The following is a 914360-nucleotide window of genomic DNA, read 5'->3' as shown; positions in this document are numbered from 1 at the left end:
CGCCAAGGGTTTATGGATTTCCTGCAGTCGCCTGATGTGGGTGATGAAACGCGGGGCTTTGACGCTGAAAACGAAGCCCCTCGGGGTTTCGGCGTACCACTGGGCATAACGTTCGGGCCGTTGCAGGGCGTAAAACGATCCATTGATTTCGATGCTGTTGACCGCCCGTGAGGCGAATTGCAATTCGCGCTTGTGGGTCAGCCCCGTTGGGTAGAAATCCCCCCGCCAGGGCGTGTAGCGCCAGCCTGAAATACCGATGTGGATCGCCGCCATGTCGCCTCCCGTCTAATGGTTCTCGGACTGCCCTGTCTTTTGATGACTGCGGGGCGGGCGAGAAAGTTTCGACGGGGCTACGGACGGTTAATGCTCAACAGACCCACACAAATCAAATGTGGGAGCGAGCTTGCTCGCGATGACGGAGTGTCAGTCAACATCTCAATCGACTGATAGTCCGCTATCGCGAGCGAGCTCGCTCCCACAGGGGTTAGTGGCCGGTGACGATCCGTTGTGAGCCTTCAACCGGTTCGGCATACACCGGACCCAACCGATCAAGACGCCCGCTCCACATGGTCAGCGCCAACGCGACCAGCACCACCAGCCCACCGATCCATGCGGTGTGAATCAAGCCCATGTGAGCAACGATCAAGCCGCCACCCCACGCGCCACCGGCGATGCCGAGGTTGAACGCGGCGATGTTCAGACCCGACGCCACATCCACCGCATGCGGGGTGTGATGTTCGGCCTGACGCACTACGTAAACCTGCAGACCCGGCACGTTGCCGAACGCAACCGCGCCCCAGACCAGTACGGTGGCCAGGGCCAACCATGGATTGCCAGCGGTGAAAGTCAGTACGAACAACACCGCCGCGAGCAGGGCGAAGATAATTTTCAGGGCGCTGATCGGGCCGCGTTTGTCCGCTAGTTTGCCGCCCCAGATGTTACCGACGGCCACCGAGATACCGTAGACCAGCAGCACCAAGCTAACGGTGCTGGCGCTGAAGCCGGAAATGTCCTGAAGAATCGGTGCCAGGAAGGTGAACGCAATGAACGAGCCGCCGTAACCGACCGCGGTCATGGCGTACACCAGCAACAGACGTGGCTGCTTGAGCACCTGCAATTGCTGCAACAGTGAAGCCGGTTTGCTGTGGGCAATGTTTTTCGGCACGTAAAGCAGGCTGCCGATGAACGCGATCACACCCAGCGCAGACACGGCGAGGAAGGTTTCGCGCCAGCCGAAATGCTGACCAATGAACGTCCCCAGTGGCACGCCGGTGACCAGCGCCACGGTCAGGCCGGTGAACATGATCGCGATCGCACTGGCGGCTTTTTCCTTCGGCACGAGGCTGGTGGCGATGGTCGAGCCAATCGAGAAAAACACCCCGTGGGCCAGGCCGGTGACGATCCGCGCAATGATCAGCGATTCGTAGCTTGGCGCTTTCCAGGCCAACAGGTTGCCGAGGGTGAACAGCACCATCAGCGACAACAGCAGCATTTTACGCGGGACTTTACCGGTGAGGGCAGTCAGCACCGGGGCGCCAATGGCAACGCCCAATGCGTAGAGGCTGACCAGCAGGCCGGCGGACGGCAGGCTGACGCCGAGGTCGGCGCCGATGGTGGGTAACAGGCCAACGATGACGAACTCGGTCGTCCCGATGGCGAAGGCGCTGAGGGTCAGCGCGAGCAAGGCAATGGGCATGGCTGCAACTCCGGTGGATTGATTGATGGAGCGCAGTGTCGGGGTTTGGGGTGTGTGGAAAAATACAGGGATGGGCATTTGATATTTGCTTCGCACGCAAAGATCAAAAGCTACCCCCTCACCCCAGCCCTCTCCCCCATGGGGGCGAGGGGGAAAGGGAGCAGATTTGTGTTGTTTTCAAAACCTGAGTTCGACTCGATATTTCAGGTCGATGTAGCTCCAAGAACACCTCGGTAGGCTCCCTCTCCCTTGGGGAGAGGGCTGGGGTGAGGGGGTGGCTCTTGATTTCACCCAATAACCGAACTTGCCTACACTTTCCCGATCAGTTCCTTACAGACCCTTTCGCAGGAGCGCCGCGTTTGTTCAAGTTCAAGACCGCGATACTACTGGGGGCGTTGCTGATTCTGGGCAGCAACGAGCTGGAGGCTGCCGCGCTACCGGGTGTACCAGCGGCGGCCGCCGCCACGACACCGCTGGCCCACCCCGAACCGCTGGTACAGGGTGGTTTGCTGGGTGCTATCAGTTCGAGCATTGAGGAAGTCCAGGGAAAACTCGATCTCAACGAGGACCTGCTGGACGCCTGGCGTCTGCGTGCAGACCGGGCGGCGGTTGAGGTGGATCAACTGGTCAATCATCGGTCGTCCCGTTCGAGCTGGAGCGTGGCGGGGGATTTCCTGCTGTTGTCCGGTGTGTGGATCGGCGTCTTCGCACTGCTCTGGCTGCTGGGAGGGCTGCTCGCCAAACGTCTGTGCCAGAACCGCCTGCTGCTCACTCGCGAGCGCGGTCAGGCGTTACTCGGTTATGTGTTGCCCTACACGGTTCCGGCGCTGGTCAGCTTGCCGCTGACACTTTATGTCAGCCACTTTTTGCAAGTGTCCGCCGGTCGGGCGCTGGCATTGTGTTTCGCTTACGCCACCAGCAGCGGCATTTTCGCCGCGTCGTTGCTGTTGTCGCTGGTGGTGCTGTTCAACGCCGGCCACAAGCGCCGGGCGGTGCAGATTATTCGTCAGCACAGCCCACGACCGCTGTTTTTGATGGGCTTCCTCGTGGCGCTGAGCGACGCCTTGACCAGCCCGCAAATCGCCCGCCTGCTTGGCGGCAATCTCACCAGCAGTGTCGCGGTGTTCACTGGGGTGGCGGCTTCGGTCACCTTTGGCATTTTGGTGATCAAGATGCGCCGTCCGGTCGCCCATCTGATCCGCATTTTGCCGTTGTCCCAGCGCCTCAGTCAGCCAGCCGTGCGTGAAATGCTGAGGATCTTTTCCGGGCTCTGGTACTGGCCGATTCTGTTGATGGTGCTGGTGTCGGTGATCAACCTGATCGGCATTGGCGATGACAACCAGAAAGTACTGCGCTGTGCGCTGTTTACCACGGTGTTGTTGATTGCGACGGTGTTTCTCAGCACGTCGCTGCATCACCTGTTCAAGTCGCGCAGTGAGTTGGTCGTGCGCCGCAGCAGTGCCTACAAAGAGCGTTTCCTCAGCCTTTCGCACGCGTTGCTGCGCATCGCCCTGGCGATTGTGTTCATTGATGTCCTGGGGCGCATCTGGGGTGTGTCGCTGTTCGAGTTTGCGGTGAGCAATTCGGTCGGCCGGGCGATCAGCGATTCCCTGAGCCGTATCGGTTTGATTTTCCTGGTGACCTGGATGGTCTGGGTGGTGTTGGACACGGCGATTCAGGAAGCCCTGAAGCCACCCGTCAGCAAACGCTCGGCGCACCAGCCCAGTACCCGAATCAAAACCATCCTGCCGCTGCTGCGCAACGCGATCAAAATCATCCTGGTGGTGATCTGCGCTATCACCACCATGGCTAATCTGGGGATCAACGTTGCTCCCTTTCTGGCCGGTGCCGGTGTCGTAGGGCTGGCCATCGGATTCGGTTCCCAGCAACTGGTGCAGGACGTGATCACCGGGTTGTTCATCATCATCGAAGACACGTTGTCGATTGGCGATTGGGTGGTGCTCGACTCTGGCCACGCCGGCACCGTCGAAGGACTGACCATCCGCACCTTGCGCCTGCGCGACGGCAAGGGGTTTGTACACTCGGTGCCGTTCGGTCAGATCAAGGCCGTGACCAATCAATCGCGGCAATTCGCCTATGCATTTTTCTCGGTGCAGTTCACTTACGACACCGATGTCGACAAGGCTATCGAGTTGATCCGCGAGGCCGGGGATTCGATCCGCGACGATGCGTTCCTCAAGTACAACCTGCAAGGGCCGCTGGATGTGTTTGGTGTCGACAAGATGGACCTGAACGGCGTGGTGCTGACGGCACAGTTCCGCACCGTGTCGGGAGGGCAATACGCAGTGAGTCGGGCGTTCAACCAGCGTTTGAAAAAGCTTGTGGATAACAGCCCGTGGGTGCATTTCGCGCAGACTTATCCACAGCAGGTTTTGATGCCCCGGCAGGCTGTTGAGCCGCTGCAAAGCGATGGGCTTGCATCGGAGCATTCATCGGTGTTCCTGCCGGATCAGCCGCGCACTCAATGATTTGTGTTGGGGCTGATGGCCTCATCGCGAGCAGGCTCGCTCCCACATTGGATCGCATTCCCCTGTGGGAGCGAGCTTGCTCGCGATGAGGCCAGCCCGGAAAACATCAATGTCGGGTGAGTTTGTTGTGCAGTTCGGCAGTTGATTGCTGATCCAGCTCCAGCCAAAAAATCTGCTTGCCGGCAATCTCGGCAGCGGCCGGCAGACCATCGCGATACACCAATCGATTACTCGCTAACGCCGGCACCTTCGCTCCGGGTAAAAGCGTCCCGGCGAGGTTCAGCGGATCAACCCCGCACACGGCAATCAAACTCCCGTCATGCGGCCGTCGCCGCACCTCGCGCAGTAATGGAATGGCCTCGGGCAACGCAAACTGTTCACCGGCCAAGCCACTGACAAACCTTCCGCCGCGAATCTCGCCTCGAGCTTCCAGCCGATGGAAAGTGCGCAGCAATTCCCGCCAGCTCGGCAGCCAATCCGCTTCACGTTCCAGCAAGCGCCAGAACACTACGCCGTAGCGCCGGAGCAAGGTCTTGGCGATATGTTCAAGGGTGTCGGTCGGCGTCGGTGCCGGACGTTTGTTCTCCACAACCGGAGCTTGCGTCCCGCGTCGCAGCAAGGCCCAGCGCCCGGCATCGTCCATCCCGCCGACAAACGCGCCGCGCCCGCGTCGGCTGCTGCGATTCTGGCGTTTGCTGGCCGGGGTGATCAGCGCTCGCAGACCGGCGAAGCTGTCGGCGTTCACCAACCCGGCACCGACCAGTTCCTGCAAGGCGATTTCCAGTTCCGAGCGCAGCAGGTGGGCTTCGTGAGTCAGCTCATCGAAAAACAGCGCGCCGTGTTGGCTCAGGGCTTCGTAGACTTTTTGCGTCTTGGGCGACAGTTCGCTGGCCGGCGTCTGCTCGGTCAATCCGCTCCACAACCCGACCTGACTGCGCGGCAATAGCAGAATCGGTGTGCTGCGCAGCGCCGTGCTGGCGCTCTTGTTGCGCGCGGTCAGGCGAGTCCATACCAGCTTGCCGCTGCGGCACAGGTCATCCAGCCAACTCGCTGAAAAGTCTTTTATTCGCGCCGGCAAAATATCGCTGTCCCAGGCTGAAGCGGCGGCGGGGTAGCCTTCGAACTGACCGACTATCGCGGGCAATACTGCGCTGCCCTGACCCTGGGTCGCGGCGGACAGGTGCTGCCAGTCGAACAGGAAACGCATGAAATCCTGCAACGCCACGGGCTCGATTTCCCGCCGCAGACGCTTGACGGTGTAGCGGTGAATTCGCGCCAGCAGGTGCCGTTCGCACCATTCTTCCTCCGCCGTGCCTGGCGTGAATTGACCGCGCAGCACATAGCCTTCGCGTTCCAGTTGCGCCAACGCCTGGGTGACTTGAGTTGCCGGTAAACCGAGCGGTTCGGCAATCGCGCTCAGCGGCAACGGACCGAACGCGCTGAGCCGCGCACGAATCACTTCGAGCACCGCTTCGTCCGCCGTCCAGACTTCATCGAACCCGGGCAACGCCTCCAACGGTGGCTGCAAAATCGCTTGTGGATAAATCGCTTGCAGGCAGGTCAGTCGCTCCAGTGCCAACCACAGCGCTTGCCCTGCATTGACTTGCAAGCGGCTGGCGCGACCGCTGTCGGCCAGGGCGTTCAGCCAATCGAGCCAGTCTGGATGGGCCTGGGCCTCGGCGTCGGTGATGCACGCGAGGCTCATCAACGCTTCATGCATTTCATCGACGCCAGTCGGCGTTGGCCAGGCTTCCTCGCGCACGGCTTGAATCGCCTCCGCATCCAGCGCACCGAGGTCATCGGTGGACTGCGGATCGCTCCAGCGACGGTTGAGTACTGCTTGAGTGCGGCGTTCTTCCAGCGGCGCATCGTCGAGAAAGGTGTAGGGCCGGGCACTGAGAATTTCCGCTGCCAGCGGCGAGGGCGCCGGCAGGTCGCGGCTGATCAAGCGGATGTCGCCACGTTCCATGCGCCGCAACAACGCCAGCCAGCCTTCGCTGTCCATGGCCTCGTGCAGGCAATCGTCGAGGGTTTGTTCCACCAGTGGATGGTCGGGAATTTCCCGTTCGCCGGCGAGGTTTTCCACGCAGGCACTCTGATCGGGAAACACGCTGGCGATCAGGTCTTCGCTTTTCATCCGCTGGATCTGCGGCGGGACTTTGCGGCCGCCACTGTAGCGCGGCAGCGCCAGAGCGACCCCGGCATTCCAGCGCCAGCGCACGCCGAACAGTGGCGCGTCGAGCACGGCTTGAATCAGGGTGTGCTCGGCGCTGTTGCTGTGCAAATAGCGCCAAACGTCATCGAGTTCAAAACTGTGGCTGGTGGACAGCGACAGCACGATAGCGTCTTCGCTGGCAGCGGCCTGCAATTCGAAGTTGAAGGTGCGGCAAAAACGCTTGCGCAGGGCCAGGCCCCAGGCGCGGTTGATGCGGCTACCGAATGGCGTGTGGATGATCAATTGCGTGCCGCCGGACTCGTCGAAAAACCGCTCCATCAGCAGCGTGTCTTGTGACGGCAGGGCGCCCAATGTCAGGCGCGCACGGGCCAGGTAATCGACCAATTGTTCGGCGCTGGCGAGGTTCAGACCGAGGGTGTCGGTCAGCCAGTCGATCGCGGGCTGCAAGTGACCGGGCGTGGCGCCGAGCAGCTCATCGAGTTGCGCTTGCAGGCGCGCCACGGCGAACGACAGTTCAGCGCTGCGTCCCGGCGCTTCGCCGAGCCAGAACGGAATGGTCGGCGGTTGGCCCTGCGCGTCTTCGACCCGGACCTTGCCGGTTTCGACCCGCAGAATTCGGTAGGAGGTGTTGCCCAATTGGAAGACATCCCCGGCGATGCTTTCCACCGCAAAGTCTTCGTTGACGCTGCCGATGTTCAGCCCTTGGGGTTCGAGTAAAACGCTGTAGTCGGCGTTGTCCGGGATCGTCCCGCCGCTGGTCACGGCCGTCAGTTTTGCGCCCCGGCGCCCGCGCAGTGTGCGGGTCACGGCGTCGCGGTGCAGGTAAGCGCTGCGGATGCCCAGGCGACCGTTGTAGCCTTCGGCGAGCATCTGCAGCAGCGCTTGATAGTGTTTTTCGTCGAGTTTGCGGTAGGGCGAGGCGTTGCGGAACATCTCCAGCAGTGCCTGCTCCTGCCATTCCTGGCAACTGACCTCGGCGATAATTTGCTGGGCCAGCACGTCCAACGGTGCCTTGGGGATCAGCAAGGTGTCGAGTTCGCCGCGCCGCACACAGTCGAGCAGGGCGGCGCACTCGATCAGGTCGTCGCGGGTGGTGGCGAACAAACGGCCCTTGGGCGTGCCGCCGACCTGGTGCCCGGAGCGGCCGACCCGTTGCAGAAACCCGGCAATCGAACGCGGCGAGGCAATCTGGCAGACCAGGTCGACATCGCCGATATCGATCCCCAGTTCCAGGGACGCCGTGGCAATCAGCACTTGCAGGTCGCCGCGCTTGAGGCGCTGTTCGGCGTCGAGACGAAACTCCTTGGCCAGACTGCCGTGATGGGCGGCCACCGCCTCCTTGCCGAGGCGTTCGCTCAAGTGACGGCTCAGGCGTTCGGCGAGGCGTCGGGTGTTGACGAAAATCAGTGTGGTGCGGTGTTCGCGGGCGAGGGCGGCGAGGCGGTCGTAGACCAGTTCCCAGATGTCGTTGGCCATCACCGCCGACAACGGCACGGGCGGCACTTCGATGTCCAGATCCCGCGGGCGGGCGTGGCCGATGTCGATGATTTCGCACGCGCGATCACGGCCAACCAGAAATTGCGAGACGGCTTCGATGGGTTTTTGCGTGGCAGACAGGCCGATCCGCATCAGCGGTTGTGCGCATAACGCTTGCAGTCGCTCAAGGCTTAGGGCCAGGTGGCTGCCGCGCTTGCTGGCGGCGATCGCGTGAATTTCGTCGACGATCACCGTGCGGGCGGTACTGAGCATTTGTCGGCCGGAGTCGGAACCGAGCAGCACGTAAAGGGATTCCGGAGTGGTCACCAGAATGTGTGGGGCGGTTTTGCGCATCGCAGAGCGGTCTTTTTGCGGCGTATCGCCGGTGCGTACGGCGGTGTTGATCTGCAATTGCGGCAGGCCCATCTCGCGTAACTGCTCGGTGATGCCGGCCAGCGGGTTTTGCAGGTTGATCTGGATGTCGTTGGACAAGGCTTTTAGCGGCGAAACGTAGACCACCAGGGTTTCATCCGGCAGATGGCCGTCGTTGGCCATTGCGCGGTGGACCAGATCGTCGATGACCGCGAGGAATGCGGTGAGGGTCTTGCCAGAGCCCGTGGGTGCGGCGACCAGGGTCGAACGGTGCTGGCGGATCAACGGCCACGCCCGGGCCTGGGCGGCGGTGACCGTCGGGAAGGTGTTGCTGAACCAGGCGCTGACGGCGGGGTGGAAGCCTGCCAGGGCGCTGTCCGTCGGGATTGGCAGATTCATGTCCTGATTTATGCGGGCGAGTCGGGGAAGTTGCAAGTACCGCTCGGGATCTGCGTCGTTGCTGAGGGCCCTATCGCGAGCAAGCTCGCTCCCACATTGGATTTGTGTGCGCCGCAGATCCCTTGTGGGAGCGAGCTTGCTCGCGATAGGGCCGAAACAGGCGCCGCCGAACTCAGGTATCTACACTTTACGGATGACGGTTGCGCACTAAACCCGCAAAATGCAACGATTCCGGCAACTATCGACGGCATCGCCCGCGAGCGGTGTCGATAAAGCCATTGTTTCTATCAGACTGGGCCTGCTGACTCTATGCGAATGCGCCTTATGTTACTGGGCGGCGGAAATGCCCTTGGGCAGGCGCTGATTCGCCTCGGTGCGGAGGAAGACATCGGCTTCCTCGCCCCCCGCCCACCGCAAGACGGCTGGGACGCCGCGACCCTGACGCAACTGCTCGACGACACCCGTCCAGACGCGTTGATCAACCTCGCCTATTACTTCGACTGGTTTCAGGCGGAGACGGTCAGCGAACAACGTCTGGCCGGGCAGGAACGGGCGATCGAGCGTCTGGCCGAACTGTGCCAGCATCACAACATCGTGCTGCTGCAACCGTCGAGCTATCGCGTGTTCGATGGCTCCCGGGCGACCGCCTACAGCGAAAAAGACGAACCGGTGCCCTTGGGCCTGCGCGGTCAGGCCTTGTGGCGGATCGAACAAAGCGTGCGCGCCACCTGCCCGCAACACGTGTTACTGCGATTCGGCTGGCTGCTCGATGACAGCCCCGACGGCACCCTCGGGCGTTTCCTCGGCCGCGCCGAACTGCCTGAAGAATTGCTGATGGCCGACGACCGTCGGGGCAATCCGACGCCGGTGGATGACGCCGCCCGGGTGATCATCTCGGTCCTCAAGCAACTCGATTGCTCGGCGCCGCTGTGGGGCACCTACCATTACGCCGGGCATGAGGCGACCACGCCGCTGGCACTTGGGCAGGCGATCCTCACCGAAGCACGCGCTCTGCATCCGCTGGCCATCGAAGCGCCGACCGCCCAGGCTCACGCCGCGCGACCGGACGCCGCCGAAGAGCCGCAACACGCGGTGCTGGCCTGCAAGAAAATTCTGCACACTTTCGGGATCAAGCCCCGCGCCTGGCGTGCGGCACTCCCGGGCTTACTGGATAGGTTTTATCGCCATGGCTGACGGCCCTGTTTTAATCACCGGCGGCGCCGGTTTCATCGGCTCGCACCTCACCGATGCCTTACTCGCCAAGGGCCATTCGGTACGCATTCTCGATGACCTCTCCACCGGCAAACGCAGCAACTTGCCGCTGGACAATCCTGGCGTCGAACTGATCGTGGGTGATGTCGCCGATGCCGCGCTGGTCGCGCAGGCGATGGTCGGATGCAGCGCTGTGGCGCACCTGGCCGCAGTGGCGTCGGTGCAGGCGTCGGTGGATGATCCGGTGAAGACTCACCAGAGCAATTTCATTGGCTCGCTGAATGTCTGCGAAGCCATGCGCCAGACCGGCGTCAAACGGGTACTGTACGCGTCCAGCGCAGCGGTCTACGGCAACAATGGCGAAGGTGAGTCGATCGACGAAGACACGCCCAAGGCACCGTTGACGCCCTACGCTTCGGACAAATTGGCGAGCGAGCATTACTTCGATTTTTACCGTCGCCAGCATGGTCTGGAACCGGTGATTTTCCGTTTCTTCAACATCTTCGGCCCGCGCCAGGATCCGTCCTCGCCGTATTCCGGGGTGATCAGCATTTTCAGCGAGCGCGCGCAGAAGGGCCTGCCGATCACGGTGTTCGGTGACGGTGAGCAGACTCGCGATTTCGTCTACGTCGAAGACCTCGTCGACTTGTTGGTGCAAGCGATCGAGAAACCGCAGGTCGAAGTCGGCGCGGTCAACGTCGGCTGGAACCAGGCCACGACCCTCAAGCAAATGCTTGAAGCCCTTGAAGTGGTGGTCGGTCAATTGCCGCCGGTGAGCTATGGCCCGGCGCGCTCCGGTGACATCCGCCACTCGCGAGCGAACAATCAGCGTTTGCTGGAGCGTTTTACCTACCCGGAGCAGACACCGATGCGTGTCGGCCTGGCGCGGTTGTTGGGGCGCTGAGGTTTACGCAGTCATGAAAAAGGCGCCTTTCGAGGCGCCTTTTTTGTGCGGCAATTTTAGAACTTGTAACCCAGGCCAACCATGTAGATGAACGGGTCTACGTCTACATCGACCTTGGCGCGAGTGCCCTGCGCCACTGCGTTATTTTGCACTGTCGCGGTGGTGTCGATGTCGATGTAACGCACCTGGGCGTTGATCATGATGTTGTCGGTCAGCATGTAGTCGGCGCCGACCTGGAACGCCATGCCCCAGGAGTTATCCGCCTTGAAGTTGCTGAAACCGTTGGCGCTGGCTTCGCTGCCAACGTGCTCATCGTAGATCCAGGTGTAGTTGATACCGGCGCCGACATACGGCTGGAAGGCGGACTTCGCGTCCAGTGGGTAGTACACAACGCTCAGCGTCGGTGGCAGGTGTTTCAGCGAACCGAGTTTGCCATTGGCTGCGCCGAGGGCGGTGCCTTTGAGCTTCACGTCATGCTCGAACGGCGAGGCCGCCAGCAGCTCGATCCCCCAGTGGCTGTTGAGCATGTAAGCGAAGTTCAGACCCAGTTGCGTGTCGCTGCTCATGGTGGCCTTGCCACCCAGATCGGCACCCTTCAGCGGACCTTGATCAACCTTGACGCTGGAGCTGTCGGCTTTCGGGTTGACGGTGATTGCACCGGCACGAACGATGATATCGCCGGCTTCGTGGGCGTAGGCTAACGGTGCTGCGAGCGCGAGGGCAAACAGCGAAGCGCTGAGCAAGGACTTGTGCATGGAGGGCTCCAAAGGACGTTAAAAATATTCGATGTCCAATGGTACGGAGCCGTCTGATACGGTCTTTTGACTCAGCTCAATGAAACAGTGATGGCCCTGATTTTGTTGGCGCCTCTGATGGCCTCATCGCGAGCAAGCTCGCTCCCACAGGTTCAGTGCGGTCCTTGTGGGAGCGAGCTTGCTCGCGATGGCTATCTATCAAACACCACATAACTACCGGTTTCACTCCGGCAATTCATACACATAAATCTTGTCCGCCTGCATCTGATACCCGGCATCGGCCAACTCGCTGGTCGACGCTTTAACCTGCAATGCCCCTTCAATCCAGTACGGCTGATACAACTCGTCGAGCTTCACACCCACCTTGCTTTTGACGTGCACGATCTGGTTCGACGGCGGTGGCGGCACGTGGATGCAGGCGCCGAAATAAGGCACCAGCAGAAACTCCGTGGTGCGACCTTCTTCACTCACTTCCAGTGGCACGATGTAGCCCGGCAGCCGAATGTGCTGACCGTCGAGACTTTTCACCACCGGTGCATTAGGCATGTCTTGCTTGGCCGCTGGCGCCGATTCGGCGGCCAACGCGTTGCCCATCTGCGACAGGTCGTGCAACGGCGTCATGTTCGGCACTTCCGGGGCGGCGTCCGGCGGGATCATTTCCGACCAGGTCAGCTCTTTCGGTCCGGCCGCCCACAGGGGCAAGGCGACCAGCATCAACAGCGCAAGCACGGCGCGGGGCATGTTCAACGTCCTCATAAACGGATCGACAGGCCATCGGCCAAAGATTGGCGATACGCGCGCCAGGCCGGCACGCTGCCCATCAGCAACGCGGCGATCAGGATGCCACCGAGCAGCGTCCATTCATATTCGCTCGGCCAGGCCAGCGGCAGGTACAAGCCGTAATTCGCTTGCACATAGCCTTGAGCCAAGGCGATGCCCACATACAAAAGCCCCACCCCGGCAATCACGCCCGACAGTGCCAGGGCAAACGCCTCCAGCACCAGCAACGTCGCGATGTGCCACGGCCGGGCACCCACCGAACGCAGAATCGCCATCTCCCGACGGCGTTCGTTGAGACTGGTGAGGATCGCCGTGAGCATACCGATCAACCCGGTCAGCACCACGAACAGCGACACCACGAACAAGGCTTTTTCCGCCGTGCTCATCAAACTCCACAGCTCTTGCAGCGCCACGCCCGGCAGGATCGCCAGCATCGGTTCACCCAGAAATTCATTGATCTCACGCTGTAGCGCGAAGGTAGAAATCTTGCTGTTGAGGCCGAGCATGAACGCGGTGATCGCTTGCGGCGTCAGGTCCATGTTGCGTGCCTGATCGGCACTGATCCGACCGTTGCCGCGCGCCGGCACACCGTTATGCCAGTCGATGTGAATCGCTTCCATGCCGCCGAGGCTGATGTGCAACGTGCGGTCCACCGGGGTGCCGGTGCGTTTGAGAATGCCGACCACGGTGAACGGCTTGTCGTCGTGCTTGACCAGGCTGATCACCGCCACACCGTGGGCCAGCACCAGTTTGTCACTGAGTTTGTAGTGCAGCGCATCGGCCACTTCGGCGCCGAGCACCACTTCGAACGGGTCAGTGGCGAAGGCGCGGCCGTCGGCCAGTTCCAGGTGTTGCTGATGGCCGTACTGGTAATGCTCGAAGTACGCCTCGGTGGTGCCCATCACCCGATAACCGCGATGGGAGTCGCCGAGGGACATCGGGATCGCCCACTTCACTTTCGGGTTGTTGGCGAAGTGTTCGAAGCTGTCCCAACGGATGTTGTTGGTGGCGTTGCCGATGCGGAACACCGAGTACAGCAACAGGTTCACCGAACCGGAGCGGGCGCCGACGATCAAGTCGGTGCCGCTGATGGTGCTGGCGAAACTGGCCTTGGCTTCGGTGCGCACCCGTTCCACGGCCAACAGCAGGCAGACCGACAGGGCGATGGCGAACGCGGTGAGGATCGCGGTGAAGCGGCGGTTAGCCAGGCTGGCCATGGCTAGACGAAACAAATACATCTCAGACCTCGGACGGGGTGGCGGCGCGATTGAGATCGGCCAGCGACAGGTGGCGATCGAACAGCGGTGCCAGGCTTTGGTCATGGCTGACGAACAGCAGGCTCGACCCGGCTTCGCGGCATTCGGCGAACAACAAGCGAAGGAAGTTCTCGCGAGCGTCGTAATCCAGGGCCGAAGTCGGTTCGTCGGCGATCACCAATTCAGGCTGACCAATCAACGCGCGCGCAGCGGCAACCCGTTGCTGCTGACCGATGGACAGCGAATCGGCGCGACGACTGAGGATGCTTTCATCCTTCAGACCCAAGTGGGCGAGGAGGGTGGCCGCCGCCTGATCGACGCTGCCGTGGCGCTGGATCGCCCGTTCAGCGCGCAGTTTGGAAAAGTGGCAGGGCAACTCAACGTTCTCGCGCACCGAGAGAAACGGCAGCAAGTTGAACTGCTGGAAGATGTAGCCGGTGTGATCGACCCGGAAGCGGTCGCGAGCGCCGGCGCCGAGTTCGGTCAGCTCCTGGCCCAGCAATCGGATGCTGCCGCGATCAGGCTTCTGCACACCGCCGAGCAGGCCGAGCAGGGTGGTCTTGCCGCTGCCGCTGGGGCCTTTGAGGAACAGGGTTTCGCCTGGCATAAGGCGAAACGCCGGGATATCCAGCAGCGGCGGATGACCGGGCCAGCTGAAGCCCAGGTCGGACAGTTCGATGAGTGCTTGGGTCATGTGAAACCGGTCAAGTTGGTGGTGAACCCTGTGGGAGCGAGCCTGCTCGCGAAGGGGCCGTCAGCCTCAACATCAATGTCGACTGTCAGACCGCTTTCGCGAGCAGGCTCGCTCCCACAAGGGATCTTCGGTGAGTTTAGAATTTCAGGGCAGCTGCCTTGGCCGTCACTTCTACACCTTGCTGCCCGCTCGGGCTGATCAGTTGTACCTGAATCTTCTGGGTCGCCGGGAAGGTGTTGAAGATGTTCGCCAGGTCCAGGTTTTTCAGCGCGCCGGGTGCCGAGCAGCTGAATTGGTAATGCGCGTGGATTTCGCTGTGGTTGTGGTGGTGTCCATCTTTGGCATCTTCGTCGTGATCATCATCGGCATCCGGCTTGTCACCGAACAACGGACTTTCCAGTTCCTGAGTCGCAATCACGCAGCCAGCGGCTTTCGGCAGGTTGAACAGCACCAGCGGTTTCTCTAGCTGCGCACGAACCGCGGCGACTTTGGCCTTGTCGGCGTCGGTGGTGGCAGCGTGTTCGAAACCCACCAGGTTCATCGCCGGGCTTTCCAGTTCCAGCTCCAGAGTCTGCCCGTCCAGCGCTGCGTTCAGGCGACCGACGCCATGTTCGTGGGCGCCGAGGCTGCCGTGCTCATGGTCGTGTTCATCAGCGGCGTGGGCGACGGCCAGCGGCAACAGGGCAAACGGCAGAGCGAGAAGCAGACGGCGCATGGCGGGTCTCCGAAAAGTAAAATGAAGAATTTGTTATGTAATCTTATAACGTAGGTGCCGAGAGTTTGACCGCCTGCTTGGCGTTGCACAAGTCCCATGGGAGCATGCAAGTCAGAAATGTGCAGGAGCAGACTTATGTTGCGTATACGCGGAAGCATCGGCGACTGGCCGGTGGATTTGACGCTGGAGATGGATGACGGCGACTGGGCACGGTTCGGTGCGCAGTTGCAGGTGATGACGCCGGAGGCCAGTACAGCGCCGGCAAAACCGATCAATCAGGATGATGCGCTGTGGCAGATCGCCAAGGATTTGCTGCGCAAGGCCGGGCAATTGAGCGGGCCGGATTTGCTGGATCAGCTGGAAGGACTGACCGGCAGTGCGGCGTCGGGCAAACGCCTGTTGGTGCGCTTGCGCCATAGCGCCGATGTGAAAGTGTCGAGCGGCGGGGATACGCCGCTCTACAGCTGGATCAACGCAGGTTAATACAGCGCAGCAAACAACTTGCGGCGGTACGTGGTCACCAGTGGATGATCGTTGCCCAGCAGTTCGAACACCTGCAGCAAGGTCTTGTGCGGCAAGCCTTCGCTGTAGCTGCGATTGCGCACGAACAGCTTGAGCAACGCATCCAGCGCCGCGTCGTACTGCTGACGGGCCAGTTGCTGGATCGCCAGCTGATAAACCGCTTCATCGTCCTGCGGATTTTTCGCCAGGCGCGCTTTCAGGTCTGCCGCATCCGGCAGGTCCTTGGCCTGACCGAGGAACTGGATCTGTGCCTTGGCGCCGGCCAGGGCAGCTTTGTGCTCATCGCTCGTGACCGCATCGAGCACGATTTGCGCTTCGCCCAGCTCGCCACGTTCGGTGAGGCAGCGGGCGTAGAGGATCAGCGCCTTGGCATTGGTGTTGTCTTCGCCCAGCAGCACTTTCAGTGTGGCTTCGGCGTCGGCAAAGCGGTTGTCATCGAACAACGCCTGAGCTTGCTCAAACGGATCGGCAGCAGCCGGTGGCGGCATTTGCACGTGAGGTTCGAGCATGGCGCGCACTGCGGATTCCGGCTGTGCACCGGCAAAACCATCCACCGGCTGACCGTCCTTGAACAGCACCACCGTCGGCAGGCTGCGAATGCCAAAGCGCGAAACGATGTCCGGCTCGACGTCGCAGTTGACCTTGGCCAGCAGCAACTCGCCCTGATAGCTCTCGGCGATGGTTTGCAGCATCGGCATCAACGCCTTGCACGGCGCACACCATTCGGCCCAGAAATCCACCAGCACCGGTTTGTGGAAAGAGTTCTCGATCACCGACTGCTCGAAATCGGCAGTTGTGGCGTCGAAGATGTACGGCGTTTCCTGACTCATGGGGGATCTCGTAAAAGCGTGAATGGGGCAACTATAAGGCTAGCCACGCCGCGCGTGGTAGAGGCTCACATGCCGAAACTCTTCGGGCTCGGCCAGATCGGGCAGGGTCATCGCTTCCAGCATCTCGATGCGTTGATACAACGGGTGGCGAAAATCCCTCACGCGTGAATCGGCCACCAGGGCTTGCTGGCCGCGACTCAAGAATTCATCGAGCAACGGCAGATTCGCCCGGTCGTACAGCACGTCGGCCACCAGAATCAGATCAAAGCGATCCGCTTCGGCGAAAAAGTCCGTTGAGTAGTTGAGGTGTACGTCATTGAGTTCGGCATTCGCCCGACAGGCGGCAATCGCCAGCGGGTCGAGGTCACAGGCCACCACTTCCAGCGCTCCGGCCTTGACTGCCGCGATCCCCGCCACCCCGGAACCGGCGCCGAAATCCAGTACCCGTTTGCCTTTGACCCACTCAGGGAATTCGGCGAGATAACGGGCGACCGCCAGGCCGCTGGCCCAGCAGAAACTCCAATAAGGCGGCTCATGCAGAATCCGCCGGGTTTCTTCCGGGCTGAACGCGCGGTCCATGTTGTCGCCGTTGATCAGCCAAAGCTTCAGGTCGGTGTCCGGCAATGCGACAGGCACAAGCTGCGCATCACCGAGCAGTTCGCCTAGCGCCTGTTGCAGGTCGAGCGGTGCAATCATGGCGCTTTGACGAATTGCAGCTGACCCAGCACTTGCGTCGTTGGCTGGCTGATGACTTGCGACGGCAGATGCAAAATCAGCTGGCCGGACTGGCTGGCGCGGCCCCGCAGTTCAACGCGAGCACCGACCGGGAAGGATTCCGGGTTGAAACGCAGGTGAAACGGCAGAATCTGATTGGTGCCGATCAGGCTGGAGCTGGCCAACAATTGTTGCGGACGGCCCTTATCATCGATCACCAGCAGCGCCAGTTCGACTTCGGCGTCGGCCGGCACGCCTTGCAGCGTGCCGCTCAATTCACGCTGATACGCGGGCAGCGGGCCGAGGTTGGCCGATTCCTTGGCTTTCTTCTGTGCCTGTTGTGGCGCGGGGCCTGGCGTCGGCGGCTGGGGCTTGGGCGCATCGCTGCTGCAGGCCACCAGCAGGCTGAAAAGACTGAGCAAAACGAGCGGTCTTAGGGACATTTTCGGCTCCAGCAAGGTGAAATCCATGGATCTAGCTCAATAGCCCGTCTGTATACCGCAAACCCTATGGCTTGTCTTGCCACGGGGATGCGCTACCATGGCCCTCCCTTTTTTTGTTGCCTGCCACCATGCACTGTCCCTTCTGCGGTGCCAACGACACCAAGGTCATCGACTCGCGTCTGGTCGCCGAGGGCGAACAGGTACGCCGCCGGCGTGAATGCCTGGCCTGCGGCGAGCGTTTCACGACGTTCGAGACGGCTGAACTGGTGTTGCCGCGCCTGATCAAAACCGACGGCAGCCGCCAGCCGTTCGACGAAGAAAAACTCCGCGCCGGCATGCAGCGTGCGCTGGAGAAGCGCCCGGTGAGTGTCGAGCGCCTGGAATCGTCGCTGGTGCACATCAAACACAAACTGCGCGCCACCGGTGAGCGAGAGGTTAAATCCCTTGTCGTCGGTGAACTGGTGATGGCCGAGCTGCAAAAGCTCGACGAAGTCGCCTACATTCGTTTCGCCTCCGTGTATCGGCGCTTCCAGGACCTCAACGAGTTCCGCGAAGAGATCGATCGCCTGGCCCGTGAGCCGGTGAAAGAATGACCACCTCTTCCGAACAAGCCATCCTCGACGCCCATTACATGGCCCGCGCGCTGGAACTGGCGCGCAAAGGTCATTACACGACACACCCCAACCCTCGGGTGGGCTGCGTGATCGTGCGGGACGGGCAGATTGTCGGTGAAGGCTGGCACGTGCGCACCGGCGAACCCCACGCCGAAGTCCACGCCCTGCGCGCCGCTGGCGATAAGGCGCGAGGCGCCACCGCTTACGTGACCCTTGAACCTTGCAGCCACCACGGACGTACGCCGCCTTGCGCCGATGCGCTGGTACATGCGGGTGTGGCTCGGGTCGTCGCGGCGATGCAAGACCCCAACCCGTCGGTTGCCGGTCGTGGCATGCAGCGTCTGGCTCAGGCCGGCATTGCTACCGAAAGCGGCGTGCTGGAAGGCGAAGCGCGCAAACTCAACGAAGGTTTCCTCAAGCGCATGGAGCACGGCTTGCCGTTCGTGCGGGTCAAGTTGGCCATGAGCCTCGACGGCCGGACAGCGATGGAAAGCGGCGAAAGCCAATGGATCACCGGTCCGGCGGCGCGTTCGGCGGTACAGCGCCTGCGCGCCCAGGCCAGCGTGGTGCTGACCGGCGCCGACACGGTGCTGGCAGACAACGCCCGCCTCACTGTGCGTGCTGATGAGCTGGGGCTGGATCCTGAGCAAACGGCCCTGGCCATGAGCCGTCCGCCGCTGCGTGTGTTGATCGACGGTCGTCTGCGAGTGCCGCTGGATGCACCGTTCTTCAAGGCTGGCCCGGCGCTGGTCGCCACGTGCATGGCGATCGAAGAGCAATACGCCCATGGCCCAGAGTGCTTGATCGTGGCGGGCGAGGATGGCTTGGTCGACCTGCGTAAACTGCTGGTCGAACTCGCTGCCCGTGGGGTCAACGAAGTGCTGGTCGAAGCAGGGCCGCGTCTGGCCGGGGCTTTCGCTCAGCAAGGGCTGGTGGACGAGTTTCAGATTTTCATCGCTGGCAAGTTTTTAGGTTCGTCTGCGCGTCCGCTGCTGGATTGGCCGCTCGCGCAAATGAAGGATGCGCCTGAACTCAAAATCACCGAAATTCGCGCGGTTGGCGATGACTGGCGAGTCATCGCCATTCCTTCGCCAGCGGCGAGCGTATAATTCCGGGCCTGCGCCACGCGACGGCCCTGTTCTCGAGGAGGACTCCATGTTTACCGGCATCATCGAATCCATCGGCAGTATTCGTGCATTGACCCCAAAAGGCGGAGATGTGCGGGTACACGTAGAAACCGGCAAGCTCGATCTGAGCGACGTCAAACTGGGCGACAGCATCGCGGTCAACGGCGTGTGCCTGACTGCGGTTGAGTTACCAGGCAACGGCTTTGCAGCGGATGTCAGCCGCGAAACCCTCGACTGCACCGCCATGAATGATCTGAAAAGCGGCAGCCCGGTCAACCTGGAAAAAGCCCTGACCCCGACCACTCGCCTCGGCGGGCATCTGGTCAGCGGCCATGTCGATGGCGTGGGCGAAGTGGTTGCCCGCACCGAGAATGCTCGCGCGGTGGCGTTCCGCATCCGCGCGCCGAAAGAGCTGGCCAAGTACATCGCCCATAAAGGCTCGATCACCGTCGACGGCACCAGCCTGACCGTGAACGCGGTCGATGGCGCCGAGTTCCTGCTGACGATCATTCCGCACACCCTGAGCGAAACCATCATGGCGTCTTACCAGCCAGGTCGCCGGGTGAACCTTGAAGTTGACTTGCTGGCACGTTATCTGGAGCGCCTGTTGTTGGGCGATAAGGCCGCAGAGCCTACGTCCAGTAACATCACCGAAAGCTTTCTGGCCCAAAACGGCTACCTCAAATCCTGAAGCTCAAATTTCGAAAGAAGGGGGGTGCCTTGTGGCGCTCAATAGCATCGAAGAACTGGTTGAAGACATCCGCCAAGGCAAGATGGTCATCCTCATGGATGACGAAGACCGCGAGAACGAAGGCGACTTGATCATGGCCGCCGAGTGCTGCCAGCCAGAACACATCAACTTCATGGCCAAGCACGCCCGTGGCCTGATCTGCATGCCGATGAGCCGCGAGCGCTGCGAACTGCTGAAGCTGCCCTTGATGGCACCGCGCAACGGTTCCGGCTTCGGCACCAAGTTCACCGTGTCCATCGAAGCGGCCACCGGCGTGACCACAGGCATCTCTGCTGCTGACCGTGCGCGCACCGTGCAGGCCGCTGCCGCGAAAGACGCCAAGGCTGAAGACATCGTCAGCCCCGGCCACATCTTCCCGCTGATGGCCCAGGCTGGCGGCACCCTCGCTCGCGCCGGCCACACCGAAGCGGCGTGCGACCTGGCGCGCATGGCCGGTTTCGAGCCAAGCGGCGTGATCTGCGAAGTGATGAACGACGACGGCACCATGTCCCGCCGCGCGGAACTGGAAACGTTTGCTGCCGAACACAACATCAAGATCGGCACCATCGCCGACCTGATTCACTATCGGATGATCCACGAACGTACCGTTCAGCGGATTGCCGAGCAGCCACTGGACAGCGAACTGGGCCAATTCAACCTGGTGACCTATCGTGATTCCGTGGAAGGCGACGTGCACATGGCCCTGACTCTGGGCACCGTGTGCGCCGAAGAGCCGACCCTGGTTCGGGTGCACAACATGGACCCGCTGCGCGACCTGTTGATGGTCAAGCAGCCTGGCCGCTGGAGCCTGCGCGCCGCGATGGCTGCGGTTGCCGAGGCTGGCAGCGGTGTCGTGCTGTTGCTCGGTCACCCGCTCGATGGCGACGTGTTGCTGGCGCATATCCGCGAAACCGCGGAGCACGTTCCGGCGAAAAAGCCGACCACTTACAGCATCGTCGGTGCCGGTTCGCAGATCCTTCGGGACCTGGGCGTACGCAAAATGCGCCTGATGAGTGCGCCAATGAAATTTAATGCGATATCCGGTTTCGATCTGGAAGTTGTAGAATACGTGCCCTCCGAATAATGACCGGTTGTTTCCAGTCCTTGATTCGCGGTTAACACATCACTGAGGGACGCGTAGAAAACGCGTCCCGGCTCTTTAAGAGATCTAACGAATGACCCTGAAGACCATCGAAGGTACCTTCATCGCCCCTAAAGGCCGCTACGCTTTGGTAGTAGGCCGTTTCAACAGCTTCGTCGTTGAAAGTCTGGTCAGCGGTGCAGTTGATGCCCTGGTTCGCCACGGCGTGAGCGAAAGCGACATCACCATCATCCGCGCACCTGGCGCCTTCGAAATCCCGCTGGTTGCGCAGAAAGTCGCTCAGAAGGGCGAATACGCGGCAATCATCGCCTTGGGCGCGGTCATTCGTGGCGGTACTCCGCACTTCGAATACGTGGCTGGCGAATGCACCAAGGGCCTGGCCCAGGTGTCCATGGAGTTCGGCGTTCCAGTCGCATTTGGCGTGCTGACCGTTGATTCCATCGAGCAAGCCATCGAACGTTCCGGCACCAAGGCCGGTAACAAAGGTGCTGAAGCTGCCCTGTCCGCTCTGGAAATGGTCAGCCTGCTGGCGCAGTTGGAGGCCAAGTGATTAGCGACGAAAGCGATCGTTTCAACCCGCGCGATCCAAAGCCTGCGGATGCCGGCAAGCCATCGAAAAGCGTCAAGCGTCGCGAAGCCCGTCAGCTCGCGACTCAGGCGCTGTACCAATGGCACATGGCCAAGCAATCTTTGAACGAGATCGAAGCGCAGTTTCGGGTCGATAACGATTTCAGCGATGTCGATGCCGCTTACTTTCACGACATCCTGCACGGCGTTCCGGCTCACAAGCCTGAGATCGACGCTGCACTGACGCCGTGCCTGGACATCACGATCGAAGAGCTGGACCCGGTTGAACTGGCCGTTCTGCGCCTGTCGACCTGGGAACTGCTCAAGCGCGTCGACGTGCCGTACCGCGTTGTGATCAACGAAGGTATCGAGCTGGCGAAAGTCTTCGGTTCCACCGACGGCCACAAGTTCGTCAACGGTGTACTCGACAAGCTGGCCCCGCGTCTGCGTGAAGCTGAAGTGAAGGCGTTCAAGCGCTAATCGGCGCTTGAATACTTTGTCTCAGCCATGGGCGAGTTTGAGCTGATCCGTAACTTCTTCGCCGCCGCGCCTTGTGCGCAGGGCGGTGAAGGCGTTGCCCTTGGGATCGGCGATGATTGCGCCTTGCTGGCTGTTCTCCCCGGGGAGCAGTTGGCCATTTCCACCGACACACTGATTGCCGGTGTGCATTTCGCAGATCCTTGCGACCCGTTTCTGCTCGGTCAGCGTTCACTGGCCGTGGCCGTCAGCGATCTGGCTGCCATGGGCGCCACTCCCGTTGCCTTTACCCTTGCCCTGACTTTGCCGACGGTGACCGCCGATTGGCTGGACGCCTACGCCCGTGGTTTGAACCTCATGGCGCAGAACTGCGGTGTGGCGCTGGTGGGCGGTGATACCACCCGTGGGCCGTTGAGCCTGACGATGACCGTGTTCGGTCGTGTACCGGCCGGCAAGGCGTTGACCCGCAGCGGTGCGCAACCAGGCGATTTGCTGTGCGTTGGCGGTGAGCTTGGCAACGCGGCGGGGGCATTGCCGCTGGTGCTCGGCCAGCGGACGGCTGAAGCCGCCATCGCTGATCCGCTGCTGGCGCATTACTGGTCGCCGCAGCCGCAGCTTGGGCTGGGAATGGCGCTACGCGGCAAAGCCACCTCGGCGCTGGACATCTCTGACGGCCTGCTCGCGGACTGCGGGCACATCGCGCTCGCGTCGAAGGTTGGCATTCAGGTTGAACGGGACGCGCTGCCATTGTCGAACGCTTTAGTCGCCTTCCTCGGTCAATCGGGTGCAGAAGTCGCGGCCCTGAGCGGTGGTGATGATTACGTACTGGCCTTTACCTTGCCGTCCGTCGAGTTGCCGAAATTGGTGGCCGATGGCTGGCCGATCCATGTGGTCGGCCGTGTTGTGACGGGGCAGGGCGTGGTGCTGCTGGACGCTGATGGACAAGACATCACCCCGCAAGCCCGGGGTTATCAACATTTTCGGGAGACACCGTGACAGATCATCCCAAACAGGTCCCGGCGGAATTCGTACCGCCCTCGGTCTGGCGCAATCCGTGGCATTTCCTGGCGTTCGGCTTCGGTTCGGGCACCTTGCCAAAAGCACCGGGCACCTGGGGCTCGTTAGTTGCGCTACCCTTTATCCCGTTGTGGCAGATGCTGCCCGATTGGGGCTACTGGCTGATGCTCGGCATCACCATGCTGTTTGGCTTCTGGCTGTGCGGCAAGGTCGCCGACGATTTGCGGGTGCACGACCATGAAGGCATCGTCTGGGACGAAATGGTCGGGATGTGGATTACCTTGTGGCTGGTGCCGGAAGGTTGGTACTGGTTGCTGGCGGGGTTTTTGATGTTCCGCTTCTTCGACATCCTCAAGCCGTGGCCGATTCGCTGGATCGACCGGCATGTGCATGGCGGCGTCGGCATCATGCTCGATGACGTATTGGCCGGGGTGTTTGCTTGGTTGGGGATGCAAGGGCTGGTATGGATTTTTGCCTGACGGGCAAAACAGGGGACTAGGGATGGCTCGACGCTGGTTGGCTTTGATGATTTTCGCGATGTTTTGCTCGCTCGCCCAGGCGAGTGACGAGGGCACAACGCCGTCGGTGATTCATCTGGCCAGCGAAGACTGGGAAGACTACACCGCCGCCGATGGCCACGGTCTGGGCTGGGATGTATTGCGGGAAGTCTTCGAGCCGGCGGGGGTCAAGCTGGATATTCGCAGCGAACCGTACGTGCGCTCCATGGGCCTGGCCCAGCGCGGCGAAGTGGATGCCTGTGTCGGCTCCTATCTTGATGAGTCCAGCGATCTGCTCTATCCGCGCTGGAACTTCGATACCGATCACATCTATGCCTTGGGCCTGGCCAGCAACCCCGCGCCGACCCCGGAAACCCTGGGCAACTATCGACTGGCCTGGGTCCGTGGCTACGACTATCAGGATTACCTGCCCAACATACGCCGCTATAACGAAGTCATGCGGCGTACCGGGATTTTGTCGATGTTGACCCACAATCGCGCCGACTTTTACATCGACGCGCTGACCGAGGTCGACTATGTCCTCAGGTGGGCCAAGGATCCGACGCAGTTCCGTCGCACCCACATTGCGGAATTGCCGCTGTATCTGTGCTTTGCCAAGACTCCCAAGGCTCGCTCCCTGATGGCGCTGTTCGATCAGCGTATGGAGCAACTGGTGAAAAACGGCCAGCTGAAACCGATCTTCGAGCGTTGGAAACAACCCTATCCATTTGACTCAAACTGAACACAAACCCTGTGGTGATTGATTAACCCTGTGGGAGCGAGCCTGCTCGCGATGACGGTGTATCAGTCGACATCAATGGTGAAAGACAGACCGCTATCGCGAGCAGGCTCACTCCCACAGGGGGGCTGTGGTGGCTTGAGATCTAACTTTTTGATTGTTATGCCCCATAATTCAGCCTAAGCGTCTGTCGGAACGTGCTGTTACAATGCCGCGTCTGCGAATCTCCAGTACTTATTGATCAGGAGCACACCGGTGCCTGTCGTTTTTGTCGCCGCTTCCAAGCTGCCAACGCCTTTTGCGCAATTCACCATGCACGGCTTTCTCGATGAAGAAAACGGGCGCGAGCACGTTGTGCTGAGCCTGGGTGAGTTCGTCGACGGTGCCCCGGTACTCGGCCGGTTGCACTCCGAATGCCTGACCGGCGATGCCTTGTTCAGCCAGCGTTGCGACTGCGGCTCGCAACTCGAGGCTGCCTTGCAGGCCATCGCCCGTGAAGGCCGTGGCGTGTTGCTGTACTTGCGTCAAGAAGGCCGTGGCATTGGCCTGCTGAACAAGATCCGCGCCTATGAATTGCAGGATGGCGGCGCCGATACCGTTGAAGCCAACGAGCGTCTGGGCTTTGCCGCCGACCAACGTGACTACGCCATGTGCCTGCCGATGCTGGAGCACCTGGGCGTGAAATCCCTGCGTCTGATGACCAATAACCCACGCAAGGTCAAAGCCTTGACCGACATGGGCATCGTGGTCGCCGAGCGCGTGCCGCTGCACACCGGCCACAACCCACACAACAAACTCTACCTGGCCACCAAGGCCAGCAAGCTCGACCACATGATGGGCAACGAGCACCAGGGTGAGGCTGACCGGGCGTGACTCGCGGTCAGGTTCGGCGGCGACTGTCCGTCAATTGGTGGCAATACCTGGCGCTGGCCTTGGTGCCGCTGTTCGTGATCAACGGCGTATTTGGCCAGAGCGAGGCGATCCTGCCGGTGCCGGCAATGCCGTTGTTCATCGCCGGTGTGGCGTCGATGTTTGTCAGCCTGAAATTCTTTGGCGGCTACAAACACGCGCTGATCGCCACTCAAAAAGCCCTCGATACCCCTGAAGAACCTGCTGCCTGGATCGCCCTGGCTGCCAAGCGTCGCACGGCATTCCTGGCTGCCGGGCTGCCGGCCTGGATCGGCGCGCTGGCGGTATTCGTCGGCCTCGAAGCCGTGCCGTTGATGCTGCTGGCGCTGTCGACCCTGGTGCTGTTCTACCTCTACCGTATTCCGCGTCAACTCGGCTGATGCGATCCGTCTGGCTGGCGGTTTTGTTGCTGGCCGTCAGTGGCCCGGCGGCTGCGGTCGAACGCGTTGTCAGCCTTGCTCCGTCTCTCTCTGAAATCGTTATTGAACTGGGTTCCGCCGACCTGTTGGTGGGTGTGCTGGATGCCGGTGAGCGTCCTGCCGAGCTCAAAGATCTGCCTTCGGTTGGCCGCTACGGCCAGTTGGACATGGAACAGCTGCTCAGTCTCAAACCCGATCTGCTGTTGCTCTGGCCCGGCAGCGTTGGCCCGGCCCAGCGTGAACAGCTCAAGCGGTTGAACATCCCGACCTACGTTGCCGAACCCCACAACCTCGAACAACTCACGTCGCAGATTGAGGCGATTGCCTCACAGCTCGGCCGTCCGGAGCGTGGCGTTTCATTGGTTGAAAATTTGCGTCAGCGACTGGATTCGCTGCGCCAGCGTTATCGTCGGGATGTGCCATTGCGGGTGTTTTATCAGGTCTGGGATCGGCCGCTGTACACCGTTGGTGGCGGGCAGATCATCAGCGATGCGCTTGAAGTATGCGGGGCGCGCAATGTGTTTGCCGACCTGACCCTGCCGGCGCCGCAGGTCAGTATTGAAGCGGTACTGCAGCGTAATCCAGACGTGATTCTGGCCAGCGATCAGGCGCAGCTCGATGCGTGGAAAGCCTGGCCGCAGGTGACGGCGGTGACGCAGGGGCAATTGCTGTTGGTGGCGGATAAGGGGCTGGAACGGCCGAGTGGGCAGATGATCGAAGCGACCGCGAAGTTGTGCCAAGTGATTGCGCCCGATCACTGATACCGAGGTGCGGCCATCGCGAGCAAGCTCGCTCCCACACTGGATTTGTGAACGACACAAAACCCCTGTGGGAGCGAGCCTGCTCGCGAAGAGGCCAGCCCAAACACCGCTGGTTTCAGATCAGAGCTCCGGCGTCCAGCTCACTCCAAACATCCACGCCCGACCTTCCTCTCGATACCCATACTGACTGCCATCATGGCTGTACAGCGCCCGGCTGTAACCCTTGTCCAGCAGGTTATCGACCTTCAGATCCAGCTTGACCTCACGATTCAATTCCCAGCTGCTGCGCAACCCCAGCAACGCATACCCGCCCAACGGCTGCTGATTGTTCTCATCGTCATAGCTGCTGCTCACCGCTTGCCAGCTGGCGCCGAGCCCTAGCCGGTCGAACTGCCGATCCAGATCCAGGCTCAAGGTCCGCCGCGCGCGCCGAGCCAGGGTGTGACCGCTGTCGCGATCCCGCGGGTCGATGATCGCCACGCCGAGGTTGCTCTGCCAGCCGAACAGTTCCTGTTTCAAGGCCGCTTCGAACCCGTTGATCCTCGCCGAGGCCACGTTCTGCGGCCGTGAGTTGCTGCCGAAAATAATCGCGTCTTCCAGGTCCGTCCGGTACAGAGAAGCTTCAAGGCGAGCGGTGTCGGTCAGTTGACTGCGCCACTGCAGCTCATAGCTTTTCGACGTCTCGGGTTTCAGATCCGGATTACTGAAGTCGGGGTAATACAGATCATTGAACGTCGGTGCGCGGAAACCTTCGCTGTAGGTCAGCAGCACATCGTTGTCCGGATTCAGCGGCAGGGTGAAGGTGCCGCTCCAGCTGTTCTGGCTGCCGAACTGCTGGTTCTGGTCCCGGCGCAGGCCCAGTTCGGTGGAGAAGCTGTCCGCCTGGTAATGATGCTGAATGAACGCGGCACGGTTCCAGCGGCTGTCCTCGTCGAATGGCGTGCTGCTGTTGATCCGGTCCTCGTACCAGTCGCCGCCGAGGATCAGGCTGTTGCGCTCGTCGAGGGTCAGGTCGTTCTGCCAGTTCACCGAGTCGCGATACGTGTTGAACACGCTGCGTTCGTCACTGAGCTTGTCCAAAGTTTTCTCGCGGTTTTCGCTGTGGCCGAATTCAACGCGGGTTTTCCACAGGTCGTTGATGCGCGCATCGACGTAACTGCTGAGGCTGCTCACGGTGAACTCGTTGTAAGGCTGCTGCTGGACCGATTCGAAAGTGGTGCTATCGAAGCGGCCGAACGGGTTGTCGAACTCACTTTTGCCACGGTTATCCAGCAGGTTGGCACCGATTTCGATGTCATCGGTGAGTGCGTGACTCAGGCTCAGGCTCAACGACTTGTTGCGATACTCATCGTGATCGCCATCGCTAGGGTACGACTCATGGGTGCGATTGATCCCGGCGGTCTCATCGAGGCTGGCGCCGAGATTGAATCGGGTCTGCTCGTCGCCGCCGGACAGCCCGAGGCTGCGTTCCCACGTCTGGTTGCTGCCAAAGCCCACGTGCATTCGCGGTTGCAGGCCTTGCTCGTCGCCGCGACGGGTGAAGATCTGGATCACCCCGCCAATCGCATCGCTGCCATAAATCACCGAGCGGGAACCGCGCAGCACTTCCACGCGCTCGACCTGTTCGATGTTGATATGTTGCAGGTTGCTGTCGCCGGAGGTGGAGTTGCCGATGCGCTGGCCGTCGACCAGCACCAGGCTTTGGGCCGACTTGGTTCCACGAATGTAAATCCCCGGCAGACTCCCGCGCCCGCCGGTTTGCCCGACCTGCACACCCGGCACACGACGCAGCAAGTCAGTCACGCTGCTCGGTTGCAGGCGATCAATGTCTTCGCGGGTGAACACGGTGTTGGCGGCGCTGCTGTCATTGCGCGCTTCGACCTGACGGTTGGCGCTGATCAGCACGTCGGGAAGCTTCAGGGCCTGGTCGCGTTCGAAGGTGTCGGCCAGCAGTTGGCCGGCCGGCAGCAGGGTCAGCGTCAGGGCGAGGCGGGAGAGTTTCATTGGCAGTCCGTTGGCACTTCAGGCCGAACACAAATTTTGAAGGACACAGAAAACCAATGTGGGAGCGAGCCTGCTCGCGATGACGGTGTGTCAGTCAATGAATAAGTTGACTGTCAGTCCGCTATCGCGAGCAGGCTCGCTCCCACAAGGGGTTTTGCATAAGTCTGAGGTTTAGATGTTCAGCAGTTGCAAGCGCTCACGCACCGAAGCCTCGATCCCGGCCTCATCCAGTCCGCACTCGGCCAGCATTTGCGCAGGCTTGGCGTGCTCGACGTAACTGTCCGGCAAGCCCAGGTGCAGCATCGACTTGAGGATGTTTTCGCGGGCGAGAAACTCGCTGACGGCGCCACCGGCACCGCCCATGATCGCGTTCTCTTCGATGGTCACCAGCAGCTCGTGGCTGTCGGCGATTTCGCGCACCAGTGCTTCATCGAGCGGTTTGACGAAACGCATGTCGACCACGGTTGCATCCAGCGTCTCGGCGACTTTCAGCGCCTCGGCCAGTTGCACGCCGAACACCAGCAGGGCGACTTTGCGGCCCTGGCGACGAACCACGCCCTTGCCGATTTCGATCGGTTCGAGGTTTTTCTCGATCGTCGCGTTCGGGCCAGAGCCGCGCGGATAACGCACCGCCGCCGGGCCGTTGAACAGGTGGCCGGTGGTGAGCATTTTGCGCAGTTCGTTTTCGTCGCTCGGGGTCATCACCAGCATGCCGGGGATGCAGCGCAGGAACGACAGGTCGAAGCTACCGGCGTGAGTCGGGCCGTCTTCGCCCACCAGACCCGCGCGGTCGATGGCGAACAGCACGTCGAGGTTTTGCACCGCGACGTCATGAATCAATTGGTCGTAGCCACGTTGCAGGAACGTCGAATAAATCGCCACCACCGGTTTCGCGCCTTCGCAGGCCATGCCGGCAGCGAGGGTCACGGCGTGTTGTTCGGCAATCGCCACATCGAAATAGCGCAGCGGGAAACGCTCGCTGAAAGCCACCAGATCGGAGCCTTCTTTCATCGCTGGAGTGATGCCCACCAAACGCGGATCCGACGCGGCCATGTCGCAGAGCCATTCACCGAACACACCGGAATACTTCGGTCCGCCAGCTTTCTTCGGCGCGGCGGCCGGAGCGTCCAGCGGTTCGAGTTTGGTGATCGCGTGGTAGCCGATCGGGTCGACTTCTGCCGGGGCGAAGCCTTTGCCTTTCTTGGTGACGACGTGCAGGAACTGCGGGCCTTTGAGATCACGCATGTTGCGCAGGGTGGCGATCAGGGTCGGCAGATCGTGGCCATCGATCGGGCCGATGTAGTTCCAGCCCAGCTCTTCAAACAGCGTGCCGGGAACCAGCATGCCTTTTGCGTATTCTTCGGTGCGACGAGCGATTTCCCAGGCGCCGGGCAGGCGTGACAGGACCTTTTTGCTGCCTTCACGCATGCTCGCGTAAGTGCGGCTGGAAAGGATTTTCGCCAGATAGTTCGACAGCCCGCCGACGTTGCGCGAGATCGACATGTCGTTGTCGTTGAGGATCACCAGCATGTTGGCGTCCACTTCCGGCGCATGGTTCAGCGCCTCGAAGGCCATGCCGGCGGTCAGTGCGCCATCGCCGATCACGGCGATCGCCTTGCGATCACTGTTTTGCAGGCGGGCGGCAATGGCCATGCCCAGCGCTGCGCTGATCGAGGTGCTGGAGTGTCCGACACCAAAGGTGTCGTACTCGCTCTCGGAACGACGCGGGAAGGCCGCGACGCCGTCCTTCTGGCGCAGGGTGCCCATGCGCCCGCGACGGCCGGTGAGGATTTTGTGCGGATAGGCCTGATGACCCACGTCCCACACCAGCCGGTCGTCCGGGGTGTCGAAGACGTAATGCAACGCGATGGTCAATTCGATGACGCCCAGGCCGGCACCGAAATGCCCGCCGGTCTGACCGACCGTGTAGAGCAATTCCAGGCGCAACTCATCAGCCAGGGTTTCCAGCTCGGCTTCGCCTAACCGGCGCAGGCCGTCCGGCGTGTTGGCACGGTCGAGCAGGGGCGTGGTCGGGCGCTTGCGGGGAATCTCATGAAACGTCGTGGGCATCAGGCGAATCGTTATAGGTATAAAAGATGCGGCAGTTTACCTGATGCATCGCCCCCTGCCCACGCGTTGGTTTTAACTTGGCGGATACGCCGTCAGCTGCGCCGGTCGACGATGTAGCGGGCCAAATCGCGCAATGGCTCGGCTGCCGCGTCAAACGGTCGCAGCGCATGCAGGGCTTGATCGCGCAGTTCCAGGGCGTAGGCCTTGGCGGCGTCGAGGCCGAGCAGGGCCGGGTAGGTCGGCTTGTCGCGTGCGATGTCGGCGCCCTGGCGTTTGCCGAGGGTTTCGGTATCGCTTTCGACGTCGAGAATGTCGTCCTGCACCTGGAACGCCAGGCCGATCGCCTGTGCATAAGTCTGCAATGACTTCAGTTCGTCTTTCTCGGCACGACCACTGGCCAGGGCGCCGAGTTTGACGCTGACCTCGATCAACGCGCCGGTCTTGTGCCGGTGCATGGTTTCGAGGGCTTTTTGATCGAGTCTCAGACCGACCGAACCAAGGTCGATGGCCTGACCGCCGACCATACCGGCCGGGCCTGCGGCTAACGCTAGAGCGCTGACCATTTGCAGACGGATTTCAGCGTCCGAGGTGCTCAGGCGCGGATCAAGCAGGGCGCTGAAGGCCAGGCTCTGCAAGCCGTCACCGGCCAGAATTGCGCAGGCTTCATCGAATTTTTTGTGAGTGGTCGGCTGGCCGCGACGCAGATCATCGTCGTCCATGGCCGGCAAATCGTCATGCACCAGGGAATAAGCGTGAATCAACTCCACCGCGCACGCCGCGCCGTTGGCGTGCTCAGCCTTGCCGCCCAGCGCTTCGCACGCAGCGTAGGCCAGCAGCGGGCGGACCCGTTTGCCGCCATTCATCACGCTGTAGCGCATGGCCTCGTACAGACGCGCGAGCTCAGGGCTCGGCGCGTTGAACAGGGTTTCCAATGCAGCATTGACGCGGGCCTGGCTGGTCGCCGAATACGCTGCAATCATTCTGGCTGATCCGCTTCGAAGGGTTCCTCGGCCAGCTCGCCATCACGCTCGAGCAGCACCTGAACCTTTTGCTCGGCCTGGGCCAGCGCCGCCTGGCAATCGCGGGTCAGACCGATGCCTTGCTCGAAAGCCGTCAGCGAGTCTTCCAGCGACAATTCGCCGTTCTCCAGACGCTCCACCAGCGTTTGCAGGTCAGCGAGAGATTGTTCGAAATCCAGTGCAGCTTTTTTGCGGGCCATGGCGGCTATTTCCGGTTGACGTTAAACCGGCGCGACACTAGCAGACATGGGGGGTATGGGCAAATGGGCCGGGTGTTTCGGCCACTGGTTTCAGCAGCAACACACTCTATGTAGCAGCTGGCGAAGCCTGCGTCCGACTGCGTAGCAGTCGTCAACCCTGCTTGCTCTGTATGCCTGATAGACCGCGAGTACTGGTTTTACGACTGCTGCGCAGCCAAACGCAGGCTTCGCCAGCTGCTACAGATCGCATTACGGCTTGATTAATATGTTGAGTCATCTGGATAGCGGATTTGATACCGGGTACTACGCCCGCCACCGGGCAGGCGTTCCAGGCAGCCCTTCTCCAGCAGTTCGGCCAGATGACGGGTCGCGGTGGCTTTCGAAACCTTGGCGACTGCCTGGTATTGAGCCGCGCTGATGCCCGCCTCGAAACCTCGTTCCCCACCATCAAGCAGGCGATTGAGGACCTTTATCTGGTCAGCCGACAGCGATGACATCCTGTGCGCCTGCCAGAAACGCGCCTTGCCCAGCACGCTCTCGATCCGGGCCATGGCCTGTTGCAAGCTGCGCAGCAGGGTTTGCAGAAACCATTCCAGCCACTCGGTGATATCCAGAGTGGCTTTCTGGCAGGTTTCGAGCACTCGATAATAGCCGGACCGGTCTTCGAGAATGCTCGCCGACATGGCATAGAAGCGGATGGATTGGTCTTCACCCTGAGCCAAAGCCAGATCGGTGATCGTGCGCGTCAGGCGCCCGTTGCCATCGTCGAAAGGGTGCAAAGTGACGAACCAGAAATGCGCGATGCCGGCCCGCAGTAATGGGTCGAGTCCCGCCTGATTTCGGCTGGCGGTAAACCAGGTGAGGAAGGTGTCGAGCTGTCGCTCAAGGCCCTGACGAGGCGGGGCTTCGAAGTGAACGGTTGGTCTGTCCAGGCGGCCGGACACCACTTGCATCGGGTCATCGCCACGTAATGCGCCGACACGGATCGGTCGGGCAGCGAGATCGGTCTCTTGCTCGGGAAACAGCCATTCGTGCCAATCGAGTAATCGCTCCAACGTCAGCGGTTCAGCGAAATGCTGAGTGGCGTCGAGCATCAATTGCGCCAGCCCTTCACTGCGCTGGCTGACATTGTTGCCATCGACCAGCTCCAGCCCCAACCGCCGCGCCAATGACGAGCGAACCGAACCTACATTCAGCTGCTCACCCTCAATGGCGGATGAAGTCACGATGTTCTGCAACAGTGCATCCAGTTCGCTCTGAGCGCTCAGCGAACTGCCCACTGAGCTGGCCATGCCCATCAACCGACCTTGGGCCTGCACGCACTCGCGCAATAGCGGTGTCAGGCGCTCGGCTTGCCAGTTGAAATTCGGCCAATCGGGCTGCTGCCAGATCCAGTGAGGTGCCATGAACTCGGTGCTCTTGGTGTGGGTGAGCCGAATAGAAACGTTATTCGGCTCATATTGTGAGCCGAATATGACGCCAATTCGGCTCACCGTCCACCTGCTAGCGTGAATCCCACCGCAAATATAGATGTATCCGATTGTTAAAAAACCGCCGAATGGCTAATCTTCGCGCCTTCTACGACCCGAAAGTCATGGGTCTTTCTGACGAAACGCAGTTTTTGGATCTGTAACGCGCCGAGGATCGGGCGCAAGGTTTCGTTATGCATGGCAGGAGGCGTCACATGCGTTCATTTCTTCTATTGCTGATGGGGCTCGTCTGCGCGAGCGCGGCGTTGGCCGAGCCTTCGGCCGAGGTGTCGGAACCGGTGGGTGGCTGGCGTTATTCCGGCCTGCTGGACCGCAGTGAAAATCCTCAAGTCGCCTATCCCACGCCACCGATCGATCGCGGTGTGCAGCGCAATCGCACGATGATCCAGGGCCAGCTCAAGGCCATCGGCACTCAGCGAGGGCCGCACACCCTGGCCGTCAACGGCAATCCGCTGAATCTGTACACCGACGACCAGGGACGTTTCGCCCGGCCGTATGCGTTTGGCGCTGGCTCCAACAGCGTCGAAGTGCGCAGCTCCGAAGGCCAATCGCTCAAGCGCGTTCAATTCTATGAAGCCAACAACCTGCGCACCCCGGCGCGGATTCGCGTGGTGTTGGGTTGGGATGACCCGAAAGCCGAACTCGATCTGCACATTATTACCCCCGACGGCCAGCATGCGTTCTGGGCTCGCCCGGCGATGAGCAACGGCGGCGGTCTGGACCCGGACGGCGTCGATGGCCCCGGCCCGGAAATGTTCACCATGACCGCGCCGATGCATGGCACCTATCTGGTTTACGTGAACTATTGGGGCAACTTCGGCAGTGGCGGCTATAACTTCGATGAGACCAGCAACCAGAACGAGGTGATCACCTCGCAGATCAACCTGGTGCTCAACGAAAACACCGTCGACGAAAAACGCGAGACCTTCATCGTGCCCCTGCGGGCCATCGGTGACCTGCTGCTGGTCAAGACTTTCAACTATTAAGCATCCCGCTCCACGGATGACATCGGGTTTTGTGAACATGAGCGATAACACTGTTTCTCCGGCCGCCGAAACGCCTGCAGCCAAAACTCCTCGCCGCTGGCCGGCGCTGCTGGTCGGGCTGGCCCTGGTGGTCGGCGTTGCGGCCGGGTTGGGCTGGTTCATGCACAAGCCCAAGGCGCCCCCGGCGGAGTTGGCCAGCGACAAACTGGGCATGAGCCGACCGGACGGTCTGCTCGAAACCCATTCCTTGAGCCAATTGCCCAAGGACTTGCTGGCGGTGCCGTTCCTTAAGGAAACCCTGACCGAAGATTTCGTCTTCTATTATGAAGCGCATGCGGATCGTCTCGGTTTGATCGGCAGTCTGCGGCGGATCATTTACGAACATGACCTGAAGTTGCAGGACAGTTTGATTGAGCAGCTGTTTGATCAGCCGGCGGATGTGGCGCTGTGGCGTGGGGCGGATGGTCGCCTGAAAGACTTTTTGTTGGTGATGGATCGCGGTGGACTGGCCAAGGTGCTGGAGCCGCTGGCCAAAGTGGCGCTGGATGATTCGCAGTTGACCCAATTGGCTGAAATCAAGGTTGCCGGCGATGTGGTGCCGCTTTATCAACTCACCTACAACCACAGTAAAGCGCTGCTGTTCGCCTCTCATGGCGACAAACTGGTGGTGCTGTCCAATCCGGCCAAGCTGTATGAGGCCGGCCACGGTCCGGTCGACGAACCCGGCATGGTGTCGACTGAATCGTTGGAAGCACTGCTCGGCGGCCAGAAACTCTTCCCCGAAGCCTTCGGCCTGCCACCCCGCGCGCCAGAGGTGAAGCAACGTCTCTCAGTGAATTCCAGCGTCCTGGCCATGGGATACCAGCGTTTCATCCCGAACTTCGCCGGCCTGCGTTTCGACATGGACGACAAGGGCTGGCACAGCTTCCTCGCCATGGACGAACTGGACGACCAGCCGGACTTCGATTTCAAGCCGATCTGGCAAGCCATGCCCATGGGCGCCAGCGCCTGCGTCGCCTTGCCGCTCGCTGCCGAACAACAGAAACCGCTACTGGTGAAACTTGGCGCTGACGAGTCGGTGGCCCAGGCCCTGACCGAACACATGGCCGGTGCCGCCGGCCTGTGCTGGTACGCCGATTCGCGGTTGTACACGCCGTTGCTGGTGGCCAGCCTGAACGATGATGACAGCGCCAAACTCGACGGCGATCTGGGCAACCTGTTCGGCTCGATGGTCGGTGCCTACGAAGGCAACGTCGAAGAGCACGCGTTCCCGGTGATCGAGAAACAGGAAGGCCCAACCCACCAATGGCAGCGTCAGGTCAGCTCCAACTTCGGTCCTTACAAGGCCAAGGATGCCGAGCAGCCGGACGCGATCACCGGCAAGGCGTTCATGAAAGTCAGCCTGGCACGCCACGGTTCGACGCTGCTGTTCTCCCTCGACGACAAGCTCGTGGACAAGGCCCTCGGCACCCTCGACAAACGCTTTCCGCCGATGGCCGACGTGGTACCGAAAGACCTGCTGATGCCGGTCTACTTCGGCCCGGATTCCATGGCGCAACTGATGCAACAGGAAACCCTCGACAGCCTGCCGCAAGACATGGAGCCGGTGTTCTACAACGCCGCGCAAACCTATCTGATCCCGAAACTGCGCAAGCTCGGCGGCTACGGCAAATACGCCCTGACCTTGCCCGAAGGCAGCGAGCCCGACGGCCATTGGCAATGGCTGCCGCTGGAATGGAAAGCCCTGTGACCGCACTCATTCGAGGCCTCGGCCTGCTGGCGATGTTGCTGGGCACCCGGGCATTTGCCACTGAGGCACCGCCGCTGGACGTGCAGCAATCCCAGGTGTTCCGCGCCTGGTTCGTGCGCATCGCCCAGGAACAACTGACCCAAGGTCCGAGCCCGCGCTGGTATCAGCAGGACTGTGCCGGCCTGGTTCGTTTCGCCGCCAACGAAGCGCTGAAAGTCCACGACGACAAATGGCTGCGCAGCAATGGCCTGTCCAACCGCTACCTGCCGCCGGAACTGCAACTGAGCGAGGCCCAGCGCGGCCTCGCCCAGCAATGGCAGCAGGGCGGCGGCAAGGTCGGGCCCTACGTCAACGCGATCAAACTGATTCAGTTCAACAGCCATTTGGTCGGTCGCGATCTGGCGCAAGCCCGGCCCGGTGACCTGATGTTTTTCGATCAGGGCGACGACCAGCACCTGATGATCTGGATGGGCCGCTACATCGCCTATCACACCGGCACCACCACCCCGACTGACAACGGCATGCGCTCCGCAAGCCTGCAGCAACTCATGACATGGAAGGACACCCGATGGATACCCGACGCAGCCAACCCCAACTTCATCGGCGTCTATCGACTGAACTTTCTCTCCCAATGATCGGTGCCCGCATGCTGCGTTTTCTGCCTCTGCTGTTGGTCTTAGTGCTGCCTTTTTCGGCGGTCAACGCCGAAGACACCGTCGAGCCGAGCGGCTATACGCCGGTGGCCGGTGAAAGCTTTTTCCTGCTGGCCGACAGCAGTTTTGCCAGCGACGAACAGGCGATGGTTCGCCTCGAAGCGCCGGGCCGCGACTACCGCCGGTTCCGCATGGAGCCTTACGGCGGCGCCGACATTCGCGTGTACCGCATCGACAAGCCGCTGGATTTTCTCAAGCGCCAGAAGAACCTGCACCGCGTGGTCAGCGACGGCCAGTTCAAGGGCGAAGGACTGTCGAACACCCTCGCGTACCTGTGGGACAACTGGTACCGCAAATCCCGTCGCGTGATGCAGCGAGCGTTCTCCTACGAATCGCGCAAGCAAGTCACCGAGGAAGTGCCGGAACTGAAGATGGGCGCCGCCATGGCCGCGCCAACGCCTTACGACGCTCAGCCGCAATTCGCGCTGATTCCGGGCCTGCCGGTGATCAGCCAATTCCGTTATCCGCTGTGGCAAGCCAAACCGATCCAGCCGCCCGAGGGTGTGAACCTCGCCGGCTCTTCCAGCGAGTTCGTCAGTGTCTCGCCGGGCAACGTTTACATTCCTTTGGGTAACCTGAAACCGGGCCTGTACCTGGTGGAAGCGCTGATCGGCAAGTACCGTGCGACCACCATGGTCTTCGTCTCCAACACCGTGGCCGTGAGCAAGATTGCTGGTGATGAATTGCTGGTGTGGGCCGCGCGCAAACACGAAGGCAGTTCGGTGTCGAAGGTGAATGTGCTGTGGACCGATGGCCTGGGTGTGATGAGCAGCGGCGCCACCGATACCGATGGTTTGCTGCGTCTGAAACACGTCAGCCCCGAGCGTTCGTTCGTGATTGGCGAGGACGAAGAGGGCGGGGTGTTTGTCTCCGAGAACTTCTATTACGACAGCGAAATCTACGACACCAAACTCTATGCCTTCACCGACCGGCCGTTGTATCGCCCGGGGGATTGGGTGTCGCTGAAAATCGTTGGTCGTGAGTTCAAAAACGCCCGCGACTCTGTGCTGCCGACTGCAGCCGACGTCAACGTGACCGTGCTCGATGCGACCGGCACGGCGCTGCAATCGTTGGCGCTGAAACTCGATTCCAAGGCGGGCACTCAAGGTCGGTTCCAGTTGCCGGACAACGCGGTAGCGGGCGGTTACGAGTTGCGTTTCAGCTACAAGGATCAGGCCTACAGCAGCGCCTTCCGTGTCGCCGAATACATCAAGCCGCACTTCGAAATTTCCCTGAACCTGGCCAAGCAGGATTACCGCACCGGCGAACCGGTGAAGGGCAGCCTGGTGCTGCTGTACCCGGACGGAAAACCGGTGGCCAACGCCAAGTTGAGCCTGAGTCTGCGTGCTCAACAACTGTCGATGGTCGACAACGAACTGCAATACCTCGGGCAATTCCCGGTTGAGTTGACCAGTACCGAACTGACCACCGATTCCAAGGGCAACGCGACGCTGGATCTGCCGGCTGCCGAGAAGCCGAGTCGCTACATGCTCACCGTGTTCGCCAGCGATGGCGCGGCGTATCGGGTCAAGACCACCAAGGAAATCCTCATCGACCGCGGCGCGGCGAGTTTCAGCCTGCGTGCGCCTCAGCGGTTCAGTGCGGTGGGTGACAAGGTTGCGTTCAGTTATTTGAATGAAGGCGGCAGCGAGCAAAGTAAAGCAGTCACGCCAAGCAGCTACAGTTGGGTGCGCCTGGAAGACCAGAGCACCGGCGAAGGCAAACTCGCCGCGAAAGACAAAGGCTTCACCTTGGCCTTCGACCGTCCGGGTACTTACAACCTGACGTTGAAGGATGACCATGGCCGTGTGGTGGGTGCCACCGGGCATTCGGTCACTGGCGACGGCGTCAAAGCCGTGCCGGGCACCGTGGAAATCGTCCTCGATAAACCCGAGTACAAGGCCGGCGACGAAGCCCTCGCATTGATCACGTTCCCTGAACCGATCAGCGATGCACTGTTGTCGCTGGAGCGCGACAAGGTCGAGGCCACAGCGCTGCTGTCCAAGGGCGGCGACTGGCTGAAAATGGAAAAACTCAGCGAGACCCAATACCGCGCGCGGATCCCGGTGAAGGATAATTTTGCGCCGAACCTGACGTTCTCAGTGCTTTACACCAAGGGCGGTCAGTACAGCTTCCAGAACGCCGGTATCAAAGTGATCGCGCCGCAAATCGACATGGTCATTGCCACCGATAAAGAGGCGTATCAGCCGGGCGATACCGTGTCGGTGGACTTGACCACCCAGTTCGCTGGCAAGCCTATTCCAGCGCACCTGACGGTCAGCGTGGTGGACGAAATGGTTTACGCGCTGCAACCGGAAGTCGCGCCGACCATCGACCAGTTCTTCTACCACCCGCGCCGCAACAATGTGCGCACCAGCGCCAGTCTGTCGTTCATCAGCTACGACGTGGCATTGCCGGGCAGCCCTGGGGCGCCGGGCAAAGCCAACCGTAGCGAGCGGGGCGTGAAAGTGCTGGAGCGGCCGCGTCGTGAAGACGTCGACACCGCCGCGTGGCAGCCGGAATTGATCACCGACGCCAACGGCAAAACCCGTTTCACCTTCAAGATGCCGGACTCGCTGACCCGCTGGCGCATCACCGCCCGGGCTATCGCCGATGACGGTCAGGTCGGGCAGAAAAAGCAATTCGTACGCTCGGAAAAACCGCTTTACCTGAAGTGGAGCGGCCCAACCAAATTCCGTACAGGCGACAAACCGGATCTCGGCGTGTTCGCTTTCAGTCAGGCCGAGAAACCGGCCAAGGCTGAGCTGGTGATTCATTACGCTGGCGCCGAACAACGCGTCCCCGTGACGCTGAATAACGGCATCAACTACATCGCGCTGCCGGCGTTCGCGTTGGCCAGTGGCGAGTGGTCGGCTGAGCTGGTGCAGGACGGAAAAACGGCTGATGCATTGGCTGTGCGGCTGACCGCGACCGGCGAAGGCTGGCAGGTGACCCAGAGCCAAAGCCTGGACGTGGCCAGCGGTGATACGCCGCTGACTCTGCCGGCGGACGCCAGCGATATTCGCCTGCGTCTGGACGACAGTCCACAAGCGCTGTTCCGCTCGGCACTCGACGATCTGTTGAGCTATCCATACGGCGGCGTCGAACAAACGGCCAGTCGTTTGCTGCCGCTGAGCATCGCGTATCCGACTTTGTCGTCGAACCCACAGATCCGCGATCGCTTGCGCCTGATCATGCAGAACAGCCGTCTGCGCCTGGTGCAAATGGCCGGGCCTTCGGCGAGCTTCACCTGGTGGGGCATGGACGGTGAGCCGGATGCATTCCTCACCGCTTACGCGTATTACGCCGACTGGCACGCCAGCAAAGCGCTGGAGTTGAGTCTGCCGCCGGAGCATTGGCAGCGGGTGCTGGAGGTTTATTCGAAGCAAGCCAAAAACACGCCGCTGTTGCAGCGCGCGCTGATCCTGTCGTTCGCCAAACAGATGCAATTGCCGGTGAACACCTTGCTCAGCGGTTTGATGGATGATCTGTCGAAAGCGGGCGAGGGCAATGCGGCGAACCTGATGGACGATGGCGAAGACAGCATCGTCATGAGCGATCCGGATTCGGCGTTGGGTCTGGCGGCTGCTCGAGCGTTGACTGCCTCGTTGGCTAAGCAATCGAAGGTGACTCTGCCGGACGCATTCAATCGTCAATTGCCAGACGCGCAACAACGATTGGCGGTCAGTTCGCAGCCGTTTGCCGAAGCCTTGAACCTGTCGCTGCAAGCCTTTGATCAGGCTCACGCGCAAGCGTTGCTGCAGCGACTGTTGCCACAGCAATCGACCCTGGAACGCGCATTGGCGCTGACCTGGTTGCAGCGCAGCATCGAGCAGGCATCACCCACCATCGCATTGGCACCGGGTGAAGGCTGGAAGAAAAAATACGGTGATACCGGTGAGACGTATTGGACGTGGCAGGGTGCTGCGCCAGTGCCTGCGGTGCTGTCGCTGACCGGTGCACAAGAGCGTCCGTTGCGAGCGGCTTTGAGCTTCCAGACCAAACAACCGCAGGTAGATCCGATGGCCGTGACCATCACCCGTCGCCTGTCGCGTCTGGTGCCGGGCGACGAAGCCTTCACCTTCAAACTGGAAGCGGTCGGCAACAAACCGTTGTCCAGCGACAGCCTGTATCTGGACGAAGTGATCATCACCAGTAAAGCGGCCAAACCGCTGCGTTACGGCATGCTCGAAGTGCCGCTGCCACCGGGCGCCGATGTCGAGCGCACCACGTGGGGCATCAAGCTCATGGGCAAGGCCGGCACCGAACCGTCCGCGTTGGAGAAAGCGCGTTTCGAACCGGGGCAAATGGCCTATGCCATTCCGGTCGACGCCTTGAGTGGCGAATTGCGTCTGCGTCATCTGGTGCGCTTCTCGCAGAAAGGCCAGTTCAACCTGCCGCCGGTGCGTTTCACTCAGGTTTACGCGCCGCAGCATCAGGCTCAGGAACAGAAACCGGCCCTCGGCCAGGTCACGGTCAACTGACATGACCCGGCGTTTGCTCTGGTGGTGGCTGTGTCTGATTCCTGCGCTGGCGACAGCGCAGGAGGAGCCGCTGCGGCTGGCTTTTAAAGGTGAGTTGCTGTCGTTGAGCCAGACTCAGGTGATCGCGCGCGAGCCGTTGCCCGCTGATTTACAGACTCCATTGGGCAGTGTGTGGAAGTTGTTTGTGTACGGCTGGCTGGTGGATACCAACGCCCATGAGCCGGCTTACGAATGTCGCGGTCAGTCGAAAGAGGAAGTTTACTGCTGCACGGCGGGCGGCAAGATTGAGCGCGATCAGGCGTTGGTGAAGTCGTGCGGTTTGTACTTTGAGCCTGCGCGGTTGGGTATTTCTGATGCTGGTTGGCGAGAGTATTGGCAGGCACGTAAGGCACCGGAGTGGTTGCTGAACTTGTCTTCGTTGCAGCCTTCTACGCGAGTATCGGTGGCTGAATTGCTTAAGGTGCTGGCCATGATGCCAGCGCAGGATTCGGCGCGGCGGGTGTTGCTGGATGTGGTGTTGAATGCGGCTGACGGCAATGTCGTGGGCGAGCTCGGTGGCCGGTTGCGGGTGAAAACCTGGAGCTGGTTGGGGGATCAGGACCCTTCGTCGCGTCAGGGTGGGTTTGCCGGGTGGACGGCGAACGGTACGCCGGTTTGGGCCGGTGGACATGGGACCAGTCAAATGGTCTTGCGTCACTACGGTGGAGCGTTGGCTTCGGTGTTGCCGGTGGATTGGCCTTCGGAGGCGGGACGCTGTGTCGAGGTGGGGCTGTTTTCACGCTATCCCATCGGGCGCGTTCTGGCTGGGGATCGTGTTGTTGAGTCCGGGCCCTTGCAGGGCGATTACCGCGTCGAATTCACCAACGGCAACCAACTCGATATCCACAGCGACGGCGAACTGTTTTTGGTGAAAGACAAATTGATCGCCCGCCTGGACCGCGAAGAATATGTCGCCCGCGTCCTCCAGCGCGAAGCCAAGCCCGAACCCGCCGAAGCCGCCAAAGCCCTGGCCGTCGCGATCCGCACGTACCTGCTGCAAAACGCCACCCGCAACGGCGATTGCCTGAGCATCGACGACAGCAGCAGCCGGCAACGCGTCGCCCCACGTCCAGCCACCGCCGAATCACGCCACATCGCCGCCTGGACCAGCGACCTGGTCCTCGCCGGCAGCACCGTCACTTACCACTCCGACCAGCCCGGCCCGGACAAGCTCTCCTGGCAACAAGCCGTCGAACAAGCCAACGCTGGCCAACGCTACGACGCCATCCTGCTCCACGCCTACCCCCGCGCCAGCCTCAGCCGCTGGGACAATCCAGTCGCCTCCTGCGAAGCACTCCCCGCCGCGCAAGACTGGCTGCTGAACCAACGCCGCGACTGGCGTCCGCGGTTGGAAAGCGAGATTGGCTACAACGAAGTCAGCACCTTCGCCGTCTGCCGCCTGGCCTTCGGCCGCCCCTTTGTCGACCGCGAACGCCAGCGCATCTACGTGCGCGGCGTGTTGTCGCTGCAAGACCGCCTCGACCTGACCCACGAATACCTGCACCTGGCCTTCGAAGCACACCCCAACGGCCAGGATGAAACCTACATCGAAGGGCTCGCCCGCCACCTCTTGCTGGAATAGGCCATGAAACTCCGTTATCCACAGGTCCTCCTGTTCCTTTGTTCTTTTTGCGTATGGTCGACGACGTTTGCCGCCGAAAGTGCCGCCAAACTCGATACACCCGTTGGCGGCTGGCGCACTGGCGCGCCTGAAGGCGAAGGCGAGAACTTTCGCCAGATCGTTAACTACCCGGCCTCCTCGGTGAACACCCCGGTGGGGCAGGCCAACACTGCACGCATCACCGGGCAAATCAACGCGACGCCCAAGTCCGGTGAGCCGGGCCGGTTGATCGTCAACGGCGTCAGCATGCCGCTGAAGATTGACCCCGCTGGTCGCTTTGATCGTCCGTTCTCATTCCCCAATGGCAGCAACAGCGTCGAAGTCCGCAGCCCCGATGGCCAGCAACGGCATCGCACGCAGTTCCTGAATGCCAGTGGTGGCGCCACACCCGCCAAGTTGCGAGTGCTACTGGCCTGGGACAGTGATGGCACCGATCTCGACTTGCACCTCATCACACCCGACGGCGCCCACATCTGGTACGGCGACCGCGTTGCTCCCAATGGTGCTGCGCTCGATGTAGACGTGACGACCGGCTATGGCCCGGAAATCTTCGCCATGCCGGCGCCGATCAAAGGCCAATACCTCGTCTATGTGAACTACTTTGGGGGCGGGTATCGCAGTGATGATGAGGGGCAGGAGGAGGCGGTTCAGCCGCTGACGACCGCACAGGTGACGGTGATTACGGAGGAGGGGACGCCGAACGAGAAGATGGAGACGTTCCTGGTGCCGATGCGGGCGGTGGGGGAGTTGACGTTGGTCAAGGGGTTTAGTTATCCGTGAGGCTGACAGTCCCGGCCAGTGTCCGCGACGCAAATATTTTCACCCGCCACCCGCTAGTTTCACCCAAGCCTGCCGATAAAATTCAGATACATTACGGCACACAATGAGCGAACGCAGTATGCAGACCTACATCGATAGCCTCAAAGAACAGGGTGCCTATCTCTTTGGGGAGATCCTGGACGTCGGTCAGACTCAGGCGTTGTATCAGCAAATGATCTGCGCGCGGGACTTCGGCCCGGGTCTGTTCATGGAGGAGGTCGAGTACCTCGCTCAGGAAAACCACTTCAACGCCAATCCGACCAAAACGTTCAACTACCTCAATGCGTTTGAACCTCAACTGCAATTCATAGAGCAGGACCCGGTCCTGACCGAGGTACTCGGTAGTGTGCTGGGTGACGACTATGAGGTGGTGATTAAAAAGGCCGTTTGCGGTGTGCCGGATGCCTGGCTGCCGGAATGGGTGCGGGAAAGGATTCGCGACGTTAACGTGGCGAACCTGGGGCCCTACATCAGGAAGCCATTTCGCGACATTACTTACTTCCGTGGCATCGACTTCCATCAAGACATCATCGATTGGCCGCAGGGGCGTGTTGACTTGGATCCGTCAACGTTTCTGACGGTTTATGTGTATTTGCATGAAGTGACCGAGCGTGATTCCCCGCTGCACCTGATGCCCGGCTCGCACCGATTGGGCGCGACATTGTTTCCTCACCAGCTGAAGAATCTTGGGGATGACCGTTGGGCTTACGCTGACGACCAAGGTCAGACGATTGAGTGCGTGGATCAAAAGTTGGTCGGTGGGCCAGGTTATGTCGGCCTTTGGCATAACTGTACGTTGCACGGGACCCGTCCATTGGACGATGAATCCGATCGGTTTCGATTGTCTTTGCGCTATTTGGTGGGCAAGTCCAATGGACAGGCGGGCGAGACGCAGATCGATGAGATAAACAGCACTATCCAGGGTGAAATCAGGCCGGCCAGAACACGTCGGGACCTGGATGCAAAAGGTATCGCACAAGTAAAAGGCAATATCATCAATAAGGTTTAGGGCACTGAATACGATGGGTTGCCCGCTCAGTGTTATCGCTGAGGCTTTGAAAAATACGTAAGACGAGGTGAGTGTGCGAACGTGGTTTAAGCGTAAAAGTCGGATCTTGATCTTTGGGACCGGCGCGGGCGGTGTTAACTTTTACAAGAGCAGCCGCGGCCGTCAAAAAGTGATTGGGTTTCTTGATAACAATCAGCAGAAACAGGGCGGCTTGTTGTTCGGGAAAACTATCTATGCGCCACGACAACTTACCGACTTATCTTTTGATAAAATCATTATCGCCAGTGATTATTACCGCGAAATTCAAAGTCAACTCATCGACGAGTTCGCGATAAGCGAAGATAAAATCACGGTGTATTGGCCAGACCCGGCAAAGTGCTCCAGGCTACAGTCTTTGAGAAAACGCTTTGAGTTACTCGGCTATGAGCGCATCTGTACGCGGCCCGGGTGGGTTTCCGATTGGCTATATCGTTTTATAGTCGGGACCACAACAAACAATATCAAGCGGTTGTCGGTGCAGTGGCTGGATGAGGTCACTGCCAGCAAGGTGCACGTTTTTCGATCCTCCATGAAAGGGCAGGTGCAGGGCCCTCGGTACCTGAACCAGCACGTTGCGCCGACGGGTATTACCTTGCCGGAAGTGGCGCTTTATCATTTTCGCCATGGTCAGGTCTGCTCTGTTTCCCGCTCGGTTATCCTTCCCGATGAACAGATAGTGATTGAGCGCGTCACCACCTCGGCGTCGACCCGTGCTGACTACAGCGGTGCTCATCTGCTCCATCATGGAAAAAGCCTGGCGCTGGTCCGCGCGCTCCAACCGGAGCGAATTGAAAAGGGCATATTGATTTCGGGTTGTAACGAGCTTAATTATTACCACTGGGTATTGGAAATCCTCACTCAGCTGCAGTTTGTCGAAGAACTGCCTCCCCACTATGCTGACTATCCAATTTTGATCTCCGTGGCCAGCCAGAAAATTTCATCGATCAAGACGTTGATCGAGAGTTTCGGCATCAATAGACCGTTTATTTACCTGAGTATTGTCACGGCCTATAAAGTGGACGATCTATTGCTGATCGGAGCCCCCAATAATGCCATTCCCAACCTCAAGGGCACCGCTTGGAACCTTGCCGAAAATAGTTTTGCCCGTCACGAGTCCATCATGTTCCTGCGTGAAAAAGCGTTTGCCTTGAGTCGGGACCTGCCCAGGGACGACTTGCCAAAGCGGGTGTTCCTGGCCAGAAAGGGCTTTTTGAGACTGTATAATCAGACAGAGGTAGCGACGCTGCTGGAAGCCCATGGTTTTGTCTGTGTTTACATGGAAGATCAGGACGTCAGCCAACAGGTGGCCATCATGGCTAATGCCGAAATAATCGTAGGCCCCACAGGCGCCGCCTGGACCAACATTTTGTTTGCCACGGCAGGCACGAAGGCATTGTGCTGGATGGCCGAAGAGGGTGGAGCATTCTCCTGTTTCTCCAACATTGCGGCCATTGTCGGTGTAGAGATGGACTACATTTCCTACCGCGTCGGCGCATTGGATTCACGAGAGCTCTACTACAAACCCTATTTTATTGATCCCGACATCATTGCTACTTGGCTGCAGTCGCAGGTGTCGACAATGGTTGTTGAGAAATCTCGATGAAGGTTCAGTTTCTGCAACTGCAAACGCATGGCGATGAGCGTGGCTCGCTGATTGCGTTGGAAGAAGGTAAAAATATTCCTTTTTCCGTCAAGCGTGTTTATTACATGTTCGATACCGGCAAAGGCGTTAGACGGGGCTTTCATGCCCACAAGACCCTCAAACAAGTCGTGGTCGCGGTGAGAGGCTCCTGTCGCTTCATGCTGGATGATGGCCAGGAAAAAATCGAGATTCGGCTGGATCATCCCTGCCAGGGTCTTCTGATTGAGTCTTTTATCTGGAGAGAGATGTACGATTTTTCTGAAGACTGTGTGCTGATGGTGCTGGCCGATCAGCTCTATGAGGAGTCGGACTATGTTCGGGACTACGCCAGCTTTTTAACGGCGGTGGCGCAATGATCCATCCCTTGAGCGATGTCCAGTCAACGTCTATCGGAATCGGCACCAAAGTATGGCAGTTTGCCGTGATCTTGCCGGGAGCAGTGATTGGCGACGACTGCAATATCTGCGCGCATACCTTCATCGAGAATGAGGTGGTCATTGGCCACCGAGTCACCGTCAAGTCGGGTGTCTATTTGTGGGATGGCCTGACGATTGAGGACGATGTATTCATCGGTCCATGCGTGGCTTTCAGCAATGATAAATACCCAAGATCAAAAGTTTATCCTGACGTTTTTGTGCAAACCCTCGTCAAGCGAGGGGCATCGATCGGTGCCAATGCCACCGTGTTGCCCGGTATCATTCTGGGTGAAAACTGTATGGTGGGTGCAGGTGCTGTAGTGACCCGCGATGTACCTGATAACGCGGTTGTAATGGGCAATCCAGCCAAAATTGTAAGGTATATCGATGCACGTCCCCTTCCTTGATTTGAAAGGTGTAAACCACGAGTATGCCGATCAGTTGAAAGCGGCCTGCAGTCGAGTGATCGACTCGGGTTGGTACATTTCGGGTGACGAACTCGTTCAGTTCGAGACGGAGTTCGCTCGTTATTGCAACAGCCGATTCGCGATCGGCGTCGGTAATGGTCTCGATGCCCTTTCCCTGGTTCTGCGAGCGTGGAAAGAACAGGGGAAGCTGAGCGCAGGCGATGAAGTGATTGTGCAGAAAAACACGTTTATTGCCACTGTCTCAGCCATTGTGGAAAACGACTTGGTACCGGTGCTGGTAGATGTTGATCCCGCTACCTATAACCTGGACATGGCAGCCGTTGAAGCCGCGCTTTGCGACAGAACCCGTTTGATCTTGCCGGTGCACCTGTACGGTCAATTGGCACCGATGCCGCAGATTCTGGCATTGGCCAAACAGCATGATCTGCTGGTACTGGAAGATTGCGCACAAGCCCATGGCGCTCACTTGCAGGGGCGCAAGGCAGGTAATTGGGGGGATGCGGCAGCATTCAGTTTTTATCCCGGAAAGAACCTCGGCGCCTTGGGCGATGGCGGTGCTGTGACCACTGACGATCCAGGGCTGGCAAAGCTTGTGCGTGCCCTCGGAAACTATGGTTCCAGCATCAAGTACCAGCATGATCTTGCGGGCGTGAATAGCCGTCTGGATGAAATTCAGGCCGCTATGCTGCGCGTAAAACTTAAGGGGCTAGAGGCTGACACTCTTCGGCGCCGCCGCCTTGCCGAACGCTATCTTGCCCGGATCCAGCACCCGCTGATCAGGCTGCCCGAGGTGGTGGAGTCGTCCGCTCATGTCTGGCACTTGTTCGTCATCTCCTGTCCATGGCGTGACGCGTTGAAGGCCCATCTGGCTGAGAATGGCATTCAGACACAGATCCATTATCCATTGCCTATTCATCACCACAAACCCTATCGCCATCTGGCGCCGGCGTCGAAGGGACTCAGCGAGTCGCTGTCCGAACAGATCCTGTCGTTGCCGCTGTATCCGACGTTGAGCGAGGCGGAGCAGGACCATGTGATCAGATGCATCAATCAATTTTCGATTGCGTAGCAGACTGCGCTCTGAGGCTTTCAATAGAGTTTGACCGAGCGAGCGCAGTGTTTGCGGGGGAGCGTTATTTCAATTTGATAAACATCGCACTCCCCATGACAAATGCACAATCAATGATGGAGAGTCGGCTTCTGAGAAACTCATCAGCTACACGCTGCGGTCCGTCACCATAGGGCCAGATGTAGTCGTCGATGATGATCCAGCCACCCGGCAGCACGAGGTCCGCCCAGGCTAATACATCAGCGCGAGCCTTATCGTAGCTGTGGTTACCGTCTATATGCAGGACGGCAATACGACCTACATAGGTCGTTTCGCCAAACGCTGCTGTCGTTACCTGCCGGCTGCGGCGATATTCTACTGCTGCGTCAACGGAGGGCAGGCGCATGTAGTTCACTGAGCCGTGGGCATACGGCAGCAGGTTGAGTTGGAACACCGTCAAGGCTTCATCGGCGTTGACCGGAACGCGATCAACGAAGCCCTTTTCGTCGTTCTGAATGAGGTGCTCGTTAGACCATGGGTCTACGCACAACAGTTTGCCAACGTTGTAGCAACTGGCCAGACGCATCAACACAAAAGCCGACTTACCCCACCAACTGCCAATCTCCACCACATCCCCGTCGGGCGCGTGACGAAACAGTTCGCACAGCGCGCGAATCTTTTCGTGGTCGCACATTCCGGGAATGATTTCGGCGTGGCGGAACAGCGCGGCGATCTCCAGCGCGGAAGCGGTTGGCCTGGTTTCTCCGGACCCTGCCACTGCTAGTGGTTCGGACAGCACCGATTCGCCGAACTGCAACGCCTTGTGGTAAGGCGCAACTTCGCTGGTCATCGGCGAGATGTTGACCAGCGTCACACCCGGGAACGATTGCGCGATGCAGCGATTAAGGTAGTCCCACACTACTAGGTTGGGGGTGAAAATGCCGCCGATGTCGAAATCGGCGATGACTTGGCGCAGCGCCTCGTCAAAGTCTGGCGCGGTGACGTAAGGCAAGTGTGCCCAGTTCGGATAGAGCTGGCGCGCCGGGTCGTAGCCCAGCGAAGAGGAACCGATCACGCTTTGCCCTTCACTCAGGGCACGTTCGAGATAGGCCATCGAGCGTGGCATGCCCGCCGGGAAAATCAGTACTGATTTAGCCACGGGGAGCTCCTTTTTCACGCATCAGGAAGATGCTGGAGCACAGATCCAGGTAGTGTTGTCCCAACTTGTAGCACCCTTCCAGATAGTCGTTGAGTTTTGACTGCGCTTCCCGAAGCGCTTCGCCGGAAGCTTCTTTAAAGTCTCTTTGCTTTTCCACGGTGTTCCTCATTGGACATTAATCGTTTTCCAGCATCGCGAGACCGAAGCCGTAGCGACCGAACTCATTACCGTTGTACAGCAGGTAGACTTTGCCATTCCGAGACCAGCGCCGAGGGTGACTGCGAGAATTCATGCATCCAGTTGGTTTGGGTCAGATCCTTGGGATCGAATACCTTGCCTGGTTTTTTCCATCTGAACATGTGATTTTCCAATCCCGCTTCAGTCCGCAAGCCGACGCAAATTGCGCGCGCCGGTTTTCAGTCCGCCGTAGTAGTAGTCGTTGAAGCCGGCGGCCTCCATCAGGTCGAACACCTTCCGCATGTCGTACTCGACGCGATGCAGGGTGAACTCACCCGCTTCATAAATGGCAAATGCCGCACGTGGGTCGCCGTCCCTCGGCTGGCCTACCGAGCCGGGATTGCAGTAAATCTTGTCGCCGTAGCGTTGCACGGTTTGCACATGGGTGTGGCCGGAGACAAAGACGCGTCCCTGTACCCGTTCGAAGTACTCGGCAGAGGGTTTGAGGTATTCATCGATAGGGTCGGTCCAGCCGCCGTGAACCAGTCGGACTTCGCCGATTTCGCGCTGCACCGGAAACGTTTTCAGCCAGTCCAGATGCTCAGGTTCGATGATGGTGCGCAGGTAGACCAGGCAGTCGTTCACGCTGCGCGAGCGCGAACAGAAACCGCCGCCCGCCATGTACCAGTCGTGGTTGCCCATCACGCAGGGGATCTCACGTTCGCGCAGTTCGCGGCAGCACTCGTTGATCTGTGCGTAATAGCCCACCACGTCGCCTGCGCAGTAAATGCTGGTCACACCCTGCCGGTCAATTTCGGCCAGCACCGCTTTGAGCGCCTCGTAATTACCGTGGATGTCAGAGATGAAGGCCGTCTTCATAGAAAATGTGCTCGTCGGTGTAGCGGACGGCGCGGCCACGGCGAATGACGGGCTGAGCCGGATCGCGTTGATCCAGAAAGTAATCCAGCGCCATTGCGCTTTCGTTGTAACCGAACGCGGTGCGGATGGCGGTGGAGGAAGAAATCCGGGGGTTGATTTCCAGCAGCTTGGGTCCCTGCGCGCAGCGGCGAAACTGAAAGTTGGTCGGTCCCAGTGGGCGTAACAAGCGGCACAGCTCGTCGATTGCCGGGGCGAACTCCGCCGAGTCAGCCACTGCGGCCTTGTCGGTGTAGCCGTCACGCGACAGCTTGCGCTGCAACGTCATGCTGGCGAAATAACCGCCGCTCCCGTCGCAAAACGCAGAGAGGGTGAACTCCTCCTCATCGTTTCCGACGATGGGCTGCGCCATCAGTACGGTGCCGATGTCTGCGCGATGTTTCTGGAAAACCGCTTCCGAGGTCACCCGAACAATGCCCTTGGAGCCAAAGCCCCGGCGAGGTTTGAGCAGGAAGGGCAGGCCGAATTGCGCTACCAGTGTGGCAAAGTCCTGCTCCAGCGAGCTTTCGATGGCACAGGTGACGCCGGCTGCCAGCAGTTGCTGGTAAAACCCCCATTTGTCCTTGCACAGCGCAATCAGCGACGGCTCATTGAGCAAGGGTAATGCGCCGGTCGCCTGGATGTGTGGGATGTGGTCGACCCAGTGGTACATGTCGATTTCGATGCCGGGGACCAGCAGGTCAATGCGATGTCGCCGTAGTGTGGCGAGCAGCCAGTCGAGATACTCCGGCGTACCGGTGAGCGGCGCCTGTTCGAACACGTCGCAGAATGCGGGCGCGACCGAGTCGTCGTAGATCGATGTGCCGACCAGGAAAATGTCTTGCCCTGTCTGGCGAAGAGCGCGCAACACGCCATAACCCACGATGCCGCTGGCGCCGGAAACCAGTACTCTTTTCACGGTGTCACCAACCTGCTTGCCACCAGACGAGCGAGTCCTTGCTCTATCCCGATGGCAGGATAAGTCCCCGTCTTGCGGTACAAGGTGTCGTCGTAAGGAAAGACGTTATCCGAAAGGTCGTTCATGGCGGCATTGAACGCTACGTTGCTTGTAGAGCCTGCTGCCTTGATAAGCGCTTTGGCCACCGTGAGGAGACTGGCATCTTCCTCGTTTGTACAGGCATACAGGCCCTCTACGCGGCCGCGGATGACGGCTGCGACAATCCTGCAAAAGTCTTCCGCATGAAGGTAGTTTCTCCGGGCGTCTCTGCTGCCATGGATAACAATATCTTCGTTGCGCAGCACCTTGTCCAAAATGCTGTACAGGAACACCTGGTGCCGCCTGAAGCTATCCAGCTCGCCATACAGCTGAGAGGGTCTCAAGAGGGTGCAGGGCAGGTTTACCTTGGTGCAATACAACTGAATGAGTTCATCAGCATGCCGTTTTGAAAGGCCATAAACCCCGTAATACTCGGAGTCGCCATCCACGTATGCGTTGATACTGGATATGCTCACAAAATGCCGTACGCCCGCTTCCCTGGAGGCGTGGCATAGCTTGAGCCCGCCCAAAACATTGACATGCTCGGCCTCAAGCATTGCATCGAAATCAACGCCGCCAAAGTGTGCTGCCAGATTGACGACGACATCGATACCTTGCGGCAAATACCACTGCTCGACGGGCTCGCTCAGGTCCAGCGCCACATCGCAGCCACTGCGTCCGGCCGTCAGTACTTCGGCGAACGATGCCAGCACCGGGCGCAGCACTTGCGCCAGTGAAGCGTTACCGCCTACGAGCAGTATCTTCATTGGCCAGAAATCTCGGCGAACAGGCCACAACTCAGTTCCGGGTAGTCAATGCCAACGGTGCACAGTGCGTCGATGACGTTTCTATCCAGTTGCAGGGAAAGGATCTGGCGGGTGGTGAAAGGCTTGAGGTAGATGCCTTCAAGTCGGTCCACGACGCAACCGGCCTGGGCCACGTCGGCGCTCAAGGTCGCCACCGTGTAAAACCGTTGGTGGCCGAGCAGGTGATCGTTCTCGGACAAGGTGGTGACGTCGTCCAGCAGCCCGGCCAACTGGCCCAGCCTGCGGTTCAGCACTTCAGCGTTAGGCACTGCCAGGAACATCTTGCCTCCTGGGGCTAGAAATTCGCGAAAACGTCGAAGGATCAGCAGTGGGTCTTCCACGTGTTCAAGGATGAAACCCATCACAATCACGTCAAAGCGCTCGTCTGTGTCGAAGCGCTCGAACCAGGTCTCGACGATCTCTGCCTTGCAGTCAGGATGCTTGTCACGAAAATTCTGGATAACGGCGGGGGAACCTTCCAGCACCACATGGCGGACGAAACGACGCGAGAAGATGTCAGTGGTGTAACCGTGGCCCAGCCCGAGCTCCAGCAAGGAGCACGCCTCTCCGGCGTGATGTAGCACGCGCTGTGGATACCAGGTCAGGAGAACTTCGTTGTCGAAATCGTAAATATTGTCACCCTGGTAGGCGGCCACGTGTTTGTCCAGCGCGTTGCTCATATCTTCCCCTCAAACCAATTCATAGCAACCTATGACGACGGCGCAGACCTGCTCCGGCGCATTGAACATCATCACATCCACCATTGAAAGCCACGGTACAAAGGGGGCGCCGAACTGGGGATACTCGAACAGCCGCGAGCGGATGAACTTGAGTGTCACGCCCTGAGTCTGGAACACCTCGCGGTCGTACAGCGCCATGCCTCCGATGGCGTTGATGTGTTCTACGCGGCGGCAACGATGGCGGGGTGACAAAAATATTTTTTATCACGCACGTTAATTTTTAACCACGTTCATGCCCAGAAACGAAAGCGCTTCAAAAACACGTTCCACGGGTACTTGATAGTGCGAATGTTTTTGATCTTCGGCGTGTGCGTAATCTCCGGACACCCAGAGCGGAGAATACCCCAAGGTCTCCATCGGCCCTTGGAACGTCCCCCAGTTATGTAAGTTCGGCTGAGTCAGCACCAACAGCTTTACACTGGGATCGGCAAAAACAAAGTTGAGGAGCGCTGATCCGTTAGGCGCAACTATCCACTCAGCCTTCTGAAAAATGTCGATCTGCTCTTGTGCGGTCATGTCCTCAGTGAACACTGTTTCGAAGCCAATGTCAGACAAAGCATTTTCAATTTCTTTTTCATTAAGCAAGCGACGCCATTTCATATTTTTTCGGGCTAAAAATATGCGTTTTTCGCGGCGCACCTTGCTGTAGAGCGATTGATCTCCCCGGATAAATCGCATCGCCCGAGGCGATAGGCCCGGCATTTCGGAAATCGGAATATCGTTGGCAAAAAACTCGGTCGGCAAAAAAGCAGGGGATGGCGCTACCAGTAAACGTCGACAGATGAGCGATTCATTCGTTCGCAGCAATATCAGAGGATTGTCGGAAAGTCGTCGTAGATGATCAAAGTGACTTTGCGGCATATCGGCATCGACGATAAGTGGCAGATTTGCAAAATCGGGGTGCTGTTGTAGAAATTGTAACTTTGGCAAAAACTCTGGTAGCCAGTGACCAAAGGCGTTAGAGACCAGACCCGATAAAAAAATACCAGCCTCAATCTCTCTGGTCAAAAAATTTCCAAAACTTAAAATGACTTTGTCTGGTTGTTGGGCAAACACCACGGGTTCATAAACAAAGCTGACGAAGCGTCCAAATTTCGGGTGCGCCCCTGTGTCACTAATGGCTGTGCCGTCTGAAGTCAGAATGATGCTCGAGTTGCCGAAGATGCGGGCACCCGCAATATCCGCGACATAGGGTTTGTTTGATAGCGCTATGGTTGTTTCGGTCGTTGCAGGACGCCCCCACACATGAGGTGCTTTGAAGGGGATTTTTTCCACTTCACCTGCTTCCAGCAGCGTTAACCCGGTTTTTTCCGCCCAATCGCGCATCGTGCGCAGCGAAGCCGTCACCGTATTCGCGGGACTGCTTATTCGCAGGCAATGCGTTGCAGGCTCTGACGCGGCCGAGCCTGTGCCTTTAGACGTAGCGACGGCTTCAATTAACGCTCGAAGTGTCTTGTCGGATACCAATCCGGTCCGCTTGCAGCTGAGTTCAAAGCGAAGCAACTTCACGCGCTGCCTTAAAAATTGTAGCCTCGAGGGTTTCGTTTGGGACGGCCTATAGACGGTGATTTTATCTTCGTTTATTGCGAGCTCATCCATGAGTTGCTTTTGGATTTCTTGGTAGTAATCACTGGCGATAATTATTTTATCAAAGGACAGGTCGGCAAGTTGTTCTGGCGAATAGATGGTTTTTCCGAATAGCAACTGGCCATGCTTTTGTGGGTTGTTATCAAGAAAGCCAATAACTTTGTGGCGATCACGGCAGCTCTTATAATAGTTAACGCCGCCGGTGCCGGTTCCAAAGATCAAAGTCCGCATTTTGATGCCAAAACCACGCCGCATATTCACCTCGCCTTACGTGTGTTCAAACTATCAGCGATTATACTGAGCCGCTCACCATTAATGACAGAAAGCCTGTCAGGCGCCAGGATCGCCGGATTGCTCAGGGCGAACCCGTTCTGCAACAGGTGAATGCGCAACAGAGTGTCCGGCGGATAGGGCTGTCGACCACCGCCAGTCTGGGGGTAATAAGGTTCGATCAGCGAAAGAAAACCGCTCCAGGGCACCACGTATTCCATAACGGTCAGAAGTCTGAGGTTGGGGGCTGTTTAGGGTTATTGATTTTATGCCAGACGTGGAGCTTATATCAGCTTCGCGGATGGGACAGGACTATTTCGGGCATTAAAAAGCCGGCTTGTGGCCGGCTTCTCGGGGACTGGCTTGGTTCATTTTTGGTAAACCGCGCCAGCCTTCAAAACGTACACCCGGATCTTGCGTCCGGCTGTGGGACTTGGCGAGAAAATCATCTGCCTTGTCGGTGCGATCTGAGCCTGAAGAAGGGTCGATGCGCAAATGTGGGGCGCAGCATACTGATTTTTTTGCAGAATTCCCAGCGTGGTGTGCGACCTAGAGCTATTCCAGTGACTTGTAGCAGCTGGCGAAGCCTGCGTCCGGCTGCGGAGCAGTCGTCAATCCTGCAGGCACGGTCTGTCTGATTTTCCGCGTTGCATGGTTTTACGGCTGCTGCGCAGCCGGACGCAGGCTTCGCCAGCTGCTACACAGTTATGTGTTTACAGAAAAGGTATAGGTGGCCTGCGTTTATTCAGGGTCGACCACCAGAACACCCATCCTAGAACCCTTATGTTTTGTTCTTCGATTTGCGGAGGTCTGAAGACTTCATCCGGGTATTCGGAGCTGTTGTGGCTGCGCATGCGTATCGCGTTGCCTGGTACCCGGCTCAGGTATTTGATGCGCAACATGCCGTCGTGCTCGATTGCGTAAATCTCTCCGTCGACAATTTGCGTGAGCCCGCGGTCGATGGCGACGATGGAGCCATCTTCAATTCTTTCGGCCATGCTGTTGCCAACCATGCGGACGCAGATGGCATCGGCGTGGTTGATTTCCAGGGAGTCAAGATCGCTGCGCGGCAGGCGGATCGATTCGCTGGGGTCTTTGATGACATGGGTTTTGTCGGAGCCGGGGGCAGTGGCCGCTTCTTTGTAAAAGGGTAGTTCGATATCGACTGGGTCGATGACCCGATAAGTGCCCCGGATTGACTGGGCGTCGAAGGTATTGCCGGATGCATCGATCAGATGCAATTCCCTGGCGTCTTGCGGTCCTTCGCCGGTTTTTAGCCATTCAGTGTTCACGGACAGTCTTCTGGCGACATCTTCCATGCGGTAGTCAGGAACGCCGCGGGCATACCAGTTATGGACAGTTTGAGGGTCGGAAATACCCAGGAATTCGGCAAATCTTGTTGTCGTGATTTGTAGCTCTTTCAGGAGCATTCTGAATCGTGGACCGCAGGTTTTGTTCTTTTTCATAAACACGAGTCTAGCCGTGCGGCATAAGGCTTTGATTCAACAAAACGTTCAAATCTGGCGTGAAATTTAAGTCCTGATGTAAGACGTCTTTTGTAAAAATTAAACAAGAAAAAACCGGTTTGCCCGCCCGTTAAATGTGCTGTTGAATATGATATTCAAACGCCCACAAAAAACCCCGGATCAACCGGGGTTCTTCGTTATAGCCGTTCGTGAGAGACGGCTATCAGCCTTTATAGGCAGCAACCGACTTCATGATCTCGGTGCGAGCGGCTTCTGCGTCGCCCCAACCTTCGATCTTCACCCATTTGCCTTTTTCGAGGTCTTTGTAGTTCGCGAAGAAGTGCTCGATCTGCTGAATCAGCAGGGGTGGCAGGTCGCTGCACTCTTTCACGTCGACATACAGCTGGGACAGCTTGTCGTGTGGGACTGCGATGACTTTGGCATCGCCGCCGCCGTCGTCGGTCATGTGCAGGATGCCGACCGGACGGGCGCGGATGACCGAACCTGGAGCAACCGGGTAAGGGGTCACGACCAGCACGTCGAGGGGGTCACCGTCGTCAGCCAGGGTGTTCGGGATGAAACCGTAGTTGGCCGGGTAGAACATCGGGGTGGCCATGAAACGGTCAACGAACAGGCAATCGCTGTCTTTGTCGATTTCGTATTTGATCGGGGCGTGGTTGGCCGGAATCTCGATCGCGACGTAGATGTCGTTCGGCAGGTCTTTGCCAGCCGGAATCTTGCTGTAGCTCATTGGGCGTTGCCCCCGTTAGTTGACCAAAAACACTTGGCCGGATTGACCAAAAAGTGGCGGCGATTATAGGCATATTCCGCCGCCGATGCCACGATCCAAGGGTCGTAGAGACCTTAGTCGCGTGCCTGATAGACCGGGTCTTCGGCCAGAAGTTGCCGCAGCCGGGCCAGCGGGTCCTGACGATAAAACAGCTTCAGCTGCTCATAGACCTGAGGATACGCCTCGTGCAGCAAATCCGGAGCGCTAAAGAAGTATTCGCTGGTGACCGCGAAGAATTCGGCGGGGTTTTCCGCGGCGTACGGGTCGATGGCGGTTTCTGCATCCGGGTTGCGGTCCAGTTGCCGGTCGAGGTCGTCGTAGGCCTCTTGCATGACCTTGGCCCAGTCGCTGACCCGCATGTCGGCGTGCAGCGGCGGCAGGCCATTGGCGTCGCCGTTGAGCATGTCGAGTTTATGCGCGAGTTCGTGGATCACCAGGTTGTAGCCTTCCCAGCCACCACTGGCGATCACGCCGGGCCACGCGAGGATGATCGGGCCTTGCTGCCAGGCTTCGCCGCTGTGTTCGCCGTCCCATTCGTGCTCGACGCCGCTGGCGTCGCGATGGCGCTGGGGGCTGAGGAAGTCGTCGGGATAGAGGACGATTTCGTGGAAACCCTGATACCAGTTCAGATCGCCCAGGTGCAGCAGTGGCAGTTGCGCCTGGGCGGCAAGCAGCAGGCGCTGCTCCTGGTGAAGTTCGACGCCGGGCAGGGCGGTCAGGTGTTTGTCCTGGAGGAACAGCACGCTGGCTTCGCGCAGCCACTGGTCTTCGGTGGCGCTGATGCCATCAAGAAAACTCAGGTGATGGCGCACCCGCTGCCACATGTCGTCGGCAATCGGGTGTTTGGCCAAGGTGCGCCGGCGACGCCAGGCGCTCAGGGACCACATGGTGAATCAGCGCGATTGGGCTTTGGACGCGGCGTTAGCAAGGCGGCTGCGGATCATGCCGATGATCATCGGTACCAGCGACAGCAGGATGATGCCCACGACCAGCAGCGACAGGTTCTTTTTGATGAACGGTACGTTGCCGAAGAAGTAACCGAGGGTCACCAGACCGCCCACCCAGAGGATCGTGCCAAAAACACTGAAGGCGAAGAAACGCGGGTAGGGCATTTTGGCCACGCCGGCGACAAACGGTGCAAAGGTGCGAATGATCGGCATGAAACGCGCCAACGTCACTGTTTTGCCGCCGTGTTTGTCGTAGAAGTCGTGGGTTTGCTGCAGGTAGTCGCGGCGGAAGATTTTCGAGTTCGGGTTACTGAACAAACGCTCGCCGGCCGTTCGTCCGATCAGGTAGTTGGTGCTGTCGCCAAGGATTGCCGCCAGCATCAGCAGGCCACCCAGCAGCACCGGGTCCATGCCGCCACCGGCGGCTACTGCGCCAGCGATGAACAGTAGGGAATCGCCCGGCAGGAATGGCATCACCACCAGGCCGGTTTCGCAGAAGATCACCAGGAACAGAATGGCGTAAATCCATGGCCCGTAGTTGTTTACCAGCAAATCGAGGTACACATCGAGATGCAGAATAATGTCGAGCGGGTTGAAATCCATGGAGAGCACCTGTGGTGACGGCCCGACTCTGCAGGCCTGTGCGGATGACTTCGCGAAAAGGCTACAGACGGGTGTAGTTTTTCTTACAAGCCGGAAAGATCGGCATTATACGGGCTGAGAAGTGAAAAGCGCGTTGAGTTTGTAGCGGGGGATTTCGGAGCGCAGTGAGAAGACGATCGCAGCCACAGGGCCGTCCCCATAAGGGCTGCGATCTTTTCGGCTTATAGCTCGTCGCTGATCGGCAACACGTAGTTCATGAACTCGGTGTCTTCCTTGAACCCGATGGATTCGTAGGTTTTCCGCGCGACGTCGTTATTGCTGCTGGTGGAAACGCGCATGCGTACAGCGTTGGTTTCCTTGGCCATTTTTTTCGCGGTGCGGATGAGGTTGTCGGCCACCAACTGGCGGCGTGCCTCTTCGGCGACGTAAATGTCGTTGAGGATCCACACGCGCTTCAGCGAAAGGGACGAAAAGCTCGGATACAACTGACAGAAACCCATCAGTTTGTTGCTGTCGTCATCAGCCAGGGCCAGGTAGATCACCGACTCCTTGCGACGCAGGCGTTTTTCAAGGAACGCCCGGGACGAGTCCGGATAAGCCAGGGAGCCATAAAACTCGCGATATTTGACGAACAACGGGGTCAACAGGTCCAGGTGTTCGAGGGTCGCTTGAATAATCCGCATGGTAGGTCTCGTCTTCAAGTGGCTGTCTTCACGTACTGTGACGGCGAACGGTTCTCACTCGGGCGGCCGTGTTTCGATCCTGCCTGAAACTGGATCAGAAACGCAATGCGGAAACGGTTCAGGTATCCGACGAACTCAGTAGGAAATTACCTTTCATGTCCGCTCCTGCGTCCGACTCCAGTGTCAGAACCTGGGCTTCGTCCTTCAGATTGACCCCTGACAACTGCCGCCGGCAGGCTTCGCGCATCAAATACAGCAAACGGTGTGCCGCCATGCCGTAACTCAGGCCTTCGAGCCGGACATTGGAGATGCAGTTGCGATAGGCGTCCGTCAGCCCGACCTTTGGATTGTAGGTGAAATACAGCCCCAGGCTGTCCGGGGAGCTGAGACCAGGGCGTTCGCCGATCAGGATCACCACCATTTTTGCACCCAGCAGTTCGCCGATCTCGTCGGCTACGGCGACCCGACCCTGTTCCACCAGAATGACCGGTGAGACGGACCAGCCGTCGCTCACAATCTGATCTTCCATCCGCGCCAGAAAGGGCAGGGTATGGCGATGAACGGCCAACGCCGACAACCCATCGGCAACGACAATGGCCAGATCGACACCGCCGGGATTGGCCAATGCGTAATCGCGCAGTGCCTGAGCCGACTCATTACTCAGCTTTCGCCCCAAATCGGGGCGTTGCAAATAACTGTTCCGGTCCGTAGCGGCGCTGTGTAGCAGCAAACTGGCACGCCCGCGTTCAGCCAGTTGTGAGCTGAGCCCCGCATGGTCGAACGGCAAGTGCACCGCATCTCGCGCCTGAGCGTGGGCGTACTGGAAATCCAGCTGTGCGCTGGTCGGCATGCTGGTGCCGGTTCTACCCAAGGCTATCCGCGCCGGCGTCAGGCGACGCAGTTCCAGCAACGGGTTCTGTGGGTCAACGGGTGGTTTATCCATTTCAACACTCATCCCAGTTGCGCCATCGCTTGGCGGAAAGCCGGCGGCAGGCTGTCGCCGAAGTGAATCTTGCCGCCTGCCTGGGTGAAAATGCCCATTCTCGCCAGCCATTGTTCGAATTCCGGTGCCGGTTTCAGGCCCAGCGTCTGGCGGGCGTAAAGGGCGTCGTGGAACGAGGTGGTCTGGTAGTTGAGCATGATGTCATCGGAGCCGGGGATGCCCATGATGAAGTTGATCCCGGCCACGCCCAACAGGGTCAGCAGGGTGTCCATGTCGTCCTGGTCAGCTTCGGCGTGGTTGGTGTAACAGATGTCGCAACCCATGGGCACGCCCAGGAGCTTGCCGCAGAAGTGGTCTTCGAGGCCGGCGCGGATGATCTGTTTACCGTTGTAGAGGTATTCCGGGCCGATGAATCCTACAACCGTGTTCACCAGGAACGGTTTGAAATGTCGCGCCACAGCGTAGGCGCGGGTTTCGCAGGTCTGTTGATCGATGCCGTGGTGGGCGTTGGCTGACAGGGCGCTGCCTTGGCCGGTCTCGAAATACATCAGGTTCTGGCCCAGCGTGCCGCGGTTCAGGCTCAAACCGGCGTCATAGCCTTCCTGCAACACATTCAGGTTGATACCAAAACTGGCGTTCGCCGCCTCGGTGCCGGCGATCGACTGGAACACCAGGTCCAGCGGAACGCCGCGATTTATTGCCTCAATGGACGTGGTGACATGCGTCAGCACGCAGGCCTGGGTCGGAATCTCGTAGCGCTGAATGATCGCGTCGAGCATTTCCAGCATGGCGCAGATCGAGGCGATGCTATCGGTGGCCGGGTTGATGCCGATCATCGCGTCGCCGTTGCCATACAGCAGGCCGTCCAAAATGCTCGCGGCGATGCCGGCCGGTTCATCGGTGGGGTGATTGGGTTGCAGGCGGGTGGATAACCGGCCGCGCAAACCCATCGTGCCGCGGAATTTTGTAACAACGCGAATTTTCTGCGCCACCAGCACCAGATCCTGCACGCGCATGATCTTCGACACGGCAGCGGCCATTTCCGGGGTCAGGCCGGGCGCGAGGGCGCGCAGGCTCTGTTCGTCGGCGGCATCGCTGAGCAGCCAGTCGCGAAAGCCGCCGACGGTGAGGTGGCTGACCACCGCGAAAGCGTGTTTGTCGTGAGTGTCGATGATCAGTCGAGTGACTTCATCGGCCTCGTAAGGAATGAGTACTTCTTGCAGGAAGTGGCTGAGCGGGATGTTGGCGAGGGCCATCTGCGCGGCCACACGCTCGCCATCGTTGAGGGCGGCGACGCCGGCCAGAAAGTCCCCGGAACGCGCCGGACTGGCCTTGGCCATGACCTCCTTGAGACTCTCGAAACGATAGGTCTGGGCGCCGACGGAATGGGCAAATGCGGCCATGGGACGGAGTCCTCCTGATCTATAAGTAATGCGATCTGCTTCTCTGTGGGAGCGAGCAAGCACGCTCCCACAGGGGATTGTTGTGCACTTCAATAAGGCAGGCGCCGGGCAACAGGCCCGGCGCCGGTGCAACTCAGACGCCTTCGAGCATCGCGTCCGCCGGTGCGTCGAAGCGTTGCTTGGCGGTCAATTGGAAATACAGGTAACCGACAGCCATAAATCCGAGGAACACACACCCGATCAGCGTATTGAACCAGGCCATCGCCACCAGGCACACCACCGCCAGAAACAGCGCAATCCCCGGCACGATCGGGTAACCCGGTGCGCGGAAGGTACGTTCAAGGTTTGGCTCGGTTTTACGCAGTTTGAACAGGCTCAGCATACTGATGATGTACATCACGATGGCACCGAATACCGACATGGTGATCATTGCTGCCGTCAGGGTCATGCCTTGCAGGTTGACCAGACCGTCGCTGTAGATCGCCGCGATGCCGATCACGCCGCCGGCCAGGATCGCCCGGTGCGGAGTCTGGAAGCGCGAGAGCTTGGCCAGGCCGCGAGGCAGGTAACCGGCCCGGGCCAGCGCAAAGAATTGCCGTGAGTAGCCGAGAATGATCCCGTGGAAACTCGCCACCAGACCGAACAGGCCGATCCACACCAGCATGTGCATCCAGGACGAATTGTTGCCGACCACGGCTTTCATTGCCTGAGGCAACGGATCGTTGATGTTCGCCAGTTGACGCCAGTCGCCAACGCCGCCTGCCATCACCATTACGCCGATGGCCAGGAACACCAGGGTCAGAATGCCACTGACATAAGCCCTGGGAATCGTGCGTTTCGGGTCCTTGGCTTCTTCAGCCGCCATCGCCGCGCCTTCAATCGCAAGGAAAAACCAGATCGCAAAGGGGATCGCCGCAAAGATGCCGGGAATCGAGCCCATGGTGAACTCGTTGGCGCCCGACCAGCCGTTAAGCGCGAAATTACTGAAGCTGAAGCCCGGCGCAACGACGCCCATGAACACCAGCAATTCGGCGACCGCCAGCACGGTGACCACCAGTTCAAACGTCGCGGCGATGCTGACGCCGAGGATATTCAAGCCCATGAACACGAAATAGGCGCCAACGGCGGCGATCTTGGGGTCCAGTTCCGGGTATTGCACGTTGAGGTAGGCGCCGATGGCCATGGCAATCGCCGGGGGCGCAAAGACGAATTCGATCAGCGTGGCGATGCCGGCGATCAGTCCGCCTTTCTCACCAAAGGCCCGCCGGCTGTAGGCAAACGGTCCGCCCGCGTGGGGAATCGCGGTAGTCAATTCGGTGAAGCTGAAGATGAAACAGGTGTACATCGTCGCCACCATCAACGCGGTGACGAGGAAACCCAGGGTCCCTGCGGTGCCCCAGCCGTAACTCCAGCCGAAATACTCGCCGGAAATCACCAGGCCGACGGCAATGCCCCATAAATGCAGGGTGCCGAGTGTGGGTTTGAGCTGTGTAGTAGAAGTCATAAGTCCTCGCTGTCTTTTTTATTTTTTGATTTGTTGGACTTTCAGGTGCGACGTTTTCGTGTAAAGCGAGCACGCAAAGCCCGTGCCAGAGCGGCAGGGCAATGTTCGGGGTGTCATTGAGGGCGCCATCGCGAGCAGGCTCGCTCCCACAGGGGGAGTGCGGTGTAAATGTGGGAGCGACGGTGCGGCGATCCGACCTGCTCGCGATGACTATTGAAAGGGCGACGCAGAAACATCTGCATCGCCCACGCTTTTTAGAAGAAACCCAACGGATTGATGTCGTAGCTCACCAGCAGGTTTTTGGTCTGCTGATAGTGATCGAGCATCATTTTGTGGGTTTCACGACCGACACCGGATTTTTTGTAACCGCCGAACGCGGCGTGCGCCGGGTACAGGTGGTAGCAGTTGGTCCACACACGACCGGCCTTGATCGCGCGGCCCATGCGATAGGCGCGGTTGATGTCGCGGGTCCACAGACCGGCACCCAGGCCGAACTCGGTGTCGTTGGCGATGGCCAGGGCTTCGGCTTCGTCCTTGAAGGTGGTGATGCTCACCACCGGGCCAAAGATTTCTTCCTGGAACACGCGCATTTTGTTGGTGCCCTTGAGCAGGGTCGGCTGGATGTAATACCCGGTCGCCAGGTTGCCCTCGAGTTTTTCAATCTTGCCGCCGGTCAGCAGCTCGGCGCCTTCGCCCTTGGCGATTTCCAGGTACGAAAGGATTTTGTCGAATTGCTGCTCGGACGCCTGGGCGCCGACCATGGTGTCGGTGTCCAGCGGGTCGCCACGTTTGATCGACAGCACTTTCTTCATCACGACTTTCATGAAGTCGTCGTAGATCGATTCTTGCACCAAGGCGCGGGACGGGCAGGTGCAGACTTCGCCCTGGTTGAAGAACGCCAGCACCAGGCCTTCGGCGGCTTTTTCGATGAAGGTTTCTTCGGCTTGCATGATGTCGGCGAAGAAGATGTTCGGCGACTTGCCACCCAGCTCCACGGTGGACGGAATGATGTTTTCGGCGGCGCATTTCATGATGTGCGAGCCGACCGGGGTCGAACCGGTGAAGGCGATCTTGGCGATGCGTTTGCTGGTGGCCAGCGCTTCGCCGGCTTCTTTGCCGAAGCCTTGCACGACGTTCAGCACGCCCGGCGGCAACAGGTCGCCGATCAGCTCCATCAGCACGGTAATGCCCAGCGGGGTTTGTTCGGCGGGCTTGAGCACCACGCAGTTACCGGCCGCCAGGGCCGGGGCGAGTTTCCAGGCGGCCATCAGGATCGGGAAGTTCCACGGGATGATCTGCCCGACCACGCCCAGCGGTTCATGGATGTGATAGGCCACGGTGTTGCCGTCGATCTCGGCGGCGCTGCCTTCCTGAGCGCGGATGCAACCGGCGAAATAGCGGAAATGGTCCGCCGCCAGCGGGATGTCGGCGTTGAGGGTTTCACGCACGGCTTTACCGTTGTCCCAGGATTCGGTGATCGCCAGGACTTCGAGGTTCTGTTCGATGCGGTCGGCGATTTTCAGCAGCACCAGCGAGCGAGCCTGGGCGGACGTGGCGCCCCAGGCATCGGCGGCCGCGTGGGCAGCGTCCAGGGCCTTTTCGATGTCTTCGGCCGTGGAACGCGGGAATTCGGCAATTGGTTGGCCATTCACTGGCGAGGTATTGGTGAAGTACTGACCTTTAACAGGCGCGACGAACTCGCCGCCGATGTAGTTACCGTATTTGCTCTTGAACGAAACGATAGCGCCTTCAGTACCGGGGTGAGCGTAACGCATGGTGATTTCTCCTTGGCTTTTGTGCTTATAAGGGAGAGCGCATGTGCGCTTGCTATAAGCGTAGAGCAAGGGTCGGGCCACCGCCTTGCAGGTCAGGCAAATCAAGGCTTTACGCGATTTTTGTCGGACCGACGGACTCTGTCTGTGACGGTTTCGGTACAGTCCTGATGACACTTTGTACCGCTTCTGGCACAACGTGTGACGGGTCGGTCTCGCCAGCATTGCAATGCGCGTCGCGCTGGAGGATGCTCGGCATCACGCAATTTTGCTTCGTGTAGCAGCTGCCGAAGGCTGCGTCCGAGTGCGAAGCGCTCGCCTCGTTTTCGGCAATGCATACGGGAAACAGGTTTACGACTGCTTCGCAGCCGGACGCAGCCTTCGGCAGCTGCTACACGGAATCGGACCAGACTCTGCGGGGAGAACAATAAGAAATGCACGACAACCATTTGAGTCGCCATGCCCAGCAGGTCCTGACCGTCACTCAGGGGAAGTCCCACTTGCACGGCCCTGGCAGCGATCCGTCGATTGCCCGTTCCTGGCTGCGCTGTCTTGAGGATTATCACCTCGACCCGGCCCTGACCATGGCGCCGACGGTGCTGGAACATGGCCGCGTCCTGGAAAGCCGCGAGCGCTTGCAGCAAGTGCTGCACATCGCCGGCAGCGAAATGACCAGCCTTCATCAGCAACTCTCCGGTGCCGGCCACGCGGTCCTGCTGACCGACGCCCGCGGTGTGATCCTCAATTGCGTTACCGCACCTGCCGAACGGAAGATTTTCGAACGCGCCGGTCTCTGGCTCGGGGCTGACTGGAGCGAAGCCTGCGAGGGCACCAACGGCATTGGCACCTGTCTGGTAGAGCGTCAGTCCCTGACCATCCACCAGGACGAGCACTTTCGCGGCCGTCACACCGGCCTGACCTGCTCGGCAAGTCCGGTGTTCGACCCGCATGGCGAACTGCTGGCGGTGCTCGACGTGTCCTCGGCGCGTCACGAGGTCTCGCGTCAAAGCCAATTCCACACCATGGCGCTGGTCAATCTTTCGGCGAAGATGATCGAGAGCTGCTATTTCCTGCGCTATTTCGACAATCAGTGGTTGCTGCGTTTTCACCTTCAGGCCGAATCCGTCGGGTTGTTCAGCGAAGGGTTGCTGGCGTTTGACGGGGAAGGGCGGATCAGCGCGGTCAACCAAAGTGCGCTGAACCTGTTGGGGCATATTCGCGGTGGGCTGCTGGGCAAGCCGGTGGAGGCGTTTTTCGACTGCTCGCTGGATGAATTGCTCGGCCGCGCCAGCGTCAATGCCAGCGCCAGTTGGCCGTTGCGCACGCGCGACGGGCGGAGTCTGTTTGCGTTGTTGCGCGGGCAGCCACGCAGTATTCCGGTGCCGGTGGTGCAAAGTCCGGTGATCGCCGAACCTTCGCGCTTATCGGGCATTTGTCTGGGCGACACGGGGTTGCAGGAAGATTTCCGCAAATCCTTGCGCGTGTTCGAACGGGACGTTCCGCTACTGATCAACGGCGAAACCGGATCCGGCAAAGAAGCGTTTGCCAAAGCCGTCCACCAGGCCAGCCAGCGAGCAGAAAAAGCCTTCGTCGCCCTCAACTGCGCCGCCATCCCCGAAAGCCTGATCGAGAGCGAACTGTTTGGCTATCGCGGCGGCAGCTTTACCGGTGCGCGTAAGGAAGGCATGCGTGGCAAGTTGCAACAGGCCGATGGCGGCACGTTATTCCTAGATGAAATCGGCGATATGCCCTTGGCTTTGCAGACCCGGCTATTAAGGGTGCTGGAAGATCGTCAGGTGGTGCCGATCGGCGGCGAGCCGGAATCGGTCAATGTGCGGATCATCAGCGCCACTCACCGCAATCTGCTGGATCGGGTGCAGGACGGCAGCTTCCGCGAGGATTTGTATTACCGGCTCAACGGGCTGGAAGTTGCACTGCCGGCGCTGCGTGATCGCAGTGATAAGTCTCAGTTGCTCGACTTTTTGTTGGCCGAAGAGGCGGGCGGGGAAACCGTATTGATCGACGGTCCGGCACGCCAGGCGTTGCTGGCCTTTGCCTGGCCGGGGAACGTGCGGCAGTTGCGCAATGTGCTGCGCACGTTAGCCGCGCTGTGTGACGGTGGGCGGATCGGACTGGAGGATTTGCCAGTGATGATTCGTCAGGCCCGGCCGGTTCCTGTTGTTGCCGTTGAAGAGCCGTCGGACTATCCGCTGGATGACGCTGAGCGGCTGGCGTTGCTGAATGCGCTGGAACAGACGCGCTGGCATATGACTCACACGGCTGAACAACTTGGCGTCAGCCGTAACACCCTCTATCGAAAACTGCGCAAACACGGCATAGCCCGCTCTGCGTAATTGATCGTTCCCACGCAGCGTGGGAACGATCATTAAAGACAGAGTGCGAATTTTCCCACCCTAAGCTAACCTGCGGCCATGTTTTACGAGGTCGACTAATGCACATTCACATTCTTGGTATCTGCGGCACTTTCATGGGTTCGATGGCGGTTCTGGCCAAAGAGCTGGGCCATCACGTGACGGGCTCCGATGCCAACGTCTATCCGCCGATGAGCACTCAGCTTGAGGCTCAGGGCATTGAGTTGACGCAAGGCTATGACCCGGCGCAGCTCGATCCGGCTCCGGATCTGGTGGTGATCGGCAATGCCATGTCCCGCGGCAACCCGGCTGTCGAATACGTGCTGAATAAAGGCCTGCCCTACGTTTCCGGCCCGCAATGGCTGTCAGATCACGTGCTGCAAGGTCGCTGGGTGCTGGCTGTCGCCGGTACTCATGGTAAAACCACCACCAGCAGCATGCTCGCCTGGGTGCTGGAACACGCGGGCATGAGCCCGGGTTTCCTGATCGGCGGTGTGCCGCAAAACTTCTCGGTGTCCGCTCGTCTGGGTGACACCCCATTCTTCGTGATCGAAGCCGACGAGTACGACAGCGCGTTCTTCGACAAGCGCTCCAAGTTCGTTCACTACCGCCCGCGCACGGCGATCCTGAACAACCTGGAATACGATCACGCTGACATTTTCCCCGATCTGCCCGCCATCGAGCGGCAATTCCACCATTTGGTGCGGACCATTCCGAGCGAAGGCCTGGTGATTCATCCGACCACCGAGCCGGCGTTGCAGCGTGTGATCGAGATGGGTTGCTGGACCCCGGTGCAAACCACCGGCGCCGGCGGACAGTGGCAGGTCAAACTGCTGAGCGAAGACGGTTCGAAATTCGAAGTGATGTTCGAAGGTGTCGCTCAAGGTGTGGTCGAGTGGGACATGACCGGCCAACACAACGTCGCCAACGCGCTGGCCACGTTGGCTGCGGCGCGCCACGTCGGTGTTGTGCCGTCCATGGGCATCGCTGCGCTGAGCGCATTCAAAAGCGTCAAGCGCCGGATGGAGAAAGTCGCGGAGGTCCGTGGCATTACCATCTATGACGACTTCGCTCACCATCCGACAGCTATTGCGACGACCCTCGACGGTCTGCGCAAGCGCATCGGCGATGCACCATTGATCGCGATCATTGAGCCACGCTCCAACTCAATGAAGCTCGGTGCTCACCGCGACGGCTTGCCGGAAAGCGTGGTCGATGCCGATCAGGTGATCTGGTACGCGCCGGCCAACCTCGGTTGGGATCTGGGGGCTACTGCTGCGTTGTGCACAGTGCCGTCGATCGTCAGCGATTCGCTGGAAGGCATCATCGAGCGCGTGAAGAGCCAGGCCCAGCCCGGCACTCACGTGGTGATCATGAGCAACGGCGGCTTCGGCGGCCTGCACGGCAAACTCGCCGAGGCGCTGCAATGAACAACGGCCCGGAACGCATCACGCTGGCGATGACCGGTGCTTCCGGCGCCCAGTACGGTTTGCGCCTGCTTGACTGTCTGGTACGCGAAGACCGCGAGGTGCACTTCTTGATCTCCAAGGCTGCGCAACTGGTGATGGCCACTGAGACTGACGTTACGTTGCCGCCGAAAACCCAGATGATGCAGGCCTTCCTCACCGAATACACCGGGGCTGCCGCCGGACAGATTCGGGTGTACGGCAAGGAAGACTGGATGTCGCCGGTGGCCTCGGGCTCCGGCGCGCCGGCAGCGATGGTGGTGGTGCCGTGTTCCACCGGGACCTTGTCGGCTATTGCGACGGGGGCCTGCAACAACCTGATCGAGCGTGCCGCCGACGTCACCTTGAAGGAACGTCGTCAGCTGATTCTGGTGCCGCGTGAGGCGCCGTATTCGAGCATCCATTTGGAGAACATGCTCAAGTTGTCGAACATGGGCGTGACGATTTTGCCGGCGTCACCAGGCTTTTATCATCAGCCGCAAACCATCGACGACTTGATCGATTTTGTCGTGGCGCGAATTCTCAATCTGCTGAACATTCCCCAGGACATGCTGCCGCGTTGGGGCGAACACCACCTGACCAGCGATGAATAAGCTGCTGACGATTGTGCTGGCGCTGCAATTGGCCGGCTGCGCCACGGCGCGAACGCTTGATGCCGCCAAGCCAGGGGCGCCAGTGGTGTATTCGGGGACGCGTCTGGATTTGTATGCCATGAATGGCGGTTGCTGCGCCATGGACCGTTTCGGCGCCGAAGCCCCGAGCTATCCCGGCGTCGACCTGCCGGCCAGTGCGTTGCTCGACACGCTGCTGTTGCCGCTGTCGGTGCTTACGGTGATCGGGGTAAGTTTTCAGGCAACGGGTGGTCTCTAACTGATCGTTCCCACGCTCTGCGTGGGAATGCAGCCCGGGACGCTCTGCGTCCCAAAGCGGACGCAGAGCGTCCATTGAGGCATTCCCACGCGGAGCGTGGGAACGATCTGTGCGAGGGAATTATTTACCGAGTTTGCGCAACTCATCCGACTCGACAATCCGTACCCCATCCTGCTCTTCCAGCGCCAGTCGCCACATGGCGCGGGCCAGTTGGCAGGCTTCGATGCCGCGGTATTTGCCGGGGATCAAGCGGGACAAGGGCCCGACGAATTGCTCAGCCATACGCGGTTCCATACGCTCGCCCAGCAGTAGCGAAGGTCGGCAAATGGTCAGTTGCGGCCAGTCCTGCGCGCGCAATGCATATTCCATCTCGCCTTTGACCCGGTTGTAGAAAATAGGGGACCTGCGATCAGCCCCCAGTGCACTGATCACGATCAGGTGCCGTGCGCCCATCTCCCGTGCACGTTTGGCGAACGCCACCACCATGTCCAGGTCCACCGCGCGAAACGCCTGTTCCGAGCCGGCTTTCTTGATGGTGGTGCCCAGGCAGCAGTAGGCGATGTCGACGCGACCATTCAATTGCGGCAGAAACACCGCAGGGTCGCCGACCGGGTTTTCCAGATGGGGGTGCTCGGCCAGTGGCCGGCGTGAGGGCGCCAATACTCGTGAGATCGTTGGCTCATTGAGCAGACGGTCAAGAAGATGTTCACCGGTCAACCCGGTAGCTCCGGCAAGCAGTACGTGCTGAGGCGTCAAGTACATAGTGTTTCCCCCTTGATACTATTCAGCTTAGTTGCTCTTTGCATCCGTGCTGCTGATAGAGACACTTTGAAGTGCCTTTCGTGCTTGCTGCTTGCGTAACAGCTGCCAGTGAGAGAGAACGGTTTTCGGTGCCCAGATCTGCGGCTCAGAGGCTTCGAAGCTGTCCGCCAGTTCACGTTCGGCGACGGTGGCCTTGGCCAGTTTGAAGGCTTGCTCCAGGTCGTCGGTCTGGTTAAGTGCCTGGGCGAACAGCGCGTCGCCGAAGTAGGTGAAGTTGGCTTCTTCCGAGCAGCCGAAGGACACGCGGTCGGCGCGCGAGGCGGTCATGATCAGGGTGCGTTCATCCTTGAGCGCGGGAATGAAGCCACCGGAGTAACAGGACGAAATTACGATGATCTTGTCGCGGTTTTTCAGCGGAGAGAGCACCGCGGCAAGTTCATCGGCCGGCAGATCGGACAGTTCCATGCGCGGCTGGTCGAGCACCAGTTCGTGTTCGCTGGTGCCGTGGCTGGTCATGTAAATGAAGATCAAATCTTCCGGGCCACTGCGTTCGGCCAGGGTGGCGGCAGCACGGCGCAGGTTTTCCCGGGTGGCCATCGGCCGGTCGACGAGGTGGTCGCGATGGTTCACCAGGCGGATCTGGCCAAACGCACCAAAGCGACTGTTGAGCATGTTGCTGACGTAATCGGATTCGCGCAGGAACACGCTTTGCTTGCCGTCACCACCGAGTGTCAGGGTGTACAACTCGACTGCGGGGGTCGAAGCCGGCACGTTGGACAGTGCATCGTCGAGCAAACGGCCCTGGGCCAGCAAACCGAGTTCCAGGCTGTCGGGCAGCAGCTTGCCATCGGCATCGCGAACACGCTGGCCATTGATCCACGTACCGCTTTGCACCGTGCCGTCAGTCAGCACCAGGGTGCCGCGCCCCGAATAACTGTCACCGTCAAACTGGCCGATGTAGAAGCTGCCGTCGGACAGGTTCAATCGACCTTGGCCGGTGAAGCGCCAGTCACTGAACTGGCCGATGTAATGGCTGCCGTCGGCGCCGATCAGCTCGCCCTTGCCGTTCAGCGATCCTTCCTTGAATTGACCGAGCCAGACATCACCGTCGGCGTTCTCGTAGCGGCCCTTGCCGTGCAGTTGGTTGTTCTTGAAGCCGCCGACATAGATATCGCCATCGGCGCTGTTGAAAGTCCCGTTGCCTTCGAGCTGACCGTCGACGAAATGCCCGGTGAACTGATTGCCGCTGGCGTCGCCACGTTGGCCTTCGCCGTTGGGTTTGCCGTGGGCGAACTGGCCCTGATACGAGCTGCCGTCTTCGAGTTCGAGACGACCGAGCCCTGAATATTGATCGGCCTTGAATTCACCGCGGTAGGTCATACCGTTTTCTTTGAGGGTGCCTTCGCCGTCCCGTCGACCGGCTTTGAAGCCGCCGGTGAAGCTGCTGCCGCTGGTGGTCAGTGTGCCCTTGCCGTCGAACAGCCCTAGATTGAATCCGCCGCGATAGACTTCGCCGTTGCTGCCGTGCCATTCGCCCTGGCCATGCCATTGGCCCTTGTCGAAATCGCCGGCGTACCAGCTGCCGTTCGGGTAATCGATACGGCCCTGGCCTTGCAGCAATCCGTTGACCAGTTCACCGCGATAGCGTCCGCCGTCCGGCAAGCGGGCATCGGGGGGCAATAGCGATTCGCCGTCGCCGCAAGCGGTGAGCAATAGGGTCAGAGCGAGGAGTGCAAGTGGGCGCATAGCGGGATCCGGGCAATTAGGCGACCGAGTATGCCGCAGCTGTTTGACCTTATATAGCCAGGAAACAGGAGAGGGCGCGAAACAGCGTGAGCTGCTTCGCATCCGGGATGGGTTACACGAAGCAGAGCGACAGTGGCTCGGCAATGTAAGCCGGTTTGTCCGAGCCTTCGATCTCAAGCGTGGCGGTGGCCTTGAGCAGCCATTGGCCGGGTTTCTTCTCGGTGACTTCGTTCATGTCGACCTTGAGTCGTACCCTGGAATTGACCTTCACTGGCTGGATGAAACGCACCGTATCCAGACCGTAGTTGACCACCATCTTCGCCCCTTCAGGGAGGATCAGGATGTCTTCCATCAGTTTGGGGATCAGCGACAGCGACAGGAAACCGTGTGCAATGGTGCTGCCAAATGGCGTTTGCGCGGCTTTGACCGGGTCGACGTGGATGAACTGATAATCCCCTGTGGCTTCGGCGAACAGGTTGATGCGCTCCTGATCGATGGTGAGCCATTCGGAACGTCCGAGTTCCTTGCCGACATAATCTTTGAGCTCTGCAACTGGAACATAGGGCATTGAGACTCTCCTTGGGTTCATCGGTTTTATAGTTTTTGAGGTGGGGGGATTTGACCTCCCGGATTACCACTTTAGATCAACATGGCAAATGGCTCCGGTCAACTGAACATGATTTTGGCGAATGCCGGTCTATAGCGTTGGCGTGCTTATAATGCTCGGCCCGCTTGTGCGGGATGATATTGGCGGGAGATGACGGATGTTGTTACGTGGCCTGACCTGGCTGGTGCTGTTCCAATTGCTGGGCACAGCCATCAACCACTTGTTTTTACCGGTGCTGCCGGGGCCGATTGTCGGCCTGCTGTTGCTGCTGGTGTTCCTGATCAGCCGTGGCCAGGTCGGCGAACCGCTGAGCCTCGCGGCCAGCAGTCTGCTGCGTTACCTGCCGTTGTTGCTGGTGCCCCCAGCCGTGGGTGTGATGGTTTACGCCAAAGACATTGCTGCGGATTTCTGGGCCATCGTCGGTGCGCTGGTGTTGTCGCTGTTGCTGTCCCTGGCCTTCGCTGGCGTGCTGATGCAGCGCATGGTCAAGCGTCACGCTCATCGTGAGGACGGCCAATGATCTTCGACTGGCACGGCGCCTGGACGTCGGTGATTCATCATCCGTTGTTCGGTATCGGTATTACGCTGGGGGCATATCAGTTGGTGCTGGCGGCGTTCGAGAAAACCCGCTGGATCTTTCTGCAACCGGTACTGGTCTCGATGCTGCTGGTGATCGGCGTATTGGTGGGTTGCGGCCTGACCTATGCCGAGTACCGCAAGAGCACCGAGATCCTCAGTATCCTGCTCGGGCCTGCGACCGTTGCGCTGGCTGTGCCGCTGTACCTCAATCTGCGACGCATTCGGCAGTTGTTCTGGCCGATATTTACTACGCTGGTGATAGGTGGCGTCGTCGCCACCGGCATGGGCGTATTGCTGGGCTGGTCGTTTGGTGCCGAACACATGATCCTGATGACCATGGCGCCGAAGTCGGTGACGTCGCCGATTGCCATGCTGGTGGCAGAGCAGATCGGTGGTGTTGCGGCGCTGGCGGCAGTGTTCGTGTTGATTACCGGGGTGATCGGGGCGATATTCGGGCCGAGTCTTTTGACCCGGCTGGGTGTGCACAGTCCTGAGGCGCGCGGTATGGCACTGGGCATGACGGCGCACGCGGTAGGCACTGCGGTGGCAATGCAGGAAAATGAAGAATGCGGCGCCTTCGCGGCGCTGGCAATGAGTCTGATGGGCGTGGCCACGGCAGTTTTCCTGCCGTTGGCGGTGTCGATGGTGGTGTAAGGAAATGTCTATGAGCTTGCCGCTTTTTCCGCTGAACACGGTGTTGTTTCCTGGCTGCATCCTCGATTTGCAGATCTTCGAGGCGCGCTACCTGGACATGATCAGTCGCTGCATGAAGCAGGGCGGCGGCTTCGGCGTGGTGTGCATCCTCGACGGCGAAGAAGTCGGCATCGCCCCGGCGGGCTACGCTCTGGTCGGATGTGAGGCGCTGATCACTGATTTCAAACAGCAGGACAATGGCTTGCTGGGCATTCGGGTGCAGGGCGGACGGCGTTTCCACGTGTTGCGCACCGAGATTCAGCGCGATCAGCTGACCGTCGCCGACGTCGAGTGGCTGGAAGACGAGCCTGAGCAACCGCTGCAGGACGAGGACGCCGACCTGGTTGCGCTGCTCAAAGCCTTGGCCGAACACCCGATGGTCGAAGCATTGAACATGGGCACCGAAGCGACCGGGCAGCAGTCATTGGCCAATCAGTTGGCGTATCTGTTGCCGTTTGCCGAAGTGGACAAGATCGACCTGCTGCAACTCGATGATCCGCAGCAGCGACTGGATGCGATTCAGGCGCTGCTGGATGAGTTGCAGGGTGAGTTGTTTGCCTGAGACTCGCTAAAAGAGCGCAGTCCGTAGCAGCTGTCGAGCCTGCGAGGCTGCGTTCGGCGGCGAAGCCGTCGTAAACCCTGCATGTAAGGTTCTCCTGGCACACGTCGTTGGCTGATCTCACGACGGCTTCGCCGCCGAACGCAGCCTCGCAGGCTCGACAGCTGCTACACGCTGCTAATCGGCATCAGTAGGCATATCTCAACATCGCATGCGGTAAGTGCCGCAAAGCAAAGAACCCGAACAGCGCCACCATCGCCGGCAACACCAGCCACCACACCTTCGGTGGCAAGGCGTTGAGCGGCGCCGGGCGTTGACTCAGCCACAAACTCGCGGCACACACGCACGCTGCCAGCATCGCGCCGGCCAGCACATCCGTTGGCCAGTGCGCGCCCAGGTACACCCGCGACAGGGCAATCGCCAGCGCTGGCAAGCAACCTAACAGCAGCCAGGTCAGGCGCATGCGCGGTGGTTGTCCGCGGCCGGCCAGCACGGCCAGCGTCAGAAACAGCGCAAAAGAGCCCGAGGCGTGGCCGCTGGGCATGCTGTAGCTGGTCAGGGGATCGCTCAACACTTCCGGGCGTACACGGGCGAAAAAGTGTTTGGTCGCGGTGTTGCCCAGCGCAGTGCAGAGCAGGGTGCTACCGGCGAAAATCGCCTGGCGCCATTGCCGGGTGAGCAACAGCAAACCCGTCAGCAGGGCGCTGAACAACAGCATGTTGCGAAACTCGCCGATCAGCGTGAACGTCACCGCCACTTCATCGAGCAGCGGGCTGCGGTGTTCCTGCACCAGGGTCATCAGGCCCTGATCGAGGGCGGTCAGGTGCGGATAGCCGATAAACAGTCCCGCCAGAATCAGAAAGCTCATTCCGGTAATCAGCATCGTCGCTTTGCGATGACGGCGCATGCTGCTGGTGATGCTCAGGCCCACCATGAGGGCGATGCTGCCGGCGACGATGCCGGCCTCAGGCCAGAACCCTTCCGGCAAAGGCAGGCGAATCGCCGCCCCCGTGGCCCAGCCGGGCAGCAGATAGGCAACGCTCCAACCGGTGGCAGCCAGCAGACTGACGGCGGCGAAGCGCGGGAAGGGCATGTCGAACATCCCCGCGACCATCGGCAACATCGGTCGCAGCGGACCGATGAAACGCCCGACCAACAGGCTGGCGATGCCGTAGCGCTGGAAATACGCCTCGGCCCCGGCGATCCATTCCGGATGATGGCGCAACCCTGGCAGGCGCCGGATGTTCTGATGGAAATGTCGTCCGAGGAAGTACGAAATGATGTCGCCCAGCACGCCGCCGAGGAACCCCAGCAACAGTGTTTCGCCCAGTGACAGCGCGCCGCTGCCGGCCAGAACCGCCACGGCAAACAGCAGCACCGTGCCGGGCACGATCAGCCCGGCAATCGCCAGGCATTCCACAAAGGCCACTATGAACACCGCCGCGGCCAGCCATTGCGGGTTGACCGTCAACCAACCGGTCACGCTATCGAGCCATGGGCCCATAAAAACAACTCCATCGACTATTCAATTGGCCCCAAGGGGCGAATGCACTTTTCAAAACACCGCCGGCCCCATGTGGGAGCGAGCCTGCTCGCGATAGCGGAGTGTCAGGCGACATCTACTTCGACTGTTAGTCCGCTATCGCGAGCAGGCTCGCTCCCACAGTGGATTTTTCCATCATTAAGTCAGCAAAAAATAATCGCGACCTTCGACCTGCCCCCGTCGCAAGGGGTTGCGCGAGCAATACGGCGCGTAAGCCGCATCGACGAAACGGTACATCAAATGCTCATCGCGCCCGTGCGGAATGCCCAGGCGCGTGGTTTGTATGATGTGAACAGGCGCCGGGCCGACATCTTCCACCAGCAGCACTTCATGGTCGAAGCGCTTGGCGTCCCAGACCGGCACCTTCAGGCCCAGCGCCTTGCAGAGCAAAGTTTGTCCAGCACAAAGCTTTTGCGAGGGGCGAGGGCGACCTTGGGCGTCGGGATTGTTTAACAGCATCTGCGCGAGGCTCGCCGGCCCGCTCAAGTCATCGATCCACGGATAGGCGGATTTGATCAGCACAGCATTGCCCGGACCCTGGGCGCTGAAGTTCAGGGAATCGCCGCCACGGGCGTAGTACATATAGATGTGGCCGCCATCCAGAAACAAAGCCTTACGTTTTTCTGTGTAGCCAAGGGAGGCGTGGCTGCCTTTTTCTTCGCAGTAATAGGCTTCAGTCTCGATAATTCGGGCGCTGAGCCACAGGTCGCCGACCCGGTGACGAATGACTTTGCCGAGTAAATCCCGGGCCAGCGTTTGGGCATCTCTGTCGAAAAATGCATCCGCGAGCCCCTTGGGCAGGCTCGTCGCGGACGTGCGAACAGTCAGGTTAGTCATGATGAACGGCGTTTATCAGGGCTGATTGAGTCGCGATGATAACAATTTGCGGCTTAATCACGGCTGAACGTCGGCAAATTGCCCTCCATTTCGACCATCCGCCCGTCACCGCTGTTAGTCCCGGGACGCGACAGCTATAATCTGCCGCTTTACTCTTTACCAAGACCTTAGCAAAGACCACTCCAGACCATGACTGAGTCCGTTCTTGACTACATGACCCGCCTGGGTCGCGCTGCCCGCGAAGCTTCTCGCGTCATCGGCCGTGCCAGCACCGCGCAGAAAAACCGCGCCTTGCAGGCTGCTGCCAATGCGTTGGACGCTGCTCGCGCCGAGCTGACGGCTGCCAATGAACTGGATTTGGCCGCTGGCCGCGCCAATGGTCTTGAGCCTGCATTGCTTGAGCGTCTGGCGCTGACCCCGGAACGCATCGACGGCATGATCGTCGGTTTGCGTCAGGTAGCGGCTCTGCCGGACCCGGTCGGCGCGATCCGCGACATGAGCTTTCGGCCGTCGGGCATTCAGGTCGGCAAGATGCGCGTGCCGTTGGGCGTGATCGGGATCATCTACGAATCCCGGCCGAACGTGACCATCGATGCCGCCAGCCTGTGCCTGAAGTCCGGCAACGCGACCATCCTGCGTGGCGGCTCCGAGGCGATTCATTCCAACCGTGCCATTGCCGCCTGCATCCAGCGCGGTCTGGCCGAAGCCGATTTGCCTGCCGCCGTGGTGCAAGTGGTCGAAACCACTGACCGTGCCGCCGTTGGCGCACTGATCACCATGCCTGAATACGTCGACGTGATCGTGCCCCGTGGCGGCCGTGGCCTGATCGAGCGCGTTAGCCGTGACGCCCGCGTGCCGGTTATCAAGCACCTGGACGGCATCTGTCACGTTTACGTCAGTGCTCACGCCGACCTGCCGAAAGCCCAGCGCATCGCGTTCAATGCCAAGACTTACCGTTATGGCATCTGCGGTGCCATGGAAACCCTGCTGGTGGACCAATCGGTCGCCAAGGATTTCCTGCCATCGATGGCTGCACAGTTCCGCGAAAAAGGCGTCGAGCTGCGCGGCTGCGAACGCACCCGGGCGATCATCGAGGCTGTTGCAGCGAGCGAAGAAGACTGGAACACCGAGTACCTGGCGCCGATTCTTTCGATCCGTGTGGTCGACGGGCTGGACCAGGCCATCGAACACATTAACAAGTACGGCTCCCATCACACCGATTCGATCGTCAGCGAAAACCTTGCCGACACCCGGCGTTTCGTCGCGGAAGTCGATTCATCGTCGGTGATGATCAACACCCCGACGTGCTTCGCCGATGGCTTCGAATACGGATTGGGTGCCGAGATTGGCATTTCTACTGATAAGCTGCACGCCCGCGGCCCGGTGGGCCTCGAAGGTCTGACCTGCGAGAAGTACATCGTGGTCGGTGATGGCCAGTTGCGCGGCCAGGCGTCGGACTGACTTGGGCGACCTCGACCTGTCAGCCCCGGTAACCGCCAGCGAGCCTGCGCCTCGACGCATTGGCATGCTGGGCGGGACCTTCGACCCGGTGCACATCGGCCATTTGCGCAGTGCGCTGGAAGTCGCCGGATCGCTGGCGCTCGATGAGCTGCGTCTGACACCCAGTGCCAGACCGCCTCATCGCGGTACGCCGCAGGTGTCGGCGAAAGACCGTCTGGCGATGGTCGAGTGCGCGGTGGCCGGTGTGGCGCCGTTGGTGGTGGATGCCCGCGAATTGCAGCGGGACAAACCGTCCTACACCATCGACACCCTGGAACTGATGCGCGCCGAACTGGCCGCTGAAGACCAGGTTTTTCTACTTTTGGGCTGGGACGCATTTTGCGGCCTGCCCACTTGGCACCGCTGGGAAGAGTTGCTCCAGCATTGCCACATCCTGGTGCTGCAACGCCCGGATGCCGACAGCGAACCGCCGGATGCCTTGCGCAATCTGTTGGCGGCACGCTCGGTGAGCGACCCGCTGGCCCTCAAAGGGCCGAGCGGACAGATTGCATTCGTCTGGCAGACACCGCTCGCGGTATCCGCCACCCAGATCCGTCAACTGCTGGCCAGCGGTAAGTCGGTACGTTTCCTGGTGCCCGACGCGGTCCTGGCCTACATCGATGCGCACGGACTCTACCGTGCGTCGAACTGAAAAAGGGCGCGCTTCAAAACACGTGAACGCGTGTACCGAAGCGCCCGAACATACGAGCAAAACGAGTTTTATATGACGAACAAAGACGTAACTAAAGTAAAGCGCAAAGGCACGTTCAAGAGCGCCCCGCTGCCAGTAGAAGTTCCAACCGGCCCTGAGCTGCGCGGCGAAGAGCTGGTCAAGGTTGCCGTAGCGGCCCTGGAAGACGTGAAAGGCCAGGACATTCAGGTAATCGACGTTCGTGAAAAGCAGAGCATCACTGACTTCATGATCATCGCTACCGGTACGTCCAACCGCCAGATCGGCGCGATGCTGGATAAGGTCCGCGAAGCGGTCAAGGCCCTGGGCGTCAAGCCGCTGGGTGAAGAAGGCAAGGGCGACAGCGACTGGGTCCTGCTGGATATGGATGATGTCATCGTGCACATGATGACCGCGTCGGCTCGTCAGTTTTACGACCTGGAGCGTCTGTGGTCCGGTGCAGAACAGAGCCGTGCTCTGAACGCGGCTCACCACAGCCCGGAAAACACCCATGAGCACTTCGTCAAGCTCAACAAAGACCAGCAATAAGGGACCGCTGTGCGACTGCGACTGATCGCCGTCGGTTCACGCATGCCCAAGTGGGTGGAAGAAGGCTGGCATGAATATGCCAAGCGTCTTCCGTCCGAGCTGGCGCTGGAACTGGTGGAAATACCGCTCAACACCCGTGGCAAGAACGCCGACGTGGCGCGCTTCATCCGTCAGGAAGGCGAAGCCATGCTGGCCAAGGTCGGGCCGAACGAGCGCGTTGTGACCCTCGAAGTCCACGGCAAGCCCTGGAGCACCGAGCAGCTGGCGGTCGAGCTCGATCGCTGGCGGCTGGACTCGCGCACGGTGAATTTCATGGTCGGCGGCCCCGAAGGGCTGGCGCCGGAAGTCTGTGCACGGGCCGATCAGCGCTGGTCGCTCTCGCCGTTGACGTTGCCGCACCCGCTGGTGCGAATCCTGATCGGCGAACAGCTGTATCGTGCCTGGACAGTCCTGTCCGGCCACCCTTACCACAAGTAGTTCTGCCCTCATGCCCCAGCCGATCCGCATCAAGGACCACGAAAAAGACGCCCGTCTGGTGCGTGGCCGCGTCGTGTTCGGGGCAATTGCGGTCGTGACGCTGATCGGTGTGCTGATCGCGCGGCTGTATTTCCTTCAGGTGATCCAGTACGAGTACCACTCGACCCTGTCGGAAAACAACCGCGTCCATGTGCAGCCGATTCCGCCGACTCGGGGCTTGATCTTCGATCGCAATGGCGTGGTGGTGGCGGATAACCGGCCCAGCTTCAGCCTGAGCATGACCCGTGAGCGCTCCGGCGAATGGCAGCAAGTGCTCGACGTGATCGTCGAAGTGCTGGAGCTGACGCCCGAGGATCGGGTGATCTTCGAGAAACGCATGCGTCAGGGGCGTCGGCCGTTCGAGCCGGTGCCGATCCTGTTCGAGCTGACCGAAGAACAGATCGCCCGCATCGCGGTGAACCAGTTCCGTCTGCCAGGCGTGGAAGTGGTCGCGCAGCTGGTTCGTCACTATCCGCAGGGCGCGCACTTTGCGCACTCGGTGGGTTACATGGGGCGGATCAACGAGAAAGAGCTCAAGTCTCTGGACCCGGTGAGTTACAGCGGCACCCATCAAATTGGCAAAACCGGCATCGAGCGCTTCTACGAGCCCGAATTGCACGGTCAGGTCGGTTACGAAGAAGTCGAGACCAACGCCCGTGGCCGCGTGCTGCGGGTACTCAAACGTACCGAACCGATTTCCGGCAAGGACATCGTCCTGAGCCTGGACATCAAATTGCAGGAAGCCGCCGAAGCTGCACTCGGCGGTCGCCGTGGCGCAGTGGTGGCGCTGGACCCGAAAACCGGCGAAGTCCTGGCGATGGTCAGTCAGCCGAGTTTTGACCCGAACCTGTTCGTCACCGGCATCAGTTTCAAGGCCTACTCCGAGCTGCGCGATTCAATCGACCGACCACTGTTCAACCGCGTGCTGCGCGGCCTGTACCCGCCGGGCTCGACCATCAAACCGGCCGTGGCAATTGCCGGCCTGGATTCTGGCGTTGTGAACGCGTCGAGTCGGGTGTTTGACCCCGGCTATTACCAGTTGCCCAACTACGATCACAAATACCGTAACTGGAACCGTACCGGTGACGGCTACGTCGATCTGGACACGGCGATCATGCGGTCCAACGACACCTACTTCTACGACCTGGCCCACAAGCTGGGAATCGATCGGTTGTCGGCGTACTTGAGCAAGTTCGGTATCGGCCAGAAGGTTTCGCTGGACATGTTCGAAGAGTCGCCGGGGCTGATGCCTACACGTGAATGGAAGCGTGCAACCCGGCGTCAGGCCTGGTTCCCCGGTGAAACGCTGATTCTCGGGATCGGTCAGGGCTACATGCAATCAACGCCCTTGCAACTGGCCCAGGCCACGGCGCTGGTCGCGAACAAGGGTGTCTGGAACCGTCCGCACCTGGCCAAGACCGTCGAAGGCGAGCGGCCGAAGGATGACAACCCGATGCCGGACATCATCCTGCGTGACCCGTCCGACTGGACCAAGGTCAACCACGGCATGCAACAGGTGATGCACGGCGCCCGCGGTACGGCACGCAAAGCGGCGATCGGCGCGCAATACCGCATCGCCGGCAAAAGTGGTACGGCCCAGGTGGTCGCGATCAAGCAGGGCGAGAAGTATGACCGCTCCAAGGTTCAGGAACGCCATCGCGACCACGCCTTGTTCGTCGGCTTCGCACCCGCCGACAACCCGCAAATCGTGGTGTCGGTGATGGTCGAGAACGGCGAGTCCGGTTCCGGCGTCGCCGCGCCCGTAGTGCGTCAAATCATGGACGCCTGGCTTCTGGACCAGGACGGTCGGTTGAAGGCCGAATACGCCAGCCCTATCAGTGCGGAGGCTACGGCCCGTGAAGAGTAATTTCGATCGCATCCTCTCCAGTGAGGATGTGATGCGTCGCCGCGCGACGCTGTTGCAACGCATGCACATTGACGGCCCGTTGCTGATCCTGCTGCTGACCCTCGCCGCCGGCAGCCTGTTCGTGCTGTATTCGGCCAGCGGCAAAAGCTGGGATCTGCTGGCCAAGCAAGCCACTTCGTTCGGCATCGGCCTGGTGTCGATGATCGTCATCGCCCAATTCGAACCGCGCTTCATGGCCCGTTGGGTGCCAGTCGGTTACGTGGTCGGCGTGCTGTTGCTGGTCGTCGTGGACGTCATGGGCCACAACGCCATGGGCGCCACGCGCTGGATCAACATTCCCGGGGTGATCCGCTTCCAGCCCTCGGAATTCATGAAGATTCTGATGCCGGCGACTATCGCCTGGTATCTGTCCAAGCGCACCTTGCCGCCGCAGCTCAAGCATGTGGGCGTCAGTCTGTTTCTGATTGGGTTGCCGTTTATCCTGATCGTGCGTCAGCCCGACCTCGGCACTTCGCTGCTGATTCTCGCCGGTGGCGCGTTCGTTCTGTTCATGGGCGGCCTGCGCTGGCGCTGGATTCTCAGCGTGATTGCCGCGGCTGTGCCGGTGGCGGTCGGCATGTGGTACTTCATCATGCATGACTACCAGAAGCAGCGAATCCTGACCTTCCTCGATCCCGAAAGCGATCCGCTGGGCACTGGCTGGAACATCATTCAATCGAAAGCCGCCATCGGTTCCGGCGGTGTGTTCGGCAAGGGCTGGTTGCTCGGTACCCAGTCGCACCTGGACTTCCTGCCGGAAAGCCACACCGACTTCATTATTGCGGTCATGGGCGAAGAATTCGGCCTGGTGGGTATTTGCGCACTGCTGCTGATTTACCTGCTGTTGATCGGTCGCGGACTGGTGATTACCGCCCAGGCCCAGACATTGTTCGGCAAATTGCTCGCGGGCAGCCTGACCATGACGTTTTTTGTTTACGTTTTCGTCAACATCGGTATGGTCAGTGGCCTGTTGCCGGTTGTGGGGGTGCCGTTGCCGTTCATTAGCTACGGAGGAACTTCGCTGGTGACGCTGCTGTCAGCGTTTGGGGTTTTGATGTCGATCCATACCCATCGCAAGTGGATCGCTCAGGTTTGAATAAGGTGAAGATTTCAATGCAAGTAATGCGTGGCTGGGCGACTCGATATGCGCCATGGGTCGGCCTGGTAAGCATCCTTGGCACAGCGCAGGAAGCGTTGGCCGGCGATTACGAAGGCTCACCGCAGGTGGCTGAATTCGTCGGTGAAATGACCCGCGACTACGGTTTTGCCGGTGAACAGCTGATGGGCGTGTTCCGCGAAGCCGAGCGCAAGCAGTCGATTCTGGACGCGATCTCGAAACCGGCCGAGCGGGTCAAGCAGTGGAACGAGTACCGCCCGATGTTCATCACCGACGCGCGCATCGCCCGTGGTGTGGACTTCTGGCGTCAGCACGAGGCGGTACTTGCCCGTGCAGAGCAGGAATACGGCGTGCCAGCGCAGGTTATTGTTTCGATCATCGGCGTCGAGACCTTTTTTGGTCGTAATACCGGCAATTTTCGGGTAATCGACGCCTTGTCGACCCTGGGTTTCGACTATCCTCCCCGTGCCGAATTTTTCCGCAAGGAATTGCGTGAGTTCCTGTTGCTGGCGCGGGAAGAGCAGGTCGATCCGCTGACCCTCAAAGGCTCTTACGCCGGGGCGATGGGTTTGCCGCAGTTCATGCCGAGCAGTTTTCGCGCCTATGCGGTGGACTTCGACGGTGACGGCCACATCAATATCTGGACCAATCCGGACGATGCCATTGGCAGCGTCGCCAGTTATTTCAAGCGTCACGGCTGGGTCGCCGGTGAACCGGTGGTCAGCCGCGCCGATGTGCGTGGCGATCAGGTGGACGAAGGTTTGACCACGGGCATCGAACCGACTAAAACCGTCGGGGAGTTGCGGGCGCTGGGGTGGTCAAGTCATGATGCGCTGCGCGATGATATGCCGGTCACGGCTTTCCGCCTGGAAGGTGACAATGGCCCCGAATACTGGATGGGCCTGACGAATTTTTACGCAATCACGCGTTATAACCGCAGCGTGATGTACGCCATGGCCGTACATCAACTGTCTGAACAGCTGGTCCAAGCACGGGGCGTCAAGTAATGCGGGCATTGCCTATGAATAAACCCCTGAAGCTGATGGCATTCGCCGCGTTGGCGGTGCTGGTCGCCAGTTGTTCGACCAGCCGTGCGCCGACCCAAAAGTCTTCCACCGCCGTGCGCGCAGCGCCAGGCCTGGACATCAACCGCGCGCACAAAGATGGCGCGCCGTGGTGGGACGTCGATGTATCGCGCATCCCGGATGCCACGCCGACCCTGCATACAGGTCCTTATAAAGCCAACCCATACACCGTGCTGGGCAAGACTTATTTCCCGTTGCAGGAATCCAAGACCTACGTGGCCTCGGGCACTGCGTCCTGGTATGGCACCAAGTTCCACGGTCAGAACACCGCCAATGGCGAGGTTTACGACCTGTACGGCATGAGTGCTGCTCACAAGACCTTGCCGCTGCCAAGTTACGTTCGGGTGACCAACCTGGACAACAACAAGAGCGTAGTCCTGCGAGTCAACGACCGCGGGCCGTTCTACTCGGACCGCATTATCGACTTGTCCTACGCCGCCGCCAAAAAACTCGGCTATGCCGAAATCGGCACGGCGCGGGTCAAGGTTGAAGGCATCGACCCGCAAACGTGGTGGGCTGCCAAAGGCCGTCCGGCGCCTTTGATGCTCAACGAGCCTCAAGTAGCGCAAAATGCCGCGCCGACGATTACCGCTTCGGCGGGGACGGTAGAGCAGTGGACGCCACCGCCGCAGCAACACGCTTCGGACACTGTGCCTGTGCCGATCGATGCAAAAAAAAACGCTTCTGTACCAGCCTCTGGCCAGTATCTGCAGGTGGGCGCGTTCGCCAACCCGGACGCTGCAGAACTCCTGAGATCGAAGCTCAGCGGGATGGTGAGCGCTCCGGTGTTCATCAGTTCGATCGTGCGCAATCAACAGACGCTGCATCGGGTGCGCCTGGGGCCGATCGGCTCGCCGGGTGAAATCCAGCAAGTGCAGAACAGTGTGCGCCTGGCCAATCTCGGTTCGCCGAGCCTGGTCACTGCCGAGTAATACGTAGTACTTGATTGACGGTTCGCTTGCGGTTTGGGGGGCGGACCTGGTTGTTGGCTCGTTAAAGAACAAAAGCCCGGCAAGGGTTCTGAGTGAACGACTGAACACGCGATGGCCCGTTAGAAGGCTGTCTGATTAGTTTTGCCCCTTAGGGCAGTTTCCATTAGCGATTTCGAGAGACGGATGAACATCACCACCTTTGCCAAACGCCTGTGTCTGCTAGTCCCGCTGCTCCTCTCGCCTGCCGCTTTCGCGGTCGAGATGATGCCGTCGCCACCGCAACTGGCCGCCAAAGCCTATGTACTCATGGACGCCAGCAGCGGCAACGTGCTGGTGGAGAACAACGGTGACCAGCGTCTGCCGCCGGCCAGCCTGACCAAGCTGATGACCGCGTACATCGCGACCCTGGAAATCCGTCGTGGCCAGATCGGCGAAAACGACCCGGTGACCGTCAGCGAAAACGCCTGGCGTACCGGCGGTTCGCGGATGTTCATCAAGGTCGGCTCGCAAGTCACTGTCAGCGATCTGCTGCACGGCATCATCATTCAATCGGGTAACGACGCCAGCGTTGCGCTCTCCGAGCACATCGCCGGCAGCGAAGACGCCTTCGCTGACATGATGAACAAAACCGTGGCCGATCTGGGCATGACCAACAGCCACTTCTTGAACCCGACCGGTCTGCCGAACCCGGAGCACTACTCGTCGGCTCACGACATGGCGGTGCTGGCTCGCGCGATCATCCACGAAGACCCGGCTCACTACGCGATCTACTCGCAGAAAGAGTTCTTCTGGAACGGCATCAAGCAACCTAACCGTAACCTGCTGCTGTGGCGCGACAAGACGGTCGACGGCCTGAAAACCGGCCACACCGACGAAGCCGGCTATTGCATGGTGTCTTCGGCTGTACGTGACGGCATGCGCCTGATTGCCGTGGTATTCGGCACCAACAGCGAAGTGGCTCGCGCCTCTGAAACCCAGAAGCTGTTGACCTACGGTTTCCGCTTCTTCGAAACCCAGACGTTCTATCAGAAAGGCGCCGAGCTGGCTCAGGCTCCTGTCTGGAAAGGCACCACTAATCAAGTCAAGGCCGGCCTGGCTGAAGACCTGACCATGACCCTGCCAAAAGGCCAGCTGAAAAAGCTCGCCGCCAGCATGACCATGAACCCGCAACTGGTTGCGCCGATCGCCAAAGGCGACGTAATCGGTAAAGTCGAAGTGAAGCTGGATGATAAAGTCGTGCACAGCGCAGACCTGATCGCTCTGGACGCGGTCGACGAGGGTGGTATCTTCCGCCGCATGTGGGATAGCATCCGTCTATTCTTCTACGGCTTGTTCAACTGAATTAGTGTGGACCTGCATGGCCCTGTTCCAATCCGGAGTGGGGCCATGTCCGTTGCCACGGCTTACGAGGCCGTTACGCCATGACAGACACCGAAGTAAAGGCGCCAAAAATCGAATTCCCCTGCGCGGATTACCCTATCAAGGTGATCGGCGACACCGGCGTGGGTTTCAAGGACAAGATCATCGCAATCCTTGAGAAACACGCGACCGTTGACCACAAGACCCTGGCCGAGCGCCAGAGTACCAACGGCAAGTACACGACCATCCAGCTGCACATCATCGCCACCGGTCAAGAGCAGCTGTACGACATCAACAGCGAGTTGCGGGCTACCGGTTTCGTGCACATGGTGCTGTGATGTCTGCCGCGGTGGGCTTTCGCGAGCTCGGCCAGATGGCTTACGAGCCGGTCTGGCATGCCATGCAACGCTTCACCAACGAACGCGGCAGCGATGCCGCGGACGAAATCTGGCTGGTCGAGCACCCACCGGTGTTCACCCAGGGGCAGGCCGGCAAGGCTGAGCACTTATTGCTCCCGGGGGATATTCCGGTGGTAAAGGTTGATCGCGGTGGTCAGGTGACTTATCACGGTCCCGGCCAATTGGTGGCCTACCTGTTGCTCGATGTGCGCAAGCTGGGTTTCGGCGTGCGTGACCTGGTCAGCCGCATGGAACAATGCCTGATCGAGTTGCTGGCCAGCTACGGCGTGACCGCCGTGGCCAAGCCTGATGCACCGGGTGTCTACGTCAATGGGGCGAAAATCGCTTCTCTGGGTCTGCGGATCCGCCACGGTTGCTCCTTTCATGGCCTGGCCCTGAATGTGGACATGAACCTGGAACCGTTTCGACGGATTAATCCCTGCGGCTACGCCGGGCTGGCGATGACCCAGCTGAGCGATCACGCAGGATCGATTGAATTTGCCGAGGTAAGTGCCCGGCTGCGCGCGCAGCTCGTCAAACACCTCGACTATGCTGAGCAGACGACCCTAACGGGCGGAATCGACTGATATGACTACTGATGCAGTGCAAACCATGATCCCGACGCTGGATGTCACCGAGCGTCCGGCCCCGCGTGCCAAGGTTGAAGCCGGCGTCAAGCTGCGCGGCGCCGAGAAGGTTGCACGTATCCCGGTGAAGATCATTCCGACCACCGAACTGCCGAAGAAACCTGACTGGATTCGCGTGCGTATCCCGGTTTCCCCGGAAGTCGACCGCATCAAGGCCCTGCTGCGCAAACACAAGCTGCACAGTGTCTGCGAAGAAGCATCCTGCCCGAACCTGGGCGAATGCTTCTCCGGCGGCACCGCGACCTTCATGATCATGGGTGACATCTGCACCCGTCGCTGCCCGTTCTGCGACGTCGGCCACGGTCGTCCGAAGCCACTGGACACCAACGAGCCGGAAAGCCTGGCCATTGCCATTGCCGACCTGAAGCTCAAGTACGTGGTGATTACCTCGGTTGACCGCGACGACCTGCGTGACGGTGGTGCACAGCACTTTGCCGATTGCATCCGCGAGATCCGCAAGCTGTCGCCGAACGTGCAGCTCGAAACCCTGGTCCCGGACTACCGTGGCCGCATGGACGTAGCGCTGGAAATCACCGCTGCCGAGCCACCGGATGTGTTCAACCACAACCTGGAAACCGTGCCGCGCCTGTACAAGGCCGCGCGTCCGGGTTCGGATTACCAGTGGTCGCTGACCCTGCTGCAACGCTTCAAGCAGATGATGCCGCACATTCCGACCAAGTCCGGCCTGATGCTCGGTCTGGGCGAGACCGACGAAGAAGTGATCGAAGTCATGAAGCGCATGCGCGAACACGACATCGACATGCTGACCCTGGGCCAGTACCTGCAACCGTCCCGCAGCCACTTGCCGGTCCAGCGCTTTGTGCATCCGGACGTGTTCGCCTGGTTCGCCGAGGAAGGTTACAAGATGGGCTTCAAGAACGTCGCTTCCGGCCCGCTGGTACGTTCCTCGTACCACGCTGACGAGCAGGCGAAACTGGTTAAAGCCGAGCTGATGTCGTCCTGATCGGCTGCAAGACATGAAAACGCCCGCAAGGCCTTGCGCCTTGCGGGCGTTTTTTTGCCTTGCCCACGGCAATCAGCGCTTTTTCCTGCAACTTGCGGGGCAACGAACCCTCTTCTGTTTGTCCCCGTTCCTGACTACTGTGTGCTTGACGCTTTCACGCAGGGAGATTCATGGATGACCGTTCGACCGACTCACACCCTTTGTCCACATGCACCCGTTCCGGCCTTGCCGTCGCAAGGGCTGATCGGCGTTATTGCGCCCGCCGGTCCCGCAGCGCTGGACACCGATAAGGCCATCGCCTGGATGCGCGCTCGCGGATACTCACTGCGGGTTTTCCCCGGCGTGTATGAGAAAGACGATTACCTGGCCGGCAGCGACGATGTGCGACTCAATGACCTGCACGCAGCGTTTGCCGACAGTGAGGTCGACGCCATCATTTGCATGCGTGGGGGTTACGGTACGCCGCGGTTGCTCGATCGCATCGACTTTGAACTGCTGCGCAACAATGCCAAGCCGTTCATCGGCTACAGCGACATTACCGCGCTGCACTTGGCGATCAGCCGTTACGCAGGATTCGTGACCTTTCATGGCCCGATGCTCAACGCCGACCTGCTGGGTGACAAGCAAAAACCTACCGAGTCTTCATTCTTCAACATGCTCAGAGGGCAGGTGAAGGCGGGCAGCGTGCTGGCGCACCCGGTCGCCTACCCGTTGACGACGATTGAGCCTGGTATCGCTCACGGGCGTTTGCTGGGGGGCAATCTGTCGCTGATCGCTGCGACCATGGGTACGCCGTATGAGTTGGATGCCGAGGGCGTCATCCTGTTCATCGAGGACATTAACGAGCCGCTGTATCGCATCGACCGGCTGCTGACTCATCTGCGTCTGGCCGGCACGCTGCACAAGCTGCGCGGGGTACTGGTGGGGGATGTGGCGGGGGTTGATACGGTTGCGTTGGAGCGCTTGCTCAAGCAGACCTTCGAGCCATTGCGGATACCGGTGTTGTCCGGTTGGCGCAGCGGGCATTGCGATCCGAACCTGACGTTGCCGATGGGCGCGCTGGTGAGGCTGGATGCGGGGAACAAGGAATTGGTGTTGGAGCAGGATGTAGTGATCAAGTCTTAGAGCTTGGTCGTCTGATAGTCAGTCTTCGCGAGCAGGCTCGCTCCCACATTGGGCCGTATTCTTTTGAAAGAACTCGGTCACCTGTGGGAGCGAGCCGGCTCCGGGCGGCGTTCCGACGATGCTTTTAGCGGTTACGCAGGCCTTCCAGCAACTTGTGCGTCGGATACCCATCCGCCGGCCAGCCAAACGACTGCTGGGCGCTGCGGATCGCCTTGCGGGTGTTGGCGCCGATAATGCCGTCGGCGTTGCCCGCGTCATAATTCTGCGCGCTCAACAGACTTTGCAATTCGATCCGCTCGGTACGGCTCAGCGGCAAATCATCTTTCGGCCATGCGCCGTTGATCAGGCCGGTGCCGTTGAAACGCTCGGACAACAGGCTAACGGCCAACGCGTAGGACGACGAGTTGTTGTACTTGAGGATCGCGCGGAAGTTGTCGAGGACCAGGAACGCCGGGCCACGGTAACCGGCCGGCAGCAGCAGGGCGGCTGACAGGTGTTCGGAGCCTGGCGGGACCTGGCCGCCATTGGGCAGGGTGACGCCCAGTTGCAGCCATTCGGCGACGCTCTTGCGAATCGTGCCATCGGCCAGGACGTAATTGAAACTGCCCGGTAGCTGCACTTCGAAGCCCCACGGCTGGCCTTTCTGCCAGCCTGAGCTTTGCAGGTAGTGCGCCGTCGAGGCCAGCGCGTCGGCCGGGCTGCCCCAGATATCGCGGCGGCCGTCGCCATCGAAATCCACGGCGTGGGTGTTGTAAGTGGTCGGGATGAACTGGGTCTGGCCCATGGCACCCGCCCAGGAGCCGAGCATTTTCTCAGGTTCGATATCACCCTGTTGCAGGATCTGCAGGGCGGCGATCAGTTGCGCATGGGCAAACCCGGGACGCCGTCCTTCATAGGCCAGGGTCGCCAGGGAGTTAATCACCGACTTGTTGCCCTGGAACTGCCCGAAGTTACTTTCCATGCCCCACACCGAGACCAGTGCCTGACGATCGACGCCGTAGCGCTGCTCGATGCTTTGCAGGATGTCGGCGTACTGGTTGACCAGTGCCTGACCATTGCGTACCCGCAGCGGCGAAAGGGCGCCGTCGAGGTATTCCCACACCGGGCGGGAGAATTCCGGCTGACTGCGGTCGGCGCGGATAACGCTGGTGTCGAGACTGACATTGGCGAAGGCGCGGTCGAACAGATCGGCGCGGATACCAGCGGCCAGAGCGTCCTTGCGGAAACCTGCCTGCCATTCGGCGAAGGTCTGGGTGGGCTGGATATCGAGATTTTCACCAGTCGGAACCACGGGCGGAATGACCGCAGGGGCTGTCGCGACGGGGAGGGTCTGAAGCGGCTTGGCGTCGGCTGCGGTCGGTTTTTCCGCGCAGGCGACTAGCAAAACGAGGCTGGAGGCAGCTATCAGTTGGCGCAGGGGCCAACGACGGGAAATACAAAGGGGCATGCACGGGTCCAGGGAGTACGAATCAGGTGCAGACCTTAACATGTTGAGCGAGCGCTTGCCTTTCAGGCCGCCAGAAAGTAAGAAGCCTCCCAGCTATTAGACTGGAAGGCTTCGCGGCGGTAGCTGCCTTTGCCCTTGCCGGCGGGTTCCTGACGGCTGCGGAACAGTGGCTGGGCGATGATGGATTTGGCCTTGTTCGGGCCATGCTTCGATGGCTTTTTGCTCATGATCAGATCTCTCGATTGAGTGGGTTTTGCGGGGGAAATAATCTGCCGAAGTTGGGGGGCTGTCTAGAGGGGAAATTCAGATCTTATTCAGCGGGCAATGTCAGTCGCTGGCCAGCCATCAACAACGTCAACCGACTGAGGCTCATCCACGGCGAACCCGCCGCCTGGCCTTTGATCTGCGCGTCGATGCGCTGAGCTTCCAGCAACAACTGCGCCCAGCGTTGCGCCGAGTAGCGTTGCAAGGCTTTGCTCATCAATGGTTTGCGTTTGTCCCAGACCGGCGGTCGGGCAGAGCTGAAGGCTTTGTCCAGTGGCACGCCCTGGCTGTACTGCAGAGACAGGTTGGCCAGCAGGCGCAGCTCCCGGGCCAGCGCCCAGAGAATCACGGGTGGTTCGACGCCTTCACCGCGCAGCCCTTCGAGCATGCGCAGGGCATGAGCCGCTTCGCCGTTGAGAATCGCATCGGTCAGGCCAAAGACATCGAAGCGCGCACTGTCGGCCACCGCCGCTTGCACGGTTTCAACGGTGATCTGACCACCTTCGGCCATCAGTTTGAGCTTTTCGATTTCCTGGGCAGCCGCCAACAGGTTGCCCTCGACCCGTGCGGCGATCAGTTCGACGGCGTCCTGGCTGGCGGAGAGCCCGGCCTGGGACAACCGTTGACGGATCCAGCTCGGCAACTGGTTGGCCTCTATCGGCCAGATTTGCACGAACTGGGTCTGCTGACCTTCGACCAGCGCCTTGCCCCACTTGGTTTTCTGCGCACTGCCATCAAGCTTCGGCAGGCTGATCAGCAACACCGTGTCTTCGGCCGGTCGCGAGCAATACTCGATAAACGCGGCAGCGCCTTTGTCACCAGGTTTGCCGGACGGAAGGCGCAGTTCCAGCAGGCGCTTTTCGGCGAACAGCGACATGCTCGCGCCGGCTTGCAGCAACGTACCCCAGTCGAAACTGGCATCGGCGGCGAAGACCTGGCGCTCGTCGAATCCCTGTTGCCGGGCGGCGGCACGAATGGCGTCGGCAGCTTCCTGACACAGCAGTGGGTCATCGCCACTGATGATGTAGACCGGCGCGAGGGCACCTTGCAGGTGTTTGGCGAGTTGGGCGGGGGCGAGTTTCATAGGAGAGGTCGAACGGGGCGCCTGAGCGCCCCGTAAGTCTTACTGCTGCGGCAGTTCGATTGGCGACTGGCGCGGGGTTTGCGCTTCAGCCTTCTGCGCCGCTTCCAGTGCATCGGCTTCAGCCTTGGCTCTGGCTTCGGCGGTCTGTTGCAGCTGATCCAGCTGGGTCGGCGTGATCTGTTGCAGGCGCAGCATCATCCGTTGAACCAGTTCACGACGGGTTTCCTTGCGGGCGTCGTTGCCTTCCTGGTCGGAACCCACCAGGTTGTTGCCGTCGTGCATGAAGACCTTCTGCACTTCGAGCTTGTCGCTCAGCAGCGACAGGTCGCGCCCACCACGGATATCGTAGTTCAGCACCGTCGTCACCTGATACTCGCCAGTGCGACCGGCACCTGCGTAGCTGAGGATGCGCTGGTTTTCCTGCTCATCGGTCAGCACCAGCTTGTAAGGTGCACCGCTGTAGACCTTGACGCCGCTGCTTTCCAGCACCTGACGCAGTTGCGTCACGGTTTCGCCGTAGGCGTTACGGGCACTCAGGTCGAGTTCCTTGATCGCCAGTTCGGTGGTGCCGGTGCCGCGCAGCTGGAAACCGCAGGCGCTCAACAGGACCGCAAGGCCCATCACCAGCAAATTGCGTTTGATCATCTTGTTGCTCCCCTTGAAACCATGTGGGCCGATCTTGCGGCCCGAAAGGTTTTACTCGGCGCCAGGCATGACCTGGCGCCTGATCCAATTAGCTGGCGACGATATTGACCAGTTTCCCGGGCACTACGATCACTTTACGAATGGTCAGACCGTCGACAAAGCGCAGCACGTTTTCGTTGGCCCGTGCGGCGGCTTCGACTTCTTCGCGGCTGGCGCTGGCGGGCATTTCGATGTGGCCGCGCAGCTTGCCGTTGACCTGGATGACCAGTTGCAGGCTGTCCTGCACCAGAGCGTTCTCGTCCAGCACCGGCCAAACGGCGTCGATCACCGGGTCAGCGTGACCCAGGCGATGCCACAGCTCGTGGCTGATGTGCGGAGTGATTGGTGCCAGCAGCAAGACTACGGTTTCCAGGCCTTCGTGAATCAGTGCGCGATCCTGTTCGGTGCCTTGCGGGGCTTTTTCCAGCACGTTCATCAGCGTCATCACCTGGGCGATGGCGGTGTTGAATTTGTGGTTCTGGCCGACGTCGTGGCTGGCCTGCTTGATGGCCTGGTGGATCGAACGGCGAATGACTTTCTGTTCGTCATTCAGGCTCGCGACGTCCAGTTTGCCCGGCAGGCCCTGAGTGACGTGGGCTTGAGCCAGGCGCCAGACGCGTTTGAGGAAGCGGTGGGAACCCTCTACGCCGGAGTCGGACCATTCCGCGCTCATGTCGGGTGGCGAGGCGAACATCATGAACAGGCGGCAGGTGTCTGCGCCGAACTGATCAATCATCGACTGTGGGTCAACGCCGTTGTTCTTCGACTTGGCCATCTTCTCGGTGCCACCGATTTCCACCGGCAGGCCGTCTGCGATCAGCTTGGCGCTAATGACTTTGGCTTTGCTGTCGCGTTCGAGTTCGACGTCCGCCGGGTTGAACCACGTATAGGCACCGTTGGCTTCACGACGATAGTAAGTCTCGGCGATCACCATGCCTTGGGTCAGCAGGTTCTTGAACGGCTCGTTGGAACTCACCAGACCTTCATCGCGCATCAGCTTGTGGAAGAAGCGCGCGTAGAGCAGGTGGAGAATCGCGTGTTCGATACCGCCGATGTACTGATCAACCGGCAACCAATGGTCGGCCGCCGATTTTTCCACCAGACCGCCTTCATAGTGCGGCGAGGCGTAACGAGCGTAGTACCACGAGGACTCGACAAAGGTGTCCATGGTGTCGGTTTCACGCTTGGCCGGTGCGCCGCATTTCGGGCAGCTGCACTCATAGAACTCGGGCATGCGTGCCAGCGGCGAACCCGCGCCATCCGGTACGACGTCTTCCGGCAATATGACTGGCAACTGATCTTCCGGGACCGGCACATCACCGCAGGTGTTGCAGTGGATGATCGGGATCGGGCAGCCCCAGTAGCGCTGGCGGCTGATGCCCCAGTCGCGCAGGCGGAACTGGGTGCGCGAGGCGCCGAGATTCTTCTTGATCAGCGCGACTTCGATGGCGTCGAAAGCGCCCGCGAAGTCGAGGCCATCGAACTCGCCGGAATTGATCAGTGTGCCGTATTCGTTGTAAGCGTCCTGCCACGGAGTCGGCGTTTCGTCGCCAGCGCTGGTGCGCACGACAGGTTTGACTGGCAGGTTGTATTTGGTGGCGAACTCGAAATCACGTTCGTCGTGCGCCGGAACGGCCATGACCGCGCCATCGCCGTAGTGCATCAGCACATAGTTGGCGACCCACACCGGGAGTTTCTCACCGGTCAGCGGATGCTCGACGAACAGCGAAGTGCGCAGGCCTTTTTTCTCTTGGGTGGCGACGTCGGCTTCGGCGACGCTGCCGCCCTTGCATTCAGCGATGAACGCTTGCAGCTCAGGGTTGTTCTGCGCGGCCAGGGTCGCCAGAGGGTGTTCGGCGGCTACGGCAACGTAGGTCGCGCCCATCAGGGTGTCCGGACGGGTAGTGAACACTTTCAGAACACCGGCTTCACCGATGGAAGCGACGTCGTAAGGGAACTGCACTTCCATGCCGCGGGATTTGCCGATCCAGTTGCGCTGCATGGTCTTGACCTGTTCAGGCCAGCCAGTCAGTTCGTCGAGGCTCTCCAGCAGCTCATCCGCGTAAGCGGTGATCTTGAAGTAGTACATCGGAATTTCGCGCTTTTCGATCAGCGCGCCGGAACGCCAGCCGCGACCGTCGATCACCTGTTCGTTGGCCAGAACGGTCTGATCGACCGGGTCCCAGTTCACGGTGCCGCTTTTTTTGTAAATCACGCCTTTTTCGAACAGGCGAGTGAACAGCCATTGTTCCCAGCGGTAGTAATCAGGCTTGCAGGTGGTGACTTCGCGGGACCAGTCCACCGCGAGGCCCAGGCTGCGCAGCTGGGTTTTCATGTAGGCGATGTTTTCGTAGGTCCACTTGGCGGGCGCTACGTTGTTCTTCATCGCGGCGTTTTCCGCCGGCATGCCGAAGGCGTCCCAACCCATGGGTTGCAGGACGTTCTTGCCTTGCATGCGCTGGTAGCGGGAGATCACGTCGCCGATGGTGTAGTTGCGCACGTGCCCCATGTGTAGCTTGCCGCTGGGGTAAGGGAACATCGACAGGCAGTAGAACGTCTCCTTGCCTGGCTGTTCACTGACTTCAAAGGACTTTTGCTCGTCCCAGAACGACTGGGCGGCGGCTTCGATTTCACGGGGCTGATATTGTTCGTGCATGGCTACTTTTGAACTGAATAGGGGTGGCCTAATCCTCTTCAATGCAACGCTGGACGGTGATCACGCCAAATCGGCGTTTCGGTGCCCAGACGAGCTGGAAGTGGAGTTACAGGAAGCGCCGTAGCATACATGACCGCACTCTACCGAGGGAAACCCTGATTACTGCTGCGGGTCGCCCAAAAAACGCTGCGAGGGCCGTTGGTCGCAGCATTCAGCCGGTTTGTTCATGGAAGCTAAGCTCTAAATGGGGAGTGAGTCTTATCTTCAATGAGGTGATGGATGGTTGAGTCACGGCAAAAAGTTACAAAACCGGAGCTGTACGAAAGATTGATCGATCGTCTGGGAATGGCCCTGGACGCGGCAAAAACCGCTAACCGGTTACGCGATGAGCGTCCGCTGGAACTGGAGTTGCGTGGCTTGAGCCCCGCAGAGTTTGCACTGGTCAAGGCGTATCTCGATCGCAGTGAACGTGAGACACACGGATGCTTGTCAGAAGCAGTGAAGCAACTCGACGCACCACGTTCGGCCAAGATCATCTGGCTCAAGGACAAGGTTCCCGGCAGGGACGCAGTAAAGGTCCGGTCTTTGCAATTCAAGTAAGGACACTGGAAGCAATGTCTGATGTATTTGTGAAGCATAGCCCTTTCGTATTTGTTGTCGCATTGCGTCAACCCACTTAGGCTTCGGGCATCTTTTTGGAGATGCTCGATGCCTTTTCGATATTTCGTTAAACAACTCCTGTTGCCGCCCGGCATTCTTTTGCTGCTGTTGGTGCTTGCCTGGTGGTTGCGTCGCTCAAGACCGCGCCTTGCCGGGTTGTGCTTTGCGTTGGGCGTGGGTGGCTTCTGGCTGATGAGCTTGCCGGTGGTGGTGCAGTGGGGTGCCAAGGCGCTGGAACGTGAAGCGCCGCTGGCTCGCGATGAATGGGCGACATTGGCTCAGCACGCTGACGCGATTGTAGTGCTGGGCGCGGGGCGTGAACGTGGCGATCTGGCCTGGGGCGATGACCAGCCGACGGGTGTGGCGCTGCAGCGCGAGCGTTATACGGCGCGGCTGGCCAAGGCGTCGGGCTTGCCGGTCCTGACCAGTGGCGGCCTGCATTACGGCACGCCGCCGACTGAAGCCAGGTTGATGGCCGACTCGTTGCAAGATGATTTCGGCGTGACGGTGCGTTGGCAGGAGGGGCGCAGTCGCACGACCTGGGAGAACGCGCAGTTCAGCGCGGAAGTGTTGTTGCCGGAAGGGATCAAGCGCGTGGTCGTCGTGACTCAGGCCTGGCACATGCCGCGAGCGGTCTGGAGTTTCAAAAAGGCAGGATTTGAAGTGGTGCCAGCGCCGATGGGGTTTTTAGGCGTGGACAACGCCCGGCCACTGGGTGGCTGGATGCCGGAATTCAAGTCGATCTGGCAGAGCGGGCAGTTGTTGAATGAGGCGGTGGGGCAGGTGGGGTATTCACTGTTTTACCGCTGATTTACTGTCGATCGTTCCCACGCAGAGCGTGGGAACGATCAACAAAAGCTGACTTAAACGGTCTTGGCCATCCGACTTGCGATCAGCGCCCAACCAAACAACAACACGCAAACAATGATCAGCGGCCACGAACGGCATTGCAGATAGGGCGTCAGGTTGTGCATTGGCACCACTTCACCGTACAAAATGCCGCGTTCGAACTGCGGGATCTGCACGGTGATCTGGCCGAACGGGTTGATCAAACCGGTCACGCCGTTGTTGGTGGCGCGGATCATCCAGCGACCGGCCTCCAGTGCGCGCATCTGCGCCATCTGTAAATGTTGCAGCGGGCCGATGGACGTGCCGAACCAGGTGTCATTACTGATGGTCAGCAGCAGATCGCTACGCGCTGCAAGGCTGGCGGCGAACTCCGGGTAAACCACTTCGTAGCAGATGAACGGCGCAATCTGGTAGCCCTTGGCTTGCAGCATCGGCTGATCGACCGGGCCGCGGGCAAAGTCCGACATCGGCAGGTCGAAGAAGGCGATCAGCCCGCGCAGCATGTCCTGTAACGGAACATATTCGCCAAACGGCACCAGCTTCTGTTTGAGGTACGTGCCATCGCCTTCGCCCACGACGGTGATGCCGTTGTAGAAATGCTTCTGGTGATGGACTTCCTCGCGAATCGGCACGCCGGTAATCAGCGCGGACTTACGCTCTGCCGCGAAGCTTCCCATCATGTTCAGGTAGCCCTCGGCGGACTCCTTGAGCACCGGGATGGCCGTTTCCGGCCAGATCAGCAAGTCGACCGGTTTCGAGCTGAAACTCATGTCGCGGTACAGCGCCAACTGCGCGTTGAGCTGCGCCGGGTCCCACTTCATGCTTTGTTCGATGTTGCCCTGAATCGCCGCGACACTCAGCGGAGCACCCGACGGGGTTGTCCAGGCGTGTTCCTTGAGCGCCATGCCGGCCACCCAAGGGCCGACCAGCAGCAACACACCCGCGGTGATGAAGCCTTTGCGGCCGGTGCGCACCAGACGCAAAGCGTTATAGATCAGCGCGGCCGTCAGGGCCAGGGTGAAGGAGATCAGCCACATCCCGCCAAGTGGCGCGAGCCCGGCCAACGGGCCGTCGAGCTGACTGTAGCCGGAATAAAGCCAGGGGAAACCGGTCAGGAACCAGCCGCGAAAGGCTTCCTGACCGACCCACAGCGCCGCAAATGCCAGGGCGTCGGCCAGCGGTGCTTCATTACGGCGCAGCCAGCGCGCCCAGATCCAGGCGGGCAGGGCGAAGAACCAGGCAATCGCCGCGGTGAAGATCAGCATCAGGAAACCGGCCAGCAGCACCGAAGCGCCGCCGAAGTGGTGAATGCTGTAATAGATCCAACTGGTGCCAGCACCAAACAGGCCGAAACCGAAACACCAGCCACGGCCCAGGGCCTGACGTGGGTTCAGTTCGCGCAAGCCGGCATAGAAGAAACCGACCGCCAGCAACGCCAACGGCCAGATATCGAACGGCGCCAGGGCCAGGGTGGTGAGTGCACCGGCCGCCACGGCCAGCAGGTTACCGGGCCAGCCGGGGCGGGTTACGCGGAGCATGTCAATCCTTAACGGGCAATGGGTGTCAGGCGAAGCAAGTGAATCCGACGGCTGTCGGCGTTCAGGATGCGGAAGCGATAAGGGCCGATTTCAGTGATTTCGTTGCGTTTTGGCAGGTGCCCGAACGCGCTCATCACCAGACCGCCGACAGTGTCGAATTCGTCATCGGAGAATTGGCTGTCGAAGAACTCGTTGAAGTTCTCGATCGGCGTCAGGGCCTTGATCAGGAAATCACCGCTGGGCAGCGGCTTGATGTAGCTGTCTTCTTCGACGTCATGCTCGTCTTCGATGTCGCCGACGATCTGTTCCAGCACGTCTTCGATGGTCACCAGACCCGCCACACCGCCGTATTCGTCAATGACGATCGCCATGTGGTTGTGGTTGGCGCGGAACTCGCGCAGCAGCACATTCAGACGCTTGGACTCGGGCACGAAAGTGGCCGGGCGCAGCAGGTCCTTGATGTTGAAACTGTCGCCGTTCTCCTTGAGGATCAACGGCAGCAAGTCCTTGGCCAGCAACACGCCCATCACGTCATCGTGGCTTTCGCCGATCACCGGGTAGCGGGAGTGGGCCGAGTCGACCACGGCAGGCAGGAACTCGCGGGGTGTCTGGGTCGCCTTGATGCTGATCATCTGCGAGCGCGGGACCATGATGTCCCGTACTTGCAGGTCAGCAACCTGGATAGCGCCTTCGACGATGGCCAGCGCTTCGCTGTCCAGCAACTTGTTTTGGTGTGCATCGCGCAGCAGCTCCAGCAGCTCCTGGCGGTTCTTCGGCTCGTGGGCAAAAGCCTGGGTGAGCTTACCCAGCCATGACTTTTGCCCGTTGCTCGATCGATCTTCGCTCATAGCGATTACTCTGAATCCTTTGTTGTAACGATAGGGGATGTGTCTGTTTCGTCGTCCGCGTACGGGTCGGGATAGCCCAACTCTGCAAGCAACGTTCGTTCCAGTGCTTCCATTTCTTCGGCTTCATCGTCATCTATATGGTCGTAACCCAACAGATGCAAGCAGCCGTGAATGACCAGATGAGCCCAATGGGCCTTGAGTGCCTTGCCTTGTTCGGCAGCTTCGCGCTCGACCACCGCCACGCAGATCACCAGATCGCCCAGTAGCGGGATATCCAGGAATTCGTCGGGAACGTCTGCGGGGAACGATAGAACGTTAGTGGCGTAATCCTTTTGCCGCCAGGTGTGATTGAGCTCACGACCTTCGGCTTCATCGACCAGGCGAATGGTCATCTCGGAATCAGCGGTGCGCTGGCGCAGGGCCAGTTCGCACCATTGGCGGAACTCGGCTTCGCTGGGGGCAGGCGCGTCGGTAGCCAGTTGCAGATCAAGCTCAAGCATCGTGGCGGTTGTCCTTGGACGAGAACTTCGCCGGTTCGTCGGCCACGCGATTCTCGAAGCGCTCGTAAGCTTCGACGATGCGCTGCACCAGCGGATGGCGCACGACGTCTTTGGGCATGAAATGGGTGAAGCTGATTCCCGGTACATCCTTGAGCACTTCGATCACATGGTGCAGCCCGGACTTGGTGCCTTTCGGCAGGTCGACCTGGGTGATGTCACCGGTGATGACCGCCGTGGAGCCAAAGCCGATCCGGGTCAGGAACATCTTCATCTGCTCGACGGTGGTGTTCTGGCTTTCGTCGAGGATGATGAAACTGTTGTTCAAGGTGCGACCGCGCATGTAGGCCAGCGGCGCAACTTCGATCACCTGACGCTCGATCAGCTTGGCGACGTGTTCGAAGCCGAGCATTTCGTAGAGTGCGTCGTAGAGCGGGCGCAGGTACGGGTCGATCTTCTGCGACAGGTCGCCAGGCAGGAAGCCGAGCTTTTCGCCCGCTTCAACCGCAGGACGCACCAGCAGGATGCGGCGAATCTGCTCGCGTTCCAGCGCGTCTACCGCGCAGGCAACGGCCAGATAGGTCTTGCCGGTACCGGCCGGGCCGATGCCGAAGTTGATGTCGTTTCCGAGGATTTCCTTCACATAGCGCAACTGATTCAAGCCGCGAGGGCGAATCATGCCTTTTTTGGTGCGCAGGGCGACGGAGGGTTCGGAGGGGGAGACGTTGTCCAGCTCTTCGACGGCCGATTCCTGCAGGAACAGGTGAACCATGTCCGGCGACAGCTCGGTACCCTTGGTTTCCCGGTACAGGCGGCGCAGGAGGCTTTCCGCGGAGGTGGTGTGTTTGGGCTCGCCGATCAGTTCGAACTGGTTTCCGCGGTTGCGGATCTCGATGGTCAGGCGCTGTTCAATCAAGCGCAGATGCTCGTCGAATTGCCCGCACAGATTGGCGAAGCGGCGAGCTTCAAAAGGCTCGAGGATAAAACGATGTGGTTCTATGGGTGCGTTCAAGGTCGTATTTAGCCGCCCTGGGGCAATTAAGATGAAATCAAGGATAACGCCAGTGGCCTGGGTGCGAAAGGTCTTAAATAAAGCAACGTCCAACACCGTCCCTTGTGGGAGCGAGCCTGCTCGCGAAGGCGGCCTGACAGTCAATCATGAATTGAATGTCAAACCGCCTTCGCGAGCAGGCTCGCTCCCACAGGAGTAGTGCGGTGTTACTGGATCAGCGAGCCCCGCAGTGAGTGCGGCTGAGCAGCATCAATGTGCACATCGGCGAACTGACCAATCAACGTGGGATTGTCGCAGCGGAAGTTGACGATGCGGTTATTCTCGGTCCGACCCTGCAGCTCGCCGGGGTCCTTTTTGGAATAATCGGTTACCAAAATCCGTTGGATCGACCCGACCATTTGTCGGCTGATCTCGAAGCCTTGCTGGTTCAGGCGATGTTGCAGGGCGTTCAGGCGTTCTTTTTTCAGCGCTTCCGGCGTTTCGTCGGCCAGATCGGCAGCCGGAGTCCCCGGGCGCTGGCTATAGACGAACGAGTAGGAGAAGTCGAAACCGACGTCTTCGATCAGCTTCATGGTCTGTTCGAAGTCTTTCTCGGTCTCGCCCGGGAAGCCAACGATGAAGTCCGAGCTGATGCAAATCCCCGGCACGGCAGCGCGTAGCTTGCGCAGTTTGGATTTGTATTCCAGCGCGGTGTGGTTGCGCTTCATCGCCGAAAGGATTCGGTCCGAACCCGATTGCACCGGCAAGTGCAGGTGTTTGACCAGTTCCGGCACGTCGGCGTGGGCCTGGATCAGGCTGTCGGAGAACTCCAGCGGGTGCGAGGTGGTGTAACGGATGCGGTCGATGCCATCGACGGCGGCGACGACGCGGATCAGTTCGGCCAGGTCAGCCAAACGACCATCATGAGTGGTCCCGCGATAGCCATTGACGTTCTGCCCCAGCAGGGTCACTTCGCGCACGCCGTTTTCAGCCAGGTGGATGATCTCGGCGATCACGTCATCGAAAGGTCGGCTGACTTCTTCACCGCGGGTGTAAGGCACCACGCAGAAGGTGCAGTACTTGCTGCAGCCTTCCATGACCGACACGTAGGCGCTTGGGCCATCGACGCGTGGCTCGGGCAAGTGGTCGAACTTTTCGATTTCCGGAAACGAGACGTCGACTTGCGGCAGCTTGGTAGCGCGGGCGGCGTCGATCATTTCCGGCAGGCGGTGCAGGGTCTGCGGGCCGAAGACCACGTCCACGTACGGTGCGCGATCGCGGATGGCCGCGCCTTCCTGGCTGGCCACGCAGCCGCCAACGGCGATCACCATGTCCGGGTTGGCCAGTTTCAGTTCGCGCCAGCGGCCGAGCTGGGAATACACCCGGTCCTGGGCGCGTTCGCGGATCGAGCAGGTATTGAGCAGGATCACGTCGGCATCTTCAGCGCGAGCGGTGACTTCCAGGGCCTGATGTTCGCCCAGCAGATCGACCATGCGCGAGCTGTCGTACTCGTTCATCTGGCAACCGTGGGTTTCGATGTAAAGCTTCTTGGCCATGGAAAGAGTCATCACGTGATTCAAAGAACCGCGCATTATAGGGAACATGACCCAAGGTTCCTACCGCTGTGCGTCCGGTGGCTATGCTATAGTTCGCGCCCTCATTTTTATCCCCGATGTGTTGCTCGCCCACCATGACCAAACGTGAAGCTCCAATCTACAAGGTGATTTTCCTCAATCAGGGCCAGGTGTACGAAATGTATGCCAAGCAGATCTATCAAAGTGATCTGTGGGGCTTCCTGGAAGTGGAAGAGTTCGTCTTTGGCGAGCGCACGCAAGTGGTCGTCGATCCGAGCGAAGAGAAGCTCAAGGCTCAGTTCGAAGGCGTTGTGCGCAGCTTTGTGCCGATGCATTCGATCGTGCGGATCGACGAGGTCGAGCGCCTCGGCACGCCGAAAATCAGCGAAGCCCGCGGCGCGGTCGGCAATGTCATGCCGTTTCCGATGCCGATGCCTGAGAAGTAAGCCTTAACTTAAGACCGCGTTGACCCCTTCGCGAGCAAGCCCGCTCCCACAGTTGATTTGTGTAAGACGCAGATCAAATGTGGGAGCGAGCTTGCTCGCGATGGGGCCAGTCAGAACAGCGCTGAAATCAGGGTAGTGGTGAGAACGGCGTACGCCCATCGGCGCTCTGCAATTCCATCAGATACTTGCGGAAGATTTGCCCCAGCACCTGGGTAGCCACTTCAAGTTCTTCGCGGGGCATTTTCTCGGCGACTTCGTCGGCGGTGTCCAGCGCTTCTTCAGCGCCATTGACCGCAGCCATTTTCAGCACGATATACGCCTGAACGTTATTGGCAGGTACGCCTTCGCCGTGGAAGAACATGGTGCCGAGTTTGAATTGCGCCTGAGCATGGCCTTGCAGCGAGGCCTTTTCGAAGTAGCCCAGGGCTTTTTTGAGGTCGCGCGGCGTGTTTTTGCCGTCGTAGTAGAACTCACCCAACTCGTATTGCGCTTGCGCATCCCCTTCATCCGACGCTTTCTGGCAGGCGGCGAGAGCCTGCGCCAAGTCTTGCGGCTGAGTATTGAGGGTGCAACGACCCATCGCTGGGATTAACAACGAGTTGCCGCCTGCTTGTGCGAGCGCGAGCAGGGGCTGAAGGAGCAACAGGCAGCCCAATGCAAGGGCGCGGCCGGTGCGGTTCATGGGAATCGACTTACCTCTGAAGGGCGCGCGGACCCGTCGAGGGATCCAATAAGCGCGCATTATGAAATAAGCAGGGCCAACCTTACAAAGTCTTTACTCGTTTTTCTGCTGCGCGGGGAATATATCGCCCACTTTGCTGGGGATTTTGAGCAGAAGCGTAGGAATAAGGGCGGGAATACGGGTGAAAGCTGACGCTGGCAACCGCCAACGTCAGCGACACAGCGTTACTTCAATGCAGCAAATGCGCGCTCGGCGGCATCCAGCGTCAGTTTCAACTCGGTTTCGCCGTGGGCGATCGAGGTGAAGCCTGCTTCGAAGGCGCTCGGCGCCAGGTACACGCCACCTTCGAGCATCAGGTGGAAGAAGCGCCCGAACAGGGCGGCGTCGCTGGCCATCACGTCGTCGAAGGTCACGATGTCGTCGGCGCCGCTGAAGTACAGACCGAACATGCCGCCGGCCTGTGTGGTCACGAACGGAATACCCGCCGCATCGGCGCGCTGTTGCAGGCCATCGAGCAGGCGACAGGTGTAGGCCGTCAACTCTGCGTGGAAGCCGGGACGGCTGATCAGGCGCAGGGTCGTCAGACCCGCAGCCATGGCCAACGGGTTACCCGACAAGGTGCCCGCCTGATAGACCGGGCCCAGTGGCGCGATGTGCGACATGATTTCGCGCTTGCCGCCGAAGCAGCCAACCGGCATGCCGCCACCGATGATTTTGCCGAAGGTGGTCAGGTCGGGTGTCACGCCGTAGTGAGCTTGTGCGCCACCAAGGGCGACACGGAAACCAGTCATCACTTCGTCGAAAATCAGCACCACGCCATGCTTGTCGCACAGGGTGCGCAGGCCTTCGAGGAAACCTGGCGCCGGCGGTACGCAGTTCATGTTGCCGGCCACGGGCTCGACGATGATGCACGCCACGTCCTGGCCGACTTCGGCGAGCATGGTTTCGACGGCGTCGATGTCGTTGAACGGCAGGGTCAGGGTGTGTTTGGCGAAGGCCGCCGGCACACCGGCCGAGCTCGGCACGCCTTGGGTCAGGGCGCCGGAACCGGCCTTGACCAGCAGGCTGTCGGAGTGACCGTGGTAGCAGCCTTCGAACTTGATGATGCTGTCGCGGCCGGTGAAACCACGGGCCAAACGGATCGCACTCATGGTCGCTTCGGTGCCGGAGCTGACCATGCGCACCATTTCCATCGACGGCACGATCGAGCAGACCAGATCAGCCATCTGGGTTTCCATCTCGGTCGGCGCGCCGTAGGACAATCCGTGCTCAAGCTGTTTGCGCACGGCGTCCAGCACGTCGGGGTGGCTGTGGCCGAGAATCATCGGCCCCCAGGAACCGACGTAATCCACATAACGCTTGTTGTCTTCGTCGGTGACGTAGGCGCCTTCGGCGTGCTTGAAGAACAGCGGCGTGCCGCCAACGCTCTTGAACGCGCGAACAGGCGAGTTCACGCCACCGGGAATGTGTTTTTGGGCATTGGCAAACAGCGTTTCGGAACGAGACATGATCGGGCTCTCAAATCAGATTTTTAAGCTACTTAAATAGAAAGCAGGGCGTTGAATGCGCGGGCGCGGCGTGTCACTTCAGCCGTGCTCTCGGCGCCAAACAAGCCATGGACCACCGCCAGCAGATCGACCCCGTGGGCCACCAGTGGCGCGGCGTTTTCCAGGGTGATGCCGCCAATCGCGCAGATCGGCAGGTGCAGTTTGCTGCGGGCCTGGTCGAGCAATTCGAGGCTGCAAGTCGGTGCGCCGGGTTTGGTGTTGGAGTTGAAGAAACGACCGAAGGCGACGTAACTGGCGCCTTCCTTCGCTGCTTGCTCGGCGAGTTCGAGTTGCGCGTGGCAGGTCGAGCCGATGATTGCCTGGCGGCCGAGCAGTGCCCGAACCGGCATCAGCGGGCCGTCGGTCTGGCCGAGGTGCACGCCGACGTTCAGGCGCGCAGCCAGTTCGGCATCGTCGTTGATGATCAACTGGGTCTTGTAGCGTTCGCACAGATCGCGCAAGGCTTCGGCCTCGCGCAGACGGCGGGCCTCGTCGCTGCTCTTGTCGCGGTATTGCAGCAGGGTGACGCCGCCTTCCAGCGCCGCCTCCACGTACGAAAGAAATTTACCTGCCAGCAGTTGGCTATCGGTAATGGCGTACAGGCCACGTAGCTTCATCGGGCAATCCTTTTTGCTTTACGCATGGACAGTTACGAACAGAAATCCAGCGGCAGGCGGCGCGGCACGAACTGGCCTTTGCCCAACTGCTCCGCATCACGCAGGGTGCGCCACGTGTAGTTAAGCGCGGTCTGCACGGCACTGGCGAGATTTTCACCGAGGGCCAGACGACCGGCCAGCGCACTGGCCAACGTGCAACCGGAGCCGTGATAACTGCCGGGCAAGCGCTGGCAGGTGAAGGTTTCGCGGTGACCGTCGCGGCTGTACAGGCGATTGTGGATTTCGTGTTCATCGCCATGGCCGCCGGTGATCAGCAGGTGTTTGACGAATGGCAGGAGTTTTTCGGCGCACTCGTCCGCGGTGCCTTCGGGCAGTTCGGCGAGGATGCGGGCTTCGGGAAGGTTTGGGGTGGCGATGATCGACAGGGGCAGCAGGCGCTCGCGCATGGCGTAGCCGACTTCGTCCTTGCCCAGGCGTCCGCCGCCACCGGCACGCAGCACCGGGTCGCAGACCACCGGCAAATGCGGGTGCGCCGACAACAGTTCGACCACGGTGTCGACCATTTCCAGGGAACCGAGCATGCCCAGTTTCACCGCCGCGACCGTCGAGTCGTTGAGCACGGCATTGGCCTGGGCCAACACCCACTCACGGTCGAGGACGCGGAAGTCAGTGACGTTGACCGTGTCTTGCACGGTCAGGGCGGTGACGGCCGGGGCCGCATGACAACCCTGAGCGAGCAGGGCTTCGATATCTGCCTGCAAGCCGGCGCCACCACTTGGGTCGTGGCCGGAGAGACAGAGGACAACGGGGCGAGAGCTGTAGATATTCATGGTGCGCGAGCTTACCACCAGTCGACCAGCGAGTCATGAAGGACCCTGTAGCAGCTGGCGAAGCCAGCGTTCGGCTGCGAAGCAGTCGTAAATCCTGAGTCCTCGATTTACCTGAAACACCGCGGTGTCCGGTTTGGCGACTGCTGCGCAGCCGAACGCAGGCTTCGCCAGCTGCTACAGGGAATAGGGCGTTGTCACAATCTGACCGGCGAAACAGCTCTAGCCCAATGCATTGAGCTGGAACGCCCGTGCTAGAGCCTTTGTAGGAAAAATTTCAATGGTGTTCAATGGCCACCAACGGCTATGCTAGAGTGGATCCAAACCAATAACAGGTAATACCGGTTTTACGTCTACTCAAAAGGAATGAGGGGCTTCCTGAGATAACCGGACAGGCCACGCTGGGGCTTAAATGCGCTATTTGCTGATGTTGCTGTTGTGCTTGCCCCTCATGGCGAGTGCAGTCGAATTCGACGAATTCACTCAAAGCCTTCCCTTGGGCCGAACCTTGCAAGTGTTCGAAGACGCGGGCGGTCAGGCGACCATCGCCGATGTCCGTGCACAAGCCGCGGCCGGAACCTTCAAAACCCACGACAAAGCCACCCTCAACGCCGGTTACTCGCGTTCAGTGTTCTGGCTGAAAATCGACCTGCATTACCGCCCGACCAACCCTGCGGCTCAACGCACCTGGTTGCTGGAACTGGCCTATCCGCCCCTTGATCACCTTGATCTCTATTTGCCCGATGCGGCCGGTGGCTATCAACTGGCACGTCAGACTGGCGATGCCTTGCCATTCGACAGTCGCGAGATCCGCCAGAACAACTACCTGTTCGATCTGAACTTCACCCCTGATCAAGCGCAAACCCTGTACCTGCGCCTGCAGAGTGAAGGGTCGATCCAGGCGCCGGTCACCCTATGGTCGAGCACTGCCTACCTGGAAGAGCAACCGATCCGACTCTATGTGCTGGGGCTGATCTACGGCGTATTGCTGGGGATGCTGGTGTACAACCTGTTCATCTATCTCAGCGTGCGCGATACCAGCTACCTCTATTACATCTTCTATATCGCCTCGTTCGGTTTGTATCAGCTGTCAGTGAATGGCGCGGCGGTGGAATATTTCTGGCCGAACAATCCCTGGTGGGCCAACGCCGCGACGCCGTTTTTCATCGGTTGCGCGGGCCTGTTCGGCAGCCAGTTCGCGCGCAGTTTCTTGCAGACGGCGACCCACAGTCGTTGGCTCGACCGCTTACTGTTGGCGTTGATTGCGTTTAGCGCTGCCGTGGTCGGGTTGTCGTTGATGACCAGTTACGCCCTGGCCCTGCGCCTGGCGACGGCGCTGGCACTGATCTTCACTGTAGTGATTTTTGCCGCGGGGATTTTCGCCTGGCTGCGTGGCCTGCGAGTGGCGCGTTATTTCATCATTGCCTGGTCGGCGTTTTTACTCGGTGGCATCGTCAACACCCTGATGGTGCTGGGTTACCTGCCCAACGTGTTCCTGACCATGTATTCCAGCCAGATCGGCTCGGCGATAGAGGTGGCGCTGCTGTCCCTGGCGCTGGCCGATCGCATTAACGCCATGCGCGAGCAACAGGCACAGACCCTGTTCGATGCCGGTCAAACGCTTGAAGTGCTGAACCAGCAACTGGCTCGCAGTAACAAGCTCAAGGACGAATTCCTCGCCACCCTGACCCACGAACTGCGCACGCCCATGAACGGTGTGATCGGCTCGCTGGAGCTGATGCAGACCGTCGAGATGGACCCGGAGCTGGAGCAATATCAGCAAACGGCCGCCGGTTCCGCGCGAGACATGATGCGCATGGTCAACGGCATCCTCACCCTGACCGAGTTGCAGGCCGGCAAGCTCAAGACCTACCCGGCCGTTTTCAGTTTGCGCGGCGTGGTCGAGGCTTTGCGCCTGCAGTTCGAGGGCAACGCGTTGAGCAAGTCGCTGGACTTCAAGGTCGAGGTCACGCCGGGGCTGCCGGATCGCTTGCACGGTGACAGCGACAAGTTGGCGCAATGCCTGGAATGCCTGCTGGATAACGCGATCAAGTTCACGCGGATCGGCGGACTGGCGCTGCGGGTGACGGGCAAGCCCGTGGCGCCCGACCGACTGGCGCTGTCCTTTGCGGTGATCGACACCGGCATCGGCTTTACCGATTTGGGGGAGGCGACACTGTATCAGCGGTTCTTCCAGCTCGATGGCTCGATGACCCGTGAATACGGCGGTCTGGGCGTTGGCCTGGCGATCTGTCGGCAACTGGTCGAATTGCTCGGTGGAAAACTGACTCACCGCTCAGAACCTGGTCGTGGCAGCCGCTTCCAGCTCGACGTCGAGTTCGAGCTGCCCGTGGTGGAGCGGCCGTCAGTGCCCTTGATGACCCGGGAATTTCCTCGCCTGCGACTGCCTCAGGACTGCACCGTCCTGCTGGTTGATGACAACAGCATCAATCAGCTGGTGATGCGCGGCATGTTGCTCAAGCTGGGCTTCCGGGTGCGCACCGCCGACAACGGGGCTGCCGCGATCGATCACTTGCAGCGCGAAACCTTCGATGCGGTATTGCTCGATTGCCAGCTTCCATCTTTGGGTGGCGCGTCCCTCTGTTGCCAGATCCGCGCGTTGCCGGGCTGCGCCGAACTGCCGGTATTCGTGATTGCCGTGAGCATTGATCGGGAACGCTGCCCGACCGGTGCCTTGATCGATTACCTGAGCAAACCGGTGAAATTCGAGGACCTGCAAGCAGCGCTGTATCGCCGGGTGCTGTGTCCAAGGCAAGGCGAAAGCGCCGACAGTTAGGCAGGTATGACACTTTGTTCAGCTGGGGGGCGGTGCTTAACTGAAGTCCCTTGGCTGACCAAAGGAGCCCCGTCATGAACCTGCATCAGTTCGCCGAAACCCACGAAGTCACCAACCAGCCACCGTCGCTGGACGGCGCCAACCTGTATCGCATCGACCTGCCGTTGCAGGAGTGGTCGCGGCGTTTCGGGGCCGGGTGGGCCGAGTCGCGGATCGACGCTTACGGCGCACTGGCCGGCGGGCCGCTGATGGAAGCCGGGTTCCTGGCCAATCAGAACAAGCCGGTTTTCAGCAGCCATGACCGTTACGGCCATCGCATCGACCTGGTGGAATTTCACCCGGCCTATCACGAGTTGATGCGCACCGCGGTCGAGCACGGTTTGACTTCGTTGCCCTGGGCGCATCCGCAGTCCGGCGCTCATGTCGCCCGCGCCTCCATGACCTACCTGCACAGCCAGGCCGAAGCCGGTAGTGGTTGCCCGCTGACCATGACCTTCGCCAGCGTCCCGGCGATGCGCCTTCAAGCGGATCTGGCGGAGCAATGGCTGCCGAAAATCCTCTCTACCGAATACGATCCGCGCAACGTCGGCATGGCCCACAAGGCCGGGGTCACCATCGGCATGGCGATGACCGAGAAACAGGGCGGCACCGACGTGCGGGCCAACACCACCAAGGCTTTTCCGGTCGGTGCCAGTGGTCCGGGCCAGGCGTATGAGCTGGTGGGCCACAAATGGTTCTGTTCGGCACCGATGTGCGATGCCTTCCTCACCCTGGCCCAGACTGACAAGGGTTTGACCTGCTTCCTGCTGCCGCGCCATCGCCCGGACGACACGCGCAATCAGTTCTACATACAGCGCCTGAAGAACAAACTCGGCAATTGCTCCAACGCTTCCAGCGAAGTGGAGTTTCGTGGTGCGCTGGCATGGATGGTCGGCGAGGAGGGACGCGGCGTTCCGACCATCATCGAAATGGTCGCCATGACCCGCTTCGATTGCATGGTCGGTTCCAGTTCGCTGATGCGCCAGGCCCTGACCCAAGCCAGCCACCACTGCGCTCACCGCAAGGTCGGCGGCAAGTTGCTCAGCGAACAACCCTTGATGCAGAACGTACTGGCCGACCTGGCCCTGGAAAGCGAAGCCGCCCTGGCCTTGAGCTTGCGCATGGGCCGGGCGCTGGATCATCTGGATGATGAGCATGAAGCCAAATTCGCTCGGCTGGTCACAGCGGTGGGCAAGTACTGGATCTGCAAACGCGCGCCCGGGATGATCAACGAAGCTGCCGAATGCATGGGCGGCGCCGGTTATGTCGAAGACAGCATCCTGCCGCGGTTGTACCGTGAGGCGCCGGTCAATTCGACGTGGGAAGGTTCCGGCAACGTGCAATGCCTCGACGTGCTGCGAGCGTTGTCGAAGGAGCCGGGTGTGCTCGACGTACTGTTCAGCGAGTTGGGCGATGGCCATGGCGACAAACGCCTGGCCGCACACATCACTCAATTGCGGACAGCGTTCAAGGACACCAGCGACATTCAATACCGCGCCCGCCAGCTCACCGAAGACATCGCCTTGGGCCTTCAGGCCAAGCTGTTGCTGGAGGCGGGCAACGGCGCCGTCAGTGATGCCTTCATCGCCAGCCGCCTGGGTTCGGCCGGTCGGGTGTATGGCGCGTTGCCACGTGGGCTGGATGTGGAAGCGATTGTCGCGAGGTCGACCCCGCAGAACTTCTGACTTTCGGTCAACACTGAACCCTGTGGGAGCGAGCTTGCTCGCGATGACTGAATAACATCCGGCATAGATGTCGCCTGACAGACCGCAATCGCGAGCAAGCTCGCTCCCACATTGGATCTACTGTGGACTTGGCATTTGTGTAGTAGCCACTGTTCCCGTGAAGCGACGATGCAGGCAAGATGAAGGCCTGCAAGTCAGAACACAGGATGCTGATCGTGACCGAAGCTTTTATTGTCGTTCAAACCGCCGAGCAAGCCGTGGACCGGCTTGCGCTCTTGCACAATCGTGCAACCACCGCGCTGAACCAGGCGCTCAAGCGTTACCTCAAGGATCGAGTCGAACCGGACGCCGAACAGCGTGCGATGTTTCGTTATCCCGAACTGCGTCTGACCTACCTTTGCCAGGGCGAAGTCCCACAGACCACTCGCGCCTACGCCAAGGTTCAACTGCCGGGGACTTACAGCGTCACCGTCACTCATCCCGCTGCCTTCCGTAAATACCTGCTGGAACAGCTGGTGCCGTTGATGCATGACTTCACCGTGACGGTGGAAGTGGGCATCAGCCAGCAGAATATTCCTTATCCGTACGTGGTTGAGCAGGGCGAAGAACTGGCCGGCTCCGGCGTCACCGCTGCCACGCTGGCGCGAGTGTTCCCGAGTACGGATTTGTCTGCCGCGACCGATGGCATCGCCGACGGTTTGTACGATTGGGAAAATACCGACCCGCTGCCGCTGGCCTTGTTCGACGCCGCGCGGGTGGATTTTTCCTTGCGCCGTCTGGTGCATTACACCGGCAGCGACTGGCGTCATGTGCAGCCATGGATTCTGCTGACCAACTACCACCGCTATGTTGACCAGTTCATCGTCCATGGCCTGGAACAGTTGCGCAGCGATCCGCGTTTCGTGCGCATGGTCTTGCCGGGCAACGTGATCATCGAAAAGAGCATGGACCACGGCGAAGCCTCGGCGATTGCCGCCGGTGTGGTTTGGCACCGCTATCAGATGCCGGCCTATCACCTGATTGCCAGCGACGGCCATGGCGTGACCCTGGTGAACATTGGCGTCGGCCCGTCCAACGCCAAGAACATCACCGATCACCTGGCGGTGCTGCGTCCGCATTGCTGGCTGATGATCGGTCACTGTGGCGGCTTGCGTCAGTCGCAGACCATTGGCGATTACGTGCTGGCGCACGCTTACATGCGCCGCGACGGGATTCTCGATCGGGTCGTGCCGCCGAATATTCCGATTCCGGCGCTGGCCGAAGTGCAGATGGCGTTGCAGCAAGCGGCGGCCAATATCACCGGTGAGAAGGGCGACGAACTGAAAAAACGCCTGCGTACCGGCACCGTGCTGACCTACGACGACCGTAACTGGGAATTGCGTTGGGCTCAGGAACGTCCGCTGATCAACCTGTCTCGCGCCGTGGCGGTGGACATGGAAAGCGGCACCATCGCGGCGCAAGGTTATCGCCTGCGGGTTCCGTACGGCACGTTGCTCTGTGTTTCGGATAAACCGTTGCACAGCGAAATCAAGTTGCCGGGTTCGGCCAACGCCTTCTATGAACGCGCGGTCAGCCAGCACTTGAAGATCGGGATCGAGGCGGTGGATCTGTTGCGCACCGAACTCAACTCGCTGCACTCGCGCAAACTGCGCAGCTTCGACGAGCCGCCGTTCCGCTAACGGTTTGTCGTGGTCATTTGGCGGTCAGGGCAGGGCGTGCCATCGATTATTTCCACTGCCGCGCCGGGTCTGCTGTTGCGCAGGGCAAGGCGCGAGGAGCGTTGTTTGGTCATTCCAAATAAGCTCCGAGCAACGCAGCCCTGCGCAACAGCAGGCCCGGCCCTTCGGGTTGTGCCTTAAAGCGGGCCAGGCTGCGTTGCAGGCCTTGGAAAGGGAGCGACCATTCCCAGCGGCCTGCGCCTTGCCTGGCCCGCTTTAAGGCGACAACGCGACGGTGGAAATAATCGATGGCACGCCCTAGCATTAGCAGCCCTGACCGTTAGATGTTCCTTTTCCCATGTCTCGTCCTCAACGTCCCGTTTCCCGCCGCCCTGGCGTGAAGCCTGCGCCATCGTCCTCAGCCCCGCGCCGTGTCGCCAAAGCGCCGCCGGCCGAGCCGAAGCTGATTCTGTTCAACAAACCGTTCGATGTGCTGACGCAATTCAGCGACGGCGAAGGGCGGGCGACGCTCAAGGATTACATCGAGATTCCCGGGATTTACCCGGCAGGACGGCTGGATCGCGACAGCGAAGGTTTGCTGCTGCTGACCAACGACGGCCAGCTTCAGGCACGGATTGCCGACCCGAAACACAAACTGGCCAAGACCTATTGGGTGCAGGTGGAAGGCGAGCCGAGCGCTGAGCAATTGCAGCGATTGCGCGATGGCGTCGAACTGAATGACGGCATGACGCTACCGGCTGAAGCGCGGCAGCTTGAAGAACCTGAACTGTGGCCACGCAACCCGCCGGTGCGCTTTCGCAAAAGTGTGCCGACCAGTTGGCTGGAGCTGGTGATTCGCGAAGGGCGTAACCGTCAGGTACGGCGCATGACCGCAGCGGTCGGCTTGCCGACGTTGCGTCTGGTGCGGGTCAAAATCGGCGACTGGTCGATCGAAGGGCTCGATCAGGGCCAGTGGAAGGAAGTGCCGGCGCGTTTATAACGTGCCGGATTCGATCAGGCCGATGACCACACTTTTGATCACGAACGCGGCCACGCCCAGGCCGAGTACGAAGAACAGGATGAACGAGCCGAAGCGTCCGGCCTTGGATTTCTTCGCCAGATCCCAGACGATGAAACCCATGAAAATGATCAGAATGCTGACCAGTCCGGTCATCATCCACTCTTCGAGTACTGCAGGATCCATCAGGCATCTCCAGCGCGGGCGGGGCTAAAAGGCGCTGGAGTATACGTCATGGGGGATTGGCGAAGTATTGACCTGCGGCAGCGTGTCGCAGCTATTCGTCGCCTGTGCTGGCCCCTTCGCGAGCAGGCTCGCTCCCACAGTGATCTCACATGCACTGAAGATCCCTTGTGGGAGCGAGCCTGCTCGCGATGGCGTCCTCAGCTGCGCAAGTGAGTGAGGGGCAGTTCAGTGCTGTTGAGCACCTGATTCAACACAAAACTCGACCGCACACTGGTCACCCCTTCAATCCGGGTGAGGTGTCCCAGCAGCAATTTCTGATAATGATCCATGTCCGGCACGACGACCTTGAGCTGGTAGTCGGCATCCATCCCGGTCACCAGGCTGCATTCCAGCACCTGCGGCAACGTACGAATCGCCGCTTCGAAGTTCTCGAACCGCTCTGGCGTATGCCGGTCCATGCCGATCAATACGTAAGCCGTCAGGCTCAGGCCGAGCATCTTGCGGTCCAGCAGGGCCACCTGGCGGGAGATGTAGCCATCATCTTCCAGCTGCTTGACCCGCCGCGAGCATGGCGAGGGGGACAGGCCGATGCGTTCGGCCAGCTCCTGGTTGGAGATGCGCGCGTCACGCTGCAATTCCGCCAAAATGCTCAGGTCGTATCGGTCGAGTTTGCTCATCAATCAGGCCTTTGTCATAACTATTGCGGTGGATTATCTATCCAGGGTTAAAAATTGCGCAAGTGATGTTTATTTGAGCAATCTTCGCAATCCTCTGCCGGCGCCGCGAGCCTATTCTTATCACCAGAATCACTGCTCGGACAAACAGTCCAGTGCGGCTCGCCCAATCAGGCCAGCTGCGGTCGCCACCCCCACCGGGGATGAGTCGGCCCCCGAGCTACACACTGTCCAGAAGACGGCGTGAGGTGAGCCGACGTCATAAGCGTCGAGCACGGACGAAGTTCTCTAAAGGGAGGCCGACGGGTCTCCCTTTTCTTTTGCCCGGAATTTGACGACGGCGCTCAATAAATAAGTTTCGCGACTGATAACCTGTTGCAGAACCGGCCGGTGCTTTCCCAGTCTTACGTACAGGCCCTAACCCGCAGTGAGGAAAAGCATGAAGTCGCGCATCTGGCGTTTGGCCGGTGTTGGTTTGCTGTGTATCAGTGTCACTGCGCAATCGCTGGCCGATGAGCCGCAAAACCGTGGCCCCGATGGCGGGCAGCACGGGTCGGATGGCCACCAGGGAAACAATCAGGGCCATGGCGGAAATAATCAGCCGCGCCCGCAGAACAATCCGCAGCAGAACCAGCCGCGTGCGCAGAATAACGAAGTTATTCGTGGCGACAACAGTCGCCAGTTCGAGCACAACGACCAGAATCAGAAAAACGGCCAGTGGCAGAACCAGCCCCGGCCGCAGCACGATTACAACAATCCGGTTCGCTCGCCGCCCCCACCTCCGCAGTTGCCAGCCAACGACCTGCCGATCCAGGGCCGGCCCGACACCGTGCGCCAGACCCAGCAACCACAGCGTGGTTACTACCAGGACGTGCCGCGGCGCAACGATAACAACCAGCATTGGCAGAACAACGGTCCGCGTCCCGATGACCATCGCTGGGCCGGTCGCCCGGATGGGCACGGCAATGGCTGGGGTCCCGGCCCGCAGTACCGTCCCGGTCATGTGATCGATCGCTTCCCGGACCGTGATTACCGTGTGCCGTACCGTGGTCAGGATTACTTCTACTCCGGCGGCTACTGGTACCGCCCACAAGGCCCGCGTTATGTGGTGGTACAGCCGCCACGGGGGATTCGCGTCAGCTACTTGCCCGATTACGCGCGTGAAGTGTGGATCGGCGGTGCGCTGTTGTTCCTGGCGGCCGGCTCTTATTACGCCTATCAGGAAAGCACTCAGGATTACGTCGTGGTCGAGCCGCCCGTGCAACCGCAGCCGCAACCGGTCAGCAATGGTTATGACGTGGTGGCTTATCCGGCCAACGGTCAGTCGCCAGAGCAGGTCAACCAGGACGGTTACGAGTGCTATCAATACGCGGTGCAGCAGAGCGGCTTCGATCCACGAACGGCCACCTACCAGCCGGATCCGTCGGTGGTACAAGCCTACCGACAGGCCCAGGGCAACTGCCTGAGCAGTCGCGGTTATCAGGTTTCTTTCTGAGCCTTGCCTGCCAGTATCACTTCCTGCGGGTCGGCGTGCACCAGCACTTCGGCTCGCGGATAAGCCGCGTGAATCGCATCGGCGGCTTGGTCGCTGATGCCGTGAGCGACTGACAGGGTCAAATCCCCCGGCAATTCCAGGTGCAACTGCACGAACCACTGGTTGCCGGAAACCCGCGTGCGCAGGTCGTGCGCCCCCAATACTCCCGGTACGCTGCAGGCCAGTTCGAGCATGTGCTGGCTGACGTCCGACGGCAGTTCTTCATCCATCAGCACCGTAAAGCTTTCCCGGGCGATATGAATCGCGCTCCAGAGTATGTAGACGGCAATCCCCAAACCGAACCAAGGGTCGACCTGATGCCAGCCAAACCCGGCGAGCACCAGCGCCACCAGAATGCTGCCGTTGAGCAGCAGGTCCGAACGGTAATGCAAGGAATCAGCGCGCACCGCGTTGGAGCCGGTCGCCTTGACGACCCGATGTTGCAACATCAGCAGGGCCAGGGTCAGCACCAGGGAAAACACAATCACCCCGATGCTGATCCATGGCGCCCCCACCGGTTCCGGGTGTTTCAGTCGATCAATCGCCTGCAAGGCAATCAGCACCGCACTGCCGCCAATGAACAACGCCTGAGCCATGCCCGCCAGCGACTCGGCTTTGCCATGGCCGTAACGGTGATCATCGTCGGCCGGGCGCAAGGCGTAATGCACCGCGAGCAGGTTGAGCAGCGAGGTGACGCCGTCGAGGGCCGAGTCGGTCAACCCGGCGAGCATGCTCACCGAACCGCTCAACCACCAGGCGATGGCTTTGGCGACGATCAGCGTGCACGCCACCGCCACCGAGGCACGGGTCGCCAGCCGCAGCAGGCGGGCATGTTCGGAGCTTGCGATCATAGGTGCTGTCGTTCCTTCTTATGCACGGATTACGCGGCAGGTTGCAGGCCGAACATGGCCAGTTGCTGGGCGCTGCCCTTGTGCTGGATCAGGCGCGGGTCATCCAGCGGGAAGCTGCGGCCCAGTTCGGTTTCGAGAATAGTCTGCAACTTGTGGTTATCGACCTTGCCGTCGGCGCCGATGGCTTCCTTGAGTTTTTCCGGGGCCACCTGGGCGGTCTTGCCTGGCTCGAAGTAAATCGCGCCGGTGGCGAAGTCCACGGCAAACGCGATCAGGCCGGGAATGATGTAGAACAGCAAGCCCACGGCATCCAGCGCGGCGATGGCCGGGTCGATCTTGCCGTCAATCTGACCGCGACGGTCAGGGTAGAAAATCGATCCGCAAGCGGTCACCTGGGTCAGCAACGTCGCGACCAATACACCGCCAATCAAACGAAAGGGAACACGCATATGAAATCTCCTGAGTCATCTGGAAAACGAAGCGTCGTCGATATGAATTAGGACAGCAACGAGCGACAAGCAGTTCGCCGTTATACTCGGCCCTCTGTTTGGGAGCCAGCATGATTTCTTTGCCGATTGATGAAGTTTTACCCGCCCTGCGTGAAGCCTTGGCTACACGCCACGAAGCCGTGCTCGAAGCGTGCTGAACTAAAACGCTGGTAACGCGATTATTGAACAGTAACAGTCTGGCTGTTACTGTGCTGAAAACGTGTTATTTGGTGTCGAAGTGAAAACCAACAGACAAGAGATTCAAGATTACTTCGAATCGATTTTCGGGGTTAAACCCGAAATCAAGCGCTGGGGGAAAACCAAAGGTTTACCCTTTTACCTCTTGGACGAATACGCCTTCGACATCGTGACGCTCTACGATCGGCAATGCCTCGTATTGCTTGCTCACGAGCCTTTTGAAAACGTTGCGACGATCCGCAAGCACATCGAAATTCTGCAGACAATGGTGGATCACCCGATCCTCTACGCGACCGGTGCACTCAAATCATATGAAAGAAAACGTCTCATCGAGTCGGGCGTTCAGTTTGTAGTGCCTGGCAATCAACTCTTCGCTCCACAGCTTGGAATGGATCTGCGTGAGTTTTTTCGCAGCAGGCAAGTCGAAAAACAAGTCATGGGCCCAGCGAGCCAGGTACTGCTTATCGCAGCCATCAGCCGAGGGTGGGATAAGGACTTTACCTTTCGAGGCGGAGATCTGGTGGGGGGGGAGGCGTATTCGAAAATGACAATGTCCAGAGCGATGAAAGAATTCCAATCGTTCGGATTGATAGAGCCTGCCTCGAATGACAAACCACCTCGCTGGCGCTTTGTAGCGACGCCTGAAGTTATCTGGGAAAAAGCCCTTCCAGCATTACAAAACCCGGTGAAACGGGTGACGTACTCTGATTGGCCCCCTTTGTTACAGAGATTGGCTGGTCTGTCTGCGCTCAGCAAAGCGTCGATGCTCGGGGAGCCCCCGATACCGATAATCGCGTTTTCTAAAGAAGAGTGGGACTTGGAGGTCAGGGGCTCTGGCCGCAAAGAAGTCGGTCGATTTGATGATCCAGATTTTGAGGTCGAAATCTGGAGTTACTCTCCCGATCACATTCTTGGCAAAACCTGTGTTCCAGTGTCGAGAGAAAGTGTGGACCCTCTGTCTCTCTACCTCAGCTTAAAGGATGACGTAAACGACAGAGTCCAGATCAGCCTTGATGAAATGATGGAGAAGATCGAATGGTAAAAGGACTGGACACCTTTCGCGGGGCCTTTGCCGGCCACGCGGATCGATATGTGCTGATCGGCGGCGTTGCAGCCAGCCGAAGAGTCGAATGCCGGCCGCAAAAGCAATAAACACCTGAAAGACATTATTGTTTTGTCTCGGCTTCTTTCAGCAGACTCTGAATTTGATCTACCGGAAAGCATCGCAGAAGATTTACGGCAGTTTCTGGATGTCATGCCTTCACTGGACGTGGACATGAAAGCCATAGGGTTGCGTGGAGTGACTATCGCTGAAATAGCGACGCGCATACGAACCGCATTCAAAATCTAGATTCTGAGCGCCCGGTTACATTGAGCCGGGCGCTTCGCCGTTATACTCGCGGCGGCAGGGCGTGCCCACAGTAAATTTCGGCCGCGTCTCACCCCTTCCAGGATTAGTTGAGTACTGAAGTTGTTTTTTCCAGATCGACCACGCGCAATGGCTAATAAGTTTTACTGGGGTTCGGCCCTCCGGGCTGAAGCTGTGGACGTGCCATGCTGCGTTGCGGGACTTGGTAAGGAAACGACCCTTACCGGCGTCCCGCGCCTTGCCTGGCACGCCCACAGCTCCAACGCGACTCGCAATTTACTGTGGGCACGCCCTGGGGAGCCAGCATGATTTCTTTGCCGATTGATGAAGTTTTACCCGCCCTGCGTGAAGCCTTGGCTACACGCCACGAAGCCGTGCTCGAAGCACCGCCCGGCGCCGGTAAAACCACCCGCGTGCCGTTGGCCTTGCTCAACGAGTCCTGGTTGGCCGGGCAGACCATTCTGATGCTCGAACCGCGCCGTTTGGCTGCGCGGGCAGCAGCGGAGCGCTTGGCCAGTGAGCTGGGCGAGAAGGTCGGCGAAACCGTCGGCTATCGCATTCGTCTCGACAGCAAAGTCGGCCCCAAAACCCGTATCGAAGTGGTCACCGAAGGCATTCTCACCCGACGCTTGCAGGACGACCCGGCGCTCGAAGGCGTTGGCCTGCTGATCTTCGACGAATTCCACGAGCGCAGTCTCGATGCCGATCTGGCGCTGGCCTTGAGCCTGAATGGCCGCGAGCTGTTTCGTGACGATCAACCGCTGAAAATCCTGTTGATGTCGGCAACGCTGGAAGGCGAACGCCTGGCCGGGTTGCTCGATGACGCGCCGATACTGCGCAGCGAAGGCCGCATGTACCCGGTGGCGATGCGCTGGGGCCGACCGTTCCAGCCCGGTGAATTCATCGAGCCGCGCTTGGTGCAAACCATCCTCGAAGCCTTGAACGATGAAACCGGCAGCGTGCTGGTGTTCCTGCCGGGGCAGGCGGAAATCCGTCGGGTGCATCAGCAACTCGCCGATGCACTGGGCGATAGCACACAGGTTCTGCTTTGCCCGTTGCACGGTGAACTGGATCTGGCGGCGCAACGCGCGGCGATCGATCCGGCCCCCGCCGGCAAACGCAAAGTGGTGCTGGCGACCAACATCGCCGAGACCAGCCTGACCATCAACGGTGTGCGTGTGGTGATCGATGCCGGGCTGGCGCGGGTGCCGCGTTTCGATCCGGGCAGTGGCATGGCCCGCCTCGATACTCAGCGTATTTCCAAAGCCAGCGCCACTCAGCGCGCGGGCCGGGCAGGGCGGTTGGAGCCGGGCGTGTGTTATCGGTTGTGGTCGCAAGACCAGCACGAGCAACTGGCTGCCTATGCCAGTGCGGAAATTCTCTCGGCGGATCTTGCCGGATTAGCGTTGCAGCTCGGTCGTTGGGGCGTGACACCGGGGCAATTGGTGTGGCTCGACGTGCCGCCCGCGGCCGCTTATGCACAGGCTCAGGACTTGCTTGATCGCCTGGGCGCATTGGACGGCGAAGCGCTGACCCGTCACGGCCAGGCGATGGCCGAACTGCCAGCGCATCCGCGTATCGCGCATTTGCTGTTGCGCGGTCAGGCGCTCGGCTTGGCCGACATGGCCTGTGATGTCGCGGCCTTGCTCGGCGAGCGAGATATTTTGCGTGGCGCCGGGGCGGATCTGCACAGCCGATTGGTGCTGTTGTCCGGTGAGGAACGGGCCGCGCGCGGCGCTCAGGGTGGCGTGCAACGAGCCCGGCAACTGGCGCGGCAGTATCGCGGATATCTGCGGGGCAAGGCGTCGGAACCGGTCAGCGATCCGGATCATCCGCGCTGGCTCGGCGCGCTGTTGGCGTTGGCCTATCCCGACCGCGTTGCCCAGCAGCGTCGTGCCGGTGGCGCGGAGTATCGTTTGGCCAATGGCCGTGCGGCGTTGTTCGCCGAAGCCGACAGTTTGATGAAGCAGCCGTGGCTGGTGATCGCCGATCTCGGCAGTCGTCAGGGTCAGCGTGAAGAACGGATTTATCTGGCGGCGGATTTCGATCCGGCGCTGTTCGATTCAGTGCTGGCCGAACAGGTGCGCTGCGTCGATCAACTGGATTGGGATGAGCGTGAAGGCGTGTTGCGCGCCGAGCGTCAGCGTAAGGTCGGTGAATTGATCCTCAGCCGCGAACCGTTGACCGGACTCGATGAGACCGCCCGCAGTCAGGCGCTGGTGAACCTGGTACGCCGCAAAGGTCTGGAGCTGTTGCCCTGGACGCCAGAGTTGCGTCAGTGGCAAGCGCGAGTGGCGTTGCTGCGACAGCTGGACCTCAGCAGTAAAGAGCAGAGTGAATGGCCGGATGTCAGCGATGCTGCATTGCTCAAAAGTCTCGAACACTGGTTGATGCCGTACCTGGGCAAAGTTTCGCGGCTCAGTCACTTCGGTAATCTGGACTTGTCGAGCATCGTCCATAACCTGTTGCCGTGGCCACTGCCGCAACGGCTCGATGAGCTGGCGCCGCATCATTTGAGCGTGCCATCGGGTTCATCGATTCGCCTGGATTATAGCGAGCAGCCGCCGATTCTGGCGGTGCGGTTGCAGGAGCTGTTCGGCCTGGCCGAGACCCCGCGGATTGCCGGTGGCCGGCAGGTGGTCAAACTGCATTTGCTGTCCCCGGCGCGGCGACCGGTGCAGGTGACCCAGGATCTGGCGAACTTCTGGCGCAGCACGTATGCCGAGGTGAAGAAAGATTTAAAAGGTCGGTATCCGAAGCACTACTGGCCGGATGATCCGTTGGTGGCCGAGGCGACCGCTCGAATCAAACCGCGTAAAAGCTGAAGATGTTCAAGAGGCAGCCTTGGCCGTCAACTGCTCCCGGCAATAATCCGCAAACAACTGCGCCGGTTTGGTCAGTTGCCCGCGCTTGAGCCACGCCGCCACCAGCCCTGAGCCGGTGATGTCTTCGACGATGTCCACGCACACCACTTTCTGGCCGTCATAGGTGCATTCCGAGTGCGGCCGGGTGACCAGGATCGAGAAACCGAACCCTTGCCCGACCATACCCCGGACCATCTCGATCGACGGTGAGCTGAAGGCAATGTTCGGCGTCAGTCCCAACTCTTCGAACAGGCTGACGAAGTAGGTCCGGCTCGGTTGCACGTCCAGCAAAATCATCGGCTCCAGGCACAGGTCACGCAGCGACACTTGTTTCAGCTGAGCAAAGCGATGATCCGCCGGCAGCAACGCATAAGGCCGCTGCGCCGGCATCAAGGGTTCGGTCTGGATAGTGGCGTCGAGGTCGTGTTCATACAGGATCGCCAAATCGAAGGTGCCCGAGGTCAGGCCTTGCACCAGCTCTTGCTGTTCGCCGTCGCGGATGCGGATTTTCACCCCCGGATACAGCGCCGAAAACCCGGCAATCAATTGCGGCAGGTACAGCGGCGCGACCGTTTCGAAGCAGCCGATATCGATTTGCCCGGCCACCACGTCGTTGTCGGCGAGGGCGTTCTGTTCGAACTCCTTGGCCATGCGCAACAGTTCCTGGGCCTTGCGGTAGAAGCGCGCGCCGCTGGGGGTCAAGGACACGCCCTGGGCGTGATGACGGATCAGCAGTTGCACGCCGAAGCTGTCTTCCAGGCCTTTGATCGCCGTGGAAATCGCCGGTTGGGCGATGTACAGCTTGCGCGACGCCTCGGCGACGCTGCCGCATTCGACGGTGGTGATGAAGTACTTCAATTGACGCAGGTTGTAGGCAGCCACGGCAAACCTCGGGGTGGATGATTTCGACATCCAGGCAATTTTCGCGCCGACTGCATCCGTTCTGACGACGGTGTTGTTATGCCTGAACAATAACCACATACCGCGCCAGCGGGGAGATCGGCTGCCCAGTTTTTTCATGGTCTGCGAAGACATTTTTACTATTTTTCCTGGACACAGGCCTGGGCCACCATCCAAACCACAAGAAAGCCCATGGAGCATCTGAACGTGTTCGAGCTTACATTCTGGCAAAACAAAGCCGCTGCGCTGCAGTTTCCCGATCAAGCCGTGATCGACGGCAAACCCCGTGCGGCACAGTCGGGACAGACCTTCGCCGCGATCAATCCCGCCACCGGCCAGTGCCTGGCCAACGTGGCCGCGTGCGGCAATGAAGACGTGGACGCCGCGGTGCGCAATGCGCGGCAAGTGTTCGAGGCCGGCACCTGGTCGGCGCGTTCGCCGAATGAGCGCAAACAAGTGCTGTTGCGCCTGGCCGATCTGATCATGACCCATCGCGAAGAACTGGCGCTGCTCGATTCGCTGAACATGGGCAAACCGGTGATGGACGCCTACAACATCGACGTCCCGGGCGCCGCCGGGGTGTTTCGCTGGTACGCCGAAAGCCTCGACAAACTCTACGACCAGATCGCCCCGAGCGCGCAGAACGTGCTGGCGACCATCACCCGCGAAGCGTTGGGCGTGGTCGCTGCCGTGGTGCCCTGGAATTTCCCGCTGGACATGGCCGCCTGGAAACTCGCACCCGCGTTGGCGGCGGGTAATTCGGTGATCCTCAAACCCGCCGAGCAGTCACCGTTTTCCGCCCTGCGTCTGGCCGAGCTGGCGCTGGAAGCCGGCCTGCCAGCCGGCGTGCTGAACGTGTTGCCGGGGCTCGGTGAGCAGACCGGCAAAGCCCTCGGTTTGCACCCGGACGTCGATTGCCTGGTGTTCACCGGCTCCACCGAAGTCGGCAAATATTTCATGCAGTATTCCGCGCAATCGAACCTGAAACAGGTGTGGCTGGAGTGCGGTGGCAAGAGCGCCAATCTGGTGTTTGCTGATTGTCAGGACCTGGATCTCGCCGCAGAGAAAGCCGCGTTCGGGATCTTCTTCAATCAGGGTGAAGTCTGTTCGGCCAACTCGCGGTTGCTGGTGCAGCGTTCGATTCATGACGAGTTCGTCGAGCGCCTCAAAGCGCACGCCGAATGCTGGCAGCCGGGTGATCCACTGGACCCGTCGAGCCGCGCCGGGGCGATTGTCGACAGCCGTCAGACCGCACGCATCATGAAGTTCATCCAGCAGGCCGAACGCCAAGGCGCAACAAAGCTCTGTGGCGGTCGACAGTCGATTTTCAACGGCTCCGACAACTTCATCCAGCCGACGATTTTCACCGGCGTGAGCCCTGACATGCCGCTGTTTCGCGATGAAGTGTTCGGCCCGGTGCTGGCGGTCACGGCGTTCGATGACGAGGCACACGCTTTGCAATTGGCCAACGACAGCGTCTATGGTTTGGCCGCGTCGCTGTGGACCGACGACCTCAACCGCGCCCACCGCGTGGCGCGGCAATTGCGGGCGGGCACGGTGTCGGTCAACAGCGTCGATGCGCTGGACGTGACCGTGCCTTTCGGCGGCGGTAAGCAGTCCGGTTTCGGCCGTGACCTGTCACTGCATTCATTCGATAAATACACCCAGTTGAAGACCACCTGGTTTCAGCTGCGCTCATAACAGCCGCTAATAACAAAACGGAGAACTGGCGATGACCACACCACGTGAAACCCGCGACTACCAGGCCGCCGACGCTGCGCACCACATCCACGCATTCGTCGATCAAAAAGCGCTCAACGATGAAGGACCTCGGGTGATGGTCCGTGGCGAGCGTCTGCACCTGTGGGACAACGATGGTCGGCGTTACCTCGACGGCATGTCCGGGCTGTGGTGCACCAACCTCGGTTACGGCCGCAAGGATCTGGCCGCCGCCGCGACCCGTCAACTGGAGCAGTTGCCGTACTACAACATGTTTTTCCACACCACCCACCCGCAGGTGATCGAGTTGTCGGAGCTGTTGTTCAGCCTGTTGCCAGGGCACTACAGCCACGCGATCTACACCAACTCCGGTTCCGAGGCCAATGAGGTGCTGATCCGCACCGTGCGCCGTTACTGGACGATCCTCGGCAAGCCCGAGAAGAAAATCATGATCGGTCGCTGGAACGGTTACCACGGTTCGACCCTGGCAGCGACGGCGCTCGGTGGCATGAAGTTCATGCACGAAATGGGCGGCATGATTCCCGACATCGAACACATCGATGAGCCGTACTTTTTCGCCCACGAGGGCAACCTGACCCCGGCTGAATTTGGCCTGCGGGCGGCGCAGCAACTCGAAGCTAAGATTCTCGAACTCGGTGCGGACAAGGTCGCCGGGTTCATCGCCGAACCGTTCCAGGGCGCCGGCGGGATGATCTTTCCACCAGAGAGTTACTGGCCGGAAATTCAGCGGATCTGCCGCCAGTACGATGTGCTGTTGTGTGCAGATGAAGTGATCGGTGGCTTCGGTCGCACCGGCGAATGGTTCGCCCACGAGCACTTCGGTTTCGAGCCGGACACGCTGTCGATCGCCAAGGGTTTGACCTCGGGTTACATCCCCATGGGCGGTCTGATTCTGTCGAAGAAAATGGCTCAGGTACTGGTGGAGCAGGGCGGGGTGTTTGCCCACGGCTTGACCTACTCCGGGCACCCGGTGGCCGCGGCCGTGGCCATCGCCAACCTCACGGCATTGCGTGATGAAGGGGTGGTGGCGCGGGTCAAGGATGACATCGGGCCGTACCTGCAACAGTGCTTGCGCGAGGTGTTCGGCAAGCACCCGTTGGTGGGCGATATTCAGGGTGTCGGCATGGTGGCGGCGCTGCAATTGGCTGAAGACAAAACCAGTCGCAAGCGCTTTGCCAATGAGAACGACATTGCCTGGCGTTGCCGCACGATTGGCTTTGAAGAGGGGGTGATTATTCGCTCGACACTGGGACGGATGATCATGGCGCCGGCGTTGATTGCCAGTCGTGAAGAGGTTGATGAGCTGGTTGGCAAAACTCTGAAAGCCGTTGATCGTACGGCACAGGAATACGGTCGGCTCTGACGCTGCCGGAAGGTCCTTCGGACCTTATCGTCGGAACGCCGCCCGGAGCAGGCTCGCTCCCACATTGGATTTGTGATCGACACAGATCCAGTGTGGGAGCGAGCCTGCTCGCGATTGCTATGGCACATCCAACACACCTCTCCAGGCTTTTGCACCCACCTCGGGCATCCCCGCCCACAGCGCCCTTTCGCAGTGCGCGCTACCCAGTTTTTTCATCACTCCCATCGACATATTTCCTAATTTTCCTAATCCCCGCCTTGGGCCAACATCGACCTCGCCAGTCAGCCAAACGCTGCTCGCCGAAAGGTCCATCAGAGACCTCAGGTGGCAGCACTTCTCCAAGGCCGCTGGCCGTACTGCCCATGACAAAACTAAATCAACAGCTTTGGGAGTGCTCCATGATCAAGTCCTTGCTTACCCGCTTCGCACATCCACTGGCGGTCACCGCCATCGCCGCGACGGTCGCCACCAGCGCCCAGGCCGGCACCCTCTCTATCGGCCACACCACATGGGTCGGTTACGGCACGCTCTACCTGGCTCAGGACCTGGGCTATTTCAAGGAAAACGGTTTGACCGTCGAATTACCCGTCGTCGAAGAGGCCTCGATGTACATGGCCGCGCAAGCCTCGGGCGAATTGTCGGGCTCGGCGTCGACCATCGATGAGGTGCTCAAATACCGCCCGCAATTCTGCTTCAAGGCTGTAGCTGCACTGGATGACAGCCATGGTGGCGACGGTGTTTTGGTTGGCAAGGACGTCAAAAGTCTGCAGGAGCTGAAAGGCAAAGCCGTGGCGGTGAACGAAGGGTCGACTTCGCAGTTCTGGCTGTCTTACCTGCTGAAAAAACACGGCATGAAAATGAGCGACATCACCGTGCAGAACATGACAGCCGACGACGCCGCTACCGCGTTCATCGCCGGTCGCGTGCCAGCCGCGGTGACGTGGGAACCGCACCTGTCGATGGTTCGCAGCAAGCAACAAGGCAAGGTGCTGATCGACAGCAGCAGTACGCCGGGAGTGATTGTCGACGTGGTCGCGCTCAACTGCACGGTCATCGAGAGGCAGCCGGAAGACGTCAAGGCGTTGGTGGCCGGTCTGTACAAAGCGGTCCAGTACACCAAGGATCATCCGCAAGAAGCCTACAAAATCATGGCCAAAGGCGTCGGCGGTTACCTCGCCGATCCGAAGGAGCTGGCCGCAGCCGCGCAAGGCGTGCGCTTCTACGATCAGGCCATGAGCGAAAAACTCCTCGGCTCGCCGGGCAAACCGGGCGACAGCGAACCGCTGATCAAACTGGCCAACGAGACCGCCAGTGAATTGCAGGGCAAACCCTACAACGTCAGCAATGACGACCTGATCGACAACCGCTTCGTCAGCCCGCTCTAGGAGGTTTGCATGTTCAAGCGCAATTCATGGCTGAGCCGCTGCATCACGCCCAAGACCGGTTTGCCGGTGTCGGTGATCTGGAGCGCTAGCGGTCTGGCCTGGGTGTTGTTGGTCGGCCTCTGGGCCGGGTTGTCTTACGGCGGCGTGGTGCCGGGCATGTTCTTGCCGACACCGGGCGCGGTGGTCGAGGCCGCCGTGCGCCTGAGCCGCGACGGCACGCTCGGTCTGCATGTGTGGGCCAGCCTCGAAGTGGTCATGGTCGGTTTCATCGTGTCGTCGCTGGTGGCGGTGCCGCTGGGGTTGCTGATGGGCAGCTTTCGCATCGTCCAGGCGTTCCTTGAGCCGATGGTCAATTTCATCCGCTACCTGCCGGTAACTTCGTTCGTGCCGCTGTTCATTCTGTGGATCGGCATCGGCCTGGAGCAGCGGGTTTCGGTGATCATCTTCGGCGTGTTCTTCCAGCAACTGGTGATGATCGCGGACGTGTCCAAAGGCATCTCCAAGGACCTGATCAACGCGTCTTACACCTTGGGTTCAAACCGTCGCGATGCGGTGCTGCATGTGATCGCCCCGGCGTCGTTGCCGGGTGTGCTCGACACCTTGCGTGTGACCATGGGCTGGGCCTGGACTTACCTGGTGGTCGCCGAACTGGTTGCGGCCTCCAGCGGTCTGGGTTACTTGAGCCTTAAAGCCATGCGCGGCTTTCAAGTGGATGTGATTTTCCTGGCTATCGCGATCATCGGTCTGTTGGGCCTGGTCACCGATCAACTGTTCCGTTTTCTCCGTCTGAGGATCGCCGCATGGGCTCAGTAAGCGCCGTCAACCCTCGTTTCGTCACGCCACAGGCCGCCCCGGTGCACGCCGCGCCCCGGCTGCAAGTGGACAAGGTCAGCCTTCGCTATCAAAAGCCCGACGGTGGCGTGTTTACCGCGCTGGATCAGGTGTCGTTCGAAGTGCCGGATCAACAATTCGCCGTGCTGGTCGGGCCTTCGGGGTGCGGCAAGTCGAGTCTGCTGTACCTCACGGCGGGTTTGAATGAGCCCACGGAAGGCGAGATCTACGTGGGTGGTCAGCAAGTTCAAGGGCCGGGTGCGGATCGCGGCATGGTGTTCCAGAGCTACACGCTGTTCCCTTGGCTGACGGTGCGGCAGAACGTCGAGTTCGGCCTCAAGCGTCGCGGTATGGCAGCCGCTCAGCGCAAGGAGATCGTCGATTACTACGTCAATGAAGTCGGCCTGACCGGGTTTGCCGACAACTACGCCAAGCAGCTGTCCGGCGGCATGATGCAGCGCGTGGCGATTGCTCGGGCGCTGGCCAATGATCCGCAAATCTTGCTCATGGACGAGCCATTCGGTGCACTCGACAGCCAGACGCGTCTGCAAATGCAGCAGCTGTTGTTGCGGGTCTGGGGCAATAGCAAGAAGACCGTGTTGTTCGTGACCCACGATATCGACGAGGCGATTCTGCTGGGCGACCGGGTCTACGTGATGGGCGCGCGGCCGGGACGGATCAAGCAGATTCTGGACGTGCCGATCGAACGCCCACGGACCCTGGACATGGTCATGGAGCGCTCGTTCATCGACATGAAGCGCAAGATCTTCGGGCTATTGCACGATGAGCTGGAGGAGGAGCATTGAGCCGAAATGCCGGCCATCCACAAATCCCTGTGGGAGCGAGCCTGCTCGCGAAAGCGGTGTGTCAGCAACATTGATATCAACTGACACACCTTCGCGAGCAGGCTCGCTCCCACAGGTTATGCGCTGGTCTGAGATTAAGGCGCTGCAGGCAAGAGGAAACGGGCGATCACCGGCAAGTGATCGGAGATCCGCAAGGTGTCGTCCTGCCTCACCGTCGCTTCGACCCGTTTGATCCGCGGACTGTAGAACAGGTAGTCGACAGTCCGGTCCGGGCCGTTCAAGCCCGGATCATTCGGGTAATGGGTCAGCCACTGCGCCCGGTCGATGCCGCTGGCTTCGTTGTTGGTCGGGATCATCGGGTATTTGTCCCACAGCACATGCAGCGCGCTGTCGGCGGAGTAGGGCGTGCGTTGCGCGTCGGGCAGGCGTCGATATTGCCCCAGCGGCAACAGGTTGAAGTCCCCACCGATCAACCACGGCGTGCTGCGGCTTTCGAACTTGTCGAGGACTTTGACCGTGGCCGTCACCTGGGATTGCAGTGTTTCGTCGGGCGGGATAACGCGGTCCAGATGGGTGTTGAGCACCGCTATCTGACCGCCGCCGCTCAACGGCAGATACGTGACCAACAAGGCGTTTTTCGGTTTGAATTGGCGGGTGATGAAATTGGCTGGTGCGACCGGTAATTGCAGGCGTTCGGCATGTTCGATCTGGTAGCGGCTGAGGGTGGCCAGCTGCCGGCCGACGCTGCCGAAGATGTGCGGCTCGGGCACGAAGTCGGCTTTCCAGTCGAAGGCGTGAGTGCTGCACGGATACAGGTCCGCGACCCGCTCCTGAAGCAGTTTGAACTGGTTTTGGTAATCGCTGGCCTTGGCGCCGTCATCGAGCTCTTGCAACAGCACGACGTCCGGTTGTTCGTCGCGGATCACCCGCGCCACTTCATCGAGGCTGAAGGCCATGTCTTCGGGCGTAGGTTTTTCGTCATTGCCGGCCGCCAGGTCATTCCAGAACACGTAGCGTTTTCCCGCCAGGTACTGGACGTTCCAGGTCATCACCTTCAGCGCCTGACCGGGCACCAGCGTCGGTGCCTGGGCGTTGCAACTGACCGGCAAGGCTTCCTTGGCTTCGGGGCGCCAGGTCAGGTTGTAGATCAGGGCAATCAGGCCGGCCACGGTCAACAGGCCCAGCAGGGTGTAGCGCAGTAGACGGGTCATGGCTCGGCTTATAGCGTTACAAAAGTTGACCCCGAGCATAACCGAGCGTCGGGTTTAATCCCAAGAGTGAAACGGCCTGCTCAGCAATTAGCCGAAACACGCACCCTGTAGCAGCTGGCGAAGCCTGCGTTCGGCTGCGAAGCAGTCGTTAGTTCAGACCCCGCGTGGTTTCTGGCACACCGTGCATACCGGATTTACGACTGCTACGCAGCCGAACGCAGGCTTCGCCAGCTGCTACAAGGGGGTGCGTTGTTCTTCAAAGAGGGCCGTCAATTTTCTCGGGCACATCATCGATCAGCATGAACAGGCGGAACAGCACCACGCTGACGAACAGTTGCAGGAAGCTGTGGGCGCTGTCGATCAGCAGGGAAACCACCGGGTTCTGCGGTTCCGGGTAAACCGCCAGGGTCGCGCCCTTGAGCACCCACAACGGGCCCATCACACAGAGAATGCACACCAGAATGCGCAGGAAGTTGCCGCGGCTCAGGCGCAGGCTTTCCTTCATCGCCGCCAGCGGTGCGAAGCCGCGCAGCACCAGCAGGTACTCGCCAAACGCCAGGGTCACCATCAGCCAGATGCCCGGCAGGAAATACAGCGACAGGCCGATCAGGATCAGCAAGGTATTGAGCGCAGTGAGCACGGCGAAGCGCGGCCACAGGTAGGCGGCCCTCGCCAGCAGGTCGCGATTGCGCGGTGACTCGCCCCGGCTGCGGGCATCGAGAAACAGAATCAGCGCGGCGGTGTACAGCGGGTAGACCAGCAGGCCGACAATCACGCTGATACCGGGAAAGCTGTCCGGCTCGGTGGAGTGGTCGACCACTTGCTGGAGGACCGCCTCGAAGATTACCAGCGGCAGGCACAGCCGCACGATCTGGCCCAGATTGCGCTTGAAGAAGTACAGAGAGTCACGCAGCACATCGAACGAATTCATCAGTCGGTATCGCAGGTTGAAAGCAGTGGCCCACTTTAACCGATGAAGCGCTTTGGGGCGCAAACGTAAACGTTCGGTAAAGACCATTGAAACATCCTGTATCAGCCTCCATTACAGATGAGCACCTTATCCACAGTGGATAAGGGCGACGATATTCCCGGCAATCTACGAGGTCGCCATGAACAGCGAAGAACAAACCCTGATCGATGGACTGTTTTCCCGGCTGCAACAGGCCGAAACGGACTCAGCCCCGCGCGACGCCCAGGCCGAGGCGCGGATCAAGGAACACCTGACTCGCCAGCCTACGGCAGGCTATTTCATGACCCAGGCGATTCTGGTGCAAGAGGCCGCCATCAAAAGCCTCGACGAACAGAACAAACAACTCGCCCAGCAAGTCCAGCAATTGCAGGCCGAACTGCAATCGGCCAAGGCTCAGCCGGCGGCTGCGGCACCGAGCAGCGGTGGCTTCCTGTCGAGCATCTTTGGTGGCGGTTCCCGTGATCCGCAGCCAGCGCCGACTCAAAGTGCACCCGCATCGAGCGGTGGCGGCTGGCGTGAACCGGCACGGCCGTCGTTCAACTCGCAGCCACCTCAGCAAAACTTCGGTGCCGCGCCGCCTCAGCAGAATTACGCCCCGCAACAGCCTGCCGGCAGCGGTTTCCTCGGTGGTGCGCTGAAAACCGCCGCTGGTGTGGCCGGTGGCGTGATGCTGGCGCAAGGCATCAGCAGCCTGTTCCATCACAATCAGCAGCCGGAAGTGGTTGAAGTGATCAAGGAAGAACCGGCTCAGGTCAACGATCAGAACGGTGACAAGGGCTGGGGCGATGATCAGCGTGTGGCTGACAACTCCAGTGATCAGGGCGGTTTTACCGACGCCGACTACAGCGATGACAGCTCATCGTTCTTCGGCGGCGACGACGACTCCTTCGTCTGATACGCCATTCGTCCGGAGCGCTGCGGCGCTTCGGGCCGATTATTCGCGGAACAATCCTTCAGGCTGGCATACTGGGCAACTTTTCGGGCCTGGTGCCTGATCCTGCCCGCGCTCCGGCGCGCCAACGAGGATGACCGGTGAAAAAAATCGCAGTGTTCGCCGATGTTCAGAACCTCTATTACACCGTGCGTCAGGCCTATGGTTGCCATTTCAACTATGCCGCGCTGTGGGCTGATATCAGCAAACAGGGCGATATCGTCGAGGCCTATGCCTACGCCATCGATCGCGGCGACAGCAAACAACAGCAATTCCAGCAGATCCTGCGCAACCTCGGCTTCGTCGTGAAGCTCAAGCCCTACATCCAGCGTAGCGATGGCTCGGCCAAGGGCGACTGGGACGTGGGCATCACCCTCGACATCATGGACGCCGCCGATCATGTCGACGAAGTGGTGCTGGCCTCCGGTGACGGTGATTTCGACATGTTGCTGGAGCGCATCATCACCAAGCACGGGGTGCAAGCCGTGGCCTACGGCGTGCCGGGCCTGACGGCCAACTCGCTGATCCGCGCCGCCAGCCGCTACGTGCCGATCGAAGGCGCGCTGCTGCTCAAGAATTGATTTTTACGGAGTTGAAACAGGTTTGGAACGCATAGCAGTCATCGACTTTGAAACCACCGGGATCTCCCCGAGCAGCAGCTGCCGGGCCACGGAAATTGCCGTGGTGATCCTTGAGCAGGGGCGCATCGTCGAGCGTTACCAAAGCCTGATGAATGCCGGCGTGCGCGTCCCGGCCTTCATCGAACAACTCACCGGCATCAGCAATGCGATGCTGCGCACCGCGCCATCGGCCGAGCAGGTGATGAACGAAGTCAACGAATTCGTCGGCATCACACCGTTGCTGGCCCACAACGCCGCGTTCGACCAGAAGTTCTGGGACTTTGAGCTGGGGCGGATCAAACGCACACGCTTGCAGAACTTTGCCTGCTCGCTGCTACTCGCCCGCCGTTTGATGCCCGCCGCGCCGAACCACAAACTCGGCACGCTTACCACGTTCGCCAACCTGCCTCACACCGGTAAAGCTCACCGGGCCATGGCCGATGCCGAGATGGCGGCCAACCTGACGGCGCATTTGGCCCAGGAGTTGCGGCACAAGCACGGGTTGCGCGAGTTGTCCCATGATCTGCTGGTTAGCTTGCAGAAAGTGCCGGCGGCGAAGATCAATGAGCATCTGAAGCGCCATCGCGGGTTCTGACTGAAACACCACAAATCCTCTGAATGACACACCACAAATCCCCTGTGGGAGCGAGCTTGCTCGCGATGGCGATTTATCATTCAGCATTGATGTTGACTGACACGCCGCTATCGCGAGCAAGCTCGCTCCCACAGGGACTGCGCCGTTTCAGATTCTGCCATTCCCCTCCAACTGCCCCAACGGCACGCGCTTCTCTATTGCGCTCGACAATACAATCGACGTCTTGCTGAACCCGAACTTGGCGATCCGGTTGATCAACTCTTCCAGTTCCGGCATCGAGCCCACGGCCGCTTGCATGATCACGCACGGATCCCCCGTCACTCGATGGCATTCGGTCAGTTGCGGGATTTTGATCAGGTCGTCGTAGGCCTTCTGATTACCGTGTTGGTTCAAACGCAGTTCGATCACGCACTGGATCGGCAATCCCAGCTTGGCCATGTCGACTTTCGCCTGATAACCGGTGATCACCCCGCAGGCTTCGAGTTTGGCCACGCGCTCGGCTACGGCCGGGGCGGACAGGTTGACCTTGCGCGCCAGGTCGGCGTAGGACGCACGACCGTTTTCCAACAGGGCGCTGAGGAGCATGCGGTCGTATTTGTCCATCGTCGGACTCCTGAAAAATGACTGACTTTCGAAAACACGGTTTATAGCGATGATCTCCGTGTTTTGAAAAGTGTACCGGCGCTATAAACAGGTTTTGTAACTTATTTTACGCCGCTGGCCTTTCTAGAATAGCTGTTCACTTGTCTTGCCTACGAGTTGCCCCATGCCTGGCTTACGTCGTTTTCCCTTACCGTTGATCGCTGCCTTTTTCGCGTTGTACGTGATTTGGGGCTCGACTTACCTGGTGATTCGCATTGGCGTGGAGTACTGGCCGCCGTTGCTGCTCGCCGGCATCCGCTTCGTGATCGCCGGGACGTTGATGTACGCGTTCCTGCGTTGGCGCGGGGCGCCGGCACCGACCTGGGCGCAGTGGAAAGCTGCCGGGATCATCGGAATTTTGCTGCTGGCGTGCGGTAACGGCGGGGTGAGCGTGGCCGAACACATGGGTGTCGCTTCGGGTGTGGCAGCGTTGGCGGTGGCGACGGTGCCGCTGTTTACCTTGCTCTGCGGATATTTCTGGGGCGCGCGTAATACCCGTCTCGAATGGGCCGGGATTGTGCTCGGGCTGATCGGCATCGCCATGCTCAACCTCGGTTCCAACCTGCAATCGAGCCCGCTGGGTGCCGCGTTGCTGATATTCGCCGCAGCTTCCTGGGCATTCGGTTCGGTGTGGAGCAAACACTTGCCGTTGCCACAAGGCGCGATGGCCAGTGCCGTGGAAATGCTGGTGGGCGGCGTGGCGTTGCTGATCGGCAGTGCACTGAGCGGTGAGCATCTGGAGGCCATGCCGCCGATCGAAGGCTGGGCGGCCCTGGCCTACCTGACCTTCTTCGGTTCGATCATCGCTTTCAACGCTTATATGTATCTGTTGAAAAACGTGCGTCCGGCGGCGGCCACCAGTTATGCCTACGTCAACCCGGCCGTGGCGGTGTTGCTGGGAATCGTGTTTGTGGGCGAGACCATCGGTATCGAAGAAGCATTGGCCATGGCGGTGATCATCAGCGCCGTGGTGTTGATCGGGTTGCCGCAGTGGCGTCGAACTCCCGTTCAACCTGCCGTAGCGGTGCCGACAGAATCGAGCGTGAATTAGGGTAAACTGCGCGCCATTGCACACTCGTTTTGCACAACCGCGCTGATTTTTCCTACGGTAATCCCATGACTTTCGCCTCCCTTGGCCTGATCGAACCCTTGCTGCGCTCTCTCGAGACGCTCGGCTACCAGACCCCGACGCCGGTTCAGGCGCAAGCCATTCCGGCGGTACTGGCCGGTCGCGACCTGATGGCCGCCGCCCAGACCGGGACGGGCAAGACCGCCGGCTTCGCGCTGCCGCTCCTGCAATTGCTGGCCATGGAAGGGCCGAAAGTGGCGTCTAACTCGGTGCGCGCTCTGATCCTGGTGCCGACCCGCGAATTGGCCGAACAGGTTCACGAAGCCGTGCGTCAGTACGCCGAGAACCTGCCGTTGAGCACTTACGCGGTGTACGGCGGCGTCAGCATCAACCCGCAAATGATGAAGCTGCGCAAGGGTGTTGACGTGCTGGTGGCGACGCCGGGTCGTTTGCTCGACCTGTATCGCCAGAAGGCCCTCAAGTTCAATCAGCTGCAAACCCTGATTCTGGACGAAGCCGATCGCATGCTTGATCTGGGTTTCTCCGAGGAACTGGGGAATATCTACCGCGTGCTGCCCAAGCAACGTCAGACGCTGTTGTTCTCCGCGACTTTCTCCGACGCGATCCGCTTGCTGGCTGGACAAATGCTCAACGATCCACTGAGCATCGAAGTCAGCCCGCGCAACGTGGCGGCCAACACCGTCAAGCAATGGGTGGTGACGGTCGACAAAAAGCGCAAGCCGGAGCTGTTCATCCATTTGCTGCGCAAGGGCAAGTGGAAGCAGGTGCTGGTGTTCGCCAAGACCCGCAACGGCGTGGATGCGCTGGTGGAAAAACTCCAGGGGCTGGGCATCAATGCCGACGGCATCCACGGCGACAAACCTCAGGCAACCCGCCAGCGCGCACTGGACCGTTTCAAGGCCAGTGAAGTGCAGATTCTTGTGGCCACCGACGTCGCGGCCCGTGGTCTGGATATCGAAGATTTGCCATTGGTGGTCAACTTCGACCTGCCGATCGTGGCGGAGGACTACATCCACCGGATCGGTCGTACCGGTCGCGCGGGTGCAACCGGGCAGGCGATTTCGTTGGTCTGCGCCGATGAAGTGAATCTGCTGTCGGCCATCGAGACGTTGACCCGTCAGACATTGCCTCGCCAGATGGAGCATGACTTCGAGCCTGAGCACCGGGTGCCGGATACCGATGCCAGCGGTCAGGTGGTCAAGAAGCCGAAAAAACCGAAGAAGCCGAAGACCTCCGGTGGCGGTAAACGCAACTTGGGTAAATGGGTCGAGAGTGGGGATGCTTCGGCGCCGGAGCCTTCGATCAAGCCTGTGCGGAAGGTGCCGGTGTTTAATACTGGACCGCGTAAGAAGAAGCCTTGATGGTGTGATCGGCTTGAGATCCAGCCCCTCACCCTAACCCTCTCCCCAAGGGGCGAGGGGACTGACCCAGTTGTTCTTTCGAGCTACATCGACCTGAGAAATCGAGTCGAACTCAGGCTTGAAAATCATCGGGATCTGCTCCCTTTCCCCCTCTCCCCACTGGGGAGAGGGCTGGGGTGAGGGGTGGATATTGAAGGCTGTAGTAGTACGTGCGGCAAACAAATCACACCCCTCGCTTCAACCACTCCACCATCCCCAACCCTGCCGCGCGCCCACTGGCGAAACACGCGGTCAGCAGGTAGCCGCCGGTCGGCGCTTCCCAATCCAGCATTTCTCCCGCGCAGAACACGCCAGGCAGTTGCTTGAGCATCAAACGCTCATCCATCGACTCGAACATCACGCCACCGGCGCTGCTGATGGCCTCGTCCAGTGGGCGGGTTTTCACCAGTGTCAGTGGCAGCGCTTTGATCGCTTTGGCCAGCAGCGCCGGATCAGCGAAGCATTCGGCTGGAGTGAGTTCGCGCAGCAACGCCGCTTTCACACCATCGATCCCGAGCTGACTGTGCAGGTGTTTAGCCATGGAGCGTGAACCGCGCGGTTTGCTCAGCGCAGCCTGAACCTTATCCACAGGCTTGCCCGGTAACAGGTCGAGGTGAATGGTTGCCGAGCCGTGCTGATTGATAGCTTCGCGGATCGGCGCCGACAAGGCGTAGATCAAACTGCCTTCAATCCCGGTTGCCGTGATCACACACTCCCCGAGCCGCGGCACGTCGTCATTGAGGCCAATGGCGATGTTTTTCAGCGGTGCGCCGGCGAATTTGCTGACCATCAACTCGCTCCAGGCCTGCACCTCGAAGCCGCAATTACTCGGTTGCAGCGGCGCGAGTCCTACGCCGCGTTGTTCCAGTGGCAGCATCCAGGCGCCGTCCGAGCCGAGGCGCGACCAGCTGCCGCCACCAAGGGCCAGCAAGGTTGCGTCAGGCTTGACGGTTTTTTCACCCTCGGGGCTGTCGATGCGCAATTCACCGCTGTCATCCCAGCCGAGCCAGCGGTGACGGGTGTGGATAACGACGCCGGCATCTCGCAGGCGTTTGAGCCATGCACGCAATAAGGGGGCGGCTTTCATGTCTGTAGGAAAGACTCGGCCGGAACTGCCGACAAAGGTTTCGATGCCCAGGTCATGAATCCATTGGCACAGCGCATCAGCGCCAAATGACCGCAACAGCGGCGCAATCTGCGGCGCGCGTTCGGCGTAGCGTGCGAGAAATGCCGGGTAGGCTTCGGAATGGGTGATGTTCATGCCACCCACGCCGGCCAGCAGGAATTTTCGCCCCACCGAAGGCATGCCGTCGTACAGATCAACCTTGATCCCGGCCTGACTCAGCACTTCGGCCGCCATCAAACCGGCGGGGCCGCCGCCGATAATGGCAACGTGAGAAGAGGAGGAGGGCGAGGGCTGGGTCATGGCGAGAGCTGCGGCGTGGCGGAATAAGCCGCGCATTCTACCAGCACGAATCATTGTGGGAGTTGTTGAAGAAACTGATCAAAAAACAACCACCCCTTTGCAGGCTATATCCAGTCTGGGCTGTAGGACCTTTCACTCAGGTTATCCACAGGCAGTTCCACAGGCATTGTGGGTAAAGACCCACACCTCAATGACAACCTGATGACTGCCAGACCCGTTGCGCGCTGTGATGCAGGATCCCATGACGGCGCGCCAACGCCTTGCGGTCCTTGCTGTAGCCGCCGCCGATCACCCCGACCACGGGAATATCCCGCCCCAGGCAATGACGCATCACACTTTCATCGCGAGCGGCGACACCTTCGTCTGTCAGCTTCAGGTAGCCGAGCGCGTCATCTTTATGCACATCGACGCCGGCGTCGTACAACACCAGGTCAGGTTGGTAGAGCGGCAGCAAATAATTGAGCGCATCGTCCACCACCTTCAGGTAGTCAGCATCGCCCATGCCCTTGGGCAGTGGAATGTCCCAATCACTTTCGGCTTTGCGTGCAGGAAAGTTCTTCTCGCAGTGCAGGGAAACGGTCACCGCTTCCGGGGTGTTGTGCAGGATCCGTGCGGTCCCGTCGCCCTGATGCACATCGCAGTCGAAGATCAGCACCCGATTCACCCGACCGCTTTCCAGCAGGAAATGACTGATCACGGCCAGGTCGTTGAAGATGCAGAACCCGGCAGGATGGTCGTAGTGAGCGTGATGGGTGCCGCCGGCCAAGTGACAGGCCAAACCATGTTCCAGCGCCTGCTCGGCCGCCAGCAGCGAGCCGCCAACCGCACGTACTGTGCGCCGGGCCAGCGCTTCGCTCCACGGCAGGCCGAGGCGCCGCTGGTCTTCGCGGGACAACTCGCCGCCCATGTAGCGTTCGATATACGCAGGGTCATGTGCGAGCGCGAGAATCTCTGGCGGGCAGAGCTCGGGGCGCAGGAGGTCGGCGTCGCGAGTCAGTCCGCTGTCCACCAGGTGATCGCGCAGCAGGCGAAACTTGTCCATGGGGAAGCGGTGATCCGCCGGGAACTCGGGACTGTAGTCTTCGTGGTAGATCAGGGGCAGGGGCATGGCTGATTTATACAGGACGGTAGGTAGGAATGGGTGAAGGATCCTACCAGCGATGTAGACTTGCGGCATGGGAACGGGGGGCATGATGGAACCGATACTGGAACTCGAGAGCGCGCGACTGTTGTTGCGGCAGTGGAGTGATGAGGATTTGCCGGAGTTTGCGGCGATGTGCGCCGATCCACAGGTGATGCGATATTTTCCGGCGCCCTTGAGTCGACTGGAAAGTGCTTCGTTGATCGGACGGATTCGTGGCCATTTCGCCGAGCATGGCTTCGGTCTCTGGGCGCTGGAACGCAAGGACACCGGGGCATTTATCGGTTTTACCGGGCTCGCAGAGGTCGGCTTCGACGCGCGTTTTACCCCGGCCACCGAAATCGGCTGGCGCCTGGCCCGCGAGCACTGGGGCCTTGGCTACGCCAGTGAAGCGGCGTGGACCGCTCTGCGCTGCGGGTTTGACCGGTTGGCACTGAAAGAAGTCGTGTCCTTCACCACCGAAACCAACACGCCGTCGCAGAAAGTCATGCAGGCAATCGGCATGCACCATGATTCAGCCGATGATTTCGACCACCCGATGCTCGCGGCCGATCATCCCCTGCGTCACCATGCGCTGTACCGCATCACCCGTGAACAATGGCTACAAACCTTGCATGGATAAGCCGGCACGGACGTTTACAATGGCTCCCATGGGCCCTGGCCAGAAATTGAATCGACCGTCGCAGCCAAGACTGCGCGGCATGCGTTGTGTGAGGAGAGTCTGAATGAGCCAAGTGTTGGATGATCTGGTTGACCTGCTGACCCTGGAACCGATCGAAGAAAACCTGTTCCGTGGCCGCAGCCAGGACCTGGGTTTTCGTCAGCTGTTCGGTGGTCAGGTGATCGGTCAGTCCCTGTCGGCGGCCAGTCAGACGGTCGAAGAAGCGCGCCATGTGCATTCGATGCACGGCTATTTCCTGCGTCCCGGCGATTCCGCGTTGCCGGTGGTCTATCAGGTTGATCGGGTGCGCGACGGTGGCAGTTTCAGCACGCGTCGCGTGACGGCGATCCAGAAGGGCAACCCGATTTTCACCTGCAGTGCGTCGTTCCAATACGACGAAGAAGGCTTCCAGCATCAGGCCGAGATGCCGGTTGTGGTCGGCCCGGAGAACCTGCCGTCGGAGCTGGAACTCACTCAGCAGCGCGCGCACCTGATCCCCGAGCACATGCGCGAAAAATTTCTGTGCCCGAAACCGATCGAGTTCCGCCCGATCACCGAGAAAGATCCCTACAACCCGCAGCCATCCGATCCGATCAAGTATGTCTGGTTTCGCGCCGACGGTGCCTTGGCCGATTCTCCGGCGCTGCATAAATACTTGCTGGCCTACGCCTCGGATTTCGGTCTGTTGACCACGTCGATGCAGCCCCATGGCAAATCGGTCTGGCAGAAAGACATGCAGGTCGCCAGCCTCGATCACGCGCTGTGGTTCCATCAGGATCTGCGTGCCGATGATTGGTTGCTGTACGCGATGGACAGCCCATGGGCCGGCAATTCCCGTGGTTTCTCCCGTGGCAGCGTGTTCAACCGCGCCGGGCAACTGGTGGCGTCGGTCACTCAGGAAGGCCTGATACGCCACCGCAAGGATTGGGCATGAGCCTGGCCGAGGTGCGGCACTGGGTGTTCGACATGGACGGCACCCTGACGGTGGCCGTGCATGACTTCGCGGCGATCCGCGTGGCGTTGGCGATTCCTGCCGAAGACGACATCCTGACCCACCTCGCCGCGCTGCCGGCCGATGAAGCCGCCGCCAAACATGCATGGTTGCTGGAACACGAACGGGACCTGGCGCTCGGTTCGAAAGCGGCACCGGGTGCGGTAGAACTGGTGCGCGAGCTGGCCGGGCGCGGTTATCGCCTGGGCATTCTTACGCGCAATGCTCGCGAACTGGCGCATGTCACGCTGGAGGCGATCGGCCTGGCCGACTGCTTTGCGGTGGAGGATGTGCTGGGCCGTGATGAAGCACCGCCAAAACCGCATCCCGGTGGTTTGTTGAAGTTGGCCCAGGCCTGGAATGTCCCGGCCAGTGAGATGGTGATGGTCGGTGATTACCGTTTTGATCTGGATTGCGGTCGGGCGGCAGGGGCGCGGACGGTGTTGGTGAACCTGCCGGATAATCCCTGGCCGGAATTGACGGATTGGCATGCCGCGGATTGTGTGGCGTTGCGGGAAATGTTGTCGGCTTGAGGGAGCCTTCGCGAGCAGGCTCGCTCCCACATTGGTTTTGTGAACACTGAAGATCCCCTGTGGGAGCGAGCCTGCTCGCGATGGCGTCAGATCAGACGCCTCACAACTCACTGACCGAACAACGCCTTCTGCCCCTGCGGCGAGTTAAACATCCCATCCCCGTCATGCCCGACCCCGGGCACTTCAATCAGTTGCTGACTCAATCCTTGAGGATGCAGCCGCTTCAGATAAGCAAAATAATTGCGCCCGCGAGCCAATCGATTGGCTCCCTGAGCTTGGGCCTCACAGCTTTTATCCAACGCCGGCTGCTTCGGGTCGCTGTCCTGCTGCCCAAGTAGATAAACGACATCGCGTTTGACGTAGTTTTCCTCCAACTGCTTGGCTGTTTGCCCTCCTGCGTAGGCGGGTAAATCCGCCAGTCCATATTTCCAGCGATTGAAATTCGGGCAAGCGGCATGTTTGAACGCCACTGGCCGTCGTTCATCGAAGTATGCATAAGACGACGGGTTGGCAATGACGTAACGCACCTGTATGTCGGCCGCCTTGAGCGCTGGCTGATCGTGGCCCAGCAACGCGTATCGCTGCACCACCTGAGCGCCGCCGGAGTGACCGGCGATGACAATTTGCTTCACGTCCGGAAACTGCTTCCGATCGCCGATTCGGGCGATGATTTCGTCGAGCGCCGCGTAGGAGCTTAGGGAAAACGGAGCGGTGGATAAACCGCCCGCCATCCAGTCATTACCCTGCCAGCGCAATACGCTGTCAGCCACGGGATTGGCCGCGACGTCGGTGTCATTGAGAAATTGCGGGGCGAGCACCAAGGTGCTCGCGCTTTGCCCGGCCTGTTCGGCCGCGTGCACGGCGCTCTGGCGATAGGTGTCGGCATTGCGCAATCGACCATGGATGATGATCAGCACGCGTTCGATTTTTTTCGGCGCCGGGCCGATGCCCACCGCGATTTCACCTGCAGTCAGCAGCAGGCGTCCGGGGCTGACTTCCTTGACCGCATGCTCGGCAGCCTGGGCGCTTGCGCAGGTGATCAGTAGAGCTAACAGCCACTTATTCATTTATAGGTTTTTCGCTGCGAAGGTATCGCACTGGCCGACCTGGCCTTGTGCGAATCCGGTTTTGAACCAGCGCACCCTTTGCGCCGACGTACCATGAGTAAATGAATCCGGGACCACGCGCCCCTGACCTTGTTGCTGCAAACGGTCATCGCCGATGGCATTGGCGGCGTTCAAGGCTTCTTCGATGTCACCGGGTTCCAGCCAGTTCAGCCGTTTCTGCGCATTGTTGGCCCAGACTCCGGCGAGGCAATCGGCCTGCAGTTCCTGGCGTACCAGCAAACCACCGTCGCCCTCCATCTGCCGGCCCTGTTGGCGGGCGGTCTGAATCTTTGCCGAAACACCGAGCAAGGTCTGCACATGGTGTCCGACTTCGTGAGCGATCACGTAGGCCTGAGCGAAGTCGCCAGCGGCGGAAAAACGTTGGGACATTTCCTGGAAGAAACTCATGTCCAGGTAGACCTTCTGGTCTGCCGGGCAATAGAACGGGCCGGTCGCCGATGTCGCCAGACCACAGGCCGAATTGATGCGGTTGCTGAACAGCACCAGGGTCGGATCTTTATATTGACGACCGGCCTGCTGGAAAATCTGACCCCAGGTGTCTTCGGTATCGCCGAGGATCGAGCGCACGAACTCGGCCCCTTCATCATTGGCCGGCGGCGCCTTGCGGGTTTGAGTCGGGGCCGGTGCTGATTGCTCGCTCATCTGCCCGGTCAGTTGCCCGAGGATTTGCATCGGGTCCTGGCCGGTGATCCAGCCGATCCCGACGATCAAGATTATCGCCGTCAGGCTCAGACCCTTACCGCCACCAAAGCGCATCCCGCCACCGCCACCGCCGACATCATCGCCACGGGCATCGACCACGTTGTCGCTGCGTCGGCCTTTTTTCCATAGCATGTGGGAACCCTCTGATTGTCCGTGGGATGAGTGTTGCTGCTGAGTGGGAGCGGCGCCAGTCCGGTCGTCCATCTTTTGTTGCGCACAGCAGCCTTCCCGGCAACCTGTGGTGGGTGGCCGGGAGTCTTCCAGACTCGTATTGAACACGGACAACCCATCTAATTCCTTCCGGCGACGGGTTTTTATCGAGCAGGCGACCGCCTGCGTCGAGTGAATCACCGGTCGAACGCATCCCACACCGGCGCAAAGTCCGGGTTGACCTGGCGCTCGCGTTTGGACAAACCGGCGATCAACGCACGGTCTTCGTCATCCAGATTCACCTCGAGTGCTGCCAGGTTGGCCAGTTGATTGGCCTGGCTGCTGGCTTTAGGAATGGCGGCCACGTTCGGTTGATCAAGCAGCCACTTGAGTGCGACCTGTGTTGGCAGGACTCCGTGTTTTGCGGCGATCTGCTGAATGTGCGGGATGTCCGAGACCTTGTTGCGGGCCAGTGGCGTGTAGGCCGTCAGCGCCAGGTCATGTTGACGGGCGTAGTCCAGCAGAGCGTTTTGTCCGAGCAGTACGTGGTATTCGACCTGGATGGCTGACAGCGGCGTCCCCAGTTCCTCGACGACTTTGCGCAACAACGGCAGTGGAAAATTCGCCACACCGATGTTGCGCGCCAGTCCCTGTTCCTTGAACGACACCAGGGTCTCGATCATGCGCGACAGGTCCCAATCGGTGGTCGGCCAATGGATCATGAACAGGTCAACGTAATCGCTGCGCAAGGCCTTGAGGCTGCGGTCCATGGAATGGCGCATGGCATCGGGTTGAAGCTGGTCCCACCAGACTTTGGTGGTGACGTGGATGTGATCGCGAGGGGTAGGACTGTTCACCAGCGCTTGGCCGACGGCGTCTTCATTGTTGTAGGCCGCGGCGGTGTCGATGTGCCGATAACCCAATGCCAAGGCCTGTTCCACGGCGCGTGTGCATTCTTCGCCGAGCATCGGCCAGGTGCCGAGGCCGAGTTTGGGCATGTTCAAACCCTGTGCGTTAACGATGCGCTGCATAGTCGATCTCCTGTTCGTAAGCGGTAATGCCTGCGATATGTCGCGCGGCGATGTAGCCGAAGGTCAGCGCCGGGCCCAGATTGATGCCGCCAGCGGGGTAGTGGCCGCCCATGATGCTGGCCATGTCACCGCCTGCTGCGTACAGCCCGGTGATGGCCTCGCCCGATTCGCCAAGAACCTGAGCATGTTGATTGACCTTGAGGCCGGCGAAGGTGCCGAAGCAGCCGGGCTGGACCTTCACGGCATAAAACGGACCTTGTTCGATCGGGGTGACGCAAGGGTTGGGTTGCTGCAACGCATCGCCCTGTTTGCGGTTGTAAGGCGTCGAACCGCGACCGAACAGCGGGTCTTCACCATGGCGCGCGTGCCGGTTGTATTCGGACACAGTGCTGCGCAGACCGGTCGGGTCGATGCCACAGGCCTCCGCCAATTCTTCAATCGTGTTACCGGTTTTCAGATAACCGCTGCGGATAAAGGATGACAGCGGCAGCGGAAATGGCCGAGAGATACCCAGGCCATAACGCCGCTGAAAGCCATGTGTGCAGACCAGCCATGAGGCGACTGCTTCACCCTTCGGCGCGGCGGCGACCATGGCCGTCACATAGTCGTAGTAGCCGTTGGCTTCGTTGACGAAGCGCTGGCCGTTGCTCAACACGCCGATGATCCCCGGTTTGCCGCGCTCGATGATGTGCGGGAAGTGGCCGAGGCTGCCGTCCTTGTGTGGCACTTGCGAAACCGGCGCCCAGGCGACCGGCGACGCCAGATCGGTGTTGACTCGGGCGCCAACGCTTTCGCCCAATCGCAGGCCATCGCCGCAGACGCCGAGGGGTGGCAGTGCCAGGTGCTCATGCCCGGTTGGCGTACGGGGAAACAATGCCTTGCGTCGCGCAATGTCATTGGCAAAACCGCCGGCCGCGAGCACCACGGCCTTGCGCGCATGGATGCGGACCTTGCCTTTGGTGGTGCTGACCACCGCGCCTCGGACCTGATCGTTTTCGCGCAGCAGCTCGGTAACGGGCGCCGACTCCCAGAGCAATACGCCGAGGTCTTCGGCGGATTTTGCCAACCGAGCCACCAGCGCGACGCCGTTGACCAGTTGCATCGCCCGACCATGAACAGCGAGGTCGAGCAGGTGCCGCGAAAAGCGCCGGGTCACGTGCCAGGCCGCCGACAGCGAGCGCGTCAGGTTGAGAAAGGCCGAGAGGTCCGCGCCTGCCATGATTGGCATGCCCATGAACGACGTTTCCCGCAGGGTCTTGCGAAGACGCTTAAGCAGCTTACCGACTTTTCGCCCGTCATAAGGCGCAGCGATGACCGAACGTCCTCCCGTGCCGGCGCCCGGTGTATCGCCATGGATATCGGCAATGGCGTTGCCGTCGGCAAACTGCATCGAGGTGTGCTGCTCAAAGAACGCCACCATCCGCGGCCCGGCTTCGAGGAAAGCATCTATCATGGCCGGCTCGTAACGTTCGCCCAATTCGTGTTTCAGGTAAGTGCGCGGTTGCTCGACGTCTTCGACGATCCCGGCACGCCGGGCCAAGGGGTTGCACGGCACCCAGGCCCAACCACCGGACCATGCCGTGGCGCCACCGAACACCGGATCCTTTTCAACCACGATGACTTTCAAGCCGTGCCACGCAGCGGTCACTGCAGTAGATAACCCAGCCGCACCGGAGCCGACGATGAGCACGTCGCAATCGATATCCGGGAGATTTTTTGATTCGGCAGGCATCGTCTGAAGCTCCAGCGGTTTGTATTTTTTAGAATTTGATTCCAGAAAATATAGGAGCGGAATCGCGCTCGGCAATCTTTCACCGGGTAAAGCGGGCGGTTATCGGACAGTGGGTTCCAGATTTCGCATTCGGTCGGTTGTCTTCTAGAATCGGACAAATTTTGTGTGGAACCTCCCATGGCCGGCAGTCAGATCGAACGTGTTTTCAGCGTGCTTGAAAGCCTCACCAGTGACCCTCGTGGCCTGCCGATGCAGACGCTGGCGGAGCAACTGGATATTCCCAAAAGCGCGACCCACCGGTTGCTCGCCGAGCTGATTCGGCTGGGTTATGTGCGACAGAATCCGGAGAACCTGCGGTATCACCTGTCGACCAAACTGGTGGCCATGGGTTTCCGTTACCTGTCGGGCAGCGGCGCCGATATTGTGCAGCCGGTGCTTGATCGCCTCGCCCAGGAAACCGGTGAGCTGGTGCGGCTTGGGGTGATTGAAGGTGAGCGGCAGATCTGGATCGCCAAATCCCAGGGCGCCCGTTCCGGCCTGCGCTACGACCCGGACATGGGCCGCGATGCGCCGTTGTTTTACACCGCGTCGGGGCATGCGTGGCTGGCGTGCATGAGCGATGCCGAGGCGTTGTCCCTGGTCGAACGGCAGGGTGGCGAGCGGCCGAAGGACCTCGGGCCGAATGCACCACGTTCCAACATCGAATTGCTGGAACGTCTGCGTATGGCGCGGGAGCAGGGTTATGCCTGGGTGGAGGAGAGTTCGGCGGTGGGCACCTCGGCGATTGCTGCGGTGGTGCGACATCCGAGTGATGGTCGAGTCATCGGTGTGCTGAGCATCGCCGGGCCCAGCGCGCGGATGCCGGGGGCGCGACTGCATGAGTTGGCGCCGCTGTTGTTGACGTTTACCGATGAGCTGTCGGCGGCCAGCCTGGCGTCGGAGCTGTTCAGCTGATTGATGTGTGCGCTGTTCGCACACTTTTTCGGTTTGCTTGTGTAAGAATCTGGAACCAGGTTCTAAATTATTGGAATTCGCTCTTCCAACAATAATCACAAGAGGACCGCACGATGAGTTCACCCCTGCGTATTGCCCTGATCGGGGCTGGCAACATGGGCCAGCAGCACTACCAGCATCTGAAGTCGCTGACGGAAGCGACCTTGTGCGCAGTGGCCGATCCGGGTCCGCAAGCCGCGGGTCTCGCGGCGGAATGGAGCGTGGCGTATTTCGCTGATCACCGTCAGATGTTGGAGCAGGTGAAGCCAGACGCGGTGATCGTCGCCAACCCAAACACGCTGCACGTCAGCACCGCACTCGATTGCCTCGCTGTCGGCGTGCCAGTCCTGCTGGAAAAACCGGTGGGCGTGCATAGGGATGAAGTCCGCGAGCTGGTCGCCGCTTCGAAAGCTTCAGGCGTTCCTGTGCTGGTCGGTCATCATCGCCGACACAATCCGTTGATCGTCCGCGCCCATGAACTGGTGCAAAGCGGCGCACTGGGCCGGCTGACGACGGTGACCGCGCTCTGGCAGTTGCGCAAACCCGACAGCTATTTCGAGACGTCCTGGCGCCGCGAACCCGGCGCGGGAATGTTGCTGACCAACCTGATTCACGACCTCGATCTGCTGCGGCATCTGTGTGGCGAAGTGCGGCAGGTTCAGGCGATCACCAGCAACGCGGTGCGCGGGTTTGCCAACGAAGATTGCGCGGCGGTGTTGCTGCAATTCGACAGCGGCGCGCTGGGTAGCCTGACCGGTTCGGATGCGGTCGCGGCGCCCTGGAGCTGGGAGCTGGATTCCGGGGAAAACCCGGTGTACCCACGTCAGGCCGATCAGCCGTGTTATCTGCTGGCCGGGACCGGTGGTGCGTTGAGCATTCCGCAACTCAAGCGTTGGCACTACGCCGACACCGATGGGGGATGGCATCAACCGTTGCTGCCGGTGCAGGAAAACTTCAGCGCCGATGAAGCGCTGCGTTTGCAGTTGCAGCATTTCGTGCGCGTGGCGCGTCGGGAAGTCGAGCCGTTGGTGAGCGTCGCCGATGCCGCTCGCACGTTGGCGCTGATTGAAGCGATACGCGAGGCCGCCGAAACCGGCCGTGCCTGTGCACCGACCTTGATCGAGGGTTGAACATGAACAGGAACGATCGGATCTTTTCCCTGGCCAGCCTGACAGTGCTGGAATTGTCACCACCGGAGATGGTCGAAGTGGCAGCACAGGCTGGTTACAGTCATGTCGGATTACGGTTGGAGCCTGCGACGCCTGAAGAACACCACTTTGCGCTGGTCGCCGATGTCGGGTTACGGCGCAGGACATTGGCGCGACTGCGCGATACCGGCATTCGTGTGTTGGATGTCGAAATCCTGCGCCTTAAACCGGAAACCGTCGTCGCCGATTTCGAGAAAATTCTGGCGGTCGGTGCCGAATTCGGTGCCAGTGAATTGCTGGTGGCCGGTAACGATGCTGACGAACAGCGGCTCACCGATAACTTCGCTCGGCTGTGTGATCTGGCGGCACCTTACGGGCTTCATCCGCATTTGGAATTCATGCCGTGGACCAATGCACGCAATCTCGAACAGGCGGTGCGCATCGTTGAAAACGCGGGGCGTGAAAACGGTGCGGTGTTAGTGGATGCCTTTCACTTCGACCGTTCGGCTTCGCGGCTGGAAGATCTGGCCAGAGTTGCCCCGTCACGGTTACGGTATGTCCAGCTGTGCGACGTTGCCGGGCCACGGCCGAAGGACATGGCGGAAATTCTGCGCCAGGCCCGTAACGAGCGGCGTTTTCCGGGCGATGGCGATTGTGATCTGGCGGGGTTGTTGCAGTGTTTACCGGCCGATATTCCGTTGAGCCTGGAGATCCCCACCGTGAAGTTGCTTGAGCAAGGCGTGAGCGGGTTGCAGCGGGCGCGGATGGCGTTGAGTAAAACCCATGAGTTGTTAGCGCGGCTGTAAGGGATGCTTTTAAATAGTTGCTGCAAAACACAAGGGATACCGAATGACTGTCAGCACTCCGCTCTCCGGCGTAAACCAACCCTTCAAAGGGATTCTGCTGATCGTCGTTGCGACCTTCCTGTTTTCCAGTCACGACGCCTTGTCGAAATACCTCTCGGGCTTTTACCCGATCGTCATGGTGGTCTGGGCCCGGTATGTGGTTCACACCTTACTGATGGCCGGGATTTTTCTGCCGCAATCCGGGCTGGGTGTCCTACGAACCAAACGGCCGTTACTTCAGCTGTTGCGGGCGTTGTGCCTGTTGGGCACCAGTCTTTTTTTCACCACCGGCTTACAGTACATCCCCTTGGCTGAAGCCACGGCGGTCAACTTTCTTGCGCCGGTTCTGGTGACTGCGCTGTCGGTGCCACTGCTTCGCGAGCACGTCACGCGTGGCCAGTGGATTGCAGTGATTTGTGGATTCATCGGCGTGTTGATCATCGTCCATCCCGGCGGAGAACTCTTTACCCCGGCGGTGTTGCTGCCGCTCTGCTCGGCGCTGTTTTTCTGCTTCTATCAGTTGCTCACCCGCAAGCTCAGCAACATCGACAGCCCGACCACCAGCAACTTCTTCGCCGGGCTGTGCAACACCCTGGTGATGAGCGCGCTGGTGCCATTCTTCTGGCAAGTCCCCAGCCTGGGCCATGGATTCATGATGGTGGCGCTGGGCGCCTGCGGGATGACGGCTCACCTGTTTCTGACACAAGCCTTCCGCCACGCAGCCCCTGCGTTGTTGGCGCCGTTCGGTTACTGCCAGATTGTCTTTGCCGGTTTGCTGGGCTGGTTGCTGTTTTCTCACACGCCGACCCTGACCACGGTGGTCGGGATCGCGGTGATTTGTTGCAGCGGGTTGGCGGCAGCCTGGCAGCAGAGTCGTCGCTGAGGCCGTTCAAAACCTGAAGCGCACGACCAGGTTTTGCAGGCCTGCCGCCAGTTGCGATAACGCTTGGCTGGTGGCGCGGGTCCGGGTCGAGGCATCGGCGCTTTCAAGCGACAAGTCGCGAATGTTCAGCAGATTGCGATCCACCTCTCGAGCCACTTGCGCCTGTTCTTCCGAGGCACTGGCGATCACCAGATTCCGTTCGTGTATCTGCTCCATCGCTTGGGTAATTTGCGCCAGAGCCAGGCCCGCCTGTTCGGCAATCGACAGGGTTTGGGCCACGCGTTGACTGTTCCCGTGCATCGACAGCACCACGCTGTCGGTATCGCCCTGAACCCGGCCGATCATCTGTTCGATTTCCCGGGTCGATTGCTGGGTACGATGGGCCAGCGCCCGGACTTCATCGGCGACCACCGCAAAGCCGCGCCCGGCTTCTCCGGCACGGGCGGCTTCGATTGCGGCATTGAGTGCCAACAGATTGGTCTGTTCGGCGATGGCGCGGATCACGTCCAGCACCTTGCCGATTTCCCGGGATTGCTCGGCCAGGGTCTGAACCTGTTGCAGTGCGATGCCGGAATCGGCACTCATCGCCTGAATCGAGTTCAGTGTTTCGATCACCCGCGCCTGGCCCTGGCTGGCTTGCTGAGTGGACTGGCGCGTGCTGTCGGAGGTCGAGACTGCATTGCGTGCGACTTCTTCCACCGCGACGGTCATTTCATTGACTGCCGTGGCGGCTTGCTCGATTTCATTGTGTTGCTGCTGCAGGCGACTGGAGTCCTGCTGAGTGCTCTGGTTCATCTGCCCGGCGGCTGTGGCCAGTTGGGTCGAGGTGGCGCTGATCAGTTGCAGGGTTTCGCGCAGGCTGGTTTGCATGACCGACAAGGCCTTGAGCAAGCGCGCCGTTTCATCGGAGCCGTGGCTCTGGATCGGTGTGCTCAGGTCACCGGTGGCGACTTGCTCGGCCACTTTTACCGCCTGACGGATCGGCACAACGATGCTGTGAATCAACAGCCAGGCCAGGCACAGGGTCAGGACCGAGACAGCAATAAGGGCCCCGATCACAGTGGTCTTGACCTGGCTGTAGAGCGAATCGGCGTGCTGGGTCGACTGGCTGACTTCGTTGGCGGTGAGAGCCATCAGTTCGGCGAACTGGTCGCCAGTCTGGGTCGAGTAATCCTGGATTTTGCCATTGAGCAACGCGGTCATTTCTTCGTTGCGGTTTTCCCGCGACAACGTTTCGTATTGCGCCAGTGCCTGGCGGTAAAGGGTGACGGTGGCGACGAACTTTTCGTACGGGCCCCGGTTGTAGTCGCCGACCAGGGGCGTGAATTTCTCCAGGCTCTGCTCAAGCCAACCCTGCACCTGATGCAGACGGGCGACGGTTGCGTCGAGCACCTTGGGCTCGCGGTTGAGCGCCATGCGCAGGCTGAGCACGCGAATACTCAGTACGTAATCGCGGATTTCACCCAGGTAGCGGGTGCTGGGCAGGGAGATGTTTTCAATGTGCTGGCCGGTCGCGCGTACTTCGGCGACCTGTTTGAGGGCAAACAACCCCTGCAACAAGACCAGCAGGGCAATGACGCCGAAGCTGATCGCGGCGCGTTTGGCGATACTCAGGTGACCTGGCGACATGGGTTGACCTCTGTGGAATCGAGAGAGAAAAACGTGAATGCAGGAACGGCGGGCATAAAAAAGCGCAGGCCTGAAATCAGGCCTGCGCCGAGGGAACATCAGACTTCTACGGTAGGAATCTTGCGCGGTGCCATGAAGTACATCCAGATCAGCGCGATGAAGTACATCGCCGGAATCATGGTGAACAGCACGGTGTAGTTGTTATTGGTGATCGTCAGAATGTGGCCGACCAACTGGGTCATGAACATCCCGCCGATGGCCGCGCACATGCCACCGAAGCCGAACACCGTACTCATCATGTGTTTAGGCGTGTAGTCCATCACCAGGCTCCAGATGTTCGCGGTCCAGGCCTGGTGCGCACCGATGGCCAGGGAGATGGCGAACACGGCGACCCACAGACTGCTCGAACCCGCCGCCATGATCACGCCGACGATGCAGCAGGCGAACAGGAACATGGACATCAGCCGCGCCTTGATCGGGTTGACGCCGCGGCCGATCAGGAACGAGGACAGGATCCCGCCGCCGACGCTGCCGAAATCGGCAGTGAGGTAGATGATGATCAGCGGGATGCCCATTTGGGTCACGTTGATCCCCAGGTTGTATTGCTGATTGAGGAACGGTGGCAGCCAGTAGAGGTAGAACCAGAACACCGGCGCGGTGATCGCGTAAGCCAGGGCGAAGGCCCAGGTGCCACGCATGCGCAGGATTTTCGAGAACGGTACGCGGGATTGTTCCGGTTCGACTTCTTTCTGGATGTAGTCCAGTTCCGATTGTTTAACGCTCGGGTGATCTTCCGGGTTGAAGTACTTCAAGCCCCAGAACAGCAACCAGATTCCGCCCAGTGACGACATGCACAGGAACGCGGCCTGCCAGCCCCAGACATGCAGGATCAGCGGCAACAACATGGGGGTGAACATCGCACCGACGTTGGTCCCGGCGTTGAAGATGCCGGTGGCCACGGCGCGTTCGCCGGCCGGGAACCACAACCGGGTGGTCTTCACGCACGCCGGGTAGTTGGCGGCTTCCGTCAGACCCAGAATGAATCGGCAGACCATGAAGCCGACGGCCGACGTGGCCAGGCCATGGGCGCCGGTCGCCAGGCTCCAGAGCAGCACGGCGAAGAAGAACACGCGCTTGACGCCGACCCGATCGATCAACCGGCCTTGCAGCACGAAACCGATGGCGTAGCCGACCTGGAACCAGAAGTTGATGTTGGCGTAGTCCATCGCCGTCCAGCTCATTTCCTTGGCGAGAATTGGCTGCATCACGCCCAGTGCGGCGCGGTCGATGTAGTTCAGGGTGGTGGCGAAGAACACCAGCGCCAGCATGCCCCAACGGGTTTTGCCGACCGCCATCGCGCCGCGGATCTTGTCGCCGATGCCACCAGTGGCAGGAGTCATGGAGGAACGCTCCACGGGAGAGCTTTGAGAAGGAGTCATGTAGGCCACCGATTATTTTTATGTGGTGTTCTGGGTCTTTGGTAACCGGGTCCTGTTGTTTACGGCCGGACCCAATGTGGTGCTGATGTTGCGCAGTGGACGAAAAATCGTCAATTCGCCAAGGGCCATTGTGTTCGATAATCGCACGCAAAACTAACCGGGTAGTACACTTTGGATTGCTGTGTCGATTCGACCGGCCAATAATCCACCCCAAGTTAAACGCGATCCCTGTAGCAGCTGGCGAAGCCTGCGTTCGGCTGCAGAGCAGTCGTTAAATCAGGCGATGCGGTCTTGCAGGTAAACCGCGTGCACAGGGTTTACGACTGCTCCGCAGCCGAACGCAGGCTTCGCCAGCTGCTACATAAAAGCGTGCGATGTCGATAACAAGACTGTCTCCAACACCGGGAGTCGAAATATGCAGCGTTCCATTGCCACCGTGTCCTTGAGCGGTACCCTGCCGGAAAAACTTGAAGCCATCGCCGCCGCCGGTTTCGACGGGGTGGAGATTTTCGAGAATGACCTTCTCTACTACGACGGCAGTCCGCGGGAAATTAAACAGATGTGCGCCGATCTCGGGATCGCGATCACGCTGTTTCAGCCCTTTCGGGATTTCGAGGGCTGCCGCCGCGACCGCTTGCCGCGCAACCTGGAGCGGGCCGAGCGCAAGTTCGACCTGATGCAGGAACTGGGCACGGACCTGGTGCTGGTGTGCAGCAACGCCTCGGCCGACGCCATCGGTGACGAACAGATTCTAATCGACGACTTGCGCCTGCTGGCCGAGCACGCCGGTGCCCGTGGTTTGCGGATCGGCTACGAAGCGCTGGCCTGGGGCCGTCACGTGAACACTTATCAACAGGTGTGGAACATCGTCCGTCAGGCCGATCATCCAAACCTCGGCGTATTGCTGGATAGCTTCCACACGCTGTCACTCAAGGGTGATCCGAGCGCGATTGCCGAGATTCCCGGCGACAAGATTTTTTTCGTGCAAATGGCCGACGCGCCGATCCTGGCCATGGACGTGCTGGAGTGGAGCCGGCATTTCCGCTGTTTCCCCGGCCAGGGCGAATTCGATCTGCCGGGTTTCCTCGCACCGATCATCAAGAGCGGTTATACCGGGCCATTGTCGCTGGAGATCTTCAACGATGGCTTCCGCGCCGCGCCGCCACGGGCCAATGCCGCCGACGGTTTGCGCTCGTTGCTGTACCTGGAAGAGAAAACCCGCGAACGTCTGGCACAGGAAGCCACGCCACCGGCCACTGTCGACATTCTGTTCGAGACGCCCAAGGCCAGCGAGTACAACGGCATCGAGTTTCTTGAATTCGCCGTGGACGAAAGCCTTGGCGCCAAGCTGTCCCATTGGCTGGAACGGCTGGGTTTCGTCAAGGCCGGCCAGCATCGTTCCAAGAGCGTGAGCCTGCTGCGTCAGGGTGATATCAACCTGATCCTCAACTCCGAGCCTTACTCGTTCGCCCACAGTTTTTTCGAAGCTCACGGCCCCTCGCTGTGCGCCACTGCCGTGCGGGTCAAGGACAGCGCCAGTGCGCTGGCCCGGGCCGTGGCCTATAAAGGTCAGCCGTATCGCGGGCTGGTTGGCCCCAATGAACTGGAACTCGCCGCGGTGCGCGCGCCGGATGGCAGTCTGATTTATCTGGTGGACCAGGACGCCGATGTCTACGGCACCGACTTCAATCTGCAACCCGCCGCCATGGCCAGTGGCGGCCTCAAGCGCATCGACCACATGGCCATGGCGCTGCCGGCCGACAGCCTCGACAGTTGGGTGCTGTTCTATAAAAGCCTGCTGGATTTCGAAGCCGACGATGAAGTAGTGCTGCCTGACCCGTACGGTCTGGTAAAGAGTCGGGCGCTGCGCAGCCGGGACAGTTCGATCCGCTTGCCGCTGAACATTTCCGAGAACCGCAACACCGCGATCTCACACGCGCTGTCGAGTTATCGCGGCTCCGGCGTGCATCACATCGCCTTCGATTGCGACGACATCTTTGCCGAAGTCAGCCGGGCCAAGGAGGCGGGCGTACCGCTGCTGGATATCCCGCTCAATTACTACGATGACCTCGCCGCGCGGTTCGATTTCGACGACGAGTTCCTCAGCGAACTGGCCTATTACAACGTGCTCTACGACCGCGATGCCCTGGGTGGCGAGCTGTTCCATGTGTATACCGAGCCGTTTGAAGGACGCTTCTTCTTCGAGATCATCCAGCGCAAGAACGGTTACGCAGGTTACGGCGCAGCCAATGTCGCGGTGCGACTGGCGGCGATGGCCAAGTCTCGAAGCGGTGCCGTACGTCAGGCAAAGTTGTAGGAAAATCGTAAACACGGGTACAAACCGCCGCCGCACGGCTTCCTTCACTGTGCGGCGCGGCCCATAATCGCCAACCTGTGCAGTGATGGCCGTGAGCCCGCAATGACGATAACTTCAGAACTCTCCGCAGCGCCCGACGAGCCGATTGTCGAGCCGCGCAAGAGTCGCAAGAACAACCCGGAAAAGACCCGCGAGAACATCCTTCAAGAGGCGATTGTCGAGTTCGTCCAGCAGGGACTTTCCGGCGCTCGCGTCGATGCGATTGCCGAGCGCATCCACACCTCAAAACGCATGATCTATTACTACTTCGGCAGTAAGGAACAGCTCTACATCGAGGTGCTGGAGAAACTCTACGGCGATATCCGCAGCACCGAAAACCGTCTGCACCTGACCGAACTGGCTCCGGTCGAGGCTATTCGGCGGCTGGTGGAATTCACTTTCGACCACCATGATCGCAACGTCGACTTTGTGCGGATTGTCAGCATCGAGAACATTCACAACGCTGAATACGTGAAGCGCTCCGATGCGATCAAGGCGATGAACAACACCATCCTCGATTCACTGGGCGAGATTTTGCGTCGCGGTGCTGAGGAAGGCGTGTTCCGCGCGGGGCTCGAGCCGTTGGATGTGCATCTGCTGATCAGCTCGTTCTGCTTCTATCGCGTGTCGAACCGCCATACCTTCGGTGAGATTTTTCAGGTCGACTTGCCGGACGAAAGCATCAAGCAGCGTCATCGCGAGATGATTTGCGAGTCGGTTTTGCGCTATCTGCAGGCCTGATGTGGGGTGAGGGGATTGCCCCCTCGCCACATCCGTTCAGCCATTCATGCTCTGAAAATGTTCCAGCATCCGCTGCGCATCCGGCACCACGCCGCTGAACAACTCAAACGCCTTCACCGCCTGAAACACAGCCATGTTGCCGCCATCCAGCGTGCGGCAACCCAACGCGCGGGCATTTCGCAGCAGTTCGGTTTCCAGCGGGAAGTAAACAATCTCCGCCACCCACAACTCACCGCGAAGCAATTCAACCGGCACTGGCATGCCCGGCAGTTTTTTCATGCCCATGGGGGTGGTGTTCACCAGACCGTCAGCCTGGGCCAGGGTGCTCGGCAAGTCATGGCCCGCCACAGCCCGGCCGACGCCGAAATGTTGATTGAGATTGTCCGCCAGGCTCTGGGCACGGCTGATCTCCACGTCAAAAATGTTCAGCAGCTGTACGCCTTCACTCAATAGGGCATGGGCCACTGCCGCGCCAGCGCCACCGGCGCCCATTTGCACGACGCGCTCAAGGGCAACGCCCTTCAAGCCTCGACGAAAACCCTCGGCGAACCCCAGGCAATCGGTGTTGTGGCCGATGCGTTTGCCGTCCTTCAACACCACCGTATTCACCGCCCCAATGCCTCGGGCTTCTGGTGACAACTCGTCGAGCAGCGGGATGATCGTCTGCTTGCACGGAAAGGTGATATTCAGGCCGGTGAAGTTCATCCGCTCGGCGGCGATCAGCAGGTCGGGCAGGGCACTGCTGTCGAGTTTCAACGGGTCCAGATCGATCAGGCGATAGAGGTAACGCAAACCCTGGGCATCGCCTTCATGCTCGTGCAGCGCCGGGGTGCGAGAAGCCTGGATGCCGGCGCCGATCAGTCCGGCCAGCACAGCGTTGGTCTGAGTCACGGCGTTCACCCCTTCAAACGTTGGCTGAAATGCTCCAGCGCCAGACGATAGCCGTGGCTACCGAAACCGGCCATCACCGCCGTGGCGATGGCCGAAACAAAAGAGTGGTGGCGGAAGGGCTCGCGGGCATGAACGTTGGACAGGTGGACTTCGATCACCGGCAATTCGCTGGCGACCAACGCATCGCGGATCGCGACCGAGGTGTGGGTCCAGGCGGCCGGGTTGATGACGATCCCGGCGCAACGGCCGCGCGCGGCGTGAATCCAGTCGAGCAATTCGCCTTCATGATTGGTCTGGCGAAATTCCACCGCCAGGCCGAACTCTTCGGCGGCACGACCGCACAAGGCTGAGATGTCGGCCAGTGTTTCGTGGCCGTAAGTCGCCGGTTCACGGGTGCCGAGCAGGTTCAGATTCGGGCCGTTGAGCACCAGAACGATAGGGGGCATCGGGGTATCTCCACTTATTGTTTTTGGCATTGGCCGAGAGTTTCAGCCTGTGGAGATAAATTGTACTAGCTGGTTAATTTGGTCAATTGAAGAGGCGGTTCTCAGGGTTAATGTGTGCGGTGATCGGACGGTTTCGGCTTTTCAGAGGGGCAGATGCTCCACCAGGAAATCGATGAACGCCCTTAAGCGCAGCGGCATATGGCGAGTTTGCGGGTAGAGCAGGGTGAACGGTCGCGAGCGTCCGCCATAAGGCTTGAGCACTTCCACCAGCGAGCCATTGGCCAGTTCGTTTTCGACAATGAAGCGATAGGTCTGAAACAGTCCCGCCCCGTGTTTGGCCAGGGTCACGCCGCCCAGTACGTCGTCGGAACAACTGAGATTGCCCTCGGCCAGAATCTCCCGATGCACGCCATTGTCGTTGAACAGCCAGGCAATCCGCCGACCGCTGCTAGGCAATTCGTACTGGATGCACTCGTGCTGTTTGAGATCGTCCAGCGTTTGTGGAACGCCCGCGTGCTTCAGGTAGTCAGGACTGGCAATCATCACCAGCGGGGCGTCTTCCAACTGTCGGGCGATCAGGCCGGAATCCGGAATCGCCCGTACGCGAATCGCCATGTCATAGCCTTCACCGACGAAATCGATGTTGCGATTGCTGATGTGCGACTCGACCTTCACCGCTGGAAAGCGTGCCCGAAATGCCGGCAACAGCGGCAGAATCCGGTGATGGGCATAGGTGGTGGGAATGCTGATGCGCAAGGTGCCGGAAGGCTGTTGCTGCTGGCCCATGACCTCGCGCTGGGCCTCGACCAGTTGCGCCAGCGCCTGACGACATTCCTCGTAATACCGCCGACCACTGTCGGTCAGTTTGACGCTGCGGGTGGTGCGGGCAAACAACCGCACGCCCAGGCGTTCCTCCATGCGCGATACCGAGCGGCTCACGGCTGCGGGCGTCACGCCAGCCACCAGCGCGGCGGCGGTAAAGCTGCCAGCCTCGGCAGCCAGACAAAACAGTTCGATGCTGCCCAGCTGAAGATCGTCGAATTGTCGCTGCATGATTGATTACACCGAGGATCAAATGAAGGACTGAATTTCGCCACTGTAAATGAAATTGTCGAGACGGTGGTTTACTTGGCCCGTGCCGATTTCACCATCATTTTTGTGGAGGCGGTGAAAGGATTGCTTACCAATTTGCGCCGTTATCCGCCGGCCTGATAAGAGCCTGAGCACTAGGCTCAATGGCGGATGGCTGATCGAAAGCTCAGCGCCAGTTATCGGATTTTCCAGGGAATGTCGGGTCTTCGGGCTCATTAACCTAACGGATGGGTTAGCATGAGATTATTCAGCTACAAAGGGTTTTCAATGGTGATCATGTTGCGCGACGAGCACTGCCCGCCGCATGCACATGTGGATGCCGGAACCTGGAGTGCGCGCTTCAAATTCAGCTTCTGGCACAACAGTGTCGAGCTGTGGGACGTGGTTCCTCATTCTCGCAGGCCACCTGTGGCGGTGCTGGAAGGGTTGCGTCACGCGCTCGGACAACCCGCTCATTTGCGCCGCGCTCGGTGTATCTGGTGGGACAAGCTGCACACGGTCTGCCTCGATCATCAGATATGGGACTGGCAAACCAGCGAAGTCGTGGTGGTAAAAAGGGTCGCCAGTACGACCTGCATGATTGGCTCGGCTTGCTATGAGCCCGAGACGAACAAGACCCTACTGGCGCTGATGGGCGTTCCGGAGGGCGTGGAGATCGAACTATGAAAACGATAACAGCAAAAATGTTGGTGGATCGGCCCGTAACCGAAGCCGTGCTGGATGAAGCCATCCAGCGTGGCCAAGTGCGCCACAAAGGCGGTCTGCGGGCGACTTCGGTGACCTTTGTGGAACCGTGTCTGGCGGTCAATTTCATTGATGGCAGTGGCGTGCTGTTGCCCGTGCAGCACTATCCGGAGTTCGATGATTTCGACGTCGAGGATTTCGCAGACCTGAAAGTCGGCTTTTCCGGGACAGCCCTTTGCCACGAGGGCAAGGATCTGCAGGTCTCCATCGCCGGGATGGTTTCGGCCAGCAAGCCGCTGATGGATATGGCCGCGTCGGTCATCGCCTCGCGTAATGGTCGCCAAAGCAGTGCCGCCAAGGCTGAGGCTGCGCGGGCCAATGGCCGTAAGGGCGGGCGTCCGCGCAAGACAGATATCACCCTTTAAGCACGCACAAAAAAGCCGTCGTGATGACGGCTGATTTGTTTCTGCCAACGGCAATCAACGACGGGTCAACAACACCCCGGATTCCATGTGATGGGTCCACGGGAACTGGTCGAACATTGCGCATCGGGTGATGCGATGGGTGTCGTGCAACTGGGCGATGTTGGCCGCCAGGGTTTCCGGGTTGCAGGAGATGTAGAGGATGTTGTCGAAGCGACGGGTCAGCTCGCAGGTGTCCGGATCCATGCCGGCGCGAGGCGGATCGACGAAGACGCTACCGAACGCGTAGCTCTTCAGATCGATACCGTGCAGACGACGGAACGGACGAACTTCGTTCAGGGCTTCGGTCAGCTCCTCGGCGGACAAGCGCACCAGGGTGACGTTATCCACAGCGTTTTCGCTGAGATTGCTCAACGCGGCATTGACCGACGCTTTGCTGATTTCGGTGGCCAGCACTTTGCGTACGCGCGTCGCGAGCGGCAAGGTGAAGTTGCCGTTGCCGCAATACAGCTCCAGCAAATCGTCGGAGCGATCGCCGAGTGAGTCGTAAGCCCAGTTGAGCATCTTCTGGTTCACGGTGCCGTTGGGCTGGGTGAACGCGCCTTCCGGCTGGCGATAGCTGAAGGTGCGACCGCCGACGTCCATCTGCTCGACCACGTAATCGTGGCCGATCACTTCGCGTTTGCCCTTGGAGCGGCCGATGATGCTGACATTCAGGTCGGCTGCCAGTTTCGACGCTGCCGCGTGCCAGTGCTCGTCCAGCGGGCGGTGATAGCACAGCGTGATCATCGCATCGCCGGCCAGGGTGGTCAGGAACTCCACTTGGAACAGCTTGTGGCTCAGGGCTGCGCTGGCTTGCCATGCCGCTTTCAGCTGCGGCATCAACTCGTTGATGCGCAGGCTGGCGATCGGGAATTCTTCGATCAGGATCGGCGTGCGTTTGTCTTCCTGGGAAAACATCGCGTAGTGACGCTCACCGGCTTCGCGCCACAAGCGGAATTCGGCGCGCAGGCGGAAGTTTTTCAGCGGCGAGTCGAACACCGCAGGTTCTGGCGCACCGAACGGGGCCAACAGGTCACGCAGGCGCGTGACCTTCTCTTCGAGCTGAACGGCGTAAGCCTGGGAATCAAAAGTCATGCGTTGAACCAACCCAACTTGATCACGAACAGAATCGACAGAATCACCAGTGCCGAGTTCAGCTCACGGCCGCGGCCGGACAGCAACTTGATTGCGGTCCAGGAGATGAAACCGAAGGCGATGCCGTTGGCGATGGAATATGTGAACGGCATGGCCAGAGCAGTGACCACGACCGGTGCGGCGACGGTGATGTCGTCCCAGTCTATTTCGGCCAGGCCGGATGTCATCAATACCGCGACGAACAGCAGTGCAGGCGCGGTAGCAAAGGGTGGAACGCTGGCCGCCAATGGCGAGAAGAACAGCGCCAACAGGAACAGAATCGCCACGACAACAGCGGTCAGGCCGGTGCGGCCACCGGCACTCACGCCGGCTGCGGACTCGATGTAGCTGGTGGTGGTCGAGGTGCCCAGCAGCGAACCGGCCATGGCCGCGGTACTGTCGGCGATCAGGGCGCGGCCCATTTTCGGCATGTGGCCGTCCTTGCCCATCAGGCCGGCGCGCTTGGCGACGCCGATCAGGGTGCCGGAGTTGTCGAACAGATCCACGAACAGGAAGGCGAAGATCACGCTGACCAGACCGATGTCCAGGGCGCCCTTGATGTCCAGTTGCAGGAAGGTCGGGGCCAGGGACGGTGGCATCGACATGACGCCGCCGAACGGGGAGAAGCCCATCACGATCGAAACGATGGTCACCGTCAGAATGCCGATCAGTACCGCGCCGCGCACTTTAAGCGCTTCGAGCGCTACGATCAGGGCAAAGCCGAGGGTCGCGAGGATTGGGGCCGGTTGTTTCAAATCGCCGAGGCCGACCATGGTGGCCGGGTTGCTCACCACGATGCCCGCGTTATGCAGGGCGATCAGGGCCAGGAACAGTCCGATACCAGCGGCAATCGCCGAGCGTAGCGCCAGTGGGATGCTGTTGATGATCCATTCGCGAATGCGGAAGATCGACAACAGGAAAAACATCACCGCCGAGATGAACACTGCGCCCAGCGCCACTTGCCAGGTGTGGCCCATGTGCAGGACCACGGTGTAAGTGAAGAAGGCATTCAAGCCCATGCCCGGCGCGAGAGCGATCGGGTAGTTGGCGATCAGGCCCATTACCGTGGAGCCGATGGCGGCTGCCAGACACGTGGCGACGAACACCGCGCCCTTGTCCATGCCGGTCTCGCCGAGGATGCTCGGGTTGACGAACAGAATGTAGGCCATGGCCAAAAAGGTCGTGAAGCCCGCCAGAATCTCGGTCCGCACGTTGGTGTTATGTGCCTTGAGTTGAAACAGCCTTTCCAGCATGTCTGCTCCCCGTGGCGCGCCAGGCGCCGTGAATGTATCGACCTCAACAGCAAAGCACAGACCGCTGATGGCGCCTGGTAATTTTCTGTGGGTCGGAAAAAGCCGCGCATCATACCAGCAGCGTGGGTCTATGGCTGCTTATGGCTGCGATCGTCGTCGATGTTTTGCGGAAAAGCCAAGTGCGCCATACTGCGCGCTCGTTTTGGGGGTACTTATGTATTGCATGAATAAACGTCTGATTGCCGTATTCGCAATGGCGATCGCCATGTTCCTGGGGGCACACACCGCTTCGGCTGCATCGGCGGCGCCGTTGAGTCAGGTGAAGGTACTCAAGGTCGAGTCGCCGGCCTGCGGCTTTGAAGACATCGCGCAGGGGCAAGAACAAACCCGCTGCAATCACAGCGGACCGAACATCAAGGTCTACGTGCTGGAAGTCGGTTACGGTCGTAGCGCGCATGTCGGGCTGGATGGTTTTGAGGTGAACGGCACCCGGACGCCGGTCTGTGCGTTTGATAACGGTAATCTGACCGATTGCACCGTCGGGAAAAAAACCGTCGGCTATCTGTATGTCTTCGATCTGGCGGGTAAACAGGAAGGCACGTTCACCTTCAGCAACACGTCGATCAACGCGCCCGGCAATACGCTGTCGACGCAGCTTTACATCAAGTAACGGCGGACTCGAACAAGGGGCAGGAAAGCTGACTACGCTTTAAAGATCATCCTGTGGATTGTGCCCATGACCTTTAGAGCTCTGATTACCCTCGCCGAGGGCATCGATGACCTGCAAGCAGTGACCCTGATCGATGTGCTGCGCCGTGCCAAGGTTGAATTGGTGGTGGCCAGCATCGAGGGGCGGCGCATGCTCACCTGCGCGCGCGGCACCCGAGTGACGTCCGATGCGATGCTGGTGGACGTGCTGGCACAGCCGTTCGACCTGATCGTCCTGCCCGGCGGTGCCGTTGGGGCGCAACATCTGGCGGCGCATCAACCCCTGCAACAATTGATCAAGGATCAGGTGGCGGCCGGGCGCCTGTTCGCCGGCATCGCCGAGGCCCCGGCGCTGGCGCTGCAAGCCTTTGGCGTACTGCGTCAGCGGCGCATGACCTGCCTGCCATCGGCCAGCCATCAACTGTTGGGGTGCAACTTCGTCGATCAACCGGTGGTGGTCGATGGCAACTGCATCACTGCCCAAGGTTCAGGGGCGGCGCTGCAATTCGCCTTGACGCTGGTGGAACAACTCTGCGGTAAGGCCAGGCGAGCGGCGGTGGCGGGGGAGTTGGTGGTTTAGAGAGTGTCAGGCGTGGACGGCAATGGGTTCGATGACCGGTTGCTCACGCTGCTCCGCCTGCCAAAGATCGTAGTCGGTCTGAACACCTAGCCACATTCTGGCCTTACCAATTCCAGCCCGCTCCAGGCGTACCGCCAAATCAGGACTGATCGGTGCGTGGCCATGCAGCACTCGCGACAGATGCGGGCGCGCAAATCGCAGGTGCCGGGCCAGCTCTGTGACGCTGATGCCCAGTTCAGGCAATACATCCATCAAAAGGGTTTCGCCAGGGTGTGGCGGGTTGTGCATGGTCATGTCCTGCCTCCTGTCAGTGGTAGTCCAGATAGTCGACCAGTTCGATGTCTGAACCGATAAAACGAAAAATAACTCGCCAGTTCCCCGAAACGCTCAGTGACCAATATTCGGTCAACTCTCCCTTGAGTGGGTGTAATCGCCATCCCGGAAGGTCCAGATCGCCAGGTAGTGTTGCGCGGTCCATGAACTGAAGCATTCGAGACAGACGCTTCGCATGGTCTGCGCGGATTCCACGAGTCGAACCTGTTTCATAGAAGCCACGAAGGCCTTTGTGCTGAAAGGATTTGATCATGGGACAAGTGTAAGGCGATACATTACACCCGATGCACTATCTATGTATTGCACCTGCCCGGCAAAAGTGTGATTGGCAACTGCTCTATACCTTCACTTCTTCCACCGGCACATGCATTCGGTCGCGGTTAGCCAGGGTCGGGAACAGTTTGATCCACGCCCCGTTCACCACCAATGTGCCAATACCGCCCATGACCACCGCTGGCACGGTGCCGAACCAGTGGGCGGTCAAGCCTGATTCAAACTCGCCCAACTGGTTCGAAGCGCCGATGAACAGACCGTTCACGGCACTGACCCGGCCGCGCATTTCATCCGGGGTTTCCAGTTGCACGAAGGAGGCGCGGATCACCATGCTGATCATGTCCGCTGCGCCCAACACCACCAACACCGCCAGGGAAAACCAGAATGAGGTCGACAGGCCGAACGCAATGGTCGCGACACCGAATACACCCACTGCGGTGAACATGACCCGTCCGACGTTGCGTTCTACGGCAAATCTCGCCAGGTACAGCGACATCAGCAGCGCACCCACCGCTGGCGCCGAACGCAAAAGGCCCAGACCCCAAGGGCCGGTCAGCAGGATGTCCTTGGCGAACACCGGCAGCAACGCCGTCGCGCCACCGAGCAATACCGCAAACAGATCCAGAGAAATCGCCCCGAGAATGTCCGGACGACTGCGAATGAAACGGATGCCCGCCAGCAGCGAATCCAGGGTTGCCTTGCCCTTGTTCAGCGGTGTCTGCCGTGCAGGCAGGTTGAGCATCAGCATGCAGGCGATGATGTAGAGGATCACCGTCGGGCCGTAGACCCAGACGCTGCCGAAGGCGTAAAGCAGCCCACCGAGGGCCGGGGCAACGATAGTCGCCGATTGCTGTGCGGATTGGGCGGCAGCGACGGCGCGGGGGAACAGCGCGCTGGGCACGATGCTCGGCAACAGGGCCTGGGTGGTCGGCATCTCGAAGGAGCGGGCGGCACCGAGCAGGAACGCGAGGATGAAGATCATCTCCCGGGTGACATTGTCGGTCGCGCTGCCGATGGCCAGCGACAGGGCGATCAATGCTTGCAGGGACTGACAGATAGCCGCGACCTTGCGCCGGTCATAGCGGTCCGCGACATGCCCGGTGTGCAGCATGAACAGCACTCGCGGGGCAAACTCCACCAGACCGACCAGGCCCAGGTCGAGCACATTGCCGGTCAGTTGGTAGAGGTTCCAGCCAATGGCTACCGTGAGCATCTGGAAACCGCTGGCGGTAAACACCCGAGCCAGCCAAAACGCGATAAATGGGCGGTGATGACGTAACAGCAAGGGCGCTTGGCTGGGCATCTGAGGGCCGGTCTTGAGCGAGGGAGGGTCGAGATTATCACCAAGCTGTAACGAAAAGTTGCAGGGCTGGGAAATTTCGTTAGCTAGACACCGATATGCCTGGCCCGCATCGGTGAGGCAACCTGTCACGCGGCAAAAGACCACACCGTCCATCGTCAAAAATGGGACTACTCTTTTAACGTTGCTTGATCCAGATCAAGACCGCTCGTGGAATTGATCCGGCGGCCAGATGGCCAGACTCCCTACGTTGTGATGTTTGTAAAAAAAGAACGAATTCAAATTCGCCACACTCCATATCCGTGGGGGCAGTGGGTGTAGGCCACAAGCCTTCAGCCGATATTACCTGACAGAGGAAGACTTATGTTCGGTTTGGAGGCACTTGATCTCGCCCGGATGCAGTTCGCGTTCACCATTTCGTTTCACATTCTATTTCCCGCCATCACCATTGGCCTGGCGAGTTACCTGGCGGTGCTCGAAGGCCTGTGGCTGAAAACCCATAACGACACGTACCGCGATCTGTACCACTTCTGGTCGAAGATCTTTGCCGTCAACTTTGGCATGGGTGTGGTCTCCGGACTCGTCATGGCCTATCAGTTCGGCACCAACTGGAGCCGTTTCTCGGACTTTGCCGGCTCGGTGACCGGGCCGCTGCTGACGTACGAAGTACTCACCGCTTTCTTCCTCGAAGCCGGTTTCCTCGGTGTCATGCTGTTCGGCTGGAACAAGGTCGGGCGCAATCTGCACTTCTTCGCCACGGTCATGGTCGCCATCGGCACACTGATATCGACCTTCTGGATTCTCGCTTCCAACAGCTGGATGCAAACACCGCAGGGCTATGAAATCGTCAATGGCCAGGTGATTCCGGTGGACTGGCTGGCAGTGATCTTCAACCCGTCGTTCCCGTACCGCCTGATGCACATGGCGACGGCGGCGTTCGTTGCGACGGCCTTCTTCGTCGGCTCCTCGGCGGCCTGGCATTTGCTGCGTGGCAAGGACAACCCGGCGATCCGCACCATGCTCTCGATGGCCATGTGGATGGCCTTGATCGTGGCGCCGATTCAAGCGGTCATCGGTGACTTCCACGGGCTGAATACGCTTGAGCATCAGCCGGCGAAAATCGCCGCGATTGAAGGTCACTGGGAAAACGTCGGTGATGAACCGACTCCGCTAATCCTGTTTGGCTGGCCGGACATGAAAGCCGAGAAGACCAAATTCGCGGTAGAGATTCCGTATCTGGGTAGCCTGATCCTCACGCACTCGTTGGACAAACAGGTCCCGGCACTCAAGGAATTCCCGCCTGAAGACCGGCCGAATTCGACCATCGTGTTCTGGTCGTTCCGGATCATGGTCGGGCTCGGCTTCCTGATGATCTTCACCGGTTTGTGGAGCCTGTGGCTGCGCAAACGCGACAAGCTGTATACCTCGCGGCCGTTCCTGTACCTGGCGTTGTGGATGGGGCCGTCCGGCCTGATCGCGATCCTCGCCGGTTGGTTCACCACTGAAATCGGCCGTCAGCCGTGGGTCGTCTATGGCCTGATGCGCACGGCGGATGCGTCCTCCAATCACAGCTTCATGCAGATGAGCATCACGTTGATCATGTTCGTCGTGGTCTATTTCGCGCTGTTCGGTGCCGGTCTGGGCTACATGATGCGCTTGGTGCGCAAAGGGCCGAAGATCGACGAAGGCAAGGAAACCAATGAGGGTGGTCCTGGCCGGAAACGCACGCCGGCCCGTCCGATGTCCGCCGCCGATGACAACGGTGATAGCGACCACAGCCCCAGCCTGACCAAGGAGATTTGACTCATGGGTATTGATCTTCCGCTGATCTGGGCCGTGATCATCATCTTCGGCATCATGATGTACGTGGTCATGGACGGCTTCGACCTGGGGATCGGGATTCTCTTCCCGTTCATTCCGGGCAAGACCGATCGTGACGTGATGATGAACACCGTCGCGCCGGTCTGGGACGGTAACGAAACCTGGCTGGTGCTGGGGGGCGCGGCATTGTTCGGAGCCTTCCCGCTGGCCTATTCGGTGGTGCTCTCGGCGTTGTACCTGCCGCTGATTTTTATGCTGATAGGGCTGATCTTCCGCGGCGTGGCCTTCGAGTTCCGCTTCAAGGCCAGGGACGACAAGCGCCATCTCTGGGACAAGGCGTTCATCGGTGGCTCGGTCGCCGCCACCTTTTTCCAGGGCGTGGCGTTGGGTGCGTTCATTGATGGGTTGCCGGTGGTCAATCGCCAATTTGCCGGTGGCTCACTGGACTGGTTGACGCCGTTCACGCTGTTCTGCGGCGTGGCGCTGGTGGTGGCTTATGCGCTGCTCGGTTGCACCTGGCTGATCATGAAGACCGAAGGCAAATTGCAGGAGCAGATGCATGACCTGGCTCGACCGCTGGCTTTCGTGGTGTTGGCAGTGATCGGTATCGTCAGCATCTGGACCCCGCTGGCCCACGCCGAGATTGCCGCTCGCTGGTTCACCCTGCCGAACCTGTTCTGGTTCCTGCCGGTGCCGATTCTGGTGCTGGTGACCATGTACGGTCTGATCCGCGCGGTGGCTCGCAATGCGCACTACACGCCATTCCTGCTGACGCTGGTGCTGATCTTCCTTGGCTACAGCGGTCTGGGCATCAGCTTGTGGCCGAACATCGTGCCGCCATCGATCTCGATCTGGGACGCCGCCGCACCGCCGCAAAGCCAGGGCTTCATGCTGGTGGGCACGCTGTTCATCATCCCGTTCATCCTGGGTTACACCTTCTGGAGCTACTACGTGTTCCGCGGCAAGGTCACCCACGAAGATGGCTATCACTAGAACGCGCGACAGTGGCGCAAGGCTGAGACCTGCGCCATTTCTTCAGAGGAGATTGCGATGATGGCGGGTAAACATTCCTTGCAGGAAATCGAAGCAGCAGAGAAAAAGCCGCTCTGGCAGCGACTCGGCTGGCTGGCGATGATCTGGACCGGCAGCGTGGTGGCGCTGTTCATCGTGGCCAGCCTGATGCGCATGTTCATGAATGCCGCCGGCCTGACGACCCACTGATTTTTTGCACCTGATCCCATCCCGTTGCCTTGCGGCACGGATTTACAACCCTCCAATTGCAGGAGGGTTTTTTTTGCCTTGGATTATTTTCGGGCTTTAAGGATCACGAACTTGGGTGTGGCCGCCACTTGCTCGACGCCGCGGAACAACCGCGCGAGCTTGCTGTGATAACCCAGATGACGGTTGCCGACGATGTACAACGCACCGCCGACGACCAGAGCCTCTCGGGCCTGCTGGAACATGCGCCAGGCCAGGAAGTCACCGACGACTTGTTGTTGGTGAAACGGTGGGTTGCACAACACCACGTCCAGAGACTGAGGTTCCTGACCCGCCAACCCATCACCGGCACGTACAAGCACTTCCCGATTACCCAGCGCCGCGCGCCAGTTTTCGGCTGCCGATTGCACGGCCATGTACGACTCGTCCACGAGCGTGTAGTGGGCCTCGGGGTTTTGCAGGGCGCTGGCGATGGCCAAAACCCCGTTGCCACAACCGAGGTCGGCAACCCGCGCTGAGCCGAGGTTCTTTGGCAGGTGCGGCAAAAACGCTCGCGTGCCGATGTCCAGGCCTTCGCGGCAGAACACATTGGCGTGATTCAGCAGTTCGATCTCAGGGGCGTCGAGTCGATAGCGGGTCGGGTAGGGGGACACGACAGATGCTTTGACTTCAGCGGTCGCGATCAATAGCCGAGCCTTCTTCACCGCCAACGAGGCTTGCACCGGGCCGATGTAGCGTTCCAGCAGATCGCCCGCGGCGCGGGGCAAATGCTTGATCATCGCCGCAGCAATCACCTGAGCCCCCGGCGCCAGTTGACCTTGCAAGCGAATCAATTGCTCTTCCAGCAAGGCGAGGGTTTTCGGGACCCGGATCAGTACCCGGTCGAAAGGGCCTGAAAAGGCTTCGCTGGCCGGTACGCTTGGCACCGCATCAAAAGCCTGGCCATTACGGATCAAATTCTTTTCCAGCCCCTGGAAGGCCAGGAACGAGTCGCCGCTGCTGGTCACGTGAACCTTGCCCGCCAGGCTGGCGGCCAATGCGCCAAAGCTGTCGTTGAGCACCAAAACCCGAGTGTCGGCCGAGGGCTGTTGGTCAGCCAGATGGGTGAGCAGGTATTCGTCTGCGGCATCAAACGCCTGCAGCGGTTCGTTCTGCTGTTCGGGCTGGCGGATCAGGTCGAGTCGGGCGAAGGGTGTTTCGAGCAAGGGCATGAGGCGGGGCTCTGGGTTATCAACGGGGTCATCAACAGGTGTCCCGCGGCCCAAGGGCGTTGTAGCGGGCGAGACCGTCCGAGTGCACTGCGTCGTGAAGGTTCACACGTCAACACTCAAGAAGGACCGCAAATGGTACGTTTTTTTCTTTTGGATTACTTGCAGGTTTTTGTGATCAACGTAGCGCGTTGCTGTGGAGATAGCCGGCCTTGACTGCGGCGATGACTGCCGAAATCTTGTTATTGACCCCCAGTTTCAGAATCGCGGCTTGCACATGAAAATTGACCGTGCGTGCGCTGAGATTGAGGATTCTGGCACTCTCATACGCAGTCTTGCCATCAGCTGCCAGTTTCAATACATCGATCTCGCGGGGAGACAAATGCAGCACGGATGGCTTGGTCGATTTCCTGGGCAGTGTCTGTGCGATCAGTGCATGCAGATGGCGCCCGATGAACACCGAAAAACCGAGATTTTCATACAGCTCAAACGCAGTGATCGGACAATGGCTTCTGGCCAGGCTCAGAATGCTGCAAACACCACTGTCCTCGTCATGGACCGATTGTGACCAGCCGTGCTGCAATCCTTGTTTCTCAAGCGCATCCCACAAGCACGGGGTCTTGGAAAAAAGTTCTTCGCTCCAAAGGACAGGCAATCTGGAGTGATTGCAGTGAGCCACTACCGGGTCTATTGCGCTGAAATTTTTTTGTTCATATTCAATGTTCCAGTCGGTAGGGTAGTTGTTGAGTTGGACTGTATTAAAGTGGTCAGTTTTTGTTTGGTATGTTGTTGAAAAAGCGAAAAATTTAAAACCTATATTTTTCGCGAAGCCCAGTGAAATCCGGTAGGCAATATCAATCTCCGTTGCCCGCGATATTTGGTTGAGCTGTGATTCCTTCCACCTCTCCATTGTGTGTCTCCAGGTGTGATGTTACTTGGGGGTGCCTTTTTGGATCCAGGATCTGGCACGAGCCGAGTGTAGGATGTTTCCTATATTTGCGTGAGACTTTTTTGGCTTTGTTTTCATTTTTTAAGCAAGTATTTGGTTCTAATGTTAGGGAGTATTTTCGTAGATAAATAAATGTCGGGCTTATTATGATCAGGCTTGAATTTGTGTGTTAACCGGGTGGTTAATATTAAGTCGTATGATGAAGTTAATGTGAATGAGGCTCTGGCTAAAGCCACTACAAATCACCGGTGTTTAATCACTCCGCTTTGCGGGACACTGTGGCTATCTGTTGAATGGAGCGCCCCATGACCGCCAGTGCAGAAAAATTCACTCGCCAGACCTTGCTCGACGTCCAGTCGCTGACCGCCAGTCTGTTCACCCTGCGGACCACCCGGGATCCGGGTTTTCGCTTTCGTGCAGGGCAATTCGCCCGGCTGGGCGTTACCAAGGCTGACGGCAGCACCGTATGGCGGGCCTATTCCATGGTGTCGTCGCCCTATGACGAGTTCCTCGAATTCTTTTCCATTGTGGTGCCAGGGGGGGAGTTCACCAGTGAGCTGAGTCGGCTGGGAGTCGGCGATACGCTGCTGGTCGAGCGTCAGGCCTTTGGTTACCTGACGCTGGATCGCTTTGTCGACGGCCGTGATCTCTGGCTGTTATCCACAGGCACCGGCCTGGCGCCGTTTCTGTCGATCCTGCAGGACTTCGAGGTCTGGGAGAAATTCGAACGAATCATACTGGTCTACAGCGTGCGCGAAGCCCGGGAGCTGGCTTATCAGGACCTCGTCAGCGGGTTGGCCCAGCGCGACTATTTAGCGGAGTTTGCGCACAAGCTGCAGTTCATCACCACCGTCACCCGCGAGCAGCATCCTGGCGCTCTGAGTGGCCGGATCACTGCGCTGATCGAAAATGGCGAGCTGGAGCGGGCGGCAGGCCTGGCGCTGACGGCCGAGCACTCGAGGGTCATGCTCTGCGGCAATCCGCAGATGATCGATGACACGCGCAAATTGCTCAAACAGCGCCACATGCACTTGAGCCTCAGTCGACGGCCGGGGCAAGTGGCGGTGGAAAACTACTGGTAAAAAAAACGGCGCCTCAAGGGCGCCGTTTCTTGTTTGACTAACGCGTTCAGGGCCGATTGTTCTGAGCCTTGAGCAAATCGCGGATCTCTTCCAGCAATTCTTCTTCCTTGGTCGGAACCGGCGGCAGCGTTGGCGCAACGGCCTCTTCGCGTTTCAGGCGGTTGATGGCTTTGACGCCCATGAAGATCGCGAAGGCGACGATGATGAAGTCAATCAGGCTCTGGATGAATTTGCCGTACGCCAGCACTACCGCCGGAATATTGCCGTTGGCTGCTTTGAGCGTGACGGCCAGGTCACTGAAGTCCACCCCCCCGATCAGCAGGCCAATGGGTGGCATCACCACGTCGCCGACAAACGATGAAACGATCTTGCCGAAGGCTGCACCGATGATGATACCGACGGCCATGTCGACCACGTTACCTTTGACCGCGAAGGCCTTGAACTCACTTATCACGCCCATAGGTTATTTCCTTGTTACAGATGAGGTTGGTGAATGCAGTGTAAATCAGCATGATGCATCCTGCTCGAAACAACTGCTTACAGAGCTTGTCGGCTACCGACCTTCTCTGCGGTAAAAAAGTTTGAAATTGCCATCACTCTTGCTCGGGGTGGCAGCTTTGGACTGGGGCCTCCAGTGCACCCACAGGACATTTTATCCGTCGATCACTCGCCTCTACCGAGTGGAGGGAGGTGCAGGATAGAACTATTGAAAGTAGGGGTAATCGCATTGGGTTGATGCAAGTCAACGTGCAGTACATGAAGTTTTTATATTAATAGTTTGCAGGGTGTAAAGACTCGCGCCTCAAACAAATTACCTGTGCTAAGTTTCAGAAGGCCATTATATTGCCATTGGGTTGGCTTAATAGTTGGGTTGTACGTTCGGGTTTTGAATGGCTAAGACTTGTACAGGTTTCGATTTTTGCTTCATTGGGCAGCACTAGTATTTGTTTGGGTATGTTGGGGCGGGAAGTTGTACAGGTTTTTATGATTAGTAATGCGGTGGTTATATTCCTGGGGCTTAACAAGTTGCTACCGAAGATCCGCTGGGTAACTTCGCCGCGCTGATCCGCACCAGCTGAGCTATCATCGCGGTTTTTGCCGGGAGTTCAGATGGCCAAGGCCAAGCGCATGTACGGCTGCACCGAGTGCGGCTCAACCTTCCCCAAGTGGGCTGGCCAATGCGGCGAGTGCGGGGCCTGGAACACCCTGACTGAAACCATGGTGGAGAGCGGTGGCGCCGCGGCCCCCAGCGGTCGCACCGGCTGGACCGGTCAACAGGCACAGATCAAGACCCTGGCCGAAGTCAGCGTCGAAGAAATCCCGCGTTTTTCCACAGCGTCCAGCGAGCTGGATCGAGTGCTGGGTGGTGGTCTGGTGGACGGCTCGGTGGTGCTGATCGGCGGTGATCCGGGCATCGGCAAATCGACCATTCTGCTGCAAACCTTGTGCAACCTCGCCAAAGTCATGCCGGCACTGTACGTCACTGGCGAAGAATCCCAGCAGCAAGTGGCCATGCGCGCTCGCCGTCTCGGCTTGCCTCAGGATCAACTGCGGGTGATGACCGAAACCTGCATCGAGACGATCATCGCCACGGCCCGGCAGGAAAAACCCAAGGTGATGGTGATCGACTCGATTCAGACGATCTTCACCGAACAACTGCAATCGGCACCGGGCGGCGTGTCCCAGGTCAGGGAAAGCGCGGCGTTGCTGGTGCGCTATGCCAAGCAGAGCGGCACGGCCATTTTCCTGGTCGGTCACGTGACGAAAGAAGGTGCATTGGCGGGACCGCGAGTGCTGGAGCACATGGTCGACACGGTTCTGTATTTCGAAGGCGAATCCGATGGGCGCTTGCGTTTGCTGCGGGCGGTGAAAAACCGTTTCGGCGCCGTCAACGAACTGGGCGTGTTCGGTATGACCGACAAGGGGCTGAAAGAAGTCTCCAACCCCTCGGCGATTTTTCTCACCCGTGCGCAGGAAGAAGTGCCGGGCAGTGTGGTCATGGCGACGTGGGAAGGGACGCGGCCGATGCTGGTGGAAGTCCAGGCGCTGGTGGACGACAGTCACCTGGCCAATCCACGTCGGGTAACGCTGGGTCTGGACCAGAATCGACTGGCGATGTTGTTGGCGGTGCTGCACCGTCACGGCGGCATTCCGACCCACGATCAGGATGTGTTTCTCAACGTAGTTGGCGGGGTGAAGGTGCTGGAAACAGCCTCCGATCTGGCGCTGATGGCGGCGGTCATGTCCAGTTTGCGCAACCGGCCACTGCCCCATGATCTGCTGGTATTCGGCGAAGTCGGGCTTTCCGGCGAAGTACGCCCGGTGCCGAGCGGCCAGGAACGCTTGAAAGAAGCCGCCAAGCACGGCTTCAAACGCGCCATCGTGCCCAAGGGCAATGCGCCTAAAGAAGCGCCGCCGGGGTTGCAGATTATTGCCGTAACGCGTCTGGAACAGGCACTCGACGCTCTGTTCGAATAACCTTCCAGATAGAACACAAACCCTGTGGGAGCGAGCTTGCTCGCGATGGCGGACAATCAGTCAACATCATCGTTGAATGCTAAATCGCTATCGCGAGCAAGCTCGCTCCCACATTGGAATGGGGATTGGCCTTCAGACTTCGATCAGTGCACCCAGCTCCCGCTCCAGTTCCTGCGGGTCGCCAAGATTGAGTTCAACCAATCGCCGCAGGCGCTCGATGGATTCCAGGCTGATATGTCGGCAGACGAACCCGAGCTGACCATGTTCATCGTGGGTCAGTTGCACATCCATCTTGATGGCGACGTCCTCGTTGAGATGAATATCGACCAGGAAATGCCACTCCCGATTCCCCAGCCACGGTTCGGGCTTTTCGATCAACAGTCCCTTCAGTGACAGGTCGATCAACTTCACCGGCCAGATGAGTTCCCCCTGACTCAGCTCGGTTCGGGCATCGAACGCAATACGTTTGAAGCGGCGGCGATCGGCAGGGTGCTCGCTCATGGCGCAATCCTCGTAAATGTCCGCTGACTATAGACCCGCATTGTCAAAGGCTGCCAGCAAAGTGATGGCTCACCCCATGGCGGGGGATGGCCTTTGCGGCCGTTAGCGCTAAACTCGGGATGGCTGTCTTTCTTGTCCACCCTGGCTGGAATCATAAAATGAAAAATAATAATAGCCTGCTACGCCACCTACCCTGGCTGCTGCTGGCAATCGTAGGGGCGTGCGCCCTTGGTGTAGTGGCATTGCGCCGAGGCGAGGCGATCAACGCCTTGTGGATTGTGGTCGCCGCTGTGGCCATCTATCTGGTTGCGTATCGTTACTACAGTCTGTTCATCGCTAACAATGTGATGCAGCTCGACCCGCGACGGGCCACCCCCGCCGTGCTCAACAATGACGGTCTGGACTACGTCCCCACCAACAAACACATCCTCTTCGGTCACCACTTCGCCGCCATCGCTGGCGCAGGGCCGCTGGTCGGTCCGGTCCTGGCGGCGCAGATGGGTTACCTGCCCGGTACGTTGTGGCTGATTGCCGGCGTGGTGTTGGCCGGTGCTGTTCAGGACTTCATGGTCCTGTTCATGTCCACTCGCCGCAACGGCCGTTCCCTCGGCGACATGGTTCGTGAGGAAATGGGCCGCATTCCCGGGACCATTGCGCTATTTGGCTGCTTCCTGATCATGATCATCATCCTCGCGGTGCTGGCGCTGATCGTGGTCAAGGCGCTGGCCGAAAGCCCGTGGGGGATTTTCACGGTGATGGCGACCATTCCGATCGCGATGTTCATGGGCATTTACATGCGCTACATCCGTCCGGGCCGCATCGGTGAAATCTCCATCGTCGGTGTGCTGTTGTTGCTGGGTTCGATCTGGCTGGGCGGACAGATTGCCGCTGATCCGGTCTGGGCCAAGGCGTTCAGCTTCACTGGCGTGCAGATTACGTGGATGCTGGTCGGTTACGGTTTCGTGGCCGCCTCGTTACCGGTCTGGCTGATTCTGGCGCCGCGCGACTACCTGTCGACCTTTCTGAAAATCGGCACCATCGTGGCGCTGGCGATCGGCATCCTGATCACCATGCCCGAGCTGAAAATGCCGGCGCTGACCCAGTTTATCGACGGCACGGGGCCGGTGTGGAAGGGCGGTCTGTTCCCGTTCCTGTTCATCACCATCGCCTGTGGCGCGGTTTCCGGTTTCCACGCGCTGATTGCTTCCGGCACCACGCCGAAGCTGCTGGATAATGAAACCAACGCCCGTTACATCGGTTACGGCGGCATGCTGATGGAATCCTTCGTCGCCATCATGGCGATGGTTGCAGCGTCGGTGATCGAGCCGGGCGTGTATTTCGCCATGAACAGCCCGGCGGCAGTCGTCGGCGGTGACGTGGTGGCCGTGGCACAAACCGTCAGCAGCTGGGGCTTTGCAATCACCCCGGAAGCCCTGCAAGCGGTAGCCAAGGATATCGGTGAAACCACCGTCCTGGCCCGCGCTGGCGGTGCGCCGACCCTCGCGGTTGGTATCGCGCAGATCCTGCACAGTGTCCTGCCGGGTGAAAACACCATGGCGTTCTGGTACCACTTCGCGATTCTGTTCGAAGCGCTGTTCATCCTGACCGCCGTCGACGCCGGTACCCGTGCCGGGCGTTTCATGCTGCAGGACTTGCTCGGCTCCTTTGTGCCAGCGCTGAAACGCACTGAATCCTGGACCGCCAACCTGATCGCGACCGCCGGTTGCGTGGCGATGTGGGGTTGGTTGCTGTACCAGGGCGTGATCGATCCGCTGGGTGGCATCAACACCTTGTGGCCGCTGTTCGGTATCTCCAACCAGATGCTCGCCGGTATCGCGCTGATGCTCGGCACCGTTGTGCTGATCAAAATGAAACGCCAGCGCTACGTCTGGGTCACCATGCTGCCCGCGGTGTGGTTGCTGATCTGCACCACCACTGCCGGCTTCATCAAGCTGTTCGACGCCAACCCGGCGATCGGCTTCCTGTCGCTGGCCAAGAAGTACAGCGATGCGCTGGCCAACGGTCAGATCCTCGCCCCGGCCAAGGACATTACGCAGATGCAGCACGTGATCTTCAACGCCTACACCAACGCAACGCTGACGGCGCTGTTCCTGTTCGTGGTATTCAGTATCCTGTTCTATGCGCTCAAGGTCGGTATTTCCGCCTGGGGAAGCAAACAACGTACGGATAAAGAAGCACCATTCCAGGCTCTGCCGGATGCTTGATCGAGGATTGCAGCATGTTCAATGACCTGAGTCGCCTCGGTAAATACCTCGGTCAGGCCGCGCGCCTGATGGTCGGCATGCCCGACTACGACAATTACGTCGAGCACATGCAAACCAAACACCCGGACAAACCGGTGATGACCTACGAGATGTTCTTCCGGGAACGCCAGGAAGCTCGTTACGGTGGCAAGGGTGGGCCAAAGTGCTGTTGATCTGACGGCAGGTTGACGCAATCCCCTGTGGGAGCGAGCCTGCTCGCGAAGGCAATCTGTCAGTCGACACGGTGTTGACTGATAGACCGCTTTCGCGAGCAGGCTCGCTCCCACATTTGTTTTTGTGTTGAATTCTCATTTTGTGAAACAGGAGACTCCAGTTTGTCCTCTCCCATCCCGGTAACAATCCTCAGCGGCTTCCTCGGCGCCGGCAAGACCACGCTGCTGCGCTACCTGCTCAAAGCCGAACACGGCCTGAAAATCGCCGTGATCGAGAACGAATTCAGTGACGCCGGTATCGACACCCAGCTGTTGGGCGACGAACCGGTGCAAGTGATGACGCTGTCCAATGGTTGCGTCTGCTGCACCATCCACACCGACCTGACCAAGGCTTTGTACCTGCTGCTCGAACGCCTGGACAGCGGCGAAATCGCCTTCGACCGTCTAGTGATCGAATGCACCGGCCTGGCCGACCCGGCACCTGTGGCCCAAACCTTTTTCATCGATGAAGAGCTGCGCGAACGCTACATCCTCGACGGCATCATTACCCTGGTCGATGCGGCACACGCTGACACACACCTGACTCAAACCATCGCCCAGGCGCAGATCGGTTTCGCCGACCGCTTACTGGTGAGCAAGCGCGATCTGGTGGACGAGGCGACCTTTACCGCGCTGAGCGAGCGCCTGACCCGCATCAACCGTCGCGCGCCGATCCGCGTGGTCGAGCACGGCAAGATCGATCTGGCCGAATTGCTCGACGTGCGCGGCTTCAATCTCAATGCCGACCTGGGTGGCGGCGTCAGCCTGCGCCCGGTGAGCAAAGCGCCGTCCATCGACCGCATTTCCAGCCTGGTGCTGCGCACCGACAAGCCGCTGGATATCGACAAACTCAGCGAGTTCATGAACGAACTGCTGGAGGACCACGGCAAACAATTGCTGCGTTACAAAGGCGTGTTGAACATCCTTGGCGAGCCGCGACGCATGGTGTTTCAGGGGGTGTTGAAGTTATACGGATTCGATTGGGACACGGAGTGGGCCGACGATGAAACGCGCGAAAGCGTGATCGTGTTCATTGCCGATGATTTGCCGGAAGAGAAAATTCGTGAGGGGTTTGCGCGGGTCGCGGCGCAGTAAGCCCGATATTTCAGCGGGCCTGATGCCGCCATCGCGAGCAGGCTCGCTCCCACATTTGAAATGCATTCCCCTGTGGGAGCGAGCCTGCTCGCGAAGGCAATCTAACCGGCAACACGATTCTGGCTGACTACCGATCCAGAGTTCAGCAGTGCCTGCTCAAGATGATCCAGATGCCGGGTCATCAACATCTCGGCCGCCGTAGCATCCCCACGCTCCACTGCATCAACAATTGCGGCATGCGCCTGCCACGTGCAATAGCCCTCCACCTGCGGATCAAACTGCGCAATCGCCAGCGAAGTCAGCGGTACCAGAGTGCCGAGAAAATGCGCCAACGGTGCGTTCCCCGCCATTTCAGCCAGTTGCAGATGAAATTCCCCAGACAGTCGTATTGCCGGACCACGCGCCGTGCATTGGCGTTCGCTGTCGATCAAGGCACGCAGGCGTTTCAAGTCTTGCGGACGAGGTTGTCGGCAGGCCAGTCGAGCCAGTGTGATTTCTGTCAGTCGTCGGGCATGCAGCGTCTGCCGAGTCTGCTCGGCATCGGGCGCGGCGACTCGGGGACGATGATTGGTCCGAAGGATAATGATCTGCTGATGGGACAGCTGCGTCAGCGCGCTACGAATGTCACTGCGTCGAGCGCTGAACATCTGCGCCAGGCTGTCTTCAGTAAAGCGACTGGCTGCATGGATGCGCTGTTCGAGAATGGCATCGAATACCCGTGAGTAAAGATCATCCGCCGACGGCTTTCCGGTGTTCGCTCGCGGGAAGGGCAGGGCAGTGAGGATTTGCGGTGAGGCGAAGCTGTTCATGGCTTGTCTCCAGTTCGAAGCGGACTCAAGTGACGAGGTTGTCGTCCGGAATATTCAATTCGATGCCCATCCGCTGGCCTTCCCGAAGGATGTGCCGACGCATCTCGGCGCTGGCCTGGGCGCTGTTTTTGCTGCGAATAGCGCGCACCACGGCTTCGTTCTCCTCAAGGCGCTCAGCCAAATGCTCCGGGGAGTTGCGCAGCACGTCGGCGCTTTGCTTGAGGGCGTTGCTGGTCTGTTGCACCACACTCTGGAAAATCGGGTTCGAGGTCAGCGTGAACAGCTCTTCGTGGAAGGCGATGTAGGCGTTCACCCCGGCTTCACTGTCGTTGGCTTCCAGCGCTTCGCGCATGTCCATCAGGGTCAGGCGCAGTTGCCCGACTTCCTTGCTGCTGATCGACTGTGCCACCAGGCCGACAATGAACGGTTCAAGCGTGTAGCGCAGTTGCAGCACGTCTTCCAGGCTCGCACCGGCGACTGCGCTGTCGTGGCTTTGGCTATCGCTGAGATTGGCCTCCAGTACGACCACGCCTTTACCCGGCATGGAGCGCACCAGGCCGAGAGTTTCCAGCACGATGACGGCTTCGCGCAGGCTCGGGCGGCTGATGCCCAGTTGTTCGGCCAGCTCACGCTGCCCCGGCAGCATCTCGCCGGAGCGCCACTGACCACGGGCCAAAGCGGCCCGGAGTTTCTCTACGACTGAATTGACGACGGTTGATGTGGTGATCACTGTTCGCTCCATGAGCATCCAAAACTTTTGATGACCGTGCCTGCCCGTGGGCAGACACGGCGATTATTCAGAATTCCTGCTGATGTGCCGGGCCGACAGGTTTTCTCGGCTGGAAGGTATAACCCACCTGGCCAGAAAGTACTTTGTTCGCCCGTTGAATATCGATGTCCTTTTCCCAGCGCGCGATGGCCACGGTGGCGACGCAGTTGCCGATCAGGTTGGTCAGCGCCCGGCCGATGCCCATGAACCAGTCCACTGCCAACACCAGCACCAGACCGACCACCGGAATCGCCGGGATCGCCGTCAGTGTCGCCGCGAGAATCACCAGCGCCGAGCCAGGAATCCCGTGGGCACCTTTGGAGGTGATCAACGACACCAGCAGAATCGTCAGCAGGTCGGTCATGGCCAGCGGCGTGCCGGTGGCATTGGCGATGAACACGATGGCGAGGGTCAGGTAGATCGAGAAACCGTCCAGGTTGAACGAGTAACCGGTAGGAATCACCAACCCGACCGTCGAACTGCCGATGCCCAGATGCTCAAGCTTGCGCATGATTTGTGGCAGCACGGCGTCGGAGGAGGCGGTGCCCATGACGATCAGCAGTTCTTCGCGCAGGTACTTGAGCAACGGCCACACCCGCAGACCGGACAGGCGCATCACCAGGCCGAGAATCACTGACACAAACGCGAAACAGGTCAGGTAAAACAGGCCGACCAGGCTGCCCAGGTGTTGCAACGAGTCCAAGCCATATTTGCTGGTCGTGAAGGCAATTGCCCCGAACACACCAATCGGCGCGAGGCGCACGATCATGCCCATGATGCGGAAGATCACGTGGCTCAGTTCATTGATCAGCCGGGAAATACCCGACGCTGCTTCGCCCACCAGGTTCAGCGCACTGCCGAACAGCACCGAAAACAGCAGGACTTGCAGGATGTTGTTCTCCGCGAAGGCGCCGATTACCGAGGTCGGGATCAGGTTCATCAGGAACTGGGAGGTGGTTTGCATGTGCTGACCGCGCTGGGCGATGTCGCCCATGTCGGCAGCGGAGAGCTGATCCAGATGAATGTTCGCGCCGCTGCCGATGCCGGTGCTGAAAGCGAACACCAGACCAATCACCAGGGCGATGGTGGTCAGGATTTCGAAGTAGATCACCGATTTCAGGCCGATGCGCCCGACCTTCTTCAGGTCGCCGGCACCGCTGATGCCGCTGACCACTACGCAGAACACGATCAGACCGATGAGCATCTTGATCAGTTTGATGAAACCATCGCCGAGAGGTTTGAGCTGGGCGGAGTATTCAGGAAGGGTCAGCCCGCAGACGATGCCGAGCACCAGTCCGAGAACCACTTGGAGGAAGATTGAACGCGAGCACCATCTGAGCATGGGAGGAATCCTGGTCGGTGTCCTGGCTGCCGTGCGCTTCGCGCATCAGATTCAGGACTTAATTATTGTGGTCTTACCGGTATGTCCAGTGCAGGCGCAGTCTAGGCGCTGTTTTTGGGTGATCGCAAGCATATTTTGAAAAATTGGCATGACCGGTCTTACCAGTTGAGCGAAATGCCCCGACCTTGAGCCTTTTCGCGGTTTGAAAAAAATTGCGGACGAAAAAAAACCGGCCATCACTGGCCGGTTTTTTCATTGCTGCGGTTTAGCGGGCTGATTAGGCGCCGTATACCGGCAGCTTCTTGCAGATGGCCTTGACCTTCTCACGAACGGCGTCGATCACCGCTTCGTTGTTCAGGTCCGCCAGGATGTCGCAGATCCAGCCGGCCAGTTCTTTGCACTCTGCTTCCTTGAAACCACGAGTGGTCACAGCCGGAGTACCGAAGCGCAGGCCGGAGGTGACGAACGGGGAGCGTGGATCGTTTGGCACGGAGTTCTTGTTCACGGTGATGAACGCTTTGCCCAGAGCGGCGTCGGCGTCTTTACCGGAGATTTCCTGCTTGATCAGCGACAGCAGGAACAGGTGGTTCTGAGTACCGCCCGACACCACGTCGTAACCGCGCTCGATGAACACGCCGGCCATGGCCTGGGCGTTTTTCACCACTTGTTGCTGGTAGGTCTTGAACTCAGGTTGCAGCGCTTCCTTGAAGCAGATCGCTTTAGCGGCGATCACGTGCTCCAGCGGGCCACCTTGGGCGCCCGGGAATACTGCGGAGTTCAGTTTCTTCTCGATGTCGGCGTTGGCGCGAGCCAGGATCAGGCCGCCACGTGGACCGCGCAGGGTCTTGTGCGTGGTGGTGGTCACGACGTCAGCGAAAGGCACCGGGTTCGGGTAGACGCCAGCGGCGACCAGACCGGCCACGTGGGCCATGTCGACGAACAGGTAGGCGCCAACCTTGTCAGCGATTTCGCGGAAGCGCGGGAAGTCCAGAATCTGCGAGTAGGCAGAGAAACCGGCCACGATCATTTTCGGCTTGTGCTCAACCGCCAGACGCTCGACTTCGTCGTAGTCGATCAGGCCGTTGCCGTCGATACCGTACTGAACGGCGTTGTACAGCTTGCCGGAGGAAGAAACGCTGGCACCGTGGGTCAGGTGACCGCCGTGCGCCAGGCTCATGCCCAGGATGGTGTCGCCCGCTTGCAGCAGAGCCAGGTAAACGGCGCTGTTGGCTTGCGAACCGGCGTGCGGCTGAACGTTGGCGTAATCAGCACCGAACAGTTCTTTTGCACGGTCGATGGCCAGTTGCTCGACCACGTCGACGAACTCGCAACCACCGTAGTAGCGCTTGCCTGGGTAGCCTTCGGCGTACTTGTTGGTCAGTACCGAGCCTTGAGCTTCCATGACCGCAGGGCTGGTGTAGTTTTCCGAAGCGATCAGCTCGATGTGTTCTTCCTGGCGCTGAGCTTCTTGCTCCATGGCGGCAAAGAGATCGGCGTCGTACTTGGCAATAGTCAAATCACGGCTGAACATGGCGGTCCTCAAGGATCGGGGCAGAAAAGGGGGCATTCTAACCCAATGGGTTTTAGATGGCATATGAAAGGACATCATGTCGCAGACAAGTGGGCTTCATGACGGGATCAGCGGTGATCATGCTGGCCCAATCGCCAGCAGGCTGGCTCCCACAGTAATTGCGATAGCCTGCAAATTCCCTGACCGACATAAAATCTTGTGGGAGCCAGCCTGCTGGCGATGGCCTCCCCACAAAATCTCAGTCGAACATGAAGAGCGCATCATTGCTGAACTGCGCCTCAAACCGGTTCGCCGGCATCGGCCGGCCGAACAGATACCCCTGAACCTCGTCGCAACCATGCTCGCGCAGGAAGTCGAGTTGCTCGTGGGTTTCCACGCCCTCGGCGATAACCGCCAGATTGAGGCTGTGGGCCATGGCGATGATCGCGCGGGCGATCTGCGCATCTTGCTCACCCGACGGCAGGCCGTCGACGAAGGTGCGGTCGATTTTCAGCACGTCGATCGGGAACTGCTTGAGGTAGTTGAGCGATGAGTAACCGGTGCCGAAGTCGTCGACCGCGATGCTCAGGCCGAGATTTTTCAGCCCGGCGAGAATCTGCATCGCTTCGCTGACTTCGCGCATCAGGATGCTTTCGGTCAGCTCCAGCTCCAGGCACGCCGGCGGCAAGCCGGTTTCCTTGAGGATATTGGCGATCCGCGTCCCGAGTTGGCCGTCGGAGAATTGCCGGGCCGAAATGTTCACCGACACCTTCGGTACCCGGACCTTGGCCTGATGCCAGGTCTTGAGCTGACGGCAGGCCTCGCTGATCACCCAGTCGCCGACATCCACCACCAGGCCGAGCTCTTCGAGCACCGGAATGAAGTCTCCCGGCGGCACCAGACCGCGTCGCGGATGGCGCCAGCGCAGCAAGGCTTCGGCGCCGGTCAGGCGTTTGCCATCGCCGCTGAACTGCGGTTGGTAGTAGAGGACGAATTCGTTCTGCTCCAGGGCGTGACGCAAGTCGCTTTCCAGTTCCAGACGCTCCAGGGCGCTGGCGTTCATGTCGGCCTGATAGAACTGGAAGTTGTTCTTGCCGCGCTCCTTGGCGTGATACATCGCGGTGTCGGCGTTTTTCATCAGCTGGCTGAGTTCGTTACCGTCCTGAGGGCTCAGGGCGATGCCGATACTGGCGGTGACGAAGAACTCGCGGCCTTCAAGCACGAACGGTTTCACCAGGCTGGCGAGAATCTGTTCGGCCACATGAATCGCCCGGTTCAAGGCAATTTCACGGTTGGCCCGCGGTTGCAGCAGCAAGGTGAATTCATCGCCGCCCATGCGCGCCACGGTGTCGTCATCATCGACACAGCCGAGCAGGCGCGTGGCCATTTCCTTGAGCATGCGATCGCCAGCGGCGTGGCCCAGGGAGTCATTGATCGGTTTGAAACGGTCCAGGTCGAGGAACATCAGCACCACCCAGGACTTCTGCCGTTCGGCCGATTGCAGCGCCGTGTGCAGACGATCCTGGAACAGTGTGCGGTTGGGCAGGTGAGTCAGGGCGTCGTAATAGGCGAGGCGGTGAATCCGCTGCTCACTGGCCTTGCGTTCGCTGATGTCGCTGAAAAAGCACACGTAGCTGGCCAGATCGCCTTCGTCATCCAGCACCGCCGTGATCCCGACCCAGGCCGGGTAATGCTCGCCATTGCGTCGTTTGAGCCAGACTTCGCCTTCCCACGTGCTGTGCTGATGCAACTGCTTGAGCACGTAACGCAGATGCGCTTCCTGCTGATCGTCGACGGTCAGCATGTTCGGCAACTGGTCGAGCACCTGCTCCACCGCATAACCGCTGACACGGCTGAAGGCTTCGTTAGCCTGGACAATGTAGCCGGCCGGGTCGGTGATCAGGATCGCCGAGGTCGAGTGCTCAAATACGGTCGCGGCCATGCGCAGGTCTTTTTCGGCCCGGCGTTGCTGGCTGATGTCGCGACCGACGCCCAGCACGCCCTCGAATGCACCGTGTTCGTCCCAGACCAGCACCAGCCGCAGTTCGATAGGAATCTTGCGCCCGTCGGCCCGCAGGCAGTCGAACAAAAACAGTTGGGTCTGCACCTGGCTGCGCAACAGCGCCAGTTGGTCGGGTTTGTTCAGCGCTTTGCTGACCCGGTCCATCAGGCTGTAAATGCCGGTCAGCTGTTGCGGGTTGGCGATGGTCGATTGCCAGCCGTTCTGGAAAATCCAGTCGGCGTCGTAGCCCAGCACGGCTTGCACCGACGGGCTGACGTAGTTGAGCGCCATCTTGCTGTCGGTCGAGAAAATCACGTCGCTGATGCTTTCGGCGAGCATCCGGTAACGCTGCTCGCTGTCGCGCAGGGACTCACTGGCTTCAATCTGATCGGTGATGTCCTTGGCCACGCCGATGATCCGCGTCACCTGATCGTGCTTGTCCCGCGCCAGCGCCTGTTCGCGGATGTCGAAGCGCCGCCATTTACCGTCCCGGTGGCGGAAGCGCAGCTGGCATTGCATCAATTGTCTGTAACCGGTCTGGCGCTGGGTTTGGCGCGAGCGGTGGTAGAAGTCGGCATCTTCGGGGTGCAGCAGAATTTCCCAGAAATACTCGCCCATCTGGTGCAGTTCGGTGCGGTTGTAACCGAGTGTCTGACCCAGATGGTGGTTGCTGAAAATCATTCGCTGGCTGATCACGTCCTGCACGTACAGATGATCCGGCACGGTGCGCACCACGTCGGACCAGAATCCTTCACGCTCCAACAGCGACAGCTCGACCAGCTTGCGGCTGGTGATGTCGGTGATGCTCAGGATCACCGCTTTATAGTCGTCCTGGTCTTCCGGCAGACGCAGGACCAGCCACAAGTGCTGGTCGCGGCCATTGGCGTCCTGCAGTTTGATTTCCAGCTCCAGCTGTTTCTGCTGGTTGAGCACCGCGTCGAGCACTTGATTGCCGATGGCGGTGCCGTCCTGCGGGTTACCGTCGATCAGCAGTTTCCAGGCTTGATCGCACGTGTTGACGTTGAGCAGTTGCAGGGCGACCAGGTTGACCTCGGTGATGCGCAGTTCCTGCAGCAGGTGCTGGCGTTGTTCTGGTGTCTCGAGCCAGGCCTTCAGTTGTTCGCTGCTGTGCAGCTGAGCCTTGTCGAAGAAGCTGTTGAGCCCGGACACGTCGAGCACGCACAGGGCGACGCCGGTGCCTTCGAAAATATCCTGGTAACGTCGACGGCCTTCGTGCACCTGGCGTTGGCGGCGGCGCATGTTCAGCAGGGCGATGAACGGCAGCAGCGAGAAGGCCAGGCCCAGAAGGCATTTGCCGATGAACGCCGGCAGCAGCTGTTCGATCATCCGTTGCCGGTCGAACAACCCGCGCAGTTGCCAGTCGCTGTTGCTCAGGGGCACTGTCAGCACGCTGTTGGCCACATCGTCCTCGGTCAATTCGCCGGGCTTGGCCAAGGGTGACTCATCGCGACTGATGACTTGGTGATTGACGCGGTTTTCCACCACCCACAGCGGGCGAATACCGGCTTCGTTTTGCTTGGTCAGCGATGAGAAAAATGTCGGCGTCAGGCGCAGAACCCAGTAGCCGCGGGTGCTGCCGCTGGCTTGATGCAGGAGCAGATGCACCATCGAACCGTCATTGGCGTTGCTGAAATAATGGGCCTGGGCGTGACTGCGCCGGACCAGTTCGCTCAGGTAGTCGGCGTCGTTGCTGTCGTCGGCACTGTCGGTGAGGACTTTCCCGGAAGGGCTGAGCAACGCGAGGCTACGCAGATCAGGCAAGGATTTTTGCAGTTTGCGCAGAAGCACCTGCAGTTCGTCGGCGCTTTTTGGTTGTTCGACGATCGGTAGCAGGTTGAGGGCGATCTGGGCGTTCAGCGCCATGTTCAGGCTGACTTGCGAGGCCAGATCGGCGGTGTAGTCGATGGTGTACTGACGCTGGTGTTTTTGGGTATCGCGAAGCTGATCCAGCAATAGCCAGAACAGCAGCGCGAGCAACAACAGGACGAGCGCCGCCAGCGCGCCCTTTATGGACCCGCGCAGGGGTGAGCCGGTCGCAGGATTGAGTGCGCTCACGGAAGATGAGGGAGTGACATTAGACAAACTGTAATCCTGCGGTTTGGCTGGACTGGCGCGACGTGCACTATAAGCCGGACGCCCGGAGGGCGGCTAGCATGCCCTGAGTTGTGGCAAAGTGCCAGTCCCGCTCGGCTGGACTGCCTTCCGTCAATCAGGTAGCTTTGCCGGTTACGCGGGAGCGTTCCAGCTCCTAGACTCAGGCTTTTTCAGCGCGCACGCATTGATGACCATCAATCGGACGACGCGCACGGCCTGGCCGGGCATCGCCCGCGCCCCAATCATTCATCGTTCACTGACCCTAGGTTCTCCATGGCTCAATACGTATTCACCATGCATCGGCTGGGTAAAGTTGTTCCGCCGAAGCGGGAAATCCTGAAAAACATTTCGCTGTCGTTCTTCCCGGGCGCCAAGATTGGCGTACTCGGCCTCAACGGTTCGGGTAAGTCCACGCTGTTGAAAATCATGGCCGGTGTCGACACCGAATTCGAGGGCGAAGCCCGTCCGATGCCGGACCTGAACATCGGCTACCTGCCGCAGGAACCGATCCTGGATCCGACCAAGACCGTTCGTGAAGTGGTCGAGGAAGCGGTCAGCGTGATCAAGAACGCCCAGGCGCGCCTGGACGAGGTCTACGCGGCATACGCTGATGAAGATGCCGACTTCGACAAACTGGCCGCAGAACAAGCCAAGCTCGAAGCCATCCTGCAAGCCAGCGACGGTCACAACCTGGATCGCCAACTGGAAGTCGCCGCCGATGCGCTGCGTCTGCCGGCCTGGGATGCCAAGGTCGAATTCCTGTCCGGTGGTGAAAAGCGTCGTGTGGCCCTGTGCCGCCTGCTGCTGTCTGCCCCTGACATGCTGCTGCTCGACGAACCAACCAACCACCTGGACGCCGACTCCGTCGCCTGGCTGGAGCACTTCCTGCACGACTTCCCGGGCACCGTGGTTGCGATCACGCACGACCGGTACTTCCTGGACAACGTCGCTGGCTGGATCCTCGAACTCGACCGCGGCGCCGGTATCCCGTACGAGGGCAACTATTCGGGCTGGCTTGAAGCCAAGTCCAATCGTCTGGCTGCCGAATCCAAGCAGCAGTCGGCCCACGAAAAAGCCATGAAGGAAGAACTGGAGTGGGTGCGCCAAGGCGCCAAGGCCCGCCAGTCCAAATCCAAGGCTCGTCTGCAACGCTTCGAAGAAATGCAATCGCAGGAATTCCAGAAGCGCAGCGAAACCAACGAGATCTACATCCCGGCCGGTCCACGCCTGGGCGACAAGGTCATCGAATTCAAGAACGTTTCCAAGGGTTATGGCGATCGCGTGCTGATCGACAACCTGTCGTTCTCCATGCCTAAAGGCGCCATCGTTGGCGTGATCGGCGGTAACGGTGCCGGTAAATCGACCCTGTTCCGCATGCTGATGGGCAAGGAAACACCGGATTCGGGCAGCATCGAAGTCGGCGAAACCGTGCAACTGGCCTGCGTCGATCAAAGCCGCGAAGACCTGGACGGCAGCAAGACTGTGTTCCAGCAAATCTCCGACGGTTCGGATCAGATCCGCATCGGCAACTACGAGATCCCGTCGCGCACCTACGTCGGTCGCTTCAACTTCAAGGGCGGCGATCAGCAGAAGTTCGTCAAGGACCTGTCCGGTGGTGAGCGCGGTCGCTTGCACCTGGCGCTGACCCTGAAAGAGGGCGGCAACGTCCTGCTGCTCGACGAACCGTCCAACGACCTCGACGTTGAAACCCTGCGTTCCCTGGAAGAAGCCCTGTTGGACTTCCCGGGCGCTGCGATTGTGATCTCTCACGATCGGTGGTTCCTTGACCGCGTCGCGACTCACATCCTGGCGTACGAAGACGACTCGCAAGCGGTGTTCTTCGAAGGCAACTACACCGAGTACGAAGCCGATCGCCGCAAACGCCTCGGCGAAGCCGCGACTCAGCCGCATCGTGTACGGCACAAGAAACTGGCCTGATTTCAGGTTGGTTGCATGAAAGAACGGAGCCTTCGGGCTCCGTTTTTTTATGGGGTTTCAGATAGGCCGCAGCGCGGCCATCGCGAGCAGGCTCGCTCCCACAGGGGAACGCATTTCAAATGTGGGAGCGAGCCTGCTCGCGAAGGCGGCCTAATGGTCACTCAATATCTATATTCAAAACCTCAATCACCAAATCTCCCGCCGGTCGCTTCCACAGCACTTCATCCCCGACCTGCGCACCGAGCAACGCCCGCCCCAGTGGCGACCCCCAATTGATCAATCCGCTGGCAGCGTCCGCCTGATCCTCGCCGACCAACTGCACACGCTGCTCTTTGCCCTGTTCATCGGCAAACGTCACCCAGGCGCCAATCTGCACTTTGTTGGTCGAGGAGGCCGGTACGACTAACTGAGCGCTTTGCAGGCGTTGATTGAAATACCGCCAGTCGCGCTCAAGGTCAGCCTGGCTCTGTTTGTCTGCCAGTTCACCCTTTGCACTCTGTTCATTGAGCAGGTTTTGCACCTCGGCGACTTTCACCTGCAGCTGGGCCAGCCCCGTGGGCGTGACGTAATTGGGCTGCGCGCTGACTTGCCGTTCGACGGGCTGATCGGCTTGCGCGGCGGCATTATCTTCATTGACGAACGCACGACTCATGGTTGTCTCCCGTTATAGGGTTTGGGCCATGGTCGCAGGCTTTTAGTTTCGACAGATATCTGTGGGCGACTTATTGCGAGCGAAAAGCACGAGCGGCGTCCTGATCCTTCTGCTGCTGCCAGGCTTTGTTCCGGTCGTCCCAATGGTGGCTGCGATAATCCTCACGGTCCTCGCTTTCGCGCATCGCCTGACACTGACGGAAGCCATCGCTCCAGCCCTCGGCGTACTGCTTGTCCTTGAGGTAACGTGGAACGTTTTTACGAAACTCTCCGGTGATTGCCCCCGCCGCTTGCCGGCCACTGCTGCAACCGTCATCGAAGCCATCGGCGAATGCCGGTGGATAACCCTTGGCGATCAGATCCTCGTGAGTCGTCTGGCAACCCGCGATCAACATCAGCAAACCCACCACGCCCACGCAACGCCACATCTCAGACTCCCAGGCCGTCAACGGCCTATAGGAGAAGTCTAGGAGTGGATTCGTGAGGTGTTTGTGAAAGGCCTGTGATTAATCCGTTGGATAACAACTATCCCCTGTGGGAGCGAGCTTGCTCGCGATGGCTGATGGTCAGCCAATACATGTGTTGAATGTCAGGCCCTCATCGCGAGCAAGCTCGCTCCCACAGGGTAGTGGTGTGTCAGGTCAATAGTGATACCACTTCACCTCAAGCATCACTTCGTTCTCGGGCGAAGCCAGGTGGCTGAATTCGCGCTGGGCACTCAGGCGTAAACCCAGGTTGCGCGACAATTCCCACTGTTGATTCAGACTCACGCTACGGCGCACTTCGCCATTGGTGAAGAAGTCGCCCTTGGCCTCCAGGCTGAAGTTACCCAGCGGGTTTTTCCACAGCAAACCGCTGTTGAAGCCCGCCGCCGGGGCGATGAAGCCGGCAAAGTCGTTGTTGTGCTCAACGCGCACGGTGCCCAAAGCAAAGCCGAGCATGTCGTCGCCCAGTTGCCAGGTTCCGCCGCCACCGCCATTGACGTGGCTGACCAGAGTTTCGTCGTCATGCTTGCCCGGCACGCGCTCCAGGCCGCCGGTGACTTGCCACGAGAGTGGCTGCAGCAATTCATTGCGCGGGGTCAGGGAGCGGATGGTCGCCAGGTCCAATTGCTGCAACTGCCAGTGATTGCCTTCGTACTGGCGCAGTTTCATTTGCAGGATTTCAATCTGCGCGCCGAGGGGGAAGCTTTCGGCGTTGTCGTTGAGGTCGTGATACGCCATGCGCAGGCCATATTCGCCAAACGCCTTGTCGCCCAGAGTGCCGATGCCTGCCTGCCAAGTGCGGGATTCGTGGCCATCCTCAGGCAAGCCGGGTTGCGGGATGTCCAGTTCCGGCGCGGGGTTCTGGTTGATCGCCCGCAGAAGTTCGAAACTGCGCTGCGCCCGTTGCGGGTCGCGTTCCTGGCCGTTGGCGCGGTAGCGCTCCAGGCGATAGGCCGCGTCGATGATCAGCGCCTGACGATCCTTGGGTTGAGCCTTGAACGCCGGTTCTTGCAGTTGCTTCTGGTCGGCGCTGACTTTCAGCACCCATTCCTGTTCTTCATGGGGCAACGGCTCGGCGCGGCTCAGCAGTTCACGTTCGCGAGACGGTCGATACTGAATGGATTCCACCAGTCCGGCTTCTTTCACCGCTTTGACGGTGTCCGTAGGAATCGCGGTCAGCGGGAATTGTTCGGTCAATCGCAGGCTCGGGCGGGCCACTTGCAGCAATTCCAGCAGACGATAAGAGCAGTTTTCGTCGAAGAAAAAATAGTCGAACTGGATCTGCTTGAGCTCCCAGACGTGCTCGACCATGCGCTCGGTTTCTGCCTGGGTCAGGTTCAGGCGGTATTCCCACAGATCGCGGTTCTCGAGACTGCGGTACTCCGAGAGTTTTTCCTGATAAGGCACCAGCGCAAACAAACCGGGATAGCCGCCCATCAAGCCTTTCCAGGCATACAGGATGCTGTTGTCCGAGCCTTCGATGTACGCGCCGAAGTTGATTGCATAACTGAGCAGGGCAGTTTGATCGCTCTGCACATTGGCCTGGTCGATACGCAGCAACGTATGGCCGAACATCGATGACGGACTGTTCAGATACGCCGCCGGGAAAATCATCACTGCACTGTGGGGCGAAACATCCTTGAACCATTGCTTGAATTCAGTGCAGGGAAGCGTCGGCAGATCGGTCAGGTTGAGCTGTGCTTTGAGCCAGCGGGTGCGGGCCGGGTAGACGCATTGCGCATGTTTCTCGCCAGCACTGGCCGGGGCGTACAGCGCTTGCACAGTCGCCGCCAGTTCACGGTCAGGATGTTCATTGCCGTCGGCGGCGAGGAAGAATTTCTTGTCGCTGACATAGCTGCGCCAGCCACCAAGTTTGGCGGTTTCGTAGTGGCCCAGAGAAATCCAGAAGGGGTCATTGGCCAATTGCTGCAAACGTTGATTGTCGATTTTGGGCGTGGCAGACAGCGGGGCGCAGACACAGAGCGCCAGCCAGGCAAGGCGTTTGAGCATAGTGGGCAACTTAAGTCGAAAAAAACAAAGACCCAAAGGGGCAGGCCAAAAGGGCCAGGTTCAAAAAATAAAACCCGCCCCGAGAAGGAGCGGGCGGTTCGAGCTTAAGCTTGAGTAGCGTACTTGGCCAGACGCGGATCGCTCTTCAGAACGGCCAGGGTGTTGGTATGCACGTCGTCAGCGGTCACGTCAGCCTTGCTGAAGATCTGCTGGAAGTGCTCATGAGTGACGGCGGCGAAATGCGCACGGTCTTCCGGCGCCACGCCCAGTACCACAGCGTAAGTGGTCAGCGCTTCGCCCTGACCTTTAGCCATGTCTTCAGAGAGCTCGTTCATCATGCCATTCATGGCAATCCAGGATTTGCCGCCATAGGTCAGCGACGCATTGGTCGCGCAACCGTTGGTACCCGAGGTCATCCCGAAGGTTGCGTTGCCGGACGTGCCGTTGGTGGTGGATGCCAGGAAGTGAGCCGGGGTGCCACGCTGACCTTCGAACAGCATGTTGCCCCAACCGCAATCCGGGCCGCCTGGCGCCTGAGCCATGGCGTTGATGGATACAGCGGCGAAGAGAGTACCGAGAAGAATCCGTTTCATAGCTTTGTTCTCTTTATGTGCATACCAATGGACAGGGGTCTGGCCCGATCTGGCGCCAGTGGGCCGGTTATTGTTCCAGCCGCGCAGTTTGGAGTTTAGGCACGTTCCTGGGGTTCCGTGATTTTTTGCGAAACATTCGTTGAAAACATTGATTTAGGCCCGCCCCGCCTGGAGATGTCGCTTTGTCTATGCTTTGGCTAGAGGCGCGCCTTGCAAGTGAGGTATGGGCAGCGCCAGAATGCCGCTATCTGCCCCGCCTGATGTAAGGAAGCCCGATGCCTGATCCTGTTGCTGCCAGCTTGCGTCTAGCGCCCGAAGCGCTGACCCGTCCGTTTTCCGCTGAACAGTTCAGCTTCTCTACCACCAATGAATTGGAGCCCTTCCGCGGTGTGCTTGGCCAGGAACGTGCGGTCGAAGCCTTGCAGTTCGGTGTGGCAATGCCACGCCCCGGTTACAACGTATTCGTCATGGGCGAGCCCGGCACCGGCCGGTTTTCGTTCGTCAAACGCTACCTGAAAGCCGAAGGCAAACGCCTGCAGACCCCGGCGGACTGGGTCTACGTCAACAATTTCGATGATCCTCGCGAACCTCGCACTCTGGAATTGCCCTCTGGCACCGCCGGTGCCTTTATCGATGACATCAACGGCTTGATCGACAATCTGCTGGCGACTTTTCCGGCCGTGTTCGAGCACCCGTCCTACCAGCAAAAGAAAAGCGCCATCGACCGCGCCTTCAACCAGCGTTACGACAAGGCGCTGGATGTGATCGAGCGCCTGGCGCTGGAGAAGGACGTTGCGCTGTACCGCGACAGCACCAATATCGCCTTCACCCCGATGAGCGAAGGTAAGGCTGTGGATGAGGCCGAATTTGCCCAGTTGCCGGAAGTCGATCGCGAGCGTTTTCACGAGGATATTTCGTGGCTGGAAGAGCGGCTGAACGAAGAACTCGCCAGCTTGCCGCAATGGAAGCGTGAGTCGAGCAATCAACTGCGCCAGCTCAACGAAGAAACCATCACCCTGGCCTTGCAACCCTTGCTCTCGCCGCTGTCGGAAAAGTACGCGGAAAACGCCGGCGTTTGCGGTTACCTGCAAGCGATGCAGGTGTATCTGCTCAAGACCGTGGTCGAGCAACTGGTGGACGACAGCAAGACGGACGCCATCGCCCGCAAGCTGCTGGAAGAGCAATACGCGCCGAGCCTGGTGGTCGGTCATCCGTTCAGCGGCGGTGCGCCAGTGGTCTTTGAGCCGCACCCGACTTACGAAAACCTGTTCGGCCGCATCGAGTACACCACCGATCAGGGCGCGCTCTACACCACGTATCGACAGTTGCGTCCGGGTGCGCTGCACCGCGCCAACGGCGGCTTCCTGATTCTTGAAGCGGAAAAAATGCTCAGCGAGCCGTTCGTGTGGGATGCGCTCAAACGCGCGCTGCAATCGCGCAAATTGAAAATGGAATCGCCGCTGGGCGAGATGGGCCGTTTCGCCACCGTGACTCTTACTCCGCAACACATTCCGTTGCAGGTCAAAGTGGTCATCATCGGCGCCCGACAGCTCTACTACACGCTGCAGGACCTCGATCCGGACTTCCAGGAGATGTTCCGTGTCCTGGTGGACTTCGACGAAGACATCCCGATGGTCGATGAAAGCCTGGAGCAGTTTGCCCAGTTGCTCAAGACCCGCACCTCCGAAGAAGGCATGGCGCCGCTGACCGCTGATGCGGTGGCGCGTCTGGCGACTTACAGTGCTCGCCTGGCTGAACACCAGGGGCGTTTGTCGGCGCGGATCGGTGATCTGTTCCAACTGGTCAGCGAGGCGGATTTCATTCGCCAACTGGCCAGTGACGAAATGACCGACGCCGGGCACATCGAACGTGCGCTCAAGGCCAAGGCCACGCGGACCGGGCGCGTCTCGGCACGGATTCTCGATGACATGCTGGCCGGGATCATCCTGATCGACACCGCAGGTGCGGCGGTCGGCAAGTGCAACGGGCTGACAGTGCTGGAGGTCGGTGACTCGGCCTTCGGTATACCGGCGCGGATTTCCGCCACGGTGTATCCAGGCGGTAGCGGCATCGTCGACATCGAGCGCGAGGTCAATCTTGGCCAGCCGATTCACTCCAAAGGCGTGATGATCCTCACCGGGTATCTGGGCAGTCGTTACGCCCAGGAATTCCCGCTGGCGATTTCCGCGAGTATCGCCCTGGAGCAGTCCTACGGTTACGTCGACGGTGATAGTGCATCGCTGGGCGAGGCTTGCACCTTGATTTCGGCCCTGTCGAAAACCCCGCTCAAGCAGTGTTTTGCGATCACCGGCTCGATCAACCAGTTCGGTGAAGTGCAGGCGGTGGGTGGGGTCAACGAGAAGATCGAAGGCTTCTTCCGACTCTGCGAGGCGCGCGGGTTGACCGGGGAGCAGGGCGCAATCATTCCCCACGCCAACGTTGCCACGCTGATGCTCGACGAGAAAGTGCTGACGGCGGTGCGCGCGGGGCAGTTCCACGTCTACGCCGTGCGCCAGGCTGATGAAGCCCTGAGCCTGTTGGTCGGCGAGCCGGCCGGTGCGCCGGATGCCGATGGTCAGTTCCCTGAAGGCAGCGTTAACGCGCGGGTGGTGGAACGCTTGCGGGTCATCGCAGAAATGATCAGCGAAGAAGACCTCAAGGAAGCCGAGAAAGAGATGGCGCAGGAAGCCTTGGTGGAAACCAAGCCCGCCTGATACAAACTTGAGATCACCTCAACTCCTGTGGGAGCGAGCTTGCTCGCGATAGCGGACTGTCAGCCAACAGAGATGTTGAATGTCAGTACCTCATCGCGAGCAAGCTCGCTCCCACATTTGTCTTGGGTGAATATAAAAAGTGCCATCAGTCTGGCGTCAATATTCACACAATGACCATTCGGCGCCTTCTGGTCTCACTTGACGTGCTAGTCAGACTTTTCCTCTATTCTCAGGTCAAGGATATCGACAGTAATCACTGGATCGAGACAGTCCTCCCGTGGGGGCTGAATACCGGATCTACCGAGGGTCGCCGCCATGTCGCGCAACCTCTGCCTCACCCGTCAATGCCTGGGCCTTGTGACCCGTATCGAGTGCGCCATCCGCCCATTGGCGGGGGATACGGGCATGTGGACCTTACTCTTCGCTGCTGGAATGGCCGGCGAACAACCTTCTGCCATCAAAGCCCAGGGCCCGTTTCATGGCCCCTTTGTGGCTGAGTCGATCCTCGACACCATTGTTGAAAGTCTCACCCTGCATGGCTATGAACTGGCCGATGATCCGCAAATCTGGTGCCTGCACCTGCAAGCTCAGCTGCGGGAAATCAATGGTGGCCGCTGCCGCAACCCTGGAGGTTTCGAGTTTCGGCCCGAGCACTGAACAGGCTATTGAGCAAGGTTGGATGTGTCCGCCTTGTCGAGTTTGACCTCGAAGCCATATTGCACGGTGGAGAGATCGGTTCGTTGATAGGTTTCCAGGCGGGCAGGCTGTCCGTAGAAGTAATGCACCCCCAATAATGCCGGGCCTTCTGCGCTCGCATCGTGGCTGACCGAAAGAATCTCCTTCAGATAATTGCCGCTGTCGTCCTTGGCGAAGAAACGCCAGTCCTGGGCGGGAAACTGCTTCAGATCAACCACCAGCGCATTGCCTTTGAGCATCAGCCCTTTGGGCAACTGGTGGGCGTCGATGGTTTTCTTTTCGACAGTGGCGAGAAACAGCGGCATGGAGCCCACCGCGTAAGCCGGGGTTTCTGGAAACAGGTTCAAGTCGTAGGTGATGATGCCGCGCAGGGGATCGACCTGGTAAGCCTCAGGCGGCAACTCGATCGGCTCATCGCGTTTGCCGTTACCGTCCTCGGTAAAGAAACTGACCGGGCTTTCGCCGGGGCTGAAGGAGGTGCCGAGCAGCTCATCATTGAAGCTTTTGGGGTGATCGAACTCGATACGCGCGGCGCTGGGCTCTTCGACCGACTGACTGATGCTGACGCTCTTTTTCAGTTGTTCCTCGCCAAGCGTGGCGCCCTTGAGCCAGATCGGGGCCTGGTCGTCGTACACCACCACCGGCAGCGTCAGTGGCTGGATGGTCTTTTGCGTGGTGTGTGGGTCGAAGCGAAGTACCGGCAGGTTCAGGTCCTTGCGGGTCACCGTGGCGGTTGAAAAGTCCAGTACGCTGACTTCAAGAGCGTCGATCGACCCGTTGAAGTACACCTTGGAATAATGGTGGCTCTGTTGCTTCTCAAAGGCGCGCTGCTCTTCATCGATCTGTTTCTCGAAGCTCTCGCTCCAGGCTTTCTGCTGTTGCATTTTCGCCAGTTGCTTTTGATAGAAGGCTATTTGTGTGGAGGTTTCGTTGATCGAGCCTGAGCGCGAGAGAAATTGCCCGGTGCTGTCCTTGGCCTGGACGATCAGCGGGTTCAGCGGTGTTTCGCCGACCTCGGGGGCCTGTGGCGCGCTGTTGTTGAATTCGATTTCGGCGTAGTTGTTTGCAAGGTTCAGCAGGGTGACGCTGAGGTTGTCGTTGGTGCGAGTCTGGCCGACATCTTTTTTCGTCAAATCGAAGCTGTAGAGTCGGCGCGGCGCGATCACTTCCACCTTGCCTTGCAGGCTCACCGGTTGTGGCTGGTTCTTTTTGTCCACGTCCAGGCCATCGATGAAGGGGTAGGTCACCGTCAGGTCGTCGGGGTTGGTCAGGTTTGAGCTCGATGGGCTCAGTTGAATTCCAGGATCGGTTTCTGACCATTCCGGCTGAAACGCGATGACGCGTTTGTTGCTCAAGGTCACCGATTGCCATTCAAGACTATGGGGAAAGAGAAACGCGACCGGAATGTTGAAGTTGAAGGGGAACACCGGTTGCAGGTCGGTCAGGTAGTCGGAACTGGAATCTTTGTGCAGCACGAACAGGCCGTTGATGTACGTGTCGACCAAGGCTTGGGGCGTCGGATAGTGCTTGAGGACGGCGAGGGCGTCTTCGCCATATTCTGTTTCCACCGGTTTGCTGTCGAGCTTGAGTTGCGCACGCTCGAGCAACAACAGTGAGCCGCCGAGTTCAGCTACGGCTTCCTTGAGTTTTGGGTCCTGAATCGCATCCAGAGACTTCTCGAACTGCGCAGTCTTTTCCTCGAGGCTGACCTGGCGCTTCTCATCGCTGGGTGAGCAAGCGCTCAGCAGCAAAGCCAGGCAAATGCCGGCGCTCGTTAAAGGCAATCGCACATCCATTTCCCGTCTTCCTGTCCGATGTCGCTGAGCTGTCAATGCTTTGGACACTAGCAGAAAAACCTTGTCACACATGCGCAGGTTGCGGATTTCCCGACGGTTTCTGGGTGTAACAGGTGGCTGATATACTCGCGGCCATTTCCAGCCCCCTTGTGAGATTCAATGGAACGCTTTATCGAAAATGCAATGTATGCCAGCCGCTGGTTGCTGGCGCCGATCTACTTCGGTCTGTCCCTCGGGCTGCTGGCCCTGGCGCTGAAATTCTTCCAGGAAGTCTTCCACGTCATCCCTAACGTGTTCTCGATGGCCGAGTCGGATCTGATTCTGGTGCTGCTGTCACTGATCGACATGGCGCTGGTAGGCGGTTTGCTGGTGATGGTGATGATTTCCGGTTACGAGAACTTCGTTTCCCAACTGGATATCGATGACGACAAGGAAAAGCTCAACTGGCTGGGCACCATGGATTCCTCTTCGTTGAAGATGAAGGTGGCCGCTTCCATCGTGGCCATTTCTTCCATCCACCTGCTGCGGATTTTCATGGACGCCAAGAACGTCGATCCCGAGCATTTGAAGTGGTACGTGGTCATCCACATGACCTTCGTGATTTCGGCGTTTGCCATGGGTTATCTGGATAAGCTGACCAAGCACTGATCGCTTTTTATCGCTATACCCAGCCGCCCGTCTGTTGCGAAACAGACGGGCGGTGTCGTTTGTGGCTTGTACTTTGATGCGCCGAGGCCTATGCCTGTAAAGATCTTGGCTCGCCATTGCGTGAGGTGCGTTTATGGACCTGAAAGAGTTGAATGCTTATGCCATCGCCGGGAAGGTTGATGAGCTCAATCTGATCTCGATGGAAGGCGGGATCTACCTGTTGGAAGCGCGGATGCATGGCGCGGCGTATCCGTTGAGTGATAACCACGGCCAGATGTTTCATTTACGTTCGGTCGAGCATGCGCGTGAAGTGCTTCATGCCTTTCCCAGCTTGCCATTCAACCTTGTACACGTTTCGGTTCATGACGAGATGTGTGGGCTCGGTGCCAGTTCCGAGGGGAGCCTGAAGGTACCGATTGCGTGGCAGCACTGACACCCCTCATCAACGCAATGGCATCTGTGCTAGTCTGCTGGCCCTTTTGGTTCCGGGCGCTCCGGGACGCGCTGTGTACGCACGGCAAGTTCCAGGGCCGTCCGCACAGCGGAGCAGTGTCATGTCCGAAGTAAATCTGTCCACCGACGAAACCCGCGTCAGCTACGGTATTGGCCGTCAGCTGGGCGATCAACTGCGCGACAACCCGCCACCGGGCGTTAGCCTGGACGCGATCCTGGCAGGTCTGACCGACGCTTTCGCCGGTAAGGAAAGCCGTGTGGGTCAGGAAGAAATGTCCGCGAGCTTCAAGGTCATTCGCGAAATCATGCAAGCTGAAGCAGCTGCCAAAGCTGAAGCCGCTGCTGGCGAAGGCCTGGCATTCCTGGCTGAAAACGCCAAGCGTGACGGCATCACCACCCTGGCTTCCGGCCTGCAATTCGAAGTGCTGACTCAAGGTGAAGGCGCCAAGCCAACCCGTGAAGATCAAGTGCGCACTCACTACCACGGCACTCTGATCGACGGCACTGTGTTCGACAGCTCCTACGATCGTGGTCAGCCTGCAGAATTCCCGGTTGGCGGCGTGATCGCTGGCTGGACCGAAGCCCTGCAACTGATGAACGCCGGCAGCAAATGGCGTCTGTACGTGCCGAGCGAACTGGCTTACGGCGCTCAAGGCGTTGGCAGCATTCCGCCGCACAGCGTACTGGTATTCGACGTCGAACTGCTCGACGTTCTGTAATTCCAAGCCTGATGTAACGTTGGGCTAATGTGGGAGCGGGCTTGCTCGCGAAGGCGGTGTGTCATTCAGCAATGATGTTGAATGTTATGGCCTCTTCGCGAGCAAGCCCGCTCCCACAGGGCTCGCTCCGACATGTTGCATTTTCATATTTCGATCTTCTGGTGCAGTTCGCTTGTCGGGCGCAATGCCCGGGCATAGCAGAACAGAAACAGATTGCGCACCAGTTCCTTGAGCACCACCGGCTCGCTGGAACTCAAGCCGTTGACGTCCAGATCACCCTGATCCTGCAGCTCGTTCAAGGCTTCTTCTTCAAGCACCGCACAGACTTCCCCGGTTTCCCGATGCAGGATCCTGAGGTAAGGGTGTGGGCGGTCCAGCCAGGCGTCGATCAAATAAGTCATGGGTCTCATCTCCATTGATGGGTTTCAATGAGAATAATTCTTATTCATCAAATAGCAAGGACCTATTGGCGGTTTGTGTTTTTTTAAGGGTAAAGGTTGCGTAAGGTCAAAACGGCTGGCGTTTGGCTATTGCGAGGGATTGTTGGGCGAAGCGGGGGAGGGTGAAGCACCATCCCACGCGGGACGCGGGATGGAATACAGCAGGCTCAGACTTTTCTGACGAACTCGGATTTGAGCTTCATCGGGCCGATGCCGTCGATCTTGCAGTCGATGTCGTGATCGCCATCGCACAGGCGGATGTTCTTGACCTTGGTGCCGACCTTGACCACCAGCGACGTGCCTTTGACCTTGAGGTCCTTGATCACGGTGATGGTGTCGCCGTCCTGCAGGACGTTGCCGACCGAATCCTTTTTCACGGTGTCATCGGACACTGCTTCGGCTTCGCCGCTGGCGGACCACTCGTGGGCGCACTCAGGGCAGATCAGCTGGGCGCCGTCTTCGTAGGTGTATTCGGAATTGCATTTTGGGCAGGGTGGCAACGTGCTCACTAAAGCTCCTTGGATTGAGGATCGCTAAAAGTCGCACATTATATAGGGTTTTAGGCGGAAGAGGGGTGACAGCGAAAGATCGCAGCCCCGTAGGAGCTGCCGCAGGCTGCGATCTTTTGATCTTGCTGTAAAAATCAGTGCGTGCGGGCGACCGCAAATTCGCTCAATTCGACCAGCGCATCGCGGTACTCGCTGGCAGGCAGCGCGTCGAGGCACTTGATCGCGCGGGCCACGTAGTCACGAGCCAGCTGGGCGGTGTAATCCAGCGAACCAGACGCTTCCACGGCTTCGCGGATGCTTTCCAGGTCTTCGATGCCGCCTTTCTGGATCGCCTTGCGCACCAGGGCAGCCTGCTCCGGCGTGCCTTCGCGCATGGTGTAGATCAGCGGCAGGGTCGGCTTGCCTTCGGCCAGATCGTCACCGACGTTCTTGCCCAGGGTTTCGGCGTCACCTTTGTAGTCCAGCAGGTCGTCGACCAATTGGAACGCCACGCCCAGATGATCGCCGAATGTACGCAGGGCTTCTGACTGTTCCGATGTCGCTTCGCAGAGCGCTGCAGCACTGTGGGTCGAGGCCTCAAAGAGCATCGCGGTCTTGCCGCGGATGACTTCCATGTAGGTTTCTTCAGTGGTGCTTGCGTCACGAACCTTGGACAGCTGCAACACTTCGCCTTCGGCGATGATGCGCGTGGCTTGCGAAAGGATTTTCATCACCGGCATGGAGCCCAGTTCGACCATCATTTCGAAGGACCGCGAATACAGGAAGTCGCCCACCAGCACGCTAGGGGCGTTGCCCCACATGGCGTTGGCCGTCGAGCGGCCACGGCGCATGCCGGACATGTCGACCACGTCGTCATGCAGCAGGGTCGCGGTGTGCAGGAACTCGATGGTCGCGGCCAGCAGGCGCAGGTCATCGCCTTCGCGACCCAGAGCCTTGCCACACAGCAACACTAATAGAGGGCGCAGGCGTTTACCGCCAGCCGAGGTAATGTAATCGCCGATTTTCGATACCAGCGGCACTCGGGAAGTCAGCTGCTTCTTGATGATGCCGTCGACGGCGCTAAAATCGTCCGCCACCGCGCGGTAGAAAGCTTGGGGTTGCATCAGCGACAGGTGCTCCAGAAGGGTTGCGCGGCATGCTAGGACCCACGTCGGCGGGTGTCAAGGTACGATGGACGGCCTCTTGCATCGCCCCGGCAGCTTGCGTACAATCGCGCACCCTGAACTTCCTGGGCAGCACCTGCCTTACGCAATTGCAAACAGGCCTTCCAGCCCAATGCAGCCATGCCAGCCAATACCTCTTCTTATAAAGAGCTGGGTGAGCAGGATTATCGGAGAAATACCATGTCGTACGCAGTAATTGTTACTGGTGGCAAGCAATACAAGGTCGCCCCAGGTGAATACCTGAAGATCGAAAAACTGGAAATCGCTACCGGCGAATCCGTTACTTTTGATCGCGTTCTGTTGGTCGCCAATGGCGATGACGTGAACATCGGCGCTCCAGTTGTTGCTGGCGCTACCGTTGTGGCTGAAGTGATCTCCCAAGGTCGTCACGATAAAGTCCGCATCATCAAGTTCCGTCGTCGTAAGCACCACATGAAGCGTATGGGCCACCGCCAGTGGTACACCGAGATCAAAATCACCGGTATTCAGGCTTAATTTCAGCCTAATTCCTCACTAGGAGAATTGACTCATGGCACACAAAAAAGCTGGTGGTAGTACCCGTAACGGTCGCGACTCAGAAGCCAAACGCCTTGGCGTGAAGATGTATGGCGGCCAGGTTATCATTCCGGGCAACATCATCGTGCGTCAGCGCGGCACCCAATTCCACGCCGGTTACGGTGTTGGCATGGGTAAAGATCACACTCTGTTCGCTAAAATCGACGGCGTGATCAAGTTTGAAGTAAAAGGCGCTTTCAACCGCCGTTACGTGAGCATTGTCCCGAAGACTGAAGTCGTCGCGGCATAATTACGTAGTTGCTGGAAAAGCCCTGTCTCGCGACGGGGCTTTTTCGTTTGTGGGGTGAGTCTCTTGCAAAGCTGTTTGTGATGGGCTCCAGCGCTGGATTTGCGGTCGTTGATTGAGGTCGCTGCGCTCATTTTTGCAAGAGTCTTATGTCTTAGTGTTTTTCGGCTCGTCCGTATGACGAGAGGCGTTTTGTTATGAAGTTTGTTGATGAAGTATCGATTCGAGTAAAGGCCGGCGACGGCGGCAACGGTTGCATGAGCTTCCGTCGCGAAAAATTCATTGAAAACGGTGGCCCGAACGGCGGTGATGGTGGTGATGGCGGCTCGGTCTACATGATCGCCGACGAAAACCTCAACACCCTGGTGGACTACCGTTACACCCGGCACTTTGATGCCGAGCGCGGTTCCAACGGCGGCAGCACTGACTGCACCGGCAAGAAAGGTGAAGAGCTGGTCCTGCGTGTTCCGGTCGGCACGACCGTCATCGACTCCGCTACTCAGGAAGTGATTGGCGACCTGACCAAGGCCGGTCAGCGTTTGTTGGTTGCTCACGGCGGCTGGCACGGTCTGGGTAACACCCGATTCAAATCCAGTACCAACCGTGCTCCGCGTCAGACCACTCCGGGCAAGCCGGGTGAGGCGCGTGATCTGAAGCTGGAAATGAAAGTGTTGGCTGACGTCGGTCTGCTGGGCTTGCCGAATGCTGGCAAAAGTACCTTCATTCGTTCGGTGTCGGCTGCCAAGCCGAAAGTCGCCGACTACCCGTTCACCACGCTGGTGCCGAACCTGGGTGTGGTCAGTGTCGATCGCTGGAAAAGCTTTGTGGTCGCGGACATTCCGGGTCTGATCGAAGGTGCTTCCGATGGCGCAGGCCTGGGGATTCGCTTCCTCAAGCACTTGTCGCGTACGCGTCTGCTGCTGCACCTCGTGGACATGGCGCCGCTGGATGACGCCAGCGCCCCGGATGCTGCTGAAGTGATCGTCAGCGAGCTGACCAAGTTCAGCCCGTCCCTGGCCGAGCGTGATCGTTGGTTGGTGCTGAACAAGTGCGACCAGATTCTGGAAGAAGAGCACGAAGAGCGCGTCAAGGAGATCGTTGATCGCCTGGAATGGACCGGTCCGGTCTACGTGATCTCGGCTATCTCCAAGCTGGGCACCGAGCGTCTTTGCCACGACATCATGCGTTACATGGAAGACCGTGCTGATCGCCTGGCTAACGACCCGGTTTACAAGGAAGAGTTGGCCGAGCTCGATCAGCGCATCGAAGACGAAGCCCGTGCTCAGCTGCAGGCCCTGGATGACCAGCGTGCCCTGCGCCGTAGCGGCGTGAAGTCGGTCCATGACATCGGCGACGATGATTGGGACGAAGAAGATGTGGATGACGAAGACGGTCCGGAAATCATTTACGTGCGTGACTGATTCGTTGCGATAAACTTAAACGCCGCTCACTAGAGCGGCGTTTTAGTATCTGGAAATCGGTAGTCACGAATAACGTTACGGGCAGTGCCAGGTCGCGCTGTCCTCAAGCTAAGGTTGAAGATGATGCGGAGCAAGGTGACAGGTGCGCAGCGTTGGGTCGTGAAGATCGGCAGCGCTTTGCTGACGGCGGACGGCAAGGGCCTCGATCGCGCGGCAATGGGTGTTTGGGTCGAGCAGATGGTGGCTTTGCATGAGGCTGGCGTCGAGTTGGTGCTGGTGTCCTCCGGGGCGGTGGCGGCCGGCATGAGCCGTTTGGGCTGGACCGTACGACCCAGTGCGATGCACGAGTTGCAGGCCGCTGCCGCCATCGGTCAGATGGGGCTGGTGCAGGCCTGGGAGTCGAGCTTTGCCGAGCATGGCCGGCATACCGCGCAGATTCTCCTGACTCACGACGACTTGTCCGACCGCAAGCGCTACCTGAATGCCCGCAGCACCTTGCGCGCGTTGGTTGAGCTGAAAGTTATTCCGGTGATCAACGAAAACGACACCGTAGTCACTGATGAAATACGTTTCGGCGACAACGACACGCTCGCGGCGCTGGTGGCCAACCTGGTCGAGGCTGATCTGTTGGTGATCCTCACGGATCGCGATGGCATGTTCGACGCCGATCCGCGTAATAACCCTAACGCCAACCTGATTTACGAAGCGCGCGCCGATGATCCGGCGCTGGATGCGGTGGCGGGCGGTACGGGTGGTGCGCTGGGTCGTGGCGGCATGCAGACCAAATTGCGTGCTGCGCGGCTGGCGGCTCGTTCCGGTGCGCATACCATCATCGTTGGTGGGCGTATTGACCGTGTGCTGGATCGCCTCAAGGCGGGCGAGCGCATCGGCACCTTGCTGTCGCCTGAGCGCGGCCTGTTGGCGGCGCGCAAGCAATGGCTGGCCGGGCACCTGCAAACTCGCGGCACGCTTGTGCTGGATGCCGGCGCGGTGACTGCGCTGTCCAAAGGCAACAAAAGTTTGCTGCCTGTGGGTGTCAAACTGGTCCAGGGCAGCTTCCGTCGTGGCGAGATGGTGGTTTGCGTGGCGCCGGACGGTCGTGAAATCGCCCGAGGCCTGGCCAACTACAGCGCGCTGGAAGCACAAAAAATCATCGGTCAGTCGTCTGAGGCGATTGTCGGTCTGTTGGGTTACATGGCGGAGCCGGAACTGGTTCATCGCGATAACCTGATCCTGGTCTGAAGGAATACCTGAATGCGCGTGGCAAAAGGATTGTTGGGTCTGCTGTTGGCGATGCCGCTGCTGGCCTCGGCCGAGGAGATTGGTCAGGTGTCGACAGTGTTCAAGTTTGTCGGTCCGAATGACCGCATCGTCGTCGAAGCGTTTGATGATCCAAAGGTTGAGGGCGTGACCTGCTACCTGTCGCGGGCCAAGACGGGTGGCGTGAAGGGTGGTTTGGGGTTGGCTGAAGATCGCGCGGAAGCGTCTATCGCTTGTCGTCAGGTCGGGCCGATCAGCTTCAAGGGCGAGTTGAAGGATGGTGACGAGGTGTTCAAGGAGCGCACGTCACTGGTGTTCAAGACCATGCAGGTGGTGCGATTCCTCGACAAGAAGCGCAATACGCTGGTGTACCTGGTCTATAGCGATCGTGTGATCGAAGGCAGTCCGCAGAATGCGGTCACCGCCATCCCTATCCTGCCGTGGGCGCAGGCTCAATAAGCTAACGAAGATCCAAATGTGGGAGTGAGCCTGCTCGCGATGGCGGTGCAACAGTCGACATCAGTGTTGAATGTTGCACCGCCATCGCGAGCAGGCTCACTCCTACATTTTTTGGTGTGGCTGCTAAATCGCAGGCAATAAAAAACCGACCCTAGGGTCGGTTTTTTAACAAGCTTATCGCTTATGCGGCAACAGCAAGGTTCAGAGCCTTGACGTGACCGTTCAGGCGGCTCTTATGACGAGCAGCCTTGTTCTTGTGGATGATGCCTTTATCGGCCATACGGTCGATAACTGGCACGGCCAGAACGTAAGCAGCTTGAGCTTTTTCAGCGTCTTTTGCGTCGATGGCCTTAACTACATTCTTGATGTAGGTACGAACCATGGAACGCAGGCTGGCGTTGTGGCTGCGACGCTTCTCAGCCTGTTTTGCACGTTTTTTGGCGGAAGGTGTGTTGGCCACCGTCGAGCTCCTCGAAAGACTTTTTAGGAAATAGCAAACAAAATAGGCCGCGAATCATGCCGATGAGTTGATGTCTTGTCAAGGGCGGTTGAGACGTTCCGCTAAGTGGTAGGTATAAAGAGGCGGGATATTTATTTCCGGCGCTTGACCTGTAAACTCGCGAGCTTTGGCTCTGTGCTGCTGCGGCGCGGAGTATCGCATAAGTAGGCGCTTTGTTCGCCTGCTGTTTATCGACAGGCACAAACTCTTTCAATGAATCTGCTCAAATCGTTGGCCGCCGTCAGCTCTATCACGATGCTTTCCCGGATTCTGGGGTTCGTTCGTGACACTCTCATTGCGCGCACATTTGGCGCCGGGATGGCGACTGACGCCTTCTTTATCGCCTTCAAATTGCCCAATCTGCTGCGGCGGATCTTCGCCGAAGGGGCTTTTTCCCAGGCATTCGTGCCGATTCTTGCTGAATATAAAAGCCAGAAGGGCGAGGAGGCGACGCGAACCTTCATTGCCTACGTCTCGGGCCTGCTGACGCTGGTGCTGGCGTTGGTCACCGCGTTGGGCATGATCGCTGCGCCGTGGGTCATCTGGGTGACCGCGCCGGGCTTCACCGACACGCCGGAAAAATTCGAGCTGACGGCCAGTCTGTTGCGGGTGACCTTTCCTTACATATTGCTGATCTCCCTGTCTTCGTTGGCTGGGGCGATCCTCAACACGTATAACCGCTTCTCGGTGCCGGCCTTCGTGCCGACCCTGCTCAACGTCAGCATGATTATCTTTTCGGTGTTCCTGACGCCGTACTTCGATCCGCCGGTCATGGCGCTGGGCTGGGCAGTACTGGCGGGTGGTCTGGCGCAATTGCTCTATCAGCTGCCGCACCTGAAAAAGATCGGCCTGCTGGTGTTGCCACGACTGAACCTGCGTGACAGCGGCGTCTGGCGGGTCATGAAGCAAATGTTGCCGGCGATTCTCGGTGTGTCCGTGAGCCAGATTTCGCTGATCATCAATACTATTTTCGCCTCGTTCCTGGTCGCTGGTTCCGTGTCATGGATGTACTACGCAGACCGTTTGATGGAATTACCGTCCGGTGTGCTGGGCGTGGCGCTGGGCACGATTCTTCTGCCGACCCTGGCCAAGACCTACGCCAGCAAGGATCGCCAGGAATACTCGCGGATCCTCGATTGGGGGCTGCGCCTGTGTTTCATGCTGGTGTTGCCGTGCTCCCTGGCGCTGGGGATTCTCGCCGAGCCGCTGACGGTTTCTTTGTTCCAGTACGGCCAGTTCAGCGCGTTTGACGCCTCCATGACCCAGCGGGCGCTGATCGCTTATTCGGTCGGTTTACTCGGGATTATCGTGATCAAAGTGCTGGCGCCGGGCTTTTATGCGCAACAAAACATCCGCACACCGGTAAAAATCGCGATTTTCACCCTGATCGTTACCCAATTATTCAACCTGGTGTTGATCGGTCCGCTGGCCCATGCCGGTCTGGCGCTGGCCATCAGCATAGGTGCGTGCATTAACGCCAGCCTGCTGTTCTATCAGCTACGTAAGCAGCAGATGTATGAGCCGCAACCGGGTTGGGCGAAGTTCGGTTTCAAGCTAGTGATTGCAGTGTTGGTGATGTCGGCTGTGTTACTGGTCGGAATGCATTTCATGCCAGCCTGGGATCAGGGGCATATGCTGGAGCGGTTCCTGCGTCTGGGCGCATTGGTCGTTGCCGGTGTGGTGGCTTATTTCGGCATGTTGCTATTGATGGGCTTCCGTTTGCGAGACTTCAATCGCAAAACGCTGAGCTGAGGTCACGACCTCGATAAACACGGGCGAATCGACGGTTTTGTCGGCTCGATCACTTTGGGTTACGGTGTTGCCTGTCGTCGGCCGCCGGGTGTGGTTATAATCGACCACTTTATGAGCAAGAAGCGCGTTATGCAGCTGGTTCGAGGCCTCCACAACCTGCGCCCCCAGCATCGGGGCTGTGTCGCCACTATTGGCAACTTTGACGGTGTTCACCGTGGCCACCAGGCTATCCTGGCGAGGCTCCGTGAGCGTGCGCTCGAGTTGGGCGTGCCCAGCTGCGTGGTGATTTTTGAGCCGCAGCCGCGAGAGTTCTTCGCGCCGGACACGGCGCCGGCCCGTCTGGCCCGGCTGCGGGATAAACTGCAGCTGCTGGCCGAGGAAGGTGTCGACCGGGTCCTGTGCCTGGCCTTCAACCAGCGCTTGAGCAAGCTCAGCGCCAGCGAATTCGTCGACACCATTCTGGTGGACGGCCTCGGTGTGCAACATCTAGAGGTCGGTGACGACTTCCGTTTCGGCTGCGACCGGGTAGGGGATTTCGATTTCCTGCAACAGGCTGGCGTCCTGCAAGGCTTTACCGTCGAAGCGGCGCAAACCGTGGAGCTGGACGGTATTCGCGTCAGCAGCACCCAGGTCCGCAATGCCCTGGCCGCTGCTGATTTCGCCTTGGCCGAGCGACTGCTCGGGCGTCCGTTCCGGATTGCCGGGCGGGTCCTGCATGGCCAGAAGCTGGCGCGCCAGTTGGGTACGCCCACGGCCAACATACAACTCAAGCGTCGTCGCGTGCCGCTGACCGGGGTTTACCTGGTCAACGTCGACATCGACGGCAAGACCTGGCCAGGCGTCGCCAACATTGGCGTGCGGCCAACCGTTCAAGGTGATGGCAAAGCCCACCTCGAAGTGCATCTTTTAGATTTTGCCGGCGATCTGTATGACCGGCGTTTGACGGTGGTTTTCCACCACAAGCTGCGTGAAGAGCAGCGTTTCGCCTCTCTGGAGGCGCTTAAGACGGCGATCAATGCGGATGTTGCCGCCGCCCGTGCCCTGTCGCACCTAGCGCCAATCGCTAATGAAGAGCCTTAAATGACCGACTATAAAGCCACGCTAAACCTTCCGGACACCGCCTTCCCAATGAAGGCCGGCCTGCCTCAGCGCGAACCGCAGATTCTGCAGCGCTGGGACAGCATTGGCCTGTACGGTAAGTTGCGCGAGATTGGCAAGGATCGTCCGAAGTTCGTACTTCACGACGGTCCTCCGTACGCCAACGGCACGATTCACATCGGTCATGCGCTGAACAAGATTCTCAAGGACATGATCATCCGCTCGAAAACCCTGTCGGGTTTCGACGCGCCTTATGTTCCGGGCTGGGACTGCCACGGTCTGCCGATCGAGCACAAAGTCGAAGTGACCCACGGTAAAAACCTGGGCGCGGACAAAACCCGCGAACTGTGCCGTGCCTACGCCACCGAGCAGATCGAAGGCCAGAAGTCCGAATTCATCCGTCTGGGCGTGTTGGGCGATTTCGCCAACCCGTACAAGACCATGGATTTCAAAAACGAGGCCGGTGAAATCCGTGCCTTGGCAGAAATCGTCAAGGGCGGTTTCGTGTTCAAGGGCCTGAAGCCTGTGAACTGGTGCTTCGACTGCGGTTCGGCCCTGGCTGAAGCGGAAGTCGAGTACGAGAACAAAAAGTCCTCGACCATCGACGTGGCCTTCCCGATTGCCGACGAAGCCAAGCTGGCTGCCGCTTTCGGTCTGCCGTCGCTGGGCAAACCCGCTTCGATCGTGATCTGGACCACCACCCCGTGGACCATCCCGGCCAACCAGGCGTTGAACGTTCACCCGGAATTCAACTACGCCCTGGTCGATGTCGGCGACAAACTGCTGGTACTGGCTGAAGAGCTGGTCGAGTCGTGCCTGGCCCGTTACAGCCTGGAAGGCTCGGTCATTGCGACCACCACCGGTAAAGAGCTGGAACTGATCAACTTCCGTCACCCGTTCTACGACCGTCTGTCGCCGGTTTACCTGGCCGAGTACGTTGAACTGGGCGCTGGCACCGGCGTGGTTCACTCCTCGCCGGCCTATGGCGTAGACGACTTCGTGACCTGCAAGAAGTACGGCATGGTCAACGACGACATCCTCAACCCGGTACAGAGCAACGGCGTTTACGCAACGTCGCTGGAATTCTTTGGCGGCCAGTTCATCTGGAAAGCCAACCCGGCCATCGTCGACAAGTTGACCGAAGTGGGTGCGCTGCTGCACACCAGCATCATCGAACACAGCTACATGCACTGCTGGCGTCACAAGACCCCGCTGATCTACCGCGCCACCGCGCAGTGGTTCATCGGCATGGACAAAGAACCTGTGACCGGCGAAACCCTGCGCAAGCGGGCGATCAAAGCCATCGAAGAGACCAAGTTCGTTCCGGCCTGGGGCCAGGCGCGCCTGCACTCGATGATCGCCAACCGTCCGGACTGGTGCATCTCCCGTCAGCGCAACTGGGGCGTGCCGATCCCGTTCTTCCTGAACAAGGAAAGCGGCGAGCTGCACCCACGTACCGCCGAGCTGATGGAAGAAGTCGCCAAGCGCGTCGAAGTCGAAGGCATCGAAGCCTGGTTCAAGATGGACGCCGCCGAGCTGCTCGGTGACGAAGCGCCGCAATACGACAAGATCAGCGACACCCTGGACGTCTGGTTCGATTCGGGCACCACGCACTGGCACGTTCTGCGCGGTTCGCACCCGATGGGCCACGAGACCGGTCCACGTGCCGACCTGTACCTGGAAGGTTCGGACCAACACCGTGGCTGGTTCCACTCGTCGTTGCTGACCGGTTGCGCCATCGACAACCACGCGCCATACCGCGAACTGCTGACTCACGGCTTCACCGTCGATGAGTCCGGCCGCAAGATGTCCAAGTCCCTGGGCAACGTGATCGCGCCGCAAAAGGTCAACGACACCCTGGGCGCCGACATCATGCGTCTGTGGGTCGCTTCCACCGATTACTCGGGTGAAATGGCGGTTTCCGAGCAGATCCTGCAACGCAGTGCGGACGCCTACCGGCGTATCCGTAACACCGCGCGCTTCCTGCTCTCCAACCTGACCGGCTTCAACCCGGCCACCGACATCCTGCCGGCCGAAGAAATGCTGGCGCTGGACCGTTGGGCCGTGGACCGCACCCTGCTGCTGCAACGCGAGCTGCAAGAGCACTACAGCGAATACCGCTTCTGGAACGTCTACTCCAAGATCCACAACTTCTGCGTGCAGGAGTTGGGCGGTTTCTATCTCGACATCATCAAGGACCGTCAGTACACCACTGGCGCCAACAGCAAGGCCCGCCGTTCGGCGCAAACCGCGCTGTACCACATCTCCGAAGCGCTGGTGCGCTGGATCGCGCCGATCCTGGCATTCACCGCTGACGAACTGTGGGAATACCTGCCGGGCGAGCGTAACGAATCGGTAATGCTCAACACCTGGTACGAAGGCCTGACCGAGCTGCCGGAAAACGTCGAGCTGGACCGCGCCTACTGGGAGCGGATCATGGCGGTGAAGGTCGCAGTCAACAAGGAAATGGAAATCCAGCGCGCGGCCAAGGCCGTCGGTGGCAACCTGCAAGCCGAAGTGACGCTGTTCGCCGAAGAGGCGCTGAGCGCCGACCTGGCCAAGCTGAGCAACGAACTGCGCTTCGTCCTGATCACCTCGACCGCTACTGTTGCACCGTTCGTTCAGGCGCCGGCCGATGCCGTGGTCACCGAAGTCAGCGGTTTGAAACTGCAGGTGGTCAAGTCGAGCCACGCCAAGTGCGCCCGTTGCTGGCACTGCCGTGAAGACGTCGGCGTGAACCCGGAGCATCCGGAAATCTGCGGTCGTTGCGTCGATAACATCAGCGGCGCTGGCGAGGTTCGTCACTATGCCTAATGCGGCTGGCCGTTTCGGACGGCTGAGCTGGCTCTGGTTGAGTTTGCTGGTCCTGGTCATCGACCAGGCCAGCAAGTTCTACTTCGAAGGCAAGCTCGAGATGTACCAGCAAATCGTGGTAATCCCCGATTTGTTCAGCTGGACCCTGGCCTATAACACGGGCGCGGCATTCAGCTTCCTGGCCGACAGCTCCGGCTGGCAGCGCTGGCTGTTTGCCCTGATCGCGGTCGTGGTCAGTGCGGTGCTGGTAGTGTGGCTCAAGCGTCTGGGGCGCAACGAAACCTGGCTGGCCGTCGCTTTGGCGCTGGTGCTGGGCGGCGCGCTGGGTAATCTGTATGACCGCATTGCCCTGGGCCATGTGATCGATTTCATTCTGGTGCATTGGCAGAACCGCTGGTATTTCCCGGCGTTCAACTTTGCCGACAGTGCAATCACTGTTGGTGCCGTAATGCTTGCGCTGGACATGTTCAAAAGTAAAAAGACCGGAGAAGCCGTTCATGACTGAACAGGTATTGGCTGAGCAACGCATCCGCCAGAACACGGAAGTCACTTTGCACTTTGCACTGCGCCTGGAGAACGGCGACACCGTCGACAGCACCTTCGACAAAGCCCCGGCGACCTTCAAGGTCGGTGACGGCAACCTGTTGCCAGGGTTCGAAGCAGCGCTGTTCGGCTTCAAGGCTGGCGACAAGCGTACGCTGACGATTCAGCCGGAAAACGCTTTTGGCCAACCCAACCCGCAGAACGTACAGATCATCCCGCGCTCGCAGTTCAAGGACATGGAACTGTCGCCTGGCTTGCTGGTGATCTTCAACGATGCGGCCAATACTGAGTTGCCCGGTGTGGTGAAGGTATTCGATGACGAACAAGTGACCATCGACTTCAACCACCCGCTGGCCGGCAAGACATTGACCTTTGACGTCGAGATCATCGACGTCAAATCGCTGTAACTGACCGAACACGGTCAAAATGTGGGAGTGAGCCTGCTCGCGAAAGCGGTGTGTCAGTCAACATTGATGTTGAATGTGATGACGCTTTCGCGAGCGGGCTCGCTCCCACAGTAAGAAGTTTTTTTACTGTTTTCGCTATTTCTTGCGCGCAAGACACGAGGCACAGCATGCAAATCAAACTCGCCAACCCCCGTGGCTTCTGCGCCGGTGTGGACCGGGCGATCGAAATCGTCAACCGCGCCCTGGAAGTCTTCGGGCCGCCGATCTACGTGCGCCACGAAGTGGTCCACAACAAATTCGTCGTCGAAGACCTGCGCGCTCGCGGGGCTATCTTCGTCGAAGAACTGGATCAGGTGCCGGACGACGTCATCGTGATCTTCAGTGCCCACGGTGTTTCCCAGGCCGTGCGCACCGAAGCCGCCGGTCGTGGCCTGAAGGTGTTCGACGCCACTTGCCCGCTGGTGACCAAGGTACACATCGAAGTTGCACGCTACAGCCGCGACGGCCGTGAATGCATCCTCATCGGCCACGCCGGTCACCCGGAAGTCGAAGGCACCATGGGCCAGTACGATGGCAGCAATGGTGGCGCGATCTATCTGGTCGAAGACGAGAAAGACGTCGCCGCCTTGCAGGTGAACAACCCTGAAAAACTGGCGTTCGTGACCCAGACCACCCTGTCCATGGACGATACCAGCCGCGTCATCGACGCACTGCGTACACGCTTCCCGGCGATCGGTGGCCCGCGCAAGGACGACATCTGCTACGCCACGCAAAACCGTCAGGATGCGGTCAAGCAACTGGCCGACGAGTGCGACGTGGTACTGGTGGTCGGCAGCCCGAACAGCTCCAACTCCAATCGCTTGCGTGAACTGGCCGAGCGCATGGCCACCCCGGCCTACCTGATCGACGGCGCCGAAGACCTGCAAAAGAGCTGGTTCGACGGTGTCGAGCGAATCGGCATCACCGCTGGCGCCTCCGCACCGGAAGTGCTGGTGCGTGGCGTGATCCAGCAGTTGCAGGCGTGGGGCGCTACCGGCGCCGATGAACTGGCTGGTCGCGAGGAGAACATTACCTTCTCCATGCCTAAAGAGTTGCGCGTCCGCTCCCTGCTTTAACGCTTTTGCCCCCTGGGCACAACGCCTGCTCAGCCTTATGGCTGCGCAGGCTGACGCGGCCGGTCGCGGCCAGCACCACCTGGAGCTGAGTGACCGGTTCGCGGGCTGCGCAGATGTGCAATGTCCCCGCTTGAAAGGCCCGGCCGGGCATCTGTGGCTCGCCAATACTGTTGAAGCGTATGTATCGCCTGACCGGCCAATTGCCGACAATCGGCACCTGAGTGCCACTCGCGCGCTCAACCAACAGCGGATTGCTGTTGTCCTCCGCGCCTTTGCCACTGATATCCAGAATGATCCGCCAGCCCTGACTCCAGTCGCCGTTGATACCGTGAATCACGACGCTCTGGTTGCGTGTGATGGCAACGGTTCTGGCGTTGCGTATACCGCTGATAAGCGACTCTGCCATCTGCTCGCGATGGTTCGATTCAGTCAGTGCAGCAAACGCCGGACTGACCAACAGTAGAACAATCCCGACAATTGTCAGTCCCATGAGCAGTTCGATCAGGCTGAAACCTCGCTGATGCATGTCATCTCCCTCCCTGGAGTGCTGCGGCCCGCGCGATCCCTGCGCGAGTAATGGCAAAACAACCGTACATCCGCCGGTCGAATGTTCTAGCGTGTAGAAGCAGGTATAGCCGACGGCGACGGAGGGCACAGATGGATCATCGTACAAAAGGTTTCACGCTGATCGAGTTGCTGATCGCGCTCGCGGTGTTTCTGATCCTGATCACGCTGGCCGTACCGGCGTTTACCCGTTCGGTGCAAAGCACCAAGGCCGACACCGAAATCGGCGATCTGCAACGCGGACTCAATTTCGCCCGACTGGAGGCCATCGACCGTGGCGTCACCACCCGGCTACGCCCGACGGCCGGCGGCAGCGTCTGGACCGGAGAATTAACGGTGTTTGACGGGACTGGCAATCCGGCCAATGTATTGCGGGTTGTTCCAGCGATGAGCAGCGGCGCGACTCTGACGCTAACCTCAGGAGTGACCGCCATCGATTTCAACAACCTTGGCGGGTTGTCGGCACCGTCCACGGCGGTAGTGATCAGCTATGTACTGGGGGCACAAAGCAGGACGCTGAATGTGTGTTTGAACGGACGAATTCTATTGGGTGGAAGCTGCGGATGAGGGGATGGAGCAAGCGTGCACAGGAGGGCATGACGCTGATCGAAGTCTTGGTTGCGTTGTTGATTCTGACGGTGGGGCTGTTGGGGGCTGCGGCGATTCAGCTCAATGCGCTGAAGTACACTGACAGCGCGCGGATGACCAGCCAGGCGAGTTTTATCGCCTACGACATGATGGACCGCATTCGCGCCAACTCCGGTGCCGACTACACCGTCACGCCTCCGACCTCAGGCAACCTGAGCGTCGCGCGGGATCAGGACCTCTACGACTTCACCACCAACATTGTCAATTTCGGCGGCGCCACCGCCACCGGAAGCGTGACGCTCAATCAGCGGGTGTACACCATCACCATTACCTGGGATGACTCGCGGGCTGCGAATATCGCCAATTCGCGGCGCAGTTTCGTCCTGACCAGTCGTGCCACCATCGACCCGGTGCCGACGCCATGAACCGGTCCAATAGAGGTTTCGGTCTGATCGAGTTACTGATCGCCCTGGCATTGAGTTTGGTCGTGGTCCTGGGCGTGGCGCAGATTTTCATCGCGGCCAAGAACACCTATGTCAGCCAGAACACCGCTGCCGCCATGCAGGAAGATGCGCGGTTCGTGCTGAGCAAGATGATTCAGGAAATCCGCATGGTCGGCATGTTCGGATGTCTGGGGGCAGTCACCGATTCAAGCTCGGCAGGTGACTTCAATGCCAGCCAGACAACGCCGATCAGTTGGGACAACGCCAACCTCAAACTGACCCTGGTGACAGCGGATGTCGGCGGCAGTGGTGGGGTACCGACCTGGACGGTGGTTTCCGATTGTCGGAACAATGCAACAGCCTACACGGGCGCCCGAGTTCCGGGGTCGGGAGAGCTGGCGTTTCCGATCCGGCGCTTGATCTACAGCTTCAGCAACAATCAACTGCTGATGGGTGTCGGCACCGGCACGCCGGCTCAGGCGGTACTGGTGAACAACGTCAGTGCCTTCAACGTGAGCTTCGGCCTCGCCAGTTCCGCCACTGATGTGGCTGCCTCCAGTTACAGCAGCAATCCCACTGATCCGGCGCGCATCCGTAGTGTTCGCCTGACGTTGACCCTCACCGACCCGAACAACCGGGTAGGCAATCAAACCTTCAACGTGGTTGCCGCGCTGCGCAACCGCCTGCCATGAGGGGAGGGCCGATGAGTATTACTCCCGTGACCCCTCACGCCCAGCGGGGCATGGCGCTGCTGGTCAGCCTGGTGTTTCTTCTGTTGCTGACATTGATCGGTCTTTCATCGATGCAAAACGCCACCCTGCAGGAAAAAATGGCCGCCAGCGTGACCTTGCGCAATCAGTCGTTCCAGGGCGCCGAATCGGCGTTGCGCGTGGGTGAAAGCGCGGTGCAACTGGAGACCTTTTCGTTGCCGGTCTGCAGCGGCACCACCCAATGCGCGCCACCGGCCGAGTCGTCGACAATCACCGGCGCCGGTTTCAATTCCACCTCGGGAGTAACCTGGATCGCCTCCGGCAGCGGTTTTTACGGGGTGCAGAACATCGGCACCACCCTGACCGCCGTGAATGTGCCGAGCAACACCTCGACAACGCTGTACCGGGTGACCGCAGTCGGCATCGCGGGCAACTCGCGCAGTGTGGTGGAGAGTATCTATGCGAAGTACTGAACGGCACGCCGGGTTGTGGCGCCTGGTATGCGGCGTGTTGTCGGGTTTATATCTCTCAGCGCCCGCGTATGCCTTCACACCGTCGGATTCACCGCTATTGAGCGCTGCAGCCGTCGCACCGAACGTGATGTTGTTGATCGACGATTCGGGCAGCATGAACAACATCATCTACGCGGCAGGATTCGATCCGGCAGTGAACCGAACCCCGGCCCGGCAATGCAATGCGCTGCTGGGGCTGTGTCTGGGTTTCTCTTACATCACCGGTGACACGGTCTTCCTCTCCAGCTTGCCGACGTCCGGATGCTCCAACGGTTACTACGCGTTTTACAACAACAGCCTCGCGCCCCAGTGCCTCAAACTGCCCGATCCGGTAGGCAACGAAAATACCCGATATTCTGCGGACTACATTTCGTACCTGGTGGGGCTGGCCAACGGTAGCAACCGCGATTTCACCACGGGTTCCATCCCCAACGATTACCGGATGAACGTTGCGCGCAAGGTGTCCACCGATCTGGTGACCACCAACCGCGGGCTGCGTATTGGCCTGGCGACGTTCAACCCTGTCAACAGCAACAACTCCGGCAATGGTGGCTACATCGCCCGTTCCATTAGCGATCTGGCGGACCAGGCCAACTACAGTGCCCTGATTACCTCGATCAACGGCTTGAGTGCGGTCGCCAACACGCCCCTGGCGGAAACCTATTACGAAGTGACCCGGTACATGCGCGGCATGGCGCCGTTCTACAACTCGACGCCCGCCACCTACACCAGTCCGATCCAGTACCGCTGCCAGAAAAACTATGGCGTGGTGATTACCGACGGCTTGCCCACCTTTGACCGGACCTTCCCGACCACAGATCCCCTGGGCGGTACCCGACTGCCCAATTGGGACGGTGTAAACAACGACGGCCCTGGTGGCGATGATGAGGGCGATACGCTTTACCTGGATGACATTGCCAAGTTCGCCTTCGACATCGACATGCGCACGACTGGCACCGATTCTGCGAGTAAAAGCTGGGACGCAGCGGATTTTCCAAAACAGAACATGAACACCTACACCGTCGGTTTCGCCACTGCGAACCAGATGTTGTCGGACGCGGCGACTTACGGGCAGGGCAAGTATTACCAGGCGACCGACAGTGCAGGACTCAACAGTGCACTCTCGTCCGCCCTGAGCGATATCACCTCCAAGGCCGGCTCCGGCGGCAGTGGCGTCACCAGCGGGACCACTCTGGCCAGCGGTTCGAGTTACTTTCAGACCAGTTACGATCCCAAGGATTGGCGCGGCACGATCAAGTCCTACGGATTTACCTCCAGTGGTGCGGTCAACACCGCCTCGGTGTTGTGGACAACCGATACCGCCATCGTGCCCGGTGCCACGGCGCCGACCTATCAATCCTGGAACACCCTGACCAATGCGGCCGTGACGCTGGCCTACGCCAGTTTTTCCCCTGCCCAACAAACTTCCCTCAACCAGAGTTTGCCCACCGGCATCACCGGCAGCGATCTGGTGGAGTGGAGCAAGGGCACCAATAAGGCCGGCCTGAAAGTGCGCAGTGTGCTGCTCGGCGACATCATCAATTCGCCGTTGGCCCTGGCATCGCCCACGGATAAAACCGCGTCCGATCTGTCAGGCGACACCACTTACAGCACCTATCTGGCAACCAAAGCGGCAAGCATGAACGCCAGCCTCGTGGTGAACGCCAACGACGGCTTTGTAAACGTCATCAACACGGCCAACGGCACACGGCGTTACGCTTTTATGCCGTCCAGTGTGTTGCCGTCACTGCACTACATCGCCGACCCCACTTACATAAACGGGGTGAGCCACAAGTTTCTGGTGGACGGCCAGGTGGGCGTGTTCGATGCCCAGCTCAACAGTGCCTGGAAAACCCTCGCGTTGGGCGGGACAGGGGCGGGGGGCAGGACCTTCTACGCGTTGCAGTTGTTCGACGCCTCGGCCGGTAACGTAACGAAGGCGTTGTGGGAGATCAGCGCACCGGCCACAGCAAACACGGCGAACATTTTCAATGATCTGGGTTATGCCTACGCACGACCGGAAGTGGCACGCTTGGCCGACGGTCGATGGGCGGCATTCATCTCCAACGGTTATGGCAGCAACTCCGGGGTGGCAGCGTTGTACGTGGTCGACATTCGCGACGGCACGCTGATCAAGAAAATAGTGGTCGACGGTGCCGAGACGACCAACGGCCTGTCGTCGGTAAAACTTCGGGTGAACTCGCAGAATGTGGTGCAGGCCGCTTATGGCGGCGATTTGAAGGGGCGGATGTGGAAGTTTGATTTGAGTGCCACCGCCCCGGAATCGTGGGACCTGGCGTTTTCCCGCCAACCGCTGTTTACCACTGCAGGTGGCGTCACCCAGCCGATTACCGCGCAACCATTGCTGGCGGACAATTCGTTGGGGGGGAAGGAAGTGTTTTTCGGTACCGGTAAATTCAATGAGACTGCCGACAAGACCAACAAAGACCTTCAGGCTTTCTATGCCGTGTGGGATGCGGAAGGTGGCTCCGGACAAATCACAACGTCCAGTTTGCAGGCACAGTCGGTGATCGGCGTGCTCTCGGGTAGCAGTGGGCAATTCATCACCACCAGCCAGAACGACGTGACCTATCCGGCGAAAAAAGGCTGGTACCTGCCGCTGGTGTACAACAACGTGCTAACCGGTGAGCGGGTGATCAATCAGGCCAGTCTGGTGGCCGGCCGGATTGTGTTCACCACGGCCAGCGTGGACACCACCGATCCTTGCGCCAGTTTCGGTACCGGCAAACTGGTCGAGCTGGATGCATTCAGCGGTAAGATGCTCAATTACGCGGTGCTCGACACCAATGGTGACGGGCTGGTCGACAGCACGGATTCGATATCAAGCGGAGTGATTTTCACCGGTGGTATTCCGACGCTGAACGCGATCGTCAACAATGCGTCCCGCAAGATTGTTAACAACTCCAGCGGTGGCATCAGCTCCCTGGTGGAAAAGCCCGGCAGCGGCGGCAGCCGTCGCATCATGTGGCGACAAATACAGTAAGTGAGAGTTGAGGCATGCGCAGATCCATCCGAGGTTTTACCCTGATCGAAATCATGATCGTGATTGCGATCATCGGGATCGTCATCACCATTGGCTACCCGAGCCTCACCGAGTACGTGAATAAGGGGCGCCGCACTGAAGTCGCCGGCCTGCTCTCCGAACAGGCGCAGATCCTTGAACGCTACTATTCGAAGAATAATGTCTACACCAATGCCACCGGCATGAGCGCCGGTAATGACTTCTACACCATCACCCCGACCCTGACCGATCAGACCTTCCTGCTGACGGCGGTGCGCAAGGCCGGCAAGGCCATGGCAGCTGACAAGTGCGGTGATTTCACCATCACCAACACTGGCGTCAGAAGCATGGTCAATGCGACGGCCGCGACCAAGGATTGCTGGGGGCGCTGAGTTCCTTTTGCGGGCGCCTTTTTGCGCCCTCTGTCTATTTAACGGTTGGATCAGAACATGACCAGGCAACAGCAAGTGGTGATTGTCGGCGGCGGCGTGATTGGCCTGCTGACAGCGTTCAATCTCGCGTCCGAAGTGCAAAGTGTTGTGCTGCTGGATCGTTCGAACGTCGGTCAGGAGTCGTCCTGGGCGGGTGGCGGCATCGTTTCGCCGCTCTACCCGTGGCGCTACAGCCCGGCGGTCACCGCGTTGGCGCATTGGTCCCAGGATTTTTATCCACAGCTGGGTGAGCGACTGTTTGCCGCCACTGGTGTCGATCCCGAGGTGCATACCACCGGGTTGTACTGGCTGGATCTGGATGATGAGGCCGAGGCGCTGGCCTGGGCCGAGCGGGAAAACCGTCCGTTGCGGGCTGTGGATATCTCGGCGGCTCACGACGCGGTACCTGTGTTGGGGAGCGGTTTTTCCCGGGCGATCTACATGGCCGATGTGGCCAATGTGCGTAATCCGCGGCTGGTGAAGTCCCTCAAGGCTGCGTTGCTGGCGCTGCCGAATGTGACGATTCATGAGCAGTGTGAAGTCAGCGGGTTTATCCGTGAAGGCGCTACGGTGGTCGGGGTGCAGACCTCGGCGGGAGCGATTCATGGCGGTCAGGTGGTGCTGACTGCGGGCGCCTGGAGCGGTGATTTACTCAAGAGCCTGGGCCTGGACCTGCCGGTCGAGCCGGTGAAAGGGCAGATGATCCTCTACAAATGTGCAGCGGATTTCCTGCCGAGCATGGTTCTGGCCAAGGGGCGTTATGCGATTCCCCGGCGCGATGGGCACATTCTGATCGGCAGTACGCTGGAGCATGAAGGCTTCGACAAGACGCCGACCGAATCTGCCCTGGAGAGCCTGAAGGCGTCGGCGGTGGAGTTGATTCCTGCACTGGCGGATGCCGAAGTCGTGGGGCACTGGGCCGGGTTGCGACCGGGCTCACCGGAAGGCATTCCCTACATCGGTCGCGTGCCAGGGTTCGAAGGGCTTTGGCTTAATTGCGGGCATTACCGTAACGGCCTGGTGCTGGCGCCAGCGTCGTGTCAGTTGTTTGCGGATGTGATGCTGGGGCGTGAGCCGATCATTGATCCGGCACCGTATGCACCGGCTGGACGTATTTAACCGTTAGATATTGATTGTTTGCCCTACCGCCATCGCGAGCAAGCTCGCTCCCACAGGGTTCAGTGGTGTGCACATAATCTGAACACACCTCAGATCAACTGTGGGAGCGAGCTTGCTCCGGGCGGCGTTCCGACGATGGGTCCCTCAATCCAATCCAAGTTTCTTGAGCCTGTAGCGCATCGACCGGAATGAAAGATTCAACCGCTGAGCCGCCGCCGTGCGGTTCCAGCGGGTTTCTTCCAGGGCCTGGAGGATAAGGTTGCGTTCGACGTTTTCCAGGTAGTCTTCCAGGTTGTCGATCTGCGTCAGGTCCGGCACACCGCCTTCCGGGTTGCAGTTGCCTTCGGCCAGTCGCAGGTCGCTGGCTTCAATTTGTTTGTTTTCACACAACGTGTGCGCCCGTTCGAGCACGTTCTCCAGTTCCCGCACATTGCCGGGGAAGCGGTAGCTTTTCAGCGCGTCGAGGGCTTGGGGGTGGAGTTTTGCGGCGGGTTGGCCAGTGCTGATGGCCAGGCGTTTGAGCACATGGCTGGCGAGGGATTCGATGTCGTCACGGCGTTCGCGCAAGGGCGGCACCCGTAGTTCGATCACGTTCAACCGGTAGTACAAATCCTGGCGAAAGCGTTCGGCGGCGACTTCGGCGTCGAGGTCTTTGTGGGTGGCGCAAAGGATACGCACATCGACCACGGTTTCCTGCTGTTCCCCGACACCGCGAACGGCTTTTTCCTGTATCGCCCGTAGCAGTTTGACCTGCATCGCCAGCGGCAAATCAGCCACTTCGTCGAGGAACAGGGTGCCACCATGGGCAGCCTGGAAAAGTCCGGGTTTATCTTCGATGGCACCGCTGAAGCTGCCTTTGCGGTGACCGAAAAATTCGCTCTCCATCAATTCCGACGGAATCGCCCCGCAATTGACCGGGATAAACGGTTGGCTGGCACGTGGGCCTTGCTCATGGATCAGTCGCGCGACCAATTCCTTGCCACTGCCGGATTCGCCGCTGATGTACACCGGCGCCTGGCTGCGGGCCAGTTTGTCGATGTGTTTGCGCAGGGCGCGCATGGGCGGTGAATCGCCCAGCAGCCGGCGATCGATGGCGATGCCGGTGCCGCCCGGCGCGGGCAACCGAAGCGCGCTGCTGACCAGTTCCCGCAGGCGAGTGAGGTCCACCGGTTTGGTCAGGAAGTCGAAGGCGCCGGCCTTGAGGGCGTTGATCGCCGTTTCCAGGCTGCCATAAGCGGTGATCATTGCCACCGGTACTTGGGGGTGGCGTTGCTGGATGTGTTGCACCAGCTCAAGGCCGGTGCCGTCCGGCAAGCGCATGTCGGTCAGGCACAGGTCGAACGTCTCTCGCGACAGCAGGGCCTGGGCTTCGCCGAGGTTGCGGGCACTGAAGGTGTCGAGTTTCATCCGGCCCAGGGTGATTTCCAGGAGTTCGCGGATATCCGGTTCGTCGTCGACGATCAGGACTTTTTGCCGTGGGCTCTTGTTCAACTTTGTTTCCGTCCGTGAGCAAAAGTGATGCGAAAGCAGCCGCCGCCTTGGCGTGGTTTGAAGTCTAGGCGGGCCTGGTTGCTTTCGCACAGCTCACGGGACAGATAAAGCCCCAGGCCGGTGCCTTGGGGGCTGGTGGTGAAGAACGGTTCGAACAAGTGCACGTGATGCTCCGGTGCCACGCCGGGGCCATCGTCCAGAATCTCGAGGATCGGCAACTGGCTGTCCGGGTCGACGAACAACTCGAGCCAGACCTGTGCCAGGTCGTGATTCAAGGTGCTATGGCGCCAGGCGTTGCGCAACAGATTGTCGAGAATCTGGGTCAGCTGGTCTGGGTCCATCAGGGTTTTGAAGTCCCCTGAGCCGATGCGCAGATGAATCTGCTGATGTTCGGTCGCCCCCTCGCGGGTTTCGTTGACGAACTGTTCCAGCCACGGCTTCAGATCAAGCCGTTGCGCTACGGTTTGCTGGCGGCGGGACAGTTGCAGGACGTTTTCGATTACCCGATTCATTCGCTGAGAGTGGTCTTGAATAATCTGTGTCAGACGTCGATCCGCGCGGTTCAGTTCCTCTGATTCCTGCAATAGCTGCGCGGCATGACTAACGGCGCCCAGTGGATTGCGGATTTCATGGGCGATACCGGCGGTCAGGCGACCGAGGGCGGCGAGCTTCAATTGCTGGGCTTGTTGAGCGATTTGCGCGAGGTCTTCGAGAAAGACCAGGGTCTGGTGGTGAGGGCTTTGGTCCAGGGCAATGAAGCTCGGTTGCAGCTCCAGACCGCTATTGGCGACTTTCAGGCTCTGGGGGCGCAGCGTCGGATTGTTGAGCCACAGTTGCTGGCGTTCGACCAGGCTGGGCAGGTAGTCGTCGATCAGTTGGCCTGCAAGATTTTCCCTGCCTAACAGGTTCAAGGCGCTGTGGTTGGCCAGTTGAACCCGCCGCTTGTCGTCGAGTACCAGGATGCCGGTACGCATGCGTTGCAGGATCAGTGCGTTGAGGGCTTCGAGGCCGACGACTTCGCTTGCCCGTTGTTCGGCGAGGGTTTCGCTGACCTCCAGGCGTCGGCTCAGCCCTTGCACCAGCAATGCCGCAGCAAAACACAAGGCGCCGAGCGTGCCGACTTGCAGGTAATCGTTGGGGGTGGCGGGATGGCTGAAACTCAGGAGGAAGCTCAGCCCGACGATGCCGAGCGCGCCAACCGCGGCAATCAGCAGGCCGATGCGCCCTCGCAACAAGGTGTTACTGATGGCCACCGATACGATCAGCAAGTTGCCGATGGCGCTGGCCACACCGCCGGCGGCGTAGAACAGACCGCACAGCAGCAGGACGTCGGTCAGCGCCAGGCTGAACAGTTGCGCCGGGCGCCGGGTGTTCCCGAGGAATACCACCAGCAGGATATTCAGCACCAGGTAAAACCAGCTGCCACTGCGCAGCAGGTCGTCATTACTGAACGTCAGCAACTGGTTGTCCATGTTGCTGGAGATCAACAGCACCAGGGTGATGCCGATGCTCAAACGGTAAAGGTGATAGAGGCGCAGCAGTCGCTGGGCCTGTTTGCTGCCGGGACTGGAGGTCTCAGCGATCACTGGAGCCCGGGCCTTGCTCAAGATGAGCCTGGCTGCAATACCACTGTTGTTGAAGGTTCAGCGCGCGGTCGCGTGGCAGGTGAACGCCGCAATGGGCGCAGCGGACCATCGGGGCCGCTTCCAGTTCGGCAGAGGACTTGGGCACGGAAGCCTGGCCCTTGAACTTGCGCCAAAACCATACCGCAGCGGCAATCAGAGCGATCCAGAACAGTAAACGAAGCATGATGAGCTGCTATTCGACGAGTGATGAGCCAGTTTAGCCAAGGACATGACCAGCGCACAGCGTAATCATCGAGCCCATAAAAAAGGAGCCTCGAAAGGCTCCTTTTTGTACAACCCGATGTGTCAGTCAAACACGCCGAAGGTCATGTAGCTGAACCACGAGCGGTCGCTGTTATTCGCTTCGGACTCGTGTTGCTCTTCTTCGATCACGTCGCCATTTACATCTTTAGGCTTGAGATCGTTCGGAATCGCGTCCTTGGCGTCCTGGAACTGCTTCTGCACGTCCTGGTTGGCGCGGGTTTCGCCCGGCGGCAGCGGTGGACGGGATTCGATTAGGCCCAGTGTCGCCTTGCTCAACCACGAACGGTTGTCGGCTTCGGCCACCGAAGGCTGGAACTGACCGTCCACCAGGCTTGGATGGTTCGGGTAGTTGAGCTTCAGGGTTTCGAGGCTGGTGGCGGCCAGGTCGTCCAGGTGCAGACGCTGGTAGGCCTCTGTCATCACCGCCAGGCCGTCACCGACCGAAGGGGTTTCCTGGAAGTTTTCCACCACGTAGCGACCACGGTTCGCGGCGGCGACATAGGCCTGACGGGTCAGGTAGTAGTCGGCAACGTGAATCTCGTAGGCCGCCAGCAGGTTGCGCAGGTAGATCATGCGCTGCTTGGCGTCCGGCGAGTAGCGGCTGTTGGGGAAGCGGCTGGTCAGCTGGGCGAACTCGTTGTAGGAGTCGCGAGCGGCGCCCGGGTCACGCTTGGTCATGTCCAACGGCAGGAAGCGCGACAACAGGCCGACGTCCTGGTCGAAAGAAGTCAGACCCTTGAGGTAATACGCGTAATCCACGTTCGGGTGCTGCGGGTGCAGGCGAATGAAGCGCTCGGCGGCGGACTTCGCAGCTTCAGGCTCGGTGTTCTTGTAGTTGGCGTAGATGAGCTCGAGTTGAGCCTGATCGGCGTAGCGACCGAACGGATAACGCGACTCCAGCGCCTTCAGCTTGGCTGTGGCGGCGGTGTAGCTATTGTTGTCCAGATCGTGCTGAGCCTGCTGGTACAGCTCGACCTCGCTCAGGTTTTCGTCTACGACTTCCTTCGATGAGCAAGCAGCGGTCAATGCGAGGATGGCGATCAGCAGCAGGTGTTTCACTTGCATGGCGGCTTGCGTCCCTATGACGGCCGCTGTCTTGGGCGGGGCCGTCCTGTTATGATGAGCGCCCCGTTGAATAGCCTCGGGGCAAAAGACGCCGTATTTAACCACAAGCGCGCAGCCGAAACCAAAGGCTGTGCCGACGCCTAGTCTGAGCATGTCCGATAAAATTGAACTTCGCGCAGAGGTGCCGTCCGAATTGGGCGGCCAACGCCTCGATCAAGTCGCCGCACAATTATTCGCTGAGCACTCGCGCTCGCGCCTTTCCGCCTGGATCAAAGACGGCCGCCTGACTGTGGATGGGGCGGTTATCCGCCCGCGAGACATCGTTCATGGTGGTGCCATTCTTGAACTCACTGCCGAGCAGGAAGCTCAGGGCGAATGGATCGCTCAAGACATCGAGCTGGACATCGTCTATGAAGACGACGACATCCTGGTGATCAACAAACCCGCGGGTCTGGTGGTGCATCCTGCCGCCGGTCACGCTGATGGCACCTTGCTCAACGCCTTGCTGCACCACGTGCCGGACATCATCAATGTGCCCCGCGCCGGTATCGTGCATCGCCTGGACAAGGACACCACCGGTCTGATGGTGGTGGCCAAGACCATTCAGGCGCAGACACAGCTTGTCACGCAATTGCAGAGCCGCAGCGTAAGCCGGATCTACGAGTGCATCGTGATCGGTGTGGTGACTGCCGGCGGCAAGATCAACGCGCCAATCGGTCGTCACGGTCAGCAACGCCAGCGCATGGCCGTGATGGAAGGTGGCAAGCAAGCCGTCAGCCATTACCGCGTGCTCGAGCGTTTCCGCTCCCACACTCACGTGCGGGTGAAGCTTGAAACCGGTCGTACGCACCAGATTCGTGTGCACATGGCTCACATCAACTACCCGTTGGTCGGAGATCCTGCCTACGGCGGTCGTTTCCGTATTCCGCCGGCAGCCAGTGTGACCATGGTCGAATCGTTGAAGGCGTTCCCGCGTCAGGCGCTGCATGCGCGGTTCCTGGAGCTGGATCACCCGACCACCGGTAAACGCATGAGCTGGGAATCGCCATTGCCGGACGATTTCGTCTGGTTGCTGACGCTGCTCAAGCAAGACCGCGAGGCGTTCATCGGATGAGTGACTGGCTGATTCCTGACTGGCCAGCGCCGGCCAGGGTGAAAGCCTGCGTGACCACCCGTGCGGGCGGCGTCAGTCTGGCGCCGTTCGACAGCCTCAACCTCGGCGATCACGTCGATGACAGCCCCGAAGCTGTTGCCGAAAACCGCCGTCGCCTCACCGATCATTTCTCTATTCAACCGGCCTGGTTAAAGCAGGTTCACGGCATTGCCGTGGCTCACGCAGACCCAAGCCTTACGGCCACTGCCGATGCCAGCTGGACGGCAACACCCGGTATTGCCTGCACAGCGATGACCGCGGATTGCCTGCCGGCATTGTTTTGCGACCGTGCCGGCACTCGCGTCGCGGCGGCCCATGCCGGTTGGCGCGGGTTGGCGGCGGGTGTGCTGGAAGCGACCCTCGACAGTCTGGCCGTGCCACCAGAAGAAGTGCTGGTCTGGCTCGGCCCGGCCATTGGCCCGCAAGCCTTTGAAGTCGGCCCTGAAGTGCGCGAAACCTTCGTTGAGCAATTGCCCGAAGCCGCTAAAGCGTTTGTGCCCAGTGCCAATGCTGGCAAATTCATGGCTGATATCTATGAGCTGGCGCGCTTACGGCTGGCGGCTCGCGGTGTCACCGCTGTTTATGGTGGCGGTTTCTGCACCGTGACCGATCCACGCTTCTTTTCTTACCGCCGCAGTCCACGCACCGGTCGGTTTGCCTCCTTGATCTGGCTCGAACGCTAGAATTAGCTGACCTGCATCAACGTCACGACGCTTGAAACTCCCAGAATCGACCGCATCTATAACGGTATCTGGCAGGTTTCTTCATTCAGGATGTTTTATAGGTCCGGCCTGCTCAAAAGGAAGGTGACCCATGCGTATCGACCGTTTAACCAGCAAGTTGCAGTTAGCCTTGTCCGACGCCCAATCCCTGGCCGTCGGCCTCGATCATCCGGGCATTGAACCGGCGCATTTGATGCAAGCCATGCTTGAACAGCAGGGTGGTTCGATCAAACCCCTGTTGATGCAGGTGGGCTTCGACGTCAACAGCCTGCGTAAAGAGCTGACCAAAGAGCTCGACCAACTACCAAAAATCCAGAACCCGACCGGCGACGTGAACATGTCGCAGGATTTGGCGCGCCTGCTCAATCAGGCCGATCGTCTGGCCCAGCAGAAGGGCGACCAGTTCATCTCCAGCGAACTGGTGTTGCTCGCCGCCATGGACGAGAACAGCAAGCTCGGCAAATTGTTGCTCGGCCAGGGCGTCAGCAAGAAAGCCCTGGAAAACGCGATCAACAACCTGCGTGGCGGTGAGGCCGTCAATGACGCCAACCACGAAGAGTCGCGCCAGGCGCTGGATAAATACACCGTCGACCTGACCAAGCGCGCCGAAGAAGGCAAGCTCGACCCGGTGATCGGCCGTGACGACGAAATTCGCCGGACCATTCAGGTCCTGCAACGCCGCACCAAGAACAACCCGGTGCTGATCGGTGAGCCTGGCGTGGGTAAAACCGCCATCGCCGAAGGCCTGGCCCAGCGCATCATCAACGGCGAAGTGCCGGATGGGCTGAAAGGCAAACGCCTGCTGTCCCTGGACATGGGATCGCTGATTGCCGGTGCCAAGTACCGTGGCGAGTTCGAAGAGCGCCTCAAATCCCTGCTCAACGAACTGTCGAAGCAGGAAGGGCAGATCATTCTGTTCATCGACGAACTGCACACCATGGTCGGCGCCGGTAAAGGCGAAGGCTCGATGGATGCGGGCAACATGCTCAAACCGGCATTGGCGCGCGGTGAGCTGCACTGCGTCGGCGCGACCACGCTCAACGAGTACCGCCAATATATAGAGAAGGATGCGGCCCTCGAGCGACGCTTCCAGAAAGTGCTGGTGGACGAGCCGAGCGAAGAAGACACCATCGCGATTCTGCGTGGCCTGAAAGAGCGTTACGAGGTTCACCACAAGGTGGCGATCACCGACGGCGCGATCATCGCTGCGGCCAAGCTCAGTCATCGCTACATCACTGATCGTCAGCTGCCGGACAAAGCCATCGACCTGATCGACGAAGCGGCCAGCCGCATCCGCATGGAGATCGACTCCAAGCCGGAAGTGCTCGATCGTCTGGAGCGCCGTCTGATTCAGCTGAAGGTGGAATCCCAGGCACTGAAGAAAGAAAGCGACGAAGCCGCGATAAAACGTCTGGAAAAACTCCAGGAAGAAATCGTCCGCCTCGAACGTGAGTACTCGGACCTGGAGGAAATCTGGAACGCGGAAAAAGCCGAAGTTCAGGGTTCTGCGCAGATCCAGCAGAAAATCGAACAGTCCCGTCAGGAACTGGAAGCCGCGCGCCGAAAAGGCGACTTGAACCGCATGGCCGAGTTGCAATACGGGATCATCCCGGACCTGGAGCGCAGCCTGCAAATGGTCGACCAGCACGGCAAAACTGAAAACCAGTTGCTGCGCAGCAAGGTGACCGAAGAAGAGATCGCCGAAGTTGTGTCCAAGTGGACCGGCATTCCGGTGTCGAAAATGCTCGAGGGCGAGCGCGACAAGCTGATGAAGATGGAAAGCCTGCTGCACCAACGTGTGATCGGCCAGGACGAAGCGGTGATTGCCGTTTCCAACGCTGTGCGGCGTTCCCGTGCCGGGTTGTCCGATCCGAATCGCCCGAGTGGTTCGTTCATGTTCCTCGGCCCGACCGGTGTCGGTAAAACTGAGCTGTGCAAGGCGCTGGCCGAGTTCCTCTTTGATACGGAAGAGGCGATGGTGCGGATCGACATGTCCGAGTTCATGGAGAAGCATTCCGTGGCTCGTCTGATTGGTGCGCCACCAGGCTACGTAGGCTATGAAGAGGGCGGTTACCTGACCGAGGCGGTGCGTCGCAAGCCTTATTCGGTGATCCTCCTGGACGAGGTCGAGAAGGCCCACCCGGACGTCTTCAACATCTTGCTGCAAGTGCTGGAAGATGGCCGACTGACCGACAGTCATGGCCGCACGGTGGATTTCAAAAATACCGTGATTGTCATGACATCCAACCTGGGCTCGGTGCAGATCCAGGAATTGGTCGGTGATCGTGAGGCGCAGCGTGCGGCAGTGATGGATGCGATTTCCACGCACTTCCGGCCGGAGTTCATCAACCGGGTCGATGAAGTGGTGATCTTCGAGCCGTTGGCTCGGGATCAGATCGCGGGCATTACCGAGATCCAGTTGGGTCGTCTGCGCAGTCGCCTGACCGAGCGCGAGCTGAAGCTTGATCTCAGCCCTGAGGCCATGGATAAGCTGATCGCGGTGGGTTACGACCCGGTTTACGGCGCACGGCCGCTCAAACGAGCGATCCAGCGCTGGATCGAGAACCCGCTGGCGCAGCTGATTCTGTCTGGTCGTTTCATGCCGGGCGATACCGCCAAGGGTGTCGTGGAGAACGACGAAATCGTCTTCGTCTGATTCACGGCGGCAGCAAAATTGAAGAGGCCTCGCATTGCGAGGCCTTTTTTTCGCCAGGCTGTTGAACTGAAAGGAAAAGGCTTGTAAAGTGCGCCCCGCAGTAAGTCGCCCTGAAGGGTTCCAGCTCCCCAAGCAGGAATCTGAAATAAGTTGCAAATCATTAACTTGAAAGCAATTTAGGGGGTTGACAGAGGTGCTTAAGATTGTAGAATAGCGCGCCTCAGACACACGAACGCAGCGATGCGAACGGGTCGAAGAGAACGCAGTAAAGCTTCACCGTTGTAAATTGAAATATGTAGTTCCGTGATAGCTCAGTCGGTAGAGCAAATGACTGTTAATCATTGGGTCCCAGGTTCGAGTCCTGGTCACGGAGCCAATTTCAAGCCGGGGTATAGCGCAGTCCGGTAGCGCGCCTGCTTTGGGAGCAGGATGTCAGGAGTTCGAATCCCCTTACCCCGACCATTTTTGGGTCGTTAGCTCAGTTGGTAGAGCAGTTGGCTTTTAACCAATTGGTCGTAGGTTCGAATCCCACACGACCCACCATTTTTGAAACCAGTTAACGCTGGGATCGGATCTTAAGATCAGAGGCCAAAAGCACTGATCGAAGAAGGCGACTTTTTAAAGGTCGCCTTTTTATTACCGGGGTATAGCGCAGTCCGGTAGCGCGCCTGCTTTGGGAGCAGGATGTCAGGAGTTCGAATCCCCTTACCCCGACCATATTAAAAATCCTCGTATCGAAAGATACGGGGATTTTTTTTGTTTTCGATTTTTTGTCTTCGAGAAATAACACTTCAGTCATCGTACAACTTGCCGATAACGAGGCGACGGGGTACTGCCGAAACAACGCCCCTTACCCAAGCCACTACAAGAAAAGGGCGTTCGTTATGGTGCTTCGTCAGTTAAATATCGCTCCTCGGGCAGCCTTGGGGTTTGCCCTGATTGCCGTATTGGTCGCGTTGCTCGGGATTTTTGCCCTGGGGCAGATGTCGAGCATTCGCGACAGCGAGGTCGCGGTGGAGAAACAATGGCTGCCGAGCATTCGCGGTGGTGACGAGATCCGCGAAATCATGCTGCGCATCCGCACTATTTCCCTGCGCATGGCCCTGGATCAGGACCCGAAGAACATTCCGGTCTACCGTGGCCAGATGGACACCCGCGATAAAGAGTTGAGCGAAAAAATTGCGGCGTATGACAAGTTGGTCAACACCGCAGAAGGCAAGGCCTTGTATGACCAGTTCAAAACCACCTTCGCGGCTTATCGTGCCGGTATTGCCCAATCTTTTTCCCTGGCTGAACAGGGGCGTCATGACGAATTGACCAAACTGCTGCTGATCGACATGAAAACCGTGGTCGATGGTTCCGGCAAACAGCTCACTGACCTGGCGGATCTGTTCGCCAAACAAGTCGCCGCCGAGAGCCAGAAATCTGCAGCGCATTACGAAACGTCGCGAATGATCGTCAGCCTGTTCATCGCGTTGGCGGCGTTGGCCACCGTCGGCCTCGCCATGCTGCTGACCCGCAGTATCATCAAACCGTTGAGCGAAGCGCTGCATGCCGCGGAAAACGTGGCACGAGGCGACCTGACACGCCCCATCGAAACCCATGGCAACGATGAAGTGAGTCGCTTGCTCAAGGCGTTGGCGACCATGCAGCACAATCTGCGTGAAACCTTGCAAGGTATCAGCGGCTCGGCGGCGCAATTGGCGACAGCGGCTGACGAGTTGAATGCGGTCACGCTCGACAGCACGCAGAATCTGCAACAGCAGAACAACGAGATCGAACAAGCGGCGACGGCTGTCACTGAAATGACCACCGCCGTGGAGGAAGTCGCTCGCAACGCGGTGTCGACCTCCGACGCCACGCGCCAATCCAGTGAGTCCGCGCACGCCGGCCAGGAGCGGGTCAGCGAAACAGTCACGGCCATCGGCGCCCTGGCCAGTGATGTACAGATCACAGGCGGATTGGTGCAGTCCCTGGCCAACCAGTCTCAGGACATCGGCAAGGTTCTGGATGTGATTCGTGCGATTGCCGAACAAACCAACTTGCTGGCCCTCAACGCTGCCATTGAAGCGGCGCGCGCCGGGGAAAGCGGTCGAGGTTTCGCGGTGGTTGCCGACGAAGTTCGCGCTTTGGCTTATCGCACGCAGCAATCGACTCAGGAAATCGAGCAAATGGTTCAGGGCATGCGCAACGGCTCAACTCAGGCGCTGGATTCCATGCACGCCAGCTCAACCCGTGCGGCCAGCACATTGGCCTTGGCCGAGCGAGCGGGCGACGCGTTGCAGACCATCACCGCGTCGGTTCATCAGATCCACGAGCGCAACCTGGTGATCGCCAGCGCTGCTGAAGAACAGGCGCAGGTGGCACGTGAAGTCGACCGCAACCTGGTGAATATTCGTGATCTTTCGGTACGATCTGCCGCCGGGGCGGATCAGACCAGCGCGTCCAGCCATGAGCTATCTCAATTGGCTAATGCCTTGCAGGGCATGGTGCGGCGCTTCCAGCTTTAAATGTTCCAGACGCAAAAAAGCCGCGCTTCTCGATGGAAAAGCGCGGCTTGGTTCTCTGACGCTTAGGCGCCGTCTTGGTCTTTCAAGTGCTCGAACAGACCTTTTGGCATTTTCTTGCCATTGGCTTCGTAGTTGGCCTTCACGTTGTCGAAAGCCTCTTGCTCGTCAATGAAGCCGTCATGGTTGGTGTCGATCTTGTCGAAATTGGACTTCGGCGCGACTTTCAGGAATTCCGCACGGGAGACCTTGCCGTCGCCATCCGTGTCGGTTTTTGCCATCGACGCATCGCCACACTTGCCTTCGCCACATTTACCTTCAGGGGTCTTCACGACCTGTTCGGCCGAGGCCAGCAGGTAACCCTGAGTCAGAGGTTGCGAGGCGAACACAGCGCCGGACAACATCATGCCACCGGCCAGAACAGCGCCGAGCAAACCGATAGTGTTTTTGGTGGTACGGGACATTTCAAATCTCCTGGGTTGCACAACACAACCGTTCGATAAAGGACGCCACGTCAGTGCGGCGATAACCGTAGCGGGCGGGGTGCCTTGCTCGGGTGTGGCCATTTAGCGGGCGTGGTGTATCGCTACTGTGTCGCGCAAGGGGGGAGTTTGTAAGCGAAGAGGATGAAACGGCGGGGGAGATACAGTGAGACACACATCTACAGGCTGGTGAGTAAAAAATGTGGGAGCGAGCTTGCTCGCGATGGCGGCGTGTCAGGCGACATTGATGTCGACTGTACGGACGCTATCGCGAGCAAGCTCGCTCCCACAGTGGATGTGTATCAGTGCAGTTTGAGTCGCGGCTCAGTCCCGCGCCCGATCTTGCTCCCCAACATCAACATCGCCGTGCGAAACGCGCCATACAGCGCCATCTGGTGCATGCGGTACAGCGACACGTAAAACATCCGCGCCAGCCAGCCTTCAAGCATCACGCTGCCGGTGAGGTTGCCCATCAAGTTACCCACAGCCGAAAAGCGCGACAGCGAGATCAGCGAACCGTAGTCGGTGTATTTGTACGCCGGCAGAGGTTTGCCTTCGATCCGCAACTTCAGCGATTTGGCCAGCAACGAAGCCTGCTGATGTGCAGCCTGGGCGCGCGGCGGTACATTGCGATCGGTGCCCGGCTGCGGGCAGGCCGCGCAGTCACCGAAGGCGAAGATGTTCTCGTCGCGGGTGGTTTGCAGGGTCGGCAGCACTTGCAGCTGATTGATCCGGTTGGTCTCCAGGCCATCGATGTCCTTGAGGAAGCCCGGTGCACGAATCCCGGCGGCCCAGACTTTCAGGCTGGCGTTGATGACTTTGCCATCGGCGGTAATCAGGCTGTCGGCCGTCACTTCACTGACGGCGGCATTGGTCATGACGTTGACCCCGAGTTTCTCCAGGGTTTTATGCACAGGCCCGCCGATACGTTCCGGCAGGGCTGGCAGCACCCGTGGCCCGGCTTCGATCAGCGTGATGTGCATGTTTTCCGGTTTGATCCGGTCAAGACCATAGGCGGCCAATTCATGCGCGGCGTTGTGCAATTCGGCGGCCAGTTCGACCCCGGTAGCGCCGGCACCGACGATGGCGACGCTGATCTGCTCGACCTTGTCGGTCTGCCCGGCATGGGCGCGCAGGTAGTGGTTGAGCAATTGCTGGTGGAAGCGCTCGGCCTGTTTGCGGGTGTCGAGGAACAGGCAGTGTTGCGCCGCGCCCTGCGTGCCGAAATCGTTAGTGGTGCTGCCGACTGAGATCACCAGCGAGTCGTAACCCAGTTCACGGGCCGGGACCAGCTCCACGCCGGCTTCGTCGTAGGTGGCGGCCAGCTGGATTTTTTTTTGTGCGCGATCAAGCCCGCTCATGCGCCCCAGCTGGAACTCGAAGTGGTTCCATTTCGCCTGGGCAACATAGTTGAGTTCGTCTTCGGAAGAGTTCAGGGAACCTGCCGCCACTTCGTGCAACAGCGGTTTCCAGATGTGGGTCAGGTTCGCGTCGACCAGCATCACACTGGCCGTGCCGCGCTTGCCCAGAGTCTTACCCAGACGGGTAGCCAACTCCAGACCGCCGGCGCCGCCGCCAACGATGACAATACGATGAGTCATGGGGATATCTCGCAAGGCTAAAAGAAATCGGTGCAATTACCCGAGCGAGCGCGATGCAGCTCATAGCGTCAGGTAACTGATAAGTCGGCTCAACAGGCCTAAACCAATGGTCACTGCCAACACCACCACCAGGAGCATCCACGGCCGGAAAGGCCGGCGCTCGACTTGGTGCTGGGACAGTTGCAGGTACTCTTCGACATGCTTTTGGTCGTCTGGGTTCAGGCGGCTGGTCATATTGGGCCTCGTCAGGGGTAGACGTTGCTAAATGTGTAGAAGCTACAAGCAGGCTGCTGTGCAACATGTTAGCCCGCATTGAACGGAGCATAGCCGCTGGCCGAAATGGGCTCGACGCTCACCGTATCGTCCAGGCGAATGATTCCACTTTGTAACACCCGTGCGGTGATTCCGCCATGTCCGCGAACGGCCTGAAAGGTCCCGGGGCCGAGGTTGTTCTCAAGGCGAGCGCAGGGTTGGCACCAGCCGGTGGTTTCGAAAATCGCCTGGCCAATCCTGAAGCGCCGCCCCTTGAGACTGAAGAGATTGATGCCGCTGACGACGATGTTGCGTCGCAAATCCTGCGCTGACACCGGCTGATCCGCCGGCCGGCCCATCAGCGAATTGATCACCGCCAGATGCTCCCATTGAATCAGCGTGACCTGCCGCGCATTGCGTACGCCGGGACGCGTGTGATCACCGGTCAAACCGGCTTCAAGCCGCGCCTCCACGGCGTCGAGTTCGATCATCTGAGAGCGTGACTGCGGCCGCACGCCGATCCAGCGAACTCGACCGGTTTGCGGCACTTCGGCAATCAGCTCCTGCAATGGACTCACAGGCTGATCCCGACATCGAAAACAATGCTGCGACCCAGGTTGCTGCGCAGGAAATCCGGCGCATCCGGGTGCGCGAACAGCACGCGGGCGAAGGTCGGGCCGACCAGCGACAACGAGCGCCAGCCCTGGCGCAGATATTCGGTCGGCGGCGGGAAATGGCTGTTGAGATCCAGCACTTCGCGCTTGAGGCTGGCGAAGGCGATGATGTCCAGTTCGCCCAGGTCCATGCCGCGTTCTTTGTAGTTGTGCGCTTTTTTGCGCAAGGTCGGCGCCAGTCTCAGCAAGAATTCATTGGCCGGGATGCGCCGGGGCTTGGCCTCGCGACGTACCAGCGAACTCAGGGAAAACGCACTGCGCCGGCGTTGCAGCTCATCGCGCCATTCGTCGTTGAGGCGTCGGCCTTCATCGAGCACGAAAAACACTTCGAAACTGGCGTCACGAAACAGCACGTCCGGCGGCTCTCCGGCCGGGGCGAATTCGTCGGCGCGATAGGGAATGTTCAGGCCTTGCAGCAGGCGCTGACAGACCCAACGCTCACGCTCCCATTTGCGGGCATTGGACAGGAACGCGTTGGCTTGCTCGGCCGCGATGGTCAGCAGGCGTAAATAATCTGAGTCATCCATAAGCCCAAGCTTAGCGTTCAAATGCGATCGCAAAGAAGACAGTTTATCGGAGAGGGTCAGACCTGCCGGATTTGCGGCCTGCCATCCCCGCAACACTCCTCATCCCACGCCCTGCTCAGGGCATTGCACAAAACGGATAGCGATCTGCGCAAAGCGGATATTGCCCCGTGCCTGTCGCCTCTAGCCTCGGCTGTACGGACGTTAGCCGTGTTGCCGACGCTCTTAAAAAAATAACAACAAGAGATAAATGCCATGCGCAAGATCGACGTACATGCGGTTATCGACAACGCACGATTCAATCGCTTTCACTGGATGGTGCTGTTCTGGTGTGCCCTGATCATCATTTTCGACGGTTACGATTTAGTGATCTACGGCGTGGTGCTGCCGATGCTGATGAAAGAGTGGGGGCTCAGTCCCCTGCAAGCGGGCGCACTGGGCAGTTATGCACTGTTCGGGATGATGTTCGGCGCGCTGTTCTTCGGCCCGCTGTCGGACAGGATCGGCCGCAAAAAAGCCATCACGATCTGCGTGATGCTGTTCAGCGGTTTTACCGTGCTCAATGGTTTTGCCCGCAACCCCACCGAGTTTGGCCTGTGCCGGTTCATTGCCGGGCTCGGCATTGGCGGGGTGATGCCCAACGTTGTGGCGCTGATGAACGAGTACGCGCCGAAGAAAATCCGCAGCACGCTGGTGGCGATCATGTTCAGCGGCTACTCGGTGGGCGGCATGCTCTCGGCGGGGCTCGGTATCGTGCTGATCCCGAGTTTTGGCTGGCAATCGGTGTTTTACGTGGCGGTGCTGCCGCTGCTGTTGTTGCCGTTGATCATGTACTTCCTGCCCGAGTCGGTGGGTTTCATGCTGCGCCAGGGGCGCAATGAAGAAGCGCGCAACATCCTGCAGCGGGTTGACCCGGCTTACGTCGCGCAAACCGGCGATCAGTTGCACATGAGCGAAGTGAAGGGCACCGGCACCCCGGTGTTGCAACTGTTCCGCGAGGGACGTGCGCTGCGCACGCTGATGTTGTGGCTGGCGTTTTTCTGCTGCTTGCTGATGGTCTACGCCTTGAGTTCCTGGCTGCCGAAACTGATGGCCAACGCCGGTTACAGCCTGGGCTCGAGTCTGTCGTTCCTGCTGGTGCTCAACTTCGGCGCCATTTTCGGCGCGGTCGGCGGCGGTGTGCTGGGTGACAAACTCAACCTGCCGCGGGTGTTGGCGGTGTTCTTCGCCGTGGCTGCGGTGTCGATCACTTTGCTGGGTTTCAACAGCCCGATGCCGCTGTTGTACCTGCTGATCGCCATTGCCGGCGCCACCACCATCGGCTCGCAGATCCTGTTGTACGCCTGCGCCGCGCAGTTCTACTCCATGACCATTCGCTCTACCGGATTGGGCTGGGCGTCGGGCATCGGGCGCAACGGTGCCATCGTCGGACCGCTGCTGGGCGGTGCCTTGCTCGGGATCAGCCTGCCGCTGCAACTGAACTTCATGGCCTTTGCCTTGCCCGGTGCGGTGGCCGCGATTGCCATGACCGTGTTCGCCATCAGCAGTCGGCGCAGTGCTAAACAAGCGCTGTCGGGCCTGCGCCATGGTTCGCTCGACGGGTCTGTTGGCGACGTTTCATGAGAGCGTTAGTCCGGGACTTTTCCCTGTCTGCAGCAGTCGCCGGATTTATCGCCACGGTGATTTCCTACGCAGGCCCGTTGGTGATCATCTTTCAGGCCGCCGAGACCGCGCACCTCTCGCGGGAGGTGCTGTCGTCCTGGATCTGGGCGATTTCCATCGGCAGCGCCGTGCTCGGCATCGGTCTGAGCCTGCGTTACCGCGTCCCGGTGATCATCGCGTGGTCGGCACCAGGCTCGGCGTTGCTGGTGGCGCTGTTGCCGGGAATCTCCATGCCGGAAGCGGTAGGCGCGTATCTGGTCAGCAGCCTGATTATCTTTCTGGTCGGCGTGTCAGGGGCGTTTGACCGGATCATCGGAAAACTGCCGGCGGCGATTGCGGCAGCAATGCTGGCAGGGATTCTGTTCAGCTTCGGCACCGGGTTGTTCGTCTCGTTGCAGGGCAAGCCGTTGCTGGTGCTGGCGATGTTTGCCACGTACCTGATCTGCAAAAGGTTGATGCCGCGGTATGCGGTGTTGATGGTGCTGCTGGTGGGCTGCTCGATGGCTTTTCTCGCCGGTGATTTGCACAGCGAGGCGTTGGTGATCGGCTTGGCCACGCCAGTGTGGATCACGCCCGCGTTCAGCCTGAGCGCGACCCTGAATATCGCCTTGCCGCTGGTAATGGTGGCGCTGACCGGCCAGTTCGTTCCCGGCATGGCGGTGTTGCGCGCCAGTGGTTACGCAACACCGGCCGGCCCGATCATCGCCAGCAGTGCGGTGGGCACGGCGCTGTTGGCGCCGTTCGGTTGCCATGGGCTGAACCTGGCAGCCATCACCGCGGCGATTTGTACCGGGCGCGAGGCCCATGAAAATCCCGGCAAACGCTATGTGGCCGGGGTTGTGGGCGGGCTGTGTTACCTGGTGCTGGGGATCTTCGGTGCGACCCTGGTTTCACTGTTTTCGGCGTTCCCCAAAGAACTGATCGCAGCCTTGGCCGGGCTGGCGCTGTTTGCTGCGATTGCCGGCGCATTGGCCGGCGCAATGGCCGTGCCGAGTGATCGCGAAGCCGCGTTGGTGACCTTTCTGACCACCGCGTCGGGCATGTCGTTGTTGGGTTTGTCCGCTGCATTTTGGGGGCTGATTTTCGGCATGGTCACCCATTTGTTGTTAAACGCCCGTCGTCCTGTTTCCCGCCGCGAATCCGCTGCGGCTGAAGCACTTCAACCTGTCGATCAATAAAAATAAGAGAAAAAACGATGAAACAGATTCTTCCAACAACCGGTTCAGTGTTGTCCATGGCTGTCGTCTCGAGTTTCTCCGCCGGCGCGATGGCGGCCGAGGGCGGGTTCATCGAAGACACCACCGCCACCTTGCAAGCACGCAATTACTACTTCAGCCGGGACTTTTCCGACATCGTCGGGGCCAACCAACAATCGAAGGCCGAAGAGTGGGCGCAGGGCTTCATCCTTAACGTCAAATCCGGTTATACCCAGGGCCCCGTCGGTTTTGGTGTGGATGTCATTGGTCTGCTCGGTCTCAAGCTCGACAGCAGCCCGGACCGGGTCAATACCGGTTTGCTGCCGGTGCAGGGTGACGGGCGCGCGGCGAATGATTACAGCCGACTGGAAGGCGCGTTGAAGGTGCGTGTCTCCAAAACTGAACTGAAGGTGGGTGAGTTGCAACCCAACCTGCCGGTGCTGGCCTTCAGCGATATCCGTTTGCTGCCACCCAGCTATCAGGGCGCGAGCATCAGCTCGAACGAGATCAATGGCCTGACGTTGCAAGGTGGTCACTTGAACTCGACCAGCCTGCGCAACGAGGCTGGCGACGAAAAGATGCAAGCCATGCTCGGTCACGTACCGCAGCGTCAGGTCAGCAGCGATGGCTTCAACTTTGCCGGCGCCGATTACGCTTTCAACGATAAACGCAGCTCGGTCAGCGCCTGGTTCGGGCAACTGGAAGATATCTACAACCAGCGTTTTCTCGGCCTCAAGCACAGCGAGCCACTCGGCAACTGGATCCTGGGCGCCAACCTTGGGTATTACGATTCGCGCGAAGACGGCAAAAAGCTGCTGGGCAACATCGACAACCAGGCGTTCTTCTCCTTGCTGTCGGCCAAGCGTGGCGGCCACACGTTCTATGTCGGCTATCAGGGCATGTTCGGCGACAGCGCCTTCCCGCGAGTGTTTGCCAACATCAGCCCACTGGGCAACGAGGTGCCGACCTACGAGTTCGCCTTCACCGATGAGCGCTCATGGCAGGCGCGTTACGACTACGATTTCGCCGCCCTCGGCGTGCCGGGGCTGACCAGCACCGTGCGCTACATCACCGGCAACAATGTCGATACCGGCAAAGGGTTCGAGGGCAAGGACCGCGAGCGTGATCTCGATCTCGGCTATGTGCTGCAGAGCGGCAGCCTCAAAGGCCTCGGGATCCGTGTGCGCAACGCGATGGCGCGCTCCAACTACCGCAGTGATATCGACGAGAACCGCTTGATCCTCAGCTACACATGGACGCTGCTATGAACCTTGAAAAAGAACAACCCACTTACAAAATCGGCTTGCAGGTCAAGCTGGAGCAGTTGACCGAGTCCGTGCTGCAAACCGAGGAAGACATGCGCTTTGCCAATCAACTGGCGCGCACGGCAGGTGAACGGGTGAAGGCGAGTGCGCTGAGCATGCAGTCTTCGGCCAGTGTGCTGGAAGATCTGAACCTCTACATGCAGCGTCTGGATCAAGTGTTCGACGAGCTCGGCAGTCAGTCGATGCGCATCGGCGCGATTGTCGGCAGCATCCAGGACATTTCCCGTCAGACCAACCTGTTGGCGTTGAACGCAGCCATTGAGGCGGCGAGGGCGGGCAGCCATGGCCGAGGGTTTGCGGTGGTGGCCGATGAGGTGCGCAATCTCTCGCGTCAGGCCGCGGACTCCAGTGCGCAGATCCGGCAAATCGCTACGGGGCTGGAACAGTCCGCTGAACAGGCACGCCAAGGTCTTCAGCAGTTGTCCGGTTCTACACGTCTCGGCCTGGAAAAGGCCGGAGTGGCCCTGCACTCGATGGGCGAACTGCAAAGCGGTGCGGTTGCCAGGGTCGAGGTGGTCGAACGCATCATGGTGCGCCTGGCCGGCCTGCATGATCTGGCCTTGCAGGCGAAACGAATGATCGTGTGAGTCGTGCAATGTTCCAGTGATTACAGGTTGCTGGTGCAGTCACCCATGACCTCGTACGTCACGCGATGGGTCTGGCCTTGATGATCGACATACTCCATGGCCGCCGGCACAACCCCGCAGGCGGTCGCGGTGTTCGACACTGAAACCACTTCGGCGATGTCCAGCGGTTGTGCCGGGTTGTACGAGGTAGCGGCGGGTTCGCTGCCGGCGGCCATGGCCGAGGTGGCGACAACGGTCAGAAACAGGCTGATCAAGGTTTTCATTTTTCTGTGCTCCGTGTTGATTCCGATACCTGAATTCTAGTCTTTGCCCGCGATCGATAAAGGGGCCTGGGTTTGATTCAGCCTTACAGAAAACGTAACAATCGCTGGGTTTTTGATCGGGTACATATCCGTTTTTTCGGTAAGGGCGGCTGGCGGTTTCGCTTTTACAGCGAGTCACTTTCGAAAAGCGCGAAAGTAACCAAAGCGCTTCTGCCCCTGTCGTTCGGTGCCTCGCCTAGGCTCGGCATGCCCTCGCTCCGGTCCTGCTCCGTGGGCCCGCCGCCATCGGCCATCCATGGCCGGGGGCGGCTAACCCGGCATCCATGCCGGGTTGCCCACTGCGCAGAACCTCCACTCGGCCTCTCGAGGGTGCGGTGCATCAAGATCAAAAGCTGCAGGCGAGCTAACGCTCGGCCTGTTGAGTGGTGAGGAGCTTGCGTGCATCCCCTCTCCCCGGTAGGAGCTGTCGAGTGAAACGAGGCTGCGATCTTTTGATCTTGCTGTGGCTGTGGCTGTGGCTGTGGCTGTGGCTGTGGCTTTTGATTTTGATCTGTTGCCCCTTTCCCAGAGGCCGAACGCAGGCGTTGCGCAGGGGGCACCGCGGCAAGGATGCCGCGGTAGCCGCCCCCGGCCATGGATGGCCGATGGCGGCGGGCCCCCGGAGCAATGCCGGAGTGAGGGCATGCCGAGCCTAGGCGAGGCACCGAATGGCGGGGCAAGAGCCCTTGGTTACTTGGGGCTTTTCCAAGTGACTCGCTGTAAAAGCGAAACCGTAATCAGCCATCACCGCAAAAACGGATATGTACCCCAATCGTAGAACGCTCCCCCAGAGCAAATCCTCTGTGCCGGCCGGAAATCGAAGGGCGCTCGAGGGGCGGTGTAGACTGAGGGCCTGTTCTCTTTCGGCAAGACAAGGGAGTGTGCCCAGCCATGATCGGCGCCGAGTTACTGTCACCTGAAACCCTCACGGCGGGGTGGTTGATCTATGTGCCGGTACTGATCTGGGCCGTTGCGCGAGCACCGTGGGTCGAACTGTTCAGCGACAGTCGCCGCCAACATCTGTTGTTCGGCACGGTGTTCGCACTGTTCATGCTCTGGCTGGTGCGACAAGACTTCGACACCGGCGTGTCCTACCACTTTATCGGCATGACCGCCGTGACCCTGTTGCTCGACTGGCCGCTGGCGATTGTCGGCGGGTTGGTCGCGCAAGCGGGATTGGTGTTGCTCGGGCGGCAGGATCTGGCGGCAATGGGGGTCAACGGCGCGCTGCTGATTCTGCTGCCGGTGCTGGTCACCGAGTGCTGCGCGATCCTGGTGGAGCGAGCGCAACCGCGTAATCCCTTTGTGTATATCTTCGTGTCCGGGTTTTTTGCAGCGGCGCTGTCGGCGTTGCTGTGCCTGCTGCTGGCGCTGTGGTTGCTGTGGTTCGATGAACGTTTTGCCATGCCCTATTGGCTGGAAGATTTTGTCGGGTATCTGTGGCTGTTGATTTTCCCGGAAGCGTTCATCAACGGCATGGTGGTCAGCGCGCTGGTGGTTTTCTGTCCCGAGTGGCTGGAGACGTTCAATCGCACGCGCTACCTTTCGGCACCCTGGAAAGACGACGATCCCAAATCTTGATCCACATCAAAGGCAAAAATCGCTCACGAATCCATGCTCTGGAAAACCTTCAGGAGCATCGAAATGAGTGTCTACGAATGGGCAAGGCAGGAGTTGCGTCAAAGTCTGGATGGGGCGCAGGAAGTGGGGTTTGATCCGGGATTGAGCTTGCGTGCCTTGCTCAGTGCAGTGGTGCAACAGAGCAAGGCGGTGCGCAGCGCCGAAGACCTGGCCGATGAGTTGCGTTTTCTTGCGGAAAACCTCGATGACAGCCAGGACTACGGTTTTATGCGGCCTTGAAGATCAGTGACGCGGCTCGAAGTCTTCGCTGAACAGGTCGTCTTCGGCATCCGGGCTGACCGGAATCTTGTGTTCTTCCGAGGCCCAAGCGCCCAGGTCAATCAGCTTGCAACGGTCCGAACAGAATGGCCGGAATTTGCTTTCTGGACTCCATTCAACAGGGGCGCCGCAGGTTGGGCAATCGACGGTTGGGATTTGGCTCATGACTGGCCTCCACGCAAAGTAAGGTAAAAGTGATGCAGGCGTTCGACCTCGCTGTGCAGCCAGGCGAGGTCGCGGTCGTTGACCACCACATCGTCGGCGTGGCTCACGCGGTCCTGTCGGCTGGACTGGGCCTTGAGGATCGCCTGGACCTGTTGCTCGCTGGTCTGATCACGCTGCAGGGTGCGCTCGATCTGTAGTTGTTCCGGGGCATCGATCACCAGAACCCGTTGGGTCGTGGCGTACTGCCCGGACTCGATCAGCAGCGGCGAAACCAGAATCGCGTAAGGCGATTGTGCCTTGGCCAGATGATCGGCGATTTCCTTGGCGATCAGCGGATGCAGCAACGCTTCGAGCCAGCGGCGTTCCTCAGGCACTTCGAAGATCAGTTTGCGCAACGCCGCGCGATCCAGCTGCCCGTCGGCTTGCAATACGCCGGGGCCGAAGTGTTCGGCGATTTTGGCCAGCGCCGGGCGACCCGGTTCCACCACCCAACGCGCCGCATGATCAGCGTCCACCACGTGCACGCCCAGATCGATGAAGTGCTGGGCAGCCGCGCTTTTGCCGCTGCCGATGCCGCCGGTCAGGCCGAGAATCCAGGGTTTTTCCACAGGGGTATTCATTTCAAACCGACAAACTGCCAATAGAAGTCGGTTATTTGACCACCCCAGAGCAAGGCAATCCAGCCGGCAATTGCCAGATAGGGTCCGAAGGGGATCGGCGTGGAGGTTTTCGCATTGCGCAAACGCAGCAAAATCACGCCGACAATAGCGCCCACCATCGACGATAACAGGATGGTCAGAGGCAGGATCTGCCAGCCACCCCAGGCGCCGAACATCGCTAACAACTTGAAATCCCCGTGGCCCATGCCGTCCTTGCCGGTGATCAGCTTGAACAGCCAGAACACCGACCACAGCGCCAAATAGCCGGCCACCGCGCCCCACAACGCTTCATGCAAGGACACGAAAAGTCCGAAGCTGTTGACGATCAGCCCCAGCCATATCAGCGGCAGCACCAGCACATCGGGCAGCAGTTGGTGCTCGGCGTCGATCAGGCTCATGGTCAGCAACCCCCAACTCAGGAGCAGCGCCATGCAGGCCTGCCAGCCGAAACCGAAATGCCAGGCGATGAACGCCGAGAGCAGACCGCAGGCCAGTTCGGTCAGCGGGTAGCGTTTGCTGATGGCTGCCGTGCAGTTCGAGCATCGACCCCGTAAGAGCAGATAACTGAGCACCGGAATGTTTTCCCAGGCACGGATTCGATGGCCGCAATGTGGGCACTGGGAATGGGGCAGCATCAGGTTGAAGGTCGGCAGCGGTGTTTCGCCTGGCAAGCCCAACACTTCACGGGCCTCCTCACGCCATTCGCGGTCAAGCATTTTTGGCAGGCGCCAGACCACCACGTTGAGAAAGCTGCCAATCAGCAGGCCGACCAACATGGCGGCGATCACGAAGGTCAACGGGTAGAGGGTCAGAATGTCGTTCAAGGGCATGTCAGATCGCTGAGCCAAGTTGGAAGATGGGCAGGTACATCGCAACCACCAGACCACCGACGATAACACCCAGCACCACCATGATGAACGGCTCCATCAGGCTGGTGAGGTTATCAACCATATTGTCCACTTCGTCCTCATAGAAGCTCGCGACCTTGTCGAGCATATCGTCCAGTGCGCCGGACTCTTCGCCAATCGCGGTCATCTGGATCGCCATGTTCGGAAAGATACCGGAGGCGCGCATGGAAAAATTCAGCTGCATACCGGTCGACACGTCCTGCTTGATGCGCAGCACTGCACGCTTGAACACGATGTTGCCGGTGGCGCCGGCCACCGAATCCAGGGCTTCCACCAGTGGCACACCTGCCGCAAAGGTAGTCGACAGCGTGCGGGCGTAACGGGCCACGGCGGACTTGTACATCAGCGTGCCAATCAGCGGCAATTTCAGCAGCCAGGTGTCCATTCGGTCCCGAAAGCCTTGCGACGTTTTAAACGCGTGGCGCACACCGAAGATCGCTGCGATCAGCACTCCGAGCATTGCCCACCACCAGTCCTGCATGAATTCCGAGAGGCCGATGACCATCACCGTGAAGGCCGGCAATTCGGCGCCAAACCCTTTGAACACCGATTCGAACTGCGGCACCACTTTGACCAGCAGAATCCCGGTCACAATGATCGCGACGAACACCACTGCCAGTGGGTAGGTCATGGCTTTCTTGATCTTGGCCTTGAGGCTTTCGCTCTTTTCCTTATAGGTCGCCACTCTATCCAGCAGGGTATCGAGGGCACCGGCCTGCTCGCCGGCATCGACCAGGTTGCAGTACAGCTCATCGAAATACTGAGGCTTTTTGCGCAGGGAGGCGGCGAAGCTGTTACCCGCCGCGACTTCCTGTTTTACCTCGTCTACCAGTGTGCGCATGGCCGGGTTATCAAAGCCTTCACCGATGATGTCGAAGGACTGCAACAGCGGTACACCGGCTTTCATCATGGTCGCCATTTGCCGGGTGAACAGGGCAATGTCCTGCGCCTTGATGCGCTTGCCCATGTTGAAAATCGAGGTGGACTTCTTGCGTACCTTGCCGGGGGTGATGCCCTGCTTGCGCAATTGGGCCTTGATCAACGCCGGATTCTGACCGCTCAACTCGCCGGTCATTTTGGTGCCTTTGCGGTCCGTGCCTTCCCAGGCATAGACGCTGATTTTTGCTGCTTTGACCGCCATATTCAGTCCTTGGTGACCCGGTTGATTTCTTCAAGGCTGGTGATGCCTTGCATGGCCTTGAGCAGGCCCGACGTACGCAGGTCATTGAAACCGTCCTTACGCATCTGGATGTCGATTTCCAGTGAGTTGCCTTCGGCCATGATCAGCCGTTGCAGGTCCGGGGTATTTTTCACCACTTCATAAATCCCGACTCGCCCTTTGTAACCGTTGTTGCAGTGATCGCAACCGACTGGCTCATAGATCGTAAATGAGCCGATCCGTTCCTCGGGGAAGCCTTCCTTGAGCAGCGCCTCCCGGGGAATCTCGATGGGTTTCTTGCAATGGCTGCATAGCTTGCGCGCCAGGCGCTGGGCAATGATCAGGCTGATCGAGGTGGCAATGTTGAAACCCGGAATGCCCATGTTGTGCAGGCGAGTCAGGGTTTCGGCGGCGCTGTTGGTGTGCAGGGTCGACAGCACCAGGTGACCGGTCTGGGCGGCTTTGATGGCGATTTCGGCGGTTTCGAGGTCGCGGATTTCGCCGACCATAATCACGTCCGGGTCCTGACGCAAAAACGAGCGCAACGCTTGGGCGAAGTCCATTCCCTGCTTGGGATTGACGTTGACCTGGTTGATGCCTTCCATGTTGATCTCCACCGGGTCTTCGGCGGTGGAGATGTTGATGTCCACGGTGTTGAGAATGTTCAGCCCGGTGTAGAGCGACACGGTCTTGCCCGAGCCGGTGGGCCCGGTCACCAGAATCATCCCCTGTGGCTGCTTGAGTGCGGCCATGTACAGGTCTTTCTGGTCGGGCTCATAGCCGAGGGCGTCGATGCCCATTTGGGCGCTGGATGGGTCGAGGATCCGGATCACCACTTTCTCGCCCCAAAGGGTCGGCAGGGTATTGACCCGAAAGTCGATGGATTTGCTCTTCGACAGGCGCATCTTGATCCGCCCGTCCTGGGGCCGGCGCCGTTCGGAGATGTCGAGGCTGGCCATGACTTTCAGTCGCGAGGCGATGCGGTTGGCCAGTTGAATCGGCGGCTTGGCGACTTCACGCAGCATGCCGTCGGTGCGCATCCTCACGCGGTAGGTTTTTTCGTAGGGCTCGAAATGCAGGTCGGAAGAGCCGCTCTTGATCGCGTCGAGCAACATCTTGTGGACGAAGCGCACCACGGGTGCGTCATCGGCATCCTGGCCGGCGATGGCGTCTTGCTTGTTGTCATCGATTGACTCGATGTCCACACCATCGAGGTCAACGTCGGCCATGTCTTCCAGGCCGGTGCCTTGGGTATCGAAGAATTTCTCGATGGCGTCGCTGAGCTTGTCTTCCTCCACCAGGATGGCTTCGGTATTCAGCCCAGTGCTGAACTGGATGTCATTGATGGCTTGATGATTGGTCGGGTCGGAAACGCCCACGAACAACTTGTTGCCGCGCCGCCAGAGGGGCAGGGCGTGGTGCTGACGGACCAGTTTCTCGCTGACCAGCCCTTTGGGTTGTGTTTCCTTGTCCAGGCAACTGAGATCAAGCAGCGTCATGCCGAAGTGCTCCGAAGCGATCTCGGCGACCTGGCGACTCTTCACCAGTTTGTTCTGCACCAGATAACTGACCAGGGAGATTTTGTTGCGTTGGGCTTGCTGATACGCCTGTTGCGCGCTTTTGTCAGTGAGCAGCTCGGCCAGGACCAATTGCTTGGCCAGACCGCTAAGGGCGATGTCATTCATTGGGATTCCAAGCGCAGACAGTTCATGACTTATAGCCTAGTCAAGCGGAGGAACCAAACCAGCGGCGTTCAGGTGACAAAAAGTGTCAGATAGTGCGGATTCTGGGGGTAGGAAAAGGTTTTTTGTCGATCGCACGCCCCGCCAACACGGGGCGAAGGGTTTGGCATGGGCTGTGCTGCGGCTAGTTCAGATCATGAGATTTCGACTCATGCATGGAGCTTGTCTATGAATACTCAGAAAGGTTTTACGCTTATCGAGCTGTTGATCGTGGTGGCGATCATCGGGATTCTGGCGACGTTTGCCATTCCGGCTTACTCGAAGTATCAGGCGCGGGCGAAGATGACGGCGGGTGCAGCCGAAATTTCGGCGCTCAAGGTGAATTTTGAGGACGCGGTCAACTCGGGTACTGCGGCCCCGACTGTAGCCACTTTTGCTCCAAATGCCGCCAATTCGCAGAATTGCACGATTACTGCCGTTGCTGGCGGTACAGGCATTCTCTGCACAGTGAAAACCCCGCCAGCGATTATTGCTGGTGCGACTGTGACTCTGACTCGAGACCCCGTTAATGGTTGGTCATGCGCCACCAGCGTCGGTGCCGATTTCGCGCCAGCAGGTTGCACACACCCGTAATTTGTAACGCGGTTAAAGCGGTTTGAAGTGCCTCTGTCGACAGACAGGGGCATTTTTTGAAGTGCGTATCAGACTCAAGTACAAAAAACCCGATAATTCATGGCCTTAGGCCCATGCCCAAAACCCGCAACTTGCATGTAGAAAAAATCAAAGTCATGCAATTTGCATGATTCCGAAAATTAGCAATTTTCATAACATATTGATTTATATGGAGTTATTGCCTGTCTCAAACTTGGCACAGCGTTCGCACTATCTCCAGTAACCCTGCTGACAAGACACGCAGCAGACTTTATGAAAAACAGGAGTTACTCGTATGAAGAAGTTCGCTATCGCTGCCGCTACTGCTACCGCGTTGACCCTGACCATGGCCAACGTCGCATTTGCACAGACCACCCAAGCCACCCAGGCTCCGATGACTCTGGCGGCGGGTGAAGTCACCAAAGCCAAAGAAGCTACTTCCGATACCTGGATTACTACCAAAGTTAAAAGTGACCTGGTAACCGAGAAAGGCATTCCTGGCACCGACATCAAAGTCGAAACCAATAAAGGCGTCGTGTCCCTGTCGTCCACCGTTGCGGTGACTGACGCTCAGAAAGCCACCGCTGTGGCGATCACCAAGAAAATCAAAGGCGTCAAAGCGGTCTCCGCTGACGGCCTGAAAGCCGAGTAAGGCAAGACTTCTCGCCTGGACTGGGAGAAGGCGCGGCAGACGGGCCGAGCAATACGTCTGCCGCCCCAGGAGAGTTCATGCGAAAGGCCATAAGGATGTGGCCATTACAGGCCCCGGACATTCGTGTCAGGGGCCTGTTCTATTTGTGAGCGACGCAAAACAAAATGTGGGAGCGAGCTTGCTCGCGATTGCTGGCTAACATTCGACACCTTTGTTGAATGAAAGACCGCTATCGCGAGCAAGCTCGCTCCCACATTTGACTGGGGTCTACATAAGATTGTGGGGGACTCAGTTACCGCGCTTGCTGGTGATCTGCTTCAAACGATTACCTTCAAAGCGCAGATACTGGTACATCCCGCCGTTGGGTCCGTAGGTCCATTCCTCGACTTGAAACTCTTCCCGTCGGTTAGCGCTGCGCTTGTAGCCCAACAGATCACGGCTGACCGGTTCACCGCATTTCTGCAGCACTTCGCTGGACCTGTCCCCGACACTGACCAATTGGCTGCCGCAGCGCAGGGTATCCGCCGCCGAGGCCTGACAGGCAGCCATTGCCAGAGCCAGGCTCATCAGCCATTTCGCGCCCATCACTCGGCGTCCAGATGCAGCGGTGTAACCACCCGACCGTCACTTTCCGCTTCGCCGAGGTTAGCGTCGATGAAGTACACGCGGTCATCGGCCAACTGACCCTTGTCGACCAGATAGTCCTTGATGCTGCTGGCACGTTCCTGACCCAACTGACGCAACAGCACGTCGCTGGAGCTCCAGAACTTGATCACGTCTTCGCGCATTTTTACCGTGCGTTCTTCCTTGCCAAGATCCTTCCACTCGGCGGGCGGCTGCGTCTTCAGGCGCGTGCGATAGATCCCTTCCAGCAGCGGACCTTTCTCCTTATCCGGTACTTCCAGCAGTGAAGCCTGAGCCGGCACCTTGTCACCGCGACGCTGGAGCATTTTGTAGTAGTTGTATTGGTATTCACGTTCCAGACGTTGCTCGGCGATCAGCGGGCCATCGCTGCTGGCGGCCGCCGTGCCTTCGATTTCCAGGCGCAAGGCCGGACGTTCCTTGAGGGCCTGGGACAGTTTGACCAGCGAACCTTCGGCCTCCTTGCTCAGGTCGCTTGAACCCGGGGCAAACGACACAGTGCCCAAATCTTCCGAACCGCCGCCACTGACCAGTCCGCCAATCATTTTGAATGGTGCCGCGGCGGCTTTGACGATCAGGTTGCGCAAGGTCTGCCAGACAATCGGCATGATGCTGAACTGCGGGTTGTTCAGGTCGCCGGTCACCGGCAGTTCGATGGAAATCTTGCCGTCGACGTCCTTGAGCAACGCGATCGCCAGTTTCAGCGGCAGACTCACGGCGTCTGGGCTGTCGACCTTCTCACCCAGTTGCAGTTGCTCGACCACCACTTTGTTTTCGGCCTTGAGCTGGCCCTTGGTGATCAGGTAATGCAGGTCGAGATTGAGCCGGCCCTTGCGGATGCGGTAACCGGCGAACTTGCCGGAGTAGGGCGTGAGCGTAGTCAGTTCAACACGTTTGAAACTGGTGGCGATGTCGAGGCTGGCCATCGGGTCGAACGGGTTGACCGAGCCCTTGATAGTGACCGGTGCGTAGCGGTCGACCTTGCCTTTGATATCGACGCTGGCCGGTTTCGCCTGACGGCTGTCGATGGTGCCGATTTGCCCATTGAGCTGTTGAATGGCCGTGGCGAAATTCGGGGTCAGGCTGAAGTCGGCGAAGTTGGCCGAGCCGTCATTGATGGCAATGCCACCAATGTGGATGCCCAGCGGTTTTTCCTTGCTGGCAGGTTTGGCGGCAGCCGTTTTGGCGCCTGAGTCGGCCGGTTGCGGGATCAGCAGGTCGTCGATGTTGGTGGTGCGGTCATCGTTGATCATGAAGCGCGCATAAGGCTGGAACAGGTTGACCTTGTCGATCGACAGGCTGTCGCCGTGCTGATAGTTCAGGCCTTCGAGCACCAACTGCTGCCACTTGAGGAAGTCGCGGGTTTTGAGGGTGTCGAGGGTATGCAGTTGATCGACCTGAGCACGGCCGGTGACGCTGAACGCCAGTGGCTCGGTGCTTTTCAGATCGACCGCCAGATCACTGCCGAGCATGCCGCTGCGCAGTTCCAGGCGAATGAATGGGTTGATATAGGACTGGGCGACGCGCAGGTCAATGTCCTTGGTTTGTACTTTTAACTTGGCGCTGACCGGGGCGAGATTGACGATACCGTCTGCCGTGATCTTGCCTTGCTTGCCCACGCCCGTATCGAGCTTGAGGTTAAAAGGCGAGCCATTGAGGCTGTCGAAATTCTGCAGGTCCAGGTTCAGCGGGCCGACATCCAACGCTACGGCGGGTTGCGCCTTGCGGTCAGCCAGATGCACCTGGTAATTGCGCAGTTGCACGTCTTTGAGCAGCACCTGCCATGGCTTGCTCGGTGGCGCCGGGTCGGGTTTCGGTGAATCGGCGGCTGCCGGCGTGCTGGTCGGTTCGGCCTTGGCTTTGACGGCTGCTTTGGACGGTTGGCTGGCGAACAGTTTCTGCCAATCGAGTTGCCCGTCGGCCTCGAGGGCGGCCCAGGTTTCCAGTTTCTGGCTACGGATCTTGCCGACGACCACTTGCTGCTTGGCCAGGTCGACGGTGGTTTCACTGATGTCCAGACGCTCGAGTTTCGCCAGCGGTCGACCGTCTGGTGCCTTGATCGCGAACGGCGCGATGCTGACGGCGACGTTGCTCAACAGCAGCTCGGTTTCCTTGGCCAGGTTGAGTTTGTAGTCGGTGCTGAGGCTCATGACGCCGTCTTCGAGCACCAGTGGCACCGAGTCGCGCACATAGGGCCAAAAGGATTTCATCTTGCCGTTGGTGATCTTCAGCTTACCTTCGGAGGCGATCGGGATCAGGCTGAAATTGCCGGTCCAGTCAAGCTTCCCACCTCCTGGGCCAACGGCCATCAAGGTCATGTCGGCACTGTCTTCTGGCAGGGTGCTGAGATTCTTCAACTCGAAATCGAGTTTGTCGTAGAGGAATTCAATGGGCTCGCTGGGCCGCGCATCCTGGAAGTGCAAATAACCACTGGCAAGTTTGATCCGCTCGATGCGCAACGGGAACGGTTTGGCGTTCGGGTCGGCCGGAGTCGGTTCACTGGCGGGGATTTTGAACAGGCCAAGGAGATTGAGCTTGCCGTCCTTGCCGAAGAGGATTTCGGTCTTGGGTTTGTCTATTTCGATATCGGACAGGTGCAGCGCCTTGGTCCAGAGGCTGTCGATCTGCAGGTTGGCGTACAGGCGTTCGAAGCCAACCTGTTCCTTGCCCGGCTCGCCGATGATCAGGCCCCACAGGGTCACTTCAAGGCTGAACGGGTTGAGTTCGATCCGCTGAATCGTCGCGGGCGTCGTTGCGTAATTGGCCAATTGTTGATTGGCCACCCGCAACGCGATGCCCGGCAAAATCAGAAACCCCAGCAGGCTGTAGAGGGCTAGAGCGGTCAACAGAGCGCCAATAGCGCGAATCAATCCTTTGGGCATGTGTGGCTTCATCTGTCTGAATCGGAGTGCGTTGGAGTATGGCACGCGTTTCCGGTTCCGAAGTGATCAAGCTTTATAGGATTTATCTGATTTTTCGGACGAATCTCAGAGTTGCAGAATCAGGGTTTTCAGCGGCGGCTGCTCATCCATTGACGGAAAATCGCCGCCCGGTTTCATCACTGTCCACTCGCGCACCGGCCGGCCGGCTTTCTCTGCACAACGCAAAACCTGCTCGCGCCAGTCGTCCATGCTGACTTTTGCCAGGTTGTTGCAGCAGATCAGCACGCCATTGTCGGCGGTGGTCAGCAGTGCCGGCTTCAGCAGGCTCTGATAGTCGCGCAGCAGGTCGACGGTGCCGAAAGCACTCTTGGCCCAGGCTGGCGGGTCCAGCAGCACGAGGTCGTACTGACGCTGTTCCAGACGCTGATAGCTCGGCAGTTTCTGCCCGCGGCGCTGGCTGATCGGCAGGCCGGCCAACTGGCGGATGGCCGGGAAGTAGTCGGACTGGATGAAGTCCATGGTCGGCAACTGGGGATTGAGCAAACCGTTCTCACGGCCGACGGCCAGGTTGCCCTCAGCGAAGTCGAGGTTGCAGACTTCGCTCGCGCCACCGGCCGCAGCACTAAGGCCGACGCCACAGGTGTAGGCGAACAGGTTCAGCACGCTTTTGTTTTTGCTGTGCTGCTTGACCCAGCCGCGCGTGTTGCGCAGGTCGAGGAACAGCAGCGGATCCTGGCCAGCGTGGCGGCCGCGAACCCGGTAATTCAAGCCCCATTCGTGACCGATCAAGTCTTGCAGGGCGGCCTCGTCGGCGTGGTAGACGGTGTCTTCACGGTCAATGCGCGAGTTGCCACGGGAGCGATCGTTGTAGACCAGCAGCGTTTCGAGGCCCAGGTGCTGATTGATGGTGTCGTGCAGTTGCAGCAACGCATCACGTTCCAGTGACTGGTGAAAGCTTTGCACCAACAATTGCGGGCCGTAGCGGTCGATCGTCAGGCCGCCGGCGCCTTCCTGGCTGCCGTGGAACAGACGATAGCAATCGGTGCCTTGCTGATGCAGTTCGGCCAGCAGGTCCTGACGACGAGCGAGGGCGGCGCGCAGCGCCTGATTCAAGGAAGACATGCTGGGCGCCTTGCAGGAGGGAATTTGGCGCGGGAGTTTAACAGCTTGGGCCGGAACCGAGTTGATGCCATCGCGAGCAGGCTCGCTCCCACAGGAAATCTCTATTGTTTGAAAATTTATGCTCGACACAAATCCACTGTGGGAGCGAGCCTGCTCGCGATGCTTTTGGGGGCAATCAGGTCAGCAGTCCCATCCGTCGTTTGGCCCGGTGCGCCGAGCCGTTACGCACCGCCCAGCGCAGCATCGGCACGCTGCGATTGACGCTGGCACGGATCAGCTTGCGTTGCAGCGGGCTCTGGCTGACGCCCAGCATGTCACTGGCCCAGTCCGGCAGCAGGTCGATCCCGGCCTGCATCATCAAACTGCCGAAAGGTCTGGCCAAACGGCTGGGGGACGGGGCGTTCAACAACAGCCGTAACACCTCTCGACTGCGCTCATCGCACAGCAGCTGTGGGCGAATGCGTTCAAGGTAATCGGTAATTTCCTGCCGCGAACGCGGCACGTCACGGGCGCCGAGCCGTTCGGCGACCAGCGCGATTTCCGCGTAGTAACGGTCCTGGTCGGCCAGGGAAAGGTTCGGATTGCGATAACGCAAATGGGCCGCGAGGAAGTTGCTGACTTCGGCCACGTGCACCCAGGTCAACAGATCGGGATCGCTGGCGGCGTAGGGCCGGCCATCCGGTGCCGTGCCGGTCACTTGCAGGTGGATGGTGCGGACTTTCTCGATCAGCCAGTCGGCGTCCTTTCGCGAACCGAAGGTGGTGCCGGAAATGAACTGCCCGGTGCGGCGCAGTCGGCCGAGCATGTCCTCGCGAAAATTCGAATGGTCCCAGACCCCGGCCAGGGCCAGTGGATGCAGTGCCTGCAGCATCAGGGCGCTGATGCCGCCGATCAGCATGCTGCTGAAGTCACCATGCACTTGCCAGCTCACCGAATCGGGGCCGAACAGGCCGGGATCGCCCTTGGGGTTTTCCAGGTCGAGCTTGCCCAGTGACAAACCGCTCAGGCTCATGATCTGGGTTTCGATACGGGTTCGGATGAATTCCATGGCGACTCAGTGGCGGAAAAGGAGGCGCGGCCATTAACGGCCGCGCAGGCTTTTGAAACAAGCGATTATTGGTTCAGGCGTTTATCGACCAACTCCTGGACCACGCTCGGGTCAGCCAGGGTCGAGGTGTCGCCCAGGCTGTCCAGTTCGTTGCAGGCGATCTTGCGCAGAATGCGCCGCATGATCTTGCCCGAACGGGTTTTCGGCAAGGCCGGCGCCCACTGGATCAGGTCCGGTTTGGCGAAGCTGCCGATTTCCTCGCTGACGTGAGCGAGCAGTGCTTTCTTCAGTTCGTCGCTGGGCTCGGTGCCGTTCATGGGGGTGACGAAGGCGTAGATGCCCTGACCCTTGACGTCGTGGGGATAACCGACCACCGCCGCTTCGGCGATGCTGTCGTGCAGCACCAATGCGCTTTCCACTTCCGCGGTGCCGATGCGGTGCCCGGAAACGTTGATCACGTCGTCGATGCGCCCGGTGATCCAGTAATCACCATCCTCATCGCGCCGGGCGCCGTCGCCGGTGAAGTAGTAACCGGGGTAGGGCTTGAAGTAGGTGTCGACCATTCGTTGCGGGTCGCCGTAGACGCTGCGGATCTGCGCCGGCCAGCTGGACTTGATCGCCAGCACGCCGCTGCCGGCGCCTTTGATTTCCTTGCCCACTTCATCGAGCAGCACCGGTTGCACGCCGAACATCGGTTGCGTGGCGCAGCCGGGTTTGATCCGTTGAGCGCTGACCAGCGGGCTGAGCATGATGCCGCCGGTTTCGGTCTGCCACCAGGTATCGACGATCGGGCAACGCTGTTCGCCGACAGCATTGAAGTACCACTCCCACGCTTCCGGGTTGATGGGCTCACCGACACTGCCGAGTAATCTGAGGCTCGCGCGGGAAGTTTCCTTCAACGGTTCGGGGCCTTCACGCATCAGGGAGCGCAGGGCGGTCGGGGCGGTATAGAAAATGTTCACATGGTGCTTGTCGATCACCTGCCAGAAGCGCGAGCTGCTCGGGTAGCTCGGCACGCCTTCGAAGATCAGCGTGGTCGCGCCGTTGGCCAGTGGACCGTAGACGATGTAGCTGTGGCCGGTGACCCAGCCGACATCGGCGGTGCACCAGAAGACTTCGTCGTCGCGGTAGTCGAGCACGTACTTGAAGGTCATCGCCGCTTGCAGCAGATAGCCGCCAGTGGTGTGCAGCACGCCTTTGGGTTTGCCGGTGCTGCCGGAGGTGTAGAGGATAAACAGTGGGTCCTCGGCGTCCATCGGCTCAGGCGGGCAATCGTCGCTGACGTCGCGCAGCGCCTGGTGATACCAGATGTCCCGGCCCTCGACCCAGTCCACTTCGCCCTGGGTGCGCTCGACCACGATGACGGTGCTGACGTTCGGGCAACTGTGCAGCGCCTTGTCGACCTTCTGCTTGAGCGGCACGACTTTACCGCCGCGCACGCCTTCATCGGCGGTGATCACGGTGCGGCAGTCGGCATCGAGAATCCGGTCACGCACAGAGTCCGGAGAGAAACCACCAAACACCACCGAATGCACCGCACCAATGCGCGTGCAGGCGAGCATGGCGTAGGCAGCTTCGGGGATCATCGGCATGTAGATGCACACGCGGTCGCCTTTCTTCACGCCACGGCTTTTGAGTACGTTGGCCAGGCGACAGACGTTGTGATGAAGTTTTTTGTAGCTGATCTGTACGGATTCGGCAGGGTCGTCGCCTTCCCAGATGATCGCGATTTGATCGCCGCGTTTTTCCAGGTGACGGTCGATGCAGTTGTAACTGACATTCAACTTTGCGCCGGCGAACCAGCTCGCCTCACCGGTTTTCAGGTTATAGCGCTGGACGGTATCCCACGGCTTACTCCAGTCGAGAAAGCGTGTGGCCTGTTCGGCCCAGAAGGTGCTGGGGTGTTCGATGGATTGGCGGTACAGGCGCTTGTAGTCGTCTTGACTTAATTGTGCAGCCCGGCGGACGGCATCGGCTTGGGGGAACGTGCTGATATCGAACATGACGGTTCCTTATTCTTGTTTTTGCGACAAGTAATAAAGATGCGCCGAGTAGCGAAAGGGTTCAAGCCGAACGCCTAATGGGGAGGTGACCCAAAACAACTGTGGGAGCGAGCCTGCTCGCGAATACGATGGTTCAGCCAACATCAATGTCGAATGAAAAACCGTACTCGCGAGCAGGCTCGCTCCCACAGGGGATAGCAAGTGCTGCGTCAGATCACCCGCGGTGACGACCGCGGAAGTAGTTGATCAAGCCTTGGGTCGAAGCATCGTCAGCCGGGGTTTCTTCGCTGCCGACCAGGCGGTTGTAGACGCCTTTACCCAGCTCTTTGCCCAGCTCCACACCCCACTGGTCGAAGGCGTTGATGCCCCAGATCACGCTTTGCACGAAGACTTTGTGTTCGTACATCGCCACCAATGCGCCGAGACGACGCGGGCTGATGCGCTCGACCACCAACGTATTGCTCGGACGGTTGCCCGGGATCACCTTGTGAGGCGCGAGTTTCTGCACCTCTTCTTCGCTCATGCCTTTGTCGCGCAACTCGGCTTCAGCCTCGGCAAGGGTCTTGCCCAGCATCAGCGCCTGGCTTTGCGACAGGCAGTTGGCGTACAGCCACTGGTGGTGGTCGGAGACCGGGTTGAAGCTGACGATCGGCACGATGAAGTCGGCCGGGATCAGTTGGGTGCCCTGGTGCAGCAACTGGTGATACGCATGCTGACCGTTGCAGCCCACGCCACCCCAGATCACCGGGCCGGTGTCGGTGGACACTGGCGTGCCATCCTGGCGCACGCTCTTGCCGTTGGATTCCATGTCCAGCTGTTGCAAATGCTTGGTGATGTTACGCAGGTAGTGGTCGTACGGCAGGATCGCGTGGCTTTGCGCGCCCCAGAAGTTGCCGTACCACACGCCGAGCAACGCCAGCAGCACCGGCATGTTCTGTTCGAACGGTGTGCTCTGGAAATGCTGGTCCATGGTGTAGGCACCGGACAGCAGTTCCTTGAAGTTCGACATGCCGATGGCCAGGGCAATCGGCAAACCGATGGCCGACCACAGCGAGTAACGGCCGCCAACCCAGTCCCACATCGGAAAGATGTTTTCTTCGCGGATCCCGAATGCCACCGCCGCTGCATTGTTGCTGGAGACGGCGATGAAGTGACGATACAGCTCGGCTTCCGAACCACCCTGAGCCAGGTACCAGGCGCGTGCGGCCTGGGCATTCTTCAGGGTTTCGAGGGTGTTGAAGGATTTCGACGAAACGATGAACAGCGTGGTTTCGGCGCGCAGTTTCATGGTCAGTTCGTGGAACTCACTGCCGTCGATGTTCGCCAGGTAATGGCAGCGCACGCCTTTCTGGGCGTAGGACAGCAGCGCTTCGGAGACCAGCTCCGGGCCGAGGAACGAGCCACCGATGCCGATGTTCACCACGTCAGTGATCGGCTTCTCGGAGTAACCGCGCCACAAACCGTCGTGGATACGGCCCACAAGGTCGGTGATCTGGTTCAGGACCTTGTGCACTTCCGGCATCACGTTGACGCCGTTGACCTTCAGCTTGTCGCCGACCGGACGGCGCAGGGCGGTGTGCAAGGCCGGACGACCTTCGGAGGAGTTGACGATTTCGCCTTCGAACAGCGCTTTGATCGCGCCCTGAAGGTCAACTTCGTTGGCCAGGCCCACCAGCAGATCTCGGGTCTGAGCGTTGATCAGGTTCTTCGAGTAGTCGAGAAACAGGCCGCAGCTGCTGAGGGTGAATTGGGTAAAGCGCTGCGGATCGGCATTAAAGGCTTCGCGCATGCTGAAATCCTGCATGGCTTGGCGGTGGTCATTCAACGCTTGCCAGGCGGGCAGAGCGGTAACGTCTTGAGGGGTGCGGTAATACGCCATCGCTGCGGGTTTCCTTTTTACTTGAACGGCCTTTTGAACACTAAAAATACCGGAGCGCTGTGGGTGGGCGTCCGGTCAACTGCGTCGACACGATTTCATGACACAGGGCGAATACAGTAAACCTCGCGCTGCGATCTGTCTTGACTTTGTCTGACCCGTTCCCGGTACTTTTTTATACATCGAGCAGGGAACGGTCCGACAAACGGAAGGGGGAGGGGCTAAGACGGGATCAGGCGACCTGAACCGGAATGGCATTGCTGGTGTGGCTCAGTTCATTACCCGGCGCCATGTAGAGCATGCGTGGCTTGAAGTTGAGCAGCTCGGCTTCGCTGTAGTGGGCGTATGCGCAGATGATCACGCGATCACCGACCTTGGCCTTGTGTGCGGCGGCACCGTTGACCGAGATCATGCGCGAACCTTCTTCGCCACGAATCGCGTAGGTGGTGAAGCGTTCACCATTGTCGATGTTGTAGATCTGGATCTGTTCGTACTCACGGATGCCGGACAGGTCCAGCCATTCGCCGTCGATGGCGCAAGAACCTTCGTAATCGAGTACAGCGTGGGTGACTTCGGCGCGATGCAGCTTGGCTTTGAGCATGATGGCGTGCATGAGTGTTTCCCCGGGTCGGAATCGAACGGCGGGCATTGTGCCCAAAGGCTTGAGGGCCAGCAATACGGCGTTTGGAGTCACCGCCGAACCCCTGTGGGAGCGAGCTTGCTCGCGATGGCGGACTGTCAGCCAACACAAATGTTGAATGTCACTCCCTCATCGCGAGCAAGCTCGCTCCCACAGGGGAATTGCGGTGCGTTCAGGCGGATGCGTCGAGGTTCAGGTGCAGGTTATCGATCAACCGCGTAGTGCCCAGGAACGCCGCCACCAGAATCACCAGATCCCGGTCTTCCGGGGTTGCCGGGCGCAAGGTCAGCGCATGACGAATCTCCAGATAATCAGAACGGAAACCAGCCGCTTCAAGCTGCTTGATCTGCGCACCGATCAACGCCGGGAAATCTCGTTCGCCCTGTTTGATCGCGTCGGCAATCTGCCTCAAACCGCGATACACAACCGGCGCAACGGCCCGCTGTTCTTCGCTGAGGAAACCATTGCGCGACGACAGCGCGAGGCCATCGGCTGCACGTACGGTCGGTTCGCCGATGATCTGGATCGGCATGTTCAGGTCATGCACCAGGGCGCGGATCACAGCCAGTTGCTGGAAGTCTTTCTGGCCGAAGATCGCCAGGTCCGGCTGAACCATGTTGAACAGCTTGGTGACCACCGTCGCCACACCTTCGAAATGCCCGGGACGGCTGGCGCCGCAGAGGCCTTCGGAGAGTTGCGGAACGCTGACTCGGGTCTGGCCGACCATGCCGTCGGGGTACATTTCTTCAACAGTTGGCGCGAACAGCAAGTGGCAACCGGCCTGGAGCAGTTTCTCCTGATCGGCTGCGAGGGTGCGCGGGTACTTGTCGAGGTCTTCGCCGGCGCCGAACTGCAGCGGGTTGACGAAAATGCTCGCGACCACGAAATCCACCCGTTGGGAGGCTTTGGTCACCAGTGCCACATGACCGCTGTGCAGGTTGCCCATGGTCGGCACGAAGCCGATGCGCTTGCCTTCGCTGCGGGCACGGGCCACGGCGGCCCGCAATTCGCGTACGGTTTTTACGGTGTTCATGCAGAGAATCCGTGTTCGATACCAGGGAAAGTCGCCGCTTTGACTTCAGTGACGTACGCACCGAGCGCCGCTTGAATGTTCTGTTGCCCGGCCATGAAGTTCTTCACGAACTTCGGCACACGGCCAGTGATCGACAGGCCGAGCATGTCGTGCAGAACCAGTACCTGGCCGTCGGTGCCACTGCCGGCGCCGATGCCGATCACCGGGATTTTTACCGCCTGGGTGATCTCTTCGGCCAGTTCACTCGGTACGCATTCGAGCAGCAACATCGCCGCGCCCGCTTGTTCCAGGGCGATCGCATCGGCACGCATCTGCCGTGCCTGGTTTTCGTTGCGACCCTGGACTTTGTAACCGCCGAGGATATTCACCGATTGCGGTGTCAGCCCCATGTGCGCGCACACCGGGATACCGCGTTCGGCCAGCAGACGGATCGAGTCCGCCAGCCACAGCGCACCTTCAACCTTGACCATGTGCGCACCCGCCTGCATCAACAGGGCACTGTTGGTCATGGCTTGTTCAGTGGTGGCGTAGGCCATGAAGGGCAGGTCGGCGAGGATCAACGCATCGGTGTTACCGCGTTTGACGCACGCCACGTGGTAAGCCATTTCAGCGGTGGTGACCGGCAGGGTGCTGTCGTGACCTTGCAAAACCATGCCAAGGGAGTCGCCCACCAGCAGCACTTCGACACCAGCCTCATTGCAGGCGTGGGCGAAGGTCGCGTCATAGCAGGTCAGCATGGTGATCTTTTCACCTTTTTGCTTGAGACCTTGCAGAGTGGTCAGGGTGATGGCTGGCATGAAAAGTTCCTCATTCAGGCGCTGTGGAAACTACTGCGAGTAACGCGCGTGATTCTTCGTTAAATACAGGCGCACGGTCTGTTGTCGTGCTTTTAAGGCCTGGATTGCGCCCTTCAACGCCGTGTTGGCGGCAGCGGGACGCCTATAGTCGTGAGGAGAACTCGGGAAGTCAATTGCGTGTGTTACCGCATTGTTACGCGTGGGGTGTTACCGGGGTAACTGATGCGATTCAGCAGCAGATTTTGTGTTCAACACAAAAACCAATGTGGGAGTGAGCCTGCTCGCGATGGCGTCCTGACAGTCAACATCTTCGGTGAGTGTTAAGTCGCTATCGCGAGCAGGCTCACTCCCACAGGGGATGTGCATTAATTCGGAGGGAGTCGTTCCAAGCCGACGAACGGGCAGGCAGCGAGCAAATCACTCAGGCTGCGGCCATCGGCCAGACGCAAATCCGCAGGCGCCAGTTCGGCCAGTGGATAGAGAACGAAAGCTCGTTCCTGCAGATGGTAGTGAGGCACCTTGAGGCGAGGTTCATCGATCAGCCGATCACCGAACAGTACGATGTCGAGATCCAGCGTACGCGGCCCCCAGCGTTCAAGGCGCTCGCGGCCCTGCCCGTTCTCGATGGCTTGCAGCGCATCAAGCAGCGCCAGCGGCGGGAGCGTGCTGTCGAGGGCGGCAACCGCGTTGGTATAACGCGGTTGGCCGGGCAGCAGCGAGTCGCTCTGATAAAACCCGGAAACCCCGATCAGTTCGGTCTGCGGCAACTGTGCCAGCGCGTCGACGGCGCTGCGCAATTGTTCGGCGGGGTCAGCCAGATTGCTGCCCATGCCGATGTAGATGCGTTCCATGGATTACTCGCCCGTGGCGCTCGGTGCGCCGGCGGTGCGTTTGCGCTTGGCGCCACCGCTGCGGCGACGTTTGCGTGGAGCGCCAGTGCCGTCGTCCTTGCCGCTGAGGTCGCGGATCATGTCGCGACGTTCGCTGTCGTTGGCGTCCTGATAATCCGTCCACCATTCGCCCAGGCCATCGGTCTGCTCGCCGGCGCTTTCGCGCAGCAGCAGGAAGTCGTAACCGGCACGGAATCGCGGGTTGTCCAGCAACAGGTCGGCGCGCTTGCCGCTACGGCGTGGCAGACGCTCCTGCATGTCCCAGATCTCGCGGATCGGCATGGTGAAGCGTTTCGGAATCGCGATGCGCTGGCACTGTTCGGCGATCAGTTCATGAGCCGCTTCCTGCATGGCCGGAATCGGTGGCATGCCACGTTCTTGCAGGCGCAATACACGGGCCGGCAGGGCCGGCCAAAGCAGCGCAGCAAACAGGAACGCCGGGGTCACCGGTTTGTTCTGTTTGATCCGCAGATCAGTGTTGATCAACGCTTCGCTGATCAGCGTGTGGGTGTACGTCGGGTTGTATTCCAGCGCCTCGGCACTGGCCGGGAACAGCGGATCGAACAGCTGCAGGTCGACCAGCATCTCGAAGGTGTCCGCGGCATGGCCGGAGAGGAACAGCTTGAGCACTTCTTCGAACAGTCGGGCCGATGGAATCTCGCGCAGCATCGGCGCCAGTTCACGGATTGGCGCGGCGCTGTGTTTTTCGATGCCGAAATTCAGCTTGGCGGCGAAACGCACGGCTCGCAGCATCCGTACCGGATCTTCCTGGTAGCGTTGCTTCGGATCGCCGATCAGGCGGATCAGGTGATTGCGGATGTCGTGTACGCCGTTGGCGTAGTCGAGGATGCGCTCGCTGACCGGATCGTAATACAAGGCGTTGATGGTGAAGTCGCGGCGTTGCGCGTCTTCTTCCAGCGTGCCGTAGACGTTATCGCGCAGGATGCGCCCGCTCTCGTTACGGGAAGACTGGTTGCTGTCTTCCTCTTCATCGTTTTGCGGGTGATTGGCGCGGAAGGTCGCGACTTCAATGATTTCGCGGCCAAAGTGGATGTGCACCAGCTTGAAGCGACGACCGATGATCCGCGCGTTGCGGAATTCGGCCCGCACCTGTTCAGGCGTGGCACTGGTGGCGACGTCGAAATCTTTCGGCGTGATGCCGAGCAGCATGTCACGCACACAGCCGCCGACCAGATAAGCCTGGTAACCGGCGTTCTGCAGGCGTTCGACGATATTCACCGCGTAGCGACTGAATTGGGCCTTTTGCAGCGAATGTTGGCCGCTGTTGAGCACTTCAGGCGTACTGCGAATGTGTTGCGTATGACGCTTGGGAGAACGGAATGACTGGAACAGCTTCTTCAGCATGGGATGCACTGTTTGAAGGAATGTTCGGCCAAAACGAAGAATGACCGCATGATGGGCGGGGATTCTAGCATTTAGTCGGGGGATGGTGTAGGAAGCTGCGCAAGCGCTTGAAGCAGGGGCTTGTTGGTGCGGATTGGCTCTGTGTAGCAGCTGCCGAGCCTGCGAGGCTGCGTTCGACTACGCAGTAGTCGTAAAACCAGAAATTGCGGTGTGTCAGAAGAAGCCGGGTGCCTGTATTGCGACTGCTCCGCAGTCGAACGCAGCCTCGCGTTGCTCGGCAGCTGCTACAAAGTGCCGCTACAAGGGCCAAACACCAGAAACTACAAGGGGAGCCGAAGCTCCCCAAGAAAGTAGTTGCATGCTCTATTTTTATTTTTGATTCGGGCTTTTTGTTTTTGTTAAGTGCCCTCGCCATGAAGTTTTTCCTTCATGGCCCTCCCAATCGGGAGCCAAGAGCAAACGGATTGCTTTGGTCGCTGTGTTGCAGTGATCTTGCGATCCAACCAGTTCAGGCTCTGTCTTGTGACAGTTTTTTGTTGTTCTCGGCCTGGTCGTGGGGCAAGCCCCAAATACAACGCCTCTCCAAAAGAATCAGTTAGCTGCGCCTCTCGCCGTCTTGTTTTTATTGTGCGTGAGTCGATACGTCTTATTTTTATTGTCTTGTGCATTGCTTGTTATTGTTCTTGTACCAAACATATAGCAGGGGGCGTGCCAACTTTTGCGAGGCCCAGCAAAACAAGGGGTTAGGCCGGCTGGTGAGGTTTTCAGAGGCCAAAAAAAACCGGGGCTTCGTTACCGTAAGCCCCGGCTTCTGTTACGTGGAAAAACTGAGGTAACAGTTTTTTCACCTTGTCACGTGTTACCCGCGCATCAGACAGGCGAGGTTCAGCTCTCGCTTGCCACCCCGGTCTTGCGCCGCGGAATGCCCAGGCGCTGACGGCGTTCCCACAGGCATTTGCGACTGACACCAAGTTTGCGCGCCAACTCGGTTTCGGTCATGTGGTCCTGATGCTCGAGAACGAAGTGCTGGAAGTAGTCTTCCAGTGACAGGTCTTCGGTCGGCTCATGGCTATTGTTACCGGCGGCGCTGCCCTGTTGCGGAGGCAGGCCGATGAAATCGTCATCGTCCAGATCGCTCAGTTCGATGTCGATCCCCAGCAGCTCGGCGGAAATCTCCGGGCTCTCGCACAGGATGACGGCACGTTCTACGGCGTTTTCCAGCTCACGAACGTTACCCGGCCAGGCGTAATGACGAATCGCCTGCTCGGCATCCGGGGCGAACTTCAAGTCGGTGCGGTTGACTCGCGCGCTCTGCCGCGCCAGGAACGCGGTGGCAATTTCGTTGACGTCGGCGCCACGTTCGCGCAGGGCTGGCAGTTTCAGGGCGATCACGTGAAGGCGGTAATACAAGTCTTCACGGAACTGGCCGATCTTCGCCAGGCTCTTGAGGTCCCGGTGAGTCGCGGCAATCAGGCGCACATCGACTTTCTGTGACTGCACCGAACCCACACGACGAATTTCACCTTCCTGCAGCACGCGCAGCAGGCGGGCCTGGGCTTCCAGTGGCAGTTCGCCGATTTCGTCGAGGAACAAAGTGCCGCCGTCGGCCGCTTCGACCAGGCCGGCACGCCCGGCGCTGGCGCCAGTGAACGCGCCTTTTTCGTGGCCGAACAGTTCGGACTCGATCAGGCTTTCTGGAATGGCCGCGCAGTTCACCGAAATCATCGGCGCCTTGGCACGTTTGGACAGGTTGTGCAGGGCGCGCGCCACCAGTTCTTTACCGGTGCCGGATTCGCCCTGGATCAAGACATTGGAGTCGGTTGGCGCGACTTTGCGGATCTTGCTGTACAGATCCTGCATAGGCGGGCAGGAGCCGATGATGCCGATTTCGCCGTTGTTGTTGCTGGCGCCCGGTTTCGCGGCGCCATTGCCGGTTTTACCGGCGACCGGCTCACCGCTGGCTTGTACAGCTTGGCGGTCACGCAGGATTCGCGCGACGGCTTGCAGCATTTCGTCGTGGTCGAAAGGCTTGGCGATGTAATCCACCGCGCCCATCTTCATCGAGTCGACCGCCGAACGCAGGCTGGCGTAGCTGGTCATGATCAGCACCGGAGTGCCCTGGCCGAGCTTGATCAACTCGGTGCCAGGTGCGCCAGGCAGACGCAGGTCGCTGACGATCAGGTCGAACGTGGGAATGGTGAAGCGTTCTTGTGCTTCCTGCACTGAACCGGCTTCGCTGACCTGGTACTGGTTACGTTCCAGCAGGCGGCGCAAGGCGGAGCGGATAATTGTTTCGTCTTCGACGATCAAAATGTGCGGCATTGATTCGATACTCTCGACGGTCTCAGTTCACAGCGGACGTCGCTTCGACATGACGCGGCAAGGTCACCCGAATACGGGTGCCGCGTTGGCTTTGAACATCAGCCGGGCTGTCGATGGTGATTTGTCCATAATGCTCTTCAACGATGGAATAGACCAGTGCAAGGCCCAGACCGGTGCCTTCGCCAGGATCCTTGGTGGTGAAGAAAGGTTCGAACAATCTATCCATGATGTTCTTCGGAATACCGCTGCCTTCGTCTTCCACGATCAAATCGACCGTGTGTTCGCCGGCTTCGCTTTTGACCCGCACCGCGCTGCCGGGAGGCGAGGCATCGCGGGCATTTGAGAGCAGGTTGATCAGTACTTGTGCAAGCCGCTGCGGGTCGCCTTCGACCCAGTGATCGGGATCGCACAGGTTGTAGAACTGCACTTCGAAATTGCGTCGGTTCAGGGCCAGCAAACCGATGGCATCCTGGGCCACTTCGGCCAGACAGACGGGCTCGTCGCTGTGCTGATGGCTGCCGGCGTGGGCGAAGCTCATCAGCGACTGAACGATGCGCGACACGCGTTTGGTCTGCTCGAGGATCTGCCCGCTGATTTCCTTCAGTTCGCTGTCTTCTTCGCGCTCTTCGCGCAGGTTCTGCGCCAGACAGGCAATGCCGGTGATCGGGTTGCCGATTTCATGGGCCACGCCGGCGGCGAGTCGGCCGATGCTGGCCAGACGCTCGGAGTGCACCAGTTTGTCTTCGAGCATCTGGGTTTCGGTCAGGTCTTCCACCAGCAACACCAGGCCGCTGTTGCCGGGCGCAAGCGGTTCATCGATCGCCGCTTTGTGCAGGTTCAGCCAGCGGGTCTGGCCGTCGAGCGCCAGGTGCTGTTTGTGCAAATGCTCGTCCGGCAGATTGATGAAGCCTTGCAGCAGCTCTTTCCATGGATCGGCAATGGTGCTCAGGCGCGAACCGACTACACGCTGCGCGGCAATCCCGGTCAGCTCCTCCATGGCTTTGTTCCACATGAGGATTTCCTGATCCTTGGCCAGCGAGCAGACGCCCATCGGCAACTCCTGCAAGGTCTGGCGGTGATAGCGGCGCAGGGCATCGAGTTCGGCGGCAAGCCCGGTCAGGCGCGAGTGGTAATCCTCGAGGCGACTTTCGATGAAGTGGATGTCTTCGGTGACGTAGTTTTCGCCGCCGGCCTTATAAGGCAGGAATGTCTCGACCATGTCCTGAGCCACACTCGGCCCCATCAGGCCGGAGAGGTTGGCTTCGATACGGTCGCGCAAGCGGCGCAAGGCATAAGGCCGGCGCTCATCGAAAGGCAGATAGAGGTCACGCAGGGCCTGTTCGACTTCTTTCTGTGCTGCCTTGGCGCCCAAAGGTTTTGCCAGCTGTGTGGCGAATTCCTGGGGTGAGGCGGCGTGCAGTTCACGGCGTTGCGGCCGGCGCACGTTGTCCACGGCGCAGGCTTCGGCGGCGCTGGCTTCTTCGCTGCTGGCGTTGGTGAACAGCGAAATCAGGGTGAACATCAGCACGTTGGCCGCCAGCGAGGCGATCGCTGCCATGTGCCAACTGGTGTCGTCCAGTACGTAGATCATGTTCAGCAGCGGAATGTAGAAACCCTGCAGATTGCCAACCAGCGGCAGCAGCATGGTCACCAGCCACACCAGAATCCCCGCGAGCAAACCGGCGATGAAACCGCGGCGGTTGGCGGTCGGCCAGTACAGTACCGACAGCACGCCCGGCAGGAACTGCAAGGTGGCGACGAAGGCGACGATGCCCAGATTCGCCAGGTCCTGTTCCGCGCCCAGCAGTAGGTAGAAACCGTAACCGGCCATGATGATCGCGACGATCAGCGCCCGGCGGGTCCACTTCAGCCAGCGGTAGATATTGCCTTCGGCCGGCGGCTGATAGAGCGGCAGCACCAAATGGTTCAGCGCCATCCCGGACAGCGCCAGGGTGGTGACGATGATCAACCCGCTGGCCGCCGACAATCCACCGACATAGGCCAATAGCGCCAGGGCCTTGTTGTTGGCGGCGATGCCGATACCCAGCGTGAAGTATTCCGGGTTGGTGGTCGCGCCGAGTTTCAGTCCGGCCCAGAGAATCAGCGGTACCGCAAGGCTCATCAATAGCAGGAACAGTGGCAAGCCCCAGCTCGCACTGACCAGCGAGCGCGGGTTGAGGTTTTCGGTAAACGTCATGTGGTACATGTGCGGCATCACAATCGCTGAAGCGAAGAACACCAGCAGCAGCGTGCGCCATGGGCCTTCCTGCAATGGTGTGTGCAACGCGGCGAGCGCTGTCTGGTTTTGCAGCAGCCACAGCTCCAGCTGTTGCGGGCCGTCGAACACGCCGTACAGCGCATAGAGGCCAACGCCGCCGATGGCGATTAGTTTGATCACCGACTCGAACGCAATCGCGAACACCAGGCCTTCGTGCTTCTCGCGGGTGGCAATGTGGCGCGAGCCAAAGAAAATCGTGAACAGCGTAATCAGTGCGCAGAAGCTCAGGGCTACGCGATGTTGCACCGGCTCGCGGGTGAGGATGCCGATGGAGTCGGCCACCGCCTGAATCTGCAACGCCAGCAACGGCAGCACGCCGATCAGCATGAAGATCGTGGTCAGTGCGCCGGCCCAGGTGCTGCGGAAGCGGAAGGCGAACAGATCGGCCAGCGACGACAGCTGATACGTGCGGGTGATTTTCAGGATCGGATACAAAAGCACCGGTGCCAGCAGAAACGCGCCGGAGACGCCTAGATAGCTGGACAAAAAGCCGTAGCCGTATTGATAGGCCAGGCCCACCGTGCCGTAAAACGCCCACGCACTGGCATACACGCCCAGCGACAGGGTGTACGTCAGCGGGTGGCGAATGATCGCCCGGGGGATCATGCCCCGTTCGCTGACCCAGGCTACGCCGAACAGCACCGCCAGGTACGCGGCGCTGATCAGGATCATCTGGGTCAGGCTAAAGCTCATCGGCATCTTTTTGGCTCTGCAGGATGAAGGTCACGACGATCAGAATCAGCCAGAGCAGATAAGGGCGATACCAGGCGCCAGTGGCGTCGATCCACCAATCCATGATGGCTGGGGAGAACAGATAAATCCCCACTACGAGGAGCAGGACCAAGCGATAGATGTACATCCCGGCCTCTCTTTTTTATGCGCGTGCCCGAAAACGTGCGGCGATGGTAACGGATGGGCGCGCCACTGCAAGTGTGATCACTGTAGTTGTGCTTCGGGCAGGTTGAGTGTGCGCGGGATCATCACTGCATCCCAGTGGGCGATGCCCCAGTTCAACACTTCCCGTGGGGTGGCGTAAGCCAGTTCGGCACCGGGATTCTGCCCCAATGCGCGCAACGCACGCAGCAACAAGGGAGTCGCCTGATCTTCGGTCAACGGCGGCGAACGATAGGACTTGCCGAGCTTGTTGCCATCGGGCTGGGTAATCAGCGGGATATGCAGATAGCGCGGTTGCGGCAGGCCGAGCAGTTCTTGCAGGTAGAGCTGGCGCGGCGTGGAGTCGAGCAGGTCGGCGCCGCGGACGATATCGGTAATACCTTGCCAGGCATCGTCCAGCACCACCGCCAGTTGATAGGCGTAGAGCCCGTCGCGGCGACGGATCACGAAATCGCCGACTTCCCGGCCCAGGTGTTGGCGGTACTCGCCTTGCACCCGGTCGATGAAGTGATATTCCAGCTCGGGGACCCGCAGACGAATCGCAGCATCTTTAGTGTCATGACCGGCGTTGCGGCACAGCCCTGGATAAATCCCGTGATAGGGCGCAAGTGTTTTGCGTGAGCAGGTGCACGCGTAGGCCAGGCCGTGATTGAACAGGCGATTGAGGACTTCGGCGTAGGCATCGTGCCGGTCACTCTGTCGGACCATTTCGCCATCCCACTCGAAACCGTAGCTTTCCAGGGCTTTAAGGATCGCCGCTTGAGCGCCGGGCTCTTCCCGTGGCGGATCGAGATCTTCCATGCGCATCAGCCAACGGCCACCCACCGAGCGCGCGTCGAGGTACGAGGCCAGCGCTGCGACCAGCGAACCGAAATGCAGATGTCCACTGGGCGTGGGGGCAAAGCGCCCGATGTAGGTGGGGGAGGTGATGGCAGTCATGGCTGGATATTACTTTGTTGGCGCCTGATAAGCGCACGGCTTGATACCGCTATCGCGAGCAAGCTCGCTCCCACATTGGATCTGCGGCGTTCACAAATCCAGTGTGGGAGCGAGCTTGCTCGCGATGGCGATCTTAAAGTCACAGCAGGTATCAGCGAATCTCAGAAACAAAAACGGAGCGTTCGCACGCTCCGTTTTTAGTTCAAGTCGAGATTACTTGCCGACTTGCTTTTCCTTGATTTCCGCCAGGGTCTTGCAGTCAACGCACATGTCGGCGGTAGGGCGGGCTTCCAGTCGCTTGACGCCGATCTCGACGCCGCAGGACTCGCACCAGCCATATTCTTCGTCTTCGATCAGCTGCAGCGTCTTGTCGATCTTTTTGATCAACTTGCGCTCGCGGTCACGGGCACGCAGCTCAAGGCTGAATTCTTCTTCCTGGCTGGCACGGTCTGCCGGGTCCGGGAAGTTGGCCGCTTCGTCTTTCATGTGATCAACAGTACGGTCGACTTCCTGCATCAAGTCCTGTTTCCACTTATTCAGGATCTTGGTGAAGTGAGCGCGCATGGGCTTGCCCATGTACTCCTCGCCCTTCACTTCTTTGTAGGGTTCGAAGCCGCTGATCGACTGGTTCTGTTGTTGCTTTGCTTGGGTGGACATGAAATAGACCGCCTCTACTCTTGTAATCCATTGCGCAGGATTGCTCCATCACCGACACCTGCCGGCCCTGCGGCTGCAAGCGGGCGAACTTACCAGATCAAATCGGGCCGCGCTACTCCCGGATGTCGAGGTAGTGGCCTACTGTGCTTGCAAATGATTGCAAAGCCTTGTCTGGCGGTGCTGGAGACCTGATCAATTATTGATTTTAGTCAAACCTGAGACACTCGCTTGAGTCGTTTGAGACCAGCGTTATAACGGTCTGACCGCTTTAGGTTCTCGCTCGTTCCTGCGCTTGGGTAGAATCAGTTTTTTTTCCCCGTTGAAGGAAGGCTAATGGCTCAGTCCTACAGTGCCCGCAGTCGCGCGATCGAACCTTTCCATGTCATGGCGTTGCTGGCGCGGGCCAATGAACTGCAAGCCGCTGGCCACGACGTAATCCACCTGGAAATCGGAGAACCCGACTTCACCACCGCCGAGCCGATCATTCAGGCCGGCCAGGCCGCATTGACGGCGGGGAAGACCCGTTACACCGCCGCGCGCGGCATTCCCGAGTTGCGTGAGGCCATTTCCGGCTTTTATCAGCAGCGTTACGGTTTGAACATCGACCCGCAACGAATCCTCATCACGCCTGGCGGTTCCGGTGCGCTGCTGCTGGCCAGCGCCTTGTTGGTGGATCCGGGCAAGCACTGGCTGCTGGCGGATCCAGGCTACCCGTGCAACCGGCACTTTTTGCGGCTGGTGGAAGGCGCAGCGCAGCTTGTTCCTGTCGGTCCGGACGTGCGCTATCAACTGACGCCGGACCTGATTGCGCGCCATTGGGATCACGACAGCGTCGGTGCCCTGGTGGCGTCGCCCGCCAACCCGACCGGGACGATCCTGACTCGCGACGAGCTGGCGGGCCTGTCTGCCGCGATCAAGCAGCGCCACGGTCATCTGGTGGTGGACGAGATCTATCACGGTCTGACCTACGGCACCGATGCCGCCAGCGTGCTGGAAGTCGATGACGGCGCCTTTGTGCTGAATAGTTTTTCCAAGTATTTCGGCATGACGGGATGGCGACTGGGTTGGCTGGTGGCGCCTGAAGCGGCGGTCGGTGAGCTGGAAAAACTCGCGCAGAACCTCTACATCAGTGCCCCGAGCATGGCTCAGCACGCCGCTCTGGCCTGCTTCGAACCGGCCACGATCAGCATTCTGGAAGAACGTCGCGCCGAATTCGGCCGTCGTCGGGATTTTCTGCTGCCAGCCCTGCGAGCGCTGGGCTTTGGTATCGCCGTTGAGCCTGAAGGCGCGTTCTACTTGTATGCCGATATCAGCAAGTTCGGCGGCGATGCCTTCGCGTTCTGCCGACATTTCCTCGAAACCGAACACGTGGCGATTACTCCGGGTCTGGACTTCGGTCGTTATCAGGCTGGCCACCATGTGCGGTTTGCCTACACCCAAAGTCTTCCGCGCCTACAGGAAGCGGTCGAGCGGATTGCGCGCGGCTTGAAGAGCTGGCAAGGCTGATGCGTTTTCATCCTCCCCTCGAAGAGGGCCGTTTGATTCGTCGTTACAAGCGTTTTCTCGCCGATATTGAAACCGTTAGCGGTGAGTTGCTGACCATTCACTGCCCGAACACCGGTTCGATGCTCAATTGCCAGGTTGAGGGCGGGCAGGTCTGGTTCAGCCGTTCCAATGACCCCAAGCGCAAGTTGCCCGGTACTTGGGAAGTCGGCGAAACCCCGCAAGGGCGCTTGTTTTGCGTGAACACCGGGCGGGCCAATGGCTTGATCGAAGAGGCACTGCGAGCCGGTGTCATCACCGAACTGAACGGCTTTACCGAACTGAAACGTGAAGTGGCCTACGGTCAAGAAAGCAGCCGCATCGACTTCCGCCTCGATTACCCGAGCGGGCCGGCTTATGTGGAAGTCAAAAGTGTCACCCTGGGCTTCGATGGCTCATCGGTAGCGGCATTTCCCGATGCAGTGACCCAGCGCGGGGCCAAGCATTTGCGCGAATTGGCGCATTTGGCCCGGGACGGAATTCGTGCGGTGCAGTTGTATTGCGTCAATCTCACCGGCATTGACGCCGTGCGTCCGGCAGAAGAAATCGATTCGGCCTACGCCGCAGCCTTGCGTGAGGCGGTGTCGTGCGGGGTCGAGGTGCTGGCCTATGGCGTGCACTTGACCCACGAAGAAATGCTGGTCGATCGACGTCTGGACGTGTTGCTCAACGGCTAAAGACTGACCCAGATCCCTTGCTCGTCTTCGCGGCAGGCGACTGTGGTCAGGGACTGCCCGGCGCAAGGGCCGGCGACGCATTCGCCGTCTTCGATCAGAAACAGTGCGCCGTGGGTCGCGCACTGGATCAGGCTGTTGCTGGGGTCGAGAAACTGGTCGGGCTTCCATTCCAGTCCGACGCCACGGTGCGGGCAGCGATTGATGTAGACGTAAACCTGACCATCACGGCGCACGGCAAAGAGCTTCTGGCCGTCGATGTCGAAACCGCGACTGCTGGCATCGGCCAGCTCAACGCCTGCACAAAGAAACTTCATGTCTATCCTCAAGTCCTGCGGCTCGTGACTGGATATGTCCGAGCTTGACGTTCAAATGCAAACAATTATCAAATGGCTGCCTTGCCTGTCGGGTTCAGGTGCCAGATGCCGAGGATACTTGGCCTGACATCTCGATGCCCGGGAAAACCCTTAAAGGAAGCTGTTTATGCGCCTGAGTACCCGCGTTGCTGCGCTCTGTGTCGGACTCCTCGTCAGCCATCACGCCGCAGCGGCCGAGTTGCCACAACGTTGGGTCAGTGCCGGTGGAGCTTTATCGGAATGGATCAGCGCGCTGGGCGGTGAATCGAAACTGGTCGGTGTCGACACCACCAGCCAGCACCCGGAATCGCTCAAGGCGTTGCCAAGCATCGGGTATCAGCGGCAATTGTCGGCGGAGGGTATTTTGAGCTTACGCCCGCAGATACTGGTTGGCACCGAGGAAATGGGACCGCCACCGGTGCTTTCGCAGGTTCGCAGTGCGGGCGTGCAGGTCGAACTGTTCTCGGCCCAGCCGGATCTGCTGACGTTACAGGGCAATTTGCAGCGTCTGGGCAAGTTGCTTGGCGCTGAAGATCAGGCTTCGCAGGTGTTTCAGACTTATCAACAGCAACTCGATCAACAAAAGATCCGGGTCGCTCAGGCACAGTTGAAGGAGAAATCGCCGGGTGTGCTGTTGTTGCTGGGCCACGCAGGCGGCAAACCGCTCATCGCCGGCAAGGACACCGCCGCCGATTGGTTGCTGCAACAGGCCGGTGGGCACAATCTGGCCACGCATACCGGCTACAAACCCTTTTCTGTCGAATCCCTGGTCAGCCTGGATCCCAAGGTGCTGGTGTTTGCCGATCGCGCACTGACCGGCGATGCCGCCCGTGCGGCGTTGTTCAAGGAGAACCCGGTCCTGTCCTCGACCCGCGCGGCCAAGGACGGGCGAGTCATGGAGCTTGATCCGACTTTGTTGGTGGGGGGCTTGGGGCCGCGGCTACCCGATGCGCTGAAAAAACTGTCTGACGCTTTCTACCCCGGTTCGGCCGGCCAATGACCATCCTGGTTAAACCCCGCGCTTTATTCATTGGTCTGATCCTGCTGTGTTTGCTGGCCATCTGGCTGTCGTTGGCGCTTGGGCCGGTGAGCTTGCCGTTGTTCGACACCTTGCGCGCAGCCCTGCGGCTGGTGGGGGTGCCGATCGCGCCCGACGGACTGGAGCAGGCCGAACTGATCCTCGGGCAAATTCGCTTGCCGCGAACCTTGTTAGGTTTGGCCGTGGGAGGGGTGTTGGCATTGTCCGGCGTGGCGATGCAGGGGTTGTTTCGAAATCCTCTGGCTGATCCGGGGCTGGTCGGCGTCTCCAGCGGTGCGGCATTGGGCGCGGCGATCGCGATTGTCGGTGGCTCGGTATTCGGCGGACTGCCCGAATCCTTCGGGCCTTATCTGTTATCGCTGTGCGCGTTTCTCGGCGGGCTCGGCGTGACCGCGGTGGTGTATCGACTGGGCCGGCGCAACGGGCAGACCAATGTTGCGACCATGCTGTTGGCCGGTATTGCGTTGACTGCGCTGGCCGGCTCCGCCGTGGGGCTGTTCACCTATCTGGCGGATGACGCGACGCTGCGCACCCTGACGTTCTGGAACCTGGGCAGCCTCAATGGCGCCAGCTATTCGCGGCTCTGGCCGTTGCTGCTGATCAGTGCCGGCGTGGCGTTGTGGCTGCCGCGTCGGGCCAAAGCCTTGAATGCGTTGTTGCTGGGTGAGTCGGAGGCCGGTCACCTGGGTATCGACGTCGAAGGGCTCAAGCGCGAATTGGTGTTTTGCACGGCGTTGGGTGTCGGTGCTGCTGTGGCAGCGGCGGGGATGATCGGGTTTGTGGGTCTGGTGGTGCCGCATCTGGTGCGATTGCTGGCGGGCCCCGATCATCGTGTGCTGTTGCCTGCGTCAGTATTGGCGGGGGCCAGTCTTTTGTTGTTTGCCGATCTGGTGGCGCGACTGGCCCTGGCGCCGGCTGAATTGCCGATCGGGATCGTCACGGCTTTCATCGGTGCGCCGTTCTTTCTGTATTTATTGCTCAGAGGGCGTGCCTGATGTTGCGAACGCAAAATCTGCAAATCCGTCGAGGCCGAAAGATTGTCCTGACGGACATCACGCTTGAGCTCAAACCGGGCGAAGTCCTCGGAGTGCTGGGACCTAACGGCGCCGGTAAAAGCACCTTGCTCGGCGCCTTGTGCGGCGAGTTGCATGCCGATCACGGCAGTGTCTGGCTTGACGACCGTGAGTTGAATCAATGGGCCGGGACGCTGAGAGCGCAGCGCTTGGCGGTATTGCCGCAGGTCTCGACCCTGGACTTCGCCTTTCGTGTCGAAGAAGTGGTCGGCATGGGCCGCTTGCCGCATCAAAGCGGTCGGGTCCGCGATGACGAGATCGTCGCCGCCGCGTTGCAGGCTGCCGATGCCGGGCATTTGAATGGTCGCAGCTATCTGGCCTTGTCCGGTGGCGAACGTCAGCGGGTGCATCTGGCGCGGGTTCTGGCGCAGCTCTGGCCGGGCGAAGCGGGGCAAACGTTGTTGCTCGATGAGCCAACGTCGATGCTCGACCCGCTTCATCAACACACTACGTTGCAAGCCGTACGCGAGTTCGCCAATCGTGGCGCAGCGGTGCTGGTGATCCTGCATGATCTGAACCTGGCAGCGCGCTATTGTGATCGCCTGTTGCTGCTCGAAGGCGGGCGCCCTGTGGCACTCGATACGCCGGAGCAGGTGTTGCGCCCGGAACCACTGAAGGCAGTGTTCGGGCTGGAAGTGCTGGTGCAGCAGCACCCGGAGCGTGGGCATCCGCTGATCATCGCCCGCTGAGTTTTTTATGGAGCGAAAACATGCGTGGGATTTTGATGCTGGCCTTGCTGATGCTGAGTGCCTGTCAGCATGTTTCGACTCCGCCACCGGTTGTCGGCGAGATTCGGGACTTGCGCAGCGGTCAGACCCTCACGGCAGAGGAACTGGTTGCGCGGTTGGAGACGCCTTCACGGCTGATCGTGGGCGAGCAACATGACAATCGCGATCACCATGAACTGCAGTTGTGGTTATTGCAGTCGCTGGGTGAGCGGCGAGCTCAAGGCAGTCTGCTGCTGGAAATGCTCACGCCGGATCAACAGCTGCGTGTTGATGATGTTCGTCACGCTTCGACACCACCGGCGGATTTACCCGGTGCATTAGTCTGGCAGTCTGGCTGGGACTGGAATCTGTACGGGCCGATCGTTCGTTTCGCCCTGACCCAGCCATATCCGCTGCTGGCAGCCAATCTGGACACGCTTGAAGTCCGTGCCGTTTACGCTAACCCTCCGACATTGAGCGGTTCGCGCTCCAACGCTGCTTCAGTCAAAGACGAGTTGCTGAAGCAAGTCAGCGACTCCCACTGTGGTCTGCTGCCCGAATCGCAGATGCCGGCGATGCTGGCGGTTCAGCAGCAACGCGACCGACGGATGGCCGAGCGCTTGCTGGTTGCGCCTGCGCCTTCGCTGTTGTTTGCCGGCGCTTACCATGCGCGCAAGGATGTCGGCGTGCCGATTCATGTGCTTGATCTGGGAGAGTCTCAGACGCCTGCGGTGTTGATGCTGGCGGAGCAAGGCAGCGAGGTCACACCGGCCATGGCTGATTATGTCTGGTACACGCCTGCCACGCCGCCGCAGGATTACTGCGCGCAAATGCGTAAGCAATTTGGCAAGTGATCGAACGACTTTTCTCCAGGCAAAAAAAGACCCGGCAAGAGCCGGGTCAAATAACCGTGATTAGCCTGATGAGGAGATATCTGAGAGTCCGAACCAAGGGCTTTTCAAATATCGACCAGTCTCGCGACCAGTTGTGATAATCATAGCGATTCTCATTACCAAGTCAACCGCTGATTTCTCAATTATATGAAATGCGCTTTCCGTTCGCTGGAAACGCCTGTAATCATTGGGTTTCAGCCTGTGCGGTTGAGCGAGCCCAGCTGAATGAGCTGCTTGTTCAGCAGGTCGATACGTCGGGCCATGCTCTCGATCAGGCTATGGGCGATCTTCGGATTGCTTTGGGTCAGGCTGAGAAACTGGTCCTTGGGGATCAGCATGACAGTGCTGGGCTCGCTGGTGATCACGCTGGCGTTACGCTTTTCGCCAGTGAATACCGCCATGGCGCCAAAAATCTCGTCCTTGGGTATATCGCCGACTTTGTGCCCGTCGACAAAGGCTTCGGCGTGGCCATCAATGATGACGAATACGTGATCCGCGTCTTCGCCCTGACGGATCAACACTTCGCCACTGGCCACGCGCTGAAAACCATTGGTGCTTCGAAACTCAGGTTGTTTCAGGCGGGCGAGTGCGTCGGACAGCAGGGCGGACTGACCGGCCATGTATTGAAGGAACAGCTCCGAACGCTCCGGGTCGGCATAGATATGCTGAAAAACCTCGGAGCGCAGATAAGGCGTCAGAGCCAAAGGGCTATCGCTGCGAAACCGGCAGCGGGGCAGTTCCGTGCCTTGGCGCAAGCCGATCAGATCTCCCTCGTGCAGATAGAACAACGCCCGTTCGTCGATGCATCCATGCAACAGGCCATTGTTCAGCACAAACAGTTGATTGCCGGGTAACAGGACGGCCAGATCATCGACGGCTGAAAATTCCAGGGTGGGTCCGCATGGCATCAAACCTTCCAGCAGCCGGACGGGAATATGTTGCAGTCGGTTGATCAGCGCGTCGGCGTAAGCCGGTTGTTCCCCAAGTAGGTACATGGCAGCTGCGTCCGTTCAGTTTTTGTGACGTGACGAGATAGCTTCCAGCTGTTTGTTCAAGGCGTCCTTGCGCTCGGCGGGAATGTCGTTCCAGTGCACATCCATCAGGGCACCTTCGATGGCATACAGCAACACTTTGGACGCCCGAAACCCGCGCGTGCGCACGGCCCGATAAGCATCCACCGCCCCCAGGCGACGCAAGTCCGAGGCGCTGTGGATGCCCACGGCATGCAGCCACTGCGCCGACGTCTTGCCAAGATTCTTCAGGTGCTGCAGTTCATCATTCATCAAGCCTCCTTGCGACGGCCGAACGGTGCGTGGGCGAGCTTCTCAGGAGTGTAGCCATCAGTAGGAAAAGCGTGATTGTTTGGTCGGTTTCGACGCAAAAGCTTCTAAGAAGAGAAGTCCTGAAGCTGCGTGAAAGTCTGCGAGTGCGGTAGGAAGAGAGGGCGGTGGAATCAGGTTTCCGGGCAAACCATGCCCAGAGTCCAGCGCAAAGCGGGGGCGCCGAACGGGTCAGTTAAAAGTCGCTTTTAGCGGGTGCGATAACGCAGGCGTGTACCGAAATTCATCGACATCAGGATCTCGTCAGCACTCAGCTCTGGCGGGAAGTAGGCGCCGGAGATCTGTGCGTGAGCCAGGCTCGCGCCTTCCAGGGAGGCATTGCGAAAGTCGATGCCGCGCAAGTCGGCGGAGCGGAAATAGGCATCGGTAAAGTCGACGCCGTCGGCGTTCAGTTCACGCAGGTCCAGACCCCGGAAATCGCCACCGACCATGTCGATAGGTCCGTCTTTTGGGCGCTCGTTGTTGAAACCTGTGATGTCGTCTTTGTGCAGTAACGCATAAAGCGGGGTGTCGAGAAGTTTCGGCTGGCTCATGTCACATCACCTGTTGGTTTTATGACGCCAGTATAGTGCCACTATTTGGCAGCCGTGAAGCCGGCGAAGGCTTCACGGCTGAAATAGTTTCTTACAGACCCGGCAGGCGCTGGCGGATCTGTGCAACGACTGTGTCGAGGGTTCCGCTTTCATTGGTCTGAACGCGTTTGCTGCAGAGAATCTCTGCCGGCGTCAGGGCCTCACGAGTGGCTTGTTGGGCTTCGATTACGGCCAGGTTGGCGTCGGACGGGTCCTTTTTGTCTGCCTGACGCAGGGCCAGCCAGCTCTCGATCACCGCTTGTGGCGCATTGCAGTCGAGGATAAGGAATGGCGCGCCAGTGGCTTCGGCGATTTTTGCTGCGCCGTCACGCTGGTCGCGCTTGAGGTAAGTCGCATCGACTACCACCGGGAAGCCCGCACGCAGGATCACCGCGGCAATTTCATGCAGGTGGGTGTAAGTGGCGGCGCTGGCGTCGGCGGTATAGATGCCGGCCTGAGGGTCGTTTGGCACGGTTTGCTCGCCGAACAGACGTTTGCGCTCTACATCGGAGCGCAGGCGAATGGCGCCCAACGCTTCCACCAGACGCATGGCCACGTGGCTCTTGCCGACGGCAGAAACACCGTGGGTGATGGCCATGAAGCGCGAAGGAATGGTGCTGTAGCTTTCCGCCAGGTTGGCGTAATTGCGGTACTGACGCAGGGTAGTGGCTCGCTGCACCGGGTCGGCCTCGGCCGGCATGCTGAACAGGCTGACCTTGGCGCGAACCAGTGCGCGGTAGGCTTTATAGAAGTTCAGCAACTCAAGGCCCTGGTAATCGCCGGTCAGTTCCAGGTACTGGCTGATGAAGCGGCGCGCCAGGCTCTTCAGGCCACGGTCTTCCAGGTCCATCGCCAGGAAACCGGTGTCGGCGTAAACGTCGGTGAAGCGGAACGGTTCGTTGAACTCGATGCAGTCGAAGATCACGACCTTGCCGTCGATCACGGTGGCGTTGCCCAGGTGGATGTCACCGTGGCATTCGCGAATGAAACCTTCGGCCTTGCGCTGGGCGAACAGTGGCTTGAGGCGTTCGAAGCTGCTTTCGGCCCAGGCTTGCAGCGCATCCAGTTGCAGCAGATCGGCCTTGTCGCTGAGGAACGGGCGGATCTGTTCGAAGTTCTGGCGTACGGGTGCCATCACGCTGTCCGGCGTGCCGGCTTCGTGTTCGGCAGGCACTTTCGGTGCGCTGAGGTGGAATTGGGCAATCTGCGCGGCCATCTCGTCGATGTGCGCGGTAGTCAATTCGCCGTTGGCTTGCAGCGTGCTGAGCAGCTGGCTCTGTGGGAATTGACGCATTTTCAGTGCGTAATCGACGGCCGGACCCTCGCCACCCAATTGTGGGGCTTCGGCGCTGCCAGTGATTGGCAACACTTCGAGGTACAAATCGTTGGTCAGGCGCTGGTTAAGACGCAGCTCTTCCCCGCAAAAATGCTTGCGGGCGTCGAGGCTGGTGAAATCCAGGAAGCCGAAATTCACTGGCTTCTTCACTTTATAAGCAAAGGGGCCGGTGAGGATTACCCAGGAAATATGGGTTTCGATGACCTGGAACCCGTCTACGGGATGCGGGTAGAGGGCCGGGTTTTGCAGGGCAGCGATCAGGGACTGGCTCACAGGCGATCCTTCAGAGTCTGGGGAAAATTCACGGCCGTCATTATGGCCGCAAGTCCGTCTGACGCAAACCTCGGAGGGCTCCTGTTGAGTATGAATAAAGTGCGTATAATCCGCCGCCATGACTCGTACTCGATCCCCCCGCACCCCAAAAAAACCACCTTCCAAGGGCCTGAGCCCCTGGCTGGGCTGGGCCCTTAAACTCAGTCTGGTCGGCCTTGTGGTGCTGGCCGGGTTCGCGGTTTACCTCGACGCGATCGTCCAGGAGAAGTTCTCCGGCAAGCGCTGGACCATTCCGGCCAAGGTGTACGCGCGCCCGCTGGAGCTGTTCGTCGGACAAAAGCTCAGCAAGGACGACTTTCTAACTGAACTCGATGCCTTGGGCTATCGACGTGAAAGCGTGAGCAATGGACCCGGCGCGGCGGCGGTCAGCGGCAATACCGTCGACTTGAATACCCGTGGCTTCCAGTTCTATGAAGGCATGGAGCAAGCGCAACCCGTACGGGTGCGTTTCTCTGGCGACTACGTGGCCGAACTTTCGGCGACCAACGGTTCGAAGCTTTCTGTGGTGCGGTTGGAACCGCTGCTGATCGGCGGGATTTACCCGAAAAATCTCGAAGATCGCATCTTGATCAAAATTGATCAGGTCCCGCCGTATCTGCTGGAAACTCTGGTCGCTGTGGAAGACCGGGATTTCTACAGCCACTGGGGCGTGTCGCCCAAGTCGATTGCCCGAGCCATCTATGTCAACACCTCTGGCGGCAAGATGACCCAGGGCGGCAGTACGCTGACGCAACAATTGGTCAAGAACTTCTACCTGACCAGCGAACGCAGCCTGACCCGTAAACTCACCGAAGCCATGATGGCGATGTTGCTTGAGCTGCATTACGACAAACGAGAAATTCTTGAGGCTTACCTCAATGAAGTGTTCGTCGGTCAGGATGGGCAGCGCGCGGTGCACGGTTTCGGCTTGGCAAGCCAGTTTTTCTTCGGGCAGCCGTTGTCTGAACTGAAGCTGCATCAAGTCGCGATGCTGGTGGGCATGGTCAAGGGGCCGTCCTATTACAACCCTCGTCGCAACCCTGAACGGGCGCTTGAACGGCGCAATCTCGTGCTCGATGTACTTGAGCAACAAGGTGTTGCCACCGCCGATCAGGTCGCTGCTGCGAAGAAAATGCCACTGGGTGTGACGACTCGCGGCAAGCTGGCGGACAGCTCGTTCCCCGGCTTCCTCGACCTGGTCAAGCGTCAGCTGCGCGAAGACTATCGCGACGAAGACTTGACCGAAGAAGGTCTGCGGATCTTCACCAGTTTCGACCCGATCCTGCAGATGAAAGCCGAGGCGTCGGTCAACGACACCTTCAAGAGACTCTCCGGGCGCAAGGGTTCCGATGAGGTCGAAGCGGCCATGGTCGTGACCAACCCGGAAACCGGTGAAGTCCAGGCCATGATCGGCAGTCGTCAGGCAAGTTTTGCCGGCTTCAACCGGGCGCTGGATGCTGTGCGACCGATCGGCTCTTTGATCAAACCGGCGGTTTATCTGACAGCCCTTGAGAAGCCAAGTCAGTACACCTTGACCAGTTGGCTGTCGGACGATTCCTTCTCGGTCAAAGGCGCGGACGGTCAAGTCTGGAAACCGCAGAACTACGATCGCCGCTCCCATGGCACCGTATTTCTGTATCAGGGGCTGGCACATTCCTACAACCTGTCGACCGCGCGTCTCGGGTTGGCGGTGGGCGTACCAAATGTCCTGAAGACCTTGGCGCGTCTCGGTGTGAGTCGTGAATTCCCGGCGTTCCCGTCGATGTTGCTGGGTGCTGGCGGTCTGACCCCGATCGAAGTGGCGACCATGTACCAGACCCTGGCCAACGGTGGTTTCAATACGCCGATGCGCGGAATCCGTAGCGTATTGACCGCTGAAGGCGAACCGCTCAAGCGTTATCCGTTCCAGATTCAGCAACGTTTCGATCCGGCCTCCATTTACCTGATCCAGAGCGCCATGCAGCGGGTCATGCGTGAAGGTACCGGCAGTTCTGTTTACAACGTATTGCCGAAAACCCTGACCCTGGCCGGCAAGACCGGTACCAGTAACGATTCGCGGGACAGCTGGTTTGCCGGTTTCAGTCAGGACCTGCTGGCAGTGGTCTGGCTGGGTCGCGATGACAACGGCAAGACACCGTTCACCGGCGCCACCGGTGCGCTGCAGGTCTGGACCAGTTTCATGCGCAAGGCCGATCCGTTGCCGCTAGACATGCCGCAGCCAGACAACATTGTTCAGGCCTGGGTCGATTCGCGTACCGGACAAGGCTCTGATGCCAACTGCCCAGGTGCGGTGCAGATGCCGTATATTCGCGGCAGCGAACCGCCTCCCGGTGCTGCTTGCGGTGGCGAAAGCCCTGTTTCTGGCGAAACGGTGATGGATTGGGTCAAGGGCTGGATGAATTAAGCAAAGAGGGTTTCAAGTGAACAAGTGGTTGATTCCAGCGGTTACCGCCGTGGCTTTGCTCAGCGGTTGCTCCTCCGTACAGCGCGGTTCGATTCCGGTTGTGGATTCCGGTAGCGCCGTTTCGAACAGTGAACGGATTTCGGCGAATGGCGGTTTCCGTCAGACGACGACTAAACGTCCTGCGCAAGCCCAGACCCAGGCAATTCCGCAAGGTGATACCGGTGTCGTCGTGATGGTGCCAGGTGGTGGCGCAGTGACGTCGGCACCGATCAGCACTGCGCCGATCACGCCAGGCCCGATCACCCCGGGGCCGATCGATACTTCGCCGGTTCAGTCGGCACCGATCAATCAGGGCAGCTACAGCATGCCGTCGACGCCGAGCGGGATTCCTTCGGCGAGCTCTGGTGGCTTGTCTGCCGACGAGCAATTGGACGGTCCGGTTCTGGCCTTGCTGACTACCGCTCAGCAGCAACAGGCGAGCGGTGATCTCAACGGTGCTTCCTCCAGCCTCGAGCGCGCCCAGCGTGTTGCGCCGCGTGAGCCGCAAGTGCTTTATCGTCTGGCTCAGGTGCGCATGGCTCAAGGCGATGCACCACAAGCCGAGCAGTTTGCTCGTCGTGGCCTGACCTTCGCCAACGGTCGTTCGGCACTTCAGGCCAGTCTGTGGGAATTGATCGCTCAGGCACGTGAGAAACAGGGTGATTCTGCTGGCGCAGCATTGGCCCGTCAGAAGGCCAAGGTTTCGCTGTGATGGACGCACGCTTTCCGAAGATTGCCGAACAGTTGCTATTGATCGAGCGCGAGCTGCGGGTTCAGGGTTGGTGGGACGAGGTCTCGCCCTCCGCCGAAGCGCTTTCCAGCGTCGAACCCTTCTCGGTCGACACGCTGGATTTCGAGCAGTGGCTGCAATGGATCTTCCTTCCGCGGATGAAGGTGATCCTCGAGCAGGATCTGCCTTTACCAAACGCTTCGGGAATTCAGGAGATGGCCGAAATGGTCTTCGCCGCCCGTAATGTTCAGGGCAAGGACCGGCAGTTGCAGGTGCTGCTCAAAGAGTTTGATCTACTGATCACCGCCTCCCGCTAAGCCGGAGGCGGCCAGTGTCTACTGGCAGTTATCCGCAATCTGTTTCTGTGCTTCGGTGATGCGCTCCTGACGTTGCTGGTCGGTCAGGCGGCGCATCTCGCCTTCGACATCCTCCCGTATTCGCGGATTGTTCTGCAGTTGAGCCAGGTTCGTCCGCGCCTGTTCGCAGAATGCCTTTAGCTGAGCTTGCTGCTCGGTGACCTGCTTTTTAACTTTATTGTCGATGGCCTGTTGATCACCAATGGTGCCGCTGCGTGGCGGCGGGGTCTGGTTGCCGGCAGGCGAGGAGGGCGTGACCACGGTGGTGGCTTCCCGGTCTTGGGGCGGCTGGGCGTCGAAGTGGGTAACGCCCTGGGCGTCGACCCATTTGTAGATCTGAGCGGCCATGCACAAAGGGCTGATGCCAATCAGCAGGCTGACGGTCAGGAAAAACGTTCGCATGCCATTTCCTTGTATTGGGTTGCGCAATTGAAGCTAACACAGTTGCTGTTTAGCGGTTTTTTCTTGCTTTCTCATGTGCTTAGTTCAATAAAGCACATAGACGACTTGACTTGGAGAGGACGAAACAGAAGAATCCAAAGTCCGCTGTAGAGGGACTGCCAGAAGCAGGCCCGCTCAGCAGATCATGAGGCGCACATCCGCGCCGACCTGTTACACCCGCAACGCGTTACCTCGCGCTGGGTGGGAAAGGCCCGCAACACTTGGGACGATCCCAATACTTGCTCAGTCAGTGCTGACGTAGTCGGCGACCACCGTCGCTCATGCTCTGCTGAGAAGTAAACCTATTAAGACCCGTCCCCTTTTATGTGGACGGTATTCTGGCGTTTTAGAGGTGAACAACGTGGAGCTTTTATCTGGCGGTGAGATGCTCGTCCGCTTTTTGCGTGACGAAGGCGTCAAATATATCTACGGGTACCCGGGTGGTGCTCTTCTTCATGTCTACGATGCCCTGTTCAAAGAACCGGAAGTGACCCACATCCTGGTTCGTCACGAACAGGCTGCGACCCATATGGCTGACGGCTATGCCCGTGCCACCGGTAAAGCCGGCGTGGTACTGGTGACCTCCGGCCCGGGCGCAACCAACGCCATCACCGGTATTGCCACGGCCTACATGGACTCCATTCCGATGGTGGTCATTTCCGGCCAGGTGCCTAGCAACATGGTGGGCACCGATGCGTTCCAGGAAACCGACATGATCGGTATCTCCCGGCCGATCGTGAAGCACAGCTTCATGATCAAGCACGCGTCGGAAATCCCGGAAGTCATGAAGAAGGCGTTCTACCTGGCGCAATCCGGTCGTCCGGGCCCGGTCGTTGTCGATATCCCGAAAGACATGACCAACCCGGCCGAGAAATTCGAATACATCTTCCCGAAAAAAGCCAAGCTGCGTTCCTACAGCCCGGCCGTTCGCGGTCACTCCGGGCAAATCCGCAAGGCGGCAGAAATGCTCCTGGCGGCCAAGCGTCCTGTGATGTATGCAGGCGGCGGCGTGATTCTCGGTGGCGGCTCCGCGCCGCTGACCGAATTGGCGAAGATGCTCAACCTGCCAGTGACCAATACCCTGATGGGTCTGGGTGCCTACCCTGGCACCGACCGTCAGTTCATCGGCATGCTCGGCATGCACGGCAGCTACACCGCTAACCTGGCGATGCACCATGCCGACGTGATCCTTGCAGTCGGCGCTCGTTTCGACGACCGCGTGATCAACGGCCCGGCCAAGTTCTGCCCGAATGCCAAGATCATTCACATCGACATCGACCCGGCTTCGATTTCCAAGACCATCAAGGCAGACGTTCCTATCGTCGGGCCGGTCGAGAGTGTCCTGACCGAAATGGTCGCGATCCTCAAGGAAATCGGCGAGACCCCGAACAAGGAGTCCGTTGCCAGCTGGTGGAAGCAAGTTGATGAGTGGCGCGGTGACCGCGGTCTGTTCCCTTACGACAAGGGTGACGGCAGCGTCATCAAGCCGCAGACCGTGATCGAAACCCTGTGCGAAGTCACCAAGGGCGATGCCTTTGTGGCCTCCGACGTGGGCCAGCACCAAATGTTTGCGGCGCAGTACTACACGTTCAACAAGCCGAACCGCTGGATCAACTCCGGTGGCCTGGGCACCATGGGCTTCGGTTTTCCGGCGGCCATGGGCATCAAGCTGAGCTTCCCGGATGACGACGTCGTCTGCGTGACGGGCGAGGGCAGTATCCAGATGAACATTCAGGAACTGTCCACCTGTCTGCAATATGGCTTGCCGGTGAAAATCGTCATCCTGAACAACGGTGTTCTGGGTATGGTTCGCCAGTGGCAGGACATGAGTTACGGCAGCCGTCACTCGCACTCTTACATGGAATCGTTGCCTGACTTCGTCAAGCTGGCAGAGGCCTATGGTCACGTCGGCGTGCGCATCACCGAATCGAAAGATTTGAAGTCGAAGATGGAAGAAGCGTTCGCCATGAAGGATCGTTTGGTGATCATCGATGTTTCGGTCGACACCAGCGAGCACGTCTACCCGATGCAGATCAAAGACGGCTCCATGCGCGATATGTGGCTGAGCAAGACGGAGCGTACTTAATCATGCGGCACATTATTTCCTTGCTTCTGGAAAACGAACCCGGCGCTCTGTCTCGTGTAGTCGGCCTGTTCTCGCAGCGCAACTACAACATCGAAAGCCTGACCGTGGCACCTACCGAGGACCCGACGTTGTCGCGTCTGACGCTGACCACGGTTGGTCACGATGAAGTTATTGAGCAGATCACCAAAAACCTGAACAAGCTGATCGAAGTGGTCAAGCTGGTCGACCTGTCGGAGAGTGCTCACATCGAGCGCGAACTGATGCTGGTCAAGGTCAAGGCCACCGGCGCCCAGCGCGCCGAGATCAAACGCACTACCGATATTTATCGTGGGCAGATCGTTGACGTCAGCGCTAGCGTGTATACCGTTCAATTGACCGGTACCAGCGATAAGCTCGACAGCTTCATTCAGTCCATTGGCACCGCCTCGATTCTGGAAACCGTCCGCAGCGGCGTAACCGGCATTGCCCGCGGCGACAAAGTACTCAGCATCTAAACCAAATTAGCGAATGGCCTGAACGGCCTGGATATATAGGGGAATTTCATGAAAGTTTATTACGAAAAAGACTGCGACCTGTCGATCATCCAGGGCAAGAAAGTTGCCATCATCGGTTACGGTTCCCAGGGCCACGCTCAAGCGTGCAACCTGAAAGACTCCGGCGTTGACGTTACTGTTGGCCTGCGTAAAGGTTCGGCGACTGTTGCCAAAGCCGAAGCTCATGGCCTGAAAGTGACCGACGTTGCTTCCGCTGTTGCGGCTGCCGACCTGGTCATGATCCTGACCCCGGACGAGTTCCAGTCCGCTCTGTACAAGAACGAAATCGAGCCGAACATCAAGAAAGGCGCCACCCTGGCCTTCTCCCACGGCTTCGCGATCCACTACAACCAGGTTGTTCCGCGCGCTGACCTCGACGTGATCATGATCGCGCCGAAAGCTCCGGGCCACACCGTACGTTCCGAGTTCGTCAAAGGCGGTGGTATCCCTGACCTGATCGCTATCTATCAGGATGCTTCCGGCAACGCCAAAAACGTTGCACTGTCCTACGCTGCTGGCGTTGGTGGCGGTCGTACCGGCATCATCGAAACCACCTTCAAGGACGAGACTGAAACCGACCTGTTCGGCGAACAAGCCGTTCTGTGCGGCGGTACCGTTGAGCTGGTTAAAGCCGGTTTCGAAACCCTGGTTGAAGCTGGCTACGCGCCGGAAATGGCCTACTTCGAATGCCTGCACGAACTGAAGCTGATCGTTGACCTCATGTACGAAGGCGGTATCGCCAACATGAACTACTCGATCTCCAACAACGCTGAATACGGCGAGTACGTGACTGGTCCGGAAGTGATCAACGCCGAATCCCGTCAGGCCATGCGCAACGCCCTGAAACGTATTCAGGACGGCGAATACGCCAAGATGTTCATCAGCGAAGGCGCTACCGGCTATCCTTCGATGACCGCCAAGCGTCGTAACAACGCCGCTCACGGTATCGAAATCATCGGCGAGCAACTGCGCTCCATGATGCCGTGGATCGGTGCCAACAAGATCGTCGACAAAGCTAAAAACTAAGTCGCGCACTTGTACGGAAAACGCGGCCTAGGCCGCGTTTTTTCGTTTGGGTGGCTGGTTCTGGTATAAAGCTGCATCGTTTGCGGCCGAACCGTCGTCCCAGACACCTGTCCAAACTTTCCACCCCGTTGCAAGGTACTGTCCATGAGCGAACGTCCCGAAGAGCCAAACCAGGCTTCTGACGCCGAAAGCCTGCTGCCCATCGATGAACACATCGAGGAAGGGCATGACGCTGAAGGTCGTAAAGTCCGGCATCGTGGTATCTATCTTCTGCCGAATCTGTTTACCACTGCGAATCTGTTCGCAGGGTTTTATTCCATCATCAACTCGATGAGCGCCCAGAGCGCCTTGAGTGCCGGTGATTCTATTGGTGCGAGCAAGTATTTTGCTTTTGCAGCGATCGCGATTTTTGTCGCGATGGTGCTCGACGGCCTCGATGGTCGCGTTGCTCGTATGACCAATACCCAGAGCGCCTTCGGTGCCGAGTACGACTCGCTGTCCGACATGGTCGCCTTTGGTGTCGCGCCGGCATTGCTGGCGTTCGGTTGGGCCTTGGGCGACATGGGTAAGGTCGGCTGGATGGTTGCCTTCATTTATGTAGCGGGTGCGGCGTTGCGTCTGGCACGTTTCAATACCCAGGTTGGCACTGCGGACAAGCGCTACTTCATTGGTCTGGCCAGTCCGGCTGCTGCTGGTGTGGTTGCTGGCATTGTCTGGGCATTCAGTGACTACGGCATTCAGGGTTCGAAGATGTCCTTCCTGGTTGCGCTGATGGTCGCTGCCGCCGGCATGCTGATGGTCAGCAACATCAAGTACAACAGCTTCAAGGAGCTGGATCTGAAAGGGCGTGTACCTTTCGTGGCCATCCTCGCGGTGGTGTTGGTGTTTGCCGTAGTGTTCAGTGATCCGCCGCGCATCCTGCTGCTGGTTTTCCTCGCTTATGCGGCTTCTGGGCCGGTGCAGTACCTGTTGCGTCTTCGTCGGCACAAAAACGCCGAGTGATGTAATTTCCCTCATACTCCGCAGTCTGTTGGTGCATCTGTTCTCCAATGCTGCGGAGTTGCCATGCTGATCAAAGTCCCCAAAGCGTCTGACTGCCATGAGTCGGACGTCACGCCTGAATCCTTCTATCTATCTCGTCGCAATGTTCTCGGTGCCGCCGTTGCCGGTTTGGCCGTGAGCAGTCTGCCGCGTTGGGCGGCTGCGGAGGATGCTGCGCGTTATGCGGATGTCGAGCCAGGCAAGGCGCCTGCCTGGTTTGCCGAAAAACTGCCTGCTACCAAATGGGGAGCGGTCAACGTCAAGGATGAGGCGATCACGCCATTCAAGGACGCGACCCATTACAACAACTTCTATGAGTTCGGCACCGATAAAGGTGATCCTGCCGCCAACGCCGGCGCGCTGAAAACCGAACCTTGGAGTGTGGTGGTGGACGGGGAGGTGGGTAAGCCGGGACGGTATGCACTGGAAGACTTCATGAAGCCATATCAGTTGGAGGAGCGTATTTACCGTCTTCGCTGTGTAGAGGCTTGGTCGATGGTGATTCCATGGATCGGATTTCCCATCTCGGCCCTGCTGAAGGAAGTCGAGCCGACTTCCAAAGCCAAATTCATTCGCTTCGAAACCCTGGAAGATCCCAAGAGCATGCCCGGGCAACGTTCCGGTTTTGCCTTGATTGACTGGCCTTATGTGGAAGGGCTGCGCCTGGATGAGGCGATGAACCCGTTGGCGATTCTTGCCGTGGGTATGTACGGGCGGGAGTTACCTAATCAGAACGGCGCGCCTCTGCGTTTGGTGGTCCCGTGGAAGTACGGCTTCAAGAGCATCAAATCCATCGTGCGGATCAGTCTGGTGAGTGAGCAGCCGAAAACCACCTGGCAGAGCATTGCCTCGGATGAGTATGGTTTTTATGCGAACGTAAATCCTGCGGTCGACCATCCGCGTTGGACTCAGGCGCGTGAGCGGCGCTTGCCGAGCGGGCTGTTCAAGCCCAATGTACGGGACACGCAGATGTTCAATGGCTACTCGGATGAAGTCGCCTCTCTATATACAGGGCTCGATTTGCGGAAGAACTACTGATGCGATTTCCGTTTTGGCGAATTGGCGTCTTTATAGCTGCTGCGGTCTGGCCGCTGCTTTGGTTTTATCAGGCCTGGGAGGATGTGCTGGGGCCTGATCCGGGCAAGGTGCTGGTTGACCGGTTGGGGCTGGGGACGCTTGTCCTACTGCTCATTACGTTAAGCATCACACCTGCGCAGAAGCTTACCGGTTGGGCGGGGTGGGTTGCTGTTCGGCGGCAACTGGGGTTGTGGTGCTTCGCTTATGTGGTTTTGCATTTGAGTGGGTATACGGCCTTTATCCTCGGCTTTGATTGGTCGCAGTTGGGTGTCGAGTTGCGCAAACGGCCGTACATTATTGTCGGGACGCTTGGGTTTCTGTGTTTGTTGGCCTTGGCGGCGACCTCAAATCGCTATAGTCAGCGGCGTTTGGGTTCTAGCTGGAAGAAATTACATCGTCTTGCCTATGTGGTTCTCGGGCTTGGATTGCTGCATATGTTGTGGATCGTGCGTGCTGATCTAAAGGAGTGGGCGGTCTACGCCTCTATAGGTGCATTGCTATTAGTGTTGCGACTACCCCCTGTAACCCGCCGAATCCCACGATTAATAGCCAAAAAGACACCTTCTGTACGAAAAGCGTAATTAAGGGTTGACGGCAGATTCTGGAAGTCTATAATTCGCCCCACTTCCGGCGCAGTCGAAACGGAAAACTCCTTGGTAAACAATGAGTTATGCAGTTTTCGACAGCGAGTTGCTTCAGGTTATCGAAGCCCAGAAGGAGTCGGTCAGGCAGGGTGGTTTAGCTTGATTGACGATTCGATCTTCTCGGTCGAAAGCGGTGTAAAAGAGGTGTTGACAGCAGCGACTAACGCTGTAGAATTCGCCTCCCGCTAACGAGAGATCGCAAGCGCAAGTGGTTGAAGTTGCAAAGGAAACTTTGAAAACTTCGAAAAATAACCGCTTGACAGCAACAGGGGCTGCTGTAGAATGCGCGCCTCGGTTGAGACGAAAGATCTTAACCAACCGCTCTTTAACAACTGAATCAAGCAATTCGTGTGGGTGCTTGTGGAGTCAGACTGATAGTCAACAAGATTATCAGCATCACAAGTTACTCCGCGAGAAATCAAAGATGTAACCAACGATTGCTGAGCCAAGTTTAGGGTTTCTTAAAAACCCAAAGATGTTTGAACTGAAGAGTTTGATCATGGCTCAGATTGAACGCTGGCGGCAGGCCTAACACATGCAAGTCGAGCGGCAGCACGGGTACTTGTACCTGGTGGCGAGCGGCGGACGGGTGAGTAATGCCTAGGAATCTGCCTGGTAGTGGGGGATAACGCTCGGAAACGGACGCTAATACCGCATACGTCCTACGGGAGAAAGCAGGGGACCTTCGGGCCTTGCGCTATCAGATGAGCCTAGGTCGGATTAGCTAGTTGGTGAGGTAATGGCTCACCAAGGCGACGATCCGTAACTGGTCTGAGAGGATGATCAGTCACACTGGAACTGAGACACGGTCCAGACTCCTACGGGAGGCAGCAGTGGGGAATATTGGACAATGGGCGAAAGCCTGATCCAGCCATGCCGCGTGTGTGAAGAAGGTCTTCGGATTGTAAAGCACTTTAAGTTGGGAGGAAGGGCATTAACCTAATACGTTGGTGTCTTGACGTTACCGACAGAATAAGCACCGGCTAACTCTGTGCCAGCAGCCGCGGTAATACAGAGGGTGCAAGCGTTAATCGGAATTACTGGGCGTAAAGCGCGCGTAGGTGGTTTGTTAAGTTGGATGTGAAATCCCCGGGCTCAACCTGGGAACTGCATTCAAAACTGACAAGCTAGAGTATGGTAGAGGGTGGTGGAATTTCCTGTGTAGCGGTGAAATGCGTAGATATAGGAAGGAACACCAGTGGCGAAGGCGACCACCTGGACTGATACTGACACTGAGGTGCGAAAGCGTGGGGAGCAAACAGGATTAGATACCCTGGTAGTCCACGCCGTAAACGATGTCAACTAGCCGTTGGGAGCCTTGAGCTCTTAGTGGCGCAGCTAACGCATTAAGTTGACCGCCTGGGGAGTACGGCCGCAAGGTTAAAACTCAAATGAATTGACGGGGGCCCGCACAAGCGGTGGAGCATGTGGTTTAATTCGAAGCAACGCGAAGAACCTTACCAGGCCTTGACATCCAATGAATCTGCTAGAGATAGCGGAGTGCCTTCGGGAACATTGAGACAGGTGCTGCATGGCTGTCGTCAGCTCGTGTCGTGAGATGTTGGGTTAAGTCCCGTAACGAGCGCAACCCTTGTCCTTAGTTACCAGCACGTAATGGTGGGCACTCTAAGGAGACTGCCGGTGACAAACCGGAGGAAGGTGGGGATGACGTCAAGTCATCATGGCCCTTACGGCCTGGGCTACACACGTGCTACAATGGTCGGTACAGAGGGTTGCCAAGCCGCGAGGTGGAGCTAATCCCAGAAAACCGATCGTAGTCCGGATCGCAGTCTGCAACTCGACTGCGTGAAGTCGGAATCGCTAGTAATCGCGAATCAGAATGTCGCGGTGAATACGTTCCCGGGCCTTGTACACACCGCCCGTCACACCATGGGAGTGGGTTGCACCAGAAGTAGCTAGTCTAACCTTCGGGAGGACGGTTACCACGGTGTGATTCATGACTGGGGTGAAGTCGTAACAAGGTAGCCGTAGGGGAACCTGCGGCTGGATCACCTCCTTAATCGACGACATCAGCTGCTCCATAAGCTCCCACACGAATTGCTTGATTCATTGAAGAAGACGATAAGAAGCAGCCCTAACAGGTTGTAGCTTAGTTGGTTGGAACGCACCCCATGCTCTGTGGTAAAGAGCAGGGTGAGGTCGGCCTTAAAGCTCGAAATTGGGTCTGTAGCTCAGTTGGTTAGAGCGCACCCCTGATAAGGGTGAGGTCGGCAGTTCGAATCTGCCCAGACCCACCAATTTTGTGTGGGAACCTGTAGAAATACGGGGCCATAGCTCAGCTGGGAGAGCGCCTGCCTTGCACGCAGGAGGTCAACGGTTCGATCCCGTTTGGCTCCACCACTAACTGCTTCTGTTTGTTGAAAGCTTAGAAATGAGCATTCCATCGTGATGATGGTGAATGTTGATTTCTAGTCTTTGGATTAGATCGTTCTTTAAAAATTTGGGTATGTGATAGAAAGATAGACTGAACAACACTTTCACTGGTGTTGGATCAGGCTAAGGTAAAATTTGTGAGTTGCTCTTAATTGAGTATTATCGAATTTTCGGCGAATGTCGTCTTCACAGTATAACCAGATTGCTTGGGGTTATATGGTCAAGTGAAGAAGCGCATACGGTGGATGCCTTGGCAGTCAGAGGCGATGAAAGACGTGGTAGCCTGCGAAAAGCTTCGGGGAGTCGGCAAACAGACTTTGATCCGGAGATGTCTGAATGGGGGAACCCAGCCATCATAAGATGGTTATCTTAAGCTGAATACATAGGCTTAAGAGGCGAACCAGGGGAACTGAAACATCTAAGTACCCTGAGGAAAAGAAATCAACCGAGATTCCCTTAGTAGTGGCGAGCGAACGGGGACTAGCCCTTAAGTGGCTTTGAGATTAGCGGAACGTTCTGGAAAGTACGGCCATAGTGGGTGATAGCCCTGTACGCGAAAATCTCTTAGTCATGAAATCGAGTAGGACGGAGCACGAGAAACTTTGTCTGAATATGGGGGGACCATCCTCCAAGGCTAAATACTACTGACTGACCGATAGTGAACTAGTACCGTGAGGGAAAGGCGAAAAGAACCCCGGAGAGGGGAGTGAAATAGATCCTGAAACCGTATGCGTACAAGCAGTGGGAGCCCACTTTGTTGGGTGACTGCGTACCTTTTGTATAATGGGTCAGCGACTTATTTTCAGTGGCGAGCTTAACCGAATAGGGGAGGCGTAGCGAAAGCGAGTCTTAATAGGGCGTCTAGTCGCTGGGAATAGACCCGAAACCGGGCGATCTATCCATGGGCAGGTTGAAGGTTGGGTAACACTAACTGGAGGACCGAACCGACTACCGTTGAAAAGTTAGCGGATGACCTGTGGATCGGAGTGAAAGGCTAATCAAGCTCGGAGATAGCTGGTTCTCCTCGAAAGCTATTTAGGTAGCGCCTCATGTATCACTGTAGGGGGTAGAGCACTGTTTCGGCTAGGGGGTCATCCCGACTTACCAAACCGATGCAAACTCCGAATACCTACAAGTGCCGAGCATGGGAGACACACGGCGGGTGCTAACGTCCGTCGTGAAAAGGGAAACAACCCAGACCGTCAGCTAAGGTCCCAAAGTTATGGTTAAGTGGGAAACGATGTGGGAAGGCTTAGACAGCTAGGAGGTTGGCTTAGAAGCAGCCACCCTTTAAAGAAAGCGTAATAGCTCACTAGTCGAGTCGGCCTGCGCGGAAGATGTAACGGGGCTCAAACCATACACCGAAGCTACGGGTATCACTTAGGTGATGCGGTAGAGGAGCGTTCTGTAAGCCTGTGAAGGTGAGTTGAGAAGCTTGCTGGAGGTATCAGAAGTGCGAATGCTGACATGAGTAACGACAATGGGTGTGAAAAACACCCACGCCGAAAGACCAAGGTTTCCTGCGCAACGTTAATCGACGCAGGGTTAGTCGGTCCCTAAGGCGAGGCTGAAAAGCGTAGTCGATGGAAAACAGGTTAATATTCCTGTACTTCTGGTTATTGCGATGGAGGGACGGAGAAGGCTAGGCCAGCTTGGCGTTGGTTGTCCAAGTTTAAGGTGGTAGGCTGGAATCTTAGGTAAATCCGGGATTCTAAGGCCGAGAGCTGATGACGAGTTACCCTTTGGGTGACGAAGTGGTTGATGCCATGCTTCCAAGAAAAGCTTCTAAGCTTCAGGTAACCAGGAACCGTACCCCAAACCGACACAGGTGGTTGGGTAGAGAATACCAAGGCGCTTGAGAGAACTCGGGTGAAGGAACTAGGCAAAATGGCACCGTAACTTCGGGAGAAGGTGCGCCGGTGAGGGTGAAGCATTTACTGCGTAAGCCCATGCCGGTCGAAGATACCAGGCCGCTGCGACTGTTTATTAAAAACACAGCACTCTGCAAACACGAAAGTGGACGTATAGGGTGTGACGCCTGCCCGGTGCCGGAAGGTTAATTGATGGGGTTAGCTAACGCGAAGCTCTTGATCGAAGCCCCGGTAAACGGCGGCCGTAACTATAACGGTCCTAAGGTAGCGAAATTCCTTGTCGGGTAAGTTCCGACCTGCACGAATGGCGTAACGATGGCGGCGCTGTCTCCACCCGAGACTCAGTGAAATTGAAATCGCTGTGAAGATGCAGTGTATCCGCGGCTAGACGGAAAGACCCCGTGAACCTTTACTATAGCTTTGCACTGGACTTTGAATTTGCTTGTGTAGGATAGGTGGGAGGCTTTGAAGCGTGGACGCCAGTTCGCGTGGAGCCAACCTTGAAATACCACCCTGGCAACTTTGAGGTTCTAACTCAGGTCCGTTATCCGGATCGAGGACAGTGTATGGTGGGTAGTTTGACTGGGGCGGTCTCCTCCTAAAGAGTAACGGAGGAGTACGAAGGTGCGCTCAGACCGGTCGGAAATCGGTCGTAGAGTATAAAGGCAAAAGCGCGCTTGACTGCGAGACAGACACGTCGAGCAGGTACGAAAGTAGGTCTTAGTGATCCGGTGGTTCTGTATGGAAGGGCCATCGCTCAACGGATAAAAGGTACTCCGGGGATAACAGGCTGATACCGCCCAAGAGTTCATATCGACGGCGGTGTTTGGCACCTCGATGTCGGCTCATCACATCCTGGGGCTGAAGCCGGTCCCAAGGGTATGGCTGTTCGCCATTTAAAGTGGTACGCGAGCTGGGTTTAGAACGTCGTGAGACAGTTCGGTCCCTATCTGCCGTGGACGTTTGAGATTTGAGAGGGGCTGCTCCTAGTACGAGAGGACCGGAGTGGACGAACCTCTGGTGTTCCGGTTGTCACGCCAGTGGCATTGCCGGGTAGCTATGTTCGGAATAGATAACCGCTGAAAGCATCTAAGCGGGAAACTAGCCTCAAGATGAGATCTCACTGGGACCTTGAGTCCCCTGAAGGGCCGTCGAAGACTACGACGTTGATAGGTTGGGTGTGTAAGCGCTGTGAGGCGTTGAGCTAACCAATACTAATTGCCCGTGAGGCTTGACCATATAACACCCAAGCAATTTGCTGACCTGAAAAGGCACCAGATTGCGGTGTGTGAAGACGAAACGAACCGAAAGTTCGAGATGCTCACAAAACACCTGCTGTCACATACCCAATTTGCTGAAGCGAGACCAACAGGTCACGACTCAGTACCCGAATTTCTTGACGACCATAGAGCATTGGAACCACCTGATCCCATCCCGAACTCAGCAGTGAAACGATGCATCGCCGATGGTAGTGTGGGGTTTCCCCATGTGAGAGTAGGTCATCGTCAAGATTAAATTCCGAAACCCCTATCTGCGTATGCAGGTAGGGGTTTTGTTTTGCCCGCAGAAAAGTGGCTTTCAGTTAAAGCACAAATTTGCACAGTTATTTTCGATCCATGACACTAGAATAGGTCCAACTTTTTTGGAGCCAGAGCCTTTATGCCAGATCCGGTTGACGCCCCAGGGCTGTCAGAATTACCGCTGGACGACTTGGTGGCGTGCCATGAGTGCGACTTGCTGATGCGCAAGCCCGAACTTGCCCATGGCGAGAAAGCCCTCTGTCCGCGCTGTGGCTACGAGCTCTACGCCCATCGGCATAACGTCGTACAGCGCAGTCTCGCGTTGGTTCTCGCCGCTCTGTTGTTGTATATCCCGGCGAACTTTTTACCCATCATGCAGCTCCATCTACTCGGGCAGTCATCGCACGACACTGTCTGGACTGGTGTTGTTGGCCTGTTCAATACCGGTATGCAGGGCGTAGCAGTCGTGGTGTTTCTCTGCAGCATGGGAATCCCGTTGCTCAAGTTACTTTGCCAATTGGTTGTACTGCTGAGTATTCGTTTCGATATCGGACGCAGTTACGGCCTGTTGCTCTACCGCATTTATCACCATTTACGCGATTGGGGGATGCTCGAGGTCTACCTCATGGGCGTACTGGTGGCGATCGTCAAACTGGCAGATATGGCAGCAATTACCGTCGGGATTGGCCTGGCGTGCTTTATCGGTTTGTTGTTGGTTCAGGTCTGGTTGGAGGTTGTGATGTCGCCCCATCAGATCTGGCAGGCTTTATCAGGAGAGGATGCCCATGCGGGCGATTGATGCAGGCATTCTGATTTGCGCCGAATGCCATGAATTGAACAAGCAGGAAGCCGACACCGACGAGCAGGTCTGCACCCGTTGCGGTGCGCTGGTTCACGCCCGTCGCCCGAACAGTGTGATGCGTACCTGGGCGTTGCTGGTTACCGCGGCGGTTCTCTACATCCCGGCCAATGTGCTGCCGATCATGACCGTCAGTTCACTGGGGCAAGGTGATCCCAGCACCATCATGTCTGGTGTGATCCAACTGGTTCAACACGGCATGATCCCCATCGCCGCCGTGGTTTTTATCGCCAGTATCCTGGTACCAACGTTCAAATTGGTGGGCATCGCACTGCTGCTGTTTTCCGTGCAGCGCCGCCAGCCACTGTCGGCTCGCCAACGTATTTGGATGTATCGCTTTATTGAGTTCATTGGCCGCTGGTCGATGCTCGATATCTTTGTGATCGCCATCCTGGTGGCAGTTGTTAATTTCGGACGGCTTGCCAGCGTCGAAGCCAATCTTGGCGCCATCGCTTTCGCCAGTGTGGTGATTCTGACGATGCTTGCCGCAGTAACTTTCGATCCCCGACTGATTTGGGATAACACGGAGTCGGACGACGACCATGACTGATTTGCCTACAGCAAAAACCCGACCGGCCTCGAACTGGTCAGCTATTTGGGTGTTGCCCCTGATTGCCCTGATCATCGGCGGCTGGCTTGGCTGGCGTGCCTACAACGAGACCGGCATCGAGATTCAGGTGCGTTTCGAAAGTGGTGAAGGCATTCAGGCCAACAAGACCGAAGTCGTCTACAAAGGCATGTCGGTGGGTAAGGTAAAGACCCTCAAACTTGATGATGAAGGCAACTCCAAAGGTGTGATCGCTACCGTCGAAATGAACAAGGACGTGGAGCCATACCTGCGGACCAGCACCCGTTTCTGGCTGATCAAACCGAGCGTGACGCTGGCCGGCATCACTGGCCTGGAGACACTGGTCTCGGGTAACTACATCGCGATAAGCCCGGGCGAGGGTGAGCCGACGCGCAAGTTCAAAGCCCTGGCCGAAGAGCCGCCGCTGTCGGACGCCCAGCCCGGTTTGCACCTGACCATCAAGGCTGATCGCCTTGGCTCGCTGAATCGCGGGAGTCCGGTGTTCTACAAGCAGATCAAGGTTGGCCAGATCAAAAGCTACTTGCTCTCCGAAGACCAAAGCACCGTTGAACTCAAAGTTTTCATCGAACCCACCTACGCCAAGCTGGTGCGCAAACACACGCGTTTCTGGAACGCCAGCGGCATCAGCATCGACGCCAATCTGTCGGGTGTGAAGGTGCGCAGCGAATCCCTGGCGAGCATCGTCGCGGGCGGTATCGCGTTCGCCACGCCGGAGAATCGCAAGGACAGTCCGCCAACCGATCCGAGCCTGCCGTTTCGTCTCTACGAAGATTTCGATGCCGCCGCCGCCGGTATTCGGGTCAAGGTCAAACTCAGCGACTTTGAAGGAATGCAGGCTGGTCGCACACCGGTTATGTACAAAGGCATCCAGGTCGGCAATCTGAAAGCGCTCAAGATCGATCCAGATCTATCCAGTGCCACCGCCGAATTGACCCTCGATCCTCTGGCTGAAGATTACCTGGTCGAAGGCACCCAGTTCTGGGTGGTCAAACCGTCGATCTCGCTTGCCGGTATCACCGGTCTCGAAGCGTTGGTCAAAGGTAACTACATCGCTGTGCGTCCAGGAGACAAAGGCGCCGCACCGCAGCGCGAGTTTGTGGCACGGCCGAAGGCACCGCCGCTCGACTTGCGTGCGCCAGGATTGCACCTGGTGCTGTTCACCGAAAACCTGGGTTCGCTGGAAGTCGGCAGCCCTATTCTCTACAAACAGGTCAAGGTCGGTTCGGTCCAGAGTTATCAGTTCTCACGCACTAAAAAGCAGTTGGTGATTGGTGTACACATCGAGAAGGAATACGAAGGTCTGGTCAACGCCTCGACACGGTTCTGGAATGCCAGCGGCATTACGCTGACGGGTGGATTGACGGGTGGAATCCAGGTCAAAAGTGAGTCGCTGCAAAGCCTGATGGCTGGTGGCATTGCCTTCGAAACTCCGGAAGCCAAGGCACCGTTGCAGAAGCGGATTCCGCGTTTCCGTTTATTCGCCAGTCATGATGAGGCGACGCAAAAAGGCGCCGTGGTAACGATCAGGGTTGATCGCGCCGATGGTTTGCGCAGCGGCACGCCGATTCGCTTCAAAGGCCTGGATGTTGGCAAGATTGAAGACGTCGATCTGAGTGATGACCTGCAATCGGTGATGCTGACTGCACGAATCACCGAAGTGCCGGAGCGTATCGCTCGGGTGGGCAGTCAGTTCTGGGTGGTCAAACCTGAACTGGGCCTGATCAAGACATCCAACCTCGAAACGCTGGTCACTGGCCAATACATCGAAGTGCAACCGGCCGCGAAAAACCTCGGCCCGCAAAAAAACTTTGTGGCCCTGGCCAATCCGCCGGAAACCGCTAAACAGGAAGCCGGTTTGAGTCTGGTGTTGAGCGCTGCCCGTCGTGGTTCGCTGAAAACAGGTGTGCCGGTCACTTATCGCGAAATCACCGTGGGCAAGGTGACAGGCTATGAACTCGGCCAGACGGCGGATCGTGTGTTGGTGCACATCCTGATCGAGCCGAAGTACGCGCCGTTAGTGCGCAGCGGCACGCGCTTCTGGAACTCCAGTGGTTTTGGTTTTGATTACGGCTTGTTCAAAGGGGCGACGATGCGTACCGAATCGCTGGAGACGCTGATTCAGGGCGGCATCGCTTTCGCCACGCCGGACGGCGAGCGCATGGGCAGTCCGGCGCTAGCTGAGCAAACGTTCCCGCTGTTCGATAAGTTCGAAGACGAATGGCTGACCTGGGCGCCGAAGATTTCAATCGGCAAGTAAGCCTAAAACAGCAGGCATAAAAAAGGCCGCGATCCATTGGATCGCGGCCTTTTTTATGGCTGTCAATTAACGCAAATCAGACCGCATCCAGCTCCGGTTCATCCGCCTCAACGGTAACGGCAGCCTTCACTTCATCGTGACGACGGATGTACTTCCAGTCAGCCTCGTCGATGTAGATCCCGTTCGGGCCGCTGCCGCCTTCCAGGTCGATGGCGACACTGGCGCAGACCTGCGGCTTCACACTCGCCAGGATCGGTACGAAGCCCAGTTGCAGGCTGGTTTCCAACAGCGCTGCCTGGTTCTTCTCGTCGATGTCCGCTGCCTCGTCGAGGTAGTACGGCAGGCGCACGCGACCGGCCTGGTCGCGGTCCATCAAGTGCAACAACAAGTACATGTTGGTCAGCGCCTTGATGGTCATGGTCGTACCGTTGGACGCGGCGCCGTCGATGTCGGTGTGAATCACCGGCTGACCGTTGACCTTGGTGATCTCGAACGCCAGCTCGAACAAGTCCTTGAGGCCGAGCTGGTTGTGGTTCGCCGCCACCAGCCGCGCCAGGTATTCCTTGGCTTCTTCGTTCTTGTTGTCCTGATCAGCGCTTTGGCTCAGGTCGAAGACCGAAAGGGTTTCGCCTTCTTCGTACTGGCCGGCGCTGTGGATGATCTGGTCGATGTGCTTGAGCGCTTCCTTGTTCGGGGCCAGCACGATGCGGAAGCTTTGCAGGTTGGAGACCTGACGCTTGTTGATCTCGCGGTTGAACAACGCCAGTTGATGCTCAAGGCTGTCGTAGTCGCTGCGGATGTTGCGCAGGGTCCGGGCAATGTCGGTAACGGCCGCACGACGCGCCTTGCCAAGGGTCAGGGCTTCGTCGGTGCGGTGCGCGTAAGCGTTGATCAACAGTTGCAGGCGACGCTCCATGTCGTCTTCGCTGTCGAACTTGGCCACGCCCTTGAGGCGCACCTGCGCATACAGCGCCTCGATCTGACCGTCGCTGCGCTGCAAACCTTGCCAGCTGTCCTGATAGTCATTGAGCAGCGGCAACAGGTTGTCCATGGAATCGTCGATCGGGTCCATGAACGGCGTGCCAAACGGCATGTCTGCCGGCAGCAGCTGACGGCGGCGCAGGGCGTCGTCGAGGGTGCGTTGCTTGGCTTCCATGTCGCCGATCTGCCGCCCGACCAGTTGCAGTTTGGCCGACAGTTGCTGGACACGTTCGGTGAAGGCGTCGCTGGAACGCTTCAACTCGTCCTGCGCCGCTTCCATCTGCGCCAGTTGTTCCAGCTTGTCGCTTTCCTCGGCGCTCAGGGTTTGCGCGCGGCGGAAATCTTCCAGCGCTTTCTGCGCATCCAGCACTTGCTGGTACAGCGCTTCGGTCTGGGTCTTGCTCGCGGCGCGGTCGGCGGCCACGGCTTGCTGGGTTTTCAGTTGCTTGAGTTCTTTGTCCAGACGCTCTTTCTGATCGCGCAACGCGGCGCGGTCGGCCAAGGCTTGGAGTGCTGGCGGTTCGATGTGCGAGATGTCAATGGACAGGCCCGGCACTTCGAAACGCTCGCCCTTGAAGCCGTCGAGGATCAGCTCCATGGATTTGACCCACTGACCGTCCTCGTCCAGCATGATGCCGTGCTCACCCAGCGGCAGGCTGAACAACGCGCTGTTGAACAGGCGCATCAGGCGCTCGACATCCTGTTGCGAGAACTCCTCGCGCAGACGGGCGTAGCTGTTGTTGTCGGCGTGATCGAGTTGCTGCTTGACCGACTTCAGGCGTTTTTCCAGATCCCGCAGACGCTCTTCCAGATCCTCGGCGCTGAACTGCCGTGACTGCGCCAGCGCACCGGCCAGTTCATCGTGCGCATCTTTGGCCGCGAGCAGTTGCTGCTCAAGAACTTTGACGTCAGTGACCAAGGCGAAGCGATGCTTGAGCACCGACAGCTCGCCGAGCCAGCGCTGGATGCCGGTGATTTCCCGCTCCAGGCGCATCAGCTCCTGAGTGCCTCCGCGCTGATCGTTTTGCAGCGCGTCCTGTTCGTTGCGGTAGTGCTCGGCCTGAATCGTCAGCTCTTCCTTGCGCGCACTGGCGTAGTCCGACCAAGTGCCGAGCAGGGAATCGAGCAGCGGCGAAATGCGGTGCAGTTTGCCGCGCAGGATATTGCGCTGGGTCACGCCTGCCGCAAGGGCTTCGACCAATGGGCCGGCAGTGACCAACGAGTTGTAGTCCTGTTCCATGCGACGGACATCGCGGAACGCTTCTTCGCACGCGGCGATGTAGTCGACGCTGCCGGAACGCAGGCTGTGTTCGAACGCATCGAGGAACAATTGCTTGAGCTTGGCCGCGGTGATTTCGCGCATGTGCAGCAGGTTGATGAACAGTGCGCGGAAGGTCTTCAGGCTCTGCTCGCTGGTGGAGCGCAGCGGGATCAGCGTCAGGTCCAGCGGGATCGAGGTGTGACCGCCGACCAGCAAACGACGCAGCTCATCAGGCTTCAACTCGTAGGCTTTCAGTCCTTCGCGCTCAAGGTTGGTGAACAATTCTTTCTGACGCAGGCAGGTGTCGTTTTTCTGGTAGTGGGCCAGATCCAGTTTGCCGGCGTAGGCAAAGAACTGGTGACCGAAACCACCGCCCGGGCCGCGACCGACCACACCAATCACATGTGGACCGTGAGGTAGCGAGACTTCGACCAGAATGTAGCTGGTGTCCGAGGCGAAGTAGAAGCGCCGGGATTGTTCCAGGCTGTACTTGCCGAAACTCATGTCCGACATGCGCGCCAGGATCGGGAACTGCAAGGCGTTGATCGAGGCGGATTTGCCGAGGTTGTTCGCGCCGTAAACCGACAACGGTTCTTCCAGCGGGAACAGGCCGAGGCTGTAACCGGCGGTGTTCAAAAGGGCAAAGCGGCGAATGCCGTAGCGTTCCTTGCTCATGCGTCGGTCTCCTGTTCTTCGGCAATGGCGCGGGCCATGGCGTCTTCTTCGCTTTCTTCAGCGAAGTCGCTCAGATCGAGCGGGTCATCGGTTTCCAAAAGCTTTTCGTCGCTGTCGTCATCGATCAGCACTGGCACCGGTAATGGCAACACACTGTGCAGACTGGCCGCCAGGTCGCGATCCTGCTGGACCGACAGGCAGACATCGAGGAAACGGTGCATCGGCGGCAGGAAACGGTAGATGCCGTTTTCTTCGCCAGCAAATCCGAGCTGAGTCATGCGGCGCATGATTTTTTCTTCGAGTTCTTCAACCGTCTGCACTTCGGCCTGGATAAACAGGTCGCGGTATTTCTCCAGCAGCGATGGCAATTCATCGCGGCCGAGGCTGCCGCCGTCGAGCACGGCGACCGGGTCACGGCCCTGATCGGCCAGATGCTCGACGAGAATGAAGGTGAACAGCGCCAGACGTTGCGCCGTCTTGTTCACTGCCGCAGCAGCGAGGTCCGGAACGAAGTAGTAGAAACCACGGGTGTCGCAGACCAGTTCAAAGCCCAGCGCCTTGAACAGCGTGCGGTACTGGTCCTGGAAGTTCGACAGTTGCGCGTACAGCTCAGGGTCGCGGCGGCTGACGTGATAGCCCTTGAACAGCTCGCGAAAAATCGGCGCCAGCTGGGACAGTTCGTTTAGATCAAGATGCATGTGGAGTACTTGCATAGAGGGTGCTCGCAGAATCCTCGGCGGCGTCGCGGGCCGAGAGCAGGGCGAAAGAGCGCAGGCTGACCTGGTGCTCGTGAGTGTGGTAATCGCGGCGTTCCAGACGCTCGCGTGTGAAGCGCTTTTCCCGCGACAGGCGCGAGAACCAATAAAGCAATTCGTCGGTAGCGCCGTCTGGCTCCTGCTCCAGCAGCCAGGTCATCAGGTCCGGCATCGGCAGGGCGTCTTCGCAGCGTTCGAGCATTTCCCGAACCGTGCGTGGCGCGCGCGGCGCTTCGCCTTTCTGAGTCTTGTGGGCCTTGGGGAAGCGTGCCGGTTTCGGCTCGAAACGGGCCAACGCGTAAACGTAGGCTTCGACCTGACTGGCACTGCCGAGGAAGGTGCTTTGCGGCCGAGTGAACATCGGCATCGCCGCTTGTGGCACCGCATCGATGCCTTTACGACGAATGGCCGACAAGGCCAGCGCCGCGCCACGGGTCACGGCGTTGTGCCGACGGGCTTCTTCACGTAGCGGCAGCAACAGCTCGCGGGCGTGACGCAGCGTCAGCTGGGCGCTGGTCTGCATTTCGAGGATGCGCGCGTGGGTGCGCAGCAGCATGTCGTCATCGACCAGATGGCCAAGGCGCTGCTGTTCGGTGAGCATCTTCAACAGCACGTTCTCGACCTTGCGTACGCCTTGTTCGAAGGCGCCGTCGGCGTTCACCAACTGAATCATCGGCTCGACGTATTCGTCCCAGGTCGCGAGTACTTCAGCGTAACGCTGGCGCAGGGGAATCTGTCGGTCGCTGGTCTTGGCGCGCTCGGCGACGGCCACCAGGGCCTGTTCGTCGTTGGCGAGTTTTTTCAATACATCCCGTACGCGCATGTCGAGCAGGCGCAACTGGCGCGCCAGGTCGTGGCCGTCGCGGATGTCGAAGGCGTCCTGGATATAACCGGCCAGGCGCTCGAGATGGCGCAGATAGGCTTCGATCTCCAGGCACAGGCCCAGACGGTGCTCACGGCGCAGGTAGGCGAGGAAGTCGTGGATCTGCGCGTTGAGCTCGAAACGGTTCGGGCTTTTCGCCACGGGAACCAGAATGTCGAGGCGGATCCACACGTCCAGCAGGCTGGTGATGTCCTGCGGCGTACTGTCCAGTTGCTGGGCGGCCAACTGTGAACGCAATTCGTTGAGGCTCAAGGTGCCTTGGTCGAAGTGCTCGCACAGCGGCTCCAGAAGTGCCCAGTGTTCAGCGAGGGCGCGCAAGACGCGCTTGGGTTCGATCATCGGAATGGCCGGCTGGTTGACGAATAAAAGCAGCGATTGTACTGCATCACGCCCGTTGCGATTCACTCTCGGGACGGACAGTTGGCTTTCTATCGATCAAGCGTGGGCGATCTTGAGCGAAGGGCGGTAGAATCACCGCACTTTAGTTATCCACAAGTGGCCGACCTTTGCTTATCGAGTCCCGTCGCCGCGCTTATTTGACCGCCATGCAGGTGGTCAACTGGCTGCCGCGCACCGAATTGCCCTTTGCTGCGCCCTCGCGCCCCGAACTGCTGGAGATGCCCGAGCCGTTGGTCGTCGCGCCGGTTGCTCCGGTTGCGCCCGTGCCTGTGGCTGATTCGCCCATGGAACCGCTGGTCAAACCGGCCGAACGGGTGAAAATCGAGGTGCCGCGGCCATCGCTGGCCAGCACGCGCACGAACGCCAAGGTTGAAGAAGAGGCCGCTCCGGTTTTGGCCAAGGCGCCAGTCGTACCGCCACCGCGTTTCGCCCTGCAATTGCTGCGGGCCGGGCGTTGCCTGCTGCTGGTGGAGTTACCCACAGGCGAATCGTTCCAGACCCGCGACCCTGCCTATCTGTTGCTCAAAGACATGCTGCGCGCCGCCGGTCTGCCGGACAGCCCGCAGATCGTCGGCGAGCCGGTGCGCTGGCCGCTGTTGTCTCGGGGCACCATGGATCAGGGCCCGGAAGCGGCTCGCGACTTCGTGCAAGGTTTTCTCTCTGCCCGGCTGGAAGACGCACCGTGCGTTTGCGTGTGGCTGATCGGCCTGCCGGCGGTGCGTTTCGCCGGTGAGGCGAACGCCGAATCCTTCAACCGTGAACTCCAGGTCGAAGGCCTGGGCTCGGTCTGGGCCCTGCCGGGTCTGGAATTATTAATGGAAGAGCCACAGCGTAAGGCTGATGTCTGGCAAGCCATGCGTCGGCTGATGGCGCGCTGGAAAGAATCGAATGAGTGACGCTGTATCGTTCCGCCCGATGACCGAGGCGGACCTGGACGCTGTACTGAAAATCGAATACGCGGCTTACAGCCATCCCTGGACTCGCGGGATTTTTCTCGATGGGCTGGGTAAATATCAGATATGGCTGATGTTTGAAGGCCAACAGCAGGTCGGCCACGGTGTGGTGCAGATCATCCTTGATGAAGCGCATCTGCTGAACATCACCGTCAAACCGGAGAACCAGGGCCGTGGCCTGGGCTTGACGTTGCTGGAGCATTTGATGTCCCGGGCGTATGACGCCAAGGCGCGGGAGTGTTTTCTGGAAGTGCGCGACAGCAACCGTGGCGCGTTTAAGTTGTACGAGCGTTATGGGTTTAACGAGATTGGTCGTCGACGCGATTACTACCCGGCGGTGGGTGGGCGGGAAGATGCTGTCGTCATGGCCTGCACTTTGGTCGACTGAGCCTTAGACGTATCGTCGAAACGCCATCGCGAGCAGGCTCGCTCCCACAGTGGATCTGTGTAGTACACAAATTTTGTGACTGACATAAACCCTGTGGGAGCGAGCTTGCTCCGGGCGGCGATCCGACGATGGCGTACTGGCAGGCGCTGGAGATCAACGATTACCGTCCATCGGATCCCGCCGCGCCAGTTCCTCTTCATCCAGCCCATTGCCCCCGCCGATGTCATCTTCATCGACAATGCTCAAATCCCAATCGGCCTGGCCGCCTTCACCTGCTTCGTGGGCATCCCGTGCGCCGTCTTCACGGATCAGGTTTTCCGGGCTCATGTCGTCGTCGGTGGACTCATGGTCATCGGTCGAGGCCCCGGTCATGCCGGCTTCACGTACGCGTTTCCTAGGGATCAGGCGTTCACGCTCCGCTTGCGTCAGCTCGTCGCCGATTTTGGCGCTGGGTTCTTCCTCGTCGAAATCCAGCTCATGCATCGAACCCATGCGGTCTTCGTTGTCATCGATGGGCTCGGGTTGCACCGCATCGTACGGACGTCGTGATTCAGTCATGGCAATTCCTCATACTGTAGGCCTTACTAGGGTGGACCCCCTGGGCTGCTGAGAATTCCTCCGGCATGGAAAACCGGGTTTCTGCATCTGGCGCGTGACCCCGACAGATGGTTGTCTGTCATAGAAGCGCATCATTCTCGAGGCTTCATTGCATGAACGAATTACAAGATCTGATTGATAACAACGAGCGCTGGGCTGACGCGATCACCAAAGAAGATCCTGATTTCTTCGCCAAGCTGGCCCGTCAGCAAACCCCGGAATACCTGTGGATCGGTTGCTCCGACGCCCGGGTGCCGGCGAACGAGATCGTCGGCATGCTGCCCGGCGATCTGTTTGTACACCGCAACGTGGCCAACGTAGTGCTGCATACCGACCTCAACTGCCTGTCGGTGATTCAGTACGCGGTCGACGTGCTGAAGGTCAAACACATCCTCGTTACCGGCCACTATGGCTGCGGCGGCGTGCGCGCCTCGATGCAGGACCGTCAGCTGGGCCTGATCGACGGCTGGCTGCGCTCGATTCGCGATCTCTACTATGAAAAGCGCGAAGAACTCGCCAAGTTGCCCACCGAAGAAGAGCGGGTCGACCGCCTCTGCGAATACAACGTGATCCAGCAAGTGGCCAACGTCGGGCACACCAGCATTGTGCAAAACGCCTGGCACCGCGGGCAGAGCCTGTCTGTTCACGGCTGCATCTATGGCATCAAGGACGGTCGCTGGAAAAGCCTGAACGCCACCATCAGCGGTTTCGAGCAATTGCCGCCGCAGTACCGTCTGCGTCCGGTCGAGGCGTTGTAACGCCCTTCAGCAGAGACTTCGCCGGCGCCAGTGCTGCAGAAACAACTGGCCGTCGGCGTTCGGCGGTTCATCGTAGCCGGTGATCCAGCCTCGGCAGTCGAACGCGCCGCACTGGCAGGCGAACTGACGCAAGAGTTTGTCTTCGGTGGAAGCGTAGTCCATCGTCAGTCGGTCGCCTTTTTTGATGTCCTTCAGCGCCCACAACCACAGCTCGCTCATGTCGAGAAATATGTTTGGGTCGCAGGAGTGTCGCAGCAGCCCGCAGAAGAGCGGGTCGTAGACATGGATGCCACGGGCCAGTTGCCGGGTATGCCGACACCGATAAGGCAGCAGCTGCCCCGAAGCCCGACAAATTCGGCTGATGCGTGGAAAATCCCGAAGTACTGCGACGGCCGCCGCCGATCCGTTGGCGTTGTCGATAATCTCGAAGTCGGCCCTGGTGGGGAATCCAAGGCGAACGGGCAGCTCCGCAAATGGATAAATCCCATCGGGAGGTTGTGCAAGCGTCTCGTGCAGGGCGCGGGTTTTCATAACGATCCTTGTCGGCTGGGTGCTGCGACCTCCATCAGCTGACGATCCTGTCAGCTCTGCAACACATGGGTACGACTCAAGCCTCTCGCAAATGAAACGGCGGGTCTACTGTCAGTTATGACAGTAGACCCGCCGTTCATCGTTTTACAGAGGAGGGACAGGGATCGCAGTCGCGGGTACCGGGGCTTTCAGCTGTTTGAGCTGAGATTTGATCGGTGCCGTCGCGCACTTGGCCACGGCTTTTTCGGGCGTCAGGTTGCGGATCGAGGTATAGAACAGCTCGCAGGTTTTATCTGCCTGGGCCACTTGCCAGGTTTGGGTGCAGCTTCTCAGTTCAATGTCGGGATTACTGTCCGGTTGGCGGCCCATGGCGGCCTGCCAGCACGCAGCGCTCAAATCCTGACCCATGACTTTAAGGCCAGCGGCATCGGCCTTGGCCTGGGCATCGCTGCCGGTATAGCTTTGCGGGTCGGCGGCGTACCAAATGTAGCTTGGGTGGTTGGAACCCAGCACTGGCACTTTCACCCCGTCGCTCGGACTGATGCTGACCAGACCCAACACGTTCACGGTCGGCCCGTATTGCTGCTTGATCCAGTTACGCACTGGCGCGCCGAAGGCGACCATCGGCAACGCCGCACCACTGGCGTTCTGGCTGAGTTGCTTGACCATCGTGGTCTGGTAGTCCTTGAAGTAGTCGTAGACGCCTTCCAGATCCTTGCCAGCGTTGGACGGTGCGGCAATCGGTGCGATGTCGATGATGGTCTGGTAGCCCGGAGTCTGGTCGGCCGGGATTCCGTTGACAGTCAGCAGTGTGGCCCAGCGATCGGTGGTGGCGGATCGCAGGTAATCCTGAGCCTGGGTCAACGAATAGTCGGGTGGGAAGTGCAACAGTTCAACGCTTTTGCGGTTTTCCAGGGCCATGCCCAGTGGCAGGAACAGATACCAGCTGTAAGCCCACTTGCCATCGGCATTCAGCTTGCTGGCGCCGGTATAGGCCAGATCACCGGCATCGAGTAACGCCGCCAGCGGTTTTTCATAGCCACGGGGTACGCCGCTGATTTCGGCGTAGAGCTGATGGTTATCGGTTTTGACCAGCACTTTCGCCGCGCTGTAACCATCGCGCTGCACGCTTTGGGTCAGGTAATGCTCGACCGTTTGCTCCAGCGTCCAGTTGCGAAAGCAGATCACGTTGCAGTTGTTGGGGTAAGCGAACAGGCGGGTGACGCGTTCGGTACTGCCCAGCTTCAGGTCGACATCGGCATGGGCGGCGGCACTCAGGGTGAGGGCCGCGAGGGTGAATCCTGCGAATTTGAACATGCTCAGATCCTTTTCAGCGTGGTCCCGTTGATTGGGGTACGCGCCATACTGGATCAGCGGCGTTACACAGAACAGTGTCTGCGTGTAGTTTTTTTGCGTAGAGCCTGCGGTGTGTATGCCAGGAACGCTCGGTTATGAAGTCCGGCCCGGGCTTGATGTCTATGGGCCGGACGTTGGTTGAAGCGTTACAACAGCTTTAGTGCCAGATGAGTACCGGCGCGCAAGTACTCGACCTGTGCAAATACGGCATCCTTGACGATGGCCTCTCCTGTATCGGTCAGTTTGGCTTTTTTGGCATCAATGATGGACGTTTGCGTCAATTGCATGACTACATCCATCGCTTTTTGAAGGGCGGTCAAATTGTTGTGCTGGCCGAACTCGCGGACGACAGCGTCCATACGGCGATCTGCATCATCACGCAGCTTTTTATATTCAACGACTGAAACCCTACCGTCCTGGTAAATCTCGTTAATCATCTCTTCCAGCGTTTTCGATATTAAAGACATGTGTTTGTTCATCCTTGGTCAGTGCTGTCTTGCTTTAAAAAGTGTGTGAGCTGTCGGAGTTTACTCAGCGATTTATAGGTTGGAGATAAGAACTCTCCGGGTTTCATGTCAGGCGCAATCGAGCCTGTTTGTAGGATAAATCTAGGCGTTTGTTTCATGCTCAAGCAGGGTGAACGGATTGCACCTGCCCGCAGCAGGTGCAATCACTTAGGTGTTACGGCATGACCGGTGCCGTATACGTCAGCGTCGTCCCCAGCGCCCACAGCAGAAACAGCACCAGCGGCGTGTGCACCAGCAGTTGCACGAACGAAAACCCGATCAAGTCCCGCGCCTTCAACCCGAGCACACCCAGCAGCGGCAGCATGTAGAACGGGTTGATCAGGTTCGGCAGGGCTTCGGCGGCGTTGTAGATCTGCACGGCCCAGCCCAGGTGGTAGTTCAGGTCGGTGGCCACTTGCATGACGTACGGCGCTTCGATGATCCATTTACCCCCGCCGGACGGGATGAAGAAACCGAGGATCGCCGAGTACACGCCCATCAGCAGCGCGTAGGTGTCGTGGGACGCGATTTGTACGAAAAAGGTCGAGATGTGGTGAGCCAGCGTCTGAGCGTCAGTCCCTTTGACGGTGGTCATCAGCGCCGCGATCGAGCCGTACAGCGGGAACTGAATCAGTACGCCCGTGGTGGTCGGCACCGCGCGGGACACAGCGTCAAGGAAGCTGCGCGGGCGCCAGTGCAGCAGGGCACCGAGCATGATGAACAGGAAGTTGTAGGTGTTCAGCCCGGAAATCGCGCTGATCGCCGGTTTGGTCGAGAACTCATGGAACAGCCATCCGGCTGCCAGCAGCACCAGCAAAATCGTCAGCAGCGGACTGTGTTCCAGCCATTCGCCGGGGCGCGTGCGCGGTTGCAACGGCGGCAGGTTGAAGCTCGGATCGATGCCGCAGGCTTTGGCATCACGGGCCGAGTTCGGGCCGGGTGCAGTGGCGTAGGCAATGATCAGTGAGATCACGATCAGCGCCAGCAACATCACACCGGACTGCCAGAGAAAGATCGTTTGCGTGAAAGGAATCACCCCGGTGATCGACAGAATCGATGGCGGCAGACTGGCCGGGTTGGCCTGCAATTGCGCGGCGGACGAGGACAGGCCCAAGGCCCACACCGCGCCGAGACCCAGATAGGCAGCAGCACCGGCAGCGCGGTAGTCCATTTTCAGATCGGTACGGCGGGCGAGGGCGCGCACCAGCAAACCGCCAAACACCAGCGACAGCCCCCAGTTCAGCAGTGAAGCGACCATGGAGATCAACGCAACCCAGGCCACGGCCGAGCGGCCGTTTTTCGGGATCCGCGCCAGCCGGTCGATCAGTTTCACCGCCGGTGGCGAACTGGCAACCACATAACCGCCGATCACCACGAAAGCCATTTGCATGGTGAACGGGATCAGGCTCCAGAAGCCGTCACCGAAGGCCATGGCGGCGTCGGTGGGTTTGGCGCCCATGAACAGGGTCGCCACGGTGACGATAATCACCGCCAGTGCGGCAAACACCCAGGAGTCGGGAAACCAGCGTTCGGCAAAACTTGAGCAGCGCAGGGCAAAGCGGGCAGAGCGGGTATCTTCGATATCAGCGGCCACGGGTGTACCTCGAATTTTTATGTTTGTTGTGGTCTTCAGGACCGCAAAGGCCCGTCTAGACAGGTGCCAACAGTAAAACAATCGGTTCTATTTTGTGACGAAGTTTTACGCGTCTAGGACTTTGGTCTAACGGGTTGTCCGTTGGCGCGTTTGCGTAGACCATGGGCACCTTGGTTTTTTGCCTATGCCAGAGTGCTTTTCATGACTGCCAACACCCACTCGCGCCCGGTGCCGTTCACCCGCTCGGATTACAAGACCCTCGGCCTTGCGGCCCTTGGCGGCGCGCTGGAAATCTACGATTTCATCATTTTCGTATTTTTTGCCCTGACCCTCAGCCAGCTGTTCTTCCCACCGGAAATGCCTGAGTGGCTGCGACTGCTGCAAAGCTTCGGGATCTTCGTGACCGGTTATCTGGCGCGGCCGTTGGGCGGGATTCTGATGGCGCATTTCGCCGACCGACTGGGCCGCAAGAAGGTCTTCAGCCTGAGCATCCTGATGATGGCGCTGCCGTGTCTGCTGATCGGCATCATGCCGACCTACGCGCAGATCGGTTATTTCGCACCGTTGCTGCTGTTGGCCCTGCGAATCCTCCAGGGCGCGGCGGTGGGCGGCGAAGTGCCGAGCGCCTGGGTGTTCGTCGCCGAGCATGCACCCGTCGGGCATCGCGGTTATGCCCTCGGTTTCCTGCAGGCCGGGCTGACGTTTGGTTACCTGATCGGCGCCCTGACGGCGACGTTTCTGGCGCAGGCATTTACCCCGGCAGAAATCCTTGATTACGCCTGGCGTTACCCGTTCCTGCTGGGCGGCGTGTTCGGCGTAATCGGTGTCTGGCTACGCCGCTGGCTCAGCGAAACCCCGGTGTTCATGGCCATGCAGGCGCAACGTGATGCGGCCGTCGAACTGCCGCTGCGCACGGTCTTGCGTGAACATCGTCTGGCCATGCTGCCGGCGATGATCCTCACCTGTGTACTGACCTCGGCGGTGGTGGTGTTCGTGGTGATCACCCCGACCATGATGCAAAAAACCTTCGGTATGACCGCCAGCCACACCTTCGCCCTGAGTGCCTTGGGCATTGTTTTTCTGAACATCGGCTGTGTACTCGCCGGGCTGCTGGTCGACCGCATTGGCGCCTGGCGCACAGTGATGCTCTATAGCCTGCTACTGCCGTTGGGCATTGGCGTGCTCTATACCTGCCTGATCATCGGTGGCAACTGGATCGGTCTGGCGTACGCGGTGGCCGGCCTTGGTTGCGGGGTGGTCGGCTCGGTGCCGTCGGTGATGGTCAGCCTGTTCCCCGCGCGAATTCGTGTCTCGGGGATTTCCTTCACCTACAACATTGCCTACGCCGTCTGGGCGAGTATCACACCGTTGTTGCTGATCGGTCTGATGCCGTGGAGCCCATGGATCTGCGTGATCTTCTGCGCGGTGATGGGGGCTGTGGGGATCGGCAGCGCGGCGTATTTCGGCGCACGCATACCCCATGTCGGGAGCCGCAGCGTGGCTCCCTGCGTTTAGCGACTGTCAGACCTGCGATGCAAAGGAGCAGCACAATGCAATTGGTACCCATCCTTGAAGTATCCCGTCAGCATCAGTCGCGTGTGCGGGATTTGCGCAATCAGCCTGATGTTCGCCAATACATGTACACCGATCATGAGATATCCGAGGCCGAGCACACTGCCTGGCTCGGCTCATTGACGAACAATCCGCGTCAATCCGTGTTCGTACTCATGCTCGACGGCACAGTCCGTGGCGTGGTGTCGCTAAACGCGATCAGCTCGTTGCACAAAACGGCTGACTGGGCTTTTTATCTCGACAGTGAACTGCAAGGACAAGGGCTGGGCAGTCGGTTGGAGTTCTGGCTTCTGGACCACGCGTTCGGCGTGGCCGGTCTGGAAAAACTCAACTGTGAAGTGCTGCAGAGCAACCCGGCGGTGATCAGGCTGCACCAGAAGTTCGGCTTTTCCATTGAGGGAGTCCGACGCCAGAACATCATCAAGGACAACCTCAGAGTCGATGTGGTGATGCTGGGCATTACTCGACAGGAATGGGCGGCGCAACGGCCGAAGATGGAAGACGTGATGGCACGGCTGAACCGTGTCAGCTGATCAGGGGGGCACACCGCAACTATTTTTGTAGGACAACCCTGAAACACTCTTCAGAAAACACCCCCAAGGCCGATGGTTAGGCTGCATACCGCTTTCTATCCCTGTCCATCGGTGTATCCCCATGTTCAACAAACGCTTGAAGCAGGAGCTGTCGGCTCTTCGCGAAGAACTCTCCAGCCTCCAGCAAGTGAAGGAAAGTCTGGAAAGCGAGATGCTGGTCCTGACCCTCGATGTCGACGGGCGGATTCAATCGGTCAACCAGAACTTCATCGGTGAGATGCTCTACAAAAGCAGCGACCTGATAGGGCGACACATCGAAGACATCGTCCCGACCCATGTGAAGTCGGACGAATTCCACCAGCGCTTCAAGGCCGCGTTGACCCGTGGCGAGCACTTTGCCGGCACGGTGCGTTTGTTGCGCGGCAATGGCCAGGAAGCCTGGCTGCGTTCGATCGTGCAGCCGGTTCGGTCCGCGGACGGCCGGATCAAACACTTCTCGATTTACTCCAGCGACCTGACCCGCACCATCGAGGCGTCTCGTGAACATGAGAACCTGATCGGCGCGCTTGTGCGCTCCACGGCGGTGATCGAGTTCGACCTCAATGGCAATGTGCTGGCGGCCAACGACCGGTTCCTCAGCGGGATGGGTTACAGCCTGGCGCAGATCAAGGGCAAACATCACCGCATGTTCTGCGAACCCGAGGAATACAACAGCGCCGGGTATCAGGACTTCTGGCGCCGTTTGAATGCAGGGGAGTTCGTCGCCGCCCGTTTCAAACGCATCGACAGCCACGGTCGCGTGGTCTGGCTGGAGGCTTCCTACAACCCGGTGGTCGATGCCAACAACAAGCTCTACAAAGTGGTGAAGTTCGCCACGGTGATTACCGATCAGGTCAATCAGGAGCAAGCCGTCGCCGAAGCGGCCAACATTGCCTACAGCACCTCGCAGCAAACCGACAGCAGCGCGCAACGCGGTAACGCCGTGGTGACTCAGGCGGTCAACGTGATGCGTGACCTTGCCACGCACATGCAGACCGCCGGTGAAGGCATCGAAGCGCTGAACGAGCAGTCGCTGGTGATCGGCACCATCGTCAAAACCATCAGCGGGATTGCCGAACAGACCAACCTGCTGGCGCTCAACGCGGCCATCGAAGCGGCTCGGGCCGGGGAACAGGGGCGTGGTTTCGCGGTGGTGGCGGATGAGGTCCGGCAATTGGCTTCGCGCACCAGCCAGGCAACCGATGAGATTGTCGGCGTAGTGCGTCAGAATCAGGACATGGCGCGCAACGCCGTGGCGCTGATGACCGAAGGCAAACTCCAGGCTGAACAGGGGCTGGCGCTGGCGGCAGAGGCGGGGACGGTGATTGTCGAGATTCAGGACGGTGCACAGAAAGTGGTGAACGCGGTCGGCCAGTTTGCCAATCAGTTAGCGACTTGATGACTGCCATCGCGGCGTAAATCGCTACAATCGGCCTTTTCCCCAGGAGCAGCCATCATGAGCGTTTCTCACCGCCGTCCGGTTCCCTTGGCCAAGGCGTATCGTCTGCTCAATCACGGCCCGACCGTGCTGGTCAGCGCGGCCCATGACGGCCAGCGCAACATCATGGCGGCGGCCTGGGCGATGCCGCTGGATTTCGAGCCGCCGAAAATTGCCGTGGTGCTGGACAAGTCCACCTGGACACGTCAATTGCTGGAGGCTTCGGGCACGTTTGTGCTGAACGTTCCCTGCGCCGCCCAGGCCGATATCGTCCAGACCGTGGGTTCGACGTCCGGCCTGGAGTTGACCCGGGACCAGGGCCGGGACAAGTTCCAGGTCTATGGCTTGCCGACTTTCAGCGCTGAATTGATCGATGCGCCAATGCTCGAAGGCTGCGTCGCCTGGCTGGAATGCCGGCTGCTGCCGGAGCCAAGCAATCACCAGCAGTACGATCTGTTTCTGGCCGAAGTGATTGCCGCCCAGGCAGACGAGCGCGTGTTCAGTGACGGTCGCTGGCACTTCGAAGGGCAAGACGCGTTGCGCACCTTGCACCATGTGGCTGGCGGGCATTTCCTGAAAATCGGCGATCCAGTGGACGGCAAAACCTTGCAGCCATAAGCAGCCGGCCTTTCACACCCAGACGTCATTCTGCGCAGTGCGCTCGCCACCTTCGTTACCCGTGTTCAGCACACCCTTGGGCTCGATCAGCAGGAGTTTCACCTCCTGCTCGGCGAACGGTTTGTGCTCGACACCTTTCGACACCACATACATTTCACCGGCGTTCACCAGCACGTGACCATCGCGAAAGTCGATGCGCAGTTGCCCTTCGAGGACGATGAAGGTTTCGTCGGTATCAAGGTGATCGTGCCAGATGAAATCCCCCAGCAGTTTCACCACCTTGAACTGGTAGTCGTTCATTTCGGCGATGACCCGAGGCGTCCAGTACGGGTCGATCCTGGCGATTTTTTCAGCGAAGTTCAGGCTTTCGTAAGCTTTCATGAAGCAGCTCTCGTGGTTGATCGTAAATCCACGATAGCCCGCGCATCGACGTGCTTCTTGAACGATTGTGCGTGGCTCAGCGGCGGTGCATTTTCATCCAGCGGGCCGGCGACAGGCCGTAGGTTTTGCTGAACTGCCGGGTCATGTGGCTCTGATCGGTGAAGCCGGCGATCAGCGCGGCGCTGACCAATGTCTGGCCCTGAATCAGCAGCGAGCGGACCAGGTCGAGGCGGCGCATGGTCAGGTATCGATAAGGGCTGGTGCCGAACAACAGGCGAAAGTCCCGCGACAGACTCCAGCGATCGCGACCGCTGTGTTGCGCCAGTTCCTCCAGCGTCACGGTGCGATCCAGGGCGCTGTGGATGAATTCCCGCGCGCGTTCGGCGGCCACGTAGTCGAAGCTCTGGCGGGTAGCAGGCACTCCGGAAACGCTGTTCAAGGCTTGGGCCAGATCGAACAGCGCATCCTGCTCTTCGAGAGACTCGAGGGGGCAATCGAGGCTTCGCAGCAGCACGGCGGTCGCGGCGAACAAACGTGGATCGTTCGACAGGCCGGTCTTGATAAATGGCAACGGCTGCCCGCCGAGCATCTGCTGGATCAGTGCCGGTTCGATGTACATCATTCGGTACTGGAACCCGATCTCGGTGCCGGCCTCGCCATCGTGAACTTCGTCCGGGTGCAGCACCATGGTTCCGCCCGGCAGACTGTGACGCCAGCCACCGCGGTACTGAAAACTCTGCACGCCGGCCAGGGTATGGCCGATGGCGTAGGTGTCGTGGCGGTGAAGGTCGTAGCCGTGGCCTGCAAAAAATGCCTCGAAACGCTGAAGCCCGCCGACGTCGGGCGCGCGGTGGAACCAGTCGATCGGGGGCGTGTGCTTGGCCATGGTGATGTTGCCTTGAACTCGATGCTGAACACGTTACCCCACTGACCAACCGCCTGTCTGCTGCCGTTCGAATCACCCGGCCGGTAGAAAATCCGGGACTAATGTTGCAAGGTGTTGAATATTTTTTAAGCTACGAAGGCGCCCCACATCATGGAAATATCTCACCTGAGCTACGCCACCGATGTTGTTGGCGCTGGCCGTGTTGACCATGGCGTGTTCGGCGCACATCGGGTGGCCAATCGTTGAGGAGTTCTGAATGAGCAAACTGCGGGTAGGCATTATTTTTGGCGGTCGTTCGGCTGAACACGAAGTGTCGCTGCAATCGGCGAAAAACATCGTCGATGCGCTGGACCGGTCGCGCTTCGAGCCGGTGCTGATCGGCATCGACAAGCAAGGCCACTGGCACCTTAACGACCCTTCAAACTTTCTGCTCAATCAGGAAAACCCGGCGCTGATTGCCCTCAACCAGTCCAACCGCGAGCTGGCCGTCGTACCGGGAAAGGCCAGTCAGCAATTGGTGGAAACCTCCGGTCAGGAACTGCTGGGTCACGTCGATGTGATCTTCCCGATGGTCCACGGCACCCTGGGCGAAGACGGTTGCCTGCAAGGGCTGCTGCGTATGGCTGACCTGCCGTTTGTCGGCTCCGACGTGCTCGGTTCGGCCGTCTGCATGGACAAGGACATCAGCAAGCGCCTGCTGCGTGACGCCGGGTTGGCGGTCACGCCGTTTGTCACCTTGACCCGCGCCACTGCGGCGCGTACCGGATTCGCCGAGGTGCAAGGCAAACTCGGCCTGCCGCTATTCGTCAAACCGGCGAACCAGGGGTCTTCCGTGGGCGTGAGCAAGGTGAATGACGAAGCCGAGTATGCGGTGGCAATAGAACTGGCCCTGGGTTTCGATGAGAAAGTCTTGGTCGAGTCCGCCGTCAGCGGTCGCGAGATTGAATGCGCGGTGCTCGGCAATGAAGACGCCATTGCCAGCGGTTGTGGCGAGATTGTGGTGCGCAGCGGGTTTTATTCCTACGACAGCAAATACATCGATGCTCAAGCGGCGGAAGTGGTGGTTCCGGCTAACATCAGCATCGAAGCCAGTGAACGCATCCGTGCCCTGGCCGTCGAGGCGTTTCAGGTGCTGGGCTGTTCCGGGCTGGCGCGGGTCGACGTGTTCCTGACCGAGAGTGGCGAAGTGCTGATCAATGAGATCAACTCGTTACCCGGCTTCACCCGCATCAGCATGTACCCCAAGTTATGGCAGGCCACCGGTATGACTTACAGCGAGCTGGTCAGCCGTTTGATCGAGCTGGCGCTGGAGAAGCATCAGGTGCGACAGGCGCTGAAGATCACTCGCTAGGCTGAATACAACAATAATTATTCGAGGAGACACGTCATGAAAGTCAGTGCACGTAACGTATTCAAAGGCACCATCAGTCAATTGCAACCCGGCGCGGTCAACGCCGAAGTCTCACTGAAACTGTCGGGCGGCAATGAACTGGTGGCCGTGGTGACCATGGAAAGCGTGAAGAACCTCGGGCTGGCGGTCGGCAAGGAAGCGGTCGCGCTGGTGAAGGCGCCGTGGGTCATGTTGATGACCGAATCCAGCGACATTCGTCTGTCGGCGCGCAACTGCCTCGAAGGCAAGGTCACCAGTGTCATCGATGGCGCCGTGAACTCCGAAGTGGTCATCCAGCTCGACGGCGGCACCGAAGTCTATTCGATCGTGACACGCCAGGCTGTGGCAGAACTGGGCCTGGCGCCGGGCGTGAGCGCGACGGCGGTGATCAAGGCGTCGCATATCATTTTGGGTGTGCCGCGCTGATACGCCTTCAAGGATTTTCCAGCGGCTCGGGGATAAAACCTTGCTCTCTAAGCCCCTTGATGACACCTCGGATCAGGTAGTTATTTGAAAATCCGATGGTGTACTGCCTTGCTCCTTCGTTGATTGGAAGGAGCATTCCCTGGCTCACCAGTTTTTTGATCAAGTAGGTGCGTTGGCTAGCTGATAGGTCTGGTAGTGCATGGGCGAGATCTGCAGACTTAACAACGCCTTCATTGATCGCTATATCCAGCACAGCTTCTTCTGTTTTGGTAATCCACTCGCGCTGACGAGCGAATGTAACGGCAGGCATGAGAATTGAGTGTTTGAGGTAGGCGTAGTCGGTAAGTCGATCAACTTTGGCAATCTCATCTTTCACCCCTTCCAGCACATAGATACACCACGCTTCGAGACTTGCTTTCGTACCGGTGTCAGCCACACCTAGCATTGCGTAATAGTGTTCACGATCGTTACAGAAAACGGCTGTGGGATTCAGCACTCTCCCGCCTGTGTTTACGTTGAACCCATATTTCATCAAGAGTGCGTAAGTGAGTAGTCTCACTACGCGGCCGTTACCGTTTCCAAAAGGGTGAATCCATCCGAATCGATGGTGCGCCAAGGCGACTTTCATCAGATCGTATTTTGGCAGGTCATCATGGTTCACGAAGGCAACCAGCTCTTGCATGTACCCCGGTATCTGAACTGCTTCCGGTGGAAGGTGCTCCGACTGCGCGATACGTACTGGCGTTTGACGATAGGCGCCTGGAGTTCGGTCGCCTTCACGCTCTAGTTGCTGGACGGTCATCGCATGTATTTCGCGAATGGTCCGTTCGGTCAAAGGTTCACCTGGCTGCATGATTTCTTCGATATAGCTCATGGCCTTTTCGATGTTGGCAACTTCACGCAGTTGGTCGCTATCCGTTGCCTTACCCTCGATTTTGTTGTCCAGGTAGTCGGCCAAGGTTGTGTGGTTACCCTCAATCCGTGCTGACCCCAGGCTTTCCAATGTGTGGAAAATTGCCTTGAGCTGGAAAAATACCGGGGCTGGAGTATCGCCTTCAAGTCGGAGCCGTCGTAGGTGTTCCAGCTCACTCAACACGTCCACCAACGGGGAGTCGAAAGTTGGATTCAGGAGCTGAAGTTCATGATGGGCAAATTCAGGCATATAGAATTTATCTCTGGTGTCGAGGGGGGTTATCTCTAATGAGGCCCTCAACAGGCCCTATTTATAGGGCTATTTTTGATGCGGGTGTAAAAATTATCTCTAATCGCTCTCTATGTGAAGTCGAAAGCTGTAACGAGATAAGTGAAAAGAGCGTGCTTGGAAAAGCGGTTGGTGGCCTCACGTTCTTTACTCAATCAATAGTAAACAAACATAAAAAAGGGCCTACCTCCCGGTAAGCCCTTGCTCACTCCCACGTAGGACTCAATCCCCCAACGCCGCCCCCTCACGCCGCGGATCAGCCCCTCCCGCCAACGACGTTTTCCCCTGCGCATCCTTCACCCGGACAATCGCCTGAGTCCCGCTGGTCATGTCGATCTCGTTCACGCTGTGTCCTTTGCCCTTCAGCGCCTGAATCAGTGCCGGGCTGAACTGCCCCTGTTCCAGTTCGGTCGGGCCGTTGCGGCTGCCGAAGTTGGGCAGGCTGATGGCGGCTTGTGGGTCGAGGTTCCAGTCGAGCAGGCCGATGGTGGATTTGGCGACGTATTCGATGATCTGCGAGCCGCCGGGGGAGCCGATGGTGGCGAGGAATTCGCCGCTCTGGCGGTCGAAGATCAGCGTCGGTGCCATGGACGAGCGTGGGCGTTTGCCGGGTTCGACGCGGTTGGCAACTTTCTGGCCATTCTCTTCGGGGATGAACGAGAAGTCGGTCATCTGGTTGTTCAGCAGGAAACCCTGAACCATCAGGTGCGAGCCAAACGCGGATTCCACGGTGGTGGTCATGGACACGGCGCCGCCTAGGTCATCCACCGCCACCACTTGCGAGGTGGAGATGCGCAGCGGCGAGCGGTCCGGTGCGTAGGCGACCTGAATACCCGGCGGGGTGCCAGGTTTGGCCGTGCCCATGCTGCGATCGCCGATCAGGGCCGCGCGGTCGGCCAGATACGCAGGGTCCACCAGACCTTTGACGGGGACGGGCACGAAATCGGCGTCGGCCACGTACTGCGCGCGGTCGGCGTAGGCCAGACGTTCGGCTTCGGAGATCAGGTGCACGGCTTCAGGCGCCGGCTCAACGCCCGCAGGTTGGCTGGTCTTGACCGGTTTGAGCGGCGCCAGGGCAAAACGCGGATCCCGGATTTCCAGGGCCTGCAAGGTGCCGAGGATCTGCGCCACGGCGATCCCGCCTGACGACGGTGGTGGCATGCCGCAGACCTGCCAGCGTTTGTAGTCGGTGCACAGCGGCGCGCGCTCCTTGGCGCTGTAGCCGTTGAGGTCGTTCAGCGACAGGCTGCCGGGGTTGGCGTGGCCCTGAACCTTGGCGACGATCTCTTGTGCGATGGGGCCTTTGTACAATGCATCCGGTCCTTCCTTGGCGATGCGTTTGAACGCCGCGGCCAGTGCCGGGTTTTTCAGTTGCGTGCCTGCGGCTTTCGGGCTGCCATCGGCATTCAGGAAGTAGGCCGCCATGTCTGGCGAGCGTCGAATGGATGAGTCCGAGGCGATCAACTGGTGAAGGCGTGGCGAGATGGCGAAGCCTTGCTCCGCGAGTTTGACCGCCGGTTCGAACAGCTGCGCCCACGGCAGACGACCGTGTTTCTGATGGGCCAATTCAAGCGCTCGTAACACGCCCGGTGTCCCCACCGAACGACCGCCAATCTGCGCCTGGGTGAACGGCATCGGTTTACCGTCGGCTTGCAGGAACAGCTTCTCGGTGGCGCCGGCCGGAGCGGTTTCGCGACCGTCATAAGTGCGTACCGCCTTGCCATCCCACAGCACGATCAACGCACCACCGCCAATGCCCGAGGATTGCGGTTCGACCAGGGTCAGCACGGCCTGCATCGCAATTGCGGCATCGATTGCCGAACCGCCCTGGCGCAACATCTCCCGCCCGGCCTCAGCCGCCAGCGGATTGGCCGCGGCCGCCATGTGTTTTGAGGCGTGTTGGGTTTGCAGGTCAGTGCGATAACCTGACGCGACTTCCGGTGCAACAGGTAACGTCGAAGAGGTCGGGGCGCTACAGGCTGCGAGGGTTAAAGCAGCGGCGATCAGCGAAAGGGCTGACAGGCGATAGTGGCTCAAGTGGAAGGCTGATAACACGTGGGGGCACTCCGTCCGTGGGAAAGATCAGGGGACTTTATCGGCCGAAAGGAAGTGACGCAAACCAAGGCCTACAGTAAAGATGCTTTTGCCCTTCATCACTCCATGGATTTTCTGTAGGGTCGAGGGCAACAGACTGGCCAGAAGATCAACAAGAGGCAGACATGCAGACCGAGTTCCCCACCCAGCCAAGTTACCGTACCCAGCGTGATCAATTCCTTGCCGTCGCGACCGCGGCCGGCGCGACGCTGACCGAGTACCCGCATCCACTCAAAGGGCCGTTCGGTGAGCCGTTGAGCACCGATGTGGCCGTGCTGGGAGATCCGCGCGCGAAGCGTTTGCTGATTGCGCTGAGTGGCACTCACGGCGTCGAAGGCTTCTACGGTTCGGGATGTCAGATCAAGTGGATGCAGGAGTTGGGCAAGCGTTCTTTGCCGGCTGATGTCGCGGTGGTGATGATCCACCTGATCAATCCGTGGGGCACTGCGTGGCTGCGTCGGGTCAACGAAGACAACATCGACCTGAACCGCAATCACCTGAACTTCGACCACGCATTGCCAGATAATCAGGCCTACGCAGCGCTGCATGAGATCTATGCCTGCACGCAGTTGCAGGGCCCGGAGCGTGATCGCGCCGATGCCTTGCTCGACGAACAGATCAGCGAACACGGTTGGCCAGCGGTGATGTCGATTGTCGAGGGTGGCCAGCACCGCCATCCCGATGGTTTGTTTTACGGCGGACTGGCGCCGAGCTGGTCGAATCGCACGTTGCATCAGATCATACAAAAACATGTTTCCCATGCCGAAGTGGCCATGTGTTTCGACTTGCACACCGGCGCCGGGGAGTACGGTCATCCGATGTTGCTGACCATCACCGAGGCGGCGTATCCAGCGCTTGCAGATGCGCAGGCTATTTATGGTCCCTGGCTCTATACCTTGCACACGGGCGCCGACACGCTGAGCGAAACCGGGGTTGCAGCCACCGCCACCGGCTACACCTCGCAAGCGTTGATCAACGCGCTGCCGCACGTGCGGATGATGCCCTTTGTGATCGAGTGCGGGACGTATCCCGGCGCCGAGGTTCATCGTCATCTGCGCGATGATCACTGGCTGCATCTGCACGGCAATCCGAGTGATGCAGTGGGGCGAGGGATCAAACTGAATCTGGTTGAGCAGTTCTATCCCGCCGACAGTGACTGGCAGGCGATGGTCTGGCTGCGCACCTGGCAGATTTGGGAGCGGGCGTTGTCAGCATTGCCGGCAATTCGTTCCTGACGTGGTTTACGCGGACGTGGCCTCTCGTTGCCCGAACTCATGCGGTTCAAATCTTCCTGCAACCGCAGCATGCTTTCTTCGCCGACGCGGATGAAGCCGCTGCGGGGCTGATCCAGGTCGAGGATGATGGTGAAGACCATGGCAATCAGGATCGCGAAGATGGCCGTCGAGCCGTGCCGTCGACGGTGGCCCAGGCCATAGCTGTAAGCGATGAAACCCAACGCACCGATGGCCACGACGAACAGCAGATTGATGACGGTTGCCGGGACATGATTGTCCTGCTCGGCGCGGCGCTTTTCATTGACGTTGTAGACGTCGGTCAACGACTGGATCACCAGGTTCATGGCGGCTGTCGCTTCGCCCTGGGCCTCGGCGGTGGCAGCCAGATTCCATAACTGGTCCTCGATCGTCCGGGACGATTCGCTGGCCGCCTTCAACAGTTTTTCGTCCGTGCCGGCGCGCATGAATTCAATCCGCGCCGAGACATAATCCTTGAGCAGCGCTGTCACCTTCCCGCGCAGATCAGACGGCAGCAGTTTCGCCCGCAGATAGGTCGAGCCGATCACCGTGACTTCATCTTGAATCAGTGTCTTGCGCGCTTCGAAGCGTGAGGTGGCCATGGCGAAGTTGAAACCCAGCAACAACGCGAGCAGACCGAGGAGGGCGGTTTGCAAAACGGTGAGGTGGGATCGGGTTGAATCGTTGCTGTGAGTTCGGTGATGACGGCCGAGACGAAAAGCGAGTTCCAGCACCACGCAGAAGATGGCGACTACGATGAAAAACACAATGATCTCGTCCAGGCCCCAGTGCATAGGGTGGTCTCTCTGCGTTCAAGCTTTGGCACTAACTGTAGGAGAGAACCGCGAAGAGCGGGCGTTAACCGCTCTGTGGGTCGGGAGCACTTTTCTCGAGGCATAAAAAAACGGCCTACCTTTCGGTAAGCCGTTTTTAGTACTTGGTGGCTACACAGGGACTTGAACCCCGGACCCCAGCATTATGAATGCTATGCTCTAACCAACTGAGCTATGTAGCCAAGTGGCGCGCATTATTGGCTCGGAACAGAGATGTGTCAAGCGTAAATCTAAAATATTTCTCTACGCTTTCAACCGCTTATCCGCCTGACCCGAAAAAACGGGTCAGGGGAGGGCGTCAACTGAGCTGAAATCTCCCGGTATTGGCACTCAAGGCCTTGCTGCCCTGGCTCAAAGTGTCCGCTGCCAGGTTCACCGCCCGCGCGCCTTCGAGCAAGCGTACCGCCGCCTGATCGACTTGCTGGATGTTGCCGCTGACCTCGTCGGCGGTGGTCGCTTGCTCGTCGACCGCTGTGGCGATCTGCGCCAGGGTGTCGGTGACACTTTGCACGGCACTGGCAATTTCCCCCAGGCGTTCGCCGAGGCCAGTGACGGCCTGGGCATCGGACTGAGCCTGGCCGCAAGCGGCTTCCATCAGGCTCACCGCTTCGTTCACGGTGCTGCGCAGGCTGTCGACAGTGCCGGCAATCTGCGCGGTGGAGGACTGGGTGCGTTGCGACAGGCTGCGCACTTCATCGGCCACCACCGCAAAGCCGCGGCCTTGCTCACCCGCGCGAGCCGCCTCGATGGCGGCGTTAAGTGCCAACAGGTTCGTCTGCTCGGCAACCCCGCGAATGGTGTCCACCACCAACTGAATCTGCTGCCCTTGTTCACTGACCCGGCCCAGTGCCGCAGCGGTGTCATTCAAGCGCTGATTGAGTTGCTGAATGCTCGCCGTCGTGCGCTGGCTGTCACGGCTGCTGTCGGCGGCGATGCGCTGGGTGTGCTGAGCGCTGCCGGAGGCCTGTTCGCAACTCTGGGCGACCCCTTGAGAGGTGGCGGCCAATTGCGTGGCTGCCGCCGCGATCTGGCTGATCTGCAACTGCTGAGCTTCGACTTCCCCAAGGGCGCCGCTGGAGTGATGGTTGAGGGTGCGCACCGCGTTGCTCAGCTGCAAGGTTTCATGATCGACCCCCAGCAGGCTGTTGCGCAGTTGCACCACCGCGACATTGAGAGCAGTGCTGATGGCGGCCAGTTCGTCGCGGCCCTCCACCGGTACTTGCAGGCTCAGATTGCCGTCGCGCAAGGCTTCGGCCAGCAGGGTAATGCCGCTGGCGCTGCGACGGATCGAGGCCTGCAAGCAGATGAACAGGTAGAGCGCGGCCAGCAGCAGGCAGCCAAAAATGGTCGCTACCAGGATGAACTGGCGGATGGCAGAGCCGTGGTAATAGTCCAGACGTTGATCCAGCGACACCAACGACTGCTGACGCAGCGAAGCGAGGTCAGAGAGCAGGCCGTCGAGGCTGCGTTCGAACTCTTCCGGCTTGAGCTTGATGCTGCCGCCGAACACGCCGTCATCGAGCACTTTCAACTCGGCGTCCAGGTGCTTGAGGCTGTCATGGTATTGCCCGGCCCAGGCTTGCAACGCGCTGGGCAGTCGCGCTTCCAGCAGGCTTGCGGTTTTGACCAACTGCTCCCGGGCATCGCCGATGCGGCTGCGCAAATCGCGCAATTGCAGGCGGCTTTGCAGGGTGAACTGCCCGGACACTACAGAGGCCTGGCCAACGCTGGCGAGACGGCCGACTCGCTCAATCAGGTCCGGCGCGTGCTGCGTGGAGATCTGCGTTAACAAATAGGTTTCCAGCCACGGCGCCAGTGTCAGGCGATTATCCATGGCGATCTGTTCGCGCAAGGCTTGCAGGGCACTCAAGGCATTGGTGAAACGATCGTAACCGTCCGGCCACCAACCGACGCTGCTCAGGCTTTTAGAGTCGAGGCCGTTGAGGGCGGTTTGCAGGGCTTGATAACGGGCCAGGGTTTCGCCCTCGGCGCCTTCGGTTTGCAGTGCGTTGCCGAGGTCTGAGGTGGCTTGGGCGACGGCTGGCTGAACCGTATCGAAAGCCGCCATCGCTGCGATCGTCGCGGGTGTCGGCTGGCGATTGGTTTCTGTGGCGCGCCAGCGAGCCGCGCGGTCACGCTGGGCGGCGAGCAGGTTATCCAGGGCATCGAGGGCGAGGAGTTGCCGAACCCCGGCACGTTCGCCGGAGATCAGGTTCAGTTTGTCGCGATAGTCCTGACCGATCATCCACAGGCTGCCCGTCAGCGGCAGGATAAACAGCAGAAACAACAGCTGAAATTTGCGTGCGAAGCCAAAACGCCCCAGCAACCCGATCCCCGGTGATAAAAAAGCCTGCATGCCCCATAACTCCTCTGGACACCACGCGCCATTGGCGTGCGTCGCAACCGTTGCGGTCGCGACCTGTGCCCTTTTAAAAGGCCTCGAAAGTTCACCCTCGCCAGCTCTGTAGGCCGACTCTGTAGCGAAACTTCCCATTCTCGGTCCCCTTTGTAAGGGGCCGCGTTGAAGCGGATTACCAAGGCAAGATTCAGACCATGGCGTTGCGCTATCACCTTTTCAGCGACGAAATCGAGGTCGTTAGCAGGCTAAGGGGATGGCGCTGCTGCACCGAAAAATGGCACATTGACGCACCTGCCCGTGTGCACCCATCTGTTGTACGGAAACTCTTATGGCTATCAGCAATGTCCAGACCGGCGCGCAGCCGGCATCCGCGACTTCACAAAGCAGCCCTTTGGTCATGCGCATCATCGGCGCCGTGGCGCTGGCGCATTTGATCAACGACTTGATCCAGTCGGTGCTGCCGTCGATCTATCCGATGCTCAAGGCCAACTATGGCCTGACCTTCACCCAGGTTGGCCTGATCACTTTGACGTTCCAGTTGACGGCTTCGCTGTTGCAGCCGTGGGTCGGTTACTACACCGATCGGCACCCCAAACCCTGGCTGCTACCCGCCGGGACGGTTTGCACATTGATCGGCATTTTGATGATGTCGGTGGTCGGCAGTTTCTCGATGATTTTGCTGGCGGCAGGCTTGATCGGTATCGGTTCCTCAACCTTTCACCCGGAAGCTTCTCGCGTGGCGCGATTAGCGTCTGGCGGGCGGTTTGGTTTGGCGCAGTCAACGTTTCAGGTCGGCGGTAATGCAGGCTCAGCCTTCGGTCCGTTGCTGGCTGCGGCGATCATCATTCCTTTCGGTCAGGGCCATGTGGCCTGGTTCGGATTGTTCGCGGTGTTTGCGCTGTTCGTGCTCTATCGGATCAGCCGCTGGTACGCCAATCACTTGAGCCTGTTCAAACTCAAGCAAGGCCAGGCGGCGACGCATGGCTTGTCGAAGAACCGCGTGATCAGTGCACTGGTGGTACTCGGGCTGCTGGTGTTCTCCAAGTATTTCTACATGGCCAGCTTCACCAGTTACTTCACCTTTTACCTGATCGAGAAATTCGACCTGTCGGTGGCGAGTTCACAGTTGCACCTGTTCCTGTTTCTCGGAGCGGTAGCGGCGGGGACCTTCTTCGGTGGGCCGATCGGCGACAAGATCGGGCGTAAGGCGGTGATCTGGTTCTCGATCCTCGGCGTCGCGCCGTTCACCCTGATCCTGCCTCATGTGGACCTGTTCTGGACCAGCATCCTCAGCGTCGTGATCGGCTTCATCCTGGCGTCAGCATTCTCGGCGATCGTGGTGTATGCGCAGGAATTGGTACCGGGCAATGTCGGGATGATTGCCGGGGTATTCTTCGGATTGATGTTCGGCTTTGGCGGGATTGGCGCGGCGTTGCTCGGGCATTTGGCGGACATACACGGCATCGAATACGTGTACTTGCTGTGTTCGTTCCTGCCGTTGTTTGGTGTGCTGGCGATCTTCCTGCCAAGAACCAAAGAAATCTGAGTTTTGCCGGGGCGCTTTAAGTGGATTAGTCAGCGCAATAGTATTAGTAAATCCAACCTGAGCTGAAAGATAAGCAACAAAAAGCTCAGGTAAGGATTGATATAAGCGGCAATATCTCAATAACTTCGAATTCGAATCTTTTGAGATTTGCTTATCCTTGCATTAATGCGGCTGTGGGATGAAATGCAAGAAAGCCAGATTTGTATTCTGCGATATTTATTGTTGATGAGTCAAAATGTTTAAGGAATATGTTTGGAATCTCGTTCTTGCAGCTCTTTAAAAGTTCGTCATTATCAAAAAACAATACAAGAGGACGATTGCTGTATTTAACCTTGGGGTGAAAGGCTATTAGAGCCTCGGTAAGGTGTGTGTTCAAGTTTACGATGTTTTCCTTTGAGTATATTCCAACTCTTCCGAAAAAGTCGAAGTACTCCATGTGCATTTCTTTGAATAGTTTAAATGCTAATAGTCTAGAGCCCGCAAATAGATCTAGTCGTGGTGCGGTTCTCATGTCTAACACGCATTGTGGGTTGTATCTTTTTGCGAACTCTGCAAAAGCCCCCTTTTTTTGAAGTTCGGACTCGCGCATGAAAACTATAACCGGGTCGGTAGTTTTCGTCGATGAGATGTGTGGCATCGCTTTGTCCTCGAGTACCGAGCGAGCAATTTCTGACCGTGGACTTGCGACGATATACAAATTTCCGTGTTTTCTAATTCTATTCATTGGAGATGCCAACGGAGTTTGATATTAGTCGGTTCTCAACATCTTTATAACTCATGCGAAGTAGTCCGGAAGCCCACTCTGGCGATCCGAGCTTCATATTTCCTTCGCTATCTTTAAGTGGTCTGTTTTTTATGAATGCTTGTTTGTATAGTCGAGGGGCTACCCCTGTGAAAGGTCTGAAAAGGACTTTTATTGCTCTATCTGTTCCAGGAGATTTTGCAATAATTTCACTTGGTGGTAGCCAGTCATTTTTTGATTTGGCTATAGCATCACCGTGCAAGTCGAAAGCAAGACTCTTTGGGTACGGCTCTATGTATTGAACTTCATCCACGCCGGCCGAAACGATATGGCGAGCGCAGTAATGGCATGGGAACGTGGTCACGAAAAGCTTGCTGCCCACAGGGGATGCGCCTTTACGGGCGGCACTGAGCAATGCATCCATTTCCGCATGAACGGCTCTACTGAACTCAAGAAGTCTTCCTATGCCGGTATTTTTTAACGTTTTCTTGAGGTCCGTAAAAACCACATTGTTGAGTTCAGGTACCGAGCTTATTAATTCCCTAATAATTTGATCTTGATGGCGATTGCTACTGCAATATTCATTAGTAAATGCACAGCGATGGTCTTGATGATTTCCGGCGTCGAGCGAAAAATTTCCCCCGTATACGCCGCCGCCAGCACTAGGCACCTCATTTTTTCCCGTAGAAACCAAATTCCCAGATTTGTCCATAAGTGCTGCTCCTACCTGTCTCGATAGGCACGCACTCGTCATCTGAGCGCCATAAGCATGAAACATGCCTGTCTCACTTGGCGATGGTCTAACAACTTTTCTATATGTGAGAATATCTATCAGTCTTCCAAGCTGATCATTGACATCCCAAGCAGGGTTTTCTTGTTTTTTATCCTCGCCAATAAAGCGATCTTGTGAGTTATCAACAAAAAAATCCGCTAAGTGAAAGGTGTCAGTAACTTTTTGACCGTGAGTGATTCCAGAGTCTTGATCGCGCGCGATGAAATTATCAATATCTACTGTAGCTGAGGCTCTGCATTTTTCGTCACGAAGACGCGAACGACCTTTCTGGCTCTCACATACAACACCTATCAAACAGAACGCATCTTGATAAACGCTTCGCAAGAGAGCTACTTCTGCCGGATGCTTAAGAGAGTCTAAGATGTAGACACGAAAAGCTTCCTCATTGCCACTTTCTGAGGCTTCTTTCTCCGCCTTGTCGCGAGTGGATTTAATCTCGGACATTAGAGTTACGGCAACTCCGGCTGGGTCAAGACATCGAATTTCATCACCAGCATCCTGAAGAGATTTTGCTCGAGATAGTTTATTGCTTTCGTCAATATGCTGGCCGTTTTTATTTGCCCAGTTCTCGATAGCTGTACTTGCCTTAAGAATAGTTATCTCTGATCCGGGTATTACAGAACCAAGCTGCTCTTGCAATGCAGTAGCAATCCAACTAGTTCCCGAGCCGACAGGACCCACCACGCCAAAAATTAACTCATTAGACCTGAGATCTTTGAGAATATCCTTTGAGTCTTGAATGTTGTCGTTGGATGCTGCTGTCAAAGGTTTTTTTTGGAGGGCGGCCATTTTTCAATTCCATTTGCAATATCGGCTCTCGAGCGAGCGGGATCGCATCATTTTTATCTTAAAGCGTAAAAAAAGGATAGACCATAAAATGGATCTATCCTCTTAAAATACGCGTGAATATCAACGCAATTTTCGTGCCTTCTGCTTTTACACGTTGAAGCGGAAGTGCATCACGTCGCCGTCTTTAACGATGTAGTCCTTGCCTTCCAGACGCCATTTACCGGCTTCTTTGGTGCCGGCTTCGCCCTTGTACTGGATGAAGTCGTCATAGGCGATGACTTCAGCGCGGATGAAGCCTTTTTCGAAGTCGGTGTGGATCACGCCAGCGGCTTGTGGTGCGGTAGCACCGACGCGGACGGTCCAGGCGCGGACTTCTTCGACACCGGCGGTGAAATAGGTCTGCAGGTGCAGCATTTCGTAGCCGGCGCGGATTACGCGGTTCAGGCCAGGCTCTTCGAGGCCCAGGGCTTCGAGGAACATGTCTTTCTCTTCGCCGTCTTCCAGCTCGGCGATTTCGGCTTCGATCTTGTTGCAGACCGGAACCACCATGGCGCCTTCTTCTTCGGCGATGGCTTTGACGATGTCCAGCAGCGGGTTGTTCTCGAAACCGTCTTCAGCGACGTTGGCGATGTACATGACCGGCTTGGTGGTCAGCAGGTGGAAACCACGAATCACCGCTTTGTCGTCGGCGCCCATGGTCTTCATCAGCGTACGCGCAGGCTTGCCGAGGGTGAAGTGAGCGATCAATTGCTCCAGCAGGCCTTTCTGGACCACGGCGTCCTTGTCACCACCCTTGGCGTTGCGGGCGACTTTCTGCAGTTGCTTCTCGCAGCTGTCGAGGTCGGCGAAGATCAGTTCCAGGTCGATGATTTCGATGTCGCGTTTCGGGTCGACGCTGTTGGAGACGTGAATCACGTTCTCGTCTTCGAAGCAGCGGACTACGTGGGCGATGGCATCGGTTTCACGGATGTTGGCCAGGAACTTGTTACCCAGACCTTCACCTTTCGAGGCGCCGGCCACCAGGCCTGCGATGTCGACGAATTCCATGGTGGTCGGCAAGATGCGCTTGGGATTGACGATGGCCGCCAGGGCTTCCAGACGCGGGTCCGGCATCGGCACGATACCGGTGTTCGGTTCGATGGTGCAGAAGGGGAAGTTCTCGGCCGCGATCCCGGATTTGGTCAGGGCGTTGAATAGGGTGGACTTGCCGACGTTAGGCAGGCCGACGATGCCGCAATTGAATCCCATGGTGTTTTCCCCGAGGAGTGAGTCAGGCCTTCTGGCTGTGCAGGTTTTTCATCGCGCGGTTCCATTCACCGGCGAGGATATCCGGCAGCACGCCGAGGGCAAAGTCGATGCTGGCATCGAGTTTTTCCTGTTCGGCGCGTGGCGCACGACCCAGGACGAAATTTGAAACCATACTGGCAACGCCCGGGTGGCCAATGCCAAGCCGCAAGCGGTGAAAGGTATTCTGATTGCCCAGTTGCGCGATGATGTCGCGCAACCCGTTGTGCCCGCCATGGCCGCCGCCCTGTTTGAGCTTGGCAACGCCCGGTGGCAGGTCGAGTTCGTCATGCGCCACCAGGATTTCTTCAGGCGTAATGCGGAAGAAGCCGGCAAGTGCCGCGACGGCCTGGCCGCTGCGGTTCATGTAGGTGGTGGGAATCAGCAGACGAACATCCTGACCCTGATGCGAATAGCGCCCGGTCAGGCCGAAATATTTGCGATCCGCCACAAGGTTTACGCCTTGTGCGTTCGCGATGCGCTCAACAAAAAGGGCCCCTGCGTTATGCCGGGTCTGTTCGTATTCAGCGCCTGGATTTCCCAGGCCAACGATCAGTTTGATGGCAGTCACGATAGGGGCCCTTCCTTGGAGTGGTGGATAACATCGCCGCGACAGTTGTGTGCGGCGAAAGTGGACGACAAGTGCTCATTTACCATTATGTAAACTCCGCGTTCTCGCCCGCTTTCTCGCTACGCTCTAGTCCGCGATGTTTCCGGTCACTCCGGCGAACAGAGTGAAATTACTCTGCTGCGCCTTCTTCAGTAGTAGCTTCTGGAGCAACACGTGGAGCGTGGACGTTGGCAACAGCCTTGTCATCACCGTGTGCCAGAGCAACAAACTCAACGCCTTTAGGGGCTTTGAGGTCAGACAGGTGAATGATCGAACCGATTTCGGCGTTAGCCAGGTCGACTTCGATGAATTCAGGCAGGTCTTTCGGCAGGCACGAAACTTCGATTTCAGCAACAACGTGCGAAACTTCGCCGCCTTTCTTGATCGGAGCTTCTTCACCAACAAAGTGTACAGGCACGATAGCGGTCAGTTTCTGGCCAGCTACAACGCGTACGAAGTCAGCGTGCAGCACGTGGCCTTTGGCCGGGTGACGCTGCAGAGCTTTGATGATTACGTTTTGCTTGGTGCCGCCAACGTTCAGCTCGATGATGTGGCTGTAAGCCGCTTCGTTTTCGAGCAGTTTGGCAACTTCTTTAGCCAGCATGCTGATGGATTCAGGGGCTTTTTCGCCACCGTAAACTACAGCTGGTACCAGGCTTGCGAGACGACGCAGGCGGCGGCTCGCACCTTTCCCCAGGTCGGAACGCACTTCAGCATTCAGAGTAAATTCGTTCATGTTGTATCTCCAAAATAACCACATTCGCCCCAGCGTTTGCGACCAGCGCTAAAGGCGATATGGGCAAAAAAGCCCCGCCCCGACAGGAATGCCGGGGCGGGGCGCTTTTCGTCAACGAGATATTCGAGAAGGGCAGGGCCCTTAACGGAACATCGCGCTGATCGATTCTTCGTTGCTGATGCGGCGAACCGCTTCGGCAACTACCGGCGCGATATCCAGTTGACGGATACGCGAGCAGGCTTGAGCAGCAGCGGACAACGGGATGGTGTTAGTCACCACCAGTTCGTCCAGCATTGAGTTTTCGATGTTTTCGATCGCCCGACCGGACAGCACAGGGTGTGTGCAGTAGGCGAAAACCTTGGCAGCGCCATGCTCTTTCAGGGCCTTGGCCGCGTGGCACAGAGTGCCGGCGGTATCGACCATGTCATCGACCAGAATACAGGTACGCCCTTCGACATCACCGATGATATGCATCACTTCAGAGTGATTGGCTTTCTCACGGCGTTTGTCGATGATCCCGAGATCCACGCCCAGGGATTTGGCAACAGCACGTGCACGCACGACGCCACCAATGTCCGGGGAAACGATCATCAGGTTTTCGAAGCGCTGATCTTCAATGTCATCCACCAATACTGGGGAGCCGTAGATGTTATCTACCGGAATATCGAAGAAACCCTGGATTTGGTCAGCATGCAGATCAACCGTGAGAACACGGTCGATGCCGACTACGGTAAGCATGTCAGCAACGACTTTCGCGCTGATAGCCACACGTGCGGAACGCGGACGGCGATCCTGACGGGCATAACCAAAGTAAGGAATAACAGCAGTGATACGAGTAGCTGAGGAGCGGCGGAAGGCATCAGCCATCACTACCAGTTCCATCAGGTTATCGTTGGTCGGAGCGCAAGTCGGCTGAATAATGAAGACATCTTTACCGCGGACGTTTTCATTGATCTCGGCAGTAATTTCGCCGTCGGAGAACTTACCGACAGAGATGTCACCGAGAGGGATATGCAGCTGACGTACAACACGCCGAGCCAGATCGGGGTTAGCGTTCCCCGTAAAGACCATCATCTTGGACACGCGCAGTACCTAGAGGCTGAGGGTAACCTGGATGAGTATAGAAAATGGCAGGGGCGGCTGGATTCGAACCAACGCATGGCAGGATCAAAACCTGCTGCCTTACCGCTTGGCGACGCCCCTGTATCTGTTGCAACGAGTACCCAGTACTCGATTCCTTTTAGAGCAGACTTTGCAGCTTGCGATGCAACATCGAAATGTTGCTTCCCTTTGCTACAAACCCTGTAAGGGTCTCTGTAAGAAGGGCCGAGACTTTATCAGCTTCAGCTTTGCTTGGGAAGCCCCCAAACACACAACTTCCAGTTCCGGTGAGTTTTGCTTCGGTAAATTTACCTAACAAATTCAATGCGTTACGTACATCTGGGTAACGCCTTGCTACCACCGGTAAGCAGTCATTTCGACTGTTTCCCTTGGGAACGGGGCGCACTTTAATGGGAGAAGAGTTACGTGTCAACAACGGATCTGAAAAAATTTCTGCTGTACTTACAGAGACTTGCGGCACAAGCACGAGATACCACGGTTCTTCGGGGTCTACAGGGGTCAGTTTCTCCCCCACGCCTTCGGCAAAAGCCGCGTGCCCACGCACGAAAACCGGGACGTCGGCGCCAAGTGTCAGGCCCAGCGCGGCTAGTCGATCCTCATCCCAACCCAGTTGCCAGAGATGATTGAGGCCGAGCAAAGTCGTCGCGGCATTTGAACTGCCGCCACCGATTCCACCGCCCATGGGCAGGATTTTTTCGATCCAGATGTCGATACCGAGCGAACAACCGGATTGCTCCTGAAGTTTTTTTGCGGCTCGAACAATCAGATTGCTGTCGTGAGGAACGCCATCGAATTCGGTGTGCAGTCGAATCACACCATCATCACGAACGGCGAACGTGATTTCATCGCCGTAATCGAGAAACTGAAAAATAGTCTGCAATTCGTGATAACCGTCTTCACGGCGACCGAGGATGTGCAGCATCAGATTGAGTTTGGCCGGGGAGGGCAGCGTCAAGCGCGGAGCGGTCATGTTCACTGCCCCAATTTGCGTGGTTGCCATTCCTTGATCACCAGCGTGACGTCAAGGTCGGTGCCGTGCAGTTTGATCCGCTCGGGTAGCCAAAAGCCGTTTTGCTCGGCATAGCTGAGGTATTCGACCTGCCAGCCATCCTGCTCAAGGCTGGCCAGGCGGCTGTCGGCATCCAGCGTCAGACGGCTTTTGCTGTCCGGAGCCGGGAGCCCGCGAACCCACCAGGCCAGATTGGACACCGGTAACTTCCAGCCCAGTTGTTCTTCGACCAACACTTCAGGCGTCGGCGCTTCATAGCGGCCCTGGTTGGCGACTTCCAGCGAGACCTTGCCGGGGCGGCCGGTCAGGCGTGCTGCGCCGCGACCCAGGGGGCCGGAGAGGCGAATGTCGTAGTAATCCTGTCGCTGCAGCCAGAACAACGTGCCGCTGCCCGAGTCTTTCGGGGCGCGAATGCCGATCTTGCCGTTGATCTGCCAGCCGTCGAGGCTGGTCAGTTGCTGTTTGTACGCGCGCCATTGGGCCGGGTTGCCTTGACCCTGGACCGATTCACGGGCACCGAAGCCCGCGCAACCGGCGAGCAGGGCGATGAAACTGAAAACAATGAGGTGGCGCAAAAACATAATCTTAAAGAGTCTCTGATCCGGTCAGGCGCTTGATGGTACCGCGCAGGATGGGGCTGTCGGGCTGCTCCTTGAGGAACTTGGTCCAGATTTGTCTGGCTTCCCGTTGCTTGCCATTGGCCCACAGGACTTCGCCCAGGTGCGCGGCGACTTCCTGATCGGGGAAGCGCTCCAGCGCCTGGCGCAGCAGGCGTTCGGCTTCCTCGAGATTGCCCATGCGGAAGTTCACCCAGCCGAGACTGTCGAGTACCGCCGGGTCTTCCGGATTGATCTGGTGCGCCTGTTCGATCAAGGCCTTGGCTTCGGCGTAGCGCGTCGTGCGGTCGGACAGGGTGTAACCGAGGGCGTTCAGCGCCATCGCGTTATCCGGGTCGCGCTTGATGATCAGTCGCAGGTCTTTTTCCATCTGCGCCAGGTCATTGCGTTTTTCCGCTTGCATGGCGCGGGTGTACAGCAGATTCAGATCGTCCGGGTATTGCTGCAAGGCTTGCTTCAATACATTCCAGGCCTTGTCGGGCTGTTTATTGGCGGACAAGGTTTCGGCTTCGATCAAATACAACTGAATCGCGTAATCGGGCTGCTCGTCGCGTTCCGCTGCCAGACGGCTTTGGGCTTCGGCGGTCTTGCCGTTGTTCATCAGGATATCGGCCTGACGCAATTGCGCCGGCAGGAAATCGTTGCCCGGCCCGACCTGGGCGTACTCGATCAGCGCACCTTGAGGGTCGTTGCGCTCTTCAGCGATACGACCGAGGTTCAAGTGCGCCGAATCGACATGGCTTTCCCGGGCAATCAGGTCTTCCAGATAGCCCTTGGCCTCATTCCAGGCCTTGGCTTCCAGGCAGACCAGCGCCAGGGAGTAACGCAGTTCGTCGTCTTCCGGGTACTGCTGAACCAGGCTCGAGAACTCGGCTTTGGCATCGTCCATGCGGTCCTGTTCAACCAGCATCCGCGCGTAAGTCAGGCGCAGGCGTTTGTCGTCCGGGTATTTCTTGATGCTTTTTTGCAGCAGCGGCAAGGCTTCATCGCCACGACTGAGGGTTTGCAGCAGGCGTGCGCGCAGCAGAATCGGTGCTATTTCGCCGTCGTCCGGCGGATTGTCTTCCAGCAGGCCCAGCGCACCCTTGGCGTCACCGTCCTGTTGCAGCAGCAAGGCTTTGCCGAAAATCAGCTGACTGTTTTTCGGATGGCGCTGCAATAAACGGTCAAAACCTTTCATCAAGCCGTTGCGCGTGTCCTGGTCGGTATCGGCCGCAGACAGGGCGAGGAAGTCGAAATGTGTATCGCCCTTGCCTTGCAGTACTTTCTCCATATAGACCATGGAGTCGTCGTAACGCCCGGCACGAGCCAGTTGCACGGCAGCGGCTCGTTGCGCCTCGAGGTCTTGCGGGGCGTTTTTCGCCCAGATCAACGCGGTGTCCAGGGCCGCCTGATCGGCGCCCAGGTACTCGGCGATACGGAATGCCCGCTCGGAGATGCCCGGATCCTGAGTATTGATCGCCTGGGTCACGTAGTTGTCCAGGGCAATGTCGAAACGATTGCGCTGGCCAGCCAGTTCGGCGCTCAACAGACTGAAGATGGTTTCTTCACTGAATGAGCTGTAAACCTTGGGCTTTTCAGGGGCCGGAGTGCTGTCTTCGACCGGCGGCGTACCGTCCGACGAAACGGGTGCCAAGGCCTGGCAGCCGCTGAGGAAGACAAAAGCGAGGAGCAACGCGGAAGATCTATTCATATAGGAAGAGGACGACTAACCTGCGGTCGGATCATCATGACACAAGCCTTCGGCCAAACATAACCGAGTCTCAATTGGCGCCTTTATAGAGGCAGGTCATTGGGACAATAGTCAGCGGTAGTTGTTCTGGCTCTGTCGAAGTAGGACAATTGCCGGCTTCACGTCACTATCAGCGACCTTGAATGGCCTTCCTTGCACTCGGTATTAACCACAAGACTGCTTCAGTAGACGTCCGCGAGCGCGTGGCCTTTACCCCTGAGCAGCTGGTGGAGGCCTTGCAGCAGCTCTGCCGACTCACCGACAGCCGCGAAGCTGCGATCCTCTCCACCTGCAATCGCAGTGAACTCTATATAGAACAGGATCACCTTTCGGCTGACATCATCTTGCGCTGGCTGGCCGATTATCACCATTTGAGCCTCGAAGAGCTGCGCGCGTGTGCTTATGTGCACGAAGATGATGCGGCAGTTCGTCACATGATGCGGGTGGCCTCCGGGCTCGATTCGCTGGTGTTGGGCGAACCGCAGATTCTCGGTCAGATGAAATCAGCCTACGCCGTGGCCCGCGAGGCCGGCACCATCGGTCCGTTGCTCGGGCGCCTGTTCCAGGCCACGTTCAATGCGGCCAAACAGGTGCGCACCGACACCGCCATTGGCGAGAACCCGGTGTCCGTGGCATTTGCCGCGGTCAGTCTGGCGAAACAGATTTTCAGCGACCTGCAACGCAGCCAAGCCTTGCTGATCGGCGCCGGCGAGACCATCACCCTGGTCGCCCGCCATCTGCACGAATTGGGTGTAAAGCGCATCGTCGTTGCCAACCGCACCCTGGAGCGCGCGAGCATTCTGGCCGAGCAGTTCGGCGCCCATGCAGTGTTGCTCTCGGACATCCCGGCGGAACTGGTGCGCAGCGACATCGTCATCAGCTCCACCGCCAGCCAGTTGCCGATCCTGGGCAAGGGCGCGGTGGAAAGCGCCTTGAAACTGCGCAAGCACAAGCCGATCTTCATGGTAGACATCGCTGTCCCCCGGGATATCGAGCCGGAAGTCGGCGAACTGGACGACGTTTACCTTTATAGCGTCGACGATCTCCACGAAGTGGTCGCCGAGAACCTCAAGAGCCGGCAGGGCGCAGCCCAGGCGGCAGAGGAGATGGTCTCGGTCGGTGCCGAAGATTTCATGGTCCGCCTGCGTGAGCTGGCGGCGGTGGATGTGCTCAAGGCCTATCGCCAACAAAGCGAGCGCATGCGCGACGAAGAATTGCAGAAGGCCCAGCGCATGCTGGCCAACGGCAGCAGCGCCGAAGACGTGCTGGTGCAACTGGCGCGGGGCCTGACCAACAAACTCTTGCACGCACCGAGCGTGCAGTTGAAAAAGCTCTCTGCCGAAGGCCGCCTCGATGCGCTGGCCATGGCCCAGGAACTCTTTGCCCTGAATGAGGGCTCATCGGATAGCTTTTCGGATAAAAAACCGCAATGAAAGCGTCACTGCTCAATAAGCTGGACATCCTCCAGGACCGTTTCGAGGAATTGACCGCCTTGCTTGGCGACGGCGAAGTCATTTCCGATCAGAACAAATTCCGCACCTATTCCAAGGAATACGCGGAAGTCGAACCGATTGTCGAAACCTATAAACAGTTGCTCAAAGTACAAGGCGATCTCGAGGGCGCTCAGGCGCTGCTCAAGGACAACGACCCGGACATGCGCGAAATGGCCGTGGAAGAAGTCCGCGAAGCCAAAGAGCAACTGATCGAGATCGAAGCCAGCCTGCAACGCATGCTGCTGCCCAAGGATCCGAACGATGGGCGCAACGTGTTCCTCGAAATCCGCGCCGGCACCGGCGGTGACGAGGCTGCGATTTTCTCCGGCGACCTGTTCCGCATGTATTCGCGTTACGCCGAGCGTCGCGGCTGGCGGGTGGAAATCCTCTCGGAGAACATCGGTGAACACGGCGGCTTCAAAGAAGTCATCGCCCGCGTCGAAGGCGACAACGTCTACGGCAAGCTGAAATTCGAATCCGGTGCGCACCGCGTACAACGGGTTCCGGCTACTGAATCCCAGGGTCGCATCCACACCTCGGCCTGCACCGTGGCCGTGTTGCCCGAGCCGGACGAGCAGGAAGCGATCGAGATCAACCCTTCGGATTTGCGCATCGATACCTACAAATCCTCCGGTGCCGGTGGTCAGCACGTCAACAAGACGGACTCGGCGATCCGCATCACGCACTTGCCTTCCGGTATTGTCGTCGAGTGCCAGGAAGAGCGTTCCCAGCACAAGAACCGCGCCCGGGCGATGTCCTGGCTGTCGGCCAAACTCAACGATCAGCAGACCAGCGCCGCCGCGAACGCTATCGCCAGCGAGCGTAAATTGCTGGTCGGTTCGGGCGATCGCTCGGAGCGGATCCGCACGTATAACTTTGCCCAGGGGCGGGTCACCGACCACCGGGTCAACCTGACGCTGTATTCCCTCGACGAAATCCTCGCGGGTGGCGTCGATGCGGTGATCGAGCCGTTGCTGGCCGAATACCAGGCCGACCAATTGGCAGCGATAGGTGAGTAAATGACGATCATTGCCAGTTTGTTACGCGCCGCCGACTTGCCGGATTCGCCCTCCGCGCGCCTGGATGCCGAATTGTTGCTGGCCGCTGCGTTGGGCAAGTCCCGCAGTTTTCTGCACACCTGGCCCGAGCGCATCGTTCCGAGTGAAGCGGCGCTGAAATTTGCCGAGTACCTGCAACGCCGTCGTGGCGGTGAGCCAGTGGCCTACATCCTCGGTCAGCAAGGTTTCTGGAAGCTTGATCTGGAAGTGGCGCCGCATACGCTGATCCCGCGCCCGGACACCGAACTGCTGGTGGAGACTGCGCTGGAACTGCTGCCGGCCACACCTGCCAAGGTCCTCGATCTCGGCACCGGCAGTGGCGCCATTGCCCTGGCCCTGGCCAGCGAGCGTCCGGCCTGGAAAGTGACCGCCGTGGATCGCGTGCTCGAAGCCGTGGCCCTGGCCGAACGCAATCGTCAGCGCTTACATCTGAACAACGCCACCGTGCTGAGCAGTCATTGGTTCAGTGCGCTGGAAGGTCAGCGTTTTCAGCTGATCATCAGCAATCCGCCTTACATCGCCTCAGCCGATCCGCATCTGGTGGAAGGCGATGTGCGCTTCGAACCGGCCAGTGCCTTGGTGGCCGGAATCGACGGGCTCGACGATCTGCGTCTGATCGTCGCCCAGTCGCCGGATTATCTGGAGGCGGGCGGTTGGCTGATGCTTGAACACGGTTACGATCAAGCCACTGCGGTACGCGATTTGTTGCTGACTCGCGGCTTTGAAGAAGTCCACAGCCGCACCGATCTGGGCGGTCACGAACGTATCAGCCTGGGGCGCCTGCCGTGCTGAATGATCAGGAATTGTTGCGCTACAGTCGGCAGATTCTGTTGCAGCACGTCGACATCGACGGCCAGTTGCGACTGAAGGAAAGCCGCGTATTGATCGTCGGTCTCGGCGGCCTCGGCTCGCCGGTTGCGCTGTATCTGGCAGCCGCCGGCGTCGGCGAGTTGCATTTGGCGGATTTCGACACCGTCGATCTGACCAACCTGCAACGCCAGATCGTCCACGACACCGACAGCGTCGGCCTGAGCAAGGTTGATTCGGCTATACGCCGACTGACTGCAATCAATCCCGAGATTCAGTTGATCGCCCATCGCACCGCGCTGGACGAAGACTCCCTGGCCGTCGCCGTGGCTGCGGTGGATCTGGTGCTGGACTGTTCCGACAATTTCTCCACCCGCGAAGCGGTCAACGCTGCGTGTGTCGCCGCCTGCAAACCCTTGGTCAGTGGCGCTGCGATTCGACTGGAAGGGCAGTTGTCGGTGTTCGATCCGCGTCGCCCGGAAAGTCCGTGCTACCACTGTTTATATGGTCACGGCAGCGAAGCCGAACTGACGTGCAGCGAAGCCGGTGTCGTGGGGCCTTTGGTTGGCCTGGTGGGCAGCCTTCAGGCGCTGGAAGCCATGAAGTTGCTGGTGGGTTTCGGCGAGCCGCTGGTGGGGCGTCTGTTGTTGATCGATGCCTTGGGCTCGCGCTTTCGCGAATTGCGGGTCAAGCGTGATCCGGGCTGCAGCGTCTGTGGTTCGAAGCATGCGTGAAGCGCCGATTGGCGTGTTCGACTCCGGTGTCGGTGGGCTTTCGGTGCTGGCCGAGATCCAGCGTTTGCTGCCCAACGAGTCACTGTTGTACGTCGCCGATTGCGGGAATATTCCCTACGGCGAGAAAACCCCGGAATTCATCCGTCATCGCTGCAGCGTGATGGCCGATTTTTTTCAGCAGCAGGGCGCCAAGGCCTTGGTGCTGGCCTGCAACACGGCGACGGTCGCTGGCGTTGCAGACTTGCGGCGCGATTATCCCGAGTGGCCCATCGTCGGTATGGAGCCGGCGGTCAAACCGGCCGCTGCCGCCACCCGCAGCGGTGTGGTCGGTGTGCTCGCCACCACCGGCACCTTGCAGAGTGCCAAGTTCGCCGCGTTGCTCGACCGATTCGCCACCGATGTGCGAGTCATCACCCAGCCGTGCCCCGGCCTGGTGGAGCTGATTGAAAACGGCGATCTGCACAGCGAGGCATTGCGCCAGTTGCTGGCCAGGTATGTCGAGCCGCTGCTCGGCGCCGGGTGCGACACGATAATTCTTGGCTGCACGCATTACCCCTTCCTAAAGCCGTTGCTAAAGCAGATGATCCCCGATGACATCAGCCTGATCGACACCGGCGCCGCTGTAGCGCGGCAACTTCAGCGTCTGTTGGCCGAGCGTGAATTGCTCGCCGAGGAGCCTGCTCGTGCTGCAGAGTTCTGGACGAGTGCCGATCCGGAGCATTTCAGAAATATCTTGCCGATACTGTGGAATACCGCTGGCGTTGTGCGAAGCTTCAAGGAGTAAACAAATCTTGGGGCAAGCGAATAATTGGGGTGAACTTCTGATTAAACGTCGACTTCTATAGCGTCAAGCAACAAAAAAACCATACGAAATCGTTCGGAAAAGGATGTTTCTAATGAAGCGACTATTCTGCTTGGCCGCGATTGCGGCCGCACTGATGGGGCACAGTTTTACCGCACAGGCGGCAGGCGTGGAGTTCGCGGTCGGCGAGACCAGCGACTCGACCATGACCTATCGACTGGGTATGCAATTCGATTGGGACAAGAGCTGGTTGCAGAGTGATATCGGTCGTGTGACCGGTTACTGGAGCGGTGCCTACACCTATTGGGAAGGCGACACGACCTCCAGCAACCACAGCCTGTCGTTCTCGCCTGTGTTTGTTTACGAGTTTGCCGGTCAGAACGTCAAGCCATACCTGGAGGCCGGGATTGGCGTGGCGTTGTTCTCTCATAGCGAACTTGAAAACAACAACCTCGGTGGTGCTTTTCAGTTCGAAGACCGATTCGGCTTTGGTCTGCGCTTTGCGGGCGGACATGAAGTCGGGATTCGTGCGACGCACTACTCCAATGCCGGTCTTAACAGTTACAACGACGGCGTAGAAAGCTACTCGCTGCACTACACGATGCCGCTCTAAGCCTTGGCGCTTTTAATGTGGGAGCGAGCTTGCTCGCGATGGCGGCATGTCAGTCAACATCAGTGTTGAATGTTAAATCGCTATCGCGAGCAAGCTCGCTCCCACATTGGATCTTCATTGGTCTGACATTCACCGATACGCCGTGGTAATCCCTTGGCGTTCGTCGATGCATTCCGGTGCGCCCATCTCGAACTCCCGGCAGATCAACGGGCGTTTTTCATAGATGGTGCACATCATCGTGTTGCGATCCAGCGCGGCGCACCAGCCGTCATCCAGGCGCAGCATGACTTCCCCGCCCCAATCATCGGTATCGATAAAGCGTTCGGGCACGCCCGTGTCCGTGATCAGCATGACTTCGAGCTGACAGCAGCAAGCTGCGCAGGTCGAGCATGTGACCGCAGGCTCGGCGATTTGCGTATGGGGAATGGTTTTCATGGCGCCCAGTGTAAGGCAGTGGGCCGGTGCTGTGTGAAAGGCCTGACGGACGCTTGGTCGCCGGGTTCGAACAGGGTGATCTCATGGCTGCGATTCAGCAGCCAGGTGCGATCAGCCCCGAGATGCAGGTGATTTCACGGCTGGTCCTTGATCGGAGGATTGCTGCGCACCATGCGTTTGCCGATCGCCAGTTTCCCCCGGTTGGGTCCTTTCGACAGCGGCCAGAGGTCGGCCATGAACAGCGCTGGAAAGGCTAATTCCAGCGGACGATTCTTGAGTTCGGCGAAGATGTAGCGTGCTGACTTGTCCACCGGCCAGCTGAGTGGCATGGGGATGTTTTGCGCCGACAGCGGCGTCTCGACAAACCCCGGGCTGACCACGGTGACTTCGATGCCTTGCGGTGCAAGATCAATTCGCGACGATTCAAACAGGTAACGCAGCCCGGGCTTTGAGGTGCCATGAGCCTCGGACCGCGGCAGCGGCAGGTAGGTGACCGAGCTGGCGACGCCCACCAGATGCGGCGCGGTGCCGGCGCACAAGAGTGGCAGGGCAGCCTGGATGCAATAGCTGCTGGCAAGCAGGTTGGTGCGCACTACGTGCTCGACGATCGACGAATCGAACTGCTGAACGTCGACGTATTCGCAAGTGCCGGCGTTGAGGATCACCGTGTCCAGAGCTCCCCACGCCTCAGCGATCTGCTCGCCGATTTCTCGCACGGTCTGACTGTTGGTCAGGTCACCGGCCACCACCAGCACTTGTCCCGGATAACGCTGGGACAAGACTTTGAGTGGCGCCACCGAGCGAGAACTCACCGCGAGGTGAGCACCGGTTTTCAGTATTTCTTCGGCCAGCGAGGCGCCAATGCCGTTGCTGGCACCCGTCAGCCAGTATCGCCGTGGAGGTGTAAAACTCATCCCATTCTCCCTTTCAGTCAGGCAATTGCCCGGCAGTTTGTCGTGATGACAGGCTCTTGAACGCGGCCAGCGCCCGTTGGCGTGAGCTGCTCAGATTGACGATCGGCGACGGATAATCCGCCACGCCGAACAGGCCGCCAAGGTTCGCCGGGTTGTGCAGTTCTTTCTTGTTCAGCTTGGCCAGCTCCGGCAGCCAGTGCTTGATAAACAACCCCTCTCTGTCGAATTTCTCCGACTGGCTCAGCGGGTTGAAAATCCGGAAGTAGGGCGCCGAATCGGTGCCAGTGGATGAGCTCCACTGCCAGCCACCGTTGTTCGCCGCCAGGTCGCCATCGATCAGATGACGCATGAAAAAACGCTCGCCTACACGCCAGTCGATCAGCAGGTTCTTGGTCAGGAACATCGCCACCACCATGCGCAGGCGGTTGTGCATCCAGCCGGTTTCAAGCAATTGGCGCATGGCCGCGTCGATTATCGGCAGGCCGGTACGGGCCTCTTGCCAGGCCAGGAGTTCATCTGGGGCATCGCGCCAGGCGAGGGCTTCGGTTTCCGGGCGGAAGGCGCGATGACGCGAGACCCGTGGGTAGCCCACCAGAATATGTTTGTAGAATTCGCGCCACAGCAATTCGTTGATCCAGGTGACGGCGCCGACCTTGCCGCTTTCGAACTCGCCCTGATTGCTTTGCAGCGCAGCGTGCAGACACTGACGGGGGGAAATCACCCCGGCGGCGAGATAGGCCGACAGCTGGCTGGTGCCCGGTTTGGCCGGGAAATCGCGTTCGTTTTTGTAGTCGTCGATCTGGGCATCGGCGAAGGTGACGAGGCGACGGTGGGCTTCGGCTTCTCCGGCGGGCCAAAGACTGCGCAAGCTGTCGCTGGGCGTTGCGAAGCCTTCAACGTTCGATGGGATCTTGTCGTTGCTGATCGCCAGCGGCGCCTGTACGGCGGGTGCGGTGACCCGCCTCGGTAACGACCCGCGCAGGCGGTCGTAGCACACCTTTCGGAACTGGCTGAACACCTGGAAGTAAGTGCCCGTTTTGGTCAGCACGGTGCCCGGTTTGAACAGCAGTTGATCAAGGTAGCTATAAAAGTCGATGGCATTGGCTTTCAGCGTTTCGGCCACAGCTGCGTCACGACGGCTTTCATCAATGCCGTATTCCTCGTTGACGTGCACCGCGTCGATTTTCAACTGTTGGCAAAGATCGAGCAGGACCTTGGGTGCGTCCTCCCAGCGAGATGCCTTACGGATCAACAAGGGAATGTTCAGCTCATCCAACGCGCTGCGTAACTCGCTCAGGTTACGCAGCCAGAAATCCACTTTGCACGGCGCATCATCGTGTTCCAGCCATTGCTCCGGGCTCAGCAGATACACCGCCACAGTCGGGCCGCGGGCTGCGGCGGCCGAGAGGGCGGTGTTGTCCTGTAGGCGCAAGTCGCTACGCAACCAAATCAATTGCAGAGAGGAGTCCGTACGATTCATTAAAAATCCGCCATTAAATGAGCCCACGCTGAACCAGGCCCTGATGCGCCGCTAACGGATCTTCAGCCAGGAACAAATCAGTAATCTTGAACGTTCGTGCGGACAACTCGGCGTGGTGGATGCACACCGTGGGTCCGGCAATCATTTTTGGGCAACTGACACCATTCAAAAGTTTCGGTAGCTGCGAAAGGTTCATGGCTTTGCTGGAGTACAGCAGAACGCCGCGGGCTTGCAGATGATCGACCGCCAGCGCGAGTTCGCCGGCGGGAAGTGGCCAGTCGAACACCTCCACCGGGCAATCGGCGCTGCTGATAAGCCAGGCGGTCAGCCACAGGTGAGGCTCCAGTGGCAGGTCCGATTGATTGATCAACAACAGTGGTGCGGTGCGTAACTGACGGTTGTTATGGTAGATGCGTGCGCCAAATTTGCTGCGTAACCAAGAGTAAAAAAACACCCGCTCCATCTGCGCGCCGAACTGGCCTTGCCAGCGTTGCTCCAGTTCAGCCAGTAACGGCATCAGCAGTTGTGCGCACAAGGTCCGTGGTGGATACAACGCCATGGCCTGATTGACGGTGTCATCGAGGGTGCGCTCGTTCAGTTGAGTGACCGCTTGCAGCAGCGTATGACGCATCACTTGCCAATCGTTTTCGACAGATGCGGTAAAGGCCTGCGGGGTGTCGAGCAGTTGCTTGACCTGGCTGACGGCCACGCCACGGTTGAGCCAGGTGAGAATCGTCAGGATGCGTTGAACGTGTTCGGCAGAGAACAGCCGATGCCCCTTGGGCGTGCGTTGCGGCACGATCAGGCCATAACGCCGTTCCCAGGCCCGCAAGGTGACGGCGTTCACGCCGGTCTGCCGCGCGACCTCACGGATCGGCAGCCAGCCTTCGTCGAGGGCTTTCTTGAAGTCGGTGCCGAGGTCTTCGCTGGCGCTGGTGTCGAGTGGGCTTTTCATTCGATTGTCATTAGATCGCGTTTCGCAGGCTGAGATTTTCCGGATGCGGTTGCAGGTAAACCTGTTGCGCAATGTATGGATCCGGGTGTTGACGGAAGTAGTGTTTGAGCAGCGTCAACGGCACCACCAGCGGCACGATGCCGTGGCGGTACTGACCGATGACGTGCTGCACTTCCTGTTTGTCTTCAGGGCTGATCGTCTGTTTGAGATAGCCACTGATGTGTTGCAGGACGTTGGTGTGGGTGCGACGTGTGGCACATTTTTTCAAGGCCGCCATCAGTTCGCTGAAATAGCGTGGACCGAGTTCGTTCGGATCGATCTGGCCCATGTTGCCCAGCAGGTTACCCAGGGTTTTGTATTGCACCGGGTTGTGGGCCATCAGCAGGTATTTGTAGCGCGAGTGAAAGTCCGTGAGGCCACGGCGAGTCAGGCCTTCGCGCAGCAACTGCTGCCAGGCGCTATAGGCGAATACGCGGGTGAGGAAGTTTTCTCGCAGCACCGGGTCGTTGAGTCGGCCGTCTTCTTCCACCGGTAAATCCGGATGTCGCTCGCAGAACGCCTGGGCGTAGATGCCACGGCCACCACCGTCCACCGGCGCACCGTTGGCGTGGTAGACCTTGACCCGATCCAGGCCGCATGACGGGGATTTCTGCATGAAGATGTAGCCGCAGAGATCGCCCAGTTCCGCGGCCATCTTCTGACCGTACTCGGCGAGCGGCCGGGTGACATTGAGTATTGGGTTAACGGTGCCGACGGCTTCGGGATGTTGTGGATCGCCCACCAGACGGATCGGTTCACGGGGAATGCCGAGGCCGATGGCGACTTCCGGACAGACCGGGATGAAATCGAAATAGTCAGTGAGGGTGCGACTGCACAGCCGCGATTCCTTGTGCCCGCCGTTGTAACGCACTTCTGCGCCCATCAGGCAGGCGCTGATGGCGATCTTCGGTTTCACGGTGACATGGGGCATCGGAGCACCTCGAATCTAAACCTGTACAGACTGCTCGGTCTGTACAACATAACTTCATCATAGATTCAAAGGTGTACAAGTCAAATTGTTTGTATAGGTTTTGCCGTCGGGCCTCCTACCGGATCGATGCGGCTCACTGCAGATGCGCATGCAAGCGGCGGGCGGCTTCCTGGCCGCTGAGCCAAGCGCCTTCGACACGACCGGACAAGCACCAGTCGCCACACACATAGAGGCCCAGATCGGCATCGGCCAGGGCTCCCCATTCATGGCTGTTGGCGGGCCGGGCGTAGAGCCAGCGGTGGGCGAGGCTGAAGGTCGGGGCGGGCATGGCGTCGTGCAGCAGCTCGGCAAATGCGCCGTGCAATTGCTCGATCACCGCTTCCTTGGACAGGTCGATATGTTGCCGACTCCAGGCGCTGGTCGCGTGCAAAACCCAAGTGTCCAGCGTGTTGTCACGTCCCGGTTTGCTGCGGTTGCGAGCCAGCCAGTCGAGTGGACTGTCCTGTACGAAGCAGCCTTCCATGGGCGTATCCAGCGGTGTCTCGAACGCCAGCGCGACAGCCCAGGTCGGGTCCATTTTTACTCCGGCGGCGGCACCGGCGAGTTTCGGTGCGGAGGCCAGCAGAGCAGTCGCCTGAGGCGCCGGCGTGGCGATAATCACATGACTGAACGGGCCGTGGGTGAAGCCTTCGGCGTCCTGCAGATGCCAGTGCTCCTCGCCGCGATAGACCTCGGTAATGCGGCAGGCGAAATGCACTTCCAGGTCGCCGAGCAGGCCGCGGGTAATGGCGCTCATGCGCGGCGTACCGACCCAGCGCGTCTGTTCGTCCGGCGACAGGCTGAGCTGGCCGCCATGGAAGGTGTAGAGCTGCGGCATCCATTCAGCGACCCAGCCGTTGCCTTGCCAGCGCTGGACTTCAGTGACGAAGCGGCGATCGCGGGCAGTGAAATATTGCGCGCCCATGTCCAGAGCACCCGCATCGCTGCGCTTGCTCGACATGCGTCCGCCGCTGCCGCGGCTTTTATCGAAAAGTTGAACGACATGCCCGACCTCTGTCAGGGCCTGGGCGGCGGAGAGCCCGGCGATGCCGGTGCCGATGATTGCGATAGGTACAGTCATAGGGGCCTCGTTTACCTTTCTGTACAGACTACGCCGTGGTTGAAACCTGTACAATATTGTTTTTTGGTATAACTTTTAGCGTTCTCGTTCTGACAGCTTGGCCTATTGTTAATCACAGAGCCTGCCCGATACCAAAGATCCCTGCTTATAAAAATAGACTAGTGATCAGGGTAAAACGCTACGCGAGGAAGTAGTCATGCACATATTGCTGACCGGCGGTACTGGTTTGATAGGACGTCAACTCTGCCGCCTCTGGTTGGGTCAGGGTCATCACCTGACGGTCTGGAGTCGCAAGCCTGAAAAAGTCGCGAAAATCTGCGGTGCCCAAGTGCGCGGAGTGGCCCGCCTCGAGGACATCGGCCAGGAGTCAATGGATGCGATTATCAACCTCGCAGGTGCGCCGATTGCCGATCGTCCCTGGACAACCAGACGCAAAGCGCTGTTGTGGAGCAGCCGCATCACCCTGACCGAAACCCTGCTGGCCTGGCTCGAAACCCGTGAACAAAAACCGCAGGTGTTGATTTCCGGGTCTGCGGTCGGTTGGTACGGTGATGGGGGCGAGCGGGAACTGACCGAGAAGTCTCCACCAGTCATCGATGATTTCGCCAGCCAGTTGTGCATCGCCTGGGAAGAAACCGCCCAGCGAGCCGAAGGCTTGGGCATTCGCGTGATCTTCATTCGTACCGGGCTGGTGTTGTCGGCCGAGGGCGGCTTTTTGTCGCGGCTGTTGCTGCCGTTCAAAATGGGGCTGGGCGGGCCTATTGGCAGTGGCCGGCAGTGGATGCCGTGGATCCATATCAACGATCAAATCGCCTTGATTGATTTTCTTCTGCGTCAGGAGCACGCCAGTGGTCCTTATAATGCCTGCGCACCCAAACCGGTGCGCAACCGCGAGTTTGCCAAGACGTTAGGCAGCGTGCTGCACCGCCCGACGTTCATGCCCATGCCTGCCCTGGCGTTAAAGGTGTGTCTGGGCGAATTGTCGTTGCTGTTGCTGGGCGGCCAGAAGGCCGTACCGGCTCGCTTGCTGGAAGCGGGTTTCACTTTCCAGTTCACTGATTTGCGCGCGGCTCTGGACGACCTTTCCAGCCGCCTTTGAAATAGGACGTTGCATGACCGATCACGCATTGCTTCTGGTCAATCTGGGCTCACCGGCCTCCACCTCGGTGGCGGATGTGCGCAGCTACCTCAATCAATTTCTGATGGACCCGTATGTGATCGACCTGCCATGGCCGGTGCGACGTTTGCTGGTGTCGCTGATCCTGTTCAAGCGCCCGGAGCAGTCTGCCCACGCCTACGCCTCGATCTGGTGGGAGGAGGGCTCGCCGTTGGTGGTGCTCAGCCGTCGCCTGCAACAGGCCATGACTGTCCAGTGGACCCACGGTCCGGTGGAGTTGGCGATGCGTTACGGTGAGCCGTCTATTGAATCGGCGCTGGTGCGCCTGACGGCTCAGGGCCACAAGAGGATCACGATCGCGCCGCTCTATCCACAGTTCGCCGACAGCACGGTGACCACAGTGATCGAGGAGGCCAAGCGGGTGGTGCGCGATAAGCAGCTGGATGTGCAGTTTTCGATTCTCCAGCCGTTCTACGATCAAGCGGAATACCTCGATGCGCTGGTGGCCAGCGCCAAGCCGTATTTGCAGCAGGATTACGATCACTTGCTGCTCAGCTTTCACGGATTACCGGAGCGGCATCTGAAGAAGCTCAATCCGGGTCACAGTTTCGAAGGGGGTGGCGATTGCTGCGCTGGAGCGCCACCGGAAGTGGTCGCGACCTGTTATCGCGGGCAATGCTTGCGTACGGCTGCAGAGTTCGCCAAACGCATGGGTTTGCCGGACGGTAAGTGGTCGGTGTCGTTTCAGTCGCGTCTGGGCCGGGCCAAATGGATCGAGCCCTACACTGAAGCGCGCCTTGATGAGTTGGCTGGAATGGGCGTGAAGAAAGTGCTGGTGATGTGCCCGGCGTTCGTTGCCGATTGCATCGAGACGCTGGAAGAAATCGGGGATCGCGGCAAAGAGTTGTTCCGCGAGGCGGGGGGAGAGGAGTTGGTGCTGGTGCCGTGTCTTAACGACGATCCGCAGTGGGCGCGGGCGTTAAGCACGTTGTGCGAGCGAGCGCCGCTGGCCCTTTGATGATCGTTCCCACGCTCTGCGTGGGAATGCCTCTGGGGACGCTCCGCGTCCAGTGACGCGGAGCGTCACGGGCTGCATTCCCACGCAGAGCGTGGGAACGATCAACCGTTACAACAACGATTCATTCGCCTTCTTGTGCTTCCAGCTGTCATTACCCGGCAGCAACAGGTTCAGCGCAATCGCCGTCACCGCGCACAGCGCGATGCCTTTGAGGCCGAAGTCGTCCGGCCCAGTGCCGGTGCCGACCAGGACGCCGCCAATCCCGAACACCAGGGTCACCGAGACAATCACCAGATTGCGCGCTTCGCTCAGGTCGATCTTGTGGCGAATCAGCGTGTTCATGCCCACCGCCGCAATCGAACCGAACAACAGGCACAGAATCCCGCCCATCACCGGCACCGGAATGCTTTGCAACAGCGCGCCGAACTTGCCGACGAACGCCAGGCTGATGGCGAAAATCGCCGCCCAGGTCATGATCTTCGGGTTGTAGTTCTTGGTCAGCATCACCGCGCCCGTCACTTCGGCATAGGTGGTGTTGGGTGGACCGCCAAACAGGCCGGCGGCGGTGGTGGCAATGCCATCGCCGAGCAGGGTGCGGTGCAGGCCGGGTTTTTTCAGGTAATCACGACCGGTCACGCTACCGACTGCAATCACGCCGCCGATGTGTTCGATGGCCGGAGCCAGGGCCACCGGAACGATGAACAGAATCGCCTGCCAGTTGAATTCCGGCGCGGTGAAGTGCGGGATCGCAAACCAGGGGGCGGCGGCAATTTTCGCGGTATCAACGACGCCAAAATAGAACGCCATCGCAAAACCCACCAGCACACCGGAGATGATCGGCACCAGGCGGAAGATACCTTTACCGAACACCGCGACGATCAGGGTGGTCAGCAGCGCTGGCATCGAGATCAGCATCGCCGTCTGATAATGAATCAGCTCGGTGCCGTCGCCAGCCTTGCCCATCGCCATGTTGGCGGCGATTGGCGCCATGGCCAGGCCGATGGAGATGATCACCGGGCCAATCACCACCGGTGGCAGCAGACGGTCAATGAAACCGGTGCCTTTGATCTTCACGGCAAGGCCGAGGAAGGTGTAGACGAAACCGGCCGCCATCACGCCGCCCATGGTCGCCGCGAGACCGAACTGGCCCTTGGCTAGAATGATCGGGGTGATAAAGGCAAAGCTCGACGCCAGGAACACCGGCACCTGACGCCCGGTGACGATCTGGAACAGAATCGTCCCCAGGCCTGCGGTGAACAGCGCCACGTTCGGGTCGAGGCCGGTAATCAGCGGCATCAACACCAGGGCGCCGAAGGCCACGAACAGCATCTGCGCACCCGACAGCACCGTGCGCCAGAGCGGATCGTTGAACTCTTGCTGCATGCTCAAGCGTCCTTCTGCTTGGTGCCGAAGATCTTGTCACCGGCATCGCCCAGGCCTGGGATGATGTAGCCGTGTTCGTTGAGTTTCTCGTCAATGGAAGCGGTGTAGATGGTCACGTCCGGGTGAGCCTTCTCGACGGCGGCAATGCCTTCAGGGGCAGCCACCAGCACCATCGCGCGGATATCCCGGCAACCGGCCTTTTTCAGCAGGTCGATGGTCGCGACCATGGAGCTGCCGGTGGCGAGCATCGGGTCGATGATCATCGCCAGGCGTTCGTTGATTTCCGGAACCAGTTTTTCCAGGTAGGTGTGGGCCTGCAGGGTCTGTTCGTTGCGGGCCACGCCGACGGCGCTGACTTTGGCGCCCGGGATCAGGCTCAGCACGCCTTCGAGCATGCCGATGCCGGCGCGCAGGATCGGGACTACAGTAATTTTCTTGCCGGCGATTTTCTCGACCGACACCGTGCCGCACCAGCCTTCGATGTCGTAGCTTTCCAGCGGCAGGTCTTTGGTGGCTTCATAGGTCAGCAGGGCACCGACTTCCTGAGCGAGCTCACGGAAATTCTTCGTGCTGATGTCGGCGCGGCGCATAAGGCCGAGTTTATGGCGGATCAGCGGATGGCGGATCTCGAGGATGGGCATGGGAAAGGCTCCGGCGGCGGGCAAAAAAACCGGCCTAGATTAATCTATCCGAGGGTGTTGTCCTATAGACATACAGAACGTTAGTCCACAAACGCTTGATCTGGCCGTGCGGGATGCGTACCTTTGCCCGCTTTTCCTGAACAGCCACCCCCTGGAGAGCGCCATGTCCGCTGATCTCGAGCATATCCGTCAAATCATGCGAGAGGCTGACTGCCTGTACACCGAAGCTGAAGTCGAGGCGGCCATCGCCCGCGTCGGTGCACAAATCAACGACCAACTGGCTGAAAGCAATCCGGTGGTGTTCTGCGTGATGAACGGCGGGCTGATTTTCTCCGGCAAGCTGCTGACCTATCTGAACTTCCCGCTGGAAGCGTCCTACCTGCACGCCACCCGTTATCGCAACGAAACCAGCGGCGGCGACCTGTTCTGGAAAGCCAAGCCGGAAGTGTCGTTCCTCGACCGTGACGTGCTGATCATCGACGACATCCTCGATGAAGGTCACACCCTGGGCGCGATCATCGACTACTGCAAACACGCCGGTGCCCGCGCGGTGCACACCGCCGTGCTGATCGACAAGGACCACGACCGCAAGGCTCGCCCGGACCTGAAAGCCGATTTCGTCGGCCTGCCATGCATCGACCGTTACATCTTCGGTTACGGCATGGACTACAAGGGCTACTGGCGTAATGCCAACGGGATTTTTGCCGTTAAAGGCATGTAACTCCCAGCCACATATCCCCTGTGGGAGCGAGCCTGCTCGCGATAGCGGTCTATCTGACAACGTTATGTTGGATGTGCCGACGCTATCGCGAGCAGGCTCGCTCCCACAATGGTTCTGTGTTCACAGATCCACTTCCATACACCCATGCTAGAGTGCTCGGCCCCGCCCTCCGGAGCCCGTCATGAGCCTTTTGATCCGCAGCTGCGCCGCCCTGTTGCTGACCGTCAGCCTGCCTTTGGCTGCCGCCCCGGCGCCGATGCACGCGCAGTTCCTGCCCCCCGATGACCTGACCCTGCGTGACGCGGAGCCCGAGCAGCAACAGCTGTTGCAGGTCACCGAGTACTCGGTGGTGGTCGGCAGTCAACGTCAGTCCAACCAGCAGCCGATTCCGGTGACCTCACCCTTGCTGATCCGTCTCAAGGGCAAATCCTTGAACAAGGGCGCGACCATCAACCAGGTGCTGGTCAATTTCGATGGCGAAAGCAAAAGCCTGAAAAAGCCGATCTACGACGACAAAAGCAAAACCCTGACGCTGTTTTATCCGATGGCTCAGTACCGGGTGGTGATCGACTTGTTGCGCAATGACACGGTGTATTGCCAGTTCCTCAGCTACGCCAACGGCCATGTCTGGGCCGATCTGCACACGGGCGCTGTTCGTCCGCGTTGAGCCCGGTGGCAAGGGAGGGGTAAACTGCCCGCCCCGTGAAATGTCTGCGAGCTGGAGTCGGCAATGCGTAAAGATAAGAAGCAAGTGATTGGTGACGAGATCGGCGATGAGCAGATCAAGCTGTTCCTCGATTTCGAACCGGTCGACGCCACGTCGCCGTCGCTGCACAAATTGATCAAGGCCTATCGCGGCCTGCGCATCGATGACTTCGGGCGTTTTCTGACGTTCTTCGTCGAAGCCGGTCTGGATCTGGACGGCAAGGATGAGCACGGCAATGACTTCGTTGCCCTGATCAAGGATCAGCGCAACGCGGCCGAGTACATCGAACTGATCGAAAAGGCTCGCGGTTAAGATCTTTTAAAGGCACAAAAAAAACGCCCCGCTCTCAATGAGAACGGGGCGTTTTTTATGCGGCCGAATCAAGCGTAGCTTTCGGTCTCGTTGCTGGCTTCAACCAGTTCCAGCGCGACGTTGTTCTGCACGTTGATCTTGCGATACAGCGCAGCGTCGGTTTCCAGAACCTTTTCCCGAGCCGGGAAGATTTCCGCGAGCTTGGCAGCCCACTCACCGGACGCTTTGTTCGGGAAGCATTTTTCGATCAGTTCCAGCATGATCGAAACAGTCACCGATGCACCTGGCGAAGCGCCGAGCAGGGCAGCAAGGGTACCGTCCTTGGCCGCGACCAGTTCGGTACCGAACTGCAGAACGCCGCCCTTTTTCGGGTCTTTCTTGATGATCTGCACCCGTTGGCCGGCCACTTCCAGGCGCCAGTCTTCGGCTTTCGCTTCAGGGTAGAAGCGACGCAGCGAGTCCAGGCGCTGCTCCATCGACTGCATCACTTCGCTGACCAGGTACTTGGTCAGGTCCATGTTGTTTTTCGCCACGGCCAGCATCGGGCCGATGTTGCCGGCGCGAACCGACATCGGCAGGTCCATGAAGGAGCCGTGCTTGAGGAACTTGGTGGTGAAGCCGGCGTAAGGTCCGAACAGCAGGGACTTCTTGCCATCGACGACGCGGGTGTCCAGGTGCGGCACCGACATCGGTGGCGAACCCACGGCCGCCTGGCTGTAAACCTTGGCCTGGTGGTGTTTGACCACTTCCGGGTTGTCGCAACGCAGCCACTGGCCACTGATCGGGAAGCCGCCGAAGCCTTTGCTTTCTTCGATGCCCGAAGCCTGCAGCAGCGGCAGTGCCGCGCCGCCAGCGCCGAGGAACACGAATTTCGCGTCGACGTCACGGGAATTGCCGCTGTTGACGTCCTTGATGCTGACGGTCCAGCCGCTGCCGTTACGCTTGAGGCCGGTCACGCGCTTGCAGTACTTGACCTGGGCATCGGGTGCGCTGGTCAGGTGCTTGAGCAGTTGATTGGTCAGGGCGCCGAAGTTGACGTCGGTGCCGTTCAAGACGCGGGTGGCGGCGACGACTTCGTCGGCCGGCCGGCCAGGCATCATCAGCGGCATCCACTCGGCCATGGTGGCCTTGTCTTCGGTGTATTCCATGTCCGAGAAGGCGTGGTGCTTGCTCAGCGTCTTGAAGCGTTCCTTGAGGAAGGAAACGCCATCGTCACTCTGGACGAAGCTCAGGTGCGGCACCGGGCTGATGAACGTCTTGCACGAGCCGAAGGTGCTTTTCTTGGTCAGATAGGACCAGAACTGCTTCGACACCTCGAACTGGGTGTTGATGTGCACGGCTTTCTTGATGTCGACGGTGCCGTCGGCGGCCTGCGGCGTGTAGTTGAGCTCACACAGCCCGGCGTGACCGGTACCGGCGTTGTTCCACGGGTTCGAACTCTCCGCGGCACCGGAATCCATCAGCTCGACGACTTCCAGCTTGATCGCGGGGTCGAGCTCTTTGAGCAGTACAGCGAGGGTGGCACTCATGATGCCGGCCCCAACCAGTACTACGTCGACTGCTTCGTTATGCGCCATTTAACGCGTCTCCAAAATCTGCAGCACCAAATTGTCGGCATGGCTGCCAGGTGTTCAGGGGCGTGTCAGTGATGCCCCAGGTACTCATGGCAGTATCGCCATGTCCGAATCTTCGCAATTTTTTGCAACTTCGACGGACGCTACCGGCCGGGTCTAAAAGAGTTACATGAACTCACTTCAACGCGCGGCTGGCAATTCGACTTATGGTCGATACATCCGTTTGTGCAACCAAATCCGTAGAGGACAGGCTTCAGGATCCGGTGTTCGAGGCGTACTCGGTCCTGTGTCGTTGGGCTGTTTCAGACGCTAATGGTGCATATTCAGACGCAAAACTATTCATTTGCTCGCCACACTCTTGTGAAGTTGTGAAAACCCGTTTTTTTCACGCTCTTTTGAAGACGTGAACCTCAAAAAAGGGCTGCCCCAGCCTGGCACCGTGCCCGGATGGATTGCCGCCATGGAATACATGACAAGCAAAACGGGCAAACAGCTCAGTGACCGAGCGTAATGACAGCTCTGCAGATTCGCGAAAAGTGGGGGTTTTGCTCAAGGAACAGCAAGCGCGCCAGCTTCACTCGATCTGTGTGGGCGGCTCTCTGTGGGCGGTGCGGGGTGTCAATACAAGCGCATTGACGATGCTGCGAGGCCCGATCAGGAGACGTCCTTATAATCGGGGGGAGATTGTAGCGAAGAAACGCAGGGAAATGGTCGTGTTTAATGACTTTTATTAGGTGTTCGGTCAGGTGGTCAACAGGTGTTGAGCCCGCGCACGTGGCTGGCGCTGGCTGACACGGGCGCTAGGGGGCAGGGGATGGTTCAGCCAGTTGAGACGGATTTCTTCGATTTCGACCCAGTCATCACCCATCGGCTGGAGGCTGCACTGTTTGAATGCCTGGCAATGGCCGTTGCGGTCGAGCAGGGCGAAGCAGCGATGCAGCGGACGTGGGTTGAACAGCGAGATGAGATAGCGCATGGCGAAGTACCTTTTGGGGTGACTGCTGTGAAGGTTGCCAGCGAGCCATGACGAGCAAGTGTATGGGCGGTGACATCTCTGTGACAGGAACCGCGGTCTGAAGGGTTTGTCAGAGATTTCAGTAATCACTGTGAGGTGCTAGTTACCCGCAGTGGCCCACCGCTATACTGCGGGCCTGTTTGTGCCTGATTCTGGAGAGAAGAGCATGTTGCAACGCCTGTTGTTCGGTTTGATCACTGTGACCAGCTTGACGCTGGTCGGCTGCGCCCACAGCCCGCAACAACTGAATCCGGAACCCAAGCTGACGACTCAGCTGGCACCGGTCGGTCATGGTCAACCGGTGGTGGTGCGTGTGGCGGACGGTCGTCCGTCGCCGACTTTGGGCACCCGTGGTGGCCTGTACCCTGAGACCAGCGCGATCACCGTGCAGGGCGCGCAAATTCTGCCGAAGTTGCAGGCTCAGGCCGAAGCGGCCGTGCGGTTGCTGGGTTTTACTCCATCCAACAACGCACCGAATGCACCGCAAATCACTGTGACTCTGGTCGAGCTGAAGTATCAGTCGCCTAAAGAAGGCATGTACGTGACCGAAGCGACCATCGGCGCGACGTTCCGCTCCGATGTGCAGAATGCCAATCGTCGTTACAGCGGTCGTTACGGTGCATCGCTGGACCAGCGTTTCGGCATGGCGCCGAACCAGGAAACCAATACCAAGCTGGTTAGCGATGTGTTGAGCGATGCGTTGACGCGTCTGTTCAAGGATCCGACCGTGGGTCAGGTTCTCGGCGAATAAACTTTCGCTGGATTCAAAAAAGCCCGGTGCCAGCAATGGCCCCGGGCTTTTTCATTCAGGTGTACACCACCGAACAACTGTGGGAGCGAGCCTGCTCGCTCCCACAGGGAATGTGTTGTGTCAGGCGGCTTCGGAGTAAAAGTCCAGCATGCTCACGCCCGTCAGCAAATCCGTCTCCGGCAAATCCGCATGCTGATGCCCGTTATTTGTCGGAAAGCAAGGGCAGGTGGCGAGGCTTTCGGTAGAATCCGTGCCGCGGTCGTCGGTTCGGCGTCTGCCACACCTGTTTTGCTGAGGTTCGTGATGTCGTTGCATTTGATTTCGCTGTTTACCAACCATCCCGCCAAGTTGATCAACCTGTTGGCCTTGTTGTTTGCCTTTCCGGGCGGCTGGATGCTGCATGCCACTCGTCGCCGCGAACAGCGCGCGTTGGCCACTCTCGAAGCGCAAAGCCAGAGCCGTCGTATCGATGAACCGACGTTGATGCTGGACGGGGCGACCTTGCGCATGAACCGGTTTTTCTATGGATTCGGTTTTGCCTGCCTGGGGTTGGCGCTGCTGGTGTCATGGATCAGCACGCGGGTCTGACAGCAAAATACGCAGCAATGAAAACGGCGCCCGAGGGCGCCGTTGTCGTCTCCAGCCAAAAACGTTACAGCGGCAAACCTGCTTTCACACGGTACTGATTGCGCACCGGCGTCGCGTATTGCAGGACCATGAACGGACGATGCTCCTCAGGGCACGCGTCCAGACGCTGTTGCCATTGCTCCTGAGCCTTGGCCAGTTCGTCCGCCGCAAACACCTCAGCGGCTTTCGGCACCTGCAATTGCGGGTCGGCGTCTTTCCACTGGGCGTAGGCCAGGTAGTGCACCGGGAACAGGCGGTAGCCGCCGAGGATCTGCCGGTCCATCTCGATCGCCAATTGCTTGGTGTCGTCGAACAGCTCGGTGATCGGCGAAGCGAAATTCACATGCACGCGGCCCTTGTAGCCGGTGATGCCCTTGGCGATGCTCACATCGTCCTCGCCCGGCACTTTGGTGTAGCTGCCGGTGGTGGCGCGGATAAACAGCTCGCGAGCCTTGGCTTGATCGCATGGGTCGTATTCGTAGCTGATTGACACCGGGGTGAGGTTCAACGACTGAATGACTTCGCCAAACGGCTCGTCCTTGCGGCTCATGTGGAACATTTTCAGGATCGCCGACTCGGTGCGGTCGTCGCCGTCCTTGGCCCGGCCTTCGGCCTGGGCGATCCAGATCGAGGCGCAATCGTTGCGGATCGAGTGGTTGATGTAGGCCGACAGCAGCTGGTACGCCGCCATCTTCTCGCGTCGACCGGCGATCGAACGGTGCACGATGAAGCTCTTGTTCAGGCGCATCAGATCGCTGACGAAGGGCTTTTGCAGCAGGTTGTCGCCGATCGCGATGCGCGGTGTCGGCAGGCCGGCGTGGTACACGGCATAGTTGACGAAGGCCGGGTCCATTACGATGTCGCGATGGTTAGCGATGAACAGGTAGGCGCTGCCGGACTTGAACTGCTCGACGCCGGTGTACGTCACACCGTCCGTGGCTCGCTCGATGGTGTGGTCGACGTACATCTCGACTTTGTCCTGCAACGTGGCCACCGACGTGACGTCAGCGAACTCACGGCGCAGCCGATGAGCTATAAGAGGTTTGAGCATCCAGCCGAAAGCACCGGCAAAACGCGGGAAGCGGAAGTGGATGAGGATATCTAGAAACGCCTTGTCGCCGAGCAGCCGGTCCAGCACTGCCGGGACTTCGCTGTCATTGTAAGGTCGGATGGCATCGAATTCGCCCATCATGCTCTCTTGTTAGAAACGGCTAGGGTAAGTAAAGGTTTTGATCGAAAACCAACGGGGCACGGTCTGAAAAGTTAGCCAGACAAAAATAGCCCTGCAAATAGACCGGCGATTATACGCACAAGTCACCTGGGAGACCGCGATGCTGGAAACCGAGCGCTACGAATGTCCGTATTGTGGTGAAGAGGCTGAGGCCGTTCTTGACTTGTCCGGTGGCGATCAGACCTATATCGAAGACTGTCCGGTGTGTTGTCGCCCGATCACGTTTGTTCTGCAGACTGACGGTCAGGAATGGTTGCTCGAAGTTCACAGCGAAAACGAATGAAAGGGGCACCCCATGCAGCGAATCTACGAGCCGGAAAACCTCATGGAAGGTGAGTTGCTGCAAAGCATGTTGGCCAGCGAGGGCATCGAAGCGCATTTGGTGGGCCGCGATTTGCTCGGTGGCAGTGGCGAATTGCCGATCTTTGGCCTGCTGGGCCTGTCGGTCGATAACGACGAGGCCGAGTACGCCCGGGAGTTGATCACCGCGTACAATGCCGCGCTGCCACTGCCCGGCGATGAACCGGAAAGTTTTCCTGGCACGCTGGTCTGTTAGGCTGACGTTCGTTTTATCAAGAGTCGTGTTACCCCATGTGTGGACGTTATGCCCTGTTTCGCTGGAACCCCGCCTTCGCGGCCCTGCCTGGCTTCCCCGCCGATCAGCAGGCCCAGTGGAATATTTCTCCCAACGATTCGGTGTTGATGCTGCGTGCAGGCGTTGACGGCCAGCGCGAGTTGGCCCGCGCGCGTTGGGGTTTGACGCCGCCATGGCTGACCGATTTGTCCCGCACGCCAGCCCATGCCCGGGCCGAAACCGTTGCCGAACAACCGATGTTTCGCCAGGCCCTGCGCGAACGCCGTTGCCTGCTGCCGGCCAACGGTTTTTACGAATGGCGCGGCACGACGCGCAAACGGCCGTACTGGCTGACGCCGGGGGAGGGTTCGGCGCTGTTTTTTGCTGCGATCTGGGAAGCGTATCCGGTGCAGGAGCAGGTGTGGCTGAGCACGGCGGTGATCACGCAGGCGGCGGCGAGTCAGCGCCGGCCATTGATTCTCGATGCGGCGGGGCAGGAGGCGTGGCTCAATCCAGAGACTCCGTTGCATGCCTTGCAGGCATTGCTCGCCAGTGAACCCGCGGCGTTGCGCGAGCGGGTGTTGGCGAATCTGGTGAATGATCCGAAGCTTAATGGGCCGGAGTGTCTAACCCCCGGCTGATGGGGTGTCTGTGCTGGCCCCATCGCGAGCAAGCTCGCTCCCACAGGTTTTGTGAACGCCACAGACCCTATGTGGGAGCGAGCTTGCTCGCGATGGGGTCTTTGGATCAGACCTTGAACTGATTGATCAACCGCCGCTGCTGTTCAGCCAACTTGGTCAGATCCGCACTCGCCGCACTCGACTCATCCGCTCCGCCGGCGACTTCATTGGCCACTTGCCCAATGTTGATCACGTTCCGGTTAATGTCATCAGCCACCGCACTCTGTTCCTCAGCCGCACTGGCAATCTGGGTGTTCATGTCGTTGATCACCGACACCGCCTGAGTAATCGTCTCCAGCGCCTCGGCCGCTTTCGCCGCGTGCTGCACGCTTTCATCGGTGCGGCTCTGACTGTCCTCCATCACCCGCACCACATCGCGCGTGCCTTGTTGCAGCTGCTGAATCATGGTCTGAATTTCTTCAGTGGCTTTCTGAGTCTTCTGCGCCAGGTTGCGCACTTCATCGGCTACCACCGCAAAACCGCGTCCCTGTTCGCCAGCGCGGGCCGCTTCGATGGCGGCGTTCAAGGCCAGCAGGTTGGTCTGCTCGGCGATCCCTCGAATGGCCGTCAGGATCGCATTGATGTTCTCGCTGTCCTTGGCCAAGGTTTGCACCACGCCGACAGCCTTGCCGATTTCTATCGCCAGCACGCCAATCGAGTTCGACGTATCCCGCACGATTTGCATGCCCTGCGCCGCTGCCTGATCGGCATGACTGGCGGCTTGCGCAGCCTGGGTCGCGTTGCGCGCCACGTCCTGGGCGGTGGCGGTCATTTCATGTACCGCCGTGGCCACCTGATCGATCTCGGCCATTTGCTTGTGCACGCCGATGTTGGTGCGGATGGCGATGTCGGCGGTGTGTTCCGACGAATCACTGACGCTCTGCACCGACGTCACGACCTGGGTGATCATCACCTGCAACTTGGCCAGGAAGGTATTGAAGCCTTTAGCGATAGAGCCCAGTTCGTCGGCACGGTCGCTGGTCAGGCGGCGAGTCAGGTCGCCTTCGCCCTGAGCGATGTCATCGAGCATGGCAACCATTTGCTTCAGCGGCCGGGCAATGCCGTGGCCCACCAGCCAGATCACCAGCAAGCCGATACCGGCAATCAACAAGCCGACCATGGCCATGCCGAAGGTGTCGGACTTGCGCTGAGCGTCCAGATCGCCCTGAAGTTTTTGCAGATCGGCCATTACTGCGTTCAGTGGCAATTGCAGCATGAGGGTCCAGCGAGCGTCGGTCTGGCCAATACCGAACGGCAGGTACAACTCGATCCGGCCCTGGGCCTTATCGACGGTGTAGGTGACTTCGCCGCGCTTGAGATTGGCCATGTTGGCAATCTGCTGGCTGTCGAGGATGTCGCTGACCTTCTCGCCGAATTTGCTCGGGTCCTTGGTGTAGGCAACGATCCGGCCGTTGCCGCCAATCAGGGCCATTTCACCAGCGCCGCTGTACAACTTCTGATTCGCGCTGAGGAGCATTTCTTGGATGAAGTTCACCGACAGGTCAGCGCCGACGATGCCTTGAAAGGCGCCGTTGAGCATGATCGGTTCTATAAAGGAGGCGAGCATGACGATCTTGTCGCCGACCTTGTAGGGCGCCGGATCGATCACGCAGGATTTTTTGGTTTCTTTCGAGCACAGGTAGTACTCGCTGGCGCGTACGCCGGTGGACAGGGTTTTCTGGTCGTCGACGTCCACCAGTTTGTCCAGGCCCAGGCTGCCGTCTTCGTTGCGGAACCACCACGGCAGGAAGCGGCCGTTGCTGGCGTCGATGCCGACAACCTGGGTGTCGACGTAGGCCGCATCGTTGTGATCGAGGGCGTTTTTTTCCCAGCCGATGTAGGTGCCGAGAATTTTCGGGTTCTTGACGACGTTTTCCTTGATCAGGCTGATCAATTGCTCGCGGCTCAGGTTCAACTGTGGCTTGCCGTCGGCACCCGGTGTGCCGATCAATGCGTTGACTCGCACCAGCCCCCCGGCAATCAGCAGTGGCGCTTCGAGCTCGCGCTGGATCTGGCTGACCTGGGTTTGCGCCAGTGACGTCAGCCGTTGTTCGATGACTTGCTCGAATTGTGCCTGGGTCCGCTGCTGGACCATGTCTTGTGTCCGTGCGCCGGAAAACAGGGCGTACAGCACCAGGGCTGCCACGACACTAAGAACGATGGCGCCGGCGAGGGCCGCCACGGAAAACTGGATCGACTTGAATTTCATGGGTGCTCCGCACGCAAGAGGACGTCTGCGGTGCTGTATCGGCAGGGGTGTCGATGGCCATGAGCGGAGGTTGGCGAATTGGCTGTTTTGGAGGGTTTGATGTCGCAAACGAATCATTGCGGGCCGTTATCGACCGCGGTGGGCACCGTTATGTGAATTTTTTCCTACGGCCATGAGAGCTTTGTCTGAAATGTGCGTCTACACCTCTGTTGTATCTGGCGTCGATACAATTCACCACCTAGGATACGCCGCATGTTTTCAGAGAGATTTTTGATGAACAAGACATTGGTTTTGTGTGCGCTGAGCGCAGGTCTGCTGCTCTCCGGTTGCCAGTCGGTCAATACCACCAGCGGTGGCGCGGTGGGCGTTGAGCGCAAGCAGTACATGTTCAGCATGTTGTCGACCGACGAGGTCAACCAGATGTACGCCCAGTCCTATCAAAAGACTGTCGGCGAGGCGAACACCAAAGGCGTGCTGGACAAGACCAGTGACGAGGCCAAACGTGTCCAGGCGATTGCCGATCGGCTGATTGCCCAGGCGCCGGTTTTCCGTCCGGATTCGGCCCAGTGGAAATGGGAAGTCAACCTGATCAAGAGCGACGAACTCAACGCCAACTGCGGGCCTGGCGGCAAGATCATTTTCTACACGGGGCTGATCGACAGCCTGCAACTGACCGACGATGAGATCGCCGCGATCATGGGCCACGAAATCGCCCACGCCCTGCGTGAGCACGGTCGTGAAGCGATGTCCAAGGCCTACGGCATCGAAATGGCCAAGCAGGGCGCTGGCGCCTTGTTCGGTCTGGGTCAGGACAGCCTGGCGTTGGCGGATACCGTGGCTAACTACGGCATGACCTTGCCTAACAGTCGCGCCAATGAAAACGAGGCGGACCTGATCGGCCTGGAACTGGCCGCTCGCGCCGGTTACAACCCGAACGCCGCGATCACCCTGTGGAACAAGATGACCAAGGCCTCGGAAGGTTCGCCGCCGGAGTTCATGAGTACTCACCCGGCGTCGTCGAGTCGTATTGCTTCGTTGCAGGCGGCGATTCCGAAAGTCATGCCGCTGTACGAGAAAGCCAGGAAATCCTGACGGTCATGTATTGAGGCTTCCGGCCTCATCGCGAGCAGGCTCGCTCCCACAGGGTTATCGGTTGAGCACAAAATTTGTGTACGACATAAATCATTGTGGGAGCGAGCCTGCTCGCGATGAACGATGACGCGGAGTCACTGACTTACCGCGTCAAACCCAACCGCTGCTCTGCATCGCCTTGTACACCGCGACAATGGCGAGGATGAAGAATGCCGACGCCGCCAGGCGACGAATTAACGTCAACGGCAATTTATCCGCGGCAAAGTTACCCGCCAAAACCACCGGCACGTTGGCAATCAACATGCCGGCGGTAGTGCCGATGATCACCAGCCACAGCTCCGGGTATTGCGCAGCGAGCATTACCGTGGCGACTTGCGTCTTGTCGCCCATCTCCGCAAGGAAAAACGCGATCAACGTGGTCAGGAACGGTCCGAACTTGCGGGCGGTGCTGGCTTCGTCGTCGTCCATCTTGTCCGGCACCAGGGTCCACAATGCGGTCGCGGTGAAACTCGCGGCGAGGATCCAGTGCAGCGTCGCATTCGAGAAGAAACTACCGACCCAGGCGCCTACCGCACCGGCTGCAGCGTGGTTGGCCAGGGTTGCAGCGACGATACCGGCGATGATCGGCCAGGGTTTGCGAAAGCGAGCGGCGAGAATGAGCGCGAGCAATTGCGTCTTGTCGCCGATTTCGGCCAAGGCAACGATTGCGGTGGGAACGAGAAGTGAATCCAGCATCAGGGTTTTCCTAAGGGGCGGGTCGACACGGCTATGACACGTACAGCCTTCCCGCCCCGGGTAAGGTGTTCGTGTCATAGGTCTTGTCAAACCCTGCGATCCGTCTGATGCGGACGCTTGGGTCGCATACGCCATGGTCTGTTGACCAAGTATGTTGACGTATGCCGGACGAGCATGGCGCTCGTGGGAGACTACTCCCCTAGGACGGAGCGGATTCTGCCTAGGCAAAATCCGTTAGGCAAGCACTTATTTATCAGCCGCGTTTGGCCCGATAGATTCTGAAACCCTGTCCCTCGGCCTTGATTGCGCACACGCCGAGGTGCTCTTCGATCAGCGGTTGGTACTTCAGGAAGCTGTTGGCTACCAAGCGCAGTTCGCCGCCGTTTTTCAGATGTTTTGCTGCTTTTCGCAGCAAGTTCTCGGTAGCGAAGTAATCGGTGTGTACGCCGACATGGAACGGTGGGTTGCTCAAAATCGCACTCAAACCCATCGGTGCTGCGTCGATGCCGTCACCGGTAATCACATCAGCTTCCAGACCGTTGGCAGCCAATGTCAGGCGACTACTGGCAGCCGCAAACGCATCCACATCAAGCAAGGTGACCTGGTTGTGTGGATAACGACGTTTCACCGCTGCTCCCAACACGCCGGCGCCGCAACCGAAGTCCAGCAAATGGCCGCTCGGCAATTTGTCCAGGTGCTCCAGCAACAGCGCGCTGCCGCGATCCAGCCGACCGTGGCTGAACACGCCCGGCAGGCTGATGACTTTTAGCGGACCTTCGGCCAGCGGCAACTCATAAGTCTGGGCCAGGCTTTCCAGCGACTTGGCTTCTGGCGCAGTGGCCACGGTAACCTGCCACAGCTGGCAATGCCGCGCGCTGTCGAGCTTGCGCGGTTTGCCGAAGGGGTTCAGTTGCTTGGCCGCGCCTTCGATGCCGCTGCGTTTTTCACCTACAAGATACAGTTCACGACCGGCCAGTCTGGAGGCGAGGGCGTTGAGGATGTAGTCGGTCAGGTCCTTGGACTTGGGCAGAAACACCACGGCGGTGTCGAACGCGCGCTCCGGTGCATTCACACCGAAATGGCTGCGCTCGGCGAAGCGGGCATCCAGCGCTGCTTGATCGCCGGCATGCCAGCACCAGCCATGAGCGTCGGGCAAACGGCCCAGCAGGTCATCGGCGGGCAAACCGGCCAGCAGCACCGAACCCTGGAACAACTCGGCCTGACGAAGCAGTACTTCACTGCGCGGATCCATACTCTGCTCCTGTAAAAAAAGTGCCGCAGTCTATCAACTGACGACCCGCAGTGCTTTACCGCTGAAGTATCCCTGAGCGTTTTCGGTCAACTGGCCCACGATTCGCTGGCGTGCCTCGCGACTGCCCCAGGCGTTGTGCGGGGTGACAATCAACCGTGGAATGTCGTGGGCCAGCAGCGGATTGCCGGCGGTCGGTGGCTCGACGCTCAGCACGTCGGTGGCCGCGCCACCCAGGTGACCGTTGCGCAAGGCATCGGCCAGCGCCTGTTCGTCGATCAAGCCACCGCGTGCGGTATTGACCACGAACGCACCGGGTTTCATCGAGGCCAGCTCACGGGCGCCGATGAAGTGGCGGGTGTGTTCGTTGAGCGGGCAATGCAGGGTCAGCGCGTCGATCTGCGGCAGCAGCTCTTCCAGTGGCAAACGATCCGGCCGGGCAGGGCGCCCGGGAATCTGACCGAGCAGTACACGCATGCCAAAGGCTTCGGCCAGTCGTGCGACCGCGCCGCCCAGTTCACCGTGACCGAGCAGGCCGAGGGTTTTGCCTTCCAGTTCGACAATCGGGTAATCCAGCAGACAGAACTGCTTCGCCTGCTGCCAGCGACCTTCGCCCACAGCCTTTTGATAATCGGCCAGGCGCGTCGCCAGATTGAGCAGCAACATGATCGTGTGCTGCGCCACCGACGGCGTGCCGTAACCCTGGCAGTTGCAGACGGTAATTCCGTGGGCGCGGGCGGCGGCGAGGTCAACGTTGTTGGTGCCGGTGGCTGTGATCAGGATCAGCTTCAGCTCGGGGCTGGCAGCGATGGCGGCGGCGTCGATCAGGATTTTGTTGCTGATGGCAACGGTGGCGCCCTTGAGGCGTTCGATCACCTGGTCCTGCGTGGTCTGGGCGAAAAGCTGTAAGTCACTGAAACACTCTTGCAGCGGGCTGAGGTCGAGGTCGCCCAGGTCCAGGGACGGGTGGTCGAGGAAAACGGCGCGGTGAGTGTTCGTCATCAACTGTACCTTTTGTGCAATGAACTGAAGGCGTAATCTGCCGAGCCTACCAGATGAAACAAACAGTTACGCTTGGCCAAAAGGATCCCCTATGTACTGGACAGAGTTTTTGACCGTTGCCCTGATTCACCTGCTGGCTGTGGCCAGCCCCGGCCCGGACTTTGCCGTGGTGGTGCGTGAGAGCGTGACCCATGGTCGTCGCGCTGGCACCTGGACGGCGCTGGGTGTTGGCACGGCGATTTTCCTGCACGTCGGCTATTCGTTGCTCGGCATTGGCCTGATCGTGTCCCAGTCGATCGTGTTGTTTAATGCCCTGAAATGGGCGGCCGCCGCGTACCTGCTGTACATCGGCTTCAAGGCCTTGCGAGCACAGCCGGCCCAACCTGCGGCTGACGATCTGCACAAGGAAGCGGGCGAGCGCACTGCTCGCGGCGCTTTCACTTCGGGTTTCGTGACCAACGGTCTGAACCCGAAAGCGACGCTGTTCTTCCTTTCGCTGTTCACCGTGGTGATCAATCCGCACACGCCGCTGGCGGTACAGGCGGGCTACGGTATCTACCTCGCGGTGGCCACCGCTGTGTGGTTCTGCCTGGTGGCGATGCTGTTCAGCCAGCAGCGCGTGCGCGCAGGTTTTGCCCGGATGGGCCACTGGTTCGATCGGACGATGGGCGCGGTACTGATCGCCATCGGTGTGAAACTCGCGTTTACCGAGATGCACTGAGGCCCGGTGAGGCGGCTAGCGATGTAATACCAGCCGCTTGAAGCGTTTGAAGCTGGTTCTATTGAGGTGCCGCCAGGGAATCGAGCGCAACAGCTGCCAGGCTTCTTTCTTGTCTTCGACCACGGCATATTTGAGGGCCTTGTTCACCAGTTTGGTGCGGGCGCTGTGGTAGCCGGGATGGTTCACGTACGGCGCGATCGCCTCAAGGTCCGCCTGGAGCAATATCCGGTATTTTCTCGACAGGTTGTTGGCATGGCGGCGATAGCGGGTCATGCAGATCGGCAATTCATGGATCTCATAACCCAGCCGGGCAATCCGCAACGTCATCTGAAAGTCTTGAACCCGCAGCTTCGGCGCGTAGAAGTCGGCACTTCGCATCGCTTTCATGCGATAGAGCGCAACAGGGGCGCCGATCACGACGGCACCTCTGAGGACCTGATCGAAGTTGTAGGTGTGGATCTTGTCGCGTTGTTGCTGCTTGATGGTGTTGCCATCGCTGTCCATGTAGCTGATCAACGCACCCACGCAGCCGACGTTCGGGTGCTGATCCAGATACTCGGCGCGAGTGCGCACCGACCCGGGCAACATGATGTCATCCAGGTCCGGCGTCGACACATAGACGCCTTTGGCGTATCGCAAGCCGTGGTTGAGCGCCGCGCTCACGCCCCGGTTCGGTTGCGAATACAACTGGAAGTCATAGGTTTGTTGTAATCGCTCGAGTATGGCGAGGCTGTCGTCGCTGGACCCGTCATTCACGATGATGACTTCGAAGTTTGGGTAGTCCTGGGCGAAGATGCTCTTGATGGCGTCTTCCAGAAATCTTTGCATGTTGAAGCAGGACGCCACGATGGAAACCAGGGGCGCTTGTGTCGATGGGGAGTTCTCGGGGGCGGTCAGTTCAATACTCATTGTTGTATGCGATACCGATGGCGTATGACCAGACAGGTCTAGTGACAAGATCCTTCTCTTGAAGATGAGGTGGAGGGTTGGGCGACCTGGGCAACTGTTTGGCTGCCAACCGATCGGCTCATCGTGTCCGTATGGTACGTAGGCTCACAGACAAGAGTTACGTGCATGCGTTACAACGTTTTACAGCGCAAATCCCGAGATCCTGACGAGACATGCCAGATGGTGGCGCAAAGCTAGCATTTTGCCCGGTTCTGCAAATCATTCCTTTGGCTGATTTGGCTGGCGTCCAAGGGCACTAAAGTGCTTACTTTCAGCCACGACCGTGCAGTCAGAAAAGGGACTCTTATGTTGCAGACTCGCGTTATCCCCCCAGCCGAAGGCGCTTACCAGTATCCGCTGCTGATTAAACGGCTGCTGATGTCCGGCGCTCGTTATGAGAAAACCCGCGAGATCATTTACCGCGACCAGTTGCGCTACAGCTACCCGACCCTGATCGAACGGGTCGCAAGGCTGGCCAACGTGCTGACGGCGGCCGGCGTCAAGGCCGGGGATACCGTGGCGGTGATGGACTGGGACAGCCATCGTTATCTGGAATGCATGTTCGCCATCCCGATGATTGGCGCGGTGATCCACACCATTAACGTGCGCCTGTCACCGGAACAGATCCTCTACACCATGAACCACGCCGAGGACCGCTTTGTGCTGGTCAACAGCGAGTTCGTCGGGTTGTACCAGGCCATTGCCGGGCACCTGACCACGGTGGAGAAAACCCTGCTGCTGACTGACCTGCCGGAAAAAACCGCCGACTTGCCGAACCTCATCGGCGAGTATGAGCAGTTGCTGGCGGCGGCGAGCACGCAGTACGACTTCCAGGACTTCGACGAAAACTCGGTCGCGACCACGTTCTACACCACCGGCACCACCGGTAATCCCAAAGGTGTGTACTTCACCCATCGGCAACTGGTGCTGCACACAATGGGTGTGTCGACCATCATGGGCGCCATCGACAGCGTGCGGTTGCTGGGCACCAACGACGTGTATATGCCGATCACCCCGATGTTCCATGTGCACGCCTGGGGCCTGCCGTATGTGGCGACCATGCTCGGGCTCAAGCAGGTCTATCCCGGTCGCTATGACCCTGAGTACCTGGTGGAGCTGTGGCGCAAGGAGAAGGTCACCTTTTCCCATTGCGTGCCGACCATCCTGCAAATGGTCCTCAATTCCAAAGCGGCGCAAGGCACGGATTTCGGTGGCTGGAAAATCGTCATCGGCGGCAGTGCACTCAACCGTGCGCTTTACGACGCGGCCAAGGCCAAGGGCATTCAACTGACCGCCGCTTACGGCATGTCGGAAACCGGGCCGTTGGTGTCGTGTGCACACCTCAACGACGAGCTGATGGCCGGCACCGAAGACGAACGCACCACGTACCGGATCAAGGCCGGCGTGCCGGGGCCATTGGTGGAGGCTGCGATCGTCGACACCGACGGCAACTTCCTGCCCGCCGATGGCGAGACCCAAGGCGAACTGGTGCTGCGTGCGCCGTGGCTCACCGAGGGTTATTTCAACGAACCGCAAAAGGGCGCCGAGCTCTGGGCCGGGGGCTGGCTGCACACTGGTGATGTAGCGACCCTGGACAGCATGGGTGTGATCGACATTCGCGACCGGATCAAGGATGTGATCAAGACCGGCGGCGAGTGGATCTCCTCCCTGGACCTGGAAGATCTGATCAGTCGCCACGCGGCGGTACGCGAAGTAGCAGTGGTGGGCATCGCCGATCCGCAGTGGGGCGAACGTCCGTTCGCACTGCTGGTGGTCCGCGAAGGCCATGTGATCGGGGCCAAAGAACTGAAGGAACACCTCAAGCCATTCGTGGAACTGGGGCACCTGAGCAAGTGGGCCATCCCGAGCCAGATCGCCCTTGTTACTGAAATTCCCAAGACCAGTGTCGGCAAACTCGACAAGAAACGTATTCGCGTCGACATCACCGAATGGCAAGCCAACAACAGCACCTTCCTCTCGACGCTTTAAGCGTCACTTGGCGTGCCCAAAAGGGCACGCCAGCCCCACCAAGCAAGCGCTTGGCTTGTCAAATCCGAATTTTCAGCCATCCTAGACGGGCCGACGGGTGTCGGCTTGGCAAAGGACTGTTCCAGAGTGGCTGGCAGCTGCAAATCACACTTTAGAGGGATCAAGCAGTACTACCTGCTGGCTATAGTCCGCTCAAGGATTTTTAAGAACGGAGCAAACGCACAAAACGGGGCGATGCAACTTTGGAATGACTTAGGGACACCTTGGCTCCCAGTCATCCACAGCGTTTTTAGAAGTGCTCACTGCCATAACAATAATGCACATGGAGTAGCGTCGATGACATCAGTAAACCAGTTCTGGCGCCGGGCGAAACTGCCCCTGGCGGTCAGTCTTGCCTCTACGCTCGCCGGGCCAGCATTCGGCGTCAGTTTCAACGTTGGTGAAATCGAAGGTCAGTTCGACTCGTCCCTGTCGGTCGGTGCCAGTTGGTCGACTGAAAATGCCAACAAGAACCTCATCGGCGTCAACAACGGCGGCCGCGGCCTGTCCCAGACTTCCGACGACGGTCACCTGAACTTCAAGAGCGGCGAAACGTTCTCCAAGATCTTCAAGGGCATCCATGACCTCGAATTGAAATATGGCGATACCGGCGTTTTCGTCCGTGGCAAATACTGGTACGACTTCGAACTCAAGGACGAAAGCCGTCCGTTCAAGGACATCAGCGACAGCAACCGCAAGGAAGGCGCCAAGTCCTCCGGCGGCCAGATCCTCGACGCCTTCGTCTACCACAACTATTCCGTTGCCGATCAGCCGGGCTCCGTGCGTCTGGGCAAGCAAGTAGTGAGTTGGGGTGAAAGTACTTTCATCGGCGGTGGCATCAACTCGATCAACCCGATCGACGTGTCTGCGTTCCGTCGCCCCGGTGCCGAGATCAAGGAAGGCCTGATCCCGGTCAACATGTTCTACGTGTCCCAGAGCCTCACCGAGAACCTCTCGACTGAAGCCTTCTACCAGCTCGAATGGGACCAGACCGTTGTCGACAACTGCGGCACCTTCTTCTCGCAACCGGACGTGATTGCGGATGGCTGCGATAACAACCTGGCCGTACTGCGTACCCGTAACGGACTCAACAGCGCATTGACGGCTGCGGGGCTGCCGGCTTCGCTGCGTAATGCCAGCATCAACACCCTGGCTGCCAAAGGCGTGACCTGGGGCAACCCGGATGAAGGTGTCATCGTTCGTCGCGGTCCGGATCGCGATGCCCGTGACAGCGGTCAATTTGGCGTGTCCTTCAAATACATGTTCGATCCGCTGGACACCGAGTTCGGCGCCTACTTCATGAACTACCACAGCCGTGCGCCGATTTTCAGCGGCAAAGGTGCTCCGGCGAGCGCTTACAGCGCGGCGGGCCTGGTGGGTTCACTGAGGGCTGCGGGTGTTCCGGCCGGTGTCGCGGCAGGCCTGGCCCCGACCTTGCTGCCATTGGTGGTGGCGGGTAACTCCAGCTACTACGTCGAGTACCCTGAAGATATTCGCCTGTATGGCTTGAGCTTCTCCACCACGTTACCGACAGGTACTGCGTGGAGTGGTGAAGTCAGCTACCGGCCGAATGCTCCGGTTCAGCTCAACACCACCGACATTCTCTTTTCCGGTTTGACGCCTCTGAACCCTAACGTTTCCGTGCTCCAAGGGACGCCAGGACAGGATCAACAAGGCTATCGCCGCAAGGAAGTGACCCAGCTCCAGACGACCCTTACTCACTTCTTCGACCAGGTGATGGGCGCCGAGCGACTGACCCTGGTGGGCGAGGTCGGCTTTACTCACGTTGGCGGTCTGGAAAGCTCTTCCAAAGCGCGTTACGGCCGTGACCCGAGCTACGGCCCTGGTCCATTGCCAAGTGGTCAGTGCGTGGCATTGAACACCTCTACCCTGGCAGGCGGACCGCAAAACAACGTCAGTCGCTACTGCGAAAACGACGGGTTCACCACCGCAAACTCCTGGGGTTACCGCGGTCGTGCCATCTGGGAATACAACGACGTATTCGCCGGTGTGAACCTCAAGCCGAACGTGGCCTGGTCTCATGACGTGGAAGGCTACTCGCCTGGCCCTGGCGGCAACTTCGAGGAAGGTCGCAAAGCGGTGAGCCTGGGCGTCGATGCCGAGTACCAGAACACCTACACCGCGAGCCTGGCTTACACCAACTTCTTTGATGGCAAGTACACCACCGTCGATGACCGCGATTTCGTTGCGCTCAGCTTCGGCGTGAACTTCTAAGCACTGCATTATCAGGACGAACACACCTATGAAAATAACAAAGAGTCTGTTCCACGTCGGTGTTCTGGGGCTTTCGCTGCTGGCGACCGGCGTCATGGCGGCGGTCCCTGCGGCCGAAGCGGACAAACTGGGCAAGAGCCTGACCCCGATGGGCGCCGAGATGGCGGGCAACGCTGACGGATCGATCCCGGCCTGGAAGCCGATGGCGAAAAACGCCGGCACCGCCGACAGCAAAGGTTTCCTGTCTGACCCGTTCGCCAGTGAAAAACCACTGTTCACCATCACCGCGCAGAACGTCGACCAGTACAAGGACAAGCTCGCACCGGGCCAATACGCGATGTTCAAGCGCTACCCGGAAACCTTCAAGATGCCGGTCTACCCGTCCCATCGCGGCGCGACCGTGCCGGATGCCGTGTTTGCCGCCATCAAGAAAAACGCCACCGCCACTAACCTGGTGTCCGGCGGCAACGGTCTGGAAAACTTCGAAACCGCAGTCCCATTCCCGATTCCGAAGACCGGCGTCGAAGTCATCTGGAACCACATCACCCGCTATCGCGGTGGCAGCGTGACCCGTCTGGTGACCCAGGCGACGCCGCAGCCGAACGGCTCGTACAGCCTGGTGTACTTCCAGGACCAGTTCGTGTTCCGCGACAAGATGAAGGACTACGATCCGGCGAACCCGGGCAACATCCTGTTCTACTTCAAGCAGAAAGTGACCGCGCCGGCACGTCTGGCCGGTGGTGTGCTGCTGGTGCACGAAACCCTCGACCAGGTGAAAGAGCCACGTTCGGCGTGGGTCTACAACGCCGGTCAGCGTCGTGTGCGTCGCGCACCACAAGTGTCCTATGACGGGCCGGGTACCGCAGCCGATGGCCTGCGTACCTCCGACAACCTGGACATGTACAACGGTGCACCGGATCGTTACGACTGGAAACTCGAAGGCAAGAAAGAGATGTACATCGCCTCCGACAGCTACAAACTCGACTCGCCGCAACTCAAGTACGACGACATCATCAAGGCCGGTCACATCAACCAGGACCTGGCTCGTTACGAGCTGCGCCGGGTCTGGCATGTGGTGGCTACCTTGAAGGAAGGTCAGCGTCACATCTACGCCAAGCGTGACTTCTACATCGACGAAGACACCTGGCAAGCGGCAGTGATCGACCACTACGACGGTCGTAATCAACTGTGGCGTGTGGCGGAAGCTCACTCCCAGAATTACTACAACGTTCAAGTGCCGTGGTACACCCTGGAAACTTTGTACGACCTGCAATCGGGCCGCTACCTGGCACTGGGCATGAAGAACGAAGAGAAATCGGCGTATGACTTCGGCTTCACCGCTACCACCAGCGACTTCACTCCGGCCGCTCTGCGCCAGGATGGTGTTCGCTAAGTTGCCCTGAACAGAGGCCGCATCCTCGAGAAACGCCCCGACTGGTTCGGGGCGTTTTTTTTGCAGTTCACAAAGATCGTTGTAGCAGCTGTCGAGCTTGCGAGGCTGCGTCCGGCTGCGAAGCAGTCGTAAAACCTGAATGCAAGGTTGTCCTGAAACACCGCAGCGTTTGACTTCACGACTGCTTCGCAGCCGGACGCAGCCTCGCAAGCTCGACAGCTGCTACGAGGGCGGTGTGGCTGTCGGGTTTGCTCGACACTTCTGCTTGTATTCTTTTTGTAGCCATTTGTAGCAATAACCTTCATTCCCTCTTCGTTTACCGATAGGCTGCGGACATCTGCAACGCCGCCAACCGCCATTCAAACAAGAGCCGGCCATGACTGATCTGTCCCCACACCCGGGCCCTGCAAGCATTGCCGTCGCGGCACTGGACGGGCGTTTTTTTCGGCCTCCGTTGCCCGACGGCCATGTGCTGCGACCTCGTCTGTGCGAGCGCCTGAGTGCGGGCCTCGGTGGAAGGCTGTTGCTGGTCAGCGCACCGGCGGGGTTTGGCAAGAGTTCGTTGGCGGTGGAGTTCTGTCAGGGCTTGCCGGCTCACTGGCAAAGTCTGTGGCTGGGGTTGAGTCCGCGAGACAGCGATCCCGGACGTTTTCTTGAGCGGTTGCTCGAAGGCCTCCAGGACTTTTTTCCGCAACTGGGCAGCAAGTCCCTGGGCCTGCTGAAAATGCGCCAGCGGCATCAACCGTTTGCCTTTGAAGAATGGCTGGACGGTTTGCTCGATGAGTTGGCCGTGCACCTGTCTGCAAGTACGCCCCTGCTGTTGGTGTTGGATGACTACCATTTGGCACAGGGCCCGGTACTCGATCGCTGCCTGCAATTTTTCCTCAATCATCTGCCTGACGGCTTGCTGGTCATGGTCACCAGTCGGCAGCGGCCGGACTGGCATCTGGCGCGTCTGCGGCTGTCGCGGCAACTGCTCGAGTTGAATGAACAGGACTTGCGCCTGACTCACGACGAAGCCCTGACCCTGCTTGATCGGCACAGCAGTTCCTTGCGCGGCGAAGCGCTGGAGAGTCTCATCCAGCGCAGCGAAGGTTGGGTCGCCGGGCTGCGTTTCTGGCTGCTGGCAGCGTCTGAAGCGGGCTCGCAGGGTGCTTTGCCACAGGCCTTGCATGGCGGGGAAGGGCTGATCCGCGATTATCTGCTGGAAGAAGTCATCGATTGTCTGCCCGCCGAGGTGCAGTCATTCCTTTACGACACAGCACCTCAGGAACGCTTTTGCAGCGAATTGTGCGACGCCGTTCGCGAAGCCCATGACAGTGCCGAGATCCTGCGTTTTCTGCTGGCTCATCAGGTGTTCCTGGTGCCACTGGATGAAAACGGTCACTGGTATCGCTACCACCATTTGTTTTCCGACCTGTTGCGCACCCGGCCCACCGCGCAAGCGATGGTGCCGGCGGCCAGCCTGCACTTGCGCGCCTGTCGCTGGTTCAATGCCCAGGGGCTGCTCGACGAGGCGGTGGAGCAGGCGCTGCGTGCCGGGCACCTGGACGTCGCGGCGAACCTGGTGCAGAACCTCTCCGAAGAGCAACTGCTGGCCGAACAGAACGTCGGCATGTTGCTGCGCTGGAAAATGGACTTGCCTGACAGCCTGCTGATCAGCACGCCACGGCTGATCGTGCTGTACAGCTGGGCGTTGGGGCTGGCCTGTCAGCTGGACGCCGCCGAGGAGTTGGCCAGTCATTTGAGTCGCTTCCTGCCGGCCCCGTCGGCCACTGCGCAGAAATCCATGCTGGCGCAATGGCTGGCCCTGAGTGGGGTCATCGCCCGCGGGCGCGGCAATCGCGAGCTGACGTTGCTCTACTGCACCGAAGCGCAGGAGAGCCTGCCCGCCAAACGCTACGGGCAACGCCTGATGTGCCTCTCGACCCTGTCCAACCTGGCCATTGCCGACGGTGACTTGTGGCGTGCCCGCGGGTTGAACCGTGAATCTCTGGAGTTGGCGCAACGGGTCGGCAACCCGCTGTTCGAAGCGCTGGCCCATTACGACCGCGCTCGCGTGCTGCAAGCGCGAGGGGAAATCCTTCGTGCGCTGGATGAAGTGCGCCAAGGGCTGCAACGCCTGCAACGGTTATCCCCGCAACGGCTGTATGCCGTACGCGCCCGACTGACTTTGTACGAAGGCTTTTTGTTAGCCCTGCGCTTGCAGCCCCAAGCCGCACGGGCACGCTTGCAAGCCGGTTTGAATGAAGCACGCGCCTGTCGTGATATCAGCGTATTGATCGGCCACTGCGTGATCGCCAGGCTTGAGGGCATCAGCGGCGAATTCGCCAAAGCCTTCGCTGAACTCGCGGAAGCCGAGCGCCTGATGCACATCTGGGACGTGCCACCGATCTACTACCTGGCGATGATCACCCTGGTCAAATGCGAACTTTGGCTGGCTCAGGGGCGTACCGATCTGGCCGAAGCCTGGCTCGCTCGCTTGGGCCAGACCTACAACGGCGAACACGCGGCAGCCCCTCCGGAGTTTCATCCGCAACTGCCGCTGCATATCGAGTTGCAGCAAGCCTTGCTGGAGGTCATTCAGGGACAGCCGATGCTGGCCGAAGGACGATTGAACGCGTTGCTTGAGCACGGGCAGCAAACGGGCAGGCAGTTGCTCAGCGTGATGGCACTGACTCAGAAAGTGACGTTATTGCTGGGGGGCGGACGCGAGCCCGAGGCCCGCAAGGCCCTGAGTCAGGCGCTGGAAGCGGCGGCCGGTGGAGTGCTGCAACCGTTTGACAGGTTGTTGGCTGAACATCCGGACTGGCTGCGTGGACAACTTCAACTCGGTGCACCGACGCCCGTTTCACTGAGCCTTGCAGAAAAACTTCCGGCAGTGACAGGCCGTCCCGCAGCAGAGTCATCCGCCGCCGCGGAACAACTCAGTACGCGGGAAATGGCTGTCCTGCGACTGATCGCCCAGGGCTGTTCGAATCAAGAGATCAGCGATCAGCTGTTTATTTCGCTGCACACCGTAAAAACTCACGCCAGCCATATCAACAGCAAGCTTGGGGTTGAACGGCGCACGCAAGCGGTCGCCAGGGCGAAAGACTTGGGTGTATTGCAGTAATCGCCGTTTGAAGACCTCCGAAACAAGTTGGGCCTTGCGATCAGAGGTTTTCGGTCATTTCTCCTCTGAGACAATCACTCCGGATGTCTGCCCCACGTCGATGGAGTGCTTCAGGATCGACAGTAAGCCTATGGAGCAGTCATCCCCGGTTTTACTGGCAATGGACTGTTGCAAGTTGTCACCCAACACTTCCCTCATTTTTTTTCTGGGCAACGTTGCATTCCACTCCAGCAGCTTTTGGATCGCCGGGGTGGGGACGCCGTTGGATTTGTCATAGAGACTTTGCGCGGTGCCGTCGCTCATGATCGCGAAGCCCGTCGTGGCTTCGATTTGCCCACGATACAACTTGAGCCGCGACGCCGCTTTATGGTCAGTCAGCAACGGGGCGGTATTGGCCGACTCACCATTTTCTGGATGAGAAAGGGCCTGAAGTTGTCCGTCCGCTTCAACGCTTGCGATGACGCCATCGCCCAAGTGACCTGCGAGGTAGCGGCCTTGTGAGTAAGCGACGAACGACAAGGTACAGGCCAGGTCGTTGATATCGCCGCCAAGCTTTGCAGATTTGCGTCTGAACGCGTCCAGGCAGCGATTAACCAGTCGCTGGGCTGCCTTCGCGTTGTGTTTGTCCATGTTTTGCCAGAGGCTTTCAAAGTTTTTGCAGACAAAGGCCAGGGTAGCCGTGACCGCTACTTGGGCGCCGATGTCGGATCTGGAGCCAGCCCCAACCGCCAATGAAATGCAGGTCACCTCGTTGGACTCTCTGGCCGCGACATAGTCCTGGCAAGGCGTTTGAGTCTTGAGGTGCTCGCGTCCTGCCACAAACGCGCAGGCCGTTTTACAGCTGAAGTCTTCCGGAATCTCAGGCATGGTTCAGGCCTGTGCCCAGGCTTCGATACCTTTAATGTCCTGACGAAGGAGATAGTCTTCTTGCATGGGATTATCCTTTTTGGGCTGAGCGTTACAAAAAACGCTTCAAGAGTCGTTTGAACCAGGCATTGGCTTCCTGCCGTCCTGTTTCAAATAGGCGCGGCGCGAGGATAACCTATCAATTTTGCGGATCATAACCGCAGTACCCAGCCTTGGCACCAGGATTAAACCCATGCAAACCCCGAATACAGCCCTCATCCGCGAAACCTTTCCCGTCGGCCCGTTGCAGTGCAACTGCACGATCATCGGCGATCCGATCACCAAAAAGGCCATCGTGGTCGATCCGGGCGGTAATCACGAACTGATCCTCGCGCGGCTCGACGCACTGGGCTTGAAGGTGGTGAGCATCATTCATACTCATGCGCACCTAGATCACTTCCTGGCTTCCGGTCAGTTGAAGGAGAAAACCGGCGCAACCCTGCATTTGCATAAAGAAGATCAATTCCTCTGGGACAACCTGGAGATGCAGTGCCAGATGTTCGGTGTGCCCTACACGCCGGTGCCGTCGCCGGATCGCTGGTTGGCCGATGATGAAGAACTGGCCTGCGGCTGTGGCGTGGCGTTGCACACGCCGGGTCATACGCCGGGCTCCATGAGCTTTTGGTTTTCAGAGGCTAAGCTGCTGATTGCCGGTGACACGTTGTTTCGTCGCGGGGTAGGGCGCACGGATTTGTGGGGTGGCGATCAGGCGACCATCGTGCGGTCGATCAAGCAGCGGCTGTACACCCTCGACGAAGAGGCGACGGTGGTGACCGGGCACGGTCCGGACACACGTCTGGGCGATGAAATGCGCGAGAACCCTTTTGTGCGGGCGTGATTTCTAACGTTGTGAGGGGCGTGGTGGAATTATTTTCATCCGCTATGATCCAACGCCCGCAAAGGTTTAATGCCTTAGTCCGTTGCACCACAGAATGCAAAAAGTAGGAGCTCTTCATGTTCACCAAGCAGCGTTTGATTATTGTCGCTACGGCTGTGGCCTTGCTGTCTGGCTGCGCCTCGCCTAACCCTTACGACAACCAGGGCCAGGCCGACAGTGGTTCCACGGGCATGAGCAAAACCGCTAAATACGGTGGCCTCGGCGCTCTGGCCGGTGCTTTGGCCGGTGCCGCCATCAGTCACGATAACCGTGGCAAGGGCGCGCTGATTGGCGCTGCGGTGGTAGGTGCTTCCGCCGCCGGTTACGGTTATTACGCCGATCAGCAAGAGAAAAAGCTGCGCGCCAGCATGGCCAACACCGGGGTGGAAGTGCAGCGCGAGGGTGATCAGATCAAATTGATCATGCCGGGTAACATCACCTTCGCCACCGATTCGGCGAACATCGCGTCGGGCTTCTATCAGCCGCTGAACAATCTGGCGGGCTCGCTCAAGGAATTCAGCCAGAACCAGATCGAGATCGTCGGCTACACCGACAGCACCGGCAGCCGCCAGCACAACATGGACCTGTCCCAGCGTCGCGCCCAGAGCGTGGCGACTTACCTGACGTCGCAGGGCGTGAGCGGTGCCAACCTGTCGGCTCGCGGTGCCGGGCCGGATAGCCCGATTGCCAGCAACGGTGACGTCAATGGCCGGGCGCAGAACCGTCGGGTCGAGGTCAACCTGAAGGCGATTCCGGGTCAGCAGTATGGCGGCCAGCAGCAAGGCACTGTTCAGTAGTATCCATAATCGTCTGACTGAACCCCAGGCGTAAAAAAGCCCGCCCGATCCTCAACAGATCGGGCGGGCTTTTTTGTATCGACAGCTCTGGCCCCATCGTCGGAACGCCGCCCGGAGCAAGCTCGCTCCCACATTTGGAATGCGTTCCCCTGTGGGAGCGAGCTTGCTCGCGATGGGGCCAGAGCAGGCAACAAAAAAAACCATCAGCAATAAAAAAGCCCCCGGACAATCACTCATCCGGAGGCTTTTTGTATCGCACGAAACCTGATTACTTCTTCAGGCCGTAATGCTCATCGAGCATGCCCGGCGCGTTCGGGGCTTTGGGAGCGTAGTCGCGAGGCGGCTCCTGATTGCGCGGCGGCGTCAGGCGTTCCCGTGGGGCGGCTGCCGCATCGGCGTGCAGCGAGGCCAGCAGGCGTTGGCGGGTTTGCTCGTCCAGGGCCAGGCGGTTGGCACCCTCGGCGAGATGATCCTGCACTTCCTGATAGCTCGCAGTCAGTTTCTTGACCAGGGTTGCAGTGCTGTTGAAGTGGGTAACCACCTCGTTCTGATAACTGTCGAAACGTTCCTGAATGTCATCCAGCTGACGTTGTGTGCTGCTAGGCGCGGCATTCGGCACCAGGCGAGCGATCAGGAAACCAATGGCGACACCCACAACCAGGGCAAGAGTCGGCAACAACCAAACTAAGAGCGAGTGTTCCACGAGTCCTTCCTCTATAAACGGCTTTGCTTTACGTTAACGGCTCGAACCTGCGCTGTATACCGCGATTCACTCGCAATAGATTGGCACAGACAATTTGCTAGACGAGTCGACCCGATTCGAGGTCACGGAGTTCCTTCCTTGCTTATGCGCGAAACCCCTGTAGTGATTGATGGCCCGGTCGGCCAACTGGAAGCCCTGTATTTGGAAAACAAGGGCCTGGACAATGAGCAGCCACGCGGCCTGGCGCTGATCTGCCACCCGAACCCGGTGCAGGGCGGCACCATGCTCAACAAAGTGGTCTCGACCTTGCAGCGCACCGCGCGCGATGCCGGTTTGATTACTTTGCGTTTCAATTATCGCGGCGTCGGCGCCAGCGAAGGCAGCCACGACATGGGCACTGGCGAAGTCGACGATGCTCAAGCGGCCGCCGAGTGGCTGCGGGCCAAACACCCGGAATTGCCGCTGACGCTGTTCGGTTTCTCCTTCGGCGGTTTTGTTGCCGCCAGCCTCGGCGGACGCCTGGAAGCGAAGGGCGAACAGCTGAAACATTTGTTTATGGTCGCGCCCGCTGTCATGCGTCTCGGCGATCAGGATCAACTGCCGCAGCAAGGCGAACTGACCCTGATCCAGCCGGAAACCGACGAAGTCATCGACCCGCAAGCCGTCTACGACTGGTCCTCGAAACTCGAGCGTCCCCATGAGCTGCTGAAAGTGGCAGAATGCGGACACTTTTTTCATGGCAAGCTGACCGATCTCAAGGATCTGATCCTGCCGCGTCTTTCGAATTGATTGCAGTCTGACAAGCGATTACCCATGACGACTCGTACCCGTATCCTCACCGGCATCACCACCACCGGCACGCCGCACCTGGGCAACTACGCCGGCGCTATCCGTCCGGCGATCATCGCCAGCCGTGACAGCAATGCCGATTCGTTCTACTTCCTGGCCGACTACCACGCCCTGATCAAATGCGATGACCCGCTGCGCATCCAGCGCTCGCGTCTGGAAATCGCCGCGACCTGGCTGGCCGGTGGCCTGGATGTGGACCGCGTAACCTTCTATCGCCAATCCGACATCCCGGAAATCCCAGAGCTGACCTGGCTGCTGACCTGCGTCGCCGCCAAGGGCCTGCTTAATCGCGCCCACGCCTACAAGGCTTCGGTGGACAAGAACGTCGAAACTGGCGAAGACCCGGACGCTGGCATCACCATGGGCTTGTACAGCTACCCGGTGCTGATGGCCGCGGATATTCTGATGTTCAACGCCCACAAGGTGCCGGTCGGTCGTGACCAGATCCAGCACGTGGAAATGGCCCGTGACATCGGTCAACGCTTCAACCATCTGTTTGGTCAGGGCAAAGAATTCTTCACCATGCCTGAAGCGCTGATCGAAGAAAGCGTTGCCACGCTGCCAGGCCTCGACGGTCGCAAGATGTCGAAGAGCTACGACAACACCATTCCGTTGTTCAGCAGCGCCAAGGAAATGAAGGACGCCATTTCGCGGATCGTTACCGACTCCCGTGCACCGGGCGAAGCGAAAGATCCGGACAACTCGCACCTGTTCACCTTGTTCCAGGCCTTCGCCACCCCGGCGCAGTCCGACGAGTTCCGCAGTGAACTGTTGCAGGGCCTGGGTTGGGGCGAGGCGAAGAATCGTCTGTTCCAGCTGCTCGACAGCGAGCTGGGCGAGTCCCGCGAGCGTTATCACCAGTTGATCGAACGCCCGGCAGACCTGGAAGACATCCTGCAGATCGGCGCCAAAAAGGCCCGCTCGGTGGCGACACCGTTCCTCCACGAACTGCGTGAAGCGGTTGGTCTGCGTTCTTTCGTCGCTCAGACCCAAGTCGCGACCACCACCAAGAAGAAAGCCGCGAAAGCCGCGCGTTTCGTCAGCTTCCGCGAAGACGACGGCAGTTTCCGCTTCCGTCTGCTGGCGGCCGACGGCGAGCAACTGCTGCTATCGCGTAACTTTGCCGACGGTAAAACCGCAGGCCAGGTGACCAAGCAACTGCAATCGGGTCAGCCATTGGACGTGCGCAACGAAGACCTGAGCTTCAGCGTCTGGCTGGAAGGCGAGTGCGTTGCCGACAGCCCGGCCTTTGCTGACAGCACCGCTCGCGATGCTGCCATCGAGACCCTGCGGGTTGCTCTGACGCCGGTTCAGGAATAAATCAGCGGCTCGACCCGACCAAGGGCCGATTGCCATTCCCACGGGCCGTCGCTACAGTGACGGCCCGTTTTTGTTGCCTTGCTAACGAATTATGACGCCCCTAGAACGATATCAAGCTGATCTGAAACGCCCGGAATTCTTTCATGACGCCGCGCAGGAAACTGCGGTGCGCCATTTGCAGCGCCTGTACGACGATCTGGTCGCGGCCTCGCACAGCAAACCGGGTCTGTTCGGCAAACTGTTTGGCAAGAAAGACGCGGCACCGGTCAAGGGTCTGTACTTCTGGGGCGGCGTCGGCCGGGGCAAGACCTATCTGGTCGACACCTTCTTCGAAGCGCTGCCGTTCAAGGAAAAGGTCCGCACTCACTTCCACCGCTTCATGAAGCGCGTGCACGAAGAGATGAAGACCCTCGGCGGCGAGAAAAACCCGCTGACCATCATCGCCAAGCGCTTCTCCGATGAAGCCCGGGTGATTTGTTTCGATGAGTTCTTCGTGTCCGACATCACCGACGCAATGATCCTCGGCACGCTGATGGAAGAGCTGTTCAAGAACGGCGTGACCCTGGTCGCGACGTCGAACATCGTGCCGGACGGTCTGTACAAGGACGGCCTGCAACGTGCGCGCTTCCTGCCGGCCATTGCGCTGATCAAGCAGAACACCGAGATCGTCAACGTCGACAGCGGCGTCGATTATCGTCTGCGTCACCTTGAGCAAGCGGAGCTGTTCCACTTCCCGCTGGATGATGCGTCCCACGAAAGCCTGCGTAAGAGCTTCCGCGCCCTGACGCCAGAATGCACGGCAGCCATCGAGAACGATGTGCTGATGATCGAGAACCGCGAAATCCGTGCCTTGCGCACCTGCGATGACGTGGCCTGGTTCGACTTCCGCGAACTCTGCGACGGCCCGCGCAGCCAGAACGACTACATCGAACTGGGCAAGATCTTCCATGCCGTGTTGCTCAGCGGTGTCGAGCAGATGAGCGTCACCACCGACGACATCGCCCGACGCTTTATCAACATGGTCGACGAGTTCTACGACCGTAACGTGAAGCTGATCATTTCCGCTGAAGTCGAGCTCAAAGACCTCTACACCGGCGGTCGCCTGAACTTTGAGTTCCAGCGCACCCTGAGTCGTCTGCTGGAAATGCAGTCTCACGAATTCCTGTCCCGGGCGCACAAGCCGTAGGACATTTCGGTAAATGAGAAAGGCCTGCATTGCAGGCCTTTTTTGTGCGCCCAGTCGCGACGTTCGTCAGCTGGCTACCAGCAGTCCAATAAACGGAATGATCAGCAACGTGCTGATGGCCATGGCCAGTACATTGCCGATGAAACCGTGCATGTCGGCCGGCAACCGCTTGGCAATCGCGCAGGCCAGGGGTGGCGCAATCAATGCCCCCAGCAGCGCGCTTGAGGCGATGACCTGCCAGCTGCCGCCGTACGTCAGAACGGCCGCCGGTACGACTGACACCAACGGAACGTAGGTGGGATACCAGCCGCGCAATATCCATTGCTGACGCCAGATCACTACGCCTAACGCCGAGGTCAACGCTTGCGCGGCGATCAGTTGGGGCAGCAAGCCCGTGCCATACACCGGGCTTGTGGGGTTCAAGGTGTAAGCCATCAAGGCGCCGGCGATCAAACCGAGACTGGCCCATTCATTGCCAAAGAACGGCGCTTCCGAAAAGTCGGCCAACACCCGGCGCAGGCTCCACACGACACCATAATCGGGCGTTTTGGTGATGGCGGGTGCGGGCACAGGGGGGGACGGTTTCTTGGGTGGGTCGGACTTCACCAGGCTCGGCAGGTAACGACAGAGCAGAAAAGCGCCGACGCTGGCGACCGCCATGCCCGTGACATTGCCGATCACCGCCGGCAATCCGAGGGGGTTGCAGACGTAATTGACGATCAACAAGCACATCGGAGTGACGAACACGGCGCCCATGATTGCGCCATTGATTGTGACCTTCCAGCCGCCGCCAAACATCAGCACCATCGCCGCCGGCAACGAAACAAAGGCGGCAAACGTCGGTTGCCAACTGGAGGCCGTGACCGTCCAGCCCCACAGAAGGTTGCTCAACAACAGGCCCAGCAACGAGCTGGTGACGAGCCACGGCCATAATCCGCTGCCGTAGCAAATGGTAAAACCTTGCCAGGCTTTTCCCGTTCTATTCGCCCAGTAGGCCAGGTAGGCGCCTGCAAGCAACCCGATCGAAGCGAACTCATGTTTGTAGAACGCCACCTCGCTGATGTCTCCCAAGACCCAGCGCAGCCAGGCACTGGGCTCCGGGAGGCTCGACACCATGTGACTGTAGTCTGGCCAATGGGCTGACCAGGATGTCCGGTAGGTGAATGAGAGCCAGATGATCAACAGCGTCGTGCTGAGCATCAGCCAGATGATCGCCCTATCCAGCCGCGACCTGGCGGCAAGCCGGTTTTGCGGTTTTTCGTTTGTGGTTTCCATCAGTCATTCCCCTTATCAGCGCGGCAGACAAGGGTGCTGGGTGTAACCGAGCATTTGATCGTAGAGATCGGTGCGACGATCGCGATGCAGATCGTTCAGGTTGTTCCAGATGGGCGCGCTGCGGGAGCTGGTCAGGTCGATGTCGGCAAACAGGATTTCCTGCTTGTCCGCTGAGGCCACCTGGCCAATCGGCCAGCCGTTGGTGCCCGCGATCAGCGAGCAGCCCAGGTAACGTGCACCTCGCTCTTCGCCGATCCGGCTCGCCGCCGCAATAAACACATTGTTGACGTGAGCCGCCGTCATGGTCAGGTACGACGCCATGCACTTGCCGGCGTCATCGAACAGCGGCGGAGGCGTCCACACCCAGTTGTTCAGGCTGCAAATGATGTCCGCGCCTTGCTGACTGAGGATTCGCGGCACTTCCGGGAACCAGATATCCCAGCAGATCAACAATCCGATACGGCCAATAGGCGTATCGAATACTGGAAAGCCCTGATCTCCCGGTGTGAACCACAGCTTCTCCAGGTTCCACAAATGGGCTTTGCGATACTTGCCGATAAAACCGTCAGGCCCGACCAGAACACCGGTGTTGAACAGCCGCATGCCATCGCGCTCGGTCAAGCCTGCCACCAGGTAAACCTTGTACTGGCGGGCGAAGTCCACCCAGATTTGCACACTCGGCCCGTCGGGAATCACCTCCGAATGGTCGAACGCGTCTTGCCGATTGCTGAAGAAATAACCTGTGCTGCAAAGCTCGGGCAGCACGATGAGATTGGCACCGCCGTTTACCGCTTCCAGGGCCAACTCCAGGCCATGACGCAGATTACCTGCACGTTTCTCTTTGCCGACTTGTGGGTCGAATTGCACGACTGCTACACGAACAGGACTTGTTGGCTCGCTCATTCTCGATGACCTCTTTTTTATTGTTATTCACGCTGTTTAGTTGCGTGTTTATAAGAGTTGAAATGGCATTTTTGCGTAAGTCAGCGGCTTCCGTTTGAGCTGTAGTCCGCGTCCGAAGATCGCGCAGGGCAGAGCGCCCGAATTCTTCTGCCGGGGCGCAAGGTGGCGTAATAGAGCGGTTACGCAGAGACAGAACCAACGCGCAGGGCGCATTGGTTCTGGGCGATGGAGCCGGATGTCAATTGCGGATGCGGTAGTGCGGGTAGTCGCTCATGCAGAATCCGCCGTTGAATACCGCTGCGGTTTTATTGCAGATATGAATCACGGCATCCACGGCGCCGCGAAAGCACGGCTCTGTCCAGCCGGCATCGACTGAAAACGATTCGCCGGAAAAATACAGACCGGAAACAGGCGAGAAATCCCGGTTGTACTTCATCAGGCTCACCGCGTCGTAATAAGTGCCGGGCCTGTATAACTTTGCGCAGCCCAAAGCGTTTCTGTCCGTCATCCAGCGTTGGACCACGGCATGTTCAGTTTTAATGTAGGGAGAGATCTTCTGCTGGATATTGACGGAATTCATCAGTATCCGGTCGAGTTCCTCTACGCACTTCGCCACCAGTTCCTGGTCGTTAAACAGCGCCAGTTTGGTGGCGTCATCCTCCCATGTGTAACTTAGTAATATGCAGTCGTATGGATAATTCTCGTTATAGCGATAGCTGTATACGTCATGAATGAAACTGTCGGTCACAATGGCGTGGGGGATTCGGGTTTTGCTTGAAAGGAATGATTTGCTTAAGGGGGCGTACACTTTGCAACTTGTTTCCCAGTGTGCCGTTTTGTAAGCGTTGATCATCGCGAATGGCAGCATCTGCTGATTGAAGTTTTCGAGCCGGATACCTGTTTCGATCAACCATGAAGGCAAGGTCATGATGACGGCGTCAAAGTCATCGAACAGTTCCTGCGATTGACAGGGCTGGCTGAATTTCCATGTGTAGTAGACGCGTACTTTTTGATCGTCCAGCTTCTTCAGTTTGTTGACGGATGAATCGGTGAAAAATCCGTCGCCTCTTTCAAGACAATGTTCGTAGAACGATTTGTGCGCGCTGTCGGTGTTCATGAACAGCAGGCATTCGTCCAGCGCCGCGAGGCCGATGTAGCGCGGGCTGTCGAAAGGCAGGCCCTTCGCATCGAGAACGGCGTCGCTGTGCAAGTAAGGCGCGGGAAGCGGTTCGCCGCACGAATCGACCCGACCGTGAACCAGTTGCAGGCGACTGCTGAATCCGAAAATGGCGGTACGCAGTGGGTAGAGCGCGCACACGTCATAAAAAGCGCCCCAGCTACCATCGCCGATGCCAATCGAATAGAACAGGGTGGATTCGTGCGAGGTCATTCCGACTCCGCCGAAATCTCCTGGTTTGTCCTTGTTCCAGGTTTCCAGCACCGGCATGCAGACCAGGTCGCGAAACGAAACACGCTCGTACCTGTCGACGATGGCCGCCCAGACGGCTTCCCACTCCTGCGTGGCGTAGATCAGCGCAATCTGGCGAGTCATCCTGGCGGCAAAGGCCTTCCACTTGGCATAAACCGTTTGCAGCGCCTCGTCGGGTGGAGGCGTCAAGCCGTCTTCATTCGTCCAGATCAACATGTGCGGATTCGCGCGACCACCCAGGCTGCCTTCCTGAAGATAAATGCCTGTCGAACTCACCCACTGACTTCCCGGATTGGGGAAGTCAGATAGCGCCAGGTCAAATGCCTTGGCGTAGTAAGCCATCAGCGATCGACCCTCTTTGGGTGGCTCGTTTTCTCTATTGAAAAATGGAAGACGCATGGCGCCCATCTCGAAAGGTGTATGACTTTCTTTTATTGGATGGCTGCCATGGACGGTCAGGTGCCTGCCGCCAATGCGTGTCGATTGTTCTATCAGTGTCACGTCGGTAAAACCGCAACGATAAAGTTCTCGAGCGGCAGTGAGTCCGGTAACGCCTGCGCCAATGATGCATATTTTATGGGTGGGATCAGTTGCCTTTGCTACGCCGTGTTCCTGCTCAATTAACGCTCGGTAGTCAAAGCATAAGTCCGGCGGATTTGGGAATCGGCCTGACCATTTATTTTTAGCCTGGAGATTTTCGGTCTTGTCGTTAAATGAGAGAAACTGGGAACTTGTTTCTGTGGTCATTGTTGATCTTCCCTGAAGTGCAGTTCAGCTGGCGGGAAGACTATATTGGGGTTCTCAGTAAGCGGCTCGCAAGCGTACAAAGGACTTGTTCGGTGCTCTGCATTCCGTTTTTCATGTAAGGGAAATAATCACGCGAACGTTATCTTTAAACACTGTTGGTGTTTGCAGTTTAATTCTGAAACAGGCGCCGCTTGGCAATTCCGTGGCGGCGCCTATATCAACAGTTATGCAGCCTGTTGAAACTGCTGCCGATACTGGTTCGGCGACAGCTCGGTGTGCTGGCGGAACAGCCGAGCGAAGAAGCTCGCGTCGTCGTAACCGACTTCATAGCTGATGGTCTTGATGCTCTTGCGGCTGCCGGAGAGCAGGCCCTTGGCGGTTTCGATGCGCAGTCGTTGCAGGTAATGCAGCGGCTTGTCGCCGGTGGCGGTCTGGAAGCGCCGCATGAAATTACGGATGCTCATGCCGTGTTCGCGAGCCACGTCTTCGAAGCGGAATTTGTCGGCGAAGTGTTCTTCGAGCCAGTGCTGGATCTGCAGGATGATCACATCCTGGTGCAGCTTCTGACCGCCGAAACCGATTCGTCCTGGCGAGTAGCTGCGCTGCACTTCATAAAGAATGTCCCGCGCGACGGCCTGGGACACGTTGGCGCCGCAGAAGCGTTCGATCAGGTAAATGTAAAGGTCGCAGGCCGAGGTGGTGCCGCCCGCGCAATACAGGTTATCGGCATCGGTCAGGTGCTTGTCCTGATTGAGCTGAACCCGCGGGAAGCGTTCGGCAAACGCATTGAAGAAGCGCCAGTAAGTGGTCGCTTCCTTGCCGTCGAGCAGCCCGGCCTCGGCCAGCCAGAACACCCCGGTGGCTTCGCCGCAGAGTACTGCGCCGCGAGCATGTTGCTGACGCAGCCAGGGCAGGACCTGTGGATAACGTTGGCAAAGGGTGTCGAAATCGTCCCAGAAGGCTGGAAGGACAATGATGTCGGCGTTTTCCAGGCCGCCGTCCACCGGCATGACCACATCGCTGAAGCTGTTCACCGGTTTGCCATCGGGGCTGACCAGGCGGGTTTCGAACGCCGGAGTCAGGCCTTGGCCCAGTTGTTTGCCGTAACGCAGGCTGGCCAGGTGGAAGAAATCCTTGGCTTGCATGAGGGTGGAAGCGAAAACCCGGTCGATAGCCAGGATGCTGACGCGCCGCAAGGGCGTGGAGACTTGGTTAGACATAATTCAACTTTATTCTTATAGGGGAAAGTGGTCACCAGACGGCTGGATCGTCTTATTTTTTGTCTGATGTGTCCAGTGTCCTGTATCGGATGCGGGGCATAGTCTCTGGAGGTCAATTCCGGCTAACAATAACGACAGGTGCCGCATGATCCCCAGAACCTTGTTCAGTTCCGAGCACGAACTTTTTCGCGACAGTGTGCGAACGTTCCTCGAAAAAGAGGCCGTGCCGTTCCATGGGCAATGGGAAAAACAAGGCTATATCGATCGCAAACTCTGGAACAAGGCGGGGGAGGCGGGGATGCTGTGTTCGCATTTGCCGGAAGAGTACGGCGGCCTGGGGGCGGACTTTCTCTACAGCACAGTGGTGATCGAAGAGATCGGTCGTCTCGGCCTGACCGGTATCGGTTTTTCCCTGCATTCGGACATCGTCGCGCCGTACATCCTGCATTACGGCAGTGAAGCGCTGAAACACAAATACCTGCCGAAACTGGTGTCTGGCGAGATGGTCACGGCGATTGCCATGACCGAGCCGGGTGCCGGTTCCGACTTGCAAGGGGTGAAAACCACCGCGCTGCTCGATGGCGACGAGTATGTGATCAATGGTTCGAAGACGTTCATCACCAACGGCTTTCTCGCTGACCTGGTGATTGTCGTGGCCAAGACCGATCCGAAGGCCGGCGCGAAAGGAACCAGCCTGTTTCTGGTGGAAGCCAACACCCCAGGCTTCGCCAAGGGCAAGCGTCTGGAAAAAGTCGGCATGAAGGCTCAGGACACCTCGGAACTGTTCTTCCAGGACGTTCGGGTACCCAAGGAAAACCTGTTGGGGCAGGCCGGGATGGGCTTCGCGTACCTGATGCAAGAATTGCCTCAAGAGCGTCTTACCGTTGCCATCGGCGGGCTTGCTTCGGCTGAAGCTGCATTGCAATGGACGCTGGATTACACCCGCGAGCGCAAGGCATTCGGCAAGGCGATCGCCGACTTCCAGAACACCCGTTTCAAACTGGCGGAGATGGCGACCGAGATTCAGATCGGTCGGGTCTTCGTCGATCGCTGTCTGGAACTGCACCTGCAAGGCAAGCTCGACGTGCCGACTGCGGCGATGGCCAAGTACTGGGGCACCGACCTGCAATGCAAGGTGCTCGACGAGTGCGTGCAGTTGCACGGCGGCTACGGTTTCATGTGGGAATACCCGATCGCCCGGGCGTGGGCGGATGCGCGGGTGCAGCGGATTTATGCGGGGACCAATGAAATCATGAAGGAGATTATTGCGCGGTCGCTTTGACCTTGCGGTGATTATCAGACCGCTATCGCGAGCAGGCTCACTCCTACAGGGATTGTGCAAAACCTGTAGGAGTGAGCCTGCTCGCGATAGCGGTCTATGAATCCATCAAGGTGCAGGGTTCGGGTGATCCTTGTGGATCGCCTCGATTCCCTCCAACACTTCATCGGATAGTTTCAGCTCGAAGCTCGCTAAATTGCTTTCAAGTTGCTCCATCGTCGTCGCGCCAATGATGTTGCTGGTCACAAACGGCTGCTGAGTGACAAACGCCAACGCCATTTGCGCCGGGTCCAGGCCGTGTTCACGCGCCAGTGCCACATAACGACTGCACGCGGCTTCCGACTGCGGGTTGAAATAGCGGCTGAAGCGGCTGTAGAGGCTCAGGCGGCCTTTGGGCGGGCGCGCGCCACCTTCGTACTTGCCCGACAGGAAACCGAACGCCAGCGGCGAATAGGCGAGCAGGCCGCATTGTTCGCGGATGGCGATTTCTGCCAGACCGACTTCGAAGCTGCGGTTGAGCAGGTTGTACGGGTTCTGGATCGACACCGCACGCGGCCAGCCACGGGCTTCCGCCAGGGCGAGGAAACGCATGGTGCCCCATGGCGTTTCGTTGGACAGGCCGATGTGGCGGATCTTGCCAGCCTTGACCTGCTCGTCCAGCGCTTCGAGGGTGTCCTCCAGCGGCGTGAGGTTGGCTTCGGTCTGGTGTTTGTAACCGAGCTGACCGAAGAAATTGGTGCTGCGCTCTGGCCAATGCAGCTGGTAGAGGTCGATGTAGTCGGTCTGCAAACGCTTGAGGCTGGCATCCACGGCTTCGGTGATGTGCTGGCGGTTGTGTCGCAGGTTTTTGTCGCGGATGTAGTCGATGGTGTTGCCGGGGCCGGCGATCTTGCTGGCCAGGATCCAGTCGGCGCGATCACCGCGGCTTTTGAAGTAATTGCCGATGTAGCGCTCGGTGGTGGCGTAGGTTTCGGCCTTGGGTGGCACTGGGTACATCTCGGCAGTGTCGATGAAATTGATCCCGGCGCTCTTGGCCCGTTCAATCTGGGCGAAGGCTTCAGCCTCGCTGTTTTGCTCGCCCCAGGTCATGGTTCCTAGGCAGATGGCGCTCACGTTCAGATTGGTTCGGCCTAGCTGTCGATAGTCCATCGGGTGCTCCTTGGGCAAAACAATCATAAAAGCAGGTTGAATTATTTTTCGCAATCTGCATAATTGCGCACCTCTTTCTGCAGTGGAAGTGATGCGCCGCCGCCGAAGAATCTTGCCGTTGAACGGACGCGCCGACCCGAGCCCCCGAAAGCGTCTGTATCCGGCTGCCTTTGACTTGTCAAAGTACGCACTATTCAGTAAGATCCGCCGTCTAATTTACAGGGCGGCCCCTGAGGCTATAAAGAATGAAAACTTTTACTGCTAAACCGGAAACAGTACAGCACGACTGGTTTGTCGTCGACGCTGCAGGTCAGACCCTGGGTCGTCTGGCCACCGAAATCGCGAGCCGTCTGCGTGGCAAGCATAAAGCTGAGTACACTCCTCACGTTGACACCGGCGATTACATCGTCGTTATCAATGCCGAGCAGATTCGTGTAACCGGTGCTAAAACCACCGATAAAATCTACTACTCCCACTCCGGTTTCCCGGGCGGCATCAAGTCGATCAACTTCGAAAAGCTGATCGCTAAAGCCCCTGAGCGCGTGATCGAGACCGCGGTCAAAGGCATGCTGCCTAAGAACCCGCTGGGTCGCGACATGTATCGTAAGCTGAAAGTCTATGCGGGCGCTGTACACCCTCATACTGCTCAGCAGCCCCAAGAACTGAAGTTTTAACGGAATAGTTCATTATGTCGGCGACTCAAAATTACGGCACTGGCCGTCGCAAGACCGCAACCGCACGCGTTTTCCTGCGTCCGGGTACTGGTAACATCTCCATCAACAACCGCACCCTGGAAAATTTCTTCGGCCGCGAAACTGCCCGCATGGTAGTTCGTCAGCCGCTGGAACTGACTGAGACTGTCGAGAAATTCGACATCTACGTCACCGTGATCGGTGGTGGTGTAAGTGGTCAAGCTGGCGCAATCCGCCACGGTATCACTCGCGCACTGATGCAGTACGACGAAACCCTGCGTGGCGCTCTGCGCAAAGCTGGCTTCGTTACTCGCGATGCACGTGAAGTTGAACGTAAGAAAGTTGGTCTGCGTAAAGCGCGTAAGCGTCCGCAGTACTCGAAGCGTTAATTCGCTTTTACGTTCAAGAAGAACGCCCAGTTTCCTCGCGAAGCTGGGCGTTTTTTTATGGGCGCGATTTATCAAAGAATTGCTCTGTGACAACTTGCCACAGCCGTAGAAGCCCTATACTGCAAGGCTTGGCAGTGGAGCCCCTCGGTAATTACCTTGTCAGAATTGGGGCTTTTCATTACCATTCGGCAAAATTTTTATAAGTTCAGATTTTTACTTAGTAGACGCCTGATTTAACAGGCCACAAAGCTGATGGGAGAGGACTGAATGAGCAATGACGGCGTGAATGCAGGCCGGCGTCGCTTCTTGGTAGCAGCCACATCCGTGGTGGGTGCTGCAGGAGCGGTGGGGGCTGCGGTCCCGTTCGTGGGGTCATGGTTTCCCAGTGCCAAGGCGAAAGCCGCAGGTGCACCGGTGAAGGTGAATGTCAGCAAAATCGAGCCAGGCCAGCAGATGATTGCTGAGTGGCGCGGTCAGCCGGTGTTCATTGTCCGCCGAACCGCGGAAATCCTGGGGAATCTGAAAAAGATCGAGGGCCAGCTGTCTGACCCGACCTCCAAGAACTCGACACAACCGACCTACGTCGACCCCGAAACGCGTTCGATCAAGCCAGAGGTTCTGCTGCTGATCGGTATCTGCACGCACCTGGGTTGCTCGCCGACCTTCCGTCCAGAAGTGGCACCTGCGGATCTGGGCAAGGACTGGGTAGGTGGTTATTTCTGCCCTTGCCACGGTTCCCACTACGATCTGGCTGGCCGCGTCTACAAGTCGCAACCTGCGCCTTTGAACCTGCCAGTTCCCCCGCATTCCTATGAGACCGATGACATCATTGTCATTGGCGTCGATACGGAGAAAGCGTGATGAGCAAGTTCATGGATTGGGTTGATGCGCGCTTTCCCGCGACCAAAATGTGGGAAGACCATCTCAGCAAGTACTACGCCCCGAAGAACTTCAACTTCTTCTATTTCTTTGGCTCCCTCGCACTGCTCGTTCTGGTCAACCAGATCGTTACCGGTGTCTGGCTGACCATGAGCTACACCCCGTCGGCGGAAGAGGCATTTGCTTCTGTCGAATACATCATGCGCGACGTCGAGTACGGCTCGATCCTGCGTCTGCTGCACTCCACCGGCGCCTCGGCGTTCTTCATCGTGGTCTATCTGCACATGTTCCGTGGCTTGCTCTACGGTTCGTACCAGAAGCCGCGTGAGCTGGTGTGGGTCTTCGGCATGCTGATCTATCTGGCGCTGATGGCTGAAGCCTTCATGGGTTACCTGCTGCCGTGGGGTCAGATGTCCTACTGGGGTGCCCAGGTGATCATCTCGCTGTTCGGTGCGATCCCGGTCATCGGCAACGATCTGACTCAGTGGATCCGTGGTGACTACCTGATTTCCGGTATCACCCTGAACCGCTTCTTCGCCCTGCACGTTGTGGCGTTGCCGATCGTGATCCTCGGTCTGGTGGTGCTGCACGTTCTGGCGCTGCACGAAGTGGGGTCGAACAACCCGGACGGCGTGGACATCAAGAAATTCAAAGACGAAAACGGCGTACCGCTGGACGGCATTGCCTTCCACCCGTACTACACCGTGAAAGATATCGTCGGCGTGGTGGTGTTCCTGTTCATCTTCTGCTCGATCGTGTTCTTCTTCCCGGAAATGGGCGGCTACTTCCTCGAGAAGCCGAACTTTGAAGTGGCGAACGCCTTCAAGACGCCAGAGCACATCGCTCCGGTCTGGTACTTCACCCCGTTCTACGCGATTTTGCGGGCGATTCCGGACAAGCTCCTGGGCGTTGTTGCCATGGGTGCCTCGATTGCGTTGCTGTTTGTCCTGCCGTGGCTTGATCGGAGTCCGGTCAAGTCGATGCGCTACAAGGGCTGGCTGAGCAAAATCTGGCTCTGGGTGTTCTGCATCTCGTTCGTGATTCTTGGTTGGCTGGGTGTCATGGCGCCTACCCCTGAGCGTACGTTGCTGTCGCAGGTCTGTACTTTCCTGTACTTCGCCTACTTCATTCTGATGCCGTTCTACACCAGGCTCGAGAAGACCAAACCGGTTCCGGAAAGGGTGACTGGCTGATGAAAAAGCTATTTGCTGTACTGATTCTTGCTGCTTTGCCCGTGCTGTCCTTCGCGGCCGAACACGGTGGTCCTGAGCTCGAAAAGGTCGACATCGACGTTTCCGACAAGGCTGCCATGCAGGATGGCGCGCGTACATTCGCCAACTACTGCATGGGCTGTCACAGCGCCAAGTTCCAGCGTTACGAGCGTGTCGCCGATGACTTGGGCATTCCGCACGACCTGATGCTCTCGAAGGTGGTGTTCACCGGCGCCAAGATCGGCGACCACATGAGCATCGGCATGCAGCCGGCTGACGCCAAGACCTGGTTCGGTGCGGCGCCGCCCGACCTGACCCTGGTCGCCCGCGTTCGTGGCACTGACTGGCTCTACGGTTACCTGAAATCTTTCTACGAAGACCCATCGCGTCCTTGGGGCGTGAACAACAAGGTGTTCCCGAACGTCGGGATGCCTAACGTTCTGGTCGGCCTGCAGGGTCGTCAGGTGGTAGGCTGTAAACAAGTTCAAATCGTCGAAGACGGCAAGAAGCAATACGATCCACTGACCGGCACCGCTTTGACGCATGAAGCCTGCGATCAACTGACCGTATTGCCGAAAACCGGCACGCTGAACGAAGAGCAGTTCGACGAGAAGGTCAAGAATCTGGTGACCTTCCTGGCCTACTCGGCCAACCCGGTGAAGCTGCAGCATCAGCGCATCGGTACCTATGTGTTGCTGTACCTGGCGTTCTTCTTCGTATTCGCATACTTGCTCAAGCGTGAATACTGGAAAGACGTCCATTGATATTGCTGTAAAATTGCTGTCAATCGCGCGCGCCCAAGGGCGTCTCTGAAGGTGTAACGAGCCTGGTGATCCAGGCGTTACGGGAGGCGCCCTCTGGGCGCGTGCGTTTTTCCGTTTCCGATAATTTCAACAAGCGAGGAGGACCGCCATGGGCGTGACCAATCGGTTGGCCTGTTACTCCGACCCCGCCGACCACTATTCCCACCGAGTGCGTATCGTACTTGCAGAGAAGGGTGTCAGCGCCGAGATCATTTACGTGGAAGCTGGTCGCCAGCCGCCTAAACTGATTGAAGTGAACCCTTACGGCAGCTTGCCCACCCTGGTCGATCGTGACCTGGCGTTGTGGGAGTCGACCGTGGTGATGGAATATCTGGATGAGCGTTACCCGCACCCGCCTTTACTGCCGGTTTATCCAGTGGCGCGTGCCAACAGCCGTCTGCTGATTCATCGTATTCAGCGTGACTGGTGTGGTCTGGTGGATCTGATCCTGGATTCCCGGTCCAAGGAAGCAGCCCGTGTCGTGGCTCGTAAAGAGCTGCGCGAAAGCCTGACCGGCGTGTCGCCGCTGTTCGCCGACAAGCCGTTTTTCCTCAGTGAGGAACAAAGTCTGGTGGATTGCTGCCTATTGCCAATACTCTGGCGATTGCCGATTCTGGGTATTGAACTGCCGCGGCCTGCCAAGCCGCTGCTTGATTACATGGAGCGCTCGTTTGCGCGTGAGGCTTTCCAGGCGAGTCTGTCTGGTGTCGAACGCGATATGCGCTAAGGCTTAAGGAGCCGCTATGAACTCCAGTCGACCTTATCTGGTCCGCGCGCTCTACGAGTGGATTGTGGACAACGATTGCACCCCGCACATGCTGGTCAATTCCGAGTATCCGTCGGTGCAGGTGCCTCAGGGTTTTGCCAGTGACGGACAGATTGTCCTGAACGTATCGCCGGCAGCCGTGCGTCATCTGCACATGGACAACGAAGCGGTCAGCTTCGAAGGGCGCTTCGGTGGCGTGCCGCACACCCTGTACGTGCCTATCGCATCGATCCTGGGCATTTACGCCCGGGAGAACGGTCAGGGCATGGTGTTCGATCTGGAATCGCCTATGGAAGACGAGGAAGAGATCGAGCCGGATGACGATATTCCGCCACCCGACAGCGAGCCGCCGCGTCCCAGCGGTCGACCGAGTTTGAAGGTGGTGAAGTAATAAAAAAGGCGATCCGCAAGGATCGCCTTTTTTGTGCCTGCGTGTTGCGTGTCAGTCGATGTATTCAAACAACTTCACAATCTTCTGCACCCCGGAAACACCTTGCACCAGGTTGGTCGCCTGAGTAGCTTCCTGTTTGGTCAGCAGACCCAGCAGGTAGACGATGCCGTTCTCGGTGACAACCTTGATGCGCGAGCCAGGAATGTTCGGATCGGTGAGCATCTGGGTCTTGATCTTGGAGGTCAGCCAGGTGTCGTTCTGGCGGGCAAGGAAGCCGGAAGGTGGCAGGACTTGCAGTTCGTTGTGGACTGTCTTCACGCGCTGAACAGCCGCAGCGGCCTGTTCGGCCTTGGCCTTGAGGTCGGCGCGCGGGGTTTGCCCGGCGAGCAGCACGACGCCATTGAAGCTGGTGACGACGATGTGCGAGTCGTTATCCAGGGCTGGATCGGCCTTGGCGATGTTCACGCCGACCTTGGTGTCGATCAGAGAGTCGTCGATCTTACTGCCGAAGGTGCGGGTGCCGCGGTCATCTTCAATCGGTGCTTCACGGCTGGCGTTAACCACCGAGGTGCAGCCGCTGATGCCGAGGCACAGGGTCAAGGCCAGAAGGCCTAGGCGATTAGGGGTCATTCTTCACTCCCGAACAGTTGGCTGTCGATCAAATCGCAAAGGCAATGGATCGCCAGCAGGTGGACTTCCTGAATACGTGCGGTGACGTTGGCCGGTACGCGAATCTCGACGTCCTCGGGCAATAGCAGCGATGCCATGCCGCCGCCATCGCGACCGGTCAATGCTACGACAATCATTTCGCGATCATGTGCGGCCTGGATCGCTTGAATAATGTTTGCCGAGTTGCCGCTGGTGGAAATCGCGAGCAATACGTCACCCGGCTGGCCGAGGGCGCGGATCTGTTTGGAGAATATTTCGTTGTAGCTGTAGTCGTTGGCGATCGAGGTGATCGTCGAGCTGTCGGTGGTCAGCGCAATCGCTGGCAGGCTCGGACGTTCGCGCTCGAAGCGGTTGAGCAGCTCGGACGAGAAGTGCTGGGCATCACCGGCAGAGCCGCCGTTGCCGCAGGACAGCATTTTGCCTTCGTTGAGCAGGGCGTTGACCATCACTTGGCTGGCTTGCTCGATGTGCGGTGCAAGTACGTCCATCGCCATTTGCTTGGTATCGATACTGGCCTGAAAAAGCTGGCGAATTCGGGATTGCATGTCCATCTGTGTGACCTTAATTAGCGCGGCTACTCGGCACATGAATGTGCAGCCCGCAAAGCAAAGAGCAAAAGTTTTGGGTGAAAGTGTCCGGTTCGGGGTGCTTGCGATCAGCTGTCGAAGGCATTCTGCAACCAATTCAACTGATCGAGGTTGCTGTCGATGGCAACCACGTCGAAACGGCAAGGGGAATTGGCCCAGCGCGACTCGCGCTGAAGAAAATACTGCGCGGCAAAAATCAGTTTCTGCCGTTTGCGCTCATCGATGCTGCCGAGTGCGCCACCCCATTGAGTGTTTTTTCTGTAGCGGACTTCAACGAATACTACTGTATCGCCATCAAGCATGACCAGATCAAGCTCACCGCGTTTACACAACCAGTTCTGCGCCAGCAGGCGCAGACCTTGTTGTTGAAGATGCTCGAGCGCATGGCGCTCGGCATCTTTACCGCTTTGCTGGCGTGATCTGTCGGGCATCAGCGTGGGGTGTCCGGCAGGCGTTGAACCTGGCCGCTGACGAACTGTGCCCACGGCAACTGGCGGACCACGCGTTGGTTCTGAGTCATGCCCAGGCTGCCTGATTGACCTTCGATGCGACTGTCCGGCAGAGCCTTGAGTTGACCCAGGCGTGGTGCCAGGCGATAGGCGTCAACGCCCATCGCGTACAGACGACCCAGGCTGCCAGCAGCTTGTGGCCATTGAGCGGTCACTTGTTTGCGCAGCGGATCGTTGGCCTCCAGCAACCATGGGGTTTCGCAGAAGCGAATGCCGTTCATGTCGTTGTACTGATTCACATCGCCGCTGGCGCTGAACACGTGGGAGGTGGCATAAACCGGCACGTCGCCGGCGTACTGGAAGTTCAGGGTCGGCTTGATCTGCTGGGCTTGCTGAGGCGTTGCGGCCAGGAAGATGAACTCGATGTCCTGGCGACGCGAAGGCTGCGCAGCTACCTGCCCGCCAACGGTGCTTTGCAGGCTCTTGGCACGACCTTCGCTCTGACGCAGCTGGAACATGTCGGCAATTTGCTGGGCCAGTTGAACCGGTTGGTCGACACGTTCGGTGGCGACGATGCTGCCACCGTTAGCCTGCCAATCCTGGCTGAAGGCTCTCAAAACACGATCGCCCCATTCGCCTTTCGGCACCATGATGGCTGCGCGATGCAGGCCATCGGCGCGAGCACGGCGGGACACTTCGCGGGCTTCGTCTTCAGCAGCCAGACCAAACTGGTACAGCTGGGCGGGACCTTGTTCGCCTTCGCTGTAGTTCAGTGCCAGGGTGGTGATCGGCAATTGCGGGCGAGCGCTGAGCTGTTTGACCAGCGGCTTCTCCAGCGGGCCGACGACCAGCTGCACGCCATCGGCTTGGGCCTTGCGGTAGAACTCGTCCATCGAAGTGAGTTTCGAACTGTCATAGAACTCGATGGCTGGCGGCTTCTGCCCGGCTTGTTGAGCCTGGTAGTGAGCAGCCATGAAACCTTCGCGCAGTGCTTTGCCGACCGACGCCAGCGGGCCGTCTTGTGGCAGCAGCAGGGCGATTTTGCCCAGGGGCTGGCTGGCCAGTTCCTTGAGCTTGGTCAGTGGCAGCGGCAATTGAATGGCGGCCGGGTGCTTTGGATTCTGTGCGCGCCAGTTGTCGATCGCGGCTTGCTGCTGTTCCAGGGTGCCGGCAGTTTTCACCGCCTGCGCCAGGCCCATCCAGCCGCCGAGGTCATCGGAGGTATTTGGCTGCAACTGATCGGTCGGCAGCGAGGCGATCAGAGTCCAGATCGCTTCGTGGTTTTTGCTGGCCGCTTCACCTTCGAGCATTGGCGCAATAAAGATGCGTTCCCGAGCGGCGGCCAGCGTCTGGCCATCGGCTTCAAGGGCGCGGGCATGAACAGTGCCGGTGCGAACCTGTTGTTCAACCGGCAGTTCACTCAGGCGTTGCAGGCTCGGATGACTCAAGGCAGTCAGCGCCGCTTTGGGCTGATTGCGAACCATGGCCAGTTCAGCCGCCAGGGTGCTGGCGAAAACCTGTTGGCCAGGCTTGAGTGTTTCGACGGGGACTTGTTGCAGGATTTGCGCGGACTGGCCGGCATTCCCCTGACGATAGGCCAGGTCTGCTGCGCTCAGGCGCAACAGGGAGGCTTTTTCCGGGTCCTTGCTTTGAGCGGCCTGTGCGAGCAACTGCTCGATACTGGCATCCGGGGTCCGTGGAAGTTCGCCAAGGCTGGAGGAGGGCGAGCTGGCGCAAGCCGCCAGCAAGGCAGCGAGGCAGAGGGCAGTGAACAGCCGCAGGCAAGCGATCATGTAGTGTTCCTGATACTCGATCAAATTAGCGTGGAATTGTACCCAAGCACTGGCCGGGGCGCGATGTTACTGGTGTGAATCGATCAATTTAGCTCGTGCAAATGTTGCGGCACTGCACAAAAGGCTGCAAAACCGAGGGTTGCTTGCGCGTATCGCGAACCTCACGACGCGCTACAATGGCGGCTTTTACCGATCATGAGGTGTGCGCTTTGACTGCTCCAGGTGCTTTGAATTCCGCTGCTGGCTCGCTTTATGTGGTGGCGACGCCCATCGGCAACCTGGACGACATCAGTGCGCGTGCGCTGAAGATCCTGCGCGAGGTCGCCCTGATCGCGGCCGAAGATACCCGCCACTCCCAGCGTTTGATGCAGCATTTCGGCATTCCTACACCGCTGGCAGCTTGTCATGAACACAATGAGCGGGATGAAGGTAGCCGCTTTATCACCCGCTTGCTCGCCGGCGACGATGTGGCACTGATTTCCGATGCGGGCACGCCGTTGATTTCCGATCCGGGTTACCACCTCGTGCGTCAGGCCCGTGCTGCGGGTATCAATGTAGTGCCGGTTCCGGGCGCCTGCGCATTGATCGCAGCGTTGTCGGCGGCGGGGTTGCCGTCGGACCGTTTCATCTTCGAAGGTTTCCTGCCGGCCAAGGCTGTCGGTCGGCGCGCCCGTCTTGAGTTGGTAAAGGAAGAACCGCGCACGCTGATTTTTTATGAGGCGCCACACCGCATCCTTGAATGTCTGCAAGACATGGAACTGGTGTTCGGTGGGGAGCGCCCGGCTTTGCTGGCCCGTGAAATCACTAAAACCTTTGAAACCCTTAAGGGTTTGCCGCTGGCCGAGTTACGCGAGTTCGTCGAGTCAGACAGCAATCAGCAACGCGGCGAGTGCGTGGTGTTGGTGGCGGGTTGGTCTGCCCCCGAGACCGAGGACGCCGTCAGCAGTGAAGCGATGCGCATCCTGAATCTGTTGCTTGAAGAAATGCCGCTCAAGCGAGCCGCGGCGTTGGCGGCGCAAATTACCGGTGAGCGCAAGAATGTGCTCTATCAGGTCGCGCTGGATAAACAGAAGGGCGAGTGAAAACCGACGTGCAGGCGTAGCCCAAGGCGTTTAGCGCTTGTCCTTCGGCGGCTCTGCCGTTAATCTTCGCGGCGGAGAGTCGATCGGACAGTCGCTGCCCTCTATGAAAATTAGGGGGGGGAGGAAAGTCCGGGCTCCATAGGGCGAAGTGCCAGGTAATGCCTGGGAGGCGTGAGCCTACGGAAAGTGCCACAGAAAATAACCGCCTAAGCGCTTCGGCGCCGGTAAGGGTGAAAAGGTGCGGTAAGAGCGCACCGCACGACTGGCAACAGTTCGTGGCTTAGGTAAACCCCACTTGGAGCAAGACCAAATAGGGTCCCAAGGCGTGGCCCGCGCTGGGACCGGGTAGGTTGCTAAAGATGTCCAGTGATGGCCATCGTAGACGAATGACTGTTCAAGACAGAACCCGGCTTACAGATCGACTCTCCACCTTTTTCCCCTCCCTGCTTTAATCATTGAGCAGGGCGCCTGTAGTAGCAATTTCCCTCCTTACAGAATCAACAGCAGAAGCACTTTCGTAATACCAAAAAAATCTTACTCTTAACAAATTACTTTAACTTTCGAGCGCAGCCTTCAGTGCTGGTTCAAGTTATTGAGCGGGATTACACGTCTGATTCTCCTTGCCCCTCCTAATACGCTCCTAAATCTCAGTTCTGTAAGGCTTTTCCTTTAATCCGCGCCTTGACGGTGCGGTGGCCGCATTCCTATAGTGTGCACAAGTGGCGGAAAGTGGCATGAAGTGGGTTTTTTGAGCTCAAAACGCTAATATTTGGAGAAACGCTGACGTGTTTCGCGGAGCTAACGCTATCAGTCTCGACGCAAAGGGCCGTCTCGCTATGCCGAGCCGGTACCGTGACGAGCTCGTTTCGCGTAGTTCCGGTCAGTTAATCGTCACAATTGATGCCGTTGATCCGTGTTTGTGTGTTTACCCCCTCGATGAGTGGGAAATTATTGAAACCAAACTGCGCGCACTGCCTTCGCTTCGCGAAGAGAACCGCCGCCTGCAACGTTTACTGATTGGTAATGCCGTCGACCTCGAGCTCGATGGCAGTGGTCGTTTTCTGGTTCCGCCGCGTCTTCGTGAATATGCCAAGTTGGATAAGCGCGCGATGTTGGTAGGCCAACTGAACAAGTTCCAATTGTGGGACGAGGATGCCTGGGATGCGGTTTCTGCCGCTGACCTGGCTGCCATTCAACAACCGGGCGCCATGCCTGATGAACTGCGTGATTTGATCCTGTGACTATTGATAGCGGCTTTAACCACATCACCGTACTGCTTGACGAAGCCGTGGAGGCTCTCGCCGTACGTCCTGATGGCTGCTATCTGGACGGTACGTTCGGGCGCGGCGGACACAGCCGGTTGATCCTCAGCCAGCTCGGTCCCGATGGTCGGGTGCTCGGATTCGATAAAGATCCTCAAGCGATTGCCACCGGGCAAACGCTAGCGGCCGAAGACGGCCGCTTTGTCGTTGTGCAGCGCAGCTTTGCCGAGCTCGGTTCGGAAGTCGCCGAACGTGGTCTGGACGGTAAAGTCAGCGGCGTTTTGCTCGACCTCGGCGTGTCCTCGCCGCAGCTCGACGACCCTGAGCGCGGCTTCAGTTTCCTCAATGATGGCCCGCTGGACATGCGCATGGATCCGTCCCGCGGGATCAGCGCTGCCGAATTCGTCAACACCGCACCCGTGGAAGAAATCGCCCGGGTGTTCAAGCAATACGGCGAAGAACGTTTCTCCGGCCGCATGGCTCGTGCCGTGGCCGAGCGTCGCGACATCAAGCCGTTCGAGCGTACTGCCGATCTGGCCGAAGTCCTGAAAGTCGCCAACCCTGCATGGGAAAAGGGCAAAAACCCGGCGACCCGTGCGTTCCAGGGCTTGCGTATTCACGTCAACAACGAACTGGGTGATCTGGAAGCCGGCCTCGAAGCCGCGCTGGAATGCCTGGAAGTCGGCGGCCGTCTGGTCGTCATCAGCTTCCACTCGCTGGAAGACCGCATCGTCAAACTGTTCATGCGCAAGCTGGTGAAAGGCGAAGCTGACAACCTGCCCCGCAACCTGCCGGTACGTCACGTCGCCTTCGAACCCATAATCAAAATCCATGGCAAAGCGCAGTCCGCCTCCGAGGCCGAACTCAAAGCCAACCCACGTTCCCGTAGCGCCGTCATGCGCGTCGCGGAGAAGCTGCGGTGAGCAAGCTTTTCGCCAAGCCACTTCCCGGCGGAAGCTTTTTCATGTTTCTGCTGTTTATTGGCGTGCTCGTGTCGGCCATCGGCGTTTCCTATAGCGCCCACTGGAACCGTCAACTGTTGAACTCGCTGTACAACGAGCTGAGCGTGCGCGACAAGGCGCAAGCGGAGTGGGGCCGTTTGATTCTCGAACAGAGTACCTGGACCGCCCACAGCCGTATCGAAGTCCTGGCGACCGAGCAACTGAAGATGCGCATTCCTGGCGCCGCTGAAGTGCAGATGGTGGCGCCATGATGAAACTCGAGGGCGCACTCTTTCCATGGCGGTTCCGCCTGGTGCTGGGTTTGCTCGGCGTCATGGTCGCGGCGATTTCCTGGCGCATTATCGATCTGCAAGTAGTCGACCGTGCCTTTCTTAAAGGTCAGGGCGATGCGCGCAGCGTTCGTCATATTCCGATTCCGGCTCACCGTGGTCTGATCACCGACCGTAACGGCGAGCCTTTGGCCGTGAGTACCCCAGTCACCACCCTTTGGGCCAATGCCAAGGAAATGCAAACGGCCAAAGAGAAGTGGCCTGCACTGGCGGCTGCCTTGGGGCAGGACCCGAAAGCCCTGGCCGAACGTCTCGAGGCCCAGGCCAACAAAGAATTCATTTATCTGGTGCGCGGGCTGACCCCCGAGCAGGGCCAGTCCGTGCTCGATCTGAAAGTGCCGGGCGTTTATGGCATCGAAGAATTCCGGCGTTTCTACCCGGCCGGTGAAGTCACTGCCCATATGGTCGGTTTTACTGACATCGATGACCACGGTCGTGAAGGCGTCGAGCTGGCCTACGACGAATGGCTGGCCGGGGTCCCCGGCAAGCGACAGGTGATCAAGGATCGGCGTGGCCGACTTATCAAGGATGTTCAGGTCACCAAAAACGCCAAGGCCGGAAAGCCCTTGGCGTTGTCCATTGACCTGCGTCTGCAATACCTGGCCAACCGTGAACTGCGTAACGCGATCATCGAGAACGGCGCCAAGGCCGGCAGCCTGGTGATCATGGACGTGAAGAGCGGCGAGATCCTCGCCATGGTCAACCAGCCGACCTACAACCCGAACAACCGTCGCAACCTGCAACCGGCGATGATGCGTAACCGCGCGATGATCGACGTGTTCGAACCGGGTTCGACGATGAAAGCGATCTCGATGAGCGCCGCGATTGAAACCGGCCGCTGGAAGCCGAGCGATACCGTCGAGGTGTACCCGGGCACCTTGCAGATTGGTAAATACACCATCAAGGACGTATCCAAGAGCGAAGGTCCGGTGCTCGACCTGACTGGCATCCTGATCAATTCCAGTAACGTCGGCATGAGTAAGGTCGCCTTCGATATCGGCGGCGAAACGATTTTCCGTCTGGCGCAAAAAGTCGGCCTCGGCCAGGACACCGGCCTGGGCTTCCCGGGCGAGCGCGTCGGCAACCTGCCGAACTACCGCGAATGGCGCAAGGCTGAAACCGCCACGCTGTCTTACGGCTACGGTATTTCCGTGACCGCGATCCAGTTGGTTCACGCCTTCTCGGCCCTGGCCAACAATGGTCGCCTCGCGCCGCTGACCCTGATCAAGACCGACAAGCCACCGCAAACCACACAGGTATTGCCGGAGGCGGTCGCGAAAACCATGCAAGGCATGCTGACCCAAGTGATCGAAGCCCCGCGCGGTGTGTTCCGTGCGCAGGTGCCGGCGTACCACGTGGCAGGCAAGTCGGGTACTGCGCGTAAGACATCTGTGGGCACCAAAGGCTACGCCGAGAATTCCTACCGCTCGCTGTTCGCAGGCTTCGGCCCGATGAACGATCCGCGCTACGCCATCGTGGTGGTGATCGATGAACCGACCAAGGCCGGTTACTTCGGTGGTCTGGTATCGGCCCCGGTGTTCAGCAAAGTGATGTCCGGGACCTTGCGCCTGATGAACATCACCCCGGACAACCTGCCACCTACTCAACAAGCGAACGCAGCACCGGTCGTTCCGCTGAAAGCCAATGGAGGGCGAGGCTGATGTCTCTGAGTCTGAACAAGATTTTCGCCCACGCCGGCCGCGATCTGTTGATCCGCGAACTGACCCTGGACAGCCGCAACGTGCGGGCTGGCGATCTGTTTCTCGCCGTCCCTGGCGGCAAATTCGACGGTCGCGCGCACATTGCCGACGCCCTGCAACGCGGCGCTGCCGCTGTGGCGTATGAAGTCGAAGGCGCGACCGTATTGCCGATTACCGATGTTCCGCTGATTCCGGTCAAAGGCCTGGCGGCGCAGCTGTCGGACATCGCCGGGCGTTTTTACGGTGACCCTAGTCGTCACCTGAACCTGATCGGCGTGACCGGCACCAACGGCAAAACCAGCGTGACGCAGTTGGTTGCGCAAGCCTTGGATTTGCTCGGCCAGCACTGCGGCATCGTCGGCACGTTGGGCACCGGTTTTTACGGCGCACTCGAAAGCGGTTTGCACACCACGCCGAACCCGATCGCCGTGCAGGCAACCCTCGCCGACCTGAAAAAGGCGGGTGCCAAAGCCGTCGCCATGGAAGTTTCTTCCCACGGTCTGGATCAGGGGCGCGTGACCGCACTGGCGTTCGATGTGGCGGTGATGACCAACCTGTCCCGCGATCACCTGGATTACCACGGCACCATGCAAGCCTACGGCGAAACCAAGGCCAAGCTGTTTGCCTGGAATGATTTGAAGTGCCGGGTGGTTAACCTCGACGACGAATTCGGCCGCCAACTGGCTGCGGACAAACGTGAATCGCGCCTGATCACCTACAGCCTGGAAGATGCCAGCGCCTACCTCTATTGCCGCGAAGCACAGTTCGACGACGAAGGCGTGCGCGCCACGTTGGTCACGCCGCAGGGTGAGCATCACTTGCGCAGCACCTTGCTCGGTCGCTTCAACCTGAGCAACGTGCTGGCCGCGGTCGGCGCCTTGCTGGGGCTGGACTACGCGCTGGACGAAATCCTCAACGTGCTGCCGAAACTCGAAGGCCCGGCCGGACGCATGCAGCGCCTCGGCGGCGGTACTCAGCCGCTGGTCGTGGTCGATTACGCCCACACACCGGATGCGCTGGAAAAAGTCTTGATGGCCCTGCGTCCTCACGCCAAAGGCCGTTTGCTGTGCCTGTTCGGTTGCGGTGGTGATCGCGATCGCGGCAAACGTCCGCTCATGGCTGAAGTGGTCGAGCGTCTGGCTGACGGCGTGCTGGTGACCGATGACAACCCGCGCACCGAAGACCCGGCAGTGATCTTCGACGACATCCGCGCCGGTTTTACCGCTGTGGATAAAGTCACCTTCGTCGCTGGCCGTGGCCAGGCGATTGCGCAATTGATCGCCAGCGCTTCGGCGGATGACGTGATTGTCCTGGCCGGTAAAGGTCACGAGGACTATCAGGAAATCAACGGCCAGCGTCACGCTTTCTCGGATCTGGTCGAGGCCGATCACGCCTTGACCGCGTGGGAGGTGGCCCATGCTTAAAGCCCTGAAACTGAGCGAACTGACCGGCGCGCTGAATGCCCGCTTGGTCACTGCCGATGCCAGCTTCGACGGCGTCAGCATCGACAGCCGCGCGATCAAACCAGGCCAACTCTTTATTGCCCTGACCGGCCCGCGCTTCGATGGTCATGACTATCTCAATGACGTCGCCGCGAAAGGCGCCGTAGCGGCATTGGTCGAGCGCGAAGTCGCCGACAGCACACTGCCGCAATTGCTGGTGAAAGATACTCGTCAGGCGCTGGGGCAACTCGGCGCGTTGAACCGTGCGGCTTATACCAACCCTGTCGCAGCGATCACCGGTTCCAGCGGCAAGACCACGGTCAAGGAAATGCTCGCCAGCATCCTGCGCACGCGCGGTCCGGTGTTGGCGACCCGCGGCAACCTGAACAATGATCTCGGCGTTCCGCTGACCCTGCTCGAGCTCGCACCGGAACATACCGCAGCGGTGATCGAACTGGGTGCTTCGCGGCTCGGCGAAATTGCCTACACCGTCGGCATGACCAAGCCTCATGTGGCCGTGCTCAACAACGCCGGGACCGCCCACGTCGGCGAGTTCGGCGGGCCGGAAAAAATCGTTGAAGCCAAGGGCGAGATTATTGAAGGGCTGGATGCCGATGGCGTCGCCGTTCTCAATCTTGACGACAAGGCGTTCGACATCTGGAAGACCCGCGCTGCCGGTCGCAAAGTGCTGACCTTCGCCTTGAGCAATGTCAGTGCCGATTTCTACGCCAGCGATCTGGACCGCGACGCTCGTGGTTGCCCGGCGTTCAACCTGCACACTCCTGAAGGTATGGAGCGCGTTCAACTGAACCTGCTCGGCACCCATAACGTCGCCAATGCCATGGCCGCCGCCGCTGCCGCCCATGCGCTGGGCGTGTCGCTGTTCGGCATCGCCACCGGCCTCGGCGCGGTGCAACCGGTCAAAGGTCGCACCGTTGCGCAACTGGCCAGCAATGGCATGCGCGTCATCGATGACACATACAACGCGAACCCCACCTCCATGTGCGCCGCCGTTGATATACTCGCCGGCTTTTCCGGCCGCACCGTTCTGGTGCTCGGGGATATCGGCGAGTTGGGCGATTGGGCGGAGCAGGGGCACCGCGATGTGGGCGAGTACGCCCGCGGCAAGGTTTCCGCGCTTTACGCTGTCGGGCCAATGATGGCTCACGCCGTGAACGCTTTCGGTCCACAGGCCTTCCACTTCAGCACTCAGGCTGAACTGATCAAGGCCCTGGGCGCCGAGCAAGACACAAACACCACCATTTTGATCAAGGGCTCGCGCAGCGCTGCGATGGAAAACATCGTCGCCGCTTTGTGCGGGACCAGCCTGGAGAAACATTAATGCTGCTGCTGCTAGCGGAGTATCTGCAACAGTTCTACAAAGGCTTCGCGGTCTTTCAGTACCTGACCCTGCGCGGGATTCTCGGTGTGCTGACCGCGCTGGTTTTGTCGCTGTGCTATGGCCCGTGGATGATCCGCACTTTACAGAACCGTCAGATCGGTCAATCCGTTCGTAACGACGGTCCACAATCGCACCTGTCCAAGTCCGGCACCCCGACCATGGGCGGCGCGTTGATCCTGTCGTCCATCGGCGTCAGCACGTTGCTTTGGGCTGACCTGACCAACCGTTATGTCTGGACTGTGCTGCTGGTGACTTTGCTGTTCGGCGCGATCGGCTGGGTCGACGACTACCGCAAAGTGATCGAGAAGAACTCCCGTGGCTTGCCGAGCCGCTGGAAGTACTTCTGGCAATCGGTGTTCGGCCTGGGCGCGGCGATCTTCCTTTATATGACTGCAGCGACGCCGGTGGAAACCACCCTGATCCTGCCGATGCTCAAGGACCACAGCATTCCGCTGGGCATAGGCTTTGTCGTCCTGACCTACTTCGTGATCGTCGGCTCGAGCAACGCGGTCAACTTGACCGACGGTCTCGACGGTCTGGCGATCATGCCCACCGTAATGGTCGGCGGCGGGTTGGGGATCTTCTGCTACCTGTCGGGTAACGTGAAATTCGCTGAATACCTGCTGATTCCGTATGTGCCGGGCGCAGGCGAGTTGATCGTGTTCTGCGGCGCCTTGATCGGCGCGGGCCTCGGGTTCCTCTGGTTCAACACCTATCCGGCTCAGGTGTTCATGGGCGACGTCGGCGCACTGGCGCTGGGCGCGGCACTGGGCACCATCGCGGTGATCGTCCGTCAGGAAATCGTCCTGTTCATCATGGGCGGCGTGTTCGTGATGGAGACCCTGTCAGTCGTCATTCAGGTCGCTTCCTTTAAGCTCACCGGTCGCCGTGTGTTCCGCATGGCACCGATTCACCACCACTTTGAACTCAAGGGCTGGCCCGAGCCGCGCGTGATCGTCCGTTTCTGGATCATCACCGTGATTCTCGTGCTGGTTGGCCTTGCCACCCTGAAGCTGAGGTAGAACGAGTGTCTCTGATCGCTTCTGACCACTTCCGCATCGTTGTCGGCCTCGGCAAGAGCGGCATGTCCCTGGTTCGCTTCCTGGCGAACTGGGGCACGTCGTTTGCTGTCGCCGATACGCGGGAAAATCCACCGGAACTGGCCACGCTCAAACGTGACTATCCGCACGTGGAAGTGCGTTGTGGCGAGCTGGACGTCGAATTCCTGTGCCGCGCCGACGAGCTCTACGTGAGCCCCGGCCTGGCGCTGGCGACCCCGGCCCTGCAGGCTGCCGCCGCCCGTGGCGTGAAATTGTCCGGTGACATCGAGCTGTTCGCGCGTAACGCGAAGGCGCCGATCGTTGCCATCAGCGGTTCCAACGCGAAAAGCACCGTCACCACATTGGTTGGCGAAATGGCAGCAGCGGCCGGCAAGCGTGTCGCCGTTGGTGGCAACCTCGGTACGCCGGCGCTGGACCTGCTCAGCGACGACGTCGAGTTGTACGTGATGGAACTGTCGAGCTTCCAGCTCGAAACCACCGATCAACTCAACGCCGAAGTGGCGACCGTGCTCAACGTCAGCGAAGACCACATGGACCGCTACAGTGGTCTGCCGGCCTATCACCTGGCCAAACACCGGATCTTCCGCGGTGCCAAGCAGTTTGTGGTCAACCGTCAGGATGCCCTGAGCCGTCCGCTGATTGGCGAAGGTCAGCCATGCTGGACCTTCGGTTTGAGCAAGCCCGATTTCAAGGCCTTTGGTATCCGCGAAGAAGACGGCGAGAAGTACCTGGCCTTCGAATTCCAGAACCTGATGCCGGTGCGCGAGTTGAAAATTCGCGGCGCCCACAACCAGTCCAACGCCCTGGCGGCATTGGCCCTGGGCCACGCCGTCGGCCTGCCGTTCGATGCCATGCTGTCTAGCCTGCGCACCTTCGCCGGGCTTGAGCATCGCTGCCAGTGGGTCCGCGACCTGAATGGCGTGAGCTACTACAACGATTCCAAAGCCACCAACGTCGGCGCCGCACTGGCTGCCATCGAAGGCCTGGGCGCGGACATCGACGGCAAGCTCGTGCTGATCGCCGGTGGCGACGGCAAGGGTGCCGAGTTCAAGGACCTGCGTGATCCGGTGGCGGCCAACTGCCGCGCCGTGGTGCTGATGGGCCGCGATTCCGAGCTGATCGCTGAGGCCATCGGCGATGCCGTGCCACTGATTCGCGTCAACTCGCTGATCGAAGCGGTCGAGCAATGCCGCGCCATCGCAGAGACGGGCGACGCCGTGTTGCTGTCGCCGGCTTGCGCCAGTTTCGACATGTTCAAGAATTACGAAGACCGTGGTCACCAGTTCGTCCGCGCTGTGGAGGATCTGGCATGAGCCTGATGAACATCATCAAGCCGTATCCGTCGCCGATCATCACCGGGCGCGGCATCGACCTCGATTTCCCGATGCTCGCCGGCTGCCTGGCATTGATCGGCCTCGGGCTGGTCATGATTGCATCGGCATCGACCGAAGTGGCGGCTGTGCAGTCGGGCAGCGCCCTGTATTACATGATTCGCCACCTTATCTATATCGTGCTGGGCCTGGGTGCCTGCGTCGTCACCATGATGATTCCGATCGCCACCTGGCAACGCCTGGGCTGGCTGATGCTGATTGGTGCGTTCGGTTTGCTGGTGATGGTGATCATCCCGGGGATCGGCCGTGAAGTGAACGGTTCGATGCGCTGGATCGGCTTCAGTTTCTTCAACGTTCAGCCGTCGGAAATCGCCAAGGTATTTGTCGTTATTTACCTGGCCGGTTACCTGGTGCGTCGCCAGAAAGAAGTGCGTGAAAGCTGGATGGGCTTCTTCAAGCCGTTCATCGTTCTGCTGCCAATGGCGGGCCTGTTGCTGATGGAGCCGGACTTCGGTGCCACGGTTGTAATGATGGGCGCAGCGGCGGCGATGCTGTTCCTCGGCGGAGTCGGGCTGTTCCGTTTTTCCTTGATGGTTGTCCTGGCGGTCGCGGCAGTGGTGTTGTTGATTCAAGTGCAACCGTATCGAATGGCGCGCCTGACCAACTTCGCGGATCCGTGGGCCGACCAGTTCGGTGCCGGCTATCAGTTGTCTCAAGCGTTGATCGCTTTTGGCCGCGGCGAATGGCTGGGCGTTGGCCTGGGCAACAGCGTGCAGAAACAGTTCTACCTGCCGGAAGCCCACACCGACTTCGTGTTCTCGGTCCTGGCCGAAGAACTGGGTGCCGTGGGTTCTTTGTGCACGGTAGCGCTGTTCGTCTTTGTCTGTATCCGTGGCATGTACATCGGTTATTGGGCCGAGAAGGCCAAGCAATTTTTCGCCGCCTACATCGCGTACGGCTTGTCGTTCCTGTGGATTGGTCAGTTCCTGATCAACATCGGGGTGAACGTCGGCCTGCTGCCGACCAAGGGTCTGACCCTGCCGTTCCTCAGTTATGGCGGTAGCTCGTTGGTGATCTGCTGTGCCTGTCTCGGCTTGTTGCTGCGCATCGAGTGGGAAAGTCGAACCCACTTGGGCAGTGAAGAGATGGAGTTCCATGAGAGCGACTTCGCCGAGGAGCCGACCCATGGGCGCTAACGTATTGATCATGGCGGGCGGCACCGGTGGCCACGTGTTCCCGGCGCTGGCGTGTGCTCGCGAATTCCAGGCCCGTGGTTACACCGTGCATTGGCTCGGGACCCCGCGCGGCATCGAGAACGAACTGGTTCCGGTGGCCGGCATCGAACTGCATCGAATCAATGCCAGCGGTCTGCGTGGCAAGGGCAAGCTGTCCCTGCTCAAGGCACCGTTCATGTTGCTCAAGTCGATCTGGCAGGCGCGGGCGATCATTCGTCAGCTGCGGCCGGTGTGTGTCGTCGGCTTTGGTGGTTATGTGACCGGTCCTGGTGGCGTTGCAGCCAAACTGGCCGGCGTGCCGGTGATCGTTCACGAGCAGAACGCCGTGGCGGGTACCGCCAATCGGTTGCTGGTGCCGTTGGCCGCCCGAGTCTGTGAAGCGTTCCCCGACACCTTTACCCTGTCGGGCAGCCGTCGGACCACCGGTAACCCGGTGCGCACCGAGCTGTTCCTCGAAACACCGCGACAGGCTCTGGCCGGTCGCAAGGCGCGTTTGCTGATCCTGGGCGGAAGCCTGGGCGCAGAACCGTTGAACAAGTTGCTGCCTGAAGCCCTGTCGCAAGTCGCCCCCGACCTGCGCCCGGAAGTGTTTCATCAGGCTGGCAAAAACCACGATGAAGTGACTGCAGAGCGCTATCGCGCGGCTGGCGTCGAGGCGCAAGTGCAGCCTTTCATCAAAGACATGGCCCAAGCCTATGGCTGGGCCGACCTGGTGGTGTGCCGCGCAGGCGCGCTGACCATCAGTGAACTGGCCGCCGCCGGTCTGCCCTCGATGCTGGTGCCTTTGCCCCACGCGATCGACGATCACCAGACCCGCAACGCCGATTATTTGGCCCGTGAAGGCGCTGCCTTCCTGATGCCGCAAAGAACGACTGGCGCAGCGGATCTTGCCGCACGCCTGACAGAGGTCCTGATGCAACCACAACGACTGACCGACATGGCCACCGCGGCACGCCGCCTGGCCAAACCCGATGCAACCCGTAACGTGGTCGATACCTGCCTGGAGGTGGCCCATGGTTGAGAATCAGAAAGCCATGCCGCAACCGGAAATGCGCCGCATCCGTCGCATCCACTTCGTCGGAATCGGCGGCGTGGGCATGTGCGGCATCGCCGAAGTGTTGCTGAACCTGGGCTATGAAGTGTCCGGTTCCGACTTGAAAGCTTCGCCGGTGACCGAGCGTCTCGAGTCCTTCGGCGCCCAGATCTTTATCGGCCACCGCGCCGAGAACACCGCGAACGCTGATGTACTGGTCACCTCCAGTGCCGTGAACACGTCCAACCCGGAAGTCGCCACCGCCCTGGAACGCCGCATTCCGGTGGTGCCTCGCGCTGAAATGCTGGCTGAGCTGATGCGCTACCGCCACGGCATCGCCGTCGCCGGTACCCATGGCAAAACCACCACCACCAGCCTGATCGCTTCGGTGTTCGCGGCCGGTGGCCTGGACCCGACATTCGTCATCGGTGGCCGTCTGAATGCTGCGGGCACTAATGCCCAGCTCGGCACCAGCCGTTACCTGATCGCCGAAGCCGACGAAAGCGATGCGAGCTTCCTGCACTTGCAGCCGCTGGTGGCCGTGGTCACCAACATCGACGCCGACCACATGGCGACCTACGACGGTGACTTCAACAAACTGAAGAAAACCTTCGTCGAGTTCCTCCACAACCTGCCGTTCTACGGTTTGGCGGTGGTGTGCCTGGACGATCCGGTGGTGCGTGAAATCCTGCCGTTGGTGAAACGTCCGACCGTCACTTACGGCTTCGGCGACGACTGCGACGTGCGCGCGATCAATGTGCGTCAGCAGGGCATGCAGACCTTCTTCACCGTGCTGCGTCCTGATCGCGATCCGCTGGATGTTTCGGTGAACATGCCGGGCAACCACAACGTGTTGAACGCACTGGCAACCATCTGCATCGCCACCGACGAGGGCGTCAGCGATGAAGCCATCGTCCAGGGCCTGTCCGGGTTCCAGGGTGTCGGCCGACGCTTCCAGGTCTACGGCGAACTGCCGGTAGAAGGCGGCAACGTGATGCTGGTCGACGACTACGGTCACCATCCGACCGAAGTCGCTGCAGTGATCAAAGCCGTGCGCGGTGGCTGGCCGGAACGCCGTCTGGTGATGGTCTACCAGCCGCACCGTTACAGTCGCACCCGCGACCTGTACGACGACTTCGTCAATGTATTGGCCGACGCCAACGTCCTGCTGTTGATGGAAGTCTACCCGGCCGGTGAAGAACCGATCCCCGGCGCCGACAGCCGCAAGCTGTGCAACAGCATCCGTCAGCGCGGTCAGCTCGACCCGATCTACATCGAGCGCGGTGTTGACCTCGCGCCCATCGTCAAGCCGCTGCTGCGTGCCGGCGACATTCTGTTGTGCCAAGGCGCCGGTGACATCGGTGGTCTCGCACCGAAACTGTTGAAAAGTCCGTTGTTCGCAGGCGCCGTTGCTGCGCCGAGTGTGGGGAAGTTGAAATGACTGCTGCTTACGCCAACCTCGTCTCCACTATTGCGCCGAAAGATTTCGGCCGCGTCGCCGTGCTCTTCGGCGGCAAGAGTGCCGAGCGTGAGGTTTCCCTGAAGTCGGGTAACGCGGTTCTCGACGCGCTGCTAAGCGTCGGTGTCGACGCGTTTGGTCTCGACGTGGGCGATGACCTGTTGCAGCGTCTGCTGAACGAAAAAATCGACCGCGCCTTCATCATTCTCCACGGCCGTGGCGGTGAAGACGGCAGCATGCAGGGCCTGTTGGAATGTCTGGGTATTCCGTACACCGGCAGCGGCATTCTTGCTTCCGCGCTGGCCATGGACAAGCTGCGCACCAAGCAAGTCTGGCACAGCCTCGGTATTCCGACGCCACGCCATGCCGTACTGACCAGCGAGGCCGATTGTATTTCGGCGGCGACGGAACTGGGCTTCCCTTTGATCGTCAAACCGGCCCATGAAGGTTCAAGTATCGGGATGGCCAAAGTGACCTCCGCGTCGGAGTTGATCGACGCGTGGAAAGCGGCCAGTACCTACGATTCGCAAGTGTTGGTCGAGCAATGGATTCAAGGTCCGGAGTTCACCATCGCCACCCTGCGTGACCAGGTGTTGCCACCGATTGCCCTGGGCACGACGCACAGCTTCTACGACTACGACGCCAAGTACGTGGCTTCCGATACCCAGTACCGGATTCCGTGTGGCCTGGACAGCAACAAAGAAAAAGAACTGATGGACCTTACGGCGAAAGCCTGTGAGGCGCTGGGTATCGCCGGTTGGGGCAGGGCTGACGTGATGCAGGACGCCGACGGGCAGTTCTGGTTCCTGGAAGTCAATACCGCACCGGGCATGACCGATCACAGTCTGGTGCCGATGGCGGCTCGTGCTGCCGGTCTGGATTTCCAGCAACTGGTTTTGGCGATTTTGGCCGCTAGCGTTGCCAATAATGTTGAGCCGCGAGGTTAAGACCATGCAAGGCGCACAGCTGAGACATCAGCCCTCCGCACCACCCGGCCGCAAGCCGGTACCGCGGGGTGCCAGCCGAATGGTGGCCAAAGAGCCGATGTCTGCGCGCCTGCCGAAAGCCAATTTTGGTTTTCTGAAAAGCCTGTTCTGGCCCGTGCTGTTGGTCGCACTGGGTTTCGGTACTTACGAAGGCGCGCAGCGTTTGTTGCCGTACGCCGACCGACCGATCACCAAGATCAACGTGCAGGGCGACTTGAGTTACATCAGCCAGCAAGCGGTGCAGCAGCGGATCGCCCCGTACGTGGCGTCGAGCTTCTTCACCATCGACCTGGAGAGCATGCGCACCGAGCTGGAAACGATGCCATGGATTGCCCACGCCGAAGTGCGTCGGGTGTGGCCGGATCAAGTGGTGATCCGCCTGGAAGAACAACTGCCGGTGGCCCGTTGGGGCGATGAGTCGCTGTTGAACAACCAGGGTCAGGCGTTCACCCCGCGTGAGTTGGCGAACTACGAACACTTGCCACAGCTGTTCGGCCCACAACGGGCCCAACAGCAAGTGATGCAGCAATACCAGGTGCTGAGCCAGATGCTCAGGCCGTTGGGCTTCTCGATTGCACGGCTGGAGTTGCGTGATCGAGGCAGCTGGTTCCTGACCACCGGCGCCGGCAGCGCGGGTCCGGGAATCGAACTGTTGCTGGGACGCGGCAACCTGCTGGAAAAGATGCGCCGCTTCATTGCCATCTATGACAAGACGCTTAAAGAACAGATTACGAACATTGCGCGCATCGATCTGCGCTACGCCAACGGCCTCGCTGTTGGCTGGCGGGAACCTGTAGCGCCCACGACAGCCCAACCCGCTGTCGCGAAGAATTAAGAAGAGGCAGGACCATGGCAAACGTGCAAAGCGGCAAAATGATCGTCGGTCTCGATATCGGCACCTCCAAGGTGGTGGCGCTGGTCGGCGAGGTCTCGGACGACGGCACGCTGGAAATCGTCGGGATCGGTACCCATCCGTCCCGTGGCCTGAAGAAAGGCGTGGTGGTGAACATCGAGTCCACCGTGCAATCGATCCAGCGCGCGATCGAAGAGGCGCAGCTGATGGCTGGTTGCCGCATTCACTCGGCGTTCGTCGGCGTGGCGGGCAATCATATCCGCAGCCTGAACTCTCACGGCATCGTGGCGATTCGTGATCGCGAAGTCAGCGCCGCCGACCTCGAGCGCGTGCTCGACGCTGCTCAGGCTGTAGCGATCCCGGCTGACCAGCGCGTGCTGCACACCCTGCCGCAGGATTACGTGATCGATAACCAGGAAGGTGTTCGTGAGCCTCTGGGCATGTCGGGCGTACGTCTGGAAGCCAAGGTTCACGTGGTCACCTGCGCCGTCAACGCCGCACAGAACATTGAAAAATGCGTGCGTCGCTGCGGCCTGGAAATCGACGACATCATTCTCGAACAACTGGCTTCGGCCTACTCGGTCCTGACCGACGACGAGAAAGAGCTGGGCGTGTGCCTGGTGGACATCGGTGGCGGCACCACCGACATCGCGATTTTCACCGAAGGCGCGATCCGTCACACCGCGGTAATCCCGATTGCGGGCGACCAGGTAACCAACGACATCGCCATGGCGTTGCGCACTCCGACCCAGTACGCCGAAGAAATCAAGATTCGCTACGCCTGCGCCCTGGCCAAACTGGCCGGTGCCGGTGAAACCATCAAGGTCCCAAGCGTTGGCGACCGTCCACCGCGCGAGCTGTCCCGTCAGGCCCTGGCCGAAGTGGTCGAGCCGCGTTACGACGAGCTGTTCACGCTGATCCAGGCCGAACTGCGTCGCAGCGGCTACGAAGACCTGATCCCGGCCGGCATCGTGCTGACCGGTGGTACGTCGAAGATGGAAGGCGCGGTCGAACTGGCCGAAGAAATCTTCCACATGCCGGTCCGCCTGGGCGTGCCGCATGGCGTCAAGGGCCTGGACGATGTGGTCCGCAACCCGATTTATTCCACCGGCGTTGGCCTGTTGATGTACGGCCTGCAAAAGCAGTCCGACGGGATTTCGTTCTCGGGCATCAGCAGCCGCGACAGCTACAGCAATGAAGAACCGAAAGCCGCCTTGCTCGATCGCATCAAGAGCTGGGTACAAGGCAACTTCTAAAGATTTACCGCAGCACCGCAGCAAAAAGCAGTAGGCGAAAAAACTAGAGAATGTAAGGAGAGGGAAAATGTTCGAACTCGTAGACAACATCCCCGCAAGCCCGGTTATTAAAGTTATCGGTGTTGGCGGAGGCGGCGGCAACGCCGTCAACCACATGGTCAAGAGCAACATTGAAGGCGTTGAATTCATCTGCGCCAACACTGATGCCCAAGCGCTGAAATCCATCGGCGCGCGGACCATCCTGCAACTGGGCACCGGCGTGACCAAAGGTCTCGGCGCTGGCGCCAACCCTGAAGTAGGTCGTCAGGCCGCTCTCGAAGATCGTGAGCGCATTGCCGAAGTCCTGCAGGGCACCAATATGGTGTTCATCACCACTGGCATGGGCGGTGGTACCGGTACCGGTGCTGCGCCGATCATTGCTGAAGTGGCCAAGGAAATGGGGATTCTCACCGTTGCGGTGGTGACTCGTCCGTTCCCGTTCGAAGGCCGCAAGCGCATGCAGATCGCCGATGAAGGCATCCGTCTGCTGTCTGAAAGCGTCGACTCGTTGATCACCATTCCCAACGAGAAGCTGCTGACCATCCTTGGCAAGGACGCAAGCCTGCTGTCCGCATTCGCCAAGGCCGACGATGTACTGGCCGGTGCCGTTCGCGGTATCTCCGACATCATCAAGCGTCCGGGCATGATCAACGTCGACTTTGCCGACGTACGTACCGTGATGAGCGAAATGGGCATGGCGATGATGGGCACTGGCTGCGCCAGCGGTCCGAACCGTGCACGTGAGGCCACCGAAGCGGCCATTCGCAACCCGTTGCTGGAAGACGTGAACCTGCAAGGTGCACGCGGCATCCTGGTGAACATCACCGCCGGTCCTGACCTGTCCCTGGGTGAGTACTCCGACGTGGGTAGCATCATCGAAGCTTTCGCTTCCGAGCACGCAATGGTCAAGGTCGGTACCGTTATCGATCCGGACATGCGCGACGAGCTGCACGTGACCGTGGTTGCCACAGGTCTGGGCGCGAAAATCGAGAAGCCTGTGAAGGTTATCGACAACACCATGCACACGTCCGTGGCTTCGCAACCGCAGCAACAAGCGCCTTCGCGTCAGGAAGCGCCAGCGGTAAACTATCGTGACCTGGACCGTCCGACCGTCATGCGCAACCAGGCTCAAGCCGGTGCTGCGACTGCCGCGAAGATGAATCCGCAAGATGATCTAGACTATCTGGACATCCCGGCTTTCCTGCGTCGTCAGGCCGATTAATGGAATGTATCAGGGCTATGAAGGTGATTGGTGTTCAGCAAAGGTCTGGTCTGCTATCATCGCCAGCCTTTGTTGATACCAGTTCGCAATTTGCGCTGAAGCGGCCCAAGCCATGATTAAACAACGCACACTGAAAAATATTATCCGTGCTACAGGTGTAGGCCTGCACTCCGGGGAGAAGGTATACCTGACCCTCAAGCCCGCACCTATCGACACCGGCATTGTGTTTGTTCGTGCCGATCTCGACCCTGTGGTGCAGATTCCTGCCCGCGCGGAAAACGTTGGTGAAACCACGATGTCGACCACATTGGTCAGTGGTGACACCAAAGTGGATACGGTGGAGCACTTGCTCTCGGCCATGGCTGGCCTGGGCATCGATAACGCCTACGTCGAGCTCTCCGCGTCTGAAGTTCCGATCATGGATGGTAGCGCTGGACCTTTCGTATTCCTGATCCAATCGGCCGGCCTGGAAGAACAGGACGCACCGAAGAAGTTCATCCGGATCCTGCGGGAAGTGACAGTGGAAGATGGCGACAAGCGCGCCACTTTCGTCCCTTTCGAAGGCTTCAAGGTGAGTTTCGAGATCGATTTCGATCACCCGGTTTTCCGTAACCGCACACAAAGTGCAAGCGTGGATTTTTCCAGCACTTCGTTCGTAAAAGAAGTCAGCCGCGCCCGTACCTTTGGTTTCATGAGTGATATCGAGTACCTGCGCAAGCACAACCTCGCACTCGGCGGCAGCGTTGAAAACGCTATTGTGGTCGACGCGGATGGTGTACTGAACGAAGACGGCCTTCGCTATGAAGACGAATTCGTGAAGCACAAGATCCTCGATGCAATTGGTGACCTCTACCTGCTGGGCAATAGCCTGATTGGTGAGTTCAAGGGCTTCAAGTCCGGACATGCATTGAACAACCAGCTGCTGCGCAAGTTGATTGAGCAGACAGATGCTTGGGAAGTCGTGACTTTCGAAGACGCCAGCACTGCACCGATCTCTTACATGCGTCCAGTTGCGGCCGTGTAAGTAAAAAACCTCTCTAGTTTTTTAAAGGCTACCTTCGGGTGGCCTTTTTTTATGCCTACAGGAACGTGTGCGGTGTTGGCGATGATCGTTCCCACGCAGAGCGTGGGAACGATCAGGCGGCGACCACCCGATTACGCCCACTTTCCTTGGCCTGATACAGCGCCTTGTCCGCTGCAAACAACAGTTGTTCCAGACTGATTTCGGCGGAGGTGGTCCAGGTACTGATACCGATACTGACAGTAATCGGCGACTCGGCATCTGACACCCGCGGCAACTGCTCCACTGTCGCTCGGATGTGTTCGGCAATCTGTTGCGCACCCTGGCTGTCGGTTTCCGCGAGAATCACCGAAAACTCTTCGCCGCCGTAACGGGCGACCAGATCCGCTGGTCGCCTCACATTGTCGGAGATCACCTTGGCCAGCGAGCGCAAGGCATCATCACCACCCTGATGCCCATGACGATCGTTGAACGCCTTGAAGTGGTCGGCATCAATCATCAGCAGCGACAATGGCTGGCCGGAACGTTGAGCGCGAAACCACTCATGACGCAGGACCTGATCCAGCGTTCGGCGGTTGGCCAGGCCGGTCAAGGCATCGGTGGCCGCCAGTTGCGCCAGCTCCTGTTCGGCGTTGTGGCGCAGGCGCAGTTCCCGGTTGAGCAGCCAAGTCAGCCAAAGCAAGCTGATGCACAGCGCAATAGTCGCCACGCTAACCACCACCGCCGTACGCTTCCACGACGCAAACACTTCATCACTGGACAGCGCAACGATGACGATCAACGGCAAGTTGCCCACCTTGGAGAACGTGTACAGGCGTTTGTCCTTATAGCGGCTTGAATCACCGGTGAAGCTGCCGTTGCCTTCTTTGACGATGCGCTGAAAGTTGGGACGGTTGCTGAAGTCCTTGCCAATCAGCTCTTCGGCCAGGCGGGGTTCCTGGGCCAGAAGAATCCCGTCCGAGCTGATCAGGTTGACCGAGCTGTCACGACCGATGCTCAAGCTGTTGAACAGCTGATCGAAGTAACTCAAGCGCATGGCGGCTTCGGCCACGCCAAGAAATTCGCCCTGTGAGCCGCTGACCCGGCGACTGAAGCTGATTCGCCATTCATGTTCAGCCTGCCTGGAACGGAAGGGGCGGCTGATGAGCATGCCCGGATCACGATTGGTTACGTGCGACTGAAAGTACTCGCGGTCAGCAAAATTGCCCTTTCTGGGCTCCACCGAGGCCGAGTCCGCGATCACGTTGCCCTTGTTGTCCAGCAACAAAATGTCGCCCTTGTACGGCGCGGCAGTGGCACGGTCAAACAAGGCCAGATGGCGGATGGCAGGGGAAACGTTCTTGAGGTCTTCACGCTGCGAGGCTGCGATCAAGCCTTGCAAGGACAGGTCATAGAGTTCGACGTTGCGTAACACGTCTGCATCGATCAGTTGCACGATATTGGTTGCTGCGCGAGTGGCAGACTGTTCAGCATTGGCGCGTTCGCGAATGAGCAGGAACGCCACGATGCTCAATATCGCAATCACCAGCAACAAACTGCCGAGAACCAGAAGCCGCTCCGATCGCGTCGACCGGATCGGATGGTGAGATGTTGCACTGCTCACACTCATGGTTCTGACTTCTGCTAATGAGGCGTTATAAAAGTGTTTTGCAAGACTCAGGCAGAATCCCAGAAACCGTTTGCATTCGGAGCGCCTGTATAAATCCCGGATAAAAAAAAGGCCAGCAAAACATGCTGGCCTTTTGCTTATTGAAGCTTAGAAGACATTGAGCGGGTAGTCGACGATCACCCGGTATTCATCGGTGTCCTGATCCAGCACGCCGTAGCCGTTGCCGCCACGGTTGGTCGCCCATTGCAGACGCAGCGCCAGGTTTTTGGCCTTGCCGCCCTGAACCACATACTTGAGATCAATGTCGCGTTCCCAGTGCTTGGCGTTTTTGCCATCAGCGCTGTACCACGAAGCGTAACCAGGGCTGTCCGGATCGACCTTGGTCAGATCTAGTTCACCTCGGGAGTAAGAGACCGCCGAGGTCAGGCCGGGCAAGCCGAGCCCGACAAAGTCGTAGGCGTACTTGAGTTTCCATGAGCGTTCGTTCGGGCCGTTGAAGTCCGAATACTGCTGGGAATTGTCGAGGTAGACGCTGTCGCCCTGGCTGATGTAGTCGAACGGCGTGTTGCCGTTGACCCGCTGATAGGCCGCGGTAACGCTGTGATTGCCCACGCCAACGGTGAAATGCAGGCTGTAGGTGTTGTTGTCGATGTGGCCCAGCAGCGCATCGCCGGTGTCTTGCGTGTGATAGGCATGCAGGCCCGGGTTGAGGCTGACCATATCGTTCAAGGCGTAGGTGTAATCCAGGTCGTAGTAATACTGGTTCCAGATGTCCTTGAGCTCGGAAGCATAGAGACTGCTGGTCAACCCCGGCAGACCGCTCCAGGCGACGCCGGCCCAGTTCAGGTGCCGGCTTTCGTCACCGTCGGCCAGGCTGCCGTAGGACGTGCCGATTCGGGTGTGTCCGCTCTGGTTGTAAGGCTTGGTGAAACTTGCCTGGCCACCTTCAATCATCCAGCCGTCAAAACTGTGGTTGGTCAGGCTGACGCCGCGAAAGGTCTGCGGCAGCATGCGGGTTTCGCCGCCGGCGATCACCGGGTTGGTGAGGAACAAGTCACCGGCCTTCAGTTCGGTATCGAAGGCACGCATTTTCAGCGTGCCACCCGCCGTTGAGAACGACCCCGGCGCTTTGCCGTTGCCATCGCTGACCGGCAGGATGCTCGAATTATCAGTGCCGCCACCGCCGTCGAGCTTGAGCCCGAGCATGGCGTGGGCATCAACACCGAAACCGACGGTGCCTTGGGTGTAACCCGATTCGAAGAGGCCGAGGAAACCCTGGCCCCATTCAATGTTGTCGTCCGTCTGCTGCAGGCGGTTGCGGTTCATGTAGTAGTTACGGGCGTTGAGGTTGAGGCTCGAGCCTTCAACAAAACCTTCGGTGTTTGAGTCGTCTGCGGCGTGAGCAGCAGGCGCCACCGTTGCAGCGATTGCAATGAATAACGGGCTGAATCTAAGAGGGAAACGCACTAGCGGTAAAGCTCCTTGGGTCAACTAAGAGCCTCATTGTTTTGAGACTCCGGATGTTTCTTGTTAGGGAAGACGAACTGAAGCTGTTTAAAACCACAACGAAAAAAAGCCGCTGATAGCAGCGGCTTTGAAGACAACTTTTCAAAGGGAAGAGCCGATGAAAAGTGTCGAGGGAAACAGAGTGATACTGGGCAATCAGCTGTCTTTCTCAACCACTGGCTGGGCCTGAGTGCTCGACGCTTGAGGGGTTTGCGCAGCTTCCTGAGCCTTGGCCGTCATTTCGCTCTGATACTGTTCGAATGCAGCAGCGCGTGCGGAATTTTGCGCGACGAACGTCTGCGACTCTTCAGCGATGGCGAACGGAGACAGAAACAAAGAGGACAAAACGAAAGCGCTGGCAATACCCATAGTATTGGACATCTTTAAACCTTCTTGCTTGGCAAGTGCTGTTTGGTGCGGCAAAGATAAGGCGGATTGGAGAGGGGAAAAAGAGCTGATTCATGAAAGGACTGTTGCGCTTAAGGCAACAGTTGGCCGGCCGGCGCCGAACCTGTAGCAGCTGGCGAAGCCTGCGTTCGGCTGCGAAGCAGTCGTAAATCCTATACACGCGGTCTATCTGACAGACCGCAGCGTCTGATCTCACGACTGCTTCGCAGCCGAACGCAGGCTTCGCCAGCTGCTACAAGGACCGGGTCAGTCCAAATACCGGTAGGGGTTAAACCGGGAGGTGAATACCGAAAGTATTCATCCCATGATCACTGCGCACAAACACATCCCCGCCGTGCATCAGCGCAATCGCCTTGACGATCGCCAATCCCAGCCCATGGTTGTTGCCACTGTTGCTGCGCGACGCATCGACCCGATAAAAACGCTCAAACAACCTCGGCAAATGCTCGCTGGCAATCGGCGACCCTGGGTTCGCAACCCCGATGCTCACCTGATGCTCCTCAGCCTCGATCCGCACCTCAATCACTTGCCCAGGCTCGGTGTGCTGCACCGCATTGCTTAGCAGATTAATCAACGCCCGGCGCAGATGAGCGATCTCGATCCGCACCTGCGCGTCACCACTGACCTGCACCCGAACCTGCGCGTCTTCAAGGATGAAATCCAGATACTCCAACGTCGTCTCCACTTCATCGGCCAGCGAGGTGGAGGTCAGTTTGGTGGCTTTGCTGCCTTGGTCCGCGCTGGCGAGGAACAGCATGTCGTTGATGATCGAGCGCAGCCGCTCAAGCTCTTCAAGGTTCGATTGCAGCACTTCAAAATAGTGTTCGGCGGATCGCCCGCGAGTCAGCGCCACCTGTGTCTGGCCGATCAGGTTGGTCAGCGGCGAGCGCAGTTCGTGGGCCACGTCCGCGTTGAACGACTCAAGGCGCGAGTAAGCCTGTTCGACCCGCTCCAGTGTCGAGTTAAACGAATTGACGAACTGTTTCAGTTCCGGCGGTAGCGGCGACAATTGCAGGCGACCGGACAACAGCGGTGGGGCCAGTCGCTGGGCTTCCTGGGACAACTTGATCAGCGGCTTGAGGCCGATCCGCGCCACCCAATAACCGAGAGCCGACGCCAGCAACACGCCGATGATTGCCAGGCTGATCAGGGCAATCAGAAGATGATGCTGAGTCTGCAAAAACGTCTCAGTGTCGATGCCGATCATGAAGCGCAGCGGCGGTCGTTGATCCTTGGCCGGGAACTGGCTGACCAGCACTTTCAGCGGATAAGGCTGATCCGGCAGATTCAAGTCGCGCATGCCCAGCGGCCCTTCGGCAAAGGCGCGGATCTGCGGCGTCAGGTTGCCGTATTCGTAGTGCGGATCACCGCTGATGATCCAGAAGCTGATGCGCTTGTCTTCTTCGCCGAGCAGCTTGAGCTTGTTGTTGATCTTCACCCAATGCTCGGGCGTGCCGTAACGCCCGACCGTGGATTCGAGCACGCTGTAGCGCGCGTCCAATTCAGCCTCGGGCAACAAACCCAGACCTTTATCGACTTGCTGATACAGCGCCCAGCCGATCAACAGAAACACCAAAAGCGCCACCAGCGTGAACATCCCGCTCAGGCGTAGCGCAATCGAGTTACTGGACACCACGGCTCTCCAGCACATAACCCATGCCACGAATCGTGTGCAGCAGCTTCTCGTCGAACGGCCCGTCGAGCTTGGCCCGCAAGCGTTTGATCGCGACCTCGACGACGTTGGCGTCGCTGTCGAAATTGATGTCCCAGACCATTTCGGCGATGGCGGTTTTCGACAGGATTTCACCCTGACGGCGGGCCAGTACGCTGAGCAGCGAGAACTCCTTGGCGGTCAGGTCCAGGCGTGTGCCGGCGCGGGTGGCTTTGCGGCTGATCAGATCTATCCACAGGTCGGCGATGCTCACCTGCACCGGTTCGTGACCGCCGCTGCGGCGGGTCAGCGCTTGCAGGCGCGCCACCAGTTCGAGAAAGGAAAACGGTTTGCCAAGGTAATCGTCGGCACCGTCGCGCAGGCCTTTGATCCGGTCTTCCACACGCTCGCGGGCGGTGAGCATGATCACCGGGGTTTGCTTGCGCGCGCGCAAGGCGCGCAAAACACCGAAGCCGTCGAGGCCCGGCAGCATGACGTCGAGGACGATCACCGCGTAGTCGCTTTCCAGCGCCAGGTGCAGGCCTTCAATGCCGTCGCGCGCCAGGTCCACGGTGTAACCCTGTTCCGTCAGGCCGCGGTGCAGATAATCCGCGGTTTTTTCTTCGTCTTCGATAATCAGAACGCGCATGACCCCGCCTCAGTCTGTGGTCGCCAGCACCGGTAGCGGTGCAGGTTTGGGCCGATGGAAAAGCCGCTCAAGCCACAAGTATATGACCGGAGTGGTGAACAACGTCAGTGCCTGGCTCACCAGCAAGCCGCCGACGACTGCGATCCCCAAGGGTTGGCGCAGTTCGGCGCCGGTGCCGTAACCGAGCATCAATGGCAGCGCGCCGAGCAGGGCGGCGAGGGTGGTCATGATGATTGGCCGGAATCGAGTGATACAGGCCTGGTAGATCGCCTCTTCCGGCGGCAGGCCACCCTTGCGCTGGGCTTCGAGGGCGAAGTCGATCATCAGGATGCCGTTCTTCTTCACGATCCCGATCAGCAACACCAGCCCGATCAGCGCCATGATCGAAAAGTCCTGCCCGCAAATCCACAACATGATCACCGCGCCGAGCCCCGCCGACGGCAACGTCGAGATGATGGTCAGCGGATGCACGAAGCTCTCGTACAGCACACCGAGAATGATGTACACCGCCACCAACGCCGCCAGGATCAGCCATGGCTGACTGGCCAGCGAACTCTGGAACGCCTGGGCCGCGCCCTGGAAGTTGCCGCTCATGGCGGCCGGCATGCCGATTTCGGCCTTGGCCTGGTTGAGCATGATCACCGCATCGCCCAGCGCCACGCCGGGAGCGAGGTTGAACGACAGGTTGGCGGCCGGGAACATGCCGTCATGGGCGATGGACAATGGACCCACTGTCGGCGCATCGAATTTGGCCAGCGCCGACAGTGGCACCATTTCCCCGCTCAGCGGCGAGCGCAGGTAGAAATAGTTGAGGCTTTCGGCCTTGCCGCGCTGCTTGGTGTCCAGCTCCAGAATCACGTTGTACTGGTTGATCTGAGTCTGGAATTCATTGATCTGCCGCTGGCCGAAGGCGTCGTACAGCGCTTCATCGACATCACTGGCGGTCAGGCCGAAACGTGCGGCGGCGCTGCGGTCGATGCTGATGTGGGTGATGCTGCCACCCAGTTGCAGGTCGTTGGAAATGTCGCGGAACGCGGGGTTACTGCGCAGTTTTTCCGTGAGGCGCTGGGTCCAGGTGCTGAGGACTGCACCGTCGTTGCTCTTGAGCACGTATTGGTACTGGGCGCGGCTCGGGCCGGAGCTGAGGTTGATGTCTTGCCCGGCGCGCAGGTACAGCACGATGCCCGGGACTTTCATCAATTGCGGACGAATCCGGTCGATGAACTGGCTGGCGGAGACGTCGCGGTCGCCGCGCTTTTTCAGGGAGATCCAGAAGCGACCGTTGGCGATGGTCTGGTTGCTGCCCGAAACGCCGACCGAGTGGGAAAACGCCGCGACCGCCGGATCCGCGGCGACGATTTCGGCCATCGCCAGGTGTTTTTTCACCATGTCGCCGTAGGAAATATCAGCGGCGGCTTCGGTGGTGCCAAGGACGAAACCGGTGTCCTGTACCGGGAAGAAACCTTTAGGGATGAAGATGTAACCGGCGATGGCCAGACCGAGGGACAGGCCGAACACGCCGATCATCAGCTTCTGGTGGGCGAGGGCGCGGCGCAGAAGTTTTTCATAACCTGCCAGCAAGCGTTCGCCAAACGTAGGCTTGCTGTGGGCGTGATGCACCGGCGCACGCATAAATAGCGCGGCAAGCGTTGGCGCCAAGGTCAGTGATACCACCACCGAAATCATGATCGTCGAAGTAGCGGTCAGGGCGAACTCCTTGAACAGTCGTCCGACCACGCCGCCCATGAACAGCAGCGGAATAAACGCCGCCACCAGTGAGAAACTGATGGAAACCACAGTAAAACCAATCTCGCCGGCACCTTTGATCGCCGCCTCGCGCATGCCGTCACCAGCCTCCAGGTGACGGTGAATGTTCTCCACCACCACAATCGCATCGTCGACCACAAACCCCACGGCCACCACGATCGCCACCAGCGTCAGGTTGTTCAGGCTGAAACCCATGATGTACATCAGGGCGAAACTGGCGATCAGGGACACACCGAGTACCGCGGATACGATCATCGTCGCCGACCATTGGCGCAGGAACAGCGCCATCACCGCCACCACCAGCAGGATCGCGATCAGCAGGGTGACTTCCACTTCGTGCAGGGAAGCGCGGATGGTCTGGGTGCGGTCGACCAGAACTTTGACCTGCACTGAGGCTGGCAGCATGGCTTCGAGGCCGGGCAGGGCGGCCTGAATGCGATCCACGGTTTCGACGATGTTGGCGCCCGGTTGCCGGGAAATCACCAGGTTCACCCCAGGCTTGTCACCGGCCCAGGCTTGCACGTAGGCATCTTCCGAACCGTTGACGACTTTGGCCACATCCTTGAGGTGAACCGGGGCGCCGTCCTTGTAGGAAACAATAAGTTGGCTGTATTCCTCAGGGTGGAACAACTGGTCGTTGGTCGACAGCGTCGAGATGCTCGACTCGCCGTACAGCGCCCCTTTGGCCAGGTTGAGGCTGGTGTTCTGGATCGCCAGACGAATGTCCGCCAGGGTCAGGCCGATGGCCGCGAGTTTGTCCGCCGAAGCCTGTACGCGAATCGCCGGACGTTGCTGGCCAGTGATGTTGATTTGGCCTACGCCGTCGATCTGACTGATCTGACGGGCGAGCAGGGTTTCCACCAAGTCGCTGAGTTCGGTGCCGGGCATTTGGGTCGAGTTGACGCTGAGGATCAGTACCGGGCTGTCAGCCGGGTTGACCTTCCTCCAGGTCGGCAGGGTCGGCATGTCTTTGGGCAGTTTGCCGGCGGCGGTGTTGATCGCGGCCTGAACTTCCTGAGCGGCGGTGTCGATGCTTTTGTCGAGGGTGAATTGCAGGGTCAGGTTGGTCGAACCCAGCGCGCTGCTCGAGGTCATCTGGGTCACGCCCGGGATGGCGCTGAATTGCACTTCAAGCGGCGTGGCCACCGACGACGCCATGGTTTCCGGACTGGCGCCGGGCAATTGTGCGGCGACCTGGATGGTAGGGAATTCGGCTTCCGGCAACGGCGCGATGGGCAGGCGCGGGAAGGCGATGACGCCGAGCAGCACCAGCGCAAAGGTCAGCAGAATCGTCGCCACCGGATGGTCGATGCACCAGGCAGAGATCGAGCCATGGCCCTTCATGGTTTCGGCTCCGATTGGACCACTTGCGGTGGATCACTCAGGACCTGGACCGTCGAACCGGGCTTGAGCCGCGACTGGCCGTCGCTGACCAGCACGTCGCCCGGTTTGACGCCTTTGATGATGTCCTGGCCGCTGCCTTGGTAGACCATTTGCACTTGTACGGTCTCGACCTTGTCGCCGTTGACCCGGTACACGAAATGTTGATCGAGCCCGCGTTGTACGACAGTGGGTGGCACCACCAGCGCATCTTTATCCAGCGCCGTCTGAATCTTTACCGTCACCAGCAGGCCCGGCCAGAGTTTCTGCCCGGGGTTGTCGAATTCAGCCTTGGCGCGGATGGTCCCGGTGTTGGCGTTGATCTGGTTGTCGATCAGGGTCAAATGACCTTCACCCAGCAGATTGCCGGTTTCGCCGTCAGTGTCGGCGCCGATGTAGGCCTTCACTTTTGCACGTTGTGGGTCGCCGATCAGACCCTGCAGGGTCGGCAGCATTTGCTGTGGCAGGGAGAACTCCACGGCGATCGGGTCGATCTGGGTCACCGTGAACAAGCCTTGAGTGTCGGTCATGCGCAGGAAGTTGCCTTCGTCCACCGTGCGAATACCGACGCGACCAGTGACCGGGGAGCGAATTTGTGTGTAGGAGAGCTGCACCTGAGCGGCGTCGATCGAGGCCTGGTTACCTTGGGCGGTTGCTTTGAGTTGGTTGACCAACGCCTGTTGCTGGTCATAAGTCTGTTTGGATACGCCGTCGTCCACGCTCAGTAGCTTGTAGCGTTTGAGGTTGACCAGCGCGACTTGCAGCTGCGCTTGGCTTTCGCCGAGTTGCGCCCGGGCCTGATCGAGGCTGGCGCGGATCGAGCGGTCGTCGATGGTGGCGAGCAGGTCGCCTTTGTTCACCAGTTGGCCTTCCTTGACCAGGATTTTGGTGAGGATGCCGTCGATTTGCGGGCGCACTACAACGCTGTGCAGGGACAGCACCGAGCCGATGCCGCTGACGTAGCGGGGGACGTCTTTTTCGGTGACGTTGACCACGCGTACGGGAATGGCGGTTGGGGCGGCGAGTTTCGCCGTGACAGGTTTGGTGGCATACCACAGGCCCAGCGCTGCCAGAACGATCAGAAGGGCTGCGAGCAGGGCGGGGTTTTTCTGAATTCGCATGCGAGTGGGGCGCCGGGGCTGGGTGGTTGGAGCTTTTTCAGGTTTATACCTTCCTTTATAAACCTGTTCGCCCGTCAGGAAGGTGACTGCTAACTGACGGCGCTGTCAGTTTGGACCTCTGCGGGTCGACGCCGATCCCCCTGTAGGAGCTGCCGGAGGCTGCGATCTTTTGATCTTGGCGGCCAGCTAGCCGACCAAGCTCTTGTGGACCGAGTACATATCCATTCCTGCGGTAACGGCCACTTAGGGTTTCGCCCTTACGGCCAGCCCTTTCAAGGTGTTTTCCCTTTATGGGCCTTAAGCACCCGATCGGTCGACACATGAGCATTGGCAGCCTTTCCCTCCAGCCATTCCTTGGGCTTGGCGATTTTTGGACCACGTATGCTTTTGGCGACCTGCTTAGGCTTGATATTCCTGGCCAGCGCTAACAGCCGCTTTGCCAGCGTTTCTGAGGTCGATTGAAGTGACAGGTAGTCTGAGGGCAACGCGATCTGCATGCCCTCATAACCGCTACGCACTTGCACCGCCAGATGGAAGGTCGAGGCTTCCCAACCTTCAGGCTGCGTCTCGCAGTGAGCCTGCTCCACACTACGTTTGAGAACCGCCAGAACGTTGTAGGCCAAGATCGCTGAGGCAAAACCCAACAAGGCCGCCCGGGGAGAGCCGAGGCTTTCGATTTCACTGTCCAGCACCGATTCAAGGCGCTGGAACATCCCTTCGATACTCCAGCGACGACGGTATAAGTCGGCGATTTGCTCAGCGCTGATGGTGTCGGGCAAGTTGCTCCAGAACCACATCACGCAGTCGCCTGATTCGGTAGGTGTTTGCAGGCTCAGTTCAACTCGGCGCCAGCGGTAGCCGCCTTTGAGTTCGATAATTTGTTCACGCACTGTTCCGGCGTCGACAGGCATCGCTTCTTGCCAGTCGCTTTCCTGAATCAGCCTTGGATGTTTACTTGGCTGGCGAATAATGAATGAAGCGCTCGCTTCCTCGCAGGCCTGCATGACGGGCAGCGTGCAATAAAGCCGATCGGCCATCCACAGCTGTCCTGCACTGGCGCAGGCTAACAACGGCAGCACGCTGACGCGCTCACTGGCGTAGGCATCCTCGCAAGGCTGCAAGTCAACGATCTGATCCAGGTCAGGATCGTAAACCACTACCGAAAACCCCGGCCGAGCCGCGCCTCGTTCACGCCGCAAAGCCCCCAAGCGTTTTTCGGTAGACGGCAGGTGATTGCCGTCAACGATGCGCAGCTGCCAGCCGGGCAAAATGGCTGAACAGCCCAACTCTTTTATCGTCGGAGCCAAGCGCTCTGCGCTGCCGGTGACCAAGGCTCGCAGCAATGCCGGTTCTGTGCGGCTGACCTTGTCATAGAGCGCCGCCAAGGTAACCGGTAGAGCATCCATCTGGCGCGCAGCGGCATGTAAGGAAGGCCGTAGGCCCAATGAAACAAGGGACATCAGCTCAACGATGGTCGAAAACAAAAGCTCACGCGGGTACTGGCGTTGACGATGCTCTTCAAACACCTGATCAACCCACTCAGCAGGAATGGCATGCTCCAGTGCCAACTTGACCATGACACTGGCCGGTGCCTTTTTTTCAAACCGCGCTAGAACTTCTGCCCACATCGTTTTCGTCACCCTGACTGGAGTTTTGGGGGATTTTAAACGAAGACCTTGAAAGGGCTGGCCCTTACGGCGACTCACTTTTTTTACAAGCCGGTACGTGTCAAGGTACCTGTCGCCTAGGCTCGGCGTTCCTTCGCTCCGGCATTCATCTGGGGGCATCGCCTCCGGTCGGCTTCGCTTCGACCTCCTCTCGATGTATTCGACTTCGTCGAACGGCGCTGCGCGCCTCCCCCCCAGATGCACGCCTCCACTCAGCCTCCCGATGGGGCGGGTGGATCAAGATCACAAGCTGCAGGCGAGCTAACGCTCGGCCTGTTGAGTGGTGAGGAGCGAAAGGCGAACACCGATCCCCTGTGGGAGCGAGCTTGCTCGCGAAGGCGTCAGGTCGTTCAACACAAAACCCGACGGACTCGCTTACGGCTTGAAGCTTGCGGCTCCCGACACAGGTATACTGCCGCCTTTCGCGGCTCGCTGACCGGGCCCGACTCTATTGCATCACCCGGAGCTTTCATGACTTCCCCGACACAACCGCCGGTTGCCGACGCTTTGAGCGACGACCAGGCAGACCTGCCAGACAGCGTCGACTCCAGCGCAGACAGCGAAACCAAAGCCGAGATCCCGGCGTTCAAGTTCCCGTTCAAGCCGGGCGACCTGGCCGCAGCGAAGAACGCCAGTCAGCCTTGGTACAAGAATGGCGCCAAGAATGGCCACACCAAGACGCCGGGGGCGGCGCCTCCTGGTACTCGTCGCTCCATGGGTAAACGCTGACTGTCAGGCGTTTTGTTGACCGGTAATTGTTCCTCCTGTCATTGAGACAGTTCCCACAAGGATGAGCGATTCGTCCTCTGGGAAAGTCGGTGGCCACTCGTCGAAGATTCATGCCCCTGAATTTTTGATGAAGGCCGCCGAAATGTCCCTGGTAAAAACCCTCTCTCTACTGTCGCTGGTGGCCCTGACCACTGGCTGCATGTCGCCTGCGTCCGATCCACAGATCCGTTTCGGTGTCGAAGCGCTGGTTCCGCCGTTCGAGAGCCGTAACGACAAGGGGGAGCTGGTCGGACTGAACGTCGAGTTGGGCAATGCACTGTGTGCCGAACTCAAATCCCGCTGTGCCTGGGTTGATCAGGATTACGCGACCAACATTCATGCCCTTGAAGCCAACCGTTTCGACGTGATCATGCCGATGACGGCAACATCGGCGCGTCGAGAGCGGGTCGATTTCACCGATAATCTTTACCCTCTGAGCAGCCGTCTGGTGGCGCGTAAAGGGGCGAATCTTCAGCCGGATGTGCAATCGCTCAAGGGCAAGCGTGTCGGCGTCCTGACAGGCACCAGCCGCGAAGCGTTCGCCAAGTCCCGTTGGGCCCCGGCCGGAGTGACGATTCGCAGTTTCGCTCTCAACAATCAATTGGTCGACAGCCTGCTGGCGGGTGAGCTCGACGCGACCCTGCAAGACTCCATTGAAATTACCCAAGCGTTATTAAGCCTGCCCCAAGGGCAAGCTTTCGAGTTTGCCGGTGCCCCTCTCAAGGACTCAATGCTGGGCAGTGGCGTGGCCATGGCAGTGCGAAAAACCGACACCCTGCTGCGCGATAACCTGAATGCGGCGCTTGAGCGTCTAAAGCAAAATGGCCAGTACCAGGCGATTACCCAGCGTTATTTGCCACCCGCAGCACCAGACTCACCACGCTACTTTCCGAATGAGGAAGGTCTGCCATTCTCCGATGCGGTGCAGGTCGGTCAGACCCTTTACTTTTCCGGCATGCTCGGCCTCGGGGCTGATGGCGAACTGGTGAAGGGCGGCATCGGCCCGCAGACGACCCAGGCCATGGAGAACTTGCGTACCGCGCTGCAACGCAACGGTTCGTCCCTGGCTCAAGTGGCCAAATGCACGGTCATCCTTGCCGATATAAGGGATTTTTCCGTCATGAGTGCTGTGTATCGCAGTTTCTTTCCGGCGGATCGTTTGCCCGCACGTACGACGTTTGCTGGCAAGTTGGTCGAGAACGCGCGGGTAGAAGTGGAATGTCTGGCGGTGACGGCCAGCTAACTCTTTTGACGACGAGCCACTGCGCAACGGGATTGCGCAGTGGTTCCGACGTCTTGCGTCTTAGGCGGCCCGCAACGAAATAAACGCGTAATTCTCGGGAGCATCAGTCGCTACGTGCGCCCCGGCCGCCTGCACTTGCCCGGCAATGTCCTCGCCCGACACATGAAACAACCAGTCAGCGCCTGACTCAGCCAATGGCTGCGCCGCAACCTGATTGATGACCCTCGCAAACGCTGTCATGTCCGGCAGATAAGCGGTAAACCCATCACCCTTCAACGCTGTCGTCCGAATCCCCAACAACGCGCAAATCGCCTCCTTGGTCCGAATGTCATCGCGATCCGCCTGACGGGAGCGCTGGATTAATCGGACCAGTTCCTGATCCACCAATTCACCACCCACAATCAGAACCGGTCCCTTTTCCCACGACTCGGGAGGACATTCCTTCACGGCAATGTTCAAGGGGATGTGCGGATTGATTTCCATCGGGTAGATGCGGCACACCAGCGGCCGGCGTTCGTAGATGCGGCAGAGGTTGTCTTCGTCAAGATTCCGGCAAGGACCGACGTTGTAGGCGGCAAAAGTGATGGCTATGTACGCCTCGGACGCGCCGCTTCGAACCCTCACCGAGCGGCGTTCGGCGTGTTCGCGTTGTTGTACCGGCAAGCCCAGGCCATTACCCAGGAAACCTTCCACCAGCACGATCACCTGACCGCCATCGGCCGCCCACATCCGGGCTTCGGGCAGGGTCAGGGGCACGTGGTGGTCGTTGCAGCATTTGCCACAGCCTACGCAGGAAAACGTCGTATTCATTGAACGGCCAGTCGCATAAAAAGACATGAAACGGCGACAGAATGCCGCCGCAAAGGCCGCTAACGAAGCAAGTTATGCGCCAGTCACTGCGCTTTGGTGGTGGGGCGGATGGAGTCCCATTCGGTGACGTAAGCGGTTTTGCTTTTCTTGTTGTAGAGACACAGTTCGGTGCCTTGCTGGCCTTTCATGTGTTTTTGCGGGTATTGGCCTTGCAACAGCAGTGCGGTGTAGCCAACCCGGTCATCGAACTGCGCGGCGTTGCCCACGGGTTTGGCATTCGTCAAACCGCTGGCCTTGGTGCAACTGGCGAGCACGGCTTTGTCGTAAGCGGCCCAGGCGTCGAGGCTGGAGGCGTGGGTCTGGGTGGCGAGGGCGGCGAGGCAGAGGAGGGTCAGGCTTGCTGCTTTCATGGGGGCGGGCATCCTTGGGGGTGTTTTGGCCAAGGTTGGAGTATGCCTGATGGTTTCAGGTTGAATGTGTCGGCCCCTTCGCGAGCAGGCTCGCTCCCACCTTTGCTCTGCATAGGACACAGATTTTGTGTACGACGCAGATCCATTGTGGGAGCGAGCCTGCTTACGAAGGCGGTGTGTCAGGCCGGAACCGGTTCCCGGCGGATCACACGCATTCCGGCGTTTTCATACAAACGCTGCGCCCGAAGGTTGTCTTCCAGCACCTTCAAATCCACAAAACCTTCGCGTCGTTGCTGAAATACCTTGAAAGCATGTAGCAGCAACGCGCGTCCTAATCCTTGCCCCTGAGCCCGTGGATGCACCACCAGGTTTTTGATATAGGCGCTGGTCCAGCACTGGCACACGCCGACGATACCTTCGGCATCCAGAGCGATAAAGCACAGGCTCGGATCATATTCAGGATCGGTTTCAAAACGCTGTTGCCAGACGTCGAGTGCCGGCACGCGACCGCCACCTTGCTGATAGCCCAGTTCCATCAAACGATGAACGGCTTCTGCCAGTTCGGGGCGGTAGTCGCTGAGGACGATTCCCTGAGGCCAAACAATCGCAGGCACAACTTCAGCGAGGTTGCGCCGCATCAGAAAGCAGAAGTCCTTGCTCAAGCCTCAATGACCTTGTTCAGCGACAGCCTTGGCTGCTTCGATCAGGCACTTGGTCAGTTCTGGCGAGGAGAACTTGGTCAGCACCGCGTTCGCCCCGGCAAGACGGGCCTTTTCGCTGTTCATCGCGCTGTCCAAAGAAGTGTGGAGCAACACATAGAGGTGCGAGAAGTCCGGGGTTTCGCGCAAGGTGCGGGTGAAGGCGTAGCCGTCCATCTCCGACATTTCGATGTCCGAGACGATCAGGTTGATCTGCTGGGCCGTGCCTTGCAGGTCCAACAGGCAGTCAATGGCTTCCTTGGCGCTGCGGGCGGTGTGGCATTGCAGGCCGAGGTTGCGCAGGGTGTGCACCGATTGCTGCAACGCCACCTGGCTGTCATCGACCACCAGAATCCGTGCGTTGCCGAGTACTTCGGCGTCTTCCATGCTCAGTTCGGTCGGGGCCGTTTCGATCTGCGCCGGGGCGATGCCATGGATCACTTTTTCGATGTCCAGCACCTGTACCAACGTACCGTCGACCGAGGTCACGCCAGTGATGTACGAGCGCACGCCGCCAGAGCCAAAGGGCGGCGGACGGATGTCGGTGGTCAGGCAGTGGACGATCTTGCTCACGGCTTGAACGTGCAAACCCTGCTTGGAGCGGCTGACATCGGTGACGATCAGGCAGCCACCGTTCGGGTCTTCCAGCGGCCGTTCGCCGATGGCGCGGCTGAGGTCGATCACCGACAACGAGGCTCCGCGCAGAGTGGCGATGCCTTTGACGTGGGGATGCGACTCCGGCAGCTTGGTCAGCGGCGGGCAGGGAATGATTTCACTGACTTTCAGCAGGTTGATCGCCATCAGCTTGCCGCTGCGCAAGGTAAACAGCAGAAGCGAAAGTGAATCTGCGCGGGCTTTGTTTGAAGACATAAAAACCTTCTGTGGAAAAAGGTGATGGGCGATCGTGAGTATCGCCAACAGCTATCGATGCCGGGTTATCGACTTGTTGCGGGCAGGCTTTAACAATTCAGGTGAATGGTATGACGCCATGGGGCCCTCACTTCATGCCCAGGCGTTTGGCCATCCTTCCAAGATTCGCCCGATCCAAGCCTAGCTCACGCGCCGCACTCGCCCAATTGTTATGGTGCCGTTCCAGACAGGCGTCGATCAGTCGACGCTGATAATCCTCGGTCGCCGCCCGCAAGTCTCCCGAGACCAAAGCCGCAGGGCTGACAGGGGCTGGCTCGGTTGCAAGCTCAACGCCGCCAGTGGGCAAATCCAGATCCGCCGCGCTCAAACTCAGAATCTTCGGTCGCTCCTTGCAATTACCCAACGCCTTCAAGGCACTGCGGCCAATCAAGTGCTCCAGCTCCCGCACATTGCCCGGCCAGGCATACGCCAGCAATGCAGCTTGGGCATCGCTGTTCAGGCGCAGGCTGTTGAGGCCCATGCGAGAGCGGTTTTGCTCCAGAAAATAGCCGCTGAGCAGCAGCACATCTCGCCCACGATCACGCAGTGCTGGCACCAGCAACGGATAAACGCTCAGGCGGTGATAGAAGTCGGCACGGTAGCGGCCGCTGCGCACTTCCTCGGCCAGGTCGCGGTTGGTCGCGGCGATCAGTCGTACGTCGACCAGATGCTCTTTATCCGAGCCCAATCGCTGCAGCTGACCGCTTTGCAGGACTCGCAGCAATTTGGCCTGGACGGTCAGGGACAGCTCACCGACTTCATCGAGAAACAGCGTGCCGCCATTGGCCAGTTCAAACTTGCCGCGCCGATCGTTCATCGCGCCGGTGAAGGCGCCGCGGACGTGGCCGAACAGTTCGCTCTCCACCAGTGTGTCTGGTAGCGCGGCGCAGTTGAGGCTGATGATCGGCTTGTCGGCCCGAGGCGATGCGGCGTGGATGGCTTGGGCGACCAGTTCCTTGCCGACCCCGGTTTCGCCGGTGATCAGCACGGTCAGATCGCTGCCTCCCACCAGATTGATTTCTTCCACCAGCCGTTTGTGGGCCTTGCTCTGGCCAATCATCTCGCGGTTCTGCTGGCCGCTGGCTTGTCGGTAAACCTCGGCACGCTGATGCTCGTCTTCGACACGATTGGCCAGCCGTTCGATGCGCTCGGCGGCGTTGACCGTGGCGGCGGCGAGGCTGGCGAAGGCTTCCAGGGCGTCCAGTTCGATCGGTTCGAAGCGCTCTGGATCGAGTGCGTCGAGGGTCAGCAAACCCCACGGACGTTCGTCGATAAACAGCGGGCAACCCATGCAGTCGTGGACTTCCAGATGATCATCGAGGCCATCGATCAGTCCGTCGTAAGGGTCGGGCAAGTCGCTGTCGGCGGCGAAACGGGTCGGGCCGTGGCTGCTGAGCAGCGCTTCGAAACGCGGGTGTTCGCTGACTTTGAAGCGTCGGCCGAGGGTGTCGGTGCTCAACCCGTCGACGGCCAGTGGCACCAGCCATTCGCCATCGAGGCGCAGCAGTGCGGCAGCATCGCAGGGGAGCAGGGCGCGCATGGCTTCGAGCAAGCGCCGATAACGCTCGCCTTCGGGGAGTTCGCGGGACAGGTCGGCGACCAGTGGCAGCAGGGTGGTGAGCAAGGCTTTTGCAGTCATAGTGACTCCATGTAGTCGGTATGACTATAAGTCAGGGTGTGTCGATATGACTATAAAGAATTTAACTGATTGATTTATAACGTTTTATTTTCTGGCACGGAAACTGATAAGTACAAGGCAATCAGTTAGCAATCCAAGTAGTTCAGGAGTCGCCTTATGCTTAGCGTTCAAGACCGTGCAATCGTCAAATCCACCGTGCCCTTGCTGGAAAGCGGTGGCGAAGCATTGATCACTCATTTCTACCGCATGATGCTATCCGAGTACCCGGAAGTTCGCCCGCTGTTCAACCAGGCCCACCAGGCCAGCGGTGATCAGCCGCGCGCTTTGGCCAACGGTGTCTTGATGTATGCGCGGCACATCGACCAACTCGACCAGTTGGGCGACCTGGTGGCCAAGATCATCAACAAGCACGTGGCCCTGCAAATTCTCCCGGAACATTACCCGATTGTCGGCGCCTGCCTGCTGCGAGCCATCTCCGAAGTGCTGGGCGACGAGATTGCCACACCTGAAGTGATGGCCGCCTGGGGGGCTGCCTACGGTCAATTGGCCGACATCCTGATCGGCGCCGAAACCAGCATCTACGACCAGAAGGAGCAGGCACCGGGCGGCTGGCGCGGAGCGCGGGAATTCATCGTGGTGGCCAAGGTCGAGGAGAGTGCGGAAATCATCTCGTTCTACTTCGAACCGGCGGACAAAGGCCCGATTCTGGCGGCAGAACCCGGCCAGTACATCGGCATGAAACTGATTCTTGATGGCGAAGAGATTCGTCGTAACTATTCACTGTCGGCCTTGGCCAACAAGGGCCAGTACCGGATCAGCGTTAAACGTGAAACCGGTGGCCGCGCCTCCAACCATCTTCATGATCAATTGCATGTGGGCTCCAGCATCCAGCTGTTCCCGCCATCGGGCGAGTTCACCCTGACCGACAGCGACAAACCGTTGGTGCTGATCAGCGGCGGCGTTGGCATCACGCCGACACTGGCGATGCTCGAAGCGGCGCTGGCGACCGAACGGCCGGTGCACTTTATCCACTGCGCGCGTAACGGTAGCGTTCATGCTTTCCGCGACTGGATCGATGGCTTGGCCGAGCGTCATCCGCAACTCAAACGCTTCTATTGCTACGACGAAGATGATGGCGTGAGCCCGGCGGCGCACAAGGTTGGCCTGTTGAGCCAGGAGCAACTGGGCGAGTGGTTGCCGCAGCAGCGTGACCTGGACGCTTACTTCCTCGGACCTAAAGGCTTCATGGCAGCGGTCAAGCGCCACCTGAAAGCGCTGGGTGTACCGGAGAAGCAAAGCCGTTACGAATTCTTCGGGCCGGCTTCGGCATTGGAATAGTACGCAAAACCTGTAGGAACCAGGCTTGCCGGCGAAGGCGTATTCAAGATCGCCTTCGCCGGCAAGCCTGGCTCCTACAAATACGTATCAGCCCTTCAGTTCCTTCAGATGTTTGTACACCGTTGCCCGCCCCATATTCAGCACGTTCGCCACATAGTTGGAGGCGCTTTTACCTTTGAAGGCGCCTTCGGCGTGCAGTGCCAGCACCAGTTCGCGTTTATGGTCACGGGTCAGCAGGTTCAGGCTCAGCTGACGCTCGCGCAGCCAGGCGTGGAGGAAAGTGTTGATCCGCTCCTGCCAGTCATCGCGAAACAGCGAGTCCGGTTGCGGAATCAACTTGCTCGGTGACAGGAACAGATCCAGAGCGGCTTTGGCATTTTCGAATAACGAAATATTCAGATTAATGCACAGCACCGCCAGCGGATGACCTTCGCTGTCGCGCAGCACACTGCTCAGGCTGCGAATCTTCTGGCCATCCCAATTGAGCTTTTCGTACGGCCCGATGTTTCGTTCGCTGATCTCTTCGCTGAGCATGTCCTCCAGTGCCGAGTCGTCACCGATTTCCCGTTTGGACAGGTTGTTGGCGATGTAGTCGACCTTCTGTGTGCGTAGATCGTGCAGCACCACCTCGGCGTGAGGAAAGAACAGCGTGGCGATGGCGTCGGCGATCGCGCGGAAGTTGTCCAGCGGCGAGCTCTTCAATACAGAGTCATCACCGGCTGGTTCTTGTTCTTGGGCGTTCATAAAGTGGAGCTCCAGACAGCATCAGCGCCCCGTCAAAAAAGGGCGCTGGAAGTTTGCCGTAATCGTGTCGACACGTCACCTGCGTCCGAAAGTCAGCCCAGTCGCGACGGGGAGAGCATCTGGGTGTTCAGACCGAAGCGAGTCAGTGGCTCGGGCAAGGCTTCACCGCGTACCAGTGCAGCGCTGGCCTGGCCCATGGCCGGCGAGGTCTGGATGCCATAACCGCCTTGTGCCGCAACCCAGAATAACCCCGGCACCTGCGGATCGAAACCGGACAGCAAATCACCGTCGCTCACGAAACTGCGCAAGCCGGCCCAGGTGCGGGTCGGACGGCGGATGGTCAGGGTGGTGGCTTCTTCGATCTGGTAGATGCCCATTGCGATGTCCAACTCTTCGGGCTGCACGTCGTGCGGTTCCACCGGGTCGGCGTTGGCTGGCGAGCCGAGGAACATTCCGGCGTCGGGCTTCATGTAGAAGGATTCATCGAGGCTGACCAGCATTGGCCAGTGGTGGATGTCCACGCCCTCGGGGCCGGCGAAGATGAACGCCGCACGGCGCTTGGGTTGCAGGCCCAGTGGTTTGGCACCGGCGAGCTCACCGATTTTGTCGGCCCAGGCGCCTGCCGCGTTGATGATGATCGGGGCGCTGAAGGTCTGACCGCTGGTTTGCACGTGCCACACACCTTCGGCGTCACGGGACAGGCTCAGGACTTCGCTGTCGGTATGAACTTCGCCCTTGTTGCGTCGGATACCGCGCAGGTAGCCCTGGTGCAAGGCATCGGTGTCGATGTCGCTGGCAGTCGGGTCGTAAATCGCACCATGGACTTTTTCCCGGCGCAGGATCGGCAGGCGCACGCAGGCCTCCTCGGCGCTGAGCAGCTGCATCTCCGGCACCGTGGCTTTGGCGCTCAGGTATTGATTGTTCAGTTCGGCCGGGTCACCGGTGAAGTCCACGGTCATCTCGCCACGCGGGGTCAGCAGCGGGTGTTCGCAGAAACCGGCCGGCGGCGCGTCGAAGAAATCACGGCTGGCCTGGGTCAGCGCCCGAACTTGAGGCGTGCCGTAGGCGGCGGTAAACAGTGCGGCTGAACGTCCGGTGGAGTGGTAAGCCGGATGGGACTCGCGTTCGAGCACGATCACTCGGGCGTGCTGCGACAACCAGAAACCGGTGGAAGCACCGGCAATCCCGCCGCCGATGATGATGAAATCTGCCTGGCTCATGAACGTCTCCTGTCGAGCGCAAATGCTATTGATATCGATACCCCCTGTGGGAGCGAGCTTGCTCCGGGCGGCGTTCCGACGATGGCGGTTGATCATTCAACATTGATGTCGACTGAACCAACGCAATCGTCGGAACGCCGCCCGGAGCAAGCTCGCTCCCACAGGGTTTGTGGTGTTAGCGCTGTAGGCGGTAGATGGCATTGGCCAGCGCGATGTCTTCCAGGCCCAGGCCAATGGAGCGGAAGAACACATGACGGTCGTAGTCGGGGCGCTGGACTTTTTCGCTGAGCAGATCGGGCAGGTCGCCGACAATTGCGCCCTTGTCCCAGCCATGTTGTTCGCCGGCAATCAGCATCTCGCCGGCCGAGCCCGGGGTGGTCAGACGATAATCGCAGAACACTTGCATGTCATTGAGGCTCTGCGGCGGCACTTCGTGGGCCCGCGGTGCGTTGGTGCTGATGGAGGTGATCAGCGCCGGTTTACTCAAGCTTGAAGGGTCGATCACCGGGCCAGCGGACGAGGTGCAGAGCATGATCACGTCGGCGTCTTGAACGGCCGCTTCACGACTGTCGACGATAGTCAGCCGAGGATCGAGACTTTGGAGCTGTGCCAATACATCGGGATTCTTGTCGCTCAGGCTCGGCGAGTAGAGGCTGATGCTCTGCCAGTCGCGCAGACCTTTGACGTAATGCAGGTGCGCCTGGGCGACCTTGCCGCTGCCGATGATCGCCAGACGTTGGGCCTTCAGCGGGGCGAGGGCGTCGACCGCCACGGCGGTTGTTGCGGCGGTGCGTGCCGTGGTCAGTTCTCCGGCATCGCAGAGCAACAGCGGCTGGCCGGTCTGCATCGACATCAGCAGCGTCCAGGCGGTCACCAGCGGGCCTTGTTCACGCACGATGTATGGCGAAGTCTTGACCCCGTAAACGCCGTCTTCGGCCAGCACGCCCAGGTAGTTGATGAAGTCGCCAGCACCCTGCGGGAACTCCACCAGTTGCTGTGCCGGTTGCACGGCTTGCCCGGCGGCCAGGTCGCGGAACAGTTTGCGCAGGATCTGCGGCACGTCGACCTGCGCCAGCAGCTCACGAGCCTGAGGTTGGGTGATCACATAAGGCGTACTGGTCATGGTCGGCTCCGGGAGCTGGAAGTAAACTAATTTGTCCATTATGGACTTTTAGTTGTCTTGATCAATGTCCGGACGAAAAAAAAGCGCAGTCCGTTTCCGGCTGCGCCTCTTTTAATGCGACCCGCGTTACGGGCGCTTGCGCTCAACCGCCCGCAGCAGATGCGTCGGTGGCGTTTCGCAGCTGATCTTGCGACCCAACAGCGCCTCGATGGACGGTAGCTGGTAGGAGTCGTCTTCACCGGCAAAACTGATGGACACGCCATCGGCGCCGGCACGACCGGTACGACCGATGCGGTGCACGTAGTCGTCCGGGACTTCCGGCAAGGTGAAGTTGATCACGTGGCTGATGCCGTCGATGTGGATGCCGCGACCGGCAACATCGGTGGCGACCAGGACGCGGATCTTGCCTTCGCGGAAACCTTCCAGGGTCTTGATGCGCTTGTGCTGCGGCACGTCGCCGGACAGCTGCGCGGCGTTGACGCCGTCACGCACCAGACGCTCTTCGATGCGTCGCACTTCATCCTTGCGGTTGGCGAACACCATCACCCGCTCCCAACCGTTGTCGTTGACCAGGTTGTAGAGCAGTTTGTATTTGTCGGCACCGGCCACGGCGTAGATGTGCTGCTCGACGTTTTCGCTGGCCACGTTCTGCGACTCGATCTCGACGATCGACGGGTCGGTGGTCCATTGCTTGGCCAGGTTCATCACGTCTTCGGTGAAGGTCGCGGAGAACAGCAGCGTCTGACGCTCGTTCTTCGGCGGGGTCTGGCGAATGATCTGACGCACTTGTGGGATGAAACCCATGTCGAGCATCCGGTCGGCTTCGTCCAGGACCATGACTTCGACCATGTCCAGGTGCACGTCGCCGCGCTGGTTGAAGTCCAGCAGACGACCCGGCGTGGCCACGAGGATGTCGCAGTGACGGGCTTCGAGGTGCTTGAGCTGCTTGTCGAAGTCCATGCCGCCGACAAACGTCATGACGTTGAGGCCGGTGTACTTGGTCAGGTCGGCCGCGTCCTTGGCGATCTGCACCACCAGTTCACGGGTCGGTGCAATGATCAGCGCCCGCGGCTCGCCCATATAGCGCTCTTTCGGCGGCGGAGTTTCCAGCAACTGGGTGATGATCGAAATCAGGAACGCTGCGGTTTTGCCGGTGCCGGTCTGGGCGCGACCGATGGCGTCTTTGCCGGCCAGGGTGAAGCCGAGGACTTGTGCCTGGATCGGCGTGCAATACGGGAAGCCCAGGTCCTGGATGGCGTGCATCAGTTCGGGGGCGAGTTTGAAATCGTGGAATCGGGTTTTGCCTTCCTGGGGTTCGACGGCGAAGTCTTCGAGTTTCCAGGGAATAACCGGTGCTTTTGGCTTGGGTTCGCGACGCGGTCGGGCAGGTTTCGCAGCTTCGCTGCTCGGTTCTTCAGAGGCTTGAGCCTCAACGGGTTGGACGGCCGGTGTGGTCATCGGCTCGTGCTTCGGTACCGCTACGGTTGCGGTCCGGCCAGACTGATTACCGTCGGTGCGGTGGCTGGGATGGTGAGACGGAGCGCTGGAGACTGGCGCGAGCTGCTCAGTCTCGCTTTTACCGAACATTTTCTTGAGTGCTTTGAGCACGGTCATCTCATCAATTGGTTAAGGAATATACGCCGGCCAGTGTAATGCAAGAATCGGGCGCGGCGTAGTGGGATGGATCAATGGGCTGCTTTTCACATAAACCGTTAACGCAAGCGCTCGGCGAGCCAGACACCAATGTCGCGAATCTCTTCGGGTAACACTTCGTGACCCATTGGGTATTCCTGCCATGTCACGGTGACACCATGCTGCTTTAAATACTCGTAGGCGGTGCGGCCCATGGAGTTTTGAACGACGTCATCGTACTGGCCGTGTAAAGACAGCACGGGAATGCGCTGCTGGCTGGCGGAAAGCTCCAGTTCATCGCTGAAGGTCGGTGCATAGGTCGAGAGGGCAAGTACGCCACCCAGTGCCCCCTGCCATTTCAGAAACGCGGTGTGTAACGCCACCGCGCCACCTTGGGAAAACCCTGCCAGGAATATCCGCGAGGCGTCTATTCCGATGGCGCGCTCCACTTCGATCAAATTGACGATCCTCTGCGCCGACTCTTCCAGCTGCTCGCGGTTGATCGCGCGCGCGGGGCTCATGGCCAATATGTCGTACCAGCTCGGCATCTCGTAACCACCATTGATGGTCACGGCGCAGGTCGGTGCCTGAGGGAGAACGAAGCGGGTGGTCAGCAGGGTTTCCTGCAACGCCTCGGCCACCGGCAAGAAGTCGTAGCGATCGGCGCCCAGGCCGTGCAGCCAGATAACGCAGGCGTCTGCGGGCTTGACGGGCTGAAGAATCAAGGGCTCGGTCATGGTTGCTCCAATGTTGTGCAGACGCTCTCATTGGGTGCGAGGCCCGAGTGCACGTCTGGTTGATCAGTTAATAAGATGTCGCAAGGCTACAAGTTTTGCTATTGACCTGTCGCTAAATCGCTTCAGCGAGCGGTCTGGTACGGGCTTTGCTATGGGGAAACGGTGCAACCCATCTCGCGCCTTGCGGTAACACTATCAGTGTACTGCTGGCGGTGGGATAGCAAAGAATCCGGTGATGGATGTTCGCCAGTGGCCGCTACGGGCTTCGCGAACGTGAAAGGGCTACAGCCCGTTCGGCCGATTGGTGAGAAGTGAGTTGTCCATGATGTGGATTTTCTCCTACTAGACTCATAGCGCAGGTCTTACGTCGGTTGACCCCAAAAAAAGCCAACACGGGTCAACAACGCCTCATAAGGGTGCGACTGGACTCAAGCTCCGACACAACAAGAGCAAAACTGGAGGTTTGAATGAAGATGTTGAAATCCACCCTGGCTATCGTGACTGCAGCCGCAGTACTCGGTGTCAGTGGGTTCGCTCAGGCGGGTGCAACCCTGGATGCAGTGCAGAAGAAAGGTTTCGTACAGTGCGGCGTCAGTGACGGTCTGCCTGGCTTCTCGGTACCGGACTCGACTGGCAAGATCATCGGCATCGATGCTGACGTCTGCCGCGCTGTGGCCGCTGCCGTTTTCGGCGATGCGACCAAGGTCAAATTCAGCCAGTTGAACGCCAAAGAGCGCTTCACCGCGCTGCAGTCCGGCGAAATCGACGTGCTGTCGCGTAACACTACCTGGACCAGTTCCCGCGATTCGGGCATGGGCCTGGTGTTTGCCGGCGTGACGTACTACGACGGCATCGGCTTCCTGGTGAACAACAAGCTGGGCGTGAAGAGCGCTAAAGAGCTCGACGGCGCCACCATCTGCATTCAAGCCGGTACCACCACCGAGCTGAACGTTTCCGACTACTTCCGCGGCAACGGTCTGAAATACACCCCGATCACCTTCGACACCTCCGATGAAAGCGCCAAGTCGCTGGAATCCGGTCGTTGCGACGTGCTGACCTCCGACAAATCCCAGCTTTACGCACAACGCAGCAAGCTGGCGACCCCGACCGACTACGTCGTTCTGCCGGAAACCATCTCCAAGGAGCCTCTGGGCCCGGTCGTGCGTAAAGGCGACGAAGAGTGGTTCAGCATCGTCAAGTGGACCCTGTTCGCCATGCTCAACGCTGAAGAAATGGGTATCACCCAGAAAAACGTTGAAGCTGAAGCCAAAGCCACCAAGAACCCGGACGTCGCTCGTCTGCTGGGCACTGACGGTGAATACGGCAAAGACCTGAAAGTGAAGAAAGACTGGGTCGTGCAGATCGTCAAGCAAGTGGGTAACTACGGTGAAGTGTTCGAGAAAAACCTCGGCAAAGGCACTCCACTGGCCATCGACCGCGGGCTGAACGCTCTGTGGAACAACGGCGGCATTCAATACGCACCACCAGTGCGCTGATGGTTCTATCACCCGGTGGGCCAACCACCGGGTGATGTTCTGTTCCATTATTTGCGGGGCACTTCATGCAAAATTCAATCGGCGCACCAAAGCAGAGGCTCAGCCTCAGCGATCCAAAAGTGCGTGCGTGGCTATTTCAGATCATCACCATTGTGGCGGTGGTCTCGATGGGCTGGTATCTGTTCGACAATACGCAGACCAACCTTCAACACCGGGGCATTACCTCCGGCTTCAGCTTTCTGGAGCGCAGTGCCGGTTTCGGCATCGCTCAACACCTGATCGACTACACCGAATCGGACAGCTATGCCCGGGTGTTTGTCATCGGCTTGCTCAACACGCTGCTGGTGACTTTCATCGGCGTGATCCTGGCGACGATCCTCGGGTTCATCGTTGGTGTGTCACGGCTGTCGAAGAACTGGATCATTGCCAAGCTGGCGACGGTGTATGTAGAGGTTTTCCGTAACATTCCGCCGCTGCTGCAAATCCTGTTCTGGTATTTCGCGGTGTTCCTGACCATGCCGGGGCCACGCAACAGCCATAACTTCGGTGACACCTTCTTTGTCAGCAGCCGTGGCCTGAACATGCCGGCCGCGTTGACGGCGGGCGGTTTCTGGCCGTTTGTGGTGAGCATCGTCGTGGCCATTGTCGCCATCGTGCTGATGAGCCGCTGGGCGACCAAACGCTTCGAAGCGACCGGCGTACCGTTCCACAAATTCTGGGTCGGCCTGGCGCTGTTCCTGGTGATCCCTGCGCTGTGCGCATTGATCTTCGGCGCGCCGCTGCACTGGGAAATGCCGAAGCTACAAGGCTTCAACTTCGTCGGTGGCTGGGTGCTGATCCCGGAACTGTTGGCGCTGACCCTGGCCCTGACCGTATACACCGCGGCGTTTATCGCCGAGATCGTGCGTTCGGGCATCAAGTCGGTCAGCCACGGCCAGACGGAAGCGGCGCACTCGTTGGGGTTGCGCAACGGTCCGACCCTGCGCAAGGTGATCATCCCGCAAGCCCTGCGCGTGATCATTCCACCGCTGACCAGCCAATACCTGAACCTGGCGAAGAACTCCTCGCTGGCGGCCGGTATCGGTTATCCGGAAATGGTCTCGTTGTTTGCCGGTACGGTGCTGAACCAGACCGGGCAGGCGATCGAGGTGATTGCCATCACCATGAGCGTGTACCTGGCGATCAGTATCAGCATTTCCCTGCTGATGAACTGGTACAACAAGCGCATTGCGCTGATCGAGCGGTAAGGAAAAGCGCATGACGACTCATACTTTCAAGCCTGACATGCCACCCCCGAGCCGCAGCATCGGTGTCGTGGCGTGGATGCGCGCGAACATGTTCTCCAGCTGGCTTAACACCCTGCTGACCCTGTTCGCGTTCTACCTCATCTACCTGGTGGTGCCGCCGATCCTGCATTGGGCGATCCTGGACGCCAACTGGGTCGGCACCACGCGCGCCGACTGCACAAAGGAGGGCGCCTGCTGGGTGTTCATCCAACAGCGCTTCGGCCAGTTCATGTACGGCTACTACCCGACAGACCTGCGCTGGCGCGTGGACCTGACCGTGTGGCTGGCGGTCATCGGCGTGGCACCGTTGTTTATCTCGCGCTTTCACCGTAAAGCGGTGTATGGCCTGAGCTTCCTCTTCTTGTACCCGATCATTGCCTACTTCCTGCTGCATGGCGGGCTCTTCGGTCTGAGCACCGTGGCGACCAGCCAGTGGGGCGGGCTGATGCTGACTCTGGTGATCGCCACTGTCGGTATTGCCGGTGCGTTGCCGCTGGGTATTGTCCTGGCGCTGGGCCGTCGTTCGAACATGCCGGCGATTCGGGTGGTCTGCGTGACCTTCATCGAATTCTGGCGCGGCGTGCCGTTGATCACGGTGCTGTTCATGTCCTCGGTGATGCTGCCGTTGTTCCTGCCTGAAGGCATGAACTTCGACAAGCTGCTGCGGGCACTGATCGGCGTGATCCTGTTCCAGTCGGCCTACGTCGCCGAAGTGGTGCGCGGTGGTCTGCAAGCGATTCCCAAAGGTCAGTACGAAGCGGCTGCAGCGATGGGCCTCGGTTACTGGCGCAGCATGGGCCTGGTGATTCTGCCGCAAGCCCTGAAGCTGGTGATCCCTGGCATCGTCAACACCTTCATTGCGCTGTTCAAGGACACCAGCCTGGTGATCATCATCGGCCTGTTCGACTTGCTCAACAGCGTCAAACAAGCCGCCGCCGACCCGAAATGGTTGGGCATGGCCACCGAAGGCTATGTGTTCGCGGCCCTGGTGTTCTGGATTTTCTGTTTTGGTATGTCGCGCTATTCCATGCATCTGGAACGCAAGCTCGACACTGGCCACAAGCGTTAGGAGTTCTCTGATGAGCGAAGCAATCAAAAAGCCTGCAAGCCCTGAAGGCATTATTCAGATGCAGGGCGTGAACAAGTGGTACGGCCAGTTCCACGTGTTGAAAGACATCAACCTGAACGTTAAACAGGGCGAGCGTATTGTCCTGTGCGGCCCGTCGGGTTCCGGCAAATCCACCACCATTCGTTGCCTCAACCGTCTGGAAGAGCACCAGCAGGGTCGCATCGTTGTCGATGGCGTGGAGCTGACCAATGACCTCAAGCAGATCGAATCGGTCCGTCGTGAAGTCGGCATGGTGTTCCAGCACTTCAACCTGTTCCCGCACCTGACCATCCTGCAGAACTGCACCCTGGCGCCGATGTGGGTGCGCAAGATGCCCAAGCGCAAGGCCGAAGAAATCGCCATGCATTACCTGGAACGCGTCCGCATTCCGGAGCAGGCGCATAAATTCCCGGGGCAACTGTCCGGCGGTCAGCAACAGCGTGTGGCGATTGCCCGTGCCCTGTGCATGAAACCGAAAATCATGCTGTTCGACGAACCGACCTCGGCACTCGACCCGGAAATGGTGAAAGAGGTTCTCGACACCATGATCGGCCTGGCCGAAGACGGCATGACCATGCTCTGCGTGACCCACGAAATGGGCTTCGCCCGCACCGTGGCCAACCGCGTGATCTTCATGGACAAGGGCGAAATCGTCGAACAGGCTGCGCCGAACGACTTCTTCGATAACCCGCAGAATGAGCGGACCAAGCTGTTCTTGAGCCAGATTTTGCATTGATGCCTGGCTGACTCGAAACTCAAACCCGGCCTCGCGCCGGGTTTGTTTTTTGTACTTCTGGTGCTCAGGACACGGTGAGCGTTTCATGTTCCTTGTGCACCGTATCCTTGAAACCCCTCAAGTCCGCTCCTTCACCCAGGGTTCTCGCATCCGCGAGCAAGTGCGGATAGCGATCAAGCAAGCGCATCAGCACCATCAGTGCTTTGGGTGGAAGCAGTTCGCCGCGCTCGTAACGAGAAAACGCGTTGTGTCCGCCTCCGGACAACAGCAAAACTGCTTCTTTTTGCGACAGATGCAGTTTGCGGCGGATGCGCTTCATTTCGTTGCCGATCATTTGTCTGCCGGCGAGGACCAGTTCGTCACCTGCGTCTGAGTAACGCTTCGAACAACCGGCGTCGAGTATGACTTCCCCGCAGGCCTGGCACTCCCAACCGGACAACTCATCGACCCGTCGCTCCATTCCCTTGACGCTCAAGGTTTCGCCGCGACCTTCGAAGTGCCGCATTCCCTCGCGCGCGCCGCAACTGAAGCATTGTTTTGTATTCATGGGTTTTTCTCCTTGAAGGAGATCACCGGAGGTTCACTGCCTGAGCAATAAGTGACCTTGATGTAAATCTCCAGATCGTGCGAAGTAACGTGGTAGACGTCTTGCCAGATTCGATGATCCTCATAGGTGGTCATCGATTTGTACAACATGTTGCGTTGAAGTTTGAGAATGATTTCTTGCATCTCTGTGATGTCCAGGCCGAGTGCAAAACCGGTTCTACGGGCAATATGTGTAAACGCCCTGTCTCCAAGCCGCATAACGTCAGCTTTTATCACCGCCAGGTTGTAATGGGGTGTGTTCTTTTCCATAAGAAGCCGCTAACCCTATCCCTAAAATTACCCTTAAAGGGTAATTTTGACTAATCGAAAATCCCGCTCCATTTCCCTCTCCCTGACCGTAGGCGGTTGCCGTCCTACACGTAGCTGACTAACATGTCAGAAAATTCATCCTATGATTGGATGAAAGGGCGAATTCCATGTCAGACATTTCTCCATTAGTTAAACGATCCTTGGTCGATCAGGCGCTGGACCAGCTCCGCCTGCGCATCAATGAAGGCGTTTGGGTCGTCGGCCAACGCCTGCCCACCGAACCTGAGCTGTCCGCCGAGCTGGGCATCAGCCGCAACACCGTGCGTGAAGCCATGCGCGTACTGGCGTTTTCCGGGTTGATCGAAATTCGTCAGGGCGACGGCAGTTACCTGCGGGCGGTGGTCGATCCGCTCGACACCATGAAGGCGTTGTCCCGCTGCTCCCACGAGCAAGCCCGGGAGACTCGGCACATTTTGGAAGTCGAGGCCATCGGCCTCGCTGCGTTGCGTCGTACCGACGAAGACCTGGTGGCATTGCGCGAGGCGTTGGGTGTCAGTGGCAGTCACTACCACGGCGATCTCGACACCTATATCGCCTGCGATCTGGTGTTCCACCGTCGACTGGTGGACGCCGCGCATAACCCGACGCTCAGCGAGCTGTACCGCTATTTCTCCAGCGTCGTCGGTGCGCATTTGCGCGAGACCCTGAACATTTCCCCTCGACGCCAAGAGGTGTTCGACCTTCATATCGCACTGCTTGATGCCGTCGAGCAACGCGACCCGGAACGGGCCAAAGCCCTGTCGAGGCAGTTGATCAATGAACCTTGAAACCGAGAACCCCATGCCCAGCCAGCAGGTCAACAACAGCAGCATTCCCCAGGCCAAGCGCACGGCGGAGCTCGAAGAGCTGCTGATCGACGCCGAGGCGGATGACGAACAGGTCCAGCAAAGTCACCCGATCCTGCGCCGCCCGTGGCTGCTGTTGCTGGGTCTGATTCTGGTGGCGCTGAACCTGCGCCCGGCGCTGTCGAGCATGGCGCCGATGCTCAGTGAGGTTTCGAAAACCCTCGGTTTGTCGGCGGCCCAGGCTGGTTTGTTGACGACGTTGCCGGTGCTGTGCCTCGGCTTGTTTGCACCGCTGGCGCCCGTGCTGGCACGACGTTTCGGCGCCGAGCGAGTGGTGTTGGGCATTCTCTTGATGTTGGCCGGCGGGATCATCCTGCGCAGTTCGTTCGGCGAGATCGGCCTGTTTGCCGGCAGTGTGCTGGCCGGCGCGAGCATCGGCGTAATCGGCGTATTGCTGCCCGGCATCGTTAAGCGCGACTTCGCGAAACACGCGGGCACCATGACCGGCGTCTACACCATGGCCCTCTGCCTTGGGGCGGCGATGGCCGCGGGCGCGACCGTGCCGTTGAGCGAGCATTTCGACAAGAGCTGGGCCTTGGGCCTCGGCTTCTGGGTGGTTCCGGCATTGGTCGCGGCGATTTTCTGGTTGCCACAAGTCGGCCAGAAACACGGCGCGCACAACGTCGCGTATCGGGTTCGCGGTCTGTTGCGTGATCCACTGGCCTGGCAAGTGACGCTGTACATGGGCCTGCAATCTTCTCTGGCCTACATCGTGTTCGGCTGGTTGCCGTCGATCCTGATCGGTCGCGGCCTGACACCGACCCAGGCGGGTCTGGTGCTGTCAGGCTCGGTCATCGTTCAGTTGGCGAGTTCACTGGCGGCGCCATGGCTGGCGACGCGTGGCAAGGATCAGCGTCTGGCGATCGTCATCGTCATGCTGCTGACCCTTGGCGGCCTGTTCGGTTGTCTTTACGCACCGCTCGAAGGCTTGTGGGGCTGGGCGATCCTGCTCGGTCTGGGGCAGGGCGGTACGTTCAGTCTGGCGTTGACCCTGATCGTGCTGCGTTCGCGGGACGCCCATGTCGCGGCGAACCTGTCGAGCATGGCCCAAGGCTTCGGTTACACCCTGGCGTCCATGGGGCCGTTCGCGGTCGGCATCGTGCATGACTGGACCGGCGGCTGGAACGCCTTGGGCTGGATTTTCGGCATCATTGGCCTTGGGGCGATCATCGCTGGTCTCTGCGCCGGACGTTCGCTGTACGTCCAGGTCGAAAGCGAAAGGGTCTGACAGTCGCACACTGTCGGTATTCGGCTCACGAATGCCGATAGTGTTTCGCGACTTTGTTGACTATCGTGCAGGCAATCCTTTGAAACCACTTTGCACATCAGGGAGCCTGTCCATGAGTGATGCCCACAACGCATTGATCACCCAGTTCTACCAAGCCTTCCAGCGCCTGGATGCCGAGGCCATGAGCGCCTGCTATACCGACGATGTGGTGTTCAGTGATCCGGCGTTCGGCGAACTGCGCGGCCAAGAGGCCGGCGACATGTGGCGGATGCTTACCTCCCGAGCCAAGGATTTTTCCCTGACGTTCGATAACGTGCGCAGCGATGAGCGCACGGGCGGCGCCCATTGGGTGGCGACGTACCTGTTCAGCCAGACCGGCAATACCGTGGTCAACGACATTCAGGCGCGTTTTGTTTTTCGCGACGGCAAGATTTGCGAGCATCACGACAGCTTCGATCTGTGGGCCTGGTCCCGACAGGCGCTGGGTTTCAAGGGGCTGTTGTTGGGCTGGACGCCGGCGGTGAGAAACGCCGTGCGCGCGCAAGCCTTGAAGGGGCTGAAGGCATTTCAGGCGAGTCGCTGATAAGATCGCGGCTTGTTTTCTTTCAAGCCTTGATCGTCACGTGAACATCGCCAGCGAATCTTCCGTCATTGCCGCCGAACCGACGCTGCCTGTCAGCAAACCCTGGTTCGTCTACCTTGTTCGCGCGGCCAATGGTTCGCTCTACTGCGGGATCAGCGACGACCCCGTGCGCCGCTTCGCCACCCACCAGAGCGGCAAGGGTGCGCGATTTTTTCTCTCCAGCCCTGCCGTGGCACTGGTCTACACCGAAGCCTGCCGCGATAAAAGCGAAGCGCTGCGTCAGGAACGGCTGATCAAAAAACTCAAGAAAAGCGCCAAGGAATGCTTGGTGGCGACTGCCGCTGCGGGCTTATCAATCTGACTGATAAGCGCCCATCAGGCAGATGGCTGGGCTGCTCAGGGAATGCGCGCTAAGCTGCGGATTCCCAATCCGTGCGGCGGAGCCGAGCATGTCCGAGTTGATTTTGCATCATTACCCGACGTCCCCTTTCGCCGAAAAGGCCCGCTTGCTGCTGGGCTTCAAGGGGCTGTCCTGGCACTCGGTGAAGATCTCGCCGGTGATGCCAAAACCCGATCTGACCGCGCTGACCGGCGGCTACCGCAAGACGCCGGTGTTGCAGATTGGCGCGGATATCTATTGCGATACGTCGCTGATCGCCCGTCGTCTGGAACAGGAAAAAGCCTTGCCGGCGTTCTTCCCGGAAGGTCAGGAAATGACCACCGCCACGTTCGCCGCATGGGCGGATTCGGTGGTGTTCCAGCACGCGGTCAGCCTGGTGTTTCAACCGGAATCGATCGCCGTGCGCTTCGGCAATATGCCGCCGGAAGCGATCAAGGCGTTCATTGCCGATCGCGCGGAGTTGTTCAGCGGTGGCAGCGCCACACGGTTGTCGGCAGAGCAGGCTCGGCATCAATGGCCGACCATCATGACGCGTCTGGAGCAACAGCTTCAGCGTGAACAGGGCGACTTCCTGTTCGGTGAGCCGTCGATTGCCGACTTCGCCCTGGCCCATCCGTTGTGGTTTCTAAAAGCCACGCCCGTTACGTCACCGTTGGTCGATGCTTATCCTGCGGTCACGGCGTGGTTGGGTCGCGTGTTGGGCTTCGGTCATGGCGCGTTCAGCGAAATGACCTCCGAGGAGGCGCTGGAGGTTGCGCGCAATGCCACACCGGCCGCATTGCCGGATGAGCAATTCGACGAGCCGAATGGTTTTGAGGTTGGCCAGCAGGTGGTCATTGCCGCCATCGATTATGGCGTTGACCCGGTGGTGGGTGAGTTGTTGTTTGCGGGCAGTGAAGAATTGATTCTGCGTCGTGAAGACGAGCGTGGCGGCGTGGTGCATGTGCACTTTCCGCGGTTCGGGTTTCGCATCGAAAAACACTGACGTACAAAAATGTGGGAGCGAGCCTGCTCGCGAAAGCGGAGTGTCATTCACATTGATATTGAATGTCCCACCCTATTCGCGAGCAGGCTCGCTCCCACATTGGTTACTTCAGTGCCGCGAGAATCTCATCCGGGTCATACCCGCGAATCAACGTCCCATTCACATCGATCAGCGGTATCCCGCGTCCACCCAGCGCTTCGTAGGCCTTGCGCGCCTCGGCATCCTTCTCGATATCGAACTCCTTGTATGGAATGCCCTTCTGATCGAGAAAGCGTCGGGTCAGTTTGCAGTAGCCACACCATTCAGTGGTGTAGAGCACGACGTTGGCCTTGGCCTGAGTCTGCTCGGACACCACCTGTGCCGGATGGAACACCCGCTCGATCTTGCCCCAGTTCTGGTAGACCACAACCACCAGCAGGATCAGCAGGAACTTCTTCAGTACGCCGCCGAGCATCAGTTACGTCGCTTGAGCTGATCGGTGAGTTGGGTCGGCAGACCTTTGATGATCAGCGTGCCGGCTTCTTCGTCGTATTCGATCTTCGAGCCCAGCAGGTGCGCTTCGAAGCTGATGGACAGGCCTTCGGCGCGACCGGTGAAGCGGCGGAACTGGTTGAGGGTACGTTTATCTGCCGGAATCTCCGGCGACAGGCCGTAGTCCTTGTTGCGGATGTGATCGTAGAAAGCTTTCGGGCGCTCTTCGTCGATCAGCTCCGAGAGTTCTTCCAGGCCCATGGGTTCGCCCAGTTTTGCCTGGCTGCTGGCGTAATCCACCAGGGTCTTGGTCTTCTCGCGGGCGGATTCTTCCGGCAGGTCTTCGCTTTCGACGAAGTCGCTGAAGGCCTTGAGCAGGGTGCGGGTCTCGCCGGGGCCGTCGACGCCTTCCTGGCAGCCGATGAAGTCGCGGAAATACTCCGAAACCTTTTTGCCGTTCTTGCCTTTGATGAACGAAATGTACTGCTTGGACTGCTTGTTGTTCTGCCACTCGGACACGTTGATCCGTGCTGCCAGGTGCAGTTGGCCCAGGTCCAGGTGCCGGGACGGGGTCACGTCCAGCTGATCGGTCACTGCAACGCCTTCACTGTGGTGTAGCAGGGCGATCGCCAGGTAGTCGGTCATGCCTTGCTGATAATGCGCAAACAGCACGTGGCCGCCCACAGAGAGGTTCGACTCTTCCATCAGCTTTTGCAGATGTTCCACCGCCACCCGGCTGAACGCTGTGAAATCCTTGCCGCCATCGAGGTATTCCTTCAGCCAGCCGCTGAACGGATGCGCCCCGGACTCGGCATGGAAGAAACCCCAGGCCTTGCCTTGTTTGGCGTTGTAGCTCTCATTGAGGTCGGCAAGCATGTACTCGATGGCGCTCGACTCGGCCAGTTCAGAATCGCGAGCGTGGAGAACTGCAGGTGTGCCGTCGGGTTTTTTGTCGATCAGGTGGACGATGCAATGACGGATCGGCATGGGCTTCTCGGCTGATTGAAGAGAGGAGGGCGTGCTCCCCCAAAAAGTGCCAAGTGTACCGCAACCACTGGTTTTGGCGCGGCACGAAGGGCAATTCGCAGGTGTCCGATGGCGCTTATGCTGTTTTTTACAGTTTTAGAGCAATAAAGCTGACCAAATGGGTAGCTAGAGGCGGATATTTCCCCGTCTCTGTGCTAGTTTTGCCCGGTCTTACGCGAAGTCACTGCGTTAAGCGTGCATTCAGCATTTGTCAGGTCGAACCAAACCCTGATTTCGGTATCTATAACCCCGACTCGTCGTGGTTATGGCCGAGGGTGCCAGATCCAGAAGATCGGGCTCGATGGCTGACACTGCACTCTGCAATCCATATGAATTTGATAGGGAAGGAACATTACATGGCTCTTACTAAAGACCAACTGATCGCCGACATCGCTGAAGCTATCGACGCGCCAAAAACCACCGCGCGTAACGCTCTGGACCAACTGGGCCAAATCGTTGCCGATCAGCTGGAAAACGGCGGCGAAATCACCCTGCCAGGTATCGGCAAGCTGAAAGTGACTGAGCGTCCTGCCCGTACCGGCCGCAACCCTTCGACTGGCGCTGCCATCGAAATCGCTGCCAAGAAAGTTATCAAGCTGGTTGTGGCCAAAGGCCTGACCGACGCTGTTAACAAGTAAGACGCAGTAAAAAAAAGCCGTGCTCCGGAGTGATCCGGGCACGGCTTTTTTGTGCCTGCGATTCAGCGACTGACCGAGGGCCAGTCGCTGTTTCAGTGACTAATCAGCTTTTGCGAGCCCAACGTTCGCGCCAGACCTGCTGCTCGGATTTGGTCTGGAAGGTCCAGGCGACGAAGCGGCTTTGCTTCTGGCCCTGAGACATTTCCACAACCTGGCTTTCCAGTACGCCGGCCTTTTTCAGCGCCGTCTGAATCGCCGGCAGGTTGGAGGCTTTCGAGACCAGGGTGCTGAACCAAAGCACTTTGTGTTGGAAATGCGCGCTCTCGGCGATCAGTTGCGTCACAAATCGTGCTTCGCCACCTTCACACCACAATTCTGCCGATTGACCGCCAAAGTTCAGCACTGGCAGTTTGCGTTTTGGATCGGCACGGCCCAGGGCGCGCCATTTACGCTCGCTGCCCTTGGTCGCTTCGTCCATCGAGGCGTGAAACGGCGGGTTGCACATGGTCAGGTCAAAGAGTTCGCCGGGTTCGAGCAGGCCCAGCAGAATGTGCTTGGGATTGCTTTGTTGGCGCAACTGGATGGCTTTGTTCAGTCCGTTGGACTGCACGATGGCTTTGGCAGCGGCCACGGCCGTCGGGTCGATTTCCGAGCCGAGGAAGTGCCAGCGGTAGTCGCTGTAGCCGATCAACGGATAGACGCAGTTGGCGCCCATGCCGATATCCAGCACCTTGACCGGTGCGCCGCGCGGGATCTCGCCGTCGTTGACGCTGGCCAGCAGGTCGGCCAGGAAGTGCACGTAATCGGCACGGCCCGGAACCGGAGGGCAGAGGTAATCGGCCGGGATGTCCCAATGGGCGACGCCGTAGAACGACTTGAGCAACGCCCGGTTGAACACCCGCACAGCGTCCGGGCTGGCGAAGTCGATGCTTTCCTTGCCGTACGGATTGATGATCACGAACTTCGCCAGTTCCGGCGTGGTTTTGATCAGCGCCGGGAAGTCGTAACGACCCTGATGGCGGTTGCGCGGATGCAGGCTGGCCTTTTCACGCGGTTCCACGGCTTTGGCCGGGGTGGCGGAATCAGGCTTTTTGCGCGCAGGTCTTGGTGTGCGGGGGGCGTTCATGGGCGTTGTCGATTCGGGTATGGCTAAAAGTGGCGGGTATTGTCCCACATCCAGCCGCTGCGAACCCAATTGTGACAAACAGCACAATCCCCCTGTGGGAGCGAGCCTGCTCGCGATGGCGGCGAAACAGGCGACATCAATGTTGAATGTAATGGCCTCATCGCGAGCAGGCTCGCTCCCACAAGGGATTTGTGGTGTAGGGGGAAAGTGATGGGCACAAAAAAGGGAGGCCGTTTCGGGCCTCCCTTTTTCATTGCGATTTGCCGTTACAGGCTGGCAATCCGCGCATGCTGCTCGGCCAACTTGCCCAAAGCCTGTTCAGCTTCAGCCAGTTTGGCGCGTTCCTTCTCGATGACTTCGGCCGGAGCCTTGTCGACGAAACCGGCGTTAGACAGCTTGCCGCCCACGCGCTGAACTTCGCCTTGCAGACGCAGGATTTCCTTGTCCAGACGCGCCAGTTCGGCGTCTTTGTCGATCAGCCCGGCCATCGGCACCAGCACTTCCATCTCGCCCACCAGTGCAGTGGCGGACAGCGGTGCTTCTTCGCCGGCAGCCAACACAGTGATCGATTCGAGGCGAGCCAGCTTCTTCAGCAGGGCTTCGTTCTCGGTGAGACGACGCTGATCTTCAGCGCTGACGTTTTTCAGGAACAGGTTCAGCGGCTTGCCTGGACCGATGTTCATCTCGGCGCGGATGTTGCGCGTGCCGAGCATCAGTGTCTTCAGCCACTCGATGTCATCTTCGGCAGCCTGGTCGATGCGTGCTTCAACGGCCACTGGCCACGGTTGCAGCATGATCGTCTTGCCTTCGATACCGGCCAGCGGCGCGATGCGCTGCCAGATTTCTTCGGTGATGAACGGCATGAACGGATGCGCCAGACGCAACGCGACTTCCAATACCCGAACCAGCGTGCGGCGGGTGCCACGCTGACGTTCGACCGGCGCGTTTTCGTCCCACAGCACAGGCTTGGAGAGTTCGAGGTACCAGTCGCAATACTGGTTCCAGATGAACTCGTACAAGGCTTGTGCGGCCAGGTCGAAACGGAACTGGTCGAGCTGACGGGTCACTTCAGCTTCGGTGCGTTGCAGCTGCGAAATGATCCAGCGGTCCGCCAGCGACAGCTCGTAAGCCTCGCCGTTCTGACCGCAATCTTCGCCCTTGTCCAGCACGTAGCGCGCGGCGTTCCAGATCTTGTTGCAGAAGTTGCGGTAGCCCTCGACGCGGCCCATGTCGAACTTGATGTCGCGACCGGTGGACGCCAGCGAGCAGAAGGTGAAACGCAGGGCGTCGGTGCCGTAGCTGGCGATGCCGTCGGCGAACTCGTCGCGGGTCTGCTTCTCGATCTTCTTCGCCAGTTTCGGCTGCATCATGCCCGAGGTGCGTTTCTGCACCAGGTCTTCGAGCTCGATGCCGTCGATGATGTCCAGCGGGTCCAGGACGTTGCCCTTGGACTTGGACATCTTCTGGCCCTGGCCATCACGCACCAGACCGTGAACGTAAACGGTCTTGAACGGAACCTGCGGCGTGCCGTCTTCGTTCTTCACCAAGTGCATGGTGAGCATGATCATCCGGGCAACCCAGAAGAAAATGATGTCGAAACCGGTCACCAGCACGTCGGTGGAATGGAATTTCTTCAGGAATTCGGTCTGCTCAGGCCAGCCGAGCGTCGAGAACGTCCACAGACCCGAGCTGAACCAGGTGTCGAGAACGTCGTTGTCCTGTTGCAGCGCCACGTCCGGGCCGAGGTTGTGCTTGGCACGTACTTCGGCTTCGTCGCGACCGACATAGACTTTGCCCGACTCGTCGTACCAGGCCGGAATCCGGTGGCCCCACCACAGCTGACGGCTGATGCACCAGTCCTGGATGTCGCGCATCCACGAGAAGTACATGTTTTCGTACTGTTTCGGCACGAACGCGATGCGGCCGTCTTCAACAGCAGCGATAGCTGGCTCGGCCAATGGCTTGGTCGACACGTACCACTGGTCGGTCAGCCACGGCTCGATGATGGTGCCGGAGCGGTCGCCTTTCGGCACTTTCAGCGCGTGGTCGTTGACGCTGACCAACAGGCCGGCAGTATCGAATGCAGCAACGATCTGCTTGCGCGCTTCGAAGCGGTCGAGGCCGGCGTATTCGCCCGGGATCTTGCCGTCGATGCTTTCGTTCAGCGTGCCGTCGAGGTTGAACACCTGGCAGGCCGGCAATACAGCAGCGTTCTTGTCGAAGATGTTCAGCAGCGGCAGGTTGTGGCGCTTGCCGACTTCGTAGTCGTTGAAATCGTGGGCCGGGGTGATTTTCACGCAGCCGGTACCGAATTCAGGATCGCAATAATCGTCGGCGATGATCGGAATGCGGCGGCCGACCAGCGGCAGCTCGACGAATTTGCCGATCAGGGCTTGGTAGCGTTCATCGTTCGGGTTAACCGCTACGGCGGCGTCGCCAAGCATGGTTTCCGGGCGAGTGGTCGCGACGATCAGGTAATCGTTGCCTTCAGCGGTCTTGGCGCCGTCGGCCAGCGGGTATTTCAGGTTCCACAGGAAACCTTTCTCGTCGTGGTTTTCCACTTCGAGGTCGGAAATCGCCGTGTGCAACTTGGTGTCCCAGTTGACCAGGCGCTTGCCGCGGTAGATCAGGCCGTCTTCGTGCAGGCGCACAAAGGCTTCTTTAACGGCTTCCGAGAGGCCGTCGTCCATGGTGAAGCGCTCGCGGCCCCAGTCCACGGAAGAGCCGAGACGGCGGATTTGACGGCTGATGTTGCCGCCGGACTGATCCTTCCATTCCCAGACTTTCTCGAGGAATTTCTCACGGCCCAGGTCGTGACGACTCTGGCCCTGAGCTTCGAGTTGACGCTCCACCAGCATTTGCGTGGCGATACCGGCGTGGTCGGTACCCGGCTGCCACAGGGTGTTACGACCCTGCATGCGGCGGAAACGGATCAGGGCGTCCATGATCGCGTTGTTGAAGCCGTGACCCATGTGCAGGCTGCCGGTGACGTTCGGCGGCGGGATCATGATGGTGTAGGACTCGCCCGCGCCTTGCGGGGCGAAGTAATTCTCTGACTCCCAGGTGTTGTACCAGGAAGTTTCAATGGCGTGCGGCTGGTAGGTCTTATCCATGCGCGGCGGGACCCTATTGGCATTTATTCAGGAAAAGCCGGCAAGTATAGCGGGGCATGGGGCGTAGGGCGAGTTGAACGCGGGAGGAACCTGACCATCAGCAACAGCAGAGAACCAATGTGGGAGCGAGCCTGCTCGCGATGCAGGCACCGCGGTCTATCAGGAAACCGAGTTGATGCTAGCGCGAGCAGGCTCGCTCCCACAGGGGGGTGGTGTTTATTCGTACTGGCTCAACAACCGTTCCATCCGCGCGCTGAGGCGGCGTTTGATTTCGGTTTCGATGTGCGGGGCGAAGTCGTCGATCACGTCTTGCATGATCAATTGCGCGGCGGCGCGCAGTTCGCCATCCAGGTGCAGCAGGTCGTCGGGGCCTTTGCTGGCGGCGGGTGCCGGTTGGGCGGCTGGGGCAGCAGGAGCGGGTGGCGCCGGTTCGAGAATTGGTGGGCTGGCGCCGACTGTATCGAACAGCATCGGAATCTGTTCCTGATCACCTTCCTCGACCGTGTCGGTGAGCAAGGGCGGTTGCAGGTTGTCATCGCCGAGCAGTTGGCGGATCGACTCAAGGTCATCCAGCAGATGCGCGGACTTTTGCTGCGGTTTTGGAGTGTCCATCGGAATGCTCAGAGTCGCTGTAAACGGTGATCTTGCAGAGGATAGCCCTGTTCGCGGTAGAAACGGAAACTCTCCCGCGCAGCCGTACGAATCGTCGGATCTTCCACCACCACTTCCGCCACGCGGGCGAACTTGTTGGCGAATGCCGGGACTTTCAAGGCGAGATTGACCAACAGGTCCTGATGCGGGCCGCAGTCATCGCCAAAGCCCAACACAATCAAACCGTCCGGCTCATTTTCAGCGGGGTCGTGAGGCACAAAGCTTTCGCCCTTGAAGGCCCACAGGCGCGCATCGAGATCGTCGCGTTGGGCGGCATCGCTGCAATGCAGATAGATGCGGTGGCCCATGCGCCAGGCTTTTTCGGTGAGCTTGCAGGCAAAGTCCAGCCGCGCTGAAGGATCGGCGCTGGGCAGGATATAGAAGTCGACTTTGGTCATTGCGGTTCCTGAGCCAAGGGCGGCGTCACCCGCAGGTAACGCCGCCCAGGGTCATCGGTTTCAGGCTTTGGCGCGGTCCAGCAGGTATTGGGTCAGCAATGGAACCGGACGGCCAGTGGCGCCCTTGTCCTTGCCGCCACTGGTCCAGGCCGTGCCGGCGATGTCCAGGTGCGCCCAGTTGAGGTTCTTGGTGAAGCGCGACAGGAAGCAGGCAGCGGTGATGGTGCCGGCTTTCGGGCCGCCAATGTTGGCGATGTCGGCGAACGGGCTGTCCAGCTGTTCCTGGTACTCATCGAACAGCGGCAGTTGCCAGGCGCGATCGTCAGCCGATTGGCCGGCGCTCAGCAGTTGGCCGATCAGCTCGTCGTTGTTGCCCAGCAGGCCCGACGTGTGGGAACCCAGTGCAACGACGCAAGCACCGGTCAGGGTGGCGATGTCGATCACCGCTTGCGGCTTGAAGCGCTCGGAGTAGGTCAGGGCGTCGCACAGCACCAGGCGGCCTTCGGCGTCGGTGTTGAGGATTTCCACGGTCTGGCCGCTCATGGTGGTGACGATGTCGCCGGGACGCGAAGCGTTGCCGCTCGGCATGTTCTCGGCGCAGGCCAGGATGCACACCAGGTTGATCGGCAGTTTCAGTTCGAGCACGGCACGCAGGGTGCCGAATACGCTGGCAGCGCCGCCCATGTCGTACTTCATTTCATCCATGCCGGCGCCCGGTTTCAGGCTGATGCCACCCGTGTCAAAGGTGATGCCTTTGCCGACCAGTGCATACGGCTTCTCGGATTTCTTGCCGCCGTTGTATTGCATGACGATCAGGCGCGGTGGCTGGGCGCTGCCCTGGCCGACGGCGTAGAACGAGCCCATGCCCAGGTCCTTGATCTTCTTCTCATCAAGGACTTCGACTTTCAGGCTCTTGAATTCTTTGCCCAGGTTCTTCGCTTGCTCACCGAGGAACGTCGGGTGGCAGATGTTCGGCGGCAGGTTGCCCAGGTCTCGGGTGAACGCCATGCCGTTGGCGATGGCGGTGGCGTGGGCCACGGCGCGCTCGACTTCAGCCTGGGCAGCCTTGATGGTCACCAAAGTGACTTTCTTCAGGGCGCGAGGTTCGGCTTTCTGGCTTTTGAACTGGTCGAACGTGTATTCGCCGTCCACCAGGGTTTCGGCCAGCAGGCGGGTTTTGCCGTAGCTGTCACGGCCTTTGACCACGACTTCGTCCAGGGCCAGTACCGCGTCGCTGCCGCCCAGGCCTTTAAGGGTATTGAGGATGCCGGCGATGATTTTGCGGAACGGGCGGTCGCCCAGCTCTTCGTCCTTGCCTACGCCGACCAGCAGCACGCGTTCGGCCTTGAGGTTCGGCAGGCTGTGCAGCAACAGGCTCTGACCGACTTTGCCAGCCAGGTCGCCGCGCTTGAGCACAGCGCTGATGGCGCCACCGCTCAGTTCGTCGAGTTGTTTGGCAACGGCGCCGAGCTTGCGGCCTTCGCCGACGGCGACCACCAGAGTGGCGGTTTTCAACGTTTCTGGGCTAACGCTTTTTACAACCAGTTCCATGTCCGGGTCCCTGAATTAATGGTCAACACGCAAGTGTTCGACGGCATGCGTTCGAACTTGCTTATAAATAGAAAGACGCAGGTCACGGCCCGCGACAAAGGCCGCAGTTTGAACCTCGTGCCCCGAGCCTGACAACCCTCGGTTGTACGATCTTCAGCGCATTACCCGCCTGCTTGAGCATGCGCAGTGACAGGCGCACCCAATCACAGGATAATGCGCCATCTTTTTCGGCGGCTCTGCCCTGCGGGCTGTCTGATACGTTTGCTTGTTTGGCCGCCTTAGCCTGACAACCCTGGAGTGTCTGGTTTGATCGTCTTCCGTTATCTATCCCGCGAAGTCCTGTTGACCTTGAGCGCCGTCAGCGCCGTGCTGTTGGTCATCATCATGAGCGGTCGCTTCATCAAATACCTCGCCCAGGCGGCCTCTGGTCTCCTGGATCCGGGCTCGCTATTCCTGATCATGGGTTTCCGTCTGCCGGGCTTCCTGCAACTGATTCTGCCGTTGGGCCTGTTTCTCGGGATCCTGCTGGCCTACGGTCGCCTGTACCTCGAAAGCGAAATGACCGTGCTGTCGGCCACCGGCATGAGCCAGCAGCGCCTGTTTGTCATGACCCTTTTTCCAGCCACCCTGGTTGCACTGGTGGTGGCATGGCTGAGCCTGAGCCTGGCGCCACAAGGCGCCAATCAATTCCAGTTGCTGCTGAACAAGCAGGATGCCCTGACCGAGTTCGACACCCTCGAGCCGGGTCGTTTCCAGGCGCTGCGCGACGGGACACGGGTGACCTACACCGAAACGCTGTCGGACGACCGCATCAACCTTGGCGGCGTGTTCATTTCGCAGAAGAACGTCAATTCCGATAACAAGGATCGCGGGATTTCCGTGCTGGTGGCCGAGAAGGGCCGTCAGGAAATTCGCCCCGACGGTAACCGTTACCTGATTCTCGACAACGGCTATCGCTATGACGGCAATCCGGGACAGGCTGATTACCGGGCGATCAAGTACGACGAGTACGGCGTATTGCTGCCCAAGCCGGACGTCAGCGATGAAGTGACCGACCGTGACGCGATGGCCACCAGTACCCTGATCGCCAGCGATGACATTCGCTCCCGCACCGAGCTGCAATGGCGTCTATCCCTGCCATTGCTGGTCTTCATCGTGACCCTGATGGCGGTGCCGCTGTCGCGGGTCAATCCGCGTCAGGGCCGTTTCCTCAAGCTGCTGCCGGCGATTCTTCTTTATATGGCTTACCTGAGTATTCTGATTGCCGCTCGTGGCGCCCTTGAAAAAGGCAAGATACCGGCTGTTCTGGGGTTGTGGTGGGTTCACGCGATCTTCCTGGCGATTGGCCTGGGCTTGCTCTATTGGGAGGCAATGCAATTGAAATTGGCGAGTCGCCGCAGCGCGCTGGAGATGGCTCGTGGATAAGCTCGATCGCTACATTGGTAGCAGCGTGTTCGTGGCAATTCTGGCGGTACTGGGGATCATTCTCGGTCTGGCGACGCTGTTCGCGTTCATCGATGAAATGAGTGAGGTCAGCGATACCTACACCCTGCTCGACGTGTTGAGTTATGTCCTGCTGACCGCGCCGCGTCGTCTTTACGACATGTTGCCGATGGCGGCGTTGATCGGCTGCCTGATCGGCCTCGGCAGTCTGGCCAGTCACAGCGAGCTGACCATCATGCGCGCTGCGGGTGTGTCGATCGGGCGCATCGTCTGGGCGGTCATGAAACCGATGCTGGTTCTTATGGTGGTAGGTGTGCTGATCGGCGAATACGTTGCGCCGGCCACCGAAGTCACCGCTCAGGCCAATCGCTCCCTGGCCCAGGGCAGCGGCGACGCGCAAAGCGCCAAGCATGGCCTGTGGCACCGTCAGGGGGATGAGTTCATTCACGTCAACTCCGTGCAGCCAAACGGTTTGCTGTATGGCGTGACCCGTTATCGCTTCGACGATCAGCGCCACATGCTGTCCTCGAGCTTCGCCAAGCGCGCCGAATTCGACAAGGATCACTGGCAGCTCAGCGATGTCACGACCACGTTATTCCATGACAAGAGCACCGAAGTGGTGACCGCTCCGGTCGAGCGCTGGAACGTGGCGCTGAGCCCGCAACTGCTGGATACCGTGGTGATGTCGCCCGATTCGCTGTCGATCAGCGGTCTGTGGGGCTACATCCACTACCTGGCCGACCAGGGCTTGAGCAATGGTCGTTACTGGTTGGCATTTTGGGTCAAGGTGTTGCAACCGCTGGTCACCGCCGCGCTGGTGCTGATGGCGATTTCCTTCATCTTCGGTCCGTTGCGCTCGGTGACCCTCGGTCAGCGGGTGTTCACTGGCGTGTTGGTGGGCTTCACCTTCCGTATCGTTCAGGATTTGCTCGGCCCTTCGAGCCTTGTCTTCGGTTTCTCGCCGCTGTTTGCGGTGCTTGTGCCGGCGGGTGTTTGTGCCTTGGCCGGGGTCTGGTTGTTGCGCCGGGCCGGTTGATCAAGGGTTTCTCCTGACCTTGCAGGTCACTCAAAACGCCCCTGTCGCAAGACTGGGGCGTTTTTGTAGGCGCCGTCTGACCTGCGAACGTGACGCTTGCGCCGTGGATCAGGTACAATTCCCGGCTATTTTTCGGCGGGCTATGCCTGCAGCCTTTTTGAGTGTTGATCCGTGAGTGATTTGAGTCATATCCGCAATTTCTCCATCATCGCCCACATTGACCATGGCAAGTCGACGCTGGCCGATCGCTTCATCCAGATGTGTGGCGGCCTTGCCGAGCGCGAAATGGAAGCCCAGGTTCTGGACTCCATGGACCTGGAACGTGAACGCGGGATCACCATCAAGGCCCACAGCGTCACCCTGTATTACACCGCTCGCGATGGCATCAAGTACCAGCTGAACTTCATTGACACCCCGGGCCACGTTGACTTCACCTACGAAGTCAGCCGGTCGCTGGCGGCCTGTGAAGGTGCCTTGCTGGTGGTCGATGCCGGTCAGGGCGTTGAAGCGCAGTCGGTAGCCAACTGCTACACCGCGATTGAGCAGGGCCTGGAAGTGATGCCGGTCCTGAACAAGATCGACCTGCCTCAGGCCGATCCGGACCGCGTGAAAGAAGAAATCGAAAAAATCATCGGCATCGATGCCACCGACGCGGTCGAGTGCAGTGCCAAGACCGGTCTGGGCGTCGACGAAGTGCTGGAGCGTCTGGTCAAGACCATTCCTGCGCCGACCGGCAACTATGAAGATCCGCTGCAAGCGTTGATCATCGACTCCTGGTTCGACAACTACCTGGGCGTTGTTTCCCTGGTTCGCGTGCGTCACGGTCGTGTGAAGAAGGGCGACAAGATCCTGGTCAAGTCCACCGGCAAGATCCACCTCGTGGACAGCGTCGGTGTCTTCAACCCGAAACACACCGCCACCGTTGACCTGAAGGCCGGCGAAGTGGGCTTCATCATCGCCGGTATCAAGGACATTCACGGTGCACCGGTCGGTGACACCCTGACCTTGAGCTCCACGCCGGACGTCGACGTGCTGCCAGGCTTCAAACGCATTCAGCCGCAGGTGTACGCCGGCCTGTTCCCGGTCAGCTCCGACGACTTCGAAGACTTCCGTGAGGCCCTGCAAAAGCTCACGCTCAACGACTCGTCCCTGCAATACACCCCGGAAAGCTCCGACGCACTGGGCTTCGGCTTCCGCTGCGGGTTCCTCGGCATGCTGCACATGGAAATCATCCAGGAGCGCCTGGAGCGCGAGTACGACCTGGACCTGATCACCACGGCGCCGACGGTAATTTTCGAGCTGCTGCTGAAAACCGGTGAAACGATCTACGTCGACAACCCGTCGAAGCTGCCAGACCTGTCCTCGATCGAAGACATGCGCGAGCCGATCGTGCGGGCCAATATTCTTGTGCCGCAAGAGCACCTGGGCAACGTCATTACCCTGTGCATCGAGAAGCGTGGCGTACAGCACGACATGCTGTTCCTCGGTACCCAGGTTCAAGTGACCTACGATTTGCCGATGAACGAAGTGGTCCTGGACTTCTTTGACCGTCTGAAATCCACCAGCCGTGGCTATGCTTCGCTGGATTACCATTTCGATCGTTATCAATCGGCTAATCTGGTGAAACTGGATGTGCTGATCAATGGTGACAAGGTCGACGCCCTGGCGTTGATCGTGCACAAGGATAACGCGCATTACAAAGGTCGCCAGTTGACCGAGAAGATGAAAGAACTGATTCCACGTCAGATGTTCGACGTCGCGATCCAGGCCGCCATTGGCGGGCAGATTATTGCGCGGACCTCTGTCAAGGCGCTCAGAAAGAACGTATTGGCCAAATGCTACGGCGGTGACGTTAGCCGTAAGAAGAAACTGCTTGAAAAGCAAAAGGCCGGTAAGAAACGCATGAAGCAAGTCGGTAACGTGGAAATTCCACAAGAAGCCTTCCTTGCAGTGCTCAGGTTGGATAGTTAGGTCCTATGTCACTAAATTTCCCGCTGTTGCTGGTCATCGCCGTGTTCGTCTGCGGCCTGTTGGCGTTGCTCGATCTGGTTTTCCTGGCGCCGCGTCGGCGTGCCGCCATTGCCTCCTATCAGGGCAGCGTCAGCCAGCCTGATGGGGTGGTGGTCGAGAAACTGAACAAAGAGCCGCTGCTGGTCGAATACGGCAAGTCGTTCTTCCCGGTGTTGTTCATCGTGCTGGTACTGCGTTCGTTCCTGGTGGAACCGTTCCAGATTCCTTCCGGCTCGATGAAACCGACCCTGGACGTTGGCGACTTCATTCTGGTGAACAAGTTTTCTTACGGGATCCGCTTGCCGGTGATCGACAAGAAAGTCATCGAAGTCGGTGATCCACAGCGCGGCGATGTGATGGTGTTCCGTTACCCTAGCGATCCGAACGTCAACTACATTAAACGTGTGGTGGGCCTGCCGGGTGACCAGATTCGTTACACCGCCGACAAGCGTCTGTTCGTCAACGGTGAGTCGGTTGCCGAACAACTGGTCGGCTCCGAGCCGGGCACGTTGGGCAGCGCTGAGCTCTACAAGGAAAAACTCGGCGTTGCCGAGCACCTGATCCGCAAGGAAATGAGCCGTTACCGCGCAACGCCGGACCACTCGTGGACCGTGCCTGCCGGGCACTACTTCATGATGGGCGACAACCGCGACAACTCGAACGACAGTCGCTTTTGGGATGATCCGAGCATTCCCAAGGATCTGCTGGGCATGGTTCCCGACAAGAATATCGTCGGCAAGGCCTTCGCAGTCTGGATGAGCTGGCCGGAACCTAAACTCAGTCACCTGCCGAATTTCTCGCGGGTTGGCCTGATCAAGTAATCACACACGGCGCTGTTGAACACAGCGCCGAATGCATTTCTGGAACCGGCATAATCGGCACCAGAAGCATGAAAACAATGATATTCAGGACGTTATTTTTGAACACAGCGTTAATTGTCCCAAGCCTGTGCCGCATCACGGCGATGGCGGTGGAATCCAACCACGAACTCAGCGTGGGTAAACCGTGAGCGTCTCCTTAAGCCGTCTCGAGCGTCAGCTCGGCTACACCTTCAAGGATCAGGAACTGATGGTCCTGGCCCTGACTCACCGCAGCTTTGCCGGGCGTAACAACGAACGCCTGGAATTCCTTGGTGATGCCATCCTTAACTTCGTCGCTGGCGAGGCGCTGTTCGATCGCTTCCCGCTGGCTCGCGAAGGTCAGTTGTCGCGCTTGCGCGCACGCCTGGTGAAAGGCGAGACCCTGGCCGTACTGGCTCGCGGTTTCGATCTGGGCGAATACCTGCGCCTGGGTTCCGGTGAATTGAAAAGCGGCGGTTTCCGTCGCGAGTCGATTCTGGCCGATGCCCTTGAAGCGCTGATTGGTGCGATCTACCTGGATGCCGGCATGGACATGGCGCGCGAGCGTGTGTTGGCCTGGCTGGCCGGGGAGTTCGAAGGCCTGACGCTGGTCGACACCAACAAAGATCCAAAAACCCGCCTGCAGGAATTCCTGCAGTCGCGTGGTTGTGAGCTGCCACGTTACGAAGTGGTGGATATCCAGGGTGAGCCACATTGCCGGACGTTCTTCGTCGAATGTGAAATCACCTTACTGAATGAAAAAAGCCGAGGTCAGGGTGTGAGTCGTCGTATTGCCGAACAGGTAGCGGCCGCCGCAGCACTGATTGCCCTGGGTGTGGAGAATGGCAATGACTGATTCAACTGCAACTCGCTGTGGCTATGTTGCCATCGTCGGCCGTCCCAACGTGGGCAAGTCCACGCTGCTGAACCACATCCTGGGTCAGAAACTGGCGATCACCTCGCGCAAACCGCAGACCACCCGCCACAACATGCTGGGTATCAAGACCGAAGGCGCCGTGCAGGCGATCTACGTCGACACCCCAGGCATGCACAAAGGTGGCGAGAAAGCCCTGAACCGCTACATGAACAAGACCGCTTCGGCGGCGTTGAAAGACGTCGACGTGGTGATCTTCGTGGTTGACCGCACCAAGTGGACCGACGAAGACCAGATGGTCCTCGAGCGCGTTCAATACGTGACCGGCCCGCTGATCGTGGCGCTGAACAAGACTGACCGCATCGAAGATAAAGCCGAGCTGATGCCGCACCTGACCTGGTTGCAGGAACAGTTGCCGAACGCGCAGATCATGCCGATCTCGGCCCAGCACGGGCATAACCTCGAAACGCTGGAGCGCGTGATTGCCGGTTACCTGCCGGAAAACGATCACTTCTTCCCGGAAGACCAGATCACCGACCGCAGCAGCCGCTTCCTCGCCGCTGAACTGGTACGCGAGAAAATCATGCGCCAGATGGGCGCCGAGCTGCCGTACCAGATCACCGTCGAAATCGAAGAGTTCAAGCAGCAGGGCAAAACCCTGCACATCCATGCCTTGATCCTCGTCGAGCGCGACGGCCAGAAGAAAATCATCATTGGCGACAAGGGCGAGCGGATCAAACGCATCGGCACCGAGGCGCGCAAGGACATGGAATTGCTGTTCGATTCCAAGATCATGCTCAACCTCTGGGTCAAGGTGAAAGGCGGCTGGTCCGACGACGAGCGCGCCTTGCGTTCGCTGGGTTACGGCGACCTGTAACCCCCGGTTCCAGATACACCAGAGAAACCTGTGGGAGCGAGCTTGCTCGCGATGAGGGCCTGAAATTCAACATCCATGTTGACTGACAGACCGCAATCGCGAGCAAGCTCGCTCCCACATTGGTTTTGGGTAGTTTATAAAGCTGTGCTCGTTCATTGAGAACTCTGACGCCCATGTCCCAAACTCCACCCCCCGGCCAACCCGCTTTCGTGCTCCACAGTCGCGCCTACCGCGAAAACAGCGCGCTGGTGGATTTCCTTACGCCGCAAGGTCGGCTGCGGGCGGTGTTGCGCAGTGCTCGGGGCAAGGCCGGAACGCTGGCGCGGCCATTCGTGCCGCTGGAGGTCGAGTTCCGTGGGCGTGGTGAATTGAAGAACGTCGGCCGCATGGAAAGCGCTGGCGTCTCCACCTGGCTCAATGGTGAGGCGTTGTTCAGCGGTCTCTACCTCAATGAGCTGTTGATTCGGCTGTTGCCGTCCGAAGACCCGCATCCCGCTGTGTTTGACCACTACGCTGCGACCCTGCTTGCGCTTGCCGAAGGTCGTCCGCTGGAACCGTTGTTGCGTTCCTTCGAGTGGCGGCTGCTCGATGATCTCGGTTACGGCTTCGCCTTGACCACCGACATCCATGGCGAGCCCATCGCGCCGGACGGTCTCTACCGTCTGCAAGTGGATGCGGGGCTCGAACGGGTCTACCTGCTGCAACCCGGTCTGTTCAACGGCACCGAACTGTTGGCCATGGCTGATGCAGATTGGTCTGCCCCTGGCGCGCTATCGGCAGCCAAGCGCTTGATGCGCCAGGCACTGGCCGTTCATCTGGGCGGTCGTCCCTTGGTGAGTCGCGAGTTGTTTCGCAAGCCATAGGGTCTGTTGATGCTTGGCAGCGGCCGCGCCGGGCGCCCACTTGGCGCAGGGCTGCGTTGCTCGGAACTTATTTGGAACAACCAAACTACGTTCCTCGCGCCTTGCCCTGCACCAAGTGGTCATCCGTCGCGGCCGCTGCCAAACATCAACAGACCCTATCTCCCCGTGTATGCTGTGCGCCGAACTTTTCCATTTTCAGGAGCGCTTCCGTGACCACCAGCAATCGCATTCTTCTTGGCGTGAACATCGATCATGTTGCCACCCTGCGTCAGGCCCGGGGCACGCGCTATCCGGATCCGGTCAAGGCAGCACTGGACGCGGAAGAGGCGGGCGCTGACGGCATTACCGTGCACCTGCGCGAAGACCGTCGGCACATTCAGGAGCGCGATGTGTTGCTGCTCAAGGATGTGCTGCAAACCCGCATGAACTTCGAAATGGGCGTCACCGAAGAGATGATGGCGTTCGCCGAACGCATTCGTCCGGCGCACATTTGCCTGGTACCGGAAACCCGTCAGGAGCTGACGACCGAAGGTGGTCTGGACGTGGCAGGGCAGGAAGCGCGGATCAAGGCGGCGGTGGATCGCCTGGCGAAAATCGGCTGTGAAGTGTCGCTGTTCATCGACGCTGACGAGCGGCAGATCGAAGCGTCCCGTCGTGTTGGTGCGCCGGCTATTGAGCTGCATACCGGTCGTTATGCCGATGCCGAGACGCCGACCGATGTGGCTGAAGAGCTCAAGCGTGTGGCGGATGGCGTGGCGTTTGGTCTGGCTCAGGGTTTGATCGTCAATGCCGGTCACGGTCTGCACTATCACAACGTTGAAGCAGTGGCCGCGATCAAGGGCATCAACGAACTGAACATCGGTCACGCGCTGGTGGCTCATGCGTTGTTCGTCGGGTTCAAGTCGGCTGTTTCGGAGATGAAAGCGCTGATTCTGGCCGCCGCCAAAGCTTAAAAGCCAAACACAAAGCCAATGTGGTGGCTGTTAAAGCTGAGGGGTTTCTGGATTCGGCTTGGTCTTGTCGACCCCCGGCACATGCAGGTTGCCCTCGGCGACCTGATTGCCTTCCAGTTGCGGCTGGGTCACCCACGTCAGGATGTCGTAGTAGCGGCGGATGTTCGCCACGAAGTGAACGGGTTCGCCGCCACGGGCGTAGCCGTAACGGGTTTTGCTGAACCACTTCTTCTCGGACAGGCGCGGCAGGATCTTTTTCACGTCCAGCCACTTGTCCGGGTTCAATCCTTCCTTGGCCGCCAGTTTGCGCGCGTCATCCAAGTGGCCGCTGCCAACGTTGTAGGCTGCCAGTGCAAACCATGTGCGATCCGGCTCCTGGATCGACTCATCCAGCTGATCCTTCATGTAGGCCAGGTACTTGGCGCCACCCATGATGCTTTGTTTGGGGTCCAGTCGGTTGGACACACCCATGGCCTGCGCGGTGTTCTGGGTCAGCATCATCAGGCCACGCACGCCGGTCTTCGATGTGACGGCCGGTTGCCATAGCGATTCCTGATAGCCGACTGCGGCCAGCAGGCGCCAATCGACTTTCTCTTTCTTGGCGTACGCCTTGAAGTGCTGTTCGTATTTGGGCAGACGTTGCTGCAAGTGTTGGGCGAAGGTGGTGGCGCCCATGTAACCCAGTACGTCGACGTGCCCGTAATAGCGGTCTTTCAGACGTTGCAAGGTGCCGTTTTTCTTCACCTTGTCGAGGTAGTCGTTGATCTCGTTGAGCAAGCTGTTGTCGTCGCCAGCGGCCACCGCCCAGCTCTGGTTGCTGGCATCACCGAGGTCGAAGGCCACTTGTATGTTGGGGAAGTAGACCTGGTTCATCGCGACTTCGTTTGAATCGACCAGGGTCAGATCGATCTGACCTTCATCGACCATCCGCAGCAAGTCGACGACTTCAACGGCGTCGGACTCTTCGTATTCAATGCCGGGAAATTTCTTTTTCAGCTCCGCCAACTGCTCGGCGTGGGTGCTGCCCTTGAGCACCATGATCTTCTTGCCCACCAGATCCTTCGCGTCGGTCGGCCGGGATTGGCCGTTGCGATAGATGATCTGTGGGGTGACTTCGAGATAGGAGTGGGAAAACCGCACCTGCTTTTTACGTGCTTCGCTGCTGACCAGGCCGGCAGCAGCGATCACCGGGCCGTTGGGTTTGCCCACCTGATTAAACAGGTCGTCGAGGTTGTCGGCGGTTTCGATTTTGAGTTCCACCCCCAGATCGTCGGCGAAGCGCTTCACCAGCTCGTATTCGAAGCCGGTTTCACCGTTGCGATCCTGAAAGTAGGTGGCGGGGCTGTTACGGGTAACCACCCGCAGCACGCCATCCTCCTTTACGCGCTCCAGCGTGTTGGGTTTATCAACACAGCCACCGAGCACCAGGAAGAGTCCGGTTGCGATCAGCCATTTGGCGAACCGCGGACGCAAAGCCGTTGGGGAAAACATCTGCGCAGTATACGCAAAGGACCACGAGCGCCATATCTCGACAGCGAAGGGCTTGTCTGCTAGGCAACTGAAAACCGCTCCGGAGCCCGCAGGAATGGGCCCGAGCAGCATTTTGTGACAGAAAAAATAACGCTCGGCGCGCGCCTGTTCGAGGTCCGAACACCCGGCCCGACGCCCGGGTGCAGCCGCCCGTACCGTTTCGGGTGATGTCGCGGCCTGTTTAGGCTAGAATGCACGGCCTCAAAGCACACCCCTTCCCGAGGCTGTCCCGAAGATGTTGATCCTGCGCGGCGCTCCTGCCCTTTCTGCCTTTCGCCACAGCAAACTCCTTGAGCAACTGAGCCAGAAGGTCCCGGCTGTCAGCGGCTTGTATGCTGAATTCGCTCACTTCGCCGAAGTTACCGGCGTCCTGACCGGCGACGAACAGCAGGTGCTCGCGCGCCTTCTGAAGTACGGCCCAAGTGTTCCGGTACAAGAGCCAACCGGTCGTCTGTTCCTGGTGTTGCCGCGGTTCGGCACCATCTCGCCATGGTCCAGTAAAGCCAGCGACATCGCTCGCAACTGTGGCCTGACGAAAATCCAGCGTCTTGAACGTGGCATCGCGTTCTACGTCGCCGGCCAGTTCAGCGACGCCGAAGCGCAACTGATCTCCGATGCGCTGCACGACCGCATGACCCAGATCGTCCTCGGCAACCTTGAACAAGCCGCCGGCCTGTTCAGTCATGCCGAGCCGAAACCGCTGACCGCGATCGACGTGTTGGGTGGCGGCCGCGCCGCGCTGGAAAAAGCCAACACCGAGCTGGGCCTGGCCCTGGCCGAAGACGAGATCGACTATCTGGTCAATGCCTTCGTCGGCTTGAAGCGCAACCCGCACGACATCGAACTGATGATGTTCGCCCAGGCGAACTCCGAGCACTGCCGTCACAAGATCTTCAACGCCAGTTGGGACATCGACGGTCAGAGCCAGGAAAAAAGCCTGTTCGGCATGATCAAGAACACCTACGTGATGCACAGCGAAGGCGTGTTGTCGGCTTATAAGGACAACGCTTCGGTGATCGTCGGCAACGTCGCCGGTCGTTTCTTCCCGGACCCTGAAACCCGCCAGTACGGCGCGGTGCAGGAACCGGTGCACATCCTGATGAAAGTCGAAACTCACAACCACCCGACCGCGATTGCCCCGTTCCCGGGCGCGTCCACTGGTTCCGGTGGCGAGATTCGCGACGAAGGCGCAACCGGTCGCGGTGCCAAGCCAAAGGCTGGCCTGACCGGCTTCACCGTGTCCAACCTGCAAATCCCGGGTTTCGAACAGCCGTGGGAAGTGCCGTACGGCAAGCCTGAGCGCATCGTCACTGCGCTGGACATCATGATCGAAGGCCCACTGGGTGGTGCCGCGTTCAACAACGAATTCGGTCGTCCGGCCCTGACCGGTTACTTCCGTACCTTCGAACAGTCGATCACCACCCCGCGTGGCGACGAAGTTCGCGGTTACCACAAGCCGATCATGCTGGCCGGCGGTATGGGTAACATCCGTGCCGAACACGTGCAGAAAGGCGAGATCATCGTTGGCTCCAAGCTGATCGTGCTCGGCGGTCCAGCCATGTTGATCGGACTGGGCGGCGGCGCGGCTTCCTCCATGGCCACCGGCACCAGCTCGGCCGACCTGGACTTCGCTTCCGTACAGCGCGAAAACCCTGAGATGGAACGTCGCTGCCAGGAAGTCATCGACCGTTGCTGGCAGTTGGGCGAACACAACCCGATCAGCTTCATCCACGACGTCGGCGCGGGCGGTCTGTCCAACGCCTTCCCGGAACTGGTCAACGATGGCAACCGTGGCGGTCGCTTCGAACTGCGCAACATTCCAAACGACGAGCCGGGCATGGCCCCGCACGAAATCTGGAGTAACGAATCCCAGGAACGCTACGTTCTGGCGGTCGGCCCGGCTGACTTCGAACGCTTCCAGGCGATCTGCGAACGCGAGCGTTGCCCGTTTGCCGTCGTCGGCGAAGCCACTGCCGAGCCGCAACTGACGGTCACCGACAGTCACTTCGGCAACAGCCCGGTGGACATGCCACTGGAAGTGCTGCTGGGCAAAGCCCCGCGCATGCACCGTTCGGCCGTTCGTGAAAACGAAATGGGCGACGATTTCGATCCGTCGACCCTGGAGATCGCAGACTGCGTTGAACGCGTCCTGCATCACCCGGCCGTTGCGAGCAAAAGCTTCCTGATCACCATCGGTGACCGCACCATCACCGGCCTCGTGGCCCGTGATCAGATGGTCGGCCCGTGGCAGGTTCCGGTAGCCGACGTTGCCGTCACCGCCACCAGCTTCGACGTGTACACCGGTGAAGCCATGGCCATGGGCGAGCGTACTCCGCTGGCTCTGCTGGACGCTCCGGCGTCGGGCCGTATGGCCATCGGCGAAACCCTGACCAACATCGCGGCTTCGCGCATCAACAAAATCTCCGACATCAAACTGTCGGCCAACTGGATGTCCGCTGCCGGTCACCCGGGTGAAGACGCGCGTCTGTATGACACCGTGAAAGCGGTCGGCATGGAATTGTGCCCGGACCTCGGTATCACCATTCCGGTGGGCAAGGACTCCATGTCCATGGCCACGCGCTGGAACGACGAGGGCGTCGACAAGACCGTGACCTCGCCGATGTCCCTGATCGTGACCGGTTTTGCGCCTGTGGCTGACATCCGTCAGACCCTGACGCCGGAACTGCGCATGGACAAGGGCACCACCGACCTGATCCTGATCGATCTGGGCCGTGGCCAAAACCGCATGGGCGCCTCGATCCTGGCCCAGGTTCACGGCAAGCTCGGCTCGCAAGCACCGGATGTCGACGACGCCGAAGACCTCAAAGCCTTCTTCGCCGTGATACAGGGCCTCAACGCCGACGGTCACCTGCTGGCTTACCACGACCGTTCCGACGGTGGTCTGCTGACCAGCACCGTGGAAATGGCTTTCGCCGGCCATTGCGGTCTGAGCCTGAACCTCGACGGTCTGGCAGAAACCTCCGCCGACATCGCTGCAATCCTGTTCAACGAAGAACTGGGCGCCGTGATCCAGGTTCGCCAGGACGCTACTCCAGACATCCTCGCGCAGTTCAGCGCTGCCGGTTTGGGTGACTGCGTATCGGTGATCGGTCAGCCGATGAACAACGGCCAGATCAGCATTACCTTCAACGGCGAAACCGTGTTCGAAGGTCAGCGTCGTCTGCTGCAACGTCAGTGGGCTGAAACCAGCTACCAGATCCAGCGTCTGCGTGATAACGCCGACTGCGCCGAACAAGAGTTCGACGTTCTGCTGGAAGAAGACAACCCGGGCCTGAGCGTCAAGCTGAGCTACGACGTCAACCAGGACGTCGCCGCGCCTTACATCAAGAAAGGCATCCGCCCACAGGTTGCCGTGCTGCGTGAGCAGGGCGTCAACGGTCAGGTGGAAATGGCGGCCGCGTTCGACCGCGCTGGTTTCAACGCGATCGACGTGCACATGAGCGACATTCTGGCCGGCCGTGTCGACCTGAACGAGTTCAAAGGTCTGGTCGCTTGCGGCGGTTTCTCCTACGGCGACGTACTGGGTGCCGGCGAAGGCTGGGCCAAGTCCGCGCTGTTCAACAGCCGCGCTCGCGATGCGTTCCAGGGCTTCTTCGAACGTAACGACAGCTTCACCCTCGGCGTGTGCAACGGTTGCCAGATGATGTCCAACCTGCACGAGCTGATCCCGGGCAGCGAGTTCTGGCCGCACTTTGTGCGCAACCGTTCCGAGCAGTTCGAAGCCCGTGTGGCGATGGTTCAGGTCCAGGAATCGAACTCGATCTTCCTGCAAGGCATGGCCGGTTCGCGTATGCCGATCGCTATTGCTCACGGTGAAGGTCATGCCGAGTTCGCCAGCGAAGAAGCGTTGCTGGAAGCTGATCTGTCGGGTTGTGTGGCGATGCGCTTTGTCGACAACCACGGCAAGGTCACCGAAAGCTACCCGGCCAACCCGAACGGCTCGCCGCGCGGGATCACCGGTTTGACCAGCCGCGACGGTCGCGTGACGATCATGATGCCTCACCCGGAGCGTGTGTTCCGCGCGGTGCAGAACTCGTGGCGTTCGGAAGACTGGAACGAAGACGCGCCTTGGATGCGTATGTTCCGTAATGCTCGTGTTTGGGTTAACTAAGAGCGGGTTAACTGAAGGCTATGTATAAGCTTTCCTTTTTTGTTCCGGCCAGTCATGTGGAACAGGTCAAAAGTGCCGTATTCGCCGCCGGTGGCGGACGGATCGGCGCTTATGACCATTGCGCCTGGCAAGTGCTCGGCCTCGGCCAGTTTCGTCCATTGGATGGCAGTCAGCCGTTTATTGGTGAAGCGGGGCAGGTCGAGCAGGTTGAGGAATGGAAGGTTGAGCTTGTCGTGGCGGATGAGTTGATTCGTTCTGTGGTGATGGCTCTGAAGCAGAGTCATCCCTATGAGACGCCGGCTTATGAAGTGTGGCGGTTGGAGGATTTTTGATCTGCCTGCCGCTGAAATGAGAAACCCGCTGAACAGTGTTTGGCGGGTTTTTTTTGTCCGCGATTTGGAGAGAGGTGGAGTACATATCCATTTCTGCGGTAACGGCCACTTAGGGTTTCGCCCTTACGGCGACTCACTTTTTTTTCAAACCGGTACGTGTCAAGGTACCTGTCGCCTTGCTCCTACAGTTGTTAGCCCGTTGCGCCCCTAATTTCAGGGCGTTCCGGGTTTAAATACACCGCATCTGCGAGCTTCCAGTTCCGTGTCCGAGTACTCCAGCGGCTCGGATTAGCTTCCCTCGCATCTTCATACAGCGCTGCTCTAGCTTTTAATAAAGCTGTAGCTTTGCCTTCGTGGCGTTCGTTTGGTGTCACGTATTTCAAAGCACTGTGGCGGTGATCTTCGTTGTACCACTCGATAAATTTCTGTACCCAAAGCCTTGCTTCCGTGACCGTATCAAATGGTTGATCCGGCCAGAGTGGGCAGTACTTTGCGGTGCGAAAAAGTGCCTCGGCATAGGCGTTATCATTGCTCACCCTTGGCCGGCTAAAAGAGGGTTCGACGCCCAGGGCTATCATGCTTTCACGTAACAAAGAGCCTCTCATAACGTGGCCGTTATCCGAGTGCAGCACCAACGGACGACCTGCTGTGTGTTCACGTAAGCATCCTTTTCTGAGCAGCTCACACGCGTGTTCAGCGCATTCAACCTCATGCACTTCATTGGCAACCAGCTTGCGGCTGAAGACATCCTTGACCATGTACCAGTAGAAAAAACGACCTTTGACAGTGCTGGGCAGCCAAGTGATATCCCAACACCACACTTGATTGGGAGCGTCAGCGCGATGCGTCGTCAGCACCCTGCGTTTTGGGGCTTTGGTACGGCCACGACGCACGTTTTGATTGGCGGCTTTTAACACACGATAAAACGTCGACTCCGAAGCCAGATAGATGCCTTTATCAGCCAGCTTAGGAACGATTTGGTGCGGGGTGAGGCTGGCGTAGCCAGCCTGATTGGCAGCATCAAGAACCGCTTGGCGCTCTGCCTCACTGAGCTTGTTCGTCGGCATTGCCCGCTGAGCCAGCAGTCGCCCATCACAGTCAGCGTGTCGCCAGCGTTGAACTGTTCGCAGGCTCAGCCCCAGCTCATTACAGGCTCGATATCGACGAGCACCATTCAGCACCGCGTCTGCAATCAACTTCATGGCGTGCGTACGATCAGAGGCGTTGATCAGTCTTCCTTGTCCTTGCCCCAGATCGCATTGGCTTTTTTTCTGAGCTCCAGCAAGGCCACCGCCTCCGCACGACCGGCATCAGACTGGATCAGTTGACGCTCAAGTACTTTGATGCGCCGTTCCTCAGCTGTCTTGGAGGTTCGAGAGTTGAGATCAACAACCGGATTGGCGTTTTGGCAAGCCACTCGCCACTGTTGGATTTGCTCAGGGTAAATGCCCTTGATTCGGCAGTACTGAGAGATCTCAACCTCGCTCAATGGCGCGGTTTCCATGACCGCATTGAATTTATCGGCGCTTGACCATTGATCACTGGTCTTGCCGTTTCCCGGAACGATCAAGCCCTTATCTCTAGCCATTTGCCTCCAGTTTCGCAGTGACTGTGGCGTGAGATTGAGCGCAACGGCAAGTTCTGCCACTGATCGATTGAGGGGCGGCATCATTTGCAGAACGACCCAGTCTTTGAAGTCGCTTTCGTATCGCTTGCCCATTTTGGACATTGTTATGCACCTTCGCCCTCTTGAATGATTGAGTCAATCAACAAGGGCGACAGGTAGCCTGACACGGAGGGAAACGCCAAAATAAAGTAAGCAAAAAAAGGCTCGCCCCGAGCGTCCGGCCCCTCGCTTAGGCTCGGCGTTCCTTCGTTCCGGCATTCATCTGGGGGCATCGCCTCCGGTCGGCTTCGCTTCGACCTCCTCTCGATGTGTTCGACTTCGTCGAACGGCGCTGCGCGCCTACCCCCCAGATGAACGCCTCCACTCAGCCTCCCGAGGGGGCGGGTGGATCAAGGTCAAGAGCTGCAGGCGAGCTAACGCTCGGCCTGTTGAGTGGTGAGGAGCGAGACGGGTATGCACTGCTTTGCTTTTTGTGGGAGCAAGCTTGCTCGCGATGCGCCCCAACGCAGGCATCGCCAAGCGAATCTCATCGGCAATGCTGTCTGCCATCGGCCCGACCACGACCTGCAAACTCGCACCCTTACCCGGGCGCTGTATCCAGCGTCCCCTCGCCACATAAATCCCCTCGCCACAGAGGTTGAGTCGCCTGAAAGGTTTGAGCTAGAGCCATCTCCATGCGAATGCAGGCTGGATAGGGGCATGACGATGCACCATTACCGTGCAATACTCCGCGCCGTTTCATTGTCGAATAATCCTACTTAAGGCAGGTAATGCCCCTCCGCAAACCGCGCTTTTCCCGAGAGTTCTCGCTGAATGTTGTGGTTTATAGAGTGAAAAACCCTGCGGGAAGCTTTTTATACTGCACGCCCCGCTGATCTTGCAGGTTTTGTCCTACAAGACGGGTTTGCCCACGAAGCAGGCTCGGTTTCAGAAAAGCATTGGCTTACCGGTCAGCGCTTCGACACTCGGTGGTCATATCCAATAACAAGACGAGGTTGTACCCCTATGCCAGGCAATCACCTGCCCAATGGCGAGACCGCTCAAGGCGGCCCGCTCAAACGCGAACTCGGCGAACGGCATATTCGCTTGATGGCACTCGGTGCCTGTATCGGCGTCGGTCTGTTCCTCGGTTCGGCCAAGGCCATCGAGATGGCCGGTCCGGCAATCATGCTGTCTTACATCATCGGCGGTCTGGCGATCCTGGTGATCATGCGCGCCCTCGGCGAGATGGCGGTGCACAACCCGGTCGCCGGCTCCTTCAGCCGTTATGCTCAAGACTATCTCGGCCCATTGGCGGGCTTCCTGACCGGTTGGAATTACTGGTTCCTGTGGCTGGTGACCTGCGTTGCGGAAATCACCGCGGTGGCGGTGTACATGGGCGTCTGGTTTCCCGATGTGCCGCGCTGGATCTGGGCGCTCGCCGCGTTGATCAGCATGGGCTCGATCAACCTGATCGCGGTGAAAGCCTTCGGTGAGTTCGAATTCTGGTTCGCCCTGATCAAGATCGTCACCATCATTGCAATGGTGGTTGGCGGGATCGGCGTGATCGCGTTCGGCTTCGGCAACGACGGCGTGGCGCTGGGGGTTTCCAATCTCTGGGCGCACGGCGGCTTCATGCCCAACGGCGTGCAAGGCGTGTTGATGTCCCTGCAAATGGTGATGTTCGCCTACCTCGGCGTCGAGATGATCGGCCTGACCGCCGGTGAAGCGAAGAACCCGCAGAAAACCATTCCCAATGCGATCGGCTCGGTGTTCTGGCGGATTCTGCTGTTCTACGTCGGCGCGCTGTTCGTGATCCTGTCGATCTACCCGTGGAACGAAATCGGCACCCAGGGCAGCCCGTTCGTGATGACCTTCGAGCGTCTGGGTATCAAGACTGCCGCCGGCATCATCAACTTCGTGGTGATCACCGCAGCACTGTCGTCCTGCAACGGTGGCATCTTCAGTACCGGGCGCATGCTCTACAGTCTGGCGCAGAACGGTCAGGCCCCGGCCGGTTTCGCCAAGACCTCGAACAACGGCGTGCCGCGTCGCGCCTTGCTGCTGTCGATCGGTGCCTTGTTGCTGGGCGTGCTGCTCAACTACCTGGTGCCTGAGAAAGTGTTCGTCTGGGTGACGGCGATTGCCACCTTCGGCGCGATCTGGACCTGGGTGATGATCCTGCTGGCCCAGCTCAAGTTCCGCAAAGGCCTGAGCGCCAGCGAGTGTGCCGGCCTGAAATACAAGATGTGGTTGTACCCGGTCAGCTCGTATCTGGCGCTGGCGTTTTTGGTGCTGGTGGTCGGCCTGATGGCGTACTTCCCGGACACTCGCGTGGCGCTGTATGTGGGCCCGGCGTTCCTGGTCCTGCTGACGGTGTTGTTCTATGTGTTCAAGCTGCAACCGACCAATGTGTCACAGGGTGCGGTGCGTTCGGCTTCGTAAGGCGTAACGCCTGAAATGGAAAAGCCCCGGTCCATTGGCCGGGGCTTTTGCATTTCAGGCTGTGGCGGTTTGCACTGATCGATTCAGGCGTTTATTGAAGTCCAGCCACGCCCCCAGCAACGCCATCACCCCGGCACCCACCAACGCTGTGAAAACCTGCATGGCAAACGCATCGTCGGTCAGGGCGTTGAGCATGTCCGCCAAGGGCGCCAACAGCACGCCGAGGCAGAAAACTTCCAGTGAGTAGCGCCCCATGCGGCAGCATTGCTGCGCCAGCCAGTTTTGCGTCCAGCCGTTGCCGGGCAAGAGCCTGGCGGTGACATAAGCCAGCGCCAGGAAGTGCAGCAGACGGACCGGCGACAGATCGGTCTTGCTGATCGGGTACAGCAGGTTGCTCAGGCGGGCCGGCATCAGGGCATCGTGTATTTCCGGCCAGCGCCAGGAGACAGTAATCACGCCGGTCACCACCACGTACACCGCCGCGCTGACAAACAAGGGCTGGCGCAACAGCGGGCGAGTGTCGGGCAACCGTGGCCGCAGCCCGTGAATCGCCGCAAAGCCGCCGAGGATAAACAGCAGTTGCCAGGTGACGGGGTTGAAGTACCACACACCGTCCTTGATGGCCGCAAGGTTCCAGCCAAACCGCGGTGCCAGCAAGTACACCGCCAATGACACCGCCACGACCGCCCACGGCTTGCGCACCAGCAACGGCAGGACCAGTGGCAATCCCGCCAACAGCACGATGTACAACGGCAGCGGGTCCATCAGGTTCGGTTTGAAGCGCAGCAGTAACTCATCCGTCAACGCTTGCTGGGGGTTGGTGATGAAGTGATGCAGGCCCATTTCCTCCACCAGATCGCGGGTTTCCACATGGCTGTTGGCGAAGAACACGATGCCCATCAGCATGGCCAGCAGGAAAATATGGACCACGTAGAGCACCCAGGCGCGCCGCAGAATCTTCACGCAGGCGATCAGGTAGCCATCGCGCGCAAGGATTTTGCCGTAGGCCAGAACGGCCGCGTAGCCGGCGAGAAACACGAATATTTCTGCGGCATCGCTGAAACCGACATTGCGCAGGGTGATTTGGCCAAGGGGGTTGTGAGGCACGTGATCCCAAAAAATGAAGATCAGTGCCAGGCCGCGAAAAAAGTCGATTCGGTGATCGCGCTCAAACGTCATGACGGCGGGCTCGTGAACGGGTGTTGAGAATAAGGAGTAGCCGAAGGCGCCAAAGGTTGCGCGCCGCATATCGGCGGCGCGCAGGGTGGCGTGATTCGCAGGTAATTGCAAAACCGGGATATTACGGGATGTCTCCTGGCGTGAGGAAAGCCTTAACCGCTGGTCTGAAAGGCGCTCAGACCTGTGATTTCTGACAGTAGACAGGTTCAAAATTTTATGACGTGAAACAGGAGGGTCACCATGAAGCTTTTGTGGAAAGGATTTTCCAGCTACACGGTGGTCGGGGTCGCCAACACGCTGATCCACTGGCAAATCTTCTTCCTGCTGAGCGTGGGGGCCGGCCTCAGTCAGGCGGTCAGTAACCTGGCTGCCTTCTGCGTGGCTGCCTCGTTTTCCTTCTACATGAACGCGCTGTACACCTTCGATGCCAAGGCGTCAGTCGGCGGTTATCTTCTATTCTTGGGAGCCATGGGGGCGCTGAGTCTGGGCGTCGGCCATGCAGGCGACGTGTGGAGACTTCACGGCCTGCTGACGGTGGCTATCTTTTCGGCATTGAGCCTGGTGCTTGGCTTTCTGTTTTCAAAGTACGTGGTCTTTCGCGAGCGTAACGCATGAAAGTCTCGTTGATCGTTCCGGTATTCAATGAAGAACAGGCGATCAGCCTGTTTTATCAGGCCGTGCGTCGCGAGTTGAGGCTTGACCAGGCTGAGATCGAAATCGTGTTCATCAACGATGGCAGTTCCGACCGGACGGCTGAGGAGGTCAAGGCCCTGGCGCAGGTCGATGAACAGGTATTGCTGATCAACTTCTCGCGCAACTTCGGCAAGGAACCAGCGTTGTTCGCCGGCCTGGAATATGCCACCGGCGATGCGGTGATTCCCATGGATGTCGATTTGCAGGACCCGATCAGCGTCATCCCGCGGTTGATTGGCGAATGGCAAAAAGGCGCGGATGTGGTGCTCGCCAAGCGCCGGGATCGCACCGCCGACAGTTACCTGAAACGCCACAGCGCGTCGCTGTTCTACCGTGTGCTGAACCGTATCGCTTACACCCGCATCGAAGAAAACGTCGGGGATTTCCGGCTGATGGATCGCAAGGTGGTTAACGTGATTCGTGCGCTTCCCGAGCACCAGTTGTTCATGAAGGGCGTGCTGTCATGGGCCGGATTCAACACCGTGGTGGTGGAGTACGAGCGAGCTGAGCGAGTGGCGGGCACCAGCAAGTTCAATGGCTGGAAGCTCTGGAACCTGGCGCTGGAAGGCGTGACCTCCTTCAGTACGGTGCCGTTGCGCCTATGGACTTACGTCGGCGGTGGCATTTCGATTTTCGCAGTGCTCTACGCGGTGTACATGGTGCTGGACAAGATTTTCTTCGGCAACAGCGTCCCCGGTTACCCGTCGTTGATGACGGCCATTCTGTTTCTCGGCGGCGTGCAACTGATCGGCATCGGCATCCTCGGTGAGTACGTCGGCCGCATTTACATCGAGGCCAAGCATCGGCCGCGCTATGTGGTGAAAGACGTCGTCGGCGGCAAAGACCGGCTCGGAATTTAGCATGGGCAGGTTCAGCGACTTTTTCAGCAAGGAACTCGGGCGTCGGCAAGTCTGGCTGTTTTTTCTGTTGGCGACCTTTGTGTATGTGGTGCCGCTGATCCTTGCGGACTATCCGTATATCGACGACAACTGGCGATCGTTGTCGGCCGCGGCCGGTTCGGCCTGGGCGGAGCAGGGACGGTTATTCACCGAGCTGTTCTACAACCTGCTGACCTTCAGCAATGCCGCGCCGAACATCTTTCCGCTGCCACTGTTGATCGCCTCGTTGGCCATGGCCGCGGCGTTGACCAGTCTGACGTTTCATTACTACCCGCAACCGACGATTGCTTGCTGCCTGGTGCCGTTGCCGCTCTGGTACAACCCGTTCTTTCTGCAAAACCTGTCTTATCAATACGACGGACCCGCCATGGCTTTGAGCGTGGTGGCGGTCATCTATGCGATCACCATTCGTCCCCCCTCGCGCATTCAGCAGTGGCTGGTGCCGTCCTTCCTGGTTGCCTTGGCGATAGGGCTGTATCAGGTGAGCTTCAATGTGTTTCTCGGGTTGTGTTGCCTCGAAGTGCTCAGGGGCGCCAATGACAAACTGGCCTGGCCGAAGTGGTGCGAGTTGATCGGCTGGAAAATCGCTCAGGCCTTCCTGGGCTGCCTGATTTACGCCGTCAGTGCTTATCCGTTCACTCAGCAGAATCGCACCCTGCTGCTGAACTGGGCCGCGGAGCCGTTGCTGCAACTGCACGTCAACATCGCCAGAGTGCTGGAAAAAGTCGTGCTGCTGTTTCACGGCGGATTTGCCTGGGTGTTCGCGGGGTTGTTGCTGTGTGCCATTGCTGGCGCAGTTCGCCTGGGGCTCAACGTCGTGGCGCGTCAGGACAGCACAGCGAACAAAATGCTGATCGGCCTGATCTGTGTGCTGGCATTACCGGTAGTGACCTTACTGGTGTCGGGTATGGCGCTGTTTTTCCGGGACTTCAATGAAGGCGCCAGGACCCTGATGGGCTTCGCGGTTCTGTTGGTGCTGTTGTTCTATTTGAGCCATCTGGCGCTGGCACGAATCCACCAGCGGTTGTCGCTGTTGTTGATGGTTCCACTGCTGGCGATGCTTTCGCTGTCGTACGCCTATGGGCGGGTGCTGACCGTGCAGAAAGCCTTCGCGGCCAGCGCGTTGTTAAGTCTTGAACACGATATCGCGTCGAATCGACAGCTGCTCGAGGCCAAGCGCATCTACATGTCAGTGACCTATTCCGATCACTGGCTGCGGGGGGCGGCGGGCTCGTTCAAGCAAATGCCGGTGCTGCACTATCTGCTGAACATCGACTTCTTCATGCTGGCCGAGAACCTGCCGAAAGTGGGCATCACCAACGTCGTTGCGGAGAAGGAGCGACGTAACGCGACGAGGGTGGGTTATCAGGGTTATCCACCGGTGGTGGAGAACCTGTACTACCGAATTTATCTGCTGGGGGATTACGGTTTTATTGTCATGAAAGAGCCAGCGCCGATTAAGGCGCTGCACTGGTGACGGCGGGCGTCAGAACGCATCCATCCGCACGACAATGCAATCCCTGGCCTGGTAAGCGTTGATCTGCGGTACCAGCCGCCGAAAATGCTCCGACTGGCAATGAGCATCCAGCGCCGCCTGATTCGGCCATTGTTCGATGAAGATAAAGTGCCCGGGATCTTTTTGATCGATGAATAAGTCGTAAGCGATGCAATCAGGCCCCAGTCGAGTCTTCTCGACCAGTTCGGCGTACCACGGGCGAACGGTTTCAATGTGTTCGGGTTTGATGAAATCCCGAGCGATGACTTTCAGCATGGTGTTCTTCCTTGATGTAATCCCAACCTCCCGATGAGATTGGCGTTCAAACGTTGTTTACGCGGCAGCCACCTCATTCGGCTCAAAACTGTCCGCCCGCGCCATCTGCCACATCCGCGAGTAAAACTCGCCATTCACTTCACCGGTCAACAATTCCCCCGGTTTCAAGAACACATGCAGCTGCGAGAACAATTTGATCTCGGTTGCCGACATGCGCCGTACCAAATGCTTGGCCGACAATTGCGAAGGATGTTCCAACCCTGCAGCGGCAAGCATTTCGGCCAACGCCTTGAGCGTGTTGCGGTGGAAGTTGAAGACGCGTTGGGCCTTGTCCGGGACGACGAGTGCGCGTTGGCGCAGGGTGTCCTGGGTGGCGACGCCGGTCGGGCATTTGTTGGTGTGACAGCTTTGCGACTGGATGCAGCCGATGGCGAACATGAAGCCGCGCGCCGAGTTGGCCCAGTCGGCGCCGATGGCCAGGACGCTGGCAATGTCGAAGGCGCTGACGATCTTGCCGCTGGCGCCGAGTTTGATTTTGTCTCGCAGGTTCAGGCCGACGAGCGTGTTGTGCACGAACAGCAGGCCTTCGCGCATCGGCACACCAATGTGGTCGGTGAATTCCACGGGCGCGGCGCCAGTGCCGCCTTCCTTGCCATCGACCACGATGAAGTCGGGGAGGATGCCGGTTTCCAGCATGGCCTTGGCGATGCCCATGAATTCCCACGGATGGCCCAGGCAAAACTTGAAGCCCACCGGTTTGCCGCCGGACAGTTCGCGCAGCTGCTGGATGAAGTGCATCAGTTCAACCGGCGTGGAAAACGCGCTGTGCCGCGACGGCGAGATGCAATCTTCGCCCATCAGGATGCCGCGGGTTTCGGCGATTTCCTTGGTGACCTTGTGCTTGGGCAGAATCCCGCCATGACCGGGCTTGGCGCCTTGGCTCATCTTGATTTCGATCATCCGCACTTGGGGTGTCTGCGCTTGTGCTGCGAAGCGTTCAGGGTCGAAGCGCCCGTCAGCGGTGCGGCAGCCGAAGTAGCCGCTGCCGAGTTCCCAGGTCAGGTCGCCGCCGTTTTCCCGATGATAGGCGCTGATGCTGCCTTCGCCGGTGTCGTGGGCGAAGTTGCCAAGTTTCGCCCCCTGGTTCAGCGCGCGAATGGCGTTGGCGCTGAGGGAGCCGAAGCTCATGGCCGAGATGTTGAACACCGACGCCGAGTACGGCTGCGTGCACTGCGGGCCGCCGACCGTTACCCGGAAACTGCTCGGGTCGCTCAACGGCGCCGGGCGCATGGAATGGCCGATGAATTCGAAACCCGACTGATACACATCGATCAACGTGCCGAAAGGTTTGTCGGCGCTTTCGTTCTTGGCCCGTGAATAGACCAGCGAACGCTGAGCCCGGGAGAAGGGCAGGGCGTCGCTGTCGGACTCGAGCAGGTACTGGCGGATTTCCGGGCGAATACCCTCCACCAGATAGCGGATGTTGCCGAGGATCGGGTAATTACGGCGCACGGCGTGAGGGCTTTGCAGCAGATCGAACAGGCCCACGAGGCTGAGAATGCCGGTGACGGCGGTGATCGGCCAGAGCCAGTCGTGCTCCAGGAAGGGCAGGCTGGCGAGAGTAAACATCACACAGACGGCAAAGAAGGCGTAGCGGCTCAGGAGTGACAGGCTCATACGGTTTCCTTGGGTTCGGACTCGGTTGTGTTAAACACCGTGGAGTACCTGACACACATCACTGTGGGAGCGAGCTTGCTCGCGATGGCGGCCGACCAGTCAACATTGATGTAGCAGACAGAGCGCTATCGCGAGCAAGCTCGCTCCCACAGTAAAAGCGAAAAGCATCCCACCGGGCGGTCAGGCATTTTGTGCCTGGAGAAAAATCGAAAACAGTTCTGACTGGGATTTGATCCCCAGTTTGCTGTACATGTGTTTCTTATGGACTTTCACGGTTTCGACAGAGATTTCCAGCTTACGGGCGATTTCTTTACTGGAGCAACCGCTGAGCATCAAACGCCCGACATCCAGCTCCCGAGCGGTCAATTGCGCGCCTTTGAGTTGTTGCACCGACGCCTCCAGCTGCACGCGCCAGTCGACTTGCGGCGGTGCTGGCGCGAGGGCCACGACTTCGTTGATTTCGTAGGGCAGGCGCTGGCGCAACAGGCCGAGCACCCAGGGCTGGATCAGCGACAGCAAGGCAATCTGCTGGCCGCTGAAACGTTGCTTGCTGCCCAGTGACAGGCACAGCGTGCGGTCGCCTTCGAGCTGGCAATTGAACTGGATTTCGTCGGCGACCACATTCAGACGAAAGTAGCGCTGGTAATACTCGGTCAGCTCGAAATGCTCCGGCGCCACTTCCGACAGGCGATAGAGCCCGGTGCGCGACTGCTCGCGACAGGCGATGTAGAACGGATCGAGCAGGTACAAACCGCGCAGGTAATCCTGGAACAACTGATCGGGACTGCCGTCCGCGCCCGGGCATTCGGCGAACACTTGCGGGTGCTGATCGGCGCTGAAAAGCAGCGCCACCCAGCTGTCGAAGGTCACGTACTGATCCAGCAACCGTACCAGCTGCGTCCAGAAATTGGGCTTGTCCAGGGCATCGATCAGTTGCCCGACCGAGCGGTGCCACGCGATGTCGTCTAACGAAAGTGTCATGCCTCTACCCCTATCGGGTTACCCCGGCGGCGTGATTTCCCGGCCGGTGGCTTGCTGCGCATACTGGCGCACAGACACCGACCGGGCAATCTTTCTACCAGCCTGGTCAAGAACAAGGAATACCCATGAAAGTCGAACTCGCCCAGTTGGCGGGCCGTGACAACGACACGGCTTACAACCTCGAACGCGCTTTGAAGGCGATGGCTGCCTGTGCTGCCGATACGCAGTTGATCGTGTTTCCCGAAACCCACCTGATGGGCTTCCCGTCCCTTGAGGCGTTGGCCGAAACCGCCGAACCGCTGGACGGTCCGACCGTCAGCGCGGTGCTGGCTGCGGCCCGTGAACGCAACATCGCCGTGGTGATCGGCATGGCCGAGAACGACAACGGCTGCTTCTACAACACCACGCTGCTGATCACCCCCGAAGGCATCGCACTGAAATATCGCAAGACGCACCTGTGGGCGTCGGATCGTGGTGTGTTCGAGGCCGGAGACCGTTACGCCACGTGTGAGTGGAACGGTGTGCGCGTTGGCCTGCTGATTTGCTACGACATCGAATTCCCGGAAACCGCCCGGGCCCTGGCGCAATTGGGGGCCGAACTGCTGATCGTCACCAACGGCAACATGGACCCTTACGGCCCGACTCACCGCACCGCGATCATGGCCCGTGCCCAGGAAAACCAGGCGTTTGCGCTGATGGTCAACCGGGTGGAAGAGGGCGATGGCGGGTTGGTGTTTGCGGGTGGCAGTGCGCTGGTGGATCCGCTGGGGACTTTGTTGTTCGAGGCCGGGCGCGAGGAGGGGCAGTTTGCAGTGGAGCTGGACCTGAATCAGCTGACGGCGGCGCGACAGGATTATCGGTATCTGGATGATCAGCGGCTGCGGTTGCCGGGGGAAATTGTTGAGCATGCTTGTGGGTTGCGGGAGCTGATGATTCCTCAGAGATGATCCGGATACTTTGTGGTTTGTGCTGACCTCATCGCGAGCAAGCTCGCTCCCACAGGGGATCTTCAGCGGATACAAAATTCGTGAACGACAGAGAACAACTGTGGGAGCGAGCTTGCTCGCGATGAGGCCCTGACAGGCGACACATCTCTGTCGGCCAAAAAACCAGAACAACAACGAAACACCCGAAATTTAGCGCCGAACTCGGCTCTGCCATAAATCTAATAAATTCGGAGTAGTCGCTCATGGCTCGTTTGCAACGCACCCTGTCATTGGGTTCGGTGGTGCTGTTCGGCATCGCCTACATGACGCCGATCATCGTGCTCGGCACTTTTGGCATCCTCGCTCAATCCACCGCCGGCATGGTCCCGGCCGCTTATCTGGCGGCGCTGGTGGCGATGTTTTTCACCGCCATGAGTTACGGCCGAATGGCCTCGGCGTTTCCCGTCGCTGGCTCGGCCTATAGCTATGTCCGCAAGGCGATCAGCCCGAAACTCGGTTTCATCGCCGGTTGGGCCGTGCTGCTCGACTACCTGTTCCTGCCGATGGCGATCTGGCTGATCGGCGCGGCCTACCTCAATTCCGCCTTCCCGGCCGTGCCGCAGTGGATCTGGGTGCTGGCGTTCATCGGCATCACCAGTGCGATCAACATCGTCGGTCTGAAACTGGCCAACGGCATCAACGCGTTACTGATGCTGGTGCAGTTCCTGGTGCTGATCGCCTTCGTTGCGCTGTGCGTTCATTACGTCGGTGGCGATGCGAGCACGCCGTTGTGGTCGGTCAAACCGTTCTTCAACGGTGACATGCAGATGCCGCTGATCATGAGCGGTGCAGCCATCGCCTGTTATTCATTCCTCGGGTTTGACGCGGTCAGCACCCTGACCGAAGAAACCCGCGACCCGCGCCGCACCATCCCGCGAGCGATCATGCTGATCACCCTGATCGGCGGGTTGATCTTCGTCGGTGTGTCGTACTTCGTGCAGATCGCGCACCCGTCGTTCCAGTTCGACAGCGTCGACTCGGCGGCCTATGAAATTGCCCGCAACATTGGTGGTGACCTGTTCGTGTCGATCTTCCTGATCGGCCTGATCGTCGGCCAGTTCGCGTCGGGCCTGTCGGCGCAGGCCAGCGGCTCGCGGCTGTTGTTCGCTATGGGCCGCGACGGTGTGCTGCCAAAATCGTTCTTCGGCACCTTGCATGAACGCTTTGGCACGCCGGTCAACAGCATCCTGCTGTGCGCCGTGGTCGCGTTGCTGGCGCTGAAACTGGACGTCACCACCTCGACCTCGTTCATCAACTTCGGCGCGTTCCTGGCGTTCAGTCTGGTGAACCTGTCGGTGATCTTTCACTACTGGATTGGCGGTGAGAACAAAGGGCTGCGTGAATTCGTGTTGTTCCTGCTGTTCCCGTTTATCGGTCTGGCGGCGGATTTGTGGCTGATGGTCAGCCTCGATCACCTGGCGATCTATCTGGGCCTGAGCTGGCTGGCGATTGGCGTGGTGTACCTGGCGGTGCTGACCGGCGGCTTCCGTCGCCAGCCACCGGAGATGGATTTCCAGGAGGCCACATAATTGTCTGACGGGTGAGAAAACTGTGGGAGCGAGCCTGCTCGCGAAGGCGGTGTGTCAGTCACTATCAATGTTGACTGACATGGCCCCTTCGCGAGCAGGCTCGCTCCCACATTTTGAATGGTGGTCAAGCGGCTGGTTTTGTCTGGCGCACCGGTAGCTCAACCCTGAAGGTGGTCCCCACGCCGACTTCGCTGCGCACCGTAATATCTCCCCGATGTTTTTTCACGATGCCATAGGACAGGGACAACCCCAGCCCTGTCCCCTGGCCCACCGGTTTGGTGGTGAAGAACGGGTCGAAGATTTTCTGCAGGCAGTCCGGCGCAATGCCGGCGCCGGTGTCTGCGACTTCGATCCACACCGTTTCCGCTTCAAGCCCGGTGCGCAAGGTGATGGTGCCACGCTCCGGGCCGATGGCCTGAGAGGCGTTGACGATCAGGTTCATGATCACCTGATTGATTTGCGAAGGCAGGCATTCGATGTCGGGCAGGACCTGATATTCCTTGAGCACATCGGCCTTGTACTTGAGTTCGTTGGCGACAATGTTCAAGGTCGATTCGATGCCCTGTTGCAGATTGGCCCATTGCCATTCCTGATTGGAGTCCACCCGGGAGAAGTCCTTCAGGTCCTTGACGATCTGCCCGACCCGGTTGATGCCGTCCTTGGATTCCTTGATCAGCAGCGGAATGTCTTCGCGCAGGAACTCCAGCTCGACCCGTTCGCGCAGTTGGTGCAAACGCTCGACGATCTCGCTGGAGCCGATCGCCTCTTCCGCATCCCGATAGGCTTCGAGCATTTCCTGCAGTTGTTTGAAGTAGCCATCCAGGGTGCCGAGGTTGGAGGAAATGAAGCCAATGGGGTTGTTGATTTCATGAGCGACGCCAGCCGCCAGTTGGCCCAGAGAGGCGAGTTTTTCCGATTGCACCAATTGGGTTTCCAGCTGTTTGCGTTCGTCGATTTCCCGCTGCAACTCAACGCTGGCCTCTGTGAACTGTCGGGTTCGGCGTTCGACCATTTGCCCTAAATGGTCCATCTGCACGCTGGCCCGTTTGGTCATGTCCCATTTGGTCAGCAGGGTGTTGGCCATCTGCTGGACTTCGATATTGTCGAACGGCTTTTTCAGGATCAACAGTCGATCATGGGCCTGCAATCGATCGAGCAGTTCATCCCAGGAATAGTCGGAATAGGCGGTGCACACCACCACCTGCAGGCTCGGGTCGGCCTGCCACAAATGTTCGATGGTCTGCGCACCGTCCCAGCCCTCAGGCATGCGCATGTCGACGAAGGCCAGGGCGTAGGGGCGGTTTTCCTGCAAGGCTTCGTTCAGTTTGCCAAGGCCTTCCTGGCCGCCATAGGCCGAGTCCAGCTCGAACAGCGCAGTGGTTGATTTCACTTCGCTGCCAAACAGCGCGGCCTCCATCTCGTCCAGTTCGACGGTCTGCTCCGGCATGGGCGTGAGGATCTTGCGGAAATCCACGTGAATGGACAGGGTGTCATCGATCAGCAGAATGCGTCGGTTCGAAAGCTCGCTCATGCTTCCTCCGGTACGGTTTTCAGCGGGATCTGCAACGTGAACAGCGCACCCTTGCCTGGCCCGTCGCTATGGGCGGTGAGGTGGCCATTCATCTCAATGGCGGCCAGTGCGCAGCTGTGCAGGCCGAAGCCGTGGCCTTCCTTGCGGGTAGTAAAACCGTGGGCAAAGATGCGCGTCATGTTTTCCTCGGCGATGCCTTCGCCGTCGTCCTTGACGCTGACTTGCAGGGTCTTGTCTTCGACGATTTTGACCCCCAGGGTCATTTGCCGCGGGCGGTTGCTGAGGTCGGACATGGCGTATTTGGCGTTGCTGATCAGGTTGATCAGGATCAGCAGCAACCGGTGCTTGTCACCCATGACCCGCGGCACATCGCTGTACTCCTTGACCACCGTGACGTGGTGTCGGGTCAGGGCGCCAGAGTTCATGCGCAGGGCGTCTTCCAGCAATTCGCTGATGTGCAGCGGTTCCATCAGGCTGTTGGCGCCCGCGTAGGATTGCTGGGTGGCGACGATGTCCTTGATGTGGTCCACGCTTTTGGTCAGCTGGGCCAGTTCTTCGGTCATGCCTTGTTGTTCCAGGGCTATCGCGTCCACCAGTTGATTCAGGTAACCCGGTAGCAACTTGCCTTTCGCGTCCTCGGTCAGAAAGGTGCCGAGGTCGCCTGGATGTTCGTTGATCAGCTGCATGGCCTTGCCCAGGCCCTGCGCTTTGCTGGCGCGCAGTTTGCGGGTCACCAGGTCGGCCGAAATATTCACGCTGTTGAGCACGTTGCCGACGTTGTGCAGCACATTGGTGGCGATCTCGGCCATGCCGGCCTGACGCGCGGTGTCGAGCAGTTCGCTCTGGGTATCCTTGAGTTCGCGGGTGCGCTCTTCAACGCGCAGTTCGAGGTCCTCATTGGCGGTTTGCAGGGCTTTGTTGACGCGATTGATCACGGTGAAACTGCGCATCAGGTGAATCGCCAGGTACACCAGCAACAGCACCAACAGTACGGAAAACACCAGCATGTAGAAGTGATAACGCTGATCCACCGCGTCGGTCCGCTGCTGGTCGGTGTTCAGCAGGTTGGTAATGTCGTCCAGGCGTTCGGCCACGGGAACGGCTTCGATGTTTTCCAGTAACCGATTGACCACCGGCTGCTCACGCAGGATCAGCGCGATGTGGTTGCTCATAATATCGATCGGACTGTGGAACTGTTCAGGCAGACGCTGTTTGTTCACCCCCAGTTTGTTCAGCCCGAGCAGGATGTCGGCGGCCCTGTCGTCGGAGGTGACCTGAGCGAACTCCAGGCTGCTGAGCAGCAAGTCATACGTGTCGGTGGCGGCGTTCTGAAGTTGCAGTTTGTCGACATCCCCCAACCGGGCCAGCTGTTCCTGTATGTCGTCCTCGGCGGTGGGCAGGAACGCCAGCGAGTTGCGCAGCACGGCGTTGTGAGACTTGAACTGCTCCACCAAGCGGGTCTTTTCCTGAATGGCGCTCAGGTACGCATCATGGCTGGCGCGCCAGATGGGCGAGTCGTTGCGGCCATGGTTCGACTCCATGGTGTCGAACCGCTCCCAAAGGTCCGTTATCTCGGTCAGTGGTGAGACCAATGGATCGTAGTTATGACTGATGGCGACCCTGGCCTTGAGGATCTCGGTTTCCCATTGTGCGTTCAGCTGCTTGATCCGGCCGATCAAGTCCCGGGACTCGGTGTAGGTCGTCGTCTGGTTCGAGCTGGACTTGAGGTACAGGAACAGCAGCACCGAAGCCAGCATCAGGGCGACGACGCCAAGCAACGCCAGGTTACGGCGGTTAGTCATTCTCATAAGGGCTTGCCTCCCCATTCACCGGTCAGGGTCTTGAGGAATTTGATGATCAGCGTCTTGTCGTCGGCAGAGGGAATACGACCGAGCTGGAACTTGAACATCACATCCACCGCCTCTTCGAGGGTTTTGGCCGAGCCGTCGTGAAAGTACGGCGCGGTCACGGCGACGTTGCGCAGGCTCGGGACCTTGAACACGTTGCGGTCCTCTTCGTCCTTGGTGACCAGATAACGGCCCAGGTCGGCTTCGGTGGGGTTGCCCCGAGTCTTGAAGTAGTCGCCCATGACCCCGAACTTCTGGAACATGTTGCCGCCGATGTTGACGCCCTGATGGCAGGCGATGCAGCCGTAGTCCTTGAAGCGTTGGTAGCCGTATTTCTCGTCGAGGGTGAGAATGTCGGTATCGCCTTGCAGGTATTGGTCGAAACGCGAGTTGGCGCTGATCAGCGTGCGTTCATAGGTGGCCAGGGCATTCTGCACATTGTTCATGGTCACGCCGTCCGGGTAGGCGTTGGCGAACGAGGTCTGATAAGCCGGATCGGCGCTCAGCATCTGCACCACATGCTCCCAGTTACTGCCCATTTCACTGGGGCTTTGCACCACGCCGTGGATCTGGGTTTCCAGGGTGTCGGCGCGGCCGTTCCAGAATTGCCGGAAGTTCAGGCTGGCGTTGAACACGCTGGGGGTGTTGATCGTCAACGGAAGGCCGGCGAAACCGATGGAAAACGCCTTGTTGTCGGCGCCGCCGTTTTCCAGTCGATGGCAACTGGCGCAGGACAGTGAGCTGTCGACCGACAAGCGCGGTTCATTGAACAGCTGACGACCGAGTTCGACCTGCAGCGGATTCTGTTGGGGCACCGCCGGCAATGGTTTGAGCGCTTCATTCAGTGGCGCGGCACCGGCGCTCAGGCAGAGTCCGAACAACGGCGCCAATAGCAGACGGAGAAAGGAAGGCGACATCTGATAATTCCTTGGCGTAGGGCCTGTGTGTCGTTGCGCATCGTTCACGTGGCTGCGGATGAAGAGGGCTTCACCGACCCCAGATACCGGACGAAGGCGTCCGGTTCCACGGCTTTGCTGAAGTAGTAACCCTGGCCTTCCTCGCATTGATGGGCCTTGAGGAAATCCAGTTGTTCGAGGGTTTCCACCCCTTCGGCAATGATGGTCAGCTTGAGGCTCCGGCCCAGGCTGATGATGGCGCTGACCAGCGCCGCGTCGTTGCTGTCGCTGCTTAAACCGCGAATGAACGACTGGTCGATTTTCAGCACGTCGATGGGAAAACGCCGCAAGTAGCTCAGGCTGGAATAACCGGTACCGAAGTCATCGATGGCCAGCCGCACGCCCATGACCTTGAGCCGGGTCAGGGCGTTCACCGTGGTTTCGATGTTCTGCATCAACACGCCTTCAGTGATTTCCAGCTCCAGCAAGGCCGGTTCCAGACCTGTTTGTTTGAGTGTCTGTTCGATGCCGTCGACAAAGTCCCGCTGACGGAAATCGATGGCCGACATATTCACCGACATACAGATCTTCGGCAGCCCCGCGGCCTGCCAGGCGCAGGCTTGTCGACACGCCTCGGCCAGCACCCATTTGCTCAACGGCACGATCAAACCGCTGTCTTCGGCCACACTGATGAAATCCGTGGGGTAGATCAGACCGTGCCCCGGTTTTTGCCAGCGAATCAGCGCCTCGGCACCGACCACCTGGCCACTGCCCAGGTCTAGTTTTGGCTGGTAATGCAGGACAAATTCGTTGCGTTCCAGCGCCAGGCGAATGCCGCTCTCGATGCTTTGCTGATCCCGGGCGCGCTGGTTCATCTCGTCGATGAAAAAACTGAAATCGTTCGGTCCGCTTTCCTTGACGTTGCGCATCGCGGTTTCGGCTTTCTTGATCAGCGCGATGGCGTCGAAGCCGTCGTCCGGGTAAATGCTGATGCCCAGGCTGGCGGTCACGCTCAGGTCATGGCCGGCAATGTGCTGGGGCGCGCGGATGGCGTTCAAGAGTTTTTCGGCGATGCCCTTGGTTTGCTGGGGATGGCGGACATCGGCGAGGATCACCACGAATTCATCTGAACCGTAGCGGAACACCGAGTCGGACTCGCGCACTGTCGCCACCAGATTGCGCCCGACCTGTTTAAGCATTTCGTCACCGGCCGGGTGGCCCAGGGCATTGTTGATGCGCTTGAAGCGATCGAGGCCCAGAAACATCACCGCCAGTTGCTTGTCATGGCGCCGGGACAGGGCCAGGGACTGGTTCAACCGGTCACCGAGCAATGTGCTGTTGGGCAGCTCGGTCAGTACGTCGTACTGCAACAGGTGCGACACCTTGAGCAATTCGTGGACCCGCGCCTCGATGGTTTGCTCCAGGTTCAGGACTTTCGTTGCCGCGTCCTGTGCCATCTGCCATTTCCAGGTCAGGGCACTGGCCATCTGTCGGATTTCCAGGCTGTCGAAGGGTTTTTTCAGCACCAGCAACTGGTCGCCGAACTCCAGCCGTTCGGCCATGTCTTCCCAGGTGTAATCGGAATAGGCCGTGCACAACGCGATTTGCAGGTGAGGATCGGCCTTCCACAGTTGTTCGATGGTTTCCAGGCCGTCCCAGCCCGGTGGCATGCGCATGTCGGTGAACGCCATGGCATAGGGGCGACCTTCGGCCCGTGCGCGCTTGACCAGTTCGAGGGCTTCCTGACCCTGGTAGGCCGAGTCGAGCTGGAACGTCAGCCGATCAAGCTGCACGGTACCGAACAGGGCTTCTTCAGCGCCGGCCAGGGTCTGTTCACATTCAACCTCAGGGCCGAGGATCTTGCGAAAATCCTCATGAATCGAGGGCGTGTCGTCGATGATCAGGATGCGCCGGTTGGTCCGCACGAAAGGCGTTTTCATCCTTTGTCCTCCGTGAAGCGTGGCGGGTTGTCCCGGATCGGCCCGATGTCATGGTTCGGGGGCACAATGCTGCCGGCCTTCAGCAGCTCGGCGGCCTGCTGGCTGCTGACCGCTTTGCTGAAGAAGTAACCCTGGGCGTTCATCGGTGAACCGGTGGCCATCAGCGAGCTGCGTTGCTCCTGGGTTTCGACGCCCTCGGCAATGATGCCGATCCCGACTTCACGGGCGAAGTTGATGATGGCGCGCAGGGTGTTCGCGCTGGCCGGATCGCGGGCGGCGGTGTCGATGAAGGCCTGCGCGAGTTTCAGGTGATTGACCTGGTAGGTCTTGAGGTAGTCGAACGAGGAGTATTCGGTGCCAAAGTCGTCGATGGCGATCTTCACCCCCAGCTCACGCAGGCGCGGCAGCACATCGTTGTGGGTCCATTTGGTCTGGGCCAGCGTCGCTTCGGTGACGTCGAAGCGCAGGTCCCAGGGGCAGAGTTCCCAGCGTGCGGTGGTGCGCAGCACGTCATAGATCAGTTCGGGGCCACTTTTGAGTTGGGCCAGGGACAGCTTGATCGCAATCACCGGCGGCGCCATGCCTTCATCGCGCCATTGACGCATTTGCTGGCAGGCTCGATCCAGCACCCAGTGACCGAGTGCGACGATGGTGCCGGTCTTTTCCGCAGCGGGCAGGAACGCCGAGGCTTCCAGTAAACCGCGTTCAGGGTGGTTCCAGCTGACTTGAGCTTCCATGCCGAGGATTTTGCCGCTGCTCAGGTCCACTTCCGGCCAGTAATGCAGTTCGAGTTCCTGGTGTTCGATGGCCGCTCTCAAGTCGCTGGCGATGGTCATGCGTTCGACCACCTCCTGATTGATCTCCTCGGAATGGAAGTGGTACTGGTTGCGACCCTGTTCCTTGGAGCGATACAGCGCCATGTCGGCCTGGGTCAGCAGACCGTCGGCGCTGGTGCTTTCCGGGGTACAGCTACTGATGCCGATACTCACCGAGACCCGCACATCATTGCCGTCCAGGGAGTAGGGCAGTACCAACGTATCGCGGATTTTGGCGGCCAGGGCTGCGGATTGGGTCGGGTCACCGACGTCCAGCTGCAAGATCGCGAACTCGTCACCGCCGAGTCGGGCAACCACATCGTTTTCGCGCACGCAGGCTTTGATCCGGCGGGAAACCTCTTGCAGCAACAGGTCGCCCACCGGATGGCCGAGGGTATCGTTGATGCGTTTGAAGTGATCCAGGTCCAGGTAAAACATGGCGAACGGTGCCGCCCCCCGACGCGCAGAGGCGAATGCCTGGTGCAACCGCTCGATCAGCGTCGCACGGTTGGCCAGCCCGGTCAGCCCGTCGGTGCGGGCCAGCAGGGCGATTTTCTCTTCGGCCAGTTTGCGTTCAGTGATGTCGATGATGATGCCTTCGACTTCCAGCAAACGGCCTTCATCGTCGCGCACCGGGATGTAGCGGTTTTCGACCCAGCGCCAGGCTCCTTCGCCAGTGCGCATCCGGAATTCGATGGAAGCGCCCGCCGCATGACGGTCCAGCACCCGGGCCATGGCGGTGTCGACCTTGGTTTGATCGTCGGGATGGATCAGTTCCTGGGCCCAGTTGGCCGAGGCGACCAGTTTCGCCGCGACATGACCGTATTTGGTGATGTTGTGCGAGATATACATCAACGGAAACGACGGCTCGCCGCGCAACCGATACAGAATGGTGGGGCTGTTCTGCACGATGATGTTGGCGTCGGACAGCTCTCGGGTGCGTTCTTCGACCGCCTGTTCGAGCAGCGACATCTTCAGTTCTGCGTCTTCGGTCATTTGCCACTTGGCCGTCAGTGCGCTGGCCATCTGGCGGATTTCGATGGCATCGAAGGGCTTTTTCAGAATCAGCAGGCGATCACCCAGTTCCAGGCGTTCGTCGATGTCTTCCCAGGAATAGTCGGAATACGCGGTGCAAAGCGCCACTTGCAACTTGGGATCGACCTGCCACAGCCGTTCGATGGTTTCCAGCCCGTCCCAGCCCGGCGGCATGCGCATGTCGATGAAGGCCATCGCATAGGGCATGTCGTTGGCCAGCGCCGTCTCGACCTTGTCCAGGGCTTCGAGGCCCTGAAACGCCGAGTCGAGCACAAAGCTCTGCAGCGATAGCGCCGCAGGAGTGCCGAACAGGGCATTTTCGGCGCTGATCAGGCTATCGTCATCGATCGATGGCGGACTGAGGATCTTGGCGAAGTCCGCATGAATCGAGGCCGTATCGTCGACGATAAGAATCCGTCGGTTGGTCCGTGCCAGCAGCGTATTTATCGACATACGCCAGTACCGGCAGCAGTTTGATGCGGTGTACTCATAGAAGGGGCTTCCTTTCCCTGATCACCTGGCCGAACGTACAGATTTGGATCCGAGTCAGCTCAGCATAGTCGCCTGTCCAGCACTTCGCGCAACTCAATGAGCTGAATCATTTCCGGTGGCGGGCTGAAAATCATCTAGCCTGTAGGTCAGGCTCCGGCAATAGGGGATGTTTGCCTCGGGGCCTGCCACAACGATGTGCCCGTTTCACTTGAGGTGACGCCATGGAAGAGCAACTCCCCACGACTTTGAACGATAAACCCAAGGTGCTGCTGGTCGATGACGAGGAGTCAATCCTCAACAGCCTGCGTCGCCTGTTACGCGGCCAGCCCTACGAGTTGCTGCTGGCCTCCAGCGGTGCCCAGGCGCTGGAGATCATGGAGCAACACTCCATTGACCTGGTGATGACCGACGCACGCATGCCCAATATGGATGGCGCCACGCTGCTGGCCCGCATCCATCAGCTTTACCCCACGACCACCCGGATTCTGCTCACCGGCTACGCGGACATGCCGACGATCATCAAAGCGATCAACGAAGGGAAGATTCACCGCTACATCAGCAAACCCTGGAACGACGAGGAAATGCTCCTGACCTTGCGCCAGGCCTTGGCTCATCAATATTCCGAGCGCGAACGCCAGCGCCTGGAGCAGTTGACCCGGTTGCAGAACGACCAGTTGAAGTCGCTCAACATCACCCTGGAAAAACACGTCGCCGCCCGCACTGCCGAACTCCAGCAGACCGCCGACATGCTCGACCTGGCCTACGAAGAGCTCAAGCACAGCTATGTCACCGGCACCGAGGTGTTCTCGCTGCTGGCCAACCTGCGCTTGCCCCCGGCCAAACAGACCAACCGCCAGATCATTGAACTGGTGCGGGTCTACTGCAAACTTCACGGCCTGGACGAGGGCACCAGTCGCGACCTGACCATGGCCGCGGCGCTCTACAACATCGGCAAGCTGAGCTGGACCGACAGCATGATGACTGCGCCCGCGGACCTGCTGCATCACAGCGATCGGGAGCGCTATCGCGGTTATCCCAAGCAGAGCGAATCGCTGTTGATGACGCTTGACCCGATGAAGGACGCCGCCCGTCTGATTCTTCATCATCAGGAGCGCTGGGATGGCAGCGGCTTCCCCGACCGGCTCAAGGGCGAGGCGATTCCGTTCGGTTCGCGGCTGTTGAAACTGGCGGTGGATTTCATCGAGTTGCAGCGCGGGCTGATCCTCGAGCGGCTGATGAACAGTGATGAAGCGCTGGTCTACATCCGCAGCTATGCCGGGCGACTCTACGATCCCGAGTTGGTGGAGGATTTCATCCAGGTGTGTGCCGCGTACTTGAGCGACATCTCGCTGGTCGATCCATCGATCAAGGTGCTGACCACACGCGAGTTGGTGGCGGGCATGATCCTGGCGCGCAACCTTAATGCCGACAACGGCATGCTGCTGCTCAACGCCGGCAAGGTGTTGAATGGGCCGCTGGTGGAGAAGTTGATCACTTTCGAGGCCATGGAAGGCGCGAAATACAGCATTTTCGTGAAGGTGCCGGAAGACGTTGCGGTTCTCGAGGCCAGTTAGTTTTTCCAGACTCTACAAAAACCCTCTGTGGTGCTTTGAAGATGTTTTCGGCGTGACGAGGTAGCGGAGCCATGTGATCCTTGCGCCTTTTCCCAAGGACGATCCTGATCCATGACGCTGTCATCCGCTGCTTCGCCCCGTCTCATCCGCATCGCTGCCGCCCTGTTGATCGGTCCGGACGGTCGCACGCTGTTGGTCCGCAAGCGCGGCACCGAGGCGTTCATGCAGCCGGGGGGCAAGATCGAAGCCCATGAGCAACCGGTCCACGCGCTGGCCCGTGAACTGGAAGAAGAATTGGGCCTGGTCATCGATCCGGCACACGCCACTTATCTTGGGCAATTCTCGGCACCGGCCGCCAACGAGCCGGGTTTTGTCGTACAAGCCGAACTCTTTCAGTTGACCATCGATTCAGACGTATCGCCTGCGGCGGAGATCGAAGAGGTGCGCTGGATCGACCCGGCCACTGACGGTAATGTCACGCTGGCGCCATTGACACGGGACCTGATCCTGCCGTTTTATCGTGCCTTGTTAACCGAAACTGCCTGATTATTCCCGGACAAAGGATTGCCCATGATTCCACTTCAAGACTTGCTGATTTTCGCCGCTGCCGCATTGCTGATGGTACTGACGCCGGGGCCGAACATGATTTACCTGATCTCCCGTTCGATCTGCCAGGGGCGCAAGGCAGGCGTGACCTCGTTGCTTGGTGTGGTCGCGGGGTTTTTCGTGCACCTGTTCGCGGCCGCTGCCGGTTTGACCGCGGTGTTTCTGGCGGTGCCGATGGCCTACGAAGTGCTGAAGTGGGCCGGTGCGCTGTACCTGATGTGGTTGGCCTGGCAAGCCGTCAAACCGGGAGCGCGTTCACCGTTCGAGGCGCAGCAGTTGCCGCCAGACTCGTCGCGCAAACTGATCACCATGGGCTTTCTGACCAGCGCCCTGAACCCGAAAATCGCCGTGTTTTATTTGTCGGTGTTTCCGCAGTTCATCACGCCTGAGCATGGCTCGGTGTTCACTCAAAGCATCACTCTGGGGTTGACCCAGATCAGCGTCAGTTTCAGCGTCAATCTGCTGATCGCGCTGTTCGCCGCGGGCATCGCCTCCTGGTTCGTCAACAACCCGTCCTGGCTGGCGGTGCAGCGCTATTTCATGGGGTTCGTGCTGTCGGCGCTGGCGGTGCGACTGATGCTGGAACAACGACGGATGACTTGAACATGTGGATTGAACGGCTTGATGCCAGTCATGCCCTGGATTATCGGGCGCTGATGCTCGAAGCCTATGACCTGCATCCCCAGGCGTTTACCTCCAGCGTGCGCGAACGCGCCGTGATGCCGTTGAGTTGGTGGGAATCACGCCTGAGCAGCAAGCTGGACGTGGTGTTCGGCGCGTTCGAAAACGGTGAGTTGGCGGGCATCGTCGGCCTGGCCTTCGAGCCTCGGGAAAAGGCCCGGCACAAGGCGACCTTGTTTGGCATGTATGTGTCGGGCAAGGTCCGGCAACGCGGGTTCGGTTATCACCTGGTGCAGGCCGCCCTGGCTGAAGCGCAGGACCATAAAGGTCTGAGGTTGATCCAGCTGACCGTCACCGCCGGCAATGACGCTGCGTTCAAGTTGTACCAGCGTTGCGGCTTCATCCAGTTTGGTCTTGAGCCGCAGGCGGTGCGGGTGGGCGAGGACTACTTCGACAAGATCCACATGTGGCGCGAGCTCTAAGGAACACGAAGATCCCTGTGGGAGCGAGCTTGCTCGCGATAGCGGTGTGTCAGTCGATACAAATGTTGCATGCTAAACCGCCATCGTCGGAACGCCGCCCGGAGCAAGCTCGCTCCCACATTTGATTGCATTCCAGTCTGCAAACGATCAGCGAACGGCGCTGACGCCGTCGAGTGTCGAAAACGACGTGTCCTTGGCCGTCAGCAAGAAATCGCGCATGTACGGTGCATCCAGCATGTCGGCGCGAATCCCGGCGTACAGCGTCGCAAACAAACCTTTCTCGCCCAGCCGCTTGGCCTTCACATAACCCCGTGAGCTGTATTCATGCAGCGCCCAATGGGGCATGCCGCACACACCGCGGCCGCTGGCCACCAATTGCATCATCATCACCGTCAGTTCCGACGTGCGCACCTGCGCTGGTTCGATATCGGCCGGTTCGAGGAAACGGGTGAAGATGTCCAGCCGATCACGCTCCACCGGGTAGGTGATCAGCGTTTCGGTGAGCAAATCTTCCGGGACGATGTAGGCCTTGCTCGCCAAACGGTGCTGGTTGGCCACCGCGAGCATCGCTTCATAGGTGAACAACGGCACGTAAGTGATCCCGGCCAGTTCCAGCGGGTCGGAGGTCACCACCAAATCCAGATCGCCGCGGGCCAGCGCAGGCAGCGGGGCGAAGGAGAACCCGGAAGCCAGGTCCAGTTCGACTTCCGGCCAGGCATCGCGGAACTGGTCGATGGTCGGCATCAGCCACTGAAAGCAACTGTGACACTCGATCGCCATGTGCAAACGCCCGGCCGTGCCACCGGCCAGCCGCGCGATATCGCGCTCGGCGCCGCGCAGCAATGGCAAGGTCGCATCGGCCAGTTGCAGCAGACGCAAACCGGCACTGGTGAAGCGCACCGGTTTGGTCTTGCGCACGAACAACGGCATGCCCATGCGCTCCTCCAGTTCCTTGAACTGGTGGGACAGGGCCGACTGCGTCAGGTGCAAGCGGTCGGCCGCATCCACCAGGCTGTCGGCTTCGCGCAAGGCGTGCAGGGTCTTCAGGTGACGGATTTCAAGCACTGGGGGCTCCATGAGGAAAACTTGTGACCAACACGAAAAGGTTGAGTTTGTCTCATGTTGGGTTGGCTGTCGACAATAGCGCCATCTTTTACAGGGAGAAATTCACCATGGCTCTGGCCCATACACTTGGTTTCCCGCGCATCGGCGCTGACCGCGAACTGAAAAAAGCCCTCGAATCCTACTGGAAGGGCGATCTGGATCAGGACGCGCTGAAAAGCGTCGGCCGCCAATTGCGCGCCACCCACTGGCAATTGCAGAAAGACGCCGGCATCGACCTGCTGCCTGTGGGCGACTTCGCCTGGTACGACCAGGTCCTGACCCATTCCTTGACCTTCGGTGTGATCCCCGAGCGTTTCGACAACGCCAAGGACTCGCGCGGCCTGCCGACCCTCGACACCCTGTTCGCCATGGCCCGTGGCGCCACGGCTGCCTGCTGCGGCGGCGAACACAGCAAAGCGCAATACGCCCAGGAGCTGACCAAGTGGTTCGACACCAACTACCACTACCTGGTCCCGGAATTCAGCGCTGACCAGCAGTTCAAGCTGAGCTGGGAACAGCTGTTCGACGAAGTCGACGAAGCCAAGGCGTTGGGCCACAACGTCAAACCGGTGATCATCGGCCCACTGACTTACCTGTGGCTGGGCAAAGCCAAAGGCAACGACTTCGACAAACTCGACCTATTGGAACGCCTGCTGCCGATCTACGGCGAAATCCTCGGCCGCCTCGCCGCCCAAGGCGTGGAGTGGGTGCAGATCGACGAACCGATCCTGACCCTCGACCTGCCACAGGCCTGGAAAAACGCTTTCGAACGCGCTTATCACATCCTTCAATACTCGCCGCTGAAAAAACTGGTGGCGACCTACTTCAGCGGTCTGGAAGACAACCTCGGCCTGGCGGTCAGCCTGCCGGTGCAAGGCTTGCACATCGACGCCGTGCGCGCCCCGGATCAACTCGGCCAGGTGCTGGACCGTCTGCCGACCTACAAGATTCTCTCGGTGGGCCTGGTCAACGGCCGCAACGTCTGGCGCTGCGAACTGGAGCAAGTGCTGGCGCAACTGCAGCCGGCCCAGGAACGCTTCGGCGACAACCTGTGGGTCAGCAGTTCCTGCTCGCTGCTGCACAGCCCGGTGGATCTGGATCGCGAAGACAAACTCGACCCTGAACTGAAAAGCTGGCTGGCGTTTGCCGTGCAGAAGTGCGGCGAAATCGCCGTGCTGCGCGATGCCCTGAACGATCCGCAATCGCCCAAGGTGCAAGCCGCCCTCGCCGAGAGCCGTGCGATTCAGGCCAGTCGCGCCGAGTCGCCGCGTATCCACAAAGCCGAAGTACAGGCGCGCATCAACGCCATCGGGGCGGCGGACAGCCAACGTCACTCGCCGTTTGCCAAACGCATCGAGCAGCAGCGTGCGCGGTTGAAACTGCCGGCCTTCCCGACCACGACCATCGGCTCGTTCCCGCAGACCGGTTCGATCCGTCTGGCACGCCAGGCCTTCAAGCAAGGCAAACTGTCGGCCAACGACTACACCGACGCCATGCACAGCGAAATCCGCCATGCCGTGCAAGTTCAGGAACGCCTGGGCCTGGACGTGCTGGTTCACGGTGAAGCCGAACGCAACGACATGGTCGAGTACTTCGCCGAGCAACTGGACGGCTACCTGTTCACCCGTTTCGGTTGGGTGCAGAGCTACGGTTCGCGCTGCGTGAAGCCGGCGATCATCTACGGTGACCTGAGCCGCCCGAACGCCATGACCGTCGACTGGATCACCTATGCCCAGAGCCTGACCGACAAGGTCATGAAAGGCATGCTCACCGGACCCGTGACCATGCTGATGTGGTCGTTCCCGCGCGAAGACGTTTCGCGCAAAATCCAGGCGCAGCAGTTGGCCCTGGCCCTGCGTGACGAGGTGATGGACCTGGAAAGCGCCGGCATCAAGATCGTGCAGATCGACGAAGCCGCCTTCCGTGAAGGCTTGCCGCTGCGTCGGGCGCAATGGCAGGAATACCTCGACTGGGCGGTGGAAGCTTTCCGCTTGAGCGCCTCCGGTGTGCGTGACGAAACCCAGATCCACACCCACATGTGCTACAGCGAATTCAACGATGTGATCCAGTCCATCGCGGCCATGGACGCCGATGTGATCACCATCGAAACCTCGCGTTCGGACATGGAATTGCTGGAAGCTTTTGAAGCGTTCGACTACCCGAACGACATCGGCCCGGGCGTCTACGACATCCACTCGCCACGGGTGCCGGACACGGCCGAAATGGTCAAGTTGATGAGCAAAGCGGTGAAGCGTATTCCAGCCGAGCGGTTGTGGGTCAATCCGGATTGCGGGTTGAAGACCCGGGCGTGGCCGGAGACGGAGGCGGCGTTGGTCAACATGGTGGCGGCGGCGCGGCAATTGCGGAGTCAGTTGGCTTAAAGTCCTGCGGCGCTCATTCTGGCGCCTTCGTCGGAACGCCGCCCGGAGCCGGCTCGCTCCCACATTGGATTTATGTCGATCAGAGATGTTGTGTACGACATCAATCCTGTGGGAGCGAGCCTGCTCGCGAAGAACGATAACGCGGTCCTGAAAATGACCGTTCAGCACTCTTCATCAAACTGTCACGTAACTGTGGCAGCGCGCTTGAACAAACTTCATCAGACTCGCGCTCTACTGGAGTTCTGCGTTTCGGTGTTTTTCATGCGTGCACGATTTTTTTCCACAGCGGTTTTCCTGGCCGCGCTGTTGTTCGGCCTGCCGTCCTTGGCGGCGTCTCGTTGCGATATCAATGTTCCGACCGAACGGGTCGATCTGGCACAGGTGAGCCTGGCGTACCAGAGCATCGGCCGTGCGTCGGACCCTGCGTTGTTGCTGGTGATGGGCCTGGGCGGGCAGTTGATTCACTGGCCGGACGAGGTGGTGGTCGCGCTGTGTCAGCAAGGCTTTCGGGTGATTCGCTATGACAATCGCGATGTCGGGCTCTCGACCTGGCGGCAAACGCCCGTCGATGCCAACCTGACCTTTGAAGTGCTGCGTTACAAACTCGGTTTGCCGGTGTCGGCGCCGTACACCCTGACCGATATGGCAGACGATGCTTTTGGCTTGATGGATGCGTTGCACGTCGAGCAATTCCACGTGCTGGGCGCGAGCATGGGCGGGATGATTGCCCAGCACATGGCGGCGATGGCGCCGCAACGGGTCGAGAGCCTGACCCTGATCATGACCAGTTCCGGGGCCGAAGGCTTGCCGGCGCCGAGTGCGGCGTTGGTGCAACTGTTGTCGCGCCGTGGGGCGCCCAATCGCGAAGTGGCGCTGGAACAACAGGCCGACCTGCTGGCGGCGCTGGGCAGCCCGACGGTGAGCGATGATCGGCAGGTATTGCTGCATCAGGCGGCGCTGTCTTATGACCGGGCGTTCAATCCCGAGGGCGTGAAGCGCCAGATCATGGCGATCCTCGCCGAGCGCAGTCGTGTGGCATTGCTCAATCAACTGCGCGTTCCGACGCTGGTGGTTCACGGCACTGCTGATCCGCTGTTGCCGGTGATGCACGGTGTACACCTGGCGGCGCATATCCGCGGCAGCCAGTTGAAGCTGATTCCGGGTTTGGCCCATCGTTTCCAAGAGGCGTTCAAGGCGCCGTTGCTGGCGGCGGTGTTGCCGTACTTGCAGGCTCACCGCGAAGACACCTCGCATTGGGCGCAGATTGATCCGGTGGCAACCCCCAACCTTCTCTAACCCACAGGGGGAGTGGAACGGCTGCCACCTCGGCCTCGTCGGGTGTATGGTTCGAGCTTTCCGGCGCGTTCCAGTCTGCGAGGTGTGTGATGAGTACCCCCCTGAAAATCGATTTCGTCAGCGACGTGTCCTGCCCCTGGTGCGTCGTCGGCCTCTACGGCCTGACCCGGGCCCTGGATTTGCTGGGCGACGAGGTGCAGGCCGAGATCCGTTTCCAGCCGTTCGAACTGAACCCGAAGATGGGGCCTGAAGGGCAGAACATCACCGAACACATCACCGAGAAGTACGGCTCGACGCCTGAGCAATCCCAGAAAAATCGCGAGATGATCCGCGCGCGCGGCGCCGAGGTCGGGTTTGCGTTTCGCACGGACGGCAACAGTCGCATCTACAACACCTTCGACGCCCACCGCTTGCTGTTCTGGGCGGGACTGGAAGGGTTGCAGTTCAATCTGAAAGAGGCGCTGTTCAAGGCGTATTTCACCGAGGGCGGCAATCCGTCCGACCATGGGCAGTTGGCGCAGATCGCCGAAAGCGTTGGCCTGGATCGGTCGCGAGCCGAGGCGATTCTGGCGTCGGATGAATTCGCCAAAGAAGTTCGTGAAGAGGAGCAGTTGTGGCTGTCGCGAGGCGTCAGTTCGGTGCCGACGGTGGTATTCAACGGACAATACGCCGTCACTGGCGGGCAGCCAGTGGAAACGTTTGTCGGGGCGATTCGGCAGATCATGAGTGAAGCGAAGGGCGGTACGGTCAACTGACCGGAGATCGTTCCCACGCTCCCGCGTGGGAATGCCTCTAGGGACGCTCCGCGTCCAGTGACGCGGAGCGTCACGGGCTGCATTCCCACGCAGAGCGTGGGAACGATCAAAAGTCAGGCGTGGAGGCGGACCCAAACCGTGACAAGCAAGGTCGCCGCGATCAACCAAGCCACCGCCGCCACAGCGAGCGAAGCCTCCAGCCGCATCCGGTCCACCATCACATACAACGTCGCCAGGTAGATGAAGTAAGGAATGATCGACCACATCCCAAACACGATGGTGGTCTTCAAATCCTCCAGCGAACGACCCTTGCCGACGATGTAATGAGCAATCAGCGCAAAGGTCGGAAACAGCGGCACCAATCCGGCGATGTAATAGTTTTTGGTCTTGGCCAGGGCGGCGAGGATCACCACCACGGCCGCGCCCAGGGTTGCTTTGAAGATCAGGTCCATCAGTGGCTCAGCCCGTACTTCTTCACTTTGTCGAACAGCGTGGTTTTGGCCATCCCCAGTTCCAGGCTGGCCTGGGTCAGGTTGCCGCCGCTGCGCTGCAACGCGTCGTTCAGCAGGTTGCGTTCAAAAGCTTCTACCGCTTCGGCGAAGGCCAGGCCCTGATTGCTGCCGCTGGCGCCGGATTTCTTGAAGGCCGGCAGACCGAGGGCAAAGCGCTCGGCGACGTTGCGCAGTTCGCGCACGTTGCCCGGCCAGTCGTGGCTCATCAGGTTCGACAGGGTCTGGTTGTCCAGGTCCGGCACGGCACGATCGAAGCGCAGGGACGACTGCTGCAGAAAGTGTTCGAACAGTTGCAGGATGTCTTCGCGGCGCTCACGCAGCGGCGGTAATTCAAGGGTCACCACGTTCAAGCGGTAATACAGGTCGCTGCGAAACTCGCCAGCCTTGCTCGACTCATCCAGATCGGACTTGGTCGCCGCGATCACCCGGCAATCCACCGCCACGCTCTGGTTCGAGCCGAGGCGTTCCAGGGTGCGTTCCTGCAATACCCGCAGCAGTTTGATTTGCAGTGGCAGCGGCATGCTTTCCACTTCGTCGAGGAACAGCGTGCCGCCGTCGGCGTGTTCGATCTTGCCGATCCGCCGCTTGCCGGCGCCAGTGAAGGCGTTGGCTTCATGGCCGAAGATTTCGCTTTCGAACAGGTTCTCCGGCAGGCCACCGCAGTTCAGCGCGACGAACTGTTTGGTGTGCCGCCGACTGAAGTCGTGCAGGCAACGCGCAACCAGCTCTTTACCGGTGCCGGTCTCGCCTTCGATCAGCACGTTGGCCGAGGTATCGGCAACGTTGGCGATCAATTCCCGCAGGTTCTGCATGGCGGGTGAGCGGCCGATGATCCGGCCTTCGAGGGAATCCCGTTCCGCCAGTTGCCGACGCAACGAAGAGACTTCCCGCGCGAGGCTGCGTTGCTCCAGCGCACGGCGCGCCACATCGACCAGACGTTCGGGGGAGAAGGGTTTCTCCATGAAGTCATAGGCGCCTTTCTGCATCGCACCAACAGCCATGGAGATGTCGCCGTGACCGGTGATCAGTACCACTGGCAGGCTGCGGTCGCGGGCCTTGAGTCGGGTCAGCAATTCCAGGCCATCGATACCCGGCAGGCGGATGTCGCTGATGACGATGCCGGCAAAGTTGTCGCCGACCCGCTCCAGCGCTTCTTCGGCGCTACCGACGCCCACGCAGGGAATGTCTTCCAGGGTCAGCGCCTGTTGGCAGCCGAGCAGCACATGGGGGTCGTCTTCGACGATCAGCACACTAAGGTCGTTGTTCATATTGGCTCGGCGTGAGTGGGGCTTACCAACGGTAAACTGAGGACGAAGGTGGTGCCACCGCTGGCCGGGTGCTCGACACCCAGGTGCCCGCCGGTGGCGGCGGCCAGGCTGGCGGAAAGGGTCAGGCCGAGGCCCAGCCCCTGTTCGCCGGGCTTGGTGGTGAAGAACGGTTCGAACAGATGTTTGCGTGCTTCGACGTCGATGCCGTGGCCGTTGTCGCGCACACGAAGGCGATATTTGCCATCGAACTCTTCGCCTTCGAGCCACAATTCCGGCAGCGGCTGTGCCTGCATGGCGTCGAGGGCGTTGCCGATCAGGTTGACCAGAATCTGCTCCAGGCGGGTCTGGTCGATCTGCACCTGCAGATCGGCGAAGTCTCGGTGCAACTGAAGATGCGCGCTTTCCACGCGACCACCGAGCAGCTGCAAGGCCGCATCCACTGCTTTGCCGAGGCTGGCCTGACCTTTGTCGTCTCCGCGGCGAGCAAACGAACGCAGGCTGGCGGTGATCCGGCCCATGCGGTCGATCAGTTCGTTGATGGTCTTGAGGTTGGTGCTGGCAACGTCCAGTTGACCGCGTTCCAGAAACCGCACGGTGTTGCCGGACAAGGTTCGCAGCGCCGCCAGTGGCTGGTTCAATTCGTGGGCGATGCTGGTGGACATCTGGCCGATGGCCGCGAGTTTACCCGCCTGCACCAGTTCATCCTGGGCGCGGCGTAGCGTCTCTTCGGCCAGACGCCGTTCGCGGATCTGTCCCTTGAGCCGTTCGTTGCTGGCGCGCAGATCAGTGGTGCGTTCGGTAATCCGACGCTCCAGTTGATTGTTGGCTTCCTGCAAGGCTTCCCGGGCGGCGAGGCGGGTGGCAATGACCTTGCGCCGCTCGTTCCAGGCGATCAGCAGGAACGCCACCAGGGCAAACGCCACCGCCACCAGAATCCCCTGACTGATCGCTTCGCGGCGCAAATCCTGCAGGGGGGTGAGCAGGGTGAAATTCCACGGGGTATCGCTCAATGGCCGGGTTTGCGACAGGTAGCTGATGTCCTCTTCATCTGATTCCACTTCGCTGTTGGCGGGGAAGGTGAGTTTTTCCTCGCCTTCGGCCAGTTTTTCCCGGGCCAGCGGTTGCAGTTCGTTCAGTGGGAACCAGTAGTACTGAAGGCTGCGGGCCAGCTTTTCTTTCGTTTCGTCGCTCAACGGAACAACCGATTTCAGGCGCCGTGCCGGATCGCTGGAAAGAATGATGATGCCGTTTTCATCGCTGACGAAAGCTTCCAGCCGCGCGCGCTGCCAGCGTTCTTCCATGGCTTCGAGTCGGACCTTGACCACCGCGACGCCGATGATCTTGCCGTGTTCTTCCAGGCCATGAGCCAGGTAGTAACCGGGTTCGCCGCTGGTGCTGCCGATGCCATAGAAGCGCCCCGGCTGACCGCGAACGGCATTCTGGAAATAGGCGCGGAAGGACAGGTCTTCGCCCAGGTAACTGTCGACATCGCGCCAGTTACTGGTGGCCATGACACGGCCGGTGGTGTCCATCACATAGATAGCCCGACTGCGGCTGCGCCGGTTCAGGCCTTCGAGGTATTCGTTGACCGTCTGCCGGTGTTCCGGTGACGGGTCGGCCAACAGCTTCGAAACACTGGATTCGAGTTCCAGCAGGCTGGGCAGGTAGGTGTACTTGCTGATCTCGCTCTCGACAGCGCGGGCGTGCAGTTCCAGCTGACGCTGGCCGTTCTCGCTGAGGCTGCGGATCCCGTAGTGTTCACTGACCCAGAAGCCGAGGTAACCCAACCCGATCATCAGGGCGATGACCAGCGGCGGCAGGAACAGATGGCGAATCAGACGGGGTTTCACGGCGAGTGATGGCGGCGCGGCGCGATAGAGATTGGGGTCGCATTTCATCACAGATGCCTTGGGTCAACCACAACACTTACTTAGAGCACCACCACCGGCCCCTGTGGGAGCGAGCTTGCTCGCGATGAGGCCATTACAGTCAACATTGATGTTGAATGTCAGTCCGCTATCGCGAGCAAGCCCGCTCCCACATTTGGGGAGCGGTGCCTTTCTTAGTGCTGCAGAATCTTGGCGAGGAAATGCTGCGTACGCTCGGCGCGGGCGTTGATGTCGCCGAAGAACTCCTCTTTCTTGCAGTCTTCGATGATCTTGCCCTGGTCCATGAAGATCACCCGATCCGCCACTTTACGGGCGAAGCCCATTTCGTGGGTCACGCACATCATGGTCATGCCTTCGTGGGCCAGTTGCACCATCACGTCGAGTACTTCGTTGACCATTTCAGGGTCAAGCGCCGAGGTCGGTTCGTCGAACAGCATGACGATCGGGTCCATCGCCAGCGCACGGGCAATCGCCACACGCTGTTGCTGACCACCGGAGAGCTGGCCCGGGTGCTTGTGAGCGTGTGCCGAGAGGCCGACGCGCTCCAGAAGTTGCAGGCCTTTCTTGGTGGCTTCTTCCTTGCTGCGGCCCAACACCTTGATCTGCGCGATGGTCAGGTTTTCGGTGATGGTCAGGTGCGGGAACAGTTCGAAATGCTGAAACACCATGCCAACGCGCGAACGCAGTTTCGGCAGGTTGGTCTTCGGGTCGGCGATGGAGGTGCCATCGACCACCACGTCGCCTTTCTGGAACGGTTCCAGGGCATTGACGCATTTGATCAGGGTGGATTTGCCGGAACCGGACGGCCCGCACACCACAATCACTTCGCCTTTTTTGACCTCGGTGCTGCAGTCAGTCAGTACCTGGAAGTCGCCATACCACTTGTTGACATTCTTGATAGAGATCATACGGCAAACCTTTTTTGCAGACGCTTGACCAGCAGCGAGGCGGCAAAGCTGATTGTGAAGTACGTGAGACCTGCAAAGATCAGGAACTCGTTGGAGCGACCGATGATGTCGCCACTGGCACGCGAGGCATTGAGGAAGTCCACCAGACCGACCGCGTAGACCAGCGAGGTGTCCTGAAACAGGATGATGCTCTGTTGCAGCAGCAGCGGGGTCATTTTGCGGAACGCTTGCGGCAGGATGATCAAACGCATCATCTGGCCATACGTCATGCCCAAGGCTTGGGATGCACCCATCTGGCCCTTGGAAATCGACTGCACACCGGCCCGGACGATTTCGCAGAAGTACGCCGCTTCGAACATCATGAACGCCACGATGCACGAGGCAAACGCGCCGATCGGGGTGTCTTCGCCGGTGATCCAGCGCAGTACGAACGGCACCGCCAGGTAGAACCAGGTGATGACCAGCAGCAGCGGAATCGAGCGGAAGTAGTTAACGTAGGCGCCGGCAATGTTCGACAGCAGTTTGCTGTGGGACAGGCGCATCAGCGCCAGGATCGTGCCGAGGATGATCCCGCCGGACACGCCCAGCGCCATCAGTTGCAGGGTCATGACCATGCCGTTCCACAAACCCGGCAGGGACGGGACGATGCCCGAGAAGTCGAATTCCATCATTTACCCCCTACGGAGATCAGGCCCGGTACGGCTACTTTCTTCTCGACCATGCGCATCAGCAGCATCAGGCCCATGTTCAGCGTGAAGTAGATCAGCGTTGCCAGGGTGAAGGCTTCGAACAGGTTGGCGGAGAACTCGGCGGTCTGTTTGGTCTGCGCAAGCAACTCCATCAGGCCGATCAGCGACGCGACCGAAGAGTTCTTGAACACGTTCAGGAATTCCGAGGTGAGCGGCGGAATGATGATCCGGTAAGCCTGGGGCAGCAGCACGTTCCAGTAGATTTGCGGCAGCTTGAAGCCCATGGCACGAGCGGCGGATTCCTGGCCGCGAGGCAGCGCCTGGATACCGGTACGCACTTGTTCGCAAACGCGGGCGGCGGTGAACAGACCCAGGCAGACGACGACGCTGAGGTAAGCCGAGGTGGTCGGATTGAGATCCTGCTTGTACCACTCTTGCAGGTCCGGAGGCAGCAGATCGGGCACCAGGAAGTACCAGATGAACAGCTGAACCAGCAGCGGCACGTTACGGAAGAGTTCCACGTAGCAGGTCGCGATGCCCGATACGATGCGGTTCGGCACGGTGCGCATGACACCCAGAATCGAGCCCAGCAGCAGGGCAATGATCCAGGCCACGACGGCGATGGCGATGGTCCAGCCCAAACCGGCGACGTACCAGTCGAGATACGTCTCGCTGCCCACGCCGGTGGACTTGAAGAACACGCCCCAGTCCCAGTTGTAATTCATTAGGGTCTCCCCTCAGATCGTTCGATGTACAAGTGCCCGCCTGGGGAAGCTCCGTTCCCGCCCGATTGAAGATCAGGCACACACGAGCGGCTCGACAACCACCGGTTCGAGTGTTTCCAGAAATGCCAGCAGGGAGTGACTATCCCCTGAAAGGGCAGCGGCCCTCTCAGGAGATAAGGTTAGTCAGAAATCAGGATTTCTTTTCGTCAGCCGCTTTATCGGTCGGATTGGCGATCAGGGCCTTGAGCTCGTCGCTCATCGGGAACATCAGGTTCAGGTTTTTTGGCGGGATTGGCTGCATGAACCATTTTTCGTAGATCTTGTTGATCTCGCCGGACTTGTAGGTCGCAACGATGGCGTCATCCACGGCCTTCTTGAACGGCTCGTCGCCCTTGCGGACCATGCAGCCGTAGATTTCGTAGGACTGTGCAGTACCGGTCACGGCCCAATCGGTTGGCTTCTTGGCCTTGGCCATTTCACCGGCCAGCAAGGCGTCGTCCATCATGAACGCGACGGCACGACCCGATTCCAGCATCTGGAAGGATTCGCCGTGGTCTTTGGCGGAGATGACGTTCATGCCCATCTGCTTGTCGGCGTTCATCGACTTGAGGATGCGCTCGGACGTGGTGCCGGCGGTGGTTACGACGTTCTTGCCTTTGAGGTCGGCGAAGTCTTTGTAAGGCGAATCTTTCTTGGCCAGCAGCTTGGTGCCGATTTCGAAGATGCCGACGGAGAAGTCAACTTGCTGCTGACGCTCGACGTTGTTGGTGGTGGAGCCGCACTCGACGTCCACGGTGCCGTTCTGCACCAGCGGGATACGGGTTTGCGAGGTCACCAGGTTGTATTTGACCTGGAGGTTCGGCATGTCCAGGTCTTTTTTGATGGCTTCAACGATTTTCAGCTGGATATCGTGGGAGTAGCCAACCGGTTTGCCGGAAGCGTCCGCGATATAGGAAAACGGAATGGAAGCGTCACGATGCCCGAGGGTGATAACGCCGGACTCTTTGATCTTCTTCAGGGTGCCGGTGAGTTCGGCGGCGAAAACTGGAGTGCTGATCAGAGCGGCAGCAATGGCTGCGCCCAGGAGATGGGGAACGATGCGCATCAAATTTTCCTCGACATTGTTTTTATATGGAGCCAGTTCATCGGCCCTTTTTGTGCTTTGAATGCTTGCCGGCTCCTGAAGGGTTGGCTCAGCGGACATTCGTCCAAGAGTGTAGAGCATGACTCGTGCCAGGCCAGGCTGAGTAGATCAAACTATTGATTTATAAGGAGATTAAATATTTGTGGCGAGGTTTTTGATGTCGGAGAAATCCGGTTAACCGAATCGACCGACAGGTCGCGTTCGGAAAACCGAATGGTGTTTTTGTCCGCTAACACCCTATTGGCCAGATAAGAGTCAGTGATTGTGTAGTTCATACGAGAATCAGCTTTCCTGGCTTAGCGGCGTTTCATGCAGGTAGGTCCATTGGGCGTTGTGGTGATGGATGCCAATGATCGCCACCGAAACCCGTGAGCTTTCGCGCTGGTTGAGGCGATGGGTTTCCTTGTAGCGGATCGCCACGCTGGCGCCTTCTTGCCATACCGTCTGCAGGTCACTGATGACGATCTCCAGACCTGGCTTGGCGCCGACCGCACCCTTGAACATCTGTTCAACCATCGCCCGGCTGACGATGGCGGCCGAAGTGGTAACCATGGTGAAGTGCTCGGCGAATGCTGACATCAGCGGCTCGAAAGCGGCCTGCCCCTCACCGTTTGAATCGGTGAACAGGGTGTGGATCAACGCGTGCACGTGATGAATGCTGTGGTGCGCCTGTTCAACTATTTTGTTGTGCATGACAGTCCTTTTGAGTGTTCAACTGACTCAGTTGAAAGAGTGGAAACAGGCCCACCAGCGCGGCGATGGCGAAGGTCACGTGGTACGCCTGGGTGGTATCGAAATGCTTCAAGAGCAGGTTGAAAACCATCAGGAAGAGGGCAGCGCCGATGCTGAATGACATCTGTCGGTTGATGTTCCAGATGACACTGGCCTTGTGGGTGTCACTGCCCTCAAAGTCCATCAATGACGTGGTTTGTGCTGTGTTGGCACCGATGCCGCCGCCGATCCCCATCAAGCTGTAGGCGATGACAATCATCCAAAGGTCTGAGGGATTGTTCACCAGTAACAGGGTGGCAATGCCGGCGCTGTGTAACAGCATGCCCAAGGCAAACAGCCGCTTTGCGCCCATCCGGTTATAGACCCGGCCACAGATCAACATCGCGATGAACGCGCCGATGGCATACAGGATCATGAACATCCCTGTCAGTCGGGCGCTGAAGTGCAGGGTGTTTTGCAGGAAGAAGATGCTCATCAAGTTGACTCCGGTGAACACACCTGGAATCGCGTAATAGATAAAAATGGAGGTGCTGAGTTTTTTGCTTTTGAGCAGGCTCAGTTCAATGATCGGGTTTTTGCAGGTGCGGTAGTGCAGCCCGTACAGCACGACGAAAGTAACTCCGGCCATGACGAAGAGGGCGGCCACCCCTGCCGGAGCGTCGCCGCCATACAACGACATTCCCATCAGCAGGCTGCCGAGCGCCGCGCTAACCAGCAGCAAGCCCTTGATGTCGGGTCTGGGCAAACTCGTCGGGCGCGTTTCGTTGATCCAGAACCAGGACAGCAATGCCGCGATCAGCGAGAACGGAATGTTGCTGTAGAAGACCCAGCGCCAGGAACTGCTGTCGACGATGACGCCGCCGATGGTAGGTGAAATGGCGGGCGCTATCAGGGCAACGGCCATGACCAATGTGGATATTTTCGCCCGCTGCTCACCCTTGAACAGGTTGAACGTCAGCGCCTGGCCGACAGGAATCAACAGTCCGCCGCCAACGCCCTGGACGAAGCGCCAGATCACCAGTTCGTTGAAACTGTTGGCCAGTCCACACATCCACACGGAGCCTGTGAATACGATCATCGAGGCGGTGAGGATTTCCCGGCTGCCAAAACGACCGGCCAGCCAAGTGCTGACCGGGATAATCAGCGTCAGCCCGAGAATATAAGCATTAGCCACCCAGGCAACGTCTGAAGTACTAACGTGCAGCGCCGTCGATATACTGGGTAATGCGACCGCCGACATAAAGATGTTAATGCAGTCTATAAAAAAGCCGATCAGGAATATTAGTGCAACTTTGTAGCGATAGGTCATGTTGTTTCCCCTTTGCCGCAAAGCATAGGGGCGGTGGACTTGAACTGTCGATACGACTATCCTTGAAACAATGTTTGACGGGATTTAACAGTGAGCCATTTTGCTATGCACACTCATCTTAATCGGGTCCAGACATTTCTGGCCGTGGTCGATTTTGGTTCTTACACCAAGGCCGCCAATTACCTGAGCATCAGCAAAGCCATGGCCAGCCTGCATGTCAAGGCGCTGGAGGATGTGCTGTCAGCGACGTTGTTGATTCGCAATACCCGAAATATATCCCTCACTGAAATAGGCCAGGATTTTTATGAAGAGTTCAAAGGTATTGTCGCGGATATAGATAATGCCTTTGACAATGTATTAAAAGGGCATAACCGGGTTGCCGGTAAATTGCGCTTCAGTTCCACCAGTGAATACGGTGAGGCGTATATTCTGCCGTTGATTCCGCAATTTATAGAGCGCTACCCGGAGATAAAACTCTGTTATAACTTTAACGCGTCACTCAATGACCTGGTGGCGGAAAAGTTAGACCTGGTTATCCGTTTGGGTAACTTGGCGGACTCTGCATTCAAGAGCCGTAAACTGGCGGATTATGAGATTGTCCTGGTGGCTACCAAGACGTTCCTTGCACGTCACCCAGTGCAAAAACCTCAGGACCTGAATGCGGTGCCGTGGATTGCCAATAGCAACCTGCAGGCGCCCACTCAATGGACGCTGCGCCATCCGCAATTGGGTGATGCCGAGATCAATGGGATCAATCAGTTTGAATCCAATTCTTCCACGGCCATCCGATCCATGACGTTGTCGTCGCTAGGTGTTTCGGTGCTGCCCTCCTGGGTGGTCAAGGACGACATCGCCAGCGAGCGGCTGATCCGGTTGTTACCCGACTATTCGCTGCCCTCTCAGTCAGTCAGCGTGGTGTTCCCCAACAGCCCGCATTTGCCCCACAAATCGAGGGCGTTCATTGATTTCCTGTTGCTCCATCTGGCGCAGTAAGCACCTACAAAAAAGCCCCTGAATCGTGAGATTCAGGGGCTTTGCTTTAACCGGATTGCCGATCAGGCCGCTTCGATCTTGCTGCGGTTCTGTTCGACCTTGTTCAGGTAATCCTTGAGCTTTTCCTGTTCCGCCGGAGTAGTGAACAGCCCCAGCTTGCTACGGCGCCACAGAATGTCATGCGCGGTGGTTGCCCACTCTTCGCTGCACAGGTAATCGACTTCGCGGGTGTAGAGACCGCCGCCGATGTGTTCGCCCATGTCGCCGAGATTCTGCACGCCTTCCAGCATGCGCCAGGTGCGGCTGCCGTAGGTGGTGGCCCAGCGGCGGGCAATTTCGGTCGGCACCCAGTCGAATTTGTCACGGATCAAGGCGCACAAGGCTTGCGGGGTGGTCATGTCTTCGCCGCCCGGCAGGGTAGCGCTGACGGTCCAGCTTGGCTTGATGTCCTTGAAGTACGGAGCCAGTTGCGCCAGCGCCGACTCGGCCAGTTTGCGGTAGGTGGTCAGCTTGCCGCCGAACACCGACAACAGCGGCGCTTCTTCGCCGGTGCCCGACAACGCCAGGGTGTAGTCGCGGGTAACGGCCGACGGGTTGTCGGATTCGTCGTTGCACAGCGGGCGAACGCCGGAATAGCTGTGCAGGATATCGTCGCGGCTGATGCGTTTCTTGAAATGGGAGTTGACCACTTTCAACAGGTAGTCGGTTTCGCCTTCAGTGATCGCAACTGCAGCCGGATCGCCGGTGTACTCGCGGTCGGTGGTGCCGATCAGGGTGAAGTGGTTCAGGTACGGAATGGTGAAGACGATGCGCTGATCTTCGTTTTGCAGAATGTGCGCGTGTTCGCCTTCGTACAGTTTCGGCACGATCAGATGGCTACCCTGAATCAGGCGGATGCCGTACGGCGATTCCATCTTCAGGTCGTCACGAATGAACTTGGCGACCCAAGGGCCAGCGGCGTTTACCAGTGCCTTGGCGCGGATCGAAAACAGACTGCCATCGGCGCGCTCCAGATGCAGGTGCCACATGCCCTTGGTGCGACGGGCGCTGACGCAACGGGTCTGGGTGTGAACGTGGGCGCCTTTTTCGCGGGCGGCCATGGCGTTCAGCACTACCAGACGCGCATCGTCGACCCAGCAATCGGAGTATTCAAAGCCTTTGGTGATTTCGCTTTTCAGCGGGCTGTCCGGGCCGAACTTCAGGCTTTTCGAACCTTCGAGTTTTTCCCGCTTGCCGAGGTTGTCATAAAGGAACAGACCGGCACGGATCATCCAGGCCGGACGCAGGTGTGGGCGGTGCGGCAGCACGAAGCGCATCTGCTTGACGATGTGCGGGGCCTTGGCCAGCAGCACTTCGCGTTCGGCCAGGGCTTCGCGCACCAGACGGAATTCGTAATGTTCAAGGTAGCGCAAGCCACCGTGGATCAGCTTGCTGCTGGCCGACGAGGTGTGGCTGGCCAGGTCGTCCTTCTCGCAAAGAAACACCGAAAGACCGCGACCGGCGGCATCCGCTGCGATCCCCACGCCATTGATCCCGCCACCGATGACGGCGATATCGTAGATCTCAGCAAGAGGGGGCGTAGGCAAGGTAGAAGTGGGCATCGGCTAGCCTCGGGCTTTTATGATTTTCTGTATTGGAATTCGAACATTAATGTTCATTTGCGAAAATGGTAGCCCATAAAGTCGCCCACAGCCAGTTAACTTCGATTGAAAATACTGATCGAAGGGCCGTGAAAGGAAAATTTTCGAACATCTAAGATGTGCGGTAAGCCGCGGAAGGTGTGCCGCATGGGCGACCGTATTCGCGAGCAGGCTCGCTCCCACAAGGGTTACGCGGAACCTGTGGGAGCGAGCCTGCTCGCGATGGCGTCGGTACAGTCGACGAAGATGTGAGGGGAGTTAAACGACTTCGAGCCGAATCTTGTGCTGACTCAGCAACTGCGCCAACGCCGGAACAGGCTGCTGATCGGTCACCAGGCAATCAATCAAGCTGATCGGCCCCAGACGAATCATGGCGTTGCGCCCGAATTTGCTGGAGTCAGCCGCGAGGATGACCTGTCGGGCATTGGCGATGATCGCCTGCGACACCCGAACTTCCTGATAGTCGAAGTCCAGCAGACTGCCGTCTTCATCGATACCGCTGATGCCGACCAAGGCAAAATCAACCTTGAACTGGTTAATGAAGTCGACACTGGCCTGACCGACCACGCCACCGTCGCGCCGCACATTGCCACCGGTCAGCAGGACATCGAAGTCGTCCTTGGCGCTGAGCATCGAGGCTACATGCAGGTTATTGGTGATGATCTTCAGGTGATTGTGATTGAGCAACGCCCGGGCGATGGATTCGGTGGTGGTACCGATATTGATGAACAGCGAGGCGTGATCGGGGATTTGAGCCGCAATGGCTTCACCGATACGCTGCTTTTCATCGCGCATCTGATCGGCACGCATGGCGTAGGCGGTGTTTTCGACGCTGGAATCGTAGGCTGCGCCGCCGTGGTAGCGACGCAACAAATTAGCTTCCGCGAGCTGATTGATATCGCGGCGGATGGTTTGCGGTGTAACGACGAACAGCGTAGCCATTTCCTCGATGCTGACATAGCCGCGTTCGCGGACCAGTTCGAGGATTTGCTGCTGACGGGGAGGCAGATTCATGGGGCTTCCTTTGGGCTGCCGTGCAAAATTTGCCCATGATGCCGCAGGAATCTGCTCCCTACCAGTTACATACCGATACGAGTACTCAGCTCGGCTTATTCAGCGCCTTCATGCGGTTCCCAATCGCGGGTGCGGCTGACGGCTTTTTTCCAGCCGGCGTAGAGTTTTTCCTTCGCGGTTTCGTCCAGGGTCGGTTCGAATTCGCGCTCGATCACAGCCTTGCCACGCAACTCATCCAGGCTGCCCCAGAAGCCACACGCCAGACCGGCCAGGTAAGCCGCACCCAGTGCAGTGGTTTCGCGCATTTGCGGACGCTCGACCTGAGTACCGAGGATGTCGGCCTGGAACTGCATCAGGAAGTTGTTCGCCACCGCACCGCCGTCGACACGCAGGGATTTCAAGCGTTCGCCGGAATCCTGTTGCATGGCGTCCAGAACGTCGCGGGTCTGGTAGGCAATCGACTCCAGGGCTGCACGAATGATGTGATCCACGCGTACGCCGCGAGTCAGGCCGAACAGCGCGCCACGGGCATACGGGTCCCAGTACGGAGCGCCCAGGCCGGTGAAGGCGGGTACCAGGTACACGCCGTTGCTGTCCTTGACCTTGTTGGCGAAGTATTCGGTGTCGTGGGCGTCGTTGATGATTTTCAGTTCATCACGCAGCCATTGAACGGTGGAGCCGCCGTTGAACACAGCACCTTCCAGTGCGTAAGCCACTTCGCCGCGCGGGCCGCAAGCGATGGTGGTGAGCATGCCGTGCTTGGACTTCACGGCTTTATCGCCGGTGTTCATCAGCAGGAAGCAGCCGGTGCCGTAGGTGTTTTTCGCCTGACCTGGTTCGACGCACATCTGGCCGAACAGGGCCGCTTGCTGGTCACCGGCGATACCGCCGATGGCGATGCCGCTTTTGGTGTGGCCGTAGATTTCCGACGAGGATTTAACTTCCGGCAGCATCTCGCGCGGAATATCCAGCACCTCCAGCATCTTCGCGTCCCACTCCAGTGTGTGGATGTTGAAGAGCATGGTGCGCGAGGCGTTGGTGTAGTCGGTGACGTGCACTTTGCCGCCGGTAAATTTCCAGATCAGCCAGCTGTCGATGGTGCCGAACAACAGCTCGCCTTTGCGCGCACGTTCGCGGCTGCCTTCGACGTTGTCGAGGATCCATTTGAGCTTGGTGCCGGAGAAGTACGGGTCGGTAACCAGGCCCGTGGTGTCGCTTATGTATTGCTCGTGACCGTCGCGCTTGAGCTGCTGGCAGATCTCGGTGCTGCGGCGGCACTGCCAGACGATCGCGTTGTAGATCGGGCGGCCGGTGGTCTTGTCCCAGACCACGGTGGTTTCGCGCTGGTTGGTGATGCCGATGGCGGCAACCTGGTCGTGATGCAGGCCGGCTTGAGCCAGGGCCTCGACCATCACGGCGCTTTGAGTGGCGAAGATTTCCATCGGGTCATGTTCAACCCAACCGGCTTGCGGGTAATGCTGTGCGAATTCGCGCTGGGCGGTGCAGACCACGTTCGCGTCGCGGTCGAAAATGATCGCGCGTGAGCTGGTCGTACCCTGATCGAGGGCAATGATGTAGTTCTTATTCTGAGTGTCGGTCATGTCGATTGCCTTGGACGAAAAAAGGGGAGTGAGGTCCGGCGCGTGATCTGATGGGCAGGATCACGCGCCAACGGTATCAAGAAGTTCTTGGTTTGCCGTCAATGGCCGGTACTGCTTCCTTTGTAGCAGGTAGGGCGCTAGGCAGATGACGGGCAATCAGCCCGCGATACGCTGCAGCACCGAGGCAGGCACCGACAATCGGTGCAAAAATCGGAATCAGGAAATACGGGATATCGCGCCCGCCGGTGAAGGAAATTTCACCCCAGCCAGCGAAGAAAGTCATCAGTTTAGGACCGAAGTCGCGCGCCGGGTTCATCGCAAAACCGGTCAGCGGCCCCATCGAGCTGCCAATTACGGCAATCAGCAGGCCGATCAGCAGCGGAGCGAGCGGACCCTTTGGCAAGCCATTGTTGTCGTCGGTCAGGGACATGATCACGCCCATCAGGATGGCAGTGATGATCACCTCAACCAGAAAGGCTTGTGCCGTGGTCAAGGCCGGGTTGGGGAAGGTGGAGAACACCGACGCCAATTCGAGGCTGGCCTGAGTACCACGAACCATATGGTGAGTTTGTTCGTAATCGAAGAATAAATTGCTGTACAGCGTGTAAACCAACAACGCTCCACAGAAGGCACCAGCGATCTGGGCGAGAATATAAAAGGGCAGTTTGCGCTTTTCGAAGTCAGCGAAAATGCTCAGGGCAATGCTGACGGCGGGATTGAGATGAGCCCCGGAAACGCCGGCGGTCAGGTAGATCGCCATGCTCACGCCGACCCCCCAGATGATGCTGATTTCCCAAAGGCCGAAGCTGGCACCCGCGACCTTGAGCGCGGCAACACAACCTGTACCAAAAAAGATCAGCAGCGCAGTGCCCAGGAATTCGGCCATGCATTGGCTTGAGAGCGACGGTTGTTGTAAAGCAGTTGTCATTGAAAACCTCATTTTTGTTGTTGTCTGGCGCTTTTGCATCATGGTCAAAGCGCGATTTTCACCGAGACAGGATCCCCATCCTGTTCTCGGCCTACTGCTGGGTGCTGCGTAGGAACATTCGTACAGTATTCAGATTCGAAAAAATATAGACAAGAAACGCTGATGTCAAAGGTCGAAAGTGAACCGTCAGTCACAATCGAACTATTAGTCACATGAATGACCGCATCGTTCACGCGGCAGGCTGAAGGTGGACGAACGGCATAAGGCGCCGCCAAACCTTTGAAATAGCGCCGCAATAGAGCCATTTGTCGATCAATGACCTAGAATCCAGCGCAGTATTTTTCTTCTGCCGCCCAGTCTGGAGCTGTCATGACCCCCGCATTGGATTTGTTGAAAAAAGTTCGTGCCGAACATCGCGTGCACAGTTATGAACATGATCCGAAGGCAGCGTCCTACGGGCTGGAGGCCGCGGAAAAGTTGGGGTTGGACCCGGCGCAGGTGTTCAAGACCTTGCTGGCGGCCAGCGAGAAAGGTGAATTGCTGGTGGCCGTGGTGCCGGTCGTCGGAAGTCTGGACTTGAAAGGCCTGGCTCATGCTGCTGGCGTAAAAAAAGTCGAAATGGCCGATCCTGCCGCTGCGCAACGATCCACCGGTTACCTCTTGGGCGGCATCAGTCCGTTGGGACAGAAAAAGCGCCTGCGCACCTTTATCGATAATTCGGCGCAGCCTTTCGCCAGCATTTTTGTCAGCGCGGGGCGACGAGGGCTGGAGGTCGAATTGGCGCCCGCGGTGCTGGCCGAACATACCCAGGCGAAGTTCGCTGATATCGGCCGCGCCTGACGAGGGCTTCCGGTCCGGCGCTGTATGGTGCAAATTTACGGGCTCTGTCACTGGTGCCGGGTTGTCGGCAGCTTCATGCTCCGTGGCCTGACAAAGGGAGAAGGTTATGCAGCTTGAGTTTCATCAGGTCGATGCGTTCAGTGATCGGCCGTTCAGTGGCAACCCGGCGATGGTCTATCGCCTCGATGCCTGGCTTGCCGATGAGTTGATGCAGAAGATCGCCGCCGAGCACAACCTCGCCGAAACCGCTTTCGTGGTGCGCGAAGGGCAGGGCTGGCATATCCGCTGGTTTACCCCGACCACCGAAGTGCCGTTGTGTGGTCATGCAACCCTGGCCAGCGCTTACGTTCTGTTTGAAATCTATAAAGAGCCGGTCGAGCGGCTGGACTTTATCTGCAAGTCCGGCCCGCTGAGTGTGAGCCGTGAGGGTGAGCGCTTGTGGCTGGATTTCCCGGCGCTCATTCCGTCGGAAGTGGGCGTGACCCTGGATGTCGAGCGCGCGCTGGGTGTGGAAGCGGTTGATGTGCTGGGGTCGAACGAGTTGTTTGTGGTGCTGGAATCCGAGCAGGCGGTGCTCGAATGTCAGCCGGACATGGCAGCGCTGGCGAAACTGCCGTGGCCGGGGGCAATTGTCACGGCCAGGGGCAGTAAGCATGATTTTGTGTCCCGCTACTTCGCGCCGGCAATCGGCATCAACGAAGACCCGGTGACGGGTTCGACCCATTGCAGCCTGATTCCGTACTGGTCGAAACGTTTGGGCAAGTCGAGCCTGACGGCTTGTCAGCGTTCGGCTCGAGGCGGGGAGTTGTACTGTCGGCTGGAAGGGGATCGGGTGAAAATCGGCGGGAATGCGACGCTCGTTGCCAGCGGAACGCTAATGCTGGGTTAACCGAAACCTACTGTGGGAGCGAGCTTGCTCGCGACGGCTGCGTGTCAGTTGACGAGAGTGTCGACTGATACACCGCCTTCGCGAGCAGGCTCGCTCCCACATTTTTGTCCGTGTGTATCAGTGGGCGCTGCTGTAGCGGCGAACACCGGACTCGACGACCGGAATCTGCGCCGCCGTACTCCCCGACGCCTGAAACAGCACCAGGTGTTCAGCCGCGACACGAATGCCGACCTCTGAACCCACCTGATGATCGGCATGGCTCGGGAAAATCGATTCCAGCTGCGCGCCAGTCGGCAACTGCAAGCGATACAAGGTGGACGCACCCTGGAAAGACTTGCCGACAATCCGCGCCTTCAACGTGCTGTCCGGTGCATAAACGATATCGTCCGGACGCAGCAACACATCCACCGCACCGCCAACCGGCCAGGTGTAGGCACGATTACCGCGTAACTCACCCAGTTCGGTCTGTACCGACTCGGGGCTGTTCAGCTGACCGCGAATGAAATAACCCTGGCCGATGAAACTGGCCACAAACGGCGTCAGCGGTTCGTGATACAGGTTGTAGGGCGTGTCCCACTGTTCCAGACGACCTTCCTTGAAAACCCCCACATGATCGCTCACCGCGAAGGCCTCTTCCTGATCGTGGGTCACCAGAATCGCGCTGGTGCCACGGGCCTTGAGGATGTCGCGCACCTCATGGCTGAGCTTGCGTCGCAGCTCGCCATCAAGGTTGGAAAAGGGTTCGTCAAGCAGCAGCAATTGCGGTTCCGGCGCCAGGGCGCGGGCCAGTGCGACGCGCTGCTGTTGACCACCGGACAGCTCATGCGGGAAGCGCTTGCCGAGGTTTTTCAGGTTGACCAGTTCCAGCAACTCTTCGGTGACGCGATCCTTTTGCGGGTGCTTGCGGATCCCGAAGGCGATGTTTTCGGCCACGCTCAAATGCGGAAACAGTGCGTAATCCTGGAACACCATGCCTATCCGGCGTTTCTCCGGGGCAAGGGTGAAACCGGCGCGGGAGATCGTCTCGCCCGCCAACTGGATTTCACCTTCGTGTACCGGTTCGAAACCGGCAATGGCCCGCAGGGTAGTGGTTTTGCCGCAGCCCGAAGAGCCCAGCAGGCAACCGATGTCGCCGGCATTCAAATGCAGGTTGAGGTTCTGCACGACTCGCTGGTCTTGATAGCCGCAAGCGAGGTTACGCAGGTTCAGCAGTAATGGATGGCTCATGCGTGGTGATACGCCGGCTCGACGAGAAACTCGAGCAGGGCCTTTTGTGCGTGAAGACGGTTTTCGGCTTGATCCCACGCGACGGAACGCTGGTCATCGAGCAGGTCGACGCTGATTTCTTCGCCACGGTGGGCCGGCAGGCAATGCATGAACAGCACGTCCGGTGCGGCCAGGTCGAGCAGGGCGCGGTTGACCTGGAATGGCGCGAACAGCTTCAGGCGTTTGGCGGTTTCCTCTTCCTGGCCCATGGAGGTCCAGACGTCGGTGCTGACCAGGTGGGCGCCGCGTACGGCATCCTTCGGATCGCGGACGATGGTGACCCGATCACCGGCCTTGGCCACGAATTCAGGGTTGGGTTCAAAGCCTTCCGGGCAAGCGACGCGCAACTGGAAGTCGAACTGGATCGCCGCTTCTATATAGCTGTTGCACATGTTGTTGCCGTCGCCAATCCAGGCCACGGTTTTGCCCTGGATCGAACCGCGGTGTTCGAGGAACGTCTGCATGTCGGCCAGCAACTGGCACGGGTGCAAATCGTCGGACAGGCCGTTGATTAGCGGGACGCGCGAATTGGCGGCGAACTCGGTCAGTGTGCTGTGGGAAAACGTGCGGATCATCACCGCATCGAGCATGCTCGACATGACAATGGCGGCATCGCCGATCGGCTCGCCACGGCCCAGTTGGGTGTCGCGCGGCGACAGAAAGATCGCCTGGCCACCGAGCTGGATCATGCCAGCTTCGAACGAAATTCGGGTGCGGGTCGACGATTTCTCGAAAATCATCCCGAGCACGCGGTTTTTCAGAGGCTCGAACAGTACGCCGCGGTTACGCAGGTCTTTGAGCTCAACGCCTCGACGGATCACGCTGACCAGCTCTTCGGGCGTGCAATCCATCAGGGAGAGAAAGTGCCTTGCGCTCATCATTGACTACCTTTTTGCAACAGACCGCAGATACTCAAAGCCTTGTTTAACTGAAAAACGGGCGAGACCTGCGGCGTAAGCCGCACGGGGCGACGAAATAGGGGAAGGCGCGATCTTATAATTAAATGTCGCGTCTTACCAATAGGGCTACGGTTTTTAGGGGATTTCAGAGGGGCTACGGGATGACCGCAGTAGCGCTTTTGAAGCCTGTTTCCTGACAGCAGCCCGTCATTTGTACACTGGGGTCGCGGGGCTTTGCAATCAAATGGGGCGGGGACGGCATAGCAACGGTCGGTTTCTGACCTGTCATTCGAAACATTTGTGCTCAGGATTGAGGGATGTGTCTGGTCTGAAACATTTGCTAATGCAAAGTGGCGGGTTATAACTAACGCACGAACGACGCAGGAAGCCTTCGGAATGGAATCGAAAGAACGACAGTTAATGGAATTACTCGGCCTCACGGCTCGCTCGCTGACCCACCTCACCGCGTCCATGACCTCGATGTCCTTCGAGTTAATGCGCAGTGAAGACGAAGTGACCAAGGCTGCCGGCCGGCGGATGATCGACCGCATGGCAACCATCAGCACCGGGCTCGACGAGCACTGGCGACTGATCGGCGAACTCACCGGTGTTCATCTCGCTCAAGAGCAGATCGAAACCATCCAGGAGATCCAGTTGCAGGCGCCGCCGAGGCTGCCGCCGAACTGATCCCCAGCGGTCATCGGCTGGCCTGATGGCCGCCGATTCACAAGACGAACGTCGCTGGCGCCGCAGTGGATCAGGCGCCATAGTTTTGTTCCCGCGGCCGATATTGCCCGCCCAGAACAAGACAGAGACTGGCCATGACCAAGACTCTCCATCACCGTGCGTGCCACTTGTGCGAAGCCATTTGCGGCCTGACCATCGAAACCACCGAGGTCGAAGGCGCGGTGCAGATCACGTCGATCAAGGGTGACGCCCAGGATACATTCAGCCGCGGGCACATCTGCCCCAAGGCCGTCGCCCTGCAAGATATTCAGAACGATCCGGATCGTCTGCGTCAGCCGATGCTGCGTGTCGGCAGTGAATGGCAACCCATCGAGTGGGAAGACGCCTTCAACCTTGTAGCCGAACGTCTGGCGGCGATTCAGGAGCGTCATGGGCAAAACGCGGTGGCGGTCTATCAAGGCAACCCCAGCGTGCACAACTACGGGTTGATGACCCACAGCAATTACTTTCTCGGCCTGTTGAAAACTCGCAACCGGTTTTCCGCGACCTCGGTCGATCAGTTGCCCCATCACCTGACCAGCCATTTGATGTACGGCCACGGCTTGCTGTTGCCGATCCCGGACATCGATCACACCGATTTCATGCTGATCCTCGGCGGCAATCCGCTGGCCTCCAACGGCAGCATCATGACCGTGCCGGATGTGGAGAAGCGCTTGAAGGCCATTCAGGCCCGCGGCGGCAAAGTGGTGGTGGTCGATCCGCGCCGCAGCGAAACCGCGGCGATTGCCGACCAGCATCTATTCGTGCGCCCCGGTGGCGATGCGGCGTTGTTGTTTGGATTGCTCAATACCTTGTTCGCAGAAGGCCTGACCCGCGACAGTCATTTGCCGGTGGACGGTCTGGATGAGGTGCGGGAGGCGGTCGCGAATTTCACTGCCGAGGCCATGAGCCCACTGTGCGCGGTGCCCGCCGAACAGATCCGCCAACTGGCGCGGGACTTTGCGGCGGCGCCGACAGCGGTCTGTTACGGCCGCATGGGCGTCTCGACCCAGGCGTTCGGCACCTTGTGTCATTGGGTTGTGCAACTGATCAATCTGGTCACCGGTAATCTTGATCGCGTAGGAGGGGCGTTGTGCACCGAACCGGCGGTGGACCTGGTGGCGTCCACCTCGGGTGGGCATTTCAATCTGTGGCAGAGTCGGGTCTCCGGGCGTCCTGAATATGGTGGAGAACTGCCGGTCTCGGCGCTGGCCGAAGAGATGCTTACCGAAGGGGAAGGGCAGGTCCGCGCGCTGATTACCGTGGCGGGTAATCCGGTGCTGTCGACGCCCAATGGCCGACAACTGGAACAGGCTCTGGACGGTTTGGAGTTCATGGTCAGCATCGACCTGTACATCAATGAAACCACGCGTTATGCCGACCTGATTCTGCCGTCCACATCGGCCCTGGAAAATGATCATTACGACACGACTTTCAATATGTTTGCGGTGCGTAACGTCAGTCGGTTCAATCGCGCGATCCTGGCCAAGCCTGAAGGTGCGTTGCATGACTGGGAGATTTTCGTGGGGCTGGCCAAGGCCTTTGCTGCGAAGACCGGCAAGGAACTGAAACCGACGATCCCGCCAGCGCAGATGATCGATCGTGGCTTGCGGATGGGGTTGTATGGAGATGCTTCGGAACAGAAATTGTCGCTGGCGACCTTGTTCGATCACCCGCATGGTGTCGATCTCGGGGCGCTGAAATCCAACCTGGCGCCACGCCTGAAAACCGCCAACCAGCGCGTCCAGTCTGCGCCACCAGCGATCCTTGCCGACCTGGCGCGCTTTGCAGCCTTGCAAGCACCAGCGGCCGATGAGTTGCTGATGATTGGCCGCCGTCATGTGCGCAGCAACAACTCGTGGATGCACAACTATCACCGCCTGGTGAAGGGCAAGCCGCGCCATCAATTGCTGATGCACCCGGATGACCTGGCCAGCCGTGGGCTCAACGACGGGCAGCGCGTGCGGGTCAGTTCGCGGGTCGGTGAGATCGAAGTTGAAGTGCTCGGCAGTCTGGATATGATGAAAGGCGTGGTCAGCCTTCCGCACGGTTGGGGCCATGCGCGGCCGGGGGTGCAGATGACCATTGCCAGTGGTCAGCCGGGTTCCAGCGCCAATGACTTGACCGACGAGTGTCAGCTCGATGAGTTGTCGGGCAATGCGGCGTTGAACGGTGTGCCAGTGACCGTGGCGGCGGCTTGATCAAGTCTGTCGGGGAGACCGAGCAGGGTGCTCGGGTTTCCGTTACAATGCGCCACCGTGCCGACCCCTGAGTCGGAAAGTTCAGCCGAGGTGCTCCATGGATATCATCGAAACGATTAAAGAGCAGATTGCTAACAACACCATTCTGCTTTACATGAAAGGTTCGCCGAATGCCCCGCAGTGTGGCTTCTCCGCGAAAGCCGCGCAGGCCGTGATGGCGTGTGGTGAAAAATTTGCTTACGTGGACATCCTGCAGAACCCGGAAATCCGCGCCAACCTGCCAAAATACGCCAACTGGCCAACCTTCCCGCAACTGTGGGTTGGCGGTGAGCTGGTCGGCGGTAGCGACATCATGACTGAAATGTCTGCTGATGGTTCGTTGCAGGCCACGATCAAAGCCGCTGTTGAAAAAGCTGCTGCTGGCAAGACCGAAGCCTGAAACCCAGGCAATAAAAAAGCCCCGCCTCTTTAAAAGAGCGCGGGGCTTTTTATTGTCTCGAGTTTAGCGGGCGCTAACTTACTCTTCGCCCATCTGAGATTGCAGATAGTTCTCAAGACCGACTTTATCGATCAGACCCAGTTGGGTTTCCAGCCAGTCGATATGTTCTTCTTCGGATTCAAGAATATCTTCAAGCAGTTCACGGCTACCAAAGTCGCCAACGGTTTCGCAATGAGCGATAGCCACTTTGAGATCCGCATGACCGGTGCGCTCGATACGCAGGTCGCACTCAAGCATTTCCTTGGTGTGTTCGCCGATCTGCAGCTTGCCCAAGTCCTGGACGTTCGGCAGGCCTTCAAGGAACAGGATGCGCTTGATCAGCTTGTCCGCGTGCTTCATCTCGTCGATGGATTCGTGGTATTCGTGCTTGCCGAGCTTGTTCAGGCCCCAATCTTCGTACATGCGTGCATGCAGGAAGTATTGATTGATCGCGACCAGCTCATTGGCAAGGATCTTGTTGAGATGCTGGATGACTGTAACGTCGCCTTTCATGATGGGGTCCTGCCCTAAGTAGCTGTCTATAAGGCTGAGTTTGAGCCGCGTAATTAAGAGTGTCAAACCTAAGTTATTGAAACTTAAGTGAAAATTAATCTGAATAAGAATGTTTGTGTTCCGCGTCTAGAGCGTAAGCGATTGATTTTCAGACATAAAAAAACCGGACATCAAGTCCGGTTCTTTGAAATACGTTACTTACGCGGCAGTAAATTCTACAGGGTAGGGAATCGCGGCCTGGGCCGATTGCAATTTGGTCAGGGTTTCGCGGACCACTTCCTTGGCAAGGCAGGCACATTTACCGCATTGGCTAGCTACGCCGGTGGCCTGACGGACTTCCTTATAGCTGCAGCAACCTTCATAGATCGCTTCGCGGATTTGACCGTCGGTGACGCCAGTGCAGAGGCAAACATACATAAGTGAAAACCGTCGCTGGTTGTGACTCAATTGCGATGGATCTTAATGTTAACGAGAATGATTGTCAAAGTGGTTTCTGAAAGCTTTGCTCAGGGCTGACGAACGGTTTCCTCTCGGCATCGATCACGAGGAAAACCTGTCGACAGCATTTCCCCTGACAAAAAAACCGTTAAGGACAGGGCAAAAACGCAGTGTATGATGGCCGGTCCTTATGAAGCGGGTTCGTGTCACAGGGCTGTCGCCTGAAGGTGGCAGGCTGGCGCAAACCCGGAACTTCACGTTTTTACACCAGGAGATATCCAATGAGCGTACTCGTAGGCAAACAAGCCCCAGACTTCACCGTACCGGCCGTACTCGGCAATGGCGAAATCGTAGACAGCTTCACCCTGTCGTCGGCCATCAAAGGCAAATACGGCCTGGTGTTCTTCTACCCACTGGACTTCACCTTCGTTTGCCCGTCCGAGCTGATCGCTCTGGACAACCGCATGTCTGACTTCAAGGCACGCAACGTTGAAGTGATCGCCGTTTCGATCGACTCGCACTTCACCCACAACGCCTGGCGCAACACCCCGGTCAACAATGGTGGTATCGGCCAGGTCCGTTACACCATGGCTGCCGATATCAAGCAGGAAATCATGAAGGCTTACGACGTTCAGTCCGCTGACGGCGTAGCTTTCCGTGGTGCGTTCCTGATCGACGACAAAGGCGTTGTCCGCTCGCAGATCATCAACGACCTGCCGCTGGGCCGTAACATCGAAGAGCTGGTTCGTCTGGTCGACGCTCTGCAATTCCACGAAGAGCACGGTGAAGTTTGCCCTGCCAACTGGAAAAAAGGCGACAAAGGCATGACCGCTTCGACCGAAGGCGTCGCGGCTTACCTGACCGAGCACGCTGCTGCGCTGTAAGGCACGTTTGAGGCATAAAAAAACCGGCCGTTGAGGCCGGTTTTTTTATGGGCGGGATAAACCCAACGATCAGTCGTTGTAGTCTTCCCAGCCGCCCATTTGTTTCCAGCGATTGACGATGCCGCAGAACAGCTCGGCGGTCTTCTCGGTGTCGTAGCGAGCCGAGTGGGCCTCACGACCGTCGAAGTCGATGTCAGCTGCCGAACAGGCCTTGGCCAGTACGGTTTGGCCGTAAGCCAGACCAGCCAGGGTCGCGGTATCGAAGCTCGAGAATGGATGAAACGGGTTACGCTTCATGTCCAGGCGTGCGACAGCGGCGTTGAGGAAACCCAGATCGAAGCTGCTGTTGTGCCCGACCAGAATCGCCCGTTTGCAACCGTTGGCTTTCAGAGCCTTGCGGATGCCGCGGAAGATGTCGGTCAGCGCTGCTTCTTCACTCACTGCCATGCGCAGCGGGTGATCGAGTTTGATCCCGGTAAACTCCAGAGCGGCTGCTTCGATGTTCGCGCCTTCAAAAGGCTCTACGCGAAAGAAGTAGGTGTGATCGGGGTACACAAACCCTTTTTCATCCATGCCGATGGTAGTTGCGGCGATTTCCAGCAAGGCGTCAGTGGCAGAGTTGAAACCACCGGTTTCAACGTCGACAACGACTGGCAGGTATCCACGGAAGCGCTCAGCCATCGGGTGGCGCGAACCACCTCCGCCGCCTTGACCGTCCTGTTCGTCGTCGAAATGGTCTTCACTCACGCGTGTTCCTCCAGCAGGCGCCAGCGCAGTTTTTCACCGGCGCGCAGCGGGATTACGGTCAGCTCGCCAAATGGCAGGCTGGTTGGGGCGGTCCACTCTTCGCGGACCAGGGTGATGCGATCGGTGTTCACCGGCAGGCCGTAGAAACGAGGGCCGTTCAGGCTGGCGAAGGCTTCGAGCTTGTCCAGCGCGTTGCGCTGTTCGAAGGCTTCGGCATACATCTCGATCGCTGCATAAGCGGTGTAGCAACCGGCACAGCCGCAAGCGGCTTCTTTGGCGTGCTGGGCATGGGGCGCCGAGTCGGTGCCGAGGAAGAACTTGTCGCTGCCGCTGGTGGCGGCGTCGAGCAGGGCTTCCTGATGGGTGTTGCGCTTGAGGATCGGCAGGCAATAGAAGTGCGGCCGAATCCCGCCCACGAGCATGTGGTTGCGGTTGTACAGCAGGTGATGCGCGGTGATGGTCGCGCCAACATTGGCCGAAGCCTCGTTGACGAACTGCACGGCGTCGGCAGTAGTGATGTGTTCGAACACCACTTTGAGGCTCGGGAAGCGCTCGACCACACGACGCATGTGCTCATCGATGAAGAATTTTTCGCGATCGAAAACGTCGACATCGCCACGGGTGACTTCACCGTGAATCAGCAAGGGCATCCCGACTTCGGCCATGGCCTCAAGTGCAGGGAAAATCTTGTCGATGCTGGTGACACCAGAGTCCGAGTTGGTGGTCGCGCCGGCCGGGTACAGCTTGGCGGCGTGAATGAAGCCGCTGGCCTTGGCCTCGCGAATTTCTTCGGGCTGTGTGCGATCGGTCAGGTACAGCACCATCAACGGTTCGAAGCGGCTGCCGGCCGGGCGTGCAGCGAGAATCCGCTGGCGATAGCCGTCGGCTTCAGCGGTGTTACGCACCGGAGGTACCAGGTTGGGCATGATGATGGCGCGACCAAAGGTGCGCGCGACATCCGCGACTGTATTGGGCAACACAGCACCATCGCGAAGATGAATATGCCAGTCGTCGGGACGCAGCAGGGTCAGGCGGTCGGACATGAGGGGATTCCAGGCGGGTCAAACTGAGGGGAATGCTACCGGAAAAGACTCTTCCAGGCACTCGCTATCAAGTTTTGCTGGAAGCTTCCGATATCCAACAGGTATGCCGTAAACATCTGTGTGTCGGTCTTTTTGTTGTAGAAGCCAGTGGAGCCTCCCGTGCGCCAGCGTTATTTAGCCTTGCTCAGCGTGTTTGCCAGCCTTCCTGCGATGGCGCTCACTTTCCAGACCCGTCTGGAGAGCATCGAGTGGACGGTCGAAGGGGACAAGTTCGAGTGCCGCCTGACTCAGCCGATCACCGATTTTGGTTCGGGTGAGTTCGTGCGCCGCGCTGGCGAGCAAGCGACGTTTCGTCTGAAGGCCTATAACGCGATGATCGGCGGCGGTTCGGCCACCTTGCTGGCGGCTGCTGCACCGTGGCAGCCGGGGCGTGGCGACATCAACCTCGGTTCTGTGCGAATCGGCAGCGGCAATGTGTTGTTCAACAGTTCGCAAGTTCAGGCTGGCCGCTTGCTCAGTGGCCTGATGGATGGTCGCAGTCCGGTCGTTCGACATTACTCGGGCGATGGCCGGGTGTCGGAAGTGCGTCTGTTGCCAGTCAAGTTCAGCCAGGCCTTTAACGACTATCAGGGTTGCGTGGCGAAGCTGCTGCCGAAGAATTTCGAGCAGGTTAAACAATCGCAGATCGGCTTCCCCGGCGAAGGCATCGATCTCGACGCGCAGGCCAAGGCTCAATTGCAGGTGATGCTGGAGTTCATGAAGGCCGACCCGACGGTCAACCACATCGAGCTCGATGGCCACTCCGATAACAGTGGCAACCGCCTGACCAATCGTGATTTGTCGCGGCGTCGGGCCCTGGCCGTCATGGAGTTCTTCAAGGCCAACGGTGTTCAGGAGTCACAAATCACTGTGCGCTTTCACGGCGAGCGTTATCCATTGGCGCCCAATACCAATTCCGCCAACCGGGCGAAGAACCGTCGGGTCAATGTGCAACTCGCGCGTGTTGCGCCCACCGAAAAGCCGGCCCCTCAGGCCACTGTATCGGCGAGTGCCGCGTCGACCTCCTGAACCCGCTGTTATCGTCGCTCACTCGACATAATCTGTCGCTTCGTCGTCATAAGCTGTCGCGCCTCTGTAAATTATCCTGCATGAGCGGTAGACTTGACGGCTTTCCGTAGAACCCCGTGGAGTGATGGCATGGCGGACGTAAACAAGGTCGTTCTGGCGTATTCCGGCGGCCTGGACACTTCGGTGATCCTCAAGTGGCTGCAGGATACTTATAACTGTGAAGTCGTGACCTTCACCGCTGACCTGGGTCAGGGCGAAGAGGTCGAACCTGCACGCGCCAAGGCACAGGCCATGGGCGTGAAAGAGATCTACATCGACGACTTGCGCGAAGAATTCGTGCGCGATTTCGTTTTCCCGATGTTCCGCGCCAACACCGTTTACGAAGGCGAGTACCTGCTGGGTACTTCCATCGCTCGTCCGTTGATCGCCAAGCGCTTGATCGAAATCGCCAACGAAACCGGTGCTGACGCCATTTCCCACGGCGCCACCGGCAAGGGCAACGACCAGGTTCGTTTCGAACTGGGCGCCTACGCCTTGAAGCCAGGCGTGAAAGTGATTGCTCCGTGGCGCGAATGGGATCTGCTCTCCCGTGAAAAGCTGATGGATTATGCTGAAAAGCACAACATCCCGATCGAGCGTCACGGCAAGAAAAAATCCCCGTACTCGATGGATGCCAACCTGCTGCACATCTCCTATGAAGGCGGCGTGCTGGAAGACACCTGGACCGAGCACGAAGAAGACATGTGGAAATGGACCGTCTCCCCGGAGAAGGCTCCTGACAAAGCGCAATACCTGGAACTGACCTACCGCAACGGCGATATCGTCGCACTGGACGGCGTCGAAATGACCCCGGCCACCGTGCTGGCGACCCTGAACCGTATCGGCGGCGAACACGGTATCGGCCGTCTCGACATCGTCGAGAACCGTTACGTGGGCATGAAGTCCCGTGGCTGCTACGAAACCCCTGGCGGCACCATCATGCTGCGCGCTCACCGTGCGATCGAGTCGATCACCCTGGACCGCGAAGTGGCTCACCTCAAAGACGAGCTGATGCCTAAATACGCCAGCCTGATCTACACCGGTTACTGGTGGAGCCCTGAGCGTCTGATGCTGCAACAGATGATCGACGCATCCCAGGCCCATGTGAACGGCGTTGTGCGCCTGAAGCTGTACAAGGGCAACGTGATCGTCACCGGTCGCAAGTCCGACGAATCGTTGTTCGATGCCAACATCGCGACCTTCGAAGAAGATGGCGGCGCCTACAACCAGGCCGACGCGGCGGGCTTCATCAAGCTCAACGCCTTGCGCATGCGTATTGCGGCGAACAAAGGCCGGAAGCTTTTCTGAGATCTTTGAAACCGTAGTGGAACGACCGTAGTGGAACCACGGTAATAGAGTTGTGGCCTTGTCGGTGACAAGGCCACAATTTCTGAATAGGGGGAGTTTTCCTGCCGGACATCGTGTTATCAGCGCTCTTTTTGTATCTGTAATACCTTCCTTCTGTTTCCTCTCTCTGAATGCTCTTCAAACGTTACCTGCTGCGTGTCAGGTAAAAAGAGTGATCAAGAATCGTCAGACCGTGTGAATTCAAATTGTAAGCAATGCAAAGCGTTGGGCCGCTGCGATTCTTTGCCTGTTTTGATTGCTTGCTTGCGCTTTCCTTCAGTAATGCCTCCGAATCGGTACAGGTGAGAAATACGATCACTTGTGCAGGGTTTCCCTGTGGGTGCCGGTTTTTTTCAATCCAGGCACCGAATTCCATTTTCTTGTTTAGCCACCGCGCATCGACGATGTGCAGGTTTTTTAGCGGCTCTGCCAGGCAAACGTGCTGTAGAGCCGAGAGGCCCGTTTGAATACCGATCCGGACGGGAGGGTCCTTCAGGTTATCGGGCCGCTGACCGCGTTCAGCGTTGTCCATCACTTTTATAAAATGCTTTCCCTTGCCGAAATCGGATGGCGCGTACAGCGACCGGTAGTTGAAGTTGAGTGTGGCGAAGAAAAGAAAAAGCAAATAAAAAGGGAAACTGATCAGGAACCAGACATAGAGCTCCCGCTCATTATTGTCGAGAAAGGGCAGTGAGACGGCAGCCGATGTTTCAGAAATAGCGGCAAATATTGCAATAACTGTCATGGGGTTGATGATTTTTTTCTTTGATTTGATCATGTTTTTTGCTCATTGGAATATTGTCTTTTCTCGGTTGATTAATGTGTTTGGTTTTCATTTTACTAACTAAGTAGCCGGTGTTTATATTGGTGCGGCACTCCTTTTAAGCTTTGGATTTCAAAGGTTTGATAGTAACGGTATTGAGTGTGCGGTGGGTACCTCTGTTGTTGAGTTTTAGGGGGTGATGGATTGAGTTTGTTGTTGAAGTGTTGCCTGGTGTGATTTTTTATTACATTCTTGATGTGCGGTGTTTGTGGTATGGGACTTTAAGTGGTAAATATCAGTTACTTTTAAGGGTAGCTCAATAGTCAGTATTCGTTGGGTCTCTTGCGACGAACCCTGTTATTTGGTTTTCTGGTTGTAAATAGAAACAAAAAAACTGCGGATAATCGAAATGTTTTCAGGTTGATAAAATTTTATTTTTGGGGATTTTGTAAGACTATTCCTTAATGTCTGTAGGGAATGTCTCTCGGTGCGGGTGGCCGAGGGGGGCGGCATGCCATGGGTGAAACGACTAGGCTATTGTGCGGGCTCTAAAAATTCGAACAGCGAAAATTGGACTTGCCCATGAATAAAGTGCTGATCGTGGATGATCACCCCGTCATTCGTCTTGCGGTACGTATGCTAATGGAGCGTCACGGCTACGAAGTTATTGCAGAGACAGATAATGGCGTGGATGCGTTGCAACTTGCCCGTGAGCATATGCCGGATATTGTCATCCTGGATATTGGAATACCGAAACTTGATGGACTGGAAGTCATTGCGCGTCTGACATCGACAGCGATGCCCATGAAAGTGTTGATATTGACTTCCCAGGCACCTGGGCATTTTTCCATGCGTTGCATGCAATCCGGTGCCGCAGGGTATGTCTGCAAACAACAGGATCTCACCGAGTTACTCAGTGCAATAAAGGCAGTATTGTCGGGCTACAGTTATTTTCCGAATCAAGCCTTGCATACCGTACGTTCCAGTTTGGGGAACGCCAGTGAAGCCGATATGGTAGATCGACTGTCGGGACGGGAAATGATGGTCTTGCAACAATTGGCCCGAGGCAAGACCAACAAGGAGATCGCCGATGGAATGTTCCTCAGCAATAAAACCGTTAGTACTTACAAGACTCGTTTGTTGTTGAAGCTCAATGCTCGCTCCCTGGTCGACCTGATCGAATTGGCGCAACGCAATGGTCTGGTGTGACTGTCTCAGCGTTTGACAAGGCGCAATGAGCGGGGGGTTATCAGGGGTCGGCACTTAGTAAAAAGCCTCCGTTTCGGGAGGCTTTTAGGTGTCATAGGTCAAAATCGTAATCGGCCAATTGCTTTTGCAGTCGGCGCTCCTCCAGCAGATTGTCGATGGTGCGGCGTTTGCTCAGGTTGGTCTTCGCCACTTCAACCACCGGTTCAGCATCATCAGCCTCAACAGGGGTGAAGTCGTCTTCTACGTCCAATTGCTCTTTGCCAGTGCTCATAGTGTTACTCCAGGCTAAGGCTGCCTTTGGCGCTCCTTATATCGATAATCTCCCGGCGGGTAAAAAAGATTTTTTCAATCGATAAATCGAAAAACCTAATAGCGCCTCAATCGTCCGATGTCTTTTGCTTGTATTCGCACAAGTCTTCGATTCGGCAACTGCCGCAGCGAGGCTTGCGGGCCAGGCAAACATAGCGTCCGTGGAGGATCAGCCAGTGATGGGAGTCGAGCAGATATTCCTTCGGCACGAACTTCATCAGTTTTTGCTCAACCTCGACCACATTTTTGCCAGGAGCAATGCCGGTGCGGTTGCTGACCCGGAAAATATGCGTATCCACGGCCATGGTCAGCTGGCGGAATGCGGTGTTGAGCACCACGTTGGCAGTCTTGCGGCCGACGCCGGGTAACGCTTCCAGTTCTTCACGGGTTTGCGGCACTTCGCCTCCATGACGCTCCATCAGCAAGCGACAGGTCTCGATCACGTTTTTCGCTTTGCTGTTGAACAGGCCGATGGTCTTGATGTATTCCGACAAGCCTTCGACACCCAGGGCATAAATCGCCGCCGGCGTATTGGCCACCGGGTAAAGTTTGGCGGTGGCCTTGTTGACGCCGACATCGGTCGACTGCGCCGAGAGAATCACCGAGATCAGCAATTCGAACGGCGAGGAGTAGGCCAGTTCGGTCTTCGGTTCCGGGTTGTCTTCGTGAAATCGGCGAAAAATTTCCAGACGTTTTGCGGCATTCATGGGCAGTGCGTTTCCTCGAAGGCGGTCAGTGAGAGGGCGTCGAGCGGGTCCAGGCCTGACGTGCGGCGATCAGCAGTCCCAGCAGAATGAATCCACCAGGGGCCAGGGTGGCCAGGCGCAAGCCACCGTCGGCGGTCAGTACCCAGCCTTGCCAGTCCGCTTGCGCAGTGCCGGCCAACCATGGCAGATGGCTGCCGAATGTTCCGTTGCCGATGAATTCGCGCAGCAAGCCAAGGCCCGCCATCAACGCGCCGAAAAGGCCACATAGGTGCAGGCGATCACGCCAGGCGCTCTGGAAAAAACCGGTGTGTTCCAGCACAACGCATTGCAAGGCAATCAATCCTGCATAGAACCCTACCTGTTGGTGCCATTGCAGCGACCAGACTTGCGCGGCGAGTTCGGCGCAGCTGGTCAGCGTGGCCGCCAGCAGGACGCTGGCAAGCAAGCGTGTCGCCGGGACAAGTCGGGATCGCAACGCGCCCATGCTCACTCCAAAGGCACTGATGACCACGATGAACATCAGCCACAAGCCCAGAGCGGACACCCATGAATCTGTGGCACCGATCAGCGGTGCAAGCATCAGCGAATTCTGCAGCGTTGATGACTTATTCATGTGCGCTGCTCCCGATCAACTGTTGCTGATGCTCGTCGAAATAGCGCAACGCGTCATGGATGGCGTTGATGACCGCTCTCGACGTAATGGTCGCGCCGGCCATTTGATCGAATTGCCCCTGATCCTTTTTCAAGGCCCAGCCGTTGTCGGCCGGTTCGGTTCGGGATTTTCCGGAAAAAGCCTGAAGCCAGGCATTGGGCCAGTCAGCGAGTCGACCGCCCAGCCCCGGAGTTTCCGATTGCTTGAGCGTTTTTACGCCCAGCACCTTGCCGTTTGCGCCGATGGCGATCAGCAACTCGATGGAACCCTCGTAACCCAGGGTCTGGCTGCGCAGCAACACGGCGCTGGGTTGGCCCGTCTTGGTCGCCAGGTAGCCACCCAGCAGCGTGCTGTTGACCAACCCAGTGTTTTCCAGGATGAGCGACTGTTCCAGCGGCTGATTGTCGTAGCTTTCAGCCGGGAGCAGGTCCAGCAGGTTACGGCTGTCGATCAGGCGCTGTTCGGCCGCAATGCGCGGCGCGCTGTTGTGTTGCACGAGGTAAGTCGCGCCAATCCCCAGGCCTGCCAGCAACACCAGGATCACACCGCTCGACGCTCGGCTCATGGCGTACCCCGTTCCAGTCTGGAGGCGGCAAACCGCTCCAGCGCCGGCACACAGAGGTTCATCAACAGCACGGCAAAGGCGACGCCGTCGGGATAACCACCCCAGGTACGAATCAGGTACGTCAGCAGCCCGACGCCCGCGCCGAACAGCAGTCGCGCGCCGGGGCTTTTTGCGCCGGACACCGGTTCCGTGACGATGAAGAATGCACCCAGCATGCTTGCGCCAGTGAGCAGATGAAACAGCGGCGAGCCATGGGAGTCGGAGCCCGAGCCGTTCCAGCACAGCAGGCTGATGATGAACAGGCTAGAGAGCATGCCGACCGGCGCATGCCAGCTGAACACCCGTCGTTGTAGCAGAAACGCACCGCCCGCCAGAAAGGCCAGGTTGACCCATTCCATGCCCCGGCCGCCGAAGTGGCCGAACGCCGGGTTAGCGGCAAACAGTTCATCCATGGTCAGGCTTTTGTTGATCCGCAGGCTGTCCAGTGCCGTGGCCTGGACCCAGGCATCTGGCGTCTGACCGAGGCTGAACCCGAACACCTGCTGCAAGCCGCCGATCAGGTCCAGCCCATGGGATGACGGCCAGTGGGTCATCTGTTGGGGAAAGGTCACCAGCACCAGGGCGTAGCCCAACATTGCCGGGTTGAACGGGTTCTTGCCAACGCCGCCATACAGGTGTTTGCCGAACACCATCGCGAACGCCGCGGCACAGACCGTCAGCCACCACGGGCAATAAGGCGGCAAGGCCAGAGTCAACAGCGTCGCGCTGACCAGCGCACTGCCGTCGCTCAAGGTCGGCTTGAGCGCAAGCTTGCGCAAGCGCAACACGGTCGCTTCAACGGCCAGTGCGGTAACACCCGTCAGAATCAGGTTGATCAACACGCCCCAGCCATACAGCCAGAAAAACACCAGCATTCCCGGCACGGTGGCCAGCAACACCAGCTTCATGGCTTGCTGAAGGCGCTCGTCGACCGATTCAAGGGGCTGCATAGGCATCCACCTGACGCTCGGCTTCATTCACCGCGAGTTCCAGGGCTTCAATTTGCTCAATCGGCGCTTCGTTGGTTTGGGCTTTCTTGAGTTCGGCGCGGCGCATGGCCAACTGGATCTTTGCCCGATTCAGCTGCGCATTTTTCGCCGGAGCGACAGGCGTCGGGGCGGGAGGTGCAGTGCTTTCCAGTTTCGCCAACGCCTGTTCGGCAACCTCGAATTGCTGTTGCAGGACGATCAGTTGCGACTGCTGTTCGAAGGTCGGCGGATGCCCGAACGCCTTGAGTGACTTGTTCAATTGCGCCCGACTCATCGCCAGATCGATCTTGGCCTTTTTCAACGCGGCATCCGCATTCGCTGCCTTCTGTGTGCGGACTCGCTCAAGAGCGGCCTGAACCGGATCGAGCGTCGCTACCTCACTGTGCTGGACGGCGCGCTGGGCTCGGGCCTGACGTTCGGCGATTTTCTGTTCTTCTTCGCGATGCAGGCGAGCGTTGCGCTGTTCAAATCGGCGCCGCGCGTGATTGCGCTTGGCCGCCCGAGCGCGTTGTTCCTCAAGGCTGAACGCCAGGCCGCCGACAATCGGCAGCACCGTGGCCAGCGGCAATGGCCGCATTTCGATGCAGTCCACCGGGCACGGCGCTACGCACAGGTCGCACCCGGTGCATTCATCGACGATCACCGTGTGCATCAATTTCGCCGCGCCGACAATGGCATCCACCGGGCAGGCCTGAATGCACTTGGTGCAACCAATACACTCCGCTTCACGAATGTAGGCGATCTGCGCCGGGGCTGAACCGCGACTGACGTCAAGTTCCAGCACCGGCACTTTCAACAGTTCGGCCAGGGCCGCGATGGTTTCGCTGCCACCCGGCGGGCACTTGTTGATCGGTTCGCCGCTGGCAATGCCTTCGGCGTACGGCTTGCATCCGGGATGGCCGCACTTGCCGCATTGGGTCTGCGGCAAGAGGGCGTCGATGCGTTGAATCAGACTCATGTTTTGATCAGTCCGCTGAATCCGAGAAAGGCCACTGCAATCAGTCCGGCGCCGATCAGGTCGATCGGCAGGCCGCGAAAGGGCAGGGGGATATCATTTTCGATGGTGCGTTGGCGCAAGTCGCTGAACAGGCTCAGTACCAGCCAGAAACCCAGGCCGGCACCCAGGCTCAGGGCCATGGCGTGGAAGAAGCCTTTGTCGTCCTGAGCGTTGAGCAACGTCAGGCCGAGTACGCCGGCGTTGCCTAGCAGCAGGGGCCAGAGGCCATCGAACGCAAGCTTTGGAAGTGTCTGGGAAAGCAATTTCAGCAGCGGGCCAATCAGCAGAACGCTTAATGGCAGGAAGACGAAAAGGCGCAGCGATGTCAGCTCCAGCGGGACCAGCAACCAACGGTAGGCCGAGTAGCCCACTATGCCGACGATCAACATCAAGCAAGCCGTCGCAAGGCCCAGCGCGTGGACTTGTCGGTGTTCGTTGCCCAGCAGCGGATCGACGCCCAGCGGCCAGTGCAACACGAGGTTGTTGATCAAGGCAGTGCTGATAAGCGTAAGAACAATTTCGGTCATGATCGTGCCGGCAAGAACGGGGCTTTTTAACGGAGCGGTCTAAAAAGCTTAGGCATTATCCGGCAAGGACGGAGGGTGGGCCAGACATGAAAATCCCACAGTCGCGCCAGGCACGACTGTGGGATCGGTTTACAGCAGAGCCTTACTTGATGCGCTGACCTGGCTTGGCGCCGCTGTCAGGGCTGAGCAGGTAGATTTCTTCACCGCCAGGGCCGGCCGCCATCACCATGCCTTCGGAGATGCCGAACTTCATTTTCCGTGGCTTGAGGTTGGCGATCATCATGGTCAGACGACCATTGAGCTTGGACGGATCCGGATAAGCGCTCTTGATCCCGGAGAACACGTTGCGTTGCTCGTCACCGATGTCGAGGGTCAGGCGCAGCAGTTTGTCGGCACCTTCCACGTGTTCGGCCTTGAGAATCAGGGCGACGCGCAGGTCGACAGCGGCAAAGGCATCGAACTCGATTTCCGGCGACAGCGGATCCTTGGCCAGTTCGCCATTGCCGGCAGGTGCAGCGTCGCCGGTGTCGGTAGCGCTGGCGGTCAGGTCTTCTTTCGAGGCATCGCTCATGGCTTGCACTTTTACCGGATCGATACGGGTCATCAACGGTTTGAACTCGTTCAGCTGATGGTTGCTGAGCAAGGTGGCGTGGTCGTTCCAGGTCAGCGGCGCGACGTTCAGGAACGCCTCGGCATCGGCGGCCAGCAGCGGCAGCACCGGCTTGAGGAAGATCACCAACTGGCGGAACAGGTTGACGCCCAGGGCGCAGATGGCCTGGACTTCGTCTTGCTTGCCTTCCTGTTTGTTCAGCGACCACGGCGCCTTGTCGGCGATCCAGGCATTGGCACGGTCGGCCAGGCCCATGATCTCGCGCATGGCACGGGCGAAGTCGCGAGCCTCGTAGGCTTCGGCGATGCTCGGCGCTGCGGCCAGGAACGCTTCGGTCAGTTCCGGCGCGGCATTACCCGCCACCAATACACCGGCGTTGCCTTTGTGGATGAAACCGGCGCAACGGCTGGCAATGTTGACGACTTTGCCGACCAGGTCGGAGTTGACCTTCTGCACGAAGTCTTCGAGGTTCAGGTCCAGGTCATCGACGCCACGGCTCAGCTTCGCCGCGTAGTAGTAGCGCAGGTATTCCGGCGACAGGTGGTCGAGATAGGTCCGGGCCTTGATGAAGGTACCGCGGGATTTGGACATTTTCTGACCGTTGACGGTCAGGTAGCCGTGCACGTTGATACCGGTCGGTTTACGGAAACCGGCGCCTTCGAGCATGGCTGGCCAGAACAGGGCGTGGAAGTTGACGATGTCCTTGCCGATGAAATGGTACAGCTCGGCGGTGGAATCCTTGCCCCAGAACGCGTCGAAATCAAGTGTAGGCGTGCGGTCGCAGAGGTTCTTGAAACTGGCCATGTAGCCGATCGGCGCGTCCAGCCAGACGTAGAAGTATTTGCCTGGCTCGTCAGGGATTTCGAAACCGAAGTACGGCGCATCGCGGGAGATGTCCCACTGTTGCAGGCCGGCGTCCAGCCATTCGGCGATCTTGTTCGCCACGGCTTCTTGCAGGGTGCCGCTGCGAGTCCAGGCTTGCAGCATTTCCTGGAAGTCCGGCAGCTTGAAGAAGAAGTGCTGGGAATCCTTGAGCACCGGAGTGGCGCCAGAGATCGCCGACTTCGGATCCTTCAGGTCGGTCGGCGCGTAGGTCGCACCGCATTTTTCGCAGTTGTCGCCGTACTGGTCTTCGGTGCCGCATTTCGGGCAGGTGCCCTTGATGAAGCGGTCGGCCAGGAACATTTTCTTTTCCGGGTCGAAGTACTGAGTGATCGAGCGCGTGGCAATGTGCCCGGCGTCGCGCAGCTTCAGGTAGATCTGGCTCGACAGCTCACGGTTTTCTTCGGCGTGAGTGGAGTGGAAGTTGTCGAAGTCCACCAGGAACTCGGCAAAGTCGGCGCTGTGTTCAGCCTGGACGTTGGCGATCAGTTGTTCCGGGGTGATGCCTTCCTTTTCCGCGCGCAGCATGATGGCCGAACCGTGGGCGTCGTCGGCGCAGACATAAATGCATTGATTGCCGCGGTGCTTCTGGAAGCGCACCCACATATCGGTCTGGATGTATTCCAGCATGTGGCCAAGATGGATCGAACCATTGGCATAGGGCAGGGCGCTGGTGACGAGGATCTTGCGTGGCTCGGACATGGGGCTCGGCTACTTGATGAAACGGAGGTCGGCCACTATAAAGCGCCGGCGCATATTTTTCACCCCCAAGGCCAGCCTCCGCGGACCTTTGTAGCAGCTGCCGAAGGCTGCGTTCGGCGGCGAAGCCGTCGCCAATCCGGACGCTCCAGACTACCTGAAACACCGCGCTGTCTGGTTTTACGACGGCTACGCCGCCGAACGCAGGCTTCGCCAGCTGCTACAGGTAGCATTCGACCATGGGTTATTTGTCACATCCTGAAAGCATGCCGTCCGGACTATAGAACAGGTACGATACCCGCCTGATTTTCCAGTCTTGCTATCGGAGTTGCCCATGAGCGCCGTCAATCGCGCAGCGGTGGAAGCCGTCCTTCGCCAATACACCGACCCTTATTTGAACCAGGACCCGGTCAGCGCCGGGTGCGTACGCGGCATCGACATCCAGGGTGATCGCGTCAGCGTCCAGCTGGAACTGGGTTACGCCGCCGGCCTGTTCAAGAGTGGCTGGGCGCAGTTGCTGCAAATGGCCATTGAAGGGCTGGACGGCGTGACCATCGCCCGCGTCGAGATCACCAGTGTTATTGCCGCGCACAAGGCTCAAGCGCAGATCCCGGGTCTGGCCAACGTCAAGAACGTGGTGGCCGTGGCGTCCGGCAAGGGCGGTGTGGGCAAATCAACCACCGCCGCCAACCTGGCCCTGGCCCTGGCCCGCGAAGGCGCCAAGGTCGGGATTCTCGACGCGGACATTTACGGACCGAGCCAAGGCATCATGTTCGGCATCCCTGAAGGCACCCGACCGAAGGTCAAGGATCAGAAGTGGTTTATTCCGATCGAGTCCCACGGTGTCGAAGTCATGTCCATGGCATTCCTGACCGACGACAACACGCCGATGGTCTGGCGCGGGCCGATGGTTTCCGGCGCCTTGTTGCAACTCGTCACTCAGACAGCCTGGGGCGATCTGGATTACCTGGTCATCGACATGCCGCCAGGCACCGGCGACATCCAGCTGACCCTGGCGCAGAAAGTCCCGGTGGCCGGCGCGGTGATCGTTACCACGCCGCAAGATCTGGCATTGCTGGACGCACGCAAGGGCGTGGAGATGTTCCGCAAGGTCAACATCCCGGTGCTGGGCGTGGTGGAAAACATGGCCGTGCACATCTGCTCCAACTGCGGGCATGCCGAGCATCTGTTTGGTGAGGGCGGTGGTGTGAAGCTGGCCAACCAGTACGGCGTCGAGCTGCTGGCTTCGTTGCCGCTGGCGATGGCCATCCGCGAACAGGCCGATGGCGGCAAGCCAACGGTGATCGCCGAGCCTGACAGCCCGATTGCAATGGTTTACCAGGAACTGGCTCGCCATGTCGGCGCGCGAATCGTGTTGCAGGAAGCGGCGACACCGGCCATGCCGAACATCACCATCAGCGACGACTAAATCACTGAAGAAACGCAATCCCTGTGGGAGCGAGCCTGCTCGCGAAAGCGGTATAACAGTCAGCATGTTTGTTGAATGTTAAGCAGCCTTCGCGAGCAAGCTCGCTCCCACAGTTGTTTTGTGTGTTGCTTTAGATCCGCAACCCGCCATCCAGCTCCATAATCCGACCGTTGTAGTAGTCGTTTTCGAAAATGTAGACCGCGGAATGGGCAATCTCTTCAGGCGTGCCCATGCGCTTGAGTGGAATCACGGACGTTATCTTCTCCAGCGCCTCAGGCTTCATGCTCAGCGTCATTTCGGTTTCGATAAAGCCCGGTGCAATGGCTGCCACACGAATACCGTAGCGTGCCAATTCCTTGGCCCAGGTCACGGTCATCGCGGCGACACCGGCCTTGGCGGCGGAATAGTTGCTCTGGCCGGCGTTGCCAGCACGGGAGATCGACGAGATATTAATGATCGCGCCGCTGTTGTTCAGCTCGATCATTTTGGCCGCGACTTCACGGGTACACAGGAAGACGCCGGTCAGGTTGACGTCGATGACCGACTGCCACTGGGCCAGGCTCATCTTGGTCATCTCGCCGTCCTTGACCTTGATGAGCAAGCCATCGCGCAGGATCCCGGCGTTGTTGATCAGGCCATGGATCGCGCCGAAGTCTTCGGCCACCTGGGCGACCATGTGCGTCACTTGCTCTTCATTGGCGACATTGCACAGATAAGCGCGAGCCTCGACGCCTTTAGCCGTGCAAGCGGCGACGGTGTCGTCGAGCTTTTCCTGGTTCAGATCAACCAGCGCCAGCTTCGCGCCTTTACCGGCGAAATACTCGGCCATGGAACGGCCTAAACCCTGGCAACCGCCGGTGATAATGATTACTTTGTCAGTGAGTTTCATTCGCATGCCCCAATAGCAGGTCAGATGAGTGGTTTCCTTTCAGAGAGTAGCCTCTCGATCTGCACCTGATGGCCTGGCTGCACATGAGAACTGCCCCGATGGCGACCGGAACTTATCCCAGGCGCCTGTCCGTTTTTTGACGGATTCTAATAAGGAGTCATAAATTGAGCGTTGAAGCGGCCAAGAATGCCCGAGAATTGCTTCTCAAGGAATACCGTGGAGTGCTCTCGACACACTCCAAGGCGATGCCCGGTTTCCCGTTTGGCTCCGTGGTTCCGTACTGTCTGGATGAACAGGGCCGGCCGCTGATCCTTATCAGCCGCATCGCCCAGCACACGCATAACCTGCAGAAGGATCCAAAATGCTCGCTGTTTGTGGGCGAGCGCGGGGCTGAAGATGTGCAAGCCGTTGGTCGCCTGACCTACCTCGCCGAAGCGGAAAAGCTCGAGGACGAGGCCGCCATCGAAGCGGCAGCTGAGCGTTACTACCGCTATTTCCCGGATTCGCAGAGCTACCACAAGGCCCACGATTTCGATTTCTGGGTGCTCAAGCCGGTACGTCACCGCTACATCGGCGGCTTCGGTGCGATTCACTGGGTCGATCAGTTAACGCTGGCCAACCCGTTCGCCGGAAAAGCCGAAGCGAGCATGGTCGAGCACATGAATGCCGATCACGCCAAAGCCATCGCCCATTACGTCGAGCTGGCGGGCCTGCCGAAAACCGAGCCGGCGCAACTGGCGGGTATCGACACCGAAGGCATGCACTTGCGCATTGGTCAGGGGCTCTATTGGTTGCCGTTTCAAGCGCCGTGTAATACGCCGACACAAGTGCGCGAAGCCTTGGTTTTCCTGGCTCACGCCGAACATTGGCCGAAAAATGAAGTGGCCGACGCTTGAATTCACGAATCGGCGACGTCATCTAGGGAAGACTGGCAAGGCATTCTTGCGTTGAGGAACCATTTGATGCGCCCTTTTTTATTGCTCTTTGTACTGTTTCCGGTGTTGGAGCTGTTCGTATTCGTCAAGGTCAGCGGGGCGATCGGGTTTTTCCCGGCCCTGCTGCTGGTCATTCTCGGCTCGATGCTCGGCGTGTTCGTGCTGCGTATCGCTGGTCTGGCAACCGCATTGCGTGCTCGTGAAAGCCTGAACCGCGGCGAGTTGCCGGCCCAGACCATGCTCGAAGGCTTGATGCTGGCGCTGGCGGGTGGCCTGTTGATCCTGCCGGGCTTCGTCACTGACGTGCTGGGTCTGATCATGTTGCTGCCGATCTCTCGTCGACTGTTGGCCAATAAAATGCGCCAGCGTGCCGAAGAGGCGGCAATCCGTCAGCGTGCATTCGCCGACGACCTTCAGCCACGTGGCGGTCCTGCTCCGCGCCAGCCGCTGGGCCGCGAGCCCAACGTGATCGAAGGCGAATTCGAACACCGCGATACCAAGTAATCCGCACCACCGGCACGGCACCTTCGGGTGCCGTGTTCGTTTGTGGGGCCGCAACCTGAAAAAATTTGCTTCCTCGCCCTTGTAATAAGCTTATGCGCCCTTATGTAACGGTCACCGCAAGGTTTCTGGCGATTGCGCCAGACAGACTTCCGCGGTTCGCTCGACGAACCGCACCCGGCACCGCCGGATTTGTTAAACCCGCCGGGAATACACCGGCCGATGAAAACCACAATTAGGAGAGATCGACAATGAAGCTTCGTCCTCTGCATGACCGCGTCGTCGTCCGTCGCAGCGAAGAAGAAAAGAAAACCGCTGGCGGTATCGTCCTGCCAGGTTCGGCTGCTGAAAAGCCAAACCAGGGTGAAGTTCTCGCCGTAGGTCCAGGCAAAGCACTGGAAAACGGTGAAGTGCGTGCACTGGCTGTGAAAGTGGGTGACAAGGTTGTGTTCGGCCCGTACTCCGGCAGCAACACCGTGAAAGTCGACGGCGAAGACCTGCTGGTAATTGGCGAGAGCGAAATCCTCGCCGTTATCGAAGGCTGATTCCCCGCTCATTTTCCCGCTACTACAAAGTATTTAAGGAATATCGATCATGGCTGCTAAAGAAGTTAAATTCGGCGATTCCGCCCGCAAGAAAATGCTCGCCGGTGTCAACGTCCTGGCTGACGCAGTAAAAGCGACCCTGGGCCCTAAAGGCCGTAACGTGATCATCGAGAAGAGCTTCGGCGCTCCGACCATCACCAAGGACGGCGTGTCCGTTGCCAAAGAAATCGAGCTGAAAGATCGCTTCGAAAACATGGGCGCGCAGCTGGTCAAAGACGTTGCCTCCCGTGCTAACGATGACGCAGGCGACGGCACCACCACCGCTACCGTTCTGGCTCAATCGATCGTCAACGAAGGCCTGAAAGCCGTCGCTGCCGGCATGAACCCGATGGACCTGAAGCGCGGTATCGACAAAGCGACCATCGCTATCGTCAAAGAGCTGAAAGCCCTGTCCAAGCCTTGCGCTGACACCAAGGCCATCGCTCAGGTCGGCACCATCTCGGCCAACTCCGACAGCTCCATCGGCGACATCATTGCCGAAGCCATGGAAAAAGTCGGTAAAGAAGGCGTGATCACCGTTGAAGAAGGCTCGGGCCTGGAAAACGAACTGTCGGTTGTTGAAGGCATGCAGTTCGACCGTGGCTACCTGTCCCCGTACTTCGTCAACAAGCCAGAGACCATGACTGCCGAGCTGGACGGTCCGCTGATCCTGCTGGTCGACAAAAAGATCTCGAACATCCGCGAAATGCTGCCAGTACTGGAAGCCGTTGCCAAAGCCGGCCGTCCACTGCTGATCGTGGCCGAAGACGTTGAAGGCGAAGCCCTGGCGACTCTGGTTGTGAACAACATGCGTGGCATCGTTAAAGTCGCAGCCGTCAAGGCTCCAGGCTTCGGCGACCGTCGCAAGGCCATGCTGCAGGACATCGCTGTTCTGACTGGCGGTACCGTTATCTCCGAAGAGATCGGTCTGAGCCTGGAAAGCACTACCCTGGAACACCTGGGTAATGCCAAGCGCGTGATCCTGTCCAAAGAAAACACCACCGTGATCGACGGTGCCGGCGTTGAGGCTGACATCCAGGCTCGCGTTCTGCAGATCCGTCAGCAAGTGGCTGACACTTCGTCCGACTACGACCGTGAAAAACTGCAAGAGCGTCTGGCCAAGCTGTCCGGCGGCGTTGCAGTGATCAAGGTTGGCGCTGGTTCCGAAGTTGAAATGAAAGAGAAGAAAGCCCGCGTTGAAGACGCCCTGCACGCTACCCGTGCAGCCGTTGAAGAAGGCGTGGTACCTGGCGGCGGCGTGGCACTGGTTCGCGCTCTGCAGGCAATCTCCGAGCTGAAAGGCGACAACGATGACCAGAACGTTGGCATCCAGTTGCTGCGTCGCGCTGTTGAAGCGCCACTGCGCCAGATCGTTGCCAACTCCGGTGACGAGCCAAGCGTAGTGGTCGACAAGGTCAAGCAGGGTTCGGGTAACTACGGTTACAACGCTGCTACCGGCGAATACGGCGACATGATCGAAATGGGTATCCTGGACCCGGCTAAAGTGACTCGTTCGGCTCTGCAAGCGGCTTCGTCGATTGCCAGCCTGATGATCACCACCGAAGCCATGATCGCTGAGATCAAGGAAGACGGTCCAGCTGGCGGCGGCATGCCAGACATGGGCGGTATGGGCGGCATGGGCGGCATGATGTAAGCCAGCCTTACCCCTATAAAAAAAACCCCGCCTGCGATAAGCAGGCGGGGTTTTTTATTGCCCGGAGTTTTGATAGTCACATTTGAACTGTGTATCAGGCGCTGACAGGTTCTGCCTTGGCCTCTCGCTCAGCCTTAGAGGCCGGGCGATAAAGGATGTAGTAATACGCCCCCAGACAAATCAGCCAGCAGAAAATCGCCGTCCACACATTGTGCGAAAAGAAGTGCGCGCCCTGCATCATCCGGCTGATGGAAAACACCGTGCCCAACGTGAAAGCGAACACAAACGCCTTGCGCGCCAGACGCGGACGACGGTCGCGCAGGACAAAGAACAGCGCAAACAGTGTGAAACCGGTTGCCGCATGACCGCCGGGCCAGCAACGGCCGGGTTTATCGGTGTGCGGGCGAGGGCTGAGCAACTCGCTATAGGTTTCGTGACCACCGAATTGCTCAAGGCTCCACGGGCATTGAACGGCCGTCACCGCTTTGACTGGCGTGACAAAGGAGGTCGCCAGCGCCAGGGACAGCACCAGACAGCCCAGTTCCCGTTTGATCGGTTTGAGCCTGTCCATGAAAAAGGAGGCGATGAAACCGAAGATGGCCAATACCGAGAAAGCGATGACCACCTGCTTGGCGCGGTCATGCAGGATCTCTTCCAGGAAGTAACTGTGCCGCCCGATGAAATCCCCCGCGACCGGGTCATAGAACAGCTTGGCAAGGTCCATGTCCAGGGACGTTAGTTCGAGCAACACCAGAGTGATCGCCGCGATGGCGGGAACGCCCAGGCACACCCAGAAATTCAGCGGGCGGGAGGTGGGGCGGACAGCAATTGATGACATGGTGGATCCTGAACAAAGGAAAAAGCCCCGGGGCATCAGCCCGGGGCGATTCGATTAATGTGCGCTGACTTGGCCAGTGCCCTCCATGGGCGCCTTCCAGCCAAGTAGCTGTTGCTTGAAGCCATAACTGGCGGTTTGGTAATAGGTGATAGCACGGACAATCAACGGATCGCTGGCGGTGGCCCGGGACTCGCGGCTCTCGGTCAATGCTTCATCATGGCGCCGCAGCCCTTGGCGAGGGCTCAGGATCGCCAAATCCTTGCCGTCGAACAAGCCCAAATGCTGGTAATTGCCAACGACCACGCGGGGCGGCAGTGGATTGTCCTGCAGCAAGTTGCGGCCGAAGAAGGTCGATTGATAATCCAGGTTCAGCAAACCCAGCAAGGTCGGCGCCAGGTCGATCTGGCTGGCCAGCTGCGCGGTTTCCCGTGCATCGATCAGCTTCGGTGCATAGATGAACAGCGGAATCTGATAGTTTTTGATCGGCAAGTCTTCCATGCCGGCGCTGCCGGCCGTGTGGTCGGCGACGAAGACGAAGATTGTATTGTCAAACCACGGCTTTTGGCGCGCCTGATCGAGGAACTGACCAATGGCATAGTCGGTGTACTTCACCGCACCGTCGCGACCGTTGCCGGATTTGATGTCGATCCGGTTGTCCGGGTAGGTGTAAGGGCGATGGTTGGAGGTGGTCATCAGCTGCAGCAGAAACGGCTGCTGTTTTGCGTAGTCAGCGTCGGCCAGTTTGAGGGTCTGCTTGTAGAGATCTTCATCAGCCATGCCCCAGGCATTTTTGAAGTTGATCTCTGATTCATCGACGCTGCTCTGGTCCACCACACGGTAACCGTTGCCACTGAAGAACGCGTTCATATTGTCGAAGTAACCGCGTCCGCCATAGACGAACACGCTGTCGTAACCCACGGCGCTGAGTTGCTGGCCGAGGCTGGCGAAACCGCTTTCACGTCCCACACGCTTGACGATCGAACGCCCTGGGGTTGGCGGAATCGCCAGGGTAATGGCCTCAAGGCCGCGATCGGTGCGGGTGCCGGTGGCATAGAAGTTGTTGAAGTACAGGCTCTGCTTGCGCAAGGCATCGAGGTTGGGTGTCAGGTTGCGCTCGTCGCCGTTACTGCCCATGTACTTGGCGCTGAAGCTTTCAATCGTCACCAGCACAATGTTGGGTTTGCGCACAGTGCCCGGGTTGTCGATCATCCGGCGAATGTCCTGCGGATCCTCGCCGATGAAACGCGCGTTGGGTTCGCTCAGTTCGGCACGAATCTGCTGAGCAACGATTGCCGGCGGCAGGCTGCTGTAGAACTGCGGGTAATCCAGTTCGTTGTTACGGAATGCTGCAAAAAACTGATAGGGCCCATTGCTCGCCAGTTCGTTTTGATAGGCATTACCGCCCTGGGCGCGCGGCGAATCCTGGCTGAGCAGTTGCAAGCTCAGCCCCGCGACGATCAACAGGCCCAGTGCATTCAGCAGGCGCCCGCGCAGTGGCGGCAACGGTGCGTCCAACGCGGCATTGAACGGTTTGCGCAACGCAAAGCTCAAGGCGACGGCCAACACGGCAAGGATGCTCAGCAGCGTACCGATCGGGTAGGACTCAAGAAGGTTGTTCAGCACTTCGTCGGAGTACACCAGGTAATCGACGGCGATAAAGTTGAAGCGTACACCGAACTCGTCCCAGAACAGCCACTCGGCTACCGCGGTGAACAACATGGCGAACAGGCTGACGGTCAGCAGTCCCTGAAGGAACCAGCGATGGCCGCGGCGGCGCCATAAGGCCGGTGGGCAGAGCAGCAAGTAGAGACCCATCGGCAGTGCTGCATAGGCAATGAAGCCCAGGTCGTAGAGCAGGCCGATGCCAAACACCGACAGAAATCCGCTACCGGCCTCATCCAGGTGGGTGAGCAGCAAAACCATCCGGGTCAGCAAGAAAATGACCAGCCAAGTGCCGGTCACGAGCAAGAGAAAGCGCATTGGCGCGGTCTTGAAGAGGTCCATTGTGTGTACATTCCTTTACAACAATTGCGTGGGATTCTCGCGCCTCCACTGTAGTCGGCTTGTGAATCGATAGTGAAAAACGTGTTAACTCTATCATTTGGTTGAGCGGATTGATTCCAGGCACCGTAACCCTAGCCCTCAGCCACACTTGGCCTTAAGCTGCGCGGGCCAAGACGGCCGTTACTGTGCACGCAGGAGATACCCATGCGAATTCTATTGGTTGAAGACAACCGCGATATCCTGGCCAATCTGGCCGATTACCTGGGGCTCAAGGGTTACACCGTGGATTGCGCGCAGGACGGTTTGTCAGGCTTGCACCTGGCGGCCACCGAGCATTACGACTTGATCGTGCTCGACATCATGTTGCCTGGCATCGACGGTTACACCCTGTGCAAACGTCTGCGTGAAGACGCGCGCCGCGACACGCCGGTGATCATGCTCACCGCCCGCGATCAATTGGACGATCGGCTGCAAGGTTTCAAATCCGGCGCCGATGATTACCTGATTAAACCCTTTGCCCTGTCTGAATTGGCGGCGCGCATCGAGGCGGTCATGCGTCGCACCCAGGGTGGCGGTCGCCGTACTTTGCAGGTCGGCGATCTGAACTACGACCTCGATACCCTGGAAGTGACCCGCGAGGGGCGACTGCTGAAGCTCAACCCGGTGGGCCTGAAGTTGCTGGCCGTGCTGATGCAGAAAAGCCCGCATGTGCTGCGCCGGGAAATTCTCGAAGAGGCGCTGTGGGGGGACGACTGCCCGGACAGCGACAGCCTGCGCAGCCACGTCCATCAATTGCGCCAAGTGATCGACAAGCCGTTCGCCAAACCGTTGCTGCAAACCGTGCACGGTGTGGGTTATCGCTTGGCCGAGGGGCGTGATGGAGTTTAAACAGAGCCTTGCTCAACGGATCATCATTGCCTTTGCGCTGATGAGCGCACTGGTCGCGGGAGCCTTTGCCATGGGCATTGTGGCGACTGTGCACCTGGTCGAAGAAAAACTGATTTCGGCAGGTCTGGGCGGCGATTTACAACGACTGTTGCTGATGGACAGTGTCACGGACTGGAGCCATCGTCCCGAGCCGGACCAGCTGTTCTATTTCAGCGGCGGGCCGGGGGACTTCGAACTCCCCAAGGATCTGCGGCATCTGGCCCCGGGCTTTCACGAAGTATTTCGCGAACAGCTGTCGTATCACGCGATGGTCGAAGTCGTCGACGGCCGGCGTTATGTGCTGTTACAGGATCAGAGCGATTTCGAAGAGCGTGAACGGGTGCTGTTTGCCGTGGTGCTGGTGGGCTTCGTCCTGAGTCTGGCATTGGCGGTGTTTCTCGGCTGGATACTGGCGCGCAAAGTGATGGCGCCCGTGGTGCGACTGGCCCGTCAGGTCCGTCACCGTGACCAATTATTAGGTCTTGCGCCACCGCTGGCGCCGGATTACGCCGCTGATGAGGTGGGCGAGTTGGCTGTGGCCTTCGACGCCACCCTCGGGCGCTTGCGCCAGGCGTTGACCCGCGAACGGTTATTCACCAGTGACGTCAGCCACGAGCTGCGCACGCCATTGATGGTACTGGCCAGTTCCTGCGAGCTGCTGCTGGAAAACCCCGGCATCGATCAGCGTGGACGTGCTCAGGTCGAGCGAATCGCCCGCGCCTGTGAAGAAATGCGCGAACTGGTGCAAACCTTCCTGATGTTGGCCCGCGCACAACGTGAAGACGCCAGCATGTCGCCCCAGCAGACCCTGAACCAGGTCGCTGATGGACTGCTCAATCTGTGGCGCGAGCCGATCGAGTCCAAGGGACTGACGCTGATCTTTGAACGAGGCAATCCGGCCAACGCTTGCTACAACGCAACCCTTCTGCACGCGGTCATGGGCAACCTGCTGCGTAATGCGCTGCATTACACCGAGCGCGGGTTCATTCGCCTGACGCTGACGGCCACCGGGTTCATCGTCGAAGACAGTGGCGTGGGCATTCCCGAGGAAAAACGCGAGGCGATGTTCGAGCCCTTCGTGCGGGGCAGCGAGAAACGCGGCGAAGGCCTGGGGCTGGGGCTGTCGCTGGTGCAACGGATCTGTGAAAACCAGGGTTGGAGCGTCAGCCTGACGAACATGGAACCCAACGGCTGTCGTTTTCAGGTGGAGTTGTCAACGAGTAACTGATCGCCTTATTGAAACGCATTAACCCCGTGCAATTGTTTTCGTCCCGTAAATCCTCGAAATGATTTGGGGTTTTACATGACGTTTTTTTCACAGCGGCATGACCTGACGCTGACACGGCGCGACCTATCGTGGGAGCCATCAGCAGCTCAGGAAACCTTGATGATGGACGGCCCGATCAAACTGGATTTTTCCGAAAAATACGACGATCAACACGCTCAACGATACCTGCGCAAACACCAGGATGGCTTTGGCCGTCGCCTGTCCCACTGGCGTGACGAGCAACTGGCGCGCAAGGCGTTGGCACTGGCCGGTGAGCCGGGGCTGATCCTCGATTTGCCCTGCGGTGCGGGGCGTTTCTGGCCATTGCTGGCGGAAAAAACCAATCGAGCCATCATCGGGGCCGACAACTCTGAATCAATGCTGAAAATTGCCATGCAGGCGCAACCTGCCGAGGTGGTGAAACGGGTACAACCCTTGCACACTTCTGCATTCGACATTGCCTTGCCTGATAACGCCGTCGACAGCATTTTCTGCATGCGTTTGCTCCATCACATCGGTGAAGCCGAGCATCGGCGGGCTATTTTGCGCGAGTTCGAGCGAGTCACTCGCGACAGCGTGATCCTTTCCTTGTGGGTGGATGGCAATTTCAAAGCGTGGAAACGCAAGCGCCTTGAGAGAACCCGTGGGCATGTAGGTTACCAAAATCGATTTGTGTTACCGGCTGCTACGGTTGAAAAGGAATTCGAACAGGCGGGTTTTCATATTCAGGAACAACTGGACTTTTTACCGCTCTATGCCATGTGGCGGGTCTACGTATTACGCAAGAGGTAACAGAATGGCAGTGCAATGTGCAGCAGAAACGGAAGTCGCTCCCCAGGACCGCTTCGATTATTTTTGGAATCAGCGCGGTGAATGGGTAGAAGAACCCAACGCCCGTCGCGGTGGAGAAAGCGGCGTGCAGCGCGTCGTGAGCGGCAATGGACAGCTGCTGTACGTTAAACGTCAATCCGGGCATATCCATCGCAGTTTGCTGCACCCATTCGGTCGGCCGACGGTGTTGCGCGAGCGCGATGCGCTCATCGGCCTGAAGCTGCTCGACGTTCTCGTTCCGGAAATCGTTTTCTGCGGTGCACAGCGCGATCCGGTGCATAAATGGCGCGCATTGCTGATCACCAAGGCGCTGGACGGCTTCGAGGAAATCGACCACTGGTACGCTGGCGGCGGTCGCGAGCGTCACGGTGAGGCTGTGCATGATCGAGTGTTGAAGGAACTGGCCGAGAACCTGGCCCGGATGCACAAGGGCCGCTGGCAGCACAGCTGCCTTTATGCCAAGCACGTATTTGTGCGCGTCACCGGCGAAGGCGAGGCTGCCAAGGTTGAAGTGGCCTTGATCGATCTGGAGAAATGCCGGCAGCGTTTGACCGCTCGGCAGGCGGCTACTCATGACATGAAGCAACTGCGTCGCCACTCGTCGTTCAGCACGACGGACTGGCAAAAACTCGTCTACTTTTATAAGACGGCGTTTGGCAGCGCTATCAAGGGTTTATAGCAATGAAACTCGAAATTGCACGAGGTGTATTTTTAATAGGAGCCTTGGCAGTTGCTTCATTGGCGGTGGCGGCATGGGAGCAGCCCCGCCCGCAGGTCCTCAGTTCAGTGAGCGGCGACGCGCATTGTCCATTGCCACGAGTTGCCAAGGCATCCGTGGCATCCCGCCCCGATCATGATTTATTGCTGTTCATGTTCGGACTTTCTCAAGGACTGAGGCCGCAAAGTTGAACAGATTGAAGCCCAAATAAAAGGCCTCGCAAATGCGAGGCCTTTTTTATTCCAAACGCTCAGATCGTGATGCCGAACCAATGTGGGAGCGAGCCTGCTCGCGAATGCGGTGTGTCAGTCAACATCAAAGCTGAAGGACACACCGCTTTCGCGAGCAGGCTCGCTCCCACAGGGTTGTGCTGCGTTCCCTAGGGTTTATCGGGTTTTGCCAGCAGGGTGTAAACACACGGCAGCACAAACAACGTAAACAACGTCCCGATCGACATCCCCGTGGCGATCACCGTGCCGATGTCGAACCGGCTGACGGCGCCCGCCCCCGTGGCGATGATCAACGGCACCATGCCGAACACCATCGCAGCGGTGGTCATCAACACCGGACGCAGACGAATGGCCGCCGCTTCCTCCACAGCCTCGCGCGGCGTCAGGCCTTTGTCCTTGCGTAACTGGTTGGCAAATTCGACGATCAGGATTCCGTGTTTGCTGATCAGCCCGATCAACGTCACCAGGCCGACCTGGGTGTAGATATTCATGCTCGACCAGCCCAGGAACAGCGGGATCAGCGCACCACAGATTGATAGCGGCACGGTCACCAGAATCACCAGCGGATCGCGGAAGCTTTCGAACTGGGCGGCCAGCACCAGGAAAATGATCGCCAGCGCCAGAGCGAAGGTGACCCACAGCGCACTGCCTTCCTGGACGTATTGCCGGGATGCGCCGGCATAGTCGAAGGCATAACCCACCGGCGCCTCTTCCCGAGCGATCTGGCGCACGGTGTCGATGGCTTCACCCATGCTGACCAGCGGCACCCCGGACAGGATGGCCGAGTTGAGTTGCTGGAACTGGTTCAACTGCCGTGGACGCGCCCGGTCAGTCACGGTGATCAGGGTCGACAGGGCCAGCAGTTCGCCTTGGGTGTTCCTCACATAATAATTGTTCAGCCAGTCGGGGTTATCCCGGAAGGGCCGTTCGACCTGCGCGATGACTTTGTAGCTGCGACCTTCAATGGTGAAACGGTTGATCTCCGCCTCACCCAGCAATGTCGCGAGCGTTCCGCCCAGATCCTGCATGGAAACACCCATCTGTGCGGCTTTGGCGCGATCGATATCCACCACCACTTCAGGTTTGTCGAACGCCAGGTCGACGTCGACGAAGGCGAATTTGCCGGATTCCATTGCCCGCTTTTTCACCCGGTCGGTCACTTGCAGCAGCGACTCGTAATCCTTGGCGGAGTTGATGACGAACTGAAACGGTAGCCCCTCGCCGGTACCGGGCAGGGAAGGCAGGTTGAAGCCGAAGATTTGCAACCCGGAAATGCTCTCCAGTTTGCGCTGGACCTCGGGCAGGATTTGCATCTGAGTGCGGCTGCGTTCGTTCCACGGCTTGAGCAGGAAGCCGCCGATCCCCGATTGCACGCCGTTGAAGCCATTGATCTGGAACGACGAGTAGTACTCGGGAAACGTCTTGAAGATCGTGACGAACTCGTCGGTGTAGGTGCTCAGATAGTCGAGGTTGGCCGGTTGCGGGGCGTTGGCCATCATGAAAATAATGCCCTGGTCCTCGTCCGGCGCCAGTTCCGACTTGGTGAACGTGAGCAGTACCGGAATCAGGCACAGCACGATCACCGCGAACACCAGCACCACCGGCCGGGTGCTCAGGGTTGCGTGCAGCATGCTTTGGTAACGGCGCTTGAGACCTTCGAATATCAGGTCCAGGCGATGGGCCAGACCGCTGGGATTTTCGTCGTGACGCAGCAGGAAGGCGCACATCATTGGCGACAGGGTCAGGGCGACGATGCCCGAGATCACCACTGCGCCGGCCAGGGTCAGGGCGAACTCCTTGAACAGCGCCCCCGTGAGCCCCGTCAGGAAGCCGATCGGCGCATAGACCGCCGCCAGGGTGATGGTCATCGAGACCACCGGCATGGCGATTTCCCGGGCGCCTTCGATGGCCGCATCCAGCGGCGTCTTGCCTTCTTCGATGTGCCGGTGGATGTTTTCCACCACCACAATGGCGTCGTCCACCACCAGGCCGATGGCCAATACCATCGCCAACAACGTCAGCAGGTTGATCGAATAGCCCATCATCTGCATGAAGAACATCACGCCGATCATCGACAGCGGGATGGTGACCACCGGGATCACCACTGAACGCAGCGCGCCGAGAAACAGGAACACCACCACGATCACGATCAACACCGCTTCGAACAATGTTTTGATCACTTCGTTGATCGAGGCCTGGATAAACAGTGTGGCGTCGTAGGCGATTTCACCTTTAAGGTTCGGCGGCAGCTGGGCTTCCAGGTCCGGCATGATCTTGCGCACTTCCTTGATCACGTCCAGCGGGTTGGCGCCGGGCGTGGCCTTGATGCCGATGTATACCGAGGGGGTGCCGCCGAAGGAGCTGATCGAGTTGTAGTTTTCCGCACCCATTTCAACCCGCGCCACATCGCTGAGCAGCACACGACTGTCGCCCTCGACCTTGAGCGGAATCGCGGCAAAGGCTTCAGCGGATTTGAGCTCGGTGTTGGCGTTGATGCTGGTGACGACGTACTCGCCTTTCACTTCGCCGGCGGCGGAGAGGAAGTTGTATTTGCGCACGGCATCGGTCACGTCGCTGGCACTCAGGCCGAAACCGGCGAGCTTGACCGGGTCCAGCCACAGACGCATGGCAAATACCTGGTTGCCGAGAATCTCGGCTTCAGCCATGCCCGGCAGGGTCGCCAGTTTCGGCTGGATGACCCGCGACAGGTAGTCGGTAATCTGCGGGTTGCTCAATTCCTTGCTGAAGAAGCTGATGTACATCAGTGCCGAGGCGTCGGCGGCTTCCTTGCTCAGCACCGGGTCTTCGGCGTCCTGAGGCAGTTGGTTCTTCACCTCGTTGGCCTTGGCCAGCAGTTCGGTGAACAAGCGGTCGCTGTTGGAGCCGATGCGCGCATAGATCGAGATTACCGAGAAGTTCTGGCGACTGACCGAGGTCATGTAATCGATGCCTTCGGCGCTCGCCAGACTTTGCTGCATCGGTTGGGTGATGTAGCCCTGAATGGTTTCGGCGTTGGCCCCGGGATAAGCGGTGGTCACCGTGATCAGGGCGTTTTCCATTTGTGGATATTGGCGCAGCGGCAACTTGCTCCAGGCCTGGAAGCCCAGCAGCACAATCAGCAGGCTGACCACGGTGGCGAGCACCGGGCGGCGGATGAACGGGTCGGTAAAAGCCATGGGGATTCCTTGATCAGTCCGCGCGAGGCGGGCTGTTCTTCTCGGCTAAGGTCTTGTCGTCGCTGATCGCAATGTGTGCGCCGTTGTCCAGTTTGATCTGGCCGGCCGTGACCACTTTTTCGCCGTTCTGCACGCCTTTGGTGATCATCACTTGCCCATCGCGGCGCTCGCCGGTTTCGATGAAACGTCGTTCGGCGATCAGGATCGGTTGGCCCTTGTCGTCTTTTTCCAGGCTGCCGTCTTCGGCTTTTTTCTGCGCGACGACATAGAGCGAGTTGCCGTACAGCGTGTAAGTGATCGCGCTTTCCGGCACGACGATGCGCGGCTGCGGGTCGGGCAACAACACTTGCAGGCTGGCGAACATCCCCGGCAGCAGTTTGCCGTCGGGGTTGGCCAGGGTCGCGCGGACCTGGACGTTGCGCGTGCTGTTTTCGACTTTCGGGTTGATCGCGCTGATGGTGCCGGGGAAGGTTTGTGTCGGGTAGGCCGCGACAATGATCTGCACCGGTTGGCCGAGGGCGATTTTCGGTACCGACTGCTCGGGCACGAAGAAGTCTACATAGAGGCTGCTGAGGTCTTGCAGGGTGGCAATCATGGTGCCGCTGGCGAGATAGTCACCGATGTCCACCTGACGAATGCCGATGGTCCCGCTGAACGGTGCGAGCAAGCGTTTTTTAGCCAGTGCCGCGTTGAGCTGATTGACCGTGGCCCGGCTCTTTTTCAGCACTGCAGAGAGCCGGTCGAACTCGCCTTTGGAAATGGCCTGGCTGCCCACCAATTGACTGCCGCGACCATAATCGAGCTGCGCCAGACCCAGGTCGGCCTGAGCGGTTTCGAGCAGGGCGGTTTCTACCACGCTATCAAGCAGAAGCAGCGGTTGGCCGACCTTGACCTTCTGGCCTGACTCGAACTTCAAATCGATGACGGTGCCGTCGGTCTCCAGGCTCAGGTCCACGCCTTGCAGCGCCTTCAGGGTGCCGACGGTGGGCAGGCGGGCTTGCCACGGCCGTTCGGTGGCCGTGGCCACGGCGACACTGATCGCTGGTTTCGGCACAGCAAAGCCCTGAATCATCGTATAGATGGAGAAGGCTTTGTAACCGGCCAGCACCAGCACGATCAGCAAAACAACACCCAACATGATCAGCATGCGGCGACGCAGCATATTTCCACTTCCTTGGAGAAAATCAGGTGAGACAGTCGGGCACATTACTCCGAGTGGGAGATTGATTCCAACTGGCAGAACTTACAGGTAGGCGTCACCCCGACCTGTAGCAGCTGGCGCAGCCTGCGTTCGGCTGCGCAGCAGTCGTGACATCAGACACCGCGGTGTGTCAGGCAAACCACGGTGTCAGGATTTGCGACTGCTCCGCAGCCGAACGCAGGCTTCGCCAGCTGCTACAAAGGACCGTGTCTAGATGAGGTGAAGGTGGTTGTCCCAGAGCCCTGCGGGTAGATCGAGGGGTTTTGCTACAAGGCTTGTCTGGCGGCAATCGTAGAACCGGCAGCGCCCTTGACCCGAGGTCACGACAAAGCCATCGGCTACCGCGCCGACCCCGGCGCAATCGGGAAGCGGCGCGTCCAGGCGCACCTCACCGCTGTCCAGGTCCCAGATGAAAAAGCGGTTGCCCCGTGGCGCAGTCAACGCGACCAGGCGCAACTCGCTGTGCACCGCGACGCTGGCGGTGTAATGCCCCATGGCCTGCAACTGATGCTCAGGTACCGGAAAGGCCACGAAAGGCTGCCCGGGACGCTTGATCGCCAGCAGCTCCGACGACTCGTGAGACGGCCCCATGAACTGCTGACCGGCGACGATGGTGCCGTCGCTGGCAATTCCCAAATGCCGCACGCTGTTCATCTGCTGGGCCAGGGTTTCCTTGCTCAGCAGGGTGCCGTCGCGTTGCATCAGGACCAGGCTCGGTTCCATGGCGTTGAGGTTCATCTCGACGCGGCTTTCGGCCTCGGTGCGAATGCCGCCATTGGCCACCACCAGGGTTTCACCATCGGGCATCCACGACACCTGATGCGGGCCGACGCCATGAGTCGAAATCTCACCGCTGTGGATAAGTCGCTCGCCTTCGAACTTATACACACCGAGCAAGCCGCGACCTGGATCGGAGGTATCGTTCTCGGTGGCGTACAGCCAGTCACCGCTCTTGTGAATCACCGCGTGACCGTAGAAGTGCCGGTTCGGCAGCGAGGTCACGGTTTGCAGCAGCGTGCCGTCGCGCAGGTCGATCAGGTAACTCTCGGTGCCAGGACGACGGGCGACGAACAGCGCAACCGGCAGCGTCGGGTGGTTGATGATGTCGTGGCAGCGCTGGCCGACCTGGGTGGCAAACACCCGGGTGCCGTCCAGCCGGTAACCGACGGCGTAGTGCTTGCCGTCGGTGTCGTCCCGCGCCGAAAGCAGCAGCGGGCTTTTGTCCTTCTGCTTGAACAGCGTCCAGCCGCCCAGTGTCACCGCACCCAGCAGCAAACTACCTAACGTCAGAGCCTGGCGTCGCAGCATGGAACTTGCCCTCATCAGTCACCGTCGTTGGCGTTGAAGCCCAGTTGGATGCCCAGCGCCTTGGCCAGTTCGCCTTCGTGCAGGCGGTGGACGACGTTGAGGCTGTCGTAGAGATCGTTGAGTTGCTGGCGACCGGCGTCATCGTTGAGCATTTCGGTCAGCGAGCGCTGGTTGCTGGCGAACAATTTCAGGGACGCGGCATAAGCGGCGTCGATCTTGTCGGCCAACGGTTTTTGCTCGCTCGGCAACAGGCCGCGCAGACCTTTGTTGTCGACGCCTTCCCACACCGTTTTGGCGGCGGCGAGGCTGGCTTCGAGGCCGGTCAGGGACGACTGGCTGCGCCATGCATCGGCCTGGAACGGTTGCGGCACACCCTTCGTTTGACGGCCCATCGGCGTGCCGAGTTTTTTCTTCAGGCTGTCGATGGCGGTGACTTGCACGCGCAACAGATCGGCGATGGCTTCGTGGGAATCGGCGTAGCGCTGGTTCGGGAATTTGCTCATCTGCGCGAGCATGCCGTCGGTGTTGTTCCAGCTTTTCAGAATCTCTTCGGCCAGTTGTTTCTGACGCTCGCCAATCGCGATCAGCAGCGGGCAGTACTTGGCTTTCTGTTCAGCGTTGGCCACATCAGGCTTGCTGTCGAACAGGATGTATTCGTAGGCGGAAAGGCCTTGAACCACAACGCTGGACTTGGCCAAGGCAGCGGCATCGATCTGCGGTTGTGCGGTGACCAGTTGCTCGACCTGACGGCCGACGAGGTTTTTCTTGTCCGGCCAGAACTGCACTTGCCAGGCGCGATTGCCCTCGGCCAGCGGCCCGATCAGCAGCGGCTGCAACTCGGCCCAGGCTTTCTGCGCATGCAGGAAGTCGGCGCGGGCGGTGTCGAGGTTTTCCTTGCCTTCGCAGTAGGCCAACGCACTGACAGCCAGCTGGCGGTCGGCTTCAACCCAGCGCGTGTAGGTCGGCAGGATCACCGACTTGGCGATGGCTGCTGACGTGACGGCCTGCGGATCCTGAGGTGAACAGGCGCCCAAGGCTAGCGCGGCAAGGCTGGTGAACAACAATTTGGGACGGAACATGTCGGGCTCCCGCTATGGAATACGTATTAAAGGGAATTCAAGAACGCCAGCAACGCAGCGCGCTGCCCGGCGTTGAAAGACAAAACCTGTTGTTGCGCCGCCGTGGCTTCACCGCCATGCCAGAGCACGGCTTCAAGCAGATTGCGGGCGCGGCCATCGTGCAAAAACTGGGTGTGCCCACTGACCGCCTGCGTCAGGCCGATGCCCCACAACGGCGGGGTGCGCCAGTCGCGGCCGCTGGCCTGGAATTCGGTACGGTTGTCGGCCAGACCGTCGCCCATGTCATGCAGCAGCAGATCGCTGTAAGGGCGAATCACTTGATTGGCCAGTTCAGGTTCTGCGGCGTTGGCGGCGGTGGTGTATTTCGGGGTGTGGCAGGACTGGCATCCGGCCTGGAAAAACAGATTCTTGCCGGCCAGCACCTCGGGGGCGCTGACATCGCGGCGGGCCGGTACGGCGAGGTTACGGCTGTAGAACAGCACCAGGCGCAGGATGTTATCGCTGACTTCCGGCTCGCCATCCGGGCCATTGCCATTCGGTGCCTGTTTGCAGGCGGTTTGCGCGTCGGTGCAGTCGTCGACGGGCCTCAGGCTTGTGGTCAGGCCCATGTCCCCGGAAAACGCGTGAACATTCTGTTGATTGAGGTTCGGTTGGCCGGCCTTCCAGCCAAATCGGCCGAGAACGGTTTTTTGCTGCGCGTCATCCCAGACCTGGTTCGGGCGCCCGGCGATACCGTTTTTGTCTTTTGCCTGAGCCTCGGCATTGGCCAGGATCGCCTCGTTGGGAATCGCTTCGAGCAGGCCCAGGCCAATCATTGGCGGTGCAACCCTGGCCGAGAAACGCGTGTCAGGGTGCATCGGGCCGTAGCCGAGCTGGGTGATCTGCAACATCGGTTTGCGCAACTCGACTTCGGTGCCGTCCTTGAAGCGAATCGGAACGGGCGTGTAATCGACGCGCACTTTGCCTTCCGGCACGACACCCGGCACGGACATGTCCTGGAATTGTCCGCCGTAAACCGGCTCCGGGACGACACCGAGCTGCTCGATGACCTTGGCATAGGCCGGCGCATCGGGAATCGACAGGCGTACCAGCATCGACACGGCGTTCTGCGCATCAGGCGTGGGCGGATGACCGCGGCCGTCCTTGATGTGGCAGCCCTGGCACGCGTTGGTGTTGAACAACGGCCCGAGGCCATCCCGGGCAGTGGTGGTCGACGGCGCGATCACCCAGGGATTACGGAAAAAACTGTTGCCGACACTGAAGTCCACGCGCCGTGACGGCGACAGGTTGGCGGACGGCAAAGAAAATGAGTTCTGATCGGTCTTGCGCACGGTTGCACTGCCACCGGACCGGGCTTCACCGGGTTCGGCCTGGGTAAAACGCGGGGCGTCATCGCAGGCACTCAGGCCCAGGGCCAGAAACAGTGCGGACAAGCGAAGAGGCAGCGAGGGCATCAGACATCCTGCAAGACGAGCAAAACAAGGGGCGCAAAGTCTAACAGGGCAGGGGAGATTGAATAAGAGGAATTATCGTTTGGTTGATTTGGCGCAGGGTTTTCCTGGAAACAATGATCCCCTGTGGGAGCGAGCCTGCTCGCGATGGCGTCATCACAGTCGACATTGATGTTGAATGTACTACCGCTATCGCGAGCAGGCTCGCTCCCACAATGGATCTGTGTTTGGCAGGCATGAAAAAGGCGACCCGAAGGTCGCCTTTTTATTCAAACAGCGTTGATCAGAACTCGTGATCAGCGTTGTCCGGGTTCAGGTCACTGATGCCCAGTTTGCCAGCGGCGGCTTCGATCGAACCGGTCTGCTTGACCAGGGAAGCGATAGCGTCGCGGACGATCTGGTTGCCAGCGGTGTTGCCGGCGGCGATCAGTTGGTCGTAGTGCTCACCCTTGTTGGCGTGATCGACCATGATCTGGATTTTGGCTTCGGTGGCGGCCAGGTCGGCTTTGAGCGCGGTGTCGGCAGCCGGGTCAGCCTTGGCCACCAGGGACGACAGGCTGGCGCCGGTCATTTTGGTGCCGTCGACGCGGGTGTATTCGCCCAGGTACACGTTACGAATACCTTTGGCATCGTAGAAGTGCGAGTTGTGGGTGTTGTCGCTGAAGCAATCCTGTTCGTCTTCCGGGGAGTTGGCTTCCAGGGAAACCTTCATGCGCTCGCCCGCCAGTTCGCCCAGGGACAGGCTGCCCATGCCGAACAGCATTTTGCGCAGGCCGGATTCAGCTGGCTCGGCTTCCAGGGTGGCGCGGTAGTTGTCGGCCACGTTCGGCTTCCAGTTACCGACCATTTCTTCCAGGTCGCTGACCAGCAGTTGGGTCACGGACTTCAGATAAGCGCGACGACGATCGTTATGACCGCCGGTTGCGCCTTTGCCTTCCAGGTAGTCGGAAGCTGGACGGTTGCCGGCGCCAGGGCCAGTGCCGTTCAAGTCCTGGCCCCAGAGCAGGAATTCGATAGCGTGGTAGCCGGTGGCGACGTTGGCCTCGGAACCACCCAGCTCGTTCAGGCTGGCAAGTTTTGCCGGGGTGATGTCTTTCACGTCGACCTTGTCTTCGCCGACCTGAACCTGGGTGTTGGCGATGATGTTGGCCGTGGCGCCCGGGTTACCCAGTGCGTGTTCGTAGGATTTGTCGACGTAGTCGATCAGGCCTTCGTCCAGCGGCCAGGAGTTCACCTGACCTTCCCAGTCGTCGATGATGGTGTTGCCGAAGCGGAACACTTCGCTCTGCAGGTAAGGAACGCGGGCAGCGATCCAGGCAGCCTTGGCGGCTTTCAGGGTGTCGGCGTTCGGCTTGGCGAGGAAGGCGTCGACGGCGGTTTGCAGGGTCTTCGCGGTGGATTCGGCATCGCTGTAAACGGCGAAGACGATGTCGGCGTAATGCGCGACAACGGCTTTGGCCCCGGCTTCATCGACTTTACTGGCAGCGGCAGGTGCAGCAGCCGGGGCCATGGTGCTGGCGGCCGGAGTCGGTGCTTGCGCAGCGACAGCTTTGTCTTTGCCTTCGCCACAACCGGCGAGGGAAATAGCGATGGCCAACAGACTGGCGGTAGCCAGAGGCATACGAATCATGGCGAACATCCTGCTTCGAGAAGGGGTGGAATGGCGCAGCAAGCGCGCAAAACTGCGACATAATGCAAATCTTTCGCATTATGTGTAAAGGGTTGTAGGTGGAAATATTTCTTATTCACACAGTCGGTGTGCCAGCGCATGACTTGTAGCAGCTGGCGAAGCCTGCGTTCGGCTGCGCAGCAGTCGTCAATCCTGACGCCGCGGTTTACCTGACACAACAAGGTGGCTGACTTCACGACTGCTGCGCAGCCGAACGCAGGCTTCGCCAGCTGCTACAAAGGTCTGCGTCGTTTCAGAGGATAGCGGCGTTACTGCGCTGGGCCTGTTTCAGATACGCGCTCAATTCCCGCGCCGGCAGCGGCTTGCTGTAGAGATAGCCCTGACCTTCGTGACAGCCCTCGGAGATGATGTAGGCCTCTTGCTCGGGGGTTTCCACGCCTTCGGCAATCACCTGCATGCCCAGGCTCTTGCCCAACTGGATAATGGCCCGAACGATGGTCGCATCGTCGTCGTCATCGAGCAGGTCCTGAACGAAGCTTTTGTCGATCTTGATCTTGTCCAGCGGCAGGCTTTTCAGATAGCTCAATGACGAGTAACCGGTGCCGAAGTCGTCGATCGCGATCAGCGCACCGGAGCGGCGCAGGCTCAGCAGGTGCTGGGCGGCCGTGCTGATGTCTTCCATCAGGCCGGTTTCGGTGACTTCCAGCTCCAGGCTGCGCGGTGGCAGGCGGTACATCTGCAGGAGGTTGTTGACCACCCGTGGCAACTCGGCGTGGTGCAGCTGCACCGTGGACAGATTCACCGCCATGCGCAGGTCGACGAAACCCTGGTCATGCCAGTCGCGCAATTGTTTGCACGCCTGATCCAGCACCCATTCGCCGATGGCGATGATGGTGCCGTTCTGCTCGGCCAGGGGGATGAACAAGTCTGGCGGAACCAGCCCGTGCTCGGGATGCTGCCAGCGAATCAGCGCCTCGACACCCACCACCCGGTGATCGCGATAGCTGATCTGCGGTTGGTAGACGAGGTAGAACTGGCCTCGGGCCAAGGCGTCGCGCAGGTCTTTTTCCAGCTCGCGACGGCGGCGCATCTCGGTGTCGACGCTGGCGATATAGAACTGATAACGGTTGCGCGAGCGAGTCTTGGCCAGGGTCATGGTCTGCTCGGCTTTTTGCAGCAGCTTCTCGGTGCTGTCACCGTCTTCGGGGAACAGGGTGATGCCGATGGTGGCGCGCAGGCGAATCTCTTGATGATCGAGGGCAAAGGCCGCTTCCAGGTCATCGAGAATGCTTTGGGCCAGTTCGGCCGCTTCGTAGGGTTGTTCGATGTCGGCCTGAACCAGGGCGAACTGGTCGCCGCCGAGGCGGGCGAGGGCGCCAAGGCGTCCGCTGTGAGCTCGCAGGCGATCGGCCAGGGCCAGCAGCAGTTGGTCGCCGGTCTGGTAGCTGAATTGTTCGTTGATGCCCTTGAAGTCGTCCAGGCCGACCACCAATACCGCGACCCGACGTTGCAACCTGCCGGCGTCTACCAGGATTTTGTCCAGTTGCTGCTGCAATTGCTGGCGGTTCGGCAGGCCGGTGAGGAAGTCGTACTGGGCCATGCGTAGCAGGCTGTTTTCCGCTTCGTGGCGCAAATGGGTGTTGCGCTCGATGGACTCGAGCAACTGGTTGGCGGTGTTGATCCAGATCCCCAGTTCGTTCTTTTCATGCCCCTTGAGCAGCGGGATTTTGTGTGCGCTGGGGCGATCCGGATTGATTTCCGTGAGGTGTTCGATGATCCGCGACAGCGGCTTGGTCAGTAGCCAGTGATAGACCAGGTACAGCACCAGCCCCATGGCCATCGCACGCAACACGCCGGAGATGAAGATGATCACCGAACTGACGATGAAACCCTGGCCGTAGGTGGCGGTGTCGAGGGTGATGCTCAAGTCGCCGTAATACTCGCTGTAAGGGCCGCGACCCACCAGTTGGGTGGTGAAGGTGCGCTCCTTGCCGAGGATCAGGTCGGTCAACCAGCGACTGTCGGAATGCTGCAGCTCGCGAGACTTTTGCGCGAGCATGGCTTCGTTGGGATGGCCAATGGAGGCCTTGCGCACAGCGTCGTCCTGAAACAGGCCTTCGATCACCTGCATGCCCATTTCCCGGTCCAGGCTGTAGACGGCCTGGGTCGAGGGGTCGCGGAACATGTCGAGGATGCGTTGGGCATCGCTGGCCACGGCCTGGCGTGTTTTATAGGCATCGAAAACGATCTGCGCGCAGCTCAAGACCACGCCGACGATCAATGCCGACAGGAGCACGACCCGAAGCAACTTCACCGACAAGCTGTTCTTGAGTTCCAGCTTCAAAGAGTCATTCCTTGTTCCGTGCGGGTAGCGTCAAGTTGCCATGAGTATTGGCAATCCGGTGATGGCAGTCAAAGGGACAATCAATCACATGGGGTTTTGCCTGTAGCTTGGCCGAAATGCTGTGGTTTGGAGTGTTTGTACTGGTTGTACTGTGTCGGTTGTTGGGGCCTTCAACTTGAGGGGGATTGGGACATATTTTCCGTTTGGTTGATGTTAGACGGCTGTGGCGTTGGGGCAAGGGGCTGAAGGCTGGTTTCATCGTGGGAAATCGGCCTGGTTTCTGTGGGTTACTCTGTGTACATATCCATTTCTGCGGTAATGGCCGCTAATGGTTCCGCCCTTACGGCGTGTCACTTTGGCAAACGCCCCAAAGTAACCAAAGGTCTCGCCCCGAGCGTCCGGCCCCTCGCTTAGGCTCGGCGTTCCTTCGCTCCGGCATTCATCTGGGGGCATCGCCTCCGGTCGGCTTCGCTTCGACCTCCTCTCGATGTGTTCGACTTCGTCGAACGGCGCTGCGCGCCTACCCCCCAGATGAACACCTCCACTCAGCCTCCCGAAGGGGCGGGTGGATCAAGATCAAGGGCTGCAGGCGAGCTAACGCTCGGCCTGTTGAGTGGTGAGGAGCGAAAGACGAACACTGATCCCCCTGTGGGAGCGGGCTTGCTCGCGAAGGCGGCCTGACAGCCGACCAATCTCTTTCTGCCAAACATCCAATCCCTGTGGGAGCGAGCCTGCTCGCGATGGCGGCTGTACAGGCAACGGATGCGTCCGTTTAAACAGCGGTAAAAAAACCAGACCTTTCCCACGAGGTTTTCAGGTTGCCCGTAGGAAGCGGGTTCAATAACCTTTTGGCTGTCGCTGAAAATCAGCGATCGGGTGTGAGAACTCGGCAAGTCATAGTCATCCAGCGCCAGTATCCGCATAATTGCCGCCAGTTTATCTGCTGCATATGCGTTATGGCGGCTGTGTGCGGGCAGACTTCGGTCTGGCCGGGTGTCTATGACCGGTTTCTCACCTCGCACATAGCTGCCACCTCTTCGTCGCGTGAGAAACGGCGAGGGAATGGCACCCAACGTCATAGGCATTCCCTTGGATAAATTAATCCCCGACCCACCCTTCAACACCACCAAACCCTACAGTCCCAACACTATGTTCATGATCGCCCCCGACATGGATACCGAATCCCTCCTGGCCCACGCCTGTGAGTCATTGGCTTCAGCCAACGTCTTGGCCAGTGATTTCGCCACCTACCTGACCGGCTCCCAGCGCAGTACGGCGTTGGCCATCGCGCAGATCGTCATGTTGGCGGACTTAGCCGTTAATCGGGCGTTGGATATCGTCGATCCGCAGGAATAGGCGTTCAGTCAGTTCCCGAGCCCATAAAAAAACCCGGCAAAAGCCGGGTTTTTTTGACTGGCGTCGATCTTAAGCGGTGAAGGTTTTGCCTTCGAACTGCTCAGCCACGAATTTCCAGTTGACCAGGTTCCAGAACGCTTCGACGTATTTTGGACGAAGGTTGCGGTAGTCGATGTAGTAAGCGTGTTCCCAGACGTCGCAGGTCAGCAGCGGGGTGTCGCCGTTGGTCAGCGGGTTGCCGGCGCCGATGGTGCTGGCCAGGGCCAGGGAACCGTCAGCCTTTTTCACCAGCCAGCCCCAACCGGAACCGAAGGTGCCGATGGAAGTCTTGCTGAATTCTTCCTTGAACTTGTCGAACGAACCGAAGGCTGCGTTGATCGCCTCAGCCAGTGCGCCGGTTGGTTGACCGCCGGCGTTTGGCGCCAGGCAGTTCCAGTAGAAAGTGTGGTTCCAGACCTGAGCGGCGTTGTTGAAGATACCGCCCGAAGAAGATTTAACGATTTCTTCCAGGGTCTTGCCTTCGAACTCGGTGCCTGGCACCAGGTTGTTCAGGTTCACGACATAGGTGTTGTGGTGCTTGTCGTGGTGAAATTCCAGAGTTTCCTTGGAAATGTGCGGCTGCAGGGCATCGTGTGCGTAAGGCAGCGGCGGCAATTCGAAAGCCATGATGATTCTCCTAATCAGGTCAGTTGCGGTGAGCGCAAGGCCGATCACGGGCGGCCAGACAAGCGCCGGGGAGTTTGTACTCTTTGCGGCGCATCGGATCGGATCATAGCACCGGGGGTGCGGCATAACCACGCAACAACTGTGTGGAATAGAGGTTCCAGAGCCTTTTGGAATAATCAGCTGGCGACGATTAATTGAAACGCCACGGTGAACATCATCACTGACACCAACAGATCAAGGATTCGCCAGGTACTTGGCCGAGCCAACCATGGCGCCAACCACGCCGCGCCGAGCGCCAGGGTGAAAAACCACAGCAACGACGCACTGGCCGCGCCCACCACATAAGCGCCAGGCTCTGTTTGTTGGGCACCGAGGGAGCCAATCAGCAACACGGTATCCAGATAAACGTGCGGGTTAAGCAGCGTTACGGCCAAAGCACTGAGCATCACCGCGCGCAGTGAACGCACGGTCTGGCTTTCGCCTTGTTGCAGGCTCTGTTTCGAGCAGGCTCGACGCAATGCCAGGCTGCCATACCAAATCAGGAACGCGGCGCCACCCCAACGGGCGACTGCCAGCAACGTCGGGTTCTGCGCCAGCACCGTCGCCAGGCCGAATACCCCGGCGGCCACCAGCAAGGCATCGCAGGTCACGCACAGTGCCGCCACGGGCAGGTGATGTTCGCGTCGAAGGCTCTGAGCCAACACAAACGCATTCTGAGTACCGATCGCCATGATCAGCCCCGCGGCCACCAGCAGGCCGTTCACATAGCTTTGCCACATAAGATGTTTACTCCGCGTTGGCCGCAAGGTCCCGCAGCACGTGCAGGGCGCGTTCGGCATCGGTCTGGCCGACGAATAAATGGTCGTGGTAATAGCCGGCGATCACGTTGCAGCTGATACCCGCCTGGCCTAATGCAGTGGCGAACGCGGCGGTCAGGCCGACGGCTTCGAGGGCCGAATGCACGTTCAAGGTGATCCAGGCCGCGACGTAATCGAAACTGAAACCGGCCTTCTCGGCGTGGGATCGTTCCAGAATCACCGTCAGACCTTCCTGCTCGCGAAAGCTGCCGACAATCTCAAGACCTGCCGGCAACTTGCCGTCGCGCAAGGTACAGAACACGTATTCGCCGACGTTGAGTTGCGGGCTCATGCTGCGCAGCAAGGTTGCCAATGAAGTTTCGCCAGCCATGTCGATGATCCTTGTTGAAGAGTTCTTGCTGGCCATTCTCCGGTGTCAGGATGTATAAGAAAAACCAATCATGCTGATCGCTCATTAGGAAAACTGATGTTCGACTATAAATTGCTTTCTGCCTTGGCCGCGGTGGTCGAGCAGGCCGGGTTCGAACGTGCGGCTCAGGTGCTCGGTTTGTCGCAATCGGCGATCTCGCAGCGCATCAAATTGCTCGAGGCGCGAGTCGGCCAACCGGTGCTGGTGCGGGTGACACCGCCGGCGCCGACCGAAATCGGCCGACGGCTGCTCAACCATGTGCAGCAGGTGCGTTTGCTTGAACGGGACTTGCAAACCCTGGTGCCGGCCCTCGACGAAGAAGGCCTGCCGGAACGTCTGCGCATCGCCTTGAATGCCGACAGCCTCGCCACGTGGTGGGCGGTGGCGGTCGGGGATTTTTGTGCGGAACAGCATCTGCTGCTCGATCTGGTGGTCGAAGACCAGACCGTCGGCCTCAAACGCATGCGCGCCGGTGAAGTCGCGGCGTGCGTCTGCGCCAGCGAGCGACCGGTGGCCGGCGCGCGCAGCGTTTTGCTGGGGGCCATGCGCTACCGTGCGCTGGCCAGCCCGGCCTTTATCGCCCGGCATTTTCCTGAAGGTGTACGTGCCGATCTGTTGTCGAAAACGCCCGCGTTGGTGTTTGGCCCGGACGATTTCCTACAGCATCGCTACCTCGCGTCCCTCGGCGTCGATGGCGGATTCGAACACCATCTATGCCCTTCGTCCGAAGGCTTCATCCGCCTCACGGAAGCGGGACTCGGTTGGGGCCTGGTGCCTGAACTGCAGGTGCGCGAGCAACTGGAGCGCGGTGTATTGGTAGAGCTTTTACCTGATAAGCCAATCGATGTGCCGCTGTACTGGCATCATTGGCGCAATGGCGGTCAGTTGCTGGGGTTACTCACCGATCAGTTGGTGCGTTCGTCGAAGCAATGGCTGGTGCCGTTGGACTGACGGGCAGCGTCAAGACCTCACGCCCTATGCAAAACGCAAAACGCAAAACGAAATATTCGGAGCAATTCATGAAGATTCTGGTTACCGGCGCAAGCGGCTTCATCGGCGGGCGCTTTGCGCGTTTTGCCCTGGAGCAGGGCCTGGACGTGCGGGTCAACGGTCGCCGGGCCGAAAGTGTGGAGCATCTGGTGCGCCGTGGCGCCGAGTTCATCCAGGGGGACTTGAGCGACCCGGAACTGGCACGCGATCTGTGCTCAGACGTCGAAGCCGTGGTGCATTGCGCCGGTGCGGTCGGTTTGTGGGGGCGCTATCAGGACTTCCATCAAGGCAATGTCCAGGTCACTGAAAACGTGGTCGAGGCCTGTCTTAAACAGCGGGTTCGGCGACTGGTGCACTTGTCGTCGCCGTCGATCTACTTTGATGGCCGCGATCACTTGGGGCTGACCGAAGAACAGGTGCCCAAGCGCTTCAAGCATCCCTACGCCGCGACCAAATACCTGGCCGAGCAAAAAGTTTTCGGCGCTCAGGAGTTCGGCCTCGAAACCCTGGCCCTGCGCCCGCGTTTCGTGACGGGGGCTGGCGACATGAGCATCTTCCCGAGATTGCTGAAAATGCAGCGTAAAGGACGGCTCTCAATCATCGGCAACGGCCTGAACAAGGTTGATTTCACCAGCGTGCAAAACCTCAATGAAGCGTTGCTCAGCAGTTTGCTGGCCAGTGGTTCGGCGTTGGGCAAGGCCTACAACATCAGCAACGGCACGCCGGTTCCGCTGTGGGACGTGGTCAATTACGTGATGCGCAAGATGGATGTCCCACAGGTCACGCGCTACCGTTCCTACGGCTTGGCCTACACCGTAGCGGCGCTCAACGAAGGGGTGTGCAAGTTGTGGCCGGGTCGTCCCGAGCCGACCCTGTCGCGCCTGGGCATGCAGGTGATGAACAAAAATTTCACCCTGGACATCAGCCGCGCCCGGCATTATCTGGACTACGATCCCAAAGTCAGTCTCTGGACCGCCCTCGATGAATTCTGCGGCTGGTGGAAGGCCCAGGACATCCGCTGACGCGCGGGTTAGCGCCGCCGCACTGAACCGAGTTCGGGGTTGAGGGTCAATCGATGCGGCAGTGGGGGTTATACTGCGCCGCATCAAGCCATCACCGCGTTCCTCAAAGGTTGACTCAATGTCCATGCGTAACGATGCCAACGACGACTTCGACGATGTACCGAGCCTGCGTGCCGATAGCCTCGACGACGATGATTTTCCGACAAGCGCTCGTACCTCCGTGCATTCGCGGACCACGCCAGTCGTCAAAGTCAAAAGCCCGAGCACCGGCCCGCTGTGGGCGCTGGTCGGCGCCTTGTTCTTCGCGTTTGCAGGCCTGGCCTGGTGGAGCTTTCAGCAGCTCTCGCTGATGGAGCAGCAATTGGTGGCGACCCAGGAAAGTTTCGCGCGTATCAGTGAGGATGCGGCGGGGCGCTTGCAGGACATTTCCGGCAAGGTTGTCGCCAGTCAGACCAACGTCAGCAGCGACAGCGAAGCCTTGAAGCTGCAAATCAAACAGCTGGAAAGCAAGCTCCAGGATCAAAGCAAACAACAGCAAGGCGTTGTCGGCCAGACCACCGATCTGGACAAGCGCCTGGCACTGATGAGCGCACAAACCACCGATCTGGATAAGCGCTTGGCGCAGATGACCACTCAGACCACTGAGCAACAGACCGCCACCATTCAGTTGCAGGCTCAGGTCAAAGTCTTGAACAGCGATGTCGCCGTGCTGAAAAGCAACCCGGCGGACACAGACAAATTCGACGTGCAACTCAAGAGTCTTGGCTCCGACATCGTTGCGCTGAAGAAACAAGGCAACCCGAGCGCCGCCATCGAGCGTCTGGAGCAGGAAGTCATCATCCTCAAAAGCCAACAGGACAATCGCCCGGCCGCGACGCCAGGCGGGACCAATACCGCCGAATTCGACGCCTTCCGTAGCCAGGTCACCCGCAACATCAACACCCTTCAGGCGCAGATCCAGAATCTGCAGCAGCAGCTGCGCGCCCGGCCTTGAGCCATGAATCATTCCCGGATTTCCCGGGAATGATTTCCTTACACACTGCCATTCGCTGAATATCCATACATACCCCATTGCCGTCTACGCTCTTGAAACACCGACAAGAACGAGGGATGCGCAATGGGGTTTTTGCATAGGATGGCCTTGCTGGGCGTGATGCTTTTGCTGTGCCTGGGCCAGGTTCAAGCTGCCGGCACGGAAAAGGACGACAGCCAGGCGGCCAAAGCCTTGCTGGAAAAAGCCTTGGCGTACTACCACGACAATGGTGACAAGGCCTTCGCTGCTTTCAGCCGTCAGGGCGAGTTTGTCGACAAGGATCGTTACGTGTTCGTGGTCGACACCAAGGGCGTGATGCTCGCCAGCGGCGGGCCGTCTTCGGCGTTGATTGGCCGTGATGTGTCCGATGTGCTCGGGCCGGATTTGCAGAAAGCCTTCAAAGACGCTTTGAACGTGCCGGAGGGCAATGGCATTCAGCAGGCCGAATATCGTTGGCAGAACTGGTCCGACGGCAAAGTCGAACGCAAACATGTGTTCTACCAGCGCATCGGTCAGCGGATCCTGGCGGTGGGGTACTACTTGCCACGGGCCTCAGCGGAACAGGCGATGGCGTTACTGAACAAAGCAGCGACCGATCTGGCCAAGGACGAGAAGGGCACGCTCACGGCCATCAACTCCCTCAAGGGCGGTTACTTGCAGGATGACCTATACGTCTTCGTCGTCGACCTGGATAACCAGCGTTATGTCGCCCACGGCACCAACCTGCGGTTGATCAATACCGATTTCAGCAAGATCAAGGACCCGGAAGGCAAGCCGGTTGGGGAGCCGATCCTGGCGCTGATGGCCAAGCAGGACTACGGCGAATACGAGTACCGCTGGAAAAACCCGGTGACCGGCAAGGTCGAGGACAAGCATGCCTACCTGAAAAAGGTCGGGCATTTTCTGGTGGCTGTCGGGTATTACAGCCCTTGAGCAATGATCGTTCCCACGCTCCGCGTCACTAGTGTCCGGTAAACATGTTTCATAGCTGAAGGCTGCCTTGGGCAGCCTTCAGCTTTTCTCGCTGCGGCCTTCGTCGTTCTCTGAACACTTGAGCGTCGGGCCGTTCATGCAGGACATGAATAATACGAACCGTCAGCTCAAACAACGAACCGGGAAACCCTGAGCGCCGGTGGAACAGGTGCAGCAACAAGTAGCTGATCAAGGCGCTGTAAATTTGCAGGCGCACGGCGTTTTCGGAAAAGGCATAGAAGCGCTTGAGCTTCAGATGTTGCTTGATCCACTTGAAAAACAGCTCGATCTTCCAACGCTCTTTGTACAAGTCCGCGATTTCTTCAGCTGTTCTTGTGAAGTCATTGGTCACCAGGACTAATGGCGTGGCATGCCCGTCGCGCTTAACCACAACGCGTCTTACCGGTTCTTCCCGGTAGTCATTCAAACGTTTGCCGCCCAAATGTTTTTTGCCGAACAGGACGACCTCATCGGTCATGACCGGGCCTTGTTCGGCCACAGTTGAGTGCTCGTGCAACACCTTGATATTGGCGTTTTTCTTCAGGCGGGTGACGAAGAAAGCGCCCTTGGTCTGCAGCTGGTGCCACCAGTTGTAATCGCAGTAGCCCTTGTCAAAAACGTAGGTCATGCCGGCCTGAATTGGCATCTCCAGCGCATCGCTCAAGTCGTTGACGTTGGCGTGGGTAATGCTCACGTACACCGGGGCCAACTGCGCCAGATCCAGCCCCACATGCACTTTGAGCCCTTGCGTGATGCGGGTTTTCGTCGCGGCAGTCCAGTCATTGAAGTTGGGGCCACGCAAGGTGATCGAGGTGGAATCAATCAGGCTAACCATGGCGCCGGCTTCCTTGCGCTGCTGGCGACTGACGCCGCGCAACAGGGCAGATATCCTGGAACGGCCGGTAATCGCGCTTGTTCAAAGCATCCGACAATGTTGAACGGGCGATGGGACCGACCTGGAGATGGTAGTTATGCGGGGCCAGGTTTTCGGAATAAATCGCCAAGGAGCGCAGGCTCAAGGCTTGGGTCAGATGGCCATAAACCATTGTCGCCAGCAATTGCCAGGAGGTGCAGCGCTTGACGTAGCGATCAGCCTGGTGCTTTTCGATCGATTGCTGGAGGAACGGGCGCGGGATCGCACTGAGCAGCTGGGCCAAGCGGGTGCTGGTAAACATGAGTCAAAATCGAGTCTGAAAAATCCGATTATGACTGAAGACCGCCAACAGCAAGGGGGAGCAAGCTCCCCCTTCGGTTTTTACCGGACACTAGTGACGCTCCGCGTGGGAATGCAGCCCGGGACGCTCTGCGTCCCACGAGCGGACGCAGAGCGTCCATTGAGGCATTCCCACGCAGAGCGTGGGAACGATCAGTCGGAGGGATTATCGGACTTTATCCTCACGCCCCCGCAACACCATATTCGGCATGGCAATCGCCGCCGCCAGCCCCAGCAGCGACACCGCCGCGCTAACCATCAGCAAATGTTGAAAGGTCAGCAGTAGCTCGGCACGCAAGGCGTTCTGCGCATCCCCCGGCGCGGCGTTCAAACCATCGAGCAAGACGTTCCCCGAACTGCCCTCGGCAATCATCGAAGACCCTGCCAGGTGGGCAAAACTTGAGTCCTGCAACAATGCCAGCAGCAGGGCTGACATCAACGCCACACCCACCGCGCCGCCCAATGAGCGGAACAGGTTGGTGGTGCTGGTGGCGACACCGATGTCCCGTTGTGCCACCGAGTTCTGCGTACCGACCAAGGACGTCGGGAACTGCATGCCGCTAGCGATCCCGCTGAGCAACATAAACAAACTACTGAGCACAAAGGCCTGGGGAGGACTGAACGCCATACCGAGAATCGAGATCGGCATAAGCAGGGCACCCGTCAGAATCATCGGTTTGTAGCGCCCGGTCACCGAGGTTCGGCGGCCGGCGAAATACGCCCCGATCGGCAAACCTATCGCCAGCGGCAACAGGTGCAATGCGGCGCTGTCGGCTCCGGCGCCGGTCACGCTCTGGAAGCGCAGCGGCATCAACACAATCAGCGAGATCGCCTGGAAACTGGTGAAGAAGATCGTGCACCAGCACAGGATCGCATTGCGATTGGCGAACAAATGCATCGGCAGCAGCGGCTCCCGCGCCCGGCGTTCATGCCAGACGAACAGCGCCAGTACCAACACTGCACAACCGAGCAGGCCCAGCACTTGCGCACTGCGCCACGAATGGCCCTGACCGACCTGGGTGATGCCCAGCAACAAGGCGGTCAAGCCGATGATCATCAGCAACGTGCCGAGGTAATCGATGATCGGTTTGCGTTGCGGCACTGGCAAACCCACCAGCGTTCGATTGGCCACCAGCCAGGCACCGAGGCCCAACGGAAGATTGATCAAGAACACCCAGCGCCATGACAGGTACTCGGTCATGTAACCGCCGAGTACCGGGCCGGCCACGCTGGCCACGGCGTACATGCTGCTGAAATAGCCTTGATAGCGGCCGCGCTCCCGGGGCGGCACGATGTCGCCGATGATCGCCTGGCTGACCGAAATCATCCCGCCGGCGCCGATGCCCTGAAGAATCCGCGCCAGCACCAGCTGTTCCATGCTCTGGGCCATGCCGCAAAAAAACGAAGCGACCGTGAACAACCCCATGCCAAACAGCATCAACTTGCGGCGACCGTACAGATCACCCAGTTTGCCGTAGATCGGCACCGCCACCGTCATCGCCACCATGTAGCCGGAAATCACCCAGGCCAGCAGGCTGACGTCCTTGAATTGTGCGGAAATGGCCGGCATCGATACGGCGACGATGGTCTGGTCCAGCGCGCCAAGAAAGATTGCCAGCATCAGGGCGATCAACACGCTGCGAATGGCCGGTTTGGGCGTTTCAGGCTGGTTGAGATTGGTCACGGGTTAGAACCTGCGGACAGTGATTGACCCGCAAGGAGCAAGGCGAGCGGGGATGCTCGCCAGTGTAAGTCGGTAGCAGGCTATTCGATAGCCTCGTATGGAAGACCGACGTAATTTTCTGCAATGGTTTTTCGACCGGCCTCGGAGTCGACGAAGTAGCCCAGTTCCGACTCGGCAATCCGCTGGCTGAAGGCGTCGTTATCGTCGAAGCGGTGCAGCATCGAGGTCATCCACCAGGAAAACCGTTCGGCTTTCCACACCCGGCGCAGGCAGACCTCGGAGTATTTCTCCAGCAAATCCACACGGCCTTCTCGGTAAACTTTCAGCAGAATGTTGAACAGCGTACTGACGTCGCTGGCCGCCAGGTTCAGGCCCTTGGCGCCGGTGGGCGGGACGATGTGCGCGGCGTCGCCGACCAAAAACATCCGTCCGTACTGCATCGGTTCGACGACAAAGCTGCGTAACGGCGCGATGCTTTTTTCGATGGAAGGCCCAGTGACCAACGACGCTGCCAACTCGGAAGGCAGACGGGATTTGAGTTCATCCCAGAAGCGCTGATCCGACCAGTTCTCGACGTGCTCGTCGGCCGGTACCTGAAGGTAATAGCGGGTGCGGGTGGCCGAACGCATGCTGCACAGGGCAAAACCGCGCTCATGCCGGGCATAAACCAGCTCTTCGTGAACGGGCGGCGTGTCAGCGAGGATGCCGAGCCAGCCAAACGGATAGACCCGCTCAAACACCTTCAGGCATTCGGCAGGAATCGACTGTCGGGCCACGCCATGGAAACCGTCGCACCCGGCGATGTAGTCGCAATCGAGTCGATACAGCTCGCCGTCCTTCTCAAAAGTCACGAACGTCTCTTCGGTTTTCATCCCGTGAGGAACGACGTTGCGTGCCTCGTAAATCGTCTGCGCGCCGGCCTCCCGACGAGCGGCCATCAGGTCGCGAGTGACCTCGGTCTGACCGTAGATCATCACCGTTTTGCCACCGGTCAGGGCTTGCAGATCGATGTGTACGCGGCGTGCGTCGAGGGCCAGTTCGAAGCCTCCATGGACCAGCCCTTCGGCGTCCATGCGCTGACCCACCCCAGCCTGGCGCAACAGCTCTACCATGCCTTGTTCGAGGACGCCGGCACGGATTCGTCCGAGCACATAGTCCGGGGTCTGGCGTTCGAGAATGAGGGTGTCGATGCCGGCGTTGTGCAGCAATTGGCCGAGCAATAAACCGGACGGACCGGCGCCGATGATGGCGATTTGGGTTTTCAGCGTTTTCATTGTTTTTATGGCTCGCAAGCTTCACACGACCAGGGCCGGTGAATAATTTTTATGGATCGAGTGCTTGCATTTTTCTCTCGCGAGTCTGTCAATTGAAGGGGAAAACTGAGCCGATACCTGTACATTCTGCCAATCGGTGCGATTATCGCCCGCCTACCCCCGAGGCCTGGATTGAAGTGATGAACAAGCCTGACCTACCTTCGATTCCAGTGTTCAAGCTCTACGGTGAAAGCCTGGATTGGCCGACCCCGGACTTGCTGCACTGTGAAACCATTTCCAAACGCAGCCGCGAACACCAATGGGAAATCAAACCCCATCGTCACGCCGATTTGTGCCAGTTGCTCTTCGTATTCAAAGGTCAGGCAGAGCTTGAAATCGAAGGCAAACGTACGCAATTGACCGAGCCGGCGATCCAGATCCTGCCACCGCTGTCGGTGCACGGCTTCCGGTTTTCCGAGGACGTCGAAGGGTTTGTCGTGACCCTTGCCGCGCCGCTGGTCGCCCATCTTCAGGCGCAACTGGGCAACTCGGTGAACGCCCTGGCCCAGGCCGAAAGTTATCCGGCGGGCAAGGAAGGCGAATACCTCAACAGCCTGTTTTCAGCGCTGCAAGACGAATACACCGGCCACCAGCCGGCTCGCGAAATGCTTATGCATTCGCTGGTCAGCGTGATCATGGTGTGGGTCAGCCGCCAGGTGATTTCCCGTCGCAACGCCAGCCAGCGTCCGCAGCGTGCCCGGGAATACCTCAACGGTTTTATCCAACTGGTGGAAGAGACCTATCGCCAACACGTCAAGGTCGAAGACCTGGCCCATCGGCTGGGGATTTCCGTGTCCCACCTCAACGGCACCTGCCGTGAGCTGGCGGGACAACCGGCGTTGCAGATCATGCACGAGCGTCAGTTGCTGGAGGCCAAGCGTTTGCTGACCTATACCAGCATGACCATTTATGAAATGTCCGACGTGTTGGGGTTCTCTGATCCGACCAACTTCACGCGCCTGTTCCGGCGTCGAGTGGGGATCTCGCCCAAGGCATTTCGCGACCGCTTGAAGGCTGATCAGGACAACGAGGCCTGATCCCCTTCGTTACTTGAGGGCGTTGAGGGTCGCGTTGTGGGGAATGCAGCGTTCGAAGTTGCAGCTCGCGTATTCACGGGGCAGTTGTCGCAACTGCTCGACGCGCCAGGCCGCGGTGCCATACAGCGCGAGCGTGGCCGCGCAGGTGATGAAAATAGCGAGGTATCTTCTTGTTTTGATGTTCATGGCGTTGACCTCTGAACGAATACCCTTCGGTACTACTTTCAGCATAGGTCAGCGCCAGTGAGTTGCCAGCCGCGCGGCTTGCACATGTAACCCGACATTCAGAACACTGATGAACCCCTGTGCCTGATCGGTTACAGGCCGATATCCCACTCCGGCTCTTCCGGAAATCTGAGCCCCAGGAAATCCAGCATGCTGCGCAACGCCGCCGGCATGTGTTTGCGTGAGGCATATACCGCGTAAACGTTCATCTGCCGAGGTTCGGCGTGGGGCAGCAGGCGGATCAGTTCGCCGCTGTGGATATGCACGCCGGCCTGATAACTGGGGAGCATCGCCACCCCGGCACCGGCCATCGCCGCGCGCAACAGCGTGCTGGCTTCGTTGGCGCTGATGTTGCCCTGCACCGGCACTGACACCTGCTCGCCGTCCTCCTCGAAATGCCAGAGGCTTTTGCCGAAGTAGGAGTGGGTCAGGCAATTGTGCTGGCTCAGATCCTCGACCCGCCGCGGTGTCGGGTGTTCGAGCAGATAAGCGGGGGAGGCGCAGATCACCGAGCGGCAGACCGTCAGCCGTCGTGCGATCAGGTTCGGGTCCAGGTCGTTGCTGGTGCGGATCGCCAGATCGATGCGCTCATCCACGAGGTTCACCGTGCGGTCGAGCATCTGCAGGTCGATGCTGACGCCGGGATATCGTTTGACGTAAGCGGCCATAGCATCCGCCAGTTGTGCCTGACCAAACGAAGTGCTGACGCTGATGCGCAGCAGGCCGCGTGGTGCCTCGTCCGGTTCGCTGACGGCGGCTTGCATGTCCGTGGACAAGTCGAGCATCTGCCGACACCGAGGCAGGATTTCACTGCCGGCGGCGGTCAGGCTCAACTTGCGCGTGGTGCGGTGCATCAGGCGTGCGCCGACCCAATCCTCCAGCTCCGCCAGATAGCGCGAAACCACCGGCCGTGACAGGTCCAGGTGATCGGCGGCGGCCGACTGGCTGCCGAGGTCAACCACTGTGACGAACACCCGCATTGCTTGTAGACGATCCATGATTTGCCCGCTTTCAGAAACAAACTATGTTCAAGCATCGCATTTTTTGTACTGAGTCATGCAACTAAGCTCTGTCCCATCGCCAAGCACGGCATTCGGACAACGGAGCAACAGATGATCGGCTTCACCTCGCTTAAACGTATTTTGCTGGCCACCGCCACACTCGGTTTTGCCGCCCATGCAGCGGCAGCATCGAGCCTGACCCTGGATGTCTACAACCCGGGCGACAAGGCGATTTTTCCAGTGACCTCGGTGTTGGTCAGCGGCGAGAAAGACGCGATTTTGGTGGATGCGCAATTCGGCAAATCCCAGGCCGAGCAAGTGGTCGAGAAGATCCGCGCCAGCGGCAAGCAGCTGACCATCATCTACATCAGCCACGGTGACCCGGATTACTACTTCGGTCTCGACACCCTGACCGCCGCATTCCCCAACGCTAAAGTGCTCGCCTCGCAGCCGACGGTGGATCACATCCAGAAAACCGTCGACGGCAAACTGGCGTTCTGGGGGCCGAAAATGGGCGCCGATGTACCGGCCAAAACCATCGTGCCGCAGGTACTCAAAGGCGACAGCCTGATGCTCGAAGGGCAGAAGTTGCAGGTGGTGGGGCTTGAGGGCAAGCAGCCGGATCGCACCTTTGTCTGGATTCCGTCGATCAAGGCAGTGGTCGGTGGCGTCGTCGTCGCAGAGAACATCCACGTGTGGATGGCCGACACCCAGACGCCGCAGTCCCACGCCGATTGGTTGACTACGCTGCACGCCATCGAAACCCTGAAACCGAAAACCATCGTGCCGGGTCATTACCTTGGTGAGAGCGCCCGTTCGCTGGCCGCCGTGCAGTTCACCGCCGATTACATCAAGGCGTTCGACGATGAAACCGCCAAGGCAAAGGACGCTGCCGCGCTGATCGCCGCGATGAAAAAACGCTACCCGAAGCTGGGTGAAGAAAGCTCGCTTGAGCTGAGCGCCAAAGTCGCCAAGGGCGAGATGAAGTGGTAACCCGATTCACCCACTCACACTGATCCACACTGGAGAACGTCATGAGCAAGATCGCAATCATTGGTGCCACCGGTCGTGCCGGTAGCCAACTGCTGGAAGAAGCCCTGCGCCGTGGTCACAGCGTTACCGCCATTGCCCGCGACACCTCGAAGATCGGCCAGCGGGCCGGTGTGGTCACCAAGAATGTCGATGCCCTTGATGCCCAAGCGTTGCAAGCGGCCGTTGCGGGCCATGACGTGGTGATCAGCGCTGCGCACTTCGCGACCCTTCCTGCCAGCGCCGTCATCGGGCCTGTGCAGAAGGCCGGGGTGAAACGTTTGCTGGTGGTGGGCGGTGCCGGATCGCTGTTGCTGCCGGACGGAACACGCGTCATCGACAGCGAGGGTTTTCCGCAGGCGTACAAGGCTGAGGCCAGCGCGGGTGCGCTGTTTCTGGAAAACCTGCGGCAGGAAAAAGAGTTGGACTGGACCTTTGTGTCGCCATCGGCAGAGTTTGTCGAAGGTGAGCGCACGGGGGCGTTTCGGGTTGGCAAGGATGATTTGCTGGTGAGCAGTGCAGGGCGTAGCTGGATCACTTTTGCTGATTATGCGATTGCGATGTTGGATGAAGTGGAAGCGCCGAAGCATTCTCGGCAGCGGTTCACAGTCGGGTATTGAGTCCCACTGAAAACTAATGTGGGAGCGAGCCTGCTCGCGAATGCGGCGTGTCATTCGGCATTGATGGCACTGATACACCGCTTTCGCGAGCAGGCTCGCTCCCACAGGGTTGCGCGCGAAGCCTGCAGGGCTCAGCGGCTCTGAGCCTGCGCCACCAACCACCCCATCAACTCACGCAACTTCGGCGAAGGTCCGGGTTTTTCCGGGAAAACCAGGTAATACGCCAACCCGGTCTTCACCTTCAATTCAAACGGCATGACCAGCCGCCCCGCACTCAAATCATCGCCAATCAGCGACCAATCCCCGATCGCCACGCCTGTCCCTTGGGACGCCATCGACATCGCCAGGTCCAGCGTTTCGAAATGCTGACCTTTGCCGACATTGCTCAAGCGAATATCCGCGGTGGCCAGCCAGGCTTTCCAGTCCCGTTCATCCCGGGTCGGGTGCAGCAGCATGTGCTGCTCCAGATCCTCCGGCGTCATCAGCGGCACTGGACCTTCCAGCAGAGGTTTGGAGCAGACCGGTGTCAGTTGCTCATCGAACAAATGAAAAGAGGCCAGCGCGCTGTCCGGCGGTGCGCCATACATCACCGCTGCATCGAACTGCTCGCGATGAAAATCCACACCGTGCTTGACCGTGGTGGTCAATTCCACCGGCACATCCGGGCGTTCCCGTTGCCACTGCAACAGCCGCGGCAACAGCCAGCGCATGACGCACGTCGGGGCCTTGAGTTGCAGGGTTTCGCGCTTCTCGCCGATCTGCTCCACCGCCTCGTCGATCAAGCCGAAAATCTGCTGGACCCGTGGCAGCCATTCCCGTCCTTCGGCCGTCAGGTCTAGGCCGCGGGCCTGGCGAATGAACAGTTCATAACCCAGATGTTCTTCCAGCCCGGCGATCTGCCGACTCACCGCGCCTTGGGTGATGTACAGCTGTTCGGCAGCACGGGTGAAGTTGCAGCACTGCGCGGTAATCAGAAAAGTGTGCAGCGCCGGCAGGGGAGGCAATCGTTTCATTGGGATCCAAGGTATGACGTGAGGACATGGCTAGTATGACTTTTTATCCATTGTTGCGGCTACGTGTCGCCCGTTCCAATGAGGCCATCCCTGGACCTGCCCACTCATCATAAACACTGCGCAGGTCCGGCGTCTCAAACGAACAAGAAGGGCAAAGACATGGCGACGTGCGGCGAAGTATTGGTCAAGTTACTCGAAGATTACGGGGTTGAGCAGGTGTTCGGCATTCCCGGGGTTCACACCGTGGAGCTGTATCGCGGGCTGGCCCGTTCGAGCATCAACCACGTCACTCCGCGTCACGAACAGGGCGCCGGTTTCATGGCCGACGGTTACGCTCGCACCAGCGGCAAACCGGGTGTGTGCTTCATCATCACCGGCCCTGGCATGACCAACATCACCACCGCCATGGGCCAGGCCTACGCCGACTCGATCCCGATGCTGGTGATCTCCAGCGTGCAATCGCGCAGCCAGTTGGGCGGAGGTCGCGGCAAGCTGCACGAGCTGCCAAACCAGAGCGCATTGGTCGGTGGCGTGGCGGCGTTCTCCCACACCTTGATGTCGGCGGCTGAATTGCCGGGCGTCCTGGCTCGCGCTTTTGCACTGTTCCAGGCCGGCCGTCCGCGTCCGGTGCACATCGAAATTCCGTTGGACGTCCTGGTCGAAGAGGCCGATGACCTGCTCGCCAGCGTACCGGTCAACATCGACCGCGCCGGTGCCTCGCCGAGCGCAATCAGCCGCATGACCGCGCTGCTGGCCGGTGCCAAGCGCCCACTGATTCTCGCCGGTGGCGGCGCCATCGATGCCGCCGCCGAGTTGACTGAACTGGCCGAGTTGCTGGACGCCCCGGTGGCCCTGACCATCAATGCCAAAGGCATGCTCGAATCCAACCATCCGTTGCTGATCGGCTCGACCCAAAGCCTGGTCGCGACTCGCGCTCTGGTGGCTGAAGCTGACGTGGTGTTGGCGATCGGCACCGAACTGGCCGAGACCGATTACGACGTGACCTTCGCCGGCGGCTTCGAGATTCCTGGCGTGCTGCTGCGTGTGGACATCGACCCCGACCAGACCGTGCGCAACTACCCGCCGAAAATCGCGTTGGTAGCCGACTCGCGCAACGCGGCTCAAGCCTTGCTGAGCGAACTGTCCCACCACTCGCTGGCCGAGCGCCGTAACGATTGGGGCCAGGTCCGTGCCGCACGCTTGCGCGACGAATTGGCCGCCACCTGGGACGCTCCGACCCTGGCCCAGACCCGCTTCCTGGAAACCGTCTTGCACGAACTGCCAAACGCAGTCTTCGTCGGCGATTCGACCCAACCGGTGTACACCGGCAACCTGACGTTCAACCCGGAACGCCCGCGTCGCTGGTTCAACTCGTCCACCGGTTACGGCACCCTCGGTTACGCCTTGCCGGCAGCGATTGGCGCCTGGCTCGGCGGTAGCGTTGAAAACGGCGCGCGTCCTCCAGTGGTGTGCCTGATCGGCGACGGCGGCCTGCAATTTACCCTGCCGGAACTGGCCAGCGCCGTTGAAGCGCGCACCCCGGTGATCGTCCTGCTGTGGAATAACCAGGGCTACGAAGAGATCAAGAAATACATGGTCAACCGCGCCATCGAACCGGTTGGCGTGGACATCTACACCCCGGACTTCATCGGCGTGGCCAAGGCGCTGGGCTGTGCCGCCGAAGCCGTCTGCGGTGTCGAGCAACTGCGCAGCGCACTGCGCGCCGCCGCCGATCGCCAGGGCCCGACCCTGATTGAAATCGATCAGACTGTGTGGATGAAGGCGGTGTCGAAATGACTTTCCCTACGACCCTCGACGGCCTGTTCATCGACGGACAATGGTCCGCTGGCAACGAACACCTGCGCGTGATCAACCCGGCCACCGAAGCCCTGTTGACCACCGTGAACGGCGGCGATGAACGTGCTGTCGATCAAGCCGTCACTGCCGCAACCAACGCTTTCAAGGAATGGTCGAAAACCACCGGCGCCGAGCGCGGCGCGATCCTGCGCAGAATTGCTGCGGGCGTGCAGGCCGGTCGCGAACAGTTGATGCATTTGCAGTCGAGCAACAACGGCAAACCACTGTTCGAAGCGGCCATCGACGTCGACGACGTGATCGCCACCTTCGAGTACTACGCCGGTTTAGCCGAAGGGCTCGATGCCAAGCAAGACAGCAATGTGGAGCTGCCAACCGACGACTTCAGCGCTCGTGTGCGCCGTGAGCCGTGCGGTGTGGTCGGCCTGATCGTGCCGTGGAATTTCCCGATGGTCACCACCGCCTGGAAACTCGCCCCGGCCCTGGCCGCCGGTTGCTGCGTGGTACTCAAGCCGTCCGAAGTCACGCCGCTGCCGGAACTGGAACTGGCGACGATCATCGCCGAGGCCGGTCTGCCCAAGGGTGTGTTCAACCTGGTCTGTGGCACTGGCCTGGCCGTCGGTGCGCCGTTGTCGGCTGACCCGCGCATCGCCAAGATTTCCTTCACCGGCAGCAACGCCGTCGGTGTTCAAGTCATGCAACGTGCCGCAGAAACCGTGAAGGGCGTGAGCCTGGAGCTGGGCGGTAAATCCTCGCTGCTGGTGCTCAAAGACGCTGACATCGAACTGGCCGTGGAAGTGGCCTGTGGCGGTGGATTCTTCAACGCCGGGCAGATGTGTTCGGCCACCAGCCGCGTGCTGATCGCCGATGAACTGGCGGACGAATTCCTCATCCGGTTGAAGGCTCGCGCCGAAGCCATTCGCGTGGCCGACCCGTTCGACCCGAACGTGGAAATGGGCGCACTGGTCAATCAGGCGCAATACCAGCGCGTACTCGGCCACATCGATCGCGGCTTGAGTGCCGGCGCCAAGCTGGTTTGCGGCGGCAATCGCCCGGCAGACCTGCCGCGCGGCTATTTTTTGCAGCCGACGATTTTCACCGAAGTGCCCCTCGACAGTGCGCTGTGGTGTGAAGAGATTTTCGGTCCGGTGATCTGCGTACGCAGTTTTGCCTCCGAAGCCGAGGCGATTGCCCTGGCCAACGACAGCCAGTTCGGTCTGGTGGCCAGCGTGGTCACTCGCGACGCGGAAGCGGCAGATCGGGTCGCCAACGCCTTGCAGGCGGGGCTTGTGTGGATCAACGCGCCGCAAGTGATCTTCCCGCAGACCGCTTGGGGTGGCTACAAACAGAGCAGCATCGGCCGCGAATTGGGGCCGTGGGGTTTGCAGGCTTTCCAGGAAATCAAACACGTGATTCGAGCGGTCTGACGGCTCGAAAAGGGTCAGCGCATGCCTCGTGATGAGGCATGCGCTGGCGTCATGGCTTCAATGAGTTTTTATCGATAGTCAGGTGTTTTGCACGACCTCAGGATGAACCCGTCGGCTCAGCGCAAACCCCGTGAATACGGGGGCTTGAAGCAGATCTGGCGGCGCAGATGCAACGGTTGCGACCAGCCTCATACCTACAAAAACAAAGGGAGTCCGTAATGGGCGAGCATGATCTGAACAGACGTCAATTCATCAAAACCGTGGGCGTAGCCTCGGTGGCAGCGGCCGCTATGAGCATGCCGTTCATCAAGGCTAACGCCAGCGACACACGCTTTGCGGGCAAGACCCTGCGTTTGCTGACCTGGTCCGATGACACCGGCTTGGCAGCCCTGCGTAACATCGCCGCGACCTTCGAAGACAAGTACGGCTGCAAGGTCATCGCTGACCGTACCGGCAGTACTTCGGAAATGGTCGCCAAACTCAAGGCTGGCGGTGATCGTCCGCAGTACGACATCATCACCCTGGCCGGCGTCGGCGCCGAAGGTCTGGCCGCCGCCAACCTGCTGGAAAAACCCGACCTCAACCGCATCCCGAACCTGGTCGACGTACCGGAAAAATACCGCACCGGCGCCAATGGCCACGGTATCGGTTACCTGCTCTGGTGCAACAGCCTGGTCTACAGCACGCGCACTCAGAAAGAAGCGCCGGACAGCTACGCCGCCCTGTGGGACGCCGACGCTGCGCCGAACATCTTCCTGCCGCCGCCAAACTGGACCGAGGCCATGGACCTGATCATCATCGCCGCCAAACTGGCCGGTGGTGACGAACACAACATTGAGCCGGGCTTCAAGAAACTCGCCGAGCTGAAAGATCGCGTGGTCACCCTGGGTGAAAACCCGAACCAGATCGCCGAGCTGTTCCGCACCGGTTCCCTGGACATGGGCGGCCTGTACGCGCCGGCATTCTTCCCGAAACAGATCCGCGATCCGGCCTACGGTCTGAGTGCAACCTTTGGCATGAAGGAAGGTTTCTACACCGACTTGATGCAATCGGTAATGCCGAAGAACCGTCCGGGCGACACCGACATGGCGTACGCCTTCATCAACCACTCTCTGGACCCGTTGGTGCAGGGCAAGATGGCTGAAGACATCTACAACGGCCCGGTCAACGCCAAGGCGATCATCTCCGCCGAAGCGCGCAAGAGCCCGTTCATCCTCACGCCAGAGCAGATTGCCGAGAAGGCGATCATGCACGACAACGCCTTCCTGGCCACCGTGCATGACCAATGGATTCGTCGTTACACGGAAATCTTTTCTTCCTGATCGAGTGACGAACACAGGATCTTCAACCACTGAAGATCCCCTGTGGGAGCGAGCTTGCTCGCGATTGCTGACTGTCATTCAACATTGATGTCGACTGATACACCGCTATCGCGAGCAAGCTCGCTCCCACAGGGGGCGAAGTGGCTTCAAGTCTTGTGTTTGTCAGCTGCTTTCCATTGACGAGACCCTTGCTATGGAACACCAACCTCTGACTCATCCGGTCGCCGCCGCTCCTGTGCGCGTCAATCGGGGTGTTTCGCCGACGACGCGTGCCTGGATTTTCCTTTCGCCGTCGATGCTGTTTCTGGGCGTATTGATCGCCGCCAGCCTGCTGGTACTGCGCATGAGCGTGGGCACCAAGGGCGCGGAATGGACCGGGTTCAGCCTGGCCAGTTACGCCCAACTGCTGGAACCGTATTACCTCAAATCCTTGCTGCTGACCCTGCGCTTGGCGTTGATCAGCGCGGTGATCGCGGTCGTGTTGGCGATCCCGGTGGCCTACACCATGTCGCGGCTGACCTCACCGTTTGTGCGACGGATCTTCCTCGCCGCGGTGCTGCTGCCTTTGCTGGTCAACCTGCTGCTGCAAAGCTACGGCTGGCTGGTGATTCTTGGCCCAGGCGGGATGCTCAATCAGGCACTGATGGGCCTGGGCCTGATCAAGCGCCCGATCATGTTGCTCTACAACCAGAACGGCGTACTGATGGGCCTGGTGCAAACCGCGTTCCCGTTGGCCGTGCTGCCGATTGCCAGCGCCATGCGCGGCGTCGCCCGTACTTATGAAGAAGCCGCTGCAACGTTGGGTGCCAGCCGTTTGCAGGTGTTCCGTCAGGTGGTGCTGCCGATGAGCATGCCGGGGATCATCACTGGCGCGACGTTGGTGTTCGCCTACAACGCCAGCAGCTTCGTGGTGCCTTTGCTGCTCGGTGGCCGACGCGTGCCGATGCTGGCCGTGATGGTCCATGACCAGATCGCCCCGCTGATGAACTGGCCCGCCGCCTCCGCTGCCGGTGTGGTGTTGATTGTCACCACGCTCGCGATCATGACCTTGTCCGAATACATCACTGGCCGCCGTCGGCGCATGCTGGAGGCTTCGCAATGAGTACCCTGATCAAGAAACGTTATGGGCTGCTGCCGAGCGAGACCGGCAAGTTTGCCGGCATCCTGTCGGGCTTCATCCTGCTGCTGGCGGTGTTGCCGATCCTGACCATGATCGTAATGTCGTTCAGCGGCTCGTCGAACCTCGACTTCCCGCCGAGCAGCTACAGCCTGCAATGGTACAAAGCGGCCTGGCACACCTTCGTCTCGCCGGACGCCAGCGACGTGCTGAGCCTGGGCAAAGCCATGACCACCAGCCTGATGGTCGCGTGCCTGACCATGGTGTTTGCAACGATCATCGCAGTGCCTGCGTCTTATGCGCTGACCCGTTGCGAGTTCCGCGGCAAAGCCGTGGCGCTGCAATTGATGTCGCTGCCGTTGGTGTTTCCGATGGTGGTGTTGGGGCTGGCGTTGCTGCTGGTGTTCGACAGCCTGCCGTTCCAGATGACCACCTCGCGGCTGGTGATTGCCCACGTGATCCTGGCGCTGCCGTTCGTGGTGAAAAACTGCACCGCCGCGATGCTCTCCATCGGCAGCGAAGTCGAGGAGGCCGCGCAAATGCTCGGTGCTTCGCCGACCCGGGCGATTGTCGATGTGGTGGTGCCGCTGATGAAATCGGGGATTCTGGCGGGGATGCTGCTGGCGTTCATCGTCTCGTTCAACGAATTCACCGTGACCTACTTCCTTTACACCATCGACGTCATGACCGTGCCGATCTGGATGTACAGCCGCACCGTGTCTTCGCTCGACCCAACCGTTTTCTCGTTTGCCGTGCTGATCGTGCTGATCGACTTCGTCCTGATCTGGGCGTTGGAGAAGCTGGTTGGTGAAGGTGGCGTTTCGTTCTGATTCTTGAGGTGCAACATGACTGGTCTGATTCTGGAAAACGTCGAGAAACATTACGGCTCGGCCTGCGCGGTAAAGGATGTAAACCTGCATTTGCCTGAGGGCAAACTGGTGTGTTTCCTCGGCCCGTCGGGCTGCGGCAAAACCACCTTGCTGCGGATGATCGCAGGGCTTGAAACCCTGAGCGGCGGCGAGATTCGCCTGGACGGTGAAGACATCGGCCACACGCCTGCGCATCAACGTAATTTCGGCATGGTGTTTCAATCGCTGGCGCTGTTCCCGCACATGACGGTGGGGGAGAACATCGCCTATCCGCTGAAATTGCGTGGCGTCAGCAAGGCTGATCAGCAGGCGCGGGTGGTGGAGTTACTGCAACTGATTCAGTTGCAGGAAATGATCGACCGTCCGGTGTCGAAACTCTCTGGTGGCCAACGTCAGCGCGTGGCGATTGCCCGGGCGATTGCGAATCACCCAAAAATTCTGCTGCTCGACGAACCGCTGTCGGCGCTGGACGCCAAGCTGCGTGAATCGATGCAGGTGGAAATCCGTCAGCTGCAACAACGCTTGAACATCACCACCATCATGGTGACCCACGACCAGCGTGAAGCCATGACCATGGCGGATATCGTTGTGGTATTGGGTGAGCATCGCGTGCAGCAGGTGGGCACGCCGATTGAGATTTATCGTCACCCGGCCAATGAATTTGTCGCGGACTTTATCGGCTCGGGGAATATTTTCCCGGCCACGGCACTGGGCAACGGCAAGATCGGGTTGCCAGGTGGCGATGCGCTGGAAGTGTCGATCTGCAGCAGCATCGTGGTCGGTGAGAAAGTGAAGATGCTGATTCGCCCTGAGGACCTGCAACTGTCGCATCCGCAGGCGACGGCGGGGAATCGCTTGCTCGGTAAGGTGACATTCGTGCGTGATATTGGCGCGACGATTGAAACGACCGTGGAGTGTTCCGGGGTGTCGTTTACGGCGTTGAGTACGCCGTGTCAGGGGTTTGGGTTGAGCATTGGCAACCCGGTTTCGGTGACACTTCCTGCCGAGGCGTGCCGCGTACTCGGCGCCTGACTGACTGTCCCCATCGCGAGCAGGCTCACTCCCACATTTGATCTGAGGTGTTCACAAATTCTGTGTTCACAGGCGATCAACTGTGGGAGCGAGCCTGCTCGCGATGAGGTCGGCAAAACCAGCACAAAAACCAGATCAGACGGTCAACCGCAACCGCGCCAAATCCCGGAGCGGCGGAGCCCCGAACAAACGGCTGTACTCCCGGCTGAATTGCGAAGGGCTTTCATACCCCACCCGATACCCCGCCGCCGAAGCCTCCAACCCTTCCGCCAGCATCAACCGTCGCGCTTCTTGCAGGCGCAGTTGCTTCTGATACTGCAACGGACTCATCGCCGTCATCGCCTTGAACCGGTGATGCAACGTCGACACGCTCAGGTTCACTTCCTTCGCCAGATCATCGATGCGCAGCGGCTGTTCATAGTTGCCGTTAAGCCATTTGATCGCCTGGCTGATGCGATGGCTCTGGCTGTTGGCGATTGCGATTTCGTACAGCCGATGACCCTGCTGGCTACGCAATAGTCGATACAGGATTTCCCGGCGAATCAGCGGTGCGAGCATGGCGATGTCTTTCGGTGCATCCAGCAAACGTGCCAGACGCAACACCGCGTCGAGCATCGCGGTGTCGATCCGTTCGACATACAGTCCACGACCGGTAGGGCGGGTCGGTACGCCCAAAGGGCCTGCGTCGGCGATCAGCGCGGAGATTTCTGCCGGATCAATATCCAGCCGCACCGCGAGGATCGGTTCTTCAGACGTGACGTTCACCACTCGTCCGCTCAATGGCATCGAGACCGACACCACCAGGTAATTCAGCGGATCGTAGTTGAAGTACTCATCGGCCAGCCTGACCTCTTTACGGCCCTGCGCCATGATGCACAGCGCGGGTTGCGCCAGTACCGGGGCAAATTCATGGGACTGGCTATGGCGAGACATGAAGAGCGAGCCGACGGCAGTCGCATAAGTGCCATCCTCCGCCGTGTTTTGGCGAATGATAGCGGCCAGTTCCGCGCGCTGTTTCTCCATGTCGGCGTCCAGCGGGGCTTGAAAGTGATCGAGCGACGACATGCTAGGCATCCTCGGCAAGGCGTTGGTAATGAGGCGAGCTTAAGTTTGTGCAAGATGAAGCGGTAGACACATCCTGCCTCAACCTTGCCTGATTCTGCACGGAGTGAATTAACGGCACCTCTATGACAGGGCAACCCAAGGAAAACTTGCTTGAAAGCCCTGTTTCATTGGCGCGAAAGCTTTTACAGGTTGTTACAGGTTTTTCGAGAAGCCGCGCAGGATTGTGCAATAAGCCGGCAGGAATCGACTAACCGCGCTTCCACCGGCGCGCTTAACCTTGGATCCTGTCGCAGCCCGTCCCACGGCTGCCACTCGAGTACCTGGGAGGGTTGAACATGTCTACGCAGATCCCCGTCAGTCATATGGCCTTTGTCCGCGCCCGCGCCGGGCGTTCGGCGGAACTCGGTGCGCGCCTGAGCGCCTTGATCGAGCCGTCCCGCAGCGCACCGGGTTGCCTGAATTTTGCCCTGCAACATTCGCAGTGCGATCCGGAGTTGTGGCTGGTGTCCGGTTTCTGGATGAACCAGCAGGCCATGACCGCTTACTTCAGCACCCCGGCCATGCAGATTTTTGCCGGGTTGGTGCAAGACCTGGTGGTCAACAGCCTGGATTTTCATACCTTCAAGGACGTGTCGGCCGCCCAGGCGCTGGGGCAGTCTCAGTCGTGGGTACACAAAATGGCGGGTTGAGGGTTTAATGGCTCAATTCTCCATTCAGCCAGGATCCGCGACATGGCACGCAAAGCCTTTGAAACCTTCGAAGCCGTATCTGCCGTAGTACCCCGTGAAGGCGGTTATCACGCCGCAATCGCCACCAAAGCCATCGGTGGTTCGGGTGCGCCGCGCTTTCACAAGCTGCTCGAAGAACAGACCTTCAAAACTGCCCATGAGGCCGACGAGGCCGCAGCCAAGGAACTGACCCGTCTCAGGGACGTCAGCGAAGACGGCGACCTGATCTGGTAATTACCTTTTCGCCCCCGGGCGATACATCTTGAACAACGCCTCAGGCCCCAGCTGGAAATAATCCGCTGGCCCGCCGCCGCGCAGAATCGGTTCTGCCGCGGCGGTGTCGTACACCCCATCCTTCAACAGCCATTTGGCGATATGCACGGCGACCACTTCGCCGAGAATCAGCCAGCTCGGCACCACGTTGCCATCGGCCCGCTGCAACTGAATGATCTGCGTGACCTTGCACTCGAAGGACACCGGGCTTTCGGCGACGCGCGGCACCTGAATGATTTTCGACGCTGCCGGGGTTAGCCCGGACAACTCGAACTCGTTGACCTCGGGCGGGGCCATGGCAGAGCTCTGGTTCATCTGCTCGGCCAGTGGCCGGGTCGCCAGGTTCCAGACGAATTCGCCGGTCTGCTCGATGTTATTCAGGCTGTCTTTGCGCCCGACACTGGAAAACCCAATGATCGGCGGAATGTAGTTGAACGCGTTGAAGAAACTGTAAGGCGCCAGGTTCAGGCGGCCATCGGCATCCTGAGAGGAAATCCAGCCAATGGGACGAGGGCCGACGATCGCATTGAACGGGTCATGCGGCAGGCCGTGGCCGTTGGCGGGTTCGTAGAAGTGGATGTCGTCGGGCATGGCGCGGGGTTCCTGAGTTCGGTTTGTAGCGAAGAGGGCCATAGTGCAAGCGGTGGCCAGCAATTTCCAGTGTGGCAATGACGGCGCAGTGGCTTGTGTGACAGTTTTTTCATAAAGCACCTACCTAATTTTCACGGCCTCACCTTCAGTCTGCGCGGCGTCCAAAGCCTGAGAAAACGGCTGCCCTGACTATTGGAGCTTTACCCTCGATGAACAAACTTCCTCAAATCACCCTGGCGTTCTGGGTGATGAAAATCTGCGCGACGACCCTGGGGGAAACCGCCGGCGACTTACTGTCGATGACCCTCAACGTCGGTTACGCCATCAGCTCGCTGATTTTGATCAGCGTGTTCGTACTGACGCTGATCACGCAGCTGATGTCCAAAACCTACAAACCGGTGCTGTACTGGATCGTGATTTTGTCGACCAGCACGGCCGGCACCACAATGTCTGATTTCATGGACCGCACCCTTGGGTTGGGTTATGCCACGGGCTCGATGATCCTGATTGCGATTTTGATAGGGATTTTTGCTGCGTGGCGCTTGAGCGGCGATTCGCTGAACGTCACCAAGGTCCAGACCTTTCGCGGCGAGATGTTTTACTGGATGGCGATACTGTTTTCCAACACCCTGGGCACTGCGCTTGGCGACTACCTGGCCGATGACTCGGGCCTCGGTTTTGCCGGTGGTGCACTGCTGATCGGCTCGACCATTGCGGTGGTGGTGTTGCTCAAATATTTCACCAAAATTTCGTCGGTGCTGCTGTTCTGGGTGGCGTTTGTGCTGACACGGCCGTTTGGCGCGACGTTGGGCGATTTCCTGACCAAGCCCCATGCAAAGGGTGGGCTGGATTTCGGCACCATCGGTTCGTCGTTGGTGTTGGCGGGGATTTTGGTGGTGATGATTGCGGGTGCTTCGTATGCGCAGAAGAAGTTCGCGAAGCCTGCGGTTGCCGAGTTGACTTGATACCGAGGTGCAGCCATCGCGAGCAGGCTCACTCCCACACTGACCGAGTTCTTTCATGAGAATGCGGTCAAATGTGGGAGCGAGCCTGCTCGCGATGGGGCCATCACAGCCACCATCAATGCAACTGTCAGTCCGTCTCGATCCGCGAATGCTTGCGGGTGTCTTTCATGGTCACGTAGACCAGCAACGACACGGCAATACACGCGGTGACATACCAGTAGTAACCGGTTTCCATGCCGATGCTCTCCCACACTGACCGAGTTCTTTCATGAGAATGCGGTCAAATGTGGGAGCGAGCCTGCTCGCGATGGGGCCATCACAGCCACCATCAATGTAACTGTCAGTCGGTCTCGATCCGCGAATGCTTGCGGGTGTCTTTCATGGTCACGTAGACCAGCAACGACACGGCAATACACGCGGTGACATACCAGTAGTAACCGGTTTCCATACCGATGCTCTTGAACCACAGTGCGATGTATTCAGCGGTGCCGCCGAAGATCGACACGGTCAGCGCGTACGGCAGGCCGACGCCCAGGGCGCGGATTTCGGTCGGGAACAGTTCGGCTTTGACCACCGCGTTGATCGAGGTGTAGCCGCTGACGATAATCAGCGCCGCCATGATCAGGAAGAACGCGCCCCACCAGGTCTGCACGGTGTGCAGGGTGGTCAGGATCGGCACGGTGAACAGCGTCCCGAGAATACCGAAGGCAATCAGGATTGGCCGGCGACCGACTTTATCCGACAGCCCGCCAACAAGCGGTTGCAAGCACATGAACAGGAACAGCGTGGCAGCGGAAATCGTGGTGGAGTCGGAGATGCTCATGCCGACAGTGTTCACCAGGTATTTCTGCATGTACGTGGTGTAGGTGTAGAACGCCAGGGTGCCGCCCATGGTCAGGCCGACCACGGTCATCAGTTCCTTCGGATGGCGCATCAAGGTGCGCATGGCGCTTTCCTTGGCCTTCTCTTTCTTGGTGAACGACTCGGTTTCTTCCATGCCACGACGCAAGTACAGCGCGACCACGGCACACAGTGCGCCGATGGCGAACGGGATGCGCCAGCCCCAGGCGTACAGCTCTTCAGTGGTCAGGGTCTGTTGCAGCACGATCAGCACGGCCAGGGCGATGAGCTGACCGGAGATCAGGGTCACGTACTGGAAGCTGGAGTAGAAGCCGCGACGATCCTTGGTCGCCATCTCGCTGAGGTACGTTGCCGAGGTGCCGTACTCGCCACCGACCGACAGGCCTTGCAGCAAACGGGCGAAAATCAGCAGGATCGGTGCGCCGATGCCAATGGTTTCATAACCCGGGCTCAGGGCGATCAGCAGCGAGCCGAAACACATCAGGTACACCGAAGCCATCAGTGCTTTCTTGCGACCGGCCTTGTCGGCGTAAAGGCCCATCAACCAGCCACCGATCGGGCGCATCAGGAAGCCCACGGCGAAGATCGCGGCGGTGTTCAGCAGTTGTGCGGTGGTGTCGCCTTTGGGGAAAAAGGCCTTGGCGAAGTACAGGGAGAAGGCGGCGTAGACGTACCAGTCGTACCACTCGACCATGTTGCCGACAGAGCCGCTGAAGATCGATTTGATGCGACTGGCAGTGGTTCTTTCTTTGGCAGGCGTAGCTGCCGACCCAAGAGGCAGGGTTTGTGAGTTATCCATGACGGATCCTTCATTTAATTGTTTTTGTGGAGCGCGTTGAAACGCAGCCTGCTTGGGCTATAGCAGGAGATGTGCCAAGGGGAGGAGGGCCGGTTTAGAGGGGGTGAATGTTTGCGGTGAGCGGAAATCCGCTTGTTTTGGATTGGACGTAAGCGGAAAACCGCTCAATTAACTCGTGGAATTGCTTTGCTTGAACCGGCCTCATCGCGAGCAAGCTCGCTCCCACAATTGAACTGTGTACACCGGACATTGTGGGAGCGAGCTTGCTCGCGATGAGGCCAGACCAGACAACAAAAAAATCAACTGTCTTGCAGGAACATCTCGCGGGTCAGGCCATGTCGCTGCATCTTTTCATTGAACGTCCGGCGCGGCAGCTGCAGTTCTTCAAGCACCGCTTTCACGTCGCCCTTATGCCGGGTCAACGCCGCGCGCAGACAATGCGCTTCAAACGCTTCCTGCTGTGCTGCCAGCGATTGCCCAGGATCAATCCCCACCGGTTCCGGCTCGCCCAGTCCCAACACTTGTCGCTCAGCAACGTTTGCCAATTCGCGCACATTGCCCGGCCAGTCGTGGCTCAGCAGGTGGCTCAACTGTGGGCCGCTCAGCGGTGGAAAAGTGCGCCCCAAACGCTCGGCGGCATTTTGTGCAAAGGACTCGAACAACAACGGAATGTCTTCACGCCGCTCGCGCAACGGTGGCAGTCGCAACTCGGCCACGTTCAACCGATAGGCCAAATCCTCGCGAAAGCGCCCGGCCCGGGCTTCGTCCAGCAAGTCGGGTTTGGTCGCGGCGATGATTCGCAAATCCACGCGGATGCTCTGATTCGAGCCCAACCGCTCCAGCTTCTGCTCCTGCAACACCCGCAGCAATTTCACCTGCTGGGCCAGCGGCATGCTTTCGATTTCATCGAGAAACAGCGTGCCGCCATCGGCGTATTCGAGCTTGCCGATACGTTTGCCTGAAGCGCCGGTGAACGCGCCGCTTTCGTGACCGAACAGCTCGGCCTCGAACAACTGCTCGGGGATCGCCGCACAGTTCAATGCCACAAACGGTTTGTCGGCACGCGGACCAAAGTCGTGCAGGCAACGGGCAACCAATTCCTTGCCGCTGCCGGTTTCACCGCGAATCAACACATTGACCGGCAGCGTCGCCAGGTCCAGCACTTGCCGACGCAGCGTCTGCAAACCACGGGACACGCCCAGCAACGTCACATCGAGTTTGGCGCGGTTGTCTGCCTGCTCGTGCAGGGCACGGTTTTCCAGCACCAGCCGTCGCTTGTCCAGCGCACGGCGCAGACTGCCGAGCAGGGTTTCGGGGCTGAAGGGTTTTTCAAGGAAGTCGTAGGCGCCATCGCGCATCGCTTCGACCGCCATTGGCACATCGCCGTGACCGGTCAGCAGAATCACCGGCAAGTCGGCGTCGCGCCGCTGAACCTCGGCCAGCAGTTCCAGGCCGGTCATGCCAGGCATGCGCACGTCGCTGAGGATCACCCCGGGGAAATGCTTGGGCAACTGCGCCAGGCATTCATCGGCGCGGCTGAACAACTGCACCTCGAACCCCGACAGGCTCAGCCATTGTTCAACGGCACTGCGAATACTGCTTTCGTCGTCGACCACCATCACTGAATTCAGCATGAGCCGGGGGCCTCCAGGTCGATGGGCAAGGTCACGGTGAACACCGCGCCGTTTGCATGATTGTTGGCGCTCAGGCGTCCGCCCGATTCGTGAACGATGGCAAAGGACACGGCCAGCCCGAGGCCCAGGCCATCACCCACCGGTTTGGTGGTGAAGAACGGATCAAACACGTTGGCCAAGTGCTCTTCGGCAATGCCGCCACCGTTGTCGGCGACGGTCAGGCGCCAGAGTTGTTCGTCGGCTTCGATACGGATTTCCAGGCGCTTGCACGGTTTATCGTGCATCGCATCCAGGGCATTGCGCAGCAAATTGATCAGCACCTGTTCCAGGCGAATCGCATCGCCTCGCACCCAGGCCGGGCGCGTCAGGTGCAGCACCGTGCTGACCTGTTCATCGCGCAACCTTGTGTCGAGCAGCTGCAACGATTGGTCGACCACCGCGGCCAAATCCAGCCGTTCGCGTAAACCGCTGGGGCTTTTGCGGGCGAAGGTTTTCAGGTGACCGGTGAGGGCGGCCATGCGCGTCAGCATGTCATCCACCGGTTTGAGCGCCTTGTAAGCGTCGTCGACCCGACCGTGATCGAGCAGCAGCCTCAAAGTAGCAAGCTGCATGCGTTGGGCGGTCAGCGGCTGGTTGATTTCATGGGCCAGCGCGGCAGACATCTGGCCGAGCGCGGCGAGTTTGGCTGATTGCACCAGACCGTCCTGAGCGGTGCGCAGCTCGCGAGTGCGCTCTTCCACCAGTTGCTCGAGCTCTTCACGACTGCGCTGGCGCAGTTTGGCCAGACGCCAGCGCTGATTGAGGAACAGCAACAGAAACACCACCGCCAGCCACAACCCGGCGGCGGCGAGCCCGGCGTTACGGCTGTCTTCGAATGCGACTTGCGGGCGGCGCAGCAGGTGTAACGTCCAGCCTTCAGTGCTCAGCGGCAGCGATTCCCACAGGTAATTGGCCGTCCCGTCAGGGCCCACGACCCGCGTCAGATCACTGTTGTCGTCGAAGCGCCGCACCGATTGATACTCGAGCGGGGTCAGCGGTTGTTTGTCGTATTGGCGGGTGGCCTTGAGCTCCGCGTGATCGCTGTCACTCAGCGGTTTCAACAGGCGATAGCGCCAGCCCGGCTGGTTGGCGATGAAGATAATCCCGCGTGCATCACTGACCAGCAGCGTGTCGCTGCCCTGACGCCATTCGCGCTCCAGTTCCGGAAATTCGAGTTTCACCACCATCGCGCCGAGGAACTGGCCGTCGTCACCGGTAACCGCACTGGACAGGAAGTAACCGGGAATGCCGCTGGTCACGCCCACCGCATAAAAGCGCCCGGTGCCCTGGGTGCGTGTCTCGCTGAAGTAGGGGCGGAAACCGTAGTTGTGACCGACGTAACTGCTGGGCAAACGCCAATTGCTGGCGGCCACCGCCAGACCGGTGTGGTCGAGCAGTTCCAGGGTCGAGGATTGCGCCGCGCCGTTGATCTTTTCCAGCTTGCGGTTCAGTGCGTCCTGCTGTTCAGCGGTTACCGAACCCTTGAGCGCGGCGCGTAACTCCGGGTCCAGCGCGAGTACGGCGGGCAGGGCGCGGTAGCGATCGATCAGGGTGTGCAGGGAATTGGCGTAGAGAGCCAATTGCTGATTGGCGCGGGCGGCGTCTTCGACCAGGGCCTGGCGCTCGGTGTGGCGGATGGCAAAACCGGCCGCCAGCGCTGCGCCGGCAACGATCAGCAAGGTGTACAGCATCAGACGTAACGTCCGGGAGGTCGCAAGCATGGCGTAGTAAACAGTCAGCAATACGGGCGCGCACCATAGCATGCCGCCGCGTGTGGACAGAGTTGCCAGTGTAAAGCTCATACGTTTATGCAGCGGCTTTACCGCTGTTTCTGTGAACTCGAATAGTATTCACGAAACTGTACAGCGTGCCGGTGATATTGCCCGTTTCCTTATCCAGACTTCGAATATCGATACCATTGATACTGGTGACGGAAAGGGCATCGGCATACTCGTGAATGCTATCCATGCTCGACTCAATAGTGTCTGCGAGCCCGAGAATACCTTTTTCGAACTCATCCATTTTTTCGCTTGATTTCTCCTTGCTGGCTCCAAGTGCTTCATTAAATATTTCCGGTAACCCCAGTATGACGCCTACGCCACTGCTGATTGCGCTCACTGCTTCCGAAGGAAGTCCTGTCAGCGTTGCCTTCAATATTTCACTGGAGGCAAGAGCAGTGGCTTCTTTTGTAAGTTTCAACCCCGACTTCTGAGAGCTGAAGTTCATGTTCTGATATTTTGCTTTTAAATATTCACCCGGATTCATCTGCTTATATTCAGCTTTCTGTATTATTTTTTCCGGCGTCAGTCTTGTGGTTTTCAAGTTTACTGACGCGCTCAAGCCTGTTCTTTCGGCAACGTAGTCCACGAGGCCGCTGACTGCAATTTTGGCGCCGAACCCTAACCCTGCACCCACAAGGTTGCCGACACCAGGAGCGACTATGCCCAAGGCCTGGGCCCCGATGCCGACGGCAAGCCCCACGCCATAACTGATGGCTTTACCTGCCACCAGCACCATCGCTCTGCGCGTCGCCGCAAGCGCGATGTCTGAACCTGAGCCCATCGTGCTGAGCTGCTGGCCGGCATCTCGCGTCCGGCGTTTGGTAATCCCGAGTATTTCTATATGACGAGTCACTTGCTTGTTCATTTGGTGTTTTAAACGGCGTGTCGCTAACTCTTGGCCGTTTTTGGTGTAGCTGGCATTTTCCGAGGCAATCATCCTGTCTACCCCCGCGTTGAAGTCAGCCATACTCGGCCATTTGACTTCGCCATTGATGTCGACGTAACAGATTGGATTGTTCCCCACAAACCCATACAGATTCAGCCCATCCACATCCCCCGCGGGGTCGGCACTGACCCAACGCTGCAACCACGGCGCGTAATAACGCGCGCCGTAGTAATACAGCCCGCTGTCATCCATTTCCTTGCCTGAATAGCGGATGGTTTTGTAGTCGACGTCCACCTCGCTTCCCCGCGCATACCAGGCCGTGGCGCCGAACGGGTAATAACCTTCCTCGCTGATCAGCTGTGCATTTTGATCGAGCTCCAGCGTGCCGGAACCCAAATGATCGTCGAGGCTGTAGCGCAATTGATCGGCGGCGATGTTGGCGGGTTTGCCGCTGACCCAGTGCAGGCAACGCACACTGCCGTGTCCGCCGGGCAGGGTGATCACGTGCAATTCTTCGCCGCTGTCGCGGGTGCGGATTTCCAGCCCCGGCAGGTAGATCACGTCCTGGAAATGGCTGAGCGATGACGTGTGGGTTTCATGCCGTTTGTACACGCGCACGCCCTGGCTGTAGCGGTAGAACTCTTCGTCATCGGGTCCATTGTCGCGTTTGACCAGCGTGACCGATGCCAGCTGATCATGGCTGTTCCACTGCAAGGCTTTGCCCGGTTGCAAGTCTTGGAGATTGCCGTGGCGGTCGTACAACTCGGGGAAATCGGGTACAGGATCCCCCTCTTTCCAGCGCACACCTCGGTTGCTGGCAGGGTCGATGAATATCTCGCGGGTCTGTGAGGTGCCCGCCCGCACGTGACGCAGTTTGATCAGGTTACCGCCGTGATCGTACTCATAGTTTTGTTGGTAGTTGAGCCGATTGTTGGGATCGCCGGGTGAGGGCCGGCCCGGAATATCTGACGGCGGCGCATCGTCGTAACCGGTGGCGCGGGTCAGCCGGTACAGCGAGTCATAGGTGAAGTTGCGGTGGCCGTCGATGAGTTGGTTGGCGAAGTAAATCGGTTTGAACGCGTGGTCTTCGATGCGGGTGATGTTGCCAACGCGGTCGTAGAAGTACTCGAGGTTTTGCAGCGCCGGCGCGGCGTTTTTTTGCGCACGTTGTGTGGACAGGCGTCCAGTGGCCGGGTCGTAGGTCCAGGTGCTCAGCACGTCATTGCCGGCCCGTTGTTCGGTGATCTGGCCGGCGGCGTTGTACTGCGCGTCTTTGAAAACCGATTCCCAACTCAAGCCATCTTTGATCCGCAGCTCAACCTGCTGGAGCTGCCCGGCAATGTCGTAACGCGATTGTTGCTGGTGGTCACCGGCATCGGTCTGGCTCAGCACCGTGCCGAGGGGGCCATAAATCCGGCTACTGCGGTAGGGCTTGCCCTCGGCCAGGGTTCGGATTTCACGCAGTGGCTGTCCCAGCAAACCGTAGCTGTCGAAGCTCAAGGTGCCGGAGCGGTCGAGCTGCTCGGTCAACTGACCGCGCAGGTTGTGGGCGGGATCGGCGGAGGCATCGGCATAGGTAAAGGTTTCGACGTTGGGCAGGCTGTTTTCCTCGATGGCGAGCGGGCGCAACAGAGGGTCGTAGGTGGTGCGCCAATGACTGCCACGTTGGTCCCAGCGCTGCAGCGCTTCCCCGGCGAGGCCTGGCAGGCTCAGACGCCAGCCGGCATCGACGCTGACGATTTTGATTGTGTCGCCGGAGAGGCGATGGACGTTGCACAGATTAGGGATGGGTAGCCGCGGATCCCATTGCTCGACCCGATGCCCAGCGGCGTTATGGACGTGTCGGGTGATGAGTGTTTCCACGTCACCACCGACTTCCGTGCGCAGGTAAGCCATATGACGAATGGGTAAGCCTCTAGCGTCAATGGCCGTGAGGCTTGGGGTTCTGACAGAAATAGTGTTTGTCATCAGATCAAGCTGCGCGTTGTCGCTGAAGATGCTGTTTTAATCGATCGTTCAGATCCACCACGCGGTCCATCTTGGCAATTACTACGGGCTCGATACCTGCGAGCCGATGTCGGAGCCCTGCGAGTTCTGCCTTATCGATGGAGTTAGTGCTCTCAAGCTCGTCCAGAGCCTCATCAACCAAGTCTTTCTGGTTGTTCAGGAAGTCCCCCATTGTTTCGAGGGCCTGGTTTGTTACCTCGAGGTCGCGCGGACCGAGTGTGCCATTTAACGCTTCGGTCATTTCGGTGCTCAAGCGAAAGAGGGCCAGCGATTTTTCCAGGTGAGTTGTGCTGATGAACGTATCTGCAACATTGAAGGCTACTGCCAAGGCAGCTTCTTTTTGGCCGTCCGTTGTTCGGGGGTCGTATTTGGAAGCCATTGCTTTCACCTCCGCCTTCAGGCTCGAAGGCCCTGCTTCTTTGACGATATTGTCCACAGCAAAGTCGTCTGCCTTTGGTAAGAGTGGAAATCCAAATGCGCTATTTTTAGCCACTTTGTCCAGAGCATTGCCTGTTAAATCAGCCGCCGCGATGGCTGCGCCAATACTGACTATCGGTCCGACTATCGGAGCTGCCGGACCCGTAACGACGGCACCGGCCGCCGCCGCCGCGCCTGCTACACCGGCTGCAATGGCTGAGGCGAAAAAATTGATGCTGGTAAAAATCAATCTTTTGGCACCTGATTTGTAAATATCCCGGGTACGGTGCAAATTATTCAATTGATAAATCGACTGATCCAGTCTGGTCTCCACCGTCGCCAACAGATTTGAGTAATTTTTGACGATGGCACTCAACTCCGCCGGTGTTCGTTTCTCTCCTTGCTCATCGACATAGTTCAGCGGATTGTTTCCCACAAACGCATACAAATTCAGCCCATCAACATCCCCGGCCGGATCTGCGCTCACCCAACAGCACAACCATGGCGCGTAATAACGCGCGCCATAGTAATACAACCCGCTGTCATCCATTTCCTTGCCCGAATAGCGGATGGTTTTGTAGTCGACGCCCACCTCACTTCCGCGCGCGAACCAGGCGGTGGCACCGAACGGGTAATAACCCTCCTGGCTGATCACCTGTGCCTGTTGATCGAGCTCCAGCGCGCAGGAACCCAAATGATCATCGAGGCTGTAGCGCAATTGATCGGCGGCGATTTTTGCGGGTTTGCCGCTGACCCAGTGCAGGCAACGCACACTGCCGTGTCCGCCGGGCAGGGTGATCACGTGCAACTCTTCGCCGTTGTCGCGGGTGCGGATTTCCAGCCCCGGCAGGTAGATCACGTCCTGGAAATGAGTCAGCGATGGGGTGTGGGTTTCGTGGCGTTTGTACACGCGCACGCCCTGGCTGTAGCGGTAGAGCTCTTCGTCATCCGAGCCGTTAGTGCGTTTGACCAGCGTGACCGACTCGAGCTGATCCAGGGCGTTCCACTGCAAGGCTTTTCCCGGTTGCAAGTCCTGGAGGTTGCCGTGGAGGTCGAACAACTCGGGAAAGTCGGGTACAGGATCTCCCTCTTTCCAGCGCACACCACGATTGCTGACAGGGTCGATGACCATCTCGCGGGTATGCGAGGCACCCGCCCGCACGTGACGCAGCCTGATCAGGTTGCCGCCGTGATCGTATTCATAGTCTTGTTGGTAGTTGAGCCGATTGTTGGGATCGCCGGGCGAGGGCCGGCCCGGAATATCCGACGGCGGGGCATCGTCGTAACCGGTGGCACTGGTCAGCCGGTACAGCGAGTCATAGGTGAAATCGCGGTGACCGTCGATGAGCTGGTTGGCGAAGTAAATCGGTTTGAACGCGTGGTCTTCGATGCGCGTGATGTTGCCGACGCGGTCGTAGAAATATTCGAAATCTTGCAGCGCTGGCTCGGCGTTTTTTTGAGCGCGTTGTGTGGACAGGCGCCCATCGGCCGGGAGGTAGGTCCAGGTGCTGAGCACGTCATTGCCGGCGCGTTGTTCGATGATCTGGCCGGCGGCGTTGTACTGCGCGTCCTTCAGAACTGGCTGCCAGTTCGGGCTGTCGTTTATCCACAGCTCAACCTGTTTGAGCTGCCCGGCAATGTCGTAACGCGATTGTTGCTGGTGGTCACCGGCATCGGTCTGGCTCAGCACGGTGCCGAGCGGGCCATAAATCCGGCTACTGCGGTAAGGCTTGCCCTCGGCCAGGGTTCTGATTTCACGCAGTGGCTGTCCCAGCAGGCTGTAGCTGTCGAAGCTCAAGGTGCCGGAGCGGTCGACCTGCTCGGTCAATTGGCCGCGCAGGTTGCGGGCGGGATCGGCAGAGGCGTCAGCGTAGGTAACGGTTTCGACGTTCGGCTGGCCGTTTTCCTCGATGGCGAGCGGGCGTAACTGAGGGTCGTAGGTGGTGCGCCAATGACTGCCGCGTTGATCCCAGCGCTGGAGCTCTTCACCCGCCAGCCCCGGCAGGCTCAATCGCCAACCGGCATCGACGGAATCGACTTTCAGCGGTTCGCCGCTAAGGCGGTACACCGTGGTCAGGTTGGGCACGATACCGAACAGGCGCGGGTCCGATTGTCCGAGCATTCGCCCGGCAGCGTCATGCCACTGTCGGGTAATCAGAGTTTCCAGCGACCCGCCGATGACCTTGCGCAAATAGGCGACCTGGCGAATCGGCAACCCCCGACTATCAATGACCGTCAGGTTCGGGGTGCGCCAATGGACCCCGGTCGTCATGACTTGCCTGCCTTCAGCCCACTTTCAGGCGGCGCAACGTAGGTGTCATTAAAGTCCAGCTTGGTGGCGTACCAGGGATGGATGATCTCGAGCGCGACATCTCCTTTGGCGTTGATGACTTTGTGCTGGCGACCCAGCACGTCGTAAAAGTTCTGATCGTGATGGCCGAACTCACGGAAGGAATGGTCATTGATATAGCGATGTCCATTGGCGAAGTAAGGGCGAAACACCCGAACAGCCAGTCCTTTGTTGTTGTATTCCACACGTTCGCTGACGCGCCAGCGTTGATCGGCGTGCGCGACCTTTGGCTTGCCGTCTTCAATCACCAGCTCACCGTTTTCCACCACAAAAGCCTGTCCCGGCTCGACCAACTGTTTGGTCTGCAGTGGCCGACCGAAACCATCCACAAAGGCTTTGACGATCTGGATTTGCTGCAGCTCATCATCCAAATAGCGGTCAGCGGTGAGGACGACGCTGTGCACCGGTTCGCGGGGAGTCGAGTGGATCAGGTCGAGCAGCGCTTGTTCAGGCGTAGTCAGGGATTTGAGCCGGGACAGGCGACGGCGGGCGCTGGCGCGAATATGCAGGGTGGGTAGCACGTAACCTTGCGCAATCCAGGTGGTCAGCCAGTCAGGTGTCTGCCTGACGGAATGGGGGAGTTCGCCCATCCAGCTGAACAGGTCCTTGCGCAATACGCTGGCTGCTTCTTGCAGGGCGCCTTTCGGATTTTCGATGGCAGGGTCCGGACGATGGTCCACGGGACGTATGTGTTCATCGAGGGGGCGAAAACCAACGTCTTTGTCGTCTTCAGTGCCATAAAAACTGATGGCAAGGGGTTGTCCGGACGGCTCGTAAAGGGCTTCCTCGACATTGTCATTGGCATCGATGCTGCGCATGAGTTGCAGCGCGTGATAGTCATATTCGAAACGGGCTTCGCACCCGTCCGGCTGCGTGATGCTTTTCGGCAGCAGACAGTAAGCGTCGTAGTGGGCTGTCGTGATGCCGTAACTGGGCGTTTCGTTGTACTCCATCACTTTGTAAAAACTATCGAACTCGCCGTACTTGGCAAAACCATACCGGGACGACCATAGATTTCTCTCATTGTCCTCTTCCTTGTCTGCCTCCTCGTCTATCCCCAGCACCAGAGGCATGGCCGAATAGCCGATTTTTTCCAGTTCGTCCCGAATAACGAGCGACGGCACCGTGTCGTAGGCTTGCAGTGCTGTCTTGTCCAGTTGTGCGAGTTCCAACGGTGCCCTCAGCGCTTCGAAATCGGCTTTGCCATCGGCAAGTACTGTTCGATCGTCAGTCTTGAAGTAGCGATACACCGACTGCGTGGTCAGCAGCCTCTGTACGGCCCATTCGGGCGTGGCGTACAGCTCGATAAACCGTTCATGGGAGATATCTGCCGGGGTAAGTCCTGCGGGGGCCGTCCCCTTGGGCAAGACCATTGCGTTGCCCCGTTGCAGATAGGGCAGACCCAGTCGCCAGCCTTGCAGGTCCTCCTTCAAGTGAATGAACTCGGTGCGGGATTCGTTCAGGTAATACGACTGTTGCGCCGGGTCATGGGCATCAAGCCACCATTTCTGTTCATCGACATCGTCAAAGGGCGGTTCATCAATGGAGGTTCTGCGCCGGGCATAACTGACCGTAATGGCATGCACAGGCAGACCGAACTCGTCATGGCCCAAGGTGATTTCATGTCGGCACAGCGGGTCATTCGCGAAGCGCTCGTACTGGTAGCTGATCTTCTCCAGTTGCAAGGGCAGCATGATCGGGTACGCGTAATGGTCTCCCTTTTTGCGCAGCTCGCGGACCTTGTAGCGGCTTTCCTCTACGGCGAAAGGCACCGCCGTGGCCAAGTCATCGGCGGCGTAGGTTTCGACCCGCAACACCGACCCGGCGAGGGCGCGGGCGATTTCGTGGGCGGTGGCTTCATCGGGCGTCGGGATCGGGTCATCGAAAGCGTCGTTGCGGTGATACTGGCAGAACAGCGTGGGTTTCAAATCACACGCTTCGGAGTCACGGTTGAAATAGCCATCGCGTGGCAGGTCGATTTGCCGTCCGGTATGAAACCAGGTGCAGACCAGCGCCGGGGCGGTAAAGCCGATATCGTCTTCACTTGCGCCGGTTTCGCTGTCGGTCTGGCGCAGCAACCCGAAGCCGCGAAACTCGCGGTTTCGGCCATCGTAATAACCGTGCAAATACTGAAAAAACTGGTTCAAGCGGTTGCCGGTGATTTCATCGAGCTGGCTTTGTTGCTTGACCACGGGCACCGGGAACGGCAAGTAGGAAATCGGGAAACGCTTGAGCTTGAGTATCCGATTCTTTTCATCCAGCCATTCCTGCGCCGAACTGCGATACACCACCTGCGTACTGCAACCCATGTTGTTGTTACTGGCCACCAGCATGTAAGGCTTGGCACCGACGAAATCGTAGCGCCAGTGCCGTGGCTTCATGTGCGGCACGGTCAAAATCAGGCTCGCGCACCCCAGGCCTTGCAGGTCGGCGAAGGTGACCTGGCACAGGTTGTCGTAACGGATGTCGACGGGCCAGAGGACCTTGACAGGGATCTGCGCCAGGCCATTGCCGCCGTGATTCAAATAGATCTCGAAACAGTCGGACTTCAGATAAATCAGTGCCGGTGCACCGGAGCCGTCGAGGTCGGCAATCCGCACCCGCGCCGCGTCGAATGTCGCGTAATCGAAGGTCGGGCCACTCATGACAAAACCCTTGCCGAACCGACCGAGGCCAAGGTTCGGCCAGCATTTGATTTCGTCATGCCGGATGCGGCACAACTCGCTCATGTCGCTGCCCAGCAAGTTGCCCAGCATCACCAGTTCGGTGCGTGAGTTGCTGAACAGCGGCAAGCGATCGGTGTCCGGTGTGTGCTCGACGTCCTGACCCGGGGCGAAACCGTCTTCACGCCGATTGGCGTACAGGCGCACGCTTCGCGGGCCGATCAGCGCCATCGAGCTGAGCCCGTCGCCCATCAAGTCGCCAGACTGTGAAAGCGTGTGGAAAAACTCCACCGGGAACGCCGTAAAGGGAATGAACCCTGACCAGCTGCGATCGGGGTTGAGGGTGTGGAAACCGCTCATGCCGGGTGAGGCGAGGATCCAGTCGAGCCGACCATCGCCGGTCAGATCGGTCAACGCCTGATAGGTCGGTTGATTGCGATCGGCCACGGGAATTCTGGACAGTTCTGTCCATGGGCCATAGTGGATGTCATCGGTGCCCGTGGGCGCACGCAAGGGTTCGCGGTAATACCAGCTCTTGTCGTAACGACAGATAAATCCGGGCACGCCTTCACCGAACAAATCAACGCACTGATGGTGCGCGCCGTCCTCGATGCCAGGCATGTTTTCGAACGGAAAGAACGGACTCGACTGCTTATTGAGTTCGAAACCCGAGTAGTCGAATTCCACCGGTGGCATGTTTTCCACGGCGCCACTGGCGTCGTACGCCTGATAGTGCGCTGCTGCCAGTTGGGTGTACCCCAGAGGAGTCGTTTGGTATTGCAGCAGTAATCGTCGAATCAACGTCAGTTCTTGATCCGGTTTTGCGGGGAAATGGTGAAACATCAAAACCTGATGACACAGGCGTCGAGTTCCTAGTTCAAAACCATAGGTGTAGCTGTGGAAGGGGTCGCTTCGCAATTGCCACTCACCATAACCCTCGCCAAGCTCATCGAATGGCAGGCCGTAGAGCGGTTTCTTTTCCAGATCCAGGGTCCGCTCGCCATAGTCGAACACCAGGTGGAAATGCCAGCTCAGAGTCGCCGGGTTTTCCACCGTCCAGGCGTACAAGTCTTTGCTGGCCTGGGCGTTGCCGTAACACACCCGCTGCAGGTAGCGCTGGGCACGATAGTCGTGCGAGTCATCCGGGGAGTGAGTCTCATCTTCTTCGCGCTTGTAGTCGAAACAGATGTGTTCGCCATGGGGGTTCATGCTTTCGAGCAGCAACCACACACCGATACGCTGCGGCGCGTCAGGGGTGGCCGGGTCGACAGGTTCGGCACGGCGCGAATTGTCAGTCTTGCCGTAGACGTGCAGGCTGCCATCGGCCCCGTGCACCAGCCAGAAGGGCGGTTTATCTCCCGATTGCCAGAGCTCGAGCAGGTCGAACGAACTCTCGACCCGCGGCCAGTAACGCAACACGCGGTGCTCGCCAATATCGAACTCGCGGTATTTGGCCTTGGTTTCATACTTTGGCTTGCCCTCGCCATCCAGCTCGGGCATCAACTCTTCGCCACCGGGGCCGACCATGATGTCAGTGGCAAGGTAATCGGGCACGCCCTTGCTGGTCCGGCGAGTGATGGCACTGGTGCCCAAACGCCAGCCAATGCCGAACGGACCGTTACCGCCCTGGCTGTCATAGCTCAGCGCCATGACGGGATCGAAACCGCGCCCTACTGAAGCGGGCAGCAGCAACTCGAACGAGGCACTGCCCGTCACGCCGACCGATCCCCAGCTTTTACCAATCGTGGCAATGGAAGCACTCTTGGCAATGGAGGGTTCAGTAATGCTCAGGGAGGCTTGTTCTTCCATGGGGCTGATCCTGTGTCGGCTTGGCGCTCTCCCGTAGCAACGGTGTCGCGTGATAGAGCGACGCTAACAAAATCAGGGGAAGGTGTGACCTGTCAGATCTGACAGGTGAGGCGGTTTTTTTTAGACCGAATACTGTGAAAAACGCTGCGCTTTATAGCGAATAGTAAAAGTGGCACGCAAAAAAACGGCCGGGTCATCTAAAAGACGACCCAGCCGTATTGGCAAGCTGAAGCGTTTACTGCACTTCCACCGCCAGACTTTCACTGATCTTTTTCTGCCAGATGGCAGGACCGGTGATGTGTACCGACTCACCCTTGCTGTCGACCGCAACAGTCACAGGCATGTCTTTGACGTCGAACTCGTAGATCGCTTCCATGCCCAGTTCGGCGAAAGCCACCACGCGGGATTTCTTGATGGCTTGTGCCACCAGGTAAGCCGCGCCGCCGACTGCCATCAGGTAAACGGCTTTGTGGTCCTTGATCGCTTCGATCGCGGTCGGGCCGCGCTCGGATTTGCCGATCATGCCCAACAGGCCGGTTTGCTCGAGGATCTGACGGGTGAACTTGTCCATCCGCGTCGCGGTGGTCGGGCCGGCAGGGCCCACCACTTCTTCACGCACCGGATCAACCGGGCCGACGTAGTAGATGAAGCGCCCCTTGAGGTCCACCGGCAGGGTTTCACCCTTGTTCAGCATCTCGACCATGCGCTTGTGCGCGGCGTCGCGACCGGTGAGCATTTTGCCGTTGAGCAGGACGGTTTCGCCCGGCTTCCAGCTCTGCACGTCTTCCGGGGTCAGGGTGTCGAGGTTGACGCGACGAGCCGACGGACCGGCTTCCCAGACGATTTCCGGGTAGGCGTCCAGCGGTGGCGCTTCCAGAGAGGCCGGGCCGGAACCGTCGAGCACGAAGTGCGCGTGACGGGTGGCGGCGCAGTTCGGGATCATGCACACCGGCAACGAAGCGGCGTGGGTCGGGTAATCCATGATCTTCACGTCGAGCACGGTGGTCAGGCCACCCAGGCCCTGGGCGCCGATACCCAGTTGGTTGACCTTCTCGAACAGCTCCAGGCGCATCTCTTCGATACGATTCTGCGGGCCGCGTGCTTTCAGCTCGTGGATGTCGATGGATTCCATCAACACTTCCTTGGCCATCACGGCGGCTTTCTCGGCGGTGCCGCCGATGCCGATGCCGAGCATGCCCGGTGGGCACCAGCCAGCGCCCATTTCCGGAACGGTTTTCAGCACCCAGTCAACGATCGAGTCGGACGGGTTGAGCATGGCCATTTTCGACTTGTTCTCGGAACCGCCGCCCTTGGCCGCCACGTCCACTTCAACGGTGTTACCCGGAACGATGGAGTAGTGGATAACGGCCGGGGTGTTGTCCTTGGTGTTTTTACGAGCGCCCGCCGGGTCGGCGAGGATCGAGGCACGCAGGACGTTTTCCGGCAGGTTGTAAGCCCGGCGCACGCCTTCGTTGATCATGTCGTCCAGGCCCATGGTGGCGCCATCCCAACGTACGTCCATGCCCACGCGAACGAAGACGGTAACGATGCCGGTGTCCTGGCAGATCGGGCGGTGGCCGGTGGCGCACATCCGCGAGTTGATCAGGATTTGCGCCATGGAGTCACGGGCCGCTGGCGATTCTTCGCGCAGGTAGGCTTCGTGCATCGCCTGGATGAAGTCAACGGGGTGGTAATAGGAAATGAACTGCAGGGCGTCGGCAACGCTCTGAATCAGGTCGTCTTGCTTGATCACGGTCATGAGTCGCGCTCCTCTAAAAGACGGGAACATTCAATAAGGTGCTTGCAGCTTGGGTGCATCGGTCGGTTGCAAGCACCTTTACAAGGCACGCCGGGGCTGCTGGCGCGACGCTAAAAAGGCGCGGCAGTATAACGCGCCTCGGTTCCGGGCACACCCGCCGGTAGTCAATCGTTGGTCGCATATCGAACACGATCCCTGTAGCAGCTGGCGAAGCCTGCGTTCGGCTGCGAAGCAGTCGTGAAACGGACACCCTGATTTACCTGACACACCGCGGTGCTTGATTTTACGACTGCTTCGCAGCCGAACGCAGGCTTCGCCAGCTGCTACAAGGATTGTTGTTTTGGTGAGAAATGAGGTCATGCCTTTGGCGCCAGTTTTCTGCCCTTAAAATTGAATGGTCATTTATCAGGCACGCTACTAAAGTGGCATTCGGTCTGTAGAGTAGGACACTCAAGCAGCCTCCCTTCGCACGGTGAGTCAACGATTGACCCATAACGCCATCCAGCGCTTGTTGCTCAAACGCTTTGCCCTCGCAGCCGGCACCTACGCCCTGGCTTTGTTGCTGTTGTGGCTGGCGTTTTTCACCGGTCATTACGATGAATCCTTGCCCAACGTGGCCATCGGCAGTGCGCTGGTGGTCATCAGTCAGGCCACGTTGTTTGCGCTGTTTTACAGTGGCTGCAACCTGCGTTTTTCCGACCCCAGCCTGACCGAAGCGCAAGTGTTGCTGGGGCTGGGTTGGCAAACCTGGCTGATCGCCCATCTGGACGAGGCACGCGGCGCGTTCCTGGTGTTCTACGTGCTGATTCTGCTGTTCGGGTTGTTCCATCTTTCGCGCCTGGCCTTTTTGCGGTGCGCGCTGTTGGTGTTTTTCAGTTTCAGCGCGATCACGCTGTGGGAGGGCTACCACTTCCAGTTACCCGACCCGGCACTGGCCGCGTTGCAGGTGTGCGTACTGCTCATCGTGTTGGTCTGGCTGGAACTTTATGCCCGTCACGTCCAGGCCTCTCGACTACGCATGCGTCAGCGCCGATTTGCCTTGCAGGCGCATCAGGACACCCTGCGCGGGATGATGCGCCAGCTCGAAGATTTGGTGGCCACCGACGAACTGACCGGGCTGTTCAATCGCCGGCATTTCCTGCGCCTGGCCTCCCGTGAGCTGAAGGCCATGGACGCCGGTGTCCTGCATGGCCTGGCGCTGATCGACCTCGACCATTTCAAACGGATCAACGATGTGCACGGCCATGCCGCCGGTGATCAGGTGCTGCAAGCCTTTGCCGCCGTGGCCACCGCCTGCTTGCGCGATGGCGATGTCCTGGCCCGTTACGGTGGCGAAGAATTCGTCGTGCTGTTGCCCGATTGCAACGCCGAACGCCTGACCTCCTGTTGCGAGCGGCTGCGCATTGCGTTCACCGATGTCGAACTGATCGGACTCAACGTCGCCCATCTCAGCTTGTCGGCGGGCATGACGTTGCTCGAACTGGGCGACGATCTCGATGAAGCCTTGCAGCGCGCCGATCAGGCGCTTTATCGCGCCAAGCGTGACGGCCGCAATCGTTGCGCGGCCGCGTGGGAGAACGTCGATGCCTGAGTTACGGGTCGGCGAACGCCAATGGTCGGTGGCGGCGGGCAGCAACCTGCTCGATGCGTTGAATCAGAACGGCGTATCGGTGCCCTACAGCTGTCGCGCCGGCAGTTGCCATGCCTGTCTGGTGCAATGTGTCCAAGGGCTGCCGAGTGACAGCCGCCCCGACGCCCTGAGCGCAGACCAGCGTCAGCAAGGCTGGCGCCTGGCGTGTCAGTGTCAGGTGGTCGAAGACTTGCAGGTGCACACCTTCGATCCTCAGCAGGATGGCCGCCCGGCCGAGGTGGCGGCTGTCGATTGGTTAAGCACCAGCGTGTTGCGTTTGCGCCTGACCCCTCAAAGCCCTTTGCGCTACAGCGCCGGGCAGCATCTGGTGTTGTGGGCGGGCAACGTGGCACGGCCGTATTCATTGGCCAGCCTGCCGGAAGAAGACCGCTTTCTGGAGTTCCATCTTGATTGTCGCCAGCCGGGGGAATTCAGCGACGCGGCCCGCCAGCTGAAAATCGGCGATTCGATCCGCCTCGGCGAGTTACGCGGCGGGGCATTGCACTACGACCCGGACTGGAACACCCGACCGCTTTGGCTGTTGGCTGCCGGCACGGGGTTGGGGCCGTTGTTCGGCGTCTTGCGTGAAGCGTTGCGTCAGGATCACCAAGGTGCCATCCGTGTCATTCACCTGGCCCATGATGCCGAGGAACATTACCTGGCCAAACCCCTGCAAGCCATGGCCGCCAGCCGCCCGAACCTGAGCATCGAGCTGTGGACAGCGGCCGAGCTGCCCGCGGCTTTGGCGCAACTGCGGCTTGTCTCCCGGCAAACCCTGGCCTTACTCTGCGGGGCCCCTGACAGCGTCGACGCCTTTGCCCGGCGCTTGTATCTGGCGGGATTGCCGCGCAATCAACTGCTGGCGGACGTCTTTGTTCTCCGCGGTTGAGCGCTGATTTTCAGACGCGAGACCGACCATGAGCGATGCCATCCAATTTGTACGTGAGCGCGGCCTGCTGACCCTGCGCCTCAACCGCCCTGACAAGAAAAACGCCCTGACCCGCGCCATGTACAGCCACTTGGCTGAAGCGTTGAAACTGGCCGATACCGACCCTGAAATCAACGCCGTGCTGATCACTGGCAGCGCCGAGTGCTTCACCGCTGGCAACGACATCGCCGATTTCATCCAGCAACCACCGAGCAACCTCGACAGCCCGGTGTTTCAGTTCATGCTCACTCTGCTCGAATGCCGCAAACCGGTGATCGCCGCCGTGGCCGGCGCTGCGGTAGGTATTGGCGCGACGATGCTGCTGCATTGCGATCTGGTGTATATCAGCCGCGATGCGCGCCTTCGCATGCCGTTCGTTAATCTTGGGTTGTGCCCGGAGTTTGGTTCCAGCCTGATCCTGCCGCGACTGCTCGGGCAGGCCAAAGCCGCCGAGTTGTTGCTGCTGGGCGAAGGTTTCAGTGGTGAGCAGGCCGCGCAGTGGGGGATTGCGACCGAAGCCTTGGGCAGTGGCGAAGCGGCGCTGGCCAAGGCACGGGAGATGGCGTTGCGTTTCGAGTCGCTGCCACCGGAGGCGGTACGTATCAGCAAGCAATTGATGAAAGCCCCGGACCGCGAACAACTGCGCAAGGCAATAGAAGAAGAGAGTGCACAGTTCACCCAACGGTTGCGCTCGCCGGAAGCGATTGCGGCGTTGACCGGGTTTATCAAACGCCACTGAATTCGCGTTGCCCGGGCGGGCCTCATCGCGAGCAAGCTCGCTCCCACAGGGATTTTGTGAACGCCACAGATCCAATGTGGGAGCGAGCCTGCTCGCGAAGAGGCCCGCCCAGGCAACACATCTTCTGGACCCAGAAAGCAAAAAGCCCCGCCATTCAAATGGCGGGGCTTTTGTTTTTCAGCAACCGGTCAATCAGACCATCTTGTCGCCAACGTGCAGGATTTTCATCCCGTTGGTGCCGCCGATGGTGTGGTAGCTGTCGCCCTTGGTCAGGATGACCCAGTCGCCTTTCTCCACAACACCGCGCTTGAGCAACTCGTCGATCGCGGCCTGGCTGACTTGCTCAGGCGGCAGCGATGCCGGGTCGAACGGTACGGTGTAGACGCCACGGAACATGGCCGCGCGGGCCTGGGTTTCGCGGTGCGGGGAGAACGCGTAGATCGGAATCGAGGAACGGATGCGCGACATGATCAACGGCGTGTAGCCACTTTCGGTCAGGGCGATGATCGCCTTCACGCCCGGGAAGTGGTTGGCGGTGTACATGGCCGCCAGCGCGATGCTCTGGTCGCAGCTTTCGAAGACCTTGCCGATACGGTGGCTGGAGGTCTTGCTGGTCGGGTGTTTTTCAGCGCCGATGCAGATGCGCGCCATGGCTTGCACCGCTTCCAGCGGGTACAGACCGGCAGCACTTTCCGCCGAGAGCATCACGGCGTCGGTGTAGTCGAGCACGGCGTTGGCTACGTCGGACACTTCGGCGCGGGTCGGCATCGGGTTCTGGATCATCGACTCCATCATCTGGGTCGCGACAATCACAGCCTTGTTGTGGCGGCGTGCGTGCAGAATGATTTTCTTCTGAATGCCCACCAGCTCGGCGTCGCCGATTTCCACACCCAGGTCACCACGAGCCACCATGACAGCGTCGGATGCATTGATCAGCGCGTCGAGGGTTTCGTCGTCGGCCACGGCTTCGGCGCGTTCGATCTTCGCCACCAGCCAGGCAGTACCGCCAGCTTCGTCGCGCAGTTGACGGGCGTACTCCATGTCGGCGGCGTCACGCGGGAAGGACACCGCGAGGTAGTCGACCTGCATCTCGGCAGCGAGCTTGATGTCGGCCTTGTCTTTTTCAGTCAGGGCCGGTGCGGTCAGACCGCCACCGCGACGGTTGATGCCTTTATGGTCGGACAGCGGGCCGCCGATCAGTACGGTGCAATTCAGTTCGGTGGCATTGGCGGTATCAACGCGCATCACCACGCGGCCGTCGTCGAGCAGCAGCTCGTCGCCCACGCCGCAGTCCTTGACCAGATCCGGGTAGTCGATGCCGACGATGGTCTGGGTGCCTTCGGTCAGAGGATGGCTGGTGGAGAAGGTGAATTGATCACCGATCTTCAGCTCGATCTTCTTGTTGGCGAATTTGGCGATACGGATTTTCGGGCCTTGCAGGTCACCCAGCAGGGCGACGAAGCGGCCGTGCTTGGCAGCGAGGTCACGCACCAGCTTCGCGCGAGCCTTGTGCTCGTCGGGGGTGCCGTGGGAGAAGTTCAGGCGGGCGACGTCCAGGCCAGCCAGAATCAGCTGTTCGAGAACTTCCGGCGAGTTACTGGCCGGGCCAAGGGTAGCGACGATTTTGGTGCGACGGACGGACATGCATAGACTCCTGAGTTCAAGCGCTGAGTGAGGCTACTATGCTCTGCGGGTGTAGTCATTGTTCATATGCACTACTTATTCGTTTGTTTATTGAAACGAACATTCCTGAAGATTTCGCGCCACGGGTCGATACAGAGCTCAAGACAGGAGAACCCCCATGCGATTTGTGCTCATTGCCGCCCTTGCCATCAGTGTCCTCAGCGTCACGGGCTGCACCCGTTGGTCGATGAACCATCATTTGAATAATGCCTACAGCGCCTACGACCGTGGCAATTGCGAGCAGGTGATGCTCGAACTGTCCAAAGTCGAACGCGCCAGCCGAGCTCGGCCTTACGTGTGGCCGGAAGCATCGATGATGCGCGGGTTGTGCCTGGAACGGCAGAAACTGTTTGTCGATGCGGCGCAAACCTACCAGTTCATCATCGCCTCGTACCCGCAAAGTGAATACGCCTACCGCGCCCGCGCCCGCCTGGAAACCTTGCAGTCGCTGGGCCACTATCCGCTGCGCAGTACGGCTGCGGTCGTGCGCCCGACGCAGTTCTGATTGTCAAAGGCTGGCTCACCGGCGGTGGTGAGCTATAGTCGAATAGATCGGTTTAGAGCCTTGCCTCTAATCGACGCAACACCTGTGATCGGCAGGAGTAAGCGGCAGCGGCTTTATGGACTGTCGCACCGGGATCGGGGAGAGCGCGCCTATGTCTATGCCTTTCTGTAAGAAATAGAAGCAGAAATAGAAGCAGGCCCGTTCCGAAGCATTAGTGCGGCTCTGCTTAAGAGCCTTGCTGGGCCATTTGCACATGTTTACTGACCGCCGGATCGAGCGGCATCAACTGCCGTATTTTCTAAGAGTGTTCAACAGCATCACCGACAAACCCATCGGCTTTCTGGGCAACGTGTCCGAAGACGGGCTGATGCTGATCAGTCAGTTGCCGATGATGATCGGCGCTGATTTCGATTTGCGCCTGAAAATCCCCGCCAGCGATGGCTGCATGCAGGTCATTGATCTTCAGGCGTGTTGTTTGTGGTGCCATGAAGACACGACCCCTCACCACTATGACGCCGGTTTCAGCCTGCAACGGGCCCCGCCGGAATATGGGCAGTTGGTGAGTGCCTTGAAGCAATACTTCAGTTTTCAGCCGTTGCCTGCCTCTGCCTGAAATCTACGCCATCGTGGCGATCGCCATCGCGAGCAAGCTCGCTCCCACATTGGAACTTCAGTGAACACACTATTTGTGATCACCACCGATCCCCTGTGGGAGCGAGCCTGCTCGCGATGACGTCAGTGCAGACAACAAAAAACCAACGGCTGAAACGCTACGTCGTCTTGATCGCCATCTCGTTCTCCAGCGACCTCTCCACCAGCAACAACCCCAACTCACTCAACTGATAAATCGCCATCGCCAGATGTCGCGGCTTGTCGTCCAGGCTTTCAGCCAGGTCGAGCAGCAGAATGCTGACCGACGAAAAGGTTTCGTAGGTCTGGATGGCCAGGGCTTCGGCATTTGCATCGGGGACGACGGTGAACATTTCCATGGCACGGTCCTGGGATGAAGGGAGGTGGTTGATCTCGGGTTCGAGGTAATGGTCCGGCGCCTCGGCGGCGGCGTGGAGCTTTTTTGAATCGAGGGTGGAGTAGGGGGAAACCGGGTCGGTTTCGGGGGGATTGGGTGTTGCCTTGAACATAGATGCAAACTCCATAAAAGGGCTGCAACCACATCGCGACTAAACGAAGGGTGGCGGCTGGACGCAGGTTAGTCGACCGGGGGAGTTAGCAAAACCGGCGCGCCCGAGGGCGCCCTGCGCACAGCCACCATCAAGTGCAGGGATAGGGAATACCTGACTGGATGACGCTTATGCACCTTACTAACAACCTCGGGCGACTAAACCCGATCGCTGATTGGCAGCGACGCGGATCAAGTTACGGGGCAGCCACAAAGCGCACAAGCCGGCCGATTCTGGCGGATCTGTAGGCAACGGCGCAAGGTGCTGTAGCCGCGGACTGAGGCATTGAAAACATTAGGAAAAGTGACGAGGTGTAGGCTGACCGTTCGTCGGGACTGTCAGATCTGACAGGTGTTCAAAACAGAAGCGAGGTATAGAACTGGCGTCACGCCGGTAGTCCACTCCAACCAGGTGATCCCGCCATGACTGACGATACTCTTCCCGACTTGCCTTCCAAAAAGGGGGGCGCCCCTGGTGTTGATGCGACGCCCGATATTCTTCTTCGTCACTTTCCCAATTTTTCTATTGTGGATGGCATTGTGCCGTTTGAATTCCAGATCCCTTGGGATGGAAGCCATCAAATCTGGGCGAAGTTTTTTGTGGGCGATGAACTTCTCTCAGAAATTAACGGGGATTTCTTCTCAGGCAGAGTCTGGCATAACAGATCCTTTGTCTCGTTCGGACCGGGGGAAGGGAGGATTTCAATCAGATGGCGGTTGGGCGGGGACTATTCCACAACAAAGATAATCAGGTTTTGGGTAAGTAACAGACCTGTAATTAACTACCCCGGTGAACAAGCGGTGATCCTTGATCGCCGGCCGAAGATCGATGGGGTTGGGGGGGGCAATTGCACCCTCAAAGTAGTGAGTACTGACGTCGGTACCGCTCTGAGTTCTACCTTCACAGCCATTAATAACGGATGGGAGGCTAACCTCACCCAAAATTTATCTTTTGGGGCTCACTCCATTGCCATTGAGCAATCCAGGTCGGGATACACCACCCGGCACAGCCTAAACCGTCCTTTCAAGGTAGTCGGGGCCACTGTTTCCTTGCCACAGGCCGGCGCTGTAATACCCAGCCACTTGATCATCTTCAAAGGCGAAGCCAATGCAACGGCCAGGATTGTTGTGGTCAGGTCGACAAATTATTGGGATGCGTTTAGCGAGGCGATTACTGTTCCATCCTCCGGCCGTTGGGAAGCGCCAGTGACAGTATCGCTGCCAAGCGGAGAAGTGAGTGTAAAGGCTCAATACCTAGTGAGTGGTGTCCCCCAAGGCTATTCGGACGCCGTGACTTTTAGAGTATTGGGCATCCCCACCATCACACCACCCACCAGTACGGTCGACACAACCTTCAACGTCACCGGCAGCAACGGCTTGCAGAGCGCCGTGGTCGAGATCACCATTGACCCGAGCGGGACCAAGGTCGGGCAAGCAGGCGTGTTTTCACCACCTGGCTGGAGCGGCCCCGTCACTGTCGCGCCGGGGCCGGTGAGTCTGGTGGCGCGGCAAGGCACGGAAGGCGTTTTTTCGTCGCGCAGTGCACCGGTCACCTTCAAGGTTCGCCCCCCCAAGTTACAGCTACCCACTGTCACGTACCCATCGTTTGCAACAGCAAGGTTCTCGGGGGCCGGGTACACGGGGGCTCTGGTCGAGATTTTCTATGTGGGGGAGGCTGGAGGCGTTCAAGCTCAAGGTACCGTGGTTGGTAATAACTGGACGGCGGAAAAAACCAACTGGCCACCGGGCACGTATTCAATGGGAGTACGGCAAAGCGTTTCCGATGGGGTGGACGGTCGGATCTGTTCCGAGTGGGGGGCAGCGATCCCCGTTAATATTCCCGTGCCCGCCCCGACCGCAAACTCACACACCCTGAATGGACAAATCCCGACGTTCACCGGGCGAGGCAACGTCTTGACGGGGCAGCCCGCTGCCAGGATCGAAGTCCGGCTCAACGGCAGCATTCATGCCCTTCTGTCGCAAACAGCTGTGCTCACTGGTGGTGCATGGACCGTCAGGGCTACCGGCAAGTTGGCTCCCGGTACTTACACGGTCACTGTCTTGCAGTTGATGAACAACCTCTGGTCCACTGCGGCAACAGCGCGCGATCTGATCATCAAGCCTGACCTCCCGAGCGTCACCCAACCGGGTGCCAACACATCCGTGGCGCTGACGACAGTATTCGTGGGCGCCACCTGGCCGAATGCCGATGTCGTCGTGCGCTACAAGGATGTCACGCCGATCAAGGCGTTCAAGTCCAACCCCACGACAGGGGCGTGGAGTTTTAACGCCACGCTGAAGTCTCCCGGCCCAATCACCGTTCAGGTACAAGCGACGTTTGGCGGACAGGCATCCGACTGGAAGGATCACACCTTCACGGTCAAAACCCCGGTGCCGGGCATTACTTTCCCGAAGAACAATGACGAGGTGGGTTTCAAACTCATCGTCCGGGGCACGAACGCTTTCCCGGGCAGCACAATCAAGGTGTTCGACGCTACGACCAACAGCAAGGTGTTGGGGCAGACGACCGTAACGACCGCGGGTGTTTGGGCGGTTGAGCTCGACAAGGAGTTCGAGAAAGAGGGGCGGCAGGTCATCTATGTCGTGCAAGAGTTCGGGGTGTACGCATCCGAACGCAGTGCCAATGTAGCTTTCAACGTCAAGGTGGGGGTGCCGATCATCACTACGCCCGCTGTCAATGGCCGGTTTGCTCGCAGCAGCGAGGTGGCGGGCACCGGTATACCCGAAGCGTTGGTCACGCTGAAGATTGGCAGCACGGTGATTGCATCTGACATTGTGGTGGACGCGGAGGGCCATTGGCGCTGGACTGCCAACCTGCCGACTGTGGGCTCGACAACAATGGTGGCCGAGCAGAATTACAAGGGCGGGATGCGGGCCAGTCTCGGTCGTGTGTTCACCGTCGTACCGAATGCGCCAGTGATCGAAAGCCCGAGCGGGGGCGAATTCGTCACGCCAACATGGGTAGTGGCGTCCGGGGCGGGTTATCCCGGCGATACGGTGAGCGTGACGCGGGTTGGTTACACGGAGGTCATCGGTAGTTTTGTGGTGGATCCGCAGGATTACTGGTCTGGCAAATTGACCCATACGCTGGGAGGGGGAAACCCTTACTCGTTTCGTGCACGCAGTACCTTCAATGCCGTGGCGTCGGACTGGAGTGTCGCCAGCGTGACGTTGCTCGCTGCCGGGCCGATTCTTTACGAACCGGCCGCCGGTGACTGGGTGGGCGCCCAACCGTTTTACCGGGGGCTGGCCACGCCGGGGGCGGTGATCACCGTTGCCTCCTGCTTCAACCCTGAGCTGATGCGGGTGTTCACGACTGCCGATGCCAACGGACGCTGGGAAATACAGAGCTCGGCGATGTTGCCGGAGGGGGCTTTCCGGGTCGTGCTGCGACAAATCTCTGGGGGCGTCGTGTCGGAGTGGGTCGAAAGCGGGCGTTTTATGGTGGAGAAAATGGCCAGGGACTTCACGGCTCCGACGGTCGATTACCCAAAGCCAGGTGACAGCGTAGGGCGTAAGCCGGTGATGTCGGGCAGTGGTGTGCCCGGGGCTTATGTTCAGATTTTCAAAGCAGGCTTCCTCGACGAATTGGCCGGTGGTTTCGTGGACCACGAGGGTCGTTGGACAGCCAGCTTCAAGATAGCGTTGCCGGAAGGCACGTTTACCTGTTCTGTTCGTCAGAACCGGGATGGTGTGTCGTCGGCCTTGCGGCTGTCGAATCAGGCTTTCACTGTGGTTCAGGTCGCCGCCAATTTTCCAGGCCCCGTCATTACCGGGCCGCAGATGAACGAACACGTCGAAGTGCAGCCACAGTTCAGCGGTACTGGCATGCCGGGTGCCCGTGTCGATGTGCACAAGCACAACAACTCGACGCTCGAAGCCAGCGCCATCGTGAATGCACAGGGCGTATGGTCGCTTCGTCTGCCGGTGCTGGCTGTTGGGCAGTATCAGATGGTGGCGCGACAGTTTATCGACGGCCAGTTCTCAGTCTATTGCGACCCGATCAGCGTCACCGTGACCAACACAATCAACCCCTTGGTCATGCTCAGCCCACAGAGCAACGCTCAAGTCTCTCCTCGCCCATTGATCCGCGGCATCGCATTGCCGGGGGCCACCGTGAACCTACGCAAGGACTCTGACAGTCAGACCGATTACGGCACGGGTGTGGCGGACGCTCAGGGGCATTGGGCGATCGTCGTCACACGTACGTTGCCAATTGGCCCGTTTGTCATTACCGGGAATGTAACCAAAGCAGGGACAACGTCTGGCTGGATGCCGGTGCCCGTCCGGCTGTGGGTGGTTAACGCGGGTTGAATGAGCGTGTCATGCCGAGGCGTGAATCCTCAGACAAATGGTCGCGTCTACTGTCATTTATGACAGTAGACGCGGGTCCGGTGCAGGTATTGAATCTCCCCCACAGTGTGCGCTTTTCAAGCGCCCAGGCCGACGCTCGGCGCTATCGGTCAATCAAGGAGCATGACAATGACAGGTTCCAGTCTTCGTCCCAGCCGGCAACTGCTGGTTAATCTCTTCGGTGAGGAGCGCATTGCCCGGTTGGGCCCGTTGCAGACGTTCATGGACAAGGGCGGTAACGTGTTCGATCTGGTGCAGCGACGCCACGCCGATCTGTGCAAGGAGTTCAGACTCACCGCGCACGAGGGGCGTCTGTTGCAGCAGCGCAGTTACAGCCTGGCCCGGTACCTGGCGCGTGAGTTCCGCGAGCAGCGTTTAACGCGCCACGAGGATGCCGGCCGTAGGCCGCGTACCGGCGTGCGAGCGATGGTTGACGGGCCGACGTTCGCCGATCTGTTCAATCCGGATCTGGCCACCAGCAGCCCCGCCGGGGCTATTGAATCGAGCGTTTCCCCGGTGGCGTACCTGATGTCGATCATTCAATGGGCGTTGCTCAATATCGAGCCCAATGGGGCGGCAGGGGAAAGCATTGGCCTGAACATGCGGCGTCCCGATCTGTGGGGTCTTTTGATCGACGAGGGCGCGGTCAATCGCGTGGAACCGGTGATCGGTATCGTGACCGAGGTGTTGATGGCCAACATCGAGGCCAACTATGACGGTCCGTTGGACATCGACGGTTTGCTGATCACCACGCGCTACCCCAACACATTACCTTTCGACCGCTCCTGGCAAACCATTGAACATTCCGTCAAGGCTCGCAGGAACTCCAACCTGCTGGGCGATATCGTGCGCCTGACTGACTTGCAGTATCCGTACTTCAAGGAAACGGGGGCCCGTGGTGCCAATTCCGATATTGCCTTGCGCATGACGTCAGGCCTGGCGCCCGGACAGCAGGCGCTGTTGACTGAGCCTGGGCGGACGCGCGCCTCGTCCTCCGTCGATGATAAAAGACCCGCGCTGCCCTGGGTCGACCCGCGAACCCGGCATGTCGTTGAGCCCTCGGATACCCCGCTCAAGGACTTTTATCAGGATAACTTCAACTGTGAGAGCTATGAGGATTTGCTGGACCTCGATGCATTCAGCCGGGCCACGCAGCTTGATCAGACCGGGGTGGAGGCGCTGTTTTCCATTGGGGAGTTTGCCCCTGTGTTGTCTCCCAATGCTCCGGCCCTGCGCAAGGGGCGAGACCCGCTCCAGCCGATCGACGAAACCAATCCTGCCGCGCCGACCACCCCGGTCGATTTCGGATCGGTGTATGTCAATGGTGGCCTGGGAGAGCCGATCTATCTGGAAAGGGTGATCAGCGAACCGGACGAGGTAGTGAGTTTCAAGCTCCGGAATCTTGACAGCAGCAACCAGCATCGTTTTGACCGCATCAATCGCAAGGTGCGTCTGGATCGCTGGCTGGGTCTGGCGGCCTACGAGACTGACCAATTGATCATTGCGTCAATCAACGCCGAAAACCGTGGCGGATCGACTCTCGTCAAGGTCATCTGGATCACTGATGACACGATGCGCTCTATTGGTCTGTTTCAAGAGTTGCGAGGCGATTACGGCTGTACGGCGGAAGAATGTGCGGCCTTTCTGGATGTTGTTTCGGTGTATGGGAGGGGCAAGGAGCTATCGCAATTCGACCGTATTTACAACGCGCAATCGTTGTTCCTCAAGCCACTGCAGATCGATGACGTCGAGTTCTCCGTGGTCCCGCAAAACGACGAAGATCAACGTACCGCCGATCACATTTGTGCGGCCCTGGGCATTACCTTCAGCACTTACCGGTATCTGGCCGTGTTGATTGCGATTGCCCATGACCCGGAGGCCGGCATGTCGGCCATGAAGCTCAAGCGCAGCCTCTCGGTGTTATCGAGTTTTTATCGATTGGTGCGGTTGCCTCGTTTGTTTGGCATCAGCCCGCTGGAAGGCGTGGCGCTGCTGGATTTTCTGGATACCGAAAACGATGGTTGGCTCGCCCGGTTGGCAGGGCCTACGCAAGTTGCCTTGCACAAATTCACGACGCAGACCGATACGTTGAGTGTTATCCATGCAGCGCTTACGGCAGTGTTCTGGAGCCGGCACGAACAGTTGAGTGCAATGTGGCTGATGCAGCATGTGCAGCCGGTGCAGGTGCCGGTGGTGGCGGCCGATGCGGAACTCAAGTTGCTGGAGCAATTGAATACCCAGCTGCAACCGGTACGCATGAACGAAGCGCTACTGCTGGACGCAGGGGTACCACCCGACAATCCCCTTCGAGGCTGGATGCAGCTGCTTGCAGAGTTGGTGGACGATGTCGGGCTGATTGTCGGCCGGAGTGGAGAGTCCGAAAACGAATACCGGGAGCGCGCGAATCTGGAAATCAAGGCGGCGGTGGCGGTCGCCGGCGTTCCGTTAGAGAGCATGCCCTGGGTAGAAGACACCATCCTGACGGCGGTGTTAAAGACCCGGGCGGGACAACGCTCGGTGGTTCAGGAAAGTTTTGCGGTGTATCTGGAGTTGTCTTCGGACCTGGTACTGCCGGTTATCGACTGGTCGGGCGGTAATGTCTATCAACTCCTTGGCCAGGCGATCAAGGCCATTCCCGCAGGCCTGACAGCGGAAGCTGCCGAGGAGCCGGTTGAGCCCCCTGATCCTGAGGAGTCCGAGCAACGGGAATTTTTGCGGCTGCTGGTCGAATTGCGCCGGCGCAGTAGTGTGGCCCGCGAGATCAAGCTCAGTTCAGCGATGTTGGTGCAGTACCTGGAAGGTGGGCAATCGACCTGGTTCGGCGTGGAGGACAGAAGCGAGCTGTCACTGAGAACCCTCTTCTATCTGACCCTGTACGGTCGGGCCGTGAAACTGGCCAGGCAACCGGCTGAGAAACTGCTCGACTACTTGAAAATGGTCAATCAACTGCCCGAGGACCTTTCCGATGATGCTCTGAGCCTGGTACGTGATGCGGCGGCCGGGAAGTTGGCCGACTTTTTCGGCTGTGGCATCAGAGACGTTCTGGAGTGCGCCGCCCATGTCAACCCGCCTGCGCAGGACGGATCCCAGGACCCCAAACCGCTGATCCGCAATCTGCCGCAACTGGCGTTGCTGCTGCGGTTACTGGAAGGCGAGGAGCTGACAGGCATGGGGTTCACAACGTTGCTGACGTTGGGCCGTTTGACGCCTAAAAGCAGCGACGAAGCCTATCGCGAGGCTGCAGAACGTGCGCTGGAAAGCCTGTCGCGCGCGTCTGTGGGCGGACAGGACGAGCCCCTTGGCGAGTTCGGCCAAAGCGTCGATGTACGTTGCCAGGTGGACAACAAAAAACTGGTGGCCAATGTGCCGGGTGAAATGGCGACCTTCACTCTGGTCCTGCGCAACTTCGCCGGCGAGTTGATGAAGTATGTCGATGTGTACTGGAGCCACAGCGGAGTCGGGGTGCTGTTGGATTACGCCACCCGTACCGACCATGAGGGCAAGACGTCGCCCCGATTGCTGGCCGACAGTGAAATGGGCACTGCTCATGTGTCGTACAGGCTGGACATGCGTGAAGAGGTCCATGCGGGCACCGTAGTGATCGATTGCGGTGATGCTCTGTACTTTGAGACGTTAAGCAAAGAGGTCGTGCCGAAACGCAACTTGCTGGCCGATGGGAAAGACACCGCCACGGTTTCGGTGCGGGTCATCGATGAATATGGAAACCTGGCCATCGGCAAGCCGATTTCCTGGTCCTCGATGTTGGGCACGATCAGTCCGGAAGAAACCTTTACCAACAACGAGGGTCTCGCCAAGGTGTACTTGACTAGTCGGCAGCCAGGGTCGGAGAGAGTCACTGCCCGGCATGCGCTCAGCGGGGAGGCCACAGTGTTCACCGACATCGGATTTGTCGATGAGCCCCGCATCAAAGCCTTTTACATCGACTCGGCAGCCGTGGTTGGCCGGTCGTTGCGGTTGGTATGTGATGTGATCGGGTTAGACGGTGAAGGGTATGCGGGCTACGTCGTTCGATGGAGTGTGGGAACTAATGTGGGAACCGCGACGACCGATGTGCACGGTCGTGCTGTCTGGACGTCCCTGTTGGCCCACGCGGGTGAATCGGAGGTGACGGCGGAAGTCGGCACGCTCGCTCTGCAGGAGCGTATCGAGATCTTCGTGGCTGAGGATGTGTTGATGACGGACTGGTCCACCGACTATAGGGTCCCTGTCGCCGGGGCGCGTGAGCCGAGCATGCTTTGGATCGAGCTCAAGAACAGCCGCTCGAAACTCGCACGTCCGATCACGAATTACCCGGTCACATGGCGTAGTGAGTTGATCCCGGAAAAAGGGGCCGTCACCCAAAGCATTACGATCGAAACCGATTCGGCCGGGCGCTCGACGTTCCCATTCAAGGTCAGTACCGAAGGGAAGTACAAGGTAACGGCACAACCGGAAGACCAGGACTCCAAGAAGGTTTTCGACCTGACCGTCGAGGCGGCTTTTGTATGGGACGTCAAGCTCGTCAGGCTGGAGAACGACGCCGAACACCTCGTCGAATTGGTGAACGACACGCTGCCCTTGCTGAGAAACAGTCGCTACCGGCTGGAGATCAGGCCGGTGAGTGCGCTGCCCGAAAGGGAAAAGGCGACCGCCGTTGTCGGCTGGAGTGCCGTCCATAGCGCCGCCGCAATGGGCATCACGTTCACGCCAAGGCTTGCCGCTACCGAAGCGTTTAAACCGGACGAACCGTTGTCCTGGCTCATCGATTGCGCCGATGTGCGCGATGGCGATTTCCAGTTAGCGCTCAATTGCTCGCAAGTGAGCGAGATTTTTCTGTTGCCGGGCACGTTGAGAAAGCCCGCCGCGAGCTGAATGTCGCGCCGGGGCCATGAGGCCCTGGCGTTCGGTACACCACGGTTGCCCCTACGCCCGTTGTCGGGCTGAGGCATTGAGTTATCAGGATGGGAGTCCAACATGTCGATGTCCAACCAGGGCCCAATGGCTCAGTCATTGCTCGACGCCGTCGCCAGCCTCGCGCGCAATACACGACTGATCAATCAACCGGGTGGTGTAAAACCGGTGACCCGGGACGATTTGTACGAGCTGTTATTCGTCGACCCGCAGGTCAGTGCCGAGCCCCGGACCACTCAGGTGGCGCAGGCGATCGCCAGCGTCCAGCAGTACATCAACAGCGTGTACAACGGCATGGAACCGGGTTATTCCGAGGCGCGTTTCGACCCTGAAGATGTGGAGTACTGGCAGAACATCGAAAGTCGCTTTGATATCTGGGCCGCCAATCAAATGGTCGAGGATTACCCGGAAAATTATATCGATCCCTCGTTGCGGATCAAACGAACGAGTTTCTTCAAAACCCTTGAAAACAACCTGAACCAGACGCGGCTCACCGAAGATTCGGTGCACGGCGCGATCAAGGAGTATTTGCGTGCCTTCCAGGAAACCTGTGACCTGGAGGTGCTCAGCGGTTATATCGACCGCAGCGACTTCGAGGACGCCACGTATTATTTCATCGGCAGGGAGCGCACTCCGCCTTACCGGTATTTCTGGCGTAAGGCGCGGATCGATCTCACTGACAAACCGAACTATGTCATCCCGACGGCCTGGGGCGAGTGGCAAGCGATCGATATTCCGTTGACTGAAACGATGCTGGATATTCGTCCGGTGTTCTGGAGGGGACGTCTGTCCGTGGTCTGGGCCACTTGGGCCGAGGCGCTGACTAACAATGACGGTCAAGTGGAGCCGGCGCGGCTCAACGTGCTGGCTTCTTTCGTGACGATCAGCGGGCAATGGTCCGCTCCAGTGACTTTGCACCAGTCGCAGTACGACAAGGACTTTGAACCGTTAACGGGGCGTCTGGTAGCGGTGGTGTTTGCCGAGCAACGCGGCGCGGATGACAAACTGGCGGTGTGTTTCACCGGCGTCTCGTCGACGGGCGAGGATGACGACGGCGAGCCTTCCATCTACGAGATCCGTGACACGCTGTTTCGCAAGCGGCCGAACGAAGCGGTCGCCCTGGTGGAGTTGGCGCACGTACGGTTCAAGGACCGCGATACGTTGCAATACACCGTCATGCCGCAGGAGCGCATTTCGTTGACGGTGGACAGTGAAACCAGCGAGTCGGGAGGCCTGAATGCGTACCTCAAGCTGGAGGTGACCATTGCGCGCGAGTTGGTTGACGGCAAGAAGATGGATGTCCTGCGGGTTCGGGGGACCTGCGACAAGAACCTTGGCGGCGTGGAGGCGACGTTCAAACTTGAACTCACCACCGCGACAGAAGTAGACCCGGCGCCATGGACGGGCAAGCTCAAGATCGACGGAAATCTGCGCACACCGTGGATGGAAATCAAACGCAATGCTGGTTCAATTCCCATCGGAGAGGCTTTTCCTTTTAAGTTTGGGGCCGAGGGGCACGGCCGCAACGCTTTCGATGTGAAGCTGAGCTCATTACCGCAAATGTATGTGGTGCCAAAACTCCATCGAAGCACCGACTCGGCGGCGCAGTTTCTGGACTTCAATGATGCGATCGCCGGGCAAAAATTCCGTTACACCCGACTGAATACGCTGATCGGCCCGCAACTGGTGGCCCGGGCGGATATTTCCGTGGCGGCGGTACTGGACTGGACGACCCAGCATTTGCCAGAACCCGCGCCGCCCAATGGTGCCGTAGAAATCAATGGCCCCTTCGACGGCAGCAATGGGCTGTACTTCTGGGAGTTGTTTTTTCACCTGGTGCACCTGGTCACCCATCGCCTGCGTAATGAAGGGCGTTTTCTTGAGGCTCAGCGCTGGAGTCATTACCTGTTCGATCCGCAATTGAAGGCGCAGTCTTTTGCGGAAATCGAACCCGGTGTGCCGCCAGCCCCCCCCTATTGGCGCTGCCGGCCGCTCAATGTGCCTGGCAACATTGCCCATGAACTGGCCTTGCCCAATGACCCGGACGCCATTGCCTATGCCAAGCCCAGGCACTACCAGATTGCCTTGTTCATGGGGTATGTACGCACGCTGATCGAATGGGGCGACTGGTTGTACCGGCAGTTGAGCCGCGACAGTCTGGCGGCGGCGCAATTGCATTACTTGCGTGCGCAGTCGCTGATGGGCGAAGCCCCTGAGTTTGGTACGGCCAACGCTTGGGTGCCCAAACCCATCGAAGAGCTGATTCGTGAACAGGACGAACGTCAGACATTGAGGGAGTTCGAGAAAACATTCGTGCTGTCGGCGGACGCCTGGCCCCAGGGCACGACCACCCGACCCCGACTGGAGATGCTGGGGGTCAGAGGCTTTCGGAAACCGCTTAATCAGGAGTGGCTGAATACTTACCGTGAAATCAGTCAACGAATGTTCAACCTGCGTCATTACCTGACGCTGGATGGCAAACCGTTGTCCCTGCCCCTTTACGCGCCGCCAGCAGACCCTCGGGAATTGTTACGGGCACAAGCGGCCGGCACCGATGGTCTGGCGCGGCGGATGGGGGGGCAACTGGTGGTGCCGCCGTATCGGTTCCGCACGATGCTGGAAATGGCCTTGCGTGCCGTGGAAACCCATGCGCGTTTTGGTGAGCAATTGCGCCTTCATATGGAGCAGCGTGATCGCGGTCAGCAGGAGGAGTTGCAACAGAGCCATTTGATCGAGTTGGGTGCCTTTGCCGAAAATGTCCAGAAGGAAACCATCAGCCAGTTGCAAGAGGCCAGGAATGCGTTGTTGCAAACCCGGGGGCAGGTGCAGGCACGCATGACGCATTTCGAGCAGTTATCCCGCGAGAATGTGTCGGAGGTCGAATACCAGGTCATGGATCAAATACTGGCTGGCAAAATATTTGCTGCCACGGGTTCCGGGTTCATGGGCGCGGGCGCCATTATCGATACATTTCCCAATGTCTTTGGTTTTTCCAATGGCGGTCATCAGATTGGCAGCCCCTTTCGTGCTGTAGGTTACGGGATGCAGGTGATCTCGGAAGGCTTGCTCATGGACGCCGAGCGCATGGCCAGCTCCGAACACTACCGGCGTCGCCAGCAAGACTGGAACTTCAACAGCCAGCAGGCCAGGCTTGAACTGCAGGCGATGGATCAGCAACTGCTGGCGCATGACCACTCCATCAGCGCGGCCACGGCCAGCCTGCGCCAGACCGAAACCGCGAGTGCCCAGGCTCAGGCGCTTTACACGTTTTACAAACAGGAGCGCTTGACCACGGTCGAACTCAGCTCCTGGATGCTGGGCCAGATGAAGAACCTTTATTTTCCGGCCCATGATGCGGTGATCTCACTGTGTCAGACCGTTGAAACCTGCATGCGCTACGAAACCGGCGACTATGACACCAAGTCCTTCATTCGCCCGGAAGTGTGGATGGAGAAGTACCACGGCTTGACGGCGGCCGAGTCGCTGAAACTGGATTTGCTGTTGCTGGAAAGCGAATACCTCAAACGGCACGAACGGCGGTTGGAGCTGGTCAAGACGGTGTCGTTGCGACAGCTGTTCGACAATCCGGCTCATGCTCCAGACCAGGACTATGACAGTTGGCGGGCGGCCCAGGCGGTATTTGACCCCACCAGCGGGTCGGGCAGTCTGAACTTCAACCTCACCCAAAAGCTGTTCGACCTCGATTACCCCGGGCATTACTGCCGGCAGATCACTTCGGTCAGCGTTTCGTTGCCAGTACTGGTGGGGCCTTACCAGAACGTGCGAGCGATTCTGGTGCAGCGTGGAAGCCATACGTTGACCAAACCACTGTTTTCAGCCGTGCAGTTCATGCACGGTGTGAAGGACAGCGCGGCGGGGCCGGATATCAAGATCAACGTGCGCAATAGCCAACAGATTTGCGTTTCCACCGGTCTGGACGATAACGGCATGGTCGTCATGGCGGCCGACGACCGTTACTTGCCCTTCGAAGGTACCGGTGCGGTGTCGACGTGGACGTTGAGCTTTCCCCGGCATGGCAAGGAAGAACAAGCGTCAATGCTTGCGTCTCTGAACGACATCATTTTGACCTTCCGCTATCTGGCCAGGGATGGCGGACCGGAGCTGGCAAGCGATGTGGAAACGCTGCTGGCCCCCCCGCAGACGTCGCCGTGAGTTCCAGTGAGGGGTTTTCGGTGGGTTGCGCAGTCGGCGACTTTGGTTGAACACAAGGACTTGATCATCATGAATAAGAAACCCGTAAGGAAAGGCGAGAGCCTGATAGTCAATGGCAGTTTTGACAAAGATGATTGGTTTGATGGGTGGAAAAAGGGTGATCCCCCCTTCCACGCTGCCAGCCTGGAGGAACCCGATTATGACGGGGGACGGATCTACGTCGCGCGCCTGGTCGTTCAGGCAACTCTCGAGCAAAGGTTCCCATTGCCGGCGCTGCGCAGCGAGGGTGTGACTCATGTATTGAGCTTTCTGTATCAAAGTACGCGAGCAAACGGCTTTTTCCGAATCGCACGCGATGATGTATGGGGAGAGAATATTGAACTGCCGGTCGGGAGCGTGGTGGCGTCAGACGACCCGCCGAACGAGATCCTGCCGGTAGAGGATCCTCTGGATTTCAATCCCGAGTATCGCGAGCACGAGGTTGTCCTTCAGCCCAATGACCGCAACGAGTCACTTGCCGTGCTTTTTGGTTTTCCGAACGAACGCGAGCCTGCCGGAATGAGCTTTACCCGTGTGCACTTCGGGATTCAACTGGAGCCTTTGCAGCTGCTTCATGTGCAGGTCGATGAACAGACGCACGCCGATGGAACCGTTTATCTGTGCCGGGGAGCCGAGGGCATCGAGGTGACGTTCCAGGAGGCGGATGGCGGGGCGTGGCAAGGCTCCGAAGTTGCCTTATCGATGGCTGACGAAAACGACGACCTTGACCCAAATGTGGTCATGACCCCCGCACTGGATACATTGCAGATGCTGGAAAACCCTTGGTTATTCAGTATCTCGGGCACTGCCTCTGTGCGTGAGCTTGAACTGATGATTGTCAGCAGATGGGATGCTGAACCCTGTCCTTTGAAACTGTCGATCGGCGATCACCGCGTCGCATTGGCAGACCGTAAAAACGGTGATTTCGATCCGATCGTCAATAAGCAGTCGGTCCGTCTGACAGGCACGGTGAAATCGTTTTACACCGGCCTCCCCCTTGAGAGTCGCCAGGTTGTCTGGACACTGGAAGGTAAGCCGGAAGTCACCCACACCGATAGCTCCGGTGGTGTCAGCGTTGAATACTCGCCTGCGGAAGTCGGCCCGCAACAGGTCAAAATGGCTATCGATAGCCTCTATTACACGTCCGGCGTGTTGTGTGAAACGCTGGAAGTCAAAGTGCTGGCGGCTGATCCGTTTGACTCTGCACAGGTGACTTTTGAGGGCGGAACACAATCGCTTTGGGGTAGCAGGGTCGGCTATCCCCACCGTGGGGGTACGTTCACCGTCCGTGTGAGCGCGTCGCCGGGCAGCGATCTGCCTGACTATCCGTTGATGTTGATCTGGCAAGGTGAATCGGCCGAGTCACTCGGCGTTACCGTGAATCCGCCACTGAATACGCCTGTTGATTGGCAAAATGGGGAGGTCGTCTGGACACTCGATTGCACCCAAGCAGCGAAGGACGGCGAGTTTGAGTTGCTGTTGGCGGCAAAGCGGTTGCAAGACACGTCCAGCTCCAATCGGATGTCGCTGGGGCTCAACCGGTACATTGTCGGTGATACGCGCCAGGCCAATCGCTCCCCGGTAATCGATCAAGCTGAGCGTGTGCAGGTGCTGTTGCAGCTTGTGGAACCTGTGACCCGGGAGGGTGTGGAAAACGTGGAAGTCGAATGGCAGACGCCTGGCGGTTCTGTCACGACGCTCACCGGCCAAGGGGGCTGGACGGAGTTGTCCTATCAGCCGACTGCAGCTGGCCCTCAGGATCTTGTCGCCACAATCCAGGTTCGCGGCGAGGAGGGCGAAACGCTTGAAGAGACATTCCCGTTCACGGCCTGGGAGAGGACCCCCTGGAAGACCGAGGCTGAGTGGACGTTCGACAACCCGCTCGTACCCGCAGCGCTCGGTTTTGTCTGCTGGTGTGGCGAGACCGTTACCCTGACACTTACACCCAAGCCTGACAGCCAGTTGCTCGACAAGGATGTAACGCTGGACTGGCGGGATGTCGATCCGGGCCTGGGACTGACGTTTGACCCACCCATTGGTGTACCAAAAAAGCTTACCGATGCCGGACTGCAATGGAAGATCACGGGCGGTGTAACGAAGAGCGGCAGGTTCGAGTTGAAGCTGAGCGCTCTCGAGGTGATCAGTCAGGACTGGGAGCTGTCTGGCCGATTGATCTCCAGAAATCTTGTCGATGAGGGCCGCGTCTCGCTGGATACAACCCCGGTGCTTTCCGCTGTGTCGTCGTACCCGTGCCTGGGGGCGAAGCATGCATTCTCATTCCTGCCCAATCCATTGGGGCCGCTGTCCGGTTTATCGATGGTGCTCGACTGGAACGGCATACCGGCTGAGCAACTGAACGTGATCGTCGAGCCTGCTGTGGGCCCTGGTGTCGAGATCGTATCGGGCGGGGCACGATGGTCGCTCGATTGCCGTAACAGCCAGCATGCAGGCGACTTCTCACTGCAGTTGACGTTGCCTCAGCTGGCTATGTCCTCGACATCGATGGCCATGTCGCTGGGGCACAACCGGCTGGAAATTATCGGCCGGCGCGAGGCGACGATCAGACCCGTGCTGACAGGGAATGAAAGTGCCAGGGTGTGGGTTCAAGTGGGCTCGTTTTACACGAAAGCCCCCTTGGCGAATGTTCCCGTGAGCTGGAAAGGAAAGGACGATACGCAAGCGTTGATCGTGCCCACTCGGGGGGACGGCTGGTCATCCTGTGCCTATCAGCCGAAGACCACAGGCCCGGCTGAGGTCAAGGCTGAGGTAAACAGTCCTTACACCGGTCAATCACCATCGACTTCCCTGATAGTTGACGGGTTGCCGACAAGCCCGTGGCTGGGCGTGGTCTTTTACCGAGACCTCGAATCGGGCCAAAAACTGGGGGAAAAAACGGAGTTTCCACGTCGCGCCAACGATTATTCGTACAGCATTGCGTCCACAACGACCGACAATCCACTCATGGGTATCCCTGTGAGGTTGGGCTGGGAGGGGACATTGCCGAACGACCTGAGCGTAACCGTGGCACCGGCGCTGGGCGAAAAACGGTCGATGGGCATGGCAGGGCTGACATGGGGCGCTGAATGTGGCGATAAAAAGGACGGAAGTTTTCGTTGGTTTGTCGAGGCTGCCAATCTGCTTGAGTTTTCGCCACGGCAGCCGTTTTCATTAGGCATCCTTTATGACTGACCCTCGCCCTCGCCCTCGATTCTAGAGCCTAGAATGCTCCCGCTTTTTTCCAGGCCAGATAGCGCGTCACAATTTGGCTACCCAGCTCCCTGGGCCGAGCATCCACCACCGACACTCCATGAGCACTCAACCGCTCATGGAGTTCTGCCCGTTCATTCAAATAATCCACCGTCCCGCAATAGGTCAGCGCCTCCGACAAGGTTTGCACGGGCGTGTGCCTAAGGCTGTCGAGCACGTCTTCGCGCAGACTCGCCACCAGCACCCGATGCTGTTTGCTCAGGCGTTTGACGGCGGTCAGCAGTTCATCGTCGTCCTCATCCCGCAGATTGGTGACCAGCACCACCAGCGCCCGGCGTTTTTGGCGGGCCAGCAGTTGGCTGGCGGCGGCCTGGTAATCGGCGGGGCGTTGGGTGCTGTTGAGGTCGTATACGGTGTTGAGCAGGACCTTGAGTTGCTCGGTGCCTTTGACCGGGGCGAGGTAATGCGGTCGGTCGCTGGCGAAAGTGCTCAGGCCCACCGCATCGCCTTGGCGCAGGGCGATGTAGCTGAGCAACAGGCAGGCGTTGAGTGCGTGATCGAAATGCGCGAGTTCGCCATCCTGGCTGCGCATGCGCCGGCCGCAATCGAGCATGAAAATGATCTGCTGGTCGCGCTCGTCCTGATACTCCCGCGCAATCGGCGTGCGTTGTCGTGCCGTGGCTTTCCAGTCGATCTGGCGCAGGCTGTCGCCTTCGCGAAATTCACGCAACTGATGAAACTCCAGGCCCAGACCACGACGTTGGCGTTGGCGCACGCCGAGTTGGCTGAGCCAGTTGTCCACCGCCAGCAGTTGGCCGCCGTAGAGGCGGGCGAAGTCGGGATAGACGCGGGTGTTATCGATCACGTTGAACAGGCGTTTATCGGACCACAGGCCCAATGGGCTCGGCATACTGATTTCGCACTGTTCGAAGATGAAATGACCGCGCTTGAGCGGGCGCAGGCGATAGCCGATCTGGCTGTGCTGGCCGGGTTGCAATTCGACCGACTGGGGGAGGTTTTCGAAGCTCAGGCCGTCCGGTACGTGGTCGAAGATCTGAATGTTCAGTGGCTGGTGAAAGTCATGCTCGATCTCCAGTCGCACTTCACCCCATCGACCGAGTGCAAGGCTACCGGGCATCTGCCGTTGGACACGAGGAGAGGGCAGTCGTTTGAGACGGACGCCGTCGAGTATCGCCAAGGCCAGCAGCGCCAGCAGCAATCCCCAGTTGATCGACAACAGGCTTGATGGAACCTCGATGTCCAATGCCCGCAACGCGCCCAGCACGATGCCGATGGCTAGCAGGATCGCGAGCCAGATCAACAACAGGCGCGAGGGTTTCACAGGCGCGGCGCCGGCACTTGATCGAGCAGTTGATTGAGCACTTGATCGACGTCCAGCCCTTCGATGTCCAGCTCCGGCGCAATCCGCACACGGTGACGCAACACCGCGAGGGCGCAGCCTTTAATGTCGTCCGGAATCACAAACTCGCCACCGCGCAACAGGGCGCGGGCACGGGCGCAGCGCACCAGGGCAATGGAGGCCCGAGGTCCGGCGCCGAGGATCAGGCCCGGCCAGTTGCGGGTGGTGCGGGCCAGGCGCACGGCGTAATCGAGCACCTGATCGTCCAGCGGCAAATCGCTGGCGATGCGTTGCAAGGCCAACACGTCCTTGGCTTGCAACACGGTGCGCAGCGGTTGTACGTCGAGCATGTCGGCCCGGGTCGAGCGGCTGACCTGGCGGACCATGTTCAGCTCCTGATCGGCGTCGGGGTAATCCATGCGCACCTTGAGCATGAAGCGATCGAGCTCGGCTTCCGGCAGTGGGTAAGTGCCTTCCTGTTCGATGGGGTTTTGTGTGGCGAGCACCATGAACGGCTGCACGATGGGCAGGGCGCGGCCTTCGAGGGTGACTTGGCGTTCCTGCATGGCTTCGAGCAGTGCGGCCTGGGTTTTCGCCGGGGCGCGGTTGATCTCGTCGGCCAGCAGAAGGTTGGTGAACAGCGGACCTTTGCGCAGTTTGAATTGCTCGGTTTGCAAGTCGTACACCGCGTGCCCGGTGACGTCGCTGGGCATCAGGTCCGGGGTGAACTGGATACGTGCGAACTCACCGCCGAAGCAGCGGGCGAGGGCGCGCACCAGCAACGTCTTGCCCAACCCCGGCACGCCTTCGAGCAGCACATGGCCACCGGCGATCAGGGCGGTGAGGACGTCGTCGATCACGGTGTTCTGGCCGATCACGGCTTTCTGTAATTCGGTCCGTACCGCTTGGGCCAGTTGGCTGGCGCGTTGACGCTGCTGCGCAGCGTGGCTCAGTGTGCCGGGCTCGATCTGTTCACTCATAAGGCGTTCCTCAAGGTTTGCAGGTGGGCGACCTGACGGCTGAATTCAGCGCTGGACTGCCGCTGGTTCGGTCGCGGGCTCATGGCCTGGCTGATAGCGCGTGTGGGTTGGCCGGTCAGGCGTGCGAGCACCAGCCATTGTTCGGCAACGCCGAGTTGTTCGAAACCGGGATGACGGCGCCGCACACGCCGCAAGATGTCGCGCTGCAAGGCTTGCAGCAGGTGCTGTTGACCGTTGCGGCGCAACATGAAATCGGCACTGGCGCGCAGGTGTTCCTGAAGTTGACGGCGGGCTCTCGGGGCCGGTTCCAGCAACGGACCCTGGCGCACGCCGACGTGCCAGAAGCCAAGACCGATCAGGGCAAAAAGGGCGACCAATGCTTGGGGGAAATAGCGCAGGAGCAAGGTCAGCAATCCGTCGTGATCGGTGTTGAACAGCAGGGTCACGTTCGTGTCCGCGGTCAGGTACCAGAGCAGCCAGGCGTTGTCGTAGTGGTCGATGGCCGGGGTTTTCCACAGGTCGGCGTCGGTGACCACGGTGATCGAACCGAGCCCGTGATTGAGCTGCATCATGTGCGTAGCCTTGCCGCTGTTGGCCCAGGCTTGCGCGAGGTTTTTCGGGTCTTCGAGATGGAACGCGGTATCAAAACCGGCGTAGGCCGGCGCGTTTTCGTCTTCCAGATACAGCTTGGTCAGTTTGGGGTAAGGATCGTCGTCGATAGCGGGCGACGGGTCCTTGAGGTCTTTGCTCAGCGACTGGTGAATCTGCACCCGGTCGAGCAGCAGGTCATTGCTTTGGCCGGTCTTTTCATCCCACAGCGACTGGGCAACAAACAAAAGACGCCCGCCGGCCCGGGTCCAGTTCAGCACTTGATCGATTTGGCGCGGGGTCATGTTGTACCGGTCCCCGAGCAACAACAGGCTGTGCTGATGCGGCTCCAGGGAGGGCAGGATGTCGAGGCTATTGGCGTGGCTGACGGTCAGGCCCTGCTTGCGCAGAAAATGCTCCGCAGCGAGGTAAGGATTGGCCTGGGCTTCGGGCGAGGGGCCGTGATCGATGTCTGCCTGATAGGGCGTCGCCTTGACGTACAGATAAACACTCAACGCGATCACTAGCACGGCGATGAACACGCCGACCGCCAGCCAGCGTTGCCGGTTCAACGCAACGCTCCCGGGCCGAACAGGGCTCGCCAGCCGTCACAGAGTTCCTGTTGCACAGGCGCGGGCGGCAGGCGATGCCCGTAGGCCATGTTCTGCCAGTGCTCGGTCAGGTTTTTACTGAAGGCCAGCAAGGCCGGTTGTTGCAGGTGTTCGATGCGCGCCAGGACCTGGCCTTCGGTGTCGGCGGGTTTCAGCGCCATGTTGAAGTCGTGCAGCAAGTGGCTGAGCAGGCCGCGATAGAGTAATCCGAGGGCCTCGCGAGGGTGGGTTTGCCAGAGGTGTTCGGCGCTGGCGGCGATGTCGGCGGGCAGGGTTTCGCGGCTGAGGTCCAGGCCGAAAGCCTGTTGCGGTAATGGCCGCGCGACCTTGCTTTTCAAAGCCGGTCGGCGACTGACGAACGCCTGCAACCCGTCACGGTAATGCCAGATCAACAAACCAATGGCACCGATTAACACGCCCCACAGCATGATCTCAATCAGAGAGGCCACGGTGCCGAAGCGTTGGTTGTCCAGAAGCTTGAGCAGCGCCTCCAGCCATTCGGTTGTTGGGTCATCGTCCGCCGTGTCGGTGGCGGGTTGGTCCTCGCCAAACCGATAGCGCGTGACCGATTCCTTGTTCTTGAACGGAGGCTGATCGAGGATCGCCTTGATGCTGTCCCGGGATGCCTGACTGGTCAGTGGCTGGTCCAGCAGACGTGGGCTGTCGGGTGAAATGACTGGCTCGGCGGCCCACACGGTTTGCGCTGTCGGCATCAACAGGAACGCCGCCAGCAGCAGGGTGACGGCGGCGCTGCTCAAGCGTTGGCGCATGCGGCGGAACACCAGCTCGATATCCCAGGCCTCCAGCACCGTGCGCCGATTCAGATAAAGACTGAAACCGCAGGCGACATAAATCGGTTCCCAGACAATGAGCACCAGTGCGTAAAAGGCGTTGGTCAGGTGTTCCAGCCATCGCCAGTCTTGTGTAGCGGCGGTGATCAAGGTCTGCCAGTTCCAGTCGAGTTCGACCTGTTGCGGCAAGAACATATAGAACAGCACCATCAGGCCGACCCATAACGCGCTTTCCAGGTGCACGCCGATGATGGTCAGCCACCGCGCGGCACCGGCGTTGCGCTGCAACAGCACCTGCAAGCGCTGTTGTCGTGGCTGCCCACTCAGCCCTTCGAGTTGCACCACCGGCATCAGGAAACTGCGACTCAGGCTCAGGCGCCGCCAGGTCAGACTCGTCAGCAGTTGCGGTTTGAGCAGCTGCGGAAATTGGCGCAGCGCCTGCTTCAGCGTGGGCGTTTCGCCAAACATGGCTTTGGACAGGATGTACAGCGGCAGGCGGTCGAACGCCGGTTTCAACCACCAGAAGATGAACACGGCGAGGGAGGGCGAATCCCACAGCACCCAGCTGAGCAGGGCGAAAATCGGCAAGGTCACGATGGCCCAACTGGTCATCAGCAGGCGCCGATGACGCTGGCTCAACAGGACGCCCAGGTCCATGGCTTCCCAGGTGGTGCGCGGGCGGATCACTACCGTGGCGTCACTCAGGCGCATGGCGAGTCCGTCCGGCAAACAGCAGGTAAGTCGCCACCAACAACCAGAGCGCTGCACCGACCAGGTACTTGGTCATTGGCGCGACCCCGATCGTGGACGACCAGTACGCTTCGATAAACGCCGCAATCAGCAGAAACAGCATGACGCCACAAATTAGCAACACGCTCTTGTGTGCCGCCAATCGCAGGGCTTCGGAGCGGGGCAGGCGCCCCGGCGCGATCAATGCCCAACCCAATTGCAGGCCGGCGGCACCGGCCAGGGCGATAGCACTCAGTTCGAAGGCGCCGTGGCCAACCACGAACGACCAGAAGGTTTGCCCGTAGCCGATGTGCGTCAGGTGCCCGGCCACCGCACCGATCATCAAACCGTTGAAGAACAGGAAAAACGCGCTGCCCAAGCCAAACAGCAAACCGCTGGCGAATGTCTGAAAGGCAATGCCGATGTTGTGCATGATGTAGTAACCGAACATCACCCAGTCTTCACTGGCCGCCCGTTCCGCCGAGCGTCCCAGGTGACCGGCGTCGGGGTCGTACATGCCTTGCATTTCGCTGACCTGCTCGGCCGGGATCAGGTTGTAGACCAGGTCGGGGAACAGATACACCAGCAGTGCGATGCCGATCAGGCTGCCAAAAAACATCAGGCCGGCGGCGAGTACGAAACGCCATTGTTCGCGCACCAGTCGCGGGAAGTCAGCCAGGATGAAGCCCAGCACGTTGGCACCCAGTCGACTGCGGTGGCGATAAAGCTGTTGATGCCCGCGCAGCACCTGTTGCTGTAATGAGTCGATCAGAAAGCTGCTGTAACCACGTTCCTGGGCCAGCGCCAGGTGTTGGCAGAGACGACGATAATCGCTGGGGAAACCGGCGACTCGCTCGGCTTCCTTGCCTTGCTCCAGTTGTTCAAGCACGAGAGCAAATTGCTCCCATTCGGCCTTGTGGCGGCTTTCGAAAAGGCTTTGCTTCATGTGTGGCCCAACAAGCCGCGGGCGATGCCATTGAGTTCGTCCACGGCCTCTGGCGCCGACACCTGCAACGGTTGCGCAAGTATGGCCGCCAGCTCTTTGACCCGTGCTTCAGAGAGTTCACCCTGGCGTTCGGCAAATCCGAGGATGGCGCGTTGTTCGGTCAGCGTCAGCGCAAAGGTCGGGCGTCGGGGCTGGATGTCAGGCAGTTGCGGTCGGGCGAGCGGTTGTTCGCGGTAGATCACCAGCGTGCCGGCGGCCAGGTCGCCGAGGCGTTTGAAGGTGGGATGTTGCAGGCAACTGATGGCCCCGAGGAAATAGCCGAACGGCAGCATGTCGACAAATCGCAGCAGGTTGCGCAGCAGCGAAGCAGACCAGCCGATCGGCGTGCCGTCGTCCTGCACCACTCGCAGGCCCATCCAATGCTTGCCTGGCGAACGACCCTGATTGAGCACTTCGAACAGCACCATGTACCACCAGCTCACCACGAACAGCAGAATCGAGCCGAGCCCTGCACCGAGTTTCCCGAGGAACGCCAGGACAATAAACAGCAGGCCAACGATCAACCCGCGCAACCCGAGATCGATGGAGAACGCCAGCGCACGAACCATCAACCCGGCCGGGCGCAGTGGCAAGTCGATGCCTTCCGGCGTTTCGACTTGATACCGCGTATCCAGTGGCGGGGACAGCGTCGCTTTCCTTGGCAGTGCTGTGGTCTCGAGCATGGGCAACCTTGATGTGGCCTGTTCGGGATTCGATGTCCGTCCGATGCTAGCAGCCTCTCGGGGGAAAACGACATAACTATGTATTGCACGGTAAGTGGCCAGAGGTGATTGAATGACGAGATTACTGGCCGGGGCGGGATGTGAACGCCTAGACTTCGCCGATCTTCAGTTCAGGAATAGCCCGTGACCTCTATCTTCTGGTACGACTATGAAACCACTGGCATCAACCCCCGTTGCGACCGTCCGCTGCAAATGGCGGGGATTCGCACTGACTTCGATCTCAATGAAATAGACGAGCCGGTCAACCTTTACTGCCAGCCCAGTGAAGACATCCTGCCCCATCCGGCAGCCTGCGTGATCACGGGTATCACGCCCGGCCGACTGGCCGAGCAAGGCTTGAGCGAAGCCGATTTCATGACCCGGGTGCATGCCCAACTCGCTGCGCCCGGCACCTGTGGGGCGGGTTACAACACGTTGCGTTTCGATGACGAGATGACCCGTTACAGTCTTTACCGAAACTTTTTCGACCCTTACGCGCGCGAGTGGCAGGGCGGCAATAGCCGCTGGGACCTGATCGATGTGGTGCGTGCAGCCTATGCCTTGCGCCCTGACGGCATCGTTTGGCCGACGGACGACGAGGGGCGGATAACGCTCAAACTCGAACGCCTGACCGCCGCCAATGGCATTGATCACGGAAATGCTCACGAAGCGCTATCGGACGTTCGCGCCACCATCGCCCTGGCGCGTCTGATCCGGGAAAAGCAGCCGAAGTTGTATGACTGGTTGTTTCAGTTGCGCGGTAAACAAAAGGTGATGGATCAGATTCGGCTGTTGCAGCCGATGGTGCACATCTCCGGGCGCTTTTCAGCGGCGCGCAATTATGTCGGTGTGGTGCTGCCCCTGGCCTGGCACCCGCGCAACAAGAACGCCTTGATTGTCTGTGACCTGCACCTGGACCCTCAGGGCTTGCTCGATCTTGATGCCGACACCTTGCGTCAACGGCTGTATACCCGCCGCGATGACTTGGCCGAGGGAGAGTTGCCGGTGCCGCTCAAACTTATCCACATCAATAAATGCCCGGTGGTGGCGCCGTTGTCGGTACTTCGCTCTGAAGATCAGCAACGTTTGGGGCTGGATATGTCGCTCTACCAAGAGCGCACGCTGCGGCTAAGTGACGCACAAACAGTTTGGCGAGATAAAGTTCAGGCGATTTACGCCAGCGAAGATTTCACCCCGAGCCAAGACCCTGAGCAACAGTTATACGATGGTTTTATCGGTGATCGGGATCGGCGCCTATGTGAGCAAGTCAGGTCTGCCGACCCGGCTCAATTAGCGCAACAACAATGGCCTTTCGATGATGAACGATTGCCTGAATTATTGTTTCGATATCGCGCACGCAACTTCCCCGATACGTTGAGTTTCGAAGAGCAAGAGCGCTGGCGAATATTCTGTCAGCAACGTTTGTCAGCCCCCGAGTGGGGGGCGCCAAATACGCTGGAAACTTTTGTAGAGGCTGCAGCCCAATGGAGTAGTACGGCTACATCGTTTCAGCGAGAGGTACTGAATGAATGGCAGAATTATGTTCAGGCATTACGCAAACGTTTGAATCTTTGAAACCGAAAATGTCCGGGTGCTGAATCCCGGGCATAAAAAAACGCCAGCAGATGCTGGCGTTCTTTTTTGTCGCGGATGAGTCTGCGACAAGCTCTGCGGCTTAGCCCAGCAGGGTAGCCCAGCCTTCAACCACGTCACCGCCCCACTTGGCTTTCCACTCTTTCAGAGTTTTGTGGTTGCCACCTTTGGTTTCGATGACTTCGCCGTTGTGCGGGTTTTTGTATTGTTTAACTTTGCGAGCACGCTTGGTGCCAGTAGTTTTTACTGCGCCGCCGCGTGGCGCTTTGGTTTTGGACTCTGGATCCAATAGCGCAATGATGTCACGCAGAGACTTGGAGTACTCGCCCATCAGGGTGCGCAGTTTGCCTTCGAATTCCAGCTCGGTTTGCAGTTTGTCGTCTTGGGACAGGTTCTTCAAACGGGCTTGCAGCTCTTTGATAGCTTCTTCGGTGGCGCGATATTCGTTGATCAAGGACATGAGGACTACCTTATGTTGGGGCGCTGGATGGCAGGTGACAGTGCGGCAATAATAGTCAGGGTGTTTCACCAAGTAAACATTTAACAGGAGTTTTATTTAAATTAGTTACGGTGAATAGGCATAAATTGCTGGTGTAGTTAAATAGTGTGATGCAGTCATCACGAATATTCACAATTGGGTACTTGAAGATTGGCAACAGGAACACCATCGCGCGGGTTGCAGGTGCTGCCAGAACCTGCGCCGCTTACCTTTGTGTCGGGCCAAACGTCATCAATACTGCAGTTTTGCTGCGCAATCGCTAGAATGGCCGCCTTTGCGAAGTTCTGGAGTTTGACCCTCATGCGCACTTTTCGGCTGGTGATTGCTTGCCCGGACCGCGTCGGCATCGTTGCTAAAGTCAGTAACTTTCTGGCGTCACATAACGGCTGGATCACTGAAGCGAGCCATCACTCGGACAATCTCAGTGGCTGGTTCTTCATGCGTCACGAAATTCGTGCCGATTCGCTGCCCTTTGGTATCGATGCCTTTCGCGAAGCGTTTGCACCGATTGCCGAAGAGTTCTCGATGAACTGGCGCATCACCGATACCGAGCAGAAAAAGCGCGTGGTACTGATGGCCAGTCGCGAGTCTCACTGCCTCGCCGACTTGCTGCATCGCTGGCACAGTGATGAGCTGGATTGCGAAATTTCCTGCGTGATTTCCAACCATGACGACTTGCGCAGCATGGTCGAGTGGCACGGGATTCCGTATTACCACGTACCGGTCAATCCGCAGGATAAAGAGCCGGCATTCGCCGAAGTCTCGCGCCTGGTCAAACAGCACGATGCCGAAGTGATCGTACTTGCCCGCTACATGCAAATCCTGCCGCCCGAGTTGTGCAGCGAATATGCTCACAAGGTCATCAACATTCACCACAGCTTCCTGCCGTCGTTCGTCGGTGCCAAGCCGTATCACCAGGCATCTTTGCGTGGCGTGAAGTTGATCGGCGCTACGTGCCACTACGTGACCGAAGAGCTGGATGCCGGTCCGATCATCGAACAGGACGTCGTTCGCGTCAGCCACAGTGACAGCATCGAAGACATGGTGCGTTTCGGTCGGGACGTCGAGAAGATGGTGCTGGCCCGTGGTCTGCGTTATCACCTGGAAGATCGGGTGCTGGTGCACGGCAACAAAACTGTCGTGTTCTGATAGCCATTCAACACAGTTGAAATTCGAAGGGCCTGGGCGTTCAATCGCTTCAGGCCCTTCGCCGTTTCTGCACTGAGGACATGACCATGGCCGATCCACTCGACAAAGCGACATCCAAGGCGCCCGCCACGTTGGGCGAGGGGTGTTTGAGTCGTTACGACCCGGATGACATGCACCCCGAAGACGGCACGGAGTTTCCCGGTGCCGCCGAGTTGTGGGAACAGTTGAATCCGGAGTCCGACGATGAAATCGGGGAGGCCTAAAAAGATCGTCCGAACGCGGCCCGAGCCTCCGGCAGCTCCTACGCCTGTTTGAACTTCATCAACTTCTTCAGCAGCGGCCGCCCGAGCATTAGCAAAAACACCGGGCCACCCACCACCAAGTAGAAGTAATAAGTCACCGCCCGCCATATCAGAATCGCCGCCGCCGCGGTGGATTTTCCCACCATCGGCGCCAGCAGCGCCGCCGACGTCAACTCCGCCGCTCCGGCACCGCCCGGCAACAGGCTGAACTGCCCGGCACTTAGCGAAAGCATCTGGATCAGAAAGCTCCAGGCCCACTGCAAATCCGCCCCGAGTCCACGCAACGCCAGATACAGCACGCTATAGCGCAAGACCCAATGCAGGCACGTCAGGGCAAACACCGTGATGAGCGTCTGAAAGGGCAGCTTCAGTGTGTCTGTGAACGCCGCCAGAAAGTGCAGGAGTTTTCGCGCCCAGCGCAGGCGCGTGGTGGTTTTGACATTCAGGCGAGCGAGCAACCGACCGCTCAGACGAATCAGTATTCGATGGTAGCGGGCGACCACCACGCAACTGAACAACCCGCCGAACATCGAAATGGCGCTGACGGTCAGCAGCCATTCCATGCGTTGGCTGAGGTGCTGGAACAACGCGTAAATCAGGATCCCGCTCAGCGCGCAGAGAAAAAACAGCAAATCGCTCAACTGATCCATGGCAAACACGGCACTGCCCCTGGCCGGACGCACGCCATTGCGCGCCAGCAGCGCCATGATCGTCAGCGGACCGCCGCTGCCGCCTGGTGTGGCGCAATAAGCGAACTCGGCGGCCATCACTACCCCGAGACTTTTCAGCGGGCCCACCTTGTCGCGCTGATCCCCGAGCAACAGGCGCAAGCGCATCGTGTTCAGCACCCAGCACAGCAGGATCATGCCGAACATGATCAGCAACCATGTCAGCGGAAAGCTTCGCAGTCGATACCAGGTTTCGTTACCACCCAGCAGCGACGGAATCAGCACCGCAGCGAGCAGCGCGACGAGCAGCAGTATCCCGCGACTCATGCGGCGCGACCGATACGGTCGCTTTGCAGCGCCAGCCAGCGTGCCTTGGTCATTGGCACACGTCCCTCGTCGAGCAAGCGCTTGAGGGTTTGCAGCCAGTAAGTGCGCGAGAACTCGTGGCGCATATCGACCGGGTGCAAGCCAAGACGAATCACCGGTGCTTGCTGCCAGCGTTGTTCGCGTTGATCACTGACCAGCCTCGACAACCCACGGCGCCAGGCACTGCGCGCACTCCAGACCAACCCTGGCGCATCAACCGCGCTGAAGTCCGGCAGACGATACAGATGCTGCGAATCGCTGGTGTAACTCAGGGGTAACTGGCGCAAGGCCTGGCGCGTCCCTTCGCTCATCAACCAGGCCGGGGCGACGAAGCCCTCCAGCGGCCAGTGATAACGGTGGAATATTTCGATGCCGGCGCGCAGGCGGGCGAGGGCGGCGTCTTGAGACAGGCCGTAAAACTCGCCTTCGTGGGTGTAGATCCGGCGCATGAACCAGTCTCGTGGTGTAGTGGGAGTGGGCGCTTCATCGCAATGAAAGTAACCGTGCAAAGCCAGTTCGTCACCTCGGGCGATACGACGGGTGAGCAAACGTCGAAATCCCGGATGCTCCTCCAGATCGTTGTGCTTGTGGAAATTGGGCACCACCAGCCAGGTTATCGGCACCTCGCCCAAGGCGTCGACGGCGTCGACAAAGGGTTGATAATCGGCCCAGGTTTGCGGTGCGACGTCGTGCAGCACGAGTAACAGGCTGGGCAGGTTCATGGGCTCAACCATTGGCCGTAAGGGGCCAGTGGCTGCCGAGCACGGCGTGATAGTGCCCCAGCAGGCTGTTGACCACCGTGTCCCAGGAGTAATGCCGCTCGGCATGGCGGCGGGCCTGTTTGCCCAAAACGATGCTGCCCGAACTGAACAGCTCGCGGACCGCGTTGGCCATCGCCAATGGATTATTCGGCGGGCAGAGCAGGCCGCATTGATCGGTGATGATTTCCTGAAAGGACCCGGCCGCCACGGCCACCACCGGAATGCCACTGGCCATGGCTTCAAGAACCACCAGGCCAAAGGTTTCCTGATCACCGGCGTGCAGCAGCGCATCGGCGCTGGCCATCAATCGCGCCACGTGTGCCGCCGTACAGAACTCACCGATCACGGTAACGTTGTCGGGCACCACGGCCGGCATCGACGAACCTACCAGCAGCAGGTGATAACGTCGGCCCAGGCATTTCATGCAGTCGAGCAGCACCGGCAGGTTTTTTTCCTTGGAACCGCGCCCGGCGAAGATCAGTAAATGAGTGTTTTCATCAATGCCCAATTCGGCCCGCAGGCCCGTGTCGCGTGCCGTGGGATTGAAGGTTTGCAAGTCGACGCCCAGCGGTTGCACGAAAACGTTCTTCACCCCCAGCCCGATCAGTTTGTTGGCCATGATCTGGCTTGGCGCCAGAACCCGATCGAAGTTGCCATAGAGCTTGCTGACATAGGCTTCGACGTTGGTGGTGACCCAGTTGCCCATGCGATTGCTGACCAGCAGCGGCAAGTCCGAATGATAAAAGCCGATCACCGGGACATCGAGTTGCCGCCGGGCGTCGAGGGCCGCCCATGCGGTGAGGTAGGGGTCGCCGACCTCGATCAGGTCGGGCTGTAAATCCTGTAGAACATTGCGCCATGGCGCGAGACGGAGGGGGAAGCGATAACCCTTGCCGAAGGGCAGGGCGGGGGCCGGAACCGTGTAAACGCCATCCTGTTCACTCAAGTAAGCCCCAGGGATCAACAGACTGTGGCGAATGCCCGGCTTGATGCTCAGGCGACGGTGTTTTGCATCCAGATAAGTGCGCACGCCACCGCTGGCAGGGGCGTAGAACATGGTTATGTCAGCGATATGCACGATGAACATCCCTCCGGTCCGTTGTTCTCCCTTGGTTGACCTTTATGAAGGATAGATGTTCGGTTGGGGTTTTGTGGCGGGGTGTCAGTGAGCTTTATCGATGTTTGATAGACCGCCATCGCGAGCAAGCTCGCTCCCACAAGGTCTGGCGCTGAACCTGTGGGAGCGAGCTTGCTCGCGATGGGGCCCTATCAGACGTTAGATACGGAAACTGCCTACCAACTGCTTCAGGCGCGCCGCCTGCTGCTCAAGATCCGAGCACGCCCGCAACGTCGCCTGCAGGTTTTCCACCCCTTCCTGATTCAGTGTGTTGATCTCGGTAATGTCGACGTTGATCGACTCCACCACCGCCGTCTGTTCCTCGGTCGCCGTCGCCACCGACTGGTTCATCCCGTCAATCTCGCCAATACGCAACGTCACGCTGTTCAACCGCTCGCCGGCCAGGTTGGCGATTTCGACGCTGTCCTGACTGTGGCGCTGGCTGTCGCTCATGGTGCTGACGGATTCGCGGGCGCCGACTTGCAGCTCCTCGATCATGGTCTGCACTTGTTGCGCCGATTCCTGAGTGCGATGCGCCAGGTTGCGCACTTCATCGGCCACCACGGCAAAACCACGTCCGGCTTCACCGGCGCGCGCCGCTTCGATGGCCGCGTTGAGCGCCAGCAAGTTGGTTTGCTGGGAGATGCTGGTGATCACTTCCAGAATCTGTCCGATGTTCACGGTTTTGCTGTTCAGCGATTCGATGTTGGTGCTCGAGGCGCTGAGCATGCTCGACAGCTGATTCATCGCGACAATGCTGCGATCCACCACTTGCTGGCCGTCTTCGGCCAGGCTGCGGGCATCGCTGGCCTGACTCGATGCTTGCGCGGCATTGCGGGCGATTTCCTGAGCGGCGGCGCCGAGCTGGTTGATCGCCGCGGCCACGCTGCTGGTGCGCGAAGCCTGTTGGTCGGAGTTGAACATCGACGAGTTCGAGGCGGCCACGACACGCAGGGCCACTTCGTTGACTTGCCCGGTGGCCGACGACACTTCGCGGATCGAACCGTGAATGCGTTCCACAAAACGGTTGAACGCGGTACCGAGAACGCCGAATTCATCGTTGTTCACGATGGTCAGGCGTTTGGTCAGGTCGCCTTCGCCGTCGGCGATGTCCGCCATGGCGCGGGTCATCACGTGCAGCGGCTGGATCAGGATGCGGATCAGCATGCCCAGCAGGGCAATGATGATGGCCACGGCTATGACCGTCGCAACGAGCGCCGAGGCGCGGAATTCGCTGAGCTTGGAGAAGGCTTTGTCCTTGTCCACCGACAGCCCGATGTACCAGTTGACTGAGGACAGCCCTTTGATCGGTGTAAAGGTCACGATGCGAGTCTTGCCGTCGACGTCTACTTCACTGAAGTCGCTGCTGATACGCGGGGTGTTTTTCGGGTACGCCTCGCTCAGGGACTTCATCACCAGCGCTTTGTCCGGGTGAACCAGGATTTTGCCGTCGGCGCCGACCAGAAATGCATAGCCCATGCCGTCGAAGTCCAGTGCGTTGAGGCTGTCGGTGATCACCTGCAAGCTCAAGTCACCACCGACCACGCCGATGTTTTGACCGTCCTTGAGTACGCTATTAACGATGGAAATCACCAACTGGCCGGACGCCAGGTCGATGTAGGGTTCGGTCAGGGCAGAGCCGCTGGTGCTTTGCGCGCTCTTGTACCAAGGGCGGGCACGAGGGTCATATCCGTCGGGCATCTTGCTGTCCGGGCGGATGATGAAGGTGCCATCTTTGTTGCCCAGGTAGGCGCCCATAAAGGTCGACGACACGGCCTTCTGTTCCAGCAGGTTGGAGACATTGGCTATATCTGCGTTCAAGGCAACGGTTTGCGACAGGTTTTCGATCAGCAGGCTGCGGCCGGCCAGCCAGGTTTGAATGTTTTTCGCGGTAACGCTGCCCATTTCCTGCAAGTAGTTGTCCAGATCGCGGCGTATCGCATTGCGCTGCAAATAGTCGTTGTACAGCGTGAACGAGGCGAAGGCGGCAATCACGATGAGGGCGGCGGCAAGCAGGATTTTATGGCTGAAGCGCAGATTTTTGTTCATGGCTCGGGGGGTCCGCTAAGGTCTTATTGTTCGGGGCGCGTTGCTGCTAATGCGCGCAAAATGAGTGCGCAACGGAGCGAGTCGGTAATTCCTGCTCTCCATAGGGGAATGTCGGACCTTGCTTTCAATTGGGTCTCTCGCTTATTCCTATCGGCCGTGAAGGATCAAAGATTAACCATGGGTGACAAAATGCCTGACTCATTACAACTCGTTATCGGTGCCGATCTCGCCGGGCAGCCCGTTGCCCAGGCCATGCGTCTGGCGAACCGTCATGGTTTGGTCGCGGGCGCAACCGGGACGGGCAAAACCGTCACCTTGCAACGGATGGCCGAAGCCTTCAGCGATGCCGGCGTGGCGGTGTTTGCCGCCGATATCAAGGGTGACCTGTGTGGTCTGGGCGCCGCCGGCAACCCTCAAGGCAAAATCGCCGAGCGGATCGCCGGGATGCCCTGGCTGAATCACAAGCCTCAAGCGTATCCGGTGACCCTGTGGGACATTCACGGTCAGTCCGGTCATCCGTTGCGCACAACCTTGAGCGAAATGGGGCCGTTATTGATTGGCAGCCTGCTGGAGCTGACCGACAGTCAACAGTCGGCGCTGTACGCCGCGTTCAAGGTGGCGGACCGTGAAGGGCTGTTGTTGCTGGACCTCAAGGACCTGAAGGCACTGCTCAATCACCTGCGTGACAACCCCGAATTGCTCGGTGACGACGCCGCGCTGCTGACCACCGGTTCCAGTCAGGCGCTGTTGCGGCGTCTGGCGACCCTGGAACAGCAGGGCGCCGAAGCGCTGTTCGGTGAGCCGGCGCTGCAGCTCGAAGACATTCTGCAGCCGACCGCCGAGGGCCGCGGACGCATTCATTTGCTCGATGCCAGCCGTCTGGTGCACGAAGCGCCGAAGGTCTACGCGACGTTCCTGTTGTGGTTGCTGGCCGAACTGTTCGAGCAACTGCCGGAGCGTGGCGATTCGGACAAACCGCTGCTGGCGTTGTTTTTCGACGAAGCGCATTTATTGTTCGCCGGTACGCCAAAGGCGTTGCAGGATCGTCTTGAGCAAGTGGTGCGGTTGATTCGCTCGAAAGGCGTTGGCGTGTATTTCGTCACCCAATCGCCGGGCGACTTGCCGGATGACGTGCTGGCTCAGCTCGGCCTGCGCATTCAGCATGGCTTACGCGCGTTCACCGCCAAGGAACAGAAATCCCTGCGAGCGGTGGCCGAAGGCTTCCGGCCGAACCCGGCGTTCGATGCCTTGTCGGTGCTGACCGAGCTTGGGATTGGCGAGGCGCTGGTCGGCACGTTGCAGGAAAAGGGCACACCGGAGATGGTCCAGCGGGTGTTGGTGGCGCCACCGCAATCGCGGATCGGGCCGTTGAGCGAGACTGAACGCACAGCGCTGATCTCGGGGTCGCCATTGAAGGGGCGGTATGACAAACCCGTTGATCGCGAATCGGCTTATGAAGTGTTAATGGGGCGCAAAGGGTTGGCGCCAGAGCCTGACGCTGCTGCGGGCAAACCGGCAGCCGAAGAGCCAAGCTTCACCGACAAGGCCGGGGAATTCCTCGGCACCGCGGCGGGGCAGGCACTGAAATCAGCGATGCGCCAGGCGGCCAATCAATTGGGCCGACAGTTGGTACGCGGCTTGATGGGCTCGCTGCTCGGCGGCAGCAAACGCCGCTAAACATCTGGCTGGGTGCAATCAATGTGGGAGCGAGCCTGCTCGCTCCCACATTGGGTTCTATGTCATGCCTTCGGTTTGGCGTGAGCCGCCAACCGTTCCAGCGCTGCCCGCAGATTCGGATCGCTGATCCCGTCGGCTGTGGCCTGAATGGTCGCGCCTGCATCGGTCGACAAGCTGATGGTATGGCCAGCCGCCCCTTGCTGAACCGTGGGCGGTTGAACCTTGAACAGAATCCGCGTCAGGCTGGCGAACTCGTCGAACATCTGTAATTGCCGTTGCAGACGCTTTTGCTGATAACGCAGGCGGGTTGCCCAATGACCGTCGGTCACTATCAGCAACAAACTGCCTTCGCGCCACGACGCCACATGGCAATGCTCGCGGGCGGCGGGCTGCAATTGGCTTTCCAGCAGACGTTGTAAATGACCCAGGCGTTGAGCGTGGCCGAAGATGGCTTTCAGCGGTTTGGCTTCGCGAAGCAGAACGGCGGGTGCTCTGGCCGTAAGAGGGCGAAATGCCATGATCAGACACCTGAAGTAACAGAGCCGCCATGGTAGCAGAAAGCACCGGATGCACCCGAGCCATTGCTTTGCGAGCGCTTTACCCATTAAATCAACAAGTAACTTCTGCCGTGAATGGCTTGAAGTTCAGCCAAAAGCCCTTATTTTAAGTGAGCCCCGTTACAACGCTGTGCCAGCATCGTGGAACAACGCCACTTTCCTCACCATCGTTTCCGGGTAGAATGCTCGTTCGCATGCGGCCATGAGGGCTGCTCGGGCGACTCACGGGGCCGCCCTCCATCCCTTTAGTGTGGAAGATCCTGCCGATATGTTTGCGCCTTTGTTAAAGAAACTTTTTGGAAGCAAGAACGAGCGTGAAGTCAAACGCATGCTCAAGACGGTGCAACTCGTCAATGCCTTCGAAGAGCAAATGGTGGCCCTTTCGGACGATCAATTGCGTGCCAAGACAGATGAGTTCAAGGCCCGCATCGCCAAAGGGGAAACCCTCGACAAGCTGCTGCCAGAAGCCTTTGCGGTCGCCCGCGAAGCCGGTAAGCGCGTCATGGGTATGCGCCACTTCGATGTCCAGCTGATCGGCGGCATGACCTTGCATGAAGGCCAGATCGCGGAAATGCGTACCGGTGAAGGCAAGACCCTGGTGGCAACACTGGGCGTTTACCTCAACGCGCTGTCCGGCAAGGGCGTGCACGTTGTGACGGTGAACGACTACCTGGCCCGTCGTGACGCCAACTGGATGCGTCCGCTCTACGAATTCCTCGGAATGTCGGTCGGTGTTGTCACGCCGTTCCAGCCGCCGGAAGAGAAACGTCTGGCTTACGCTGCCGACATTACCTACGGCACCAACAACGAATTCGGTTTCGACTACCTGCGCGACAACATGGCGTTCAGCATGGAAGAAAAATTCCAGCGCGAACTCAATTTTGCCGTGATCGACGAAGTCGACTCCATCCTCATCGACGAAGCCCGTACCCCGCTGATCATTTCCGGTCAGGCCGAGGACAGCTCCAAGCTGTACATCGAGATCAACAAACTGATCCCGCAGCTTGAGTTGCACATCGAAGAAGTGGAAGGCGAAGTCACCAAGGCCGGCCACTACACCGTCGACGAGAAGACCCGTCAGGTTGAGCTCAACGAAGCCGGTCACCAGTTCATCGAAGACATGCTGACCCGCGTTGGCCTGCTGGCTGAAGGCGAGAGCCTGTACTCGGCGCACAACCTTGGTCTGTTGACTCACGTTTATGCCGGTCTGCGCGCTCATAAACTGTTCAATCGCAACATCGAATACATCGTGCAGGATGGCCAGGTCGTTCTGGTCGACGAACACACCGGTCGTACCATGCCGGGTCGCCGTCTGTCCGAAGGCCTGCACCAGGCTATCGAAGCCAAGGAAAACCTGAACATTCAGGCCGAAAGCCAGACCCTGGCCTCGACCACGTTCCAGAACTACTTCCGTTTGTACAACAAGCTGTCCGGCATGACCGGTACCGCTGACACCGAAGCGTTCGAATTCCACCAGATCTACGGTCTGTCGGTGATGGTTATCCCGCCGAACAAACCGCTGGCGCGTAAAGACTACAACGACCTGGTGTTCCTGACCGCCGAAGAGAAATACGCGGCGATCATCAATGACATCAAGGAATGCATGACCCAGGGCCGTCCGGTGCTGGTGGGTACTGCAACCATCGAAACGTCCGAGCACATGTCTGCGCTGCTGCAGAAGGAAGGCATCGAACACAAGGTTCTGAACGCCAAGTTCCACGAAAAAGAAGCCGAGATCATTGCCCAGGCCGGTCGCCCAGGCGCACTGACCATCGCCACCAACATGGCCGGTCGTGGTACCGACATCCTGTTGGGCGGTAACTGGGAAGTTGAAGTGGCAACCCTGGAAGACCCGACCCCTGAGCAGATTGCCCAGATCAAGGCCGACTGGCAGAAACGTCACCAGCAAGTGCTCGAATCGGGTGGTTTGCAGGTGATTGCTTCCGAGCGTCACGAATCGCGCCGTATCGACAACCAGCTGCGTGGTCGTGCCGGTCGTCAGGGTGACGCCGGTTCCAGCCGTTTCTACCTGTCGCTGGAAGACAGCCTGATGCGCATCTTCGCCTCTGATCGGGTGAAGAACTTCATGAAGGCCCTGGGCATGCAGCCTGGTGAAGCGATCGAGCACCGCATGGTGACCAACGCCATCGAGAAGGCTCAGCGCAAGGTTGAAGGCCGCAACTTCGACATTCGTAAGCAACTGCTCGAGTTCGACGACGTCAACAACGAACAACGTAAAGTGATCTATCACATGCGTAACAGTTTGTTGGCCGCCGACAACATCGGTGAAACCATCGCCGACTTCCGTCAGGACGTGCTCAACGCAACTGTCAGCGCCCACATTCCACCGCAATCGCTGCCTGAGCAGTGGGACGTGGTCGGTCTGGAAGCAGCGTTGCAGAGCGATTTCGGTGTAGCGCTGCCGATCCAGAAATGGCTCGACGAAGACGATCACCTGTACGAAGAAACCCTGCGCGAGAAGCTCATGACCGAGCTGCTGGCCGCGTACAACGAGAAAGAAGAGCAGGCGAGCGCCGAAGCGCTGCGCTCCTTCGAGAAGCAAATCGTTCTGCGTGTACTCGATGACCTGTGGAAAGACCACCTGTCGACCATGGATCACCTGCGTCACGGCATCCACTTGCGTGGTTATGCACAGAAGAACCCGAAGCAAGAGTACAAGCGCGAGTCCTACACGCTGTTCTCCGAGCTGCTGGATTCGATCAAGCGCGACTCGATCCGTGTGCTGTCCCACGTTCAGGTTCGCCGCGAAGACCCGGAAGCAGAAGAACAACGTCTGCGTCAGGAAGCCGAAGCGCTGGCTGCACGCATGCAGTTCCAGCACGACGAAGCACCGGGGCTTGAGCAACCGGAACTGCTGGGTGAAGAGGTCGATGTCGCCCTTGCCATCGCGCCGGTACGCAACGAACAGAAGCTGGGCCGCAACGAACTTTGCTACTGCGGTTCGGGCAAGAAGTTCAAGCATTGCCACGGGCAGATCCAGTAAAACCCGTTTCATACGCTGAAATACCCGCGCCGCGACCGGCTTATGCCGTCGCGGCGTTTTGCCATTTAAACCACCGTTCTTCCTGAAAGCGGTGCTGACATCATTTATTAAGGAGCGCATTCATGGCTGTTGGTCTTGGTCCTTTGCCAACGTTGCACCCGGTTGCCGGTTTTGAACTCGGTATCGCCTCGGCTGGCATCAAGCGCCCGGGGCGCAAGGATGTTGTGGTCATGCGCTGTGCCGAAGGCTCCACGGTTGCTGGCGTGTTCACCCTGAACGCTTTTTGCGCAGCTCCCGTGATCCTGGCCAAGCAGCGTGTGCAAGGTCCGGTGCGTTACCTGTTGACCAATACTGGCAATGCCAACGCCGGCACTGGCGAACCGGGCCTTGCCGCCGCCGAGCGTACGTGCGCAAAACTGGCTGAGCTGACCGGCGTCGACGCCAGCCTGGTGTTGCCGTACTCCACCGGTGTGATCGGCGAGCCGCTGCCGGTCGAGAAAATCGAAGGGGCTCTGCAAGCCGCCCTCGACGACCTGTCAGTCAACAACTGGGAAGCTGCCGCCACCGGCATCATGACCACCGACACCCTGCCAAAAGGTGCCAGCCGCCAGTTCCAGCATGACGGCGTGACCATCACTGTCACCGGTATCAGCAAAGGCGCGGGCATGATCCGCCCGAACATGGCGACCATGCTCGGCTACATCGCCACCGACGCCAAAGTCTCCCGCGACGTGCTGCAAAACCTGCTGCTGGACGGTGCCAACAAGTCGTTCAACCGCATCACCATCGACGGCGACACCTCGACCAACGACTGCTGCATGCTGATCGCCACCGGTCAGGCAGCACTGCCGGAAATCACCCGCGCCGAAGGCGAGTTGTTCGCCAAGTTGAAGCAAGCGGTGTTTGAAGTGTGCATGGACGTGGCCCAGGCCATCGTTCGTGACGGCGAAGGCGCGACCAAGTTCGTGACCGTTGAAGTCAACGGCGGCGGCAATCACCAGGAATGTCTGGACGTCGGTTACACCGTGGCCCACTCGCCGCTGATCAAGACCGCACTGTTCGCCTCCGACCCGAACTGGGGCCGCATTCTGGCCGCCGTCGGCCGTGCCGGTGTACCGAACCTGGACGTAAGCAAGATCGACGTGTTCCTCGGTGAGGTGTGCATCGCCAGCCGTGGCGCTCGTGCATCGACTTACACCGAAGCCCAGGGCGCGGCCGTGATGCAGCAGGAAGAAATCACCATCCGTATCGAGCTGGGTCGCGGTGATTGCAGCGAAACCATCTGGACCACTGACCTGTCCCACGAATACGTGAAGATCAACGCCGAATACCGCACGTAAGACCGAGTCGCTCCATTCGCGAGCAGGCTCGCTCCCACAGGGTATTGAGGTGTACACAAACCCAATGTGGGAGCGAGCCTGCTCGCGAAAGCGGTCTGTCAGTCACTATATAGACTGGCTTGTTCCCTCCATCAAAAGGTCCCGAACATGAGCTTGCACCTGATCATCGGCGACAAACTGATTTCCTCCTGGTCGCTGCGCGGCGCGTTGGCTCTCGACCTGGCTGGCGTTCCTTACACCGAAGAACTGATCAAGCTGAACCAGCCGGATACGCGTGAGCGTCTGCTCAAGCACTCGCCGACCGGCAAAGTCCCGCTGTTGAAAACCGAACACGGCACCATCGCCGACTCCCTGGCGATTGCCGAGTATCTGGCAGAGCAGTTCCCCGACGCCGGCCTCTGGCCCAAAGACACCGCCGCCCGCGCCCAGGCCCGCTCGGCCTGCGCGCAGATGCACAGCGGTTTCTTCGCCATGCGCGGCAACATGCCATTCGACCTGAGCCACGACGCTGCGCTGTCGCCAGCACCGGCTGACGTCCAGGCCGACATCGAGCGGATGTTGGCGTTGTGGGCCGAGTGCCGCGCCGCCGCCACCGAAACCGGTCCGTTTCTGTTCGGCGGCGCGACCCTGGCGGATGCCTTCTTCGCACCGATCGCCGTGCGCCTGCGCACCTATCAGGTGAGGCTGCCCGCAGCGGACGCGGCCTACGTCGAAACCATCTACCAATGGCCAGCCTTCAAGGCGTGGCAGAAGGCGGGTCTGGAGGAAGTAGAACGGTGAAAAGAGTCCACGTAGCCGCTGCTGTTATCCGTGATAGCAGTGGCAAGATCCTCATTGCCCGCCGTGCCGACACCCAGCATCAGGGCGGCCTGTGGGAATTCCCCGGTGGCAAGGTCGAGGCCGACGAATCCGTTGAATCCGCCCTGGCTCGCGAGCTCCATGAAGAGTTGGGCATCGTGGTCAACGCGGCTCGCCCGCTGATCAAGGTTCGGCATGATTACCCGGACAAGCAAGTGTTGCTGGACGTTTGGGAAGTGTCGGCCTTTACCGGCGAACCGCACGGCGCCGAAGGCCAGCCGTTGGAGTGGGTCGCGCCTCGCGATCTGCTGAACTACGAATTCCCGGCGGCCAACCAGCCGATCGTTGCGGCTGCACGGTTACCGGCGCAGTACCTGATTACCCCGGAAGACCTGGAAACCCCGGCCTTGCTGCGCGGTATTCAAAAAGCCATTGCCGGTGGCATCAAGCTGATCCAGTTGCGGGCACCCAACGGTTACGATCCGAAGTACCGCGATCTGGCGGTGGACGCGGCGGGGCTGTGTGCCGGCAAGGCGCAGTTGATGATCAAGGGGCCGTTCGAGTGGCTGGGAGATTTCCCGTCCGCCGGTTGGCACATCACCTCCGCGCAACTGCGCAAGCACGCGGCGGCTGGCCGCCCGTTACCGGCGTCGCGCTGGCTGGCGGCGTCCTGCCATAACGCTGAAGAACTGGCGTTGGCCGAGCAGATGGGGGTGGATTTTGTGACCCTGTCACCGGTGCAACCGACCTTGACTCATCCGGGGGCTCAGCCGCTGGGTTGGGAGCAGGCTTCAGCATTGATCGAAGGTTTCAGCAAACCGGTGTTCTTGCTCGGTGGTGTTGGCCCGGCTGATCTGCAGAAAGCCTGGGAAGCGGGCGCACAGGGTGCGGCGGGGATTCGGGCGTTTTGGCCTGATTCTTCTGTGTAACTACTGGCCCCATCGCGAGCAGGCTCGCTCCTACAGTGGATCGCATTTCTTCAGGAAGAACTCGGTCAACTGTGGGAGTGAGCCTGCTCGCGATGGCGTCCTGACAGGTGCCGGTTAATCCTGAGGTTTCACCGCCGCCTGCCACAAAATCTCCGCAACCCCCTGTCGCTTGGCAATCAACCGCGCCACCACAAACAACACGTCCGACAACCGATTGATGTACGCCAACCCAACCCCGGCCAACGGTTCGACTGCATTCAAATGCTGACACCGCCGCTCCGCACTGCGTGCCAGGCATCTGCACACATGGGCCTGGGCAATCAACGCCGAGCCACCCGGCAGAATGAAATTCTCCAGCGGCCCCAGTTCTTCATTCCACACATCAATCGCCGCTTCCAGACGTTCGACTTCTGCCGTGTTCAGTGCCTGATACACCGGCATCGCCAACTCGCCACCCAAGTCGAACAACCGATGCTGGCAAGGCGCCAAAACCTCGATCACTTCGTTCAAGCCCGGATACTCGCCACTTTCCGCCGCCAACCCGGCCAATAGCACACCCACCTGGCTGTTCAGCGTATCGACTTCGCCAATGGCTTCGATCCGCGGATGGTCTTTGGGCACGCGGCGGCCATCGCCCAGCCCGGTTTCGCCTTTGTCGCCGGTGCGGGTGTAAATCTTCGACAAGCGAAAGCCCATGGTTACCTCGATAGCTGATTGAGTTCTTGAGAGACGAGCGGGGTGCCCGCCAAGGGCAGGCGCAAGGTGAAACATGTGCCTTGGCCCAGGGTCGACTGCACTTCCATCTGACCCTTGTGGTTGTTGGTAATGATGAAATACGAGACCGACAGCCCAAGGCCGGTACCCTGACCGATTTCCTTGGTGGTGAAGAACGGTTCGAAGGTGCGTTTGCGCACACTCTCGCTCATGCCGATGCCGTTGTCCTCCACCTGGATTTCCGCCCAGGGCGGGTTCAGTTTGGTGCGCAGAATGATCCGTCCCGGCTCGCGGTCGTCTTCGCGCTGGTGAATCGCCTGCGCGGCGTTTTTCAACAGATTGAGCAGCACCTGCTCCAGTTCGTTCGCCGTGCCGGGTACGGGGCCGAGTTGTGGATCGAACTGGCGAATGATTGCCTGGCCCTTGAAGTCGAAACCAATCGCCAGGTCGAAGTCGTTGCCGGCGATTTCCACTGCCTGATCGATCAGCGCCGGCAGGTCGCACGGGGCCATTTGCCGGGTACTGCGGCGACTGAAACTGAGCATGTGCGTGACAATCTTTGCCGCCCGGGCGCCAGCCTGTTGAATGCCGTCGAGCAACTGCGGCACTTCACGCGCTTGCAGGTATTTGTTGACCGTATCCAGTGCGATCCCGGTTTGCTCGGCTTGTTCGAGATTCTTCGGCAGATCAGGCGAAAGGCGTCGGCGAATGTTCTGCACGTTGTGCAGGATCGCGCCCAACGGGTTGTTGATCTCGTGGGCCATACCCGCGGCAAGGCCACCGACCGAGAGCATTTTTTCCGACTGCACCATCATTTCCTCCAGCGACAGGCGCTGGGTGATGTCGTCGATCCGGATCACCACACCGCGCCCGGCACCGCCCATCAGCGGGTAGAACGTCAGCGCGTAGTGCTTGGGTTCTTCGTCCTTGAGCCACGTCACCCGTTCAATCTTGGCCACTGTGTGCTGCTCGACGGTTTGCTTGAGCTGTGGCAGAAACGGTTTGAGCGGTTCGAAAGCGAGAAAAATCGGCTGGTTCAAAGCTTCGTCGAGGCGCGTCCCGGAGAGGGCGCTGGCCTCCTGATTCCACTGCGTCACGTAGAGCTGTTCATCAAGAGCGATCAGCGCCGATGGCATGGAATCGATAATGCTGTTGAGGTAGTTCTGGAAACCGGTGAGCTTCTTCTCGATCTTGCTGCGCACCTGAACTTCGAGTTCCAGTTTGCGATTGGTATGGCGGGTCTCTTCGGCCAGGCCCTGAGCCTGGTCATACGCGGCCTGGGAATCGTCCCGGGCCCGCTTGAGTTGCTGCTCACGGGCCTCGATCCGCGAGAGCATGGTGTTGAACGCCTCAGCGAGGCTGCCGATTTCGTCATGGTTGCCGCGGGAGGCGCGCAGGGCGTAGTTCTCCTCCCGGGTCACTTGCCGGGACAACTCTTCTAGCTCATGGATCGGCCGGGTAATCAGGCGTTTGATCTGTCGGGCGATCACCAGCCACAACAGCACACTGAAGATCAGAATCCCGAGGCTGGCGGTGAGGGTGCCGGTGTAGAACGCCATCGGCAGTTCGCTGCTGGCGACCAGTAACAGGTGGCCGGGCGCGGTGCCGGGGCGGGGCAGGGTGATGATTTGATTGCTGCGAAACTCGGTGGCTTGCCAGGATTCAATGTGCCGGTAACGCGTTGGCAGGCTCAGATTCTCGCCATGCTGCAACTGTGCCAGACGCTCGCCCTTGCCGTCATAAAGGGCCGCCGCGCGCAACGGAGAATAGCTGTTGAGTTCATTGAGCAGGCGTTCGGCGCTTTGCGGTGACTGCAAGGCTTCGGACACCAGGCTAGGATTGGACACCAGGCGGCCGATGGTCTGCAAGGCCTGAGGTGCCATGCTTTCCTGGGAGATGTAGTACGCGGCGCTGATAAAGGTCAGGTTGGCGACCAGCAGGACGGTGGTCAACAGCACCAGCAGGGCGGCCAGCAATTTCTGGCCGACCGGAAGGTTTTCAAGGCGCTGGCGCAATGGCATCAGGTTCATCGCTGAAAAGGAACAAGTGGCCAGCGTAGCCGCTGCTCAGTCGCTGGGCAATCCAAGGCTGTGCAGATGGGTGATCAACCTTTGCTCCAGTTGATTGAGGTGCGGTAGGTTGAGTTGATGTCTCGCGGCGACTTTGCAGGCATGACCCAATAGATAGCTGATTTCGGTCCGGCGCTGGTTCGCGACGTCCTGGTACATCGAAGAGTAATTGGCGGCGGTCGCGTGAATCACCCGTTCGACTTCCTGTTGAAGGTCCTCGGCCGCTGCTGGCTGACCGCAGCGCTCAAGCAACTCGGTCAATTCGCCGCAAAGGGTGGCGACTTCGCAGTGGTGTTCCTGTAAACCGCCATTACGGCAATCGTGCAGCACGGTCAGCGGATTGATCGCACAGTTGAGCGCCAGTTTTCGCCACAGCCGGGTCAGAATGTCGGTGCTCCACTCGTGGGGAATCCCGGCGGCGCTCACGTCATCCAGCCAGATCGGCGCCACGGGATGCCCGGCATCCCCCAGCCAGGTGTAGCCGTGGCCGGCGAATACCACGCGCCAGTCGCCATCGCGAAAGGCGCCTTCGGTGCTCGACGCGCAAATGCAGCGAGCCTGCGGTACCTGCGTGGCGACGGCGTCCTGGCTGCCAAGACCGTTCTGCAACAGGATCAGCTCGGCGTCGGGAGCCAGGCGCGGAGCCAGTTGGGCCACGGCTTTCTCGGCATCGTAGGCTTTACAGGCCACCAGCAGGCGGTTGATCGGCTCATTGTTGTCGGGTGTCTCGGCGGGCACCGGATAGCACTGCGCTTTACCGTGTTCGACCAGCGTCAACCCACCCGCCGCCTCATACGCCTGTAAGCGGGCAGCGTCCCGCACGATCAGCTTGACCGGCACGCCGGCCCGCGCCAGTCGAGTGGCCCATAAGGTGCCAAGGCTGCCGGCGCCCAGAACATGCCAGGTGGTGGACATCAGCTTTTTGCTCTGTTTATCGCGCGCATGGGAGGCTCGCAGTGAATGATGGGAAAGACCCGTTATAATCAGCGCGGATTTTAACCGCAAGCCAGGCGTGCTCCATCGTGATCGAGCATGCCCTTTTATTGGAGAGATTACATGCCGTCGTTCGACGTGGTATCCGAACTGGACAAACACGAAGTCACCAACGCGGTCGAGAACGCCGTCAAGGAACTCGATCGTCGTTATGACCTGAAAGGCAAAGGCACCTTCGAGTTCAAGGAAAAGGACCTGACCGTCAACCTGACCGCTGAAGCCGATTTCCAGCTCGAAGCGATGATTGAGATCCTCAAGCTGGCCCTGGTCAAGCGCAAAATCGACGTGCAGTGCCTTGAAGTCAAGGATGCCTATGCGTCGGGCAAACTGATGAAGCAGGAAGCGGTCCTGAAGGAAGGCATCGACAAAGAACTGGCGAAGAAAATCGTCGCTCATGTCAAAGACGCCAAGCTCAAGGTTCAGGCTGCCATTCAGGGTGAGCAGGTGCGCATTACCGGCAAGAAGCGTGACGATTTGCAGGAAGCCATCGCGGCCCTGCGCGCCAAGACTTTCGATATGCCGCTGCAGTTCAACAACTTCCGCGACTGACCTTTCAGGCGGGAACCTGTGGGAGCGGGCTTGCTCGCGAAAGCGGTGTGTCATTCAACAATGATGTCGACTGATACACCTTTTTCGCGAGCAAGCCCGCTCCCACAGGGATTGTGTTTATTCCGGCGGGTCTTTTTCTGCCGCTTATTTTCGCGTGCCGGATGGCCGGAAATCAGGAGAATGTAGATGGATTTGAATACTGAAGTGGACAACCTGGTCAAGGCGTCTCAAGCCTGGATTCCGATGATCATGGAATACGGCAGCCGCGTGCTGCTGGCGGTGATCACCCTGGCCGTCGGTTGGTGGCTGATCAACAAGGTCACGCAAAAGCTCGGTGGCCTGTTGGCGCTGCGTAACGCCGATTTGGCACTGCAAGGCTTCATCAGCAGCCTGGCAAACATCATTCTCAAGGTTCTGCTGATCGTCAGCGTAGCGTCGATGATTGGTGTTGAAACCACTTCGTTCGTCGCCGCCATCGGTGCGGCAGGTCTGGCCATCGGCCTGGCCTTGCAGGGCAGCCTGGCGAACTTCGCCGGTGGTGTGCTGATTCTGTTGTTCCGCCCGTTCCGCATTGGTGACTGGATCGAAGCCCAAGGTGTTGCCGGTACGGTCGACAGCATTCAGATCTTCCACACCGTGCTGCGTACTGGTGATAACAAAACCATCATCGTGCCGAACGGCAACCTGTCGAACGGCATCATCACCAACACTAACCGTCAACCGACGCGCAAAGTTGTGTTTGATGTGGGCGTTGATTACGAAGCGGACCTGCAGAAAGCCCGTCATGTATTGTTGGAACTGGCCAAAGATGAGCGTGTTTTGGTGGAGCCGGCACCTCAGGCAGTGATTTCTACTCTGGGCGACAGTTCGATTACTGTTTCCCTGCGAGTGTGGGTGAAGACGGCGGATTATTGGGATGTGATGTTCATGTTCAATGAGCAATCCCGTGATCGTTTGAAAACGGCTGGCATCGATATTCCGTTTCCGCAACGTGTTATTCGTGTTGTTCAGGAATCAGCGGTGCAGTAAACAACAAAAAAGGCCCATCCGAAGATGGGCCTTTTTTTATTACCGCGAACTAGCTTTCGGCAATTACAGAACCGAAATCGGGTAGTCGACGATCAGACGGAACTCTTTGATGTCGCCTTCACCTTCGTCGGCGTTAGCAGTGTGCCAAGCCTGGCGGATACGGAAAGACAGATCTTTAGCCGGGCCAGTCTGAACAACGTACTTGGCTTCAAGGTTGGTTTCGTGGTGTTTGCCATCCGCACCATACAGCGGGTTACCATCACTGTCGCGGTACTGACTGTTGGCAGCAAGACCAGTGCCGTCGATGTTCCAGCCTTTCACGTAACGGGTCATGAAGCTCAGACCAGGAACGCCATACTCAGCCATTTTCAGGTCGTAACGGATCTGGGCAGACTTCTCGCCTGGGGCGTTGAAGTCAGAGTACTGGATGGAGTTGGCGAGGAAGATCGAGTCGCCGCCGCGGTTAGTGGCGCCACTGTGACCACCTACACCGATGTAGTCGAACGGCGTGTCGCCGTTAACTTTCTGGAACGCCAATGTAATGGTGTGTGCTTTCAGGAACGAGAAAGCGGCTGCCAGGGAGTAGGCGGTGTTGCTGATGTCGCCGACTTTAGCGTCACCGGTATCGGTGGTGCGGTAGATGTTACCGTCCAGGTTAACCGACTCATCGCCACCCATTGGGATGGTGTAGTTCAGGTTGGCGTAGTACTGGTTCCAGATGTCTTCCAGCTTGGCGCCGTACAGCGATGCGCTCAGGTTGTCGGTGATGCCGTACTTGCCACCGAAATAGTCGATGGAGTTGGCTTCCACGCCAGCGTAGGTTGCCCACAGGCCGCCGTCGCGAGCGTTTTTGTCCTGGCTGGTCGACGAGTAGAAATGACCGGCTTCGAGGTCAAGGTCTTTGACTTCGCTGCTCTGCAGTTGGAAACCGCTGGCAGTTTGCGGAAGGACGCGGGAGCCACCAACAGCGAACACTGGAGCAGTGCTTGGCTGCATGTCGCCGACTTTCAGCTCGGTTTTGGAGATGCGGAATTTAGCGGCCGCACCGGATTTGCCTTGGCTGTCGTTGACATGGCCATCTGAGTCGCGGCTCATGTTGCCCGTGCCGCCAGTACCGTCGCCACCGTCCAGTTTGATCGCCAGGTAACCGAACGCATCAACGCCGACGCCTACGAGACCTTGGGTGTAACCGGAGTTGTAGTTACCCCAGAAACCCTGGGTCCAGTCTTTCTGATCGTTTGAGCCATTTTTGCGGTCACGGTTGAAGTAGTAGTTGCGAAGATTCAAGTTCAACTTGGAGTCTTCAACAAAACCCTTGGCTTCAGCCTGGTCACTTACAAAAGGTGCGGCCGTAGCCAACTGAGTACTGGCTGCTGCTGCAACTGCCAGTGCGATCATGCTCCACTTCATCACGCGCATCGTGATTTGCTCCTTTGGTTTTAGAAGAGTACTGCCGTCCCACCTGATTTATTATCTGGGCGGCTCTTTCTTTTTGTGTCGGCGCAAACTTATATCACGCCGACCATGTTGGCGATACTTGCGTATCTAACCTTTCAGCTTCTTTACGACCCTGTCGCAAACAGCTTGGTAGATGTCGCAAATTTATAGCCTCAATGCAAGCGGGCTGGCAACTTTAGCGTTGTTTTCCAGGGCCTGAGCATCGGTAAAAAGAGTCCCTGGTGAAACGTTTGAATCTCCATCGGGCAACCCTGCCACTGTTTTTATTTGCCTTGAAGCATCCACTTCCAGCGGACGCTTTAGAGGCGATGTGGGTGTGGATGCAACAAGCGTGCACAAATCAGAATCCTGCTGGTTTTTTTTCTGAATGCTTGCCTGTCGCTGTAAAAACCTCATAAAACCGGGGAGTTCAAGCACGTTTTGTTCGGGCTTGACGCCATGGTTTGCATCGTGTTGCACCTTTGTGGCCGACTGCATGACAACCAAAAACGTTACCGGTTCACCCCACCAGTGAGTAGATGGCGGATGCCTGACCGACTCAGCGTAGACGCACTGTGCGGTTTTGGTGCAAAAAATTTTAATCGCTGTACTGAATTCATACAGTGCGGCGGTTTGCAAAATTCGAACGCGTCGTTGTTTTTCAGTCAGTTCGGCGTTTTTTGCATGGTTATTGGTTCTGTAATGGTGCGCCCTGATCGAAAATGACTCATGTCGGGGCGCGCGACCAGTCGTTTGTAGTTTCTCGGGGCGGCTTCGACAATGGTTCGTCGTGAAGCCAGCCGCGTTCGCAGGTATGCTGCCGTCCTGTCGCTTGGTGCGCCGTCTCTCGGGATGGGCGCTAAGCTGAAAAATGATGACCAGGCGGGAGTGCGCGCAGTGTTCGCTTTAGATCCACGGCTTCAACAAGACACGTTACCGATCGGGGATTTCCCGCTGTGCCGGTTACTGCTGTCCAATGATTCGAACTACCCCTGGTTCATTCTGGTGCCACGTCGCGACGATATCAGTGAGATATTTCAGTTGGATGTCGCCGATCAACAGCAGCTGTGGCAGGAAACGACCGCACTGGCGGAAATGCTCAAGGACTCGTTTGACGCGGACAAATTGAATATCGCGGCCCTGGGTAACGTCGTCAGTCAGTTGCACATGCATGTGATTGTGCGCAAGCGCGAGGATGCCGCCTGGCCGGCGCCGGTCTGGGGTAAACACCCAGCCAAGCCTTATGGCTCAGAGCAGATCGCGTTGATTCGTGAGCGGTTGCGCCTGGTATTGACCGATGATTTTACGTTTCTGGAGGGTTGAATCATGAGCCTGGAAGATCGCGTTACCGATCTGGAGAGCCAGCTGGCGTTTCAGGATGACACCATCCAGGCATTGAGTGATGTGCTGGCGACGCAGCAGCGTGCGGTTGAGCGCCTGCAACTGCAAATGACCGCCTTGCTCAAGCGGCAAGAGGAAATGGCCGGTCAGTTCGAGACGTTTGAAGAAGACGCGCCACCACCGCATTACTGAGTGTGACCAACAGACGGGCAATAAAAAACCGCGAACAGCCAGGCTGTTCGCGGTTTTTTTTAGCCTTGAATCAGCGGCGCGGCAGAGCGGCGATCACATCTTCGGCTTGCAAGCCTTTGTCACGATTCATGACGGAGAACTCCACGCGCTGGCCTTCGACCAGGACGCGGTGACCTTCGCCACGAATGGCCCGGAAATGCACGAAAATATCATCGCCGGAATCACGGGAAATAAAGCCGAAGCCTTTGGAGGTGTTGAACCACTTTACGGTACCGGTATCGCGGTTGCTCATGTCATAGCTTGGCGAGGCGGCGGCCGGTGAAGATTTGTAGAAGCTGATGGCCAGGTGCAGAAAAACGGCAATCAGGGCAGCGACCAGGCTGAACAGAACAGCAGGTTGACCGGCAATGACAGGCATTGGCGCGATCAGCGTCAGGGTTTGCAGGACGACGGCCAGAACCAGCAGGGCGCTGACCAGGTTTTGCAGTTGATGACGCGGGCCTTTGTTCCAGTAAGGGATAACAGGAGCGAGGGTGAGGTTGAGCAGGCCGAAAAAGGCCAGGTACAGCGCATCAGGTTGTTGCAGGTAAGGTACGGCTTCGGATCGCAGGCTAGGGATGAAGGACAACAGCAAGGCTGCTGCGCCCATTAGCAGGTGGACAATTTTCAACATTTTGAGTAACTCACGTTAAGACGGATCACAAGGAAGAGCTGATTGAGCACGGTTCGCTTCAGAACAATAAGAGGCGTTGGACACGTACCCGGTACCAGCCTATGCGCAGCCCCCGGAAAATAGGCGGTAGCGACACACTGCCTATTTAACAGCAAAGCCTGCGGCTACTCAAATCAGCCAGTCCAGCGGTGCCCTGAGGGTCGATTTGTCGCGTAAGTGTCTTTCTGTTGAATGATATTGCGCTCAGGTGTGTAGGAAAATGGCCGGCCTAGGACGGTCTCCATGATCGCCCTTCAGTTGTTGGCTTATCCTACGTTGATGGTCATAAAGTCATCTGGATATACCTTTGCGCCTGCGCTTTTATAAGGCAACAGATATTGCTCTTAAAGAAGGCAAGGATGGCTAAGGAGTATCAACGATATGGATTACGAAGACAGGAGAAGCGAGGGGAGGGTCGGCCCGGTCAAGGAGATAAGGATCGATCCATTTGTCAGCGAATTTGATATGGGCCTGGCCCAGCCTTTATCCCGGTCGGTGCGTTTGAATGGCTTCGCCACCTGCTTGCGGCTTGAGCAGGTCTATTGGGATATTTTGGGCGACATGGCCAAGGACAACTGCTGTACGGTCAGTGCGCTGTTGTCCCATGTGGACCGCGAGGTGCATTTACGTCACGGCGGGGTCAAGAACTTCACCGGGTTGGTGCGGGTTGTGTGCGTCGTGCACAGTCTGAAGGAAGGCGGCTGCGTCGCCATGCCTTAGCCACAAGGGGTGGAATGGGTAGAGTGTCGGTCTGTGCAGTCTTACGGCTGCACAGGCTGCATTTAATGGATATAATCCCGCTCTTTGCCGCAAAACCCAGCGTGTGCGGTAGCAATCTGATCGCCGAGACAACCCCCATGCCGATGTACGACTATCAATGTGCTTCCTGTGGTCATCAGTTGGAAGCCATTCAAAAGATCAGCGCAGCACCGCTGGTCGACTGCCCTGCCTGCCAGGCGCCAGAGCTTAAGAAGATGCTGTCCATGCCGGGCTTCCGCCTTAGCGGCACCGGCTGGTACGAAACCGATTTCAAGACCGGTTCCAAGAAGAATCTGGCCGGCGGCGACAAAGCTGACTAGGGTCTTGAACCTGAGTTGAACGACACGTGCGAGCTCTTGCCTCATCTGGCGCCTTTCACAAGGGCAGGATATGAGCAAGGTCTCCAACCGAATTTCGATTACGAGAAGTGAAACCACTACCATGATGCGCAGCCATTATTGCGGCCAACTGAACGAAAGCCTGGAAGGCCAGGAAATTACCCTTTGCGGATGGGTTCACCGTCGCCGTGACCACGGTGGGGTGATTTTCCTCGATATCCGTGATCGTGACGGTCTGGCCCAGGTGGTGTTCGATCCGGACCGCGCTGAATCCTTCGCCGCCGCCGATCGCGTGCGCAGCGAATACGTGGTCAAGATCACCGGCAAGGTGCGCCTGCGCCCGGCCGGTGCCACCAACGCCAACATGGCGTCGGGCATGATCGAAGTGCTGGGCTACGAACTTGAAGTGCTGAACGAGTCGGAAACCCCGCCGTTCCCGCTCAACGAGTTCTCCGACGTCGGCGAAGAAACCCGCCTGCGTTATCGCTTCCTCGACCTGCGTCGCCCGGAAATGCTCGAGAAGCTGCGTCTGCGTTCGCGCATGACCACCAGCATCCGTCGCTTCCTGGACGAGAACGGCTTCCTCGACGTCGAGACGCCGATTCTGACCCGTGCCACGCCAGAAGGCGCTCGCGACTACCTGGTGCCGAGCCGTACTCACGCAGGTAGCTTCTTCGCCTTGCCGCAATCGCCACAGCTGTTCAAGCAGCTGCTGATGGTCGCCGGCTTCGACCGTTACTACCAGATCGCCAAGTGCTTCCGCGACGAAGACCTGCGTGCCGACCGTCAGCCTGAATTCACCCAGATCGACATCGAGACCAGCTTCCTCGATGAAAAAGAGATCATGGGCATCACCGAACAAATGATCCGCAACCTGTTCAAGGAAGTGCTGGATCTGGAATTCGGCGACTTCCCGCACATGACCTTCGAAGAGGCCATGCGTCGTTACGGTTCCGACAAGCCGGACCTGCGTAACCCGCTGGAACTGGTTGACGTTGCCGACCAACTGAAAGACGTCGATTTCAAGGTGTTCAGCGGCCCGGCCAACGACCCGAAATGCCGTATTGCCGCCCTGCGCGTTCCAGGTGCTGCGAGCATGCCGCGCAAGCAGATCGACGACTACACCAAGTTCGTCGGCATCTACGGTGCCAAGGGCCTGGCGTACATCAAGGTCAACGAGCGCGCCAAAGGCGTTGAAGGCCTGCAGTCGCCAATCGTCAAGAACATCCCTGAAGCCAACCTCAATGTGATCCTCGATCGCGTTGGCGCAGTTGACGGCGACATCGTGTTCTTCGGTGCCGACAAAGCCAAGATCGTCAGCGAAGCCTTGGGCGCGCTGCGGATCAAGGTCGGTAACGACCTGGAACTGCTGACTTGCAAGTGGGCGCCGATGTGGGTCGTCGACTTCCCGATGTTCGAAGAGAACGACGACGGTAGTTTCACTGCTTTGCACCACCCGTTCACCGCGCCGAAGTGCACCCCGGAAGAACTGGAAGCCAACCCGGCGACCGCTCTGTCCCGTGCCTACGACATGGTCCTGAACGGCACCGAGCTGGGTGGCGGTTCGATCCGTATCCACCGCAAGGAAATGCAGCAGACGGTGTTCCGCCTGTTGGGTATCAATGAAGCGGAACAGGAAGAGAAATTCGGCTTCTTGCTCGACGCCCTGAAGTACGGCGCGCCGCCACACGGTGGTTTGGCCTTCGGTCTGGACCGTCTGGTGATGCTGATGACCGGCGCCCAGTCGATCCGTGAAGTGATCGCTTTCCCGAAAACCCAGAGCGCGGCTGACGTCATGACTCAGGCTCCGGGTGCTGTAGATGCCAAGGCATTGCGCGAACTGCACATTCGTCTGCGCGAAACGCCTAAAGCTGAGTAAGGCTGACCAGAAGGGCGCATCTTCGGATGCGCCCTTTCTTTATAGAATGGTCGAGATTTTTGTTTGCTGGCTGGCGCCTCATGGCGCGGCGGGCAATGTTTCAAAGAGAATTCGGAGCGAGATATGGCGGGTCATTCCAAGTGGGCGAACATCAAGCACCGCAAAGAACGTCAGGATGCCAAGAAGGGCAAGATTTTCACCAAGTGGATTCGTGAACTGACCGTTGCTGCCCGTCAGGGCGGTGGTGATCCGGGTTCCAACCCGCGTTTGCGTCTGGCGCTGGACAAGGCCCTCGGCGCGAACATGAGCCGCGACATCATTGATCGCGCGGTCGCCCGCGGCGCCGGTGCTGCCGACACCGACGACATGGTCGAACTGAGCTACGAAGGCTACGGCCCGGGCGGCGTGGCGGTGATGGTCGAGTGCATGACCGACAACCGCAATCGCACCGCAGCCGCTGTTCGCCACGCGTTCAGCAAGTGCGGCGGCAACCTCGGTACGGACGGTTCGGTGGCCTATCTGTTCGAGCGCAAGGGGCAGATTTCCTTCGCGCCGGGCGTCGATGAAGATGCGCTGATGGAAGCGGCAATGGAGGCCGATGCCGATGACGTGGTGACCCACGAAGACGGCTCCATCGACGTATTCACCTCGTTCGCCGGTTTCTACTCGGTGCGTAATGCCCTGGAAGCGGCCGGTTTCAAAGGTGATGACGCGGAAATCGTGATGCTGCCGACCACCAGTGCCGAACTGGATCTGGAAGGCGCCGAGAAGGTTCTCAAGCTGATCGACATGCTTGAAGACCTGGATGACGTGCAGAACGTTTATTCCAACGCGGACATTCCAGAGTCGGTAGCCGCGCAGCTCGGTTAAGGGCGACTAAGATCCAATGTGGGAGCTGGCTTGTCGGGACGCCGCACCGCTGCGATGGCATCACTTCGGTCTGTCTGATACACCGAGGTGATGCCATCGCAGCGGTGCGGCGTCCCGACAAGCCAGCTCCCACAATTGTTATTCGCTGTATTGAATACCGTGCTTTTACTTAACCCGCAGGCGTTATGACTTTAATTCTTGGTATCGACCCCGGTTCGCGCATTACCGGTTATGGCGTGGTGCGTGATACCGGGCGTGGTTGCGTGTACGTGGCGTCGGGCTGCATTCGCACAGGTTCCGGCGAGCTGCATGAACGCCTGCAAATCGTCTATCGCGGTGTACGCGAAGTCATCCAGACCTACGGCCCGGTGACCATGGGCATCGAAAAAGTCTTCATGGCGCGCAACGCCGACTCTGCGCTGAAACTTGGCCAGGCCCGCGGCGCAGCCATCGTCGCCGGCGCTGAAGAAAGCCTGGAAATCGCTGAGTACACGGCGACCCAGGTCAAGCAGGCGGTGACCGGGACCGGCGCGGCGAATAAAGAACAGGTGCAAATGATGGTCATGCACATGCTGAAACTGACCAGCAAGCCGCAAATCGATGCCTCGGACGCCCTGGCCATTGCCATTTGCCATGCTCACACCCGTTCCAGCCTGTTGCCCCATGGCCTGGGTACGGCACGCAGTCGTGGCGGGCGCCTGCGTCTCTGATAGCATCAGCAATCATTTTTTATGGAGCGAGGGTTTTGCGCCTGTGTCGTCGGCGCAAAACCCTTGTTCTGTCAGTCGCCAGCACTGATCTGGCCAACGCTCAAGGATCTGAAACGTGATTGGACGCTTGCGCGGCACACTGGCTGAGAAACAGCCGCCGCACCTGATTCTGGATGTAAACGGTCTGGGGTATGAGCTGGAAGTGCCCATGACCACGCTGTATCGCTTGCCGTCGGTCGGTGAACCGCTGACCTTGCACACCCATTTGGTCGTACGCGAAGACGCGCAGTTACTCTATGGCTTCTTCGGCAAGCGTGAGCGAGACTTTTTTCGCGAGTTGATCCGTCTCAATGGTGTAGGGCCGAAACTGGCCCTGGCCCTGATGTCGAGCCTGGAAGTCGATGAACTGGTCCGCTGCGTACAGTCCCAGGACACCTCGGCCCTGACCAAGGTGCCAGGCGTGGGCAAGAAGACTGCCGAGCGTTTGCTGGTGGAACTCAAGGATCGCTTCAAGGCCTGGGAAACCGTGCCGGCGATGTTCGCTTTGGTACCAAACCAGCCGGGTGGGCCAGATACGACGCCGGTCGCCACCGCCGAAAATGACGCGGTCAGCGCGCTGATCTCCCTGGGCTACAAGCCGCAGGAAGCCAGCAAGGCGATTTCTGCGATCAAGGAGAAAGGTTTGAGCAGTGAAGACATGATTCGTCGTGCCCTGAAGGGAATGATCTAAGTGATTGAAGCTGATCGTCTGATTACGGCCACGCCTGGCCCTCGTGACCGCGAAGAAGTCCAGGACCGGGCGATTCGTCCTGTCAGTCTGGCCGAGTACATTGGCCAGCCGACCGTTCGCGAGCAAATGGAGTTGTTCATCCAGGCTGCCCGTGGGCGCAATGAATCCCTGGACCACACGCTGATTTTCGGCCCGCCGGGTCTGGGTAAAACCACGCTGGCCAACATCATCGCCCAGGAAATGGGCGTTTCGATCAAGAGCACCTCGGGCCCAGTGCTTGAACGCCCGGGTGATCTGGCTGCGCTGCTGACCAATCTTGAGCCACACGACGTGCTATTCATCGACGAAATCCATCGGCTCTCGCCGATCGTCGAAGAAGTGTTGTACCCGGCCATGGAAGATTTCCAGCTCGACATCATGATCGGCGAAGGGCCGGCCGCGCGCTCGATCAAGCTTGATCTGCCACCGTTCACCCTGGTCGGTGCGACGACGCGGGCGGGGATGCTGACCAATCCACTGCGCGACCGTTTCGGGATCGTCCAGCGCCTTGAGTTCTACAACACCGCTGACTTGGCAACGATTGTCAGTCGTTCGGCTACCATCCTCGGCTTGCCGCTGGACCCGGAAGGCGCCTTCGAAATCGCCCGCCGTGCCCGTGGTACGCCGCGGATCGCCAACCGCTTGCTGCGCCGGGTTCGGGATTTCGCCGAAGTTCGCGCCAAGGGCCACATCACCAAACCGATCGCTGACCTGGCCTTGAACCTGCTGGATGTCGACGAGCGCGGTTTCGATCACCAGGATCGACGTCTGTTGTTGACCATGATCGAGAAGTTCGACGGTGGACCGGTCGGGGTCGATAGCCTCGCCGCAGCCATCAGTGAAGAGCGCCACACCATTGAAGACGTGCTGGAGCCGTACCTGATCCAGCAGGGCTACATCATGCGTACGCCGCGGGGGCGAGTGGTGACCCGGCATGCGTACTTGCACTTCGGTTTAAACATCCCGTCACGATTGGGCGAGATGCCCGTGGTAGACGAGTTCCTCGATGCCGTGGACGATTAATAACCTTTGCGCGCTGATTTATTCGGGGTTTGTGCGGTCTCAGGACCGTACTTTCGCCAGAAAGCCGTGAATCAATGAAAAACAGTTGCCTGGCCGGATTGGCAACCTGAGGAGTAAGCACTAGAGTATGCGCGCGCAAAACGGGCTTGAGCCTTTCGCACTTCGTTGTCGCGTTTATTACGAGGACACCGATGCGGGCGGCATCGTGTATTACGTTAATTACCTCAAGTTTATGGAACGGGCTCGAACCGAGCGGCTCCGGGAGCTGGGCTTTGCCCAATCCCAGCTTGCAGGTGAGGACCTGTTGTTCGTCGTGCATTCCAGCGAAGCGCGTTACCACGCGCCGGCGCGACTGGATGACGAACTGCTGGTAAGCGCTGAAGTAATCGAATTGAACCGTGTCAGCCTGCGCTTTAAACAGCAGGTCAGGCGGGCTACGGATAATGCGCTGCTCTGCGAAGGGCAGTTTTTGGTGGCCTGTGTGCGCACTAACAGTTTGAAACCCCGGGCCATTCCCGAAGCTCTACGTGCGGCCTTTGCCGACGTGAGCGGCGCGGGTACACACTCAAAGCAGGAGATAAAGCGTGGAAGCTAACGTCGTCGACCATTCCTCCATGTGGAGCCTGGTCAGCAATGCCAGTATCGTGGTGCAACTGGTAATGCTGATCCTGGTAGCCGCATCGGTGACCTCATGGATCATGATCTTTCAGCGCAGCAATCTGCTGCGCGCCGGTCGACGTGCCCTGGAGAGCTTTGAAGAGCGCTTCTGGTCGGGTATCGACCTGTCCAAACTCTACCGTCAGGCCGGCAGCAACCCTGATCCGGATTCGGGCGTAGAGCAGATCTTCCGTGCCGGTTTCAAGGAATTCTCCCGTCTGCGCCAGCAGCCAGGCGTTGACCCGGAAGCGGTCATGGAAGGCGTGGCCCGTGCCATGCGCGTTGCCATTTCCCGCGAAGAAGAAAAGCTCGAGCAGAGCCTGCCGTTCCTCGCGACCGTAGGTTCCGTCAGCCCGTACATCGGTCTGTTCGGTACCGTCTGGGGGATCATGAACTCCTTCCGTGGCCTGGCAACTGCCCAGCAAGCGACCCTGGCCACTGTGGCTCCAGGTATCGCCGAGGCACTGATTGCAACCGCGATCGGCTTGTTCGCCGCCATCCCGGCCGTTATTGCTTACAACCGTTTTGCTGCTCGCAGTGAAACCCTGCTGAGCCGTTACTACACCTTCGCCGATGAATTCCAGGCGATCCTGCACCGCAAAGTGCACACCAGCGAAGAATAAGCAGGTAATTTCCAATGGCTTTAATCGCTCGAGCTCGCAAAAAGCGCAAGCCGGTTGCCGAGATGAACGTGGTGCCTTACATCGACGTGATGTTGGTGCTGCTGGTCATCTTCATGGTGACCGCTCCGATGCTCAATCAGGGCGTGAAAGTTGATCTGCCCAAGGTTTCCAGCGAAGCCTTGCCGCAGGACAACAACACCCAGGTCCTGACCATTTCGATCAAGGCTGACAAGACCTACTACTGGAACCTTGGCAGCGAAGTCGACACTGAAAAGCAACAGGACAAGGCCATGACCTTGCCGCAGATGACTGACGCCGTGACCAAAATCATTCGCGCCGGCACTGAAGGTGGCAAGCGTACCCAGGTGTTCATCCGCGGCGACAAGACCGTCGACTACGGTTCCGTCATGGGCGCCATGGGCGGGTTGCAGAAAGCCGGGGTCGGTAATGTTGGCTTGATTACCGAGGCACCCTGATGCAGCAAATGCGAGAGCCGTCCGCCTCGGAAAGCTACTTCTGGCCTAGTGTCTGGGCGCTTGTCTTGCACGTGCTGGTTTTCGGCATGCTGTTTGTCAGTTTCGCCTTCACGCCGGAATTACCGCCGGCCAAGCCTATTGTCCAGGCAACCCTGTACCAACTGAAATCGAAAAGTCGGGCGACCACTCAGACCAATCAGAAGATTGCGGGTGAGGCGCAGAAATCTGCTGCGCGCCAGACCGAAGTCGAACAGATGGAACAGAAGAAGATCGAGCAGGAAGCGATCAAAGCCGCGGAACAAAAGAAGGAAGATGCGGCTCAAAAAGCCGAAGAATCCAAAAAGGCCGACGAGACGAAGAAAGCGGAAGAGGCTAAAAAGGCTGATGAAGCCAAGAAAGCCGATGAAGCGAAGAAGACCGCCGAAGCCAAAAAGGCCGAAGAGAAACAATTGGCTGATATAGCCAAGAAGAAGTCTGAAGAAGAAGCCAAGAAAGCAGCTGAAGAAGAGGCCAAGAAAGCGGCCGCTGAAGAAGCGAAGAAAAAGATCGTCGAAGACGCGAAGAAGAAAGCCGCGGAAGACGCCAAGAAGAAATCTGAAGCTGAAGACGCGAAGAAGAAAGTCGCGGAGGACGCGAAGAAGAAAGCTGCTGCCGATGCTGCGAAGAAAAAATCGCAGGAAGCGTCGCGTAAATCCGCCGAAGACAAAAAGGCTCAGGCCCTGGCAGATTTGCTTTCCGACACGCCGCAGCGTCAGCAGGCCTTGGCGGATGAGCAGGGTGACGAAGTCGCCGGTAGTTTCGATGATCTGATCCGTGCTCGTGCAGCGGAAGGCTGGGCTCGTCCACCTTCGGCCCGTAAAGGCATGACAGTCGTGTTGCAAATCGGCATGTTGCCGGACGGTACGGTGACTTCGGTCAGCGTGGCCAAGTCCAGTGGCGATGGTCCGTTTGACGCTTCGGCTGTAGCAGCGGTGAAGAATATTGGACGTTTGACAGAAATGCAGGGAATGAAGCCGAGCGATTTCGCTCCGTATCGTTCATTCAAGATGACATTCACACCTGAGGATCTAGCCTTGTGAGAAACCTTCTTCGAGGAATGCTTGTCGTTATCTGCTGCATGGCAGGGATAGCGGCAGCCGATGAAAAAAACATTCTGGTCACCAGCGGCAGTGATCGGGCCACCCCGATCGCAGTCGTTCCGTTTGGCAATCAGGGCGGCAGCGTGCTGCCGGACGACATGGCCGAAATCATCGGTAACGACCTGCGCAACTCGGGTTACTACTCGCCGATTCCAAAACAGAACATGATCAGCCAGCCAAGCCAGGCCAGCGAAATCATCTTCCGTGACTTCAAGGCGCTGGGCGCCCAGTACGTCATGGTCGGCAGCATTGCTCCTGCGGGCGGTCGCCTGCAGGTTCAATACGCACTGTTCAACGTCGCCACCGAGCAGCAAGTGCTGACCGGCAGCGTGTCGGGTAGCGTCGAACAACTGCGCGACATGTCGCACTACATTGCGGACCAGTCGTTCGAAAAACTCACCGGTATCAAAGGTGCGTTCTCGACTCGTCTGCTGTACGTGACGGCCGAGCGTTTCTCCGAGAAGAACACTCGCTACACGCTGCAACGTTCGGACTATGACGGTGCCCGTGCCGTGACCCTGCTGCAATCGCGCGAGCCGATCCTGTCGCCGCGTTTCGCACCGGACGGCAAGCGCATCGCTTATGTGTCGTTCGAGCAGAAGCGTCCGCGTATCTTCATGCAGAACATCGACACCGGTCGCCGTGAGCAGATCACCAACTTCGAAGGCCTGAATGGCGCGCCAGCGTGGTCGCCTGATGGCAATCGTCTGGCATTCGTACTGTCGAAAGACGGCAACCCGGACATCTACGTGATGAACCTGGGTTCGCGTCAGATCACTCGCGTCACCAACGGTCCTGGCATCAACACCGAACCGTTCTGGGGTAAGGATGGTTCGACCATCTACTTCACCTCGGACCGTGGCGGCAAGCCGCAGATCTACAAAACCAGCGCAGGCGGTGGTGGTGCGGAACGTGTGACCTTTATCGGTAACTACAACGCCAACCCTAAGCTTTCGGCTGATGAAAAGACCCTGGTGATGATCCATCGTCAGGAAGGTTTCACTAATTTCAAGGTGGCGGCCCAGGATTTGCAGCGCGGAAGCGTAAAAATCCTCACTGATAGCACTCTGGACGAGTCGCCTACTGTTGCGCCCAACGGCACCATGGTAATCTACGCCACCCGCCAGCAGGGCCGGGGAGTCTTGATGCTCGTGTCCATTAATGGACGCGTAAGGCTCCCGCTTCCTACCGCACAAGGCGAAGTCAGAGAACCTTCCTGGTCCCCTTACCTGAACTGACGCGGCGCTATACGTTGTACTTAACACATTGGGGTTCATTAGGAGTTTTACGATGGAAATGCTGAAGTTTGGTAAATTTGCTGCGCTGGCTCTGGCCATGGCTGTAGCTGTAGGTTGCTCGTCCAAAGGCGGCGACAATGCCGGTGAAGGCGCTGTAGATCCAAACGCTGGTTACGGCGCAAACACTGGTGCAGTTGACGGCTCCCTGAGCGAAGAAGCTGCTCTGCGCGCAATCACCACTTTCTACTTCGAATACGACAGTTCGGACCTGAAGCCAGAAGCCATGCGCGCTCTGGACGTTCACGCCAAGGACCTGAAAGCAAACGGCGCTCGCGTTGTTCTGGAAGGCAACACCGACGAACGTGGTACTCGTGAGTACAACATGGCACTGGGCGAGCGTCGTGCGAAAGCCGTTCAGCGTTACCTGGTACTGCAAGGTGTTTCCCCAGCTCAGCTGGAACTGGTTTCCTACGGCGAAGAGCGTCCAGTTGCTACCGGCAACGACGAGCAGTCCTGGGCTCAAAACCGTCGCGTCGAACTGCGTAAGTAATTCGTCATGCGAACGTGCCGTCGTGCTGTAACTGTTTTGGCTCTCAGCCTCGCACCGCTTGCGGTGTGGGCTGCGGTTCCTGTGGTCGATAACGACTCCGGCTATACCAATAGCGGGACTAGTAATCCGCCTGCAGGTTACGGTACGAACGGCGCCTATGCCGGGGGAGGGGTTTCGGCCCCTGTCTCGGCACAGGGCGAGCTGTTCAACCAACTGCAATCAATGCAGGAGCAGATCTCGCGCCAACAAGGCATCATCGAAGTTCTGCAAAATGATGTAGCGCGCATGAAGCAAGAGAACCTGGAGCGATATCAGGATCTTGATCGGCGCATAGGAACCGGCGTTGCACCAGCCGCGACTCCTGATAATTCTTCCACCGGTGGCAATTTGAATGCCCCCGGTGCAGCAGCGGGTGCAGCCGCAGGAGCGGCAGCCGCTCAGGCACCTGCCGCGGGTAGCGAACCGGCTGATCCGGCGAAGGAAAAACTGTATTACGATGCAGCCTTCGACCTGATCAAGGCCAAGGATTTCGACAAGGCCAGCCAGGCGTTTGCCGCATTCCTGCGCAAGTACCCGAACAGCCAGTACGCGGGCAATGCCCAGTACTGGTTGGGCGAAGTGAACTTGGCCAAAGGCGATCTGCAAGGTGCAGGTCAGGCGTTTGCCAAGGTTTCGCAGCTGTACCCCAAGCACCCTAAAGTGCCTGATTCGCTGTACAAGCTGGCTGATGTAGAGCGTCGCCTTGGTCATCCCGACAAGGTCAAAGGCATTCTGCAACAGGTTGTGTCCCAATATCCGGGCACTTCCGCCGCTCAGCTGGCCCAGCGTGATCTGCAAAAGATGTAAGGCTGCTTGACCTGTTTTGAAGAAACCCGCGCTTGTCGCGGGTTTTTTCGTTAGAATTCACGCCCTTTTTATGAAACACGCTTTTTGGAATCTGCGCGTTGGCGGGGTTCCTTGAAGTGCCTGACGGAGGCGGACAGCCTGTTTAGCTGTTATGCCCGTGGCGACTATGCAAGACACATTGAGAATCACCGAAGTTTTCTACTCGTTGCAGGGTGAAACGCGGACTGCCGGGCTCCCCACTGTTTTTGTGCGCCTGACCGGTTGCCCATTGCGTTGCCAATACTGCGACAGCGCTTATGCATTCACTGGCGGCACCATTCGCACGCTCGACGACATTCTTGAGCAAGTGGCCGGTTTTCGTCCGCGCTATGTCTGTGTCACCGGCGGCGAGCCGCTGGCACAACCCAACGCTATCCCATTGCTCAAGCAGTTGTGTGACGCCGGTTACGAGGTCTCGCTGGAAACCAGCGGTGCCCTGGATATCTCGGCGGTCGATCCACGGGTCAGTCGCGTCGTCGACCTGAAAACCCCGGGTTCGAAAGAAGCTCACCGCAACCGCTACGAGAACATCGAACTGCTCACGCGCAACGATCAGGTGAAGTTTGTTATCTGCTCGCGGGAAGACTATGACTGGGCCGTGTCCAAGCTGATCCAGTACGGTCTGGATCAGCGCGCCGGCGAAGTCCTGTTCTCGCCCAGTCACCATGACCTGAATGCTCGGGACCTGGCTGACTGGGTGGTGGCGGACAACCTGCCAGTGCGTCTGCAATTGCAGCTGCATAAATATCTTTGGAATGACGAGCCGGGGCGCTGAAATGACTGAACAACTGAACACTGCTGAAAAACGTGCGGTTATCCTGCTGTCCGGCGGCCTGGACTCGGCAACCGTCGTGGCGATGGCTCGTGCTGAAGGTTACAGCTGCTACACCATGAGCTTCGATTATGGTCAGCGGTCTCAAGCAGAGTTGCACGCCGCTGCACGCGTTGCCCGTGACCTGGGTGTGGTCGAGCACAAGGTGATCGGTCTCAACCTGAACGGTATGGGCGGCTCGGCACTGACTGACAGCAGCATCGACATTCCGGAAGAGCTGGGGGAGGGCATTCCAGTCACTTACGTGCCGGCGCGCAACACGGTATTTCTGTCGCTGGCGTTGGGCTGGGCTGAAGTGCTCGGTGCCCGCGACATCTTCATCGGTGTCAACGCCGTGGATTACTCCGGTTACCCGGACTGCCGTCCCGAGTTCATCGAGTCCTTCGAGCGCATGGCCAATCTGGCGACCAAGGCTGGTGTAGAGGGGAATGGTTTCCGCATTCAGGCTCCACTGCAGAACCTGAGCAAGGCACAGATCGTCCAGGCAGGCGTGAAGCTGGGTGTTGATTACGGGCTGACTGTTTCCTGCTATCAGGCCGACGATAACGGCCGTGCATGCGGTAAATGCGACAGCTGCCGACTGCGTGCAGAAGGCTTTGCGGCGGCCGGAATCAGCGACCCAACACCTTATTTTTGATTTATTTAAAATTAGGTGTTGAATAGTCCTTAAAAATCAGTATTATACGCGCCACCACACAGCGGGTCGTTAGCTCAGTTGGTAGAGCAGTTGGCTTTTAACCAATTGGTCGTAGGTTCGAATCCCACACGACCCACCATTTTTGTAGCAGTTTTAAAAGTCTGGAAGGCCCACGCAAGTGAGGATTTCCGGATTTTTTTTTGCCCGCGATTTGAGCTTGCCCAGTTCCGGGCTGCGACCCGTGACGCAGGTCAGAATCATCTTTTGCATCAACGGGATATTCTGTAGCCTTGCGCAGCTTCAACGTTGTCCGTGCCTGATGATACTCACTCTCCCGGCGGTACCCTGAAGGGTCCGGAGCCGGGTGTATACTCGACTTTCGCGCGAAAGCGCCTGCAGGTCTTGCGAACATGACGCAGATTTCCGAACGCCTTCTGGTTCAAGCCCACCTCGACGCCAAGCAGCCCAAGCCGCTGACTGCCGAGGAGGAGGCCTATTACCGTGCCGCCATCGCTGCCGAGCTCAAGGCTCAGGATGCGGTGCTGGTTGCTCACTTCTATTGCGATCCGGTTATTCAGGCCCTTGCCGAAGAAACCGGCGGTTGCGTCTCCGACTCGCTGGAGATGGCTCGCTTCGGCAGTGCTCACCCGGCCAAGACCGTGGTGGTCGCCGGTGTGAAGTTCATGGGCGAGACCGCCAAAATCCTCAACCCTGAAAAACGTATCCTGATGCCGACCCTGGAAGCGACCTGCTCGCTGGACCTGGGTTGCCCGGTGGACGAGTTCTCGGCGTTCTGTGATCAGCACCCGGAACGTACCGTGGTGGTGTATGCCAACACGTCGGCGGCGGTCAAAGCCCGGGCGGATTGGGTGGTGACTTCAAGCTGCGCGCTGGAGATCGTCGAAAGCCTGATGGATAACGGCGAAACCATCATCTGGGGCCCGGACAAACACCTGGGCACCTACATCCAGCGCCAGACCGGCGCGGACATGCTGCTGTGGGACGGTGCCTGCATCGTTCACGAAGAGTTCAAGTCCAAGCAGCTCGAAGACATGAAGGCGCTGTACCCGGACGCAGCGATTCTGGTGCACCCGGAGTCGCCGACTTCAGTGATCGAGTTGGCGGATGCCGTCGGCTCCACCAGTCAATTGATTGCGGCAGCGCAGAGCCTGCCAAACAAGACCTTTATCGTCGCCACTGATCGCGGCATCTTCTACAAGATGCAGCAGCTGTGCCCGGACAAGGTCTTCATCGAAGCGCCAACGGCCGGTAACGGCGCAGCATGCCGCAGTTGCGCACATTGCCCGTGGATGGCGATGAATACCCTTGAGCGCACGCTGAAGAGCTTGAAGGAGGGGGCTAACGAGATCTTTGTTGATCCCGCGCTGATTCCGCAAGCGATTCGGCCGCTCAAGCGCATGCTCGACTTCACACAGGCAGCGCGGATGAAATTGGCCGGTAACGCCTGATTCGCCGACAGTGAGCCAAAAAAAACGCCCCGATTTGATCGGGGCGTTTTTGCATCTGCTGAATTACTTGGTTTTCTTTGGAATCCGCACGAGCTGGGTATTGGAGTAGATGTCATGCCAGCTGCGTTTCTGTTTGTCGAACAGCGACCAGAAGAAACCCAGCCCGACGCACAACAAGGACGCGATCGACACCACAAAGCGCAGCAACGCCTGCCACAGGCTGATGGATGAGCCATCGGCGTTTTGCACGCGTATGCACCAGACCTGCATGCCCAGGGTCTGACCGGACCAGGTCCAGAATTTGGCGAAGAAACCGAACAGCACAAACAGCAGCACCGTCGACAGCAATGGATCGCCGTCCAGCGCGCCGGCTTCGGTCAGGGTGCGCATTTTGTCTTCGCCGATGATCGCCATCTGGATCATCTTGTAAATGCCGCTGGTGACGATCAGCAGGGCGGTACACAACAGGAAGTCGTAGAACATCGCTGCCAGGCGACGACCCAGGGTGGCGACGGGAAAGTCGCCCTGGGGTTTGAGCAGGTGTTTCGACATGGCAGCCTCTGGGCGGAAAAAAGAAGCCATTTTACGGATTTACGCGCACAAAAAAGCCCCTGATGTCAGCATCAGGGGCTTTTTCGTTACAGAAGGTTAGGCTTCTGCTTGTACTTCGTCAGCCTGCATGCCTTTCTGGCCTTGCACAGCAACGAAAGTCACTTTCTGGCCTTCTTTCAGGCTCTTGAAGCCGTTGCCCTGAATAGCGCGGAAATGCACGAACAGATCCGGACCGCTTTCTGGAGTGATAAAACCAAAACCTTTCTCGTCGTTAAACCACTTGACGGTACCGCTCTGACGTGTGGACATTTCTTATTCCTTTGACGCAAAAAATTAATGACAGTCTCCTTCTTGTGAAAGAGTACTGGGGCTGGTTGCAGGAGAGTAAGAAGACGTCGAACGGGATGTAGCTAACTTGTAGGCTACTGCCCAGGTCACGATTCCAAGCGACCCATGCAAACACAGTGAACAAACTCTACGCCAACTACGGGAGAAAAAACAAGCCCTGTGGAGGGCCCGGATTTGCTCGCGCCGGGGCGTTTCTGCCGCAACTAGTGTTGGCTTATGCAATCGCCGTGTTCAATTGTTTTCGATCGTTATAAGCAACGTTCATAAACGAAGCTTACAGGTAAAGTGATGCACTGTTTTATGGCGGTTGCGTTACACATTAGTGCGCTGTTAACGCAACCGCGTTACTTATAGAAACAGTCAATCAACCGCGGTAGTAGCGTTGTGGAACAAATGGCATTTTGCTTACAAGCAAAGGCACCTTTTTCCCACGAACAATCGCCCATACCGGCGTATCGAGAGCGATATAAGCACTGTCGACGTAACCCATCGCCAAAGGGCCGCCCAGGGTCGGACCGAAGCCACCGCTGCAAACCGCACCAATGATGTCGCCTGCTTCATTGACGATCTCTGCACCTTCGCGCACTGGCGTGCGTTCCTGAGGCAGCAGGCCAACGCGTTTGCGGCTGACACCGGCTTGTTGCTGTCCGAACACGGTTTCAGCGCCAGGGAAGCCGCCGGCACGTGCGCCATCAGCGCGACGAAGTTTGGAGATAGCCCACAGCAGGCTCGCTTCGATCGGGGTGGTCTCGGTGTTCATGTCGTGGCCGTAGAGGCACAGGCCGGCTTCCAGGCGCAGGGAGTCGCGAGCGCCAAGGCCGATGGCCGCCACTTCAGGTTCGGCCAGCAGGGCGCGAGCCAGGGCTTCGGTGTTGGCGGCCGGCACGGAAATTTCGTAACCGTCTTCACCGGTGTAGCCCGAACGGCTGACAAAGCAGTCCACACCCAGCAGTTTTACGCGGGCGAACTGCATGAAGGTCATCTTCGCGACTTCAGGTGCCAGGCGCGCGAGTACGGTGACGGCAGCCGGACCTTGCAGCGCCAACAGGGCGCGTTCTTCGAACAGCGGCTCGATGGTGCACTGGTCGCCGATGTGCTTGCGCAGATGCGCCAGGTCCTGGTCCTTGCAGGCGGCGTTGACCACCAGGAACAGTTCGTCGTTACCCAGGTTGGCGACCATCAGGTCGTCGAGGATGCCGCCGGTCTCGTTGGTGAACATCGCGTAGCGCTGCATGCCCACCGGCAGGTCGATGATGTCCACCGGCACCAGGCTTTCCAGCGCCTTGGCGGCATTGGCGCCGGTCAGACGGATCTGGCCCATGTGCGAGACATCGAACAGCCCGGCCTGATCGCGGGTGTGCTGGTGTTCTTTCATCACGCCCAGCGGGTATTGCACCGGCATGTCGTAGCCGGCAAACGGCACCATGCGGGCGCCGAGTTCGATGTGCAGTGCGTGCAGCGGGGTTTTCGACAGTTGTTCGGTGGACATATTCAGCTCCTGAAAAAGTGTGCAGATGTGCGTAAACATCAGCACTCGATAATGTTGACCGCCAAACCGCCACGGGCGGTTTCCTTGTATTTGCTTTTCATGTCGGCGCCGGTCTGGCGCATGGTGCGGATGACTTTGTCGAGGGAGACGAAGTGCTGACCGTCGCCGCGCAAGGCCATGCGCACCGCGTTGATGGCTTTCACCGAGCCCATGGCGTTGCGCTCGATGCAAGGCACTTGCACCAGCCCGCCAATCGGGTCGCAGGTCAGCCCGAGGTTGTGTTCCATGCCGATTTCGGCGGCGTTTTCCACTTGCTGCACGGTGCCGCCGAGGACTTCGCACAGGGCACCGGCGGCCATGGAGCAAGCCACGCCAACCTCACCCTGACAGCCGACTTCTGCGCCGGAGATCGAGGCGTTTTCTTTATAGAGAATGCCGATCGCGGCCGCGGTCAGCAGAAAACGCACGACGCCGTCTTCGTTGGCGCCGGGGATGAAGCGCATGTAGTAATGCAAAACAGCGGGGACGATCCCTGCCGCACCGTTGGTAGGCGCCGTCACCACGCGCCCGCCGTTGGCGTTTTCTTCGTTGACCGCCAAGGCGTAGAGGTTGACCCAGTCCAGCACCGACAGCGGATCGCGCAGGGACGATTCCGGGTTCTTGCACAGTTGTCGATGCAGCGCGGCCGCCCGGCGTTTGACCTTCAAGCCACCAGGGAGGATGCCTTCGTTACGACAACCGGCGTCGACGCAGTCCTGCATCACTTGCCAGATTTTCAACAGGCCGGCGCGGGTTTCCGCTTCCGGGCGCCAGGCACTTTCGTTGGTCAGCATCACCTGGCTGATCGACAGACCATAGGTGGCGCAGTGACCGAGCAGGTCCTTGGCGCTTTTGAACGGGAAGGTCAGTGGCGTGGCGTCTTCGACGATACGGTCAGCGCCGGCGGCGTCTTCATCGACCACAAAACCACCGCCGACCGAGTAGTACTCGCGGCTGCGGATTTGCAGGCCGGCAGCGTCGAAGGCGCGAAAGATCATGCCGTTAGGGTGATAAGCCAACGGTTTGCGGATCATCGCCAAATGTTCTTTCTCATTGAACGCAATGCTGTGTTCGCCGAGCAGGTTCAAGCGACCGTTGCCACGAATCTCTTGCAGACGGGCGGCGACGGTTTCGGTGTTCACGGTGTCTGGGTGTTCGCCTTCCAGGCCCAGCAACACAGCCTTGTCGCTGCCGTGGCCTTTACCGGTGGCGCCGAGTGATCCGTAGAGCTCGACTTTGACGCAGGTGGTTACGGCCAGCAGCCCTTCACGGCGCAGACCTTCAGCGAAACGTGCCGCAGCACGCATCGGGCCGACGGTGTGGGAACTGGAGGGGCCGATGCCAATCTTGAACAGGTCGAACACGCTTAAAGACATGGTTGTTCTCCGGTTTCTTGTTATAGGAATTCACGGAATCTGGTGCTAGGCGCAGATCCCCTGTGGGAGCGAGCCTGCTCGCGATAGCGGTCTAACATTCAACAAAAATGTCTACAGACAGACCGCTATCGCGAGCAGGCTCACTCCCACAGGGTTTTGTGTTGTTCTTGAAAGAGGGGGCGAGCGAACCCGCCCCCCTATAGATCAAGCGTAGCTTTCGATCGACGGGCAGGCGCAGATCAGGTTGCGGTCGCCAAACACGTTGTCGACGCGACCGACCGGTGGCCAGTACTTGCCTTCGATCAGCGACGCAACCGGATACACCGCTTGCTCACGGCTGTACGGATGCGTCCACTCGCCGACGATTTCCGCCGCGGTGTGCGGGGCGTTTTTCAGCGGGTTGTCGTCCTTGTCCAGGGTGCCGTTTTCCACTGCGCGAATTTCTTCGCGGATGCGGATCATGGCGTCGCAGAAACGGTCCAGTTCTTCCTTGGATTCGCTTTCGGTCGGCTCGATCATCAGCGTGCCGGCGACCGGGAACGACATGGTCGGGGCGTGGAAACCGAAGTCGATCAGGCGCTTGGCGACGTCATCGACGCTGATGCCGCTGCTGTCTTTCAACGGACGCAGGTCGAGGATGCATTCGTGCGCCACCAGGCCGTTGCTGCCGGTGTACAGCACCGGGTAATGCTCTTCGAGGCGACGGGAAATGTAGTTGGCATTCAGGATCGCCAGTTGCGAAGCACGCTTGAGGCCGGCGCCACCCATCATCCGAATGTACATCCAGGTGATCGGCAAAATGCTCGCGCTGCCGAACGGTGCGGCGCAGACCGCGCCTTGCTTGCGCTCCATCTGCGCGTGGCCCGGCAGGAACGGGGTCAGGTGCGACTTAACGCCAATCGGGCCGACGCCCGGGCCGCCACCGCCGTGGGGGATGCAGAAGGTTTTGTGCAGGTTCAGGTGCGACACGTCGCCGCCGAACTTGCCCGGGGCGCAGAGGCCGACCATCGCGTTCATGTTGGCGCCGTCGATGTACACCTGGCCGCCGTGGTCATGAATGATGCCGCAGATTTCGCGGATGCCTTCTTCGAACACGCCGTGGGTCGACGGGTAGGTGATCATCAGCGCGGCGAGGTGTTCGCGGTGCTCGATGGCCTTGGCGCGCAGGTCTTCGATGTCGACGTTGCCGCGGGCATCGCAGGCGGTGACCACCACGCGCATGCCGGCCATGTTGGCGGTAGCCGGGTTGGTGCCATGGGCCGAGGACGGGATCAGGCAGATGTCGCGACGGTCTTCGCCACGGCTCTGGTGATAGGCACGAATCGCCAGCAGGCCGGCGTATTCGCCTTGCGAACCGGCGTTCGGTTGCAGGGAGATCGCGTCGTACCCGGTGGCGGCGCAGAGCATCGCTTCCAGTTCATCGGTCAGCTGCTGATAACCGGCGCTTTGCGCGGCCGGGGCGAACGGGTGCAGGGCACCGAATTCGGCCCAGGTCACCGGGATCATTTCGCTGGCGGCGTTGAGTTTCATAGTGCAGGAACCCAGCGGGATCATGGTGCGATCCAGGGCCAGGTCCTTGTCGGCGAGCTTGCGCAGGTAGCGCATCAGCTCGGTTTCCGAGTGGTAACGGTTGAACACCGGGTGGCTGAGGATTGGCGATTGGCGCAGCAGGGCGGCCGGGATCGCGCTGACCACCGAAGCGGCGAGGGCGGCGAAGTCCGGCAGGGTTTTGCCATCGGCCAGCAGGGCCCACAGGGTTTCCACGTCGGCTTGCGAGGTGGTTTCGTCGAGGGACAGGCCCAGACGTTCAGCATCGACCACGCGCAGGTTGATCTGCTGGGTGCGCGCCTGGTCGTGCAGCTTGGCGGTGTTGGCGCCGGTGTCCAGGGTCAGGGTGTCGAAGAAGTTTTCTTGCTCGACCTTCAGGCCCAATGCGCTCAAGCCTGTAGCCAGAATCGCGGTCAGGTGATGCACGCGGTTGGCGATCTGCGTCAGGCCTTTCGGGCCGTGGTACACGGCGTACATGCTGGCGATGTTGGCCAGCAAAACCTGCGCGGTGCAGATGTTGCTGGTGGCCTTCTCGCGGCGGATGTGTTGCTCGCGGGTCTGCATCGCCAGGCGCAGGGCCGGCTTGCCGAAACGGTCCACGGAGACGCCGACCAGACGGCCCGGCATGTCACGCTTGAACGCATCCTTGGTGGAGAAATACGCCGCGTGCGGGCCACCGAAGCCCAGCGGCACGCCGAAACGTTGCGCGCTGCCGATGGCCACGTCGGCGCCGAATTCACCCGGCGGGGTCAACACGGTCAGGGCCAGCAGGTCGGCGGCGACCGCCACCAGGGCGTTGGCCGCGTGGAAGCGTTCGGTCAGTTCGCGGTAGTCGAACACGTCACCGTTGCTCGCCGGGTATTGCAGCAGGGCGCCGAAGAAGGTGCTGACGTCAGTCAGTTCACGCTCGTCGCCCACCACCACGTCGATGCCCAACGGCTCGGCCCGGGTGCGCAGCACGTCGAGGGTTTGCGGGTGGCAATGCACCGAGGCGAAGAACGCGTGGCTGCCCTTGTTCTTGCTCAGGCGTTTGCAGAAGGTCATCGCTTCGGCGGCGGCGGTGGCTTCATCGAGCAGCGAGGCGTTGGCGATCGGCAGGCCGGTGAGGTCGCTGATCAGGGTCTGGAAGTTCAGCAGCGCTTCGAGGCGGCCCTGGGAAATTTCCGGTTGGTACGGGGTGTACGCGGTGTACCAGGCCGGGTTTTCCAGCAGGTTGCGCAGGATCGGCGACGGCGTGTGGGTGCCGTAGTAGCCCTGGCCGATGTAGGTCTTGAACAGCTGGTTTTTGCCGGCGATGGACTTGATCAAGGCCAGGGCATCGGCTTCGCTCAGGCCGTCTTCGAGGCCGAGGACGCTGGTGCCCTTGATGCTGTCGGGGATGACGCTGGCGCTCAGGGCTTCCAGCGAGTCGAAACCCAGGCTGTTGAGCATGGCTTGCTCGTCGCCGGCACGCGGGCCGATGTGGCGGGCGATGAATTCGTTGGCAGTGGTCAGGCTTACTTGAGTCATGTCAGCGCTCCTCAGGCTTCGGCGTTGGCTTTGATCAGACGGTCGTAGGCGTCTTGATCCAGCAGTTTGGCGACAGCCGATGCATCGCTTGGCTGGAAGCGGAAGAACCAGCCTTCGCCCAGCGGATCTTCGTTGACCAGTTCAGGGCTGCTGTCCAGCGCCGGGTTCACTTCCAGCACTTCACCGTCCAATGGCATGTACACGCCGCTGGCGGCTTTTACCGATTCCACGGTGGCGGCTTCAGCGCCTTTGTCGTAGGACTGCAGCTCAGGCAGTTGTACGAAAACCACGTCGCCGAGGGCGTTCTGTGCGAAAGCGGTGATGCCGACTGTGACGCTGCCGTCAGCTTCGGTACGCAGCCATTCGTGATCTTCAGTAAAACGCAACTCGCTCATGGAAACTCCTAAGGGGGCCAGACTCGTCTGGTGGACGCGATTGAATGCTTGGGCAAAAGCCCTGCTTTATGAGCGGTTACTAAGCAAAATCGCGGCCAATGTTATTTAATCGTTAAAAATCAATAAGTTATGTGTTTGTTTGAGTTACGAGGATTTGCTGGCTGTAGCGAAATCGCTACAGCGCAAGGCGGAGAAAAAAGCCTAAGTGGATCAAAGCCTTGCACAGCGGTGATCGGGAGGGGGTGTAGCGATATCGTTCCGCTGTAGCGCTTTCAGTACAGATGGAGGTCGCTTTTGAACTCAAAACCCTGTGGGAGCCGAGCTTGCTCGCGATGGCGGTATCTCAGTCGAAATCAATGGTGACTGACATACCGCCATCGCGAGCAAGCTCGGCTCCCACAGTGGGCTGTGGTGTTTGAAGGATTGTGTTTCAGCCGCAAGCCTTACGGCTTGTTGGGAATACCGTACTTGCGCAACCGATGGGCGATGGCGGTGTGGGAGGTTTGCAGGCGGCTGGCCAGTTGGCGGGTCGAGGGGTAGCTGACGTAGAGTTTTTCCAACAGGGTTTTTTCGAACTCTTCCATCGCCTGTTCGAGGCTATCGACGTCGCTGTCACTCTGACGCGCCACGGAGGTGCCGGCGATATCGAGGTCGCCAATGTCGACCAGGCTGCTTTCGCAAATGGCAGCGGCGCGGAAGATCACGTTCTGCAATTGCCGCACATTGCCCGGCCAGCGATTGCCCAGCAGGGCCGGATAGGTGCCTGGCGCCAGGCGACAGACCGGGCGCTGGATCTGCGCGCAGGCCTGCTGCATGAAGTAGCGGGCCAGCAGCAGGATGTCCTGGCCGCGTTCGCGCAGCGGCGGGACTTCGACGTTGAGGACGTTGAGGCGATAGAAGAGGTCTTCGCGGAACGAACCTTCGCTGACCATTTTTTCCAGATCGCGGTGCGTGGCGCTGAGGATCCGCACATTGACCTTCACCTCACGATCCCCACCCACCCGACGGAAGCTGCCGTCGTTCAAGAAGCGCAGCAACTTGGCCTGCAAATACGGCGACATCTCGCCGATCTCATCGAGAAACACCGTGCCCTGGTTGGCCAGTTCCATCAGCCCGGGTTTGCCGCCCCGTTGCGCACCGGTGAAGGCGCCGGGGGCGTAGCCGAACAGTTCGCTTTCGGCGAGGTTCTCCGGCAATGCCGCGCAGTTCAACGCCAAAAATGGCGAACTGTACCGAGCGCTGATGGCGTGGCAGGCGCGCGCCACCAGTTCTTTACCGGTGCCGGTTTCGCCCTGGATCAGCAACGGCGCATCGAGGGCCGCGACGCGCTGGGCGCGGGCCTTGAGGGTCCGAATCGCCGGGGACTCGCCGAGCAGCGCATCGAAACCTTCGGCATGGTCGTGGTGCAGCGCCGACAGGCGTTCGCCGATGCGGTTGGGTTGATACAGGGTCAGCAGGGCGCCGGCGTCGGTGATCGGTGTGGCGTCCAGCAGCAACGTCTGGCCGTTGACGGTGACTTCCCGCAGCGGCAGGCGGAAGCCGTTTTCCAGCAGGGCTTCGAGCAGTGCCGGGTCGGCGAACAGGTCGGCGATGCTTTCGCCGTCAGGCTCGCGACCGTACAAGGCGATCAGTGCCGGGTTGGCCAGCAGCACCTTGCCGGCACTGTCCAGCGCCAAAACCGGATCGGTCATGGCCGCGAGCAACGCATCAAGCTGCAGGTGCCGACGCTGACCGGGAAGAATGTCGACCACCGTCACCGCTTGCACGCCGCGCACGCTGAACAACGCATCGCGCAGCTCTTCGAGGACTTCCGGGCTCAGGGTCGGGGCGTCGATGTAGACGTTGGGTGGGACCATTTCCACCGCATCCAGATTGAGGTTGCGCCCACCGAGCAAGGCCAGGACTTCCTGGGTAATGCCGACGCGGTCGATGAAGCTGACGTGGATACGCATGGGGCGTTTTTGGGTTCTGGAATGCGGAGGGTGGCAAGTATGCCTTGGGGCGGGCTAATGGTGAAATCCTGCGCGGGACTTCTAATTGATCGTTCCGACGCAGGCGCATGGGAACGATCAAGGGATGGCCTTCAGATTCGATCCAGATGCTCGGGTTTGACCGGATCACCGGATTTGACGTGGAGCTGCGCGCGCACATCTTCAAACATGGCGTCGTACTCCTTGTGTATCGAGCCGATACTGGCCTCTTTGGGCATCCCGTACTTCTGCGCGATACGCGTGGCATGCCGGGCGAAGTCGAAGGCCTGATCCTTGGGCAGGAAGAATTCTTCCTTCAGCTCCTTGTCCCCAACCGTGCCATGCATCTTGAACAGCATGCCTTCGCCTTCCTTGGGGTCCTGGGTGACTGCATAGTCGATGCTCAGGCTGTAACTGTAATCTTCCTTGTTCAGTGCGTGGCGCTCGATGTGCAGGTGACCGGGCTCGAACATAGCCATTTAGCGTTTCTCCTTCAAAAAGGCATTGAATCAGGACAGACCTCAGGCCTGCCCTCGGAGTTTCTTTTATTGATAGCTTATCCGGGTGTCGCCCCGAGAGTGGACCGATCACCGCGACTTTTCCAGTCTGTCGGGCGAACGTGGTTCATCCTGGTCAGCGTAAATCGGAGGCGTTATGAAGGTGCTGCTGGAGTATCAAACTCCCTATGACTGGTCGGCGATGCTGGGGTTTTTGTCGGCGCGGGCGATAGTTGGAATGGAAGCGGTGGTTGACGGCGTTTACTCGCGCAGCATCGGGTTGAACGGTGTTCATGGCACGTTTTCGATCAAGCCCGCAGCGACGGATGCACTTGAAGTGACGCTGGATTTTCCTGATTCAGCGGCGGTGCCAGAGATCATCGCGCGGCTGCGGCGGATGTTTGATCTGGATGCGGACCTGGCATCGATTCATCGGCAACTGGCGGTTGATCCCTTGATGGCGCGGTTGATTGCCGAGCGTGCTGGGTTGCGGGTGCCGGGGGCGTGGGATGGTCTGGAGTTGGCGATTCGTGCGGTGTTGGGGCAGCAGATCAGCGTGGGCGCGGCGATTAAACTGGCGGGGAAACTGGTGGCGCAGTATGGCGAGCCGCTGGCTTCGGCGTTGCCCGGCGTGACCCATGTGTTTCCTCAGGCCGCCACTTTGGCGTTAGTGGATTTGGCGACGTTGGGGATGCCGAAAAGCCGTGGTCGAACGCTGTCGGGTGTGGCTCAGGCGTTGCTTGATGATCCTTTACTGTTTGAGCCGGATCGGGAGGGCGGCGTTGCGCGGCTGCTGGCGTTGCACGGGATTGGTGACTGGACGGCGCAATACATTGCCTTGCGGCAGTTGCGCGATCTGGATGCGTTTCCAAGCGGGGATGTGGGGTTGATCAATGCGCTGGCGGCGCTTGAAGGTGGACCGGTGACGGCTCGGCAGTTGTTGCAGCGCGCTGAAGCGTGGCGACCTTATCGAGGCTACGCGGCGCAGCTGCTTTGGACATCGCTCTCCCGGCCTGACTGATGATCGTTCCTACGCTCTGCGTGGGAACGATCAGTCGATCAGTGGTTTACCACTGCGCGCGATGGGAGCCCAATTCCGAAGCCGGAAGTGTCCACTGCAACGGCGTCCCCGTAATCTTCAGTGGCACATGAAGTCGATGCGCCGGTCCCCAGGGCGTCTGCTCAACCAACAGCCCTTGATCGTTGTCATCCTCCGCCCGCAACGGTTCATCTGTTCCCGCACCATTTTCAATCAGCAACTTCGCCGTACGCGCCAATGACAACCGCGCCGATCCACTACGCCCCAACAATCGAATCGCACTGGCCGCCATCAAATACCCGGTGGCGTGATCGAGCGCTTGCAAGGGCAATGGCGTCGGCTTGTCCGCGCGCTTCCATTGCATACCGGCGTCGGCGATTCCGCTGCTCATTTGCACCAGGCTGTCGAAGCCGCGGCGGTTCTGCCACGGGCCGCTCCAACCGTAAGCATTGAGGCTGACGTCGATCAGGCCGGGCGCCAGTTTCTGGCGTTCGGCGACACCGTAACCCAGGCGTTCCAGTGCGTCGGCGCGGTAGCCGTGGAGCAGAATGTCAGCGTCCTTGAGCAGGCTTTCGAACACGGCGCGATCAGTCTTGTCGTGCAGGTCCAGGCGTGTGCAGCGTTTGCCCAGAGTGACTTCCGGCACCACGCCGGGTTCGTTCCAGGTCGGTGGGTCGATGCGCAAAACGTCGGCGCCGAGGCCTGCCAGGAAACGGCTGGCGATGGGGCCGGCGAGCACTCGAGTCAAATCCAGCACCTTGATTCCGGCCAGCGGTTGCGCCACCGAGCCTTGCCACGGTTTCGCGTTCTGGCGGCTGTTTTCAGCAAACTGAATCAGCGGCTCGGCGTTCACCGCCTGACCTTGAGGGTGCGCCTGCCATTGCGCCCAGCTACGCATCTCGGCGGCGCAGCCACCGGCATCGACCACGGCCAGCTCCAGATCGCTTTTAGCCCATTGAGCAACCTTGCTCGCCATCGCTGCACGGTCGGCACAGGCACCAAGAACGGTTTCGGCAGCGGCGCGGTGTTGGGGCGCGTTGGTGTGCAGGCGAATCCATCCGTCTTTGGTCGCGTAGTCACCGGCGACCGGGTCCCACAGCGGCGGGACGCTCCAGCCGACCGGGCGGATCGAAGTGGCGAACCAAAAGGAGGCCAGGCGGCGGTCGACCTCAAGGCTGGGTAAGCGACCGGTTTGTTGCTGCAGCCATTCGCTGACAGCCTGGCCGGCAGCGGCAATGCTGGCGCATGCCAGGTCGGTGACGGCAAACACCGAGGGCAAGGCGCCGCTCGACGTGAACTTGACCTGGGTGTGAGGCAAGCCGAGTGCGGCTTGAATGGACGTGAGTAAATCAGTCATCGAAGGCCCTCCGAAACGAGAGCCCGAGCATAGATCAAAAAACGGCTCTGTCAGATGAAAACGATGATGCCAGCTGAACACAATCCCTGTGGGAGCGAGCTTGCTCGCGATAGCGGAGTGCCAGTCAACTTCAATGTTACCTGTCATACCGCTATCGCGAGCAGGCTCGCTCCCACAGGGGATTTGCTGCGGTCACGGAAGTCGTATTACACCCGAAACTGATCCATCAATTTCATCTGGTGGGTGGTCAGCGAGTTGAGGTGGCTGCTGATCTGCGCCGATTCGGTGGCCTGGCCGGTCAGGGTTTCGGTGACGGTGCGGATCGCCGAGACGTTGCGGTTGACCTCTTCAGCCACGGCGCTTTGCTGTTCGGCGGCGCTGGCGATTTGCAGGTTCATGTCGCTGATGACCGTCACCGCGTCGCTGATTTTGCTCAAGGCCTGGACTGCTTGCTGGATCTGCCCGGCGTTACTGTGGGCCTGGGTCTGGCTCGAATGCATCGTGGCCACCACGCCGCGAGTGCCGGTCTGGATGCGCTCGATGACGATGCGGATTTCTTCCACCGAGTCTTGCGTACGTTTGGCCAGGTTGCGCACTTCATCGGCGACCACCGCAAACCCGCGACCGCTCTCGCCGGCACGGGCCGCTTCAATCGCCGCGTTGAGCGCCAGCAGGTTGGTTTGTTCGGCGATGCTGCGGATCACTTCCAGCACCGAACCGATCTGCTCGCTGTTGACCGCCAGTGCTTCGACTTCGGTCACTGCCTTACTGACTTCGTCGGCCAGTTGATTGATGTCGCGGGTGCTGCGCTCGATGATCGACATGCCGTCGCGGGCCGACTGGTCGGCACCCTTGGCCGCATTTGCCGCGTTCGACGCACTGTTGGCGACGTCGTGGGCGGTGGCGCTCATTTCGTTGGACGCGGTGGCGACCTGGTCGATTTCGCGGAACTGCACCTGCATGCCTTCGCTGGTCTGGCGGGCGATTTCCGAAGACTGGTCGGCCGTGCCGCGCGCATCAGTGATGCTTTGTTTGATCTGCGCGATGGTCGGTTGCAGCTTGTCGAGGAAGCGGTTGAACCAGCTCACCAGTTCGCCCAGTTCGTCTTTCTTGCTGTAGTGCAGACGCTGCGTCAGGTCGCCGTCGCCGCTGGCAATCGCCTTGAGCATCTCGGCCACGCTGTTGATCGGCCGGGTCACGCCGGACGCCGTGAGCCAGATCAACAACAGTCCGACCAGTCCGGCAATCACCGCCACCAACACGGCTTTGATCGTGCCGCTTTGCTGGGCGTCATCGAGTACGGCTTGCAACTTGACCGAGTCGGCCAGCAACACTTGTTTCGGCAGGTCGATCACCACGCCCCAGGCTTTGGACTCGGCAATCGGACTGACCGGGTACACCGCGCGGATCAGGTCGCCCTGTTCGAGAATCTTCGGCGTCCCACCGCTGAGCAATTGCAGAACGTCTTTGCCGTCTGCGCCCAGGGTGTCGCCGATGCTTTTGCCGACCTTGCTCGCGTCGACGCTGTAGCCCGCGAGCACGCCGCTGCCGGAGACGATCAGCATGTGGCCGGCGCTGTTGAACAGATCGCGCTGGGAATCGACAGCCGCTGCTTGCAGGGCGTCGAGGGCAATGTCCACACCGACCACGCCGATGGATTTGCCATCGACCAACAGCGGTACGGAAATGGTGGTCATCAGCATTTCCTTGCCGGCGACGGTGTCGGCATACGGATCGAGCAGGCAGGTGCGCTTGCTGTCGCGAGGGCAGGTGTACCAGCTGTTATAGGGCGTGCCGCTGAGGCTCAGGGTGGTTTTGGTCATGTCGTCTTCGACCATGATCGTATTGATCCCGACACCGCCGGCACGGCTCCAGTAGCTGGCGAAACGACCGGCTTCGTTGGACTGGCGAGCCGCATCGTTGGCGAATTCGCTGTCCTTGCCGTCGAGGCCATTGGGCTCGAATGCCAGCCAGATGCCGAGCACTTTGCTGTTGCGCTCGAAGGCGGTTTTCAGGCTCTGGTTCAACTCTTCACGCAGGGCGCCGGCGTCAAGGGAGCGCTTGCTCGCCATGTTGCGCATGTCCTTGATCTGATCGGCCAGGGCGGTCACCACCAGCAGGTTTTCGCCGAAGGTCTTCTGCACCCGCACTGCTTGCTCGGCGGCCTTGGCCTGGAGCAGGTTCTGCACGCTGGCAGTGAGCATCTTGCTGCTGGAAGCGCTGACCAGTTCATCGTTCTGATCGGTCTGGTAGATGTTCATGCCGACGATCAGGACGACAACGCCCAGCAGGCACAGACCGGACAGCAGGACGATTTTCAGGCGGATGGAGAGAGAGTCGAACATAGGACGAACTCGCGAATGGATGAGGTGTTGGCTGTGAGTCGGGATCGACCCGGTTCGCCAAGTCCATTCAGCGCCATTTAATGCACATCGGCGTGGGCAGAGCTTGCATGAACGCGAAGCCGACGAACGGTAACAGGTGAACGTTTGCGCAGGAAAATGCCCTGAAAAGGACAGAAATTCAGGAAATTGTCGGCAACGATTCCGGCCGCGACCAGATCCACAGATTGCCCAGGCTCATGCCGGCAACCGCCAGATAGATCGGCCAGCCATGATCGAGCATCACCAGCATCAACCCGGCGCACAGCAGCATGCTGACGGTGGCGCTGACCTTGGCTCGACGGGCGATGATTTTGCCGTTGCGCCAGTTGCGCAGGATGGAACCGAACAGCCGATGGTTTTCCAGCCAGGCGCTCAGGCGCGGCGAACTTTTAGTCGCAGCCCAGGCGGCCAGCAGGATGAACTCGGTGGTCGGCAGGCCGGGTACGACGATGGCGATCAGGCCGATGCCCAGGCTGATGTAGGCCAGGAGACCGAACAGCAGACGGGCGAGTTTCGAGGTGGAAAGGTGAGGCATTGGGCTCCAGTTGCGCGACTAAAGCTTGATCGGGATCGTGCAGGCACACTCGGTCCCTTGTAGGAGTGAGCCTGCTCGCGATAGCGGTGGGTCAGGCGGCAATGATGTCGACTGACACTCCGTCATCGCGAGCAGGCTCGCTCCCACAGGGGGGATGTGTTTCTTCAGGCGAGTTCGGGGGTGGTGGCGTAGGCCTGTTCCAGCAGCACGGTGAAGCGGTTGAATGCAGCGACAGCGGCTTGCTCGATTTCAGCCTCTTCCTGAGTGCTGAACTCCAACGAGTCGAGGGTTTTGACGAAGCTCTTCCAGCCTTCAGCGCGGCCACCGACCGGCTCACCGAGATGACGAGCGCCGAAGGTTTCACTTAATCCAAGACCCACGGCACGCTTGATCAGGAACGCCGCGCCAAGTTTCGAACCTTCCGACACGAAGAGCCAACCCAGCGCCTCGGCTCTGGTTGGATTCTTCACCGCCCCGGCGACGGGTGCTGGAACTTCAGTTTCCAGGTCCGCCAGATCTGCCTTGGCTGCTTCAGCACGGCAGCGAGCTGGCAGGTCCGGGACGATGGCGGTCAATTCGGCATCGTTGTACAGCGACACCAGTTCCGACTGAAACAAATACTGAGCCACCACGAAACGCGCGAAGTTGGCCTGGGTTTCGAACGGTGCGTGGGCTTTGACCAAGGCATCTAGCTTGGTATGAGGCTCGTTTGTGATCTGGTTCAAACGTTGCGAACGCAGAGCTGGGCGTTGAGCAGTGTCCTGAGCGGTCATGAGAAGTCCTTGAGAAAAAGAGGCGCTTGGTAACGAGACGAACAAGCAGGCGCCTGACAGTAAAAAAACCTCACTGCGCCACTTCTATAAAAGCTGCGCAGTGAGGTGGCAGGGTCAGATATCCCAGACCAGATTGATCGCGAAGTTGCGACCCGGTTGGGTCAGGCGGTCGAGGTTGGCCGGTTGAGTCACCGAGGCTTCGCCGACGCTGTCGTAACCGCGCACGTCATCCCACTGCCAGTACTTCTTGTCGGTCAGGTTGTACAAACCGGCGTTGACGGTTACGTCGTCGGTCACCTTGTAGAAGCCGGCCAGGTCGAGCACGCCATAGCCCGGGGTCTTGAACTGGGTGCTGGTGCCGTCAGGGGTTTTGAAGCTGGTGCTGTCGACGCGGGTCTTGCGCTTGACCAGTGTCCAGCTCAACAGGGCGCCGTAGTTGTTCTGGTCGTAACCCAGGCCGAATACGCCAGTCAGCGGGTTGATGCTGTTCAGCGGCTGGCCACTGTCATCGTTACGGCCATACAGGTAGGCCACCGAACCTTGGGTGTAGAGACCGGTCGGGGCGCCGAAGCTGTCCAGGTTCAGGCGACCCTTGAGCTCTACGCCTTTGATGGTGGCGTGCGCGATGTTGTTGCTCTGGAAAGTGGTCTCGGTGTAGCCGGGCGTGATGGCGTTCTCGTCGATGAAGTCGCGGTATTTGTTGTAGAACACCGCCACATCGAAAGTGCCTGCCTCGAACTGGCCGCGCAGGCCGGTTTCATAGCTCTTGCTCTTTTCCGGTTCCAGGTCGGGATTTGGCGCGACCTGATAGCCGCCGGCCAGGTTTTCAAAGCGACCGTACAGCGCCTTGGCGGTCGGCGTACGGAAGCCTTCGGCGTACTGGCCATACCCGGTGTAGTGGTCGTTGAAGCTATAGGTGGTGCCGAATTTTGGCGACAGACGATGCCAGGTCTTCGTCTTGTCACTCACCACGCCGTTGCCGCTTTGGTCGGCGGTGACCAGGAATTCGTCGGTGATGTGCGGCTTGAGTTCGGTGTAGTCGTAGCGTGCGCCGGGCAGGAAGGTCCAGTTGCCCCAGTTGATCTGATCCTGGGCGAACAGGCTGTAGCTGTTGATGGTCGGATCAGGGAAGTCGCTGGCGGGTTTCAGTGTGTCGGCGGCGCTGGCGGCACCGATGACCCGGCAAGCGCCGGCCACGGTCAGGCAGGTGCCGCTACCGGTGCGCAGGCCGGTGACTTTGTCCTGTTTGATGGTCGTGCCGTAGGTGACACGGTGGTCGGTGTCGGCGATGGCAAACGACTTGTCAGCCTGGGCATCGAACACCCATTGGCGATCCTTGTAGGTGGTATCGCGGTTGCGCAGCACCGTGCGCGACGGCGCGTAGATTTCTTCGGTGCTCTGGTCGGTCTTGGCGATCTGGTAGTTCAGCGTCCACTTGATGTTGTCAGCCAGGACGCTGTCCAGGCCGAAGCTGTGTTCCAGACCGAAGCGTTCGCGGGTGACGGTGTCGTTGCCGGTACGGGATTTATAGAAGCCGAAACCGCGTCCTGCGTTGAACGGGCCGCCCACTGCGCTCAGCTGGTTGGTGTCGCGGTCATCCTTGTAGTGCTCGTAAGTCAGGCCGAAGCGCGCATCGTCGGCGTAGTCCCAGCCCAGTTTGGCCAGCACGTTGGTGGTGCGCACGTCCTCGGGGTTGGCCTCGGTGCGGTTCAGGCCGGTGCCGCCGGTTTCGCCGTAGGACTCTGTTTCATGACCATTGCGCTGACTCAAGTGCAACAGGCCGTCGAAGTCGCCGGTGCGACCGGCCACCGTGCCGGAGGTCAACCAGCTGTCGTCGGCCGAGCTGTAGCCGGTTTTCAGGCGTGCGCCGACATCCTTGCCCGGTTTGATGATGTCGTCCGGGTCCAGCGTGTAGTAGCTGACCGCGCCGCCGATGGCGTTGCTGCCGTAAAGCACGGACGCCGGGCCGCGCAGAATCTCGACGCGCTTGACGATCTCGGGGTCGACGTAGTTGCGGTTGGTCTGGGCGTAAGGGCCGTTGAAGAAACTGTCGGGCACCTGCACACCGTCGATTTGGGTCAGTACGCGGTCGCCGTCGATACCGCGGATGTTGTAGCCCGTGAGGCCGGCGCGTTGACCGGCGCCGCCCACCGAAACACCGGGCTCGTAGCGCACCAGATCCTTGATGTTATTGACGTTGTTGCGGTCCAGCTCTTCGCGGGTGTGGACGGTGACGGTGCTCGGCACGCTGTTCACGTCTTGTTCCTGGCGGGTGGCGCTGATGGTCACCTGGTCCAGGTTGAGCGCGTTGCTGTTGCTGCGCTTCTCCAGCACGATGTTGTGGGTGCCCAGTTTGCGATAGCTCAGGTTGGTCCCCACCAACAGGCGATCGAGGGCTTTTTCCGGCGGCAACGAACCCCGTACGCCCGGCGAGGCCACGCCTTCAGCCAATTCTGCCGGCAAGCCGACCTGCCATCCCGTCACGGCGGTAAAGGCATTGAGTGCCGAGACCAGCGACTGCTGAGGGATGGCGAACGCGTAATCACCCATGTTGCGGGTCGGTTGCTCGGCAGCGGTGGCGGCGCAGAGCTGCGCGCTGCCGGCCATCAGGATGGCGGCGGTCAGCAGCGACAGCACGCGAGAAGGTGAAGAAGGTTGGCGGGTAAGGCGAGAGGACATCGATAGCGCTCCGTGTCGCACGAATCTTTATAGGTGCTGACTGGCATCTGAAGATGCGAATCAATTGCATTGGCTATAACGAGACGTACGGGGTTTGGCTATCGAGTAAAATTAATTCTCATTTAGTTCAAAATCACCAGCGCCGGGAATTCCTGGAGCCGCGCCGAAGTGATGTGAGCCAGCGAACGGACCACGTCCAACGGCTGGTCAAGGCGGTAATTGCCGGTGACGGCGATGTCGGCCAACTGCTCGTTGTTGTTGATGATCCAGCCTGGGTAGTAACGACGCAGCTCCGCCAGCACCTGGCTCAGCGGGCAGTTTTCGAACACCAGTCGACCCTGGACCCACGCCAGATCGGTCGCGGCATCGAGTTTGGCGGGGCGGTCGAAACCGTTGGGGCCGATGCGGACGCTTTCTCCGGCGGACAATCGGATTCGCGCGTCGTCGCGGGTCGCTCGCAAGTCGACATCCCCACGCTGCACCCGAACCTGTGTCACGCCGTCCAGATAGCGCACCGCAAACGCGGTGTCCCGCACGCTGGCGGTGACCGGCCCGGCGTCGATTTCCAGCGGCTGGCCGCGATTGGCCGCCACCTCGAAAAACGCCTCGCCCTGATACAAACGGGCCACGCGCTGTTGATCGTTGATGGTGCTGGAGAAGGCCGAATTGGTATTGAGCAGGACTTTCGAGCCGTCCTCCAGTTGCAGCCGCTGACGTTCACCGACCACGGTCAGGTGATCAGCCTGCAGGCGAATCGGCAGATTACTGAAGCTGAACAAACCGAGGATCAGCACGGCGGCGGTGGCCAAGGGTTTCCAGTGCGGTCGCAGGCGCGACAGGACGGTCACTTTCGGCGGCCGGGCGGCCAGGCTTTGCGCGCATAGCACGACCTGCGCGCCCTCCCAGATCGCCTGAGCCTTGGCGAACGCCTCGGCATGCAACGGATCGGCGGCGAGCCAGTCGTGAAACTGTCGGGTTTGTTCCTCGCTCGGACTGTCCAGCACGATCAGCCAGTCCAGGGCCTGGTCCATCGCGCTTGCGGAGTCCCGCGCCGGGGAGGGCGGAAGGGAGCGGTGGGTGTCCGTCACGGTGTTTCCTCGGCAGTGTCTTGGCACCGCTGTTTTTTTAGTGAAGCTTGAAAGTGGGGCAAGGGTAGCAAAGCCCGATAGTCAGTGCAGTTCATCCTCACGCATAGAGAATAAACCTACAGATTCAGTCGCCGTTTAACCGTTCGGCCACGCCGATGCAGATCGCCATGATCAATTTCAGCTCCTTTTGCACCGTGCTCAATGACACGCCAAGCTTCTCGGCGATCTCCAGATAGCTGTGCCCGTGCAGACGGCTGAGGATGAAAATCTGCTGCTGACGGGCGCTGAGTTCATTGAGGCTCACGTTCAAACGCTCGAGCAATTGTTCGGCATGGGCGGCGTCCTCGGCACTGCTGGCTGGGGCGGCGACGCTTTCCACCACGTCCAGCGGCACGTCGTCGAGCATCGTGCGGGACTGGATTCGCCGCGCACGCAAATGGTCCAGCGCCAGGTTGCGGGCGGTCTGGAAAACGAAGGGTTCAAGGTGATCGATGGCCCGCTCACTCAGCGCCCGGGTCACTCGCAGGTAGGTCTCCTGCAAGAGGTCTTCGGCGGTGCTGTGATTGTTGACCATCCGCTCCAATGTGCGCAGCAGAGAGACTCGCTGGGCGATGAAGACGTGATTGAAGCGAGATTGACTCACGGGAGAACCTGATCCATTTCGAGCGAATGATAATGCTTATCATCCGCTCGAGTGGTCAAGTATTGATTTGTGAAGCTGATTTGCGAAGGGCTAGGCGCGGCCCAGCAGATAGGTCGCGTAATCGGGGATCCGATGTTCGTGCGCCTGCTCCATCATCGGGCTGCTCAGCAGGTAGTCGGCGCTGCATTCGTTGCAGGCCACCGGAATGTTCCAGACCGCCGCGACTCGCAGTAACGCCTTGATGTCCGGGTCGTGCGGCTGTGGTTCGAACGGGTCCCAGAAGAACACCAGCATGTCGACCCGCTGCTCGGCGATTCGCGCACCGAGTTGCTGGTCGCCGCCCAATGGGCCGCTGATCATGCTCTCCACAGGCAAATCCAGGCGTTGTTGCAACAACAACCCGGTGGTGCCGGTAGCGACCAGTTCATGCTGTGCGAGCCTGTCTTTCTGCCGCTCGGCCCAGTCCAGCAAAAACACTTTGCAGTGGTCATGGGCGACCAAGGCAATACGCTTGCGCGCTGCCATGGTCTTTTGCGTAAAGCTGATACCGATCATCGGTGCTGCTCCTGCTTTTTCACAGCGGGTTATTCAGCGTTGCACAGCGCCAGGCAGTTATCGAGCATGCGGTTGGAGAAACCCCATTCGTTGTCGTACCAGGCCAGTACCTTGAGCAGCTTGCCGCTGGACTTGGTGTGGTTGGCGTCAAAGATCGACGACAGCGGGTTGTGGTTGAAGTCGCTGGAGACCAGCGGCAGGGTGTTGTAACCGAGAATCTTCGAGTGCTGGCTGGCTTCTTTCAGCAGCGCGTTCACTTCATCGGCCGACGCTTCGCGTTTGAGTTGCACGGTCAGGTCCACCAGCGACACGTTGATCACCGGCACGCGTACTGACATGCCGGTCAGTTTGCCCGCCAGTTCCGGCAGCACCAGACCGACTGCTTCAGCCGCGCCGGTTTTGCTCGGGATCATGTTCTGGGTGGCCGAACGCGCACGATACGGATCGACGTGATAGACGTCGGTCAGGTGCTGATCGTTGGTGTAGGCGTGAATAGTGGTCATAAGACCGCTTTCGATTCCCAGCTCGCGGTGCAGCACCTGGGCCACCGGGGCCAGGCAGTTGGTGGTGCACGAAGCATTGGAAATGATCTGGTGCGATTGGCGCAGAATGTCGTGGTTAACGCCATACACCACGGTAGCGTCGGCGCCTTTGGCGGGGGCCGAGATGATCACTTTGCGTGCGCCGGCCGTAATATGCGCGGCGGCTTTGGCGCGGTCGGTGAACAAACCGGTGCATTCGAATACGACGTCGATCTGCTCGGCAGCCCACGGCAGCTCGGCCGGGTTGCGAATGGCGCTGACTGAAATACGGTCACCGTTGACGGTCAGGCTTTCCTGATCGTGCTGGACATCGGCATCGAACGTGCCGTGAACAGTGTCGTACTTGAGCAGATGAGCGTTCATCGCGCTGTCGCCCAGGTCATTGATGGCAACGATCTGCAGATCCTGGCGATACCCTTGGGTATACAGTGCGCGCAGGACGTTACGGCCAATTCGGCCAAAACCATTGATTGCGATTCGAAGAGTCATTTAACAGGGCCGCCGTCGTTTTGTTGTTGGAATTACAAGATTATTCGCATAAAAATAGAAAACAAGCCTTTTTAATGGCAATATTTTGTTCAATCTACAACGAGTGACCTGAATCAACTGGTCCGACCGATCAAGAAAACCGTCTGTCATCCCATCGACAACGGCTCTTGTTCAGCATAGACAATCAGGTCGCCACATCCGTTAGCCTGGAGTTCTAAACATGCATCCCCGCGTCCTTGAGGTCACCGAACGGCTTATCGCCCGTAGCCGCGCCACGCGTGAGGCTTACCTTGCACTGATTCGTGGTGCTGCCAGCGACGGTCCCATGCGCGGCAAGCTGCAATGCGCCAACTTCGCCCACGGCGTGGCCGGTTGCGGCACCGACGACAAGAACAGTCTGCGGATGATGAACTCCGCCAACATTGCGATTGTTTCGTCCTATAACGACATGCTCTCGGCACACCAGCCGTACGAAGTCTTTCCTGAACAGATCAAAAAGGCCCTGCGCGAAATCGGCTCCGTCGGCCAGTTCGCCGGCGGCACCCCGGCCATGTGCGATGGCGTGACCCAAGGCGAGCCGGGCATGGAACTGAGCCTGCCGAGCCGCGAAGTGATTGCGCTGTCCACCGCCGTGGCGCTGTCCCACAACATGTTCGACGGCGCGCTGATGCTCGGCATCTGCGACAAGATCGTGCCGGGCCTGATGATGGGCGCGTTGCGCTTCGGTCACTTGCCGACGATCTTCGTGCCGGGTGGGCCGATGGTCTCGGGCATTTCCAACAAGCAGAAAGCCGACGTGCGCCAGCGCTACGCCGAAGGCAAAGCCAGTCGCGAAGAGCTGCTGGAATCGGAGATGAAGTCCTACCACAGCCCGGGCACTTGCACCTTTTACGGCACCGCCAACACCAACCAGTTGCTGATGGAAGTCATGGGCCTGCACTTGCCGGGCGCCTCGTTCGTCAACCCGAACACCCCATTGCGTGATGCCCTGACCCGCGAAGCCGCGCATCAGGTCACGCGTCTGACCAAACAGAGTGGCGACTTCATGCCGATCGGCGAAATCGTCGACGAACGTTCGCTGGTCAACTCCATCGTGGCCCTGCACGCCACCGGCGGCTCGACCAACCACACCTTGCACATGCCGGCGATCGCCATGGCGGCGGGCATTCAACTGACCTGGCAAGACATGGCCGACCTCTCCGAGGTGGTGCCGACCCTGAGCCACGTTTACCCGAATGGCAAAGCCGACATCAACCACTTCCAGGCCGCGGGCGGCATGTCGTTCCTGATTCGCGAACTGCTGGAAGCCGGTTTGCTGCACGAAAACGTCAACACGGTGCTGGGCCACGGCCTGAGCCGCTACACCATGGAACCGTTCCTCGAAAACGGCGAACTGGTCTGGCGCGAAGGCCCGATCGAAAGCCTCGACGAAACCATCCTGCGTCCAGTCGCTCGCGCCTTCTCGCCAGAGGGCGGCTTGCGGGTGATGGAAGGCAACCTCGGCCGCGGTGTGATGAAAGTCTCCGCCGTCGCGTTGGAAAACCAGGTCGTCGAAGCACCGGCCATGGTGTTCCAGGATCAGCAGGATTTGGCCGATGCGTTCAAGGCCGGTTTGCTCGAGAAGGATTTCGTCGCCGTGATGCGCTTCCAGGGCCCGCGCTCCAACGGCATGCCGGAGCTGCACAAGATGACGCCGTTCCTCGGCGTGCTACAGGATCGCGGTTTCAAAGTCGCGCTGGTCACCGACGGGCGCATGTCCGGTGCGTCGGGGAAAATCCCGGCGGCCATTCACGTCAGCCCCGAAGCGTATGTGGGCGGCGCTTTGGCGCGGGTGCAAGAGGGCGATATCATCCGCGTCGATGGCGTCAAAGGCACCCTGGAGCTTAAGGTGGACGCCGAAGAATTCGCAGCACGCGAACCTGCCAAAGGCCTGTTGGGCAACAACATCGGCAGCGGTCGCGAGCTGTTTGGTTTCATGCGCATGGCCTTCAGCTCGGCGGAGCAGGGCGCCAGCGCCTTTACTTCTGCCCTGGAGACGCTTAATTGAAACTGGCTTTGGTCGGTGACATCGGTGGGACCAACGCACGTTTCGCGTTGTGGAAAAACCAGCAACTGGAATCGATCCAGGTGCTGGCGACGGCTGACCACGCCAGCCCGGAGGAGGCGATTGCCCTCTACCTGAGCGGGCTGGGCCTGGCGCCGGGTTCGATCGGTTCGGTGTGCCTGTCGGTGGCCGGCCCCGTCAGCGGCGATGAATTCAAGTTCACCAACAATCACTGGCGACTCAGCCGCAAGGGGTTTTGCAAGACCTTGCAGGTGGATCAACTGTTGCTGGTCAACGACTTCTCGGCGATGGCGCTGGGCATGACCCGTTTGCAGCCGGACGAGTTTCGGGTGGTCTGCGAAGGCACGCCGGAACCGTTGCGGCCGGCGGTGGTGATCGGTCCGGGGACTGGCCTCGGTGTTGGCACGTTGCTGGATCTGGGCGAAGGTCGTTTCGCCGCGTTGCCGGGGGAGGGCGGTCACGTCGATTTGCCGCTGAGCAGTCCGCGGGAAACTCAGTTGTGGCAGCACATCTTCAATGAGATCGGCCATGTCAGCGCTGAAACGGCGTTGAGCGGCAGCGGTTTGCCGCGAGTTTACCGGGCGATTTGTGCGGTGGACGGTCATGAACCCGTACTGGATTCCCCCGAGTCGATTACCGCAGCCGGTCTGGCCGGCGATCCGATTGCCCTGGAAGTGCTTGAGCAGTTCTGCTGCTGGCTGGGTCGTGTGGCCGGCAACAATGTGCTGACCACCGGTGCGCGTGGCGGCGTGTACATCGTGGGTGGGGTGATTCCGCGGTTTGCCGATTTCTTCATCGAAAGTGGCTTTGCCCGGTGCTTTGCCGACAAGGGCTGCATGAGCGATTACTTCAAAGGCATCCCGGTGTGGCTGGTGACGGCGCCGTATTCCGGATTGATGGGGGCAGGGGTAGCACTGGAGCAATCCAACCCAGCCTGAAATGCGATCAAAAATGTGGGAGCGAGCCTGCTCGCGATGGCGGTGTGTCAGTCAACCAATGTGTTGAATGTAAAACTGCAATCGCGAGCAGGCTCGCTCCCACAGTTGGTTCTGTAGTGTTTGTAGATTCCGCGCTTAAGGCATAATCCGCCCAATTCAAACAACAAGGACGCCGCCCCGTGAGCTCAGTCAACAAGTCGATTTTGTTGGTCGATGACGATCAAGAGATACGCGAGTTGCTGGACACCTACCTGACCCGCGCCGGTTTCCAGGTTCGTACCACGCCCGACGGCGCAGGTTTTCGCCAGGCGATGAACGAGGCCCCGAGCGATCTGGTGATCCTCGACGTGATGCTGCCGGACGAAGACGGCTTCAGCCTCTGCCGCTGGATCCGCCAGCACCCGCGTCAGGCGCAGGTGCCAATCATCATGCTCACCGCCAGCTCCGACGAGGCCGACCGCGTTATCGGTCTGGAATTGGGCGCCGACGACTACCTCGGCAAACCGTTCAGCCCGCGTGAATTACAGGCGCGCATCAAAGCCCTGTTGCGTCGCGCGCAGTTCGGGCAGGAGCGTTCCGGCAGTGAAGTGTTGGCCTTCGATGACTGGCGGCTTGACATGGTCAGCCATCGGCTGTTCCACATCGATGGCGAAGAAGTGATTCTCTCCGGCGCCGATTTCGCTCTGCTGAAACTGTTCCTCGATCACCCTCAGGAAATTCTCGATCGCGACACCATCGGCAACGCCACCCGTGGTCGTGATTTGATGCCGCTGGATCGCATCGTCGACATGGCCGTCAGCCGTTTGCGCCAGCGCCTGCGCGACACCGAAAAACCACCGCGGCTGATCCGTACCGTGCGCGGCAGCGGCTACCAACTGGCCGCCAATGTGGTTGCCAGCAATGGCCACTGAGTTTTTCCGCAAGCTCGCCGCACGGATTCCCGTGCCGCGTTCGCTGCTCGGGCGGATGTTGTTGCTGACGCTGTTGGCGGTGCTGTTCGCCCAGACGCTGTCGAGCGTAATCTGGGTCTCGCAACTGCGCGCCACCCAACTGGAAGGCCTGGTCACCAGCGCCCGTAGTCTCGCTCATTCGATGACCGCCAGCGTCAGTTACTTCCGCTCACTGCCGGTAGCGTTTCGGCCATTGGTACTCGACCAGTTGCGCAGCATGGGCGGCACCCGTTTTGTGGTGACGCTCAACGACAAACCCTTGGGCATGGAAGTGCTGCCGATCACCCCGCGCAAGGAAGCGGTGCTCAAAGCGGTGGACGAAGTGCTGCGCCAGTCCTTGGGCCAGGACACGGATATCTCGGTGACTTTTGTTAGCCCCGAAGACCTGCGGATCTTCAATAGCGGCCTGAAACTCGATGAATTGCCGCGCTCCTGGGCGCATTACGCGCTGACCCTGGAGCCGGTGAACCCGCCGGTATTGGTCACGCAAATCCAGATGGCACCGGGCGAGTGGCTGTACATCGCCTCACTGTTGCCCGAGCCCTACACCAGTCTTGAAGAACAAGGCCTGCCGGCGCAGCAAGTCTGGTTCATCGTCCTCACCAGCGGCTTCTTGCTGTTGTTCATTGGTCTTCTGGTGCACTGGCAGAGCCGGCCGCTCAAGCGTTTGGCGCGGGCGGCACGGGACATGTCCCTCGGCGCGGAAGTCGAACCCGTGGCCGAGGGCGGCGGCAGTGAAGTGGTCGAGGTCGGCCGCGCCTTCAATGCGATGCGCGAACGCATCAGCCGTTACCTGACCGAGCGCAGCCAGTTGTTCAGCGCGATTTCCCATGACTTGCGCACGCCGATTACCCGCTTGCGGTTGCGCGTTGAATTGCTCGAAGACGAAACGCTGCAAGCCAAGTTCGGGCGTGATCTGGATGAGCTGGAGCTGCTGGTCAAAGGCGCGCTGCAATGCGTGAAAGACACCGACATCCACGAAAACATCGAACCGGTGGACCTCAACCACGTGCTTGATTGTCTGGTGGAACCGTATCTGGCGCCCAACGGCAATGGTCGCGTTACTCAGCAAGGGCGTGCGCTGGCGGCGTATCCGGGGAAGCCGCTGGCGCTCAAGCGTTGTATCGGCAACCTGATCGACAATGCCTTGAAGTATGGGCAGAAAGCGCATTTGCACATAGATGACGACCAGAGTGCGTTCATCCTGCATGTGGACGATGAGGGGCCAGGCGTGCCGGAACAGCGGATGGAGCAGGTGTTCGAGCCGCACTTCCGCCTGGCCGGGCAGCAGCAGGGTTATGGATTGGGGTTGGGGATTGCGCGAAATATTGCGCATAGCCATGGCGGCGAAGTCAGCCTGCAAAACCTGCGTGAAGGCGGGTTAAGGGTGACGTTGCACTTGCCTCGTAGTGTTGATTAGTTAGAACGCGTCGCGCCCATCGCGAGCAGGCTCGCTCCCACATTGGATTTGTGTACGACGCAGAACCACTGTGGGAGCGAGCCTGCTCGCGAAGAGGTCAGACCATTCAACACATTCCTCTAGGCGAATGTCACAAGGCGGTGACATAACTCGCCCCCTTCGTTACAAGCCCGCCACCGCCCGTTGTTTAGACTGCCCCCAGTCATAACAACAAAAAAGGCACCCCATGGACACCTTCCAACCCGCGTTCAGCAGTTGGCTGAACGCACGCGCCCATCAGCAATGGCTCGCCGCCGAAGGCCTGCGCCTGCTGGCGTTTGCCAAGGCTTCAAAGCTTCCCGAAGGCTTCGGCAATCTCGATGAAAAGGGCTGCCTCCCGGCCAACGCCCACGCCGAAACCATGAACACCGCGCGCATGACCCACAGCTTCGCCATGGCTCACATTCAGGGCCTGCCGGGTTTCGCCGAGCTGGTGGATCACGGCATCAAAGCCCTCAGCGGCCCATTGCGTGACGCCGAACACGGTGGCTGGTTCGCTGCCCCCGAGCATCGCGACGGCAACACCGATAAAGCCGCTTACCTGCACGCCTTCGTTGCCTTGGCCGCCAGTTCTGCGGTCGTCGCTCAGCGTCCCGGCGCACAGGCCTTGCTCGACGATGCCATCGACATCATCGACACGCATTTCTGGAGCGACGAGGAGGGCGCGATGCGCGAATCCTTCAACCGTGACTGGAGCGTCGAGGAAGCCTATCGCGGCGCCAACAGCAACATGCACGCCACCGAAGCCTTTCTCGCGTTGGCCGATGTCACCGACGATAACCGCTGGCTGTGCCGCGCCCAGCGCATCGTCGAGCGCGTCATCCACGGTCACGCCGCTGCCAACGATTACCTGGTGGTCGAGCATTTCGACCGCGACTGGCAGCCGCTTCGCGACTACAACCACGACAACCCGGCCGATGGTTTTCGCCCCTACGGCACCACGCCGGGCCACGGTTTCGAATGGGCCCGGTTGATGCTGCATCTCGAAGCGGCGCGGGTTAAGGCCGGGATGCTCACGCCGGGCTGGCTCGCCACCGACGCGCAAAAACTCTTCGACCACAACTGCCGACACGGCTGGGATGTCGACGGGGCGCCGGGGATTGTCTACACCCTCGACTGGGACAATCGCGCCGTGGTTCGCCATCGCCTGCACTGGACCCATTGCGAAGCCAGCGCCGCCGCCAGTGCGCTGCTTAAACGCACAGGCGATGCGCAATACGAAAGCTGGTACCGACTATTTTGGGAATTCTGCGACCGCCATTTCATCGACCGCGAAAGCGGCAGTTGGCATCACGAACTCGATCCACAGAACCGTCCGAGCGCCGATATCTGGGCGGGTAAACCTGATCTTTATCACGCTTGGCAAGCCGTATTGATCCCGCGATTGCCTCTGGCGCCAAGCATGGCGACTGCCTTGGCACAGTTATCCCAGAGCGCTCCTGTGTAACCATGTGGTGACATTCGAACGTCCCTTCGTTACCTGCGAAGGGATAACTCCTGTTTAAAATCCATGCAGCGCAAGCACCAGACTTGCATGCATAACAACAAGAAAGGTACTACTAGATGAATGCGATTTCTCGCCTCGCTACTGTCATTTCTCTCGCCTCACTGCTTCCCCTGTCTGCATTCCCGCTGAGTACGCTTGCTGCCGATTCCAAAGGTTCGGTGGAAGTCGTTCACTGGTGGACGTCCGGTGGCGAAAAAGCTGCTGTTGATGTTCTTAAGGCCCAAGTCGAAAAAGACGGTTTCATCTGGAAGGACGGCGCAGTCGCCGGTGGCGGCGGCGCTACGGCCATGACCGTACTCAAAAGCCGCGCCGTTGCCGGTAACCCGCCGGGCGTAGCGCAGATCAAAGGCCCGGACATCCAGGAATGGGCGTCTACCGGTCTGCTCGACACCGACGTCTTGAAAGACGCCGCCAAAACAGAGAAGTGGGACAGCCTGCTCGACAAGAAAGTCTCCGATACGGTGAAGTACGAGGGTGACTACGTGGCTGTGCCGGTGAACATTCACCGCGTCAACTGGCTGTGGATCAACCCGGAAGTCTTCAAGAAAGCCGGCATCGAAAAAGCGCCAACCACCCTTCAGGAATTCTACGCGGCCGGTGACAAGCTCAAGGCTGCGGGCTTCATTGCGCTTGCCCACGGCGGCCAGCCTTGGCAGGACAGCACCGTGTTCGAAGCGGTGGTCCTTTCGGTCATGGGCGTCGACGGCTACAAGAAAGCCCTGGTCGACCTGGACAACGCTGCACTGACCGGTCCTGAGATGGTCAAGGCGCTGACCGAGCTGAAGAAAGTCGCGACCTACATGGACGCCGACGGCAAAGGCCAGGACTGGAACCTGGAAGCCGCCAAGGTCATCAACGGCAAGGCCGGCATGCAGATCATGGGTGACTGGGCCAAGAGCGAGTGGACAGCGGCCAAGAAAGTCGCCGGCAAGGACTACGAGTGCGTAGCCTTCCCGGGCACCGACAAGGCCTTCACCTACAACATCGACTCCCTGGCCGTGTTCAAGCAGAAAGACAAGGGCACTGCTGCCGCACAGCAGGACATTGCCAAGATCGTGCTGGGTGAAAACTTCCAGAAAGTCTTCAGCATCAACAAGGGCTCGATCCCGGTTCGAATCGACATGCTGAACGACATGGGCAAGTACGGTTTCGACTCTTGCGCCCAGACCGCTGCCAAGGACTTCCTGGCAGACGCCAAGTCCGGCGGCCTGCAGCCGAGTATGGCGCACAACATGGCGACCACGCTGGCGGTACAAGGTGCGTTCTTTGATGTCGTAACCAACTTCATCAACGATCCGAAAGCCGATCCTGCCATTGCCGCCAAGCAGCTCGGCACGGCCATCAAAGCTGCCAAGTAATGCTTGGCCCCTGTAGGAGTGAGCCTGCTCGCGATAGCTGATGGTCAGACTCTGGATGTATCAACTGATACATCGCTATCGCGAGCAGGCTCACTCCTACAAGGGGTGCATTTCCAAAGTAATTTTTCCTCACGTACGGGATCTTCCCATGAGTTCTGTTGCTGTGTTCAGCAAGGCCTCACCGTTCGATGCACTGCAGCGCTGGCTCCCCAAACTGGTGCTGGCGCCCAGCATGTTCATCGTCCTGGTCGGCTTCTATGGCTATATCCTGTGGACGTTCGTCTTGTCGTTCACCACGTCGACCTTCCTGCCGACCTACAAATGGGCGGGCCTGGCGCAATACGAGCGGCTATTCGACAACGACCGTTGGTGGGTAGCGAGCAAGAACCTGGCGGTTTTCGGCGGCATGTTCATCGGTATCACCCTGGTGATCGGTGTACTGCTGGCGGTGTTTCTTGATCAGCGCATTCGTCGCGAAGGTTTCATTCGCACCATTTACCTGTACCCGATGGCGCTCTCGATGATCGTCACCGGTACCGCCTGGAAGTGGCTGCTCAACCCGGGCATGGGCCTGGACAAATTGTTGCGTGACTGGGGCTGGGAAGGCTTTCGCCTGGACTGGCTGATTGACCCGGACCGCGTGGTGTACTGCCTGGTGATCGCTGCGGTATGGCAAGCCTCGGGCTTTATCATGGCGATGTTCCTCGCCGGCCTGCGTGGCGTTGATCAATCGATCATCCGTGCCGCCCAGATCGATGGCGCAAGCATGCCGCGGATTTACCTGAAAGTGGTGTTGCCCAGCCTGCGTCCGGTGTTCTTCAGTGCGGTCATGATCCTGGCCCACATCGCGATCAAGAGTTTCGACCTGGTGGCAGCAATGACCGCCGGTGGCCCGGGTTACTCCTCCGACTTGCCTGCGATGTTCATGTATTCCTTCACCTTCAGTCGCGGCCAGATGGGCATGGGCTCGGCCAGTGCGATTCTGATGCTCGGTGCGATTCTCGCAATCATCGTGCCTTACCTGTACTCCGAGCTGAGGACCAAGCGTCATGACTAGTTTCGCTGCCAAACCTTCCATCAGCCTGAGTCGCATCGCGATCTACGGCGTGCTGATCCTTGCCGTATTCCTTTACCTGATACCGCTGGTGGTCATGCTGTTGACCAGTTTCAAGACGCCGGAAGACATCAACTCCGGCAACCTGCTGAGCTGGCCGACCGTGGTCAGCGGCATTGGCTGGGTCAAGGCCTGGACCACGGTTGACGGGTACTTCTGGAATTCGATCAAGATCACCGTCCCGGCGGTTTTGATCTCCACCGCCATCGGTGCACTGAACGGCTATGTGCTGTCGATGTGGCGCTTTCGCGGTTCGCAGTTGTTCTTCGGCCTGCTGCTGTTCGGTTGCTTCCTGCCGTTCCAGACCGTCCTGCTGCCGGCCTCGTTCACCCTCGGCAAGATGGGTCTGGCGAGCACCACCACGGGCCTGGTGTTCGTGCACGTGGTCTACGGCCTGGCGTTCACCACGCTGTTCTTCCGTAACTACTACGTCAGCGTTCCCGATGCGCTGGTGAAGGCGGCGCGGCTCGATGGCGCGGGTTTCTTCACCATCTTCCGCTTGATCATCCTGCCGATGTCCACCCCGATCATCATGGTCTGCCTGATCTGGCAGTTCACCCAGATCTGGAACGACTTCCTGTTCGGCGTGGTGTTCTCCAGCGGTGACTCGCAACCCATTACGGTGGCGTTGAACAACTTGGTCAACACCAGTACCGGGGCCAAGGAATACAACGTTGATATGGCGGCGGCGATGATCGCCGGGCTGCCGACCCTGCTGGTCTATGTGGTCGCAGGCAAGTATTTCGTGCGCGGGCTGACGGCCGGCGCAGTCAAGGGGTAATTATGGCTACGCTCGAACTTCGCAATGTAAACAAGACCTATGGCCCCGGCCTGCCGGACACCCTCAAGAACATCGAACTGTCGATCAAGGACGGTGAGTTCCTGATCCTGGTCGGACCTTCGGGTTGCGGAAAATCGACCCTGATGAATTGCATTGCCGGTCTGGAGACCATCACCGGTGGCGCGATCATGATCGGTGACCAGGACGTCAGCGGCATGAGCCCGAAAGACCGGGACATCGCCATGGTGTTCCAGTCCTACGCGCTGTACCCGACCATGAGCGTGCGCGAGAACATCGCCTTTGGCTTGAAGATCCGCAAAATGCCCGCCGCCGACATCGAAGCGGAAGTGGCGCGGGTGTCCAAGCTGCTGCAGATCGAACACTTGCTCAACCGCAAACCCGGCCAGCTCTCCGGTGGCCAGCAACAGCGCGTGGCGATGGGCCGTGCCCTGGCGCGGCGGCCGAAGATTTACCTGTTCGACGAACCGCTGTCCAACCTCGACGCCAAGCTGCGCGTCGAGATGCGCACCGAAATGAAACTGATGCACCAGCGCCTGAAAACCACCACGGTCTACGTGACCCACGACCAGATCGAAGCCATGACCCTGGGCGACAAAGTGGCGGTGATGAAGGACGGGATCATTCAGCAATTCGGTACGCCGAAAGACATCTACAACAACCCGGCCAACCTGTTCGTGGCGAGCTTCATCGGTTCGCCACCGATGAACTTCATCCCGCTGCGGTTGCAGCGCAAGGACGGTCGTCTGGTGGCGCTGCTCGACAGCGGTCAGGCGCGCTGCGAATTGCCGTTGGGCATGCAGGACGCCGGTCTTGAAGACCGCGAAGTGATCCTCGGCATGCGCCCTGAGCAGATCGTGTTGGCGGGCAGCGAGCCGAATGGTTTGCCGATCATTCGCGCCGAAGTCCAGGTCACCGAGCCGACCGGTCCCGACACCCTGGTGTTCGTCAATCTCAACGAAACCAAAGTCTGCTGCCGTCTGGCGCCGGACGTTGCACCGGCCGTGGGCGAGACCCTGACCCTGCAATTCGATCCATCGAAAGTGCTGTTGTTCGATGCCAAGACCGGGGAGCGCCTGGGGGTGGCCGGTCAGCCAAAAACCGAGACTCACAGTGCCAATGTGGCGCAGTTCAAAGGCCGCTGAAGATCAAAAATGTGGGAGCAAGCTTGCTCCCACAGGGGATGTCACCGCGTTAAATAAAAACAGTTAATAACAATAAAACGAGGATGTAGGGATGAAGAAGAACAACAACGCTCAGCTTATCTGCCAGTTGTCAGCCGTTGCGGCAATGATGTTGGCCGGTAGCGTGCACGCGGCTGACGCGTTCAGCGCCGATTCCGAATGGATGACCGGTGATTGGGGTGGCGAGCGGACCAAGCTGATCGAGCAGGGTATCGACATCAAGATGGACTACGTCGGTGAAGTGGGCGGCAACCTCCACGGCGGGTTTAATGATGACAAGACCGCGCGTTACGCGGACCAGTTTGGTCTGGGCGTGGCGCTGGATCTGCAAAAGCTGTGGGGCTGGGATAACACCCAGGCCAAGATCCAGTTCACCAACCGTAACGGTCAGAACATCTCCAATGACCGTGTCGGCGACCCGCGTGCCGGCACCTTGAGTTCCTCCCAGGAAGTCTACGGCCGTGGCCATATGGTCCGTCTGACCCAATTGTGGATCAAGCACCAGTTCCTCGACGGCAAACTGGACGTCAAAGCCGGTTACTTCGGCGAAGGCGAGGACTTCAACACCTTCCCTTGCGAGTTCCAGAACCTGGCGTTCTGCGGTTCCCAAGCGGGTAACTGGGCCACCAACATCTGGTACAACTGGCCGGTCATGCAGGCTGCGGTCCGCGTGAAGTACAACATCTCGCCTGAGTTCTATGCGCAGATCGGCGCGTACAACCAGAACACGTCGCAACTGGAGCACGGTAACGGCTTCAAGCTCAGCGGCAGTGGTACCAACGGCACCGTCCTGCCGGTCGAACTGGTCTGGTTGCCGAACCCTAATAACCTGCCGGGCGAATACCGTGTCGGTTACTACAAAAGCACGGCCAATGCCGATGACGTCCGCAAGGATGCCGACGGCAATGATGCAGCCACCAGCGGTAACGCCTATCGCAGCCACGATAGCAAGCACGGCTACTGGTTCGTGGCGCAGCAACAACTCACCAGCCACAACGGTGACGCGTCCCGCGGTCTGAACGTTGCAGCCAACGCCACTTTCCACGACAAGGACACCAACTTCGTCGACAACTACCAGTCGCTGATGTTTGTGTACAAAGGCCCGTTCGATGCACGTCCAAAAGATGACGTCGGTATCGGTTTCGCCCGTATCCATGTCAACGATGACGTGAAGAAAAACGCCGAGCTGGTCAACGCCGCCAATGGTGTTACCGAATACGAGGACCCACTGTTCTCGCCGCTGCGTAGCACCGAGTACAACTACGAGATCAACTACGGCTTCCACGTTACCAACTGGCTGACCGTGCGTCCTAACCTGCAATACATCACTCACCCGGGTGGTGTTGATGAAGTCGACAACGCGCTGGTCGCCGGCCTGAAAATTCAGTCGGTGTTCTAACGCTGTTGCGATAAGCTCCTCTCCATGTGCGCATTTTTGCGGACAGCCTTGGCTGTCCGCTTTTTTTTGGGGGCTGCGCACCCCGGGTGATTTTCAGGACCGTGGCACATGCATGAGCATCCGCTACAACGCTTCTTCAAATCCTTGCGCGAACGTCCGGTGTTTGCGTGGGAGCGCTATCAGAAGCGCGACGTGCTGGTGATCGACCATCCGCTGTGTCAGGCGGTGTTCAGTCGGCAGGGTGCGCAGTTGCTGCACTTCCAGCCAAAGGGCCAGAAACCCTGGCTCTGGTGCGCGGCGAAGTGGCCGCAGGTCGGCGCGATTCGTGGCGGCGTTCCGGTGTGCTGGCCGTGGTATGGCCGTCATCCGAGCGAAAACGCCTGGCCGTCCCATGGTTGGGCACGGTTGATCGACTGGAAACTGCTGGACAGCAGCACTGATGACGATGGCGTGCGCTTACATTGGCAACTTCAGTTGTGCGACTGGCAAGTGGACCTGCACGCGCACTTGGGCGAACGCATGAATTTGCGCCTGAGTACCGAGCATCAGGACAGCCTGCCGTGCCAATTGAGTCAGGCGTTGCATGCCTATTGGCGTATTGGTGACGTCGGCGAGGTAGCGCTGTCTGGGCTCGACGGGGCGCAGGGTTACGACCAGTTGAACCGTCAGATTTGTCATCAGGAAGGTGAGTTGCGGGTAGAGGGTGGCTGTCAGCGGGTGTTCCAGCATGACGGCGAATTACAGCTCAAGGACCACGCCTGGCAGCGCGAGTTGTGCATCGATACCGGTGACCATGCGGACACGGTGGTTTGGCATCCGGGCTCACGGCCGTTGCTGGGGGTGAGCTGGAACGAGATTTCGGAGTTTGTGTGTGTGGAAGCCGCGAGCGGCGGGACCGATAGCCTGAGTCTGGCACCGGGGGAGAGGGCGCATTTGAGTTTGCAGGCAAGGGTTGGGGCGTGATGATCGTTCCCATGCTCTGCGTGGGAATGCAGCCCGTGACGCTCCGCGTCACTGGACGCGGAGCGTCCCTTGAGGCATTCCCACGCAGAGCGTGGGAACGATCGGTGTGGGTTAATTAAACTCATCCCCAATCGGATACCGACTGGCATTCAGACTTTCCTTGATCTTGCGCAAATGCGGCTGGAAATCCACGCCTCGGCGCAAGGTCATGCCGGTGGCGAGCACGTCCAGCACGGTCAACTGAATGATCCGCGACGTCATCGGCATATAGATGTCGGTGTCTTCCGGCAGCGGAATGTTCAGGCTCAACGTGCTGGCCTTGGCCAGTGGCGAACCCTCGGCCGTCAGGCCCAGTACCGAAGCGCCGTTTTCCCGGGCAATACGTGCCACTTCCACCAGTTCGCGGGTACGGCCGGTGTAGGAAATGATCACAAACAACTCGCCGGTGTGCGCCACCGACGCAATCATGCGCTGCATCAGTACGTCCGCATGGGCGGTGACCGCCAGGTTGAAGCGGAAGAACTTGTGCTGCGCATCCAGCGCCACCGGGGCCGAGGCGCCGAGGCCGAAGAAGTGGATCTGCCGGGCCTGGATCAACAGGTCGACGGCGCGGCTGATCAGGTTCGGGTCAAGCGCCTGTAAAGCACTGTCCAAAGAGGCGATGGCGCTGCCGAAAATCTTTTTGGTATAGGCTTCCGGATTGTCGTCGGCCTCGACCGCACGGCTGACATACGCCGCGCCGCTGGCCAGGCTCTGGGCCAATTGAAGCTTGAGTTCCGGGTAGCCGCTGACGCCGAACGAACGGCAGAAACGGTTGACCGTCGGCTCGCTGACCTTTGAGGCCTGGGCGAGGGCGGCGATGCTGAACCGGGTGGCCTGCTGTGGGTTGAGCAGGATCACCTCGGCGACTTTGCGTTCTGCCTTGTTCAGGTCTTCAAGGCGATTCTGGATCTGTTCCAGTAAATTTCGCACGCGGTCCATATGGTTTCCTTGGTTCGCCTACAAGAGTGCTCTGCGATGCAAACAAGCGTGTTGCTATGCAAATTGGGCCTTTGATGCGGCCCTGAACGGTGGCCTATCCTACTGATGGCTCCGACCGTCCACCACTCGGAATCTGTATTTTGCGAAAATGTTGTGGTTATTACTACATTTTCCCTTGAGTGATGCCTTGAAAAAAGGTATTTGTAGCTTAACTTGATAAAAGAACAAACATCATGCCTTCGATTACGGTTGAACCGTGCACCTTTGCCTTGTTCGGCGCCCTCGGCGATCTGGCCCTGCGCAAGCTGTTTCCTGCCCTTTATCAGCTCGATGGCGCAGGCCTCTTGCACGAGGACACGCGAATTATCGCGCTGGCCCGTGAGCCTGGCAGCGAGCAGCAGCATTTGGCGTTCATCGCCTCCGAGCTGCGCCGCTACGTCGTCGCCAAAGAACTGGACGAAGCCGTGGTCGAACGCTTCCTGGCTCGCCTGAGTTACCTACACGTCGATTTCCTCAAGGCTGACGATTACGTCGCCCTGGCCGAAATGGCCGGCGGCGCCCAGCGGGTGATTGCCTACTTCGCGACACCGGCCGCCGTTTACGGCGCGATCTGCGAGAACCTGTCGAAGGTCGGTCTGACCGAAAACACCCGCGTGGTGCTGGAAAAACCCATTGGTTCGGACCTGGAATCCTCGCGCAAGGTGAACGACGCCGTGGCGCAGTTCTTCCCGGAGAACCGCACCTACCGCATCGACCACTACCTGGGCAAAGAAACCGTCCAGAACCTGATCGCCCTGCGTTTCGCCAACAGCCTGTTCGAAACCCAGTGGAACCAGAATTATATCTCCCACGTGGAAATCACCGTGGCCGAGAAAGTCGGGATCGAAGGTCGCTGGGGTTACTTCGACAAGGCCGGACAGCTGCGGGATATGATCCAGAATCACCTGCTGCAACTGCTCTGCCTGATCGCCATGGACCCACCGGCCGACCTGTCCGCCGACAGCATCCGTGACGAGAAAGTCAAAGTGCTCAAGGCGCTGGCGCCGATCAGCCCGGAAGGCCTGACCACTCAGGTCGTGCGCGGTCAGTACATCGCCGGTTACAGCGAAGGCAAATCGGTTCCCGGTTATCTGGAAGAGCCGAACTCCAATACTCAGAGCGACACCGAAACCTTCGTTGCGCTGCGTGCCGATATCCGCAACTGGCGTTGGGCCGGCGTGCCGTTTTACCTGCGTACCGGCAAGCGCATGCCGCAGAAGCTGTCGCAGATCGTCATCCACTTCAAGGAACCGTCCCACTACATCTTCGCCCCCGAGCAGCGCCTGCAGATCAGCAACAAGCTGATTATCCGCCTGCAACCGGACGAAGGCATTTCCTTGCGCGTGATGACCAAAGAACAAGGCCTGGACAAGGGCATGCAGCTGCGCAGCGGTCCGTTGCAGCTGAATTTTTCCGACACTTATCGCAGCGCACGGATTCCCGATGCCTACGAGCGGTTGTTGCTGGAAGTGATGCGCGGCAATCAGAACCTGTTTGTCCGTAAAGATGAAATCGAAGCCGCGTGGAAGTGGTGTGACCAGTTGATCGCCGGGTGGAAAAAATCCGGTGATGCGCCCAAGCCGTACGCGGCCGGGTCCTGGGGGCCGATGAGCTCCATTGCATTGATCACGCGGGATGGGAGGTCGTGGTATGGCGATATCTGAATTGAAACTGCCTCAGGGCGTCAGCGCCCATGCGTTCAAAAGCCCGGTGCTGCTGGCCGAAGGCCTGGCGCTGAATGTGGCCAAGCAACTGAGTGACGCAATCGACGCGCGCGGCACCGCGACCCTGGTGGTGTCCGGTGGACGCAGCCCGGTGGCGTTTTTCCAGCACCTGGCCAAGCAGACGCTGGACTGGTCCAAGGTTGTCGTCACCCTGGCCGACGAGCGCTGGGTGCCGGTTGAGCACGCCGACAGCAATGCCGGTCTGCTCAAGCGTTACCTGTTGCAAGGTCCGGCGGCCAAGGCTCAGTTCCTGAGTCTGTACAGCGCCACGGCCAACCTTGAACTGGCGGCCGAGCAGGCGGATCGCTTGCTCGCGGAATTGCCGCCGATCGACGTGCTGATACTCGGCATGGGCGACGACGGTCACACCGCGTCGCTGTTCCCCAACAGCCCGAACCTGAGCGATGCCTTGAAAGCCGACGGCACACGTCGCTGCTACCCGATGCTGGCGCCAACCGTGCCGCATCAGCGCCTGACCATGAGCCGCGCGCTTCTGGCCTCGGCCAAGACCACCGTTCTATCGATTTCCGGTCAGTCCAAGCTGACCACCTTGAGTGCCGCATTGGCCGGTGACGATGTCGCCGCCATGCCGATTCGCGCGTTTCTGCAACCTACGTTAGAGATTTACTGGTGCCCATGAACCAAGGATCAGCCGCTATGACAACCCCATCCCCGACCGTTTCCATGGCGGACAAAGTTGCCCTGATCGACAGCCTCTGCGCCAAGGCGCGGATCCTGCCGGTGATCACCATCGCTCGCGAACAGGACATCCTGCCGCTGGCCGACGCCCTCGCGGCCGGTGGCCTGACCGCCCTGGAAGTGACCTTGCGTTCACAGTTCGGCCTCAAGGCTATCCAGATTCTGCGTGAGCAACGCCCGGAACTGGTGACCGGTGCCGGCACTGTGCTGGATCGCAACATGCTGGCGGCTGCCGAAGCAGCCGGTTCGCAGTTCATCGTCACGCCGGGTATCACCCGTGACCTGCTGGAAGCCAGCGTCAACAGCCCGATTCCGCTGTTGCCAGGCATCAGCAATGCCTCCGGCATCATGGAAGGCTATGGCCTGGGTTATCGCCGCTTCAAGCTGTTCCCGGCGGAAGTCAGCGGCGGCGTTGCGGCCATCAAGGCCCTCGGCGGCCCGTTCGGCGAAGTGAAATTCTGCCCGACTGGCGGCGTCAGCCCGGCCAACATCAAAAGCTACATGGCGTTGAAAAACGTGATGTGCGTGGGCGGTAGCTGGATGCTTGATCCCGAGTGGATCAAGAACGGCGACTGGGCCCGCATTCAGGAATGCACCGCCGAGGCACTGGCGCTGCTGGACTGATCGGCTTTTATCAAACACTTCGTTGTGTGTTCTACGGCTTTACGGTGCGCTTGGTCGGTGCACCGTTTTTTTTTGCCTGCAAAAAACTGTGGGAGCGAGCCTGCTCGCGAAAGCGGTCTGGCAGTCAACATTTTCGTTGAATGTGCGGCCGCCTTCGCGAGCAGGCTCGCTCCCACAAGGGGACATGATGCGATACATAGTTACCGCACATCGAGCCTGGCCCTGTCCTAACCTGCGTTCATCTTATGGAAGAGAGAACGTCATGAACGACAACACTCCGGTTTCACCCGCACCAGCGGTTTACCTGCTTACACCCGAACAGATCGCCGGTCCTTATTTCCGAAATCCGAAATTGATCAGACGAAACATCAGCGAAGGCATGGATGGCATCCCCTTGGTGCTGAGGCTGACGATCGTCGATGCCATGACGGGGCAACCGGTGACGGACGCTCTGGTGGATATCTGGCACTGCAACGCGCGCGGTGCGTATTCGGGCTGGAGCAAGCTCAATCCGGACAAGGAAATCGACGTCGATGAAATCGGTTCGATCCCGCGCACTGACGACGACACTTACCTGCGTGGCGGGCAATTTACGGACAAGCACGGCAGCGTGCGATTTACCACGATCTATCCAGGGTTCTATGCCGGCCGCGCACTGCACCTACACGTTGCCGTACGCATTACGGAAGGCAATAACTATCTGGAAGAACGGCATGTCGCCTGGGTCGGTCAGCTCTACTTTCCCGAGGTGGCTTCACGCTCGGTACTCAAAGCCAGGGAGTACCGCGGTCGAGCCGTTTCGCCGCTGACTAACGATCAAGACTTTTTCTATGAAAGCATGGGCGGCGAAGCCTCGACCCTGAACGTTCACACCCTGGGTCGAGATTCGAAAGAAGACGGCTTTTTCGGGCACATGACCATCGCTATCGACACATTCGCGGTGTCGACGCAGATCAAGCCCGAGGACTTCGACAAATACACGGTGTGACGTCAGCGCAGTTCGGTCAACGCCCGTGCCAGTAGATCCATGTCTGCACCCGTGGTGGTGAGCCCCGGCGTTATGCGAATGCACGGACCACTCGCGGCACCACTGCGCGCCACGGTAAACAGGTTGTAGTCCTTGAGCAGCCGCTCGACCATCGCCTGTTGATCGGCATGCCGGGTAAAGCGCATCGAAGTGATGCCGCAATACAGTCGCGGGTCGTCCGGGGTCATGACGTCGATCCCCGGCAACTCGCGTACCGCGCTCACCCAGCGGTTGCGCAGGTAATTGAGCCGAGCGCCCTTGGCGGCGGAACCACCCATGGCCCGATGTTCCTCGAACACCAGCGGCAGGGTCAGCAGCGCCGGGATATTGGGCGTGCTGTACGGCGTGCGTGCGCGAATGTCGGTGACCGGGAAGTGCATCTCGCCCATGTCCGGGTCGATGTCGGCCAGGCGCTCGGGGGCGATGTACATGAAGCCCAGGGTCAGTGGCGCACCGATCCATTTGTGCAGGTTGTAGCCAGCAAAGGCGATGCCCAGTTTATCGAGACTGAACTCGAACTGGCCGAGCGCATGGGCACCATCAAGGATCACGTCGATGCCATGTTCCCTGGCGGCTGTGGCAATGGCCTGAACCGGCATCACCAGTCCGGTGCGATGAGTAACGTGGGTCAGGGCCATCAGTTTGAGTCGCGGATAACGCACGAAGGCTTCGCGGTAAGTGGCCAGCAAACTGTCGAAACTGGCGGGGTGCGAGTGTTCGATCTCGATCACTTCGACACCGCGATGACGTGCCAGCCAGCGCATGGCGCCTTTGACCGTGTCGTATTCCAGATCACAGATCAGCACCTGATCGCCCGGCGTCAGACGGTTGTAGTTGCGGATCAGCGATTGCAGACCATCCGAAGCGTTGCGGGTGAGGGCGACGGTGTCGGCGGGTACGCCCACCAGCTCGGCGAGCTGTTTGCGAATCTCCAGGCTTTCGCCCTGTTCGAAGCGTTGTCGCACGTGCACCGAGTTGCTGCGATTGATCATTTCGATGTTGCGCTGATACTCCTCGACCACCGTGCGCGACATGCGCCCGAAGTACCCGTTTTCGAGGTTGACCGGGCCGGGTTCAACCGCGTATCGGTCGGCAAAGGTTCGCCAGAAAGCTTCATCACGGGCGCGGCGGGTGTTATCGGGCATGGGCTACTCAATCAGGGGCCAGGTCTGGGTGTCGGGTCAGTGGCGAGGGGCGGGTTTGCCATGTTTGGCGCGTAGCGGTTCGAGCAGCTCCGACAGGCCGTTGTGATCGATTTCCTGCATCAAGGCCAGCAAGCCGCCGAGTTCGCCATGGGGGAAACCTTCCCGAGCGAACCAGTTCAGGTATTGGCCGGGGAGGTCGGCAATGATTCGGCCCTTGTATTTGCCGAAGGGCATTTCACGGGTAATCAACAGTTCGAGTTTTTCAGGGTTCATCAATCAGTCGTCTTGATTCAAACAGTCTGGAAAATACAGGCATTCTGCATGCAGGCCAAATGACAGATCATGCAAAAAAAGCGGATACAGATTTCGCGTTAAACGATAAGTGATTGAAATATAAGTAGTAAGTAGTCAGTTCAAAGCTGGCATGCAGGGTGCAATACCTATTGCATCTCTCATCAACCCGCGAGGAATTGAAAATGACTGACATGAATAAAGAAGCCATCTCTGTACTCAACGACCTGATTGAAACCAGCAAAGACGGTCAGGAAGGGTTCAAGACTTGCGCTGAAGACATCAAACACCCTGAACTGAAATCGCTGTTCATGCAACGCTCCGTCGACTGCGCCACTGCGGCTTCCGAACTGCAAGCGCAGGTGCGTTCGCTAGGCGGCGATCCGGAAACGTCCACCAGTGTCAGCGGTGACCTGCACCGTCGCTGGGTCGACGTGAAATCGATGTTCACCGGCAAGGATGAAGAAGCCGTGCTGAACGAAGCAGAGCGGGGTGAAGACCATGCTCTCAAGGCTTACAAAGAAGCCATCGAAAAAATCAGCAAACACAACCTGGTGGGCATTCGTGACCTGGTTGAACGTCAGTACCACGGCGTGCAACGCAATCACGATCAGGTAAAAGCCCTGCGTAACCAGGCTCGCGCACGCTCGTAAGCGTTCGTTGTCTGTCAAAAACGCCAGCCAGTCTGGCGTTTTTTTGTGTCCGGGAATTAGCACTGGACGGATGTTAGTTAGCTAGCTAATAATTTGTTTATCAAGTGACTGAACCGATCCCGACTATCGTTAAATCGCCTTTCCAAGAGTCCTTTACGTGCCTATCACCTTGCAGGCTTTATTTGCGCCTGACCGCCGCGCCTTACAGTTCGCGATCAAGACCTTGATCGGCGGCGGCCTGGCGCTGTGGCTGGCATTGCGCTGGGGCCTGGAGCAACCGGCCTGGGCGTTGATGACCGCGTTCATCGTCGCCCAGCCCTTGTCGGGGATGGTGGTGCAGAAGGGCTTGGCGCGGCTGTTGGGGACTTTGGTCGGGACGATCATGTCAGTGGTGTTCATGGGGTTGTTTGCCCAGACGCCTTGGCTGTTTTTGTTGGCCTTGGCGTTGTGGCTGGGGTTGTGTACGGCGAGTTCGACCTTGCTGCGCAGCGCCTGGTCCTATTCGTTCGTGCTGGCCGGTTACACGGTGGCGATCATCGCGCTGCCGGCCATTACTCATCCGCTGACGGTGTTCGATCAAGCCGTGGCTCGCTGCACGGAAATCTGCCTGGGCATTCTTTGCGCCACCGCCGCCAGTGCGCTGCTCTGGCCGATGCGGGTCGAACGGCAATTGGCGGATCAGGCGCGGGCAGCGTGGCAAAGCGGTATGAACGCCGCACGTGCGACGTTGGCCGGTGATGGTCAGGCGCGTAAAGGCTTGCTGGAAATCCTCGGGAGAATCGTCGCCGTCGATGCCCAGCGCGAGCATGCCTGGTTTGAAGGTGGCCTGGGACGGCAACGAGCGCGGGCGATCAGCGGCTTGAGCCAAAAGCTGTTGATGCTGCTGCGCATCGCCCGTTCGGTGCGCCGTCAGTGGAAGCAATTGGAACCCCAGGAAGCCGAGCAACTGTTGCCCTGGATGACCGAGGTTCAAGAGGCGCTCAACAGTCCGGATACCGCGACCCTGCAAGCGCTGCGTCCGAGGTTGCTCGACGCTTCCCACGACCCGCACATCAGCTCCGCACAGAGTTACTGTCTGGCTCGTTTCACTTTGTTGCTCGATACCGCCATGGCGGCCAGCGCCGCGTTGAACGCCGTTGAGGAGGGCAAGGAAACGGTCGATCCACCGAGAACCCTGACACCACACCGCGACCTGTCATTGGCGCTGATTTTCGGTACCCGCAGTGCCCTGGCGTTTCTGGTGGTCTCGTGCTTCTGGTTGGCGACCGCCTGGCCCGCGGCCTCCGGCGCGCTGCTGTTGACGTGCGTGGTGTGTAGCCTGTTCGCCAGCCGCGAGAACGGTGCCCAGATAGGCATGAGTTTTATGCGCGGGATCTTCCTGGCAATTCCGGCCGCGTTTATCGTCGGGCAGATTCTGCTGCCGCAATGGAGTGGTTTTGCCTTGCTGTGCATGGGCATGGGCGTGCCGTTGTTCCTCGGCGCGCTGGGCATGGCCAAACCGCAGATCGGTGCGACGGCGACCTCATTTTGTCTGCACTTCATCGTGCTGGTCTCGCCGCTCAACGCGATGAAATTCGATGTCGCGACGTTCTTCAACAGCGCTCAATCCATTGTGGTCGGTGTCGGCGCTGCAGTGCTGGCGTTCCATTTGTTGATCCTGCGCGACCCGACGTGGCATGGCCGACGCTTATTGGCGGCGACACTCGACGATCTGGTGCGCCTGACCCGGCGCAATCTGCGCGGTGCCGAAAGCTGGTTTGGCGGACGCATGGCCGACCGCTTGCTACAACTGGCGCGGCACTATCCCGAATTGCCGGAACCGGCTCGTAGTCGCTGGGACGATGGCCTGCTCGGCCTGGACATCGGCGACGAATTGCTGCATTTGCGTTTGAGTCTGGCGGTGGCGCAGGCACCGGTCAGCGCGCCTCAACGGCGTTATCTCGAACAGCTGGAAAAAATCCTCGAGCAAGGCCCGACCGGCAATCGCGCCGAGGCGTTGGCGCAGCCGAGCGAAGAATTCTTGAAGACTTTGTATGCGTTGCCCCCCAGCGATGCGGTGAAACTGGCCCAAGGCGCGGTGCTGCAATTGCAAAGCAGCTGGCGCGCCTGGTGCCGTCAACAGGAGCAAAGCCATGGGCTTGCGTGAGTGGTCGGTGGGTGGCGTGCTGCTCAGTCCGTTTCTGATTTATGTGCTGCTGGCGCTGCTCGTCACTGGGGCCTTGCGCATGCTCTTGCGCCTGACGCCGGTGGGCCGCTGGATCTGGCACGAAGCATTGTTTGATTGCGCCTTGTACGTCTGTGTATTGACCTTGATCACCGTCGTCCTCGGACCTTTATAAGGAGTTGAAAATGCGTACACCGATACGTGTCGCGGTGACCTTGTGCCTGGTGGCGGTGGCGATTTTTGCCGGCTTCCATTTATGGCAGTACTACATGCTCACGCCTTGGACTCGGGATGCGCGGATCCGCGCCGACGTGGTGGTCATCGCCCCGGACGTCTCGGGTTGGGTGCGTGAACTCAAGGCTTTTGATAACCAACAGGTCAAGGCCGGCGATTTATTGCTGAGCATTGATCGCGACCGTTTCGAAGCGGCGCTGGAGAAAGCTCAAGCGGTGGTGCAGACCCGTCAGCAGCAACTCAATCTGCGCGAACGCGAAGCCAGTCGCCGCGCTGCCCTCGGTCCGCAGGCAATCAGTGCCGAGCTGCGTGAAAACGCACAGATCAACGCTGGCATCGCCCGTGGCGAACTGCGTGAAGCGCAGGCCGAAGCCAAGGTTGCAGAACTCAATCTCGCGCGCAGTCAGGTCCATGCGCCCCGCAGCGGCCACATCACCAACCTGCGTCTGGCTGAAGGCAATTACGTGAATGCCGGGCAATCGGTGATGGCGTTGATCGACGATTCGACTTTCTATGTGCAGGCGTATTTCGAGGAAACCAAGCTGCCGCGGATTCGTGTTGGCGATCCGGTAAAGGTCTGGTTGATGAGCGCGGGGGAGGCGTTGCAGGGGCATGTGGAAAGCATCAGTCGCGGGATTACCGATCGCAATACCACGCCGGACGGGCAGTTGCTGGCAGAGGTCGAGCCGACGTTTAACTGGGTGAGGTTGGCGCAGCGGATTCCGGTACGGATCAAGATTGATCAGTTGCCGGAAGGGATGAATTTGAGTTCGGGGATGACGGCGAGTGTGCAGGTGCAGGAGGGTGAGCGCTGATCGTTCCCACGCTCTGCGTGGGAATGCAGCCCGGGACGCTCCGCGTCCCATCAACAGCCGAACGCGGAGCGTCCGTTGAGGCATTCCCACGCGGAGCGTGGGAACGATCAGTGTCAGGCCGGGGAGCGGAGATCAGCCGATGCTGATTGCCGGCAGCTTAGGCAGCGTCACCGTCTGCTGCTTGCGCGGCGCCAGAATCTCCGCCTCGCCATCCACTACCAATTCATCGCGCTGGTTAAACACGCGAGTGGCAATCCGCACACGAAACTTCGGCAGCTTCTCGAGAATCTCCAGACGCACGGTCAGCGTGTCGCCAATTTTCACCGGCTTCTGAAAGCTCATTTGCTGACCGATATAAATAGTCCCCGGCCCAGGCAACTCGCAGGCAACGGCAGCGCTGATCAGCGCACCGCTGAACATGCCGTGAGCGATGCGCTCCTTGAACATGGTGCCGGCGGCGAATTCAGCGTCCAGGTGCACCGGGTTGTGGTCGCCGGACATCGCGGCGAACAACTGAATGTCGCGCTCTTCGACCGTCTTGCTGTAGCTGGCGGTCTGGCCGACTTCAAGGGCTTCGTAAGGGGTGTTGGTAACCTGGGTCATCTGTTTCAATTCCTGTCACGAATAAATAAATTCAAAAAAACTATTCCGATCTGGGTGGTCGACGGTGGCTCAGCGCCTGGGCGATCCAGCTCAACACGTCATTGATCACTTCATCGCGGTTGCTCTCGTTGAACAGTTCATGCCGTGCCTGCGGGTAAATAGTCAGTTGCAGGCTCTGGCTGCCGGCAGCGCGCAGCGCATGGGCCAGATCTTTCAGACGCTTGCCTTCGCTCACCGGATCACATTCACCGCCGATGACCAGCAACGGCAGGCCCGGATCAATCTGAGCGAGATTGGACGCTTTGCTGATTTGCTGCAACCCACCGAGTAAATCGATCCACAGCTGATTGGTGCAGCGAAAGCCGCAGAGCGGGTCGTTGGCGTACAGGTCGACCTCCGCCGGATCGCGGCTGAGCCAGTCGAACTGGGTGCGCGCCGGTTTGAATTTTTTGTTGAACGAACCGAACGACAGCCATTCGATCAACGCGCTGCGACCCTTCGGGCCCTGGCGCAAACGTTCCAACCGCGCAATCTGCCGCGCCGCGCGATAGAGCGCCACCGGTTGGAAGTTCGAACCGCTGAGAACGGCCCCGTGCAGGCTGGCGCTGTGGTGCAGCAGATAAGCCTGGGCGATGTAACTGCCCATGCTGTGACCGAGCAGCACGATCGGCGCGTCGGGATGTTGTTGTCCGATGTGCTGGTTGAGGCTCGCCAGGTCGCCGACCACCTTGCACCAACCGTCATCGTCGGCGAAATGGCCCAGTGTCCCGTTTTCGGCAGTTTTGCCATGTCCACGCAGGTCCGGCGCATACACACCGTAGCCCTGATCACAGAGTTTTTCCGCCAGACGGGCGTAGCGGCCACTGTGTTCCGCCATGCCATGGGCCAACAGAATCACTGCTTTTAAAGGCGCGGCGGGCAGCCACTGGTTGACGAAGAGGCGGCTGCGGTCACTCGCGGTCAGCCAGAAAGTGTCGTGGATCATGGCGGTTCCTTTGCGCTTGGTCGTTGCATTGTATAGCGCATCCATAGCGTGCCGTCTGATCAGGCCACGCCGTGGCAGCAAGATTCACACGATCAATGTCGACCGTGCGCATATTTGCCTGATTCGCCATAGCTGCTAGTGTCCGTGAAGCTCCGTTTTTCGCTTTTTCTGCTTTTTGAGGGATAAGAGAGGAAGGACAGAAAAGCGGCCCCGGATAGGTTCAGGTAAAGAGGACAAGAATAATGCAACCTGATTTCTGGAATGACAAACGCCCGGCCGGCGTGCCCCTGGACATCGATCAAGGGGCCTATAAGTCGGTGATCGAGGTGTTCGAGCGTTCCTGCAAGAAATTTGCTGACCGCCCGGCATTCAGCAACATGGGCGTCACCCTGACCTACGCCGAACTGGAACGCTACAGCGCAGCGTTCGCCGGTTACCTGCAAGCCCACACCGACCTGGTGCCGGGGGATCGCATTGCGGTGCAGATGCCCAACGTCCTGCATTACCCGATTGCCGTGTTCGGAGCCTTGCGCGCCGGGCTGATCGTGGTCAACACCAACCCGCTGTACACCGCGCGGGAGATGCGTCATCAGTTCAAGGACTCCGGTGCCCGGGCGCTGGTCTACCTGAACATGTTCGGGGCCAAAGTCCAGGAAGTGCTGCCCGACACCGACATCCAGTACCTGATCGAAGCGAAGATGGGCGACCTGATGCCCGCCGCCAAGGGCTGGCTGGTCAATACGATGGTGAGCAAGGTCAAGAAGATGGTCCCGGCGTACTCCTTGCCGCAGGCCATTTCCTTCAAGAGCGCGCTGCGCCTGGGCCGGGGCCTGGGCATCAAGCCGCTGAAGATCCGGCTCGACGACATCGCCGTGCTGCAATACACCGGCGGCACTACCGGCCTGGCCAAAGGCGCGATGCTGACCCATGGCAATCTGGTGGCCAACATGCAGCAAGTGCGGGCGTGCCTGGAGCAGTTTGGCAATGACGGCCAGCCGCTGTTGCGCGAAGGGCAAGAGGTCATGGTCGCGCCGCTGCCGCTGTACCACATCTATGCGTTCACGGCGAATTGCATGTGCATGATGGTGTCGGGCAACCACAACGTGCTGATCACCAATCCGCGAGACATCAAGGGCTTCATCAAGGAGCTGAAGAACTGGCGGTTCTCGGCGCTGCTGGGGCTCAACACCCTGTTCGTTGCGCTGATGGACCATCCGGACTTCAAGACCCTGGATTTCTCCAGCCTCAAACTCACCAACTCCGGCGGCACCGCGCTGGTCAAGGCCACGGCCGAGCGCTGGGAACAGCTCACCGGATGTCGCATCACCGAAGGTTACGGCCTGACCGAAACCTCGCCGGTGGCCTGCACCAACCCGTACGGCGACAAGTCGCGGCTCGGTACAGTCGGCCTGCCGGTGCCGGGCACCACGCTGAAAGTCATCAACGATGAAGGCGTCGAGCAGGCGCTGGGCGAGCGCGGCGAACTGTGCATCAAGGGCCCGCAGATCATGAAGGGTTACTGGCAGAAACCCGAAGCCACCGCCGAAGTGCTGGATGCCGAAGGCTGGTTCAAGTCGGGCGACATCGCGGTGATCGACCCAGACGGATTTGTGCGCATCGTCGATCGCAAGAAAGACATGATCATCGTTTCGGGTTTCAACGTGTACCCGAACGAGATCGAAGACGTGGTGATGGCTCACCCGAAAGTCGCCAACTGTGCGGTGATCGGTGTGCCGGACGAGCGTTCGGGGGAGGCGGTGAAGCTGTTTGTGGTGGCCCGTGAAACGGGTGTCAGCCTTGAAGAGCTGAAGGCCTATTGCAAGGAAAACTTCACGGCGTACAAAGTGCCCAAGCACATCGTCTTGCGTGAGTCGTTGCCGATGACGCCGGTGGGCAAGATATTGCGGCGGGAGTTGCGTGATATCGCCTGATCGTTGAATGGCCGCGCTTCGCACGGATCGCGAGCAGGCTCGCTCCCACAAGGTTCTCGGTGATCCTGTGGGAGCGAGCCTGCTCGCGATTTTTTTTGGAAAGCCCCGAATTCAGGGGCTTTCAGCGACATATAGGTTTATTGCTCTAAAATGACCGCTTGTTATTCTTGAGTCATTAAAGTGACTGTAGAGGCTGCTTTTGGCTCTGGTCGGCCCTTGGCAAAGCTGCTACTCTCGGCGCGCTTTGTGACTTCTCGGCCTTGTTAAAAGCCAGACTCACCAATAATCAAACACCAATAATAATCGCATCAAATGCGGTATTTGAATTCGCGTTGCTGAGGAGTGGGCTTCCATGATCGAAGACTTTTGGAAGGATAAGTACCCTGCCGGGATTGCTGCCGACATCAATCCGGACGAGTATCCGAATATTCAGGCGGTGTTGAAGCAGTCCTGCCAACGCTTTGCCGACAAACCGGCATTCAGCAACCTGGGCAAGACAATCACCTACGGTGAACTGTACGAATTGTCCGGTGCCTTTGCCGCGTACCTGCAACAGCATACCGACTTGCAGCCGGGCGATCGAATCGCCGTGCAGCTGCCCAACGTGTTGCAGTACCCGGTCGCCGTCTTCGGTGCCATCCGCGCCGGGCTGATCGTGGTCAACACCAACCCGCTGTACACCGCGCGGGAAATGGAACACCAATTCAACGACTCCGGTGCCAAAGCCCTGGTCTGCCTGGCCAACATGGCGCACCTGGCCCAGCTCGTCGTGCCGAAAACCGGCGTCAAGCACGTGATCGTCACCGAAGTGGCCGACCTGCTGCCACCGCTCAAGCGCCTGCTGGTCAACAGCGTCATCAAGTACGTGAAGAAGATGGTCCCGGCGTATCACTTGCCCAAGGCCATCAAGTTCAACGACGTACTGCGCAAGGGCCACGGCCAGCCAGTGGCTGAAGCCAACCCGGCCAGCAGCGACGTTGCCGTGCTGCAATACACCGGCGGCACCACCGGCGTGGCCAAAGGCGCGATGCTGACCCACCGCAACCTGGTGGCGAACATGCTGCAGTGCAAGGCGCTGATGGGTTCCAACCTCAATGAAGGTTGTGAGGTCCTGATCACGCCGCTGCCGCTGTACCACATCTATGCCTTCACCTTTCATTGCATGGCGATGATGCTGATCGGCAACCACAACATCCTGATCAGCAACCCGCGCGATTTGACGGCGATGGTCAAGGAACTGTCGAAGTGGAAGTTCAGCGGTTTCGTCGGGCTCAACACGCTGTTCGTCGCCCTGTGCAACAACGAAGGCTTCCGCAAGCTGGACTTCTCGGCGCTGAAAGTCACCCTGTCCGGTGGCATGGCCCTGCAACTGGCCGCGGCCGAGCGCTGGAAAGCGGTCACCGGTTGCGCCATCTGCGAAGGTTACGGCATGACCGAAACCAGTCCGGTGGCCACCGTCAATCCAATCCAGAACATCCAGATCGGCACCATCGGTATTCCGGTTCCGTCGACCCTGTGCAAAGTCATCGACGATGCCGGCGTTGAACAGCCGTTAGGCGACATCGGCGAGCTGTGTGTGAAAGGTCCGCAAGTGATGAAGGGTTACTGGCAGCGTCAGGACGCCACCGATGAAATCCTCGACAGCGAAGGCTGGTTGAAGACCGGTGACATCGCGCTGATCCAGCCTGACGGTTACATGCGCATTGTCGATCGCAAGAAAGACATGATTCTGGTCTCCGGTTTCAACGTGTACCCGAACGAACTGGAAGACGTGCTCGCGACCCTGCCGGGCGTGCTGCAATGCGCAGCCATCGGCGTGCCGGACGAGAAGTCGGGCGAGGCGATCAAGATCTTCATCGTCGCCAAACCGGGCGTGACGCTGACCAAGGAACAGGTGATGGAGCACATGCGCGCCAACGTCACTGGCTACAAGGTTCCGCGCTCCGTGGAGTTCCGCGATGCGCTGCCGACCACCAACGTCGGCAAGATCCTGCGCCGCGAGTTGCGCGATGAAGAGCTGAAGAAGCTCGGCGTCAAAAAGGTAAGCGCGTAACAAACAAAAAGCCCCGCAGATGCGGGGCTTCTTTTTGCCTGACAGGAAAGATTCAGCGCCTGTCAGACCGCTATCGCGAGCAAGCTCGCTCCCACAGTTGATCGCATTCTTTCTCGAAGCACTCGGTCAAAAATGTGGGAGCGAGCTTGCTCGCGATGCTTTTGCTTTTAGCTCAGAGGCGGAACTGCGCGAAATTGACGTTGGTACCCGCCGGGCGCATGTCCTGGAGGTACGAGTCCTTGTCGGCGCTCAGTTCCAGGCTCAAGGCTGCTTTACGCTTGCCTTCATTGCGCACCACCAGACCTTCCAGCTTCTCGCGCAGGAATACCGTCGGCACTTTCAGGTGCAGCAGTTCGTCGGTATCCGGGGTGTGCATCAGCAGGTGAACCCACTCGTACTGACCAATGGCCAGGCGCGCGACCGGAATATCGAACCACCAGATGTTGCGATTGCGGTTCAATTCGGTGAAATGGCAGTTGTTGACGCCAAGCACAGCACCGCCAAGTTCCTGGTTTCTGCGGGCAATGGCCTGCTTTTTATCGAGTTTCATAACATTCCTACGGGATTGGATCTTCAGCGCCATGGCCTGAATACGTTGCGCATTCTCGGGGGTTGGTCGGCAAACATAAAGCCCAACCTGCACTGAACGATGAAATGTCGCCGGGAAAATAAATGAAACTCCGTGCAAACGCCTTCGGTCAACCTTGTGTAACGACTTTCCCCGTTGAATGGTTCACAGGAGAAACACCATGAGCAGCACTGGCGATAAAGTAAAAGGCATGGCCAACGAAGCCGTCGGTAACGTCAAGCAAGGCGTCGGCAAGGCCACCGGTAACGACAAAATGCGCGCCGAAGGCGTCGTGCAGGAAAAGAAAGGTGAAGTCCAGCAAGCGGTCGGCAAAGCTAAGGATGCGCTTAAAAAAGGCATCGACAAGGCGTGATCAGGCCTTTGATGAGCAACAGAAACGGCCATCCGCGGATGGCCGTTTTTGTGTCAGCCTGAACTTGCACAAGGAAATTGTTTCAAACTCGCCAAGTAGGCTACTTTGATGTAGAAAACGGCCCCTGAGTCGCCACGACTTCGACCAAATTTGCGGCGAAAGGAGACGCTAATGTTTTTCCCACACATGAAAGGTCAGCGCCTGCACCGTGTCATGGTGCGCACGATCACCGAGTTCGTCGACGACGAGATGTCGACCTATGCCTCGGCGTTGGCCTATCAGATGCTGTTCTCGCTGTTTCCCTTCATTCTGTTCCTGATCGCCCTGATCGGTTTCCTGCACCTCCCGGACTTCTTCTCCTGGCTGCGCCTGCAATCGGAACTGGTCCTGCCGCCCCAGGCACTGGAGCAGGTGAACCCGGTCATCGACCAGCTCCAGCAATCCAAGGGTGGCTTACTGTCGGTCGGTATTGTGATTGCCCTGTGGACCGCGTCCGCCGGTGTGCGGCTGATGATGAGCGCGATGAACGCTGCCTACGACGTGGTCGAAGGCCGGCCGGCGTGGAAGCGTTTTCCGCTGTCGATTTTCTACACCATCGGCATCGCCGGCATGCTGCTGATGGCCGCCGCGCTGATGGTGCTTGGGCCGCAGGTGATGGAGTGGATCGCCTCGCAAGTCGGCCTTGAAGAGTTCATCGTGACCCTCTGGACCATCGTGCGCTGGCCGGTGGTCGTGATTCTGTTGATGATGGCGGTGGCGCTGATTTATTACGTCATGCCCGACGTCAAACAAGAGTTCCGTTTCATCACCCCGGGCTCGGTGCTGGCGGTGGTGGTGTGGATCATTGCGTCGCTGGGCTTCGGTCTGTACGTCAAGACGTTCGCCAACTACAACGCCATGTATGGCAGTATCGGCGCGATCATCGTGCTGTTGCTGTACTTCTACATTTCCGCCGCGGTGCTGTTGCTCGGCGCCGAGATGAATGCCGTGATCGAACACATGTCGACCGAAGGCAAGAATGATGGCGAAAAAGTCCCCGGCGAGCTCGATCACGAACCCAAACACCACGTGTCGGGACTGGGTCGGGACCACTCGATCAAGCCGACCACTGACGAAGTCATCAAATGATCCGTGAAATTCTGAAAATGGGCGACGAGCGCCTGCTGCGCATTGCCCCGCCGGTGCCCGCCGAAATGTTCGACAGCCCCGAGCTGTGGCAACTGATCGACGACATGTTCCAGACCATGGAAAGCGTTGGCGGAGTCGGCCTGGCCGCGCCGCAGATCGGCGTCGACCTGCAACTGGTGATCTTCGGTTTCGAGCACAGCGAACGCTACCCGGACGCCGAAGCCGTGCCGCAGACGATTCTGATCAACCCGCTGATCACGCCATTGAACCCGACGCTGGAAGAGGGTTTCGAAGGCTGCCTGTCGGTGCCCGGCCTGCGTGGCGCGGTGGATCGCTATCAGCACATTCGTTACGAAGGGTTTGATCCAAAAGGCCAGCCGATTGTGCGCATTGCTTCAGGCTTCCACGCTCGGGTAGTGCAGCATGAATGCGATCACCTGATCGGCCGGTTATACCCGTCGCGCATCAGTGACTTCAGCAAATTCGGTTTTACCGAAGTGATGTTCCCGGATCTCGATCCGAACTCAGACGACTGATTCGAGAACACCTCAAAACCCTGTGGGAGCGAGCTTGCTCGCGATGGCGGCGTGTCAGTCACCAATAATTTGACTGTCAGGGCCTCATCGTCGGAACGCCGCCCGGAGCAAGCTCGCTCCCACATTGATCTGCATAAGGCTTTTGAGCGTTATCTGGCCAGGTCCAACCCCATGGCGATCATCGGTTTGCTGCGCGCATAACGGCTCAAGCGTTCGGCCATGGAGTAGGGCAGTGGCGGGTTGAAGGTAAAACCGCGACGTTCATAAAACCCGCGCAAGTCCGGATGACAAAACAGCCACACCGGGCCTTCAAGATCCTTGAGCGCCTCGGCGATCAACGCCGCAGCGATGCCCTGTTCACGGCAGGCCGGATCGACAAACAAACCCGTCAGCCAATGCCCGTCCGCCACCGGTCGCAAACACAGTGCGCCAATGATCTCCTCGCGCCTGGCCACCCAGAGTTGAGCGTCGCGGACCGCTTTCATCGACGATTGGTGAGCACGATAAAACTTGTTCATCAAGGGCCACAAAGGCTCGGCGAGCAAGGTGTACTGGGTGTTGAGCATGGTCTTCGACTGTCGGTGCGCAAAGCGGACGATTATAAAAGAACGCGCGCTCAGCGATAGGTGTATACCTGATCTCACATCCCGTATGAGTGGAGTACGTATCATGGCCAAAGGCATGGATTCAAAAAAAGCAGCGAAGAAGAAACCGGCAAAAACCGCCGATGAAAAGCGCGCGGACAAGAAGGCCAAGAAGGTGGATGTGTTCGGTCATTGATCCCGTGACAAGGGAGCCCGGCCTCGGGCTCCCGCTGCTTCTGACGTAATAACCAAATAATCTGCAAGAAAACCCTGCGCCATTGCACAGAAGGGGACTGGTCCCCGATCTGAGCAACGCCATGCCCCACTACTTCGATACCGCCCACCGTGAAGAAATCGAAACCCTGCGCCAACGCTTGACCGCGCGCACCGAGTGGCCGACCTGGTTGCTGCTGATCGGCGTGTACGTCGGCTGGTTCAGCATCGTGCTCGCCAGTGGCTGGTTGGGCCTGTGGTGGAGCACATTGTTGCTGATTCCGCTGGTGGTGCTCTGGTTATCGGTGCAGCACGAATTGCTTCACGGTCACCCCACCCGCTGGGCATCGCTGAACAAGATCCTCGGCTACGCACCGTTCGCCGTCTGGTATCCCTACACCCTGTATCGCGACAGCCATTTGCTGCATCACCGCGACGAAGACCTGACTCTCCCGGGGCGCGATCCGGAAAGCCGTTACCTGAGCGCCGAGCAGTGGCAGGGCAGTTCACTGTTCAAACAGAGTCTGCACTGGCTGAACAAAACCGTGCTCGGACGCTTCGCCCTCGGTGCACCGCTGGCCTTGCTGGCGCTGGCCCGGGAAGAGCTGCAACGTCTGAAAACAGGTGAGCGGCAGGCCTGGTTGATGTGGTTAAGCCACGGCGCGCTGGCCCTGTTGATGTTGCTGTTTATCGCCCGCTACAGCGTGCTGCCGGTGTGGCATTACCTGTTGCTGATCAGTGTGCCGGCGCTTTCGATTGCCATGATTCGCTCCTACTATGAACACCGTCCCCACACCGAGCCCGAGCAAAGGACGGTCATCAATGAAGCTGCCTGGCCGTGGCGCTGGCTGTTCCTCAACCTCAATCTGCATTTGGTGCATCACGACTTGCCCGGGCTGCCCTGGTACGACTTGCCCCGCGCCTACCGCGCACGTCGTGAGCAATGGCTGGCGCGCAGCGGCGGGTTTCTGGTGCAGGGTTATGGCCAGTTGTGGCGCCGGCACGGGGTGAAGGCCATAGACAGCCCCAGGCACCCATTCCACTGATGGCGAATGAGGTCCCCTGTGGGAGCGAGCCGGTTCCGGGCGGCGTTCCGACGAAAGCGGTGTGTCAGGCAACATCAATGTTGAGTGGGCTGGCTTCTTCGCGAGCAGGCTCGCTCCCACAATTAGAATGACGTTGCATGGGAAGATTTCGATGACACAGCACCTCGCTGAATTACTGATGTACGTCGCCCCCGAGCCGATCCGCGAGGCCAACGAGCGCTGGCTGACGCGAATTCTCGAGCGAGTGGGTGCCAGCCGCCGCAACGCCGAGGGCCTTTCGCTGATGGACCTCTGGCTGTCCCCGCACTTGCTGCTGACCCAAACCTGCGGTTACCCGCTGATGACCGCGTTGCGCGGTCGGGTCCGGGTCATCGGTCGTCCTCGTTATGAACTGCCGGACGCCAATGGTGGCAACCATTGCAGCCTGTTGTTGAGTCGCGTCGATGATCCACGGCGCGGCCTGCCGGCCTTTCGCGACAGTCGTGGGGTGATCAATGGCGAAGACTCCAACAGCGGCATGAACCTGCTGCGTCATCGGCTCGCGCCGTTGCATCGAGACGGGCAGTTCTTCGCCAGTGTCGGTATCAGCGGCAGCCACCGCGAAAGTCTGCGTTGGTTGCGTGAAGGGACAGCGGACCTGGCGGCCATCGACAGCGTCACCTTCGCCTATCTGGCGCGGCACGCCGAAGAAGAAGTGGCCGGCCTGCGGGTCATTGCGCGAAGTGCGTTCAGTCCGACCTTGCCGTTCATCTCCGCCGCGACTGTCACCGATGAACAGGTCGAGGCGCTGCGGCAGGTGATGAACACGACGTTGCAGGAATTGCCCGACGTCGCTGAAGTCCTCGGCCTGCACGAGGTTCTGCCGGCCAGCGAAAGCGACTATCAAATCGTTCTCGACTATCAGCAAGAGGCCGAAGCGCTAGGGTATGGGCGATTGCGGTAGGCGGTGTGACAAGATCGCAGCCTCGTTTCACTCGACAGCTGCTACAGGAAATCGGTGTGCATCTGTAGCAGCTGTCGAGTGAAACGAGGCTGCGTTCTTTTGATGTTTAATTTCATAATGGAATATAAAAATGCTTTTTAAGTATTATTAATGAATAAGGCTCCTTGCTAGGATCGCGTCACCGGATCACCGGACATTCAGCGACCCCTAACCCTTGGAGCCTCTATGTCCGGCACCGACCTTTCCCATCGCAACGACGTGGGCGGATTGTTCTGCGCGCATTACCCTTGGCTGTGCGCACGGTTGCGCCGGCATCTGGGCGCCAGTTCCAGCGTCGAAGACATCGCTGCCGAAACCTTTTTACAGCTGCTCGAATCGCCGGGGCTGACCCCGATCCGCGAGCCTCGTGCCTTGCTCACCACCATTGCCCAGCGCTTGATCTATCAGCTCTGGCGCCGCCGTGACCTGGAACGCCAGCACCTCGATCAGTTGCAACACATGGATCAACAGCAAGCGATCTCGCCCGAAGATCGGGTGCAACTGACCCAGGCCTTGCATGGCCTCGACCGTACGCTTGAGCGCTTGCCGGGCAAGGTTCGGGCAACCTTCCTGTTATCGCGAATCGACGGTCTGACCTACCCGCAAATCGCCGCCGAACTGGGCATTTCCCAACGTTCGGTCAGCGTTTACATGACGCGTACCCAAGCCCTGTGTGCCCGGCACAGCGCCAACCAATCCTTGAATTCCCTGACCCGGAGGTCCGCATGAGATCGATCAAAACCCTGCTCGGCAGTTCACTGCTGGCCCTGAGCCTTGTGGCAACTCACGTTCCCGCGGCAGAAAAAACCGCGCCGATCCACTTCGGAGACATCACCTGGGAAAGCGGCAGCCTCATCACCGAAATCCTGCGCTTGATTGTCGAGAAAGGTTACGGCTACCCGACCGATACCTTGCCGGGCAGCACCGTCAGCCTCGAAGCGGCGTTGGCCAAGAACGATATTCAAGTGATCGGCGAAGAGTGGGCCGGGCGCAGTCCTGCGTGGGTCAAAGCCGCCTCGGAAGGCAAAGTGTTTGGCCTGGGCGACACGGTCAAAGGCGCCACCGAAGGCTGGTGGGTGCCGGAATACGTGATCAAGGGCGACCCTGAACGCGGCATCAAACCCCTGGCCCCAGAGCTGAAATCCGTCGCCGACCTGGCGCGCTACAAGGACGTGTTCCGCGACCCGGAAGATCCGAGCCGAGGACGCTTCCTCAACAGCCCGACCGGCTGGACCTCGGAGATCGTCAACAGTCAGAAACTCAAGGCCTATGACCTGACCGGCAGCTTCGTCAACTTCCGCACGGGTTCGGGCGCCGCACTGGATGCCGAGGTGGCTTCGTCGATCCGTCGTGGTAAACCGGTGCTGTTCTACTACTGGTCGCCGACGCCGCTGTTGGGGCGTTTCAAACTGGTGAAACTCGACGAGCCGGCGTTCGACGCCGAAGCCTGGAAGACCTTGGCCGACGCCAACAACCCGAATCCAAAGGGTACGCGGTCGATGCCGGCAAACCTGGCGATTGGGGTGTCCGCGCCATTCAAGGCGCAGTACCCGGACCTGGTGGCGTTCTTCGAAAAGGTCGACCTGCCGATCGATCTGCTGAACCACACGCTCGGCCAGATGAGCGAAAAGCGCCTGCAACCACGTCAGGTGGCCGAAGCGTTTTTGCGTGATCAGCCGCAGATCTGGAAGGGCTGGGTGCCCGGTGAAGTGGCCACCAAAGTGAGTGCGAGTTTGTAAATTTGTAGTGCCTGGAAAATAGCCATCGCGAGCAAGCTCGCTCCCACATTGGATCTTCGGCGTGACATAGATCCCCTGTGGGAGCGAGCTTGCTCGCGATGGTCTTGAGGCCTACACCGACTCAGCGGCCAACGCAGCGTTCACGGCTGGCCGCTGATCAACCCGCGCCTGAAACCGCGTCAACGCCGGCCACTCATTCAAATCGATGGCAAACAGGTGCACCCAGCGCAACACCGTAAACAAATACGCATCGGCAATGCTGAACCCGTCAGCCATCAAATAATCTTGGCGCTCCAGCGTCTGACACAACACCGCAAATCGCTTGAACAGTTTCTCTTTGATGAGCGTTTTCACTTCATCCGGGAACTGCGAACTGAACAACCAGCCCAGCCCGCCATGAATCTCGGTCGAGATGAAATTCAGCCATTCCTGCAACCGTACCCGCTCGAACGTACCGTTCGCTGCCGCCAGGTTTGCCTCGGGTCGCAGGTCTGCCAGGTATTGCAGGATCGCCGGGCCTTCGGTCAACACGTGTTCGTTGTCCAATTGCAGTGCCGCGACGTAGCCCTTTGGGTTGATGGCGAGGAAGTCGTCGCCGCTGGCGGTTCGCTTGGTGGTGTTGTCGATGCGGATCAATTCGAATGGCAGATCGAGTTCGCGCAGCACGATATGCGGCGCGAGCGAGCAGGCGTGTGGGGCGTAATACAACTTCATCGGCAGGGCTCTGGCTGGGGATTTGCGCCAGTGTCATAGTGCGCGGCACCCTCGGTAAAATTAATCTTTCAGAAAGCCGCCATAAGGAAAGCTACTGCCATGATGAATCTGATGCACTGGCGAATGGTGGTGGCTGTGGCTGACACGGGCAACATTACCCGGGCTGCCGAGCGGGTCGGCATGACCCAGTCCGGCGCCAGCCAGGCCTTGGCGTTGATTGAAGAAACCCTGGGCGTTCAGTTGTTCAGTCGAGAGAATCGCCAGACTTTGCCGACGGCAATCGGCCTGTCTGTGATCGAACACGCGAGAACTATGCTCGGTGCCCTGGAAAACATTCGCAGCAGCGTCGATGCCACCAAAGACATTCAGCGCGGGACGATTCGCCTGGCCAGTTTCCCCATGGTGCTGGCGACTTTTCTGCCGCCGCTGCTGCGTCAGTTCAATCGGCTTTATCCCGGCATTCAGGTGGTCGCACTGGAAGTCAGCGACGATGAAGTGGAAACGCTGCTCGGCGCCGGGTTGGTGGATGTCGGCGTAGTGTTGAACCCGGCGCCCGAGCGCAATGCCGGACGCCTGGGACGTGATGCCTGGATGGCGGTGGTGCCTGGTGGCCATTCCTTGGCTCGCCGTTCGAATGAAGAAGGCGTCTCCCTGGCCGAGTTGGCGGAACAACCTTTTGTACTGGCTACCGGCGGTTGTTCGACCAACGCTCGCAGCCTGGCAGAGGATGCCGGGCTGCAACTGCTTGATGTGCGGGTTGAGGTCCGTGAATGGAGCAGTGCGTTCACCCTGGTGCGGGAAAACATCGGCGTGACGCTGGTGCCGGAGATGACGCTGCCGAGCCAACTTCAGGGTCTGCGGGTAGTGCCGGTCAAACCGCGTATCGATCGCGAATTTGCCTTGGTGGCCGCTGCGACCAAGCCACCCTCGGCGGCGGTGCAGGCGTTGATGGGCATGCTCGCCGAGAAATGACGCATACCGATGCTGAACCGATTTTGTCCTCAATACTGGCCGACTAGTGGCCTTGCTTACCTGCCTCGCCTGTCTATGCTGACTCGTAACTAACTATGTCGGCCGCCATGTGAAGGCCGTCATACAGGTTAAAAGTGTGCGCAACCCAAGGCACCGACGCTGAACAACACGGAGCTGTCCGGTCAATGGAATGTCTTATCAGAACGTTAGGGCTGGCCCGATTCCGGGCTATCAAGAGAAGGATGTCTTGATAAGAGCGTTGCAGCATGGACTCTCCGATTAAACATCATTGATCACCTGACCAAGTCCTTCCTGTGGAGGGATGCGTGTGCCTGTTCCTTGGAACGTAGTGGTGGAGCTGTTGAAAGACCAAAGAACTTTCATCAAACAAAAGACCGCGCTGAAGGTGATACGACTATGTTTAACCGACGTCACAAGACTGACCTGCTGGAAATCGAACGATTCAGTTGCGCGCTGACCGAGGCTAACGCGAAGTTGGCCGCGGTCAGCCGCTCGATGGCAATGATTGAGTTCACTCCCGAAGGGATCGTGCTCGATGCCAACGACAACTTTTGCAGTGCCATGGGTTACAGCGCCGAAGAAGTGCGCGGTAAGCATCACCGGATCTTTTGCGAAGAAGCGTTTTATCGAAGCGAAGCCTACGCCAAGTTGTGGCGTGACCTGGCCCGTGGCGAACCGATTAGCGGGACCTTTTTACGCTTGAACCGGAGCGGCAAGGAGATCTGGCTCGAAGCCAGCTACATGCCGGTGTTCGGCCCTGATCGTCAGGTCCAGAGTGTGATCAAAGTCGCCACTGACATCTCAGCCAGGACCTACAAGGAACACGAAAACGAGAGCATGCTCGCGGCGATCGGTCGTTCCATGGCCGTGATCGAATTCACCCCGGATGGCAAGGTCATCACGGCCAACGACAACTTCTTGAAGACGATGCATTACTCGCTCAACGAAGTGGTTGGCCAGCACCACAGCCTGTTTTGTCATCGTGCCGAAGCCGAATCTCAGGCCTATAAAGCGTTCTGGGCCTCGCTCAATCGTGGCGAATATCACTCGCACCGTTTCGAACGCAAAGATAAGCACGGGCATACGGTATTTCTGGAGGCCTCCTACAACCCGCTGTTCGACACCAAGGGTCGCTTGTACAAAGTGGTCAAGTTCGCCAGCGACATCACCCAGCAAGTCACCACCCTGCAAACCGCCGCGGAATCGGCCCACAGCACCTCGGTTCAAAACGACGCTTGTGCACAGAAAGGTTCTCAGGTGGTGCAGCAAACGGTGCAGACCATCCAGGACATTTCCAAAGACTTGAACGAAGCGGCGCTGAGCATTGATGCGGTGAGCAAGCAGTCGGACATCATCGGTACCATCGTCCAGACCATTCGTGGCATTGCCGATCAAACCAACCTGCTGGCACTCAACGCCGCGATCGAAGCGGCCCGGGCCGGGGAACACGGGCGCGGGTTCGCGGTAGTCGCCGATGAAGTTCGCAGCCTTGCGGCACGAACGAGCCAGGCAACGGTGGAGATCGTTGAAGTGGTGCGCAAGAACCACGATTTGTCATTGAGTGCGGTGTCGAGCATGCAGTCCAGTTTGAGTCGAACCGGGCTTGGGGTGGAACTGGCGAATGAGGCGGGCGCGGTGATTCTGGAGATTCAACAAGGGTCGCGGCATGTGGTGGATGCGATCAGTCAGTTCAACTCGACCTTGCAGATAAGTTGATAGCGGCACATTAAAAAGGGTCCCTCGAAGGGACCCTTTTTTATTGATTCCCGCGCTGCGTGATGGATAAGCAGGGCCAACCCTTGCTGCCGGGAAGCAGAGGTCGACCGCACGCTGGTTCAGCGATGGGCGATGTTTTCCAGTGCCAGGTTGCGGGTTCTTGGGCCGAACCAGCCGATGGTCAACATCACGATCAACATGCTACTGACAATGAACGCCAGCACCCCCGGCGTGCCGAAGTGTTCGAGGAAAATCCCGATCAGCAGACTGCTGAACACCGTCGACAAGCGACTAAACGAATAACAGAACCCCACCGCCCGGGCGCGGATGTTGGTGGGAAACAGCTCACTTTGGTAGGAGTGATAGGCGAAGCTCAGCCAGGCGTTGCAGAAGGTGATCATCACCCCGCAGAAGATCAGGCCGAAGGCGCTGGTTTGCCACGCGAACAACGAGCCGAAGGTCATGGCGCCCAAGGCTGAGCCGACGATCTGCCACTTGTTCTCGAAGCGGTTGGCGAACTTCACAAACAGTAACGGCCCGAGCGGGTAGGCGAGGGTGATGATGAAGGCGTACATCAGGCTGTGCGTCACGCTCACACCCTGACCGGAGAGCAGCGCCGGCAACCAGTTGCCGAAGCCGAAGAAACCGATCGCCTGGAACACGTGGAACACGATCAGCATCAACGCCCGACGGCGATAAGGCGGCTGCCAGATATCGGCGAAACGGCCCGTACCCTGAACCTCCACCTCCGCCAGTTCCGGCTCATCCAGCGGCTTGCCCTGATCCTTCACGCAACGGGCTTCGATGCCATCAAGAATTTTGCTGGCTTCGTCGAACCGTCCATGCTGGGCCAACCAGCGCGGCGACTCCGGCAACCGCGAACGCAGCCACCAGATGAACAGCGCAAACACCGCGCTCGCCAACACCACCCAACGCCAGCCGGACACACCGAACGGCGCTTGCGGCACCAGCCACCACGACATCAACGCCACCGCTGGCACCGACAGAAACTGCACGAAAAACGCAAAGGCAAATGCCGAACTGCGCATGCGTTTTGGCACCAGTTCCGAGAGATAGGCGTCGATGGTCACCAGTTCGATACCCAGTCCGATACCCACCAGAAAGCGCATGCAGATGATGCCGATGGCTGAACTCTGAACGCCCATCGCCACCGTCGCGACGGTGTACCAGATCAACGCGAAGGTGAAGATCGCACGTCGACCGAAGCGGTCGGCCAACGGGCTTAACAGACTCGCGCCAAGGAACAACCCGAGAAACGTCGCCGAGGCGAAGGCGGCCTGATCGGAAAAGCCGAACACGCCTTGGCTGCCGGTGGCGAAGATGCCGTCGCGAATCAGTCCGGGGCTGATGTAGGCCGTCTGAAACAGGTCATAGAGCTCAAAAAAACCACCGATCGAGAGCAGGGCCACTAACCGCCAGATCGTGGAGACGGCGGGGAGTCGGTCGATGCGGGCGGAGATCTGCGCGGCCCGGACGGGGTCGATTCCGTCAGGTTGAGCAAAGGCGGGGGAGTGGGCGGTCATGGGCTGATCCAATACTTATCGTTGGAGAAGCTTAGCCTGCTATCGGAAATGAATGATTGTGAATCTCGGCGGCTTTGCGTCGAGATTCACTCAGTTATTGCAATGAATGTTTACATTTTAGCGATTTGTAGCGCGGGAGCCGCTCAAGGCAGGCCGTTGCAGCCATGTTTCAGGAATCCCGGGCGTTGTGCCAACCGTTGGAAATACTCGTCGATGGCCGGGTAATCGGGACGCTCCATCGGTGTCATCAGCCAGCGGTTGACCGACAGCCCGATGACGATGTCCGCCAGCGTGAAGTGCGGCCCGGCGACATACGCTTTGGTGGCCGCGAGCTGATGCTCGAGGATGCCCATTTTCTGATTCCAGCCGTGTACACCGGCGGCAATGTGATGCGGGTCCCGGAATTCCGGATCTTTGCGTACCAACGCCGTGAACGCGTAGCTCCAGGAGGCATTGAGTTCGGTCGCTTGCCAATCCATCCACTGCTCTACCCGAGCGCGCGCCGCCGGTTCGTGGGGCAGCAGATCGGTGTTGTGGTGTTTACCGGCCAGATAGCGGCAGATGGTGTTGGACTCCCACAGTACGCCGGCCTCATCGATGATCACCGGCACCAGTGCGTTGGGGTTGAGCCTGAGAAACTCCGGCGTGTGGGTCGACGCATAACCGCCGCCCCAGTCTTCACGTTCGTAGGCAACACCCAGTTCCTCACAGGTCCACAGGACTTTTCTGACGTTGATGGACGAGGCTTTACCCAGAATCTTCAGTGCATGTTCCATTGAGCTACTCCGTTAGCGATTCGACGCTTCAGGAATCTAACAGACATTCAGCGTTTTCAAACCGGGTCCGGCAGCGCCGAAGTTGGCAAACCAAACGTGTGATCAAACAGCCAGTTGAAGGCGAAGGTGTAGCACGGGATGAAAATAATCAGCGCCGCGTCCAGCAAGAAGGCTTGCACCAGGCTGATGTTCATCCACCAAGCGATCAACGGGATGAGGAACACTATCAAGGTTAGTTGAAAACCCACGGCATGGGCGATGCGCCGTTTAACGGTGCGGGTGCGCGAAGGCTGACGACTTTCCCAGCGCTCGAACAGCGTGGTGTAGATGAAGTTCCAGGTCACCGCGATGGTGGTGATGATCACTGCCAACGGGCCAGTGCTGCCGGGCGAGGTGCCGGACAACAACGCCAGGCCCAAGGCCGAGAAGGTCATGCCGATGACTTCGTAAAGGGACACGTAGAGCAGTTTTCGTTTAACGCCTTGCATGGGAATTTGCCTCTTTCTGCCAACTTGAAGCCAGGAGCACTGGCGAAGGCGGCGAAAGATAGCTTCAATAGGGCTGACAGAAAAAGTCAGTAGCTTTCAGTTTTATTGATAGGACGAGGAATGAATTTCAACAGTGACAGCATCGAGTTGTTCCTCGCGGTGATCGAGCGCGGCTCGTTTTCCGCTGCAGCTCGGGCGCTGGGTAAAGTGCCGTCGGCGGTGAGCATGGGCATCGCCAACCTGGAAGCCGAACTCGGTTATCCACTGTTCGACCGCAGCCATCGCGAACCGGTGCCGACGGCGATGGCCAGCGCATTGGTGCCTCACGCGCGATTGATCGCCGAGCAGCTCAAACAGCTGCAAGTGCATGCGGTCGAGTTGTCGCTGGGGCTGGAAAGCAAGTTGTCGATCGGGGTCGTGGCGGACATCGACAAGGGCCGCGTGATGGCGGCGATCAAGGTCATCGCCGAGCGTCATCCGTTACTGGAAATCGAAATGCTCAGCGCGCCGCAGGATGATGTGCTGGCGATGCTCCATAGCGGCCGGGTCAGCGTTTGCCTGGCGTTCGCCGGGCTGAGCATGAACGTGCTGGAGCGGTTCCAGTTCGTTGGCACCGAACGGATGATCGCCACGCTGGCGGCGGACAATCCGCTGTTTCAGGGCAAGAATTTGTTCCTGGAAGACTTGGTCCACGTACGGCAAATCATCGTCGCCAGCCGCGACCTGCCGATCAGCGAAACCCGGCCACTGGTGGCCGAGTCTTACTGGCGCACCGACACGTTGGCTATGGCGCTGGAAATGGTCGAGGCCGGATTGGGCTGGGGAAATTTTCCGCTGTCGGTGGTCCAGCCGTTGCTGGATGCTGGAAGGCTCAAGCGCCTGAGCTTCCGCAACATCGAGAACGGATTGGTGCTGCCGGTGCATGCGGTGTGGCTCAAGAGCCAGCCATTGCAGAAAGGGGCGTTGGCGTTTGTGGAGTTGATGGGGCGCTGACTAGTGATGATCCCACAGGGGGTTATGTGCTTTCCCGGATTTTTAGTTCAAACCCCATATCCTGCACCGGTTTGGCCACTGTATTACCAGCCATCAACGTCAACATCTGCTCCGCCGCTCGGCGGCCGATGGCTTCTCGCGGGGTGCTGATGCTGCTCAGGCGCGGGACCATGTGGGCCGAGGCCGGCAGGTCGTTGAAGCCGAGGATCGCCACTTGTTCGGGGATCTTGATCCCGCAGCGCATGGCTTCGAGCAGTGCGCCCTGGGCCAGGTCGTCGTTGCCGAAGAAGATCGCATCGACATCGGGATGAGTGGCGAGCAGTTGCAGGAACAGTTCGCCACCAAGGCCGACGGAGGAAGAGCGAGGTGTCAGCACTTCCAGGTCCGGGTCATACAAACCGGCCTTTTGCAGGGCTTTGCGGAAACCCTCGCCGCGCAGCAACGTGCGTTGATCGAGTTGCGCGCCGATGTAGGCCAGACGCTTGCGACCCCGTGACAGCAAATGCCCGGCCGCTGTCTCGCCAGCTGCGAGTTGCGAAAAGCCAACGCAATTCAGGCCGGCGGCGCTGTCCAGTTCCATCATGTACACGCAGGGAATGTTGCTGGCCTCGATCATCCGGCGCGAACTTTCGGTGCGGTCGAAACCGGTCAGCAGCAAACCGCGAGGCTGATACGCCATGTAGTTGCGCAGCAGGTTTTCTTCTTCATCACGTGAGTAATGGAAGTTCCCGATCAGCACTTCGAAGCCTTTTGGGCGCAAAACCTGATGAATGGCTTCCAGTGTGTCGATGAACAATAAGTTGGACAGCGACGGCACCAAAACCACCACCGAATGGCTCTGGGCCGAGGCTAACGCGCGGGCGGCGGGGTTGACCACGTAGTTGAGGTCGAGGGCGGCTTTCTGCACTTTTTCCACCAGTTCGGTGGCCACCGTGCTGACCCCGCGCAGGGCGCGAGAGGCGGTGATCGGGCTGACACCGGCCAGGCGTGCGACTTCGTTCAAAGTGGGGCGGCCAGTGGTGCGCGTATTTTTATCGTTTTTAGGGGAGATCATCGGACGGCTTGCCAAACAAAATTCGAGGCACTAAGGTAGCGCTGTCTCGACGCAGCTGCAAATGCGTGAGCGGGGTTTGCCTGATCCCCGTTTTTTGGCGTTGGGAACGAACATGCTCCAACCCACAAAAATGACAAGAAGGCGTCGGCAACTTCTGCTTTTGATCTAGTGTCATAACTGGCAAAGGTAGCGCTGTCTGCGCGCTGAGGTGTTACATGAATCATCCCATCACCGCCCTGGTCATCATGGGCGTTGCCGGTTGCGGCAAGACTTGCGTCAGCGAGGCCTTGTGCCAACTCAGCGGCGCGACCGCCATTGAAGGCGACACTTTCCACCCTGCCGCCAATATCGAAAAGATGAGCGCGGGTATCCCCCTGAACGACGACGACCGTGCCGGCTGGCTCGACAGCCTGTGCGATGAATTGCGCCGCATCGACGCCAAGGGCGAACGCCCGGTGCTGACCTGCTCGGCCCTCAAACACATTTACCGTGAACGTCTGCGCAGCGCCTTGCCGGGCCTGGGCTTCGTGTTCCTGGAGCTGACCCCTGAAGTCGCCGCTGATCGTGTCTCCCATCGGCCGGGCCACTTCATGCCGTCGACGCTGATCGACAGCCAGTTCGCCACCCTTGAATCGCCCGTTGGCGAGCCCCTGACCCTGGCGCTGGACGCGTCGAACCACAGCGTCGACCAATTGGCGAAGCAAGCTCATGACTGGTGGCAGGCTCATGGCCTGAAACACGCCGTATGAGTTTTGCCCGAAAAGATAGCGCTGTCCTGTTGGCTTGCGAAATCCCCGCTTTAATAACAACAACAACCAGGAGACACCCCTAATGTTTGGCATGTCCCACGAGACGTTCCTGCTGCTAGACGCAGTGGTCACGGTGATCGGGCTTATCGTCCTGATCACCAAGTTCAAGCTTCACCCATTCATCGCCCTGATCATCGCCGCCGCTTTTCTCGGACTGACCTCCGGCATGCCAATTGGCACCATCATCAAGGCGTTCCAGGACGGCTTCGGTGGGGTGCTCGGGTTCGTCGGGATCATCCTCGCGCTGGGCACGATGCTCGGCAAAATGATGGCCGAGTCGGGCGGGGCGGATCAGATTGCCCAAACCCTGATTCGCGCGTTCGGCAAGGACAAGGTGCAGTGGGCGATGATGTTCGCCGCGTTCCTGGTCGGCATTCCGCTGTTCTTCGAAATCGGCTTCGTGCTGCTGATCCCGCTGGTGTTCATCGTGGCCCGGCGTACCGGCGTGTCGATCATCAAGATCGGTATCCCGCTGCTGGCCGGTCTGTCCGCCGTGCACGGTCTGGTTCCGCCGCACCCGGGTCCGTTGCTGGCCATCGGCGTATTCGGTGCCGACATTGGTAAAACCATTCTGTACGGCCTGATCGTTGCGCTGCCGACGGCCATCATCGCCGGCCCGATCTACGGCACGTTCATTGCCAAGTACATTCCGGGTCATCCTAACCAGGAGCTGGTCGATCAACTGGCTCGCGAGCCAGAGGCGGCTGAGCTGCCGAGCTTCAGCATCACCCTGATCACCGTGCTGTTGCCGGTGTTCCTGATGTTGCTCAAGACCTTTGCCGACGTGGTGCTGCCGGACGGCAATTTCTTCCGTACCTTCATGGACCTGATCGGTCACCCGATCTCGGCGCTGCTGTTGGCGTTGCTGCTGTCGCTGTACACCTTCGGCCACCGTCAGGGCATGGGCTCCAGCAAAATTCTCAAGTTGCTCGACGCGAGCCTTGCGCCGACCGCCGCAATCATCCTGATCATCGGTGCTGGTGGTGGCTTCAAGCAGATGCTGGTGACCAGCGGCGTGGGTGACGTGATCGGCCACATGGCGGTGAACGCGCAGATCTCGCCGATCCTGCTGGCCTGGCTGGTGGCGGCGGTGATCCGTATCGCCACCGGTTCGGCGACCGTGGCGACCATTACTGGCGCAGGCATTGTGGTGCCGGTGGTGGGGATGATTCCGGGTGTGAACCGTGAGTTGCTGGTGCTGGCCACCGGTGCCGGTTCGCTGATCCTGTCGCACGTTAACGACGCCGGTTTCTGGCTGGTGAAGCAGTACTTCAACATGACCGTGGCGGAAACCTTCAAGACCTGGACCGCGATGGAAACCATCCTGTCCATCGTTGCGCTGGGCTTCATCCTGCTGTTGTCGCTGTTCGTTTAAGCACACCGCAAACCAAATGTGGGAGCGAGCCTGCTCGCGATGGCGGACTTACATTCAACATCTTCGTTGAATGTTAAGCCCTCATCGCGAGCAGGCTCGCTCCCACAGTGTTATGTGTCAGACATCAGGATTTGGTGACTAACCCATCCGCCCGGAACATCCCTCGAATCCCGCGTATTGCCTGACGAATCCGGTCCTGGTTTTCGATCAGCGCGAAGCGCACGTGATCGTCCCCATACTCACCAAACCCCACGCCCGGCGAGACACAAACCTTGGCCTCGGCCAGCAGCTTCTTGGCGAACTCCAGCGAGCCCAAGTGCGCATACGCCTCGGGGATCTTCGCCCAGACATACATCGACGCTTTCGGGTTCTCAACCATCCAGCCCAGTTCATGCAGGCCTTTGACCAGTACGTTGCGACGCTGACGATACTGCTCGGCAATGTCTTTGACGCACTGCTGATCACCTTCCAGTGCCGCAATCGCCGCGACCTGCAGCGGGGTAAACGTGCCGTAGTCGTGATAACTCTTGATCCGCGCCAGGGCGTTGACCAGTTCGGCGTTGCCGACCATGAAACCGATGCGCCAGCCCGCCATGTTGTAGCTCTTGGACAGGGTGAAAAACTCCACCGCGATGTCCTTGGCGCCTGGCACTTGCATGATTGACGGGGCTTTCCAGCCGTCGTAGACGATGTCGGCGTAAGCCAGGTCGTGCACCACCAAAACGTCGTACTGCTTGGCGAGGGCGATCACCCGTTCGAAGAAGTCCAGTTCCACGCACTGGGCAGTGGGGTTGGACGGGAAGCCGAGGATCATCATTTTCGGTTTCGGGATCGAGCCGCGAATAGCGCTTTCCAGTTCGGCGAAGAAGTCCACGCCCGGAATCAACGGCACCGAACGCACCTGAGCGCCGGCAATCACCGCGCCGTAGATGTGAATCGGGTAGCTCGGGTTCGGCACCAGAACGGTATCGCCCTGGTCGAGGGTGGCCAGCATCAAATGCGCCAGGCCTTCCTTGGAACCGATGGTGACGATGGCTTCGCTTTCCGGGTCGATGTCGACCTCGTAGCGATCCTTGTACCAATTGGAAATTGCCCGGCGCAGACGCGGAATGCCCTTGGACGTCGAATAACCGTGGGTGTCTTCGCGCTGGGCGACGGTCACCAGTTTTTCGACGATGTGCGGCGGAGTAGGGCCGTCAGGGTTGCCCATGCTGAAGTCGATGATGTCTTCGCCACGACGACGGGCGGCCATCTTCAGCTCGGCAGTGATGTTGAATACGTAAGGGGGGAGTCGATCTATGCGCGCAAAGCGGCGCGGCGAACCTGGGTTAGCCATTGTTGCCTCGGATAACGTGAGCGCCCGGAACCGTCCGAGCGACGCTGGTCACTGCGGTGACCTGTGGCGGAATGTAAGGGTTGATGTGGCAAACTGTCCAGCGACTATGTAAACAAATTTGTCCGAAGGAAATCGGTTGATGGAATTTACCAGTGGCTTCTTGCTGAGCCTTTCGCTGTGCCTGGACATCGGCGTGGCCAACATCGCGATGATCACGTTGGCTATGCAACGTGGCTATTTTCAAGGCTTTGCGCTGGGTTTGGGGACGTGTGTCGGCGACCTGATCTACGCCGTGCTGGCCTTGGCCGGGATGACCGTTTTGCTGCAATACGAAACCGTGCGCTGGGTGCTGTGGATCGGTGGTTCAGCGCTGTTGGTGTATTTCGCGGCGAAGATGATCTATTCGGCGATTCACCATGAGGCGGTACTGGCGCAGACCGCAGAGGTGGGGCAGAACTCTCACCGGAAGGAGTTTTTTCGAGGGATCTTCCTGGCCATGTCGTCACCCAGCGCCATTCTCTGGTTCGCAGCGGTGGGTGGCACATTGATCGCTCGTTCTGGTGGCGGTGGCGCCCTCAGCTCGGCGCTGTTTCTTGGCGGGTTTCTGTGCGCCGGGGTGCTCTGGTGCGTGGCTTTGTGCTTCGCCGCGAGTCACGGCGGCAAGTTGCTGGGCGACAAGTTGCTGCGTTACTCCTATATGGCATCGGCGGCGATCTTCTGCTATTTCGCGGTCTACGTGATCCTATCGGGGTATAACGAGTTCGTCGGCGCAGGTGCTGTCGAGCCGTTGCATACACTGTAACTGGGCGAATTCGGTTTGGGTTCTATACTCCCAGCCGAACCCACTTTTTTGTTCCAGGAGTTGAGTCATGGATGAGCAAACAGGCGTCGAAACCGCCAAGCCACGCTTCGAGCACGGGCACTTCCTGCTCATTGCAGGGCTTGGCGGACGATTTACCCAGGAAACCTCCAAGAAAATTCCCGATCTCTGGGAGAAATTCATTCCCGAGATTGGCAAAATTCCCGGTCAAAAAAACGAAGTGACCTACGGCATCTGTTGCAATCCGGATGGCAAGGGCGGCTTCGAATACATCGCCGGCGTTGAAATCAGCAAGCTCGACGACCTGCCGGATAAATACCGTTGGGTCGAGGTCCAGCCTCAACATTACGCCGTGTTCGAGCACAAGGGCTCTCTCGATCAGTTGCCCCAGACTTTCCAATACATCTGGAAAACCTGGCTGCCGCAGTCCGGTTATCAGGCGGCGGACGCCCCGGAATTCGAACGCTACAGCGAAGACTTCAACCCGAAGCTCAACACAGGCGTGCTGGAAATCTGGCTGCCACTCAAGCCTTGACTCCATCGGGAGGCGGACTCGGCATCCGCCTCCTGCCCGTTACTTGCCTTGCTTCATCCGTCGCGCCCGCAACAGGTCAATCGTCAACGTGATGAAGCCAAACGAGCTGATGCCCAACAACATAAGAAGTCCGATCTGAACGCTGCTCATGGTGTGTTCCCTTATTGATGGTCAGAGACAGGGCACATCAATAATCCGCACCGACAAACAATGACAGCGCCTATACGCAGGCTTTACGGCGCCTGCGGTGATCGATATGAACACCTTATTAATTTATGATCCCCAGCCTTCCCATCGCTGATCCCGAGCTGCCATGAACACCGTCATCCGCCACGTCACACCTGCTGATCTGGACCGCTGCTACGCCATCGAAACCGTTGCCTACGAAGGCGACGAAGCCGCCACCCGCGAAAAAATCGCCACGCGCATTGCCACCTGGCCCGAAGGTTTCATCGTGGCCGAAGTCGACGGCGTCGTAGCCGGTTTCATCAATTCCGGTGCGGCGTTTCAGGTCGAGATGTCGGACGAGGCGTTCAAGGAACTGATCGGGCACGACCCGGCCGGCCCGCACGTGGTCATCATGTCGGTGGTGGTGCACCCGGATTATCAGGGGCAGGGGCTGGCGAAACGGTTGATGGGCGAATTCATCGAGCGGATGCGCGCGCTGGGCAAGACCCACATCCATCTGATGTGCAAGGAGCGGCACATTCCGCTGTATGCCGGGTTTGGCTTTGCCTACATCAAGCCTTCAGCGTCCGACCATGGCGGGATGGCATGGCATGAGATGGTGTTGGAGTTGGGACAAGAGCAAATGAGTTCTTGAGATAAGTTTTTTAATGGCCTAAATTCAGACCTTGTTGCAGCGACCATCCTGTTCGGATGGTGAGCAGAGGAATGAATGATGCGAGTTGAAACTATCAGTTTTGTTAAAAAGAATGCGGCAGCGCTGGATCTTTCTGAGCCGATGCTCGTCACTCAGAATGGTGTTCCGGCTTATGTGATCGAGTCCTACGAGGAGCGTAAGCGGCGAGATGAGGCCATCGCGCTGATCAAACTTCTTTCGTTTTCTTCTCGCGACAAAGAACAGGGTAAGCTGATTTCTGGCGACACTTTGCTGGCCAGACTGGCGCAGCGGCGCCAATTGCAGCAAGACGATAACGATGCCTGAGGCCTTCAGGGTAGAGTTTGCGACTGCTGCGGAGCATGGGGTTGTTTCGCTGGAGCATTATCTCACGCAGCAATGCGGTCGAAAAAAAGCGGCAGAGATGGTTGATCAGCTGGTGATGCAGATCGTTACGGCTCTGAGCAATCAGGCCCATGTTTACGGTGTATGTCAGGAAGCAGCGTCGCTTGGGGTCACTCATTTTCGTGAGTACTTACCCATGGGGCAGCGGGTCTTGTATGAGGTGTTCCCGAGTGAAAACCTTGTAGTGGTCGCTTTGGTTATCGGCCAGTGTCAAAGTATCGAGAAACAGTTGCTCGATTACTGTCTTCTCCTCTAACAGCTAGCCAAATCCCATAAGGGTTGCCTCAAGGCAACCCTTTTTCGTGTTTGATCAGTAAAGACTATCCCGCACTCTGGCCGATGCTTCCCGGTCATACGTCTCTGCATCGAACTGCCCATCGTTCAATCGCTTGTGAAACGCACCCGCCGTCGGCAGGGCAGAGCGTTCGAGGTGCTTCTCAGGGTTCCATAAATCCGAACGAACGATGGCCTTGGAGCAGTGGAAGTACGCCGCTTCCACCGTCACCAGCATCACCGTGCGCGCCGGTTTGCCATTGACCGCAAAGCTCTCCAGCAACCCAGGTTCGGCGCTGATCTTTGCCGTGCCGTTAACCCGCAACGTTTCGCCAATCCCGGGAATGATGAACAGCAGCGACACCCGCGAATCGAGCACGACATTGCGCAGGGTGTCGATACGGTTGTTGCCCGGCCGATCCGGTATCGCCAGGGTGCGTTCATTAATGATCCGCACGAAACCCGGCGTGTCGCCCCGCGGTGAACCGTCCATCCCGTCTGGCCCCACCGAGCTGACGATCACCAGCGGCGAGGCGCGGACCATCGTCTGATAATCCTCGTTCAGAAAGGGGATCTGCTTGCGCACGGCGCGGTCGTGGGGTTGGCCGTAGAGGGCTTCCAGTTCTTCGATGCTGTTGAGCATAACCACCTCAGAAAATCAGCCCCATGCGCCGTTCATAACCGATCCGGCCCCTGTAGGCTTCGCCGCTGTCGACCCAGCCGAACTTTGCGTAGAGCGCGATGGCCGATGCGTTATCCGCATCCACCGACAATTCCAGCCCCTTTATTTCCGGAAATGCCTGACGCGCCACGTCGGGCAGGGCTTGCAGACAGGCCTTGCCATAGCCTTTGCCCTGAGCCCTATGATCGACTTGCAGTGCGTGAAGGGTGGCGCTGTGTTCATCGGCCCAGGCCGGCAGCACGGGCGGGCGCTTGAGCAGCAGAAAGGCCACGGGAACCTCCTCGACCAGTAGCGCAAATCCTTTGACGCCGGGGCCGGGTTTGGACAGCAAGGTGTGCAACGCACCGTGAATGTCGCCGGAGAACCTGATTTGTTCTTTGTGAACTTCAATGGCCTCGACCTGCTGGCGCTGGAGCGCGTTCAGGCTGTCGTAAGGCACGAGTCGGGATGTCACTGGAGTGTCCTTTTTCCAACAAAATGTGTTTCGGATTCTAACGAGTTTGCGTCCATGGATTATTTTTATTTGGGCTGTCGATTTGGCTTTTCGCCAGACGACTAAGGGTGTCTTCACAACAAAAACCACGGAGAACCACCATGAACGCTACCCACGAAATCCAGACCCTGATCGACACCTATCGTCAGGCGGTCATCGCCAAGGATGTCGAGAAACTCATGCCCCTGTATGCCGAGGACATCGTCTCCTACGACGCGGTCAAGGCCCTGCAATTTCGGGGCAAAGCCGCCTACCGCGCGCATTGGCAGGAATGCATGGAAATGTGCCAGGGCGCGCACAAGTTTGACTTCGACCATATGAACATCGTCGCGGACGAGCACATCGCCTTCGCCCATTGGCTGGCCCATTGCGGCGGCACCAACGAGAAGGGCGAAACCCAGGCCTGCTGGATGCGCGTGACCGCCTGCTATCGGCGCGACGATGGGCAATGGCGCATCGTCCATGAACACTGGTCGGCCCCGTTCGACATGATGAGCGGCACGGTGCTGTTCAACCTGGAACCTTGAGCGTCAGGCCGATTCGTCGGGAATGTCGCGAAAGCTTCAATCAGCAGCCATAGTTGATCCGTTCGATTCAGGAGAGCCCCATGAAGTATTTATGCCTGGTCTACAGCAACGAGCACGAGTTGCACTCGCTGCCCGAAAGCCCGAATGACGCTGAATGCATGGCCTACGCCGAGGCGATCCAGGGCAGCGGCCGAATGGTTGCCGCCGAGGCGCTGGAATCGGTGCAGACCGCGACCACGGTGCGCATGCGCAACGGGAAAATGTCGATCACCGACGGCCCGTTCGCCGAAACCAAGGAGCAATTGGCCGGCTTTTACCTGATCGATGCCAAGGATCTCAATGAAGCCATCCAGGTCGCCGGCAATATTCCGGCGGCCCGGGTCGGCTGTGTCGAGGTGCGTCCCGTTCGCCAGTTGAATCCCGGCGCCTGATGTCGGCCGAGTCGGTACGGGCGCGGGTCGAGCAGGTTTACCGCGAAGAGTCACGGCGGATTCTGGCGACCCTGATCCGTTTGCTTGGCGATTTCGATCTCGCCGAAGAAGCCTTGCACGAGGCGTTTTTCGTCGCGGTCGAGCGCTGGCAGCGTGACGGTGTACCGGACAATCCGCGTACCTGGCTCGTGTCCACGGGGCGTTTCAAGGCCATCGATGTGCTGCGGCGGCGCGCACGCTTCATCGCGTCGCAACCGATGTTGATCGCTCAACTGGAGGCGCTGGAGCAGGCCGACTGGAGTGACGAAGACGTGGAAGACGATCGCTTGCGCCTGATCTTCACCTGTTGTCACCCGGCACTCGCGGCGAACGCCCAGGTGCCGTTGACGCTGCGCGAAGTCTGCGACCTGACCACGGAAGAAATCGCCCGAGCCTTTCTGTCGGCGCCAGCGACCATCGCCCAGCGCATCGTGCGTGCCAAGGCGAAAATCCGTGACGCGAAAATTCCTTATCAAGTGCCGACCCTGGCGGAATTGCCCGAACGCCTGGACAGCGTGCTGCGGGTGATTTACCTGGTGTTCAACGAAGGCTATTCCGCGTCCATGGGCGCGGAACTGACCCGTGAGGATTTGACCCGCGAGGCGATTCGGCTCGGTCGTTTGTTGATGGAACTGTTGCCCGAACCCGAGGTGATGGGGCTGTTGGCGCTGATGCTGTTGCACGAGTCCCGACGCCCGGCCCGGACGTCGGCGAGCGGGGAGTTGATCGTGCTGGATGAGCAGGACCGTTCGTTGTGGGACGCCGAGATGATCGAAGAAGGTTGCGCGTTGGTAGAGCGGGCGCTGACGACTCGGCAATTCGGGCCTTACTGCCTGCAAGCAGCGATAGCGGCGTCGCATGCCGAAGCGCCTACGGCGGCGGAAACGGATTGGCTGGAGATTGTGGGTCTGTATGACGTGCTGTTGCGGGCGGTGCCTTCGCCGGTGATCGAATTGAACCGTGCGGCGGCGATCTCCAAGCGGGATGGACCGTTGGCGGGGCTGACGTTGGTTGAAGGGATTCTGGCGCGGGGTGATTTGCTGGATTACCACTTGGCGCACGCGGCGCGGGCGGAGTTTTGTCGGCAGTTGGGAAGGGTAGATGAGGCAAGGGCGGCTTATGAGCGGGCGCTTGAGTTGACGCAGCAAGTGCCGGAACGACGGTTTATTGAGGCCCGGATCAAGGCCTTGGTGTGATGTGATCTGGCTGGCCCCATCGCGAGCAAGCTCGCGCTCCCACAGGTTTAGCGCAAATCCTGTGGGAGCGAGCCTGCTCGCGATGGCAGCACCGCTATTCCAGCATCTTGCCTAACAACCAACTCCCCGCCGGCCCCGGTGGATGCAGCCGCGACCACAGCGCATCGACGAACACCGGTTTCGGCCAGCCGCGCACGTCCAGTTCCTGCAACGTCCCGGGTCCAAACCGCTCCACCAGCCACCGGGGTAACGGCGCCCAGCCGAATCCGCCCTGAGCCATTTCCAGCAGCATCAGATAACTCGGCGCCGACCAGACGCGCCCCTTTGCCCGGCTTTCATACGGATTGACGATCGTCGCCAGACGCAGCTCCCGGTGTTGTTGCAGCACGTCTTGATCGATGTGGCTCAGCGCCGCCAACGGATGCTCGCGGGACACGAACAGGGCAATCTCGGTCCGTTCTTCCACGGTCGAGCTGACCAGGTCCGGCGGGTAACTGTCCTGTTTTTCGGCGAAGGCCACATGCGCCCGACCCCGTTGCACCAAGGCCACCAGGTCATCGCATTCAGCGATCAGGCATTCAAGTTCCAGATCCGGATAGCGCTGCTCGAAGGCACTGAGCGCCGCTTCGAATCGGTCGGACTGATAGGTGTCGGAAATCGCCACGGTCAGCTTTGGCTCGACCCCTTGGGACAGTTGGCTGGCGGTCATTTCCAGTCGGCTGGTGGCGGCCAGGATTTCCTCGGCCCGTTGCAGCATCACATGCCCGGCCGGCGTCAGGCTCGGCTTGCGGCTGCTGCGGTCGAACAGCGTCAGGTTCAAGTCGATTTCAAGGCTGGCCACGGCGGCGCTGATGGTCGACTGACTGCGCCCCAGTTTGCGCGCCGCGGCGGAAAACGAGCCTTGAGTCGCTGCCTGGACAAAGGCCTGCAGCACTTCTTGAGAGGCCATGAACTATCGCCTTGATCGATGGTTATTGGTTATGAAGTATCGGTGTGAAGAAGGATCATGGCAACCACAGTCACTCAGAGGAGTCTGGCCATGAGCGCCAACAAATCCATCACTGAACGTATTTTCCAGGCCATTGGTTTCGAATTGCTGGCCATCCTGATCTGTACGCCGCTGCTGGCGTGGATCATGGACAAACCGATGCTCGACATGGGCGTCGTGACCATGGCTATTGCGGCACTTGCCCTGGCCTGGAACGTGGTCTTCAACGGATTGTTCGACCGTGCGCTCAAACACTACAACCTCGTGCACAACGCGTGGGTCCGTGTTGTCCATGCGCTGTTGTTCGAGGGCGGTCTGGTCGCGGTGGGTGTGCCGTTGATTGCCTGGTGGCTGAAGGTCAGCCTGTGGCAAGCGTTCGTGCTGGATATCGGCGTGTTGTTGTTTTTCCTGCCGTACACCTACGTCTACCACTGGACGTATGACGTAGTGCGGGAGCGGTTTGTCATGCGTCAGTCTTACGAAGCTTAAAAGCAAAGATCGCAGCCTCCGCTTTCATCGCCTGCTCTACGCCCGGCAACGGCATCTGCCGTTGCGGGTCAGGGCGTTCATGGATTGGCCGGCAAACCTCATCCAGTCCCCAACCTGAAGCACAACACACTTCCCCTGTGGGAGCGAGCCTGCTCGCGATGAGGCCACCACACTCAACATCATCGTTGACTGTCAGACCGCTATCGCGAGCAGGCTCGCTCCCACAGGGTTATGCGTTAGACGTGGAAATAACCTACGCAGCTATCAAACGGCAAACGCTTGAGCTCGATCTTGTTCAGGTCGAGTACTTCGCGCAGGGCTTTGGTTTCGCCGGGGAAGTTGCGGTAAGCGACTTCGTCGAGTACCACGATTGCGCCTTTTGGCATGTACGGCAGGAAGGTTTCCAGCGCGACTTTGGTCGATTCGTACAGGTCGGTGTCGAGGATCAGCATGGCCACGACCAGGTCCGGACGGGTTTTGACCCACTCAGGCACGGTCTTGACGATGTCACCTTTCACCAGCTCGCAACGCGGAATGCGATTGACCGGACGCAGCAGGTCGTTGGCGTCGATCATGTCCTGGATCAGGGACTGGTCGGTGTCGGAGAACATGGTCTCGTTGACGTCGGCCGGGTCTTCGTTTTTGTCGATGCTCTGGAAGCCTTCGAACGTGTCGAAACCAACGATCGAACGGTTGATCGCGTACGGTTCGAGAATCATCGACAGGTGCATGTAAAGCATCAGCGAGTTGCCCTTGTACACGCCGCACTCGATGATCGCGCCCGGTACTTCGGCGACTTTTTTGAACAGCTCCATGCGCGACAGCGCAGCGGTCACGCCGATGCGGTTGGCGAAGACGAACGGCGCGTCGGCCACGTACTCGGCATCGACCCGTTTCAGAACGTTGGCACGGGTTTCGTTGTACTGGGCCTCGGCAGGCGTGATGCGACGCTTGGTCATTGCTGGATTCCTTGGAAATTCGAAAAGTCGTGGGCGTGGAAATAGTCTTTGAAACCGGCGCCGACATCAGGGCAGGCGCTATCGACGTTGATCGCGCCGCGCTTGTGCTTGAGGTCGTCGAGGTGCATCAGGCGGAAGTCCACGCTGAAGCGGGTTTGATCGGTGTGGTTGGCGACCGTGCCGTGCAGGTGCGAGCCGGAGAAGATCAGCATCTCACCGGTGTTGCCGGCGATGCGCATTTCGGATGCGGTGTTGATCGCCTCCAGCGGCACCGGGTGCACGCGGACTTCCTCTTTGAGGTTGTCCTTGGCTTTATGCCGCTGGTTGTTGATCCAGTCGTTGAGGCTCCATTCGCTGGAGGTGTTCTTCACCGGTACGTCGAAGTAGCCGGCGTTGATCATCATGGTCTGGTCGGGGCTGATGGTGTGCACCGGCATCCAGGTGTTGATCTGGCAATCGACGCTGCCGTACCAGGTGTCGCGATGCGGTTTGTAGGCATAGCTGACACCGGCGTGCAGGTAGTCATAGTTCGGCACCACACGAATGCGCGGCACGTCGAAAATGTACTCGTGCGGGTCGACACCGATCTCGTCGATAAACGACAGGATCAGGTCCTTGGCGCGCTGGCTGTTGGTGAACTGGCCCTTGAGACGCGTCACCAGCACCACGAATTCTTCCACCGGCATCAGCGTGTGCAGCGCCTGGTGGTTGGTCTCGCCGTCGAAGGCGGCGGTGATGCTTTCCTGAGCAAACGCACACAGCTCTTTGGCGGCACGCAACTGAGTGTTCAGGAAGATGTCGCCGGCGTAGATGGCTTCTTTGAAGTCAGCTTTCTGTTGAAGCTGATTGATGTACAGATTCACGATTCCACTCCTGAATGCATCGAGTCTCTAATGAGTCGGCCACACGTTAGCAAACTGAAGTGTTACTCGGCGGATGGTGCATCAATAAAAGCGCAATCCCCTGAATTTGCGACGAAATACGTTCCCCCGAACAGAAAAAATCCCTGTAGCAGCTGGCGCAGCCTGCGTTCGGCTGCGCAGCGGTCGTAAAACCATAACGCGCGGTACATCAGACAAACCGCGTGCACCGGATTTACGACTGCTGCGCAGCCGAACGCAGGCTGCGCCAGCTGCTACAGGGATTGGTGTTGATCAGAACAACTGGGTGAAGAGCCAATACAAACTGCCCGACAACAGAATCGCCGCCGGCAAGGTCAACACCCAGGCCATCAGCAGGTTGCGGATGGTCTTCATCTGCAAGCCGCCGCCGTTGGCGACCATGGTCCCGGCCACGCCCGATGACAGTACGTGCGTGGTCGACACCGGCAGGCCGAACATGTCCGCCGCGCCGATGGTCAGCATCGCGACGGTTTCCGCCGAGGCGCCTTGCGCATACGTCAGGTGGGTCTTGCCGATCTTCTCGCCGACCGTCACCACGATGCGTTTCCAGCCAACCATGGTGCCCAGCCCCAGGGCGATGGCCACTGCGATTTTCACCCACAGCGGAATGAACCGCGTGGCGTTGTCGATCTGCTGTTTGAACAGTTGCAGTTTGCCGGTGGTGTCGGCGTCGAAGTTGCCGACCTTGTTTTTGTCCATCAGGCGAATGGTTTCGCTGGTCAGGTACATGTCGTTACGCACGTTGCCCATGGCCTCAGCCGGGACTTTCGAGAGCGAGCCGTAGCCCTTCACTTCGTTCCCGATATTGCCGGTCAACGCGGCGAGGGCGGGGATCAGTTGTGGTGAGGCTTCCTTGCTGCGCACGTAATCGGACAGCACCGGACGCGGGTCGGCCGGCGCTGGCAGCGGCGCACTTTTGACCAGCGCTTGCTGGGTGACTTCGGCCACGGCGGCAAACTGCAGCGCCTGGTCCGCCGGCATGGTGCGGTTCAGCGCGTAAGCCATCGGCAGCGTGCCGACCAGAATCAGCATGATCAGACCCATGCCTTTCTGGCCATCGTTGGAACCGTGGGCGAACGACACGCCGGTGCAGGTCAGGATCAACATGCCGCGAATCCACCACGGTGGCGGCGTATCACCCTTCGGTGCTTTGTACAGTGCACGATTCTTCACGAAAGCACGCAAGGCCAGCAGCAACAGCGCGGCAAACGCGAAGCCGATCAGCGGCGACAGCAACAGCGCATAGCCGACTTTGGTTGCCTGCGCCCAGTCCACGCCGCTGGTGCCGTCACGGCCGTGCATCAGGGCATTGGCCACGCCAACCCCGATGATCGAGCCGATCAGGGTGTGCGACGAAGACGCCGGCAAGCCCAGCCACCAGGTGCCGAGGTTCCACAATATCGCGGCGATCAACAGGGCGAAGATCATGGCGAAACCGGCGGAGGAACCGACTTGCAGAATCAGCTCCACCGGCAGCAGGGCGATGATGCCGAACGCCACCGCGCCGCTGGACAGCAGCACCCCGAGGAAGTTGAAGAACCCGGACCAGGCCACCGCGAAATTCGGCGGCAAGGAGTTGGTGTAAATCACCGTGGCCACGGCGTTGGCGGTGTCGTGGAAACCGTTGACGAACTCAAAGCCGAGGGCAATCAGCAGCGCCACGCCCAACAGCAGAAACGGCGTCCAGGTGGTCACCACGGTGCCGAGTTCGTTCATGTCGTGCATCAAGCTGTAGGCGGTGAACAACAGCCCGCTGCCCAGCACAGCGAAGAAAATCACGATGGTCAGCAGGCCGGGCTTTTTATCGAGTTGCGGTATGGCGCTACTGGCGGGTGCCTGGGCGGCGGTGAAGGAAGGAGTAGCCATGACGGACAATCCTGAGGGGAGAAGGAATGTCGCCCATGATCGTTGCTGAATGTTACAGAGAGACTGCCCTAGGTCAGGGTTTGGGGTTTTTGCTAATCCGTTAATCCGAATCCCCCACCGTGATCGTTCCTATGCTCCGCGTGGGAATGCATCCATTGACGCTCCGCGTCAACGCTGGACGCAGAGCGTCCGGGGCGGCATTCCCACGCAGAGCGTGGGAACGATCGTCGGAAAAGGCTCAATAATCCTGGCGCTTGCGAAACGCCCAACGCCCGGCGATCACGGTAAACGTCGCGACCAATGCCACCAGAATCCAGAACCCTTCCGGGTCGCCGGAAAGCGGCACCCCACCGACGTTCATCCCGAAGAAACCGGCGATGATGTTGATCGGCAAGGCCAGCACCGTCACCACGGTCAGGGTGAACAGCGTGCGGTTGCTCTGTTCGTTGAGGTTGGCGGCGATTTCTTCCTGCAACAGCTTGATCCGTTCGCCCAGCGCCGTGAGGTCGTTGATGATCAGCGCGAACTCCTCGGTGGACTTACGCAGCTCCTTGACGTCTTCCTTCTGCAACCACTGCGGCGGGCGATTGAGCAGACGCAGCAACGAGCCCGGTTCCAGCGCCAACAAGCGTTGCAGGCGCACCAGCACTCGTCGGTTGGCACCCAGCTCAGCCCGGTTGGTCGACAGCCGCGAGGACAGCAACTCATCTTCGATCTGATCGACACTGAGGCTGGTCTTGCGCACGATCTGGGTCAGCACTTCGCCCTGGTCGCGCAGCAGATGCACCAGCAATTCCAGCGGCGAGCGAAAGCACTCACCGGCCTTCACCGACGAGCGCAGCTTGTCCACCGAGTGCAGCGGTTGCAGGCGTGCGCTGACGATCAGACGACTGCGGGCGCAGACCCACAGCGTCGAAACATCTGAAGAAACCATGCTGCTGAGGTTGAACACCACGTCGTTGACCACCGCTAGCAACGCCGAATCCACATGCTCGATACGCGTCGAACGAGAGCCCTCATGCAGCGCTTCGAAAAATTCGTCGGGCAATTCCAGATGGCTTTTCATCCAGCGCTCGCATGCGGCGTGGGCCAGGTTCAGGTGCAGCCAGAGAAATTCGTCGTTGTCGCCGGGTTGTTGCAGGCACTGCAAGGCCTTGGCCGAATCGAGCTCGCGGCCGCGCTCACCGGGGCGAAAACTGAAACCGTACAGCAGACCGAACAGGTCCGTGTCGCGATGGCTTTGGTCGATGCTGTGGTTCATGAGGTCTCACTGAGGGAGGTGCGGTCGGTCGCTTTGTGTAGCAGCTGGCGAAGCCTGCGTTCGGCTGCGCAGCAGTCGTGAAATCAGGCAATGCGTTGCGTCAGGTAGACCGCGTGCTCAGGTTTTACGACTGCTTCGCAGCCGAACGCAGGCTTCGCCAGCTGCTACAGATCGCGTTACGGCGGGTTTTGCAGGTTCACTTGAGCCGCATCATCGCAAGGATTTTTGACGGTTTTGTGACAGTTGGATAGCGGCAAAATAGTGGCCGTACCGATGGTCGGAATTCATTCAAGAACCGCTCTGGGACGCCGATTACGCTGACGTTAACTTGCACGGCTTTGGCCACGAACCAAGGTCGCAGACAGGGATGTCCGGACACCTTTCACGCCTTGTTGCGGCGTGCCTCATCCCTGTCATGAGTATCACTCGATGCTGCAAAAATCCCTGAGAGCACAAATCCTTGCCTTGTTGAGCGGCAGCCTGTTGGCCATGTTGCTGATCGCCCTGGCCTGCTTTCACTTTCTGTCCAGCGGTGTTCAGAACTACGCGAATCTGATCGAAGGCCCGCTGCACACCTCGCAACTGATCGATGAAGCCAACCTGCAATTCAAGGTGCAGGTACAGGAGTGGAAAAACGTCCTGCTACGCGGCAAGCAGCCTGCGGACCTGGACAAATACTGGAAGCAATTCGAAGACCGCCAGCGCGACGTGCAGGGCATCCTTGGTGAACTGGCCGGGCAGAAGGGAATCGAGCCGCAGCTGAAAACCCGCATCGAACGCCTGCGGGACGAACATCGTCTGTTGGGCGCGGCTTATCAGAAGGGCCGTGACGCCTACGTGGCGGCAGGCGCCGACCCAACGGCTGGCGACACGGCGGTCAAAGGTGTGGACCGCGCGACCAGCGATCAGATGAGCGAGTTGGTCAGCGAATTGCGCAAGCAGGGTGCCGCGCAATCGAAGCTGATCAGCGCCGACGCCGATCGCACTGTGTTGCTGGGGATCATTGTGATGCTCGCCTCGGGACTGTTGATCGGGTTGTTGAGCCTGTGGCTGGTCAACCGCAACCTGGTCGAACCGATTCGTAAACTGATCGAGTACGTGGCGCAACTCAGCCAGGGTCGTTTCGCCGAACGCGTGGCCAGCACCCGTCAGGACGAGCTGGGCAAACTGGCGATGGCCGCCAATACCCTGCGCGATTTTCTTGCCGAAACCTTTAACCGTTTGCAGCGCAGCGCCAAGGATCTGGACAGCGCCAGCGGTGAGCTGAATTCCATCGCCACCCTGATGGCCAGCGGCACTAACGAGCAGTTCAACCGCACCGATCAGGTGGCCACGGCGATGAACGAAATGTCCGCTACCGCGCAAGAAGTCGCGCGTCACGCAGCCGATGCGGCACGTGCCGCCGACGATGCCGACCAGTCCGCCCAGCAGGGTGAAAAGGTCATGCAGGGCACCATTCACACCATCACCCAAATGCGCGGCGAAATCGCCAATACCGCCACGGTCATCCGTCGTCTGGAAACCGACAGCGGGCGCATCGGCAAGGTGCTGGAAGTGATTCGCGGCATCGCCGAGCAGACCAATCTGCTGGCGCTCAACGCCGCCATCGAAGCGGCCCGTGCCGGTGAAGCCGGGCGCGGTTTTGCGGTGGTGGCCGATGAAGTCCGCAGCCTGGCCCAGCGCACGGCGGCGTCGATCATCGAGATCAACCAGATCATTCAAACGGTGCAAACCGGTGCGGTAGACGCCGCTCAGGCAATTGAAAGCGGTCAGTCGCGCAGTGAGGAAAGTGTCGAACAAGTGACTCAGGCCGGCGCCATGCTGGAGCGCATCACCCTTGCCGTGGAAGCCATCCGCGACATGAACCGCCAGATCGCTACCGCCGCGGAAGAGCAGACGTCGGTGGCCGAAGACATCTCGCGCAACCTCACCGAGATCACCCGCATCGCCAGCACCAATCTGGACAACGTGCAGCGCACGGAAGCGGCCAGCCACAACCTGCACGGGTTGTCGGGGCAGTTGAATGAAGTGACGGCGCGCTTAAGCGCGTAACGGGAATGGCTGTGTACCGGTTTGCTTACCGAGTCGGTACACAGTCGATCTCAAGTCCGCAGTGTCGATGTCGATGACCACGGTAATCCCAAATCCCAATGGAAAACCGCCATGGTCAGCATCACTTCCGTTTCGATCACCCCGACGGCCACGACTGCTTCGAACAAGACTGCCGTCAGTGAGAGCACCGAAGACACCTCAGTCACGGCAACCGCCGAGGCGTCCAGTGACACCACCAAGGTATCCGCCGGCGGCGCCCCCGCGGCGAGCGGCAGCAGCTCCAGCAGCAGCGAAGAATCCGATACGGTGAAAGAGCTGCGCAAGCAGATCGCCGAGCTGCAAAAGCAATTGCAGGAACAACAGCAGCAACTGCAAGCGGCCCAAGCCAGGCAGGAAAGCGCCGAAGCCAAAGCGGCAGACGTCGCGGCGGCTCAGTCGCAGATTGCGACGACTTCGGGTTCGTTGCAGACCGCGACGGCGGCGTTGTTGCAGGCGTTGCAGGATGAGGGGGGCAGTACTTCCGGTTCCTTGGTCAGTACGACTGCTTAACTCAGTGCTGGAAGACTGAAGGTGAACGTCGTGCCCTGTTGCTCGGTCGAGACCACGTCCAGTTTTCCGCCATGGGACTGCGCAATTTGACTGGCAATGTACAACCCTAACCCGAGGCCGGTCTGCGGTGTTCCGCTGGCCGATCGCGAGTAGGGTCGGAACAGATGGGGCAGCTCATCCTCGGCAATCAGCCCCTGATTGTTCACGCTCAGCACGAACTGTCCTTCATTGATCTGCGCGCTGATATCGATCGGGCCGTCGGGATCGCCATGAGCAACCGCGTTCGCCACCAGATTGGAGAGCAATTGCGCGACCCGCTCGCGATCACAATGAATGCTGTGCAGGTCACCGATGGACGATTCAATGGTGCGGCCGGGATGGACGCTCTGAACCTCTGAAATCACATGCCGCAACGCATCCTCAAGATCCGGGCACGGTTCAATGTTCACGGGAATGCCACGGCCCAAAGAGCCGCGAGCGAAATCCAGAACGTCATCGACCAGTTTGGTCGCACGACGGGCACTGGTGAGGATGTGCCGGGCCCGTTGCTGATTCGCCGGATCGGGTAGTTTGCGCAGGAACATTTCGGCGCCGGCGCTGATGGCGAACAAAGGGTTGCGCAGATCATGCCCGAGCACGGCAATGAATTGTTCGCGCAGTTCGGCGGTTTCCCGTTCCTGCTTCAGCGCTGCTTCGGTCTTTTGCAGGTTTTCTTCGGCCTCGATCTGCAGCGCCAGCATCCGGGCGAAGGATTCCATGGTGCTCTGGATCGTGCTGGATTTGAGGGGCGCAGGGTTGGGATCAAGGGCGCAGAGGGTGCCGAAAAAGCGTCCGTCGGTGCGGAAAACCGGCACGGATATGTAGCTTTCGAACTGATAGAGGCGAGGGGTGTGGTGATCGCGGTAAAGCGGGTCTTCACTGGCTTTGTCGATGACCACCGAATGATGCGACCGACGAATTTCGTGGCACAGGGTCGTGACAAGATCCAGCTCACCGCCGACCTGCAAACCGAAATTCAGCTGATCGAGCACCGCACACGCCGTCCACGATTCTTCGGTGACCCGGGCCACGGCGACGAAGCGCAGGCCCGTCAGTTCATGGATCACTTGAAGAATCGCCGGCACCGCACTGATCCGACCGATCGTGGCGATGTCTGCTGCCGCTGCTTGCCCCATTTCAATCTATCCCTGTATGAACGGTGTGGTGGGATTCTAGCGGGCTGGCGCGGCGTTGGCGCGACTTCATTGTCTGAATTTGACGTGCAAAAAAGCCGCACGATCCGAAGATCGTGCGGCTTGGTGTTTGTGCATCAGGTGTCTTGTTTGTTGCTCAGAACTTTGCCGGTGGCGGCATCGAAATCCACGTCAAATTCTTTGCCGTCAGCGGTTTTCAGTTCGACTTCGTACTCGTAGCCGTTGAAGTGATTATCCAGATCCGTGTCAGTGATGGTCGCACCCGGATGCAACTTCAGAGCAGCCTGATTCATTTCTTCCAATGGCTTGATCTTGCCGCTTTTGACCAGCTCAGGGATCTGGTCGACGCGGACATCAGCCTGGGCCAGGCCCGCGGTGAGGGTCAGGGCAGCAGCAGTGAACAGGGCAGTCAGGGTTTTCATGAGGTTCTTTCCTTGGATGAGCTTTTTAAGTGGGATCAGGTTATCCGGCGCAACTTAATCCACCCTTAATTCTCCGAACGCGACTGAATGAAGACCGTTCCCACGTTCATCAGTAACCGTTGTTCTGCAGCAATTGCGCAACACTGGCCGCCGCCGGGCGTTTGTAGAACTTGAGCAGTTCGCTGGCGCGGTTGGTGAAGATGCCGTCGACGCCGGCGTCCATGACTTTCTGGTAATCCACGGCATCGTCGATGGTGTACACGTGCACCAACAAGCCCTGATCGTGGGTGTACTGGTTCATCCACGGTTGCACCAGGTCCGAGTAGCTCTGATCGCCACCCTTGGTCAGCGCGGCAGAAGGGCCAGTGCCGATCGCGCCCTGGGCTTTGGCGTACTCGACCCATTGCTGGAATTCGGCTTTATCTTTCGGTTGTTGTTTGGCGTAGTAAGTGGCCTTGTCCTTGTCGCCGGACTCGGCAAAAGTCACCTTGGATTTCGGCTCGATGCTGCCTTCACCGACCCACAGCAGGAGGATTTTCGGCACTTTCGGCATTTCCTTCTCGAGCAGTTCGAGGCTGCTCTTCTCGAAGGTTTGCAGCACGACTTTACCTTTGCCCTGGCCAACCGCCAGATCGCTCTTCGCCAGTTTCGAACCGGCCGGGCTCAACCAGCCGCGGTCCTGGAGTTTTTCCTTGAGGTCGCGCTCGATCCCGGGAAATTGCTTCGGTTCTTTGGTTTCGATGTACAGACCGGGCTTGTGCAGCGGATTGCCTTGGGCAATGTCGATGATTTCATCGAGGGTCAGAACTTTCAGACCAGCGTACGCAGGACGCGCGCGATCCGGGTAGGCGGTGTTGAACCAGCTCCCGGCATCCAGGGTTTTCAGCTCGGCGATAGTGAACTCGTTGGCCGGGCGGTCCTTGCGTTCAGGGAATTTGCTGGCGACGTCGGTGGTGCGTTGCAGGTTGTTGTCATGCAGGGCGAACAGCACGCCATCCTTGCTGCGTTGCACGTCCAGTTCCAGGTAGTCGGCACCCAGATCGCGGGCCAGTTTGTAGGCCGCGGCAGTGGATTCCGGTGCATCGAAGGACGCGCCACGGTGAGCGATCACGGCCGGATGCGGGATGCCCGTGCGGGTTGCCAATGCGGTGGGGCTTGGTTCGCTGGCGGCCTGTGCGTGGCCGAGACCCAGCATCAGACTCAGAAGCAGGGCGCTCTTGGTAAAGGGAACGGGCATGGTCGAGGTCCTTTCGCAGATTTTCAAAGACGTATCTTTTAACAACTGAGCGCCGCTTGCGCTATCGCCAGACCGACATAAACGTGTTTAAAGCAGATTTTTTCAGCGCTTTTGTGCGCTTCTTTGCAGTACTCTTGGCCCCGGCAGTTACCCCGGCAGAGGGAACGCCCATTCGCTTGCCCTGCGTGTAAACCATCGATCACCGGTCCTTTGCGACCTTCTGTGAGGTTTATCATGCGCATCACTTCCGAGCTCATCTGCCAGGCCGCCGACCAACTCAAAGGCTTCGTCGGCCTCAATCGCAAGACCGGCCAGTACATCGTTCGTTTCAGCGAAGACTCCTTCGGCATGGACGTGGCTGACGACGGCATTATTCCCACCAGCGAATTCGTCTGGGCCCCAGGTTCCGCGCAGGCCATGACGCTCAAGCGTGAGTTGATTCAGTTGTTGCTGGATCAGAACATCGATGACCGGATCAACATCACCGAGCCGTTGCGGGTGTACATGAATCGGCGGGAAGTGCCGGAGATTTCGGCGGTTCGCAGTTTGGTGCAGGGCTGAGTTTTGCGGTGACTGTGCAGGCCCTATCGCGAGCAAGCTCGCTCCCACATGGGTTATGTGTCGATCACAAGACCCATGTGGGAGCGAGCTTGCTCGCGATGGCGGCCCTAAGAACACCACAACCACTCACTGTTTAAACGCATACGCCCGCTCAACCTTGCACACCCGCGTATGGCAAGACGAATACCAGGTCGACCGCCCGCGCTCGCGAATCTCACTGTGCTCGGGATGATGTTTCCACGCCAGGATTGCCGCTTCGCTGGCCCAGTAGGACACCGTAATCCCGAGCCCGTCTTCACCCCGAGCCGATTCCACACCCAGGAAACCGGGTTGCTCACGGGCCAGTTCGACCATGCGCGTGGCGGCCTGCTCGTAACCGTGATCACCGTCGGTGCGCAGGGAGGTAAAAATCACCGCGTAGTAAGGCGCTGGCGGAGTCTTGGCGATCATGACTTCTGCCTCTTGCAGGCTGCGATCAACGCACGGACCAGCGGCGGCAGCTTGCCTTTGAGCGCTGCGCGTTCAGGTTGGAACAGCGTTGCGACGAAGAACGGATGACCTTTGAGTTCCACTGCCCGCAAGTCGCCGGTTGAATCGTGTCCAACGGCGCACAGCTGTTGGCTCAACAACTCACGTTCGAACGCGGGATTAATGCCGTAGCGGCAGTGATAGCCTTCGACAATCTCAGCGCTTTCGTACGCCTGGGCGATCAACGAGCCTTCCACCAGATGAATGCTGTCGACGGCCTCCACCAGCGAACAGGTCAGTGGCGTGAGCAGCGCTCGCGCCGCATCGGGCGATGTCTCGCCATGTTCGGCATCGTCCCAGCCCAGAACATGTCGGGCGTATTCGAGTACGGCGTGTTGAAAGCCGCCGCAGGTGCCAAGGAACGGCCGTTGCTGTTCACGGGCAAAACGAATCGCCCGCAACGCACCGTCCATATCGCGGTAAGGACTGGCGGGCACGCACCAGAAGCCGTCGAAGCCAGTCAATGGCGCATCGGCGCTGATACGGTCGGTGGCCAGCCACTGGAACTGCACGTCTGTGCCTGCCTGTTCGGCGGCCATGCCGAGGGCGATGGGGATGGCTTGGTGAGCGGTGACTTGCGGGTCGTAATCACCGATCAAGGCGATGCGGATTGGGCGGGTTTCCATGAGTGCGCTCCACGCTTGTTGATTCCTGGCACCCACTATAGATTGGCGTTCACGCACTCAATATTGGCGTTATCCCAATTGATCAATGCACCGACGCACTATCGACTGGACTACCCCGACCTGTCCCTGATCCTCGCGTTGGTGCGCGGCGGCTCTCTGGCCCGGGCGTCGACGCTATTGAAGGTCGACGTCTCGACCGTATTTCGCGCCGTGCGCCGACTGGAAGCCGCGCTGGGCCAGCAACTGTTCGAAAAGAGCCGCGCCGGCTACTTGCCCACCACCTTGGCGCAGACCCTGGCCGAGCAAGCTGAACGGGCCGAACAGGCGCTGGAGGCGGCGCGCATTGGCGTGGAGCAGGGCGGTGAAGTCATCAGCGGCACCGTGCGCCTGACCTGCACCGATTCGGTCCTACAAGGTTTGCTGTTGCCGGCGTTGGCGAAATTCATGCCCGGCTACCCGGCGCTGACCATCGAGCTGAGTACGTCCAACGACTTCGCCAACCTCAGCCGCCGGGATGCCGATATCGCCTTGCGTCTGACCCGCACACCGCCCGAGCACTTGGTCGGCCGGCGATTGGCTGAGGTGTCCTATCGAGTCTGTGCCAGCGAGGCGTATCTGAAATCGGTCGATTCCGAAGACTTGGCTTCGCTGACCTGGATTGCCCCGGACGACTTCCTTCCCGATCACCCCACCGTCGTGTGGCGCCGTCAGCAGTTGCCCGGCGTCACGCCGGGTTATCGCTGCAACAGCATGTTGTCGGTGACTGAGCTGGTGCGGGCCGGGCTCGGTGTCGCGGCATTGCCGGACTTCCTCATCGGTGAAGGGCTGCAACCGTTGAGCGAGCCGTTACACGGTTACGACACGGCGCTCTGGTTGCTGACCCGCCCGGACTGCCGCGCCTTGCGCTCGGTGGTGACGTTGTTCGATGAGTTGGGGCGGACGCTTCGATTGCCTTGACCGAGCGCTAAACTTTCGGCTGATCCTTGCGCACGAAGTGCTGATGCATTTCCGAGGTCAGGCTTTCGATGCGTTCGGTGAGGGCCTTGGTCATTTCCGTAAGCCGGGTGTTTTGTTCGAGCAACTCCAGCAGTTGCGCGGTGTTCTGCGCCGCTTGCGCCTGACGTTCACTGTTGGCGACGGCGAGGGTTTCGCGGTGCAGGGCGTCGGCGTCGGACTGGGCTTTATCCCGCGCCGCCTGACGGGTCTGGGCCAGCAGAATCAACGGCGCGGCATACGCCGATTGCAGGCTGAACGCCAGGTTGAGCAGGATGAACGGGTAGAGATCGAAGTGCGCCACGCCAAACAGATTGAGGCAAACCCATATCACCACGATCAGCGTCTGCGCACCGAGAAAGGTCGGCGTGCCGAAGAACCGCGCGAAGGCCTCGGCGCGCAGCGCAAACTTGTCGTTGCCAAAGGTAGGCGCCAAGTGTGCATGGGCACGATGAAAGCGCAGATGGTCGACGGGGAGGGCGGGTTGAGTGTCGGAAGTCGTGGTGGTCATGGTGCTCTCTGCATGGTGCTGGGACTGAGGCTCACTATAGCCCCAGCGCCAGTTTCATTCTGAAACACATTACGGAGTTTTATTCCGCGCTATTGATCACCGCTAAAGCGGCGGACATTGTCATTTATTGCAGCTGATAGCAGGCCAGAAACATGTCCAGTGCCGACTCCACAACAGTGGTCTGCATTTCAGCTGACAGGCCGGGCAGGCCCATGGAAATCTGTGGCCAGAACGCAAAGGATTTGAGCATTCCCTGAATCTGTTGTGCAGCGAATTCGGGGTCGACCGGCTTCAAACGGCCATCGGCCTGGGCGGCGCGGATCCACACGGTCAGGCCTTCTTCGCGCTCACCCATTCGGGCGACCATGTTCTGCGCGCGCTCGGGGGAATGGATGGTGGCGGCGATGGCCACCCGCGCCAGGTCGAGAAAATTGTCATCGCCCAGCATCTGCATTTTCGCCATCAGCATCAGGCGCATCTGGTCGCGCAGCGGCAGATCAGGGCGGTAGGGCGTTTCCTGTTCTGCCGTCACCCGCGCCCACAATTGATTGAGGATTTCGGCGAACAACTCTTCCTTGCTGGGGAAGTGGTTGTACACCGTGCGCTTCGACACGCCGGCGGTGGCAGCGATCTTGTCCATGCTGGTGATGTCGAAACCGTTGGCACGGAATTCGGCAATCGCCGCCTGAATGATGGCTTCGCGTTTTCGGTCGGTGAGGCGCTGTGGAGCTGTCATAAGTACGCTTCGGCAGGAAAAAGTGAGAATTACACTTGGCAGTTTACTTGTGATCGGGTTTGATGCAACCTAGAAACTACACTGTGCAGTGTAATGTTTTGTTAATCCTGCGCAGTGAACAATAGATCTCCGGCTGATGCGTGCGTGCCTTGGCCATTTATCGTCCCAAGCGGAAAACCGCGAATCATGTGTTTTTCCTGGAGTCATTCAGTCATGGCCACTTCAACTTCCCCTGCGGACAACGCCTCCACGCCTGAAGCATCCCGTCAGGCAGAAGGGCACTTTCGAAACCATGCGCCCGTGCAACGTGAAGGCTTTCGCAAAATGGTGCGCATCATGTGGAACATGATCTTCCACAAACCGCGTAACACCCGCCCGACGGCGCCTGTCCCGGTGCAAACCCTGACTCAGGCAGCGTTGATCGCCGCCCCCAACCACAGCGTTTACCGCCTTGGCCATTCCACCGTACTGCTGAAACTGCGGGACAAATTCTGGATCACCGACCCGGTCTTCGCCGAGCGCGCCTCACCCGTGCAATGGGCCGGCCCCAAACGCTTTCACCAGCCGCCGATCAGCCTTGAAGAGTTGCCGCCGATTGAAGCGGTGATCCTGTCCCACGATCACTACGACCACCTCGATTATCAAGCGGTGCTCAAACTGGCGGACAAGGCCAAGTACTTTCTGACGCCGCTGGGCGTGGGCGACACCCTGATCAAATGGGGCATCGACGCCGGCAAGGTCCGTCAACTGGACTGGTGGCAAGGTACTGAGGTCGACGGTATTCAGTTCATCGCCACGCCTTCGCAACACTTTTCCGGCCGCGGTCTGTTCGATGGCAACAGCACGCTGTGGGCCTCGTGGGTGATGATCGACGGTGACACGCGAATCTTCTTCAGCGGCGACAGCGGTTATTTCGATGGCTTCAAACGCATCGGCGAACAGTACGGCCCATTCGACCTGACGCTCATGGAAACCGGTGCCTACAACGTCGAGTGGCCGCATGTGCACATGCAGCCGGAGCAAACCCTGCAAGCGCACATCGACCTTAAAGGCCGGTGGTTATTGCCGATTCACAACGGCACCTTCGATTTGTCGATGCACGCCTGGTTCGAGCCCTTCGACCGGATTCTGGCGTTGGCCTGGGAGCGGAATGTTTCGATTACCACGCCGCAAATGGGGCAGGCGTTCAATGTGATGTATCCGCAGCGGGGTGGAGCCTGGTGGTCGGAGATGGAAAGCGTTGGCGATCAGGTGGAACCTCAGAACGCTTGATAACGTGCTGCCGGGCCGACCCGCGGGAGCGGCCCGAGTTTCACATCTAAACTAGCTGCGTTCATCCTGTAGCAGGTTTAGATATTCCGAGATCTTTGCCGCGGTCAAATCGCGAAATTTTCCGCGGAGCATTTCATTCAGCTCCTCCTGAGACAGTCCGAGCTTTTGTGCCGCCTCAGTCTTACTCAGCCGACCGGTTTCGAGAAATATGCCAATCTTCATAACGTACTCAGATTTGGCCCGCATCTCACCCGCATCGGGATATCCCAGCGCCTCATAAACACAGCTGTCGCTTCCATTGACTTCACTCATTCGCCGACACCTCACTCAACCATCGCATAATCCGCCCGCCCAACCGGATCAGGCGTAGACCCTTTCACATTCATCCCTCGACCCGGCGCAAACCCCGGGAAGAACACCAACCCCTCCGATTCAAACCGATAAGCCAGCGCCAGCCGCGTAACATCCAGCACATCGCGTTCATCCTCAAATCGCTGAATAGCGTCAACCGAAACCCCGGATTCCCGAGACAGTTCCTCCACATTCCAACCCAGCATCGCTCGGGCCTGAACGCTATGCGCGGGGGTGAATTGGAAAAGGGCGATACGTTCCAGGGTGATTTTCATCGCAAGAGAGGCCATGGTGTTCTCCGGGCTCAAGAGTGCTGATTCAAAAAATACTGTGTTTTTGTACAGTTGTTTTGAGCGCGGATCAACCTCATTTTTTGATCGGTTCTATCTCGTCCCGTCCAGCCAGGTCGTTGGCGCCTGTCCCAGTACGCGGCGGAACATCGTGGAGAACGCCGCCGGGCTGTCATAGCAAAAATCCAGGGCAATGCGCGTCACCGGTTCGCCCTCCACCAGCCGCGCCAGAGCCAGCACCACGCAGGCCCGCTGCCGCCATTGGCTGAAACTCAGACCCGTCTGTTGGCGGAACAGGCGATTGAAAGTACGCAGGCTGATGTGCAACTGATCGGCCCATTGCTGTGGCGACTGGTGAGCGTCGGGCCGCTGCACAAAGTCCTGGCACAACGCGAGTAGCCGTGCATCGACGGGCAGCGGAATGTGCAACGGCAGGTGAGTGCTGCGCGCCAGTTCATGCAGCAGCAAGCCGATCAGCGTGCCGTCGCGCCCGCGCTCGTCATACGCCAGCGGGATCTCCACCGCCTCCATCAGCAAGTGCCGCATCAACGGCGAAACGCTGATCACCTGGCAGCGATCCCCCAGATCCACCGCGCCCGGCTCGATATACACACTGCGGGTGCTCACCCCCAGCATCAGCACCTCGTGCACCACTCCTGCCGGAATCCACACCGCCCGCTGAGGCGGCACCACCCAATTGCCGTCGTGCGTGCTGACCTGCATCACCCCGGTGGCGCCGTACAACAATTGCGCCCGCCGATGCGTATGACGAGGCAACAAATGGCCGTGGGAATAATCCGTACCGATGGCCACCACCGGCCGTGGCGTGTGGTCCAGCAGATCAATCGAAACATTGCGCATCGAGCAGCCTCAGCGATTGGCGTAAACGCGAACATTATTGGCTGACTTGCTGAAGCAGGCCAAGACACATCGCTCTATCGTCGACCGCTCTCAACTAACGGACGACACCGATGTTCTATCTCCTGCTGGCACTCTTCGGCTGCATGACCGGCATCACCGCGGTGCTGTTCGGTTTCGGCGGTGGCTTCGTCGTCGTGCCATTGCTGTACCGCATGCTCATGACCAGCCACGGCACAGACGATCCCGTCAGCCAATCGGCGATGCACATTGCTGTGGCAACCTCGACCTGCGTGATGATCGTCAACGCAACGATCGCCACCGGAAAACACCGACGCGCCGGTAATCTCATTCGTCATTACCTGTGGCCGCTGGGTGGGTTTATCGGCGTGGGCGCGATCATCGGCGCAGTGGCCGCGATGTGGGTGAGTGGCGAGGTGATTCGCTATGCCTTCATCGCGTACCTGGGCGTGACCATCGCGGATTGCCTGTTGCGACGCGGCTTTCTTACAGCGTCCGACACCGCCATCCCACGGCGATTGGGAAGGGCAGAAGTCTCTGGCGGCGGCGTAGGAATCGGCACCATCGCCACGTTTCTCGGCGTAGGCGGCAGCGTCATGACCGTGCCGTTGTTGCGGCGTTGTGGGTTGAGCATGTCCCAGGCGACGTCGATGGCCAATCCGCTCAGTTTGCCCGTGGCGCTGGCCGGGACGCTGACTTACATGGCCATGGCTGGTTTCACCGAGTTTGATCTTGGGCTGTGGTTTGTCGGTTATGTGGATCTGCTGGCGTTTGCGGTGTTGACGGTGGGGTCGCTGGTGGGGATTCGGCTGGCTACGCCGTGGATCGGGCGGATACCGGATCGAACCCATGCGCGGGTGTACATCGGTTTGCTGGTTTTGGTGATGCTTGGTATGTGGGTCAAGTAGGGTTGGAATCAGCAGGTTTTTTCGCAAGAATAAGTCTTTGCATTGATCAAGATTTCACGCAGGAGAACGTCATGTCGATCCTCGAAAGCGACTGGAAGAAATTCAAGGAACTGCGCAAGATCGCGCTCGATCGTTTCTGCCAAGGTGTTCTCGCCGATGCCAAGTCTATTGCACAACATGGTGCACTTTCTGCGCATGCTCGCTATGGAATGCTTTATGGCCTGATCCATGATCGAAACAAGGACATGGCCCGGGCCTTTGACCACAACAGCCAATCCCGTTCCAGTGCGCTCACCGCTTTAAGGTTGTTTGTCATGCACGACTTGCTGACCGACGCAGAGTTATCAGTGCTCAGTGAAGATGCGCTGGACTACATCTCGGATGTCGTTCGCCAGCCCTATGAGCTTGAGTGGGTCGAAGAGATCGTGAGACAGGACTGACAGTCGTATACAGATGTCATAAAAGGACAATGCATGTTGATCTTCAACTGCACCGAAGCAGCCAGCAACCTTTTCAGCCGCGTCCACAAGGGTAAGAAAATGACCCCGGTGGAGAAACCGCCATCGCCCGTTATCGAGGACGATGAACAAGGTGAGCTCACCGAACAGTGGCTGGTCCATGCCATCACCGTGCAACGCAAACACGTGCTGTTCGTCATTCACATGCAAACCCGCTACTGCATGATTTTTGCGGATGCGAAGAAGGCCGACGTTAAAGGTTTCATTCAGCGGTTTTCTGATCGTTGGATGAACGGACTGATGCGTGATGCACTGCACCATGATGTCCTGCAATGGGTTGGTCATGACTCCATGCTTGAAAGATTCAATGAAAGCTGCCGCCAATACAGGCTCTACAAACGCGGTCATCGCAGTGCGCAAGGCCATATAGGCGAAATCGCCTGGATCTTTGAGGATTACGCCGCAGAGTGGGGTTGTTTGCCGCCTGACGAGATCATGGCTGGTCGCGTTGACGCGAAGATGAACCACTTCATTAGAGGCAGCAAAAACGTCAAAGGCTATTTAGTGCCGGATGAGGAGATGATGGCTCACTGGATGCGTCAGTACTGTGGACTCGACGAGCCTGGCATCCAGGCCGCACGCAATCGACGTGATGAAGTCAAACGAGAAATACGAGAGCTGGAAGCGGCCTACGCGAAGCAGGGCCAGCCACCGCAATAATGCTATGAAGCAAGTTACTTATCCGCCAACCCCGGCGCTTCCCGAACAATAAAGTGATCCAGGTTCTCAATATTCGCGCTGAACACCCCGAACGTCTGCTCGGGGTTTTTCTTGCTCGGCACCTGCTTCAACTCCGGCGTCACACCATAAAAGAAGCAATACAACTCTTTCCCGCTCTCACTGGCGTGCTTGATCTCTTCCAGAAACGCTTTGCGCTTGCGGTAGTTGTCGATCAGCTTTTTGCTCAGGTAAACGTTGACTGAATAAGGCTTCTTCTTCGCCTCGTCCGCTTGCTTGAACCAGACCTTTTGTTCGAAGTCGATGCGAAAGCTCTGCGTGTAATCCTTGATCTCCTTGATCTTGCCCCAGTAAATCAGTCCCTTGTTGTCCTGCAAATACTCGATCTTCTTGAAGAACGACCCATAAGGCGCCGTGTGCTCACCAATCTTCAGCGGCATGCGCTTGAGCAACTCCTTGTCCTCGAAGTTCGACACAAAACACTCCACCGGGTGGGCGAAGACACTGGTCTTGTCCGGTGCTGATTCGCGGGTCGGGTGTTCGACATCACTGACCGCTGAAGAGGGTTTCGGATCGTCCCGCATCACGTCAGCCGCCACCGCCGGGCTCGACGGCTTACGCACATATTCGCGTCGCGTCAGCAACAGCTCCGACGGGAAATGCTCCTCGCGACTGTCATCCGTTTCCGCACCGTCCGCGTCCACACATGAGGCCGACGCCTTAAGACTGACATAAGGACAATCCGCAACATGGCGGGTGCTGGGTGTGTTCTTGAAGTGCGGGGTGCGAACGTAATTCACGTTTTTGGCGTTGAACGTCGTCAGCACATTCGCCGCATCGAAGGCCAAACGACAGGCATCGTTGGGGCACTGGAAGTGCTCCTTGGCGGAATCGAAGTCCATGGTTTCGTCGAAATTCAGATCACGCACGTCATAGATCGACAGCTTGTCGTCGAGGCTGAGGCAGTAGGCGAGGTCGAATTTCATGAGTGTTTTAGCTCTTTTTGGGATCGTTTTTATAGTCGCTAGGACCTCGTTCTGCACAGCTTTTTTGCCAATTCGGCCGACTTTGTTGTGCGGCTTTACCAGTGATAGCAATGTGGTTACCGTTGTAGGATTAGTTTCCTGTGGCTGTGATCTGTTTCCTACGTCTGGTTTTAGGTCCTACAGACCGTATCGACTGCGATAGAGCAGCAGCCCCGCGATACCCAATTTTGCTCATGTAGCAAGGATAGCGACTCGATGACTTCTCCTGCACTTAACCAAATCTTGTTTGGCCCCCCTGGAACCGGCAAGACTTACGCGACCATCGAGGCTGCGCTGGAAATTCTTGCTCCTGAGTTTCTTCAGGCCAACAAAGACGATCGGGGCGCTCTGAAAAAGCGTTTTGATGAGTTAGCGGCGGATAGACATATCGAGTTTGTTACGTTTCATCAAAGCTTTAGCTATGAGGACTTTGTCGAAGGTCTTCGTGCGGAAAGCGGAGAGGAGGGACAGTTACGGTATGAGGTTGTCGATGGCGTCTTCAAAAATTTGTGTACCACTGCCATTACTAAGGTTACCCACCAAGCCTCTGCGCCGAATGATATAGAGCGACGTCGTGTCTGGAAGATGTCGTTGGGCAACATTCACGGTAACGATGCGTACATTTTTGATGAATGCAAAGAGAATAATTACGCTCTGCTGGGTTACGGCCGGTGCATCGATTTCAGTGGCTGCAAGAGCCGAGAAGATATTGCCCGACGCTTTGCTGACGCTGGTGAGGTTCTACCCGAAAATGCTTATGGGATTACAGCGGTTCACAGCTTTCTACTGAAAATGCAAATTGGTGATTTGCTGGTAGTGACGGAGGGCAACACCAAATTTCGGGCGATTGGTGAAGTGACCGGTGAGTACCATTGCTTAAATCGTGAGGATCAAGGCTTTGAGTACGGGCAATGTCGCGCAGTGAAATGGTTGCGAATTTATGAGCCTTCCCTACCTCATGATCAACTTATAAATGGCAAATTCACCCAGCGAACTCTTTATGAGTTGGGATCTGGATCGCTGGATCGCGGAAAGCTAGCTCAGTTGCTAGGAGCTCCACCACAAGACTCTGCAACGAGCGTGAATCCAGGTGTTCGCTTTACGAAAGGGGAGTCATTTGGTTCCGGGTACGTCGTCGCGAGTGCTTCTGAAGAGTTGCTCAATTTGGTTAAACCCAACGGAAAAGAACTGCCGATTGGAATGAGCATTCTTAACACACTTGCTGAGTATGTGCGTTCTGATCGATTAACCGTCTCAGACATTCGCAACAAGCTGGTTTTTGACAAAGTCTCAGAAACCAAACTGGAGCCATTTCTGATCAATGGTTACAACAATATTCTGCCGGTTTTGGTTGAGCGAATTTTGGATAATCCATCCGATCGCGCAAAGCTAAAAGTATCAGCCCAAACTAGAAATGCGCGCGTTCTCATCATCGATGAAATAAATCGCGGCAACATTTCACGAATTTTTGGCGAGCTGATTACGCTCATAGAACCGTCCAAGCGTGCCGGAGCTGATGAGGCATTGAAGGTGACGCTGCCGTATTCGAAGGATCATTTCAGCGTTCCTAGTAATGTCTATCTCATTGGTACTATGAACACTGCTGATCGCTCGCTGGCGGGTCTAGACATCGCGTTGCGTCGTCGTTTCACTTTCCGTGAAATGCCGCCGAAGCCTGAGCTACTGAAAAATATTTTCGTGGGCGAACTCAACCTCGCCCAGCTCCTTACCGTGATGAATCAGCGAATCGAAATGCTGCTAGACCGTGATCATTGTTTGGGGCACGCGTATTTCATGCCTTTAGAGAGTGAACCTACGCTGAAACGGCTGGGAAAAATCTTTCGTGAGCAAGTGCTCCCATTGCTGCAAGAGTACTTTTTCGAGGACTGGCTGCGAATTCAGTGGGTGCTTAACGATCATCGCAAGGCCCCTGAAAATTGCTTTATCAAACAGCCACCGTTCAATCCGGGATCGTTGTTCGGTGATCAAGTGGTGCTCAGTAACCAAAATAACCAATGGCTTATCAACGAAGGCGCCTTCGACCGGATTGAGTCTTTTTGCGGCGTCGTTGATCACGAAGCGATCTCGTTGAACCTGCAAGGCGTTATCGAAGCTGAGAAAGGTGTGACGGCGTGAAACCCGTCATCACGGTTCGAGAGTACGCGAGACTGACGACGGATAAGGTGACTGCGCCGACGTTGGATCTTGCGCAAGTATCAGTGTCTGTCTTTGACTGGCTATGCAAACTCAACGCTTCTTTCAGCAATGCTGGAGCTGCGCTGGTTCAACTTGAGAACCGTCGTTTACTGAAACTCGACAATTATGTCGGTGTACTGGAAACACCCTGCGGCACTCGTCTCGAAATTCTTCCCAAGCATTTTGAGCAAGAGGACTGTATCAAGCAGAGCAGAGCATTGTTGCGACGCATGATCCAAGCATCTCTAAATTTGCCTACCCGAGAAGTTGGCGCGGCGGATCTACAAAACTTCGATGCGCCGTTGAGCGAATGGGTCATAGGCCGATTCTTGCTGGCTCTGGATCATTTGATCAAGCGAGGTCTACGCTTTGACTACCAGCGCGTAGAGGAGGAGCAACGGTTCCTGCGTGGTCAATTGGATGTGGTCAAGCAGATGCGCCAACTCCCAGGTCGTCAGCACCATTTTCAGATTCGACACGACATCTATCTGCCCGACCGACCAGAAAATCGGTTGCTCAAATTAGCGTTAGATCAGGTCTGCAAAACGACTAATGATGCCGGTAATTGGCGACTGGCTCATGAGCTAAGAAGTGTCTTGTTAGAGGTGCCAACAAGCCGTGACGTGCAACAGGATTTTAAACAATGGAGCAACGAGCGACTGATGGCGCACTACGTCCCGGTAAAACCCTGGTGCGAGCTGATCATCAAGCAACAGATGCCTTTGGCGGTTGCTGGAGATTGGCATGGCATGAGCTTGTTGTTCCCGATGGAACGGCTGTTTGAGCGCTATGTAGCTGCGAGTCTTGGCAGGGATTTGCAGGGCGATGCCCAACTGCAAACTCAATCCCACAGTGAGTATTTGTGTCAGCACAAAGGCAAAAACTTCTTCCAGCTACGGCCGGATCTGATGGTTCACTATCAACAAAAAAGCTGGGTGCTGGACACAAAATGGAAGCGGTTGAGTTCATCCGCTGAGGATAAAAGCTACGGTTTGAAGCAGTCCGATTTTTATCAGTTGTTCGCTTATGGCCACAAATACCTCGAGGGCGAGGGGGAGTTGATGCTGATTTACCCCAGACGATCTGCATTTGATGCGCCGCTGCAGGTATTCGAGTTCGCTCCGCAGCTTGCACTTTGGGTACTGCCGTTTGATATGGAACGTGGCGTATTGTTAGGGGCTCCTGAAGGGTTCCCGCTTCACTCTCAGCAACAGCAATCGGCGTGACACTCAACGTTCCCAATCAAACGGGTGCAGAAAGCTGCACCCATCTTTAACGGCTTTCTAAAATAGAAATAGCCGTGAAGCTTTCCTCCACCAGGAGGTTTGCTGTTGGGTCGGCAGGATGCAAGGCATGTCCCGCATCCGAATCCATGGTTCATTCTGCCAATGCAGCAAACTCAGTTGCATCTGTGGCCAATCCAAAACGCTCAAGGTCGGCCGCTCAACTGCCCGCGATGGTCTTGCGTCACGCAGTGCAGCTACAACCTGATGCGTCAGCCATTCGCGTAGTGAGCGATATTCCGGGCAATAGTGATAAACCAATAATGCATACACGCCCGATTCGCTGAGCATCAGTCGTTCCTCTGCTACTCCGTGAGCGTGCACCAACAACATCCGTCGCTGATCTGTATCGAGTTTTCGGGACATTCGCTCATCCCAATACTTGCCCATCAGCCGCCCTATATCACGCGCGCAAAACCAGGCTTGGTTTTCGAAGAGTAGGGCGTGGAGATGAATGTCGTGGCGAGTGAATAGGGTGGATGCGAGAGGCTCCCACTCGTCGTTCATTGGTGTGGGTAAACTTCTGGATGCGAGTTGAGTAGACATAATCCGTGACCTCTACGTATTAAGGGGGCAGGGCTAGACCCAACGTAGAGTGGAATTAAGAAATCCCAACGAGCAAAGCCGTCACCTTCGAACGACAAACCACCATAGGGTGAATTGCGCATCTGTGTGATTGACCAAGCTTTCTACGTTGGGCGTTTCTTAGGCACCTGCAATGAAGCTTAGAGGTGCTTTGATGGGGCATCAACGCGGAAGCAGCTGTAAGTTTTGTAGGAGTTTTGACGTCGTAGCGTAGGGATGAAAAAAGCATTTTCATTCACCCATAAAAAAGCCCCGATCAGATCGGGGCTTTTGCTTTTCGATTTTTCGATTCAGAGTGCAATCGTCAAATCACGGTTAGCTAGGAAATCAATCCCAGCTAAGCGCACCGCCGGTTTGGTATTCAATAACCCGAGTCTCAAAGAAATTCTTCTCTTTCTTCAAGTCCATAATCTCGCTCATCCAAGGGAACGGGTTAGTCGTCCCTGGATACTCTTCCTTCAACCCAATCTGCGACAGGCGACGGTTAGCGATGAACTTCAGGTAGTCCTCCATCATCGCCGCGTTCATGCCCAACACGCCGCGAGGCATGGTGTCGCGCGCGTATTCGATTTCCAGCTGAGTGCCTTGCAGAATCATCTGCGAAGCTTCTTCCTTCATTTCAGCATCCCACAAGTGCGGGTTTTCGATTTTGATCTGGTTGATCACGTCGATGCCGAAGTTCAGGTGCATGGATTCGTCGCGCAGGATGTACTGGAACTGCTCGGCGACGCCGGTCATTTTGTTGCGGCGGCCCATGGAGAGGATCTGGGTGAAGCCGCAGTAGAAGAAGATGCCTTCCAGAACGCAGTAGTAGGCGATCAGGTTGCGCAGCAGTTCTTTGTCTGTTTCGACGGTGCCGGTTTCGAACTTCGGATCGGAGATCGAACGGGTGTATTTCAGGCCCCAGGTGGCTTTTTTCGCGACCGATGGGATCTCGTGGTACATGTTGAAGATCTCGCCTTCATCCATGGCCAACGATTCGATGCAGTACTGGTAGGCGTGGGTGTGGATCGCCTCTTCGAACGCCTGGCGCAGGATGTACTGGCGGCATTCCGGGTTGGTGATCAGGCGGTACACGGCCAGCACCAGGTTGTTGGCAACCAGGGAGTCGGCGGTGGAGAAGAAGCCGAGGTTGCGCATGACGATGCGGCGCTCGTCGTCGGTCAGGCCTTCCGGGTCTTTCCAGAGGGCGATGTCGGCGGTCATGTTGACTTCTTGCGGCATCCAGTGGTTTGCGCAACCGTCCAGGTACTTCTGCCAGGCCCAGTCGTACTTGAACGGGACGAGCTGGTTGAGGTCGGCGCGGCAGTTGATCATGCGCTTTTCGTCGACCGCCACACGGGCGGAGGCGCCTTCGAGTTCGGCGAGGCCTTCGGCGATGTCGAGGTTGTCCAGGGCAGCTTTTGCACGGGCGATTGCGGCGGAGTCGGACGCGGTTACAGCGCGGGCTTCTTGCGCCGCGACGCCACCAGCGGTGTCGAGGCGGTCCATGTTGGCTTCAGTTGCGTGCCCGGCGTTGGCGCCTTTTACAACGGTTTCGCCGCTGTCTTCTTTGTCGAATTCGTCCCAGCTCAGCATGACGTGTCGTCTCCTGCGTGAGGGCCAGATGCCCGTGTGAAAACTGATTGGTTGGTTTTTCACACGACCGTACTGGCCGCGTTGGATAGCGTTTTTTGCAGCGGTACACGCAGGCAAATAAACATAATTTTGTACGGGGTTCCGAGAGCCTCTGAGGGGCGCAGAAATCGGTGAAGACTTCGGCGTGGGCTTCAGACTGGCTGTTATCCCTGTAAGGGAATATTGCAGGCCCGTTTAAGCCGGCATTATAGGGAAATTTTTGCGGCCGTGGTGGGGCGAATCCGCGCATGGAGCGGTCGAGAAGGAGTGTTTTTCGGTTGGAGCGAGGGTTTACAGGGCTTTGGCTGGATGTCGCGGGTGCAGATTTTTTTTCATAAATTTTGGTGGGCAATTTTTTTGTTCAAAAAATAGCCAGAAAACTGCGTTTTTCACTACATGTTGTGTTTTGAGTCACTTTTCGATGCCCCCAGACACAACTAAGCCCGGCCGAAGCCGGGCTGTAAAGTCACGCTTGATGATCAGCTGAGGCGAGCGGCGCCCACGTGATCTGCGCCATCGGCAGCGACTTTGGCAGCGCTGGTGTGATCAAAACCGTCAGAAGCGAGTTTGGCAGCGCCCGTGTGGTCGGAGCCATCGGAGGCGAAAGACGCCGAACCGGTATGGTCGTAACCGTCAGAAGCGACAGCCGCTTCAGTGGTGTAAGCAGCCGAGCCAGTGCGGTCGTAGCCGTCAGCGGCGAAGGTGTTAGCGGCCAGGACAGAGAGGGTCAGGGCGAGGATCAGTTTGGTTTTCATGGTAGTGGCTCCAAGTTCGTTGGCGTTTTGTGCCTTGGGTGTGGAATTCATACTAAGGCCAGATAATTTGATTAAAAAGCGCAAATAAACGCTTTAAATAATCGAATAAGTAGATATCTAAGGTTCGGCGCTTCATCTGCCTTAAATAGCAGGCAGGTGGGTCGAACCTTGGGAGGGTGAGAGCGGGTGATTAGCCGTTAGAGCAGCCGTTACCCATGACGCTGTAACGAAGAATGTGGCGTTGGCCTTTAGAGTCGTCGTATTCCATTTTCGCCGGAACAACTTCACACACATTCGGGATTTCGCTCATGGAGATAACTTTGGCGATGTCCAGGTGGGTGGAGTAAGTGTATTCCTCAACGGCGGGTTGCTGCTGTGCGACATCAGTCGGGACCTCGTCTGCCATGGCGGTTGCGCACAGGCTGCTGAGGGCCAGAACTAATAAAGCTTTCATTTCAGATTTACCTTTTAGAGGTCGAGTGGGGTCACGCAACCTTTTTAGGGTTGCGTGTAGAACTTAAGTACTGGTTTTGGATTAACTGCCTTCGTGGGGGCTGCAACTTGGTTAATCACGTTGCCTGGTTGGCGAGGCTGATTTTAGGCGTGGGGTTTACATTCATATAGGCGTGCTTTTGATAAACACTATTGGCAGATCCTGTAACAATCCCCGAAAAGCGACCTTTGGCTCGCTGATGAAGCCAATGTCATAAATGCCCAAAGCCCCTGAAATCAACGGCCTTGAGCGCCTCGGCGAGGTATAGCCACATTTTGTAGGGGCTTGTTACTACCATCGTCGAATGGTTCTATAGGCCCGGCCCGGCTACAACTGGGTCATACAAAAACAACTATTCCACCGAGGTAACAAAGATGAGTGCGGCTTCTCTGTATCCCGTTCGTCCCGAGGTTTTGGCCAACACGCTGACTGACGAGGCGACCTACAAGGCCATGTACCAGCAGTCCGTCGTTAACCCGGACGGCTTCTGGCGCGAGCAAGCCAAGCGCCTCGACTGGATCAAGCCTTTCACCACGGTGAAACAGACCTCCTTCGACGACCACCATGTCGACATCAAATGGTTCGCCGACGGCACCCTGAACGTTTCCTACAACTGCCTCGACCGTCATCTGGCCGAGCGCGGCGATCAAGTCGCGATCATTTGGGAAGGGGATGACCCTGCCGAAAGCCGCAACATCACCTACCGCGAGCTGCACGAACAAGTCTGCAAGTTCGCCAACGCTCTGCGTGGCCAGGATGTGCACCGCGGCGACGTGGTGACTATCTATATGCCGATGATCCCCGAAGCCGTGGTCGCCATGCTGGCGTGTACCCGGATCGGCGCGATTCACTCGGTGGTGTTTGGTGGTTTCTCGCCGGAAGCCCTGGCGGGTCGGATCATCGACTGCAAATCCAAAGTGGTGATCACGGCTGATGAAGGCGTTCGTGCCGGCAAGAAGATTCCACTCAAGACCAACGTCGACGACGCGCTGACCAACCCGGAAACCAGCAGCATCCAGAAAGTCATCGTGTGCAAGCGCACCGGTGGCAACATCAAGTGGAACCAGCATCGCGACATCTGGTACGAAGACCTGATGAAAGTGGCGGGCAGTGTCTGCGCGCCGAAAGAGATGGGTGCTGAAGAAGCGCTGTTCATCCTTTATACCTCCGGCTCGACCGGCAAGCCGAAGGGCGTGCAGCACACCACCGCCGGCTACCTGTTGTACGCGGCGATGACTCACGAGCGCGTGTTCGACTACCGTCCGGGCGAAGTCTACTGGTGCACCGCCGACGTCGGTTGGGTCACCGGCCACAGTTACATTGTCTACGGCCCGCTGGCCAATGGCGCGACCACGCTGCTGTTCGAAGGTGTGCCGAACTATCCGGACATCACCCGGGTGGCGAAAATCGTCGACAAGCACAAGGTCAATATCCTCTACACCGCGCCAACCGCGATCCGCGCGATGATGGCGTCGGGTAAAGCCGCTGTTGAAGGCGCTGATGGCAGCAGCCTGCGACTGTTGGGTTCGGTCGGTGAGCCGATCAACCCGGAAGCGTGGGACTGGTACTACAAGAACGTCGGCCAATCCCGTTGCCCGATCGTCGACACCTGGTGGCAGACCGAAACGGGCGGCAACATGATGAGCCCGCTGCCGGGTGCGCATGCGCTCAAGCCGGGTTCTGCGGCACGTCCGTTCTTCGGTGTAGTGCCAGCGTTGGTGGATAACCTGGGCAACATCATCGAAGGCGTTGCCGAGGGCAACCTGGTGATTCTCGATTCGTGGCCAGGCCAGGCGCGTACGCTGTATGGCGACCATGACCGATTCGTCGATACCTACTTCAAGACGTTCCGCGGCATGTACTTCACCGGTGACGGTGCGCGTCGTGACGAAGACGGTTACTACTGGATTACCGGTCGCGTGGATGACGTGCTCAACGTGTCCGGCCACCGCATGGGGACCGCCGAGATTGAAAGCGCGATGGTTGCCCACCCGAAAGTCGCCGAAGCAGCCGTGGTCGGTGTGCCGCACGACATCAAAGGGCAGGGCATCTATGTCTATGTCACGTTGATCGGTGGCGAAGAACCGAGCGAGCAGCTGCGTCTGGAGCTGAAAAACTGGGTGCGTAAAGAGATCGGTCCGATTGCCTCGCCGGATGTTATCCAGTGGGCGCCGGGCCTGCCGAAAACCCGTTCGGGTAAAATCATGCGCCGTATTCTGCGCAAGATTGCTACGGCCGAATACGATGGGTTGGGGGATATCTCCACCCTGGCGGATCCGGGTGTGGTGCAGCATTTGATTGATGAACACAAGATCATGAACGTCGCATAACAGCGGTTCCTGAGTCATCGAAGCCCCGCCCGGCATTGCGCCTGGCGGGGCTTTTCTATGGTGCTCAGGTTTTAGATCTCAGGTGCTTGGGCAGGCCTCATCGCGAGCAAGCTCGCTCCCACAGGGGATTTGTGGGCGGTGCAAAAATCTTTGTAATTACTCGGTCAAATGTGGGAGCGAGCTTGCTCGCGATAGCGATCACCTAGGCGCCACATCAACAACTGCCAATAATTATCGGCTTCAGTTGTAGGCGCTTTCCCACTGTTACCCGCCACCGTTCAAGTAACTGAATGTGTAACCGCTCGCTCCCATACGGGGCGTTGGGAAACGCAAAGCCCCGTCATCGGGTCTCTTCAGGCCCTGCAACAAATAAGACACAACGCTACGCTTGCCGGATTAGAAGGGTTTGCCAATAATAGGCCCGCAATTTGCAGCATAGATCGGTTCACTGTCTTTTGCTCTTGCATGAATTTGCAAGGCTGTCAACGCGCCCAAGCGGCTTTCTCGGTGCTTCTGTAATTAGTTGTCGCATTGAAGAAATATCGGCTTCGGGCCTGTCGTTAGAATGCCGATCACTCGCTCGTTGTTGCTCGCGTTGAAAAAAGCGCGCGAATCCTACGACGCAGCACCGCTTTGCGGTTCCACTCATTCGCATATTGGGCTGTCGCTCACTCTGCCGTTTTAGCCCTTTACCGATGGAGTCCCAAGATGAAGAAACTCGTGCTGCTTGGCGCCCTGGCACTGTCCGTGCTGTCCCTGCCGACTTTCGCCGATGAAAAGCCTCTGAAAATTGGTATCGAAGCGGCTTACCCTCCGTTCGCTTCCAAAGCGCCGGACGGCAGCATCGTTGGTTTCGACTACGACATCGGCAACGCTCTGTGCGAAGAGATGAAGGTCAAGTGCGTTTGGGTCGAGCAAGAGTTCGACGGTCTGATCCCGGCACTCAAAGTGCGCAAGATCGACGCGATCCTGTCGTCCATGTCGATCACTGAAGACCGCAAGAAGTCCGTGGACTTCACCAACAAGTACTACAACACCCCGGCTCGCCTGGTCATGAAGGCCGGCACTCCAGTCAGCGACAGCCTGGCTGAGCTCAAGGGCAAGAACATCGGCGTGCAACGTGGTTCGATCCACGAGCGTTTCGCCCGCGAAGTGCTGGCCCCGCTGGGTGCCGAGATCAAGCCATACGGCTCGCAAAACGAAATCTACCTCGACGTGGCTGCTGGCCGCCTCGACGGCACCGTGGCTGACGCTACGCTGCTGGATGACGGTTTCCTGAAAACCGACGCTGGCAAAGGTTTTGCCTTCGTTGGCCCGGCCTTCACCGACGTCAAATATTTCGGCGACGGCGTGGGTATCGCGGTTCGCAAGGGTGACGCGCTGAAAGACAAGATCAACACCGCGATCACCGCCATTCGCGAGAACGGCAAGTACAAGCAAATCCAGGACAAGTACTTCGCCTTCGATATCTACGGCAAGTAATACGTCCCGGCGACAAGTCCGAAATGGCGCAAGCAACAGGATCTCTGAGGTTTGCGCCATTTTTTCATCCCCCTTTTCGAGGACCTGAATCATGTTGAAAGGCTACGGGGCTGTCATCCTCGATGGCGCATGGCTGACGCTTCAGCTCGCCTTGTCGTCCATGGTCTTGGCCATTGTTCTGGGTCTGATCGGCGTTGCGCTGCGTCTGTCCCCGATTCGCTGGCTGGCCTGGCTGGGCGACCTGTATTCCACGGTGATCCGCGGTATTCCCGATCTGGTGCTGATCCTGCTGATTTTCTACGGTGGTCAGGACCTGCTCAACCGCGTCGCGCCGATGCTCGGTTTTGACGACTACATCGACCTGAACCCGTTGGCCGCCGGTATCGGCACCCTGGGCTTCATCTTCGGTGCGTACCTGTCGGAAACCTTCCGTGGTGCCTTCATGGCGATCCCGAAAGGTCAGGCAGAAGCCGGCATGGCGTACGGCATGAGCAGTTTTCAGGTGTTCTTCCGGGTGTTGGTGCCGCAGATGATTCGCCTGGCGATTCCGGGTTTCACCAACAACTGGCTGGTACTGACCAAGGCCACCGCGCTGATTTCGGTGGTGGGTCTGCAAGACATGATGTTCAAGGCCAAGCAGGCGGCAGATGCCACCCGCGAGCCTTTCACCTTCTTCCTCGCAGTGGCGGCGATGTACCTGGTGATCACCAGCGTCTCGTTGTTGGCATTGCGTCACCTTGAGAAGCGCTACTCGGTAGGCGTAAGGGCGGCTGATCTATGATCTTCGACTACAACGTCATTTGGGAGGCCCTGCCGCTGTATTTCGGCGGCCTGGTGACCACCCTCAAATTGCTCGCGCTGTCGCTGTTTTTCGGCCTGCTGTGCGCGTTGCCGCTGGGCTTGATGCGCGTCTCGAAAAACGCGGCCGTCAACATGAGCGCCTGGCTCTACACCTACGTGATCCGCGGTACACCGATGCTGGTGCAGCTGTTCTTGATCTACTACGGTCTGGCGCAGTTCGAAGCGGTACGTGAAAGTTTCCTCTGGCCGTGGCTGTCCAGCGCGACGTTCTGTGCGTGCCTGGCCTTTGCGATCAACACCAGCGCCTACACCGCTGAAATCATCGCCGGCAGCCTGCGCGCTACGCCGAATGGTGAGATCGAAGCGGCCAAGGCGATGGGTATGTCGCGCTACAAGTTGTACAAGCGAATTCTGCTGCCGTCGGCCCTGCGCCGGGCGCTGCCGCAATACAGCAACGAAGTGATCATGATGCTGCAGACCACCAGTCTGGCGTCCATCGTAACCCTGATCGACATCACCGGTGCCGCGCGCACGGTCAACGCTCAGTTCTACCTGCCGTTCGAAGCCTACATCACCGCCGGCGTGTTCTACCTGTGCCTGACGTTCATTCTGGTGAAGCTGTTCAAACTGGCGGAGCGCCGCTGGCTGGGCTATCTGGCCCCGCGGAAGCACTGATATGGAACGCATCGATCATTCATTGCCGTGGAGCCACTTGGGCAGCGAACGTCAGATTTCGGTGTTCCGCTTCGGCGCTGGCGAGCGCAAGGCCTACATCCAGGCCAGCCTGCACGCCGATGAATTGCCGGGCATGCGTACGGCTTGGGAGCTGAAAAAGCGCCTGACCGAACTTGAAGCCCAAGGCTTGCTCAACGGTGTGATCGAACTGGTGCCGGTGGCCAATCCACTGGGCCTCGGTCAACTGCTTCAGGGCAATCATCAAGGGCGTTTTGAGGCGGGCAGCGGCAAGAACTTCAACCGGGACTTCGTCGAGCTGAGCGCGCCAGTGGCCGCCGAGCTGGAAGGGCACCTGGGTGATGATCCCCACGCCAATATCCGTCTGATCCGTCAGGCCATGAGCGATGTGCTCGCCGCATTGCCGCCAGCTACAAGTCAGTTGCAAGGCATGCAGCGCATTTTGCTCAGTCATGCCTGCACCGCTGACGTGGTGCTGGATCTGCATTGCGATGCCGAAGCGGCGCTGCACATGTACGCCTTGCCGCAACACTGGCCGCAATGGCGTTCGTTGGCCGCGCACCTGGACGTGAAGGTGGGGCTGCTGGCGGAAGATTCCGGTGGCAGTTCGTTTGATGAAGCGTGTTCGCTGCCGTGGTTGCGTCTGTCGCGTCTGTTTCCTGATGCGCAGATTCCCCTGGCCTGCCTGGCGACTACCATTGAATTAGGCGGTCAGGCCGATACCGGTCGCGCCGAAGCCTGCGCTTACGCCGAAGGCATTCTGGCGTTCCTCGCCGAGCAAGGCTTGATCAGCGGCGAATGGCCAAAACCTGCGCAAGATGCTTGCGAAGGCATGCCGTTCGAAGGCACCGAATTACTGTTTGCGCCACACCCTGGCGTGATCAGTTTCTTGCGTAAACCCGGTGAATGGATTGAAGCCGGCGATGAGATTTTCGAAGTGATCGATCCGTTATCGGATCGGGTCAGCACGGTGTGTGCTGGTACGTCCGGGGTGCTGTTTGCCATTGAACGGCTGCGTTATGCCCAACCCGGTTTCTGGCTGGCCAAGGTGGCGGGGCGCGAAGCGCTGCGTCACGGGCGCTTGCTCAACGACTGACTGACTGTTTTTGTGAGAACCGACCGCATGTACAAACTTGAAGTCCAAGACCTGCATAAACGCTATGGCAGTCACGAAGTGCTCAAGGGCGTGTCCCTGAAAGCGGCGGCTGGCGATGTGATCAGCATCATCGGCTCCAGTGGCTCCGGCAAAAGTACTTTCCTGCGCTGCATCAACTTGCTGGAGCAGCCGCACGCGGGCAAGATTCTGCTCAACAACGAAGAGCTGAAACTGGTGGCCAACAAGGACGGCGCGCTCAAAGCGGCCGACCCGAAGCAGCTGCAACGCATGCGTTCGCGCCTGTCGATGGTGTTCCAGCATTTCAACCTGTGGTCGCACATGACCGCGCTGGAAAACATCATGGAAGCGCCGGTTCACGTGCTTGGCATGTCCAAGGCCGAAGCCCGCGAGAAGGCCGAGCACTACCTGAACAAGGTCGGTGTCGCCCATCGTAAAGATGCTTACCCGGGCCACATGTCCGGCGGCGAGCAGCAGCGTGTGGCGATTGCTCGTGCGCTGGCGATGGAGCCTGAGGTGATGCTGTTCGACGAACCGACGTCGGCACTCGACCCGGAACTGGTCGGCGACGTGCTGAAAGTCATGCAGGCCCTGGCGCTGGAAGGCCGGACCATGGTGGTGGTGACGCACGAAATGGGCTTCGCCCGTGAAGTGTCGAACCAGCTGGTGTTCCTGCACAAAGGTGTCGTCGAAGAATGCGGCAACCCGCGTGAGGTGCTGGTCAATCCACAGTCCGAACGCCTGCAACAATTCCTCTCGGGCAGCCTGAAGTAATCGCTCCCGTTACGCACCAAATTAGGTCATGCTGCGCACCGCGCGCCAGATGGTCTAATTTGGTTGCAGCCGCTTTCGGCTTCTAACACTGTTTTCGTTTCGGATTGCCCGCCATGACTGCCCATCGAATTGGTTTCCTGATTTGGCCCAGCACTAAAGCACTGACGCTTGCGCTGGCTGAGGAGGCCTTGCGTGTTGCCCAGCGTGTGCATCCGGACGTTGTCTACGAACTGTCGTTTTTGCAGGCCGAACCGCCGACCGAAGGCGCCTGGCAATTGCCGGGTGAGCCGTGGGCCGGCAAGCTCGAAAACTTCCAAAAACTCTTCCTGCTCGCCGATGAGCCACCCACCACACTCGCGCCGGCGCTCAGCAGTGCGCTGAAACAACTGGTGCGTGCTGGCTGCGTGATCGGTGGTTTGTCGGCCGGTGTTTACCCGTTGGCGCAACTGGGTTTGCTCGACGGTTATCGCGCTGCCGTGCATTGGCGCTGGCAGGACGACTTCACCGAACGTTTCCCGAAAGTCATTGCTACCAGCCATCTGTTCGACTGGGATCGCGATCGTCTGACCGCGTGCGGCGGCCTGTCGGTACTCGACTTGCTGCTGGCCGTGCTGGCTCGTGATCACGGCGCAGAACTGGCTGGTGCGGTGTCGGAAGAACTGGTGGTCGAGCGCATCCGCGAAGGCGGCGAGCGCCAGCGTATCCCGCTGCAAAACCGCCTGGGTTCCAGTCATCCAAAGCTCACGCAAGCCGTGCTGCTGATGGAAGCCAACATCGAAGAGCCGCTGACCACCGACGAAATCGCCCAGCATGTGTGCGTGTCCCGTCGGCAGTTGGAGCGGATCTTCAAGCAATACCTCAACCGTGTGCCGAGCCAGTATTACCTGGAACTGCGCCTGAACAAGGCCCGGCAGATGTTGATGCAAACCAGCAAGTCGATCATCCAGATCGGCCTGTCGTGTGGCTTCTCCTCGGGGCCGCATTTCTCCAGCGCCTACCGCAACTTCTTCGGCGCCACGCCGCGGGAAGATCGCAACCAGCGGCGCAGCAGCAGCCCGTTCGAATTGTCGTCGGTGCCCTCGGAGCGTGGGTGACAGAGCAACCACGTCACCTGCTGAGGCTGATTTACTCCTCCATGTCGGAGCCTTCAGAAGTCGAGATATCCATCTCACCTCGATTGATCACCTCTTCCACGCCAAAGTCCATGCCCGTCCGTTCGAAGTAATCGATCAGCCGTAGCAGGCTCTCCCCTGAAAACCGATTACCTCGAAAACTGATGTTGTCAGCGATTTCCACCGGCAGTTCCAGCACGTCGCTGGGGACTTCGGTGATGGCGTTGCCACTGAGGTCGGCCCAGTCCAGCTCTGTCATTTGCAGCAGACCGTGCGGTATTTCGGTGATGCCGGTGTCATTCAGCAGTACGGTCGCGAGCTCCATCATCTGACTCAGGTCAGGCGTTTGCCCCAGGGGGTTGTGGGCCAGATCGAGATAATCGAGCTGTTCCATTCCCGCCAGCGCACTTGCCGATTCCGCTGACAGCGTGACGCGGCATTCAGGGAGCGACAGCGCCCGCAGTTGACCCATCTTGAACACCGCATCGGGAATGTTGCCCAGATTACAGTCGCGCAGTTTGAGTCTTTTGAGTTTGGGGAAAGACACCAGAAAATGCCCGGCGCGGGTCACTCCGTCGGCGCTGCGTAACTCCAGCGATGTCACATGACTGAAGTCGGCGTTCAGGGTAGGCAGGTCACCGTTGATGTAGGATTCGAAAACGAGATCATAGGTGGGCTCCAGCGCCTCATTGAAGTCATCCAGTTCGCTTTCATGCCGCCAGCACTGCTCCAGTGTCTGTTTGAACTCGTCGCGGTTCATGTGTTCGACAAGCTGTTGTTGGGCGGTGAACGGTTCGCCCGTCAACGGGTGTTGTGCCGGAAGGTCGGCAGTCCATACCTCCAGGTCGTTGCTCAGTTGGGCCAACTCCGCTTCAAGGTTTGTCAGCTCGATCCGGCCGTCTGCCAGTGTGCCTGCCAGTTCATAGACAAACTCGCTCGCCTGTTCAACCTCCAGGTTCGGGTACAGCGCCCTGACTCGGTTGATGTCCGCCTCTGGGGCATAGATACCCAAATCGTATGAGCTGTCGAAGTAGTGATGCTTGATCAGTTGTCGGGCGTTATCCGAAAGCGGATTGTGCGTCAGGTGTATTGCGCGTTTGGTGTACACCGGGCTTTCGAATAATTGCGAAGGCAGCTCACTGATCCTGTTGTGTAGCAGCTTGGCGGTATCAAGTTTGGGGTGGCGAATTACGCTGTCGGGAATGTCGGTCAGGCCGGTACGGCTCAGGTCCAGGTGAACCAGCTCAGGCATGGATTCGACACTGGGCACCATAGTGAACGGGTTCTGGTACAGATCCAGCATGACCAGCTTGTTCAATGAAGACAGTTTCGCCCAGTTGGCTGCATCGAACCTGATTCCGCAATCGCTTAACACCAGCGCATCAAGGTCCGTCATTCGAGGAATGGCCTCGGGGAGGGCGGTCAGGGAAAAGCGTTTTAAATCGAGGCGGCGCAAGCTGGTGAAGCGCTGAAGAAACTCGGGAACACCCTGCGCAGCATGACTGCCTTCAAGGGACAGCAATGACACATGGGGGAAATCGGCCGTCAGCGTCGGTAGATCGCCAAGAATCGGCTCGGAAAATCTGAGTGCATAGCGTGGCGTGTCATCCGGGCCATTGAAGTCCTGCTCTGATTGTCGGCGCCAAGTTCGCTGGATTTCCTGGGCCAGTAGCCTGCGATTGTGTCGAGCGGCCTGTCGTTCCAGTTCGCTCAGGGGGACTCGAGTTTGCGGGTGAACAGTGGGCGAGTCATTTATCCAGGTGTTCAGGTCCTGATTCAGTCGCGAGAGTTCGCTGGACAGGCGTGAGAGCTCCATGCGAGCGCCATCGGGATGTGTTTGTAACTGGAGAACAACAGACTGGAGTTGCTCCTCGGAAAGGCTGGGGTAAACCTCGCGAACACGGTCGTTGAGGGACGGCGTCGGGAAGTAACTGCGTCGGTATCCATCCGAGCCGCCAGGCAAGCGCATGGTCGTCGGATCGTAGAACGGTTTTCGATTGGGATTTTTTGCAAACAGCTTGCGTAGTGCCGGTTGGTTCAGTGCATGTTCGGCGATGTGTAGTCTGAGTGCGTGAGCATTTGCGATCGATGGGCTCAACGCGTTGCGCTGTGCTTGCGGCAGCGCCTGAAAAAGGCACTGATAAAAATCACCGGGCGCCGATTCGCTGTCTTGATATACCTGGTAAGTACCAACTTCAGCGCGTACCAGTGTTTTCACAGTCGGTGCATTGAGCTGGCCAATGCTGTCGCGCACAAGTCCGTCATGGGCGTAATCCCTCACTTCAATACGTAGCTCGGCGGAAAAACCGGGCAGCGAATTCAGGCTTTGCAAGGCCAGTCGGTGGGTGTCGGTGTTGTCCAGAGCGTCGGAATAAAGGCCTTCACAGGCTCGGGCTGCGCGTACGGCCTCCATGGCTTTTAGTGCTGCTTCCTTGAGCCGTTGGGGCGCGCGACCGTTGTGCAGCTGACGTAACTCGGTCCCGGTTGCATTGCTCACCAGCTCTTGCGCGACATCGGTCGGCAATCCATGCACGTCGTCGAGCAGTCGCTGGACCTGCACGTTGTCGGTTTTCTCCTGCGCGCGATAGCGTGTATCAAACAGCGATTTGTGATGCTTCAGGGCAAGTTCGGCCGTTTGTTTTCTGAAGGCTCGCGTTTGGGTTTCCGGTGCCGGCATTGGCGTGTCGACGGGCCAATCGTCGTAGCTGGTCAGTAATTGATGTTGCAGAATCAGATCGGCCTTGCGATAGCGCTCGGGTTGGGCGCTGCCAATCTGCTCGATAAAGGTTTCGATGTCCCGGTTGATCCTGAAACGCTTGATCGTGTCTGTCAGCAGCGAAGGCGGACGATAGTGTTCGACATGCATTTCGCGCACTACGTTGTCGTGGTAACCGCTGACCCGCAGGATCTGTTCGCGCTCGGCGTTGGTGAACGACTCGACGCTATGGCCGAGGCGGCGCATGACTTTTCCCCGGTCCCAGTTCAGCGGTTGCTCCAGTTCTGTGTGCCAGGCGCCGTGGTTGTTATGCAGCAGAGGTGGCTGATAAGCATCAGTTCGGTTCGGATGCTTAATCTGAAACGTGCCTGGCGCGCGGTCGGGCTTCACGGCATACAGTTTTTCCTCCAGTGGCAGCAGCGTCTTGCCCTCGTATTGATAGAGGCCGAGATGATCGGGTTTTACTCCTTCGGGCAAAATGAGTGCTTGTTCGTAAGGCTTGAGATCCGGCTTCCAGTAGCGGGTTTTTCCTTTGGGCGTTGTGACGGGTTTGAGTGGGTCGACAAGCGCAATAGCTTCACGAGAGAGCAGACTGCTGAGGGTCCGGGCAGCGATGGCGCCGCCCACCGCAAATGTCCCCACCTGAACCACCGTTTCGACGAACGTCATCAGATGCCCGAGCGCTTCTGTTTTCAGCCCTTCAGCCAGGTCCACTATGCCTTCGAGGGTTTCGTCGAGTAACTGGTAGGCCATGTAGCCGAGCATCAATTCGCCGAGAAACGGGACGAAAGGCAGCGCAACGAACGTCGCGATTTCAAGGATTGTCGAGGCCACTTTGCTGAAGGCATTCCACAATGCCCACCGCGCGTTGCTGTCGGCAGTGGCGGTGGAGACGGCGAGCGTGCTTGCATCGTTGAGGATCTTGTTCAGCTGTCGCTGATAGAGATGGTTCCACAGGTCCGCTCTGAACGGGGTCGCCGAAAAGCGCAAATCAGGCTTGTCGATGGGCGTTTCGCGCCAGCTCGGCAGTGGGTCGCCCTGTCGGTGTTGATGCCAGGTCACGCTCTGGAGGCGACGGTTGAGGTCCGCGAAAAAATGTCCTCTTTCCTTGTGGTCGACGAAGCGACTGAAGAACGTTTGATAAGCGGGCGAGCGCAGTTTGCGGGTCAGCTCGGCCATGAACGCCAATGTGTTCGGGTATTCCTTGAGAGGATGCTCTGGATCATCGGGAATGTAGGCAATGATCCGTGTTGCCGTGCGTGCGCGTTCCGGGCTCGCCGCGAAAATGACAATGCCGGTCAGCGAGGAGGACATCATTGTCAGGTCGTGACCCTGCAGCGGCTGCCCATCCAGTCGAGCACCCGAACGCCCTTCCAGAATGCGCAGGATCGAGAGATGGGCATCCGCTGAAATATCCTTTCGGACTTGCGCCATCTGCAGCGCAGATTGGAGTGCTGTTTTGTGCGAGACGATCACCTTCGGTTTCAACACCGCACCGGCCACCGGGTTGGAGAGCCCCAGATTGTCTTTGAGGTAAACGTTGTACCGGGCACCGATATCCAGTTCCCGGCATAACCGGGCAAAGGCCGGGATAGTGAGCTTTTGCTTGACCGCCGGCAGCGTATCGAACTGCCCTGTGGGCGAAGGTTTGGTGATGAACGTCGAGGCTGACTCGTAAGCCCCTGCCGCTGTTTCCGATTCCTGAAAGTTATGCAGGACGGCGTCGAGCATCGACACGGTCCAGGTGCGCGCGGCGCCAGTCTTGATTCCGAAAAGCGGCACGGTTTGAGGGATGTACAGGCGCAGGAAGGTAGTTTTGACGTCCAGATCCAGGTTGAACCGGGTTTTCAGGGCGTGCCTCAGCAGCGGTTCGGCAAAGGCTTGTGCGCTTTGCAGCTTCGACAGCATTGAGTCCAGACGATTTCGATGGGTCCAGTGTTCCTGACTGATCTTTTTCAGCGACTGGTGCTGCAGCGGTGTTGCGGTGCCATGCCAGTGCGGCGTCATAAACGTGGCGTTCTTGAGAGCTCGGTGTGTACTGGACGATGCTTCTAATACCCAGACTGGCAGATTGTTGAACAGGTGATGGTAGTGATCGTCCGGTTGCGTAGCGGATTCACTGCCTCCAGTAGTGGAAAGGCGATCGTTCTCGTATCGGCTCATGCGCTATTCCCTTAGCGTTTTGAATGAGCCACCAGCAAAACAGACGATGATCGGTTCCGTGCGGTACATATTTACCGCACCGCTCGACAACCCTGCCTATAACCTGTGCCGGCAGTTTAAACTGCGCCTTTGCGACGCTATATGTCGCATTGCCGTAAACCCGGCTGAAACCGGGGTTTGCGCTATAAGAAGTTGTCGCTTGGCGGCAAGGCCGGGCTGAAAACTGTCCTTACAATCCCCCCATCGCTCGCCAGTTTCAGGCGAGTGTTCCTCATCAGGAGACTCCGATGTCCGTTGAGCACGCTGCGGTACAACGCGCCGATTTCGACCAGGTAATGGTTCCCAACTACGCGCCTGCCGCTTTCATTCCTGTTCGTGGCGCCGGCTCCCGCGTCTGGGACCAGTCTGGCCGCGAGCTGATCGACTTCGCCGGCGGGATTGCCGTTAACGTATTGGGCCATGCGCACCCGGCGCTGGTCGCTGCCTTGACCGAGCAGGCGAACAAGCTGTGGCACGTGTCCAACGTCTTCACCAATGAGCCGGCCTTGCGCCTGGCCCATAAGCTGGTCGACGCCACGTTTGCCGATCGCGCGTTCTTCTGCAACTCCGGCGCCGAAGCCAACGAGGCCGCCTTCAAGCTGGCCCGTCGCGTCGGTTTCGATCGTTTCGGCAGCGAGAAGTACGAAATCATCGCCGCGCTCAACAGCTTCCACGGCCGTACCCTGTTCACCGTGAACGTCGGTGGCCAGTCGAAGTACTCCGATGGTTTCGGTCCGAAGATCACCGGTATCACCCACGTGCCGTACAACGATCTGGCTGCGCTGAAAGCCGCCATTTCCGACAAGACGTGCGCTGTGGTTCTGGAACCGATCCAGGGCGAGAGCGGCGTGATCCCGGCCGAACTCGAGTACCTGCAAGGCGCCCGTGAACTGTGCACCGCACACAACGCGCTGCTGATTTTCGACGAAGTGCAAACTGGCATGGGCCGCAGCGGCAAGCTGTTCGCCTACCAGCATTACGGCGTGACCCCGGACATCCTGACCAGCGCCAAGAGCCTGGGCGGTGGTTTCCCAATCGCCGCGATGCTGACCACCGAAGACCTGGCCAAACACCTGGTCGTCGGCACTCACGGCACCACCTATGGCGGCAATCCGCTGGCGTGTGCTGTCGCTGAAGCCGTGATCGACATCGTTAATACCCCTGAAGTGCTGGCCGGCGTCAACGCCAAACACGACAAGTTCAAGGCCCGCCTGGAACAGATCGGTGAGAAGTACGGCCTGTTCACCCAGGTCCGTGGTATGGGCCTGTTGATCGGTTGCGTGCTGAACGATGCCTGGAAAGGCAAGGCCAAGGACATCTTCAACGCCGCTGAAAAAGAAGGCCTGATGATTCTGCAAGCCGGCCCGGACGTGGTTCGTTTCGCGCCAAGCCTGGTGGTTGAAGACGCCGATATCGATGCCGGTCTGGACCGTTTCGAGCGCGCCGCGGCCAAACTGACTCAAGCCTGATAGACCCTTCGACGCCTGACATTTTCAGGCGTCGATCCAAATTTTTGTACCGGGCTGGATCAAAAGTGTGGGAGCTAGCCTGCTAGCGATGAGGGCCTGATAGCCAACATCATTGTTGCCTGACAGGACGATATCGCTAGCAGGCTAGCTCCCACAGTTGACTCTGAGTTGTTTCAGGGATGGCCCGGTTTTTTTCTTCTGTAAGTTCTGAGAGAAAGGAGTGACACCATGCTGGTGATGCGCCCCGCGCAAATGGCTGATCTGGGCGAGGTACAGCGTCTGGCTGCGGACAGCCCGATTGGTGTCACTTCCTTGCCGGATGACGTTGAACGCCTGAGCGACAAGATCGCAGCAAGCGAAGCCTCGTTCTCCGCCGAAGTCAGCTTCAACGGTGAAGAGAGCTATTTCTTCGTCCTCGAAGACACCGCCACCGGCAAACTGGTGGGCTGCTCGGCCATCGTTGCGTCGGCCGGTTATTCCGAGCCGTTCTACAGCTTCCGTAATGAAACCTTTGTGCACGCCTCCCGCGAGCTGAAGATTCACAACAAGATCCACGTGCTCTCCCAGTGCCACGACCTGACCGGCAACAGCTTGCTGACCAGTTTCTACGTGCTGCCGGAGCTGGTGGGGTCGGCCTGGTCGGAACTCAACTCCCGTGGTCGCTTGTTGTTCGTCGCCAGCCATCCGGAGCGTTTCGCCGATTCTGTGGTGACCGAGATCGTCGGTTATAGCGATGAAAATGGTGATTCGCCGTTCTGGGATGCCATCGGTCGTAATTTCTTCGACCTCAACTACGCCGCTGCCGAGCGTCTGTGCGGTCTGAAGAGCCGGACGTTCCTGGCCGAGCTGATGCCGCATTACCCGATCTATGTGCCGCTGCTGCCGGACTCCGCTCAAGAGGCGATGGGCCAGGTGCACCCACGGGCGCAGATCACCTTCGACATCCTGATGCGCGAAGGCTTCGAGACCGATCACTACATCGACATTTTCGACGGTGGGCCGACTCTGCACGCCCGTGTCTCGGGGATCCGTTCGATCGCCCAGAGCCGAGTAGTCCCGGTGAAAATCGGCGAGCCGGTCAAAGGCGCCGGTCGTCAGTACCTGGTGGCCAACGCCCAGTTGCAGGATTACCGCGCCGTTTTGCTTGAGCTCGATTACGCGCCGGGCAAACCCGTGACTCTGGATCTTGAAGCGGCCGAAGCCCTGGGCGTCGGTGAAGGTGCCAGCGTGCGCCTGGTGGCGGTTTAACGCCTGCTTTAATCCTAGAGAGAATTGCCTAGAAAGCAGCGAAGTTTCACGGGTGGCGCAAGCGGCCCGTTTGAGGAGATAGCATGATCGTTCGTCCCGTACGCAGCAGCGATTTACCCGCTCTGATCGACCTGGCCCGCAGCACCGGCACCGGCCTGACCACCTTGCCGGCCAACGAAGAGCGTTTGGCCCATCGGGTCGGCTGGGCCGAGAAAACCTTCCGCGGCGAAGCCGGGCGGGGCGATGCGGACTACCTGTTCGTGCTCGAAGACGATGATGGCCGCGTGGTGGGTATTTCCGCCATTGCCGGTGCCGTCGGTCTGCGTGAGCCTTGGTACAACTTCCGGGTTGGCTTGACCGTCAGCGCTTCGCAAGAGTTGAACATCTACCGCGAAATCCCGACGCTGTTCCTGGCCAACGACCTGACCGGTAACTCCGAGCTGTGCTCGCTGTTCCTGCACGCCGACTACCGCACTGGCCTCAACGGTCGCATGCTGGCCAAGGCGCGGATGCTGTTCATCGCCGAGTTCCCGCAACTGTTCGGCAACAAGATCATCGCCGAGATGCGCGGCATGTCCGACGAAGCCGGGCGTTCGCCGTTCTGGGAAAGCCTGGGGCGTCACTTCTTCAAAATGGAATTCAGCCAGGCTGACTACCTCACAGGTGTCGGCAACAAGGCGTTCATCGCCGAACTGATGCCGAAATTCCCGTTGTACACCTGCTTCCTGTCGGAAGATGCACGCAACGTGATCGGCCAGGTTCATCCGGACACCGAGCCGGCGTTGGCCATGCTTAAAAGCGAAGGCTTCAGCTATCAGGGCTACGTCGACATCTTCGACGCCGGTCCTGCTGTTGAGTGTGAAACCGGCAAGATCCGCGCAGTGCGCGACAGCCAGGCGCTGGTGCTGGCCATCGGCACACCGGGTGACGACGCCACGCCGTTCCTGATTCATAACCGCAAGCGCGAAGACTGCCGGATCACTGCTGCTCCTGCACGTTTCGCCGCCGGTACGCTGGTGGTCGATCCACTGACTGCCAAACGTCTTCAACTCAACGCCGGCGATCAAGTGCGCGCCGTTCCGTTGTCCGCTGCCAGGGAGTCGAAATAATGAATTCGCTATACATCGCAGGTGAATGGCTGGCCGGCCAGGGTGACGCCTTTCAGTCGCTGAACCCGGTCACCCAACAAGTGCTGTGGGCCGGCGAAGGCGCTACCACTGCTCAGGTTGAATCGGCCGTGCAAGCCGCACGCCAGGCATTCCCGAGCTGGGCCCGACGTACCCTGGAAGAGCGCATCACCGTGCTGGAGGCCTTTGCCGCCGCGCTGAAGAACAATGCTGACGAACTGGCTCGCACCATCGGTGAGGAAACCGGCAAACCTTTGTGGGAAGCGGCGACCGAAGTCACCAGCATGGTCAACAAGATTGCGATCTCGGTGCAGAGCTACCGCGAACGTACCGGCGAGAAGAGCGGCCCGTTGGGCGACGCCACCGCCGTGTTGCGCCACAAGCCACACGGTGTGGTCGCGGTGTTCGGGCCTTACAACTTCCCTGGTCACTTGCCGAACGGTCACATCGTGCCGGCGCTGCTGGCCGGTAATAGCGTGCTGTTCAAACCCAGCGAGCTGACGCCGAAAGTCGCCGAGCTGACGGTCAAGTGCTGGATCGAAGCCGGTCTGCCGGCTGGCGTGTTGAACCTGCTGCAAGGCGCTCGCGAAACCGGTATCGCCCTGGCGGCGAACCCGGGCATCGATGGTTTGTTCTTCACCGGCTCCAGCCGCACCGGCAATCACCTGCATCAACAGTTTGCCGGCCGTCCGGACAAGATCCTCGCGCTGGAAATGGGCGGTAACAACCCGCTGGTCGTTGATCAGGTTGCAGACCTCGATGCTGCCGTTTACACCATCATCCAGTCGGCGTTCATTTCCGCCGGTCAGCGTTGCACCTGCGCCCGCCGTTTGCTGGTGCCACAGGGCGCCTGGGGCGACACACTGCTGGCGCGTCTGGTGGCGGTCAGCCGTACGATTGAAGTCGGCGCGTTTGATCAGCAACCGGCACCGTTCATGGGCTCGGTGATTTCTCTCGGTGCTGCGAAAGCACTGATGGATGCGCAAGAGCATCTGCTGGGCAACGGCGCAGTCGCGCTGCTGGAAATGACTCAGCCACAAGCTCAAGCTGCCTTGCTGACCCCAGGCATTCTGGACGTCACGGCAGTGGCTGATCGCCCTGACGAAGAGCTGTTCGGCCCGCTGCTGCAAGTGATCCGCTACGCTGATTTTGAGGCGGCGATCGCTGAAGCCAACGACACCGACTATGGCCTGGCGGCCGGTCTGCTGTCGGATTCCGAAGCGCGTTATCAGCAGTTCTGGCTGGAAAGCCGTGCGGGCATCGTCAACTGGAACAAACAGCTGACCGGTGCTGCGAGCAGCGCGCCATTCGGCGGTGTCGGCGCTTCAGGCAACCACCGCGCCAGCGCCTACTACGCGGCAGATTACTGCGCGTACCCGGTTGCTTCGCTGGAAACGCCGAGCCTGACCTTGCCGGCGACTCTCACGCCTGGCGTGAAAATGGCGTGATGCCCATCGCCAGCAGGCTGGCTCCCACAGGTTCGGTGGTGTTCACACATTTTGTGTACGACGCAATCACTGTGGGAGCCAGCCTGCTGGCGATGGCCGCGACTCGGTCGCACTGAACAGTTAGTTACTGAAGCCTATAACAACAGATTCTCGTGGAGCCTCGCTGATGAAATCCTATGAAGTCAATTTTGACGGTCTAGTGGGGCCGACCCATAACTACGGCGGTTTGTCCTACGGCAACGTCGCGTCCCAGAGCAACAGCCAGCAGTCTTCGAACCCGAAGGAAGCTGCGCTGCAAGGCCTGGCGAAAATGAAATCGCTGATGGAAATGGGCTTTCAACAGGGCGTGCTGGCACCACAGGAACGCCCGGACGTGGCAGCCCTGCGTCGTTTGGGTTTCGGCGGCACCGACGCTCAGGTGATCGAGCAGGCGGCCAAAGATGCGATGCCGTTGCTGGTCGCCAGTTGCTCGGCGTCGAGCATGTGGGTGGCCAACGCCGCCACCGTCAGCCCGAGTGCCGACACCGCGGATGGCCGTGTGCATTTCACCGCGGCCAACCTGAACTGCAAATATCACCGCAGCATCGAACACCCGACCACCAGTCGCGTGCTGGGGGCGATGTTCGCTGACCAGAAACACTTCGCTCACCACGCTGCATTGCCGGCCGTGGCGCAGTTCGGTGACGAAGGCGCAGCCAACCACACCCGTTTCTGCCGTGAATATGGCGAAGCGGGCGTCGAGTTCTTCGTGTTCGGTCGCAGCGCCTTCGACACCCGTTACCCTGCACCGCAGAAATACCCGGCCCGCCAGACCCTCGAAGCCTCCCAAGCGGTTGCCCGCCTGCACGGCCTGAGCGATGACGGCGTGGTCTACGCTCAGCAGAACCCTTCGGTGATCGATCAGGGCGTGTTCCACAACGATGTGATCGCGGTGGGTAATGGCGAGGTGCTGTTCTATCACGAGGACGCGTTCCTCGACACCGAGCAGATGCTGGCCGAATTGCAGAGCAAACTCGCCAAAGTCGGTGGGAAATTTCAGTCGATCTGCGTACCGCGTTCCGCGGTCACCGTGGAAGACGCCGTTCGTTCCTACCTGTTCAATAGCCAACTGCTGACGCGTCCTGACGGCTCGATGCTGTTGATCGTGCCGGAAGAATGCCGTGGCAACGAACGTGTCTGGCAGTACCTGCAAGGTTTGACCAGCTCCGGCGGCCTGATCCGCGAAGTGAAAGTGTTCGATTTGAAGCAGAGCATGCAGAACGGCGGCGGCCCGGCTTGCCTGCGACTGCGCGTCGCGCTCAACGAAACCGAACTGGCGGCCGTCAACCCAGGGGTTATCATGACGGCACCGTTGTACGGCACGCTGACCGAATGGGTCGACAAGCACTACCGCGACCGCATGACCGAAAACGATCTCGCGGACCCGCAATTGCTGCTTGAGTGCCGGACGGCACTGGATGAACTGACGCAAATCCTTAAACTGGGCGCGGTTTATCCATTCCAGATCAATTGAACGTCGAGAGCGTAAAAACATGAGCGATACCCTGCAGCTGATCCTTGAAGACACCGACGGCACGCAACTGGAAACTTCCTGCACCCGCGTCGCGGTCATGTGGCAAGGCAAAGAGCTGTGGATCCAGCAGGACGGCCGTGGCCAATTGCTGATCGGCGTGGACGTCGAAGAAGGTGACGCTGAATACGCAAACCTGCTGCTGCGCCCATTGGCGACTAATCTGGTAAGTCTGCAACTGGAAATGGAACCGGCTGAAGTCGGTGACGAAGACCACGTGCACGGCCCGGATTGCGCACACGACCACTAAGGAAACCGCTCTATGCTCGCCCTCGGCAAACTGCTTGAACTGACCCTCGCCGGCCGCGAACCGGCGGAGAAGACTCAACTGACTGTCGAAGGCGTGCGCATGCGCTGGTTGAGCGAAGGTGCGCTGGAAGTCCGGCCACCTGAAGCTCGCGACAACGGCCTGGACCTGCTGCTATCGGCCGGCATCCACGGCAACGAAACAGCGCCGATCGAGTTGCTCGATCGTCTGTTGCACGACATTGCCCGTGGCGATCTCAAGCCGCGCGCACGTATTCTGTTCTTGTTCGGCAACCCGGAAGCGATTCGCAAAGGCGAGCGTTTCATCGAGCAGGACGTCAATCGGCTGTTCAACGGCCGTCACGAACAAAGCAGCGGCTCCGAAGCCCTGCGCGCGTGTGAACTGGAGCGGCTGGCGGCGAGTTTCTTCAGCCTGCCAGATCGCAACCGTCTGCACTACGACCTTCACACCGCGATTCGCGGTTCGAAAATCGAACAGTTCGCGCTGTATCCCTGGAAAGAAGGCCGTCAGCATTCACGCCTGGAACTGGCACGCCTGCGCGCTGCCGGCATGGAAGCGGTGCTGCTGCAAAACAAGCCGTCCATCGTTTTCAGCTCCTATACCTACGACAAGCTCGGCGCCGAGTCTTTCACGCTTGAGTTGGGTAAGGCGCGACCATTCGGGCAGAACGATGGGGTCAACGTCGATCTGCTGGAAACTCGCCTCAAACAGATTATCGAAGGCAGCGAGCCGGCCCAGACCGAAGAGGCGCTGGACGGTTTGCAGCTGTTTAGCGTGGCGCGAGAAATCATCAAGCACAGCGATAGCTTCCGCTTGAACCTGCCAGCGGACATCGAGAACTTTTCGGAGTTGGAAGTGGGTTACCTGCTGGCCGAAGACATCGCCCAGACCCGGTGGATCATTGAGGAGGAGGGTGCCCGGATCATCTTCCCGAACCCCAAGGTCAAGAACGGCCTGCGCGCCGGCATCCTGATTGTGCCGACTACCGACGAAAACCTTGCATAAACCAGGTCTCAAGCCAGGCATAGAACCAATGTGGGAGCGAGCTTGCTCGCGATAGCGGGTCAACATTCAACGTCAATGTTGACTGTCAGGCCGCCATCGCGAGCAAGCTCGCTCCCACATTTGATTTGAGTGAAGCCAAAGACCTCACCTCAAAGCACAGGTTTTGTGTTTACACAGCTACCGCACGTGGCTCACTACGACGTAGCGCACGCATTTTGTGCAGCGTATCCGCGCAAGTCTTCGCCGCTTCCTGGCCTTTATGCACGAAATGCTCGAAGAAGAACTTATGATGCAGTTCTTCACCGGCATGGAAGTGGTGCGGGGTCAAAGACACCGAGAACACCGGCACTTCGGTTTCCAGCTGAACCTGCATCAGGCCGCTGACTACCGACTGGGCAACGAACTCGTGACGGTAGATCCCGCCATCCACCACCAGGGCAGCGGCAACGATGCCGGCATAACGTCCGGTCTTGGCCAGCAACTTGGCGTGCAGTGGAATTTCAAAGGCGCCGCCGACTTCGAAGAAATCGATCTCCGATTCCTGATAACCCTGAGCAATCATTTCGGCCACAAAGCCTTTACGGCTCTGATCGACGATTTCCTTGTGCCAGCAGGCCTGGATGAACGCAACGCGCTCGCCCTGATGGTTTTTGCTTTTGCTATCGATTGCGGTGGGTTGCATGTTCTGACTCCTGTTTATGTAAAAAACAGGGCATATGAATCGAATGGGATTTAAGGGTACGCACGCTCGCACGAATGCCTGCGGACGGCCCTTTGGCGCCAATCCCGTTCTCTCTTCATCCGGACTATGACCGTCGGCCCCGGGATCACACCGGGTCTGCTGACCTTGTCGCCATCACAGCCATTGCCGTGCCTGTCGCCAAGCGCTCGCGGGCTATGCGCATTGCGCGCAATTACCGCCGGTGGGGAGTTGCACCCCGCCCTGAGAACGTTTTGCCGCCAGATTGTTTGGCGGCGAAGCGTTTTTAACACATATTTCTCACCTGTGCATTGCTGCTATCTGATGATTGCTATCGACTTTTTCGTCGGTTCAGGAAGCCTTTTCCTACCCAAGGGTTGATTATTCGTCTGCATGACCGCAGTAATTCCTGACTGAAAGGGATTTTCCCTGCTTACCGAGGCCAGATTCATGAGCGTTATTGATCTTCGCAGCGACACCGTCACCCAACCGACCGCAGGGATGCTCGACGCGATGGCCACAGCAGCCACCGGCGATGACGTTTACGGCGAAGATCCGACGGTTAATCGTCTGGAAGCTGAGCTTGCGAATCAGTTGGGCTTTGCTGCGGCGCTGTTTGTTCCGACGGGCACCATGAGCAATCTGCTGGGCTTGATGGCCCACTGCGAACGCGGTGACGAATACATCGTCGGCCAGCAGGCTCACACCTATAAGTACGAAGGTGGCGGCGCGGCCGTGCTCGGTTCGATCCAGCCTCAACCGCTGGAAGTGCAGGCCGACGGCTCGCTGGACCTGGCGCACGTCGCGGCGGCGATCAAACCGGATGACTTCCACTTCGCCCGCACCCGTTTGCTGGCGCTGGAAAACACCATGCAGGGCAAGGTTTTGCCACTGGAGTATCTGGCGCGGGCTCGTAGCTTTACCCGTGAACATGGGTTGCGGCTGCACCTGGACGGCGCGCGGCTGTACAACGCGGCGGTCAAATTGGGTGTCGATGCCCGGGAAATTACTCAGCACTTTGATTCCGTATCGGTCTGCCTGTCCAAAGGCCTGGGCGCGCCGATCGGTTCGGTGCTGTGCGGCTCGGTCGAATTGATCGCTAAGGCGCGACGCCTGCGCAAGATGGTCGGCGGCGGCATGCGCCAGGCCGGGATCCTGGCGGCGGCAGGTTTGTACGCGCTGGATAACCATGTTCAGCGTCTGGCTGATGACCACGCCAATGCGCAGTTGCTGGCCGAAGGCTTGCGAGCCGCGGGTTACGAGGTCGAGCCGGTGCAGACCAACATGGTTTACGTGCAGATGGGCGACAAGGCCGAGGCCATCAAGGCGTTTGCCGCCGAGCGCGGGATCAAGCTCAGCGCTGCCGGCCGTCTGCGCATGGTCACGCACATGGACGTCAGCCGCGCTCAAATCGAGCAGGTCGTCGCGACATTCGTCGAGTTTTCGCGCAACTGATAGCGTTAGCGGTCCAATTGACCGTTTCTATCGTATAAACACGCTGTACCCCGCGCGCAGGGCCGATATAATGCGGCCCTTTGCCGTCGCTTCGTCTGTTGACGTTTCGCACAGGCCTTTGGCCGCAGCCTCCGTGGAAGAACATAATGAAAAGCGCAGAAATCCGTGAAGCCTTCCTTCGCTTCTTCGAAGAGCAAGGCCACACCCGTGTAGCCTCCAGCTCTTTGATTCCGGGCAACGACCCAACCCTGCTGTTCACTAACGCGGGGATGAACCAGTTCAAAGACTGTTTCCTGGGCCAGGAAAAGCGCGCGTACACCCGCGCGGTCAGCAGCCAGAAATGCGTGCGTGCTGGCGGCAAGCACAACGACCTGGAAAACGTCGGTTATACCGCCCGTCACCACACATTCTTCGAAATGCTGGGTAACTTCAGCTTCGGTGATTACTTCAAGCGCGACGCGATCACCTACGCCTGGAACTTCCTGACGTCCGACAAGTGGCTGAACCTGCCGAAAGAAAAGCTCTGGGTCACCGTCTACGCCAGCGATGACGAGGCCTACGACATCTGGACCAAGGAAATCGGCGTTCCGGCCGAGCGCATGGTTCGTATCGGCGACAACAAAGGCGCGCCGTACGCGTCCGACAACTTCTGGACCATGGGCGATACCGGCCCGTGCGGTCCTTGCACCGAGATTTTCTACGATCACGGCGCCGACATCTGGGGCGGCCCTCCGGGTTCGCCGGAAGAAGACGGTGACCGTTACATTGAAATCTGGAACAACGTGTTCATGCAGTTCAACCGCACCGCCGATGGCGTGTTGCACCCGCTGCCAGCGCCGTCGGTCGATACCGGCATGGGCCTGGAGCGGATCAGTGCCGTGCTGCAGCACGTTCACTCGAACTATGAAATCGACCTGTTCCAGAGCCTGCTGAGCGCATCGGCCAAGGCCATCGGCTGCACCAACGACGCTCAGGCTTCGCTGAAAGTCGTGGCTGACCACATCCGTTCCTGCGGCTTCCTGATTGCCGACGGCGTGCTGCCGTCCAACGAAGGTCGCGGTTACGTGCTGCGCCGGATCATTCGTCGCGCCTGCCGTCACGGCAACAAGCTGGGCGCTAAGGGCAGCTTCTTCTACCAGATCGTTGCGGCACTGGTCGCCGAGATGGGCGAAGCCTTCCCTGAGCTGAAATCCCAGCAAGCGCACATCGAGCGCGTACTGAAAGCTGAAGAAGAGCAGTTCGCCAAGACCCTCGAGCAGGGCCTGAAAATCCTCGAGCAGGATCTGGCGGAACTCAAAGGCGACGTGGTGCCGGGCGACGTAGTGTTCAAACTCTACGACACCTACGGTTTCCCGATGGACCTGACCGGCGACATCGCTCGCGAACGCAGCCTGACCATCGACGAAGAAGGCTTTGAGCGCGAAATGGAAGCCCAGCGCGTCCGTGCCCGTTCCGCCAGCTCCTTCGGCATGGACTACAACAGCCTGGTCAAGGTTGATGTGGCCACCGAATTCACCGGCTATGAAGCGACTAAAGGTTCGGCGAAAGTCGTTGGTCTCTATAAAGATGGCCAGTCGGTCGACGTGCTCAGTGAAGGCGAAGAGGGCGTGGTTGTACTGAACCAGACGCCGTTCTACGCTGAATCCGGTGGTCAGATTGGCGACTGCGGTTTCCTTCAGGTCGGCAACGCACGCTTTGACGTGCGCGATACCACCAAAACCGGTGGCGCCTTCTTGCACCACGGCGTGCTGGCGTCGGGCAGCCTGACCATCGGCGCGCCGGTAGAAACGCATGTTGATGCTGAAGTGCGTCACGCGACTTCGCTGAACCACTCGGCAACTCACTTGCTGCACGCCGCATTGCGCCAGGTGCTGGGCGACCACGTTCAGCAGAAAGGCTCGTTGGTCGACAGTCAGCGCCTGCGCTTTGACTTCAGCCACTTCGAAGCCATCAAGCCTGAGCAGTTGAAGGCGCTGGAAGACATCGTCAACGCCGAGATTCGCAAGAACTCCGAAGTTGAAACCGAAGAAACCGATATCGAAACCGCCAAGCAGAAGGGCGCCATGGCGCTGTTCGGCGAAAAATACGGCGACAGCGTGCGTGTACTGAGCATGGGCGGTGATTTCTCCGTCGAACTGTGCGGCGGTATCCACGCCAACCGTACCGGCGACATCGGCCTGCTGAAGATTATCAGCGAAGGCGGTGTGGCTTCCGGCGTGCGTCGTATCGAAGCGGTCACCGGTGCCGCGGCGCTGGCATACTTGAACGCTGCTGAAGAACAACTCAAGGAAGCGGCCAACCTGGTCAAGGGTAGCCGCGACAACCTGATCGACAAGCTGTCGGCTGTGCTGGAGCGCAACCGTCTGCTGGAGAAGCAACTCGAGCAGTTGCAGGCCAAGGCTGCCAGCGCGGCGGGCGACGATCTGTCGGCTTCTGCCCTGGATGTCAAAGGCGTGAAGGTGCTGGCTGTGCGTCTGGACGGTCAGGACGGCAAGGCGCTGCTGGCGCTGGTCGATCAACTGAAAAACAAACTCGGCCGCGCAGTGATCCTGCTCGGCAGTGTCCATGAGGAAAAGGTCGTTCTGGTTGCAGGCGTAACCAAAGACCTGACTGGCCAACTCAAAGCCGGTGATTTGATGAAGCAAGCCGCTGCGGCAGTGGGCGGGAAGGGCGGTGGTCGTCCAGACATGGCGCAAGGCGGTGGTACTGACGCTGGCGCACTGGATGCGGCATTGGCCCTGACTGTTCCATTTGTAGAGCAGGGTTTATAAGGCAGTGTGTCCGGCCCGCAGTCTAGTGGCGGGCCGGAACGCTGTTTGAGTGATTATTTGGGCGCCCTTCATGGGCAGAGGCGGCTTTGAAATGGCTTTGATCGTACAGAAATTTGGAGGCACCTCGGTCGGCACTGTCGAGAGAATCGAGCAGGTCGCCGACAAGGTTAAGAAATTCCGCGAAGCCGGCGATGACCTGGTGGTTGTGCTGTCTGCAATGAGCGGCGAAACCAACCGTCTGATCGATCTGGCCAAGAAAATCAGTGGCGACGGTCAGCCAGTTCCTCGTGAACTGGACGTGATCGTCTCCACCGGTGAGCAGGTGACGATTGCACTGTTGGCCATGGCGCTGATCAAGCGTGGCGTGCCAGCGGTGTCCTACACCGGCAACCAGGTGCGGATTCTGACGGACAGTGCGCACAATAAAGCGCGTATCTTGCAGATTGATGACCAGAAGATTCGTGGCGACCTGAAGGCCGGTCGTGTGGTTGTTGTCGCCGGCTTCCAGGGCGTCGACGAGCACGGCAACATCACCACCCTCGGTCGTGGCGGTTCCGATACCACCGGCGTGGCGCTGGCAGCAGCCCTGAAGGCTGATGAATGCCAGATCTACACCGATGTCGACGGCGTCTACACCACCGACCCGCGTGTGGTGTCCGTGGCTCAGCGCCTGGACAAGATTACCTTCGAAGAGATGCTGGAAATGGCCAGCCTCGGTTCCAAGGTGTTGCAGATCCGTGCGGTGGAATTCGCCGGCAAGTACAACGTTCCGCTGCGCGTACTGCACAGCTTCAAGGAGGGTCCGGGCACCCTCATTACTATTGATGAAGAGGAAACCATGGAACAGCCGATCATTTCCGGCATCGCTTTCAACCGCGATGAAGCCAAGCTGACCATCCGTGGCGTGCCAGACACCCCGGGCGTTGCATTCAAGATTCTCGGCCCTATCAGCGCCGCGAACATCGAAGTCGACATGATCGTGCAGAACGTTGCGCACGATAACACCACCGACTTCACCTTCACCGTGCATCGCAATGACTTCCAGGCCGCGCAAACCGTGCTGGAAAACACCGCTCGCGAGATCGGTGCCCGTGAAGTCGTTGGCGACATCAAGATTGCCAAGGTGTCGATCGTCGGTGTCGGCATGCGCTCCCACGCAGGCGTGGCCAGCCGCATGTTCGAATCGTTGGCGAAAGAAAGCATCAACATCCAGATGATCTCGACTTCGGAAATCAAAGTCTCCGTAGTGATCGAAGAGAAGTACCTGGAACTGGCTGTGCGCGCTCTGCACACGGCTTTCGAACTGGACGCACCGGTCCGTCAGGGCGAGTGATGCGTTTGCCGAAGGGCGCGGTCTGACCGCGCCCTTTTGTTTTTTTGAATGGTGCGACCCGAAGCTGTTCTTTTGCTCGCGCTAGTCAATACTCAGGCATGTAGGGCTGCGATCGCTCCGGTTGTAGGTCGAGTGCCTTTTTTTTGCAGACTGTTGTCCCTGAAATGAAATGCGTGAGGAGAAAGGTATGCTGATTCTGACTCGTCGGTGCGCAGAAAGCCTGATTATTGGTGATGGCGAAATCACCGTGACCGTGCTCGGCGTCAAAGGAAATCAAGTGCGTATCGGTGTCAACGCCCCGAAAGAGGTTGCGGTCCACCGTGAGGAAATTTACCTGCGTATAAAGAAAGAGAAGGACGAAGAACCAAGCCATTAATTTTTATCGTTTTTTATGTTTGCAAACGGGGAAGAAGCTGGTTAATATACGCCCCGTGTTGCGGAGAGCTGGCCGAGTGGCCGAAGGCGCTCCCCTGCTAAGGGAGTACACCTCAAAAGGGTGTCGGGGGTTCGAATCCCCCGTTCTCCGCCATTATTTGCGTAGTACGTTGTAATCTGGCTTCTTCGGTAAGTTGTTGAAATTACTAGAAAAAGTGTTTGACATAGAGATTAGACGGCCTATAATGCGCGGCAACAAATGCACTCGTAGCTCAGCTGGATAGAGTACTCGGCTACGAACCGAGCGGTCACAGGTTCGAATCCTGTCGAGTGCACCATTTAAGAGTCATCTGCAGTAATGTGAATGACTTGGCTTCAACCAGTTGTGATCTGGTATAAAAACACAAATGCACTCGTAGCTCAGCTGGATAGAGTACTCGGCTACGAACCGAGCGGTCACAGGTTCGAATCCTGTCGAGTGCACCAAACAACAAAAAGCCCGCGTTTAACGCGGGCTTTTTGCCGTCTGGGATTTGGCTTTTCCTTTGGTGCATCCTCTCTCATCGAATTCAACGTGTGCGCTACGACCTCGCTTGGTGTCGTAACGGTAGCTCGTGGCCGAATTGCGAATATTGATCTTGTCTGGCTTGCCAAGGGCGCTCTCGACATCGTGCTGACTCATGCCGGCAACAACTCGCTGATTGATGATTGCTTCTCGGCGTTCTTTGGCGCTGATCAGGTTTCCACATTTGTCCTCGGTCTTGCCGACGACAGTCGGATCTCTCCTTTTGATTTTCATACCTGATGTTTCGCGATTCTCGGCTTCTGGCATGAGAGCGGTCGTGCTGCCTGGTGTGAAAGTGCGTACATCCTGAAGCGAAAGGCTGTCTCCGGCCGCACAACTCAACGTAGTGAAGGTAGTGCGCCCATCGGCCGCCTCACAGCGGTGAACGGTCGTCGCAAGCGCCCAGGGCGACGGGCAGAGCAGGGTGATCAACAAAAAACAATGTGCATTCGATGGCATCAAACGTCCTCCATGACGGTCCATCTGAAGGGTAGTCGTTACATTTTTCGGCTGTGGTGTGTTTTCTTTTCAGGATGAGTCGTCGCAGTTTCATGGATCAGGGCGGTGCTCAGGTTTGTCTTGCAAGCGCTTGTTTCAGCCACGATTTTTTAACGTTTAAAACCGTCGGGCGGTGTATCATTGCGCCCGTCAGCCCCGCCGGGGCTTGTGGAATACCTCCATGGACTTACCCAGTAGTTACTCAGTACCCCGTTTTTCCAATCATGAATTGACTGATTGATCCTTCCGGCGTGCCCCGCTGCTGGGAGTGGAGTTCGCCTATGTCTGAAGTTGAAGTAAAGAAAACGCAGGAAAGCTTGCAGGACCGCCTCGCTCAAGTTGTTGAGCTGCTGCAACGTCAGCGGGTGGTCGAAGACCTGACTCACCGCCAGGAAGGTCCGCATCACGACCGGGTCGAGAACCTGGTTCACCGGCAAAACCTCGTCGAGTTGCAACGCAAGCTCGATGATCTGCACTCCGCCGACGTCGCCTACATCCTTGAAGCCTTGCCGCTGGGCGATCGTCTGACGCTCTGGCAATTGGTCAAGGCCGATCGCGACGGCGACATTCTGCTCGAAGTATCCGATTCGGTTCGTGAAACGCTGATCGCCGACATGGACGATCACGAGCTCTTGGCTGCAGCCAAGGACATGGACGCCGACGAACTTGCTGACCTGGCCTCCGAGCTGCCGCGAGACGTCGTCCACGAGCTGATGGAAACCCTCGACGGTCAACAGCGTGAGCGCGTCCGCTCTGCGTTGTCCTACGACGAGGAGCAGGTCGGTGCGCTGATGGACTTCGAGATGGTGACGATCCGTGAGGACGTCAGTCTCGAAGTGGTTTTGCGTTACCTGCGGCGCCTCAAGGAGTTGCCTAGCCACACGGACAAACTGTTCGTGGTCGATTACGACGGCGTGCTCAAGGGTGTGTTGCCGATCAAGCGTTTGCTGGTCAACGACCCGGAAAAACAGGTTTCGGAAGTCATGGCCAGCGACCCGGTGAGTTTTCATCCGGATGAAGACGCCTATGACGCTGCTCAGGCGTTCGAACGTTACGACTTGATCTCGGCGCCTGTGGTCGATAAGAACGGCAAGCTGATCGGCCGTCTGACCATCGATGAAATGGTCGACCTGATTCGTGAAGAGAGCGAAAACGAAGTTCTCAACATGGCGGGTCTGCGTGAAGAGGAAGATATTTTTGCGTCAGTCTGGAAATCCCTGCGTAACCGTTGGGCCTGGCTGGCAGTTAACCTGATCACCGCATTCATCGCATCCCGGGTGATTGGTCTTTTCGAAGGCTCCATCGAGAAATTGGTGGCGTTGGCGGCACTGATGCCAATCGTGGCGGGTATCGGTGGTAACTCGGGTAACCAGACGATCACCATGATCGTTCGGGCCATGGCGCTGGATCAGGTCAGCACCGGCAATACTTCGCGCCTGATGCGCAAGGAGTTGGCGGTAGGTCTGATCAATGGCCTGGTCTGGGGTGGTGTGATCGGTGTCGTCGCCTATCTGCTGTACGGCAGTTGGTCTCTGGGGGTGGTGATGACCGCGGCCATGACGCTCAACCTGTTGCTGGCGGCATTGGCGGGGGTGTTGATTCCCATGACCCTGGCGCGGCTTGGGCGCGATCCTGCGATGGGCGCCAGCGTGATGATCACCGCCATGACGGACAGCGGCGGGTTCTTCATCTTTCTTGGGCTGGCAACGATCTTCCTGCTCTGACTTATCGACATTAAAAACCCGCCAATCAATCGGCGGGTTTTTTTATGCCCGAATTTCAGGCAAAAAAAAGCCAGCGATTAAGCTGGCTTGAACTTTCGGATGAAATCAGGAAGCGTCTGCGGCCATTTCGGCATCATGCGCAATCAGCGAAACAAGAGCGTTCTGCTGACGGTGGGAGAGTTGGCGGAAGCGTTGCAGTAGTTCGCGTTCGTGTAATGACAGCTCCGGGCTGTCCAGGCGCATGCTCAATTCTTCGCCCAGCGCGCCTTCCTGAATAAGGCTCTGCTCGAGGCGCGCGATGATTTCGGAGTTCATGCTGCGATGATGATTGCGAGCCACCTCGGCAATGCGTTCACGCATTCCGTCTGGCAGACGTACGACGAACTTGTCAGCCGTACGGCTGGAATAAATTGCCTGTTTCAATGGGCGCATATATTTAACCGGTTAGTTCAGGGGAGCGGTTCTCGGGATTGGCCGCAGGATGTCTGATAGGACAAGCGGTCTGGCCAAATGTTCAACCTGAATTGATAGAGGCTCGCATCATGCCTCAAAGCAGCCAGTTCATTGGCGTCAATTCTGTGACAAATATTGAACTGGATAAAGGCGTTATGCCAGCACCAATTATCAGAAATGCGGACTGGTTTGAAAAGCTTGTCCTGGTCCGTATTGCTGACCGCCTCCTCTTGCCCGGCAGGTGATGCCCTGGGACGCCTGGAGGCGCATGCTGTGCAGATTCGATCAGTGTTCCTTACTTGTACAGGATAGTGGCAATTGGCCGATTTACTAGGGGAAGACGTGCAGTGCGAGGTGATTTCAAGATGGATGGCAGGCTGATTTACTTGATGGGGCCTTCTGGGTCCGGCAAGGACAGCCTCATCGAAGCCGCTCGAGAGCCGTTGCAGACGCTCAATTGCGAAGTGGTGCGTCGGGTCATCACGCGTTCGGCCGAATCAGTGGGCGAAGATGCGATTGGCGTTTCGCGGGAAGAGTTCGAGCAACACAGAGTCCAGGGCGATTTCGCGCTGTGCTGGAACGCCAATGGCCTGGATTACGGTATTCCGATCGAAATAGATCAATGGCTCAATGACGGTCGGCATGTCTTGGTCAACGGTTCTCGCGGCCATCTGGCTGAAGCGCTGCACAGGTATCCAGCACTGTTGCCGGTTCTTTTGACGGTCAAGGATGAAGTTCTGCGAGAGCGCCTGCTGCGCCGTGGTCGCGAGAGTTTTACTGAGATTGAAGCGCGGCTGCATCGCAATGGGTTATTCACGGCCGCGGGTTCAATCGGTGACACGCAGATCCATCGACTCGACAATTCAGGCGAACTGTCCACCACAGTTGCCAATTTGCTGGACCTGTTGAGGATTAACGCAGTACCGGATCGAACTTGATCTTGCGCCCGGCAATCAACGCCAGCACAAACAGCGCACCGAACACACCGCTGGCGATCAAAGGCAGGGTGAGGACCGTATCCTGGACCACTGATAGATGAAGAATGCCGCTCAGTAAGGCGAGGATGAAAAACCCTGCGGCTGATTTGGACATGCGGTGCTCCTGATGGGGTGATTCAAAATACCAAACGTTCTGAAGACTGAGCCGGCAGCAGAATGCCCTCCTGGCTCACCTCTTGGCTGACAAAGCTGCGCTGATCGCTCATTACCGCCAGTTGAGGCGCTCTTTGCACCTGAAGGTAATGAGGCATTTGTTGAGCAACCGGATCTACACCGCTCTCGGGGACAAAATGAAAGCCCAGCAGAATCGCCAGAGCGATCGCGATCGAGAGTAAAAGGGCGCTGTTCATGAGGCTGGCCTCCGTTGTTCTTCGAGAACAGCTAAAGCAGCCGGCATGCCAAGAGTCTAACGGTAATTAAATCCTTTAAAAACAATGAATTAAGATATTTCATCGAGGTGCCTGCATTGCATTTTGCAATGATGGCTTTTTGCGGTGATGCAATTTGCACGGTAAACAAAGCCACGCTCCTGCGAGGCGTCTGCCTACACTTAAAAAGCCCAACGGACGACATGACAAAAGCAGGCCTGCCCGTTACCATGCACGCCGTCCATCGCATCGCGCTTCTTCGTGGTCGATCTGTGTCTCAGTAGCTCAATTGGATAGAGCATCCCCCTCCTAAGGGGAAGGTTGGCAGTTCGAACCTGCCCTGGGACACCATATAACTCAAGGCCTCTAGAAATTCATGACCCCTCCGGTAAACCCTCATGGGTACAGCGTGGGTGCAAGCGGATTGCTTCAGGTATAAAAAAGCCTCGCTCAGATAATTATCTGGCGGGGCTTTTTCATAACCGTTCCCTTCTATTAAGGAGAGGTATGGATGCGCTGATGAGTTCGCTCTGGCCACAATTGTGTCTGCCGGGGGCAGTGCTGTTCTATTGGCCATCCTTGAATGGTTGTTCGGGGCCTGGGTAGTGGAACGCCTGAACGTTAGCATCAGGCCTTGGGCGTTTTCATAGTGGCACCCTAGGCTCCTTTATAAGGAAAAGAATTTTGAGACGGGGGTTGACCGCGTATTTTAATCCTGTACTATTCGCCTCCCGCTAACGAGCAGCACGATGTTGCTTTTAGTCTAAGTAATTGATTTGGTTAAAAAATCAGAAACTTTTAAGGTTGCTACTTAGGGATGTGTGCTGTAGAGTACGCTCCTCGGTTGAGACGAAAGATCTTAACCAACCGCTCTTTAACAACTGAATCAAGCAATTCGTGTGGGTGCTTGTGGGGTCAGACTGATAGTCAACAAGATTATCAGCATCACAAGTTACTCCGCGAGAAATCAAAGATGTAACCAACGATTGCTGAGCCAAGTTTAGGGTTTCTTAAAAACCCAAAGATGTTTGAACTGAAGAGTTTGATCATGGCTCAGATTGAACGCTGGCGGCAGGCCTAACACATGCAAGTCGAGCGGCAGCACGGGTACTTGTACCTGGTGGCGAGCGGCGGACGGGTGAGTAATGCCTAGGAATCTGCCTGGTAGTGGGGGATAACGCTCGGAAACGGACGCTAATACCGCATACGTCCTACGGGAGAAAGCAGGGGACCTTCGGGCCTTGCGCTATCAGATGAGCCTAGGTCGGATTAGCTAGTTGGTGAGGTAATGGCTCACCAAGGCGACGATCCGTAACTGGTCTGAGAGGATGATCAGTCACACTGGAACTGAGACACGGTCCAGACTCCTACGGGAGGCAGCAGTGGGGAATATTGGACAATGGGCGAAAGCCTGATCCAGCCATGCCGCGTGTGTGAAGAAGGTCTTCGGATTGTAAAGCACTTTAAGTTGGGAGGAAGGGCATTAACCTAATACGTTGGTGTCTTGACGTTACCGACAGAATAAGCACCGGCTAACTCTGTGCCAGCAGCCGCGGTAATACAGAGGGTGCAAGCGTTAATCGGAATTACTGGGCGTAAAGCGCGCGTAGGTGGTTTGTTAAGTTGGATGTGAAATCCCCGGGCTCAACCTGGGAACTGCATTCAAAACTGACAAGCTAGAGTATGGTAGAGGGTGGTGGAATTTCCTGTGTAGCGGTGAAATGCGTAGATATAGGAAGGAACACCAGTGGCGAAGGCGACCACCTGGACTGATACTGACACTGAGGTGCGAAAGCGTGGGGAGCAAACAGGATTAGATACCCTGGTAGTCCACGCCGTAAACGATGTCAACTAGCCGTTGGGAGCCTTGAGCTCTTAGTGGCGCAGCTAACGCATTAAGTTGACCGCCTGGGGAGTACGGCCGCAAGGTTAAAACTCAAATGAATTGACGGGGGCCCGCACAAGCGGTGGAGCATGTGGTTTAATTCGAAGCAACGCGAAGAACCTTACCAGGCCTTGACATCCAATGAATCTGCTAGAGATAGCGGAGTGCCTTCGGGAACATTGAGACAGGTGCTGCATGGCTGTCGTCAGCTCGTGTCGTGAGATGTTGGGTTAAGTCCCGTAACGAGCGCAACCCTTGTCCTTAGTTACCAGCACGTAATGGTGGGCACTCTAAGGAGACTGCCGGTGACAAACCGGAGGAAGGTGGGGATGACGTCAAGTCATCATGGCCCTTACGGCCTGGGCTACACACGTGCTACAATGGTCGGTACAGAGGGTTGCCAAGCCGCGAGGTGGAGCTAATCCCAGAAAACCGATCGTAGTCCGGATCGCAGTCTGCAACTCGACTGCGTGAAGTCGGAATCGCTAGTAATCGCGAATCAGAATGTCGCGGTGAATACGTTCCCGGGCCTTGTACACACCGCCCGTCACACCATGGGAGTGGGTTGCACCAGAAGTAGCTAGTCTAACCTTCGGGAGGACGGTTACCACGGTGTGATTCATGACTGGGGTGAAGTCGTAACAAGGTAGCCGTAGGGGAACCTGCGGCTGGATCACCTCCTTAATCGACGACATCAGCTGCTCCATAAGTTCCCACACGAATTGCTTGATTCATTGAAGAAGACGATAAGCCAGCCTCCAGGGTGGCTTGTGTCGTTAGAGTTTAGAAATGAGTATTCGAAAATGAATATTGATTTCTAATCTTTGATTAGATCGTTCTTTAAAAATTTGGGTATGTGATAGAAAGATAGACTGAACAACACTTTCACTGGTGTTGGATCAGGCTAAGGTAAAATTTGTGAGTTGCTCTTAATTGAGTATTATCGAATTTTCGGCGAATGTCGTCTTCACAGTATAACCAGATTGCTTGGGGTTATATGGTCAAGTGAAGAAGCGCATACGGTGGATGCCTTGGCAGTCAGAGGCGATGAAAGACGTGGTAGCCTGCGAAAAGCTTCGGGGAGTCGGCAAACAGACTTTGATCCGGAGATGTCTGAATGGGGGAACCCAGCCATCATAAGATGGTTATCTTAAGCTGAATACATAGGCTTAAGAGGCGAACCAGGGGAACTGAAACATCTAAGTACCCTGAGGAAAAGAAATCAACCGAGATTCCCTTAGTAGTGGCGAGCGAACGGGGACTAGCCCTTAAGTGGCTTTGAGATTAGCGGAACGCTCTGGAAAGTGCGGCCATAGTGGGTGATAGCCCTGTACGCGAAAATCTCTTAGTCATGAAATCGAGTAGGACGGAGCACGAGAAACTTTGTCTGAATATGGGGGGACCATCCTCCAAGGCTAAATACTACTGACTGACCGATAGTGAACTAGTACCGTGAGGGAAAGGCGAAAAGAACCCCGGAGAGGGGAGTGAAATAGATCCTGAAACCGTATGCGTACAAGCAGTGGGAGCCCACTTTGTTGGGTGACTGCGTACCTTTTGTATAATGGGTCAGCGACTTATTTTCAGTGGCGAGCTTAACCGAATAGGGGAGGCGTAGCGAAAGCGAGTCTTAATAGGGCGTCTAGTCGCTGGGAATAGACCCGAAACCGGGCGATCTATCCATGGGCAGGTTGAAGGTTGGGTAACACTAACTGGAGGACCGAACCGACTACCGTTGAAAAGTTAGCGGATGACCTGTGGATCGGAGTGAAAGGCTAATCAAGCTCGGAGATAGCTGGTTCTCCTCGAAAGCTATTTAGGTAGCGCCTCATGTATCACTGTAGGGGGTAGAGCACTGTTTCGGCTAGGGGGTCATCCCGACTTACCAAACCGATGCAAACTCCGAATACCTACAAGTGCCGAGCATGGGAGACACACGGCGGGTGCTAACGTCCGTCGTGAAAAGGGAAACAACCCAGACCGTCAGCTAAGGTCCCAAAGTTATGGTTAAGTGGGAAACGATGTGGGAAGGCTTAGACAGCTAGGAGGTTGGCTTAGAAGCAGCCACCCTTTAAAGAAAGCGTAATAGCTCACTAGTCGAGTCGGCCTGCGCGGAAGATGTAACGGGGCTCAAACCATACACCGAAGCTACGGGTATCACTTAGGTGATGCGGTAGAGGAGCGTTCTGTAAGCCTGTGAAGGTGAGTTGAGAAGCTTGCTGGAGGTATCAGAAGTGCGAATGCTGACATGAGTAACGACAATGGGTGTGAAAAACACCCACGCCGAAAGACCAAGGTTTCCTGCGCAACGTTAATCGACGCAGGGTTAGTCGGTCCCTAAGGCGAGGCTGAAAAGCGTAGTCGATGGAAAACAGGTTAATATTCCTGTACTTCTGGTTATTGCGATGGAGGGACGGAGAAGGCTAGGCCAGCTTGGCGTTGGTTGTCCAAGTTTAAGGTGGTAGGCTGGAATCTTAGGTAAATCCGGGATTCTAAGGCCGAGAGCTGATGACGAGTTACCCTTTGGGTGACGAAGTGGTTGATGCCATGCTTCCAAGAAAAGCTTCTAAGCTTCAGGTAACCAGGAACCGTACCCCAAACCGACACAGGTGGTTGGGTAGAGAATACCAAGGCGCTTGAGAGAACTCGGGTGAAGGAACTAGGCAAAATGGCACCGTAACTTCGGGAGAAGGTGCGCCGGTGAGGGTGAAGCATTTACTGCGTAAGCCCATGCCGGTCGAAGATACCAGGCCGCTGCGACTGTTTATTAAAAACACAGCACTCTGCAAACACGAAAGTGGACGTATAGGGTGTGACGCCTGCCCGGTGCCGGAAGGTTAATTGATGGGGTTAGCTAACGCGAAGCTCTTGATCGAAGCCCCGGTAAACGGCGGCCGTAACTATAACGGTCCTAAGGTAGCGAAATTCCTTGTCGGGTAAGTTCCGACCTGCACGAATGGCGTAACGATGGCGGCGCTGTCTCCACCCGAGACTCAGTGAAATTGAAATCGCTGTGAAGATGCAGTGTATCCGCGGCTAGACGGAAAGACCCCGTGAACCTTTACTATAGCTTTGCACTGGACTTTGAATTTGCTTGTGTAGGATAGGTGGGAGGCTTTGAAGCGTGGACGCCAGTTCGCGTGGAGCCAACCTTGAAATACCACCCTGGCAACTTTGAGGTTCTAACTCAGGTCCGTTATCCGGATCGAGGACAGTGTATGGTGGGTAGTTTGACTGGGGCGGTCTCCTCCTAAAGAGTAACGGAGGAGTACGAAGGTGCGCTCAGACCGGTCGGAAATCGGTCGTAGAGTATAAAGGCAAAAGCGCGCTTGACTGCGAGACAGACACGTCGAGCAGGTACGAAAGTAGGTCTTAGTGATCCGGTGGTTCTGTATGGAAGGGCCATCGCTCAACGGATAAAAGGTACTCCGGGGATAACAGGCTGATACCGCCCAAGAGTTCATATCGACGGCGGTGTTTGGCACCTCGATGTCGGCTCATCACATCCTGGGGCTGAAGCCGGTCCCAAGGGTATGGCTGTTCGCCATTTAAAGTGGTACGCGAGCTGGGTTTAGAACGTCGTGAGACAGTTCGGTCCCTATCTGCCGTGGACGTTTGAGATTTGAGAGGGGCTGCTCCTAGTACGAGAGGACCGGAGTGGACGAACCTCTGGTGTTCCGGTTGTCACGCCAGTGGCATTGCCGGGTAGCTATGTTCGGAATAGATAACCGCTGAAAGCATCTAAGCGGGAAACTAGCCTCAAGATGAGATCTCACTGGGACCTTGAGTCCCCTGAAGGGCCGTCGAAGACTACGACGTTGATAGGTTGGGTGTGTAAGCGCTGTGAGGCGTTGAGCTAACCAATACTAATTGCCCGTGAGGCTTGACCATATAACACCCAAGCAATTTGCTGACCTGAAAAGGCACCAGATTGCGGTGTGTGAAGACGAAACGAACCGAAAGTTCGAGATACTCACAAAACACCTGCTGTCACATACCCAATTTGCTGAAGCGAGACCAACAGGTCACGACTCAGTACCCGAATTTCTTGACGACCATAGAGCATTGGAACCACCTGATCCCATCCCGAACTCAGCAGTGAAACGATGCATCGCCGATGGTAGTGTGGGGTTTCCCCATGTGAGAGTAGGTCATCGTCAAGATTAAATTCCGAAACCCCTATCTGCGTATGCAGGTAGGGGTTTTGTTTTGCCAGCAGAAAAGTGACACCGGCTCACGCCACCCGACGATCTACATGGAAAGTCCGTCATTGCTGTGCCTTACTCCAGACACAACTCATGGGGCGACGTCGATGCGGCGTAGAGGCACAAAATTCTGGTTATGGACCAACACGCAGTTACCCCTCCATACGCATGAAGAGGTACTCAGCAATGGCTTGCACATCGAGGTGCAGGCACGGGTCAGTCATGAGGGGGTTACCCAGGTATTTATAGGCGTCTACGACACCGATGGCTGGGCGATTTGCGAGGAGTTTCATGACCGCTACGCCGGTGAGCATTACTGCGCGGCGTTGAAGTGGGGCGCTCAGCGGGCGAAGGAGATTGTCGCGGACACCCAGGAATTCGTCGCGCCGCACCGAGTGCAGCTGACCTTGAGTCCGGTGATTACCGATGAGCCGGAACTGGCCCTGCGGCGGATGGAAATGACCGAGCGCGAGTCGTTGAAGCTCAGGTCCGACGATGCCTGGTCGGAGTACCTGGCCGCCAAGTCGGCCATGTTGACGCTGATGCGCTCAACCAAAGTCGACCCCACGGTCTGGGCGGATCACAAGGATCGGCTCAGGCAGGCCATCGATCGACGAGCCTGCGTACAACGCGCCTACCTGTGCTGACTCTGCCTCAAGTCTGGGAGCGTCGCAGAGCCTCAATGGTTTCGATCAGATCATCGTAGGACACCGGTTTTCCAATGTGCTGGTCAAAGCCCGATTGCCGTGACTTTTGGATATCGCTGTGGGCGCCATAGCCGGTCAGCGCAATGGCCGGTACATCCTTGACCAGTGGCAACTGACGCAAGGCGCTCATCAGCTCGTGGCCGTTCATGACCGGCATGCCCAGATCAGAAATGATCAGGTCGAAGCGCGTGCTTTTTGCGGCATCCAAAGCCGCCACCGGACGGTCGAACGCAATCACTTGCGCGTCTTCCATTTCCAGCAGCATTTTCAAGGTTTCCAGTACATCGGCGGAGTCGTCGACCAGCAGGATCGTCAAACCGCTCAGCCTGCCAGAGGATTCTTCGACCTGGGTCGGGGATTGCGGCTCATCTTTGGTGTGGGCCAAGGGCAGGTAAACCGTGAAGGTACAACCTGTTCCCACCCCGGCAGAGTTCACCTCAACCGTTCCCCGTTGGGCCTCGGTCAACTGGCGGACCAGTGACAAGCCGATCCCCAGCCCTTCACGGTTGTGGCTGACGTGCTGCTTTTCCGCCTGGCCGAACAGGTCGAACACGTGATCGAGGTTCTCGGGTGCGATGCCTGCACCGTTGTCTTTGACGTCCAGCCGCGCCATGTTTCCAACCTGGCTGGCGATTAATTGCACGTGGCCGTTGGAGGGTGTGAATTTCAGCGCGTTATTCACCAGGTTCCAGATAATTTGCTCCAGGCGCGTCGGGTCGGCATGGACCATCAAGGCGTCTGAAGGCACGAGCAGTTCGACGGTGGCGTCGTGTCGGTCGCTGAGCACGACGGCATGAATGTCGCGCAACACACCGCCCAGATCCACAGCAATTGGTTTCAGTTTGAGTTTGCCGGTACGGACCCGGGCGACATCCAGCAGGTCATCGATGATCCTTGCCTGGCTGTTGACGGCGTCGCAGATGGTGTTGACGGCCTTGGCGGCCGGCGCCACCGACTTGGTCATCGGCAAGCGACGCAGCAGTTCTGCATTGAGCTGAATCAGGTTCAGCGGATGCTTGAGTTCGTGGGACATGACCGCGAAGAATTCATCCTTGAGGTAATTGGTGTTGCGCGTTTCGGCCAGTTGTTGGCTCTGTTCTTCATGCTGGCGTTTATGGCCGGTCAGGTCGCGGGCGATTTTGACGTAGCCTTTGAGATTGTCGCCGCTGAGCAAGGTCACCTCGCCGCTGCAAAAGAAGCGGCTGCCGTCCTTGCGCAAGTGCCAGCGCTCATCTTCGCTGCGACCATGGGTGCGCACCGCCAGCAGTTCGTTGTCAGGCACGCCGGACGCACGATCTTCAGGCGAGAAAATGAAGTCGTAATAGGCGCCCTCGGCCTCGGCCTTGCTGTAGCCGAAAATCAGCTCGGCGCCTTTGTTCCAGGTGGTGATCACGCCCTGCTCATCGAGGGTGATGATGGCGTAGTCGCGAGTGCTTTCAGCGACCAGGCGCATGCGTTCTTCGCCCAGTCGCAGCTCTTCTTCAGCCGCACGACGTTTAGTGATGTCGATGAACGTCAGCACGGTGCCGTCGATGTGGTCTTCGCTGGAACGATAGGGCAGCAGGCGGGCGATGTACCAGCGGTTGTCGGTGCTGCTGACTTCGCGTTCGATCATGTTCAGCGATTCGAACACCTGCGCCGCGTCTCCCACCAGGTTCTCGTAATGCAGGCGATGGGTAATGTCGAGCAAGGAACGCCCGGTATCCACCGGCAACATGTTGAAGATGTCAGTGGCGCGCGGGGTGAACCACTTGATGCGCATGCCGCGATCGACAAACACCGTGGCGATGTCAGTGGAGGCGATCAGGTTGGTCAGGTAGTCGTTGATCTTGTCGGTTTCTTCGACTTTGGTTTTCAGCTCATAGTTGACCGTCAACAGCTCTTCGTTGATCGACTGCAGCTCTTCCTTGCTGGTCTCCAGTTCTTCGGTGGCCGAGCGCAGTTCTTCGTTGATGGCCTGCATTTCTTCGTTGGAAGCCTTGAGCTCTTCGCTGGAGACTTCCGATTGTTCGATGGTGTCCTGCAAGTGCAGCTTGGTGCGTTGCAGTTCGCGCTCAAGGTTGGACAGCACCTGGCTTTCGGTCTGGAGCACGGTGGTGGCCGCTCGTTCGGCAGGGTCGACCTCGACTTCCTCGAAAATCACCAGGACGTATTCGCCGTCTGATTCTTCATCCTTGTAGGGGTGCGCGACCAGATCGATCAGGTAACTGCGCTCATCACGCTTGATCGGCACTTCGCGGGACTTGACCGGCAGGCCGCTCTGCTGGACCTGGAACAACGTGGTGCGGATTTCCAGGCGCAGTTCCGGAAGAATCAGCGTCAGCAAGTTACGCGACAATTCGCCGCCAACATGACGCAGGAAGCGCCCGGCACTCTCGCTCATGTGCAGGATGTCGGCGTTGGCATCGACGATCACGCTTGGTGGTGCGGACTGTTCGAGGGCGCGTTGATGGATATCGCCAAATGACAATTTGCGCGGCGCGCTGCTTTGCGGGACCTGTTGGGACGTGTTGGTCCGCACATAACCTCCACGCGGCATGGTCGGTGTGCGCCGACTGTTGGCCGTGCCGGTCTTGGCACGGAAGATCCGGTTGCGTTTATCCACTGGGGCAAACAGTTCGTGGCACGCGTCCGCGCTCTCGGAAGAGCCGAGGAACAGGAAGCCGCCGGGACGCAGGGCAAAGTGGAACATCTGGAGGATTTCGCGTTGCACTTCGCGATCCAGATAGATCAGCAGGTTGCGGCAAACAATCAGATCGATCTGCGAGAAGGGCGGGTCGGACAACAGGCTGTGTTTGGCGAACAAGACCTTTTCGCGGATCTCCTTGCGGATCCGATAGTGATCGTCTTCCTTGATGAAATAGTGGCGCAGCCGCGAAGGTGGCACATCGGTGATGATCGCTTGTGGATACAGGCCGGTCCGGCCGACGCTGATGGCGCGTTCGTCGATGTCGGTGGCAAACAGCTGCATCGACGCCGCGCTGGCGTCCAGTTGCAATTGATCGTTGAGCAGCATGGCCAGGCTGTAGGCTTCTTCTCCCGTGGAGCAGCCCGCGGACCAGACGCGGATTTCTTCTTTCTCGGGTTGTGCGGACACGACAGCGCTGACCAATTGCGGCACAACATCTCGTTCGAGGGCTTCGAAAGCCTCCCTGTCACGGAAGAAATTGGTCACGCCGATCAGCATGTCGCCCAGCAGCGCCTTGGTTTCTTCGGGGTTGTTCAGCAGATACTGGTAATAGGCGCTCAGGTCCGGCTGGCCGGTCACCTGCATCCGGCGTTCGATCCGGCGCAACACGGTGGCGCGTTTGTAGTGTTTGAAGTCATGGCCGGTACCGGTGCGTAACTGAATCAGAACGTCACGCAGCACGTGTTCGGCAAGTGCCGCGTCACGTTCGGACACCGCAGCAATGCTTTGCAGTTCCGGATCGTTGGCGGTGGGCAAACAGATTTCCCTGGAGTTGCGCCAAAGCTCCAGAAGCTTTTGCGGCATTTCCACCACGGGCAGCACCAGGTCAACCATGCAGGTTTCGATGGCGGCGCAAGGCATGCCATCGAATTCGGCGTCTTCCGGTGCCTGAACCAGCGTGATGCCACCTTGTTCCTTGATCCGTGACAAACCAACCGCGCCGTCCGAGCCGGTTCCCGACAACACCAGACAGAAGGCGCGCTCGCGGTGCACATCGGCCAGGTCGCGGAAGAACAGATCGATGGACGCGTGGCGACCTTCGCTCGGGTCTGTGGCGCTGACCTCCAGAAAGCCATCGTTCATTGTCAGCCGTTGCGCCGGTGAAATGACGTACACCCGGTTTTTCTCGATGGCCACTGTTTCGGTCAACTGCAGAACCGGCATCCTGGTCGATTCCTGGATGATCTTGTCAGCGATGCTTTGGTGATCGGGCGACAGATGGAGAATGATCACGAACGCCATGCCATTGTCTTGAGGCATGTTTTCAAAGAACAGTTTGATCGCTTGCAGCCCGCCCGCCGACGCACCGATGCCCACCACCGGAAAGTCCAGGGTGCTGGGGCTCAGGGCCTTTCGCTCAGGAGCAAGGGCCGAGTGCTTGGGAGTGGTGGTCATAACGCTTGCCTTTGGCGAGGGGGAACGCCTCGAATTCAAGTGGGGTGTACGTGCGTTCTAATAAGTCAGGATAATCCTGTTTTTTGATAACGCCTTCAAATATTTAGCGCGTACTAAACGGCATGACTTCTCAAGGGAACACTACTACTGGCCGATAACCCGAACAGTCATGGTCTTCTTCTTAAATTGCCTGGAAATCTTCGATGCTGTCGTATCACCAAAAGCGTTTTTTGATCGTCGATGATTTTTCGGATTTCCGCAGTTCCGTCAGGTCCATGCTGCGCGAGCTGGGCGTCAAGGATGTTGACACCGCCGACACCGGCGAACAGGCGCTGCGTATGTGTTCGCAGAAGGCCTACGATTTCATCCTGCAGGACTTTCACCTGGGCGACGGCAAGAAGAACGGTCAGCAGGTGCTTGAAGACCTGATGATCGAGAAGCTGATCAGCCATGAGGCCGTGTTCGTCATGGTCACCGCCGAGACCAGTCAGGCGATGGTGCTCAGTGCGTTGGAACACGAACCCGATGCGTACCTGACCAAACCGTTCAACCGTTCCGGCCTGGCTCAACGGCTGGAGCGGCTGGAGCAACGCAAGACCTTGCTCAAGCCGATTCTGCAGGCCCTTGACCGGGGCAAACCGGTTGAAGTGCTCAATGCCTGCATCGCCTTGTGCAAACAAGACATCCGCTACTCGCCGTTGTGCCTGCGCTACCGCGCCGATGCCTTGCGCGACCTGAATCAGAACGAGGCGCTGGAGCGTCTCTACGACAGCATCATTGCTGATCGGCCTTTGCCGTGGGCGTTTGCCGGGTTGGGCAAATTACTGTTCAAACGTGGCCAGGTCGGTCAGGCCAAGGGCGTGTATGAAAAAGCCCTGAAAGTGTTCCCGATGATGCCGGCGCTCTACGACGGCATGGCTGATGTGCTGGTCGCCGAAGGCGATACGAAGGCGGCCCAGAATGTGCTGGAAGAGGCGATCCGCTTGTCGCCGCTGGCGGTGCGTCGGCAAGCGCAGCTGGGTAAGTTGGCGATGGCCAACGAAGATTTTGAAACCGCCTCCAAAGCCTATCGTCAGGCCGTGGCGCAGGGCGCGCAGTCACGTTTCAAGGATGCGGAGAGCAACCTTGGCCTGGCCCATGCCTTGATCAGCAAAGGCAGCGAAAAAGGTCTGGATACCCGGACTCGACTGGAAATCAACACGACGCTGAGTGCGGTGGCCAAGGAAAACCCTTCCGACCCGGGTCTGCAGATTCGTGCGCGGTTGATGAAAGCCACCAGCCTGCTGCTCAACGATGCCGAAACTGCCGAGAAGCTCACCGAACAGGCGATGATGCGCCTCGATGGCATGGAACAGTTCATGAGCGCCGAAGCGGCGCTGCTGGTGGCCAAGCAACTGCAGATGCTCGGGCAGGCCAGCGCCGGTGCCTCGATGTTGAAAAACTGCGCGGAAATCTACGGCGACGACCCGACGGTGATGAAGGGCATCGCCAAGCTGACAGACGATCCGACCATCCTCAACTCCGGCAACGCCGCTGCCGACCTCAACCGTCAGGGCGTGCGGGTGTACAAGACCGGCAACCTGGTGGAGGCGCGGCAGGTGTTCCGCAAAGCCCTGGCGCTGCAACCCAAGAACATCAGTATCGCGCTGAACATGGCCCAGTCGCTGCTGCACGGCACCGATACCAATGTCCCTTCGGCGGAGCTGGAGGAATGTCGGACGTGCCTGAAAATGGTCGGCCTGATGCCCGACTCCGATGCGCGTTTTCCCCGTTATCAGAAGTTGCGAAGCAAGGCGTTTGGCGAATGAACAACAGCGAACAGGCACTCGATTTTTCCACGGTGATTGCCTCCACCGTGCACGACATGAAGAACTCCCTGGCGATGCTGATGCAGGCCCACAGCCAATGGCTGGCGCGCTTGCCGGATCCGCAGCAGCACACCCCGGAGCAGGGCGTGATCGAATTCGAATTCGCGCACCTCAATGGCATGCTCGTGCAGTTGCTGGGGCTGTACAAACTCGGCGTCAACCAGATGCCGTTGCAACCGGCCTACCATGAACTGGATGACTTCATCGAAGCGCAATTGGCCTGCCACCAGGACGTGTTTGCCAGTCGCGGCATCATGGCGACCTATGAAGTGGACCCGTTGAGCCCTCTGGGTTTCTTCGACCGGGAACTGATTGCTTCGGTGCTGGGCAACAGCATCAACAACGCCATTCGTTACGCCCGCCACGCGGTGTTGATCAGTGTCAGCGATGAAGCGGGGCAACTGGTGCTGACCGTCAACGACGATGGCGAGGGTTATCCACTCGAGATGATCGAGCGTCAGGCCGATTACGTGCAGGGCATTAATCACAGCAGCGGAAGCACTGGCCTGGGCCTGTACTTTGCTGGGCGGATTGCCGCTCTTCATCAGCGCAACGGCGTGGGCGGGCGCACTGAAATCAGCAATGGCGGCCCGCTGGGTGGCGGGGTGTTCAGCCTCTATCTGCCCTGACCGGTTCTTTTTGTTGGTCGCTGCTTGATATTCCGAACAGGCGGAGCCTATTTTGTACGGGTCGCCGTTCGCGGCTTGCACAACAACAAAGGATTGCGTCATGACAACCGATGGCCATCGCTCACTCGCACAGCGATTGACGGGCATTGATGAGATTGAATGTGTCACGCCGGATTTGAATGGCGTACCCCGTGGCAAGGTAATGACCGCCGAAGGCTTTCTCGAGGGGCGGCGTTTGCAGATGGCGCGGGGGGTGCTGCTGCAATGCATCATGGGCGGATATCCGCCAGCGCGCTTTTACGGCAGTGATGATGGTGACCTGGCGCTGGTGCCCGACCCGGCACAGATCCATCGCTTGCCGTGGAGCCAGCAGCCGCGTGCCTTGGCCATTTGCGATGCGGATGAGCTGACCGGCGAAAGCTCGTCTCTGTCGACCCGCGGCCAACTCAAAGCCGTGATCGCGCGTTACGCGGCCCTCGGCCTGGCGCCGGTGGTGGCGACCGAGATAGAGTTTTTTGTCTTCGCGCCCAATACCGACCCGACTCAACCGTTCCAGCCGCCGCTGGGCCTGGACGGTCGTCGCGAGGACGGTCAATCGGCGTTCAGTATCAGTTCCAATAATGGTTTGCGGCCGTTCTTCAGTGAAGTCTACGCCTGCATGGCGGCCCTGGGCTTGCCGCGCGATACCTTCATGCACGAGATGGGCGTGAGCCAGTTCGAGATCAATCTGCTGCACGGCGACCCACTGCTGCTGGCCGACCAGACACTCCTGTTCAAACATCTGCTCAAAGAAGTCGCGCTCAAGCATGGCCTGACCGTGGTTTGCATGGCCAAGCCGCTGGCGCACACGCCGGGCAGTTCGATGCATATTCACCAGAGCATCATCGAGATCGGCAGCGGGCGTAACGTGTTCAGCGACAAGGCTGGTGAGCCGACCGCGACCTTCCGTCATTTCATCGCGGGTCAGCAGGCCGGCATGGCGGATTTCACCGCGTTGTTCGCACCGAACGTGAACTCGTATCAGCGCTTGTGCCATCCGTATGCGTCGCCGAATAATGCCTGCTGGTCCCACGACAATCGCGCGGCCGGATTGCGTATTCCAGCCAGTTCACCCGCCGCTCGTCGGGTCGAGAACCGTTTGCCGGGGGCTGATGCAAATCCTTACCTGGCGATCGCCGCCAGCCTTGCCGCAGGGTTGTATGGCATTGAACACAAACTGGAACCGAGCGAGCCGATCCAGGGTGAATTCGAAGTACCGGACAATCTTTCGTTGCCGTGTACCTTGCATGCGGCTCTTGAGCGTCTGAAACGTAGCCAATTGGCGAAGGAACTGTTTGGCAAGGAATTCATCGAAGGCTACATCGCCTCGAAGACCATGGAGTTGACCAGCTTCTTTGATGAAATTACTCCCTGGGAGCGGCGTGTTTTAGCGGCCCAGGCCTGACGCCCCGTCGACATCAGGCTATCGTTTGTCGGTAGCCTGAAACTCACTGCAAGGAGCCGCTCGGAACGCCGATGCGCCAAATCTGGAAACCCTTTCGAGCGCTTTATTTTGCCTCGCTGATGATGTTGATCGGCTCTGGCCTGTTGAGTACTTACCTGGCCTTGCGCCTGGCCGCCGACCACGTCGACAGCCTGTGGGTCGGTGCGTTGATGGCGGCCAACTATTGCGGCCTGGTACTGGGTGGCAAGATCGGCCACCGGCTGATTGCCCGGGTCGGGCACATTCGCGCCTATTCGGCTTGCGCCGGGATTGTCGGCGCGGCGGTGCTGGGCCATGGCCTGGTGGACTGGTTGCCTGCCTGGATCTTCCTTCGGGTGATCGTCGGCCTCGGCATGATGTGCCAATACATGGTTATCGAAAGCTGGCTCAATGAGCAGGCCGAAGCCTCGCAGCGCGGAACGGTGTTCAGCGGCTACATGATCGCCTCGTACCTGGGGCTGGTGCTGGGTCAGTTGATTCTGGTCATGCACCCGGGCCTGGGCCTTGAACTGCTGATGCTGGTCGCCTTGTGCTTCGCGCTGTGCCTGGTGCCGGTGGCCCTGACCCGGCGGATTCACCCGGCGCCATTGCACCCGGCACCGATGGAGCCGCGGTTCTTCATCAAGCGTGTGCCGCAGTCGTTGAGCACGGTGCTGGGGGCGGGGCTGATCATCGGTTCGTTCTACGGTCTGGCACCGCTGTATGCCTCACAGCAGGGGTTGTCCACAGAGCAGGTCGGTCTGTTCATGGGTAGCTGCATTTTTGCGGGGTTGCTGGTGCAATGGCCGTTGGGCTGGTTGTCCGACCGTTATGACCGGGCGCTGTTGATCCGCTGTTTTGCCCTGGTCCTGGCGCTGACCGCGTTGCCGCTGGCAATCATGCAACAGGTACCGCTGGAGATTTTGTTTATCACCGGGTTCTGCTGTTCGCTGGTGATGTTCTGCCTATATCCGCTGGCGGTGGCGTTCTCCAACGACCACGTCGAGGGTGATCGCCGGGTGTCCCTGACAGCGATGCTGCTGGTGACCTACGGTGTCGGCGCCAGTATCGGGCCGCTGGTGGCCGGGGTGCTGATGAAGCTGTTCGGCAGCCACATGCTCTATGCCTTCTTCAGTTTCTTCGCGTTGGTGCTGGTGTGGCGGATTCGCCCGAAAGCGGTGACCAACCTGCATGTGGTGGACGATGCACCGCTGCATCACGTCGCCATGCCGGACAGTATGTCGAGTTCGCCGTTGGTGGCTTGCCTTGACCCGCGGGTCGATGAGCAGGTGGTTCAGGATCAGATGCAGAACCCGATCAGCCCTGAGCCGGACCCGGAACCTGAATCAGAGCCCGAAACCGATCCGCCACCCGAAGACCCTGATGCACCTCGCGAACAAAGTTTTACCGAGGCCAGGCCATAACGCATAAAAACAACGCATAAAAAAACGGGCAGTCACCGCAAGGGACTGCCCGTTTTCTATTGAAGCGTCTTATTACATGTCGTCTTTGTCGAAGCGCCGCGCTTCGCGCTGAAGCTGATAGACGAACCGCTCGACCTGCCGTTGCACCAGCCCGCTCATGTTGTGAAAGCGTACGCCGGCGAAGGTGGTGGAGATCCTTTCTTCGAAGTGCAGGTAACGCAGCTCGACCGGTGCCGTCATGTTGCCAAAAGGCAGGGCGGCGATGAAGCGGTCATAGACCTGGCCCAGTTGCAGGCTGTCCGTGATGTCGCCTTCGAAGCGCAACTTGCAACCGGTGGCGGAGATGTCCAATAGCTTGCCGCTGATCGGCGACTTGAGTTTTTCACCGCCCAGATCGACGTTGACCAGTTGTGCCAGCTTCAATGCTGCGCGGAATGCATTACGACGCTGGTGGTAAACCACCTCGGCGGGCAGGGCGCCACGGTAGCAGCGACCACCACCGGATTCGTCGATGGTCAACGGGCCGTTGCTTTCCCAGGCAATGCGCACGCCGTCGTGAAAACCTTCGACCTTGAACGGTTCGCCGGCGAGCAGGAAGCGTTCACCATCGCGGGGAATCATTTCGTCCAGGGCAATCATGTTGCTGTCACGGTCAATGTCCACCAGATAACTCTGGAAGCGCTGGCTGCGCTCATGGAACGTGATGATCAGCGGATCATGGCTGTCTTGCAGCTGGCGCAGGTTGCCGGAGATCTCCAACGGCGTGGTGAGCACCTTGGGTGGCTGCGGAGCATCTTCCGCGCTTAAGGCATTGAACACGGTTCATCAATCTCCAGACAAAATATGACTACGGCTGGCCAGCATATTGCCAGCAAGTTTCGCGTCTTGATAGTGCGCGCTTTTCAGCAGGCTCAAGCCTGACTGAGCGGGCGTGGCTTCGCAAGCATGGAGGTTGATCCGCGTGCATCATAGAGCGCTGGCGGCTCGCCGCCGTTGAGGATTTTCAGCTGATTGGCCGTTGAGGCCTGTTGCACCAGGATCGACTGGCCATTCTTGACGTTGGCCGCCTGGCACTGAGCCAGAAGATCGGTCAATACATCGCTCTGTTCCAACAGCTGATTGCCAATACTCGAATGGCTGGCAAGTTGCTCCAGGCCGTTGCGGTTGGTCGGCAGGTTGAGGCTGGCGAGGATTTCACTGCGCTTGCGGCCATGCTGATCGAGCAAAATGATCAATGCCTGTTTCTGCGCCAGAATTTCTTCGAGCAGTGGCATATCGCGACCGTGCAAGGCGAGGGACTCGGTTTGCAGTAACTCCAGCAAGTGCTGTGCCGGGGCGAAATCGTCGGTGATCAGTTGCAGTAAATTAGTGTCGTGCATGGCTGGCCTTGGGTTTTAAGCGTCCAAAAGCCTGGCGCAGGCCTTGGCCTAGCGCTGGGCTTCGAAGTTGAGCAGTTTGCTGGCTACACGGTTGCTGTCGACTTTGTAGCTGCCATCGGCAATCGCTGCTTTCAACTCGGCCACGCGGGCGTTGTCGACGGCAGGCTGATCGCGCAGCTTGTCAGTGACCTTCTGCAACTGTTGAGCCTCATTGCTGAGATGTACCGATTCCCCGCTTTTGACGGTACTGGCCTGTTCGGCCGGGGTATTCAGCGGTGCGGGTTTGCCGGCTTCGGCGGTCTCCTTCGCGGTGCTGGTACGTGTACTACCGGTAAGTGACGAGGAACTGTTCAAACGGCTGAAATCGATGACCATGACAAAAAAACCTCTGGGTATTTGGACGCTTGCCATGTTTTCGGCCATACCCGGAAAAACTTTAGGCCCAATTATCAATGAGCTTGCGCGCGTCAGCGCTTGCCCTGCATAGGGCACAGTCTAGGGAACAGTCGAGTGGCGCGCCACATCTTCACAAGCAGAGAGTTCTACATGGCCACTTCCACCTGACCGGGCGCGGTGACTTGCGCCTTGATGACCCGCTGGGAGTTGAGGTTTTTCACCCGAATCTGTTCGCGCAAGCCGCCGTTGGACAGCGCTTCACCCGGCATGCGCACGCTGAGCGTTCCACTGCGGGCGGTAATCACCACCTGGTCGCCCTTGCTGATGACTTCTGCCTGTTCCATGTGCACCAGGGTCATGACCTGGTCGGCGACCATTGGTCGGGTAAGTTTCTGCCCGATCGCCTGGTCGACGGAAGTCAGGTAACCCTGGTTGATCAGACTGATGTCACGCTCGCGCAGGGTCACATCCTGGGGCTCGACGATACCGGCGCGCCGCAGCGCACGGGTGGTGGTCACAATGTCGCGAAACAGGCGCACTTGAGCGGGTACGAAGACGGTCCAGGGGGACGTGCCCTCGCAAGCAACCTTGACGGTAACCCGCCCCAGCGGCCTTGCCGGACTCTCAAGCGTGGCTGTCAATTCCTTGTCGCACATGGGCATGCGCAGCCGCGGATCGAGTTGCTTGACCTCGATCTCGTAGCGGCCTTCCGTTTGACTGGTGGCCAGATAGTCTTCTACGGTGAATTCAAGAAAGCCCTGAGTGACGCCGATAAGCATGTCAGGCAAGGTAACCGCGTCAGCAAGGGCAGGGCAGCCAGCGTTGAACAGGCAGACAGCCGACACCGCGCAAAGCAATCTGCGGGCGTTTGATGTCAGGCGTCGGAAAAATGTCGGTTCTGTGTTCATAAGAGTTAAAAAGCAAGCGCCGTGCCGTTTAGTGATGAATGCGCGTCGCAACACACTTAAGCGTTGGTGTAGGAGTCTGTGCATGGCTGGTGTAATGGATGCGGTAAACCAGCGCACGCAACTGGTAGGGCAGAATCGCCTTGAGCTGTTGTTGTTCCGTCTCGACGGCCAACAGCTGTATGGGATCAACGTGTTCAAGGTTCGGGAGGTGCTGCAATGCCCCAAACTGACGCTGATGCCAAAATCCAGTCCTGTCGTGTGCGGTGTGGCGAATATTCGGGGGGCGACCATTCCGATTCTTGATCTGGCCATGGCGACCGGTTCCGGTGCGCTGAAAGATCAAAGCAATCCCTTCGTGATCATCACGGAGTACAACACCAAGACCCAGGGTTTCCTGGTGCGGTCAGTGGAACGCATCGTCAACATGAACTGGGAGGAGATTCATCCGCCACCCAAGGGCACGGGACGCGATCATTACCTGACGGCTGTGACTCGGGTCGACAATCAGTTAGTCGAAATCATCGACGTCGAGAAAGTGCTGGCAGAAGTGGCGCCGACACCGGAAGCGATTTCCGTCGGCGTGGTGGATGTCGAAACCCAGCACAAGGCGCTCTCTTTGCGAGTGCTGACGGTCGATGACTCGTCGGTGGCGCGCAAGCAGGTGACTCGTTGTCTGCAGACGGTCGGTGTCGAAGTGGTGGCGTTGAACGACGGTCGGCAAGCGCTGGATTACCTGCGCAAGCTGGTCGACGAGGGCAAGAAGCCGGAAGAAGAGTTCCTGATGATGATTTCCGACATCGAGATGCCGGAGATGGACGGGTACACCCTCACGGCCGAGATCCGCAACGACCCTCGCATGCAAAAGCTTCACATCATCCTGCATACTTCGTTGTCGGGTGTATTCAATCAGGCGATGGTCAAGAAGGTCGGTGCCGATGACTTTCTTGCCAAATTCCGTCCTGATGACCTGGCATCCCGGGTAGTCAACCGGATCAAAGCAGCAGACATCAGCTAGGGGCCTTTTGCCCCTAACGGTTAATACGATTTAAGAGGCGGCATCTTTGTCTACGGGTAATTTGGATTTCGAACAGTTCCGGGTCTTCCTGGAAAAAGCCTGTGGCATTTTGCTCGGTGAAAACAAGCAGTACCTGGTCTCGAGCCGTCTCAACAAACTGATGGAACAGCAAGGCATCAAGTCCCTGGGTGAACTGGTCCAGCGCATCCAGACCCAGCCGCGCAGCGGTTTGCGCGAGATGGTGGTGGATGCCATGACCACCAACGAAACCCTGTGGTTTCGTGACACCTATCCGTTTGAAGTCTTGAAGAACAGGGTGCTGCCGGCAGCGATCAAGGCCGCCCCTGGCCAGCGTCTGCGGATCTGGTCGGCGGCCTGTTCGTCGGGTCAGGAACCGTACTCGCTGTCGATGTCGATCGATGAGTTCGAACGCGTGAACATGGGCCAGTTGAAGATGGGCGTGCAGATCGTTGCCACTGACCTGTCCGGTACCATGCTGACCAACTGCAAGACCGGCGAGTACGACAGCCTGGCCATCGGCCGTGGCCTGTCACCCGAGCGCCTTCAACGTTACTTCGACCCGAAGGGGCCGGGGCGCTGGGCAATCAAGGCACCGATCAAGAGTCGGGTGGAGTTTCGCTCGTTCAACCTGTTGGACAGCTACGCAGCCCTGGGCAAGTTCGACATCGTGTTCTGCCGCAACGTGCTGATCTACTTCTCCGCCGAGGTGAAGAAGGACATCCTGTTGCGCATTCACAGCACGTTGAAGCCAGGCGGTTATCTGTTCCTCGGTGCTTCCGAGGCGCTGAACGGTTTGCCGGATCATTACCAGATGGTCCAGTGCAGCCCGGGGATCATTTACCAGGCGAAGTGATTCGTTGGCGTCATCAAAAAACGGGAGTCCTCAGGGGCTCCCGTTTTTTTTTGCCTGATGATTTCCCCCAAACACCCCAATTCCCTGTGGGAGCGAGCTTGCTCGCGATGGCGTCGGATCAGTCGACATCTTCATTGCCTGATCCACCGCTATCGCGAGCAAGCTCGCTCCCACAGGGGCAGGTGGTGTTCTCCCGGCCGGGATAAGCGGCAGAAAAGCGGCAGGCGGCGGAAATCGGTTGCCGCTTTTCTGGCATTGCCGCATTGCCACTGCCCGCAAAGCCCCTGTTTACGGGCTTTTTTCAATTGGCACGACGCTTGCTATGTCCCTGTTACGAAAAATCAGGTCACCCGAAGGTTTCCGACATGAGCATCAGCTTCGATAAAGCGCTCGGTATCCACGAACAAGCCCTGGGCTTCCGCGCTCAGCGTGCCGAAGTCCTGGCCAACAACATCGCCAACGCCGACACCCCGAACTACAAGGCTCGGGATCTGGACTTCTCGAAAGTGCTCGCCGAGCAGAACGAGAAGACCAAGAACGGCACTTTCGCCTTGAACATGACCAACAGCCGTCATATCGAAGCCGAAGGCCTGGGCAATGGCGACGAGTCGCTGCTGTATCGCACGCCGATGCAACCGTCGATCGACCAGAACACCGTGGATGCCCAGCTGGAACAGTCGAACTACGCGGAAAACGCGGTCAACTTCCAAGCCAGCTTCACCCTGCTCAACAGCAAATTCAAAGGGCTGATGTCAGCCCTTCGTGGAGAGTAAGTCATGTCTCTAGCCAGTGTTTTCAACATTGCCGGTAGCGGCATGAGTGCCCAGACCACTCGCTTGAACACCGTCGCCTCGAACATCGCCAACGCCGAAACCGTCTCGTCGAGCATCGACCAGACCTACCGTGCACGGCACCCGGTATTCGCCACCATGTTCCAGGGTGGCCAGAGCGGTGGCAGCGACTCGCTGTTCCAGAACCAGGACGCGGCCGGTCAAGGCGTGCAAGTGCTGGGCGTGGTCGAGGACCAGAGCAACCTTGAGGCGCGCTACGAGCCGAACCATCCGGCGGCTGACGCCAAGGGCTACGTCTACTACCCGAACGTCAACGTGGTGGAAGAAATGGCTGACATGATTTCCGCGAGCCGTTCGTTCCAGACCAACGCCGAAATGATGAACACCGCCAAAACCATGATGCAGAAGGTCCTGACCCTCGGTCAGTGATAAGGGGCGACTCAGATGAGTGTTACCGATACCACCAGTGGCATTAGCCTCAAGGACATCCTGGCCAACTCCTCGATCAAGACCAGCACCACGACGGATGGCCTGACGTCGGCGACGAACAGCGCCACCGGCAAAAAGGCCCTGGGCAAGGACGCGTTCCTGCAGTTGCTGGTAACGCAACTGAAAAACCAGAACCCGCTGGAACCGCAGGACAACGGCGCGTTCGTCGCCCAGTTGGCCCAGTTCAGTAGCCTGGAAGGCATCACCACGCTTAACGACACCGTCAGTGGCCTGGCGAGCAATTACAACTCGTCCCAGGCATTGCAGGCGTCGTCGCTGGTCGGACGTTCGGTTATTGCACCGACCGACAAGGCGGTGGTCGATACCTCCAAGAGTTTCAGCGGCACCATTGCCGTACCGGCGTCGGTGGACCCGGTCAAGGTCAAGATCACCGATACCGATGGCAAGGTTGTCCGCACGATCGACCTGGCCAGCCAGAAAACCGGTACTTCCAGTTTCATCTGGGACGGCAAAAACGACGCAGGCGAAGTGGCCACGGCGGGTACCTATACCTTCGGCGCTACGGCGACCTACGACGGCAAGGCGACCTCGCTGGTGACGTACCTGCCGGCCACCGTCAACAGCGTGACCATCAGCCAGACCGGCGGTGAGTTGATGCTCAACCTGGCCGGGGCGGGCAGCATCGCTCTGTCCAAAGTACAAACTATTGGTATGTAGAGCCGACTAACACGGCACAAAGGAGTGGAATATGTCTTTCAATATCGGCCTTAGCGGTCTCTATGCAGCCAACAAACAACTGGACGTGACCGGCAACAACATCGCCAACGTCGCGACCACCGGTTTCAAATCGTCCCGTGCGGAATTCGAAGACGTTTACTCGGCCACCAAGCTGGGTACCGGCAGCAAAACCATCGGTAACGGCGTGCGCCTGTCCAACGTTTCCCAGCAGTTCACCCAGGGCGACGTCAGCAACACCGGCAACGTGCTGGACATGGGTATCAATGGTTCCGGTTTCTTCGTGCTGAGCGAGAACGGTTCGATGTCCTACACCCGTGCCGGTACGTTCAAGGTCGACAAGGACGGTTACGTCACCAATAGCGATGGCTCTGCGCGTCTGCAGGGTTATGGCGTGGATGCCAATGGCAAGATCCTCAATGGTGTTTTGACTGACCTGCGCATCGATACGTCGAACCTGGCGCCAAAAAACACCTCCACGGTTTCGTCGACGATCAACCTGAACTCCACAGCTCCCATCATCAACCAGACTACCAATCCGTTTGACCCGTCCAAGGAAGCGTCTTTCACCAAGCAGTTCAGTACCCCGATTTATGATACCCAGGGTAACCAGCACATCATGGATCAATACATGGTCAAGACTGCTGACAACACCTGGAAGACCTACACCCTGATCGAGGGTCGCAACCCGGATGGCAGCGATCCTACTCTTGCCGCTTCCCTTCCGGTCGCTTCGACCATGAACTTCGACAGCTCCGGCAAGCTGACTTCGGTCACCACACCGGTTGTTCCAGCGACCGTTCCGCCATCCGTGGTAACCAGCCCTGACCTGCAGGTCACCGGCTGGGTTCCGGGTACCGTGACCAATGGCGTGTGGAAAGCCAACGGCGCTGCCTCCGGCGTCGTTACGGTCTCCATGGACAAAACCACGCAGTACAACGCTGACACCGCGCGTTCGATTCCTTCGCAAAACGGCTACGCCACCGGCCAGATCACCAACCTGACCATCGATACCAGCGGTGTGATGCTCGCCAACTTCAGCAACAGCCAGACCAAGGCCATCGGTCAGATCTCGCTCGCCAGTTTCACCAACGAACAAGGTTTGCAGCCTGTAGGCGGCACCAGTTGGAAAGAAACCTATTCGTCGGGTATCCCGGGCTACGATGCGCCGAACACCGGTACCCTGGGCGAGATCCACTCCAACTCTCTGGAAGAGTCCAACGTCAACCTGACCAATGAACTGGTCGACCTGATCAAGGCGCAGAGCAACTACCAGGCGAACGCCAAGACCATCTCCACCCAAAGCACCATCATGCAGACCATCATTCAGATGACCTGATGCGGGTTGGCGGATAACGCTGCACAAAGAGCCCCTCAATCGAGGGGCTTTTTTATGGCTGGCAAAAAGATCGCAGCCTCGTTTCACTCGACAGCTCCTACAGGAAATAGCGGTCCCCTGTAGGAGCTGTCGAGTGAAACGAGGCTGCGATCTTTTGATCTTGAAAGGCAGGCAAAAGAAAACCCCCGACAAGCCAGAGGCCTGTCGGGGGTTTCGAGTAAGCGCCTTGCGGCGCCTACCGGCTCAGCTTATTGGCAAGCTTCGCAATCCGGCTCGTCGATGGCGCAAGCCTTTGGCACTGGAGCAGGGCCGGCAGGTGCTGCCAGGACCGAATCTTCACCGTGGTTGCCGCCGCTGGAAACAGCGTTCAGCTTGCCGGTGTTGATGGTCGACTTCTCGGTGCTGGTCGCGGCCAGGGCACGGAGGTAGTAAGTGGTTTTCAGACCACGGTACCAGGCCATGCGGTAGGTCACGTCCAGCTTCTTGCCCGATGCGCCAGCGATGTACAGGTTCAGCGACTGAGCCTGGTCGATCCACTTCTGGCGACGGCTTGCCGCGTCAACGATCCACTTGGTGTCCACTTCGAAGGCAGTCGCGTAGAGCTCTTTGAGTTCTTGCGGGATGCGCTCGATCTGTTGCACCGAACCGTCGTAGTACTTCAGGTCGTTGATCATGACCGAGTCCCACAGACCGCGAGCCTTCAGGTCGCGAACCAGGTACGGGTTGATCACGGTGAATTCGCCCGACAGGTTCGATTTCACGTAGAGGTTCTGGTAGGTCGGTTCGATCGACTGCGATACGCCAGTGATGTTGGCGATGGTCGCGGTCGGTGCGATGGCCATGATGTTGGAGTTACGAATGCCTTTCTGAACGCGGGCACGAACCGGTGCCCAGTCCAGGGATTCGTTCAGGTCAACGTCGATGTACTTCTGGCCACGTTGCTCGATCAGGATCTGTTGCGAATCCAGCGGCAGGATGCCTTTGGACCACAGCGAACCCTGGAACGTCTCGTAGGCGCCGCGCTCGTCGGCCAGGTCGCAGGAAGCCTGGATCGCGTAGTAGCTGACCGCTTCCATCGACTTGTCGGCGAACTCGACGGCAGCGTCGGAACCGTAAGGAATGTGCTGCAGGTACAAAGCGTCCTGGAAGCCCATGATGCCCAGACCGACCGGACGGTGCTTGAAGTTGGAGTTCTTCGCTTGTGGCACCGAGTAGTAGTTGATGTCGATAACGTTATCGAGCATGCGAACGGCGGTGTTCACGGTGCGTTCCAGCTTGGCGGTGTCCAGCTTGCCGTTGGTGATGTGGTTCGGCAGGTTGATCGAGCCCAGGTTGCAAACGGCGATCTCGTCCTTGTTGGTGTTCAAGGTGATCTCGGTGCACAGGTTCGAGCTGTGAACCACACCGACGTGCTGCTGCGGGCTGCGCAGGTTGCACGGGTCTTTGAAGGTCAGCCATGGGTGGCCGGTTTCAAACAGCATGGACAGCATTTTGCGCCACAGGTCTTTGGCCTGGATGGTCTTGAACAGCTTGATCTTGCCCGGGTACTCGGACAGGGCTTCGTAGTACTCGTAACGCTCTTCGAAAGCCTTGCCGGTCAGGTCGTGCAGGTCCGGCACTTCGGACGGCGAGAACAGGGTCCACTTGCCGTCATCGAAGACGCGCTTCATGAACAGGTCAGGGATCCAGTTGGCAGTGTTCATGTCGTGGGTACGACGACGATCATCACCGGTGTTCTTGCGCAGCTCGATGAACTCTTCGATGTCCATGTGCCAGGTTTCCAGGTAGGCACAGACAGCGCCTTTGCGCTTGCCACCCTGGTTAACGGCAACGGCGGTGTCGTTCACTACTTTCAGGAACGGAACAACGCCCTGGGATTTGCCGTTGGTGCCCTTGATGTACGAACCGAGTGCACGAACCGGGGTCCAGTCGTTGCCTAGGCCGCCCGCGAATTTCGACAACATGGCGTTGTCGTGGATCGCGTGGTAGATGCCCGACAGGTCATCCGGCACGGTGGTCAGGTAGCAGCTCGACAGCTGTGGACGCAGGGTGCCGGCGTTGAACAGGGTCGGGGTCGACGACATGTAGTCGAAGGACGACAACAAGTTGTAGAACTCGATCGCACGGTCTTCTTTGTTCTTCTCTTCGATCGCCAGGCCCATGGCCACGCGCATGAAGAAAATCTGCGGCAGTTCGAAGCGGATACCGTCCTTGTGGATGAAGTAACGGTCGTACAGGGTTTGCAGGCCCAGGTACGTGAACTGCTGATCGCGCTCGTGGTTGATCGCCTTGCCGAGTTTTTCCAGGTCGAAGGTGGCCAGGACCGGGTTCAGCAATTCGAATTCGATACCTTTGGCGATGTAAGCAGGCAAGGCCTTGGCGTACAGGTCGACCATTTCGTGGTGGGTCGCGCTTTCGGCGACTTCCAGGAAGCTCAGGCCTTCGGCACGCAGGGTGTCCATCAGCAGGCGAGCGGTCACGAACGAGTAGTTCGGCTCACGCTCAACCAGGGTACGGGCGGTCATCACCAGGGCGGTGTTGACGTCGGTCAGGGCCACACCGTCGTACAGGTTTTTCAGGGTTTCGCGCTGGATCAGGTCGCCGTCGACTTCTTCCAGGCCTTCGCACGCTTCGGTAACGATGGTGTTCAGGCGACCCATGTCCAGAGGAGCAAAGGTGCCATCGGCGCGGGTGATGCGGATCGACGGGTGAGCGTTGACTGCTTCTTCGGCCGGAGCGTGGGCAGCGCGTTCTTTCGAACGACCGTCACGGTAGATCACGTAGTCGCGCGCCACTTTCTGCTCGCCGGCACGCATCAGGGCCAGTTCGACCTGGTCCTGGATTTCTTCGATGTGGATGGTGCCGCCCGATGGCATGCGACGCTTGAAGGTCGCGGTGACTTGTTCGGTCAGACGGGCAACGGTGTCGTGGATTCGCGACGAAGCGGCAGCGGTGCCGCCCTCAACTGCGAGAAACGCTTTGGTGATAGCGACGGTGATTTTGTCATCGGTGTAAGGAACGACAGTGCCGTTACGCTTGATCACGCGCAGTTGGCCTGGCGCGGTGGCGGACAGATCCGAAGTCGAATCTGCGGCCTGCGGCAAGGTGCCCTGCGGGTTCTCGCGAGTTGTGTCGGTTTGCATGGGGGGTTGTCTCCACATTCTCTATGTTTGTTTGGGCACCATCACGGTGCCCACCGTTCCGTCCTGAAGCACTACAACCGGCGAGGGGCCGGGCATACCAACTTCGGGACAGATCAGGAAGGGGCAATTGGGGCGCCGCTTCCATGCCGAAGTCTTTGGTCCCAGGCCTTGAACCTGAAACCGGGATCCTTTTGGGTGACAGTAATTGACTGCAACACCCGTACCGTTAACGCCGTTTTCGGCTCAAAAACAGTAGCCATCCGCACGCGCGGTTTGGTCTTTCAAAAATACGTTTGGTTCAACCGGAAAGAGGCAATAAAAGCGCTTGAAATCGGTGTCCGGTTTGTGTTTGGTTTTTGGCGTAAAACCCTACATGTAGGGTTTTTTTCGCGCCGAGGTACAAGATAATGCGTTTTGGAGGGTGTTGCAACGTACTACCTGTGGATAAACCTGTGCGTAAATTGTGTGTGAAACGTAGAACGAGCGTGTAGGCCGCGACCTAGCTGGAGCGGACCGTTTTTCACTGATTTTCAATGATTGAAAACGGTCATTTGGATTTTTAAGGGCGCGAACCCTATCACAAAAATCCGCGTTGTCCGAACGCATTTACCGGCTTGTGTTCTCGGCGGGCGGCGTTTATACAATCGGCCAGTGCGTACGCATTCTTATCCTCCCCAATCATTACAAAAAGACGGGCGGATCCTTCCTTATTAGTGTTGTTGGCAAGCAGAGGTCACCGTGGAGCAAGAAGCCTGGCAGGTATTGATTGTCGAGGACGACCAGCGTCTGGCCGAACTGACCCGCGACTACCTGGAAGCCAATGGTCTGCGCGTATCCATCGAGGGCAACGGCGCCTTGGCCGCGGCACGGATCATCAAGGAGAAACCGGACCTGGTGATCCTCGACCTGATGTTGCCGGGCGAAGATGGCCTGAGCATCTGCCGCAAGGTTCGCGACAAGTATGACGGCCCGATCCTGATGCTCACCGCCCGCACCGACGACACCGATCAGATTCTCGGCCTGGACCTGGGCGCCGACGACTACGTGTGCAAACCGGTTCGCCCACGTCTGCTGCTGGCGCGCATCCAGGCCTTGTTGCGACGCAGTGAAACTCCTGAAGTGGCGCCGGAAAAACAACGGCGTCTGCAGTTCGGTCCGTTGGTGGTCGACAACGCATTGCGCGAAGCCTGGCTTAACGACAACGGCATCGAGTTGACCAGCGCAGAGTTTGACTTGCTCTGGCTGCTGGTCGCCAACGCCGGACGCATCCTGTCCCGGGAAGAGATTTTCACCGCGCTGCGTGGCATTGGCTATGACGGCCAGGACCGTTCCATCGACGTGCGCATCTCGCGCATTCGCCCGAAAATCGGCGATGACCCGGAGCATCCGCGGCTGATCAAGACCATCCGCAGCAAAGGTTATCTGTTCGTTCCGGAAGCCTGCACGCTGTGAACTCGATCTTCCTGCGCATTTATGGCGGCATGTGCGCGGCGCTGATTCTGGTCGCGGTACTCGGCGTGCTGGCCTTGCACCTGCTTAACCAAGTGCGCGGCGAGCAATACCGCGAACGCCTGGCCCACGGCACGTTCTCGTTGATGGCCGACAATCTGAACCCGATGAACGAAACCGAGCGCCACCGTGCCTTGCTGGTGTGGGAGCGGTTGCTGGGGATTCCGCTGGCGCTGAAGACCTTTGCCCAGACCGACCTTGACCTCACCCAGCGCACCCGCGTGCTGCGCGGTCAGGCGCTGGTGGAACAGACCGGTCCGCACGCGGCGAAGGTGTATCGACTGGTCAGCGACAAGGAACAGCTGGTTCTGACCGGCGAAGTTCAGCAGATCAGCGAACAACTGGCCCGGGCGACTATTTACCTGTTGGCCGACGAACTGGTGCGCTACCCGGTGGCTGAGCAACCCGAGCGCCTGGCGCAGTTGAAGCGCGATAAAGGGTTTGGTTTCGACTTGCGGCTGGTGACGATCGAACAGGCGGACATGGACGAGGACCAGAGTCGCCGGGTGTCCGAGGGTGACACGGTGATGGCGCTGGGCAAGGGCGGCGATTCGATCCGGGTGTTTGCCGGCATGGTCGGCACGCCGTGGGTGCTGGAAATCGGCCCGTTGTATCAGATGAATCCTTATCCGCCGGAATGGCTGGTACTGATCGCTGCCCTCGGTTTGAGCCTGATCGGTTTGATCGTCTATTTGTTGGTGCGCCAACTTGAGCGCCGTTTGCGTGGCCTGGAAGCGGCCGCCACGCGCATCGCCAAGGGCAGCCTGGAAACCCGCGTGCCGGCACGCGGCGCGGACTCGGTGGGACGTCTGGCTTCGGCGTTCAACGGCATGGCCGAGCACTTGCAGCAACTGTTGGCGATTCAGCGTGAGCTGGTGCGCGCCGTGTCTCATGAGCTGCGCACACCCGTGGCGCGGTTGCGTTTTGGCCTGGAAATGATCGGCTCGGCCACCACGCCGCAAGCGTTGGAAAAATACTGTGAAGGCATGGACCACGACATCGAGGATCTCGATCGACTGGTGGACGAGATGCTCACCTACGCACGATTGGAGCAGGGTTCGCCGGCGCTGAATTTTCAGCGGATCGATCTGGATGCGTTGGTCAATCAGGTGATCGAAGAACTGGCGCCGTTACGCGCCGAGGTCACGGTACAGCGCGGTTTGTGCCTGTCTGCCTCGGACAACGACGACGCCTGGGTCGAGGCCGAGCCGCGTTACCTGCACCGGGCATTGCAGAACCTGGTGAGCAACGCCATGCGCCACGCCCAATCACGGGTGACCGTCAGCTATCAGGTCGGGCAGCAGCGCTGTCGAGTGGATGTCGAGGATGACGGGCCGGGTGTGCCGGAAACGGCCTGGGAGAAGATTTTCACGCCATTCCTGCGCCTCGATGACAGCCGTACCCGCGCCTCCGGTGGGCATGGGTTGGGGTTGTCCATCGTGCGGCGAATCATCCATTGGCATGATGGCCGGGCATTGATCAGCAAGAGCAAAAGCCTGGGCGGGGCGTGTTTCAGCCTGAGCTGGCCGAGGAATCAGGAGAAGCGGTGAGATTGTTGGTGTCTGTTCTGGCCTCATCGCGAGCAAGCTCGCTCCCACATTGGATCTATGCAACACCACAAACCCCTGTGGGAGCGAGCTTGCTCGCGATGGGGCCCTAACAGACGCTACAAATATTCAGGCCTTGATGCTGACCAGACTCAACAACTGCCCATCAATGACCCCAAACTGCGCATCCAGCTCAGTGCCGTTACGCCATTCGCTGGACAGATCAGTCAGCAGCCGCAGCCGCACTTCACCGCTCTCGCTCCACTCCAGAACCTCGGCATGTTCAAAATAAAAGCGCTGCTGAACGATCGGATACAGCGCCTTGAACAGGCTTTCCTTCACCGAAAACGTCAGGGTCACCAGCATCGCCAACTGATCGCGACGGCCAGCGGCCATGCGTTGCAACTCGGGCGGGGTGAGGATTTCCCCGGCCAGTCGCTCGGCCCGTTCAGGGTTGAGCAGGTTTTCCAGGTCCATCCCCAGGCCGCGCCAGTGGGTTTTCTTCGCGACAATCGCCGAGGCCCGGCCGGTGCTGTGGGTGATCGAGCCCGTGATGTGTGTCGGCCACACCGGTGCCCGGTCCTCGCCGATGGCCGGGATGAAGTTCAGCCCTTCCAACTGTTGCAACGCCGCCCGAGCGCAAACCCGCCCGGCGAGAAACTCCGCCTGACGCTTGGCGACCGAACGCTGGATGGTGGGCGGCGGCTCGATGGCGCTGCGCTGGAAATCATCGCTGGCCAGTTGCGAGGTATCGAAGTGAGTACTCAACAGCACCGTATCGGGCAGCGCAAACGGCAGCGGCCAATGGGCATCGAGTGGAGTGCAGCAGACGGGTAGGGCGGGGGCGCGATTCATGTGGGGCATTTTGCCGGGTTGCCTTCAGGCTGGGTAGTGCAAAGGTTCAGATCGGCGTCGTGGCCTTCGCGAGCAGGCTCGCTCCCACAGGGATTGGTGGCGCTGCATAAATCCAGTGTGGGAGCGAGCCTGCTCGCGAAGGCCTCGCCGCGGTCTACCTGATCAGCCAAAGATTTTTTTGAAAAACGCCTGCATGTCCGCCCAGGATTTTTCATCCGCCGCTTTGTTGTAGCCAATGTCCGGCCCACCATGATCGCCATGGCTCAACCGATCCGCATCAGGATTGCTGAACCCATGCTTGGCGCCCTCCAGGCTGACGAACTTATAGTCAGCCCCAGCCTTGTCCATTTCAGCCTTGAACGCTGCCACGTTATCCGGCGTGATCATGCTGTCCATCGCCCCATGTTCAACAAGGATTTTCGCTTTCACACTACCCGGCGCCGCAGGCGTCTTGGTCGCCAGCGCACCGTGAAAACTCACCACACCCGACAGCGGCAAACCCTGACGTGCCGCATTCAGCACCACGCCACCGCCGAAGCAATAACCGATAGCGGCGATTTTGTTCGGGTCGGTTTGCGGCTGTTTCTTCAGCAGATCGAGCCCGGCCTGAAAGCGCGCGCTCGCCGCGTCACTGTCCTTCAGCGCGGCTTGCATAAACACCATGGCGTCCTTGGGATGCTCAGTGTTCTTGCCATCGCCATACATGTCGATGGCCAGCGCGCTGTAACCCAGACCGGCGAGATCACGGGCGCGGCGCTTGGTGTATTCGTTGAGCCCCCACCATTCGTGCACCACCACCACGCCAGGGCGTGCGCCTTTGATGGCGTCGTCATAGGCGAAGTAGCCGATCATCTTGGTGCCGTCAGCACTTTGATAGGGGATTTCCTGAGTCTTGATCGCGGCTTGGCTGAGCCCGCTCACGGCCAGTAATACGAGGGCGAGGAAAATGCGCATCGTCGGATCTCCTGCAAAGAGTCATCAAAACAGCCGAGTCGATTTGATTCAGCTCAGGTTCAGAGTGCGTTCAGGGGGAGTTCAGGGCCGGGTGAGTAACCTTGCCCCGTACCCAAATAGCACATAGCGCATAAGGAACTCCCCTATGACTGGTTTCAAAAAACTGCTTCTGGCTTTCACTGTCCTGAGCGCGAGTACCGCGGCTTTCGCTTCCGACGACAATTTCGCCAGCCTTACTTTTGGACAGACCAGCGACAAAGTCAAAAAGTCCCACGCCCTGAATGACAATCTCAACCACCCGAACGCCGACGGCGTGATCGGCAAAGACAACACCTGGGGTGTGCGTCTGGGTCAGCAAAACAGCCAGGGCCGCTACTACGCCACTTACGACAACGTGTCGGGCTCGCACAATGGCATTAAACTGCGTCAGGAAAACCTCCTGGGCAGCTACGATCTGTTCTACCCGGTGGGCGGCAGCACCAAATTGTTTGGCGGCGCCACGGCCGGTTTGACCAAAATGACTCAGGATTCCCCAGGCTTCAGCCGCGACAGCGACATCGGTTACGCCCTCGGCGGCCAATTGGGTGTCCTGCAACAGGTTTCGCAAAACACCTCGGTGGAACTGGGTTACCGTTACCTGCGCAGCAACGCCAGCACCGAGATGAGCGAGCGCGGTGGCAGCAAACAGGGTTCGCTGGACCTGACCAGCAGCGCCCAGACCTACCTGTCGGCGAACTACGCTTTCTAAGAAGCGCGTCCGAAAAGGCCTGCGCCGGATCAATCCAAAAGACTGATCCGGCGTCGCCATGTTAGCCATCGAGGTGCACGTGCCTCTGGAGATGATGATTTGCCTGGGAGAGCGTTATGAAACTGCTGGTCGTCGAAGATGAAGCGCTGTTGCGCCATCACCTGCAAACCCGCCTGACGGACAGCGGCCACGTGGTCGAGTCCGTGGCCAATGCCGAAGAGGCGCTGTACCAGACCGAGCAGTACAACCATGACCTGGCGGTGATCGACCTCGGCCTGCCGGGCATGGGCGGGCTCGACCTGATCCGTCAACTGCGCTCGCGCGGCAAGACCTTCCCGATCCTGATCCTCACCGCGCGCGGCAACTGGCAGGACAAGGTCGAAGGCCTCGCCGCTGGCGCCGACGATTACGTGGTCAAGCCGTTCCAGTTCGAAGAACTCGATGCGCGCCTGAATGCCTTGCTGCGCCGCTCCAGCGGTTTCACCCAATCGACCATCGTCGCCGGGCCGTTGCTGCTGGACCTCAATCGCAAACAGGCGTCCCTCGATGAACAACCGCTGGCGCTGACGGCGTACGAGTACCGGATTCTTGAGTACCTGATGCGGCATCACCAGCAAGTGGTAGCCAAGGATCGCTTGATGGAGCAGCTCTACCCGGACGACGACGAGCGCGATCCGAACGTGATCGAAGTGTTGGTCGGCCGTCTGCGCCGCAAGCTTGAAGGCCCGGCCGGCTTCAAACCGATCGATACCGTGCGTGGCCTTGGCTACCTGTTCAATGAGCGCTGCACTTGATTCGTTCCCTTCGCGTACGTTTGATGCTTGCCGCCACGATCCTGGCGGTGTTGTTCATGCTGGCGTTGCTGCCGGCAATGCAGGGCGCGTTCAGCCTGGCGTTGCAGGACTCGATCGAACAACGCCTGGCGTCGGACGTCACCACGCTGATTTCCGCCGCCCGGGTGGAAAATAACACCCTGCAAATGCCGGCGCAGTTGCCCGACGAGCGCTTCAACCTGACCGACAGCCGTTTGCTCGGCTACATCTACGACCGCGACGCTCACTTGGTGTGGCGCTCGAAAGCCACCCGCGAAGAGAAGATCAACTACAAACCGCGTTACGACGGACGCGGCAACGAGTTCGCCCGAATTCGCGAGGCCGACGGTCAGGAATTCTTCGTCTACGACGTCGAAGTCAAACTGCTCGGCGGCAAGAGCGCGGCGTTCAGCATCGTCGCGCTGCAACCGGTGCGTGAGTACGAAGCCACCCTCGAAGGCCTGCGGGAAAATCTCTACCTCGGATTCGGTGCCGCCTTGCTGGTGTTGCTCGCGCTGCTGTGGATCGGCCTGACCTGGGGCTTGCAGGCGTTGCGCCGACTCAGTCAGGAACTGGATGAGATCGAAAGCGGCACCCGCGAAAGCCTCAGCGAACAACACCCGCGCGAACTGCTGCGCCTGACCGGCTCCCTCAACCGCTTGCTGCACAGCGAGCGCGAACAACGCAGCCGCTATCGCGATTCCCTCGACGACCTGGCCCACAGCCTGAAAACCCCTCTGACCGTGCTGCAAGGCGTCAGCGAAGACATGGCCCAGCGTCCGGCCGATCGCAATCAGGCCTGGGTGCTGCAAACCCAGATCGAACGCATGAGCCAGCAGATCAGCTATCAACTGCAACGCGCCAGCCTGCGCAAAAGCGGTCTGGTGCGCCATCAGGTACGCCTGCGTCCGGTGCTGCAAAGCCTGTGCGACACGCTGGACAAGGTCTACCGCGACAAACGCGTGCGCGTTGCCTTCGATCTGCCGGAGCAGTGTTACGTGCCGATCGAACAGGGCGCCCTGCTGGAAATGATGGGCAACCTGCTGGAAAACGCCTATCGCCTGTGCCTCGGCGAAGTGCGCATCAGCGTGCGTGAAAGCCTTGCCGGGGTTGAGTTGTGTGTTGAGGATGATGGACCGGGCGTGCCGCCGGATCAGCGTGCGCGGATTCTGCAAAGGGGAGAGCGGCTGGACCGGCAGCATCCGGGGCAGGGGATTGGGCTCGCGGTGGTGAAGGACATTATCGAGAGCTATAGCGCGAAGCTGACGTTGGGGGATTCGCCCATGGGCGGGGCGGCGTTCCGGATTCATTTTCCGGTGGTTTAGTGATTGGCTGGGCTGGCCTCATCGCGAGCAGGCTCGCTCCCACGTTGGATTTGTGGCGTTCACAAATACCCTATTCACAGCCAATCCCTGTGGGAGCGAGCCTGCTCGCGATGAGGCAGGTTCAGCCACCACAAGGCTCATGTCAGACCGCTAAACAAGCACTGTTTAAACGACACTTCCAGATACTCTCCCAGGCTACACATCCTTGCGTCGTTGCCTACGACTACGCCAGAATCCGCCGGCTTGTGCGCCTGGGGCGTGGGCTCTATCGTTTCCGTGTCGCTGACGAATCAGCGATCGGGTTTAGCGATCCGATCCCCTACACAGACGCAAAAGCGCCCAAGTTTTGATTGCAGTTTTTAGTGCCTGCAATTTGCGTAATGGTGGCTGTGCGTGGGAGACCTTCGAGGTCTACCCGGGGTTTCTGTGACCCGGATCGCTAACCTGCGTACAGCCGCCACCTTTACTTGTTTAGCGATAGGTCGTGGCGGCTCAATCAACCACGGAGTTTCATATGTTCAAGATCACACCCAACCCGCCAGAAACCGACGACGTTTCCCCGCACGAAACCCCTGATTCCAAAAAGCTCAACGAAACCGCCGGCCGCGCCCTCGATCATTACCTCAACCCGGCCGCCCACATCAAAGCCACCCCGCGCACACCTGGCACCATGTTCATCGTCAACCCGGAGCTCGATACCGAAACCCTACTGGCCCACGCGTGCGAGTCGCTGGCCTCGGCCAATGTCATGGCCATGGATTTGGTGGACCATTTGGAGGGATCGAGTCGCAATTCGCTGTTGGGGATTGCGCAAATCATCATGCTGGGGGAGCTGGCGGTGAATCGGGCGCTGGATAGACTTGATCCTTCGTAGCAGTTTAGTCAGATAGACCGTGTCATCGTTCTTCGCGAGCAGGCTCGCTCCCACAAGGGATCTTCGGTGACCTCACTGATTGTGGACACCCGAGATCAAAAGTGGGAGCGAGCCTGCTCGCGAAGGGGCCAGTCAATTCAACCGAAGCGTCAGTTCTCTTGTGCGCGATAAGCCCCAGGCGTCAACCCGGTCCACTTCTTGAACGCCCGATGAAACGCCGAAGGCTCGGAAAACCCCAACTGCTCGGCAATCTGCTGCAACGACAAATCCGCACGCCCCAGGTGATAAATCGCAATGTCCCGCCGCAGCTGATCCTTCAATTCCTGAAAACTCGACCCTTCCTCCCGCAAATGCCGCCGCAAGGTCTGTGGGCTGATGTGCAAGTGCGCAGCCACCTCTTCCAGATCCGGCCAGCGTGAACTGTCGCGGCTGAGCAATCGGCGCAGCTGGCTGCTCAAACTGTCGCCGTCGTCCGGGCGCGACAACAGGTCGGCGGGGGAGTGTTCGAGGAAATGTTTGAGTGTCCGTTCGTCCTGCAACAGCGGCATGTTCAAGTAGCGACTGTGAAACAGCAGACTGCTCTGCGCCGTGGAAAAGACCATGGGGCAGGGGAACAGCAAATCGTATTCGGCGCCGTGCTCGGGTTTCGGGTAGCTGAACGTCGCCTGTTCCAGCCGAATGCGCTGGCCGATCAGCCAGCTGCCAAGTCGATGCCAGACCATCAACTGGCTCTCGGTGAGGAAGTGGTCCGGGTCGCGGAACTGCGAATCGTCGAGGCTCAGGCGAATCATGTGGTCTTCGCGGGTCAGGGTCAGACGCGGACCGTCAGGGAATAAGCTATAAAATAATAAGCCGCGGTGGAGTGCTTTCTCCAGATTGCGGCAGTGGATCACCGCATGGCACATCATCGCGAAGCTGCCGGTTTTGCTCGGAACCGGCCCGAAGCCCAGGTATTCGTCGTCCAGTGCCAGCCACAGTCCCTGGATCAATCGGGTGAACTGTTCAGGCGCGATTCTCGCTCGCGGCTCTTCAAGCAACTCGGGGCTGATGCCGAGTTGTTGCAGCAGGATTGAATAGTCGTAACCCAGCCGGCGTGCGCCACCGAGGGCGGCACGGGCGAAATGACTGGCGATGGTGCGTTCGCGCATAGAAGGCAGGTCCGTCCATTGAACGGCGGATGGTAGCCGTGGAACCTGATGATGAACAAGGCGGATATCCGCCAATTTGTAGGACGAGGTCTGGTCGATGGGCGGAAATCCGCCACTTTGCCGTAACCGTTTGGTGACAAAGAAAAACCTGCAACCCTTGATGTCAAAAGGCTTGCTGGCGATTTGACGAAGGTGGCACGGGCCTTGCGATACAACCCGCAGATGCCTGCCGTTGCGCAGCTCGACAAAACAAATCCCTCCAGTGCAGGAGGGTTCGCAATTGAAGTGTCTTTGGCAACAGATGGATGTTGTCACCGGGCACTCTTGAGGAACTTTGCAATGACGACTCGTCAGCCACTGTACAAATCCCTGTATTTCCAGGTGATCGTTGCTATTGCCATCGGCATCCTGGTCGGTCACTTCTACCCGCAGACCGGTGTGGCCCTCAAGCCGCTGGGTGACGGGTTCATCAAACTGATCAAAATGATCATCGCCCCGATCATCTTCTGCACCGTCGTCAGCGGTATCGCGGGCATGCAGAGCATGAAGTCGGTCGGCAAGACCGGCGGTTACGCGCTGCTGTACTTCGAAATCGTTTCGACCATCGCATTGTTGGTGGGTCTGGTGGTGGTCAATATCGTGCAGCCGGGTGCCGGCATGCACATCGACGTCGCTACGCTGGATGCCTCCAAAGTCGCTGCTTATGTGGCGGCCGGTGCTGATCAAAGCGTTGTTGGCTTCCTGTTGAACGTGATCCCGTCCACCATCGTCGGCGCGTTCGCCACAGGCGATATCCTGCAAGTGCTGATGTTCTCGGTGATCTTCGGTTTCGCCCTGCATCGCCTGGGTGCCTACGGCAAGCCGATCCTGGACTTCATCGATCGCTTCGCCCACGTGATGTTCAACATCATCAACATGATCATGAAGCTCGCGCCACTCGGTGCCCTGGGCGCCATGGCCTTCACCATCGGTGCCTACGGCGTCGGTTCGCTGGTGCAACTGGGTCAGCTGATGCTGTGCTTCTACATCACTTGCCTGGTGTTCGTGCTGGTCGTGCTGGGCGGTATCGCTCGCGCTCACGGCTTCAGCGTGCTGAAAGTGATTCGCTACATCCGTGAAGAACTGCTGATCGTGTTGGGTACTTCTTCTTCGGAATCGGTGCTGCCACGCATGCTGATCAAGATGGAACGCCTGGGCGCGCAGAAATCCGTTGTGGGTCTGGTGATCCCGACCGGTTACTCGTTCAACCTCGACGGTACTGCGATCTACCTGACCATGGCGGCCGTGTTCATTGCTCAGGCAACCGACACCCACATGGACATCACTCACCAGATCACCCTGCTGGTGGTGTTGCTGCTGTCCTCCAAAGGCGCCGCCGGTGTGACCGGTAGTGGCTTCATCGTGTTGGCGGCCACCCTGTCCGCCGTTGGCCACCTGCCGGTTGCTGGCTTGGCGCTGATCCTCGGTATCGACCGCTTCATGTCCGAAGCCCGTGCCCTGACCAACCTGGTCGGTAACGCAGTTGCCACCCTGGTCGTGGCCAAGTGGGTCAAAGAGCTGGACGTTGACGTGATGCACGCTGAACTGGCTTCTGGCGGTCGCGGCATCTCCGACGAACGCGTAGAAGACGACCTGGGCGTGGCCGAAGGCCCAACCCCAAGCAACATCAAGTAAGACGGCTGCACTGAAAAAACCCGCTTCGGCGGGTTTTTTCATGCCTGGGATTTGAGCGCAACGGTCAGCGCATCTGACGCATAAGGTGATTGCTGCAATGCCGTCGGCTGCCTAGTCTGGGAACATCGTTTACGGAGAACGCCCATGCTCGGTCCACTGGCATCACTCAAGGTTCTGGATTTCTCGACACTGCTGCCGGGGCCGTTCGCCTCGTTGTTGCTGGCAGACATGGGCGCCGAGGTGCTGCGCATCGAATCGCCAACGCGCATGGACCTGCTGCGGGTCTTGCCGCCTCACGATCAGGGCGTCTCCGCCAGTCACGCCTACCTCAATCGCAACAAGCGCAGCCTTGCGCTGGACCTCAAGCAGCCTGAGGCGCTGGAGGTGGTCAAGCAGTTGCTGCAGGACTACGACATCGTGCTGGAGCAGTTCCGCCCCGGCGTGATGGAACGATTGGGCCTGGGTTATGAAGCCTTGAAGGCGATCAATCCGAAACTGATCTACGTGTCGATTACCGGTTATGGCCAGACCGGTCCCTACAAGGACCGCGCCGGCCACGACATCAATTATCTGGCGCTGGCGGGGCTGGCGAGCTACACCGGCCACGCCGACAGCGGGCCGTTGCCGTTGGGCATGCAAGTAGCGGATATCGCCGGTGGCTCGTTGCACGGGGTGATCGGGCTGCTGGCGGCGGTCATCGCCCGGCAGCAAACCGGGCAGGGGCAGCATCTGGATGTGAGCATGACCGACTGCGTGTTCAGCCTGAACGCCATGGCCGGCGCCGGGTATCTGGCCTGTGGCGTGGAGCCGGGAAGGGAGGATCAGATGCTCAACGGTGGCAGTTTCTATGACTATTACCGTTCCCGCGATGGGCGCTGGTTCTCGGTGGGCAGTCTGGAGCCTGCGTTCATGAAACAACTGTGTGCGGCGCTGGGGCTGGAGGAGCTGGAAACCTTGGGGTTATCGCCTGAACCAGCCTTGCAGAAGGCGCTGAAGAACGCGCTGAGGATTGAGTTCGAGACACGCGATTTCGCCGAGTTGTGCGCGTTGTTTGCCTCGTTGGATGCGTGTGTCGAGCCGGTGTTGAGTTTGGGCGAAGCGGTGCGCCATCCGCAGTTGAAGGCGCGGGCTCTGGTGACCGAAGTGCCCCGTGGTGACGGGACGACTCAGGCGCAGATGGCGTGTCCGTTGAAGTTTTCGCAAGGCTTGCCCGAGCCGCGGCATATCGGCGCGGCCATAGGGCAGCATACGGATCAGGTGTTGGGGGAGTTGGGGTACAGCGCTGAGCGTATCGAAGAACTGCGGCGTGCCAGGGTGGTTGTGTAGCGCTTGTACTGGCCTCATCGCGAGCAAGCTCGCTCCCACAGGGGATCTTCGGCGTGACATAAATCCAATGTGGGAGCGAGCTTGCTCGCGATGGGGCCAGCAAAGGCACCACAAATCTTGCTACTCGACCCGCATTTCCCCACTGAACACCAACGTGCTACGACACCGCCGACACAAATACCGCCGCCCCTGTCTCACCAAACCATGGCGCTGGGCTGAAAACGGGAAATCACTGTCCACACACGGGCATTTGTAGATGTAACGGGTCACGCTACGGCGTTTGACGTCATAGGTGTGGCAGCGATTGGGCGGCAGTTCGTACACGCCGCGCATGATCAGTTGCCACTCTTCGCCATGCGGCTGGATGCGGTCGCCGAACAGTTGATGGGCGATCAGGTGCGCAACCTCGTGGGCCACGGTTTGCTTGAGGAAGTCTTCGGTGTTTTCCCGGTACAACTGCGGATTGAAGCGCAGCAGGTTCTCGTGCAAATGCGCGACACCGGCTTTTTGCCCGCGCAGCTTGAGGCTCACCACGGGGCGTTTGAAAGGTCGTTTGAAAAAGGATTCAGCTAGTTGGTAACAGTCTTCGACGCGGGTATTGAGTTGCTCGGGCATGCTTGATGGATCTCCAGAGACGTCGAGTATGCCGCAACCCTCGAGAGTTGCGAATCGCCGAGGCGCCGAATGGTCGTCACCGTTTCCTATCCTTGAGCATTAGAAGGCCGCCTTGCGGCGGCCTGTGTTGGCAGATCTTGTTTTTGGGTGATGTGTTGCTAATTGGTGTAGACCGGCCCCACGCCGAGTCCCCAGACAATTACCGTGAACGCCATGATGGCGACCAACACCACCAGGCCTACAGCGAGCACCGAACTCGAAAACAGAAATCCCTCGTCTGATGGAATGTTCATGAAAGTGGGTAACCCCACATACAGCAGGTACACCGTGTAGCAGATGGCCGCGGTGCCGACGATCATCCCAAGCCACATGTGTGGGTACAGCGCCGCCAGACCGCCGATGAACAGCGGTGTCGCGGTATAGGTCGCAAACGCAACGCAGCGTGCCAGACTCGGGTTGGCGTCATAGGTGCGAGCCATCCAGTGGATGAACGCGCCCATTACCGCCACACCGCCGAGCATCGCCAGGTACGACATGACCGTCATCCATATCGCGCTTTCCACCGTCAGCATCACCGGTGCGCGACTGCCAATGACCCAGCCGACCTGTGTGGTGCCGATAAACGCCGACACCGCAGGGATCGCCGCCAGAATCAGCGTGTGAGTGAGATACATGTGGCTGATGCTTTCCTCCTGATCGCCACGAATCTCTTTCCATTCTTGGTCAGGGTGGGTGAAGAGCCCCACTACGTGATGGATCATGCCAGTCACTCCTCTTGTTTTTACCGTCGCCCCCCAGTGGAGCGCCTACGGGCCAAAGTGGCCGAGTAAGGAAAGGTCTGGATATGTGTGCGACCTTATGTCGCAGTATAGAAAGGTCTTAACGGCGCAGGTTGCAGGGCTTTAGAGCAAATTGCGCTGTAAACCCCTGGCTTAATCGCGGTTATGACTTGTAGGAGCTGCCGCAGGCTGCGATCTTTTGATCTACCGGCGATTTGCGTAAAATGCCGGCCTTTCGTCACATCTCACGGATTTCGCGTCATGGGCACTCTTACGGTCAACCAGAACAAACTGCAAAAGCGCCTTCGCCGCCAGGCCGGTGAGGCTGTTGCCGATTTCAACATGATTGAAGACGGCGACAAGGTCATGGTCTGCCTGTCCGGTGGCAAGGACAGCTACACCATGCTCGACGTGCTGATGCACTTTCAGAAGGTCGCTCCGATCAAGTTCGAGATCGTGGCCGTGAACATGGACCAGAAGCAGCCAGGTTTTCCTGAGCACGTGCTGCCGGCTTACCTCAAAGAGCTGGGCATCGAGTATCACATCGTCGAGAAAGACACCTATTCGGTGGTCAAGGAGCTGATCCCGGAGGGCAAGACCACCTGTTCGCTGTGCTCGCGCCTGCGTCGCGGCACGCTCTACACCTTTGCTGACGAAATCGGCGCGACCAAGATGGCCCTCGGTCATCACCGCGACGACATCGTCGAGACCTTTTTCCTGAACATGTTCTTCAACGGTTCGCTCAAAGCCATGCCGCCGAAGCTGCGCGCCGACGATGGCCGCAACGTGGTGATCCGTCCGCTGGCCTACTGCAACGAAAAAGACATTCAGGCCTACGCGGACTTCAAGCAATTCCCGATCATCCCGTGCAACCTCTGTGGTTCCCAGGAAAACCTGCAACGTCAGGTGGTCAAGGACATGCTTCAGGAGTGGGAACGCAAGACGCCGGGCCGCACCGAAAGCATTTTTCGCAGCTTGCAGAACGTGATCCCGTCGCAGCTGGCGGACCGTAATCTGTTCGACTTCACCAACCTGCGCATCGACGAGACTGCCGCTTCGCGCTTCGTCAACGTTGTAAACCTCTAATCAGAAACTGTAGGAGTGAGCCTGCTCGCGATAGCGGTGTGTCAGTCGACATCAACGTTGAATGACACACCGCTATCGCGAGCAGGCTCACTCCTACCATTGTTTTTTGTTTCAACCTCCAGGAGAGGGCATGCGCGATTACAAGTGGCTGCACGAATACTGTCTGAACCGCTTCGGTTCAGCGGCTGAACTGGAAGCCCATCTGCCCGTTCCGAAAACCCCGGCGCAATTGCGCAAGATCAGCGACGACCGCTACCTCTCGACCATGGCGCTGCGCGTCTTCCGCGCCGGGCTCAAGCACAGCCTGGTGGACGCCAAATGGCCGGCGTTCGAAGAGGTGTTCTTCAAGTTCGACCCTGAGAAAGTCGTGCTGATGAGTGCCGAACACCTTGAACGTTTGATGCAGGACGCGCGGATCATTCGCCACCTGGGCAAACTCAAGAGCGTGCCGCGCAACGCACAGTTCATTCTGGATGTGGCGCATGAGAAGGGCAGTTTCGGCGCGTTGATCGCCGATTGGCCGGTCACGGATATCGTTGGGTTGTGGACCTACCTGAAAAAGCGCGGTCATCAATTGGGCGGGTTGTCGGCACCGCGGTTCTTGCGCATGGTCGGCAAGGACACGTTTGTGCCGAGCTACGACGTGGTCGCGGCGTTGAATGCGCAGAAGATCGTCGACAAGGTGCCGACCAGTCTGCGGGATCTGGCCACGGTGCAGGGCGTGTTCAACCAGTGGCATGAAGAAAGTGGTGGGCGGCCGATGAGCCAGATATCGATGATGCTCGCCTACACAGTGAATCACTAACACCGAGTCGCGCCCATCGCGAGCAGGCTCGCTCCCACAGGGGATTTGTGAACGACACAGATCCAGTGTAGGAGTGAGCCTGCTCGCGATAGCGGTCTATCATGCAACGCGAATCTCGCCCTCGCCCGCCAACTTGCGGTTCAACTGAAACCGCCACCGCACATACAGCAGCGCCGAGCAGAACACCGCCAGGCTCGCGCCCATTTCCAGCAAACCAAACAGCTGCCGGTTCGGGTCATACGCCGCCAATGCGCCCTTGATGAAATACAGGTTCACCACAAAGCACATCCATGAATGCCCGCGCGCGCTGCCGATAATCATCCCCGGCGCCAGCAACAGCAGCGGCACCAGTTCGATCAGCAGAATCACCCACGGCCGGGCGCCGTGCAGGTCGGCGACCACTAGGTAGTAGGCGCACAGCAAACCCACCAAACCGAAGTAACACAGCAGGCTGATGACGCGCATCGCCCGAACCCGCGGTTCGAGCCATTCGATGGAAGGCAAAATCTTCGGCTTTTTGGCCACGTCAGTTCCCCAGTTTCTGTGCAGTCTTCGCCAAGCGCAGGCCCAAGGCCCGACACAGCGCGACTTCATGTTCATTCAAACCGCTTTTGCCATCGGCCCCGGCGTGATGGCTGGCGCCGTAAGGCGTGCCGCCGCCACGGGTTTCCAGCAGGGCCGATTCGCTGTAAGGCAGGCCGGTGATCAGCATGCCGTGGTGCAGCAACGGCAACATCATCGACAGCAGCGTGGTTTCCTGGCCGCCGTGCAGGCTCGCGGTGGAGGTGAAAACGCCAGCCGGCTTGCCCACCAGCGCGCCGGTCAGCCACAGGTTGCTGGTGCCGTCGAGGAAGTACTTGAGCGGCGCCGCCATGTTGCCGAACCGGGTCGGGCTGCCCATGGCCAGGCCCGCGCAGTTCTTCAAGTCGTCGAGGCTGGCGTACAGCGCGCCTTCGTCCGGAATATCGGGTGACACGGCTTCGCACTCGGTGGAAATCGGCGGCACCGTGCGCAGGCGCGCTTCCATCCCGGACTGCTCGACGCCACGGGCGATCTGCCGGGCCATTTCATTGGTCGAGCCGCTGCGGCTGTAATACAGAACCAGAATGTACGGTGCACTCACGGCAGCAACTCCAGCACATTCTCCGGCGGACGGCCGATGATGGCTTTGTCGCCGACTTCCAGAATCGGTCGCTCCATGAGTTTCGGGTTGGCGGCGATGGCGGCGATCAATTGCGCTTCGCTCAGGCTGCTGTCGGCCAGGTTGAGGGTTTTGTACTCGTCCTCACCGGTGCGCAGCAGTTGCCGGGCGCTGATGCCGAGCTTGGTCAGCAGGCTCTGGATTTGCGCGGCGTTCAGCGGGGTGTCCAGGTAGCGGACCACCGTCGGGGTCAGGCCACGGGCTTCGAGCAGTTCGAGCGCACCGCGGGATTTCGAGCAGCGCGGGTTGTGATAAAGCGTCAGATCGGTCATGTGCGGTTCGCATCTTGCGTAAGGTGACGGCTATTCTAACTGTGCAGCGCGTAATCCAGAACCTTGGGAGGCGATGGGTCGCAGGCGCATTCAATTTTGAACAAGGAATACGACATGACTAGGCGACTGGCAGCGGCATTGGCGATCATCGGTACGTTATTGCTGGGGGGCTGTGGTAACGACTATGGCATCGACCAGAGCGGCCAGAAAGTCGCCGCCGAACGTCTGGACAAGCAATGGCTGGTGCTCAATTACTGGGCGGAATGGTGCGGGCCGTGCCGGACCGAGATCCCTGAATTGAACACCTTGGCTGATCAGCTCAAGGCCAAGAAGATTGGTGTGTTCGGAGTCAACTTCGACAATGTGCAGGGTGAAGAGCTGAAAAGCGCCAGTGAAAAACTGGGGATCAAATTCACTGTGCTGGCTCAGGATCCGGCGGAGCTGTTCGAACTGCCACGCAGCGAGGCGTTGCCGGTGACTTACATTATCGATAACAAGGGCAAGGTGCGGGAGCAACTGATGGGTGAGCAGACGGCGGCGGGGGTGATGGCGAAGCTTGAGGCGTTGCAGGCCAAGAACTAAAAGCAAAAGATCGCAGCCTCGCCAAGGCTCGACAGCTCCTACAGGGTGTTCGGCAATCTATGTAGGAGCTGTCGAGCCTTGGCGAGGCTGCGATCTTTTCGGGGCCGGTGATCAACCCTCTTCAAGCCACCAACGCAACGGCTTCCCTTCTGCCGGCCAGAAACGCATCTGGTCGATCGGCGAGATGTCCCAGCGTTGAACGTTTTCCAACGCCTGGAGGAATCGCTTTTCCTGCTCCATCAACGCCGGCGCACACAGTTTGCGCGTGCTGCCGACCTTGCCGAAGCTCAGCTTGTCGCCTTCCAGGGTGTACGGCGCGAACCAGTGGTTGCAGCCGCCATTGCCGTAGGCCCGACCGTCTTCACCGAGGGTGACGGTCAGGTGGCTGTAGTCCATCAACGGACGTTCGCCGATCCATTCCAGAATGTAGCTGCGGTTCTGTTGCAATTGCACCGGCTCGGCGGCGCAGCCCAGCAGGCTGGCACCAACCATCGTGGTCAGAGCAAGGCGTTTCATCACGCGGGCTCCTGGCATTTCGGGCACAGGTGCTTCTCGCCAACCGCGGTCCAGCCCAGTTCGGCGATCCGTGCGGTGGCAGCAGGCTTTTCAGCCTTGTTGCCCAGCTTGGCGTCAACCGCGAACTCGAAATTCAGCTCTTTGGCGCAGCTGTCGCAGTTCACTTTCCAGGTGTGGATCGCCAGTTCACCGAACACCGGACCACTGGCCACCGCGACCCATTGGCCTGGCGGATTGATCAAGTGGCGAACCGTTTCGACGGTCAGGCGCATGGACAAGTCCTTCGCGCCTTTGAGGGTCACGACCAGCACGTCGTTGTTACGAATCGAGCCGCCGTTGCCGGTGACTTGATAACGCCCCGGCACAAGGGCGCGGCATTCGGTGAGGGTGTGTTGCGGGTTCATCAGGCTATAGCGGAAATCGTGTTCGACCATGGGTCCTCCAAATATGCGCGGCATGCTAGCACGGACATCAGCGCAGCATGGCGCGGGCGTATGACCTTCGATCTGGTTCAGTCACCCTTTACCAGATTCGCTGGCGCGCCTGCCGCCCAGGCGGCGATGTTCTGCAGGGTGGTCGCGGCAATCGCGCCCAGGGCTTCGCGGGTCAGGAAGGCCTGGTGAGCGGTGATGATCACGTTCGGAAAGGTCAGCAACCGCGCCAGCACATCGTCCTGCAGCGGCAGGTCGGAACGGTCCTCGAAGAACAGCTGCGCCTCCTCTTCATAGACATCCAGCCCCAGATAACCCAGCTGACCATCCTTCAACGCGTCGATCAGCGCCGGCGTGTCCACCAGACCACCACGTCCGGTGTTGATCAGCATCGCGCCCGCTTGCATGTGCGCCAGTGACTCGCGATTGATCAAGTGTTTGCTTTGTTCGTTGAGCGGGCAGTGCAGGCTGATGATCTGCGACTCGGCCAGCAGTTCCGGCAGGCTCAGGTAACGGACGCCGAGGGCTTCGACTTGCGGGTTGGGGTAAGGGTCGTAGGCCAGCAATTGGCAGCCAAAACCGTTCATGATTTTCGCGAAGGTCGCGCCGATCTGCCCGGTGCCGACCACGCCGACGGTCTTGCCCACCAGGTCGAAGCCGGTCAGCCCGTGCAGGCTGAAATCCCCTTCGCGCGTGCGGTTGTAAGCGCGGTGCAGACGTCGGTTGAGCGCCAGGATCAGCGCCACCGCATGTTCCGCCACCGCGTGGGGCGAGTAGGCGGGGACGCGCACAATCGCCAGCCTCAGACGCTTTGCCACTGCCAGATCGACATGGTTGTAACCGGCCGAGCGCAGGGCGATCAGGCGTGTGCCGCCCGCGGCCAGGCGTTCGAGCACCGGCGCGCTGAGGTCATCATTAATGAAGGCACAGACCACTTCGTGATGCTCGGCCAGCGCCACCGTATCAAGGCACAGTCGCGCCGATTGAAAGTGCAGTTCAATACCGGCCGGCAGCTCGGCACTGAGAAAACTGTCGCGGTCGTAGGTCTGGCTGCTGAAAAGAATCGTACGCATGCGGTCCTCCATTTGACTCGGTCACGCTTTATGTAGCAGCTGGCGAAGCCTGCGTTCGGCGACGCAGTCGTCGTAAAATCAGGCGCTGCGGTCTTTCAGGTAAACCGCGTTTGCCGGATTTACGACGACTGCGGTCGAGCGCGACCCCGGACCGAACGCAGGCTTCGCCAGCTGCTACAGGTATTCATCAGGCATTTATACGGGCATGGGCGGCCAGGCGATTGATGGCCCGATCGAGGTCTTCCAGTGCGTTGGGGGCTTTGGGGTCCTGTTGCTTGAGCAGGGTTTCGCTGCGCTGGCAGGCAGCGCGCAGTTGCGGGACGCCGCAATAGCGTGTCGCACCGTGCAGGCGATGGACGCGCTCGATCAGGGCGTTTTGGTCGTTGGTTTCCCGGGCGAAGCGAATCGCCTCGCGGTCGGCTTCCAGCGACGCCAGCAGCATTGCCAGCATGTCCGCAGCCAGATCAGCCTTGCCGGCAGCCAGGCGCAAACCTTCTTCGTGATCGAGCACCTGCAATTCATGACTGCCACCGTGGCTGTCGCTGGAGCGCTCGGGCCCATGATTGCGCAGCGCCAGGCCGGTCCACTTCAGCACCACTTGGGCCAGTTGCCGTTCGCTGATCGGTTTGGTCAGGTAGTCGTCCATGCCGCTTTGCAGCAGCGCGCGTTTTTCGTTGGCCATGGCATGAGCGGTGAGGGCAACGATCGGCAGCGGCGTGCAATGCCGTTCACTTTCCCACTGGCGAATCGCTTCGGTGCTTTGCCGCCCGTCCATGCCGGGCATCTGAACGTCCATCAGCACCAGATCGAAGGTTTCGGTCTGCACTGCCTTGACCGCCGCGTAGCCGCTTTCCACTGCGAGGACTTTGGCGCCCATGTCTTCGAGCAGGGTTTGCACCAGCAGCAGGTTGGCCGGGTTGTCGTCGACGCAAAGCACTTTTGGCGCACGGCTGGACACCGGTTCGCCGGGTTCGCTGCGTTGCTGACGCGGGTTGACCAGGTCGGACAAGGCCCGTCGCAGCTTGCGGGTGCAGGCCGGTTTGGCCTGGAGCTGGCTGTGTGGATTAGGCACCGAGAGGTGGAACAGCGTCTGTTCGGTAGTCGGGCACAACACCAGCACCTTGCAGCCCAGGTGTTCGAGGTCCCAGATGTGCTGGTTGAGGCGCTCCGGCGGCATGTCGTTGCTGGTGATGCCGAGCACCGCCAGGTCGATCGCCTGATCGGTCTGATGCGCGCCGGTCACGCCATTGGTCAGGCTTTCCAGCGTATTGAACGGGGTGACCTCGAGGCCGCAGTCTTCCAGTTGATGCTGCAATGCCTGACGGGCCAGTTCGTGGTTTTCCAGCACTGCCACCCGACGCCCGAGCAACGGCGGGCCGGGCAGGTCTTCGGCGTCGTCGCGGGTTTTGGGCAGGCTCAGGCTGATCCAGAATTCCGAGCCTTCGCCGGGCGTACTGTCGACACCGATCTCGCCACCCATCTGTTCGATCAGACGTTTGGAAATCACCAACCCCAGGCCGGTGCCGCCCGGTTGTCGGGACAGCGAATTGTCGGCCTGGCTGAAGGCCTGGAACAAGGCGCGCACGTCCTGGTTCGACAGCCCGATGCCGGTGTCCTGAATGCTGATGCGCAGTTGCACGCTGTCTTCGTGCTCTTCCTCGAGCATGGCCCGGGCGACGATGGTGCCTTCGCGGGTGAACTTGATCGCGTTGCTGACCAGGTTGGTGAGGATCTGCTTGAGCCGCAGCGGATCACCCACCAGCGACAGCGGCGTATCGCGATAAACCAGGCTCACAAGCTCCAGCTGCTTGGCGTGGGCGGCCGGGGCGAGGATGGTCAGCGTGTCCTGGAGCAGGTCGCGCAAGTTGAACGGAATATGGTCGAGCACCAGTTTGCCGGCCTCGATTTTCGAGAAGTCGAGAATCTCGTTGATGATCCCCAACAGGCTGTCGGCGGACTTTTCGATGGTGCCCAGATAGTCGAGCTGGCGCGGGGTCAGCTCGCTTTTTTGCAGCAGATGGGTGAAGCCGAGAATGCCGTTGAGCGGCGTGCGGATTTCATGGCTCATGTTGGCCAGGAACTCGGATTTGATCCGGCTGGCCTCAAGGGCTTCCTTGCGTGCCAGGTCCAGTTCGATGTTCTGGATTTCGATGGTTTCCAGGTTCTGACGCACGTCTTCGGTGGCCTGGTCGATGCTGTGCTGCAATTCTTCCTGTGCGTTCTGCAGGGTGCCGGCCATACGGTTGATGCCGGACGCCAGTGTGTCCAGCTCCTGGCTGCCGAGGGGCGGCAAACGGGTTTCCAGATGACCGTCCTTGAGTTGCGCCACCGCTTGCTTGATCTGGCTCAGCGGCCGATTGATGCTCCGGCCCATGCGCAACGCCAGCAACGCCGCACCGGCCAGGCCTGCGCCGATCAGCAGCAGGCTGGCGAACAGGCTGCGATAACCGCGCAGCAGCATGCCGTTGTGGGACAGTTCCAGTTCGACCCAGCCCAGCAGGCGGTCGGCTTCTTCGGGAATCAAGTCACCGGCCAGATTGCGGTGCTTGCCGAACACCGGCAGCAAGTAACGCGTCGCGTCATTACCGCTGCGGCGCAGCATCTGCGAACTGTTGCCGATCGGCGCCTGATTGAGCATGGTCGGGCCGGCATGGGCCAACAGGGAGCGGTCGGGCGCTAGGAACGAAACGGCGCGCACGTCCGGTTGTTCGAGGGATTGGGTGGCAATGCGTTCCAGCAGCTCGGTGTTCTTGTGGCCCATGGCCGGGGCCACCAGGGGCGCCAGTTGTTCGGCGATCATTTCGCCACGTTGCATAAGCTGGGTTTGCAGGTCGGATTGCTGCATCCAGGTGAAATAGCCGCCCAGAACCAAGGCCATCAGGCTGGTCGGCAACAGGGTCAGCAATAGCACGCGGCCTTTAATTCCCAGTTTCTTGAGCACGCATCTCTCCTGCATCCAGCGATTTAATGACCTGCACGTACGTCCAGCACGCGCCACCTGCGCAGTGTAGCGATTTGCAGGCGGGCAATCTTCGTAAAATTGATGTCGGCATTCGTCGGCTGGATCGCCACTTTTACCTCACGGGCAAACCTTGTGTTGCCCGCAGCGAGGCAATCTTGAATAATCGTCAACTGAGAATTATTTGCAGATAGTCATGACTCCCATCACTGCTGGCCATCCTCGTATCCTGTCTATAGAAGACGACCTCGTACTCGGTGCTTATGTTCATGAGCACCTGGGACGTTGCGGTTTTCAGGTGACGTGGTGCCAGAACGGTCTGGAAGGCTTGACCATCGCCCGCCAGCAAGCCTTCGATGTGGTGCTGATGGATATTCTGCTACCGGGCCTGGACGGATTGAATGTACTGACGCAATTGCGCCAGAGCCATTCCACTCCGGTGGTGCTGATGTCGGCGCTCGGTGCCGAGGCGGATCGCATCAGCGGTTTTCGCCTGGGCGCTGATGATTACCTGCCCAAACCCTTCAGCATGGTCGAGTTGCGGGTGCGCATCGAAGCGATCCTGCGACGGGTCGCGCTCGACCGCCGGCCAGCGCCAGCACCGATTGCCCCTTCGGCGGACAGCCTGCGTTTCGACGATGAATGCTGTGATGTCTTTTATGGCGAACACGCTGCCGGCCTGACCCGCAGTGAGTTCCGGTTGCTGGAAACGCTGAATCGCAATGGCGATGAAGTCCTGAGCAAAGCCTTCCTTTATCAGCATGTATTGCAGCGCGGTTATGCGCCCCATGACCGCAGCCTAGACATGCATATCAGCCAGATCCGTCGCAAGCTCAAGGCCGTCGGTTACCTCGAGCGCGAAGTGCGCACGGTGTGGGGCAAGGGTTACGTATTGAGTGCTGTCGATGAAGTGGACTGATCTGCCGGGCAGGCATTCGCTGTTCTGGAAACTGGCGTGTTTGTTGGTGGCGTTCTGTCTGCTGATGATCTGGCTCAGTTGGTCCTGGGGGCGCTACATGGAACAGAAAAACCTGTTCCTGTCCGACGAGGCACGGGGCACGCTGATGCGCTACGCCGCCGAGGCCGAGCAGGCGTGGAATCAGCGCCAGAGTGCAGGCATCGATGCCTGGTTGCATAGCGTCGGCCATCGCGAGTCGACATGGGTCGGTGTGATTGGCGGCGATTTGCAGTCATTGAGCAGTTACCCGCTGACGGAAAAAGAAACCCAGCGCCTGACCTTTTTACGCGGTCTGGATTGGCCGACGAGTCGCCATACCAAAGGTTTGCCGTGGTTGAGAGTGCCTTTTCCCAACGATCCGTCCGCTGGCAGTCTGGTGATCGAACTGCCCCAGCGTTTCGTGCCCGGCCGTTACCGGGTGTTCTGGCGGGTGATCACCAACGGGGTGATTCCCGGGCTGTTCACCTTACTGTTGTGCGTCGGTCTGTATCGGTTGCTGGTCGTGCCTTTGAACAGCCTGCGCGAACAGGCCAATGCCTGGCGTGCCGACCCGTTGAACGTGCGGTTGTCGAGCCGCATCACCAATCGCCCGGATGAGCTGGGTGAACTGGGCCGGGCCTTCGATCACATGTCCGAGCGCCTGCAAAGCACGGTGGCCCTGCAACAACAACTGCTGCGCGACCTGTCCCACGAATTGCGCACGCCACTGAGTCGCCTGCGGGTGGCCAGCGAAAGCGAGCAGGGGTTGACGCAATTGCGCGAGCGCATTGGCCGAGAGGTCGATGGCATGCAGCGTCTGGTGGAAGACACCCTGCAACTGGCCTGGCTCGACACCGAGCGCGCGCCGCTGCCCGACGAATCGATCCAGATTCAGGCGTTGTGGGAAATGCTCACGGAAAATGCCTGCTATGAAAGTGGCTGGCCGGCGAGCCAGTTGCAGTGTGCGGTGGATTCGTCCTGCTGGGTGCGCGGCCATCTCAATACGTTGGCTCAAGCGTTGGAGAACATCCTGCGCAATGCCATTCGTCACTCACCGCAGGGCGGCGTTGTACGCCTTGGTGGGCAGCGCGATGGCGACTTCTGGCATGTGTGGCTGGAGGATGAGGGCGGCGGGGTGGCTGAGGCGGATCTTGAGCGGATCTTCTGTCCGTTTATTCGGCTCGACGGTTCGCGGCCGGGGGATGGCGGGTTCGGGTTGGGGTTGAGCATTGCCAGGAATGCGGTGCAGCGGCAGGGCGGGAGTCTTTGGGCTGAGAATACTAAGTCCGGGTTGCGGCTGAATATGCGGTTGGTGGCTGACATTGATGGTGTGAGTGATGACGCTATCGCGAGCAAGCTCGCTCCCACAGTGGAGGTGTGTCGGCCACAAATGGTGTGATCACCCCGATCCCCCCTGTGGGAGCGAGCTTGCTCGCGATAGCGTCGTCACTGACACCACCATTCTGATTTTGCCGGAGCGTTCCCGTTATCTTGTACGACCTTTCCTAAAGGGTATTGCCGACACCTTAAGCCTGACTTGACGGAATAGACTCGCGTTTTTCTCGTCTTCCAGGAGTTCGGCATGAATGCATCCAGCGTCCCCGGCAACGCAGCCGACGACCGTTTCAATGAAGTGCTTGCGCTGATTCAAAGTCCCAAACAGCAGGCCATGCAGGCGGTGAATACCCAGTTGATCGAGCTGTATTGGCAGGTGGGTGCTTACATCAGTCGCAAGCTGGAACAGGCTGAGTGGGGCGATTCTGTGGTCAGCCAACTGGCTGAACATCTGGCTCAGACTCAACCAGGGTTGCGTGGGTTTACCCGGTCGAACTTGTTTCGCATGCGCCAGTTCTATGAGACTTATCACGCTGAAGAGAAAGTCGCACCACTGGTGCGACAATTGTCCTGGTCGCACAACCTGATTATCTTCAGCCGCCCTTAACCGCAGCCTGTCGCCAGCGCTGATCGCTGAATACCAGGTCCAGCTACCGGACAAACAGTTGTTGCAGGCCAAGTTGCATGAGTTCTATGCATTGAATGTCGCGCAAGGCGAAGAGTACTGATCCAGCCCCTTATTCCGATAAACCATAAGCACCGTACTTTGCGTGATATGGCCTGCGAAGGTTTGCCGGTATGATAGGCGCCCCCGCAGTCTGGATTGCGAATACGCCATGACCTTGCAGTACCCAACCATCGCCGATTGCGTCGGCAACACTCCGCTGGTCCGTTTGCAGCGCCTGCCTGGCGCCACCAGCAATACCCTTTTGCTCAAGCTCGAAGGGAATAACCCGGCGGGTTCGGTCAAGGACCGTCCGGCGCTGTCGATGATCACCCGCGCTGAATTGCGCGGGCAGATCCACGTCGGCGATACGCTGATCGAAGCGACCTCGGGTAACACCGGGATCGCCCTGGCGATGGCCGCCGCGATCAAGGGTTACAAGATGATCCTGATCATGCCGGACAACTCCAGCGCCGAACGTAAAGCCGCCATGACGGCGTATGGCGCCGAGCTGATTCTGGTCACCCAGGAAGAGGGCATGGAAGGCGCCCGCGACCTCGCTCAGCGAATGGAAGCCGAAGGCCGCGGCAAGGTGCTGGATCAGTTCGCCAACGGGGACAACCCGGAAGCGCACTACACCACCACCGGCCCGGAAATCTGGCGTCAGACCGAAGGCACCATCACCCATTTCGTCAGCTCCATGGGCACCACCGGTACCATCATGGGCGTCTCGCGCTACTTGAAAGAGCAGAACGAGAACGTGCAGATCATCGGTCTGCAACCGATGGAAGGCTCGGCGATTCCGGGTATCCGTCGCTGGCCGCAGGAATACCTGCCGAAGATCTACCAGGCCGAGCGCGTGGACCGGATCGTCGACATGGCGCAAAGCGAAGCCGAAGACGTGACCCGTCGTCTGGCCCGTGAAGAAGGCATCTTCTGCGGCGTGTCCTCGGGCGGTGCGGTGGCAGCGATGCTGCGTCTGTCCAAAGAAGTTGAAAACGCGGTGATCGTCGCGATCATCTGCGACCGTGGCGACCGTTACTTGTCGACCGGCATTTTCGACGCGCCCAACTGATGGCCAAGCAAGAGAGAGGCCTGCGCTTCCAGCCCACCGGCGGCAGCAAGGCCCCGCAAATTCCGACCGGCAAAAAGCAGCGCTTGAGTATTGAGCGTCTGGCTAATGACGGTCGCGGTATCGCGTTTTTTGAAGGTCGCACCTGGTTCGTCATCGGCGCATTGGCCGGTGAAGAAGTCGAAGCACGTGTGTTGGGCGCCCACGGCAAAGTGGTCGAGGCGCGCACCGAACGGGTGTTCCAGGCCAGCGAACTGCGCCGCCCGGCACCGTGCCCGCATGCCGGTCGCTGTGGCGGCTGCAGCGTGCAACATCTGCCGCACAACGAACAACTCGCCCTGAAACAGCGCATGCTCGCCGAGCAATTGTCGAAGGTCGCCGGTGTCGAACCCGAAGAATGGGCCGCGCCGTTGAGCGGTCCGGAATTCGGTTACCGGCGTCGCGCCCGAGTGGCAGTGCGCTGGGACATGAAGGCGAAAAAGCTCGAAGTCGGTTTCCGCGCCGCTGGCAGTCAGGACATTGTTGCGATCAACGAATGCATGGTGCTGGTACAACCCTTGCAACCGATCATGACCCGCTTGCCGGAAATGCTTCGGCGCTTGAGCAAACCTCAGGCGCTGGGGCATGTGGAATTGTTCAGCGGTTCGTCGTTGGCGGTGTTGTTGCGGCACATGGCGCCGCTGTCCGACGCCGACATGACAATCCTCAAGGAATTCTGCGCGTTCCATGAAGCCCAATTGTGGCTGCACGGGGACGGAGAACCGCAACCGGTCGAGGCTGACCAGTCGCTGGGTTATCGACTTGAACAGTGGGATTTGAACCTGGCGTACCGACCGGGAGATTTCATCCAGGTCAACGCCGGGGTCAACGAAGCGATGATCGCCCAGGCGTTGGACTGGCTGAAGCCGACGGCGGAGGAACGCGTTCTCGATCTATTCTGTGGTTTGGGTAACTTTGCCTTGCCGCTGGCCAAGGTCGTTCGCGAAGTGGTGGCGGTGGAAGGTGTGCAGGCGATGGTCGAGCGGGCAGCTGCAAACGCTGCTAGCAACAATCTTCATAATGCGAAGTTTTTTCAGGCCGATTTATCCCAGCCTTTGGCCGATGCCGAATGGGCGCGCGAAGGCTTTTGTGCGGTACTCTTGGACCCACCGCGTGACGGTGCTTTCGAGGCAGTGCGCAAGCTTGCGTCCCTGGGCGCCAAACGGTTGGTGTATGTGTCGTGCAATCCGGCAACGCTGGCGCGCGATACGGTCGAATTGATCAAGCAGGGCTACCGGTTAAAACGTGCCGGGATTCTCGATATGTTTCCTCAGACGGCACATGTCGAGGCCATGGCGTTATTTGAAGCGAGCTAGGACGGCTCGTCTGGTCCGACTGGCCCGCCCGTGCAGCCGCGTACCGGCCCTGATGTGGGCGCACGGGCAACGAAGGTCAGCGATTTGACGCATTGAATCTGCGTCGTAGGGAAGGTAAGCAAGATGGTACAGGTGAGAGCACACCAGCCGATCAACACCGACGGCAGTATCAATCTCGAGGCTTGGCTCGATCACGCGGTCAGTGTCGATCCGGCACTGGATCGCGAAGCCTTGAAGGAAGCGTGCGAGTTTGCTCGTACGTCTGAACAACAAGCCAATGCGGCGAAAAACCTGTGGTCCGAAGGGACCTCGAGTTTCCGCACGGGCCTTGAGATCGCCGAGATTCTCGCCGACCTCAAACTCGATCAGGATTCGTTGGTTGCCGCGATCCTGTATCGCGGCGTGCGCGAAGGCCAGATTGAATTGCCGGCGATCAGCCAGCGCTTCGGTCCGGTGGTCGCCAAACTCATCGACGGCGTGTTGCGCATGGCGGCGATCAGCGCCAGCCTCAGCCCCCGTCAATCCCTGGTGCTGGGCACGCAGGGCCAGGTCGAAAACCTGCGCAAGATGCTGGTCGCCATGGTCGACGACGTTCGCGTTGCGTTGATCAAACTGGCCGAACGCACCTGCGCGATCCGTGCGGTGAAAACCGCCGATGACGAAAAACGCAACCGCGTCGCCCGTGAAGTCTTCGACATCTACGCGCCTTTGGCTCACCGTCTCGGTATCGGTCACATCAAGTGGGAACTGGAGGACTTGTCCTTCCGTTACCTTGAGCCCGATCAGTACAAGCAGATCGCCAAGTTGCTGCATGAGCGACGTCTGGATCGCGAGCGCTTTATCGCTGACGTGATGAGCCAACTGAAGAATGAGCTGACCGCGACCGGCGTCGATGCCGACATCAGCGGCCGGGCCAAACACATCTATTCGATCTGGCGCAAAATGCAGCGCAAGGGTCTGGAGTTCAGCCAGATCTACGACGTGCGCGCGGTTCGCGTGCTGGTACCGGAAATGCGCGACTGCTACACCGCGCTCGGTATCGTCCACACCCTGTGGCGGCACATCCCGAAAGAATTCGACGACTACATCGCCAACCCGAAAGAGAACGGCTACCGCTCGCTGCACACCGCGGTGATCGGCCCCGAGGGCAAGGTGCTGGAAGTGCAGATCCGCACCCACGCCATGCACGAAGAAGCCGAGCTGGGCGTTTGCGCGCACTGGCGCTACAAGGGCACCGACGTCAAATCCGGTTCCAACCACTACGAAGAGAAAATTTCCTGGCTGCGTCAGGTCCTCGAGTGGCATGAAGAACTGGGTGACATCGGCGGCCTGGCGGATCAGCTGCGGGTCGATATCGAGCCGGACCGGGTCTACATCTTCACCCCGGACGGTCACGCCATCGACTTGCCGAAAGGCTCGACGCCGCTGGACTTCGCCTACCGCGTGCACACCGAAATCGGTCACAACTGCCGTGGCGCGAAGATCAACGGGCGCATCGTTCCGCTCAACTACAGCCTGCAAACCGGTGAACAGGTCGAGATCATCACCAGCAAACACGGCACCCCGAGCCGCGACTGGCTGAACTCGAACCTGGGTTACATCACCACCTCGCGGGCACGGGCGAAGATCGTTCACTGGTTCAAATTGCAGGCGCGCGATCAGAACGTCGCCGCCGGTAAAACCTTGCTCGAGCGCGAACTCAATCGCCTCGGTCTGCCAGCGGTAGATTTCGACAAGCTGGCCGAGAAGGCCAACATGAAAACCGCCGAGGACATGTTCGCCGCGTTGGGCGCAGGCGATTTGCGTCTGGCACAACTGGTGAATCTGGCGCAGCAACTGGTCGAACCGGAGCGCGGCAACGAACAGCTGGAACTGATTCCACGCAAGGCCACCGGTTACAAACCGGGCAAGCGCGGCGATATCCAGATCCAGGGCGTCGGCAACCTCATGACCCAGATGGCCGGCTGCTGCCAGCCGCTGCCGGGGGATGCGATCGTCGGTTACATCACCGTGGGCCGCGGCGTGAGTATTCACCGTCAGGACTGCGCCTCAGTGCTGCAACTGGGCGGGCGCGAGCCCGAGCGGATCATCCAGGTCAGCTGGGGCCCGGTGCCGGTGCTCACCTATCCGGTGGACATCATCATCCGCGCCTACGACCGTTCCGGTCTGCTGCGTGACGTTTCGCAAGTGCTGCTCAACGAGCGGATCAACGTGCTGGCGGTCAACACCCGCTCGAACAAAGAGGACAACACCGCGTTGATGTCCCTGACCATCGAGATTCCGGGGCTGGATGCATTGGGGCGGTTGCTGGGGCGGATTTCCCAGTTGCCGAACATCATCGAAACCCGCCGTAACCGGACTCCTTGAGATGATCAATGTAGGAGTGAGCCTGCTCGCGATAGCGGTGTATCAGTCACGATTAATGCCGACTGACACGCCCCCATCGCGAGCAGGCTCACTCCTACAGGGTTTTGTGGTGAGATATAAATGATGTACAGCCTTGAAGACTTGCTTCACCTGATGAGCCGTCTGCGCGACCCGCAGTACGGTTGCCCGTGGGACATCAAGCAAACCTACGAAACCATCGTCCCGCACACCCTTGAGGAAGCCTACGAAGTCGCCGACGCCATCGAGCGCGGTGACTTCGATCACTTGCAGGGTGAGTTGGGGGATTTACTGTTCCAGGTGGTTTATTACAGCCAGCTGGCACGGGAAGAAGGGCGCTTCGAATTCGCCGGTGTCATCGACAGCATCACTCGCAAGCTGATCCGTCGTCATCCTCACGTGTTTCCTACCGGTGATCTGTATGCGCCGCTGGATGTTCCGCGCCTGAGTGAAGAACAGGTCAAACAGCGCTGGGAAGAGATCAAGGCTGAAGAACGGGCGGAGAAATCTTCGGCGCCCGAACAGCTGTCCTTGCTCGACGACGTACCCGCCGCACTGCCGGCATTGTCCCGTTCGGCGAAGTTGCAAAAGCGCGCAGGGCAGGTCGGGTTCGACTGGCCTGACGCCTTGCCGGTGCTCGACAAAGTGCGCGAAGAGCTCGATGAAGTGCTCGAAGCCATGGCCGACAATGACTCGGTAGCGATTGCCGATGAAGTCGGTGATCTGTTGTTTTCCGTGGTCAATCTGGCGCGTCATCTCAAGGTCGATCCCGAAACTGCACTGCGTGGCGCCAACAGCAAGTTCGAAAGACGCTTCCGTTTTATCGAACAGGCATTGCGCGACACCCACCGTCCCATAGAAGATTGCACCCTCGAAGAGTTGGACGCCTTGTGGGGCGAAGCCAAACGTCAGGAAAAGAATTTGCCCAGCTGCGGTTGAGCAGTTGCCTAAGTGAGTAATAAGCACCATGAGCATTTCCCTTCGCGACCAGTTGCTCAAAGCAGGACTGGTCAACCAGAAGCAGGCCAAACAGGTCGGCAAAGAGAAGCAGAAACAGCAGCGTCTGGCCCACAAAGGTCAGATTGAACTTGATGACTCGCAGCAGCGGGCGGCTCAGGAAGCCATGGCCGAGAAGGTCAAGCGCGATCAGGAGCTGAACCGTCAGCAACAGGAGAAGGTCGAGGCCAAGGCTCGCGCTGCTCAGGTCAAACAGTTGATCGAAGTCTCGCGTCTGCCGAAGCTGACGACCGAGGACTACTACAACTTCGTCGACGACAAGAAGGTCAAGCGCATCTGCGTCAACACGCTGATGCGCAACAAGCTCAGCAGCGGTTCGCTGGCCATCGTGCATCACGCCGGGGGCTACGAAGTCATTCCGCGTGAAGCGGCCCTGAAGATCCAGGAGCGCGATCCACAGCGTATCGTGCAGATGAACGTGAAAACCGAAGAAGTCGCTGTCGAAGACGATCCGTACGCGGCCTATCAGATCCCCGACGATCTGATGTGGTAAGCCGTTAAAGGCTGCAACAACGACAAACCCCGCTCATGGCGGGGTTTGTCGTTTTCAATGCTGTCATTGCTTATGCGAATTGGAGCTCTCGTTGCTGCTCCAGTTTTTCCAGTTCGGCCTTGTAGCTGTGGGCATCGGTTTCGGAGTGGAACATCCCCACCAGCATGTCTTGTTGGTGCACGTCCCAGATCCGGATACCGGCGGCTACGCCTTCGTGGGACTTATGTGAATCGTCGCGTTCAGTTACTTTTACAGTCATCTGCTAGCTCCAATCTCTGTTATCTGCAGCAAGGCGTGTGCAGGACTCCGTTATATGTTTGGTTAGCCTGCTAAGTAAACGACTGAGTTTGGTAACGGACTTTTGCGAGTTCGGTAAAAGTCCTGCAGCCCGCCAAACACGCGACATTCGGTCGCAGGGCGTTGAGTTTCATGACAAAAGCTTCATGTTCGCGACGACGAAAACCGCAGCTTGAACCTGACCAAAATCCCCTGTGGGAGCGAGCTTGCTCGCGATGAGGGAGTGTCAGTCGACATCATTGTTGTCTGATATACCGCCATCGCGAGCAAGCTCGCTCCCACAGGTTTTTGCGTTTTCCTGGCGAAAAAAAACGCCCCGAACCAGTCGGGGCGTTTTTATGTGCGGCGTAGGCGAGGTATTACTTACCTGCCCAGCGCTTCAGTACCAACGTGGCGTTGGTGCCACCGAAGCCGAAGCTGTTGCTCATCACGGTGTTGATGGTGGCGTTTTCGCGAGTCTTGGTCAGGATCGGCATGTCAGCCACTTCCGGGTCCAGTTCGTCGATGTTGGCGGAACCCGCCATGAAGTTGCCTTCCATCATCAGCATGCAGTAGATCGCTTCGTGAACGCCGGCGGCGCCCAGGGAGTGACCCGACAGGCTCTTGGTGGAGCTGATGGCTGGAGCCTTGTCACCGAACAGTTCACGCACACCTTTCATTTCCATGACATCGCCGACCGGAGTCGAGGTGCCGTGGGTGTTCAGGTAGTCGATCGGAGCGTCAACGGTGGACATGGCCATCTGCATGCAGCGGATGGCGCCTTCGCCGCTTGGGGCGACCATGTCGTAGCCGTCGGAGGTCGCGCCGTAGCCAACGATTTCCGCGTAGATCTTCGCGCCGCGGGCCAGAGCGTGTTCCAGCTCTTCGACCACGACCATGCCGCCACCGCCGGCGATGACGAAACCGTCACGCTTGGCGTCGTAGGCACGGGAAGCTTTTTCCGGGGTTTCGTTGTACTGGCTGGACAGTGCGCCCATGGCGTCGAACAGGAACGATTGGCTCCAGTGTTCTTCTTCACCGCCGCCGGCGAACACGATGTCCTGCTTGCCCATCTGGATCTGTTCCATGGCGGTACCGATGCAGTGAGCACTGGTGGCACAGGCAGAAGCGATGGAGTAGTTCAGGCCCTTGATCTTGAACGGTGTGGCCAGGCAAGCGGAAACGGTGCTGCTCATGGTCCGCGTGACGCGGTATGGGCCGACGCGCTTGACGCCTTTCTCGCGCAGGATGTCCAGCGCTTCCATCTGGTTCAGCGTGGAGGCGCCACCGGAACCGGCGATCAGGCCGGTACGCGGGTTGGAGACTTGCTCATCGGTCAGACCGGAGTCGGCGATGGCGTCTTTCATGGCCAGGTAGGCGTAAGCCGCCGCGTGGCCGACGAAGCGAAAGATCTTGCGATCGATCATCTCTTCGAGGGGAAGGTCAATGGAGCCGGAAACCTGGCTACGCAGACCCATTTCGGCATATTCCGGGTTGAACCGGATGCCAGGGCGGCTTGCACGCAGGTTAGCGGAGACGGTCTCTTTGTCATTGCCCAGGCACGAAACGATGCCCAGACCAGTGATAACGACGCGGCGCATGCGGATAACCCTTAGAAGTTGTCAGTGGAGGTGAAAACGCCGACCCGAAGGCCTTCGGCGGTGTAGATCTCGCGGCCGTCGACGCTGACCGAACCATCGGCGATGGCCAGGTTCAGCTTGCCCTTCAGTACGCGCTTGATCTGAATGTTATAGGTTACTTTCTTGGCGGTCGGCAGAACCTGACCAAAGAATTTCACTTCGCCCGAACCCAGGGCGCGACCGCGGCCCGGCAGACCTTGCCAGCCGAGGAAGAAGCCGACCAGTTGCCACATGGCGTCGAGGCCCAGGCAGCCTGGCATCACCGGATCACCTTCGAAGTGGCAGGCGAAGAACCACAGGTCCGGAGTGATATCCAGCTCGGCGACCAATTCACCTTTGCCGTACTTGCCGCCCTCTTCGCTGATATGGGTGATGCGATCCACCATCAGCATGTTGGGGGCGGGCAGTTGCGCGTTACCTTGGCCGAACAGCTCACCGCGACTGCAGCGCAGCAGATCTTCCCGAGTAAAGGCGTTTTGTTTGGTCATGCGAGCTCCTCAATAGTCCCATGCGGCAGGTGGGGCAAATCTTCCCGGCCGATCGAAGCGTTCATGCCTCGAGTCAGCAGCCTACTCATAGACTATTGCGTTGTGGTGAAAGTCACAGCACCAAGGACATGAATGTACACTTGTGCACTGAAATTATTATTCAAGCCCCTTTTCGGGCCTGTTCGGGTGCCTAAGACTGCCGCACTTTCGCCTTTCACGCCAGTCGCAGATAGCCGAAAGGCCTGCACTACTGCACCCAGCGCTGCAGAATTTGCTGCAAATCTGTGCGTTTGAAGGGCTTGGCCAGGTAATCGTTCATTCCCGCCGATAAACAGGCTTCGCGATCACCCTGCAAGGCGTTGGCGGTCAGCGCGATGATCGGTAAGTCTGTGCAGCCGGGTAATTGACGAATCTGTCGGGTGGCCTCGTAGCCGTCGATGATCGGTAACCGGCAGTCCATCAGAATCGCTTCGAAAATCAGACTCTCGGCACTGCGTACTGCCTGGGCGCCATCGGTGACGACGCTGACAGTAAAGCCCAGACTGCGCAACATTGCTTCGATGACCGTCTGATTGACCGGATTGTCTTCCACCAGCAATACGTTGCGCCCTTCGCCATCACCGGTGCGGGTCTGCGCGCGCGGCGCCAACACGGGCAGCGTCTGTTTATAGAGCGCCAGCGGGATTTCCAGGGTGAACACCGAGCCGCGACCTTCCTCGCTCTGGGCGCGCAACGTGCCGCCCATGCGTTCAGCCAGCGTGCGAGCAATCGGCAGGCCCAACCCGGTGCCACCGTATCGCCTCGAAATAGAACTGTCGGCCTGCTGGAAGGCGTTGAACATCAATTCCAGGCTTTCAGCAGAGATACCAATTCCGCTGTCGCGCACGGTGCAGGTGAACCACAGCAGTTCGTGATCCAGCGACTGCCATTGCGGTTCGATGCTGACGCGGCCCTGTTCGGTGAATTTCAGCGCATTGCCGATCAGGTTGACCAGGATCTGCCGGATCCGCGTCGGGTCGCCCTGCACCTGCAACGCGCGCATGTCGTCCGGAATCGACAGCGCCAGGTCGAGCCCGCGTTGCATGGCGCTGTGCGAGAACGACTGGGCGCAACTGCCGATCAGGTCCGCGAGGTTGAACGGAATGTGCTCCAGCTCCAGTTCCGAACGCTCGATGCGCGAGAAATCGAGAATGTCGTTGATGACTTTGAGCAGGTGTTCGGTGGACTCCGAGGCAAGCGCCGCGTACTCGACCTGCTCCTCGGTCATCTCGGTGGTTTCCAGCAGTTGCAGCATGCCCAGCACGCCATTCATCGGCGTGCGCAGTTCATGGCTCATCATCGCAAGGAAATCGGATTTGGCGTTGTTGGCCTTTTCCGCTTCCTCGCGAGTCTGAATCAACTGCGCCATCGCTTGATGCTGTTCGCGACTGGCTTGTTCGAGCCCGTTGGCGAGGTTGTTGATGTGTTGCGACAACGCGCCCAGTTCAGTGTCGTCGACGATCGGCAGCGGCGTTTTGTAGTCGCCGTCCTGAATCGCCTTGACCGCGTTGCCGATGTCGCGGATCGGTTGCGACAGGCTGCCGGCCAGTCGCCGGGCGAGCAGAAAAGTAAACAGCAGGGCAAACAGCGCCAGGATCCCGGCCTTGAACAGGATTTCCTGCTGACGCTGGCTGAAGGCGTCATTGGACAGGCCGACGATCACCCGACCCAGATAATCCTCGGAGGGCGCCGTGTTGGCGACGCGGCTGCCTTGCAGGAAATCATTGTGCAGCGGGATGCGTTGCAGCCGCACCGGGGCCTGGAACACTTCGACCTGGTGCGAGCGGTTGTGGGTTTCCGACGGTTGCTCGACGTACACCAGAATCCGGTTGGCACTGTCCTGGACTTCCAGAAAGCGCACATTGGGCGTGGCCAGGGTGGCTTTGAGCAAACTGTCGAGCACCTCGTTGTTGCCCGAGATCACTCCGTATTCGGTGGCCGGTGCCAGTTGGTTGGCGATCAATTGCCCGGTGTGGTTGAGCTCCTGACGCAGGTCCTGGATCCGCACGAAGGTGAAGAAGCTGATCAACAGCAACGTCAGCAACAGGGCAGGGCCGAGGCTGATAATTTGTGTGCGGGTGTTGATGTCCCAACGGCGACGGAAGGTCATGGGCGGTTTTCTCCTTCGGCCAACTGTGTTGCGACAGACGCTTCGTTCATCTGTTCAATCCCTAATGAACGAGCCACTTGCGGGTTACTTAAGACTTTGAAGCGTTGCGGGTAGTGCGTGCGTGGCCACGTGGCCGGTGGCCGGTCGAGCAGTTCGTCGAGTATCGCCAGCCAATCGCTCTGATCGCTGTAGGTGCTGGCCAGGCTCCCGGCCCTGACGAACCCGGCGTTAGGGCCGATCAGCGCCAATTGCCGTGCATAGCTGCTGAGCAACAGGTTTTTCGCGGTTTTCGGGTTGTACAGATCGGGGTCGTCGAGGCCCAGCAACACGTCGCTGTTCTTCAGCAACGCCTGCAACGGCCGGCTGTCGTTGGTGTTATCCCAGCGCTCGGTGACCACTTCAAGGCCCAGGGCGTGGGCGGCCTGATGCAGTTCTTTCAAGAGAAATTCGCTGTGGCTGTCGAAGAGCACGCCGACCCGGTTGGCCTGAGGCAGCAGCAATCGGGTCAGGCGCAATTGTCGGTCCAGGGGCGGATCGCTCCAGAGCAGGCTGAGGTGCGGGGGCTGGGTGGCTCCCAGATGCTGACGGGCTTGCAGGCGGCTGATGCGCAGCACCAGCGTCGCCGGGCCCTGGGCGTCTTGCAGGCGCCAGTCGAGGCTCGGCAGGTCGAGCAGAATCAAACGGGTGCCGGCGGGCAGTTTGCCTGGCGCCGGCAGACTGGCCAGCGGCTGGAAGTGCACGTTATCGGCAGGCCGCAAAGTGCTCAGGGCCTGAGTGAAGGATTGCATGCCCGGGCTGTCCTCGGCGCCGGTCAGCAAAATGTCCGCGGCGCTGGCCTCCAGGCTGCTCAGCAGTCCGGCAAACACCAGGCACAACCCGGCCAGCAGGCGGCCAAGGATTGGCGTCTTGCGTGACGGGCGATACAGCATCTTAGAACGCCAGCTCCGCGCTGAAGTAAAGCACTCGGCGCTCGTCGTAGTTGTTGTCGACGAAGGTCGTGGGCTGGTTGTCGAGGCGTTGCTGGAGGACTCCGGCCAGTTCCAGGCTGGCCTTGCCCAGGCCGATGCGTTTGGCGATGCGCGTGTCGACCCGTTCGAAGCGGTAGCCGTTCAGGGCATCGTCACCATAGTAGAAGAGCGCGCTGTTCCAGCCATGGCCCCAGTTGCGCAGCCAACCGGCGGAACCGCTGTTTCGAGCGGTCTGTTGGGCATCCAACGGGTTGCTCGCCTCTGCATCGACGTAGGCATAGGTGAGGCGCAGGCGATCGGCGCTGCTGATTCGCCAGTCGAACTGGGTTTCTGCCCCGGAGAAACGCGAGCTGTTTGAGTTGCTGGCGATGTACTGATTGTTGCGCAGCGGTTCGCTGATCATCTCGGTGATTTCGTCGTAGAACAGCTTCACATCGACTGCCAGCCCGACTTCGGCAAAGTAGCCGTTGTAGCCCAGCTCCCGGGAACGCATGTGTTCCTGTTCGAGGTCGCCGGGGCCACGGGTCTTGACGAAATAACGGGCACTGGACTGGCCGTAGGCGCTGGGCCGCAAGTTCTTTACCTGATAGCTCCAGTTGACGTTGTTCTCGAACATGTCCGGTGAGCGGACGGCTTCCGAATACACCGCCCGCAGGCCATGGCGCGGGTTGATCAGGTAGTTGACCGCCACCCGCGGTGTGAGCGAACTGCCGATCAATTGCGTGTCTTCGAACATTGCGCCGCCTTGCAGCAACCAATGCTCGGTGGCTCGCCACTCGAGTTGGCCGAACGCCCGCCAGGTGGTGTCGTCGAGGGTGCCATTGAAGTAGGTCTCGGAATCTGCCCGGTCGTAACGATAGTTCATGCCGCTGACCAGTCGCAGACTGTCGGACAGGCTGAGGGTGTCCTGCAACTCAAGGTCGTAGCGCGATTCCCGGGTGCTCTGGTCAATATCGCCACAGAGGGTTTGCCGGGCGCCGTTTCGCCATTGATCCAGCACTTGATTGGCCAGTGCGCGCTGGGCCGGGTCACCTGCTGGCGCGCCGGGGCCGGTGTAGCGTTCCATGTTGCGTGCCAGGCGTTCGGTGTAATTCGGGTTGAGCTGCCAGAGTTCGGTCAATTGCGGGCTGAACGAGACCTCGGCATCGCAGGCCCGCCAGGTCTGCTGACGATCCCAGTGTTGCGCCGAGCCCTGGATGTAAAGGCTGTGATCGGGATTGATGTCGAGGTTCCAGCGCAGCGAGCCAGCGTAGTCCTTGGCGATGACGTCGGAATTGTTCCCGGCATCGGTAATCCCCGAGAAGACCGGGCGGTAGGTATACGGACGCTGGTTGCTCCCGTCCTTGGCATTCAATTGCCAGTCGATGCTCTGGTTTTCAGTGAGCGTCTGGCTGACCGCGAGGTTGAAACGGTTCAAGCGGCGGCTGTCGCGGTAGTCGGCGCCGTTACGGTCCGAGTCGAAGCCGTCGTCTTGTTGGCCGGACAGTGACAGGCGCAGGTCGCCGCCGTCCCAGCCCACGCCCTGGCTGGCGTAAAAGTCGTCGATACCGCGCTGCCCACGGGTGACTTTCATCCGCGTGCCGTGGCTGTCGGCCGGGTTGCGCGTGATGATGTTGACCACAGCCATCAGCGCATTGGCGCCATAGCTGACGGTGTTCGGGCCGCGAAAAACCTCGATGCGTTCGATGTCTTCCAGGGCCACCGGAATGTCACTCCAGTCCACCGTGGCCAGGCCGGCGCGGTACACCGAACGGCCGTCGATCAACACTTGCAGGCGTCGCGCTTCGGTCGCATTGGTGCCGTGATAGTTCACTGCCGCCTGGTTGCCGTTGATGTTGCCGACCATCATTCCCGGCACCAGTCGCAGCAACTCGCTGATGTCCCGGGCGCCACTGGCATTGATCAGTTCGCTGTCGATCACCGTCATGCTCCCCGGTACCGCGGCCGGCGACTGCTTGAGTCGCGTCGCGGTCAATACTTGCGGCAGCGGCTCACTGTCGAGGAACAAGTCGTCGGCAAGCAATGGCGAACTGAAAATCAGCGCCAGTACCAGCGGCGAGCGAGGTGATGGAGAGCCAAACGACACAACACATCCTTGATAGCGAACAATTGGCGCGCATGTTAACCGAGCGCAATGACTTTTCCAGTCACGTTGTGGGCATTTTCCTCGGTTTTCTTGGTCTTCTTCCTACAAGTGTCGGTAATTGATGCGGGGGCTGGCCGCCACTGGGCCGCTCCGTATAATGCCGACATCGCCACTGGTATGGATTAACGGATTGCATATGACTGAACAGCGCCCAATTGCGGTCCTGGGAGGCGGAAGTTTTGGTACCGCCGTGGCTAATCTGCTGGCCGAGAACGGGCATCAGGTCCGGCTGTGGATGCGTGACCCTGAGCAGGCCGAGGCCATTCGGGTCAATCGCGAGAACCCGCGTTACCTCAAAGGCATCAAGATTCTGCCGGCCGTGGAAGCGGTCACCGACCTGCTGGCCACTCTGCAAGCCTGCGACCTGTGCTTCGTCGCACTGCCGTCCAGCGCGCTGCGCTCGGTATTGATGCCGCACGCCGAACGTTTGAGCGGCAAGTTGCTGGTGAGCCTGACCAAAGGCATCGAAGCCCACACCTTCAAACTGATGAGCGAGATCCTCGAAGAGATCGCCCCGCAAGCGCGCATCGGCGTGCTGTCCGGGCCGAACCTGGCCCGTGAAATCGCCGAGCACGCGCTGACCGCCACGGTGGTCGCCAGCGAAGACGAAGAACTCTGCCAGCGGGTCCAGGAGGCGTTGCACGGCCGGACCTTTCGCGTGTACGCCAGCGCCGACCGCTTCGGCGTGGAGCTGGGCGGTGCGCTGAAAAACGTCTACGCAATCATCGCCGGCATGGCGGTGGCGCTGGGCATGGGCGAAAACACCAAGAGCATGCTGATCACCCGGGCACTGGCGGAAATGACCCGCTTTGCGGTGAATCAGGGCGCCAACCCGATGACCTTCCTCGGTTTGGCGGGCGTCGGCGATTTGATCGTCACCTGCTCGTCGCCGAAAAGCCGTAACTACCAGGTCGGGTTCGCCCTCGGCCAGGGCTTGAGCCTGGAAGACGCGGTGACGCGCCTGGGCGAAGTCGCCGAAGGGGTGAACACCCTCAAGGTGCTCAAGACCAAGGCTCAGGAGGTTGGCGTGTACATGCCGCTGGTCGCCGGGCTGCATGCCATTCTGTTCGAAGGGCGCACGCTGGAGCAGGTAATCGGTCTATTGATGCGTGCCGAGCCGAAAACCGACGTCGACTTTATTTCCACCAGCGGTTTCAACTGAGCACTCAATTGACAGGGGCAGGGAGCGAGACATGAACGATCCGAAAACAGAAGCCAAGTACGAATCCATCCTGCTGCGCGTGTTGTGGATGATCGTCTACGTGCTGGTCTGGCAAGTGGCGCAATTCATCCTCGGCGCCGTGGTGTTGGTTCAACTGATCTATCGTTTGATATATGGCGCCCCGAGCGCCAGCCTGATGAACTTCGGCGACAGCCTGAGCCAGTTCCTGGCGCAGATCGGTCGTTTCGGCAGCTTCCACAGCGACCAGAAACCGTGGCCGTTCGCCGACTGGCCGACGCCGCGTACACCGGAAGGTGAAGCGCCGCACGTTGTGGCGCCAGCCCCGCATCCGGCTCGAGATGAGGAACCGAAACTATGAAACTCTGGGTATTGCGTCATGGTGAAGCCGAGCCACACGGCAAGCGTCCTGATTCGGAGCGGGCACTGACTGCCCATGGTCGTGAAGAAGTGCTGCGCAGTGCCGCCGAGTTGGCCGGCAAGCCGCTGACCGCGATCTACGCCAGTCCTTACCTGCGAGCGCAGGAGACCGCAGAAATTGTGCGTACAGCGCTGAATTTCGCGCCGGAGATTCGCACCGTCGACTGGCTGACACCCGACAACCGCCCGCAAGCGGTGGCGGAGCAGTTGGTGTCTGTGGATCACGCGCTGCTGGTCAGTCATAACCCGCTGGTGGGTAACTTGCTGGGTTACCTTCAGCACGGCCATGTGCAGGACCCGGAAGCGGTCCGCACCGCCGGCCTTGCAGAACTTGAAGGTGATTTGCCGCTGGCCGGCGCAATGAAGCTCAACGGCATCAAGCACCCGTAAAATAGTCAACCGAGCAACTGCTTGGTTGGCTACGCTTGCTCCAGACCAGAAATAAAGGAGCGAGTCGCATGCCTGCTGCTTTTCGTTTGCCGCTGGACGTTTTCTACGAGCGTGAAGCGCGCCATCCCCGCCAGCGCTTTTTGGTCCAGCCCACGGGCGGCGGCCTGGTCGAAACGCTGACCTGGGAAGACGTCGGGCATCAGGCGCGCTGCGCCGCGCATTGGTTGCGCGCACGCGAATTGCCCCAAGGCAGCCACATCGCTCTTATCTCGAAAAACTGCGCGCACTGGATCATCGCCGACCTGGCGATCTGGATGGCCGGCCATGTGTCGGTGCCGCTCTACCCGAACCTCACCGCCGAGACCGTGGCCCAGGTCCTTGAACACTCCGAAGCGGCGCTGGCGTTCATCGGCAAACTTGATGACTGGCCTGGCATGTCTCGCGGGGTCAGCGCCGATCTGCCGACGATCAGCCTGCCGTTGCATCCACCCGGCACGTTCGATTTCAGCTGGGCCGACCTGCAAAAGAGCTCACCGATCCAGGACGATCCCAAGCCGTCCGCCGACCAGTTGGCGACCATCATTTACACCTCCGGCACCACCGGCGTGCCCAAAGGCGTGATGCACAGCTTCGCCAATCTGGGGTTTGCCACCACTCGCGGCACGCAGCTGTTTGACTTGAATGAGTCGGATCGGCTGCTGTCCTACCTGCCGCTGTGCCATGTCGCTGAGCGGATGTTCGTCGAACTGGCGTCGATCTACACCGGGCAAACGGTGTTTTTTGCCGAGAGCCTCGACACCTTCCTGACCGATTTGCGCCGCGCACGTCCAACCGCGCTGTTCGGCGTGCCGAGGATCTGGACCAAATTCCAGATGGGCGTGTACAGCAAGATCCCGGCAACGCGCCTCGACTTCCTGCTCGGTCTGCCGATCATCGGCAAGCGGGTCGGCCACAAAGTCCTGGCCGGGCTCGGGCTGGACGCCTTGCGCATCGCCTTGTCCGGCGCCGCGCCAGTGCCGCAGACCTTGCTGCTGTGGTACCGCAAGCTGGGGCTGGATGTGCTGGAGGTCTACGGCATGACCGAAAGCTGCGGCTATTCGCACGTTGGCCTGCCGGGCCAGAACAAACCCGGCTGGATCGGCAAACCCTGCCCGGAGGTCGAGGTGCGGATCGCCGAGTCGGGCGAGGTCATGGTGCGCAGCGGCGCGACCATGCTTGGGTATTTCAAGGAACCTGAGAAAACCGCCGAAACCATCACCGAGGACGGCTTCCTGCGCACCGGCGACAAGGGCGAGGAGGACGCCGAAGGCAACCTGCGCCTGACCGGGCGACTGAAGGAAATATTCAAGACCAGCAAAGGCAAATACATCGCCCCGGCACCGATCGAAAATCGTCTGGCGGAGCATTCGCGCATCGAACAGGTTTGCGTGGTGGGCGATGGCCTGAGTGCGCCGCTGGGGTTGTGCGTGCTCTCGGCGGTCGGTCAGCAGGACGCCAGCGGAACGGCGAGGGCGGGCCTGCATTCAAGCCTGGAAAAACTCCTGGAGGAGGTCAACGGCGTCCTCGACAAACACGAACGCTTGCGTCGATTGGTGGTGGTCAAGGACAGTTGGGCGGTGGAAAACGGCTTCCTGACGCCGACCCTGAAGATCAAGCGCAACGTGATCGAAGCCGCCTACGGTGCCCGTTTCGAAGAATGGAGCGAGCGCAGTGAAGCGGTGCTGTGGCAGGATTGAGTCACGAATAAAACCAACAAAGGATGTCAGCAATGAGCTTGTGGCGTACCCATCCCAACATTGAACAGTTGAACGCAATCCAGAAAAACACCATCGGCGAAGTGCTGGATATTCGCTTCGAAGCCTTCGACGAAGAGTCCCTGACTGCGAGCATGGTCATCGACCATCGCACTCACCAGCCTTACGGTTTGTTGCATGGCGGCGCCTCGGTGGTGCTGGCCGAAACGGTCGGCTCGATGGCCAGTTACCTGTGCATCGACGCCAGCAAGTTTTACTGCGTGGGCCTGGAAATCAACGCTAACCATTTGCGCGGCTTGCGCAGTGGGCGGGTCACGGCGGTGGCCAAGCCGATTCACATTGGCCGCACGACGCATGTCTGGGATATCCGGTTGACCAGCGATGAGGGGAAGGCGAGTTGTGTATCGCGGTTGACCATGGCGGTGGTGCCATTGGGTGAGAATCCGCCCGCCCGCTGATCACGGTCCCCTGTAGCAGCTGGCGAAGCCTGCGTTCGGCTGCGCAGCAGTCGTAAACCCTGCGACCTCAATCTTCCTGAACCACCGCAGTGAATGGTTTTACGACTGCTTCGCAGCCGAACGCAGGCTTCGCCAGCTGCTACATAGGACTTCATCAGATTTAAGTTTTTGCGACATAGCCATGACCGGACTGTCATCATTCCTGGCACTTACGGTCATTGCTGTAGGACGTCGTCTTACGGACAATCAATCCTTGTTTTCGTTGATGGATCACCGGTATGTCGCAACAGATATTTTTCGCCCACGCCAACGGCTTCCCCTCGGGCACCTATGGCAAGTTGTTCGCGGCGCTGGCGCCCGAGTATCAGGTGACGCATCTGCAGCAGCACGCCCACGACCCGCGTTTTCCGGCTGACGACAACTGGTACAACCTGGTCGACGAGCTGATTCATCACCTCAAGCAGCAACCGGAACCGGTGTGGGGCGTCGGCCATTCCTTCGGTGGCGTGCTGCATCTGCACGCAGCGTTGCGGTGTCCCGAGCTCTATCGCGGCGTGGTGATGCTTGATTCGCCGGTGCTGACCCGCGCTGATCAATGGGTGATTCGCGCCGCCAAACGTTTCGGTTTCATCGATCGCCTGACCCCGGCCGGCCGTACGTTGGGACGTCGGGAAGAATTCGCCGATCTGGAAGCCGCCCGACTCTATTTCGCTGGCAAAACCCTGTTTCGCAGTTTCGACCCGGAATGCTTCGACGCTTACCTGCAACACGGCTTGCACAAGGTGGGCGACAAGCTGCGCCTGCGCTTCGACCCGGCCACGGAAATCAGTATCTACCGCGGCGTGCCGCACACCAGTCCCGGCCGCACACGGCAACTGAAAGTGCCGCTGGCGGTGGTTCGCGGGCACAAGAGCCGGGTGGTGATGCGTCATCACGCAAGCCTCGTGGGGCGCTTGCCGCAGGGTGAGTCCCTGACCATGCCGGGCGGCCACATGTTTCCCCTCGAACGTCCCCAGGACACGGCCACGCTGCTGAAGAACCTGTTCAGCCGCTGGGAAGGTCGCCGCCAACAGGATTGCGCATGAACAATGTCGTTGAAGAAGTTCGCCTGAGCCTGCCGCATATCGAGTTGGCAGCGCACTTGTTCGGCCCCGAAGACGGCATGCCGGTAATCGCCTTGCATGGCTGGCTGGACAACGCCAACAGTTTCGCCCGGCTGGCACCGAAGCTCAAAGGCTTGCGCATTATCGCGCTGGACATGGCTGGTCACGGTCATTCCGGACATCGGCCGACCGGTGCCGGTTACGCACTGTGGGACTACGCCCATGACGTGCTGCAAGTGGCCGAGCAATTGGGCTGGAAGCGCTTTGGCCTGCTGGGGCATTCGATGGGCGCGATCGTTTCGCTGGTGCTGGCCGGTTCGTTGCCGGAGCGAGTGACCCATCTGGCGTTGATCGACGGCGTCATTCCTCCTACAGACAAAGGCGAAAACGCTGCCGAACGGATGGGCATGGCCCTGCAAGCGCAGCTGGATTTGCGGGAGAAGCGCAAACCGGTCTACAACACCCTCGACCGGGCCATCGAGGCGCGCATGAAAGGCTTGGTCGCTGTCAGTCGCGAAGCCGCAGAACTGCTGGCCCAACGTGGATTGATGCCGGTACCGGGCGGTTATACCTGGCGCACCGACAACCGCCTGACGTTACCGTCGCCGCTGCGTCTGACCACCGAACAGGCGATGGCCTTCGTCCAGCGGGTCAGTTGTCCTGCAAAATTGGTGGTGGCTGCCGACGGCATGCTCGCCAAACATCCCGAGCTGCTGGAACGTCTACCCTTTAGCCGTGAACAGCTGCCTGGCGGTCATCATTTGCACCTGAATGACGAACCCGGCGCCGACCTTGTCGCAGACTGTTTCAATCGGTTCTTCGCCGTTCCTTGACTTGCGCCGGGCAACTGTCGAGGCTGGGCGGGTTGAAATGGGAGACAACCATGATAGATCTCTACACCGCTGCGACCCCGAATGGCCACAAGGTCTCTATCGTGCTCGAGGAACTCGGCCTGCCCTACACGGTGCACGCCTTGAGTTTCGACAAAAAGGAACAGAAGTCCGAGGGCTTCCTCAAGATCAATCCCAATGGCCGGATTCCGGCGATTGTCGACCGCGCCAATGGCGATTTTGCCGTGTTTGAATCCGGCGCGATCCTGATTTACCTGGCTGAACTCAGCGGCAAACTGCTGCCAAAAGACCCCAAGGGGCGTTCAGTGGTCCTGCAATGGTTGATGTTCCAGATGGGTGGAATCGGCCCGATGCAGGGCCAGGCCAACGTGTTTTTCCGTTATTTCCCGGAGAAACTCCAAGGCGCCATTGATCGCTATCAACATGAAACCCGCCGCCTCTATGAAGTGCTCGACACGCGCCTGCAAGCCGTGGAGTTTCTGGCCGGTGAGTACAGCATTGCCGACATCGCCACTTTTCCGTGGGTTCGTGGCCATGAGTGGTCGGGTGTCGAAGTCGACGGTTTGCCGGCCTTGCAGCGCTGGATGGCAACCATGGAGGCGCGTCCGGCGGTACAGCGTGGTTTGCTGGTGCCTGAGCGTATCGATGACGCCAGTATCATCAAGGGTGCCCAGGCCATGCTGATCCGATGAGTCTATCCATGCGTTCACTCAATCTGCTGGCGCTGTGTTGTTTCAGTCCCCTGTTGTTTGCTGCCGATGTCCCGGGCAGTCAGGACCTGCCGATCGTGCCGCGTATGGCCGATGCGCAGATCGTTGACTATCGTCCGGTCGCCGAACTTGAGCGGATCTATCCACTGGGCTCGATCCGCAAAATCAGCGGCCAGTTGCGCTTTGACGGCCAGGTCGCTGCCCGGGGGCAAACCACTTCGGTGACCTACGAGTTGCCGCCGGAGCATTCCTCCACCGAGGCCTTCACCGCTGCTCGTGAAGCGTTGCAGAAGCAGGACGCCCAGTTGCTGTTCTGGTGCCAGGCCCGTGATTGCGGCGAAAGCAGTCTGTGGGCCAATGATGTCTTCGGCAATGCCAAGCTCTATGGCGCTGATGATCAGCAAGCCTTCTTGCTGTTGCGCCTGGCGGCCCCACAGGACAACACACTGGTGGCGCTTTACAGCATCACGCGTGGCAATCGCAAAGCGTATCTGCACGTCGAACAGTTTGACGCCGCCGCGCCGCTGGGCGATTTGCTGCCGACGTCTGCAACCTTGCTTCGAGAGCTCAAAAGCACCGGTGAGCTCGATTTCCCCAAACTGACCGGCGATCCTGACGATGCCTGGCTGCGCCTGATCTCTCGTGGGCTGAATCTGGACACCACGTTGCGGGTCAGTGTTTCGGGGCCGAAGGCCGAAGCCTGGCGTCAGGCACTGATCGGGCAGGGTGTGCGTACCGCCAGGATGGAAGCCGGCAGCGTCGACGGCGCTGGCTTGCACATCGAACTGTTGCGGTAAGCTTTATCAGGCGAGCGCAGACACTGCGTTCGCCTACTCTTTTGCGGACTGACTTTTTTCGAGATTTAGATGATCAATAACGATCGGCTGTTGGTGCAGATCCTGCTCCTGGTGCTGTTTGGCGCGAGCTTCTGGGTGATGGCGCCATTCTGGTCGGCGCTGTTCTGGGGCGCGGTGCTGGCGTTTGCCAGCTGGCCGCTGATGCGTTTGCTGACGCGTTTGCTCAATGGTCGCGAATCTCTGGCGGCCGCAGTGCTGACGCTGGGCTGGATGTTGCTGGTGGCGTTGCCGTTGGTCTGGCTGGGGTTCAACCTCGCGGACCATGTGCGCGATGCCACGGCGTTCATCAAGGATGTGCAGGTCGACGGGCTGCCGGAAGCGCCGATCTGGCTGGGCAGCATTCCCTTGGTGGGCGAGCGGTTGGTCGGGGTCTGGAACAGCATCGATCAGCAGGGCGCGGCGATGATGCTGGCGGTCAAACCTTACCTGGGCCAGGTCGGCAATTGGTTGCTGGCGCGCAGCGCGCAGATTGGTGGCGGGATTCTTGAGCTGACGTTGAGTATCGTCTTCGTGTTCTTTTTCTACCGTGACGGGCCGCGTCTGGCGGCGTTTGTTCACGGGTTGCTGGAACGTCTGATTGGTGACCGTGCCGGGTATTACATTGAATTGGTGGCGGGCACGGTGCAGCGGGTGGTGAACGGCGTGATCGGGACGGCGGCGGCCCAGGCGGTTCTGGCGTTGATCGGGTTTTTGATTGCCGGGGTGCCCGGGGCGCTGGTGCTGGGGATTGTCACGTTTTTGTTGAGCCTGATTCCGATGGGGCCGCCGCTGGTGTGGATTCCGGCCACGGCCTGGCTGGCCTGGAAGGGTGAGTACGGGATGGCGGTGTTTCTCGGGATTTGGGGGATGTTCATCATCAGTGGCGTCGACAACGTGCTCAAACCGTACCTGATCAGCCGGGGCGGGAATTTGCCGCTAGTGATTGTTCTGCTCGGGGTGTTTGGCGGGTTGATTGCCTTCGGGTTTATTGGCTTGTTCATCGGCCCGACGTTGTTGGCGGTGGCCTACAGCCTGCTGAACGACTGGAGCAAAAGTCAGGCTCGGGTTGAGGATCGCCGGCCCTGAGATTTTTGTTGGGGCTTAGGGCCCCTTCGCGGGCAAGTCGGATCGCCGCACCGCTCGCTCCTACGGTCATGCACTAAACCTGTAGGAGCGAGCGGTGCGGCGATCCGACTTGCCCGCGAAGCTTTTGACTCAGGTCGCGACGTTCAGGTACTTACCCACGGTCGCCACGTTGTCGAGCGAGTACTGCTTGCTCAGGTTGGCGATCATTTTGTTCAGGGCTTCGGTCACGCTCGACTGATCGGTGGAGCTGTCGGTGTTTCGCTCGCGGCCGACTTGCAACGCCGCGTTCAACTCGTCGCTGCTGACGCCGCCACTGCTGTCGCTATCCAGCACTTTGAGTAACGCGGCGCTGGTGTCGGTGCTGGTCGATGAGGTGCTGCTGGTCTGCAACGCGCTGGTCAGTTCGGTGGCGCTGACACTGCCGTCGCTGTCTGTATCGAGCTGGCTGAACAGTTCTTCGCTGGACACTGGTTGAGGGGGCGGCGGAGGCGGGGCGAGGCTGGCGGCGAGCTCGTCCTGGCTGACGGAGCCGTCTTCGTTCTTGTCCAGGGCCGAGAAAATTTCTGTGCTGTCGGCGCTGCTGCCGGCGCTGGCCAGGCCGTTGCTCAGTTCATCGCTGCTGATGGCGCCGTCACGGTCGGCGTCCAGAGCGCTGATCAGCGCGTCAGCCAGTTCGGTGTTCGGTGCCTGGTCCCGTGGCGGTGGCGGCGGAGGGGCCATCGCGGCCATTTCTTCACTGCTCAGGCTGCCGCTTTCGTCGCTGTCCAGGTCGGCGAAATTCTTGCTCAGGCTGACCAGCAGACCGTCGTCGGTTTTCTGCGAGAGGGCGCTCTTGAGTTCATCCTGATCCACCGCGCCGTCGCTGTTGCTGTCGAGTTTGGCGAGCAGATCTTTCTGAAACTGCTGACTGCGGGCGGTGTTGGTTGTGGTGCTGCTGGTGCTGGTATAGCTCGTGTAACTGCTGACGCTACCGATCATTGCGCTCACTCCTTGGAATGGATAGCCGGTGGGTGCACCGGCTTATGCAGCCTCAAGGGGCAAGTTGTCGTGGGTATGTGAGGTTTGTACCGAGCGGTACACAGAGCGGTGATCAAGATCGGGGCAGACGAATCACTGCTGTCAGGCCACCACCGGGCGTTTCTTCCAGGCTCAACTGCCCACCCAGGCGTTCGGCCGCCTCGCGGGCGATGGTCATGCCCAACCCTACGCCACCGGAGTTGCGGTTGCGCGATCCTTCCAGACGAAAGAACGGCTCGAACACGGCTTCACGTTTATCCGCCGCAATACCCGGCCCATGGTCGATGACCCGGATCACCAGGGTTTCGCGCGTGTCTTCAAGCGTAATCATGGCCTGCCCGGCATAACGCAGGGCATTGTCCAGCAGGTTGTTGATGCACGAACGCAAGGCCATCGGTTGCACTTGCAGCGGCGCGCAGTGACCGCTGGTGAGCACATCGGCGCCCTGGTCCTGGGCGTTTTCACTGAGGGATTCGACCAGCGCCTGCACGTCCATCCACTGCAGGGCCTCACTGGTGCGCTGCTCGTGCAGGTAGGTGAGCGTGGCGTCGAGCATGCCGATCATGTCGTCCAGATCCTGACGCATCTGGCCTTGCAGTTTGTTGTCGTCGATCTGCTCCAGCCGCAGCTTGAGCCGCGACAGCGGCGTGCGCAGGTCGTGGGAGACGGCGCCAAGCATCCGCGAGCGTTGCTGCACTTGTTCACGAATGCGTTGCTGCATCTTGTTGAAGGTGTGTGCCGCTTGCCGGGCTTCCCGTGGGCCGGACTCATCCAGAGGCGGGCTGTCGAGGTTTTCGCTCAGCCGCTCGGCGGCATCGCTCAGGCGCTGGATCGGCCGGCTCAGCAGTTTGGCGCCGTACCAGGCGGCGATGATCAGCGAGACCAGTTGAAAGGTCAGCGGTACCAACGGGCCGCCGAACCACGGCCGCGGTGGCCGATTTCCGAAGCGCGGGTCCATCGGCGGGCGCTGTCCGTCGAAGTTTTCGGAAAACCCCGGCGGCGGAGGGGGCGGCGGCGGGCCGTAATAGTGAAACCAGAAAAACGCCAACACGTGCGCCAGGATGATCGCCACCAGCAGCATGCCAAACAGGCGGCCGAAGAGCGTATCGAAGCGCGCACGCATCAGCCGATGTCTCGGGCGTCGAACAGGTAACCCTCACCGCGAACGGTCTTGATCAACTGCGGGGCTTTCGGGTCATCACCGAGTTTCTGGCGCAGGCGCGAGACCAGCAAGTCGATGCTGCGATCAAAGGCTTCGATCGAGCGACCGCGAGCGGCGTCCAGCAATTGTTCGCGGCTGAGTACCCGGCGCGGGCGTTCGATGAACACCCAGAGCAAACGGAACTCGGCGTTGGACAACGGCACCACAAGGCCATCGGCGGCGATCAACTGGCGCAGCACGCTGTTCAGGCGCCAGTTGTCGAAACGGATGTTGGCCCGCTGTTCAGTGCGATCGTCGCGTACCCGGCGCAGGATCGTCTGGATGCGCGCCACCAGTTCGCGAGGCTCGAACGGCTTGGCCATGTAGTCGTCGGCGCCCAGTTCCAGGCCGATGATCCGGTCGGTGGGTTCGCAGCGGGCGGTGAGCATCAGAATCGGGATGTCCGATTCGGCGCGTAGCCAGCGGCACAGCGACAAACCGTCTTCGCCGGGCAGCATCAGGTCGAGCACCACCACGTCGAAATGCTCCGCTTGCAGCGCCAGGCGCATCGCGGCGCCATCGGTGACGCCGCTGGCGTGAATGTTGAACCGGGCCAGATAGTCGATCATCAATTCGCGGATCGGGACGTCATCGTCGACGATCAGGGCGCGAATGCTCCAGCGTTTGTCATCACCGGGCGCTTTTTGATCGTCGTTCACAGGTGCGAGGAGGTTGTGCATGCGTGCGTTCATCTGCCAGGTAGGCTGCCAACCACAAAGATGGGCTGCGAGGTTGTGGTTTCAGCATAGGCGTCCGGCCCGGAGGCGGGAAGTGCTGTAGGACGTGTTGCGGCTGCCGAAGGTAACGTTGAAGGGTGTTGCAGGCGTGTCATGTGTGTATCTGACTCGACACAATGGGCACAAGGGCTAGTCTTGCTTGAGCCGCCTCGACGAATTACCGATCATCGGGTCCCGCAGAGGCGCTGGTTCCGCTACAATGCGCGCCGATTTCGACCTGCCTGAGAGCCCACTCATGTCCGCCTGCCAGACTCCTATCATCGTCGCCCTGGATTTCCCCACCCGTGACGCCGCACTGAAGCTGGCCGATCAGTTGGACCCGAAGCTGTGCCGGGTCAAAGTCGGTAAAGAACTGTTCACCAGCTGCGCTTCGGAAATCGTTGGCACCCTGCGTGACAAGGGTTTCGAAGTGTTCCTGGACCTCAAGTTCCATGACATCCCGAACACCACCGCCATGGCCGTCAAGGCGGCTGCGGAGATGGGCGTGTGGATGGTCAATGTGCACTGCTCCGGTGGTTTGCGCATGATGGCCGCGTGCCGCGAAGTGCTTGACCAGCGCACCGGTCCGAAACCACTGCTGATCGGCGTGACCGTGCTGACCAGCATGGAGCGTGAAGATCTGGCGGGTATTGGCCTGGATATCGAGCCGCAGGAGCAAGTGTTGCGCCTGGCCGCGTTGGCGGAAAAAGCCGGGATGGACGGTCTGGTGTGCTCGGCCCTGGAAGCCCAGGCCCTGAAATCGGCGCACCCGTCGCTGCAACTGGTGACCCCGGGGATTCGTCCGGCGGGCAGCGCCCAGGACGATCAGCGCCGCATTCTGACGCCTCGTCAGGCGCTGGATGCCGGTTCTGATTATCTGGTGATCGGCCGTCCGATCAGCCAGGCCGCGGATCCGGCCAAGGCGTTGGCAGCTGTAGTCGCCGAGCTCGCTTAACCAAACGCTGAAGATCCCATGTGGGAGCGGGCTTGCTCGCGAAGAGGGAGTTTCAGTCGACATCAATGTTGACTGACACTCCGCTTTCGCGAGCAAGCCCGCTCCCACATTAGTTTGTGGTGCATTGAAATATCGGGTTAAACCTTCAACACCAACTTCCCGAAATTCTCGCCGCTGAACAACTTCATCAGCGTCTCCGGGAACGTCTCCAGTCCTTCAACAATATCTTCCTTGCTTGTGAGCTGCCCCTTGGCCATCCAGCCGGCCATTTCCTGCCCGGCGGCGGCAAACTGCGCGGCATAGTCCATCACCACAAAACCTTCCATCCGCGCGCGGTTGACCAGCAGCGACAGGTAGTTGGCCGGGCCTTTGACCGCTTCCTTGTTGTTGTACTGGCTGATGGCGCCACAGATCACCACTCGCGCCTTCATGTTCAGGCGACTCAACACCGCGTCGAGGATATCGCCGCCGACGTTATCGAAATACACATCGACGCCTTTTGGACATTCGCGCTTGAGGCCGGCGTGGACGTCTTCGTTTTTGTAATCGATGGCACCGTCAAAACCCAGTTCGTCGATCAGGAACTGACACTTGTCCGCGCCCCCGGCAATGCCGACTACCCGGCAACCTTTGATCTTGGCGATCTGCCCGGCAATGCTGCCCACCGCACCGGCCGCGCCCGACAGCACCACGGTGTCGCCAGCCTTCGGCGCGCCGACATCGAGCAGGGCGAAATAAGCGGTCATCCCGGTCATGCCCAGCGCGGACAGATAGCGCGGCAGAGGCGCCAGTTTCGGATCGACCTTGTAGAAACCTCGTGGCTCGCCGAGGAAGTAATCCTGCACACCCAGGGCACCGTTGACGTAGTCCCCGACCGCGAAGCCCGGATTATTCGAGGCAACGACTTTGCCTACGCCCAATGCGCGCATCACTTCGCCGATACCGACCGGCGGAATGTAGGACTTGCCCTCGTTCATCCAGCCACGCATGGCCGGGTCCAGGGACAGGTATTCGTTTTTGACCAGGATCTGACCCGCAGCCGGTTCGCCGACCGGTACTTCTTGATAGGTGAAGGTCTCGCGGGTCGCCGCGCCCACCGGACGTTTGGCGAGCAGGAACTGGCGATTGGTCTGGGTAGTCATGACAGGCACTCAAGATGAATGAAGACTTGTTGATAGACCTTCATGAACGATGCCGCAAGTTTGGCTGATGCGGCGAATGCACATCGATCCAGTGCAGTGATAGTCGTGCCGGCGGTTTTATCACTGTCACTCATGGGCGCCCAACCGGCCTTCTGATAGTGCTGCCGTGCCGCAGGCCCTTGTGGCTAGATTGAGAACACGCGATCCCCGCATCTTCTCTTCGAGGACATAACAATGAGCATGACGTTTTCTGGCCAGGTCGCCGTTGTAACGGGCGCCGCCAATGGCATTGGCCGCGCGACTGCCCAGGCATTCGCCGCTGAAGGCTTGAAAGTGGTAGTGGCCGACCTGGACGTGGCGGGTGGTGAGGGCACGGTGGCGCTGATTCGTACCGCTGGCGGTGAAGCCACCTTCGTACGCTGCAACGTAACGCTGGAAAGCGAAGTAAAAAATCTGATGGACGAAGTGGTCAATACCTACGGCCGTCTCGACTATGCCTTCAACAACGCCGGCATCGAGATCGAGAAAGGCAAGTTGGCCGAAGGCACGGTCGATGAGTTCGACGCGATCATGGGCGTCAACGTCAAAGGCGTCTGGTTGTGCATGAAGTACCAGTTGCCGTTGCTGCTGGCCCAGGGCGGCGGTGCAATCGTCAACACCGCATCGGTAGCCGGCCTCGGGGCTGCGCCGAAGATGAGCATTTACGCGGCCTCGAAACATGCGGTGATTGGCCTGACCAAGTCGGCAGCCATCGAATACGCCAAGAAGAAGATTCGCGTGAATGCGGTGTGTCCGGCGGTGATCGACACCGACATGTTCCGCCGTGCCTATGAAGCCGACCCAAAGAAAGGCGAGTTCGCCAATGCCATGCACCCGGTCGGACGCATCGGCAAGGTCGAGGAAATCGCCAGTGCGGTGCTGTACCTGTGCAGCGACGGCGCAGCGTTCACCACGGGGCATTCACTGGCGGTGGACGGTGGCGTGACAGCGTTCTGAATCCAGGCCGTGAAACGTAGGAAAAAACCCGCATTTGTGCGGGTTTTTTTTCGGTTCCTTAAAGGTGCCGGACAATGTGTTTCAAATGGTTAGAACCGACGGTTTTAGCGGCGTTGTCGCACAGCTGATTGACCGTTCCTGTGATTAACTGTTTCCCGCAAAACGGACAGGAGTTTGCTTGCTCATGGAGTTGAGAATCGATCGACAGGCATTGGTGCCGGTCGTACAGCAAATCGTCGACGCGCTAGCCTGCTGGCTTTGCCGTGGCGAGGTGCCACCGGGGACGCGTTTGCCTTCCGTGCGGCAAATCGCCCGGATCAATTTGCTCAGTCAGTCCAGCGTCGTTGAGGCCTGTGAGCGTCTGGTGGCTCAAGGGGTGCTGGCGTCGCGTCATGGCGCCGGTTTCATTGTCGCCACGCCAGCGCTGGCCGCTCAGGGGCAACAGGATTGCTCCAGGTTCGAGGGGGCAGAACCGAAGCAGGGCGGCACTTCGGGCGAACTCAAGCTGGGGTGTGGCGGACTGCCCGAGAGCTGGCGCGAAACTGACGACCTGAGCTACGCGATCCGTCAGGTCAGTCGCACCGACATGAGCGGCCTATTCAACTACAGCACGCCGCTGGGCCTGCCAGCCTTGCGCCAGCAGATCCAAAAACGGCTGAAACAGCTCGATATCCTGGTGGAGGAAAGCCAGATCCTGACAACGGCGGGGGCCAGTCAGGGGCTGGACCTGATCGTGCGGACCTTGTTCAAGCCGGGTGATTGCGTGGTGGTGGAGAATCCCGGTTATTCCTTGCTGTTCGATTTGCTCAGACTGCACGGTGTCAGCATGATCGAGGTGCCGCGAACCCCGCACGGTCCGGACGTTGAAGCGCTTGAGGCACTGTTGGTTAAATACAGGCCCTGCGGGATCTTTATCAATAGCTTCTATCACAACCCCACTGGCAGCAGCCTGGCGCCAGCAGTGGCGCAGCGGGTTGTGCAACTCGCCAAAACCTATGGCCTTCTGGTCATCGAGGATGACGTCTATGCCGATTTGTACAGCGGCCCCGGTACGCGCCTCGCTGCGTTGGGTATCGATGACAACGTGATCTACGTCGGCAGCTACTCCAAAACCCTCAGCAGTTCATTGCGGGTCGGTTTTGTAGTGGCCAGCGCCGGGGTTATTTCGCGGCTGGCCGAAGTCAAGATGATCAGCAGCATGGGCGCTTCACGGTTTTGCGAGTCGGTGCTGGCAAGCCTTTTAGCCAGCGGTGCCTACCGCAAATTGGTCCAGCGCCAGCGCCAGCGTTTGAGCAATGACAGGGAGGCTGCGTTGCAAGTGCTTGAAGACGCCGAATGGGAGGTGTTCGGCAAGCCGGTCGGAGGCCTGTTCATCTGGGCGCGATCGCGGATGTCCGACTACGCTCAGGTGCGCAAACAAGCTCAGCGCTTCGGTGTCCTGCTGTCTTCTGCGACGGCATTCAGTCCCACCGCAGAGGCCAGTGACTGGCAGCGTATCAATGTGGCCTATGCCTGTGATCCGCGAGCCCGGGCGTTTTTTCAGGCCACCGCTCTGGATCGACCTCAAGCGTTCTGAAAACGACGGAAGCGTAGCTTTTTGCCATTATTCAGACGCCAGAGACTTGTGTTGATACAGACCCGTTGCGAATCTGCGTCAACAGACTATGTCAGGGGACTAAGTGCAATGATTTCGGCCGTGCAAGGACGTTTTGCCAACCTCGGTATGGCGAAAAAACTGGGTGTCGGGTTTGTACTGGTGCTGCTGTTGACAGCCTTGGTGGCGGCCATCGGCGTATGGTCCCTGCAAACCATCAGCCAGCGCTTCGACGGGCTCAAGCAGATGTCGTCGCTCAACAGCGGTTTGCTCAAGGTGAGACTGCTCGAGCAGGAATACGCCTTGCACGGCAACCCGAAAACCGCTGACGCGCTGCGCGAGGGCGTTGACGGCCTGCTCGCTCTGGCAACCCAACTGAAAGCGGCTTCTGCGGCCAACGTGCCGGTGATGAATGACGTCGAGCAGTCCTTGGGGGCTTACCGCAAGGCCTTTGACGAGTTCGTCTCGCTCAGCCAGGCCAAGGACCTGGCACTGGAGATGGCCAGTTGGTCGGTGTCCAGCGTGGCCAATAACCTCGACGTGCTGCAGGCCGGGCTGGCCGATGACGGCGCTTATACCTTGAAGGAATCCGAAGGCAAGGATGGTGGGCAGTTTCTCGAACAGGCCAGTCAGGTCAGCCAGGTGTCGCGGTTGATGTTGCAAGCCATGAACGAAGCGCGTGTGCGCCTGGACCTGAGCCGCAAGGGCGACGACAGCGCAGGGCAGGGCAAGATCGAGCAGGCCGACCAGGCACTGACCCAGGCCGAGCAGCTGAAAACCACGGTCAAGGATGAGGGTTACCAGACGGTCCTCAATGAAGTCGTCGGACACATTGGCGGATTCAGTGAAAAACTCGCCGAGTACACCGGCCTGCTGGCGCAGGAAAAAACCGTCTATGAGCAACTCCATCAGCGCGCCGCCCAGGTGGTGGAGCGGGTGGATCAGGCCTATGTCGCCGAAGATCGGTCGATGCAGGCGGAGCTGAAAAAGAACTCGCTGCTGATCATCGGTTCCTCGGCGCTGGCACTGCTGGTCGGGCTGATTGCGTCCTGGGTGATTACCCGGTTGATCGTGGCACCGCTGCGCAGTGTGATCCGTGTTGCTCAACAGATTGCCTCTGGCGATTTGAGTGCGACGGTTGAAGTGACCCGTCGTGATGAGATCGGGCAGCTGATGCAGGCCATGCAGCAGATGGGCGCGGGGCTTAGCAGTATTGTCAGCGGTTTGCAGGCGGGTATCGAGCAGTTGGCCAGTTCAGCGCAGTCGCTGTCGGCGGTGACCGAGCAGACCAATCTTGAAGTCAGCAGCCAGAAGGAAGAGACCGAACAGGTTGCTACCGCGATGAATCAGATGACCGCCACCGTGCACGACGTTGCGCGTAACGCGGAGGAGGCCGCTCAGGCGGCGCAGACGGCGGACGGCAAGGTTGAAAGTGGTCAGCAGGTGGTGCGCCAGAGTATGGCGCGGATCGAACAGTTGGCGGATTCAGCCACCTCGGCCAGTTCGAGCATCGAAAGTTTGAGTGCGGAAATCCAGAACATCGGTACGGTACTGAGCGTCATCAAGAGTGTGGCCGAGCAGACAAACCTGCTGGCCCTCAACGCCGCGATCGAGGCGGCTCGAGCCGGCGAGCAGGGCAGGGGCTTTGCGGTGGTGGCCGATGAAGTGCGGGCCCTGGCCAAGCGTACTCAGCAATCGACCGAGGAGATTGAACGGCTGGTGAGTGCCTTGCGCTCGGCGGCTCAGTCTTCTGTCCAGCAGATTCAGAACAGTGGCGAGCTGGTGAAGCTGGCGGTGAGTGATGCGTTGCAGACGGAGAGTGCGCTGGGGAGTATTGCGGCGGCAGTGTCTTTGATTCAGCAGATGAACCAGCAGATCGCAGCGGCTGCCGAGGAGCAGAGTTCAGTGGCCGAGGAGATTAACCGCAGTGTCACGAGTATTCGGGCCAGTGCGGATCAGTCTTCGTTGGCGATGCAGGGGAATGCGGCTTCCAGTATTGAGTTGGCGCAGTTGGGGATTGAGTTGAAGGGGATGGTAGGGCACTTTCGGCTCTGAGGCGTACACCGATCAACTGTGGGAGCCGGGCTTGTCGGGTCGCCGCATCGCCGCGATGACGGCCTGAAAGCCGACTAATCCCTTGCGGTTGTGCATCGTCCAACTGTGGGAGCGAGCCTGCTCGCGAAGGCGGCCTGATAGTCGACCTTTCTGTCCTGGCTGTACCCGCCCATCAAACTCAACGCAAAAAAAAGCCACCTGTTCAGGTGGCTCTCTTTTCTACTTTCTCTGATCAGTCGTAGATCACTTTTTTCTTCCAGTCCGCATCGGCCTCGACGTCTTTGAGGCCTTCGGTCAGCTGGTTCACTTCGCCTTCTACCGGGGCGATGTTGTCCATGACTTGTGCGTTGGCGCGGGCCAGGAGTTTTTCCAGGTATTCCAGTTGTTCGGCGTAGACCTGGGGTTCCTGTTGTTTACGCAGGTATTGCACGCCGCGTTCGAACGCCAGGCGGGCCTGGCCGGGCTGGTTCTGTTGCAGGGCGTGCTGGCCGAGGTTGTTGAAGAATTCGATGTGCAGCAGGACCAGGATGTGGCGAACTTCGCGGATCCAGCGTTTGGCTTCGTTGGTTGGCAGGAAGCCGTCCTGTGCGGCGCGGGTGATTTGGCCGTGCAGGGCTTCGAGCAGGAAGCGTACGTCCTTGGCTTTGGCTTCGGTCTGGATCGGTGCTGGCGGGTTGTTGACCGGGATCGATTCGCCCTGACCGACCAAGGCGCTCAGTTCGCCAATCCGTGCCTTGAGGTTGGAGCTGGTTTTTTCCAGATTGAGCAGGCGTTGGCAGACGTTCAATTCCAGACGGGTCAACAGCAGCTTGAGTGCCGGTGTCATCAACTGGCCGGGAAAGGTCTCGGTGATTTCGCCGCAACGACGCAGACGATCGTTGAGCTCAACCTTGGCGCGGGCCTTTTCCAGCTTATTGTTTTCCACCACATGGTTCATGTAGCCAATGGCGATCAATAGTGCGATCCCGGCTACGACTAGCAGGGTGATCATGAGTGGTGTCACCGGTAAGACCTCTTTATGGGGTTCGCGTGCGAGTGTAGTAGCTTGGCATTGGGACGCATAGCGCCGCTCAGCAAGTTGAATCGGCTACTGCACTGCCTGTATCGGCCGCGTTCCTGCTTATATAAGTAATAGCGTGCGAGGTGCACATTGCCATCATCTTTGGCGTGGGTGGACTATAACGTCTTGGCGGGTGTCAGAATATAGGCGTCAAACCCCGGGCGACGGAAAGGCCGGATTAGTGTCTCAAAGCAGGGCGAAGTCATTGATTTAAATAAATTTATATCTGGGGGTTGACGACCCCTCAATCCATCCATAGAATGCGCGCCACTTACAGCGTAAAGCACACAGCGAAACGCGGTAGGGAGTGAATGTTGTACGTGTGTCCCCTTCGTCTAGTGGCCTAGGACACCGCCCTTTCACGGCGGTAACAGGGGTTCGAGTCCCCTAGGGGACGCCAATGCGGGAATAGCTCAGTTGGTAGAGCACGACCTTGCCAAGGTCGGGGTCGCGAGTTCGAGTCTCGTTTCCCGCTCCAATTTTAAACAGCGTTGCTTTCGGGCAGGGCTGAGTGAAACCAGAACCA

The 914360-nt window shown here is 59.1% G+C and carries 819 protein-coding genes, 15 tRNA genes, 6 rRNA genes, 1 other RNA gene, 14 pseudogenes and 2 riboswitches (1 of these 857 running past the window's edge); of the genes and pseudogenes, 459 read left to right on the top strand and 396 right to left on the bottom strand.

Features of this window, described 5'->3' with window-relative positions:
* Together AC3IUE_RS28990 and AC3IUE_RS28985 are read right to left on the bottom strand one after the other, a co-directional pair.
* Nucleotides 1–273, bottom strand: partial view of a DUF72 domain-containing protein gene (locus AC3IUE_RS28990; RefSeq protein ID WP_489264430.1) — the start only. It extends 654 nt beyond the left edge of the window; only the first 273 of its 927 coding nucleotides appear in the window; its start codon is at nt 271–273; its stop codon lies beyond the left edge, outside the window.
* Nucleotides 274–484: 211 nt separating this feature from the next.
* Nucleotides 485–1696 (bottom strand): MFS transporter, encoded by a 1212-nt coding sequence (locus AC3IUE_RS28985; RefSeq protein WP_489264429.1) that lies wholly within the window; start codon nt 1694–1696, stop codon nt 485–487.
* Between the two features lie 359 nt (nt 1697–2055).
* On the opposite strand from AC3IUE_RS28985, the gene AC3IUE_RS28980 reads away from it, so the two are divergent.
* Nucleotides 2056–4185 carry a mechanosensitive ion channel family protein gene (locus AC3IUE_RS28980; protein WP_489264428.1) on the top strand — a complete coding sequence of 710 codons (2130 nt, stop codon included), beginning with the start codon at nt 2056–2058 and terminating at the stop codon, nt 4183–4185.
* A 106-nt stretch (nt 4186–4291) separates the two neighbouring features.
* Here the strand turns inward: AC3IUE_RS28980 and AC3IUE_RS28975 are convergent, their stop codons facing one another.
* Nucleotides 4292–8608, bottom strand: coding sequence for a DEAD/DEAH box helicase (locus tag AC3IUE_RS28975; RefSeq protein WP_489264427.1), 4317 nt, complete (start codon nt 8606–8608; stop codon nt 4292–4294).
* A gap of 309 nt (nt 8609–8917) precedes the next feature.
* Here AC3IUE_RS28975 and AC3IUE_RS28970 point away from each other — a divergent pair, with 309 nt between their 5' ends.
* Nucleotides 8918–9802 carry a sugar nucleotide-binding protein gene (locus AC3IUE_RS28970; RefSeq protein ID WP_046053235.1) on the top strand — a complete coding sequence of 295 codons (885 nt, stop codon included), beginning with the start codon at nt 8918–8920 and terminating at the stop codon, nt 9800–9802.
* Nucleotides 9795–10724 carry an NAD-dependent epimerase/dehydratase family protein gene (locus AC3IUE_RS28965; RefSeq protein ID WP_489264426.1) on the top strand — a complete coding sequence of 310 codons (930 nt, stop codon included), beginning with the start codon at nt 9795–9797 and terminating at the stop codon, nt 10722–10724. The genes AC3IUE_RS28970 and AC3IUE_RS28965 overlap by 8 nt, the downstream gene beginning before the upstream one ends.
* A 56-nt stretch (nt 10725–10780) precedes the next feature.
* Here AC3IUE_RS28965 and AC3IUE_RS28960 read toward each other — a convergent pair whose 3' ends face one another.
* The 5 genes from AC3IUE_RS28960 to AC3IUE_RS28940 form a co-directional block, all read right to left on the bottom strand.
* The gene (locus tag AC3IUE_RS28960) at nt 10781–11479 is read right to left on the bottom strand and encodes an OmpW/AlkL family protein (protein ID WP_056743683.1); all 699 of its coding nucleotides are present in this window, start codon (nt 11477–11479) and stop codon (nt 10781–10783) included.
* A 222-nt stretch (nt 11480–11701) separates the two neighbouring features.
* Nucleotides 11702–12220, bottom strand: a complete 519-nt coding sequence (locus AC3IUE_RS28955; RefSeq protein WP_056743681.1) for a DUF3299 domain-containing protein — start codon at nt 12218–12220, stop codon at nt 11702–11704.
* A gap of 11 nt (nt 12221–12231) precedes the next feature.
* Nucleotides 12232–13497, bottom strand: coding sequence for an ABC transporter permease (locus AC3IUE_RS28950; protein WP_489264425.1), 1266 nt, complete (start codon nt 13495–13497; stop codon nt 12232–12234).
* Nucleotide 13498: 1 nt separating this feature from the next.
* Nucleotides 13499–14209, bottom strand: a complete 711-nt coding sequence (locus AC3IUE_RS28945) for an ABC transporter ATP-binding protein (protein WP_489264424.1) — start codon at nt 14207–14209, stop codon at nt 13499–13501.
* 136 nt (nt 14210–14345) lie between these two features.
* On the bottom strand, nt 14346–14924 hold the full coding sequence (locus AC3IUE_RS28940) for a DUF2796 domain-containing protein (protein ID WP_056743677.1): 579 nt from the start codon (nt 14922–14924) through the stop codon (nt 14346–14348).
* A gap of 135 nt (nt 14925–15059) precedes the next feature.
* On the opposite strand from AC3IUE_RS28940, the gene AC3IUE_RS28935 reads away from it, so the two are divergent.
* The gene (locus AC3IUE_RS28935; RefSeq protein WP_489264423.1) at nt 15060–15407 is read left to right on the top strand and encodes a hypothetical protein; all 348 of its coding nucleotides are present in this window, start codon (nt 15060–15062) and stop codon (nt 15405–15407) included.
* Here AC3IUE_RS28935 and trxA read toward each other — a convergent pair.
* Genes trxA through AC3IUE_RS28920 form a run of 3 tightly spaced genes read right to left on the bottom strand, consistent with a single transcriptional unit; the run spans nt 15404 to nt 17433 of the window.
* Nucleotides 15404–16276, bottom strand: coding sequence for a thioredoxin (gene trxA / locus AC3IUE_RS28930; RefSeq protein WP_056743673.1), 873 nt, complete (start codon nt 16274–16276; stop codon nt 15404–15406). The two genes, AC3IUE_RS28935 and trxA, sit on opposite strands and share 4 nt — an antisense overlap.
* A gap of 39 nt (nt 16277–16315) precedes the next feature.
* Nucleotides 16316–16972, bottom strand: coding sequence for a class I SAM-dependent methyltransferase (locus AC3IUE_RS28925; RefSeq protein WP_489264422.1), 657 nt, complete (start codon nt 16970–16972; stop codon nt 16316–16318).
* On the bottom strand, nt 16969–17433 hold the full coding sequence (locus AC3IUE_RS28920; RefSeq protein WP_056743691.1) for a hypothetical protein: 465 nt from the start codon (nt 17431–17433) through the stop codon (nt 16969–16971). Before AC3IUE_RS28920 ends, AC3IUE_RS28925 begins: the two co-directional genes overlap by 4 nt.
* A 128-nt stretch (nt 17434–17561) precedes the next feature.
* On the opposite strand from AC3IUE_RS28920, the gene nrdR reads away from it, so the two are divergent.
* The 12 genes from nrdR to AC3IUE_RS28860 all read left to right on the top strand — a co-directional run bounded on the left by nrdR (nt 17562) and on the right by AC3IUE_RS28860 (nt 26392).
* Nucleotides 17562–18026: a transcriptional regulator NrdR gene (nrdR, locus tag AC3IUE_RS28915; RefSeq protein WP_003228656.1), complete on the top strand. Its 465-nt coding sequence runs from the start codon at nt 17562–17564 to the stop codon at nt 18024–18026.
* A complete protein-coding gene (gene ribD / locus AC3IUE_RS28910; protein WP_489264421.1) occupies nt 18023–19156 on the top strand; it encodes a bifunctional diaminohydroxyphosphoribosylaminopyrimidine deaminase/5-amino-6-(5-phosphoribosylamino)uracil reductase RibD in 1134 nt (377 codons plus the stop codon). Before nrdR ends, ribD begins: the two co-directional genes overlap by 4 nt.
* Before the next feature lie 46 nt (nt 19157–19202).
* A complete protein-coding gene (locus tag AC3IUE_RS28905; RefSeq protein WP_489264420.1) occupies nt 19203–19865 on the top strand; it encodes a riboflavin synthase in 663 nt (220 codons plus the stop codon).
* A 31-nt stretch (nt 19866–19896) separates the two neighbouring features.
* The gene (gene ribBA, locus AC3IUE_RS28900; RefSeq protein ID WP_489264419.1) at nt 19897–20988 is read left to right on the top strand and encodes a bifunctional 3,4-dihydroxy-2-butanone-4-phosphate synthase/GTP cyclohydrolase II; all 1092 of its coding nucleotides are present in this window, start codon (nt 19897–19899) and stop codon (nt 20986–20988) included.
* 91 nt (nt 20989–21079) lie between these two features.
* The gene (gene ribH, locus AC3IUE_RS28895) at nt 21080–21556 is read left to right on the top strand and encodes a 6,7-dimethyl-8-ribityllumazine synthase (RefSeq protein WP_003185938.1); all 477 of its coding nucleotides are present in this window, start codon (nt 21080–21082) and stop codon (nt 21554–21556) included.
* Nucleotides 21553–22053, top strand: a complete 501-nt coding sequence (nusB, locus tag AC3IUE_RS28890) for a transcription antitermination factor NusB (protein WP_008153530.1) — start codon at nt 21553–21555, stop codon at nt 22051–22053. Before ribH ends, nusB begins: the two co-directional genes overlap by 4 nt.
* A 27-nt stretch (nt 22054–22080) precedes the next feature.
* Nucleotides 22081–23046 (top strand): thiamine-phosphate kinase, encoded by a 966-nt coding sequence (gene thiL / locus AC3IUE_RS28885; protein WP_489264418.1) that lies wholly within the window; start codon nt 22081–22083, stop codon nt 23044–23046.
* A complete protein-coding gene (locus AC3IUE_RS28880) occupies nt 23043–23546 on the top strand; it encodes a phosphatidylglycerophosphatase A family protein (RefSeq protein WP_056743666.1) in 504 nt (167 codons plus the stop codon). The genes thiL and AC3IUE_RS28880 overlap by 4 nt, the downstream gene beginning before the upstream one ends.
* 22 nt (nt 23547–23568) lie before the next feature.
* Nucleotides 23569–24306, top strand: a complete 738-nt coding sequence (locus tag AC3IUE_RS28875) for a substrate-binding periplasmic protein (RefSeq protein ID WP_489264417.1) — start codon at nt 23569–23571, stop codon at nt 24304–24306.
* Between the two features lie 252 nt (nt 24307–24558).
* Nucleotides 24559–25176, top strand: coding sequence for a GTP cyclohydrolase II (ribA, locus tag AC3IUE_RS28870; protein WP_033059420.1), 618 nt, complete (start codon nt 24559–24561; stop codon nt 25174–25176).
* The gene (locus tag AC3IUE_RS28865; RefSeq protein WP_489264416.1) at nt 25173–25592 is read left to right on the top strand and encodes an MFS transporter; all 420 of its coding nucleotides are present in this window, start codon (nt 25173–25175) and stop codon (nt 25590–25592) included. The genes ribA and AC3IUE_RS28865 overlap by 4 nt, the downstream gene beginning before the upstream one ends.
* Nucleotides 25592–26392 carry a cobalamin-binding protein gene (locus AC3IUE_RS28860; RefSeq protein ID WP_489264415.1) on the top strand — a complete coding sequence of 267 codons (801 nt, stop codon included), beginning with the start codon at nt 25592–25594 and terminating at the stop codon, nt 26390–26392. Before AC3IUE_RS28865 ends, AC3IUE_RS28860 begins: the two co-directional genes overlap by 1 nt.
* Before the next feature lie 120 nt (nt 26393–26512).
* On the opposite strand, the gene AC3IUE_RS28855 is transcribed toward AC3IUE_RS28860, so the two are convergent.
* The 5 genes from AC3IUE_RS28855 to AC3IUE_RS28835 all read right to left on the bottom strand — a co-directional run bounded on the left by AC3IUE_RS28855 (nt 26513) and on the right by AC3IUE_RS28835 (nt 33091).
* On the bottom strand, nt 26513–28396 hold the full coding sequence (locus AC3IUE_RS28855; protein ID WP_489264414.1) for a TonB-dependent receptor domain-containing protein: 1884 nt from the start codon (nt 28394–28396) through the stop codon (nt 26513–26515).
* Between the two features lie 171 nt (nt 28397–28567).
* On the bottom strand, nt 28568–30466 hold the full coding sequence (dxs, locus tag AC3IUE_RS28850) for a 1-deoxy-D-xylulose-5-phosphate synthase (RefSeq protein ID WP_489264413.1): 1899 nt from the start codon (nt 30464–30466) through the stop codon (nt 28568–28570).
* A 92-nt stretch (nt 30467–30558) separates the two neighbouring features.
* Nucleotides 30559–31446, bottom strand: a complete 888-nt coding sequence (ispA, locus tag AC3IUE_RS28845) for a (2E,6E)-farnesyl diphosphate synthase (protein ID WP_489264412.1) — start codon at nt 31444–31446, stop codon at nt 30559–30561.
* The gene (locus AC3IUE_RS28840; RefSeq protein ID WP_056743654.1) at nt 31443–31685 is read right to left on the bottom strand and encodes an exodeoxyribonuclease VII small subunit; all 243 of its coding nucleotides are present in this window, start codon (nt 31683–31685) and stop codon (nt 31443–31445) included. Before AC3IUE_RS28840 ends, ispA begins: the two co-directional genes overlap by 4 nt.
* A 260-nt stretch (nt 31686–31945) precedes the next feature.
* Nucleotides 31946–33091 (bottom strand): Fic family protein, encoded by a 1146-nt coding sequence (locus AC3IUE_RS28835; RefSeq protein WP_489264411.1) that lies wholly within the window; start codon nt 33089–33091, stop codon nt 31946–31948.
* Nucleotides 33092–33369: 278 nt separating this feature from the next.
* Here AC3IUE_RS28835 and AC3IUE_RS28830 point away from each other — a divergent pair, with 278 nt between their 5' ends.
* The 11 genes from AC3IUE_RS28830 (at nt 33370) to AC3IUE_RS28780 (ending at nt 48190) form a co-directional block, all read left to right on the top strand.
* A complete protein-coding gene (locus tag AC3IUE_RS28830; protein WP_056743650.1) occupies nt 33370–34161 on the top strand; it encodes a YfaP family protein in 792 nt (263 codons plus the stop codon).
* A gap of 37 nt (nt 34162–34198) precedes the next feature.
* The gene (locus tag AC3IUE_RS28825; RefSeq protein WP_489264410.1) at nt 34199–35911 is read left to right on the top strand and encodes a DUF2138 domain-containing protein; all 1713 of its coding nucleotides are present in this window, start codon (nt 34199–34201) and stop codon (nt 35909–35911) included.
* A gap of 32 nt (nt 35912–35943) precedes the next feature.
* Nucleotides 35944–36546 (top strand): DUF1175 domain-containing protein, encoded by a 603-nt coding sequence (locus tag AC3IUE_RS28820; protein WP_224789262.1) that lies wholly within the window; start codon nt 35944–35946, stop codon nt 36544–36546.
* A complete protein-coding gene (locus AC3IUE_RS28815) occupies nt 36543–41108 on the top strand; it encodes an alpha-2-macroglobulin family protein (RefSeq protein WP_489268982.1) in 4566 nt (1521 codons plus the stop codon). Before AC3IUE_RS28820 ends, AC3IUE_RS28815 begins: the two co-directional genes overlap by 4 nt.
* Before the next feature lies 1 nt (nt 41109).
* On the top strand, nt 41110–42729 hold the full coding sequence (locus AC3IUE_RS28810; protein WP_489264409.1) for a DUF2300 domain-containing protein: 1620 nt from the start codon (nt 41110–41112) through the stop codon (nt 42727–42729).
* 3 nt (nt 42730–42732) lie between these two features.
* Complete coding sequence (locus AC3IUE_RS28805; protein ID WP_489264408.1) at nt 42733–43548, top strand: YfaP family protein; 816 nt, start codon at nt 42733–42735, stop codon at nt 43546–43548.
* A gap of 118 nt (nt 43549–43666) precedes the next feature.
* Complete coding sequence (locus AC3IUE_RS28800; RefSeq protein ID WP_056743640.1) at nt 43667–44596, top strand: phytanoyl-CoA dioxygenase family protein; 930 nt, start codon at nt 43667–43669, stop codon at nt 44594–44596.
* A 106-nt stretch (nt 44597–44702) separates the two neighbouring features.
* Nucleotides 44703–46238 (top strand): glycosyltransferase family 61 protein, encoded by a 1536-nt coding sequence (locus tag AC3IUE_RS28795; RefSeq protein ID WP_489264407.1) that lies wholly within the window; start codon nt 44703–44705, stop codon nt 46236–46238.
* Nucleotides 46235–46633: a sugar 3,4-ketoisomerase gene (locus AC3IUE_RS28790; RefSeq protein ID WP_056743636.1), complete on the top strand. Its 399-nt coding sequence runs from the start codon at nt 46235–46237 to the stop codon at nt 46631–46633. The genes AC3IUE_RS28795 and AC3IUE_RS28790 overlap by 4 nt, the downstream gene beginning before the upstream one ends.
* Entirely contained in the window at nt 46630–47100 is a 471-nt protein-coding gene (locus tag AC3IUE_RS28785; RefSeq protein ID WP_056743634.1) for an acyltransferase, read from the top strand. Before AC3IUE_RS28790 ends, AC3IUE_RS28785 begins: the two co-directional genes overlap by 4 nt.
* The gene (locus tag AC3IUE_RS28780) at nt 47081–48190 is read left to right on the top strand and encodes a DegT/DnrJ/EryC1/StrS family aminotransferase (protein ID WP_489264406.1); all 1110 of its coding nucleotides are present in this window, start codon (nt 47081–47083) and stop codon (nt 48188–48190) included. Before AC3IUE_RS28785 ends, AC3IUE_RS28780 begins: the two co-directional genes overlap by 20 nt.
* 64 nt (nt 48191–48254) lie before the next feature.
* Here AC3IUE_RS28780 and AC3IUE_RS28775 read toward each other — a convergent pair whose 3' ends face one another.
* The 18 genes and pseudogenes from AC3IUE_RS28775 to exaC all read right to left on the bottom strand — a co-directional run bounded on the left by AC3IUE_RS28775 (nt 48255) and on the right by exaC (nt 64934).
* Nucleotides 48255–49328 carry a class I SAM-dependent methyltransferase gene (locus AC3IUE_RS28775; RefSeq protein ID WP_489264405.1) on the bottom strand — a complete coding sequence of 358 codons (1074 nt, stop codon included), beginning with the start codon at nt 49326–49328 and terminating at the stop codon, nt 48255–48257.
* Nucleotides 49321–49485: a hypothetical protein gene (locus AC3IUE_RS28770; protein ID WP_201784097.1), complete on the bottom strand. Its 165-nt coding sequence runs from the start codon at nt 49483–49485 to the stop codon at nt 49321–49323. Before AC3IUE_RS28770 ends, AC3IUE_RS28775 begins: the two co-directional genes overlap by 8 nt.
* Before the next feature lie 221 nt (nt 49486–49706).
* The gene (locus AC3IUE_RS28765) at nt 49707–50384 is read right to left on the bottom strand and encodes a metallophosphoesterase family protein (RefSeq protein WP_056743628.1); all 678 of its coding nucleotides are present in this window, start codon (nt 50382–50384) and stop codon (nt 49707–49709) included.
* Entirely contained in the window at nt 50362–51339 is a 978-nt protein-coding gene (locus tag AC3IUE_RS28760) for an ATP-grasp domain-containing protein (RefSeq protein ID WP_489264404.1), read from the bottom strand. The genes AC3IUE_RS28765 and AC3IUE_RS28760 overlap by 23 nt, the downstream gene beginning before the upstream one ends.
* Complete coding sequence (locus AC3IUE_RS28755; protein ID WP_489264403.1) at nt 51336–52184, bottom strand: NAD-dependent epimerase/dehydratase family protein; 849 nt, start codon at nt 52182–52184, stop codon at nt 51336–51338. Before AC3IUE_RS28755 ends, AC3IUE_RS28760 begins: the two co-directional genes overlap by 4 nt.
* Nucleotides 52181–52903, bottom strand: coding sequence for a class I SAM-dependent methyltransferase (locus AC3IUE_RS28750; protein WP_489264402.1), 723 nt, complete (start codon nt 52901–52903; stop codon nt 52181–52183). Before AC3IUE_RS28750 ends, AC3IUE_RS28755 begins: the two co-directional genes overlap by 4 nt.
* A gap of 9 nt (nt 52904–52912) precedes the next feature.
* Complete coding sequence (locus AC3IUE_RS28745) at nt 52913–53155, bottom strand: WbqC family protein (RefSeq protein ID WP_489264401.1); 243 nt, start codon at nt 53153–53155, stop codon at nt 52913–52915.
* A gap of 21 nt (nt 53156–53176) precedes the next feature.
* Nucleotides 53177–54805, bottom strand: a complete 1629-nt coding sequence (locus AC3IUE_RS28740) for a glycosyltransferase family 61 protein (protein ID WP_489264400.1) — start codon at nt 54803–54805, stop codon at nt 53177–53179.
* Nucleotides 54806–54891: 86 nt separating this feature from the next.
* Nucleotides 54892–55050: pseudogene (locus AC3IUE_RS28735) on the bottom strand (transposase); the annotation flags it as partial.
* Nucleotides 55051–55533: 483 nt separating this feature from the next.
* Nucleotides 55534–56286, bottom strand: coding sequence for a S24 family peptidase (locus tag AC3IUE_RS28730; RefSeq protein ID WP_056743617.1), 753 nt, complete (start codon nt 56284–56286; stop codon nt 55534–55536).
* Between the two features lie 223 nt (nt 56287–56509).
* Nucleotides 56510–57037 carry an inorganic diphosphatase gene (ppa, locus tag AC3IUE_RS28725; protein ID WP_046047374.1) on the bottom strand — a complete coding sequence of 176 codons (528 nt, stop codon included), beginning with the start codon at nt 57035–57037 and terminating at the stop codon, nt 56510–56512.
* Between the two features lie 113 nt (nt 57038–57150).
* Complete coding sequence (locus tag AC3IUE_RS28720; protein WP_489264399.1) at nt 57151–57963, bottom strand: M90 family metallopeptidase; 813 nt, start codon at nt 57961–57963, stop codon at nt 57151–57153.
* A gap of 6 nt (nt 57964–57969) precedes the next feature.
* Nucleotides 57970–58626 carry a DedA family protein gene (locus AC3IUE_RS28715; RefSeq protein ID WP_056743613.1) on the bottom strand — a complete coding sequence of 219 codons (657 nt, stop codon included), beginning with the start codon at nt 58624–58626 and terminating at the stop codon, nt 57970–57972.
* 221 nt (nt 58627–58847) lie between these two features.
* The gene (locus AC3IUE_RS28710; protein ID WP_056743612.1) at nt 58848–59309 is read right to left on the bottom strand and encodes a GNAT family N-acetyltransferase; all 462 of its coding nucleotides are present in this window, start codon (nt 59307–59309) and stop codon (nt 58848–58850) included.
* A gap of 118 nt (nt 59310–59427) precedes the next feature.
* The gene (gene eutC, locus AC3IUE_RS28705) at nt 59428–60252 is read right to left on the bottom strand and encodes an ethanolamine ammonia-lyase subunit EutC (protein WP_489264398.1); all 825 of its coding nucleotides are present in this window, start codon (nt 60250–60252) and stop codon (nt 59428–59430) included.
* 8 nt (nt 60253–60260) lie between these two features.
* Complete coding sequence (locus AC3IUE_RS28700) at nt 60261–61655, bottom strand: ethanolamine ammonia-lyase subunit EutB (RefSeq protein WP_489264397.1); 1395 nt, start codon at nt 61653–61655, stop codon at nt 60261–60263.
* Between the two features lie 133 nt (nt 61656–61788).
* Nucleotides 61789–63159: an ethanolamine permease gene (gene eat / locus AC3IUE_RS28695; protein WP_056743607.1), complete on the bottom strand. Its 1371-nt coding sequence runs from the start codon at nt 63157–63159 to the stop codon at nt 61789–61791.
* A 254-nt stretch (nt 63160–63413) separates the two neighbouring features.
* Nucleotides 63414–64934 (bottom strand): acetaldehyde dehydrogenase ExaC, encoded by a 1521-nt coding sequence (gene exaC, locus AC3IUE_RS28690; protein WP_461999951.1) that lies wholly within the window; start codon nt 64932–64934, stop codon nt 63414–63416.
* Between the two features lie 431 nt (nt 64935–65365).
* Between exaC and AC3IUE_RS28685 the strand changes: the two genes are divergently transcribed.
* From AC3IUE_RS28685 to AC3IUE_RS28670, 4 genes are all read left to right on the top strand, one after another.
* Entirely contained in the window at nt 65366–67285 is a 1920-nt protein-coding gene (locus tag AC3IUE_RS28685) for a sigma-54-dependent Fis family transcriptional regulator (RefSeq protein ID WP_489264396.1), read from the top strand.
* A gap of 98 nt (nt 67286–67383) precedes the next feature.
* A complete protein-coding gene (gene mpl, locus AC3IUE_RS28680) occupies nt 67384–68733 on the top strand; it encodes a UDP-N-acetylmuramate:L-alanyl-gamma-D-glutamyl-meso-diaminopimelate ligase (protein WP_008152785.1) in 1350 nt (449 codons plus the stop codon).
* Nucleotides 68730–69362: a flavin prenyltransferase UbiX gene (gene ubiX, locus AC3IUE_RS28675; protein ID WP_056744539.1), complete on the top strand. Its 633-nt coding sequence runs from the start codon at nt 68730–68732 to the stop codon at nt 69360–69362. Before mpl ends, ubiX begins: the two co-directional genes overlap by 4 nt.
* Nucleotides 69355–69639, top strand: coding sequence for a YceK/YidQ family lipoprotein (locus AC3IUE_RS28670; protein WP_056744541.1), 285 nt, complete (start codon nt 69355–69357; stop codon nt 69637–69639). The genes ubiX and AC3IUE_RS28670 overlap by 8 nt, the downstream gene beginning before the upstream one ends.
* 120 nt (nt 69640–69759) lie before the next feature.
* Here AC3IUE_RS28670 and AC3IUE_RS28665 read toward each other — a convergent pair whose 3' ends face one another.
* The 3 genes from AC3IUE_RS28665 to AC3IUE_RS28655 form a co-directional block, all read right to left on the bottom strand.
* On the bottom strand, nt 69760–70401 hold the full coding sequence (locus AC3IUE_RS28665; protein ID WP_056744543.1) for an oxidoreductase: 642 nt from the start codon (nt 70399–70401) through the stop codon (nt 69760–69762).
* A 27-nt stretch (nt 70402–70428) separates the two neighbouring features.
* Nucleotides 70429–72147 (bottom strand): C13 family peptidase, encoded by a 1719-nt coding sequence (locus AC3IUE_RS28660; RefSeq protein WP_489264395.1) that lies wholly within the window; start codon nt 72145–72147, stop codon nt 70429–70431.
* 112 nt (nt 72148–72259) lie between these two features.
* Complete coding sequence (locus tag AC3IUE_RS28655; RefSeq protein WP_008152797.1) at nt 72260–72715, bottom strand: MaoC family dehydratase; 456 nt, start codon at nt 72713–72715, stop codon at nt 72260–72262.
* A 196-nt stretch (nt 72716–72911) separates the two neighbouring features.
* On the opposite strand from AC3IUE_RS28655, the gene AC3IUE_RS28650 reads away from it, so the two are divergent.
* From AC3IUE_RS28650 to AC3IUE_RS28640, 3 genes are read left to right on the top strand one after another with little or no spacing between them, the layout of a single operon-like run.
* Entirely contained in the window at nt 72912–73274 is a 363-nt protein-coding gene (locus tag AC3IUE_RS28650; protein WP_046048699.1) for a CidA/LrgA family protein, read from the top strand.
* Nucleotides 73271–73987, top strand: a complete 717-nt coding sequence (locus AC3IUE_RS28645; RefSeq protein WP_056744547.1) for an LrgB family protein — start codon at nt 73271–73273, stop codon at nt 73985–73987. The genes AC3IUE_RS28650 and AC3IUE_RS28645 overlap by 4 nt, the downstream gene beginning before the upstream one ends.
* 10 nt (nt 73988–73997) lie before the next feature.
* Nucleotides 73998–74588, top strand: coding sequence for an LON peptidase substrate-binding domain-containing protein (locus AC3IUE_RS28640; protein ID WP_056744550.1), 591 nt, complete (start codon nt 73998–74000; stop codon nt 74586–74588).
* 184 nt (nt 74589–74772) lie between these two features.
* On the opposite strand, the gene AC3IUE_RS28635 is transcribed toward AC3IUE_RS28640, so the two are convergent.
* The gene (locus AC3IUE_RS28635) at nt 74773–76089 is read right to left on the bottom strand and encodes a bifunctional DedA family/phosphatase PAP2 family protein (RefSeq protein ID WP_489264394.1); all 1317 of its coding nucleotides are present in this window, start codon (nt 76087–76089) and stop codon (nt 74773–74775) included.
* Between the two features lie 177 nt (nt 76090–76266).
* Entirely contained in the window at nt 76267–76965 is a 699-nt protein-coding gene (locus AC3IUE_RS28630; protein WP_489264393.1) for a DNA-3-methyladenine glycosylase, read from the bottom strand.
* Nucleotides 76966–77154: 189 nt separating this feature from the next.
* Here AC3IUE_RS28630 and AC3IUE_RS28625 point away from each other — a divergent pair, with 189 nt between their 5' ends.
* The 13 genes from AC3IUE_RS28625 to AC3IUE_RS28565 all read left to right on the top strand — a co-directional run bounded on the left by AC3IUE_RS28625 (nt 77155) and on the right by AC3IUE_RS28565 (nt 89733).
* The gene (locus AC3IUE_RS28625) at nt 77155–78426 is read left to right on the top strand and encodes a glutamate-5-semialdehyde dehydrogenase (RefSeq protein ID WP_111451174.1); all 1272 of its coding nucleotides are present in this window, start codon (nt 77155–77157) and stop codon (nt 78424–78426) included.
* Nucleotide 78427: 1 nt separating this feature from the next.
* On the top strand, nt 78428–79117 hold the full coding sequence (gene nadD / locus AC3IUE_RS28620) for a nicotinate-nucleotide adenylyltransferase (protein WP_489264392.1): 690 nt from the start codon (nt 78428–78430) through the stop codon (nt 79115–79117).
* A gap of 72 nt (nt 79118–79189) precedes the next feature.
* Nucleotides 79190–79684, top strand: a complete 495-nt coding sequence (rsfS, locus tag AC3IUE_RS28615; RefSeq protein WP_033054148.1) for a ribosome silencing factor — start codon at nt 79190–79192, stop codon at nt 79682–79684.
* Between the two features lie 9 nt (nt 79685–79693).
* A complete protein-coding gene (rlmH, locus tag AC3IUE_RS28610) occupies nt 79694–80161 on the top strand; it encodes a 23S rRNA (pseudouridine(1915)-N(3))-methyltransferase RlmH (protein ID WP_007937439.1) in 468 nt (155 codons plus the stop codon).
* 10 nt (nt 80162–80171) lie between these two features.
* Nucleotides 80172–82067 carry a penicillin-binding protein 2 gene (gene mrdA, locus AC3IUE_RS28605; RefSeq protein ID WP_046048706.1) on the top strand — a complete coding sequence of 632 codons (1896 nt, stop codon included), beginning with the start codon at nt 80172–80174 and terminating at the stop codon, nt 82065–82067.
* A gap of 31 nt (nt 82068–82098) precedes the next feature.
* Nucleotides 82099–83202, top strand: coding sequence for a rod shape-determining protein RodA (gene rodA, locus AC3IUE_RS28600; RefSeq protein WP_046048707.1), 1104 nt, complete (start codon nt 82099–82101; stop codon nt 83200–83202).
* Nucleotides 83203–83219: 17 nt separating this feature from the next.
* On the top strand, nt 83220–84230 hold the full coding sequence (mltB, locus tag AC3IUE_RS28595) for a lytic murein transglycosylase B (RefSeq protein ID WP_347803401.1): 1011 nt from the start codon (nt 83220–83222) through the stop codon (nt 84228–84230).
* Nucleotides 84230–85240: a septal ring lytic transglycosylase RlpA family protein gene (locus AC3IUE_RS28590; protein WP_461999941.1), complete on the top strand. Its 1011-nt coding sequence runs from the start codon at nt 84230–84232 to the stop codon at nt 85238–85240. The genes mltB and AC3IUE_RS28590 overlap by 1 nt, the downstream gene beginning before the upstream one ends.
* A gap of 183 nt (nt 85241–85423) precedes the next feature.
* The gene (locus AC3IUE_RS28585) at nt 85424–86581 is read left to right on the top strand and encodes a D-alanyl-D-alanine carboxypeptidase family protein (RefSeq protein ID WP_462002852.1); all 1158 of its coding nucleotides are present in this window, start codon (nt 85424–85426) and stop codon (nt 86579–86581) included.
* Between the two features lie 80 nt (nt 86582–86661).
* Entirely contained in the window at nt 86662–86937 is a 276-nt protein-coding gene (locus tag AC3IUE_RS28580) for a DUF493 domain-containing protein (RefSeq protein ID WP_008152827.1), read from the top strand.
* Entirely contained in the window at nt 86937–87584 is a 648-nt protein-coding gene (gene lipB, locus AC3IUE_RS28575) for a lipoyl(octanoyl) transferase LipB (protein WP_056744566.1), read from the top strand. Before AC3IUE_RS28580 ends, lipB begins: the two co-directional genes overlap by 1 nt.
* A gap of 1 nt (nt 87585) precedes the next feature.
* On the top strand, nt 87586–88608 hold the full coding sequence (lipA, locus tag AC3IUE_RS28570; RefSeq protein WP_008152832.1) for a lipoyl synthase: 1023 nt from the start codon (nt 87586–87588) through the stop codon (nt 88606–88608).
* Between the two features lie 174 nt (nt 88609–88782).
* Nucleotides 88783–89733 (top strand): S66 peptidase family protein, encoded by a 951-nt coding sequence (locus tag AC3IUE_RS28565; protein ID WP_489264391.1) that lies wholly within the window; start codon nt 88783–88785, stop codon nt 89731–89733.
* Nucleotides 89734–89857: 124 nt separating this feature from the next.
* Here the strand turns inward: AC3IUE_RS28565 and AC3IUE_RS28560 are convergent, their stop codons facing one another.
* The 5 genes from AC3IUE_RS28560 to leuS form a co-directional block, all read right to left on the bottom strand.
* Nucleotides 89858–91180 (bottom strand): lytic murein transglycosylase, encoded by a 1323-nt coding sequence (locus tag AC3IUE_RS28560; protein ID WP_489264390.1) that lies wholly within the window; start codon nt 91178–91180, stop codon nt 89858–89860.
* Nucleotides 91181–91242: 62 nt separating this feature from the next.
* A complete protein-coding gene (gene arfA, locus AC3IUE_RS28555; RefSeq protein ID WP_056744572.1) occupies nt 91243–91407 on the bottom strand; it encodes an alternative ribosome rescue factor ArfA in 165 nt (54 codons plus the stop codon).
* 83 nt (nt 91408–91490) lie between these two features.
* Nucleotides 91491–92528 (bottom strand): DNA polymerase III subunit delta, encoded by a 1038-nt coding sequence (gene holA, locus AC3IUE_RS28550; RefSeq protein WP_056744574.1) that lies wholly within the window; start codon nt 92526–92528, stop codon nt 91491–91493.
* A gap of 39 nt (nt 92529–92567) precedes the next feature.
* A complete protein-coding gene (locus tag AC3IUE_RS28545) occupies nt 92568–93173 on the bottom strand; it encodes an LPS-assembly lipoprotein LptE (RefSeq protein WP_056744576.1) in 606 nt (201 codons plus the stop codon).
* 88 nt (nt 93174–93261) lie between these two features.
* Complete coding sequence (gene leuS, locus AC3IUE_RS28540; RefSeq protein ID WP_489264389.1) at nt 93262–95868, bottom strand: leucine--tRNA ligase; 2607 nt, start codon at nt 95866–95868, stop codon at nt 93262–93264.
* Between the two features lie 279 nt (nt 95869–96147).
* On the opposite strand from leuS, the gene AC3IUE_RS28535 reads away from it, so the two are divergent.
* Complete coding sequence (locus tag AC3IUE_RS28535) at nt 96148–96468, top strand: hypothetical protein (RefSeq protein WP_056744580.1); 321 nt, start codon at nt 96148–96150, stop codon at nt 96466–96468.
* 108 nt (nt 96469–96576) lie between these two features.
* Nucleotides 96577–97338, top strand: coding sequence for a YdcF family protein (locus AC3IUE_RS28530; protein WP_489264388.1), 762 nt, complete (start codon nt 96577–96579; stop codon nt 97336–97338).
* A 53-nt stretch (nt 97339–97391) separates the two neighbouring features.
* Here the strand turns inward: AC3IUE_RS28530 and lnt are convergent, their stop codons facing one another.
* The 5 genes from lnt to miaB form a co-directional block, all read right to left on the bottom strand.
* Complete coding sequence (gene lnt, locus AC3IUE_RS28525) at nt 97392–98915, bottom strand: apolipoprotein N-acyltransferase (RefSeq protein WP_489264387.1); 1524 nt, start codon at nt 98913–98915, stop codon at nt 97392–97394.
* Between the two features lie 8 nt (nt 98916–98923).
* Nucleotides 98924–99763: a CorC family transporter gene (locus AC3IUE_RS28520; protein WP_008152854.1), complete on the bottom strand. Its 840-nt coding sequence runs from the start codon at nt 99761–99763 to the stop codon at nt 98924–98926.
* Nucleotides 99764–99768: 5 nt separating this feature from the next.
* Nucleotides 99769–100263 (bottom strand): rRNA maturation RNase YbeY, encoded by a 495-nt coding sequence (gene ybeY, locus AC3IUE_RS28515; protein WP_056744586.1) that lies wholly within the window; start codon nt 100261–100263, stop codon nt 99769–99771.
* Nucleotides 100256–101272 (bottom strand): PhoH family protein, encoded by a 1017-nt coding sequence (locus AC3IUE_RS28510; RefSeq protein ID WP_046048820.1) that lies wholly within the window; start codon nt 101270–101272, stop codon nt 100256–100258. Before AC3IUE_RS28510 ends, ybeY begins: the two co-directional genes overlap by 8 nt.
* A gap of 206 nt (nt 101273–101478) precedes the next feature.
* Nucleotides 101479–102807 (bottom strand): tRNA (N6-isopentenyl adenosine(37)-C2)-methylthiotransferase MiaB, encoded by a 1329-nt coding sequence (gene miaB / locus AC3IUE_RS28505; protein WP_176471591.1) that lies wholly within the window; start codon nt 102805–102807, stop codon nt 101479–101481.
* 134 nt (nt 102808–102941) lie between these two features.
* Here miaB and AC3IUE_RS28500 point away from each other — a divergent pair, with 134 nt between their 5' ends.
* Nucleotides 102942–103271 carry a DUF1820 family protein gene (locus AC3IUE_RS28500; protein WP_007894425.1) on the top strand — a complete coding sequence of 110 codons (330 nt, stop codon included), beginning with the start codon at nt 102942–102944 and terminating at the stop codon, nt 103269–103271.
* 127 nt (nt 103272–103398) lie between these two features.
* Here AC3IUE_RS28500 and AC3IUE_RS28495 read toward each other — a convergent pair whose 3' ends face one another.
* The 4 genes from AC3IUE_RS28495 to AC3IUE_RS28480 form a co-directional block, all read right to left on the bottom strand.
* Entirely contained in the window at nt 103399–103953 is a 555-nt protein-coding gene (locus tag AC3IUE_RS28495; RefSeq protein ID WP_056744588.1) for a tetratricopeptide repeat protein, read from the bottom strand.
* Between the two features lie 224 nt (nt 103954–104177).
* Entirely contained in the window at nt 104178–105461 is a 1284-nt protein-coding gene (hemL, locus tag AC3IUE_RS28490) for a glutamate-1-semialdehyde 2,1-aminomutase (RefSeq protein WP_489264386.1), read from the bottom strand.
* A 32-nt stretch (nt 105462–105493) separates the two neighbouring features.
* On the bottom strand, nt 105494–106117 hold the full coding sequence (gene thiE, locus AC3IUE_RS28485) for a thiamine phosphate synthase (protein WP_056744592.1): 624 nt from the start codon (nt 106115–106117) through the stop codon (nt 105494–105496).
* Nucleotides 106118–106149: 32 nt separating this feature from the next.
* A complete protein-coding gene (locus AC3IUE_RS28480) occupies nt 106150–106947 on the bottom strand; it encodes a hydroxymethylpyrimidine/phosphomethylpyrimidine kinase (protein WP_008152868.1) in 798 nt (265 codons plus the stop codon).
* A gap of 409 nt (nt 106948–107356) precedes the next feature.
* Here AC3IUE_RS28480 and AC3IUE_RS28475 point away from each other — a divergent pair, with 409 nt between their 5' ends.
* The 4 genes from AC3IUE_RS28475 (at nt 107357) to AC3IUE_RS28460 (ending at nt 114123) form a co-directional block, all read left to right on the top strand.
* Nucleotides 107357–109741: a 7TM diverse intracellular signaling domain-containing protein gene (locus AC3IUE_RS28475; RefSeq protein WP_489264385.1), complete on the top strand. Its 2385-nt coding sequence runs from the start codon at nt 107357–107359 to the stop codon at nt 109739–109741.
* Between the two features lie 74 nt (nt 109742–109815).
* The gene (locus tag AC3IUE_RS28470; protein WP_489264384.1) at nt 109816–111465 is read left to right on the top strand and encodes an acyl-CoA dehydrogenase family protein; all 1650 of its coding nucleotides are present in this window, start codon (nt 109816–109818) and stop codon (nt 111463–111465) included.
* 179 nt (nt 111466–111644) lie between these two features.
* The gene (gene amn / locus AC3IUE_RS28465; protein ID WP_177338874.1) at nt 111645–113144 is read left to right on the top strand and encodes an AMP nucleosidase; all 1500 of its coding nucleotides are present in this window, start codon (nt 111645–111647) and stop codon (nt 113142–113144) included.
* A 337-nt stretch (nt 113145–113481) separates the two neighbouring features.
* Nucleotides 113482–114123: a pseudouridine synthase gene (locus AC3IUE_RS28460; protein WP_095130726.1), complete on the top strand. Its 642-nt coding sequence runs from the start codon at nt 113482–113484 to the stop codon at nt 114121–114123.
* Here the strand turns inward: AC3IUE_RS28460 and AC3IUE_RS28455 are convergent.
* Both AC3IUE_RS28455 and AC3IUE_RS28450 read right to left on the bottom strand, forming a co-directional pair.
* Nucleotides 114118–114327 (bottom strand): DUF2788 domain-containing protein, encoded by a 210-nt coding sequence (locus AC3IUE_RS28455; protein ID WP_007894445.1) that lies wholly within the window; start codon nt 114325–114327, stop codon nt 114118–114120. The genes AC3IUE_RS28460 and AC3IUE_RS28455 overlap by 6 nt on opposite strands.
* 197 nt (nt 114328–114524) lie before the next feature.
* The gene (locus tag AC3IUE_RS28450) at nt 114525–115004 is read right to left on the bottom strand and encodes an Lrp/AsnC family transcriptional regulator (protein WP_007937367.1); all 480 of its coding nucleotides are present in this window, start codon (nt 115002–115004) and stop codon (nt 114525–114527) included.
* Nucleotides 115005–115440: 436 nt separating this feature from the next.
* Here AC3IUE_RS28450 and AC3IUE_RS28445 point away from each other — a divergent pair, with 436 nt between their 5' ends.
* A complete protein-coding gene (locus AC3IUE_RS28445; RefSeq protein WP_489264383.1) occupies nt 115441–116496 on the top strand; it encodes a DUF6515 family protein in 1056 nt (351 codons plus the stop codon).
* On the opposite strand, the gene AC3IUE_RS28440 is transcribed toward AC3IUE_RS28445, so the two are convergent.
* Together AC3IUE_RS28440 and AC3IUE_RS28435 are read right to left on the bottom strand one after the other, a co-directional pair.
* Nucleotides 116481–117386 (bottom strand): cation diffusion facilitator family transporter, encoded by a 906-nt coding sequence (locus tag AC3IUE_RS28440; RefSeq protein ID WP_056744600.1) that lies wholly within the window; start codon nt 117384–117386, stop codon nt 116481–116483. The two genes, AC3IUE_RS28445 and AC3IUE_RS28440, sit on opposite strands and share 16 nt — an antisense overlap.
* A gap of 29 nt (nt 117387–117415) precedes the next feature.
* Nucleotides 117416–117835 (bottom strand): hypothetical protein, encoded by a 420-nt coding sequence (locus AC3IUE_RS28435; RefSeq protein WP_046056587.1) that lies wholly within the window; start codon nt 117833–117835, stop codon nt 117416–117418.
* A gap of 110 nt (nt 117836–117945) precedes the next feature.
* Here AC3IUE_RS28435 and AC3IUE_RS28430 point away from each other — a divergent pair.
* The 3 genes and pseudogenes from AC3IUE_RS28430 to hrpB form a co-directional block, all read left to right on the top strand.
* Nucleotides 117946–118026: pseudogene (locus tag AC3IUE_RS28430) on the top strand (DEAD/DEAH box helicase); the annotation flags it as partial.
* 86 nt (nt 118027–118112) lie between these two features.
* Nucleotides 118113–119114 carry a hypothetical protein gene (locus AC3IUE_RS28425; RefSeq protein WP_489264382.1) on the top strand — a complete coding sequence of 334 codons (1002 nt, stop codon included), beginning with the start codon at nt 118113–118115 and terminating at the stop codon, nt 119112–119114.
* A gap of 632 nt (nt 119115–119746) precedes the next feature.
* Nucleotides 119747–122266 (top strand): ATP-dependent helicase HrpB, encoded by a 2520-nt coding sequence (gene hrpB, locus AC3IUE_RS28420; protein ID WP_489264381.1) that lies wholly within the window; start codon nt 119747–119749, stop codon nt 122264–122266.
* Nucleotides 122267–122272: 6 nt separating this feature from the next.
* Here the strand turns inward: hrpB and AC3IUE_RS28415 are convergent, their stop codons facing one another.
* Nucleotides 122273–123187, bottom strand: coding sequence for a LysR substrate-binding domain-containing protein (locus AC3IUE_RS28415; RefSeq protein ID WP_046048823.1), 915 nt, complete (start codon nt 123185–123187; stop codon nt 122273–122275).
* Nucleotides 123188–123412: 225 nt separating this feature from the next.
* On the opposite strand from AC3IUE_RS28415, the gene AC3IUE_RS28410 reads away from it, so the two are divergent.
* The 5 genes from AC3IUE_RS28410 to AC3IUE_RS28390 all read left to right on the top strand — a co-directional run bounded on the left by AC3IUE_RS28410 (nt 123413) and on the right by AC3IUE_RS28390 (nt 129330).
* Complete coding sequence (locus AC3IUE_RS28410) at nt 123413–124906, top strand: aldehyde dehydrogenase (protein ID WP_489264380.1); 1494 nt, start codon at nt 123413–123415, stop codon at nt 124904–124906.
* 31 nt (nt 124907–124937) lie between these two features.
* Complete coding sequence (locus AC3IUE_RS28405) at nt 124938–126308, top strand: aspartate aminotransferase family protein (protein WP_489264379.1); 1371 nt, start codon at nt 124938–124940, stop codon at nt 126306–126308.
* A gap of 398 nt (nt 126309–126706) precedes the next feature.
* Entirely contained in the window at nt 126707–127693 is a 987-nt protein-coding gene (locus tag AC3IUE_RS28400; protein ID WP_489264378.1) for an ABC transporter substrate-binding protein, read from the top strand.
* A gap of 9 nt (nt 127694–127702) precedes the next feature.
* Complete coding sequence (locus AC3IUE_RS28395; protein WP_008149230.1) at nt 127703–128506, top strand: ABC transporter permease; 804 nt, start codon at nt 127703–127705, stop codon at nt 128504–128506.
* Nucleotides 128494–129330 carry an ABC transporter ATP-binding protein gene (locus AC3IUE_RS28390; RefSeq protein ID WP_046048732.1) on the top strand — a complete coding sequence of 279 codons (837 nt, stop codon included), beginning with the start codon at nt 128494–128496 and terminating at the stop codon, nt 129328–129330. Before AC3IUE_RS28395 ends, AC3IUE_RS28390 begins: the two co-directional genes overlap by 13 nt.
* Nucleotides 129331–129464: 134 nt before the next feature.
* Here AC3IUE_RS28390 and AC3IUE_RS28385 read toward each other — a convergent pair whose 3' ends face one another.
* Together AC3IUE_RS28385 and AC3IUE_RS28380 are read right to left on the bottom strand one after the other, a co-directional pair.
* Nucleotides 129465–130541 (bottom strand): endonuclease/exonuclease/phosphatase family protein, encoded by a 1077-nt coding sequence (locus AC3IUE_RS28385; protein ID WP_489264377.1) that lies wholly within the window; start codon nt 130539–130541, stop codon nt 129465–129467.
* A 256-nt stretch (nt 130542–130797) separates the two neighbouring features.
* On the bottom strand, nt 130798–131472 hold the full coding sequence (locus AC3IUE_RS28380; RefSeq protein ID WP_489264376.1) for a YciC family protein: 675 nt from the start codon (nt 131470–131472) through the stop codon (nt 130798–130800).
* Between the two features lie 178 nt (nt 131473–131650).
* Between AC3IUE_RS28380 and AC3IUE_RS28375 the strand changes: the two genes are divergently transcribed.
* The 3 genes from AC3IUE_RS28375 to AC3IUE_RS28365 all read left to right on the top strand — a co-directional run bounded on the left by AC3IUE_RS28375 (nt 131651) and on the right by AC3IUE_RS28365 (nt 133657).
* A complete protein-coding gene (locus AC3IUE_RS28375; protein WP_489264375.1) occupies nt 131651–132406 on the top strand; it encodes a DUF2076 domain-containing protein in 756 nt (251 codons plus the stop codon).
* 137 nt (nt 132407–132543) lie between these two features.
* Nucleotides 132544–133023 carry a LabA-like NYN domain-containing protein gene (locus AC3IUE_RS28370; RefSeq protein WP_046048735.1) on the top strand — a complete coding sequence of 160 codons (480 nt, stop codon included), beginning with the start codon at nt 132544–132546 and terminating at the stop codon, nt 133021–133023.
* 22 nt (nt 133024–133045) lie between these two features.
* A complete protein-coding gene (locus AC3IUE_RS28365; RefSeq protein ID WP_033054214.1) occupies nt 133046–133657 on the top strand; it encodes a 3'-5' exonuclease in 612 nt (203 codons plus the stop codon).
* Between the two features lie 147 nt (nt 133658–133804).
* Here AC3IUE_RS28365 and AC3IUE_RS28360 read toward each other — a convergent pair whose 3' ends face one another.
* Nucleotides 133805–134260 (bottom strand): Lrp/AsnC family transcriptional regulator, encoded by a 456-nt coding sequence (locus AC3IUE_RS28360; protein ID WP_102615750.1) that lies wholly within the window; start codon nt 134258–134260, stop codon nt 133805–133807.
* Between the two features lie 163 nt (nt 134261–134423).
* Between AC3IUE_RS28360 and yedA the strand changes: the two genes are divergently transcribed.
* Nucleotides 134424–135350, top strand: a complete 927-nt coding sequence (yedA, locus tag AC3IUE_RS28355; protein WP_489264374.1) for a drug/metabolite exporter YedA — start codon at nt 134424–134426, stop codon at nt 135348–135350.
* A gap of 65 nt (nt 135351–135415) precedes the next feature.
* Complete coding sequence (gene rhlE1 / locus AC3IUE_RS28350; protein ID WP_046048739.1) at nt 135416–136750, top strand: RNA helicase RhlE1; 1335 nt, start codon at nt 135416–135418, stop codon at nt 136748–136750.
* Nucleotides 136751–136973: 223 nt separating this feature from the next.
* On the opposite strand, the gene AC3IUE_RS28345 is transcribed toward rhlE1, so the two are convergent.
* Together AC3IUE_RS28345 and AC3IUE_RS28340 are read right to left on the bottom strand one after the other, a co-directional pair.
* The gene (locus AC3IUE_RS28345; protein ID WP_489264373.1) at nt 136974–138215 is read right to left on the bottom strand and encodes a TIGR03862 family flavoprotein; all 1242 of its coding nucleotides are present in this window, start codon (nt 138213–138215) and stop codon (nt 136974–136976) included.
* Between the two features lie 187 nt (nt 138216–138402).
* The gene (locus AC3IUE_RS28340; RefSeq protein WP_056744622.1) at nt 138403–139323 is read right to left on the bottom strand and encodes a histone deacetylase family protein; all 921 of its coding nucleotides are present in this window, start codon (nt 139321–139323) and stop codon (nt 138403–138405) included.
* Nucleotides 139324–139408: 85 nt separating this feature from the next.
* Here AC3IUE_RS28340 and AC3IUE_RS28335 point away from each other — a divergent pair, with 85 nt between their 5' ends.
* The 3 genes from AC3IUE_RS28335 (at nt 139409) to AC3IUE_RS28325 (ending at nt 141541) form a co-directional block, all read left to right on the top strand.
* On the top strand, nt 139409–139978 hold the full coding sequence (locus AC3IUE_RS28335) for a GNAT family N-acetyltransferase (RefSeq protein ID WP_046048742.1): 570 nt from the start codon (nt 139409–139411) through the stop codon (nt 139976–139978).
* A 103-nt stretch (nt 139979–140081) separates the two neighbouring features.
* On the top strand, nt 140082–140951 hold the full coding sequence (gene tesB / locus AC3IUE_RS28330; protein WP_008149206.1) for an acyl-CoA thioesterase II: 870 nt from the start codon (nt 140082–140084) through the stop codon (nt 140949–140951).
* Complete coding sequence (locus tag AC3IUE_RS28325; RefSeq protein ID WP_046056569.1) at nt 140948–141541, top strand: HAD family hydrolase; 594 nt, start codon at nt 140948–140950, stop codon at nt 141539–141541. Before tesB ends, AC3IUE_RS28325 begins: the two co-directional genes overlap by 4 nt.
* Nucleotides 141542–141648: 107 nt before the next feature.
* Here AC3IUE_RS28325 and AC3IUE_RS28320 read toward each other — a convergent pair whose 3' ends face one another.
* The 4 genes from AC3IUE_RS28320 to AC3IUE_RS28305 form a co-directional block, all read right to left on the bottom strand.
* Nucleotides 141649–142608, bottom strand: coding sequence for an alpha/beta fold hydrolase (locus AC3IUE_RS28320; RefSeq protein WP_046048745.1), 960 nt, complete (start codon nt 142606–142608; stop codon nt 141649–141651).
* Nucleotides 142609–143502: a KPN_02809 family neutral zinc metallopeptidase gene (gene ypfJ, locus AC3IUE_RS28315; protein ID WP_489264372.1), complete on the bottom strand. Its 894-nt coding sequence runs from the start codon at nt 143500–143502 to the stop codon at nt 142609–142611.
* Between the two features lie 215 nt (nt 143503–143717).
* Nucleotides 143718–144551: an aldo/keto reductase gene (locus tag AC3IUE_RS28310; RefSeq protein WP_489264371.1), complete on the bottom strand. Its 834-nt coding sequence runs from the start codon at nt 144549–144551 to the stop codon at nt 143718–143720.
* On the bottom strand, nt 144535–146283 hold the full coding sequence (locus AC3IUE_RS28305) for an FAD-dependent oxidoreductase (RefSeq protein ID WP_489264370.1): 1749 nt from the start codon (nt 146281–146283) through the stop codon (nt 144535–144537). Before AC3IUE_RS28305 ends, AC3IUE_RS28310 begins: the two co-directional genes overlap by 17 nt.
* Nucleotides 146284–146460: 177 nt before the next feature.
* Between AC3IUE_RS28305 and AC3IUE_RS28300 the strand changes: the two genes are divergently transcribed.
* From AC3IUE_RS28300 to AC3IUE_RS28285, 4 genes are all read left to right on the top strand, one after another.
* A complete protein-coding gene (locus AC3IUE_RS28300) occupies nt 146461–147237 on the top strand; it encodes an IclR family transcriptional regulator (RefSeq protein ID WP_489264369.1) in 777 nt (258 codons plus the stop codon).
* A 113-nt stretch (nt 147238–147350) separates the two neighbouring features.
* Nucleotides 147351–148406: a Gfo/Idh/MocA family protein gene (locus AC3IUE_RS28295; RefSeq protein ID WP_489264368.1), complete on the top strand. Its 1056-nt coding sequence runs from the start codon at nt 147351–147353 to the stop codon at nt 148404–148406.
* A 2-nt stretch (nt 148407–148408) separates the two neighbouring features.
* Nucleotides 148409–149230: a sugar phosphate isomerase/epimerase family protein gene (locus AC3IUE_RS28290; RefSeq protein ID WP_056744634.1), complete on the top strand. Its 822-nt coding sequence runs from the start codon at nt 148409–148411 to the stop codon at nt 149228–149230.
* Nucleotides 149231–149273: 43 nt separating this feature from the next.
* Complete coding sequence (locus AC3IUE_RS28285; protein WP_056744635.1) at nt 149274–150152, top strand: DMT family transporter; 879 nt, start codon at nt 149274–149276, stop codon at nt 150150–150152.
* 6 nt (nt 150153–150158) lie between these two features.
* On the opposite strand, the gene AC3IUE_RS28280 is transcribed toward AC3IUE_RS28285, so the two are convergent.
* Nucleotides 150159–151781 carry a methyl-accepting chemotaxis protein gene (locus AC3IUE_RS28280; protein ID WP_489264367.1) on the bottom strand — a complete coding sequence of 541 codons (1623 nt, stop codon included), beginning with the start codon at nt 151779–151781 and terminating at the stop codon, nt 150159–150161.
* Between the two features lie 98 nt (nt 151782–151879).
* Nucleotides 151880–153181, bottom strand: a complete 1302-nt coding sequence (locus tag AC3IUE_RS28275; protein ID WP_489264366.1) for an MFS transporter — start codon at nt 153179–153181, stop codon at nt 151880–151882.
* A 454-nt stretch (nt 153182–153635) separates the two neighbouring features.
* On the opposite strand from AC3IUE_RS28275, the gene quiC reads away from it, so the two are divergent.
* A complete protein-coding gene (quiC, locus tag AC3IUE_RS28270) occupies nt 153636–155537 on the top strand; it encodes a 3-dehydroshikimate dehydratase QuiC (protein ID WP_461999909.1) in 1902 nt (633 codons plus the stop codon).
* A 102-nt stretch (nt 155538–155639) separates the two neighbouring features.
* The gene (locus AC3IUE_RS28265; RefSeq protein ID WP_056744640.1) at nt 155640–156317 is read left to right on the top strand and encodes a TetR/AcrR family transcriptional regulator; all 678 of its coding nucleotides are present in this window, start codon (nt 155640–155642) and stop codon (nt 156315–156317) included.
* 36 nt (nt 156318–156353) lie between these two features.
* On the opposite strand, the gene AC3IUE_RS28260 is transcribed toward AC3IUE_RS28265, so the two are convergent.
* The 3 genes from AC3IUE_RS28260 to AC3IUE_RS28250 all read right to left on the bottom strand — a co-directional run bounded on the left by AC3IUE_RS28260 (nt 156354) and on the right by AC3IUE_RS28250 (nt 158707).
* Nucleotides 156354–157208: a shikimate dehydrogenase gene (locus tag AC3IUE_RS28260; RefSeq protein WP_489264365.1), complete on the bottom strand. Its 855-nt coding sequence runs from the start codon at nt 157206–157208 to the stop codon at nt 156354–156356.
* Nucleotides 157209–157213: 5 nt separating this feature from the next.
* Nucleotides 157214–157654 (bottom strand): type II 3-dehydroquinate dehydratase, encoded by a 441-nt coding sequence (gene aroQ / locus AC3IUE_RS28255; RefSeq protein WP_008084592.1) that lies wholly within the window; start codon nt 157652–157654, stop codon nt 157214–157216.
* 141 nt (nt 157655–157795) lie between these two features.
* On the bottom strand, nt 157796–158707 hold the full coding sequence (locus tag AC3IUE_RS28250; RefSeq protein ID WP_489264364.1) for a LysR family transcriptional regulator: 912 nt from the start codon (nt 158705–158707) through the stop codon (nt 157796–157798).
* A 276-nt stretch (nt 158708–158983) separates the two neighbouring features.
* On the opposite strand from AC3IUE_RS28250, the gene AC3IUE_RS28245 reads away from it, so the two are divergent.
* Together AC3IUE_RS28245 and AC3IUE_RS28240 are read left to right on the top strand one after the other, a co-directional pair.
* Nucleotides 158984–159412, top strand: coding sequence for a hypothetical protein (locus AC3IUE_RS28245; RefSeq protein WP_056744643.1), 429 nt, complete (start codon nt 158984–158986; stop codon nt 159410–159412).
* Nucleotides 159409–159855, top strand: coding sequence for a DUF2442 domain-containing protein (locus tag AC3IUE_RS28240; protein ID WP_056744646.1), 447 nt, complete (start codon nt 159409–159411; stop codon nt 159853–159855). The genes AC3IUE_RS28245 and AC3IUE_RS28240 overlap by 4 nt, the downstream gene beginning before the upstream one ends.
* 54 nt (nt 159856–159909) lie before the next feature.
* Here the strand turns inward: AC3IUE_RS28240 and trmA are convergent, their stop codons facing one another.
* Both trmA and AC3IUE_RS28230 read right to left on the bottom strand, forming a co-directional pair.
* A complete protein-coding gene (gene trmA, locus AC3IUE_RS28235) occupies nt 159910–160989 on the bottom strand; it encodes a tRNA (uridine(54)-C5)-methyltransferase TrmA (protein ID WP_489264363.1) in 1080 nt (359 codons plus the stop codon).
* Nucleotides 160986–162281, bottom strand: a complete 1296-nt coding sequence (locus AC3IUE_RS28230; protein ID WP_056744649.1) for an NCS2 family permease — start codon at nt 162279–162281, stop codon at nt 160986–160988. Before AC3IUE_RS28230 ends, trmA begins: the two co-directional genes overlap by 4 nt.
* A gap of 214 nt (nt 162282–162495) precedes the next feature.
* Here AC3IUE_RS28230 and AC3IUE_RS28225 point away from each other — a divergent pair, with 214 nt between their 5' ends.
* Both AC3IUE_RS28225 and AC3IUE_RS28220 read left to right on the top strand, forming a co-directional pair.
* Nucleotides 162496–162951, top strand: coding sequence for a DUF4879 domain-containing protein (locus tag AC3IUE_RS28225; RefSeq protein WP_489264362.1), 456 nt, complete (start codon nt 162496–162498; stop codon nt 162949–162951).
* 66 nt (nt 162952–163017) lie between these two features.
* Nucleotides 163018–163569, top strand: a complete 552-nt coding sequence (locus AC3IUE_RS28220; RefSeq protein WP_223431671.1) for a DJ-1 family glyoxalase III — start codon at nt 163018–163020, stop codon at nt 163567–163569.
* A 6-nt stretch (nt 163570–163575) separates the two neighbouring features.
* On the opposite strand, the gene AC3IUE_RS28215 is transcribed toward AC3IUE_RS28220, so the two are convergent.
* The 3 genes from AC3IUE_RS28215 to AC3IUE_RS28205 all read right to left on the bottom strand — a co-directional run bounded on the left by AC3IUE_RS28215 (nt 163576) and on the right by AC3IUE_RS28205 (nt 165478).
* Nucleotides 163576–163863, bottom strand: coding sequence for a HigA family addiction module antitoxin (locus tag AC3IUE_RS28215; protein ID WP_489264361.1), 288 nt, complete (start codon nt 163861–163863; stop codon nt 163576–163578).
* Nucleotides 163864–163876: 13 nt separating this feature from the next.
* Entirely contained in the window at nt 163877–164155 is a 279-nt protein-coding gene (locus AC3IUE_RS28210) for a type II toxin-antitoxin system RelE/ParE family toxin (protein WP_082555882.1), read from the bottom strand.
* Between the two features lie 84 nt (nt 164156–164239).
* Entirely contained in the window at nt 164240–165478 is a 1239-nt protein-coding gene (locus AC3IUE_RS28205; protein WP_489264360.1) for an MFS transporter, read from the bottom strand.
* 360 nt (nt 165479–165838) lie between these two features.
* Here AC3IUE_RS28205 and AC3IUE_RS28200 point away from each other — a divergent pair, with 360 nt between their 5' ends.
* Genes AC3IUE_RS28200 through AC3IUE_RS28190 form a run of 3 tightly spaced genes read left to right on the top strand, consistent with a single transcriptional unit; the run spans nt 165839 to nt 168517 of the window.
* A complete protein-coding gene (locus AC3IUE_RS28200; protein WP_489264359.1) occupies nt 165839–167278 on the top strand; it encodes a cytochrome ubiquinol oxidase subunit I in 1440 nt (479 codons plus the stop codon).
* Between the two features lie 3 nt (nt 167279–167281).
* A complete protein-coding gene (cydB, locus tag AC3IUE_RS28195) occupies nt 167282–168289 on the top strand; it encodes a cytochrome d ubiquinol oxidase subunit II (protein ID WP_056744661.1) in 1008 nt (335 codons plus the stop codon).
* A 60-nt stretch (nt 168290–168349) separates the two neighbouring features.
* Nucleotides 168350–168517 (top strand): DUF2474 domain-containing protein, encoded by a 168-nt coding sequence (locus AC3IUE_RS28190; RefSeq protein WP_074880353.1) that lies wholly within the window; start codon nt 168350–168352, stop codon nt 168515–168517.
* Between the two features lie 83 nt (nt 168518–168600).
* Here the strand turns inward: AC3IUE_RS28190 and AC3IUE_RS28185 are convergent, their stop codons facing one another.
* Complete coding sequence (locus AC3IUE_RS28185; RefSeq protein WP_489264358.1) at nt 168601–169725, bottom strand: methyltransferase; 1125 nt, start codon at nt 169723–169725, stop codon at nt 168601–168603.
* Between the two features lie 175 nt (nt 169726–169900).
* The gene (locus AC3IUE_RS28180) at nt 169901–170632 is read right to left on the bottom strand and encodes a helix-turn-helix transcriptional regulator (RefSeq protein WP_489264357.1); all 732 of its coding nucleotides are present in this window, start codon (nt 170630–170632) and stop codon (nt 169901–169903) included.
* 344 nt (nt 170633–170976) lie between these two features.
* Between AC3IUE_RS28180 and AC3IUE_RS28175 the strand changes: the two genes are divergently transcribed.
* On the top strand, nt 170977–171753 hold the full coding sequence (locus AC3IUE_RS28175) for a ferredoxin--NADP reductase (protein WP_489264356.1): 777 nt from the start codon (nt 170977–170979) through the stop codon (nt 171751–171753).
* 46 nt (nt 171754–171799) lie between these two features.
* Here the strand turns inward: AC3IUE_RS28175 and mscL are convergent, their stop codons facing one another.
* Nucleotides 171800–172213, bottom strand: a complete 414-nt coding sequence (gene mscL, locus AC3IUE_RS28170) for a large-conductance mechanosensitive channel protein MscL (RefSeq protein WP_046048765.1) — start codon at nt 172211–172213, stop codon at nt 171800–171802.
* A gap of 650 nt (nt 172214–172863) precedes the next feature.
* Between mscL and radA the strand changes: the two genes are divergently transcribed.
* On the top strand, nt 172864–174231 hold the full coding sequence (gene radA, locus AC3IUE_RS28165) for a DNA repair protein RadA (protein ID WP_008149143.1): 1368 nt from the start codon (nt 172864–172866) through the stop codon (nt 174229–174231).
* Between the two features lie 132 nt (nt 174232–174363).
* On the opposite strand, the gene AC3IUE_RS28160 is transcribed toward radA, so the two are convergent.
* On the bottom strand, nt 174364–174732 hold the full coding sequence (locus AC3IUE_RS28160; protein WP_489264355.1) for a PilZ domain-containing protein: 369 nt from the start codon (nt 174730–174732) through the stop codon (nt 174364–174366).
* Nucleotides 174733–174890: 158 nt separating this feature from the next.
* On the opposite strand from AC3IUE_RS28160, the gene AC3IUE_RS28155 reads away from it, so the two are divergent.
* The 3 genes from AC3IUE_RS28155 to yjiA all read left to right on the top strand — a co-directional run bounded on the left by AC3IUE_RS28155 (nt 174891) and on the right by yjiA (nt 178303).
* Nucleotides 174891–176957 carry a carbon starvation CstA family protein gene (locus AC3IUE_RS28155; protein WP_489264354.1) on the top strand — a complete coding sequence of 689 codons (2067 nt, stop codon included), beginning with the start codon at nt 174891–174893 and terminating at the stop codon, nt 176955–176957.
* Between the two features lie 14 nt (nt 176958–176971).
* On the top strand, nt 176972–177169 hold the full coding sequence (locus AC3IUE_RS28150) for a YbdD/YjiX family protein (protein ID WP_008154232.1): 198 nt from the start codon (nt 176972–176974) through the stop codon (nt 177167–177169).
* 162 nt (nt 177170–177331) lie between these two features.
* Nucleotides 177332–178303 carry a GTPase gene (yjiA, locus tag AC3IUE_RS28145; RefSeq protein ID WP_489264353.1) on the top strand — a complete coding sequence of 324 codons (972 nt, stop codon included), beginning with the start codon at nt 177332–177334 and terminating at the stop codon, nt 178301–178303.
* A 101-nt stretch (nt 178304–178404) separates the two neighbouring features.
* On the opposite strand, the gene AC3IUE_RS28140 is transcribed toward yjiA, so the two are convergent.
* The 5 genes from AC3IUE_RS28140 to AC3IUE_RS28120 all read right to left on the bottom strand — a co-directional run bounded on the left by AC3IUE_RS28140 (nt 178405) and on the right by AC3IUE_RS28120 (nt 186838).
* Nucleotides 178405–179112, bottom strand: a complete 708-nt coding sequence (locus AC3IUE_RS28140; RefSeq protein ID WP_056742854.1) for a GntR family transcriptional regulator — start codon at nt 179110–179112, stop codon at nt 178405–178407.
* 25 nt (nt 179113–179137) lie between these two features.
* Nucleotides 179138–179842, bottom strand: a complete 705-nt coding sequence (locus AC3IUE_RS28135) for a FadR/GntR family transcriptional regulator (protein ID WP_046048771.1) — start codon at nt 179840–179842, stop codon at nt 179138–179140.
* Nucleotides 179843–179909: 67 nt separating this feature from the next.
* Entirely contained in the window at nt 179910–181223 is a 1314-nt protein-coding gene (locus AC3IUE_RS28130) for a C4-dicarboxylate transporter DctA (RefSeq protein ID WP_489264352.1), read from the bottom strand.
* A gap of 277 nt (nt 181224–181500) precedes the next feature.
* The gene (gene glyA, locus AC3IUE_RS28125; RefSeq protein ID WP_033054266.1) at nt 181501–182754 is read right to left on the bottom strand and encodes a serine hydroxymethyltransferase; all 1254 of its coding nucleotides are present in this window, start codon (nt 182752–182754) and stop codon (nt 181501–181503) included.
* Between the two features lie 238 nt (nt 182755–182992).
* Nucleotides 182993–186838, bottom strand: coding sequence for a sensor domain-containing protein (locus tag AC3IUE_RS28120; RefSeq protein ID WP_489264351.1), 3846 nt, complete (start codon nt 186836–186838; stop codon nt 182993–182995).
* Nucleotides 186839–187123: 285 nt separating this feature from the next.
* On the opposite strand from AC3IUE_RS28120, the gene ettA reads away from it, so the two are divergent.
* The gene (gene ettA / locus AC3IUE_RS28115) at nt 187124–188788 is read left to right on the top strand and encodes an energy-dependent translational throttle protein EttA (protein WP_046048776.1); all 1665 of its coding nucleotides are present in this window, start codon (nt 187124–187126) and stop codon (nt 188786–188788) included.
* A 157-nt stretch (nt 188789–188945) separates the two neighbouring features.
* Here ettA and AC3IUE_RS28110 read toward each other — a convergent pair whose 3' ends face one another.
* From AC3IUE_RS28110 to AC3IUE_RS28095, 4 genes are all read right to left on the bottom strand, one after another.
* Nucleotides 188946–189440 carry a GreA/GreB family elongation factor gene (locus tag AC3IUE_RS28110; RefSeq protein WP_461999893.1) on the bottom strand — a complete coding sequence of 165 codons (495 nt, stop codon included), beginning with the start codon at nt 189438–189440 and terminating at the stop codon, nt 188946–188948.
* Nucleotides 189441–189510: 70 nt separating this feature from the next.
* Complete coding sequence (locus AC3IUE_RS28105; protein ID WP_056742846.1) at nt 189511–189867, bottom strand: hypothetical protein; 357 nt, start codon at nt 189865–189867, stop codon at nt 189511–189513.
* A gap of 213 nt (nt 189868–190080) precedes the next feature.
* Entirely contained in the window at nt 190081–191934 is a 1854-nt protein-coding gene (locus AC3IUE_RS28100) for an Lnb N-terminal periplasmic domain-containing protein (RefSeq protein WP_489264350.1), read from the bottom strand.
* A gap of 104 nt (nt 191935–192038) precedes the next feature.
* On the bottom strand, nt 192039–192527 hold the full coding sequence (locus AC3IUE_RS28095; RefSeq protein WP_056742842.1) for a DUF3015 domain-containing protein: 489 nt from the start codon (nt 192525–192527) through the stop codon (nt 192039–192041).
* Between the two features lie 275 nt (nt 192528–192802).
* Here AC3IUE_RS28095 and AC3IUE_RS28090 point away from each other — a divergent pair, with 275 nt between their 5' ends.
* Both AC3IUE_RS28090 and AC3IUE_RS28085 read left to right on the top strand, forming a co-directional pair.
* The gene (locus AC3IUE_RS28090) at nt 192803–195241 is read left to right on the top strand and encodes a Lon protease family protein (protein WP_056742840.1); all 2439 of its coding nucleotides are present in this window, start codon (nt 192803–192805) and stop codon (nt 195239–195241) included.
* A 315-nt stretch (nt 195242–195556) separates the two neighbouring features.
* Nucleotides 195557–195898: a PA4575 family protein gene (locus AC3IUE_RS28085; RefSeq protein WP_046048783.1), complete on the top strand. Its 342-nt coding sequence runs from the start codon at nt 195557–195559 to the stop codon at nt 195896–195898.
* A 5-nt stretch (nt 195899–195903) separates the two neighbouring features.
* Here the strand turns inward: AC3IUE_RS28085 and AC3IUE_RS28080 are convergent, their stop codons facing one another.
* A complete protein-coding gene (locus AC3IUE_RS28080) occupies nt 195904–197733 on the bottom strand; it encodes a hypothetical protein (RefSeq protein WP_489264349.1) in 1830 nt (609 codons plus the stop codon).
* A gap of 159 nt (nt 197734–197892) precedes the next feature.
* On the opposite strand from AC3IUE_RS28080, the gene AC3IUE_RS28075 reads away from it, so the two are divergent.
* The 3 genes from AC3IUE_RS28075 (at nt 197893) to bamJ (ending at nt 199553) form a co-directional block, all read left to right on the top strand.
* Complete coding sequence (locus AC3IUE_RS28075; RefSeq protein WP_056742836.1) at nt 197893–198381, top strand: TIGR00645 family protein; 489 nt, start codon at nt 197893–197895, stop codon at nt 198379–198381.
* A gap of 133 nt (nt 198382–198514) precedes the next feature.
* A complete protein-coding gene (locus AC3IUE_RS28070) occupies nt 198515–198814 on the top strand; it encodes a DUF6482 family protein (RefSeq protein WP_056742834.1) in 300 nt (99 codons plus the stop codon).
* Between the two features lie 121 nt (nt 198815–198935).
* Entirely contained in the window at nt 198936–199553 is a 618-nt protein-coding gene (bamJ, locus tag AC3IUE_RS28065) for a BamJ family beta-barrel-assembly machinery protein (protein WP_046048787.1), read from the top strand.
* Nucleotides 199554–199696: 143 nt separating this feature from the next.
* Here the strand turns inward: bamJ and AC3IUE_RS28060 are convergent, their stop codons facing one another.
* From AC3IUE_RS28060 to AC3IUE_RS28050, 3 genes are all read right to left on the bottom strand, one after another.
* The gene (locus tag AC3IUE_RS28060) at nt 199697–199954 is read right to left on the bottom strand and encodes a PA4570 family protein (RefSeq protein WP_489264348.1); all 258 of its coding nucleotides are present in this window, start codon (nt 199952–199954) and stop codon (nt 199697–199699) included.
* A 206-nt stretch (nt 199955–200160) separates the two neighbouring features.
* On the bottom strand, nt 200161–200502 hold the full coding sequence (locus AC3IUE_RS28055; RefSeq protein ID WP_008154270.1) for a zinc ribbon domain-containing protein YjdM: 342 nt from the start codon (nt 200500–200502) through the stop codon (nt 200161–200163).
* 134 nt (nt 200503–200636) lie between these two features.
* Entirely contained in the window at nt 200637–201605 is a 969-nt protein-coding gene (locus AC3IUE_RS28050; protein ID WP_033054288.1) for a polyprenyl synthetase family protein, read from the bottom strand.
* A 240-nt stretch (nt 201606–201845) separates the two neighbouring features.
* Between AC3IUE_RS28050 and rplU the strand changes: the two genes are divergently transcribed.
* The 5 genes from rplU (at nt 201846) to AC3IUE_RS28025 (ending at nt 205607) form a co-directional block, all read left to right on the top strand.
* Nucleotides 201846–202160: a 50S ribosomal protein L21 gene (gene rplU, locus AC3IUE_RS28045; protein WP_003176051.1), complete on the top strand. Its 315-nt coding sequence runs from the start codon at nt 201846–201848 to the stop codon at nt 202158–202160.
* Between the two features lie 34 nt (nt 202161–202194).
* The gene (gene rpmA, locus AC3IUE_RS28040; RefSeq protein WP_003215862.1) at nt 202195–202470 is read left to right on the top strand and encodes a 50S ribosomal protein L27; all 276 of its coding nucleotides are present in this window, start codon (nt 202195–202197) and stop codon (nt 202468–202470) included.
* A gap of 194 nt (nt 202471–202664) precedes the next feature.
* Nucleotides 202665–203888, top strand: coding sequence for an Obg family GTPase CgtA (gene cgtA / locus AC3IUE_RS28035; RefSeq protein WP_489264347.1), 1224 nt, complete (start codon nt 202665–202667; stop codon nt 203886–203888).
* Nucleotides 203889–204011: 123 nt separating this feature from the next.
* Nucleotides 204012–205130, top strand: a complete 1119-nt coding sequence (gene proB / locus AC3IUE_RS28030; protein WP_461999887.1) for a glutamate 5-kinase — start codon at nt 204012–204014, stop codon at nt 205128–205130.
* Nucleotides 205131–205142: 12 nt separating this feature from the next.
* Nucleotides 205143–205607, top strand: coding sequence for a CreA family protein (locus AC3IUE_RS28025; RefSeq protein ID WP_033054290.1), 465 nt, complete (start codon nt 205143–205145; stop codon nt 205605–205607).
* A 181-nt stretch (nt 205608–205788) separates the two neighbouring features.
* Here AC3IUE_RS28025 and rpsT read toward each other — a convergent pair whose 3' ends face one another.
* A complete protein-coding gene (rpsT, locus tag AC3IUE_RS28020) occupies nt 205789–206067 on the bottom strand; it encodes a 30S ribosomal protein S20 (RefSeq protein WP_008154937.1) in 279 nt (92 codons plus the stop codon).
* Between the two features lie 252 nt (nt 206068–206319).
* On the opposite strand from rpsT, the gene murJ reads away from it, so the two are divergent.
* Nucleotides 206320–207858, top strand: coding sequence for a murein biosynthesis integral membrane protein MurJ (gene murJ, locus AC3IUE_RS28015; protein WP_461999885.1), 1539 nt, complete (start codon nt 206320–206322; stop codon nt 207856–207858).
* Here murJ and AC3IUE_RS28010 read toward each other — a convergent pair.
* Nucleotides 207808–208080, bottom strand: a complete 273-nt coding sequence (locus tag AC3IUE_RS28010; protein ID WP_489269011.1) for a hypothetical protein — start codon at nt 208078–208080, stop codon at nt 207808–207810. The genes murJ and AC3IUE_RS28010 overlap by 51 nt on opposite strands.
* Here AC3IUE_RS28010 and ribF point away from each other — a divergent pair.
* The 5 genes from ribF (at nt 207988) to ispH (ending at nt 213835) form a co-directional block, all read left to right on the top strand.
* Complete coding sequence (gene ribF, locus AC3IUE_RS28005) at nt 207988–208938, top strand: bifunctional riboflavin kinase/FAD synthetase (protein WP_056742826.1); 951 nt, start codon at nt 207988–207990, stop codon at nt 208936–208938. The genes AC3IUE_RS28010 and ribF overlap by 93 nt on opposite strands.
* On the top strand, nt 208939–211770 hold the full coding sequence (gene ileS, locus AC3IUE_RS28000) for an isoleucine--tRNA ligase (protein ID WP_056742824.1): 2832 nt from the start codon (nt 208939–208941) through the stop codon (nt 211768–211770).
* Nucleotides 211763–212275, top strand: coding sequence for a signal peptidase II (lspA, locus tag AC3IUE_RS27995; RefSeq protein ID WP_033054294.1), 513 nt, complete (start codon nt 211763–211765; stop codon nt 212273–212275). Before ileS ends, lspA begins: the two co-directional genes overlap by 8 nt.
* Nucleotides 212276–212282: 7 nt before the next feature.
* Nucleotides 212283–212720: an FKBP-type peptidyl-prolyl cis-trans isomerase gene (fkpB, locus tag AC3IUE_RS27990; protein WP_489268978.1), complete on the top strand. Its 438-nt coding sequence runs from the start codon at nt 212283–212285 to the stop codon at nt 212718–212720.
* A 167-nt stretch (nt 212721–212887) separates the two neighbouring features.
* Complete coding sequence (ispH, locus tag AC3IUE_RS27985; RefSeq protein WP_033054296.1) at nt 212888–213835, top strand: 4-hydroxy-3-methylbut-2-enyl diphosphate reductase; 948 nt, start codon at nt 212888–212890, stop codon at nt 213833–213835.
* Here ispH and AC3IUE_RS27980 read toward each other — a convergent pair.
* Nucleotides 213804–214361 carry a GspH/FimT family pseudopilin gene (locus tag AC3IUE_RS27980; protein ID WP_489264346.1) on the bottom strand — a complete coding sequence of 186 codons (558 nt, stop codon included), beginning with the start codon at nt 214359–214361 and terminating at the stop codon, nt 213804–213806. The two genes, ispH and AC3IUE_RS27980, sit on opposite strands and share 32 nt — an antisense overlap.
* 131 nt (nt 214362–214492) lie before the next feature.
* Between AC3IUE_RS27980 and AC3IUE_RS27975 the strand changes: the two genes are divergently transcribed.
* From AC3IUE_RS27975 to thiO, 7 genes are read left to right on the top strand one after another with little or no spacing between them, the layout of a single operon-like run.
* A complete protein-coding gene (locus AC3IUE_RS27975; protein WP_056742820.1) occupies nt 214493–214966 on the top strand; it encodes a GspH/FimT family pseudopilin in 474 nt (157 codons plus the stop codon).
* On the top strand, nt 214963–215412 hold the full coding sequence (gene pilV, locus AC3IUE_RS27970; protein WP_056742818.1) for a type IV pilus modification protein PilV: 450 nt from the start codon (nt 214963–214965) through the stop codon (nt 215410–215412). The genes AC3IUE_RS27975 and pilV overlap by 4 nt, the downstream gene beginning before the upstream one ends.
* A complete protein-coding gene (locus AC3IUE_RS27965; protein WP_056742816.1) occupies nt 215409–216122 on the top strand; it encodes a PilW family protein in 714 nt (237 codons plus the stop codon). The genes pilV and AC3IUE_RS27965 overlap by 4 nt, the downstream gene beginning before the upstream one ends.
* An 11-nt stretch (nt 216123–216133) precedes the next feature.
* A complete protein-coding gene (locus AC3IUE_RS27960; protein ID WP_056742814.1) occupies nt 216134–216613 on the top strand; it encodes a pilus assembly PilX family protein in 480 nt (159 codons plus the stop codon).
* Nucleotides 216600–219656 carry a pilus assembly protein gene (locus tag AC3IUE_RS27955; RefSeq protein ID WP_489264345.1) on the top strand — a complete coding sequence of 1019 codons (3057 nt, stop codon included), beginning with the start codon at nt 216600–216602 and terminating at the stop codon, nt 219654–219656. The genes AC3IUE_RS27960 and AC3IUE_RS27955 overlap by 14 nt, the downstream gene beginning before the upstream one ends.
* A 14-nt stretch (nt 219657–219670) precedes the next feature.
* A complete protein-coding gene (locus tag AC3IUE_RS27950; RefSeq protein WP_489264344.1) occupies nt 219671–220066 on the top strand; it encodes a type IV pilin protein in 396 nt (131 codons plus the stop codon).
* Between the two features lie 57 nt (nt 220067–220123).
* Complete coding sequence (thiO, locus tag AC3IUE_RS27945; protein ID WP_489264343.1) at nt 220124–221224, top strand: glycine oxidase ThiO; 1101 nt, start codon at nt 220124–220126, stop codon at nt 221222–221224.
* A 144-nt stretch (nt 221225–221368) separates the two neighbouring features.
* Here thiO and AC3IUE_RS27940 read toward each other — a convergent pair whose 3' ends face one another.
* The 4 genes from AC3IUE_RS27940 to AC3IUE_RS27925 form a co-directional block, all read right to left on the bottom strand.
* Nucleotides 221369–222715, bottom strand: coding sequence for a sigma-54-dependent transcriptional regulator (locus AC3IUE_RS27940; protein WP_489264342.1), 1347 nt, complete (start codon nt 222713–222715; stop codon nt 221369–221371).
* On the bottom strand, nt 222712–224301 hold the full coding sequence (locus AC3IUE_RS27935; protein ID WP_489264341.1) for a sensor histidine kinase: 1590 nt from the start codon (nt 224299–224301) through the stop codon (nt 222712–222714). The genes AC3IUE_RS27940 and AC3IUE_RS27935 overlap by 4 nt, the downstream gene beginning before the upstream one ends.
* Nucleotides 224291–224524, bottom strand: a complete 234-nt coding sequence (locus AC3IUE_RS27930; protein WP_046048805.1) for a PP0621 family protein — start codon at nt 224522–224524, stop codon at nt 224291–224293. The genes AC3IUE_RS27935 and AC3IUE_RS27930 overlap by 11 nt, the downstream gene beginning before the upstream one ends.
* 122 nt (nt 224525–224646) lie before the next feature.
* A complete protein-coding gene (locus tag AC3IUE_RS27925; RefSeq protein ID WP_489264340.1) occupies nt 224647–225669 on the bottom strand; it encodes an outer membrane protein assembly factor BamD in 1023 nt (340 codons plus the stop codon).
* 151 nt (nt 225670–225820) lie between these two features.
* Between AC3IUE_RS27925 and rluD the strand changes: the two genes are divergently transcribed.
* From rluD to AC3IUE_RS27880, 9 genes and pseudogenes are all read left to right on the top strand, one after another.
* Nucleotides 225821–226783: a 23S rRNA pseudouridine(1911/1915/1917) synthase RluD gene (gene rluD / locus AC3IUE_RS27920; protein WP_007942311.1), complete on the top strand. Its 963-nt coding sequence runs from the start codon at nt 225821–225823 to the stop codon at nt 226781–226783.
* Nucleotides 226780–227505, top strand: a complete 726-nt coding sequence (gene pgeF / locus AC3IUE_RS27915; protein WP_489264339.1) for a peptidoglycan editing factor PgeF — start codon at nt 226780–226782, stop codon at nt 227503–227505. Before rluD ends, pgeF begins: the two co-directional genes overlap by 4 nt.
* A gap of 130 nt (nt 227506–227635) precedes the next feature.
* Nucleotides 227636–230200: an ATP-dependent chaperone ClpB gene (gene clpB / locus AC3IUE_RS27910; protein ID WP_095130594.1), complete on the top strand. Its 2565-nt coding sequence runs from the start codon at nt 227636–227638 to the stop codon at nt 230198–230200.
* A 300-nt stretch (nt 230201–230500) separates the two neighbouring features.
* Nucleotides 230501–230576: transfer RNA gene (locus tag AC3IUE_RS27905), tRNA-Asn, on the top strand.
* 9 nt (nt 230577–230585) lie between these two features.
* Nucleotides 230586–230662: transfer RNA gene (locus AC3IUE_RS27900), tRNA-Pro, on the top strand.
* 5 nt (nt 230663–230667) lie between these two features.
* Nucleotides 230668–230743 (top strand) — tRNA-Lys (locus AC3IUE_RS27895).
* A 97-nt stretch (nt 230744–230840) separates the two neighbouring features.
* Nucleotides 230841–230917: transfer RNA gene (locus AC3IUE_RS27890), tRNA-Pro, on the top strand.
* Nucleotides 230918–231084: 167 nt separating this feature from the next.
* Nucleotides 231085–231855 (top strand): annotated as a pseudogene (locus AC3IUE_RS27885) (MCP four helix bundle domain-containing protein); the annotation flags it as partial.
* Nucleotides 231847–232710: a methyl-accepting chemotaxis protein gene (locus AC3IUE_RS27880; protein ID WP_489268976.1), complete on the top strand. Its 864-nt coding sequence runs from the start codon at nt 231847–231849 to the stop codon at nt 232708–232710. The pseudogene AC3IUE_RS27885 and the gene AC3IUE_RS27880, both read left to right, overlap by 9 nt.
* A gap of 62 nt (nt 232711–232772) precedes the next feature.
* On the opposite strand, the gene AC3IUE_RS27875 is transcribed toward AC3IUE_RS27880, so the two are convergent.
* The 5 genes from AC3IUE_RS27875 to AC3IUE_RS27855 form a co-directional block, all read right to left on the bottom strand.
* Nucleotides 232773–233171, bottom strand: a complete 399-nt coding sequence (locus tag AC3IUE_RS27875; protein ID WP_046048811.1) for an HvfA family oxazolone/thioamide-modified RiPP metallophore — start codon at nt 233169–233171, stop codon at nt 232773–232775.
* A 320-nt stretch (nt 233172–233491) separates the two neighbouring features.
* Nucleotides 233492–234790: an NAD(P)/FAD-dependent oxidoreductase gene (locus AC3IUE_RS27870; protein WP_046048812.1), complete on the bottom strand. Its 1299-nt coding sequence runs from the start codon at nt 234788–234790 to the stop codon at nt 233492–233494.
* A gap of 60 nt (nt 234791–234850) precedes the next feature.
* The gene (locus tag AC3IUE_RS27865; protein ID WP_008154890.1) at nt 234851–235024 is read right to left on the bottom strand and encodes a DUF3094 domain-containing protein; all 174 of its coding nucleotides are present in this window, start codon (nt 235022–235024) and stop codon (nt 234851–234853) included.
* 68 nt (nt 235025–235092) lie between these two features.
* Nucleotides 235093–235620 (bottom strand): MOSC domain-containing protein, encoded by a 528-nt coding sequence (locus AC3IUE_RS27860; protein WP_489264338.1) that lies wholly within the window; start codon nt 235618–235620, stop codon nt 235093–235095.
* The gene (locus AC3IUE_RS27855) at nt 235617–236243 is read right to left on the bottom strand and encodes a DUF1780 domain-containing protein (RefSeq protein ID WP_008154887.1); all 627 of its coding nucleotides are present in this window, start codon (nt 236241–236243) and stop codon (nt 235617–235619) included. Before AC3IUE_RS27855 ends, AC3IUE_RS27860 begins: the two co-directional genes overlap by 4 nt.
* A gap of 252 nt (nt 236244–236495) precedes the next feature.
* On the opposite strand from AC3IUE_RS27855, the gene AC3IUE_RS27850 reads away from it, so the two are divergent.
* Genes AC3IUE_RS27850 through AC3IUE_RS27835 form a run of 4 tightly spaced genes read left to right on the top strand, consistent with a single transcriptional unit; the run spans nt 236496 to nt 241010 of the window.
* Entirely contained in the window at nt 236496–237863 is a 1368-nt protein-coding gene (locus tag AC3IUE_RS27850; RefSeq protein WP_489264337.1) for an aromatic acid/H+ symport family MFS transporter, read from the top strand.
* On the top strand, nt 237860–239080 hold the full coding sequence (locus tag AC3IUE_RS27845; protein WP_489264336.1) for a benzoate/H(+) symporter BenE family transporter: 1221 nt from the start codon (nt 237860–237862) through the stop codon (nt 239078–239080). The genes AC3IUE_RS27850 and AC3IUE_RS27845 overlap by 4 nt, the downstream gene beginning before the upstream one ends.
* Nucleotides 239081–239097: 17 nt before the next feature.
* Nucleotides 239098–240366 (top strand): OprD family porin, encoded by a 1269-nt coding sequence (locus tag AC3IUE_RS27840; protein WP_489264335.1) that lies wholly within the window; start codon nt 239098–239100, stop codon nt 240364–240366.
* The gene (locus AC3IUE_RS27835; RefSeq protein ID WP_489264334.1) at nt 240351–241010 is read left to right on the top strand and encodes a methyl-accepting chemotaxis protein; all 660 of its coding nucleotides are present in this window, start codon (nt 240351–240353) and stop codon (nt 241008–241010) included. Before AC3IUE_RS27840 ends, AC3IUE_RS27835 begins: the two co-directional genes overlap by 16 nt.
* Before the next feature lie 20 nt (nt 241011–241030).
* Here the strand turns inward: AC3IUE_RS27835 and AC3IUE_RS27830 are convergent, their stop codons facing one another.
* The gene (locus AC3IUE_RS27830) at nt 241031–241273 is read right to left on the bottom strand and encodes a DUF2790 domain-containing protein (RefSeq protein ID WP_046048818.1); all 243 of its coding nucleotides are present in this window, start codon (nt 241271–241273) and stop codon (nt 241031–241033) included.
* A 930-nt stretch (nt 241274–242203) separates the two neighbouring features.
* On the opposite strand from AC3IUE_RS27830, the gene AC3IUE_RS27825 reads away from it, so the two are divergent.
* Together AC3IUE_RS27825 and AC3IUE_RS27820 are read left to right on the top strand one after the other, a co-directional pair.
* Nucleotides 242204–242893, top strand: a complete 690-nt coding sequence (locus AC3IUE_RS27825) for an energy-coupling factor ABC transporter permease (RefSeq protein WP_008153325.1) — start codon at nt 242204–242206, stop codon at nt 242891–242893.
* Between the two features lie 63 nt (nt 242894–242956).
* Nucleotides 242957–243172: a hypothetical protein gene (locus AC3IUE_RS27820; protein ID WP_033054332.1), complete on the top strand. Its 216-nt coding sequence runs from the start codon at nt 242957–242959 to the stop codon at nt 243170–243172.
* A 3-nt stretch (nt 243173–243175) separates the two neighbouring features.
* Here the strand turns inward: AC3IUE_RS27820 and yacG are convergent, their stop codons facing one another.
* From yacG to pilB, 5 genes are read right to left on the bottom strand one after another with little or no spacing between them, the layout of a single operon-like run.
* Nucleotides 243176–243376, bottom strand: a complete 201-nt coding sequence (gene yacG / locus AC3IUE_RS27815; RefSeq protein WP_046049370.1) for a DNA gyrase inhibitor YacG — start codon at nt 243374–243376, stop codon at nt 243176–243178.
* The gene (gene coaE / locus AC3IUE_RS27810; protein ID WP_056746046.1) at nt 243373–243996 is read right to left on the bottom strand and encodes a dephospho-CoA kinase; all 624 of its coding nucleotides are present in this window, start codon (nt 243994–243996) and stop codon (nt 243373–243375) included. The genes yacG and coaE overlap by 4 nt, the downstream gene beginning before the upstream one ends.
* Entirely contained in the window at nt 243993–244865 is an 873-nt protein-coding gene (locus AC3IUE_RS27805; protein WP_489264333.1) for a prepilin peptidase, read from the bottom strand. The genes coaE and AC3IUE_RS27805 overlap by 4 nt, the downstream gene beginning before the upstream one ends.
* Before the next feature lies 1 nt (nt 244866).
* On the bottom strand, nt 244867–246084 hold the full coding sequence (locus AC3IUE_RS27800; RefSeq protein ID WP_489264332.1) for a type II secretion system F family protein: 1218 nt from the start codon (nt 246082–246084) through the stop codon (nt 244867–244869).
* Between the two features lie 2 nt (nt 246085–246086).
* Entirely contained in the window at nt 246087–247787 is a 1701-nt protein-coding gene (gene pilB / locus AC3IUE_RS27795) for a type IV-A pilus assembly ATPase PilB (protein WP_489264331.1), read from the bottom strand.
* A 225-nt stretch (nt 247788–248012) separates the two neighbouring features.
* Between pilB and AC3IUE_RS27790 the strand changes: the two genes are divergently transcribed.
* Together AC3IUE_RS27790 and AC3IUE_RS27785 are read left to right on the top strand one after the other, a co-directional pair.
* Nucleotides 248013–248417 (top strand): pilin, encoded by a 405-nt coding sequence (locus AC3IUE_RS27790; RefSeq protein WP_489264330.1) that lies wholly within the window; start codon nt 248013–248015, stop codon nt 248415–248417.
* Between the two features lie 313 nt (nt 248418–248730).
* Nucleotides 248731–249087 carry a BON domain-containing protein gene (locus AC3IUE_RS27785; protein WP_056746057.1) on the top strand — a complete coding sequence of 119 codons (357 nt, stop codon included), beginning with the start codon at nt 248731–248733 and terminating at the stop codon, nt 249085–249087.
* 288 nt (nt 249088–249375) lie between these two features.
* Here the strand turns inward: AC3IUE_RS27785 and AC3IUE_RS27780 are convergent, their stop codons facing one another.
* From AC3IUE_RS27780 to dksA, 16 genes are all read right to left on the bottom strand, one after another.
* Nucleotides 249376–249672: a DUF2845 domain-containing protein gene (locus AC3IUE_RS27780; RefSeq protein ID WP_489264329.1), complete on the bottom strand. Its 297-nt coding sequence runs from the start codon at nt 249670–249672 to the stop codon at nt 249376–249378.
* Complete coding sequence (locus tag AC3IUE_RS27775; protein WP_489264328.1) at nt 249672–252623, bottom strand: DUF748 domain-containing protein; 2952 nt, start codon at nt 252621–252623, stop codon at nt 249672–249674. The genes AC3IUE_RS27780 and AC3IUE_RS27775 overlap by 1 nt, the downstream gene beginning before the upstream one ends.
* A 93-nt stretch (nt 252624–252716) precedes the next feature.
* Nucleotides 252717–253733, bottom strand: a complete 1017-nt coding sequence (locus AC3IUE_RS27770) for a class I SAM-dependent rRNA methyltransferase (protein ID WP_056746061.1) — start codon at nt 253731–253733, stop codon at nt 252717–252719.
* 175 nt (nt 253734–253908) lie between these two features.
* Nucleotides 253909–254781, bottom strand: coding sequence for an oxygenase MpaB family protein (locus AC3IUE_RS27765; RefSeq protein ID WP_489264327.1), 873 nt, complete (start codon nt 254779–254781; stop codon nt 253909–253911).
* A 65-nt stretch (nt 254782–254846) separates the two neighbouring features.
* Nucleotides 254847–256784, bottom strand: a complete 1938-nt coding sequence (gene acs / locus AC3IUE_RS27760; RefSeq protein WP_489264326.1) for an acetate--CoA ligase — start codon at nt 256782–256784, stop codon at nt 254847–254849.
* Nucleotides 256785–256998: 214 nt separating this feature from the next.
* On the bottom strand, nt 256999–258663 hold the full coding sequence (gene pgi / locus AC3IUE_RS27755) for a glucose-6-phosphate isomerase (RefSeq protein WP_056746068.1): 1665 nt from the start codon (nt 258661–258663) through the stop codon (nt 256999–257001).
* Between the two features lie 229 nt (nt 258664–258892).
* Nucleotides 258893–259273 (bottom strand): aspartate 1-decarboxylase, encoded by a 381-nt coding sequence (gene panD / locus AC3IUE_RS27750; protein ID WP_008153310.1) that lies wholly within the window; start codon nt 259271–259273, stop codon nt 258893–258895.
* Between the two features lie 199 nt (nt 259274–259472).
* Nucleotides 259473–260333, bottom strand: coding sequence for a pantoate--beta-alanine ligase (gene panC, locus AC3IUE_RS27745; protein ID WP_489264325.1), 861 nt, complete (start codon nt 260331–260333; stop codon nt 259473–259475).
* Entirely contained in the window at nt 260330–261130 is an 801-nt protein-coding gene (gene panB / locus AC3IUE_RS27740; RefSeq protein ID WP_033054352.1) for a 3-methyl-2-oxobutanoate hydroxymethyltransferase, read from the bottom strand. The genes panC and panB overlap by 4 nt, the downstream gene beginning before the upstream one ends.
* 365 nt (nt 261131–261495) lie before the next feature.
* Nucleotides 261496–261981 (bottom strand): 2-amino-4-hydroxy-6-hydroxymethyldihydropteridine diphosphokinase, encoded by a 486-nt coding sequence (folK, locus tag AC3IUE_RS27735; RefSeq protein WP_489264324.1) that lies wholly within the window; start codon nt 261979–261981, stop codon nt 261496–261498.
* 3 nt (nt 261982–261984) lie between these two features.
* Nucleotides 261985–263385 carry a polynucleotide adenylyltransferase PcnB gene (locus AC3IUE_RS27730; protein WP_008153304.1) on the bottom strand — a complete coding sequence of 467 codons (1401 nt, stop codon included), beginning with the start codon at nt 263383–263385 and terminating at the stop codon, nt 261985–261987.
* A gap of 885 nt (nt 263386–264270) precedes the next feature.
* On the bottom strand, nt 264271–265707 hold the full coding sequence (locus AC3IUE_RS27725; protein WP_489264323.1) for a sigma-54-dependent transcriptional regulator: 1437 nt from the start codon (nt 265705–265707) through the stop codon (nt 264271–264273).
* Nucleotides 265708–265729: 22 nt separating this feature from the next.
* Complete coding sequence (locus AC3IUE_RS27720) at nt 265730–268684, bottom strand: sensor histidine kinase (RefSeq protein WP_162247459.1); 2955 nt, start codon at nt 268682–268684, stop codon at nt 265730–265732.
* Nucleotides 268668–268844 carry a hypothetical protein gene (locus AC3IUE_RS27715; RefSeq protein ID WP_003176118.1) on the bottom strand — a complete coding sequence of 59 codons (177 nt, stop codon included), beginning with the start codon at nt 268842–268844 and terminating at the stop codon, nt 268668–268670. The genes AC3IUE_RS27720 and AC3IUE_RS27715 overlap by 17 nt, the downstream gene beginning before the upstream one ends.
* Nucleotides 268845–268921: 77 nt before the next feature.
* Nucleotides 268922–269818, bottom strand: coding sequence for a tRNA glutamyl-Q(34) synthetase GluQRS (gene gluQRS, locus AC3IUE_RS27710; protein WP_489264322.1), 897 nt, complete (start codon nt 269816–269818; stop codon nt 268922–268924).
* Between the two features lie 213 nt (nt 269819–270031).
* Nucleotides 270032–270475 (bottom strand): RNA polymerase-binding protein DksA, encoded by a 444-nt coding sequence (gene dksA, locus AC3IUE_RS27705; RefSeq protein ID WP_008153293.1) that lies wholly within the window; start codon nt 270473–270475, stop codon nt 270032–270034.
* A 333-nt stretch (nt 270476–270808) separates the two neighbouring features.
* On the opposite strand from dksA, the gene AC3IUE_RS27700 reads away from it, so the two are divergent.
* Together AC3IUE_RS27700 and sfsA are read left to right on the top strand one after the other, a co-directional pair.
* Nucleotides 270809–271981: a pyridoxal phosphate-dependent aminotransferase gene (locus tag AC3IUE_RS27700; RefSeq protein ID WP_489264321.1), complete on the top strand. Its 1173-nt coding sequence runs from the start codon at nt 270809–270811 to the stop codon at nt 271979–271981.
* Complete coding sequence (sfsA, locus tag AC3IUE_RS27695) at nt 271981–272694, top strand: DNA/RNA nuclease SfsA (protein WP_223433342.1); 714 nt, start codon at nt 271981–271983, stop codon at nt 272692–272694. Before AC3IUE_RS27700 ends, sfsA begins: the two co-directional genes overlap by 1 nt.
* On the opposite strand, the gene AC3IUE_RS27690 is transcribed toward sfsA, so the two are convergent.
* Nucleotides 272691–273008 carry a Rieske (2Fe-2S) protein gene (locus AC3IUE_RS27690; protein WP_150658154.1) on the bottom strand — a complete coding sequence of 106 codons (318 nt, stop codon included), beginning with the start codon at nt 273006–273008 and terminating at the stop codon, nt 272691–272693. The genes sfsA and AC3IUE_RS27690 overlap by 4 nt on opposite strands.
* Nucleotides 273009–273174: 166 nt before the next feature.
* Between AC3IUE_RS27690 and AC3IUE_RS27685 the strand changes: the two genes are divergently transcribed.
* From AC3IUE_RS27685 to AC3IUE_RS27670, 4 genes are read left to right on the top strand one after another with little or no spacing between them, the layout of a single operon-like run.
* Nucleotides 273175–274047, top strand: coding sequence for a heme/hemin ABC transporter substrate-binding protein (locus tag AC3IUE_RS27685; protein WP_489264320.1), 873 nt, complete (start codon nt 273175–273177; stop codon nt 274045–274047).
* A gap of 50 nt (nt 274048–274097) precedes the next feature.
* Nucleotides 274098–275081, top strand: a complete 984-nt coding sequence (locus AC3IUE_RS27680; protein WP_489268974.1) for a FecCD family ABC transporter permease — start codon at nt 274098–274100, stop codon at nt 275079–275081.
* On the top strand, nt 275081–275848 hold the full coding sequence (locus AC3IUE_RS27675) for a heme ABC transporter ATP-binding protein (protein ID WP_489264319.1): 768 nt from the start codon (nt 275081–275083) through the stop codon (nt 275846–275848). Before AC3IUE_RS27680 ends, AC3IUE_RS27675 begins: the two co-directional genes overlap by 1 nt.
* A gap of 20 nt (nt 275849–275868) precedes the next feature.
* A complete protein-coding gene (locus AC3IUE_RS27670; protein WP_489264318.1) occupies nt 275869–276720 on the top strand; it encodes a ChaN family lipoprotein in 852 nt (283 codons plus the stop codon).
* 233 nt (nt 276721–276953) lie between these two features.
* On the opposite strand, the gene AC3IUE_RS27665 is transcribed toward AC3IUE_RS27670, so the two are convergent.
* The 4 genes from AC3IUE_RS27665 to AC3IUE_RS27650 all read right to left on the bottom strand — a co-directional run bounded on the left by AC3IUE_RS27665 (nt 276954) and on the right by AC3IUE_RS27650 (nt 280280).
* Nucleotides 276954–277754 carry a Crp/Fnr family transcriptional regulator gene (locus AC3IUE_RS27665; RefSeq protein WP_489264317.1) on the bottom strand — a complete coding sequence of 267 codons (801 nt, stop codon included), beginning with the start codon at nt 277752–277754 and terminating at the stop codon, nt 276954–276956.
* A gap of 15 nt (nt 277755–277769) precedes the next feature.
* Nucleotides 277770–278042 carry a TfoX/Sxy family protein gene (locus tag AC3IUE_RS27660; RefSeq protein ID WP_003228231.1) on the bottom strand — a complete coding sequence of 91 codons (273 nt, stop codon included), beginning with the start codon at nt 278040–278042 and terminating at the stop codon, nt 277770–277772.
* Between the two features lie 245 nt (nt 278043–278287).
* Entirely contained in the window at nt 278288–278632 is a 345-nt protein-coding gene (locus AC3IUE_RS27655) for a pentapeptide repeat-containing protein (RefSeq protein WP_008015079.1), read from the bottom strand.
* Nucleotides 278633–278723: 91 nt separating this feature from the next.
* Entirely contained in the window at nt 278724–280280 is a 1557-nt protein-coding gene (locus AC3IUE_RS27650; RefSeq protein WP_489264316.1) for a bifunctional aminoglycoside phosphotransferase/ATP-binding protein, read from the bottom strand.
* A 118-nt stretch (nt 280281–280398) separates the two neighbouring features.
* Between AC3IUE_RS27650 and mrcB the strand changes: the two genes are divergently transcribed.
* Genes mrcB through AC3IUE_RS27635 form a run of 3 tightly spaced genes read left to right on the top strand, consistent with a single transcriptional unit; the run spans nt 280399 to nt 283809 of the window.
* Nucleotides 280399–282723 carry a penicillin-binding protein 1B gene (mrcB, locus tag AC3IUE_RS27645; RefSeq protein WP_489264315.1) on the top strand — a complete coding sequence of 775 codons (2325 nt, stop codon included), beginning with the start codon at nt 280399–280401 and terminating at the stop codon, nt 282721–282723.
* A gap of 16 nt (nt 282724–282739) precedes the next feature.
* The gene (locus AC3IUE_RS27640) at nt 282740–283474 is read left to right on the top strand and encodes a tetratricopeptide repeat protein (protein WP_056746096.1); all 735 of its coding nucleotides are present in this window, start codon (nt 282740–282742) and stop codon (nt 283472–283474) included.
* Nucleotides 283474–283809, top strand: coding sequence for a YqcC family protein (locus AC3IUE_RS27635; RefSeq protein ID WP_033054374.1), 336 nt, complete (start codon nt 283474–283476; stop codon nt 283807–283809). Before AC3IUE_RS27640 ends, AC3IUE_RS27635 begins: the two co-directional genes overlap by 1 nt.
* A gap of 18 nt (nt 283810–283827) precedes the next feature.
* On the opposite strand, the gene AC3IUE_RS27630 is transcribed toward AC3IUE_RS27635, so the two are convergent.
* On the bottom strand, nt 283828–284250 hold the full coding sequence (locus AC3IUE_RS27630) for a DUF4124 domain-containing protein (RefSeq protein WP_489264314.1): 423 nt from the start codon (nt 284248–284250) through the stop codon (nt 283828–283830).
* A 400-nt stretch (nt 284251–284650) separates the two neighbouring features.
* Between AC3IUE_RS27630 and AC3IUE_RS27625 the strand changes: the two genes are divergently transcribed.
* From AC3IUE_RS27625 to AC3IUE_RS27560, 14 genes are all read left to right on the top strand, one after another.
* Nucleotides 284651–286375, top strand: coding sequence for an acetolactate synthase 3 large subunit (locus AC3IUE_RS27625; protein ID WP_056746111.1), 1725 nt, complete (start codon nt 284651–284653; stop codon nt 286373–286375).
* 2 nt (nt 286376–286377) lie between these two features.
* Nucleotides 286378–286869: an acetolactate synthase small subunit gene (ilvN, locus tag AC3IUE_RS27620; protein ID WP_003176102.1), complete on the top strand. Its 492-nt coding sequence runs from the start codon at nt 286378–286380 to the stop codon at nt 286867–286869.
* Nucleotides 286870–286917: 48 nt separating this feature from the next.
* Nucleotides 286918–287934, top strand: coding sequence for a ketol-acid reductoisomerase (ilvC, locus tag AC3IUE_RS27615; protein WP_007948647.1), 1017 nt, complete (start codon nt 286918–286920; stop codon nt 287932–287934).
* 144 nt (nt 287935–288078) lie between these two features.
* Entirely contained in the window at nt 288079–288936 is an 858-nt protein-coding gene (pssA, locus tag AC3IUE_RS27610; RefSeq protein ID WP_056746100.1) for a CDP-diacylglycerol--serine O-phosphatidyltransferase, read from the top strand.
* Between the two features lie 63 nt (nt 288937–288999).
* Nucleotides 289000–290013 carry a protein-methionine-sulfoxide reductase catalytic subunit MsrP gene (msrP, locus tag AC3IUE_RS27605; RefSeq protein ID WP_489264313.1) on the top strand — a complete coding sequence of 338 codons (1014 nt, stop codon included), beginning with the start codon at nt 289000–289002 and terminating at the stop codon, nt 290011–290013.
* Nucleotides 290013–290633 carry a protein-methionine-sulfoxide reductase heme-binding subunit MsrQ gene (gene msrQ, locus AC3IUE_RS27600; RefSeq protein WP_489264312.1) on the top strand — a complete coding sequence of 207 codons (621 nt, stop codon included), beginning with the start codon at nt 290013–290015 and terminating at the stop codon, nt 290631–290633. The genes msrP and msrQ overlap by 1 nt, the downstream gene beginning before the upstream one ends.
* Nucleotides 290634–291177: 544 nt before the next feature.
* Nucleotides 291178–292716, top strand: a 16S ribosomal RNA gene (locus tag AC3IUE_RS27595).
* Nucleotides 292717–292877: 161 nt separating this feature from the next.
* Nucleotides 292878–292954: transfer RNA gene (locus AC3IUE_RS27590), tRNA-Ile, on the top strand.
* Nucleotides 292955–292981: 27 nt separating this feature from the next.
* Nucleotides 292982–293057: transfer RNA gene (locus AC3IUE_RS27585), tRNA-Ala, on the top strand.
* 251 nt (nt 293058–293308) lie between these two features.
* Nucleotides 293309–296200 (top strand): 23S ribosomal RNA (locus AC3IUE_RS27580).
* A 156-nt stretch (nt 296201–296356) separates the two neighbouring features.
* Nucleotides 296357–296472 (top strand): 5S ribosomal RNA (gene rrf, locus AC3IUE_RS27575).
* The 16S, 23S and 5S rRNA genes sit together here with 2 tRNA genes alongside, the layout of an rRNA operon.
* Before the next feature lie 148 nt (nt 296473–296620).
* Entirely contained in the window at nt 296621–297280 is a 660-nt protein-coding gene (locus AC3IUE_RS27570; protein WP_489264311.1) for a paraquat-inducible protein A, read from the top strand.
* Entirely contained in the window at nt 297267–297890 is a 624-nt protein-coding gene (locus AC3IUE_RS27565) for a paraquat-inducible protein A (RefSeq protein ID WP_008145542.1), read from the top strand. The genes AC3IUE_RS27570 and AC3IUE_RS27565 overlap by 14 nt, the downstream gene beginning before the upstream one ends.
* Nucleotides 297883–300186, top strand: a complete 2304-nt coding sequence (locus AC3IUE_RS27560; RefSeq protein ID WP_489264310.1) for a PqiB family protein — start codon at nt 297883–297885, stop codon at nt 300184–300186. Before AC3IUE_RS27565 ends, AC3IUE_RS27560 begins: the two co-directional genes overlap by 8 nt.
* 76 nt (nt 300187–300262) lie before the next feature.
* Here the strand turns inward: AC3IUE_RS27560 and mksF are convergent, their stop codons facing one another.
* Genes mksF through mksB form a run of 3 tightly spaced genes read right to left on the bottom strand, consistent with a single transcriptional unit; the run spans nt 300263 to nt 305080 of the window.
* On the bottom strand, nt 300263–303103 hold the full coding sequence (gene mksF / locus AC3IUE_RS27555) for an Mks condensin complex protein MksF (protein ID WP_489264309.1): 2841 nt from the start codon (nt 303101–303103) through the stop codon (nt 300263–300265).
* On the bottom strand, nt 303100–303801 hold the full coding sequence (mksE, locus tag AC3IUE_RS27550) for an Mks condensin complex protein MksE (RefSeq protein ID WP_008145537.1): 702 nt from the start codon (nt 303799–303801) through the stop codon (nt 303100–303102). The genes mksF and mksE overlap by 4 nt, the downstream gene beginning before the upstream one ends.
* Nucleotides 303791–305080, bottom strand: a complete 1290-nt coding sequence (gene mksB / locus AC3IUE_RS27545) for an Mks condensin complex protein MksB (protein ID WP_489264308.1) — start codon at nt 305078–305080, stop codon at nt 303791–303793. Before mksB ends, mksE begins: the two co-directional genes overlap by 11 nt.
* Nucleotides 305081–305286: 206 nt before the next feature.
* On the opposite strand from mksB, the gene AC3IUE_RS27540 reads away from it, so the two are divergent.
* Nucleotides 305287–306036 (top strand): energy transducer TonB, encoded by a 750-nt coding sequence (locus AC3IUE_RS27540; RefSeq protein ID WP_489268972.1) that lies wholly within the window; start codon nt 305287–305289, stop codon nt 306034–306036.
* Nucleotides 306029–306481, top strand: coding sequence for a ribosomal protein S18-alanine N-acetyltransferase (gene rimI / locus AC3IUE_RS27535; RefSeq protein WP_008145534.1), 453 nt, complete (start codon nt 306029–306031; stop codon nt 306479–306481). Before AC3IUE_RS27540 ends, rimI begins: the two co-directional genes overlap by 8 nt.
* Before the next feature lie 153 nt (nt 306482–306634).
* Here rimI and AC3IUE_RS27530 read toward each other — a convergent pair whose 3' ends face one another.
* The gene (locus AC3IUE_RS27530; protein ID WP_056740753.1) at nt 306635–307039 is read right to left on the bottom strand and encodes a hypothetical protein; all 405 of its coding nucleotides are present in this window, start codon (nt 307037–307039) and stop codon (nt 306635–306637) included.
* Nucleotides 307040–307191: 152 nt separating this feature from the next.
* Between AC3IUE_RS27530 and can the strand changes: the two genes are divergently transcribed.
* Entirely contained in the window at nt 307192–307836 is a 645-nt protein-coding gene (gene can / locus AC3IUE_RS27525) for a carbonate dehydratase (RefSeq protein ID WP_008145531.1), read from the top strand.
* A gap of 6 nt (nt 307837–307842) precedes the next feature.
* On the opposite strand, the gene AC3IUE_RS27520 is transcribed toward can, so the two are convergent.
* The 4 genes from AC3IUE_RS27520 to AC3IUE_RS27505 all read right to left on the bottom strand — a co-directional run bounded on the left by AC3IUE_RS27520 (nt 307843) and on the right by AC3IUE_RS27505 (nt 311823).
* Nucleotides 307843–308367, bottom strand: a complete 525-nt coding sequence (locus AC3IUE_RS27520; RefSeq protein ID WP_489264307.1) for an SET domain-containing protein-lysine N-methyltransferase — start codon at nt 308365–308367, stop codon at nt 307843–307845.
* A gap of 144 nt (nt 308368–308511) precedes the next feature.
* Nucleotides 308512–309684: a hypothetical protein gene (locus AC3IUE_RS27515; protein WP_489264306.1), complete on the bottom strand. Its 1173-nt coding sequence runs from the start codon at nt 309682–309684 to the stop codon at nt 308512–308514.
* 185 nt (nt 309685–309869) lie between these two features.
* Entirely contained in the window at nt 309870–310190 is a 321-nt protein-coding gene (locus AC3IUE_RS27510; RefSeq protein ID WP_008153466.1) for a hypothetical protein, read from the bottom strand.
* Between the two features lie 214 nt (nt 310191–310404).
* Nucleotides 310405–311823: a short-chain fatty acid transporter gene (locus AC3IUE_RS27505; protein ID WP_489264305.1), complete on the bottom strand. Its 1419-nt coding sequence runs from the start codon at nt 311821–311823 to the stop codon at nt 310405–310407.
* A 201-nt stretch (nt 311824–312024) separates the two neighbouring features.
* Here AC3IUE_RS27505 and AC3IUE_RS27500 point away from each other — a divergent pair, with 201 nt between their 5' ends.
* The 5 genes and pseudogenes from AC3IUE_RS27500 (at nt 312025) to AC3IUE_RS27480 (ending at nt 316023) form a co-directional block, all read left to right on the top strand.
* Complete coding sequence (locus AC3IUE_RS27500; RefSeq protein ID WP_489264304.1) at nt 312025–313338, top strand: MFS transporter; 1314 nt, start codon at nt 312025–312027, stop codon at nt 313336–313338.
* A gap of 35 nt (nt 313339–313373) precedes the next feature.
* Nucleotides 313374–313928, top strand: a complete 555-nt coding sequence (pseH, locus tag AC3IUE_RS27495; RefSeq protein WP_489264303.1) for a UDP-4-amino-4,6-dideoxy-N-acetyl-beta-L-altrosamine N-acetyltransferase — start codon at nt 313374–313376, stop codon at nt 313926–313928.
* Nucleotides 313929–314049: 121 nt separating this feature from the next.
* A pseudogene (locus AC3IUE_RS27490) lies at nt 314050–314778 on the top strand (PAS domain-containing protein); the annotation flags it as partial.
* Nucleotides 314758–315366: a methyl-accepting chemotaxis protein gene (locus tag AC3IUE_RS27485; protein ID WP_489268970.1), complete on the top strand. Its 609-nt coding sequence runs from the start codon at nt 314758–314760 to the stop codon at nt 315364–315366. The pseudogene AC3IUE_RS27490 and the gene AC3IUE_RS27485, both read left to right, overlap by 21 nt.
* 57 nt (nt 315367–315423) lie before the next feature.
* Nucleotides 315424–316023, top strand: a complete 600-nt coding sequence (locus tag AC3IUE_RS27480) for a flavin reductase family protein (protein ID WP_008153450.1) — start codon at nt 315424–315426, stop codon at nt 316021–316023.
* Between the two features lie 12 nt (nt 316024–316035).
* Here the strand turns inward: AC3IUE_RS27480 and AC3IUE_RS27475 are convergent, their stop codons facing one another.
* Together AC3IUE_RS27475 and AC3IUE_RS27470 are read right to left on the bottom strand one after the other, a co-directional pair.
* Nucleotides 316036–316404: a cupin domain-containing protein gene (locus AC3IUE_RS27475; protein WP_046048322.1), complete on the bottom strand. Its 369-nt coding sequence runs from the start codon at nt 316402–316404 to the stop codon at nt 316036–316038.
* A 76-nt stretch (nt 316405–316480) separates the two neighbouring features.
* On the bottom strand, nt 316481–317290 hold the full coding sequence (locus AC3IUE_RS27470) for an AraC family transcriptional regulator (RefSeq protein WP_489264302.1): 810 nt from the start codon (nt 317288–317290) through the stop codon (nt 316481–316483).
* Nucleotides 317291–317546: 256 nt separating this feature from the next.
* Between AC3IUE_RS27470 and ddlA the strand changes: the two genes are divergently transcribed.
* A complete protein-coding gene (ddlA, locus tag AC3IUE_RS27465) occupies nt 317547–318641 on the top strand; it encodes a D-alanine--D-alanine ligase (protein ID WP_489264301.1) in 1095 nt (364 codons plus the stop codon).
* A 36-nt stretch (nt 318642–318677) separates the two neighbouring features.
* On the top strand, nt 318678–319106 hold the full coding sequence (locus tag AC3IUE_RS27460; RefSeq protein ID WP_056740768.1) for a TOBE domain-containing protein: 429 nt from the start codon (nt 318678–318680) through the stop codon (nt 319104–319106).
* 7 nt (nt 319107–319113) lie between these two features.
* Here the strand turns inward: AC3IUE_RS27460 and AC3IUE_RS27455 are convergent, their stop codons facing one another.
* A complete protein-coding gene (locus AC3IUE_RS27455; protein ID WP_489264300.1) occupies nt 319114–320268 on the bottom strand; it encodes a Fic family protein in 1155 nt (384 codons plus the stop codon).
* A gap of 261 nt (nt 320269–320529) precedes the next feature.
* Complete coding sequence (ggt, locus tag AC3IUE_RS27450) at nt 320530–322362, bottom strand: gamma-glutamyltransferase (RefSeq protein ID WP_489264299.1); 1833 nt, start codon at nt 322360–322362, stop codon at nt 320530–320532.
* A 164-nt stretch (nt 322363–322526) separates the two neighbouring features.
* Here ggt and AC3IUE_RS27445 point away from each other — a divergent pair, with 164 nt between their 5' ends.
* A complete protein-coding gene (locus tag AC3IUE_RS27445; protein ID WP_056740774.1) occupies nt 322527–323636 on the top strand; it encodes a DUF2817 domain-containing protein in 1110 nt (369 codons plus the stop codon).
* Here the strand turns inward: AC3IUE_RS27445 and AC3IUE_RS27440 are convergent.
* From AC3IUE_RS27440 to AC3IUE_RS27430, 3 genes are all read right to left on the bottom strand, one after another.
* Nucleotides 323540–324448, bottom strand: coding sequence for a bestrophin-like domain (locus AC3IUE_RS27440; RefSeq protein ID WP_056740776.1), 909 nt, complete (start codon nt 324446–324448; stop codon nt 323540–323542). The two genes, AC3IUE_RS27445 and AC3IUE_RS27440, sit on opposite strands and share 97 nt — an antisense overlap.
* Before the next feature lie 144 nt (nt 324449–324592).
* A tRNA-Met gene (locus AC3IUE_RS27435) sits at nt 324593–324669 on the bottom strand.
* A 116-nt stretch (nt 324670–324785) separates the two neighbouring features.
* Complete coding sequence (locus tag AC3IUE_RS27430) at nt 324786–326843, bottom strand: methyl-accepting chemotaxis protein (RefSeq protein ID WP_489264298.1); 2058 nt, start codon at nt 326841–326843, stop codon at nt 324786–324788.
* A 331-nt stretch (nt 326844–327174) separates the two neighbouring features.
* Between AC3IUE_RS27430 and AC3IUE_RS27425 the strand changes: the two genes are divergently transcribed.
* Nucleotides 327175–328392 (top strand): MFS transporter, encoded by a 1218-nt coding sequence (locus AC3IUE_RS27425; protein WP_489264297.1) that lies wholly within the window; start codon nt 327175–327177, stop codon nt 328390–328392.
* A 151-nt stretch (nt 328393–328543) separates the two neighbouring features.
* On the opposite strand, the gene AC3IUE_RS27420 is transcribed toward AC3IUE_RS27425, so the two are convergent.
* The 10 genes from AC3IUE_RS27420 to AC3IUE_RS27375 form a co-directional block, all read right to left on the bottom strand.
* Nucleotides 328544–328981, bottom strand: coding sequence for a hypothetical protein (locus AC3IUE_RS27420; RefSeq protein WP_489264296.1), 438 nt, complete (start codon nt 328979–328981; stop codon nt 328544–328546).
* A 127-nt stretch (nt 328982–329108) separates the two neighbouring features.
* Entirely contained in the window at nt 329109–330716 is a 1608-nt protein-coding gene (locus AC3IUE_RS27415; RefSeq protein ID WP_489264295.1) for an anti-phage dCTP deaminase, read from the bottom strand.
* A gap of 147 nt (nt 330717–330863) precedes the next feature.
* Nucleotides 330864–331964 carry a redox-regulated ATPase YchF gene (gene ychF, locus AC3IUE_RS27410; protein ID WP_008153431.1) on the bottom strand — a complete coding sequence of 367 codons (1101 nt, stop codon included), beginning with the start codon at nt 331962–331964 and terminating at the stop codon, nt 330864–330866.
* 22 nt (nt 331965–331986) lie between these two features.
* Complete coding sequence (gene pth / locus AC3IUE_RS27405; RefSeq protein ID WP_008153430.1) at nt 331987–332571, bottom strand: aminoacyl-tRNA hydrolase; 585 nt, start codon at nt 332569–332571, stop codon at nt 331987–331989.
* A gap of 169 nt (nt 332572–332740) precedes the next feature.
* On the bottom strand, nt 332741–333346 hold the full coding sequence (locus AC3IUE_RS27400; protein WP_056740789.1) for a 50S ribosomal protein L25/general stress protein Ctc: 606 nt from the start codon (nt 333344–333346) through the stop codon (nt 332741–332743).
* A gap of 141 nt (nt 333347–333487) precedes the next feature.
* Nucleotides 333488–334429 (bottom strand): ribose-phosphate pyrophosphokinase, encoded by a 942-nt coding sequence (locus tag AC3IUE_RS27395; protein WP_003208392.1) that lies wholly within the window; start codon nt 334427–334429, stop codon nt 333488–333490.
* Between the two features lie 45 nt (nt 334430–334474).
* A tRNA-Gln gene (locus AC3IUE_RS27390) sits at nt 334475–334549 on the bottom strand.
* Nucleotides 334550–334586: 37 nt separating this feature from the next.
* The gene (gene ispE / locus AC3IUE_RS27385; RefSeq protein ID WP_095130377.1) at nt 334587–335438 is read right to left on the bottom strand and encodes a 4-(cytidine 5'-diphospho)-2-C-methyl-D-erythritol kinase; all 852 of its coding nucleotides are present in this window, start codon (nt 335436–335438) and stop codon (nt 334587–334589) included.
* 2 nt (nt 335439–335440) lie between these two features.
* Nucleotides 335441–336058: a lipoprotein insertase outer membrane protein LolB gene (lolB, locus tag AC3IUE_RS27380; protein WP_056740793.1), complete on the bottom strand. Its 618-nt coding sequence runs from the start codon at nt 336056–336058 to the stop codon at nt 335441–335443.
* 4 nt (nt 336059–336062) lie between these two features.
* Nucleotides 336063–337787 carry a tetratricopeptide repeat protein gene (locus AC3IUE_RS27375; RefSeq protein ID WP_056740795.1) on the bottom strand — a complete coding sequence of 575 codons (1725 nt, stop codon included), beginning with the start codon at nt 337785–337787 and terminating at the stop codon, nt 336063–336065.
* 182 nt (nt 337788–337969) lie between these two features.
* Between AC3IUE_RS27375 and hemA the strand changes: the two genes are divergently transcribed.
* From hemA to AC3IUE_RS27345, 6 genes are all read left to right on the top strand, one after another.
* Nucleotides 337970–339259, top strand: coding sequence for a glutamyl-tRNA reductase (gene hemA / locus AC3IUE_RS27370; protein WP_046048307.1), 1290 nt, complete (start codon nt 337970–337972; stop codon nt 339257–339259).
* The gene (gene prfA, locus AC3IUE_RS27365; RefSeq protein WP_056740797.1) at nt 339256–340338 is read left to right on the top strand and encodes a peptide chain release factor 1; all 1083 of its coding nucleotides are present in this window, start codon (nt 339256–339258) and stop codon (nt 340336–340338) included. The genes hemA and prfA overlap by 4 nt, the downstream gene beginning before the upstream one ends.
* Entirely contained in the window at nt 340339–341169 is an 831-nt protein-coding gene (gene prmC / locus AC3IUE_RS27360) for a peptide chain release factor N(5)-glutamine methyltransferase (protein WP_489264294.1), read from the top strand.
* The gene (locus tag AC3IUE_RS27355) at nt 341163–341918 is read left to right on the top strand and encodes a molybdopterin-synthase adenylyltransferase MoeB (RefSeq protein WP_489264293.1); all 756 of its coding nucleotides are present in this window, start codon (nt 341163–341165) and stop codon (nt 341916–341918) included. Before prmC ends, AC3IUE_RS27355 begins: the two co-directional genes overlap by 7 nt.
* Nucleotides 341911–342702 carry a glutamate racemase gene (murI, locus tag AC3IUE_RS27350; protein ID WP_489264292.1) on the top strand — a complete coding sequence of 264 codons (792 nt, stop codon included), beginning with the start codon at nt 341911–341913 and terminating at the stop codon, nt 342700–342702. The genes AC3IUE_RS27355 and murI overlap by 8 nt, the downstream gene beginning before the upstream one ends.
* 112 nt (nt 342703–342814) lie before the next feature.
* Nucleotides 342815–343333 (top strand): acyloxyacyl hydrolase, encoded by a 519-nt coding sequence (locus tag AC3IUE_RS27345; protein ID WP_056740805.1) that lies wholly within the window; start codon nt 342815–342817, stop codon nt 343331–343333.
* 129 nt (nt 343334–343462) lie between these two features.
* Here AC3IUE_RS27345 and AC3IUE_RS27340 read toward each other — a convergent pair whose 3' ends face one another.
* From AC3IUE_RS27340 to AC3IUE_RS27315, 6 genes are all read right to left on the bottom strand, one after another.
* Nucleotides 343463–343768 carry a YkgJ family cysteine cluster protein gene (locus AC3IUE_RS27340; RefSeq protein WP_008153413.1) on the bottom strand — a complete coding sequence of 102 codons (306 nt, stop codon included), beginning with the start codon at nt 343766–343768 and terminating at the stop codon, nt 343463–343465.
* 134 nt (nt 343769–343902) lie between these two features.
* Nucleotides 343903–344682: an SDR family NAD(P)-dependent oxidoreductase gene (locus tag AC3IUE_RS27335; RefSeq protein WP_489264291.1), complete on the bottom strand. Its 780-nt coding sequence runs from the start codon at nt 344680–344682 to the stop codon at nt 343903–343905.
* A gap of 13 nt (nt 344683–344695) precedes the next feature.
* Nucleotides 344696–346141, bottom strand: a complete 1446-nt coding sequence (gene phrB, locus AC3IUE_RS27330; protein ID WP_489268967.1) for a deoxyribodipyrimidine photo-lyase — start codon at nt 346139–346141, stop codon at nt 344696–344698.
* A gap of 34 nt (nt 346142–346175) precedes the next feature.
* Nucleotides 346176–347117: a MerR family transcriptional regulator gene (locus AC3IUE_RS27325; RefSeq protein ID WP_489264290.1), complete on the bottom strand. Its 942-nt coding sequence runs from the start codon at nt 347115–347117 to the stop codon at nt 346176–346178.
* A gap of 10 nt (nt 347118–347127) precedes the next feature.
* Nucleotides 347128–348087, bottom strand: a complete 960-nt coding sequence (locus AC3IUE_RS27320; protein ID WP_489264289.1) for a YbgA family protein — start codon at nt 348085–348087, stop codon at nt 347128–347130.
* A 133-nt stretch (nt 348088–348220) separates the two neighbouring features.
* Nucleotides 348221–349207, bottom strand: coding sequence for an NAD(P)/FAD-dependent oxidoreductase (locus AC3IUE_RS27315; protein ID WP_056740814.1), 987 nt, complete (start codon nt 349205–349207; stop codon nt 348221–348223).
* Nucleotides 349208–349403: 196 nt separating this feature from the next.
* On the opposite strand from AC3IUE_RS27315, the gene AC3IUE_RS27310 reads away from it, so the two are divergent.
* Entirely contained in the window at nt 349404–350306 is a 903-nt protein-coding gene (locus tag AC3IUE_RS27310; protein ID WP_489264288.1) for a TIGR01777 family oxidoreductase, read from the top strand.
* Between the two features lie 13 nt (nt 350307–350319).
* Nucleotides 350320–351342: a ferrochelatase gene (hemH, locus tag AC3IUE_RS27305; protein ID WP_489264287.1), complete on the top strand. Its 1023-nt coding sequence runs from the start codon at nt 350320–350322 to the stop codon at nt 351340–351342.
* A 108-nt stretch (nt 351343–351450) separates the two neighbouring features.
* Here hemH and AC3IUE_RS27300 read toward each other — a convergent pair whose 3' ends face one another.
* The gene (locus tag AC3IUE_RS27300; RefSeq protein ID WP_056740820.1) at nt 351451–352725 is read right to left on the bottom strand and encodes a uracil-xanthine permease family protein; all 1275 of its coding nucleotides are present in this window, start codon (nt 352723–352725) and stop codon (nt 351451–351453) included.
* A 2-nt stretch (nt 352726–352727) separates the two neighbouring features.
* On the bottom strand, nt 352728–353366 hold the full coding sequence (gene upp / locus AC3IUE_RS27295; RefSeq protein WP_008025893.1) for a uracil phosphoribosyltransferase: 639 nt from the start codon (nt 353364–353366) through the stop codon (nt 352728–352730).
* A 163-nt stretch (nt 353367–353529) separates the two neighbouring features.
* Between upp and AC3IUE_RS27290 the strand changes: the two genes are divergently transcribed.
* From AC3IUE_RS27290 to AC3IUE_RS27280, 3 genes are all read left to right on the top strand, one after another.
* Nucleotides 353530–354087: a hypoxanthine-guanine phosphoribosyltransferase gene (locus AC3IUE_RS27290; RefSeq protein WP_046048293.1), complete on the top strand. Its 558-nt coding sequence runs from the start codon at nt 353530–353532 to the stop codon at nt 354085–354087.
* Nucleotides 354088–354268: 181 nt separating this feature from the next.
* Nucleotides 354269–354754, top strand: a complete 486-nt coding sequence (locus tag AC3IUE_RS27285) for a hypothetical protein (RefSeq protein ID WP_008153398.1) — start codon at nt 354269–354271, stop codon at nt 354752–354754.
* A gap of 63 nt (nt 354755–354817) precedes the next feature.
* Nucleotides 354818–355105, top strand: a complete 288-nt coding sequence (locus tag AC3IUE_RS27280) for a PA4642 family protein (RefSeq protein WP_008153397.1) — start codon at nt 354818–354820, stop codon at nt 355103–355105.
* Nucleotides 355106–355173: 68 nt separating this feature from the next.
* On the opposite strand, the gene mqo is transcribed toward AC3IUE_RS27280, so the two are convergent.
* Nucleotides 355174–356682 (bottom strand): malate dehydrogenase (quinone), encoded by a 1509-nt coding sequence (gene mqo, locus AC3IUE_RS27275; RefSeq protein ID WP_489264286.1) that lies wholly within the window; start codon nt 356680–356682, stop codon nt 355174–355176.
* Nucleotides 356683–357421: 739 nt separating this feature from the next.
* Nucleotides 357422–357655, bottom strand: coding sequence for a hypothetical protein (locus AC3IUE_RS27270; RefSeq protein ID WP_489264285.1), 234 nt, complete (start codon nt 357653–357655; stop codon nt 357422–357424).
* Between the two features lie 205 nt (nt 357656–357860).
* On the opposite strand from AC3IUE_RS27270, the gene AC3IUE_RS27265 reads away from it, so the two are divergent.
* Together AC3IUE_RS27265 and AC3IUE_RS27260 are read left to right on the top strand one after the other, a co-directional pair.
* Nucleotides 357861–358445 (top strand): YajG family lipoprotein, encoded by a 585-nt coding sequence (locus AC3IUE_RS27265; RefSeq protein ID WP_056740829.1) that lies wholly within the window; start codon nt 357861–357863, stop codon nt 358443–358445.
* Between the two features lie 303 nt (nt 358446–358748).
* Nucleotides 358749–359033, top strand: a complete 285-nt coding sequence (locus AC3IUE_RS27260) for a hypothetical protein (protein WP_056740831.1) — start codon at nt 358749–358751, stop codon at nt 359031–359033.
* Nucleotides 359034–359097: 64 nt separating this feature from the next.
* On the opposite strand, the gene AC3IUE_RS27255 is transcribed toward AC3IUE_RS27260, so the two are convergent.
* Nucleotides 359098–360261: a 1-acyl-sn-glycerol-3-phosphate acyltransferase gene (locus AC3IUE_RS27255; protein ID WP_489264284.1), complete on the bottom strand. Its 1164-nt coding sequence runs from the start codon at nt 360259–360261 to the stop codon at nt 359098–359100.
* Between the two features lie 142 nt (nt 360262–360403).
* Here AC3IUE_RS27255 and AC3IUE_RS27250 point away from each other — a divergent pair, with 142 nt between their 5' ends.
* The 3 genes from AC3IUE_RS27250 to AC3IUE_RS27240 are packed head-to-tail and all read left to right on the top strand — an operon-like array spanning nt 360404 to nt 361518.
* The gene (locus AC3IUE_RS27250) at nt 360404–360586 is read left to right on the top strand and encodes a CPXCG motif-containing cysteine-rich protein (RefSeq protein WP_008153387.1); all 183 of its coding nucleotides are present in this window, start codon (nt 360404–360406) and stop codon (nt 360584–360586) included.
* 12 nt (nt 360587–360598) lie between these two features.
* Nucleotides 360599–360859 (top strand): putative signal transducing protein, encoded by a 261-nt coding sequence (locus AC3IUE_RS27245; protein WP_008153386.1) that lies wholly within the window; start codon nt 360599–360601, stop codon nt 360857–360859.
* A gap of 35 nt (nt 360860–360894) precedes the next feature.
* The gene (locus tag AC3IUE_RS27240) at nt 360895–361518 is read left to right on the top strand and encodes an SOS response-associated peptidase (protein ID WP_489264283.1); all 624 of its coding nucleotides are present in this window, start codon (nt 360895–360897) and stop codon (nt 361516–361518) included.
* Nucleotides 361519–361624: 106 nt separating this feature from the next.
* Here the strand turns inward: AC3IUE_RS27240 and AC3IUE_RS27235 are convergent, their stop codons facing one another.
* Both AC3IUE_RS27235 and AC3IUE_RS27230 read right to left on the bottom strand, forming a co-directional pair.
* Entirely contained in the window at nt 361625–362368 is a 744-nt protein-coding gene (locus tag AC3IUE_RS27235) for a methyl-accepting chemotaxis protein (protein ID WP_413696193.1), read from the bottom strand.
* A gap of 114 nt (nt 362369–362482) precedes the next feature.
* Nucleotides 362483–362677, bottom strand: a pseudogene (locus AC3IUE_RS27230) (HAMP domain-containing protein); the annotation flags it as partial.
* 1362 nt (nt 362678–364039) lie between these two features.
* On the opposite strand from AC3IUE_RS27230, the gene AC3IUE_RS27225 reads away from it, so the two are divergent.
* The gene (locus AC3IUE_RS27225; protein ID WP_489264282.1) at nt 364040–364858 is read left to right on the top strand and encodes a M48 family metallopeptidase; all 819 of its coding nucleotides are present in this window, start codon (nt 364040–364042) and stop codon (nt 364856–364858) included.
* A gap of 150 nt (nt 364859–365008) precedes the next feature.
* Here the strand turns inward: AC3IUE_RS27225 and AC3IUE_RS27220 are convergent, their stop codons facing one another.
* The 3 genes from AC3IUE_RS27220 to AC3IUE_RS27210 form a co-directional block, all read right to left on the bottom strand.
* Nucleotides 365009–365593 carry a TMEM165/GDT1 family protein gene (locus AC3IUE_RS27220; RefSeq protein ID WP_008155932.1) on the bottom strand — a complete coding sequence of 195 codons (585 nt, stop codon included), beginning with the start codon at nt 365591–365593 and terminating at the stop codon, nt 365009–365011.
* A gap of 88 nt (nt 365594–365681) precedes the next feature.
* Nucleotides 365682–365806: riboswitch (yybP-ykoY riboswitch) on the bottom strand.
* 40 nt (nt 365807–365846) lie between these two features.
* Nucleotides 365847–366845, bottom strand: coding sequence for a methyltransferase (locus AC3IUE_RS27215; RefSeq protein ID WP_056740842.1), 999 nt, complete (start codon nt 366843–366845; stop codon nt 365847–365849).
* Nucleotides 366846–366878: 33 nt separating this feature from the next.
* Entirely contained in the window at nt 366879–367844 is a 966-nt protein-coding gene (locus tag AC3IUE_RS27210; protein WP_046048282.1) for a 2-hydroxyacid dehydrogenase, read from the bottom strand.
* A gap of 91 nt (nt 367845–367935) precedes the next feature.
* On the opposite strand from AC3IUE_RS27210, the gene AC3IUE_RS27205 reads away from it, so the two are divergent.
* Nucleotides 367936–368565, top strand: coding sequence for a LysE family translocator (locus AC3IUE_RS27205; RefSeq protein ID WP_046048281.1), 630 nt, complete (start codon nt 367936–367938; stop codon nt 368563–368565).
* A gap of 15 nt (nt 368566–368580) precedes the next feature.
* Here AC3IUE_RS27205 and AC3IUE_RS27200 read toward each other — a convergent pair whose 3' ends face one another.
* Complete coding sequence (locus AC3IUE_RS27200; protein WP_489268964.1) at nt 368581–369510, bottom strand: glycosyltransferase family 2 protein; 930 nt, start codon at nt 369508–369510, stop codon at nt 368581–368583.
* A 309-nt stretch (nt 369511–369819) separates the two neighbouring features.
* Between AC3IUE_RS27200 and AC3IUE_RS27195 the strand changes: the two genes are divergently transcribed.
* The 4 genes from AC3IUE_RS27195 (at nt 369820) to AC3IUE_RS27180 (ending at nt 378284) form a co-directional block, all read left to right on the top strand.
* Entirely contained in the window at nt 369820–371502 is a 1683-nt protein-coding gene (locus AC3IUE_RS27195; RefSeq protein WP_056740849.1) for a fatty acid--CoA ligase, read from the top strand.
* 336 nt (nt 371503–371838) lie between these two features.
* Nucleotides 371839–373776, top strand: coding sequence for a DUF1302 domain-containing protein (locus AC3IUE_RS27190; protein ID WP_056740851.1), 1938 nt, complete (start codon nt 371839–371841; stop codon nt 373774–373776).
* A gap of 28 nt (nt 373777–373804) precedes the next feature.
* Nucleotides 373805–375169, top strand: a complete 1365-nt coding sequence (locus tag AC3IUE_RS27185) for a DUF1329 domain-containing protein (RefSeq protein WP_056740853.1) — start codon at nt 373805–373807, stop codon at nt 375167–375169.
* Nucleotides 375170–375545: 376 nt separating this feature from the next.
* The gene (locus tag AC3IUE_RS27180) at nt 375546–378284 is read left to right on the top strand and encodes a winged helix-turn-helix domain-containing protein (RefSeq protein WP_489264281.1); all 2739 of its coding nucleotides are present in this window, start codon (nt 375546–375548) and stop codon (nt 378282–378284) included.
* 54 nt (nt 378285–378338) lie between these two features.
* Here the strand turns inward: AC3IUE_RS27180 and AC3IUE_RS27175 are convergent, their stop codons facing one another.
* Nucleotides 378339–379151 carry a PP2C family serine/threonine-protein phosphatase gene (locus AC3IUE_RS27175; protein WP_489264280.1) on the bottom strand — a complete coding sequence of 271 codons (813 nt, stop codon included), beginning with the start codon at nt 379149–379151 and terminating at the stop codon, nt 378339–378341.
* A gap of 232 nt (nt 379152–379383) precedes the next feature.
* On the opposite strand from AC3IUE_RS27175, the gene AC3IUE_RS27170 reads away from it, so the two are divergent.
* Both AC3IUE_RS27170 and AC3IUE_RS27165 read left to right on the top strand, forming a co-directional pair.
* A complete protein-coding gene (locus AC3IUE_RS27170) occupies nt 379384–380028 on the top strand; it encodes an MBL fold metallo-hydrolase (RefSeq protein WP_056740859.1) in 645 nt (214 codons plus the stop codon).
* 116 nt (nt 380029–380144) lie between these two features.
* On the top strand, nt 380145–380864 hold the full coding sequence (locus AC3IUE_RS27165) for a YiaD family glycine zipper/OmpA-like lipoprotein (protein ID WP_489264279.1): 720 nt from the start codon (nt 380145–380147) through the stop codon (nt 380862–380864).
* A 268-nt stretch (nt 380865–381132) separates the two neighbouring features.
* Here AC3IUE_RS27165 and AC3IUE_RS27160 read toward each other — a convergent pair whose 3' ends face one another.
* Complete coding sequence (locus tag AC3IUE_RS27160; RefSeq protein WP_046053408.1) at nt 381133–381567, bottom strand: Z-ring associated ZapG family protein; 435 nt, start codon at nt 381565–381567, stop codon at nt 381133–381135.
* Nucleotides 381568–381711: 144 nt separating this feature from the next.
* Between AC3IUE_RS27160 and AC3IUE_RS27155 the strand changes: the two genes are divergently transcribed.
* The 3 genes from AC3IUE_RS27155 (at nt 381712) to zapE (ending at nt 384922) form a co-directional block, all read left to right on the top strand.
* Complete coding sequence (locus AC3IUE_RS27155) at nt 381712–382356, top strand: alpha/beta hydrolase (protein ID WP_489264278.1); 645 nt, start codon at nt 381712–381714, stop codon at nt 382354–382356.
* 24 nt (nt 382357–382380) lie between these two features.
* Complete coding sequence (locus AC3IUE_RS27150; protein ID WP_056740883.1) at nt 382381–383736, top strand: tryptophan--tRNA ligase; 1356 nt, start codon at nt 382381–382383, stop codon at nt 383734–383736.
* A gap of 91 nt (nt 383737–383827) precedes the next feature.
* Entirely contained in the window at nt 383828–384922 is a 1095-nt protein-coding gene (gene zapE / locus AC3IUE_RS27145; protein WP_008155962.1) for a cell division protein ZapE, read from the top strand.
* A gap of 66 nt (nt 384923–384988) precedes the next feature.
* Here the strand turns inward: zapE and AC3IUE_RS27140 are convergent, their stop codons facing one another.
* The 4 genes from AC3IUE_RS27140 to AC3IUE_RS27125 all read right to left on the bottom strand — a co-directional run bounded on the left by AC3IUE_RS27140 (nt 384989) and on the right by AC3IUE_RS27125 (nt 390397).
* Nucleotides 384989–386197, bottom strand: a complete 1209-nt coding sequence (locus AC3IUE_RS27140; RefSeq protein ID WP_489264277.1) for a hypothetical protein — start codon at nt 386195–386197, stop codon at nt 384989–384991.
* A gap of 15 nt (nt 386198–386212) precedes the next feature.
* The gene (locus AC3IUE_RS27135; RefSeq protein ID WP_489264276.1) at nt 386213–387100 is read right to left on the bottom strand and encodes a nitrilase family protein; all 888 of its coding nucleotides are present in this window, start codon (nt 387098–387100) and stop codon (nt 386213–386215) included.
* Nucleotides 387101–387338: 238 nt separating this feature from the next.
* Nucleotides 387339–389276, bottom strand: coding sequence for a flavin monoamine oxidase family protein (locus AC3IUE_RS27130; RefSeq protein WP_489264275.1), 1938 nt, complete (start codon nt 389274–389276; stop codon nt 387339–387341).
* A 224-nt stretch (nt 389277–389500) separates the two neighbouring features.
* On the bottom strand, nt 389501–390397 hold the full coding sequence (locus tag AC3IUE_RS27125; protein WP_177338842.1) for a GlxA family transcriptional regulator: 897 nt from the start codon (nt 390395–390397) through the stop codon (nt 389501–389503).
* 244 nt (nt 390398–390641) lie between these two features.
* Here AC3IUE_RS27125 and AC3IUE_RS27120 point away from each other — a divergent pair, with 244 nt between their 5' ends.
* Nucleotides 390642–391778 carry an acyl-CoA dehydrogenase family protein gene (locus tag AC3IUE_RS27120; protein WP_489264274.1) on the top strand — a complete coding sequence of 379 codons (1137 nt, stop codon included), beginning with the start codon at nt 390642–390644 and terminating at the stop codon, nt 391776–391778.
* A 105-nt stretch (nt 391779–391883) separates the two neighbouring features.
* Here the strand turns inward: AC3IUE_RS27120 and AC3IUE_RS27115 are convergent, their stop codons facing one another.
* Entirely contained in the window at nt 391884–392924 is a 1041-nt protein-coding gene (locus AC3IUE_RS27115) for an NADP(H)-dependent aldo-keto reductase (protein ID WP_095130461.1), read from the bottom strand.
* Nucleotides 392925–393169: 245 nt separating this feature from the next.
* Here AC3IUE_RS27115 and rplM point away from each other — a divergent pair, with 245 nt between their 5' ends.
* The 7 genes from rplM (at nt 393170) to AC3IUE_RS27080 (ending at nt 398055) form a co-directional block, all read left to right on the top strand.
* Complete coding sequence (rplM, locus tag AC3IUE_RS27110) at nt 393170–393598, top strand: 50S ribosomal protein L13 (RefSeq protein WP_046048262.1); 429 nt, start codon at nt 393170–393172, stop codon at nt 393596–393598.
* Between the two features lie 14 nt (nt 393599–393612).
* Entirely contained in the window at nt 393613–394005 is a 393-nt protein-coding gene (gene rpsI / locus AC3IUE_RS27105) for a 30S ribosomal protein S9 (protein ID WP_003216038.1), read from the top strand.
* Nucleotides 394006–394272: 267 nt separating this feature from the next.
* A complete protein-coding gene (gene petA, locus AC3IUE_RS27100) occupies nt 394273–394866 on the top strand; it encodes a ubiquinol-cytochrome c reductase iron-sulfur subunit (RefSeq protein WP_033061319.1) in 594 nt (197 codons plus the stop codon).
* Complete coding sequence (locus tag AC3IUE_RS27095; protein ID WP_046048261.1) at nt 394866–396077, top strand: cytochrome b; 1212 nt, start codon at nt 394866–394868, stop codon at nt 396075–396077. Before petA ends, AC3IUE_RS27095 begins: the two co-directional genes overlap by 1 nt.
* A complete protein-coding gene (locus AC3IUE_RS27090; RefSeq protein WP_056740900.1) occupies nt 396077–396859 on the top strand; it encodes a cytochrome c1 in 783 nt (260 codons plus the stop codon). Before AC3IUE_RS27095 ends, AC3IUE_RS27090 begins: the two co-directional genes overlap by 1 nt.
* Nucleotides 396860–397007: 148 nt before the next feature.
* A complete protein-coding gene (locus AC3IUE_RS27085) occupies nt 397008–397625 on the top strand; it encodes a glutathione S-transferase N-terminal domain-containing protein (RefSeq protein WP_008155978.1) in 618 nt (205 codons plus the stop codon).
* A 16-nt stretch (nt 397626–397641) separates the two neighbouring features.
* Nucleotides 397642–398055, top strand: a complete 414-nt coding sequence (locus AC3IUE_RS27080) for a ClpXP protease specificity-enhancing factor (RefSeq protein WP_008155980.1) — start codon at nt 397642–397644, stop codon at nt 398053–398055.
* Between the two features lie 51 nt (nt 398056–398106).
* On the opposite strand, the gene AC3IUE_RS27075 is transcribed toward AC3IUE_RS27080, so the two are convergent.
* From AC3IUE_RS27075 to AC3IUE_RS27060, 4 genes are all read right to left on the bottom strand, one after another.
* Complete coding sequence (locus tag AC3IUE_RS27075; protein ID WP_056740902.1) at nt 398107–398685, bottom strand: BON domain-containing protein; 579 nt, start codon at nt 398683–398685, stop codon at nt 398107–398109.
* Entirely contained in the window at nt 398682–399275 is a 594-nt protein-coding gene (locus tag AC3IUE_RS27070; protein WP_008025961.1) for a phosphoheptose isomerase, read from the bottom strand. The genes AC3IUE_RS27075 and AC3IUE_RS27070 overlap by 4 nt, the downstream gene beginning before the upstream one ends.
* A 104-nt stretch (nt 399276–399379) precedes the next feature.
* Nucleotides 399380–399742, bottom strand: a complete 363-nt coding sequence (locus AC3IUE_RS27065) for a YraN family protein (RefSeq protein WP_056740903.1) — start codon at nt 399740–399742, stop codon at nt 399380–399382.
* Nucleotides 399742–401553 carry a penicillin-binding protein activator gene (locus AC3IUE_RS27060; protein WP_056740905.1) on the bottom strand — a complete coding sequence of 604 codons (1812 nt, stop codon included), beginning with the start codon at nt 401551–401553 and terminating at the stop codon, nt 399742–399744. Before AC3IUE_RS27060 ends, AC3IUE_RS27065 begins: the two co-directional genes overlap by 1 nt.
* Nucleotides 401554–401729: 176 nt before the next feature.
* Between AC3IUE_RS27060 and rsmI the strand changes: the two genes are divergently transcribed.
* The 18 genes from rsmI (at nt 401730) to lpxC (ending at nt 421231) form a co-directional block, all read left to right on the top strand.
* Nucleotides 401730–402635 (top strand): 16S rRNA (cytidine(1402)-2'-O)-methyltransferase, encoded by a 906-nt coding sequence (gene rsmI, locus AC3IUE_RS27055; RefSeq protein ID WP_165353260.1) that lies wholly within the window; start codon nt 401730–401732, stop codon nt 402633–402635.
* Nucleotides 402636–402710: 75 nt separating this feature from the next.
* An RNA gene (gene rnpB / locus AC3IUE_RS27050) (RNase P RNA component class A) lies at nt 402711–403065 on the top strand.
* A 355-nt stretch (nt 403066–403420) separates the two neighbouring features.
* Nucleotides 403421–403876 carry a division/cell wall cluster transcriptional repressor MraZ gene (gene mraZ, locus AC3IUE_RS27045; RefSeq protein ID WP_008147486.1) on the top strand — a complete coding sequence of 152 codons (456 nt, stop codon included), beginning with the start codon at nt 403421–403423 and terminating at the stop codon, nt 403874–403876.
* Entirely contained in the window at nt 403873–404820 is a 948-nt protein-coding gene (rsmH, locus tag AC3IUE_RS27040) for a 16S rRNA (cytosine(1402)-N(4))-methyltransferase RsmH (protein ID WP_046048256.1), read from the top strand. Before mraZ ends, rsmH begins: the two co-directional genes overlap by 4 nt.
* Nucleotides 404817–405110 carry a cell division protein FtsL gene (gene ftsL, locus AC3IUE_RS27035; protein ID WP_033053422.1) on the top strand — a complete coding sequence of 98 codons (294 nt, stop codon included), beginning with the start codon at nt 404817–404819 and terminating at the stop codon, nt 405108–405110. The genes rsmH and ftsL overlap by 4 nt, the downstream gene beginning before the upstream one ends.
* Entirely contained in the window at nt 405110–406849 is a 1740-nt protein-coding gene (locus AC3IUE_RS27030) for a peptidoglycan D,D-transpeptidase FtsI family protein (RefSeq protein WP_177338843.1), read from the top strand. Before ftsL ends, AC3IUE_RS27030 begins: the two co-directional genes overlap by 1 nt.
* A complete protein-coding gene (locus AC3IUE_RS27025; RefSeq protein ID WP_489264273.1) occupies nt 406849–408312 on the top strand; it encodes a UDP-N-acetylmuramoyl-L-alanyl-D-glutamate--2,6-diaminopimelate ligase in 1464 nt (487 codons plus the stop codon). Before AC3IUE_RS27030 ends, AC3IUE_RS27025 begins: the two co-directional genes overlap by 1 nt.
* Nucleotides 408305–409672 (top strand): UDP-N-acetylmuramoyl-tripeptide--D-alanyl-D-alanine ligase, encoded by a 1368-nt coding sequence (locus tag AC3IUE_RS27020; RefSeq protein WP_489264272.1) that lies wholly within the window; start codon nt 408305–408307, stop codon nt 409670–409672. Before AC3IUE_RS27025 ends, AC3IUE_RS27020 begins: the two co-directional genes overlap by 8 nt.
* Nucleotides 409672–410754, top strand: coding sequence for a phospho-N-acetylmuramoyl-pentapeptide-transferase (gene mraY, locus AC3IUE_RS27015; protein WP_033061333.1), 1083 nt, complete (start codon nt 409672–409674; stop codon nt 410752–410754). Before AC3IUE_RS27020 ends, mraY begins: the two co-directional genes overlap by 1 nt.
* 5 nt (nt 410755–410759) lie before the next feature.
* Nucleotides 410760–412106: a UDP-N-acetylmuramoyl-L-alanine--D-glutamate ligase gene (gene murD, locus AC3IUE_RS27010; protein WP_489264271.1), complete on the top strand. Its 1347-nt coding sequence runs from the start codon at nt 410760–410762 to the stop codon at nt 412104–412106.
* The gene (ftsW, locus tag AC3IUE_RS27005; protein WP_056740916.1) at nt 412103–413320 is read left to right on the top strand and encodes a putative lipid II flippase FtsW; all 1218 of its coding nucleotides are present in this window, start codon (nt 412103–412105) and stop codon (nt 413318–413320) included. Before murD ends, ftsW begins: the two co-directional genes overlap by 4 nt.
* Complete coding sequence (gene murG, locus AC3IUE_RS27000) at nt 413310–414380, top strand: undecaprenyldiphospho-muramoylpentapeptide beta-N-acetylglucosaminyltransferase (protein ID WP_056740918.1); 1071 nt, start codon at nt 413310–413312, stop codon at nt 414378–414380. The genes ftsW and murG overlap by 11 nt, the downstream gene beginning before the upstream one ends.
* Entirely contained in the window at nt 414373–415833 is a 1461-nt protein-coding gene (gene murC / locus AC3IUE_RS26995; protein WP_461999784.1) for a UDP-N-acetylmuramate--L-alanine ligase, read from the top strand. Before murG ends, murC begins: the two co-directional genes overlap by 8 nt.
* A complete protein-coding gene (locus AC3IUE_RS26990; protein WP_489264270.1) occupies nt 415830–416798 on the top strand; it encodes a D-alanine--D-alanine ligase in 969 nt (322 codons plus the stop codon). The genes murC and AC3IUE_RS26990 overlap by 4 nt, the downstream gene beginning before the upstream one ends.
* A gap of 4 nt (nt 416799–416802) precedes the next feature.
* Nucleotides 416803–417672 carry a cell division protein FtsQ/DivIB gene (locus tag AC3IUE_RS26985; protein WP_056740930.1) on the top strand — a complete coding sequence of 290 codons (870 nt, stop codon included), beginning with the start codon at nt 416803–416805 and terminating at the stop codon, nt 417670–417672.
* A 14-nt stretch (nt 417673–417686) separates the two neighbouring features.
* A complete protein-coding gene (gene ftsA / locus AC3IUE_RS26980; RefSeq protein WP_046048247.1) occupies nt 417687–418946 on the top strand; it encodes a cell division protein FtsA in 1260 nt (419 codons plus the stop codon).
* Nucleotides 418947–419013: 67 nt separating this feature from the next.
* Nucleotides 419014–420207: a cell division protein FtsZ gene (gene ftsZ / locus AC3IUE_RS26975; protein ID WP_033061342.1), complete on the top strand. Its 1194-nt coding sequence runs from the start codon at nt 419014–419016 to the stop codon at nt 420205–420207.
* Nucleotides 420208–420319: 112 nt separating this feature from the next.
* Nucleotides 420320–421231, top strand: coding sequence for a UDP-3-O-acyl-N-acetylglucosamine deacetylase (lpxC, locus tag AC3IUE_RS26970; protein ID WP_008147525.1), 912 nt, complete (start codon nt 420320–420322; stop codon nt 421229–421231).
* A 112-nt stretch (nt 421232–421343) separates the two neighbouring features.
* On the opposite strand, the gene AC3IUE_RS26965 is transcribed toward lpxC, so the two are convergent.
* From AC3IUE_RS26965 to AC3IUE_RS26930, 8 genes are all read right to left on the bottom strand, one after another.
* Nucleotides 421344–422837 (bottom strand): sensor domain-containing diguanylate cyclase, encoded by a 1494-nt coding sequence (locus AC3IUE_RS26965; RefSeq protein ID WP_489264269.1) that lies wholly within the window; start codon nt 422835–422837, stop codon nt 421344–421346.
* Nucleotides 422838–422984: 147 nt separating this feature from the next.
* The gene (locus tag AC3IUE_RS26960) at nt 422985–424304 is read right to left on the bottom strand and encodes an OprD family porin (protein WP_489264268.1); all 1320 of its coding nucleotides are present in this window, start codon (nt 424302–424304) and stop codon (nt 422985–422987) included.
* Nucleotides 424305–424499: 195 nt separating this feature from the next.
* A complete protein-coding gene (locus AC3IUE_RS26955; protein WP_056743541.1) occupies nt 424500–424724 on the bottom strand; it encodes a hypothetical protein in 225 nt (74 codons plus the stop codon).
* 295 nt (nt 424725–425019) lie between these two features.
* Nucleotides 425020–426384 (bottom strand): heavy metal sensor histidine kinase, encoded by a 1365-nt coding sequence (locus tag AC3IUE_RS26950; RefSeq protein ID WP_489264267.1) that lies wholly within the window; start codon nt 426382–426384, stop codon nt 425020–425022.
* Complete coding sequence (locus AC3IUE_RS26945; RefSeq protein WP_090180292.1) at nt 426374–427051, bottom strand: heavy metal response regulator transcription factor; 678 nt, start codon at nt 427049–427051, stop codon at nt 426374–426376. Before AC3IUE_RS26945 ends, AC3IUE_RS26950 begins: the two co-directional genes overlap by 11 nt.
* A 9-nt stretch (nt 427052–427060) precedes the next feature.
* Complete coding sequence (locus tag AC3IUE_RS26940; protein ID WP_056743545.1) at nt 427061–430162, bottom strand: multidrug efflux RND transporter permease subunit; 3102 nt, start codon at nt 430160–430162, stop codon at nt 427061–427063.
* Complete coding sequence (locus AC3IUE_RS26935) at nt 430159–431319, bottom strand: efflux RND transporter periplasmic adaptor subunit (protein ID WP_489264266.1); 1161 nt, start codon at nt 431317–431319, stop codon at nt 430159–430161. Before AC3IUE_RS26935 ends, AC3IUE_RS26940 begins: the two co-directional genes overlap by 4 nt.
* A gap of 272 nt (nt 431320–431591) precedes the next feature.
* The gene (locus AC3IUE_RS26930) at nt 431592–432896 is read right to left on the bottom strand and encodes an IS4 family transposase (RefSeq protein WP_489268870.1); all 1305 of its coding nucleotides are present in this window, start codon (nt 432894–432896) and stop codon (nt 431592–431594) included.
* Between the two features lie 561 nt (nt 432897–433457).
* Here AC3IUE_RS26930 and AC3IUE_RS26925 point away from each other — a divergent pair.
* Together AC3IUE_RS26925 and AC3IUE_RS26920 are read left to right on the top strand one after the other, a co-directional pair.
* A complete protein-coding gene (locus AC3IUE_RS26925; RefSeq protein WP_008147542.1) occupies nt 433458–433715 on the top strand; it encodes a hypothetical protein in 258 nt (85 codons plus the stop codon).
* Nucleotides 433716–433857: 142 nt separating this feature from the next.
* Nucleotides 433858–434997 (top strand): transporter substrate-binding domain-containing protein, encoded by a 1140-nt coding sequence (locus AC3IUE_RS26920; protein WP_489264265.1) that lies wholly within the window; start codon nt 433858–433860, stop codon nt 434995–434997.
* A gap of 60 nt (nt 434998–435057) precedes the next feature.
* Here AC3IUE_RS26920 and AC3IUE_RS26915 read toward each other — a convergent pair whose 3' ends face one another.
* The 5 genes from AC3IUE_RS26915 to norR form a co-directional block, all read right to left on the bottom strand.
* Complete coding sequence (locus tag AC3IUE_RS26915) at nt 435058–435807, bottom strand: YkgJ family cysteine cluster protein (protein ID WP_489264264.1); 750 nt, start codon at nt 435805–435807, stop codon at nt 435058–435060.
* A gap of 83 nt (nt 435808–435890) precedes the next feature.
* Nucleotides 435891–436217 carry a hypothetical protein gene (locus AC3IUE_RS26910; protein WP_489264263.1) on the bottom strand — a complete coding sequence of 109 codons (327 nt, stop codon included), beginning with the start codon at nt 436215–436217 and terminating at the stop codon, nt 435891–435893.
* 179 nt (nt 436218–436396) lie between these two features.
* The gene (locus AC3IUE_RS26905) at nt 436397–436855 is read right to left on the bottom strand and encodes a GNAT family N-acetyltransferase (protein ID WP_489264262.1); all 459 of its coding nucleotides are present in this window, start codon (nt 436853–436855) and stop codon (nt 436397–436399) included.
* Between the two features lie 27 nt (nt 436856–436882).
* Nucleotides 436883–437785: a chemotaxis protein CheV gene (locus tag AC3IUE_RS26900; RefSeq protein WP_008147551.1), complete on the bottom strand. Its 903-nt coding sequence runs from the start codon at nt 437783–437785 to the stop codon at nt 436883–436885.
* Between the two features lie 127 nt (nt 437786–437912).
* Nucleotides 437913–439463: a nitric oxide reductase transcriptional regulator NorR gene (gene norR, locus AC3IUE_RS26895; protein WP_489264261.1), complete on the bottom strand. Its 1551-nt coding sequence runs from the start codon at nt 439461–439463 to the stop codon at nt 437913–437915.
* A gap of 156 nt (nt 439464–439619) precedes the next feature.
* Between norR and hmpA the strand changes: the two genes are divergently transcribed.
* Nucleotides 439620–440801: an NO-inducible flavohemoprotein gene (gene hmpA, locus AC3IUE_RS26890; RefSeq protein WP_046048235.1), complete on the top strand. Its 1182-nt coding sequence runs from the start codon at nt 439620–439622 to the stop codon at nt 440799–440801.
* 87 nt (nt 440802–440888) lie between these two features.
* Here the strand turns inward: hmpA and AC3IUE_RS26885 are convergent, their stop codons facing one another.
* The 5 genes from AC3IUE_RS26885 to AC3IUE_RS26865 all read right to left on the bottom strand — a co-directional run bounded on the left by AC3IUE_RS26885 (nt 440889) and on the right by AC3IUE_RS26865 (nt 446257).
* Complete coding sequence (locus tag AC3IUE_RS26885) at nt 440889–441545, bottom strand: helix-turn-helix transcriptional regulator (RefSeq protein ID WP_056743556.1); 657 nt, start codon at nt 441543–441545, stop codon at nt 440889–440891.
* A 92-nt stretch (nt 441546–441637) separates the two neighbouring features.
* Nucleotides 441638–442765: an NAD(P)/FAD-dependent oxidoreductase gene (locus AC3IUE_RS26880; protein ID WP_489264260.1), complete on the bottom strand. Its 1128-nt coding sequence runs from the start codon at nt 442763–442765 to the stop codon at nt 441638–441640.
* Nucleotides 442766–442940: 175 nt separating this feature from the next.
* Nucleotides 442941–443888 carry an ornithine cyclodeaminase family protein gene (locus AC3IUE_RS26875; RefSeq protein WP_489264259.1) on the bottom strand — a complete coding sequence of 316 codons (948 nt, stop codon included), beginning with the start codon at nt 443886–443888 and terminating at the stop codon, nt 442941–442943.
* A 126-nt stretch (nt 443889–444014) separates the two neighbouring features.
* Nucleotides 444015–445502: an ATP-dependent RNA helicase RhlB gene (gene rhlB, locus AC3IUE_RS26870; protein ID WP_095130527.1), complete on the bottom strand. Its 1488-nt coding sequence runs from the start codon at nt 445500–445502 to the stop codon at nt 444015–444017.
* A gap of 98 nt (nt 445503–445600) precedes the next feature.
* Nucleotides 445601–446257: an alpha/beta hydrolase gene (locus AC3IUE_RS26865; RefSeq protein ID WP_489264258.1), complete on the bottom strand. Its 657-nt coding sequence runs from the start codon at nt 446255–446257 to the stop codon at nt 445601–445603.
* 467 nt (nt 446258–446724) lie between these two features.
* On the opposite strand from AC3IUE_RS26865, the gene AC3IUE_RS26860 reads away from it, so the two are divergent.
* The 4 genes from AC3IUE_RS26860 (at nt 446725) to AC3IUE_RS26845 (ending at nt 450883) form a co-directional block, all read left to right on the top strand.
* On the top strand, nt 446725–447753 hold the full coding sequence (locus tag AC3IUE_RS26860; RefSeq protein WP_033056430.1) for an amino acid ABC transporter substrate-binding protein: 1029 nt from the start codon (nt 446725–446727) through the stop codon (nt 447751–447753).
* A gap of 65 nt (nt 447754–447818) precedes the next feature.
* Nucleotides 447819–449000, top strand: a complete 1182-nt coding sequence (locus AC3IUE_RS26855) for an amino acid ABC transporter permease (RefSeq protein ID WP_489264257.1) — start codon at nt 447819–447821, stop codon at nt 448998–449000.
* 10 nt (nt 449001–449010) lie between these two features.
* On the top strand, nt 449011–450108 hold the full coding sequence (locus AC3IUE_RS26850) for an amino acid ABC transporter permease (protein WP_046048227.1): 1098 nt from the start codon (nt 449011–449013) through the stop codon (nt 450106–450108).
* Nucleotides 450109–450118: 10 nt separating this feature from the next.
* Nucleotides 450119–450883, top strand: a complete 765-nt coding sequence (locus AC3IUE_RS26845; RefSeq protein ID WP_046048226.1) for an amino acid ABC transporter ATP-binding protein — start codon at nt 450119–450121, stop codon at nt 450881–450883.
* A gap of 64 nt (nt 450884–450947) precedes the next feature.
* On the opposite strand, the gene AC3IUE_RS26840 is transcribed toward AC3IUE_RS26845, so the two are convergent.
* Nucleotides 450948–451430, bottom strand: a complete 483-nt coding sequence (locus AC3IUE_RS26840; RefSeq protein WP_046048225.1) for a type II toxin-antitoxin system MqsA family antitoxin — start codon at nt 451428–451430, stop codon at nt 450948–450950.
* The gene (locus AC3IUE_RS26835; protein WP_046048224.1) at nt 451427–451738 is read right to left on the bottom strand and encodes a type II toxin-antitoxin system MqsR family toxin; all 312 of its coding nucleotides are present in this window, start codon (nt 451736–451738) and stop codon (nt 451427–451429) included. Before AC3IUE_RS26835 ends, AC3IUE_RS26840 begins: the two co-directional genes overlap by 4 nt.
* A gap of 167 nt (nt 451739–451905) precedes the next feature.
* On the opposite strand from AC3IUE_RS26835, the gene AC3IUE_RS26830 reads away from it, so the two are divergent.
* From AC3IUE_RS26830 to AC3IUE_RS26810, 5 genes are all read left to right on the top strand, one after another.
* The gene (locus AC3IUE_RS26830) at nt 451906–452565 is read left to right on the top strand and encodes a FadR/GntR family transcriptional regulator (protein ID WP_489264256.1); all 660 of its coding nucleotides are present in this window, start codon (nt 451906–451908) and stop codon (nt 452563–452565) included.
* Complete coding sequence (locus tag AC3IUE_RS26825; protein ID WP_489264255.1) at nt 452555–453871, top strand: CynX/NimT family MFS transporter; 1317 nt, start codon at nt 452555–452557, stop codon at nt 453869–453871. Before AC3IUE_RS26830 ends, AC3IUE_RS26825 begins: the two co-directional genes overlap by 11 nt.
* A gap of 112 nt (nt 453872–453983) precedes the next feature.
* Nucleotides 453984–454454 carry a nuclear transport factor 2 family protein gene (locus tag AC3IUE_RS26820; protein ID WP_046048221.1) on the top strand — a complete coding sequence of 157 codons (471 nt, stop codon included), beginning with the start codon at nt 453984–453986 and terminating at the stop codon, nt 454452–454454.
* Between the two features lie 40 nt (nt 454455–454494).
* Nucleotides 454495–454815: a GIY-YIG nuclease family protein gene (locus tag AC3IUE_RS26815; protein ID WP_489264254.1), complete on the top strand. Its 321-nt coding sequence runs from the start codon at nt 454495–454497 to the stop codon at nt 454813–454815.
* An 88-nt stretch (nt 454816–454903) separates the two neighbouring features.
* Nucleotides 454904–455839, top strand: a complete 936-nt coding sequence (locus tag AC3IUE_RS26810) for a glutathione S-transferase family protein (RefSeq protein ID WP_046048219.1) — start codon at nt 454904–454906, stop codon at nt 455837–455839.
* 103 nt (nt 455840–455942) lie between these two features.
* Here AC3IUE_RS26810 and AC3IUE_RS26805 read toward each other — a convergent pair whose 3' ends face one another.
* A complete protein-coding gene (locus AC3IUE_RS26805) occupies nt 455943–456293 on the bottom strand; it encodes a glutaredoxin family protein (protein WP_056743579.1) in 351 nt (116 codons plus the stop codon).
* Nucleotides 456293–457297, bottom strand: a complete 1005-nt coding sequence (yejK, locus tag AC3IUE_RS26800; RefSeq protein ID WP_008147593.1) for a nucleoid-associated protein YejK — start codon at nt 457295–457297, stop codon at nt 456293–456295. Before yejK ends, AC3IUE_RS26805 begins: the two co-directional genes overlap by 1 nt.
* A 395-nt stretch (nt 457298–457692) precedes the next feature.
* On the opposite strand from yejK, the gene AC3IUE_RS26795 reads away from it, so the two are divergent.
* Entirely contained in the window at nt 457693–457974 is a 282-nt protein-coding gene (locus AC3IUE_RS26795; RefSeq protein ID WP_007905514.1) for an HU family DNA-binding protein, read from the top strand.
* A gap of 103 nt (nt 457975–458077) precedes the next feature.
* On the opposite strand, the gene rlmF is transcribed toward AC3IUE_RS26795, so the two are convergent.
* The 5 genes from rlmF to AC3IUE_RS26770 form a co-directional block, all read right to left on the bottom strand.
* Entirely contained in the window at nt 458078–459100 is a 1023-nt protein-coding gene (rlmF, locus tag AC3IUE_RS26790) for a 23S rRNA (adenine(1618)-N(6))-methyltransferase RlmF (protein ID WP_489264253.1), read from the bottom strand.
* A gap of 266 nt (nt 459101–459366) precedes the next feature.
* On the bottom strand, nt 459367–462213 hold the full coding sequence (locus AC3IUE_RS26785; RefSeq protein ID WP_056743583.1) for a valine--tRNA ligase: 2847 nt from the start codon (nt 462211–462213) through the stop codon (nt 459367–459369).
* A gap of 216 nt (nt 462214–462429) precedes the next feature.
* Nucleotides 462430–462825 (bottom strand): hypothetical protein, encoded by a 396-nt coding sequence (locus AC3IUE_RS26780; RefSeq protein WP_056743585.1) that lies wholly within the window; start codon nt 462823–462825, stop codon nt 462430–462432.
* Nucleotides 462826–462833: 8 nt separating this feature from the next.
* On the bottom strand, nt 462834–463262 hold the full coding sequence (locus tag AC3IUE_RS26775) for a DNA polymerase III subunit chi (protein WP_489264252.1): 429 nt from the start codon (nt 463260–463262) through the stop codon (nt 462834–462836).
* Nucleotides 463263–463322: 60 nt separating this feature from the next.
* Entirely contained in the window at nt 463323–464813 is a 1491-nt protein-coding gene (locus tag AC3IUE_RS26770) for a leucyl aminopeptidase (RefSeq protein ID WP_223429700.1), read from the bottom strand.
* A 306-nt stretch (nt 464814–465119) separates the two neighbouring features.
* On the opposite strand from AC3IUE_RS26770, the gene lptF reads away from it, so the two are divergent.
* The 8 genes from lptF (at nt 465120) to pdxJ (ending at nt 473708) form a co-directional block, all read left to right on the top strand.
* Nucleotides 465120–466238 carry an LPS export ABC transporter permease LptF gene (gene lptF, locus AC3IUE_RS26765; RefSeq protein WP_489264251.1) on the top strand — a complete coding sequence of 373 codons (1119 nt, stop codon included), beginning with the start codon at nt 465120–465122 and terminating at the stop codon, nt 466236–466238.
* Nucleotides 466231–467292, top strand: coding sequence for an LPS export ABC transporter permease LptG (gene lptG / locus AC3IUE_RS26760; RefSeq protein ID WP_056743593.1), 1062 nt, complete (start codon nt 466231–466233; stop codon nt 467290–467292). Before lptF ends, lptG begins: the two co-directional genes overlap by 8 nt.
* Nucleotides 467293–467463: 171 nt before the next feature.
* The gene (lepA, locus tag AC3IUE_RS26755; RefSeq protein ID WP_008151572.1) at nt 467464–469263 is read left to right on the top strand and encodes a translation elongation factor 4; all 1800 of its coding nucleotides are present in this window, start codon (nt 467464–467466) and stop codon (nt 469261–469263) included.
* Between the two features lie 5 nt (nt 469264–469268).
* On the top strand, nt 469269–470123 hold the full coding sequence (gene lepB, locus AC3IUE_RS26750) for a signal peptidase I (protein ID WP_056743595.1): 855 nt from the start codon (nt 469269–469271) through the stop codon (nt 470121–470123).
* 184 nt (nt 470124–470307) lie between these two features.
* Nucleotides 470308–470997, top strand: a complete 690-nt coding sequence (gene rnc / locus AC3IUE_RS26745; RefSeq protein WP_010463056.1) for a ribonuclease III — start codon at nt 470308–470310, stop codon at nt 470995–470997.
* A complete protein-coding gene (gene era / locus AC3IUE_RS26740) occupies nt 470990–471892 on the top strand; it encodes a GTPase Era (RefSeq protein WP_008151577.1) in 903 nt (300 codons plus the stop codon). The genes rnc and era overlap by 8 nt, the downstream gene beginning before the upstream one ends.
* A 173-nt stretch (nt 471893–472065) precedes the next feature.
* Nucleotides 472066–472755, top strand: coding sequence for a DNA repair protein RecO (recO, locus tag AC3IUE_RS26735; RefSeq protein ID WP_489264250.1), 690 nt, complete (start codon nt 472066–472068; stop codon nt 472753–472755).
* Between the two features lie 209 nt (nt 472756–472964).
* Complete coding sequence (pdxJ, locus tag AC3IUE_RS26730) at nt 472965–473708, top strand: pyridoxine 5'-phosphate synthase (protein ID WP_150654752.1); 744 nt, start codon at nt 472965–472967, stop codon at nt 473706–473708.
* A 30-nt stretch (nt 473709–473738) separates the two neighbouring features.
* Here the strand turns inward: pdxJ and mltF are convergent, their stop codons facing one another.
* Nucleotides 473739–475199, bottom strand: coding sequence for a membrane-bound lytic murein transglycosylase MltF (gene mltF, locus AC3IUE_RS26725; protein WP_489264249.1), 1461 nt, complete (start codon nt 475197–475199; stop codon nt 473739–473741).
* Between the two features lie 274 nt (nt 475200–475473).
* Between mltF and purL the strand changes: the two genes are divergently transcribed.
* A complete protein-coding gene (gene purL / locus AC3IUE_RS26720; protein WP_489264248.1) occupies nt 475474–479370 on the top strand; it encodes a phosphoribosylformylglycinamidine synthase in 3897 nt (1298 codons plus the stop codon).
* Nucleotides 479371–479390: 20 nt separating this feature from the next.
* A complete protein-coding gene (locus AC3IUE_RS26715; RefSeq protein ID WP_489264247.1) occupies nt 479391–479702 on the top strand; it encodes an NGG1p interacting factor NIF3 in 312 nt (103 codons plus the stop codon).
* A 191-nt stretch (nt 479703–479893) separates the two neighbouring features.
* On the opposite strand, the gene AC3IUE_RS26710 is transcribed toward AC3IUE_RS26715, so the two are convergent.
* Nucleotides 479894–481422, bottom strand: a protein-coding gene (locus AC3IUE_RS26710) for an IS3 family transposase (RefSeq protein WP_185752810.1) whose coding sequence is annotated in 2 segments (ribosomal slippage) — nt 479894–480981 and nt 480981–481422 — 1530 coding nt in all. Because the reading frame shifts where the segments join, the coding sequence is not laid out codon by codon here.
* Between the two features lie 414 nt (nt 481423–481836).
* Nucleotides 481837–481926, bottom strand: a pseudogene (locus AC3IUE_RS26705) (hypothetical protein); the annotation flags it as partial.
* A gap of 408 nt (nt 481927–482334) precedes the next feature.
* Here AC3IUE_RS26705 and AC3IUE_RS26700 point away from each other — a divergent pair.
* The gene (locus AC3IUE_RS26700; RefSeq protein WP_056742046.1) at nt 482335–483753 is read left to right on the top strand and encodes an amino acid permease; all 1419 of its coding nucleotides are present in this window, start codon (nt 482335–482337) and stop codon (nt 483751–483753) included.
* 54 nt (nt 483754–483807) lie between these two features.
* On the opposite strand, the gene AC3IUE_RS26695 is transcribed toward AC3IUE_RS26700, so the two are convergent.
* Nucleotides 483808–484932 (bottom strand): OpgC family protein, encoded by a 1125-nt coding sequence (locus tag AC3IUE_RS26695; RefSeq protein ID WP_489264246.1) that lies wholly within the window; start codon nt 484930–484932, stop codon nt 483808–483810.
* Nucleotides 484933–485172: 240 nt separating this feature from the next.
* Here AC3IUE_RS26695 and AC3IUE_RS26690 point away from each other — a divergent pair, with 240 nt between their 5' ends.
* The 3 genes from AC3IUE_RS26690 to AC3IUE_RS26680 are packed head-to-tail and all read left to right on the top strand — an operon-like array spanning nt 485173 to nt 488001.
* Nucleotides 485173–485547 carry a GtrA family protein gene (locus AC3IUE_RS26690; RefSeq protein ID WP_056742044.1) on the top strand — a complete coding sequence of 125 codons (375 nt, stop codon included), beginning with the start codon at nt 485173–485175 and terminating at the stop codon, nt 485545–485547.
* Nucleotides 485544–486485 (top strand): glycosyltransferase family 2 protein, encoded by a 942-nt coding sequence (locus AC3IUE_RS26685; RefSeq protein WP_489264245.1) that lies wholly within the window; start codon nt 485544–485546, stop codon nt 486483–486485. Before AC3IUE_RS26690 ends, AC3IUE_RS26685 begins: the two co-directional genes overlap by 4 nt.
* Nucleotide 486486: 1 nt before the next feature.
* Nucleotides 486487–488001, top strand: a complete 1515-nt coding sequence (locus tag AC3IUE_RS26680) for a glucosyltransferase domain-containing protein (protein WP_489264244.1) — start codon at nt 486487–486489, stop codon at nt 487999–488001.
* Between the two features lie 9 nt (nt 488002–488010).
* Here AC3IUE_RS26680 and AC3IUE_RS26675 read toward each other — a convergent pair whose 3' ends face one another.
* The 3 genes from AC3IUE_RS26675 to AC3IUE_RS26665 all read right to left on the bottom strand — a co-directional run bounded on the left by AC3IUE_RS26675 (nt 488011) and on the right by AC3IUE_RS26665 (nt 490953).
* Nucleotides 488011–488295, bottom strand: coding sequence for a putative quinol monooxygenase (locus tag AC3IUE_RS26675; RefSeq protein WP_489264243.1), 285 nt, complete (start codon nt 488293–488295; stop codon nt 488011–488013).
* A 57-nt stretch (nt 488296–488352) separates the two neighbouring features.
* Nucleotides 488353–489972 carry an FMN-binding glutamate synthase family protein gene (locus tag AC3IUE_RS26670; protein ID WP_489264242.1) on the bottom strand — a complete coding sequence of 540 codons (1620 nt, stop codon included), beginning with the start codon at nt 489970–489972 and terminating at the stop codon, nt 488353–488355.
* Between the two features lie 180 nt (nt 489973–490152).
* Entirely contained in the window at nt 490153–490953 is an 801-nt protein-coding gene (locus tag AC3IUE_RS26665; protein WP_008147857.1) for a helix-turn-helix transcriptional regulator, read from the bottom strand.
* A 125-nt stretch (nt 490954–491078) separates the two neighbouring features.
* On the opposite strand from AC3IUE_RS26665, the gene AC3IUE_RS26660 reads away from it, so the two are divergent.
* Both AC3IUE_RS26660 and AC3IUE_RS26655 read left to right on the top strand, forming a co-directional pair.
* Nucleotides 491079–491900, top strand: coding sequence for a carbon-nitrogen hydrolase family protein (locus AC3IUE_RS26660; protein WP_489264241.1), 822 nt, complete (start codon nt 491079–491081; stop codon nt 491898–491900).
* 242 nt (nt 491901–492142) lie between these two features.
* The gene (locus AC3IUE_RS26655) at nt 492143–493468 is read left to right on the top strand and encodes an APC family permease (protein WP_123369261.1); all 1326 of its coding nucleotides are present in this window, start codon (nt 492143–492145) and stop codon (nt 493466–493468) included.
* A gap of 124 nt (nt 493469–493592) precedes the next feature.
* On the opposite strand, the gene AC3IUE_RS26650 is transcribed toward AC3IUE_RS26655, so the two are convergent.
* From AC3IUE_RS26650 to AC3IUE_RS26625, 6 genes and pseudogenes are all read right to left on the bottom strand, one after another.
* Nucleotides 493593–494261 (bottom strand): ATP-binding protein, encoded by a 669-nt coding sequence (locus tag AC3IUE_RS26650; RefSeq protein WP_489268961.1) that lies wholly within the window; start codon nt 494259–494261, stop codon nt 493593–493595.
* 57 nt (nt 494262–494318) lie between these two features.
* Nucleotides 494319–494405 (bottom strand): annotated as a pseudogene (locus AC3IUE_RS26645) (hypothetical protein); the annotation flags it as partial.
* 590 nt (nt 494406–494995) lie between these two features.
* On the bottom strand, nt 494996–496807 hold the full coding sequence (locus AC3IUE_RS26640) for a DAHL domain-containing protein (RefSeq protein ID WP_489264240.1): 1812 nt from the start codon (nt 496805–496807) through the stop codon (nt 494996–494998).
* Nucleotides 496804–497763 carry a cytochrome-c peroxidase gene (locus AC3IUE_RS26635; protein ID WP_489264239.1) on the bottom strand — a complete coding sequence of 320 codons (960 nt, stop codon included), beginning with the start codon at nt 497761–497763 and terminating at the stop codon, nt 496804–496806. Before AC3IUE_RS26635 ends, AC3IUE_RS26640 begins: the two co-directional genes overlap by 4 nt.
* A 44-nt stretch (nt 497764–497807) precedes the next feature.
* Nucleotides 497808–499682 carry a putative bifunctional diguanylate cyclase/phosphodiesterase gene (locus AC3IUE_RS26630; protein ID WP_489264238.1) on the bottom strand — a complete coding sequence of 625 codons (1875 nt, stop codon included), beginning with the start codon at nt 499680–499682 and terminating at the stop codon, nt 497808–497810.
* Nucleotides 499679–501985 carry a putative bifunctional diguanylate cyclase/phosphodiesterase gene (locus AC3IUE_RS26625; RefSeq protein WP_489264237.1) on the bottom strand — a complete coding sequence of 769 codons (2307 nt, stop codon included), beginning with the start codon at nt 501983–501985 and terminating at the stop codon, nt 499679–499681. The genes AC3IUE_RS26630 and AC3IUE_RS26625 overlap by 4 nt, the downstream gene beginning before the upstream one ends.
* Nucleotides 501986–502245: 260 nt before the next feature.
* Here AC3IUE_RS26625 and nosR point away from each other — a divergent pair, with 260 nt between their 5' ends.
* The 4 genes from nosR to AC3IUE_RS26605 all read left to right on the top strand — a co-directional run bounded on the left by nosR (nt 502246) and on the right by AC3IUE_RS26605 (nt 505307).
* Complete coding sequence (nosR, locus tag AC3IUE_RS26620; protein WP_489264236.1) at nt 502246–503598, top strand: response regulator c-di-GMP phosphodiesterase, NosR family; 1353 nt, start codon at nt 502246–502248, stop codon at nt 503596–503598.
* Nucleotides 503599–503709: 111 nt separating this feature from the next.
* A complete protein-coding gene (locus tag AC3IUE_RS26615; protein WP_489264235.1) occupies nt 503710–504144 on the top strand; it encodes an NUDIX hydrolase in 435 nt (144 codons plus the stop codon).
* A gap of 24 nt (nt 504145–504168) precedes the next feature.
* Nucleotides 504169–504807: a LysE family translocator gene (locus AC3IUE_RS26610; protein WP_056742029.1), complete on the top strand. Its 639-nt coding sequence runs from the start codon at nt 504169–504171 to the stop codon at nt 504805–504807.
* Between the two features lie 2 nt (nt 504808–504809).
* Nucleotides 504810–505307: a GNAT family N-acetyltransferase gene (locus AC3IUE_RS26605; protein ID WP_489264234.1), complete on the top strand. Its 498-nt coding sequence runs from the start codon at nt 504810–504812 to the stop codon at nt 505305–505307.
* 147 nt (nt 505308–505454) lie between these two features.
* Here AC3IUE_RS26605 and metR read toward each other — a convergent pair whose 3' ends face one another.
* Nucleotides 505455–506372, bottom strand: a complete 918-nt coding sequence (gene metR / locus AC3IUE_RS26600) for a transcriptional regulator MetR (RefSeq protein WP_008155262.1) — start codon at nt 506370–506372, stop codon at nt 505455–505457.
* Between the two features lie 107 nt (nt 506373–506479).
* Here metR and metE point away from each other — a divergent pair, with 107 nt between their 5' ends.
* From metE to AC3IUE_RS26585, 3 genes are all read left to right on the top strand, one after another.
* Nucleotides 506480–508792, top strand: a complete 2313-nt coding sequence (gene metE / locus AC3IUE_RS26595) for a 5-methyltetrahydropteroyltriglutamate--homocysteine S-methyltransferase (RefSeq protein WP_461999735.1) — start codon at nt 506480–506482, stop codon at nt 508790–508792.
* Nucleotides 508793–509053: 261 nt separating this feature from the next.
* Nucleotides 509054–510088 (top strand): alpha/beta fold hydrolase, encoded by a 1035-nt coding sequence (locus tag AC3IUE_RS26590; RefSeq protein ID WP_489264233.1) that lies wholly within the window; start codon nt 509054–509056, stop codon nt 510086–510088.
* 89 nt (nt 510089–510177) lie between these two features.
* The gene (locus AC3IUE_RS26585; RefSeq protein WP_489264232.1) at nt 510178–510843 is read left to right on the top strand and encodes a DsbA family oxidoreductase; all 666 of its coding nucleotides are present in this window, start codon (nt 510178–510180) and stop codon (nt 510841–510843) included.
* A gap of 113 nt (nt 510844–510956) precedes the next feature.
* Here the strand turns inward: AC3IUE_RS26585 and AC3IUE_RS26580 are convergent, their stop codons facing one another.
* The 9 genes from AC3IUE_RS26580 to AC3IUE_RS26540 all read right to left on the bottom strand — a co-directional run bounded on the left by AC3IUE_RS26580 (nt 510957) and on the right by AC3IUE_RS26540 (nt 520019).
* Nucleotides 510957–511286 (bottom strand): GlpM family protein, encoded by a 330-nt coding sequence (locus tag AC3IUE_RS26580; RefSeq protein WP_489268959.1) that lies wholly within the window; start codon nt 511284–511286, stop codon nt 510957–510959.
* A gap of 8 nt (nt 511287–511294) precedes the next feature.
* Nucleotides 511295–512623 (bottom strand): two-component response regulator AauR, encoded by a 1329-nt coding sequence (gene aauR, locus AC3IUE_RS26575; RefSeq protein WP_056742023.1) that lies wholly within the window; start codon nt 512621–512623, stop codon nt 511295–511297.
* Nucleotides 512620–514521 carry a two-component sensor histidine kinase AauS gene (gene aauS / locus AC3IUE_RS26570; protein ID WP_489264231.1) on the bottom strand — a complete coding sequence of 634 codons (1902 nt, stop codon included), beginning with the start codon at nt 514519–514521 and terminating at the stop codon, nt 512620–512622. The genes aauR and aauS overlap by 4 nt, the downstream gene beginning before the upstream one ends.
* 164 nt (nt 514522–514685) lie before the next feature.
* On the bottom strand, nt 514686–515420 hold the full coding sequence (locus AC3IUE_RS26565; RefSeq protein ID WP_046047081.1) for an amino acid ABC transporter ATP-binding protein: 735 nt from the start codon (nt 515418–515420) through the stop codon (nt 514686–514688).
* Nucleotides 515417–516088, bottom strand: coding sequence for an amino acid ABC transporter permease (locus AC3IUE_RS26560; protein ID WP_056742021.1), 672 nt, complete (start codon nt 516086–516088; stop codon nt 515417–515419). The genes AC3IUE_RS26565 and AC3IUE_RS26560 overlap by 4 nt, the downstream gene beginning before the upstream one ends.
* On the bottom strand, nt 516088–516834 hold the full coding sequence (locus AC3IUE_RS26555) for an amino acid ABC transporter permease (protein WP_008156468.1): 747 nt from the start codon (nt 516832–516834) through the stop codon (nt 516088–516090). The genes AC3IUE_RS26560 and AC3IUE_RS26555 overlap by 1 nt, the downstream gene beginning before the upstream one ends.
* Nucleotides 516835–517024: 190 nt before the next feature.
* The gene (locus tag AC3IUE_RS26550; protein ID WP_046047083.1) at nt 517025–517939 is read right to left on the bottom strand and encodes a glutamate/aspartate ABC transporter substrate-binding protein; all 915 of its coding nucleotides are present in this window, start codon (nt 517937–517939) and stop codon (nt 517025–517027) included.
* Nucleotides 517940–518260: 321 nt separating this feature from the next.
* A complete protein-coding gene (locus AC3IUE_RS26545; RefSeq protein ID WP_489264230.1) occupies nt 518261–518671 on the bottom strand; it encodes a DUF4440 domain-containing protein in 411 nt (136 codons plus the stop codon).
* Nucleotides 518652–520019, bottom strand: a complete 1368-nt coding sequence (locus AC3IUE_RS26540) for an MFS transporter (protein ID WP_489264229.1) — start codon at nt 520017–520019, stop codon at nt 518652–518654. Before AC3IUE_RS26540 ends, AC3IUE_RS26545 begins: the two co-directional genes overlap by 20 nt.
* Before the next feature lie 105 nt (nt 520020–520124).
* Between AC3IUE_RS26540 and AC3IUE_RS26535 the strand changes: the two genes are divergently transcribed.
* Nucleotides 520125–521012, top strand: a complete 888-nt coding sequence (locus tag AC3IUE_RS26535) for a LysR family transcriptional regulator (protein ID WP_489268957.1) — start codon at nt 520125–520127, stop codon at nt 521010–521012.
* 62 nt (nt 521013–521074) lie between these two features.
* Here the strand turns inward: AC3IUE_RS26535 and glpD are convergent, their stop codons facing one another.
* From glpD to AC3IUE_RS26515, 4 genes are all read right to left on the bottom strand, one after another.
* The gene (gene glpD, locus AC3IUE_RS26530; protein WP_056742020.1) at nt 521075–522613 is read right to left on the bottom strand and encodes a glycerol-3-phosphate dehydrogenase; all 1539 of its coding nucleotides are present in this window, start codon (nt 522611–522613) and stop codon (nt 521075–521077) included.
* Between the two features lie 297 nt (nt 522614–522910).
* Complete coding sequence (locus AC3IUE_RS26525; protein ID WP_007916700.1) at nt 522911–523666, bottom strand: DeoR/GlpR family transcriptional regulator; 756 nt, start codon at nt 523664–523666, stop codon at nt 522911–522913.
* A 95-nt stretch (nt 523667–523761) separates the two neighbouring features.
* Nucleotides 523762–525267: a glycerol kinase GlpK gene (gene glpK / locus AC3IUE_RS26520; protein WP_033057460.1), complete on the bottom strand. Its 1506-nt coding sequence runs from the start codon at nt 525265–525267 to the stop codon at nt 523762–523764.
* A gap of 76 nt (nt 525268–525343) precedes the next feature.
* Nucleotides 525344–526195 carry an MIP/aquaporin family protein gene (locus tag AC3IUE_RS26515; protein ID WP_218538395.1) on the bottom strand — a complete coding sequence of 284 codons (852 nt, stop codon included), beginning with the start codon at nt 526193–526195 and terminating at the stop codon, nt 525344–525346.
* Between the two features lie 369 nt (nt 526196–526564).
* On the opposite strand from AC3IUE_RS26515, the gene ybaK reads away from it, so the two are divergent.
* On the top strand, nt 526565–527035 hold the full coding sequence (ybaK, locus tag AC3IUE_RS26510) for a Cys-tRNA(Pro) deacylase (protein ID WP_007971306.1): 471 nt from the start codon (nt 526565–526567) through the stop codon (nt 527033–527035).
* 106 nt (nt 527036–527141) lie between these two features.
* Complete coding sequence (locus AC3IUE_RS26505; RefSeq protein ID WP_489264228.1) at nt 527142–527924, top strand: PhzF family phenazine biosynthesis protein; 783 nt, start codon at nt 527142–527144, stop codon at nt 527922–527924.
* A gap of 117 nt (nt 527925–528041) precedes the next feature.
* On the opposite strand, the gene AC3IUE_RS26500 is transcribed toward AC3IUE_RS26505, so the two are convergent.
* Both AC3IUE_RS26500 and argF read right to left on the bottom strand, forming a co-directional pair.
* Complete coding sequence (locus AC3IUE_RS26500; protein ID WP_489264227.1) at nt 528042–529151, bottom strand: ABC transporter ATP-binding protein; 1110 nt, start codon at nt 529149–529151, stop codon at nt 528042–528044.
* Entirely contained in the window at nt 529148–530068 is a 921-nt protein-coding gene (gene argF / locus AC3IUE_RS26495; RefSeq protein WP_056742017.1) for an ornithine carbamoyltransferase, read from the bottom strand. The genes AC3IUE_RS26500 and argF overlap by 4 nt, the downstream gene beginning before the upstream one ends.
* 417 nt (nt 530069–530485) lie before the next feature.
* On the opposite strand from argF, the gene AC3IUE_RS26490 reads away from it, so the two are divergent.
* From AC3IUE_RS26490 to grxD, 3 genes are all read left to right on the top strand, one after another.
* The gene (locus AC3IUE_RS26490; protein WP_046047088.1) at nt 530486–530776 is read left to right on the top strand and encodes a hypothetical protein; all 291 of its coding nucleotides are present in this window, start codon (nt 530486–530488) and stop codon (nt 530774–530776) included.
* 134 nt (nt 530777–530910) lie between these two features.
* A complete protein-coding gene (locus tag AC3IUE_RS26485; RefSeq protein ID WP_489264226.1) occupies nt 530911–533016 on the top strand; it encodes a molybdopterin oxidoreductase family protein in 2106 nt (701 codons plus the stop codon).
* A 97-nt stretch (nt 533017–533113) separates the two neighbouring features.
* Nucleotides 533114–533455, top strand: a complete 342-nt coding sequence (gene grxD / locus AC3IUE_RS26480) for a Grx4 family monothiol glutaredoxin (RefSeq protein ID WP_046047090.1) — start codon at nt 533114–533116, stop codon at nt 533453–533455.
* A 78-nt stretch (nt 533456–533533) separates the two neighbouring features.
* Here the strand turns inward: grxD and bfr are convergent, their stop codons facing one another.
* Both bfr and AC3IUE_RS26470 read right to left on the bottom strand, forming a co-directional pair.
* A complete protein-coding gene (gene bfr / locus AC3IUE_RS26475) occupies nt 533534–534007 on the bottom strand; it encodes a bacterioferritin (RefSeq protein ID WP_056742015.1) in 474 nt (157 codons plus the stop codon).
* A 198-nt stretch (nt 534008–534205) separates the two neighbouring features.
* Nucleotides 534206–534424: a bacterioferritin-associated ferredoxin gene (locus AC3IUE_RS26470; protein WP_008155585.1), complete on the bottom strand. Its 219-nt coding sequence runs from the start codon at nt 534422–534424 to the stop codon at nt 534206–534208.
* A gap of 302 nt (nt 534425–534726) precedes the next feature.
* Here AC3IUE_RS26470 and AC3IUE_RS26465 point away from each other — a divergent pair, with 302 nt between their 5' ends.
* Nucleotides 534727–535329 (top strand): peroxiredoxin, encoded by a 603-nt coding sequence (locus AC3IUE_RS26465; protein ID WP_008155583.1) that lies wholly within the window; start codon nt 534727–534729, stop codon nt 535327–535329.
* Between the two features lie 69 nt (nt 535330–535398).
* On the opposite strand, the gene rnt is transcribed toward AC3IUE_RS26465, so the two are convergent.
* Entirely contained in the window at nt 535399–536076 is a 678-nt protein-coding gene (gene rnt, locus AC3IUE_RS26460) for a ribonuclease T (protein ID WP_046047091.1), read from the bottom strand.
* On the bottom strand, nt 536073–537119 hold the full coding sequence (gene pyrC / locus AC3IUE_RS26455; RefSeq protein WP_489264225.1) for a dihydroorotase: 1047 nt from the start codon (nt 537117–537119) through the stop codon (nt 536073–536075). The genes rnt and pyrC overlap by 4 nt, the downstream gene beginning before the upstream one ends.
* Before the next feature lie 159 nt (nt 537120–537278).
* Between pyrC and AC3IUE_RS26450 the strand changes: the two genes are divergently transcribed.
* Nucleotides 537279–538187: a flagellar protein MotY gene (locus tag AC3IUE_RS26450; protein ID WP_489264224.1), complete on the top strand. Its 909-nt coding sequence runs from the start codon at nt 537279–537281 to the stop codon at nt 538185–538187.
* A 129-nt stretch (nt 538188–538316) separates the two neighbouring features.
* A complete protein-coding gene (locus AC3IUE_RS26445) occupies nt 538317–539534 on the top strand; it encodes an argininosuccinate synthase (protein ID WP_007898502.1) in 1218 nt (405 codons plus the stop codon).
* Nucleotides 539535–539718: 184 nt separating this feature from the next.
* On the opposite strand, the gene AC3IUE_RS26440 is transcribed toward AC3IUE_RS26445, so the two are convergent.
* Complete coding sequence (locus AC3IUE_RS26440) at nt 539719–540351, bottom strand: hypothetical protein (protein ID WP_489264223.1); 633 nt, start codon at nt 540349–540351, stop codon at nt 539719–539721.
* Nucleotides 540352–540918: 567 nt separating this feature from the next.
* On the opposite strand from AC3IUE_RS26440, the gene AC3IUE_RS26435 reads away from it, so the two are divergent.
* On the top strand, nt 540919–541545 hold the full coding sequence (locus tag AC3IUE_RS26435) for a response regulator transcription factor (RefSeq protein WP_008155570.1): 627 nt from the start codon (nt 540919–540921) through the stop codon (nt 541543–541545).
* Nucleotides 541546–541636: 91 nt separating this feature from the next.
* On the opposite strand, the gene AC3IUE_RS26430 is transcribed toward AC3IUE_RS26435, so the two are convergent.
* The 8 genes from AC3IUE_RS26430 to metG form a co-directional block, all read right to left on the bottom strand.
* Nucleotides 541637–541816: a PA3496 family putative envelope integrity protein gene (locus tag AC3IUE_RS26430; protein ID WP_007898493.1), complete on the bottom strand. Its 180-nt coding sequence runs from the start codon at nt 541814–541816 to the stop codon at nt 541637–541639.
* A gap of 106 nt (nt 541817–541922) precedes the next feature.
* Complete coding sequence (gene nth, locus AC3IUE_RS26425) at nt 541923–542561, bottom strand: endonuclease III (RefSeq protein ID WP_008155568.1); 639 nt, start codon at nt 542559–542561, stop codon at nt 541923–541925.
* A 25-nt stretch (nt 542562–542586) separates the two neighbouring features.
* Nucleotides 542587–543174 (bottom strand): Rnf-Nqr domain containing protein, encoded by a 588-nt coding sequence (locus AC3IUE_RS26420; protein ID WP_489264222.1) that lies wholly within the window; start codon nt 543172–543174, stop codon nt 542587–542589.
* Nucleotides 543167–543778: an RnfABCDGE type electron transport complex subunit G gene (locus AC3IUE_RS26415; RefSeq protein ID WP_489264221.1), complete on the bottom strand. Its 612-nt coding sequence runs from the start codon at nt 543776–543778 to the stop codon at nt 543167–543169. The genes AC3IUE_RS26420 and AC3IUE_RS26415 overlap by 8 nt, the downstream gene beginning before the upstream one ends.
* Nucleotides 543775–544767: an RnfABCDGE type electron transport complex subunit D gene (locus tag AC3IUE_RS26410; RefSeq protein WP_489264220.1), complete on the bottom strand. Its 993-nt coding sequence runs from the start codon at nt 544765–544767 to the stop codon at nt 543775–543777. Before AC3IUE_RS26410 ends, AC3IUE_RS26415 begins: the two co-directional genes overlap by 4 nt.
* Nucleotides 544754–545764 carry an electron transport complex subunit RsxB gene (rsxB, locus tag AC3IUE_RS26405; protein WP_489264219.1) on the bottom strand — a complete coding sequence of 337 codons (1011 nt, stop codon included), beginning with the start codon at nt 545762–545764 and terminating at the stop codon, nt 544754–544756. Before rsxB ends, AC3IUE_RS26410 begins: the two co-directional genes overlap by 14 nt.
* A complete protein-coding gene (locus AC3IUE_RS26400; protein WP_489264218.1) occupies nt 545761–546330 on the bottom strand; it encodes an Rnf-Nqr domain containing protein in 570 nt (189 codons plus the stop codon). Before AC3IUE_RS26400 ends, rsxB begins: the two co-directional genes overlap by 4 nt.
* A gap of 142 nt (nt 546331–546472) precedes the next feature.
* Nucleotides 546473–548524 carry a methionine--tRNA ligase gene (gene metG / locus AC3IUE_RS26395; protein WP_095132521.1) on the bottom strand — a complete coding sequence of 684 codons (2052 nt, stop codon included), beginning with the start codon at nt 548522–548524 and terminating at the stop codon, nt 546473–546475.
* Between the two features lie 331 nt (nt 548525–548855).
* On the opposite strand from metG, the gene apbC reads away from it, so the two are divergent.
* Nucleotides 548856–549950, top strand: coding sequence for an iron-sulfur cluster carrier protein ApbC (apbC, locus tag AC3IUE_RS26390; protein ID WP_046047101.1), 1095 nt, complete (start codon nt 548856–548858; stop codon nt 549948–549950).
* A gap of 130 nt (nt 549951–550080) precedes the next feature.
* Here apbC and AC3IUE_RS26385 read toward each other — a convergent pair whose 3' ends face one another.
* Nucleotides 550081–550839: an SDR family oxidoreductase gene (locus tag AC3IUE_RS26385; RefSeq protein ID WP_489264217.1), complete on the bottom strand. Its 759-nt coding sequence runs from the start codon at nt 550837–550839 to the stop codon at nt 550081–550083.
* 164 nt (nt 550840–551003) lie between these two features.
* Between AC3IUE_RS26385 and AC3IUE_RS26380 the strand changes: the two genes are divergently transcribed.
* From AC3IUE_RS26380 to groL, 4 genes are all read left to right on the top strand, one after another.
* Entirely contained in the window at nt 551004–551735 is a 732-nt protein-coding gene (locus tag AC3IUE_RS26380) for a HugZ family pyridoxamine 5'-phosphate oxidase (RefSeq protein WP_056742005.1), read from the top strand.
* A gap of 66 nt (nt 551736–551801) precedes the next feature.
* On the top strand, nt 551802–552278 hold the full coding sequence (locus AC3IUE_RS26375; protein ID WP_046047104.1) for an FxsA family protein: 477 nt from the start codon (nt 551802–551804) through the stop codon (nt 552276–552278).
* A gap of 248 nt (nt 552279–552526) precedes the next feature.
* Nucleotides 552527–552820, top strand: coding sequence for a co-chaperone GroES (locus AC3IUE_RS26370; RefSeq protein ID WP_008155545.1), 294 nt, complete (start codon nt 552527–552529; stop codon nt 552818–552820).
* A gap of 49 nt (nt 552821–552869) precedes the next feature.
* Nucleotides 552870–554513, top strand: coding sequence for a chaperonin GroEL (groL, locus tag AC3IUE_RS26365; RefSeq protein WP_008155543.1), 1644 nt, complete (start codon nt 552870–552872; stop codon nt 554511–554513).
* A 94-nt stretch (nt 554514–554607) separates the two neighbouring features.
* Here the strand turns inward: groL and AC3IUE_RS26360 are convergent, their stop codons facing one another.
* Entirely contained in the window at nt 554608–555351 is a 744-nt protein-coding gene (locus AC3IUE_RS26360; RefSeq protein ID WP_489264216.1) for a phosphatase PAP2 family protein, read from the bottom strand.
* A gap of 54 nt (nt 555352–555405) precedes the next feature.
* A complete protein-coding gene (locus AC3IUE_RS26355; RefSeq protein ID WP_489264215.1) occupies nt 555406–557355 on the bottom strand; it encodes an LTA synthase family protein in 1950 nt (649 codons plus the stop codon).
* A 204-nt stretch (nt 557356–557559) separates the two neighbouring features.
* On the opposite strand from AC3IUE_RS26355, the gene colR reads away from it, so the two are divergent.
* The 5 genes from colR to AC3IUE_RS26330 all read left to right on the top strand — a co-directional run bounded on the left by colR (nt 557560) and on the right by AC3IUE_RS26330 (nt 561289).
* A complete protein-coding gene (gene colR / locus AC3IUE_RS26350) occupies nt 557560–558243 on the top strand; it encodes a two-component system response regulator ColR (RefSeq protein ID WP_008155536.1) in 684 nt (227 codons plus the stop codon).
* A complete protein-coding gene (locus AC3IUE_RS26345; protein ID WP_489264214.1) occupies nt 558233–559510 on the top strand; it encodes a sensor histidine kinase in 1278 nt (425 codons plus the stop codon). Before colR ends, AC3IUE_RS26345 begins: the two co-directional genes overlap by 11 nt.
* Before the next feature lie 162 nt (nt 559511–559672).
* Nucleotides 559673–560341, top strand: a complete 669-nt coding sequence (locus AC3IUE_RS26340) for a class I SAM-dependent methyltransferase (protein WP_056742047.1) — start codon at nt 559673–559675, stop codon at nt 560339–560341.
* A gap of 4 nt (nt 560342–560345) precedes the next feature.
* Entirely contained in the window at nt 560346–561059 is a 714-nt protein-coding gene (locus AC3IUE_RS26335; RefSeq protein ID WP_489264213.1) for a lipopolysaccharide kinase InaA family protein, read from the top strand.
* 2 nt (nt 561060–561061) lie between these two features.
* The gene (locus AC3IUE_RS26330; RefSeq protein ID WP_082555825.1) at nt 561062–561289 is read left to right on the top strand and encodes a hypothetical protein; all 228 of its coding nucleotides are present in this window, start codon (nt 561062–561064) and stop codon (nt 561287–561289) included.
* A gap of 188 nt (nt 561290–561477) precedes the next feature.
* On the opposite strand, the gene AC3IUE_RS26325 is transcribed toward AC3IUE_RS26330, so the two are convergent.
* The 7 genes from AC3IUE_RS26325 to AC3IUE_RS26295 all read right to left on the bottom strand — a co-directional run bounded on the left by AC3IUE_RS26325 (nt 561478) and on the right by AC3IUE_RS26295 (nt 573517).
* On the bottom strand, nt 561478–564504 hold the full coding sequence (locus AC3IUE_RS26325; protein WP_489264212.1) for a multidrug efflux RND transporter permease subunit: 3027 nt from the start codon (nt 564502–564504) through the stop codon (nt 561478–561480).
* Between the two features lie 13 nt (nt 564505–564517).
* Nucleotides 564518–565666, bottom strand: coding sequence for an efflux RND transporter periplasmic adaptor subunit (locus AC3IUE_RS26320; RefSeq protein WP_489264211.1), 1149 nt, complete (start codon nt 565664–565666; stop codon nt 564518–564520).
* Between the two features lie 249 nt (nt 565667–565915).
* A complete protein-coding gene (locus AC3IUE_RS26315) occupies nt 565916–567013 on the bottom strand; it encodes a DUF1513 domain-containing protein (protein ID WP_489264210.1) in 1098 nt (365 codons plus the stop codon).
* 14 nt (nt 567014–567027) lie between these two features.
* The gene (locus AC3IUE_RS26310) at nt 567028–568092 is read right to left on the bottom strand and encodes an imelysin family protein (RefSeq protein ID WP_046047112.1); all 1065 of its coding nucleotides are present in this window, start codon (nt 568090–568092) and stop codon (nt 567028–567030) included.
* 26 nt (nt 568093–568118) lie between these two features.
* Nucleotides 568119–569546 (bottom strand): di-heme oxidoreductase family protein, encoded by a 1428-nt coding sequence (locus AC3IUE_RS26305; RefSeq protein ID WP_489264209.1) that lies wholly within the window; start codon nt 569544–569546, stop codon nt 568119–568121.
* A gap of 280 nt (nt 569547–569826) precedes the next feature.
* Nucleotides 569827–571173 carry an imelysin family protein gene (locus AC3IUE_RS26300; protein WP_489264208.1) on the bottom strand — a complete coding sequence of 449 codons (1347 nt, stop codon included), beginning with the start codon at nt 571171–571173 and terminating at the stop codon, nt 569827–569829.
* A gap of 292 nt (nt 571174–571465) precedes the next feature.
* Nucleotides 571466–573517 carry a putative bifunctional diguanylate cyclase/phosphodiesterase gene (locus AC3IUE_RS26295; RefSeq protein WP_056741994.1) on the bottom strand — a complete coding sequence of 684 codons (2052 nt, stop codon included), beginning with the start codon at nt 573515–573517 and terminating at the stop codon, nt 571466–571468.
* Between the two features lie 1089 nt (nt 573518–574606).
* On the opposite strand from AC3IUE_RS26295, the gene AC3IUE_RS26290 reads away from it, so the two are divergent.
* Nucleotides 574607–574873 (top strand): DUF6124 family protein, encoded by a 267-nt coding sequence (locus tag AC3IUE_RS26290; protein ID WP_046049726.1) that lies wholly within the window; start codon nt 574607–574609, stop codon nt 574871–574873.
* A 69-nt stretch (nt 574874–574942) separates the two neighbouring features.
* Here the strand turns inward: AC3IUE_RS26290 and AC3IUE_RS26285 are convergent, their stop codons facing one another.
* The 3 genes from AC3IUE_RS26285 to AC3IUE_RS26275 all read right to left on the bottom strand — a co-directional run bounded on the left by AC3IUE_RS26285 (nt 574943) and on the right by AC3IUE_RS26275 (nt 576727).
* Nucleotides 574943–575539 carry a superoxide dismutase gene (locus AC3IUE_RS26285; protein WP_046049719.1) on the bottom strand — a complete coding sequence of 199 codons (597 nt, stop codon included), beginning with the start codon at nt 575537–575539 and terminating at the stop codon, nt 574943–574945.
* Between the two features lie 176 nt (nt 575540–575715).
* On the bottom strand, nt 575716–576318 hold the full coding sequence (locus AC3IUE_RS26280; protein WP_056741337.1) for a LysE/ArgO family amino acid transporter: 603 nt from the start codon (nt 576316–576318) through the stop codon (nt 575716–575718).
* Between the two features lie 7 nt (nt 576319–576325).
* The gene (locus AC3IUE_RS26275) at nt 576326–576727 is read right to left on the bottom strand and encodes an ACT domain-containing protein (protein ID WP_489264207.1); all 402 of its coding nucleotides are present in this window, start codon (nt 576725–576727) and stop codon (nt 576326–576328) included.
* Nucleotides 576728–576823: 96 nt separating this feature from the next.
* Between AC3IUE_RS26275 and AC3IUE_RS26270 the strand changes: the two genes are divergently transcribed.
* From AC3IUE_RS26270 to AC3IUE_RS26255, 4 genes are all read left to right on the top strand, one after another.
* Nucleotides 576824–577717, top strand: coding sequence for a LysR family transcriptional regulator ArgP (locus tag AC3IUE_RS26270; protein ID WP_008156078.1), 894 nt, complete (start codon nt 576824–576826; stop codon nt 577715–577717).
* Nucleotides 577718–577785: 68 nt separating this feature from the next.
* The gene (locus AC3IUE_RS26265) at nt 577786–578778 is read left to right on the top strand and encodes an NAD-dependent epimerase/dehydratase family protein (protein WP_461999701.1); all 993 of its coding nucleotides are present in this window, start codon (nt 577786–577788) and stop codon (nt 578776–578778) included.
* 118 nt (nt 578779–578896) lie between these two features.
* Complete coding sequence (locus tag AC3IUE_RS26260) at nt 578897–579772, top strand: ATPase (RefSeq protein ID WP_489264206.1); 876 nt, start codon at nt 578897–578899, stop codon at nt 579770–579772.
* 123 nt (nt 579773–579895) lie between these two features.
* Complete coding sequence (locus tag AC3IUE_RS26255) at nt 579896–580744, top strand: cache domain-containing protein (protein WP_489264205.1); 849 nt, start codon at nt 579896–579898, stop codon at nt 580742–580744.
* A 49-nt stretch (nt 580745–580793) separates the two neighbouring features.
* Here AC3IUE_RS26255 and AC3IUE_RS26250 read toward each other — a convergent pair whose 3' ends face one another.
* The 4 genes from AC3IUE_RS26250 to pobA form a co-directional block, all read right to left on the bottom strand.
* The gene (locus AC3IUE_RS26250) at nt 580794–581618 is read right to left on the bottom strand and encodes an IS4 family transposase (protein WP_489264204.1); all 825 of its coding nucleotides are present in this window, start codon (nt 581616–581618) and stop codon (nt 580794–580796) included.
* The gene (locus tag AC3IUE_RS26245) at nt 581611–581958 is read right to left on the bottom strand and encodes a DUF4372 domain-containing protein (RefSeq protein ID WP_489264203.1); all 348 of its coding nucleotides are present in this window, start codon (nt 581956–581958) and stop codon (nt 581611–581613) included. Before AC3IUE_RS26245 ends, AC3IUE_RS26250 begins: the two co-directional genes overlap by 8 nt.
* Before the next feature lie 204 nt (nt 581959–582162).
* Nucleotides 582163–583680: an MDR family MFS transporter gene (locus AC3IUE_RS26240; protein WP_489264202.1), complete on the bottom strand. Its 1518-nt coding sequence runs from the start codon at nt 583678–583680 to the stop codon at nt 582163–582165.
* Nucleotides 583681–583760: 80 nt separating this feature from the next.
* The gene (gene pobA / locus AC3IUE_RS26235) at nt 583761–584945 is read right to left on the bottom strand and encodes a 4-hydroxybenzoate 3-monooxygenase (RefSeq protein WP_489268954.1); all 1185 of its coding nucleotides are present in this window, start codon (nt 584943–584945) and stop codon (nt 583761–583763) included.
* 188 nt (nt 584946–585133) lie between these two features.
* Between pobA and AC3IUE_RS26230 the strand changes: the two genes are divergently transcribed.
* On the top strand, nt 585134–586030 hold the full coding sequence (locus tag AC3IUE_RS26230; protein WP_008156068.1) for a helix-turn-helix domain-containing protein: 897 nt from the start codon (nt 585134–585136) through the stop codon (nt 586028–586030).
* A 9-nt stretch (nt 586031–586039) separates the two neighbouring features.
* On the opposite strand, the gene AC3IUE_RS26225 is transcribed toward AC3IUE_RS26230, so the two are convergent.
* Together AC3IUE_RS26225 and AC3IUE_RS26220 are read right to left on the bottom strand one after the other, a co-directional pair.
* Nucleotides 586040–586216, bottom strand: coding sequence for a hypothetical protein (locus AC3IUE_RS26225; protein ID WP_170206612.1), 177 nt, complete (start codon nt 586214–586216; stop codon nt 586040–586042).
* 131 nt (nt 586217–586347) lie between these two features.
* The gene (locus AC3IUE_RS26220) at nt 586348–587253 is read right to left on the bottom strand and encodes a LysR family transcriptional regulator (protein ID WP_489264201.1); all 906 of its coding nucleotides are present in this window, start codon (nt 587251–587253) and stop codon (nt 586348–586350) included.
* A gap of 114 nt (nt 587254–587367) precedes the next feature.
* On the opposite strand from AC3IUE_RS26220, the gene AC3IUE_RS26215 reads away from it, so the two are divergent.
* Entirely contained in the window at nt 587368–588249 is an 882-nt protein-coding gene (locus AC3IUE_RS26215; RefSeq protein ID WP_489264200.1) for an MBL fold metallo-hydrolase, read from the top strand.
* 41 nt (nt 588250–588290) lie between these two features.
* Entirely contained in the window at nt 588291–588905 is a 615-nt protein-coding gene (locus AC3IUE_RS26210) for an NAD(P)-dependent oxidoreductase (protein WP_489264199.1), read from the top strand.
* A 131-nt stretch (nt 588906–589036) separates the two neighbouring features.
* Here the strand turns inward: AC3IUE_RS26210 and AC3IUE_RS26205 are convergent, their stop codons facing one another.
* The gene (locus AC3IUE_RS26205; RefSeq protein ID WP_489264198.1) at nt 589037–589918 is read right to left on the bottom strand and encodes a LysR substrate-binding domain-containing protein; all 882 of its coding nucleotides are present in this window, start codon (nt 589916–589918) and stop codon (nt 589037–589039) included.
* 159 nt (nt 589919–590077) lie between these two features.
* Here AC3IUE_RS26205 and AC3IUE_RS26200 point away from each other — a divergent pair, with 159 nt between their 5' ends.
* The 6 genes from AC3IUE_RS26200 (at nt 590078) to AC3IUE_RS26175 (ending at nt 597500) form a co-directional block, all read left to right on the top strand.
* Complete coding sequence (locus AC3IUE_RS26200) at nt 590078–591715, top strand: 5-guanidino-2-oxopentanoate decarboxylase (RefSeq protein ID WP_489264197.1); 1638 nt, start codon at nt 590078–590080, stop codon at nt 591713–591715.
* Entirely contained in the window at nt 591712–593160 is a 1449-nt protein-coding gene (locus tag AC3IUE_RS26195; RefSeq protein WP_489264196.1) for an aldehyde dehydrogenase family protein, read from the top strand. The genes AC3IUE_RS26200 and AC3IUE_RS26195 overlap by 4 nt, the downstream gene beginning before the upstream one ends.
* Nucleotides 593161–593378: 218 nt before the next feature.
* Nucleotides 593379–594482 carry an extracellular solute-binding protein gene (locus AC3IUE_RS26190; protein WP_056741351.1) on the top strand — a complete coding sequence of 368 codons (1104 nt, stop codon included), beginning with the start codon at nt 593379–593381 and terminating at the stop codon, nt 594480–594482.
* Nucleotides 594483–594675: 193 nt separating this feature from the next.
* The gene (locus AC3IUE_RS26185) at nt 594676–595584 is read left to right on the top strand and encodes an ABC transporter permease (RefSeq protein ID WP_046049702.1); all 909 of its coding nucleotides are present in this window, start codon (nt 594676–594678) and stop codon (nt 595582–595584) included.
* A complete protein-coding gene (locus AC3IUE_RS26180) occupies nt 595581–596429 on the top strand; it encodes an ABC transporter permease (protein ID WP_489264195.1) in 849 nt (282 codons plus the stop codon). Before AC3IUE_RS26185 ends, AC3IUE_RS26180 begins: the two co-directional genes overlap by 4 nt.
* 15 nt (nt 596430–596444) lie before the next feature.
* Nucleotides 596445–597500: an ABC transporter ATP-binding protein gene (locus AC3IUE_RS26175; protein ID WP_489264194.1), complete on the top strand. Its 1056-nt coding sequence runs from the start codon at nt 596445–596447 to the stop codon at nt 597498–597500.
* Nucleotides 597501–597635: 135 nt separating this feature from the next.
* Here AC3IUE_RS26175 and AC3IUE_RS26170 read toward each other — a convergent pair whose 3' ends face one another.
* Nucleotides 597636–598565 (bottom strand): AraC family transcriptional regulator, encoded by a 930-nt coding sequence (locus AC3IUE_RS26170; protein WP_046049699.1) that lies wholly within the window; start codon nt 598563–598565, stop codon nt 597636–597638.
* A 335-nt stretch (nt 598566–598900) separates the two neighbouring features.
* Here AC3IUE_RS26170 and AC3IUE_RS26165 point away from each other — a divergent pair, with 335 nt between their 5' ends.
* Complete coding sequence (locus AC3IUE_RS26165) at nt 598901–599254, top strand: putative quinol monooxygenase (RefSeq protein ID WP_046049698.1); 354 nt, start codon at nt 598901–598903, stop codon at nt 599252–599254.
* Nucleotides 599255–599296: 42 nt separating this feature from the next.
* On the top strand, nt 599297–599527 hold the full coding sequence (locus AC3IUE_RS26160; protein WP_008156042.1) for a hypothetical protein: 231 nt from the start codon (nt 599297–599299) through the stop codon (nt 599525–599527).
* Here the strand turns inward: AC3IUE_RS26160 and AC3IUE_RS26155 are convergent, their stop codons facing one another.
* Nucleotides 599528–600157, bottom strand: a complete 630-nt coding sequence (locus AC3IUE_RS26155; RefSeq protein WP_489264193.1) for a flavin reductase family protein — start codon at nt 600155–600157, stop codon at nt 599528–599530.
* Between the two features lie 209 nt (nt 600158–600366).
* On the opposite strand from AC3IUE_RS26155, the gene AC3IUE_RS26150 reads away from it, so the two are divergent.
* Nucleotides 600367–601122 carry a COG4705 family protein gene (locus tag AC3IUE_RS26150; RefSeq protein WP_489264192.1) on the top strand — a complete coding sequence of 252 codons (756 nt, stop codon included), beginning with the start codon at nt 600367–600369 and terminating at the stop codon, nt 601120–601122.
* A gap of 127 nt (nt 601123–601249) precedes the next feature.
* Here the strand turns inward: AC3IUE_RS26150 and AC3IUE_RS26145 are convergent.
* From AC3IUE_RS26145 to AC3IUE_RS26110, 8 genes and pseudogenes are all read right to left on the bottom strand, one after another.
* A pseudogene (locus AC3IUE_RS26145) lies at nt 601250–601372 on the bottom strand (hypothetical protein); the annotation flags it as partial.
* Between the two features lie 90 nt (nt 601373–601462).
* Nucleotides 601463–602782 (bottom strand): MFS transporter, encoded by a 1320-nt coding sequence (locus tag AC3IUE_RS26140; RefSeq protein WP_056741358.1) that lies wholly within the window; start codon nt 602780–602782, stop codon nt 601463–601465.
* Between the two features lie 299 nt (nt 602783–603081).
* Nucleotides 603082–604416, bottom strand: a complete 1335-nt coding sequence (locus AC3IUE_RS26135; protein ID WP_489264191.1) for a sigma-54-dependent transcriptional regulator — start codon at nt 604414–604416, stop codon at nt 603082–603084.
* Nucleotides 604410–606218, bottom strand: coding sequence for a sensor histidine kinase (locus tag AC3IUE_RS26130; protein WP_489268953.1), 1809 nt, complete (start codon nt 606216–606218; stop codon nt 604410–604412). Before AC3IUE_RS26130 ends, AC3IUE_RS26135 begins: the two co-directional genes overlap by 7 nt.
* A 43-nt stretch (nt 606219–606261) precedes the next feature.
* On the bottom strand, nt 606262–609090 hold the full coding sequence (locus tag AC3IUE_RS26125) for an RHS repeat domain-containing protein (protein ID WP_489264190.1): 2829 nt from the start codon (nt 609088–609090) through the stop codon (nt 606262–606264).
* A gap of 4 nt (nt 609091–609094) precedes the next feature.
* A complete protein-coding gene (locus tag AC3IUE_RS26120) occupies nt 609095–611818 on the bottom strand; it encodes an RHS repeat domain-containing protein (protein WP_489264189.1) in 2724 nt (907 codons plus the stop codon).
* Nucleotides 611815–616368: a SpvB/TcaC N-terminal domain-containing protein gene (locus AC3IUE_RS26115; RefSeq protein WP_489264188.1), complete on the bottom strand. Its 4554-nt coding sequence runs from the start codon at nt 616366–616368 to the stop codon at nt 611815–611817. Before AC3IUE_RS26115 ends, AC3IUE_RS26120 begins: the two co-directional genes overlap by 4 nt.
* A gap of 235 nt (nt 616369–616603) precedes the next feature.
* Complete coding sequence (locus AC3IUE_RS26110; protein ID WP_129437918.1) at nt 616604–618127, bottom strand: fumarate hydratase; 1524 nt, start codon at nt 618125–618127, stop codon at nt 616604–616606.
* A gap of 484 nt (nt 618128–618611) precedes the next feature.
* On the opposite strand from AC3IUE_RS26110, the gene AC3IUE_RS26105 reads away from it, so the two are divergent.
* Genes AC3IUE_RS26105 through AC3IUE_RS26095 form a run of 3 tightly spaced genes read left to right on the top strand, consistent with a single transcriptional unit; the run spans nt 618612 to nt 621424 of the window.
* Entirely contained in the window at nt 618612–619718 is a 1107-nt protein-coding gene (locus tag AC3IUE_RS26105) for a GGDEF domain-containing protein (RefSeq protein ID WP_461999687.1), read from the top strand.
* The gene (locus tag AC3IUE_RS26100) at nt 619711–620646 is read left to right on the top strand and encodes an iron-sulfur-binding ferredoxin reductase (RefSeq protein WP_489264187.1); all 936 of its coding nucleotides are present in this window, start codon (nt 619711–619713) and stop codon (nt 620644–620646) included. The genes AC3IUE_RS26105 and AC3IUE_RS26100 overlap by 8 nt, the downstream gene beginning before the upstream one ends.
* A 28-nt stretch (nt 620647–620674) precedes the next feature.
* On the top strand, nt 620675–621424 hold the full coding sequence (locus tag AC3IUE_RS26095) for an enoyl-CoA hydratase-related protein (protein ID WP_489264186.1): 750 nt from the start codon (nt 620675–620677) through the stop codon (nt 621422–621424).
* 192 nt (nt 621425–621616) lie between these two features.
* Here the strand turns inward: AC3IUE_RS26095 and pyk are convergent, their stop codons facing one another.
* Nucleotides 621617–623068: a pyruvate kinase gene (pyk, locus tag AC3IUE_RS26090; RefSeq protein WP_046049690.1), complete on the bottom strand. Its 1452-nt coding sequence runs from the start codon at nt 623066–623068 to the stop codon at nt 621617–621619.
* Nucleotides 623069–623225: 157 nt separating this feature from the next.
* Here pyk and AC3IUE_RS26085 point away from each other — a divergent pair, with 157 nt between their 5' ends.
* Entirely contained in the window at nt 623226–623612 is a 387-nt protein-coding gene (locus AC3IUE_RS26085; protein WP_056741368.1) for a tetratricopeptide repeat protein, read from the top strand.
* A 253-nt stretch (nt 623613–623865) separates the two neighbouring features.
* The gene (locus tag AC3IUE_RS26080; protein ID WP_461999684.1) at nt 623866–624225 is read left to right on the top strand and encodes a PilZ domain-containing protein; all 360 of its coding nucleotides are present in this window, start codon (nt 623866–623868) and stop codon (nt 624223–624225) included.
* A gap of 157 nt (nt 624226–624382) precedes the next feature.
* Here the strand turns inward: AC3IUE_RS26080 and AC3IUE_RS26075 are convergent, their stop codons facing one another.
* Entirely contained in the window at nt 624383–624751 is a 369-nt protein-coding gene (locus AC3IUE_RS26075; protein WP_489264185.1) for a DUF6124 family protein, read from the bottom strand.
* 461 nt (nt 624752–625212) lie between these two features.
* Here AC3IUE_RS26075 and AC3IUE_RS26070 point away from each other — a divergent pair, with 461 nt between their 5' ends.
* From AC3IUE_RS26070 to AC3IUE_RS26055, 4 genes are all read left to right on the top strand, one after another.
* Nucleotides 625213–629124: a hypothetical protein gene (locus AC3IUE_RS26070; RefSeq protein ID WP_489264184.1), complete on the top strand. Its 3912-nt coding sequence runs from the start codon at nt 625213–625215 to the stop codon at nt 629122–629124.
* 168 nt (nt 629125–629292) lie between these two features.
* A complete protein-coding gene (locus AC3IUE_RS26065; protein WP_489264183.1) occupies nt 629293–634035 on the top strand; it encodes a Tc toxin subunit A in 4743 nt (1580 codons plus the stop codon).
* Nucleotides 634036–634137: 102 nt separating this feature from the next.
* Nucleotides 634138–638247: a Tc toxin subunit A-related protein gene (locus AC3IUE_RS26060; RefSeq protein ID WP_489264182.1), complete on the top strand. Its 4110-nt coding sequence runs from the start codon at nt 634138–634140 to the stop codon at nt 638245–638247.
* A gap of 69 nt (nt 638248–638316) precedes the next feature.
* On the top strand, nt 638317–641475 hold the full coding sequence (locus AC3IUE_RS26055; RefSeq protein ID WP_489264181.1) for a hypothetical protein: 3159 nt from the start codon (nt 638317–638319) through the stop codon (nt 641473–641475).
* A gap of 28 nt (nt 641476–641503) precedes the next feature.
* Here AC3IUE_RS26055 and AC3IUE_RS26050 read toward each other — a convergent pair whose 3' ends face one another.
* The 6 genes from AC3IUE_RS26050 to AC3IUE_RS26025 are packed head-to-tail and all read right to left on the bottom strand — an operon-like array spanning nt 641504 to nt 648220.
* The gene (locus AC3IUE_RS26050) at nt 641504–642835 is read right to left on the bottom strand and encodes a DUF58 domain-containing protein (protein WP_489264180.1); all 1332 of its coding nucleotides are present in this window, start codon (nt 642833–642835) and stop codon (nt 641504–641506) included.
* Complete coding sequence (locus AC3IUE_RS26045) at nt 642832–643833, bottom strand: AAA family ATPase (protein WP_489264179.1); 1002 nt, start codon at nt 643831–643833, stop codon at nt 642832–642834. Before AC3IUE_RS26045 ends, AC3IUE_RS26050 begins: the two co-directional genes overlap by 4 nt.
* The gene (locus AC3IUE_RS26040) at nt 643830–644993 is read right to left on the bottom strand and encodes a DUF4350 domain-containing protein (protein WP_489264178.1); all 1164 of its coding nucleotides are present in this window, start codon (nt 644991–644993) and stop codon (nt 643830–643832) included. The genes AC3IUE_RS26045 and AC3IUE_RS26040 overlap by 4 nt, the downstream gene beginning before the upstream one ends.
* Nucleotides 644990–646534, bottom strand: coding sequence for a DUF4129 domain-containing protein (locus tag AC3IUE_RS26035; RefSeq protein ID WP_489264177.1), 1545 nt, complete (start codon nt 646532–646534; stop codon nt 644990–644992). Before AC3IUE_RS26035 ends, AC3IUE_RS26040 begins: the two co-directional genes overlap by 4 nt.
* Entirely contained in the window at nt 646521–647498 is a 978-nt protein-coding gene (locus tag AC3IUE_RS26030; protein WP_489264176.1) for a stage II sporulation protein M, read from the bottom strand. The genes AC3IUE_RS26035 and AC3IUE_RS26030 overlap by 14 nt, the downstream gene beginning before the upstream one ends.
* Nucleotides 647495–648220, bottom strand: coding sequence for an RDD family protein (locus AC3IUE_RS26025; protein ID WP_489264175.1), 726 nt, complete (start codon nt 648218–648220; stop codon nt 647495–647497). The genes AC3IUE_RS26030 and AC3IUE_RS26025 overlap by 4 nt, the downstream gene beginning before the upstream one ends.
* A 183-nt stretch (nt 648221–648403) precedes the next feature.
* Here AC3IUE_RS26025 and sbcB point away from each other — a divergent pair, with 183 nt between their 5' ends.
* Nucleotides 648404–649834: an exodeoxyribonuclease I gene (sbcB, locus tag AC3IUE_RS26020; RefSeq protein ID WP_489264174.1), complete on the top strand. Its 1431-nt coding sequence runs from the start codon at nt 648404–648406 to the stop codon at nt 649832–649834.
* 100 nt (nt 649835–649934) lie between these two features.
* Here the strand turns inward: sbcB and mvaT are convergent, their stop codons facing one another.
* Nucleotides 649935–650312: a histone-like nucleoid-structuring protein MvaT gene (gene mvaT, locus AC3IUE_RS26015; RefSeq protein WP_007933316.1), complete on the bottom strand. Its 378-nt coding sequence runs from the start codon at nt 650310–650312 to the stop codon at nt 649935–649937.
* A 339-nt stretch (nt 650313–650651) separates the two neighbouring features.
* On the opposite strand from mvaT, the gene purU reads away from it, so the two are divergent.
* Both purU and AC3IUE_RS26005 read left to right on the top strand, forming a co-directional pair.
* Nucleotides 650652–651500, top strand: coding sequence for a formyltetrahydrofolate deformylase (gene purU / locus AC3IUE_RS26010; RefSeq protein ID WP_056741382.1), 849 nt, complete (start codon nt 650652–650654; stop codon nt 651498–651500).
* A gap of 86 nt (nt 651501–651586) precedes the next feature.
* Nucleotides 651587–651763: a hypothetical protein gene (locus tag AC3IUE_RS26005; protein ID WP_489264173.1), complete on the top strand. Its 177-nt coding sequence runs from the start codon at nt 651587–651589 to the stop codon at nt 651761–651763.
* A gap of 38 nt (nt 651764–651801) precedes the next feature.
* Here AC3IUE_RS26005 and gpgF read toward each other — a convergent pair whose 3' ends face one another.
* The 5 genes and pseudogenes from gpgF to AC3IUE_RS25980 form a co-directional block, all read right to left on the bottom strand.
* On the bottom strand, nt 651802–652797 hold the full coding sequence (gpgF, locus tag AC3IUE_RS26000; protein WP_489264172.1) for a glucosaminyl phosphatidylglycerol flippase: 996 nt from the start codon (nt 652795–652797) through the stop codon (nt 651802–651804).
* The gene (gene gpgD / locus AC3IUE_RS25995; RefSeq protein ID WP_489264171.1) at nt 652794–653570 is read right to left on the bottom strand and encodes an N-acetylglucosaminyl phosphatidylglycerol deacetylase; all 777 of its coding nucleotides are present in this window, start codon (nt 653568–653570) and stop codon (nt 652794–652796) included. Before gpgD ends, gpgF begins: the two co-directional genes overlap by 4 nt.
* Nucleotides 653563–654684 carry an N-acetylglucosaminyl phosphatidylglycerol synthase gene (gene gpgS, locus AC3IUE_RS25990; protein WP_489264170.1) on the bottom strand — a complete coding sequence of 374 codons (1122 nt, stop codon included), beginning with the start codon at nt 654682–654684 and terminating at the stop codon, nt 653563–653565. Before gpgS ends, gpgD begins: the two co-directional genes overlap by 8 nt.
* 189 nt (nt 654685–654873) lie before the next feature.
* Entirely contained in the window at nt 654874–655638 is a 765-nt protein-coding gene (locus AC3IUE_RS25985; RefSeq protein ID WP_443216968.1) for a methyl-accepting chemotaxis protein, read from the bottom strand.
* Between the two features lie 93 nt (nt 655639–655731).
* Nucleotides 655732–656763 (bottom strand): annotated as a pseudogene (locus AC3IUE_RS25980) (HAMP domain-containing protein); the annotation flags it as partial.
* Between the two features lie 189 nt (nt 656764–656952).
* Between AC3IUE_RS25980 and AC3IUE_RS25975 the strand changes: the two are divergent.
* Nucleotides 656953–658440, top strand: coding sequence for a helicase HerA-like domain-containing protein (locus AC3IUE_RS25975; RefSeq protein ID WP_489264169.1), 1488 nt, complete (start codon nt 656953–656955; stop codon nt 658438–658440).
* A gap of 62 nt (nt 658441–658502) precedes the next feature.
* Here AC3IUE_RS25975 and AC3IUE_RS25970 read toward each other — a convergent pair whose 3' ends face one another.
* The gene (locus AC3IUE_RS25970; RefSeq protein ID WP_111451433.1) at nt 658503–658958 is read right to left on the bottom strand and encodes a DUF721 domain-containing protein; all 456 of its coding nucleotides are present in this window, start codon (nt 658956–658958) and stop codon (nt 658503–658505) included.
* Nucleotides 658959–659265: 307 nt separating this feature from the next.
* Here AC3IUE_RS25970 and secA point away from each other — a divergent pair, with 307 nt between their 5' ends.
* The 4 genes from secA to AC3IUE_RS25950 all read left to right on the top strand — a co-directional run bounded on the left by secA (nt 659266) and on the right by AC3IUE_RS25950 (nt 665068).
* Nucleotides 659266–662001 (top strand): preprotein translocase subunit SecA, encoded by a 2736-nt coding sequence (gene secA / locus AC3IUE_RS25965; protein WP_056741388.1) that lies wholly within the window; start codon nt 659266–659268, stop codon nt 661999–662001.
* 122 nt (nt 662002–662123) lie between these two features.
* Entirely contained in the window at nt 662124–663341 is a 1218-nt protein-coding gene (gene argJ, locus AC3IUE_RS25960) for a bifunctional glutamate N-acetyltransferase/amino-acid acetyltransferase ArgJ (RefSeq protein WP_095132706.1), read from the top strand.
* Between the two features lie 147 nt (nt 663342–663488).
* On the top strand, nt 663489–664121 hold the full coding sequence (locus AC3IUE_RS25955; RefSeq protein WP_223430308.1) for a glutathione S-transferase family protein: 633 nt from the start codon (nt 663489–663491) through the stop codon (nt 664119–664121).
* The gene (locus AC3IUE_RS25950) at nt 664118–665068 is read left to right on the top strand and encodes a Nudix family hydrolase (protein WP_489264168.1); all 951 of its coding nucleotides are present in this window, start codon (nt 664118–664120) and stop codon (nt 665066–665068) included. Before AC3IUE_RS25955 ends, AC3IUE_RS25950 begins: the two co-directional genes overlap by 4 nt.
* A gap of 114 nt (nt 665069–665182) precedes the next feature.
* On the opposite strand, the gene AC3IUE_RS25945 is transcribed toward AC3IUE_RS25950, so the two are convergent.
* From AC3IUE_RS25945 to AC3IUE_RS25935, 3 genes are read right to left on the bottom strand one after another with little or no spacing between them, the layout of a single operon-like run.
* Complete coding sequence (locus AC3IUE_RS25945; RefSeq protein ID WP_489264167.1) at nt 665183–665764, bottom strand: cob(I)yrinic acid a,c-diamide adenosyltransferase; 582 nt, start codon at nt 665762–665764, stop codon at nt 665183–665185.
* A gap of 2 nt (nt 665765–665766) precedes the next feature.
* Nucleotides 665767–667803: a sensor histidine kinase gene (locus AC3IUE_RS25940; RefSeq protein ID WP_489264166.1), complete on the bottom strand. Its 2037-nt coding sequence runs from the start codon at nt 667801–667803 to the stop codon at nt 665767–665769.
* A 45-nt stretch (nt 667804–667848) separates the two neighbouring features.
* Nucleotides 667849–668766, bottom strand: a complete 918-nt coding sequence (locus AC3IUE_RS25935; RefSeq protein WP_489264165.1) for a putative 2-dehydropantoate 2-reductase — start codon at nt 668764–668766, stop codon at nt 667849–667851.
* A 141-nt stretch (nt 668767–668907) separates the two neighbouring features.
* Here AC3IUE_RS25935 and AC3IUE_RS25930 point away from each other — a divergent pair, with 141 nt between their 5' ends.
* Together AC3IUE_RS25930 and AC3IUE_RS25925 are read left to right on the top strand one after the other, a co-directional pair.
* Nucleotides 668908–669393, top strand: a complete 486-nt coding sequence (locus tag AC3IUE_RS25930) for a YajQ family cyclic di-GMP-binding protein (protein WP_007906601.1) — start codon at nt 668908–668910, stop codon at nt 669391–669393.
* A gap of 186 nt (nt 669394–669579) precedes the next feature.
* Complete coding sequence (locus AC3IUE_RS25925; protein ID WP_489264164.1) at nt 669580–670422, top strand: mechanosensitive ion channel family protein; 843 nt, start codon at nt 669580–669582, stop codon at nt 670420–670422.
* Between the two features lie 63 nt (nt 670423–670485).
* Here the strand turns inward: AC3IUE_RS25925 and AC3IUE_RS25920 are convergent, their stop codons facing one another.
* Nucleotides 670486–671841 (bottom strand): OprD family porin, encoded by a 1356-nt coding sequence (locus tag AC3IUE_RS25920; RefSeq protein ID WP_489264163.1) that lies wholly within the window; start codon nt 671839–671841, stop codon nt 670486–670488.
* A 183-nt stretch (nt 671842–672024) separates the two neighbouring features.
* Entirely contained in the window at nt 672025–672498 is a 474-nt protein-coding gene (locus AC3IUE_RS25915; protein ID WP_489264162.1) for a hypothetical protein, read from the bottom strand.
* A 258-nt stretch (nt 672499–672756) separates the two neighbouring features.
* Between AC3IUE_RS25915 and AC3IUE_RS25910 the strand changes: the two genes are divergently transcribed.
* A complete protein-coding gene (locus tag AC3IUE_RS25910; RefSeq protein ID WP_489268950.1) occupies nt 672757–673182 on the top strand; it encodes an HIT family protein in 426 nt (141 codons plus the stop codon).
* Nucleotides 673183–673185: 3 nt separating this feature from the next.
* A complete protein-coding gene (locus AC3IUE_RS25905; RefSeq protein WP_489264161.1) occupies nt 673186–673392 on the top strand; it encodes a SlyX family protein in 207 nt (68 codons plus the stop codon).
* A 70-nt stretch (nt 673393–673462) separates the two neighbouring features.
* Here AC3IUE_RS25905 and AC3IUE_RS25900 read toward each other — a convergent pair whose 3' ends face one another.
* The gene (locus AC3IUE_RS25900; protein ID WP_056741398.1) at nt 673463–674065 is read right to left on the bottom strand and encodes a cold-shock protein; all 603 of its coding nucleotides are present in this window, start codon (nt 674063–674065) and stop codon (nt 673463–673465) included.
* Nucleotides 674066–674485: 420 nt separating this feature from the next.
* Between AC3IUE_RS25900 and AC3IUE_RS25895 the strand changes: the two genes are divergently transcribed.
* The 18 genes from AC3IUE_RS25895 (at nt 674486) to nadA (ending at nt 688958) form a co-directional block, all read left to right on the top strand.
* Nucleotides 674486–674824, top strand: coding sequence for a ribbon-helix-helix domain-containing protein (locus tag AC3IUE_RS25895; RefSeq protein ID WP_461999662.1), 339 nt, complete (start codon nt 674486–674488; stop codon nt 674822–674824).
* Nucleotides 674825–674961: 137 nt separating this feature from the next.
* Nucleotides 674962–675183, top strand: a complete 222-nt coding sequence (locus AC3IUE_RS25890) for an FmdB family zinc ribbon protein (protein ID WP_010457489.1) — start codon at nt 674962–674964, stop codon at nt 675181–675183.
* A 121-nt stretch (nt 675184–675304) separates the two neighbouring features.
* Nucleotides 675305–677080, top strand: a complete 1776-nt coding sequence (aspS, locus tag AC3IUE_RS25885) for an aspartate--tRNA ligase (RefSeq protein ID WP_056741400.1) — start codon at nt 675305–675307, stop codon at nt 677078–677080.
* 123 nt (nt 677081–677203) lie between these two features.
* On the top strand, nt 677204–677950 hold the full coding sequence (locus AC3IUE_RS25880) for a YebC/PmpR family DNA-binding transcriptional regulator (protein WP_056741401.1): 747 nt from the start codon (nt 677204–677206) through the stop codon (nt 677948–677950).
* 185 nt (nt 677951–678135) lie between these two features.
* Nucleotides 678136–678660: a crossover junction endodeoxyribonuclease RuvC gene (gene ruvC / locus AC3IUE_RS25875; RefSeq protein ID WP_008147379.1), complete on the top strand. Its 525-nt coding sequence runs from the start codon at nt 678136–678138 to the stop codon at nt 678658–678660.
* 115 nt (nt 678661–678775) lie between these two features.
* Nucleotides 678776–679390 carry a Holliday junction branch migration protein RuvA gene (gene ruvA / locus AC3IUE_RS25870; RefSeq protein ID WP_046049661.1) on the top strand — a complete coding sequence of 205 codons (615 nt, stop codon included), beginning with the start codon at nt 678776–678778 and terminating at the stop codon, nt 679388–679390.
* Nucleotides 679391–680452 (top strand): Holliday junction branch migration DNA helicase RuvB, encoded by a 1062-nt coding sequence (gene ruvB, locus AC3IUE_RS25865; RefSeq protein WP_056741402.1) that lies wholly within the window; start codon nt 679391–679393, stop codon nt 680450–680452.
* 127 nt (nt 680453–680579) lie between these two features.
* Nucleotides 680580–681047: a tol-pal system-associated acyl-CoA thioesterase gene (ybgC, locus tag AC3IUE_RS25860; protein ID WP_008147372.1), complete on the top strand. Its 468-nt coding sequence runs from the start codon at nt 680580–680582 to the stop codon at nt 681045–681047.
* On the top strand, nt 681037–681732 hold the full coding sequence (gene tolQ / locus AC3IUE_RS25855; protein ID WP_046049659.1) for a protein TolQ: 696 nt from the start codon (nt 681037–681039) through the stop codon (nt 681730–681732). The genes ybgC and tolQ overlap by 11 nt, the downstream gene beginning before the upstream one ends.
* Nucleotides 681733–681755: 23 nt before the next feature.
* On the top strand, nt 681756–682208 hold the full coding sequence (tolR, locus tag AC3IUE_RS25850; RefSeq protein ID WP_161807482.1) for a protein TolR: 453 nt from the start codon (nt 681756–681758) through the stop codon (nt 682206–682208).
* Nucleotides 682208–683287 (top strand): cell envelope integrity protein TolA, encoded by a 1080-nt coding sequence (gene tolA, locus AC3IUE_RS25845; protein WP_046049658.1) that lies wholly within the window; start codon nt 682208–682210, stop codon nt 683285–683287. Before tolR ends, tolA begins: the two co-directional genes overlap by 1 nt.
* 17 nt (nt 683288–683304) lie before the next feature.
* Nucleotides 683305–684585: a Tol-Pal system beta propeller repeat protein TolB gene (tolB, locus tag AC3IUE_RS25840; protein WP_177338849.1), complete on the top strand. Its 1281-nt coding sequence runs from the start codon at nt 683305–683307 to the stop codon at nt 684583–684585.
* A gap of 52 nt (nt 684586–684637) precedes the next feature.
* Complete coding sequence (pal, locus tag AC3IUE_RS25835; protein ID WP_003178634.1) at nt 684638–685135, top strand: peptidoglycan-associated lipoprotein Pal; 498 nt, start codon at nt 684638–684640, stop codon at nt 685133–685135.
* Between the two features lie 6 nt (nt 685136–685141).
* Nucleotides 685142–685981 (top strand): tol-pal system protein YbgF, encoded by an 840-nt coding sequence (ybgF, locus tag AC3IUE_RS25830; protein ID WP_056741404.1) that lies wholly within the window; start codon nt 685142–685144, stop codon nt 685979–685981.
* Between the two features lie 166 nt (nt 685982–686147).
* Nucleotides 686148–686795: a 7-carboxy-7-deazaguanine synthase QueE gene (gene queE, locus AC3IUE_RS25825; protein ID WP_129437837.1), complete on the top strand. Its 648-nt coding sequence runs from the start codon at nt 686148–686150 to the stop codon at nt 686793–686795.
* Nucleotide 686796: 1 nt separating this feature from the next.
* Nucleotides 686797–687489, top strand: a complete 693-nt coding sequence (queC, locus tag AC3IUE_RS25820; RefSeq protein ID WP_095132684.1) for a 7-cyano-7-deazaguanine synthase QueC — start codon at nt 686797–686799, stop codon at nt 687487–687489.
* Nucleotides 687490–687552: 63 nt separating this feature from the next.
* Nucleotides 687553–687628, top strand: a tRNA-Lys gene (locus tag AC3IUE_RS25815).
* 271 nt (nt 687629–687899) lie between these two features.
* Nucleotides 687900–688958, top strand: coding sequence for a quinolinate synthase NadA (gene nadA / locus AC3IUE_RS25810; RefSeq protein ID WP_046049655.1), 1059 nt, complete (start codon nt 687900–687902; stop codon nt 688956–688958).
* A gap of 63 nt (nt 688959–689021) precedes the next feature.
* Here nadA and AC3IUE_RS25805 read toward each other — a convergent pair whose 3' ends face one another.
* From AC3IUE_RS25805 to AC3IUE_RS25770, 8 genes are all read right to left on the bottom strand, one after another.
* Entirely contained in the window at nt 689022–689510 is a 489-nt protein-coding gene (locus AC3IUE_RS25805; RefSeq protein WP_056741405.1) for an RDD family protein, read from the bottom strand.
* 96 nt (nt 689511–689606) lie between these two features.
* On the bottom strand, nt 689607–689819 hold the full coding sequence (locus tag AC3IUE_RS25800) for a cold-shock protein (RefSeq protein ID WP_003227496.1): 213 nt from the start codon (nt 689817–689819) through the stop codon (nt 689607–689609).
* 403 nt (nt 689820–690222) lie between these two features.
* Nucleotides 690223–691347 carry a glycine cleavage system aminomethyltransferase GcvT gene (gene gcvT / locus AC3IUE_RS25795; RefSeq protein WP_489264160.1) on the bottom strand — a complete coding sequence of 375 codons (1125 nt, stop codon included), beginning with the start codon at nt 691345–691347 and terminating at the stop codon, nt 690223–690225.
* Between the two features lie 38 nt (nt 691348–691385).
* Nucleotides 691386–692762 (bottom strand): L-serine ammonia-lyase, encoded by a 1377-nt coding sequence (locus tag AC3IUE_RS25790; protein ID WP_149417281.1) that lies wholly within the window; start codon nt 692760–692762, stop codon nt 691386–691388.
* Nucleotides 692763–692966: 204 nt separating this feature from the next.
* Nucleotides 692967–695819 carry an aminomethyl-transferring glycine dehydrogenase gene (gene gcvP, locus AC3IUE_RS25785; RefSeq protein WP_489264159.1) on the bottom strand — a complete coding sequence of 951 codons (2853 nt, stop codon included), beginning with the start codon at nt 695817–695819 and terminating at the stop codon, nt 692967–692969.
* A gap of 11 nt (nt 695820–695830) precedes the next feature.
* Nucleotides 695831–696214 (bottom strand): glycine cleavage system protein GcvH, encoded by a 384-nt coding sequence (gcvH, locus tag AC3IUE_RS25780; RefSeq protein ID WP_033056841.1) that lies wholly within the window; start codon nt 696212–696214, stop codon nt 695831–695833.
* A gap of 443 nt (nt 696215–696657) precedes the next feature.
* Nucleotides 696658–698166 carry a sigma-54-dependent transcriptional regulator gene (locus AC3IUE_RS25775; RefSeq protein WP_008155836.1) on the bottom strand — a complete coding sequence of 503 codons (1509 nt, stop codon included), beginning with the start codon at nt 698164–698166 and terminating at the stop codon, nt 696658–696660.
* Nucleotides 698167–698297: 131 nt separating this feature from the next.
* Nucleotides 698298–698663, bottom strand: a complete 366-nt coding sequence (locus tag AC3IUE_RS25770; RefSeq protein WP_056745460.1) for a DUF5064 family protein — start codon at nt 698661–698663, stop codon at nt 698298–698300.
* A 175-nt stretch (nt 698664–698838) separates the two neighbouring features.
* Between AC3IUE_RS25770 and AC3IUE_RS25765 the strand changes: the two genes are divergently transcribed.
* On the top strand, nt 698839–699702 hold the full coding sequence (locus AC3IUE_RS25765; RefSeq protein ID WP_489264158.1) for a DNA-3-methyladenine glycosylase family protein: 864 nt from the start codon (nt 698839–698841) through the stop codon (nt 699700–699702).
* A 46-nt stretch (nt 699703–699748) separates the two neighbouring features.
* Here AC3IUE_RS25765 and AC3IUE_RS25760 read toward each other — a convergent pair whose 3' ends face one another.
* The 10 genes and pseudogenes from AC3IUE_RS25760 to gap form a co-directional block, all read right to left on the bottom strand.
* Nucleotides 699749–701077 (bottom strand): CoA transferase, encoded by a 1329-nt coding sequence (locus AC3IUE_RS25760; RefSeq protein WP_489264157.1) that lies wholly within the window; start codon nt 701075–701077, stop codon nt 699749–699751.
* A 206-nt stretch (nt 701078–701283) separates the two neighbouring features.
* Nucleotides 701284–701811 (bottom strand): annotated as a pseudogene (locus AC3IUE_RS25755) (methyl-accepting chemotaxis protein); the annotation flags it as partial.
* 330 nt (nt 701812–702141) lie between these two features.
* Nucleotides 702142–703149, bottom strand: a pseudogene (locus AC3IUE_RS25750) (methyl-accepting chemotaxis protein); the annotation flags it as partial.
* 451 nt (nt 703150–703600) lie between these two features.
* Nucleotides 703601–703996, bottom strand: a complete 396-nt coding sequence (locus tag AC3IUE_RS25745) for a YbaN family protein (protein WP_489264156.1) — start codon at nt 703994–703996, stop codon at nt 703601–703603.
* Nucleotides 703997–704160: 164 nt separating this feature from the next.
* Nucleotides 704161–704769, bottom strand: a complete 609-nt coding sequence (locus AC3IUE_RS25740) for a biliverdin-producing heme oxygenase (RefSeq protein WP_489264155.1) — start codon at nt 704767–704769, stop codon at nt 704161–704163.
* 114 nt (nt 704770–704883) lie between these two features.
* Nucleotides 704884–707448, bottom strand: coding sequence for a TonB-dependent receptor (locus AC3IUE_RS25735; protein WP_489264154.1), 2565 nt, complete (start codon nt 707446–707448; stop codon nt 704884–704886).
* Between the two features lie 122 nt (nt 707449–707570).
* On the bottom strand, nt 707571–708536 hold the full coding sequence (locus AC3IUE_RS25730; protein ID WP_489264153.1) for a FecR family protein: 966 nt from the start codon (nt 708534–708536) through the stop codon (nt 707571–707573).
* Between the two features lie 124 nt (nt 708537–708660).
* Complete coding sequence (locus AC3IUE_RS25725) at nt 708661–709179, bottom strand: RNA polymerase sigma factor (RefSeq protein WP_033056830.1); 519 nt, start codon at nt 709177–709179, stop codon at nt 708661–708663.
* A gap of 90 nt (nt 709180–709269) precedes the next feature.
* Nucleotides 709270–709734 (bottom strand): methylglyoxal synthase, encoded by a 465-nt coding sequence (locus AC3IUE_RS25720; RefSeq protein WP_008155845.1) that lies wholly within the window; start codon nt 709732–709734, stop codon nt 709270–709272.
* Nucleotides 709735–709763: 29 nt separating this feature from the next.
* Entirely contained in the window at nt 709764–710765 is a 1002-nt protein-coding gene (gene gap, locus AC3IUE_RS25715) for a type I glyceraldehyde-3-phosphate dehydrogenase (protein WP_056744970.1), read from the bottom strand.
* Nucleotides 710766–710985: 220 nt separating this feature from the next.
* Here gap and edd point away from each other — a divergent pair, with 220 nt between their 5' ends.
* The 11 genes from edd to AC3IUE_RS25660 all read left to right on the top strand — a co-directional run bounded on the left by edd (nt 710986) and on the right by AC3IUE_RS25660 (nt 724501).
* Nucleotides 710986–712812, top strand: coding sequence for a phosphogluconate dehydratase (gene edd, locus AC3IUE_RS25710; protein ID WP_008155848.1), 1827 nt, complete (start codon nt 710986–710988; stop codon nt 712810–712812).
* Nucleotides 712809–713768 carry a glucokinase gene (locus AC3IUE_RS25705; protein ID WP_489264152.1) on the top strand — a complete coding sequence of 320 codons (960 nt, stop codon included), beginning with the start codon at nt 712809–712811 and terminating at the stop codon, nt 713766–713768. The genes edd and AC3IUE_RS25705 overlap by 4 nt, the downstream gene beginning before the upstream one ends.
* 179 nt (nt 713769–713947) lie before the next feature.
* Entirely contained in the window at nt 713948–714679 is a 732-nt protein-coding gene (locus AC3IUE_RS25700) for a response regulator (RefSeq protein ID WP_008155851.1), read from the top strand.
* On the top strand, nt 714669–716138 hold the full coding sequence (locus tag AC3IUE_RS25695) for an ATP-binding protein (protein WP_056744974.1): 1470 nt from the start codon (nt 714669–714671) through the stop codon (nt 716136–716138). The genes AC3IUE_RS25700 and AC3IUE_RS25695 overlap by 11 nt, the downstream gene beginning before the upstream one ends.
* Before the next feature lie 226 nt (nt 716139–716364).
* Complete coding sequence (locus tag AC3IUE_RS25690) at nt 716365–717624, top strand: D-mannose isomerase (RefSeq protein WP_489264151.1); 1260 nt, start codon at nt 716365–716367, stop codon at nt 717622–717624.
* 116 nt (nt 717625–717740) lie between these two features.
* Nucleotides 717741–719042 (top strand): ABC transporter substrate-binding protein, encoded by a 1302-nt coding sequence (locus AC3IUE_RS25685; protein WP_489264150.1) that lies wholly within the window; start codon nt 717741–717743, stop codon nt 719040–719042.
* A gap of 148 nt (nt 719043–719190) precedes the next feature.
* Nucleotides 719191–720099 carry a carbohydrate ABC transporter permease gene (locus tag AC3IUE_RS25680; RefSeq protein ID WP_046056150.1) on the top strand — a complete coding sequence of 303 codons (909 nt, stop codon included), beginning with the start codon at nt 719191–719193 and terminating at the stop codon, nt 720097–720099.
* Nucleotides 720092–720937, top strand: coding sequence for a carbohydrate ABC transporter permease (locus tag AC3IUE_RS25675; RefSeq protein ID WP_056744981.1), 846 nt, complete (start codon nt 720092–720094; stop codon nt 720935–720937). Before AC3IUE_RS25680 ends, AC3IUE_RS25675 begins: the two co-directional genes overlap by 8 nt.
* Before the next feature lie 2 nt (nt 720938–720939).
* A complete protein-coding gene (locus tag AC3IUE_RS25670; protein ID WP_056744982.1) occupies nt 720940–722100 on the top strand; it encodes an ABC transporter ATP-binding protein in 1161 nt (386 codons plus the stop codon).
* Between the two features lie 91 nt (nt 722101–722191).
* A complete protein-coding gene (locus AC3IUE_RS25665; RefSeq protein ID WP_489264149.1) occupies nt 722192–723538 on the top strand; it encodes a carbohydrate porin in 1347 nt (448 codons plus the stop codon).
* A gap of 108 nt (nt 723539–723646) precedes the next feature.
* Nucleotides 723647–724501: a D-hexose-6-phosphate mutarotase gene (locus tag AC3IUE_RS25660; protein WP_489264148.1), complete on the top strand. Its 855-nt coding sequence runs from the start codon at nt 723647–723649 to the stop codon at nt 724499–724501.
* A 111-nt stretch (nt 724502–724612) separates the two neighbouring features.
* On the opposite strand, the gene AC3IUE_RS25655 is transcribed toward AC3IUE_RS25660, so the two are convergent.
* On the bottom strand, nt 724613–725473 hold the full coding sequence (locus AC3IUE_RS25655; RefSeq protein ID WP_177318169.1) for a MurR/RpiR family transcriptional regulator: 861 nt from the start codon (nt 725471–725473) through the stop codon (nt 724613–724615).
* Nucleotides 725474–725715: 242 nt separating this feature from the next.
* Between AC3IUE_RS25655 and zwf the strand changes: the two genes are divergently transcribed.
* From zwf to AC3IUE_RS25635, 4 genes are all read left to right on the top strand, one after another.
* On the top strand, nt 725716–727185 hold the full coding sequence (gene zwf, locus AC3IUE_RS25650) for a glucose-6-phosphate dehydrogenase (protein WP_056741491.1): 1470 nt from the start codon (nt 725716–725718) through the stop codon (nt 727183–727185).
* Nucleotides 727172–727885 (top strand): 6-phosphogluconolactonase, encoded by a 714-nt coding sequence (pgl, locus tag AC3IUE_RS25645; protein WP_046049489.1) that lies wholly within the window; start codon nt 727172–727174, stop codon nt 727883–727885. Before zwf ends, pgl begins: the two co-directional genes overlap by 14 nt.
* A 17-nt stretch (nt 727886–727902) precedes the next feature.
* The gene (locus tag AC3IUE_RS25640; protein ID WP_008151112.1) at nt 727903–728568 is read left to right on the top strand and encodes a bifunctional 4-hydroxy-2-oxoglutarate aldolase/2-dehydro-3-deoxy-phosphogluconate aldolase; all 666 of its coding nucleotides are present in this window, start codon (nt 727903–727905) and stop codon (nt 728566–728568) included.
* A 262-nt stretch (nt 728569–728830) separates the two neighbouring features.
* A complete protein-coding gene (locus AC3IUE_RS25635; protein WP_489264147.1) occupies nt 728831–729556 on the top strand; it encodes an intradiol ring-cleavage dioxygenase in 726 nt (241 codons plus the stop codon).
* A gap of 2 nt (nt 729557–729558) precedes the next feature.
* On the opposite strand, the gene AC3IUE_RS25630 is transcribed toward AC3IUE_RS25635, so the two are convergent.
* A complete protein-coding gene (locus tag AC3IUE_RS25630) occupies nt 729559–730740 on the bottom strand; it encodes an aminotransferase class V-fold PLP-dependent enzyme (protein ID WP_489264146.1) in 1182 nt (393 codons plus the stop codon).
* Between the two features lie 36 nt (nt 730741–730776).
* Complete coding sequence (locus tag AC3IUE_RS25625) at nt 730777–731013, bottom strand: DUF3820 family protein (RefSeq protein ID WP_007949456.1); 237 nt, start codon at nt 731011–731013, stop codon at nt 730777–730779.
* 203 nt (nt 731014–731216) lie between these two features.
* Here AC3IUE_RS25625 and AC3IUE_RS25620 point away from each other — a divergent pair, with 203 nt between their 5' ends.
* The 4 genes from AC3IUE_RS25620 (at nt 731217) to AC3IUE_RS25605 (ending at nt 734897) form a co-directional block, all read left to right on the top strand.
* A complete protein-coding gene (locus tag AC3IUE_RS25620; protein WP_056741487.1) occupies nt 731217–731684 on the top strand; it encodes a ferritin-like domain-containing protein in 468 nt (155 codons plus the stop codon).
* 157 nt (nt 731685–731841) lie between these two features.
* Entirely contained in the window at nt 731842–733830 is a 1989-nt protein-coding gene (locus AC3IUE_RS25615; RefSeq protein ID WP_489264145.1) for an FUSC family protein, read from the top strand.
* Nucleotides 733817–734023, top strand: a complete 207-nt coding sequence (locus AC3IUE_RS25610) for a DUF1656 domain-containing protein (protein ID WP_008151119.1) — start codon at nt 733817–733819, stop codon at nt 734021–734023. The genes AC3IUE_RS25615 and AC3IUE_RS25610 overlap by 14 nt, the downstream gene beginning before the upstream one ends.
* Before the next feature lie 10 nt (nt 734024–734033).
* On the top strand, nt 734034–734897 hold the full coding sequence (locus AC3IUE_RS25605; RefSeq protein ID WP_489264144.1) for an efflux RND transporter periplasmic adaptor subunit: 864 nt from the start codon (nt 734034–734036) through the stop codon (nt 734895–734897).
* Nucleotides 734898–735029: 132 nt separating this feature from the next.
* Here AC3IUE_RS25605 and AC3IUE_RS25600 read toward each other — a convergent pair whose 3' ends face one another.
* Nucleotides 735030–735500, bottom strand: coding sequence for a MaoC family dehydratase (locus AC3IUE_RS25600; protein WP_046049496.1), 471 nt, complete (start codon nt 735498–735500; stop codon nt 735030–735032).
* 40 nt (nt 735501–735540) lie between these two features.
* Nucleotides 735541–736485, bottom strand: a complete 945-nt coding sequence (locus AC3IUE_RS25595; RefSeq protein WP_489264143.1) for an alpha/beta hydrolase — start codon at nt 736483–736485, stop codon at nt 735541–735543.
* 242 nt (nt 736486–736727) lie between these two features.
* Here AC3IUE_RS25595 and fadD2 point away from each other — a divergent pair, with 242 nt between their 5' ends.
* Both fadD2 and fadD1 read left to right on the top strand, forming a co-directional pair.
* Nucleotides 736728–738416, top strand: a complete 1689-nt coding sequence (gene fadD2 / locus AC3IUE_RS25590) for a long-chain-fatty-acid--CoA ligase FadD2 (protein WP_056741482.1) — start codon at nt 736728–736730, stop codon at nt 738414–738416.
* Nucleotides 738417–738768: 352 nt separating this feature from the next.
* A complete protein-coding gene (gene fadD1, locus AC3IUE_RS25585; RefSeq protein WP_056741481.1) occupies nt 738769–740469 on the top strand; it encodes a long-chain-fatty-acid--CoA ligase FadD1 in 1701 nt (566 codons plus the stop codon).
* A 172-nt stretch (nt 740470–740641) separates the two neighbouring features.
* Here the strand turns inward: fadD1 and AC3IUE_RS25580 are convergent, their stop codons facing one another.
* A complete protein-coding gene (locus tag AC3IUE_RS25580) occupies nt 740642–741019 on the bottom strand; it encodes a hypothetical protein (RefSeq protein ID WP_033056806.1) in 378 nt (125 codons plus the stop codon).
* A 199-nt stretch (nt 741020–741218) separates the two neighbouring features.
* Here AC3IUE_RS25580 and AC3IUE_RS25575 point away from each other — a divergent pair, with 199 nt between their 5' ends.
* The 3 genes from AC3IUE_RS25575 to def all read left to right on the top strand — a co-directional run bounded on the left by AC3IUE_RS25575 (nt 741219) and on the right by def (nt 743074).
* On the top strand, nt 741219–741410 hold the full coding sequence (locus AC3IUE_RS25575) for a CsbD family protein (protein WP_033056805.1): 192 nt from the start codon (nt 741219–741221) through the stop codon (nt 741408–741410).
* A 171-nt stretch (nt 741411–741581) separates the two neighbouring features.
* Nucleotides 741582–742538, top strand: coding sequence for a YihY/virulence factor BrkB family protein (locus AC3IUE_RS25570; protein ID WP_489264142.1), 957 nt, complete (start codon nt 741582–741584; stop codon nt 742536–742538).
* The gene (def, locus tag AC3IUE_RS25565) at nt 742535–743074 is read left to right on the top strand and encodes a peptide deformylase (protein ID WP_489264141.1); all 540 of its coding nucleotides are present in this window, start codon (nt 742535–742537) and stop codon (nt 743072–743074) included. The genes AC3IUE_RS25570 and def overlap by 4 nt, the downstream gene beginning before the upstream one ends.
* 149 nt (nt 743075–743223) lie before the next feature.
* Here def and AC3IUE_RS25560 read toward each other — a convergent pair whose 3' ends face one another.
* Entirely contained in the window at nt 743224–743640 is a 417-nt protein-coding gene (locus AC3IUE_RS25560) for a GNAT family N-acetyltransferase (protein WP_489264140.1), read from the bottom strand.
* A 335-nt stretch (nt 743641–743975) separates the two neighbouring features.
* Between AC3IUE_RS25560 and AC3IUE_RS25555 the strand changes: the two genes are divergently transcribed.
* The 4 genes from AC3IUE_RS25555 (at nt 743976) to AC3IUE_RS25540 (ending at nt 747638) form a co-directional block, all read left to right on the top strand.
* Nucleotides 743976–744917 carry a fatty acid desaturase gene (locus AC3IUE_RS25555; RefSeq protein WP_489264139.1) on the top strand — a complete coding sequence of 314 codons (942 nt, stop codon included), beginning with the start codon at nt 743976–743978 and terminating at the stop codon, nt 744915–744917.
* Between the two features lie 151 nt (nt 744918–745068).
* On the top strand, nt 745069–745860 hold the full coding sequence (locus AC3IUE_RS25550; protein ID WP_489264138.1) for a phosphate/phosphite/phosphonate ABC transporter substrate-binding protein: 792 nt from the start codon (nt 745069–745071) through the stop codon (nt 745858–745860).
* 225 nt (nt 745861–746085) lie between these two features.
* Nucleotides 746086–746628 carry a sigma-70 family RNA polymerase sigma factor gene (locus tag AC3IUE_RS25545; RefSeq protein WP_489264137.1) on the top strand — a complete coding sequence of 181 codons (543 nt, stop codon included), beginning with the start codon at nt 746086–746088 and terminating at the stop codon, nt 746626–746628.
* Nucleotides 746625–747638: an ABC transporter substrate-binding protein gene (locus AC3IUE_RS25540; protein ID WP_415773588.1), complete on the top strand. Its 1014-nt coding sequence runs from the start codon at nt 746625–746627 to the stop codon at nt 747636–747638. Before AC3IUE_RS25545 ends, AC3IUE_RS25540 begins: the two co-directional genes overlap by 4 nt.
* Nucleotides 747639–747749: 111 nt before the next feature.
* Here AC3IUE_RS25540 and gstA read toward each other — a convergent pair whose 3' ends face one another.
* Nucleotides 747750–748352, bottom strand: a complete 603-nt coding sequence (gene gstA / locus AC3IUE_RS25535; protein WP_489264136.1) for a glutathione transferase GstA — start codon at nt 748350–748352, stop codon at nt 747750–747752.
* Between the two features lie 99 nt (nt 748353–748451).
* Here gstA and AC3IUE_RS25530 point away from each other — a divergent pair, with 99 nt between their 5' ends.
* From AC3IUE_RS25530 to AC3IUE_RS25520, 3 genes and pseudogenes are all read left to right on the top strand, one after another.
* A complete protein-coding gene (locus tag AC3IUE_RS25530; protein WP_489264135.1) occupies nt 748452–749324 on the top strand; it encodes a LysR family transcriptional regulator in 873 nt (290 codons plus the stop codon).
* Between the two features lie 417 nt (nt 749325–749741).
* Nucleotides 749742–750518: pseudogene (locus tag AC3IUE_RS25525) on the top strand (PAS domain-containing protein); the annotation flags it as partial.
* A gap of 84 nt (nt 750519–750602) precedes the next feature.
* The gene (locus AC3IUE_RS25520) at nt 750603–751061 is read left to right on the top strand and encodes a methyl-accepting chemotaxis protein (RefSeq protein ID WP_442965775.1); all 459 of its coding nucleotides are present in this window, start codon (nt 750603–750605) and stop codon (nt 751059–751061) included.
* A 119-nt stretch (nt 751062–751180) separates the two neighbouring features.
* Here AC3IUE_RS25520 and AC3IUE_RS25515 read toward each other — a convergent pair whose 3' ends face one another.
* The 3 genes from AC3IUE_RS25515 to AC3IUE_RS25505 form a co-directional block, all read right to left on the bottom strand.
* Nucleotides 751181–752605 carry an MFS transporter gene (locus tag AC3IUE_RS25515; protein ID WP_489264134.1) on the bottom strand — a complete coding sequence of 475 codons (1425 nt, stop codon included), beginning with the start codon at nt 752603–752605 and terminating at the stop codon, nt 751181–751183.
* Nucleotides 752606–752748: 143 nt separating this feature from the next.
* Nucleotides 752749–753381, bottom strand: coding sequence for a glutathione S-transferase family protein (locus tag AC3IUE_RS25510; protein WP_046049512.1), 633 nt, complete (start codon nt 753379–753381; stop codon nt 752749–752751).
* Between the two features lie 56 nt (nt 753382–753437).
* Nucleotides 753438–753869, bottom strand: coding sequence for a PACE efflux transporter (locus tag AC3IUE_RS25505; protein ID WP_489264133.1), 432 nt, complete (start codon nt 753867–753869; stop codon nt 753438–753440).
* Nucleotides 753870–753989: 120 nt separating this feature from the next.
* Between AC3IUE_RS25505 and AC3IUE_RS25500 the strand changes: the two genes are divergently transcribed.
* Nucleotides 753990–754862, top strand: coding sequence for a LysR family transcriptional regulator (locus AC3IUE_RS25500; protein ID WP_489264132.1), 873 nt, complete (start codon nt 753990–753992; stop codon nt 754860–754862).
* Nucleotides 754863–754884: 22 nt separating this feature from the next.
* On the opposite strand, the gene gntR is transcribed toward AC3IUE_RS25500, so the two are convergent.
* On the bottom strand, nt 754885–755916 hold the full coding sequence (gntR, locus tag AC3IUE_RS25495) for an HTH-type transcriptional regulator GntR (RefSeq protein WP_056741465.1): 1032 nt from the start codon (nt 755914–755916) through the stop codon (nt 754885–754887).
* Between the two features lie 215 nt (nt 755917–756131).
* Between gntR and AC3IUE_RS25490 the strand changes: the two genes are divergently transcribed.
* The gene (locus AC3IUE_RS25490) at nt 756132–756665 is read left to right on the top strand and encodes a gluconokinase (protein ID WP_046049516.1); all 534 of its coding nucleotides are present in this window, start codon (nt 756132–756134) and stop codon (nt 756663–756665) included.
* Nucleotides 756666–756747: 82 nt separating this feature from the next.
* On the top strand, nt 756748–758100 hold the full coding sequence (locus AC3IUE_RS25485) for a GntP family permease (protein ID WP_461999621.1): 1353 nt from the start codon (nt 756748–756750) through the stop codon (nt 758098–758100).
* Between the two features lie 124 nt (nt 758101–758224).
* Here AC3IUE_RS25485 and alaC read toward each other — a convergent pair whose 3' ends face one another.
* Complete coding sequence (gene alaC / locus AC3IUE_RS25480) at nt 758225–759436, bottom strand: alanine transaminase (protein ID WP_461961000.1); 1212 nt, start codon at nt 759434–759436, stop codon at nt 758225–758227.
* 139 nt (nt 759437–759575) lie between these two features.
* On the opposite strand from alaC, the gene AC3IUE_RS25475 reads away from it, so the two are divergent.
* The 5 genes from AC3IUE_RS25475 (at nt 759576) to AC3IUE_RS25455 (ending at nt 762293) form a co-directional block, all read left to right on the top strand.
* Nucleotides 759576–760238: a LysE family translocator gene (locus AC3IUE_RS25475; RefSeq protein ID WP_489264131.1), complete on the top strand. Its 663-nt coding sequence runs from the start codon at nt 759576–759578 to the stop codon at nt 760236–760238.
* Between the two features lie 67 nt (nt 760239–760305).
* Nucleotides 760306–760791 (top strand): GyrI-like domain-containing protein, encoded by a 486-nt coding sequence (locus tag AC3IUE_RS25470; protein ID WP_046049519.1) that lies wholly within the window; start codon nt 760306–760308, stop codon nt 760789–760791.
* Nucleotides 760792–761104: 313 nt separating this feature from the next.
* Nucleotides 761105–761614, top strand: a complete 510-nt coding sequence (locus AC3IUE_RS25465) for a GNAT family N-acetyltransferase (protein ID WP_046049520.1) — start codon at nt 761105–761107, stop codon at nt 761612–761614.
* Nucleotides 761615–761692: 78 nt separating this feature from the next.
* Nucleotides 761693–761959 (top strand): prevent-host-death protein, encoded by a 267-nt coding sequence (locus AC3IUE_RS25460; protein WP_046049521.1) that lies wholly within the window; start codon nt 761693–761695, stop codon nt 761957–761959.
* The gene (locus AC3IUE_RS25455; protein WP_489264130.1) at nt 761952–762293 is read left to right on the top strand and encodes a hypothetical protein; all 342 of its coding nucleotides are present in this window, start codon (nt 761952–761954) and stop codon (nt 762291–762293) included. Before AC3IUE_RS25460 ends, AC3IUE_RS25455 begins: the two co-directional genes overlap by 8 nt.
* Before the next feature lie 54 nt (nt 762294–762347).
* Here AC3IUE_RS25455 and AC3IUE_RS25450 read toward each other — a convergent pair whose 3' ends face one another.
* Both AC3IUE_RS25450 and AC3IUE_RS25445 read right to left on the bottom strand, forming a co-directional pair.
* Nucleotides 762348–762953 (bottom strand): pyridoxamine 5'-phosphate oxidase family protein, encoded by a 606-nt coding sequence (locus tag AC3IUE_RS25450; protein WP_489264129.1) that lies wholly within the window; start codon nt 762951–762953, stop codon nt 762348–762350.
* A gap of 7 nt (nt 762954–762960) precedes the next feature.
* Complete coding sequence (locus AC3IUE_RS25445) at nt 762961–763446, bottom strand: GNAT family N-acetyltransferase (protein WP_489264128.1); 486 nt, start codon at nt 763444–763446, stop codon at nt 762961–762963.
* Nucleotides 763447–763586: 140 nt separating this feature from the next.
* Here AC3IUE_RS25445 and AC3IUE_RS25440 point away from each other — a divergent pair, with 140 nt between their 5' ends.
* From AC3IUE_RS25440 to AC3IUE_RS25430, 3 genes are all read left to right on the top strand, one after another.
* Nucleotides 763587–764012, top strand: a complete 426-nt coding sequence (locus AC3IUE_RS25440) for a YybH family protein (protein ID WP_008151160.1) — start codon at nt 763587–763589, stop codon at nt 764010–764012.
* An 80-nt stretch (nt 764013–764092) separates the two neighbouring features.
* Complete coding sequence (locus tag AC3IUE_RS25435; RefSeq protein ID WP_008151161.1) at nt 764093–764443, top strand: YciI family protein; 351 nt, start codon at nt 764093–764095, stop codon at nt 764441–764443.
* Nucleotides 764443–765678 carry an RNA polymerase sigma factor gene (locus AC3IUE_RS25430; protein ID WP_489264127.1) on the top strand — a complete coding sequence of 412 codons (1236 nt, stop codon included), beginning with the start codon at nt 764443–764445 and terminating at the stop codon, nt 765676–765678. Before AC3IUE_RS25435 ends, AC3IUE_RS25430 begins: the two co-directional genes overlap by 1 nt.
* 94 nt (nt 765679–765772) lie before the next feature.
* Here AC3IUE_RS25430 and AC3IUE_RS25425 read toward each other — a convergent pair whose 3' ends face one another.
* Nucleotides 765773–766627 (bottom strand): LysR family transcriptional regulator, encoded by an 855-nt coding sequence (locus tag AC3IUE_RS25425; RefSeq protein WP_283188928.1) that lies wholly within the window; start codon nt 766625–766627, stop codon nt 765773–765775.
* Nucleotides 766628–766717: 90 nt separating this feature from the next.
* On the opposite strand from AC3IUE_RS25425, the gene AC3IUE_RS25420 reads away from it, so the two are divergent.
* Nucleotides 766718–767155, top strand: coding sequence for a multidrug/biocide efflux PACE transporter (locus AC3IUE_RS25420; protein ID WP_489264126.1), 438 nt, complete (start codon nt 766718–766720; stop codon nt 767153–767155).
* Nucleotides 767156–767391: 236 nt separating this feature from the next.
* On the opposite strand, the gene AC3IUE_RS25415 is transcribed toward AC3IUE_RS25420, so the two are convergent.
* The 4 genes from AC3IUE_RS25415 to AC3IUE_RS25400 all read right to left on the bottom strand — a co-directional run bounded on the left by AC3IUE_RS25415 (nt 767392) and on the right by AC3IUE_RS25400 (nt 772143).
* Complete coding sequence (locus tag AC3IUE_RS25415; protein WP_046049529.1) at nt 767392–768114, bottom strand: TylF/MycF/NovP-related O-methyltransferase; 723 nt, start codon at nt 768112–768114, stop codon at nt 767392–767394.
* Entirely contained in the window at nt 768111–768977 is an 867-nt protein-coding gene (locus tag AC3IUE_RS25410; RefSeq protein ID WP_056741453.1) for a 2OG-Fe(II) oxygenase family protein, read from the bottom strand. Before AC3IUE_RS25410 ends, AC3IUE_RS25415 begins: the two co-directional genes overlap by 4 nt.
* Before the next feature lie 291 nt (nt 768978–769268).
* A complete protein-coding gene (locus tag AC3IUE_RS25405; RefSeq protein WP_489264125.1) occupies nt 769269–770882 on the bottom strand; it encodes an inorganic phosphate transporter in 1614 nt (537 codons plus the stop codon).
* Between the two features lie 238 nt (nt 770883–771120).
* Complete coding sequence (locus AC3IUE_RS25400) at nt 771121–772143, bottom strand: transporter (protein ID WP_008145929.1); 1023 nt, start codon at nt 772141–772143, stop codon at nt 771121–771123.
* A gap of 429 nt (nt 772144–772572) precedes the next feature.
* On the opposite strand from AC3IUE_RS25400, the gene AC3IUE_RS25395 reads away from it, so the two are divergent.
* The gene (locus AC3IUE_RS25395; RefSeq protein ID WP_489264124.1) at nt 772573–774195 is read left to right on the top strand and encodes a methyl-accepting chemotaxis protein; all 1623 of its coding nucleotides are present in this window, start codon (nt 772573–772575) and stop codon (nt 774193–774195) included.
* A gap of 111 nt (nt 774196–774306) precedes the next feature.
* Nucleotides 774307–774744 carry a hypothetical protein gene (locus AC3IUE_RS25390; protein WP_056741451.1) on the top strand — a complete coding sequence of 146 codons (438 nt, stop codon included), beginning with the start codon at nt 774307–774309 and terminating at the stop codon, nt 774742–774744.
* Here AC3IUE_RS25390 and AC3IUE_RS25385 read toward each other — a convergent pair.
* The 3 genes from AC3IUE_RS25385 to AC3IUE_RS25375 form a co-directional block, all read right to left on the bottom strand.
* Nucleotides 774741–775919 (bottom strand): GAF domain-containing sensor histidine kinase, encoded by a 1179-nt coding sequence (locus tag AC3IUE_RS25385; protein ID WP_489264123.1) that lies wholly within the window; start codon nt 775917–775919, stop codon nt 774741–774743. The genes AC3IUE_RS25390 and AC3IUE_RS25385 overlap by 4 nt on opposite strands.
* Before the next feature lie 134 nt (nt 775920–776053).
* The gene (locus AC3IUE_RS25380) at nt 776054–776359 is read right to left on the bottom strand and encodes a PepSY domain-containing protein (RefSeq protein ID WP_056741449.1); all 306 of its coding nucleotides are present in this window, start codon (nt 776357–776359) and stop codon (nt 776054–776056) included.
* Between the two features lie 109 nt (nt 776360–776468).
* On the bottom strand, nt 776469–777596 hold the full coding sequence (locus AC3IUE_RS25375; RefSeq protein ID WP_489264122.1) for a glycerophosphodiester phosphodiesterase: 1128 nt from the start codon (nt 777594–777596) through the stop codon (nt 776469–776471).
* Nucleotides 777597–777830: 234 nt separating this feature from the next.
* Between AC3IUE_RS25375 and AC3IUE_RS25370 the strand changes: the two genes are divergently transcribed.
* Nucleotides 777831–778157, top strand: coding sequence for a DUF2025 family protein (locus AC3IUE_RS25370; RefSeq protein ID WP_056741447.1), 327 nt, complete (start codon nt 777831–777833; stop codon nt 778155–778157).
* Nucleotides 778158–778283: 126 nt separating this feature from the next.
* Here the strand turns inward: AC3IUE_RS25370 and AC3IUE_RS25365 are convergent, their stop codons facing one another.
* Both AC3IUE_RS25365 and AC3IUE_RS25360 read right to left on the bottom strand, forming a co-directional pair.
* A complete protein-coding gene (locus tag AC3IUE_RS25365; RefSeq protein WP_095130946.1) occupies nt 778284–778607 on the bottom strand; it encodes an antibiotic biosynthesis monooxygenase family protein in 324 nt (107 codons plus the stop codon).
* A complete protein-coding gene (locus AC3IUE_RS25360) occupies nt 778604–779311 on the bottom strand; it encodes a CTP synthase C-terminal region-related (seleno)protein (RefSeq protein WP_489264121.1) in 708 nt (235 codons plus the stop codon). The genes AC3IUE_RS25365 and AC3IUE_RS25360 overlap by 4 nt, the downstream gene beginning before the upstream one ends.
* A 15-nt stretch (nt 779312–779326) precedes the next feature.
* Between AC3IUE_RS25360 and AC3IUE_RS25355 the strand changes: the two genes are divergently transcribed.
* Nucleotides 779327–780268, top strand: a complete 942-nt coding sequence (locus AC3IUE_RS25355; protein ID WP_489264120.1) for a LysR family transcriptional regulator — start codon at nt 779327–779329, stop codon at nt 780266–780268.
* Between the two features lie 7 nt (nt 780269–780275).
* Here the strand turns inward: AC3IUE_RS25355 and AC3IUE_RS25350 are convergent, their stop codons facing one another.
* Both AC3IUE_RS25350 and AC3IUE_RS25345 read right to left on the bottom strand, forming a co-directional pair.
* Entirely contained in the window at nt 780276–780815 is a 540-nt protein-coding gene (locus AC3IUE_RS25350) for a DUF1003 domain-containing protein (RefSeq protein WP_150657192.1), read from the bottom strand.
* Between the two features lie 124 nt (nt 780816–780939).
* On the bottom strand, nt 780940–781551 hold the full coding sequence (locus tag AC3IUE_RS25345) for a TetR/AcrR family transcriptional regulator (protein WP_489264119.1): 612 nt from the start codon (nt 781549–781551) through the stop codon (nt 780940–780942).
* A 213-nt stretch (nt 781552–781764) separates the two neighbouring features.
* On the opposite strand from AC3IUE_RS25345, the gene AC3IUE_RS25340 reads away from it, so the two are divergent.
* The gene (locus AC3IUE_RS25340; protein ID WP_489264118.1) at nt 781765–782823 is read left to right on the top strand and encodes an MBL fold metallo-hydrolase; all 1059 of its coding nucleotides are present in this window, start codon (nt 781765–781767) and stop codon (nt 782821–782823) included.
* Between the two features lie 51 nt (nt 782824–782874).
* Here the strand turns inward: AC3IUE_RS25340 and AC3IUE_RS25335 are convergent, their stop codons facing one another.
* From AC3IUE_RS25335 to AC3IUE_RS25325, 3 genes are all read right to left on the bottom strand, one after another.
* Nucleotides 782875–783135, bottom strand: a complete 261-nt coding sequence (locus AC3IUE_RS25335; protein ID WP_489264117.1) for an XRE family transcriptional regulator — start codon at nt 783133–783135, stop codon at nt 782875–782877.
* An 11-nt stretch (nt 783136–783146) separates the two neighbouring features.
* Nucleotides 783147–783464 (bottom strand): helix-turn-helix domain-containing protein, encoded by a 318-nt coding sequence (locus AC3IUE_RS25330; RefSeq protein ID WP_489264116.1) that lies wholly within the window; start codon nt 783462–783464, stop codon nt 783147–783149.
* Between the two features lie 93 nt (nt 783465–783557).
* Nucleotides 783558–784325 (bottom strand): AraC family transcriptional regulator, encoded by a 768-nt coding sequence (locus tag AC3IUE_RS25325; RefSeq protein WP_489264115.1) that lies wholly within the window; start codon nt 784323–784325, stop codon nt 783558–783560.
* A gap of 110 nt (nt 784326–784435) precedes the next feature.
* On the opposite strand from AC3IUE_RS25325, the gene AC3IUE_RS25320 reads away from it, so the two are divergent.
* The 3 genes from AC3IUE_RS25320 (at nt 784436) to AC3IUE_RS25310 (ending at nt 786429) form a co-directional block, all read left to right on the top strand.
* Complete coding sequence (locus AC3IUE_RS25320) at nt 784436–785251, top strand: sulfite exporter TauE/SafE family protein (protein ID WP_489264114.1); 816 nt, start codon at nt 784436–784438, stop codon at nt 785249–785251.
* Between the two features lie 71 nt (nt 785252–785322).
* Nucleotides 785323–785691, top strand: coding sequence for a hypothetical protein (locus AC3IUE_RS25315; RefSeq protein WP_489264113.1), 369 nt, complete (start codon nt 785323–785325; stop codon nt 785689–785691).
* A 33-nt stretch (nt 785692–785724) separates the two neighbouring features.
* The gene (locus AC3IUE_RS25310) at nt 785725–786429 is read left to right on the top strand and encodes a DUF6933 domain-containing protein (RefSeq protein WP_056741437.1); all 705 of its coding nucleotides are present in this window, start codon (nt 785725–785727) and stop codon (nt 786427–786429) included.
* 14 nt (nt 786430–786443) lie between these two features.
* Here AC3IUE_RS25310 and AC3IUE_RS25305 read toward each other — a convergent pair whose 3' ends face one another.
* Entirely contained in the window at nt 786444–787433 is a 990-nt protein-coding gene (locus AC3IUE_RS25305; RefSeq protein ID WP_489264112.1) for a hypothetical protein, read from the bottom strand.
* A 255-nt stretch (nt 787434–787688) separates the two neighbouring features.
* On the opposite strand from AC3IUE_RS25305, the gene AC3IUE_RS25300 reads away from it, so the two are divergent.
* Together AC3IUE_RS25300 and AC3IUE_RS25295 are read left to right on the top strand one after the other, a co-directional pair.
* Nucleotides 787689–789608, top strand: a complete 1920-nt coding sequence (locus AC3IUE_RS25300) for an AAA family ATPase (RefSeq protein ID WP_489264111.1) — start codon at nt 787689–787691, stop codon at nt 789606–789608.
* On the top strand, nt 789605–790894 hold the full coding sequence (locus tag AC3IUE_RS25295; RefSeq protein ID WP_489264110.1) for an McrC family protein: 1290 nt from the start codon (nt 789605–789607) through the stop codon (nt 790892–790894). Before AC3IUE_RS25300 ends, AC3IUE_RS25295 begins: the two co-directional genes overlap by 4 nt.
* A 57-nt stretch (nt 790895–790951) precedes the next feature.
* Here AC3IUE_RS25295 and AC3IUE_RS25290 read toward each other — a convergent pair whose 3' ends face one another.
* The 4 genes from AC3IUE_RS25290 to AC3IUE_RS25275 form a co-directional block, all read right to left on the bottom strand.
* Nucleotides 790952–791497, bottom strand: a complete 546-nt coding sequence (locus AC3IUE_RS25290) for a BRO-N domain-containing protein (RefSeq protein WP_489264109.1) — start codon at nt 791495–791497, stop codon at nt 790952–790954.
* Between the two features lie 366 nt (nt 791498–791863).
* Nucleotides 791864–793114, bottom strand: a complete 1251-nt coding sequence (locus tag AC3IUE_RS25285; protein ID WP_008034875.1) for a ribonucleotide-diphosphate reductase subunit beta — start codon at nt 793112–793114, stop codon at nt 791864–791866.
* Nucleotides 793115–793632: 518 nt separating this feature from the next.
* Entirely contained in the window at nt 793633–793908 is a 276-nt protein-coding gene (locus AC3IUE_RS25280; RefSeq protein ID WP_489264108.1) for a hypothetical protein, read from the bottom strand.
* A gap of 190 nt (nt 793909–794098) precedes the next feature.
* Nucleotides 794099–794362 (bottom strand): DUF2790 domain-containing protein, encoded by a 264-nt coding sequence (locus AC3IUE_RS25275; protein WP_008145979.1) that lies wholly within the window; start codon nt 794360–794362, stop codon nt 794099–794101.
* Between the two features lie 413 nt (nt 794363–794775).
* On the opposite strand from AC3IUE_RS25275, the gene acs (AC3IUE_RS25270) reads away from it, so the two are divergent.
* From acs (AC3IUE_RS25270) to argR, 7 genes are all read left to right on the top strand, one after another.
* The gene (gene acs / locus AC3IUE_RS25270) at nt 794776–796731 is read left to right on the top strand and encodes an acetate--CoA ligase (protein ID WP_056741430.1); all 1956 of its coding nucleotides are present in this window, start codon (nt 794776–794778) and stop codon (nt 796729–796731) included.
* A gap of 708 nt (nt 796732–797439) precedes the next feature.
* Nucleotides 797440–798213, top strand: a complete 774-nt coding sequence (locus AC3IUE_RS25265) for an ABC transporter substrate-binding protein (protein ID WP_008154331.1) — start codon at nt 797440–797442, stop codon at nt 798211–798213.
* A gap of 91 nt (nt 798214–798304) precedes the next feature.
* Nucleotides 798305–798994 (top strand): ABC transporter permease, encoded by a 690-nt coding sequence (locus AC3IUE_RS25260; protein WP_008154330.1) that lies wholly within the window; start codon nt 798305–798307, stop codon nt 798992–798994.
* Complete coding sequence (locus AC3IUE_RS25255) at nt 798991–799689, top strand: ABC transporter permease (protein WP_056741429.1); 699 nt, start codon at nt 798991–798993, stop codon at nt 799687–799689. The genes AC3IUE_RS25260 and AC3IUE_RS25255 overlap by 4 nt, the downstream gene beginning before the upstream one ends.
* A 1-nt stretch (nt 799690) precedes the next feature.
* On the top strand, nt 799691–800803 hold the full coding sequence (locus AC3IUE_RS25250) for a M14 family metallopeptidase (protein WP_056741428.1): 1113 nt from the start codon (nt 799691–799693) through the stop codon (nt 800801–800803).
* Nucleotides 800804–800830: 27 nt separating this feature from the next.
* Nucleotides 800831–801595, top strand: a complete 765-nt coding sequence (locus AC3IUE_RS25245; RefSeq protein WP_056741427.1) for an ABC transporter ATP-binding protein — start codon at nt 800831–800833, stop codon at nt 801593–801595.
* A gap of 113 nt (nt 801596–801708) precedes the next feature.
* Nucleotides 801709–802689 carry a transcriptional regulator ArgR gene (argR, locus tag AC3IUE_RS25240; RefSeq protein WP_046045451.1) on the top strand — a complete coding sequence of 327 codons (981 nt, stop codon included), beginning with the start codon at nt 801709–801711 and terminating at the stop codon, nt 802687–802689.
* Between the two features lie 31 nt (nt 802690–802720).
* On the opposite strand, the gene AC3IUE_RS25235 is transcribed toward argR, so the two are convergent.
* The gene (locus tag AC3IUE_RS25235) at nt 802721–807586 is read right to left on the bottom strand and encodes a dermonecrotic toxin domain-containing protein (protein ID WP_489264107.1); all 4866 of its coding nucleotides are present in this window, start codon (nt 807584–807586) and stop codon (nt 802721–802723) included.
* A gap of 287 nt (nt 807587–807873) precedes the next feature.
* Between AC3IUE_RS25235 and AC3IUE_RS25230 the strand changes: the two genes are divergently transcribed.
* The 7 genes from AC3IUE_RS25230 (at nt 807874) to astE (ending at nt 815760) form a co-directional block, all read left to right on the top strand.
* Nucleotides 807874–809094, top strand: coding sequence for an aspartate aminotransferase family protein (locus tag AC3IUE_RS25230; protein ID WP_461999588.1), 1221 nt, complete (start codon nt 807874–807876; stop codon nt 809092–809094).
* Nucleotides 809095–809322: 228 nt separating this feature from the next.
* On the top strand, nt 809323–810342 hold the full coding sequence (gene aruF, locus AC3IUE_RS25225) for an arginine/ornithine succinyltransferase subunit alpha (RefSeq protein ID WP_056741423.1): 1020 nt from the start codon (nt 809323–809325) through the stop codon (nt 810340–810342).
* A gap of 83 nt (nt 810343–810425) precedes the next feature.
* Nucleotides 810426–811451, top strand: coding sequence for an arginine N-succinyltransferase (gene astA, locus AC3IUE_RS25220; RefSeq protein WP_008154313.1), 1026 nt, complete (start codon nt 810426–810428; stop codon nt 811449–811451).
* Nucleotides 811448–812917 (top strand): succinylglutamate-semialdehyde dehydrogenase, encoded by a 1470-nt coding sequence (gene astD, locus AC3IUE_RS25215; RefSeq protein WP_415760810.1) that lies wholly within the window; start codon nt 811448–811450, stop codon nt 812915–812917. Before astA ends, astD begins: the two co-directional genes overlap by 4 nt.
* A gap of 166 nt (nt 812918–813083) precedes the next feature.
* Nucleotides 813084–814430 (top strand): N-succinylarginine dihydrolase, encoded by a 1347-nt coding sequence (gene astB / locus AC3IUE_RS25210; RefSeq protein ID WP_489264106.1) that lies wholly within the window; start codon nt 813084–813086, stop codon nt 814428–814430.
* Between the two features lie 19 nt (nt 814431–814449).
* Nucleotides 814450–814737: a hypothetical protein gene (locus AC3IUE_RS25205; RefSeq protein WP_033056735.1), complete on the top strand. Its 288-nt coding sequence runs from the start codon at nt 814450–814452 to the stop codon at nt 814735–814737.
* A 12-nt stretch (nt 814738–814749) separates the two neighbouring features.
* On the top strand, nt 814750–815760 hold the full coding sequence (gene astE, locus AC3IUE_RS25200; RefSeq protein WP_056741420.1) for a succinylglutamate desuccinylase: 1011 nt from the start codon (nt 814750–814752) through the stop codon (nt 815758–815760).
* Nucleotides 815761–815929: 169 nt separating this feature from the next.
* Here the strand turns inward: astE and AC3IUE_RS25195 are convergent, their stop codons facing one another.
* Entirely contained in the window at nt 815930–816442 is a 513-nt protein-coding gene (locus AC3IUE_RS25195; protein ID WP_489264105.1) for a 6,7-dimethyl-8-ribityllumazine synthase, read from the bottom strand.
* 102 nt (nt 816443–816544) lie between these two features.
* A riboswitch (FMN riboswitch) is annotated at nt 816545–816715 on the bottom strand.
* 195 nt (nt 816716–816910) lie between these two features.
* On the opposite strand from AC3IUE_RS25195, the gene ltaE reads away from it, so the two are divergent.
* From ltaE to AC3IUE_RS25160, 7 genes are all read left to right on the top strand, one after another.
* A complete protein-coding gene (ltaE, locus tag AC3IUE_RS25190) occupies nt 816911–817915 on the top strand; it encodes a low-specificity L-threonine aldolase (protein ID WP_489264104.1) in 1005 nt (334 codons plus the stop codon).
* 146 nt (nt 817916–818061) lie between these two features.
* The gene (gene alaS / locus AC3IUE_RS25185) at nt 818062–820686 is read left to right on the top strand and encodes an alanine--tRNA ligase (protein ID WP_489264103.1); all 2625 of its coding nucleotides are present in this window, start codon (nt 818062–818064) and stop codon (nt 820684–820686) included.
* A 91-nt stretch (nt 820687–820777) separates the two neighbouring features.
* Nucleotides 820778–822019 (top strand): aspartate kinase, encoded by a 1242-nt coding sequence (locus AC3IUE_RS25180; protein ID WP_046045479.1) that lies wholly within the window; start codon nt 820778–820780, stop codon nt 822017–822019.
* A 187-nt stretch (nt 822020–822206) separates the two neighbouring features.
* Nucleotides 822207–822395: a carbon storage regulator CsrA gene (csrA, locus tag AC3IUE_RS25175; RefSeq protein ID WP_002554426.1), complete on the top strand. Its 189-nt coding sequence runs from the start codon at nt 822207–822209 to the stop codon at nt 822393–822395.
* A gap of 62 nt (nt 822396–822457) precedes the next feature.
* Nucleotides 822458–822548: transfer RNA gene (locus tag AC3IUE_RS25170), tRNA-Ser, on the top strand.
* Between the two features lie 107 nt (nt 822549–822655).
* A tRNA-Arg gene (locus AC3IUE_RS25165) sits at nt 822656–822732 on the top strand.
* 71 nt (nt 822733–822803) lie between these two features.
* Nucleotides 822804–822880: transfer RNA gene (locus AC3IUE_RS25160), tRNA-Arg, on the top strand.
* 19 nt (nt 822881–822899) lie between these two features.
* On the opposite strand, the gene AC3IUE_RS25155 is transcribed toward AC3IUE_RS25160, so the two are convergent.
* Nucleotides 822900–823418, bottom strand: coding sequence for a cell envelope protein SmpA (locus AC3IUE_RS25155; protein WP_489264102.1), 519 nt, complete (start codon nt 823416–823418; stop codon nt 822900–822902).
* A gap of 320 nt (nt 823419–823738) precedes the next feature.
* On the opposite strand from AC3IUE_RS25155, the gene mgtE reads away from it, so the two are divergent.
* Nucleotides 823739–825181, top strand: a complete 1443-nt coding sequence (gene mgtE, locus AC3IUE_RS25150; protein ID WP_056741416.1) for a magnesium transporter — start codon at nt 823739–823741, stop codon at nt 825179–825181.
* Between the two features lie 105 nt (nt 825182–825286).
* Here the strand turns inward: mgtE and AC3IUE_RS25145 are convergent, their stop codons facing one another.
* Entirely contained in the window at nt 825287–825613 is a 327-nt protein-coding gene (locus AC3IUE_RS25145) for an Arc family DNA-binding protein (RefSeq protein WP_003178899.1), read from the bottom strand.
* Nucleotides 825614–825723: 110 nt separating this feature from the next.
* Here AC3IUE_RS25145 and AC3IUE_RS25140 point away from each other — a divergent pair, with 110 nt between their 5' ends.
* A complete protein-coding gene (locus AC3IUE_RS25140) occupies nt 825724–825879 on the top strand; it encodes a hypothetical protein (RefSeq protein ID WP_489264101.1) in 156 nt (51 codons plus the stop codon).
* Nucleotides 825880–825999: 120 nt separating this feature from the next.
* Nucleotides 826000–826572 carry a phosphonate metabolism protein/1,5-bisphosphokinase (PRPP-forming) PhnN gene (gene phnN, locus AC3IUE_RS25135; RefSeq protein ID WP_489264100.1) on the top strand — a complete coding sequence of 191 codons (573 nt, stop codon included), beginning with the start codon at nt 826000–826002 and terminating at the stop codon, nt 826570–826572.
* Here the strand turns inward: phnN and AC3IUE_RS25130 are convergent.
* Together AC3IUE_RS25130 and AC3IUE_RS25125 are read right to left on the bottom strand one after the other, a co-directional pair.
* The gene (locus tag AC3IUE_RS25130) at nt 826547–826726 is read right to left on the bottom strand and encodes a PA3371 family protein (RefSeq protein WP_056741414.1); all 180 of its coding nucleotides are present in this window, start codon (nt 826724–826726) and stop codon (nt 826547–826549) included. The two genes, phnN and AC3IUE_RS25130, sit on opposite strands and share 26 nt — an antisense overlap.
* Before the next feature lie 22 nt (nt 826727–826748).
* On the bottom strand, nt 826749–826982 hold the full coding sequence (locus tag AC3IUE_RS25125) for a hypothetical protein (protein WP_461999581.1): 234 nt from the start codon (nt 826980–826982) through the stop codon (nt 826749–826751).
* A gap of 292 nt (nt 826983–827274) precedes the next feature.
* On the opposite strand from AC3IUE_RS25125, the gene AC3IUE_RS25120 reads away from it, so the two are divergent.
* From AC3IUE_RS25120 to AC3IUE_RS25100, 5 genes are all read left to right on the top strand, one after another.
* Nucleotides 827275–827351 (top strand) — tRNA-Arg (locus AC3IUE_RS25120).
* Between the two features lie 679 nt (nt 827352–828030).
* Nucleotides 828031–829569: ribosomal RNA gene (locus AC3IUE_RS25115) — 16S ribosomal RNA — on the top strand.
* A 315-nt stretch (nt 829570–829884) separates the two neighbouring features.
* A 23S ribosomal RNA gene (locus AC3IUE_RS25110) occupies nt 829885–832776 on the top strand.
* Nucleotides 832777–832932: 156 nt separating this feature from the next.
* Nucleotides 832933–833048, top strand: a 5S ribosomal RNA gene (gene rrf, locus AC3IUE_RS25105).
* Nucleotides 833049–833197: 149 nt separating this feature from the next.
* Nucleotides 833198–833737 (top strand): hypothetical protein, encoded by a 540-nt coding sequence (locus AC3IUE_RS25100; RefSeq protein ID WP_461999580.1) that lies wholly within the window; start codon nt 833198–833200, stop codon nt 833735–833737.
* A 7-nt stretch (nt 833738–833744) separates the two neighbouring features.
* Here the strand turns inward: AC3IUE_RS25100 and AC3IUE_RS25095 are convergent, their stop codons facing one another.
* Nucleotides 833745–837881 carry a CheR family methyltransferase gene (locus AC3IUE_RS25095; RefSeq protein ID WP_489264099.1) on the bottom strand — a complete coding sequence of 1379 codons (4137 nt, stop codon included), beginning with the start codon at nt 837879–837881 and terminating at the stop codon, nt 833745–833747.
* A gap of 203 nt (nt 837882–838084) precedes the next feature.
* Between AC3IUE_RS25095 and AC3IUE_RS25090 the strand changes: the two genes are divergently transcribed.
* From AC3IUE_RS25090 to AC3IUE_RS25075, 4 genes are all read left to right on the top strand, one after another.
* On the top strand, nt 838085–839689 hold the full coding sequence (locus AC3IUE_RS25090; protein ID WP_489264098.1) for a response regulator: 1605 nt from the start codon (nt 838085–838087) through the stop codon (nt 839687–839689).
* Nucleotides 839686–840378 (top strand): sensor histidine kinase, encoded by a 693-nt coding sequence (locus tag AC3IUE_RS25085; protein WP_489264097.1) that lies wholly within the window; start codon nt 839686–839688, stop codon nt 840376–840378. The genes AC3IUE_RS25090 and AC3IUE_RS25085 overlap by 4 nt, the downstream gene beginning before the upstream one ends.
* Before the next feature lie 202 nt (nt 840379–840580).
* Nucleotides 840581–841822, top strand: a complete 1242-nt coding sequence (locus AC3IUE_RS25080) for a glutamine synthetase family protein (protein ID WP_489268945.1) — start codon at nt 840581–840583, stop codon at nt 841820–841822.
* 71 nt (nt 841823–841893) lie between these two features.
* The gene (locus AC3IUE_RS25075; protein WP_489264096.1) at nt 841894–843264 is read left to right on the top strand and encodes an MFS transporter; all 1371 of its coding nucleotides are present in this window, start codon (nt 841894–841896) and stop codon (nt 843262–843264) included.
* Nucleotides 843265–843336: 72 nt separating this feature from the next.
* On the opposite strand, the gene AC3IUE_RS25070 is transcribed toward AC3IUE_RS25075, so the two are convergent.
* The 4 genes from AC3IUE_RS25070 to flgA all read right to left on the bottom strand — a co-directional run bounded on the left by AC3IUE_RS25070 (nt 843337) and on the right by flgA (nt 845947).
* Complete coding sequence (locus tag AC3IUE_RS25070; RefSeq protein WP_056743326.1) at nt 843337–844083, bottom strand: flagellar brake protein; 747 nt, start codon at nt 844081–844083, stop codon at nt 843337–843339.
* A 92-nt stretch (nt 844084–844175) separates the two neighbouring features.
* The gene (locus AC3IUE_RS25065; protein WP_056743324.1) at nt 844176–844643 is read right to left on the bottom strand and encodes a flagella synthesis protein FlgN; all 468 of its coding nucleotides are present in this window, start codon (nt 844641–844643) and stop codon (nt 844176–844178) included.
* A 48-nt stretch (nt 844644–844691) separates the two neighbouring features.
* Complete coding sequence (flgM, locus tag AC3IUE_RS25060) at nt 844692–845018, bottom strand: flagellar biosynthesis anti-sigma factor FlgM (RefSeq protein ID WP_008147951.1); 327 nt, start codon at nt 845016–845018, stop codon at nt 844692–844694.
* 167 nt (nt 845019–845185) lie between these two features.
* Nucleotides 845186–845947: a flagellar basal body P-ring formation chaperone FlgA gene (gene flgA, locus AC3IUE_RS25055; RefSeq protein ID WP_056743320.1), complete on the bottom strand. Its 762-nt coding sequence runs from the start codon at nt 845945–845947 to the stop codon at nt 845186–845188.
* Nucleotides 845948–846029: 82 nt separating this feature from the next.
* On the opposite strand from flgA, the gene AC3IUE_RS25050 reads away from it, so the two are divergent.
* The 6 genes from AC3IUE_RS25050 (at nt 846030) to flgE (ending at nt 851151) form a co-directional block, all read left to right on the top strand.
* A complete protein-coding gene (locus tag AC3IUE_RS25050) occupies nt 846030–846962 on the top strand; it encodes a chemotaxis protein CheV (protein WP_008147956.1) in 933 nt (310 codons plus the stop codon).
* A 46-nt stretch (nt 846963–847008) separates the two neighbouring features.
* Entirely contained in the window at nt 847009–847836 is an 828-nt protein-coding gene (cheR, locus tag AC3IUE_RS25045; protein WP_056743318.1) for a protein-glutamate O-methyltransferase CheR, read from the top strand.
* 365 nt (nt 847837–848201) lie between these two features.
* The gene (gene flgB, locus AC3IUE_RS25040; RefSeq protein ID WP_489264095.1) at nt 848202–848609 is read left to right on the top strand and encodes a flagellar basal body rod protein FlgB; all 408 of its coding nucleotides are present in this window, start codon (nt 848202–848204) and stop codon (nt 848607–848609) included.
* 3 nt (nt 848610–848612) lie between these two features.
* Nucleotides 848613–849056, top strand: a complete 444-nt coding sequence (flgC, locus tag AC3IUE_RS25035; RefSeq protein ID WP_046046514.1) for a flagellar basal body rod protein FlgC — start codon at nt 848613–848615, stop codon at nt 849054–849056.
* 15 nt (nt 849057–849071) lie between these two features.
* Nucleotides 849072–849794, top strand: coding sequence for a flagellar hook assembly protein FlgD (flgD, locus tag AC3IUE_RS25030; RefSeq protein WP_056743314.1), 723 nt, complete (start codon nt 849072–849074; stop codon nt 849792–849794).
* A gap of 31 nt (nt 849795–849825) precedes the next feature.
* Complete coding sequence (gene flgE / locus AC3IUE_RS25025; protein ID WP_056743312.1) at nt 849826–851151, top strand: flagellar hook protein FlgE; 1326 nt, start codon at nt 849826–849828, stop codon at nt 851149–851151.
* Between the two features lie 248 nt (nt 851152–851399).
* Here the strand turns inward: flgE and AC3IUE_RS25020 are convergent, their stop codons facing one another.
* Entirely contained in the window at nt 851400–854294 is a 2895-nt protein-coding gene (locus AC3IUE_RS25020; protein WP_056743310.1) for a ribonucleoside-diphosphate reductase subunit alpha, read from the bottom strand.
* A 738-nt stretch (nt 854295–855032) separates the two neighbouring features.
* On the opposite strand from AC3IUE_RS25020, the gene AC3IUE_RS25015 reads away from it, so the two are divergent.
* A complete protein-coding gene (locus tag AC3IUE_RS25015; protein ID WP_046046510.1) occupies nt 855033–855746 on the top strand; it encodes a response regulator in 714 nt (237 codons plus the stop codon).
* A complete protein-coding gene (locus AC3IUE_RS25010; protein WP_056743308.1) occupies nt 855743–857353 on the top strand; it encodes an ATP-binding protein in 1611 nt (536 codons plus the stop codon). Before AC3IUE_RS25015 ends, AC3IUE_RS25010 begins: the two co-directional genes overlap by 4 nt.
* A gap of 126 nt (nt 857354–857479) precedes the next feature.
* Here the strand turns inward: AC3IUE_RS25010 and AC3IUE_RS25005 are convergent, their stop codons facing one another.
* Together AC3IUE_RS25005 and AC3IUE_RS25000 are read right to left on the bottom strand one after the other, a co-directional pair.
* Nucleotides 857480–858205: a 4'-phosphopantetheinyl transferase family protein gene (locus tag AC3IUE_RS25005; RefSeq protein WP_201784096.1), complete on the bottom strand. Its 726-nt coding sequence runs from the start codon at nt 858203–858205 to the stop codon at nt 857480–857482.
* 162 nt (nt 858206–858367) lie between these two features.
* Nucleotides 858368–859159 carry a dienelactone hydrolase family protein gene (locus AC3IUE_RS25000; protein ID WP_489264094.1) on the bottom strand — a complete coding sequence of 264 codons (792 nt, stop codon included), beginning with the start codon at nt 859157–859159 and terminating at the stop codon, nt 858368–858370.
* 145 nt (nt 859160–859304) lie between these two features.
* Here AC3IUE_RS25000 and AC3IUE_RS24995 point away from each other — a divergent pair, with 145 nt between their 5' ends.
* From AC3IUE_RS24995 to AC3IUE_RS24980, 4 genes are all read left to right on the top strand, one after another.
* A complete protein-coding gene (locus AC3IUE_RS24995) occupies nt 859305–859907 on the top strand; it encodes a hypothetical protein (RefSeq protein WP_056743301.1) in 603 nt (200 codons plus the stop codon).
* Between the two features lie 116 nt (nt 859908–860023).
* Nucleotides 860024–860701: a response regulator gene (locus AC3IUE_RS24990; RefSeq protein WP_046046505.1), complete on the top strand. Its 678-nt coding sequence runs from the start codon at nt 860024–860026 to the stop codon at nt 860699–860701.
* On the top strand, nt 860698–862044 hold the full coding sequence (locus tag AC3IUE_RS24985) for an ATP-binding protein (RefSeq protein WP_489264093.1): 1347 nt from the start codon (nt 860698–860700) through the stop codon (nt 862042–862044). The genes AC3IUE_RS24990 and AC3IUE_RS24985 overlap by 4 nt, the downstream gene beginning before the upstream one ends.
* Nucleotides 862045–862558: 514 nt before the next feature.
* A complete protein-coding gene (locus AC3IUE_RS24980; RefSeq protein ID WP_489264092.1) occupies nt 862559–862918 on the top strand; it encodes a DUF6124 family protein in 360 nt (119 codons plus the stop codon).
* Nucleotides 862919–863067: 149 nt separating this feature from the next.
* Here AC3IUE_RS24980 and AC3IUE_RS24975 read toward each other — a convergent pair whose 3' ends face one another.
* Entirely contained in the window at nt 863068–864066 is a 999-nt protein-coding gene (locus AC3IUE_RS24975; protein WP_489264091.1) for an AraC family transcriptional regulator, read from the bottom strand.
* Nucleotides 864067–864405: 339 nt separating this feature from the next.
* Between AC3IUE_RS24975 and AC3IUE_RS24970 the strand changes: the two genes are divergently transcribed.
* Nucleotides 864406–865740, top strand: coding sequence for a dicarboxylate/amino acid:cation symporter (locus AC3IUE_RS24970; RefSeq protein WP_489264089.1), 1335 nt, complete (start codon nt 864406–864408; stop codon nt 865738–865740).
* Between the two features lie 144 nt (nt 865741–865884).
* Complete coding sequence (locus AC3IUE_RS24965; RefSeq protein ID WP_461999564.1) at nt 865885–867066, top strand: CaiB/BaiF CoA transferase family protein; 1182 nt, start codon at nt 865885–865887, stop codon at nt 867064–867066.
* 120 nt (nt 867067–867186) lie between these two features.
* On the opposite strand, the gene AC3IUE_RS24960 is transcribed toward AC3IUE_RS24965, so the two are convergent.
* Entirely contained in the window at nt 867187–867681 is a 495-nt protein-coding gene (locus AC3IUE_RS24960; RefSeq protein ID WP_046046499.1) for a SprT family zinc-dependent metalloprotease, read from the bottom strand.
* Between the two features lie 158 nt (nt 867682–867839).
* A complete protein-coding gene (locus AC3IUE_RS24955; RefSeq protein ID WP_008147981.1) occupies nt 867840–868442 on the bottom strand; it encodes a Yip1 family protein in 603 nt (200 codons plus the stop codon).
* Between the two features lie 279 nt (nt 868443–868721).
* Between AC3IUE_RS24955 and ttcA the strand changes: the two genes are divergently transcribed.
* The gene (gene ttcA, locus AC3IUE_RS24950) at nt 868722–869546 is read left to right on the top strand and encodes a tRNA 2-thiocytidine(32) synthetase TtcA (protein ID WP_489264087.1); all 825 of its coding nucleotides are present in this window, start codon (nt 868722–868724) and stop codon (nt 869544–869546) included.
* Between the two features lie 130 nt (nt 869547–869676).
* Complete coding sequence (locus tag AC3IUE_RS24945) at nt 869677–870351, top strand: DNA-3-methyladenine glycosylase I (RefSeq protein WP_074879137.1); 675 nt, start codon at nt 869677–869679, stop codon at nt 870349–870351.
* Between the two features lie 99 nt (nt 870352–870450).
* Here the strand turns inward: AC3IUE_RS24945 and AC3IUE_RS24940 are convergent, their stop codons facing one another.
* The 3 genes from AC3IUE_RS24940 to arsC are packed head-to-tail and all read right to left on the bottom strand — an operon-like array spanning nt 870451 to nt 871824.
* A complete protein-coding gene (locus AC3IUE_RS24940) occupies nt 870451–870876 on the bottom strand; it encodes a DUF2069 domain-containing protein (protein ID WP_095132448.1) in 426 nt (141 codons plus the stop codon).
* Nucleotide 870877: 1 nt separating this feature from the next.
* Nucleotides 870878–871474, bottom strand: coding sequence for an NAD(P)H:quinone oxidoreductase (gene wrbA, locus AC3IUE_RS24935; protein ID WP_046046494.1), 597 nt, complete (start codon nt 871472–871474; stop codon nt 870878–870880).
* A complete protein-coding gene (gene arsC, locus AC3IUE_RS24930) occupies nt 871471–871824 on the bottom strand; it encodes an arsenate reductase (glutaredoxin) (protein ID WP_129437568.1) in 354 nt (117 codons plus the stop codon). The genes wrbA and arsC overlap by 4 nt, the downstream gene beginning before the upstream one ends.
* A 114-nt stretch (nt 871825–871938) precedes the next feature.
* Here arsC and AC3IUE_RS24925 point away from each other — a divergent pair, with 114 nt between their 5' ends.
* Nucleotides 871939–872406 carry a TlpA disulfide reductase family protein gene (locus AC3IUE_RS24925; RefSeq protein WP_489264084.1) on the top strand — a complete coding sequence of 156 codons (468 nt, stop codon included), beginning with the start codon at nt 871939–871941 and terminating at the stop codon, nt 872404–872406.
* A gap of 111 nt (nt 872407–872517) precedes the next feature.
* On the opposite strand, the gene AC3IUE_RS24920 is transcribed toward AC3IUE_RS24925, so the two are convergent.
* The 4 genes from AC3IUE_RS24920 to AC3IUE_RS24905 form a co-directional block, all read right to left on the bottom strand.
* On the bottom strand, nt 872518–872922 hold the full coding sequence (locus AC3IUE_RS24920; RefSeq protein ID WP_056743280.1) for an META domain-containing protein: 405 nt from the start codon (nt 872920–872922) through the stop codon (nt 872518–872520).
* Nucleotides 872922–873356 carry a hypothetical protein gene (locus AC3IUE_RS24915; RefSeq protein WP_056743278.1) on the bottom strand — a complete coding sequence of 145 codons (435 nt, stop codon included), beginning with the start codon at nt 873354–873356 and terminating at the stop codon, nt 872922–872924. The genes AC3IUE_RS24920 and AC3IUE_RS24915 overlap by 1 nt, the downstream gene beginning before the upstream one ends.
* 77 nt (nt 873357–873433) lie before the next feature.
* Nucleotides 873434–874426, bottom strand: a complete 993-nt coding sequence (locus tag AC3IUE_RS24910) for a 2-hydroxyacid dehydrogenase (RefSeq protein WP_489264082.1) — start codon at nt 874424–874426, stop codon at nt 873434–873436.
* Nucleotides 874427–874613: 187 nt separating this feature from the next.
* Nucleotides 874614–877367 carry a response regulator gene (locus AC3IUE_RS24905; protein WP_489264081.1) on the bottom strand — a complete coding sequence of 918 codons (2754 nt, stop codon included), beginning with the start codon at nt 877365–877367 and terminating at the stop codon, nt 874614–874616.
* A gap of 214 nt (nt 877368–877581) precedes the next feature.
* Here AC3IUE_RS24905 and AC3IUE_RS24900 point away from each other — a divergent pair, with 214 nt between their 5' ends.
* From AC3IUE_RS24900 to AC3IUE_RS24865, 8 genes and pseudogenes are all read left to right on the top strand, one after another.
* A complete protein-coding gene (locus tag AC3IUE_RS24900; protein WP_489264079.1) occupies nt 877582–878304 on the top strand; it encodes a response regulator transcription factor in 723 nt (240 codons plus the stop codon).
* Entirely contained in the window at nt 878291–879721 is a 1431-nt protein-coding gene (locus tag AC3IUE_RS24895) for a histidine kinase sensor domain-containing protein (RefSeq protein ID WP_489264078.1), read from the top strand. Before AC3IUE_RS24900 ends, AC3IUE_RS24895 begins: the two co-directional genes overlap by 14 nt.
* 183 nt (nt 879722–879904) lie before the next feature.
* A pseudogene (locus tag AC3IUE_RS24890) lies at nt 879905–880258 on the top strand (DUF1016 N-terminal domain-containing protein); the annotation flags it as partial.
* 235 nt (nt 880259–880493) lie between these two features.
* The gene (cysM, locus tag AC3IUE_RS24885; RefSeq protein WP_033056865.1) at nt 880494–881396 is read left to right on the top strand and encodes a cysteine synthase CysM; all 903 of its coding nucleotides are present in this window, start codon (nt 880494–880496) and stop codon (nt 881394–881396) included.
* Nucleotides 881396–882748: a 23S rRNA (uracil(1939)-C(5))-methyltransferase RlmD gene (gene rlmD / locus AC3IUE_RS24880; RefSeq protein WP_489264077.1), complete on the top strand. Its 1353-nt coding sequence runs from the start codon at nt 881396–881398 to the stop codon at nt 882746–882748. Before cysM ends, rlmD begins: the two co-directional genes overlap by 1 nt.
* A gap of 123 nt (nt 882749–882871) precedes the next feature.
* A complete protein-coding gene (gene relA / locus AC3IUE_RS24875; protein ID WP_056743268.1) occupies nt 882872–885115 on the top strand; it encodes a GTP diphosphokinase in 2244 nt (747 codons plus the stop codon).
* A gap of 123 nt (nt 885116–885238) precedes the next feature.
* Nucleotides 885239–886072: a nucleoside triphosphate pyrophosphohydrolase gene (gene mazG, locus AC3IUE_RS24870; protein ID WP_123364833.1), complete on the top strand. Its 834-nt coding sequence runs from the start codon at nt 885239–885241 to the stop codon at nt 886070–886072.
* Between the two features lie 28 nt (nt 886073–886100).
* On the top strand, nt 886101–886643 hold the full coding sequence (locus tag AC3IUE_RS24865) for a DUF2058 domain-containing protein (RefSeq protein WP_046046482.1): 543 nt from the start codon (nt 886101–886103) through the stop codon (nt 886641–886643).
* 70 nt (nt 886644–886713) lie between these two features.
* On the opposite strand, the gene AC3IUE_RS24860 is transcribed toward AC3IUE_RS24865, so the two are convergent.
* The 6 genes from AC3IUE_RS24860 to AC3IUE_RS24835 all read right to left on the bottom strand — a co-directional run bounded on the left by AC3IUE_RS24860 (nt 886714) and on the right by AC3IUE_RS24835 (nt 894250).
* Nucleotides 886714–886902: a hypothetical protein gene (locus AC3IUE_RS24860; RefSeq protein ID WP_489264075.1), complete on the bottom strand. Its 189-nt coding sequence runs from the start codon at nt 886900–886902 to the stop codon at nt 886714–886716.
* 397 nt (nt 886903–887299) lie between these two features.
* On the bottom strand, nt 887300–888520 hold the full coding sequence (fabB, locus tag AC3IUE_RS24855) for a beta-ketoacyl-ACP synthase I (protein ID WP_056743264.1): 1221 nt from the start codon (nt 888518–888520) through the stop codon (nt 887300–887302).
* An 11-nt stretch (nt 888521–888531) separates the two neighbouring features.
* Nucleotides 888532–889047 carry a 3-hydroxyacyl-[acyl-carrier-protein] dehydratase FabA gene (gene fabA / locus AC3IUE_RS24850; RefSeq protein ID WP_046046480.1) on the bottom strand — a complete coding sequence of 172 codons (516 nt, stop codon included), beginning with the start codon at nt 889045–889047 and terminating at the stop codon, nt 888532–888534.
* Between the two features lie 247 nt (nt 889048–889294).
* A complete protein-coding gene (locus tag AC3IUE_RS24845) occupies nt 889295–891196 on the bottom strand; it encodes an ATP-binding protein (RefSeq protein ID WP_489264073.1) in 1902 nt (633 codons plus the stop codon).
* On the bottom strand, nt 891193–892125 hold the full coding sequence (locus tag AC3IUE_RS24840; RefSeq protein WP_489264071.1) for an ABC transporter substrate-binding protein: 933 nt from the start codon (nt 892123–892125) through the stop codon (nt 891193–891195). Before AC3IUE_RS24840 ends, AC3IUE_RS24845 begins: the two co-directional genes overlap by 4 nt.
* A 1-nt stretch (nt 892126) precedes the next feature.
* On the bottom strand, nt 892127–894250 hold the full coding sequence (locus AC3IUE_RS24835; RefSeq protein ID WP_489264070.1) for a TonB-dependent receptor plug domain-containing protein: 2124 nt from the start codon (nt 894248–894250) through the stop codon (nt 892127–892129).
* A gap of 196 nt (nt 894251–894446) precedes the next feature.
* On the opposite strand from AC3IUE_RS24835, the gene AC3IUE_RS24830 reads away from it, so the two are divergent.
* The 10 genes from AC3IUE_RS24830 to AC3IUE_RS24785 all read left to right on the top strand — a co-directional run bounded on the left by AC3IUE_RS24830 (nt 894447) and on the right by AC3IUE_RS24785 (nt 903098).
* Nucleotides 894447–895472 carry an NAD(P)H-dependent glycerol-3-phosphate dehydrogenase gene (locus AC3IUE_RS24830; protein WP_056743259.1) on the top strand — a complete coding sequence of 342 codons (1026 nt, stop codon included), beginning with the start codon at nt 894447–894449 and terminating at the stop codon, nt 895470–895472.
* 31 nt (nt 895473–895503) lie between these two features.
* Complete coding sequence (locus tag AC3IUE_RS24825) at nt 895504–895851, top strand: DUF4389 domain-containing protein (RefSeq protein ID WP_007957804.1); 348 nt, start codon at nt 895504–895506, stop codon at nt 895849–895851.
* Nucleotides 895848–896300 (top strand): phosphohistidine phosphatase SixA, encoded by a 453-nt coding sequence (sixA, locus tag AC3IUE_RS24820; RefSeq protein ID WP_461999546.1) that lies wholly within the window; start codon nt 895848–895850, stop codon nt 896298–896300. Before AC3IUE_RS24825 ends, sixA begins: the two co-directional genes overlap by 4 nt.
* 68 nt (nt 896301–896368) lie before the next feature.
* On the top strand, nt 896369–898036 hold the full coding sequence (locus tag AC3IUE_RS24815; protein ID WP_489264067.1) for an AMP-binding protein: 1668 nt from the start codon (nt 896369–896371) through the stop codon (nt 898034–898036).
* A gap of 32 nt (nt 898037–898068) precedes the next feature.
* Entirely contained in the window at nt 898069–898512 is a 444-nt protein-coding gene (locus AC3IUE_RS24810) for a hotdog fold thioesterase (RefSeq protein ID WP_192411040.1), read from the top strand.
* A gap of 278 nt (nt 898513–898790) precedes the next feature.
* Nucleotides 898791–899597: an alpha/beta fold hydrolase gene (locus AC3IUE_RS24805; RefSeq protein WP_046046471.1), complete on the top strand. Its 807-nt coding sequence runs from the start codon at nt 898791–898793 to the stop codon at nt 899595–899597.
* Nucleotides 899594–900448: an alpha/beta hydrolase gene (locus AC3IUE_RS24800; RefSeq protein ID WP_489264065.1), complete on the top strand. Its 855-nt coding sequence runs from the start codon at nt 899594–899596 to the stop codon at nt 900446–900448. The genes AC3IUE_RS24805 and AC3IUE_RS24800 overlap by 4 nt, the downstream gene beginning before the upstream one ends.
* A 50-nt stretch (nt 900449–900498) precedes the next feature.
* The gene (locus AC3IUE_RS24795) at nt 900499–901158 is read left to right on the top strand and encodes a glutathione S-transferase family protein (RefSeq protein WP_150657102.1); all 660 of its coding nucleotides are present in this window, start codon (nt 900499–900501) and stop codon (nt 901156–901158) included.
* Between the two features lie 8 nt (nt 901159–901166).
* Nucleotides 901167–901973, top strand: a complete 807-nt coding sequence (locus AC3IUE_RS24790; RefSeq protein ID WP_056745053.1) for a DUF4892 domain-containing protein — start codon at nt 901167–901169, stop codon at nt 901971–901973.
* A gap of 69 nt (nt 901974–902042) precedes the next feature.
* Nucleotides 902043–903098 (top strand): AI-2E family transporter, encoded by a 1056-nt coding sequence (locus AC3IUE_RS24785; protein WP_056745051.1) that lies wholly within the window; start codon nt 902043–902045, stop codon nt 903096–903098.
* 129 nt (nt 903099–903227) lie between these two features.
* Here AC3IUE_RS24785 and xopAW read toward each other — a convergent pair whose 3' ends face one another.
* The 3 genes from xopAW to AC3IUE_RS24770 form a co-directional block, all read right to left on the bottom strand.
* Nucleotides 903228–904076 (bottom strand): XopAW family type III secretion system calcium-binding effector, encoded by an 849-nt coding sequence (gene xopAW, locus AC3IUE_RS24780; protein WP_489264063.1) that lies wholly within the window; start codon nt 904074–904076, stop codon nt 903228–903230.
* A gap of 112 nt (nt 904077–904188) precedes the next feature.
* The gene (locus tag AC3IUE_RS24775) at nt 904189–905238 is read right to left on the bottom strand and encodes a sensor histidine kinase (RefSeq protein WP_461999540.1); all 1050 of its coding nucleotides are present in this window, start codon (nt 905236–905238) and stop codon (nt 904189–904191) included.
* Complete coding sequence (locus AC3IUE_RS24770) at nt 905238–905996, bottom strand: response regulator (RefSeq protein WP_046046464.1); 759 nt, start codon at nt 905994–905996, stop codon at nt 905238–905240. The genes AC3IUE_RS24775 and AC3IUE_RS24770 overlap by 1 nt, the downstream gene beginning before the upstream one ends.
* A 292-nt stretch (nt 905997–906288) precedes the next feature.
* Between AC3IUE_RS24770 and pyrF the strand changes: the two genes are divergently transcribed.
* Nucleotides 906289–906987, top strand: coding sequence for an orotidine-5'-phosphate decarboxylase (gene pyrF / locus AC3IUE_RS24765; protein WP_008148060.1), 699 nt, complete (start codon nt 906289–906291; stop codon nt 906985–906987).
* Between the two features lie 137 nt (nt 906988–907124).
* Here the strand turns inward: pyrF and AC3IUE_RS24760 are convergent, their stop codons facing one another.
* Nucleotides 907125–908129 carry an NADP-dependent oxidoreductase gene (locus tag AC3IUE_RS24760; protein WP_056742714.1) on the bottom strand — a complete coding sequence of 335 codons (1005 nt, stop codon included), beginning with the start codon at nt 908127–908129 and terminating at the stop codon, nt 907125–907127.
* The gene (locus tag AC3IUE_RS24755) at nt 908126–908263 is read right to left on the bottom strand and encodes a hypothetical protein (protein WP_236713303.1); all 138 of its coding nucleotides are present in this window, start codon (nt 908261–908263) and stop codon (nt 908126–908128) included. The genes AC3IUE_RS24760 and AC3IUE_RS24755 overlap by 4 nt, the downstream gene beginning before the upstream one ends.
* A gap of 100 nt (nt 908264–908363) precedes the next feature.
* On the opposite strand from AC3IUE_RS24755, the gene AC3IUE_RS24750 reads away from it, so the two are divergent.
* The 4 genes and pseudogenes from AC3IUE_RS24750 to AC3IUE_RS24735 all read left to right on the top strand — a co-directional run bounded on the left by AC3IUE_RS24750 (nt 908364) and on the right by AC3IUE_RS24735 (nt 912774).
* Nucleotides 908364–909125 (top strand): SDR family oxidoreductase, encoded by a 762-nt coding sequence (locus AC3IUE_RS24750; RefSeq protein ID WP_461999538.1) that lies wholly within the window; start codon nt 908364–908366, stop codon nt 909123–909125.
* 184 nt (nt 909126–909309) lie between these two features.
* Nucleotides 909310–910701 (top strand): aminotransferase-like domain-containing protein, encoded by a 1392-nt coding sequence (locus AC3IUE_RS24745; protein WP_489264059.1) that lies wholly within the window; start codon nt 909310–909312, stop codon nt 910699–910701.
* A 108-nt stretch (nt 910702–910809) separates the two neighbouring features.
* Nucleotides 910810–911913, top strand: a pseudogene (locus tag AC3IUE_RS24740) (HAMP domain-containing protein); the annotation flags it as partial.
* Nucleotides 911893–912774, top strand: coding sequence for a methyl-accepting chemotaxis protein (locus tag AC3IUE_RS24735; protein WP_443200786.1), 882 nt, complete (start codon nt 911893–911895; stop codon nt 912772–912774). The pseudogene AC3IUE_RS24740 and the gene AC3IUE_RS24735, both read left to right, overlap by 21 nt.
* Nucleotides 912775–913006: 232 nt before the next feature.
* Here the strand turns inward: AC3IUE_RS24735 and AC3IUE_RS24730 are convergent, their stop codons facing one another.
* Nucleotides 913007–913765 (bottom strand): hypothetical protein, encoded by a 759-nt coding sequence (locus tag AC3IUE_RS24730; RefSeq protein ID WP_046054392.1) that lies wholly within the window; start codon nt 913763–913765, stop codon nt 913007–913009.
* A 393-nt stretch (nt 913766–914158) separates the two neighbouring features.
* Here AC3IUE_RS24730 and AC3IUE_RS24725 point away from each other — a divergent pair.
* Together AC3IUE_RS24725 and AC3IUE_RS24720 are read left to right on the top strand one after the other, a co-directional pair.
* Nucleotides 914159–914234, top strand: a tRNA-Glu gene (locus AC3IUE_RS24725).
* A 2-nt stretch (nt 914235–914236) separates the two neighbouring features.
* A tRNA-Gly gene (locus tag AC3IUE_RS24720) sits at nt 914237–914312 on the top strand.
* Nucleotides 914313–914360: the final 48 nt, after the last annotated feature.

Source organism: Pseudomonas sp. GL_093, from assembly GCF_057837605.1.
Note: the sequence above shows the minus strand (reverse complement) of the source record. Positions and strands in the feature narration are given on the sequence as shown.

Excerpts from the sequence above, each read along its gene's own strand:
- AC3IUE_RS28985 (WP_489264429.1), bottom strand. The coding sequence starts at position 1,696 with ATGCCCATTGCCTTGCTCGCGCTGACCCTCAGCGCCTTCGCCATCGGG.
- AC3IUE_RS28975 (WP_489264427.1), bottom strand. The coding sequence starts at position 8,608 with ATGAATCTGCCAATCCCGACGGACAGCGCCCTGGCAGGCTTCCACCCC.
- AC3IUE_RS28970 (WP_046053235.1), top strand. The coding sequence starts at position 8,918 with ATGCGAATGCGCCTTATGTTACTGGGCGGCGGAAATGCCCTTGGGCAG.
- AC3IUE_RS28965 (WP_489264426.1), top strand. The coding sequence starts at position 9,795 with ATGGCTGACGGCCCTGTTTTAATCACCGGCGGCGCCGGTTTCATCGGC.
- AC3IUE_RS28960 (WP_056743683.1), bottom strand. The coding sequence starts at position 11,479 with ATGCACAAGTCCTTGCTCAGCGCTTCGCTGTTTGCCCTCGCGCTCGCA.
- AC3IUE_RS28955 (WP_056743681.1), bottom strand. The coding sequence starts at position 12,220 with ATGCCCCGCGCCGTGCTTGCGCTGTTGATGCTGGTCGCCTTGCCCCTG.
- AC3IUE_RS28950 (WP_489264425.1), bottom strand. The coding sequence starts at position 13,497 with ATGTATTTGTTTCGTCTAGCCATGGCCAGCCTGGCTAACCGCCGCTTC.
- AC3IUE_RS28945 (WP_489264424.1), bottom strand. The coding sequence starts at position 14,209 with ATGACCCAAGCACTCATCGAACTGTCCGACCTGGGCTTCAGCTGGCCC.
- AC3IUE_RS28940 (WP_056743677.1), bottom strand. The coding sequence starts at position 14,924 with ATGCGCCGTCTGCTTCTCGCTCTGCCGTTTGCCCTGTTGCCGCTGGCC.
- AC3IUE_RS28935 (WP_489264423.1), top strand. The coding sequence starts at position 15,060 with ATGTTGCGTATACGCGGAAGCATCGGCGACTGGCCGGTGGATTTGACG.
- trxA (WP_056743673.1), bottom strand. The coding sequence starts at position 16,276 with ATGAGTCAGGAAACGCCGTACATCTTCGACGCCACAACTGCCGATTTC.
- AC3IUE_RS28925 (WP_489264422.1), bottom strand. The coding sequence starts at position 16,972 with ATGATTGCACCGCTCGACCTGCAACAGGCGCTAGGCGAACTGCTCGGT.
- AC3IUE_RS28920 (WP_056743691.1), bottom strand. The coding sequence starts at position 17,433 with ATGTCCCTAAGACCGCTCGTTTTGCTCAGTCTTTTCAGCCTGCTGGTG.
- nrdR (WP_003228656.1), top strand. The coding sequence starts at position 17,562 with ATGCACTGTCCCTTCTGCGGTGCCAACGACACCAAGGTCATCGACTCG.
- ribD (WP_489264421.1), top strand. The coding sequence starts at position 18,023 with ATGACCACCTCTTCCGAACAAGCCATCCTCGACGCCCATTACATGGCC.
- AC3IUE_RS28905 (WP_489264420.1), top strand. The coding sequence starts at position 19,203 with ATGTTTACCGGCATCATCGAATCCATCGGCAGTATTCGTGCATTGACC.
- ribH (WP_003185938.1), top strand. The coding sequence starts at position 21,080 with ATGACCCTGAAGACCATCGAAGGTACCTTCATCGCCCCTAAAGGCCGC.
- thiL (WP_489264418.1), top strand. The coding sequence starts at position 22,081 with ATGGGCGAGTTTGAGCTGATCCGTAACTTCTTCGCCGCCGCGCCTTGT.
- AC3IUE_RS28875 (WP_489264417.1), top strand. The coding sequence starts at position 23,569 with ATGGCTCGACGCTGGTTGGCTTTGATGATTTTCGCGATGTTTTGCTCG.
- AC3IUE_RS28860 (WP_489264415.1), top strand. The coding sequence starts at position 25,592 with ATGCGATCCGTCTGGCTGGCGGTTTTGTTGCTGGCCGTCAGTGGCCCG.
- AC3IUE_RS28855 (WP_489264414.1), bottom strand. The coding sequence starts at position 28,396 with ATGAAACTCTCCCGCCTCGCCCTGACGCTGACCCTGCTGCCGGCCGGC.
- dxs (WP_489264413.1), bottom strand. The coding sequence starts at position 30,466 with ATGCCCACGACGTTTCATGAGATTCCCCGCAAGCGCCCGACCACGCCC.
- ispA (WP_489264412.1), bottom strand. The coding sequence starts at position 31,446 with ATGATTGCAGCGTATTCGGCGACCAGCCAGGCCCGCGTCAATGCTGCA.
- AC3IUE_RS28840 (WP_056743654.1), bottom strand. The coding sequence starts at position 31,685 with ATGGCCCGCAAAAAAGCTGCACTGGATTTCGAACAATCTCTCGCTGAC.
- AC3IUE_RS28835 (WP_489264411.1), bottom strand. The coding sequence starts at position 33,091 with ATGGCACCTCACTGGATCTGGCAGCAGCCCGATTGGCCGAATTTCAAC.
- AC3IUE_RS28830 (WP_056743650.1), top strand. The coding sequence starts at position 33,370 with ATGCGTTCATTTCTTCTATTGCTGATGGGGCTCGTCTGCGCGAGCGCG.
- AC3IUE_RS28825 (WP_489264410.1), top strand. The coding sequence starts at position 34,199 with ATGAGCGATAACACTGTTTCTCCGGCCGCCGAAACGCCTGCAGCCAAA.
- AC3IUE_RS28820 (WP_224789262.1), top strand. The coding sequence starts at position 35,944 with ATGTTGCTGGGCACCCGGGCATTTGCCACTGAGGCACCGCCGCTGGAC.
- AC3IUE_RS28815 (WP_489268982.1), top strand. The coding sequence starts at position 36,543 with ATGATCGGTGCCCGCATGCTGCGTTTTCTGCCTCTGCTGTTGGTCTTA.
- AC3IUE_RS28810 (WP_489264409.1), top strand. The coding sequence starts at position 41,110 with ATGACCCGGCGTTTGCTCTGGTGGTGGCTGTGTCTGATTCCTGCGCTG.
- AC3IUE_RS28805 (WP_489264408.1), top strand. The coding sequence starts at position 42,733 with ATGAAACTCCGTTATCCACAGGTCCTCCTGTTCCTTTGTTCTTTTTGC.
- AC3IUE_RS28800 (WP_056743640.1), top strand. The coding sequence starts at position 43,667 with ATGCAGACCTACATCGATAGCCTCAAAGAACAGGGTGCCTATCTCTTT.
- AC3IUE_RS28790 (WP_056743636.1), top strand. The coding sequence starts at position 46,235 with ATGAAGGTTCAGTTTCTGCAACTGCAAACGCATGGCGATGAGCGTGGC.
- AC3IUE_RS28785 (WP_056743634.1), top strand. The coding sequence starts at position 46,630 with ATGATCCATCCCTTGAGCGATGTCCAGTCAACGTCTATCGGAATCGGC.
- AC3IUE_RS28780 (WP_489264406.1), top strand. The coding sequence starts at position 47,081 with ATGCACGTCCCCTTCCTTGATTTGAAAGGTGTAAACCACGAGTATGCC.
- AC3IUE_RS28765 (WP_056743628.1), bottom strand. The coding sequence starts at position 50,384 with ATGAAGACGGCCTTCATCTCTGACATCCACGGTAATTACGAGGCGCTC.
- AC3IUE_RS28755 (WP_489264403.1), bottom strand. The coding sequence starts at position 52,184 with ATGAAGATACTGCTCGTAGGCGGTAACGCTTCACTGGCGCAAGTGCTG.
- AC3IUE_RS28750 (WP_489264402.1), bottom strand. The coding sequence starts at position 52,903 with ATGAGCAACGCGCTGGACAAACACGTGGCCGCCTACCAGGGTGACAAT.
- AC3IUE_RS28740 (WP_489264400.1), bottom strand. The coding sequence starts at position 54,805 with ATGCGGCGTGGTTTTGGCATCAAAATGCGGACTTTGATCTTTGGAACC.
- AC3IUE_RS28730 (WP_056743617.1), bottom strand. The coding sequence starts at position 56,286 with ATGAAAAAGAACAAAACCTGCGGTCCACGATTCAGAATGCTCCTGAAA.
- ppa (WP_046047374.1), bottom strand. The coding sequence starts at position 57,037 with ATGAGCTACAGCAAGATTCCGGCTGGCAAAGACCTGCCGAACGACATC.
- AC3IUE_RS28720 (WP_489264399.1), bottom strand. The coding sequence starts at position 57,963 with ATGTGGTCCCTGAGCGCCTGGCGTCGCCGGCGCACCTTGGCCAAACAC.
- AC3IUE_RS28715 (WP_056743613.1), bottom strand. The coding sequence starts at position 58,626 with ATGGATTTCAACCCGCTCGACATTATTCTGCATCTCGATGTGTACCTC.
- AC3IUE_RS28710 (WP_056743612.1), bottom strand. The coding sequence starts at position 59,309 with ATGCGGATTATTCAAGCGACCCTCGAACACCTGGACCTGTTGACCCCG.
- eutC (WP_489264398.1), bottom strand. The coding sequence starts at position 60,252 with ATGGATAAACCACCCGTTGACCCACAGAACCCGTTGCTGGAACTGCGT.
- AC3IUE_RS28700 (WP_489264397.1), bottom strand. The coding sequence starts at position 61,655 with ATGGCCGCATTTGCCCATTCCGTCGGCGCCCAGACCTATCGTTTCGAG.
- eat (WP_056743607.1), bottom strand. The coding sequence starts at position 63,159 with ATGACTTCTACTACACAGCTCAAACCCACACTCGGCACCCTGCATTTA.
- exaC (WP_461999951.1), bottom strand. The coding sequence starts at position 64,934 with ATGCGTTACGCTCACCCCGGTACTGAAGGCGCTATCGTTTCGTTCAAG.
- AC3IUE_RS28685 (WP_489264396.1), top strand. The coding sequence starts at position 65,366 with ATGCACGACAACCATTTGAGTCGCCATGCCCAGCAGGTCCTGACCGTC.
- mpl (WP_008152785.1), top strand. The coding sequence starts at position 67,384 with ATGCACATTCACATTCTTGGTATCTGCGGCACTTTCATGGGTTCGATG.
- ubiX (WP_056744539.1), top strand. The coding sequence starts at position 68,730 with ATGAACAACGGCCCGGAACGCATCACGCTGGCGATGACCGGTGCTTCC.
- AC3IUE_RS28670 (WP_056744541.1), top strand. The coding sequence starts at position 69,355 with ATGAATAAGCTGCTGACGATTGTGCTGGCGCTGCAATTGGCCGGCTGC.
- AC3IUE_RS28665 (WP_056744543.1), bottom strand. The coding sequence starts at position 70,401 with ATGTACTTGACGCCTCAGCACGTACTGCTTGCCGGAGCTACCGGGTTG.
- AC3IUE_RS28660 (WP_489264395.1), bottom strand. The coding sequence starts at position 72,147 with ATGCGCCCACTTGCACTCCTCGCTCTGACCCTATTGCTCACCGCTTGC.
- AC3IUE_RS28655 (WP_008152797.1), bottom strand. The coding sequence starts at position 72,715 with ATGCCCTATGTTCCAGTTGCAGAGCTCAAAGATTATGTCGGCAAGGAA.
- AC3IUE_RS28650 (WP_046048699.1), top strand. The coding sequence starts at position 72,912 with ATGTTGTTACGTGGCCTGACCTGGCTGGTGCTGTTCCAATTGCTGGGC.
- AC3IUE_RS28645 (WP_056744547.1), top strand. The coding sequence starts at position 73,271 with ATGATCTTCGACTGGCACGGCGCCTGGACGTCGGTGATTCATCATCCG.
- AC3IUE_RS28640 (WP_056744550.1), top strand. The coding sequence starts at position 73,998 with ATGAGCTTGCCGCTTTTTCCGCTGAACACGGTGTTGTTTCCTGGCTGC.
- AC3IUE_RS28635 (WP_489264394.1), bottom strand. The coding sequence starts at position 76,089 with ATGGGCCCATGGCTCGATAGCGTGACCGGTTGGTTGACGGTCAACCCG.
- AC3IUE_RS28630 (WP_489264393.1), bottom strand. The coding sequence starts at position 76,965 with ATGACTAACCTGACTGTTCGCACGTCCGCGACGAGCCTGCCCAAGGGG.
- AC3IUE_RS28625 (WP_111451174.1), top strand. The coding sequence starts at position 77,155 with ATGACTGAGTCCGTTCTTGACTACATGACCCGCCTGGGTCGCGCTGCC.
- rsfS (WP_033054148.1), top strand. The coding sequence starts at position 79,190 with ATGACGAACAAAGACGTAACTAAAGTAAAGCGCAAAGGCACGTTCAAG.
- mrdA (WP_046048706.1), top strand. The coding sequence starts at position 80,172 with ATGCCCCAGCCGATCCGCATCAAGGACCACGAAAAAGACGCCCGTCTG.
- rodA (WP_046048707.1), top strand. The coding sequence starts at position 82,099 with ATGCGTCGCCGCGCGACGCTGTTGCAACGCATGCACATTGACGGCCCG.
- mltB (WP_347803401.1), top strand. The coding sequence starts at position 83,220 with ATGCAAGTAATGCGTGGCTGGGCGACTCGATATGCGCCATGGGTCGGC.
- AC3IUE_RS28590 (WP_461999941.1), top strand. The coding sequence starts at position 84,230 with ATGCGGGCATTGCCTATGAATAAACCCCTGAAGCTGATGGCATTCGCC.
- AC3IUE_RS28585 (WP_462002852.1), top strand. The coding sequence starts at position 85,424 with ATGAACATCACCACCTTTGCCAAACGCCTGTGTCTGCTAGTCCCGCTG.
- AC3IUE_RS28580 (WP_008152827.1), top strand. The coding sequence starts at position 86,662 with ATGACAGACACCGAAGTAAAGGCGCCAAAAATCGAATTCCCCTGCGCG.
- lipB (WP_056744566.1), top strand. The coding sequence starts at position 86,937 with ATGTCTGCCGCGGTGGGCTTTCGCGAGCTCGGCCAGATGGCTTACGAG.
- lipA (WP_008152832.1), top strand. The coding sequence starts at position 87,586 with ATGACTACTGATGCAGTGCAAACCATGATCCCGACGCTGGATGTCACC.
- AC3IUE_RS28565 (WP_489264391.1), top strand. The coding sequence starts at position 88,783 with ATGACCGTTCGACCGACTCACACCCTTTGTCCACATGCACCCGTTCCG.
- AC3IUE_RS28560 (WP_489264390.1), bottom strand. The coding sequence starts at position 91,180 with ATGCCCCTTTGTATTTCCCGTCGTTGGCCCCTGCGCCAACTGATAGCT.
- arfA (WP_056744572.1), bottom strand. The coding sequence starts at position 91,407 with ATGAGCAAAAAGCCATCGAAGCATGGCCCGAACAAGGCCAAATCCATC.
- holA (WP_056744574.1), bottom strand. The coding sequence starts at position 92,528 with ATGAAACTCGCCCCCGCCCAACTCGCCAAACACCTGCAAGGTGCCCTC.
- AC3IUE_RS28545 (WP_056744576.1), bottom strand. The coding sequence starts at position 93,173 with ATGATCAAACGCAATTTGCTGGTGATGGGCCTTGCGGTCCTGTTGAGC.
- leuS (WP_489264389.1), bottom strand. The coding sequence starts at position 95,868 with ATGCACGAACAATATCAGCCCCGTGAAATCGAAGCCGCCGCCCAGTCG.
- AC3IUE_RS28535 (WP_056744580.1), top strand. The coding sequence starts at position 96,148 with ATGGTTGAGTCACGGCAAAAAGTTACAAAACCGGAGCTGTACGAAAGA.
- AC3IUE_RS28530 (WP_489264388.1), top strand. The coding sequence starts at position 96,577 with ATGCCTTTTCGATATTTCGTTAAACAACTCCTGTTGCCGCCCGGCATT.
- lnt (WP_489264387.1), bottom strand. The coding sequence starts at position 98,915 with ATGCTCCGCGTAACCCGCCCCGGCTGGCCCGGTAACCTGCTGGCCGTG.
- AC3IUE_RS28520 (WP_008152854.1), bottom strand. The coding sequence starts at position 99,763 with ATGAGCGAAGATCGATCGAGCAACGGGCAAAAGTCATGGCTGGGTAAG.
- ybeY (WP_056744586.1), bottom strand. The coding sequence starts at position 100,263 with ATGCTTGAGCTTGATCTGCAACTGGCTACCGACGCGCCTGCCCCCAGC.
- miaB (WP_176471591.1), bottom strand. The coding sequence starts at position 102,807 with ATGGCCAAGAAGCTTTACATCGAAACCCACGGTTGCCAGATGAACGAG.
- AC3IUE_RS28500 (WP_007894425.1), top strand. The coding sequence starts at position 102,942 with ATGACCAAACGTGAAGCTCCAATCTACAAGGTGATTTTCCTCAATCAG.
- AC3IUE_RS28495 (WP_056744588.1), bottom strand. The coding sequence starts at position 103,953 with ATGAACCGCACCGGCCGCGCCCTTGCATTGGGCTGCCTGTTGCTCCTT.
- hemL (WP_489264386.1), bottom strand. The coding sequence starts at position 105,461 with ATGTCTCGTTCCGAAACGCTGTTTGCCAATGCCCAAAAACACATTCCC.
- thiE (WP_056744592.1), bottom strand. The coding sequence starts at position 106,117 with ATGAAGCTACGTGGCCTGTACGCCATTACCGATAGCCAACTGCTGGCA.
- AC3IUE_RS28480 (WP_008152868.1), bottom strand. The coding sequence starts at position 106,947 with ATGAATATCTACAGCTCTCGCCCCGTTGTCCTCTGTCTCTCCGGCCAC.
- AC3IUE_RS28475 (WP_489264385.1), top strand. The coding sequence starts at position 107,357 with ATGCGCTATTTGCTGATGTTGCTGTTGTGCTTGCCCCTCATGGCGAGT.
- AC3IUE_RS28470 (WP_489264384.1), top strand. The coding sequence starts at position 109,816 with ATGAACCTGCATCAGTTCGCCGAAACCCACGAAGTCACCAACCAGCCA.
- amn (WP_177338874.1), top strand. The coding sequence starts at position 111,645 with ATGAAGGCCTGCAAGTCAGAACACAGGATGCTGATCGTGACCGAAGCT.
- AC3IUE_RS28460 (WP_095130726.1), top strand. The coding sequence starts at position 113,482 with ATGTCTCGTCCTCAACGTCCCGTTTCCCGCCGCCCTGGCGTGAAGCCT.
- AC3IUE_RS28455 (WP_007894445.1), bottom strand. The coding sequence starts at position 114,327 with ATGGATCCTGCAGTACTCGAAGAGTGGATGATGACCGGACTGGTCAGC.
- AC3IUE_RS28450 (WP_007937367.1), bottom strand. The coding sequence starts at position 115,004 with ATGAGCAAACTCGACCGATACGACCTGAGCATTTTGGCGGAATTGCAG.
- AC3IUE_RS28445 (WP_489264383.1), top strand. The coding sequence starts at position 115,441 with ATGAAGTCGCGCATCTGGCGTTTGGCCGGTGTTGGTTTGCTGTGTATC.
- AC3IUE_RS28440 (WP_056744600.1), bottom strand. The coding sequence starts at position 117,386 with ATGATCGCAAGCTCCGAACATGCCCGCCTGCTGCGGCTGGCGACCCGT.
- AC3IUE_RS28435 (WP_046056587.1), bottom strand. The coding sequence starts at position 117,835 with ATGCGTGTTCCCTTTCGTTTGATTGGCGGTGTATTGGTCGCGACGTTG.
- hrpB (WP_489264381.1), top strand. The coding sequence starts at position 119,747 with ATGATTTCTTTGCCGATTGATGAAGTTTTACCCGCCCTGCGTGAAGCC.
- AC3IUE_RS28405 (WP_489264379.1), top strand. The coding sequence starts at position 124,938 with ATGACCACACCACGTGAAACCCGCGACTACCAGGCCGCCGACGCTGCG.
- AC3IUE_RS28400 (WP_489264378.1), top strand. The coding sequence starts at position 126,707 with ATGATCAAGTCCTTGCTTACCCGCTTCGCACATCCACTGGCGGTCACC.
- AC3IUE_RS28395 (WP_008149230.1), top strand. The coding sequence starts at position 127,703 with ATGTTCAAGCGCAATTCATGGCTGAGCCGCTGCATCACGCCCAAGACC.
- AC3IUE_RS28390 (WP_046048732.1), top strand. The coding sequence starts at position 128,494 with ATGGGCTCAGTAAGCGCCGTCAACCCTCGTTTCGTCACGCCACAGGCC.
- AC3IUE_RS28385 (WP_489264377.1), bottom strand. The coding sequence starts at position 130,541 with ATGACCCGTCTACTGCGCTACACCCTGCTGGGCCTGTTGACCGTGGCC.
- AC3IUE_RS28380 (WP_489264376.1), bottom strand. The coding sequence starts at position 131,472 with ATGAATTCGTTCGATGTGCTGCGTGACTCTCTGTACTTCTTCAAGCGC.
- AC3IUE_RS28375 (WP_489264375.1), top strand. The coding sequence starts at position 131,651 with ATGAACAGCGAAGAACAAACCCTGATCGATGGACTGTTTTCCCGGCTG.
- AC3IUE_RS28360 (WP_102615750.1), bottom strand. The coding sequence starts at position 134,260 with ATGGACAAATACGACCGCATGCTCCTCAGCGCCCTGTTGGAAAACGGT.
- yedA (WP_489264374.1), top strand. The coding sequence starts at position 134,424 with ATGCCTGGCTTACGTCGTTTTCCCTTACCGTTGATCGCTGCCTTTTTC.
- rhlE1 (WP_046048739.1), top strand. The coding sequence starts at position 135,416 with ATGACTTTCGCCTCCCTTGGCCTGATCGAACCCTTGCTGCGCTCTCTC.
- AC3IUE_RS28345 (WP_489264373.1), bottom strand. The coding sequence starts at position 138,215 with ATGACCCAGCCCTCGCCCTCCTCCTCTTCTCACGTTGCCATTATCGGC.
- AC3IUE_RS28340 (WP_056744622.1), bottom strand. The coding sequence starts at position 139,323 with ATGCCCCTGCCCCTGATCTACCACGAAGACTACAGTCCCGAGTTCCCG.
- AC3IUE_RS28335 (WP_046048742.1), top strand. The coding sequence starts at position 139,409 with ATGGAACCGATACTGGAACTCGAGAGCGCGCGACTGTTGTTGCGGCAG.
- tesB (WP_008149206.1), top strand. The coding sequence starts at position 140,082 with ATGAGCCAAGTGTTGGATGATCTGGTTGACCTGCTGACCCTGGAACCG.
- AC3IUE_RS28325 (WP_046056569.1), top strand. The coding sequence starts at position 140,948 with ATGAGCCTGGCCGAGGTGCGGCACTGGGTGTTCGACATGGACGGCACC.
- AC3IUE_RS28320 (WP_046048745.1), bottom strand. The coding sequence starts at position 142,608 with ATGAATAAGTGGCTGTTAGCTCTACTGATCACCTGCGCAAGCGCCCAG.
- ypfJ (WP_489264372.1), bottom strand. The coding sequence starts at position 143,502 with ATGCTATGGAAAAAAGGCCGACGCAGCGACAACGTGGTCGATGCCCGT.
- AC3IUE_RS28310 (WP_489264371.1), bottom strand. The coding sequence starts at position 144,551 with ATGCAGCGCATCGTTAACGCACAGGGTTTGAACATGCCCAAACTCGGC.
- AC3IUE_RS28305 (WP_489264370.1), bottom strand. The coding sequence starts at position 146,283 with ATGCCTGCCGAATCAAAAAATCTCCCGGATATCGATTGCGACGTGCTC.
- AC3IUE_RS28300 (WP_489264369.1), top strand. The coding sequence starts at position 146,461 with ATGGCCGGCAGTCAGATCGAACGTGTTTTCAGCGTGCTTGAAAGCCTC.
- AC3IUE_RS28295 (WP_489264368.1), top strand. The coding sequence starts at position 147,351 with ATGAGTTCACCCCTGCGTATTGCCCTGATCGGGGCTGGCAACATGGGC.
- AC3IUE_RS28290 (WP_056744634.1), top strand. The coding sequence starts at position 148,409 with ATGAACAGGAACGATCGGATCTTTTCCCTGGCCAGCCTGACAGTGCTG.
- AC3IUE_RS28285 (WP_056744635.1), top strand. The coding sequence starts at position 149,274 with ATGACTGTCAGCACTCCGCTCTCCGGCGTAAACCAACCCTTCAAAGGG.
- AC3IUE_RS28280 (WP_489264367.1), bottom strand. The coding sequence starts at position 151,781 with ATGTCGCCAGGTCACCTGAGTATCGCCAAACGCGCCGCGATCAGCTTC.
- AC3IUE_RS28275 (WP_489264366.1), bottom strand. The coding sequence starts at position 153,181 with ATGACTCCTGCCACTGGTGGCATCGGCGACAAGATCCGCGGCGCGATG.
- quiC (WP_461999909.1), top strand. The coding sequence starts at position 153,636 with ATGCAGCGTTCCATTGCCACCGTGTCCTTGAGCGGTACCCTGCCGGAA.
- AC3IUE_RS28265 (WP_056744640.1), top strand. The coding sequence starts at position 155,640 with ATGACGATAACTTCAGAACTCTCCGCAGCGCCCGACGAGCCGATTGTC.
- aroQ (WP_008084592.1), bottom strand. The coding sequence starts at position 157,654 with ATGCCCCCTATCGTTCTGGTGCTCAACGGCCCGAATCTGAACCTGCTC.
- AC3IUE_RS28250 (WP_489264364.1), bottom strand. The coding sequence starts at position 158,707 with ATGCAGCGACAATTCGACGATCTTCAGCTGGGCAGCATCGAACTGTTT.
- AC3IUE_RS28245 (WP_056744643.1), top strand. The coding sequence starts at position 158,984 with ATGAGATTATTCAGCTACAAAGGGTTTTCAATGGTGATCATGTTGCGC.
- AC3IUE_RS28240 (WP_056744646.1), top strand. The coding sequence starts at position 159,409 with ATGAAAACGATAACAGCAAAAATGTTGGTGGATCGGCCCGTAACCGAA.
- trmA (WP_489264363.1), bottom strand. The coding sequence starts at position 160,989 with ATGACTTTTGATTCCCAGGCTTACGCCGTTCAGCTCGAAGAGAAGGTC.
- AC3IUE_RS28230 (WP_056744649.1), bottom strand. The coding sequence starts at position 162,281 with ATGCTGGAAAGGCTGTTTCAACTCAAGGCACATAACACCAACGTGCGG.
- AC3IUE_RS28225 (WP_489264362.1), top strand. The coding sequence starts at position 162,496 with ATGTATTGCATGAATAAACGTCTGATTGCCGTATTCGCAATGGCGATC.
- AC3IUE_RS28220 (WP_223431671.1), top strand. The coding sequence starts at position 163,018 with ATGACCTTTAGAGCTCTGATTACCCTCGCCGAGGGCATCGATGACCTG.
- AC3IUE_RS28215 (WP_489264361.1), bottom strand. The coding sequence starts at position 163,863 with ATGACCATGCACAACCCGCCACACCCTGGCGAAACCCTTTTGATGGAT.
- AC3IUE_RS28210 (WP_082555882.1), bottom strand. The coding sequence starts at position 164,155 with ATGATCAAATCCTTTCAGCACAAAGGCCTTCGTGGCTTCTATGAAACA.
- AC3IUE_RS28205 (WP_489264360.1), bottom strand. The coding sequence starts at position 165,478 with ATGCCCAGCCAAGCGCCCTTGCTGTTACGTCATCACCGCCCATTTATC.
- AC3IUE_RS28200 (WP_489264359.1), top strand. The coding sequence starts at position 165,839 with ATGTTCGGTTTGGAGGCACTTGATCTCGCCCGGATGCAGTTCGCGTTC.
- cydB (WP_056744661.1), top strand. The coding sequence starts at position 167,282 with ATGGGTATTGATCTTCCGCTGATCTGGGCCGTGATCATCATCTTCGGC.
- AC3IUE_RS28190 (WP_074880353.1), top strand. The coding sequence starts at position 168,350 with ATGGCGGGTAAACATTCCTTGCAGGAAATCGAAGCAGCAGAGAAAAAG.
- AC3IUE_RS28185 (WP_489264358.1), bottom strand. The coding sequence starts at position 169,725 with ATGCCCTTGCTCGAAACACCCTTCGCCCGACTCGACCTGATCCGCCAG.
- AC3IUE_RS28180 (WP_489264357.1), bottom strand. The coding sequence starts at position 170,632 with ATGGAGAGGTGGAAGGAATCACAGCTCAACCAAATATCGCGGGCAACG.
- AC3IUE_RS28175 (WP_489264356.1), top strand. The coding sequence starts at position 170,977 with ATGACCGCCAGTGCAGAAAAATTCACTCGCCAGACCTTGCTCGACGTC.
- mscL (WP_046048765.1), bottom strand. The coding sequence starts at position 172,213 with ATGGGCGTGATAAGTGAGTTCAAGGCCTTCGCGGTCAAAGGTAACGTG.
- radA (WP_008149143.1), top strand. The coding sequence starts at position 172,864 with ATGGCCAAGGCCAAGCGCATGTACGGCTGCACCGAGTGCGGCTCAACC.
- AC3IUE_RS28160 (WP_489264355.1), bottom strand. The coding sequence starts at position 174,732 with ATGAGCGAGCACCCTGCCGATCGCCGCCGCTTCAAACGTATTGCGTTC.
- AC3IUE_RS28155 (WP_489264354.1), top strand. The coding sequence starts at position 174,891 with ATGAAAAATAATAATAGCCTGCTACGCCACCTACCCTGGCTGCTGCTG.
- AC3IUE_RS28150 (WP_008154232.1), top strand. The coding sequence starts at position 176,972 with ATGTTCAATGACCTGAGTCGCCTCGGTAAATACCTCGGTCAGGCCGCG.
- AC3IUE_RS28140 (WP_056742854.1), bottom strand. The coding sequence starts at position 179,112 with ATGAACAGCTTCGCCTCACCGCAAATCCTCACTGCCCTGCCCTTCCCG.
- AC3IUE_RS28130 (WP_489264352.1), bottom strand. The coding sequence starts at position 181,223 with ATGCTCAGATGGTGCTCGCGTTCAATCTTCCTCCAAGTGGTTCTCGGA.
- glyA (WP_033054266.1), bottom strand. The coding sequence starts at position 182,754 with ATGTTCAGCCGTGATTTGACTATTGCCAAGTACGACGCCGATCTCTTT.
- ettA (WP_046048776.1), top strand. The coding sequence starts at position 187,124 with ATGGCTCAATACGTATTCACCATGCATCGGCTGGGTAAAGTTGTTCCG.
- AC3IUE_RS28110 (WP_461999893.1), bottom strand. The coding sequence starts at position 189,440 with ATGAGTCGTGCGTTCGTCAATGAAGATAATGCCGCCGCGCAAGCCGAT.
- AC3IUE_RS28105 (WP_056742846.1), bottom strand. The coding sequence starts at position 189,867 with ATGTGGCGTTGCGTGGGCGTGGTGGGTTTGCTGATGTTGATCGCGGGT.
- AC3IUE_RS28100 (WP_489264350.1), bottom strand. The coding sequence starts at position 191,934 with ATGCTCAAACGCCTTGCCTGGCTGGCGCTCTGTGTCTGCGCCCCGCTG.
- AC3IUE_RS28095 (WP_056742842.1), bottom strand. The coding sequence starts at position 192,527 with ATGAAACGGATTCTTCTCGGTACTCTCTTCGCCGCTGTATCCATCAAC.
- AC3IUE_RS28090 (WP_056742840.1), top strand. The coding sequence starts at position 192,803 with ATGCCTGATCCTGTTGCTGCCAGCTTGCGTCTAGCGCCCGAAGCGCTG.
- AC3IUE_RS28085 (WP_046048783.1), top strand. The coding sequence starts at position 195,557 with ATGTCGCGCAACCTCTGCCTCACCCGTCAATGCCTGGGCCTTGTGACC.
- AC3IUE_RS28080 (WP_489264349.1), bottom strand. The coding sequence starts at position 197,733 with ATGGATGTGCGATTGCCTTTAACGAGCGCCGGCATTTGCCTGGCTTTG.
- AC3IUE_RS28075 (WP_056742836.1), top strand. The coding sequence starts at position 197,893 with ATGGAACGCTTTATCGAAAATGCAATGTATGCCAGCCGCTGGTTGCTG.
- AC3IUE_RS28070 (WP_056742834.1), top strand. The coding sequence starts at position 198,515 with ATGGACCTGAAAGAGTTGAATGCTTATGCCATCGCCGGGAAGGTTGAT.
- bamJ (WP_046048787.1), top strand. The coding sequence starts at position 198,936 with ATGTCCGAAGTAAATCTGTCCACCGACGAAACCCGCGTCAGCTACGGT.
- AC3IUE_RS28060 (WP_489264348.1), bottom strand. The coding sequence starts at position 199,954 with ATGACTTATTTGATCGACGCCTGGCTGGACCGCCCACACCCTTACCTC.
- AC3IUE_RS28050 (WP_033054288.1), bottom strand. The coding sequence starts at position 201,605 with ATGCAACCCCAAGCTTTCTACCGCGCGGTGGCGGACGATTTTAGCGCC.
- rplU (WP_003176051.1), top strand. The coding sequence starts at position 201,846 with ATGTCGTACGCAGTAATTGTTACTGGTGGCAAGCAATACAAGGTCGCC.
- rpmA (WP_003215862.1), top strand. The coding sequence starts at position 202,195 with ATGGCACACAAAAAAGCTGGTGGTAGTACCCGTAACGGTCGCGACTCA.
- cgtA (WP_489264347.1), top strand. The coding sequence starts at position 202,665 with ATGAAGTTTGTTGATGAAGTATCGATTCGAGTAAAGGCCGGCGACGGC.
- proB (WP_461999887.1), top strand. The coding sequence starts at position 204,012 with ATGCGGAGCAAGGTGACAGGTGCGCAGCGTTGGGTCGTGAAGATCGGC.
- AC3IUE_RS28025 (WP_033054290.1), top strand. The coding sequence starts at position 205,143 with ATGCGCGTGGCAAAAGGATTGTTGGGTCTGCTGTTGGCGATGCCGCTG.
- murJ (WP_461999885.1), top strand. The coding sequence starts at position 206,320 with ATGAATCTGCTCAAATCGTTGGCCGCCGTCAGCTCTATCACGATGCTT.
- ribF (WP_056742826.1), top strand. The coding sequence starts at position 207,988 with ATGCAGCTGGTTCGAGGCCTCCACAACCTGCGCCCCCAGCATCGGGGC.
- ileS (WP_056742824.1), top strand. The coding sequence starts at position 208,939 with ATGACCGACTATAAAGCCACGCTAAACCTTCCGGACACCGCCTTCCCA.
- lspA (WP_033054294.1), top strand. The coding sequence starts at position 211,763 with ATGCCTAATGCGGCTGGCCGTTTCGGACGGCTGAGCTGGCTCTGGTTG.
- ispH (WP_033054296.1), top strand. The coding sequence starts at position 212,888 with ATGCAAATCAAACTCGCCAACCCCCGTGGCTTCTGCGCCGGTGTGGAC.
- AC3IUE_RS27980 (WP_489264346.1), bottom strand. The coding sequence starts at position 214,361 with ATGCATCAGCGAGGTTTCAGCCTGATCGAACTGCTCATGGGACTGACA.
- AC3IUE_RS27975 (WP_056742820.1), top strand. The coding sequence starts at position 214,493 with ATGGATCATCGTACAAAAGGTTTCACGCTGATCGAGTTGCTGATCGCG.
- pilV (WP_056742818.1), top strand. The coding sequence starts at position 214,963 with ATGAGGGGATGGAGCAAGCGTGCACAGGAGGGCATGACGCTGATCGAA.
- AC3IUE_RS27965 (WP_056742816.1), top strand. The coding sequence starts at position 215,409 with ATGAACCGGTCCAATAGAGGTTTCGGTCTGATCGAGTTACTGATCGCC.
- AC3IUE_RS27960 (WP_056742814.1), top strand. The coding sequence starts at position 216,134 with ATGAGTATTACTCCCGTGACCCCTCACGCCCAGCGGGGCATGGCGCTG.
- AC3IUE_RS27955 (WP_489264345.1), top strand. The coding sequence starts at position 216,600 with ATGCGAAGTACTGAACGGCACGCCGGGTTGTGGCGCCTGGTATGCGGC.
- AC3IUE_RS27950 (WP_489264344.1), top strand. The coding sequence starts at position 219,671 with ATGCGCAGATCCATCCGAGGTTTTACCCTGATCGAAATCATGATCGTG.
- thiO (WP_489264343.1), top strand. The coding sequence starts at position 220,124 with ATGACCAGGCAACAGCAAGTGGTGATTGTCGGCGGCGGCGTGATTGGC.
- AC3IUE_RS27930 (WP_046048805.1), bottom strand. The coding sequence starts at position 224,524 with ATGCTTCGTTTACTGTTCTGGATCGCTCTGATTGCCGCTGCGGTATGG.
- AC3IUE_RS27925 (WP_489264340.1), bottom strand. The coding sequence starts at position 225,669 with ATGCAAGTGAAACACCTGCTGCTGATCGCCATCCTCGCATTGACCGCT.
- rluD (WP_007942311.1), top strand. The coding sequence starts at position 225,821 with ATGTCCGATAAAATTGAACTTCGCGCAGAGGTGCCGTCCGAATTGGGC.
- pgeF (WP_489264339.1), top strand. The coding sequence starts at position 226,780 with ATGAGTGACTGGCTGATTCCTGACTGGCCAGCGCCGGCCAGGGTGAAA.
- clpB (WP_095130594.1), top strand. The coding sequence starts at position 227,636 with ATGCGTATCGACCGTTTAACCAGCAAGTTGCAGTTAGCCTTGTCCGAC.
- AC3IUE_RS27880 (WP_489268976.1), top strand. The coding sequence starts at position 231,847 with ATGCAGCACAATCTGCGTGAAACCTTGCAAGGTATCAGCGGCTCGGCG.
- AC3IUE_RS27875 (WP_046048811.1), bottom strand. The coding sequence starts at position 233,171 with ATGTCCCGTACCACCAAAAACACTATCGGTTTGCTCGGCGCTGTTCTG.
- AC3IUE_RS27870 (WP_046048812.1), bottom strand. The coding sequence starts at position 234,790 with ATGACTCATCGTATTGTCATCGTTGGCGGCGGCGCCGGCGGTCTGGAG.
- AC3IUE_RS27865 (WP_008154890.1), bottom strand. The coding sequence starts at position 235,024 with ATGACCAGCCGCCTGAACCCAGACGACCAAAAGCATGTCGAAGAGTAC.
- AC3IUE_RS27855 (WP_008154887.1), bottom strand. The coding sequence starts at position 236,243 with ATGGATGACTCAGATTATTTACGCCTGCTGACCATCGCGGCCGAGCAA.
- AC3IUE_RS27850 (WP_489264337.1), top strand. The coding sequence starts at position 236,496 with ATGCGCAAGATCGACGTACATGCGGTTATCGACAACGCACGATTCAAT.
- AC3IUE_RS27845 (WP_489264336.1), top strand. The coding sequence starts at position 237,860 with ATGAGAGCGTTAGTCCGGGACTTTTCCCTGTCTGCAGCAGTCGCCGGA.
- AC3IUE_RS27840 (WP_489264335.1), top strand. The coding sequence starts at position 239,098 with ATGAAACAGATTCTTCCAACAACCGGTTCAGTGTTGTCCATGGCTGTC.
- AC3IUE_RS27835 (WP_489264334.1), top strand. The coding sequence starts at position 240,351 with ATGGACGCTGCTATGAACCTTGAAAAAGAACAACCCACTTACAAAATC.
- AC3IUE_RS27830 (WP_046048818.1), bottom strand. The coding sequence starts at position 241,273 with ATGAAAACCTTGATCAGCCTGTTTCTGACCGTTGTCGCCACCTCGGCC.
- AC3IUE_RS27825 (WP_008153325.1), top strand. The coding sequence starts at position 242,204 with ATGATCGGCGCCGAGTTACTGTCACCTGAAACCCTCACGGCGGGGTGG.
- AC3IUE_RS27820 (WP_033054332.1), top strand. The coding sequence starts at position 242,957 with ATGAGTGTCTACGAATGGGCAAGGCAGGAGTTGCGTCAAAGTCTGGAT.
- yacG (WP_046049370.1), bottom strand. The coding sequence starts at position 243,376 with ATGAGCCAAATCCCAACCGTCGATTGCCCAACCTGCGGCGCCCCTGTT.
- coaE (WP_056746046.1), bottom strand. The coding sequence starts at position 243,996 with ATGAATACCCCTGTGGAAAAACCCTGGATTCTCGGCCTGACCGGCGGC.
- AC3IUE_RS27805 (WP_489264333.1), bottom strand. The coding sequence starts at position 244,865 with ATGCCCTTGAACGACATTCTGACCCTCTACCCGTTGACCTTCGTGATC.
- AC3IUE_RS27800 (WP_489264332.1), bottom strand. The coding sequence starts at position 246,084 with ATGGCGGTCAAAGCAGCAAAAATCAGCGTCTATGCCTGGGAAGGCACG.
- pilB (WP_489264331.1), bottom strand. The coding sequence starts at position 247,787 with ATGAATGACATCGCCCTTAGCGGTCTGGCCAAGCAATTGGTCCTGGCC.
- AC3IUE_RS27790 (WP_489264330.1), top strand. The coding sequence starts at position 248,013 with ATGAATACTCAGAAAGGTTTTACGCTTATCGAGCTGTTGATCGTGGTG.
- AC3IUE_RS27785 (WP_056746057.1), top strand. The coding sequence starts at position 248,731 with ATGAAGAAGTTCGCTATCGCTGCCGCTACTGCTACCGCGTTGACCCTG.
- AC3IUE_RS27780 (WP_489264329.1), bottom strand. The coding sequence starts at position 249,672 with ATGGGCGCGAAATGGCTGATGAGCCTGGCTCTGGCAATGGCTGCCTGT.
- AC3IUE_RS27775 (WP_489264328.1), bottom strand. The coding sequence starts at position 252,623 with ATGAAGCCACACATGCCCAAAGGATTGATTCGCGCTATTGGCGCTCTG.
- AC3IUE_RS27770 (WP_056746061.1), bottom strand. The coding sequence starts at position 253,733 with ATGTCTTCCTTGAATCAGGCGCTGCGCGCCGCCCTCGCTCGTCGTCAG.
- AC3IUE_RS27765 (WP_489264327.1), bottom strand. The coding sequence starts at position 254,781 with ATGGAATTCATCCGAACCCGTATCGAAACCCAGATCATGAGCCTGAGC.
- acs (WP_489264326.1), bottom strand. The coding sequence starts at position 256,784 with ATGTTCGATATCAGCACGTTCCCCCAAGCCGATGCCGTCCGCCGGGCT.
- pgi (WP_056746068.1), bottom strand. The coding sequence starts at position 258,663 with ATGGCGTATTACCGCACCCCTCAAGACGTTACCGCTCTGCCCGCCTGG.
- panD (WP_008153310.1), bottom strand. The coding sequence starts at position 259,273 with ATGCACGCCATCATGCTCAAAGCCAAGCTGCATCGCGCCGAAGTCACC.
- panC (WP_489264325.1), bottom strand. The coding sequence starts at position 260,333 with ATGAACACCGTAAAAACCGTACGCGAATTGCGGGCCGCCGTGGCCCGT.
- panB (WP_033054352.1), bottom strand. The coding sequence starts at position 261,130 with ATGCCAGCCATCACCCTGACCACTCTGCAAGGTCTCAAGCAAAAAGGT.
- folK (WP_489264324.1), bottom strand. The coding sequence starts at position 261,981 with ATGGAACGCATCTACATCGGCATGGGCAGCAATCTGGCTGACCCCGCC.
- AC3IUE_RS27730 (WP_008153304.1), bottom strand. The coding sequence starts at position 263,385 with ATGCTGAAGAAGCTGTTCCAGTCATTCCGTTCTCCCAAGCGTCATACG.
- AC3IUE_RS27725 (WP_489264323.1), bottom strand. The coding sequence starts at position 265,707 with ATGCCGCACATTTTGATCGTCGAAGACGAAACAATTATCCGCTCCGCC.
- AC3IUE_RS27720 (WP_162247459.1), bottom strand. The coding sequence starts at position 268,684 with ATGCCGATGAGCTTTAGCCTGACCCAGATGATCCTGATCAGCGCCGCG.
- AC3IUE_RS27715 (WP_003176118.1), bottom strand. The coding sequence starts at position 268,844 with ATGTACATCTATCGCTTGGTCCTGCTCCTCGTAGTGGGGATTTATCTG.
- gluQRS (WP_489264322.1), bottom strand. The coding sequence starts at position 269,818 with ATGACTGCCATCACCTCCCCCACCTACATCGGGCGCTTTGCCCCCACG.
- dksA (WP_008153293.1), bottom strand. The coding sequence starts at position 270,475 with ATGTCCACCCAAGCAAAGCAACAACAGAACCAGTCGATCAGCGGCTTC.
- AC3IUE_RS27700 (WP_489264321.1), top strand. The coding sequence starts at position 270,809 with ATGGCTCAGTCCTACAGTGCCCGCAGTCGCGCGATCGAACCTTTCCAT.
- sfsA (WP_223433342.1), top strand. The coding sequence starts at position 271,981 with ATGCGTTTTCATCCTCCCCTCGAAGAGGGCCGTTTGATTCGTCGTTAC.
- AC3IUE_RS27690 (WP_150658154.1), bottom strand. The coding sequence starts at position 273,008 with ATGAAGTTTCTTTGTGCAGGCGTTGAGCTGGCCGATGCCAGCAGTCGC.
- AC3IUE_RS27685 (WP_489264320.1), top strand. The coding sequence starts at position 273,175 with ATGCGCCTGAGTACCCGCGTTGCTGCGCTCTGTGTCGGACTCCTCGTC.
- AC3IUE_RS27675 (WP_489264319.1), top strand. The coding sequence starts at position 275,081 with ATGTTGCGAACGCAAAATCTGCAAATCCGTCGAGGCCGAAAGATTGTC.
- AC3IUE_RS27670 (WP_489264318.1), top strand. The coding sequence starts at position 275,869 with ATGCGTGGGATTTTGATGCTGGCCTTGCTGATGCTGAGTGCCTGTCAG.
- AC3IUE_RS27665 (WP_489264317.1), bottom strand. The coding sequence starts at position 277,754 with ATGTACCTACTTGGGGAACAACCGGCTTACGCCGACGCGCTGATCAAC.
- AC3IUE_RS27660 (WP_003228231.1), bottom strand. The coding sequence starts at position 278,042 with ATGAATGATGAACTGCAGCACCTGAAGAATCTTGGCAAGACGTCGGCG.
- AC3IUE_RS27655 (WP_008015079.1), bottom strand. The coding sequence starts at position 278,632 with ATGAGCCAGCCGAAACTTCTCGACACCCCGCTTTATGCGTTACTGCAC.
- mrcB (WP_489264315.1), top strand. The coding sequence starts at position 280,399 with ATGACTCGTACTCGATCCCCCCGCACCCCAAAAAAACCACCTTCCAAG.
- AC3IUE_RS27635 (WP_033054374.1), top strand. The coding sequence starts at position 283,474 with ATGGACGCACGCTTTCCGAAGATTGCCGAACAGTTGCTATTGATCGAG.
- AC3IUE_RS27630 (WP_489264314.1), bottom strand. The coding sequence starts at position 284,250 with ATGCGAACGTTTTTCCTGACCGTCAGCCTGCTGATTGGCATCAGCCCT.
- ilvN (WP_003176102.1), top strand. The coding sequence starts at position 286,378 with ATGCGGCACATTATTTCCTTGCTTCTGGAAAACGAACCCGGCGCTCTG.
- ilvC (WP_007948647.1), top strand. The coding sequence starts at position 286,918 with ATGAAAGTTTATTACGAAAAAGACTGCGACCTGTCGATCATCCAGGGC.
- pssA (WP_056746100.1), top strand. The coding sequence starts at position 288,079 with ATGAGCGAACGTCCCGAAGAGCCAAACCAGGCTTCTGACGCCGAAAGC.
- msrP (WP_489264313.1), top strand. The coding sequence starts at position 289,000 with ATGCTGATCAAAGTCCCCAAAGCGTCTGACTGCCATGAGTCGGACGTC.
- msrQ (WP_489264312.1), top strand. The coding sequence starts at position 290,013 with ATGCGATTTCCGTTTTGGCGAATTGGCGTCTTTATAGCTGCTGCGGTC.
- AC3IUE_RS27570 (WP_489264311.1), top strand. The coding sequence starts at position 296,621 with ATGCCAGATCCGGTTGACGCCCCAGGGCTGTCAGAATTACCGCTGGAC.
- AC3IUE_RS27565 (WP_008145542.1), top strand. The coding sequence starts at position 297,267 with ATGCGGGCGATTGATGCAGGCATTCTGATTTGCGCCGAATGCCATGAA.
- AC3IUE_RS27560 (WP_489264310.1), top strand. The coding sequence starts at position 297,883 with ATGACTGATTTGCCTACAGCAAAAACCCGACCGGCCTCGAACTGGTCA.
- mksF (WP_489264309.1), bottom strand. The coding sequence starts at position 303,103 with ATGAGCAAGGAACGCTACGGCATTCGCCGCTTTGCCCTTTTGAACACC.
- mksE (WP_008145537.1), bottom strand. The coding sequence starts at position 303,801 with ATGCATCTTGATCTAAACGAACTGTCCCAGCTGGCGCCGATTTTTCGC.
- mksB (WP_489264308.1), bottom strand. The coding sequence starts at position 305,080 with ATGATCGAACCCAAGCGCGTCTTGCGCGCCCTCGCTGAACACTGGGCA.
- AC3IUE_RS27540 (WP_489268972.1), top strand. The coding sequence starts at position 305,287 with ATGCAGGTGGTCAACTGGCTGCCGCGCACCGAATTGCCCTTTGCTGCG.
- rimI (WP_008145534.1), top strand. The coding sequence starts at position 306,029 with ATGAGTGACGCTGTATCGTTCCGCCCGATGACCGAGGCGGACCTGGAC.
- AC3IUE_RS27530 (WP_056740753.1), bottom strand. The coding sequence starts at position 307,039 with ATGACTGAATCACGACGTCCGTACGATGCGGTGCAACCCGAGCCCATC.
- can (WP_008145531.1), top strand. The coding sequence starts at position 307,192 with ATGAACGAATTACAAGATCTGATTGATAACAACGAGCGCTGGGCTGAC.
- AC3IUE_RS27520 (WP_489264307.1), bottom strand. The coding sequence starts at position 308,367 with ATGAAAACCCGCGCCCTGCACGAGACGCTTGCACAACCTCCCGATGGG.
- AC3IUE_RS27515 (WP_489264306.1), bottom strand. The coding sequence starts at position 309,684 with ATGTTCAAATTCGCAGGATTCACCCTCGCGGCCCTCACCCTGAGTGCC.
- AC3IUE_RS27510 (WP_008153466.1), bottom strand. The coding sequence starts at position 310,190 with ATGTCTTTAATATCGAAAACGCTGGAAGAGATGATTAACGAGATTTAC.
- AC3IUE_RS27500 (WP_489264304.1), top strand. The coding sequence starts at position 312,025 with ATGACTGCCAACACCCACTCGCGCCCGGTGCCGTTCACCCGCTCGGAT.
- pseH (WP_489264303.1), top strand. The coding sequence starts at position 313,374 with ATGCAATTGGTACCCATCCTTGAAGTATCCCGTCAGCATCAGTCGCGT.
- AC3IUE_RS27480 (WP_008153450.1), top strand. The coding sequence starts at position 315,424 with ATGAGCGTTTCTCACCGCCGTCCGGTTCCCTTGGCCAAGGCGTATCGT.
- AC3IUE_RS27475 (WP_046048322.1), bottom strand. The coding sequence starts at position 316,404 with ATGAAAGCTTACGAAAGCCTGAACTTCGCTGAAAAAATCGCCAGGATC.
- AC3IUE_RS27470 (WP_489264302.1), bottom strand. The coding sequence starts at position 317,290 with ATGGCCAAGCACACGCCCCCGATCGACTGGTTCCACCGCGCGCCCGAC.
- ddlA (WP_489264301.1), top strand. The coding sequence starts at position 317,547 with ATGAGCAAACTGCGGGTAGGCATTATTTTTGGCGGTCGTTCGGCTGAA.
- AC3IUE_RS27460 (WP_056740768.1), top strand. The coding sequence starts at position 318,678 with ATGAAAGTCAGTGCACGTAACGTATTCAAAGGCACCATCAGTCAATTG.
- AC3IUE_RS27455 (WP_489264300.1), bottom strand. The coding sequence starts at position 320,268 with ATGCCTGAATTTGCCCATCATGAACTTCAGCTCCTGAATCCAACTTTC.
- AC3IUE_RS27445 (WP_056740774.1), top strand. The coding sequence starts at position 322,527 with ATGCAGACCGAGTTCCCCACCCAGCCAAGTTACCGTACCCAGCGTGAT.
- AC3IUE_RS27440 (WP_056740776.1), bottom strand. The coding sequence starts at position 324,448 with ATGCACTGGGGCCTGGACGAGATCATTGTGTTTTTCATCGTAGTCGCC.
- AC3IUE_RS27430 (WP_489264298.1), bottom strand. The coding sequence starts at position 326,843 with ATGCAGGCTTTTTTATCACCGGGGATCGGGTTGCTGGGGCGTTTTGGC.
- AC3IUE_RS27425 (WP_489264297.1), top strand. The coding sequence starts at position 327,175 with ATGGCTATCAGCAATGTCCAGACCGGCGCGCAGCCGGCATCCGCGACT.
- AC3IUE_RS27420 (WP_489264296.1), bottom strand. The coding sequence starts at position 328,981 with ATGCGCGAGTCCGAACTTCAAAAAAAGGGGGCTTTTGCAGAGTTCGCA.
- AC3IUE_RS27415 (WP_489264295.1), bottom strand. The coding sequence starts at position 330,716 with ATGGCCGCCCTCCAAAAAAAACCTTTGACAGCAGCATCCAACGACAAC.
- ychF (WP_008153431.1), bottom strand. The coding sequence starts at position 331,964 with ATGGGATTCAATTGCGGCATCGTCGGCCTGCCTAACGTCGGCAAGTCC.
- AC3IUE_RS27400 (WP_056740789.1), bottom strand. The coding sequence starts at position 333,346 with ATGAACGAATTTACTCTGAATGCTGAAGTGCGTTCCGACCTGGGGAAA.
- ispE (WP_095130377.1), bottom strand. The coding sequence starts at position 335,438 with ATGACCGCTCCGCGCTTGACGCTGCCCTCCCCGGCCAAACTCAATCTG.
- lolB (WP_056740793.1), bottom strand. The coding sequence starts at position 336,058 with ATGTTTTTGCGCCACCTCATTGTTTTCAGTTTCATCGCCCTGCTCGCC.
- AC3IUE_RS27375 (WP_056740795.1), bottom strand. The coding sequence starts at position 337,787 with ATGAATAGATCTTCCGCGTTGCTCCTCGCTTTTGTCTTCCTCAGCGGC.
- hemA (WP_046048307.1), top strand. The coding sequence starts at position 337,970 with ATGGCCTTCCTTGCACTCGGTATTAACCACAAGACTGCTTCAGTAGAC.
- prfA (WP_056740797.1), top strand. The coding sequence starts at position 339,256 with ATGAAAGCGTCACTGCTCAATAAGCTGGACATCCTCCAGGACCGTTTC.
- prmC (WP_489264294.1), top strand. The coding sequence starts at position 340,339 with ATGACGATCATTGCCAGTTTGTTACGCGCCGCCGACTTGCCGGATTCG.
- murI (WP_489264292.1), top strand. The coding sequence starts at position 341,911 with ATGCGTGAAGCGCCGATTGGCGTGTTCGACTCCGGTGTCGGTGGGCTT.
- AC3IUE_RS27345 (WP_056740805.1), top strand. The coding sequence starts at position 342,815 with ATGAAGCGACTATTCTGCTTGGCCGCGATTGCGGCCGCACTGATGGGG.
- AC3IUE_RS27340 (WP_008153413.1), bottom strand. The coding sequence starts at position 343,768 with ATGAAAACCATTCCCCATACGCAAATCGCCGAGCCTGCGGTCACATGC.
- AC3IUE_RS27335 (WP_489264291.1), bottom strand. The coding sequence starts at position 344,682 with ATGAGTTTTACACCTCCACGGCGATACTGGCTGACGGGTGCCAGCAAC.
- AC3IUE_RS27325 (WP_489264290.1), bottom strand. The coding sequence starts at position 347,117 with ATGAAAAGCCCACTCGACACCAGCGCCAGCGAAGACCTCGGCACCGAC.
- AC3IUE_RS27320 (WP_489264289.1), bottom strand. The coding sequence starts at position 348,087 with ATGCCCCATGTCACCGTGAAACCGAAGATCGCCATCAGCGCCTGCCTG.
- AC3IUE_RS27315 (WP_056740814.1), bottom strand. The coding sequence starts at position 349,207 with ATGACTGTACCTATCGCAATCATCGGCACCGGCATCGCCGGGCTCTCC.
- AC3IUE_RS27310 (WP_489264288.1), top strand. The coding sequence starts at position 349,404 with ATGCACATATTGCTGACCGGCGGTACTGGTTTGATAGGACGTCAACTC.
- hemH (WP_489264287.1), top strand. The coding sequence starts at position 350,320 with ATGACCGATCACGCATTGCTTCTGGTCAATCTGGGCTCACCGGCCTCC.
- AC3IUE_RS27300 (WP_056740820.1), bottom strand. The coding sequence starts at position 352,725 with ATGCAGCAAGAGTTCAACGATCCGCTCTGGCGCACGGTGCTGTCGGGT.
- upp (WP_008025893.1), bottom strand. The coding sequence starts at position 353,366 with ATGCCCATCCTCGAGATCCGCCATCCGCTGATCCGCCATAAACTCGGC.
- AC3IUE_RS27290 (WP_046048293.1), top strand. The coding sequence starts at position 353,530 with ATGTCCGCTGATCTCGAGCATATCCGTCAAATCATGCGAGAGGCTGAC.
- AC3IUE_RS27285 (WP_008153398.1), top strand. The coding sequence starts at position 354,269 with ATGAGCCTTTTGATCCGCAGCTGCGCCGCCCTGTTGCTGACCGTCAGC.
- AC3IUE_RS27280 (WP_008153397.1), top strand. The coding sequence starts at position 354,818 with ATGCGTAAAGATAAGAAGCAAGTGATTGGTGACGAGATCGGCGATGAG.
- mqo (WP_489264286.1), bottom strand. The coding sequence starts at position 356,682 with ATGGCGCATAACGAAGCAGTCGACGTAGTACTGGTTGGGGCCGGCATC.
- AC3IUE_RS27270 (WP_489264285.1), bottom strand. The coding sequence starts at position 357,655 with ATGCGCTATCTCATCTCGCTGTTCAACCCACGTCCGCTGCATCGCTGC.
- AC3IUE_RS27265 (WP_056740829.1), top strand. The coding sequence starts at position 357,861 with ATGTTGCAACGCCTGTTGTTCGGTTTGATCACTGTGACCAGCTTGACG.
- AC3IUE_RS27260 (WP_056740831.1), top strand. The coding sequence starts at position 358,749 with ATGTCGTTGCATTTGATTTCGCTGTTTACCAACCATCCCGCCAAGTTG.
- AC3IUE_RS27255 (WP_489264284.1), bottom strand. The coding sequence starts at position 360,261 with ATGGGCGAATTCGATGCCATCCGACCTTACAATGACAGCGAAGTCCCG.
- AC3IUE_RS27250 (WP_008153387.1), top strand. The coding sequence starts at position 360,404 with ATGCTGGAAACCGAGCGCTACGAATGTCCGTATTGTGGTGAAGAGGCT.
- AC3IUE_RS27245 (WP_008153386.1), top strand. The coding sequence starts at position 360,599 with ATGCAGCGAATCTACGAGCCGGAAAACCTCATGGAAGGTGAGTTGCTG.
- AC3IUE_RS27240 (WP_489264283.1), top strand. The coding sequence starts at position 360,895 with ATGTGTGGACGTTATGCCCTGTTTCGCTGGAACCCCGCCTTCGCGGCC.
- AC3IUE_RS27235 (WP_413696193.1), bottom strand. The coding sequence starts at position 362,368 with ATGGCCGAGATCGATCAGGTGGCCACGGCGGTACATGAAATGACCGCC.
- AC3IUE_RS27225 (WP_489264282.1), top strand. The coding sequence starts at position 364,040 with ATGAACAAGACATTGGTTTTGTGTGCGCTGAGCGCAGGTCTGCTGCTC.
- AC3IUE_RS27220 (WP_008155932.1), bottom strand. The coding sequence starts at position 365,593 with ATGCTGGATTCACTTCTCGTTCCCACCGCAATCGTTGCCTTGGCCGAA.
- AC3IUE_RS27215 (WP_056740842.1), bottom strand. The coding sequence starts at position 366,845 with ATGGATCCGCGCAGTGAAGTACTGCTTCGTCAGGCCGAGTTGTTCCAG.
- AC3IUE_RS27210 (WP_046048282.1), bottom strand. The coding sequence starts at position 367,844 with ATGACGAACACTCACCGCGCCGTTTTCCTCGACCACCCGTCCCTGGAC.
- AC3IUE_RS27205 (WP_046048281.1), top strand. The coding sequence starts at position 367,936 with ATGTACTGGACAGAGTTTTTGACCGTTGCCCTGATTCACCTGCTGGCT.
- AC3IUE_RS27195 (WP_056740849.1), top strand. The coding sequence starts at position 369,820 with ATGTTGCAGACTCGCGTTATCCCCCCAGCCGAAGGCGCTTACCAGTAT.
- AC3IUE_RS27190 (WP_056740851.1), top strand. The coding sequence starts at position 371,839 with ATGACATCAGTAAACCAGTTCTGGCGCCGGGCGAAACTGCCCCTGGCG.
- AC3IUE_RS27185 (WP_056740853.1), top strand. The coding sequence starts at position 373,805 with ATGAAAATAACAAAGAGTCTGTTCCACGTCGGTGTTCTGGGGCTTTCG.
- AC3IUE_RS27180 (WP_489264281.1), top strand. The coding sequence starts at position 375,546 with ATGACTGATCTGTCCCCACACCCGGGCCCTGCAAGCATTGCCGTCGCG.
- AC3IUE_RS27175 (WP_489264280.1), bottom strand. The coding sequence starts at position 379,151 with ATGCCTGAGATTCCGGAAGACTTCAGCTGTAAAACGGCCTGCGCGTTT.
- AC3IUE_RS27170 (WP_056740859.1), top strand. The coding sequence starts at position 379,384 with ATGCAAACCCCGAATACAGCCCTCATCCGCGAAACCTTTCCCGTCGGC.
- AC3IUE_RS27165 (WP_489264279.1), top strand. The coding sequence starts at position 380,145 with ATGTTCACCAAGCAGCGTTTGATTATTGTCGCTACGGCTGTGGCCTTG.
- AC3IUE_RS27155 (WP_489264278.1), top strand. The coding sequence starts at position 381,712 with ATGCGCGAAACCCCTGTAGTGATTGATGGCCCGGTCGGCCAACTGGAA.
- AC3IUE_RS27150 (WP_056740883.1), top strand. The coding sequence starts at position 382,381 with ATGACGACTCGTACCCGTATCCTCACCGGCATCACCACCACCGGCACG.
- zapE (WP_008155962.1), top strand. The coding sequence starts at position 383,828 with ATGACGCCCCTAGAACGATATCAAGCTGATCTGAAACGCCCGGAATTC.
- AC3IUE_RS27140 (WP_489264277.1), bottom strand. The coding sequence starts at position 386,197 with ATGGAAACCACAAACGAAAAACCGCAAAACCGGCTTGCCGCCAGGTCG.
- AC3IUE_RS27135 (WP_489264276.1), bottom strand. The coding sequence starts at position 387,100 with ATGAGCGAGCCAACAAGTCCTGTTCGTGTAGCAGTCGTGCAATTCGAC.
- AC3IUE_RS27130 (WP_489264275.1), bottom strand. The coding sequence starts at position 389,276 with ATGACCACAGAAACAAGTTCCCAGTTTCTCTCATTTAACGACAAGACC.
- AC3IUE_RS27120 (WP_489264274.1), top strand. The coding sequence starts at position 390,642 with ATGATCCCCAGAACCTTGTTCAGTTCCGAGCACGAACTTTTTCGCGAC.
- AC3IUE_RS27115 (WP_095130461.1), bottom strand. The coding sequence starts at position 392,924 with ATGGACTATCGACAGCTAGGCCGAACCAATCTGAACGTGAGCGCCATC.
- rplM (WP_046048262.1), top strand. The coding sequence starts at position 393,170 with ATGAAAACTTTTACTGCTAAACCGGAAACAGTACAGCACGACTGGTTT.
- rpsI (WP_003216038.1), top strand. The coding sequence starts at position 393,613 with ATGTCGGCGACTCAAAATTACGGCACTGGCCGTCGCAAGACCGCAACC.
- petA (WP_033061319.1), top strand. The coding sequence starts at position 394,273 with ATGAGCAATGACGGCGTGAATGCAGGCCGGCGTCGCTTCTTGGTAGCA.
- AC3IUE_RS27095 (WP_046048261.1), top strand. The coding sequence starts at position 394,866 with ATGAGCAAGTTCATGGATTGGGTTGATGCGCGCTTTCCCGCGACCAAA.
- AC3IUE_RS27090 (WP_056740900.1), top strand. The coding sequence starts at position 396,077 with ATGAAAAAGCTATTTGCTGTACTGATTCTTGCTGCTTTGCCCGTGCTG.
- AC3IUE_RS27085 (WP_008155978.1), top strand. The coding sequence starts at position 397,008 with ATGGGCGTGACCAATCGGTTGGCCTGTTACTCCGACCCCGCCGACCAC.
- AC3IUE_RS27080 (WP_008155980.1), top strand. The coding sequence starts at position 397,642 with ATGAACTCCAGTCGACCTTATCTGGTCCGCGCGCTCTACGAGTGGATT.
- AC3IUE_RS27075 (WP_056740902.1), bottom strand. The coding sequence starts at position 398,685 with ATGACCCCTAATCGCCTAGGCCTTCTGGCCTTGACCCTGTGCCTCGGC.
- AC3IUE_RS27070 (WP_008025961.1), bottom strand. The coding sequence starts at position 399,275 with ATGGACATGCAATCCCGAATTCGCCAGCTTTTTCAGGCCAGTATCGAT.
- AC3IUE_RS27065 (WP_056740903.1), bottom strand. The coding sequence starts at position 399,742 with ATGCCCGACAGATCACGCCAGCAAAGCGGTAAAGATGCCGAGCGCCAT.
- AC3IUE_RS27060 (WP_056740905.1), bottom strand. The coding sequence starts at position 401,553 with ATGATCGCTTGCCTGCGGCTGTTCACTGCCCTCTGCCTCGCTGCCTTG.
- rsmI (WP_165353260.1), top strand. The coding sequence starts at position 401,730 with ATGGCGGCTTTTACCGATCATGAGGTGTGCGCTTTGACTGCTCCAGGT.
- AC3IUE_RS27030 (WP_177338843.1), top strand. The coding sequence starts at position 405,110 with ATGAAACTCGAGGGCGCACTCTTTCCATGGCGGTTCCGCCTGGTGCTG.
- AC3IUE_RS27025 (WP_489264273.1), top strand. The coding sequence starts at position 406,849 with ATGTCTCTGAGTCTGAACAAGATTTTCGCCCACGCCGGCCGCGATCTG.
- AC3IUE_RS27020 (WP_489264272.1), top strand. The coding sequence starts at position 408,305 with ATGCTTAAAGCCCTGAAACTGAGCGAACTGACCGGCGCGCTGAATGCC.
- mraY (WP_033061333.1), top strand. The coding sequence starts at position 409,672 with ATGCTGCTGCTGCTAGCGGAGTATCTGCAACAGTTCTACAAAGGCTTC.
- ftsW (WP_056740916.1), top strand. The coding sequence starts at position 412,103 with ATGAGCCTGATGAACATCATCAAGCCGTATCCGTCGCCGATCATCACC.
- murG (WP_056740918.1), top strand. The coding sequence starts at position 413,310 with ATGGGCGCTAACGTATTGATCATGGCGGGCGGCACCGGTGGCCACGTG.
- murC (WP_461999784.1), top strand. The coding sequence starts at position 414,373 with ATGGTTGAGAATCAGAAAGCCATGCCGCAACCGGAAATGCGCCGCATC.
- AC3IUE_RS26990 (WP_489264270.1), top strand. The coding sequence starts at position 415,830 with ATGACTGCTGCTTACGCCAACCTCGTCTCCACTATTGCGCCGAAAGAT.
- AC3IUE_RS26985 (WP_056740930.1), top strand. The coding sequence starts at position 416,803 with ATGCAAGGCGCACAGCTGAGACATCAGCCCTCCGCACCACCCGGCCGC.
- ftsA (WP_046048247.1), top strand. The coding sequence starts at position 417,687 with ATGGCAAACGTGCAAAGCGGCAAAATGATCGTCGGTCTCGATATCGGC.
- ftsZ (WP_033061342.1), top strand. The coding sequence starts at position 419,014 with ATGTTCGAACTCGTAGACAACATCCCCGCAAGCCCGGTTATTAAAGTT.
- lpxC (WP_008147525.1), top strand. The coding sequence starts at position 420,320 with ATGATTAAACAACGCACACTGAAAAATATTATCCGTGCTACAGGTGTA.
- AC3IUE_RS26965 (WP_489264269.1), bottom strand. The coding sequence starts at position 422,837 with ATGAGTGTGAGCAGTGCAACATCTCACCATCCGATCCGGTCGACGCGA.
- AC3IUE_RS26955 (WP_056743541.1), bottom strand. The coding sequence starts at position 424,724 with ATGTCCAATACTATGGGTATTGCCAGCGCTTTCGTTTTGTCCTCTTTG.
- AC3IUE_RS26945 (WP_090180292.1), bottom strand. The coding sequence starts at position 427,051 with ATGCGCGTTCTGATTATCGAAGACGAAGAAAAAACCGCGGATTATCTG.
- AC3IUE_RS26940 (WP_056743545.1), bottom strand. The coding sequence starts at position 430,162 with ATGAAGGGCCATGGCTCGATCTCTGCCTGGTGCATCGACCATCCGGTG.
- AC3IUE_RS26935 (WP_489264266.1), bottom strand. The coding sequence starts at position 431,319 with ATGCGAATTCAGAAAAACCCCGCCCTGCTCGCAGCCCTTCTGATCGTT.
- AC3IUE_RS26930 (WP_489268870.1), bottom strand. The coding sequence starts at position 432,896 with ATGGTCAAGTTGGCACTGGAGCATGCCATTCCTGCTGAGTGGGTTGAT.
- AC3IUE_RS26925 (WP_008147542.1), top strand. The coding sequence starts at position 433,458 with ATGACTTCCCCGACACAACCGCCGGTTGCCGACGCTTTGAGCGACGAC.
- AC3IUE_RS26920 (WP_489264265.1), top strand. The coding sequence starts at position 433,858 with ATGTCCCTGGTAAAAACCCTCTCTCTACTGTCGCTGGTGGCCCTGACC.
- AC3IUE_RS26915 (WP_489264264.1), bottom strand. The coding sequence starts at position 435,807 with ATGAATACGACGTTTTCCTGCGTAGGCTGTGGCAAATGCTGCAACGAC.
- AC3IUE_RS26910 (WP_489264263.1), bottom strand. The coding sequence starts at position 436,217 with ATGAAAGCAGCAAGCCTGACCCTCCTCTGCCTCGCCGCCCTCGCCACC.
- AC3IUE_RS26905 (WP_489264262.1), bottom strand. The coding sequence starts at position 436,855 with ATGCGGCGCAACCTCGCTGAAGTTGTGCCTGCGATTGTTTGGCCTCAG.
- AC3IUE_RS26900 (WP_008147551.1), bottom strand. The coding sequence starts at position 437,785 with ATGTCTTCAAACAAAGCCCGCGCAGATTCACTTTCGCTTCTGCTGTTT.
- norR (WP_489264261.1), bottom strand. The coding sequence starts at position 439,463 with ATGACTGCAAAAGCCTTGCTCACCACCCTGCTGCCACTGGTCGCCGAC.
- hmpA (WP_046048235.1), top strand. The coding sequence starts at position 439,620 with ATGCTTAGCGTTCAAGACCGTGCAATCGTCAAATCCACCGTGCCCTTG.
- AC3IUE_RS26885 (WP_056743556.1), bottom strand. The coding sequence starts at position 441,545 with ATGAACGCCCAAGAACAAGAACCAGCCGGTGATGACTCTGTATTGAAG.
- AC3IUE_RS26880 (WP_489264260.1), bottom strand. The coding sequence starts at position 442,765 with ATGAGCCAGGCAGATTTCATCATCATCGGCGGCGGGATTGCCGGTGCT.
- AC3IUE_RS26875 (WP_489264259.1), bottom strand. The coding sequence starts at position 443,888 with ATGACCAGTACGCCTTATGTGATCACCCAACCTCAGGCTCGTGAGCTG.
- rhlB (WP_095130527.1), bottom strand. The coding sequence starts at position 445,502 with ATGACCGTGCTCAAAGCACTCAAGAAAATGTTCGGTAAAAGCGAGACT.
- AC3IUE_RS26865 (WP_489264258.1), bottom strand. The coding sequence starts at position 446,257 with ATGACCGAGCCCTTGATTCTTCAGCCCGTCAAGCCCGCAGACGCCTGC.
- AC3IUE_RS26860 (WP_033056430.1), top strand. The coding sequence starts at position 446,725 with ATGAAGATGTTGAAATCCACCCTGGCTATCGTGACTGCAGCCGCAGTA.
- AC3IUE_RS26855 (WP_489264257.1), top strand. The coding sequence starts at position 447,819 with ATGCAAAATTCAATCGGCGCACCAAAGCAGAGGCTCAGCCTCAGCGAT.
- AC3IUE_RS26850 (WP_046048227.1), top strand. The coding sequence starts at position 449,011 with ATGACGACTCATACTTTCAAGCCTGACATGCCACCCCCGAGCCGCAGC.
- AC3IUE_RS26845 (WP_046048226.1), top strand. The coding sequence starts at position 450,119 with ATGAGCGAAGCAATCAAAAAGCCTGCAAGCCCTGAAGGCATTATTCAG.
- AC3IUE_RS26840 (WP_046048225.1), bottom strand. The coding sequence starts at position 451,430 with ATGAATACAAAACAATGCTTCAGTTGCGGCGCGCGCGAGGGAATGCGG.
- AC3IUE_RS26835 (WP_046048224.1), bottom strand. The coding sequence starts at position 451,738 with ATGGAAAAGAACACACCCCATTACAACCTGGCGGTGATAAAAGCTGAC.
- AC3IUE_RS26830 (WP_489264256.1), top strand. The coding sequence starts at position 451,906 with ATGTCAGACATTTCTCCATTAGTTAAACGATCCTTGGTCGATCAGGCG.
- AC3IUE_RS26825 (WP_489264255.1), top strand. The coding sequence starts at position 452,555 with ATGAACCTTGAAACCGAGAACCCCATGCCCAGCCAGCAGGTCAACAAC.
- AC3IUE_RS26820 (WP_046048221.1), top strand. The coding sequence starts at position 453,984 with ATGAGTGATGCCCACAACGCATTGATCACCCAGTTCTACCAAGCCTTC.
- AC3IUE_RS26810 (WP_046048219.1), top strand. The coding sequence starts at position 454,904 with ATGTCCGAGTTGATTTTGCATCATTACCCGACGTCCCCTTTCGCCGAA.
- AC3IUE_RS26805 (WP_056743579.1), bottom strand. The coding sequence starts at position 456,293 with ATGCTCGGCGGCGTACTGAAGAAGTTCCTGCTGATCCTGCTGGTGGTT.
- yejK (WP_008147593.1), bottom strand. The coding sequence starts at position 457,297 with ATGCCGATCCGTCATTGCATCGTCCACCTGATCGACAAAAAACCCGAC.
- AC3IUE_RS26795 (WP_007905514.1), top strand. The coding sequence starts at position 457,693 with ATGGCTCTTACTAAAGACCAACTGATCGCCGACATCGCTGAAGCTATC.
- rlmF (WP_489264253.1), bottom strand. The coding sequence starts at position 459,100 with ATGAACGCCCCCCGCACACCAAGACCTGCGCGCAAAAAGCCTGATTCC.
- AC3IUE_RS26785 (WP_056743583.1), bottom strand. The coding sequence starts at position 462,213 with ATGGATAAGACCTACCAGCCGCACGCCATTGAAACTTCCTGGTACAAC.
- AC3IUE_RS26780 (WP_056743585.1), bottom strand. The coding sequence starts at position 462,825 with ATGGACACTCCAAAACCGCAGCAAAAGTCCGCGCATCTGCTGGATGAC.
- AC3IUE_RS26775 (WP_489264252.1), bottom strand. The coding sequence starts at position 463,262 with ATGACCAAAGTCGACTTCTATATCCTGCCCAGCGCCGATCCTTCAGCG.
- AC3IUE_RS26770 (WP_223429700.1), bottom strand. The coding sequence starts at position 464,813 with ATGGAACTGGTTGTAAAAAGCGTTAGCCCAGAAACGTTGAAAACCGCC.
- lepB (WP_056743595.1), top strand. The coding sequence starts at position 469,269 with ATGTCACTAAATTTCCCGCTGTTGCTGGTCATCGCCGTGTTCGTCTGC.
- era (WP_008151577.1), top strand. The coding sequence starts at position 470,990 with ATGACTGATTCAACTGCAACTCGCTGTGGCTATGTTGCCATCGTCGGC.
- recO (WP_489264250.1), top strand. The coding sequence starts at position 472,066 with ATGTCCCAAACTCCACCCCCCGGCCAACCCGCTTTCGTGCTCCACAGT.
- mltF (WP_489264249.1), bottom strand. The coding sequence starts at position 475,199 with ATGTTTTCCCCAACGGCTTTGCGTCCGCGGTTCGCCAAATGGCTGATC.
- purL (WP_489264248.1), top strand. The coding sequence starts at position 475,474 with ATGTTGATCCTGCGCGGCGCTCCTGCCCTTTCTGCCTTTCGCCACAGC.
- AC3IUE_RS26715 (WP_489264247.1), top strand. The coding sequence starts at position 479,391 with ATGTATAAGCTTTCCTTTTTTGTTCCGGCCAGTCATGTGGAACAGGTC.
- AC3IUE_RS26700 (WP_056742046.1), top strand. The coding sequence starts at position 482,335 with ATGCCAGGCAATCACCTGCCCAATGGCGAGACCGCTCAAGGCGGCCCG.
- AC3IUE_RS26695 (WP_489264246.1), bottom strand. The coding sequence starts at position 484,932 with ATGACGTTTGAGCGCGATCACCGAATCGACTTTTTTCGCGGCCTGGCA.
- AC3IUE_RS26690 (WP_056742044.1), top strand. The coding sequence starts at position 485,173 with ATGAAGCTTTTGTGGAAAGGATTTTCCAGCTACACGGTGGTCGGGGTC.
- AC3IUE_RS26685 (WP_489264245.1), top strand. The coding sequence starts at position 485,544 with ATGAAAGTCTCGTTGATCGTTCCGGTATTCAATGAAGAACAGGCGATC.
- AC3IUE_RS26680 (WP_489264244.1), top strand. The coding sequence starts at position 486,487 with ATGGGCAGGTTCAGCGACTTTTTCAGCAAGGAACTCGGGCGTCGGCAA.
- AC3IUE_RS26675 (WP_489264243.1), bottom strand. The coding sequence starts at position 488,295 with ATGCTGAAAGTCATCGCTCGGGATTTCATCAAACCCGAACACATTGAA.
- AC3IUE_RS26670 (WP_489264242.1), bottom strand. The coding sequence starts at position 489,972 with ATGAGCCTGTCACTCCTGAGCCGCTACGCCTTCTTTGCCGTCTGTGTG.
- AC3IUE_RS26665 (WP_008147857.1), bottom strand. The coding sequence starts at position 490,953 with ATGACACTTTCGTTAGACGACATCGCGTGGCACCGCTCGGTCGGGCAA.
- AC3IUE_RS26660 (WP_489264241.1), top strand. The coding sequence starts at position 491,079 with ATGAAAGTCGAACTCGCCCAGTTGGCGGGCCGTGACAACGACACGGCT.
- AC3IUE_RS26655 (WP_123369261.1), top strand. The coding sequence starts at position 492,143 with ATGGCTCGTTTGCAACGCACCCTGTCATTGGGTTCGGTGGTGCTGTTC.
- AC3IUE_RS26650 (WP_489268961.1), bottom strand. The coding sequence starts at position 494,261 with ATGCTCGAAGCCTATCGGGATGCGGAAGAGGCGATCGGCTCCAGCGAG.
- AC3IUE_RS26640 (WP_489264240.1), bottom strand. The coding sequence starts at position 496,807 with ATGAGAATGACTAACCGCCGTAACCTGGCGTTGCTTGGCGTCGTCGCC.
- AC3IUE_RS26635 (WP_489264239.1), bottom strand. The coding sequence starts at position 497,763 with ATGTCGCCTTCCTTTCTCCGTCTGCTATTGGCGCCGTTGTTCGGACTC.
- AC3IUE_RS26630 (WP_489264238.1), bottom strand. The coding sequence starts at position 499,682 with ATGAAAACGCCTTTCGTGCGGACCAACCGGCGCATCCTGATCATCGAC.
- AC3IUE_RS26625 (WP_489264237.1), bottom strand. The coding sequence starts at position 501,985 with ATGTCGATAAATACGCTGCTGGCACGGACCAACCGACGGATTCTTATC.
- nosR (WP_489264236.1), top strand. The coding sequence starts at position 502,246 with ATGGAAGAGCAACTCCCCACGACTTTGAACGATAAACCCAAGGTGCTG.
- AC3IUE_RS26615 (WP_489264235.1), top strand. The coding sequence starts at position 503,710 with ATGACGCTGTCATCCGCTGCTTCGCCCCGTCTCATCCGCATCGCTGCC.
- AC3IUE_RS26610 (WP_056742029.1), top strand. The coding sequence starts at position 504,169 with ATGATTCCACTTCAAGACTTGCTGATTTTCGCCGCTGCCGCATTGCTG.
- AC3IUE_RS26605 (WP_489264234.1), top strand. The coding sequence starts at position 504,810 with ATGTGGATTGAACGGCTTGATGCCAGTCATGCCCTGGATTATCGGGCG.
- metE (WP_461999735.1), top strand. The coding sequence starts at position 506,480 with ATGGCTCTGGCCCATACACTTGGTTTCCCGCGCATCGGCGCTGACCGC.
- AC3IUE_RS26590 (WP_489264233.1), top strand. The coding sequence starts at position 509,054 with ATGCGTGCACGATTTTTTTCCACAGCGGTTTTCCTGGCCGCGCTGTTG.
- AC3IUE_RS26585 (WP_489264232.1), top strand. The coding sequence starts at position 510,178 with ATGAGTACCCCCCTGAAAATCGATTTCGTCAGCGACGTGTCCTGCCCC.
- aauR (WP_056742023.1), bottom strand. The coding sequence starts at position 512,623 with ATGAACAACGACCTTAGTGTGCTGATCGTCGAAGACGACCCCCATGTG.
- aauS (WP_489264231.1), bottom strand. The coding sequence starts at position 514,521 with ATGAAATGCGACCCCAATCTCTATCGCGCCGCGCCGCCATCACTCGCC.
- AC3IUE_RS26565 (WP_046047081.1), bottom strand. The coding sequence starts at position 515,420 with ATGATCTCTATCAAGAATGTCAACAAGTGGTATGGCGACTTCCAGGTA.
- AC3IUE_RS26560 (WP_056742021.1), bottom strand. The coding sequence starts at position 516,088 with ATGGAATTCGACTTCTCGGGCATCGTCCCGTCCCTGCCGGGTTTGTGG.
- AC3IUE_RS26555 (WP_008156468.1), bottom strand. The coding sequence starts at position 516,834 with ATGAATTACAACTGGGACTGGGGCGTGTTCTTCAAGTCCACCGGCGTG.
- AC3IUE_RS26550 (WP_046047083.1), bottom strand. The coding sequence starts at position 517,939 with ATGCGCATCGTTCCCCATCTCCTGGGCGCAGCCATTGCTGCCGCTCTG.
- AC3IUE_RS26545 (WP_489264230.1), bottom strand. The coding sequence starts at position 518,671 with ATGCACAACAAAATAGTTGAACAGGCGCACCACAGCATTCATCACGTG.
- AC3IUE_RS26540 (WP_489264229.1), bottom strand. The coding sequence starts at position 520,019 with ATGACCTATCGCTACAAAGTTGCACTAATATTCCTGATCGGCTTTTTT.
- AC3IUE_RS26535 (WP_489268957.1), top strand. The coding sequence starts at position 520,125 with ATGCACACTCATCTTAATCGGGTCCAGACATTTCTGGCCGTGGTCGAT.
- glpD (WP_056742020.1), bottom strand. The coding sequence starts at position 522,613 with ATGCCCACTTCTACCTTGCCTACGCCCCCTCTTGCTGAGATCTACGAT.
- AC3IUE_RS26525 (WP_007916700.1), bottom strand. The coding sequence starts at position 523,666 with ATGAATCTGCCTCCCCGTCAGCAGCAAATCCTCGAACTGGTCCGCGAA.
- glpK (WP_033057460.1), bottom strand. The coding sequence starts at position 525,267 with ATGACCGACACTCAGAATAAGAACTACATCATTGCCCTCGATCAGGGT.
- AC3IUE_RS26515 (WP_218538395.1), bottom strand. The coding sequence starts at position 526,195 with ATGACAACTGCTTTACAACAACCGTCGCTCTCAAGCCAATGCATGGCC.
- ybaK (WP_007971306.1), top strand. The coding sequence starts at position 526,565 with ATGACCCCCGCATTGGATTTGTTGAAAAAAGTTCGTGCCGAACATCGC.
- AC3IUE_RS26505 (WP_489264228.1), top strand. The coding sequence starts at position 527,142 with ATGCAGCTTGAGTTTCATCAGGTCGATGCGTTCAGTGATCGGCCGTTC.
- AC3IUE_RS26500 (WP_489264227.1), bottom strand. The coding sequence starts at position 529,151 with ATGAGCCATCCATTACTGCTGAACCTGCGTAACCTCGCTTGCGGCTAT.
- argF (WP_056742017.1), bottom strand. The coding sequence starts at position 530,068 with ATGAGCGCAAGGCACTTTCTCTCCCTGATGGATTGCACGCCCGAAGAG.
- AC3IUE_RS26490 (WP_046047088.1), top strand. The coding sequence starts at position 530,486 with ATGGAATCGAAAGAACGACAGTTAATGGAATTACTCGGCCTCACGGCT.
- AC3IUE_RS26485 (WP_489264226.1), top strand. The coding sequence starts at position 530,911 with ATGACCAAGACTCTCCATCACCGTGCGTGCCACTTGTGCGAAGCCATT.
- grxD (WP_046047090.1), top strand. The coding sequence starts at position 533,114 with ATGGATATCATCGAAACGATTAAAGAGCAGATTGCTAACAACACCATT.
- bfr (WP_056742015.1), bottom strand. The coding sequence starts at position 534,007 with ATGAAAGGCGACGTTACAGTCATCCAGCATCTCAACAAGATCCTTGCC.
- AC3IUE_RS26470 (WP_008155585.1), bottom strand. The coding sequence starts at position 534,424 with ATGTATGTTTGCCTCTGCACTGGCGTCACCGACGGTCAAATCCGCGAA.
- AC3IUE_RS26465 (WP_008155583.1), top strand. The coding sequence starts at position 534,727 with ATGAGCGTACTCGTAGGCAAACAAGCCCCAGACTTCACCGTACCGGCC.
- pyrC (WP_489264225.1), bottom strand. The coding sequence starts at position 537,119 with ATGTCCGACCGCCTGACCCTGCTGCGTCCCGACGACTGGCATATTCAT.
- AC3IUE_RS26445 (WP_007898502.1), top strand. The coding sequence starts at position 538,317 with ATGGCGGACGTAAACAAGGTCGTTCTGGCGTATTCCGGCGGCCTGGAC.
- AC3IUE_RS26440 (WP_489264223.1), bottom strand. The coding sequence starts at position 540,351 with ATGATCAAATCAAAGAAAAAAATCATCAACCCCATGACAGTTATTGCA.
- AC3IUE_RS26435 (WP_008155570.1), top strand. The coding sequence starts at position 540,919 with ATGAATAAAGTGCTGATCGTGGATGATCACCCCGTCATTCGTCTTGCG.
- AC3IUE_RS26430 (WP_007898493.1), bottom strand. The coding sequence starts at position 541,816 with ATGAGCACTGGCAAAGAGCAATTGGACGTAGAAGACGACTTCACCCCT.
- nth (WP_008155568.1), bottom strand. The coding sequence starts at position 542,561 with ATGAATGCCGCAAAACGTCTGGAAATTTTTCGCCGATTTCACGAAGAC.
- AC3IUE_RS26420 (WP_489264222.1), bottom strand. The coding sequence starts at position 543,174 with ATGAATAAGTCATCAACGCTGCAGAATTCGCTGATGCTTGCACCGCTG.
- AC3IUE_RS26415 (WP_489264221.1), bottom strand. The coding sequence starts at position 543,778 with ATGAGCCGAGCGTCGAGCGGTGTGATCCTGGTGTTGCTGGCAGGCCTG.
- AC3IUE_RS26410 (WP_489264220.1), bottom strand. The coding sequence starts at position 544,767 with ATGCAGCCCCTTGAATCGGTCGACGAGCGCCTTCAGCAAGCCATGAAG.
- rsxB (WP_489264219.1), bottom strand. The coding sequence starts at position 545,764 with ATGAGTCTGATTCAACGCATCGACGCCCTCTTGCCGCAGACCCAATGC.
- AC3IUE_RS26400 (WP_489264218.1), bottom strand. The coding sequence starts at position 546,330 with ATGACCGAAATTGTTCTTACGCTTATCAGCACTGCCTTGATCAACAAC.
- metG (WP_095132521.1), bottom strand. The coding sequence starts at position 548,524 with ATGTCCGAGCCACGCAAGATCCTCGTCACCAGCGCCCTGCCCTATGCC.
- apbC (WP_046047101.1), top strand. The coding sequence starts at position 548,856 with ATGAGCGCCGTCAATCGCGCAGCGGTGGAAGCCGTCCTTCGCCAATAC.
- AC3IUE_RS26385 (WP_489264217.1), bottom strand. The coding sequence starts at position 550,839 with ATGAAACTCACTGACAAAGTAATCATTATCACCGGCGGTTGCCAGGGT.
- AC3IUE_RS26375 (WP_046047104.1), top strand. The coding sequence starts at position 551,802 with ATGCGCCCTTTTTTATTGCTCTTTGTACTGTTTCCGGTGTTGGAGCTG.
- AC3IUE_RS26370 (WP_008155545.1), top strand. The coding sequence starts at position 552,527 with ATGAAGCTTCGTCCTCTGCATGACCGCGTCGTCGTCCGTCGCAGCGAA.
- groL (WP_008155543.1), top strand. The coding sequence starts at position 552,870 with ATGGCTGCTAAAGAAGTTAAATTCGGCGATTCCGCCCGCAAGAAAATG.
- AC3IUE_RS26360 (WP_489264216.1), bottom strand. The coding sequence starts at position 555,351 with ATGTCATCAATTGCTGTCCGCCCCACCTCCCGCCCGCTGAATTTCTGG.
- AC3IUE_RS26355 (WP_489264215.1), bottom strand. The coding sequence starts at position 557,355 with ATGGACCTCTTCAAGACCGCGCCAATGCGCTTTCTCTTGCTCGTGACC.
- colR (WP_008155536.1), top strand. The coding sequence starts at position 557,560 with ATGCGAATTCTATTGGTTGAAGACAACCGCGATATCCTGGCCAATCTG.
- AC3IUE_RS26345 (WP_489264214.1), top strand. The coding sequence starts at position 558,233 with ATGGAGTTTAAACAGAGCCTTGCTCAACGGATCATCATTGCCTTTGCG.
- AC3IUE_RS26340 (WP_056742047.1), top strand. The coding sequence starts at position 559,673 with ATGGACGGCCCGATCAAACTGGATTTTTCCGAAAAATACGACGATCAA.
- AC3IUE_RS26335 (WP_489264213.1), top strand. The coding sequence starts at position 560,346 with ATGGCAGTGCAATGTGCAGCAGAAACGGAAGTCGCTCCCCAGGACCGC.
- AC3IUE_RS26330 (WP_082555825.1), top strand. The coding sequence starts at position 561,062 with ATGAAACTCGAAATTGCACGAGGTGTATTTTTAATAGGAGCCTTGGCA.
- AC3IUE_RS26325 (WP_489264212.1), bottom strand. The coding sequence starts at position 564,504 with ATGGCTTTTACCGACCCGTTCATCCGCCGCCCGGTGCTCGCCACCGTG.
- AC3IUE_RS26320 (WP_489264211.1), bottom strand. The coding sequence starts at position 565,666 with ATGCTGCGTCGCCGCATGCTGATCATGTTGGGTGTTGTTTTGCTGATC.
- AC3IUE_RS26315 (WP_489264210.1), bottom strand. The coding sequence starts at position 567,013 with ATGCTGCGACGCCAGGCTCTGACGTTAGGTAGTTTGCTGCTGGGTGCG.
- AC3IUE_RS26310 (WP_046047112.1), bottom strand. The coding sequence starts at position 568,092 with ATGTTCCGTCCCAAATTGTTGTTCACCAGCCTTGCCGCGCTAGCCTTG.
- AC3IUE_RS26305 (WP_489264209.1), bottom strand. The coding sequence starts at position 569,546 with ATGCCCTCGCTGCCTCTTCGCTTGTCCGCACTGTTTCTGGCCCTGGGC.
- AC3IUE_RS26300 (WP_489264208.1), bottom strand. The coding sequence starts at position 571,173 with ATGATTCGTATGCCTCTGGCTACCGCCAGTCTGTTGGCCATCGCTATT.
- AC3IUE_RS26285 (WP_046049719.1), bottom strand. The coding sequence starts at position 575,539 with ATGGCTTTCGAATTGCCGCCGCTGCCTTACGCACACGATGCCCTGCAG.
- AC3IUE_RS26280 (WP_056741337.1), bottom strand. The coding sequence starts at position 576,318 with ATGTGGCAAAGCTATGTGAACGGCCTGCTGGTGGCCGCGGGGCTGATC.
- AC3IUE_RS26275 (WP_489264207.1), bottom strand. The coding sequence starts at position 576,727 with ATGGCTGGCGAAACTTCATTGGCAACCTTGCTGCGCAGCATGAGCCCG.
- AC3IUE_RS26270 (WP_008156078.1), top strand. The coding sequence starts at position 576,824 with ATGTTCGACTATAAATTGCTTTCTGCCTTGGCCGCGGTGGTCGAGCAG.
- AC3IUE_RS26265 (WP_461999701.1), top strand. The coding sequence starts at position 577,786 with ATGAAGATTCTGGTTACCGGCGCAAGCGGCTTCATCGGCGGGCGCTTT.
- AC3IUE_RS26260 (WP_489264206.1), top strand. The coding sequence starts at position 578,897 with ATGTCCATGCGTAACGATGCCAACGACGACTTCGACGATGTACCGAGC.
- AC3IUE_RS26255 (WP_489264205.1), top strand. The coding sequence starts at position 579,896 with ATGGGGTTTTTGCATAGGATGGCCTTGCTGGGCGTGATGCTTTTGCTG.
- AC3IUE_RS26250 (WP_489264204.1), bottom strand. The coding sequence starts at position 581,618 with ATGGTTAGCCTGATTGATTCCACCTCGATCACCTTGCGTGGCCCCAAC.
- AC3IUE_RS26245 (WP_489264203.1), bottom strand. The coding sequence starts at position 581,958 with ATGTTTACCAGCACCCGCTTGGCCCAGCTGCTCAGTGCGATCCCGCGC.
- AC3IUE_RS26230 (WP_008156068.1), top strand. The coding sequence starts at position 585,134 with ATGAACAAGCCTGACCTACCTTCGATTCCAGTGTTCAAGCTCTACGGT.
- AC3IUE_RS26225 (WP_170206612.1), bottom strand. The coding sequence starts at position 586,216 with ATGAACATCAAAACAAGAAGATACCTCGCTATTTTCATCACCTGCGCG.
- AC3IUE_RS26220 (WP_489264201.1), bottom strand. The coding sequence starts at position 587,253 with ATGGATCGTCTACAAGCAATGCGGGTGTTCGTCACAGTGGTTGACCTC.
- AC3IUE_RS26215 (WP_489264200.1), top strand. The coding sequence starts at position 587,368 with ATGATCGGCTTCACCTCGCTTAAACGTATTTTGCTGGCCACCGCCACA.
- AC3IUE_RS26210 (WP_489264199.1), top strand. The coding sequence starts at position 588,291 with ATGAGCAAGATCGCAATCATTGGTGCCACCGGTCGTGCCGGTAGCCAA.
- AC3IUE_RS26205 (WP_489264198.1), bottom strand. The coding sequence starts at position 589,918 with ATGAAACGATTGCCTCCCCTGCCGGCGCTGCACACTTTTCTGATTACC.
- AC3IUE_RS26200 (WP_489264197.1), top strand. The coding sequence starts at position 590,078 with ATGGCGACGTGCGGCGAAGTATTGGTCAAGTTACTCGAAGATTACGGG.
- AC3IUE_RS26195 (WP_489264196.1), top strand. The coding sequence starts at position 591,712 with ATGACTTTCCCTACGACCCTCGACGGCCTGTTCATCGACGGACAATGG.
- AC3IUE_RS26190 (WP_056741351.1), top strand. The coding sequence starts at position 593,379 with ATGGGCGAGCATGATCTGAACAGACGTCAATTCATCAAAACCGTGGGC.
- AC3IUE_RS26185 (WP_046049702.1), top strand. The coding sequence starts at position 594,676 with ATGGAACACCAACCTCTGACTCATCCGGTCGCCGCCGCTCCTGTGCGC.
- AC3IUE_RS26180 (WP_489264195.1), top strand. The coding sequence starts at position 595,581 with ATGAGTACCCTGATCAAGAAACGTTATGGGCTGCTGCCGAGCGAGACC.
- AC3IUE_RS26175 (WP_489264194.1), top strand. The coding sequence starts at position 596,445 with ATGACTGGTCTGATTCTGGAAAACGTCGAGAAACATTACGGCTCGGCC.
- AC3IUE_RS26170 (WP_046049699.1), bottom strand. The coding sequence starts at position 598,565 with ATGTCGTCGCTCGATCACTTTCAAGCCCCGCTGGACGCCGACATGGAG.
- AC3IUE_RS26165 (WP_046049698.1), top strand. The coding sequence starts at position 598,901 with ATGTCTACGCAGATCCCCGTCAGTCATATGGCCTTTGTCCGCGCCCGC.
- AC3IUE_RS26160 (WP_008156042.1), top strand. The coding sequence starts at position 599,297 with ATGGCACGCAAAGCCTTTGAAACCTTCGAAGCCGTATCTGCCGTAGTA.
- AC3IUE_RS26155 (WP_489264193.1), bottom strand. The coding sequence starts at position 600,157 with ATGCCCGACGACATCCACTTCTACGAACCCGCCAACGGCCACGGCCTG.
- AC3IUE_RS26150 (WP_489264192.1), top strand. The coding sequence starts at position 600,367 with ATGAACAAACTTCCTCAAATCACCCTGGCGTTCTGGGTGATGAAAATC.
- AC3IUE_RS26140 (WP_056741358.1), bottom strand. The coding sequence starts at position 602,782 with ATGGATAACTCACAAACCCTGCCTCTTGGGTCGGCAGCTACGCCTGCC.
- AC3IUE_RS26135 (WP_489264191.1), bottom strand. The coding sequence starts at position 604,416 with ATGCTGAATTCAGTGATGGTGGTCGACGACGAAAGCAGTATTCGCAGT.
- AC3IUE_RS26130 (WP_489268953.1), bottom strand. The coding sequence starts at position 606,218 with ATGCTATGGTGCGCGCCCGTATTGCTGACTGTTTACTACGCCATGCTT.
- AC3IUE_RS26125 (WP_489264190.1), bottom strand. The coding sequence starts at position 609,090 with ATGACAAACACTATTTCTGTCAGAACCCCAAGCCTCACGGCCATTGAC.
- AC3IUE_RS26120 (WP_489264189.1), bottom strand. The coding sequence starts at position 611,818 with ATGACGACCGGGGTCCATTGGCGCACCCCGAACCTGACGGTCATTGAT.
- AC3IUE_RS26115 (WP_489264188.1), bottom strand. The coding sequence starts at position 616,368 with ATGGAAGAACAAGCCTCCCTGAGCATTACTGAACCCTCCATTGCCAAG.
- AC3IUE_RS26110 (WP_129437918.1), bottom strand. The coding sequence starts at position 618,127 with ATGACCGTGATCAAGCAAGACGACCTGATTCAGAGCGTTGCCGACGCC.
- AC3IUE_RS26100 (WP_489264187.1), top strand. The coding sequence starts at position 619,711 with ATGCCTGAGTTACGGGTCGGCGAACGCCAATGGTCGGTGGCGGCGGGC.
- AC3IUE_RS26095 (WP_489264186.1), top strand. The coding sequence starts at position 620,675 with ATGAGCGATGCCATCCAATTTGTACGTGAGCGCGGCCTGCTGACCCTG.
- pyk (WP_046049690.1), bottom strand. The coding sequence starts at position 623,068 with ATGTCCGTCCGTCGCACCAAAATCGTCGCTACCCTTGGCCCGGCCAGT.
- AC3IUE_RS26085 (WP_056741368.1), top strand. The coding sequence starts at position 623,226 with ATGCGATTTGTGCTCATTGCCGCCCTTGCCATCAGTGTCCTCAGCGTC.
- AC3IUE_RS26080 (WP_461999684.1), top strand. The coding sequence starts at position 623,866 with ATGTTTACTGACCGCCGGATCGAGCGGCATCAACTGCCGTATTTTCTA.
- AC3IUE_RS26075 (WP_489264185.1), bottom strand. The coding sequence starts at position 624,751 with ATGTTCAAGGCAACACCCAATCCCCCCGAAACCGACCCGGTTTCCCCC.
- AC3IUE_RS26070 (WP_489264184.1), top strand. The coding sequence starts at position 625,213 with ATGACTGACGATACTCTTCCCGACTTGCCTTCCAAAAAGGGGGGCGCC.
- AC3IUE_RS26065 (WP_489264183.1), top strand. The coding sequence starts at position 629,293 with ATGACAGGTTCCAGTCTTCGTCCCAGCCGGCAACTGCTGGTTAATCTC.
- AC3IUE_RS26060 (WP_489264182.1), top strand. The coding sequence starts at position 634,138 with ATGTCGATGTCCAACCAGGGCCCAATGGCTCAGTCATTGCTCGACGCC.
- AC3IUE_RS26055 (WP_489264181.1), top strand. The coding sequence starts at position 638,317 with ATGAATAAGAAACCCGTAAGGAAAGGCGAGAGCCTGATAGTCAATGGC.
- AC3IUE_RS26045 (WP_489264179.1), bottom strand. The coding sequence starts at position 643,833 with ATGAGTGAACAGATCGAGCCCGGCACACTGAGCCACGCTGCGCAGCAG.
- AC3IUE_RS26035 (WP_489264177.1), bottom strand. The coding sequence starts at position 646,534 with ATGCGCCTGAGTGACGCCACGGTAGTGATCCGCCCGCGCACCACCTGG.
- AC3IUE_RS26030 (WP_489264176.1), bottom strand. The coding sequence starts at position 647,498 with ATGAAGCAAAGCCTTTTCGAAAGCCGCCACAAGGCCGAATGGGAGCAA.
- AC3IUE_RS26025 (WP_489264175.1), bottom strand. The coding sequence starts at position 648,220 with ATGCTCGAGACCACAGCACTGCCAAGGAAAGCGACGCTGTCCCCGCCA.
- mvaT (WP_007933316.1), bottom strand. The coding sequence starts at position 650,312 with ATGTCCTTGATCAACGAATATCGCGCCACCGAAGAAGCTATCAAAGAG.
- purU (WP_056741382.1), top strand. The coding sequence starts at position 650,652 with ATGCGCACTTTTCGGCTGGTGATTGCTTGCCCGGACCGCGTCGGCATC.
- AC3IUE_RS26005 (WP_489264173.1), top strand. The coding sequence starts at position 651,587 with ATGGCCGATCCACTCGACAAAGCGACATCCAAGGCGCCCGCCACGTTG.
- gpgF (WP_489264172.1), bottom strand. The coding sequence starts at position 652,797 with ATGAGTCGCGGGATACTGCTGCTCGTCGCGCTGCTCGCTGCGGTGCTG.
- gpgD (WP_489264171.1), bottom strand. The coding sequence starts at position 653,570 with ATGGTTGAGCCCATGAACCTGCCCAGCCTGTTACTCGTGCTGCACGAC.
- gpgS (WP_489264170.1), bottom strand. The coding sequence starts at position 654,684 with ATGTTCATCGTGCATATCGCTGACATAACCATGTTCTACGCCCCTGCC.
- AC3IUE_RS25985 (WP_443216968.1), bottom strand. The coding sequence starts at position 655,638 with ATGTTCAACTCCGACCAACAGGCTTCGCGCACCAGCAGCGTGGCCGCG.
- AC3IUE_RS25975 (WP_489264169.1), top strand. The coding sequence starts at position 656,953 with ATGCCTGACTCATTACAACTCGTTATCGGTGCCGATCTCGCCGGGCAG.
- AC3IUE_RS25970 (WP_111451433.1), bottom strand. The coding sequence starts at position 658,958 with ATGGCATTTCGCCCTCTTACGGCCAGAGCACCCGCCGTTCTGCTTCGC.
- secA (WP_056741388.1), top strand. The coding sequence starts at position 659,266 with ATGTTTGCGCCTTTGTTAAAGAAACTTTTTGGAAGCAAGAACGAGCGT.
- argJ (WP_095132706.1), top strand. The coding sequence starts at position 662,124 with ATGGCTGTTGGTCTTGGTCCTTTGCCAACGTTGCACCCGGTTGCCGGT.
- AC3IUE_RS25955 (WP_223430308.1), top strand. The coding sequence starts at position 663,489 with ATGAGCTTGCACCTGATCATCGGCGACAAACTGATTTCCTCCTGGTCG.
- AC3IUE_RS25945 (WP_489264167.1), bottom strand. The coding sequence starts at position 665,764 with ATGGGCTTTCGCTTGTCGAAGATTTACACCCGCACCGGCGACAAAGGC.
- AC3IUE_RS25940 (WP_489264166.1), bottom strand. The coding sequence starts at position 667,803 with ATGCCATTGCGCCAGCGCCTTGAAAACCTTCCGGTCGGCCAGAAATTG.
- AC3IUE_RS25935 (WP_489264165.1), bottom strand. The coding sequence starts at position 668,766 with ATGTCCACCACCTGGCATGTTCTGGGCGCCGGCAGCCTTGGCACCTTA.
- AC3IUE_RS25930 (WP_007906601.1), top strand. The coding sequence starts at position 668,908 with ATGCCGTCGTTCGACGTGGTATCCGAACTGGACAAACACGAAGTCACC.
- AC3IUE_RS25925 (WP_489264164.1), top strand. The coding sequence starts at position 669,580 with ATGGATTTGAATACTGAAGTGGACAACCTGGTCAAGGCGTCTCAAGCC.
- AC3IUE_RS25920 (WP_489264163.1), bottom strand. The coding sequence starts at position 671,841 with ATGCGCGTGATGAAGTGGAGCATGATCGCACTGGCAGTTGCAGCAGCA.
- AC3IUE_RS25905 (WP_489264161.1), top strand. The coding sequence starts at position 673,186 with ATGAGCCTGGAAGATCGCGTTACCGATCTGGAGAGCCAGCTGGCGTTT.
- AC3IUE_RS25900 (WP_056741398.1), bottom strand. The coding sequence starts at position 674,065 with ATGTTGAAAATTGTCCACCTGCTAATGGGCGCAGCAGCCTTGCTGTTG.
- AC3IUE_RS25895 (WP_461999662.1), top strand. The coding sequence starts at position 674,486 with ATGGATTACGAAGACAGGAGAAGCGAGGGGAGGGTCGGCCCGGTCAAG.
- AC3IUE_RS25890 (WP_010457489.1), top strand. The coding sequence starts at position 674,962 with ATGCCGATGTACGACTATCAATGTGCTTCCTGTGGTCATCAGTTGGAA.
- aspS (WP_056741400.1), top strand. The coding sequence starts at position 675,305 with ATGATGCGCAGCCATTATTGCGGCCAACTGAACGAAAGCCTGGAAGGC.
- AC3IUE_RS25880 (WP_056741401.1), top strand. The coding sequence starts at position 677,204 with ATGGCGGGTCATTCCAAGTGGGCGAACATCAAGCACCGCAAAGAACGT.
- ruvC (WP_008147379.1), top strand. The coding sequence starts at position 678,136 with ATGACTTTAATTCTTGGTATCGACCCCGGTTCGCGCATTACCGGTTAT.
- ybgC (WP_008147372.1), top strand. The coding sequence starts at position 680,580 with ATGCGCGCGCAAAACGGGCTTGAGCCTTTCGCACTTCGTTGTCGCGTT.
- tolA (WP_046049658.1), top strand. The coding sequence starts at position 682,208 with ATGCAGCAAATGCGAGAGCCGTCCGCCTCGGAAAGCTACTTCTGGCCT.
- tolB (WP_177338849.1), top strand. The coding sequence starts at position 683,305 with ATGCTTGTCGTTATCTGCTGCATGGCAGGGATAGCGGCAGCCGATGAA.
- pal (WP_003178634.1), top strand. The coding sequence starts at position 684,638 with ATGGAAATGCTGAAGTTTGGTAAATTTGCTGCGCTGGCTCTGGCCATG.
- ybgF (WP_056741404.1), top strand. The coding sequence starts at position 685,142 with ATGCGAACGTGCCGTCGTGCTGTAACTGTTTTGGCTCTCAGCCTCGCA.
- queE (WP_129437837.1), top strand. The coding sequence starts at position 686,148 with ATGCAAGACACATTGAGAATCACCGAAGTTTTCTACTCGTTGCAGGGT.
- queC (WP_095132684.1), top strand. The coding sequence starts at position 686,797 with ATGACTGAACAACTGAACACTGCTGAAAAACGTGCGGTTATCCTGCTG.
- nadA (WP_046049655.1), top strand. The coding sequence starts at position 687,900 with ATGACGCAGATTTCCGAACGCCTTCTGGTTCAAGCCCACCTCGACGCC.
- AC3IUE_RS25805 (WP_056741405.1), bottom strand. The coding sequence starts at position 689,510 with ATGTCGAAACACCTGCTCAAACCCCAGGGCGACTTTCCCGTCGCCACC.
- AC3IUE_RS25800 (WP_003227496.1), bottom strand. The coding sequence starts at position 689,819 with ATGTCCACACGTCAGAGCGGTACCGTCAAGTGGTTTAACGACGAGAAA.
- gcvT (WP_489264160.1), bottom strand. The coding sequence starts at position 691,347 with ATGTCCACCGAACAACTGTCGAAAACCCCGCTGCACGCACTGCACATC.
- AC3IUE_RS25790 (WP_149417281.1), bottom strand. The coding sequence starts at position 692,762 with ATGTCTTTAAGCGTGTTCGACCTGTTCAAGATTGGCATCGGCCCCTCC.
- gcvP (WP_489264159.1), bottom strand. The coding sequence starts at position 695,819 with ATGACTCAAGTAAGCCTGACCACTGCCAACGAATTCATCGCCCGCCAC.
- gcvH (WP_033056841.1), bottom strand. The coding sequence starts at position 696,214 with ATGAGCGAGTTGCGTTTTACTGAAGATCACGAATGGCTGCGTACCGAA.
- AC3IUE_RS25775 (WP_008155836.1), bottom strand. The coding sequence starts at position 698,166 with ATGCGTATCCACGTCAGCTTCATCGACCGCGTCGGCATTACCCAGGAA.
- AC3IUE_RS25770 (WP_056745460.1), bottom strand. The coding sequence starts at position 698,663 with ATGGCTATGTTCGAGCCCGGTCACCTGCACATCGAGCGCCACGCACTG.
- AC3IUE_RS25765 (WP_489264158.1), top strand. The coding sequence starts at position 698,839 with ATGAAGGTGCTGCTGGAGTATCAAACTCCCTATGACTGGTCGGCGATG.
- AC3IUE_RS25760 (WP_489264157.1), bottom strand. The coding sequence starts at position 701,077 with ATGACTGATTTACTCACGTCCATTCAAGCCGCACTCGGCTTGCCTCAC.
- AC3IUE_RS25745 (WP_489264156.1), bottom strand. The coding sequence starts at position 703,996 with ATGCCTCACCTTTCCACCTCGAAACTCGCCCGTCTGCTGTTCGGTCTC.
- AC3IUE_RS25740 (WP_489264155.1), bottom strand. The coding sequence starts at position 704,769 with ATGACCGCTCAGGACACTGCTCAACGCCCAGCTCTGCGTTCGCAACGT.
- AC3IUE_RS25735 (WP_489264154.1), bottom strand. The coding sequence starts at position 707,448 with ATGTCCTCTCGCCTTACCCGCCAACCTTCTTCACCTTCTCGCGTGCTG.
- AC3IUE_RS25720 (WP_008155845.1), bottom strand. The coding sequence starts at position 709,734 with ATGATCGGTATCAGCTTTACGCAAAAGACCATGGCAGCGCGCAAGCGT.
- gap (WP_056744970.1), bottom strand. The coding sequence starts at position 710,765 with ATGACTCTTCGAATCGCAATCAATGGTTTTGGCCGAATTGGCCGTAAC.
- edd (WP_008155848.1), top strand. The coding sequence starts at position 710,986 with ATGCATCCCCGCGTCCTTGAGGTCACCGAACGGCTTATCGCCCGTAGC.
- AC3IUE_RS25695 (WP_056744974.1), top strand. The coding sequence starts at position 714,669 with ATGGCCACTGAGTTTTTCCGCAAGCTCGCCGCACGGATTCCCGTGCCG.
- AC3IUE_RS25690 (WP_489264151.1), top strand. The coding sequence starts at position 716,365 with ATGGACACCTTCCAACCCGCGTTCAGCAGTTGGCTGAACGCACGCGCC.
- AC3IUE_RS25685 (WP_489264150.1), top strand. The coding sequence starts at position 717,741 with ATGAATGCGATTTCTCGCCTCGCTACTGTCATTTCTCTCGCCTCACTG.
- AC3IUE_RS25680 (WP_046056150.1), top strand. The coding sequence starts at position 719,191 with ATGAGTTCTGTTGCTGTGTTCAGCAAGGCCTCACCGTTCGATGCACTG.
- AC3IUE_RS25675 (WP_056744981.1), top strand. The coding sequence starts at position 720,092 with ATGACTAGTTTCGCTGCCAAACCTTCCATCAGCCTGAGTCGCATCGCG.
- AC3IUE_RS25670 (WP_056744982.1), top strand. The coding sequence starts at position 720,940 with ATGGCTACGCTCGAACTTCGCAATGTAAACAAGACCTATGGCCCCGGC.
- AC3IUE_RS25665 (WP_489264149.1), top strand. The coding sequence starts at position 722,192 with ATGAAGAAGAACAACAACGCTCAGCTTATCTGCCAGTTGTCAGCCGTT.
- AC3IUE_RS25660 (WP_489264148.1), top strand. The coding sequence starts at position 723,647 with ATGCATGAGCATCCGCTACAACGCTTCTTCAAATCCTTGCGCGAACGT.
- zwf (WP_056741491.1), top strand. The coding sequence starts at position 725,716 with ATGCCTTCGATTACGGTTGAACCGTGCACCTTTGCCTTGTTCGGCGCC.
- pgl (WP_046049489.1), top strand. The coding sequence starts at position 727,172 with ATGGCGATATCTGAATTGAAACTGCCTCAGGGCGTCAGCGCCCATGCG.
- AC3IUE_RS25640 (WP_008151112.1), top strand. The coding sequence starts at position 727,903 with ATGACAACCCCATCCCCGACCGTTTCCATGGCGGACAAAGTTGCCCTG.
- AC3IUE_RS25635 (WP_489264147.1), top strand. The coding sequence starts at position 728,831 with ATGAACGACAACACTCCGGTTTCACCCGCACCAGCGGTTTACCTGCTT.
- AC3IUE_RS25630 (WP_489264146.1), bottom strand. The coding sequence starts at position 730,740 with ATGCCCGATAACACCCGCCGCGCCCGTGATGAAGCTTTCTGGCGAACC.
- AC3IUE_RS25625 (WP_007949456.1), bottom strand. The coding sequence starts at position 731,013 with ATGAACCCTGAAAAACTCGAACTGTTGATTACCCGTGAAATGCCCTTC.
- AC3IUE_RS25620 (WP_056741487.1), top strand. The coding sequence starts at position 731,217 with ATGACTGACATGAATAAAGAAGCCATCTCTGTACTCAACGACCTGATT.
- AC3IUE_RS25610 (WP_008151119.1), top strand. The coding sequence starts at position 733,817 with ATGGGCTTGCGTGAGTGGTCGGTGGGTGGCGTGCTGCTCAGTCCGTTT.
- AC3IUE_RS25605 (WP_489264144.1), top strand. The coding sequence starts at position 734,034 with ATGCGTACACCGATACGTGTCGCGGTGACCTTGTGCCTGGTGGCGGTG.
- AC3IUE_RS25600 (WP_046049496.1), bottom strand. The coding sequence starts at position 735,500 with ATGACCCAGGTTACCAACACCCCTTACGAAGCCCTTGAAGTCGGCCAG.
- AC3IUE_RS25595 (WP_489264143.1), bottom strand. The coding sequence starts at position 736,485 with ATGATCCACGACACTTTCTGGCTGACCGCGAGTGACCGCAGCCGCCTC.
- fadD2 (WP_056741482.1), top strand. The coding sequence starts at position 736,728 with ATGCAACCTGATTTCTGGAATGACAAACGCCCGGCCGGCGTGCCCCTG.
- fadD1 (WP_056741481.1), top strand. The coding sequence starts at position 738,769 with ATGATCGAAGACTTTTGGAAGGATAAGTACCCTGCCGGGATTGCTGCC.
- AC3IUE_RS25580 (WP_033056806.1), bottom strand. The coding sequence starts at position 741,019 with ATGAAACTCGATAAAAAGCAGGCCATTGCCCGCAGAAACCAGGAACTT.
- AC3IUE_RS25575 (WP_033056805.1), top strand. The coding sequence starts at position 741,219 with ATGAGCAGCACTGGCGATAAAGTAAAAGGCATGGCCAACGAAGCCGTC.
- AC3IUE_RS25570 (WP_489264142.1), top strand. The coding sequence starts at position 741,582 with ATGTTTTTCCCACACATGAAAGGTCAGCGCCTGCACCGTGTCATGGTG.
- def (WP_489264141.1), top strand. The coding sequence starts at position 742,535 with ATGATCCGTGAAATTCTGAAAATGGGCGACGAGCGCCTGCTGCGCATT.
- AC3IUE_RS25560 (WP_489264140.1), bottom strand. The coding sequence starts at position 743,640 with ATGCTCAACACCCAGTACACCTTGCTCGCCGAGCCTTTGTGGCCCTTG.
- AC3IUE_RS25555 (WP_489264139.1), top strand. The coding sequence starts at position 743,976 with ATGCCCCACTACTTCGATACCGCCCACCGTGAAGAAATCGAAACCCTG.
- AC3IUE_RS25550 (WP_489264138.1), top strand. The coding sequence starts at position 745,069 with ATGACACAGCACCTCGCTGAATTACTGATGTACGTCGCCCCCGAGCCG.
- AC3IUE_RS25545 (WP_489264137.1), top strand. The coding sequence starts at position 746,086 with ATGTCCGGCACCGACCTTTCCCATCGCAACGACGTGGGCGGATTGTTC.
- AC3IUE_RS25540 (WP_415773588.1), top strand. The coding sequence starts at position 746,625 with ATGAGATCGATCAAAACCCTGCTCGGCAGTTCACTGCTGGCCCTGAGC.
- gstA (WP_489264136.1), bottom strand. The coding sequence starts at position 748,352 with ATGAAGTTGTATTACGCCCCACACGCCTGCTCGCTCGCGCCGCATATC.
- AC3IUE_RS25530 (WP_489264135.1), top strand. The coding sequence starts at position 748,452 with ATGATGAATCTGATGCACTGGCGAATGGTGGTGGCTGTGGCTGACACG.
- AC3IUE_RS25515 (WP_489264134.1), bottom strand. The coding sequence starts at position 752,605 with ATGACCGCCCACTCCCCCGCCTTTGCTCAACCTGACGGAATCGACCCC.
- AC3IUE_RS25510 (WP_046049512.1), bottom strand. The coding sequence starts at position 753,381 with ATGGAACATGCACTGAAGATTCTGGGTAAAGCCTCGTCCATCAACGTC.
- AC3IUE_RS25505 (WP_489264133.1), bottom strand. The coding sequence starts at position 753,869 with ATGCAAGGCGTTAAACGAAAACTGCTCTACGTGTCCCTTTACGAAGTC.
- AC3IUE_RS25500 (WP_489264132.1), top strand. The coding sequence starts at position 753,990 with ATGAATTTCAACAGTGACAGCATCGAGTTGTTCCTCGCGGTGATCGAG.
- gntR (WP_056741465.1), bottom strand. The coding sequence starts at position 755,916 with ATGATCTCCCCTAAAAACGATAAAAATACGCGCACCACTGGCCGCCCC.
- AC3IUE_RS25490 (WP_046049516.1), top strand. The coding sequence starts at position 756,132 with ATGAATCATCCCATCACCGCCCTGGTCATCATGGGCGTTGCCGGTTGC.
- AC3IUE_RS25485 (WP_461999621.1), top strand. The coding sequence starts at position 756,748 with ATGTTTGGCATGTCCCACGAGACGTTCCTGCTGCTAGACGCAGTGGTC.
- alaC (WP_461961000.1), bottom strand. The coding sequence starts at position 759,436 with ATGGCTAACCCAGGTTCGCCGCGCCGCTTTGCGCGCATAGATCGACTC.
- AC3IUE_RS25475 (WP_489264131.1), top strand. The coding sequence starts at position 759,576 with ATGGAATTTACCAGTGGCTTCTTGCTGAGCCTTTCGCTGTGCCTGGAC.
- AC3IUE_RS25470 (WP_046049519.1), top strand. The coding sequence starts at position 760,306 with ATGGATGAGCAAACAGGCGTCGAAACCGCCAAGCCACGCTTCGAGCAC.
- AC3IUE_RS25465 (WP_046049520.1), top strand. The coding sequence starts at position 761,105 with ATGAACACCGTCATCCGCCACGTCACACCTGCTGATCTGGACCGCTGC.
- AC3IUE_RS25460 (WP_046049521.1), top strand. The coding sequence starts at position 761,693 with ATGCGAGTTGAAACTATCAGTTTTGTTAAAAAGAATGCGGCAGCGCTG.
- AC3IUE_RS25455 (WP_489264130.1), top strand. The coding sequence starts at position 761,952 with ATGCCTGAGGCCTTCAGGGTAGAGTTTGCGACTGCTGCGGAGCATGGG.
- AC3IUE_RS25450 (WP_489264129.1), bottom strand. The coding sequence starts at position 762,953 with ATGCTCAACAGCATCGAAGAACTGGAAGCCCTCTACGGCCAACCCCAC.
- AC3IUE_RS25440 (WP_008151160.1), top strand. The coding sequence starts at position 763,587 with ATGAACGCTACCCACGAAATCCAGACCCTGATCGACACCTATCGTCAG.
- AC3IUE_RS25435 (WP_008151161.1), top strand. The coding sequence starts at position 764,093 with ATGAAGTATTTATGCCTGGTCTACAGCAACGAGCACGAGTTGCACTCG.
- AC3IUE_RS25430 (WP_489264127.1), top strand. The coding sequence starts at position 764,443 with ATGTCGGCCGAGTCGGTACGGGCGCGGGTCGAGCAGGTTTACCGCGAA.
- AC3IUE_RS25425 (WP_283188928.1), bottom strand. The coding sequence starts at position 766,627 with ATGGCCTCTCAAGAAGTGCTGCAGGCCTTTGTCCAGGCAGCGACTCAA.
- AC3IUE_RS25420 (WP_489264126.1), top strand. The coding sequence starts at position 766,718 with ATGAGCGCCAACAAATCCATCACTGAACGTATTTTCCAGGCCATTGGT.
- AC3IUE_RS25415 (WP_046049529.1), bottom strand. The coding sequence starts at position 768,114 with ATGACCAAGCGTCGCATCACGCCTGCCGAGGCCCAGTACAACGAAACC.
- AC3IUE_RS25405 (WP_489264125.1), bottom strand. The coding sequence starts at position 770,882 with ATGGCTACTCCTTCCTTCACCGCCGCCCAGGCACCCGCCAGTAGCGCC.
- AC3IUE_RS25400 (WP_008145929.1), bottom strand. The coding sequence starts at position 772,143 with ATGAACCACAGCATCGACCAAAGCCATCGCGACACGGACCTGTTCGGT.
- AC3IUE_RS25395 (WP_489264124.1), top strand. The coding sequence starts at position 772,573 with ATGCTGCAAAAATCCCTGAGAGCACAAATCCTTGCCTTGTTGAGCGGC.
- AC3IUE_RS25390 (WP_056741451.1), top strand. The coding sequence starts at position 774,307 with ATGGTCAGCATCACTTCCGTTTCGATCACCCCGACGGCCACGACTGCT.
- AC3IUE_RS25385 (WP_489264123.1), bottom strand. The coding sequence starts at position 775,919 with ATGGGGCAAGCAGCGGCAGCAGACATCGCCACGATCGGTCGGATCAGT.
- AC3IUE_RS25380 (WP_056741449.1), bottom strand. The coding sequence starts at position 776,359 with ATGAAAACCCTGACTGCCCTGTTCACTGCTGCTGCCCTGACCCTCACC.
- AC3IUE_RS25375 (WP_489264122.1), bottom strand. The coding sequence starts at position 777,596 with ATGCCCGTTCCCTTTACCAAGAGCGCCCTGCTTCTGAGTCTGATGCTG.
- AC3IUE_RS25370 (WP_056741447.1), top strand. The coding sequence starts at position 777,831 with ATGCGCATCACTTCCGAGCTCATCTGCCAGGCCGCCGACCAACTCAAA.
- AC3IUE_RS25365 (WP_095130946.1), bottom strand. The coding sequence starts at position 778,607 with ATGATCGCCAAGACTCCGCCAGCGCCTTACTACGCGGTGATTTTTACC.
- AC3IUE_RS25360 (WP_489264121.1), bottom strand. The coding sequence starts at position 779,311 with ATGGAAACCCGCCCAATCCGCATCGCCTTGATCGGTGATTACGACCCG.
- AC3IUE_RS25350 (WP_150657192.1), bottom strand. The coding sequence starts at position 780,815 with ATGACCACCACGACTTCCGACACTCAACCCGCCCTCCCCGTCGACCAT.
- AC3IUE_RS25345 (WP_489264119.1), bottom strand. The coding sequence starts at position 781,551 with ATGACAGCTCCACAGCGCCTCACCGACCGAAAACGCGAAGCCATCATT.
- AC3IUE_RS25340 (WP_489264118.1), top strand. The coding sequence starts at position 781,765 with ATGGCCACTTCAACTTCCCCTGCGGACAACGCCTCCACGCCTGAAGCA.
- AC3IUE_RS25335 (WP_489264117.1), bottom strand. The coding sequence starts at position 783,135 with ATGAGTGAAGTCAATGGAAGCGACAGCTGTGTTTATGAGGCGCTGGGA.
- AC3IUE_RS25330 (WP_489264116.1), bottom strand. The coding sequence starts at position 783,464 with ATGGCCTCTCTTGCGATGAAAATCACCCTGGAACGTATCGCCCTTTTC.
- AC3IUE_RS25325 (WP_489264115.1), bottom strand. The coding sequence starts at position 784,325 with ATGCGCAATGTTTCGATTGATCTGCTGGACCACACGCCACGGCCGGTG.
- AC3IUE_RS25320 (WP_489264114.1), top strand. The coding sequence starts at position 784,436 with ATGTTCTATCTCCTGCTGGCACTCTTCGGCTGCATGACCGGCATCACC.
- AC3IUE_RS25315 (WP_489264113.1), top strand. The coding sequence starts at position 785,323 with ATGTCGATCCTCGAAAGCGACTGGAAGAAATTCAAGGAACTGCGCAAG.
- AC3IUE_RS25310 (WP_056741437.1), top strand. The coding sequence starts at position 785,725 with ATGTTGATCTTCAACTGCACCGAAGCAGCCAGCAACCTTTTCAGCCGC.
- AC3IUE_RS25305 (WP_489264112.1), bottom strand. The coding sequence starts at position 787,433 with ATGAAATTCGACCTCGCCTACTGCCTCAGCCTCGACGACAAGCTGTCG.
- AC3IUE_RS25300 (WP_489264111.1), top strand. The coding sequence starts at position 787,689 with ATGACTTCTCCTGCACTTAACCAAATCTTGTTTGGCCCCCCTGGAACC.
- AC3IUE_RS25290 (WP_489264109.1), bottom strand. The coding sequence starts at position 791,497 with ATGTCTACTCAACTCGCATCCAGAAGTTTACCCACACCAATGAACGAC.
- AC3IUE_RS25285 (WP_008034875.1), bottom strand. The coding sequence starts at position 793,114 with ATGCTGAGCTGGGACGAATTCGACAAAGAAGACAGCGGCGAAACCGTT.
- AC3IUE_RS25280 (WP_489264108.1), bottom strand. The coding sequence starts at position 793,908 with ATGAAAACCAAACTGATCCTCGCCCTGACCCTCTCTGTCCTGGCCGCT.
- AC3IUE_RS25275 (WP_008145979.1), bottom strand. The coding sequence starts at position 794,362 with ATGAAAGCTTTATTAGTTCTGGCCCTCAGCAGCCTGTGCGCAACCGCC.
- acs (WP_056741430.1), top strand. The coding sequence starts at position 794,776 with ATGAGTGCGGCTTCTCTGTATCCCGTTCGTCCCGAGGTTTTGGCCAAC.
- AC3IUE_RS25265 (WP_008154331.1), top strand. The coding sequence starts at position 797,440 with ATGAAGAAACTCGTGCTGCTTGGCGCCCTGGCACTGTCCGTGCTGTCC.
- AC3IUE_RS25260 (WP_008154330.1), top strand. The coding sequence starts at position 798,305 with ATGTTGAAAGGCTACGGGGCTGTCATCCTCGATGGCGCATGGCTGACG.
- AC3IUE_RS25255 (WP_056741429.1), top strand. The coding sequence starts at position 798,991 with ATGATCTTCGACTACAACGTCATTTGGGAGGCCCTGCCGCTGTATTTC.
- AC3IUE_RS25250 (WP_056741428.1), top strand. The coding sequence starts at position 799,691 with ATGGAACGCATCGATCATTCATTGCCGTGGAGCCACTTGGGCAGCGAA.
- AC3IUE_RS25245 (WP_056741427.1), top strand. The coding sequence starts at position 800,831 with ATGTACAAACTTGAAGTCCAAGACCTGCATAAACGCTATGGCAGTCAC.
- argR (WP_046045451.1), top strand. The coding sequence starts at position 801,709 with ATGACTGCCCATCGAATTGGTTTCCTGATTTGGCCCAGCACTAAAGCA.
- AC3IUE_RS25235 (WP_489264107.1), bottom strand. The coding sequence starts at position 807,586 with ATGAGCCGATACGAGAACGATCGCCTTTCCACTACTGGAGGCAGTGAA.
- AC3IUE_RS25230 (WP_461999588.1), top strand. The coding sequence starts at position 807,874 with ATGTCCGTTGAGCACGCTGCGGTACAACGCGCCGATTTCGACCAGGTA.
- aruF (WP_056741423.1), top strand. The coding sequence starts at position 809,323 with ATGCTGGTGATGCGCCCCGCGCAAATGGCTGATCTGGGCGAGGTACAG.
- astA (WP_008154313.1), top strand. The coding sequence starts at position 810,426 with ATGATCGTTCGTCCCGTACGCAGCAGCGATTTACCCGCTCTGATCGAC.
- astB (WP_489264106.1), top strand. The coding sequence starts at position 813,084 with ATGAAATCCTATGAAGTCAATTTTGACGGTCTAGTGGGGCCGACCCAT.
- AC3IUE_RS25205 (WP_033056735.1), top strand. The coding sequence starts at position 814,450 with ATGAGCGATACCCTGCAGCTGATCCTTGAAGACACCGACGGCACGCAA.
- astE (WP_056741420.1), top strand. The coding sequence starts at position 814,750 with ATGCTCGCCCTCGGCAAACTGCTTGAACTGACCCTCGCCGGCCGCGAA.
- AC3IUE_RS25195 (WP_489264105.1), bottom strand. The coding sequence starts at position 816,442 with ATGCAACCCACCGCAATCGATAGCAAAAGCAAAAACCATCAGGGCGAG.
- ltaE (WP_489264104.1), top strand. The coding sequence starts at position 816,911 with ATGAGCGTTATTGATCTTCGCAGCGACACCGTCACCCAACCGACCGCA.
- alaS (WP_489264103.1), top strand. The coding sequence starts at position 818,062 with ATGAAAAGCGCAGAAATCCGTGAAGCCTTCCTTCGCTTCTTCGAAGAG.
- AC3IUE_RS25180 (WP_046045479.1), top strand. The coding sequence starts at position 820,778 with ATGGCTTTGATCGTACAGAAATTTGGAGGCACCTCGGTCGGCACTGTC.
- csrA (WP_002554426.1), top strand. The coding sequence starts at position 822,207 with ATGCTGATTCTGACTCGTCGGTGCGCAGAAAGCCTGATTATTGGTGAT.
- AC3IUE_RS25155 (WP_489264102.1), bottom strand. The coding sequence starts at position 823,418 with ATGCCATCGAATGCACATTGTTTTTTGTTGATCACCCTGCTCTGCCCG.
- mgtE (WP_056741416.1), top strand. The coding sequence starts at position 823,739 with ATGTCTGAAGTTGAAGTAAAGAAAACGCAGGAAAGCTTGCAGGACCGC.
- AC3IUE_RS25145 (WP_003178899.1), bottom strand. The coding sequence starts at position 825,613 with ATGCGCCCATTGAAACAGGCAATTTATTCCAGCCGTACGGCTGACAAG.
- AC3IUE_RS25140 (WP_489264101.1), top strand. The coding sequence starts at position 825,724 with ATGCCTCAAAGCAGCCAGTTCATTGGCGTCAATTCTGTGACAAATATT.
- phnN (WP_489264100.1), top strand. The coding sequence starts at position 826,000 with ATGGATGGCAGGCTGATTTACTTGATGGGGCCTTCTGGGTCCGGCAAG.
- AC3IUE_RS25130 (WP_056741414.1), bottom strand. The coding sequence starts at position 826,726 with ATGTCCAAATCAGCCGCAGGGTTTTTCATCCTCGCCTTACTGAGCGGC.
- AC3IUE_RS25125 (WP_461999581.1), bottom strand. The coding sequence starts at position 826,982 with ATGAACAGCGCCCTTTTACTCTCGATCGCGATCGCTCTGGCGATTCTG.
- AC3IUE_RS25100 (WP_461999580.1), top strand. The coding sequence starts at position 833,198 with ATGCGGCGTAGAGGCACAAAATTCTGGTTATGGACCAACACGCAGTTA.
- AC3IUE_RS25095 (WP_489264099.1), bottom strand. The coding sequence starts at position 837,881 with ATGACCACCACTCCCAAGCACTCGGCCCTTGCTCCTGAGCGAAAGGCC.
- AC3IUE_RS25090 (WP_489264098.1), top strand. The coding sequence starts at position 838,085 with ATGCTGTCGTATCACCAAAAGCGTTTTTTGATCGTCGATGATTTTTCG.
- AC3IUE_RS25085 (WP_489264097.1), top strand. The coding sequence starts at position 839,686 with ATGAACAACAGCGAACAGGCACTCGATTTTTCCACGGTGATTGCCTCC.
- AC3IUE_RS25080 (WP_489268945.1), top strand. The coding sequence starts at position 840,581 with ATGACCGCCGAAGGCTTTCTCGAGGGGCGGCGTTTGCAGATGGCGCGG.
- AC3IUE_RS25075 (WP_489264096.1), top strand. The coding sequence starts at position 841,894 with ATGCGCCAAATCTGGAAACCCTTTCGAGCGCTTTATTTTGCCTCGCTG.
- AC3IUE_RS25065 (WP_056743324.1), bottom strand. The coding sequence starts at position 844,643 with ATGCACGACACTAATTTACTGCAACTGATCACCGACGATTTCGCCCCG.
- flgM (WP_008147951.1), bottom strand. The coding sequence starts at position 845,018 with ATGGTCATCGATTTCAGCCGTTTGAACAGTTCCTCGTCACTTACCGGT.
- flgA (WP_056743320.1), bottom strand. The coding sequence starts at position 845,947 with ATGAACACAGAACCGACATTTTTCCGACGCCTGACATCAAACGCCCGC.
- AC3IUE_RS25050 (WP_008147956.1), top strand. The coding sequence starts at position 846,030 with ATGGCTGGTGTAATGGATGCGGTAAACCAGCGCACGCAACTGGTAGGG.
- flgB (WP_489264095.1), top strand. The coding sequence starts at position 848,202 with ATGAGCATCAGCTTCGATAAAGCGCTCGGTATCCACGAACAAGCCCTG.
- flgC (WP_046046514.1), top strand. The coding sequence starts at position 848,613 with ATGTCTCTAGCCAGTGTTTTCAACATTGCCGGTAGCGGCATGAGTGCC.
- flgD (WP_056743314.1), top strand. The coding sequence starts at position 849,072 with ATGAGTGTTACCGATACCACCAGTGGCATTAGCCTCAAGGACATCCTG.
- flgE (WP_056743312.1), top strand. The coding sequence starts at position 849,826 with ATGTCTTTCAATATCGGCCTTAGCGGTCTCTATGCAGCCAACAAACAA.
- AC3IUE_RS25020 (WP_056743310.1), bottom strand. The coding sequence starts at position 854,294 with ATGCAAACCGACACAACTCGCGAGAACCCGCAGGGCACCTTGCCGCAG.
- AC3IUE_RS25005 (WP_201784096.1), bottom strand. The coding sequence starts at position 858,205 with ATGAATCGCGCCCCCGCCCTACCCGTCTGCTGCACTCCACTCGATGCC.
- AC3IUE_RS25000 (WP_489264094.1), bottom strand. The coding sequence starts at position 859,159 with ATGCGCATTTTCCTCGCCCTCGTATTACTGGCCGTGAGCGGGCTCAGC.
- AC3IUE_RS24995 (WP_056743301.1), top strand. The coding sequence starts at position 859,305 with ATGACTGGTTTCAAAAAACTGCTTCTGGCTTTCACTGTCCTGAGCGCG.
- AC3IUE_RS24990 (WP_046046505.1), top strand. The coding sequence starts at position 860,024 with ATGAAACTGCTGGTCGTCGAAGATGAAGCGCTGTTGCGCCATCACCTG.
- AC3IUE_RS24980 (WP_489264092.1), top strand. The coding sequence starts at position 862,559 with ATGTTCAAGATCACACCCAACCCGCCAGAAACCGACGACGTTTCCCCG.
- AC3IUE_RS24975 (WP_489264091.1), bottom strand. The coding sequence starts at position 864,066 with ATGCGCGAACGCACCATCGCCAGTCATTTCGCCCGTGCCGCCCTCGGT.
- AC3IUE_RS24970 (WP_489264089.1), top strand. The coding sequence starts at position 864,406 with ATGACGACTCGTCAGCCACTGTACAAATCCCTGTATTTCCAGGTGATC.
- AC3IUE_RS24965 (WP_461999564.1), top strand. The coding sequence starts at position 865,885 with ATGCTCGGTCCACTGGCATCACTCAAGGTTCTGGATTTCTCGACACTG.
- AC3IUE_RS24960 (WP_046046499.1), bottom strand. The coding sequence starts at position 867,681 with ATGCCCGAGCAACTCAATACCCGCGTCGAAGACTGTTACCAACTAGCT.
- AC3IUE_RS24955 (WP_008147981.1), bottom strand. The coding sequence starts at position 868,442 with ATGATCCATCACGTAGTGGGGCTCTTCACCCACCCTGACCAAGAATGG.
- ttcA (WP_489264087.1), top strand. The coding sequence starts at position 868,722 with ATGGGCACTCTTACGGTCAACCAGAACAAACTGCAAAAGCGCCTTCGC.
- AC3IUE_RS24945 (WP_074879137.1), top strand. The coding sequence starts at position 869,677 with ATGCGCGATTACAAGTGGCTGCACGAATACTGTCTGAACCGCTTCGGT.
- arsC (WP_129437568.1), bottom strand. The coding sequence starts at position 871,824 with ATGACCGATCTGACGCTTTATCACAACCCGCGCTGCTCGAAATCCCGC.
- AC3IUE_RS24925 (WP_489264084.1), top strand. The coding sequence starts at position 871,939 with ATGACTAGGCGACTGGCAGCGGCATTGGCGATCATCGGTACGTTATTG.
- AC3IUE_RS24920 (WP_056743280.1), bottom strand. The coding sequence starts at position 872,922 with ATGAAACGCCTTGCTCTGACCACGATGGTTGGTGCCAGCCTGCTGGGC.
- AC3IUE_RS24915 (WP_056743278.1), bottom strand. The coding sequence starts at position 873,356 with ATGGTCGAACACGATTTCCGCTATAGCCTGATGAACCCGCAACACACC.
- AC3IUE_RS24910 (WP_489264082.1), bottom strand. The coding sequence starts at position 874,426 with ATGCGTACGATTCTTTTCAGCAGCCAGACCTACGACCGCGACAGTTTT.
- AC3IUE_RS24900 (WP_489264079.1), top strand. The coding sequence starts at position 877,582 with ATGACTCCCATCACTGCTGGCCATCCTCGTATCCTGTCTATAGAAGAC.
- AC3IUE_RS24895 (WP_489264078.1), top strand. The coding sequence starts at position 878,291 with ATGAAGTGGACTGATCTGCCGGGCAGGCATTCGCTGTTCTGGAAACTG.
- cysM (WP_033056865.1), top strand. The coding sequence starts at position 880,494 with ATGACCTTGCAGTACCCAACCATCGCCGATTGCGTCGGCAACACTCCG.
- rlmD (WP_489264077.1), top strand. The coding sequence starts at position 881,396 with ATGGCCAAGCAAGAGAGAGGCCTGCGCTTCCAGCCCACCGGCGGCAGC.
- relA (WP_056743268.1), top strand. The coding sequence starts at position 882,872 with ATGGTACAGGTGAGAGCACACCAGCCGATCAACACCGACGGCAGTATC.
- mazG (WP_123364833.1), top strand. The coding sequence starts at position 885,239 with ATGTACAGCCTTGAAGACTTGCTTCACCTGATGAGCCGTCTGCGCGAC.
- AC3IUE_RS24865 (WP_046046482.1), top strand. The coding sequence starts at position 886,101 with ATGAGCATTTCCCTTCGCGACCAGTTGCTCAAAGCAGGACTGGTCAAC.
- AC3IUE_RS24860 (WP_489264075.1), bottom strand. The coding sequence starts at position 886,902 with ATGACTGTAAAAGTAACTGAACGCGACGATTCACATAAGTCCCACGAA.
- fabB (WP_056743264.1), bottom strand. The coding sequence starts at position 888,520 with ATGCGCCGCGTCGTTATCACTGGTCTGGGCATCGTTTCGTGCCTGGGC.
- fabA (WP_046046480.1), bottom strand. The coding sequence starts at position 889,047 with ATGACCAAACAAAACGCCTTTACTCGGGAAGATCTGCTGCGCTGCAGT.
- AC3IUE_RS24845 (WP_489264073.1), bottom strand. The coding sequence starts at position 891,196 with ATGACCTTCCGTCGCCGTTGGGACATCAACACCCGCACACAAATTATC.
- AC3IUE_RS24840 (WP_489264071.1), bottom strand. The coding sequence starts at position 892,125 with ATGCTGTATCGCCCGTCACGCAAGACGCCAATCCTTGGCCGCCTGCTG.
- AC3IUE_RS24830 (WP_056743259.1), top strand. The coding sequence starts at position 894,447 with ATGACTGAACAGCGCCCAATTGCGGTCCTGGGAGGCGGAAGTTTTGGT.
- AC3IUE_RS24825 (WP_007957804.1), top strand. The coding sequence starts at position 895,504 with ATGAACGATCCGAAAACAGAAGCCAAGTACGAATCCATCCTGCTGCGC.
- sixA (WP_461999546.1), top strand. The coding sequence starts at position 895,848 with ATGAAACTCTGGGTATTGCGTCATGGTGAAGCCGAGCCACACGGCAAG.
- AC3IUE_RS24815 (WP_489264067.1), top strand. The coding sequence starts at position 896,369 with ATGCCTGCTGCTTTTCGTTTGCCGCTGGACGTTTTCTACGAGCGTGAA.
- AC3IUE_RS24810 (WP_192411040.1), top strand. The coding sequence starts at position 898,069 with ATGAGCTTGTGGCGTACCCATCCCAACATTGAACAGTTGAACGCAATC.
- AC3IUE_RS24805 (WP_046046471.1), top strand. The coding sequence starts at position 898,791 with ATGTCGCAACAGATATTTTTCGCCCACGCCAACGGCTTCCCCTCGGGC.
- AC3IUE_RS24800 (WP_489264065.1), top strand. The coding sequence starts at position 899,594 with ATGAACAATGTCGTTGAAGAAGTTCGCCTGAGCCTGCCGCATATCGAG.
- AC3IUE_RS24795 (WP_150657102.1), top strand. The coding sequence starts at position 900,499 with ATGATAGATCTCTACACCGCTGCGACCCCGAATGGCCACAAGGTCTCT.
- AC3IUE_RS24790 (WP_056745053.1), top strand. The coding sequence starts at position 901,167 with ATGCGTTCACTCAATCTGCTGGCGCTGTGTTGTTTCAGTCCCCTGTTG.
- AC3IUE_RS24785 (WP_056745051.1), top strand. The coding sequence starts at position 902,043 with ATGATCAATAACGATCGGCTGTTGGTGCAGATCCTGCTCCTGGTGCTG.
- xopAW (WP_489264063.1), bottom strand. The coding sequence starts at position 904,076 with ATGATCGGTAGCGTCAGCAGTTACACGAGCTATACCAGCACCAGCAGC.
- AC3IUE_RS24775 (WP_461999540.1), bottom strand. The coding sequence starts at position 905,238 with ATGCGTGCGCGCTTCGATACGCTCTTCGGCCGCCTGTTTGGCATGCTG.
- AC3IUE_RS24770 (WP_046046464.1), bottom strand. The coding sequence starts at position 905,996 with ATGCACAACCTCCTCGCACCTGTGAACGACGATCAAAAAGCGCCCGGT.
- pyrF (WP_008148060.1), top strand. The coding sequence starts at position 906,289 with ATGTCCGCCTGCCAGACTCCTATCATCGTCGCCCTGGATTTCCCCACC.
- AC3IUE_RS24760 (WP_056742714.1), bottom strand. The coding sequence starts at position 908,129 with ATGACTACCCAGACCAATCGCCAGTTCCTGCTCGCCAAACGTCCGGTG.
- AC3IUE_RS24755 (WP_236713303.1), bottom strand. The coding sequence starts at position 908,263 with ATGAGTGACAGTGATAAAACCGCCGGCACGACTATCACTGCACTGGAT.
- AC3IUE_RS24750 (WP_461999538.1), top strand. The coding sequence starts at position 908,364 with ATGAGCATGACGTTTTCTGGCCAGGTCGCCGTTGTAACGGGCGCCGCC.
- AC3IUE_RS24745 (WP_489264059.1), top strand. The coding sequence starts at position 909,310 with ATGGAGTTGAGAATCGATCGACAGGCATTGGTGCCGGTCGTACAGCAA.
- AC3IUE_RS24735 (WP_443200786.1), top strand. The coding sequence starts at position 911,893 with ATGCAGGCCATGCAGCAGATGGGCGCGGGGCTTAGCAGTATTGTCAGC.
- AC3IUE_RS24730 (WP_046054392.1), bottom strand. The coding sequence starts at position 913,765 with ATGATCACCCTGCTAGTCGTAGCCGGGATCGCACTATTGATCGCCATT.